Annotated in this window: 793 protein-coding genes, 4 tRNA genes, 2 rRNA genes and 22 pseudogenes (2 of these 821 cut by a window edge); 438 read left to right on the top strand and 383 right to left on the bottom strand. The window is 59.3% G+C overall.

From position 1 onward, the window contains the following. The 14 genes from AC0R79_RS16765 to argH form a co-directional block, all read right to left on the bottom strand. A protein-coding gene (locus AC0R79_RS16765; protein ID WP_039768643.1) for an acyl-CoA dehydrogenase family protein crosses the window boundary here: on the bottom strand, nt 1–495 show its 5' end (the start). The gene continues 657 nt to the left of window position 1, outside the view; only the first 495 of its 1,152 coding nucleotides appear in the window; it begins with the start codon at nt 493–495; its stop codon lies beyond the left edge, outside the window. Nucleotides 496–498: 3 nt separating this feature from the next. Continuing rightward, a complete protein-coding gene (locus AC0R79_RS16760; protein WP_474730680.1) occupies nt 499–1,605 on the bottom strand; it encodes an enoyl-CoA hydratase/isomerase family protein in 1,107 nt (368 codons plus the stop codon). 178 nt (nt 1,606–1,783) lie between these two features. Beyond that, a complete protein-coding gene (locus AC0R79_RS16755) occupies nt 1,784–2,647 on the bottom strand; it encodes an alpha/beta hydrolase (RefSeq protein ID WP_474730678.1) in 864 nt (287 codons plus the stop codon). Continuing rightward, nucleotides 2,644–3,042 carry a Rid family hydrolase gene (locus AC0R79_RS16750; protein WP_474730676.1) on the bottom strand — a complete coding sequence of 133 codons (399 nt, stop codon included), beginning with the start codon at nt 3,040–3,042 and terminating at the stop codon, nt 2,644–2,646. Before AC0R79_RS16750 ends, AC0R79_RS16755 begins: the two co-directional genes overlap by 4 nt. Further along, nucleotides 3,039–5,885: a cytochrome P450 gene (locus AC0R79_RS16745; RefSeq protein ID WP_474730674.1), complete on the bottom strand. Its 2,847-nt coding sequence runs from the start codon at nt 5,883–5,885 to the stop codon at nt 3,039–3,041. The genes AC0R79_RS16750 and AC0R79_RS16745 overlap by 4 nt, the downstream gene beginning before the upstream one ends. 328 nt (nt 5,886–6,213) lie before the next feature. After that, on the bottom strand, nt 6,214–6,909 hold the full coding sequence (locus AC0R79_RS16740; RefSeq protein ID WP_474730672.1) for an HPP family protein: 696 nt from the start codon (nt 6,907–6,909) through the stop codon (nt 6,214–6,216). Nucleotides 6,910–7,066: 157 nt separating this feature from the next. After that, nucleotides 7,067–8,245: an MFS transporter gene (locus tag AC0R79_RS16735; RefSeq protein ID WP_474730670.1), complete on the bottom strand. Its 1,179-nt coding sequence runs from the start codon at nt 8,243–8,245 to the stop codon at nt 7,067–7,069. 16 nt (nt 8,246–8,261) lie between these two features. Beyond that, on the bottom strand, nt 8,262–9,614 hold the full coding sequence (locus AC0R79_RS16730) for an MmgE/PrpD family protein (RefSeq protein WP_474730668.1): 1,353 nt from the start codon (nt 9,612–9,614) through the stop codon (nt 8,262–8,264). Further along, a complete protein-coding gene (locus AC0R79_RS16725) occupies nt 9,611–10,501 on the bottom strand; it encodes a polysaccharide deacetylase family protein (RefSeq protein WP_474730666.1) in 891 nt (296 codons plus the stop codon). Before AC0R79_RS16725 ends, AC0R79_RS16730 begins: the two co-directional genes overlap by 4 nt. Then, entirely contained in the window at nt 10,494–11,342 is an 849-nt protein-coding gene (locus AC0R79_RS16720; RefSeq protein WP_085603453.1) for a polysaccharide deacetylase family protein, read from the bottom strand. The genes AC0R79_RS16725 and AC0R79_RS16720 overlap by 8 nt, the downstream gene beginning before the upstream one ends. A gap of 141 nt (nt 11,343–11,483) precedes the next feature. Then, on the bottom strand, nt 11,484–12,308 hold the full coding sequence (locus AC0R79_RS16715) for an ABC transporter substrate-binding protein (RefSeq protein WP_085603455.1): 825 nt from the start codon (nt 12,306–12,308) through the stop codon (nt 11,484–11,486). A 39-nt stretch (nt 12,309–12,347) separates the two neighbouring features. Further along, on the bottom strand, nt 12,348–13,112 hold the full coding sequence (locus AC0R79_RS16710; protein WP_007951284.1) for an amino acid ABC transporter ATP-binding protein: 765 nt from the start codon (nt 13,110–13,112) through the stop codon (nt 12,348–12,350). Nucleotides 13,113–13,122: 10 nt separating this feature from the next. Further along, nucleotides 13,123–14,001 (bottom strand): amino acid ABC transporter permease, encoded by an 879-nt coding sequence (locus AC0R79_RS16705; RefSeq protein ID WP_085610364.1) that lies wholly within the window; start codon nt 13,999–14,001, stop codon nt 13,123–13,125. 61 nt (nt 14,002–14,062) lie between these two features. Continuing rightward, complete coding sequence (gene argH, locus AC0R79_RS16700) at nt 14,063–15,490, bottom strand: argininosuccinate lyase (RefSeq protein WP_085745592.1); 1,428 nt, start codon at nt 15,488–15,490, stop codon at nt 14,063–14,065. A 312-nt stretch (nt 15,491–15,802) separates the two neighbouring features. Between argH and AC0R79_RS16695 the strand changes: the two genes are divergently transcribed. Next, on the top strand, nt 15,803–16,768 hold the full coding sequence (locus AC0R79_RS16695; protein WP_474730663.1) for a LysR family transcriptional regulator: 966 nt from the start codon (nt 15,803–15,805) through the stop codon (nt 16,766–16,768). Here the strand turns inward: AC0R79_RS16695 and AC0R79_RS16690 are convergent. From AC0R79_RS16690 to arnB, 10 genes are read right to left on the bottom strand one after another with little or no spacing between them, the layout of a single operon-like run. Beyond that, entirely contained in the window at nt 16,752–17,279 is a 528-nt protein-coding gene (locus AC0R79_RS16690) for a GNAT family N-acetyltransferase (protein ID WP_474730661.1), read from the bottom strand. The genes AC0R79_RS16695 and AC0R79_RS16690 overlap by 17 nt on opposite strands. A 36-nt stretch (nt 17,280–17,315) precedes the next feature. Then, entirely contained in the window at nt 17,316–18,935 is a 1,620-nt protein-coding gene (locus AC0R79_RS16685; protein WP_474730659.1) for an ArnT family glycosyltransferase, read from the bottom strand. Then, entirely contained in the window at nt 18,908–20,287 is a 1,380-nt protein-coding gene (locus AC0R79_RS16680; RefSeq protein WP_085603465.1) for a UDP-glucose dehydrogenase family protein, read from the bottom strand. The genes AC0R79_RS16685 and AC0R79_RS16680 overlap by 28 nt, the downstream gene beginning before the upstream one ends. A gap of 2 nt (nt 20,288–20,289) precedes the next feature. After that, complete coding sequence (gene arnF / locus AC0R79_RS16675; protein ID WP_474730657.1) at nt 20,290–20,688, bottom strand: 4-amino-4-deoxy-L-arabinose-phosphoundecaprenol flippase subunit ArnF; 399 nt, start codon at nt 20,686–20,688, stop codon at nt 20,290–20,292. Beyond that, complete coding sequence (gene arnE / locus AC0R79_RS16670) at nt 20,685–21,029, bottom strand: 4-amino-4-deoxy-L-arabinose-phosphoundecaprenol flippase subunit ArnE (RefSeq protein ID WP_127798235.1); 345 nt, start codon at nt 21,027–21,029, stop codon at nt 20,685–20,687. The genes arnF and arnE overlap by 4 nt, the downstream gene beginning before the upstream one ends. Then, nucleotides 21,026–22,675 carry a lipid IV(A) 4-amino-4-deoxy-L-arabinosyltransferase gene (gene arnT / locus AC0R79_RS16665; protein ID WP_474730655.1) on the bottom strand — a complete coding sequence of 550 codons (1,650 nt, stop codon included), beginning with the start codon at nt 22,673–22,675 and terminating at the stop codon, nt 21,026–21,028. The genes arnE and arnT overlap by 4 nt, the downstream gene beginning before the upstream one ends. Next, nucleotides 22,672–23,556: a 4-deoxy-4-formamido-L-arabinose-phosphoundecaprenol deformylase gene (arnD, locus tag AC0R79_RS16660; RefSeq protein WP_127798233.1), complete on the bottom strand. Its 885-nt coding sequence runs from the start codon at nt 23,554–23,556 to the stop codon at nt 22,672–22,674. Before arnD ends, arnT begins: the two co-directional genes overlap by 4 nt. Next, nucleotides 23,556–25,547, bottom strand: a complete 1,992-nt coding sequence (arnA, locus tag AC0R79_RS16655) for a bifunctional UDP-4-amino-4-deoxy-L-arabinose formyltransferase/UDP-glucuronic acid oxidase ArnA (protein WP_474730653.1) — start codon at nt 25,545–25,547, stop codon at nt 23,556–23,558. The genes arnD and arnA overlap by 1 nt, the downstream gene beginning before the upstream one ends. Next, nucleotides 25,544–26,566 carry an undecaprenyl-phosphate 4-deoxy-4-formamido-L-arabinose transferase gene (gene arnC / locus AC0R79_RS16650; RefSeq protein ID WP_474730651.1) on the bottom strand — a complete coding sequence of 341 codons (1,023 nt, stop codon included), beginning with the start codon at nt 26,564–26,566 and terminating at the stop codon, nt 25,544–25,546. The genes arnA and arnC overlap by 4 nt, the downstream gene beginning before the upstream one ends. After that, on the bottom strand, nt 26,563–27,711 hold the full coding sequence (arnB, locus tag AC0R79_RS16645; RefSeq protein ID WP_474730649.1) for a UDP-4-amino-4-deoxy-L-arabinose aminotransferase: 1,149 nt from the start codon (nt 27,709–27,711) through the stop codon (nt 26,563–26,565). Before arnB ends, arnC begins: the two co-directional genes overlap by 4 nt. Nucleotides 27,712–28,142: 431 nt before the next feature. Here arnB and AC0R79_RS16640 point away from each other — a divergent pair, with 431 nt between their 5' ends. Then, nucleotides 28,143–29,033, top strand: a complete 891-nt coding sequence (locus tag AC0R79_RS16640; protein WP_289205302.1) for a site-specific integrase — start codon at nt 28,143–28,145, stop codon at nt 29,031–29,033. Here the strand turns inward: AC0R79_RS16640 and AC0R79_RS16635 are convergent, their stop codons facing one another. The 8 genes from AC0R79_RS16635 to AC0R79_RS16600 all read right to left on the bottom strand — a co-directional run bounded on the left by AC0R79_RS16635 (nt 29,034) and on the right by AC0R79_RS16600 (nt 39,138). Continuing rightward, nucleotides 29,034–30,086: an ABC transporter ATP-binding protein gene (locus AC0R79_RS16635; protein ID WP_474730647.1), complete on the bottom strand. Its 1,053-nt coding sequence runs from the start codon at nt 30,084–30,086 to the stop codon at nt 29,034–29,036. Beyond that, on the bottom strand, nt 30,083–31,678 hold the full coding sequence (locus AC0R79_RS16630) for an ABC transporter permease (RefSeq protein ID WP_474730645.1): 1,596 nt from the start codon (nt 31,676–31,678) through the stop codon (nt 30,083–30,085). The genes AC0R79_RS16635 and AC0R79_RS16630 overlap by 4 nt, the downstream gene beginning before the upstream one ends. Before the next feature lie 3 nt (nt 31,679–31,681). Continuing rightward, the gene (locus AC0R79_RS16625; RefSeq protein ID WP_258711762.1) at nt 31,682–32,695 is read right to left on the bottom strand and encodes an iron ABC transporter substrate-binding protein; all 1,014 of its coding nucleotides are present in this window, start codon (nt 32,693–32,695) and stop codon (nt 31,682–31,684) included. 212 nt (nt 32,696–32,907) lie between these two features. Next, nucleotides 32,908–33,459, bottom strand: a complete 552-nt coding sequence (locus AC0R79_RS16620) for a PqiC family protein (protein WP_474730644.1) — start codon at nt 33,457–33,459, stop codon at nt 32,908–32,910. Nucleotides 33,460–33,475: 16 nt separating this feature from the next. After that, nucleotides 33,476–35,131, bottom strand: coding sequence for a PqiB family protein (locus tag AC0R79_RS16615; RefSeq protein ID WP_007951303.1), 1,656 nt, complete (start codon nt 35,129–35,131; stop codon nt 33,476–33,478). Nucleotides 35,132–35,244: 113 nt separating this feature from the next. Next, nucleotides 35,245–36,546, bottom strand: a complete 1,302-nt coding sequence (locus AC0R79_RS16610; protein WP_474730641.1) for an NAD(P)/FAD-dependent oxidoreductase — start codon at nt 36,544–36,546, stop codon at nt 35,245–35,247. Beyond that, the gene (locus AC0R79_RS16605) at nt 36,543–37,631 is read right to left on the bottom strand and encodes a polyamine ABC transporter substrate-binding protein (protein WP_007951305.1); all 1,089 of its coding nucleotides are present in this window, start codon (nt 37,629–37,631) and stop codon (nt 36,543–36,545) included. The genes AC0R79_RS16610 and AC0R79_RS16605 overlap by 4 nt, the downstream gene beginning before the upstream one ends. A gap of 148 nt (nt 37,632–37,779) precedes the next feature. Beyond that, a complete protein-coding gene (locus tag AC0R79_RS16600; RefSeq protein WP_007951306.1) occupies nt 37,780–39,138 on the bottom strand; it encodes a glutamine synthetase family protein in 1,359 nt (452 codons plus the stop codon). Nucleotides 39,139–39,299: 161 nt separating this feature from the next. On the opposite strand from AC0R79_RS16600, the gene AC0R79_RS16595 reads away from it, so the two are divergent. Beyond that, nucleotides 39,300–40,208 carry a helix-turn-helix domain-containing protein gene (locus AC0R79_RS16595; protein WP_085745609.1) on the top strand — a complete coding sequence of 303 codons (909 nt, stop codon included), beginning with the start codon at nt 39,300–39,302 and terminating at the stop codon, nt 40,206–40,208. A gap of 109 nt (nt 40,209–40,317) precedes the next feature. Here AC0R79_RS16595 and AC0R79_RS16590 read toward each other — a convergent pair whose 3' ends face one another. The 15 genes from AC0R79_RS16590 to rfaH all read right to left on the bottom strand — a co-directional run bounded on the left by AC0R79_RS16590 (nt 40,318) and on the right by rfaH (nt 58,187). Further along, nucleotides 40,318–41,367, bottom strand: a complete 1,050-nt coding sequence (locus AC0R79_RS16590; protein ID WP_085603513.1) for an acyltransferase family protein — start codon at nt 41,365–41,367, stop codon at nt 40,318–40,320. Nucleotides 41,368–41,457: 90 nt separating this feature from the next. After that, nucleotides 41,458–42,936, bottom strand: coding sequence for a family 16 glycosylhydrolase (locus AC0R79_RS16585; protein WP_474730638.1), 1,479 nt, complete (start codon nt 42,934–42,936; stop codon nt 41,458–41,460). Beyond that, entirely contained in the window at nt 42,936–43,991 is a 1,056-nt protein-coding gene (gene galE / locus AC0R79_RS16580; RefSeq protein WP_474730636.1) for a UDP-glucose 4-epimerase GalE, read from the bottom strand. Before galE ends, AC0R79_RS16585 begins: the two co-directional genes overlap by 1 nt. Nucleotides 43,992–44,020: 29 nt before the next feature. Continuing rightward, on the bottom strand, nt 44,021–45,439 hold the full coding sequence (locus AC0R79_RS16575) for an oligosaccharide flippase family protein (protein ID WP_474730634.1): 1,419 nt from the start codon (nt 45,437–45,439) through the stop codon (nt 44,021–44,023). A 13-nt stretch (nt 45,440–45,452) separates the two neighbouring features. After that, the gene (locus tag AC0R79_RS16570; protein ID WP_474730632.1) at nt 45,453–46,406 is read right to left on the bottom strand and encodes a glycosyltransferase family 2 protein; all 954 of its coding nucleotides are present in this window, start codon (nt 46,404–46,406) and stop codon (nt 45,453–45,455) included. Between the two features lie 16 nt (nt 46,407–46,422). Beyond that, complete coding sequence (locus tag AC0R79_RS16565) at nt 46,423–47,736, bottom strand: O-antigen ligase family protein (protein ID WP_474730630.1); 1,314 nt, start codon at nt 47,734–47,736, stop codon at nt 46,423–46,425. Continuing rightward, entirely contained in the window at nt 47,733–48,845 is a 1,113-nt protein-coding gene (locus AC0R79_RS16560) for a glycosyltransferase (RefSeq protein WP_474730628.1), read from the bottom strand. The genes AC0R79_RS16565 and AC0R79_RS16560 overlap by 4 nt, the downstream gene beginning before the upstream one ends. After that, entirely contained in the window at nt 48,842–49,921 is a 1,080-nt protein-coding gene (locus AC0R79_RS16555) for a glycosyltransferase (protein WP_474730626.1), read from the bottom strand. Before AC0R79_RS16555 ends, AC0R79_RS16560 begins: the two co-directional genes overlap by 4 nt. Before the next feature lie 2 nt (nt 49,922–49,923). Continuing rightward, nucleotides 49,924–50,628 carry a WecB/TagA/CpsF family glycosyltransferase gene (locus AC0R79_RS16550; protein WP_474730624.1) on the bottom strand — a complete coding sequence of 235 codons (705 nt, stop codon included), beginning with the start codon at nt 50,626–50,628 and terminating at the stop codon, nt 49,924–49,926. 13 nt (nt 50,629–50,641) lie between these two features. Beyond that, nucleotides 50,642–51,982, bottom strand: a complete 1,341-nt coding sequence (locus AC0R79_RS16545) for a UDP-glucose dehydrogenase family protein (RefSeq protein ID WP_474730622.1) — start codon at nt 51,980–51,982, stop codon at nt 50,642–50,644. Nucleotides 51,983–52,052: 70 nt separating this feature from the next. Next, a complete protein-coding gene (locus AC0R79_RS16540; RefSeq protein ID WP_115077992.1) occupies nt 52,053–53,444 on the bottom strand; it encodes an undecaprenyl-phosphate glucose phosphotransferase in 1,392 nt (463 codons plus the stop codon). Between the two features lie 147 nt (nt 53,445–53,591). Then, the gene (locus tag AC0R79_RS16535) at nt 53,592–55,904 is read right to left on the bottom strand and encodes a GumC family protein (RefSeq protein WP_258711753.1); all 2,313 of its coding nucleotides are present in this window, start codon (nt 55,902–55,904) and stop codon (nt 53,592–53,594) included. A 2-nt stretch (nt 55,905–55,906) separates the two neighbouring features. Then, on the bottom strand, nt 55,907–56,440 hold the full coding sequence (locus tag AC0R79_RS16530; protein ID WP_127798209.1) for a polysaccharide biosynthesis/export family protein: 534 nt from the start codon (nt 56,438–56,440) through the stop codon (nt 55,907–55,909). 12 nt (nt 56,441–56,452) lie between these two features. Continuing rightward, nucleotides 56,453–57,613 (bottom strand): outer membrane beta-barrel protein, encoded by a 1,161-nt coding sequence (locus AC0R79_RS16525; RefSeq protein ID WP_474730620.1) that lies wholly within the window; start codon nt 57,611–57,613, stop codon nt 56,453–56,455. Between the two features lie 37 nt (nt 57,614–57,650). Next, nucleotides 57,651–58,187: a transcription/translation regulatory transformer protein RfaH gene (rfaH, locus tag AC0R79_RS16520; protein ID WP_474730618.1), complete on the bottom strand. Its 537-nt coding sequence runs from the start codon at nt 58,185–58,187 to the stop codon at nt 57,651–57,653. Between the two features lie 605 nt (nt 58,188–58,792). Between rfaH and AC0R79_RS16515 the strand changes: the two genes are divergently transcribed. Continuing rightward, nucleotides 58,793–59,770 carry an NAD-dependent epimerase gene (locus AC0R79_RS16515; protein ID WP_474730617.1) on the top strand — a complete coding sequence of 326 codons (978 nt, stop codon included), beginning with the start codon at nt 58,793–58,795 and terminating at the stop codon, nt 59,768–59,770. A 27-nt stretch (nt 59,771–59,797) separates the two neighbouring features. Here AC0R79_RS16515 and tspO read toward each other — a convergent pair whose 3' ends face one another. The 6 genes from tspO to AC0R79_RS16485 form a co-directional block, all read right to left on the bottom strand. After that, entirely contained in the window at nt 59,798–60,253 is a 456-nt protein-coding gene (gene tspO, locus AC0R79_RS16510; protein WP_085745856.1) for a tryptophan-rich sensory protein TspO, read from the bottom strand. Between the two features lie 58 nt (nt 60,254–60,311). Then, a complete protein-coding gene (locus tag AC0R79_RS16505; protein WP_474730615.1) occupies nt 60,312–62,486 on the bottom strand; it encodes an ATP-binding protein in 2,175 nt (724 codons plus the stop codon). Nucleotides 62,487–62,646: 160 nt separating this feature from the next. Further along, nucleotides 62,647–64,185: a cryptochrome/photolyase family protein gene (locus AC0R79_RS16500; protein ID WP_474730614.1), complete on the bottom strand. Its 1,539-nt coding sequence runs from the start codon at nt 64,183–64,185 to the stop codon at nt 62,647–62,649. 25 nt (nt 64,186–64,210) lie between these two features. Continuing rightward, the gene (locus AC0R79_RS16495; RefSeq protein WP_474730612.1) at nt 64,211–64,753 is read right to left on the bottom strand and encodes a DUF3833 domain-containing protein; all 543 of its coding nucleotides are present in this window, start codon (nt 64,751–64,753) and stop codon (nt 64,211–64,213) included. Between the two features lie 370 nt (nt 64,754–65,123). Then, nucleotides 65,124–65,285: a hypothetical protein gene (locus AC0R79_RS16490; protein ID WP_164872148.1), complete on the bottom strand. Its 162-nt coding sequence runs from the start codon at nt 65,283–65,285 to the stop codon at nt 65,124–65,126. 278 nt (nt 65,286–65,563) lie between these two features. Continuing rightward, nucleotides 65,564–66,682: an SMP-30/gluconolactonase/LRE family protein gene (locus AC0R79_RS16485; protein ID WP_085603566.1), complete on the bottom strand. Its 1,119-nt coding sequence runs from the start codon at nt 66,680–66,682 to the stop codon at nt 65,564–65,566. 236 nt (nt 66,683–66,918) lie between these two features. On the opposite strand from AC0R79_RS16485, the gene AC0R79_RS16480 reads away from it, so the two are divergent. The 3 genes from AC0R79_RS16480 to AC0R79_RS16470 are packed head-to-tail and all read left to right on the top strand — an operon-like array spanning nt 66,919 to nt 70,006. Then, entirely contained in the window at nt 66,919–67,740 is an 822-nt protein-coding gene (locus tag AC0R79_RS16480) for an ABC transporter substrate-binding protein (RefSeq protein ID WP_474730609.1), read from the top strand. Then, nucleotides 67,737–68,582: an amino acid ABC transporter permease gene (locus AC0R79_RS16475; RefSeq protein WP_474730607.1), complete on the top strand. Its 846-nt coding sequence runs from the start codon at nt 67,737–67,739 to the stop codon at nt 68,580–68,582. The genes AC0R79_RS16480 and AC0R79_RS16475 overlap by 4 nt, the downstream gene beginning before the upstream one ends. A gap of 35 nt (nt 68,583–68,617) precedes the next feature. After that, complete coding sequence (locus AC0R79_RS16470) at nt 68,618–70,006, top strand: LLM class flavin-dependent oxidoreductase (protein WP_474730606.1); 1,389 nt, start codon at nt 68,618–68,620, stop codon at nt 70,004–70,006. A 2-nt stretch (nt 70,007–70,008) separates the two neighbouring features. Here AC0R79_RS16470 and AC0R79_RS16465 read toward each other — a convergent pair whose 3' ends face one another. Both AC0R79_RS16465 and AC0R79_RS16460 read right to left on the bottom strand, forming a co-directional pair. Further along, entirely contained in the window at nt 70,009–70,716 is a 708-nt protein-coding gene (locus AC0R79_RS16465) for a cupin domain-containing protein (protein WP_474730604.1), read from the bottom strand. A gap of 61 nt (nt 70,717–70,777) precedes the next feature. Further along, nucleotides 70,778–71,632 carry a GNAT family N-acetyltransferase gene (locus AC0R79_RS16460; RefSeq protein WP_433897811.1) on the bottom strand — a complete coding sequence of 285 codons (855 nt, stop codon included), beginning with the start codon at nt 71,630–71,632 and terminating at the stop codon, nt 70,778–70,780. 593 nt (nt 71,633–72,225) lie between these two features. On the opposite strand from AC0R79_RS16460, the gene AC0R79_RS16455 reads away from it, so the two are divergent. From AC0R79_RS16455 to AC0R79_RS16400, 12 genes are all read left to right on the top strand, one after another. Then, nucleotides 72,226–72,894 carry a haloacid dehalogenase type II gene (locus AC0R79_RS16455; protein ID WP_085603584.1) on the top strand — a complete coding sequence of 223 codons (669 nt, stop codon included), beginning with the start codon at nt 72,226–72,228 and terminating at the stop codon, nt 72,892–72,894. A 32-nt stretch (nt 72,895–72,926) separates the two neighbouring features. Then, nucleotides 72,927–74,201 (top strand): NAD(P)/FAD-dependent oxidoreductase, encoded by a 1,275-nt coding sequence (locus AC0R79_RS16450; RefSeq protein WP_474730602.1) that lies wholly within the window; start codon nt 72,927–72,929, stop codon nt 74,199–74,201. A gap of 94 nt (nt 74,202–74,295) precedes the next feature. Further along, nucleotides 74,296–75,933: an ABC transporter substrate-binding protein gene (locus AC0R79_RS16445; RefSeq protein WP_474730600.1), complete on the top strand. Its 1,638-nt coding sequence runs from the start codon at nt 74,296–74,298 to the stop codon at nt 75,931–75,933. Between the two features lie 47 nt (nt 75,934–75,980). Then, nucleotides 75,981–76,937, top strand: a complete 957-nt coding sequence (locus AC0R79_RS16440) for an ABC transporter permease (protein WP_085603594.1) — start codon at nt 75,981–75,983, stop codon at nt 76,935–76,937. Continuing rightward, a complete protein-coding gene (locus AC0R79_RS16435; RefSeq protein WP_085603597.1) occupies nt 76,934–77,809 on the top strand; it encodes an ABC transporter permease in 876 nt (291 codons plus the stop codon). The genes AC0R79_RS16440 and AC0R79_RS16435 overlap by 4 nt, the downstream gene beginning before the upstream one ends. Before the next feature lies 1 nt (nt 77,810). Next, nucleotides 77,811–79,652: an ABC transporter ATP-binding protein gene (locus AC0R79_RS16430; RefSeq protein WP_375747162.1), complete on the top strand. Its 1,842-nt coding sequence runs from the start codon at nt 77,811–77,813 to the stop codon at nt 79,650–79,652. Continuing rightward, entirely contained in the window at nt 79,649–79,957 is a 309-nt protein-coding gene (locus tag AC0R79_RS16425; protein WP_240871822.1) for a (2Fe-2S)-binding protein, read from the top strand. Before AC0R79_RS16430 ends, AC0R79_RS16425 begins: the two co-directional genes overlap by 4 nt. Continuing rightward, on the top strand, nt 79,939–81,315 hold the full coding sequence (locus AC0R79_RS16420; RefSeq protein WP_474730598.1) for an FAD/NAD(P)-dependent oxidoreductase: 1,377 nt from the start codon (nt 79,939–79,941) through the stop codon (nt 81,313–81,315). The genes AC0R79_RS16425 and AC0R79_RS16420 overlap by 19 nt, the downstream gene beginning before the upstream one ends. Further along, nucleotides 81,312–82,466, top strand: a complete 1,155-nt coding sequence (locus AC0R79_RS16415) for an NAD(P)/FAD-dependent oxidoreductase (protein ID WP_127798195.1) — start codon at nt 81,312–81,314, stop codon at nt 82,464–82,466. The genes AC0R79_RS16420 and AC0R79_RS16415 overlap by 4 nt, the downstream gene beginning before the upstream one ends. Next, complete coding sequence (gene argE / locus AC0R79_RS16410; RefSeq protein WP_474730597.1) at nt 82,463–83,620, top strand: acetylornithine deacetylase; 1,158 nt, start codon at nt 82,463–82,465, stop codon at nt 83,618–83,620. Before AC0R79_RS16415 ends, argE begins: the two co-directional genes overlap by 4 nt. A gap of 123 nt (nt 83,621–83,743) precedes the next feature. After that, nucleotides 83,744–85,201, top strand: coding sequence for an NAD-dependent succinate-semialdehyde dehydrogenase (locus AC0R79_RS16405; RefSeq protein ID WP_221533246.1), 1,458 nt, complete (start codon nt 83,744–83,746; stop codon nt 85,199–85,201). A gap of 27 nt (nt 85,202–85,228) precedes the next feature. After that, the gene (locus tag AC0R79_RS16400; protein ID WP_474730595.1) at nt 85,229–86,308 is read left to right on the top strand and encodes a tartrate dehydrogenase; all 1,080 of its coding nucleotides are present in this window, start codon (nt 85,229–85,231) and stop codon (nt 86,306–86,308) included. A gap of 54 nt (nt 86,309–86,362) precedes the next feature. On the opposite strand, the gene AC0R79_RS16395 is transcribed toward AC0R79_RS16400, so the two are convergent. After that, entirely contained in the window at nt 86,363–87,289 is a 927-nt protein-coding gene (locus tag AC0R79_RS16395; protein WP_474730593.1) for a 2-hydroxyacid dehydrogenase, read from the bottom strand. A gap of 286 nt (nt 87,290–87,575) precedes the next feature. Here AC0R79_RS16395 and gabT point away from each other — a divergent pair, with 286 nt between their 5' ends. The 3 genes from gabT (at nt 87,576) to AC0R79_RS16380 (ending at nt 90,155) form a co-directional block, all read left to right on the top strand. After that, nucleotides 87,576–88,868 carry a 4-aminobutyrate--2-oxoglutarate transaminase gene (gabT, locus tag AC0R79_RS16390; protein ID WP_474730592.1) on the top strand — a complete coding sequence of 431 codons (1,293 nt, stop codon included), beginning with the start codon at nt 87,576–87,578 and terminating at the stop codon, nt 88,866–88,868. A gap of 96 nt (nt 88,869–88,964) precedes the next feature. Next, entirely contained in the window at nt 88,965–89,621 is a 657-nt protein-coding gene (locus AC0R79_RS16385; RefSeq protein ID WP_127798190.1) for an HAD family hydrolase, read from the top strand. A gap of 45 nt (nt 89,622–89,666) precedes the next feature. Beyond that, nucleotides 89,667–90,155, top strand: a complete 489-nt coding sequence (locus AC0R79_RS16380) for an Lrp/AsnC family transcriptional regulator (RefSeq protein ID WP_027616181.1) — start codon at nt 89,667–89,669, stop codon at nt 90,153–90,155. A gap of 60 nt (nt 90,156–90,215) precedes the next feature. Here the strand turns inward: AC0R79_RS16380 and AC0R79_RS16375 are convergent, their stop codons facing one another. After that, entirely contained in the window at nt 90,216–91,679 is a 1,464-nt protein-coding gene (locus AC0R79_RS16375; protein ID WP_474730590.1) for an aldehyde dehydrogenase family protein, read from the bottom strand. Between the two features lie 227 nt (nt 91,680–91,906). Between AC0R79_RS16375 and AC0R79_RS16370 the strand changes: the two genes are divergently transcribed. Continuing rightward, entirely contained in the window at nt 91,907–93,022 is a 1,116-nt protein-coding gene (locus AC0R79_RS16370) for an aromatic ring-hydroxylating dioxygenase subunit alpha (protein WP_474730588.1), read from the top strand. Nucleotides 93,023–93,130: 108 nt separating this feature from the next. Here AC0R79_RS16370 and AC0R79_RS16365 read toward each other — a convergent pair whose 3' ends face one another. The 5 genes from AC0R79_RS16365 to AC0R79_RS16345 form a co-directional block, all read right to left on the bottom strand. Next, a complete protein-coding gene (locus tag AC0R79_RS16365) occupies nt 93,131–95,521 on the bottom strand; it encodes a TonB-dependent siderophore receptor (protein WP_474730586.1) in 2,391 nt (796 codons plus the stop codon). Nucleotides 95,522–95,639: 118 nt separating this feature from the next. Next, nucleotides 95,640–96,620: a FecR domain-containing protein gene (locus AC0R79_RS16360; protein WP_127798186.1), complete on the bottom strand. Its 981-nt coding sequence runs from the start codon at nt 96,618–96,620 to the stop codon at nt 95,640–95,642. Beyond that, nucleotides 96,607–97,122, bottom strand: coding sequence for a sigma-70 family RNA polymerase sigma factor (locus AC0R79_RS16355; protein WP_085603639.1), 516 nt, complete (start codon nt 97,120–97,122; stop codon nt 96,607–96,609). The genes AC0R79_RS16360 and AC0R79_RS16355 overlap by 14 nt, the downstream gene beginning before the upstream one ends. Nucleotides 97,123–97,429: 307 nt before the next feature. Continuing rightward, nucleotides 97,430–97,723, bottom strand: coding sequence for a hypothetical protein (locus tag AC0R79_RS16350; protein WP_127798184.1), 294 nt, complete (start codon nt 97,721–97,723; stop codon nt 97,430–97,432). 214 nt (nt 97,724–97,937) lie between these two features. Then, nucleotides 97,938–98,222, bottom strand: coding sequence for a hypothetical protein (locus tag AC0R79_RS16345; RefSeq protein ID WP_127798183.1), 285 nt, complete (start codon nt 98,220–98,222; stop codon nt 97,938–97,940). A 610-nt stretch (nt 98,223–98,832) separates the two neighbouring features. On the opposite strand from AC0R79_RS16345, the gene AC0R79_RS16340 reads away from it, so the two are divergent. The 3 genes and pseudogenes from AC0R79_RS16340 to AC0R79_RS16330 form a co-directional block, all read left to right on the top strand. Next, entirely contained in the window at nt 98,833–101,043 is a 2,211-nt protein-coding gene (locus AC0R79_RS16340) for a putative bifunctional diguanylate cyclase/phosphodiesterase (protein WP_375748027.1), read from the top strand. Between the two features lie 63 nt (nt 101,044–101,106). Then, nucleotides 101,107–101,268 (top strand): annotated as a pseudogene (locus tag AC0R79_RS16335) (molybdopterin cofactor-binding domain-containing protein); the annotation flags it as partial. A 22-nt stretch (nt 101,269–101,290) separates the two neighbouring features. Further along, nucleotides 101,291–101,551, top strand: a pseudogene (locus AC0R79_RS16330) (helix-turn-helix domain-containing protein); the annotation flags it as partial. Nucleotides 101,552–101,570: 19 nt separating this feature from the next. Here AC0R79_RS16330 and AC0R79_RS16325 read toward each other — a convergent pair. The 4 genes from AC0R79_RS16325 to AC0R79_RS16310 all read right to left on the bottom strand — a co-directional run bounded on the left by AC0R79_RS16325 (nt 101,571) and on the right by AC0R79_RS16310 (nt 105,602). After that, a complete protein-coding gene (locus AC0R79_RS16325; RefSeq protein ID WP_474730582.1) occupies nt 101,571–102,593 on the bottom strand; it encodes a transketolase family protein in 1,023 nt (340 codons plus the stop codon). Then, nucleotides 102,590–103,438, bottom strand: coding sequence for a transketolase (locus AC0R79_RS16320; protein WP_474730580.1), 849 nt, complete (start codon nt 103,436–103,438; stop codon nt 102,590–102,592). Before AC0R79_RS16320 ends, AC0R79_RS16325 begins: the two co-directional genes overlap by 4 nt. 18 nt (nt 103,439–103,456) lie before the next feature. Beyond that, the gene (locus AC0R79_RS16315; protein WP_064596576.1) at nt 103,457–104,755 is read right to left on the bottom strand and encodes an MFS transporter; all 1,299 of its coding nucleotides are present in this window, start codon (nt 104,753–104,755) and stop codon (nt 103,457–103,459) included. Between the two features lie 97 nt (nt 104,756–104,852). Then, on the bottom strand, nt 104,853–105,602 hold the full coding sequence (locus AC0R79_RS16310; protein WP_064381592.1) for an SDR family NAD(P)-dependent oxidoreductase: 750 nt from the start codon (nt 105,600–105,602) through the stop codon (nt 104,853–104,855). 198 nt (nt 105,603–105,800) lie between these two features. On the opposite strand from AC0R79_RS16310, the gene AC0R79_RS16305 reads away from it, so the two are divergent. After that, nucleotides 105,801–106,715: a LysR substrate-binding domain-containing protein gene (locus tag AC0R79_RS16305; RefSeq protein ID WP_011334135.1), complete on the top strand. Its 915-nt coding sequence runs from the start codon at nt 105,801–105,803 to the stop codon at nt 106,713–106,715. Here AC0R79_RS16305 and AC0R79_RS16300 read toward each other — a convergent pair. After that, complete coding sequence (locus AC0R79_RS16300) at nt 106,709–107,509, bottom strand: DUF1206 domain-containing protein (RefSeq protein ID WP_221533256.1); 801 nt, start codon at nt 107,507–107,509, stop codon at nt 106,709–106,711. The two genes, AC0R79_RS16305 and AC0R79_RS16300, sit on opposite strands and share 7 nt — an antisense overlap. Nucleotides 107,510–107,791: 282 nt before the next feature. Here AC0R79_RS16300 and AC0R79_RS16295 point away from each other — a divergent pair, with 282 nt between their 5' ends. Together AC0R79_RS16295 and AC0R79_RS16290 are read left to right on the top strand one after the other, a co-directional pair. Further along, nucleotides 107,792–108,022 (top strand): hypothetical protein, encoded by a 231-nt coding sequence (locus AC0R79_RS16295; protein WP_127800904.1) that lies wholly within the window; start codon nt 107,792–107,794, stop codon nt 108,020–108,022. A 93-nt stretch (nt 108,023–108,115) separates the two neighbouring features. Next, complete coding sequence (locus AC0R79_RS16290; RefSeq protein ID WP_221533257.1) at nt 108,116–108,967, top strand: LysR family transcriptional regulator; 852 nt, start codon at nt 108,116–108,118, stop codon at nt 108,965–108,967. 6 nt (nt 108,968–108,973) lie between these two features. Here AC0R79_RS16290 and AC0R79_RS16285 read toward each other — a convergent pair whose 3' ends face one another. After that, entirely contained in the window at nt 108,974–110,428 is a 1,455-nt protein-coding gene (locus tag AC0R79_RS16285; RefSeq protein WP_474730578.1) for an MFS transporter, read from the bottom strand. A gap of 229 nt (nt 110,429–110,657) precedes the next feature. Between AC0R79_RS16285 and AC0R79_RS16280 the strand changes: the two genes are divergently transcribed. Continuing rightward, the gene (locus AC0R79_RS16280; protein WP_221533259.1) at nt 110,658–111,416 is read left to right on the top strand and encodes an SDR family NAD(P)-dependent oxidoreductase; all 759 of its coding nucleotides are present in this window, start codon (nt 110,658–110,660) and stop codon (nt 111,414–111,416) included. A 60-nt stretch (nt 111,417–111,476) separates the two neighbouring features. Here the strand turns inward: AC0R79_RS16280 and AC0R79_RS16275 are convergent, their stop codons facing one another. Beyond that, nucleotides 111,477–112,391 (bottom strand): LysR family transcriptional regulator, encoded by a 915-nt coding sequence (locus AC0R79_RS16275; protein WP_474730576.1) that lies wholly within the window; start codon nt 112,389–112,391, stop codon nt 111,477–111,479. Nucleotides 112,392–112,605: 214 nt separating this feature from the next. Between AC0R79_RS16275 and AC0R79_RS16270 the strand changes: the two genes are divergently transcribed. The 3 genes from AC0R79_RS16270 (at nt 112,606) to AC0R79_RS16260 (ending at nt 115,279) form a co-directional block, all read left to right on the top strand. Beyond that, nucleotides 112,606–113,946, top strand: a complete 1,341-nt coding sequence (locus tag AC0R79_RS16270) for a nucleobase:cation symporter-2 family protein (RefSeq protein ID WP_474730574.1) — start codon at nt 112,606–112,608, stop codon at nt 113,944–113,946. A 30-nt stretch (nt 113,947–113,976) separates the two neighbouring features. Beyond that, nucleotides 113,977–114,486, top strand: a complete 510-nt coding sequence (locus AC0R79_RS16265) for a nucleoside deaminase (RefSeq protein WP_221533262.1) — start codon at nt 113,977–113,979, stop codon at nt 114,484–114,486. Between the two features lie 133 nt (nt 114,487–114,619). Beyond that, the gene (locus tag AC0R79_RS16260) at nt 114,620–115,279 is read left to right on the top strand and encodes a carbonic anhydrase (RefSeq protein WP_127798173.1); all 660 of its coding nucleotides are present in this window, start codon (nt 114,620–114,622) and stop codon (nt 115,277–115,279) included. Nucleotides 115,280–115,669: 390 nt separating this feature from the next. On the opposite strand, the gene AC0R79_RS16255 is transcribed toward AC0R79_RS16260, so the two are convergent. Together AC0R79_RS16255 and AC0R79_RS16250 are read right to left on the bottom strand one after the other, a co-directional pair. Then, nucleotides 115,670–115,990, bottom strand: a complete 321-nt coding sequence (locus AC0R79_RS16255; protein WP_129974205.1) for a hypothetical protein — start codon at nt 115,988–115,990, stop codon at nt 115,670–115,672. Nucleotides 115,991–116,042: 52 nt separating this feature from the next. Beyond that, on the bottom strand, nt 116,043–116,540 hold the full coding sequence (locus tag AC0R79_RS16250) for a short chain dehydrogenase (protein WP_474730571.1): 498 nt from the start codon (nt 116,538–116,540) through the stop codon (nt 116,043–116,045). A 150-nt stretch (nt 116,541–116,690) separates the two neighbouring features. On the opposite strand from AC0R79_RS16250, the gene AC0R79_RS16245 reads away from it, so the two are divergent. The 4 genes and pseudogenes from AC0R79_RS16245 (at nt 116,691) to AC0R79_RS16230 (ending at nt 119,071) form a co-directional block, all read left to right on the top strand. After that, on the top strand, nt 116,691–116,939 hold the full coding sequence (locus AC0R79_RS16245) for a hypothetical protein (protein WP_474730570.1): 249 nt from the start codon (nt 116,691–116,693) through the stop codon (nt 116,937–116,939). Nucleotides 116,940–116,985: 46 nt separating this feature from the next. Beyond that, nucleotides 116,986–117,159 (top strand): annotated as a pseudogene (locus AC0R79_RS16240) (manganese catalase family protein); the annotation flags it as partial. A gap of 61 nt (nt 117,160–117,220) precedes the next feature. After that, entirely contained in the window at nt 117,221–118,150 is a 930-nt protein-coding gene (locus AC0R79_RS16235; protein WP_127798171.1) for a ZIP family metal transporter, read from the top strand. A 120-nt stretch (nt 118,151–118,270) separates the two neighbouring features. Beyond that, entirely contained in the window at nt 118,271–119,071 is an 801-nt protein-coding gene (locus tag AC0R79_RS16230; protein ID WP_474730568.1) for an alpha/beta fold hydrolase, read from the top strand. A 121-nt stretch (nt 119,072–119,192) separates the two neighbouring features. On the opposite strand, the gene AC0R79_RS16225 is transcribed toward AC0R79_RS16230, so the two are convergent. Together AC0R79_RS16225 and AC0R79_RS16220 are read right to left on the bottom strand one after the other, a co-directional pair. Further along, nucleotides 119,193–120,095 (bottom strand): bestrophin family protein, encoded by a 903-nt coding sequence (locus AC0R79_RS16225; protein ID WP_039768508.1) that lies wholly within the window; start codon nt 120,093–120,095, stop codon nt 119,193–119,195. A gap of 229 nt (nt 120,096–120,324) precedes the next feature. Next, nucleotides 120,325–121,176 carry a LysR substrate-binding domain-containing protein gene (locus tag AC0R79_RS16220; protein ID WP_064596666.1) on the bottom strand — a complete coding sequence of 284 codons (852 nt, stop codon included), beginning with the start codon at nt 121,174–121,176 and terminating at the stop codon, nt 120,325–120,327. Between the two features lie 241 nt (nt 121,177–121,417). On the opposite strand from AC0R79_RS16220, the gene AC0R79_RS16215 reads away from it, so the two are divergent. The 15 genes and pseudogenes from AC0R79_RS16215 (at nt 121,418) to AC0R79_RS16145 (ending at nt 138,384) form a co-directional block, all read left to right on the top strand. Beyond that, complete coding sequence (locus tag AC0R79_RS16215) at nt 121,418–122,260, top strand: transporter substrate-binding domain-containing protein (protein ID WP_064596664.1); 843 nt, start codon at nt 121,418–121,420, stop codon at nt 122,258–122,260. A 65-nt stretch (nt 122,261–122,325) separates the two neighbouring features. Beyond that, on the top strand, nt 122,326–123,177 hold the full coding sequence (locus AC0R79_RS16210) for a transporter substrate-binding domain-containing protein (RefSeq protein WP_474730565.1): 852 nt from the start codon (nt 122,326–122,328) through the stop codon (nt 123,175–123,177). Continuing rightward, nucleotides 123,174–124,598 (top strand): FAD-binding oxidoreductase, encoded by a 1,425-nt coding sequence (locus AC0R79_RS16205; protein WP_474730563.1) that lies wholly within the window; start codon nt 123,174–123,176, stop codon nt 124,596–124,598. The genes AC0R79_RS16210 and AC0R79_RS16205 overlap by 4 nt, the downstream gene beginning before the upstream one ends. Then, nucleotides 124,595–125,806, top strand: coding sequence for an aminotransferase class I/II-fold pyridoxal phosphate-dependent enzyme (locus AC0R79_RS16200; protein WP_474730562.1), 1,212 nt, complete (start codon nt 124,595–124,597; stop codon nt 125,804–125,806). The genes AC0R79_RS16205 and AC0R79_RS16200 overlap by 4 nt, the downstream gene beginning before the upstream one ends. Then, a complete protein-coding gene (locus AC0R79_RS16195; protein WP_064596656.1) occupies nt 125,803–126,537 on the top strand; it encodes an amino acid ABC transporter permease in 735 nt (244 codons plus the stop codon). Before AC0R79_RS16200 ends, AC0R79_RS16195 begins: the two co-directional genes overlap by 4 nt. Continuing rightward, nucleotides 126,527–127,315, top strand: coding sequence for an amino acid ABC transporter permease (locus tag AC0R79_RS16190; RefSeq protein ID WP_064596653.1), 789 nt, complete (start codon nt 126,527–126,529; stop codon nt 127,313–127,315). The genes AC0R79_RS16195 and AC0R79_RS16190 overlap by 11 nt, the downstream gene beginning before the upstream one ends. Next, entirely contained in the window at nt 127,302–128,138 is an 837-nt protein-coding gene (locus tag AC0R79_RS16185) for an amino acid ABC transporter ATP-binding protein (RefSeq protein WP_127798166.1), read from the top strand. Before AC0R79_RS16190 ends, AC0R79_RS16185 begins: the two co-directional genes overlap by 14 nt. 15 nt (nt 128,139–128,153) lie before the next feature. Continuing rightward, the gene (locus AC0R79_RS16180) at nt 128,154–128,750 is read left to right on the top strand and encodes a cysteine dioxygenase family protein (RefSeq protein WP_064596649.1); all 597 of its coding nucleotides are present in this window, start codon (nt 128,154–128,156) and stop codon (nt 128,748–128,750) included. Further along, nucleotides 128,747–129,403 carry a glutathione S-transferase N-terminal domain-containing protein gene (locus tag AC0R79_RS16175; RefSeq protein WP_064596647.1) on the top strand — a complete coding sequence of 219 codons (657 nt, stop codon included), beginning with the start codon at nt 128,747–128,749 and terminating at the stop codon, nt 129,401–129,403. Before AC0R79_RS16180 ends, AC0R79_RS16175 begins: the two co-directional genes overlap by 4 nt. Before the next feature lie 21 nt (nt 129,404–129,424). Next, nucleotides 129,425–132,193 carry a cystathionine beta-lyase gene (metC, locus tag AC0R79_RS16170; protein WP_474730558.1) on the top strand — a complete coding sequence of 923 codons (2,769 nt, stop codon included), beginning with the start codon at nt 129,425–129,427 and terminating at the stop codon, nt 132,191–132,193. Nucleotides 132,194–132,678: 485 nt separating this feature from the next. Continuing rightward, nucleotides 132,679–134,733, top strand: coding sequence for an ATP-binding cassette domain-containing protein (locus AC0R79_RS16165; RefSeq protein WP_127800900.1), 2,055 nt, complete (start codon nt 132,679–132,681; stop codon nt 134,731–134,733). A gap of 87 nt (nt 134,734–134,820) precedes the next feature. Next, nucleotides 134,821–135,798 carry an ABC transporter substrate-binding protein gene (locus tag AC0R79_RS16160; protein ID WP_474735122.1) on the top strand — a complete coding sequence of 326 codons (978 nt, stop codon included), beginning with the start codon at nt 134,821–134,823 and terminating at the stop codon, nt 135,796–135,798. Next, nucleotides 135,795–136,721: a homocysteine S-methyltransferase family protein gene (locus tag AC0R79_RS16155; protein WP_474730557.1), complete on the top strand. Its 927-nt coding sequence runs from the start codon at nt 135,795–135,797 to the stop codon at nt 136,719–136,721. The genes AC0R79_RS16160 and AC0R79_RS16155 overlap by 4 nt, the downstream gene beginning before the upstream one ends. Next, nucleotides 136,714–137,181 (top strand): peptide-methionine (S)-S-oxide reductase MsrA, encoded by a 468-nt coding sequence (gene msrA / locus AC0R79_RS16150; RefSeq protein WP_127798160.1) that lies wholly within the window; start codon nt 136,714–136,716, stop codon nt 137,179–137,181. Before AC0R79_RS16155 ends, msrA (AC0R79_RS16150) begins: the two co-directional genes overlap by 8 nt. Before the next feature lie 289 nt (nt 137,182–137,470). Then, nucleotides 137,471–138,384 (top strand): annotated as a pseudogene (locus AC0R79_RS16145) (DNA-binding protein). An 87-nt stretch (nt 138,385–138,471) separates the two neighbouring features. Here AC0R79_RS16145 and AC0R79_RS16140 read toward each other — a convergent pair. Further along, complete coding sequence (locus AC0R79_RS16140; RefSeq protein ID WP_064598756.1) at nt 138,472–139,344, bottom strand: LysR family transcriptional regulator; 873 nt, start codon at nt 139,342–139,344, stop codon at nt 138,472–138,474. 99 nt (nt 139,345–139,443) lie between these two features. Here AC0R79_RS16140 and AC0R79_RS16135 point away from each other — a divergent pair, with 99 nt between their 5' ends. The 4 genes from AC0R79_RS16135 to AC0R79_RS16120 all read left to right on the top strand — a co-directional run bounded on the left by AC0R79_RS16135 (nt 139,444) and on the right by AC0R79_RS16120 (nt 143,995). Then, on the top strand, nt 139,444–140,613 hold the full coding sequence (locus tag AC0R79_RS16135; protein WP_064598755.1) for a mandelate racemase/muconate lactonizing enzyme family protein: 1,170 nt from the start codon (nt 139,444–139,446) through the stop codon (nt 140,611–140,613). 102 nt (nt 140,614–140,715) lie between these two features. After that, entirely contained in the window at nt 140,716–142,023 is a 1,308-nt protein-coding gene (gene dctA, locus AC0R79_RS16130) for a C4-dicarboxylate transporter DctA (RefSeq protein WP_011334186.1), read from the top strand. Between the two features lie 107 nt (nt 142,024–142,130). Further along, a complete protein-coding gene (locus tag AC0R79_RS16125) occupies nt 142,131–143,003 on the top strand; it encodes an isocitrate lyase/PEP mutase family protein (RefSeq protein ID WP_011334185.1) in 873 nt (290 codons plus the stop codon). Nucleotides 143,004–143,029: 26 nt separating this feature from the next. Further along, complete coding sequence (locus tag AC0R79_RS16120; RefSeq protein WP_474730554.1) at nt 143,030–143,995, top strand: 2-hydroxyacid dehydrogenase; 966 nt, start codon at nt 143,030–143,032, stop codon at nt 143,993–143,995. A 173-nt stretch (nt 143,996–144,168) separates the two neighbouring features. On the opposite strand, the gene AC0R79_RS16115 is transcribed toward AC0R79_RS16120, so the two are convergent. Beyond that, nucleotides 144,169–144,756, bottom strand: coding sequence for a TetR/AcrR family transcriptional regulator (locus tag AC0R79_RS16115; RefSeq protein WP_011334183.1), 588 nt, complete (start codon nt 144,754–144,756; stop codon nt 144,169–144,171). 97 nt (nt 144,757–144,853) lie between these two features. Between AC0R79_RS16115 and AC0R79_RS16110 the strand changes: the two genes are divergently transcribed. The 4 genes from AC0R79_RS16110 (at nt 144,854) to AC0R79_RS16095 (ending at nt 148,138) form a co-directional block, all read left to right on the top strand. Beyond that, on the top strand, nt 144,854–145,612 hold the full coding sequence (locus AC0R79_RS16110) for an SDR family oxidoreductase (RefSeq protein ID WP_474730552.1): 759 nt from the start codon (nt 144,854–144,856) through the stop codon (nt 145,610–145,612). A gap of 209 nt (nt 145,613–145,821) precedes the next feature. After that, nucleotides 145,822–146,253: a MarR family winged helix-turn-helix transcriptional regulator gene (locus AC0R79_RS16105; protein WP_011334181.1), complete on the top strand. Its 432-nt coding sequence runs from the start codon at nt 145,822–145,824 to the stop codon at nt 146,251–146,253. A gap of 182 nt (nt 146,254–146,435) precedes the next feature. Next, nucleotides 146,436–147,182, top strand: coding sequence for an NADPH-dependent F420 reductase (locus tag AC0R79_RS16100; protein ID WP_474730549.1), 747 nt, complete (start codon nt 146,436–146,438; stop codon nt 147,180–147,182). Between the two features lie 221 nt (nt 147,183–147,403). After that, nucleotides 147,404–148,138: an NADPH-dependent F420 reductase gene (locus AC0R79_RS16095; RefSeq protein WP_375747131.1), complete on the top strand. Its 735-nt coding sequence runs from the start codon at nt 147,404–147,406 to the stop codon at nt 148,136–148,138. A 232-nt stretch (nt 148,139–148,370) separates the two neighbouring features. Here the strand turns inward: AC0R79_RS16095 and AC0R79_RS16090 are convergent, their stop codons facing one another. Then, nucleotides 148,371–149,318 (bottom strand): LysR family transcriptional regulator, encoded by a 948-nt coding sequence (locus tag AC0R79_RS16090; RefSeq protein ID WP_474730547.1) that lies wholly within the window; start codon nt 149,316–149,318, stop codon nt 148,371–148,373. Nucleotides 149,319–149,420: 102 nt separating this feature from the next. Here AC0R79_RS16090 and AC0R79_RS16085 point away from each other — a divergent pair, with 102 nt between their 5' ends. Continuing rightward, a complete protein-coding gene (locus AC0R79_RS16085) occupies nt 149,421–150,161 on the top strand; it encodes an SDR family oxidoreductase (RefSeq protein WP_375747129.1) in 741 nt (246 codons plus the stop codon). Nucleotides 150,162–150,190: 29 nt separating this feature from the next. Further along, a complete protein-coding gene (locus tag AC0R79_RS16080) occupies nt 150,191–151,273 on the top strand; it encodes an alkene reductase (RefSeq protein WP_474730545.1) in 1,083 nt (360 codons plus the stop codon). Between the two features lie 246 nt (nt 151,274–151,519). Here AC0R79_RS16080 and AC0R79_RS16075 read toward each other — a convergent pair whose 3' ends face one another. Together AC0R79_RS16075 and AC0R79_RS16070 are read right to left on the bottom strand one after the other, a co-directional pair. After that, nucleotides 151,520–152,572 carry an AraC family transcriptional regulator gene (locus tag AC0R79_RS16075; RefSeq protein WP_414881746.1) on the bottom strand — a complete coding sequence of 351 codons (1,053 nt, stop codon included), beginning with the start codon at nt 152,570–152,572 and terminating at the stop codon, nt 151,520–151,522. 6 nt (nt 152,573–152,578) lie between these two features. After that, nucleotides 152,579–153,577, bottom strand: coding sequence for an AraC family transcriptional regulator (locus AC0R79_RS16070; RefSeq protein ID WP_474730543.1), 999 nt, complete (start codon nt 153,575–153,577; stop codon nt 152,579–152,581). 169 nt (nt 153,578–153,746) lie between these two features. On the opposite strand from AC0R79_RS16070, the gene AC0R79_RS16065 reads away from it, so the two are divergent. After that, nucleotides 153,747–153,893 carry a hypothetical protein gene (locus AC0R79_RS16065; RefSeq protein ID WP_164872147.1) on the top strand — a complete coding sequence of 49 codons (147 nt, stop codon included), beginning with the start codon at nt 153,747–153,749 and terminating at the stop codon, nt 153,891–153,893. 3 nt (nt 153,894–153,896) lie between these two features. On the opposite strand, the gene AC0R79_RS16060 is transcribed toward AC0R79_RS16065, so the two are convergent. Continuing rightward, a complete protein-coding gene (locus tag AC0R79_RS16060) occupies nt 153,897–154,493 on the bottom strand; it encodes a TetR/AcrR family transcriptional regulator (RefSeq protein WP_127798151.1) in 597 nt (198 codons plus the stop codon). Nucleotides 154,494–154,612: 119 nt separating this feature from the next. Between AC0R79_RS16060 and AC0R79_RS16055 the strand changes: the two genes are divergently transcribed. Genes AC0R79_RS16055 through AC0R79_RS16045 form a run of 3 tightly spaced genes read left to right on the top strand, consistent with a single transcriptional unit; the run spans nt 154,613 to nt 160,342 of the window. Then, the gene (locus AC0R79_RS16055) at nt 154,613–155,770 is read left to right on the top strand and encodes a MexC family multidrug efflux RND transporter periplasmic adaptor subunit (RefSeq protein ID WP_127798150.1); all 1,158 of its coding nucleotides are present in this window, start codon (nt 154,613–154,615) and stop codon (nt 155,768–155,770) included. Between the two features lie 27 nt (nt 155,771–155,797). Further along, nucleotides 155,798–158,929, top strand: coding sequence for a multidrug efflux RND transporter permease subunit (locus AC0R79_RS16050; RefSeq protein ID WP_474730540.1), 3,132 nt, complete (start codon nt 155,798–155,800; stop codon nt 158,927–158,929). 3 nt (nt 158,930–158,932) lie between these two features. After that, nucleotides 158,933–160,342, top strand: coding sequence for an efflux transporter outer membrane subunit (locus tag AC0R79_RS16045; RefSeq protein ID WP_375747124.1), 1,410 nt, complete (start codon nt 158,933–158,935; stop codon nt 160,340–160,342). Nucleotides 160,343–160,437: 95 nt separating this feature from the next. On the opposite strand, the gene AC0R79_RS16040 is transcribed toward AC0R79_RS16045, so the two are convergent. Further along, nucleotides 160,438–161,001 carry a TetR/AcrR family transcriptional regulator gene (locus AC0R79_RS16040; RefSeq protein ID WP_103385261.1) on the bottom strand — a complete coding sequence of 188 codons (564 nt, stop codon included), beginning with the start codon at nt 160,999–161,001 and terminating at the stop codon, nt 160,438–160,440. A 531-nt stretch (nt 161,002–161,532) separates the two neighbouring features. Between AC0R79_RS16040 and AC0R79_RS16035 the strand changes: the two genes are divergently transcribed. Continuing rightward, complete coding sequence (locus AC0R79_RS16035) at nt 161,533–163,644, top strand: 3-hydroxyacyl-CoA dehydrogenase NAD-binding domain-containing protein (protein WP_127798147.1); 2,112 nt, start codon at nt 161,533–161,535, stop codon at nt 163,642–163,644. 130 nt (nt 163,645–163,774) lie between these two features. Then, the gene (locus tag AC0R79_RS16030; protein ID WP_474730538.1) at nt 163,775–164,557 is read left to right on the top strand and encodes an SDR family NAD(P)-dependent oxidoreductase; all 783 of its coding nucleotides are present in this window, start codon (nt 163,775–163,777) and stop codon (nt 164,555–164,557) included. Nucleotides 164,558–164,562: 5 nt separating this feature from the next. Here the strand turns inward: AC0R79_RS16030 and AC0R79_RS16025 are convergent, their stop codons facing one another. Further along, entirely contained in the window at nt 164,563–165,144 is a 582-nt protein-coding gene (locus tag AC0R79_RS16025) for a TetR/AcrR family transcriptional regulator (RefSeq protein ID WP_011334165.1), read from the bottom strand. A 403-nt stretch (nt 165,145–165,547) separates the two neighbouring features. Between AC0R79_RS16025 and AC0R79_RS16020 the strand changes: the two genes are divergently transcribed. From AC0R79_RS16020 to AC0R79_RS15965, 12 genes are all read left to right on the top strand, one after another. Next, a complete protein-coding gene (locus tag AC0R79_RS16020) occupies nt 165,548–166,972 on the top strand; it encodes a DUF1329 domain-containing protein (protein ID WP_474730535.1) in 1,425 nt (474 codons plus the stop codon). A gap of 21 nt (nt 166,973–166,993) precedes the next feature. After that, nucleotides 166,994–168,640, top strand: a complete 1,647-nt coding sequence (locus tag AC0R79_RS16015; RefSeq protein ID WP_375747121.1) for a DUF1302 domain-containing protein — start codon at nt 166,994–166,996, stop codon at nt 168,638–168,640. Nucleotides 168,641–168,648: 8 nt separating this feature from the next. After that, complete coding sequence (locus tag AC0R79_RS16010) at nt 168,649–171,051, top strand: efflux RND transporter permease subunit (protein ID WP_474730533.1); 2,403 nt, start codon at nt 168,649–168,651, stop codon at nt 171,049–171,051. 10 nt (nt 171,052–171,061) lie between these two features. Then, entirely contained in the window at nt 171,062–172,006 is a 945-nt protein-coding gene (locus AC0R79_RS16005; RefSeq protein ID WP_474730531.1) for a WD40/YVTN/BNR-like repeat-containing protein, read from the top strand. 244 nt (nt 172,007–172,250) lie between these two features. Beyond that, the gene (locus AC0R79_RS16000) at nt 172,251–173,534 is read left to right on the top strand and encodes an acyl-CoA dehydrogenase family protein (protein WP_011334160.1); all 1,284 of its coding nucleotides are present in this window, start codon (nt 172,251–172,253) and stop codon (nt 173,532–173,534) included. A 56-nt stretch (nt 173,535–173,590) separates the two neighbouring features. Next, nucleotides 173,591–174,724, top strand: a complete 1,134-nt coding sequence (locus AC0R79_RS15995) for a saccharopine dehydrogenase family protein (RefSeq protein ID WP_011334159.1) — start codon at nt 173,591–173,593, stop codon at nt 174,722–174,724. Nucleotides 174,725–174,734: 10 nt separating this feature from the next. Further along, a complete protein-coding gene (locus tag AC0R79_RS15990) occupies nt 174,735–176,294 on the top strand; it encodes an AMP-binding protein (protein WP_039768480.1) in 1,560 nt (519 codons plus the stop codon). A 13-nt stretch (nt 176,295–176,307) separates the two neighbouring features. Further along, nucleotides 176,308–177,546 (top strand): thiolase family protein, encoded by a 1,239-nt coding sequence (locus AC0R79_RS15985; protein ID WP_375747118.1) that lies wholly within the window; start codon nt 176,308–176,310, stop codon nt 177,544–177,546. An 11-nt stretch (nt 177,547–177,557) separates the two neighbouring features. Beyond that, nucleotides 177,558–178,925 (top strand): NAD(P)/FAD-dependent oxidoreductase, encoded by a 1,368-nt coding sequence (locus tag AC0R79_RS15980; protein WP_011334156.1) that lies wholly within the window; start codon nt 177,558–177,560, stop codon nt 178,923–178,925. 190 nt (nt 178,926–179,115) lie between these two features. Then, complete coding sequence (locus AC0R79_RS15975) at nt 179,116–180,588, top strand: flavin monoamine oxidase family protein (protein WP_474730528.1); 1,473 nt, start codon at nt 179,116–179,118, stop codon at nt 180,586–180,588. 9 nt (nt 180,589–180,597) lie between these two features. Further along, nucleotides 180,598–181,254, top strand: a complete 657-nt coding sequence (locus AC0R79_RS15970; protein ID WP_474730526.1) for a c-type cytochrome — start codon at nt 180,598–180,600, stop codon at nt 181,252–181,254. A gap of 39 nt (nt 181,255–181,293) precedes the next feature. Next, nucleotides 181,294–181,956, top strand: coding sequence for a hypothetical protein (locus AC0R79_RS15965; RefSeq protein ID WP_375747116.1), 663 nt, complete (start codon nt 181,294–181,296; stop codon nt 181,954–181,956). A 90-nt stretch (nt 181,957–182,046) separates the two neighbouring features. On the opposite strand, the gene AC0R79_RS15960 is transcribed toward AC0R79_RS15965, so the two are convergent. From AC0R79_RS15960 to AC0R79_RS15940, 5 genes are all read right to left on the bottom strand, one after another. Beyond that, nucleotides 182,047–182,703, bottom strand: coding sequence for a c-type cytochrome (locus tag AC0R79_RS15960; protein WP_127798136.1), 657 nt, complete (start codon nt 182,701–182,703; stop codon nt 182,047–182,049). After that, nucleotides 182,703–184,187, bottom strand: a complete 1,485-nt coding sequence (locus tag AC0R79_RS15955) for a flavin monoamine oxidase family protein (RefSeq protein ID WP_474730523.1) — start codon at nt 184,185–184,187, stop codon at nt 182,703–182,705. The genes AC0R79_RS15960 and AC0R79_RS15955 overlap by 1 nt, the downstream gene beginning before the upstream one ends. Before the next feature lie 181 nt (nt 184,188–184,368). Then, nucleotides 184,369–185,031 (bottom strand): TetR/AcrR family transcriptional regulator, encoded by a 663-nt coding sequence (locus AC0R79_RS15950; protein WP_474730521.1) that lies wholly within the window; start codon nt 185,029–185,031, stop codon nt 184,369–184,371. A 90-nt stretch (nt 185,032–185,121) separates the two neighbouring features. Beyond that, nucleotides 185,122–185,538 carry a RidA family protein gene (locus AC0R79_RS15945; protein ID WP_011334149.1) on the bottom strand — a complete coding sequence of 139 codons (417 nt, stop codon included), beginning with the start codon at nt 185,536–185,538 and terminating at the stop codon, nt 185,122–185,124. 13 nt (nt 185,539–185,551) lie between these two features. Further along, complete coding sequence (locus AC0R79_RS15940; protein WP_474730519.1) at nt 185,552–186,385, bottom strand: phytanoyl-CoA dioxygenase family protein; 834 nt, start codon at nt 186,383–186,385, stop codon at nt 185,552–185,554. Between the two features lie 220 nt (nt 186,386–186,605). On the opposite strand from AC0R79_RS15940, the gene AC0R79_RS15935 reads away from it, so the two are divergent. The 7 genes from AC0R79_RS15935 to AC0R79_RS15905 all read left to right on the top strand — a co-directional run bounded on the left by AC0R79_RS15935 (nt 186,606) and on the right by AC0R79_RS15905 (nt 195,023). After that, a complete protein-coding gene (locus AC0R79_RS15935) occupies nt 186,606–187,319 on the top strand; it encodes a winged helix-turn-helix domain-containing protein (protein WP_011334147.1) in 714 nt (237 codons plus the stop codon). Nucleotides 187,320–187,926: 607 nt separating this feature from the next. Continuing rightward, nucleotides 187,927–188,442, top strand: a complete 516-nt coding sequence (locus AC0R79_RS15930; RefSeq protein ID WP_474730517.1) for a cupin domain-containing protein — start codon at nt 187,927–187,929, stop codon at nt 188,440–188,442. Nucleotides 188,443–189,535: 1,093 nt separating this feature from the next. Next, nucleotides 189,536–191,362: a transposase gene (locus AC0R79_RS15925; protein WP_474730515.1), complete on the top strand. Its 1,827-nt coding sequence runs from the start codon at nt 189,536–189,538 to the stop codon at nt 191,360–191,362. 2 nt (nt 191,363–191,364) lie between these two features. After that, nucleotides 191,365–192,237, top strand: coding sequence for a TniB family NTP-binding protein (locus tag AC0R79_RS15920; RefSeq protein ID WP_474730513.1), 873 nt, complete (start codon nt 191,365–191,367; stop codon nt 192,235–192,237). Beyond that, a complete protein-coding gene (locus tag AC0R79_RS15915) occupies nt 192,234–192,965 on the top strand; it encodes a P-loop NTPase family protein (protein WP_474730511.1) in 732 nt (243 codons plus the stop codon). Before AC0R79_RS15920 ends, AC0R79_RS15915 begins: the two co-directional genes overlap by 4 nt. 1 nt (nt 192,966) lies before the next feature. Next, nucleotides 192,967–194,028 carry a TniQ family protein gene (locus tag AC0R79_RS15910; protein WP_474730510.1) on the top strand — a complete coding sequence of 354 codons (1,062 nt, stop codon included), beginning with the start codon at nt 192,967–192,969 and terminating at the stop codon, nt 194,026–194,028. Nucleotides 194,029–194,282: 254 nt separating this feature from the next. Beyond that, nucleotides 194,283–195,023 (top strand): hypothetical protein, encoded by a 741-nt coding sequence (locus AC0R79_RS15905; RefSeq protein WP_474730508.1) that lies wholly within the window; start codon nt 194,283–194,285, stop codon nt 195,021–195,023. A gap of 283 nt (nt 195,024–195,306) precedes the next feature. Here AC0R79_RS15905 and AC0R79_RS15900 read toward each other — a convergent pair whose 3' ends face one another. Then, the gene (locus AC0R79_RS15900; protein ID WP_474730506.1) at nt 195,307–195,819 is read right to left on the bottom strand and encodes a helix-turn-helix domain-containing protein; all 513 of its coding nucleotides are present in this window, start codon (nt 195,817–195,819) and stop codon (nt 195,307–195,309) included. 254 nt (nt 195,820–196,073) lie between these two features. On the opposite strand from AC0R79_RS15900, the gene AC0R79_RS15895 reads away from it, so the two are divergent. The 7 genes from AC0R79_RS15895 to AC0R79_RS15865 all read left to right on the top strand — a co-directional run bounded on the left by AC0R79_RS15895 (nt 196,074) and on the right by AC0R79_RS15865 (nt 200,409). After that, nucleotides 196,074–196,394, top strand: coding sequence for a hypothetical protein (locus tag AC0R79_RS15895; protein WP_474730504.1), 321 nt, complete (start codon nt 196,074–196,076; stop codon nt 196,392–196,394). A gap of 22 nt (nt 196,395–196,416) precedes the next feature. Continuing rightward, nucleotides 196,417–196,821 carry a DUF6957 family protein gene (locus AC0R79_RS15890; protein WP_474730502.1) on the top strand — a complete coding sequence of 135 codons (405 nt, stop codon included), beginning with the start codon at nt 196,417–196,419 and terminating at the stop codon, nt 196,819–196,821. A 75-nt stretch (nt 196,822–196,896) separates the two neighbouring features. After that, entirely contained in the window at nt 196,897–197,460 is a 564-nt protein-coding gene (locus tag AC0R79_RS15885) for a hypothetical protein (protein ID WP_474730500.1), read from the top strand. Between the two features lie 60 nt (nt 197,461–197,520). Next, on the top strand, nt 197,521–197,745 hold the full coding sequence (locus tag AC0R79_RS15880; protein ID WP_474730498.1) for an antitoxin VbhA family protein: 225 nt from the start codon (nt 197,521–197,523) through the stop codon (nt 197,743–197,745). A gap of 12 nt (nt 197,746–197,757) precedes the next feature. Next, nucleotides 197,758–198,291, top strand: coding sequence for an HAD domain-containing protein (locus tag AC0R79_RS15875; RefSeq protein WP_474730496.1), 534 nt, complete (start codon nt 197,758–197,760; stop codon nt 198,289–198,291). A 505-nt stretch (nt 198,292–198,796) separates the two neighbouring features. After that, nucleotides 198,797–199,096 carry a hypothetical protein gene (locus tag AC0R79_RS15870; protein ID WP_474730494.1) on the top strand — a complete coding sequence of 100 codons (300 nt, stop codon included), beginning with the start codon at nt 198,797–198,799 and terminating at the stop codon, nt 199,094–199,096. A 524-nt stretch (nt 199,097–199,620) separates the two neighbouring features. Continuing rightward, on the top strand, nt 199,621–200,409 hold the full coding sequence (locus AC0R79_RS15865) for a hypothetical protein (protein ID WP_474730492.1): 789 nt from the start codon (nt 199,621–199,623) through the stop codon (nt 200,407–200,409). Here the strand turns inward: AC0R79_RS15865 and AC0R79_RS15860 are convergent. After that, the gene (locus AC0R79_RS15860; RefSeq protein WP_474730490.1) at nt 200,397–200,786 is read right to left on the bottom strand and encodes a hypothetical protein; all 390 of its coding nucleotides are present in this window, start codon (nt 200,784–200,786) and stop codon (nt 200,397–200,399) included. The genes AC0R79_RS15865 and AC0R79_RS15860 overlap by 13 nt on opposite strands. A 598-nt stretch (nt 200,787–201,384) precedes the next feature. Here AC0R79_RS15860 and AC0R79_RS15855 point away from each other — a divergent pair. Further along, complete coding sequence (locus AC0R79_RS15855; protein WP_474730489.1) at nt 201,385–202,080, top strand: hypothetical protein; 696 nt, start codon at nt 201,385–201,387, stop codon at nt 202,078–202,080. Between the two features lie 166 nt (nt 202,081–202,246). Here AC0R79_RS15855 and AC0R79_RS15850 read toward each other — a convergent pair whose 3' ends face one another. Together AC0R79_RS15850 and AC0R79_RS15845 are read right to left on the bottom strand one after the other, a co-directional pair. Beyond that, nucleotides 202,247–203,140 carry an ImmA/IrrE family metallo-endopeptidase gene (locus tag AC0R79_RS15850; RefSeq protein ID WP_103367121.1) on the bottom strand — a complete coding sequence of 298 codons (894 nt, stop codon included), beginning with the start codon at nt 203,138–203,140 and terminating at the stop codon, nt 202,247–202,249. Nucleotides 203,141–203,142: 2 nt separating this feature from the next. After that, nucleotides 203,143–203,466 carry a helix-turn-helix domain-containing protein gene (locus AC0R79_RS15845; protein WP_103367122.1) on the bottom strand — a complete coding sequence of 108 codons (324 nt, stop codon included), beginning with the start codon at nt 203,464–203,466 and terminating at the stop codon, nt 203,143–203,145. 189 nt (nt 203,467–203,655) lie between these two features. Here AC0R79_RS15845 and AC0R79_RS15840 point away from each other — a divergent pair, with 189 nt between their 5' ends. From AC0R79_RS15840 to AC0R79_RS15790, 11 genes are all read left to right on the top strand, one after another. After that, nucleotides 203,656–204,621 (top strand): CBASS oligonucleotide cyclase, encoded by a 966-nt coding sequence (locus AC0R79_RS15840; protein ID WP_474730486.1) that lies wholly within the window; start codon nt 203,656–203,658, stop codon nt 204,619–204,621. Between the two features lie 7 nt (nt 204,622–204,628). Further along, on the top strand, nt 204,629–205,144 hold the full coding sequence (locus tag AC0R79_RS15835) for an HORMA-1 domain-containing protein (protein ID WP_103367124.1): 516 nt from the start codon (nt 204,629–204,631) through the stop codon (nt 205,142–205,144). Beyond that, a complete protein-coding gene (locus AC0R79_RS15830) occupies nt 205,144–206,076 on the top strand; it encodes an AAA family ATPase (RefSeq protein ID WP_474730484.1) in 933 nt (310 codons plus the stop codon). The genes AC0R79_RS15835 and AC0R79_RS15830 overlap by 1 nt, the downstream gene beginning before the upstream one ends. 65 nt (nt 206,077–206,141) lie before the next feature. Beyond that, complete coding sequence (gene nucC, locus AC0R79_RS15825) at nt 206,142–206,867, top strand: CBASS effector endonuclease NucC (RefSeq protein ID WP_103367126.1); 726 nt, start codon at nt 206,142–206,144, stop codon at nt 206,865–206,867. 1,250 nt (nt 206,868–208,117) lie between these two features. After that, a complete protein-coding gene (locus AC0R79_RS15820) occupies nt 208,118–208,954 on the top strand; it encodes a hypothetical protein (RefSeq protein ID WP_474730481.1) in 837 nt (278 codons plus the stop codon). A gap of 444 nt (nt 208,955–209,398) precedes the next feature. After that, the gene (locus AC0R79_RS15815; protein WP_474730479.1) at nt 209,399–210,019 is read left to right on the top strand and encodes a hypothetical protein; all 621 of its coding nucleotides are present in this window, start codon (nt 209,399–209,401) and stop codon (nt 210,017–210,019) included. Between the two features lie 79 nt (nt 210,020–210,098). Continuing rightward, nucleotides 210,099–210,632 (top strand): toll/interleukin-1 receptor domain-containing protein, encoded by a 534-nt coding sequence (locus AC0R79_RS15810; protein ID WP_103367129.1) that lies wholly within the window; start codon nt 210,099–210,101, stop codon nt 210,630–210,632. A gap of 61 nt (nt 210,633–210,693) precedes the next feature. After that, nucleotides 210,694–211,236 (top strand): toll/interleukin-1 receptor domain-containing protein, encoded by a 543-nt coding sequence (locus AC0R79_RS15805; protein WP_474730476.1) that lies wholly within the window; start codon nt 210,694–210,696, stop codon nt 211,234–211,236. A gap of 58 nt (nt 211,237–211,294) precedes the next feature. Continuing rightward, complete coding sequence (locus tag AC0R79_RS15800) at nt 211,295–212,146, top strand: TIR domain-containing protein (protein WP_103367131.1); 852 nt, start codon at nt 211,295–211,297, stop codon at nt 212,144–212,146. Nucleotides 212,147–212,234: 88 nt separating this feature from the next. Beyond that, entirely contained in the window at nt 212,235–212,549 is a 315-nt protein-coding gene (locus AC0R79_RS15795) for a hypothetical protein (RefSeq protein ID WP_474730473.1), read from the top strand. Next, on the top strand, nt 212,527–213,003 hold the full coding sequence (locus AC0R79_RS15790) for a hypothetical protein (RefSeq protein WP_474730472.1): 477 nt from the start codon (nt 212,527–212,529) through the stop codon (nt 213,001–213,003). The genes AC0R79_RS15795 and AC0R79_RS15790 overlap by 23 nt, the downstream gene beginning before the upstream one ends. A gap of 110 nt (nt 213,004–213,113) precedes the next feature. Here AC0R79_RS15790 and AC0R79_RS15785 read toward each other — a convergent pair whose 3' ends face one another. From AC0R79_RS15785 to AC0R79_RS15775, 3 genes are all read right to left on the bottom strand, one after another. Further along, a complete protein-coding gene (locus AC0R79_RS15785; protein WP_474730470.1) occupies nt 213,114–213,878 on the bottom strand; it encodes a hypothetical protein in 765 nt (254 codons plus the stop codon). A 7-nt stretch (nt 213,879–213,885) separates the two neighbouring features. Next, nucleotides 213,886–214,551, bottom strand: coding sequence for an SLOG domain-containing protein (locus tag AC0R79_RS15780; RefSeq protein WP_146038474.1), 666 nt, complete (start codon nt 214,549–214,551; stop codon nt 213,886–213,888). A gap of 147 nt (nt 214,552–214,698) precedes the next feature. Further along, nucleotides 214,699–215,838: a toll/interleukin-1 receptor domain-containing protein gene (locus tag AC0R79_RS15775; RefSeq protein ID WP_103367135.1), complete on the bottom strand. Its 1,140-nt coding sequence runs from the start codon at nt 215,836–215,838 to the stop codon at nt 214,699–214,701. Between the two features lie 671 nt (nt 215,839–216,509). On the opposite strand from AC0R79_RS15775, the gene AC0R79_RS15770 reads away from it, so the two are divergent. The 4 genes from AC0R79_RS15770 (at nt 216,510) to AC0R79_RS15755 (ending at nt 221,333) form a co-directional block, all read left to right on the top strand. Next, nucleotides 216,510–217,511: a tetratricopeptide repeat protein gene (locus AC0R79_RS15770; protein WP_474730468.1), complete on the top strand. Its 1,002-nt coding sequence runs from the start codon at nt 216,510–216,512 to the stop codon at nt 217,509–217,511. A 795-nt stretch (nt 217,512–218,306) separates the two neighbouring features. Then, complete coding sequence (locus AC0R79_RS15765) at nt 218,307–218,906, top strand: TIR domain-containing protein (protein ID WP_474730466.1); 600 nt, start codon at nt 218,307–218,309, stop codon at nt 218,904–218,906. Between the two features lie 54 nt (nt 218,907–218,960). After that, nucleotides 218,961–220,577 carry a CBASS cGAMP-activated phospholipase gene (locus AC0R79_RS15760; RefSeq protein ID WP_474730464.1) on the top strand — a complete coding sequence of 539 codons (1,617 nt, stop codon included), beginning with the start codon at nt 218,961–218,963 and terminating at the stop codon, nt 220,575–220,577. A 168-nt stretch (nt 220,578–220,745) separates the two neighbouring features. Next, nucleotides 220,746–221,333, top strand: coding sequence for a toll/interleukin-1 receptor domain-containing protein (locus tag AC0R79_RS15755; protein WP_474730462.1), 588 nt, complete (start codon nt 220,746–220,748; stop codon nt 221,331–221,333). Nucleotides 221,334–221,460: 127 nt separating this feature from the next. On the opposite strand, the gene AC0R79_RS15750 is transcribed toward AC0R79_RS15755, so the two are convergent. The 5 genes and pseudogenes from AC0R79_RS15750 to AC0R79_RS15730 form a co-directional block, all read right to left on the bottom strand. Further along, nucleotides 221,461–222,225: a hypothetical protein gene (locus AC0R79_RS15750; RefSeq protein ID WP_474730460.1), complete on the bottom strand. Its 765-nt coding sequence runs from the start codon at nt 222,223–222,225 to the stop codon at nt 221,461–221,463. 10 nt (nt 222,226–222,235) lie between these two features. Beyond that, a complete protein-coding gene (locus tag AC0R79_RS15745) occupies nt 222,236–222,832 on the bottom strand; it encodes an SLOG domain-containing protein (RefSeq protein ID WP_474730458.1) in 597 nt (198 codons plus the stop codon). Beyond that, nucleotides 222,829–223,983 (bottom strand): toll/interleukin-1 receptor domain-containing protein, encoded by a 1,155-nt coding sequence (locus tag AC0R79_RS15740; protein WP_158248881.1) that lies wholly within the window; start codon nt 223,981–223,983, stop codon nt 222,829–222,831. The genes AC0R79_RS15745 and AC0R79_RS15740 overlap by 4 nt, the downstream gene beginning before the upstream one ends. Nucleotides 223,984–224,016: 33 nt before the next feature. Then, nucleotides 224,017–224,511 (bottom strand): TIR domain-containing protein, encoded by a 495-nt coding sequence (locus AC0R79_RS15735; RefSeq protein ID WP_103367144.1) that lies wholly within the window; start codon nt 224,509–224,511, stop codon nt 224,017–224,019. A 144-nt stretch (nt 224,512–224,655) separates the two neighbouring features. After that, nucleotides 224,656–224,853, bottom strand: a pseudogene (locus tag AC0R79_RS15730) (transposase domain-containing protein); the annotation flags it as partial. 53 nt (nt 224,854–224,906) lie between these two features. Here AC0R79_RS15730 and AC0R79_RS15725 point away from each other — a divergent pair. From AC0R79_RS15725 to AC0R79_RS15710, 4 genes are all read left to right on the top strand, one after another. After that, on the top strand, nt 224,907–225,074 hold the full coding sequence (locus AC0R79_RS15725) for a hypothetical protein (RefSeq protein WP_474730457.1): 168 nt from the start codon (nt 224,907–224,909) through the stop codon (nt 225,072–225,074). Nucleotides 225,075–225,325: 251 nt separating this feature from the next. Continuing rightward, on the top strand, nt 225,326–225,835 hold the full coding sequence (locus AC0R79_RS15720; RefSeq protein WP_474730455.1) for a hypothetical protein: 510 nt from the start codon (nt 225,326–225,328) through the stop codon (nt 225,833–225,835). Nucleotides 225,836–225,984: 149 nt separating this feature from the next. Continuing rightward, nucleotides 225,985–226,953 (top strand): toll/interleukin-1 receptor domain-containing protein, encoded by a 969-nt coding sequence (locus tag AC0R79_RS15715; RefSeq protein WP_474730453.1) that lies wholly within the window; start codon nt 225,985–225,987, stop codon nt 226,951–226,953. A 195-nt stretch (nt 226,954–227,148) separates the two neighbouring features. Further along, complete coding sequence (locus AC0R79_RS15710) at nt 227,149–227,529, top strand: hypothetical protein (protein ID WP_146038477.1); 381 nt, start codon at nt 227,149–227,151, stop codon at nt 227,527–227,529. Nucleotides 227,530–227,590: 61 nt separating this feature from the next. Here AC0R79_RS15710 and AC0R79_RS15705 read toward each other — a convergent pair whose 3' ends face one another. The 4 genes and pseudogenes from AC0R79_RS15705 to AC0R79_RS15690 all read right to left on the bottom strand — a co-directional run. Then, a complete protein-coding gene (locus tag AC0R79_RS15705; RefSeq protein WP_103367148.1) occupies nt 227,591–228,013 on the bottom strand; it encodes a helix-turn-helix domain-containing protein in 423 nt (140 codons plus the stop codon). A gap of 139 nt (nt 228,014–228,152) precedes the next feature. Then, nucleotides 228,153–228,536 carry a hypothetical protein gene (locus AC0R79_RS15700; protein ID WP_103367149.1) on the bottom strand — a complete coding sequence of 128 codons (384 nt, stop codon included), beginning with the start codon at nt 228,534–228,536 and terminating at the stop codon, nt 228,153–228,155. An 805-nt stretch (nt 228,537–229,341) separates the two neighbouring features. Continuing rightward, nucleotides 229,342–229,509, bottom strand: a pseudogene (locus AC0R79_RS15695) (phosphoglycerate mutase family protein); the annotation flags it as partial. A 521-nt stretch (nt 229,510–230,030) separates the two neighbouring features. Next, nucleotides 230,031–230,465: pseudogene (locus AC0R79_RS15690) on the bottom strand (site-specific integrase); the annotation flags it as partial. Between the two features lie 108 nt (nt 230,466–230,573). Here AC0R79_RS15690 and AC0R79_RS15685 point away from each other — a divergent pair. Further along, nucleotides 230,574–231,149, top strand: coding sequence for a hypothetical protein (locus AC0R79_RS15685; protein WP_474730450.1), 576 nt, complete (start codon nt 230,574–230,576; stop codon nt 231,147–231,149). A 106-nt stretch (nt 231,150–231,255) separates the two neighbouring features. Here the strand turns inward: AC0R79_RS15685 and AC0R79_RS15680 are convergent, their stop codons facing one another. Next, on the bottom strand, nt 231,256–232,203 hold the full coding sequence (locus AC0R79_RS15680; RefSeq protein WP_474730448.1) for a tyrosine-type recombinase/integrase: 948 nt from the start codon (nt 232,201–232,203) through the stop codon (nt 231,256–231,258). Nucleotides 232,204–232,398: 195 nt separating this feature from the next. Between AC0R79_RS15680 and AC0R79_RS15675 the strand changes: the two genes are divergently transcribed. Further along, complete coding sequence (locus tag AC0R79_RS15675) at nt 232,399–233,466, top strand: DNA-binding protein (protein ID WP_474730446.1); 1,068 nt, start codon at nt 232,399–232,401, stop codon at nt 233,464–233,466. Between the two features lie 293 nt (nt 233,467–233,759). Next, nucleotides 233,760–234,452, top strand: coding sequence for an ImmA/IrrE family metallo-endopeptidase (locus AC0R79_RS15670; protein ID WP_474730445.1), 693 nt, complete (start codon nt 233,760–233,762; stop codon nt 234,450–234,452). A 125-nt stretch (nt 234,453–234,577) separates the two neighbouring features. On the opposite strand, the gene AC0R79_RS15665 is transcribed toward AC0R79_RS15670, so the two are convergent. Both AC0R79_RS15665 and AC0R79_RS15660 read right to left on the bottom strand, forming a co-directional pair. Further along, the gene (locus AC0R79_RS15665; protein WP_474730443.1) at nt 234,578–235,873 is read right to left on the bottom strand and encodes an ImmA/IrrE family metallo-endopeptidase; all 1,296 of its coding nucleotides are present in this window, start codon (nt 235,871–235,873) and stop codon (nt 234,578–234,580) included. A 136-nt stretch (nt 235,874–236,009) separates the two neighbouring features. After that, nucleotides 236,010–236,741 (bottom strand): hypothetical protein, encoded by a 732-nt coding sequence (locus tag AC0R79_RS15660; RefSeq protein ID WP_474730441.1) that lies wholly within the window; start codon nt 236,739–236,741, stop codon nt 236,010–236,012. 202 nt (nt 236,742–236,943) lie between these two features. Between AC0R79_RS15660 and AC0R79_RS15655 the strand changes: the two genes are divergently transcribed. The 3 genes from AC0R79_RS15655 to AC0R79_RS15645 all read left to right on the top strand — a co-directional run bounded on the left by AC0R79_RS15655 (nt 236,944) and on the right by AC0R79_RS15645 (nt 241,124). Next, nucleotides 236,944–238,548: an ATP-dependent nuclease gene (locus AC0R79_RS15655; protein WP_474730440.1), complete on the top strand. Its 1,605-nt coding sequence runs from the start codon at nt 236,944–236,946 to the stop codon at nt 238,546–238,548. Next, nucleotides 238,541–239,413 (top strand): UvrD-helicase domain-containing protein, encoded by an 873-nt coding sequence (locus tag AC0R79_RS15650; RefSeq protein WP_474730438.1) that lies wholly within the window; start codon nt 238,541–238,543, stop codon nt 239,411–239,413. The genes AC0R79_RS15655 and AC0R79_RS15650 overlap by 8 nt, the downstream gene beginning before the upstream one ends. A gap of 289 nt (nt 239,414–239,702) precedes the next feature. Then, on the top strand, nt 239,703–241,124 hold the full coding sequence (locus AC0R79_RS15645) for a Shedu immune nuclease family protein (protein ID WP_474730436.1): 1,422 nt from the start codon (nt 239,703–239,705) through the stop codon (nt 241,122–241,124). 660 nt (nt 241,125–241,784) lie between these two features. Here the strand turns inward: AC0R79_RS15645 and AC0R79_RS15640 are convergent. Both AC0R79_RS15640 and AC0R79_RS15635 read right to left on the bottom strand, forming a co-directional pair. After that, complete coding sequence (locus AC0R79_RS15640) at nt 241,785–242,987, bottom strand: hypothetical protein (RefSeq protein WP_474730434.1); 1,203 nt, start codon at nt 242,985–242,987, stop codon at nt 241,785–241,787. Between the two features lie 24 nt (nt 242,988–243,011). Further along, nucleotides 243,012–244,325: pseudogene (locus AC0R79_RS15635) on the bottom strand (tyrosine-type recombinase/integrase). A gap of 2,024 nt (nt 244,326–246,349) precedes the next feature. On the opposite strand from AC0R79_RS15635, the gene AC0R79_RS15630 reads away from it, so the two are divergent. The 10 genes from AC0R79_RS15630 to AC0R79_RS15585 all read left to right on the top strand — a co-directional run bounded on the left by AC0R79_RS15630 (nt 246,350) and on the right by AC0R79_RS15585 (nt 259,421). After that, the gene (locus tag AC0R79_RS15630) at nt 246,350–247,330 is read left to right on the top strand and encodes an AAA family ATPase (RefSeq protein WP_474730432.1); all 981 of its coding nucleotides are present in this window, start codon (nt 246,350–246,352) and stop codon (nt 247,328–247,330) included. Continuing rightward, nucleotides 247,327–248,262, top strand: coding sequence for a DUF58 domain-containing protein (locus tag AC0R79_RS15625; protein WP_474730431.1), 936 nt, complete (start codon nt 247,327–247,329; stop codon nt 248,260–248,262). Before AC0R79_RS15630 ends, AC0R79_RS15625 begins: the two co-directional genes overlap by 4 nt. Further along, entirely contained in the window at nt 248,259–248,765 is a 507-nt protein-coding gene (locus AC0R79_RS15620) for a DUF4381 domain-containing protein (RefSeq protein ID WP_474730429.1), read from the top strand. The genes AC0R79_RS15625 and AC0R79_RS15620 overlap by 4 nt, the downstream gene beginning before the upstream one ends. Then, on the top strand, nt 248,752–249,744 hold the full coding sequence (locus AC0R79_RS15615) for a vWA domain-containing protein (RefSeq protein ID WP_085745684.1): 993 nt from the start codon (nt 248,752–248,754) through the stop codon (nt 249,742–249,744). The genes AC0R79_RS15620 and AC0R79_RS15615 overlap by 14 nt, the downstream gene beginning before the upstream one ends. A 1-nt stretch (nt 249,745) precedes the next feature. After that, entirely contained in the window at nt 249,746–251,326 is a 1,581-nt protein-coding gene (locus AC0R79_RS15610; RefSeq protein WP_474730427.1) for a VWA domain-containing protein, read from the top strand. Beyond that, nucleotides 251,323–252,639, top strand: a complete 1,317-nt coding sequence (locus tag AC0R79_RS15605; RefSeq protein ID WP_474730425.1) for a BatD family protein — start codon at nt 251,323–251,325, stop codon at nt 252,637–252,639. The genes AC0R79_RS15610 and AC0R79_RS15605 overlap by 4 nt, the downstream gene beginning before the upstream one ends. Then, a complete protein-coding gene (locus AC0R79_RS15600) occupies nt 252,636–253,652 on the top strand; it encodes an HAD family hydrolase (protein ID WP_474730423.1) in 1,017 nt (338 codons plus the stop codon). The genes AC0R79_RS15605 and AC0R79_RS15600 overlap by 4 nt, the downstream gene beginning before the upstream one ends. Before the next feature lie 79 nt (nt 253,653–253,731). Then, nucleotides 253,732–256,236, top strand: a complete 2,505-nt coding sequence (locus AC0R79_RS15595; protein ID WP_134020013.1) for a fused MFS/spermidine synthase — start codon at nt 253,732–253,734, stop codon at nt 256,234–256,236. Between the two features lie 99 nt (nt 256,237–256,335). After that, entirely contained in the window at nt 256,336–258,693 is a 2,358-nt protein-coding gene (locus AC0R79_RS15590; protein ID WP_474730421.1) for a tetratricopeptide repeat protein, read from the top strand. 98 nt (nt 258,694–258,791) lie between these two features. Beyond that, on the top strand, nt 258,792–259,421 hold the full coding sequence (locus AC0R79_RS15585; protein WP_474730419.1) for a DUF502 domain-containing protein: 630 nt from the start codon (nt 258,792–258,794) through the stop codon (nt 259,419–259,421). Between the two features lie 32 nt (nt 259,422–259,453). Here AC0R79_RS15585 and AC0R79_RS15580 read toward each other — a convergent pair whose 3' ends face one another. Further along, a complete protein-coding gene (locus AC0R79_RS15580) occupies nt 259,454–260,125 on the bottom strand; it encodes a DUF3313 domain-containing protein (protein ID WP_085745677.1) in 672 nt (223 codons plus the stop codon). A gap of 249 nt (nt 260,126–260,374) precedes the next feature. Between AC0R79_RS15580 and AC0R79_RS15575 the strand changes: the two genes are divergently transcribed. The 10 genes from AC0R79_RS15575 (at nt 260,375) to AC0R79_RS15530 (ending at nt 282,417) form a co-directional block, all read left to right on the top strand. Then, nucleotides 260,375–260,971, top strand: coding sequence for a paraquat-inducible protein A (locus tag AC0R79_RS15575; protein WP_085745676.1), 597 nt, complete (start codon nt 260,375–260,377; stop codon nt 260,969–260,971). Further along, nucleotides 260,968–261,618: a paraquat-inducible protein A gene (locus tag AC0R79_RS15570; protein WP_085745675.1), complete on the top strand. Its 651-nt coding sequence runs from the start codon at nt 260,968–260,970 to the stop codon at nt 261,616–261,618. Before AC0R79_RS15575 ends, AC0R79_RS15570 begins: the two co-directional genes overlap by 4 nt. After that, a complete protein-coding gene (locus AC0R79_RS15565) occupies nt 261,599–263,254 on the top strand; it encodes a PqiB family protein (protein ID WP_085745674.1) in 1,656 nt (551 codons plus the stop codon). Before AC0R79_RS15570 ends, AC0R79_RS15565 begins: the two co-directional genes overlap by 20 nt. A gap of 17 nt (nt 263,255–263,271) precedes the next feature. Further along, nucleotides 263,272–263,826, top strand: a complete 555-nt coding sequence (locus AC0R79_RS15560) for a PqiC family protein (RefSeq protein WP_474730416.1) — start codon at nt 263,272–263,274, stop codon at nt 263,824–263,826. A gap of 117 nt (nt 263,827–263,943) precedes the next feature. After that, nucleotides 263,944–265,170, top strand: a complete 1,227-nt coding sequence (locus tag AC0R79_RS15555; RefSeq protein ID WP_474735120.1) for an OmpP1/FadL family transporter — start codon at nt 263,944–263,946, stop codon at nt 265,168–265,170. A 157-nt stretch (nt 265,171–265,327) separates the two neighbouring features. Beyond that, nucleotides 265,328–276,643 carry a VCBS domain-containing protein gene (locus AC0R79_RS15550; protein WP_474730414.1) on the top strand — a complete coding sequence of 3,772 codons (11,316 nt, stop codon included), beginning with the start codon at nt 265,328–265,330 and terminating at the stop codon, nt 276,641–276,643. A 42-nt stretch (nt 276,644–276,685) separates the two neighbouring features. Then, a complete protein-coding gene (locus AC0R79_RS15545; RefSeq protein WP_474730412.1) occupies nt 276,686–278,224 on the top strand; it encodes a TolC family protein in 1,539 nt (512 codons plus the stop codon). Continuing rightward, nucleotides 278,205–278,978, top strand: coding sequence for an efflux RND transporter periplasmic adaptor subunit (locus AC0R79_RS15540; protein ID WP_474730411.1), 774 nt, complete (start codon nt 278,205–278,207; stop codon nt 278,976–278,978). The genes AC0R79_RS15545 and AC0R79_RS15540 overlap by 20 nt, the downstream gene beginning before the upstream one ends. Continuing rightward, nucleotides 278,975–280,321, top strand: coding sequence for an efflux RND transporter periplasmic adaptor subunit (locus AC0R79_RS15535; protein WP_474730409.1), 1,347 nt, complete (start codon nt 278,975–278,977; stop codon nt 280,319–280,321). Before AC0R79_RS15540 ends, AC0R79_RS15535 begins: the two co-directional genes overlap by 4 nt. Next, complete coding sequence (locus AC0R79_RS15530) at nt 280,321–282,417, top strand: site-2 protease family protein (protein WP_474730408.1); 2,097 nt, start codon at nt 280,321–280,323, stop codon at nt 282,415–282,417. Before AC0R79_RS15535 ends, AC0R79_RS15530 begins: the two co-directional genes overlap by 1 nt. Before the next feature lie 9 nt (nt 282,418–282,426). Here AC0R79_RS15530 and aspT read toward each other — a convergent pair whose 3' ends face one another. Next, nucleotides 282,427–284,118, bottom strand: a complete 1,692-nt coding sequence (aspT, locus tag AC0R79_RS15525) for an aspartate-alanine antiporter (RefSeq protein ID WP_474730406.1) — start codon at nt 284,116–284,118, stop codon at nt 282,427–282,429. 21 nt (nt 284,119–284,139) lie between these two features. Then, nucleotides 284,140–285,750: a mechanosensitive ion channel family protein gene (locus tag AC0R79_RS15520; protein ID WP_474730404.1), complete on the bottom strand. Its 1,611-nt coding sequence runs from the start codon at nt 285,748–285,750 to the stop codon at nt 284,140–284,142. 240 nt (nt 285,751–285,990) lie between these two features. Between AC0R79_RS15520 and AC0R79_RS15515 the strand changes: the two genes are divergently transcribed. From AC0R79_RS15515 to AC0R79_RS15505, 3 genes are all read left to right on the top strand, one after another. Further along, the gene (locus tag AC0R79_RS15515; protein ID WP_474730402.1) at nt 285,991–286,782 is read left to right on the top strand and encodes a transporter; all 792 of its coding nucleotides are present in this window, start codon (nt 285,991–285,993) and stop codon (nt 286,780–286,782) included. Between the two features lie 204 nt (nt 286,783–286,986). Next, nucleotides 286,987–288,561 carry an arylsulfatase gene (locus tag AC0R79_RS15510; protein WP_474730400.1) on the top strand — a complete coding sequence of 525 codons (1,575 nt, stop codon included), beginning with the start codon at nt 286,987–286,989 and terminating at the stop codon, nt 288,559–288,561. A 132-nt stretch (nt 288,562–288,693) separates the two neighbouring features. Next, nucleotides 288,694–289,611, top strand: coding sequence for a SphA family protein (locus tag AC0R79_RS15505; RefSeq protein ID WP_474735118.1), 918 nt, complete (start codon nt 288,694–288,696; stop codon nt 289,609–289,611). A gap of 564 nt (nt 289,612–290,175) precedes the next feature. On the opposite strand, the pseudogene AC0R79_RS15500 reads toward AC0R79_RS15505, so the two are convergent. From AC0R79_RS15500 to drt2, 3 genes and pseudogenes are all read right to left on the bottom strand, one after another. Next, nucleotides 290,176–290,589 (bottom strand): annotated as a pseudogene (locus AC0R79_RS15500) (transposase); the annotation flags it as partial. Nucleotides 290,590–290,747: 158 nt separating this feature from the next. Further along, on the bottom strand, nt 290,748–294,434 hold the full coding sequence (locus AC0R79_RS15495; protein WP_474730398.1) for a YobI family P-loop NTPase: 3,687 nt from the start codon (nt 294,432–294,434) through the stop codon (nt 290,748–290,750). A 347-nt stretch (nt 294,435–294,781) separates the two neighbouring features. Next, nucleotides 294,782–296,077, bottom strand: a complete 1,296-nt coding sequence (gene drt2 / locus AC0R79_RS15490) for an antiviral reverse transcriptase Drt2 (RefSeq protein WP_474730397.1) — start codon at nt 296,075–296,077, stop codon at nt 294,782–294,784. A gap of 807 nt (nt 296,078–296,884) precedes the next feature. On the opposite strand from drt2, the gene AC0R79_RS15485 reads away from it, so the two are divergent. The 3 genes from AC0R79_RS15485 to AC0R79_RS15475 are packed head-to-tail and all read left to right on the top strand — an operon-like array spanning nt 296,885 to nt 298,837. After that, the gene (locus tag AC0R79_RS15485) at nt 296,885–297,478 is read left to right on the top strand and encodes a fasciclin domain-containing protein (RefSeq protein ID WP_474730395.1); all 594 of its coding nucleotides are present in this window, start codon (nt 296,885–296,887) and stop codon (nt 297,476–297,478) included. 55 nt (nt 297,479–297,533) lie between these two features. Next, nucleotides 297,534–298,169, top strand: coding sequence for a sigma-70 family RNA polymerase sigma factor (locus AC0R79_RS15480; RefSeq protein ID WP_474730394.1), 636 nt, complete (start codon nt 297,534–297,536; stop codon nt 298,167–298,169). Further along, the gene (locus AC0R79_RS15475) at nt 298,166–298,837 is read left to right on the top strand and encodes an anti-sigma factor (RefSeq protein ID WP_474730392.1); all 672 of its coding nucleotides are present in this window, start codon (nt 298,166–298,168) and stop codon (nt 298,835–298,837) included. The genes AC0R79_RS15480 and AC0R79_RS15475 overlap by 4 nt, the downstream gene beginning before the upstream one ends. 165 nt (nt 298,838–299,002) lie before the next feature. Here AC0R79_RS15475 and AC0R79_RS15470 read toward each other — a convergent pair whose 3' ends face one another. The 6 genes from AC0R79_RS15470 to AC0R79_RS15445 form a co-directional block, all read right to left on the bottom strand. Beyond that, entirely contained in the window at nt 299,003–299,251 is a 249-nt protein-coding gene (locus AC0R79_RS15470; protein WP_474730390.1) for a hypothetical protein, read from the bottom strand. Continuing rightward, nucleotides 299,248–299,487: a hypothetical protein gene (locus tag AC0R79_RS15465; protein WP_474730388.1), complete on the bottom strand. Its 240-nt coding sequence runs from the start codon at nt 299,485–299,487 to the stop codon at nt 299,248–299,250. Before AC0R79_RS15465 ends, AC0R79_RS15470 begins: the two co-directional genes overlap by 4 nt. Nucleotides 299,488–299,489: 2 nt before the next feature. Beyond that, on the bottom strand, nt 299,490–299,816 hold the full coding sequence (locus AC0R79_RS15460; protein ID WP_474730386.1) for a hypothetical protein: 327 nt from the start codon (nt 299,814–299,816) through the stop codon (nt 299,490–299,492). A gap of 698 nt (nt 299,817–300,514) precedes the next feature. Then, on the bottom strand, nt 300,515–300,748 hold the full coding sequence (locus AC0R79_RS15455; protein ID WP_474730384.1) for a hypothetical protein: 234 nt from the start codon (nt 300,746–300,748) through the stop codon (nt 300,515–300,517). A 473-nt stretch (nt 300,749–301,221) separates the two neighbouring features. Next, nucleotides 301,222–302,304, bottom strand: coding sequence for an alkene reductase (locus tag AC0R79_RS15450; RefSeq protein ID WP_474730382.1), 1,083 nt, complete (start codon nt 302,302–302,304; stop codon nt 301,222–301,224). 29 nt (nt 302,305–302,333) lie between these two features. Beyond that, complete coding sequence (locus tag AC0R79_RS15445) at nt 302,334–303,074, bottom strand: SDR family oxidoreductase (RefSeq protein ID WP_474730380.1); 741 nt, start codon at nt 303,072–303,074, stop codon at nt 302,334–302,336. A 102-nt stretch (nt 303,075–303,176) separates the two neighbouring features. On the opposite strand from AC0R79_RS15445, the gene AC0R79_RS15440 reads away from it, so the two are divergent. After that, on the top strand, nt 303,177–304,124 hold the full coding sequence (locus tag AC0R79_RS15440; RefSeq protein ID WP_474730378.1) for a LysR family transcriptional regulator: 948 nt from the start codon (nt 303,177–303,179) through the stop codon (nt 304,122–304,124). Nucleotides 304,125–304,404: 280 nt separating this feature from the next. On the opposite strand, the gene AC0R79_RS15435 is transcribed toward AC0R79_RS15440, so the two are convergent. The 3 genes from AC0R79_RS15435 to AC0R79_RS15425 form a co-directional block, all read right to left on the bottom strand. Beyond that, nucleotides 304,405–305,172, bottom strand: a complete 768-nt coding sequence (locus AC0R79_RS15435; protein WP_474730377.1) for an SDR family NAD(P)-dependent oxidoreductase — start codon at nt 305,170–305,172, stop codon at nt 304,405–304,407. 50 nt (nt 305,173–305,222) lie between these two features. After that, nucleotides 305,223–305,921, bottom strand: coding sequence for an NADPH-dependent F420 reductase (locus AC0R79_RS15430; protein ID WP_474730375.1), 699 nt, complete (start codon nt 305,919–305,921; stop codon nt 305,223–305,225). 177 nt (nt 305,922–306,098) lie between these two features. Further along, on the bottom strand, nt 306,099–306,902 hold the full coding sequence (locus AC0R79_RS15425; protein ID WP_474730373.1) for an NADPH-dependent F420 reductase: 804 nt from the start codon (nt 306,900–306,902) through the stop codon (nt 306,099–306,101). Between the two features lie 131 nt (nt 306,903–307,033). Here AC0R79_RS15425 and AC0R79_RS15420 point away from each other — a divergent pair, with 131 nt between their 5' ends. Beyond that, a complete protein-coding gene (locus AC0R79_RS15420) occupies nt 307,034–307,918 on the top strand; it encodes a LysR family transcriptional regulator (protein WP_474730371.1) in 885 nt (294 codons plus the stop codon). A gap of 259 nt (nt 307,919–308,177) precedes the next feature. Here the strand turns inward: AC0R79_RS15420 and AC0R79_RS15415 are convergent, their stop codons facing one another. Continuing rightward, nucleotides 308,178–309,053 carry a DNA-binding protein gene (locus AC0R79_RS15415; RefSeq protein WP_474730370.1) on the bottom strand — a complete coding sequence of 292 codons (876 nt, stop codon included), beginning with the start codon at nt 309,051–309,053 and terminating at the stop codon, nt 308,178–308,180. A gap of 78 nt (nt 309,054–309,131) precedes the next feature. Here AC0R79_RS15415 and AC0R79_RS15410 point away from each other — a divergent pair, with 78 nt between their 5' ends. Then, complete coding sequence (locus AC0R79_RS15410) at nt 309,132–310,217, top strand: site-specific integrase (RefSeq protein ID WP_474730368.1); 1,086 nt, start codon at nt 309,132–309,134, stop codon at nt 310,215–310,217. A 74-nt stretch (nt 310,218–310,291) separates the two neighbouring features. Here AC0R79_RS15410 and AC0R79_RS15405 read toward each other — a convergent pair whose 3' ends face one another. After that, nucleotides 310,292–310,603: a helix-turn-helix domain-containing protein gene (locus AC0R79_RS15405; RefSeq protein ID WP_474730367.1), complete on the bottom strand. Its 312-nt coding sequence runs from the start codon at nt 310,601–310,603 to the stop codon at nt 310,292–310,294. A gap of 334 nt (nt 310,604–310,937) precedes the next feature. Between AC0R79_RS15405 and AC0R79_RS15400 the strand changes: the two genes are divergently transcribed. The 5 genes from AC0R79_RS15400 to AC0R79_RS15380 all read left to right on the top strand — a co-directional run bounded on the left by AC0R79_RS15400 (nt 310,938) and on the right by AC0R79_RS15380 (nt 316,457). Further along, nucleotides 310,938–311,228 carry a hypothetical protein gene (locus AC0R79_RS15400; protein ID WP_474730365.1) on the top strand — a complete coding sequence of 97 codons (291 nt, stop codon included), beginning with the start codon at nt 310,938–310,940 and terminating at the stop codon, nt 311,226–311,228. A 540-nt stretch (nt 311,229–311,768) separates the two neighbouring features. Further along, nucleotides 311,769–313,574 carry a transposase gene (locus AC0R79_RS15395; protein ID WP_474730363.1) on the top strand — a complete coding sequence of 602 codons (1,806 nt, stop codon included), beginning with the start codon at nt 311,769–311,771 and terminating at the stop codon, nt 313,572–313,574. A gap of 5 nt (nt 313,575–313,579) precedes the next feature. Further along, nucleotides 313,580–314,473 (top strand): TniB family NTP-binding protein, encoded by an 894-nt coding sequence (locus tag AC0R79_RS15390; protein WP_474730361.1) that lies wholly within the window; start codon nt 313,580–313,582, stop codon nt 314,471–314,473. Beyond that, complete coding sequence (locus AC0R79_RS15385) at nt 314,457–315,512, top strand: TniQ family protein (protein WP_474730359.1); 1,056 nt, start codon at nt 314,457–314,459, stop codon at nt 315,510–315,512. The genes AC0R79_RS15390 and AC0R79_RS15385 overlap by 17 nt, the downstream gene beginning before the upstream one ends. Nucleotides 315,513–315,782: 270 nt before the next feature. Further along, the gene (locus AC0R79_RS15380) at nt 315,783–316,457 is read left to right on the top strand and encodes a tyrosine-type recombinase/integrase (RefSeq protein WP_474730357.1); all 675 of its coding nucleotides are present in this window, start codon (nt 315,783–315,785) and stop codon (nt 316,455–316,457) included. Between the two features lie 334 nt (nt 316,458–316,791). Here the strand turns inward: AC0R79_RS15380 and AC0R79_RS15375 are convergent, their stop codons facing one another. Together AC0R79_RS15375 and AC0R79_RS15370 are read right to left on the bottom strand one after the other, a co-directional pair. After that, nucleotides 316,792–317,403, bottom strand: a complete 612-nt coding sequence (locus AC0R79_RS15375; protein WP_474730355.1) for an HAD family hydrolase — start codon at nt 317,401–317,403, stop codon at nt 316,792–316,794. Between the two features lie 847 nt (nt 317,404–318,250). Further along, nucleotides 318,251–318,862: a dTMP kinase gene (locus tag AC0R79_RS15370; protein ID WP_474730353.1), complete on the bottom strand. Its 612-nt coding sequence runs from the start codon at nt 318,860–318,862 to the stop codon at nt 318,251–318,253. Between the two features lie 148 nt (nt 318,863–319,010). Here AC0R79_RS15370 and AC0R79_RS15365 point away from each other — a divergent pair, with 148 nt between their 5' ends. The 3 genes from AC0R79_RS15365 (at nt 319,011) to AC0R79_RS15355 (ending at nt 324,203) form a co-directional block, all read left to right on the top strand. Continuing rightward, on the top strand, nt 319,011–320,144 hold the full coding sequence (locus AC0R79_RS15365) for a pyridoxal-phosphate-dependent aminotransferase family protein (protein ID WP_474730351.1): 1,134 nt from the start codon (nt 319,011–319,013) through the stop codon (nt 320,142–320,144). A 270-nt stretch (nt 320,145–320,414) separates the two neighbouring features. Further along, a complete protein-coding gene (locus AC0R79_RS15360) occupies nt 320,415–322,820 on the top strand; it encodes a glucose/quinate/shikimate family membrane-bound PQQ-dependent dehydrogenase (protein ID WP_474730349.1) in 2,406 nt (801 codons plus the stop codon). Nucleotides 322,821–322,904: 84 nt separating this feature from the next. After that, nucleotides 322,905–324,203: a carbohydrate porin gene (locus AC0R79_RS15355; RefSeq protein WP_474730347.1), complete on the top strand. Its 1,299-nt coding sequence runs from the start codon at nt 322,905–322,907 to the stop codon at nt 324,201–324,203. A gap of 67 nt (nt 324,204–324,270) precedes the next feature. Here the strand turns inward: AC0R79_RS15355 and AC0R79_RS15350 are convergent, their stop codons facing one another. Further along, the gene (locus AC0R79_RS15350; protein ID WP_474730345.1) at nt 324,271–326,466 is read right to left on the bottom strand and encodes an OsmC domain/YcaO domain-containing protein; all 2,196 of its coding nucleotides are present in this window, start codon (nt 326,464–326,466) and stop codon (nt 324,271–324,273) included. Between the two features lie 178 nt (nt 326,467–326,644). Here AC0R79_RS15350 and AC0R79_RS15345 point away from each other — a divergent pair, with 178 nt between their 5' ends. Together AC0R79_RS15345 and AC0R79_RS15340 are read left to right on the top strand one after the other, a co-directional pair. After that, nucleotides 326,645–329,266 carry a bifunctional diguanylate cyclase/phosphodiesterase gene (locus AC0R79_RS15345; RefSeq protein ID WP_474730343.1) on the top strand — a complete coding sequence of 874 codons (2,622 nt, stop codon included), beginning with the start codon at nt 326,645–326,647 and terminating at the stop codon, nt 329,264–329,266. A gap of 99 nt (nt 329,267–329,365) precedes the next feature. After that, the gene (locus tag AC0R79_RS15340; protein ID WP_474730341.1) at nt 329,366–330,649 is read left to right on the top strand and encodes an OprD family porin; all 1,284 of its coding nucleotides are present in this window, start codon (nt 329,366–329,368) and stop codon (nt 330,647–330,649) included. Between the two features lie 9 nt (nt 330,650–330,658). On the opposite strand, the gene AC0R79_RS15335 is transcribed toward AC0R79_RS15340, so the two are convergent. The 5 genes from AC0R79_RS15335 to AC0R79_RS15315 all read right to left on the bottom strand — a co-directional run bounded on the left by AC0R79_RS15335 (nt 330,659) and on the right by AC0R79_RS15315 (nt 335,135). Continuing rightward, a tRNA-Sec gene (locus tag AC0R79_RS15335) sits at nt 330,659–330,754 on the bottom strand. A gap of 6 nt (nt 330,755–330,760) precedes the next feature. Further along, the gene (selB, locus tag AC0R79_RS15330; RefSeq protein WP_474735116.1) at nt 330,761–332,671 is read right to left on the bottom strand and encodes a selenocysteine-specific translation elongation factor; all 1,911 of its coding nucleotides are present in this window, start codon (nt 332,669–332,671) and stop codon (nt 330,761–330,763) included. Further along, nucleotides 332,668–334,074: an L-seryl-tRNA(Sec) selenium transferase gene (selA, locus tag AC0R79_RS15325; RefSeq protein WP_474730339.1), complete on the bottom strand. Its 1,407-nt coding sequence runs from the start codon at nt 334,072–334,074 to the stop codon at nt 332,668–332,670. The genes selB and selA overlap by 4 nt, the downstream gene beginning before the upstream one ends. Nucleotides 334,075–334,125: 51 nt before the next feature. After that, entirely contained in the window at nt 334,126–334,806 is a 681-nt protein-coding gene (locus AC0R79_RS15320) for a DUF3313 domain-containing protein (protein WP_474730337.1), read from the bottom strand. A gap of 17 nt (nt 334,807–334,823) precedes the next feature. After that, the gene (locus AC0R79_RS15315; protein WP_007951398.1) at nt 334,824–335,135 is read right to left on the bottom strand and encodes a hypothetical protein; all 312 of its coding nucleotides are present in this window, start codon (nt 335,133–335,135) and stop codon (nt 334,824–334,826) included. A 149-nt stretch (nt 335,136–335,284) separates the two neighbouring features. Here AC0R79_RS15315 and AC0R79_RS15310 point away from each other — a divergent pair, with 149 nt between their 5' ends. After that, complete coding sequence (locus AC0R79_RS15310) at nt 335,285–336,010, top strand: response regulator (protein WP_474730334.1); 726 nt, start codon at nt 335,285–335,287, stop codon at nt 336,008–336,010. After that, a complete protein-coding gene (locus AC0R79_RS15305; RefSeq protein WP_474730333.1) occupies nt 336,007–337,338 on the top strand; it encodes an ATP-binding protein in 1,332 nt (443 codons plus the stop codon). The genes AC0R79_RS15310 and AC0R79_RS15305 overlap by 4 nt, the downstream gene beginning before the upstream one ends. A gap of 4 nt (nt 337,339–337,342) precedes the next feature. On the opposite strand, the gene fdhE is transcribed toward AC0R79_RS15305, so the two are convergent. Genes fdhE through fdnG form a run of 4 tightly spaced genes read right to left on the bottom strand, consistent with a single transcriptional unit; the run spans nt 337,343 to nt 342,938 of the window. Beyond that, a complete protein-coding gene (gene fdhE / locus AC0R79_RS15300) occupies nt 337,343–338,269 on the bottom strand; it encodes a formate dehydrogenase accessory protein FdhE (protein WP_474730331.1) in 927 nt (308 codons plus the stop codon). Nucleotides 338,270–338,272: 3 nt separating this feature from the next. Beyond that, the gene (locus AC0R79_RS15295) at nt 338,273–338,926 is read right to left on the bottom strand and encodes a formate dehydrogenase subunit gamma (RefSeq protein WP_085610278.1); all 654 of its coding nucleotides are present in this window, start codon (nt 338,924–338,926) and stop codon (nt 338,273–338,275) included. Continuing rightward, the gene (gene fdxH / locus AC0R79_RS15290) at nt 338,923–339,858 is read right to left on the bottom strand and encodes a formate dehydrogenase subunit beta (protein WP_474730329.1); all 936 of its coding nucleotides are present in this window, start codon (nt 339,856–339,858) and stop codon (nt 338,923–338,925) included. Before fdxH ends, AC0R79_RS15295 begins: the two co-directional genes overlap by 4 nt. Nucleotides 339,859–339,872: 14 nt before the next feature. Then, nucleotides 339,873–342,938, bottom strand: coding sequence for a formate dehydrogenase-N subunit alpha (fdnG, locus tag AC0R79_RS15285; protein ID WP_474730327.1), 3,066 nt, complete (start codon nt 342,936–342,938; stop codon nt 339,873–339,875). A gap of 219 nt (nt 342,939–343,157) precedes the next feature. Here fdnG and AC0R79_RS15280 point away from each other — a divergent pair, with 219 nt between their 5' ends. The 4 genes from AC0R79_RS15280 (at nt 343,158) to AC0R79_RS15265 (ending at nt 347,473) form a co-directional block, all read left to right on the top strand. Next, nucleotides 343,158–344,306, top strand: coding sequence for a MalY/PatB family protein (locus AC0R79_RS15280; RefSeq protein ID WP_474730326.1), 1,149 nt, complete (start codon nt 343,158–343,160; stop codon nt 344,304–344,306). 95 nt (nt 344,307–344,401) lie between these two features. Further along, nucleotides 344,402–345,259 (top strand): glucose 1-dehydrogenase, encoded by an 858-nt coding sequence (locus AC0R79_RS15275; RefSeq protein ID WP_375747098.1) that lies wholly within the window; start codon nt 344,402–344,404, stop codon nt 345,257–345,259. Nucleotides 345,260–345,349: 90 nt separating this feature from the next. Beyond that, nucleotides 345,350–345,961: a Yip1 family protein gene (locus AC0R79_RS15270; protein WP_085603717.1), complete on the top strand. Its 612-nt coding sequence runs from the start codon at nt 345,350–345,352 to the stop codon at nt 345,959–345,961. Between the two features lie 48 nt (nt 345,962–346,009). Next, nucleotides 346,010–347,473 (top strand): cation:proton antiporter, encoded by a 1,464-nt coding sequence (locus tag AC0R79_RS15265; RefSeq protein ID WP_474730324.1) that lies wholly within the window; start codon nt 346,010–346,012, stop codon nt 347,471–347,473. On the opposite strand, the gene AC0R79_RS15260 is transcribed toward AC0R79_RS15265, so the two are convergent. From AC0R79_RS15260 to AC0R79_RS15245, 4 genes are all read right to left on the bottom strand, one after another. Next, nucleotides 347,372–347,908: a hypothetical protein gene (locus AC0R79_RS15260; RefSeq protein ID WP_007951411.1), complete on the bottom strand. Its 537-nt coding sequence runs from the start codon at nt 347,906–347,908 to the stop codon at nt 347,372–347,374. The two genes, AC0R79_RS15265 and AC0R79_RS15260, sit on opposite strands and share 102 nt — an antisense overlap. A 73-nt stretch (nt 347,909–347,981) precedes the next feature. After that, nucleotides 347,982–349,901 carry a hybrid sensor histidine kinase/response regulator gene (locus AC0R79_RS15255; RefSeq protein WP_127798112.1) on the bottom strand — a complete coding sequence of 640 codons (1,920 nt, stop codon included), beginning with the start codon at nt 349,899–349,901 and terminating at the stop codon, nt 347,982–347,984. 10 nt (nt 349,902–349,911) lie between these two features. Beyond that, the gene (locus tag AC0R79_RS15250; RefSeq protein WP_474730322.1) at nt 349,912–352,230 is read right to left on the bottom strand and encodes an ATP-dependent DNA helicase; all 2,319 of its coding nucleotides are present in this window, start codon (nt 352,228–352,230) and stop codon (nt 349,912–349,914) included. Next, on the bottom strand, nt 352,227–353,879 hold the full coding sequence (locus tag AC0R79_RS15245) for a VRR-NUC domain-containing protein (protein ID WP_474730320.1): 1,653 nt from the start codon (nt 353,877–353,879) through the stop codon (nt 352,227–352,229). Before AC0R79_RS15245 ends, AC0R79_RS15250 begins: the two co-directional genes overlap by 4 nt. Nucleotides 353,880–354,074: 195 nt before the next feature. On the opposite strand from AC0R79_RS15245, the gene AC0R79_RS15240 reads away from it, so the two are divergent. Next, nucleotides 354,075–354,299 (top strand): YgdI/YgdR family lipoprotein, encoded by a 225-nt coding sequence (locus AC0R79_RS15240; protein ID WP_011334101.1) that lies wholly within the window; start codon nt 354,075–354,077, stop codon nt 354,297–354,299. 58 nt (nt 354,300–354,357) lie between these two features. Here AC0R79_RS15240 and AC0R79_RS15235 read toward each other — a convergent pair whose 3' ends face one another. The 14 genes from AC0R79_RS15235 to AC0R79_RS15170 form a co-directional block, all read right to left on the bottom strand. After that, nucleotides 354,358–354,732 carry a hypothetical protein gene (locus tag AC0R79_RS15235; protein ID WP_273899469.1) on the bottom strand — a complete coding sequence of 125 codons (375 nt, stop codon included), beginning with the start codon at nt 354,730–354,732 and terminating at the stop codon, nt 354,358–354,360. A gap of 157 nt (nt 354,733–354,889) precedes the next feature. Then, a complete protein-coding gene (locus AC0R79_RS15230) occupies nt 354,890–356,743 on the bottom strand; it encodes a polyurethane esterase (protein WP_127798108.1) in 1,854 nt (617 codons plus the stop codon). A 100-nt stretch (nt 356,744–356,843) separates the two neighbouring features. Next, nucleotides 356,844–358,532 (bottom strand): polyurethane esterase, encoded by a 1,689-nt coding sequence (locus tag AC0R79_RS15225; RefSeq protein WP_474730318.1) that lies wholly within the window; start codon nt 358,530–358,532, stop codon nt 356,844–356,846. 57 nt (nt 358,533–358,589) lie between these two features. Beyond that, entirely contained in the window at nt 358,590–361,676 is a 3,087-nt protein-coding gene (locus tag AC0R79_RS15220) for an autotransporter domain-containing protein (protein WP_474730316.1), read from the bottom strand. Between the two features lie 201 nt (nt 361,677–361,877). Beyond that, the gene (eprS, locus tag AC0R79_RS15215) at nt 361,878–364,829 is read right to left on the bottom strand and encodes an autotransporter serine peptidase EprS (RefSeq protein ID WP_474730314.1); all 2,952 of its coding nucleotides are present in this window, start codon (nt 364,827–364,829) and stop codon (nt 361,878–361,880) included. A gap of 56 nt (nt 364,830–364,885) precedes the next feature. After that, nucleotides 364,886–366,253 (bottom strand): TolC family outer membrane protein, encoded by a 1,368-nt coding sequence (locus tag AC0R79_RS15210; RefSeq protein ID WP_127798104.1) that lies wholly within the window; start codon nt 366,251–366,253, stop codon nt 364,886–364,888. Nucleotides 366,254–366,255: 2 nt separating this feature from the next. Continuing rightward, on the bottom strand, nt 366,256–367,605 hold the full coding sequence (locus AC0R79_RS15205) for an HlyD family type I secretion periplasmic adaptor subunit (RefSeq protein WP_127798103.1): 1,350 nt from the start codon (nt 367,603–367,605) through the stop codon (nt 366,256–366,258). Beyond that, the gene (locus AC0R79_RS15200) at nt 367,602–369,401 is read right to left on the bottom strand and encodes a type I secretion system permease/ATPase (RefSeq protein ID WP_221533301.1); all 1,800 of its coding nucleotides are present in this window, start codon (nt 369,399–369,401) and stop codon (nt 367,602–367,604) included. The genes AC0R79_RS15205 and AC0R79_RS15200 overlap by 4 nt, the downstream gene beginning before the upstream one ends. Before the next feature lie 205 nt (nt 369,402–369,606). Then, nucleotides 369,607–370,035 carry an AprI/Inh family metalloprotease inhibitor gene (locus AC0R79_RS15195; protein ID WP_474730311.1) on the bottom strand — a complete coding sequence of 143 codons (429 nt, stop codon included), beginning with the start codon at nt 370,033–370,035 and terminating at the stop codon, nt 369,607–369,609. A 93-nt stretch (nt 370,036–370,128) separates the two neighbouring features. Beyond that, a complete protein-coding gene (locus tag AC0R79_RS15190) occupies nt 370,129–371,589 on the bottom strand; it encodes a serralysin family metalloprotease (protein ID WP_474730308.1) in 1,461 nt (486 codons plus the stop codon). 387 nt (nt 371,590–371,976) lie between these two features. Then, on the bottom strand, nt 371,977–373,062 hold the full coding sequence (locus tag AC0R79_RS15185) for a polyamine ABC transporter substrate-binding protein (protein ID WP_474730306.1): 1,086 nt from the start codon (nt 373,060–373,062) through the stop codon (nt 371,977–371,979). Nucleotides 373,063–373,118: 56 nt separating this feature from the next. Continuing rightward, nucleotides 373,119–373,463, bottom strand: coding sequence for a cupin domain-containing protein (locus AC0R79_RS15180; RefSeq protein ID WP_474730303.1), 345 nt, complete (start codon nt 373,461–373,463; stop codon nt 373,119–373,121). A gap of 29 nt (nt 373,464–373,492) precedes the next feature. Then, entirely contained in the window at nt 373,493–374,899 is a 1,407-nt protein-coding gene (locus AC0R79_RS15175; RefSeq protein ID WP_474730301.1) for an NAD(P)/FAD-dependent oxidoreductase, read from the bottom strand. A 51-nt stretch (nt 374,900–374,950) separates the two neighbouring features. Further along, the gene (locus tag AC0R79_RS15170; protein ID WP_474730299.1) at nt 374,951–375,766 is read right to left on the bottom strand and encodes a helix-turn-helix domain-containing protein; all 816 of its coding nucleotides are present in this window, start codon (nt 375,764–375,766) and stop codon (nt 374,951–374,953) included. A gap of 263 nt (nt 375,767–376,029) precedes the next feature. On the opposite strand from AC0R79_RS15170, the gene AC0R79_RS15165 reads away from it, so the two are divergent. Beyond that, nucleotides 376,030–376,302, top strand: coding sequence for a DUF1652 domain-containing protein (locus AC0R79_RS15165; protein ID WP_011334086.1), 273 nt, complete (start codon nt 376,030–376,032; stop codon nt 376,300–376,302). Nucleotides 376,303–376,360: 58 nt separating this feature from the next. Here the strand turns inward: AC0R79_RS15165 and AC0R79_RS15160 are convergent, their stop codons facing one another. After that, complete coding sequence (locus AC0R79_RS15160; RefSeq protein ID WP_474730296.1) at nt 376,361–378,835, bottom strand: UvrD-helicase domain-containing protein; 2,475 nt, start codon at nt 378,833–378,835, stop codon at nt 376,361–376,363. A 278-nt stretch (nt 378,836–379,113) separates the two neighbouring features. Here AC0R79_RS15160 and AC0R79_RS15155 point away from each other — a divergent pair, with 278 nt between their 5' ends. Further along, nucleotides 379,114–379,809 carry a pirin family protein gene (locus AC0R79_RS15155; RefSeq protein ID WP_085603767.1) on the top strand — a complete coding sequence of 232 codons (696 nt, stop codon included), beginning with the start codon at nt 379,114–379,116 and terminating at the stop codon, nt 379,807–379,809. A 61-nt stretch (nt 379,810–379,870) separates the two neighbouring features. Here AC0R79_RS15155 and pgm read toward each other — a convergent pair whose 3' ends face one another. The 4 genes from pgm to AC0R79_RS15135 form a co-directional block, all read right to left on the bottom strand. After that, on the bottom strand, nt 379,871–381,517 hold the full coding sequence (gene pgm, locus AC0R79_RS15150) for a phosphoglucomutase (alpha-D-glucose-1,6-bisphosphate-dependent) (protein WP_474730293.1): 1,647 nt from the start codon (nt 381,515–381,517) through the stop codon (nt 379,871–379,873). 76 nt (nt 381,518–381,593) lie between these two features. Then, complete coding sequence (locus AC0R79_RS15145) at nt 381,594–383,024, bottom strand: aminotransferase-like domain-containing protein (RefSeq protein WP_474730290.1); 1,431 nt, start codon at nt 383,022–383,024, stop codon at nt 381,594–381,596. A 49-nt stretch (nt 383,025–383,073) separates the two neighbouring features. Continuing rightward, on the bottom strand, nt 383,074–384,528 hold the full coding sequence (locus AC0R79_RS15140; protein WP_375747082.1) for a hypothetical protein: 1,455 nt from the start codon (nt 384,526–384,528) through the stop codon (nt 383,074–383,076). Between the two features lie 547 nt (nt 384,529–385,075). Continuing rightward, entirely contained in the window at nt 385,076–386,098 is a 1,023-nt protein-coding gene (locus tag AC0R79_RS15135; protein WP_007954559.1) for a zinc-dependent alcohol dehydrogenase family protein, read from the bottom strand. A 270-nt stretch (nt 386,099–386,368) separates the two neighbouring features. Between AC0R79_RS15135 and AC0R79_RS15130 the strand changes: the two genes are divergently transcribed. The 7 genes and pseudogenes from AC0R79_RS15130 (at nt 386,369) to AC0R79_RS15100 (ending at nt 395,410) form a co-directional block, all read left to right on the top strand. Continuing rightward, nucleotides 386,369–387,286: a LysR family transcriptional regulator gene (locus tag AC0R79_RS15130; protein WP_085603778.1), complete on the top strand. Its 918-nt coding sequence runs from the start codon at nt 386,369–386,371 to the stop codon at nt 387,284–387,286. Nucleotides 387,287–387,499: 213 nt separating this feature from the next. After that, nucleotides 387,500–387,996, top strand: a pseudogene (locus AC0R79_RS15125) (PAAR domain-containing protein). Nucleotides 387,997–388,001: 5 nt separating this feature from the next. Continuing rightward, nucleotides 388,002–388,736 carry an alpha/beta hydrolase gene (locus tag AC0R79_RS15120; RefSeq protein ID WP_127798092.1) on the top strand — a complete coding sequence of 245 codons (735 nt, stop codon included), beginning with the start codon at nt 388,002–388,004 and terminating at the stop codon, nt 388,734–388,736. Next, complete coding sequence (locus AC0R79_RS15115) at nt 388,733–389,248, top strand: hypothetical protein (protein WP_474730284.1); 516 nt, start codon at nt 388,733–388,735, stop codon at nt 389,246–389,248. The genes AC0R79_RS15120 and AC0R79_RS15115 overlap by 4 nt, the downstream gene beginning before the upstream one ends. 283 nt (nt 389,249–389,531) lie before the next feature. Beyond that, nucleotides 389,532–390,785 carry a multidrug efflux RND transporter periplasmic adaptor subunit MexE gene (mexE, locus tag AC0R79_RS15110; protein ID WP_007954549.1) on the top strand — a complete coding sequence of 418 codons (1,254 nt, stop codon included), beginning with the start codon at nt 389,532–389,534 and terminating at the stop codon, nt 390,783–390,785. A 15-nt stretch (nt 390,786–390,800) separates the two neighbouring features. Next, nucleotides 390,801–393,992, top strand: a complete 3,192-nt coding sequence (locus tag AC0R79_RS15105) for an efflux RND transporter permease subunit (RefSeq protein ID WP_085603791.1) — start codon at nt 390,801–390,803, stop codon at nt 393,990–393,992. Continuing rightward, nucleotides 393,989–395,410 (top strand): efflux transporter outer membrane subunit, encoded by a 1,422-nt coding sequence (locus AC0R79_RS15100; RefSeq protein WP_127798089.1) that lies wholly within the window; start codon nt 393,989–393,991, stop codon nt 395,408–395,410. The genes AC0R79_RS15105 and AC0R79_RS15100 overlap by 4 nt, the downstream gene beginning before the upstream one ends. A gap of 59 nt (nt 395,411–395,469) precedes the next feature. Here the strand turns inward: AC0R79_RS15100 and AC0R79_RS15095 are convergent, their stop codons facing one another. Genes AC0R79_RS15095 through AC0R79_RS15085 form a run of 3 tightly spaced genes read right to left on the bottom strand, consistent with a single transcriptional unit; the run spans nt 395,470 to nt 398,780 of the window. Continuing rightward, nucleotides 395,470–396,450 (bottom strand): HlyD family secretion protein, encoded by a 981-nt coding sequence (locus tag AC0R79_RS15095; protein WP_127798088.1) that lies wholly within the window; start codon nt 396,448–396,450, stop codon nt 395,470–395,472. A gap of 4 nt (nt 396,451–396,454) precedes the next feature. Then, nucleotides 396,455–396,655 carry a DUF1656 domain-containing protein gene (locus AC0R79_RS15090; protein ID WP_039768281.1) on the bottom strand — a complete coding sequence of 67 codons (201 nt, stop codon included), beginning with the start codon at nt 396,653–396,655 and terminating at the stop codon, nt 396,455–396,457. After that, nucleotides 396,645–398,780, bottom strand: a complete 2,136-nt coding sequence (locus tag AC0R79_RS15085) for an FUSC family protein (protein ID WP_474730278.1) — start codon at nt 398,778–398,780, stop codon at nt 396,645–396,647. The genes AC0R79_RS15090 and AC0R79_RS15085 overlap by 11 nt, the downstream gene beginning before the upstream one ends. A 192-nt stretch (nt 398,781–398,972) precedes the next feature. Here AC0R79_RS15085 and AC0R79_RS15080 point away from each other — a divergent pair, with 192 nt between their 5' ends. The 3 genes from AC0R79_RS15080 to AC0R79_RS15070 all read left to right on the top strand — a co-directional run bounded on the left by AC0R79_RS15080 (nt 398,973) and on the right by AC0R79_RS15070 (nt 403,327). Next, complete coding sequence (locus AC0R79_RS15080) at nt 398,973–400,028, top strand: tetratricopeptide repeat protein (RefSeq protein WP_085603802.1); 1,056 nt, start codon at nt 398,973–398,975, stop codon at nt 400,026–400,028. 129 nt (nt 400,029–400,157) lie between these two features. After that, nucleotides 400,158–401,660, top strand: coding sequence for an ATPase domain-containing protein (locus AC0R79_RS15075; protein WP_474730273.1), 1,503 nt, complete (start codon nt 400,158–400,160; stop codon nt 401,658–401,660). Next, the gene (locus AC0R79_RS15070; protein WP_474730272.1) at nt 401,657–403,327 is read left to right on the top strand and encodes an ATP-binding protein; all 1,671 of its coding nucleotides are present in this window, start codon (nt 401,657–401,659) and stop codon (nt 403,325–403,327) included. The genes AC0R79_RS15075 and AC0R79_RS15070 overlap by 4 nt, the downstream gene beginning before the upstream one ends. Before the next feature lie 13 nt (nt 403,328–403,340). On the opposite strand, the gene AC0R79_RS15065 is transcribed toward AC0R79_RS15070, so the two are convergent. Genes AC0R79_RS15065 through AC0R79_RS15045 form a run of 5 tightly spaced genes read right to left on the bottom strand, consistent with a single transcriptional unit; the run spans nt 403,341 to nt 409,885 of the window. Beyond that, entirely contained in the window at nt 403,341–403,718 is a 378-nt protein-coding gene (locus tag AC0R79_RS15065) for a response regulator (protein ID WP_007954537.1), read from the bottom strand. Nucleotides 403,719–403,762: 44 nt separating this feature from the next. Next, nucleotides 403,763–404,977, bottom strand: coding sequence for a hybrid sensor histidine kinase/response regulator (locus AC0R79_RS15060; protein WP_127798084.1), 1,215 nt, complete (start codon nt 404,975–404,977; stop codon nt 403,763–403,765). Then, the gene (locus AC0R79_RS15055) at nt 404,971–405,564 is read right to left on the bottom strand and encodes a chemotaxis protein CheB (RefSeq protein WP_127798083.1); all 594 of its coding nucleotides are present in this window, start codon (nt 405,562–405,564) and stop codon (nt 404,971–404,973) included. The genes AC0R79_RS15060 and AC0R79_RS15055 overlap by 7 nt, the downstream gene beginning before the upstream one ends. Then, nucleotides 405,561–406,394 (bottom strand): CheR family methyltransferase, encoded by an 834-nt coding sequence (locus AC0R79_RS15050; RefSeq protein WP_085603817.1) that lies wholly within the window; start codon nt 406,392–406,394, stop codon nt 405,561–405,563. Before AC0R79_RS15050 ends, AC0R79_RS15055 begins: the two co-directional genes overlap by 4 nt. Next, entirely contained in the window at nt 406,394–409,885 is a 3,492-nt protein-coding gene (locus AC0R79_RS15045; protein WP_474730265.1) for a response regulator, read from the bottom strand. The genes AC0R79_RS15050 and AC0R79_RS15045 overlap by 1 nt, the downstream gene beginning before the upstream one ends. A 263-nt stretch (nt 409,886–410,148) precedes the next feature. Here AC0R79_RS15045 and AC0R79_RS15040 point away from each other — a divergent pair, with 263 nt between their 5' ends. The 12 genes from AC0R79_RS15040 (at nt 410,149) to AC0R79_RS14985 (ending at nt 423,276) form a co-directional block, all read left to right on the top strand. Next, the gene (locus AC0R79_RS15040; protein WP_085603823.1) at nt 410,149–410,514 is read left to right on the top strand and encodes a response regulator; all 366 of its coding nucleotides are present in this window, start codon (nt 410,149–410,151) and stop codon (nt 410,512–410,514) included. A 165-nt stretch (nt 410,515–410,679) separates the two neighbouring features. Continuing rightward, nucleotides 410,680–411,969: a glycosyltransferase gene (locus AC0R79_RS15035; RefSeq protein ID WP_375747075.1), complete on the top strand. Its 1,290-nt coding sequence runs from the start codon at nt 410,680–410,682 to the stop codon at nt 411,967–411,969. Nucleotides 411,970–412,123: 154 nt separating this feature from the next. Then, entirely contained in the window at nt 412,124–412,969 is an 846-nt protein-coding gene (locus AC0R79_RS15030; protein ID WP_474730261.1) for a phosphatidylinositol-specific phospholipase C domain-containing protein, read from the top strand. Between the two features lie 74 nt (nt 412,970–413,043). Next, nucleotides 413,044–413,949, top strand: coding sequence for an AraC family transcriptional regulator (locus AC0R79_RS15025; RefSeq protein ID WP_085603832.1), 906 nt, complete (start codon nt 413,044–413,046; stop codon nt 413,947–413,949). A 226-nt stretch (nt 413,950–414,175) separates the two neighbouring features. After that, nucleotides 414,176–415,486 (top strand): ABC transporter substrate-binding protein, encoded by a 1,311-nt coding sequence (locus tag AC0R79_RS15020; RefSeq protein ID WP_474730258.1) that lies wholly within the window; start codon nt 414,176–414,178, stop codon nt 415,484–415,486. Nucleotides 415,487–415,639: 153 nt separating this feature from the next. Beyond that, complete coding sequence (locus AC0R79_RS15015) at nt 415,640–416,566, top strand: carbohydrate ABC transporter permease (RefSeq protein WP_474730255.1); 927 nt, start codon at nt 415,640–415,642, stop codon at nt 416,564–416,566. An 8-nt stretch (nt 416,567–416,574) separates the two neighbouring features. Beyond that, the gene (locus tag AC0R79_RS15010; RefSeq protein WP_007957423.1) at nt 416,575–417,405 is read left to right on the top strand and encodes a carbohydrate ABC transporter permease; all 831 of its coding nucleotides are present in this window, start codon (nt 416,575–416,577) and stop codon (nt 417,403–417,405) included. A gap of 23 nt (nt 417,406–417,428) precedes the next feature. Then, on the top strand, nt 417,429–418,532 hold the full coding sequence (locus tag AC0R79_RS15005; protein WP_474730251.1) for an ABC transporter ATP-binding protein: 1,104 nt from the start codon (nt 417,429–417,431) through the stop codon (nt 418,530–418,532). Nucleotides 418,533–418,548: 16 nt separating this feature from the next. Then, complete coding sequence (locus AC0R79_RS15000) at nt 418,549–420,024, top strand: mannitol dehydrogenase family protein (protein WP_085603841.1); 1,476 nt, start codon at nt 418,549–418,551, stop codon at nt 420,022–420,024. Nucleotides 420,025–420,162: 138 nt separating this feature from the next. Next, nucleotides 420,163–421,659 carry a xylulokinase gene (gene xylB / locus AC0R79_RS14995; protein WP_474730248.1) on the top strand — a complete coding sequence of 499 codons (1,497 nt, stop codon included), beginning with the start codon at nt 420,163–420,165 and terminating at the stop codon, nt 421,657–421,659. A gap of 13 nt (nt 421,660–421,672) precedes the next feature. After that, a complete protein-coding gene (locus AC0R79_RS14990) occupies nt 421,673–422,611 on the top strand; it encodes a carbohydrate kinase family protein (RefSeq protein WP_474730245.1) in 939 nt (312 codons plus the stop codon). Nucleotides 422,612–422,655: 44 nt separating this feature from the next. Then, the gene (locus AC0R79_RS14985) at nt 422,656–423,276 is read left to right on the top strand and encodes a transglycosylase SLT domain-containing protein (protein WP_127798072.1); all 621 of its coding nucleotides are present in this window, start codon (nt 422,656–422,658) and stop codon (nt 423,274–423,276) included. Between the two features lie 59 nt (nt 423,277–423,335). Here the strand turns inward: AC0R79_RS14985 and AC0R79_RS14980 are convergent, their stop codons facing one another. Beyond that, nucleotides 423,336–424,637 (bottom strand): OprD family porin, encoded by a 1,302-nt coding sequence (locus AC0R79_RS14980; protein WP_127798071.1) that lies wholly within the window; start codon nt 424,635–424,637, stop codon nt 423,336–423,338. Nucleotides 424,638–424,999: 362 nt separating this feature from the next. Here AC0R79_RS14980 and AC0R79_RS14975 point away from each other — a divergent pair, with 362 nt between their 5' ends. Genes AC0R79_RS14975 through AC0R79_RS14950 form a run of 6 tightly spaced genes read left to right on the top strand, consistent with a single transcriptional unit; the run spans nt 425,000 to nt 434,436 of the window. Then, nucleotides 425,000–427,048 (top strand): type VI secretion system Vgr family protein, encoded by a 2,049-nt coding sequence (locus AC0R79_RS14975; RefSeq protein ID WP_474730242.1) that lies wholly within the window; start codon nt 425,000–425,002, stop codon nt 427,046–427,048. Then, nucleotides 427,039–427,896, top strand: a complete 858-nt coding sequence (locus AC0R79_RS14970; protein ID WP_474730241.1) for a DUF4123 domain-containing protein — start codon at nt 427,039–427,041, stop codon at nt 427,894–427,896. Before AC0R79_RS14975 ends, AC0R79_RS14970 begins: the two co-directional genes overlap by 10 nt. A 29-nt stretch (nt 427,897–427,925) precedes the next feature. Continuing rightward, nucleotides 427,926–431,477: a LysM peptidoglycan-binding domain-containing protein gene (locus AC0R79_RS14965; protein WP_474730238.1), complete on the top strand. Its 3,552-nt coding sequence runs from the start codon at nt 427,926–427,928 to the stop codon at nt 431,475–431,477. Between the two features lie 3 nt (nt 431,478–431,480). Then, nucleotides 431,481–432,485 carry a tetratricopeptide repeat protein gene (locus tag AC0R79_RS14960; protein ID WP_474730236.1) on the top strand — a complete coding sequence of 335 codons (1,005 nt, stop codon included), beginning with the start codon at nt 431,481–431,483 and terminating at the stop codon, nt 432,483–432,485. Between the two features lie 5 nt (nt 432,486–432,490). After that, nucleotides 432,491–433,462, top strand: coding sequence for a tetratricopeptide repeat protein (locus AC0R79_RS14955; protein WP_474730233.1), 972 nt, complete (start codon nt 432,491–432,493; stop codon nt 433,460–433,462). Between the two features lie 5 nt (nt 433,463–433,467). Next, nucleotides 433,468–434,436, top strand: a complete 969-nt coding sequence (locus AC0R79_RS14950) for a tetratricopeptide repeat protein (RefSeq protein WP_474730230.1) — start codon at nt 433,468–433,470, stop codon at nt 434,434–434,436. A gap of 99 nt (nt 434,437–434,535) precedes the next feature. Here AC0R79_RS14950 and AC0R79_RS14945 read toward each other — a convergent pair whose 3' ends face one another. Together AC0R79_RS14945 and AC0R79_RS14940 are read right to left on the bottom strand one after the other, a co-directional pair. Beyond that, on the bottom strand, nt 434,536–434,832 hold the full coding sequence (locus AC0R79_RS14945) for a hypothetical protein (RefSeq protein WP_074690670.1): 297 nt from the start codon (nt 434,830–434,832) through the stop codon (nt 434,536–434,538). 364 nt (nt 434,833–435,196) lie between these two features. Further along, complete coding sequence (locus AC0R79_RS14940) at nt 435,197–435,334, bottom strand: hypothetical protein (RefSeq protein WP_273900241.1); 138 nt, start codon at nt 435,332–435,334, stop codon at nt 435,197–435,199. Between AC0R79_RS14940 and AC0R79_RS14935 the strand changes: the two genes are divergently transcribed. Both AC0R79_RS14935 and AC0R79_RS14930 read left to right on the top strand, forming a co-directional pair. Beyond that, nucleotides 435,327–435,587, top strand: coding sequence for a DUF2790 domain-containing protein (locus AC0R79_RS14935; RefSeq protein ID WP_011334038.1), 261 nt, complete (start codon nt 435,327–435,329; stop codon nt 435,585–435,587). The two genes, AC0R79_RS14940 and AC0R79_RS14935, sit on opposite strands and share 8 nt — an antisense overlap. 90 nt (nt 435,588–435,677) lie before the next feature. Continuing rightward, complete coding sequence (locus AC0R79_RS14930; protein WP_011334037.1) at nt 435,678–436,076, top strand: hypothetical protein; 399 nt, start codon at nt 435,678–435,680, stop codon at nt 436,074–436,076. Here AC0R79_RS14930 and AC0R79_RS14925 read toward each other — a convergent pair. Then, a complete protein-coding gene (locus AC0R79_RS14925; protein WP_007957441.1) occupies nt 436,073–436,339 on the bottom strand; it encodes a DUF1652 domain-containing protein in 267 nt (88 codons plus the stop codon). The genes AC0R79_RS14930 and AC0R79_RS14925 overlap by 4 nt on opposite strands. A 371-nt stretch (nt 436,340–436,710) precedes the next feature. On the opposite strand from AC0R79_RS14925, the gene eco reads away from it, so the two are divergent. Continuing rightward, nucleotides 436,711–437,196, top strand: a complete 486-nt coding sequence (gene eco, locus AC0R79_RS14920; RefSeq protein WP_474730226.1) for a serine protease inhibitor ecotin — start codon at nt 436,711–436,713, stop codon at nt 437,194–437,196. A 26-nt stretch (nt 437,197–437,222) separates the two neighbouring features. Here eco and ilvA read toward each other — a convergent pair. Next, nucleotides 437,223–438,212 (bottom strand): annotated as a pseudogene (ilvA, locus tag AC0R79_RS14915) (threonine ammonia-lyase, biosynthetic); the annotation flags it as partial. A 252-nt stretch (nt 438,213–438,464) separates the two neighbouring features. On the opposite strand from ilvA, the gene AC0R79_RS14910 reads away from it, so the two are divergent. Further along, nucleotides 438,465–438,803, top strand: a complete 339-nt coding sequence (locus tag AC0R79_RS14910) for a DUF2834 domain-containing protein (protein WP_474735114.1) — start codon at nt 438,465–438,467, stop codon at nt 438,801–438,803. Here AC0R79_RS14910 and AC0R79_RS14905 read toward each other — a convergent pair. Both AC0R79_RS14905 and AC0R79_RS14900 read right to left on the bottom strand, forming a co-directional pair. Beyond that, entirely contained in the window at nt 438,784–439,707 is a 924-nt protein-coding gene (locus AC0R79_RS14905; protein WP_474730223.1) for a magnesium transporter CorA family protein, read from the bottom strand. The two genes, AC0R79_RS14910 and AC0R79_RS14905, sit on opposite strands and share 20 nt — an antisense overlap. Before the next feature lie 7 nt (nt 439,708–439,714). Then, nucleotides 439,715–441,289, bottom strand: a complete 1,575-nt coding sequence (locus AC0R79_RS14900) for a RimK family protein (RefSeq protein WP_474730222.1) — start codon at nt 441,287–441,289, stop codon at nt 439,715–439,717. Between the two features lie 92 nt (nt 441,290–441,381). On the opposite strand from AC0R79_RS14900, the gene AC0R79_RS14895 reads away from it, so the two are divergent. After that, the gene (locus tag AC0R79_RS14895) at nt 441,382–442,485 is read left to right on the top strand and encodes a GNAT family N-acetyltransferase/peptidase C39 family protein (protein WP_474730219.1); all 1,104 of its coding nucleotides are present in this window, start codon (nt 441,382–441,384) and stop codon (nt 442,483–442,485) included. 5 nt (nt 442,486–442,490) lie between these two features. Here the strand turns inward: AC0R79_RS14895 and AC0R79_RS14890 are convergent, their stop codons facing one another. Both AC0R79_RS14890 and AC0R79_RS14885 read right to left on the bottom strand, forming a co-directional pair. Continuing rightward, the gene (locus AC0R79_RS14890) at nt 442,491–443,636 is read right to left on the bottom strand and encodes a PQQ-dependent sugar dehydrogenase (protein ID WP_474730217.1); all 1,146 of its coding nucleotides are present in this window, start codon (nt 443,634–443,636) and stop codon (nt 442,491–442,493) included. Between the two features lie 50 nt (nt 443,637–443,686). Beyond that, nucleotides 443,687–444,028, bottom strand: a complete 342-nt coding sequence (locus tag AC0R79_RS14885; RefSeq protein WP_163975123.1) for a hypothetical protein — start codon at nt 444,026–444,028, stop codon at nt 443,687–443,689. Nucleotides 444,029–444,221: 193 nt separating this feature from the next. On the opposite strand from AC0R79_RS14885, the gene ku reads away from it, so the two are divergent. Further along, nucleotides 444,222–445,082, top strand: coding sequence for a non-homologous end joining protein Ku (gene ku, locus AC0R79_RS14880; RefSeq protein ID WP_007957454.1), 861 nt, complete (start codon nt 444,222–444,224; stop codon nt 445,080–445,082). A gap of 42 nt (nt 445,083–445,124) precedes the next feature. Here ku and lpxO read toward each other — a convergent pair whose 3' ends face one another. Beyond that, a complete protein-coding gene (gene lpxO / locus AC0R79_RS14875) occupies nt 445,125–446,024 on the bottom strand; it encodes a lipid A hydroxylase LpxO (protein ID WP_221535435.1) in 900 nt (299 codons plus the stop codon). A gap of 390 nt (nt 446,025–446,414) precedes the next feature. Here lpxO and AC0R79_RS14870 point away from each other — a divergent pair, with 390 nt between their 5' ends. After that, entirely contained in the window at nt 446,415–448,001 is a 1,587-nt protein-coding gene (locus tag AC0R79_RS14870) for an ABC-F family ATPase (protein ID WP_045121838.1), read from the top strand. A gap of 265 nt (nt 448,002–448,266) precedes the next feature. Next, entirely contained in the window at nt 448,267–449,454 is a 1,188-nt protein-coding gene (locus AC0R79_RS14865; protein WP_375747060.1) for an MFS transporter, read from the top strand. Nucleotides 449,455–449,458: 4 nt separating this feature from the next. On the opposite strand, the gene AC0R79_RS14860 is transcribed toward AC0R79_RS14865, so the two are convergent. Both AC0R79_RS14860 and AC0R79_RS14855 read right to left on the bottom strand, forming a co-directional pair. Next, on the bottom strand, nt 449,459–450,496 hold the full coding sequence (locus tag AC0R79_RS14860; protein ID WP_375747059.1) for an alpha/beta hydrolase family protein: 1,038 nt from the start codon (nt 450,494–450,496) through the stop codon (nt 449,459–449,461). A 235-nt stretch (nt 450,497–450,731) separates the two neighbouring features. After that, nucleotides 450,732–451,343, bottom strand: a complete 612-nt coding sequence (locus AC0R79_RS14855) for an FMN-dependent NADH-azoreductase (protein ID WP_085745771.1) — start codon at nt 451,341–451,343, stop codon at nt 450,732–450,734. A 127-nt stretch (nt 451,344–451,470) separates the two neighbouring features. Between AC0R79_RS14855 and AC0R79_RS14850 the strand changes: the two genes are divergently transcribed. Continuing rightward, complete coding sequence (locus tag AC0R79_RS14850) at nt 451,471–452,379, top strand: LysR substrate-binding domain-containing protein (RefSeq protein ID WP_474730210.1); 909 nt, start codon at nt 451,471–451,473, stop codon at nt 452,377–452,379. Beyond that, nucleotides 452,376–452,735 carry an MmcQ/YjbR family DNA-binding protein gene (locus tag AC0R79_RS14845; protein ID WP_085745773.1) on the top strand — a complete coding sequence of 120 codons (360 nt, stop codon included), beginning with the start codon at nt 452,376–452,378 and terminating at the stop codon, nt 452,733–452,735. The genes AC0R79_RS14850 and AC0R79_RS14845 overlap by 4 nt, the downstream gene beginning before the upstream one ends. Here the strand turns inward: AC0R79_RS14845 and AC0R79_RS14840 are convergent. Continuing rightward, the gene (locus AC0R79_RS14840) at nt 452,732–453,160 is read right to left on the bottom strand and encodes a DUF1294 domain-containing protein (RefSeq protein ID WP_375747056.1); all 429 of its coding nucleotides are present in this window, start codon (nt 453,158–453,160) and stop codon (nt 452,732–452,734) included. The two genes, AC0R79_RS14845 and AC0R79_RS14840, sit on opposite strands and share 4 nt — an antisense overlap. Continuing rightward, nucleotides 453,157–453,987 carry an undecaprenyl-diphosphate phosphatase gene (locus tag AC0R79_RS14835; RefSeq protein WP_127798050.1) on the bottom strand — a complete coding sequence of 277 codons (831 nt, stop codon included), beginning with the start codon at nt 453,985–453,987 and terminating at the stop codon, nt 453,157–453,159. Before AC0R79_RS14835 ends, AC0R79_RS14840 begins: the two co-directional genes overlap by 4 nt. 304 nt (nt 453,988–454,291) lie before the next feature. Between AC0R79_RS14835 and AC0R79_RS14830 the strand changes: the two genes are divergently transcribed. The 9 genes from AC0R79_RS14830 (at nt 454,292) to AC0R79_RS14790 (ending at nt 462,429) form a co-directional block, all read left to right on the top strand. Further along, nucleotides 454,292–455,926, top strand: coding sequence for a methyl-accepting chemotaxis protein (locus tag AC0R79_RS14830; protein WP_474730206.1), 1,635 nt, complete (start codon nt 454,292–454,294; stop codon nt 455,924–455,926). Nucleotides 455,927–456,008: 82 nt separating this feature from the next. Beyond that, on the top strand, nt 456,009–456,572 hold the full coding sequence (gene pnuC / locus AC0R79_RS14825) for a nicotinamide riboside transporter PnuC (protein WP_474730204.1): 564 nt from the start codon (nt 456,009–456,011) through the stop codon (nt 456,570–456,572). Then, a complete protein-coding gene (locus AC0R79_RS14820) occupies nt 456,569–457,093 on the top strand; it encodes an AAA family ATPase (protein ID WP_474730201.1) in 525 nt (174 codons plus the stop codon). The genes pnuC and AC0R79_RS14820 overlap by 4 nt, the downstream gene beginning before the upstream one ends. A gap of 357 nt (nt 457,094–457,450) precedes the next feature. Next, nucleotides 457,451–457,900, top strand: a complete 450-nt coding sequence (locus AC0R79_RS14815; protein ID WP_103386132.1) for a hypothetical protein — start codon at nt 457,451–457,453, stop codon at nt 457,898–457,900. After that, entirely contained in the window at nt 457,901–458,473 is a 573-nt protein-coding gene (locus tag AC0R79_RS14810) for an adhesin (RefSeq protein ID WP_127798047.1), read from the top strand. 68 nt (nt 458,474–458,541) lie between these two features. Continuing rightward, nucleotides 458,542–459,546 carry a heme utilization protein gene (locus AC0R79_RS14805; RefSeq protein ID WP_127798046.1) on the top strand — a complete coding sequence of 335 codons (1,005 nt, stop codon included), beginning with the start codon at nt 458,542–458,544 and terminating at the stop codon, nt 459,544–459,546. 62 nt (nt 459,547–459,608) lie between these two features. Continuing rightward, a complete protein-coding gene (locus AC0R79_RS14800) occupies nt 459,609–460,289 on the top strand; it encodes a C39 family peptidase (RefSeq protein WP_007957477.1) in 681 nt (226 codons plus the stop codon). 43 nt (nt 460,290–460,332) lie between these two features. Continuing rightward, nucleotides 460,333–461,079, top strand: a complete 747-nt coding sequence (locus AC0R79_RS14795; protein ID WP_127798045.1) for a hypothetical protein — start codon at nt 460,333–460,335, stop codon at nt 461,077–461,079. 45 nt (nt 461,080–461,124) lie between these two features. Beyond that, a complete protein-coding gene (locus AC0R79_RS14790; protein ID WP_085603928.1) occupies nt 461,125–462,429 on the top strand; it encodes a transporter in 1,305 nt (434 codons plus the stop codon). A gap of 82 nt (nt 462,430–462,511) precedes the next feature. On the opposite strand, the gene AC0R79_RS14785 is transcribed toward AC0R79_RS14790, so the two are convergent. Further along, nucleotides 462,512–463,837: a sigma-54 dependent transcriptional regulator gene (locus AC0R79_RS14785; protein WP_007957480.1), complete on the bottom strand. Its 1,326-nt coding sequence runs from the start codon at nt 463,835–463,837 to the stop codon at nt 462,512–462,514. 345 nt (nt 463,838–464,182) lie between these two features. On the opposite strand from AC0R79_RS14785, the gene AC0R79_RS14780 reads away from it, so the two are divergent. The 3 genes from AC0R79_RS14780 to nhaB all read left to right on the top strand — a co-directional run bounded on the left by AC0R79_RS14780 (nt 464,183) and on the right by nhaB (nt 467,601). Then, the gene (locus AC0R79_RS14780; RefSeq protein ID WP_007957481.1) at nt 464,183–464,449 is read left to right on the top strand and encodes a hypothetical protein; all 267 of its coding nucleotides are present in this window, start codon (nt 464,183–464,185) and stop codon (nt 464,447–464,449) included. A gap of 285 nt (nt 464,450–464,734) precedes the next feature. Continuing rightward, nucleotides 464,735–466,024 carry an NHL repeat-containing protein gene (locus tag AC0R79_RS14775; RefSeq protein ID WP_474730194.1) on the top strand — a complete coding sequence of 430 codons (1,290 nt, stop codon included), beginning with the start codon at nt 464,735–464,737 and terminating at the stop codon, nt 466,022–466,024. Between the two features lie 74 nt (nt 466,025–466,098). Continuing rightward, complete coding sequence (gene nhaB, locus AC0R79_RS14770; protein ID WP_474730191.1) at nt 466,099–467,601, top strand: sodium/proton antiporter NhaB; 1,503 nt, start codon at nt 466,099–466,101, stop codon at nt 467,599–467,601. 45 nt (nt 467,602–467,646) lie between these two features. Here the strand turns inward: nhaB and AC0R79_RS14765 are convergent, their stop codons facing one another. Genes AC0R79_RS14765 through gnd form a run of 3 tightly spaced genes read right to left on the bottom strand, consistent with a single transcriptional unit; the run spans nt 467,647 to nt 470,953 of the window. Beyond that, complete coding sequence (locus AC0R79_RS14765; RefSeq protein ID WP_474730188.1) at nt 467,647–468,456, bottom strand: HAD family hydrolase; 810 nt, start codon at nt 468,454–468,456, stop codon at nt 467,647–467,649. Next, nucleotides 468,453–469,976 carry a glucose-6-phosphate dehydrogenase gene (gene zwf, locus AC0R79_RS14760; RefSeq protein WP_127798041.1) on the bottom strand — a complete coding sequence of 508 codons (1,524 nt, stop codon included), beginning with the start codon at nt 469,974–469,976 and terminating at the stop codon, nt 468,453–468,455. Before zwf ends, AC0R79_RS14765 begins: the two co-directional genes overlap by 4 nt. After that, nucleotides 469,973–470,953 (bottom strand): phosphogluconate dehydrogenase (NAD(+)-dependent, decarboxylating), encoded by a 981-nt coding sequence (gnd, locus tag AC0R79_RS14755; RefSeq protein WP_007957507.1) that lies wholly within the window; start codon nt 470,951–470,953, stop codon nt 469,973–469,975. The genes zwf and gnd overlap by 4 nt, the downstream gene beginning before the upstream one ends. 272 nt (nt 470,954–471,225) lie before the next feature. Between gnd and AC0R79_RS14750 the strand changes: the two genes are divergently transcribed. The 4 genes from AC0R79_RS14750 (at nt 471,226) to AC0R79_RS14735 (ending at nt 476,155) form a co-directional block, all read left to right on the top strand. Further along, on the top strand, nt 471,226–471,408 hold the full coding sequence (locus AC0R79_RS14750; RefSeq protein ID WP_127798040.1) for a DUF6026 family protein: 183 nt from the start codon (nt 471,226–471,228) through the stop codon (nt 471,406–471,408). Between the two features lie 212 nt (nt 471,409–471,620). After that, on the top strand, nt 471,621–473,372 hold the full coding sequence (locus AC0R79_RS14745; protein ID WP_474730186.1) for a phosphoethanolamine transferase CptA: 1,752 nt from the start codon (nt 471,621–471,623) through the stop codon (nt 473,370–473,372). Nucleotides 473,373–473,516: 144 nt separating this feature from the next. Continuing rightward, entirely contained in the window at nt 473,517–475,763 is a 2,247-nt protein-coding gene (locus tag AC0R79_RS14740; protein WP_474730184.1) for a TonB-dependent siderophore receptor, read from the top strand. A 185-nt stretch (nt 475,764–475,948) separates the two neighbouring features. Then, nucleotides 475,949–476,155: a hypothetical protein gene (locus AC0R79_RS14735; protein WP_007957512.1), complete on the top strand. Its 207-nt coding sequence runs from the start codon at nt 475,949–475,951 to the stop codon at nt 476,153–476,155. Nucleotides 476,156–476,238: 83 nt separating this feature from the next. Here the strand turns inward: AC0R79_RS14735 and AC0R79_RS14730 are convergent, their stop codons facing one another. The 7 genes from AC0R79_RS14730 to AC0R79_RS14700 form a co-directional block, all read right to left on the bottom strand. Further along, on the bottom strand, nt 476,239–476,736 hold the full coding sequence (locus tag AC0R79_RS14730; RefSeq protein ID WP_007957513.1) for a GNAT family N-acetyltransferase: 498 nt from the start codon (nt 476,734–476,736) through the stop codon (nt 476,239–476,241). A gap of 97 nt (nt 476,737–476,833) precedes the next feature. Then, complete coding sequence (locus AC0R79_RS14725; RefSeq protein ID WP_474730180.1) at nt 476,834–477,415, bottom strand: DinB family protein; 582 nt, start codon at nt 477,413–477,415, stop codon at nt 476,834–476,836. A gap of 17 nt (nt 477,416–477,432) precedes the next feature. After that, nucleotides 477,433–478,551, bottom strand: coding sequence for a cell division protein ZapE (gene zapE, locus AC0R79_RS14720; protein ID WP_474730178.1), 1,119 nt, complete (start codon nt 478,549–478,551; stop codon nt 477,433–477,435). Nucleotides 478,552–478,573: 22 nt separating this feature from the next. Next, the gene (locus AC0R79_RS14715) at nt 478,574–478,915 is read right to left on the bottom strand and encodes a nuclear transport factor 2 family protein (RefSeq protein ID WP_007957516.1); all 342 of its coding nucleotides are present in this window, start codon (nt 478,913–478,915) and stop codon (nt 478,574–478,576) included. Nucleotides 478,916–478,966: 51 nt separating this feature from the next. Beyond that, entirely contained in the window at nt 478,967–479,683 is a 717-nt protein-coding gene (locus AC0R79_RS14710) for a helix-turn-helix transcriptional regulator (protein ID WP_085603962.1), read from the bottom strand. Nucleotides 479,684–479,771: 88 nt separating this feature from the next. Beyond that, nucleotides 479,772–480,731, bottom strand: a complete 960-nt coding sequence (gene speB, locus AC0R79_RS14705) for an agmatinase (RefSeq protein WP_085603965.1) — start codon at nt 480,729–480,731, stop codon at nt 479,772–479,774. A 26-nt stretch (nt 480,732–480,757) separates the two neighbouring features. Continuing rightward, complete coding sequence (locus tag AC0R79_RS14700) at nt 480,758–481,849, bottom strand: polyamine ABC transporter substrate-binding protein (RefSeq protein WP_474730175.1); 1,092 nt, start codon at nt 481,847–481,849, stop codon at nt 480,758–480,760. Between the two features lie 99 nt (nt 481,850–481,948). Here AC0R79_RS14700 and AC0R79_RS14695 point away from each other — a divergent pair, with 99 nt between their 5' ends. The 4 genes from AC0R79_RS14695 (at nt 481,949) to AC0R79_RS14680 (ending at nt 485,609) form a co-directional block, all read left to right on the top strand. Continuing rightward, on the top strand, nt 481,949–482,848 hold the full coding sequence (locus tag AC0R79_RS14695) for a LysR family transcriptional regulator (protein WP_085603968.1): 900 nt from the start codon (nt 481,949–481,951) through the stop codon (nt 482,846–482,848). A 142-nt stretch (nt 482,849–482,990) separates the two neighbouring features. Further along, entirely contained in the window at nt 482,991–484,457 is a 1,467-nt protein-coding gene (locus tag AC0R79_RS14690) for a nucleobase:cation symporter-2 family protein (RefSeq protein WP_474730172.1), read from the top strand. A 70-nt stretch (nt 484,458–484,527) separates the two neighbouring features. Beyond that, on the top strand, nt 484,528–485,001 hold the full coding sequence (locus AC0R79_RS14685; protein WP_041475259.1) for an LEA/WHy family protein: 474 nt from the start codon (nt 484,528–484,530) through the stop codon (nt 484,999–485,001). A 50-nt stretch (nt 485,002–485,051) separates the two neighbouring features. Next, nucleotides 485,052–485,609 (top strand): GNAT family N-acetyltransferase, encoded by a 558-nt coding sequence (locus AC0R79_RS14680; RefSeq protein WP_474730171.1) that lies wholly within the window; start codon nt 485,052–485,054, stop codon nt 485,607–485,609. Here AC0R79_RS14680 and AC0R79_RS14675 read toward each other — a convergent pair. Then, nucleotides 485,599–486,522: a carbon-nitrogen hydrolase family protein gene (locus tag AC0R79_RS14675; protein ID WP_375747040.1), complete on the bottom strand. Its 924-nt coding sequence runs from the start codon at nt 486,520–486,522 to the stop codon at nt 485,599–485,601. The genes AC0R79_RS14680 and AC0R79_RS14675 overlap by 11 nt on opposite strands. Before the next feature lie 84 nt (nt 486,523–486,606). On the opposite strand from AC0R79_RS14675, the gene AC0R79_RS14670 reads away from it, so the two are divergent. After that, nucleotides 486,607–487,521 carry a LysR family transcriptional regulator gene (locus tag AC0R79_RS14670; protein ID WP_474730168.1) on the top strand — a complete coding sequence of 305 codons (915 nt, stop codon included), beginning with the start codon at nt 486,607–486,609 and terminating at the stop codon, nt 487,519–487,521. On the opposite strand, the gene AC0R79_RS14665 is transcribed toward AC0R79_RS14670, so the two are convergent. Further along, the gene (locus tag AC0R79_RS14665) at nt 487,522–487,776 is read right to left on the bottom strand and encodes a hypothetical protein (RefSeq protein ID WP_007957535.1); all 255 of its coding nucleotides are present in this window, start codon (nt 487,774–487,776) and stop codon (nt 487,522–487,524) included. It abuts the gene before it with no gap. Nucleotides 487,777–487,929: 153 nt separating this feature from the next. Between AC0R79_RS14665 and AC0R79_RS14660 the strand changes: the two genes are divergently transcribed. Further along, nucleotides 487,930–488,247, top strand: a complete 318-nt coding sequence (locus tag AC0R79_RS14660) for an ElaB/YgaM/YqjD family protein (RefSeq protein WP_007957537.1) — start codon at nt 487,930–487,932, stop codon at nt 488,245–488,247. Between the two features lie 55 nt (nt 488,248–488,302). Here the strand turns inward: AC0R79_RS14660 and AC0R79_RS14655 are convergent, their stop codons facing one another. Beyond that, entirely contained in the window at nt 488,303–489,334 is a 1,032-nt protein-coding gene (locus tag AC0R79_RS14655; RefSeq protein WP_474730165.1) for an Ldh family oxidoreductase, read from the bottom strand. Nucleotides 489,335–489,525: 191 nt separating this feature from the next. Between AC0R79_RS14655 and AC0R79_RS14650 the strand changes: the two genes are divergently transcribed. Then, nucleotides 489,526–494,349 (top strand): dermonecrotic toxin domain-containing protein, encoded by a 4,824-nt coding sequence (locus AC0R79_RS14650; protein ID WP_474730162.1) that lies wholly within the window; start codon nt 489,526–489,528, stop codon nt 494,347–494,349. Between the two features lie 57 nt (nt 494,350–494,406). Here AC0R79_RS14650 and AC0R79_RS14645 read toward each other — a convergent pair whose 3' ends face one another. Beyond that, complete coding sequence (locus tag AC0R79_RS14645; RefSeq protein WP_007957544.1) at nt 494,407–494,676, bottom strand: PepSY domain-containing protein; 270 nt, start codon at nt 494,674–494,676, stop codon at nt 494,407–494,409. A gap of 154 nt (nt 494,677–494,830) precedes the next feature. Here AC0R79_RS14645 and AC0R79_RS14640 point away from each other — a divergent pair, with 154 nt between their 5' ends. Then, a complete protein-coding gene (locus AC0R79_RS14640) occupies nt 494,831–495,832 on the top strand; it encodes a FecR family protein (RefSeq protein WP_375747037.1) in 1,002 nt (333 codons plus the stop codon). A 62-nt stretch (nt 495,833–495,894) separates the two neighbouring features. On the opposite strand, the gene pvdQ is transcribed toward AC0R79_RS14640, so the two are convergent. After that, nucleotides 495,895–498,231 (bottom strand): bifunctional acylase PvdQ, encoded by a 2,337-nt coding sequence (gene pvdQ / locus AC0R79_RS14635; RefSeq protein ID WP_474730159.1) that lies wholly within the window; start codon nt 498,229–498,231, stop codon nt 495,895–495,897. A 294-nt stretch (nt 498,232–498,525) separates the two neighbouring features. On the opposite strand from pvdQ, the gene AC0R79_RS14630 reads away from it, so the two are divergent. After that, nucleotides 498,526–498,903: a fe2+ zn2+ uptake regulation protein gene (locus tag AC0R79_RS14630; protein ID WP_045121840.1), complete on the top strand. Its 378-nt coding sequence runs from the start codon at nt 498,526–498,528 to the stop codon at nt 498,901–498,903. An 18-nt stretch (nt 498,904–498,921) separates the two neighbouring features. Here AC0R79_RS14630 and AC0R79_RS14625 read toward each other — a convergent pair whose 3' ends face one another. Continuing rightward, a complete protein-coding gene (locus tag AC0R79_RS14625) occupies nt 498,922–499,110 on the bottom strand; it encodes a hypothetical protein (protein WP_007957552.1) in 189 nt (62 codons plus the stop codon). A 142-nt stretch (nt 499,111–499,252) separates the two neighbouring features. Here AC0R79_RS14625 and AC0R79_RS14620 point away from each other — a divergent pair, with 142 nt between their 5' ends. From AC0R79_RS14620 to AC0R79_RS14595, 6 genes are all read left to right on the top strand, one after another. Continuing rightward, entirely contained in the window at nt 499,253–499,405 is a 153-nt protein-coding gene (locus AC0R79_RS14620; protein WP_375748081.1) for a hypothetical protein, read from the top strand. Between the two features lie 261 nt (nt 499,406–499,666). Beyond that, nucleotides 499,667–500,914 (top strand): MFS transporter, encoded by a 1,248-nt coding sequence (locus AC0R79_RS14615; RefSeq protein ID WP_474730156.1) that lies wholly within the window; start codon nt 499,667–499,669, stop codon nt 500,912–500,914. 15 nt (nt 500,915–500,929) lie between these two features. Continuing rightward, nucleotides 500,930–502,060, top strand: coding sequence for a LuxE/PaaK family acyltransferase (locus AC0R79_RS14610; RefSeq protein WP_474730154.1), 1,131 nt, complete (start codon nt 500,930–500,932; stop codon nt 502,058–502,060). 1 nt (nt 502,061) lies between these two features. Beyond that, entirely contained in the window at nt 502,062–504,512 is a 2,451-nt protein-coding gene (locus tag AC0R79_RS14605) for an aldehyde dehydrogenase family protein (protein WP_474730151.1), read from the top strand. Further along, complete coding sequence (locus AC0R79_RS14600) at nt 504,496–505,785, top strand: phenylacetate--CoA ligase family protein (protein ID WP_474730149.1); 1,290 nt, start codon at nt 504,496–504,498, stop codon at nt 505,783–505,785. The genes AC0R79_RS14605 and AC0R79_RS14600 overlap by 17 nt, the downstream gene beginning before the upstream one ends. After that, the gene (locus tag AC0R79_RS14595; protein ID WP_474730146.1) at nt 505,785–506,729 is read left to right on the top strand and encodes a GNAT family N-acetyltransferase; all 945 of its coding nucleotides are present in this window, start codon (nt 505,785–505,787) and stop codon (nt 506,727–506,729) included. The genes AC0R79_RS14600 and AC0R79_RS14595 overlap by 1 nt, the downstream gene beginning before the upstream one ends. 40 nt (nt 506,730–506,769) lie before the next feature. Here AC0R79_RS14595 and AC0R79_RS14590 read toward each other — a convergent pair whose 3' ends face one another. After that, nucleotides 506,770–507,303: a hypothetical protein gene (locus tag AC0R79_RS14590; RefSeq protein WP_375747029.1), complete on the bottom strand. Its 534-nt coding sequence runs from the start codon at nt 507,301–507,303 to the stop codon at nt 506,770–506,772. A 382-nt stretch (nt 507,304–507,685) separates the two neighbouring features. Between AC0R79_RS14590 and AC0R79_RS14585 the strand changes: the two genes are divergently transcribed. From AC0R79_RS14585 to AC0R79_RS14500, 18 genes are all read left to right on the top strand, one after another. Further along, a complete protein-coding gene (locus tag AC0R79_RS14585; RefSeq protein WP_127798018.1) occupies nt 507,686–509,677 on the top strand; it encodes a methyl-accepting chemotaxis protein in 1,992 nt (663 codons plus the stop codon). 164 nt (nt 509,678–509,841) lie between these two features. After that, nucleotides 509,842–510,288 carry a DUF411 domain-containing protein gene (locus AC0R79_RS14580; RefSeq protein ID WP_007957572.1) on the top strand — a complete coding sequence of 149 codons (447 nt, stop codon included), beginning with the start codon at nt 509,842–509,844 and terminating at the stop codon, nt 510,286–510,288. Then, complete coding sequence (locus AC0R79_RS14575; protein WP_127798017.1) at nt 510,288–510,722, top strand: YqaA family protein; 435 nt, start codon at nt 510,288–510,290, stop codon at nt 510,720–510,722. Before AC0R79_RS14580 ends, AC0R79_RS14575 begins: the two co-directional genes overlap by 1 nt. Nucleotides 510,723–510,807: 85 nt before the next feature. After that, nucleotides 510,808–511,833 (top strand): alpha/beta fold hydrolase, encoded by a 1,026-nt coding sequence (locus AC0R79_RS14570; protein WP_474730139.1) that lies wholly within the window; start codon nt 510,808–510,810, stop codon nt 511,831–511,833. 13 nt (nt 511,834–511,846) lie between these two features. Further along, entirely contained in the window at nt 511,847–512,800 is a 954-nt protein-coding gene (locus AC0R79_RS14565) for a D-2-hydroxyacid dehydrogenase family protein (protein ID WP_474735046.1), read from the top strand. 527 nt (nt 512,801–513,327) lie between these two features. Further along, complete coding sequence (glgA, locus tag AC0R79_RS14560; RefSeq protein ID WP_007957578.1) at nt 513,328–514,914, top strand: glycogen synthase GlgA; 1,587 nt, start codon at nt 513,328–513,330, stop codon at nt 514,912–514,914. Nucleotides 514,915–514,932: 18 nt separating this feature from the next. Further along, a complete protein-coding gene (gene treZ, locus AC0R79_RS14555; protein WP_474735044.1) occupies nt 514,933–516,735 on the top strand; it encodes a malto-oligosyltrehalose trehalohydrolase in 1,803 nt (600 codons plus the stop codon). Further along, the gene (gene malQ / locus AC0R79_RS14550) at nt 516,732–518,810 is read left to right on the top strand and encodes a 4-alpha-glucanotransferase (protein ID WP_474735043.1); all 2,079 of its coding nucleotides are present in this window, start codon (nt 516,732–516,734) and stop codon (nt 518,808–518,810) included. Before treZ ends, malQ begins: the two co-directional genes overlap by 4 nt. Further along, nucleotides 518,807–521,581: a malto-oligosyltrehalose synthase gene (locus AC0R79_RS14545; RefSeq protein ID WP_474735041.1), complete on the top strand. Its 2,775-nt coding sequence runs from the start codon at nt 518,807–518,809 to the stop codon at nt 521,579–521,581. The genes malQ and AC0R79_RS14545 overlap by 4 nt, the downstream gene beginning before the upstream one ends. A 29-nt stretch (nt 521,582–521,610) precedes the next feature. Then, nucleotides 521,611–521,943, top strand: coding sequence for a DUF2934 domain-containing protein (locus AC0R79_RS14540; RefSeq protein WP_127798011.1), 333 nt, complete (start codon nt 521,611–521,613; stop codon nt 521,941–521,943). Between the two features lie 107 nt (nt 521,944–522,050). Next, nucleotides 522,051–524,210: a glycogen debranching protein GlgX gene (gene glgX, locus AC0R79_RS14535; RefSeq protein ID WP_127798010.1), complete on the top strand. Its 2,160-nt coding sequence runs from the start codon at nt 522,051–522,053 to the stop codon at nt 524,208–524,210. A 1-nt stretch (nt 524,211) separates the two neighbouring features. After that, nucleotides 524,212–525,210, top strand: a complete 999-nt coding sequence (locus AC0R79_RS14530; RefSeq protein WP_474735039.1) for an acyl-CoA dehydrogenase family protein — start codon at nt 524,212–524,214, stop codon at nt 525,208–525,210. Further along, the gene (locus AC0R79_RS14525; protein ID WP_474735037.1) at nt 525,207–525,965 is read left to right on the top strand and encodes a PIG-L deacetylase family protein; all 759 of its coding nucleotides are present in this window, start codon (nt 525,207–525,209) and stop codon (nt 525,963–525,965) included. The genes AC0R79_RS14530 and AC0R79_RS14525 overlap by 4 nt, the downstream gene beginning before the upstream one ends. A gap of 10 nt (nt 525,966–525,975) precedes the next feature. Continuing rightward, nucleotides 525,976–526,575, top strand: coding sequence for a class I SAM-dependent methyltransferase (locus AC0R79_RS14520; RefSeq protein WP_474735035.1), 600 nt, complete (start codon nt 525,976–525,978; stop codon nt 526,573–526,575). Next, nucleotides 526,572–527,231 carry a glycosyltransferase family 2 protein gene (locus tag AC0R79_RS14515; protein WP_127798006.1) on the top strand — a complete coding sequence of 220 codons (660 nt, stop codon included), beginning with the start codon at nt 526,572–526,574 and terminating at the stop codon, nt 527,229–527,231. Before AC0R79_RS14520 ends, AC0R79_RS14515 begins: the two co-directional genes overlap by 4 nt. 183 nt (nt 527,232–527,414) lie before the next feature. Then, entirely contained in the window at nt 527,415–528,176 is a 762-nt protein-coding gene (locus tag AC0R79_RS14510) for a PIG-L deacetylase family protein (protein ID WP_127798005.1), read from the top strand. A 91-nt stretch (nt 528,177–528,267) separates the two neighbouring features. Then, nucleotides 528,268–529,065 (top strand): endonuclease/exonuclease/phosphatase family protein, encoded by a 798-nt coding sequence (locus tag AC0R79_RS14505; protein WP_474735034.1) that lies wholly within the window; start codon nt 528,268–528,270, stop codon nt 529,063–529,065. Nucleotides 529,066–529,455: 390 nt separating this feature from the next. Beyond that, nucleotides 529,456–530,526 (top strand): autotransporter outer membrane beta-barrel domain-containing protein, encoded by a 1,071-nt coding sequence (locus AC0R79_RS14500; RefSeq protein WP_474735032.1) that lies wholly within the window; start codon nt 529,456–529,458, stop codon nt 530,524–530,526. Nucleotides 530,527–530,670: 144 nt separating this feature from the next. Here the strand turns inward: AC0R79_RS14500 and glgB are convergent, their stop codons facing one another. From glgB to AC0R79_RS14485, 3 genes are all read right to left on the bottom strand, one after another. Then, on the bottom strand, nt 530,671–532,911 hold the full coding sequence (gene glgB, locus AC0R79_RS14495) for a 1,4-alpha-glucan branching protein GlgB (protein ID WP_474735031.1): 2,241 nt from the start codon (nt 532,909–532,911) through the stop codon (nt 530,671–530,673). Nucleotides 532,912–532,913: 2 nt separating this feature from the next. Continuing rightward, a complete protein-coding gene (gene treS / locus AC0R79_RS14490; protein ID WP_474735029.1) occupies nt 532,914–536,255 on the bottom strand; it encodes a maltose alpha-D-glucosyltransferase in 3,342 nt (1,113 codons plus the stop codon). A gap of 146 nt (nt 536,256–536,401) precedes the next feature. Next, nucleotides 536,402–538,399 carry an alpha-1,4-glucan--maltose-1-phosphate maltosyltransferase gene (locus AC0R79_RS14485; RefSeq protein WP_474735027.1) on the bottom strand — a complete coding sequence of 666 codons (1,998 nt, stop codon included), beginning with the start codon at nt 538,397–538,399 and terminating at the stop codon, nt 536,402–536,404. 218 nt (nt 538,400–538,617) lie between these two features. Between AC0R79_RS14485 and AC0R79_RS14480 the strand changes: the two genes are divergently transcribed. Beyond that, a complete protein-coding gene (locus tag AC0R79_RS14480) occupies nt 538,618–538,776 on the top strand; it encodes a hypothetical protein (RefSeq protein ID WP_165369575.1) in 159 nt (52 codons plus the stop codon). Here AC0R79_RS14480 and AC0R79_RS14475 read toward each other — a convergent pair whose 3' ends face one another. Further along, nucleotides 538,777–539,313, bottom strand: a complete 537-nt coding sequence (locus AC0R79_RS14475; RefSeq protein ID WP_127798000.1) for an MgtC/SapB family protein — start codon at nt 539,311–539,313, stop codon at nt 538,777–538,779. A 123-nt stretch (nt 539,314–539,436) separates the two neighbouring features. Here AC0R79_RS14475 and AC0R79_RS14470 point away from each other — a divergent pair, with 123 nt between their 5' ends. From AC0R79_RS14470 to mapR, 3 genes are all read left to right on the top strand, one after another. Further along, complete coding sequence (locus AC0R79_RS14470) at nt 539,437–539,685, top strand: DUF3203 family protein (protein ID WP_007952135.1); 249 nt, start codon at nt 539,437–539,439, stop codon at nt 539,683–539,685. A 195-nt stretch (nt 539,686–539,880) separates the two neighbouring features. Further along, on the top strand, nt 539,881–541,311 hold the full coding sequence (gene ccoG, locus AC0R79_RS14465) for a cytochrome c oxidase accessory protein CcoG (RefSeq protein WP_433899771.1): 1,431 nt from the start codon (nt 539,881–539,883) through the stop codon (nt 541,309–541,311). A gap of 132 nt (nt 541,312–541,443) precedes the next feature. After that, nucleotides 541,444–542,853 (top strand): GntR family transcriptional regulator MpaR, encoded by a 1,410-nt coding sequence (mapR, locus tag AC0R79_RS14460; RefSeq protein WP_039772397.1) that lies wholly within the window; start codon nt 541,444–541,446, stop codon nt 542,851–542,853. 166 nt (nt 542,854–543,019) lie between these two features. Here mapR and AC0R79_RS14455 read toward each other — a convergent pair whose 3' ends face one another. The 7 genes from AC0R79_RS14455 to tpx form a co-directional block, all read right to left on the bottom strand. Continuing rightward, the gene (locus tag AC0R79_RS14455; RefSeq protein WP_007955033.1) at nt 543,020–543,766 is read right to left on the bottom strand and encodes an SDR family oxidoreductase; all 747 of its coding nucleotides are present in this window, start codon (nt 543,764–543,766) and stop codon (nt 543,020–543,022) included. Nucleotides 543,767–543,851: 85 nt separating this feature from the next. Beyond that, nucleotides 543,852–545,933, bottom strand: coding sequence for a putative bifunctional diguanylate cyclase/phosphodiesterase (locus AC0R79_RS14450; protein WP_474735024.1), 2,082 nt, complete (start codon nt 545,931–545,933; stop codon nt 543,852–543,854). 338 nt (nt 545,934–546,271) lie between these two features. Continuing rightward, nucleotides 546,272–547,741: an efflux transporter outer membrane subunit gene (locus tag AC0R79_RS14445; RefSeq protein WP_375747013.1), complete on the bottom strand. Its 1,470-nt coding sequence runs from the start codon at nt 547,739–547,741 to the stop codon at nt 546,272–546,274. Further along, on the bottom strand, nt 547,738–550,845 hold the full coding sequence (locus AC0R79_RS14440; protein ID WP_007955052.1) for an efflux RND transporter permease subunit: 3,108 nt from the start codon (nt 550,843–550,845) through the stop codon (nt 547,738–547,740). The genes AC0R79_RS14445 and AC0R79_RS14440 overlap by 4 nt, the downstream gene beginning before the upstream one ends. Beyond that, nucleotides 550,842–553,946 carry an MdtB/MuxB family multidrug efflux RND transporter permease subunit gene (locus AC0R79_RS14435; RefSeq protein ID WP_007955054.1) on the bottom strand — a complete coding sequence of 1,035 codons (3,105 nt, stop codon included), beginning with the start codon at nt 553,944–553,946 and terminating at the stop codon, nt 550,842–550,844. Before AC0R79_RS14435 ends, AC0R79_RS14440 begins: the two co-directional genes overlap by 4 nt. Continuing rightward, nucleotides 553,943–555,250 (bottom strand): MdtA/MuxA family multidrug efflux RND transporter periplasmic adaptor subunit, encoded by a 1,308-nt coding sequence (locus AC0R79_RS14430; protein WP_474735021.1) that lies wholly within the window; start codon nt 555,248–555,250, stop codon nt 553,943–553,945. The genes AC0R79_RS14435 and AC0R79_RS14430 overlap by 4 nt, the downstream gene beginning before the upstream one ends. 175 nt (nt 555,251–555,425) lie before the next feature. Next, nucleotides 555,426–555,926, bottom strand: coding sequence for a thiol peroxidase (gene tpx / locus AC0R79_RS14425; protein WP_011333939.1), 501 nt, complete (start codon nt 555,924–555,926; stop codon nt 555,426–555,428). A 270-nt stretch (nt 555,927–556,196) separates the two neighbouring features. On the opposite strand from tpx, the gene AC0R79_RS14420 reads away from it, so the two are divergent. The 3 genes from AC0R79_RS14420 (at nt 556,197) to AC0R79_RS14410 (ending at nt 559,410) form a co-directional block, all read left to right on the top strand. Then, nucleotides 556,197–556,622 carry a YciI family protein gene (locus tag AC0R79_RS14420; protein ID WP_085604104.1) on the top strand — a complete coding sequence of 142 codons (426 nt, stop codon included), beginning with the start codon at nt 556,197–556,199 and terminating at the stop codon, nt 556,620–556,622. A 149-nt stretch (nt 556,623–556,771) separates the two neighbouring features. Then, complete coding sequence (locus AC0R79_RS14415) at nt 556,772–558,418, top strand: J domain-containing protein (RefSeq protein WP_474735019.1); 1,647 nt, start codon at nt 556,772–556,774, stop codon at nt 558,416–558,418. After that, the gene (locus AC0R79_RS14410; protein ID WP_474735017.1) at nt 558,415–559,410 is read left to right on the top strand and encodes a DUF3829 domain-containing protein; all 996 of its coding nucleotides are present in this window, start codon (nt 558,415–558,417) and stop codon (nt 559,408–559,410) included. Before AC0R79_RS14415 ends, AC0R79_RS14410 begins: the two co-directional genes overlap by 4 nt. A 49-nt stretch (nt 559,411–559,459) precedes the next feature. Here AC0R79_RS14410 and AC0R79_RS14405 read toward each other — a convergent pair whose 3' ends face one another. The 4 genes from AC0R79_RS14405 to AC0R79_RS14390 all read right to left on the bottom strand — a co-directional run bounded on the left by AC0R79_RS14405 (nt 559,460) and on the right by AC0R79_RS14390 (nt 563,541). Then, nucleotides 559,460–560,131 carry a DUF3313 domain-containing protein gene (locus AC0R79_RS14405; protein ID WP_207986093.1) on the bottom strand — a complete coding sequence of 224 codons (672 nt, stop codon included), beginning with the start codon at nt 560,129–560,131 and terminating at the stop codon, nt 559,460–559,462. 156 nt (nt 560,132–560,287) lie between these two features. Further along, complete coding sequence (locus AC0R79_RS14400; protein WP_064381826.1) at nt 560,288–561,262, bottom strand: hypothetical protein; 975 nt, start codon at nt 561,260–561,262, stop codon at nt 560,288–560,290. Between the two features lie 129 nt (nt 561,263–561,391). Next, complete coding sequence (locus AC0R79_RS14395) at nt 561,392–561,871, bottom strand: DUF934 domain-containing protein (protein WP_474735015.1); 480 nt, start codon at nt 561,869–561,871, stop codon at nt 561,392–561,394. Next, the gene (locus AC0R79_RS14390; RefSeq protein ID WP_474735013.1) at nt 561,868–563,541 is read right to left on the bottom strand and encodes a nitrite/sulfite reductase; all 1,674 of its coding nucleotides are present in this window, start codon (nt 563,539–563,541) and stop codon (nt 561,868–561,870) included. The genes AC0R79_RS14395 and AC0R79_RS14390 overlap by 4 nt, the downstream gene beginning before the upstream one ends. A gap of 329 nt (nt 563,542–563,870) precedes the next feature. Here AC0R79_RS14390 and ccoN point away from each other — a divergent pair, with 329 nt between their 5' ends. Together ccoN and AC0R79_RS14380 are read left to right on the top strand one after the other, a co-directional pair. Then, entirely contained in the window at nt 563,871–565,298 is a 1,428-nt protein-coding gene (ccoN, locus tag AC0R79_RS14385; RefSeq protein ID WP_236188686.1) for a cytochrome-c oxidase, cbb3-type subunit I, read from the top strand. Nucleotides 565,299–565,313: 15 nt separating this feature from the next. Beyond that, nucleotides 565,314–565,535 carry a cbb3-type cytochrome c oxidase subunit 3 gene (locus tag AC0R79_RS14380; RefSeq protein ID WP_474735011.1) on the top strand — a complete coding sequence of 74 codons (222 nt, stop codon included), beginning with the start codon at nt 565,314–565,316 and terminating at the stop codon, nt 565,533–565,535. A gap of 160 nt (nt 565,536–565,695) precedes the next feature. On the opposite strand, the gene AC0R79_RS14375 is transcribed toward AC0R79_RS14380, so the two are convergent. The 15 genes from AC0R79_RS14375 to AC0R79_RS14305 all read right to left on the bottom strand — a co-directional run bounded on the left by AC0R79_RS14375 (nt 565,696) and on the right by AC0R79_RS14305 (nt 580,445). After that, a complete protein-coding gene (locus tag AC0R79_RS14375) occupies nt 565,696–566,187 on the bottom strand; it encodes a hypothetical protein (protein WP_197868243.1) in 492 nt (163 codons plus the stop codon). Between the two features lie 115 nt (nt 566,188–566,302). After that, on the bottom strand, nt 566,303–566,812 hold the full coding sequence (locus tag AC0R79_RS14370; protein WP_474735009.1) for a GNAT family N-acetyltransferase: 510 nt from the start codon (nt 566,810–566,812) through the stop codon (nt 566,303–566,305). A gap of 241 nt (nt 566,813–567,053) precedes the next feature. Then, complete coding sequence (locus AC0R79_RS14365) at nt 567,054–568,031, bottom strand: LysR family transcriptional regulator (protein ID WP_474735008.1); 978 nt, start codon at nt 568,029–568,031, stop codon at nt 567,054–567,056. Between the two features lie 39 nt (nt 568,032–568,070). Next, nucleotides 568,071–569,018 carry a peptidylprolyl isomerase gene (locus AC0R79_RS14360; RefSeq protein WP_474735006.1) on the bottom strand — a complete coding sequence of 316 codons (948 nt, stop codon included), beginning with the start codon at nt 569,016–569,018 and terminating at the stop codon, nt 568,071–568,073. Then, nucleotides 569,015–569,482, bottom strand: coding sequence for a YbjN domain-containing protein (locus AC0R79_RS14355; protein ID WP_221533818.1), 468 nt, complete (start codon nt 569,480–569,482; stop codon nt 569,015–569,017). The genes AC0R79_RS14360 and AC0R79_RS14355 overlap by 4 nt, the downstream gene beginning before the upstream one ends. A gap of 29 nt (nt 569,483–569,511) precedes the next feature. Next, nucleotides 569,512–570,141 (bottom strand): DNA repair protein, encoded by a 630-nt coding sequence (locus tag AC0R79_RS14350; protein ID WP_375746999.1) that lies wholly within the window; start codon nt 570,139–570,141, stop codon nt 569,512–569,514. A 17-nt stretch (nt 570,142–570,158) separates the two neighbouring features. Next, complete coding sequence (locus AC0R79_RS14345) at nt 570,159–571,856, bottom strand: putative porin (protein WP_474735004.1); 1,698 nt, start codon at nt 571,854–571,856, stop codon at nt 570,159–570,161. Between the two features lie 39 nt (nt 571,857–571,895). Further along, the gene (locus tag AC0R79_RS14340) at nt 571,896–572,600 is read right to left on the bottom strand and encodes an energy transducer TonB family protein (protein WP_474735002.1); all 705 of its coding nucleotides are present in this window, start codon (nt 572,598–572,600) and stop codon (nt 571,896–571,898) included. Between the two features lie 3 nt (nt 572,601–572,603). Continuing rightward, nucleotides 572,604–573,029: an ExbD/TolR family protein gene (locus AC0R79_RS14335; protein WP_007955109.1), complete on the bottom strand. Its 426-nt coding sequence runs from the start codon at nt 573,027–573,029 to the stop codon at nt 572,604–572,606. An 11-nt stretch (nt 573,030–573,040) separates the two neighbouring features. Continuing rightward, nucleotides 573,041–574,840, bottom strand: a complete 1,800-nt coding sequence (locus AC0R79_RS14330; RefSeq protein WP_474735001.1) for a DUF2341 domain-containing protein — start codon at nt 574,838–574,840, stop codon at nt 573,041–573,043. 14 nt (nt 574,841–574,854) lie between these two features. After that, a complete protein-coding gene (locus AC0R79_RS14325) occupies nt 574,855–576,450 on the bottom strand; it encodes a ShlB/FhaC/HecB family hemolysin secretion/activation protein (protein WP_129973658.1) in 1,596 nt (531 codons plus the stop codon). Between the two features lie 55 nt (nt 576,451–576,505). Beyond that, nucleotides 576,506–577,132 (bottom strand): transposase, encoded by a 627-nt coding sequence (locus AC0R79_RS14320; protein ID WP_074690888.1) that lies wholly within the window; start codon nt 577,130–577,132, stop codon nt 576,506–576,508. 271 nt (nt 577,133–577,403) lie between these two features. Next, nucleotides 577,404–578,612 carry a DSD1 family PLP-dependent enzyme gene (locus tag AC0R79_RS14315; RefSeq protein ID WP_375748023.1) on the bottom strand — a complete coding sequence of 403 codons (1,209 nt, stop codon included), beginning with the start codon at nt 578,610–578,612 and terminating at the stop codon, nt 577,404–577,406. 74 nt (nt 578,613–578,686) lie between these two features. Continuing rightward, nucleotides 578,687–580,015, bottom strand: coding sequence for a D-arabinono-1,4-lactone oxidase (locus tag AC0R79_RS14310; RefSeq protein WP_474735112.1), 1,329 nt, complete (start codon nt 580,013–580,015; stop codon nt 578,687–578,689). A 76-nt stretch (nt 580,016–580,091) separates the two neighbouring features. After that, nucleotides 580,092–580,445 carry a c-type cytochrome gene (locus AC0R79_RS14305; RefSeq protein WP_474735000.1) on the bottom strand — a complete coding sequence of 118 codons (354 nt, stop codon included), beginning with the start codon at nt 580,443–580,445 and terminating at the stop codon, nt 580,092–580,094. A 353-nt stretch (nt 580,446–580,798) separates the two neighbouring features. Between AC0R79_RS14305 and AC0R79_RS14300 the strand changes: the two genes are divergently transcribed. Continuing rightward, nucleotides 580,799–582,424, top strand: coding sequence for an NADP-dependent glyceraldehyde-3-phosphate dehydrogenase (locus AC0R79_RS14300; RefSeq protein ID WP_474734999.1), 1,626 nt, complete (start codon nt 580,799–580,801; stop codon nt 582,422–582,424). A 49-nt stretch (nt 582,425–582,473) separates the two neighbouring features. Further along, nucleotides 582,474–583,511, top strand: a complete 1,038-nt coding sequence (locus AC0R79_RS14295) for an FUSC family protein (protein WP_474734998.1) — start codon at nt 582,474–582,476, stop codon at nt 583,509–583,511. A gap of 56 nt (nt 583,512–583,567) precedes the next feature. Here the strand turns inward: AC0R79_RS14295 and AC0R79_RS14290 are convergent, their stop codons facing one another. The 3 genes from AC0R79_RS14290 to AC0R79_RS14280 all read right to left on the bottom strand — a co-directional run bounded on the left by AC0R79_RS14290 (nt 583,568) and on the right by AC0R79_RS14280 (nt 585,662). After that, nucleotides 583,568–584,218 (bottom strand): hypothetical protein, encoded by a 651-nt coding sequence (locus AC0R79_RS14290; protein ID WP_474734996.1) that lies wholly within the window; start codon nt 584,216–584,218, stop codon nt 583,568–583,570. A 47-nt stretch (nt 584,219–584,265) separates the two neighbouring features. Then, the gene (locus tag AC0R79_RS14285) at nt 584,266–584,622 is read right to left on the bottom strand and encodes a hypothetical protein (protein WP_474734994.1); all 357 of its coding nucleotides are present in this window, start codon (nt 584,620–584,622) and stop codon (nt 584,266–584,268) included. 146 nt (nt 584,623–584,768) lie between these two features. Then, on the bottom strand, nt 584,769–585,662 hold the full coding sequence (locus tag AC0R79_RS14280) for a DMT family transporter (protein ID WP_179695191.1): 894 nt from the start codon (nt 585,660–585,662) through the stop codon (nt 584,769–584,771). A gap of 139 nt (nt 585,663–585,801) precedes the next feature. Between AC0R79_RS14280 and AC0R79_RS14275 the strand changes: the two genes are divergently transcribed. Further along, a complete protein-coding gene (locus tag AC0R79_RS14275) occupies nt 585,802–586,239 on the top strand; it encodes an Lrp/AsnC family transcriptional regulator (RefSeq protein ID WP_474734993.1) in 438 nt (145 codons plus the stop codon). Nucleotides 586,240–586,278: 39 nt separating this feature from the next. Continuing rightward, nucleotides 586,279–586,605 (top strand): YceK/YidQ family lipoprotein, encoded by a 327-nt coding sequence (locus tag AC0R79_RS14270; RefSeq protein WP_127797974.1) that lies wholly within the window; start codon nt 586,279–586,281, stop codon nt 586,603–586,605. 72 nt (nt 586,606–586,677) lie between these two features. Here the strand turns inward: AC0R79_RS14270 and AC0R79_RS14265 are convergent, their stop codons facing one another. Next, on the bottom strand, nt 586,678–587,349 hold the full coding sequence (locus AC0R79_RS14265) for a Bax inhibitor-1/YccA family protein (RefSeq protein ID WP_007955123.1): 672 nt from the start codon (nt 587,347–587,349) through the stop codon (nt 586,678–586,680). A gap of 122 nt (nt 587,350–587,471) precedes the next feature. On the opposite strand from AC0R79_RS14265, the gene AC0R79_RS14260 reads away from it, so the two are divergent. Continuing rightward, nucleotides 587,472–587,559, top strand: a tRNA-Ser gene (locus AC0R79_RS14260). A 375-nt stretch (nt 587,560–587,934) separates the two neighbouring features. Here the strand turns inward: AC0R79_RS14260 and AC0R79_RS14255 are convergent. After that, nucleotides 587,935–591,015, bottom strand: coding sequence for an efflux RND transporter permease subunit (locus tag AC0R79_RS14255; RefSeq protein WP_474734991.1), 3,081 nt, complete (start codon nt 591,013–591,015; stop codon nt 587,935–587,937). After that, nucleotides 591,012–592,121 (bottom strand): efflux RND transporter periplasmic adaptor subunit, encoded by a 1,110-nt coding sequence (locus AC0R79_RS14250; protein WP_474734989.1) that lies wholly within the window; start codon nt 592,119–592,121, stop codon nt 591,012–591,014. The genes AC0R79_RS14255 and AC0R79_RS14250 overlap by 4 nt, the downstream gene beginning before the upstream one ends. Nucleotides 592,122–592,332: 211 nt before the next feature. On the opposite strand from AC0R79_RS14250, the gene AC0R79_RS14245 reads away from it, so the two are divergent. Further along, the gene (locus tag AC0R79_RS14245) at nt 592,333–593,793 is read left to right on the top strand and encodes an efflux transporter outer membrane subunit (RefSeq protein WP_474734988.1); all 1,461 of its coding nucleotides are present in this window, start codon (nt 592,333–592,335) and stop codon (nt 593,791–593,793) included. Nucleotides 593,794–593,868: 75 nt separating this feature from the next. Here AC0R79_RS14245 and AC0R79_RS14240 read toward each other — a convergent pair whose 3' ends face one another. The 3 genes from AC0R79_RS14240 to AC0R79_RS14230 all read right to left on the bottom strand — a co-directional run bounded on the left by AC0R79_RS14240 (nt 593,869) and on the right by AC0R79_RS14230 (nt 596,617). Beyond that, nucleotides 593,869–595,140, bottom strand: a complete 1,272-nt coding sequence (locus tag AC0R79_RS14240) for an OmpP1/FadL family transporter (protein ID WP_474734986.1) — start codon at nt 595,138–595,140, stop codon at nt 593,869–593,871. Between the two features lie 150 nt (nt 595,141–595,290). Then, complete coding sequence (locus AC0R79_RS14235; RefSeq protein WP_127797958.1) at nt 595,291–595,911, bottom strand: TetR/AcrR family transcriptional regulator; 621 nt, start codon at nt 595,909–595,911, stop codon at nt 595,291–595,293. A 118-nt stretch (nt 595,912–596,029) separates the two neighbouring features. After that, the gene (locus AC0R79_RS14230) at nt 596,030–596,617 is read right to left on the bottom strand and encodes a TetR/AcrR family transcriptional regulator (RefSeq protein WP_474735110.1); all 588 of its coding nucleotides are present in this window, start codon (nt 596,615–596,617) and stop codon (nt 596,030–596,032) included. 148 nt (nt 596,618–596,765) lie between these two features. Between AC0R79_RS14230 and AC0R79_RS14225 the strand changes: the two genes are divergently transcribed. The 4 genes from AC0R79_RS14225 to AC0R79_RS14210 all read left to right on the top strand — a co-directional run bounded on the left by AC0R79_RS14225 (nt 596,766) and on the right by AC0R79_RS14210 (nt 600,712). Then, nucleotides 596,766–597,866, top strand: coding sequence for an alkene reductase (locus AC0R79_RS14225; RefSeq protein ID WP_474734984.1), 1,101 nt, complete (start codon nt 596,766–596,768; stop codon nt 597,864–597,866). 39 nt (nt 597,867–597,905) lie between these two features. Then, nucleotides 597,906–598,694 carry an SDR family NAD(P)-dependent oxidoreductase gene (locus AC0R79_RS14220; protein WP_474734982.1) on the top strand — a complete coding sequence of 263 codons (789 nt, stop codon included), beginning with the start codon at nt 597,906–597,908 and terminating at the stop codon, nt 598,692–598,694. A gap of 82 nt (nt 598,695–598,776) precedes the next feature. Beyond that, nucleotides 598,777–599,646, top strand: a complete 870-nt coding sequence (locus AC0R79_RS14215; protein ID WP_474734980.1) for an alpha/beta fold hydrolase — start codon at nt 598,777–598,779, stop codon at nt 599,644–599,646. A gap of 67 nt (nt 599,647–599,713) precedes the next feature. Further along, nucleotides 599,714–600,712, top strand: a complete 999-nt coding sequence (locus AC0R79_RS14210; protein ID WP_474735108.1) for an NADP-dependent oxidoreductase — start codon at nt 599,714–599,716, stop codon at nt 600,710–600,712. Between the two features lie 199 nt (nt 600,713–600,911). Here the strand turns inward: AC0R79_RS14210 and AC0R79_RS14205 are convergent, their stop codons facing one another. After that, nucleotides 600,912–602,120 (bottom strand): MFS transporter, encoded by a 1,209-nt coding sequence (locus AC0R79_RS14205; protein ID WP_474734978.1) that lies wholly within the window; start codon nt 602,118–602,120, stop codon nt 600,912–600,914. Between the two features lie 231 nt (nt 602,121–602,351). On the opposite strand from AC0R79_RS14205, the gene AC0R79_RS14200 reads away from it, so the two are divergent. The 4 genes from AC0R79_RS14200 to AC0R79_RS14185 all read left to right on the top strand — a co-directional run bounded on the left by AC0R79_RS14200 (nt 602,352) and on the right by AC0R79_RS14185 (nt 607,449). Continuing rightward, entirely contained in the window at nt 602,352–603,284 is a 933-nt protein-coding gene (locus AC0R79_RS14200) for an AraC family transcriptional regulator (RefSeq protein ID WP_474734976.1), read from the top strand. 87 nt (nt 603,285–603,371) lie between these two features. Further along, nucleotides 603,372–603,827, top strand: a complete 456-nt coding sequence (locus AC0R79_RS14195; RefSeq protein WP_440094113.1) for a (2Fe-2S)-binding protein — start codon at nt 603,372–603,374, stop codon at nt 603,825–603,827. Continuing rightward, entirely contained in the window at nt 603,827–606,079 is a 2,253-nt protein-coding gene (locus AC0R79_RS14190; RefSeq protein WP_474734974.1) for a xanthine dehydrogenase family protein molybdopterin-binding subunit, read from the top strand. The genes AC0R79_RS14195 and AC0R79_RS14190 overlap by 1 nt, the downstream gene beginning before the upstream one ends. A gap of 17 nt (nt 606,080–606,096) precedes the next feature. Next, nucleotides 606,097–607,449 (top strand): c-type cytochrome, encoded by a 1,353-nt coding sequence (locus AC0R79_RS14185; protein WP_474734972.1) that lies wholly within the window; start codon nt 606,097–606,099, stop codon nt 607,447–607,449. A gap of 90 nt (nt 607,450–607,539) precedes the next feature. Here AC0R79_RS14185 and AC0R79_RS14180 read toward each other — a convergent pair whose 3' ends face one another. Further along, the gene (locus tag AC0R79_RS14180) at nt 607,540–608,274 is read right to left on the bottom strand and encodes an SDR family oxidoreductase (RefSeq protein WP_474734971.1); all 735 of its coding nucleotides are present in this window, start codon (nt 608,272–608,274) and stop codon (nt 607,540–607,542) included. A 180-nt stretch (nt 608,275–608,454) separates the two neighbouring features. Continuing rightward, a pseudogene (locus AC0R79_RS14175) lies at nt 608,455–608,874 on the bottom strand (helix-turn-helix domain-containing protein); the annotation flags it as partial. Between AC0R79_RS14175 and AC0R79_RS14170 the strand changes: the two are divergent. The 4 genes and pseudogenes from AC0R79_RS14170 to AC0R79_RS14155 all read left to right on the top strand — a co-directional run. Further along, a pseudogene (locus tag AC0R79_RS14170) lies at nt 608,875–609,180 on the top strand (SDR family oxidoreductase); the annotation flags it as partial. It lies immediately after the preceding pseudogene. A gap of 55 nt (nt 609,181–609,235) precedes the next feature. Beyond that, nucleotides 609,236–609,457 (top strand): annotated as a pseudogene (locus AC0R79_RS14165) (Atu4866 domain-containing protein); the annotation flags it as partial. Between the two features lie 81 nt (nt 609,458–609,538). Beyond that, on the top strand, nt 609,539–610,456 hold the full coding sequence (locus AC0R79_RS14160; protein ID WP_474734969.1) for an AraC family transcriptional regulator: 918 nt from the start codon (nt 609,539–609,541) through the stop codon (nt 610,454–610,456). 300 nt (nt 610,457–610,756) lie between these two features. Next, complete coding sequence (locus AC0R79_RS14155) at nt 610,757–611,176, top strand: organic hydroperoxide resistance protein (RefSeq protein ID WP_085611780.1); 420 nt, start codon at nt 610,757–610,759, stop codon at nt 611,174–611,176. Between the two features lie 121 nt (nt 611,177–611,297). Here the strand turns inward: AC0R79_RS14155 and AC0R79_RS14150 are convergent, their stop codons facing one another. Continuing rightward, on the bottom strand, nt 611,298–611,738 hold the full coding sequence (locus tag AC0R79_RS14150) for a hypothetical protein (protein WP_103386860.1): 441 nt from the start codon (nt 611,736–611,738) through the stop codon (nt 611,298–611,300). Between the two features lie 404 nt (nt 611,739–612,142). Between AC0R79_RS14150 and AC0R79_RS14145 the strand changes: the two genes are divergently transcribed. Then, nucleotides 612,143–614,317 (top strand): TonB-dependent siderophore receptor, encoded by a 2,175-nt coding sequence (locus tag AC0R79_RS14145; protein ID WP_474734966.1) that lies wholly within the window; start codon nt 612,143–612,145, stop codon nt 614,315–614,317. Here the strand turns inward: AC0R79_RS14145 and AC0R79_RS14140 are convergent. Both AC0R79_RS14140 and AC0R79_RS14135 read right to left on the bottom strand, forming a co-directional pair. After that, nucleotides 614,314–615,231, bottom strand: a complete 918-nt coding sequence (locus AC0R79_RS14140) for a LysR family transcriptional regulator (protein ID WP_474734964.1) — start codon at nt 615,229–615,231, stop codon at nt 614,314–614,316. The genes AC0R79_RS14145 and AC0R79_RS14140 overlap by 4 nt on opposite strands. Before the next feature lie 100 nt (nt 615,232–615,331). After that, the gene (locus AC0R79_RS14135; RefSeq protein WP_474734963.1) at nt 615,332–616,531 is read right to left on the bottom strand and encodes an MFS transporter; all 1,200 of its coding nucleotides are present in this window, start codon (nt 616,529–616,531) and stop codon (nt 615,332–615,334) included. 312 nt (nt 616,532–616,843) lie between these two features. On the opposite strand from AC0R79_RS14135, the gene AC0R79_RS14130 reads away from it, so the two are divergent. From AC0R79_RS14130 to AC0R79_RS14115, 4 genes are all read left to right on the top strand, one after another. Beyond that, nucleotides 616,844–618,103, top strand: a complete 1,260-nt coding sequence (locus AC0R79_RS14130; protein WP_474734961.1) for a c-type cytochrome — start codon at nt 616,844–616,846, stop codon at nt 618,101–618,103. Continuing rightward, nucleotides 618,100–618,573, top strand: coding sequence for a (2Fe-2S)-binding protein (locus tag AC0R79_RS14125; RefSeq protein WP_474734959.1), 474 nt, complete (start codon nt 618,100–618,102; stop codon nt 618,571–618,573). Before AC0R79_RS14130 ends, AC0R79_RS14125 begins: the two co-directional genes overlap by 4 nt. Further along, nucleotides 618,570–620,807: a xanthine dehydrogenase family protein molybdopterin-binding subunit gene (locus tag AC0R79_RS14120; RefSeq protein ID WP_474734957.1), complete on the top strand. Its 2,238-nt coding sequence runs from the start codon at nt 618,570–618,572 to the stop codon at nt 620,805–620,807. The genes AC0R79_RS14125 and AC0R79_RS14120 overlap by 4 nt, the downstream gene beginning before the upstream one ends. Before the next feature lie 150 nt (nt 620,808–620,957). Next, the gene (locus tag AC0R79_RS14115; protein WP_474734955.1) at nt 620,958–622,073 is read left to right on the top strand and encodes an alkene reductase; all 1,116 of its coding nucleotides are present in this window, start codon (nt 620,958–620,960) and stop codon (nt 622,071–622,073) included. Between the two features lie 65 nt (nt 622,074–622,138). Here the strand turns inward: AC0R79_RS14115 and AC0R79_RS14110 are convergent, their stop codons facing one another. Both AC0R79_RS14110 and AC0R79_RS14105 read right to left on the bottom strand, forming a co-directional pair. Continuing rightward, a complete protein-coding gene (locus AC0R79_RS14110; protein WP_207986066.1) occupies nt 622,139–622,564 on the bottom strand; it encodes a cupin domain-containing protein in 426 nt (141 codons plus the stop codon). A 132-nt stretch (nt 622,565–622,696) separates the two neighbouring features. After that, on the bottom strand, nt 622,697–623,584 hold the full coding sequence (locus AC0R79_RS14105; RefSeq protein ID WP_474734953.1) for a transcriptional regulator GcvA: 888 nt from the start codon (nt 623,582–623,584) through the stop codon (nt 622,697–622,699). Between the two features lie 108 nt (nt 623,585–623,692). Between AC0R79_RS14105 and gstA the strand changes: the two genes are divergently transcribed. Continuing rightward, on the top strand, nt 623,693–624,307 hold the full coding sequence (gene gstA, locus AC0R79_RS14100; RefSeq protein ID WP_474734951.1) for a glutathione transferase GstA: 615 nt from the start codon (nt 623,693–623,695) through the stop codon (nt 624,305–624,307). Nucleotides 624,308–624,461: 154 nt separating this feature from the next. Here the strand turns inward: gstA and AC0R79_RS14095 are convergent. After that, a pseudogene (locus tag AC0R79_RS14095) lies at nt 624,462–624,653 on the bottom strand (hypothetical protein); the annotation flags it as partial. A 157-nt stretch (nt 624,654–624,810) separates the two neighbouring features. Between AC0R79_RS14095 and AC0R79_RS14090 the strand changes: the two are divergent. Both AC0R79_RS14090 and AC0R79_RS14085 read left to right on the top strand, forming a co-directional pair. Then, nucleotides 624,811–625,407 carry a paraquat-inducible protein A gene (locus AC0R79_RS14090; RefSeq protein ID WP_474734949.1) on the top strand — a complete coding sequence of 199 codons (597 nt, stop codon included), beginning with the start codon at nt 624,811–624,813 and terminating at the stop codon, nt 625,405–625,407. After that, nucleotides 625,404–626,075 (top strand): paraquat-inducible protein A, encoded by a 672-nt coding sequence (locus AC0R79_RS14085; protein WP_474734948.1) that lies wholly within the window; start codon nt 625,404–625,406, stop codon nt 626,073–626,075. Before AC0R79_RS14090 ends, AC0R79_RS14085 begins: the two co-directional genes overlap by 4 nt. A 6-nt stretch (nt 626,076–626,081) precedes the next feature. On the opposite strand, the gene AC0R79_RS14080 is transcribed toward AC0R79_RS14085, so the two are convergent. Continuing rightward, the gene (locus AC0R79_RS14080) at nt 626,082–626,831 is read right to left on the bottom strand and encodes an SDR family NAD(P)-dependent oxidoreductase (RefSeq protein WP_127797934.1); all 750 of its coding nucleotides are present in this window, start codon (nt 626,829–626,831) and stop codon (nt 626,082–626,084) included. Nucleotides 626,832–626,995: 164 nt separating this feature from the next. On the opposite strand from AC0R79_RS14080, the gene AC0R79_RS14075 reads away from it, so the two are divergent. The 19 genes from AC0R79_RS14075 (at nt 626,996) to yfcF (ending at nt 644,762) form a co-directional block, all read left to right on the top strand. After that, nucleotides 626,996–627,892: a LysR family transcriptional regulator gene (locus AC0R79_RS14075; RefSeq protein WP_474734946.1), complete on the top strand. Its 897-nt coding sequence runs from the start codon at nt 626,996–626,998 to the stop codon at nt 627,890–627,892. Between the two features lie 115 nt (nt 627,893–628,007). Then, complete coding sequence (locus tag AC0R79_RS14070; RefSeq protein ID WP_474734944.1) at nt 628,008–629,000, top strand: zinc-binding dehydrogenase; 993 nt, start codon at nt 628,008–628,010, stop codon at nt 628,998–629,000. Between the two features lie 121 nt (nt 629,001–629,121). Next, complete coding sequence (locus tag AC0R79_RS14065; protein ID WP_474734942.1) at nt 629,122–629,976, top strand: putative selenate ABC transporter substrate-binding protein; 855 nt, start codon at nt 629,122–629,124, stop codon at nt 629,974–629,976. After that, nucleotides 629,973–630,770 (top strand): phosphonate ABC transporter ATP-binding protein, encoded by a 798-nt coding sequence (locus AC0R79_RS14060; protein WP_474734940.1) that lies wholly within the window; start codon nt 629,973–629,975, stop codon nt 630,768–630,770. The genes AC0R79_RS14065 and AC0R79_RS14060 overlap by 4 nt, the downstream gene beginning before the upstream one ends. After that, entirely contained in the window at nt 630,764–631,591 is an 828-nt protein-coding gene (locus tag AC0R79_RS14055; protein WP_474734939.1) for a PhnE/PtxC family ABC transporter permease, read from the top strand. Before AC0R79_RS14060 ends, AC0R79_RS14055 begins: the two co-directional genes overlap by 7 nt. After that, the gene (phnE, locus tag AC0R79_RS14050) at nt 631,588–632,355 is read left to right on the top strand and encodes a phosphonate ABC transporter, permease protein PhnE (RefSeq protein WP_474734937.1); all 768 of its coding nucleotides are present in this window, start codon (nt 631,588–631,590) and stop codon (nt 632,353–632,355) included. The genes AC0R79_RS14055 and phnE overlap by 4 nt, the downstream gene beginning before the upstream one ends. A gap of 416 nt (nt 632,356–632,771) precedes the next feature. Then, nucleotides 632,772–634,577 (top strand): DEAD/DEAH box helicase, encoded by a 1,806-nt coding sequence (locus tag AC0R79_RS14045; protein ID WP_474734935.1) that lies wholly within the window; start codon nt 632,772–632,774, stop codon nt 634,575–634,577. 624 nt (nt 634,578–635,201) lie between these two features. Continuing rightward, nucleotides 635,202–637,580, top strand: coding sequence for an SIR2 family protein (locus AC0R79_RS14040; protein ID WP_474734933.1), 2,379 nt, complete (start codon nt 635,202–635,204; stop codon nt 637,578–637,580). 262 nt (nt 637,581–637,842) lie between these two features. Then, nucleotides 637,843–638,061 (top strand): hypothetical protein, encoded by a 219-nt coding sequence (locus tag AC0R79_RS14035; protein WP_011333849.1) that lies wholly within the window; start codon nt 637,843–637,845, stop codon nt 638,059–638,061. A gap of 541 nt (nt 638,062–638,602) precedes the next feature. After that, the gene (locus tag AC0R79_RS14030) at nt 638,603–638,962 is read left to right on the top strand and encodes a DUF6124 family protein (RefSeq protein WP_085690572.1); all 360 of its coding nucleotides are present in this window, start codon (nt 638,603–638,605) and stop codon (nt 638,960–638,962) included. A 173-nt stretch (nt 638,963–639,135) separates the two neighbouring features. Further along, nucleotides 639,136–639,681: a PAAR domain-containing protein gene (locus AC0R79_RS14025; RefSeq protein WP_474734931.1), complete on the top strand. Its 546-nt coding sequence runs from the start codon at nt 639,136–639,138 to the stop codon at nt 639,679–639,681. Nucleotides 639,682–639,691: 10 nt separating this feature from the next. After that, nucleotides 639,692–640,474 carry a hypothetical protein gene (locus AC0R79_RS14020; RefSeq protein ID WP_474734929.1) on the top strand — a complete coding sequence of 261 codons (783 nt, stop codon included), beginning with the start codon at nt 639,692–639,694 and terminating at the stop codon, nt 640,472–640,474. Next, the gene (locus AC0R79_RS14015) at nt 640,459–640,815 is read left to right on the top strand and encodes a DUF7079 family protein (RefSeq protein ID WP_474734927.1); all 357 of its coding nucleotides are present in this window, start codon (nt 640,459–640,461) and stop codon (nt 640,813–640,815) included. The genes AC0R79_RS14020 and AC0R79_RS14015 overlap by 16 nt, the downstream gene beginning before the upstream one ends. A gap of 357 nt (nt 640,816–641,172) precedes the next feature. Beyond that, nucleotides 641,173–641,532, top strand: a complete 360-nt coding sequence (locus tag AC0R79_RS14010; protein ID WP_474734925.1) for a DUF6124 family protein — start codon at nt 641,173–641,175, stop codon at nt 641,530–641,532. 284 nt (nt 641,533–641,816) lie between these two features. Then, complete coding sequence (locus AC0R79_RS14005) at nt 641,817–642,464, top strand: SMI1/KNR4 family protein (RefSeq protein WP_474734923.1); 648 nt, start codon at nt 641,817–641,819, stop codon at nt 642,462–642,464. Nucleotides 642,465–642,633: 169 nt separating this feature from the next. Then, a complete protein-coding gene (locus tag AC0R79_RS14000; protein WP_474735106.1) occupies nt 642,634–643,020 on the top strand; it encodes a c-type cytochrome in 387 nt (128 codons plus the stop codon). A 73-nt stretch (nt 643,021–643,093) separates the two neighbouring features. Further along, nucleotides 643,094–643,495: a GFA family protein gene (locus tag AC0R79_RS13995; protein WP_375746952.1), complete on the top strand. Its 402-nt coding sequence runs from the start codon at nt 643,094–643,096 to the stop codon at nt 643,493–643,495. Nucleotides 643,496–643,603: 108 nt separating this feature from the next. Beyond that, nucleotides 643,604–643,897 carry a hypothetical protein gene (locus tag AC0R79_RS13990; RefSeq protein WP_375746951.1) on the top strand — a complete coding sequence of 98 codons (294 nt, stop codon included), beginning with the start codon at nt 643,604–643,606 and terminating at the stop codon, nt 643,895–643,897. Between the two features lie 172 nt (nt 643,898–644,069). Continuing rightward, nucleotides 644,070–644,762, top strand: coding sequence for a glutathione transferase (yfcF, locus tag AC0R79_RS13985; RefSeq protein ID WP_474734922.1), 693 nt, complete (start codon nt 644,070–644,072; stop codon nt 644,760–644,762). 28 nt (nt 644,763–644,790) lie between these two features. On the opposite strand, the gene AC0R79_RS13980 is transcribed toward yfcF, so the two are convergent. Both AC0R79_RS13980 and AC0R79_RS13975 read right to left on the bottom strand, forming a co-directional pair. After that, nucleotides 644,791–645,246, bottom strand: coding sequence for an N-acetyltransferase family protein (locus AC0R79_RS13980; RefSeq protein WP_474734920.1), 456 nt, complete (start codon nt 645,244–645,246; stop codon nt 644,791–644,793). 108 nt (nt 645,247–645,354) lie between these two features. Beyond that, nucleotides 645,355–646,011: an O-methyltransferase gene (locus AC0R79_RS13975; protein ID WP_474734918.1), complete on the bottom strand. Its 657-nt coding sequence runs from the start codon at nt 646,009–646,011 to the stop codon at nt 645,355–645,357. Nucleotides 646,012–646,123: 112 nt separating this feature from the next. Here AC0R79_RS13975 and AC0R79_RS13970 point away from each other — a divergent pair, with 112 nt between their 5' ends. Then, nucleotides 646,124–646,753 (top strand): TetR/AcrR family transcriptional regulator, encoded by a 630-nt coding sequence (locus AC0R79_RS13970; RefSeq protein WP_474734916.1) that lies wholly within the window; start codon nt 646,124–646,126, stop codon nt 646,751–646,753. Between the two features lie 127 nt (nt 646,754–646,880). Beyond that, the gene (locus AC0R79_RS13965; RefSeq protein ID WP_240664994.1) at nt 646,881–648,071 is read left to right on the top strand and encodes an MFS transporter; all 1,191 of its coding nucleotides are present in this window, start codon (nt 646,881–646,883) and stop codon (nt 648,069–648,071) included. 3 nt (nt 648,072–648,074) lie between these two features. Here AC0R79_RS13965 and AC0R79_RS13960 read toward each other — a convergent pair. After that, nucleotides 648,075–648,164: pseudogene (locus AC0R79_RS13960) on the bottom strand (G/U mismatch-specific DNA glycosylase); the annotation flags it as partial. Nucleotides 648,165–648,321: 157 nt separating this feature from the next. On the opposite strand from AC0R79_RS13960, the gene AC0R79_RS13955 reads away from it, so the two are divergent. The 4 genes from AC0R79_RS13955 to AC0R79_RS13940 all read left to right on the top strand — a co-directional run bounded on the left by AC0R79_RS13955 (nt 648,322) and on the right by AC0R79_RS13940 (nt 651,626). Next, the gene (locus AC0R79_RS13955) at nt 648,322–649,080 is read left to right on the top strand and encodes a sulfite exporter TauE/SafE family protein (protein ID WP_103387281.1); all 759 of its coding nucleotides are present in this window, start codon (nt 648,322–648,324) and stop codon (nt 649,078–649,080) included. Between the two features lie 104 nt (nt 649,081–649,184). Continuing rightward, on the top strand, nt 649,185–650,093 hold the full coding sequence (locus AC0R79_RS13950) for an alpha/beta fold hydrolase (protein ID WP_474734914.1): 909 nt from the start codon (nt 649,185–649,187) through the stop codon (nt 650,091–650,093). Next, nucleotides 650,090–651,133, top strand: coding sequence for an NAD(P)/FAD-dependent oxidoreductase (locus AC0R79_RS13945; RefSeq protein ID WP_474734912.1), 1,044 nt, complete (start codon nt 650,090–650,092; stop codon nt 651,131–651,133). Before AC0R79_RS13950 ends, AC0R79_RS13945 begins: the two co-directional genes overlap by 4 nt. A gap of 193 nt (nt 651,134–651,326) precedes the next feature. After that, nucleotides 651,327–651,626, top strand: a complete 300-nt coding sequence (locus tag AC0R79_RS13940; protein WP_207986019.1) for a hypothetical protein — start codon at nt 651,327–651,329, stop codon at nt 651,624–651,626. Nucleotides 651,627–651,691: 65 nt separating this feature from the next. Here the strand turns inward: AC0R79_RS13940 and AC0R79_RS13935 are convergent, their stop codons facing one another. Together AC0R79_RS13935 and AC0R79_RS13930 are read right to left on the bottom strand one after the other, a co-directional pair. Continuing rightward, the gene (locus AC0R79_RS13935; protein ID WP_474735104.1) at nt 651,692–652,024 is read right to left on the bottom strand and encodes a DUF695 domain-containing protein; all 333 of its coding nucleotides are present in this window, start codon (nt 652,022–652,024) and stop codon (nt 651,692–651,694) included. A 15-nt stretch (nt 652,025–652,039) separates the two neighbouring features. Next, nucleotides 652,040–652,420: a hypothetical protein gene (locus AC0R79_RS13930; protein WP_474734910.1), complete on the bottom strand. Its 381-nt coding sequence runs from the start codon at nt 652,418–652,420 to the stop codon at nt 652,040–652,042. Nucleotides 652,421–652,625: 205 nt separating this feature from the next. Here AC0R79_RS13930 and AC0R79_RS13925 point away from each other — a divergent pair, with 205 nt between their 5' ends. Further along, the gene (locus AC0R79_RS13925) at nt 652,626–653,108 is read left to right on the top strand and encodes an HIT family protein (protein WP_375746945.1); all 483 of its coding nucleotides are present in this window, start codon (nt 652,626–652,628) and stop codon (nt 653,106–653,108) included. A 33-nt stretch (nt 653,109–653,141) separates the two neighbouring features. Here AC0R79_RS13925 and AC0R79_RS13920 read toward each other — a convergent pair whose 3' ends face one another. Then, on the bottom strand, nt 653,142–653,588 hold the full coding sequence (locus AC0R79_RS13920) for an anti-virulence regulator CigR family protein (protein WP_474734908.1): 447 nt from the start codon (nt 653,586–653,588) through the stop codon (nt 653,142–653,144). Nucleotides 653,589–653,782: 194 nt separating this feature from the next. On the opposite strand from AC0R79_RS13920, the gene AC0R79_RS13915 reads away from it, so the two are divergent. The 7 genes from AC0R79_RS13915 to AC0R79_RS13885 all read left to right on the top strand — a co-directional run bounded on the left by AC0R79_RS13915 (nt 653,783) and on the right by AC0R79_RS13885 (nt 657,066). Further along, complete coding sequence (locus AC0R79_RS13915; protein WP_474734907.1) at nt 653,783–653,977, top strand: hypothetical protein; 195 nt, start codon at nt 653,783–653,785, stop codon at nt 653,975–653,977. After that, on the top strand, nt 653,974–654,300 hold the full coding sequence (locus AC0R79_RS13910) for a low molecular weight protein tyrosine phosphatase family protein (RefSeq protein WP_474734906.1): 327 nt from the start codon (nt 653,974–653,976) through the stop codon (nt 654,298–654,300). Before AC0R79_RS13915 ends, AC0R79_RS13910 begins: the two co-directional genes overlap by 4 nt. A gap of 47 nt (nt 654,301–654,347) precedes the next feature. Further along, the gene (locus tag AC0R79_RS13905; protein WP_474734904.1) at nt 654,348–654,779 is read left to right on the top strand and encodes a bleomycin resistance protein; all 432 of its coding nucleotides are present in this window, start codon (nt 654,348–654,350) and stop codon (nt 654,777–654,779) included. An 18-nt stretch (nt 654,780–654,797) separates the two neighbouring features. Then, nucleotides 654,798–654,986, top strand: a complete 189-nt coding sequence (locus AC0R79_RS13900; protein WP_474734902.1) for a hypothetical protein — start codon at nt 654,798–654,800, stop codon at nt 654,984–654,986. A 67-nt stretch (nt 654,987–655,053) separates the two neighbouring features. Next, nucleotides 655,054–655,377, top strand: a complete 324-nt coding sequence (locus AC0R79_RS13895) for a gamma-glutamylcyclotransferase family protein (RefSeq protein ID WP_474734900.1) — start codon at nt 655,054–655,056, stop codon at nt 655,375–655,377. 21 nt (nt 655,378–655,398) lie between these two features. Then, entirely contained in the window at nt 655,399–656,091 is a 693-nt protein-coding gene (locus tag AC0R79_RS13890) for a phytanoyl-CoA dioxygenase family protein (RefSeq protein WP_474734898.1), read from the top strand. A 57-nt stretch (nt 656,092–656,148) separates the two neighbouring features. After that, nucleotides 656,149–657,066 carry a bifunctional helix-turn-helix transcriptional regulator/GNAT family N-acetyltransferase gene (locus AC0R79_RS13885; protein ID WP_375746939.1) on the top strand — a complete coding sequence of 306 codons (918 nt, stop codon included), beginning with the start codon at nt 656,149–656,151 and terminating at the stop codon, nt 657,064–657,066. 3 nt (nt 657,067–657,069) lie between these two features. Here the strand turns inward: AC0R79_RS13885 and AC0R79_RS13880 are convergent, their stop codons facing one another. Both AC0R79_RS13880 and AC0R79_RS13875 read right to left on the bottom strand, forming a co-directional pair. Beyond that, nucleotides 657,070–658,272, bottom strand: coding sequence for an FAD-dependent monooxygenase (locus AC0R79_RS13880; protein ID WP_258713432.1), 1,203 nt, complete (start codon nt 658,270–658,272; stop codon nt 657,070–657,072). After that, nucleotides 658,269–658,790, bottom strand: coding sequence for a MarR family winged helix-turn-helix transcriptional regulator (locus AC0R79_RS13875; RefSeq protein WP_127797904.1), 522 nt, complete (start codon nt 658,788–658,790; stop codon nt 658,269–658,271). The genes AC0R79_RS13880 and AC0R79_RS13875 overlap by 4 nt, the downstream gene beginning before the upstream one ends. 190 nt (nt 658,791–658,980) lie before the next feature. Here AC0R79_RS13875 and AC0R79_RS13870 point away from each other — a divergent pair. The 3 genes and pseudogenes from AC0R79_RS13870 to AC0R79_RS13860 form a co-directional block, all read left to right on the top strand. After that, nucleotides 658,981–659,802 (top strand): annotated as a pseudogene (locus AC0R79_RS13870) (transporter). 134 nt (nt 659,803–659,936) lie between these two features. Then, a complete protein-coding gene (locus AC0R79_RS13865; protein WP_127797903.1) occupies nt 659,937–660,497 on the top strand; it encodes a hypothetical protein in 561 nt (186 codons plus the stop codon). A gap of 242 nt (nt 660,498–660,739) precedes the next feature. Further along, nucleotides 660,740–660,871: pseudogene (locus AC0R79_RS13860) on the top strand (SDR family NAD(P)-dependent oxidoreductase); the annotation flags it as partial. Between the two features lie 324 nt (nt 660,872–661,195). Here the strand turns inward: AC0R79_RS13860 and AC0R79_RS13855 are convergent. Next, nucleotides 661,196–662,227 (bottom strand): alcohol dehydrogenase catalytic domain-containing protein, encoded by a 1,032-nt coding sequence (locus AC0R79_RS13855; protein ID WP_375746935.1) that lies wholly within the window; start codon nt 662,225–662,227, stop codon nt 661,196–661,198. Nucleotides 662,228–662,381: 154 nt separating this feature from the next. On the opposite strand from AC0R79_RS13855, the gene AC0R79_RS13850 reads away from it, so the two are divergent. Beyond that, nucleotides 662,382–663,299: a LysR family transcriptional regulator gene (locus AC0R79_RS13850; protein ID WP_205891559.1), complete on the top strand. Its 918-nt coding sequence runs from the start codon at nt 662,382–662,384 to the stop codon at nt 663,297–663,299. A gap of 59 nt (nt 663,300–663,358) precedes the next feature. Then, nucleotides 663,359–663,442: pseudogene (locus tag AC0R79_RS13845) on the top strand (DUF6124 family protein); the annotation flags it as partial. A 761-nt stretch (nt 663,443–664,203) separates the two neighbouring features. Here the strand turns inward: AC0R79_RS13845 and AC0R79_RS13840 are convergent. Beyond that, on the bottom strand, nt 664,204–664,434 hold the full coding sequence (locus AC0R79_RS13840; RefSeq protein WP_127797902.1) for a hypothetical protein: 231 nt from the start codon (nt 664,432–664,434) through the stop codon (nt 664,204–664,206). Nucleotides 664,435–664,578: 144 nt separating this feature from the next. On the opposite strand from AC0R79_RS13840, the gene AC0R79_RS13835 reads away from it, so the two are divergent. Next, on the top strand, nt 664,579–665,388 hold the full coding sequence (locus AC0R79_RS13835) for a DUF1206 domain-containing protein (protein WP_085604519.1): 810 nt from the start codon (nt 664,579–664,581) through the stop codon (nt 665,386–665,388). A gap of 57 nt (nt 665,389–665,445) precedes the next feature. Here the strand turns inward: AC0R79_RS13835 and AC0R79_RS13830 are convergent, their stop codons facing one another. Beyond that, nucleotides 665,446–665,922, bottom strand: a complete 477-nt coding sequence (locus AC0R79_RS13830; RefSeq protein ID WP_375746931.1) for a hemerythrin domain-containing protein — start codon at nt 665,920–665,922, stop codon at nt 665,446–665,448. A 284-nt stretch (nt 665,923–666,206) separates the two neighbouring features. Beyond that, nucleotides 666,207–666,455: a hypothetical protein gene (locus tag AC0R79_RS13825; RefSeq protein WP_170929361.1), complete on the bottom strand. Its 249-nt coding sequence runs from the start codon at nt 666,453–666,455 to the stop codon at nt 666,207–666,209. Nucleotides 666,456–666,616: 161 nt separating this feature from the next. On the opposite strand from AC0R79_RS13825, the gene AC0R79_RS13820 reads away from it, so the two are divergent. The 5 genes from AC0R79_RS13820 to arsH all read left to right on the top strand — a co-directional run bounded on the left by AC0R79_RS13820 (nt 666,617) and on the right by arsH (nt 669,394). Further along, nucleotides 666,617–667,084 (top strand): metallophosphoesterase family protein, encoded by a 468-nt coding sequence (locus AC0R79_RS13820; RefSeq protein ID WP_474734893.1) that lies wholly within the window; start codon nt 666,617–666,619, stop codon nt 667,082–667,084. A gap of 43 nt (nt 667,085–667,127) precedes the next feature. After that, entirely contained in the window at nt 667,128–667,748 is a 621-nt protein-coding gene (locus AC0R79_RS13815) for a LysE family translocator (protein WP_474734892.1), read from the top strand. A gap of 117 nt (nt 667,749–667,865) precedes the next feature. Beyond that, a complete protein-coding gene (locus tag AC0R79_RS13810; protein ID WP_474734890.1) occupies nt 667,866–668,213 on the top strand; it encodes a metalloregulator ArsR/SmtB family transcription factor in 348 nt (115 codons plus the stop codon). A 9-nt stretch (nt 668,214–668,222) separates the two neighbouring features. Beyond that, nucleotides 668,223–668,693: an arsenate reductase ArsC gene (locus AC0R79_RS13805; RefSeq protein WP_474734889.1), complete on the top strand. Its 471-nt coding sequence runs from the start codon at nt 668,223–668,225 to the stop codon at nt 668,691–668,693. An 11-nt stretch (nt 668,694–668,704) separates the two neighbouring features. After that, nucleotides 668,705–669,394 (top strand): arsenical resistance protein ArsH, encoded by a 690-nt coding sequence (gene arsH / locus AC0R79_RS13800; protein WP_064595868.1) that lies wholly within the window; start codon nt 668,705–668,707, stop codon nt 669,392–669,394. Nucleotides 669,395–669,450: 56 nt separating this feature from the next. Here arsH and AC0R79_RS13795 read toward each other — a convergent pair whose 3' ends face one another. The 5 genes from AC0R79_RS13795 to AC0R79_RS13775 all read right to left on the bottom strand — a co-directional run bounded on the left by AC0R79_RS13795 (nt 669,451) and on the right by AC0R79_RS13775 (nt 675,894). Continuing rightward, nucleotides 669,451–669,801 (bottom strand): copper-binding protein, encoded by a 351-nt coding sequence (locus AC0R79_RS13795; RefSeq protein ID WP_221535198.1) that lies wholly within the window; start codon nt 669,799–669,801, stop codon nt 669,451–669,453. Next, a complete protein-coding gene (locus AC0R79_RS13790; protein ID WP_375746926.1) occupies nt 669,798–672,956 on the bottom strand; it encodes an efflux RND transporter permease subunit in 3,159 nt (1,052 codons plus the stop codon). Before AC0R79_RS13790 ends, AC0R79_RS13795 begins: the two co-directional genes overlap by 4 nt. Further along, nucleotides 672,953–674,200: an efflux RND transporter periplasmic adaptor subunit gene (locus AC0R79_RS13785; RefSeq protein WP_474734887.1), complete on the bottom strand. Its 1,248-nt coding sequence runs from the start codon at nt 674,198–674,200 to the stop codon at nt 672,953–672,955. Before AC0R79_RS13785 ends, AC0R79_RS13790 begins: the two co-directional genes overlap by 4 nt. Continuing rightward, nucleotides 674,197–675,453, bottom strand: coding sequence for a TolC family protein (locus tag AC0R79_RS13780; protein WP_474734885.1), 1,257 nt, complete (start codon nt 675,451–675,453; stop codon nt 674,197–674,199). Before AC0R79_RS13780 ends, AC0R79_RS13785 begins: the two co-directional genes overlap by 4 nt. Before the next feature lie 99 nt (nt 675,454–675,552). Continuing rightward, nucleotides 675,553–675,894: a hypothetical protein gene (locus tag AC0R79_RS13775; protein WP_262160908.1), complete on the bottom strand. Its 342-nt coding sequence runs from the start codon at nt 675,892–675,894 to the stop codon at nt 675,553–675,555. A gap of 158 nt (nt 675,895–676,052) precedes the next feature. Here AC0R79_RS13775 and AC0R79_RS13770 point away from each other — a divergent pair, with 158 nt between their 5' ends. Together AC0R79_RS13770 and AC0R79_RS13765 are read left to right on the top strand one after the other, a co-directional pair. After that, nucleotides 676,053–678,437, top strand: a complete 2,385-nt coding sequence (locus AC0R79_RS13770) for a DUF3772 domain-containing protein (protein ID WP_474734884.1) — start codon at nt 676,053–676,055, stop codon at nt 678,435–678,437. Nucleotides 678,438–678,536: 99 nt separating this feature from the next. Continuing rightward, nucleotides 678,537–680,231, top strand: coding sequence for a DUF262 domain-containing protein (locus AC0R79_RS13765; RefSeq protein ID WP_474734882.1), 1,695 nt, complete (start codon nt 678,537–678,539; stop codon nt 680,229–680,231). Between the two features lie 153 nt (nt 680,232–680,384). On the opposite strand, the gene AC0R79_RS13760 is transcribed toward AC0R79_RS13765, so the two are convergent. From AC0R79_RS13760 to AC0R79_RS13750, 3 genes are all read right to left on the bottom strand, one after another. Next, the gene (locus AC0R79_RS13760; RefSeq protein ID WP_474734880.1) at nt 680,385–680,549 is read right to left on the bottom strand and encodes a DUF2986 domain-containing protein; all 165 of its coding nucleotides are present in this window, start codon (nt 680,547–680,549) and stop codon (nt 680,385–680,387) included. Nucleotides 680,550–680,603: 54 nt separating this feature from the next. Continuing rightward, a complete protein-coding gene (locus tag AC0R79_RS13755) occupies nt 680,604–681,299 on the bottom strand; it encodes a tRNA (adenine(22)-N(1))-methyltransferase (RefSeq protein ID WP_474734878.1) in 696 nt (231 codons plus the stop codon). A 116-nt stretch (nt 681,300–681,415) separates the two neighbouring features. Further along, nucleotides 681,416–682,012 carry a class I SAM-dependent methyltransferase gene (locus AC0R79_RS13750; protein ID WP_474734877.1) on the bottom strand — a complete coding sequence of 199 codons (597 nt, stop codon included), beginning with the start codon at nt 682,010–682,012 and terminating at the stop codon, nt 681,416–681,418. Between the two features lie 356 nt (nt 682,013–682,368). On the opposite strand from AC0R79_RS13750, the gene AC0R79_RS13745 reads away from it, so the two are divergent. After that, the gene (locus AC0R79_RS13745) at nt 682,369–683,679 is read left to right on the top strand and encodes a PBS lyase (RefSeq protein WP_474734875.1); all 1,311 of its coding nucleotides are present in this window, start codon (nt 682,369–682,371) and stop codon (nt 683,677–683,679) included. 13 nt (nt 683,680–683,692) lie between these two features. On the opposite strand, the gene AC0R79_RS13740 is transcribed toward AC0R79_RS13745, so the two are convergent. Both AC0R79_RS13740 and AC0R79_RS13735 read right to left on the bottom strand, forming a co-directional pair. After that, a complete protein-coding gene (locus AC0R79_RS13740; protein ID WP_474734874.1) occupies nt 683,693–684,289 on the bottom strand; it encodes a LysE family translocator in 597 nt (198 codons plus the stop codon). Nucleotides 684,290–684,340: 51 nt separating this feature from the next. Next, complete coding sequence (locus AC0R79_RS13735) at nt 684,341–685,177, bottom strand: AraC family transcriptional regulator (protein ID WP_127797886.1); 837 nt, start codon at nt 685,175–685,177, stop codon at nt 684,341–684,343. Between the two features lie 166 nt (nt 685,178–685,343). On the opposite strand from AC0R79_RS13735, the gene AC0R79_RS13730 reads away from it, so the two are divergent. Continuing rightward, entirely contained in the window at nt 685,344–685,538 is a 195-nt protein-coding gene (locus tag AC0R79_RS13730) for a PLDc N-terminal domain-containing protein (protein WP_007955366.1), read from the top strand. 210 nt (nt 685,539–685,748) lie between these two features. Beyond that, on the top strand, nt 685,749–686,813 hold the full coding sequence (locus AC0R79_RS13725) for an alpha/beta fold hydrolase (protein WP_474734872.1): 1,065 nt from the start codon (nt 685,749–685,751) through the stop codon (nt 686,811–686,813). 21 nt (nt 686,814–686,834) lie between these two features. Here the strand turns inward: AC0R79_RS13725 and AC0R79_RS13720 are convergent, their stop codons facing one another. Continuing rightward, nucleotides 686,835–687,860, bottom strand: coding sequence for a GlxA family transcriptional regulator (locus AC0R79_RS13720; RefSeq protein ID WP_474734871.1), 1,026 nt, complete (start codon nt 687,858–687,860; stop codon nt 686,835–686,837). A gap of 355 nt (nt 687,861–688,215) precedes the next feature. Between AC0R79_RS13720 and AC0R79_RS13715 the strand changes: the two genes are divergently transcribed. Then, on the top strand, nt 688,216–689,526 hold the full coding sequence (locus tag AC0R79_RS13715; RefSeq protein WP_129972612.1) for an MFS transporter: 1,311 nt from the start codon (nt 688,216–688,218) through the stop codon (nt 689,524–689,526). A 60-nt stretch (nt 689,527–689,586) separates the two neighbouring features. Here the strand turns inward: AC0R79_RS13715 and AC0R79_RS13710 are convergent, their stop codons facing one another. Continuing rightward, nucleotides 689,587–691,575: a peptidase U32 family protein gene (locus AC0R79_RS13710; RefSeq protein WP_474734869.1), complete on the bottom strand. Its 1,989-nt coding sequence runs from the start codon at nt 691,573–691,575 to the stop codon at nt 689,587–689,589. Nucleotides 691,576–691,810: 235 nt separating this feature from the next. On the opposite strand from AC0R79_RS13710, the gene AC0R79_RS13705 reads away from it, so the two are divergent. After that, on the top strand, nt 691,811–692,305 hold the full coding sequence (locus AC0R79_RS13705) for a hypothetical protein (protein WP_474734867.1): 495 nt from the start codon (nt 691,811–691,813) through the stop codon (nt 692,303–692,305). 84 nt (nt 692,306–692,389) lie between these two features. On the opposite strand, the gene AC0R79_RS13700 is transcribed toward AC0R79_RS13705, so the two are convergent. The 3 genes from AC0R79_RS13700 to AC0R79_RS13690 form a co-directional block, all read right to left on the bottom strand. Further along, nucleotides 692,390–692,770, bottom strand: a complete 381-nt coding sequence (locus AC0R79_RS13700) for a RidA family protein (protein ID WP_007955413.1) — start codon at nt 692,768–692,770, stop codon at nt 692,390–692,392. A gap of 101 nt (nt 692,771–692,871) precedes the next feature. Continuing rightward, nucleotides 692,872–693,603, bottom strand: a complete 732-nt coding sequence (locus AC0R79_RS13695; protein WP_375746912.1) for a DUF72 domain-containing protein — start codon at nt 693,601–693,603, stop codon at nt 692,872–692,874. Continuing rightward, a complete protein-coding gene (locus AC0R79_RS13690; protein ID WP_474734866.1) occupies nt 693,600–694,031 on the bottom strand; it encodes a DNA methylase in 432 nt (143 codons plus the stop codon). Before AC0R79_RS13690 ends, AC0R79_RS13695 begins: the two co-directional genes overlap by 4 nt. A gap of 457 nt (nt 694,032–694,488) precedes the next feature. Here AC0R79_RS13690 and AC0R79_RS13685 point away from each other — a divergent pair, with 457 nt between their 5' ends. Next, nucleotides 694,489–694,872, top strand: coding sequence for a DUF6124 family protein (locus AC0R79_RS13685; RefSeq protein ID WP_127797880.1), 384 nt, complete (start codon nt 694,489–694,491; stop codon nt 694,870–694,872). Nucleotides 694,873–694,960: 88 nt separating this feature from the next. Here the strand turns inward: AC0R79_RS13685 and AC0R79_RS13680 are convergent, their stop codons facing one another. Further along, nucleotides 694,961–695,536 (bottom strand): hypothetical protein, encoded by a 576-nt coding sequence (locus tag AC0R79_RS13680; protein WP_127797879.1) that lies wholly within the window; start codon nt 695,534–695,536, stop codon nt 694,961–694,963. Between the two features lie 291 nt (nt 695,537–695,827). Here AC0R79_RS13680 and AC0R79_RS13675 point away from each other — a divergent pair, with 291 nt between their 5' ends. The 3 genes from AC0R79_RS13675 (at nt 695,828) to AC0R79_RS13665 (ending at nt 698,304) form a co-directional block, all read left to right on the top strand. Continuing rightward, nucleotides 695,828–696,523 carry a transposase gene (locus AC0R79_RS13675; RefSeq protein ID WP_375746909.1) on the top strand — a complete coding sequence of 232 codons (696 nt, stop codon included), beginning with the start codon at nt 695,828–695,830 and terminating at the stop codon, nt 696,521–696,523. Nucleotides 696,524–697,281: 758 nt separating this feature from the next. Continuing rightward, entirely contained in the window at nt 697,282–697,467 is a 186-nt protein-coding gene (locus AC0R79_RS13670) for a hypothetical protein (protein WP_474734863.1), read from the top strand. 141 nt (nt 697,468–697,608) lie between these two features. Further along, nucleotides 697,609–698,304 (top strand): transposase, encoded by a 696-nt coding sequence (locus tag AC0R79_RS13665; protein ID WP_474734862.1) that lies wholly within the window; start codon nt 697,609–697,611, stop codon nt 698,302–698,304. 69 nt (nt 698,305–698,373) lie between these two features. Here the strand turns inward: AC0R79_RS13665 and AC0R79_RS13660 are convergent. Then, nucleotides 698,374–698,454: pseudogene (locus tag AC0R79_RS13660) on the bottom strand (hypothetical protein); the annotation flags it as partial. Nucleotides 698,455–699,032: 578 nt separating this feature from the next. On the opposite strand from AC0R79_RS13660, the gene AC0R79_RS13655 reads away from it, so the two are divergent. Further along, a complete protein-coding gene (locus tag AC0R79_RS13655) occupies nt 699,033–700,715 on the top strand; it encodes an MFS transporter (protein WP_375746907.1) in 1,683 nt (560 codons plus the stop codon). A 171-nt stretch (nt 700,716–700,886) separates the two neighbouring features. Continuing rightward, the gene (locus AC0R79_RS13650) at nt 700,887–701,807 is read left to right on the top strand and encodes an AraC family transcriptional regulator (RefSeq protein WP_474735103.1); all 921 of its coding nucleotides are present in this window, start codon (nt 700,887–700,889) and stop codon (nt 701,805–701,807) included. Nucleotides 701,808–701,836: 29 nt separating this feature from the next. Here the strand turns inward: AC0R79_RS13650 and AC0R79_RS13645 are convergent, their stop codons facing one another. Then, nucleotides 701,837–703,747 carry a tyrosine-protein phosphatase gene (locus AC0R79_RS13645; protein ID WP_474734859.1) on the bottom strand — a complete coding sequence of 637 codons (1,911 nt, stop codon included), beginning with the start codon at nt 703,745–703,747 and terminating at the stop codon, nt 701,837–701,839. Nucleotides 703,748–703,971: 224 nt separating this feature from the next. On the opposite strand from AC0R79_RS13645, the gene AC0R79_RS13640 reads away from it, so the two are divergent. The 5 genes from AC0R79_RS13640 to AC0R79_RS13620 are packed head-to-tail and all read left to right on the top strand — an operon-like array spanning nt 703,972 to nt 706,293. Next, nucleotides 703,972–704,226, top strand: a complete 255-nt coding sequence (locus AC0R79_RS13640) for a FecR/PupR family sigma factor regulator (RefSeq protein ID WP_474734857.1) — start codon at nt 703,972–703,974, stop codon at nt 704,224–704,226. 55 nt (nt 704,227–704,281) lie between these two features. After that, nucleotides 704,282–704,788 (top strand): PaaI family thioesterase, encoded by a 507-nt coding sequence (locus AC0R79_RS13635; RefSeq protein ID WP_474734855.1) that lies wholly within the window; start codon nt 704,282–704,284, stop codon nt 704,786–704,788. Then, on the top strand, nt 704,785–705,162 hold the full coding sequence (locus tag AC0R79_RS13630) for a hypothetical protein (protein ID WP_127797871.1): 378 nt from the start codon (nt 704,785–704,787) through the stop codon (nt 705,160–705,162). The genes AC0R79_RS13635 and AC0R79_RS13630 overlap by 4 nt, the downstream gene beginning before the upstream one ends. A gap of 31 nt (nt 705,163–705,193) precedes the next feature. Beyond that, nucleotides 705,194–705,601 carry a RidA family protein gene (locus tag AC0R79_RS13625; protein ID WP_474734853.1) on the top strand — a complete coding sequence of 136 codons (408 nt, stop codon included), beginning with the start codon at nt 705,194–705,196 and terminating at the stop codon, nt 705,599–705,601. Between the two features lie 29 nt (nt 705,602–705,630). Further along, a complete protein-coding gene (locus AC0R79_RS13620) occupies nt 705,631–706,293 on the top strand; it encodes a glutathione S-transferase family protein (RefSeq protein ID WP_127797869.1) in 663 nt (220 codons plus the stop codon). 9 nt (nt 706,294–706,302) lie between these two features. Here the strand turns inward: AC0R79_RS13620 and AC0R79_RS13615 are convergent, their stop codons facing one another. From AC0R79_RS13615 to AC0R79_RS13600, 4 genes are read right to left on the bottom strand one after another with little or no spacing between them, the layout of a single operon-like run. Continuing rightward, on the bottom strand, nt 706,303–707,421 hold the full coding sequence (locus AC0R79_RS13615; RefSeq protein ID WP_127797868.1) for an agmatine deiminase family protein: 1,119 nt from the start codon (nt 707,419–707,421) through the stop codon (nt 706,303–706,305). Nucleotides 707,422–707,468: 47 nt separating this feature from the next. Next, on the bottom strand, nt 707,469–708,572 hold the full coding sequence (locus AC0R79_RS13610) for an extracellular solute-binding protein (RefSeq protein WP_474734851.1): 1,104 nt from the start codon (nt 708,570–708,572) through the stop codon (nt 707,469–707,471). Nucleotide 708,573: 1 nt separating this feature from the next. Continuing rightward, the gene (gene aguB, locus AC0R79_RS13605) at nt 708,574–709,482 is read right to left on the bottom strand and encodes an N-carbamoylputrescine amidase (RefSeq protein WP_474734849.1); all 909 of its coding nucleotides are present in this window, start codon (nt 709,480–709,482) and stop codon (nt 708,574–708,576) included. 3 nt (nt 709,483–709,485) lie between these two features. Continuing rightward, on the bottom strand, nt 709,486–710,538 hold the full coding sequence (locus AC0R79_RS13600) for an agmatine deiminase family protein (RefSeq protein ID WP_085747467.1): 1,053 nt from the start codon (nt 710,536–710,538) through the stop codon (nt 709,486–709,488). Nucleotides 710,539–710,675: 137 nt separating this feature from the next. Between AC0R79_RS13600 and AC0R79_RS13595 the strand changes: the two genes are divergently transcribed. Further along, nucleotides 710,676–711,536, top strand: coding sequence for a LysR substrate-binding domain-containing protein (locus tag AC0R79_RS13595; RefSeq protein ID WP_375746898.1), 861 nt, complete (start codon nt 710,676–710,678; stop codon nt 711,534–711,536). Here AC0R79_RS13595 and AC0R79_RS13590 read toward each other — a convergent pair. Next, complete coding sequence (locus tag AC0R79_RS13590; protein ID WP_474734847.1) at nt 711,499–712,440, bottom strand: LysR family transcriptional regulator; 942 nt, start codon at nt 712,438–712,440, stop codon at nt 711,499–711,501. The genes AC0R79_RS13595 and AC0R79_RS13590 overlap by 38 nt on opposite strands. A 134-nt stretch (nt 712,441–712,574) precedes the next feature. On the opposite strand from AC0R79_RS13590, the gene AC0R79_RS13585 reads away from it, so the two are divergent. From AC0R79_RS13585 to leuD, 4 genes are all read left to right on the top strand, one after another. Then, on the top strand, nt 712,575–712,982 hold the full coding sequence (locus tag AC0R79_RS13585; RefSeq protein WP_474734844.1) for a RidA family protein: 408 nt from the start codon (nt 712,575–712,577) through the stop codon (nt 712,980–712,982). Nucleotides 712,983–713,072: 90 nt separating this feature from the next. Beyond that, nucleotides 713,073–713,579, top strand: a complete 507-nt coding sequence (locus AC0R79_RS13580) for a GNAT family N-acetyltransferase (RefSeq protein WP_474734842.1) — start codon at nt 713,073–713,075, stop codon at nt 713,577–713,579. 128 nt (nt 713,580–713,707) lie between these two features. Then, the gene (gene leuC / locus AC0R79_RS13575) at nt 713,708–715,129 is read left to right on the top strand and encodes a 3-isopropylmalate dehydratase large subunit (protein ID WP_474734841.1); all 1,422 of its coding nucleotides are present in this window, start codon (nt 713,708–713,710) and stop codon (nt 715,127–715,129) included. Nucleotides 715,130–715,132: 3 nt separating this feature from the next. Continuing rightward, on the top strand, nt 715,133–715,741 hold the full coding sequence (gene leuD, locus AC0R79_RS13570) for a 3-isopropylmalate dehydratase small subunit (protein ID WP_221535160.1): 609 nt from the start codon (nt 715,133–715,135) through the stop codon (nt 715,739–715,741). A 37-nt stretch (nt 715,742–715,778) separates the two neighbouring features. On the opposite strand, the gene AC0R79_RS13565 is transcribed toward leuD, so the two are convergent. Next, on the bottom strand, nt 715,779–716,696 hold the full coding sequence (locus AC0R79_RS13565; protein WP_474734838.1) for a LysR substrate-binding domain-containing protein: 918 nt from the start codon (nt 716,694–716,696) through the stop codon (nt 715,779–715,781). 104 nt (nt 716,697–716,800) lie between these two features. Further along, a complete protein-coding gene (locus AC0R79_RS13560) occupies nt 716,801–717,697 on the bottom strand; it encodes a glycine betaine ABC transporter substrate-binding protein (RefSeq protein WP_474734837.1) in 897 nt (298 codons plus the stop codon). 206 nt (nt 717,698–717,903) lie between these two features. On the opposite strand from AC0R79_RS13560, the gene AC0R79_RS13555 reads away from it, so the two are divergent. Then, nucleotides 717,904–719,940, top strand: a complete 2,037-nt coding sequence (locus AC0R79_RS13555; protein WP_474734835.1) for an oxidoreductase — start codon at nt 717,904–717,906, stop codon at nt 719,938–719,940. Nucleotides 719,941–719,988: 48 nt separating this feature from the next. On the opposite strand, the gene AC0R79_RS13550 is transcribed toward AC0R79_RS13555, so the two are convergent. Then, on the bottom strand, nt 719,989–720,765 hold the full coding sequence (locus AC0R79_RS13550) for a pyrroline-5-carboxylate reductase family protein (RefSeq protein ID WP_474734833.1): 777 nt from the start codon (nt 720,763–720,765) through the stop codon (nt 719,989–719,991). After that, the gene (locus tag AC0R79_RS13545; RefSeq protein WP_474734831.1) at nt 720,755–721,462 is read right to left on the bottom strand and encodes a TetR/AcrR family transcriptional regulator; all 708 of its coding nucleotides are present in this window, start codon (nt 721,460–721,462) and stop codon (nt 720,755–720,757) included. Before AC0R79_RS13545 ends, AC0R79_RS13550 begins: the two co-directional genes overlap by 11 nt. 698 nt (nt 721,463–722,160) lie before the next feature. Here AC0R79_RS13545 and AC0R79_RS13540 point away from each other — a divergent pair. From AC0R79_RS13540 to AC0R79_RS13515, 6 genes are all read left to right on the top strand, one after another. After that, nucleotides 722,161–722,346, top strand: coding sequence for a DUF1843 domain-containing protein (locus AC0R79_RS13540; RefSeq protein WP_041475227.1), 186 nt, complete (start codon nt 722,161–722,163; stop codon nt 722,344–722,346). A 34-nt stretch (nt 722,347–722,380) separates the two neighbouring features. Beyond that, nucleotides 722,381–723,007 carry a DUF1842 domain-containing protein gene (locus tag AC0R79_RS13535; RefSeq protein WP_221535158.1) on the top strand — a complete coding sequence of 209 codons (627 nt, stop codon included), beginning with the start codon at nt 722,381–722,383 and terminating at the stop codon, nt 723,005–723,007. Nucleotides 723,008–723,048: 41 nt separating this feature from the next. Further along, the gene (locus AC0R79_RS13530; protein WP_127797854.1) at nt 723,049–723,627 is read left to right on the top strand and encodes a DUF1842 domain-containing protein; all 579 of its coding nucleotides are present in this window, start codon (nt 723,049–723,051) and stop codon (nt 723,625–723,627) included. A gap of 103 nt (nt 723,628–723,730) precedes the next feature. Next, nucleotides 723,731–725,194 (top strand): GDL motif peptide-associated radical SAM/SPASM maturase, encoded by a 1,464-nt coding sequence (locus AC0R79_RS13525; RefSeq protein ID WP_207985938.1) that lies wholly within the window; start codon nt 723,731–723,733, stop codon nt 725,192–725,194. A 96-nt stretch (nt 725,195–725,290) separates the two neighbouring features. After that, nucleotides 725,291–725,497 carry a hypothetical protein gene (locus tag AC0R79_RS13520; RefSeq protein ID WP_007955480.1) on the top strand — a complete coding sequence of 69 codons (207 nt, stop codon included), beginning with the start codon at nt 725,291–725,293 and terminating at the stop codon, nt 725,495–725,497. A gap of 229 nt (nt 725,498–725,726) precedes the next feature. Beyond that, nucleotides 725,727–725,801, top strand: a tRNA-Gln gene (locus AC0R79_RS13515). Nucleotides 725,802–725,852: 51 nt separating this feature from the next. On the opposite strand, the gene AC0R79_RS13510 is transcribed toward AC0R79_RS13515, so the two are convergent. The 3 genes from AC0R79_RS13510 to AC0R79_RS13500 form a co-directional block, all read right to left on the bottom strand. Further along, on the bottom strand, nt 725,853–726,245 hold the full coding sequence (locus tag AC0R79_RS13510) for a DUF1801 domain-containing protein (RefSeq protein WP_474735101.1): 393 nt from the start codon (nt 726,243–726,245) through the stop codon (nt 725,853–725,855). 154 nt (nt 726,246–726,399) lie between these two features. Beyond that, nucleotides 726,400–726,741, bottom strand: coding sequence for a YajG family lipoprotein (locus tag AC0R79_RS13505; protein WP_007955484.1), 342 nt, complete (start codon nt 726,739–726,741; stop codon nt 726,400–726,402). An 86-nt stretch (nt 726,742–726,827) separates the two neighbouring features. Next, the gene (locus AC0R79_RS13500; RefSeq protein WP_474734827.1) at nt 726,828–727,475 is read right to left on the bottom strand and encodes an ATPase; all 648 of its coding nucleotides are present in this window, start codon (nt 727,473–727,475) and stop codon (nt 726,828–726,830) included. 163 nt (nt 727,476–727,638) lie between these two features. Here AC0R79_RS13500 and AC0R79_RS13495 point away from each other — a divergent pair, with 163 nt between their 5' ends. From AC0R79_RS13495 to AC0R79_RS13480, 4 genes are all read left to right on the top strand, one after another. Further along, a complete protein-coding gene (locus AC0R79_RS13495) occupies nt 727,639–727,881 on the top strand; it encodes a hypothetical protein (RefSeq protein ID WP_127797852.1) in 243 nt (80 codons plus the stop codon). A 54-nt stretch (nt 727,882–727,935) separates the two neighbouring features. Beyond that, a complete protein-coding gene (gene ahr, locus AC0R79_RS13490) occupies nt 727,936–728,967 on the top strand; it encodes an NADPH-dependent aldehyde reductase Ahr (RefSeq protein ID WP_085667197.1) in 1,032 nt (343 codons plus the stop codon). Nucleotides 728,968–729,113: 146 nt separating this feature from the next. After that, entirely contained in the window at nt 729,114–729,275 is a 162-nt protein-coding gene (locus tag AC0R79_RS13485; RefSeq protein WP_007955494.1) for a hypothetical protein, read from the top strand. A 53-nt stretch (nt 729,276–729,328) separates the two neighbouring features. After that, nucleotides 729,329–729,919 carry a helix-turn-helix domain-containing protein gene (locus AC0R79_RS13480; protein WP_178082890.1) on the top strand — a complete coding sequence of 197 codons (591 nt, stop codon included), beginning with the start codon at nt 729,329–729,331 and terminating at the stop codon, nt 729,917–729,919. A gap of 62 nt (nt 729,920–729,981) precedes the next feature. On the opposite strand, the gene AC0R79_RS13475 is transcribed toward AC0R79_RS13480, so the two are convergent. After that, nucleotides 729,982–730,491, bottom strand: coding sequence for a hypothetical protein (locus tag AC0R79_RS13475; protein ID WP_007955499.1), 510 nt, complete (start codon nt 730,489–730,491; stop codon nt 729,982–729,984). 390 nt (nt 730,492–730,881) lie between these two features. Between AC0R79_RS13475 and AC0R79_RS13470 the strand changes: the two genes are divergently transcribed. Further along, nucleotides 730,882–731,343, top strand: coding sequence for a DUF3574 domain-containing protein (locus AC0R79_RS13470; protein ID WP_085604726.1), 462 nt, complete (start codon nt 730,882–730,884; stop codon nt 731,341–731,343). Here AC0R79_RS13470 and AC0R79_RS13465 read toward each other — a convergent pair. The 35 genes from AC0R79_RS13465 to AC0R79_RS13295 all read right to left on the bottom strand — a co-directional run bounded on the left by AC0R79_RS13465 (nt 731,340) and on the right by AC0R79_RS13295 (nt 769,171). Next, nucleotides 731,340–732,704: an APC family permease gene (locus AC0R79_RS13465; RefSeq protein WP_474734824.1), complete on the bottom strand. Its 1,365-nt coding sequence runs from the start codon at nt 732,702–732,704 to the stop codon at nt 731,340–731,342. The two genes, AC0R79_RS13470 and AC0R79_RS13465, sit on opposite strands and share 4 nt — an antisense overlap. Nucleotides 732,705–732,745: 41 nt before the next feature. Then, nucleotides 732,746–735,133 carry a TonB-dependent receptor plug domain-containing protein gene (locus tag AC0R79_RS13460; RefSeq protein WP_474734823.1) on the bottom strand — a complete coding sequence of 796 codons (2,388 nt, stop codon included), beginning with the start codon at nt 735,131–735,133 and terminating at the stop codon, nt 732,746–732,748. Between the two features lie 387 nt (nt 735,134–735,520). After that, nucleotides 735,521–736,186 (bottom strand): sulfite oxidase-like oxidoreductase, encoded by a 666-nt coding sequence (locus AC0R79_RS13455; protein ID WP_474734821.1) that lies wholly within the window; start codon nt 736,184–736,186, stop codon nt 735,521–735,523. Nucleotides 736,187–736,195: 9 nt separating this feature from the next. Further along, entirely contained in the window at nt 736,196–737,251 is a 1,056-nt protein-coding gene (locus tag AC0R79_RS13450; protein WP_127797847.1) for a substrate-binding domain-containing protein, read from the bottom strand. A gap of 31 nt (nt 737,252–737,282) precedes the next feature. Further along, nucleotides 737,283–738,308, bottom strand: coding sequence for an ABC transporter permease (locus AC0R79_RS13445; protein WP_108561487.1), 1,026 nt, complete (start codon nt 738,306–738,308; stop codon nt 737,283–737,285). After that, nucleotides 738,301–739,857, bottom strand: a complete 1,557-nt coding sequence (locus tag AC0R79_RS13440; RefSeq protein ID WP_474734818.1) for a sugar ABC transporter ATP-binding protein — start codon at nt 739,855–739,857, stop codon at nt 738,301–738,303. The genes AC0R79_RS13445 and AC0R79_RS13440 overlap by 8 nt, the downstream gene beginning before the upstream one ends. A gap of 8 nt (nt 739,858–739,865) precedes the next feature. Continuing rightward, nucleotides 739,866–740,537: a methionine ABC transporter permease gene (locus tag AC0R79_RS13435; protein ID WP_007955507.1), complete on the bottom strand. Its 672-nt coding sequence runs from the start codon at nt 740,535–740,537 to the stop codon at nt 739,866–739,868. Then, nucleotides 740,534–741,334 (bottom strand): methionine ABC transporter ATP-binding protein, encoded by an 801-nt coding sequence (locus tag AC0R79_RS13430; RefSeq protein ID WP_474734816.1) that lies wholly within the window; start codon nt 741,332–741,334, stop codon nt 740,534–740,536. The genes AC0R79_RS13435 and AC0R79_RS13430 overlap by 4 nt, the downstream gene beginning before the upstream one ends. Further along, the gene (locus AC0R79_RS13425; RefSeq protein WP_085604744.1) at nt 741,331–742,140 is read right to left on the bottom strand and encodes a MetQ/NlpA family ABC transporter substrate-binding protein; all 810 of its coding nucleotides are present in this window, start codon (nt 742,138–742,140) and stop codon (nt 741,331–741,333) included. Before AC0R79_RS13425 ends, AC0R79_RS13430 begins: the two co-directional genes overlap by 4 nt. 27 nt (nt 742,141–742,167) lie before the next feature. Next, entirely contained in the window at nt 742,168–743,220 is a 1,053-nt protein-coding gene (locus AC0R79_RS13420; protein WP_474734813.1) for an isopenicillin N synthase family dioxygenase, read from the bottom strand. 239 nt (nt 743,221–743,459) lie between these two features. Further along, the gene (locus tag AC0R79_RS13415) at nt 743,460–743,855 is read right to left on the bottom strand and encodes a hypothetical protein (protein ID WP_474734812.1); all 396 of its coding nucleotides are present in this window, start codon (nt 743,853–743,855) and stop codon (nt 743,460–743,462) included. Between the two features lie 130 nt (nt 743,856–743,985). Further along, nucleotides 743,986–744,249 carry a PAAR domain-containing protein gene (locus AC0R79_RS13410; protein ID WP_169430019.1) on the bottom strand — a complete coding sequence of 88 codons (264 nt, stop codon included), beginning with the start codon at nt 744,247–744,249 and terminating at the stop codon, nt 743,986–743,988. Nucleotides 744,250–744,342: 93 nt separating this feature from the next. Then, the gene (locus tag AC0R79_RS13405) at nt 744,343–744,828 is read right to left on the bottom strand and encodes a DUF4265 domain-containing protein (protein ID WP_474735100.1); all 486 of its coding nucleotides are present in this window, start codon (nt 744,826–744,828) and stop codon (nt 744,343–744,345) included. A gap of 23 nt (nt 744,829–744,851) precedes the next feature. Beyond that, a complete protein-coding gene (locus AC0R79_RS13400; protein ID WP_474734809.1) occupies nt 744,852–745,472 on the bottom strand; it encodes an Imm43 family immunity protein in 621 nt (206 codons plus the stop codon). A 17-nt stretch (nt 745,473–745,489) separates the two neighbouring features. After that, nucleotides 745,490–746,104: an Imm43 family immunity protein gene (locus AC0R79_RS13395; RefSeq protein WP_474734807.1), complete on the bottom strand. Its 615-nt coding sequence runs from the start codon at nt 746,102–746,104 to the stop codon at nt 745,490–745,492. 119 nt (nt 746,105–746,223) lie between these two features. Next, complete coding sequence (locus AC0R79_RS13390; protein ID WP_474734805.1) at nt 746,224–746,487, bottom strand: PAAR domain-containing protein; 264 nt, start codon at nt 746,485–746,487, stop codon at nt 746,224–746,226. 281 nt (nt 746,488–746,768) lie between these two features. Continuing rightward, entirely contained in the window at nt 746,769–747,200 is a 432-nt protein-coding gene (locus AC0R79_RS13385) for a DUF4265 domain-containing protein (protein WP_474734803.1), read from the bottom strand. A gap of 174 nt (nt 747,201–747,374) precedes the next feature. Further along, nucleotides 747,375–747,881: a DUF4265 domain-containing protein gene (locus AC0R79_RS13380; RefSeq protein ID WP_474734801.1), complete on the bottom strand. Its 507-nt coding sequence runs from the start codon at nt 747,879–747,881 to the stop codon at nt 747,375–747,377. A gap of 121 nt (nt 747,882–748,002) precedes the next feature. After that, nucleotides 748,003–748,620: an Imm43 family immunity protein gene (locus AC0R79_RS13375; RefSeq protein ID WP_474734800.1), complete on the bottom strand. Its 618-nt coding sequence runs from the start codon at nt 748,618–748,620 to the stop codon at nt 748,003–748,005. Between the two features lie 17 nt (nt 748,621–748,637). After that, nucleotides 748,638–753,344 carry an RHS repeat-associated core domain-containing protein gene (locus AC0R79_RS13370; protein ID WP_474734798.1) on the bottom strand — a complete coding sequence of 1,569 codons (4,707 nt, stop codon included), beginning with the start codon at nt 753,342–753,344 and terminating at the stop codon, nt 748,638–748,640. A 118-nt stretch (nt 753,345–753,462) separates the two neighbouring features. After that, on the bottom strand, nt 753,463–753,726 hold the full coding sequence (locus AC0R79_RS13365; protein ID WP_025113301.1) for a PAAR domain-containing protein: 264 nt from the start codon (nt 753,724–753,726) through the stop codon (nt 753,463–753,465). Nucleotides 753,727–753,760: 34 nt separating this feature from the next. After that, nucleotides 753,761–756,667 carry a type VI secretion system Vgr family protein gene (locus AC0R79_RS13360; protein ID WP_474734796.1) on the bottom strand — a complete coding sequence of 969 codons (2,907 nt, stop codon included), beginning with the start codon at nt 756,665–756,667 and terminating at the stop codon, nt 753,761–753,763. Nucleotides 756,668–756,795: 128 nt separating this feature from the next. Next, entirely contained in the window at nt 756,796–757,311 is a 516-nt protein-coding gene (locus tag AC0R79_RS13355; protein ID WP_007958075.1) for an Hcp family type VI secretion system effector, read from the bottom strand. A 321-nt stretch (nt 757,312–757,632) separates the two neighbouring features. Continuing rightward, nucleotides 757,633–758,547 carry a catechol 1,2-dioxygenase gene (gene catA / locus AC0R79_RS13350; protein ID WP_474734794.1) on the bottom strand — a complete coding sequence of 305 codons (915 nt, stop codon included), beginning with the start codon at nt 758,545–758,547 and terminating at the stop codon, nt 757,633–757,635. A gap of 38 nt (nt 758,548–758,585) precedes the next feature. Next, nucleotides 758,586–758,876: a muconolactone Delta-isomerase gene (gene catC, locus AC0R79_RS13345; RefSeq protein WP_108561475.1), complete on the bottom strand. Its 291-nt coding sequence runs from the start codon at nt 758,874–758,876 to the stop codon at nt 758,586–758,588. An 18-nt stretch (nt 758,877–758,894) separates the two neighbouring features. Beyond that, nucleotides 758,895–760,016 (bottom strand): muconate cycloisomerase family protein, encoded by a 1,122-nt coding sequence (locus AC0R79_RS13340; protein WP_127797833.1) that lies wholly within the window; start codon nt 760,014–760,016, stop codon nt 758,895–758,897. A gap of 22 nt (nt 760,017–760,038) precedes the next feature. Continuing rightward, on the bottom strand, nt 760,039–760,800 hold the full coding sequence (locus AC0R79_RS13335; protein ID WP_375746874.1) for a 1,6-dihydroxycyclohexa-2,4-diene-1-carboxylate dehydrogenase: 762 nt from the start codon (nt 760,798–760,800) through the stop codon (nt 760,039–760,041). A 26-nt stretch (nt 760,801–760,826) separates the two neighbouring features. Beyond that, the gene (gene benC, locus AC0R79_RS13330; RefSeq protein ID WP_474734792.1) at nt 760,827–761,834 is read right to left on the bottom strand and encodes a benzoate 1,2-dioxygenase electron transfer component BenC; all 1,008 of its coding nucleotides are present in this window, start codon (nt 761,832–761,834) and stop codon (nt 760,827–760,829) included. A gap of 46 nt (nt 761,835–761,880) precedes the next feature. Next, complete coding sequence (gene benB, locus AC0R79_RS13325; protein ID WP_474734791.1) at nt 761,881–762,369, bottom strand: benzoate 1,2-dioxygenase small subunit; 489 nt, start codon at nt 762,367–762,369, stop codon at nt 761,881–761,883. Continuing rightward, nucleotides 762,369–763,724 (bottom strand): benzoate 1,2-dioxygenase large subunit, encoded by a 1,356-nt coding sequence (gene benA, locus AC0R79_RS13320; RefSeq protein ID WP_127797829.1) that lies wholly within the window; start codon nt 763,722–763,724, stop codon nt 762,369–762,371. Before benA ends, benB begins: the two co-directional genes overlap by 1 nt. Nucleotides 763,725–763,865: 141 nt before the next feature. Then, a complete protein-coding gene (locus AC0R79_RS13315) occupies nt 763,866–764,822 on the bottom strand; it encodes an AraC family transcriptional regulator (RefSeq protein ID WP_127797828.1) in 957 nt (318 codons plus the stop codon). A gap of 206 nt (nt 764,823–765,028) precedes the next feature. Beyond that, on the bottom strand, nt 765,029–765,400 hold the full coding sequence (locus tag AC0R79_RS13310) for a fe2+ zn2+ uptake regulation protein (RefSeq protein ID WP_127797827.1): 372 nt from the start codon (nt 765,398–765,400) through the stop codon (nt 765,029–765,031). 101 nt (nt 765,401–765,501) lie between these two features. Further along, nucleotides 765,502–767,706, bottom strand: coding sequence for a TonB-dependent receptor (locus AC0R79_RS13305; RefSeq protein ID WP_474734789.1), 2,205 nt, complete (start codon nt 767,704–767,706; stop codon nt 765,502–765,504). Between the two features lie 160 nt (nt 767,707–767,866). Beyond that, the gene (locus tag AC0R79_RS13300) at nt 767,867–768,268 is read right to left on the bottom strand and encodes a ParB N-terminal domain-containing protein (protein ID WP_474734788.1); all 402 of its coding nucleotides are present in this window, start codon (nt 768,266–768,268) and stop codon (nt 767,867–767,869) included. A 15-nt stretch (nt 768,269–768,283) separates the two neighbouring features. Further along, nucleotides 768,284–769,171, bottom strand: a complete 888-nt coding sequence (locus tag AC0R79_RS13295; RefSeq protein WP_207985915.1) for an HpcH/HpaI aldolase/citrate lyase family protein — start codon at nt 769,169–769,171, stop codon at nt 768,284–768,286. Nucleotides 769,172–769,758: 587 nt separating this feature from the next. Here AC0R79_RS13295 and AC0R79_RS13290 point away from each other — a divergent pair. The 12 genes from AC0R79_RS13290 (at nt 769,759) to AC0R79_RS13235 (ending at nt 784,889) form a co-directional block, all read left to right on the top strand. After that, the gene (locus tag AC0R79_RS13290) at nt 769,759–771,153 is read left to right on the top strand and encodes a Y4yA family PLP-dependent enzyme (RefSeq protein WP_474734786.1); all 1,395 of its coding nucleotides are present in this window, start codon (nt 769,759–769,761) and stop codon (nt 771,151–771,153) included. 14 nt (nt 771,154–771,167) lie between these two features. Next, nucleotides 771,168–772,211 carry a PLP-dependent cysteine synthase family protein gene (locus AC0R79_RS13285; RefSeq protein ID WP_127797822.1) on the top strand — a complete coding sequence of 348 codons (1,044 nt, stop codon included), beginning with the start codon at nt 771,168–771,170 and terminating at the stop codon, nt 772,209–772,211. 28 nt (nt 772,212–772,239) lie between these two features. Then, nucleotides 772,240–773,388, top strand: coding sequence for an NAD/NADP octopine/nopaline dehydrogenase family protein (locus AC0R79_RS13280; RefSeq protein ID WP_474734784.1), 1,149 nt, complete (start codon nt 772,240–772,242; stop codon nt 773,386–773,388). A 45-nt stretch (nt 773,389–773,433) separates the two neighbouring features. Further along, entirely contained in the window at nt 773,434–775,287 is a 1,854-nt protein-coding gene (locus AC0R79_RS13275) for an IucA/IucC family protein (RefSeq protein ID WP_474734783.1), read from the top strand. A 13-nt stretch (nt 775,288–775,300) separates the two neighbouring features. Then, entirely contained in the window at nt 775,301–776,545 is a 1,245-nt protein-coding gene (locus tag AC0R79_RS13270) for an MFS transporter (protein ID WP_474734781.1), read from the top strand. A 14-nt stretch (nt 776,546–776,559) separates the two neighbouring features. Further along, nucleotides 776,560–777,744, top strand: a complete 1,185-nt coding sequence (locus AC0R79_RS13265) for an aminotransferase class V-fold PLP-dependent enzyme (protein ID WP_474734779.1) — start codon at nt 776,560–776,562, stop codon at nt 777,742–777,744. A gap of 84 nt (nt 777,745–777,828) precedes the next feature. Beyond that, nucleotides 777,829–778,344, top strand: coding sequence for a sigma-70 family RNA polymerase sigma factor (locus AC0R79_RS13260; protein ID WP_039771138.1), 516 nt, complete (start codon nt 777,829–777,831; stop codon nt 778,342–778,344). Beyond that, nucleotides 778,345–779,322, top strand: a complete 978-nt coding sequence (locus AC0R79_RS13255) for a FecR domain-containing protein (protein ID WP_474734777.1) — start codon at nt 778,345–778,347, stop codon at nt 779,320–779,322. A 93-nt stretch (nt 779,323–779,415) separates the two neighbouring features. Next, on the top strand, nt 779,416–781,830 hold the full coding sequence (locus AC0R79_RS13250) for a TonB-dependent siderophore receptor (RefSeq protein WP_474734775.1): 2,415 nt from the start codon (nt 779,416–779,418) through the stop codon (nt 781,828–781,830). 64 nt (nt 781,831–781,894) lie between these two features. Next, a complete protein-coding gene (locus AC0R79_RS13245; protein WP_474734773.1) occupies nt 781,895–783,082 on the top strand; it encodes an ABC transporter substrate-binding protein in 1,188 nt (395 codons plus the stop codon). Beyond that, nucleotides 783,079–784,140: a FecCD family ABC transporter permease gene (locus tag AC0R79_RS13240; RefSeq protein WP_474734771.1), complete on the top strand. Its 1,062-nt coding sequence runs from the start codon at nt 783,079–783,081 to the stop codon at nt 784,138–784,140. Before AC0R79_RS13245 ends, AC0R79_RS13240 begins: the two co-directional genes overlap by 4 nt. Further along, complete coding sequence (locus AC0R79_RS13235) at nt 784,134–784,889, top strand: ABC transporter ATP-binding protein (RefSeq protein ID WP_192560595.1); 756 nt, start codon at nt 784,134–784,136, stop codon at nt 784,887–784,889. The genes AC0R79_RS13240 and AC0R79_RS13235 overlap by 7 nt, the downstream gene beginning before the upstream one ends. Before the next feature lie 9 nt (nt 784,890–784,898). On the opposite strand, the gene AC0R79_RS13230 is transcribed toward AC0R79_RS13235, so the two are convergent. After that, a complete protein-coding gene (locus AC0R79_RS13230; RefSeq protein WP_474734769.1) occupies nt 784,899–787,025 on the bottom strand; it encodes a TonB-dependent receptor family protein in 2,127 nt (708 codons plus the stop codon). 143 nt (nt 787,026–787,168) lie between these two features. Here AC0R79_RS13230 and AC0R79_RS13225 point away from each other — a divergent pair, with 143 nt between their 5' ends. Then, nucleotides 787,169–787,597 (top strand): hypothetical protein, encoded by a 429-nt coding sequence (locus tag AC0R79_RS13225; RefSeq protein ID WP_474734767.1) that lies wholly within the window; start codon nt 787,169–787,171, stop codon nt 787,595–787,597. A 55-nt stretch (nt 787,598–787,652) separates the two neighbouring features. Here AC0R79_RS13225 and AC0R79_RS13220 read toward each other — a convergent pair whose 3' ends face one another. Together AC0R79_RS13220 and AC0R79_RS13215 are read right to left on the bottom strand one after the other, a co-directional pair. Next, nucleotides 787,653–787,925 (bottom strand): hypothetical protein, encoded by a 273-nt coding sequence (locus AC0R79_RS13220; protein WP_127797810.1) that lies wholly within the window; start codon nt 787,923–787,925, stop codon nt 787,653–787,655. Between the two features lie 67 nt (nt 787,926–787,992). After that, on the bottom strand, nt 787,993–788,760 hold the full coding sequence (locus AC0R79_RS13215; RefSeq protein WP_375746857.1) for an AraC family transcriptional regulator: 768 nt from the start codon (nt 788,758–788,760) through the stop codon (nt 787,993–787,995). 239 nt (nt 788,761–788,999) lie between these two features. On the opposite strand from AC0R79_RS13215, the gene AC0R79_RS13210 reads away from it, so the two are divergent. The 5 genes from AC0R79_RS13210 (at nt 789,000) to AC0R79_RS13190 (ending at nt 795,507) form a co-directional block, all read left to right on the top strand. Further along, on the top strand, nt 789,000–790,631 hold the full coding sequence (locus AC0R79_RS13210; protein WP_007958121.1) for an APC family permease: 1,632 nt from the start codon (nt 789,000–789,002) through the stop codon (nt 790,629–790,631). Between the two features lie 22 nt (nt 790,632–790,653). Further along, nucleotides 790,654–791,580, top strand: a complete 927-nt coding sequence (locus AC0R79_RS13205; RefSeq protein WP_474734765.1) for a 4-hydroxyproline epimerase — start codon at nt 790,654–790,656, stop codon at nt 791,578–791,580. Between the two features lie 54 nt (nt 791,581–791,634). Then, nucleotides 791,635–792,582 carry a dihydrodipicolinate synthase family protein gene (locus AC0R79_RS13200; protein ID WP_474734763.1) on the top strand — a complete coding sequence of 316 codons (948 nt, stop codon included), beginning with the start codon at nt 791,635–791,637 and terminating at the stop codon, nt 792,580–792,582. Nucleotides 792,583–792,662: 80 nt separating this feature from the next. Next, on the top strand, nt 792,663–794,255 hold the full coding sequence (locus AC0R79_RS13195; protein WP_375746853.1) for an aldehyde dehydrogenase (NADP(+)): 1,593 nt from the start codon (nt 792,663–792,665) through the stop codon (nt 794,253–794,255). Further along, nucleotides 794,245–795,507 carry an NAD(P)/FAD-dependent oxidoreductase gene (locus tag AC0R79_RS13190; RefSeq protein ID WP_474734761.1) on the top strand — a complete coding sequence of 421 codons (1,263 nt, stop codon included), beginning with the start codon at nt 794,245–794,247 and terminating at the stop codon, nt 795,505–795,507. Before AC0R79_RS13195 ends, AC0R79_RS13190 begins: the two co-directional genes overlap by 11 nt. Nucleotides 795,508–795,515: 8 nt before the next feature. Here the strand turns inward: AC0R79_RS13190 and AC0R79_RS13185 are convergent, their stop codons facing one another. After that, nucleotides 795,516–796,691, bottom strand: a complete 1,176-nt coding sequence (locus tag AC0R79_RS13185; RefSeq protein ID WP_474734759.1) for a XylR family transcriptional regulator — start codon at nt 796,689–796,691, stop codon at nt 795,516–795,518. Nucleotides 796,692–796,879: 188 nt separating this feature from the next. Between AC0R79_RS13185 and xylA the strand changes: the two genes are divergently transcribed. From xylA to AC0R79_RS13165, 4 genes are all read left to right on the top strand, one after another. Then, a complete protein-coding gene (xylA, locus tag AC0R79_RS13180; RefSeq protein ID WP_007958129.1) occupies nt 796,880–798,196 on the top strand; it encodes a xylose isomerase in 1,317 nt (438 codons plus the stop codon). Nucleotides 798,197–798,338: 142 nt separating this feature from the next. Beyond that, nucleotides 798,339–799,340: a D-xylose ABC transporter substrate-binding protein gene (xylF, locus tag AC0R79_RS13175; protein ID WP_474734757.1), complete on the top strand. Its 1,002-nt coding sequence runs from the start codon at nt 798,339–798,341 to the stop codon at nt 799,338–799,340. A 78-nt stretch (nt 799,341–799,418) separates the two neighbouring features. Next, the gene (gene xylG / locus AC0R79_RS13170; RefSeq protein WP_474734755.1) at nt 799,419–800,975 is read left to right on the top strand and encodes a D-xylose ABC transporter ATP-binding protein; all 1,557 of its coding nucleotides are present in this window, start codon (nt 799,419–799,421) and stop codon (nt 800,973–800,975) included. Then, nucleotides 800,976–802,112 carry a sugar ABC transporter permease gene (locus AC0R79_RS13165; RefSeq protein WP_102717401.1) on the top strand — a complete coding sequence of 379 codons (1,137 nt, stop codon included), beginning with the start codon at nt 800,976–800,978 and terminating at the stop codon, nt 802,110–802,112. A gap of 77 nt (nt 802,113–802,189) precedes the next feature. Here the strand turns inward: AC0R79_RS13165 and AC0R79_RS13160 are convergent, their stop codons facing one another. The 3 genes from AC0R79_RS13160 to AC0R79_RS13150 all read right to left on the bottom strand — a co-directional run bounded on the left by AC0R79_RS13160 (nt 802,190) and on the right by AC0R79_RS13150 (nt 805,554). Beyond that, nucleotides 802,190–804,466 (bottom strand): hypothetical protein, encoded by a 2,277-nt coding sequence (locus AC0R79_RS13160; RefSeq protein WP_474734753.1) that lies wholly within the window; start codon nt 804,464–804,466, stop codon nt 802,190–802,192. A 24-nt stretch (nt 804,467–804,490) separates the two neighbouring features. Continuing rightward, nucleotides 804,491–804,565: transfer RNA gene (locus AC0R79_RS13155), tRNA-Lys, on the bottom strand. 107 nt (nt 804,566–804,672) lie between these two features. Next, nucleotides 804,673–805,554 carry a LysR family transcriptional regulator gene (locus tag AC0R79_RS13150; protein WP_474734752.1) on the bottom strand — a complete coding sequence of 294 codons (882 nt, stop codon included), beginning with the start codon at nt 805,552–805,554 and terminating at the stop codon, nt 804,673–804,675. A gap of 126 nt (nt 805,555–805,680) precedes the next feature. Between AC0R79_RS13150 and AC0R79_RS13145 the strand changes: the two genes are divergently transcribed. Next, a complete protein-coding gene (locus AC0R79_RS13145; RefSeq protein WP_474734750.1) occupies nt 805,681–806,670 on the top strand; it encodes a zinc-dependent alcohol dehydrogenase family protein in 990 nt (329 codons plus the stop codon). An 86-nt stretch (nt 806,671–806,756) separates the two neighbouring features. Here AC0R79_RS13145 and ycaC read toward each other — a convergent pair whose 3' ends face one another. Further along, on the bottom strand, nt 806,757–807,389 hold the full coding sequence (gene ycaC / locus AC0R79_RS13140) for an isochorismate family cysteine hydrolase YcaC (protein WP_007958138.1): 633 nt from the start codon (nt 807,387–807,389) through the stop codon (nt 806,757–806,759). A 220-nt stretch (nt 807,390–807,609) separates the two neighbouring features. Here ycaC and AC0R79_RS13135 point away from each other — a divergent pair, with 220 nt between their 5' ends. The 7 genes from AC0R79_RS13135 to AC0R79_RS13105 all read left to right on the top strand — a co-directional run bounded on the left by AC0R79_RS13135 (nt 807,610) and on the right by AC0R79_RS13105 (nt 813,949). After that, nucleotides 807,610–809,211, top strand: coding sequence for a sensor domain-containing diguanylate cyclase (locus AC0R79_RS13135; RefSeq protein WP_474734748.1), 1,602 nt, complete (start codon nt 807,610–807,612; stop codon nt 809,209–809,211). Next, nucleotides 809,212–809,649 carry a hypothetical protein gene (locus AC0R79_RS13130; RefSeq protein WP_474734746.1) on the top strand — a complete coding sequence of 146 codons (438 nt, stop codon included), beginning with the start codon at nt 809,212–809,214 and terminating at the stop codon, nt 809,647–809,649. Between the two features lie 94 nt (nt 809,650–809,743). Further along, a complete protein-coding gene (locus AC0R79_RS13125) occupies nt 809,744–810,280 on the top strand; it encodes a GNAT family protein (RefSeq protein ID WP_127797795.1) in 537 nt (178 codons plus the stop codon). A gap of 422 nt (nt 810,281–810,702) precedes the next feature. After that, nucleotides 810,703–811,209, top strand: a complete 507-nt coding sequence (gene msrA / locus AC0R79_RS13120) for a peptide-methionine (S)-S-oxide reductase MsrA (RefSeq protein WP_221399463.1) — start codon at nt 810,703–810,705, stop codon at nt 811,207–811,209. Nucleotides 811,210–811,366: 157 nt separating this feature from the next. Continuing rightward, on the top strand, nt 811,367–812,878 hold the full coding sequence (locus AC0R79_RS13115) for a GGDEF domain-containing protein (RefSeq protein ID WP_474734744.1): 1,512 nt from the start codon (nt 811,367–811,369) through the stop codon (nt 812,876–812,878). A 32-nt stretch (nt 812,879–812,910) separates the two neighbouring features. After that, nucleotides 812,911–813,351, top strand: coding sequence for a DUF6130 family protein (locus AC0R79_RS13110; protein ID WP_127797792.1), 441 nt, complete (start codon nt 812,911–812,913; stop codon nt 813,349–813,351). 25 nt (nt 813,352–813,376) lie between these two features. Beyond that, entirely contained in the window at nt 813,377–813,949 is a 573-nt protein-coding gene (locus tag AC0R79_RS13105; protein ID WP_474734742.1) for an eCIS core domain-containing protein, read from the top strand. A 59-nt stretch (nt 813,950–814,008) separates the two neighbouring features. Here AC0R79_RS13105 and gabP read toward each other — a convergent pair whose 3' ends face one another. Beyond that, nucleotides 814,009–815,415, bottom strand: coding sequence for a GABA permease (gene gabP / locus AC0R79_RS13100; protein WP_474734740.1), 1,407 nt, complete (start codon nt 815,413–815,415; stop codon nt 814,009–814,011). Between the two features lie 302 nt (nt 815,416–815,717). Between gabP and AC0R79_RS13095 the strand changes: the two genes are divergently transcribed. Then, the gene (locus AC0R79_RS13095) at nt 815,718–816,254 is read left to right on the top strand and encodes an AAA family ATPase (RefSeq protein WP_474734739.1); all 537 of its coding nucleotides are present in this window, start codon (nt 815,718–815,720) and stop codon (nt 816,252–816,254) included. 57 nt (nt 816,255–816,311) lie between these two features. On the opposite strand, the gene AC0R79_RS13090 is transcribed toward AC0R79_RS13095, so the two are convergent. Both AC0R79_RS13090 and AC0R79_RS13085 read right to left on the bottom strand, forming a co-directional pair. Then, nucleotides 816,312–817,526: an aldose 1-epimerase family protein gene (locus AC0R79_RS13090; protein ID WP_474734737.1), complete on the bottom strand. Its 1,215-nt coding sequence runs from the start codon at nt 817,524–817,526 to the stop codon at nt 816,312–816,314. 60 nt (nt 817,527–817,586) lie between these two features. Further along, entirely contained in the window at nt 817,587–818,501 is a 915-nt protein-coding gene (locus tag AC0R79_RS13085; RefSeq protein WP_474734735.1) for a LysR family transcriptional regulator, read from the bottom strand. A 171-nt stretch (nt 818,502–818,672) separates the two neighbouring features. On the opposite strand from AC0R79_RS13085, the gene AC0R79_RS13080 reads away from it, so the two are divergent. Together AC0R79_RS13080 and AC0R79_RS13075 are read left to right on the top strand one after the other, a co-directional pair. After that, complete coding sequence (locus AC0R79_RS13080) at nt 818,673–819,683, top strand: zinc-dependent alcohol dehydrogenase family protein (RefSeq protein WP_474734734.1); 1,011 nt, start codon at nt 818,673–818,675, stop codon at nt 819,681–819,683. Nucleotides 819,684–820,214: 531 nt separating this feature from the next. Next, nucleotides 820,215–820,577, top strand: a complete 363-nt coding sequence (locus tag AC0R79_RS13075) for a DUF6124 family protein (RefSeq protein ID WP_085690553.1) — start codon at nt 820,215–820,217, stop codon at nt 820,575–820,577. Nucleotides 820,578–820,739: 162 nt separating this feature from the next. On the opposite strand, the gene AC0R79_RS13070 is transcribed toward AC0R79_RS13075, so the two are convergent. After that, nucleotides 820,740–821,972 carry an NADH:flavin oxidoreductase/NADH oxidase family protein gene (locus AC0R79_RS13070; protein ID WP_474734732.1) on the bottom strand — a complete coding sequence of 411 codons (1,233 nt, stop codon included), beginning with the start codon at nt 821,970–821,972 and terminating at the stop codon, nt 820,740–820,742. Between the two features lie 74 nt (nt 821,973–822,046). Beyond that, complete coding sequence (locus AC0R79_RS13065; protein WP_102688015.1) at nt 822,047–823,126, bottom strand: saccharopine dehydrogenase family protein; 1,080 nt, start codon at nt 823,124–823,126, stop codon at nt 822,047–822,049. 194 nt (nt 823,127–823,320) lie between these two features. Here AC0R79_RS13065 and AC0R79_RS13060 point away from each other — a divergent pair, with 194 nt between their 5' ends. Together AC0R79_RS13060 and AC0R79_RS13055 are read left to right on the top strand one after the other, a co-directional pair. After that, on the top strand, nt 823,321–824,127 hold the full coding sequence (locus AC0R79_RS13060) for a type 1 glutamine amidotransferase domain-containing protein (protein WP_474734730.1): 807 nt from the start codon (nt 823,321–823,323) through the stop codon (nt 824,125–824,127). A gap of 115 nt (nt 824,128–824,242) precedes the next feature. Then, on the top strand, nt 824,243–825,169 hold the full coding sequence (locus AC0R79_RS13055) for an acetoacetate decarboxylase (ADC) (RefSeq protein ID WP_127800862.1): 927 nt from the start codon (nt 824,243–824,245) through the stop codon (nt 825,167–825,169). A gap of 15 nt (nt 825,170–825,184) precedes the next feature. Here AC0R79_RS13055 and AC0R79_RS13050 read toward each other — a convergent pair whose 3' ends face one another. Next, entirely contained in the window at nt 825,185–825,664 is a 480-nt protein-coding gene (locus AC0R79_RS13050; RefSeq protein WP_127797785.1) for a MerR family transcriptional regulator, read from the bottom strand. Between the two features lie 227 nt (nt 825,665–825,891). Here AC0R79_RS13050 and AC0R79_RS13045 point away from each other — a divergent pair, with 227 nt between their 5' ends. The 3 genes from AC0R79_RS13045 to AC0R79_RS13035 all read left to right on the top strand — a co-directional run bounded on the left by AC0R79_RS13045 (nt 825,892) and on the right by AC0R79_RS13035 (nt 828,923). Then, nucleotides 825,892–826,722, top strand: a complete 831-nt coding sequence (locus AC0R79_RS13045) for an alpha/beta fold hydrolase (RefSeq protein ID WP_048390108.1) — start codon at nt 825,892–825,894, stop codon at nt 826,720–826,722. A 167-nt stretch (nt 826,723–826,889) separates the two neighbouring features. Next, nucleotides 826,890–827,510, top strand: a complete 621-nt coding sequence (locus AC0R79_RS13040; protein WP_127797784.1) for a tyrosine-type recombinase/integrase — start codon at nt 826,890–826,892, stop codon at nt 827,508–827,510. Nucleotides 827,511–827,939: 429 nt separating this feature from the next. Continuing rightward, nucleotides 827,940–828,923, top strand: coding sequence for an LLM class oxidoreductase (locus AC0R79_RS13035; protein ID WP_071495701.1), 984 nt, complete (start codon nt 827,940–827,942; stop codon nt 828,921–828,923). Nucleotides 828,924–828,961: 38 nt separating this feature from the next. Here AC0R79_RS13035 and AC0R79_RS13030 read toward each other — a convergent pair. The 6 genes and pseudogenes from AC0R79_RS13030 to solA form a co-directional block, all read right to left on the bottom strand. Continuing rightward, a pseudogene (locus tag AC0R79_RS13030) lies at nt 828,962–829,159 on the bottom strand (monovalent cation:proton antiporter-2 (CPA2) family protein); the annotation flags it as partial. Continuing rightward, nucleotides 829,152–829,451 carry a putative quinol monooxygenase gene (locus AC0R79_RS13025; protein WP_102687723.1) on the bottom strand — a complete coding sequence of 100 codons (300 nt, stop codon included), beginning with the start codon at nt 829,449–829,451 and terminating at the stop codon, nt 829,152–829,154. The gene AC0R79_RS13025 and the pseudogene AC0R79_RS13030, both read right to left, overlap by 8 nt. Nucleotides 829,452–829,677: 226 nt before the next feature. Then, nucleotides 829,678–830,778 carry a low temperature requirement protein A gene (locus AC0R79_RS13020; RefSeq protein ID WP_474734726.1) on the bottom strand — a complete coding sequence of 367 codons (1,101 nt, stop codon included), beginning with the start codon at nt 830,776–830,778 and terminating at the stop codon, nt 829,678–829,680. A gap of 107 nt (nt 830,779–830,885) precedes the next feature. Beyond that, a complete protein-coding gene (locus AC0R79_RS13015) occupies nt 830,886–831,416 on the bottom strand; it encodes a DsbA family protein (RefSeq protein WP_329698683.1) in 531 nt (176 codons plus the stop codon). Between the two features lie 11 nt (nt 831,417–831,427). Next, entirely contained in the window at nt 831,428–831,970 is a 543-nt protein-coding gene (locus tag AC0R79_RS13010) for a redoxin domain-containing protein (protein ID WP_474734724.1), read from the bottom strand. A gap of 831 nt (nt 831,971–832,801) precedes the next feature. Next, the gene (solA, locus tag AC0R79_RS13005) at nt 832,802–833,965 is read right to left on the bottom strand and encodes an N-methyl-L-tryptophan oxidase (protein WP_474734722.1); all 1,164 of its coding nucleotides are present in this window, start codon (nt 833,963–833,965) and stop codon (nt 832,802–832,804) included. 193 nt (nt 833,966–834,158) lie between these two features. Here solA and AC0R79_RS13000 point away from each other — a divergent pair, with 193 nt between their 5' ends. Further along, the gene (locus tag AC0R79_RS13000; protein WP_474734721.1) at nt 834,159–835,490 is read left to right on the top strand and encodes an amidohydrolase; all 1,332 of its coding nucleotides are present in this window, start codon (nt 834,159–834,161) and stop codon (nt 835,488–835,490) included. Nucleotides 835,491–835,559: 69 nt separating this feature from the next. Here AC0R79_RS13000 and AC0R79_RS12995 read toward each other — a convergent pair whose 3' ends face one another. The 4 genes from AC0R79_RS12995 to AC0R79_RS12980 all read right to left on the bottom strand — a co-directional run bounded on the left by AC0R79_RS12995 (nt 835,560) and on the right by AC0R79_RS12980 (nt 838,336). After that, nucleotides 835,560–835,811: a pyocin S6 family toxin immunity protein gene (locus AC0R79_RS12995; RefSeq protein WP_474734719.1), complete on the bottom strand. Its 252-nt coding sequence runs from the start codon at nt 835,809–835,811 to the stop codon at nt 835,560–835,562. A 71-nt stretch (nt 835,812–835,882) separates the two neighbouring features. Then, nucleotides 835,883–836,113 carry a DUF7683 domain-containing protein gene (locus tag AC0R79_RS12990; RefSeq protein ID WP_127797779.1) on the bottom strand — a complete coding sequence of 77 codons (231 nt, stop codon included), beginning with the start codon at nt 836,111–836,113 and terminating at the stop codon, nt 835,883–835,885. Further along, on the bottom strand, nt 836,110–837,321 hold the full coding sequence (locus AC0R79_RS12985; protein ID WP_127797778.1) for a colicin E3/pyocin S6 family cytotoxin: 1,212 nt from the start codon (nt 837,319–837,321) through the stop codon (nt 836,110–836,112). The genes AC0R79_RS12990 and AC0R79_RS12985 overlap by 4 nt, the downstream gene beginning before the upstream one ends. 91 nt (nt 837,322–837,412) lie before the next feature. Continuing rightward, complete coding sequence (locus AC0R79_RS12980; protein ID WP_474734716.1) at nt 837,413–838,336, bottom strand: LysR family transcriptional regulator; 924 nt, start codon at nt 838,334–838,336, stop codon at nt 837,413–837,415. A gap of 105 nt (nt 838,337–838,441) precedes the next feature. On the opposite strand from AC0R79_RS12980, the gene AC0R79_RS12975 reads away from it, so the two are divergent. From AC0R79_RS12975 to AC0R79_RS12955, 5 genes are all read left to right on the top strand, one after another. Then, nucleotides 838,442–840,409 carry an alkyl/aryl-sulfatase gene (locus AC0R79_RS12975; RefSeq protein ID WP_474734714.1) on the top strand — a complete coding sequence of 656 codons (1,968 nt, stop codon included), beginning with the start codon at nt 838,442–838,444 and terminating at the stop codon, nt 840,407–840,409. A 153-nt stretch (nt 840,410–840,562) separates the two neighbouring features. Beyond that, the gene (locus AC0R79_RS12970) at nt 840,563–841,201 is read left to right on the top strand and encodes a response regulator transcription factor (protein ID WP_474734712.1); all 639 of its coding nucleotides are present in this window, start codon (nt 840,563–840,565) and stop codon (nt 841,199–841,201) included. A gap of 203 nt (nt 841,202–841,404) precedes the next feature. Continuing rightward, nucleotides 841,405–841,659: a transmembrane sensor/regulator PpyR gene (locus tag AC0R79_RS12965; protein ID WP_474734710.1), complete on the top strand. Its 255-nt coding sequence runs from the start codon at nt 841,405–841,407 to the stop codon at nt 841,657–841,659. Between the two features lie 83 nt (nt 841,660–841,742). Further along, the gene (locus AC0R79_RS12960; protein WP_240664993.1) at nt 841,743–842,258 is read left to right on the top strand and encodes a phage infection protein; all 516 of its coding nucleotides are present in this window, start codon (nt 841,743–841,745) and stop codon (nt 842,256–842,258) included. Nucleotides 842,259–842,378: 120 nt separating this feature from the next. After that, complete coding sequence (locus tag AC0R79_RS12955) at nt 842,379–843,428, top strand: NAD(P)-dependent alcohol dehydrogenase (RefSeq protein ID WP_474734709.1); 1,050 nt, start codon at nt 842,379–842,381, stop codon at nt 843,426–843,428. A 4-nt stretch (nt 843,429–843,432) separates the two neighbouring features. Here AC0R79_RS12955 and AC0R79_RS12950 read toward each other — a convergent pair whose 3' ends face one another. Next, nucleotides 843,433–845,001, bottom strand: a complete 1,569-nt coding sequence (locus AC0R79_RS12950; RefSeq protein WP_474734707.1) for a winged helix-turn-helix domain-containing tetratricopeptide repeat protein — start codon at nt 844,999–845,001, stop codon at nt 843,433–843,435. Nucleotides 845,002–845,252: 251 nt separating this feature from the next. Here AC0R79_RS12950 and AC0R79_RS12945 point away from each other — a divergent pair, with 251 nt between their 5' ends. The 7 genes from AC0R79_RS12945 to AC0R79_RS12915 all read left to right on the top strand — a co-directional run bounded on the left by AC0R79_RS12945 (nt 845,253) and on the right by AC0R79_RS12915 (nt 851,485). After that, nucleotides 845,253–846,008: an SDR family oxidoreductase gene (locus AC0R79_RS12945; RefSeq protein WP_221533500.1), complete on the top strand. Its 756-nt coding sequence runs from the start codon at nt 845,253–845,255 to the stop codon at nt 846,006–846,008. 31 nt (nt 846,009–846,039) lie between these two features. Then, nucleotides 846,040–846,453, top strand: coding sequence for a cupin domain-containing protein (locus AC0R79_RS12940; RefSeq protein ID WP_039771074.1), 414 nt, complete (start codon nt 846,040–846,042; stop codon nt 846,451–846,453). 71 nt (nt 846,454–846,524) lie between these two features. Further along, nucleotides 846,525–847,616 carry an HlyD family secretion protein gene (locus AC0R79_RS12935; protein WP_474734705.1) on the top strand — a complete coding sequence of 364 codons (1,092 nt, stop codon included), beginning with the start codon at nt 846,525–846,527 and terminating at the stop codon, nt 847,614–847,616. Beyond that, nucleotides 847,613–849,172 (top strand): MFS transporter, encoded by a 1,560-nt coding sequence (locus AC0R79_RS12930; protein WP_474734703.1) that lies wholly within the window; start codon nt 847,613–847,615, stop codon nt 849,170–849,172. The genes AC0R79_RS12935 and AC0R79_RS12930 overlap by 4 nt, the downstream gene beginning before the upstream one ends. 61 nt (nt 849,173–849,233) lie before the next feature. Beyond that, nucleotides 849,234–849,749 carry a GNAT family N-acetyltransferase gene (locus AC0R79_RS12925; protein WP_007958572.1) on the top strand — a complete coding sequence of 172 codons (516 nt, stop codon included), beginning with the start codon at nt 849,234–849,236 and terminating at the stop codon, nt 849,747–849,749. A gap of 37 nt (nt 849,750–849,786) precedes the next feature. Then, nucleotides 849,787–850,827 carry a GSCFA domain-containing protein gene (locus tag AC0R79_RS12920; RefSeq protein WP_474734701.1) on the top strand — a complete coding sequence of 347 codons (1,041 nt, stop codon included), beginning with the start codon at nt 849,787–849,789 and terminating at the stop codon, nt 850,825–850,827. Next, complete coding sequence (locus AC0R79_RS12915; RefSeq protein ID WP_474734699.1) at nt 850,796–851,485, top strand: hypothetical protein; 690 nt, start codon at nt 850,796–850,798, stop codon at nt 851,483–851,485. The genes AC0R79_RS12920 and AC0R79_RS12915 overlap by 32 nt, the downstream gene beginning before the upstream one ends. A 46-nt stretch (nt 851,486–851,531) precedes the next feature. On the opposite strand, the gene AC0R79_RS12910 is transcribed toward AC0R79_RS12915, so the two are convergent. The 7 genes from AC0R79_RS12910 to AC0R79_RS12880 all read right to left on the bottom strand — a co-directional run bounded on the left by AC0R79_RS12910 (nt 851,532) and on the right by AC0R79_RS12880 (nt 875,765). After that, nucleotides 851,532–852,401 (bottom strand): TauD/TfdA dioxygenase family protein, encoded by an 870-nt coding sequence (locus AC0R79_RS12910; RefSeq protein WP_433899607.1) that lies wholly within the window; start codon nt 852,399–852,401, stop codon nt 851,532–851,534. A 15-nt stretch (nt 852,402–852,416) separates the two neighbouring features. Then, entirely contained in the window at nt 852,417–852,623 is a 207-nt protein-coding gene (locus AC0R79_RS12905; protein WP_007958563.1) for an MbtH family protein, read from the bottom strand. Next, entirely contained in the window at nt 852,616–853,305 is a 690-nt protein-coding gene (locus tag AC0R79_RS12900; protein WP_474734698.1) for a hypothetical protein, read from the bottom strand. Before AC0R79_RS12900 ends, AC0R79_RS12905 begins: the two co-directional genes overlap by 8 nt. Beyond that, on the bottom strand, nt 853,302–862,388 hold the full coding sequence (locus AC0R79_RS12895; RefSeq protein WP_474734696.1) for a hybrid non-ribosomal peptide synthetase/type I polyketide synthase: 9,087 nt from the start codon (nt 862,386–862,388) through the stop codon (nt 853,302–853,304). Before AC0R79_RS12895 ends, AC0R79_RS12900 begins: the two co-directional genes overlap by 4 nt. Further along, entirely contained in the window at nt 862,385–866,497 is a 4,113-nt protein-coding gene (locus AC0R79_RS12890) for a non-ribosomal peptide synthetase (RefSeq protein ID WP_474734694.1), read from the bottom strand. Before AC0R79_RS12890 ends, AC0R79_RS12895 begins: the two co-directional genes overlap by 4 nt. Next, nucleotides 866,494–875,502, bottom strand: coding sequence for a non-ribosomal peptide synthetase (locus AC0R79_RS12885; RefSeq protein ID WP_474734692.1), 9,009 nt, complete (start codon nt 875,500–875,502; stop codon nt 866,494–866,496). The genes AC0R79_RS12890 and AC0R79_RS12885 overlap by 4 nt, the downstream gene beginning before the upstream one ends. A gap of 104 nt (nt 875,503–875,606) precedes the next feature. Beyond that, nucleotides 875,607–875,765: a hypothetical protein gene (locus AC0R79_RS12880; protein ID WP_474734690.1), complete on the bottom strand. Its 159-nt coding sequence runs from the start codon at nt 875,763–875,765 to the stop codon at nt 875,607–875,609. Between the two features lie 550 nt (nt 875,766–876,315). Between AC0R79_RS12880 and AC0R79_RS12875 the strand changes: the two genes are divergently transcribed. From AC0R79_RS12875 to AC0R79_RS12865, 3 genes are all read left to right on the top strand, one after another. Continuing rightward, nucleotides 876,316–876,720, top strand: a complete 405-nt coding sequence (locus AC0R79_RS12875; protein WP_474734689.1) for a hypothetical protein — start codon at nt 876,316–876,318, stop codon at nt 876,718–876,720. A 40-nt stretch (nt 876,721–876,760) separates the two neighbouring features. Continuing rightward, complete coding sequence (locus AC0R79_RS12870; RefSeq protein ID WP_179695433.1) at nt 876,761–877,177, top strand: organic hydroperoxide resistance protein; 417 nt, start codon at nt 876,761–876,763, stop codon at nt 877,175–877,177. Nucleotides 877,178–877,313: 136 nt separating this feature from the next. Beyond that, a complete protein-coding gene (locus AC0R79_RS12865) occupies nt 877,314–878,747 on the top strand; it encodes a catalase (RefSeq protein ID WP_474734687.1) in 1,434 nt (477 codons plus the stop codon). Nucleotides 878,748–878,804: 57 nt separating this feature from the next. Here AC0R79_RS12865 and AC0R79_RS12860 read toward each other — a convergent pair whose 3' ends face one another. From AC0R79_RS12860 to AC0R79_RS12850, 3 genes are all read right to left on the bottom strand, one after another. Then, entirely contained in the window at nt 878,805–880,223 is a 1,419-nt protein-coding gene (locus AC0R79_RS12860) for an aldehyde dehydrogenase family protein (RefSeq protein WP_474734685.1), read from the bottom strand. A 66-nt stretch (nt 880,224–880,289) separates the two neighbouring features. Next, complete coding sequence (locus AC0R79_RS12855; RefSeq protein ID WP_115077463.1) at nt 880,290–881,039, bottom strand: creatininase family protein; 750 nt, start codon at nt 881,037–881,039, stop codon at nt 880,290–880,292. A 135-nt stretch (nt 881,040–881,174) separates the two neighbouring features. Beyond that, nucleotides 881,175–881,990 (bottom strand): AraC family transcriptional regulator, encoded by an 816-nt coding sequence (locus AC0R79_RS12850; RefSeq protein WP_474734683.1) that lies wholly within the window; start codon nt 881,988–881,990, stop codon nt 881,175–881,177. 134 nt (nt 881,991–882,124) lie between these two features. On the opposite strand from AC0R79_RS12850, the gene AC0R79_RS12845 reads away from it, so the two are divergent. Further along, nucleotides 882,125–883,339: an MFS transporter gene (locus AC0R79_RS12845; RefSeq protein ID WP_474734681.1), complete on the top strand. Its 1,215-nt coding sequence runs from the start codon at nt 882,125–882,127 to the stop codon at nt 883,337–883,339. A 46-nt stretch (nt 883,340–883,385) separates the two neighbouring features. Here AC0R79_RS12845 and AC0R79_RS12840 read toward each other — a convergent pair whose 3' ends face one another. From AC0R79_RS12840 to AC0R79_RS12825, 4 genes are all read right to left on the bottom strand, one after another. Continuing rightward, nucleotides 883,386–884,162: an alpha/beta fold hydrolase gene (locus AC0R79_RS12840; protein ID WP_064382021.1), complete on the bottom strand. Its 777-nt coding sequence runs from the start codon at nt 884,160–884,162 to the stop codon at nt 883,386–883,388. A gap of 24 nt (nt 884,163–884,186) precedes the next feature. Further along, nucleotides 884,187–884,696, bottom strand: coding sequence for a cytochrome P460 family protein (locus AC0R79_RS12835; RefSeq protein WP_108561375.1), 510 nt, complete (start codon nt 884,694–884,696; stop codon nt 884,187–884,189). 24 nt (nt 884,697–884,720) lie between these two features. Beyond that, on the bottom strand, nt 884,721–885,764 hold the full coding sequence (locus tag AC0R79_RS12830) for an alpha/beta fold hydrolase (RefSeq protein ID WP_474734679.1): 1,044 nt from the start codon (nt 885,762–885,764) through the stop codon (nt 884,721–884,723). A gap of 71 nt (nt 885,765–885,835) precedes the next feature. Further along, nucleotides 885,836–887,170: an epoxide hydrolase family protein gene (locus tag AC0R79_RS12825; protein ID WP_474734677.1), complete on the bottom strand. Its 1,335-nt coding sequence runs from the start codon at nt 887,168–887,170 to the stop codon at nt 885,836–885,838. A 216-nt stretch (nt 887,171–887,386) separates the two neighbouring features. Between AC0R79_RS12825 and AC0R79_RS12820 the strand changes: the two genes are divergently transcribed. Continuing rightward, nucleotides 887,387–888,616 (top strand): MFS transporter, encoded by a 1,230-nt coding sequence (locus AC0R79_RS12820; protein ID WP_474734675.1) that lies wholly within the window; start codon nt 887,387–887,389, stop codon nt 888,614–888,616. On the opposite strand, the gene AC0R79_RS12815 is transcribed toward AC0R79_RS12820, so the two are convergent. Continuing rightward, nucleotides 888,603–889,520, bottom strand: coding sequence for a quinone oxidoreductase family protein (locus AC0R79_RS12815; protein WP_474734673.1), 918 nt, complete (start codon nt 889,518–889,520; stop codon nt 888,603–888,605). The genes AC0R79_RS12820 and AC0R79_RS12815 overlap by 14 nt on opposite strands. Before the next feature lie 386 nt (nt 889,521–889,906). Between AC0R79_RS12815 and AC0R79_RS12810 the strand changes: the two genes are divergently transcribed. From AC0R79_RS12810 to AC0R79_RS12800, 3 genes are all read left to right on the top strand, one after another. Further along, complete coding sequence (locus AC0R79_RS12810; protein ID WP_474734672.1) at nt 889,907–891,868, top strand: PAS domain-containing sensor histidine kinase; 1,962 nt, start codon at nt 889,907–889,909, stop codon at nt 891,866–891,868. Further along, on the top strand, nt 891,868–892,239 hold the full coding sequence (locus AC0R79_RS12805) for a response regulator (RefSeq protein WP_474734670.1): 372 nt from the start codon (nt 891,868–891,870) through the stop codon (nt 892,237–892,239). The genes AC0R79_RS12810 and AC0R79_RS12805 overlap by 1 nt, the downstream gene beginning before the upstream one ends. Before the next feature lie 78 nt (nt 892,240–892,317). Beyond that, nucleotides 892,318–892,932: a response regulator transcription factor gene (locus tag AC0R79_RS12800; protein ID WP_207985845.1), complete on the top strand. Its 615-nt coding sequence runs from the start codon at nt 892,318–892,320 to the stop codon at nt 892,930–892,932. Here the strand turns inward: AC0R79_RS12800 and AC0R79_RS12795 are convergent. From AC0R79_RS12795 to hchA, 3 genes are all read right to left on the bottom strand, one after another. Continuing rightward, entirely contained in the window at nt 892,919–895,801 is a 2,883-nt protein-coding gene (locus tag AC0R79_RS12795) for an ATP-binding protein (RefSeq protein ID WP_474734668.1), read from the bottom strand. The two genes, AC0R79_RS12800 and AC0R79_RS12795, sit on opposite strands and share 14 nt — an antisense overlap. 121 nt (nt 895,802–895,922) lie before the next feature. Beyond that, nucleotides 895,923–896,642 (bottom strand): PA1136 family autoinducer-binding transcriptional regulator, encoded by a 720-nt coding sequence (locus AC0R79_RS12790; RefSeq protein ID WP_474734666.1) that lies wholly within the window; start codon nt 896,640–896,642, stop codon nt 895,923–895,925. Beyond that, a complete protein-coding gene (gene hchA, locus AC0R79_RS12785) occupies nt 896,639–897,517 on the bottom strand; it encodes a glyoxalase III HchA (RefSeq protein ID WP_474734664.1) in 879 nt (292 codons plus the stop codon). The genes AC0R79_RS12790 and hchA overlap by 4 nt, the downstream gene beginning before the upstream one ends. Before the next feature lie 164 nt (nt 897,518–897,681). Between hchA and AC0R79_RS12780 the strand changes: the two genes are divergently transcribed. Continuing rightward, the gene (locus AC0R79_RS12780; protein ID WP_474734662.1) at nt 897,682–899,541 is read left to right on the top strand and encodes an ABC transporter ATP-binding protein; all 1,860 of its coding nucleotides are present in this window, start codon (nt 897,682–897,684) and stop codon (nt 899,539–899,541) included. Nucleotides 899,542–899,581: 40 nt separating this feature from the next. Here the strand turns inward: AC0R79_RS12780 and AC0R79_RS12775 are convergent, their stop codons facing one another. The 4 genes from AC0R79_RS12775 to AC0R79_RS12760 all read right to left on the bottom strand — a co-directional run bounded on the left by AC0R79_RS12775 (nt 899,582) and on the right by AC0R79_RS12760 (nt 903,047). After that, nucleotides 899,582–899,962 (bottom strand): nuclear transport factor 2 family protein, encoded by a 381-nt coding sequence (locus AC0R79_RS12775; RefSeq protein ID WP_011333671.1) that lies wholly within the window; start codon nt 899,960–899,962, stop codon nt 899,582–899,584. Nucleotides 899,963–900,035: 73 nt separating this feature from the next. Beyond that, a complete protein-coding gene (locus AC0R79_RS12770; RefSeq protein WP_474734659.1) occupies nt 900,036–901,139 on the bottom strand; it encodes an alkene reductase in 1,104 nt (367 codons plus the stop codon). Between the two features lie 109 nt (nt 901,140–901,248). Then, a complete protein-coding gene (locus tag AC0R79_RS12765; RefSeq protein WP_039771015.1) occupies nt 901,249–902,508 on the bottom strand; it encodes a cation:dicarboxylate symporter family transporter in 1,260 nt (419 codons plus the stop codon). 113 nt (nt 902,509–902,621) lie between these two features. Beyond that, a complete protein-coding gene (locus tag AC0R79_RS12760) occupies nt 902,622–903,047 on the bottom strand; it encodes a VOC family protein (protein ID WP_011333668.1) in 426 nt (141 codons plus the stop codon). A gap of 104 nt (nt 903,048–903,151) precedes the next feature. Between AC0R79_RS12760 and AC0R79_RS12755 the strand changes: the two genes are divergently transcribed. After that, nucleotides 903,152–904,030, top strand: a complete 879-nt coding sequence (locus AC0R79_RS12755; protein WP_064595608.1) for a LysR family transcriptional regulator — start codon at nt 903,152–903,154, stop codon at nt 904,028–904,030. Nucleotides 904,031–904,041: 11 nt separating this feature from the next. Here the strand turns inward: AC0R79_RS12755 and AC0R79_RS12750 are convergent, their stop codons facing one another. Both AC0R79_RS12750 and AC0R79_RS12745 read right to left on the bottom strand, forming a co-directional pair. Beyond that, nucleotides 904,042–905,025, bottom strand: a complete 984-nt coding sequence (locus AC0R79_RS12750) for an alpha/beta hydrolase (protein WP_474734657.1) — start codon at nt 905,023–905,025, stop codon at nt 904,042–904,044. Continuing rightward, entirely contained in the window at nt 905,022–905,186 is a 165-nt protein-coding gene (locus AC0R79_RS12745) for a hypothetical protein (RefSeq protein ID WP_474734656.1), read from the bottom strand. The genes AC0R79_RS12750 and AC0R79_RS12745 overlap by 4 nt, the downstream gene beginning before the upstream one ends. Before the next feature lie 30 nt (nt 905,187–905,216). On the opposite strand from AC0R79_RS12745, the gene AC0R79_RS12740 reads away from it, so the two are divergent. Next, the gene (locus AC0R79_RS12740) at nt 905,217–906,050 is read left to right on the top strand and encodes an oxidoreductase (protein WP_474734654.1); all 834 of its coding nucleotides are present in this window, start codon (nt 905,217–905,219) and stop codon (nt 906,048–906,050) included. A 21-nt stretch (nt 906,051–906,071) separates the two neighbouring features. Continuing rightward, on the top strand, nt 906,072–907,010 hold the full coding sequence (locus tag AC0R79_RS12735; protein WP_474734653.1) for an AraC family transcriptional regulator: 939 nt from the start codon (nt 906,072–906,074) through the stop codon (nt 907,008–907,010). A 4-nt stretch (nt 907,011–907,014) separates the two neighbouring features. Here AC0R79_RS12735 and AC0R79_RS12730 read toward each other — a convergent pair whose 3' ends face one another. Further along, nucleotides 907,015–907,947, bottom strand: a complete 933-nt coding sequence (locus AC0R79_RS12730; protein WP_127797741.1) for a helix-turn-helix transcriptional regulator — start codon at nt 907,945–907,947, stop codon at nt 907,015–907,017. A gap of 585 nt (nt 907,948–908,532) precedes the next feature. On the opposite strand from AC0R79_RS12730, the gene AC0R79_RS12725 reads away from it, so the two are divergent. The 4 genes from AC0R79_RS12725 to AC0R79_RS12710 all read left to right on the top strand — a co-directional run bounded on the left by AC0R79_RS12725 (nt 908,533) and on the right by AC0R79_RS12710 (nt 912,467). Further along, the gene (locus AC0R79_RS12725; RefSeq protein ID WP_127797740.1) at nt 908,533–909,882 is read left to right on the top strand and encodes an MFS transporter; all 1,350 of its coding nucleotides are present in this window, start codon (nt 908,533–908,535) and stop codon (nt 909,880–909,882) included. 99 nt (nt 909,883–909,981) lie between these two features. Further along, nucleotides 909,982–910,674: a fumarylacetoacetate hydrolase family protein gene (locus AC0R79_RS12720; protein ID WP_474734650.1), complete on the top strand. Its 693-nt coding sequence runs from the start codon at nt 909,982–909,984 to the stop codon at nt 910,672–910,674. 39 nt (nt 910,675–910,713) lie between these two features. Then, nucleotides 910,714–911,478 (top strand): SDR family oxidoreductase, encoded by a 765-nt coding sequence (locus AC0R79_RS12715; protein WP_085605058.1) that lies wholly within the window; start codon nt 910,714–910,716, stop codon nt 911,476–911,478. 32 nt (nt 911,479–911,510) lie between these two features. Then, a complete protein-coding gene (locus AC0R79_RS12710; protein ID WP_474734648.1) occupies nt 911,511–912,467 on the top strand; it encodes a 2-hydroxyacid dehydrogenase in 957 nt (318 codons plus the stop codon). 56 nt (nt 912,468–912,523) lie between these two features. On the opposite strand, the gene AC0R79_RS12705 is transcribed toward AC0R79_RS12710, so the two are convergent. Both AC0R79_RS12705 and AC0R79_RS12700 read right to left on the bottom strand, forming a co-directional pair. Then, complete coding sequence (locus AC0R79_RS12705) at nt 912,524–914,650, bottom strand: TonB-dependent siderophore receptor (protein WP_474734647.1); 2,127 nt, start codon at nt 914,648–914,650, stop codon at nt 912,524–912,526. 145 nt (nt 914,651–914,795) lie between these two features. After that, nucleotides 914,796–915,380: a TetR/AcrR family transcriptional regulator gene (locus AC0R79_RS12700; protein ID WP_127797736.1), complete on the bottom strand. Its 585-nt coding sequence runs from the start codon at nt 915,378–915,380 to the stop codon at nt 914,796–914,798. A gap of 209 nt (nt 915,381–915,589) precedes the next feature. On the opposite strand from AC0R79_RS12700, the gene AC0R79_RS12695 reads away from it, so the two are divergent. Both AC0R79_RS12695 and AC0R79_RS12690 read left to right on the top strand, forming a co-directional pair. Next, on the top strand, nt 915,590–916,267 hold the full coding sequence (locus AC0R79_RS12695) for a type 1 glutamine amidotransferase domain-containing protein (protein WP_375746800.1): 678 nt from the start codon (nt 915,590–915,592) through the stop codon (nt 916,265–916,267). A 118-nt stretch (nt 916,268–916,385) separates the two neighbouring features. After that, nucleotides 916,386–917,510, top strand: coding sequence for an alkene reductase (locus tag AC0R79_RS12690; RefSeq protein ID WP_474734645.1), 1,125 nt, complete (start codon nt 916,386–916,388; stop codon nt 917,508–917,510). Between the two features lie 93 nt (nt 917,511–917,603). Here the strand turns inward: AC0R79_RS12690 and AC0R79_RS12685 are convergent. The 5 genes and pseudogenes from AC0R79_RS12685 to AC0R79_RS12665 form a co-directional block, all read right to left on the bottom strand. Further along, nucleotides 917,604–918,214: pseudogene (locus AC0R79_RS12685) on the bottom strand (PDC sensor domain-containing protein); the annotation flags it as partial. 293 nt (nt 918,215–918,507) lie between these two features. After that, nucleotides 918,508–920,052: a methyltransferase regulatory domain-containing protein gene (locus tag AC0R79_RS12680; RefSeq protein WP_127797733.1), complete on the bottom strand. Its 1,545-nt coding sequence runs from the start codon at nt 920,050–920,052 to the stop codon at nt 918,508–918,510. Nucleotides 920,053–920,131: 79 nt separating this feature from the next. After that, entirely contained in the window at nt 920,132–920,587 is a 456-nt protein-coding gene (locus AC0R79_RS12675) for a VOC family protein (RefSeq protein WP_474734643.1), read from the bottom strand. Between the two features lie 124 nt (nt 920,588–920,711). Then, a 5S ribosomal RNA gene (gene rrf, locus AC0R79_RS12670) occupies nt 920,712–920,827 on the bottom strand. A 157-nt stretch (nt 920,828–920,984) separates the two neighbouring features. Beyond that, a 23S ribosomal RNA gene (locus AC0R79_RS12665) occupies nt 920,985–922,746 on the bottom strand (it continues 1,129 nt past the right edge of the window).

The raw sequence follows: 922,746 nt of genomic DNA, 5'->3' as shown, positions 1-922,746 counted from the left end.
TTTCGCCCGCTTGCCGTTGCTGACAAATTGCTTGGCGCCGTTGATTACCCATTGCCCGTCGCGCAGTTCGGCGCGGGTGCGCAGGTTGTGCGCTTCGGAGCCGGCCTGGGGCTCGGTCAGGCAGAAGCAGCCGATCACCGCGCCGCTGGCCAGATCCGCCAGCCAGGTCTGTTTCTGTTCTTCGCTGCCGTAGTTGAGCACCGGCCCGCAGCCCACCGAGTTGTGGATGCTCATGAATGCACCGGTGGCGCCGTCACCGGCGGAAATTTCTTCCACTGCCAGCGCATAGGCCACGTAGTCGACGTACGTGCCGCCCCATTCCTCCGGCACCACCATGCCCAACAGGCCGAGTTCGCCCATCTTTGCCACCAGACCGTCATCGATCCAGCCGGCCTTTTCCCAGGCTTGTGCGTGGGGCGCGATTTCGCCACGGGCGAAGTCCCGGGCCATGTCGCGGATCATTACCTGGTCTTCAGTCAATTCGAGATCGTGCATGGCTCAGCTCCCGCTCTCTTCGAAACCGTGGAAGAAACTCGCGATGTGCTCAGCGTGCAGCGCGGCAAGGGTCGGCGGGTTCCAGCGTGGTGATTTGTCTTTGTCGATCAGCAAGGCGCGCACGCCTTCGATCAGGTCGCCACGGTCGAACCACTGGCGATCCAGATGCAGTTCGAGGGCGAAGCAGTGTTCCAGGCTCAGGTGGCGGCCGCGACGCAGCATTTCCAGGGTCACGCCCATGGCCAGCGGCGAGCGGGTTTCCAGCAGGTCAGCGGTGGTGGTTGCCCATTCGTGGCTGTCGGCGACGGTCACGGCGCGCAGTTGCTCGACGATGCTCGGCACATCAGGCAAGGCGAAGAAGTGGTCGATGGCCGGACGCAAGGCTTCGAGCGGCGCATCCGGCAGGGTTTGCACGGCGTGACGGGCCAGCAGGTTTTGCAGATCCTTCAGCGGCGTATCGTGCCACTCCAAGTGATCGAGCTGTTCGTCGAGGGTGCCGAGTTTGCTGCTGTCCAGATACCAGTCGGCGAGGCCGCAATACAGCGCATCTGCCGCACGAATCTGCACGCCGCTGACGCCCAGATAAATCCCCAGCTCGCCGGGAATCCGTGGCAGGAAATAACTGCCGCCGACATCCGGGAAATACCCGATCGCCACTTCCGGCATCGCCAGACGGCTCTTCTCGGTGACCACCCGCAGATCGGCGCCTTGCACCAGACCCATGCCGCCGCCGAGAACGAAACCGTCCATCAGCGCCAGCACCGGTTTGCGGTAATGGTGGATCGTCAGGTCGAGGGCGTATTCCTCGACGAAGAAATCTTCGTGCAGCGTGTCGCCGCTTTTATGGCTGTCGTACAGGGATCGAATGTCGCCACCGGCACAGAAGGCTTTCTCGCCGGCACCGCGCAGCACGACGGCGTGGATATCGGCATCGGCGGCCCAGGCATCCAGGTGTTGCTGGAGCTGGCGCACCATCTCGAGGGTCAGGGCATTGAGGCCGGCGGGGCGGTTGAGGGTCAGATGACCGATGTGATTGCGAACCTCGGCCAGCACTTCGTGCGGCGTGGCATCCATGGACGAAGTCCGCGGGGATGAAGCCTGAGCAGTCATCACTAACTCCCTGCTTTTATTGTCTTTATTCGAGAAGCTCGCGCGCGAGCGTTACCGGATCGTAACAGTGCAAATTTGCCGTGTACAACGGGGATATGTGCATGGGCTGTCTGCATTTTTGCAGGAGGCATCTGTAGGCAGGAGAAGGGCCCGGACAGCAGGTTCGGGCCTTGAATCATCAATTGATTCGTAGATGTTCTTGCAGGGATCGGGTACACCGCAGTAATGCCTGACGGGCCTCATCGTGTTGCGCCGGATAATTGATAAACCCGTGCTGCATGTGTTCGTACTCGACGTGTTGCACTTCGACACCCGCCGATATAAGTCGCTGAACGTACTCGCGTCCTTCGTCCCGAAGGACATCCTGCCCCGACGTGATAATCAGTGCCGGCGGCTGACCTTTCAGGTTTTTCTGCCGCACTGGCGACACGCTTGGATCTTCGCGAGAAACATGCAGCGGAACATAGTGGGCGATGTACCACTCGAGCATCTGCGCGCTGAGCCCACAGCCCTCGGCGAATGCACGGTGGCTGGGGCTGTCGGTGATGCAATCGAGCAAGGGATACAGCAGCAACTGGAACGCGATCGGGATGTTGCCTTTATCCCGCGCCCAATGGCAGATAACGGCGGCAAGCCCGCCGCCCGAGCCTCCGCCTGCTACCGCCAGGCGCGAGGCGTCCAGGCCAATGGCTGCGCCATGCTCGACAACCCATTGTGTGGCACAGCAACAATCCTCGATGGCGGCGGGGAACACGTGTTCCGGCGGTCGCGCATAGTCCACCGCCACCACGGCGCATCCGGCCCACTCGCACATCAGGCGGCAAAAACCATCGTGGGTGTCGAGATCCCCGGTGACCCAGCCGCCGCCGTGGAAAAACATCAATACGGCGTGAGGCCCATCGCCTGGCGGAATGTAGATTCGCAAGGGCAGGGGCCGGCCGCGATTGTGGATCGTCAGGTTGGTGACACGGACCACCATGGCATGGCGCAGTGCCATTCGGGTGTTTTCTACCGTCGGCTGTTCAGGCGCGGATGTACTCATGACTTCACCTTGCGGGAGATGGCTTCCGTCGTGAGTTCGACCACGTATTCCTTGGTGATCAGGTTCTTCACCGCGATGCACATCAGCGTGGGGGGGTGTCCCTCAAAAAACTCTTTGTGGGCCTTCGCAATCTTTGGCCAGTGTTTCATGTCGGTGGTGTAGATACGGATGCCGATGATGCTGCGGCGGTCGACGCCCAACTGCTGGATTGACCGTTCAATGATCTTCAGGCAGTGAAGCGTCTGCTTGTATGCGTTTCCCGGTTTATAGGCGGTGCCGTCCTTTTTGAAGGCTACCGTTCCGCCCATCAGAATCCGCTTCCCTGCACGAATCGCCCGGCAGTAACCGGCCATGGATTCCCAGGGTGCTTCGGAAAAAACTCGCTGGATTTTCATTGTGCCGCTCCTTGGCCCAGGTCGATGGGCAATGATTTCAAACCGCGAAATTGCAGGTTGTTGGTGCGCCAGATCGCTGGTTTCTCGGCAATCAGCGCGAGCTGCGGATAGCGATCGAACAGTGTGCTGAACACGATTTCAGCCTCGAGCCGGAACAGCGCGGTGCCCATGCAAAAATGGCCGCCGATACCGAAAGCCAGGTGCTTGTTGTCTTTGCGACGGATATCAAAGCGGTCGGGGTCGGGAAATTTCGCCGGGTCACGGTTGGCGCAGCCGCGCATGAGGTACACCAGATCACCTTTGCGCATCGTGACGCCATGAAGCGTCACATCCTCCATGATCACGCGGTGACTGAAGGAGCCGGCAGCGTCGTAGCGCAACATTTCTTCGACAGCGGACTTGATCAGACTCGGATCGGCCCTCAGTGCAGCGACTTGCTCCGGGTGTTCAAGCAAGTGCAGTAAACCGATACACAACTGATCCGCACTGGTGGTGTAGCCGGCAACCAGGATAAATACGATTTGCGCCAGAACAGCGTCGACACTTGAGTCGCTATCGATGCTGGCCTCCAGCACGTGGCTGACAAGATCGTCTTCGGGGTGTTCACGTCGCTTTTCGATCAGGTTCGCGAAATAGGCATACATTTCCTCGACACCCTTGAGCGCCTGTTCGGGCCCGTAGTCGGGGTCCAGACTCCCCACCAGGAAAATCAGGATGTCGTCAGTCCAGTTCCTGAGCTTCAACGCATCCTCTCGGGGAATGCCGTACAAGTGGGCGAGGATCAGCGCGGGAACACGGTTGAACAGCTTCGCCATCAAATCGGTCTGTGGTTCAAGCTCGTCGATTTCCCTGTCGGTGATCTCCTGAATGATCTGGCGCAAGGACTCGATAACCCGTGGCGTAAAGGCTTTGCCGAGCAAGTGCCGGCTGGCCTTGTGCATGTCGCCGTCTTGCGAATACATCCATTTAGAGGCGAGTTTGACAAAAGGCTTCAGTTGCTCGCGCTTGTCGGGTGGCAGTTGGGCATCGACCAATTGCTGCATTCGATCCGATGAGTAACGTATCGAGTCTCCCTGGGCAGCGAGTACGTCGTCATGTCGGGTCAAAAACCACGCATGAAAACGCTCACTCCAGTAAACGGGGAGGTGCTCACGTAGATAGGCATAAGCTGGATAGGGGTTGCGTACCGTATCGCGATCAGTGAAATCGAGCAGCGCCTGTTCCTTCTCCTCGATTGGATACAAAGGCTTCGTCATCTGCTTGATGTAATCAGCGCCAGCGATGGGAGCTGTCGCGACCAGCTCTTTGGGTGGTTTTAGCCAATCGGTCAGTCGTGCCAGTCGTTCCGGAGTAGCGCGATTGACATCGACACGGTCGACAGGTAACTCGCCCTCACGTAACGAGGGTTCAAATACGCCAATCAAGTCCTTGAGCATCGATGCCGACATTCGCGGATCGCGCCCTGCTTCATCCAGCACCAGATCCAGTGCGCGCGCATGGACGATCGATACCGCCTGACGATGGGAAATCTCGCCGGGATTGCGGCACTGCTCGACAATGTTTTTTTCGATTTGCTGTGCAATGTTGGACGTTGGTCGAGAGGCGAATCGAGGTCGGGTCACAGCATTCATGGCCACCAGAATGGCCATTAAAGAATTGTCACCGGCAAAGGTGACCGAGATCTCGCCGTCGACCGTGTGTGTGACGATCTGGTTGTAATGGTGGAAGCCTTGCGATCCGCATAACTCTCGGCATTTGCGCATCACATCGAGCCCCATCCACGTGCCCACGCTTTTGGCTACGGCCGCCAGCATGTGCAGCTCCTTGCGTTTGTCCAATTGATCCCACTGCGCTTCGAACCGTCTCAGGACGGCCTGCTCCATCAGCTGGAGCGCCAATGCCTTCAGTTGTTCTTCGTACAATCGCTGCCGGACCGGCGGTTTGTTCAACAGAGTCTGGCCGGCCGCCGCGGTCTTTCTATGGATGACGAAACGGTGCGCCAGCCAACTGCACAGTCCGGCGCTGCCGCGTGCGGCCGCCAACAGTAAAACCCGTTCCTGGATGAAAGTTTCCATGGCTGAAGTTGCACGCTGCTCACGCGGCACGTCGCTGGTGAATGTTCTTTCAGCAGTGAAACGTGAGTGGCGCTGCATCAGTGCATCCGTTGGCAGAATCATCTGGCTGAAACAAATGCCTGCCACTTGATTGGCGTGAATCCCGCCTTTCGGGTCACACGCCATGACATTGACCCCGGCCAATAAAGGACCGTTTTCCTTGTTTCGGATGCGAACCCGAAACCAGTGCAACCCCTCGTCTTTGCCATCAACAATCAGGCGTGCCAGAACCATCACCACCTGCGCGGCGTGCAAGGCGTTGCCGATCCAGAACTTGCAGGCCGACGGATCGGGGGTGTTGAGGATCAGACAGGCGTTTTGCGGATCATGAGTCACGGTCGTCTGCAGATTGCTTACATCGCTGCCGCTGCGGATTTCGGTGCATCCAAAGGAGTACACGGCGCGCAGTTCTATGATTTCCTCGCGATACCGACTGACTTGTTGCGCATCGCCATGGGCCACGAGCGCGTTGCAGGCAATGAGATGATCGACAATCGAGGAGTACAGCGCGTAATCGAAAGCGGCCACGATGGCGAGGTTTTCATTGAGCTGTCGAAACTCTTTCCCGCGAGGCTGCCCCAGCCACATGTCATTGGTGATGAGCCCGGATTGCATGATGTGCCGCAATCGTCGGATCGTCAGGTCCATATAGTCGCGCAACGGCAATGTATGACGCGCGCGGGCGTCGAACAGCGGCGTGCCAAGCATTTGCAACAGTGAGTCGGTCATCGTGATTCCCTCGCAGATTCGAATGAAGTTCGAAACCACCAGAGACGGAGGACTGAATGACGCAGCGCACACCGATACGCCCGGATCGGGCGTATCGCGTGCGCTGAATACTGAGGGAGGACGATGCTGTCAAAGCACGAGGCCAGCCTTGCCACTCACGATCCGTGAGTTTTCTCCATAGTCAGACATCCGGTGTCATCGCTACTGGGCATTACAGCGGGCCAGACTTCTTAGTGAAAGCAGACAACTCTGTGCGGTACAAAGATGAAATGTAGTCGTTGGTGAAAGCTTGGCAAGGGCGCCCGACAACCTTCGGTCGGAGAGCTTTTTATGTCCGGCCGCTCAAGACTTCACCAATGCTCCGCCGTTTGGCATGCAGTTCACTGGCATGAATCAACTGCTCCAGATCCTCCGGCGTGACATCGATGAACGCCTCCATATCGGCCAGTGCCCGTTTCAGATCCTCGGCCGTAATGGACTGAATATCCACCGGCGCCACGGCTGGCGCCGGTTCGGCAGGGCGTTTCGGGTAGCGGATGCGGGTCAGGTTGTTGTAGGCCAGTGCGGCGAGCAGCAGGCAGGCGGCGCTGAGCATCACCGGTTCCAGGGCTTTCCAGTCCATGGCGATGGTCATCGGATCGGCCAGCACCATGGTCAACGCGACGGCGCCGGCCGGTGGGTGCAGGCAGCGCAGCCAGCACATCAGGATCAGCGCCATGCCTGCGGCGAGGCACGCGCTGCCCAGGGTTCGGCCGAGTACGTGGGCCACCAGCAACGCGACGATGCCCGCGCACAGGTAGCCGCCGATGATCGACCATGGCTGGGCGAGGGCGCCGGAGGACACCGCGAACAGCAGCACCGCCGAAGCGCCCAGCGGGCCGATCAGGTGGTAGGCCACTTCAATGCCGAACACCTGACTGCACGCCCAAACACTGAACAACGTGCCCAGGGCCATGCCGATGGCGGCGCGGCTCCATTCGGTGGGGCGGGTGTTGATGGCGGCGGGCAACCAGCGAGCGAGCATGCAGAATCGATCCTTTGCGAAATTCAGGGCAAAAAAAAGGACTTGTCCGTAAACGCGGAAAGTCCTTCGAAGTGTTCCAACTATTGGGGGAGGAACGCGCACAGTGTGCCAAGCAATCACGATGCTGACAAATTCATATAAATGCAGTTTCAGTGCATTATTTATGCAGTAAAGCCACGCGTCGCCCGCTCATGAAACACAGGAAACCGCCCATCGCCGTCAATGCGCTGAGGGCATAGAACATGGTCGGCGCCGGCGTATGCATCAGCAGGAAGCCGCAAATTACCGGGCTCAGCGCGCCACCCAGCGCCGCCAGATTTTGCGCGCCGTAATAGCTGCCGCGCAGTTCTTCCGGGGCCAGGGTGTCGACGAACAGGAACTCCGACGGGTAAATGATCATCTCGCCGAGGGTGAAGATGAACATCGCGATGCACCACGTCACCAGGCTGTCGGCGAGGCTGAAACCGATCAATCCAACGATGAACAGGCTGGTGCCGGCGGCGATCCAGTAGCGCAGTTTTTCCCGGTTGAGGAAGCGGCCGATCTGGTATTGCAGCAGGATCACTGCGATGGCGTTGCAGGCCAGCAGGGCGGCCATGGTTTGCAGGGCGCGCTGCGAGTCTTCGACCACCAGCAGGTATTGCGACAGGTACAGGGTGAAACGCCCGTGAACCACGGTACTGAGCAGGCAGCCGCAGGTGAACATGATCAGCGTGCGGTCGTTTTTCAGGGTGATCAGGGTTTTCAGAAAGCTTTGCGGCTGGCCGATGGCTGCGATGGGGCTGGCGTCCTTCGGGATGCCGATCATCAGAAAGATGCTGCCGAAAGCGATGCCGGCGGCAATCAGGAACGGCGCAATCGGGTAGACCCCGGCGATGACCACGCCGAGCATCGGGCCCGTGGCGTAGCCAATGTTGGTCAGGGTATAGCGCAGGGAAAACGCCTTGGCCCGTTGGCCCATGGGCAGGTTTTCACTGAGGATCGCCTTGGAGCCGATCAGGAACAGCGCCGAGGCGGTTTCGGTGATGACCAGGGTGGCGGTCGTCAGGTACAGGTCTTTGGCGAAGGTCAGCAGCACGAAACCGATGGAGCTGGAGAGCATCGCCAGAATCAGTAACCGACGCTTCTCGAGCCGGTCGATGATGTAGCCGCCGTACAGCGCAAGCAGGGTGGCGATGAACACCGCGATGCCCAGCAACAACCCGACATCCTGTTGGTTGAGGCCGAGCTTGTTGCTCAAAAACAAGGTGAGCAACGGACTGGTGATGGCGCGGCTGACGACGATGGTCAGCGAGACGATCATCAGGCGGCGAATAACGAGCGAGTAGGTGGCCACGGAAAATCAAATGTCCTTATTCGGTTAACAGGTGCTCGAGATCGCGCACGGAATCCAGCGTTTGCAGTTGCCGCAGCTGCGCTAATAAAGGCTCTGCCTTGACCGGTGAAATCACCCGCAACGCCAGACTGAAAAACTTCTCCTCCAGCGCCGCCTCGCTCAGCGGATTGCCCGGCGCGCCCAGCGGCACCTCGACACACAGGCTCGCCTCACGCCCATCGCGGGTTCGCACCACGACCACCGGCTCGCCATCCTCCGACAGGCGCTCATCCACTTCAAGGCGAATGCGCGTCAGCCAGTGAGCGATGCGCGGATCGTTGCGTGGCTGTTCGTCGTAAGCCTCCAATCGGCAATGACCGTGCACCAGTCGCGCGGCGAGGGCGTAGGGCAGGCTCATTTGCGCGGCGGCCAGACTTTGGATGTCGCGACCGCCGCACATGTCGAGCAGAAACCCGCACAGTTTCACCTGGACGTCTTCCACCTGATCCGCGCCGATCTGCAATTGCTCCAGCAACAACCCAAGCGCATCGATGGCCGAATGGGTGCCACGACAGGCGGCGTAGGGTTTGATCGAGCAGCGCGCGAGTTTCCAGACCTGTCCCAGTTCGGCATCCAGCGCATCCGGTTGTGCGCTGCCCGGCGCCAGGGTCTTGAGGAAACCACCCCAGACATCCTCGAACAACACCGACGGCCCGCTGACGCCTTCACGAGCAAAACGCGCCGCGAGCAAACCACCCTCGGCCGCACGGCCACTGTGCAGTTTCTTGCTTTGCGAACCGTCATGGATGAACGCCCACAACCCGCCGCTGAAACTGCCGGCGATGCCCAGTGCCGACACGGTTTGCCCGACATCCAGCGCAAAGATCCGCGCACAGGCCGCCGCCGCGCCGAACACACCGCAAGTGGCGGTCGAATGCCAACCGGCGCCGTTGTGGGCCGAATAACTGCCGCAGGCTTCCAGCACCCGCCGGCCGATTTCGTAGCCGATCACCACGGCGGTGATGAACTCGCGACCGTCCACCGGCCGATTCACCAGCGACAGCGCCGCCATCACCGCCGGCACCACCACCGCGCCGGAGTGGTCGCAACCGCCGGTGTCGTCCAGCTCCAGCGCATGGGCGGCGATGCCGTTGAGCAATGCGGCATGCCCTGCGCCGACGCGCAATGACGAACCCCAGACCAGCGCGGTGCCCGGCTCGGCGCCGAACACCTGCCGCGCCTGAAGCGCCACCGCGCTGCCGGCCCCGGCCAGTGCTGCGCCGAAGGTGTCGAGAATGTGTCGCTTGGCCTGCTCCACCAACGCTGGCGGCAGATCTTCAAACCGCGTATCGACGCAAAACTGCGCCAGCCGCTGCATGCGTTCGGTCATACGAGGTAGTCCCGATAGTGGCGCTCATACACCGACGCCGGATGATCCTGCGCGACCGACGCCGCCGTTTGCGCCCACCACTGCGCGACTTCGGCGCCGGTGGCGATCCACACGTCGTCATGCTGCTGAATGCCTTGCAGCAATTGGCGCAGCACACCGATGCGCCCCGGCGTGGCGATGATTTCCGGGTGCAGGCGCAGCACGTAGCACAGACCGAAGCGGTGGAACCCGGCGAAGTCCATTTGCAGGTTGCCCAGAGTGTGGCTGTAGGAGGCGATCCGCGATTGCGCCGGCGGCACGGCCGGGCTCAGGTTGAAGGCGAAGTAAGGCTCGTCTTCCAGTTCGTAATGCAGCGGCAACTCGACCACCTCGGGGGCGGTTGGTTGCAAGAACGGCAGGTCATCGCCACGCCATGACGAAGACCAATAAATGCCGTGATCTCTTAATGCTTCAATGAAGCCCGGCGCGCCGTTACCCGCCGGAATCCGGAAACCGGTTGGAGGCACGCCGGTCAATGCTTCCAGCGCTGCACAACCCTTGGCGACTTCCGCACTTTGCGCCGCCAGATCCAGCGTGTCGTAATCCTGATGGCGGTAACCGGCGCAGGCTATTTCATGGCCGTCAGCCAGAATCGCGGCGATGTGCTGCGGGTTTTCCTCGGCGACGATGCCAGGCACGAACCAGCTACTGCGCACCCCGAGTTCCCTGAACAGGCCGAGCAATCGCTCGACGCCCCGTTGTGTGCCGTAGCGCCACACCGACAGCGTCTTGTCGCGCCCGGCGACTTCCGGGGCCTGGGTGAGGATGCCGTGGATGTCGTTGTAATCGACAGTCAACACCACCGCGCAGCGTTTGCCGGCGGGCCAGAGGTTGTCAGCGTCAGCCATGGTGATGCTCCTTCAGCCACCAGCGGGCGACGTCGCGGCACGTGGCGAACCACACGTCATCGCGCTGGCGCATGTGTTCGAAGAGTTTCTCCAGCAACAGGATGCGCCCCGGTTTGCCGGTGATTTTCGGGTGGAACAGGGTGGTCAGGCACAGACCTTCGTCCATCGCGCCGTCGTACTCGCGTTGCCAGTTGTCGAGGGTCAGCTCGTAGCTGGCGGTGCGGTCGAGTCCGGACGGGAAGTTCGGTGCGCGGGTGTAGGCGAGGGAGGCGTAGTCGTCCATTTCCCACCGGCCGGGGATTTCCACCAGCGGGGTGTCGTGGCCGGGGACGTTGACCAGATAAGGGCGATCGTCGCCGCGCATGCTGCTGGAATAGATGACGCCGTTGTCGGCCAGCATCGCCGGGGTTTCGGCGCGCCAGTCACCCGACGGGGTGCGAAAACCTTCGGCACGGATGTGCAGGTATTGCCAGAACACGTCGCGGGATTTGTGCATCACGGCCTGCTGCTGGTCCAGCGTCAGGGCGTAGAAGGATTCGTGCTTGTAGCCGTGGTAGGCGACTTCATGACCGCGCTCGACGATGGCCTGGCACTGTTTCGGCCAGTTTTCCACGACCCACGCGGGGACGAAGAAGGTGGTCGGGATCTTGAAGGCGTCGAGCAGGTCCAGCAGGCGCGGCAGGGCGCGGTACGGGCCGTAGCCGCCGAAGCCGAAGTATTCGGGCTTGTGCCAGATCGAGTTGTTGAGCATGGCATCGCCGGTCGGGCCGTCGAGGTCGAAGGCCAGGGCGAGGCAGGCTTTGTGCTGGTCGGGCCAGGTGGGTTGGGGTGAGGAGGACATCACAGCGCTCCGATACTCATCGTAGGAACTGCCGAAGGCTGCGATCTTTGTTCGGGACGCGGAGCGTCCCTGGCTGCATTCCCACGCAGAGCGTGGGAACGATCAATCAAAAGATCGCAGCCGGGCATCAGTGGCGAAGCGTTACTTGCCCGCGTTAATGGTCACGTCCTTGATCGCACCCAACTCCAGATCCCACTTCTTCAGAATCGCGTTATAGCTGCCGTCATCCACCATGCTCTGCAACGCCACCTTCACCGCTTCACTCAGCTCAGGCTTCTTCTTGCTCACCCCCAGCCCGGTGAACTGCACGGAGATCGGCTGGCCGACCGTCTTGTACATGTCCTTTTCCTGGGTCTTGAGGTACGACAGGGTCTCGCTGCCCTGCATCGCCGCATCGATGCGGCTCTGGCGCAGCTGCGCACGGGCGTCGGCCGAGCCTTCGGTGCCGATCACGTTGATCGCAGGTTTGCCGGCGGCCTCACAGTTTTCCTTGCTCCACGCGGCGATTTCCGCCGGGAAGGTGGTGCGGCGGCTGGTGCCGACTTTCTTGCCGCACAGGTCGATGATCTCGTTGGTCGCCGCGTTTTTCTGCAAGGTGTAGAACTGCGGGCCGCTGGTGAAGTAGTCGACGAAGGTCACGCTGGCCTGACGCTCGGCGGTGTCGGTCATGCCCGACAGGACCATGTCCACGCGGTCGGTGGTCAGGGCGTTGATCATTTGCTCGAAGCCGGTTTCCTGCCACTTGATCTTCACCCCGAGGCGTTCGGCCAGGGCGTTGCCCAGGTCGTAGTCAAGGCCGGTGAGCTTGTTGGTGGCCGGGTCCTTGAAATCCATCGGCGGATAGTTGGGCATGATCGCGACGACGATCTCGCCTTTTTCCTTGATGCTGGCCGGCAACTCGGCGGCCACGGCGAAACCGCAAGACATGAGGGAGGTGAGTACTGCTGGAATGACGAAGTTCTTCATGGACGTTCTCTTATGAGTGTTGTGAAGGCCAAAGGGGCCTCAGGTTCGAACGGCAGAAATGAAGCTTTGGGTGCGCGGGTTTTGCGGACTTATTAGTATTTCTTCGGGGCTTCCAGCCTCCACGATCTGCCCGCCGTCCATGAACACCATGCGGTTGGAAACCTCCCGGGCGAAGCCCAGTTCATGGGTGACGACGATCATGGTCATGCCGGTCTGCGCCAGATCGCGCATCACCGACAGCACCTCACCGACCAGTTCCGGGTCGAGTGCCGAAGTGGGTTCATCGAACAGCATCAGTTTGGGGCGCATGGCCAGCGCGCGGGCAATCGCCACCCGTTGCTGCTGACCGCCCGACAGTTCGATCGGGTAGCTGTTGCGTTTGTCGGCCAGGCCGACCCGGGCCAGCAGTTCCAGGGCTTCTTCGTGCGCCTCCTTGGGCGAACGCTTGAGCACCTGGCACGGGCCTTCGATGATGTTTTGCAGCACGGTCATGTGCGGAAACAGGTTGAAGCGCTGGAACACCATGCCGGTGGCCAGGCGCTGGCGGGCGATCTGCGACTCGTTGAGTTCGTGCAGCTTGTGCCCGACCACGCGGTAGCCGACCAGTTCGCCATCGACCCAGAGGCCGCCCTTGTCGATCTTTTCCAGCTGGTTGACGCAACGCAGCAGGGTGCTCTTGCCCGAGCCGGACGGGCCGATGATGCACAGCACTTCGCCTTGCTCGACCTCGATGTTGATGTCCTTGAGCGCGTGGTACTGGTCGTAATATTTGTTCAGGCTCACGGCCTTGACGATGCTTCTCATGACGGGTTCCTCAAGAACGCTTGCCGGCGCCGCGAGCGAAACGACGCTCCAGACGGCTTTGACCAAAGGACAGGACGGTGACGGTGGCCAGGTACCAGATACCGGCGACGATCAGCAGCTCCATGACCCGGGCGTTGGCGTAGTAAATGTTCTGGGCGTTGTAGAGCAGTTCCGAGTACTGGATGACGCTCGCCAGCGAGGTCATTTTCACCATGCCGATGAATTCGTTGCCGACCGGCGGAATGATGATCCGCATGGCCTGGGGCAGGATGATCCGGCGCAGCGCTTGCAGGCGCGGCATGCCGATCGACTTGGCCGCTTCGTACTGGCCGGTGTCCACCGACAGCAGGCCGGCGCGCACCACTTCGGCGGTGTAGGCACCCTGGTTGATGCTCAAGCCGAGCAGTGCGGCCACGAACGGGGTCATCAGGCTCACGGTGTCGAGTTCGAACAGGCCGGGAATGCCGATGGTGGGGAAGATCAGCGCCAGGTTGAACCACAACAGCAGTTGCAGAATCAGCGGCGTACCGCGAAACAGCCAGGTGTAGGTCACGGCCACGTAACGCAGGATCGGGTTGGCCGACATGCGCATGATCGCGGTGATCACCCCGAACACGATGCCCAGCGCCATGGCCAGCACGGCCATGATGATCGTGTTGAACAGGCCCCACATGATCGCTTCGGAGGTGAGGAACTGGCCGATGTACGACCATTCGATCTTGCCTTCGGCGAAGGCCCGCACCAGACCGATGATCGCGATGACGATCAGGGTGGCGAAGAAGATCCGCCCGTAATAACGCCGTGGCACGTGCTGGTACTGGGTAATGTCGAACTGGTTTTCCGCCAGTTTGCGCTCCGCCTGGAGTCGTTCTGCCTGAGTCTGGCTCATGGTGTTTCTCCGTACACTGTACTTTTCGATCAACCCCCTCCCGGTGGGAGGGGGACCCGGCTTAGAGGCGGAAGCCCTGGTAGTTTTCGGTCCATTGTTGCTGCGCTGCGAGGGCGGTTTTCAGGCGGCCGATCTGCTCGCGCACCTGTTGCGGCGCGGTGCCGCCCCAGCCGCTGCGGGCAGCAATGGCGGCTTCCAGGGTCAGGCTGTCACGCACGTCTGCCGTGAGGCGCGGGTCGATCTCGGCCAGCAATGCCGGCGAGGCTTCCCACAATTCGAGGTCGTGTTTTTCGCAGGCCTGCACCAGTGCACCGGTGATTTCGTGGGCTTCCTTGAACGGCACGCCGCGCACCGCCAGCCAGTCGGCGACTTCGGTGGCGAGGGTGAAACCCAGCGGCGCCTGACGGCGCAGTTCCTCGACGTTGACGGTCATGGTCGCGACCATCCCGGCCATCGCCGGCAGCACCAGCAGCAGGGTGTCGACGCTGTCGAGCACGCCGTTCTTGTCTTCGCTCAGGTCGCGGTTGTACGACAGCGGCAGGGATTTGAGCGTCGAGAGCAGACCGGTCAGGTTGCCGATCAGACGCCCAGCCTTGCCCCGTGCCAGTTCGGCGATGTCCGGGTTTTTTTTCTGCGGCATGATCGAGCTGCCAGTGGCGTAGGCGTCGTCCAAGTCGACCCAGCGGAACTGGCGCGACGACCACAGGCAAAACTCTTCGGCCAGACGCGAGATGTTGATCCCGAGCATGCTGGCGATGAACAGGAATTCGGCGACGTGATCGCGGCTGGCCACGGCGTCGATGGAGTTTTCGCAGACCCCGGCGTAGCCCATTTCCTTGGCCGACTGCTGCGGCTGGCGAGCGATCGCGGAACCGGCCATGGCCGCAGCACCGAGTGGCGACAGCGAGGTGCGCGCGTCCCAATCCACCAAGCGTTGCACGTCACGCAGCATCGATTGGGCGTGGGCCAGCAGGTGGTGGGCGAACACGATCGGTTGCGCTTGCTGCAAGTGGGTGAAGCCCGGGCAGATGCTTTCGACGTGCTGTTCGGCCTGATCCACCAGCGCCGTTTGCAGGGCCAGCACTTCCACGGCCAGGGTGCGGACGTGATCACGCAGGAACAGGCGCAGATCGTTGGCGGTCTGGTCGTTGCGTGAACGGCCGGCGCGCAGCTTGCCGCCCAGTGCGCCGAGGCGTTCGGTCAGCAGGCGCTCGATGAAGGTGTGAACGTCTTCGTCGTCCAGCGTCGGGGCGATGCGCCCGGCAGCGAAATCGGCACCGATGCCGTCCAGGGCTTCGATCATCGTGCGGGTTTCCTGCTCGTCCAGCAGACCGGCACGTTGCAGTTCCCCGGCGTGGGCCTTGGAGCCGGCCAGATCGTACGGCGTCAGGCGGAAATAGCGCTCGGGGCAACGGGACAGGGCCGCCAGGGCTGCGGACGGGCCGCTTTTGAAACGGGCACCCCAGAGACGGTCGGTGGTTTGAGACATTTGTTGTTTTCCTCGTCGGTAACGCGAACTGAAATCGGTGTGCTGGGCCCTGAAAAATCGTGCCGGCCAATTAGTGGACAGAAGCAGCAGACAGAATCAGGCCAAAGCAGTTTTCAAGAGGGCAGTTGCAAAGAGACAAGAGCTGATCGAAGTGTCAGCTTTTAATGTTTGGCGATCAGTGAGTTGGCACTGATGTTCGGGATTTTTTGGCGGTTGCCAAGGCTTGTTTTCTGTGATCATTATTATTAGCCGGCGATGTTTTTGTTGTTGGACACAGATTGTTGAACATTGCGCCAGAGGTAAATCAGCATTATGGAAACCCCACTTTCCAATTCCGGAAACCCACCGGTCAAAACCGCTCACCGGGCACCTTTGGCCCTCAGCGGACTGGATTTCAAACTGCTCAAGGTGTTCAAGGCGGTGGTCGAGGCCGGCGGCTTCAGCGCGGCGCAAAACGAGCTGAACGTGGGCCTGGCCGCGATCAGCAAGCAGATCTCCGACCTGGAAATCCGCATCGGCATGCGCCTGTGTACCCGGGGGCGCGAAGGGTTTCACCTGACCGAAGAAGGGCGTCTGGTGTATCAGGCGTCGATCGATCTGTTTGCCTCGGTCGACAACTTTCGTGACCGGCTTAGTTCAGCGCAGAACGAACTTATCGGCGATCTCGGAGTGGGAGTGATCGACAATACGATTACCGACGATAATTCACCGTTAGTTGCCGCGCTTAGAAAGATAAATGAACACTCGCCGAAAGTAAGGTTTCAACTTCAGGCCACCCAATTGGATGAAGTGGAAAGAGGCGTGGTGGAGGGGCGCTTAGTTGCCGGAATAGTCCCGGTTTATCAAAAGCGCGAAGAGTTCGATTATTACCCGCTCTACGAAGAACGCTCGCAGGCTTACTGCGCCGTCGGCCACCCGTTGTTCGAGATGCCGGCGGAGCAGATGGGCGGCAACGTGCTGCAGGATTACGAGTGCATCAACCACCGCTACGCAATCCATCGCGACAAGCTCAACTTTGCCCGCTACGACAGTTTTTCCGCCTCGGCGACCCAGGTCGAAGCGGTGGCGCTGCTGATCAAGACCGGGCGTTTCGTGGGCTTTCTGCCCCGGCATTACGCCGCCACGCTGGTGGCCGCCGGGCAGTTTCGCGCGGTGTGCCCGGAGCTGATTCACTTCGACACGCCGTTCAATCTGATCCTGCGGCACAACACCGTGCGCAGTCCGTTGGTCAAGGCGTTCGCCCAGGCGCTGGGGGTTGATCTCAAGGCGACGGCGTGAGGATCAGACGCATGGCGCAACGTCGCTCGCCGGGCAATCCGTGAGCGATTTCATCGCGCAATACATCGCTCAGACGTACGTCGCTGTCGTCGGCGTTCAATAGCGTAAAACCCATGCGTTGATAGAACGGCGCATTCCACGGCAGATCGCGAAACGTCGTCAGCGTCACCGCCCGAAGTTGCCACAGACGCGCCTGTTCAATCGCCGCCAACAGCAACTTGCGACCGACGCCCCGGCCCTGAAAGTGTTGGCTGACGGACAGTTCCTCAATGTGCAACTGTTGGTCGACAGTCACCGCCCTTAAAAAACCTGCAAGTTGCCCGTCGTTGTTTTCCGCGACCCACAGTTCGCCCCGCTCAATGGCCGGTAAATGCGCCGAAGCCTGCGGCACAGACGCATCCGCCAGCCAGGCCAGTGACGGGTCGAGGCGAAACAGTTCGGCGGCCGAGCGCTCGATGGCGGGGAGGGCGGTGGCATCGGCTGCCAGGGCCTGTCGCACGGTAAAGATCATCAGTCAGCGGTCCCTGTCGAAATCACGTCGCGCAGGTTAAGGCGTCAGCCACAGCAACACATAATCGTTTTTGTCGAAACGCCCGCTCAGCACCGGCTGCAGCGCACCGAGCGGCGTGCCTTGCAGGGCCTGCAAGTCGCTGCGATCCATCATCAGCCACGCCGGCCCCTTGAGCGCTTCGAGCGCTTGCGTGGTTTCAGTGAACAGCGGTTGCAGATCCTGCTCGACGTTGACCATGAACTTGATCGCCTTGGCGTCCTTGCCCATGCCGTGCAGCACCAGCGGCGCGGGGTGCTCGTGGATCCGCGCCAGTGCCGCCTGGCTGAAGGATCGCGTGTCATACAGCTGGCGCTCCACCGGCTCGAACACCAGCGCATACGCCGACCAGACCGCCAAAACAGCGCTGAGCGCGAGGACTTCGGTTCGCCAGCGCGGCAGCCACAACCGCGACAACGCGGCCAGTTGCAGCAATCCGAGCACGATCATTACCGGCGTCAGGTCGGTCAACGACTCGGGAAACCGCCGCTTCGCCACCCACAACAAAGCGATCAACAACGCGGGAATCAACAACCACAATCCCCGCATGGCGACACGCAGCCACGCAAACACCCGGCCATGCACTACCTGAAACGGGTACGCCGCAATGATCGCCGCCATGGGCAGCATCGGCAGCAGGTAACGGGCCTTTTTCGCCTGCGGAATCGACAGCCCGAGCATCACGATCAACCCCGCAGCAGCGCAATACTGCACCAGTCGCAAAGCCGGGCCGCGCTGGCTGGGCTTGCTCAGCCACGCCGCCACCAGTGCCAGCAAGGCCAGCGGATACGCCAGCGCGTAGTTGCCTAGTGAGCTGGTGAAGTAATACAGCGAACCGCTGACGCCTTCGCTGCCGTCCATGCGCCCCATGAACTGCATGCGGATCACGTCCTGACGAAACGCCGGCCCACCGCTGACCTCCGCCAGCCACAACAACAGCCCGACGCAGGCCGCCAGCAGCAGCGAGGCCAGCACGCCGAAGGTCAACAGGCGCGACCATTGGCGATCCAGCAGGTAGTAACTGCAGAGCATGCCGGTCGGCACCACCAGCCCGATCGGCCCGCGAATGCCGAACCCCAGCAGCAGCAGAATGAACACCAGCGGCCAGCGTCGACCGGCAGCGAAATGGTCGTGGGCATAGCCGAGGTAGAACACCGAAAACGCCACGGCGGCGAGCATCAGGTCCTGCGACACCGCGCGGGTCTCGGTGATGAAGGTGCTGGTGAGCATCAGCAGCGCGATGCTGACCACCGCCCAACGCACGGATGAGGGCGCGAGCAAGCGATACATCAACGTCACGATCACCGCGCCGGCGAAAGCGCTCGGCAGCCACGCCGTCAGGCTGTTGACCGCCCCGAACGGCAACGACAACAGCCAGATGAACAAGGTCGAGAGCGACGAATAATCGGCGTACGGCTCACCATAAGTGGTGGGAAAAATATTGGGCCCGTGGCGCAGCATTTCCTGGGCGAACAACACGAAGCGCGAGTCGAAACCGATGGGCGCCTGCCCGTACACGCCGGCGATGAACAGCAGAAACGCCAGCAGCCCTGCGATCAGGGACTGCCGGCGCAGGGCAGGGGTCAAACCGATCAAGCCACGTCCGAGGCGTGCGGCCATTGCTGCAACGGAATCGGCAGGGTGCGCGATTCGCCACGGCCCATCGGGAAGTAATGGAAACCGTTGCGGGCTAGGCGTTCGGCGTCGTACAGGTTGCGGCCGTCGAAGATCACCGGAGCCTTGAGGCGTTGCTGGATCAGGTCGAAATCCGGCGCCTTGAACTGCTGCCATTCGGTGCAGATGATCAACGCGTCGGAACCGGCGAGTACCGATTCCGGGGTGCCCATCAGCATCAGTTTTGATTCTTCCGGGTACAGATGCTGGGTTTCCTGCATCGCTTCCGGGTCGAACGCCCGCACACTGGCGCCGGCGGCCCACAACGATTCGAGCAGCACCCGGCTCGGCGCATCGCGCATGTCGTCGGTATTCGGCTTGAAGGCCAGGCCCCACAGGGCGAAGGTCTTGCCACGCAGTTCACCCTTGTAGAACGCGTTGATGCGTTCGAACAGCTTGTGCTTCTGCCGCTGGTTGATCGCTTCCACCGCTTGCAGCAAGTCGCTGGAGCAGTGCGCCTCTTCGGCGCTGTGGATCAGCGCGCGCATGTCTTTGGGGAAGCACGAGCCGCCGTAACCGCAACCGGGGTAGATGAAGTGGTAGCCGATGCGGCTGTCGGCGCCGATGCCCTGGCGCACCGATTCGATGTCCGCGCCCAGGTGTTCGGCCAGTTCGGCGATCTGGTTGATGAAGCTGATCTTGGTCGCCAGCATGCAGTTGGCGGCGTACTTGGTCAGTTCGGCGCTGCGCAGGTCCATGAACATGATGCGGTCGTGGTTGCGGTTGAACGGCGAGTACAGGTCACGCATCACGTCGCGCACTTCTTCGCGCTCGCAGCCGATGACGATCCGGTCCGGCCGACGGCAGTCGGCGACCGCGGAACCTTCCTTGAGAAATTCCGGGTTGGACACGATATCGAACTGCAACAGGCGCCCGGCCTTGATCAGCGCCTTGTCCAGGTGGGTGCGCAAGGTGTCGCCGGTGCCGACGGGCACGGTGGATTTTTCCACCAGAATCAGCGGTTTCTCACGGTGGCGGGCCACGGCGTCACCTACCGACAGCACGTAACGCAGGTCGGCCGAACCGTCTTCTTTCGACGGGGTGCCGACGGCAATGAACGCGACCTTGCCGTGCTGCACTGCGAGTTTTTCATCGCAGGTGAATTGCAGGCGCCCGGCGTCCAGGCCCTCGCGGACCAGACTGGCCAGCCCCGGCTCGAAAATGCTGACGTGACCCTGGCGCAGCAGCTCGACTTTCTTCTCGTCGATGTCCATGCACACCACGTCATGGCCGACTTCGGCCAGCACGGCGGCCTGCACCAGGCCGACATAACCGCTACCAAACACTGTGATTTTCATGGCTAACTCCTCAATTCGGGCGCACGGGCCGGACGAGTGTTGATGGTGATGACCCCGAGCATGACCAGCGCCACGCCCAGTGATTTAGAGAAACTGAAGGATTCGTTGAACAGCGGCAGGCTGGCCGCCAGCAGGTACACCAGCGCGTAGCTGATGCTCAGCAGCGAATAGGCCCGGCCCAGCGGCAGATCGCGCAGGGCGGCGAGCCAGCAGAGCATCGACAGCGCGTAGGCGAAGATCGCCGCGAGCACCACGGCCAGTGCAACTGAATCGACGCTGGGCCCGGCCAGCCACTGATCCGGCCGGGGCAGACGCGTCATGCTCCAGCGCATGCTCAGTTGCGCCACGCTGACCAGCAGCACGCTGGCCAGGGCGAAGAAGATTCCACGACGCTGGTTCATGACTGCTGCCCCAACAACGTCACGCCACCGATTACCAGAAGCACGCCGAACCAGTGTTGAACGTCGACGGGCTCCTTGAACACGAAGCGGGCGATCAAGGTGATGATCACGAAATTGAGGCTGAGCATCGGGTAAGCGATGCCGACCGGCAGGCGCTGCAACACCAGCAGCCACACCAGCAGACCGGTGCCGAGGGCAAACAGCGCCAGCCACAGCCAAGGCGAGCGCACTTTGCGCGACCACGGCAGGCTCGCGCCGCGCCAGCTCTCGACGGCGTATTTCTGCGCGACCTGGCCCAGGCAGGTCAGCAGGCAGGCGAGCAACAGCAGCCACAGGCTCATGACGCCTCCTGCGGAAGAATCATGATCACCAGGTTGCCTTGCTCATAACGAACGCCGTCCTTGGGCAGTCTGTCGAGTTCGTCCAGTTCGTCTTGCCCCTTGACCCGCATCACCACGCCGACCGAACCGGTCTTGCGGGCTTCGCGCATCCACTGTTGCACCTGATCGGGATCGACCCGTTGGTGAATGCCGTCAGGATAGGCAAGGCCATATTTCAATTCGCCTATCGTGTTGTACATCGCCACCTGCGGGCGTTTGACCCGCCAGGACAGGGCCGACGCGGCGCCCAGATCGTTGCTCAACAGGTGCGTGGTGGCCGCCAGTTCCGTCTGGTGGGCGAGTACGAACTGGTCAGGCATCTTGTTCGCCACCACCGATTTGGGCAGCGCCGCCGGCAGCAGCGCGATCAGCAGCAGACTGCCCACCGCCGGTGCCGCCCAGCATTGCAATGGACGGAAGGCTTGCAGCAGGTTGCTGATGATCCAGCCGGTCAGGGCGATGAACACCAGCACCAGGCTGTGCAATTCGTGGTCGTACAGCGGACGCTTGAGCTGCACGTAAACCAGTCCGATCAACGTAACCAGTCCCAGCAACAGGTTCAGCAGACCGTTGAGGCCCAGCGCCCGGCCTTGCTCCAGACGCAAGCGATCGGCCAGCGCATGGCCCAGCAGCAGCGCCAGCGGCAGAAGGCACGGCAGGATGTAGGTCGGCAGCTTGCCGTTGCTCAGGCTGAAGAACAGCAGCGGCATCAGCAGCCACAGGCCGAGAAACGCGATGCCGGTTTCGCGGCGGGTCTGCCACGCCTGCTTGAATGCCACCGGCAACATCCCGACCCACGGCAGACTGAACGCCACCAGCAGCGGCAGGTAGAACCACCAAGGCGCGTCATGCTGCGCATCGTCGCCGGCAAAACGGCGGATGTGCTCGTGCCAGAAGAAGAACCGCCAGTAATCCGGTTCCTGACCGTGCACCGCCAACACCCACGGCAGGCTGACGATGATCGCCACCGCGATGGCCACCGGGCCGTACAGCAGCATTTCTTTCCAGCGCTTTTGCCAGAGCATCCACGGCAAGGCGATCAGCACCGGCAGCAGCCAGGCGAGAAAGCCTTTGGTCATGAACCCCATGCCGCAGGCCAGGCCCAGCACTGCCCAACCGGCCAGGCGCTGGCCGTTGGAGCGGCTGTCGAGGGCAAACCACAGCGCCACCAGACTCAGGTTGACCCAAAAGGTGAATTGCGGATCGAGGTTGGCGTAACCAGCCTGGCCGGCGACGATGACGAAGCTCATGTAGAGCAGGGCGCAGACGAAGCTTTTGCGCGGGTCATTCCATAAACGGCGAGCGATGAGGAAGCACAGCAGCACGCTCAGCCCGGTGCTCAGGGCCGAGGCAAACCGCACGCCGAACAGGTTCTGGCCGAACACGGCCTGCCCGAGGGCGATCATCCAGTAACCGGCCGCCGGTTTTTCGAAGTAACGCAGGTTCATGAAATGCGGCGACACCCAGTTGCCGCTCAGCAGCATTTCCTGGCTGATCTGCGCATAACGGGTTTCATCGGGAATCCACAGACCATGACTGCCCAGCGGCAGCAGATAGGCCAGCAGGAAAATCCCCAGCAACAGCGGCAATGCCCAGCGTTTGCTCATGCGCCTTGCACTCCCAGCCAGCCTTCGCGGCCTTCGAGGGCACCGCGTTGCACACGGCCGACGGGCAGGGTGTTGAGAAACGCGGGCAGCAAGTCGCCCAGCGGCTGAAAGTTGATATCTCGCTGGCGTGCGTCGGCCAGCAGTCGACGAAAATCTTCGGCCATCAGAATCCCTTCTACTTCGGCGTGAATGGTGTAGACGTTGAGGTTGTCCGGGCGGAACCGGTCGAGGATGAAGGCGTTGAAATCCTTCGCCGCCACACTCGGCCCGACCACTTCATCGAAGGTCGGCAAGTCCACCGGAATCTGCGGCGCACCGACCGAGCCGTCAGACAGCAACGGGCGGAACAGCCGCTGCCCACGGCAATCGCTGTTGTAGCGAAAGCCGAAGGCCTGTTTGGCTTCGATCACACGCTCGTCCGCACGCCAACCGGCGGCGGCAGAACACGTGACCTTTTCGCCAAGGATGTCGCTCAAGGTGTCGACGCCCTGACGGATCTGCTCGACCAGTTGCGCATCGCTCCAGCGCCCGGCATTGGCCTGCCAGCCATGGTGATCCCAGGCGTGCAGGCCGACTTCGTGGCCGGCGGCCCGGGCCTGACGCATCAGGTGCCCGAGGTCGCGGCCGATCGGCTTGCCCGGCCAGGCCGTGCCGGCGAGCAGGATGTCCCAGCCGTACAGGCCGGCGGCGTTGGAGCGCAGCATCTTCCAGAGGAACTGCGGACGGATCAGGCGCCACAGGTGCCGGCCCATGTTGTCGGGGCCGACACTGAAGAAAAACGTCGCCTTGATCTGCGCTTCATCGAGAATTTCCAGCAAGCGCGGCACACCTTCGCGGGTGCCGCGAAAGGTGTCGACGTCGATGCGCAAACCGGCCTGCATCAGCGCTTGCTCTCGATTTCGAGCATCGCTTCACGCAAGAAGAAGTCGAGCGTGTTGCCGATGGTCTCGCGCATTTCCACGGTCGGCGTCCAGTCCAGCAGGCGCTTGGCGTTGGCGATGCTCGGTTTGCGGTGCTCGACGTCCTGGTAACCGGCGCCGTAGAACGCCTTGCTTTCCACGTCGCGGAAACCGGCGAACGGCGGGAAGTTGGAACGCAGCGGATGAGCCTCGAACTGGCGCAACAGTTCTTCGCCCAACTGACGAATGCTGGCTTCGTTGTCCGGGTTGCCGATGTTGATGATCTGGCCGTTGCAGACGTCGTTGTCGTTATCGATGATCCGCGCCAGCGCCTCGACGCCGTCGGCGATGTCGGTGAAGCAGCGTTTCTGCTCGCCGCCGTCGAACAGGCGGATCGGCGTGCCTTCCACCAGATTGAGGATCAACTGGGTGATGGCCCGGGAGCTGCCGATGCGCGCCGAATCGAGGCGATCCAGCCGTGGGCCCATCCAGTTAAAGGGACGGAACAAGGTGAAGTTCAGACCCTTGGCGCCGTAGGCCCAGATCACCCGGTCCAGCAGTTGCTTGGACACCGAGTAGATCCAGCGCTGTTTGTTGATCGGGCCGACGATCAGGTTCGAGCTGTCTTCGTCGAAGTGCTTGTCCTGGCACATGCCATAGACTTCCGAGGTCGACGGGAAGATCACACGCTTGTTGTATTTGACGCAGTAGCGCACCAGTTTCAGGTTTTCTTCGAAGTCGAGTTCGAACACCCGCAGCGGGTTGCGCGTGTATTCGATCGGCGTGGCGATGGCCACCAGCGGCAGCACCACGTCGCATTTCTTGATGTGGTACTCGATCCACTCCGAGTGAATGCTGATGTCGCCTTCGACGAAGTGAAAACGCGGATGGCTGCGCAGGCGGTCGATGGCGTCGGAACCGATGTCCAGGCCATAGACTTCGTAGCGCTCGTCACGCAGCAGGCGCTCGGACAAATGGTTGCCGATGAAGCCGTTGACGCCGAGGATCAGCACCCGTGTACGGCGTGGGCCACGGCCGGATTCGGCGCCGCGCAGCAGCGAGCCGTCCACCAGACCGAGTTCATTGGCCAGTTGCGGGCCGCTCAGGTACAGGCCGTTGTCGTTGCGCTGGCCGGCGTTGATCACCAGCGAATCTTCACCGCAGGCGATGCGCAGCGGATCGACACTGATGACCCGGCCCGGCGCCTGGCCTTCGTTGCCCTTGACGACCTCGGCGTTCCACACGATCAGCTTGTGCTCGCCCACGGCGCAGAAGGCGCCTGGGTAAGGTTGGGTCACGGCCCGCACGAGGTTGAACAGTTTTTCGGCCGGTTGCGCCCAGACCAGTTTGCCGTCCGCCGGGCTGCGACGACCGAACACCGTGGCCTGGGATTCGTCCTGCGGAGTTTCCCGCAGTTTGCCGTGCAACATCGCCGGCAATGCATCGCGCAGCAGGTCGCTGGCGGCGATCCGCAGTTTGCCGTGCAGGCTCAGCGCTGTGTCGCTGCGTTCGATGGCCACGCGTTGCTGGGCGAGGATGGCGCCGGCGTCGGCGCGCTTGACCATACGGTGCAGGGTGACGCCGGTCTCGGTTTCGCCGTTGACCAGCACCCAGTTGGCCGGGGCGCGGCCACGATAGCGCGGCAGCAATGAGCCGTGCAGGTTGAACGCGCCTTTTTTGGCGGTGGCCAGCAATGGCTCGCTCAGCAGGTTGCGATAGTAGAAGGAGAAGATGTAATCCGGATCGAGCTTGGCAATCCGTTCGATCCACAGCGGATGGTTGGCGTCTTCCGGTGCATGAACCGCGATGCCTTTGCTGGCGCACAGTTGCGCGACCGAGGCGTAGAACGCGTTTTCCTGCGGGTCATCGGCATGGGTGAACACGGCCGCAATGTCGTAGCCGCTGTCGAGCAGGGCTTGAATGCCGGCGCAGCCAATATCGTGGTAGGCGAAGACAACGGTTTTTGCGCTCATGAGAGAACCTGATCGGACGTGGAGTTGGAAGTGAGGCCGTCAACGGTGATGGCGGGGGCCGGCGAGGCGGGGTGCCCGCGCAGGACCTTTTCGATGAAGAAACGCGGGCGGGCGCGCACATCGCTGTACATGCGCCCCAGGTATTCGCCCAGCAGGCCCATGCCGATGAACTGGCCACCGGTGAACACGAACAGCACGGCGAACAGCACGAACAGACCATCGCCGGCCCATCCGGCACCAAAGGCCAGGCGCATGACGATCAGCGCCGCCGCGAACAGCACGCCGAGCCCGGCCATGGCGAAGCCGACGATGCTCAGCAGGCGCAGGGGCGTGGTGGTCATGCAGGTGATCAAGTCGAACATCAGGTTGATCAGGCGCATCGGGCTGTATTTCGAATCGCCGTGTTCGCGCTCGGCGTGGGCCACGGTGATTTCCGTGGTGTGGCGGGCGAAGCTGTTGGCGAGGATCGGAATGAACGTGCTGCGTTCGCGGCAGGCGAGCATCGCGTCGATGATGGTGCGGCGGTAGGCGCGCAGCATGCAGCCGTAGTCGCTCATGGCGACGCCGGTGGAGCGCTGCACGGCGAGGTTGATGAGTTTCGACGGACAACGGCGCAGGGCCGAATCCTGACGGTTGCCGCGCACGGTGCCGACCACGTCAAAGCCCTTTTCGGCCTCGGCCACCAGGCGCGGGATTTCTTCCGGCGGGTTCTGCAGGTCAGCGTCGAGGGTGATCACCACGTCGCCCTTGCACTGTTCGAAACCGGCCATGATCGCCGCGTGCTGACCGTAGTTGCGGTTGAGGATGACCGCCACGAACGGGCTGTCTTCAACTGACGCGGCGTCTTCGAGCAATTGCGCGGAGGCGTCGCGGCTGCCGTCGTCGACCAGCACGATTTCGTAGTCATGCCGCAATTGCTGGCAGGCGGCCTGGGTGCGGCGCAGCAGCTCCGGCAGACTGTCTTCTTCGTTGTAGACCGGGATGACGATCGACACGCAATGAATCGGATAAGGTCTCACGGGCGTTTCCCCATCAGGTGTTCAATGGCCCCGACGACCCGGTCCAGATCCTGGTCGGTCATGTCGGGAAACAACGGAATCGAGCACAGCCGCGCCGAGTTCCACTCGGTGTCGGGCAGGGACAGGTGCGGATCACGCTGGCGATACCAGGTGTGCAGGTGGGTGGCGATGAAGTGGATGCCGGTGCCGATGCCTTGCTCCTGCAAACCCTTCATGAAGGCTTCGCGATCGATGCCGCAGCGCTCGCTGTCGATGCGCAGGATGAACAGGTGCCAGGCGTGCTGTTGGGCGTATGTCGGCACGGCCAGCGGTTGCACCGGCAGGCCTTCGAGTTTTTGCAGGTATTGCGTGGCCAGTTCGGTGCGGCGGGCGTTGATTGCGTCCAGACGCTCCAGTTGCACCAGGGCAATCGCGGCGTTGGTGTCGGCCAGGTTGTATTTGAAACCGGGCTCGATCACCTGGGCCTGGGGTTTGCGGCCGTGGGTCAGGCGGTCGTAGGCATCGACGCCCAGGCCATGAAACTTGAGCATGCGCACGCGGTTGGCCAGGGCTTCGTCGTCGGTGACGAACATTGCGCCTTCGGCACAGGTCATGTTCTTGATCGCGTGGAACGAGAAGATCGCGGTGCCTTGCGAGCCCACGTGGCGGCCCTTGTAGCGGGTGCCGGCGGCGTGAGCGGCGTCTTCGATCACGGCGATGCCGTGTTTGTCGGCCAGCGCGTAGAGCGGATCAAGGTCGAACGCGGCGCCGGCGTAATGCACGGGAATGATCGCTTTGGTGCGCGGGGTGATGGCGGCTTCGATGCGCGCGGCGTCGGTCATCAGGGTGTCGCGATCGACATCGACGAACACCGGCATGGCGCCGAGCAGGGAAATCATGTTGGCGGTGGACACCCAGGTCTGCGACGGGGTGATGACTTCATCGCCGGGGCCGATTCCCAGCGCCAGCAACGTTACATGCATGGCGCCGGTGGCCGAGGAAAGAGCCACGGCATGGCGGCAACCGACGTACTGGGCAAACTGTTCTTCAAGAGCCTGGTTTTTCGGCCCGGTGGTGATCCAGCCGGAGCGCAGAACTTGCTCCACGGCGGCAATTTCTTCATCACCGATACTGGGGCGGGAGAAGGGGAGAAACGCCTGACTCATGCACACCTCATTGCAAAGAAAAAAGAAATAGATCCATTGAAGTATTGGATCCAATCAAAGCGTAGACGCGAAAAAATCCTTTGCATCAATAAGTTGCCAAGACGACATAACGTCGGGTTCGGTTGACTTTTCAGGCATTGCCCGGCAGCTTGGGCAGCGCCGGCACAGGACTCAGTGGAATTAAGGTTATGCCCGTTTTTGTGAAAGGAACATGAAAAACCGGTCGGCGAATCGTTTATCTGAAACCCATACAGCCACTGTTCAGACTTCTACCGTTTATCGCGGTTTTTAGTAGAAAAGTCCTACGGAAGTGTTCCCCTTATATTAAGAATGTTGCAGTTGTTAGTTGCTGTGTTGAACTGCTTTTACTCAAGGCCCGACGTTTGATTGACTTACCCGTTGCATCCCCCGACACCCTGAAAACCAACCCGATGACCGTGTATCTGGCGCGTTTGGCTCCCTCCAGCCAGCTCACCATGCGTTACGTTTTACAAGATGCCGCCGACCGTCTCGGCTTCGAAGACATGAACGTTGAAGACATTCCGTGGCACGCGCTGCAACCGGAAGATGTCGTTGCGTTAGTCGCGGCATTACGTGAAGACGACTACGCACCGAATACTTCTTCGCTGTATGTAAACGCCATTCGTGGTGTGATGAATGAAGCCTGGCGCATGAGTCTTATCAGCCAGGACCATCTATTGAAGATGCGCTCGGTCAAAGGCATCGCCGGCACGCGACTGTCTCAGGGGCGCAATCTGAAGCGCACGCTGATTCATGAATTGATGGAAGTCTGCGCGGCCGATCCGCGACCACAAGGTTTGCGTGATGCGGCGGTAATTGCGCTGTTGTACGGCACCGGCATGCGCAAGTCGGAGTCGGTGGATCTGGATCTGAATCAGGTCGACTTTACCGAGCGCAGTCTGTGCGTCACCGCCAAGGGCAATAAACAGCTGATCAAATACGCACCGGCCTGGGCGTTCGCCAAACTGAATGCCTGGCTGGAGTTCCGTCGCTCGGAACTCAAGGAAGGCGAGAGCGACGACGCGTTTCTGTTCAACCGTATTCGCCGTGGCAGCCACATCACCCGCGAGCGCATCACCAAGCACGCGATCTATTACATCGCCCGCCAGCGCGGCACTCAGGTCGGTGTGAAGATCATGCCCCATGATTTCCGGCGTTCGTTCATCACCCGGGTGATCGAAGAGCATGACCTGTCGATCGCCCAGAAGCTCGCCCACCACAGCAATATCCAGACAACCGCCAACTACGACGTGCGCGACGACAACGAGCGGCGCCGCGCGGTGGATCGCTTCGACCTGTAGTCAGGTTGTCTCGAAGACGTGGGCCGCGCCCAGAATGGACAACTGCACGGCGCTGCCGGCCGGTGGCGCGTGCATCCCGGAGCTGCGCACCAGCAGTGAGCGACCGGGGCGGGCCTGGGAGCGAAGTTCCACCGTCAGGGTGCAGACGTTACCGCCAAAGTCCCGATCAGTGACCACTGCGTGACAGCCGTCCGGATCGGCGGGGATGTCTGACAGTTGCAGCTGTTCGGGCCGCAGCATGATCTGCGCAGCACCGGAAAAACCGTTGGTGTTGACCGCCACCCGACCCAGATCGCAATGGGCCCAACCGGCTTCGATTCGGGCGGGCATGACCACGGCTTCGCCGAGAAAACGCGCGGTCTGCTCGTCATCGGGGTAGCGATAGAGGTCCATCGGATGCCCCGATTGCACCAGCCGGCCGTCACGCATGACAGCCAGCTGGTCGGCGAACGACAGCGCTTCGCCCTGATCGTGGGTCACCAGAATCGTGGTCACGCCGGCATCCTCCAGCAGGCGCGCGACCATTTTGCGCATGGCGCCGCGCAGGCCGGTGTCGAGGGCGGAAAAGGGCTCGTCGAGCAGCATCAGGCGCGGCCGTTGCGCCAGTGCCCGGGCGAGGGACACCCGCTGCTGTTGGCCGCCGGACAATTCGTGGGGCCAGCGCGCGGCCATGTCGGCGTTCAGGGCGACGCTGTCCATCAGCGACTGAATGCGCTCGGTTCGGGCGCTGCCGGTTTCCGCCAGCCCGAAGCCGATGTTGTCGGCCACGGTCATGTGCGGGAACAGCGCGCCGTCCTGCGGCACGTAACCGATCTGCCGTTGATACGCGGGCACGGCGTGAGTGCTGTCGACCAGGGTCTGGCCGTTCAGCGTCAGGCTGCCGGCGTCGGGGAATTCGAACCCGGCGATCATCCGCAACAGAGTGGTCTTGCCGGAGCCCGAAGGGCCGACGATCACTGTGCGGCTGCCGGTCGGGACGGACAGGTTGATGGAGTCCAGCGCCGTTTGCGCGCCAAAGGATTTGCTGAGGTTGATGATGTCGAGAGCGTTCATCGGCCGGCACTGCGCCTGGATTGGTGATAGAGGATGGCCGTGAGCGGCAGCGACAACAGCACCATCAGCAGCGCATAAGGCGCTGCGGCGGCATAGTCGATTTCGCTGGTCATGGCCCAGAAACCGGTGGCCAGGGTGCGCGTGCCGTTGGGCGCGAGCAGCAGGGTCGCGGTCAGTTCATTGGTGATCGCCAGAAACACCAGCGCCGCGCCCGCCGCCGCACCGGGCGCCGCCAGACGCAAGGTGATCAGCCACAGGGCGCGCAACGGCGAGCGACCGAGGCTTTGCGCGATGTTTTCCAGTTCCACCGGAGCCTGTGCAAACCCGGCACGCAGGCTGACCAGCGCCCGGGGCAGAAACATCAGCAGGTAGGCCAGCAGCACGGTGATCGTGGTCTGGTAGATCGGTCGGGCGAAGTGGATGGTCACGGTGACCAGCGCAAGGGCAACCACGATTCCCGGCAGTGCGCTGGTGATGTAATTGCAGCCTTCGAGCAGGCGTTGCAGCTTGCCGGGGGCGCGGATCGACAGCCAGGCAATCGGGATCGCCGCGAGGCTGGTCAACAGTGCGCCGGCCACGCCGAACGACAGTGTCTGCAGCAACGCCGGCAGCAATTCGTTACCTTGCCAGACCTCGGCACCGCCGGCGATCAGCCATTTGCCGAGGGTCAGCAACGGCACGCCGAGGGCCAGCAGGCAGGTCAGGCCTTGCAGGCACAAACCCAGCGCGGCGGTGCGTCGTTGCAGGCGCACGGTGCGTTGCTCGCGAGCGCTGCCGGAACCGACGCGGGCGTATCGCGCATGACCACGGGCGCCGGATTCCACCAGCAGCATCGCCAGGCAACACAGCGCCAGAACGCTGGCTAGCATGTTGGCGGCGGGGCCGTTGAAGGTCGATTTGAATTGGTCAAAAATCGCCGTGGTAAAGGTGTCGAAACGGATCATCGCGTACAGGCCGTATTCGGCCAGCAGATGCAGACCGACCAGCAATGCACCGCCGCAGATCGCCAGCCGCAGTTGCGGCAATACCACCCGGAAAAACACCGCCCAAGGCTTGAGGCCGAGGGATTCGGCGACGTCTTCAATCGCCGGATCGAGCCGACGCAACGTCGCGGCAATCGGCAGGTACAGGAACGGGAAATAGGCGATCACCGACACCAGCACCCCGGCCGGCAATCCATTGATCGACGGAATCAGACTGACCCACGCGTAGCTGTGCACGAATGCCGGCACTGCCAGCGGCGCGACGGCCAGCAATGACCACAAGCGTCGCCCCGGCAGGTCGGTGCGCTCGGTCAGCCAGGCCAGAGTGGTGCCGAGCACGATGCAGACCGGCAGCGTGATCAGCACCAGCAGCACGGTGTTGATCAGCAGCTCGGCGACCCGAGGACGGAAGACCAACGCTTCGATGGTCGCCCAGCCGGTGTACCACGACACGCCGATCACAAAGCCGATCGGCACCAACGACAGCAGCGACACCGCGATGGCCAGCACGACCACCCACGGACTCCCGCGTCCGTTGAGGGCGCGGGTCCGGCGTGACAAATGGGCGGAGGGCGCCGCAGCGATCTCCGCAGGCAGCGGTTCAGGCATCAATTACAGCAGTCCTGCCTGGGTCATCAGTTCGACGGCTTTCTTGCTGTCGAGCTTCGATGCATCGACTTTCGGCGCGTCCAGATCCTTCAACGGCACCAGTTTTGGGTTGGAAGCAGCGTCCTTGCCCACCGCGTATTCAAAGGATTTGCCGGTGCGCAGCACTTCCTGGCCCTGCTTGCCGGTGATGTACTGGAGGAATTTCTGCGCCTCCTCCTGGTGTTTGCTGGAAGCCAGCACGCCACCGCCGGAAATGCTCACGAACGCACCCGGATCCTGATGCTTGAAGTAGTGCAGGGCGGTGTTCTTGCTGTTTTCACCGGTCTTGGCCTGATCGACGAACGCGTAGTAGTGGTAGATCACGCCGCTGTCGACTTGCCCGGCGTTCACCGCTTTGAGCACCGAGCTGTTGCCACGGTAGGCGGTGAAATTGGCTTTCATGCCCTTGAGCCATTCGAGGGTGGCGGCTTCGCCTTTCTGTTCCAGCACGGCGGCGACGATGGCCTGGAAATCCGCACCGGCAGGCGACGCGGCCCAGCGACCTTTCCAGGCCGGGCTTGCGAGGTCCATCAGGGATTTGGGAAGGTCTTTTTCCGGCAACTTGGACGGGTTGTAGACGAACACTGTGGAGCGCGCGGCGATACCGACCCATTGGCCGTGGGCCGGGCGATACGCCGCATCGACTTGCTCAAGGGTGGCCGGAGCCACGGGCGCGAACAGCTTGGCGTTGTCCACCAGCACCATGGCCGGGGAGTTTTCTGTCAGGAACACATCCGCTGGCGACGCCGCACCTTCCTGCACGATCTGGTTGCCCATCTCCGTGTCATCGCCGTTGCGCACCGTGACCGGTATCCCGGTTTCCTCGGTGAAGCCAGCGACCCAAGCCTTGGTCAGGGTTTCGTGCTGGGCGTTGTAGACCACCAGGCCGACGGAATCGGCGGCAAACGCCTGCCCGGCAGCGAGCAGCGCGGTCGCCAGCGCGGCCTGTTTCAGAAAGGACGGAACGGATGGACTCATGGCGGGGCAGCTCCTGTTTTTAGACGTTATGGTTTGCGAGCACCCGCAGGGGATTCAAATGCGAATGCTTTGCAAAAATAGAGTCGCGGCAATGTAGGGCGACAAACGAGAAAAATACGTCAAAGAAATCGTTAATAAATGTCATTGCCATTCAGATTAGCAGCGTCTGGCCGCTTGCACGGCGGCCGTACGTCTTGCCGATTGAGGAGGGATCAGGAGGAGGGTGGGCAGCCGCGTGAGCCGGTGGAGGCCTGACTGATCAACGCAGCCAGGCGCTTGACGTTGTTCTGCTGGGCCACCACCAGATCGTCGATGGTCGGCCCGGACGGGGTTTGCAGCAGCGAACGGCAGGCGGTCAGGGCGTCGTCCCCGGCGTTGGCCTGGCGCAGGCGCCATTTGACGTCGATCAGCCCGTATTGCCCGGGAATCGAATCGAAGCGTTGCACATCGATGCGCACCGAGGTTTTGCGCGTACCGCCGGCATTGCTCAGCTGATCCACCAGTGCGCTGCGCAATTCATCGCTCAGGCTCGCGCCCCACCATTCAGTCTCAAGAATCGCCAGGCCGCTGTTGCCCTGGCGGATGACGATCTGCGGCCGGTCGACCTGCGGCGGCACGCTGATGCCTTCGATGGCGATTTCCGAACCGGCGCGTCCGGCCATCGGTTGCGTCGGCGTCAGGGTGTGAAAGCTGATCGGGGCGCTGCTGCAGGCGCCCAGCAACAGGCCGATCGCGAGCACGGTGAACTTCAGCTTTAAAGCCATGGGACAGCTCCTGTGCTCAATTGCGCGGCGGCCCTTTGAGGTCCAGCGGCGCGGCGTTGTCGGGGCGGCCGCGAATCAACGATTCCGGATGACGGCCCAGATAATCGGACAGCTCACGCAACGAACGGGACATGCGCCCGAGCTCGTCGAGGGTCTCGGTCAGTTGTTCGCGTTGCGGCGAGTCTTCGGCCAGGGTCGAACTGGCCGATTGCAGGGTCTTGCTCACGTCGGCGAGGGTGTTCTGCACGCCGGGCAGGGTCTTGGCGTTGAACTGGGTCAGGCCTTTGCGCAATTCCACCAGGTTGCTGTCGAGGTTGCCGGCAATCCGTTCCACCGGCAGCTTGTTGAGCTTGTCGATCATCGCTTCGAGTTTTTCCTGCAACTGTTCGAGGCTGCCGGGAATGGTCGGAATGCTGATCGGGCGGGCGGTCGGGTCAAACGCGACTTTCTCGGCTTTCGGGTAGAAGTCCAGCGCGATGTACAACTGGCCGGTCAGCAGGTTGCCGCTGCGGGCCTGGGCACGCAGGCCGTTGTCGATAAAGGTGCCGATCAGGCGCACGGCGGCGGCTTCGTCCTCCGGATTGTGATTGAGCACCTTGAGCATCTTCACGTGGGCCTGGCCGAGACGTGCCGGGTAGATCACGATCCCGACGTTGAGCGGGAAGCTGCGTTTTTTCGCATCGAAGTCCAGGTTGACGCTGACCACCCGGCCGATTTCCATGCCGAGGAATTCCACCGGCGCATCGACTTTCAGCCCGCGCAACGCCTGATCGAAACGCAGGCTCAGGTACTGCGCCTTGCCGTTGGGCGGGGCGAGGGCGGTTTGCTGGTCCTCAAACAGGTCGTAAGTCCTTTCTTCGGCGGCGGCAACGTCGTTGGGGCTGTACTCCGGCGCGCGGAAGGCGATGCCGCCGACCAGCAAGGTCGACAACGATTCGGTTTTCACCGCAAAACCGTTGGCACCGACGTTTACGTCAATGCCGCTGGCGTTCCAGAACCGGGTGTTTTCCGTGACGTAGGCATCGTTTGGCGCATGGATGAACACTTCGATGTTCACGCCTTTGCCATCGGCGTCCAGCGCGTAAGCCACCACCTGGCCGACCGGGATCTTGCGGTAATAGACCGGCGAGCCGATGTCCAGCGAACCGAGGTCCGAAGCGTGCAGGTTGAAGCGTTTGCCCGGCTCGCCGTAGGTGATCGGCGGCGGGTTCTCCAGACCTTTGAAGTGCTTGGCGCGCGAGTTGGACTGACCGATATCGGCGCCGATGTAGTCGCCGGACAGCAACGTGTCGATGCCCGAGACGCCGCCCGCACCGATGCGCGGGCGCACGACCCAGAACTGCGAATCTTCGCGGGTAAAGGTTTCGGCCTGCTTGGCCAGTTTGATCGTGGCGTTGACGCTTTTCTGGTCGTCGCTCAGCTCGACGTCCGTGACCTGGCCGATGACCACGTTGCGGTATTTGACTTCGGTCTTGTTGGCGGTCAGGCCGCTGCCGGTCTTGAAGGTGACGACGATGCTGGGGCCTTCCTGCATCAGGTTGTGCACCACCAGCGAGATGCCCACCAGCACCGCAATGATCGGCACGATCCACACCAGCGAGATGCTGAAACGCCGGGTCTTGACCGGCGCCTGGCCGGGCGCTCGCGGTTGATCGGCGGCTGACGACTCCATCCATGACCTCCAGAGTGTGTTGGGCACTGAGCGTCAGGAACGCAAAAGCACTTCATCAATATAGAAGTGCTTCGCGATAGAGCAAATGTGCAGGACGCATTAACCGCAAAGCGTCAGCCCAGCATTTCCCGCAGGCGATACCAGAACATGCCCAGTGCCAGCAGTGGCGAGCGCAGCGCCGGGCCGCCGGGGAATGTCATGTGCGGCACGTTGCTGAACACATCCATGCCCTGACTGTGACCGGCATGAATCGCTTCGCCCAGCAGCTTGGCGCACCAATGGGTGACGTTCAGGCCGTGGCCGGAATAGCCTTGGGCATAGAACACGTTCGGGTGCTGCTTCAAACGGCCGACCTGCGGGAAGCGGTTGGCGGTGATGCCGATCTTGCCGCCCCACTGATAGTCGATGCGCACATCCGCCAGCTGCGGGAAGACCTTGAGCATCTTCGGTCGCATGTAGGCGGCGATGTCGGCCGGATCCCGTCCCGAATAATGGCAGGCACCGCCGAACAGCAAGCGCCGGTCTGCCGAGAGCCGGTAATAATCGAGGCCGACTTTCTGGTCACACAGCGCCAGGTTCTGCGGAATCAACTCGGCGGCGCGCTCCGCCGGCAGTGGTTCGGTGGCGATGATGTAACTGCCGGCGGGCAGGACCTTGCCGCTGAGTTGCTGCTCGAGTTCGTCCAGGTGCGCGTTGCAGCCGAGCACCAGACTGCCGGCACGCACGGTGCCGCTCTGGGTGCGCACCTGAACGGTCGGGCCATGGACGATTTCCAGCACCGGGCTCTGCTCGAAAATCCGCACCCCGAGGGAGGCTGCCAGCCGCGCTTCGCCCTGCACCAGATCCAGCGGATGCAAGTGGCCCGAGCCCATGTCGATCAGGCCGCCCTTGTAGACACCCGCGTTCACCACTTGCTGACGAATCAGCTCCGGGGCGACCAGCCGCGTTTCATGGCGGTAACCCAGCTGCGCCAGGCTGTCCTGCTCGGCCTTGAAGGCGTCGAACTGTGCCGGTGTGTTGGCCAGCTCACAGAAACCCCAGCGCAGGTCGCATTCGATGGCGTTGTCGGTGATGCGCTGGCGCACCAGCTCCACCGAATCGATCCCGGCCCGGTGCAGGTAGCGCACGCCTTCGCTGCCGACATGCCGGGCAAAACCTTCGACGTCATGACCGATCCCGCGAATCAGTTGCCCGCCATTGCGCCCGCTGGCGCCCCAGCCGATGCGCCGGGCTTCAAGCAGAATTACCGAAAGCCCGCGCTGTGCCAGTTCAATGGCGGTGTTGACGCCGGTGAACCCGCCGCCGATCACGCAGACATCGGCGATCAGGTCACCCGCCAGTTCCGGATAGGGTGTGCTGGCCCGGGCCGACGCGGCGTAATAGGAGTGGGCGTGTTCCTGGGTGTGCTGATTCATTTGTTCGACTTCACTTTGCTCCAGGACCGGGTCATCAGACGCATGATCGACTGGGGCGGGGTAGAGGAAATGTAGAGCTTGTCGAGGACTTCCTGCGACGGATAGACCTCGGGGTTGTTGACCAGCTCCGGATCCATGTATTGCTTGGCCGCCGGGTTCGGGTTGGCGTAACCGACCGAGGCGCTGACCTTGGCGATCACTTGCGGATCGAGCAGGTAATTGATGAAGGCGTGGGCTTCCTTGGTATTGCCGGCGTCGGCGGGAATCGCCAGCAGGTCGAACCACAGGTTCGCGCCTTCCTTGGGAATCGAGTAGGCGATGTTCACGCCGTTCTTGGCTTCCTTGGCACGGTTGGCGGCCTGGAACACGTCGCCGGAATAACCGAAGGCCACGCAGATGTCGCCGTTGGCCAGGTCGGACACATATTTCGAGGAGTGGAAATAGGTGATGTATGGCCGGATGCTCAGGAGTTTCTCTTCGGCCTTCTTGTAGTCCTCGGGTTTCTCGCTGCGCGGGTCCATGCCCATGTAGTTGAGGATGGCCGGGAACACTTCATCGGCCGAGTCCATCATCGACACACCGCACTGGGTGAGTTTCTTCAGGTTTTCCGGTTCGAACAGCACGGCCCAGGAATCGATGTGATCGATGCCCAGCACTTGCTTGACCTTGTCGACGTTGTAGCCGATGCCGTTGGTGCCCCACAGGTATGGCACCGAGTGCTCGTTGCCCGGGTCGTTCTTCTCGAGCAGGGCCAGCAGTTTCGGGTCGAGGTTTTTCCAGTTCGGCAGTTGCGAGCGATCCAGCTTGAGGAACGCACCGGCCTTTACCTGACGGGCGAGGAAGTGGTTGGACGGTACCACCACGTCATAGCCGGTGCGGCCGGCGAGCAGTTTGCCTTCAAGGGTTTCGTTGGAGTCGAAGACGTCGTAGATCACCTTGATCCCGCTGGAGGACTGGAAGTCGGCGAGGGTGGTTTCGCCAATGTAATCGGTCCAGTTGTAGACGCTGACCTGGGGTTGGGCGAGGGCACCGGCACTGCACGCCAGGGCCAGCGCGGCGGGGATCATGGATTTCAACAGACGCATATCGACACCTCTTCGATTGATCGTTCCCACGCTCTGCGTGGGAATGCAGCCCGGGACGCTCCGCGTCCCAAAGCCGACGCAGAGCGTCCATTGAGGCATTCCCACGCAGAGCGTGGAAACGATCGTGGGTTGGTTTTTGTTGTTTTAATCAGACGCTCAGCAACAGGAACTCCCGTTCCCAGGAACTGATCACGCGCTTGAAGTTTTCATGCTCGGCGCGTTTCACGGCGACGTAGCCGCGCACGAATTTGCTGCCCAGGTATTGCGCGACGGTGTCGCACTCTTCCATCTGGGTCAGGGCTTCTTCGATGGTGATCGGCAGGCGCAGGTTGCGGCGCTCGTAAGCCCGGCCTTCGACGGCCGCGCTCGGTTCGATGCCTTCGACCATGCCGATGTAACCGCACAGCAGGCTCGCCGCGATGGCCAGGTAGGGGTTGGCGTCGGCGCCCGGCAGACGGTTTTCAACCCGCATCGCCTCAGGCCCGGAGGTCGGCACCCGCAGGCCGACGGTGCGGTTTTCTTCGCCCCATTCGACGTTGACCGGGGCCGAGGTGTCCGGCAGGAAGCGGCGGAACGAGTTCACGTTCGGCGCGAACATCGGCAGCACTTTCGGGATGTACTTCTGCAGGCCGCCGATGTGATGGCGGAACAGATCGCTCATGCTGCCGTCGGCATTGGCGAAAATCGGCTGGCCGCTGGCGATCTCGACCACGCTCTGGTGCAGGTGCATCGCGCTGCCGGGCTCGTCACCGATCGGCTTGGCCATGAAGGTTGCGGTCACGTTGTGCTTGAGCGCGGCTTCACGCAGGGTGCGCTTGAACACGGTGATCTGGTCGGCCAGATCCAGCGCGTCGCCGTGGCGGAAGTTGATTTCCATCTGCGCCGGGCCGTCTTCGTGGATCAGCGTGTCCAGGTCCAGACCTTGCAGTTCGCACCAGTCGTAGACGTCTTCGAACAGCGGATCGAATTCGTTGGCGGCGTCGATGGAGAACGACTGACGACCGCTTTCGGCGCGACCGGAACGGCCCAGCGGTGCCTTCAATGGCAAGTCCGGGTCTTCGCAGCGCTGGGTCAGGTAGAACTCCATTTCCGGTGCCACGATCGGCTTCCAGCCTTTGTCGGTGTACAGCTGCAGGACTTTCTTCAGCACGTTGCGCGGCGACAGTTCGATCGGGTTGCCGAACTTGTCGAAGGTGTCGTGGATAACGATGGCGGTCGGCTCGATGGCCCACGGGATCACGTACACCGCATCGCTCACCGGCTTGCAGACCATGTCGATGTCGGCCGGGTCGAGCAGGTCGTAGTAGATGTCGTCGTCGACAAAATCCCCGGTTACCGTTTGCAGCAGCACACTTTCCGGCAGGCGCATGCCTCGCTCATGCAGGAACTTGTTGGTCGGTGCAATTTTGCCGCGGGCGATGCCGGTCAGGTCGCTGACCACGCATTCCACTTCGGTAATCTTGTGATCTTTCAGCCACGTGAACAGCTGATCGAAAGGGGCATTCATAAAGACCTCGTCGTTGGTTTTGTTGACGCGGGGGAAGGCGATTTCATCTTTCGCAGACTTCCCCTGAGGCGCGTTGACGACTATCTTGGGCGGGCCTTGACGTTCCATCTATCCACTTTCAGCAGCACCAAAGCGCACCAAAAGAGTGCGCAAGGTCTCCCATGACAACGTGTAATCCGCTACAGGTTCAAGCTTTCAACACCGCCGATGTCACTGAGCAAATCCGCGCCACGCCGGGTTGGGTTCAGCATTACCAGCAGATGTCGCCGGGGCATTTCGCCGGGCAGATCCGTTATCTGGATTTGCAGGGTGTGGAGGTGTACGAAGAACAGATGAACACCCGGGTCGAGCAGAATTTCAGTGCGCCGGAAGGCTCGCTGGCGTTCTGTTTCGATCGCAGCGACAACGCGCTCTATCTGCTCAATGAAGAGAGCCGCAACATCTGGATCACCCCGGAGAACTACCAGGAAATCGCCGTGGTGTTCGGCCCGGAATTCGTCCAGCGCAACGGTCTGGACGTGGCCAGGCTGGAAGGTCTGTTCATGGCGCCGCTCAATGGCGCGCAGAACGGATTGTTCAGTCGCTGGTTAAGCTCGACCCTCACGAAGTTGTCGCAAACCCTTGATCAGCCAAGCAAAGAAGCACTGACTCAACAGTTGCTGGAGGACTGTCTGTTTATCCTCGACAACGCGAGCGTGTGCCTGGACGGCGGTGGTTTGCAGCGCCGCGCCGAAGAGCGAATCACCCTCAAGCGCGTGGGCGAGTGGGCGGCGGATTCGCCGGAAGAAACCCTCAATCTGCTGGAACTGTCGCGGGTGGCCGGGGTTTCCCTGCGCCAGTTGCAGCAGACGTTCAAGGCCTACACCGGGATGTCGCCGAGTCATTGGCTGCGTTTGCGCCGGCTCAACAGTGCGCGGCGGGAGTTGCTCAAACGCTCGCCAGCGGACACCACCGTGGCAGAAGTCGCGATGAACTGGTCGTTCTGGCATTTGGGCCGTTTTTCAAGCAGTTACAGGGCAATGTTCAAGGAGTTGCCGAGCGAAACATTGAAGCGCTCATCGTCCATGTGACGAGCGCTCTTCGCCTCAAACAAAAAAAGGCGGGAGAGGTTTCGGTATTCACCGAAACCTCTCCCGCCTTTTTCACCTGCCGATTTTGCCAAGCTTGTTGCACTACCGATTAATCGACTCTGAGACGATTGAAGGAAGATGAAAGCGATCTTTTCATCAGTCTGGCCATCGGGGTTTCTATTTCTTTATGGATGACATGGGACGCACCTATCATCAAAGCGATGGTGCCCCAGAGCAGCAAATGTGGATTGATGGCCGGATAAGCCATATTGAAGATCATGAAGCCGATCATTTGATGCAGCAGGTAAAGCGGGTAAGTCAGGGCGCCCAATGCTGTCCAGTCGAACTTCCCTATGGCTGACGTTTTATGCGTCGCGATAAACAGAAACGTCATGAAAAACAGGGCAATGACACCGCAGATGATCAAGGCGTCGTATTCGGTCGAATATTTCAGTTCGATCGACTCGGCCCAGGTGATCGCGTTGTAGCTGGCCAATGCCTGTGCAGCGGCCAGCAGGGAAATACGCGCTTTGGTAAAACCCTTGTCCCATATGATGTAGAACGTCGCACCGGCGATGAAATAGGCCGCGTAGTCGGTGATCAGTACCGAGCGCAGCTTTTCGAAAGCAAAGACTTCCGCTGTGGCTGAAACCAGCAGCCAGAGCACAAGGAAGGTTTCTATTTTCTCTATTTTCTTGAAAGCCAACAGAATGGCGATCATCAGGTAGAACTTTATTTCGACGAACAGTGACCAGTAGACCCCGTCTATGGGCGGCACTCCGAGCACGTCGCCGAGGAATGTCATGTTGATCACGTACTGATAAAGGTCAGCCGAAAATCTTGGCTGCCCAATGGCCAGCGTGACCAGAAAAGTGATCGTGCAGCACACCCAGAATGCCGGGCAAAGGCGGATGACGCGGGAAATGAAAAACACTTTGAGGTTGTTGCTCGAAGCCGTCATCAGGATCACGAATCCGCTGATCATGAAAAACAGCTCGACCCCCAGATAACCGTATTTGGCCACGTCAGCCAATAGTGGGTAGGGCATTACAGACATATCGCCCCTCGCATACCCGCGAAACGCATAGTGAAAAAACACCACGGCGATCGCTGCGAGGAAGCGCAACAAGTCCAGCTCGTTCAGTCGCCGGTTGTTCATGTACAGGCGCTCCAGACTCGTCAGCGCGGATTGATTACTGAGGACTGTGTCGTGTGAAATTCGACTCAAGGCCAAAGCGGCGTAAGGTGCTCAAGGACTGCGTAGCCACATACGGATGTAATCGACTTCGAACGTGGAGGGCAGGTCAGCATCGTCGACCACGCCGAACCATTTCCACATGGCCTCACTGTCAAAGACGATCTGCATGGGGTAGAAAAAGTGGTCGTTCTTCGACTCCCTGACCAGCACGCCATCGACGTACCAGCGCAGGGTATCGGGCTGCCAGTCGAAGCCGTAGACATGAAAGTCGCCAGCCAGCCGCCAGGGGCTGGTCCAGGTGCTACCGTTGGCGATATGTTCGGTGCTCTGTGGCGTGGCCCAGAGGTGGGCGTTCATGTTGTAGGCGCGGTCTGAAGCCGCGTCTTTGGTCTTGCCGCCGATTTCAAAGATATCGATTTCGGTGGCGTTGTCGGCCATCCCTGTCCACGCCAGCCAGAATGCGCTGGAACCCGCAGAGTTCATTGGTTTGGCCCGTGCTTCGTAATAGCCGTAGAAGCCACGTTCGAGGGTACGAACCATCGCCGAGGTGTAATCCTTGAAACCGAGCTGGACGTACTTCGGTGGCAAGGTTTCCTTGCGAAAGACAATCTTCAGATAGCCGTTGCTGACGCTTGCATTGCGCTCGGTGAACAACGCCGGCTTGCGTCCCAGCGACTCGTTGCCGATAGCATTGTTGACGTGCCAGCGTGTGCGGTCGAGGGTGGTGCCATCGAACTCGTCGGACAGTGTCGTGTTGAGCAACCACCGGCCGGCATTGGCCTGATCGGACAACGGCAGATCCGGATGGACGTGGGACGGCAGCGCGTCCAGGGGGCCGACACGTGTCCAGGTATCGGCCTGAACCGGTATGGCCACGGTCCACTTGTCTGCCAGGTACCGAAATACGCGCTGGCGCTCCGCGAGCGAGGCAAGCGGGCGGTCATACACCAGGACTTCGGCGATGTCGCCGCGAAAGTTTTCGGCATTGCCGACGGCATTGCGCCCCACGCCATACGGTCCCAGTGGCACGTCCTGCAGTTCAAGGACAGAAACCGTCGGTTCATAGGCACCGGTTTGCGGCAGGCTGACAGCGAAATTCGGCAGCACGTTATCGTTGCTGGCGGCTTGCGGCCGCGAACTGAACAACCGTTGCCAGGGATCGACCCCGGCCTGCTCTGGCAACCGGCGGGACACGATCAGTACGGTCGCGGACCCTTTGGCCGTGCGCAGTGCCCGGCCCAGTAATCCCGAGTTACCGCTCAAGCGCACCACCGCCTGGCCATTGAGGCTGTTCTCCATCCGTTGTGGCGGCAAAGAAGCGCCATCGACTGTCGCATCATTGGCCTTGCCTGATTTGTCGCTCCAGCGCTGGAGACGGTTCTGCGCATCCAGGCTCATCGTCGACGCGTCGGCGGCGTCCAGCCACAACACGAGCCCGGTACTCGGCACAGCAGGAGGCGCCTGCGCGGCGTTGCTTGCCAGCGAAACCGAAAACAGCGCGGCCAGCAGACATTCCTTGAACATCGGCATCACTTCACCGCAACGGGTGCCGGAATCTTGAATGACGATTGATACCCCTGCGGATTGCACGACTGCCAGCGCCAGCTATCGGTGATCATCTGTTCCAGGCCGCGCTGCGCGCTCCAGCCCAGTTCGCGTCCCGCCTTGGCCGGATCGGCCCAGCACTTGGCGATGTCGCCGAGACGTCGAGGGGCGAAGCGGTAGGGAATGCTGATGCCGGTGATGTCTTCGAAGCTGTGGATGATTTGCAACACGCTGTAGCCAACGCCCGTTCCGAGGTTCCAGAAGTGAATCCCGTTGTTGTGCTGCAGCACTTGCAGTGCCTTGAGGTGACCGATGGCCAGGTCGACCACATGGATATAGTCGCGCACGCAGGTCCCGTCGACGGTGGGATAGTCGCTGCCGTACACCGTGAGTTCGGGTATCCGGCCTATGGCAACCTGGGTCAGGCACGGCAACAGGTTGTTGGGGCGGCCCCGCGGGTCTTCGCCGATCATTCCGCTTTCGTGGGCGCCGATCGGGTTGAAGTAACGCAACAATCCAATGCTCCAGCGCGGATCGGAGTCGCACAGATCCGTCAGCAACTCTTCGATCATCAGCTTGGTGCGGCCATAGGGATTGACCGGTTTGCCGGTGCCGAAATCTTCGGCAATCGGCGTGCGCGTCGGCTCCCCGTACACCGTGGCTGACGAGCTGAACACCAGCCGGAATACGTTATTGCGGGCCATCGCCTGACACAGGCCAAGCGTGCCGGCAACGTTGTTGACGTAGTAATCCAGCGGCTTGCGCACGCTTTCCTCGACGGATTTGAGACTGGCAAAGTGCACCACGGCCTCGATGTCGTGCCGGCTGAAGATATCGTCGAGCAGGACCGGGTCGCGAATATCGCCCTTGATGAAGTCGACGCGGGTCAGGGTCAGTTGCTCAAGGCGCCGGATGCACTCTCGACAGCTGTTGCACAGGTTGTCGAGCACCAGCACTTTGTGGCCGGCGTTAATCAGGGCTAGCACAGTATGCGAGCCGATGTAGCCGGCACCGCCAGTAATCAACGTGGTTTTGCGCATGGTGAGGCCTTCCTGTCTCAGGGCTGAACTCAGCGGGAGGTGAAAACCGATTTGAATTCCTGCGGCCAGTGCGGGTGCAGGGCGCTGTAACCCACGGCATAACTCAGTGCGCCGAGCACGACGCTGCCGATCAAATGCAGGTAACCCTGGAGACCCAGCTGCGGTAGCACCAGCAGCACGGTTGCAGCCATGACCAGGGAAGCGATCACGCTGCGGTAACTGGCTTCGAAAAAGCCGCGCCAGCTGTAGCCGATCGCCGTGTTCAGGCCGCGGATTTGCAACGGCGTGATGACCAGCATGCGCGCCAGCAGAGCGACGGCTGCGGCCATGCCGCCGTACAGGTTGCCGAGGGTGTAGACCAGCGCCAGGGCCAGCGCGGTGGTCAGCACTTCGGCCTTGATCGTGAGGTGGCTGCGGTTGACCGCAACGAGTGCGGTGGTGGCGTACATGGCGCTGTTGCCGATGGCGGCGGTGCAGGCCAGCACTTGCAGCAGCGGGATGGCCTCTGCCCATTTGGCGCCGAAGATCAACAGGATCAGGTCGCTTGCCGTAAGTGCGAGTCCGACGAACAGGGGCGTTAACAGAAAACCGCTGACGGCGGTTGAATCGCCAACGATCCCGATCAATCGTTTGGGCTCTGCGCTGCGCCGGGAGAACGCCGGCAGCGCGTAGCTCAGCAGGCCGTTGTAGATTGCGGTGCGTGGCAGTTCGATGATGCGCATCGCCATGTTGAACATGCCGACCGCGTTCGCGCCGGCGGTGATGCCCAGCACCACGTTGACCCCGCGCTGCAAGGTTTGCGAGCTCAGCGCGTTGATGGCCACCGGTGCGCCGGACTTCAACAACTCGCGCAGGATCGGACCGTCGATGTGAAAGGGGATGCGTCGCGGGTCTGCGCGCATCAACACAATGATCGACACCAGTTCCATGATCAGCGCCTGGGCAATGACCGCCCACGCACCCAGTCCCCAAAGCGCAACGGCAATGCCGCCGACGCCACCCGCCACCTTGCCCAGCAGCGTGCGCGACGCCAGCATCCTGAAGTTGCTGCTGCGGCGCATCTGCGCCACATAGACCCGCGCCATCATGGTGAACAGGATCTTCAGCGAGGCTACCGCCGTCATCCATTGCAGCACCGGATCCGGGGTGTACAGCATGACGGCGCCCGAGATAACGCCGATGCTTGCCAGACTGACGAGCACCGCCGCCCAGTAGGCTGTGCTGATGTGTTTGTCTTCCAGCCGCTCAAGTCGTACCAGCGGGTCTTCCAGCACCGACGAATACACCAGACCGATCAGTTCGACGATGGCAATGATCACCGTGCCCACACCCAGCTCGGCTGGCGACAGCAGCCTGGCGTAAGCGACAAAGGTAATCATCGACAGCAGGATCAGGCCGAATTTCTCGGTGAAGATCCAGGTCAATGTCATCAGGCGATGGTTGGCCATGGCGGATACCGGTTCAATGAGCCGTGGTTGACGCCGTTGTATTGCGCAAGGTTCTGGCGCGGGCATAGAGGTAGCGCAAGGTCGGTTTGCCATTGGCGAAGAACAGCGTTTGCCATGAGCAATCCAGCATTCGCCGATACACACCGATGACCTGGTCATGCTCGCCACGTCGGGAAAACGCCTCGAGAAAATCGGTGTGGTTGCCCAGCACGAAATCGATCCGCTGCTGCCGGGTCAGCTGCGCGCCGTAGCGGGCGAGGTACACCTCGATGAAGCGGATTTTGTTCTGGTAGTACTTTTTCGGATTCGCGGTCATGTTGCCGCCATTGACCGTGCGCTCCAGCAGCACCTCCGGCACCGTGTGGATCTCCCAGTGTTCGGCGATCCGCGTCCACATGAAGCGGTCTTCGGAATAACGCAGGCTGGCGTCGAAGCCGCCCAGTTGCATGATCACGTCACGTTTGACCAGCGCGGTGGAGACGCCATTGACGACGTTGGCATGGATGAAATCGTAGAAGTGCCTGCCGTTCTTCAACCGGTCGTCCAGTTGGCGCCTGCCATCGCTGTAATTGACCTGCGCATAGCAGTCGATCAGCCCCACCGGCCGGCCTTGTCGCGTGAGCTCGTCATACAGTGCCAGCTGTAACTCCAGCTTTCGCGGATGCCATTGGTCATCGGCATCGAGCATCGCCACAAACGTTTCTTCGGAGTGCCGCATCCCATGATTACGGGCGCTGGCCTGGCCTTCGTTGGGTTGCTGTAACAACGTCAAGCGAAACGGCGCGACAAAGTCCCTGACCCGCTGTGGTCCGTCATCGGTGGACCCGTCGTCGATGACGATGACGTGATCGGGCAGTCGGGTTTGCCGGGCCAGGGACGTCAGTGTCTGCTCGATGCTGTCGGCGCCGTTGTACATCGGAATGATGACGCACACTGAATCTGCTGAACGGGGAGCTTGGTTGGGCACGGTAATTCTCCTTGGGTTACGCGCGGGCGGAATCGCGCGGCAGTGCGCTGCCCGACGAGCGCTGACGCAGCGCTGCCGGTGAGGATTCGGGGTAGGTCGCGTGGTGGTGCCGGAAGGTCAGGGCCAGGGTGCAGAACACCAGAAACTCGGCGGAGCGGTAGTTGGGAATCACGTACGCCACATAATTGGTGACGACGAACAGGCCGATGATGACCAGCGCACTGGCACGAAACCGGGCTGCCTGATTCGCCGTCACGGCGCGGTATTGCTTGAACAGTGCTTCACCCAACATCAGCGCCAGCGCCGTCAGCTGGATGAGGCCACCGTTGAGCAGGGTCTCCATGTAGCCGCTGTGGGCGTTGCCGATGTAACCCCAGCGGGTGATGAACGCATCGGCATCAGGGCTGGACCAGAAGGCGCCGAAGCCGTAGCCCTTGAGAAACTGGTTGTCGATAAAGGGCGCGAGCAGTTCCCAGATCAAGGTGCGATCGGTCAGTGACGGGTCGCGACCGGCCATTTCCAGCAGCACCGCAAAGTTGCTGTACAGAAACAGACATACCAACAGGTATAGAAGGGTGCATCCGAGGAACAGCAGCTGTGAGCGATTGATGCCCAGGCGGATCATCGTGAGGAAGTACCAGTAGCTGATCGTGCCGGAAATGATCAGCGCCACGCCTGTGGCTGACTGGGCAAGCAGGATCGCGACCAGCGAAAAGAATGAACAGAAGAGTGCCCAGCGATTGCGCTGCCGGATCATCGGCAGCAGCAGTACGATGGCGATCGCGTTGAGCCGGGCGCCGGCATTCTTTTCGGCGAAAACGCCTTTGAATGCGCCATCGCGAATGCCCCCGGAGAGAAACGCCACGTCGGGCATGACCACAGCGAGCAACAACCCGATCAACGCCGCTATGCCGATGGCGCAACCGAGCATGAAGGTGATTTTTTCAAGGGAGTAGTTATAGGCAAGAAAACCGGCAAAAAACACCACGCCGAGCAGGGCGATGAACCGCTTGAGACTGAGCATCGGGTCGTGGGACCAGCCGATCGACGCAATGACACAGAGCAGGAACACCAGCAGGAAGAAGTTGCTGCGATAAAAGGTCTTGCTGAGGAATACCTTGTTGCGGATGAAAAAGAATAGCGGCACCAGCAGGGTGATGAGGCCGCAGACCTGATTGGCGACGTTGCCTTCGAGGTCTTTATTGATATCGCCAAAACTGGAAGCACCGCCCAGATTGAGGACAAAGGTAATCACCTGAATGTAGAAAAGAATGCCGAACAAGGTGAAACCGTCGCGTAACGTCGAATACCTGATCGTCAATGTGCTCATGATGACGTACTCCCGATCAACGCTCTGAGGTAGGTCTGCACCGCACTGGCGCTCATGAATCGTGCGGCCGCATCGAGGCGTGACTGACGCTGCAGATCGCGCGGTATGGACAGTTGCTCGCCGATGGCCTGCGCCAGGGCGATCGGATCATCGACAGCGACAAGCGGCGCCACCAGACCACCGACGAGGATGTCTTGCGGACCATGAGGGCAGCGAGTCGCCACCACCGGTGTGCCGGTGGATAACGCCTCGACCAGCGCGTTGGGACTGCCCTCGAAACGCGACGACAGTACGAAGCAATCGGCTGCGGCCACTTCTGCCAGGGGATCATCGGCATAGCCCGGCAGATCGAAGCGCTCCGCCACCCCCAGCTGTTTCGCCTGTTCCAGCAGTGCGGCCCTGAGGGCACCTTCGCCAAAAATGATCAGTCGGGCACGGCGATCAGGCAGTGCCGCGAACGCTGTGATCAGCGTGTCGAAACCTTTTTGTGGCGCCAGACGCCCCACGGCGACAATCACCGTGCCGGACTTTTCCAGCAGCCAGCGGTGGCGGGGCAGTCCCGGCGTCTTCTCGCGGAAATCGTTGTCGAGCACCGGATTGTCGGCAATGGTCACGTCCTGCCGCCGGGCGAGGGTGGTATCGACCAGATCCTGGGCGACACCGCGCGATACACAGATCACCGGGTTGGGGATCAGCCGATACAGCAGCGGTGCCACCCGATAAGCCATCCGCACCATGAAGTCGGGGTTCACGTGCCGGTCATGGGAAAAGGCATTGCGCTCGCTGACGTGCAGCCGGGCCAGCGTGCCGGACAGGGCCGCCGCGACGATCGCCACCACGTTGACGTGGGTGAGAGCCGCCAGTTGGGCGTCAAAGCGATTGGCACGCAGAAATCGCGTGAGTGCCGGCACCGCACGGACGCTGCGCGGGCTGTGCAATTCAACCTTTTTCACCCGCGGGTCGAGATGGGCTGCGTGAATGCCTCCGCCGGTGAGCATCAGCAATGTCACGTCATTGCCCGCATCCACCAGCGCCTTGGCGAGGCGCGCCATCATTTTTTCAGCGCCGCCGGCGCTGAGGTCATGGAGGATGATCAGTAACTTTTTCATTGATTCCAGACCTGGTAATACGCCTGCGCCGCGTACTGACTGGTGTACGGGCGCAGGGTGGCAGTGAGCGTCTCTTCGCCGGGGGCGATGGCATGACCTGAGGTCAGGTTGCGCAGCATTCCCTCGGCCAGTGCCTGTACGTCGTTGACGATTACCAGTTGACCGAGTCGGCCGTGGTCCAGCAGTTCTCTGGGCCCGGTCTCGCAATCGCACGCCAGCACCGGCGTGCCCAGCGCCAACGCCTCGATCAGCACGGTCGGCATGCCTTCTTGCAGGGAGCTCAAAATGAACAGCCGGGCGCGCCCGAGCACGGGATAGGGATTGCTGAGGAAGCCGCTGAAGTGCACCCGTTGCGCGATACCCAATTGATTGGCCTGAGTGACCAGTGCTTCGCGCAACGGGCCATCACCGACGATCACCAGATCCGGCAGCGCTGCGCTGCGTAGCGCCAATGCATAGGCGTCCAGCAGCAGATGAAACCCTTTGGGCTCGACCAGACGGCCCAGGCCTAACCAGTAGTTGCGGGGGAAACCGGCGGGTTGCGGTGCCTGGGCGGCTTGGAACAGTTGATCGGTGACGACGGCATTGGGGCAATAACGGATGCGCTGCCGCCCCCAAGGCACAGCATCGGCGAGGGTCTGGCGCAGGGCCGAGGAAACCGTCACCACCTTGCCGCTGCCGCACAGGTACAACGTGTAGAGCAGACGCAAACTTGAAGGACCGGTTTTCTGTTCGCTGCAATCGAGTGTCGCGTGGCGGCTGTAGATGACTTTGCAGGCACTGCCCAGGGTGGCGAACCACGTGCAGAGGTTCGCCTGTTCCTTGGCGGAAATGAGGTGGGTGACGCCTTCACGCTGTATGAGCCGGCGCAACAGTACGATGGACTTGAACAGGCCAGCAATGCCGCTGCCACCACCGCTGAAGCATTGAATGTCCCGGGTGTCGGGCATGTCCGAGTTCATGACGAAAAAACTCACACGCCGGCCGTCCTTGAGAAACTGCTCGGACAACCGTTGCTGAACGCGCTCGACGCCACCGCCGGGCTTGAAATCCTTGAGGATAAACAGGATGTGCATGGTCATTCCCCAACGCTGATGGCGACTTTGTGTCGAACGATCATGTTCAGCAGGTGCAGGAAGTTGGTGGGGTAATCGATGAGGTAGCGCTTGATCGTGTGGGGCTCGCGGTACATGCGATAGAACGCGCGCAAGTGCAGGCGATTGATCAGCGCCGGGTAGTACTGCCGCGTCGCCAGGGCTTCTTGCCGGATGAACCCGCCACAGGTGAAGGCGACCCCGCGAAAGCCTGCGCGCAGGGCATCCAGCTCGAACTGCTCTTGCCGTCCGGCGCCCAGGCCGACGATCAGAATGTCCGCTGCACTGCGACAGATGTCAGCCCGAATGCCTTCGGCCTGGGCGGCGTCGAAATAGCCGTTGTGATAGCCGGCGATGCTCAGTTGCGGATAAAGGGTTTTGATCTTGCTGATGAACAGGTCGAGTTCAGCTTGTCGGGCGCCGACAAAATAGATGCGTTTGCCCTGTTGCTCGGCGCTGCGCAGCACGACGTCGGCTATCGAGGTGAAGTCGAAGCTGACCCGACCAATCGGTCTGCCGGTAATGCGAGACATGAAGGTCGACATCAGCATGCCGTCGCAAAAATAGGCAACGCTGCTCGGGTTTTGCTCGAAAAAACTGCCGATCGAGGCAAAGTTGATGAAGGAATAGGCCTGGTTGGCCTCCAGCAATTTCGCCGAGTAGTGGCCGACTATCTCCAGTTTGAACATGGCGCGGCTCCTCTCAGAGAACTGAAGGGGTCTGCCGACCCACGGAGACGTAGGTGAAACCGCGTTTGCTCAATCGCTGCGGATCGAACAGGTTGCGTCCGTCGAAAATCAACGGCTGTTTGAGCAACTGGCTGAGCCGGTCGAAATCCGGCGCCCGGAACGATTGCCACTCGGTGACGATGATCAGGGCGTCGGCATTTTTCAGCGCCGCCTCCTTGGTGCCTGTCAGGGTCAGGTCATCTCGCGAGCCGTAAAGGCGCTGGGCCTCTTCCATGGCTTTCGGGTCAAACGCCTGCACGCTGGCGCCGGCTTGCCACAAGGCCTCCATCAGTACCCGGCTGGGGGCCTCGCGCATGTCGTCGGTATTGGGTTTGAAACTCAGCCCCCACAGGGCAAACGTCTTGCCGCGAAGGTGACCGTCGAAGTGATCGAATACTTTGCGATAGAGGCTGGCTTTCTGTTCCTGGTTGCGCGCCTCCACGGCCTTGAGCACCCGGGCGTCGATGTCGACACCGTCGGCCGCGTGTATCAGCGCCTTCACGTCCTTGGGAAAACACGAGCCGCCGTAGCCCAGACCTGGGTAGATAAACTGGTAACCGATGCGCGGGTCTGCGCCGATGCCGTGGCGCACCTTTTCGATGTCGGCGCCGAGCTTTTCAGCGAGGCAGGCCATTTCGTTCATGAAGCTGATCTTGGTCGCCAGCATGCAGTTGGCGGCGTATTTCGTCAGCTCGGCGCTGCGAACATCCATGACGATGATTTTTTCGCGGCTGCGATTGAACGGTTCATACAGTTCGCGCATGACCTCCTCGGCACGCGGGCTGTCGGTGCCGATGATGATCCGGTCCGGGCGCATGCAGTCTTCGACCGCACAGCCTTCCTTGAGAAATTCCGGGTTTGAAACCACGTCGAACGTCAGATCGCCGCGACCGTTGTCGGCCAGCACCTGCTCGATACACGCTCGAACTCGGTCCCCCGTACCGACGGGCACGGTGGATTTGTCGACGATGATCTGGTGCCGATCCATGTTCAGCGCGATGGTCTGCGCCACGCTCAGCACGTATTGGAGATCCGCCGAACCGTCTTCGTCGGGCGGTGTGCCGACGGCGATCAACAGCACATCGCCATGGTGAACGGCGTCCACCAGGTCTGTGCCGAACCGCAGCCGGCCGCTTTGATAGTTGTCGCGCACCAGACTCTTGAGGCCGGGCTCGTAGATCGGCAGCGTGCCCTCTTTCAGCGCCTCGACCCTGCCCGCGTCGACGTCGACGCAGAGCACGTTGTGCCCGACCTCGGCCAATGCAGCACCCTGGACAAGGCCTACGTAACCAATACCGAATACGCTTACATTCATGGTCGAACCTCAGGTCGTCGTGACGGTTATCAACGGTCGGGCAGGGGAGCGGCAGAAGGGGGACAGGGGCTCAATAGATGTTTTTCGAGAACAGCGTGAAGGGGGTCTTGATAAGGATTTTGATGTCGAGCCACAGCGACCACTGGTTGATGTAGTTGAGGTCCTGGGCAACGCGCAGCTGCATTTTTTCCACGGTCTCGGTTTCGCCACGATGGCCGGTGATCTGGGCCAGGCCGGTGATCCCCGGCTTGAGGCGATGCCGGGCCATGTAGGCGCGCACCTTGCCGGTGTAATAAATGTTGTGAGTGACGGCATGCGGGCGCGGGCCGACCAGGGCCATCCGGCCGGACAGGACGTTGAACAGCTGAGGCAATTCGTCGATGGAACTGCGGCGCAGAAAGCCCCCGATCGGCGTGAGGCGGTCATCGTTGCGGGTGGCCTGGCGAACCTCCTGGTCGTCGTGGACGTGCATGGAGCGAAACTTCCAGACCTTGATCACTTCACCGTTGCAACCATGACGGTTTTGCTTGAACAGCACCGGGCCTGCGGAGGTGAGCTTGACGGCAACGGCCACCACAAGCAGCAAGGGGCTGAGCAGGGCAATGGCCAGGCCGGCGAGGCTGCGTTCAAACAGATCCTTGCAAAACAGGCTGGCAGGGTGCGAGCTGAGCAGGCTCTCGTTGAGGTAGATGGCCGGCATCCGCTCGATTTCCGAGATCGAATGGTTGAGCAACACCATGCTGCCGAAATCCGGGATCCACACCACGTCGACATTCATGTCCAACAGGTCGATGTAGAGCGCTTCGATGGTCGCGGCATGGGCCATCGGCAGCACAATATAGACGCGACGCACTTCCAGGCCCGTGATGATCTCGCGGATGGCGGAAACGTGGCCTAGCAACGGCAGAATGCTGGGTGCGGGGCCACTGCTGTCGGCAGCGGCGATGAAGCCCAGCACCAGCGCGCGGTTCGGCAGTGACAGTTTTTTCGCCAGTTCATGGGCCGTCGGGCAGGTACCGATGATCACCGAGCGACGCCCGTTGCAGACCCTGCGCGAATACAGGCGGGCCAGGTAATGCAGGGGCAAAAAGCTCAAGGCCTGAACCACGAAGCCCAGCACCGCCCAGACCATGATCACCTGGCGTGAATAAATGGCGCTGGTCTGGGTGAAGAACGCAATCGCCGCCAGAACGGCCAGCAGGATCAACCAACCGGCCAGCAACCTGCCAAGCCCGACCAGCAAGCCATGACGCTTGTGGTAGACCTGCATCACGCTGTAGATCGGCACCGAGCCGAGCACGGTCAGAATGATCAGGATGCGGTATTCACTGGTCAGACTGCCGACGCGCCACTGCACGAGCAGCATCAACAGCGCTGTCACCAGCGACAGTGCGCACAGCCACTGGCCCCAGAAAGTCAGGCCTCGGCGGTGTGTCATGTGAGCGGTATAAAGCGAAGTCATAGGCTTAACCTCAAGACAGCATTCATGCATCAGCGCGAATCGAGCAGACACGACGTGTCTCCCGATGGCTTTTCCGTAGCTCGGCGGAGGTGAAGCGAGTGGTGCGTTGGCAGAAGAGGGCGTAGCGGCGGGCGTATGCGCCCGATGTTACCTGGGCGCGAAATCGTAGTTATAGAACGCCCGGGAGTGGTGGTAGCCGTACTTGCGCGCTTTGCGCAGGTCGACCTGGTTGAGCACCGTGCCAAAGACCGGCACATGGCTTTGTTGCAACATGGCAATCCCTCGCTGAACCTGGCTGATCGAGGTGCTGTCAGCCTTGACGACATAGATCACCGCATCGGAATGTCTGGCCAGCAACAGCGCGTCACTGATCATCTCCGCAGGGGGTGAGTCGATAATGATGTGGCGATAGCGTGATCTGAGCGCCTCGAGCATGCGCGCCATGCGCGGCGAGCTGAGCAAATCCTGGGGTGGTGGCTGAACCGGGTTGAGCGGATCGCCAGGGGACGGCAGGCGCGGCGCAACGAACATATCCAGCGACGGCGGCAAGACCTTCCCGGCCGGCAGCATGTCCAGATTGCCCACTGAAACAATGCAGTCTTCAAGTCTTGCCGTGCCGGCAATGACATTCGCCAGGCCGGGGCTGTCCGGAGGGAAATCGAAGTTCAGCGACAGGGTTGGCTGACGCATGTCGGCATCGATCAGCAACACGCGTTCCAGCGGTGTCAGCGAACTGGCCAGATTGGTGGCGATGGTGCTTTTACCCTCACCGGCAACCGTCGAGGTCACGAGCACCACTTGCGAGGGCTTTTCGCTGCTTTGCAGCATCAGCCAGGTACGCAGGTTGCGAATGGTTTCGGAAAAGCGCGGGTTGTCGTTGTCCTCGAAGAGCCGCGCCAGTTGCCGGCGACTTTTTTTCACCACCAACGGCACGACGCTGAGCAGTGGAACATTCAACACGCTCTCGACCGTCTCATCGGTTTTGAAGGTATTGCTCAGACTTTCGAAGAGCAGTGCCAGCCCGACGCCGATGACCGCAGCGACCAGCCCGACGATTGCGACAATCAATGTCTTGCGGGGTTTGCTCGCGTCGACAGGAACGATGGCCGGGTCGACGATGCGCACTTTCGTCGAGTCCATGTCGGCGGTGGCCGTGGTTTCTTTCAGGCGGGTGACGAAGGTTTCATACAGCGCGCGCGTGCTGTCGACCTCACGCTGGAACTCGCGCAACTGGAACTCTTTGCGCGCGATGTCCTGGATTTGCGCCTTGTTGCTATTGAAGGATTGACGCAGCGACGCTTCACTCGCCGTGGCGAGCTGGTATTGCCGCTCGATACCGGCCACCACTTGCTGGACCTGCAATTGCAGGCTGGTGGTGGCGGTGCGCAACTCGGTTTGTGCGGAAATCAGGCTCGGGTGCTTCGGACCGTAGCGTCCCGCCAGTTCATCGACCTTGGCTTGAGCCACAGCGCGATCGGCCTGGAATTTCTGCACCAGGGGATTGCTCAAGACCGCTGGTACGCTGGAGAGTCGGCTCAGATCGCCGTTGCCCAGCGCCTTCGCCTGCCGATACTCACTTTCGGCTTCAGCGCGGTTGCGACGGGCGTCGACCATGCGGTTACCGGTCATTTCCAGTTCGTTGGCGCTGATGGTGGCAACACCGCCAACATCCACCAGACCTTGTTCTTCGCGGTAACCCTGCAGTTTTTTCTCGGCCGCACGCAGGTTATCGCGCAGCTTGATCAGGCGAGTGTTCATCCACGCCGTGGTCGTTTGCGACGATTTCTCGCTGGTATCGAGCTGGCTGTCGGTAAAGCCCTGAGCCAGCGCGTTGGCCGCCGCTGCCGCGAGAACAGGGTCTGGCAACTCGACTTCGATTTCGAGCAACTGGCTTTTGCCAACGAACTTGACGCTGGTGTGCAGCATGAGGTTCTGCGTGACCTGATTGAAGACCTCTGCTTCAGTGAGCTCCTCTTTCTTCGGCGGTAAAAATCGACCCAATCCCGGGATCCATTGATCAAGGTCCAGATTGGCCAGCCATTGGCGCGGAGCAAACCAGGGCTTTGGCTGCTGGCGCGGGTCGGTGACCGGGTGGGTCGTCAGGCCGAGTTTTTTCACCGCGCGTTCGGCAAGGTCCCGCGATTGCAAGAGCGCCTGCTGGGTCTGCAAGTAATCAGTGGCGTTACCGCCTGAGTCCTTGACTTGCTGGAAGGACATCAGAGGAGGTGTCTTGTCGTTGAACAGCAGGGTGGTGCTGCCAATGTATTGCGGCGTGATGCTGGAGACCACAGCGGCCGCCAATGCGCAGCTCAGCAGAACCAGCCACCCGATGCTCCATTTGGCGCGCCAGATGACCCTCCACAGATTGAGCAGATCCAGGGTGTCCTTGTCTTCGCCGTGCTGCGGATGCAGATGCGCTTGAAGAGGACGTTCGACGTAGTTGCTAGGGCTGTTGTCCATGATCAGAAAAAGCCTTGTGCAATGGAAATGGTATCGCCGGGGGCAATCGTGGTGCTTCGCGTAACGTTATCGGTCACGGTCGCGCCACCATCGCCGCGCAAGATGGTCACTCGCTTCATCGAGGCGCGCTCGGTCAGGCCGCCGCCCAGCGCGATGGCTTTCTCCAGTGTCAGTCCGGGCACGAACGGGTAGCTGCCGGGCTTTTTCACTTCGCCATTGATGTAGAACGAGCGGTATTCGATCTGGCTGAGACTGACTTTCGGGTCGATCAGATAACCCTGCTTGAGCCCGTCGACGATGATTTTCTCGACCTGGCCGGGAGTCAGTCCCTTGGCGGAAATCTCGCCCAGGAACGGATAGGAAAAGGTGCCGGCGTCACTGAGCCGGATCTTTTTCATGCTTAATTCCGGCTCACCGAAAACGATGATTCGTAACACGTCGCCGGCAGCCAGTTTGTATTGCGTGTCGGGATCTGCCGCGTAGGTATGAGGTATGAGAAACAACGCGAACAAAATAAAAACCATGCGAGCGTTCATGTCGAAACCCTCTTAAAGGCTGACGTTGAAGCTGATCTGGAACACGTTGCGGGTGAAGCTTTCATTGTCGGCATCGGAATCGTTGTCGCGATATCGATAACCCAGTTCGATATCCAGCCAACGGCGCATGGCGTACACCACGGCCAGGTTGTAGTCCTGAAGATTGTCGGTACGGCTTTGGCCTTCGTAGACATAGCGGCCGTAACCGGCCTGGGCCACGGTAGTAATCCGTTCAGTCCAGCCGTGACGCCAGCCGACCTGGGTGAAGGTCGACTTCACGGCATCAGCGCGGTCGTCACCCTCGGCAAGGGCCTGGCGAGCGACGAAGGTGAATGTCGAATAGGTCCGCGGTTTCCATTGCAGATCGACTTGCCAGGTCGGGTTGTCGAGGTCTTTGGATTCGCTGTTGTCGAAGTTCTTTTTCTCGTAACCGACGCGGACTTTACCCGTCGTGCGTGCCGTGAAATCCCATACGGCACCGGCCATGACGGCGTCGGATTTACTGCTGCGCGGGCTGTTGGCCTGCTGGTAGTCAAAGTCGGTGTGGTTATATTCCACCAGACCCCGGGTGTTGCTGCCGATGCGGTGATACCAGGTGCTCGTCAGGGCAGTGGTATTGCGTTCCTTGTCGTCGTTGATGCCATCAGCGTTGTCGTAGCGCAGTTGGGCGTAACTGGCCCCGAGATCGATTTGATTGTCAGCGCTTTTCGCCCCGAAGGTGTAGAGCCCCCCCACGCGTTTGTTGTTGAGCTTGTCGTTGACGCCTTCGACTGCCGTCGATTCCGTGCGCTCCCATTTCCGGTACTCGGCATCAAGCTTCAGACGATGCCTGTCGGTGAACTCCATGATGCTGTCCGCTCGCACGCGTTGTGCCGTGTTCGAGGCATCCGACTCATCGTGATAAATGTAGCGAGTAGGTTGCCAGATGAGCCGGGTGGCGCTGTTGCGATCCTCGGCCTTGAGCTCGAAAGAGGGCGCCAACTTGGTGACCATGGAGGACTGCTTGCTGTTTTCCAACTCGCGAAAGTTGTCGTCATAACTTTCTGAAAACAGGAAGGATGGCGTGAAATCGAATCCGTAAACATCAATGGCTTGCGGATTGATGCTCCAGGCCATTTCGGGATAGAGACAGGCCATCATCAGTGCGACGGGGCATCGTGACTTCAAAGCCATGTTATAGCTCCTGAGCAAGGGCATATAAGGCAAGTCGTTAGTTGTAGGGGTGAAAACCGGCTTGTTGTCGTTCAATCACGCTGAGTGGCAGGCAGACAGGCTGCTCACGGTTGAGAAACTGCAGGAGGATCATCACGCGGTCGGTTCCGTGCAATCCGAGGAACACGCCCTCCAGTGGCGCGAGCGGGCCGCTGACGATCTGCAGATTCTCTCCGGGTTTCAGCGCTTCATCCGGCTCCGACAACGTTGATTCGAGGCAACGTGCACGCAGGTGATCGATGACGTGCTCGGCCACTGTTGCGGGACCATGGTTGAATTCGACGAAACGACTGACTCCCCGAGTAGAGCGCAAGGGTGCCCAGTTGTCGTCACGACTGAGTTGGATGAACAAGTATCCGGGAAAGAGGGATTCCTGGACTCGCTGTCGTTTCCCGCGAATGACGCGCTCACTGACGAGTTGGGGGTGAAAGACCACGTAGTTCTGTTGAAGCAGGTTGAGGTGGGCACGCTCATCCTGACGTGGCTTGCATTGTAAAAGGTACCAATTAGGTTGGTCCGAGCTGATGACTGGCATGCTTGTAAACTCTTTGATGATCGAAAGTTTATGGCAGGCAGAAGCTCTAACGAAGGCTAAGTAATGGCAGGCTGTGAAAGTGCATTTCTTATTGTTGGGGGGAGTGAAGTGTTTCAATCATGAATCACAAGTGTTTCATTGGTGTACATCGCGCGGTGAAGTTGTGCCCTGTTATGCGGCGTCTTCGGGTCATTGTCGGCTTAACTTTTTAGAAGACAAAGCTACCGCACGGTCTGTTCGTCGCAGCCTTAAGGTTAGGTAACTAAGTAGTTGCCCCTGAAGCGACAGGGCGCGAGTAAGTGATTGCTCGCGCCCTGTAAAAAATCAACCTTGGTAGTTATCGGCCAGACTTTGCGGTCTGTCAAACGTTACCAGTCAAAAAACACGCCATCCATCCAGTAATGAATTTGCCAGTTTTCAACTTATTGTTTTCCAATGGTTTTTCCTTTTGTCTGAATGGCAGAAACTTTTTCTGGTTACTACGGTCGAGGCTGTCATATAGATCAGAAACTATCCCCAATATTGGGTGTTGTTATAAAGGCTGGACTCAATAAGTCGACCGAGGCTATAACTAATCGCCTGTCGGCTTAAGTGGAGCAGGGATTATGACCATTCTTGTTACAGGAGCTGCGGGCTTCATCGGGTATCACACGGTCAAACGACTGAGCCTCCAAGGACAGGAAGTTGTCGGTATCGACAACCTCAATGATTACTACAGCGTGGATCTCAAACGGGCGCGACTTGAACAGTTGAGTGGTCTGCGGGGTTTCAACTTTGAAACACTGGATATTGTCGACAAGCCTGCCTTGATGGCGTTGTTCAAAACGCATGATTTCACCGAGGTTGTGCATCTGGCTGCTCAGGCGGGTGTGCGCTATTCGCTCGACAACCCGGATGCCTATGCGCAATCGAACCTGGTGGGGTTTCTGAATGTGCTGGAAGCCTGCCGACATTATCCGCCCGCGCATCTGGTCTACGCGTCGAGCAGCTCGGTATATGGGGCCAACAGCAAGTTGCCATACAGCGTCGATGATGCGGTCGAGCACCCTGTCTCGCTGTATGCCGCCACCAAGCGAGCCAATGAGCTACTCGCCGACAGCTACTGCCATCTTTACGGCTTGAAGGCCAGCGGCCTGCGCTTTTTCACGGTTTACGGGCCCTGGGGCAGGCCGGATATGGCGCTGTTCAAATTTACCGAAGCCATTCTTCAGGGACGACCGATCGACATCTACAACCAGGGTCAGATGGCGCGGGACTTTACTTACGTCGATGACGTTGTCGAAAGCATCGTCCGCCTGTGTCCGAAACCGCCAGCGCCGGAGAAGGAGGCGAGTGGCGTCAACCGGATTTTCAACTTGGGGCGCGGCAAACCGGTCGCGTTACTGGATTTCGTCGACTGCCTCGAACAGGCACTGGGCATAAAAGCCCAGCGCAATCTGTTGCCGATGCAGGCAGGCGATGTCATCAAGACCTGGGCTGATGTTTCGGCATTGGACCAATGGATCGGGTTTTCTCCACGAGTGGAAGTTGCAGAGGGTGTGGCGCAGTTTGTGAGTTGGTATCGCCAGTACTATCGGATTTGAGCGGCGCTTTATGCTCCTGGACTACTGTCATGAGCCGAGACCCACCCGGTTGTTGCGCATGATCGAAAAATTAAGCGCCGCAGCGACACACAGCCAGGCCAGATAAGGAAACAGGATCAACCCGGTGATCACATCCAGGCGCAGGGCCAGGACCACCATCACGGCGACGACCAGCCACAGCAGCACGAGAATGATCATCGCGGCAACGATCCGCTGCGCACCGAAAAACACCGGCGTCCACAGCGTGTTCAGGGCAATCTGCGCCGCCCACAACGCCAGGACCATTTCGCTGCCTGGAATCATCGTCAAACGGTAACCGACCCAGGCCAGCAGTAGATAGATCGTCGTCCACGCCACCGGAAACACCCAGTTGGGTGGGGTGAACTTCGGTTTGTTGAGCTGCGCGTACCATTGGCCGGGCTTGAAAACCATGCCGGTGGTGGCCGCTGCACCGCAGGCGATCAGAAAAATCAGGAAATTCACCATTTATCACTCCTTGGCCGCAGCCAGTCTGCCTGGTTTATTCCGCCGCAGCGGTCGTTCATTCGGATCTTGAGCACATCAATTCACTGACCCGCGCCACCAGCGTGTCGACCGCGAAAGGCTTGGTCAGCACCTGCATGCCGGGGCCCAACTGGCCGGCGCCGATCACTGCGTTTTCTGCGTATCCGGTAATGAAAAGTGTCGTCAGGTTCGGGCGGATCTCTCTGCCGGCGTCGGCCAGTTGTCGGCCGTTCATGCCACCCGGCAGGCCGACGTCGGTGATCAGCAAGTCGATATGCACGTTCGATTGCAACGCCTTCAGCCCGGCGACGCTGTCGCCTGCTTCGAGCAGGTTGTAGCCGAGATCGCCGAGCACTTCGGTCAACAAGGCGCGCACGGTCGGTTCATCGTCCACCACCAGAATGGTCTCGTTGGCCTTGGGGACTACGGCCGGTGCGATGTGCTTGTCGTCGAGGCTCTGCACGGGTTCGCCACAGTGGCGCGGCAGGTAGATGCACATCGTGGTGCCCCGGTCGACTTGCGAGTGCACGCGCACCTGGCCGCCGGATTGCTTGGCGAATCCGTAGATCATCGACAGCCCGAGCCCCGTGCCCTGGCCCAGCGGCTTGGTGGTAAAGAACGGATCGAAGGCCTTGGCGATGACATCCGCCGACATGCCGGTGCCGGTATCGCTGACGCACAGACACACATACTCACCTTCGGGAATCTCCAGCGTGCTGGCGGTTTCGGCATCCATGGTGCGATTGGCCGTCTCGATGGTGATGCGTCCGCCATCGGGCATCGCATCGCGGGCGTTGATGCACAGGTTGAGCAGTGCGTTTTCCAGCTGACTGGCATCCACCAGTGTCGGCCAGAGCTGCGGCGAGCCAATGGTTTCCAGAAGAATGCTCGGGCCTACGGTGCGCTGGATCAGTTCGGTCATGCCGGTCATCAGCAGGTTGACGTCGGTGGGCCGCGGATCGAGGGTCTGGCGTCTGGAGAATGCCAGCAGGCGGTGGGTGAGGGCGGCGGCACGCTTGACCGCGCCCTGTGCGGTGACCATGTATTTGTCGACTTCGCTCAACCGGCCCTGACTGATCCGCGTCCCCATCAATTCCAGCGCGCCGGAAACGCCGGCCAGCAAATTGTTGAAGTCATGGGCCAGGCCCCCCGTCAGTTGGCCGACCGCTTCCATCTTCTGCGATTGACGCAGTTTTTCCTCCGCTTGCATCAACTCGGCGGTGCGCGCTGACACCCGTTGTTCCAGTGTGTCGTTGAGCGCACGCAAGGCGGCGATAGCCCCGTCGCGCTCCGCCTCGACGGTGCGGCGTTCCTCGACATCGATCAGTACGCCGGGGAAGCGCAATGGTGTGTTGTCATCGGCACACTCAACGCGACCGTTGGCTTCGATCCACTGGTATCTGCCGTCCGCGCGGCGCACACGGTACTGATGGGAATAGGCGCCACCGCGGCCAATGGCTTCGTCGATCGCCGTGGTCAGCCCGTCCCGATCGTCGGGGTGCACGCTGGTGATCACCTGTTCGAGGCTAAGGCCTTCGCGCCCCAGTGCCGGGTCGAGGTTGAACACCTGCGCGAAGCCTTCGTCGATGGCAAATCGATCGGTCAGCAAGTCCCAGTGCCAGGTGCCGATAATGGCGCCAGCGGCGAGGGCCAGTTGCACACGTTCGACGTTCTCCCGGGCGATCGCCTCACTGGCGCGCAAGCGTTCCTCGGCGTCGCGCCGTTCGGTGACGTCGTTGAACAGGATCGCGATCTGCCGGTCGGCCGGATCGCCGACCCGCACGGCGCGCACATCGAACCAGCGTTCAAAGGTATTGGCGTAATTCTCGAAGTTCGCCGGTTCCCCGGTCTTGGCCACGTGGCCGTAGGTTTCGAACCAGAAGCGTTCCAGATTGGGCGCGAATTCGGTCACCCATTTGCCGCGCAGGTTGACCCCGCACTGGCGCTCGAACGCCGGGTTGGCCTCGACGAAGTAATAGTCGACAGGCTCGTCGTTGGCGTCGAATTTGACTTTGACGATGGCAAACGCCGATTCGATGGTTTCCAGAATCGTGCTGAAGCGTTCCTCACTGCGGGCGAGCGCAGCTCTGCTGGCCTGCAGTTGGGCCGCCACATTTTGCTCAGTGTCGACTTCATTGCTCAGCAGCGCGGCGCGTAATCGCTTTACCTCGGACTCAAGTGCTTCGCGATCAAGGTGTTTGAGGGTATCCATTTCACCTGCTTTGTCAGGTTTTTCAGGGGCCGGATTCATGGGGCGGACAGGCCGGACTGGGGCAGTGGTCATCTCGAACGGTCTGGCTGGATGGTTGTTCATTCGTTGACCGGTGGCGTCGTCGGTAAGTTTCACGGATGGCCCCGGGCGAACGCTGATTTCAGATCGACTCCCCGTTATCCAGGCGGGCCAGCAGCCTCTGGCCGCGTTGCCACAGTGCCTCTTGCTTGGCCTGCGGCATGCGATCGAGGTTCTTGTATATCATGGCCATGCGCTGGTTGCCGCGCAGCAGCTCGCCGTGGCGCATCAGGAAATGCCAGTAGAGTGAATTGAACGGGCAGGCATTGTCCGCCGTGCTTTCGCTGACCTTGTACGCGCAACCGCGGCAGTAATCAGACATGCGATTGATGTACTGGCCGCTGGCGCAATAGGGTTTGGAACCGAGATAACCGCCATCGGCGTGCATGACCATGCCCAGCGTGTTGGGCAGCTCGACCCAGTCAAACGCGTCCATGTAGATCGCCAGATACCACTCGCAGATCTGGCTTGGCGCGATGCCGGCGAGCAGGGCGAAGTTGCCGGTGACCATCAGTCGCTGGATGTGATGCGCGTAGGCATGCTGCAAGCTTTGCCCGATGGCGTGGCGCATGCAGTTCATTTGCGTATCGCCGGTCCAGTAGAACTCAGGTAATGCCCGGGTGTTGCCGAACGAGTTGCCCAGCGCATAATCAGGCATCTTCAGCCAGTACACGCCCCGCACGTATTCACGCCAGCCAATCAGTTGCCGAATGAAGCCTTCGGCGGCATTGAGTGCAACGCTGCCGGCCCAGTACGCCGACTCCACGTCGCTGCACAGCTGGCGCAGATCCAGCAGGCCGATGTTGAGCGCCGCACTGATGCGCGCATGAAACAGGAACGGCTCATCACTGGCCATGGCGTCCTGGTAATCGCCAAACCCGGCCAGACCGTAATCGAGAAAGTACGCCCAAAGAGCCTGCGCATCGGCATGAGTGACGGGATAGTTGAAGTCATCGAGGGCGCCGTAATGCTGGCTGAAACGCGCCTTGACCAGCGCAAGTACTTCGCTGGTGATGGCATCGTTACTGAAGCGTGCCGGGTAGGGGGCTTTCACGCTTTTGGGCAGGGCCTTGCGATTATCAGCATCGAAATTCCACGCGCCACCCACCGGCGAGCCATCGCCATTGAGCAACAACCGGCTCTTGCGGCGCATCTCCCGGTAGAAAAACTCCATGCGCAGCTGTTTCTTGCCTGCGGCCCATGCAGCGAACTCTTCTCGACTGCACAGAAAACGCGTATCGGCGTGCCAGTGAATCGGCAAACCGCATTCCTTCATCGAGCGCTCCAGCCGCCAGTCGCCACACTCGGTGACGTGCACTTCCTCGGCCTGCAACAGCGCTTGCCAGCGACGTAACTCACCCGGCACCGAACCGCTGTTTTCCGGATCATCCAGCCTGACGTATTCAACGCGTACACCCTGGTCTTGCAGCGACTGGGCGAAATGGCGCATGGCGCTGAAGATCAGGGCAATCTTCTGTGGATGGTGGGGCACGTGGCTGGCTTCTTCCATGACCTCAACCAGCAACACCGTGTCGCGCTCGGCATCGAGTGCCTGCAAGGAAGCCAGGTCGAACGACAACTGGTCGCCCAGTACCAGGCACAAGCGGCGGGTAACGTTCATTCAATCAAGCTCTGCGTTGTGCGGTTCATTGGCTTGCTTCGGCGCCCTGACGACGGAAGAACAAAGTCACCTGACCGACTTCCACCCCGAACTTGGACATGCTGGTGCGGTTGATCAACGTGTCCTCGTCCATCAAGTACATCCAGTCGTCCATGCTCACTTCATAGGTCGAATCGTCGACCGCCAGGTTCAGGCGATAAACCCAGTGCACGGCGTTCCCGGCAACCTGGCCCTGGGCAGCGCCGATCACATCGCCGGCGCGACCGCTCCAGCGTCCCTGGCCTTCGGGCGTCAATGTCCATACGCGGTGCTGGCGGGTGCCGTCGCTGTACAGGAAGCGCTCGTCGAGAATCAGGTTGTTGCCTTCGCGGCGGCTGACGATCGTGACTTCAAAACGCTTGGTCACTTCGCCGCCGGGCTTCTGGAATATCCCCCAGGCTTTGACGGGCTGGCTGAAAAAGCGCTCCAGACTCAGTGCCGGTTGTTGATCGGCATAACGCGTGACATCCACGTTGCTGCAGCTTGCGAGGTTGAGCATCAGTGCCAGTAACAGCAGTAATCGAGTCATTGCCTTGCTCCCTGATCGCAGGTGTTGAGGGAGAACGTTCGAAGCATTTTCTTGTACGCAGTGAGGGGCGCGTACAGGGTTATGGGCGTCTCCATTAAGTTATCTCGCGACGGAATCTCGCGTGGGAGCGTATCCGTAGTAAAAGAAATTGTACGCAGCTAATGCGTTTGTATAGGTTTTAATCAAGATAGGCGGAAAAATGCCAGCTGACAATGAAGCGGCATTTTTTCGTGCAGAGAGGAAGACTCACTTCATAGCGTGAAGCTTTTCCAGAGTAGGGAGAGAGGGGCGGATATTGATCATTGCGCTGCCTGGTGCCATTGCCTGCACGCAGAAAAAGGCCCGGATTCATCCGGGCCAGTCATGCATGTCAGCGTGAATCCGCCTTGCTGACAACCTCGGCGGATGATCTTTTCCGACGTCTTTGAAGCCAGCTATGGAACGCATGTACGGGATGGAGGATGGCGGTCAGTACGCCAATCAGCAGGATGATGAAGAGGATGATCAGCGGGAGGCTTTCGTGCGAGAACATGGTGGGTTACTCCTGTAGTCACTATGTCGTAACCCGCAGACTAGACGCATCGAAGCCTGTTTTCGATGAATGAATGTTCATCCTTGAACGCTGCTGGTGTGCTACGGCGAATCTTCCGGGTGCATTGTCAGAATGATTTCCCCGACATTCCTTGAACACTCCATTCGCCGGTGGCTTACGCCAGTCGCACGGTGCCGGATTGAATGCCGCGCATCCCTGGCTGCGCGGCGAGATATTGTTTCGATACTCACGAAGCGACCGCGAGATGAACGGCGTTTTTACACAGCAAACGTAGTCCCGCGAGTATTCACAAAAAGCGAGTAGATCGAGTGACTACTTGCCATGAACAGCCTGTTTCCTTCGCGCCCCCCGAAGCACAGGTTCGGGCAGCGCTCTGGCAGCGAAATATGGCCGATGGCCTTGCCCTGTGGATTGAAAACACGCACGCCGTCGAGTTTCTCCAGATCGGCCCTGGGATCGCCATTGCCGCCCCAGCCGCACCACAGGTTGCCCGCTTCGTCGCACTTGATACCGTCGATTGCCGCGTAGTCCAGCCCCTCGATGTGCTTGCGGCGCTCGCCCAGTGTGCCGTCTTCCTTCACGGCAATGGCCCAGATCAAGCGATTGGGTTTGGCGCGGCCTTCGACGACGTACAGGGTTTTTTCGTCGGGACTGAAGCACAGGCCATTAGGGCCGTTAAGGTCGTCGATCACCCGAGTGACCTTTCTGCTCTCACCGTCAATGCGGTAAACGGCGTGGGGTTGGCTCGGGGTGATTTTGTGGCCTTCGTAGTTGTTGCCGGTCTGGAATGGCGGGTCGGTAAACCAGATCGATCCGTCACTTTTGCAGACGATGTCGTTGGGCGAGTTGAAGGGCTTGCCCTCAAAGCTGTCGGCCAGCACGGTGATCGTGCCGTTGTATTCGGTGCGTGTGACGCGGCGGCCTTCACTGGTGGTGGTAGAGCCTTCGCAGACGATAAGACGCCCTTGGCGATCCCGGCACATCCCGTTGGAGAAGTTCGAGTGTTCACGGTACACGGTGAAGGTCTCGGTGATTTCGTCCCAACGCATGATGCGATTATTGGGGATGTCGCTGACCAGCAAATAGCGGCCATCACCGACCCAGACCGGTCCTTCGGCCCAGCGCATGCCGGTGGCGAGTTTTTCCACACTGGCGTTGAAAATACGCAGCTCGAGGAAGCTGTCGTCGAGGATATGAATCAGTGGATCCGGGTAGCGTTGACTCAATGGTTCGGCAGCTTCAGAGAGACTGGGCAACAAGGCGCTGCCGGTGGCGAGCGTGGCGGAAACAGCGAGGGACTTCTTCAGGAAGCTGCGGCGTGTATTGCCTTTTACCTGTTCGAGGTTGTCAGGCTTGGCGGACAGGGATGAGTCCATGTAGCGATCTCCGTGGTTTTATTTTTTTTTTGGAGACGCAGTAATAGCCTGTGATAGGACATCGTACAAGTGAATTATTATCCAGCTCTGGTCGGGCTTGGAGATGAAGGCCTTCGCTCCATGGTGGTGGAATCCATATAGCCTAAGCGAAGCTTTTTATGCATAAAACGAAGTTCATATTAATTTTATAGTGCGTTTTAATCTAAAAAGGCTTTTCCTGATTGGAGCATTCGCACTTGAAGATCCCGACACATTTGACACTTGGCCTGGCGCTCGCCGTCAGTTGCGCCGCAGCATTCGCGGGGCCCACCCTTGATCGCGTGACGCAAAAAGGTGAACTCACCGGTGTCCTGATGGAGAGTTACCCGCCATTCTCTTTTCTCAATGACCAGAACCAGCTCGACGGCTTCGATGTGGATGTCGCTAAAGCTGTGGCCGAACGTCTTGGGGTCAAGCTGAAACTTGAAACGCCTTCCTGGGACGTGATTGCCGCCGGGCACTGGAACGGTCGATACGACATCTGCGTGTGCTCGATGACGCCGAGCAAGGCGCGGGCCGAAGTGTTCGACTTTCCCGTGGAGTATTACCAGTCACCTGCGGTGATCGTGGTCAATGCGAAGGACAAGGACATCGTCACTGGTAAAGATTTGTCCGGCAAAAAAGTCGGTGTGATCAGTGCGTCGACCTATGAGGCCTATCTGAACAAGGATCTGGTCATTGAAGGCGCCGAAGACAAACCGTTGAGCTATCCGTTCGACAATGTCCAGATCGCGCCTTACGACAACGAAACCGTCGCCTTCCAGGATCTCGCACTGGGTACCGGCGTGCGCCTGGACGCCATGGTCACCAACCTGATCACCGCGCGTGAACGCATCGCTCAGGATCCGCGCTTCAAGATTGCCGGAGAGCCACTGTATGCCGAACCGAACGTCGTGGCGGTCGAAAAAGGCGATCCGCAATGGAATGCGAAAGTCACCGAGGTCATCGCACAACTCAAGACTGACGGCACGCTGAGCAAAATATCCCGCAAGTGGATCGGTTCTGATATCAGCCAATGACAGCCATCAACCCGCATCCGGCCAAAGCGGCTGTCAGCCCGCAAAAGCAGCCGCCACTGACACGTCAGCTATTCGGTTTTCGCACGCGCCTGTATCTGACGTGGGCGGCGCTGTCGGGTCTGGGCGTGTGGTTTTTCATGCGCTTCGATCTGAAGTTTTCGATCATTCTGGAAAAGTGGCCAAACCTGGTCGGCCTGCATCTGGGGCCGAACGGATTCTTGCAGGGCGCCGCGCTGACGATATTCCTGTGTTTCTGCTCGATCTGGTTTTCGTTATTGCTGGGCTTTGTCACCGCGTTGGGCAGGCTGTCGAGCAGCGCCGTGGCGTTTGGTATCGCCAGCTTCTACGCCTCGTTCTTTCGCGGCACGCCGTTGTTGATCCAGATCCTGTTGATCTATCTGGGGCTGCCGCAGCTGGGCGTGGTGCCAGGTGCAATCAGCGCCGGGATCATCGCGCTGTCGCTCAACTACGGGGCTTATCTCAGTGAGATTTTTCGTGCGGGCATTCTCGCGGTTGCCCCTGGTCAGCGCGAAGCAGCCGCCGCACTGGGTCTGAGACCGGCCGCGACGTTTATCCATATCATCCTGCCGCAAGCCATGCGCACGATCATTCCGCCGACCACCAGCCAGTTCATTTCGATGCTCAAGGACTCTTCCCTGATTTCGGTCATGGGGGTTTGGGAAGTGATGTTTCTGGCGCAGTCGTACGGGCGTTCGTCCTACCGTTACATTGAAATGCTGACCACCGCAGCCGCCATCTATTGGCTGTTATCCATCGGTCTCGAACTGATCCAGCATCGCCTCGAACGCCATTACGGCAGAGGCTTCAAGCATCAGCGCTGAGCCATTCCGTTGAATGATTTCTTGCAGGAACCACGATGTCCGATCCTAAACCTCTGCTGTTTGCACTCTATGAACAAGCCAGCGTCGGCTGCGGCGGTGCGCCGAGCCTCTGGACGCACCCGGCTGACGAACGCCTGGCGATCAACTCGCTGGGCTACTGGTCAAACCTGGCGCGGATTGCCGATCAGGCGCACCTCGATATGCTGTTCTTTGGTGATGTGCTGGGCTTCTATGACGTGTTTGGTGGCAACGCCGATGCGGCGATGAAATGGGCGGTGGAAGCACCGGCCAATGATCCGTTGATGATCATTCCGGCGTTGGCGGCCGTGACGGAAAACCTGGCGTTTGGTGTGACGGTGACCACCAGTTATGAGCACCCGTTTACCCACGCCCGGCGCTTCAGCACGCTTGATCACCTCACCAATGGGCGAGTGGGCTGGAACATCGTCACCTCTTACCTGTCCAGCGCCGCCCGCAATTTCGGGCTGGAGCAAATGATCAAGCATGACGATCGCTATGAGCGCGCCGAGGAGTTTCTCGATGTGGTGTACAAACTCTGGGAAGGCAGTTGGGCCGATGACGCCGTGGTTGCCGACAAGGCCCGCCAGCTGTATGCCAGGGGCGACCGGGTGCGCCCGATCAATCACGAGGGGGCGCACTATCGCGTGGCCGGGCCGCACCTGACCGCACCGTCGCCGCAGCGCACCCCGTTGCTGATTCAGGCGGGCTGGTCGGGACGCGGTCGAGAGTTCGCCGCCAAGCATGCGGAACTGATCTTCATCGCTAAATCCAACCCGCAGGAAATCCGTCAGGGCCTGGAAGACATCTGGGCCCAGGCTGAGGCGCGGGGGCGTCAACGTGAAGACGTGAAATCGTTGACGGTATTGCGCATCGTCACGGCGAAAACCGAAATCGAAGCCCAGCGCAAATACGACGAGTTGCAAAGCAACTATCACTTGCAGGCACAACTGGTCAGTTACGCCGGCGACACCGGTATCGACATCAGCCGCTACGCCGACAGCGATGCGCTATCGACGCACACCGAAGGCCTGACCTCTTACGTGATGCGCCCCGATGGCAGTGGTCAGCCGCTGACGGCGGGTGATGTGAAAAAGCGCTTCGCCAGCGTTACCCGTGGCAGCGACCTGATTCTTGTCGGTACACCGCAGCAAGTCGCCGAACGCATCGAAGAACACGCGCGAATTTCCGGCACCAGCGGCTACATGCTCAACCCGTTGATCAGCCCAGGCAGCCTTGAGGACTTTGTCGAACTGGTTATTCCCGAACTGCAAAAGCGTGGGCTGTATCGTACTCAACCGCAGAGTGGCACTTTCCGCTCGCGGTTGCGGGCAGATCACTCCAGCCACCTGCCTGCCTCGGCCTATGGGGCTTCGTTCCGCTTCGACAAGGCGCTTTATGGCTGACGCTATTTGACCGCATACACTTTGCGTACATAGCGCGTGCTTTTCCACGCGCACGGCGCACCGAGCGCAACAAACACGCTGTCGCCGGTATTGACGGTCACGCTCGAGCCCTCGGGTGTTTGCAACGTTACGCTGCCTTCGATCAGGTACATCAGCTCATTGAGCTTGTGCGGGCGACCGTGACGTTCGTAGGGTGTGGAGTCCCACACGCCGACACGCAGATCGGTCGTGGCATCTTCGAAGGCATTACCTGACCGGCATTGCGGTGTTGCACCGATCAGAATCTGTTGCTCCGGCGCGGCGGAGGGGGACAGGTGTGCCAGCGGGTCGAGCGGGGTCAGGCCGGGCGTTGCGGCTTTGGTGGCCATGGCGCAAAACGCCCAGCGGGTGCCGGGCTGTGCTTCGATCCGCACGTCCGTGCCCCGGCCGATGACCGCGCTGGCGCCGACGGCCAGTTGCAGTGTCCGCTCCCGGGATTTCAACGTCACGTGCCCCGCATGAACCACGATCACCTCGGTGTGCGGGAAGTCCTTGATATCAAGGCTTTCGCCTGCTTCGACGATGCCTGCAGATATGCCGTCGCTCCCTGACCAGGCGATCTGACGTCCGCTCGAGAAGGGGTCTGCAGCGTTCAAGGATTGCTGCTTGAAAGGGGTGTCGACGCGACTGCCATCGGCACGAGCCAGCAGCATGATGCAAGGTTCGGACATACGGGTGACGCTCCAGATATTGAGAGGATTTATTGAGGGGCGGCAAGCGCCAGCACGATAGTCAGCCGATGGCTTGAGTGACCAGGGCAAACTGCCGAACGCCATTGTTTGCTTGCGGTGCTGCACCGCGGGACATTTGGGCCACGGTGTCGACCTTCTTCAGGCCGGCTGCTTCCAGCCAGTCGGAAAGGCCACAATCCGCTGGAATATCAATGCGCACAAAGGCATCCGGTATCCCGGCCAGCAATGTGGCGATCAGGTGTTGGGCTTGCTCAAGGTTTTCGGCGATCAGCGGGCCGATGCAACGGCCGCGACCGAATGGGCGCAGCAGGGCGAAGGCGTGCAATTGACCGTCACGCACAATGCCCACCGAATGCTCGACGACAGAGAACAGATCGCTGAGCACCGCTCGCCGATCCAGTCCGCTCCCGGCATTGGCCAGTTCCAGCACCCGCGCATGATCCGACTCGCGCAGTGGGCGGCATTCTTCACCGTCTGCCAATGGCCCGGGCAAAGGGGCTTGCGCCTGGCCCTGGTGCTGCTGAATCCGGCCAAACTCGACAAAACCCTGACTGGCATACAGCGGTGCGCCGGCCACGGTTGCATTCAACATCGCTGTGCTTGACTGGCAAGCCTGCAGCGCGTGGTCCATGAGCTTTCGCCCGATGCCCTGGCCCTGGTAATCGTCACTGACAATGACCAGGCCAATGGTTGTGAAATCACCTTGCGGACAGGCGAACGCAGTGCCGATCAAACGCTCGCCATCGAGTACGACAAAGCCCTTGCTGACCCGTTGCAGCATGGCCCAGTCGTCAAGTCGATGAGGCCACTTCAATTGCACGGACAGTGCATGAGCCTTGGGCAGGTCGTCGGCAGTCATCGGCCGATAGACGTAGGAAGGGAGCGGGGTGGACATGGCGATTCTCCGATCAAGAGTGTGCGCTGGCGCCGGGTTTTGCGGCGAGGTGAAGCCTGTATCCCATCTGGATGAAAGCCTGACAAGGGGGCAGGGAATATTCGGCAGATTCCGCGAAGCACAGCCCCGAGCACCACACTTACTACTTAATCCGGGCCTTGTGTCGGCAGCAAATGCTTGGGCCTTTTTACCCTATAAAAGGCTTGTACCCAGTCTCGTCGCTCAGGCGCAGGATGTAGGTTCAAATCGCCTCAATTCAGAACCGGGCTGACAGGCGCCGCAGCAACTGATGCCAAGGCTGCGATGGGGCGCAGTTTCTGCGGGCAACGTCGCTGTCGGAAATCAAAAGCGCCAGATAAAGGCCCATAAGTGCGCATAAACAGGGGCTTTGCCCAAGGCTGGAGCGCACCGCAAAGTCTGCTGAGTGGAATGACCAAAACGGTGATTTGTATCGAACGGAGGTCGCTTTTAACGCCATCTGCTGATTTCACGGTGTTGTAATGACGGTGTGCTGCAGCGTTGCATCGCTACTGCGCAAACCAGGCAAATGCTTGTAGCGCCATTGACCTCAACGAACTTCAGGAACGCACTCAATGAGCTTTCTTCGCCCCAAATTCATTACCTTCGACTGCTACGGAACGCTGACCAATTTCCACATGGGCACAATGACCCGCGAACTCTTCGCCGATCGCGTTCCCGCTGAGCAGATGGATCAGTTCGTCAAGGATTTCTCGGCCTATCGCCTGGACCAGGTCATGGGCGACTGGATGCCGTATGACGAGATTCTCAAGACCGCTCTGGCGCGTACCTGCAAGCGTTGGGGAATCGAATACCGCGACGAAGGCCAGCTGTATTACGACGCTGTTCCGACCTGGGGCCCGCACCCGGACGTACCGGCCGGCCTGTCGAAAATCGCCGACAAGATTCCCTTGGTGATTTTCTCCAACGCCAGCAACAGTCAGATCATGTCCAACGTCGAGAAACTCGGCGCACCTTTTCACAAAGTCTTCACGGCCGAACAGGCACAAGCCTACAAACCTCGTCTGGCGGCGTTCGAGTACATGCTCGACAACCTCAACTGCGGCCCGGAAGACATCTTGCATGTGTCCTCCAGCTTCCGTTACGACCTGATGCCGGCCCACGACATGAAGATCAAGAACAAGGCCTTCGTCGCCCGTGGTCACGAAGTACCGGGCAACGCCTTCTACAGCTACCACCAGATCCCGGACATCGGCGGTCTGGCCGGACTGGTCGGCCTGTAACGACATCCTCATTGGCAAAGGCGGGATTGAACATGGGCAGTGAATCCTACTGGCTCGACAGCGCACCGGCCTTCACCGGCGCACAGCTCGGCGGTTTGCCCGGGCAAGTCGATGTGGCCATCGTCGGTGGCGGTTTCACCGGGCTGGCGGCGGCCCGGGCGCTGGCGCTCAAGGGCGCCAGTGTGGTGGTGCTGGAAGCCGGGCGCGTGATCGGCGAGGCCTCGGGACGCAACGGCGGGCAATGCAACACGGGAGTGGCGCAGGATTACGCCAGCCTCAGCGCCAGTCTCGGTGCCGACCGAGCGAAAGCCTATTACCAGGCTTACGAAAGTGCCGTGCAAAGCGTTGTGTCGCTGGTCGAGCAGGAGCAGATCGCCTGTGACCTGCTGCGCAACGGCAAGCTGAAACTGGCGGCAAAACCGCTGCACTACGAAGGCCTGGCCCGCACCTGCGAGCTGATCCGCAACGAAGTCGATGCCGATGTTGAATTGCTGTCTGCCGAACAGACCCGCACCGAGGTCAACTCTGCGCAGTTTCATGGCGGCCTGTTGCAGCGCAATGGCGTGCAGATGCACGTCGGGCGTTTCGGCATCGGTCTGGCAGAAGCGGCGGTGCGTCACGGCGCGCTGATCCATGAGGGCACCTCGGTGCTCGACTGGAAAGCCCGGGCCGGCGGTTATCAGGTCAACACCAGCAAGGGTTCGCTGCACGCCGGGCAGGTTCTGCTGGCGACCGGTGCCTGTCAGCACGGTGGTCTGGGCTGGTATCGGCGGAGAATCGTGCCGGTGGGCAGTTTCGTGATTGCCACCGAGGTTCTGCCGCGGGCGCTGATCGATCAGTTGCTGCCGGCGCGCCGCGCTTATGTCACCAGCCGAATGATCGGTAACTACTTCCGCCTGACCCCGGATAACCGTTTGCTGTTTGGCGGGCGCGCGCGGTTTGCCATGTCCGACAGTGTCAACGATGCCAAGAGCGGCAAGGTGCTGCAGGCGGCGATGGTCCAGATGTTCCCGCAACTGGCCGGCGTCAGGATCGATTACTGCTGGGGCGGCCTGGTAGACATGACCTCCGACCGTTTGCCGCGAGCCGGCCAGCACGGCGGCGTGTTCCACTCGATGGGTTACAGCGGCCACGGCGTGCAGATGTCGGTGCACATGGGGCAGGTGATGGCCGACGTGATGGCCGGCAATGCCGAGGCCAACCCCTGGCGTGAACTCGACTGGCCGGCGATCCCCGGGCATTTCGGCAAGCCGTGGTTCCTGCCTTTCGTGGGCGCCTACTACCGCTTTCAGGACTATTTGCATTGAGCTGATGTTGTGGCTTTACCGTCGTTTGCGTTTCCAGGACGTTCCGGCCAACCGGAACACTTGAGCCTTCTTAATTTCGACAGGTAGCACTGAAATGACTGATCACAAGAACGACTCACCATTGATCTCAGGCGAAGCGAGCCTGCGGGTATTCGAAGGCCTCAATCGCGGCATGTCACGCCGTCACGCGTTGCAAATGCTCGGCGTAGCCGGTGTAGCGGCTGCCGGTGCCGGCAGCCTGTTTGGTGCCGCGGGCAAACTGTTGGCCGACGATACGGCGACGCCGGGCAAAGGCAAGCCGGGTGGGCGGATACGTGTCGCCGGCATGTCCAGCTCCACCGCCGACACCCTCGATCCGGCCAAAGGCGCGCTGTCCACCGATTATGTGCGGCACTACATGTTCTACAACGGCCTGACCCGTTTTGACGCGCACCTGGTGCCGCAACTGGAGCTGGCCGAACGCATCGACAACACCGACGCGACCCTGTGGACGATCACCCTGCGCAAGGACGTGACTTTCCACAACGGCAAAACCCTCAGCGCGGCCGACGTGGTGTTCTCGCTGTCACGACACAAGGATCCGCTGACCGGCTCCAAAGTCATGCCGCTGATGGAGCAGTTCGCCGAAATCAAGGCCACGGGGGCCAACGAAGTACAGATTCGCCTGACTGCACCGAACGCCGAATTGCCGTCGATTCTGGCCGTCTCGCATCTGCTGATCGTTCCCGAAGGCACCACTGACTTCAACCAGGGCATTGGTACCGGACCGTTCAAGGTCAAGGAGTTCAAACCGGGCGTACGTTCGGTGGCCGCACGCAACACTGGCTACTGGAAGCCTGGCCTGCCGTACCTCGACGAAATCGAATTCATTGCCATCGGCGACGAGCCGTCGCGGGTCAACGCGCTGCTGTCCGGCGACGTGCACATGATCAACGAGGTCAACCCGCGCTCCACCGACCGGATCAAGGCCAGCGCCAAACACCGGGTCGTTGATGCGCCGTCGGGCAACTACACTGATTTGATCATCCGTCAGGATCAGCTGCCGGGTCAGAACGCCGATTTCACCCAGGCGATGAAGTACCTGCTCGATCGCGAACAGATCAAGTCGGCGGTGTTTCGCGGCTTTGCCGTGGTCGGCAACGATCATCCGATCGCGCCCGGCTCGCGCTACTACAACAGCGACCTGCCACAAACGGTCTACGACCCGGAAAAAGCCAGGTTCCTGCTGAAAAAAGCGGGCATGGAAAACATCAGCATGGAGCTGTTTGCGTCGCCTGCCGCAACGGGTTCCGTCGATATCGCAGTGCTGTTGCAGCAGTCGGCCAAACAGGCCGGGCTCAAACTCGACGTCAAGCGCCTGCCGAGCGACGGCTACTGGTCCAACCACTGGATGAAGCACCCGATCAGCTTCGGCAACATCAACCCACGTCCGAACGCCGACGTGATGTTCTCGCAGTTCTTCCAGTCGAAGGCACCGTGGAACGAGTCCGGCTGGAAGAACGAACAGTTCGATCAGTTGCTGATGCTCGCCCGCGGCGAAACCGACGATGCCAAGCGCGGCAAGATGTACGCGGACATGCAGACCCTGGTGCACGACCACTGTGGCATCGGCATACCGGTGTTCATCAGCAACATCGACGGCGTCGATCAACGGATCAAGGGCTACGGCAGCAACCCGCTCGGCGGCTTCATGGGTTACATGTTCGCCGAGCAGGTCTGGCTGGACGCTTGAACAGAGCCGTCGAAATGAACGGCAAGCCAGGTGCAGGAGGGTAGGCGATGAATAGCAACACACTGTGGTTGATCGGACGGCGGCTGGGCGCCGCGATCGTGACTTTGTTGATCGTATCGATGGTCGTGTTTGCGATCACGGCGGTACTGCCTGGAGACGCGGCACAACAATCCCTTGGCCAGTTTGCCACCCCGGAACAGGTGGCGGCGCTGCGCCTGAAACTGGGGCTCGATCAACCCGGTGTGGTGCGTTACCTGCACTGGTTGATGAGCCTGCTCAGTGGCGATATGGGCGTGTCGGTATCGAACGCGATGCCGGTTGTCGAGCTGATGGCCGGGCGCGTGCCCAACACTTTGATGCTGGCGGCCGCCACGGCGCTGGTGTCGGTGCCGGTGGCGCTGGTTCTCGGCATCGGCTCGGCGATGGGCCGGGGCGGGCGGATCGACAGTGTCCTGAGTTTCACCACCCTGGCCATGGTCGCGGTGCCGGAGTTTCTGGTGGCGACCCTCGCGGTGCTGATCTTTGCGGTAAACCTGGGCTGGTTGTCGGCGCTGTCCTATGCCAGCGACATCACTTCACCGTGGCAATTCATGCGCACCTACGCCTTGCCGGTGATGACGCTGTGCTGCGTGATCGTTGCGCAAATGGCGCGGATGACCCGCGCGGCAGTGATCGACCAGCTCGACAGCCCCTACGTGGAAATGGCCCGGCTCAAAGGCGTCAGTCCGATGCGCATCGTACTGCGTCACGCGTTGCCCAATGCCATCGGGCCGATCGCCAATGCGATTGCGCTGAGCCTGTCGTACCTGCTCGGCGGGGTGGTGATTGTCGAAACCATCTTCAACTATCCCGGCATCGCCAGCCTGATGGTCGATGCCGTGACCAACCGTGACATGGCACTGGTGCAGGCCTGCACCATGTTGTTCTGTACGGCTTATCTGGGTCTGGTGCTGATTGCCGACCTGTGCGCGATTCTGTCCAATCCGAGGCTGAGAAACCAATGAACAATCTCATTGTGAAGTCGACGCCCGCGGCCCCCGATCTGTCAGCCGGCAAGGTGTCTCACGGGCCCGTATGGCTGGGACTCATCGGCGCGGCTATCTGCGTTATCTGGTTGCTGGTTGCATTATTCGGCCCGTGGCTGGCGCCGCATCCGGTCGGCGAAGTGGTCTCGGGCAACGTGTTTGACAACATCAGCGCGGTGTACCCGTTCGGCACTGATTATCTGGGCCGCGACATGCTCAGCCGGGTGCTCGTCGGCGCGCGCTTCACTGTCGGCCTGGCGTTGATTGCGGCGGTGCTGGCCAGTGCGCTGGGCACCGGTTGTGCGCTGCTGTCGGTGGTGTCGCCGAAGTGGCTGGACGAAGTGATCAGCCGCTTGATGGACGCCTTTATCTCGATTCCGAGCAAGATGCTCGCGTTGATCATGGTTTCGGCGTTCGGCTCTTCAGTGACCCTGCTGATCAGCACGGCGGTGTTGAGCTTCGCCCCGGGCGCGTTCCGTATCGCCCGCAGCATGGCGGTGAACATCGAAGCGCTGGAGTATGTGCAGGTCGCCCGAACCCGTGGCGAGCGGCGCTTGTACATCGCCTGCGTGGAGATCCTGCCGAACATGCTCAACCCGGTGCTCACTGACCTGGGCTTGCGGTTTGGCTTCATCGTGCTGCTGCTCAGCGGCATGAGTTTTCTCGGGCTGGGCGTGCAACCGCCGGATGCCGACCTCGGTTCGCTGGTGCGGGAAAACATCGGCGGCCTCAATCAGGGCGCCCCGGCCATCGTCATCCCGGCGCTGGCCATCGGCACCCTGACCATCGGCGTGAATCTGTTCATCGACAGATTGTCGTCGCGACGTAGTCGCCGCACGGGAGGCCATTGAAATGACCCAATTGATTCGAGTTGAAGACCTGCGCGTGGTCGCTTGCGGCGAGCACGGGGAAACCGAAATCGTCAAAGGCGTGAGCTTTGCCCTGGAACAAGGTGAAGTGCTGGCGTTGATCGGCGAATCGGGCTCGGGCAAGACCACAATTGCCCTCGCTCTGTTGGGGTATGCCCGACGGGGCTGTCGGTTGTCCGGCGGCGTGGTACAGGTCGGCGAGCACGACATGCTCGCGCTCAGCGAGCAGCAATTGCAGGGCCTGCGCGGTAATCGGGTGTCGTATATCGCGCAGAGCGCTGCGGCGGCTTTCAACCCGGCGAAGAAGCTGATCGACCAAGTGGTGGAGGGCGCCTTGATTCACGGCCTCGGCACCCGCGCCACCCTTGAGGCCAAGGCCATTGAACTGTTCCGCGATCTGGCCCTGCCGGACCCGGACCACATCGGTCAGCGTTACCCGCACCAGGTGTCCGGGGGGCAACTGCAGCGGGTGATGGCGGCAATGGCGCTGATCAGTGATCCGTTGCTGGTCATCCTCGACGAACCGACCACGGCGCTCGATGTGACGACCCAGATCGACGTGTTGCGTGCGTTCAAGCGCGTGGTGCGTGACCGTGGCGCGACAGCGGTGTATGTGTCCCATGACCTGGCCGTGGTGGCGCAAATGGCCGATCAGATCGTCGTGCTCAATGGCGGCCAGATCTTCGAGCAAAGCGCCACGGCGGCGCTGCTCAAAGGCCCGAGTCATGAATACACCCGCAGTTTGCTGGCGGCCGCGCGGCCGGACACGACGATCCGCCCACCTTGCGGTATTGCCGAAGAAACACCGCTGCTGACCATTCGCGGACTGACCGCCGGTTACGGCAACAAGAACACCCAGGGCATGCCGGCCATTCGTGTACTGGAAGATATTGATCTGACCGTGCGCCGGGGCCAGGCGATTGGCGTGATCGGCGAGTCGGGTTCGGGCAAGTCAACGCTGGCCCGCGTGGTGGCCGGCTTGCTCACGCCAGCATTGGGCGGGCTGACCTTCGACGGGCAACCGCTGGGCGGTTGTCTGTCCGAACGCACCGACGAGCAATTCCGGCGAATCCAGATGGTGTTCCAGAACGCCGACACGGCGCTCAATCCGATGCATACCATCAGCACGATTCTGAGCCGGCCGCTGAAGATGTATTTCAACCTCAAAGGCGCGGCGTTGCGCGAGCGTATCGGCGAATTGCTGGATCTGGTGCGTCTGCCGCGAGCCCTGGCCGAACGTCGTCCGAACGAGTTGTCCGGCGGGCAAAAGCAGCGGGTGAACCTGGCGCGGGCCCTGGCGGCCAAACCCGATCTGATCCTCTGCGATGAAGTGACCTCGGCGCTGGACACCGTGGTCGGTGCAGCGATTCTTGAATTGCTCCGCGATTTGCGTCAGCAGCTCGGCGTGTCCTACCTGTTTATCAGTCATGACATCTCCACTGTGCGCGCGCTGTGCGACGACGTGGTGGTGATGTACAGCGGCCACAAGGTTCAGGCCGGCAGCCGCCAGTCATTTGCGCAGGCACCGTACCATCCTTACACCGATCTGTTGATTCACTCGGTGCCGGAGCTGCGCCAGGGCTGGCTGGAAACCTGCGGGACCACTTGCGGCGAACTGCCGCCCATCGGGCCCAAAGCCAATGTCGCCGAGCTGTGCACCTTCCTCAATCGCTGCCCGGTGCGTGTCGATGGCCTGTGCAACCGTACGGCACCCGAGCGCCGAATCATCGACGGTGGCAGTGAAATTCTCTGCCACCACGACAGCGTAGAACTGCTGAAAACCCAGCGGGACGTGACCACCTTGAATCAGGGAGCCTATGCATGAGTGCTCGTTTTGTGAGACTGGCCGAGCAGGGCCGGGTGACCGTCGGGTTGACCGTGGATGGCGTGCCCATCAAGGCGTTGCAGGGCGACACACTGATGGTCGCATTGCTCACTCAGGGCAATGCGTTGCGCCAGTCGGAATTCGATTCCGGTCGACGTGCCGGGTTCTGCCTGATGGGTGCCTGCCAGGATTGCTGGGTGTGGACGCGCAGCGGCGAACGTCTGCGTGCGTGCTCCAATGAAGTCCGTGAAGGGCTGGATCTCGTCACCACACAACCGGAGGCGACATGGCCACTGCACGGGTAGTTATCGTCGGCGCCGGCCCTGCGGGGATTCGCTGCGCCGAGACGTTGGTGAAGGCCGGCTTCAAACCGGTCCTGATCGATGAAAATCGCCGCGACGGCGGCCAGATCTATCGGCGCCAACCCGAAGGTTTCACCCGCGACTACCGCGCGCTGTACGGCACTGAAGCGGCCAAGGCGCGCGACCTGCACGAGAGTTTCGAGCGCTTGCGCCCACACATCGATTATCGCCCCGACACGCTGGTGTGGAATCTGGTGCCCAGGCAGTTGAGCTGCGTCAGTCAGGGTCACCATACGACGGTGGACTTCGACGCGCTGATCCTGTGCACCGGCGCCACGGACCGTTTGATGCCCATTGAAGGCTGGCAGCTGGCGGGCACCTACAGCCTCGGCGGGGCGCAGATCGCGCTCAAGTCGCAGGCGGTTTCCATCGGCCATCGCGTGGTGTTCATGGGCAGTGGTCCATTGCTGTATCTGGTGGCCAGCCAGTACGTGAAGGCCGGCGCCAACGTCGCTGCGGTGCTTGATACATCGCCGATGAGTAAACGCATCGTTGCGCTGCCGAAGATGCTCGCGCGGCCCGGGGTGTTGCTCACCGGGATGAAACTGTTGGCGCAGTTGTATCAGGCGAAAATACCGGTGCATCTGGGGATCAAGCCGGAGCTCATATCGGGAGATGCCACCCACGGCGTCAGTGGCGTGCGCGTGCGCTCAGCCAAAGGCGAAACCCTGGACATCGATTGCGATGCCGTGGCCCTGGGGTATCACTTGCGTCCGGAAACCCAGCTGGCCGATCTGGCCGGGTGTCGCATGCGTTTTGATGAAGCGTCCGGCCAATGGTGGCTGGCGCTTGATGAGGAGGGCCGCACTTCGGTCAGCGGTGTGTATGCCGCCGGCGACGGCGCAAAGATTCGCGGTGCCGATGCGGCTGAACATGCCGGACGTCTGGTGGCGATGGCGCTGCTGGAGGATCAGCAACAACCGGTGGATGCCGGTTTGCGCGCAGAGCAACGGCGTGCACTGGCGGTGATGGATCAGTTCCGCCTCGGTCTGGCGCAGGCATTTCCCTGGCCCGCCGAACAGGCCGGCGCCTTGCCGGATTCGGCGATCGTCTGTCGCTGCGAGATGATCAGCGCGGGCGAACTGCGCCGTACGGTCAGTGAAAAGGGCGCGTGTGAAGTCAATCGGGCCAAAGCCTTCAGTCGGGTCGGCATGGGCCGTTGCCAGGGCCGATACTGCTCGCAGGCCGGCGCCGAAGTGATTGCCGCCGCGGCCGGCGTCAGTGTTCAGCAAGTCGGCCGCCAACGCGGTCAGGCCCCCGTCAAACCGTTGCCGATGGTCATCATCGAGGAACCGACATGAACCCGCAGAAAAGTGATGTATTGATTATCGGCGGCGGCATCATGGGTGCGGCGTCAGCGTTTTTTCTGCGCCAGCGAGGACACTCCGTGACCCTGCTCGAGCGCGACCAGATTGGCCAATACGCCAGCGGCGTCAATTTCGGTAACGTACGGCGTCAGGGCCGTTATCTGGGGCAACTGGAATTGGCCAACCGTTCGTTTGCGCTGTGGAAGCGCTTGCCGGAGCTGATTGACGACGATCTGGAGTTCATCGCCAGCGGCCACATGCGCGTGTGTTACCGCGAAGACGAAATTGCCGAGCTCGAAGCGTATGCCGCTGCACCGGAAGCGGCGCAACTGGATCTGCAGGTCTATCGCGGCGCTGAACTGCATCGGCGCTTTCCGTTTCTGGGGCCGGACGTGAAGGGGGGCTCCTACGCACCGCACGACGGTCACGCCAACCCACGTCTGGCGGCGCCGGCATTTGCCCGGGCGGCGCGGCGGATCGGTGCGCGTATCGAAGAACAGACCGAAGTGGCCCAGGTGCAGAAAACCGCAGGCGAGTTCAGCGTCACCACCACCGATGGCCGGCAATATCGCGCCGCACAACTGCTGATCACCGCCGGCGCCTGGGGCGAGAAACTGTCCGCGCAGTTCGGCGAACCGGTTCCGCTGGACACCCATGGCCCGCAGATGGCGGTGACAGAACCGGTGCCATACGCCTTGCCGACGGTGATTGGGGTGTTCACCAAAATCCCTGAGGAAGTCATTTATTTCCGGCAGATTCCGCGCGGCAACATCATCATTGGCGGCGGCTATCGCAGCAAACCGGACATGCTCAATCGCCGCGCTTATGTCGAGCCGCGCAGCATCCTCAACCAGATCCGGCAAATGCGCCGACTGCTGCCGGGTGTCGGCAATCTGAACATCATCCGGGTCTGGAGCGGCATCGAAAGCTATCTGCCGGACTCGCTGCCGATCATGGGGCCAAGCGGTACGGTCGATGGCCTGTATTACGCATTCGGCTTCTGTGGTCATGGCTTCCAGTTGGGGCCGGGCGTCGGTGACGTCATGGCTGAGTTGATCAGCACCGGCAGCACTTCCACGTTGATCGAACCCTTTTCCATACGCCGGTTCGCCCCCTTGGCCGAACAACGGAGCAAAGCCTCATGAAACCCCGTGTACTGGAGATTCTCAAACGATTGATTGCGTTCGATACCGTGTCGTCGGAGTCGAATATGGCGTTGATCGAGTACGTTCGCGAGCTGCTGCTGAGCAAGGGCATAGAGTCGCTGATCGTCAAGGACGAAAGCGGCAAGAAGGCCAACCTGTTTGCCAGTACCGGTCCGAAAGACCAACCGGGCATTCTGCTGTCCGGACACACCGACGTGGTGCCAGCAGCGGGGCAGGCGTGGACGGTTCCACCGTTCCAGGTGACGGAGCAGAACGGGCGGATTTACGGGCGCGGCAGTTGCGACATGAAAGGCTTTATCGCGCTGGCCATCGACGCCATGCTTGAGGCTGCCGAACATTCCCTCAGCCGTCCGCTGCAACTGGCGCTGTCACACGACGAGGAAATCGGCTGCGTTGGCGTGCGGCGTTTGCTCGATGTGCTGCATCTGGCGCCAGTGCGGCCGTTCCTGTGCCTGATCGGCGAACCGACCAACATGCAGTTTGTGCTGGGGCACAAGGGCAAGGGCTCGTACCGTACCTATTGTCGGGGGCTGGAGGCGCATTCTTCGCTGGCGCCGCGCTCGGTCAACGCAATCCACGTGGCCTGCGATTTCATTGCAGCGTTGCGTGAATCCCAGCGTCAACTGCAGGAGCAGGGCGCCCGGGATGCCGATTACGACGTGCCTTACACCACCGTGCACGTGGGCCAGATCGGCGGTGGCCGGGCGCTGAATATCGTGCCGAATCTGTGCACGGTGGATTTTGAAGTGCGTAATTTGCCGGCCGATGATCTGGAACAGATTCTCGCGCAGATGCAGGAGCGTGCTGAGGTGATCGTGCGCGAGGCGAAGAAGCTCTCGAGCGTGGCGGCCATCGAGATTGAAACGGTCAACGTCTACCCCGGACTCGACACCCACCCGAGCGTCGAAGCGGTACGGTTCCTGAAAAATTTCGCGGCGCCGGATACCGCGACGTCCAAGGTTTCGTTCGGTACGGAAGGCGGGTTGTTCAAGCAGCGTCTGGATGTGCCTGTGGTTGTCTGCGGGCCAGGTTCGATCGAGCAGGCGCACAAGCCAGACGAGTTTATCGAGATCAGTCAGATGGAAGCGGGGGAGCGCTTTCTGGAGGGTTTGCTCGGTTCGCTGAAACGATAGAAAACAGCAGTTCTGCTGTTCCACCGCCAATTTCAGCAGCCGACACTGTCCGCTACGCGCTTTCAGCATCCTCATCCGTCGAGTCTCCCTAGACTGGAATCTGTCTCGGATCAGGACTCGACCATGCTCAAGAATCGTTTGAAAGACCCCGGTCTTCTCGCAGAACTCGCTTATGTGAACGGCCAGTGGATCGGCGCCGATGACCGCGCGACCCTGGATGTCGTCGACCCGGCCAGCGGCGAATTGATCGGCCGCGTGCCCGCCATGCAAGGCGTGGAAACCCGACGCGCCATCGATGCCGCCGAGCGGGCCTGGCCCGCCTGGCGAGCACGACCGGCCGCCGAACGTGCGGCGCTGCTGGAGCGTTGGTATCAGGCGATGATCGACAACCTCGACGATCTGGCGCTGATCATGACCTGCGAACAAGGCAAGCCGCTGAACGAAGCCAAAGGTGAAATCCGCTACGGCGCGGGTTTCGTCAAATGGTTTGCCGAAGAGGCGCGGCGGATTTACGGCGAAACCATGCCGGCCCCCAGCGGCGACCGCCGACTGTTGACCCTCAAGCAACCGGTGGGTGTCTGCGCGGCGATCACACCGTGGAATTTCCCCAACGCGATGATTACCCGCAAGTGTGCACCGGCCCTGGCGGCGGGGTGCCCGATCATCGTCAAGCCGTCGGATCTGACGCCGCTGTCAGCGCTCGCATTGGCGGTGTTGGCTGAGCGCGTCGGCATTCCGGCCGGGGTGTTCAATGTGCTGACCGGCATGCCCGCCGGGATTGGCGAAGAGCTGACCGGCAATCCGACGGTGCGCAAGATTTCCTTCACCGGCTCCACGGCGGTGGGCCGATTGCTGATGCGCCAGAGTGCCGAACACATCAAGCGGTTGAGCCTGGAACTCGGCGGCAACGCACCGTTCATTGTGTTTGACGACGCTGATCTTGAGCAGGCGATTACCGGGATCATGCTGAGCAAGTTTCGCAACGCCGGGCAGACCTGCGTCTGCGCCAATCGGATTCTGGTACAGAACGGCATTTACCCGCGTTTTGCCCAGCGTCTGGTCGAGGAGGTCGGCAAACTCAAGGTCGGCAATGGCCTGCAGGACAACGTGACCATCGGCCCGCTGATCAACAAGGCGGCCGTGAGCAAGGTGGCCCGCCACATCGATGATGCCTTGAGTCAGGGCGCGCAGCTGCTTTGCGGCGGCGTTCCGCAGGGCGACAGTCAATTTGTGCAACCGACGGTGCTTGGCGATGCCCACGCCGGCATGCTCCTGGCCAACGAAGAAACCTTCGGCCCGGTCGCGCCGCTGATGCGGTTCACCGACGAAGCCGAAGCCTTGGCGCTGGCCAACGCCACGCCGTTTGGTCTCGGCGCGTATTACTTCACTCAAGATTTGCGTCGCTCATGGCGTTTCGGCGAAGCGCTGGAATTCGGCATGGTCGGCCTCAACACCGGAATCATCTCCATGGAAGTCGCGCCGTTCGGCGGCATCAAGCAATCGGGGCTGGGCCGTGAAGGCAGCAAATACGGTCTTGATGAATACCTTGAAGTCAAAGCCTTCCACATCGGCGGCTTGTAACTTCACAACAACGGGGAGCCACAACTGATGAGCAAGGTCTTCAAGATCGCCGCGATTGCCGGCGACGGGATTGGCAAGGAAGTGCTGCCCGAGGGGCTGCGGGTTCTGGAGCAGGCCGCGAAAAAATGGCAGCTGGACTTGAGCATTGAAGTGCTCGACTGGGCGCATTGCGATTACTACCTGGAACACGGGCAGATGATGCCCGATGACTGGTTCGAACAGCTCAAGGGTTTCGACGCGATTTACTTCGGTGCCGTGGGCTGGCCGGAGAAAGTGCCGGACCATATTTCCCTGTGGGGGTCGCTGCTGAAATTCCGTCGCGACTTCGACCAGTACGTGAATATCCGCCCGGTGCGCTTGTTCCCCGGGGTGCCATGCCCGTTGGCCGGGCGCGAACCGGGGGACATCGATTTCGTGGTGATTCGCGAGAACACCGAAGGCGAGTATTCATCGGTCGGCGGCAAGATGTTCGAAGGCACCGAGCATGAGTTCGTGCTGCAGGAATCGGTGTTCACCCGCCGGGGTGTCGACCGGATTCTCAAGTTTGCCTTCGACCTGGCCCAGACCCGGCCACGCAAGCGCTTGACCGCAGCGACCAAGTCCAACGGCATTTCGATCAGCATGCCTTATTGGGACGAGCGCACCGCGCTGATGGCTGCGCAGTACCCGGAAGTGACGTGGGACAAGCAGCACATCGATATCTTGTGCGCGCGGTTCGTTCTGCAACCGGATCGGTTCGATGTGGTGGTGGCGTCCAACCTGTTCGGCGACATCCTCTCCGACCTGGGGCCGGCGTGTGCCGGAACCATCGGCATTGCGCCGTCGGCCAACCTTGATCCGCAGCGACGTTTTCCGTCGCTGTTCGAGCCGGTGCATGGTTCGGCGCCGGACATCTATGGGCAGAACATCGCCAACCCGATTGCGATGATCTGGTCCGGGGCGCTGATGCTCGATTTTCTGGGCAACGGTGACGAGCGTTATCGCGCAGCACACGACGGGATCCTGCTGGCAATCGAGCGGGTGATCGCCGAGGGACCGATTACCCCGGACCTGGGCGGGAAGGGCTCGACCCAGGATGTCGGCAGGGCCATCGCCGAGTTCCTCTGAAGCATCGTCATCCTCTGCATGAGTGAGCCTGCTCGCTCGTGCAGAGGGTCTGAATCAGTAACCTTTGTCGCGGTCGATCTGACCGCTTATGGACTCGCCGCGTTCGAAGCGGCGGATATTTTCCAGCAGGACAGCAAATGCACTATCCGGCTGGGTCATTGCCGCGATATGCGGCGTCAGCAGAATCTGCGGGTGGTCCCAGAAAGGATGATCCGCCGGCGCCGGTTCGTTCTGCACCACATCCAGCACCGCGCCGCTGAGTTGCCCGCTGTCCAGCGCTTCGAGCAAGTCTTCTTCCACCAGATGCCCACCGCGCCCCATGTTGATCAGTGCCGCGCCACGCGGTAATTGGCGAAAAAACTCACGATTGAGAATGCCACGGGTCTGCTCGGTCAGCGGCAATACGCACATCACAATGTCGCACTGGCTCAGAAACGCCGGCAGTTGCTCGCGACCGGCAAAGCACTCGACGCCGGCAATCCGATGCGCACTGCGCGCCCAGCCCTTAAGGGCAAAGCCCAAGGGCTGCAAGGTGGCGAGAATCTGCTGCGCCTGAGTACCGAGGCCCATCACTCCCACCCGACGCTGATGCGCCGGCTGCAACAGATGCGCCTGCCAGCACCGCGCCATCTGCTGCTGGCGATAGCGCAACATATCCCGGTGCAAAGCGAGCACGGCAAAACTGGCGTACTCGCACATGCCTTGAGTAATCCCGGGATCGAGCAGGCGCACCACCGGAAGACTCGGCGGGATGCGGCTCAGGTCCAGTTGATCGACGCCGGCCGACAACGCAAACAACACCTGCAGATTCGGCAGCACGGTCTGCAGCTCTTCCGGCGCCTGCCACGCCGCCAGGTACTTGATGTCTGCGGGATCGCCGATGTCCGGCCAGGCGCGCCATTCGATGTCCGGGGCATGTTCGGCGAACAGTGCTTTCCACCGTTCGCCGCGCACGGGGTCAGCTTTGTAAAGCAGGGCCATGGTCAATTCCTGAGGAGGTTGAAGGTGCTCCCATGATCGCCCAACGCCAGAGCAGGATCTGTCGAAAGCAGCGCTGCGAACACTGCGCGTCACCTCATATCCGCACGCGGCCGGCAGATTCGGCGGCCTGAAGGAATCTGCCGTTTGGCAGGGTGAAAACAGTCGATCCGGATTTCTCAGGGGCCAAGTTCGGCGTTGTTCGTTCCGCACAAGTCTTAATCTTAAGATCCTCTGTAACCACCTCCTGCATTCACTCCGGGCTGCCGGATTCACGAAGGGAAATGCCATGAACAGCCAAGTCGACCAAACGCCTCATTTACTCCGTCAGCGCGATCAGTTCGTGCCACGCGGACTGGTCACCGCTCATCCACTGGTGATTGATCGCGCCCAAGGGGCTGAATTGTGGGACGTGGACGGCCAGCGTTATCTGGATTTCGTCGGTGGCATCGGCGTGCTGAACATTGGCCATAACCATCCCAAAGTGGTTGCAGCGGTGCAGGCCCAATTGCAAAAAGTCTCGCACGCCTGCTTTCAGGTGGTGGCCTACAAGCCGTATCTGGATCTGGCCCAGCGTTTGTGCGAAATGATAGGTGGCGAGGAACATTACAAAGCAGCGTTCTTCACCTCCGGCGCCGAAGCCGTGGAGAACGCGGTGAAAATCGCCCGCGCTCACACCAACCGCTCTGCGGTGATCTCCTTCCGCGGCGGTTTTCATGGACGCACCTTGCTCGGCACCACGCTGACCGGCATGAGCCAGCCCTACAAACAGAACTTCGGGCCATTCGCGCCGGAGGTGTTTCATACGCCCTATCCAAATGCCTATCGCGGCGTCACCAGCGAGATGGCGCTCAAGGCGCTGGACGAGTTGCTCGCCACTCAGGTTGCGGCGGAGCGGGTTGCGGCGATTATCATTGAACCGGTGCAGGGCGACGGTGGCTTCCTTGCGGCGCCGGCGCAGTTCCTTCAGGCATTGCGCGAGTTGACCCACAAGCACGGCATCGTGCTGATCCTCGATGAAATCCAGACCGGATTCGGCCGCACCGGCAAGTGGTTCGGTTTCCAGCACGCCGGCATCCAGCCTGACCTGGTCACCGTCGCCAAGAGTCTGGCCGGGGGGCTGCCGTTGTCGGGCGTGGTCGGCAGAGCTGAAATCATGGATTCGCCACTGCCCGGAGGCCTCGGCGGCACCTACGGCGGCAATGCACTTTCCTGCGCCGCGGCCCTGGCGGTGATCGACGCTTATGAAGAAGAGAAACTGCTCGAACGTGGCGATGCATTGGGCAAACGCCTGCGTGAAGGTTTGCTGCAGTTGCAGCGCCGTCACCCGCAGATCGGTGACGTACGCGGCACCGGTTTCATGCTGGCCATCGAGCTGATCAAAGACGATGAAGCACGCTCCCCGGATGCGGATCTGAATCAGCGTGTGATCGATGAAGCGCGCAAAGGTGGCTTGCTGGTGATCAAGTGCGGCGTCTATCGCAACGTCTTGCGCTTCCTCGCGCCACTGGTGACGACCGAAGCGCAGATCGATGAAGCGTTGCAGATTCTGCAGGCTGCATTGGCACGGGTATTGAACTGATGTCCGCCGGGTTCAGCCGCGCGGTCGCTGGCCAGCGTCGCTGAACCTTTTTGGCGCACGGATTGATGAAACGCATCATCGGAGGCTGTGTACACCATGGGGCTGACTGATTATCGAGCACTGCTCATCGATTGCGACGAAGTCCTGGTTGACCGCGATTCGGGTGTCTGGGCAGCGCTGCAGCCGTTGCTCGACAGCCGGGGCGGGCGCCCGGACAAGGAACAGGTGCTGGGCGAATTTCGCGAGGTGGTGCAGGGGCTCTATCCCCGCTTTGCCGAACTGGGCTTCAGTGGATTGCTGTGTTTTGCCCATCGCCAATTGGCCGAGCGCTGGAGCCTGAAAGCCAGTTGGGAGGAGGGCATGAGTTTCGCGCGTTCTGCTGCCAACTGGTCATTGTTCGAAGACGCACCGGGAGCGATGCTGTACTTGCGCAAGTTTTATCGCCTGTTGGTGGTGGGCGATCGGGATGCCGAGGATCGCGCCGTGTTGTGCGAGCATCTGGGGATTGTGGCCGATGACTTTATTTCGCTGGCCAGCGATCCGCTGCGGGACGAGGAATGGTTGAATGCCAACGAGCTGAAGCCGGTACACATCCTGCGGGTGACCCGACCCGCCGCCCGCGGCCCGGCGCTGACCGATGTGTGTCTGATCGGTCGCGAACGGGGTAAACAACCGACCCCATGCGCTGCGGATTATTGCATCAACAGCATGGCTGACCTGGTCGCACAACATCAGCTGTCTTTACGGCGCTGATTTTGCTAGTAGATTGTCCTACAAATGGCAGTCAAGAGGTTCGCAATGGAAGGTTTAGTCAAACTGGACCGCATCGACATCAGTATCCTGGTCGAGTTGCAGAAGGACGGGCGCATGACCAATGTCAGCCTGGCCGACGCCGTGGGATTGTCGGCCAGCCCCTGTCTGCAACGGGTCAAACGGCTGGAATCGGCCGGGTACATTTCCAGCTACAAGGCACACCTGAACCTGGCGAAGATCACCGAATCGGTAACGGTCTTCACCGAAATCACCCTGAGTGACCACAAGCGCGAAGACTTCGCCAAGTTCGAGTCGAACATTCGGTTGGTGGATGAAGTGCTCGAGTGCCATTTGATCAGTGGTGGCTACGATTATCTGGTGCGCTTCATGACACGCAGTATTCAGCACTATCAGGAAGTGATTGAAAGCCTGCTGGATAAAAACATCGGCATCTCCAAGTACTTCAGCTACATCGTTATCAAGTCCCCGGTGCTCAAGGACGGTGTGCCGTTGCGCAAGTTGTTGCGGCACTGAAGCTCCCTACATCCATCAGGCGCAAACAGGGGGGGACAGCTGACTGTCCCCCATTGTGTGCTAGCCACCAAAGCCGACGATGGCTTTGGTTTCCAGATATTCCTCAAAGCCGTAGACACCAAATTCACGACCATTGCCGGATCGTTTGTAGCCACCGAACGGGGCCATGGGATTCCAGGCCGGGTGGTTGAGCAGCACTTGTCCTGCGCGGATGCGTGAGGCAACGGCGCGTGCATGATCAAGGTCGCGGGATTGAACGTGGGCGCTCAGTCCATACACCGTGTCGTTGGCGATCGCGACAGCCTCATCGAGCGTTTCATAGGCAATGATGCACAGCACGGGCCCGAAGATTTCCTCCTGGGCAATGCGCATGCTCGAATCAACCTCGGAAAATACAGTCGGTCGGGCATAGAAGCCCGTTTCATGGCCGGGCATCCGTCCTGGTCCGCCGCAGACGAGTTTGGCCCCTTCACTCAGGCCCGATTCGATCATGGCTTGCACACGCTTGAACTGAGCCTCATTGGCTATCGGACCGAGTACCGTCTCTTCCGATTGCGGATCCCCCACGATGATCGCGTTGGCGGTTGCGGCGGCCAGCGCCTCGACTTCCGCGAGCCGGTCCCTTGGTACGATCATTCGGGTCGGGGCGCTGCAGGATTGCCCGACATTGCGAAATGCCGTCATCACGCCCAGTGGCACGACGTTGGCGAAGTCGGCATCAGGCAGCAGCACGTTGGGTGACTTGCCGCCCAGTTCCTGAGTGACGCGTTTCACCGTAGGGGCGGCCGCCTGTGCGACCAGCGCGCCTGCACGGTTTGAACCGGTGATCGAAATCATATCGATATCCGGGTGCGCAGCCATGGCGCCGCCGACCTCGGAGCCCGTGCCATTGACCAGATTGAAGACACCCGGTGGCAGGCCGGCGTCATGCACCAGTTGGGCGAAAAGAAGGGCGCTCAGCGGTGACAGTTCGCTGGGTTTCAGCACCACAGTGCATCCGGCGGCAATCGCCGGGGCCACTTTGGCGGTGATTTGATACAACGGCCAGTTCCAAGGGGTGATGAGACCACAGACGCCAATGGGTTCGCGTTCAATCGCGGTGCCGCTTTCAACCGTCTGGAAGCGATAGGTGGACAGCAGATCACGGGCAATCCGAACGTGTTCGGCCGCCAAGGGCACTTGCATCGCTCGGGCAAAACCGATGGCAGCACCCATTTCCAGAGAGAGTGCCTGCGCAAGCGACTCTTTTCGCTCAAGGATCAGGTCGTAAATCTTCCCAAGAAAACCCGCGCGCGCTTCGGCGGCGGTCGCAGACCAGCGAGGAAACGCCGCACGCGCCGCAGCGACGGCCCGATCAACGTCTGCGGCCGACCCGCTGGCAACCTCTGCAACTACGCTTTCAGTCGCCGGATTGACCACGGGCGAACTGCCAGGCGTTGCCGGCGAACACCAGCCACCATTGATATAAAACTGTTGAAACGTATGCGAATCCACGGGGTAGGTATTCGAAGATTGTGTTGTCATCCAACTAGCTCCTTAAAGGACTGATGGGGGCTGTTAACAGCAGGGGGAGGGAGGGCAGAGCGGCGCCAGGGCACCGGTACATGCGGTGCCCTGTGGTTTGAATAAGCTAACAAAAGGGCTCAGTCGAAATATGCCGTTCTTGAAGTCGGCAAGGGATAATCTGCTGTATCTCAGGGGCTGACGCTGTCTCTGTTTTATCTTTCCAACCTGACAGGTCGCACGCATTCATGCTCACCAATCTCTGGTACGTCGTTCTTCCATCGTCGCAGTTGACTGACGGACTGATGCCGGTTCGTTTGCTCGGACAGCCTTTTGTTGCGTTCCGTGATGACGCTGGCGTCGCTCACGTGCTTTCGGATGTTTGCGTGCATCGCGGCGGCTCGTTGTCGGGCGGCAAAAGGGTGGGCAACAGTGTGCAATGCCCCTATCACGGCTGGCGATTTGGGGCGGATGGGGTTTGCACGCATATACCTGCGCAACCGGACCTGCGAATTCCGGCCAAGGCCCGCGTTGACGCTTATCCGACGCTGGAGCGTTACGGCTGGATCTGGGCATTTCTAGGAGACCTGCCTGAGCCTGAGCGTCCGCCGCTACCCGCACTTGACTGGATCGACGATCCTGCCGTGCGGGTGGTATCAGGCCATTTTGACTGGGAGGCCAGTTGGGACCGGATTATTGAAAACGGTCTTGATTTTGCGCATGCACCGTTTGTTCATGGCTCAACTTTTGGCGATCCGGATCATCCCGAGATTGAATCGTTTGATGTCGAAAGCGATATGTGGAGCGGCAAGGCACAAATGCTTATGCGCAGGCCTGCGCGCAAAGGGCTGTTACGGCGCAAATCATCCACCGAGTTTGTCAGTGTGGTCACTGTGCCGGGGTTTCATTGGTCTGGTCCGTGTACAACGCTGGAGCTTGAGTTGCCGAATGGATGGCGGATCTCCATCGTCTCGGCGCATGTCCCGATTGACGCCAATCGCACGCGAACCTGGTGGATGATGGGCAGAACATTCCTGCGTTCCCGACTGCTTGATCGCAGGTTCATTGCCAGCAATATTCGTATTTTCGAGCAAGATCACGCGGTGCTGAAAAACGTTCGGCCCGAGCGCGTGCCGGACTCGTTTCAGCAGGAGGTTTCATTGAAATCCGATGCACTGCAGATTGCCTTTCGCAGAGGCGTGCAGGCACTGGAACTGCGTGGCTGGCGAATCGATGAAGAACGTCTCGCGCGCACGTTTACGGGGCGTATGGCGTGCGCGGTTCCCGGCCCCGAACGTCGTCATGTTCGCGCTTGGGCGATTGAGCCCATTCCGTTGGTGGACGTTACCCACGAACGAGAATAGAGAAGATCGAACACCTTGATTTTTTCTTCGCCTACTGGTGGCCAAGTTGACGGTGCCCGCGGCAAAGCGGGTACCGCCTCCTTTATGGGAAAAGGCTTACACACCGGTTTACCAGTTGTAACTCACTTTGGCGGTAATCTCTCGACCCGGGTTGTAGAAGTTCGCCGTGCCGGAGCCGACCACGTGTTGCTCATCCAGCAGGTTGCTGACGTTCACCGCAAGGTCGGTGCCTTTGGCGATCTTGTAATTGAAGGCGGCGTCGAACAGCGTGGTGCCATCGCTTTTGCCGGTGTTGGCTGCATCGAAGTAATAAGCGCCGACGTAGCGCGCACCCAAACCCAGGCTCACGTCGGTGCCGGGCACGTCGTAGTAGCTCCAGAGCGAAGCGGAATGCTTGGGTGCCGTGGTGAACTCATTACCCTTGAGGGAGCTGCCGTCGTACAACGAACCGCGCAGGACCTCGGACTCCATGTAGGAATAGCCGCCGATCAGGCTGAGGTTCTGTGTCACCTGCGCTTTGGCCTCAAGGTCGAGGCCACGCGCCCGCGATTCGCCCACCGTCTGCTGCTCAATGATGCCGCTCGGGAGCACGACGGCGATGGTGACGTTTTCCTGGGTCAGGTCATAAACGGCTGCGGAGAACAGGGCGTCCATCCCCATCGGCGCATACTTCACGCCCACTTCGTACTGCCGGCCCGTCTGCGGTGTTACGCCGACCTGCGGCGGCGAGACGGACTCCACCATGCTCACGTAGGTGGACACTTCATCGTTGACGATGTAAGTCAGCGCACCGCGATAGGAGGTTTCGGAGAAGTTGTCTTTCTCACTGGACTGCAAGCCTTTGCTGGTCAGATCCATCGAGTCGTTGCGCACACCACCGGTGACGATGAAACGCTCGTAGAACGACAGGTTCTGCTGAAGAAATACGGCCTTGGTGGTCGCGTCCCGTTTGTTGACGGCATACGGCGCAATCGAGCGGGAAACGCCGGTAAATACGGGGTTTGCAATGTCAATTGAGGTGGTCGGGGCGTAGACCGAGCTTTCCTTGGTGGTCGAATCGAGGTACTCCACGCCCACCAGGCTGCTGCTGTCGATGTTCTCGAAGCGGGCATCGTATTGCAGCATCAGATTGCCGTTGAACTGGTCGGCTTCGGTGTCCGTTCCAAAGAGAAAGCGGTCAACCGTAGTCCCAACACGTGCGGCACTGTCGCTGAGGTACACGTAGCCAAAATCATCGGTCAACTTGCTGTAACGCAGGTTGCTGCGCAGTACAAAGCCGTTGTCGAAGTCATGGGTGATGTTGCCGCTGAGGCTGGTGCGCTCGACATTGTGAAAGTTGTAGCTGGGCTCACCATAAAACTTGCTGCGGTCGTATTCCTTGTCCAGCGGATATCCGCCACTGTTGGGCGAACTGTCGGTTTTCAGATAGTCCAGAATCATGGTGGCCGACGTGTAATCTGTCGGTGCCCAGGTGAGGCCACCCATCACCAAGCGGTTGTCGTCCTGCGAGTGGTCGTACTCGCGGTCGCTGTTTTGGCCTTTGGCAGTGAAGCGGCCAGCCAGGGTTTTTTCGTCGTTCAGAGCATCGCCCACATCGATGCCAGTCTCGACATGGTCAAAGGAGCCGTAGGTCACATAGCCCTGGCCGAACTGCTCGAAGCGCGGCTGTTTGGTCACGAAGTTCACCGAGCCACCCGGGTCGGCCGGGCCAAACAGTGTGGAGTTGGCGCCACGCAGAATCTCGATACGTTCATAGGCGAATGGATCTTCGCGTACACCGCGCATCGAACTCAGGGTCAAGCCATCACGGTAGGTGGTGGCCTGGAAGCCGCGGATCTGGAAATAGTCGTTGCGGTCATCCGTACCATAGAAATCACTGACTACGCCCGGTGTGTATTGCAGTGCCTCTTCCGTGGTACTGACGCTGCGTTGCTGCATTTCCTTGTTGGTAACAACCGACACCGATGCCGGTGTGTTGAGAATACTGGTTGCCACCTTGCCGCCAACCCAGAGCTCCTTGGCGACCACCGAGTTGGTGTCGTCGTCGGCACTGGCCCTGACCTTGGCATTGATGATGAGGGGTGCAAGGCGGTAGTCCTCGACAGCCGTTGCGTCGAGTTCCAGCGGGCCGGCGGGCTTTGCTTGAGGAACCAGCAGGTAGGCATTCGGGCCTTGCTGTTCGATCTGCAATTCGCTCCCTTGCAACAACGATGACAGGGCTGCCGATGAATCGAGCGTGCCATTCACGCCAGCCGTGGTGCGGTTCACTACGCTTGACGCGTCGAAGGAAAGACTGATGCCAGCCTCTCGCGCAAATTGGTCAAGCGCCGGCGCCAGTGGGCCGCCAGCGATGTTCCACTGTTTGACTGGGTTGCTGTGGTCAGCACTCGATGTTTGCGCCAGCGACGGCAATGCGTAGCTGCTCACGATCAAACCCAACATCGCACCCTGTAAGGCACGATTGAGTGGATGGCGCTGTGAAACCGGGGACGAACTCATTTTCTCGCTCCAAGAAGGGACATCGACAGACTGGCCTGTATTCCGGCCTTCCTTAGAGGTCGAACGAGAATGAGAAACCACCTCATTATTTTTCAGGTGACGCAAGGTTCTGATGGACTCAGGTGGCTGCGGTAACGGTCACCCAATAACGGGTCCGATAATCAACGTGCAAGCGTAGTGACTGCGCAATCAATGCCAGGACTTGATCGTTGTCGGCGAGCTGGAATGTGCCCGAAACGCGACGATCAGCGACCTCTTCGGCGCAGCGCAGTACCCCTGGGCGATAACGCGACAACTCCACGATGAAATCACTGAGGCGCATATTGCGCGCACTGATCACCCCGTCACCCCAGCTCCATAGATCAAGGCCGTTGTCCGTGAACGCCCGGGCGCCGCTTGATGTGAACAGCAATTGATTGCCTGCCTGGACATTGCGGCTACCAGGCATTTGACTGGAGCCGGGGAACACCGTGACAGATCCTTCCTGCGCCGCGACCAGCGTGCCATCGTCACGTTCGCGTGCCAGAAAGCGACGACTCTGGGCGCGCATGACCCCGTCGCGTGTCTGCACCCAGAACGGTCGTGCCTGAGGCGAATGTTGATCCGCGCCGACATTCACGATGATTTCCCCCCGGCGCAAGATGAGCAGGCGCCGCTGCTCGTCAAAATCGCTGTCGACGGCGCTATCGCTATTGAGCTGGACAAGGCTGCCGTCATCGAGCTGGAAGCGTCGTTGCTCGCCGGTGCTACTGCGCTGCTGCGCAAGCATGGCCGGCACGGGCGTGTAGTCGCGGCCGAGCCAGGCTGCAGTGCCAACGGTAGCCAATATGCCCAGTAGCTTCAGGCTTTCCCGCCGTCGCATTCCATGTTGGGTGCCATTCAGGGTTTGCCGGGCTAATTGAGCTGGCACACCTGCGAATTCGTCCCCCAACGTTTCCACGCGCTGCCATGCCAACGCATGCTCTGGACGCTGCGCCAGCCAGTGCTCAAAAGTGTGCTGTGTTTGTTCATCGGCTTGATCGAAACGAAGGCGTACCAGCCATTGGATCGCCTGCTCGACAATGGCCGGATCCAGCGCCTGGGACTCACGCCTCGACATAACGCAAGCGATAGCAGTGTTGCAGGGCCGTGGCCAGGTCGCGCTCCACCGTCGCGCGGGAGACATCCAGCTTTTCGGCTATTTGCGCGCAGGTCAGACCGTCGAGCCGTGCCAATAAAAACGCCTGGCGAACTCTCGGTTTAAGCTTTTCGAGCATGCGGTCTATGCGCTCGAGCGCATCAAGAATCATCAGCCGGCTTTCTTCCGAGGGAACCTCGTGTTGAGGCAGCAACGCGACGCTTTCCAGATAGGCACGCTCAAGTTCGCGACGACGATACTGATCAATCATCAGTCCGCGGGCGATGCTGCTCAGATAGGCGCGGGGTTCGCGCAAGGGGCTGGATTGACGGGATTTGAGCAGACGCACGAAAGTGTCTTGCGCCAAATCTGCTGCGTTATCGCGACATCCAATGCGTCGGATCAGCCAGCCTTGTAACCACGAATGATGGGTGCGATAGAGCAGCCCTAGATCTGCAGTACCTAGTGTTTCGTCGCTGCGCATCGGCATCCCGCAAAATACATAATTGATAATGAATCGCATTCTACCTGCGCGACATGTCTCAGGCAAATACTTGGCGCTCAGCGTCTGCGTTTGGGCAAACGCTATCATTATGGGGAGAGTGAAAGAGTGCATCCAGGGTGTAGAAGCTTCGAATGCTAGATTTTTTCATTTGTGATCAGCAGTTAGAAAGACACTCAGCGGAGGCATGCATCAACAGCAAAGAAACTCTTTTTGACCAATGAATAAATGAAGAAGCCACCTGTCCATGGACAGATGGCTTCGAAGGTCATCTCAAAATCCGAATGAATCAGTTGATCAAACTCATCGCTCCGACAATTGCAATCACTGTAACAACCATCATTGCTGCGATCCGAACGGTTAGCATCTCAGCCAGATGAGCAATTTCCAGCCGAGTTCGATCGTTCTCCGAGCGTAACCTCGATATTTCGGCCAAAAGGTCGTTGTGAACCTTGGTGACGTCAAATTTGGTCGCAAGAAGGTTACGCATATCCGACTCCATGGCTTCAGCAAAAGCATGGGCTTTGGGTTCCGGAATATTGATTGCGATAAGAGCGCGGTACAGAGCCAGCTCTGTTTTCATCAGGACCTCTAAATTAACAAAGAGGTCTTCCCCAGGACGGGGAAGACCCGTCGAGGGTGGGAAAAGCATGCTTCCATCGACAAAAAGTCGACTGACCAATAGAGGAAGCGGTTGCGGTCATTGGGACAATCAAACGACTAGACGAACCGCCGTTTCAACCGGAGGAGTCACTCGTCTATGAACAACGGGTTGTCCACTGTGTTGACGGAAAGTATCAGTGAATGAACTTTATTCCTGCGATAAGAATGCCGGCGAGGGCAGACATCATAACGCCCATTCGGACAGTGAGCTTAAGCTCCAATTGGGATAAGTCTGCTTTCACGTCGCTACGTAGTGCAGTGAGATCAGTTTTCATATCGCCACGAAGCGTGGTCAGATCTGACTTCGTTGCAAGGAGATTATTCAAATCAGACTCCAGTGCTTGGATTACTGCTTCAGCTTTGGGCTCAGACACATCGATCGAAACCAGTGCCTGGTACAGAGCCAGATCCATTTTCATTAAGGCCTCCAAAAAACAAAAAAGGCCTGACCCCAACGACGGGGGAGGCCCGTCGTGGGTAGGTGAATCATGCTTCCATCGACACTGGGTCGACTGTTCATGCTGCCGGAAGCGTAACGAACATTGGGAAGGATCCTGCGGTAGTCCGCAGCGCCGCCTCGAAGATCCAAGCGGCTGGGCATGTAGCTGATCCTGTCAGCGAACACGGATCCAAAATGCTGATTGAGGACAAGCGTGTCAATTAGACGCTGGTTACATGTTGTTTCCTGCTGGCCCCATGCTCGCACCTTATCTACAGGTCCAAGAACCGGTTGCTACCGCAGCCACGACGGCTAATGGCGTGGAAATGTTCATCGGTCCAAGTATCATGGATACCGGACTGCAGCTTTAGGACTTTCCGGCTAGCAGAATATCAAAACGGCCGAACGCCCCGACCATTCCTGCAAAACGTTGGCAACCTGATACGGTTTTTTAAATAGGATCTGAGCCTTTTATTCATTGGCTGGTGCTCTATAGAGTGCGCGTCCGACGCACTAGTGGACAGTGTTCGGCCGCCACTATTTATGGTTCTCTGAAGACCGGACGACCTCGAGAGTCTTCAGGAACCCCCATGAATACTCGTCCAAGCTTTCACAGCAAGACCTTCCCCGAGTCGCAACGTGACATTCTCGGTATGATCGCGACCGATCATCACCTGGGCGACATACTCTGCGCTATCTGCCAGATGCTCGACGCACAGGCCCCCGAAACCGTCTGCTCAATCCTGCTCACTGATGCCGAGGGCAGACACTTGCTGAGCGGCGCGGCGCCCGGCCTGCCAGCCGAGTACAACGAGGCGATTCATGGAATGGCCATTGGTCCACAGGAAGGAACCTGCGGCGCCGCAGCGTTTCGGCGCGAGTTGGTGGTCACCGAAGACATCGCCCGGGACCCGAACTGGGAGCGTTTCCGAAGCCTGGCGCTGGGGCATAACCTGCGTTCCTGCTGGTCGGTACCTTTGTTCTCCCATCAAGGACGTGTGTTGGGTACATTTGCTCTGTACCAGAGCCGGACCCATTCGCCGGATAAAGCGCAGATTCAACGACTGGGCTGCGCGGCCCAGCTGGCAGTCATTGCGATCCGTCATGAGCGTGACGGCCAACGCCTGGAGGAAAGCGAACAGCGTTTTCGTTCATTGTTCACTTACAACCCCAACCCGGTGTTCGCCCTCGATCTGGCCGGCAACATCCAGAGTGTGAATCCGGCAGGCCTGAAGCTGAAACCGCACACCGCAACCGATTTCATTGGTCATCACTTTTCCCATCTGGTACTCGAAGAAGACCTGGAACGGGTCAGTCAGCATTTTTCCGCAGCCCGCGCCGGAAAACCTCAGCGCTTCGAGGCACGGGTTCTCGACGAGAGTCAAAAACTGCTGACCATGGACATCTCTAACCTGCCGATCATGGTCAACGGAGAAATCGTCGGGGTATTCGGCATTGCCCGGGACATCAGCGAGCAGAAGCATTACGAGCGCCAATTGAGCTTCAACGCCAGCCATGACCGGCTGACCGGCTTGCTCAACCGTGTTTCGCTTGAAGACCGGCTTGTTCTGGATTGTCACGTCAGTCGTCGGCGTAAGCGTCGTCTAGCGGTGTTGTGTATTGATCTGGATGGATTCAAATCCATCAACGATTCGATCGGACACTACTTTGGCGATCAGGTGCTGATTGAGGTGGCGCAGCGTATGACCCAGCAGATTCGTCCCGGCGATACCATCGTGCGCATGGGCGGTGACGAATTTATCGTACTGCTGCCGGACCTGCTTCGTGATGAGGACGTTGTCCCGGTAGCCGAGCGATTGATGGCCAGCATTGCCCGGCCCTACTGCATCCAGGGCATTGACCTGCACCTGAGTGCAAGCGTCGGCATCACCCTGAGCGATGGTCACATCGAGCAGCCGATGCAGCTGATCCAGCAGGCTGAGATGGCCATGTACAAAGCCAAGCAGCAAGGGCGCAACAATTTTCAGTGGTACACCAGCGATCTTAATCAGCGCGTTTGCGAGCACGCGAGCCTGCGCAATGATTTGCAAAAGGCTATCGAAACTCAGTCGTTCAAGTTGCATTATCAACCGCAGATAGAAGCGCGCACGGGGCGAGTGGTCGGGATCGAAGCGTTGCTGCGCTGGGAGCATCCGGAAAGAGGATTTATCTCACCCGCGGTGTTTGTGCCGGTGGCAGAGGACAGTGGTCAGATCATCCCACTGAGCCTATGGGTACTTGATACGGCCTGCGCGCAGCTGCGCCAGCTAGGCGTGCAGGGCATCACGGGCATTTCGATGGCAGTGAATATTTCGCCGATGCATTTCCAGCGTGGCCAGTTCGTGGAATGTATCCAGGCGGTGCTGAGCAAACACGGCCTCAGCGCCGGACAGTTGGAACTGGAGATTACTGAGTCGCTCTTGCTGCATAACGTTGAACAGGCGATCGACACGTTGCACCGGCTTAAGGCATTGGGGGTACGCATTGCTCTCGATGATTTTGGCACCGGTTTTTCCAGCCTCAGCTACCTCAAGCGTTTGCCCATCGACAAGATCAAGATTGACCGCTCGTTCATCCAGGAAATCGCCACCGACCATCACGACGCAGCGATCACTCAAGGCATTATTTCCATGGCTCATCACCTCGGCCTGACGGTGGTCGCCGAAGGCGTGGAAACGGCGTCCCAGGTGGATTTCCTGAAGGGCAGCCGCTGCGATATTTTTCAGGGGTATTACTTCGCCAAACCGATGCCCTGTGCAGAAATCGAAGCTTTCCTGAGCCATCCAGCGTCCCATCCCTGACCGGCCATTCTGTCGAGTCCCAGTCCTGAAAATCAGACGCTAAGGCAAATTTCAGACTCCTGCGAGCGCGCCACCGGCATTTATGAGGTGCTGGCCAACTTCCAGGGCCCCTATGCGTTGCACACGGTTATGGCCCGGGCACTGAATGTGCCCGGCAACCGCTTGCGTTTGCGCACACCGAAAGATTCCGGCGGCAGCTTTGGCATCAAGAGAGGTGTTTTCCCTTAGGGGGTGATGATGGGCCTGGCGTCTCACCCGGGTATTTACTGCCGAGACAGGCCAGTCACCGGCCAAGGCTGTTGAAAGCCTGCGTCTGGAGGCCGCTCGCGTGATGATCGAGCAAAGTCGTCACAGCCTGGATCGCGTGGCGAAGGAAACGGGGTTTAGAGACCGTCGCCACATGCGCGAAGTATTCATGCGAGGGTTTGGCGTTCCGCCGCAGGCGGTTCGAAGGGATGCCAGGCGGATCGGCCAGGAAAATCCATCTGATCGGGCCGCTCATCCGTAAGCGCTCCGATCAGCAGCAGTCAAAGCCAGGACTTGATTTGCGCGCAGACGGCGTCGGTGGAAATGCCATAGCGATCATGCAGTGTCGGCAGTGCGCCGGCGTCGAGGAACGCATCAGGCAACGCGATCTGCCTGAACGTCGGCGTCACTCCGTTGCGCAGCAGTAGCCCGGCAACCGCTTCACCCAGCCCGCCAATAATCGAGCTGTTTTCTGCGGTAACCACCAGCCGGCCAGACTTGCGGGCCTCGGCGAGAATGGTCTGTTCATCCAGCGGTTTGATCGTCGGCACGTGTAGCACGGCGACATCGACGCCATCAGTCTGCAGCGCCTTGGCGGCCTCCAATGCGCGCATGGTCATCAATCCGGTCGAGATGACCAGGACATCGTTGCCGGTGCGCAGGGTCTTGGCCTTGCCGATCTCGAATTGATACCCGTACTCATCCAGCACCAGCGGCACGTTGCCGCGCAGCAGCCGCATGTAGACCGGTCCCTGATGCGCGGCAATGGCAGGCACGGCCTGTTCGATTTCCAGTGCGTCACAAGGGTCGACGATCATCAGGTTGGGCATCGCCCGGAAGATCGCCAGGTCATCGGTGGCCTGGTGGCTGGGGCCGTAACCGGTGGTGAGGCCGGGCAATCCGCAAACGATTTTGACGTTGAGGTTTTCCTCGGCAATGGCCATGCAGATGAAGTCATAGGCGCGGCGCGAGGCGAACACCGCATACGTGGTGGCGAACGGTACGAAGCCTTCGCGGGCCATGCCTGCGGCCGCACTCATGAGCAACTGTTCGGCCATGCCCATCTGATAGAAACGATCCGGGTGGGCCTTGGCAAAAATGTGCAGGTCGGTGTACTTGGACAGGTCAGCAGAGAGGCCGACGATGTCCGGACGCTGATCCGCCAGTGCAGTCAATGCATGGCCAAAAGGTGCTGAGCGGGTGGCTTGGCCTTCAGAGGCAATCGAGGCAATCATCGCCGAGGTGGTCAGGCGCTTCTTGATCGGTTCGCCAGTCGAGGTCGGCGTGTTGGCGGCGTTGCTCATTGGTTTTTTCCTTCTTCAAGCGTGTTCAGTGCCAGATCCCATTCGTGTTCGTCGACGCGAATGAAATGGGTCTTTTCGCGGTTTTCGAGGAAGGGCACACCTTTGCCCATGGTGGTGTCGCAGATGATCACCCGTGGCTGAGTACCGGGGTGGTGGCGGGCGGCATCGAAGGCTTCGACCAGTGCGTCCAGATCATTGCCGTCGACGCGCTGGGTGAACCATCCGAACGCTTTCCAGCGATCCACGATGGGTTCGAACGACAGGATCTCGCTGGAATGGCCGTCCGCTTGCTGGTTGTTGACGTCGACGATGGCGATCAGGTTATCGAGCTTCCAGTGCGAGGCCGACATCACGGCCTCCCAGGTCGAGCCTTCATTCAGCTCGCCGTCCGACAGCAGGTTGTAGACGAACGATGTCGAGCCTTTGCGCTTGAGGCCCAGGCAGGCCCCGACGGCGATGCCCAGCCCCTGACCCAGCGAACCACCGGTGATTTCCATGCCCGGCGTGTAGGCGGCCATGCCCGACATCGGCAATCGGCTGTCATCCGAGCCGTAGGTTTCAAGCTCATCGAGCGGAATGATCTCGGCTTCGATCAGCGCCGCGTACAGCGCAATCGCGTAGTGACCGATCGACAGATAGAACCGATCACGCGGCTCCCACGCCGTGTCTTCGGGACGATAACTCAGCGCATGGAAGTAGGCGACCGCGAGCAGGTCCGCCGCACCAAGGGCCTGGCCGACGTAGCCCTGGCCTTGCACCTGCCCCATGCGCAAGGCATGGCGGCGAATGTTGTGGGCGCGCTCGGCCAGCGTCTGGGGTGTTGTGAATGAAAGGTTGGCAGTCATGGTGAATTCTCCTGTGAATCAACGATTGACCAGAGCGGCGGGAATGCGCAGAACCAGCGAGGCGCCGATCAGCAGCACGCCGGTGATCAGATACATGCCGATAGCGCTGGAGCCGGTGAGTGTGGTTATCCAGCCAATCAGGTAGGGCGAGCAGAAGCCGGCAAGGTTGGCGAAGCTGTTGACGGCGGCGATGCCGGCCGCGGCGGAGACACCACCAAGCAGCGTGGTGGGGAGCATCCAGAACAGCGAGGTCGCGGACAGGATGCCGGAAGCCGCCAGGCACAGACTGAGAATGGACAGCATCACATTGCCTCCCATCAGCGCCGCGAGGGTCAGGCCGATGGCCCCGGCGATCATCGGCACGATCAGGTGCCAGCGGCGTTCGCGATGTTTGTCGCCACTGCGTCCGACCAGCAACATGGCGGCGATGGCACAGAGGTACGGCAGGCTGGTCAGCAGGCCGATCTTCATCGGATCGGAGACCCCGGCATTACGCACAAGGGTCGGCAGCCAGAAGGTAATTGCGTACTGCCCCATCACCACACAGAAATAGATCCCCGCGAGCAGCCAGAGGCGACGGTCACGAATGAATTCGCCCACGGACGCATGCGTCACTTTCTGCTGGTCGTCCTCCGCCAGCTCACGAGCGATCAGGGCTTTTTCGTCGTCGTTGAGCCAACTGGCCTGATGCACGCCATCCTTGAGATAGCTGAGCACCAACAGTCCGACAACCACCGTAGGCACAGCCTCCAGCACAAACATCCATTGCCAGCCGGCCCAGCCGTGCATACCGGCGAAGTGGTTCATGATCCACCCGGAGAGCGGACCGCCGACCATGCCCGACAACGGGATGGCGATGAACCACAACACCGTCATGCGCGCGCGCCGGTAGGACGGAAACCAGTAGGTGAGGTACAGCAGCAGACCCGGCGCCAGGCCGGCTTCGGCAATGCCCAGCAGAAAGCGCAGGGCGTAGAACTGCCAGGCGGTTTCGACGAAGGCGAAGAGGGCGGAAACAATGCCCCAGGTGATCATGATGCGCGCGATCCAGACTCGCGCGCCGACCTTGTGCAGGATGATGTTGCTGGGCACTTCGCAGAGAAAGTAGCCGATGAAGAACATGCCGGCACCCAGCCCGTAGACTGTTTCGCTGAGCGCCAGATCGTTCATCATTTGCAGTTTGGCAAAGCCGACGTTGACGCGATCGAGGTAGGCGCACAGGTAGCACAGCATCAGGAACGGCATCAGGCGCCATGCGGTTTTACGGTAGGCGTTGGAACGCACCGCCGAAACGGCTTCGAGCGACAGGGTAGTCATGATGGTCTGATCTCTTGTTTTTATTGACCGCCGGGCAAGAATGCCCGTCCGTATCATCGATCCAGAACCGCACGGGCCGCGAGGCCCGCCACGTGTGTCAGTGAATCAGCATGCCGCCGTTCACATCCAGGGTGATGCCGGTCAGATAGGAGGACAGGTCGCTGGCCAGGAACAGCGCCGCATTGGCCACATCCTGCGCCTCGCCCAGACGACCCAGCGGAATGCCGTCGATGATCGCGTGGCGGCGTTCGTCCTGCATCAGGCCGCCAGTAATGTCGGTGTGAATCAGGCCGGGAGCAATGGAGTTGACGCGTACGTTGTCCGGCCCCAGTTCACGCGCCATGGCCTTGGCCAGACCCAGCACACCGGCCTTGGCGGCGCTGTAATGAGGCCCGCCAAAAATGCCGCCGCCGCGCTGCGCGGAAACCGAAGACATGCACACGATGCTGCCGCTGGCTTGCTGGCGCATGAGCGGAATCACCGCCTGGGACATCAGCAACGTACCGCGCAGGCTGACGTCCAGCACCTTGTCGTAATCACCGGGGCGGATATCGAGGGTCTTGAGGGGTTGGGTGATGCCGGCATTGTTGACCAGTATGTCGATCCGGCCAAAGTGTTCGATGACGGTGGCGACAGCCTGCTGCACCTGGGACTCGTCGGCGACGTTGGCAGCCAGGCCGAGATGACCCTCGCCCAAAGAGGCAGCGGCATCGCGGGCAGCGGATGCGTCCAGATCCAGAATCACCACCCGGGCGCCATGTTGAGCGAAGGTCGTAGCTGTCGCGCGGCCGATACCACGTGCGGAGGCAGCACCTGTGATGATCGCGACTTTGCCTTGAAGAAGCATGGGAGAAAACCTCTGATTGTTGTTATTGAGTCGGTCCGTGCAGAACCGATGACTCAGCTTGTCTCCCGTAACGACCCTGAGCAATAACGCAAACTTCACTGGATGCTGAAAAAAATTCAGCACTCGCCAACATGCGATTGCGGTGTTTGAATAGCCGAACGCCCGGCCTCAGCCACTTGCAGCGGAATAACCATCATCATGAGTTCATCTGGCGAAGCACCACCGATCCTGCCACCGCTGAAAGCCATTCAGGCCTTTGAGCAAACTGCGCGCTTTGGCAACGTCGCACGTGCGGCCGAAGTGCTGGACCTGACGCCCTCGGCAGTCAGTCACCAACTGGCCAAACTCGAGGCGATGATCGGGCGACAGCTGTTCCTCAGAACGGCCAGGGGAGTGACGTTGACGCCCGTGGGCGAGCAATACCTGTCCGAGATATCCGGCATCCTGCACAGCCTGGCGGTGGCAACAGAGCGCGCGACCAGTGATGTCAGCCTCGACTGTCTGCGATTGCATTCGTCACCCAGCTTCGGCCTGTTGTGGCTGATGCCGCGCCTGGAACAGTTTCGCGAGAGCCATCCCGACATTCAGCTCAATCTCTCATGCTCCTATGAATCGCTGCACTTCAGTCGGGACAAGATCGACGTGGACATCCGCCACGGCATGCCGAACTGGCCAAGTTTCGAAGTGCGCACGTTGCGCAACGAAAAAATCGCGGTCCTCGCATCGCCCAAACTTCTGGAAAAACGCCCGATCCGCGCCGTCGCCGACTTGCTGGACTGCAACCTGATCCTGTCGGAGGCGACGCTGATCAAGTGGCCGCAACTGTTTGCTCAACACGGGCTGTCGCGCCCTGAAAGCCCCTATACCTTGAGCTTTGACCGCTCCTACATGACCCTCGAGGCCGCCAGCCACGGTCTTGGTTTTGCACTGGAAAGCACGCTGCTGGCGCAGGACTACCTGGCGCGCGGCGAGTTGGTTGAAGTCATTCCCGGGTTGAGCGCCCCGATCACCGCACACCACCTGGTTTTCCCGAAGGCGCATGCGGGGTTTCCACGGGTGAGGCGTTTTCTGGAATGGATGCAGCGTGAGTTGGGGCATGACTTCAGTTACTGAAGCACATCCATATTGATCTTGCGCCAACACGCTTCTGAGAAACTGTAAACCGAGAACGCAATCAGCCCCAGGGCCATTACGATCAAAAGAAGCCATCCAGCGGGCAGATTCTGCAGCGCGTCCAGCGCTTCCTTCATGCCAGGCGGGTCCATGGCTTGATAGGCTGAACCGCTGACGGCCAGCAGCAAAGCAATCTCCATAAACACGACGCCGCGAGCGATCAGACCGAAGCGAGACACCGGACGGACATAGCGCATGACCTCTTCGTCGGCCTCAAAATACTTCTCGAACGAGGCCTTCCATCCTTTGATGATGTGAGCAACGCCAACCCCCAGCGGAATGAGCGCAATCAGGTACAACAATAAATTCGAGTGTTCCCACGACAAAAGATGCGCCAGCCAGTCTTTGGTCTGCTCTGCGGAATGGCTCGAACTTCGGCTACCACTCACAAGCAGTCCCAATGCAAAAAACGCCAGAGCACCGTTGACCAGACCTCCTGCAAACAGGCCTGCACGAATCACCAGACCTTTGAGCTGCGTGCCGTGATGATCGACATCGCGTATCGCTTGCAGGACACGCCAGGCTGCGAACGCAAGCAGACCCGCCACCACAAGGCCCACCAGAAAATAGCCGAACGGCTGGCTCAGCAAGGCTTCCAGACTCTTGTGACTGTCCTTGGGTTTTGTCGAATCATGGGCAGCCAATAACGCAAATATGCCGATGATCAAATAAAGCACTCCGCGAGCGGCGTATCCGCCCCGAGCGAGTATGACGAGACTGCGTTGCGCGGACATTGGAGAGATTTCCGAGGTGTATTAAGAGAGCTGACCCTTGTTGCTGAAAGGGGTTCTGTTACGAATCGGAGATCGTACGTTTTACCTGTAGCGCGATGGATGAAGGGGACGAGCTGACGTTGCGAGCGGGACGATCCTGACCCATCATTCAGATTCTATTGATGCCGTGGTGAAAATGGACAAGCAACTGGCTGGTTACTCGATTGTATTGACCATCATCTGGGTTTCAGCGGTTATCGCGGTCATGTACTGGATGTCTAATTGAACGTATTGGGTGGCGATGTGGAAGGCGTGGTGTTGGGCGACAAGATTCAGCGAGAAGCGGACCGGATGCTGGCGCAGATTGTCCGGGCAGACTCGATGATCATTGCTGTCAAGGCAGGGGCGCGGGCGGATGGTTTCGTGCTGGGACTGGAAACCGGCGGGGCCTTGCGTGCCGGCGATGCCGAGAGGCTGTACATCATTTTCGAAGCCGCGCTGGTGGAGCGTTTGAAGTCATTGTCGCGAGGCTGATCAGATCGGCTGATTGAATCGATATTCATGAACAGCCATCTACTTGAACTATAAGCTGATCACTCAATGTTCATTTTTGTACGGGGCGAGGGCATGGACTGGAGTGACATGCGGATCTTCCTGGCGATTGCCCGCAACGGCTCGCTGGGCGGAGCCGCCAGGGAGTTGGGGGTCAGTCACCCGACGGTTGGACGGCGCTTGCAGGTGCTTGAACAAACCAGTGGGCAAGCCTTTTTCCTGCGGACCGCTCAAGGGCTGGTGCTCACGGACAGTGGCGAGAGGATTCTCGATCTGGCGCAGGACATGGAGCACAGCGCGTTGGCCATCGAGCGGCGTCTGGCGGGGCATGGCGATCAGCCTGAAGGCCTGTTGCGGATATCCTCAGCCGACTGGTTCGCCTGTCATGTTTTGTCGCCGGTTCTCAGCGAACTGGTGCACCGCTACCCGTTGATCGTTCCCGAAGTCATCGCCGGGCATCGACTGTTCGACCTTGCCCGCCGGGATGCCGACATCGCTTTCCGGATCGTGCCTTTCACCGAACCCGACATAGTGCACCGCAAGCTGACAACTCTGTCGTACGGCCTATACGCGGCTTTGCATGCCCCGGCGCCGCAGCCGGACGGCGAAGGGCTTGGCCTGATCCTGATGAACATCGCCCAGTCTCATTACCCGGACGTGCAATGGCTGCAGCAACGCTATCCGCTGGCCCGCACCGTGTTCACCAGCAGCAGCCGTACAGTTCAGGCACAGATGTGCGCGAACGGGCTGGGCGTTGCCGTTTTGCCCCGCGTCCTCGGTGACTCCGTGTCGGGACTGCGACTGCTGGATGAACACGAGCCACCGCCAGGGCGGGATATCTGGATGGGGTATCACCAGGACATGCGTCAGATGGACCGGCTGCGCGCCCTGGCTGACCTTGCCTCCAGCATGATCGGTGCGGGGTAACACGACTCAGGTCGGGCGAACAGCCGAGGCTTGCGCTACCGTCGCTGGCTCGCGCGCTAACGTCAGGCTTATCGCTGCCCCTACGGCCAGGCAAACGGCGATGCACAGAACAGCGATCGTGAACGCATGAGTGATGCTGACCGCCGTCGCCGGTTCTCCCAGCAAGGTATAAAACACACCGCCAATCAGTGCGACGCTCAGCGATGTGCTGATCTGCAGCGTGGCGCTGGTAATGCCTGCGATCATCCCGGCATACGCCGGCGCTACCCGGCCCGTGACCATGCGCATCAACGTCGGCAGGCCGAGCCCTTGTCCCAGACCGATCAGGAACAGGATGACCGTCAGAGAAGTGAAGGGCGGGGCGAGGGTAGCCGGTGTCACTGACACGAGCCAGCCCAGCCATAGTAATCCGACTACTTCCAGCCCCATGCCTACCGGATTCACGTAGCCCCCGAGAACGCGCCTGAGGAGCGGAACCGACAGGGGACCGAGCAGAAATCCCGCGCCAAACGGCAGAAAGATCAGGCCGGCGTGCAGTGCGCTCATATGCAATGCGCTTTGCATGTACATCGAGAACATCAGAAAAAACACACCGATTGAATAGAAGCAAAGCGCGACCATAAGCGCTCGCCCCAGGCCCGGTGCATTCAGTACGGCCGGGGCGAGGATGGGAGTTCCTCCGGCCCGGTGCAAACAGCTCTCGTAGCGCCAGAACACTACCGCCAGCAAGGGGCTGGCGGCCAGCGACAGCCATGCCCACCACGGCCATCCCGCCTCGCGGCCTTCAATCAATGGCACGACCAGGGTGGTCAGGGTCAGCATCGACAACGCGGTGCCCACCAGATCCAGCTTGCTCGCGTGCTGCGCACGGGTTTCTTTGAGCACAGGGATGCCAAACGCAATCACCAGCAACGCGATCGGCAGGTTGACCAAGAAGATCGCGCGCCATCCCATGCCCAACACGTCGACCTCAATCAAAAAGCCGCCCAGTGCCTGACCGATCACAGACGCCAGTCCAAATACGGCCCCGTAAATGCTCAATGCCAATGGTCTTTCCGTCGCCGGGATAATCGCCTGCACCGATGCAAGTGCCTGAGGGGCCATTACGGCGGCGGTCACGCCCTGCAAGGCGCGTCCGAGGATGAGCATCCACGGCGAAACCGCCAGGCCGCACATCAGCGACGCGGCGGCGAAGCCCAACAGGCCAAGGAAAAACATCCGCCCGCGGCCGTATAGATCGCCGAGTCGTCCGCCGGTAATCAGCGTCACTGCATAGAGCGTTGCATAGGAAGAAATCACCAGCTGCTCGGCAGAGGAGCCTGTCGCCAGATCCTCCTGTATCGAGGGCAGGGCGACGTTGACGATAAAAAAATCCAGGGGCGGCAGAAACGCACCGACGAGCAAGATGGCAAACATCAACCAGCGCCGGGGTTCGGGCACTTCGATTTCGATTCGAGACATGACAGGCATCCTGTAGGGAAACTCAGGTTTGACGATGACTGAAGGGCAAGGCTTCGCGCCTGCCCGGGTCAGGTCGCCGCGTCCCAATTTAGGGAATCGCTCCTGCGTTTTCGCCTTACAAAACTGCACGGCCAACGTTCATTCGTGTCAGTGCCGCGCCGCTTCGATGACGCTCACCATGCGCAGGTCGTTTCAGACATTCCCTTCATCAACGACCGAGGAGTCAGACATGTCAGGTAAATTCAGTGATCAGGTTGCCGTCGTGACAGGCGGTTCCACAGGGATCGGGTTTTCCATCGCGCAAGCCTTGATCGCCGAGGGCGCCGAACGCGTTTACATCACTGGACGGGCAGCGGACAGGCTGGAGGCGGCAGTTGCCAGACTCGGCGACAAAGCTGTAGCGGTGGTTTCCGATGTCTCGCTTCAGGCCGATCTCGACACGCTCAAAGCGACAATCCAAACGCGCGACGATCGGCTGGACGCCGTGTTCGCAAATGCCGGGATCTGTGAGAAAAATCTGCTCGGAGAGACCAGCGAGGCTGCTTACTACGCCATGTTCGACGTGAACGTGAAAGGCGTTTTCTTCAGCGTTCAAACGCTTCTTCCGTTGATGAAAGACGCTTCGTCCATCGTCTTGACTGCCTCAATCTGCTCCAGCAACGGCATGGAAGGATTGAGTCTGTACAACGCGTCGAAGGCGGCGGTGCGATCGTTTGCACGCACGTGGGCCAATGAGCTCAAGGACCGCAAAATCCGCGCAAACGTGTTGAGCCCTGGCTTCACCCGCACACCGCTGATGGACAACGGGCTGAAAATGAGCGAGAGCGACATCGCCGCGCTGCGCCAGCACGTCGAGCAAATCACGCCATTGGGCTACATGGCGCAACCCGAAGAAATTGCCAGCGCAGCACTGTTTCTCGCCTCGGACGACGCCAGATACGTGAACGGCGTGGAGCTGATGGTCGATGGTGGTTTATCGCAAATCTGAAGCAGGGGATTGGTAAAGCTTCGGGCAGGCGTAAGGCGACTTGTTCCATCTGCATTGATCTCAAAGCGTGGTGGTCTGCCCGTTGCGATCCAGTTCATACACTTTTTTGCCCTGCAATTTCTCCTTCAACCACCGCTCCGCCTTACCCAGCGGCCGCTGCCGCGCCCAGAGCAAATCCACACCAATCTGCCAGTCCGTATGCGGATACGCCGAGAGCTGCAGTTCCACCAGCTCACCCTTGGCCAGTTCACGCTGAATGAGCTGGCGGGGCAGGGTGGCCCAGCCGAGTCCGGCGCGGACCATTTCCACTAACGCCAGATAGCTTTCCGCCTGCCACAACTGGGTCGAACGCAGGTATTCGCTGCTCGGCAGTTTGCTCGCGTGGGCGCTGAATGCCAGGCGGCGATGGACGTGCAGATCCTCGAACGTGACGTTTTCGAGTTGCGCCAATGGGTGCTGGGGATGGCAGACGTGCAGCATGATCAGTTTGCCCAGTTGCTGGAACGCCAGTTCCTTGGGGTAGCCGGGCTGTGAGAACGCCACACCGAGCACCGCTTCGCCGCTGCTGACCAGTTCGCTGACGTCGCCATGGACCGGATGACGAATGATCAGGTCGACAAAGGGGAAGGCTGCTTCGAAGGCTTTGAGCACCGGCATGATCGGGCCGTACGGCGTTTCAATGGCCAGTGTCAGGCTGGGTTCTACGTTGTCCGAGAGGCAGTCGGCGTGGGCTTCGAAGGTCATGCAGCGTTCGAGCACGGCTTCGGCCTGCACCAGCAATTTATGGCCGCTGGCGGTGAGGGCAGGGCTGCGGTTACTGCGGTCGAACAGGTCGACGCCAAGGTCGGTTTCGAGGTTGGCAATCGCTGCGCTGATGGTCGATTGGGTCTTGCCCAGTTTGCGCCCGGCGGCGGAAAACGATCCGCTTTTGACCACTTGGACGAACATCTGCAGTTGATCGAGTGAGAAGCGCAAGCGTTGAACTCCCGGTTCGAAATGAAGGTTTGGAGTGGCTAGCAGATGCCAGATTCGTGCCATCGGAAAAAGCGATGGTTGCTAATTTGTTTCATCGCAATAAACGTTCAAATATGGCCCCGCGTCAAAACGATCTCCGGGGCGGATCCTCCTTTCAAACGCCCCGAGCATGCCCGCTATCTCAACAGATGCCGCACTTTCAGGAGCGTGTGAAATGACCACACAACGCATTCATCCGGTGGACGAGGTTTTGCCACTGCGACAGTTGTTCACGTTTGGCTTGCAGCATGTTCTGGTGATGTACGCGGGAGCGGTGGCGGTGCCGCTGATTCTTGGCAGTGCGATGGGGCTGACCTCGGCACAGGTGGTGTTGCTGATCAACGCGAACCTGTTGACCTCTGGTGTGGCGACGCTGATTCAAACCCTCGGTTTCTGGAAGTTCGGCGCCCGCCTGCCGCTGATTCAGGGCTGCTCGTTCATTGCCCTGGCGCCGATGATCATGATCGGCAAGGAGTTCGGCCTCAATCAGATTTTCGGCGCGGTGATCGCGGCGGGTTTTCTCACCATAGCGCTGGCACCGGTGTTCAGCCGCTTGCTGCGGTTCTTTCCGCCGGTGGTGATTGGCAGCCTGATCACCATTATCGGCATTTCGCTGATGCCGGCGGCGGCGATCTGGCTGGGCGGCGGCAATCCCGATGCAGCAGATTTTGGTAATCCCGCCAACCTGTTGCTCGGTTTGGCCACGGTCAGCGTGACGCTGGTGATCTACGCCAGATTCAAGGGCTTCATCGGCAACCTCAGCGTGCTGATTGGCCTGTTTGTCGGCAGCCTGATCGCAGCGGCTTGCGGCATGACTCACTTCAATCGGGTCAGCGAAGCGGCGTGGTTTGAGCTGAGTGCGCCGATGGCGTTCGGCGCGCCGGAGTTCGCGCCGGTGCCGATTCTGATCATGACCCTGGCGATGCTGGTCATCATGGCCGAGACCACCGGCAACTGCCTGGCGATCGGCAAATTGACCGGAAAACCGACCACGCAACACACCCTCGGCAACGCATTTCGCGCCGACGGCTTGTCGACCATGCTCGGTGGCTTGTTCAACAGCTTTCCTTACAACGCCTTCACCCAGAACACCGGTTTGATTGCGCTTTCCAACGTGAAAAGCCGCTTCGTCGTGGCCTCTGCCGGGGCAATCATGGTGCTGATGGGCCTGTTCCCGAAACTCGGCGCGTTGATCGCCGCGGTGCCGACGCCGGTGCTCGGTGGCTGCGCGATTGTGATGTTCGGCATGACCACGGTGGCGGGGATTCAGGAACTGTCACGGGTGCAATTCGAGGGTACGCGCAACGGCATTATCGTCGCCGTGTCAGTGAGTGTCGGGGTGCTGCCGATGTCCTTTCCGGCGCTGTTCGAACACGTCGGCCCGACCCTGAAACTGGTGCTCGACAGTGGAATTTTCCTCGGAGCGATCACCGCCATCGTCCTCAACGTCCTGCTCAACGATGAAAAAAAATCGACCGAAATCATCGGCGCCACATCGGCTGAACTGGCCGACTGACTATTGTTTTCCACTGCCCTGGAGTTACCCATGAATCAATTGACTGAACTCATCCCGGCTGGCATCAGCGCGCTTGATCTGAAATTACTGCGCCAGACCATCGCCTTGTCCGAGGCATCGAAGCAACGCGGTCGCCATCCGTTCGCGGCATTGGTGGCCGACCGCAACGGCAAGGTGATTGTCGAAGCGGGGAACAACTCGATGCCCCCGGAAGGTGATCCGACGCAGCACGCCGAGTTAGTGGCAGCGGCGGCAGCGGCAAAACGGCTGTCGCCGCAGGAGTTGGAACTGTGCACGCTGTACACCAGTGCCGAACCTTGCTGCATGTGCGCCGGCGCCGTGTATTGGACGGGGATCGGGCGGGTGGTCTATGCCTTGTCGGAGCATGCCTTGCTGGGTTTGACGGGGGACCACCCGGAGAACCCGACGTTCTCGCTGCCGTGCCGCGAAGTGTTCGCCAAGGGGCAACGCAAGGTCAGCGTGCTGGGGCCGATGTTGGAGGGGGAGGCCGCTGAACCGCACAGAGGGTTTTGGTCCTGACAGGTTTGAAACGAAGCTTAAGCGGTGTGAGGTCGCGCACTCGCACGCGACGTCTGCGATAATGACGCCCCACTGAGGCGCGAAGGCATCGAGTGCTCGTCTCGGCATCCGGAATCAGGCTTTGGAGGGCTTTATGCGTGACATTATTGATGGCTTTCTGCGGTTTCAGCGCGAGGTGTATCCACAACGCGTCGAGCTTTTCAGGCAGCTTGCGACAGAGCAAAACCCAAAGGCGTTGTTTGTCACATGCTCGGACAGTCGTGTAGTGCCTGAACTGCTCACACAGCGTGAGCCGGGTGAGCTGTTCGTGATCCGCAACGCCGGCAACATTGTGCCGTCATATGGTCCTGAACCGGGTGGTGTTTCGGCTACCGTCGAATATGCGGTTGCAGTGCTCGGGGTACGGGACATTGTGATCTGCGGCCACTCGGATTGTGGAGCGATGGGCGCGATTTCACGCTGCACGTGTCTGGATCATCTTCCGGCAGTTGCCAACTGGCTTCGGCACTCGGACGCCGCGAAAGCGATCAACGCGGCGCATGAGTTCGATACGCCACGCGACAAACTCGATGGCCTCGTTCGTGAAAACGTGATCGCACAACTGGCGAACCTGCGCACCCATCCATCGGTGGCGCTTGCGCTTGAGCAAGGACGCTTGAATTTGCATGGCTGGGTCTATGACATCGAGGCGGGCTGCATCGATGCGCTGGATGGTGCAACTCGGCGCTTCGTCAAGCTTTCCGATTCACCGACCACCGTTGCCGTTGCTGCGCGCAATGCTGGTCAGTTGTAACTCGCGGAAGGACTGCACGTCGCTGATGACGAGAATTCTCTAAGCATGCGTTGAGTCAAGGGCTGGGCACCTTATGCCAAGCCTGCGCTCGCGCTATGCGTTTTGCCCGAAGCAGAGGACTGCCGAGGCCGTCGCGGCAGTCCTTTGCCTCTTTGTCTCAACTTACTCCTGGAGTGAGATCCAACCGTTCGCCTGTGCAAGAGTGGCACTGCCGGCGCCAGTGGAGCCTGGCCAGGCTTATAAGCGCTTTCCCTGTCTACCGCAGCGTTAACTTGGCTACGTCGTACAAATGCCAGAGGTCCAGCGGTTGTATTGGGTGCATCCAATGCCTCGGTTCGTCGATCATGAGCAACACTGGAACATCATCCGAATCGCACCTTACGCCGAGAGTTAATCAGGCTCTTGGAGCGAGCTGAACCATTCGGCATAAGGGGAGTTGACGACCAGCCGCCGGTTGAAGTCAGGGCTTCCATCAGCCCACCAGACAGGCCCCCGTTCCCCGAGGGCCACTTTGGCCATCTGTACCTTTTCCCGAGCGCGCTTCAGTTGCGACCCGTCTTGCGCACTCTTAGCGTTCTTGACCTCTCGTCGAGCGGCCATAAGCGCATCGACAAGACGCTGGCGCACATCTTCATCCAAAGACGGGTTGGAACATCGCCATAGCTGGCCTTTGACAACAAAGTAGCGACCGTCTGGTGTCACTGGATGCATTCCTGTCTCCGACCGTTCAAAGAGCACTTATCCAAAAAATCAGCAAGGACGGCTATCTCGGTTTTCGAGCAGGAAGGCGATTGGCTTGTTTGACTCCAAGCATTATTCCCAGTACTAGCGCGGCGCCTGCCGCCAGAAGTATTGGATATGGATGTTTACCTGACATCCGGACGCCCTCGACTCCGAGTTGATCGCTTGCCGGAGCAGGTCGATGCCGTGATAGCGATGGAGTAAGACTGCTTGGACTGGCAGGCGATTCGACCTCTGCCCTGTACGGCATTTCGTTCAAGGGCAAACGCGCACCGTCCGCGAGAGTCAGGATGAGGTCCTCGACAGTGCCGGCGAGCCGATCGGGAAACACCGGCTCACCCGTGGGACCAAGTTCATCGTAATAAAACTGCTTTCCTTCCAGCCAACCTATGGCCGTCATCAATTCCGGGCCAAGATAATATTTTCCGTCGAGGAAGAAACCCGGGAAATGTCGCGTGCGTTCGAGACTGTCTATGGTGTAGCGCTCGCCTGCCTTCATACCGGTTGCTGGATCGATCATGATGAAATCCTCAGATTCGCTGGTGTTGCGATAGAGGACGGGGCCTGGCGCAACGTTCCATCGACATTACCGAAAGGCTGTGCTTCGTCAGACCTTTTGAACCTAATTCGAAAACTGTTGCTCAACCGGGAAATGTTCGGGGGGAGTGAAATGAATGCTTTCAAGAATCAACTGACGCTTGAGCAGGAACCCAGATTGAAAGCCCTGGATGCCTGGCATCGTGCGTTGGAGAACCGAGCGTTACGCATGGAGTGTCCCGATGCCTATCACGAGGAACTATTGCGCCAGTCTGATGAGATGCATCGGTTGGGTATGTTGACCGATTCCGAATGGCGTGACCTGAGAAGGGAGGCAGATGCGGCCTATCTGCGTGCGGTCGCCGGTGAGGATTATCACTGAGGTCATTCAGCTCATGTCTGTTGCCGACGACACTGTTCACTACCCCCGCGGGCCGTGGAACGAAGGGGAGGACTGGGAGTTCGTAGAGAATCCAGCGCCGGCGGTGGATGGAGGCGAGGGCACCGCGACTGTGCAATTGAGCGCCGAGGATGAAGCGCTGCTCATGGACATGACGGGTGCGGACTTGGGGGCGGGTGTGCAAGGCGAACCACAACCTTAACGACGTGACCGCACGCCAAAGGGCGTGCGGTTTGTTCATCTCAAGACAACAGGAGGGTGCGATGTCCGAGCCGTTGACCTCATATGGCGCAACACTTCGCTCACGGTTTGTTCGGTTCTCAAAATCCGGATGGGGCGGGCTAGCCTTCTGGTCAATTCTGATTGGCGTGACGCTTTACTTGCTGATCAGCGGGTATGGTGCCTTTGTCGGCGCCAACAAACAAAATCTGCACTTTGCATTTCTAGGCGGCATGTCAGGCTTCGCTGCGACGGCCATAGGTGCGGTGGCAGCGATCGCGTTACGTGATATCGCCGCCAGAACGCAGGACATCATGCTGGGCTTCGCTGCCGGGATGATGCTGGCCGCCAGTTCGTTTTCGCTCATTCTTCCGGGTATCGAAGCCGCCCAGGAGCTCTGCGGTAACCAGCTGCTCGCAGCCTGTGTCGTCGTTGCAGGATTGGGATTGGGGGTAGCGCTGATGATCGGTCTGGATCGCTTCGTGCCTCACGAACATGAGAAAAGCGGTCGCCGTGGGCCCGAGGTGCAGCGCATCAATCGCGTATGGCTGTTTGTTCTGGCAATCACGCTGCATAACCTGCCGGAGGGGATGGCCATTGGAGTGAGCTTTGCCAATGGCGACATGAAGGTGGGATTGCCGCTAACCACTGCCATCGCCATTCAAGACATTCCCGAAGGCCTGGCTGTGGCCCTTGCGTTACGCGTGACCGGGATTTCAGCGCTTCGCGCTGCGCTTATTGCGGTGGGCTCAGGGTTGATGGAGCCCATAGGCGCCATCGTCGGCTTGGGGATTTCGAGCAGCTTCGCATTGGGATATCCCATAGCGCTCGGTCTGGCGGCGGGCGCGATGATTTTTGTGGTGTCCCATGAGGTCATTCCCGAGACCCATCGCAACGGTCATGAGACACCTGCAACCTTGGGGTTGATGCTCGGTTTCGGGGTCATGATGTTTCTCGACACGGCTTTGGGTTGACCCTTTACCTCCCATCCATCATTGGACGGTTTGGTTGAAGAAACTAGGAGCAAAAATCCGACGGTAGACGTCGCGATCCCACCTGCACTGCCTTTCAATTACGTGCAGCAAGGAGAAATCATGACAACGCACAGGCTGACAACGAAGCGCTTGCAGTTGAACGTGTCGATCTGCGGTCAAGGCTCTCCGCTGCTTTTGCTCAATGGTTTGGGTGGTTTGATTCGTACTTTCGATCCGCTGCGCAATGAACTTGACGACTTCATGACCATCACGCTGGACGTGCCAGGAGTCGGCAAGTCGCAAATGCCCCGTTGGCCCTTTCGCCTGCCAAGCCATGCCGACGTGATTGCCGGGATGCTTGAGCAATTGGGGATCGAGCAGGTCGATGTGTTCGGTGTGAGTTGGGGAGGTGCATTGGCTCAAGAATTCGCTCTGCGTTACCCGAGCAGGGTACGCAGGTTGATCCTCGCGGCGACCTCTCCCGGCCCATTGCTGTTGATGAAGCCTGCAGACGTTATGGATTTTTTCCGCAAGAGTAAAAACACCAAAACACACAAGCAAGAAATATCCGGCCATTCAGTTCAGACGCTACTGCGGTTCGGTGTGATGAAAGGCATGCTCTCTGTTAATCCGCGAACCTACTATTTCCAGCTCGCAGCCTTGATCGGATGGACAAGCCTGCTTCGCTTGTCCCGGCTGCTTCAACGCACGCTGATTCTTGCCGGCGACCGCGATCCGTTAATACAGGCGTACAACGGCCATATCCTGCGCCGCACAATTGGACGTTCAGAACTTCGCCTTCTGAAGGGTGAGGGACATTTCTTTGTGGTGACCAGCGCTAGACGAACTGCCGTCCTGGTTCGCGAATTTCTTTGCCGCCATTACGACGATGAAGAGAAGGCGCCGAGGATCGCGAACTGAAACACCAAGGCTGGCCTGGAGCGCACACAGGTCAGTTAATCCGCTCGTCTCATCAATAGTCGCTCTGCACCTGATAAAGAAAAGGGTAGACCCGCTATCGCGCTGCTGCTAAAGCAGCGCCTCACGCGTGCTCTTCAAGCCTGCGCACATCACCCAACGAATCACGTTGCATCGACTGCAAGTTCTTTTCAATGGTTTCGCACAGTGCTTCCATTTGAATCTGGTGTTCGCTGTGGCGAAACGGGCTTTGCAGATCGGTGCCGATGCGTTCGATGGCCAGCAGCATGAATCCCACCACGGTCGACGCCAGCGGCGTGAACCAGCCTAGGGATTCGACCAGTCCCACCGGCACGATCAGGCAGAACAGCGAAATAAACAGCCGCGGAAAATAGACGTAAGGGTAGGGCAGCGGGGTATTGGCGATCCGCTCCATGCCGCCCTGACTGTTGGACAGGTCGACCAGCGTCGACTCAAGCCGCGCCAGGCGAATACTGTCCAGATGCCCGGCCTTGTATTCCTTGGCGAGCAAAGTCGCGGAGCCGGTGAGGATATCGTTGGCAAAGTTATTGGTCGTGCCACTGCGGGCGAACTCTTCGGCGGGAATAAACGCCCGCACCTCGTCAGGACAAGGCTGGCCTTGCAGATGCGCGGCGAGGCAGTTCACATACGCGACATGGCGGCGCAGCAGAGTGGATTTGACCGGATTCACCTCACCGCCGGCGTCGTCCAGCAGCGTCAGCACCTGCCGGGCGAAGCTGCGGGAGTTGTTGATCATCGCCCCCCACAACGTCCGCGCTTCCCACCAGCGGTTGTAGGCGCTGCTGTTGCGAAAACTGATTAATACGATCAACGCCGAACCCAGCAAGGTCAGCGGCATCAGCGGCAGGTTCAGCTTGGCGTTGAGAAACAGCATGAAGTCGACGGTGACGGCGATGTCCCACAGCAGCAACCAGAACAGAGACCAGCCCACGTAGCCCAGGGTCTTGATGATCAGGCGGTATTTTTTGACGATGGCAGCTTTCAAACGGAAACCTCGTGGCGAGCAGTTTGCTTAAACGCTTAAGCTCGGACGATGCCTGGCACCGGCAGTTCCCTGGTGAAGCAGCCAACCGTCAGTCAATCTGCGAAGCCCGGACATCTGAATGGCCAATGCTTGCGAGAGAAATCCTCGTATGGCGCCTCGTTCCGTTTCGGCAACGTTGTTTGACGGGGACGGGAAGAATCGCCGCGAGCACCCCGTGCATCGTCGGTATTCAATGCCCCCGGCTGCTGCGAATCAACTCATAGGCCCGGCGCACCAGCGGATTGATCGTATTCGAACGGATCCACAGGTAGTAGGTGACGTCCGGCAAGCGGGGCAAGCCATCGCTTTCCCCCAGTACCCGCATATCCGGGCCCAACATTTCCATGCTTCTGGCGGTGACGCCAAGACCTGCGCGCGTCGCCGCTTTGATGCCAATCAGGTTCGATGCGAGATAAGCCTGACGCCAGGGAATGTTGGCGCGCTCCAGGGCCTCCAGGGCATACCGTCGATAGATACTCGGTTCGTCGACCAGAATCAGCGGCAACGTCTCGCCGGGGTTATGAATGAACTGCGCAGAGCAAATCCACCATACCGGCGAAGTGCGCAACGCAAAACCTTCCAGATTGGGTGCTTCGCGGGTGGAGATCACCATGTCGATCTTGCCCCGTTGCAGATCGTCCATGAGAAACGGGCTGCGGCCGACATCGATCTCCAGGCGCAAGCGCGGAGCCGAACGCGCGATGTGGCTGAGGATCGGGGGCAGGATGGTGTCGGCGATGTCATGGGGCGAGCCGATACGCAACACGCCGCTCAAGCTGCTTTCGCGCAGGGAGTTCAGCGCATCATCGTTGAGTGAAAGCATCTGCCGGGCATGGCGCAGCAACTGCTGTCCGGCTTCCGTCAGCTGCTTTTGCCGCCCGCGCTTTTCGAACAGGTTGACCCCGACCTGTTGCTCCAGGCGCTGCATGTGCTGAGTGACCGACGACTGGGTGCGGGCCAGTTGCACGCCGGCCTCGGCAAAGCTGTGGTGATCAACCACGGCAATGAACGTGCGCAGCAATTCGAGATCGAGGATCGTCATAGGCAGGTTTTATATCAAAGGGACGAACTTAAACATTACATATCTTTATGCATTGTAAGGAAGTTTTTTCTCTTTATGTTCTCTTTAGTCAATAAGTTCGGGCTTATATGCGTTTGGTAAAAAAGTGACGGCGCCTGAGTTATAACGATATTAGATATTTGTATTTCCGTTATGCCGGTGCTGTCAGCAGGATGCCCACTCACTGGATCGGGGTTTGCCGATCAATCACGAGGGGAAATCCATGTTGTCCGATCGCGCGCCTTCAAAACGTTTTTTGCCCCTGATGCTGGGCGCCTTCATATCGCTGGCCGCCAGCACCGCTGCCCTGGCTGATGCGACGCTGGACAAGATCGAGCAACGTCATGTGCTGGTGGTCGGCGTGCTGTTGTCAGGTGGCCCCTTTGGCGGGATTGATCCTGCCACACAGAAACCGCGTGGTTTGAACGTCGAACTGGCCGAAGAACTGGGTCGGCGGCTAAGCGCCGAGGTGCAACTGGTGCCGGTATTGCCAGCCAACCGCGTGCAATTCCTGCAACAGGGCAAAGTGGATTTGCTGATCGCCAACATGGAATGGACGGCGGAGCGCGGTGAGATCCTCGGTTTCGTACCCACACCGTTTTATCGAGTTGGCGGTACTGCCGCCGTGCTGAAGGACAGCAAGATCGCTCGTTGGGAGGATTTGAAAGGGCAACCGGTCTGCACTTCCCAGGGCAGCAGCTACATCAAGCCGCTCACTGAACTGGGCGTCGAGTTGAAAGCTTTCAAAAGTTCATCGGAGTCCTTGCTGGCACTGCGTGGCAACAACTGCGTTGCGGCAGTTCATGACGCCACCCTGATCAATCCGTTAATCGCCGACAGCGCCGAGTGGCGAGGCTACCGCGCCATCACCCCGGAGCTCAATCCGGCGCCTTCGGTGATCTGGACACGCCGTGGTGAAAACGACACTCAGGCCAGGCTCGACCCGATTGTGAAGGAACTGCACCGCAGCGGCTGGTTGATCGAAGCCCAGACTCGCAACCACATCACTCCCGCGTCACCGGCGCTGGTCGAACTGCAAAAACAGTTTCAAGCCAACGGGGCCTGAAATCCCTCCCTCAGAGTTTTCATCCGACCGTCGTGTCACTCGACGGTCGTCCAAGGTAGCCCTGCATGAAACGTCATTTTTCCGCTAAAGCCCTGACCACGTTTTGCCTCGGCGCCCTGGTTGCCATCGGCACCAGTGCCGTCCGGGCCGATGCCACGCTGGACAAGATCCGCCAACGCCACGAAATCAGCGTCGGGGTGATCCTCAGCGGCCCGCCGTTCGGCACCATAGATCCCAAGACCGGCGAGCATCTGGGTTACAACGTCGAACTCGCCAAGGGTGTAGCCAAGGCTCTGGGTGTGGAAGCGAAAACGGTGTCGGTGCTGGCGCCTAACCGGGTGCAGTTTCTGCAGCAAGGCAAGGTCGACATCCTGATCGCCAACATGCAGTTCACCGATGAGCGTGCGCAGATTCTCGACTATGTGCCGACGCCCTACGAGGAAGTGGGCGGGGCGGCGCTGATCCGCAAGGGCGCGGGCATCACTCGGTGGGCAGACCTGAAGGACAAGCCGGTGTGCGTGTCCCAGGGCAGCAACTTCATCAAACCGTTGCAGGAAACCTACGGTGCGCAGATCAAGGCGTTCCGCAGCCAGTCCGAATCGTTGCTGTCGCTGCGCGGCAACGGCTGTGTGGCGGCGGTGCACGTCAGCCCGACCATGCACGCCTTGCTCGGCGATGCCGAATGGGCCGGTTATGAAATTCCGCTGCCCAATGATCTGATTCCCTCCAACTCGGTGATCTGGCTGCGCAAAGGCGAGCACGACACTCAGGCGAAACTCGACGCCATCGTGCGCGATTGGCACCGCAGCGGCTGGCTGATTGCATTGGGCGAGCGCACCGGCATGGCGCCGTCCCGGGCCCTGCGTGATCTGCACGAGCACTATCGCAACGCTCAACCGCTGGCGTCGCAGCCATGAGTGAGGTTTTGTTTGCGCAGTTGCAACAACTGCTGGGCGAGCGTCATGTGCAGCGCAGCGAAGAGGCGAGCGCTTTTCTGACCGACAAGCAGGGGCGCTACGTGGGCGCGGTGATCGCCGCCGTGCACCCCGGCAATACCGAAGAAGTCGCGGCAGTGGTGCGGGTTTGCGTCGCTGCCCGCGCTCCAATCGTGGTTCAGGGCGGCAACACAGGCCTGATGGGCGCGGCGACGCCGGATGCCAGCGGGCGTTCGGTGTTGCTGTTGCTCGATCGCTTGAATCGAGTGCGCGCAGTGGACACCGACAACGACACGCTGACCGTCGAGGCCGGCTGCATTCTGCAACACGTGCAACAGGCCACCGAGGAAGCAGGGCGGCTGTTTCCCCTGAGTCTGGGGGCCGAGGGCAGTTGCACGATCGGCGGCAATCTGGGCACCAACGCCGGCGGCACGGCTGTCCTGCGTTATGGCAACACCCGTGAGCTGACCCTCGGGCTGGAAGTGGTAACGGCCGAGGGCGAGATCTGGCATGGCCTGCGTGGGTTGCGCAAGGACAATACCGGCTACGACTTGCGCGACTTGTACATCGGCAGCGAAGGCACCCTGGGCATCATCACTGCCGCAACCCTGAAACTGTTCCCGCTGCCCAAGGCGCAATCCACGGCCTTCCTCGCGTTCGATTCGCTGGTGCAAGCGGTAGCATTTCTCTCCCATGCCCGCTCCGGTTTCGGCGCCGGGCTTACCGCATTCGAGTTGCTCAACGCCGATTGCCTGGCGTTGCTGCGCGAGCAGTTTCCTGAAGCCCCGCAACCTTTTCTCGGCGCTGTACAGCCGTGGTTTGCGCTGCTCGAACTCTCCGACAATCGCGGTGAAGCACAAGCCCGCGAGGCCTTTGAAAGCGTGCTGGGCGAAGCCTTCGAGCAAGGCTTGCTGGCCAATGCACTGATTGCCGAAAGCCTGGCCCAGAGTCAGGCCCTGTGGTTGCTGCGGGAGAACATGAGCGAGGCGCAGAAGCGCGCCGGGCGCAATATGAAGCACGACATCTCGGTACCCATTTCCAGGGTCGTGGATTTCGTCGCCCACACCGATGCCCTGTTGCAGGTGCACTTTCCGGGCGTGCGGCACTTCACCTTCGGCCACCTGGGCGATGGCAACCTGCATTACAACGTCGCCCATCCGCTGCATTCGACCGTCGATGAACACATGGCCCATTACGCCGCGCTGAGTCTGCTGGTGCACGACAGTGCCCACGCCCATGGCGGCTCCATCAGCGCGGAACACGGGATCGGCCAGCGCAAGCGCGACATGCTGACGCGTTACAAAAGTCCGGTGGAGCTGGATCTGATGCGCCGTATCAAACAGGCGTTGGATCCGAACAACCTGCTCAATCCCGGCAAGGTCATTGAGGTGTCCCGCTCATGACGCTCCGTCTCTCCAGACGCGTGCAACGCGTCTCGCTGTCCGCCAACGCGGCAGCCAAATCCCGCGCGACCGAACTGCGTGACGGCGGTCGCGACATTCTCGACCTGACCACCGGCGAGCCGGATTTCGACACGCCCGAACACATCAAGCAGGCCGCTTGCGCAGCGATTGCCGCCGGCGCCACCAAATACACCCCGACGCCCGGCGTCAAAGGCTTGCGCCTGGCGGTGCAACGCAAGCTCGAGCGGGAAAACCACCTGAGCTATCCGCTGCCCTCGATTGTGATTGCCAACGGTGCCAAGCAGATCATCTTCAATGCCTTTGCTGCCACCCTCGACGACGGCGATCAAGTGCTGGTTCCGGTTCCGTACTGGCCGTCGTTTCCGGACAGCGTGCGGTTCAACGGTGGCGAGCCGGTGTTCATCGAATGCCCGCTGGAGCAAGGCTGCAAACTCACGGCTGCGCAGCTGGAGCAGCGCATTGGCGAGCGTACCCGCTGGCTGATTCTCAACGGGCCGGGCAATCCCAGTGGCGCGGTTTATACCGAGGCAGAATTGCGAGCGATTGCCACCGTACTGAGGCGGCATCCGCAATTGCTGATCCTGCTGGATGAACTCTACGAACACATTCGTTTCGACGACCGTCCGGCGCTGAATCTGCTGAACGTTGCGCCAGATCTGCAAGAGCGTTGCCTGCTGGTCGGCGGTGTTTCGAAAACCTATGCCATGACCGGCTGGCGCGTCGGCTTCGGCGCTGGGCCGCAGGCGCTGACAACGGCCATGACCGTGGTGCAATCGCAATCCACATCCGGCGCATCGTCCGTTGGCCAGGCTGCTGCGCTGGCGGCGCTGGAGGGTGGCCTGGGGTTTCTGCCGCCGCAGGTCGAGGCCTATCAGTTGCGACGGGATTTGCTGCTCGACGCGCTGCGCCCGGTGGAGGGGCTGCAGGTGCTTGAGCCACAGGGCGGCTTCTTTGTGTTTGTCCGCTGCGCCGGCTTGATCGGCCGATATCGCCCTGACGGGCAACGGCTGAGCAGCGACGCCGATGTCGTCGACTATCTGCTGGAGGAGGGCGTTGCCGGTGTGGCGGGAAGTGCTTATGGTCTGTCGCCGTGGTTCCGCCTGTCCATCGCCACGGCCACTGACAATGTCGTTGAAGCGGGACGCCGAATCGCACGAGCCTGCGCGCAGCTACGGAGCGAGCCATGACTCACTGGCTGGAGCTTTTCGTTCACTGGACGGCGGGGCTGGGTCTGAACTACAGCTTTCTCCTGGACGCGTACCAGCGCGGCACACTCGGGCAAGGCGCACTTACCACCGCATTGCTGTGTGCGTTCACCATCGTCGGCAGTTTGCTGGCCGGTGTCGCACTGGCGGCGATGCTGACATCGGGCAAGTCGTGGCTGGCGACACCGGCCCGAATCTTTGTCGAAGTCACGCGCAACACGCCGACGCTGGTGCAACTGTACTGCGCCTTCCTGGTGTTGAACATGCTGCTGACCCAGGCGGTGGGTGCGGCCAATCCGCTGACACCGTTTGCCTGGGTGGTGATCGTGATCTCTTTGCACAAGGGCGCGTTCCATGCCGAAGCCTTGCGCGCCGGCATCGAGGCGGTGCCTGCGGTGACACTGGAAGCGGCCAGTTCGCTGGCTTTCAGCAGCCGGCAGTTGTTGTGGAATGTGCAGCTCCCGCTGGCCCTGCGTTTTGCGCTGCCCTCGCTGATCAACAACCTGATCGACCTGGTGAAGATGACCGCCGTGGCGTCGGCCATTGCCGTGGGCGACATCACGTACGCGGCGATCATGATCTGGACCCAGAGTGACAACGTGCTGGAACTGATGATCCTGATCCTGAGTTTTTTCGGTCTGCTGAGCTTTATCGTCAATTGCGTGGGGCGCTACCTCGAAGCGCGCCTGAGGATGCCCGGTTATGGCCACTGAATCGACCGTCACTGCAATGACGGCCCTGCCGCGCCGACACCTCGGCAAGCTGTTGATAGTGGCGGGCATCGCACTGGCGCTGCTGTATTTCAGCGCGCAGAGCCCGGTGCTCAAGGCCTTGCTGCAATGGTCGCCGGCACTGGCGGCGGGCTTCGCGCAGAACATTCTGATCAGCCTGGTGGCCATCGGGCTGGGTTCTCTGCTGGGGTTGCTGGTAGGGGCTCTGGCCTTGTCGCCGTTGCGCCTGATGCGTCTGCCGGCACAAATCTGGGTGCAGGTGTTTCGCAATGCTCCTTGGCTGGTACTGATCTATTTCACCACCTACGTGTTTCCGTTCGAGATCCGTATTGCCGGCACTTACGTGGCGTTTCCGGACTGGGTCAAGGTCACCCTCGGCCTCGCGCTGCCGGCCAGCGCCAACGTCGCGGAGATCTTTCGTGGTGCCGTGGCGTCGATCCCGGCCACGCAATGGGAAGCCGCTCGTTCGCTGGCTTTCACGCGGGGGCAGATCTTCCGCTCGATCATCCTGCCGCAGTGTTTCAAACGCATGCTGCCGCCGTGGATGAACCTGTACGCGGTGATCACCATGGGCACGGCGCTGGCTTCGCTGGTGGGCGTGCATGACGTGATCGATACCGCACAGATCGCCAGCAATACCGTGAACATGACCGGTTTTACCGTGGTGATCTACTTCAGCCTGCTCGCTCTGTTCTTCGCCTACTGCTACCCGATATCCCGACTCACCCGACGCCTGGAGCGACGTTATGCCTTCTATTGAAACCGGCGGCGAACCGCTGATCCGCCTGCGGGATTTGCACCTGTCGTTCAGTGGCAACCCGGTACTCAAGGGCATCGATCTGGAGGTGCATCGCGGCCAGGCGGTGTCGATTATCGGCCCGTCGGGTTCCGGCAAGTCGACGATTCTGCGCTGCATCACCGGGTTGTTGCAGCCCCAGCGAGGCAGCATCCGGGTCGGCGCCACCGACGTCCACACCCTGACGCAGGAAGCGCAGCGCATCGAATTGCGCAAGCGCGTGGGGTTCGTGTTCCAGCAGTACAACCTGTTCCCGCACCTCTCGGTGCTGGAAAACCTGGTGGTGGCGCCACGCAAGGTATTGGGGCGCAATCGGGTCGACGCCGAAAAAGACGCGCGCGCCTTGTTGGCCAAAGTGCGTCTGGACCACAAGGCCGATGCCTATCCCGGCCAACTGTCCGGCGGTCAGCAACAACGCGTGGCGATTGCCCGTGCCCTGGCGATGCGCCCGGAATTGATCCTGTTCGATGAAGTGACCTCGGCCCTCGATCCGGAAACGGTCGGCGAAGTGCTGACGGTGATTCGCGAACTGACCGAGGAAGGCATGACCTGTGTGCTGGTGACCCACGAGATGCGGTTTGCCGAGGAAATCAGCGATGTCGTCTATTTCACCGAGAACGGGGTCATCGTCGAGCACGGCAGCGCCGCGCAGATTTTCCAGCACCCCGCAAGTGAGCGGACCCAGACCTTTTTGCGCCATGCCCTGGGCGATCCGGGGCGGCGCGCGGCGCTTGCCAATGATCCTTATCTGTTGACCAACCTCAGCCGCTACAGCCTGTCCGTCTGACCCGAGGAGATATTAATGAGTACCGTGAACCGTGCCGATGTCATCGAGGACTTCCTAAAGAAAGTCCGCGTCATCCATCAACGGGGCGTCGACCGCGCTGCGCTGGACGAAATCGTCAGCCTGCTGGAAACGCTCGCCGAACGCCGCGACCTGTTCAACTTCGATGAATTCCCGGCGCCGGTACCGGGGCAGGGCAGCACCGCGTTCCGCTACCGTCTCAACGATGACGGCGACACCCCGACGCTGTACCTGAACTCGCTGCTGCCGGGCAAAAGCACCATCCCCCACAACCACGAGACCTGGGCAATCATCAGTGCCATCGAAGGCCAGGAAATCAACTACGTCTATACCCGCAGCGATGAGGGTCGCGAGCCTGGTTTCACCACGTTGCACCTGCAAAAGGAAGTCATCGTGCAGCCCGGCACCTCGATCTCGTTTTTGGGTGAAGACTTGCACGGGATTCGTGTCGATGGCGAACAGCCGACCCTGCATTTCCATTTGTACGGCTTGCCGCTGGAATCCCTCAACGGGCGTTACGGCGTTGAGGCCGACGGGCGCATTCTCAACTACAACGCCTCGCAAATGGCACCGTCGATCAAGGCCTACGCATGATCGATCTGTATTACTGGCCGACCGGCAACGGTTTGAAAATCGGCATTCTCCTGGAAGAACTGGGGCTGGAGTACCGCGTGCTGCCAGTCAACATCCGTGAGGGTGAACAGAAGCAGGCGGCATTCCAGCGCATCAGCGCCAACGGGCGGATTCCGGCGATTGTCGATCATGCGCCTCACGGCTTGATTGAACCGCTGAGCCTGTTCGAATCCGGTGCCATCCTCAATTATCTGGCCGACAAGGCCGGGCGATTCCTGCCAGCGGCGGGCACTGCCGAACGTCAGAAGGTGCAGGAATGGCTGTTCTGGCAAGTGGGGCACGTCACGCCATACCTGAGTCAGTTGCAGCTGTTCAAGGAGAAGGCGCCGCAACCGCAGGCGTTTGCCCTGGAACTGCTGGCGGGCGAGGCGGCGCGCTTGTATGGCGTGCTGGAGCGACGGTTGTCCGAAGTGCCCTGCGTGGCCGGTGATTATTCCATCGCCGACATGGCGATATTCCCGTGGATTCAGCCGCAGCGACAGGGGCAGGAACTGCAGGATTTTCCGCACATTCGGGCCTGGCGCGAACGCCTCAAGGCGCGCCCGGCCATTCAACGTGCGTATGCCAAGGGCCGCGACGTGGCGGCCAGTGAACGCGCTCTGGCGCTTCAATAATTTTCTTTCGAGCGCAACCCCATGAGTCAGATCGTAACCCCAGCGCAATTGCAGCAGTGGCTGTTCGACGGGCAGGAAATTGCCCTGTTCGATGTGCGTGAACATGGCCAGTATGGCGAAGCCCATCCGTTCTTTGCCGTCAATCTGCCCTATAGCCGGCTGGAGCTGGAGGTTCGGCGACTGGCGCCCAACCCTCAAGTGCGACTGGTGATTCATGACCAGAACGGCGGCGATGTTGCCACGCGTGCCGCGAGGCGCCTTCAGGCGTTGGGGTATGACCGCGTGCATATCCTTGAGGGCGGTGCCGATGGCTGGCAGGCCGCCGGTCATCAGTTGTTTGCCGGCGTGCATGTGCCATCCAAGGCATTTGGCGAATTGGTCGAAGAGGTCAATCACACGCCCCATGTCACCGCGCGACAACTGGCCGAATGGCAAACCCGAGGCGAGCCTCTGGTGCTGCTCGACGGCAGGCCGTTCGATGAATACTACAAAATGACCATTCCTGGTTCAGTGTGCTGCCCCAATGGCGAACTGGGGTATCGCATCCATGACCTGGTGCCTGACGAAGACACGCCGATCGTGATCAATTGCGCCGGTCGTACCCGCAGCATTATCGGTGCGCAGACCCTGATCAACCTCGGATTGAAGAACCCGGTGTATGCCTTGGAAAACGGCACACAAGGCTGGTATCTGGAGGACTTCGAGCTTGAGCACGGCAGCACCCGGCGTTATGCCGAGTCGGTGACCGCAGCGCCATTGACCACACAGCGCCTGGCGGCTGCCCGACTGGCCGAAAGAGCCGGCGCAGAGACAGTGACGGCTGCACAGGTCGAGCAATGGGCCGGCAATGCTGATCGCAGTCTGTTTTTGTGTGATGTGCGCACCGCCGAAGAGTTTGCCGCCGGCAGTCTGCCGGGCGCGCAAAACACGCCTGGCGGTCAGTTGGTTCAATCGACCGATCTGTATGTCGGCGTGCGCCAGGCGCGACTGGTGCTGATCGACAGCGATGGTGTCCGCGCCCGGATTGTCGCGAGCTGGCTACGTCAGGCAGGGCATGAAGCCTATGTGCTGGCAGGTGGTGTGAGCAGCACGCTGTCGCTACCGGAAAGCGATGCGGTCGCCCACGAAGCATTGCCGCTGATCACGGCGCAGGCGCTTTCCGATGCACTGAAGGATGACGCCGTCGCGCTGATTGATCTGCGGCCGAGCATGACTTATCGCAAGGGCCACATTGCCGGGGCGCGCTGGTCGATTCGCTCCTTGCTCGCACAACACGTGTCGGGCGAGCAGCGGCCGCTGGTGCTGTTGGCCGAGGTTGCCCAACTGGCTGCGCTCGCCTCACAGGAACTGCCACAAGCTCAGCGCGCGCAGGTACGGCTGCTGGACGGCGGCCTTGATGCCTGGCGTGCGGCCGGTTTTGCTGTGCAGGAAAGTCCGGACGCGCTCACTGATGAGCAATGCATTGATTTTCTGTTCTTTACCCATGACCGCCACTCCGGCAACAAGGACGCAGCGCGTCAATACCTGACGTGGGAAATCGGTTTGCTGGCGCAGATGAACGCCGACGAAATCGCCAGTCTCAAACCGTTGCAGGTGCAGGCACGTCCGGGGTCGCACGTGCATACGCGGCTGGTGCATTCGGCACTGGCCCAGGGGGCCGGTGGCCGCGCAGTCAATGTGCCGGTGACTCGCTTGAGTACGGTGTTGTTCGACAACCTGGCGCAAATGCGTGACGCCCGTGCTCGTCGTGATAGCGAGCGGGTACTGAGTTATGGCGCGCGCGGCAATCCGACGGCGTTCGCCCTCGAAGACCTGGTCACCGAGCTGGAGGGTGGGTATCGCACGCGCTTGTACGGTACCGGGCTGGCAGCGATCGCACAGACGTTTCTTGCTTATCTGCGACCCGGTGACCATGTGCTGATCACCGAGGCGGTATACGCGCCGGTGCGACGCCTGGCACGGGAGTTTCTTCAGCCCTTCGGCATTGAAGTCAGCTATTTCGCGGCCGACGGCCGTGACCTGGAGGCCCGGCTGCAAGCCAATACCCGAATGGTCTACACCGAAGTGCCTGGCTCGTTGTTGTATGAACTGTGCGACTTGCCGGCCATGGCTGCCCTGTGCAAACCGCGAAGTATCCTGCTGGCTGTCGACAATACCTGGGGCTCCGGTTACCTGTACCGTCCCTTGGCGCTCGGTGCAGATATCTCGATCATGGCACTGACCAAATACCTGAGCGGCCACAGTGACGTGGTCATGGGCAGCGTCTGCACGACCGAAGACGCATGGCCCGCACTGGCGGCCATGAGCGACAGCTTTGGAGCGACCGTCAGCCCTGACGATGCGTATCTGGTGCTGCGTGGCGCTCGAACGCTCGCGTCACGACTGCAAGTGCACGAGCGTCAGGCTCTGGAAGTCGCCCACTGGTTACAGGCGCACCCGCAGGTGAAGCAGGTGTTTCATCCGGCCTTGCACGATCATCCCGGCCATGCCTTGTGGCGGCGGGACTTCACTGGCAGCAACGGCCTGCTGTCCTTTGAATTGCGTGAAACGGACGCCGTGTACGTGGAACGCTTCATCGATGCACTGCAACTGTTCGGATTGGGGGCTTCCTGGGGTGGTTTTGAAAGTCTGATCACCGTGGCCGATACCGGGGATCGCGACAGTGCGGCGGATCGCTTATTGAATCCGGTGTTGCGCTTGCACGTCGGTCTGGAGGATGTCGCCGACTTGATTGAAGATTTGCAGCGCGGTTTTGCGGCTTTGGAAAGGGATCAAAGTCGTGCCGTTTGATGTTCGCTCACTCAGTGAGGGGGCTCTGAGGTAGCGCCTGCACGGGCGCGGAACATTCCATCAAAACCGGGCTGAGTCTGCTGCTGGATGTCAGCCCGTCGATGAGTCGATCAAGCGTTGACCGGCACGGCTTTGGACCTGCGATACAGGATCGTTGTCGGTGTGCAGCACGTCCGGCCGTCGGCACGCAGCAAAACCACATCGCTTTGAAAAGCACCTCCGGAAACCGGGCGGGAAAGCCTAAGCTCATTCCAAAAAGATATTTATTTAATCTTTTTAAGATCGTTTAGCTTTTAGCAAAGAAAACGTGCAGCGCCTCGCTTGCGGCGTTTTTTTGCCTCAGGCCAACCCTGTCCGCGGTTATTGCCTGAGGCTCCTGTCCATTTTTTCTACCCTGAACGGCCATATATCTGGCCGTCAGCGGTTCGTTGCCGGGAGCCCTCGTGACACTTATTAAAACCTCTTTGGCAACGGTACAGGTCGACTTGCCTGAACGATTGGCCCCCCCCATCGACGATAGCGCAGAGGAGGGCGATGTTGTCCTCGAACTGCGAGGCGTCACTAAAGCTTATCTGCGCAAGGGCGGATCGCCGTTGCCGGCTGTCAACCATGTCAACTTGAAGGTCCGGCGCGGCGAAGTGCTGTGCCTGATGGGCACCTCCGGCAGCGGCAAATCGACCTTGCTTCGCCATATCAATCGTTTGATCGAACCCACCAGCGGTGAGGTCTTGATTGAAGGTCAGGCTATCAGCGGCCTGAGCCACAAAGCGTTGCGGGATTTGCGCTCGCGGCGAATCGGCATGGTGTTCCAGCATTTTGGTCTTTTGCCCCATCGCACGGTGCTGGACAACGTTGCGCTGCCTCTGGAGTTGCGCGGCGAATCCGAGGCCGTCCGGCACGCAGCGGCCACCCGACAGTTACAGGCGATGGGCCTTGAGGGATGGGGCGAGCATTATCCCCACGAGTTGTCCGGCGGTATGCAGCAAAGGGTCGGTCTTGCGCGGGCATTGGTGACTGATCCGGATATTCTCCTGATGGACGAGCCTTTCAGCGCACTGGATCCGACCATCCGGCGAGACCTGCAAAGGCATTTTTTGGCCTTGGTACGCGAGCGCGGGATCACCACGTTGCTGGTCACCCACGATCCTGCCGAAGCGGTCCGTCTCGCTGATCGGATAGCGGTATTGCGCCAGGGACGTCTGGTGCAGTCGGGCACCCCGAAACAGCTGCTTGAGACGCCGGCCGATGCTGAGGTCGCGGATTTTTTCCGAGATTGCCTTCCAGCCGCACCGGTATTGCACGATGCCGGTGGCGCGGTACGTCAGGTTCCCGAAACGGCACCGAAGGCGCAACCGGTTCAGCCGGGCTTGCGCAGCTGGCAAGCCCTGTTGCTCGGGCCGGCAGCGCTGGCGGCGCGGGGCCGAGGCGGGTTGTTCTGGCTCGGGTTCGCCGCAGAACTCGCGGCTCTGGCCACTGCGGTGCAGGGCATCGCGAGCGCATCCTGGATATCGGTCGTGGTGGGATTGGCCTTGCTGGCGGCCAGTCGTTTCACCGCGTATTCGCTGAGCCGTCAACCGGTGCGGCGCGCCGTTTCGAGTTGGGCGTTGCCGCTGGCGGTGCTGCTGGTCAGTCAGGCATTGGTGATCTGGCGCGTGTTGACGCCCGATACCACCCAGGCGTTCTTGCAGTTCCCGGCCAGCCGCCAGGCGCTGTTACTGACTGCACAGAGCCTGGATGATTTTATTGGTTGGTCACAGGTGACATTCGAGAGCGCTTTTGTCGGCGTGATCGTTGCGGTTCGCACGGTCATTGAAGGAATCGAATCCCTGCTTGGTTGGCTGCCTTGGCCGGTTTGCGCGCTGGCGCTGGTATTGCTGGCCTGGCGCTCGGCGGGCATGGCCCTTGCGCTCACCAGCAGCGCAGCGCTGTTGTATATCGGGCTGTTCGGGTTTTGGGAGCGGACAATTGCCACGCTGGCGCTGGTTGGTTCGTCGGTGCTGATCGCACTGGTGATCGGCGTACCCACCGGCATTTTGCTGGCGAAGCGGCCGTTTGCCCGCAGGCTGCTCACGCCTTTGCTGGATGTCATGCAGACCCTGCCGACCTTTGTCTACCTGATTCCCGCTGTGGCGTTCTTCTCGGTGGGCAAGACTCCGGCAGTCATTGCGACGGTGATTTTTGCCCTGGCACCGATGATTCGTCTGACGTCCCTGGGCATTCAGGAAGTCCCGAAGGATGCCGTGGAAGCGGCAATCGCCCATGGAGCAACCCCCTGGCAAACCCTGGTGAAGGTGCAACTGCCGCTGGCGCGACGATCCCTGTTACTGGGGATCAATCAGACCATTGTCATGAGCCTGTCGATGGTTGTGGTTGCTGCCCTGATCGGCGCTGGAGGGTTGGGTTACGACGTCATGACGGCGTTGCGCAATATCAAGGGCGGCGAGGGCGTGCTGGCCGGCGTGGCGATCGTGCTGTGTGCATTGATCCCCGATCGAATCATTCAATCGAGCTTGCGCAAGCAAGACCATCTGCATAACTGAACAGTGAGACTTATCGTGGCAAAACATCTATTGCGTAACTTGAGTGCGGCTGCAGTGCTGGCGTCCCTGATCGTGCCGGCCAGCGTGATGGCCAAGGACAAAATTGTCATTGGCGAGCAGAACTGGACGGGGGCTATCGCCATTCAACACATTTTGGGTGAGGTGATCAAAACCCGTCTGGACGGCGATGTGTCGTATCTGGCCGGGGACGTCCCGGTGCTTTTCAGTGCGGCGGCCAAGGGCGACGGTTCTGTGGATGTGCTGACGGACATCTGGCTGCCCAATCAGTCGGCGGCGTGGGCCAAGTACGTCACCGGCGGCACCCGCTCACTGGTGCCCAATGCTCACCCTTATGCCGGCGAACAAGGCTTCTACATTCCCGGTTATCTGCAAGACAAGTACGGCGTCAAATCGATCTACGACCTGAAAAAACCGGAAGTGGCCAAACTCTTCGAGCCAGTGGGCGGCGGCAAGGCTGAACTGCTGGTGGGGCCGGCGGGCTGGGAGTCGACGTATATCGGCCAGATCAAGGCCAAGGATTACGGCTTCGCCGATAAATTCGAATCCGTGTCGACGGAAGCCTCGGTGACCTACGCCAAACTGGCCTCGGCTTACAAGGCGCAACGCGGCGTGGTGTTCTACGCCTACACCCCTGACTGGATTTTCTCGGCCTATGATCTGCGTCGCCTGGAAGAACCCGCGTTCGATGGCTACGCCCAGGACAACAAAAAAGAAGATCCTCTCTACAAGGTGGATGGCTGCTGGAAATTCGTCAGCCCGACCGTCGATCCTGACTGGCTGAACAAGAGCCACATCACCTGCGCCTTCCCGGATGCCAAGGTGTACGTCCTGGCTTCCACCGCACTGCAAAAGCGCGCACCGAAAATTGCCGAGTTTCTGCACAATTTCGCCATCGACCCGGCACAGTTGAACGGACTGATCCAGAAGATCGAAAAGGAAAAACAGCCAGCAGACGTCGCCGCCAAGGCCTGGGTTCAAGCCAACCCTTCTACTGTTGACCAGTGGTTTGCAGGGCAGGCGCAGCAAGTGAGTTCAGCCCAATGACCAGAGCGAACGTACGTGTGCTCGATGGCGGTATGGGGCGGGAGTTGAAGCGAATCGGCGCGCCGTTCCGTCAACCGGAATGGTCTGCCCTCGCGCTGATCGAAGCGCCAGAGTATGTGCTGCAGGCGCATCAAGCGTTCGTGACAGCGGGCGCCCGGATCATCACCACCAACAGCTATGCGGTGGTGCCTTTTCATATTGGCGACGAGCGATTTGCCGAGCAGGGAAGAGCGCTGGCTGAGCGCGCCGGACGGCTGGCGCGGCAGGCCGCCGGTGAAAGTACCGACGCGGTCACCGTGGCCGGGTCGTTGCCGCCGGCGTTGGGGTCATACCGGCCGGATCTGTTCGATCATCAGCGTTCAGTAGCGATCCACCGCGAACTCATTGCCGGATTGCAGGCGCACGTCGATGTGTGGCTGGCCGAAACGCAAAGCTCCATTGCTGAAGTGCGGGCGGTGGCCGAAGCCCTCGGAACGGATCCCGCGCCACTCTGGGTGTCATTCACGCTGTTGGACGAAGAGGGCCGGGAACCGCGATTACGTTCAAACGAGGCTGTTGCCGATGCGGTTCGCGTGGCGGCTGGGCTGGGGGCCAAGGCGGTGCTCTTCAATTGCAGCCAGCCGGAAGTGATGGTCGCGGCCCTGATTGAGGCACGCGCTGTGATTGAAAACCTGGATCATCCTGTCGAACTGGGCGTTTATGCCAATGCTTTCCCCCCTGTCAGTGCCAAAGCCGAGGCCAATAGCGATTTGTTGGAAATTCGGCGCGATCTGGGCCCCGAGTCCTACCTGGACTGGTCGAAATCATGGGTTGCCGCAGGGGCCAGCATTGTCGGCGGATGCTGTGGAATCGGCCCGGAGCATATCGCCCAATTGCATTTGCACCTGCACTATCAAAAGGGTGAGGAGGCCGCGCATGAGTGATTTTTCAGGCGACGTTCTGTCAGAGCAGGCGACATTCGGTGCCGGCTGCTTCTGGGGGGCGGAAGCCTCATTCCGGGCATTGCCGGGTGTGCTCGACACCCGCGTCGGATTCGCGCGGTCAGACTTGGGCGACGCCACCCTGATCGAAGTCGTGCAAGTCGACTTCGACCCCCGACTCATTTCCTATAGCCGTCTCGTCGAGCACTTCTGGACACTGCACGATCCAACGTCAGTCGACCGGCGGGGTGCGGACGTCGGGGCTAAATACCGTTCCGCGCTGTTTTTCAACAGTACCGAGCAGTCCCGACTGGCACTTGTCGCCAGGCAGCAGCTGGACGCCAGTGGCCAGTTGGGCAAGCCAGTGGCTACGGTGATCCTGCCACTGGGTGAATTTCAAAAGGCGGATGAAGAACATCAGCGCTACCTTGAAAAGCACGGCGGCAGCGCCTGTTACATTTGATGCATAGGCAACGCTTTTGCCGTCTGGGCCGGGGCGTTGCAATTGCTCGGCGAGGTACTGGTCGCAGGGACGCGGATCGATCTGCGGAAAGGTGCCGTTTCAGCATTGCCGATTCTGGCGACCAGGTTGTCGGCTTGACGGCCGCTTTGAAGCCAGATGGCGTAACCGTCGAGAAAGCCTGGATCGCTCGCAGGTGCGCCGCAGCCATGTTGTACGCAGGGTGCCTGAGTTCAGTTGGACGTAGATGAATGGAATGAATATGGGCAGCGGCGCTGCATAACCAACTAAAATTTCAGTTCGACGAGATGGGGTCGAGCGCGTGCGCCTGGAACTGGGTAGGGGAAGTCCGGTTAGAGTCGGTGGGCTCCTCGATATTTGGTGGGCACGTTTGGCCGAACGCCTGAGCGGGGAGACCCGTTTGCCGGCGTTACCTAGTGAGGTGTCGCAGGCGTTTATCGCTGTGTGGCAGCAGGCGATCCACTTGGCGCAGGGCGTCGCCTAACAGAGTTTAGCGGAGCAGCGCCAAGTGCTGGACGCAGAACGTGAGCGACTCGCAGAAATTGAAGATAGAGCGCATCAGGATCTGGCAAAAGGGCGCCAACAGTTTTCAGAAGCAATGGCCGGGCGTCAGGCGGCGAATCTCGCTTCGCTGACCTGGACCTTCTGTTGGTGCAGCGGCAGGCCCAGATTGAGGAGCTCCAGCAACAGCGTGATGTCTTGAAGCGTGAACGGCACGATGCCCAGGGGCAAAATCAAATTCTCCAACAGGAACTCCACTTGCTACGACTCAAGGCCGAGCAGGAGCGAATCACACAGGAGAACTATTTGCGTGGCGTTGAGGATCCGGCTCACCGCGAGGCTGATCGGGCCCGGGAGGAGGGGAAAGCCGCAGTAAGCCAATCAAAAGTAGCCAGCCGCAGGTGCGACGACTTGCGACGTAGGTTGGAGTCGGCCCAGAGCGAGCTTAGCCAAGCGGAGCAACGTACTGCGGCGCAGTTGGCCCGCGCAGAAACTTTAGAACAACAGTTGATTCAGATACGCCAGCTGTCAGAGATCAAGCGCAAGCCGCGAGTCAGAAAAAACCGACATCAAGCAACCCTAAAGACTAACCGCAGGTGTCAGCTAGCGGCCATTAGAGACCCTCAAGAGCGACCGCTATCGGCCATAAGCGGACGCTCGGAAGCGACTGCTATCGGCCAATAGGAGACACTCAGTCACTAACAGCCAAGTTTTCTGGCTCGCCAGAACGCCGTTAGAAAGTGAAAAATGGAGGTCAGTAAGATGGATCTATTAAGCCAGCCTGGCCCAGAACTCTTCCGCAGATAAGCTAATGGGGGCTTTAGGTCGAGTGAGGTGAATCTCTAACGGTATATCCCAGCTTTCGTCGAGAGCTCTGACCAGCCGCCCATCAGCCATTTCCTGCTCGGTCAGGCTTTTTGGTAACCACGCTACGCCCTTGCTTTCCAGTGCCATGGACATCAGAACCGCCGCAAGATGGCTGCTAAAAAGCGGCTTGAGGTGAAGGTAGTCTTCCTTGCCGTGGAGTCGGTGAGCGACGATACGGCCTAGACCGGATTCCTGGGTATATGCCAAATAAGGCAGTGTTTCCGGGGACGTACCCAACGTGGCAGAGGCACTCGCCAAGGGTATGAGAACATCCTCTCCGACCTTTTTCCCGGTGAACTGATCAGGGGCCAGCAGGGGTGGAACGTCGGGGTGGCGATGGCAAAGCAGAAATTGAACCTGGCCGTGTATCAGCATCTGCTCGCAAACAGCCATGCTGTCTGAATGCAGACGTACGGCATCTATCGGCGCGCCATTTTCTGCACTTCTCAACCACCTTGGGAAGAAGGTAAATGACAACGAATGAGTGGCTGCAAACTGCAGCGTTTTGGCGGCCATCCCAGCCACTTCCTGTGCCTCGGAGCGCATCCGGTACAAGCGTCTGGCAGCCTCTTGGGCGCTAGGCAAAATCTGTCTTCCAGCCTCGGTCAACGTCGCCCCCTGGGGGGTGCGTATGAACAATTCGACACCCATCCAATTCTCCAGAGCGCGGACTCTGCGACTGAAGGCAGGTTGAGTAACGTGGCGCGCTTCAGCCGCCCGCACAAAGCTGCCGTACTCCGCAAGCGCTGAAAAATCCTCAAGCCAAACGAGTTCCAAGGGCAATGCCTCCTGTGCATAGGGCGCGGCATTAATAGCATTGGGCGGGTGTCATCGCAAAGCATAACGTGGGGCCACCAACAACAAGAGGAACCCGTCATGCGTATCGTAGACATCCGCGAAAAAACTGTTTCTATCGCTTCTCCCATTGCCAATGCCTACATCGATTTTTCGAAAATGACCTGCTCGGTCGTTGCTGTTGTCACGGATGTGATTCGCGATGGTAAACCTGTCATTGGCTACGGCTTCAACTCCAACGGTCGCTATGGTCAAGGCGCGTTGATGCGTGATCGCTTCCTGGCGCGAATCATGGAAGCTGATCCGGATACTCTTATCGACCATGAAAACAACAACCTGGATCCGTTCGCCATCTGGAAGACCCTGATGACCAACGAAAAGCCAGGTGGCCACGGCGAACGTTCAGTTGCAGTCGGCACCATTGATATGGCCGTGTGGGATGCCGTTGCCAAGATCGAAGGCAAGCCTCTCTATCGTCTGCTGGCTGATCGGTACCGTAACGGCGTGGCCGATGACAAAGTCTGGGTCTACGCAGCAGGTGGCTACTACTACCCAGGCAAAGACCAGACCAAACTCAAAGCAGAAATGCAGAGTTACCTGGATCGTGGCTACGACGTTGTCAAAATGAAGATCGGTGCAGTGCCACTGGACGAAGATATTCGTCGCATCGAAGCGGTACTCGAAGTGGTTGGGGACGGTCGTCGACTGGCGGTCGATGCCAACGGTCGCTTCGATCTCCAGACCGGTATTGCTTATGCGGAAGCCATCAAGAAGTACAACCTCTTCTGGTACGAAGAAATCGGCGACCCGCTGGACTATGCACTCCAGGCTGAGCTTGCCAATCACTACGAGCTGCCGATGGCTACCGGGGAAAACCTGTTCTCCCATCAGGACGCTCGTAACCTTCTGCGCCACGGTGGCATGCGCCCTGATCGCGACTTTCTGCAGTTCGACTGCGCGCTGTCTTACGGACTCGTTGAGTACATGCGCACCCTGAAAGTGATGGACGAAATGGGATGGTCTTCCCGTCGCGTGGTTCCGCACGGCGGCCACCAGATGTCCCTCAATATCGCAGCAGGCCTGCACTTGGGCGGCAACGAGTCTTACCCCGATGTGTTCCAGCCTTTCGGCGGCTTCGCTGACGGAATCAAGGTGGAAAATGGTTATGTCGGTCTGCCTGATATTCCAGGTGTTGGCTTCGAAGCCAAATCCGCTTTGTACGCAGTCATGCGTGAGCTAGGCGAAGGCTGATTTCCCTCTATCTGTGGCCTCCTTCAGGGAGGCCGCAGAGTCAGGCGTCACCCACTGACGCCAAGCCACATGCCCATCACAAAAATAAAATGAGGTGCTTCCGTGGAAACTTCCAAGTCCCGCTGGTATAGCCAGCTGTATGTGCAGGTGCTGATCGGCATCGTGATCGGTGCAGCAATCGGTTACTTCGTGCCTGATATTGGAGCCAAGCTCCAACCCTTCGCCGATGGTTTCATCAAGCTGATAAAAATGCTGCTGGCCCCCATTATCTTCGGTACGGTCGTCGTCGGTATCGCGAAAATGGGCAGTATCAAGGAGGTCGGACGGATTGGCGTAAAAGCGCTGATCTACTTTGAAATTCTATCGACTATCGCCCTGGTCGTAGGCCTTATCGTAGTGAACATCGTCAAGCCTGGCGTCGGGATGAACATTAACGTCAACGCGCTCGATGGAAATGCTATCAGCAAGTACAGCCAGGCCGCGAGTGAACAAGGCGGTACAATTGATTTCTTCCTTAATATCATTCCCCACACGTTCCTCGGCGCATTCTCCAACGGCGTCATGCTGCAGGTCATTCTGCTTTCGGTCTTGATGGGAGTTGCCCTGGTTCAGATGGGCGAAACCAGCAAGCCGCTGATCAACACTATTGATTTGTTCCTGCAAGGCCTGTTCAAGATCGTTGCAATGGTCATGCGCTTGGCGCCGATTGGTGCGGGTGCAGGTATGGCGTTCACTATCGGCAAGTACGGGATTGGCACCTTGCTGTCACTCGGTCAGTTGCTGATCGCGCTCTACATTACAACCTTGATTTTCATTGTGGTGGTGCTAGGCACGGTGGCCAGATGGTCAGGCATGCCACTCATGCAGTTTCTCCGTTATTTCAAGGACGAAATTCTCATCACTCTTGGCACCTGCTCAACCGAAGCAGTGCTGCCACGCATGATGGTGAAACTTGAAAAACTTGGCTGCAAGAAATCTGTAGTGGGCATGGTGCTGCCAACGGGATACACCTTCAACGCAGACGGTACCTGCATCTACCTCACCATGGCCGCGATCTTCATTGCCCAGGCGACCAACACGCCACTGACCTTCGTTGATCAGATGATCCTGCTAGGCGTATTCCTGCTGACATCCAAAGGGTCAGCTGGTGTCGCGGGTGCGGGGTTTGTCACGCTGGCTGCAACACTCACGACCATCCACTCCATTCCTCTGGTCGGACTCGTTTTGCTTTTGGGCATTGATCGTTTCTTGAACGAAGCGCGGGCCGTGACCAATCTGATCGGCAATGGCATCGGCACCATCGCCATTGCCAAGTGGGACAACTCGTTCGATGTCGAGGCTTGCGAGCGTGAAATCGCCGCAATGAAGCAAGAAAAGGCGGCAAGCAAGGCATCGCTGGCGCATAAATAAACTACAAAGCGATCCGGTCATTCCCATCTAAACGGTTATGACCGGTAGTGTTTTCCATGCCTTCTTCCGCGTGGAGAGACCTGATTGGAAAGATTGATGGAGCCAACATGATAGAGCGATCACATCATGATTTACGCAAGGTGTTTGGTGAGTTACTCCAGGGAGACACCTGCAAATTTGCAGCTTCCGTATTCGATCCGATCTCAGTTCGGATGGCATACGACCTTGGCTTTGACGTTGCCATTCAAGGCGGCTCCGTTGCGTCGCTTCAGGTGCTCGGCGCACCTGACATTGCATTACTCACGCTGGATGAATATGTCGAGCAGGTTTCCAGGGTCGGACGGGCAAGCCAGATTCCGATCATTGGGGATGCTGACCATGGCTTTGGTAACGCGCTGAATGTGATGCGAACAGTCACAGAGTTACAGAAGGCCGGCGTTGCAGCCCTGACACTGGAAGACACCCATCTACCGGCCAAGTACGACGAGCAGTCGCATGTGCTTATTGAAAGGGAAGAAGCCGCAGCCAAAATCTATGCCGCGCGATTTGCCCGGTCGGATGATGCACTCAGCATCATCGCCCGTACGAATGTGGCTGTGACCACTTTGGACGACTCCATCGCTCGCACTGCGGCTTATCAGAAGGCTGGAGCAGATGCTATTTGCCTGGTCGGTGTTAAGGACTTCCAGCACCTAGAAGCACTTACGGCACATCTCAGAGTGCCGATCATGCTGATCAACTATGGAAATCCTGCTCTGAGCAATGTTGAAAAATTGAGTGCTGCCAATGTGCGGATCGTGGTCAATGGGCATGCCCCCTATTTGTCCGCAATCAAAGCAACCTACGAGGCGCTACGCGAACAAAGCGGCACGGAGGGGAGCGAGCTATCCCTTCCTGAGCTGCTTTCTAAATACACACTCTCGGACAGTTATCGTGAGTGGGCAAAAACCTTTTTGAAGTCAGAGCACGATTCAAATTGATATTGGAACAGGTGGAATACGCCGTCATGAAAAAGACAATCCTGGCCTTCAGCCGGGTCTCCCCCAGCCTGCTTGAACCTTACAAAGACGACTACGACGTCATCATCATTAGCCCTGAGCTTGGTGATATGGACGCCCAGTTCGAGGCCGCTATTTCGAACGCTCACGGGCTGATTGGTGGAAGTCGTCGTCTGGGTGAAGCTGAGCTGGCTGCGGCTGTAAATCTTGAGATCGTCTCAAGCATATCGGTTGGCTACGACAACTATGACCTCGACTACTTCAACCGCCGAGGGATCATGTTGACCAATACACCAGATGTGCTGAACGAAACCACTGCTGACCTGGCTTTGGCCCTGATCCTCGCCACAGCAAGGCGCATTCCTGAGCTTGATTCCTGGACTAAAGAGGGGAACTGGACACAAACCATCGATGCATCCCAATTTGGGTGCGACGTTCATGGAAAGACGTTGGGCATTATCGGTCTAGGAAAAATCGGAGAAGCCATCGCACGCAGAGGCCGCTTTGGTTTTGGCATGACCATTTTGTATAGCGGCAACAGTCGTAAACCAAAGCTTGAACAGGAACTTGGTGCGAGGTTTGTACCGCAGGAAGAGCTTTTAAGCGCGTCTGACTTTGTTTGTCCGGTCGTGCCATTGACGGACGCCACGAGGAATCTTATCGGACGCAAAGAACTCGCTTTGATGGGCCCGGAAAGTATTTTGATCAATATCTCGCGTGGGCCTGTCGTGGATCAGGACGCACTCATCGAGGCTCTGCAAGAAAAGACAATCCGGGCGGCTGGTTTGGACGTTTATGTGAAGGAGCCCCTGACGAACTCCGAGCTCTTTAACCTGAGAAACGTCGTCACCGTACCTCACATTGGCTCTGCGACGACTGACACCCGCAACGCAATGGCCAAGCGAGCCTTGGAAAATTTGCTTGCGGGTCTGGAAGGTCGCCAGCCGAGAGATCTTGTGCACTTCAAGAAGTAAGAAGAAGTAGGGCGGATTGAGCTCAAAATCGCCGGCAATATGGCTGCTCTCCGGGTGACGTACATAGTTGGGGTGGCAAGCGTTTTCTGACGCAAGCCAGCTTTGCGCGACATCTGCTTCTGGTAAACGCGATCTGTTCCCAATTAGCTCTGACCCTCTTTTCCTGCTGGGTATTAGACCTTGTTTTTCAGGCTTTCAGGGCTCCCAAAACATAGGCCATCCATCACCAGGTTCATCAATCTGGACAAGCGAGATCGCCATTCGCTCTGAGTATCCATTTGCCAGATGCCGGCGATGGCTAGAAAAAAGTCATCGTTAGTGATCCCGGTACGAATCGTCCCCGCGTTTTCGTTCGCTCTTAAAAGCAACTCGGCTGCATCTTGAACTGGAGCGTAACCCGACTTGCCAGGGAAGTCGTAAACGGAGGCCGCTTGTTGGATTGCTGTAGCGAGTCCTGCCTTTGTCATTGCATATTCAGCAAGGCTATCCATCCACTCTCGGAGGGCTTCCTTCGGGGGTCTTGTTGCGAGCAGCTCTTGTGCCAACAAGGCGATCTGCTGCATTTCGAACTGATAGACCTCGAATACCAGCTTCTCTCTGGTAGGGAAATGGCGATAAAAAGTTCCCTGTCCTACTCCAGCCTTTTTCGCAATCGTACTCAGCGGAACTGCAGGATCGCTGGTCAGTTCAACCACTGCGACCTCCAGAATCCGCTCCCGATTTTTCTTGGCGTCAGAACGCATCACCAACTCGTCAGGCATGAATAATTTTCCCTCATTGCATTGCTAAGCGGACAACTGTCCGGTACGGTTTGCAAGTGGACACTTGTCCGCTTAAGTATCGTTTCTGGAGTTTACTATGAACAGCACTGGCAACACGATTCTGGTTACAGGCGGCACCTCAGGCATAGGCCTCGGGCTGGCGCTACGGCTTCATAAAGCGGGCAACAACGTCATCATCGCGGGACGTCGCAAGGCTCTGCTCGACAAAATCGTGTCGGAAAATCCTGGCATTGAATCAGTATTGCTGGACGTTTCTGATGCTCATTCCATCCAGCGCACCAGCGAAGCGCTTGCGATCAGCCATCCAAATCTTAACGTTCTCATCAACAACGCAGGGATCATGCATTGGGAGGATCTGACTGATCCGGGATACTTGAGTACAGCCGAAGATATCGTGACAACGAACCTCATAGGCACGATTCGTATGGTGTATGCGTTTACTCCGCAACTAATCAAGCAGCCTGGCGCGACAGTGATCAATGTCAGTTCATCTTTGGCATTTGTCCCCCTGCCAGCCACGCCTACCTACAGCGCAACCAAAGCGGCAGTTCACTCGTTCACTCAAAGTCTTCGAGTGCAGCTGGAAGCCTCGCCAGTTGAGGTTATCGAACTTGCGCCACCGGGTGTGCGTACCACATTGCTCGGCCAGGAAAACGACGAGCATGCGATGCCGTTGGAGGAGTTTTTGGATGAAGTCTTCGAACTGCTAAAGATTTCTCCCACTCCACCTGAACTCGTCGTTGAGCGGGCTAAGCCCCTGCGGTTTGCTGAGGCAAGCGGGTCACATGATGACGTGCTGAAAATGCTTGCGGGATACAAACCACCGGCAGAATGAGTCATTGCTCTGAAGCGCGCCCTGTGTCCAGGTGAGCAGATTGCATCTGCTTACCTGCAGGCCGAATCGCTCAATCGGTGTGTTCACAATTTCGCTGCCTGATCCAGGGCATTTCATCTGAAAAAAGATTGGAAGCTTCAGAAGCTGTTGACACCTGTAGGAGTCGAGCATAATTTATGTAGCACACTACATAATAGCAGGCGATATATATGAGTTCGACGCAACGAAGCGTGGCCACAGAACTTTCCTTCGCGCTTAACGCTGCCGCGAACCGGATGGTTCGATTGCACAAGCCGTTCCTCGAACCACTGGGCCTAACTTTTTCGCAGTACCTGGTCACGCTTGAGCTCTTGAACGGGTCGCCTCGATCTGTGAGCGACTTGTGTGAACGTCTCGACATGGAGACCGGCACGCTTACACCGTTACTCAAAAGGCTGGAAGCTGCCGGGGTGATTACACGCACACGTGATGCCGTCGATGAACGCCGAGTGCTTATAGACCTCACGGCGTCTGCTCGCGGCATGGAGGATGAACTTCGTAGCATCACTGACAAGATCAGAACGGCGTGCCAGCTCACGCCCGAAGACCTTCAGGAGCTTCATCGCACGCTTGAGGGTTTAGCGCGACCGGCTATCAGTTAATACCTGCCTCAGAAGCAGCTGACAAAGGCATAGCCTTTAAGGTGATGCCACAAACAAATGAAACACCGGCTCTCAGAGCCGCGATGTATTTGTAGAACAGATCGTGTAGGGAGAGGCTCTGTTTGTTAGCAATCGCTGAGGCTTATGTTGTGAACATCCAGCTCCAAAGATGAGGAATCTCTATGAACGTCGGAATTATCGGTAGCGGATTTATCGGGGGAACGCTTGCAAGACTGCTAAGCACTGCTGGCCATACAGTAAGAGTTTCAAATTCACGCGGGCCGCATACAATTGATCCTGATGTGCTCTCCACGGGTGCAATTGCAGTCACGAAAGAAGAGGCTTTGGTGGGTGCTGACGTCGTAATTCTCTCGATACCTTTTGTACGAATTCCAGATCTTAAAGCGCTTCTCGAAGGCCTTCCTGAAGACAGCGTGATCATCGACACATCCAACTATATACCTGCGCGGGACGATCGATTGGATGCAATCGAGAATGGTCAGCCCGACAGTGTATGGGCATCCGAACAAGTTGGCCGTCCCCTCGCAAAAGCCTGGAATACAATTTACTCCGCCTCGCTAAATGAAGCTGGCAGGCCAGCTGGCGATCCGGAGCGCATTGCCGTCCCTGTCGCGGCTGATCGTGATCATGACCGCGTTGTGACAATGGCACTCGTCGAGGATTCCGGATTCGACGCCTACTATGCTGGTTCGTTGGCCGAATCCTGGAAGCAACAGTGCGGCACGCCCTGCTATTGCACTGCGGTGACGCTTGAGTCCCTGCCCCAGGCACTGGCTGACGCGGATCTGGCGCGCTCGCGAAAGCGCCAAGATCTCTTCTTTTCGGTATATAACGAGAGATTCGGCAATGTTGGAACAAACCCAAGCCGCAACTACATTGTTCAGCTTTCCAAGCTAATTTATGCGTGAGCTCGTTATGACGACACATGGATGACGATCTGCAAGGTCGCCATGCATATCAAGTTTCTAAATCATTATGCAGACTAACAATGTCTCAGGCGCATATGCTTTTTAATAAAATAAGCGAGCCGTGTTTTTTCTGATGGTGCTTGATAGTCGAATACAATCCAATCAAACAGTACTCGGCCAGAACTTTTTTCAATTTCACATGAGTGCGAGGAGTTATTTAAATGAAAATCGGAATTATTGGCGCAGGTAACATTGGCTCTACTTTGGCCCGAAAGCTCGCTGCATGTGGACACGAAGTTAAACTGGCGAATTCGAAAGGCCCTCAGAGCATTCAAAGCCTTGCCAATGAAATCGGCGTGAATGCGGTGACCAGGGAAGAAGCGGTTTCCGGGGTAGAGGTGATTATCCTCTCGATTCCCTTTGCAAATTATCCTGATCTCGAACCGATCATGAGCAAGGTGCCGGAGAAGACAGTTGTCATTGATACATCAAATTATTATCCGGGGCGTGACGGGGTAATCAAGGAGGTCGAAGATGGCATGCCAGAAAGCATCTGGGTAAGTGAGCAGATTGGCCACCCGGTTGTTAAGGCGTGGAACGCCGTCCTCGCCGCGACCCTCGCAGACAAAGGTCAGCCGGTCGGCTCCCCAACGCGCCTCGCCATACCTGTGGCTGGAGGAAACACATACGCGGAAGCCATCGCGCAGGATCTTGTTGAGGATACTGGCTTTATCGCGCTTGCCGCTGGCAGCCTTGAAGAATCGTGGCGCCAGCAACCAGGTACACCAGCGTACTGTACCGAATTGACATTGCCGGAACTGAAATTGGCGCTGAACGCGGCAGACAAGGTACGGGCGCCTCAAAACCGCGACGCACTGATCGCCAGGTTTATGGCTCCCGGGAGTCAGTTTACGCACGAGCAAATAGTTGCCACCAATCGTGCCATGACAGCCTGAGCAGGTTTCTTCCAATGCCATGCCCCGTACGCCAATTCTCTATGGTGCACTAATGCTTAGGCCATGTGGCACTTCGGACGGATAGGTTGAACTGTTATTTACTCCCACCTTTTCTGAACGAATGTTGGTCGGGAGCGGAATAAATTGAACGTCCGCTTCTGGCCGATTGCTGCCTGTCACGTGCGCTGCAATCGGCAAGAAGCGGTCATTTAAAATCCATCAGAATGCACTCTCACATACTCGGTTTTTCGATTAGCTCATCCCAAGACGGCGTGGGAGGGAACAGCTCCACCAGGTATGCAATGAACGCTTTTACGTTTGGGCTACCTCGACGGCTTTCTGGCCATAAAGCAGTGATAGAAAATCGCTCTACGGTGAATTGTGGGAGGATCGGAACCAGTTCTCCCCGGCGCACATACGGCGCAGCCACATAGTGCGGTGAGATACCGATACCGCCCCCAGCAGCTATTACCACAGCAACCGCATCGCTGGCATCGACTGTAAAAGCTGTATTTGGCGACAATTCAAGCTGCTTACCATCCGCCTCATAAGGCCAATTCAAACTCTGCCCCGTGCTCTGATAGCGAAAATTCACGCATTCATGACCCGCAAGGTCTTCAGCCGTTACCGGAGTGCCTTTGCGCTGTAGGTAGTGAGGTGATGCGAATGCACCGATCCGATGCGGGCCCAGCGGGCGAGAAATCAGTCGCGAGTCGGCAAGATTGCCAACCCGAACCGCGACGTCGATGCCCTGTTCAATGATATCGGAATACTGATCGCCAAGCCGCAGATCGATAGCCAGGTTCGGGTATTGCTCGCGAAATCTTGGCAGGGCTGGCGCGAGAATATTCAGTCCAATCGGCAACGGCGCGGTGACTTTCAACACGCCCGAAGGCTCGGCGCGGGAAGCGACGGCGGCCTGATCGATATCTTCGACTTCACGCAGAATCCGCAATGCCCGTTCGTAAAGATCGCGGCCCTCCGGAGTGAGCACCAGTGAGCGTGTGGTGCGGGTGAACAGCATCAGCCCAAAATGCTCTTCGAGCCTTTGCACGCTTTTGCTGATGGCCGACGGTGATACCGACAGTGCCCTGGCTGCAGCCGTGTAGCTGCCCAGCGAAGCCGCTCGTGCAAAGGCAATGAGCCCAGTTAAACGATCCAATCCGATTTGTGCCTTCATGGCACTAGTAAAGCGAATTCTGCCCTAATTATCAATCTTGCTTCCAAGCCGTAGTCTTTGCCCATCGAACGCCATTCGGGTGTTCCAGACGGAGACTCAAGCATGAACATCACCGAAACCCTGCCAACCTCACTCACCGACAAAACCGTGGTCATTTTCGGCGGTACCTCCGGCATCGGCCTCGCCGCTGCCGTGCAAGCGAAAGCCGCTGGCGCCAAGGTCATCGTCATCGGTTCGAACGCCGCGCGTGCCGGGCAAGCCGCCATCGAGCATGGCCTCGACGACTGGCGCGCAGCAGACGTGACTGACAGCCAGGCTATCGAAACAGCATTGGCCGATATCCCCCGGGTCGATCACCTCGTTCTGCTCGCCGGCACGTTTGTGGCTGGCTCCGTGCTTGCGGCGGATCTCGCTTACCTGCACCGCGCGTTCGATGAGCGCATCTGGGCATCGATCAATGTGATTCGGATCCTTGGTGACAAGCTGGCAAAAGACGGCTCGATCACGTTCATTTCCGGCTCTCTGGCTGATCGCCCGAATGCCTACGGCACCGCCGTGCTGGCAGCCGCCTCGGCAGCGATGGAAGCACTGGCTCGCGGTCTGGCTCTAGAGCTGGCACCGGTGCGGGTCAACACGCTGTCGCCGGGCCCGATCAACACCCCGATTCTCGGCAAGGCACTGGGTGAGGGGCGTGATGCGTTTATCGCCTCGCTCGAGCAGGTTCTGCCTCTGCATCGCCTCGGCACAGCAACAGAAGCGGGTGCGGCAGCGGTGTTCCTGATGAGCAACACCTTCATGAACGGCGCCGTACTTAACATCGACGGCGGCGCACGCCTGGTTTGATCCTGCCCACCTTTTTGGAGAGCCTGAACATGACATCGTTATTTGATTCTCTGCGCCTCGGCGCGCTCGATTTGCCCAACCGTATCCTGATGGCGCCGATGACCAGAGCGCGTGGTACCCGCGAGCACATCCCGACCGAGATGATGGTCGAGTATTACCGTCAGCGCGCCAGTGCCGGGCTGATCATTTCCGAAGCGATCGGCATCAGTCAGCAAGGTTTGGGCTGGCCTTATGCGACGGGCATCTGGTCCGACGAACAGGTCACCGGCTGGCGCAAAGTCACCGATGCAGTTCATGCTACTGGCGGCCGGATCATCGCGCAGCTGTGGCACATGGGCCGGGTCGTACATCCGAGTTTTCTCGGCGGCGGCCAGCCGGTTTCCGCATCGGTCACCACGGCGCCGGGCCAGGCGCATACCTACGCAGGTAAACAACCGTATACCCCGGCGCGCGCGTTACCGCTGGAAGAAATTCCCGCATTGCTGGAAGACTTCCGTCAAGCCACGCGCAACGCAATCGAGGCGGGTTTTGACGGCGTACAAATTCACGCCGCCAACGGCTATTTGATCGACCAGTTCCTGCGCGACAGCAACAATTTTCGTAGCGATGCCTACGGCGGTTCGATCGACAACCGAATCCGCCTGCTAAAGGAAGTAACCGAGGCGGTAGCTGGCGTCATCGGCGCCGACCGCACCGGCGTACGCTTGACCCCAAGCAGCTATGAACAGGGTATCCGCGATAGCGATCCAGAAGCACTATTCATCCGTGCTGCCGAAGTGCTGTCATCGATCGGCATTGCTCATCTGGAAGTCCGAGAGCCACCGCTGGATGGCACCTTCGGCAAGTCCGAGCGGCCGCCGCTGGCCGGGATGATTCGCGAAGTGTTCAAAGGCGTACTGATCCTCAACTCGGACTACGGTTTTGCCAAGGCGCAAGCGCAATTGGACGCAGGACTCGCCGATGCGATTGCATTTGGACGTCCGTTTATCGGCAATCCGGACCTTCCGCTGAGATTCGCTCGGGGGTTGCCACTGGTGGAAAGCGAGATGAGTACCTGGTTCAGCCAGGGTCGGGAAGGCTATCTGGACTATCCGACGTCAGGTTCCGTTTGAGTTGACATCGGGGGAAGGACGATCGTCCGTTATTGGCCGGTTGCTGCCGGATGGCCGCTATTGGCCGATAGCTTCTCCCAGGAGAAAGGGCGACTGTTGGTCGGATGCGGTACATTCTCAACGGTGGCTCGTGTCCAATTGCTTCCTGTCACAAGCGTCCATTTTTTGCCGATAACTCCTCCTAACTGCAATCAACTTGCTACAAGTGCTGACTTCCAATACGAAACAGTTCCAGTTTCAATACGCTCAAGGTCGCTCTTTCACTCGATTTCGAAGCAGCAAGGGCTGTCTGTTCACACCGAATTGCCTGCACCACTCCAGCACCGACACCCCAAACCATCGATGAAAAGCCCGCGAGAATGTACTGACATCGGCGTAGCCCAGCAGGTGCGCTACCTGCGGCAGACTGATCGTCGGGACCTGCAGGTATTTGCGCGCCAATTGCTGGCGCGTCTCGTCCAGCAACTGCTGAAAAGAGGTCTTTTCCTCAGCCAGGTGGCGCTGCAAGGATCTCGGGGTGACGGCCATGCAATCGGCCACTCTGTCGATCGTCGCGCGTCCGCTGGGCAACAGATTGCGCAGCAATTGCCTGACGTATCCCGGCATGGCGTCGGTGGACAGACGTTCAATACCTGCCAAATGTTCAGCGATGAGCTGATGCAAGGCTTCACTGGCGCAATCCAGCGGCTGCGCGAGCACACTGGCATTGAAGAGCAATCCCGTGTGGGCGGCTGAAAACGTCGGCGTGATGTTTAGCGCCTGCCGATAGAGGCCTTCATCCGCCAAGGGCGCATGGCGGAGCATGATTGCCTCGGGTTGCCATGGTGCACTGGCCAGGGTTTGCATCAGGCGCAGACCGACCCCGCACGCCAGCTCTTCGGCCTGAGCGAGGCCGTCGATCTCCTGCTCATCGGCTCGATAACCCAGTAACGCGATGCCGTCGGCCACCTCCAGATAGAGATGCGCCGCGCCGTTGTACAGGGCGAAATTGGCGCGCAGTTCGCGCAGCGCGTCGCCGACGGTACGGGTGTTGTGAATCAGGAAAAACATGTCACCGAAGACGTCGACTCCCTGATGGAGGCCGAACTCCAAACCGAACAATGCGTTGTTCGAGCGCTGCCGGCACAGCGTCAACAAGCGGCAGTAATTGCGAAAGGACAGGATGTCTTCCGGGCGCTGCAGTGACGCTACGGACAGACACGCTTGGCGCAGCATCCGGTTCGGCTCCAGTCCCTGACGCCGGGCAAATGGATCGAAACCTGTCAGGCTGATGGCGCGAATGAACGGGTTGCAAGCCATGTCGATTTACCGAGGTAAGTGTTGCATGCGTTGTTTCCACTGCTGCGGGCTGACCCCGTTCCAGCGCGTGAATGCCCGGGAAAACGCGCTCAGGTCGGCGTAACCCAACAGACCCGCCACTTGCGTCAGGCTGAGCGAAGAATCGCAGAGGTAGCGCGCGGCCATCGACCGGCGTGTCTGGTCCAGCAGCGCCTGAAATCCAGAGCCCTGCGCTCGAAGATAGCGCTGCAAGGTGCGTGGACTGATCATCATGTACTCGGCCATGTCGCGCAGCGTGACCGGGCCGTGGGCCAGTTCATTGCGCAGCCTTTTTTGCAGGTAAGACGGCAATTCCTCCAGCGTCACGCGGGCCAGTTCGTCGATATGTTGCTGGGCCAATTGTTGGTATCTGGCGTCCGTCGTGCTCAGCGGTGTCGTCAGTAATGACTCATCAAACACCCAGGCATTGACCGGGCTGTCGAAACGCGGCGCTACCCCGAGCAAGGCGCGATAGGCCAGGCGGTTGGCCGGAGCACTGTGGCGCAACAGCAGCGATTTTGGTTGCCAGGCGTGCCCGAGCAGTTCGCGCAGCAGGCAACTGGCGATACCCATCGCCAGTTCCACGGTCTGGCGGACCGAAATAAAGGTGCCATCCGTAACGTCGTATAGCAGCAGGGCGTTACCGGCCTGACGCTCAAGCTGCACGAGCGCGCCGTCGCTATGGATATGGAAATAACGTGTCAGCAGGTTCAGCGCCTCGCCGACCGTGCCTGAACTGCGCATGGCGTAAAGCAGGGTGCCGAGACTTTGCGTGCCCTGGCGCAAGCCGAACTGCACGCCGAATAGCGGGTTGTGCGAGCGCTGGGCGCACAAGTCAATCAAGGTATTGAACTGCGCGCCGGACAGTCGAGCATCCAGAGGGTCTTCAGGCAGCTCAACCGCGGCCAGCGCCGAAGCCGGGTCGATGCCCTGGCTGGCACAAAACGCCTTGAACCCCAACAGCGCAGCACCTCGAACCGTGGACATCCGCTCAACCCTCAGAATGACCGGCCGCCGCTGGCCGGAAAGAACTGGCACGATTTGCAAAATCGCTGGCGCGATCTGCAAAGCTTTCACCTCGCTCGTAGGGCCAGACTCGAAGCACCCATAACAATAAAACTGCGTTCGGCCCGCGGCCGGACGATGGAGGTGTTCGATGCGTCGGTTCCTGTTTGCTTTGCTCGCGGTCGCATTGGTTTCGGGTGCGCTGTATTCGCAGCACCGGCCAGCTGGCCACACCGTTGTCCATCATTCCAGTCACCCTCCGGTCGCCAGCATCAGCGATGCCTTCACCCATTTTTGAGCGTTAGAGCATTTTTTCCGTCAAGCAGGCGTCCTCGCGCAATTGACCACCGGCCAGCGCGCCATGCAGGAACATTTGCTCAAGGGTGCGTGCCGAATCGGCGTTGGCGGCTCGCCCGCGCTGTTCGGCATCCACCAGGCCATACACCAGAGTGATGAACAGCTCGGTGAAAATCGCGGCGGTGATGTCGATGCGAAACAACCCTTGTTGCTGGCCTCTCAGAAAAAATCCGTCCAGCGCCTCCAGGTAAAACTGCCAGCGTGTGTCGCCCCGTTCGAAATCGAGAAAGTCGGGGCGGTAATGTGCCATCAGAAACGCCAACAACTCGCGATGGGCGAGGTGTTCGCGGATCAATCGACGTAACGCGTCCAGCGCCTGCAAATGCTGCAAACCGGCACGGCGGATAATCAGATTGAGCGTTGCTTCGGCGTGTTCTTCCAGTCTTTGCACCAGGTTTTCCCGTGTTCCGCAATAGCGGTGCAGGGTGGCCTTGCTCACGCCTGCCAATTGCGCCAGCTCTTTCATGGTTGCCCTCGGCCGGTTGACGACCGCCACGGTCAACGATTTGAGCAGGTGTTCTTCATGGAAAATCAGGTTCATCACCAAGCCTCAAGCGACCGTAATGTAAGATTCATATATTTCTCACATGAGACATTATTGACTCATTAGGATTTGAAAAGTAGCATTCGCACCAAATTCAATCAAGCCTCGGGTGAGTTATGGGCAATTTGCGTGCAGTAGGGATGGCGGGGTCGTTGGCAGTTGCCATTGCGCTGGCCGGGTGTGGACCAGCGAATGAACAGGCGGATATGGCTGAAGTGGCGCGTCCGGTAGAGGTGCTTGCAGTGAAGACTGAGCCACTGGCACTGACGTCAGAGCTGCCGGGCCGGGTGGAACCGATGCGCGTTGCGGAAGTGCGTGCGCGGGTGCCGGGCATCGTGATGCAGAAGCGTTTTGAAGAGGGCGCTGATGTCAAAGCCGGCGACCTGCTGTTCCAGATCGACCCGGCACCGCTGAAAGCAGCTTTGTCTCGCGCCGAGGGTGAACTGGCTCGTGCGCAATCCGTTGCCCTTGAGGCTCAGGCGCGGGTCAAGCGTTATGAACCGTTGGTGAAGATCGAAGCGGTCAGCCAGCAGGACTACGACAGCGCCATGGCCGATTTGCGCAGTGCTCAGGCGGCCAGGCGTTCAGCCCAGGCTGATCTGCAAAGCGCCCGGTTGAACCTGGGTTATGCCTCGGTGACCGCTCCGATTTCCGGGCGTGTCGGCCGCGCACTGGTCACCGAAGGCGCCTTGGTCGGTCAGGGTGACGCAACGTTGATGGCGCGGATTCAGCAGCTGGATCCGGTGTATGTCGACTTCACCCAATCGGCCGCTGACGCGCTGCGTCTGCGCGAATCACTCAAGGGCGGCAAACTCTCCGCCGACGACAACAAGGCCTTGTCGATTCGTGTCGACGGCACTGCTTACGAGCGTCAGGGCGCCCTGATGTTTACCGATGTCGCCGTTGACCGTGGCACCGGCCAGGTGTCGTTGCGTGGCAAGTTCGCCAACAGTGACGGCGTGTTGCTGCCGGGCATGTTCGTGCGCGTGCGCACACCTCAAGGCACCGACAATCAGGCCATTCTCGTGCCACAGCGCTCGGTGCAGCGCGGCAGCGATGGCGGGGCGCAAGTCATGGTGGTCGGCGCCGACGGCCGCGCCGAAGCGCGCACTGTGGTGACCGGTTCCATGCAGGGTTCGCGTTGGCAGATCAGTGAAGGCCTGAAGGCTGGCGATCAGGTGATTATCAGCGGCCTGAGTGGCCTGCAGGCAGGCGCCAAGGTCGCGCCTGCTCAGCCTCAAGCCCAGGCGCTGACGCCTGAGTCGAAACAGTAAGGGCGCCGTCGCCGCGAGGATATTCCGATGTCTCAGTTTTTCATCAAACGCCCGAACTTCGCCTGGGTGGTGGCGTTGTTCATCTCTCTGGCCGGTCTGCTGGTCATTCCGATGCTGCCGGTGGCGCAATACCCCAACGTCGCGCCGCCGCAGATCAAGGTGACGGCAACCTATCCCGGCGCCTCCGCGAAGGTGCTGGTGGACTCGGTCACCAGCGTGATCGAAGAGTCGCTCAACGGTGCGAAGAATCTGCTGTATTTCGAGTCGACCAACAACTCCAACGGTATCGCCGAGATCGCAGTGACGTTCCAGCCGGGCACCGACCCGCAGCTCGCTCAGGTTGACGTGCAAAACCGTCTGAAAAAAGCTGAAGCGCGGATGCCGCAAGCCGTGCTCACCCAAGGTCTGGAAGTGGAGCAGACCAGTGCCGGGTTCTTGCTGATCTATGCGCTGAACTATAAGGAGGGCACCCAGCACAGCGACACCACCGCACTGGGCGACTACGCCGCGCGCAATATCAACAACGAGCTGCGCCGGGTTCCGGGTGTCGGCAAGCTGCAGTTCTTCTCCTCCGAAGCGGCGATGCGCATCTGGATCGATCCGCAGAAACTGGTAGGTTACGGACTGTCCATCGACGACGTGAGTACCGCCATTCGCGGGCAGAACGTACAAGTGCCGGCCGGCAGCTTCGGCAGCACGCCAACCAGCAGCCAGCAGGAACTGACCGCCACCCTGGCGGTGAAAGGTACGCTGGATAATCCGGAAGAATTCTCACGCATTGTCCTGCGTGCCAACGAGGACGGCTCGACGGTCAAACTGGGTGATGTTGCCCGCGTGGAAATCGGCCAGGAGAGTTACAACTTCAACTCGCGCCTGAACGGCAAACCGGCCGTGGCAGCAGCGATCCAGTTGTCCCCCGGCGCCAACGCGATCCAGACCGCGACCGCCGTAAAGGAACGTCTGGCCGAACTGTCGGCGTACTTCCCGGACGACGTGGAATACTCCGTTCCCTACGACACTTCGCGTTTCGTCGACGTCGCCATCGAAAAGGTGATTCACACCCTGATCGAGGCTATGGTGCTGGTATTCCTGGTGATGTTCCTGTTCCTGCAGAACATCCGTTACACCCTGATTCCGTCGATCGTGGTTCCAGTGTGTCTGTTGGGCACGCTGATGATGATGTACCTGATGGGCTTTTCGGTGAACATGATGACCATGTTCGGCATGGTACTCGCGATCGGCATTCTGGTAGACGACGCCATTGTAGTGGTGGAAAACGTTGAACGGATCATGGCCGAGGAGGGGTTATCGCCTGTCGACGCCACCGTGAAGGCCATGGGGCAGGTATCGGGCGCGATCATCGGTATCACCCTGGTGCTGTCGGCGGTGTTCATGCCGCTGGCGTTCATGTCCGGTTCGGTGGGTGTGATCTATCAGCAGTTCTCCGTGTCGCTGGCGGTGTCGATTCTGTTCTCGGGCTTCCTGGCGCTGACATTCACGCCGGCCCTGTGCGCCACGCTGCTCAAGCCCATTCCACATGGGCATCATGAAAAACGCGGGTTCTTTGGCGCCTTCAACCGTGGCTTCGCGCGGCTCACCGAACGTTACTCGGTCCTCAACAACGGACTGGTCGCACGTGCCGGACGCATGATGTTGGTGTACCTGGGCATTATTGCGATGCTCGGCTTCTTCTACCTGCGCCTGCCGGAATCCTTCGTGCCGGTGGAGGATCAGGGCTACATGATCGTCGACGTCCAGCTGCCGCCGGGCGCGACTCGCACCCGTACCGAAGCGACCGGCGAACAACTGGAGCGCTACCTGGCTACCCGCGACGGGGTTCAGTCGACGTTCCTGGTGTCCGGCTTCAGCTTTTCCGGGATGGGCGATAACGCAGCGCTGGCATTCCCGGTGTTCAAGGACTGGTCGGAGCGTGGCGAAGATCAATCGGCCATGGCGGAAGTCAATGCGCTGAACGAGCAATTTGCCGTGACCAACGACGGTGCGGTGATGGCCGTGCCACCGCCGCCGATTGACGGGCTGGGCAACTCCGGTGGTTTCGCCTTACGCCTGCAGGATCGTGCCGGTCTGGGCCGCGAAGCATTGCTCGCTGCCCGTGACCAAGTACTTGGTCAGGCCAACGGCAACCCGAAAATTCTCTACGCCATGATGGAAGGCCTGGCCGAATCGCCGCAATTGCGCGTGGTGATCGACCGTGACAAGGCCCGCACCCTGGGTGTGAGTTTCGAGTCCATCAGCAGTGCGTTGTCCGCCGCATTCGGCTCCGAAGTGATCAACGACTTCACCAACTCTGGCCGCCAGCAGCGCGTGGTGGTGCAGGCCGAGCAGGGCGACCGGATGACTCCGGAAAGCGTGCTCAAGCTTTATGTACACAACACCGCGGGCGATCTGGTGCCGCTCAGTGCCTTCGTCACCACGCATTGGGAGGAAGGTCCGGTGCAGGTGGTGCGCTACAACGGTTATCCGTCGGTGCGCATCGTCGGTGATGCGGGGCCGGGCTACAGCACCGGTGAAGCCATGGCGGAAATGGAGCGAATTGCCGCGCAGTTGCCGGCAGGGTTCAGCTACGAATGGACGGGGCTGTCGTATCAGGAAAAGGTCTCCAGCGGTCAGGCGACGCAACTGTTCGCGCTGGCCATTCTGGTGGTGTTCCTGCTGCTGGTGGCGCTGTACGAGAGCTGGGCGATTCCGCTGACCGTAATGCTGATCGTGCCGATCGGCGCCATCGGTGCGGTACTCGCGGTGATGGTCGCCGGCATGCCCAACGACGTGTACTTCAAGGTCGGTTTGATCACCATCATCGGTCTGGCGGCGAAAAACGCGATTCTGATCGTCGAGTTCGCCAAGGAGCTTTGGGAGAAAGGTTACAGCCTGCGCGACGCCGCGATTGAGGCCGCACGGCTGCGCTTCCGGCCAATCGTGATGACGTCTATGGCGTTCATTCTCGGCGTAGTGCCGCTGGCACTGGCGACCGGGGCAGGGGCCGCAAGTCAGCGGGCGATCGGTACCGGGGTGATCGGCGGCATGCTCAGCGCGACGCTGCTGGGGGTGTTGTTTGTACCGATCTGTTTTGTCTGGGTGCTGTCGATGCTGCGCAGTAAACCTGCGCCCATTGAACAACCCGCTTTGACTCAGGAGTGACACATGCGTATTTCAGGATTTTCTACGCTGGTGATCGCCATGCTGCTGGCCGGTTGCTCGTTGGCGCCGACCTATGAGCGGCCCGTTGCACCGGTCGCGGACAACTGGGCGGGCGAGTCGCTGAGACAAGGCGCTCCGATCAACCAATTGGCGTGGCAGGCGTTCATCGTCGATCCCGACTTGCGCCGTCTGGTGGAGGTTGCGCTGGATAACAATCGCTCATTGCGCCAGACCCTTCTGGACATCGAGCAGGCTCGGGCGCAGTACCGCATTCAGCGGGCCGATCGGGTGCCGGGCTTGAATGCCGGCGCATCCGGCAATCGTCAGCGCTTGCCGGCGGATCTGGCCAGCAACGGCCGGGCAGGGGTTGCCAGCAGTTATCAGGTCGGCGTGTCGCTGCCTGAATACGAGCTGGATCTGTTCGGCCGGGTGAAGAGCCTCACTGACTCTGCGTTGCAGGAGTACCTGGCCACCGAAGAGGCGGCCCGCGCCGCGCAGATCGCCCTGATCGCCGAAGTCAGCCAGGCTTATCTGATTCACGATGGCGCCCAGCGTCGTCTGGAGCTGACTCAGCAAACGCTGATCAGCCGCGAGTACTCGTTCGCGCTGATCAGCCAGCGCCGCTCCAGCGGCACTGCGACTGCGCTGGATTATCAGGAAGCACTGGGGCTGGTGGAGCAGGCGCGGGCCGAGCAGGAACGCAATCTGCGCGAGAAGCAGCAGGCGTTCAACGCGCTGGTTTTGCTGCTGGGGACAAAGGATGCAGGGAAAGTGATTCCCGAGCGGCTGACGACGCAGCCGATGCTGGTGCAGGACATCGCCCCGGATACCACCTCGACGCTGATCGAGCGCCGGCCGGACATTCTTGCGGCCGAGCATCGGCTGCAAGCGCGCAATGCCGACATCGGCGCGGCACGGGCGGCGTTCTTTCCGCGTATCAGCCTGACCGGCAGCTTTGGTACTTCCAGCGCGCAGATGTCCGGTCTGTTCGACGGTGGCTCGCGCTCCTGGAGTTTCGTGCCGAACCTTTCGCTGCCGTTGTTCGATGCCGGTCGCAACAGTGCCGGGCTGAGTCTGGCCGAAGCCCGCAAGGACTCAGCCGTGGCGGTCTATGAAGGCACGATTCAGACAGCGTTCCGCGAGGTCGCCGATGCATTGGCCGCCACCGACACCTTGCGCCGGGAGGAAGCCGCGCGCCGCGCACTGGCCAACACCAGCACTGAAACCCTGAGTCTGGCCAAGGCCCGTTATGAAGGCGGTATCGACAGCCACCTGCGTTATCTCGATGCCCAGCGCACCAGTTTCGTCAACGAAACGGCGTTCATCGAAGTCAGCACTCAGCGCCAGATTGCCTTGGTCGATCTGTTCCGTTCGCTGGGTGGAGGATGGTCATCACAAACAAACGTCAGATAAATCCTGGCAAGAGCTCCTTTGGGTTGGCGCATCCAACCTTTTGCCCCGTAGACCGAGAGGTCACGGGGCTTTTTTGCAGGAGGACAGAGTGTGGATTATCGGGGTTTTACGTTAGCGGCACCGTGCAGGAACATCTGTTCCAGCACATTGGCCGAGTTGGCACTGGCCGCGCGCCCACGGCGCTCGGCATCGACCATTCCGAAGATCATGGTCAGGAACAACTCTGTGAAAACGGCTGCCGTGATATCGATGCGAAATGCGCCCAATTGCTGGCCGCGCAGAAAAAAAGCATCCAGGGCATCGGCATAAGATTGCCAGCGGTCGCCCTCGCCGTTGACTGGAAAAGTGTCGGGTCGGTACTGAAAGAGCAGGAAAACCAGCATTTCACGATGTGCCAAATGCTCATTGATCAAACTGCGCAACGCCTGCACCGGCTCTCCGTGCAGCAGGTCGGTTGTGGTGGTGATCTGGTTCAGCACCGTCTCACCGTGGCTTTCCATTATCTGCACCAAGTTGTCGCGGGTGCCGCAAAAGCGATGCAGCGTAGCCTTGCTCACGCCTGCCGCTTCAGCCAGTTCCTTGAGCGTCGCACGGGGGCGATCAACGATGGCCAGGGCAAGCGCCTTGATGAGTCGTTCGTCTTGAGGAGTCAGGGACATCAGTCGGTCTCGAATCGTATTTCAGTCCTCGGAATTGTGCAGGAAAAGCTCATTACTGCAATGAAAACCACAGAACTTGAGCAACTTACTTCATCTGAGACGAAATAAGCTCAACGCCCGGCTCACAAAGCTGAACGGATTTCGGGGTATTTGCATGTCATGAACTGCAAAATACCTGGCGTGATCTGCCAAGCTTTTGCATCGGTCGTTATCCAGAATCGAAACCCTCAATAACAAAAGACACTGCATTTGGCTCCCGCCAGATGACGGAGGTTATCGATGCGCCCGATTCTATTTTCCTGCCTGGCCCTGACTCTCGTCTCCCTCGCCATCTACTCGATTCATAGCTTCTACTCAGTGGGCTCATACGGTGTGTTTAGCCCGGTCAGCTGGAACCCGACAGCACAGTCGCAGCCAGCCTATCCCGTTGCCAGCATCGGTGATGTTTTCCGGAAATTTTGAAACGCCGCTGATATTCGATCTTCTAACACGCCCTCTCAACACCCTGAGTACGTCAGTAAGGGACACTCCATGTGTGACCTGATCCATTACCGCGTCGTAGATGGCCTGGCGCTGATCGGTCTTGACCGTGCGCCGGTCAACGCACTCGACCAGACCCTACGTGCAGCCCTCATCGAGGCGTGTGAGCGTGCCGCCAAGGACATAGCTGTGGGTGCCGTCATTCTCTATGGGGTGCAGGGACTGTTCAGTGCTGGTGCCGACATCAAAGAATTCGGGACCGAAGCGTGCTTCGCTGAACCTGACTTGCCTGGCATCCTGACTCGCTTGAGCGCGATTCATAAACCACTGATTGCGGCGATCGGTACATTTGCGTTAGGAGGAGGGCTAGAGCTGGCCCTGGCCTGCGGATACCGGATTGGTGCGCCAGATGCACGGCTAGGGTTGTCGGAAATCAATCTTGGTCTGATGCCTGGCGCCGGCGGTACGCAACGCTTGCCCAGGCTGATAGGCGCCGAATCGGCTTTGAACCTTATTCTTTCAGGTGAGCAGATCGATGCCGAGCGTGCTCGAATGCTCGGCATTCTTGACCGTATCTCCTCCAGCACCGAACAGTTGCTGGAAGAGGCGCGCGCTTATGCCAATGAGCTGATCGAATGTTGTGCTCCTGCGCGGCCAGCCGAAGCATGGCCAAACCCCGCCGAGGACTTGCCCGATGATTTCCTGGCGCGTTATCGCGTGGAGCATGAGCCGCGCTGGAAAAGTCGACTGGCGCCCAGGTTGGTGCTTTCTGCGCTGGAGGCCGCCTGTCTGTTGCCGATGGAGGAGGGACTGGTGCGGGAATTGACGCTGTTCAAGCAGGCTGAAGCATCACGTCAGTCGAAAGCATTGCGGCATGTTTTCTTCGCAGAACAAGACGCGCGGCGAACGCCCCGGATCGATACGGCTGATCCGTCGCGCAAGATCAACAAGGTTGCCGTGATCGGTGCAGGCACCTTGGGTGGAGGCATCGCGATGAGCTTTGCCGATGTCGGTATTCCCGTTGCGCTGATGGATCTTGATGGGCGCACGCTTGATCGCGGTCTCAAACGTGTTCGTGAAAACTATCAACTCAGCGTCAAGCGCGGAAAACTCAGTGCCGTGCAAATGCAGCAGCGGATGGAACTGCTGTTTGGCACGCTCGACTACGCAGACCTTTCAGATGCCGACCTGATCATTGAGGCGGTATGCGAAAAGATGGAGAGCAAGCATCAGGTGTTCCTCGCTCTGGAGAGCGTGTGTAAGCCAGGTGCCATTCTTGCGACCAATACGTCGTCGCTGGATATCGATGCGCTCGCGAAGATGGTCTCTCGTCCGCAGGATGTCATTGGCATGCATTTCTTTAGTCCGGCCAACGTCATGCGATTGGTGGAAATTGTGCTTTGTCAGACTACAGCGCCGGACGTCGTAACAGCTGTCATGGACATCGCCAGACGTATCGGCAAACTTCCGGTCATCTCCGGTAACAGCGCCGGCTCCATCGGTAATCGCATGCTCGAACCCTATGCCCGCGAAGCTCACCGTCTGGTACTGGAGGGGGCGACGCCGGTCCAGGTTGATGCAGTGCTGACCAGTCTGGATTTGAATATGGGCGTATTCAGCATGCTGGATCTGGCAGGTATCGATGTGAGCTTTCTAATGCGCGACGCCAATCGTGAAGCCATCGCCCATGACCAGAGCTACTGCTGCCTTGCCGAGGAACTGTATGCCTTGGGACGGTACGGGCAAAAGACCGGACGTGGCTTTTACCTCTACGAGGGACGTAGTCCAAGGGAAGACCGGGAAGTCATCATGCTGGCAGAGCAGCTTGCCCGTGAACACAACGTTACGCGTCGCAACATCGAAGATCTGGAAATTCACGATCGCTGCCTGTTTGTAATGATCAATGAAGGCATTCGCTTGCTGGACGAAGGTATTGCCCTGCGTGCCAGTGACATCGATCTGGTGTGGATTAACGGCTATGGCTTTCCCGCGCATCTCGGAGGCCCCATGCATTACGCCGAACAGTTGGGCCTGGAAACGGTGCTCAGCCGCATCCATCACTATCGCAGCGCGCTTGGCGAATACGGCGAGATGTGGTTTCGCCCAGCGGCGCTTCTGGAACGTCTGGTAGCCGCCGGCAGATCTCGCATCGAAATATTCTGAAAATTCCCTTTCTCCGGACGAGAGCGAGTCATGAGGACGACCACGCATCTGCCTCATGCTCGCCCGATTTCGGAGAAAGGGACCTGTTACCCGTAGAGCGCGCCAGCGCGATTCATTTCGAGGTGTGTTGATGACTCAAGATTTCATTCAGAATTTTTCGCTTGCCGGCCGAACGGTATTGATCACCGGCGCCTCCAGCGGCATTGGAGCTCACCTGGCAAGGGTCGCTGGGCATGCCGGCGCCCGGGTTGTGCTGACTGCACGACGCGTCGAAAGACTCGCACAGGTGGCAAAGGACATTGAATGGGATTGCGGGCAAGCGCTGTCCGTCGAACTCGATGTGACTGACCGGGACAGTGTCGAAGCGGCGTTCGATGCGGCCGAAGCACATTTTGGCGTGGTTGACGTGGTACTCAACAACGCAGGTATCGGTAACGGCCAGCGTCCACTCGAAATCAGTGAAGAGCAGTGGCGTGAGATGCTTTCAACCAATCTGGATGGCGTCTGGCGTGTCGCCCAGGTTGCTGCACAAAGGCTGGCAAAGGCCGGACGTAGGGGCAGCATCGTCAACGTGGCCTCGATACTCGGACTGCGCGTTAGCACCGGTTACAGCCATTACTGCGCTGCAAAAGCCGGGGTGGTTCAGCTGACCAAGTCACTGGCGCTGGAGCTGGCGCGGTACAACATCAGGGTCAACGCCATCGCGCCAGGTTATTTCAAGACTGAAATGAACGAAGCTTTTTTTGAGGGTGACAAGGGCCACAGCTACATCCGCGATAGGGTGCCCATGAGTCGACTGGGTCAGTTACATGAACTGGCCGGGCCCTTTTTGCTGTTAGCGAGTGACGCCGGTGCATTCATGACTGGCAGCGTACTGACCGTGGATGGAGGCCATCTGGTCAGCAGCATGTGATCGGCTCAGTGACTGGCCACCAGCAGGGCCAGTGCGGCGCAAGCCGTCTCGGTTTCGGCCCTCAATCTATGCAGGTCTCCATGGGCGGACCACGCGATAGTCAACCCGTCAACCAGTTGGACCAGAAGCCGACTTGCGGCCTTTAAAAACTTTTCCCCCAGCTCTGCGCCTACAGCTCGCTCCAGTGCCTGCTCAGTCGCTTCAATGGCTACTGAGTAAATCTTGCTTGCCATTTCGGGGTCATTGCGCAGTGCCCAAAAAAACAACTCACTCTGCGCCTTGGCCGCGTCCGGATGATCGATGAACCAAGTGATCAACTGTCGCAGGACTTCGGCAGTCGTATCAGCGGCAGTTGTCCCGGCAGGGACGTGTTCCAACGCTTGATGAGGCAGGTTAAACAGCGACTCATAGACGGCATAGAAGAGGTCGTTCTTGGTATGGAACACGTAATGCAGCGATGCCAACGGACAACCGGCCGCCGCCGCAATCCGTCGGGTCGTTGCATTGGCGACACCGTGCTCGGCAATCACTTTGATCGTTGCTTCGACGAAATCCTGCCGGCGTAATTCAGCGCCCATTCTGGCCATAAGTCAGCAATCTCCAATATTCCTGGCGCCCTTTATCGGTAAGGGCACTGTCGACGCTTGCGGATGCTACAGCAACGAATCGCCTTGCGTCAGGGAAGAAACGGTGGTCTGAAACTGTCGCACCATTATTGGTAACGACTGTTTCGCAAATTCCCGATTTGGTGCGAACCGAAGAAACACTCGGAAATGTTTAACGAAAATCTCGTGGCTCGAATCTATCCCGCGTTTCTGTAATCGATTGATTAAACGTGACTATTTCCCGCGCTTCAGACATTGGCACCAGCCTTGCTTTGATCAAGCGACTTGGTCAATTGATCAAGTCAGTTGATTAGGTTAGCGCAGGCAACGTGTTACTGCCGTCAAAGTGGCCACGGTGCCGATCAAGACCCACGAGGATCCTCCAATGAACACAGTGATTGAGCGCCCCGATAACAATGTTTCTAAAGGCGTCGTACGCAGATGTTTGATCGCGGCCGTCGTCGCATCAACCTTCATTTGCACGGCGCAGGCGGCAGATAAGGATCCTGCATTGCTCGGCACAAAACTGACCCCGCTGGGAGGTGAGGCGGCGGCCAGCGCCGATGGTGTCATTCCTGCCTGGACACCACCCGGACCACAAGGCGGCGGTTGGAGCCACGGCCAGGTGCGAGGTCAGCAGTGGAAGTTCAAGGATGACAAACCGCTGTTCAGTATCGACTCAGGCAACGTCGCGAAGTACACCGGCAAGCTTTCCCCTGGCCAAGTGGAAATGTTCAAGAAGATTCCGGGGTACCGGATGGATGTGTATCCGACACGGCGCAGCTGTGGCGTACCGGATTTCGTCGCGGAAAACACGAAGAAGAATGTCGGTTTCGCGAAACTCGACGGCGACGGTCTGGCACTGCAGGAGGCTTACGTCCCCGGTATCCCATTTCCGTTTCCAACCTCGGGTGCCGAGGTTATGTGGAACATGAAAATGCGTTATCGCGGCGTCGGCTTCGATATGTCGAAAACCGTTTCCGGAATTTCGCCGCGAAAAGGGAGTGAAGACTGGCTGCGAACCTCCACTGACTGGTTCATGTACACACCATGGGGCGTGAAGGGCAGTGCGTTGTTTTCTTCATTCGATCGACTCGAAGTTGCGACCTACTTCAGCTACTCCGACCCCGCAGCCCTTGCCGGGCAGGCCGGCGTGGTGACGACCAAAGCTGGCGAGCAAGCCACTACGTTCTATTACTTCCCGGGCCAGCGCCGGGTACGTCGCATGCCGGCATACTCCTACGACGCACCGCAGATCGGTCTGGACAATCAGTACACCATTGATGAGTCCAACGTGTTCTTTGGTCCGATGGATCGCTTCGACTGGAAGCTGGTCGGCAAGCAGGAAATGCTTGTGCCCTACAACTCGTTCGGCGCCTACGACAACTCGGCGAAGATTGAGGATGTGGCCAAGCGCGACTTCATCGCCCCCGAATCGCGTCGCTATGAGTTGCACCGCGTCTGGGTGGTTGAAGCAACCGTTCGCCAGGGCATGCGTCATCAGGCTCCGAAACGTCTGTTTTACATCGATGAGGACAGCTGGAACGCGCTGATGGCGGTGGACTACGACAAACAAGGGCAAATCTGGAAAGTCCGCGAAGGCTACACAATCCCGGTCTACGAGACTGGCACCTGCGATATGGAAGCCCAGGCGCAATACAACCTCGTTGATGGTCGCTACCTCTACGACATGACCTCCATTGGTTCCGGCAAGAACGACCATCGCTGGCTCACCGATAGCGCCAACAACCCTCGTCTGAAACGCGACTTCTACACCTCAGACAATCTGCGCGCCACCAGCGAACGCTAACAGCAGCTTTCGGGAACAGACATGAAAAAAATAATCAGTAAAACCTCAGGTCTTGTCATCGCGTGTGCAACCCCATTTGCCATGGCGTTCACCTTTGAAACCGAAAACATCCGAGGCTCATTCGATTCCACTCTCGCTGTGGGCATGGGGTTACGGACCGAATCTCGCGGATGCAATCTCATCACCAGCAGTCCAGGCGGTCACAATCCTCCCAGCGGTTGTCTGGCTCCCAGCGCCAATATTGGTGACCAGGGCGACTTGAACTACGACCGGGGGGATCTGTTCACCAACTACATAAAAGGCACCCATGAACTGGTGCTTAAATTTCCCGAGGACTACACGTTCATGGCACGCGGGAGTTGGATACGCGACTTTGCCGCGACCGACACCAGCGGTGCGCTATCGGCCAACCGGCCTGAAGGTGTCGGGAGCGACGGCCTCACCAGCAGCGCCCGGGACGATCTGGAGTTCAAAGCGCGCCTGCTGGACCTGTGGGTGAGCAAGAGTTTCGATGTCGGTGAACAGCGTGTTCGTGCTCGTCTGGGTAATCAGGTCATCAACTGGGGCGAGAGCCTGTTCGCTGCCGGCGGCATCAACAATACCAACGCCTACGATGTCATGGCGTTGTCGCGTCCCGGCACCCAGCTCAAGGAAGCCCTGTTGCCAGCGCCGATGTTGAGCCTTGCGTCAGGACTGGGTGCCGGCGTCAACATCGAGGCGTACTGGCAGTTCAACTGGAACAAAAGCGAACTGCCTCCCGTGGGCAGTTATTGGTCCACCACCCATGCACTGGGCGAGGGCAGGGGAGCTTACGGTTACGACGAAAAGGACGCACGCAATGGAGGCCAATGGGGGGTGTCGCTGCGCTGGCAGCCTGACAACACCGATCTCAACCTCGGCCTGTACGTGATGCGTTATCACGACAAACTGCCGTCGTTGAGCATGCAGGTACTGGATCCGGAAACCTTCGCTTTGGCGCAAACCTGGAAGTATCCGGAGGACCGCATGATGTACGGCATTAGTGCCAACATGCCGGTCGGCGACTGGGCATTGGGCACGGAGCTTTCATATCGCCCAAAGGATGCGGTGCCGCTTAATCCAGTCATCGACGCCTGTGCCAGCAACGGTGGCAAGTGCTGGACGGATGAAAAGAAACTGCAATGGCACCTGACCGGCATTTACAGCATGACCCCGTCCAACTCGCCGACGTTGCTCGACCTCACCGGTGCCAGCACCGGTACGCTGCTGAGCGAACTCGTGGTCGTGAAATACCCGGGGCTGCATAACGAGTACGCCGGTGAACCGATTGCCGCCGGTCTCAATACCTGGCAACTGGATCCGTCCATCCCGCCGAGCGCCAAGGGCAACAAAACCTCTTCCGGAATCAGCCTCGATTTCAGCCTGACGTATGACAACACGCTGATCCCTGGCTGGCAGGTGACGCCGGGAGTGTTCTATTCGCAATCTATCAAAGGACGCACACCCAACCTGTCGGCGACGTTCACCGAGGATGCCAGCAGTCTGAACCTGTACCTCAACTTCGTGCGCAATCCTGCGAGCTGGCAGATCTCGGCCAACTACGCCAAGTTCATGGGCGGCAAGACCCCTTACGATCAACTGCTGCGTGATCGCGATTACGTCGGCCTTGTGGTCTCCCGAACCCTATGAGGCACGCCGTGAATAGTTCTCTGAAAATGAAGGAAACCAAAGTGCGCGGTGTATTGCCGCGCATCGAACAGTGGTTGTTCACTCACCGCCTGCTGACGTTGTTGAGTTTGGCGGTGTTCACAACGGGCATGGCCTGGTTTGCCGTCCAGTTACGCATGGAAGCAGGATTTGAAAAGCAGCTACCCATTGGCCACGAGTACATCTCAACCTTTGAGACGTATCGCAACGACTTGCTCGGTGCGAACCGGCTGACCGTGGTGGTCAAGGCTCGCCAGGGTACGATCTGGAGCCAGGAAGGGCTCAAGCGCCTTTATGACGTCACTCAGGCGCTGATTTTCCTGCCGAACGTATCGCGCAGCAGTGTGCGTTCGTTGTGGACGCCCAACGCGTTCGTCAACGAAATCACCGAAGAAGGTTTTCGTGCCGATCCGCTGGTGCCGGGTACGGTGACGCCCGAAAGTCTCGATGAAACGAGCATTGCGATGATCGCCAACTCGACGGCGCAGGGTGGCTTTATCGGAACGCTGGTCGCTCGCGACCAAAGCAGCGCAATGATCACTGTCGATCTCAACGAATTCGATGCTGACGGCCAGCGCCTCGACTATGTGGCCTACAACCATGTGCTTGAGGAGAAAATTCGCAATCAGTTCGAGGACAAGAACTTCGAGATCCAAATCATCGGTTTCGCAAAGCAGATCGGTGACATTGCGGTAGGTGCCTCGGCCGTTCTGGAGTTCTGCCTATTGGCATTGCTGCTGACGGCCGCTGCGGTGTACTGGTATTGCCATTCGCTTCGTTTCACCTTGCTCGCGGTGGGTTGCTCGCTGGTGTCACTGATCTGGCAGTTCGGCGCCTTGCGTTTGCTCGGCTATGGACTGGATCCGCTGGCAGTGTTGGTGCCCTTTCTGGTGTTTGCCATCGGGGTCTCCCATGGCGTACAGCAAATCAACTTCATCATTCGCGAGATCGCCTGCGGCAAGTCGGTGGAAGGAGCGGCACGCGCCAGTTTCAGCGGCTTGCTGATTCCCGGCACGCTGGCGTTAGTCACTGCATTTGTTTCGTTCGTAACGCTATTGTTGATCCCGATTCCCATGGTTCGGGAGCTGGCAATCACCGCCTCGCTCGGGGTGGCGTTCAAGATCGTCACCAACCTGGTGATGCTGCCGATCGTGGCGTCAATGCTACGGGTAGATGCCGGTTACGCCGCTGCCGAGGAAATTTCTCGCCAGCGCCGGGCTCGTTGGTTACGCGGTTTTGCCCGATTGACCGAATGGCACAACGTCCGGTGGGTGCTGGGTATGGCCGTGCTGATATTTGTCACCGCGGCCTGGCAAAGCCACGATCGGGTGGTTGGTTCCCTGCAGGCCGGGGCGCCTGAACTGCGCGAGGATGCGCGCTTCAATCGTGATGCGGTATCCATTGCCGGCAATTACGACATCGGGCTGGATTGGCTCAGTGTGGTCTTCGAAGCTAAAACTGACGCCGGCGCAAACGCTTGTGAAGATGTTGCCCTTGGTCAGTATCAGGATCGATTTGTATGGGCTATGCAAGGTGTACCAGGTGTGGTGTCGGTCACCTCGTTCTCTAACAGCCTGCGGCAGTTTAACGAGGGCTATAACGAGGGCAACCCGAAAATGAACGCAGTGCCCATCGACCCGACCAACTACTCGTCGATGGCCGCCGAAGTAGCTCGAGTGCCAGGGATGATGCGTCCCGATTGCAGCATGACGGCGGTGCATCTGTTCCTCGCCGATCATAAAGCGACGACCATTCACCGAGTGATCGCCGCCGCCAAGGCATTCCGTACTCAGTTCATTCAGCCGGGCGTGAGCATACGCTTGGCTTCCGGTAACGCTGGCGTGATTGCGGCGATCAACGAAGAGGTGGAACGCAGCGAGCTGCCCATGATGCTTTATGTCTACGCAGCGATCGCTCTGTTGGTGTTTGTCGTCTATCGAGACTGGCGCGCGGTGTTGGTCTGCTGCCTACCGCTGACACTGGGCACCTTCATCGGCTACTGGTTCATGAAAGAGCTGCAAATCGGCCTGACCATCGCCACCTTGCCAGTCATGGTGCTGGCCGTCGGCATCGGCGTGGATTACGCCTTTTATATCTACAACCGTCTGCAACTGCACCAGGCTCTCGGGCAGCCAATTACCAAAGCGGTCGAGCACGCGTTGCTGGAGGTAGGCGTCGCTACGATCTTTACCGCCATCACCTTGGCGGTGGGCGTCGCCACCTGGGCGTTTTCCGATCTTAAGTTCCAGGCCGACATGGGCAAGCTGCTGGCCTTCATGTTCCTGGTCAACATGATCATGGCCATGACAGTTCTGCCTGCATTCGCCGTCTGGCTTGAACGAATGTTCCCACGGCGTCGTCCAGTGCGCCTGATTGGCTCACTGGTGCATTGAGGAGATCCCGATGCGAAATCTGATTGCTTTACTCGTTCTAATGTTATCGGCGTTATCGCAGGCTTCGCCCTTGCCGACCGTACCTGCAGCAAAAACTGCCAACGCCAGTGCCGCCACGCTGTTGAGTGTTGCCTGGGCTGGGGAGCGAACCGTTGCCGTCGGCGATCACGGGGTGGTGTTGCTGTCGGACGACCGAGGCCAGCATTTCCGTCAAGCGACATCCGTACCGGTGTCCACGCCTTTGACCGGTGTGTCCTTCGTCGATGCCAGACAGGGCTGGGCTGTCGGCCACTGGGGCGCAATTCTCGCCACCAGGGACGGAGGTGAGAATTGGCAAGTTCAACGCTTGTCCAGTGCAGAAGATCGGCCATTGTTTGCGGTGTACTTTTTCAACCCGATCCAGGGTGTCGCGGTAGGGCTGTGGTCGCTGGTGCTGACAACCGATGACGGCGGAAAGACCTGGATCGAGCAAAAAATCGATGCGCCTCCCGGAGCGAGTCGTGCCGACTTGAATCTGATGGGACTGTTTGCCGATGGAGCAGGGCATTTGTACGCAACGGCGGAACGCGGCCAGTTATTGCGCTCCGATGACCAGGGCAAATACTGGCGCTATCTGGATACGGGCTACAGCGGCACGTTGTGGACAGGGGCCGTGCTTGGCGACGGTTCACTGCTGGTGGGCGGGCAACGCGGCACCTTGTTGCACAGCTCTGCAGACGGTTCGAACTGGCAGCGCGTACCGTTGCAAAGCAAGAGTTCAGTCACAGCCATAGATGTTTCCGGGCGAGCAGTGATTGCGGTAGGACTCGACGGTTTGATGGTTCGCAGTGACGACGGTGGGAGCAGTTTTCACGAGCAACCCAGCAGCGACGGTGTTTCTCTCACCGCGATCCTGCTCAACAGTGACACCTCACCGATTCTGTTTTCACGGCGAGGCGTCGTCCCTCAACGCTGATGCCATCGATGTGTCGGAAGACAGGCGCCAGCCTGCTTTCCGGCATTTCAACGCGAAAAAATATCTAGAACCCTGCTGATTTTCGGCCGGATTTTCCGTGCCTGGAAGGCTTCCATTTACGTTTCGAACAATAAACATAACATGTGTTGCGTTAAATAATTTTGCTTGTTAGAGTCGATTGCAAATAACAAGACGCAGAACGTTGCAAAGCGCAGCGACCTGCGATTTCGATGGAGGTACTCTGATGATCTCGCTCAAGTCGACACTTACCCTGCCAGCCGCCGGACTCTCCGGATTCGAAACACCGCTGACAGAAGAGGAGGCTGCAATACAGGCCTCCGTCCACCGCTTCGCCAAAGAGGTGTTACGCCCGCTGGGTCGAGAGCTGGACCGGATGACCCCGGAAGAAGTCGTTGCCCCGGGCTCGCCTTACTATTCGTTGTTCGGCGAATTCGCCAAGCTTGGTCTTGACCCGGCACTGTTGGCGCAGTTACCGCCGGAAATGGCAGTGCGGATCGAATCTCTGATAGGCGAAGAACTCGGCTGGGGCGATGCAGGCCTGGCTGTCTCGCTGGGTTGCGCCGACTTCCCTCTGCAAATGGCCATCGCCGCTGGTAATGCCGAGTTGGTCGAACTCTGCCAAGGCCGGATCGGCTGCTGGATGGCCACTCAACCTGATCGTGGCAGCGACAACCAGATATTCGACATGGCGCGAGACTGGCCGGCAGGTAAGCTCGGCAATATCGGCAATCTGACCGCTAAAGTGGTCGGCGATGAAGTGATCCTCAATGGCCAAAGCTCCGCGTGGGTCTCCAACGGAGCCATTGCACAGGTTGCACTGGGCTTGATGTGCGCTGATTACGGCGACGGTTTCTACGATGAGAACGGCCGGCCGCACGGTATTGCGCTGATTATCCCCCTCGACCTCAAAGGCGTGTCCAAAGGCAAGCCCCTGGACAAGATCGGGCAGCGCTCCTTGCCCCAAGGCGAAATCTACTTCGACAGTGTACGAGTGCCACGTCGCTTCGCTATTGCCGAGCGCGACCAGTACTACGGTGCTGTCAGCTCCTCCTGGTCCTTCGCCGGCACCCACATGAGTCAGGTGTTCACCGGTGTCGCACGTGCCGCCTTCGAGATGGCGCTGCAGTACTGCCATGAGCGTCGCCAGGGCGGTCATCCGTTGATCGATCACCAGATGACCCGTCTGCGCCTCGGCGAAATGTTGCGTCGAGTCGAGGCAGCGCGTGCGGTCGCCCGACGTTCGTTGAGCTTCGCACGCCTGTCGCCGCAAACCCACCCGTACGCCACAGCCTCCGCCAAGGTCACGGTGACCGAAGAGGCAATGGCCGTTGTGCAAGAGGCTTTCCGCCTGTTCGGCGGCAATGGCACCACCCGCGAATACCCGATCGAAAAACTGCTGCGCGACACCCAGTCGTCATTGATCGAGGACGGCGAAAACCGGGTCCTGACCATGCGACTGGGGCTGCTTGCCCAGCAGCTGTATGCCGAAGGCTGGGCGAACAACTGACTCTGCAGATTCACCCGACATCACTCATCCAAAAACAACAAATGAGGTAAATCCCGATGGCCAAATATCCAGTAGTTGTCTACGGCGCCAGTGGTTACACCGGCATGCTGATCATGGATTGGTTGATCGACCAGCACATCCCGTTCACCGCCGTAGCTCGCAACGCTGCTCGTGCTCAGGAGATGATGGCGCAACGCGTTGTCGGTCTGGAGTCGGCGACCTACGAAATCATCGAGTGCCCACATGAGGTCGAGGCTTTGGTTTCGGTGTTCAAAGGTGCGCGCGTGGTTTGCAACACAGTCGGCCCATTCATCAATTTTGGCCTGACCGCCGTTGAGGCAGCCTTGAAGGCTGGCTGCCATTATCTGGATCCGGCCGGAGAGCAGGCGCACATTCGGGCCTTGCGCGATCAGTTCGGCGAGCTGTATCGCCAGGCGGGTCTGCTGCTGTCGCCATCGCTGGCATATATGTACACCTACGCCGAAATAGCCGCCGAGCTGGCCCTGGAAACTCCGGGCGTCGATTCGCTGGAAACCGCCACACTGACTCGTGGCCCACGCACCGGTGCCGCCGGGGTGACCGTCGGTTCAACGGCGACCATCTTCGAAGGCGTCCGCTACCCCGGGGCCTACCTGTGGGAAAAGGAACTCGTGCCCTATGCACCGAACGCCAGCTTCAACGTGGTTTGTCCCGATCTGCTGGAAGCGGTGTTTTGCCTGCCTTGGGGCGGTACCTCATTACCGGTGTTCTTTGAGGATGATGGCCGTGTCCGCAGTTGCATGTCCTGTGTCGGCTTCTACGACAACCCGGTAATGAAAATGGTCCACGGCCTGGGCGAGAAGTGGGAAGCGGAATACAAGCACTTGCCTAAGGAGCAGCAGGACGCGGTGATTCAAAGCCTCGTTCAATCGACCACTCCAAGCATGCCACCGCGTGAACGCAGCACCTTGCAACGCACCGTCGACTTCGCTATCGGTCGCGGTCAACTGACGGCCGTGCGTGCAACCGTGCATGGCATCACGCCTTACATCGCCACTGGCGCCTTGCACGCTGCAGCCGTGGTCAAGCTGTTGAATAACGACACCGCCAAGACAGGTTTCGCTTCGGCCTCCAAAGCCTTCGGTCATCGCTATCTGCTGGGCTTCCTCGAGCAACGTGGTCTGGCCCGCGCAACCGTTACTCAACTGTGAAGTGACTGACATGGCGATTATTGATTTCTTTGACCGTGGCTGGCGGATCAATCCGCATGGCGCGGCGTATATCCAGGACGATCGGGTGTTCACTTTTACCGAAGTCCGCAACTTGTCATGCCGGATCGCCAACGCACTGTTGGCGGCCGGTTTGCCCAGCGGCACCAAGGGCGCCATCTGGTCTGCCAATGATGCAGTGGCGTGGACCTGCACCTTGGGGTTATGGCGCGCCAACCTATGCTGGATTCCTGTTGGTGCACGCAACAGCGCCGAAGAGAACCGTCACGTGCTCGACGCGTTCGACTGCGAAGTGCTGTTTTTCCAGAAAGAGTTCGCGCCGATCATCGACGCGTTGCGTCCTGGCCTGCCGAAAATTCGTCTGTGGATCTGTATCGACGAGCACCTGCCGGGGGCACCGTCGCTCAAGTCCTGGATCGATGGTCAGCCGGTCACGGCACCGGAGGTCGAGTACCAACTGGACGATGTCGTGGCACTCTCGCCAACCGGCGGCACCACCGGGCTGCCTAAGGGGGTGATGAACACTCATCGCAGCATCCAGACGTTCTGCGCACACTTCATGATCAATTTCCCTTACGGGGATGACCATCCGCCAGTCAACCTGGCGGCGGCGCCGATGACCCACACCGCTGGCACGCTGTCGCTGCCGTGCACCTCCCGGGGCGGTACGGTTGTGATCATTACCAAACCGGATCCGGCGCTGATGCTGGCAATGATCCCGAAGTACAAGGTCACCGAAACCTTTTTGCCGCCTACCGTGATTTATCGACTGCTGGACGTGCCGGATCTGGCGCAGAAGGTCGATTTCAGTTCGCTAAAGTATTTCCTGTACGGCGCGGCGCCGATGTCGGTGGACAAACTCAAGCAAGCCATCGAGACCTTCGGCCCGGTGATGGCCGGCGGTTACGGCCAGACTGAAGCCCCAGCCTCGATCTCCAACCTGCCGCCCGCCGAGCATCTGCACGGTGGACGCCTGGCATCGGACGAGCGTCTGTCTTCGGTGGGCCGGCCCAATCCGCTGGTGCGCGTGGAAATCCTCAGCGACGCCGGGGACATCCTCGGCCAGGGGCAAACCGGCGAAATCTGTGTGCGCGGCGACCTGGTAATGAAGGGGTACTACAAGGACCCGCAGAAAACTGCAGAAACCATCATTGATGGCTGGCTGCACACCGGCGACATCGGCCACGTTGATGCGCACGGCTACCTGCACATTACCGACCGCAAGAAAGACATGATCATCTCCGGCGGATTTAACGTTTATCCCAGCGAAGTCGAGCAAGTGCTGTGGAGTCATCCGGCGGTGCAGGACTGCGCGGTCATCGGTGTGCCGGATGAGCAATGGGGCGAGGGCGTGAAGGCTGTGGTCGAGTTGAGCGCCGGGCTTACCGTCACCGCCGAGGAGTTGATCGAGCTGTGCAAGAGCCGGCTCGGCTCGGTCAAGTCGCCGAAGACCGTGGATTTCATTGATGCATTGCCGCGCAGCCCGGTCGGCAAGGTGCTGAAGAAAGATCTGCGTGCCCATTACTGGCAAAACGTTGACCGGCGTATCTGAGGGGAACGATCTGATGGAACCTATTTACATCGCCGGCATTGCCATGACCGAGTTCGGTCGCCACTTGGAACGCAGTCTCCAGGATCTAGCGCTGGAAGCTTTGCAGGGCGCACTCGCCGACTCCGGCGCCTTGCGCGCTGATATCGGTGCGGTGTTCTACGCCGGCATCACCAACGGTCATCTGCAAGGACAACTGTCGATTCCCGGGCAGGTGCTGTGCAGCAAGATCGGCCTCGAAGGGGTGCCGGTGTACAACGTCGAAAACGCCTGCGCCTCGGGCAGTACTGCGGTTCATCTGGCAGTGCAGAGCTTGCGCTCGGGGGCTACCGACGTGGCCCTGGCGTTGGGCGCGGAGAAAATGAACGTGCCGGACAAGGCGCGGGCGCTGGCCCTGTTCGAAACCGGCTGGGACGTTTCCACCGCCGAGGAAAACTACGCGACGCTGGTGAAAATGGGCGAGGGCATCGTGGTGCCGCCGGGCTCGGAATCCGAACGTCCGTACAGTAAATTCATGGCCATTTATGCTGCCATGTGTCGCTGGCATATGAAGACCTATGGCACCACTCAACGGCAGATTGCGGCGGTGTGTGCCAAGAACCATCAACACTCGGTGCACAACCCCTATTCGCAATTTCGCAAGACCTTCACCATAGAAGAAGTTCTGGCGGCGCCTCCAATTACCTATCCGATCACATTGCCCATGTGCGCGCCGTTGTCCGACGGTGCGGCCGCCGCGATCCTTTGCACCGAGGCGGGACTGAAACGCATTGGTGCCGATCCAAAACGTTGTGTGCGAATCGCCGCCAGCGTGATCCGCAGCTTCACCCTGCGCGGGCTCGACGAGCCGCACAAGCACGTCAGCCTGTTGGCGGCGCGTGAAGCCTACGAAATCGCCGGCCTCGGCCCGCAGGACATGCACGTGGCCGAGGTACACGACGCCTCGGCAATGGGGGAAATCATCCAGTCGGAAAATCTCGGACTTGCACCGCTGGGAGAGGGTGGGGTTTGTGCAGAACGGGGAGATTTCACTCTAGGTGGCCGTCTTCCGATCAATACCTCCGGCGGCCTGGAATCCAAAGGTCATCCACTTGGCGCGACGGGGATCGGGCAGTTGTACGAGTTGGTCACCCAATTGCGCGGGGAGGCCGGGCCGCGCCAAGTCCACGGCGCGCGGCATGCCATCCAGGAAAACGGTGGCGGTCTTCAAGGTGTCGAGGAAGCAGCAGTCGCTATTCACATCCTGAGTCGATAGGAGCGCATCACATGTCCATGGCCTATCAAGCACAAGAGTTGGAACGCCATTTTGCAGGCGGACATTTCCGTCGGTTGGGTGGCTGGGTCGAAAGTCCGGTTGATCTGCAGCCAGAGCTCGAAGGCGATGTAAGCGCGGACGTCATCGTGATCGGTGCCGGTTTCGCCGGGCTGTCCACCGCCCTGGAGCTTACGGCGCTGGGAGCGAAGGTCATTATCCTCGAGCAGGAGTTTGCCGGTTTCGGTGCCAGCGGTCGGAATGCCGGTTATCTGGGCGGGAGCATCGGCATTGAGTTCGAGTTGTTCCTGAAACGTGTCGGCAAGGAAAAAGCGCAAAATATCGTCAGGTTCTATGACGAAGCGGTCGCCTACGTCGAAGGTCGGTTGCGCGAACTGGGGATCGACTGCGACTACAACGCCTCGGGCATCATCAGGGCGGGGATCCATCCGTCGCAAGAAAAGAGGCTGCGCAAAAGCATGGCCGTGGGCCACGAATTGGGTTCGCAAACCGAGTTTCTGGATCAGGCACAAATGCGCGCGCGGGGGATTCCACCAGCCTTTCTGTTTGGCTGTCTGCAACGCCACGGCGGTACCCTGGACCCAGGCAAATACGTGATGGGCCTGCGCCGCGCTGCACTCCAGGCGGGGGTGAGGCTGTATGAAAACACCACGCTTGAGTCGTACTCCGACGGGCCGACGATCACCTGCCGGACGCCACGCGGTCGGGCGAGCGCGCCAATAGTGGTGCTCGCTACCAATGCCTATACGCCGCAGCTCGGTCTTTTGCGCGACAAAGTCGTACCGTTTCGGGTTTCGGCGGTCGAAACCGAGCCATTGACACCACAGCAGTTGGCATCGCTGGGCTGGGCAGGGCGGGAAGGGTTGACCACGCCGCACCTGGTGATGGAAAGCCATCGCCTGACCGCACGCAATACACTGCTGATGACCACCAAACGGCTGGGTTATGCCTACGGCTCGAAAACCCCGAACATTCCCGATGAGGTGACCTACCGCGCGTTGCAAGACAACCTTGGCGTGCGTTTCCCGACGTTACGCGGTGTCGGCATTCAAGCGTGCTGGAGTGGTTACGTCAGCATGGCCTACGACGCGTTGCCGGTGGTGGGCGAAACCGGGTCGCACCACAACATTCTCTACACCGCGGGTTGCTCCGGACACGGTGTCGCCTCGCAGTCGCTGATCGGCCATCTGCTGGCAGAAAGGATCGGCGGTATCGAGCATCCGCTGCTCGCCGCGCTGCGGCATAAAACTCCGAAAACCCTGCCCGAACCGCTGCAGTGGTGCGCCGTGAATGTGGCGCTGGAGGGAGCACATCTGCTGGACGAATACACCAACCGCAAAGTTGTGCACCCTCATGCCTGACGGTTGAGGTTATAGAACCAACACGCTGATTTTCCGTGGTGAAGCTGACCTTGGAGTCCTGGGGCCGGCAGGCGTTCGCCTGCAGAAAGACAAACGAATGTTTGCGTTCTCGTCACCCCTTTTTTACTGCCGCACCCACGCTCGGCCACGGGCGGTCAATCCAACAATAACGTGATGTAAGGCATCGAACATGAGTACTGACGCCCCTCCCGATCTGAAGCGAAGACAATTACTCAAACTGGCCGGTGCAACCGCCGCCGTAGGATCGATCGGTTTGAACCTTGGCCTGGCCAATGCCGCCGATGCGCTGCAAAAGGACAGTTCCGACGATGTATTTGATGTGGTGATCATCGGTGCCGGCCTGGCTGGTTTGACCGCCGCCCGTGATCTGCATCTGGCAGGCTGTGAGTCGCTGCTGGTGCTTGAAGCGCGTGATCGTGTCGGCGGCCGCACCCTCAATCATGACTTGGGCTCCGGCTACATCTCCGAAGCCGGAGGTCAGTGGATCGGTCCAGGACAAACCGCCGTAGCGGATCTGGCCCGTGAGCTTGAGGTAGGCACCTTTCCCAGTTTCTATGACGGGGAAACCGTGATCCTCGGGGGCGATGGACGTGTCGCTGTCGATTTGAAAGGCACCTTCGGTACCGACGAAAGCGTCTCGGCAAAACTCAGCGAGCTGTCGCGTGATGTGCCATGCGGTGCGCCATGGAAATCCCCCAGGGTGCCCGAACTGGACAAGCTCTCGGCGGGCGACTGGCTCGCTCAGCAAAACATCAAGCCGGAAGATCGCGCAGGGTGGAATGCCAGCTTCCTCCTGACCTGCGGTGTCACGCCGGCGAAAATGGGCTTCTTGCATTTTCTGTCGATGATCAATTCGGCCGGCAGCGAATACATGCGGCTCGATTCGATCAAGGACAGCGCGCAAGGCACGCGGATCGTCGGCGGTTCACAGGTTCTCAGCAGCAAAATGGCGCAATTGCTGGGCGACAAGGTTCGCTTGTCGTGCCCAGTGCGCAAAGTTGCTGACTGGAACCGCGACATCGTCAGACTGCAAACGGATCAGGGCGAGATCCGCGCCCGCCGGGTGATCATGGCGATTCATCCCGCGCTGTGCCAACGCCTGCAATTCGATCCACCGCTGCCCGAAGCTCGCGCCGCCCTGCAGCGGGCCTGGCCAGCGCACTCGCCGGCACGCAAGACCGCCATGGTTTACCCGCGGCCTTTCTGGCGCGACAAGGGCTTGAACGGCCACATCATTCAGGTCGGTGGGCCAGTCATCTGGGCTTACGACAACTCGCCGTCAAACGGCGAAATCGGCGTGATCAATGCATTCATTCTGAATGCCGCAGCCCCCACCGACCCCGAAGCCGCGAAGCGTTTGCAGACCGAAATCTATGCACGCGCCCTGGGGGACGCAGCGCTTGAGCCGGTTTCCTACCACGATCACGACTGGGCGCATTTCGACCCGTGGACCATCACGTGCGTGTCGCCGATTCCTCCCGGTTTCTGGTCGACACATGGCGAGGCACTGCGTCCGCCGTGCGGCAATCTGTTCTGGTCGGGCACCGAAACCGCTGACATCTGGGCAGGTTACATGGACGGTGCCGTGCGCGCCGGACGCCATAGCGCCTTGCAGGTGCTCAACGCGTTACGTCGGGCATAGGAGGCGGCAATGAAAAAAAACATAGCGCTTGGCGTCATCGCGCTCATTGCGGTGCTGGTGGTGGTTTTCGGCCGTGATCTGCTCGACCTGTATCGGCTGCAGACTTACATCACGACCTCCACGGAGGCCTATCAGGCCGAACGCGGAAACTGGCCACACCTGACCGATGCCTGCACCGGTTGCCATGGCAGCCACGGTAACTCGCTGAACCCGACGTATCCGAGCCTGGCCGGGCAACCCGCCGCATACCTGTCTGCCCAGTTGCGCAACTTTGCAAGTGGGCAACGGCTCGCTCCCAACATGGGGCCGCTGGCGATGACCCTGAGCCCGGATGAAGTTGATCTGCTGGCGAAGTTCTACGCCCGGCAATCGGTCGTTGCTCATGCGGCTGGCAGCCCTGACGAGGGGCTCAAGGACCAGGGCAAACAACTGGTGCAAACCCGAGGTTGCACCGCCTGTCATGGTGCCCAACTGATGGGCCACGACACCTTCCCGCGCCTGGCTGCACAAGGCCAGGACTACCTTTTGGCCCAGCTCAACGCTTTTGCCAGCAGCGAGCGCACTGAGCCAAGTGGCGCGATGCAAGCCATTGCAGCGGCGCTGTCAGCGCAGGAGCGCCAGGCAATTGCTGCTTACCTGGCTGCACTGGTTTCTCAATCCCACTAACCCATCAAATTTTCTGTCAGCTGTACCGAGGCTATCGTTATGGAACCGAGAAATATTGTGCTGTGCCTTGCCTGTTTCTTGCTGCTTGCCAATGGTCTGACCTTTGGCATCAGGTTTCTGAAGAAGAGAAACCTGCTACTGGCTCTGGAGTGGTTTGTGGTTGCCTTTTCGGCGACAAACTTCCTGATCTTTTTCCTGACAGGATCGGAGCATGCGTACCTGATTTCATACTTCTGCGACGCGTTCTCCAGAGCCTTCGGGATTCCGATTATTACGGTGCTCGGGCTGATGGCGGTAACGCATGCCTACAAGCCCTCGATGGGCAAGGAGCTCATGATATTTGCCGGCGCTCTGCTGGGCACACTCGCGTTGATCTCGACCAAGGTTCTGGTCACGCTCCTGCCGTATTTCTACGTGCTGATGTGGGTGATGTTTTCGGTCTACCTGGTGTATTTCGCAGTACGCCTTGCAAATGTCGGAGAGTCGCTACACGCGATCGGTGTGATGATTGGCATGCTAGCCTCACTGACCATTGCGTGCATCTACGATTTCTACAAGATCCCCGGCGACGACAGCAATGTGCTGCTCAACTTCTACGTGCTAGCACTGACGACCTGGGCTTATCTGCTGGTGCACCTGTATTACGCGTATTGCGCGCTGGAGCGCGCGAAGGGCGCAATGGCCGTTCTGCAAACGCGCTGAGGAGGATAGTTGAAGTGCTCGAAGCCGCCGTTTTGGCGGCTTTTTTGCGTAATGCAGGGTAGGGCGGTGGGCATCCTTGCCCGGGCAGGATCAAGGGTTCAGCTTGGCCAGATAATGCGCCACGGCCTTGATGTCCTCATCTGACAGGGTGCCCGCCATGGCATTCATGGCCTGCGTCGGATCGATGCGTTGGCCACGTTTGAAAGCGCTCAGTTGATCGATCAGATAAAGCTGCCCTTGTCCGGCGATACGCGGAGCCAGGGGGCCGCCAGTGAGTTTTTCACCGTGGCAGGCTGCACACCCATTGGCGGCGACCACACGCTGACCACGCTGGTCCAGCGCATCATCCTTGGCCGGGACTTCAGTCACGCCTGGTCGCTGTTCGGCAAAATAACTGGCCAGGCGCTTGATCTGCTCGTCGGTCAGATTGGCCGCCAGCGGCTGCATCTGGGCACTGTGGCGACGCCCTTCGGCAAACGCGCGCAACTGGTTTTCGATGTATGCCGCAGGCTGCCCTGCAAGCGCTGCGTATTGAGCATCGCGGGGTTGACCGTTGGCGCCATGGCAAAGTGCGCAGGTGTCCTGCAACTGTGGCCACGCACCGCCGTTGGCCTGGTATGCAGCGTCGTGCTGATCCACGGCCTGCATGAAACGATAGCCCGCCCACAGTTCCGGCCCGTAAATCGCTATTGATCCGGCCAACGCCGCGCTCACGGTGATGACTCCAAACACCACAGTCCGCTTCATCAGGCGCTCCTCCGTGATTGAAGCAACGCCTGCAGCGCTTCCATTGCCGCGCGATGTCCGGCGCGGACCGCACCGTCCATTGCCCCGGCCCAGATTTCCGCAGTCTCGGTACCCGACCAGATCAGGCGACCGACCGCCGGCGTCAGGTACTCGCCCCATTGCGTCCAGAAACCGGGGGGCATAGGGGAAATACAACTCAAACTCCACGGGTCGATCTTGCCCCAGTCCAGATCATGAAACTGAATCGGGTGCATGGCTTGTTCGCCCATGGCGCGGGCGTAAATCGCCGACAGGGTGTCCTGCGCCGTTTTCGGGTCATGGGGTAATTGGCCGGTCCTGACGAAGCCGCTGAGCACACCCAGGCTGCCGTCCGCCGGGGAGTTGTCAAAGGCCCAGATCAGCGGACCTTCCACTGGCACGATCTGCCCGTTGAGGCCTTGGTCGCGCCAGAACGGGCGCTCATAGACGTGCACGGTCTTGCGCATCGGTGCATGGGCCGGCCAATGCCGCTGCAGCTCGGCACGCCCGGACGGCAGCGGCGGATCGAAGAGGATCTGATTGCACAACGCCGGGCTCAGCGCAGCAATTACCTGCCGCGTGCGGATGATGCCCTGATCGGTGTGCAACTCGACGACATCACGATCCCAACCGACAATCTTGCGCACCGGGCACGCCAACCGGACTTTATCTCCCAGCGCCTGAGCCATCTTCAAACTGAGAATTTGCGAGCCGCCAGCCAGGCGAGATTCCTGCGCACCGCCCTGGACCCCTTCGAGCTTTTCAAGGCGGCAGTCCGACGAGTTGATCATCGCCAGGTAATGCAGGAGTCCCATGCCGGCCGGCGTGGTACCGAAGGTGAGGCTCACGGACATGTTGAAGCCGATCTTGTCGACGTTGCTGATGCCTTGACCGGCCAGCCACTGGCCGATCGACAGTTTGTCCAGCTCAGCCGCGTCCTTGGCTTTCCACGGCGCTTTGCTGGGGACGCCTTCGGCGAGCTTGTTCAGTTTTGCGACGACTTCTGTATTGGAATTCGGCCCGTCGCTGAGATCTTCCTGGATGTTGACCTCGTCCATCAGATACACCGCCTTGCCCTTGTAGTAGGTGGGGAAGGTGGCGACATCGAGCTGTCTGGCCAGGTCGGCGATCGACGTTTGCCCCGGGCCGATCCATTGGCCACCGGCCTCGGAGATCACGCCATTGCCCAGATCATGGTTAAGCGTGCGACCACCGACGCGGTCGCGGGCTTCAAGCACGACAAACGACTCGCAGCCGGCGGCCTGGAGGTCTCTGGCGGAGGTTAGCCCGGAAAGCCCTGCGCCAATGATCACCACATCCAGTATCGAGGTATCTACAGGTTCGATTTGCGCCATCGCACGCCCGGTGACACCGAACCCTCCGGCGAGGGCTGCGCCTCCGATCGCTTGCAATAACAACCGTCGCTGTCGTGATTGCGTCGACAGTTGATCGAGATCCGCACTCATCTTCACCTCCGTTTTTTATTTATAATCACAGATGTTATGTGAATATATGACGGATCAGGAATTCAGCAAAGTGAAATCGGCGCGATGTCGGTTAACCGTGGGTATGAGCGTAACGCGGGCGTGACAAAGCAGGGTTCGCCGCGCAAATGAAGCGAACCTTGTTGATGCTGGAGGGCAGGGTTTAGCGAGCGGGGCTGATCAGCGTGATGACCGCATCCATCAAGGCCTTGCTGCGTTTGGCTTCAAATCGCTCTGGCTCGATTGGCAGCATCATCATCCAGCCATCACTCAGCGCGCTGAGCTGATCGGCAAGCAGATCGGCAGCAATGTCCTTGCGGATGATGCCTTGGCTTTGTCCCTTGCGCAGAATGCTGGCGAGATCCTCGCGGAAGCGCGAATAACGTTTCTGGATCACGTCGGCAAATACCGGTTCGTGCCGAGCGTGGGCAAGCATCTGAAACAAGGCCAGCCAGCGCGCCGAGTCGTTGGCTTGAGTCAGGTTCAACCACTGCTCGATCATTGGCCTGATATCGACTTTTTCCTGATCGGAAACGAGCAGGTGGTCGAACTCGTCGAACAGACTCTGCGCGGCAGCCGTGATCATTTCTTCTTTGTTGGCAAAGTAATAGGTCACGGCCCCCGTGGTGCACCCGGCATGACTAGCGACCTTGCGTAGAGACGTCCCGGCATAACCTTCCTGGGCAATGACTTCGATGGCTGCGGTCAACAGTTCACCGCGTTTTTCCAGACGATTACCTACCGGACGACCGCGACGTGGAGCGGGCGCGGAATCACTGTCAATGGAGTGCTGACTATCCGTGGAAGGCGCTTGAGCATCATGCATGAGAGAAAGTGATTCCGTTGGTTGAAGGCGTTGAGTCGACAGTGGCTGCGAACGCCATTTTGGCTTGGCACGTCGCGATCATGCAATCGTTCAGATTCGACCGCTGCCAATCACCGCGACGGCCCGGACTTCCACGCGCAAGCCCGGCATTGCCAGTTGGGAAATGCCGACAGCGGTCCAGGCTGGATAACGTTCAGGGAAGTATTCGTCCTTTACCTGTCCAAAGGCGTGCACTTCGGCCTGCAGGTCTGTATGAAACGTCATCAGCTCGACCACGTCGGCCAGGCTTGCGCCCGCAGCTTCGAGGATGGTCCGCAAGGATTGAAATGCCAGATGGGATTGCGCCTGGATGCCGTCGGCCGGAACCATGGCCTCGTCGATACCGACCTGACCGGACACCCAGATCATGTTGCCGACGCGTGTAGCCTGGGAAAAGTGGAAGTTGTCGTAGATCGCCTGGGTGTGACCAGGGTTGAAGGACTGACGCTGCAGGTCTTGAGTGCTCATGGCGGTGCTCCTCTTATAGTAATTGGCGGAACGTTGGGTGGCGGAAGGCGTCTCCCGCTTTCAGCGTCGACAGCTCTTCAGTGAACAGCACGCCTTGTTGCGGATAACCGCCGGCGCTGTGTTCTGGCAAGGGATGGAAGGTGGCGTCGTCGCCAAAGAAACGGAAAACGAAGGTGTGACGGTCCGGGAAGGCTTCATCCACCGGAGCGCCGCCATGCAGCGAACCCGGATGCAGCAGGAGGATATCGCCAGGCTCGGTGGCCCACGAAATGATCTCGAATACCTCAGGATCGTTTTGCCGCAAAGCCTCGATGTCCGGCAGGCGTGGCAATGCATCGCCGCCATGCAGCGGTTGAGTCGGATCATTCGGGTCGCGAAACGTGGTGCCGTCGTAGCGTGGTCCTTTGTGCGAACCTCGAACGATTTCCAAAGCGTTTTTCTTCGGCACTGATTCAAAGCTGATCCAGGCATTCGCCCAATGGTTTCCGGCCCAAGGCAGATAAGACGTGTCCTGATGCCAAAGCGTGCGAGAACCGCGTCCACCTGCTTTGAGAAACACTTCTTCGGCGAAGTACCACACATTCTCCGAACCCCAGAGCTGCGCAAACAGCTCGCCAAAGGGTAGGGAAGCCACCAGTTCTTCGAGACGGGCCTTTGCAACGGGATTGGCGTTGTCGACGTGCGACTGTTGCTCCGTTCCGTCGAACATTCGAGTCGCATGAGGGCCATGATTCTCAACAGCCCAGTCGTAGGCTGCACGGCACTCGGCCAATTGATCTTTGCTCAGAAAACCTTTGATCAGGACGGCCCCGTCTTCCAGGAACGCCTTTCGCACAGAGAGTTGCATGAGAGCTTTCTCCTCGAAAATGCCACTTGGCGATTTCGATGCTAGCAGGCGATAAGATTAAACACAACAGTCGTTATCTTAATAATGTTATTATCAATGAAGGCCTATGCAGATGCTCTGCGGCGGGGCCCCGGTGATCACTCGCTGATGATCGGTCGCTCAACCGCACCGTGGGTCTGAGGCTGCACACACTTAATCAAGGTCCTAATGCTGAGCTTTTATGGAAAACCCAGGTCTCGTTAAAACACTGCTAGTTGAGGACGATCAGAGGCTGGCGAAACTCATCACTAAATTCCTGGCCCGGCATGGTTTTGCGGTGCAAGTGGTTCGCCGGGGTGACCAGGCATTGGCGGCCATCGCTGAACTCAAGCCACAAATCGTCGTACTTGAGCTCCTGCTGCCAGATCAGAACGGACTGCACCTGTGCCGTCGGATTCGTGATGGTTTCGATATCCCCATCATCATCTTGACTGCCAAGGGAGATGACAGGGATCAGGTTCTCGGCCTGGAATCCGGTGCCGACGACTATGTAGTCAAACCTGTCAAGCCATCGGTATTCCTGGCTCGGTTGCGCGCTTTACTGCGACGCCATATCCCCACGAAGCAACCGACAGCGCTCGACATCCTCGAATTCGGTCAGCTGTCGATCGATCGCAGTGGCCGGGTAGTGAGCCTGGCCGATCAGAGAATCGATCTGACAACCATGGAGTTCGAACTACTGTCCTTGCTGGCCAGTGCGGCGGGCACACTTTTTTCTCGCGACGAAATCCTCAACCGTATCCGCGGCATTCCTTTCGACGGGATCAACCGCAGCGTCGATGTTCACATCAGTAAATTGCGCGGAAAGCTCAATGACAACCCTCGAAATCCAGAGCTCATCAAGACGATCTGGGGCAGGGGCTACCTTTTTAATCCGTTTGCTTGGGAGGCATAGATAAGTATGAAAAAGGACGTGCTGATTTTGCTGTTTTTTGTCTGGATTCCGGCGTCGCTGTATTCAGTTTACGGCTGGCACCAAATGCAGGAAAGACAAATCATCGACCTCGATCAGTTAACAGGAGAGCCAGTTAAAACATACTTATTAAAAAATATCACACTGACTGCCAGTGATACCGCGACGTTCTCGTGCACGATAAAAAAAATTCACACGAAATAGAAACGCGGATGTATAAAATGCAGGAGGGCCGCTCTATATGTCAGGGGCAGACTGGGAATCCCGAGCCCCCGCGCTAATCTTCCCGGAAAAGCGGGCGTGAGCAGCCGCGAATGGAAGCTTGATCTTCATGTGTACTCGCCCCACGGTCGAGTTACTTAATGCCGTGAAAGTTATGCCTGAAAACGCAGTTCTAATCCGGACTGAGGAGCGTAAGCGATCATTGAAAGCTCATGCGCAACGGGAAAGTTAAGCATTAATGATGTACACGGATAGTTATGTTTTAGGCAGAGAGGAAGCATGCCTCAGCTTTAATAGAAACTAACTCGACTAAATGACCGTTTAGTCGAGTTATTACAGAATGTATTGAAAATCAATGGAGCAGGCCATGAATCCGAGTCAGATCAGTGCGTCGAACCTGATTGCATCACTGGACCTTGAACCTCATCTTGAGGGCGGCTATTTCCGCAGGACATACCAGGCTGATCACCGGAACATGCTTGAAACCACGAGCGGCTCACGCTTTCTGATGACGTCGATTTACTACCTGCTTACCGAAGATTCACCGGTCGGCCAGTTTCATTTCAACCATTCGGACATCCTGCATTATTTCCATCTGGGCGATGCCATTGAGTACAGTTTGATCCTTGAAGACGGTTCACTGCAGACGTTGGTGATGGGCAGCGATGTTCTAGCCGGACAACATTTGCAATTGCACGTACCGGGCGGAATCTGGAAAGCCTCCAGATTGCTGAATGGTTCGAACGGATTTGGTTTGATTAGCGAAGCAGTTTCACCAGGCTTTGATTTCGCCGATATGGAAATGGGGAGTCGGCAGAAACTCACAGCGCGGTATCCGCAGCATCGAGCGCTGATTGAAAAGCTGACGCGTGCCGAGGATTGAGAGCGGTGTGGCCCTCCTTTAAAAGTGGTTAAACGCTCAATCCCTTAGGATCCGTGGCTTCTAGCGATTCTGACTTCTAAAAATGGCTGAAAGCATAGATGCATTAGTGGATTTGATCATTTTATATTGAGTGTCATCTTAGCCCGTAAATGCGGGGGCGGGGCTGAAATAACCTCGATGTCCTGGTTTTGGAAATAGAATCCAACCAATTGATTTGTAGAGGTTTTTTTTAAAGATTTAAGCCCGGCACTCCCTGAGAAATGTGCCAGTTCTAAAAGTCCAGAAAGATCGCTTCCGGTTCCCTTTGCAAAGCTGTTTATTCAGGAGCGTTTGCTAACACGGGATATCAAGGAGTAATCCAAAGCCGCATAGGTTGCTGGAGGGAACATTCGTCAACGTTTACCTCAGTTGGCTACGAAAGGGGGGGGGAAAGGTGCTAGATGACCCCTTGCTATGCCATTGAATGAAGAGTGCGGCTCACAGGGTGAGATAACAAGCGCCTTGATAGACCGACTGGACTCGCTGTCAATATAAGTAAAAGCAGCTTTTTTTTACTCAATAGTGAGCCTTTTGGGCCGTCGAATGCGGCGTCTAGGACACCAATTTACAGAGTTGTGTCATTATCTTGGCGGTATTCCGAGTTGCAAGCTCCAAGAAGCGCTTCAAAAGCTGTCAATTGACTCGGGCCTAGCTCAGGAAATAAATCGTCCCAACATGAATATAGTTCATGCGCAAGGAGCTCCGGTTTGATATTTATTCATTTTGTTTGCATATATTGAATATATTGACACTTCAAGCGGCGAGCGGAAAATATTATTCAATAATAATGCATGAGTAGTGAACTCGGGACGCGCAGGTGCTTGGCTCGTTTATTGCTGAGCGCGGCTTTGTCAATTAAGTATATTTGTTTGAGCTTTGTGTCAATTAACACAATATTAGTTAAAATTCTTCGTGAATAAATGCAATTAATGTCAGTGGCTCACGAGAAACAGTTGATGTCTAACGCCAATTTAATGACCATTGACAAGCTCGTTAGATATGGAGCTATGCTTGAGCACCTGAAATTTAAAACAGTCGGTGTCGAGTCTTTATTTTGCAACCCATCGTCGAAGGAAACTTAGTTAGCTTTGAGGAGAAGGTATACCGTGTAGCAACTTGTGGTGCTGACGGTGTTATTACCCTAAAAAGCCTTGAAAGTGAGCACTCCTTTGATGTGCTATTTACTCAGGTAAATCTGGTTGAGGTCGATCAAGAAAAGCATAAGCTATACGATGATCGCCGATTGATTTGGTTGGAACAAACAGAGATCAATCCGAAAGAGTTAGCTATTGCCTCGGATCGGGCAAAAAACATTAACGGCTACTTACAGGGCGATGTATCGCGAGCAGAACTCATCGAGAAACTCGGCTCATCAGAAACAACGATTCGACGTCTATTGAAAAGATATGACCCAGAGCTTGGAGCTGTTTCTCTTGTCAGAAGTATCAGAGGGCGTAAAAAAAATTCGCGATTGCTGTCTGATATTCAAGAGAAAGTCATGGAGAAAGCAATTTCGAAACGCCTTAGTGACAAGACTAAAAAATTAGAGGCGTTTGCTTCTCTTTGGGAATATGTTGACTCTCTATGTCACACCATGGGCGTAAAAACCCCGAGTCTTAATGCTCTTAAGCGAAGGCTTGAATCGTTCGGGCAGAAAGCCGTTTACTCCCTTCTGCACGGCAGAGAGCCGATGCTTCAAAAGTTTGATCTGAAACCAGGGATGATTGATGTAGATACCATACTTACTATGGTGCAAATCGATCACACACGGGTGGACGTAATTATCTGCGATGAGCATGGTCGACCACTCATGCGGCCTTGGCTGACGGTTGTTATCGATCTTAAGAGTCGCGTTATTCTTGGTTACTATCTTGCACTCCACCCGCCGAGCTCCCTCAGCGTTGCCATGGCGATGCTTTCTGCCTGTTTTCCTAAGCAAGCCTTTCCAATTGCTCTCGGTGGTGGTCAGAATACTCGCCACAGGTTCTGGGGAGTGCCTGGTGCAATTGGTATGGATAACGCTGCGGAATTTACTAGCCCAGAACTTGAAGCTACCCTGCAATATTACAAAATCGTCCCCATGCTGCGGCCTGTTGGCAAAAAGCATTACGGAGGGCACGTTGAGCGAATTATTGGTACGCTGATGGGCAAGGTGCATCTTCTGCCAGGTACTACCTACTCGAATGTGTTGAAGAAAGCAGACTACGACTCTGCCAAGCATTCAGCTATGACCTTTTCAGCGTTTTGTGAGTGGTTCGCAAACGAAGTGGCGATCTATCATGGGCGTGCTCATGAAGGGTTGAACAGACTTGCGCCGTTCGAGGTTTGGGATGCAGAGATGTCCAAAAAGGGGCCGGATTATGTTCCTCCAATGCCGGGCAACTTTAAAACTTTTGCTCTCGACTTCTTTCCAAGTGTGCTACGAACCGTGCAACCAAAGGGTGTCGAGTTTAGTAGGTCATTTTACTCTTCGGCAATACTCAGTAGGTTGGTCGGATCACGACTTTCGTTTAAGTATAATCCATTGAACTTTTCAAAAATATGGTTACGCCAAGATGGCCGGTATCATGAAATTCCTTATTCTGATCTGACGAAAACACCTGTCTCGTACAGCGAGTACTGGGCATTTTCGCGACCGCGCGACCGTCGCCCGGGAACACTGGTGGACGAGGAGTTGCACCAAGTTCGCTTGGAGAATTATGAGTTAGTGGAAAACTCAAAGTCTACTACCAAGCGACTCCGGCAAAACGTCGCCAAGAAAGTTACGGCCGCTGAAACTATGTCTTTTCTTTCCTACGGCGGAGAAGGGGATTTGCTTCAGGGGAATACCAAAGAACTGAGCTCTGATCAAACTCGAAAAAAACTTAAGTGGGAAGACTGAGAATGGATGGGGAGCATTTACATGAGAGCCGGCGTTACGCTTTGAATCTGTCAGTTGACGAGCGCTGTCAGATTATTCGGCAGAATATTAAGGTCGACACCGAGCACCTGCTCACCGTGTCTAACATTGTCCACAACATGCTTAGCATCGTACGCGGCAGTATGGAGGCTCCGTGTCTAGTCGTATCTGCCGGATCTAATCATGGAAAGACCACGATTTGCGATGCGGTCAGGGGGATGGATGAATCATGGCGTCATAAAATCAGGTATGTAACCTTTGTAAAGGATACTAGTAAGACAAAGCCTATGGTGAAGCTTTTGACGGCTTTGGGCATGGAGCCTGGAAAGGCTGGGATACCCATTAGCATGGTAGCCGAATACTGTATCGCTAACGGTATCCGCGGTTTATTTATGGATGAGTTTCATGACTCTATCAAGGGGCTTTCTAAGGGCGAGCAGGATACATTTCTTTCCTTACTGAGGGGGTTATGCGGGGCACCTACTTACCTAAGTTTTTTTGTTTTCGGTACCGATGATGCTCTCAATGCACTCGCAATTGACGCCCAGTACGTCCGCCGATTTGAGCTCTATGAGCTTACTCCTTGGTCGAGAAACGATGCAGAGTATCTGAACTTTTTAGATACTTGGGAGGAGATCCTTCCGCTTTCAAAGAGGTCGCATCTTTCTTCTAAGTCGATGTCCGACTATATTTATACTAATACTCTGGGGGTTATAGGAAATATTTGCACGTTACTCCGAGCGGCTGCTTGCCTAGCAGTGACATGGGGCGATGAGAAAATTACACTTGAAAGCTTGCAGGCTGCTACACGTTCGAAGTGGAATACACGCGTACGACCAAAGAGTGCTGTCGAGTGAAATATCTATTGTGTCCAAAACAGTATCGAGCTGAACAGAATGTCTTGGCAGGTTTTTCCGCTAACGTACCAATTATTCTAGGTGGGGAGACTTGGACAGGAAAAACCACTGTTACCAAGCGGTTGCTTAAAAATGCCGATCGGGCACAAGTGTATACTGCTTATGTGCCAGGAAGGTTTACTAAGGCATATGGTAACGTCTACTTGGCATTTGCGGCAGCTCTAGGCCTTCCCTTGAACGGTCATTTTATGTCTTTTCGAAATATCGAACATGCACTTGACGATCTGATTGGTGGTCGAGAGTTTCGTCTGGTGTTTGACGATGCAAATGTTCACTTTGGCGGCGGTGCGGAGCAAAAAAATAATTCTATTGATTTAGTCGGGGCCTTGCTACAGCGATTTCAGAATTTAAAGATATTGGTTGTGTCTGGGCCTAATATTTTAGATGGAGATCTGAAAAAGGTCGTTACTAATGAGGCCCGCTATGTCGATATCGGCTTGTGGCAGGATGATCACCAGTTTCGAACCTTCATTTCACGCGTTGGGGAGGCATGTGGCTTCAAACGTTCTCAATTGCAAAATGACGATTTCATCGAGGATCTTTTGGTTACATCTCATGGTGCCAGTGGAGCTCTCATTCAAATCCTTCAGATGCTAGCGCGTAACGCCAGTTACAAAGCTTGTCCATCTTTACCAATCCAATGCCTGCGTAACACGTGGAGTTTCTAAATTGCTCGACGAGTTCTCATCAGGGGCAGCGCCTCGTTTCGTTCTGGGTGAAACGCTTCTTTCCTGGGTGATGCGGGGGCTTGTCCACAACAAGCTTCGAAACCCTCACCTATTTCGCGAGGCAATCAATCGAGGCCTGTCTGTCCCCAAGCGCGTGCTTCCCGGGATAGTGGGATCGTGGCCGTTCCCCGCATTCGAGGACATTGAGTTTGATTGCACCACCGAGCTTTTCAGAGTGATGCGTGCAACCTATGGTACCGATGAGGTCTTACTGCGGCAGCTATTTGCCGCCCGTCAGTCTCGTTTGATTCACATCCATTACCGACACGCCTACTGTTCTACATGTCTCAAAGAAAGTATGCGGAGAACAGGTTTTCCCATTTGGCGCCAATCATGGTGCTACACGACCACTGCATTTTGCGTTGATCACAGACGCATGTTGATCAGGCCTCGGAACACTTTAACCCCAGAAACGCGGATCTGGGATGCTTACATCTATTCAAAAGGGGAGCGGTCAGTGAAGCACTCTTTATCTGATCGGCGGATTGCGGGAATCACAATACGCGTACAGAAGTGGATTGAATCTCTAGTGGTTGGACAAGCACTCAATGACGGGGTGGAAATTCTGTATGGACTGCTGCTTGCGAAGAGGACGGCGTTTGCACCCGGTGGGATAGCCTCAGCAGGGTTTTCTCGCACGCAGCAACTCCTGTGCAAAGTAAACTTGGATCTGCATGAGCGCATCGAATTCGGATTGAATGACAGCGATCCGTACCAACGGATGGGAGCTTCACTATTGATCGGATGGTTGAGCGGTATTGTTTCACCAGCAGAAATAGTTTATTTGGGGCGCCATAACTATTGCGTCCGAAGCACGCTGCCGCCCTCACCGCGGCAATTGGGGCGCTTGGTAGCTCTAGCGCTGAGTGCAGAGGAAGCGATGGTTATTCGAGAGAAACTCGTCAACCTGAGGGAGATATCATCCACCATGATGTCGAGTTTTTTGGAGGGCTTCGGTGAAGCCGCATCCCGCTCCTTTCGTTCAAACCGACCAAAGCGTTAAATTGTCCACGCCTTAATGGGCCAAATCGTTCCGCAGGATATGAGGTCTTCAAGATCAACATTGTCGGAAGGCCACCTCCTGCGCTGGAAGGCCTGACATCCTCGACTAACCGAGGGGGGGGCGGTGTCGAAGCTCTCCAGCGCGCAATAACGCACCCCAAAGCTTCGTGAGCGCTTCTCCATGTCCACGGCAGATGCCTGAAGGTGGTCTACAGTGAGTTGGATTTTCAACAAATCCGGCCACGAGACCCCGATATGAATCGCAACGCCCGGCGCCGCTACGAAAAAGAATTTCCAAAGATCTTGCGCAAGGATGGGGACAACTGTGGCGTGTGCCGTGCACCGCTGACACACAACGCCCAGACCTTCGGCGGCCTACTGCCGAATGGGGAGACTGTGCTGACGTCGAACTGTTGTGTCCGCAAGCTCGAAACGGTCATGGGGTCTGGGGTTTACATCAACCAGAACACAGATGCCATCGTCAGCGTGCTGGAACAAGTGCCTGGTGGGCAGATGCCTGCTCCAGATATTTTCGCCGCTGTCGATCGCATGCGCTCAGGTGTTGATGCCATCGATGCCATGACGAAAGAAGTGATGCGCAAAGGTGGCATGGTCACCCAGCCTACGGGCATCTCGCTCAATGATACTCCCTGGAAATCTGACGACGCTGCCTGGTTCAAGCGAAATAAAGACCGCACTCATCGTATGCGGCCAATGCATCCTGGGGAGCGTGAGCAACTTCCGCCTAACCTCAAGCAGTTCCAGATACCCGATGGACATCGCTTCGAGATCTTGGTGCGTCAGATCGTTAGAGGTCAGCGTATTCGTTCGCTGTTCTGTCGGAACCTAGAAATCGACATCCCTGACAGCGACGAGGTTATCCATGCAATCTTCGACATGGTGACTGCGGGGAGAGGGGATGGTGTTATTCGCCCCGAGCGGATTGAGGCTATCGCCGAGGAGTACCGCCGTTCTGCGGCTGCTCCCAAGCATTGAATGATGCAAAGCTGCTTGCTCCGACCTCAGACCTGATCCACGACAGCTGTCGTCAGGCGGTATCTCCCACTGCCTGGTTTTCATGAGTGGGGGTTCAGTCGGCATAGGTTGGTGGAAGTGCGAGAGGTTGATCAGGTGCTTTTCAGCCTAGGGTATATGCGCCGAGCCCAACACTGCCGGCAACAATCCGGAACGCAAATCCCCATCGCTCGGCTGCTGATATGCTCGGTTACGACTCAGGCACGATGGGGCGTATCGTGCTGACGATTCTGCCTGTGAAGGTTTATCCCTTTTGCCAGTATCGTTGAACAGTCGATGTAGGCAAACCCAATTCGCGCGCAGTTTCAGCTTGTGTCAGGCCCTGCTTTTTCAGTTCAACAACGGCACTCACCTTCTGAGCATCCGCTCGAGTTCCTCGAGATCGTTTTTTCAATGCGCCGTCTTGAATCTGATCCTCCATGATTTTAAGGCCGCCCGACTCGATGAAGCTTTGAAGCTCTCTTTGCGCATTTTTTATCAAATGTTCAGGAGCCTCTTTGTCACGGATCGCCAAGCACAACGCCAATAGAGTCAGAAGGTTGATATCGAGCGCTTCGGCGATCTTGAGAAGGGTAGGTAGCGTCGCCTGGATTTTCCCTTGCTCGAGCAAGCTAAGGTTGCTCTGGCTGATGGTTCCCGCCAGGGCCTCATAACCCAATCCTTTCATTTGCCGGATGGCGCGCAGCGTGACGGCTAGCTCTTCCTTCACGTTCAATTTCTCAAAATGAAGGATAGAGCCATACTCGCGACGGCTCACCAAATATCTCTAATTGTTAATGGTGGGATATTTGCTTATGATGGCCATTCAACAGGATGCATAGCGCCAAGGAATCGCGTGCCTTTCGGCAGCATCCCTATCCGGTTGCCAGAAGCATGAGCAGGGTCAATCGAAGGCTGCCTTCGCTGAGCTTATTCAGAGCTTGGCAGGGTTTGAAATAGGGTTTATCCGCAGTGTTTGTAACCAATAGCAGCAATTTGCAGGGGCAATTTAGAACTCCGGACAGCACTCGAATGCTCTGGAAGTCGGTCGACATCAGTCGGTGCGAGTACTCGTTTCTGATTGAGGGAATGGGATTGGAGAATGGTGGCTTTAGCCCGGTTGCGCACCTCGTTTCAGATGTGGAGACCGTTGAGATGATGCGTGCAGCTGAGCAGGGTGAGTTCCTGATCGTGACGAACATCCATCTAATACTTCCACCCACAAAGCGTGAGCAGGGGTCATACGCAATGGAGCTTCTCTCTGAAATTCGCATCCAGGCGGGCACCGAGGCAAACCCGGTCTACGAGTTCATCACCGGAACGGGTCATATCTACACCAGTGCACGCACATGATGGTTCAAACACTGGAGGCTCCATGTCAGTAACACTTGATGAGATTGCTCAGTTTTTTTACGGAAGTGGAGAAGTCGTTCTTGGTTGGCATGGCGCGCAAGAAGAAATAATAGGGCTCGCCGAAAAGACTTTTCCGGGGAAACCTTTCTGCCTAGTGAAGCAATGGATTATCGCTGATCTCCAGCTCACTCAGGCGGAGCAGGATCGACTCGCATCAATGGGACTGCTACCAAAAGCTGTCTACTCCCATGAGGTCGTCCTGGATAGCCGCCGACGTTTTTCTCCCGGCCACTGGGTGCGCACCAACTTCGGAATTTCGCATGACCACCCATGCTTGTTTGAAACCAAAAGCACGGTCTACATGTTGCTTGGTGATGGGTTAAGGAAGTCAGCAGCACTTAGTACCGTTTTCTCGTTTCGACCGTAACCGACTCAACACTTCACCACGCTGCCATTCAGGCAGTGCGATTGACTACGCCTTTAAAAATTGCAGGAGCACGTTTTGATTCGATTTGATTGCCGGCAGGTCACTGGAGTGATCGAGAAGCCACGAGTGATTGCTACCGAGCAGGGGACTGTGACCGCGCGCATCGTTATCGATGGGCAGGTATTGCCGAATGTTTTGCTGCCAGGAAAGATTTTTGAAGAGATTGAGGCGGGGGAGCGAGTGACCCTGTACGGCATCTTCACGAAGAAAAAAGACAAGGCTGAAAACAAAGCCATCATCTACGCAGTAAAGGGTTCGAGCGGCAAGCTTGTCGCGGCGAAGCAGTACCAGATCAAAGTACCGATTCTAATGCTAGCTGCAGCGGTACCCTTGATGATTGCGGTGGCCGTTGCTGGTTGCTTCATTTCGCCTTATCCGATCCACCTCGTAACGGGTAGCGTCAACCCGAGTTATCTCGTTCCTGCGACGTTTAAGGCTGCGGCTTGGGAAGGAGTCGCTGCTGGCGTGTTCATGGTTGGATGTGCGATCAACTTTATTCGAAAAAGTAGCCAACCGGAAAGCTGGACGGTGATCGATGCTGCGACGCTTTCTCAGCGCTTCAGTAAGGTGTTTAAGTAAGCGCTTCATAGCAAGTCGTCCCCTGTGGTGAAGGCTTTCTAAGCGAAGGAGAGGTGGCACGTGGAGATCGATGATTTCGAGCGCGAACGACGTCGCAAGGCAGTGGCTGAGGTTCTTGCTTGTCAGGTACTCGATGGTGTGAGGCCTTCCTCTTCGCACCTTGCTGAGATGCAGCGATATGCGGATGGCCTAGTCAGTCTTGACGAGCTACTGACGGAGTTGATTGAGTGCCTACTGCAGTGCTCTCCAGGGGAAGCAGATTGCTTTCAGGAGGGCCGGCTTTGAGAGTTCTTTACCATGCTTGATTCGAACGGCCCGACAAGCAGCCGGCTGACGCCGAATGATCGAGTTCTATTTCTCGATTTTGATGGTGTGCTGCACCCAGACGACGTTTACCGAACCCGAAGTGGTTTGGTGTTGCGTGCACCCGGGCAACTCATGATGCATGCCGGAATCCTTGTCGAGATACTGAGGGAGTTTCCTCAAGTCAAAATCAGCTTATCGACAAGCTGGGTGCGCATCCTCGGTTACCGCCGTGCATGTGCGGCCTTACCGTCAGAGTTGCAGGTTCTCACCGTGAGCAGCACATGGCACTCAAGGATGCCCAAGGCGCCTCTCGATGGCTATGACATGTACAGCCGCTATCAGCAGATCCGTGCTGCAGTAACCAGGGCAGGCCTGACGAATTGGATCGCCCTGGATGATGATCCTTTTGAAAGCTGGCCAGATCACGATCGACGGTTGATTCGCACCGATCCTAACTTGGGCCTTAGCTCATTGCAGTCCCAGGAGGAGGTGCGGGTCAAGCTGAGAGCCTTGATGAGGACGTAAGAACACCCCTCAAGACGCTTTGGAATTGCTGCGAAGGCATGAGTTTGTTGCTTCAGTAACCGTATTCGTTCAGCAATTTGCGCAGGAATTCACGCCGCCATTGAGCGATACACAGAATTAGGTAATCACGCTCGTAGTCCTTGGTAGAGAGGTGCCCGGCATCTACAAGACCATGGATGTAGCCTTCCGCTTTGCCTCTCGCTTCGAGAAGTGCCTCTATTGTGGTGCTTTGGTAAATGTCTTCAGCCAGCAGTCACCACCGTTTCTTCTGGTGCTGCCAGATTGGATCGTCCGAAAATTTTGGTGCGTTGATCAGGGTGTTGAAATCAGCTCCTGCGTCGACTGGGTTCATAGCGGATTCTCAGAACAGTGATGTCTGTGCCGAGGCTACCATGCGCACATTTAATGGCTTGCTGTTGGCTGGTTTTTGTAGGCGCTGGCGCGAAGTAACGACTTCAATGATGGCGCAGGCTTTCGATGGCGCCTTTGAAACCTGGAGTTCGATATGGGACACTTCAGCCTAGAGGATATCTACCCCGATGACGTAGAAAAATATGGTCATATGCGGGTGGGAATGACCGACCTCTATGTAAAAGACAGTCACGCCATTTATGGCGTGGTTACGCTTGGCGAATACCGCGAGCTGACCAGCAGGTTACTGCGTGACGAAGCGGTGCAAGTGATCATCAGCGCTAAGCTCGCCGCGTTGCCCGAGGACTACGATCCGTGGATCAGGAGGATCGAGCGCAATCGCGCCTTACACGCCAGGTATGGGGACAAATTTGATCCCTGGAGAGACGACTGACAGCTCCCCGCGTCCAATCACGAATGCAGCGCTTCATCTTACTCGGCCGACCTGGTGATTACGCTCGTCGAAGAACCATCGATACTGTAAATCGCGGGACGAATACGGATAGGGACTTAGGCGAAAAGGCGGCTACATCAGCGCCGACGCCTTGTTGGAAAACAGAAAGTGCTTGGCTCTCAGGACTTGTTTCCGACCACACCTCAGAAAAATGAAGTGGGTGATTAGACATGATGACGACACGGCGTATTGCGATATTCAAATGCCGCTGGTTCAAGGTAAGGAACTCTTGCAGCTTGTGACGGCATTGCGTGAGTCGGGATTCATCCCAATCTTGATGTCGTCTTCACTCATATTCAGCTTGAGCTGACTACCTCGATTGATATTGTTGAGCATCCATTGACTTGAGGCGCGGGAGAGCCAGATATCCTGTGGCAGGAAACTCTGCTCCTGCTGAACCTATTGAGCTGGAGCCTTCGAGGTATCATTGTCTGAGGAAATTGTCAGACACTTGGAAGTAAGCAATGAGTGAGAAGGTAGTGGGTGCGCGTTCAGGGACTGAGTTTACGAAGGAGGATATTTTCAATCCTTTGCTATACCCGAGAATGAAGGACGAGCCATTGCTCAATGAGGATGATGAGCTCGTAGTTCCAGTGAGGAATGAAGGCGCTCCGCATTTTCGCAGGATGGGCAGGCGGTCGTTTGGCAGGGCGGTTGGACGGCGGGAGAACAACCCGACTCATAACGCATGCGTCGACTTTCTTCACCGGCTGCTTGCATCAGAGACCAACGGTGGTGTGGAGATCTCGACCTATGTCTTCGCGGATGACCGGACGTACGAGGAACAGGTGATTTTTTCCACGCTGCCAGGAACGCGATACGTCTGGTTTAAGGAAGGGGATGCTCGCGTGGCGTTTGAAGACGGCTCCTATATTCAGCCTGATTTGGCTGGCCGTGATGCGAATCGCTTTTTTCCGCGTTCGTCCTGTCCGAATGTGATTATTGAGGTGGTGCGCACGCACGAGCCAGACCCTGAGACCTTCAAGCGCTTGTGCCAGCTGTCACTGGAGAACACCCTTGTGGTGTTTTATGTGATAGGTGAGGGGAGTCGAGGAGGGCTGGTCAATAACCATCAGTACAACAGCGTACCGTCGCGTTTGCGGGTATCGATGTATCTGATTTCTGGACAGCCCTACTTGAACGGAAAAGCACTACCGCTTAAGGGCGAGAACGAGAGTATTGAGCACTGGTATCAGTATCTGGTAGATCGTTGGTTCATTGTCGCAAAAGAAAAGGCAAGTCAGCGTCGATAGTTGCGTGTAACGGGTTCTAGTAATGACGTGGCTTTGGCGACCAAGGCGGCCATTTTTGCGTGGGTTGTATACGCCCCTCGCCAGTAGCCTCTGCATTCGACGATGGCCAACGCAAGGGGAGTATTACCAGTCCGAATTGCTGCTTGCAGGTGTTGTTCGGCGATGAGGTTGTACCGTCCGGTTAAGGCTTGCTCTGCAGCTTCGATTGCCTCCGTTTCACTGCGAAAGGTTGATGGTTCTGGAAGGTCGTCGATCGAGAAACTCCAAATATCATCTGGAGAGATTCTCGATGAGTATTCTGTGTCTTGCCAGCTGATCGGTCGTGGCGTATCGGAGTTGCCCTCTTGTATACAGAGTGTGTCCAGCGATTCAGCCACCGTGCTTTTCCTTATCTTGATGAAGGGGATGGCGGGGTGCTCCGTGGTGTTTCGCATCGTGGTTCTCTCATCTGAGGTGTCCTCCACAGCCTTACTAGCTGGGGTCATAATTTAGTGTGCTGTTGGAGCGAGCGACATGGCAACAGCTTCAGTGTTGTTCCGTGGTAGTCCGTATGAATGGAACAGCATTGAAAGATGAATTCTGGCGTGCCCTTGGGTGGGCAGCTGGAGAGTCTCGCTCGCAGGGGAATACCAACTGAATGCATGCACGAACGGATACGCTTCGCTGGTCGCGCCCTTCGGCGTCTCATCCGGGCGGCTGCATCAATGGCTACCTATCTGTTTTAGAGGCGCAAGCTGATACGTTCAATGCTTGCCAGTGAGTAGTCTTCCTCAGGATAGTACGAGCTAGTGTCCTGAGCGGGTAGTTCGTTAATCACAAATGCCCGGAAACAGGGGGCGGATTAATTTAAATAGGTAAACGAATTAACCAATCTGGCCACTAGCGGTTTGGTTTCTCTTCACAAAGCACTGGCGGTTTGTGGAAGCGAGCGGACGGGAGTATGTGGCATTACGGAAGGCAGAGGAGCTGCTGGAAATGATATCTGAGTCAGAAATTGAACAGTCGCGCAGTGCCCAAGATTTGTTGCCTTGGGTTGAGATGAGGATGGACGAAATCGGGCAGACAAAAGAGGGTAAGGATGCACTACGTTATCTGAAAGGTGGGTGCAAGCAACTCGCCGAGGAAGTTTACCCGCTGGCGATCTGGGCATCTGGCTTGGAGAGACCCGAGCACGTCACGATTGAGCCGAAGGTCGGGTCGCAAAATTTCGATGCGGTTGTCACCATGCACGATGGCAATCACTCATTCCATGTAGAGGTCACGCAAGCTCATAAGGGTGACCAAGAGCATTACAGACGTCTGCTTGCTGAGCTGCAGGGGTGGGCCCCAGGGCCATCGCATGATGTGATCAAGCGTGGGACGAAGGCGAGGGGAATCGAGGTTGAGCAGGGCCGGATTTTGACGAGTGTTGAAGCAGTGAAGCGTAAATGTTTTGAGTTGATCACCGACGCTATCCAGCGCAAATTGAAGAAAGAGTATCCCGTAGGCTCGCGCTTGCTCGTCGCTTTTGAGGACATCGTGGTGGCGAGGGCGGATCGCATAAATGAACAGCTGCTTGAGGTGGTAGAGGCTGCTACAGAAGGCAGAGTCTGCTCATTCACGCACATCCACCTGGTAGGAATGAACCGCAGGTTGGCTGTTGATTGGCAGAATGGTAGAGCCAGCAGCTGAGCAAAACGGTCTCCTAATTACTCCCGACCGCGATTCTCGGAAGCTCAGCCGGGTGTGCGCAATGCATGAACAATCCACCTAATCTCTCGGCTCAAAAGTCCGGTTTCTTGATTGGTCATAGCCATGAAGGGGGAGTGAAACTTCAACGGCACTCCATCTATTATTGCTAGCGATCACGGTTCCAACGGCCACTCTCATCCTCACGGTCGGAGAACGGTGGCCACACAGATGCGTTTCGAGCAAGGCAGAGCAAAGTCATCGTGTACTCATATTTCTCCGACTGGATTTTCATTTCGCGGACGCTGGCACTTCGATCAGCGTGCGCAAACCACACCGATGCCGGCAGCTCAACTCCGTGACGTTCGTGCGCGATGGAAGAGGCCGCTGCTAGTGAGCCTGGGGGAATCCCTACAGCAGCTTGGCGCGTACGAAAAAAGGCGCCGTTTCGGCGGGCTGTAGCGCTAGAAAATGCCCATTTCATGAATCCATCGCGGGAAAGGATGAGCACTGCGCTCTCTTCGGTGCACTGAATCCATTTCAGCGCGGTAGCCGTCAGTGAAACACCGTAGCGAATGGCACAATGGCGCAGCAATTCAAAGTCCACACTCGTGGTGAGCTGATTACGGAAATCGTTGAGTGGCATCAGAAGGAATGAGGCGAACAGATCTGCTTCCGCCTCGATATTCTTCTCCTCCCAAGACAACATGTCGTCACTGCTGCACTTGAACTCGTCGCGCTTGAGTCGGTGGAGGATGTAGTGACCGAGCTCGTGTGCTTGGGTGAAACGAATCCGACCTGATGATGCCAGGCTGCTGTTGTAAAGAAGCATCCAACGACTCCGCGCTTCATTCGCGAAAAGCGCTCCATCGAATCCTTTTATATCGACGGACTCAACCTTGGCGATCGGGTCGGGCCATTTAAAGACTTCTGCGGTGCCCAAGGCGAGCTGTGCAACATCCATGGGAAAACGATCGATTCCATGAGCCATGCTGATCTGATCGCAGATCTTTGTCAGCCGTATCGCGGCTTTCTGTGGTGTCCATACCTCAGGCCCAGGCATCGTCAAAAATCCTTTTTGAACGTATCTAGAATTTTTCTGAGATGCGCCTTGGCATCCGGTTCGAGAGTCTTATATCCGCGAAAGAAAGCCTCATCGAGATGCCTTTCTTCAGGCTCTCTCAGATCATCCTCAAAAAAGTAGGCCGTTGCTACTCCCAGAACGTCTGCCAGGGCAGTGAGCTTTTCAGCTGATGGACGTTGGGACTCTCGATTCTCCAATTCCCATAGATAGCTCTTACTCAAGCCTGCCATGTCCGCGAGTTTTTCCAAGGTCAGCCCGCGTTGCTTGCGCAGCTCGCGCAGCTTCTCGCCAAGACGGGTAGCCATTGTCGTATCTCCTACAAAGGTGGTGAAAATATACCACGGTTCCGAACAAATCGTTTGACAATGACGGTGTTCGCGATCAGTCTGTCACAAAGTTCGCTACTCCGAACTTTTTGTTCGGCTCGCCGATATGCCTTTTGAGCACTTCGCCCAGCCTTAAGTGCCATACAGATCTCCTAGAGGGGGAGTCAGATGTCTAAAGAGCATGTTGATCACGCGGATATCCTCCGGTTTGCCGAGGATAAGGTGAACTTGCCGAAGGAAAAGGCCAAGGAGTATCGGGAACAGGCTGGGCGCTTACAGGACAAGCTTGAAAGCTATTTGTCAGACCACCCAGATTTTTCACTCAAGCGCATGATGGTGTCGGGCAGCCTTGCCAAGGGTACGGCTCTTCGGTCGCTTAATGACATCGACGTTGCGGTGTATATCAGCGGTTCCGATACCCCTCGTGACACCCGGGCGCTTCTGGACTACTTGGCGGAGCGCCTGCGTAAGGCGTTTCCAAATTTCAGTCCGGATCAAGTCCAACCTCAGACCTACTCGGTAACTGTCTCTTTCAGAGGTTCGGGGCTGAATGTCGACGTGGTGCCCGTGTTGTATTCAGGGCAACCGCAGTGGCGGGGCAACCTGGTTAGTCAGGAAGACGGCTCTTTTCTGGAGACGAGCATTCCGCTGCACATTGAGTTCGCGAAAGCTCGTAAGCGCGCATCTCCGACACATTTCGCTCAGGTTGTTCGGCTTACCAAGTACTGGGCACGCTTGATGAAGCAAGAGCGCCAGAACTTCCGGTTCAAATCTTTCATGATCGAGCTGATCTTGGCCAAATTGTTGGATAACGGGGTGGACTTCTCTAACTACCCCGAGGCACTGCAGGCGTTCTTCACTTATCTGGTCAAAAGCGAGCTGCGTGAACGTATTATTTTCGCGGACAACTATTCAACTTCGAAGGTAGGCGCCTCGACCGATTTGGTTCAGATCATCGATCCTGTCAACCCTGATAACAACGTAGCGCGACTGTATACCCAGCAAAATGTCGACGCGATCATCGATGCAGCAATGGATGCAGGTGATGCCATTGACGCTGCGTTCTATGCGCCAACCAAGCAATTGACGGTTGGCTATTGGCAGAAGGTCTTCGGTTCTTCATTTCAGGGGTGAGTAAACCATGTCGTCTTACAGTACTACGGTTGCTGAATCACAGACGTTCACCATCACGCATGCTCGACACATGGCTGCGAAGGTCGCAACTGATTTACGGCGCATGCAACGCTTTTACGGCCAGCCATGCGATAGCTCGATTGAAGCTTACGAGGCTGAACTGATCGTGTTGCTCAAGGCAGGGTATCTCAGAGAGGTTACCTACGGTTTCAAGCGTGGCGACGATTGGATTGAGCCCTCGCTGAGATACACCGCAGGGGATCTGGTGGGATCGGGCTCAGATGATGATCCGGGACGTGTTCGCCCGGGGCGAGATATCACGGGCGCTTCATTCTATAGCTTTCTGTCCTACAGCCAGAAATACACCAACGCCTCTTCGGCCGAAAGGGACGTAGCCCTCAAGGATTTGCCTTTTGAGCGGAGCGATGCAACGGCCCCTGGCATCAGCGGATACCTCGACAGCGACAAGACATATTCTGCGGGTAGTCGCGTCCTCCATCGTGCAACGGTAAGGAGCTATTGATGAACGTGAAACCTTCTCTGGACGAGCTGTTTGAGCGGCGTATGTCCTTTCCCGATTTCGAACCTCAGGAGCGTCTGGCTCGTCTGGTAGGTCTTGACGACCAAAAGGATCGGCTGACTAAGGTATTGGGCTTGCTGGTGAATCCATTTGGCCTGCAGGACTGGGCTGAGAGGCATCACCCGCAAGCTCGTCCCGCCATCGATACCGTATTGCGTCGTCCGCCGCTGGCAATTTTGGCAGGGGATGTTGGTTCTGGAAAAACTGAACTTGCAGAGACCATCGGGGATGCTGTCGCTCGGCAGGAAGGAATCGATATCACTCTTTTTCCGCTAAGTCTCGCGACTCGAGGGCAGGGGCGAGTCGGAGAGATGACTCAGTTGGTCTCGGCTGCTTTTGACTACACGATCGAGGCCGCTGAAAAGCTTAAAAACAGAAACGGAAAAGCCAAGGGCGCTGTGCTGCTCCTCATTGATGAGGCTGATGCCTTGGCACAATCCCGAGAAAACTCTCAGATGCACCATGAGGATCGGGCAGGGGTTAACGCTTTCATTCGCGGCATTGATCGCATCGCAAATCAGAAGCTACCCGCAGCCGTGCTCATGTGCACCAACCGTTTAAAAGCACTGGATCCGGCAGTTCAGCGGCGAGCAGCGGAAGTCCTGACTTTTGCCCGTCCTGATGAAGTGCAGAGAAAGTATTTGTTGACGACCAAACTGGACGGTTTGGGGCTGGGCGTGCAAGTGATTGAGGAGCTTGTAAAGCTGACCGGCCCCCGTGGTGTGGATACTCCGGGCTTTACCTTCTCCGATATCAACCAAAGGCTGATTCCAGCCATCGTGCTTTCAGCCTATCCGCGAGCCGCGGTGGACGCCAGAACTGCATTGCTCACAGCTAAAGCAATGGCTCCAACGCCTGCTTTCCAGGATCGCTAATCCCTCAAAGGTCGAGCAGCCCCCTCGCGGTTCTGCTCGGGCCCTTCAGTGCTTTCGGAGGCAATATGTCAAGCTGGTCACTTTCAACTCTTCTTGCGTCGCTGCATGACGACATTCAGCTCCGTTTGGGAACGGCACGCAAAGCCTTCTCACACCCTGGCGCTAAGGGGGATGCGAGCGAAGGGGTGTGGATCGATATGCTCGATACCTACCTCCCTAAACGTTATCAGGCGGCCAATGCCTTTGTAGTCGACAGCCTGGGCAACTTCAGCGATCAGATCGATGTCGTGGTCTTTGATCGACAGTACTCACCGTTCATCTTCAAGTTCGATGAGCAGATCATTGTGCCAGCGGAAAGCGTGTACGCAGTCTTTGAAGCGAAGCAGACCGCTACGGCTGATCTGGTAGCCTATGCCCAGCGCAAAGTCGCGAGTGTTCGCAGGCTTCACCGCACCAGTCTGCCAATTCCGCATGCAGGTGGTGTCTATCCAGCAAAACCACTCATTCCGATTCTAGGTGGATTGCTTACGTTTGAAAGCGACTGGAGTCCTGCACTGGGGGCGTCGTTTGATAAAGCCCTAAACGTGGACAAAGCTGAAGGACGGCTGGATCTCGGTTGCGTAGCCTCCCATGGTCATTTCTTCTTCGACCCGAGCGGCGATAAATTCACCTTCGAAAATGAAAACAAGCCAGCAACGGCCTTCTTATTCAAGCTGATAGCACAGCTTCAATTCAGCGGCACGGTGCCCATGATTGATATCGATGCCTATGGGAAGTGGTTGGCGCATTAATCGAGCGCCTCGCTATCTGGGAAACTGAGATGTCCATGGCAAGAAATGCTTATTCTGGTGGGTAGGGTAACTCTCAATGATCAGATTCTTCAAGCGACTGTGGCGCAGGCTTCCGAGCAATCTCTCATCGGCATCAGATTTTACTAACTACAGTGCCAATTTCGGCCAGGCCATCGCATTCACTCGGGAATGTGGATTCGCGACATGTGCCGGTGCTTCAGCCCTTAGTGCTCCGCACGAAATTCATGCTGATAACATTCGAAACGCCTTACGCGCAGCAGGAATCAAAGGTCTCTCGAGGTCAGCCTTTCAGTGCCTCAAATGGAGTTACTACCTAGCGCCTTACCTCGAAAGCGAACTTCAGCGCCCTGTACACGTGACGATTGGGCAGTTGTGGAGTGACAGTCAGCCGTTGTTTAATCCCACTTGGAAGAACTTGAAAGATTGGAGTGCGTCAGGGCTAACCTTCAGGCATATACGAGATGAAGGCCGACGTGGTGTCAATCTGCACGCTTGGCTTACCGTTGACTCAAGTGAAATCATTGACATCAGTTTATTTAGCTCACTCGCGTCAATTCTCCCCAGCATTTTTTCTGAGTGCAATGGTCGTGTGATTTGGGGGCCGGCCGCCGATATTCTTAGCAGCTACCAATACCTCCCGATGGCAGTTGGTCGGCCGTTTGCTGAAGCCTTGGATAGTGGTCGAGAGCTCGCGCTTCTGGCCCGCAGCCCATCAGAGCTTTACACATACCCTTTGGCTCTCCCTGAAAGCCAAATCTGGGCGTGGGGAACAAGCTTTCCGCGTACCTAATACACACGGTAGACGTGGCTTCATGTTTGATCCTGCGCAACGCAAAAGCCGTAAACCTTGTACATCCAAGGTGGCCCGTGCAGAGCTCAGATTATGCGTCACTTATTGTGTTCATCTATTACATTGCTCCTTGTGACGAGCTCGTATAAACCCTGCTGCCCATCGTTGATGAGCGATACCATTCAGCGTTAATGGAGAATCAATCAATGGTGCTTCATGATGAATGCCAAATGGCCACTAATCTGCATTTTTTGTGAGCGACGAGGTGCTAAAGATTGACCTTGCTCTCAGCAGGAAAGGAGCAGAGCCGCGAGCTTTCGATGATTTTGGCTTGAAGCGCTGAGCTGTGAAGCCTTCGTTCCGAGTGGGTAGAACTCGCTTGAGTAACTCTGACCAGATAGTACTACCATCGCATTTTGAGACGCTTAGGAGAATCAGGATGTCAGCTTCAGAAGACTTAGCTAAAGATAAGTTTTTCTCAATGTTGGAGAGCGCCAGCAAGGTTAAATTTTTTCTTTTGATCACCAGCTTTATGCTTCTTTTTGACTCACTGATGGTGCACTTCTCCGGCGTAGGCATTGTTGGGATGCAGCGAGTGGAATTCAGAACTGATCTCGTTCTGGGCATCAAGCTACTTGTCGCGTTTGTTTGTTTTTCCGGTCTGCTCTCGCTGGTTTTCACGTTGCTGTATCCACTAGCCGTGTCGGTTTACGCAGCTGCGATCGAGTTCCTAAAAAATCTCGAAGCGACACTTGCACGCGCTATGGGACTTTCAAAGCCCGACCAAGCCCAAGTGAGATGGACTCGGCGCACTGAGTGCGTGCGGCCATGGGAGATCAGCGAGGAGGCTCATGAAACCCAAAGCGAGTTCCTTATTGGGATCTACGACCGCTATCTGCAGGAAAGGGCTGCGCAGAATGCCGAGCTGCATAGGATTCAGCTTTACGCTTTCAGTGCATTAGTTCTCGCTAGCCTAAATTTTTACTGGTCGGGAATCGGGGATCCAATCTCGATTGTTGGCTGGATTGAAGGGCAGTGGTCAAGCACTCCGGTGTGGCTGGCTTTGAGTGTATTCTTTGTGTTGATGGTGGCTCCACTTCATCGTAACCCGTCTGACAGTGAATGGATTTACTGTCCCGTTCTGCATCGTCGGCTAGAAAAGGAGTCAAAGGAAGAATATGACAGGGCCCAAGCATTTAGCGAAAGGATGAAACGGGAAGCCCGGATACACCGAGCGATCCGTGAAGCTCAACAAACTCCAAGAGAGCGTTCTTAGCTTCCTGGACGCAGCAAGGCATTACTTTGTGCTCCTGGCTGTCGGGTCTTCGGGCCTAGGCCCGCCTAACCTGATTCGATTGCCCCAAATAGTCGGCGGTCATCTGTGTGGCGCGAGGTATGTAGACATCTGATTAAGAACGATTGCGAGCGGCCGTGACGATTCCGATTCATCAATCTCATCGTAGGTCGCCCCGAGGTCTACGCAATGGAGGTAGCGGTATGGCCAGATGCGGCAGATGCGGCAGATGCGGCAGATGCGGCAGATGATCAATCAAGCCACGGGCTTCAGGGTTGATCCATGCCTGGTAGCTTGGTGCTAGCATGCGCAATCTTTGTGACTAGATCTTTAAATAATTTTCCTCGGCAAGGGAAGCGAATGCGAACGCTGGATAACTGGGCTCAACGACTCTTGGCGGTACCCTTACAGATCGAGTGTCCCTCGATGCAGGTTCTTCGCTACGACAAGGAGGTAATTTTCACTGGGCCAGGCCACATCTCCATCAAATCCCGCAGTGAAATAGAATTCGTCATGCATGGACAGCCGAGAGATGCGGCTAGGGCGTTAGCGCGAATAGCGCTGGCAAAAAACGAACCCTACTCTCCGATCCATGCACTTAAGGTCTTGGCCACCGACTATGAAAATATTGAGTGGAATTGTGGCTACGTGGATATTCAGGTCGGCGAGGTTGCGCAAAGCACGTGGCGGCTCTCGGGCTCAATCCTAGGCATTCAAACGCTGGTGGATGATGCGAGCGTGTACCCCGAGCCTGGGATTGAGGTGATCTACGACGCCCAGCTCAACGTTCCCTTTCCGCTCACGAAGAGCGGCTCACCTTGGGGGCAAGGTGCTCATCAACGCATGGTTGAAGTGGAAGGAGGGGAAGTAGGATTTCTCTACAGCCATGAGCATGAACGGCTATGGGTAACTGCAGCCGGGTTTCCCTCATACTTGTATGGCTTCTTGCAAACGTGGATCGGTGAACCTCTCAACCTGCTGCTAGGGCACTTTCCGTTGGGCGTGGCTAGACCCAATAATGTGTCTGTCCATTTGCACATGTGGTGAGTTGTGCAATTGTGGATCGAAACAGCTATCAAGGAGTACGCGTAAGCGCACCCCTCACTTTCAGACGTCTGAGGTAGAAATGGCTTTTGTTACCAAAGAGCAGGCAAGGGCTGCTGCGCGGCGCGGAGAGAACATCTTCGACCAGGTTGCCGGCCTGGAGTCGTTCAAAGATGAGCGCTTCGACATTTTCTTGTCGCACTCGATCAAGGATAAAGACCTGGTCGAAGGCGTTGGTGTGCTGCTTCGTGAGAGGGGGTACAACGTTTATATCGACTGGATGAACGACGAAGAGTTGGATCGTGAGCACGTTGACAAGAAAACAGCCGACCGGCTGCGCCAACGCATGCGTAACTGTTCCAGCCTGATCTACATCGCTACTGGGCAGTCGGCGGAGTCAAAGTGGATGCCTTGGGAGCTTGGCTATTTCGATGGCTGCAAAAGTGGCGCAGTGGCTATCTTACCGCTGGTTGACAGCCTGAGTTCTGGGTTCAATGGCCAGGAATATTTGAGCCTCTATCCACTGGTCGAGTGGCAGAGTGAAGAAGTTTATGTTGATTCAGGTTCAGAGGGGCGCTCCCTGCTGTGGGCCTTCGTGAATGATACCTCCAGGTAAATTGCATTTGGTTTAGCCAGCCACTGTGAGTGGCTGTGCTACGTTGAGAAAGTAGAGTCGCATGGCCCGTAACGTTACTAGAGCTGAACTTAAAGGCTTTTCCGCCAAAGCCTCGCAAAGCCGCCACTTGACTAAGTCCTTGGCGGCTTCGTCTCAAAACTTGACGTTTATATCCCACTCCAGCAAAGATCAGGAGTTAGTATTGGGCGTCATGGAGGTCATTGCCAACCACGGTGGTGTCCCCTACATTGATGAAATCGATCCGGCGATGCCAACTCACACCTCGGAAGAAACGGCGGATCTTTTGAAAACCCGTATCACCGAGTGCAAACGGTTCGTACTGCTCACAACTCCGAATAGTAAAGATAGTCGTTGGGTACCTTGGGAACTGGGTGTTGCGGATGGGAAGAAAGGGGTTAACCGCATCGCGATTTTTGGTGCCTCGGACAATGTGGATGATGACAGTTGGTCATCCTGGGAGTACATGGGCCTATACCCAAGGATCATCTGGGGGATGCTGGAGGGTCATGAAAATGAACTCTGGATGGTTTATACGGAAAAAACGGATTCGGCTGTAACGCTGAGATCCTGGCTTCGCAGTTGATGCTTGATCTGCGGTATATATTAATCGTTGCTAGAATGGCTGCTGCTTAGAGGTTGGTATGTATATAGGTTTCGAGCTTGAGCATTACAAATCATTCGAAATGATCAGCGACGCTGCGATTGATGATTACCGCAAAAGGGCACATGACGTGACAGTCAATGACTTGGCCGATTACGTGATTGGTCAAATTGAAAATAAAGACGTCATTGATGCCAAGGAGCTTGCTCTAACGATTTTTCCCCAGCAGCACGCTCATGTCTTCCTATCTCACTCTCATCGAGATGAGCGTGAGGCTATCGAGTTTGCATTGTCGCTGGAGAAGCGAGGAGTTAAGGTTTTCGTCGACTCGTGTGTCTGGGGGTATGTAGGCAAGTTGCAGCTTAAAGTCAACGAGTACTACTCGGATAAGGAAGAGAAGGAGGGGGTTACGAATTTCTCTTATGATAAATGCAGTGAGGTAGCAGCGTCTCTGTATTTGATGCTGAACGAAGAGTTGCATCGCATGATTGACGCATCTGAGTGCTTCATTTTCTTCAACACCAAGAATTCGGTCAGTATCAAAGGCCATGAAGGTTTTGCAGTCGGTGATCGCACGCTGTCGCCATGGATCTATTCCGAGCTGGCTTTCAGTGCCAAGACGCGCTACCACAAGCTTACTCGCAAGCGCCTGCCAAGAGGTATCGTTGCTACGCTCGAATCCCATCGGGAACACAAAGCCCTCGGATCTGCTGCGTTTGCATTCGAGATCATCAACAAGCATTTGCCCAAGCTGACCGGCGAAGAGTTGAAATCCCTAGCGAAAAATACGGCTCATGAGGGGGCGTTTTGGCTTGATGCGCTGTATTACGAGTATGACCTCGAAGTCCAGTTCAAGGATAGCTGCAACGCTTCACTGCTAAAAATTGCGTAGCGGCTGGCTCTGGGCCATACACATCCTGGAACACCGCGACGAGGCAGGCGAAGCGCTATGCTCAGCAGACCATTGGAGGGGCCTCGTCATGTCTAAAAAAGCGCCGTGGGAAGCTGCGATCGACGTTGAGCCGAAGACCGACTCCGAGCGCTACCTGAGCAAGCTAGCGTGCAAAGCATTCCTCAGCCCCTGGTGCTATGGAAACGTCCACACCGATGAAGGCAAGAAGTCGGTATCTTGGGATGGCAAGAAACTCTGTGGTCTATTCGTCGTGTTCGGTGACCACATCCTGAGTTTCTCCGACAAACATTGCGAGTATCCGACCCACTCAGCCCTTTGGTCTCTGGGGGCAGTGGTACAAGCGGGCGATTCACGCCTCGGTGACACAGCTGGTTGGCGCTGAGAAGTTCATCCGTGAGAATCCTCGCCGGCTGTACCTGGACAAGCAGTGCTATGTGCCTTTCCCCTACCGCCTGCCTGACATGAATAAGGCAGTCTTCCATCGCATTGCAGTGACGCGCGGATCCTACGACGCGGCGGTAGCGCATTGGCGCGGGCAAAGCAGCGGCAGCCTGATGATCAATACAGGACTAACCGACAAGAAGCAGCATCTGGAAACACCGTTCACCGTGGGCTGGCCGGCGGGGAAAGATCGCTTTGTCCACATGCTCGATGAGCTGACCGTGGATATGCTCCTCTCAGGACTCGACACGGTATCGGATCTGGTCGGCTATTTTTCTGAAAAAGAGCGCTTCCTCAGCAGCGCAGAGTACGTACCTTGGCCTACTGCCCGTCAGCCTCGGCATAAGGACGCGTGCAATCGCCATAATCAGCGTGGGATGGAGTGGGTGATGTAGGCCCACTTTCAAGAAGCGTTTTCAGAGGCGTCCTCTCGAGTAACTCGGACTACCTGGTCGCGAAGTGCACGCACGCTGACCAAGAGCCTCCCCAGACACCTCCTCTGACATCAACCTATGTTTTGCGCCGTGCCGCCACCGTGCAGTTGGTAAAGCGACTCGAGTATGTCCATTGGAGTGGGTTGCTGTTTTTGCTGGCCGATCCAGCGTCGCAGCCTCAATCCGGTCAGGCTCTTCAAATGATCCGTTTTGGCTTCATGAAATACAGGTACCGAATCCATGGCATACGATTCGTTGGAGACGACCAGCTGCTTGGCTTGCCAAATGAAATAGCTGAACATCAGCTCCATATGAATCCAAGCAGACCCCGTTTTGTCTTCGTCCTCGATCGAATACTGCGTTGAGAGGGAGTGGTCAGTGTTCAAGAAGAACAGCGCGGTGGAATCACTAATCATTTGCTGCAGAGCCGTCGCTAGGATCATGTACACATGGGCGGTCGAGCGATTGCGCAGATCATAGTGATAACGCGAGGTGCCTTGGATTTTGCAGTGTTTCTCATCAATGGCCTTCAGAAGATCGTATGCTGATCCCCAAGCTGTTGAGTCGATGAAGGCAGTAATTCCTTTCTTTTTAAGATCGAGAGCGAGCTGGATGGCGAGATCCTGATCCTGATAAGAGTGGGATATAAAAATGTCGCATCGTTGCGCTGGGAATAGATGCTTGATTACCGTTTTTGCATCGATGCTGACGTTGTCTTCCAACAAGTAATTTTTAAGCTTGACCGTGGAGGCTTTAAGGGTGCGCTTGAAATCCCCTACCTCGTCCGTGAGTGGGAAGTGCTCAGGGTTGATGTCAATGTTGAAGCCGTATTCCATTTAATGGTTATCCTTTACCGAAAGTGTTGTCTGGATCGTGTCTTGGTTTCGAAGGTTTCAGTGAGAGATTTCGTTCGCTGTTTAACCCAATCTCCAGGCCGTTGGTGAACAGGCCAACGTAGTCGAGTAACTCGTCGTAGTCTTTTTCCTCAGGTGAGAGCGGTGAGCGCTCCTGCATTTGGCCTTTCAAGGGCTCAATCGATGCGGAGGCACCACCAGGGCTGCGGAGCGCTATCACATTTGCTTGGGGGTGATGAAGTTTGAACTGTGCGTGTTCGTCGAGGATGCCTTGTTGCCCGCCGATGAAGACAGCGGCCTCAAACTTATGGCGTTTAAACATGACTCTTCTCATAAGCTCCAAGCTCGATTCCCGGGTGCCGTTTGCATTTACTGGAACTAAGTTGGCAAACCTGGAATTTACCTTAGGAGCTTCCTGCTCGAAGAATGTGGACTGGTAGATCGTCACGGCAGCTCTATTGTCGACACGTAGATCTTCACAGACCGCGAGGATGAGAGGGGATATTGTGGGGTGACCACCAAACACAAGGTGTTTACGACCCAGTACGGTGTACAAGAACGTCCGAAGAGCAGCCTGGATCAGCATCGGGTCGCTTTGTTCATAGAAACTGCTGTCGCGGCTGGGAACGCTCGCAGAAAGGAAGATATCGCCCATGTCGTTGGCCTCTGATTTCGCTGTGTGGAGGGATGGTTGAGGCGTGTGCCCGCTCTCGAGCTGTCGAGTGATCATTCATCATGATTGCCGGCGGAGACGCTTGCAGGTCAATCTCTTGAAGGATCTAGTCGGACGAGCACGGGTCTCCTAATACCAATCTAGGAACCGATGGCCAGCCGCGTTCGCCTTCACCAAGCGCGCATGCCCATCAAGCCTGTCGCCGAGCCATTGCATATGGGCTTTCCAGGTTCTTTCTTCGATGCCTTCTTCGTTATAAATCACAGCAACTGGAGGAGAGTGCTCTTCCAGCGATGCCTCATAGAATGATTCGCTGGTGGGCACTCGAAGCTCAGGGTACACAACGATTTCTTCATTTTTTACTGAGACCACCAATCCTCTTCGGGACGAAGCGCCCAGAACTCTACCGCCGGCAGCCTCTACCGAGGATGTCAGCTTCCCGACGAGATCCCGATACCTGATCGATACGCTTTTGCTCCGATAGAGCTCGATTTTTTCGAGAATCTTGGCCAAAGCATCTGACTGAATATGTCCATTGTCAGCGAGATCTGAGTCCTCCAACTGGACTTCTCCGCTGATCAAATGAATGTTGGCTGCGTCAACTCTTGGCCATCCAACGCGAAGCATGGCGAGCTTCCTCAGCGAAGCCCTATGGAACTCCAACTCTGTCCAGCGGCCTTCGAAATACCCCGAGGTATCAAGGTAGACGAGTACGTCGGAGTCGCAGAGACGCTGCCACAGCACCTCTTGGAAGTGCTCTCCAGGTAAGATCCCGTGAGTGTCGAGGAATACGTCGTACTGACGGGCACAAAGTTCTGCATAGAGTTGCAGGGCAGCTTCGGTGGACTCTTTGCGTCGATAGCTGAGGAACACCCGGCGCTGACGTGGGATCAGCGAGCTTGCCTCCAAGAGAGACGCTGAAAGGATGGCCGGGCCTTGAGTCATCGCGACGCCGTTCAGTGTTCCAAGCTTCCCGGGGAATTCGGCTGTAAACGTGTCCGGATCGCACGCCACCGGAACCAGTGGAACTCGGCGGTCAATGAAGCGCTCAATGGCTGCCTCCTCAGTGACACTGATGCTTGCGCATAGCGCTGCGCAGCAGCGATCAAGCCTGGGACGAAAATCCCTAGGATTTCCTCGAAAGAGTGTCACATCTTTGTGAAGCTCTAAACCGAGATCTGAAATCCGCACCTTGATCGCGGCCTCAATCTCGTCGGCAATGGCAGTGGGGAAGTCGCCTAGGAGGGCGAGGGAGTAGCGGGCGTCCATGAAGCTTCCGAGCCTCTCTGTATCGTTGACGTGCACGTGGCCGGGGCGAGGACTTCGCCCACCCAAGGTCGTCTGGGCAACGCTCAGTTCTGCCGGCTACGTGCTTAAGTGTGGCGATAGGCTATCAGGTATCCGACGCGCATGCTCTTGAATGTCGCTAAAGAGGCGCAGCCCCCTCAGCGGTTTCATCCAGCTTAACTGGTAATTGACGATCCAGAGCTGTCTGGTCGCGCTACGAAAGCTAACAAATGGAAACCATAAAATTCGAGATGACCATGGCTGCTCCGTGCGAGCATTGGCGAGTCGTAAGCGCTCTATATCAAGGAGATCTTAAGCTGATGAGATTCGCCCCCCCGACCCGCATCACCTACATCGCGTTGACCTTAGCAATACCGTGCTTGGTGATCTTAGCGCTATGGATGCAAGGCGATTTGACGAATCTAACTGCATTTTCGGCGCTTACGCCTTCAAGCAGTAGATCAAGTTCGTGGGGGGATTCATAGCCTGCGGCGCTCGCGATATCCGCTACGCTGCGGGATTACGAATCCAGGTTCCGTGGTGGCAGACAAGCTCTCTGGAGGGCCAGCTGAAGAGCAGCTAAGACGCCTACTCAATGTCCAGGATGCACATCACAGCACCTCAACGCGCTCAACCTTCCAAAGGAGCAGGAAATGAGCATTTTTAGCTGGCTGTTCAAAAGACCCAAGACGACCAACGCTGAAGCCAACTCCAAACCTACCCAGGGGCGCCGTCCAAAGCTCGAGGTTTCGCGGGACAAGCATTTTTTGTCGGTAGAATCGCTTGATTTCTACGGACTCTATCAGCTGTCTAAATCAAAGCTATGGGCGATCGGGTGGCGAGACTCGGATCCGTCTGCGGGACGGGGAGGGCATAGGGAATCCGGGCTGGGGGTCTACGTACTTACAGATCTGAGCACCGGTACGGTTAGCTGTCACGGTAGCATGCCTAGGCCAAACAATGGCCACGTTTCTGACTCTGGGGTTTTCTGCTTGGAGGATTGGCACTTTGGCAGCTCTCTCTCGGGGACGTTCACTGTCTTCGACCCCTCTGGAGCCGTACTCATCACCAAGGAGCTCTCGGCCAATATCGTCTCCAGCGCGATCTCCATAAATGGGAAGTTCGCTGTCTGTGCCACAGCCAACAGCCCCAGCGAACATGGTAACAAGGTCTTCCTGTTCGACCTGCTCAAGCGGGTTGAGCTGTATAGCGTCACTCCAAAAGCCGGATGGCCAGAGCGCTATGAGGTCGACGAGAAAACGGGGGAGCTCATTGCACATTTCAAGGATGTTGGGAGCTTCCGGTACGATATCGATGGCCGATTCCTAGAGGCTGATCAGCTGAATAATGCCAATCTCGCCTCGTCTCGTTACGACCGCATCATCCTGGCTGCGGAGAAGATTCTGGAGGATGTCGATCTCACAGATGAGCGAGCCCAGGAAGTTTTAACCGCCATCCAGCGTGCCCGCTCGCTCGGCGCAGACGAAAATCCAGCGTGGAAACCAAGCGCCTTAAAAATCCAAGGGCTCGCTCATGAACAGTTACGCCAGTACGGAGAGGCTGCACGGGTCTACGAGGAGGCGCTTGCTTTGAACCCTAAGATTGGTGTGAAGCGCAGGCTGGCGTCAGCGAACAAAAAGATCAGTGTGGGCTAGGTAAGTGCTGCTCTGTTTGGGCTTCGCAATCACCTGTTGCTTCAAGATGGTGTCTATCCAGTTGCGCCGAAAGCACCCGGTCGCCAAGGCCGTTGGGTAGGTCGGGCGTTGCAATGCGCTGGCATCGTCCGTAGCATTGCGAGTTGACTACGTAGACAGCAGAAAATTTGTCGGCGGTGCTGCGTAGGCCCTTTAGCTGTGGGTCATATGAAGGGAAGTCGGGGGCGCTTGGGCTGTTCCGCTTCAGTGCGGGAGGCTTGCTTCTGAGGCCGTCCTTCCTCCGTAGTCACGAAATACTGCGTACCTTGGCCTCCGTCGCGTGGAAAACGGTGATGGGGGCCAAGTACTTTCTGGCACCGTCCTGGCACACCTTGATAACGGCCACTGCCTGGTAGCGTGTTTTTCCCACCAGCACTTTGCGCCCGCCACTGAGCATCACCACCTGCGCATGCTTAGGTTTGTTTAGTCCAACCTGGCTCTAGCTGCAGTAGGCGCTTGTTAGAATCTCAAGCACCTCATCAACTGTGCAGCCGTCTTTCATCTGTCGAGCGAGCAGTGCATGTCTAATCGCCTCTAGGTCGAGGCGAATACCTGGTAGATCCACGGCACGCCCCTGCGTCTTCCCGTGGCTGGCATGGTGATGTTATCGACTATTGCTTGGTGTAGTCTTGACGGTTTCTAACCCTCTCGAAGTCAGCTGACTCTGGTTTCGCGGCGTGCCCAGACTGGGCATGCAAAAGCGAGCAGTGGTCGCTTCGGCATGACAGGTGGTTGTAAACGTACGGGGAGCAAGGAATGGCACGAAGAACGTTTTTTTCCTTCCACTATCAGGAAGACGTATGGCGAGCCTGGAACGTCAGGAATTGCTGGGTCGTCAACGACGATCGACAATCGGTGGGGTTCTTCGACGGCAGCGTGTTTGAAGCGTCCAAGAAGGAAGGCGACGACGCGCTCAAAGCCTTCCTTCGAGATGGCCTCAACAACACGTCCGTGACATGCGTTCTGACCGGCCAGTTCACAGCATCAAGGCGCTGGGTGCGGTACGAGATTGTACGCAGCGTGTTGAAGGGCAATGGGCTGTTGACCGTTGACATTCATGGTGTGAAAAACAGAGCCCAGGCGACCGGAGTGAAGGGCGCAGACCCATTGGCTGAGGTGGGTGTCTATCGCTCTAACGACAAGATTTTCTTCGCGGAGCTAAAAGGCGGGAAGTGGGTGAAGTATTCGGACTATACCCTCGCCATCCCGGCCTCTGACCTGTGGTTTGATGCCCCTACCAGCGACACGGTCGTTCCGCTTTCTAGGCACTGCATGCGGTATGACTTCGTAGCGCAAAATGGCAGAGCCAACATCGCGGGCTGGATCGAGACCGCGGCAGGATTGGCCGGTCGTTGATCCGACCGGCTCGGTCGCAGAAACCTTCATTTCAGACTACCTAGGTACTAACTTATGGCAGCTACGCAGCGCCTGGCCGGCGTCAGGATCCACCTATCGGGTTCAAACCCAGAATCGCGAGACGATATTGCTGACTTCGTGCAAAAAATTGCCGCGAAAATCTTCAGCGAAGGCGGCTCGATTGTCCATGGGAGCCATCCCTCACTCATCGCACCGCTGCGCAAAGCCGCCGAATCGTTCATTCAGGCAGGCGGGGGCAGGGGAGCACTTACGTTGGTGCGAGCGAAACTCTTCGCGACTGACGAGTACGCCGCTGAGATTGAGGATCACAGAAAATTCGCTTCAGTGGAAATTGTCCCTGCGGATGTTAGCGAGGGCCAAGCCGCAGTTGGCCTGACACCGATGCGTGATTGGATGGCTGACCGTTCGGATGCCGTCATCTGCGTGGGTGGTGCGTGGTGGGACGTCAATAAAGCAAATGCGGGCGTTCCGAATGAGCTGGATACCATGCTCGACCTCGGTAAGCCCGGATTCGTCGCCGCTGGTTTTGGCGGTGCGATAGCAGGGTACCTCCAGGAAGATCCGTCGTTGCTATCTCGCCTGCGAAATGGCCTTTCCCTGGACGCGAACACCACCATTGCCAATGGCACATCGGTTGAGCAGGTCGTGGGCCTGGTCGTCGAGCAATTGAAGAACCTGCCACTTGCTCGTCGCAACATTTCGCGAGGCCGTAACTTCCGCATCTTGGCGCTTGATGGCGGAGGACTCAGGGGCACTTTCACTGCAGCGGTTTTGGCCAAGTGGGACGACATGCTCAAGGCAGGTGGTGGCAACGACCTCATTTCGCATTTCGACCTGGTCGCAGGCACATCCACGGGTGCCATTTTGGCTATCGGGCTGGCCTTAGGGATGAACCCCCGAGAGATCCTGGAATTCTACGAAAAGAAAGGCCCACAGATTTTCCCGAAAAATCGGAAGCTGCGGCACTGGCTCAAGTCCAAGCATGACTCGGCCACACTACGCGGACTGCTGACTGAAGTGTTTGGCGACAAAACCTTGGCGGAGGATTCGCGGTGCCGTTTGGTCATTCCTACGGTTAGGGCTAAGCATGGCCAAGCAGAGGCAATCGTCACGCCGCACAGCCCAGATCGGACGGCATATCGTGATATCTCAGCCGTGACTGCAGCGCTGGCTTCCTCCGCGGCCCCCACATATTTTGATGAAGCCGAATACGATGGGCCGATCACACTGGAAACCTTCCTTGATGGTGGCGTCTGGGCGAACAACCCCATCTTGCCGGCCTTGGCGGAAGCTGTTCGGTACCTGAAGATCCCTCTAGATCGAATCGACGTGCTGAGCGTTGGAACGCTCACCAGCGAGAGTGATTTCAGTGATCAGTTGGGTAAGGGCAAAGGGGGATGGGCGCCTCATAGCGTTGATCTCTTTTTTGCCGCCCAAGAACACGGTGCTCTTGCCCTGGCTGAGAGTTTTCTGGGCCCAACGCGGCACTTGCGTGTCAATCAGCAGACCCCTGCCGAAATCAAGCTTGACGACACCGAGGCTATCCAGGAAATGGCCCAGCGTGGCAACGACGCAGCTAAAGAGCACTTCGCTGAGGTGCGCTCCAGATTCTTTGATGGACAACATGCGGATGCATGGGAGCGCTTCTAAGCAGGAATGGATGCCTAGGACACAGTCTTGGGCGTCCGCTTCTCTTTATCGTCAAATCTCTAACCCACCACCCTGAGCTTAGAGGTGTATCGGCTCCTCAACACACGGCACGGGATGGCGGCTTTCTTTGATCGCTGAAGCAGAACTATCACTCGAAGGACTCGTAGCATGGCGTTTTTTACAAAAGCTGAAGCACGTGCAGCCGCAAAGCGGGCAATGAAGAACCGTAGCCTGGTCGACGTGATCAATGAGTCGATTAAAGCTAGCAAGCTGGCGACCCGATTCGACGTTTTCTTATCCCACTCCATCAATGACGCCGAGCTTGTGCTCGGGGTAAAGGTACTGCTCGAGGACATGGGAAAAAGAGTTTATGTCGACTGGGTAGACGACCCAGAGCTTGACCGTAACCAGGTTAACAAGCATACGGCTGAGAGGCTGCGCGGGCGGATGAACCAGTCCGAGACGCTGTTGTACATTGCCACCGAGAATGCATCGAGCTCGAAATGGATGCCCTGGGAGCTGGGCTACTTCGACGGTCGTAAACCGGGCAACGTATCTATCCTTCCGGTCTTGGAAAGGGCGGATCAACGCTTTGAAGGGCAGGAGTATCTGGGACTCTATCCAACCGTGGATAAGGAAAACCTAGGCGGCCCGGGCAAGCAGGGCGGGGATCAACTAAAGGATGTTGATGCTTTGCGACGAGCGCTGCGAGGCAGAGGGTATCCTTTCGGTGGAGTCGGTAAGATTTACCTCTGATGACCGAAGGCAGCATAACGTGATGTGCTTAAACCACCCAGGTAAGCCTCAGGCCTAGTAGATAAGGCTGAGGCATTCTGCTGGGTGGTAATCAGCGCGTCGTGTGCTACTGCCGTCAGCTTAGTCGTTACGCACTTTCGATCTCGTAAAGAAGGTTAATGCCATCAACAGCGCCGATACGCGATGTGGCCTCCACCCACATCATGAACTCTGGCTGTGCAAGATTCACCAGGTGGCGAACTGGGGCTTCGTGTGCAACGTTGTACGACTCTGTCCCGATGCTATCGTACATCCTGCCATCATGGGATTTGACCAAGTGTCGCCGAGGTTGTCTGCGCACCATCGAGCTGAACTCGAGCTCCATATGAATCCAGGGTGATAGGGTTTTCTTACTTCCATCCACAGAGTGCTTGAGTGAGATGGACTGTTCTGTATTGAGGAAAAACAGAGTGTCAGTGCTGTCGATCATGCGCTGCAGGGCTGTGCTCAAGATCATGTGAACATGAGCGGTGGAGCGATTTCTCTCGGCATAGTTGTAGTTGATCTCACCTGGCGATTTGCAGTATTTATCGTCAATTACCTGAAGCAGGTCATGCGCTGCGCCCCAAACGCATGAGTCGAGAAACACCTTCAAGCCGCATCTGCGCTCGAGTTCGATGGCGAGAGAGATAGCAAGATCTTGATCAGCATGAGAGTGAGAGAGGAATATGTCTGCAGAGACAGTCGGAAACAATGTTTTTATCACAAGCTCGGCGTCGACTGTATCTTTGTCGAGCATAAGCTGTGCCAAGCTTTCGACATCGCGCTTGTTCTGGGCTTTGTAGTTGGCAACTGCAGCGTTGTTAGACGCAAAGCTCTGAGCATCAATGCTCAGATTAAAACCGCGATCCATCAGATCTTCCTTAACTAGTGAAATCTCGGTTGGCTCTGGGGTCGATCCCCAGCACCGTTGAGTAGAGAGAGAAAAAATCACGCGAAAGCTCGAGGCCCTGGACTGCTGGGTCTTCACTGGATTGGGGCAGGGTAGCAGTTGCACCTCCGCCAGCTCTCACAGCAATGACCTTGGCATCGGGAAATGCCTCCCTGAACAGCGCGTACTCTTCGAGAATGCCTTTCATTCCTCCGATGAAGATGCCAGCAGAGAACTGGCTTTCACTAAACATTTTACGGCGCATCATGGCAACGCTTTCTGGAATAGTAGCTTCAGCAGGAATTAATCGGACGTCTGCAAATTCAGCATTCTCAAGGGGGAACTCATCCTTGAAAAACTGCGACTGATAAATGGTGGCGCAACGAATATCACTTAACCCAAAGTGGAGGCATGCGGAATAAACCATTGGAGTTATTGATGGATGCCCTCCGAAGACAATCTGGCGACGACCCAGGGTTAGCAAGAGAAGTGAACGCACGGCAGTATGAATCTGATAGGGATGGGCCGTATCATAAAATTCTCTACCGTGCTGCGGGACGCTCGCGGAAAGAAATATCGACTGGCTCATTGCCTCCAGCCCTCGAAATGCCATCCTGAGCCGTAAGGTTTGATCAAGCGAACTTTATCGTTTAAGAAGCCACCAATCCACTCCATGTGTGTTACCCACCTTTTTTCTTCAATACCGACGTCATCGTATACTACAGCGACGGGCGGGGTGTGATTGTCAAGTGTAGCTTCATGAAGCGTATAGGTGGTGGGCACTCCAAGCGTTGGATATACCGAAATGTATTCGTCCAAGCGAGTTTTGACGGTAATGGTGCGCCGCATCGAATAGCCTTCAATGGTGGCGTGCGAGCGTTGAAGCGATGCCCGGAATGCGTCCATCAGTTGGTAGTAGCGCGTGGCAACACCTTCGGCCCTCAAGCTTTCGACTGATCTGCAGATCCGATCCAGGCAGCCAGGAGTGAGAGACAGTCCGTCCGCTTCAAAATCTTCTGCTTCCAAGCGAAGGTCATCGCTTACCAAGCTCCGGGGATCTAGGGCCACATCTGGCCAACCGACGCGTTGAATCGGGATGGCGCGCCACGTCGCGCGTCCGAATTCCGATGTCGTCCAGCGGCTCTGGAAATAGCTCTCAGTGTCGAGATAGACCATGACATCGCTGTCGCAAAGCTTCTGCCAAAGCACCTCTTGGAAGTGCTGGCCTGGAAGGATTTCATGGGTATCCAGAAAAACATCGAAGAGCCGCTCTGACAAGGCTGCATAGAGCTGCAGCGCTACAGGCGTAGACTCGGAACGCCTGTAGCTCAGAAAGACTCGGCGCTGCCGCGGAAGCAGAGAGGCACACTCGAGGAGACAGTTAGCAATTTCGGGGATGTCACAGGTGCTAAGGCCGAGTCCATTCAGGGTCGATATGGGTGCAGCAAATTCGTCGCCGAGCTTAGCGAGGCTGCTCGCAACCGGTATGACAGGCATCCCGGCCTTCATCATGGTGACGATTGACTGAACCTGTTCGTTTTCCAGCGGGAAACAGAGCGCCGCGGTGCACTGTCCTCCATGAGCGTCGTATTCCCCAGGCGGGCCGACATACCATGCGACTTCTTTACCGAGCTCCAGTGAGAGAATACTCAACCTGGTTTTCAGCTCGTCGGTGAGGGCGGCGATGAACCCTTCAGGGGCTGTACCGAATACGGCCAGGTGATAGGAAGCGTCCTGCATGATTGTCCTCATTCTTCATCGAGTGGTAACGGCTCAATACTGTTTCCGGATCGCGATGCCTTCCTCGATCCAACGGCCAATATTTTCCGCGATGTATCCGTATCGAGCGCGACTATCGAAGCCGGGCGGATCGTAGGAACGCACCACATTGGTTAACGGGATTTGCTGCTGCCCAATGGTGAAGCCAGTGAAAGGGTTGGCGCCTTTGCTTGAAGTCATTCCTTGCGCATTCTTGAGGCCGTGGATGTGAATGCCGACCAATCCCAGCTTGTTATTCCACGCTGTTTCGATCTCGTAATTGATCCATGGTCTACCAGCGGTATTTTCACCAATCAGAACGATTGCGCAGGTGCGCCCCTTCATTTGCTGATCAATCCAGTTTTTGATGGTCTTGTCGTCGTAACGTCTGACCGACTCCCAATCGTTGTCCCGAGCAGCTTCTTCACCGTCGACAACGCCAATGGATCGAACCGTGGCGGCCCTCCAGTTATCGGGCACGTAATGGAAACTGAAAAAGCAGTTGCGCATGACCCTTCTCCCGGTGGTACCGAATACAGCGGCTGATTGCAGGACACTTGAGCGAAGATATCATAGGGCCAGTAGTGCCTGTTGGCCATCCGTGAGTAAGGGCGCAAATTCACCTACGTATGCGAGCCCGCTTGAGAAGGGTTCGCTACCCAGCCGTTGCCGCCCCTGAACAGCAGCACTCGACGCTACCAGAGGCGGCTTGCCCGGCAGCATGATATCCATGTGTTTCACCACATCCCAAGCTGACATCCTGCGAAACAACGCCATGCCGATGATGCACCACACCAGGCTTTCAAGCGGAAGTCGGCGTTTGCGAATGGTCGAGACGCCTGCTGTCATCAGCCAACCCCAGATCGCAGTGGTATGTAGTCACTACCTCTTGTATGGGGCGCTCAATGTTCGCCGACGCTCAGATCGTTAATGAGTGGGAAGGCCTGGTCGATCCCGAAGACGATTTCTTCGACTTCAACACGCAGATTCATGGTATTACCGCAGATATGGTCGCGGGCCAGCCTGGCAGGCCGTGTTACAAACGGTTAGATCGTTTGCCCTGGACACCTTGATGACCAGCTCCGGTCATTTTGCTCGGCATTCAGTCAAGCCTGCGACATTCGAAAACTGCCACCGGTGGGGAATCATTGGCTGAACATCAGGCTGCGGGAAGGCGTGCCTCAAGGCTGAGGAGCTCATCAAGGCTGGTCAGGATATCCGTATTATTGGTGAGTCCGATTTCGTCGTCATGGTTACCATTGACGAGGTAGACAGGCGGATTTCGAACTAGAGAAACTGCATCGCGGCACTTAGCGAGGGGCTTATGGGAAATCACCAACGACTCGTCGAGCAGGCATTGGGATACGAGCTGCCGAAACTGGCAATAGACTTCTTCATTGTTTTTTCGCGCTTCGAGTGTGCACTCAAACGATCCGGTATCTATGCCGTTTCCAATAACGGAAATGCGAGTGCTGCCTGGGACAGATTCGCCCGCGACCTAGGCGAAGACTTCATGAACAGAGTTGTCGCTCATGGAGGTGCCCCTGATCTGCTCAGCCGACCGCCGAAGCGTCAGGTGTTGCTACCCGACGAAGGGGGCTTGGGATGGGAGGAGGCTGCTCCGGTTACCACTGTCGTTGAGCTATTTCTTGCCATTCGCCGGGCCAGAAACAACCTTGTGCATGGCGCCAAATACCGAGATGGCGCCACGGGGCATGTGGAGGAAGTAGACGGTGCCGAGCGCGATGACGCTCTTCTGGATCAATCATTGACGGTGTTGGGATTGGCTCTGGAGACCAACACACATGTTCAGCGTTTTTTCGGACGGTATTGATTCCTCAACACCCTGCAACTGAAGGTGGCTCATCCAGTTCATGTAGAGATCAGAGCTCAACGAGTTCCATTGGACGCAGCGTTCGCCGCTACCATCACCCGAGCCGAGCGTGGTAACGTTTTCGTCACAGTTAGGTTCGGAACGTGGCAATGGCAAAGGTGTTTTTTTCGTACAGTCATGACGATGAGGCGCTGCGAGATCAGCTGGAAAAGCATCTGTCCTCTTTAAAGCACGAAGGGCTCATCGAATCCTGGCATGATCGGCGGCTGATCGCTGGCGAGATGGTTGATGCCGCCATCGATCTTCAGATTGATGAAGCAGACGTCGTCCTATTATTGGTTAGTGCCAGTTTCCTGAGCTCACATTACTGCTACTCCGTAGAAATGAAGCGTGCAATGGAACGTCATTCCCAAGGCAAATGCCGTTTGGTAGCGGTGATATTGAGAGCTTGCGATTGGAGTCGTAGCCCTATCGGTAAGCTTCTGGCAGTCCCGCAGGACGGCAAGCCAATCACCAGCTGGACGAACTTGGATGAGGCCTACACCGATGTGGTGCGCCAGGTACGCAGTTTGTTGAAGGAAATCTCTTCGAAAGCAGCGAAACCTGCGCCATCAGTAGAGCTTCGTACGGAGAGCTACGCCTTCCCGCTTTCCGGTGCTGTTCAGAGTGCGTTCGAGACCAATCGATCAAGCAACCTGCGCCTGCGCAAGACGTTCACTGATTTTGAAATCGATCAATTTGCTCACGACGGCTTTGAGTACATGCAGCGATTCTTCGAAAATTCGCTGCAAGAAGTGCAGCAGCGAAACCCCAGCGTCCAGGGGGCTTTAAGGCGCTTGAGCGACACTCGCTTCTCCGCGTCGATTTATATGAACGGTAGAATCGCTTCTGAGTGCTCCATAGCGCTGGGTGATGGGTTCAGCCGCACTGGGATCACTTACTCAGGGCAAATATCGAGTTCGGGCTTCAATGAAATGTTGTCGGTAAGCACTGACGACCAGTCCATTTTCTTCAAAACCCTGATGGGGCATGTTCGAAGTGGGCACGATCAAAAGCTCAGCCATGAGGGCGCAGCCGAACTTTACTGGGGGCGTTTGCTGGAACCCCTGCAGCGGTAGCGAGTACAGCGTATGCCGGCCTACCGACAGGAGGCCGGTATCGGTTCAACGGCAGAATTGCCTCATAGCAATCGGAAGTGGCTCTCGGCCATGTCAATCAAGGGAGTGCCTACCAGCCTGGCGTGGAAGTATCAATGGGGCATATGGCACTATCTCTAGGCTTCGACCAACCGGTCAAACAACCTAGGGGTGTCCATGGAAAACGTTCGTTGGTTCGATCCGTCGCTGGAAGGGAGAGAACATAAGATCACAAGGAATTACGCCTTGGTCATGGGTGGCCTTGGCTCAACGGCTTTCTCTGTTTCCGAATGGTTGACGATGACGCCTGTCACCGCTTTTCTCATTGCTGTGCCCTTGATGTTAGCCGGTCGCTGGGCTGGCACCGAGTATCGTTTGATGTACAAGGCGATATGCAAGAGCATGAGTCTGTCCCGGCGCTTGCGGCTGCTTTTGCCATCTGCGCCTTTCGTTCTCGTGGGCACGTTATCTGTGGGCGTTGCTGCCGGGCTGGGGGATTGGGACACGCTGGCAGCTCTCCCCAAAAATCTGGCTCACGCGTACATCCCGTTCATTTAAACGGCAGATGAGCACGGCTTCTCCTGCTGACTCAATGTCGGCAGGATGCCGTGAAGATAACTCACTCCGAGAAAGAGAGCTCAGTTTGATAGAGGCGAAGAGCAGATTGGCGACTGGAACGCTGCGGAGCACGATTTCCCACCAGAGCTTGGGGTAGGGATGGTAATAGGGGGCGTGGCAGGTTACTTACGCCCGGCAGGCCGCCCTCGGGCTCCAGCGCTTCGATTTCAACTTGGAGTGTGTTGACGAGCTCTCTGGCTGGCTTACCACCGTCTTCACTCAGCGTTAGAGCCAACAGCGTCAATGGACTCAACTCAAGACGCACACTTAGCTGCTCAAGCTTGTCCAGAGTGATGCTCGATTTACCACCCTCAAGCTTTGACAAGTAAGTACGGCTTGTCGCGTCGGCGAATTGCCGCTGGGTGATGTTGCGTTTGTTCCTGATCGCGCGAAGTACCGTGGCAAATGACGACTTGAGAGTCATGCGTACCGCCTGGTCTTTGACTTTGAATATGCATCCTGCTGAGTGTCCCCTAGTGGTTTCTGAGCTGCCTCAATGAACGATGAATTTGGATAGGGTGTGCTACCAAGGCGCAGGTTTCTGACGTCGGTGCCGACAGCACCTACCTCGCCTGGGGAGTGTATGGCGTGAACCCCTGGCCTTCGAGGTCTTGGAGCTGATAGTACTTACCGTTGGCTTTGAGCGCAGGTTGGAGCTGACAAACTGCGTATGGGGTGCCGTAGATGGTGTTCCGGCCATGGATGTTGAAGATGAATTCATCCCCGCGAAAATGCTCATGCTCGAGCTGGAGGCCGTCCAGATTTCCGGGCGTTTCTCCATGTTGTTCTGCGATCTCGATCACTAGGTTTCGCAGCTTGTCGCGATCTTTTTCGGCCAGCTCAGCCGAAAATTTTCGCGTACGGCACTGGCTACCGCTGAAACCACCGCCAAAGCTGGCGGATCCGATCCTATTCAGTGTGATGTGAGCGAGCAGGACGACTTCCATGGTGTGCCCTCGTGGTAGTGAATTGCCTCTTGATAGCAGAGATGCGCGAGGGAAGCGAGCCCGTGGCATTAGTAAATGAGTTTGCCTCCTTATACATCACCAGGCGCAATGACTGATCCTCCGCCAGGTAAATGGGGGGGGGCTCTAATTTATGCATCTCTATTTGAGCCTATCCAATGGCGTCGCCAACAAGGCTGGTGGAGCAGCTTTTGATCGCAGGATATCTGGTAGCACAGAACAACGATTAGTCGCGATTCAAGAGCTGGGTTAAAGAGGAAAGTCAGCTTTCAATTTCCACGGGCATAAGGCCGTGATAAATCTCACTCCCTGACTGGATGAAGCTTCGCGTCATGAAGCGTTTGTCGAGCGCGACGTCCGTCAGTACCTCGCAAACCACGCGGGCGGAGAGAGGGGAGGTTGTGTTCAAGTTATTTTGCATCCGAGGCTTGTCTAGCCCTAGCTGAGCTGCGGGGTGACATAAATGGAGAAGTCGCTTCTTCGGGCCAATGGGGCCGGCTCACCAAATCAGCCGAGCATCTCCTTAATGAAGGATGCAACGTTCTTGGCATCGTCGATCCCTCGATGATAGGTACCCTGCCAAACCAATCCCATCGACTCCACCGTTTGCTTAAGTCCTTTGGGGCGGTTGTCGTATAAACCAACATGCCATTTCCTGGCATTGAAATGTTGCAGGCCCTCGAGCAGGGAAGGGCACCCAGCTAAACCAGCATCGCGGTCAAGCTGTCTTGCATCATAGTCACCCCAAGATGCCCATCCCGCGTTTGGATACTGCGCAGCAAACGTCCGTGAAAGGGGAGGCTACGATTAACTCAGGTGCACGGCCGACGGACTGCGCCACTCGTTTAGCTTGTTCGATGCCCTTTTCGGTGAGCGGAATACTTGCGTGATCAAGGGTAGCTGCACCGACATTGGCCGCGCTTTCTCCATGACGCACTAGCCTGACATTCTTCATTGACTTACCTGTCGTTTCGCCGACGCACGACACCAGTATCGTTGCCAGGGGCATGGCTGGAGTTGAGTTGGGGGTGATGGGGTAACATCTAGGCTTCTGAAAGCTCGATCAAGTGAGCTCCATTATCGCCCGCATCCAGAGCGATGCTGCTAATAAAGCATGGAAGGGAGCTGGTCGACATACGACATCGTGGTTTCTTCCGTGAAAGAGAGACGCGTCGTAATCGCAGGGCTGTGAGTGGGAATTCGCCCCTTCGGGCCTCGTGCCCGCCTAAGACTGCCAACCCAAATGGCCTGCTAGGCGCCAACTTTGATAAGCGCAAACGCAACGCCTGCAAGGACGTCGAGGTCGTCACCTTTGACGAGTTGCTCGGTAAGCTGCGGATGCTGGCTCAGCACTTGCCCCCCCCCCCTAAATCCAGTCGACATCCCAGATATTTCTGAAGAGCAGGCTGCGCGCGATCTCGAATGAAGATACCCAGCGAGGGAACGTACTATCGGCACGTCTGGAGCTAAAGACGTTTACCCACGATCGCGTAAACCTAGGCGCTTGATTGAGTGCGCACGCTCCTGATCGTGTGAGTGGTAGTACGTGTTCTGGGTAGTGCTGAGATTGCTATGACGCAGATCGATCTGCAGGTCTTTGGCGCTCCGCAAGGGCGCGTCGAAGGTCGCAGATGTATGGCGTAACCAGTGAAGAGAAGCGACCTTTAAGCTTTCCATCTCGTGAACCGCACGCCCCTTGATGCGCATACTTTCAAGAGCCTTGTCGAAGACAATCTGGAGGAGGGCGCTTACCTATCGATCCGAAAGACCAGAACGTCCTCTGAGGGTCTTGATCAAAGGTGTGCTCTCGCCGATTTCAGAAAGTTAGGGCAGACCCAAGAACCGACGATAGCGCTTCAGGTAGAGATTGATATATTCAACCCTGACGGCAATCTTTCCGACCTTGTTGCCTTAACCTACGACGCGATACTGATGCGTTACGTGCCAGACATAGCAAAGTATTGATGTACTCATATTTTCCAGATTGGTTCTTCATCATTAGGCAAGCAGGGGCGTGGGATGAATTGGGGCGATTTTATAAAGCATGCGGCTTTGGGCGTTAGTGTGGTTACCGCTGCATACGCTGCTAGGAAGCTCCAGCAACGCATTGCCGAATACAAAGAGGTCGTCGCGCCCCGGGCAGCACAGCCGTTCCTACGACTCGGGTTCCGCTGGGTCGGGGATTTAACATTGAATATGATCCATCCTCCTGAAATCGTTTTTGACGTTGGCAACCGGGAACATCGAATGATTTATCTTGATCGGATTGACTGGTTCTCGCCAAGCAATCGGTTAAGCTGGGATGCCAAAACTCCGCTGGTATCGGGGCAGGTAGTGGCACCTGGTCAAGGCTTTACCCTAAAGCTAGATCCTCGCGATGTTCTTGAACCGATCGCCGGTTGCAACGACCTTTGGGGTAGCCCAATTTCGCAGATGCGCTTCATTTGCGGCCTTAGGCTTGCTATGCAATTGCAGAGCGGGGAGAGATTGACGATTGGTGCTCCTAGGATTCTGAAAATCTACCTCGCGCACTTACATGGTTTGCCATTACCGGCGCGATGTTTTATCCGATTCCATTCTTATGTTCGTCCATGAGTTCAAGATGCAGGTCTTGGCACTGGCGCGTGACGCAGATGCCTCAATCGAGCTACTCAGCCGCAAACAGGGGGCTCTCTGCGCAAAGCACATCTGTAGGAGAGGGTTAAAGAACTTCCATTTTGGGTGCAGATGATTTCAGCGCAAGCCCACCAAAAGAGGAGCCCGCATCCACGTACCTCAACGCTGACTTGATGTCTTTCCAGCCCACATAGCTCATCAGTCCTTTGATATCCCACCCGTTGGCCGACGCCCAGGTCGCAAAGCCTCGGCGCATCGAGTGGGTGCTGTACAGCTCCTGAGGAAGTCCAGCCTCCTTGAAGATGCGACGCAGCACCGGGATTAGGCTATGTGGCTGCATGGCTTTGCCTGACAGATTTCCCCAGCGATCAATGCGCTGGAACACTGGGCCTTTCGCAATCCCGGCAACTGTTATCCAGTTAACGTAGGCCTCCGCTGGGCAGAGCATCGTTAGCGCCGGAGTCTGGAACGTAGTCCCTTCATGCTGGCGGTCACCCTTGGTGTAGGGCAGGAAAAAGGTAATGCCTTCACCGCTAATGGCTTGGGTATCCTCGACCGTTAGCCTGGCCAACTCATCGCCACGAAAGCCACGCCAAAACCCAATCAAGATAATCGCTACCGAGCGACGATGACGCACCAGCGTCTTGTAATCTCCGCGTTCAATCGCAGCTGCGGCTTCCACTTCAAGCCATGTGACCGCCCGTTCCAGGTGCTTCAGCAGCAGCGGGGCGGCCTGTTTCACCTTTGCAGGGTGCACGACTCTGATGCCCTTGATCATCTGGCGAACGTCAGGCGTCTTGGTTGGATCAGGGAAACCCTGGGTGATGTGCCATTGAGCAAGGGCTGCCAAGCGCTGTTTCAAAGTATTGATGGAGAGCTTGTCAGCATACTCCGCCAAGTAGCGAACGACGCCGACTCCGGTCGTGGGCAAGTACCCGCCCCAAGTCACTTCGAAGTGGTCGATTGCCGCCCGATAGCTTTTTCGTGTGTTCTCCCGGGTGCCGGCGCTGAGGTACCGATCTGCCTTTTCCATCGTACTTTGCCTTCAAAATCGGAGCGCTTCTGCTTTCCGCGCCACATTGAGGTTTTCTGGGCGCAAGAAAGTATCAGGAAGCCATAAGTCTCCATTATAGCTTCCTATAAATTGAATTTTTCTTTTATCAATTTGGTGATAACATGTCACGTAATTACATGACACGTAACACAGTACGAAATCTTGAGAGGCTCCATGGCTCGTGGCGGCATAAACAAAGCGGTGGTGCAAAAAGCGAGGCAATCTCTACTCGCGAAAGGAGCGTACCCAAGCATCGATGCAGTGCGCGTGGAACTGGGGAATACCGGGTCGAAGACAACCATTGCCCGGTACCTCAAAGAGATCGAATCCTTCGATCCGCGCCCACTATCGTCCCGCGAACGCATGGGTGAAGAGCTTTCGGCGATGGTTGAAAGCCTTCTGGATCGACTCATGGAGGAGGGTAACGAGTCGATCGAACAGTCCCGAACTGCTTTTGATATGGAGCGAGTAGGGCTCGAGACGCAGATCGCCAGACTGCAAACTGAACTAACTGCTGCGCGCAGGCAGCTGGACACTCAGCAAGCAGCCATTGAGGCTCAAACCGTTGACCTTAAAACCACGCAGTCCTCGCTCCAGACAGAACTGGCACGCAATGCCGGACTTAATCAACGCTGTACAGACCTGGAAGTCTTGGTCAGCGACAGGGATAAACAGATCCATTCCCTAGAGGAAAAGCATGTTCATGCGCGCGGTGCGTTGGAGCATTACAGGCAATCCGTCAAAGAGCAGCGTGATCAGGATCAACGCCGGCATGAGTCCCAACTCCATGAGGCTCAAGTGGAGAAGCGAAAACTCCAAGAAACCCTGGTGCTGAAGCAGGATGACCTAACTCGTTTAAACCGTGACAACGAGCGCTTGCTTGGTGAGTCCAGGCAGCAGGTGAAACTGCTACACGGCCATGAGGCGCACATACAGACACTGACTGCCGAGACCCAAGGGTTGAAACTGGTAGCGGCGAAATCCGCCGGCGTTGCTGAGCAGCTCCAGGAACAGATCGCCACGCTTAGAAAGGACGCCACGGCACTGAATGAAGCTGCAGCCAAGAGCGGCGAGCGCGAGCTGGAGGTGAGACTGATGCTTGTCGCTGCCCAATCGGAGAATGACCAACTCCGGCGACTGCAGGCCACCGAGGTTGAGACAGTTGCAAGCGATTCGAATATCACATTTACGCCTGCATCAGAGAAGTCAAAGACAGCACCCACAAAACCATCGAGGAAGTGACCATGATCAAAGCCACGCTCACACCGATGGGCCCTAATCAAGAATGCTCCGCGCTTCAGTGGGCTCATCAGCGACTCACTTTGATGCTGGCGAATAGCACATTACCGCCAGCTTTCACAAAGCTCGACACCCGCACTCGATTGGGAACCGGAGATAATTCTATTTTCGAAGCGGCTGGCTCAAGTAAAGCAAACTAGCAGATGTGTACCGAGCACCACCGCAGGTTCGACAGACTTGAAAACCCTACATATTGGGTTATTATCAATGCATGACCACCACATGCGGTGATTTGCATGGGCATGCCAAGTATCGAACAAGAAGCATCCGAGCTGCTGCGCATGCTCTGGCGCGACCGATATTACCTGTGGGGCGATCTAGATATCACCCCGCTTCAGGCGCGTGATCCAAGGAAGGCGGCGCTAGCCTACGGCTTTGAATATCGGGAACTTCCGAATCTAGGTGATCCCAAATTCATCCAAGGCGGCTCCGGCCCCAAGATTGCAGGCCTGATTGATCGCCAAGCGAACCGCATTGCCATCTCCCAAGAATTCTCTCCGACGGTAAAACTGTTCACGGGTGCTCATGAGATCGGCCACCTCGCCCTACATAAAGGTGAGGTTATGCATAGGGATCGGGCGTTAGATGGCCGTCCAGTCGGTGGGCCGCGAAACCCTGAAGAACGGGAGGCTGATTTCTTTGCAGCGTGTTTTTTGATGCCTGCGAAGCTGGTCGCTGACCACTTCAGGCGTCTGTTCCTATGTGGAGACCAGCTTCACTTTAACGATACGGTCGCATATCACCTCGATGCGCATAACATCGAAGGTTTGTTGTATGCCTCGGCAGACTCCCTGGAACGAGAGCTGGCGCTGGCGCGATGCCAACGCTTCAATAATCTCAACGTCGTATCCCTTGCTACGCAGTTTGGAGTATCCGATTCGGCAATGGCGTTACGACTCAAGGAGCTTGGTTTAGTACGCTGGCCTTAGCTTTGCGCTCGAAACTAGGCGCTAGGTATCGATCGGAGTGTAAAAGAGTGGTGGGGTGATACAGGACTGTACGCTCAAGCACCGCCCAACCATGCGACATATACCTCCCGTCAGATGCAGATCAGTCAATCTTGCCGACCAACCTCGACCAGCAGTTCCAACGCCCTCATGCGCAAACGAATCGCTGTCTTCGAAACGTTAAAATATTCGCTCAGGGAATTGCACACAGCATGAAACTGGATGACGTTATCCCTCTGACTGTCCAGGTACAGATGGCCGTGACCACGGTTTCGGATGCCAAGATGCTGTAGTAACAACCCAAACGCAGCCTGAAAGTCCTCTTTAGGCATCAAGAGACATGAAGCGAATGTATTTGCTTGCCACTCCAACCGCTCGACTTCCCCTTTAGGGATGGTGATGAGCTGGCTCTGGTCAATGTCCTGTGCTCGGATGGCTTCTCGTGTCATGTAGCGCTTATGGCCTAGAAAGTGATGTCCCAACTCATGGGCGAGTGTGAATCGTGCCAAGTGGGATTGGCTATCTGCCCCGAAGATTTTGATCTCAAGCGGGTTGAACGTGATACTGCCGAGGGCTGAGCTCGAGTCCTCAATGAAGCTCACGGACAGTCCACTGTGATTAGCTTCCCTGGACACCAGCTTAGTAAGATCGACCTCTCCCCGGATGTATGAAATGGATTTCAAAGCATGCTGCGCCAAGCAATCTATTCCATCCCGGGAAATGAACGCGACCCTGGGTGCTGTGATAAGCGTGGGCTGACGAATTAGACTCAGGTCGTTCTTTTTAAAAGCACTCTCCAAGTCGAGGCCTTTCCAGATGCCTTCCCAACCATCCGTAAAGCCGGCAGGAGTTACGGCATAGGCGCTATAAACGGTAGGCCGAAAATCCGTCTGGGTTAGGGCGTATTCGATCTCTGCGCGTTTACGAGCTCTAGCGCTACGCGCCCCAGTTAGCAGCGCACGAGGAAGCTCCCATCGAAACTCAGATTGATCGAAGTAACGCAAGACACCAAAGCCTCGGTTTCGAGCAATGTTGAACGTGCCGGACTGAAAAGCACTCGCGGACGCAAAAATACCCTTAGCGTTGAAGCCGGCCACTTGGTTGATCTTTGATCCAAACTCTTCGATGTCCCCCACAGGCACTTTTCCGCTGTAATTCTTGCATTCGATGAGCACAAGCAATGATGGGGTCTCGAAGCCAGGCAGGAACACTTCGACAGAAATGTCAAAAACGATGAAATCCTCCCGGTCGCGCGAGTAGTAACCCTTCTTCCTAAAAATTTTGCAGCACTCAGGTCGGAAGACATAGAAGCGACCTTCATTGATCTCACGAGACAGGAACTCAAAGACCTGCTCCTCGAATCGGTCGCCCTTGGCATAGGTGCTGAGCGCTTCAATTTCCATATGTGGGGCAGGCTCCTGTTAACGGGTCAGAAAGTCAGTCGTACGTGAATAGATGGTGCTCAAGCAGCTTAGGTTTTAGAGGAGAAGTGTGTACTGCATGCTTCGCGTCACACAATTCGCCTTTTTTCCGCTGAAACTAGCCGAGCATTAAAGATATGCTGCCGAGAAGAAACATCAGGATGATGCCTACGAGGTTGACCAAAAAGCTCAGCCCTCGATGCCCTCCGTAAAGCGCTCGCAACCCTTCATTACTATTTCGGGTCGTCAGGTGCAGCAGTCCGCCCAAAGCACAAAGAACGGCTAAGTGAAACAACGGTTCGGTCAAGTTACTGGCGTCCGGCGCATAGGTAGGTTTTCCCGCACCGACCCACCATTTGATCGCTTGAAATAGGCCAAACCCGTATATCGCAAGCCACATCCCCCATCCCGACGTATTGACGACAAAGAAAAGGCAATGCGGCATGCTGATAGTGGGAAACCATCTCCTCAGCAGCCGGATCGCAGCACAGTGGAATCCCCAGCGTAGAACACTAACGCTATACAGCAATATTACGGTCGAAGCAGTGACCAACACCCAAGTCATATTTTTGAGGCGACCGAGGATCGTAAACGCCTCGGCAACCGACACTCCAGAGCCAGCAGAGTTTCCATAAGCCCACTCTAAAATCAGGCCGGCTAAAGCTGCCCACACACCTGCAACAACCAAAGGCAATCCCCAGAGCCCCTGGAGCCGCAAATGGATCGGTCTATTGGTAGAGCTAAAGTCCAAGGGTTTTACAACGACTGGAGTAATCAGAAGCAGGGCATATTTACTAGCCTTATGGTCGCGAACCTTAGACCAAGCAAACTTTAAAACGGACGGCGACATCGTTACCTCTCGGAGGGGAACAGTGGCTGAGCTGCTCGCGCAGCGCATTATCAGGCGTTCTCGACTGCCCGGTAATCAAGTAGAGGCAAGGAGGGCGTACCAGAATATGGCTGAGTCGACAACGAACCAGTTCGCTTATAGCATCATGCAAATCGGCCATCAAAACGCCATCTAGCGGAACCTCTGCCAAGGAACGTCGAACGTGATCACCAAAATCCGCATCCGTGGGTACCGCATCTACAAAGATTTCCTCCTGAAGCCCAACCCGGGCGTGAACATCCTGGTCGGTGACAATGACGCCGGTAAGTCCACGCTGATGGAGGCGATCTCGCTGGCGCTTAATGGACGGATCGGTGGGCGGGGGATCCTGGAGGAGCTGAACCCTCACTGGTTCAACACCGAGATGGTGGCTGAATTTCTTGCTCTCATGAATGCGGGAAAGAAGCCTAAACTCCCGGAAATCCTGATTGAGCTTTACCTGCAAGACACACTGGAACTCCAGGTGTTGCTCGGCGCCGTTAACGCGGACGTCCCAACGAACGCCTGCCCTGGAATCGTTCTTTCTATTGCCCCCAATGAGGAGTATCAGGATGAGCTGGATGAATGGCTGAAAGCCCCATCCGTACTGCTCCCCGTCGAGTATTACACCTACGAATGGCGCTCCTTCGCTGATAGAGAACTCACACGACGGCCACGGGCGCTCTCGGTGGCCACCATCGATTCTCGCACGGTCAAATCCGCCGCCGGCGTTGATTACCATCTCCGCCAGATCCTTAGCGACCACTTGGAAACATCCGAGAAAGCACAGATCTCGCTGGACTACCGCGGCATCAAAGCATCCATGACTGATGGTGCGCTGGCGCCGGTGAACAAGCGACTTTCCGGTCTGGGCGCCGCGCTACAGTCAGAGCCTATGGCGCTGGCAATGGATCAGACATCTCGTACGTCTTGGGAAAGCGTGGTTACTCCACATGTCGACGGGCTCCCGTTCGCGATGGCAGGCCAGGGGCAACAGGCTGCTATCAAGATCTCTCTTGCGATGAAGCGTCATTCCTCGAAGGCGAACATCGTGATGATCGAGGAGCCTGAAAACCATTTATCTCACACCAGCCTGACAACCCTACTCAATCGCATTGAAGATCTGGCGACGGAAGAGCAGCAGCTTTTCATTTCAACTCACAGCACCTACGTGTTGAACCGGCTCGGCCTCGATGCATTGCTGCTTCTTCACCGCAACAGTGCGTCCAAAATCACAGAACTTGATCCGGATACAGTGAGCTACTTTCAGAAGCTGCCTGGCTATGACACCCTCCGCTTAGTGCTAGCGAAAAAAGTCGTCTTGGTCGAGGGGCCATCCGACGAAATCATATTCGAACGTGTCTACAACGATTGCTTCGGTGCACGCCCGATGGCCCACGGGATAGATGTCATCAGCATGCGTGGACTGGCACTGGCGCGATGCCTTGAGCTTTGCGCTGCGATCAACAAGCCAGTAGCAGTGATGCGCGACAACGACGGCGTTGACCCAATCGACCTACGTGCTCCGGTTCTAAAGTGGCTGGACGTGAAGCGCAGAGAGCTGTTCATCGGCACCGTTGCTGACGGCACCACGCTGGAGCCCCAGCTTATTACGGCGAACGGCGAGCCTCAGTTGCGCAAAATGCTCGGCATCACCGCGGGAGCAACTCTATTGACATGGATGGCGCGCGAGAAGACAGAAGGGGCAATTCGACTGGCTGAGTCGGATCAGGTGCTCACCCCGCCTGGATACATGAAGGATGCGGCGGAGTTCATCCACAATGCCTAACCTTCTGACCTTGGCTGTCGCTGGTGGTAGAAAAACTCAAGGACTGGTCGATCACTGCAAAGAGTTGCCTACCGATCGACGTGTGCTCATTGTCACGTTCACCCAGACGAATCAGCGGGAACTGATCCATCGCCTAGGCTCCCAAGCCGGCGATCGCCACAACATCGAAGTTCTAGGCTGGTACACATTCTTGCTTCGCCACTTTGCAAAACCGTTCCTGCCATTCAAATTTCCACGGGAGCGGGTAGGGGGCTTCAACTTCGAAGGTCGCCCAAGCATTTACGCGAACGGCAAACAGAGATTTATGGATGGTAGCAACCAGATCTACGCATGCGAGCTCGGCCGTCTCGCACGCGAGTTGATGGCAGCCACACCCATGTTGTTACGACGACTGGAGTCTATCTACGACGAGATTTTGATCGACGAGGTACAAGATCTCAGTGGCTACGATTGGGAAATCGTCCATGAATTACTTGAGTCGAGGATCGACGTCCGCATGGTTGGTGACGTGCGCCAGGCGGTGCTCTCGACAAACCCGAGGGGACAGAAAAACAAACAGTATGGGTACGCAGGTGCGCTTGAATGGTTTCTTGTGCGCGAAAAAGTAGGGCTGCTTAGCATTGACTATGCGACCACGACTTACCGCTGCCGAACTGAAATCGCGACGTTCTCTGACACCATTTTTGATGCGTCATGGGGCTTCCCAGGAACCACGTCAGAGAACCACGCGGTCATTCAGAAACAGATCTGTTTGGAATCAACATCAGCGGCTGCCTTTTATGTTGCAGCTACTCGGGCCAAGCAAAGCCTGGCGATCATCATCGATAAACCTGGAAGCTCCAAACTGCCGGTTTGGGTGCCGTAACTGATAGCAGCAGGGCGCCTGAGAGGGGGCAAACTTTAGATCTAGGCAACAACCTATATTGTCTCTGGCGCGATCACTATATGGGGTTACCCCAGGACTGGTTAGCTAGATGCGGCGTTTAGGGTCGCAAGGGCTGACAGGGCAAGTCCCCCGACTCTTTATGCTGTAAGAGCATTGCACTGTCAGCTCAACCCGCCTTCGCCAGGCAATATCGCGGACAGTCCTTGGCATGTGAGCTTCATGTTCACCAACAAGCGATGCCAATAACAATCGTCATGGAGATATAGCAATGGAAGGGCCTAAGCAAACCTCGCAGGACATGTGGAATGGGGAGGACGTGCTTGAGCCTAGCTTCATCACCATTCGCCGGCCGTTGGAAAGCGGCTTTTGCGTTGACCTGTATCTTCAGGTCTTCGAAAAAGTCTCCATGGACAAATGGCGGTCACTGCCCGAAGACCGATGGCATCACCTAGCAACGATCGAGCCTGGCTGGATTACGATGTATCCCATCTACACCAACCCACACACTCAGCGCTATCGGAGCCCTAAGAACGGAAACGTGGGTTGCATCCTGTACAGCCATCAGTCGACGCGCGACTTTCCAGACACTCCGGATGATGCCGTGCTCTATATCGACGTCAGTCTCCCTCGCAAACTGTTTGATTCCTGTGATGAAGGGCTGGGACTTGTGAAACAGCTCACCCCGCTCTGGCGAGGCTTGCGATTCGCTCCTGGTTTAAAAACCCTAGTCATATCGGATGATAGTGACACCTCGATCACAGACGACATTGTCTTTGTGAGTGAGGCGAGGGTGGATGAATGCCGTAGAACATGCATGCGGATTACCCGGGCCCGAAAAAAGAGTGAGACGTCAGCCCAGTTGCACTGGGTGATGAGCCAGGTGTTTCCGACGCTGATGCCCAATGTGGTGTTCGAAGGCAGCCGCCCTGTACTGGTGAGCGATACGAATGCTCGTAAGGTCGGCAATACAATTGCACAAGCTGCTGTGCGAGCCCGGCGTCACCAGCTTAGGGAGATGAAGGTCGGTGTCGAGATGCTGGCGAAGGAAGCGCCTCGCGAACTTTTCGAACTGCGCGCTGAGATCGAGAGGGTTACCTTGGCTGTGATGATCGAAAAGTTCGAGACCATGCTTGGCCAGAACCTCAGCGAGGGGCACTGGCAGCAGTTCTTCGAGGCCAATCTGTTCATCCTAGGGATGGTGTTCGCGCGCCCGGTGGCACTTCTGCATACTCAGTTCCATGCCCGGGGATCCATGGTCAATGGCGCTGGCGCCCACATCGGCGACCTGCTTTTCGCGCAGGGATGCGAGCTGGCCATCGTGGAGATCAAGAAGCCTTCCACCCCACTCATGCAGAGCAGGGCGTATCGCAATCGCGATGTTTTCGGCCCACATCTGCAGCTCAGTGGAGCGATTACTCAGGTACTGCATCAGCAAGGCCTGATTCGCTCCAACTGGCTGTCACACCTGCAAGACCCGACGATGCGAGACTTGCAACCAGACACAGCGAGGTGCGTCGTCATTGCAGGTACCAAGCCAACCGAAGAGGGGCGCCGGCGCAGCTTCGAGATCTTTCGCAACGCCTGTAAGGACGTCGAGGTCGTCACCTTTGACGAGTTGCTTGGTAAGCTGCGGATGCTGGCTCAGCACCTGGTACCCGTAGATCCAGTCGACATCCCAGACATTTTCTGAAGAGCAGGCCGCGTGAGATCTCGAATGAAGATACACAGCTCGGAGAACTTCTGCAGCGCCTGGCTGAACTCGGTATCGAACCGACTAATGCGCTGGAAGAACTCCCCACTGTAGTAGAGCTACAGGAGTGGGTATCCACGGTTAGCACATCCATGGATCGGCGAGTTGGCAGTACTACCGGCTACCGGGGAGGAGCAGCGAGTCCTAGCGATCTGAAGATTTGAATGACTGCGCGCAAGAACAACTTGTGCGCGGCAGTCCTTGGCTGGCCGCTTCGAGGGAGCAGTTGGCGAAGAAGATTAAGCGTTGAGGCCAGCGGCAGTAGGTCAGACAATCTCAGTGCTATTAGGCAAAAGGAGTAACGCTCGCAGGGTTAAGACGGACGCCTTGCGGGCAGCTAGATTTCCGACAGCCGATCTCGAATAACAATTTGCTACACGTAAGTCTAATAAGACAAGTGGTGCCTAAACGACCTATCCCAGAAGTGGCTGAGGAGGAGCAATGCCAAGGCAAGATAGCGTTAATGAATTCGCATGGGCGATCCAGAAATTCAGCGCACGGGCTGAATAGTATATTTAGCTCAACTAAATAGTTATTTAGTTGAGCTAAAAAAGCTTACTGAAAATAACCCTGGTAAAGAGCAGGGCAGCTTGCTAAATGCTAACCACGCCACGCAATGAAACGTCGGTAGGCATTTTCGGCATTTGATTTTCGCACAAGTTTGATTACGTCATCCATCCCCATTGTCCTTGCGCTATGGTGCATACCTGTTTCTCTCAACCAGAACAGACTCGCTTTACGGAACCCTGACTCAGGCGAGACTTCATATCCGCTTTCGGTAAGCCGATCAATGACAACCTGACATACAGCTCTGAATAACAGTCTCGCGTGAGCTGAACTTATCGAACCCTTCCCACGAATCTTCCCGAACAACAATGTGTGATCACGCTCCAGTGGAAGGGATTTTCGGCCAAAATTTTCACGATAACGATTCACGTAATTAGTTACAAACTCGGGATGGATTTTCCACGCGCGATTGCCCGGAAAATGATCTTCCACTAAATCGTAAGTTCCATCGCGCATAAGCCCCAGCGCACTGAACGTTAGTTTACCCCCTAAGCTATCGATCTCAGATGGCTGTATCCTAAGATAATAAATTGATGCCATCATGAGTAGCGTACGTTCATTTTGTATGTCCTCATCCGCCATGTCACTGAGCGTCAACATCAAGACCGCAAACTCTTCGTCAGTGAAAACATTCCCACCTGTGTGAACGGGAAGACTTAAAGCGTAGAAGCCGGCAGCGTGGAGCCTTCGCGCAGGATTGACTGCTATAAGTTCACTGTAGTGCAGATGCAGAAAAAAAGTCGCAATCACAGACCACTGTTTAGCGAGCGCGCCACTACCAGCTATGTACGTTAAGCGAGTACCGTCTTCCCCAACAGACTTCTTATCAAAGCTAAACGGACGCCAGGCGGGGTTAATTCCTATCACCTGTTTCGTGTCGCCGAGAGTGAATCGCCGACATGACCTATCTGCCACCCAAGATTCGGGGGGAGATGTGCAGAAGCTCATAAAGTCCTGAATGTCGCCCTCATTCAATTCGGTTATGGGTTTTTTTACCTCCAAAATGCTCCAAAGCAAAAGTCGCTCGATATACCTTCGGTAGTTTGAATAGCGCGTAGATTCAGCATGCTTAATCAAAAACTGCTTAACCAGCAGGTAGCTTTTCGTCGGCAGACTGCTGGCCGGACAATTGTTGAGAAAACGCTGAATTACAGGCAGCTCATCATCAAGGGTATCTGGGTCTAGCCGTGAAAATTCTTCCAGCGCTTCAAAGCAAGGGCGGGGCATTGATTCCATTATTTTTCTACCAGTCTCTGAAAGTTATTCGCGATTTTTCAAACCCAGTTTTTTAAGCGAGTACGAGCGCTTATTTTCATAACTGCTGTAGTAGATGTCCTGGGTAGTGGACAAATTGTTGTGGCGTAGATCCATCTGCAAGTCTTTTGAGTCTCGCCAAGGAGCATCAAGTGTCGCAGCTGTATGCCTAAGCCAGTGTGTGGAGGCCACCCGCAGAGCTTCGATTTCGCCAGGTTGGCGATCTTCGTTAACCATTTCATTAACAGCCCGGTCGAATAGCTTTTGGATGATCAAATGAACCATTCGAGTTGATAAACCTGGACGACCATTCAGAGTCGCAATAAGAGGTGTCTGCTCATTAGGTAATGGCAGTTCAGAAAGTCCCATGAACCGTCGGTAGCGCTTAAGATAACGATCAATGTATTCGGGTCTCACAGCCACCTTGGCGGCTTTGTCACCCTTACCAACGAGGTGAAACCACCAGTTGCCTTCGTGATCTGTCTTGAATGAGCCCATTGTGGGCTGCCAATTCACCCGACCACAAACATCTGAAACGCGTAGGTACATCGAAAACAACGTGGCGGCAATGAATAGGGTGCGTTCGTGTTGTTCAGGAGCCATTGCTGCCATTTTTTCAGCGGTGGTGAGTACGAAGTCCCATTGAAGAGGCGTGAGCGCACGTCCGGTTTGCTCCATTGAGCGCGAAGTTTTGAAGCGCGATTTCTGTTTGATCGCCCTGAAGGGATTGGTTGACGTTAGGCCCTCATCGAGACCGTATTCGTACAAGCTGCTGCAAACCGAGAAAACTTGGGAAATGCTCCCTCGTGATGGCTGGTATGGAACGCCAGCAACGGAGCCATCAAGATCAGCTGCATTGCCTATGCGATTCGCTGACTTGACTGTGAATGGGTGCCAACGTGGATTTGGGCACAGCTCTAAAAATTTGTCGGATGCCACGATCAGAAATCTGCTACGTGTCACGGGGCCAAGTCAACCTATAGGTGGGGTCATGCAGAACTCCAAGAAGGCTTCGGCGTCTGCGCGACGCAGCTCCATCAGGGGCTTCTTTCTAATCAACAATGCCCAAAGCAGCAGGCGCTCGGCATGGGTGCGATATGAAACGAATGTCGCCTCGACGTTGGAGTACGAACGCAGAAAACCACGGACAGCTTCGAAACCATCCATGGGTTTGAGATGTGCATCAAAATTCGCCAGATAGTTCATCACCAGCGGTAGGCACGGGTCGGGTTCATCGCAAGTGTGATTGACGAATTCTTTATAGGTGTTAAACAGCGGATACGGGGCCGGCATCTTGTTATCCTTTACGGGATACTGCATTGCAGACTTCCGATTCTGGGAGTTATCGGAAGTAGGGGACTTACTCTTTCGTTTTTCGAGGCGAGCGCGTCCATCTGCCTGGATGAATCACTCATCACCTAGCCCTTACCATTTGATCGATGTCATGTAGGTTATACACAGCAAGCCTGGCTTTGCAAGTACGCTATTGGAAAGCTTCACAGGCGGCCAGGCAAATAACTACGCTTTAGTTATATGTTGAGAGTTATGGTCGAATCTGAATTAGGAAATCCCGACCCCACGGCTGCACGCCCTAAGCCGTGCGGGATCAGTACTTGAACTGTCCAGATCTTGAGAGGCGCCACTGCTGCTTTAGATGGATGGGCTGGCCTTCACGAAAGACGTGACCTAGGAGGTCACTTTTAAAAGATTCGGGCATTTTTAAAAGTGTTTATCTGTACATCTGCGTAAATACGGAGGCACGGCAATTCTTCGCCATATTTAACGGGCTTGACCATTTTTAAAAGTTTCGCCATTTTTAAAAGTTAACATTTTGAATGTGTAAGGGCTCCTTGAGAACGACCAGTTATCAGCCCATGAAAAAGACTATTGAAATTCAAAACCATTAGTGATTTATAATGAAGCTTCTTCGAAGCTTCAGCATTTAAGCCACCTTTAGATAGTCTCCTTCCGCGTATATAGCGCTGTTCTAAACGCTTGAATCTCTCCTGAGCTGACTATTGGTCACGCGCTCCAACATCTATCCACGCTACGCACGCCGACGAAGTTAGTCCGCAACCAGGCTGAGTCTTCACGCCGAGGGCGAGGTTCAGATCACCTCGGTATGGCTCCCGAGTTTTCTCCTTGATATTCGACCTTTGTAGATAATCGTGCATCGGCGGTTGAGACTGAAACGATCTGACGGTGAGCGATTGAGCCTATGCGGCTAGTCACGTGTTTCGAGCGCGTCTCAGCTCTCAGCAAATCGCAAACCGTTGCATTCATTGGGCTACAGGCGTGGTCACTTTTAAAGGGTTCAGCCATTTTTAAAAGAGGTCTCGCATCCTGGCGCTTTGTTGCACTGAACGAGCCTGGTCGAAATGGACGCTTAGCAGGACGCATGGAAGCCTTTTTGCTCGGCATACGGCGTCTCGATCCCACAAAAAATGACCAAACCATGCGTTATGGCCGATGCTGCCAGAATTAAAAAACACTGAAATGGAGATTGCCGAGGGGATTGATTGCTCGCGAAGGCGCGGAGTGCGAGGCTTTCGGGGTGGAAACGCTAGGCGCCATCTTAGGCGCCATCTTTAAGGGAGGGCCACAAGCGGCACATTTTAAATAGAGGGACCTACAGCCAACAAAGATCAGGTCGTTTGAAAGCGATGCTGGAGATCGAAATGGCGCGCGCAACCGGGCTAGCTCCGTAATATTTTGTTACGTGTAATGTATATTATGTTAAATTATGTGTCTGGACGGAACTTTACCAACCCCTACCTGATGTCACGCATCCTTAAAAAAAAGAAAAATCCTTAAAAATAATATTTAAAGGAAATCATACGGTTAGAGAAGTTTCGAACGCTGACTCCACTTAAGTTTAGAGAGTGGACCTTTAAAAAAGATACAACTTCTGCCCGTAGCCACACTAGTGCGTGTGATTTTCGTATCCTTATAAAGGATAATTTCCACGCAAATTATTTTTTTATACGGCTACATCCAAGCACTACTACTGCATCACGCTATAGATGAAGGCCTCACGGAAGCAAATCCGTTCCGTGCTACCGACTGAAATCAATCTACACAGCGGCATACATTGGGCGTGGCGTCTCGGTCCTTAGCGGTGTCAAAGATAGCCTTGTACCACTACCGTGATGTCATAGTGTATGTCTTAGCTCGACCACTCTACGCACCCGCCAATTTGCCGAAGCTCCTTCCTACGATTGGGCAGGATGATCGCCTCAACTTTTTCCCGATACACAGGCGCTGATCAAATTCCTGGCCTATCTTTGTCTGCGACGATTCGTTTATGCGCAAGCCTTGGGCCTCCATTTCATAAGGGATTTCGAATGAGTGCACTGACCGACCTCAACGCTTTGCAGGCCAATATCTCTGAGTCAGTGCTCGGGCAGAATCAGGTGATCCGTCAGATTTTGCTGGGGTTGCTGGCTAACGGGCATTTGCTGCTGGAAAGTCTTCCAGGATTGGCCAAAACTCGCACGGTGAAGGCGCTATCCAAGCATCTTGATGCAAAGATGAGCCGCATTCAGTTCACACCGGATCTGTTGCCATCAGATATCACTGGCGCAGAGGTACTGCATCAGGTCGAGGGTCGCAATGAAATCCGTTTCCAGCCTGGTCCGCTGTTTGGCAATCTGATTCTGGCAGACGAGATCAATCGCGCACCGGCCAAAGTTCAGGCCGCGTTGCTTGAAGCGATGGAGGAACGACAGATCACCGTAGCCGGCAACAGTCATCCTTTGCCAGAGTTATTTATCGTAGTCGCGACCCAAAACCCCATTGAGCAGGAAGGCACCTACCCGCTGCCGGAAGCGCAAATGGATCGTTTTCTGATGAAAGTCTTGCTCGATTATCCCAGCGCTGAAAATGAAAGTCAGGTGCTGCGCCTACTACGCGACGAAGAATTCACCAAAGGTTCGAACACAGCGTCCAAGAACAACTTCGAGCTCGCCCAGGATGTGATCTTCGCAGCGCGTAAGGAAGTCAGCGCCATACATGTTTCGCCCGCCATTGACCGTTATCTAATCGACCTGATCAATGCCACCCGCTATCCGGCTGACTATGACGAAGATCTGGGCCGCTGGATCAATATTGGCGCCAGTCCGCGTGGTGGCATCGGCCTTGATCGCTGCGCCCGCGCCGATGCGTGGTTGCTAGGCCAGGACTTCGTCTCGCCGGATAACGTGCGCGCCGTGGTGCATCCGGTGCTACGTCATCGTATACAGCTTAGCTATGACGCAGTGGCCGATGGAGTGACGGCTGACCAAGTGCTGGATCGGATACTGGACAAGGTAGCTATTCCGGCATGAGCAGTGACGGGTTTGTCTATGTATCTCTCGCCCAATTGATGGCGTTGGAGTTTCCGGCTCGAGGGCTCAGCTTTGCTGCGCGTCAACCTCAGGGCAGCATTCTCGCCGGCAATCATGCTTCGCGCTTGCGTGGCAGAGGCCTGAACTTTGACGAATTGCGCCGTTACCAGCCCGGCGACGATTTGCGGCATTTGGACTGGCGGGCTTCGTTGCGTACCGGCAAGCCTGTGGTGCGCACTTTCACAGAAGAACGCGACCGCCCTGCTCTGATTCTGGTCGATCAACGCATGTCGATGTTCTTCGGCTCTCAGCGCAGCTTCAAGTCCGTCGTCGCTGCCGAACTTGGGGTGCTGGCTGCGTGGATTGTATTCAACGCTGGCGACCGAGTGGGTGGTCTGGTGTTCAACGACTCCCGTATCGACAGCATTTCACCCCTCCGCAGCCGCAAGCGAGTGGAGGCATTATGCAGTCGTATCGCTGCGCAGAATCAGGAGCTTGATGCGTCCAGTCCCGATGCCGAAGACGCCGATCAACTCGACAAGGTTCTGCAGCGTTGCCTGGCGTTGGCCGGCCATGACCACTTGATATGCATCGTCAGCGACTTCGCAGGTGCGGGTGAGCGTACGTTGCAACTGATGCGGCAACTGGCGGCACACAATGATGTGATTGCCATGCAAGTCTATGACCCGATTGCGATAAATCTGCCAACCGACGGCAGGTTGTTGGTGACTCAAGGCGAATTACAGGTGGAGTTGGCGGTGGGCCGCCGTCAGGTGCATCAACCACTGGGTGACTATCTCGGCGGACGGCTCAAAGATGTTGCCACCCTGCTCCGCCGCAGCCAGATACCGTTGATGATGTTCAGTACTGCCGAAGAGTCGCTCACTCAATTGCGGGCAGAGCTGGGTAAACAACCGGGGGGACGACCATGAGCGCGAACGTTCCGAGTGTCGCGCAACTCAAGGAGTTGGCGCTGCCCCCGCCCGTCAGCTATTCGCCGCAAACCTGGGGGTGGTGGTTGCTATTGGCGACTTTACTACTGGCTGCCGTAATCATTGGCACCAGGCGCTTGATTCAATGGCGTCGTGATCGCTACCGGCGCGAGGCGCTGGCACAGCTAGAGCAGTTGCGCACCAATAGTGACGAGTTGTATGCGCTCCGGGAACTGCCTGAACTGCTCAAGCGTGTAGCACTGTCTATGCAGGGACCAAAATCGCTTACCTCGAGCGCCGCTGCTGCAGCGTTGCAGAGTTCTGAGTGGCAGATTTTCCTTCAAGCCCACGTCGATCAGCCGCTCCCCGAGAAGTTCGCGCAACAACTAGCGACGCTGGCCTATGCCCCGGACGCCACCCTGCTCGCCCTCCCCGCCCCCCGGCGCGATGCATTATTTGATACTTGTAGACTATGGGTGGAGCGCCATCATGTGGCAGCTTGAATATCCATGGTTGCTGATTCTTTTGCCGTTGCCTTGGGTTACTTACCGTTATCTGCCCGCCTACCGTGAAGCTCGAAGTGCTTTGCGCGTGCCCTTTTTCAACGCAATGAGCCGCGCGGTGGGTGAGACGCCGTCATCTGCTGGCAGCCGCGGCAATCGCTGGCAATTGCTGTTGAATCTGGTGATATGGGCGCTGCTACTGGTTGCCGCCTCTCGCCCCGTGTTCATTGAAAAGCCTATCGAGCGACAACAACCCGTGCGGGATCTGCTGCTGGCCATCGATATTTCGCAGTCAATGGAGACCGAAGACTTCACTGACGCCAATGGACAAAAGACCAATCGCCTGGCTGCGGTCAAAGCAGTCGTGCAGGGGTTTATCGACAAACGCAAGGAGGATCGCATCGGTTTGATCGTATTTGGCAGCGGCGCATACCCTCAGGCGCCATTGACACTCGATCACGCTAGCCTGTCACTGTTGCTGAACGACACTGGCATTGGCATGGCGGGGCCCAATACCGCGATCGGCGATGCCATTGGTCTTGGCCTCAAAATGCTGGAAAAAGCCCAGGAACAGGAAAAAATCCTGATACTGCTCACCGACGGTAACGACACCAGTAGTGCAATTACGCCGGGTCACGCCGCGGAAATGGCCGGTGCCAAGGGCGTAATGATTCATACAATCGGCATTGGCGATCCCGGTGCTACGGGCGAAGCCAAAGTCAATCTGAGCGAGCTGGAGCGTATTGCCAAAACCACAGGCGGCCAATTCTTTCGGGCCGAAGATCGCACCGCGCTTGATCAGGTGTACAGCACACTCGACCGCCTCACCCCGCACCAGGTCAAAACTTTTAGCCACCAATCCCAGCGTGAGTTGTTCTTCTGGCCGATGGGGGCGGCGCTCGTATTGTTGGCTCTGTATCACATATCCGCGCTGCTCGGGCCCCGTATGGTCAACTCGAGCCGGCGTCAGGAGGTGTGAGATGGACATAAACCTCAGCGACTTCCATTTCCTGCGTCCGCCATGGCTTCTGTTGGCTGCGTTCGGAGCACTGCTGCCGTGGATCTGGCGCCAAAGTCGCGATCTTCAGCGCAGCCTGCGTGGCAAGATTGCAGAGCATTTGCTGCCACATCTGTTACTCACGCCACAGGACCGTCAACGACTGCGGCCGGTACATTTACTGTGCGCCCTGCTGGTGCTTGGCGCAGTGGCTGCTGCCGGACCGACCTGGGAACAGGATCGCCCGGACTTTCTGGAAAATCGTGCACCGTTGATCATCGCCCTCGATCTGTCTCCGTCGATGGACGCCAATGATATTCAGCCTACGCGGCTGGAAGCGGTCAAACATAAACTTCATGACTTGATTCAGCGAAGAGCCGGCGCCCGCACCGGACTGATCGCCTACGCAGGAACCGCACATCTGGTCTTGTCTGCGACGAACGACCCAGAATTGTTGGACACGTTCATCCAGGCGCTAGATACGGGACTGATCGAAAAGCAAGGCAAGGACGTTGCGGCGGTGATCGAACAAGCGAAACGCTTGCTGGACGCTGAGAAAACCCCTGGCACCCTGTTATTGATCACCGACGGTGCCGACACCACCCAGTCAGAGAACCTCGGCAAACAGTTGCAGGGCGGCTCGCTTCAGGTTCTTGTGCTGGCAGCCGGAAATGAAAACGGTAGTGTGATTCTCGACAGCAACGGCCAGCCTCGTACCGCAGCTGACGGGCGCCCTGTAATCGGCAGTTTTGATCCGGCCGCGCTCAAGGATTTGGCTGCTGCCCTGGACGCACCGCTGGGCAGTCTGACACTTACCAATGATGATCTGGACTGGATCGAAGGACACGCTCAACAACACTTTCGTAGTGCCAGTGAAGAACAGCGAGTATTGCACTGGAAGGATGCCGGTTATTGGTTGTGCTGGCCGCTTCTACTGCTGGCGTTGTTCAGTGTTCGCAAGGGGTGGAGTGTCAACTGGATGCCGGCGCTATTGCTGACAATCGGGCTCGGATGGCCGAGCGCACCGGCGCAGGCAAACGCGCTGACAGATGCTTTTCTCACCCGGGATCAGCAAGGGCGGTGGGCGTTCGAACATGAGCATTTCCCCCAGGCAGCAGCGCTGTTTACCGACCCGTTGTGGAAAGGTATCGCAGCCTACAAAGCGGCCGATTACGACTTGGCGCTGACATCATTCGCCCGCCTCGATACGCCGCAAGCCTATTTTTATCTGGGCAACATTTATGTGCGCCGATTCAAGTTCGATGAGGCGATTGCCGCTTACTCTCAGGCATTGAAACTGCAACCGCAGTTTCCAGAAGCCAGCGCTAACCTCGCTTTGGCGCTGGCTTTGCAGAAAGATACCGAAAGCGCCGAGCAAAATGCCCCCGATACCAAACCGGACCAGGTCAAATTCGACAAGGCACCGGGAAAAGGCCAAAGCAAGACGATTGAAACCGAACAGGCAACCTCGGATGCTCTGTGGTTACAAAACCTGACAACCTCCCCTGCGAAGTTTCTCAAGCAGAAATTCCGCTTGCAGGACCAAGCAGGAGCCACGCCATGAGACTCACCGCCTCACTCGCGTTGACCTCCTTGTTGCTGTGCAGCGTAAGCGCCCTCGCTGCCGAGCCCCAACTCAAGGTCCGGACCCATTTGCAGCCTGCCGATGGTGCAATGGTCGGTGAGATGTTGGAGTTACAACTCGACATCCTGACAGACACCTGGTTTACCAGCGCTCCCACCCTGCCTGAGCTGGTACTTGATGGCGCGCGGGTATTACCTCCCGATGGCCAGGCCGAGCACCTCAATCAGACGCTCGATGGCCAGTCGTTCAGCGGCATGCGTTATCGCTATCTGATCACACCGAATGTCGCCCGCGAATTCACAATCCCGGCGCTGACCGTACGCGCCACACCGGGGCAAGCGACAGAGGAACAGAGCGCCTCCAGTCAAATAGTACAGTTCAGCGCGGCCCAACCGCCGGGCTTCGAGCCGGATGAAATACCTCTGGTTGCAACGGGACTGCGATTGAGCCAACGCATAATCAATTCAGCCTCGCCCTTGAAAGTCGGCGACAGCATTACTCGGCAGTTGACTCTACAAGCCGACAATGCCCTTGCCATGACGCTGCCGGTGCCACCGTTGGGCACAGTTGACGGCCTGAGCCGTTATCTGAAAACACCCCAGATACGCAATCTGGACGATGGGCGGGGCTTTTTGCTTGGTGGTGAACGGATCGACAGCGCCAGTTACCGTATCGATAGCGCCGGCACTCACATGTTGCCCGCTATCAAAGTGAAATGGTGGGACTTCGGCACCCATCAGGTCCGTACCGCTCAAGTTCCTGCGGTGACGTTTGAGGCCACCGCAAACAATGCCTACAAGCCTGTGTTTTCGATCGCAGAAGACCTGCGGCAACTCGGGCAAGACAGCCGCTTGCACCTTTCCACCCGGTGGCTGAGCTGGCTGGTACTTGTGAGCTTGCTGATCGCCGGCGTCTGGTTCACCCGGCCATTGCTGACTCGTGGCTACCGCGCCTTGCGAACCCGTCAGCAAGCGCGCCATCAGGCACGATTGCAATCCGCCGATTACGCCTGGCGGCAAATCAGACCACAGGTCGAAGGCCAGCCTCCTCAACTGACTGCTTTGTATCTGTGGCTGCGCCGAGGTCGACTCGGCGTGAAGCTCGCGGCACTCGACCCACATCTGCAAACGCTGTTAAGCGCGGTCTATGGCGAAAAAACCAATAAAGACCAAGCGTTGCGTGAACTTCCTCAATCCTTGGCTAAGCTGCACAGTCAGGCCAAAGAGAAACAAGGCTTGCCGAAACCAGCCTTGAGACCGCTTAACCCCGTTCATGACAAGGATTACTCATGAGTATCCCGAATCTGCATCTCCGTCGTTTCGGTCTGATCCTGCTGTTGCTCATTGCGCTGCCAAATCTGGTTCAAGCCGGTGAGCCACTGCCTTCGTGGAATGACGGCCCATCAAAAAAGAGCATCATCGAATTTGTCCAGTCGGTAACCGACCAGACGAGCAAGGATTTCGTCAAACCAGCCGAGCGTATTGCTGTATTCGATAATGACGGCACTTTGTGGAGCGAGCAGCCGGCGTATTTCGAAGTGTTATTCGCATTCGACGAGGTCAAACGCACGGCGGCGCAGCACCCTGAATGGAAAACCACTCAGCCTTTCAAGGCTGTGCTTGAAAACGACCATAAAGCGCTGGCTGCGACCGGCATGGATGGGTTGCTGAAAATCGTCGGTGCGACGCACAGTGGCATGACTACAGAAGAATTCAATGACTATGCCCAGACTTGGCTGACGCAGGCCCGACATCCAAAGACCGGTAAACCCTATACCGAGATGATCTTCCAGCCGATGCTCGAGATGCTTGATTATCTGCGCAGCGAAGGTTTCAAGACCTACATCGTCTCTGGTGGGGACACAGGCTTCATGCGCGCCTTCGCCGAAAAGGTTTACGGCATCCCGCCCGAGCAGGTCATCGGCACAACGTTCGACACGTCGTACCAGTTCAAGGACGGTAAGGCATCCATCCTGCGCAACCCGAAGTTGGCGCATAACGACGACGGGCCGGGCAAACCCGTGAGCATCGACAATATTATCGGCCGACGCCCGATTCTGGCATTTGGCAACTCAGACGGTGACCTGCAGATGCTCCAATGGACTGCTGCCGGCGCTGGCAAACGCTTCATGGGTCTGGTACATCACACCGATGCCAAACGCGAATGGGCGTATGACCGTCAGTCGCAGATTGGTCGTCTGGACAAGGCACTTGATGAAGCCAGGCAGCGGGGCTGGACGGTTGTCGATATGGCGACAGAATGGAAGCGTATCTATCCCGCCGATGCGGGCCAACCTGCTCAGTGACAAGCGCTTTGTCCTCCAGGCCCCCGGTAAAGCCCGAGTAACGTTAAGCACTTTCGAATCGGAATAAGGCTGTCGTGCAATGTCTTCACGAGTTACTAGCGAAATCCCGGATATGTCTGTTGCTGGCCCCTCTCGTATAGCCCTGATCGTCCCCGCGCTTTTGCTGTGCATATCCGGTGCGGCGGCATTGATCTATCAAGTGCTCTGGATCAAGCAGTTGTCATTGGTGGTTGGTGTTGAGGTCTATGCCATCACCACGGGCATCAGCGCATTTTTCGCGGGTCTGGCGTTCGGTGGCTGGCTGTTCGGCCGCTGGGCAGATCGCCTGCATCAACCTGTCGTGCTCTACGCCATTCTGGAAGTGCTGGTTGCCGCACTAGGTGTCGGCGCAACGTTCGCACTTAGCCTTTCTGCCCCGGTGTTTGCCTGGCTGCAGCAGTATGTCGGCGTGCTGGCATGGATACTCCCCTTCGCTCTGGTGGGCGTCCCTGCTTTGCTGATGGGAGGTACGCTCCCCGTGCTGGTGCGATCCCTGGCATCAGCCCCGGGCAAGGCCGGCGGCCAACTGTACGCAGCCAATACCCTCGGCGCGATTGCCGGTACTCTGCTTGCCGCGTTTGTACTGGTTGCCACCTTCGGTGTCAGGGGCAGCGCGCTATTCGCCGCCATGTTCAATCTGCTGGCTGCCGCCGGCGCGCTCTGGTGGCAGCATCAGCAGCCGGTAACGAAGGCTGCTGCGGTCAAGCACCTTTCCGAGCAATCCCCCGATCGCACAGCCTTGTGGCTCTACGCAGTAGCCGGCGGTGTGGCCCTGGGCTATGAAGTGGTGTGGTCGCAGTCGATCGTGCAATTCATGAGTACTCGTACCTACGCATTTGCCGTGGTGTTGGCGACGTACCTTGCCGGGCTGTTTCTTGGAAGCGCCCTGCTCTCCCGCCGCGTTGATCGGATCCGCGATCCATGGGGCGTGTTTGGTTTGCTTATCGTCGCCGCCGGGCTGATTGCGCTGCTGGAAATCGCTTTGCTCGGACGTTGGTTAGTGATGGCGCAGAGTCAGGCCGAAATTTGGCTGCTGGCATTGGGCGCCAGTGAACTGGCGGGGATGAGTGCCCGTTTTGCAGTTGCCGCAATGAGCATTGTGTTTCTCCCGACCCTGCTGCTCGGGGCGGCGTTTCCTTTGGCGTTACGCCTCAGCGTTGGTCATGACCGAGTTGGCCGAGACGTCGGTGCGGTGGTCGCCTTCAACACCCTTGGCGGGATCATCGGGGTGCTGCTCTGCGGATTTGTGCTGATTCCCTTGCTTGGCCTGGTGCGTACTTTGGGCCTGCTTGCGGTCATCGCGGCGGGCATCGGTTATCTGGCGGTACGCAAAGCACACGGAGTGAAAAAAGGACGGCGCCAGGCTGTGGTTGCGCTCGGCCTGGTATCGGTAGCATTCGCACTGTTAACGCCAGTCGATAAGCTGGCGAGCCTGTTACCCGGCGCTCGCAATGGAACGCTGGCATTCTACGAAGAGGGTCGCGGCGGTACGGTTGCGGTGGTCACCCAAGGTAAAGGGCAAAACGCATTCCGGCGCCTTTATATCCAGGGGGTTTCAAACACCGGCGACGCGATGCCGTCACTGCGCTACATGCGCATTCAGGCGTTGCTGCCGTTGCTCATCCACAATGGCGAGCCCCGCTCGGCTTTGGTGATCGGTTTCGGTACCGGAATCACCGCAGGTGCATTGCTCAAATATCCAGGGCTGGAGCATCGAGTAGTAGCGGAATTGCTGCCCTCCGTGATCAAGGCCGCCCCATTATTCAAAGGAAATTTCAACGCGGCCAGTGATCCCGGTGTCGACGTGCGCCTGCGCGATGGCCGTCAGGAGCTCCTGCGCAGTCCGCAAAACTACGACTTGATTACGCTCGAACCTCCACCACCCTCCGCCGCCGGCGTAGTGAATTTGTATTCCCGGGACTTCTATCAATTGGCCGCCAGCCGTTTGCAGAAACACGGCCTGGTCGCTCAATGGTTGCCTTTGCCAACACAAAATATTGAAGAGTCGCGCTCACTGGTGCGCAGTTTTCTCGACGTATTTCCTTATGCGAATATCTGGACCAGCGAATTTCATGAAATGTTGTTGGTAGGTTCGATGGAGCCGATCGAACTGGACGTGACAAAAATCAGCCAGCGTTTTCAGCAAGATTCGGTGCGTGGCACATTGCAAGACGTCGGTATTGGCTCACCCGCAGCGTTGCTGTCAACCTGGGTCACCGACCGGGCCGGACTTGAGCGTTTCGCCGCCGATGCACCTGCTGTAACGGACGATCAGCCGCACATTGAATACGCACCATGGGTGCGCGCCAAAGAGATCACCCGGGTACTTCCAGCATTGTTGGACCTGTACGTTTCGCCTCCTCTGGTAAATGGTGACGAAGGCATTAACCAGCGTATGGAAGCCCATCGCCAACGCCTGATGCAGTTTTACCGAGCCAGCCTGCATGCCTATGACGGTGACCGAGACGCCTGGGCACGCGACATCCGAGAAGTCATGAGTGGTGACGGAGGTAATCCGTATTTTCGCTGGTTCGTCGGCCAATGATTACCTATTGAACATTGACACTCGCCTGCCAGCAGGCTAAAGCTGCATCAGCTCGAATACTTGCCTGAAGGCACATGGACCTGGACTACGGAAGTCGCAATGCCCAAGCATAAAAACAGAGCCGCACCGAATCAGCCTGACACCACACAAACCTCAATTTCTCGCTACCTGTTTCCCGTCACTATCGGCCTGCTGCTGGCAGCCGTCGCGGGAATCGGCTGGTTTCTACTCAGCCCGGCACCCGCGTCGAGCAAGTATGTGGAGGTCAGCCCCCCCGTGGTGCAACCCGCCAAGTCTGTACCGGTGGTCGCAGCCAAACTGGCGACGATGGTCGATGAACAACAATGCCAGGGCTGTCACAGCGAACAGGTCAAGGATTGGCAAGGCTCACACCATCAATTGGCCATGCAACCGGCCACCGCCGAAACTATGCTGGGTGACTTTAACAACGTCACCTTCAAAGCCGAAAACGAGACCACCCGTTTCGTGCGCAAGGGCGACGAATTCTGGGTCAATGCACCGGGGCTCGATGGCAAGAACGCTGATTTCAAAGTCGCTTACACCTTCGGCATCGCGCCGCTCCAGCAGTACCTGATCGAGGTCGGCGAAGGCCGCTTGCAGGCACTGGGTGTCGCCTGGGATACCGAGAACCATCGCTGGTTTCATCTCTACGCCGGCCAAGGTGTGAATTTCAAGAATCCACTGCACTGGAGCAAGCCGAGCCAGAACGCCAACTTCATGTGCGTTGAGTGCCACACCACCGGTTTCAAGCGCAACTTCGATGCCGCCAGCAACACTTTCGCCAGTCACTGGAACAGTCTTGGCGTCGGTTGTCAGGCGTGCCATGGCCCAGCGTCGAACCACCTTGAGTGGACAGGGAAGCAAACAGATCTGATCCATGGTGGTTTCGACGTCGACCTTAAGGACAAGAACACCACCGTCGAAATCGAGACCTGCGCCCGCTGCCACGCTCGCCGCGCGCCCTTGGGTGATGGTTACACCGTAGGAAAGCGTTTGATGGACGATTACCTGCCAAGCGCCCTCACCCGCGAGCTGTATTCACTGGACGGCAAGATCAAGGATGAAGTGTTCGAACATGGCTCATTCCTGCAAAGCAAAATGTTCGACAAGGGCGTGCGCTGCAGCAATTGCCATAACCCGCATAGCAACGAGTTAAAAGCACCGGGTAACGGAGTGTGCTTGCAATGCCATAACACCGCTGGAAAAGCCGCCGTAGAAGGTGTCGATGGTAAAGGCCTCCAAGCAAAAAACTACGACTCGGTCGAACACACCCGACACTCCATGGGGCAGCCTGGTTCACAGTGCATCGATTGCCACATGCCGGGCAAGTTCTATATGGGTAACGATTTCCGGCATGACCACAGCTTCAGTATTCCGAACCCGGAACGCGCGGCAAAGCTCGGTACTCAGGACGCCTGTTTGACTTGTCACCAAGGCAAGGCCGGGGACAAGATCACCGCGCAATTCAAACTGTGGAACAGCTCGACTGCTCCGCAGGCGCCGCGTTACGACGAAAGTCTGCTATTGATTCGCAATGGCCAACCCGGTGCAGCGCAAGCGTTATACGAGCAGTTGCAGCGCAGCAATCTACCGTCTATTCAGCGCGCGACGCTGTTGGCGGAGCTGGTGCTGTATCCGAGTGAACAAGCGTTGAAACTGGCAACACAGGACCTGAAAAATCCGGAGCCGCAAGTCCGTGAAGCCGCAGTACGCGCAGTCAGCGCGTTTCTCCCGCCGCCCGAGCGGACCTCTCTTTTGACGCCGCTACTGGGTGATTCGGTCAAAGCTGTGCGCATCGTGGCGGCACGGGATCTGTTGAGTGTCGCTCGCAACGGACTTGGCCCGGCACAGGCCAACTGGGACGCCGCAATTGCCGAGTACGAAGCCGTGCAAAAGAGTCTGGCGGAGCGCGCGGAAGCCAACCTCAACCTGGCGATGCTCTATCAAGCCAATGGTCGTTCCAGCGAAGTAGAGATGCTACTGCGCACGGCAATCAAGCGCGATCCGGACTTCTACCCCGCTTTGGTCACGCTTGTGCAATGGCTGGAAGGCAACAGCCGCAGTCAGGAAGCACAAGCCCTGCTTGACGAAAGCCTCAAACAACACCCTGACGCCGCGTTGCTGCACCATACTCGCGGACTGTCCTTGATCCGCGCGGGAAAAACCGCCGAGGCCATGCCATCCCTCAGCAAGGCTGCGCAACTGGAGCCGCAGAATGCACAGTACGGTTACGTTCTGGCAGTTGCTCTGCACGAGAATGGCAAAGTGGATGAAGCCTGTGCGCAACTGGAGCGTTTGCTCAAGGTACAACCTGCCAATCGCAACGCGCGGCTATCGCTGATCGAGTGGTATCTCAACAGCGGGCAGGAACCCAAGGCACAGGTAGTCTTGCAGTCCTGGAAGAAAATGAATATTGCGGATCCGGCATTGAAATGAGTGCGGTTACGACTTGTAGCCTAAGGTGAAGGGGGCTGGCCGGTTCCAGGCCAGTCAATCACAGTTGCGCGCTACAGCCATTCATGAAGGAGCGGGCTATGTTCAAGTTCTTCAAGACTACAGTGCTCGGTGGCCTGATCTTTATCCTGCCGCTGGTTCTCATTTTCGTGCTGATCGAAAAAGCCATTCACCTTCTGCGAGGCCCGGTGCAAAAGCTTCTGCCAATGTTCTCCGGCTATGACATCGCCGGTGTCACGCTACTGAGCCTGGCTACCTTGGCGGGTCTGATTCTGCTGTGTTTTTTGGCTGGCCTTCTGGCGAAGACGAAAGCCGCGTCGCGTGCTATCGATGCGATTGAAAACAAGGTCCTTGGCAATTTGCCCGGGTATCAACTGGTCAAGGACGCCGCGAGTCGAATGGCCGGGCTGGAAAATGACGACGGCTCAAAGGTCGGGTTAATTGCAGAAGGTGAAGGGTGGCGCGTCTGTCTGGTGCTCGAAAGTGTCGGCGAATTCCTGACAATCTACATGCCTGATGGTGGGCCCGCTGGCGGTACTGCGGGTGAAGTGCGCTTGATTCCCGCATCACATGTGATCATTACCGAGCTGACATGGCTGACGCTGCTCACCAATTTGCGACGTGGAGGTCGTGGCCTCCTGGAAGCTGTACAACCCTGGTTGCCAAATCCTGAGTGCCAGCCCACCTGCCCTGCCCCTCATCATGGTTGACAGGACAGAAGGGTTAGCAAGTCAGTCCGACGTTACTTGTTTTTCAACTTCAGGTACGACTGGTGAAGGTCCGCTGCCCACTCGTCCAATACCTTGCGCGCATCTGTCGCTTTCATGATTTGGCTGTCGTTCTCCAGCGGCTGGCCAGTGCCTTTGCGCACAACCTGAGCAATCACCGCGTTATTGCCGCCATCCAGAAATACGGCTTCAGTGGCGATCGTAGTTTCCTGGTCACGAATACCCGTCGCAGTGCTTACTGCAGCGGCGACCAGCGCGATTGGAATCACTTCGTATGGCTTGAGCCCTTCAGTCTTGCTGCTGACAGCCGTGATAGCCGCTCGCACGACAATGGTGCCCGGGCCTGGGCCATTGGCCAAAGGCAGGGACTTGCCCAGCTCACGCTTGAGTGCAGAGTCGTAGTAGGACGTGATGCCATTGAGTGTGCTTTGCGGAATCTTGTCGGTAGGTTGTGGTTTGGGGTAAAGCTGGCTCGGCTCTACGTAAACGCTCGAGTATTTGTTCAGATCGAGCTTGGGATCAACCCAGCGCATCACGGCTGCACCCGAGGGGGATTTTTCCTCTTTCAAACGGCTGTAATCCTTGAGGAAACCCGAGTACTCATCAGGCTGAGTCAGCTTGCTTGAACATCCGGTCATGGCTAGCGTAGCCAGACATACCGACCCCATCAAAAGCGTTGCTCTCATTCTTGAATCTCCCTGGTGTGCGAAATTTCGCGAAGCCCATTCGATCAATGCATGGCTGCAAACGTCCTGGCTTTTGATGAGCCAATAGACGAGCCGTTTATGTATAGCTCAACTTTTTGCTCTGATCGCCAATCGAAGTAGATCTCGTGCTTTTCATCAGATACTGAAATAAAAAAAGTTGCTGAACCTTGAAGCACTTCTATTCTCATTGAAGTTTTTCCAGTCTCTAAAGTCCGCCGAGCGTACCCGATGGGAAATGACAAGGGATGGATCATTTGCGAGCACTGCGACGGTGTTTACGAGCGCAGCGTGCTCATCAAGAATCAGAAGACTTGGTGCGTGCGCTGCGGCGGCGTGCTCCAGCGCTATAACGGACTGACGATTGAGCAGCGTTTGGCGCTCACTCTCACAGCGCTGGTGGTGTGGATTTTCGCCAATTTTTATCCGGTGATGAGCATCAGCCTCAAGGGTCTGAAAAACAGTGCGACGCTATGGGATTCTGTCGTGGCGTTGAGCCTTGGACCGATCACTTTCATAGCACTCGTAGCCGCAGTAGCCATGATCATTGCGCCGATTATCCAGTTGCTGCTGCTGGTTTGGGTGCTGGGCTTTGCGCTGAAATCTCGTCGTTCCCCCGGTTTCCGCTTCTGCATGCGCTGGCTGGAAACCCTCAGACCCTGGAGCATGCTTGAGGTCTGCCTTCTTGGGGCCATGGTCGCGGTGATCAAACTTGCCGGGCTGCTGGACGTGTTGCCGGGTATTGGCCTGTTTGCTCTCGCCGTGTTGAGCCTGATGATGATCCGCATTGCCGGGCGCGATATCCGCGAACTGTGGGACATCCTATGAACATGCCGCCCAATGCCAATGACCTTAACTTGTGTCTTTGCCACAGTTGCGGCCAGGCGTGCGACATGACGGGCGAACCCCATGAGTGCGAGCGCTGCGGGTCTCCCCTGCATCGCCGCAAGCCCGATTCGCTGACGAGGACCTGGGCCTATATGTTCACGGCGCTGGCGTTCTATGTTCCGGCCAATCTGCTGCCGGTCATGAATACCAAAATGGTCGGCAACGGCGCTGACAGCACTATCATGAGCGGCGTGCTGGAGTTCTGGGAGGCCGGAGCCTGGGATATCGCGCTGATCATCTTCATTGCAAGTATCGCCGTGCCCGGTATCAAGTTTGTCGCGATCACGCTGCTGCTGGTCACGGTTCAGCGCGACAGCCAATGGGCGCTCAAGGAACGCTCCCGTCTGTACCGGTTCGTTGAGGTCATCGGGTATTGGTCGATGCTCGACGTCATCGTCGTGGCACTGGTCGCGTCATTGGTGAAGTTCGACGCACTGGCCGACATCGAACCACGTGCCGGCATTCTGTTTTTTGGCTTGGTGGTGGTCTTCACCATGCTCTCGGCGATGAGTTTCGACCCGCGCCTTATCTGGGACCAACACAATCGGCAAGACAGGGAGTTCATGGATGAAGTCATCCACCAATGACAAGCCGCATACCCCGGGACAGGCCCCGCTCAAGACGCGTCGATTCGGCGTCTCGCTGGTCTGGATAGTACCCATCATTGCAGTGCTGGTAGGCATTTCACTGGTGGTTCACAGCATTCTTCAGGAAGGGCCGACCATCACGCTGACGTTTAAAACAGGTGATGGACTCACCGCCAACAAAACCGAAGTCAAGTACCGCAATGTGGTGATCGGACACGTCTCGGATGTCAGTCTGAGCGACGATCAGAAAAGCGTGAACGCCACGATCAAACTGGCCAAACAGGCAGAAGGCTTCACTCGCGAAGACTCCAAATACTGGGTAGTGCGACCCCGTATCGGCGCGGGTGGCGTGTCCGGCATCGACACCCTGCTTTCCGGCGACTACATCGGCGCCGATATCGGTCAGTCAAACACGCGGGCAAAAACGTTCAAGGGGCTGGAAAATCCGCCTCCGATTACCTACGGCGAACCGGGCAAACGCTTTACCCTGCACACCGAAGATCTCGGCTCCCTGGACATCGGCTCCCCGGTCTACTACCGCAAGATACCGGTGGGCCAAGTCGTGGCTTATGCGCTGGACCCCGATGGTAAAGGCGTCAGTATTGAAGTGTTCATTCATACGCCGAACGACGCCTATGTCACCGAGAATACTCGTTTCTGGAACGCCAGCGGTATCGACGTAAATGTAGGTGCCAACGGTTTCGCTTTGAAAACCGAATCACTGTCGACCTTATTGGTGGGTGGCATTGCTTTTCGGGCGCCCGAGTTCAGTCCGAACGACACGGCCGCAGGCGAGGACAAGAACTTCGAACTGTTCGCGAATCAAGAAGCCGCCCTCGCCCCTCCCAATGGCAAGGCACAATACCTCAGTTTGCGTTTCGATCAGGCGATGCGCGGGCTCAAGGTCGACGCGCCGGTCGAGTTTCTCGGTGTCGAGATTGGCAAGGTTGTCTCGGTCAATCTTGATTTTGATGAGGCCAAACGCAGCTTTCCGGTCAATGTAGGCATCGTGATTTATCCGCAACGGCTGGGCCAGGCACACGCAAAACTGCTAAAGGTGCTGAAACACGACCCGGAGGACATAGCGGGGACTGCACGGATATTCAGCACCTTTGTCGGCAACGGTTTGCGAGCGCAAGCACGTAGCGGCAACCTGCTCACTGGTCAGTTATATATTGCGCTGGATTTCTTTCCAAAGGCGCCGAAGGTGGCGTTCGACATCAACGCACGGCCGATTGCGATCCCCACCGTGCCTGGCAGCCTGGAACTGCTGCAAGAGCAATTGCAGGCCATGGTCGACAAGATCAACAAGCTGCCGGTCGAGCGAATTGCCAGCAATCTTGATGGCAACCTGACCGAACTGCGCAAAGGGCTTACACAGTTCAATGCCAAGACGTTGCCGAGGGTACAGAGCACGCTTGCCGACATGAGCAAAACCTTGCAGTCGGCCAATGCGACGCTGGCTGAAGACTCGCCGCAGCGGGAAAAACTGACTGAAACACTTGATGAACTCGGACGCATGTCGCGCTCTCTGCGTGAACTCTCGGATTACTTGGGACGCAACCCCGAATCGCTGATTCGCGGACGCCCCGCCAATGCCGCGCCACTGGACCTGAAAGGGCCGCCACGTAACTAAGCGCAGGAGCGAAACCGATGAAGTCAGGACGTATTTCAGGATTGGCCAGTACGCTATTGCTGCTGGCTGCGCGCCGCAGCGATCCAATCTCGTTCCACACCTTGACCCCGGCGCAACCGGCGGGTCCTCCCAGCACTGCCGTTAGCGAAATTCAGATTGAAAGCATGACTGTGCCGCCGCAAGTCGACAGGCCGCAGATCGTGATTCGTCAAGGCGACAGCGGGCTGGCAATCCTCGAAACCCAATGGTGGGCCGCCAGTCTTTCCGAAGAGCTACGCAGTGCACTGATCGATCAGCTAAACAACGTCCGCGTTAATGGAAAAGTGCTACTGCGCGTGGAGGTGCAACGCTTCGATTCGGTTCCTGGCCAATACGCTCTCATGGACGCCAATTGGCGCTTGCGGAGTGCCGACGCGGCAATTTCGCTGAATTGTCGCAGCGTCCTGCAAACCGCATCCGGTGTCAGCATTGATGATCTGGTAGCGGCCCAGCAAAACAACGTCAAGCGACTGGCAGCGTTGGTGGGCCGAACTGCCAGCAAACCCAATAACGGTTGCCCTGCCGCCCAGTAAGGAGAGACCCTCATGTCCGTCACGATTTTGCGCCGCTCTGGATCGGCGCTCAGCATTAGAAACTCCCTACGCGAAGGCCTGTCACTTCTCGGTGCTACAAGTTTGTTGCTCAGCAGCATGTCCGCCCAGGCGGGCGGTATCATGATTTATGAAGCAGGCCACGAGGGCACGGGCCTTGCGAACGCCGGGGCGGCAGTGCTGGCCACAGACCCGAGTGTGCTGATGAACAACCCGGCCGGCATCAGTCAGTTGGCTGGCACCCAGGTCAACTTCAATGCCCAAGTGATCCTGGGTGACGTGAGTTTTTCCCGTGACGGAGACAATACCTTTAGTGGCAACGAGGGCGGCAATGCACTGAAGTATCTTCCGGGCAGTAGTTTTTTCGTCAGCCATCAACTTGATGATCGTTCGACTATCGGCTTCGGGATGTATGGCAATTTCGGTCTGGCACTGGACTATGACGACGACTGGGCAGGACGATATTTCACTCAAGAGTCTGCAATTATCGGCGTTTCATTCCAGCCGACCTACGCCTATAAAATTTCTGATGATTTGTCGATCGGCTTTGGACCACGCTTCATGCTGGGCTACTTCCGCACTGAAGTAGCGGTCAATAACAACGTGCTGGGCCTGGGCAACGCTGACGATGGGCAGTTACGTTACAAAGACACCGACTGGGGCACGGGCGCGAATATCGGTTTGCTTTACAAACTGAACGAAAGGACCAAGCTCGGGATTGCATGGACCAGCAAGGTCAAACTGGAATTTGAAGACCGGCCCGAGTTGAAAAACATCACCAATCCTCTGCTTCGAGTCGCGCTGAACCGTATTGACGTCGATCAACTGAATATCGACATGAATGTTCCTCAGACAGTCACCACCAGTATTTCTTACCAGCTCGATCCTCAGTGGACATTGCTGGGTAGCCTCGGCTGGCAAGACTGGAGTGATTTCGGCAAGTTGGGTGTCGAGGTTGACACCGATTCCGCATCGACCGCGCGCACTGCCGATCGGCAATACAAGGACACTTGGCATGTTTCCGTCGGCGCGCAAAACCAGATCAACCCCAAGCTGCGCTGGAATATCGGCGCCGCCTATGACTCTTCCGCCGTCGACGACAAGGATCGCACTGTCGATAACCCCATGAATGAGACATGGCGTCTGGCAACCGGATTCAACTACACGCTGCAAGAAAACCTGGACGTGCACATGAGCTACACCCTGATCTACCTGGGGGATATGGACGTGCAACAGACCAAATCACGCTCCGGAGGCACGGTATCCGGCGAGTATAAGAACGCAGCGCTGCATGTATTGGGTGGTGGTTTGGTCTGGCGGTTTTAAACCATTCGGTAAGAGTGGCTGTGCCGTGTGTCCCAAAAAGGCACAGATGACCGCAGATGACTTGGTAAAAGACGCCAGCTACTCCTACGCTTGATGTGTCCGTCGCACTGCGTCGGCATTCAATGGAATGATTCAGCACGTAGTACGAGGGCCGATCATGAATGGTTCACGGGGTGTATTTTACGGCGCACACCTGCGTCCGCAGCGTCAGTCGTTGGCTTTGGAGCCAAGGATCCTGTTCGATGGTGCTGCAGCCTCAGCGACGGTCGAGCAGCATCACACTGATCCTGCCGCCCAGCCGGCTGCGGTAGAGGCTCAAGTCCCTCACGCAACGCCCACTGAAGGCCGGGCCGATACCGAGCAAGCACCGTCTGCAGCGCGCAGTTTGTTGGTGATCGACAGCCGCATTGAAAATAGGGATCAACTGGTCGCGCAGTTGCCGGACAATGTCACAGCGATTGTGGTGAATGTCGGCGAAGACGGTCTGGCGGCGATCTCTGCGGCATTGGCACAACTGGGCAAGGTCGATTCGATCCAGATCATGTCCCATGGCGGCGCCGGACAATTCACCTTGGGTAACCGCACCGTCACCTCAGACAACATCGACTCGCTGGGCAAGACCCTCGAACAGTGGCGTAACAATCTGACCCAAGGTGCGGACATTCAGCTCTATGGTTGCGATGTGGGCGCCGGTGCGGCCGGGCAAACCCTGGTCAGCGAGCTGGCGCGCTGGACTGGCGCCGATGTCGGCGCCTCCAGCAACGACACCGGCAGCAGCAAGTCCGGCGGTGACTGGACCCTGGAAACCCGGGTTGGTGACCTCGATAAGAGCATTGCTATCAGCAGCCTCGCCATGGCCCATTTCGACGGCTTGCTGGCCGATGCGGCACCGACCGCCACGGTGTCCACTGGTGGCAGCGATGTGCTGCTCGGTGACCGCTTCACTTTTACCGTGAACTTCAGCAACACCTCGACCCAGGTGGGTTACGCGCCATTCATCAATCTGGCGATACCGGTCACCGGCAAGGATGGCGACGACGGCATCAATTTCATTTCAGCCACCTACTTGGGGCAAAACCTGATCAGTCACGTGGTGACGTTCGACGCCAACGGCAACGCTACGCATCCCTTGGCGAAAGACGCCAATGGCAACCTCCTGATCATCAACGCTGCCACCTACGGCATGCGCGCCGGCGACAAACTGGTGGTGATCGAGTTGCCCTTCGCCAGCGTCACCAACCAGCAGCCGGTGATCGGTGTGCAGGTTACCGCCAGCTTGAGCAATCTTGCCGACACGGCGTTTTCCAACGGTTCGCCTGACCTGACCATTCGCGCCAGTGGCGGCTTCGAATTCGGTAATGACGCGCTGGACAACCCGACCAATGATCCGAGCCTGATCCAGGCCGGCACCGCTGCCTTCGTCGTGCACCCGACGGTGATCACCGTCAGCGAAACCATCAATACTCCAGAAGGTGAAACTGCCACCGGCCCCAACTATGTGCGGACGCTAACCCTGTCGGCGACGCCCGCGCCCGGCCAGACGCTGACCAACGTCGTCGTTACTCAGCCCCTGCCAGACAATATTCAGGTCAACTCGATTACCCCCGGCGCTGGAGGCCGGCTGACCTCGATCACCCTGCACGACGGCACTGTGGTGACCAATGCGGCGCAAATCGCTGTGCTGATTGCGGCCAACGACGTTTATATCAATTCGTTCACCGTCGAGTACGCCAGCCTTTCTGGCAAGACCGACACCGTGGTTGCGTTCTACGTCCCTGAAGTCGACGCCAACGGCCAGCCCGTGATTAACCCGGTGACCGGTGACGCCGTGACCGTAACGCTTGGCCCGCCGACCGCTTCCGGGCAATGGGTGCCACTGGATCCGCGCGACCTCACCGCGCCGAACACCACCATTGATTTCAGCGGCACCGGCCAAGGCACGCAATTCATCGCCAAATCGATCACGCTGCTGAAAACCGCGACGATGCAGACCGACATCGGCCACAGAGGCATCAGCCCCGGCGACACCCTGCAATACACCCTGAACCTGGCAATTTCCGACTACTTTGCCTTCGGCAAGGACTTTTTCAATGAGGGCCAACTGGTCATCCGCGACCAGCTCAGCGATGGTCAGATCTTCAGCGGCACGCCGACCCTGACGGTGACCATCAACGGCGTCGCGCAGACCATTACACTGGTCACCAGCGTGGTGAACAACGCCGATGGCAGCACGTCAATGGTGTTCGACATTGCCCAGTCGCTGCGTAATGCATTCAACAACATTCGCGGCTGGCTCAACGGTGACCTGGCCTTTGACGACACGTTGCAGGGCGCCGTGGTTGCGGTGTTGAGCTATTCCGCCGTCGTCGGCCAGACCTACAAGCCGCCTTCAGGCAACCCGCATCCGGACATCAACGAAGGTGACGAACTGGGCAACACCGCTACCGTGGACGGCACGCTATTGGTCGATCGTTTCAACCTGACGGGCGAGAGTGAAACCGACGGCTCCGCCACCACCAGCGTTATTCCCACCAGCAATGTCGATATCAGTCTGGTCGAGGTCAATAACGGCGCACCGCCGGGCAACGGAGAACTGCGCCCCGGCGATGAAGTGACCTTCGAGCTGAGTTACGACCTGGTCACCGGCGATTACGAGCAGTTCAAACTCACCGCGTACCTGCCGCTGCCGTTATTCAACGTCAGCGCGATTACCTGGGGCTCGGGCAGTGATGTCGGCCAATGGGAGCTGGGCGCAGGCAATACCAATGCCGGTGGCGTGGTCAGCGTCACCAGCGCCGACGGCAATTCGGTGGTGTTCGATTTCGGCAGCTTTGCCACCAACACCACCACCGGCAGCCGCATCGTTATTCGCTTCACGGTCAGGGTCGGGGACCAGCCGTTTGCCGACCAGCGTTCGCTTGACGTCCTCGCGCAATCGAGCCAGCAGACCACCCTCACCGACCGCACGCTGATTTCCTCTGACGTCGTTGCGATCGTGTCGGTCGCCGAACCGGTGCTCAATATCAAGCACGGCGTGGTGTCCGGCTCCAACGGCACGGTGACCGGTACTTCCGGTAGCTGGAATCCACCAGGGACCGCGGGCAAACCGTTCAACGGCAGTGTCACCGACCTCTCGGCAGTCGACGGCAACATCAGCAATATCGACGGCGCCGACCGTTTGCGTTTGGTCACGGCCATTGAGAACAGCGGTGGTGGCGGCGCGTTTGACGTCAGCACCAGCATCACCCTGCCCTCTGGCTTGAGCTTCGTCGGTGGCAGTCTGGCGGCGGCCAACCTGCAGATTTATCGCGGCGACGGCACCTTGCTGGTGCTCGGTACCGACTACAGCGTCAGCGGCAATCAGATCACCTTCCTTGACGCCGGCGGCCAAGCCAGTCTGTTGGCAGGGCGCAGCGGTACGGCAGCCGATACCAGCGGTGCCAACGTTGTGATAATCAGTTATGACGTAGTGGTCAGTGCGACGATCGAGGCCAGCCGTAGCCTGCAATCCACCGCCACTCTGAGCAATTACGCCAGCGTCAACGGCGGCAGCGATTTCACCCCCACCGACCTCACAGACCTGGCCAGCCAGCAGATTGCCGCGCCGGTCATTAGCAAGGTCTTTGCCGACGGTACACTGGACAATGGCGACTCCAGCGCCAGTCACACCAACGGCAGCGATCTGGTGGTCGGCGAAAGCATGCGCTACGACATCGTGATCACCTTGCCCGAAGGGACCACACAAAACCTGCGCATCGAAGACCTGATCCCGCCGGGGATGCGTCTGGACACCAGTTTCAACGGTGGCCTCGGCTATCAGATCATCACCACCCGCGCCGGCAGTGGCGCTCTCGGCGCGGATTTCGCTGGAAGCGTACTGGTTAGCGGTTTCGCCGGGATTGGCGGCGCACTGGGGGGCGACGGTGTGGATGGGCGTTGGACCTTCAGCGTCTCGAGCGTGTCAGCGGACAACCAGACCGGTAACAACACCTTCGTGATTCGTCTGCAACTGGTGGCCAGCAACGTCATTGCCAACCAGGCGAACGTCTCACTGCAGAACAACGCACAACTGATTTTCAGTGACCCGGATGGTGACACGCCAAACGGTACCGTCGCGCTGGACCGCAACGTTGCCCTGAGCGGCGGTCAGCCCACCGTGACCCTGCGCGAACCGACACTGCAGATCAATCAGGTCATCACCTCGACTTCGGGTCTGGGCGGTTATGACCAGGGCGATACGGTGACTTTCAATATCACCCTTAGCAACGGCAACGGCAGCACCGACTTCAGTGCGTTCGACATCACTTTCCTCGACACCCTGCCGACCCAACTCAGCAACGTCACGCTGGTCGGCGTGCTGTATCAGAACGGTGCGACCAACAACGGCGGTGTTGCCTTCGAAATCGTCGGCGGCCAGTTGCGCACCGCCAGCGGCGCCAATATCGATATTGCCAAGGGCGGCAGCATCGTTTTGCAGCTTAGCGGCATCGTCAACGCCAGCGCTGCGGCCCTGTCGAATATTGCCAACGTGGCGAGCGTGCAATGGACCAGCCTCGACGGTGGCAATAGTGGCGAACGAACCGGCGTCGACGGCGCGCTCAATGGCGGCACCCTCAATGATTACCGCAACCTGTCGACTCTGCTGATTCCCGTGGCGCAGGCCATTCAGATCTCCCGTGTCGGCGGTTTGCCAGACACCGCCGCGCCCTCGCCTACCACCGCTGCCATCGAACAGGTGACCGTCGGCGAAGTGATTCGCTACCGCGTGGTGGTGCTGGTGCCAGAAGGCAACAACCCCAACTATCAAGTGCAGATCACCCTGGCCAACGGCTTGCAGTTCATCTCGCCGGACGCGCTGGTCAATGCCTTGCGCATCGCGTTCATCTCCAACGGAGGGCTGATCAGTGATGCCAACCTGATCGTCGGTGGCACGCTGAACATCGACGGCAACGAAAACAGCCCCGAAGCCCTGCCGATCACCGCCGACCTGTCAGGTCTGGCGCCGCAAGGCATTTTCGACTCGAGCCGGCTGTCCGTCGTCACCAACCCCGATGGCACCCAGGTAGTGACTTTCAATCTCGGTAACGTGGTCAACGGAAATGGAAACGACGATGATCTGGAAGGCATCTCGATCGAATTCAACGTGCGCGTAACCAACATCGCCGCCAACATTGCCGGCGCGCAACTGGCGGTGACTGCAAGGGAAATCGTCAACGGTGCCGGGCGTGCGGTCAGTGACACGGTGTTCGAACGTGTGGTCGAGCCGAACTTCAGCGGCCTCGACAAGCAGATCGTCGCGTTCAACCCCAATCCCGCCGGCAGTACCGGCAACGCCACCGTGCAACTGAGCTTTATCCAGAATGGCGGTCTGCCGGCGTTCGATGCGCGCGTCAGCGACGGCTTTGCCGGCGGCAGCAATTACACCTTGCTCAGCGTCAGCATCAACGGCGTCAGTTACGGCCCGGGCAACCTGCCGGCGGGGATCAGCTTCAGCACCAGCGGCGGTTTGAGCGTCAACTTCGATCAATTGGATGTCGGCGCGCAGATTCAGGTGCGCTATTCGGTCGATCTGCCGAACTCGAGCATTGTCGCCAGCAGCAATGCGACATTGACCTGGAGCAGCCTGCCTGAAGACTTCACCAGTTGGGGCGGCAACAGCGTCGGGGTCGATGGCACCACCACCGGTGAACGCGATGGCAGCGCCGTCGGCCCGAACCAGTACATTTTGCGCGACACCGCCGGTCTCGGCGTGATCACCGGCACCCTGTGGAACGACACTACCAGTCCAACTGCCAGCGCTACGCCAGACGGCCCCGGTCTGGCCGGGCAAACCGTGACCCTGACCTGGGCCGGGGCCGACGGACGCCTCGACACCAGCGCCGACAACCTGCAATTCAGCACCACGACCGATGCCAACGGTCAGTACCACTTCGGCGTCTTGCCGCTGGGCGTGTTTCGTATTGACGTGCCGGCGGGGCTGGTCAGTTATCCGCAACCGGTGGGTGATCTGCGCGTACGGGTTGACAGTGATGCCGGCACCCTTGGCCAGATCACTATCACGTTGGGCGACGCCGATACGCAAAGCGCCAATGCCGGTTACGTCGAACAGAACGACGCCCCGGTCAACACCCTCCCCGGCACACAAAATGGCCAGGAAGATGTGGTGCTGGCTATCGGCGGTATCAGCGTCGCTGATCCTGATGCCAACCGTGATCCGAACGTCAACGACCGCGCCATCAGCGTTATTCTCACGGTCACTCACGGGACACTGTTCCTCGGCGCGACCGTGCCGGGTGTCACGGTCAGCGGGTCTAATACCGCGAGCATGACCCTGACCGGCAACCTCGCCGACATCAACACCGCGCTGGCCGGCCTGCGTTATCTGGGTAATGCCGACTTCAATGGCACCGACACCCTGACGGTGCTGAGCAACGATCGTGGCAACTACGGCGATGCCGACGGCGACGGTCTCCCGGGTACGGCCGGAGATGCGCTGACGGACACTGACAGCCTGCAAATCATCCTCGACGCGGTGAATGACAACCCAGTGGGTGTCAACGACAGCGCCACGGCGTTGGAGGCTGGCGGCACCAACAACGCCTCCGCCGGTATCGACCCACGCGGCAATGTGCTGAGCAACGACACCGACGTTGACATCGCCACCAACGCCGATCAACTGCATGTGGTGTCGGTCGGCCCTGGCGCCGGCATTCAGACGCCAGTACTCGGCGTCACCGTGATCAATGGCCTGTACGGTCAGTTGGTGATTGGCAGCAACGGCTCCTATCAATATGTCGTCGATAACAACAACGCAGCCGTGCAGGCCTTGCGCGTGTCGGGCCAGACCTTGCAGGACAACTTCAATTACGTCCTCGCGGACCTTGCCGGGGCCACCTCGACAGCAACACTGACCGTCACCCTTCAAGGTGCCAACGACACGCCGCAGGGTATTGACGATGACGGAGTCGCCATCGAGGCCGGTGGGGTCAACAACGGCACGCCGGGCAGCGATGCCACCGGTAATGTGTTGAGTAATGATCAGGACGTCGACAGCGCGGCCAATGGGGAAACCCGCACCGTGACCGGTATCCGAGCGGTCGCCGAAGCCGGCGCCGGCAATTTCACTGCCGTCAGCGGCGCAACGGCCATTGCCGGGCTCTACGGCACCTTGACCATAAATCCCGATGGCACCTACAGCTATGTGGTCAACAACAGCAATGCAACAGTTCAGCGGCTCAGCGCTGGTCAACAATTGGTCGAGTTCTTCAGCTATCGCCTGACCGATACCGGCGGTCTGGATGATGTCGCGCAATTGCGCATCGTCATCCAGGGCGCCAACGACAACCCGGTGGCCAGCGATGATGCGGCGTCAGCACAAGCCGCGTCGACTAATGGCAACGCCTCGGAAAGCAATCCGAGCGGCAACGTGATTCAGTTCCCCAGCCGCCCCGGGCCAATCACCCAACCCGGTGGCAATGGTGTCGATCAGGACGTCGACGCCAATGACCAGCCGAGCAGCCAATTGCAGGTCAATGGTGTAATCAACAAAAGCGAAGCCAGTTACAACCCGGCCGTCGACGTGCTCAGTGGCGTGGCCACCGGTACCACCTCAGCCAACGGCACCGTGGTGGTCGGTCTCTACGGCACCTTGCGCATCGGCGCAGATGGCTCGTTTTTCTATGACGTCGATAGCACCAATGCGGCGGTCCAGGCCTTGACGCCGGGGCAGACTTTGACCGAGTTTTTCACTTACCGCGTGACCGACACCACCGGCCTGACCGACACCGCGCAACTGGTGATTACCGTGCACGGCGTCAACGATCCACCGGTGGCGCAAAACGTCGTCGCTATCGCCACCGAAGCCGGCGGGATCAACAACCTGACGCCGGGCGTCAATCCTTCGGGTGACGTCACGGCCAATGACACCGATCCCGATGGCGACCCTTTGACTGTCACGCTGATCAAGTCCGGCGCGAGCGGCGATCCGGGAACGCCGATCGCGGTGAATGTCGGCGGTACGGTGATTGCCGGACTGTACGGCACGCTGACGATTTTCCCCGACGGCAGTTATGTCTATGAGGTCGACAACAGCAACCCTGACGTTCAGGCCCTGCGCCGCAGCGTGGATCTGCTTTCCGAGCGTTTCACCTACACCGTCAGCGATGGCGTCGGCGCCACTCCGGAAACCGACACCGCCGAAATCATCGTGCTGATTCGCGGGCAGAACGACAACCCACAGGCCAACGACGACTCAGGCGTGGCCATTGAGGCCGGCGGTTTGAACAACAGCCAGCCCGGTCAGGATCCTACTGGCAACGTGCTGGATAACGACACCGACGTCGACGGCGGCGAAGTGCCCGGCGACCTGCCCAATTACGATTATGGTGAAACCCGCACTGTGTCCTCGGTGCGCACCGGTACAGAGTCCGGCACCGGAACTGCCGGCACTTTGGGCACTGAGCTGCGCGGTTCATACGGCTGGCTGACACTGAATGCCGACGGCAGCTACAGCTATCGCCTGGACAACAGTATGGCCGCCGTGCAGGCCTTGCGCGCCGGCGATACGTTGCTCGATGCGTTCAGCTACGAGGTGATCGACGCCGCCGGCGCGAGCGATCGCGCCACGCTGAACATCACGATTCAGGGGCGCAACGACACCCCGATCGCTCAGAACGACAGCAACACTGCAATTGAGGCCGGCGGCTTGAACAACACTACGCCGGGCACTGATCCGACCGGCAATGTGCTGAGCAATGACAGCGATGTTGACGGCAACGGCGAAGTGCTCAGTGTTATCGGCGTCAGTCAGGGCTTGTCGGTGGGCCTGATCGGTAGCGGTTTCAATGGCACCTATGGCGTTCTCACCCTGAATGCCGATGGCAGTTACAGCTACGTGGTCGACAATCTAAATCCGCAGGTCCAGGCACTGCGCAGCAATGCCGACACCCTCACGGAAACCTTTACCTATCGGATCCGCGACCTGGCCGGCGCCACCAGCAGTGCGACGCTGACCATCACCGTGCGCGGGGCCAACGACAATCCGATCGCCAGTGACGACAGCGCGGTGGCGGTCGAGGCCGGTGGAACGTTCAACGGCACGCCCGGGGTCAATCCAAGCGGAAATGTGCTGAACAACGACAACGATGTCGATGCCAACGACGCCAAACTGGTCACCGGTATCCGCACGGGCAACGAAGCGGCGGGTGGCGCCTTTATCAACGTCGTCGGCGCGCAAACCTTCAACGGTTTGTACGGCACCCTCACCCTCAATACCGACGGCACTTACAACTACGTGGTCAATAACAACCTCGCGGCAGTGCAGGCGCTGAAGCTCGGCGATTCGCTGGTGGAAACCTTCACCTACCGCCTGCGCGACATCGCCGGGGCCACCGACACCGCGCAACTGAGCATTCGAATCGACGGTGCCTGGGATGCGCCGGTCGCGGCCAACGATACCGTCCTGGCCGTGGCAGATAACGGCAAGGGCAACGGCGTCAACCCTAGCGGCAACGTGCTGCCCAATGACACCGACGTTGACCAGGGGGACAGCAAGACGGTCACCGGCATTCGTTTCGGCACGGAAGACGCCGGCGGCAGTCTGGCCGGGATCACGGCCGGCACCAACAACAGCAACGGCACACTGATCGATGGCCTTTACGGGCAATTGATCATCGGTGCCGATGGCAGCTTCACCTACAACCTCGACTCGAGCAATCCGGCGGTTCTGGCCCTCGGCCCACTGCAATTTCTCAACGAGCGCTTCACCTATCAGGTCAGCGACCGTGGCGGGCAAAACGATCTGGCGGAAATCCACATCATCATTCGTGGGCGCAACTTGGCGCCGGTGGCCAATGGCGACACGGCCACCGCCATCGAAGCCGGTGGTACCAACAACGATCAACCCGGACTCAACCCCGGCGGCAATGTGCTAGACAACGATACCGACGCTGAGAGTGATCCGCTGTCGGTGATTGGCATTCACGCAGGCACCGCCAGCGACATCGGTACAGTGGGCAGCGTCGGCACGTCGTTGCGCGGCTTGTATGGCGACCTGCTGATCAACGCCGACGGCAGCTACACTTACACTGTCGACAACAATCTGGCCGCCGTCCAGGCCTTGCGCCAGAGCGGCCAGACCCTGAATGAAGTATTCACCTACACCATCGTCGACCGCTGGGGCGCCACCAGCACCGCCGAATTGCGCATCACTGTCGACGGTCGCAACGACACCCCGGTCGCCGCTGATGACAGCGCCACGGCGGTTGAAGCCGGGGGTGTCAACAACGGCACGCCGGGCAGCAACGCCAATGGCAACGTGCTGGACAACGACAACGACGTCGACAGCGTCGTCAATGGCGAAAGCAAACAGGTGCAAAGCGTCAGCAATCAGGCCGGTCAGTCAGCAGGTGCCGGGCAAGTGCTGATCGGCCTCTATGGGCAACTGACACTGAATGCCGATGGCAGCTACACCTACGTTATCGACAACAATAATCCCGTGGTGCAGGCATTGCGCACGGCAGGTGAAACCCTCAGCGAAACCTTCACCTATCGCATGGTCGACACTGCCGGCGCGACTTCGGATGCGCGGCTGACCGTGGTTATTCAAGGCGCCAATGACGCACCGCTGGCGCAGAACGACAGCGGTTTTGCCAGCGACCAGTCTCCTGCCCCGCAAACCACCGGTAACGTGTTGCCCAATGACCGCGACGTTGACGGCAACGACATCCTGGTGGTGGTCGGGATCCGCACCGGCGCCGAGGCGGGGTCAGGGACTGCGGGTGTGATCGGCCAGCCGATCATTGGCCTCTACGGCACGCTGGTGTTGAACGCCGACGGCAGCTACACCTACACCATCGATCAGAACAACCCGGCAGTGCTGGCCGCCGCCGGTCTCGGGCAGATCCTGCGGGACGTGTTCACCTACACCATCAATGACCGCAGCGGCGCCAGCGATCAGGCTGAACTGACGATCACCCTCGACATCGCCACGCCGTTCATTCCGGCGCCGGGTGGCAACAACTTCGAGCGCGACCCGAACACCCTCAACGGCAACTTCCTCATCCCCGATCCACAACCGGCGGTTTTCGTCACGCCAGTGGTTGAGCGTGAGGCGCAAATCTCCGAGCTGTCGGCCTGGGGCGTCGATGGCAGCAACCTGCGTCTGGCGGCGGTCGGTGAGTTCACCAGTGAGTCGGTGGGCAATGGTCTGGGGCTGGTACCGGGGCAATTCGTCCAGCAAGCGGTGCGTACCAGTCGCCTGGAAAGCGAACTGGATTTTCTGTGGATTCAGGGGCGTCAAGGCCGTACCGGGTTGAGTGCCGATGGGCTGTTGAGCGATCCGTCGTTGTTCACCTTGAACCCGGCCGACCTGACGCACAGTCCGGCACACGCTGAAAACCAACAGGAAAAACCACGGGCCAAGGGCTTCAGCGCGCAATTGCGTGATGCAGCGCAGCGGCGCTCGCCACGATAGCGCCGCCGAACTGAAAAATTCCAAGAATGCAAAGGAATGAACATGCGTATACATGCGACCCGGCTTCTCAGTACCGCCATCGCTTCTGCACTGTTGCTCAGTGCTTGCTCTTCAACGGAGCCCAAACCCTCCACCGATGAAGAAAACCGCCAGCGCATCATCGCTGACCAGTCACGCATGTATTCAGGCCAAGAGCCGGTAACCGCGCCGATCACCTTTTACGAAGCGGCGGCGCGGGCGCTGAAATACAACCTGGACTACCGCCTCAAACTCATGGAAAGCGCATTGGCTTCAGACCTGCGCGATGTCTCCAGCCATGAAATGCTCCCGCGTCTGGTCGCCTCGGCCGGGTATGCCGGACGTGATAACGATTCCGGTGGCACCTCGATCGGCATCGAAGACCGCCAGGTCAGCTTGCGTCCGTCGACCTCGGAAGAACGTTATCGTGAAGTCTATGGCCTGGGTTTGAGTTGGAGCCTTCTGGATTTCGGCGTTGCCTATTACCGCACACAACAGAAATCCGATCAGATCCTGATGGCTGAAGAACGCCGGCGCAAAGTCGCGCAGAACGTTCTGCAGGACGTACGCAACGCCTATTGGCGCGCACTCGGCGCCCAGCGTTTGATGCCGGAAGTCGACAAACTTCTGATGCGCACCCATACCGCCCTGACCTCGGCCCGCGAAGCCGAAACCCGTGGCTTGCTGCCGCGCCAGGAAATCCTCGCCTATCAACGCGCCCTTCTCGACTCGATCTATCTGCTGACCGTGCGCCGCCAGGATCTGGAATTCGCCCAGGCCGAGCTGTCGGCGCTGATGTCGCTGCCCCCTGGCTCGAAAATGATCCTCGCCGACATGCCCGATCCACCGCTGCCGGAAGTTCGCCAGAGCATGGCGCGGCTGGAACAGTTGTCGCTGGAAAACCGCCCGGAAATCATGGAAGAGTGGTATCGCAAACGCGTCAACCAAAAGGATCTGGAAATTGCCAAGGCTCAGCTGTGGCCGAACGTCAGCGTCGATTTCGGCTACAAGTACGACTCCAACAAGTACCTCTACAACAACGACTGGATGAGTACCGGTTTGCAAGTGTCGATGAACCTCATTCGGCTGCTGCAATTGCCGTCGTTGAACGCCGCAGAAAAATCCCAGAGCGAAACCGACGACACCCGCCGAGTGGCGCTGTCGATGGCAATTCTCACGCAGGTGCGCGTCGGCACCTTGCGCTATCAACTGGCTCGTCAGGAAGTCGAGTTTGCCGAAGACAGCCTGCGCGTCGATCGCAGCCTGCTCGACTACGCACAAGCGGCGAAAACCGGCGCTTTGGGCTCGGAACTGGAAGTCATCCGCTCTGAAGGCCGTTATCTGCTCTCGCGTTATCAGCGTGAAGCGGCGTTCTCCAGTGCTCAAGCTGCATGGGGGCGGATGTACAACTCGGTGGGCCTGGACGTATTGCCAAAGGAAATCTCGCAACACGACATCAAGACCCTGGCCCGGGAAATCCAACGCACCTTGAATGAACAAGAACAACAACGTCTGCTCGCTGCCACTTCGCAAGGAACGCCGAATGCGCAAAATCGCCCTTGAGCCCCGTTTCGGGGCCCTGTTGTTGGCCAGTCTCATCTTGTCCGTCCACGCTCAAGACAATGCGCAAGCCCCGGCGCTGGAAAGTGCCAGTGCGATTCGTGTACTGCTGGCCGCCGAACTGGAAACCACCCTGTCCAGCCAAATGGCCGGCACATTGGGCGAATTGAAAGCCGGTTTCGGTGAACCGGTCGCCAAGGCCCAATTGCTCGCTCGCTTCAATTGCAACGAGGCCGAAGCGCGCGCGAAAGTTGCAGCGGCAGAACTGGCCATGGCCAAACAAAACCTTCAGGCCAAACAGCAATTGCGCCAGCTCAACGCGGTGGGCGATATCGAAGTTTCGATGGCCAACACCGAAGTGCAGAAGGCCGATGGCGCGCGGGCCATGGGCGCGGCTCAAAGCAGTTACTGTCAAGTGCTTGCGCCGTTTTCCGGACGTGTGGCCAAGGTTTACGTGAAACCGTATCAAACCGTCACGGCGGGCACGCCGCTGTTCGATCTGGTGAGCGATGGTGCCCTGAAAGTGCGCCTGAACGTGCCGTCCAATCTGCTCAAAGACCTCAAACCCGGCTTGCCGCTGCAAGTCAGCATCCACGAAACCGGCAAGACCTACCCGGCCCATGTCAGCGGTATCAACTCTCGGGTCGATGCGGTGGCGCAAACCGTCGAACTGGAAGCTCGGCTCGACAACAAGTACCCCGACCTGATGGCTGGCATGAGCGGCACCGCGCATTTCGACCAAGACGCACGCCCATGACGATGAATGAGCCGCTGCCGCACCCTCACCTGCTGCTCGAACTCGACGCGCTGCGAGACAAAGCCATGGCCGCCGACTCGCTGAACAACCTGGCGTTCAGCATGGCCAACGATCTCTACCCGCTGCTGCAGTTTCATCAGGCCCTGGTATTCGCCCAGCGCGAATCCTCACTGGAATTGCTCAATGTCTCGGGCTTGTCACGGCCCAGTGAGGATTCGCCGTATCTGGTCTGGCTGCGCCGCGCCAGTCGCTGGGTCGCGGCGCGGGTGCCAGACGCCGAGCCGGTATGGATCGCTCAGGACAGCGCCAATCCACCAGCAGACATTGCCGAAGGCTGGAACGAATGGTGGCCGTCGGGGCTGTGGTGCGTGCCGGTGCAGGATCGTGACAATCAACGATTGGGCCTGTTGATCATCTTGCTGGAGCAGGAACCGCCGGCCGTGTTGTGGCAACACCTCAAAGGGTTGGTGGCGACGTGGGGGTATTGCTGGTCGGCGCTGACCCGGCGCAAGCGTTTCAGTCGCTGGCGGCCGAATCGCAAGCAACTGCTGCTGGTAGCGATTGTGCTCGCTGCACTGCTGTTGTTGCCGGTGCGGCAAACGGCATTGGCACCGACGGAAATCGTCTCGCGGCAGGCGCAGATCATCAGCTCGCCGATTGATGGCGTGATCGAAAAGATTCAGGTGCGTCCGAATCAACCCGTCGATGCCGGGACAGCGCTGTTCTCGCTCGATGAAACCACCCTTCGCAGCCGCGCCGAAGTGCTCGGCAAGGAAGTTGCGGTCGCCGATGCCGAGTTGCAGGCGGCCAGCCAACGGGCGTTCGACAACCCGCAAAGCAAGAGTGAGCTAACGTTGTTGACCGGTCGCGCTCAGCAACGGCGGGCGGAACTGGCGGCGGTGCAGGCGCAACTGAAACGTACGCAAGTGCTGGCTCCTCGAGGCGGTGTCGCCGTGTTCAGCGACCCCAACGACTGGCTGGGCAAGCCGGTGGTGACTGGCGAACGCATCATGCAAGTGGCCGACCCGACGCAACCGGCCATGCTCCTTCAATTGGCCGTCGCCGATGCGATCGCTTTGGAACCGGGCGCCGAGGTCACCTTGTTCCTCACCGCGTACCCGCTGACGCCGCTCAAGGGGCAGATCCTCGAAACCAGTTATCAGGCGCGGCCCAGCGACGAAGGTGTGGTCGCTTATCGCCTGCTCGCCAGCATCGACGGCGCACCGGAACATGCGCGACTCGGCCTGCACGGCACGGCGAAAATCTACGGCGGGCGGGTGATGCTCGGTTATTACCTGCTGCGCCGACCGCTGGCGACGCTGCGTGCCTGGAGTGGCTGGTAATGCTCGATCCGGCCGATCTGCCCGTGCCGCCCCTGCGCGAAGACTTGCGCCTGAGCGAAGCGGCCCATGGCAGCACTGGCGAACCGGCGTGGGTGATTCAGGACACGGTGATCAACCGCTTCTACCGGATTGGCTGGCTGGAATTCGAATGCCTGCTGCGCTGGGGCCAGTCGCCACGCAAAATCAGCGAGCAGATCGCCGAGGGCACTGCGCTGAAACCGGATGTCGAACAGGTGCTCGACTTCCGCCAGTTTCTCGAACAACACCAGTTGTTGCGCGCCGGCCCTGCCGCGCTGGAGCGGCTGAAGAGTAAAAGCGAAGAAGGCGGTTGGCTGACGTGGCGCTGGTGGTTGCACCACTACCTGTTTTTCCGCATCCCGCTGCTGCGCCCGCAACGACCGTTGCAATACCTGGCGCGGATGCTGGATTGGCTGTTTCATCCACTGACCGGGATTACGGTGCTGAGCCTGAGCCTGCTCGGGATCATCCTGGTGTTGCAGCAGTGGGACGTGTTCACCAGTGCCGTGGTCGAGTCGTTTTCCACCGAAGGCTTGTTCAGTTTTGCCCTGGCGCTGATCGTCGCGAAAACCCTGCATGAACTCGGCCATGCCCTGGTCGCCACGCGCCTGGGGCTGCGCGTCGGACACATGGGCATAGCGTTTGTGGTGATGTGGCCGATGCTTTACACCGACACCGGCGAGAGCTGGAAACTCAGTCGCTCGCGGCAACGCCTGGCGATTGCTTCGGCGGGGATTGTCACCGAACTGTCGCTGGCCGGGTTGTCGACCCTGGGTTGGGCATTGTGCGATCCCGGCGCGTTGCGCAATGCCCTGCTGTATCTGGCGACCACCAGTTGGCTGCTGTCACTGGCGCTGAATGCCAGTCCGTTCATGCGTTTCGACGGTTACTTCATCCTCTCCGACCTGCTGGATTTTCCCAACCTGCACGAACGCGCCTCAGCGCTTGCGCGGGTGACGCTGCGGCGCAATCTGCTGGGTTTGCAGGAAGATTGGCCAGAGACACTTCCGACCGGTCAACGACGTTTGCTGGTGACCTTCGCGATCATTACCTGGCTGTATCGGCTGGTGCTGTTTCTGGGGATAGCGCTGGCGGTCTATCTTTTTTTCTTCAAGATTTTGGGGATTTTCCTGTTCATGGTCGAACTGTCGTGGTTTATCGCGATGCCGGTAATGCGCGAGCTGGGTCATTGGTGGAAAAACCGCGCGGTGATTCCGAACCGCCGCAAAGTGGCGTTTTATACCGTGCTGCTGACGATTCTGGTCGTTCTGGCGATCCCCTGGCGTACGCAGATCGATGCGGTCGGCGTGGCCCGTGCCGAACACCAGTTGCGTGTGTATGCGCCCTATCCGGCACGCCTGCAATCAATTCACCCGGACGGCCCGGTCAAGGCCGGGGAAACCCTGATCACCCTTGATGAGCCGGACATCGCCTCGCGTCTGCAAACCAGCGAAGCGAGCGCCCGTAGCTACGAGGCTCGGCTGTCCGGGCTGATCGCCGACCCCGGTGGTCTTGCTGAAGACGCCGTGACCCGCCAGCGCCTCAACGTGCAATTCGAAGAGGCCCGCGCCGCCCGCTCGGAAATCGCCCGGCTGAACTTGCAGACACCGTTTGCCGGCATGTGGCTGGACGTCAATCCAGACTGGAAGCCGGGGCAATGGATCGGTAGGCAGGAGCCGCTGGGCATGCTGATCGATCCGCGCAGTTGGCAGGTCGACGCGTATGTTGCACAGGATCAGGTACACCGCATATCCACCGGTGATCACGTGCGCTTCTACCCGGACGGCCAGACCACGCCGCGATTCGGTCGAGTCGTGCAGATCGGCAGCACCCGTGCCAGTCAGTTGGCGCACCGAATGCTGTCTTCACGCTTCGGCGGCCCGGTGCCGACGACCAATGCCGAACACTCGCTGATTCCCAGCAGTGCGCTGTTTCAGGTGTTGATTCAACTGGACGAGCCAGTGCCGAATCTGCGCGAGACACGGGGGCATTTGAAGATCGAGGGCAAACGGCGCAGTTTGCTGGGCGACGGTGCGACCCATGTGTTGGCGGTGTTGCTGCGCGAAAGTGGTTTCTGACTTGTTCTGTTAGCCGACGGCGACAAACACGATAATCGGCCCGCACACCGCCAATAGCACATTGGAAATCGCGTAGCACACCGTGAAGCCAATCACCGGCGTGTTGCTGCCGGACTGCTCGATGATCTTGTTCATCGACGCCGCTTCGGTCTGTGCCCCGGCCAGCGCGCCAAACAGAATCATTGGGTGCAGGCGCAGCACGTAACGGCCGAAATACAGCGCCACCAGCGGCGGTAAAATCGTCACCACCGCGCCGGACAACAATAACGCCAAGCCCTGCTCTTTCATCGCAGCAAACGCCGCCGGCCCGGCGAGCAAACCCACCACTGCGCCGAACGCAGTCAGACCGAACTCGGAAAAAGCCCATTGCGCCGCTGGCGGCAGAGCTCCGATTTCCGGGTGGCGCGAGTTGTACCAGCCAATCACCAGAGCAGCGACCAGCACACCGCCACCAATGCCCAGCTCCACCGGGATCATGCCGATGTGGGTCGACAACAATCCCAACAGCGAGCCGAGTACCATTCCCAGAGTGTGCATAGCGATGTCGCTTTTGTAATTGTTCTTTCGGATGCGCCCGAGACGTTTGGCCAACGCTTCGACACTCGAGGTGCGACCGGTCAACGTAAGCACGTCACCCCGGCGTAGTACCGTGTTGGGCAGCAACGGCAGTTCGTAGCCCTGTCGCGTGATGGTATTGAGGAAGCAGCCCAGTCGCCCGTCGCTGGCCAGCCTGGTTTTCGCTTCGTGGATGGTCTTGTCGGCAAACTCGGCCGACGTCAGGACGATGTCCACTTCGCGAGTGGAGAATGACAAGGACTCGAGGTGGTCGATTTCTGGGCCGACCCAATGGCTCAGCGTTCCTACCGATTCACGCAAGGCATACACGCCAAGGACATCGCCGGCCATGAGGACGAAATTTTCATTGCGCTCGATGATCTGTCCTGCCCGCACCACGCGCTCGACGGTCAATGAGTCATGCAATTTCTCAAAATCGACGATGCGCTGGCCATCCGCCTGGCCATTGTTCGCCACCTGGTGAGCCCGCACGACGATGCGCGTATAGGGCACGGTGATCGCCTCTTCCTCTTTGGCGATGCCCAGTTCCAGCTCCAGTTCGCGCGCCGATTCGCGCAAGTTCACCCCGAGTAGCTTGGGCGCAATGCTGCCGACAAACACGATCAAACCAATGGTGCCGAACAGGTAAGTAATGGCGTAGGCAATTGCCATGTGACTGTTGAGTTGCGCCTTGGCAGCGGCATCAATCGTCAATTGGTTGATTGCGCTAGTCGCTGTGCCCATGATCGCCGTGTCGGTCAGCGCGCCAGCACCAAGTCCTGCAGTAAACCCGGCGTCGAAATCGAACACCGCATACATCAGCAGAATTGCACCCAGGGCGGTGGCACACAGCACCACCGATAGCAGTACCAGTTTCATCGTGCCGCGATTAAGGCTGCCGAAAAACTCCGGACCACTCTTGAAGCCGACGGCGTAGATGAACATCACGAAAAACACCGATTTCAGCCCCGCCGGCACTTCCAGACCAATTTGCCCAATCAACAGCCCCATCAGCAACGCACCAGCCACCGAACCGAGGTGAAAACTGCCGATGTGAATCCGACCGACAAACACGCCCAGGGCAATCGCGAGGAACACGGCGATCTCCGGATCAGTGCGTAGCGCGTGCAGAATGAAATCGAGCATGTCGCGGACTCCTTGCAACGATCACTGATTTTTCGGTGGTTGCGCCGGTGCGGTGTACCACTGGTCCTTCGGCACCCACTTCTCTTGTTGCGGATCGCCCAGATAGTGCGGCGACATGATCTGCACGCTGTACTCGTTGAACACATCTTGAATATTTGCGTGCAGCATACTGAGCAATTCGGCACGCGGACGCGGCTGGCTGGGAATCGCCTGAGCGACGAGCCGGTACTCTGGATAAAAGTCGGACAAGGCCGTCTGGAAAACTTGCGGGGGGGGATTTTCAACTACACCGGGCGTGCGTCTGGCAGCTTCCAGCAGCATGCCCTCGACCTGGCGCCACGGTGTGTCGTACCCGATGGTTACCACGGTATCTACCACATACCCTGGACCCTGGACGGTACGTGAGTAGTTTTTGGTCACAGCACCGGTGATCATCGAGTTCGGTAAGGTGAGTACTTCTCCAAGACCAGTGCGAATACTGGTAGTAAACATGCCAAGCTCGGTCACCGTACCTTCATATTCGCCAATCCTCACGAACTCGCCGGGGCGCAGGGTGCGCGTATAGGTCAGGATCAGTCCAGCTGCCGCCTGACCGACTACGCTAGTCGCGCCCAAAGAAATCATCAGACCGATCAGCACGGACAGTCCTTTAAACGCGTCGGTACCGGCCCCGGGTAAATACGGATAGGCCATTGCCAATGCGAATAGCCAAATCGCCAGTGAGGTGAGTCGCTGGGTCGGGTGCAGGGTCTCGTGGTTCAGCCAGCTGAATGTTCCTGGTGTCGCCATGCGTCTGAGCACACGCCGACTGAAAACAGTTGCTCCTCGAGCCATGAAAAAGATTGCCAAGGCAATCACAAGTCCAGGAACCGCGTCGATGATGGCCTGAAGCAAATAGCTCGCGACCTCAACCAGGTAACTGTTGAGGCTTTCGCCCCAAGGGCGGGTGTAGGGAAAGCGTGACAGGACAAAACCCAGCCACTCGTAAGTCAGCAGCAGGATCACCAGCCAGCGCACGAGCCAAAACAGTCGATTGACCAGCGGATACAAGTAATTGGCATCAACCAGCTGAATGCGACCTACCCGCAGCGCTTGTGTATGGCGATGCATCAAATCGGGTAATTTGCGCAGCAATTTCTTGCGCAGCCAGGCAATTCCCCAGAGCAACACGAAGTAAATGCCTGTAGCAATCGCTACTGCGCCAAGCGAGCGCACCATAAGTTTCAGACTACGGGCTTCGCCAGTTTCCGCGACAACCTGACGCAATTTCTCGGCAGCGGCCTCCGCTGCCAATTGCACCGAGGGGTACTGGAGATTGTCGACGTCTTTGGGTGAAACGATGAACGCGCGCTTGGTCCCCAGCAATATCAGGTAACTGTCCTGAATAGAGTCAACGCTGACTGCAAGATCGTCGGCTTCTTCCAATGCTTCGCTGATCACTGCTTTTGCGCGCTTGACTCGAGATGTTGGTGCCTCCCCAAGCAATGTAGCGCGAAAGACCATGATACTGCGGTTCGCAACCTTGAGTTCAACAGCCTGCTCAGCCGACGCGCCATTCTCATCAGCCCAAACGAGCGCAGACCAGACGACGCTGAAAACGATCATCATCAGCACAGAAAACCGGTTCTGCATGCGTCTGTTCCTTAGGCATCAGGCATGAGTTCGTGAACTACAAAACGCAGCGTAGTTCAGCGATGAACGGTTGTCAGATATGAACACCCAGCTTTTTTCGCACCTTTGGTGCCCACAAATATGCGGTCATGACGACGAATCGGAATTCGCCCACTACGCTGGCTGGGATAAACGCGTTGATGCAAATTTGCAGATTGGTTACATACAAGGAAGATCATCATGTCCAGGCCGAGTCTACTGATGTTGCCGCTGACCTTGGCGTTACTGCACAGCGGTTTGACCTTTGCAGAGGATTCCGCCGAACTTGCCAAACAAGCACTCAACCCCGTCGCCGCTATGTACAGCCTGCCCGTGCAATACAACTGGGATCAAAAGACAGGTCCCACCGGCAAAGGAATGCAAAGCGTCACCAACATTCAACCGGTGCTACCGTTTACCCTGAACGAAAACTGGAACCTGATTTCCCGAACCATCCTGCCAGTGATCGACCAACATGGTCTTGCTGCAGGTGGCGCAGCCGACAAGTCCGGCGTGGGTGACATTACCCAGAGCTTTTTCTTTTCCCCAAAAAAATCCACCGACAGCGGCTGGATACTCGGCGCGGGCCCTGCGCTGCTGATTCCAACCGGTAGTGATGAACTGCTGAGCAGCAAGCAATGGGCGGCCGGGCCTACGATCGTAGCGCTCAAGCAAGCCAATGGCTGGACGCATGGAGTCCTCGCCAACCACCTATGGGGGCTAGAAGGTAGCCCGCCAGATGACAAGGACAAGGTCAATCAAACTTTCCTGCAACCGTTCCTTTCCTACACCACGAGCCAATTCACGACGTATGGCATTAATGGCGAGTCCACCTATAACTGGCGGCAAAAAGAATGGTCGGTTCCGATCAATCTTACGGTTACTCAATTGTTGAAAATCGGTGGCCACCCGCTGACAGTCCAGGCCGGGCCACGTTACTGGGTCGATAGTTCCGAAGACGGTCCTGAGGGGTGGGGATTTCGCGCGGCAATCACCTTTTTATTTCCGCGTTGACTATTGTTTTGTGCCGCTTATCCCAAAAGCGAGGCTCAAGATCGGGCAAATATCCAGTGCTGGACTATCGTCCTTATGGTTGTCGAATTGTGCTGTTCATTTCTGGACCCAGCTGAACTTACGCACCGCATTCGCAGCATAAACAGGACCGCATCTGACATAAAAGTCGCATTTGTGCGACCCACCGGCCAAGGAGCCAGTCTTATGACTAGCGTACGCAAGTGGTTACCCAAATTCGCCATCGTGGCGACCTCGCTCATTACGTTGTCTACAGCCGTTTCAGCCGCCGATAAACCTAACATCCTCGTCATTTTTGGCGATGACGTTGGGCAGACCAACATCAGTGCTTATTCCCATGGCGTCGTGGGCTATAAGACGCCAAACATCGACCGGATTGCCAAAGAAGGCATGATGTTCACTGACTACTATGCGGAGAACAGTTGCACCGCCGGGCGTTCGACATTCATCACCGGTCAATCACCACTGCGTACCGGACTTTCCAAAGTTGGTATGCCGGGTGTTCCAGTCGGGCTGCAAGCAAGGGACGTCACGATCGCTCAAGCGCTGAAAGCAAAGGGTTATGCGACTGGACAATTTGGCAAGAACCATTTGGGCGACAAGGACGAATACCTTCCCACCAACCATGGCTTCGATGAGTTCTTCGGTAACCTCTATCACCTCAATGCCGAAGAAGAGCCCGAGCGCGAACTGTGGCCAAAAGACGATGCGGCCTTCGTCAAGGCTGCCTCTCCTCGTGGCGTAATCCACAGCTTTGCCGACGGCAAGATCGAAGATACCGGGCCGTTGAACAAAAAGCGTATGGAAACCATCGATGACGAGACCACTCAGGCCGCCATCAACTTCATGGACAAACAAGCGAAGGCCGATAAACCGTTTTTCGTCTGGATGAACACGACGCGCATGCACGCATTCACTCATGTGCGTGAGTCGATGAGGGGCCAAAGTGGCATGCCGGGCAATGAGTACGCTGACGGCATGCTGGAACACGATGGTGATGTAGGCAAGCTGCTTAAAGCAGTTGATGATCTGAAAATTGCCGACAACACTATCGTGGTCTACACCACTGACAACGGCCCGAACCAATGGTCTTGGCCGGACGCTGCAACGACTCCGTTCCGTAACGAGAAAAACTCTAACTGGGAGGGTGCATACCGCGTGCCGGCGATTGTGCGCTGGCCTGGAAAAATCAAGGCCGACACGGTTTCTACTCAGATGATGTCCGGCTTGGACTGGTTTCCGACATTGCTTGCCGCAACGGGCGATACCGATATCAAGGAACGCCTGCTGAAGGGGGCCGACGTCGGTGGAAAGAACTTCAAGGTTCATCTGGACGGCTACAACCAGCTTGATTTTCTGACCGGTAAAACTGATAAGAGCGCACGGAACGACTTCTACTACTTCAGTGATGATGGTGATTTGGTAGCCATGCGTTACGACAACTGGAAGTTCGTCTTCTGTGAACAACGTGCACCGGGTGGATTCAAAGTGTGGAGCGAACCTTTCACCTGCCTGCGCGTACCTAAAGTTTTCAACCTGCGCATGGACCCTTACGAGCGCGCCGACGTTGTCTCCGATCAGTACTACGACTGGGTAGCGAAGAACGATTTTCTGATCTTTCAGGGCATCAGTAAAGCCGCAGCTTTCCTGCAGACCTTCGTAGATTATCCGCCAAGCCAACGCCCTGCCAGCTTCAGCATCGATCAGGTTCGCGCTGACGTAGACAAGAAAATCGAGGAAAAAATGAAGCAGCAAAAATAACCAGAGCCGCTTCCAAACGTCCGCCTGATGGCGGACGTTTCGGTTTTTGGACCGAGTTGCTCAACTGATCCTGGATTGAAGGAAAGCAAAGCAGTGGTAAGAAAGACTTTAGTTGCCAGCTTCTTGTTATTCATGTCTGCGTTTGGAATGAGTCCCGTACTGCTTGCGGCCGAGGGAGGCGTCGGGCGTCCGATTACGGGCCAACAGGTATTTTCCAACGCAGGGGTAGTGCCATCGGACCCTGGCTGGATCATGTCATTGACCAGCATCTGGTACGACGGTGATCTCAAGGGCAATAAGGGCGTGCCAATTGTTGGTAGAATCGGCGGGGATCTGGATATGAAAGTGTCCTATACCATCGCCAATTTCACCCACGTATGGGATACCGGCAAAGGTCGATGGAACTATGCATCGGCTATTGGCGTGCCGGTGCAATATACCGATGTAACCGTGGACATTACCCAGCCTCGGGGTCGCGTGCTGGGGGCAGAAGACACGGGAACACAGTTTGCCGATATTCTGGTGACACCCATTGCTGCCGGCTATCACTTCGACGCGCAAAACCACATCTCCTTTTCCCTTCCTGTTTACCTCCCGACAGGTGCCTACAACGATAATCGCCTGGCCAACCCTGGCCAGAATAATTACACGTTCATGCCCACCGTAGCTTTCACCCACCTCGACGGCTCGGGCGGCGAAATTACGCTGTCCTCCGGTCTGGAGTTTTACACCAAGAACGATGCCACCGATTATCGTAATGGCAACATCTTCACCTTCGATGCACTCTGGACGCACGGGTTCGGCAACGGTTGGAGCGCAGGCATCGTCGGTGGGTATGTGCAGCAGGTTACCGACGACAAAGGTCAGACTGCTGACTCATTTGGCGGCTATCGCGGTCGCTCCGTAGGAGCCGGTCCGGTGATCGGTTGGGCCGGTAAATTCAATGATGCCAGAGTGAATGTCAGTGCACGCTGGGTACCGGAGTTCGATACCAAAAATAGGCCGGAGGGCAACGGTTTCGCGGTCAATTTGACGCTGGCTTTCTTTTAAGCAAAGTTATTCTCGGCAACCGATTAGGTGAAGTTCGAGTCAGATTGAAAATACCTCCGTAACATTTTTGGGTATCGACGGCCTGGATGTCAATGCCATTCCAAGTAAGAGCCTGTCAATCGAGTAGTTAAAGTCTATTAATACGTACTCATCGGCCTAACTGGGGGGGGCGGTATTTTATAAGTCACCATGGGGCGGGGAGCAAATTATAACTTCTCTCCTATTCCGTACGTTGTGAAATTTAACGCTCAGAGTTAGGAATGATTACGAGGAGTAAGACGGTTTGATGAGCTACGCTAACGTTCTCTTGTTTCATAAGTTCGTTCCGAGCTGCTATCTGTGCCATTTAGAGGCATTTGCGCGGCTAGGCTGTCAATCGAGAGCGAACAAATATGAATGACTGCTTTCGGCCGATTCTGTTGAAAAAGTGGGATTTTCAGCTGGCCTGAACTCAGGCACGACCAGCACTGGAGAACCTACTCACCACATTGAGTGGTTTTTCGGCCCTTCGTTGAGCTTTGCCGCTCGGTTATTGGGTTGGTTTTGGGTTTTTTGTTTCGTGCAGACCAGACCTGCGTCCATGCAGCGACGCAGCACTTCATTGAACAACCAGCGAAACAGATCACTGTCCCGAAAGCGGCCATGTCGATTTTTGGAAAAGGTCGAGTGATTAGGGACTTCATCTTCAAGGCGCAACCGGCAGAACCAACGATACGCCAGGTTCAAGTGAGCCTCTTCGCACAGCCGTCTCTCGGAGCGAATACCGTAGCAATAACCCACGATCAGCATGCGAATCATCAGTTCGGGATCAATCGACGGACGCCCAATCGGGCTGTAGAAATCGGCGAGGTAATGGCGCAGGTCGCTAAGATCGAGCCACTGATCAATGCTGCGCAAAAGGTGATTGGCTGGGATGTGACCTTCAAGGTTGAACGAGTAAAACAGTCGCTCCTGTCCACTCGATAACTGTCCCATCATGCTGCGTGCTTCCCTGCTGGCCAATGCAGCAATTTTGCCGCAGGCCAAATAGGGGAGCTACTTTTTCAACAGAATCGGCCAAAAGCGGACGGTGTTCGACTGCCCCTCTACGAGGACGTGGTAGTAAACCTCCATCAATATTCCTGCATAGCCAAGTCTCACTTACGCTTCCTGTTTACCTCTATCACTCCCTTATTGAAGTAGTAACTACTTACAGTCTTCTCCCGTCGAAGACGATCCAATAGCTCACGATCAGCAAGCGTATCCGGAACTCGCAACCGACTGCGACCCACCTCAGTGAGCTTAGGGTAATCACCGTCAAGTGCTTGCAGGATAATGAAGAGCTGATCTCGGCTAATCACACCCAGGTGGGGTTTAAGTAGTAGTAAGATCTGCGCCATTGAGACATTTTCTTGCGCCATTTTCTGCACAACATCGGGCGATAGTTCGAATCCGCATCGGATGGCGAATCGTGCGAGTTCATTCAGGCCTTGCTGGTCCGCGACCTCCGCATACTTTGTAGCTTGCTCAACCACCAAATTCTTGATTGTCGTATCGATCTCATCGCTTTTCAGAAGTTCTGCCAGATCAGCGCCCACTAACGCCGGGGTCATGTAGATTGAAAACTCGCCCGACTCTCGGATAAACCCCCTGCGCGTTAACCAGTCAGTCGCTGCAAGGTGCTCATATGATGTGGCTTCATCCGCAATGATGTCGTGCTTGAGTAACTGCGCGAAAAGGTCGCCAACTTCCGCCGCGATATCGCCAATCGTGAGGTAGCAGCGCAGGCTTAGGCTAGCGACCAGCTTCGTACGGAGCACAGCGGATGGGAGCTGATCCCTTGCCGCTAGGATTGCTATTGCCAATGCAGTCTTCGACTCTTCGTCAGCGGTTTTAGTGTCTGTGATCTCGGCAACTGCCGTCAGTATTCTCGCAAGCTGAGCATCAATCCCAATAACCGCCACGTAGCGGCTAATGTTGCTGAAAGTTGCAGGGAACCGCCTGTGTTGGGCCAACGCTGGCCACGCGCCCTCAGACACTTTCGAGAGATCTACAACCTCGCAATCTAGAGCAGCGAGTTTGATTACGTCACCTAGACAAGTTGCTTCCGTCGAAAGTACATCTTCAATTACTGCGAGAAATTTCTCGTTCGCATCAATCGTCGTGGAAGTGCCATCGATAGCCTCCAGATACTTCTTCAAATGCTTGAAGACATAGTCGTACACCGCCTCGCTCCGATCCCGGATGACATCGAGCGCAACGGTTGTTGAATTGTCGATGGCGATCGCGAGATTCAGATATGTGATCTCATATAAATTGCGTGACACAAACGACGTACGAATATGGTGACCTAACAGTTCCAGACGAGGCACTGTAATACCCGCATCCTCGAAGAGTACGCTTATACGTTCAGCCTGGGCCGGGACGGTCGCGTCGGACTTTAGTGCTGCGAACTCGGCGTAGTGCGCAGACAAATAAGATGACACCGCTGAATCTATCCGCTGCTTTGAAGGCGTCACGTGTGCTAGGGCTACATTCAAAAGCTCTAGCCGTGAAGAGTCATCTAGGTCCGCCTGACTTACGAGATAGGTGAGCACTTGTGTGGAGGCGACCGTGAACCGTTCGATGAGCCGTGTGCACTCTTTCCCAGCGGTAAGGTACGCCTGCAGAAAATTGGCCTGAGGCGCCCCTAGACCAACTAGGGAGCGGATCATGATGTCGGCCTCCTCGATATGTTTAGCCAGTAGATGGTCTAGGATAGCGATGTTGTAAAGCGCAGGATCCTTCAGCGCACTCTTGCCTCGCTCGCGGACAACAGCGTCTACGTCTTCTGGAGTAAGCTGGAAGTGCAGGTCAGTCAGGTCTCGCTCGACGTGATGGATGATGAAATTCGTGGCAGCGGACCCGACGCGATCCCCGTGGAATGTCGACGTGTAGAGTGTGAAGTTGCGGTTGATATACCCGGCGCGAACAATCTGGTACGCCAAACCGGGCGTTAGGATGAACTTCGCGATCGCTTCGAAAGACAGCCTGTTATCCTCATACTGGACGAGGAATTTTGGTCGTTTGATCAGATCACCAAGGTCCGCGCTTCCCAAGAATTTAACTTCCTGCATCTTCTCTTCGATCTGCTCAGTGAACTCCTCACGATCCGTCTCGTTCCAGCTCTCAGCGTCCAGCGGATCACCAAGCGCAGCCGCAAGACTGTCGCGAGTGAACGACAGTTTATGACCCCGGTAGCTATCGTAATATTCAAGTGGCAAGTCTCGGTCCGGAGAGACGAAGCTTGTCCAGAACTGCGTTCCCTGAAGATCTCCCGAAGACTTCTCAGCACCAGCGAACAAGTACGTTGCATTCTGAGTCCGGAAGCCCGCAGACTCAGCTGTTCGTTGCACATGAGCAAGCAGACGTTCGCCCAACTGAGCACTGCGGCTGGCAGCTCCGTTGATCCGAGATATCTGCTGGCGAAGCGCCCTAATCTCGCCCTCGACTTGCCTGATGTTTTCAGTCACCAATTCACGGCTGAGCTTGTAGAGTATGTCCAGCTTGCTATGACCGAGCCGGATGGTCTCGAAGTCTGCTAAGTGCGTGCTCTTGTAGAGCATCATCGCAAACAGGTCAGTTTCACTCAAATTGAGCTGCTTGCCGTCGCCCGAAAATATTCGATCACGGAAGACGATGAATTCGTTACGGACGTTCTTGAGGAGTCGCATATCCGGCACGTATTGCGCTGCTAAGTCGAGTAGTTCTGGAGATACCTGGTGCTCAACTTGACTCAGTAACTGCAGTGCCAAGTTGCGCGCGCTCCGGTGCGTAATAAAGGGAACCACCGGGATGACCAGATCGAAGAATTTCGTGCGATTGGCGCGTACTGCTTCGGCCTGAGCAGGATCGTCCGTCGTGACTAATTCCGTATGACGGCTGCGCCCCTCAATCTCGAGGCCGATGCGATCAAAGATACTGTCTTTGATCGCATAGATGAATCGAATCGGCTTCTTGATCTGGGGCGAGGCGTTGAGCAAAGTGTTCAGCGCCCGGAGCGTCTCGAAGATATGAGAGTCGTTGAACCGGTCGACGTCCTCGAAGAGAACAATGTCCCGATCCGAGACTTCAAAGAAGTACACGATCTCGTCGAGATATTGGTCAAAGTACGAAACGGAGCTTTCGTTGAGCGTGACGGTTGCAGCCCCTGCGGAGAGCTGCTTGATATGCAGTTTTCCATAGAACAACCAACTCACCAGTAGGATAGTCAGCGCCGCAGTGCTCCAAATGACAAGGTGAGCCCAAACACCAATTACCACGTATGGCGTGAACACAGCATCAATCTTTAACGTCCATCCAGTCAGCAAGAAAATTACAGCAACGACAAAACCCAACAACATCGACGTTCCAATCGCCCGCCACCACCGGAAACGCTCAATACGCCGAAACCGTGAGCCAGGGGTTCTGCTCGGATATTCTCGATAGAGCAGTTGCTTGACAATCTCCTGCTGGATGCGATTGGTCGGGGTTGTCGCTTGGATAGGCACAGAATTATCAAGCTGGGAAGCTTCGATAGGAGCAAGCGTCGAGAGCGATAACTCTACGATGCGATTATCCTGCCGCCGAGCGACTTCTTGCATGATACTGCTCTTACCGACCCCGTAGTTGCCGGACAACGCAATGTTACGGACCTGATCTTTAGCAAGCGCAGCTTCGATTGCGGCGACATAGCCGCCATGCTCTTCTGCTAGGTACTCAGGGGTAAGCGGGACCAAGTTCCAAGATTCCTTGGCTGGCGCCTGTTCAGAACAGAAGATGCCCCGAGCACGATTACGGATGCCGCGCAAAAAATGAAAGGTCACATGTCCTCCTGGAAAAATCCCAAACTGCAGCACTACCACATTCTGCCAGAAAGCCGAACAATCCTACTCGCTCTGATATACACGTGCTGAAGCTCATCCTGCGTCCGTTTGCACGAAGGAGCACATTGTTGCGTTATGCAGAAGTGTTGGCTCAACTGGACGCTTAAGGCCAAGTGGCGTTAACTTGAATGCGGAAAACGGATGCCATAGTCCGCTTTTGGCCGATAACGGTCGTTCGTGAGCGCTGTTATCGGCCAAAAGCGGATGTTTGGGCACTGTGCTTCGACCCCGCAAAAGTTTAATGCCATAATCTTAGCGCCCTACTACTGTGAATTAATTAAACTTACTTATTGACTACTTGACCTAGCATCAGCCAAAAACTTATTTAGCTTTTTCCAATGGGAACGCAACTGTTTCCTAATTGATTGGGAATCCATAATATTCGCAGCCCTAAATCCATATGAAATGAAGTTTCTGCGCCCGAGGTAACTATAGCCTCTATAGATAGTACGAAGGAAAAGCTCTCTCGGAGGTTCCCCCCTTCCAGCCCGAAGCTCATTGCAACGATCCATTGCCTTCTTGCTTACCCAGATACGCTTGCGAAGCTTTTTATAATATCTCGTTATAGAGGAGGAGCGGATATGCTCACGCTGCCCATCAAATGAAAATCCTAGGTAGTGCAACGGTTTTTCAGAGCGAAGTTTGCCAGCAGCGTCAAACGCAAATTGTCTAATTTCCGTTTTCTTCTCTTGCAAATTTAGCCCCAGTTTTCTAATTTCATCATTCACATACTCATAAATCTCATCCTCCTTTTCGGAATCACATATGACGAGTATGTCGTCGCAGTAACGGTAGAATACTGACTCTGTCAAGGATAGTCTGGAAAGTAAAGCGAGATCAAACTCCAACATATAGATATTGGACAGGAGCGCACTTATTGGAGAACCTTGCGGAATGCCGCGTGACTCGGGATTAGTAGCAAGAAGCCCACCACCTCTCACATCATCACGAAATTGCTTGGCCGAGCAGAGGCGCTTATTCTCAACTCGTGGATTATGGATAGACACACCGAGCTTTTCATAGAGGGCGACTTTATCGACGCGAGAGCTTTTGGTGATCGATTTGAAAACCGCAAAATGGTCGACTGGAAGTTTTCCAACTCCAAGCAACTTTGCCCATGCTGCCTTCAACCGTGAATGGTCGAGGCGATCAAAGAACTTTTCAACATCGAATGCAAGAACGCAACATTCTCCCTTAGCCTTGATCTCGCAGAACGCATCATGTGCAAAATGAATGTTGCTCTTTCCATCAATGGAGCGAAAAGCCAATACCGACGTATGTAAGCCACGTCGCACCAGTTCCTTTTCATACAGCTGGCTTAAAATGAAGCAGTAATAAGCATATATGTGTGAGTCTAAGTGGGCTGAGTAACTGATTGGCCTAGGTTTGGGATTTTTTACGAACACACCACGATCATTATCTAGCCGATACTTCAATATAACTGAGGTGTAGGTGATAAAAGGATAAAACGAATGAGCTGCGACTTTCTGAGGGGATGAAGCATAATCCAGTGCAGCTTTCTGACCGACAGGACGATCAAAGTGAAGATATTTTCTAGGCTTGTACCACGGCAACTCGTCCATACTAGCACCTTGATAAGCCAACCGGTGGGACTAGGATGGCGGCAATCCCTAAACCGCCCCACCGGCTAAACTTAATGCTCTAAACATTATCCATCTTTTCAGACTAGGCCGCGTATTGCTAGAGTTGACGTATAGTGCCAGTATCACGATTACATCTGGAGGTTCTCAATGAAGAGATTCCGCGTGTTGTTGTTCGCCATGTGCTTCCCGCTGATAAATAATCATGGGTGGCTTGACAACTTGTGATCCACCTTATGGCCTAATGCCACAAGCACTCTGAATCTAGCACAAGGAATGCGATCGCGCCTAGGGATCAAAACATATTTTTTAGCCCTACCTGCACCTCGAAAAAATGGCCCTTTAAAAAATCGTAGTTTTACACCGAAAGATAAAATACGGCGCTCTCAAATGACTGAGCCCATGGTGCTTAGCAGTGTGCAACTGGCGTCATCGTGAGCCCGATACTTGAATCCTCCCGTCTTTTTAGACTCATTCGAACGTCTGCTCCTGGCCGGTAGCGGTACGTGCAAACGTCCGCTTTTGGCCGACAGCGGTCGCATGGGAATGTCCGCTTCTGGCCGATAGTAGCCGCTCGCGGATGAACGCTTTCGGTCAAAAGCATCCTTCCGAAAGGCTGAGCTTCCAGCAGGGGGTATCGCCACCTTGCCTAACGAATAGTGGTCACTGGATCACTCACTCGCAAATTCTGCAAAAAAACAGGCGCTACTGCATCCAATCCGAACGCCACCGCGTATATCAAGCACGGACAGACTTTCCTGGCCGATTTCCCCACAAAGGATCATCACGATGAAACGCATTTCGATCAAAACGCCATTGATTGCGGGCCTTCTGACCTTGGCGGCAGGTAGCGGATTAGTGTTCAACGCTGCGCATGCTGCATCGATGAGTCACGAGAGCGTCATGGTCGGCGGTCAAAGCATGTTGCCGAGCAAGGACATCGTCGACAACGCAGTGAACTCGGCCGATCACACCACCCTGGTCGCCGCCGTGAAAGCTGCCGGTCTCGTCGACACCCTCAAGGGAAAAGGGCCCTTTACTGTGTTCGCACCGGTCAATTCAGCCTTTACTGCTCTGCCCGCAGGAACCGTCGATACGTTGCTCAAGCCAGAAAACAAGGCAACCCTCACCAAGATCCTTACTTACCACGTTGTGAGCGGCAAACTGGACATGGCCACCCTTGCCGAAAAGATCAAGACCGGTGGTGGCAAGACCGAACTGACCACCGTCTCGGGCGGAAAACTGTGGGCAATGATGAATGGCCCGCACAACATCACCATCAAAGACGAGAAGGGCGACGTCGCCGACATCAGCACTTATGACGTATACCAATCGAACGGTGTGATACAGGTCATCGACAAGGTCCTGATGCCGAAAAGTTGACCGGCGTCGCCGGTCGATTTCAGCAGGATCGGCGAGTCTTCTGAGGAGCCCACCCGTGAATGGAACAACCGCGCGCCGTGGGCTAACCTCTGGCTGCAATCGACTTGTAGGGTCTCACGACCCAATCGTTTGGAGAAAGGCTATTCCCATCGCTGACACTGACCAACTCAAACACCTTCTAGCCCAGTGTTCCCTGGGGGACCGACGTGCTTTTGATGCGCTGTATCGTAGCGTGAGTCCGCGTCTGCATGGCGTGGCGATGCGTTTCATGGGACGCTCAGATCTGGCTGAGGAGGTGCTACAGGAAAGTTTCGTGCGTATCTGGAACAATGCTTCGCGCTACCAATCGCACCTGTCGGCGCCGATGACCTGGATGATCAATATCACGCGAAACCAGGCCATCGACCAATTGCGAAAGCATCGCGAACGTCCGCTGAGTGACCTCGACGCGCAGATGCTGGTCGACGACAGCCCCTCGGCACACGATCAGTTGAACAGCTCCCGTGAGAACACTTCATTGAATCGGTGCCTAGATAGTCTCGAAGGGATGCAACGCCAATCGATCACCATTGCTTATTTTGAGGGACTTTCCTGTTCAGAGCTGGCTGAGCATCTGTCAGCGCCGCTTGGGTCGGTAAAGTCTTGGATCCGCCGAGGCATGGAGCGTTTGCGCAGGTGCCTTGAGTCATGAACTACCAAACTCCGAGTCTGCGTCGTGCACTTGCTGCCGATTATGCCATCGGTTTAATGCCGCCAACCGCGTGCCGGCGCTTTGAGCAGTTGTTAATCGAAGACTCGGAACTTCGCGCGGAACTTGCGCAATGGCAGGACAGCCTCATGAGCCTTACTGAGCATCTGGCTGAACAACCTGTGCCGGATCGTGTATGGCGCGGAGTCACGGCGCGTATAGATCCGCAAACAGCGCAGCTCACTTTGAGGCAGCCATTCTGGAGCTGGCTCCGGGTGACGATTGCAGCATGTTCGTTGGTAGTAGTAACCCTGGGCGCTATCTACAACCGTGACGAAGTACGCTACGGCGCTACGTTGCGTAGTGCCGACGCACAGTCGTGGATGAGGATCGAAGCTCACGAGAATTACCTGAAAATTAAACTGTTGGCATTGGTAAAGGTCGAAAAGAATCGCAGCCTGGAAATGTGGGTTATTCCGCAAGATGGCAAACCCGTCTCCCTCGGGGTGATACGGCCAGGTGGAGATGGGGAGATCAAGTTGGGCAGCGCGCAGAAAGCTCTCATTGGTGAATCCATCACTCTGGCCGTCAGTCTTGAGCCCGAGGGCGGATCGCCGACAGGACAGCCGACTGGTCCGGTGCTGTACCAGGGCGTGCTTACGGCGCTATAACTTAGGGCCGGCAAATCTTTAATCTTTTTCGTGAGTAAAAACGACTTACTTATCTGCCTTGCAGAGTCCGAAGTCAGCGCAACTTACTCTTTAACATAAACGGCAGCTCCTCGCCGATAGCTGTAGCTTACGAACGACGTTTTTCGGCCAATGGCCTAGCGCTGGTCACAACTCCACACTGAATCCTTTCATGCCCACGCTGTCGGCAAAGCGCCCCACCGCCGTGAGGCTGGACCAGGTGCGCAGCGGCTCACGTCGCGAGCGTACCGGCACCCAGCGTGCGCCGCTGCCGCCCAGGCGAATCGACAGGCCCCAGTCGGGGCCACCCTCGATCCTGGCCACCAGGCATTCGCGCACCGAGTATTGTTCGACCAGGGCGCGCAACACGTCTTCATGAATACCGTCACCGATCACTGTGCATCCTCCTGCCGACGCGCCGTGGCGGCTCCGTCGAAGACGTCATACAACGCCTTAATGCGCGCCGCGTCCAGCACTTCGACCGTCTCCAGTCCCAAAACAAACCCGGCGGCGCGATCGCTGGCGCGCCGCAGCTCGTCGGCGCTGGCCGCCTGGCTGATACGGGCCAGCAGTTTGAGGGTTTGGACCTTCACCGCCGGCGGCAGGTCCAGCGCAGACAGGGTGTCACTCATGCTCACACCCATGTCCAGCCGTTGAGATTGGTCGGCGGTAGCAGAGGCAGTTCACGGTGTTCGACGTCGATCAGCAGCCAGCCGCCGGCCGGCTCGTTGCGCCCGTCGAGAATCGGGCCTTGCAACAGCACACCGTCGGGCAAGACCACCTGGAGGGCGTTGGCTTGCTTGGGGCCTAGCAGATAGTGGTCGAACTCGAGGCAGACGCGTTTCGGCCCGAGGTTGATCACCCGGACGTTCATTTCCAGCGTGGTCAACCGGTTGGGAGCCTGTCCCTCGTACAAGGCGAGCACGCCGACGGTGGCCAAGCCTTCATAGGCGTAAGACATGAACCCTGTTCCTTGTTCCCCTGAGATCGGCCTGGCGGTGTGCCAGAGCGTCAGGCAATGGTAGACCAGTCCCTGGGGGACTGGTTTCCACGCGGCGAAAAAAGGGCTCCACACCGCGGTCAGGTGTGGGGGCCGATTGAACATAGGCTGGATTTACAAGCAATGGCTTGTTACCCGCCGACAGGGACTAACACGCCGATTTCTCACCTGAGAAGGCTATTGTTCGGGGTTGACGCTCATTGTTTTGCGGACTAAAAAATAACTCCCGCGTGGCACTCTTGCAATTTAAAACAACAAGGAGGCCGTCAAATGATGCGAAGAGGTTCGAGGTACTGGCTCTGGGCGGATTGTGAGTTGCACTGTCGGTCACACGATGAGGTGTTGAGTGACGGCAGTGTGATTGACGTTCAGGCGCGTGTTTCGAGAAAGGGCAGAACTCAGCTGTTCATCGGTGTATATGACGGGGAGGGTCTCCCCAAATTTGAAGAAGCTCATGACGAATTACCCAATGACACGATGACAACGGCTCTCGCATGGGGCGTGGGTCGTGCTCGTGCAAAGGCAGCAGGCAATCTGGGAGCAACTTCCGTCAGCGAAAGCTCGCAGATACCCCCTGGCAACCAGCGAACATCTGCTGCTTGAATCACCGGCAACCGTCCCCCAGCCCTGCACCGGATAAAATCCGGTGCAGGGCTGCTTTACTTTCTAAACCCCCGAAGTCGCATGATTGCGTCTGTGAGTGCTTGTGCGTTCTTGTCCAGGTTTTCCATAACCATGCTCGCGTTAGCGGCAGCCTCCTCTGCGCCGTTCTCTGAAAGCCATTTCGTGACCTCATCTATAGCGGCGCCGATCGCATACTGATTGTCCAAAAGCAATGTCAGCGCATCTGCCGTAGCGACGTTGAAATCTGAGTGATCTGACACGGGATCCATCCTAGATTGAAGTGTGCTGGAAAGCCTAGTTCATGCGGCCGTCCGAGATTTGCAGACGTTGTCGTCATGTTCTCATTTTTTTGCACCAGAACAGTGCGCTAGTCCCATCTCAGTCCCATATGGACTTTTTTTTCAGAAGCCAAAAAACACAAGCCCCCCCCGATTCTCTCTAGAAAAATCAGTAGGTTGCGTTTGCTGAGTGTGGCGGTTAAGGAGAGATTCGAAGTCCCAACCTTTACAAGCCCTCAGCTGATATTTGCACACACGTTATTCCCCCTTCGCATACATGGCCGCTAGTACCCAGGGGCGCAGTGATCGTCGTATGCTAAAAATTGCTACAGGGGATCGCGGTATCGAAACCTGGCCAATCATTGCGGGTGTAAGGTGGGTTGCTGCACTCAATTCATCATCGGAGCCAGCCAGCGTCCGTTTTCGGCCAATAACGGACGATCGTCCTTCCCCCGATCGTCAACTCAAACGGAACCTGACGTCGGATAGTCCAGATAGCCTTCCCTACCCTGGCTGAACCAGGTACTCATCTCGCTTTCCACCAGTGGCAACCCCCGAGCGAATCTCAGCGGTAGGTCCGGATTGCCGATAAACGGACGTCCAAATGCAATCGCATCGGCGAGTCCTGCATCCAAGTGCGCTTGCGCCTTGGCAAGCCCGTAGTCCGAGTTGAGGATCAGTACGCCTTTGAACACTTCGCGAATCATCCCGGCCAGCGGCGGCCGCTCTGACTTGCCGAAGGTGCCGTCCAGCGGTGGCTCGCGGACTTCCAGATGAGCAATGCCGATCGATGACAGCACTTCGGAAGCGCGGATGAATAGGGCTTCTGGATCGCTATCGCGGATACCCTGTTCATAGCTGCTTGGGGTCAAGCGTACGCCGGTGCGGTCGGCGCCGATGACGCCTGCAACCGCCTCGGTTACTTCCTTTAGCAAGCGGATACGGTTATCGATCGAACCACCATAGGCATCACTGCGAAAATTGTCGCTGTCGCGCAAGAACTGGTCGATCAGATAGCCGTTGGCGGCGTGAATTTGTACGCCGTCAAAATCCGCCTCGATTGCGTTGCGCGTGGCTTGACGGAAGTCTTCCAGCAGTGCAGGAATTTCTTCTAGCGGTAGCGCGCGCGCCGGGGTATACGGTTGTTTACCGGCGTAGGTATGCGCCTGGCCCGGCGCCGTGGTGACCGATGCGGAAACCGGCTGGCCGCCACCGAGAAAACTCGGGTGCACGACCCGGCCCATGTGCCACAGCTGCGCGATAATCCGGCCGCCAGCAGTATGAACTGCGTCGGTGACTTTGCGCCAGCCGGCGACCTGTTCGTCGGACCAGATGCCCGTCGCGTAAGGCCAGCCCAAACCTTGCTGACTGATGCCGATCGCTTCGGAAATGATCAGTCCCGCGCTGGCGCGCTGACGGTAGTACTCGACCATCATCTCGGTCGGGACGTGCTCGCGAGTACCGCGGGCTCTGGTCATCGGCGCCATCAGGATACGGTTGGGCAAATCGAGCGCGCCGAGGCGCAGGGAATCAAATAACGATGTCATGTTCAGGCTCTCCAAAAAGGTGGGCAGGATCAAACCAGGCGTGCGCCGCCGTCGATGTTGAGTACGGCGCCGTTCATGAAGGTGTTGCTCATCAGGAACACCGCTGCCGCGCCTGCCTCTGCTGCTGTGCCGAGGCGATGTAGGGGCAGAACCTGCTCAAGTGAGGCGATAAATGCCTCACGCCCCTCACCCAGTGCCTTGCCGAGAATCGGGGTGTTGATCGGGCCCGGCGACAGCGTGTTGACCCGCACCGGTGCCAGCTCTAGAGCCAGACCGCGAGCCAGTGCTTCCATCGCTGCCGAGGCGGCTGCCAGCACGGCGGTGCCGTAGGCATTCGGGCGATCAGCCAGAGAGCCGGAAATGAACGTGATCGAGCCGTCTTTTGCCAGCTTGTCACCGAGGATCCGAATCACATTGATCGATGCCCAGATGCGTTCATCGAACGCGCGGTGCAGGTAAGCGAGATCCGCCGCAAGCACGGAGCCAGCCACAAACGTGCCGGCGAGCAGAACGAGGTGATCGACCTGGGGGATATCTGCCAATGCTGTTTCGATAGCCTGACTGTCAGTCACGTCTGCCGCGCGCCAGTCGTCGAAACCATGCTCGATGGCGGCTTGTCCGGCACGCGCGGCGTTTGAACCGATGACGATGACCTTGGCGCCAGCGGCTTTCGCTTGCACGGCAGCGGCGAGGCCGATGCCGGAGGTACCGCCGAAAATGACCACGGTTTTGTCGGTGAGTGAGGATGGCAGGGTTTGGGTGATGTTCATGCTTGAGTCTCCGTCTGGAACACCCGAGTGGCGTTCGATGGGCAAAGACTACGGCTTGGAATGAAGATTGATAATTAGGGCAGAAGTCGCTTTACTAGTGCCATGAAGGCACAAATCGGATTGGATCGTTTAACTGGGCTCATCGCCTTTGCACGAGCGGCTTCGCTGGGCAGCTACACGGCTGCAGCCCGGGCACTGTCGGTATCACCGTCGGCCGTCAGCAAAAGCGTGCAACGGCTCGAAGAGCATTTCGGGCTGATGCTGTTCACCCGCACCACACGCTCACTGGTGCTCACCCCGGAGGGCCGCGATCTTTACGAACGGGCGTTGCGGATTCTGCGTGAAGTAGAAGACATCGATCAGGCCGCCGTCGCCTCCCGCGCCGAGCCTTCGGGCGTGTTGAAAGTCACCGCGCCGTTGCCGATTGGACTGAATATTCTCGCGCCAGCCCTGCCAAGATTTCGCGAGCAATACCCGAACCTGGCTATTGATCTGCGGCTTGGCGATCAGTATTCCGACATCATTGAACAAGGCATCGACGTCGCGGTTCGGGTTGGCAACCTTGCCGACTCGCGACTGATTTCTCGCCCGCTGGGCCCGCATCGGATCGGTGCATTCGCATCACCTCATTACCTACAGCGCAAAGGCACTCCGGTAACGGCTGAAGACCTTGCGGGTCATGAATGCGTGAATTTTCGGTATCAGAGCACGGGGCAGAGTTTGAAATGGCCTTATGAGGCGGATGGTAAACAGCTTGAGTTGTCGCCAAATACAGCTTTTACAGTCGATGCCAGCGATGCGGTTGCTGTGGTAATAGCTGCCGGGGGCGGTATCGGTATCTCACCGCACTATGTAGCTGCGCCGTATGTGCGCCGGGGAGAACTGGTTCCGATTCTCCCACAATTCACCGTAGAGCGTTTTAGTATCACTGCTTTATGGCCAGAAAGCCGTCGAGGTAGCCCAAACGTAAAAGCATTCATTGCATATCTGATGGAGCTGTTCCCTCCCACGCCTCCTTGGGATGAGCTAATCAAAAAACCGAGTATGTGAGAGTGCATTCTGGTGGATTTTGAATGACCGCTTCTTGCCGATTGCAGCGCACGCGACAGGCAGCAATCGGCCATAAGCGGACCCTCGCAGGTGACAGCTACAGACCGGTAGTGGACGTTCGCTTAGCAAATAAAAATCATGAGAGGAATCGTACGCGAAGGTTGACCGCCTTCGCGTACCAGGGAGTCCCTGCGAGCAATCGAGTGTCATTATAGGCAGTGACTTTCATGGTTAACACGCAGTACTCATCCACTGCCGCGTTCCTGATGGCAGGGCAGCTTTACAGCTTGTAGCCACCACTTGCTTCAATGACCTGGGCGGTCACCCAGCGGCTTTCCTCACACGCCAGATACGCCACGACCGCGGCGATGTCTGAAGTTTCTCCGAAGCGGCCCAATGCGGTATCAGTTTCGATCATTTTAACCATGTCGACGTTCTCACGTACGGCCGCGTTCATGTCTGTCCGTACCCAGCCCGGCGCCACGGCATTCACCGTAATGCCGTACGGACCCAATTCCTGTGCAAGCGCATGGGTCAGGTTGTTGATACTGGCTTTGGCCATCGAATAGATCGGCACTGCCGACATGGCTCGCGCGCCGGCACCGGAGGTGATGTTAATAATTCGGCCGCCATCGCTTAGACGACTAAGTGCGGCTTGAACGACGAAAAACGGCGCTCGAGCGTGGACCGCGAAGATGGCGTCCCAATTGTCCGGTGTTGCATCCCGAAAACTGCCCCAACCAGAATTTCCGGCATTGTTGACAAGAATGTCGAGCGCTTTACTTCCGTTTCGTCTGATGAGTTCTCGGTCGAGTTGTTCGAACAGTGCGGGGATAGCCTGAACATCTGACAGATCAGAATGAAGTGCGAAGGCACTACCTCCGGCGCTCTCGATGGCATCAACCACCTCCTCGGCGGCGGACTTGCTTGCGTTGTAGGTCAAGGCGATTGTTGCGCCTTCTTTCGCCAAGCGCTCTGCAATTGATCGACCGATTCCCCGCGACCCTCCTGTCACCAGGGCCGTTTTTCTCATTAGCGATTGTGGCATCTGAAACTCCATTAAAACTCGAATTCTTGGTGGGGTGATCTACATGACGCTCAGGAGATCCGTTCGCGCACGATGGGACCAGGGAGAGCCTCCACAATCGAGACACCCAGCCGAATGAGATCGGTATCGCCGTTGTATTCGTGTTCGGCGATGTGGTGCAGCAGAACGCCGAGCTGCTCCAATTGGCGGGCGACTTTCAAAGGGCCTGCATTGATGGGCGTGAAGCCAGCGTCTTCAATCAAACCGCGCGCGATGTCGCCTGCCTCCTGGTCGTCAGTTGCGTAGAAAACGTTAGGTTTGGTCGCCGAGGCAGACCAGGCAGCACCCTCCAACACTGGCGCCGCCAACAGGCTGAAGGCCTTGACCACCCGCGCACGCGGAAGACGGTTTTGCAGATACTCGGCAGTCGAGTTGTCACGCATGAAAGCATGGTCATGAAAGTGCACAAACTCGTTAGTGACGCCGAGCGGATTCATGGTTTCGATCACGATCTTGTCGTCGAGTGCGCTGCCAACCGCGTCGATCACTGCGTCTGCCCTGGGCCAGTAGACCGAGAACAAAACAGCTTCGCCAAATTGAGCCGCCTGCTCGAAGGTGCCATGGCGGGCCCGATCGCCAAGTTCGGCAAGCAACGGCGCAATCTTGCGATCCTCGCCGTCCTTGGCGAGCACCAACTGGTGATCCACAGCACCCCAAGTCCGCGCTAGTCTGCTGCCAAGATTCCCGGTGTTCAGTATTCCTATCTTCATTACAGCCCCTCTTTCTTACGGTGAAAGACATCACTGTAAGAAGGCATGGAAAATAGATAAATAGCATGTGGAACGACAGACTGTTGTCTATAGATACATCAGTTAATATCTAAGATAGGACCGGTGTGACTTTAAAAGAACCGGACGCCAGCTTTAAAGACGCCCGGTTTAGAACCATTACCCCTCGACGGTGTTCGCACTCGCCAGCTCTAGGAACAGAGCAATATGGATGGGCGGAAGACCTTCCAGCGTTCCTCCGATGGGAGACGGACTCTTGGTACTGCTGATCAACTGACGAGCTTGTTCTGGCGAAAGCGGTTTGCCGCGCTGACGGTAGACTTCTTTGGCCTTCTCCTCGGTCAAGCCTTCTGGAACCGCAGGCGCGTAGGGCCAGAAGTAAATCGGCGTGTTGGGTTCGATACGCCAACTGTCGGCGAGTGAACCCGCATCGACCACGTTGTATCCAACGGCCTCTATGAAACGCGTGATGATTTCCTTAGCAACGGCGTCGTTGCCAGCGATGGGCAAGGTGGTACGTTCTGCATCACCCTTTGGACGAGCGTTGTACTGCATGTGGATCCAGCCAATGTTATGGATACCTTTAACCACCTTCGCGTCTTTGAGGTGTTGCTGGACCAGTTCACTGGAAGTTAATTTGCCCTGATCGAGATCGGCCCGGCGAAAATCGCCCATGCCTGGGTAGTAATTGGTTTGATCGATAACCACCTTGCCAACGAACTTGTCGGCCGGCAGAGTTTTGAAGTTCGCAAGCGGAATGGCCAGCGAGACGACATCGCCCGAGGCGATGGCCTCTTCGACAGAGCCCGCACGAGCGAGAGGTCCAAGTTCCTTTACCAACTTGGAAAGGGACTTAGGGCCGCGGGAATTGCTGATCACGACCTTGTAGCCTGCTGCGACCGCAAGATGGGCTACTGCTTTGCCCACCAAGCCCGAGCCAATGATTCCGATCGTCTGGGTCATCTTGAATATTCCTTCTATGGGGTTTCGGCGGGACCCGCCGAGAGACATTCAGCACCCTGTAGTGCCTGGAGCGGACTTTAGATTCGATCGGTCCATTGATAAATGGAGCCTGAAGTTACAGACTGTTGTCCATGAACACATCAATTGATTTGCCGGAAATGAAAGTCTTCGTCGCCGTTGTCACCGATGGCTCTTTCACTACGGCGGCGGACCGACTTGGCACGGATAAAGCCCGAGTGAGTCGGATCGTCCGGCGCATGGAAGAAAAGCTCGGTGCACAATTGCTCATCCGCTCCACTCGGCGTCTGAGCGTAACTGAAGTGGGACGCGATTATTTCGAGCGGGCCATGTGCATCTTGACCGCCGCCGAGGCGGCTGAAGCGGCTGTGGCGCAACAATCTAGGGAGCCAAAGGGCCTGCTCAAAATCACGGCCGGATCTGAGTTCGGAACGATGGTTGTGGATCGCTGGATCGCCACGTTTCTGCGCCATTTCCCGAAGGTGACGGTGGAGGCGGAATACACCAACCGTTTGGTCGACATAATTCATGAAGGCTTCGATGTCGCTATTCGCGTCGGCAAGCTTGAAGATTCAGGACTGTCGGCGCGCAAACTGGGCGAGGTGTTCTATGGGCTGTACGCAACCCCGGAATACTTGAAGCAGGGACCGAGGATTAAAGCTGTCAGCGACCTGAAGCATCATGATCTGATCATGAAAACTATGCGCGGCCGCTCGAACTGGAGCTTGGTAAACGGCACGAACTCGGAGAAAGTCACTGCTGTTCCCCGGTGCGCCGTCAATAGCACGATCGCCGCAAAAAACCTGGCGCTTGAGGGGCTGGGAATCGCACAACTTCCACGCTTCATGGCTGAGCCACATGTCGCGGAAGGCAAGTTAGCTTGCGTGCTGTCCGGATGGGCGGAGATACCTGCGCCGGTCCACGCCGTATTCGCATCGAGCCGCTATATGGACCCCAAAGTACGCAGCTTTGTGGACCTGAGCTTAAGTGCGTTTTAGGGCAACGAGCGATAGTCCAGTGTGCGACTTAGCAACGTCAGTGCGACGCCGGCACTTTTTCCTCTAAACGCGTCATTTTGGAAATGAACTCCATTGGCATGAGCGATCGAACTCACCGTCTATCTCGGCACGTCTTAACAATAGGAGGCCAGTGATGCGGCTGCCATTTGGTCGGAAGGTGCCGCTCTCAAACGTCCGCTTTTGGCCGATAGCGGTCGCTTTTGAGGGTTCGCTAATAGCCGCTAGCTGACACTTGCAGTTAGTCTTTAGGGTTGCTTGATGTCGTTTTTTTTCTGACTCGCGGCTTGCGCTTGATCTCTGGCAGCTGGCGTATCTGAATCAACTGTTGTTCTAAAGTTTCTGCGCGGGCCAACTGCGCCGCAGTACGTTGCTCCGCTTGGCTGAGCTCGCTCTGGGCCGACTCCAACCTACGTCGCAAGTCGTCGCACCTGCGGTTGGCTACTTTTGATTCGCTTACTGCGGCTTTCGCCTCCTCCCTGGCCCGATCAACCTCACGGTGAGCCCGATCCTCAACGCCACGCAAATAGTTCTCCTGTGTTATTCGCTCCTGCTCGGCCTTGAGTCGTAGCGAGTGGAGTTCCTGTTGGAGAATTTGATTTTGACCCTGGGCATCGTTCCGCTCACGCTTCAAGACATCACGCTGTTGCTGGAGCTCTTCAATCTGGGCCTGCCGCTGCACCAACAGAAGGTCCAGGTCAGCCAAGCGAGATTCGGCCGTCTGACGCCCGGCCATTGCTTCTGAAACCTGTTGGCGCCCTTTTGCCAGATCCTGATGCGCTCTATCTTCAATTTCTGCGAGTCGCTCACGTTCGGCGTCCAGCACTTGGCGCTGCTCCGCTAAACCCTGTTCGGCGACGCTCTGCGCCAAGTGGATCGCCTGCTGCCACACAGCGATAAACGCCCGCGACACCTCACTAGGTAACGCCGGTAAACGGGTCTCCCCGCTCAGGCGTTCGGCCAAACGTGCCCACCAAATATCGAGGAGCCCACCGACTCTAGCCGGACTTCCCCTACCCAGTTCCAGGCGCACGCGCTCGACCGTCGGCCGCTCACCACGCGCCAGCACGGCGTCTGCAGCCGCGAATACGTCATTTTCCGGTACGCCTACCGCCATACTGCACCTCAGGCTATATTAGGTCTGATAATAGAACGTTATCCGACGTTATTTTCTGAATATTGGAATTATCATACGTTGAACGTATTAAATATTACAGATCAGTTGACACTGGTCGACGAAACGCCGCTGGACCCGCAATCCCTGGCGCTCCACGCCCAGGAAGCCGCGGCGGCGTTTATCGCCGCCGGCACCGCCGCCAATACCGTGCGCAGTTATCGCAGCGCCCTTGCCTACTGGTCGGCCTGGCTGCAGCTGCGTTATGGCCGGGCGCTGGGCGATGCCCCGCTCCCCGCGGCCGTGGCAGTGCAGTTTGTCCTCGATCATCTAGCGCGTCCGCTGGCCGACGGCGGCTGGGCGCATCTGTTGCCGCCCGGCATCGACGCCGCGTTGGTAGCCGCCCGGGTCAAGAGCAAGCCAGGGCCACTGGCGTTCAACACGGTCAGTCACCGGCTGGCGGTACTCGGCAAATGGCACCGAATCAATCAGTGGGACAGCCCGACCGAAGCGCCGGCTTTAAAAACCCTACTGCGCGAAGCACGCAAGGCGCAGGCACGCCAGGGTGTTAACGTGCGCAAGAAAACCGCGATCGTCCTCGAACCCTTGCAGGCATTGCTCTCCACCTGCGACGACAGCGTGCGCGGCATCCGCGATCGCGCCCTGCTGACGCTCGCCTGGAGTGGTGGCGGCCGGCGACGCTCCGAAGTGGTGGGGCTGCAAGTGGGCGATGTGCGCCGACTGGATGCCGACACCTGGCTCTATGCTCTGGGCACCACCAAGACCGACACCGGCGGTATTCGTCGTGAAAAGCCGCTGCGCGGGCCGGCGGCGGTGGCACTGGTCGCCTGGCTGACGGTGGCACCGGCCGAGTCCGGTCCGCTGTTTCGTCGCCTGTATAAAGGCGGCAAGGTCGGGATGACTGGCTTATCGGCTGACCAGGTGGCGCGCATCGTCCAGCGCCGGGCGAAGCTGGCTGGCCTGGAGGGCGATTGGGCAGCACACAGCTTGCGCTCCGGCTTTGTCACCGAAGCCGGGCGCCAGGGCGTGCCACTGGGTGAAGTGATGGCCATGACCGAACACCGCAGCGTGAGCACGGTGATGGGCTACTTTCAGGCGGGCCTGTTGCTGGATAGTCAAGCTACCAGATTGATGGGGGAAGGCTGACTGGGACATGACAGAAACTCTGTCTCGTTTTGACATTGCCTCGACTAAGCGTTGGCCCCCTCCCCCTGGCTCGCTCAGGTATCCCGCTGCGGCTTCTCAACCTGCTCACCATCTTCCATCTGCACTTCCCTCCGCACTTGCGCTAGGAGAGTTTCAAGACTCTGGCGAGAGTCCAGCATTAGAAAACTTTCAGCAATCAAAGTGATTGGGTGCACCTTTAGAACGGACGCAAGCTCGACCACTTTTTCCAGCGTAGGACACTTCATACCGCGCTCTAACGTACTCAGATAGGTTCGACTGCTGACTTCAGAGAAATCCTCTTGAGTCAAACCGTGTTGCTGGCGGCGAGTCTTTAGGGCGCGGCCGAAGGCTTGTTTCATATCCATTTGTGCAGTTCACAAAAGGAATAATGAGGCCCTTTATGAATACTTTAGGGCTACAATCTATAGTGTTCATTTTCATCGATTGTGATTGGCATCCATAAGGCCTGACTGAATCAGCGAGCTTGTGTAACTGGGCCGAAGTGATCCCAGCAGGCGGCTCACGACTTGTGCTATCAGTGAGTCAGTTGGGCTTCAATGGCCCTCCGTTAGCAGGAGTCAAGCGGAAAACGACAAAGTACCGCGAGCTGGGTCGTGATTGAATCCTATAGAGCTACAGCCTATAGTGCGCATTCGTCGATTGCATGTCAGTGACTAACCGATCTGAATGAGGAATTAAATGCGCTTTCAAGACGATTTCACCCGTGAAGGTCGATGCCGGAGGGTCAAATCTTTGAACCGCTCGGTCGAAATCAAGATGGTGCATTGGCTGGAGCGTTGGCTGCTTGAGGGGAACATGGTGATCTGCCGGCAGTGTGGTGGTTGGCAAAACATAAGGGAGTCTGGCGCGCCCTTTCTAGGACGGCACAAAGCCGGCTGCGCGCTCTCCGATAACGTTTCTCAGGTACCGCTTGGCGAACTCGCAGAAATATTAACTGGTTGGCATTTTATATTGATAGATGACGAATAGTTCCAATGACGAAGTACGTATCCGCATGAGATATATCTCATCATCGCTTATCATCGGTTGTTCAGCTTTTAGATTATGTGGCGATGTGCAGAAAACCACATGTCAACACAACCCTCCTTATGATCGCTAAAGCATTGTCTGATGCGATGTAGCTGTGCCATTGCCCGTCCTTTTAAATCGTCTCGTACATCCTTCGCCGACATGCCTACGTTGAAATAGTCTTTTACTCCCCCTATCGCCGCTTAGCCTACCTGCCGGCGGCGCTCAGCCGCGAGCGTTAAGAGAAATCTGACGAAATGCACGGCGGGAGTTGCCAGATAGCACTATACACTTGTAAGTGCTGTACTAGAGCGGTCTAGCCTGTTCGTCACATCGCCGCCAACCATACAATGTGCCAGGCCATAGTATTCTGGTTAATTTTTCATCGTACAATATTATAAGACGTAGAAAACGCCGGAACCCATCAACCTGAGCACTTGCTCATTCCTGTCTCTAATGACATCGTAAGTTACCCATTGACTTTGTCGCTGGCAGAAAAAAATGAGTGAAAAAATAATAAGCGCAGGCTCAAAAATATTGCATGACGGGCAGATCTGGGAAGTCACTGCATGGCTGAGCTCCGACAGACTTCAGATCAAGAAATCGAACAGAGAGCAAAAAAACATAAGCCCAGATCAAATCACTACAGTTATTGATCAGGCCTTGTTAGAGAAATCTTTACAAATCGCAGAGCCTGATTTGGTATCGTTTACTGAAAAGCAGCTCGCTGACGCGGAGCGAAAATATGATGCACTCTCTCGACACCTTAATGGCGACCCGGAACTGTCGACTATTGAAACCCTTGCCTTAGAGTTAGGCCACAGCAAATCTTACACGTACGTTTTATTAAGAAAATTTTGTACTGGAACGTTAATTTCTTTGGTAAGTGAGCAGCGCGGCCGAAAGCGCGGCACCAAACTGCTTGGGGACGAAGTCGAGCAAATTATCAAGGAGGCAATAGATGCAAGTTCTGGAGCGGGCAGCAGCGTACGAGCGATCGCTCGGAAAGTTAGGGAAAAGTGTGAGAGCAGCAAGCTTCCGACACCATCAATTAAGGCAATTTATCTTAGGATAAAAGACAGGCCCGAACGAGAAAATACGAAACGCATATTTGGTTCAAAGAAGGCGGCGCAAGATCATGCAGTTCGTGGGCAAAAAAAACAGACATCCAAGCCGTTAGAATTGGTACAAATAGATCACTGCATTGTCGACATAGTTATCGTGGACTCAGTGCATCGAAGACCTATAGGACGGCCATGGCTGACGATTGCAATTGATGTTCACACTCGCAGCGTACTTGGCTTCTATCTAAGTCTCGATCATCCATCCGCCCTCTCCAATGCACTGTGCTTGATCCATTGCATTTCCCCAAAAAACCTTTGGCTCACTGAACTAAATCTATCGAACATTATCTATCCTATGTTTGGTTTGCCTAAACGGATTCATGTCGACAACGGTAAAGACTTTCGATCAAGAGCATTTGCATACGGCTGCAAAGAATACAAAATAAAATTGACCTTTCGTCCTCCAGGCTCTCCACACCATGGCGCTCATATTGAACGTTACATAGGAACGCTGATGCGCTCCATGCGTGGAGTTATCGGCTCTACCCTTTCCAGCGTAGCCGATAAGAAACGCTATTCAAATCTCAAAGAGCCAGGGATGACTTTTACGGAGTTGCGCGATTGGTTGATTGAACAAATCGGAATTTATCATATGACAGAGCACTCAGAGCTAGGCTGCTCGCCACTCTACAAATGGGAGCAAGCATTCAAGCAAACTGCTCAAGGTGTTTCCGCACCCGCACTAATCACAGACAGAAAAAAATTTTTTATCGATTTTTTACCTTACAGATCTGGCACGATTCAACGGGGTGGAGTTGAAATAAATACAATTCAGTATTATGCCCACACACTTAAGCGCTACAGCATAAAAAAACAGTGCATTATAAAATATAACCCTGCCTCCATAAAGAATGTATGGGTAAAACCAGCCGGCGATGATGAATATATCGAGTGTGGGTATGCAGATTTGAGTTTGCCCGACAGTTCGCTTGCGGAGTATAAGGCAGCCAGAAAGACTCTTTCTAACAGCAGTCGAGAGCGGATCCCTCCAAGCATCGTATTCGCCGCGATACAACGAAATGAACAGCGAGTATCCGACGCTGCGAAACTCACCAGTAAAGAACGACGCGCTCAAGAAAAGAAAAGACAGAAAGGAAACGTACACTATAAGCTACAAACTGACACAAAAGGCATAAGTGCAATTGACTATAGTCGACCACCAAAAACTTATGACGTAGAGTGATCATAATGGAAGACAATTTCTCGCATTTAAGCCAAGCCTGTAAAATATTAATGGAAGGGCCTGACGCCGCTAGAATTGATTTTATTCATCATGATCGGTGGATCAATCACGAAATCGGTTCGCAGATTCGAAAAAAGATTAACTCATCCTTATTTTTACCGCAAAATTCGCAAGCCCTGTGTATGCTAATTATTGGAATTGGGGGCGCCGGAAAATCGAGCTTGCTTGATCGCGTGATCAAAGATTGTGAGACGTGGGCTCAGCGCCGCGGTGAGCCCTTACCCTATCTACAATTAACACTCCCTCCCGAACCTACGCTAAAGACCACTATCAACGCGTTGTGCGAAACGTTCGATCTGACTGCGTCTTACGCCTCTAAAGGCAGCCTCCCGGTGCAGTTCCAGTTCCTTCTAAAAACCAAAAAAATTAGGGGGTTGTTCATCGACGAGTTCAACCATGTACTGGCAGCAAATAGAATGGAAGTAAGAAAACTTCTCAATTTTTTCAAAAATCTATCTGGCCCTCCCTGGTCTCTCGATTTAATTGCTTTCGGAACAAATGAGGCGATGCACGCTGTAAAAATGGACATACAATTATCCAGTCGATTCCAGATATTTGAAATACCGCTTTGGTCTGCAGATGAAGAATTTCGAGCATTTCTCGCTACATATGAAAAATACTTGCCCCTGGCTAGGCCGTCCAATCTGGCTTCGCGAGAGATCGTAACGTATCTGACGAAGAAACTTGATCCAACCACCCGAAACATCATAAATCGTCTAAAGTGGGCAGCCATGACAGCCGTGGTTGAAGGAGCAGAGTGCATCACCTTGGACATTCTGGACCGTTCAGAAACATTACCTGACTTACTATCGGTCTACGAAAATGAATCAGATATTTAGCGGAATGCTTCGCCCATTGTCTGGTGAGATTTTCAGTTCTTGGTTATTAAGGGGGATAAAGACCGGCGATGAAAAATTAACTGTAGCCGCCGGCATTCTAGAGCATCACGAAATAAATGATCCTGATGTTGATCAAATGAATGAAACAATTGGTTTGCTGCTTGAGCCTCTTGGATGCAGCAGACAAACCCTTCTTCATTTATTCCCAGCTCCATTTCTTTGGCTGCCACCTCAGAGCTATCGCACAAAGTATTGTGCTTCTTGTCTGGCCCAGGATTTTTCAACCGGGCATCTCGCGTACAGGACCCTCTGGCTGCATCGATGGATGGTGGGATGCCCTATCCACTTACACCCTCTGTCGTTCGTCGAACACCCTGTCACTAGTACTAATCAAACACTTAAATTTGGACTTTTAGCTGTCGCATCAGGAAATACGCATTGGGAAAAATTTGCGTTTCGAGATATGTTGCGAGCGTCCTCTATCCGGCCAGAATTGGGTTGCTTCCTGATTGCTTTATATTTTCAACGATGGTTGATATCCAGCTTCAAAGGGGAATCATGTACTTTGCCGACCGGGGAGCGTGTTGAGCACGTGCACTTCCTTCAAATCCTAGAAGCTGCGTCATTAACATTGCTTGACCCGAATCTCCCAAACAATTCACATACGAACTCCTCTCTTCACCAGAGTTTCTCTAAAAAGCAATTTGTATTAGACAGTAAAACTGGCACGAGCAAAATCTCCATTCATGATTTGGCGCGTTACGATCCTCTACACATTTCCACCCTCTTCGCCATTGCCGGGTTATTTTTTCAAATACCAGCCTGCGTCTCAACCTGGAAAGCTTTGAAGAAGAACCCGATATACCAGTCTTCGTTGCCGCAAATATTTTTCTTGGAAGAGAAGAAGAAACTTGATTCTGCGATTGTCGACATGCTGCGTTCTCAGAACAATCCATTTACATATTTGGTAGAGGAATGGATTAACAGACCTAGTCCTGGGCAATTAAGACCCCGCCCTTTCTCATTTATGCACCGATGACCTAAGATCATGGGGTAAAATAAAATGGACAGGATCCACTCAGCTCTTAGCAAAAGTCACGATAATTGTGGCGCGCCCCATTATTACTTGATGATCGGAAAAATAATAAAGTTATACTTGGCTCCATTTTCTAGTGCTAGCCAGGTTACAATGATTAGTATTCTAAAAAGAATTTCCCGTGATATAGGCTTCGGCCACTTATCTATCGAAAGGACTCCTTGGTCTGCTATAGATATCACCGTCGTAAGATCACTTGTTGAAAAGTGGGGCATGGAACTTTCCCCTGCAACGCTAAAGATTTACATGTTTGCGCTCCGAGAAATTTCTCGCTGTTGTTTTTTGGAGGGGGCAATTGACAATCTTCAATATTCCGACATCGAGTCATTTCGACTCGAATCTCTAGAGGATCGTGGATGCAGCGGTCATTACGTAAGTTTTGAGGAGCGTGAAAAACTAATATACAGCTGTATGTCAGATGATCGAAAAAGCATTGGCTTACGTGATCATGCAGCTCTTGCACTTTTGTTTAGCGCTGCGCTTCGGCGCACGGAGGCGATAAAACTAAAATTCAGTGATATTGAGTTTGACTCCGCAACTTTGGTTGTTAGGAAGGAGGACTCTTTGGAATCCGTACGATATTTGGAGGCCTGGGCGGTAATTGCTTTAAAAAAGTGGCTTGACGTTACTCGTGAATACCCAAATGCTGGATCAAATATCATCCAGCGAATCAATAAAAATGGGGATGCTGTAGGAGATATTGGAATTTCAGGTCTATACAAGATTTTACAAACTAGGTGTTTGTTGGCTCATGTTGAATGTATATCTCCGCAGGATGCTCGATATACTCGCTGCAAAGATCTGATAAAACAACATGGATTGAGCCATGCTAGTCAAGCGCTGGGGCATAAAAGCATTTTAACCACTGAAAGGTATATATCACGTTAGTTCTGGTACTGCTGATTTTTACGGCCACGCATACGCTTCCCCCTAAATGTCCCTTGGAACCATAATTCTCAGTTCTCGGGTAGGTAATTGAATTCCGATAGCCGGATCCTATGCCCCTCCGGCTCAAACCAAGGCTATTCGAAACCCGCAGCATCCGAACTAGGGATCAGTTGATCCCTCGCTCGTTTGAGCCTTGAGTGCCCCCGCTGCAATGAGGCGGCAGTTCGCAATTGATTGTCCTGCTTCATCGGTCACCCCGTCCAGGTAGGTAAGGGAACGACACGTGGCAATCCGTGGTGAAGAGCAACGGTGCCACGTCGAACTGTGCTAATGCTCAGCGTGCATGCAAAATTGCGTCAACAAAGTGATCCAGAGATGTGTAAGTGCTTCGACCCTGCCGGTCGAGCCAGTTACCGTACATACCGAATGCCGAGGGTCCTTCGCAGTCACAACGCTTTGAATCACCGACCATCCAGGCGTCGGCCGGCGACACCGCTAGCTGTTGCGTCACGTGCCGGTAGATGTCAAACGAGGGCTTGATAGCCCCCACGGCAAAACTGTAGCTGTAGCCGTCCAACCCTGGATAGAGGCGTTCGATGGCCGCGGCATAGGGTTTCGCCAAATTGGAGCACACCCCGACTTTTAAACCCGCGGCTTGGAGCTGTCGCACTGCGCGCAGTCCATCTGGATACGCTTGGATATCGTCCAGCTCACTACACAGATCGTATTCCCAAAGTGCCATCAGATCTGGATCAATCTGAATTCCAAAAAATTTGGCGGCTTGGCGCAAGTCTAATGGCAGTGACAATAGCGCCTCCGCATCCGTAGGTTGCGGCCGTCGACCTTGTTCAATCCCAAGTTTGAAGAGTTTCCGATAAGGGTGTGTGCCTTCGCTGATTTTTACCAAGGTACCAAAGGCATCAAAAATTGCGGCCAAAACAGGCATAAAGAACGTTACCTCGGGGGGGGGGGGGGCAACCGTTTGCGATGCGTGGGATTGATGAACAACCCACCAGGTAAGCCTCATGTCTATTTATTCAGAACAATCTAACGTTTGATCATGGTGTGGGCCGACGGCTTGGGTGCCCTTTTTGCCTGCTAATGGCCCTAAGGGCTCAAGCGAGGCATGGTCTGATTGCAGGTGGGCGATCAGCCGAAGATCAGTGCAATTGGAGCTTCCGAATCGGCGTTTCCTCAACTCAAAGGTCCGTTGTAGAAGCCTTGTGCGATGTTTGTTGAGGGGGCAAATTATTATCTTACGCATCACATTTTCCTCGGTCGCCATTGCTCTGGCTATCTTGAAAACGGTCGAGAGCTACGCTTTTTCGTCCATTTTTTGATAACTGAGAAAGACAGTGCTCTCTGGTGATCTTCGTGACGAATCGACCATCAGGATGTTAGCGCTGATGCGATTTTGAACCAAGCAGCTGATGTTACTGACCCACTTACGGCATCGAAAAACACCCGCACGTCCATTCATTTTTCCGTATTAGCGTGCGTCAATGAATTCCGGTAGATCCGTTCGATAGCATCAGCGCAAAAGATAGCCGGAGACTTGGCGGAAACACAGCTACAGGGAAGAAAACGGAGCTTATCGGTAAATCGTAAAATGCTTCAGCACAGATCTTTAAAAACAATAATTTGTGAAAATAGCCTTTTAAAAAGTGGAAAATGTGCACATTTTTATGTCTCTTCGACGTTGGTTTATTATTTTAATTATAAAAATCAAAGAGTTGATGATTATTTTTTTTAAGGTTTGCCGACACCTGAACCCGGCTGATCCACCTCGGCAATCAGCTAAACAATTTATAGATCTCAGAAACCACCTGCATCGTAGCGCCTTCGATCGTTCCTTCATTACGGCACAAAACCCAGCCGTGATCCGCAGCCGCTTGCTCGAACATCTCCGTACACGCGACATGCTCGGCGTGCTTCTGAATCACAGTACCGCCCAGTCCTCTGGATCGTGCCGTTGCCCTGGCCCATGAAACATCCGGCGTGGTGACGACTCCGACATGCAGGTCTGGGACCTGCACGTTTTGCTCGATATTCAACTGGAGAATCTCTGCAAACGGGACGGTATGGCGAAACGCGGCGTCAGACGGATACCAGCGATCGATCAAGACAATGCTGCCCAGCGGCTGCTTAGTCAGCACGTGCCGGGAGATCCAGCTCCGGCTATCAGCAAAGCGCTGACACACAGCCCACTCCAGATCCCGGGAGGGATTTCTGGCAAGTTCGTTAACGAGGGCCATGGTGGCACCCCGGTACGGATCGCTTTTTCTCTCGCAAAGCCGGATGACTTTCTTGTTGTCGGCCCTCAGTACTGCCGTAACGGCTTCCAATAATGTGGTTTTGCCAGTTCCTTTTGGCCCATCCAGAGAAATAAACAGCGGACGATTCATTTTTCACACAACGATTGAGGCATTGGCGACCACTCTATCCTCATTTCTGCAATTCAATCAGCTCATCCCTGCCCTTTGCCTAGACTTGCTTCCCAATGATGTTCGCCAGACCTTTTGACTGCCAGGGAATCACATAAGGAGCCACCCCATGTCAAAGCTATATCCCGGAATCGATCCTGAAGGGCTTATCGAGTACTCAGTGGTTTACACCGACCGCTCGCTCAATCACATGTCGCAGTCCTTTCAAGCGGTGATGAGGAACATTTCCCAGACCCTGAAACAGGTTTACAGCGCCGAGGCGGTTGCGGTGGTTCCGGGCAGCGGCACATTCGGCATGGAAGCGGTGGCACGCCAGTTCGCCACCGGCCAGCAATGTCTGGTGATACGCAACGGCTGGTTCAGCTATCGCTGGAGCCAGATCCTTGAGACGGGCAACATCCCGGCGGCCACTACGGTACTGAAAGCCCGACCGGTCGAAACGGGTCGCCAGGCTGCCTACGCCCCGCCACCTCTGGACGAAGTGCTGGCAGCCATTGCGGCTTCGAGGCCGCAGATTGTCTTCGCCCCCCACGTTGAAACCTCATCAGGGATTATCCTGCCCGACGAGTACTTGCGGGCCGTCGGCGACGCCGTGCACGCGGTAGGTGGTTTGTTCGTGCTGGACTGCATCGCTTCCGGCACGCTTTGGGTTGATATGCACAAATGCGCCGTCGACCTGCTGATCAGCGCACCGCAGAAAGGCTGGAGCGCCTCCCCTTGCTGCGCTCTGGTGATGTTCAGTGCTCTGGCCCTCGAACGCATCGAGCAGACGCAAAGCACCAGCTTCGCCTGCGACCTGAAAAAGTGGCTGCAGATCATGCAGGCCTACGAACAGGGCGGGCATGCCTACCATGCGACCATGCCCAGCGATTCCCTCGCGCGGTTCAACGATGTAATGAAAGAGACGCAAGCCTACGGTTTCGACAGGATCCGCGACGACCAGCAGGTTTTGGGTGATCGGGTGCGCGCCATGTTGACCGGCAAAGGCTTTAAAAGCGTGGCCGCAGCCGGTTTTCAGGCCCCAGGCGTCGTGGTGAGCTACACCGATGATGCCGATATCAAAAACGGTAAGAAGTTTGCCAACCACGGCCTGCAGATCGCCGCCGGGGTGCCGCTGCAATGCGATGAACCGGCCGACTTCCAGACTTTCCGTATCGGTCTGTTCGGACTCGAAAAGCTGCACAACATCGAGCGTACGGTCAGCACCCTTGAGCAGGCACTGGATGAGGTGATGATTAGCTAAGCCCTCACCTCGCCCGCAGCCAATACCGTTCCCGCCGATTCTGTCCGGCGGGAACCACCAAGCCTGAACAACCTGTCATAAATTCCATATCCGCTGGCAAATAGAAGACTTTTCCACCGTTCCAATAGCCGCTGAGGATCCGCAATGACAAGGCCAGCGTCGATTCGTCGCACCATTTAGCGCCAAAACCCCTTTCATTCTGAATTAGTGATTTAACTAGGTAGTTACCTAACTATATAATGCCCTCCTCATTTCAACGGGACATTCAACGTGAAGCAGAGTCAACGCCTCTCGGGCATATCAACATTCATTCTGGTCGGGCTGGGCGTGATCATCGCCCTGCTCGGCCTGGCACTGGCCGCTGGCGGTGTGAAATTGGTCAGCCTGGGAGGCTCCTGGTACTTCCTGGTGGGTGGTCTGGCGATGGCCATTTCCGGTCTGCTGATTGCACGCCGCAAGCCCGCCGGCGCCTGGCTGTTCGCGGCGTTCCTGCTGGGGACGGCGATCTGGGCAGTCATCGACGCAGGGCTGGTGTTCTGGCCGGTGTTCTCGCGTCTGTTCATGTTCAGCGCCGTGGGCCTGGTGGTCGCACTGGTCTATCCACTGCTTAAACGCGCCAATGGCGACGTTGCGGGCCGTGGTGCCTACGGTGTTGCCGCTGTTCTGGCGGTTGGATTGGCGGTAGCTGCCGGCAACATGTTCGTCGCGCACCCGACCGTCGCCCCTACCGGTACTGGCCCGGGCCTGACGCCGGTCGAGCCGGAAAAGGCGCAGAAAGACTGGGCGCACTACGGTAATACCGAAGGCGGCAGCCGCTTCGCCGCGCTGGACCAGATCAATCGCAGCAACGTCGACAAGTTGAAAGTCGCGTGGACCTACCACACCGGCGACATCGCCGAGAGCGACGGCAACGGCGCCGAAGACCAGCTGACTCCGCTGCAGATCGGCAACAAAGTCTTCATCTGCACCCCGCACAACAACCTGATCGCACTGGATGCCGATACCGGCAAAGAGCTTTGGAAAAACGCGATCAACGCTCAATCCAAAGTCTGGCAGCGTTGCCGTGGCATGGCGTATTTCGACGCCAGCGCCGCCGTCGCCAAACCGGCCAGCTCGCCTGTGACCGATACCCCGGCCGCTCCTGCCGCCAACTGCACACGCCGTCTGCTGACCAACACCATCGACGCCCGCCTGATCGCGGTCGATGCCGACACCGGCGAGTTCTGCCAGGGTTTCGGCAACAACGGCCAGGTCGATCTGAAGGCCGGTCTGGGTGATGTTCCGGACAGCTACTATCAATTGTCCTCCGCGCCGCTGATGGCCGGCACCACCGTGGTGGTTGGCGGTCGTGTGGCCGACAACGTGCAAACCGACATGCCGGGCGGCGTGATCCGTGGTTTCGACGTGATGACCGGTGCCATGCGCTGGGCGTTCGACCCGGGCAACCCGCAGGATAAAAAGGCACCGGCAGACGGCAGCACCTACGTGCGCAGCACGCCGAACAGCTGGGCGCCGATGTCCTATGACCCGGCGACCAACACGATCTTCCTGCCGATGGGCAGTTCGTCCACCGACATCTATGGTGTCGAGCGCAGCAAACTGGATCACACCTACGGCGCTTCGATCCTGGCGCTGGACGCCAACAGCGGCGAAGAAAAGTGGGTTTACCAGACCGTACACAACGATCTCTGGGACTTCGACCTGCCGATGCAGCCAAGCCTGATCGACTTCACCAAGGACGGTAAAACCGTGCCGGCGGTGGTGATCGGCACCAAGGCCGGGCAGATTTACGTGCTCGACCGCGCCACCGGCAAACCGTTGACCGAGGTTAAAGAAGTACCGGTCAAGGCGTCGAACATTCCGAACGAACCCTACTCGCCAACCCAGCCGAAATCGGTCGGCATGCCGCAGATCGGTGCCCAGCACCTGACCGAATCGGACATGTGGGGCGCCACGCCGTACGACCAGTTGCTGTGCCGGATCGATTTCAAGTCGATGCGTTACGACGGTCTGTACACCGCGCCGGGTACTGACAAATCCCTGAGTTTCCCGGGTTCTTTGGGCGGCATGAACTGGGGCAGCATCTCGACTGACCCGGTACACGGCTTCATCTTCGTCAACGACATGCGCCTGGGTCTGTGGATTCAGATGATCCCGTCGCAGAACACAGGCAAGGCAACCTCTGGTGGCGAAGCGTTGAACACCGGTATGGGCGCCGTGCCGCTGAAAGGCACGCCTTACGCAGTGAACAAAAACCGCTTCCTGTCGGTCGCCGGTATTCCGTGCCAGGCCCCGCCGTTCGGTACCCTGACCGCCATTGACATGAAAACCCAGAAAGTCGCCTGGCAAGTTCCGGTCGGCACCGTTGAAGACACAGGTCCCCTGGGCATCCGCATGCACCTGCCGATCAAGATCGGTCTGCCAACCCTCGGCGGCACGCTGTCGACCCAGGGCGGCCTGATCTTCATCGCCGGCACCCAGGACTTCTACCTGCGCGCGTTCAACAGCGGCAACGGTGAAGAAGTCTGGAAAGCGCGTCTGCCAGTCGGCAGCCAAGGCGGCCCGATGACGTATGTGTCGCCGAAAACCGGCAAGCAATACGTGGTCATCACCGCCGGTGGTGCTCGTCAGTCGACCGACCGTGGCGACTACGTGATGGCGTACGCTCTGCCGTAAACCGCAGCGCCCTCCTTCACTTCACTTGTGCGCGGCACCTTCGGGTGCCGCGTCGTTTCATGTCCTTCGCTCTGGATTTCAGCAATGTCATTGGCTGTTCGCTTTTCTCACGCCGGGGTCTTCACCGGCATGCTGTTCGGTCTCACCTGCGGCGCTGCCCTGCCCGCCCTCGCCGATACCGATTCGAACGTGTTCACCCGCAACACCCTGACCGGCGACTGGGGCGGCCTGCGCCACCAGCTCGATGAAGACGGCATCAAGTTCACCGGCGACTACACCGGCGAAACCGCCTACAACGCCGACGGCGGCCTGCATCGTTCGGCGCGTTACTCGCAAAACATCAAGCTCGGCGCGCAGTTCGACCTGAGCAAACTGTACGGCGTCGACAATGCTGGCAAGATCCAGCTGAGCATCAACGACCGACGCGGCAACAGTGCCTCGGAAGATCTGGTCGGCAACCGTCTGCCGATCCAGGAAAACTACGGCGGCCTCTATACCCGCCTCACCGAACTCAGCTACGAGCGCAGCCTGTTTACCCCGGCGTTGAACGTCAAACTCGGCTACATGGCCATGGGCAACGACCTCGGCGGGCTGGACAGTGGCATTCTCTGCAACTTCATGAACGCCGGCTTCTGCGGCCACCCGCTGAACATGTCCGGTGGCAGCGGCTGGACTAACTACCCCAACGCCCACCTCGGTGTGCGGGTGAAGTACGACCTCTCCCCGGCCTGGCAACTGCGGGTGGCCGCGTTCAATGTCGACCCGGAAAGTAACGGCAATTCCAGCCGTGCCTGGCACCTGGGCCCGAAACACACCACCGGCACCGTGGTGCCGATCGAACTGGTCTACAAGCAGGCAGGCAAACTGCCCGGCGAGTACAAGGTCGGTTATTACTACGACAGCTCCGACGTCAAACGTATCGGCAGTGACAAGGAAGTGTCCGGACGCGGCGGCCATTACGTCCTGATCGACCAAGCCGTCTGGGCTTCGGACGTCTCCGAAGGTCGCAGCCTGCACGCCTTCGGCCAATATTCGGCGGCCAGCGAAGCAGCTTCGCCGTTCAGCAAGTGGTACGGAACCGGCCTGGTGCTGTACAAACCGTTCGAAGGCCGCCCGCGCGACACCGTAGCGCTCGGCTACGGTCGCGCAGTGCCGAACCCGCGCAGCCGCGATGTGCTGCAGGACGCCGCACTGAACAATGGCGCAGCGTTTCCAAACCTGGACAGCGCCGAGCAATTGATCGAACTCGGTTACGGCTATCAGGCCACGCCTTGGCTGACGCTGCGCCCGAATATGCAGTACATCATCGAGCCGGGCGCGTTCTCTGGAAAGGACATCGACAATGCATTGGTGTTTGGATTGCAGATGAAAGCTGCGCTCTGATACCACCATTTGACGACCACAAAAAAAGCACCCGAAGGTGCTTTTTTTGTGCGTGCCGCCAAACGAATCAACCCGCGAAGCTGGCCCGCGCTGCGTGCAGTTTTTTGTAGCTTTCGATCAGGCGCAGATGGCGATCCAGCCCTTCCAGCTTCATGCTGGTCGGCGTCAGGCCGTAGAAGCGCACGCTGCCGTTGACCGAGCCGATCGCTGCATCCATACGCTCGTCGCCGAACATGCGGCGGAAGTTGGCTTCGTAGTCTTCCAGCTCCAGATCCTCGTCCAGCTCCATTTCCAGCACCACGTTGACCGCCTGATAGAACAAGCCGCGCTCGACGGTGTTGTCGTTGTATTGCAGGAAGGCTTCGACCAGATCCTTGGCCTGCTCGTACTTCTGCAAGGCGAGGTAGATCTGCAGGCGCAGTTCGAGGATGGTCAACTTGCCCCATGGCGTGTTGTCGTCGAACTCGATGCCGATCAGCGTGGTGATGTCGGTGTAATCGTCCAACTCGCTGTGTTCCAGGCCTTTGGCGAGATTGCGCAGACCGACCTTGCTCAGGTTGTGCAGGTTGAGGATGTCGGCACGGAATTGCAGCGCTTTGTTGGTGTTGTCCCAGATCAGGTCTTCTACCGGATAGATCTCCGAATAATCCGGCACCAAAATGCGGCACGCCTTGGCGCCGATGTGCTCGTAGACCGCCATGTAGACTTCCTTGCCCATGTCTTCAAGGATGCCGAACAGTGTCGCGGCCTCTTCGGCGTTGGAGTTTTCGCCGTTGCCGGAGAAATCCCACTCGACGAATTCGAAGTCTGCCTTGGCGCTGAAGAAACGCCACGACACCACGCCGCTGGAATCGATGAAGTGCTCGACGAAGTTGTTCGGTTCGGTCACGGCCTGGCCCGAGAAGGTCGGCTGCGGCAGATCGTTGAGGCCTTCGAAGCTGCGGCCTTGCAGCAACTCGGTGAGGCTGCGTTCCAGCGCCACTTCGAAGCTCGGGTGCGCGCCGAACGAGGCGAACACACCGCCGGTGCGCGGGTTCATCAGCGTCACGCACATCACCGGGAATTCACCGCCCAGCGACGCGTCCTTGACCAGCACCGGGAAGCCCTGCTCTTCCAGCGCCTTGATCCCGGCGAGGATGCCCGGGTACTTCGCCAGCACCTCTTGCGGTACATCCGGCAGGGCCATTTCGCCTTCGAGGATTTCGCGTTTGACCGCCCGCTCGAAGATCTCCGACAGGCACTGCACCTGCGCTTCGGCCAGGGTGTTGCCGGCGCTCATGCCGTTGCTGAGAAACAGGTTTTCGATCAGGTTGGACGGGAAGTACACGACCTCGTTGTCCGACTGACGCACGAACGGCAGCGAGCAGATGCCGCGCTGGGTGTTGCCGGAGTTGGTGTCGTACAGGTGCGAGCCGCGCAGTTCGCCGTCGCGGTTGTAAATGCCCAGGGAGTATTCGTCGAGAATTTCTGCAGGCAACTCATCTTTGGCGCCCGGTTTGAACCAGCGCTCGTCCGGGTAATGCACGAATTCGGCATTGGCGATGTCTTCGCCCCAGAACTGATCGTTATAGAAGAAGTTGCAGTTGAGCCGCTCGATGAACTCGCCCAGCGCCGAGGCCAGCGCGCCCTCTTTGGTCGCGCCCTTGCCATTGGTGAAACACATCGGCGACTGCGCATCGCGGATGTGCAGCGACCAGACGTTAGGCACGATGTTGCGCCACGAAGCGATTTCGATCTTCATGCCCAGGTCGGCCAGAATCCCCGACATGTTGGCGATGGTCTGTTCCAGCGGCAGGTCCTTGCCGGCAATGCAGGTGCCCGCGCCGGACGTGGAGGCCGGCATCAGCAGGGCCTGGGCATCGGCGTCGAGGTTCTCGACTTCCTCGATCACGAACTCAGGCCCGGCCTGCACCACCTTCTTCACCGTGCAACGGTCGATCGAGCGCAGGATACCCTGGCGATCCTTCTCGGAGATGTCCGCCGGCAGCTCGACCTGGATCTTGAAGATCTGGTTGTAGCGGTTTTCCGGATCGACGATGTTGTTCTGCGACAGACGAATGTTTTCGGTCGGGATGTTGCGGGTGCTGCAGTACAACTTTACGAAGTAAGCCGCGCACAAGGCCGACGACGCCAGGAAATAGTCGAACGGACCCGGTGCAGAGCCATCGCCCTTGTAACGGATCGGTTGGTCGGCCACCACCGTGAAGTCATCGAACTTGGCTTCGAGTCGGAGGTTGTCGAGAAAATTGACCTTGATTTCCATGCGGGTTACCAGAATAGCGGGCTAAACAAATTGGCCGCCATTATCCGGCTTTTGAGCGTGAAGTCTTGTGCTTTTGCGCAACGGGACCTGAGCGGTTCGACACGCTTGGCACAACTTCTGAACATCCCGAGGCTGGAGATGTTCTAGATTGAACAGATACCGGATCAAGGACGAGCAAATGGACATTTCCAGCCGCGCGACGTCGTTACCCACCCTGCAGGGCTCTGTTACCCGGCGTCTGGCCATTGCGGTGGGCGCGCTGTTCATTGCCGGAGTGATGGCGGCGACCGCTGCGTTGCTCGGCATTGCCACTCAACTGGATGAGGATGACGTCAATGACGTCCGGTTCTATTCGGGCCGGGCGCTGGAAAACCGGATTACTGCTTCCAAGAACTACATCACCAGTTACGCCTACTGGACAACAGCCTATGAACGTCTGAGCGACACGGTCGACACGAACTGGGCGTACACCGAGCAGAACATGGGCAAGACCCTGTTTACCAGCGACGGCTATGACGGTCTGTTCGTGCTGGATCGGGAACGCACCAAATACGCCGTCGTTCGCGGGCAAATGCTCGATGCGCAAATGCCCCAGTTCCTGCAGCTTTCGGCGAACAGTCTGGTTGAGCAAGTGCAGAGTCAGCCCGACCTGACCAAGCCCGTCAGTACTTATTCATTGTTTGAAGAATGGCCGGCGTTGGTCACCGCAGCGGCGATCCTTCCCAACGATGAGCGCCCGGTAGGCGATCCACAAAAGACCTCGGTACTGGTATTCGTCGACAAACTGACACCCACCAAGTTGCGCAAGATCGGCAGCGGGTACGGGCTGAACAATCTGTCGCTGGCACCGGACGACAGCATCGATCCGGGCCAGCCCCGCGTCCCGCTGGACAGCACCGGATACAGCCTCGTTGCGGATCTGGAGCGACCGGGCCTGCATCTGCTGTGGTCATTGTTGCCCACCCTCGGCTCCGCCTTGATTGTGTTGATGGCGCTGACGGCCTGGTTCTTTCGCCATGCATTGCGTTCCTCGCGCTATGTCGATAACAGCTTTGAAGCGATGCAGGCCTCGAATCAGGCACTGCTGGCGTCCAACCGCGCACTGGAAGCCAGCGAGGAGCGCTTCCGGGCGGTGGCCGAAGCCGCGTCCGACTGGATCTGGGAAGTGGATGAAGCGTTGTCCATCACCTATCTGTCGACCCGGTTCAGTGCGGTCACCGGCTATCCGCAGGCCCAATGGATCGGGAAACACATCGGGCACTTGCTGGTCTGCGACACCACGCCGCTGGATCTGTGGCTGAAAAAACTGGATGAGGAAAGCAATGCCAGCGACCTGCGCTGCACCTATCGCGACCGCAAGGGGCAACAGCGCCACTGCCGCCTTTCGGCCCGGCCCATCGTGGAAAGTGCGACAGCGGTCGGCTATCGCGGCACGGCCAGTGACATTACCGATGAAGTCGCCGCCCATGCGCAAATCCAGCATCTGTCCTTGCATGACGCGCTGACGGGACTGCCCAACCGCAACAAACTGTCGCGCTATCTGGATGACGCCCTGTTGCTCAAGGAGCACGCTCCGCCTTTATCGGTGCTGATGATTGACCTGGACAATTTCAAACCGATCAACGATTCGCTCGGCCACCCGGCCGGCGATGCTGTTTTGCAGGAGGTTGCCGGCCGACTGCGCGAATGCACGCGCGACCACGATATCGTCGCCCGTCTGGGCGGTGATGAATTCGTCGTTGTGCTCTGCGGCATGGACACGCATCAGGAGATCGACAGATTCTGCACACGCCTGATCGGCAGCCTGCATCAGCCCATCCTCTTCGAACAGCAACCGTTGCACATCGGCGCCAGTGTCGGCATCGCCCTGAGCCGGCGTCATGGGTACGTGGCCAGCGAGCTGATCCGCTGCGCAGACATTGCGCTGTACCAGGCCAAATCCGAAGGCAAGAACACCTGGTGCTATTTCGAAGCGCACATGAGCGATCAGATCCAGACCCGCCGGCAGATGGAGGACGACCTTCGAAGGGCCCTGACGAACAATGAGTTCGTGCTGCACTATCAACCCCGATACAAAGTCGATGGCAAGGAGATCGTCTCGGTCGAGGCTCTGGTGCGCTGGCAGCATCCTGCCAAAGGGTTGCTCGGGCCGGATTTGTTCATTCCGCTGGCCGAACAGACAGACCTGATTGTTCCCTTGGGTCGCTGGGTCCTGCGTGAGGCTTGTGAAACGGCACTGACCTGGCCGGCGGACATTCTCCTGTCGGTCAACCTGTCACCTGCGCAGTTTGCGATCAGCGATGTGGTCGAAGATGTACGCGAAGTGCTGGTCGGCACTCGCTTCCCGGCCAGCCGGCTGGAGCTGGAAATCACCGAGAACGTAATGCTCAACGACACGGACGGCGCGTTGACCACCATGACCGCGCTCAAGGAACTGGGCGTGCGCCTGAACATGGATGACTTCGGCACTGGTTATTCTTCCCTTGGCTATCTGCGCGCCTACCCGTTCGATGGCATCAAGATCGACAAACGTTTCATTGCCTCCATCAGCACCGGCGCCAATGATCGGGCGGTGGTGCAGGCGATCATCGGACTGGGTAAAGCGATGGGGCTGACCGTGACCGCCGAAGGCGTCGAAACCGAGGAACAACTGGACATCCTGGGCAAGGATCAATGCAACGAAGTCCAGGGTTATTACATGAGTCGCCCGATCGACAAGGCGGCCTTCGCCAGTCTTCTGCAAACATCAAGAGCCGCTGCTGTCGATCCTTCCAGACAGCGAAAAGGCCGGGTTACCTGAGGACGCTGACTCAGCACATCCGCTCAATCGCGGCGCGACGGTTTGCTTCAGTATCCGGCGACTTCCCTCACGGCCGGTCACTGACACATGAAAGGTTTCATGCAACCGCGTTTCGCCCTGGCACTGTTGTATTGCGCAATGGCCGACTCGGCATTCGCCAGCGGTTTTCTCGACGACGCCAAGACCGAAGTGCTCAGCCGCAATTTCTACCTGAGCAACGACTATCGCTCGCCCTCGCCCGCCGGTAAAAACTACAAACAGGAATGGGCTCAAGGGTTTATCGGCACTTTCGCATCCGGTTTCACGGAGGGAAGCGTCGGGTTTGGCCTCGATGCCCATGCCTTTTATGGTCTGAAACTCGATGGTGGCAAAGGGCACTCCGGCACGGGACTGTTGCCGGTGGACAGTGACGGCCGTAGCGAAAGCGACTATTCCAGCGCCGGTGGTGCGCTGAAGTTGAAGACTTCGAAAACCACCCTCGCCTTCGGTGAAATGACCGTGGAAACGCCGGTGTTCGACACCTCGGACAAACGCCTGCAACCGGAATACGCCACGGGTTTTCTGCTCGACAGCCATGAGTTCGATAACGCGCGCCTTGTCGCCGGGCGATTCACGGCGTTCAAGAACCAGGACAGCTCCTCCGGCAGAGGCGACTTTCAGGGCTATGGCGCCAGTACCCAAGGCGAAAGCATCAGTTTCATCGGCACCGACCTGTTCAGCGACAGCCCGGTGGGCGGCGCGTTGTATGCGTCCGATCTGAGCGACACCTGGCGCCAGTACTACGCCAACCTGCATTTCAAGCAGTCCGGTCTGTTGCTCGACGCCAACGTCTACCACACCCGCGACACAGGTCAGGCACTGGCCGGCGACATCGACAACACCGCGTTCAGCCTCTCGGGCAAATACACCTTCGGTGCCCACGCGGTGATGCTTGGATGGCAACGCATCAATGGCGACACGCCGTTCGATTTCGTCGGTGGCGACTCGATCTACCTGGCCAACTCGATCAAATACGCCGACTTCAACGGCGCCCACGAGCGCTCCTGGCAAGCGCGTTACGACCTGGATCTCGGCGCCTTCGGTATTCCGGGGCTGAATTTCATGACCCGCTACGTCGCCGGCAGCCACATCGACGGCACCCACGCGCCCAAGGGCGGCGCCTATAACCCGTTCGACGCGGACAGCGGTCAGTACCAGCCGCAGCAAGGGGACGGCGGCAAACACTGGGAACGCGACATCGATCTGCGCTACATCGTCCAGTCCGGCGCGGCCAAGGATCTGTCGCTGCAGCTGTCCCACGTTTCGCACCGGGCCAACAGCGCTCAGGCGGGCGATGACATCGACCGGATCTACCTGGTGATCCAGTACCCGCTGGGGTTTTGAAGGGGAAATTGGCGGAAGGCAGCCGGAGTCGAACCTGCCCGGGAACGGATGCCGTCCCCAACCGGGTTTGAAGCCCGGCCGCGCCACCGGGCGCGATTGCCTTCCTTGAACTCAGTCGGCGCCGGGGTTGGCCAGCGCACTGTCGGTACGGATTTGCCGGCCTTCACCGACGCGCCGGGTCAGGCCCAGCCGATCGAAGTATTCGAGGATCTGAATACTGCGCTTGCGTCCCAAGCCTAGCGCATCGCGGAATGCCGTGACTTCGATCTGCGGATTTTCTTCGGCCAGGCGCAGCAGCACCGCCGCCATTTGCCGCAGCGTGATGTCCGTGACAAACAGGTCACGCACCACTTGATGCATCACGCCAAGACGCGCGAGTTTGCGCAGCAGCAAACGCACGATCGCGTCTTCCTGACCGACGACTTTCGCCACGTCGCGTACCCACGGTGGATCGAAACCGGCCTGTTCGAACAATGGCTGCAGCGCCTGCCACAGGGTTTCGTCGTCGGCGCTCAGACGCACTTGATGGTCGGGCAAATGCAGCCACGGACCGCTGGCGACCAGTGAGCCGGCGCCGAGTAACTCTTCCAGCAGGCTGATAAAGGTCGCGCGTTCGAGGCTCAAACCGCTGAAACGCCGCAGGCGATCACGGTCCGGGCCCATTTGGTCGGGCTCCAGCTCATGAAAGCGCGCCAGCTGTTCCAGCAAAGTGAACTTGAGCATGCCCCAGCGCTGCGCATTGAACAGCACCGGACCCTGACGGGTTTCGATCAGGCGGACGTTGTCCGGCAGCGTCCAGCCGTCACGCGGACGATTGAACTGCCGCTCCAGGCGCTGCGGATCGAGGCCGCTTTCGCTGTATTCCAGCAGCGTCGGCAATGCCTGTTCCAGCTCGGAGCTGATCGCCAGCACACGCAGTTGCGCCAGCCGTTCCGGACTGCGCCGTTGGCGGGCCGGGGCGAAGGGATCAAGCACGCGCCCGCCGCCGAGCGTTCGCTGGGCGCTGGCATCACGCAGGATCAGCGGATCACCGTGGACGCCCTGCACCGGGACGTTCGTCAGCAGTTGCGCAAACATGCGCTCGCCGGGTGCCAGGCTTGAACCCTCCAGCAAGGCGACCCGGGCGATCACGTCCTGAGTGCCGAGATGCAGGTGCACCGGCTGGAAGTGCTGGAAAACCCGCTCGCCCGGCAGCAGCCGGAATTCGATGTCCAGCCGCTGGGTCGGTGCGTGCAGCCATTCGGCGAGCAACCATTGGCCGCGATGGATCTGTCCGAGTTCCAGACGATCCGCGCTGATGTTCAGGGCCACGCGCTGGCCGGCGAACGCTTGTTCGGCAGCCTGATTCTGCGCGTGCAGGCCCCTGACCCGCACGGTTTTGCCCGCCGGGCCGAGGCTGAGTTTGTCACCCACGGCGACCGAGCCCGAAAGCGCCGTCCCCGTCACCACGATACCGGCGCCGGCGACACTGAACGCCCGGTCGATGGCCAGGCGAAATCCGCCTTCGCGACTGCGCTCCTCTGCGTCTATCTCCAGCAATGTCTGGCGCAGCGCATCGACGCCCTCGCCCGTCACGCTGGAAACCGTCAGCAGCGGCGCTTCGGCATAGGGCCCGGACGACAGCAGGCTTTCAACTTGCCGGCGAACCTCTTCCACCCTGCCCGCCTCGACCCGGTCGCATTTGGTGATCGCCACCAGCGCCCGTGGAATGCCCAGCAGTTCGACAATCGCCAGATGTTCGCGGGTCTGCGGCATCACGCCGTCATCCGCCGCCACCACCAGCAACACCAGATCGATGCCTTGCGCGCCGGCGAGCATGTTGTGGGTGAATTTCTCATGGCCCGGCACGTCGATGAAACCGGTCAGCTCGGCGCCGGGCGCCAGTTCTGCGTACAGATAACCGAGGTCGATGGTCATCCCGCGCTCGCGTTCCTGCGGGCGGCGGTCGCCGGTTTGCCCGGTCAGCGCTTCGAGCAGTGACGTCTTGCCGTGGTCGATGTGCCCTGCCGTGCCGACGATCACGTTGGCAACTGCCCGAGTTGCGCCTGCCACGCCGGCTCATCGTCGAGTTGCCGCAGATCCAGCCACAACGCATCGTCATCAATGCGTCCGAGTACCGGGATCGGCAAGGCGCGCAGCGCGGCTTCCAGATTCAGCAGGCAACGCCCGCGCAGGCGCTTCGATACTTGCGGGCGCAGGCACAATGCCGCGCTTGGCAGACGCGCCACCGGTTGGCTGCCGCTGCCGATCATGCCCAACGCGGTCTGCGCCGTGACGATCCAGCCCTCGCCCAACAATTCGGCCAAGGCCGGTTGCAAGCGTTCGGCCTGGGCCAGAATCTCGGCTTGCGGGCGGGTCAGCAAACGCAGGCTCGGCAAGCGTTCGGCCAGACGATCAGGGTCGCGATAGAGTCCGAGCACCGCTTCGAGTGCGGCCAGGGTCAGTTTGTCGACCCGCAACGCGCGTTTCAGCGGGTTCTTCTTGATCTTCGCGATCAGGTCCTTGCGCCCGACGATCACTCCCGCCTGCGGCCCGCCGAGCAGTTTGTCGCCGCTGAAGGTGACGATGTCGGCGCCATCAAGCAGCGCCTGACGCACCGTCGGTTCCGCCGGCAGGCCCCAGCGGGTCAGGTCCAGCAGACTGCCGCTGCCAAGGTCTTCCAGCAGAGGCAGGTCATGCCGATGGGCCAACGCCGCCAGTTCGGCGGTCGGCACCCGGGCGGTGAAGCCTTCGATGCTGTAGTTGCTCGCGTGCACGCGCATGATCAGGCCGCTGCGTGGGCCGATTGCCGCCTCGTAGTCGCGGGCGTGGGTGCGATTGGTGGTGCCGACCTCGTGCAGGCGCACGCCGGCGCGGCTCATGATGTCGGGTATGCGGAACGCGCCGCCGATCTCGATCAGCTCGCCCCGGGAAATGATGCCTTCCTTGCGCGCGCCGAGGCTGTTGAGGGTCAGCAGCACGGCGGCGGCATTGTTGTTGACCACGGTCACGGCTTCGGCGCCGGTCAGTTCGCGGATCAGGCCTTCGATCAGGTCGTCGCGGTCACCGCGCTTGCCGCTGGCCAGATCGAACTCCAGATTCAAGGGATAGCGCGCCGCCAGTTGCACCGCTTCAATGGCTTCTTCGGGCAACAAGGCCCGGCCGAGGTTGGTGTGCAGCACGGTGCCGGTCAGATTGAACACCCGGCGCACCTGGCTGCGCTGCTTCAGCGCCAGACGTTCGGCGACTCTCCCGGCCAGCGCTTCAGGGCTGATTTCAACGGCGGTCAGTTGCCCCGCCACCACGGCTTCGCGCAAGTCATCCAGTAACTGGCGAAACCCCGTCAACAGCGCCTCACGCCCATAACGCTCGGCCAATGGCTGGCACGCCGGGTGGCGCAACAGGCTGTCAATCGACGGTAACCGCAGGGCAACACTTACGGACATCAGGCACTCCCGAAATCGAAATACGCCTGATGATGTTAGACCACCCTGCTTCTAGCGCAGCGCGGCCCTCTGAACCGGCACATAGGTTTGACTCAGGTCCGTGGCCCAGCCATCGAGTACGGCCTTGACGTTATCGGGCGTCATGACCTGTTTGTCGTTCTCCAGCGGCACGCCCTTGCCCTTGCGCACCACCTCGGCCACGACCTCCCCGGTCGAACCGTCCTCGAAGGACACTTCCGTGGCGATCTCACTGTCCCGGTCACGAATGCCTGTAGCGGTGCTCACACCGGCCGCGACCAGCGTCACCGGCAGCCATTCATAAAAGCGCAAACCCTGAGTGCTGGCGGCGACCTGGGTGATGGCCGGTTTGACGATCAGCGTGTTCGGGCCGGGTTTCGACACCAGCGGCAGCACCTTGCCCAGCTCCAGCCTGAGGGCAGCGTCGTAATAATGCGTCACGCCCGACAAGGTGCTTTGGGGAATGCGCGGCGAAGGCTGGGGCCGTGGATAAAACTCGCTCGGCGCCAGGTAAACCTGGGTGTAACGGCCTCTGGCCAATGTCGGGCTGACCCAGCTCAGAATCTTCTGCCTCGAAGCGGTCTGCCCTTCCTTGAGCACGCTGTAATCCCGTAGAAACCCGGCCTGCGGCTCGGTCGGAAGCTTTTTGCTGCTGCACGCCGACAGGCTGAGGGTGGCGGCAAACAACACGGCCAGTGAGCGATGGTTACTCATCGAGGGTGTTTCCTTTTTCAAGCGTGGACGTGGTTGTGCGGGGTGTTGTCTGAGCATTCGATGCGCAACTGGCCGTGGGTCATGATCCATTGGATGAATTCGGCGGTAGGAATCGTGTGCAGGTATTCGACCCAATGGGCTTCGGTCGGGCTGAATCGTTCGAAATAGCGGCGCAGGATCAACTGGCTCTGATCGTTGGCCAGCCCCAGGCACGTCTCCTGGAACAGGATCGGCGTGTCAGGGCCCGGTGCGGTGGTGCGCTGGGTCAGGATCAACGGGCGCACGGCGCCATGGTCCCGGGTGATGTAGCCGCTGTTCATGTCCTTCATGTTGAGCCCCCTTGGTTGGAAGGCGTGCAGAGTGCCTGCGGATGTTTGCCCGACGATGTCCGGCTGATGTCCGCGCTGAAGGAATGTTGCAGGATTGAAATATATGACCGGCGCATCGAAATGGTTTTAGATGCGCTTCTTTTGGGTTCATGGATTGCGCAAACGTGAGCAGATTGCTGATCGTCGATGACGACGGGGAAATTCTGTCCTTGCTGAAGAAGTTCTTCGTTCAGCACGGCTATCAGGTCGATGTCGCCGCCCATGGCGAGGCCATGTGGGCGGCTATTGCGCAGGCACGGCCGGACACGATCATCCTCGACCTGATGCTGCCCGGCGAGGGTGGCCTCAGCCTGTGCCAGAAAGTCCGGGCGCAGATGGGCATCCCGATCATCATGCTCACGGCCATGGCCGAGCTGAGCGACAGGATTGTCGGCCTGGAGCTTGGGGCCGACGACTACCTGACCAAACCCTTCGCCCCACAGGAACTGCTGGCCCGGGTGCGCGCCCTGCAACGTCGGGTCGGTGACAACACCCCGTCGATTGGCGAGCCTTCACGACCAGTCATGGCCTTCGCCGGTTGGCATCTGGACATCACCTGCCGTGAACTGCGCTCGCCCGAAGGCGTGATGATTCCGATGTCCGCCGGCGAATTCGACCTGCTGCTGGTGTTGCTCGAACATCCGCAACGCATCCTGACCCGCGAACAATTGATCGACCTGACCCACGGCCAGGGCCACGACGCCTATGACCGCAGCATCGATGTGCAGATCAGTCGGCTGCGCCGCAAGATCGAACCGGACAGCAAACGCCCGGACCTGATCCGCACCGTGCGCAACGGCGGTTACATGTTCACCGCCAAGGTCAGCCGCTCATGATCGGCCGGATGCTGCGACGCGACACCCTCAGTCGGCGGATTGCCCTGACGATCGTCGCGGCCATGCTCGCTTCGCTGCTGCTCAATGCGCTGTTCGTTCAGGTCGCCGGCATCTGGGCCCGACCGCCGATCGAGCGCACCGGGCTGCTGGAACAGATCGCCGCCACTACGCGAGTGATCGAGGCCGCGCCGGCAATTTTGCGCCCACAACTGGCCAGTGCCGCCAGCAGCCCGATGCTTGAAGTGGTGTGGAAACCCCGTCGGGTCGACTTCGGTCTGCCGGGGGAAGGCGAACAGGTCGAAGCCGGAAAAGTGCCGGCGCTGCGGCAGTTGCTCGGCGATGACCGACAGATCGACGTGTTCAACCCCGACGACTGGCCCGCCGGCAGCCCTCGCGCGCATTACATGGCACTGGTGCGGTTGGCGGATGACAGCTGGCTGTCGTTCACACCGCCGGAGCGCAGTTGGGGCTTGAGCCTGAACGTGCGGATTGCCGTGATCGTTGCCTTGGGGCTAGTCGCCACGCTGCTGGTCGCCTGGCTCGCCACACGTCAACTGGCCCAGCCGTTACAGCGCTTTGCCCATGCGGCGCGGCGTTTTGGTGGGGACCTGAAAGCGCCGCCGATCCATCTCGAAGGCCCGCACGAAATCCGTCAGGCCATCGTCGCCTTCAACACGATGCAGGCGCAGATCCAGCATTTCATTGGCGAACGCACCCACATGCTCGCCGCCATCTCCCACGACTTGCGCGCCCCGCTGACCCGGATGCGTCTGCGCAGCGAATTCATGGAAGACCTCGACCATCAGGGCAAACTGATCCGCGACATCGAGGAAATGCAATCGATGATCAACGCCGCCCTGGCGTTTTTTCGTGAAGACACCCACCTGGAGCAATCCACGGCGTTCGATCTGTCGGAGTTGCTGCAAACCATCGTCGATGACTACCGCGATCAGCACCTCGACATCGACTTCACCGGCCCGGCGCATGTGGTGTACGACGGCCGGCCACTGGGCATCAAGCGGGTCATCGTCAATCTGCTGGATAACGCCGTGAAATACGGTCAGCGCCCGAGCGTGGTGCTGAGCAGCGATGACACGTCGATCCGCATCGAGGTCATTGATGAGGGACCGGGGATTGCCGAGGACGCGCTGGAGCGGGTGTTCGATCCGTTCTTCCGTCTCGAGACCTCGCGCAACCGTGACACCGGCGGTGTCGGGCTGGGTCTTTCGGCGGCACGGGGGATCATTCGTGAACAGGGTGGCGAACTGAGTTTGCGCAATCGCCGCAGTGGTGGATTACGCGCACGGGTTGAACTGCCCCATCGCTAAGGGCCTATTCGTCGCCGGGCGCCAGCAACAGATTTGGCGCCAGACGCTGATAACCGTCCTGAGCCAGGCGCATGTCGAGCAACAGACTGCCCAGATCCGCCGACAGCGCCTCGCCCTCCCCTTCGTTTTCCAGATACAGCAACTTCAGATAGCTGTTGCAGCCCGGGCAGACTTCGGCGCGCAGCGGCGCCTGATTGGCGGCGTGGCGGTCATCCTCGAGGCTCAGGTATTCAAGCCCTTTGCTCTGCTCGCAATACACGCACTTGACCCGCACCACGTGCCATTCGCACGCGCACAGCGAACACACCAGATAACGCAGGCCGTTGTGCTTGCCGCGATGGCGGATCACCCCGGCCATGGCCGGCGAACCACAGGCCGGGCACTGGCTGAGGCTGTCGCCGGGCGTCAGTTGCAGATTCGCTGCGCTGAGCAGCCAGTGACTCCACGCCGCTTGCAGCGCCGCCCCGAGAAACGGCACCAGCGCCGCCGGCACCAGCGAATACTGGCCGCTCACCAGCGCCACGGCCCACGCCCGTAGCTGACCGGGGCTGGCGATGCGCAGCGTGGTCACGGCTTCGACCACTGCCGGTTGCTCGGGGGCGACATAGCGCTGGAGCAAGGCTTCGAGATACAGCTGCCAGGTGTCCTCGCGAATCAAAGTGTCGGCGGCGAACGGTGGCATGCCGTGTTGCCGACAGACTTCCAGCCGCTGTTCATCAAGCGGCGCGGTCGAGGGCGGATCATCGAGGATCTGCTGCTGGACATGGCACAAACCGGCGATCAAGCGCAGGTAATCGGCCAGCGGATGCTCTTCGGCCAAGCGTTCCAGACGCTGGGCCCGCAGCATGAACAGGTTGTGCGGCGGCAGGTGCAGAAACGGCGGTGAACTGGCCGCCGCTTCGATTTCTCCGGGTTCAAGGATCGTTGGCAACTGTCAGCCCTTTTTTGTGACCGGTCGCTCTGGCGGATCTTGGCTTTCCACCTCGCGATACCAGAGTGCATGGTGTTTCCTGGCCCAGGCGCGGCTGACCCAGCCGTGCATCATCGCGTCCACCGAGCCCTTGATCCAGATTCCGGCATAGATGTGAACGATGATGCTCAGGATCAGCACAAACCCCGCCAGAGCGTGCAGCAACATCGCCCAGCGGATCGTGGTGATGCCGAAGTAATGACTGAAATACGCGCGCCAGATCACCAGTCCCGTGAACAGCAATCCGAGCATGCACAGCAGTAAAGTCCAGAACAGCAGCTTTTGCCCGGCGTTGTACTTGCCCACCGCCGGCACGGTTTCCTCGTCGTTGACCAGCACCCGGTCGATGCGTCGCAGCCATTTCCAGTCGTTGTCGATGAAAAAGTTCGAGCGCCAGAAACGAAACACCAGGCCAAGGAAGAACACGAACATCAGCACGCCCATGAACGGGTGCAGGATCCGCGTCCACGGCCCGCCACCGAACAGGTTAGTCAGCCAGAACATCGACGGATGAAACAGCGCCAGCCCCGACAGCCCGGCCATGAAGAACAGAATCGCCACCAGCCAGTGATTGGTGCGCTGGTTGGCGGTGTAGCGCAGGATCGTCTTGTTGCTCATGGCCGGCCCTCCCCGCGTGGGTCGAAGGTGTGCACCGCCGGATCGACGACGTGTACCGAGGTGTCGGGCGGTTCGGGATGTTCATCTTCCTCGACCCGGTTCGGGCCGATCCGCACGTAATGGAAGAACCCGGCCAGCACCGCCGCGCCCATGGCCAGCAACGCCAGCGGTTTGCTGATGCCTTTCCACAGACCCACCAGCGGGCTGATCTCGGGATTGTCCGGCAGACCGGCGTAGATTTTCGGGGTGTCCGCATGGTGCAGCACGTACATGACGTGGGTGCCGCCGACGCCTGCCGGGTCATACAGGCCGGCATTGTCGAAGCCACGGCTTTTCAGGTCGATGATGCGTTCGGCAGCGTGGGTCTTCATGTCGTCCTTGGTGCCGAATACGATGGCCCCGGTCGGGCAGGTTTTCACGCAGGCCGGTTCCAGCCCCACCGCCACCCGGTCCGAACAGAGCGTGCATTTGTAGGCCTTGTGATCTTTTTGCGAAATGCGCGGGATGTTGAACGGGCAGCCGGTGATGCAATAACCGCAGCCGATGCAATGATCCTGATCGAAATCGACGATGCCGTTGGCGTGCTTGATGATCGCGCCGGTGCTGGGGCACGCCGCCAGGCAACCGGGTTCGGCGCAGTGCATGCAGCCGTCCTTGCGGATCAGCCATTCGAGGTTGCCGGCGTCGGTTTCGTGCTCGGTGAAGCGCATCAGCGTCCATGAATCGGCGCTCAGATCCTGCGGATTGTCGTAGGTGCCGTGGTTGTGGCCGACCTCGTCGCGCAGCTCGTTCCATTCCGAGCACGCGACCTGACAGGCCTTGCAGCCGATGCATTTGGTGGTGTCGATCAGCTTGGCCACCTGTTCCTGGCCGCGTATCGAAGGCGCCGGGGTCGTGGTGGCCGAGCGGGCAATGATGTCTTGGCTGGCCATCTAAAGATTCTCCATCAGAGCTTCTCCACGTTGACCAGGAATGACTTGGATTCCGGGGTCTGTGTATTGCCATCGCCGAGGAACGGCACCAGGGTGTTGGTCAGGTAACCGTGGCGCGTCAGGCCGGTGAAACCCCAGTGCAGCGGAATGCCGATCTGGTGCACCACCTGATTGTTGACCTGCAACGGCCGGATCCTTTTGGTCACCACCGCCACCGCCTCAATGAACCCGCGCTTGCAGCTGACCCGCACCCTGTCGCCGGCAGCGATGCCCTTCTCCTTGGCCAGCACTTCGCCTATTTCCACGAACTGCTCGGGTTGGGCAATCGCGTTCAACTTGCAGTGCTTGCTCCAGAAGTGGAAATGCTCGGTCAGCCGGTAGCTGGTCGCTGCATACGGGTAATCCTTGGCCACGCCGAGGCTGTCCCACACCGAATCGAAGATCCGCGCCGCCGGGTTGCTGGTGGCTTTCTTGTTTTCCGGATGCAGCGGGTTGATGCCGATCGGCGTTTCGAACGGCTCGTAATGCTCGGGGAATGGCCCTTCGTTCATCTTGTCGACGGCGAAGAACCGCGCCACGCCTTCGGGGTTCATGATGAACGGGTTCATCCCGGCATCCGGCGGTACGTCGGCCTTGTAGTCCGGCACGTCGGTGCCGCCCCACGTCTTGCCGTTCCACCAGACCAGGCGTTTTTTCGGATCCCACGGCTTGCCGGCGACGTCCGCCGAAGCGCGGTTATAGAGAATCCGCCGGTTGGCCGGCCAGGCCCACGCCCAGCCCTGATGCTGGTGCATGCCGTACGGGTCGTTGTTGTCGCGGCGGGCCATCTGGTTGCCGGCTTCGGTCCAGCTGCCGCAGAAGATCCAGCAGCCGGACGCGGTGCTGCCGTCATCCTTGAGCTGGGCGAACCCGGCCAGTTGCGAATTGCCCTTGATCGCCGCACCTGTGGCGTCGGTGAAGTCAGTGGTGGCGTAGCCGTTGACCTCTTTGGCGATCTCTTCCGGCGAGGGTTCTTCGGCGATCTTGTACGGCCACGACAGTTTCAACAGCGGATCGGCGAACTTGCCGCCCTCGGCCTGATAGCGCTCACGCAGGCGCAGGAACAGCGCACTCATGATCTGCACGTCAGTGCGCGCCTCGCCGGGGCCGTCGGCACCTTTCCAGTGCCATTGCAGCCAGCGGCTGCTGTTGACCAGCGAGCCGTCCTCTTCGGCAAAGCACGTCGTTGGCAGGCGTATGACTTCGGTCTGGATGTCGGCGCTCTTCACATCGTTGAATGGCCCGACGTGTTCCCAGAACTGCGAGGTTTCGGTGGCCAGCGGGTCCATCACCACCAGCCATTTGAGCTTGGCCAGTGCCGCCATCACCCGGTTCTTGTCCGGCAACGCGGCGATCGGGTTGAAGCCCTGGCACATATAGCCGTTGACCTTGCCCTGCCCCATCAGGTCGAACACCTTGAGGATGTCGTAGTTGGGAATGTCGAGTTTCGGCAGATAGTTGTAGGCCCACTGGTTCTCGGCGGTGGCATTGGCGCCGTACCAGGCTTTCATCAGGCTGACGTGGAACTTGCTGTAGTTCTGCCAGTAGGACAATTGCCCCGGCCGCAATGGAACCTGGGTGCGTTTATGGATGTAGGCCGCGTAATCCTGCTCGGCGTCGGTCGGCAAGGTCAGGTAACCCGGCAGCGCGTTGGACAGCAGGCCGAGGTCGGTCAGGCCCTGAATATTCGAGTGTCCGCGCAAGGCGTTGACGCCGCCGCCGGGCATGCCGACGTTGCCCAGCAACAGTTGCACCATCGCCGCGCTGCGGATGATCTGCGAGCCGATCGAGTGCTGGGTCCAGCCCAGCGCGTAGAGAATGGTCATGGTCTTGCCCGGGATCGAGCAAGTGGCGATTTCCTCCCAGATTTTCTGCATCGCATCGACCGGCATCCCGCAGATCTGGCTCGCCAGGTCGATGTTGTAGCGGCTGTAATGCTGCTTCATCAATTGGTAGACGCAGCGCGGGTCCTGCAGGGTCGGATCGACTCTGACGAAGCCGTCATCCCCCAACTCGTAACCCCAGGTGGATTTGTCGGTGTAGCTGCGTTTGGCCGCGTCGTAACCGGTGAAGAGCCCGTCCTCGAAGCCGAAACCGGCTCTGACGATGAACGACACGTCGGTGTAGTTGCGCACGTATTCTTGCTGGATCTTGTCCTCGGTCAGCAGGTAATTGATCAGCCCGCCCATGAACGCGATGTCGCTGCCGGTGCGGATCGGCGCGTAGTAATCGGCCACGGACGCGGTCCGGGTAAACCTCGGATCGACCACAATCAGCCGCGCGGCGTTGTGCGCCTTGGCTTCGGTCACCCATTTGAAGCCGCAAGGATGGGCTTCTGCTGCGTTGCCACCCATCACCAGGATCAGATTCGCGTTGGCGATATCGGTCCAGGTGTTGGTCATGGCTCCACGGCCGTACGTCGGGGCAAGACTTGCCACCGTCGGACCGTGTCAGACACGCGCCTGGTTATCGAACCCCAGCATGCCGAGACTTCGCACCACCTTGTGGGTGATGTAACCCGCTTCGTTGGACGCCGCCGACGCCGCGAGGAATCCGGTGGTCAGCCAGCGATTCACTGTCTGCCCTTGCGCGTTCTGCTCGACGAAATTGGCATCGCGGTCGGCCTTCATCAGGTCGGCGACGCGGTCGAGGGCTTCGTCCCAGGTGATCCGGGTCCATTCGCTGCTGCCGGGCTTGCGCACCTGCGGGTACTGCAAGCGGCCGGGGCTGTGAATGAAGTCCAGCAGGCCGGCGCCTTTCGGGCAGAGGGTGCCGCGGTTGACCGGGTGGTCGGCGTCGCCCTCGATATGGATGATGTTTTGCGCAACGTTCTTCGCGGCATCGCCCTGGCTGTACATGATCAAGCCGCAACCGACCGAGCAATACGGGCAGGTGTTGCGGGTTTCATGGGTGTGGGCAAGCTTGAAGTGGCGCACCTGCTCGGCGAAGGCCTGCGTCGGGGCCATGCCCAACGCGCCCAGGCTAGAGCCTGCAAGGCCGATACCGGCGACCTTGAAGAACTGACGACGGCTGAGATCCATCGTGCACTCCTGATCAGGTGGAACCCGGTACTTGTGCCGGGTTTGTTCTGGACAATCACGGTTGCGGCACACGAGTGCCGACCTTTTCACTGTAGACAACGCCCCCGCCGCCTGTGTGAAAACCGACCGTCGGCCACCCTCGGGTCACAAGTTCGCGCCCGCAGGGGATGGGGGTTTATCATCGCCGGCACGACCCATCTCCGCCTTCAGAGACCGCGCATGACTTTCGATTTTGATCAGGTATTCGACCGCCACGACACCGGCAGCACCAAGTGGAGCCGTTATCCGGCCGACGTGTTGCCGATGTGGGTCGCTGACATGGATTTCGCCGCGCCGCCGGTGGTCATCGAGGCGCTGCAACAACGCCTGCTGCACCCATTGGTTGGCTACAGCGTGGCCCAGGACAACCTGCGCGAGGCCATCGTCGCCGACCTCTGGAACAAGTTCGCCTGGCGGGTCAAACCGCAAGAGCTGATCTTCCTGCCGGGGGTGGAATCGGGTTTCAACATGGCGCTCAAGGCGCTGGTGCAACCGCCGCAGAACGTCGTGGTGCAAACCCCGAACTACCCGCCGCTGCGCCATGCGCCGGGCCATTGGGGCCTGAACAAGGTCGAACTGGAATTCAACGCCCAGGCCGACGGCACCTACGCCACCCCGTTGGACGCACTGCGCGAATCCCTGACCGGTGGCGGCGCCCTGCTCCTGAGCAACCCGCACAACCCGATCGGCAAGGTCTTCGGCCGTGAAGAACTGCAAGCGGTGGCGGACATCTGTGTGGCGCAGGACGCCTGGATCATCTCCGACGAAATCCACGCCGAACTGTGCTACGACGGCCGCGTCCACATTCCGACCGCGTCTCTGAGCCCGGAAATCGCCCGCCGCACCATCACCTTGATGTCGGCGAGCAAGGCCTACAACATTGCCGGCCTCAAGACCTCGTTCATGATCATCCAGGACGCCGCCCTGCGCGAACGCGTCAACCACGCCCGCTGCGGCATGGTCGACAGTGTCAACCCGCTGGGCATGGAAGCCACGCGCGTGGCCTACAGCGAGGCCGGCCCGTGGCTTGAAGCGCTGAAACATTACCTGCAAGCCAACCGTGACTGGCTGGTGGACGCCGTGCGCAGCCGCTTGCCCGGCGTGACCATCAATGTGCCGCAAGGCACGTACCTGGCCTGGCTCGACTGCTCGGCGCTGGATCTGGACGACCCGCAGAAATTCTTCCTGGAACACGCCCGCGTCGGCCTCAGCCCAGGCCTGGATTTTGGCGATCAAAGCCAGCAATTCGTGCGCCTGAACTTCGGTTGCCCGCGTTCGATGCTGGAAGAAGGCATTGCACGGATGGAACGGGCCCTCAAGTCCCGGTAATCAAGTCAGGGCAAACCCAAGCGTCAATCCGATCGAACTCACCGCAAACGGGCCGGGTCAACCGGCCTACCTGCCCTGAGACCCGGAGATTGACGATGACTGACTATCCAAAACCCCCGTTCCCTAAACAGGCGCAACCGGTTCCTGGCTCCCAGCGCAAGATGGAGCCCTACCCCGATTGCGGCGAGCAAAGCTACACCGGCTCCGGTCGGCTGGCCGGCAAGATCGCCCTGATCACCGGCGCCGACAGCGGCATCGGCCGTGCGGTGGCCATTGCCTTCGCCCGCGAAGGTGCTGACGTAGCGGTCGCCTATCTGAATGAACATGAAGATGCCAAGGAAACTGCGCGCTGGGTCGAACAGGCCGGTCGCCAGTGTCTGTTGCTGCCCGGTGATATTGCCCAGAAAGCCCAGTGCCAGGCGCTGGTGGATCAAACTGTCGAGCGTTTCGGCCGTATCGACGTGCTGGTCAACAACGCGGCCTTCCAGATGACCCACGAAACTTTCGAGGAGATTCCCGACGACGAATGGGTGATGACCTTCGACGTCAACATCACCGCGATCTTCCGCCTGTGTCAGGCCGCCATCAAACACATGGGCCCCGGCGCTTCGATCATCAACACCAGTTCGGTCAACTCGGACATGCCCAAACCCACCCTGCTCGCCTACGCCACTACTAAAGGCGCCATCGCCAATTTCACCGGCGGTCTGGCGCAGATGCTCGGCCCGAGGGAAATCCGCGTGAATTGCGTGGCACCGGGGCCGATCTGGACGCCCCTGATCGTCTCGACCATGCCGGATGAGGAAGTGCAGAACTTCGGCGAGCAAACGCCACTCGGGCGGCCCGGCCAACCGGTGGAAGTCGCGCCGATCTACGTGCTGCTGGCGTCGGACGAAGCCAGCTACATCACCGGTCAGCGCTATGGCGTGACCGGCGGCAAACCGATGCTCTGAACCGTCCGCCGAAAAAAGTGAACCGCTGGGCAAGACGGCCTCTCCATACCTTCATGGCCCGTTCGGGTTGCGAGAGATCAGGAGGTCGTCATGTCCGCACCTATCGTCAAGCTCTTCACCCAGCCGAACTTCGCCTGGACCGACATCCGCCGCGAAGAAGAGGCGCATCCGCGTCATTACCTTGCTCACCTGTTGTTGCTGGCCCTCGTCCCGGCGGTGTGCCTGTTCATTGGCACCACCTATGTCGGCTGGAGCCTGGCAGTGGGTGAAACCGTCAGGCTCAGCAGTGCCAGCGCTTTGCAGCTGAGTGTCCTGCTCTACATCACCATCGTGGTCGGCGTGGCGATTATCGGCGGATTCATCCGCTGGATGTCACGGACCTTCGATGCCCGGCCGACGCTCAACCAGTGCATCGGTTTCGCGGCGTACACCGTCACCCCGTTTTTCCTTGCCGGTCTCGCCGGCCTGTACCCGAGCCGCTGGCTGGCGGTGCTGGTGCTTGGCGCGGCCTCGATCTATTCGACGTTTCTGCTGTTCGTCGGCCTGCCGACTTTCATGCACGAGCGCAAGGAACAGGGTTTGCTGTATTCGGCCAGCGTCTGGGGTGTCGCGCTGCTGGTGCTGGTGACGTTGTTGGTGTCGATGATTCTGCTGTGGTTCAACGTGCTGACGCCGGAATACCTGCGCACACCTGTGAGCTAGGCCGGTCATGTCGCGGCGCCATCCAACCGGCGCGGCGGGCCGCCCGTCGTGACCTTCATCATTTGGGTCGCCGTGCTCGGCGCCGTGCTGCTGACCCTCGCACTGACGTCGTCCTACCTGCGCTGGATGCCGGTGACGACGTCAGCGGTGTGTCTGTTGCTGGGTATCGGCATCGGCCCAGTCGGACTCGATCTGCTGGAGTTGCCGCTGGATAAAGCCTCTAAGTGGATGGAGCACCTGACCGAAGTCGCGGTGCTGTTTTCCCTGTTCGTCTGCGGTTTGAAACTGCGTTTGCCGTTGCGCGACAAGCGCTGGCGGATCGCATTCGGCCTGGCGGGGCCGGTGATGGTGCTGACCATCATTGGCGTGTGCCTGCTGTTGCACTTCGGCCTGCACATGCCGTGGGGGCCTTCGTTACTGATCGGTTCGATCCTCGCCCCGACCGACCCGGTGCTCGCGGCGCTGGTACAGGTCAACGATGCGCGGGACGTCGACAGCGTGCGCTTCGGCCTGTCCGGCGAGGCCGGGCTCAATGACGGGATAGCCTTTCCCTTCGTGATCCTCGGCCTGTTACTGCTGAACGGTGAAGGTTTTGCCGCCGAATGGCCCGACTGGGTGCTGCGCAGCCTGCTCTGGGCCGTGCCCGCCGGATTGCTCTGCGGTTACTGGATGGGCCGCGGCATCGGCCGCCTGACCTTGTCACTGCGCATCCGCAACGATGACAGCACCCTCAGCCCCAACGACTATCTGGCGCTGGCGTTGATCGCGCTGGCCTATGTGGTGGCCGAATCCATCGGTGGCTACGGGTTTCTGTCGGTGTTCGCCGCCGGCCTGGGGTTGCGGCAGGAGGAAGTCAAATCCACCGGCGCCCACCAACCGCCCGCCGAGCATCTGGTGCAACCGGTGGTCGGCCATCAGAACGTCGAGCCGCAGCACGCGGTGCACGGCGATACCGAACGACTGGAAGACAGTCAGGTGGCCGCCGGCATCATGATGGGCGACATGCTCGCCTTCGGCAGTCTGGTCGAGCGGGCGATGGAGGTGTTTCTGGTCACCCTGCTCGGCGTGGTGCTGGTCAGTCACTGGGACTGGCGGGCGCTGTTGGTCGGCGGCGTGCTGTTCTGTGTCATTCGTCCCGTGTGCGTGGCGTTGATGCCGTGGGGGTCGCTATTGGCGGGACGCCAAAGATTGCTGATCGGCTGGTTCGGCATTCGTGGCATCGGCAGTCTGTTCTACCTCTTCTATGCGCTGAACCATGGGCTGGGCGACAGCGTGGCCACGCTGTGTACCGACCTGACCCTGTCGGTGGTGGCGCTGAGCATTCTGCTGCACGGCGTCAGCACCCAGCCGATTCTCGCCCGCTACGAGCGGCGTCAAAAACCGGGCAAACCCGAAGAGCACGGTGGTGCTTCAACTGCCCGGGTTGGTCACCTGAATGTAGAAGGCATAGCTGCCGAGCAACATCCAGAACGTGGCAAAGATCCACGGCGTACGAATGGAAAACAGCAGTGACTTGCGATACCCCTTGTGGCTCGACTCCATTTCGCTGAACAGCGGCGATTCGTCATACGCCAGGCCCATCAGGGGTTCGCTGCGCAGCAATTCACTCTGCTTGAAATGCCAATGATCGATGATGTCGTAGGCGGCACGAATTCCCGGCCAGGCATTGAGCGAACTGAGCAGGCCGAGCAAGGCCAGAAACGGTGGCACCACCAGGGTGAACAACTTGCCCCACTCGGGGTTGAGGTTGGCCATGCAGGACGCGAAGGCAATCACCAGAAACGATTGCGCCGCCAGGTAGGCGTCGGTGCGGTTGGCCAGGATGCTGGTTTCGTACTGGATTTCCCGTCGGTAGAAATCCAGCCGCTCCTTGGGTGAACCGAACATTTTGGCGTTATGTTCGTTCAGGGTCTCTTCGGCGGTCGGTTGGGTCAATATGCGTGGCACGATGGAACGCTCCGAAACAAAGCGTTTGGAGGCGCCACGTCTCGGACAAGTTCAGCCCGATTGTGCCCCCGGTTCACTTCATCGACTGGGCAATGATCTCTACAAGATTCAGCTGATTGAACGGTTTCGACAGTCGCGGCAAGCCCGCTGCAAAACCTTCGAGGCGCTCGGCATAACCGGTGGCGAGGATGATCGGCAGATCCGGCTTGAGCAGGCGCACGGCATGAGCCAGTTGCGCGCCGCTCATCTGCGGCATGGCCATGTCGGTGATCATCAAATCGATGACCTCGCCCTGATCGAACAGCTCCAGCGCCTGTGCACCGGAGGTGGCGCTGATCACCCGATGGCCGAGGTCTTCCAGCAGCAGGACCGTGCTGGTGCGCACCAGACTGTCGTCGTCCACCACCAGTACGCTGAGGCGCGGCACTGTATCGGTGGACACCATCGGGCCAAGCGGTTTGGCGACAACACCGTCGACGGCCACCGGCAACCACAGTTCAGCGGTGGTGCCCTGCCCCTGGGTGCTTTTCAGAATGAAGCGGCCGCCCAGTTGTTCGATGAAGCCATGGACCATCGACAACCCCAGCCCGGTGCCCTTGCCCAAGCCTTTGGTGGTGAAAAACGGATCGGTCGCCGACGCCAGCGTTTCAGCGTCCATGCCCTCACCGGTATCGGTCACCCTCAGGCAGACATAGCGCCCGGCCGCCATCGTCGAATCGTGCTGTTCAAGCACCACTTCGGGTTCGGCACTGATGGTGACGCTACCGCCCTCGGGCATGGCGTCGCGGGCATTGGTCGCCAGGTTGAGCACCGCAAGCTCCAACTGGTTGCTGTCGGCCAGCACCGCTTGCAGGTCTTCGGGAAACTGCGTTTCGATGCGGATCCCCGGCCCCAGTGAGCTGCGCAACAGCCCGGTGATGCCCTGCACCAGTTTCGGGATTTCGATCGGTTCGGTCTTGAGTTCCTGACGTCGGGCAAAGGCCAGCATGCGTTGGGTGAGCGACACACCGCGCAACGCGCCCTGCGTGGCGTTCTCCAGCAGACGGCTGACTTTCGGGTCGTCGCCTACGCGTTTGCGCACAATTTCCAGGTTGCCGAGGATCACCGTCAGCAGATTGTTGAAGTCGTGCGCGATACCGCCGCTGAGTTGGCCGATAGCCTGCATTTTCTGCGCCTGGAACAGCGCTTCACGGGTTTTCTCCAGGGCCTGTTGCGCCTGGGTAGCCTCGGTCACGTCGCGGGTGATCTTGGCAAAACCGAGCAAGGTGCCGGTGTCGCCGCGAATCGCATCGACCACCACATGCGCCAGAAACCGCGTGCCGTCCTTGCGCAGGCGCCAGCTCTTGTTCTCGAAACGGCCCTCGCGCACCGCTGTTTCCAGGGCACGCTGGGGTTCACCGGCCTCACGGTCTTCCGGGGTGTAGAACATCGAGAAATGCTTGCCGATGACTTCATCCGGCTTGTAACCCTTGATCCGCTGCGCGCCGGGGTTCCAGTTGGTCACCCGGCCTTCGGGGCTGAGCATGTAGATCGCATAGTCGGTGACGCCCTGCACCAGCAGGCGAAACTGCTGTTCGCTCTGCTTGAGGGTTTCTTCGGCCATCTTGCGGTCGGTCAGGTCGCGGGTGATCTTGGCAAACCCGAGCAGTTGCCCGCTCGGGCTGAAAATCGGATCGATCACCACGTGGCACCAGAAGTGCGTGCCGTCCTTGCGTACCCGCCAGCCTTCACCCTCGAACCGGCCTTCGCGGATCGCCGTGTCGAGTGCTCGCTGCGGCAAACCGTTGGCACGGTCTTCATCGGTGTAGAACCGGGAAAAGTGTTCGCCGAGGATCTCCGCTTCTTCGTAACCCTTGAAGCGCTTGGCGCCGGAGTTCCAGCTGGTAATGATCCCGTCGGGGTCGATCATGTAGATCGCATAATCGACCACCGCATCGATCAGCAAACGAAAGCGCATCTCTTCGATCGCAGCGGACTTCTTGTTCTCGCTCATCAGGCTTGGCTCAAAGCAAATTCTCAATGACAGGAGTATGCGTCAAACCGGTGGAATGGACAGCCGCTTCTGTTTGATCGATTTGCCACCAGCGCGGCAGCAACTGCCGGATACGACTTTCGGCGAAGCGATCATCGATCAGCATCACCACGCCGCGATCCTGCTGGGTGCGGATTACCCGTCCGGCGGCCTGCACCACTTTCTGCACGCCGGGGAACAGGTAGGTGTAGTCGTAACCGGCACCGAAGATCGCGGCCATGCGCCGCTTCATCTGTTCATTGACCGGGTTGAGCTGGGCCAGCCCGAGGGTGGCGATGAACGCGCCGATCAGCCGTGCGCCGGGCAGATCGATGCCTTCACCGAACGCGCCGCCGAGCACGGCGAAGCCGACGCCCTGGCTGTCGGCGGTGAATTGATCGAGGAAATCCTGCCGCGCCCCTTCGGTCATGCCTCGGGATTGCTGCCAGCGGGTGATGTGCGGGTGCCGCTCGGCCAGCAACTGCGCGACCTGTTGCAGGTAATCGAAACTGCTGAAGAACGCCAGGTAGTTGCCCGGACGTTCGCTGAACTGGCGGGCGATCAGCTCGACAATCGGCTCCAGCGATGCCTGACGGTGCGTGAAGCGAGTGGAAATCCGGCTGACGATCTGCACCTGCAATTGTTCGGCGCTAAATGGCGACTCGACATCGATCCAGACCGTGTCGGCCGGCGTGCCAAGCAAATCCGCGTAATAGTGGCGCGGGCTGAGGGTTGCGGAAAACAGCACGCTGCTGCGCGCCGCCGTCAGGCGCGGGCCGATGAACGCCGCCGGCACCACGTTGCGCAGGCACAGTTGCGATAACGGGAGTTTGCGCTCAAGGTCGCGTTTGCTGATGTCGAACAGGTAATGCGCGTCGAACAGTTCCGCCACCCGGCCGAACTGCAGCATCTCGAAGTAGAAGTTCTGCAAGGCGCTGTCGAGCCCTTGCGGGTGATCGTTGAGGTAGTCGCCAATGCTCGCCGTGCAGGATGAAAGCGCCTGCAACAGTTTTTCCGGCGCCTTGTCGTAGGCCTGATACGGCGCCAACTGGTCATTGTGCAGGGCGTTCCATTCGCGGTTGACCCGTTGCAACGACTTCTTCAACGCCTCGGGGGCGGTTTTGCGCACGCTGCCCAGTGTCGCCTGATCGAGGGTGGCGCTGTACATCTGCCGCCCGCGCTCGACCAGGTTATGCGACTCGTCCACCAGCACCGCAACGTTCCATTGATTGAACTGGGCCAGACCGAACAGCAGCGCGCTGAAATCGAAGTAATAGTTGTAGTCCGCCACCACTACGTCGGCCCAACGGGCCATTTCCTGGCTCAGGTAGTACGGACATACACCGTGCTGCGTCGCGACGTCTCGCAGCGCGGCCTGATCCAGCAGACGCAATTGGCTGGCGGCTTCGCGGGCAGCGGGCAAGCGGTCGTAAAAGCCCTGGGCCAACAGGCAGGACTCGCCGTGACAGGCCTTGTCCGGATGTTCGCAGGCCTTGTCCCGGGCGACCATTTCCAGCACCCGCAGGGGCAAGGTTTCGCTGTGATCGAACAGCACTTGCGCCGCATCCAGCGCCAGTTTGCGTCCGGGTGTCTTGGCGGTGAGGAAGTAGACCTTGTCCAGTTGCTGCGGCGCCAATGCCTTGAGCATCGGAAACAGGGTGCCGAGGGTCTTGCCGATCCCGGTCGGGGCCTGGGCCATCAGGCAGCGGCCGGTGCTGACGGCCTTGAACACCGATTCGGCGAGGTGACGCTGGCCGGGGCGAAATGCGGCATGGGGAAAGCCCAGTTGCTGCGCCGCCCGGTTGCGCGCGTCGCGGTGGGCCATTTCCTGTTCGGCCCACGCCAGGAACAAACCGCACTGTTGTTCGAAGAACTGCCGCAGCGCTTCGGCGCTGAAAGCCTCGACCAGACAGGTTTCCTTTTCCGTGACGATGTCGAAATACACCAGCGCCAGATTGATCTGCTCAAGCTGCAATCGACAGCACATCAGCCAGCCGTAGATTTTCGCCTGGGCCCAATGCAGCGTACGGTGATTGGCCGGCTGCTTGCTCAAATCGCCGCGGTAGGTTTTGACTTCTTCCAGGCAGTTCTGCGTCGCGTCATAGCCGTCCGCCCTGCCCTTGACCTTCAATGGCCCGAATGCGCCGTCCAGTGCCACTTCGCTCTGGTAGGCGTCGTTGCGCCGGGACGCCACGGTGCGATGCCCGGCAATCCCCTCCAGCGCGGTCGGTGACGGGGTGAAGCGAAGGTCGAGGTCACCGGTTTTCGCGGTGAATTCGCACAACGCCCGCACCGCGATGCTGTAGCTCAAGCGCCCTGCTCCGCCCATTGCACGTAACACACGGCGACCGGCATCCGGTGCGTGTTGCAGAACTCCAGCCAGCGCAGTTGGTTGTCCTGCAAGCGATCGCCCGGGCCTTTGACTTCGATCATCCGGTAGGTCTTGTGCTGCGGCCAGAACTGGATCAGGTCGGGCATGCCGGCACGATTGGCCTTGATGTCCACCAGCAGACGGCTGAACCAGTGCTTGAGGTGTTCGGCCGGCAGACAGGCCAGCGCCTGTTCCAACAAATCCTCATTGAGCGCGCCCCAGAACACGAACGGCGACTGCACGCCCCATTTGGTGGCGAACCGCGCGCGAATGGTGTCGGCATAACGACCATCGTCGAGTTCGGCCAGACAGGCCTGAAACAGCTCGGCGCGTCGGGGCTGGAAGTCCTCGTTGAGCAGATCCACCGGCCCGCGCTGGAACGGGTGAAAGAACGCGCCCGGCAACGGCGCGAAGATCGCCGGCCAGCACAGCAGGCCGAACAGTGAATTGATCAGGCTGTTTTCCACGTAATGCACCGGGCCTGTTTCTTCGTGCAGGTGCGCCTGAACGTGATATTCCACCGACAACGCCGGATCGAGACGCGGCAGGTGCAGGTCCAGCCGCTCCACCAGACCGGGTGCCGTGCGCTTGATGGGTGGCCCGCCGAGCTTGCGCCGCAGGCGCGGCAACACCCGTTGCAGGCCCTGCTGTTCGGTGGCGGTTTCCGGCGCCTGCTCGGCAATGAGCGCCAGTTCTAGGGCCAGCGCGTATTCGGCGCTGCGCTCCAGCACACGGATCATCCGCAATCGTGCGCCGGGATAGGCGCAGTCGCGATAGATCTTCAGGGCCAGAGCGAATTCGCCGAGGCGCTCGCAGTATTGGCCGATCTGGAACAACAGCTTGCCGCGCCGGCGTTGCAGCCACGGGTTGTCGAAATGCAGCGCCGCGACCTGTTCGACGATAGGTTCCAGCGGCTCGCCGGCTTCAAAATACAGCTGGCAGTCGTGCAGAAACAGGCAGGCATCGACGTCCGCGCGGCTGCGCAAGCCCCGGGAATCGGCGCTGAATTCGACTTTTTCATAAGTGAAGATACCGAGGTCGGCGAGCACGAATTCCGACCAGTCCTGATAGAGGTTGCCGAAGAACATCAGGCGAAAACGGTCGCACAGGTCCATCAGCGTCAGGCTGAACAGCCGATCCGCCAGCGTTGGGCACCATTGCACGAAACTGCGGGGCTCGGGGAATTGTTCGTGCAGCAGCGGCAACCAGTCGACCTTCTTGCCTTTAGGCTGATCGATGGCCGGGCCGAAGGCTTGCAGGATCTCGGCCTTGAGCAGCACCTCGAACAGTTCCGCCATCGACAACGGCGCCTGTTCATCGAGCCAGCCATGCGCCAGCAGCGGATGCGCCGCCTCGGCGATGTCGCCGATTTCCGGATAATTCAGCTTGCCGGCACGAAAATGCACGCCCTTGCGCATCACCATCCGCACCAGCAATCCCTGTGATCCGCGCGGCAGTGTATTGAAGTCGCGGATGAAGGCGTGCTCCGCTTCGTTCATGACGTCGGCGTAACGAAGCTCAAGCCAATCAAGCACCTGGCGGAAGTTGTTGAGGTAATAGAACGGATCGTCGAGGGGATTGGCAGTCACGGTGATTTCGGGGCCATGGCAAGCGAGTACTGGTTATGCGTACAGATACCAGCCTGCCCCGGCGGGCGCAAACGGAAAAAGATCAGTGGCACCTTCATTGCGGATTTTTTCAGGTGGCCATCGAACTTTTCCCGGCGTAATGGCACCAACCGCGTTAGAGGCCGACAATGGTCGAAATGAACAGGAATGCTGCTTATGAAAATCAAGACTCTCGGGATCCCGTTGGCTGTTGCGGCCCTGCTGACCCTGGCCGGTTGCTCGACCCCGACGGTGGTCACCCTGCAGAACGGCACCCAGTACCTGACCGAGGACATGCCCGATACCAAAAACGAGGATGGCTTCTACGAGTTCAAGGATATTTCCGGCGCCAAAGTCCGCGTACGTGCCGACGAAGTGGCCACGGTGCGCAAGGAAGACTGACGGTTACCCCATCAAAAAAGGCTGCGTTCCTGTAGGAGCGCAGCCTTTTTTGCATTGATCAGCGGGGTAATGCCATGCCCGGGAGGGAGTCGTCGCAACTGAAGGGCCGCTCGCCCCGGCGAACCAGTTCTTCCTGCAAGCGCTGGCAACGCTGACGCTCTTGCTGTGCCATGCGGTCGATGCTCAGGTTGCCGGTCATCTCCGGCGTTTTGTCTTCGCCGATGCGAACGGTCACGAACGGTTGTTCGGGCTGGATATGAAAGCGGCTTTTTTCTTCGACGGGTTTGACGTCATCACTCTCGGCCGGCTTTGGCAGTTCGTCGGTGGTGACGCCATAGCGGCTCAGAATCGAGCTGTGAGGCAGATCGGCCCAGGCATTGGCCGACAGCAGCGCCAGTCCCGCGATACCGATAAACCTCTTGAAACCTTTCACGTGTGAATCTCCTGTACTCGTTGGCGACCCTTAGATGACGAACGTTGCCGTCATGGCTTTAGGCCGCATTTCCTGTTGGTGCAGGGATTGGAGTCAGGGAATGGCTGGTGAGTCACTTTTGATATGGGGAGGAGCGCGCCCCTCCCCACCCTTACCGTCAGGCGATCACGATCCCGTCGGCACTGAGGCTGTTCAACGCAACCCCGACCAGCGTTACCGAATCGCCGCCAAATTTCAGCACCGTATCCTGCCCCACCGCCGTGGCATGGGCGCGGAAGTCGTCGTTGGGCAACACCCCTTGCACGCCGAGGAACACCAGTTTGTCGTTGGCGGTGTAACCCACCACGCGATCCTGACCGAACGCGCCGCTAAACAGGAAGGTATCCGCCCCGCCGCCCGATTCCATCAGATCATTACCGGCGCCGCCGACGAATACGTCGTTGCCCGCTCCGCCGATCAAATGGTCGTTGCCGTCCAGGCCGAACAGCCAGTCACCGCCAGCCTTGGCCTTGAGGGTGTCGGCGCCGCCGGTGCCCTTCACGCTCGATTCGTACTGGGTGACGTTGTTGCCGACCTTAAGACCGGTCGCCGTGACGCTGTGGGTCACGTCATCCTTGAACAGGCCCCAGAGGAAGCCCGGCTCCTTGGTGACGATGCTGCCGATGTCGCGGGTGATGCTGATCCCGCCGTTGGCATCGCGGATGTACAGGTTGCCGGCGCCGTCGTTGGCGAAGTCGAAGCTATTGACCGACTTCTGCAACTCCAGGGTGTTGTTGCCCGAGCCGCCGAGCAGGATGTTGTAACCCCCGCCATCACGGAACGTGTCGTTGCCGGCGCGGCCTTCCAGATAGTCGTTGCCGCTGCCGCCCTGGATCAGGTCGTTGCCGTCGCTGCCGATGATGAACGTGCTGCCCTTGTGGGTTTCGGCGTTGCGGTTCAGGTCCTGCACCCAGGTGTTGGCCCGCGCCGGATCCGACAGGTTGGCGACGATAATCGTCGAGTCCTTGCTGGTCAGGTCGTAGAACTTCGACTCGATCACCCGGTTCATGCCGTCGCCGTAGGCGGTCGGCAGGTGCGAGATCCAGGTCGGAATGTTGACGATCGAGAACGGCAGCACGTTCCACGCCGCCGAGGCGTAGTGGTCGTTGAAGCTGACGATGTTGTCGGTCGCCGACTCCTTGGGTGCGTCGTGCACACCGAGCGAGGCGCCGGTGAAGGTCGAGCCGTCGAGTGCGCGGAACACCGGATCGTTTTCGTAGCCGACGTTGAGCACCTTGTCGGTGCTGCTCTGGGTCGGCGAGGCGTAGGCGATGTAGTTGGAGTCCTGGAAGAACCCGCCCCATTTGCTGGTGCTCAAGTCCGCCATGCTGTTGACCGCCAGCCCGCCGAGGCTATGACCGCTGACCAGCACGTCCTTGCCGGTCAGGCCGTTGGCCTTGGCGAACGCCACCACATCGTTCATCAGGTTGCCGAAGGCTTCGCCGACATAGTTCTTGGCGTAATCCTTGGGCCCGAACGCGGCGAGCAAGTCGTTGATCACGTCACCGATGGAATCGCCAATCAGGATTTCCCGCGGGCCGCTGGTACCGCGAAAGGCGATGCCGATTTCCGTCAGATGGCCCTGAGCGTCGTATTTGCCGAGGATTTCCACTTGGGCGCTGGTGTAACCGGCTTTTTCGCCGAAAAAGGTGCCACGGGCATCGGTCTTGCCTTCGTAGCCCAGTTGCGAGGCGGTGATCGGGGTCCAGCCGGCTTTTTTCACCGCGTCGAGTGCGGCTTTTTCCGAATCGGGGTTCCACGGAATGCCGGGAATCACCCCTTGGGAATCCGTGCCGCCGATCAGCGCGGTCACCAGCGTGGCCGGCAAACCGAGGCCGAAGCCGTTGTGCTGATAACCGACGGCAAAGCCGTTATCGAGGTTGTGGTAGGAATACAGCGTAATGGCCATGGCGTCGCTGAATAGCGCCTTGGATTCCGCCGTACCGAAGTTCTTGTAGTCATACACACCCATTGCTGTTGCCTCTCTCTTTGTTGGAATTGTTCAGAGATAGCTCACAACCAGAACGCCCCTTCCGAGGCGCCCCGGAGCATTTCAGTACAACTTTCGTTTGTCAGGCGAAGACGAAACTCGAATCCGACAGGTTAGCCACACCCACCCCGATCAGCGTCACGGCAAAGTCGCCAATCTTCAGCACGGTATCGCTTCCGGACTGCGACGCGTGTTGCTTGTAGTCGTAGCCCTGCCCCGCGCCCTCGACGCCCATGAACACCAGTTTGTCGCTGCCCTGGTAGCCATTGATCGCGTCGAAGCCGAAGGCGCCGCTGAACAGGAAGGTGTTGTTGCCACCCACCGCGCTCATCACGTCGTTGCCGGCGCCGCCGACGAAGGTCACGTGGGCCTTGTCGCTTTGCAGGTGATCGTTGCCGCCCAGGCCGAACAGCCAGTCGCCGTCGGCGGTGGCTTTGAGGGTGTCGCCCATGGCGCCGCCGCTGAGCGAATGGTTGTACTGGGTCAGTTCGGCACCGTTGGCCAGGCCTTTGGCGGTGACGGTCCAGGTGATTTCCTTGCTGCCCCACCACGACCCCGACTCCTTACTCACCAGCGCGCCGATGTCACGGGTCATGCTGATGCCGCCGTAGGCGTCACGCACGTACAGCGTGCCGTCGCCGTCGTTGGCGAAGCTGAAGTTCTGCAACGGCTTTTGCAACTCGAAGGTATTGTGGCCCTGGCCACCGAGCAGGATGTTGAAGCCGCCGTCGTCACGGAAACGGTCATCGCCGCCCAGCCCTTCGAGGAAGTCGTTGCCCGCCCCGCCCTTGAGCCAGTCACCGCTGTCGGTGCCGATGATGACCGTGCTGCCGGTGTGCGGCTCGCCGCTGCGGCCCAGATCCTCGACCCAGGTCTTGCCCCGCGACGCTTCCTCAAGGTTGGAGACGATGATCGTCGAGTCCTTGTGAGTCAGGCCGTAGAACTTCGACGCGATCACCCGGTTCAGGCCGTCGGCATACCCCAGCGAGCTGTGGGCCGACCAGTTCAGCGGATTGGCGATGCTGAATGGCACCAGGTTCTGCGCGGTGGACGCGTAGTTGTCGTTGAAGTTGACGATGTTGTCGGTGGTCGAATCGTGCGGCTTGTCGTGCTTGCCCATCGACGCGGTACTGAACGTGGTGCCGTCGAGCACGCGGAACACCGGGTCGTTCTCGTAACCGATGTTCAGCACGTTGGTGCCGGTGCTGCTCTGGGTCGGCGAGGCGAACGAAATGTAATTGGCGTCCTTGAAGAACCCGCCCCAGTTGCTCGCGCTCAACTCCGCCACGCTGTTGACCCCGAGACCGCCGAGGCTGTGGCCGCTGATCAACACATCCTTGGCCGCGATGCCGTGGGCGACAGCGAAAGCCGCCACCGATTTGAGCAGGTTGTCGAAGGCGTTTTTCGCGTACTGGGTGGCGTAATCCGTCGGGCCGATGGCGGCCAGCAGGTTGTTTTTCATGTCACCAAAAGTGTCGCTGTAACCCAGCCCGCCGGTGCCCCGGAAGGCCACGCCGATGCCGATCAGCTTGCCCCCGGCGTCGTACTTGCCGAGCACTTCGGCTTCGGCGCTGGTGAAGCCGTCCTTCTCGCCGAAGAACGTGCCCTGCGTCCCGACCTTGCCCTGATAGCCCAGCGCCGTGGCGCCGATCGGCTTCCAGCCGGTGCCGGGCAAAGCCTGCCCGGTCGGCGTGTAGGCATACAGCGTCAGGGCGATGGCATCGCTGTACAGCGCTTTGCCGTCGGCATTTTTGTAATCGAACAATCCCATGTTGTGCTCTCTCTTCCTTTCAAAAACGGCAGTTCTCTAAAGAACTGCCGCTACCCCTTAGAACTGCCAGTCCAGCGTCAGGCCCACACCGTGGTCCTTTTCGTTGGAGCCGATCAGCCCGTTATAGTCCAGGTTGACCCGGACATCGCGATTGAGCGCCAGCCCGGCGCGCACGCCGACTACCGCTGCATCTCGATCCATCGACACACTTTGCACGGTGAACGCACTGTTGCCATTGACGAAAGCCAAGTGACTGTCGGCATCCACGCTGCTCAGATTGTGCTGCCAGCCCAGGCTTGCGCCCAGTTCCAGCTGGTGTTTCTCCGACAGGGCAAACGTGCGTTTGGCCCGCACACCGAGGGTCGACAACACCACATCGCGGTTGTCATCGCCGCCCTTCAGTGCGGCGGCATCACCCTTCTCGGTGAAGCTGTCGCTGTTGAGGTGCACGTAGGCCAGATTGGCGAACGGCTCCAGGTTCATCGGTTGCAGGCCCAGGTCGTAGGCCGCTTCGGTGAACAGTTGCGCGGTGGTCGCATCGCGCTTGGTTTTCTGTTTGCCGCTGACGCCAGCGAACTGCAGGTCGCGTTTGACGTCAATGCGATGCCAGCTGTAAGCCGCACCGGCGGTCAGACGCAGTGCATCAATCTGATGCCCCAGGTACGCGCCCAGGTGATAGCTATCGACCGAGGCGGACGAATGTGTACCCTCGCCCATGCTCAACGAGCTGTCGCTATAACCAGTAACGAAACCAAGACGGGTATCTTCAGCGATCAAGCCGTCGACACCGGCCAGCAGGCCGCCGATGGAGCTGGTGGAATCGGCGTATTTCGACCCGCCATCGCTCTTGCCCCAGGCGCCCAGCACTTTGAGCCAGGCGTTACTGCGGTCATCGGTCGGTGCGCCGGCATCGAACAGATCACGCTCACGCAGACGTTCGCCCACGGCATCGCGCAGGTAGCGGCTGTCGTTGATCAGCAGCGTGCCGATGGCCGGGTGAATCTCGCCGGACAGTTGCTGGAAGGCATCCTGCGCAGCGGCCGCCGACGGCGACAGCAACAGGGTTTCGAACAACGCATTGCCGGCGCCGAGGCGTTCGGCGGCAGCACCGACCGCGCGCTGGTTCGGGGTCAGGCCGACGCTGGCGAACGAGGCGCCATTGCGGCCGACGTCCAGTTGCACACCGCTCGCCGAGTACGCCAGGGTGCCGCCGAGGAACGCGTAGTCAGGCAACACTTGGCCGAACTGCCCTTCAATGCCACCCGCTGCCTGCAAGATGTTGAACTGGGTGCCGAGCAGGCTTTTCACTTCGCCCGTGGTCAACAGCGTCGGGCTGTTTTCCAGCGACATGGTCACGGTTGCGCCTTCGATCACCGCTTTGCCACCGGCGACGATCCGGTCGCTGCTGGTCGGCGACACTTCCACCGCATAGGTCGAACCTGGCGCGAAGGTCACGTCACCGGCCACGTTCAAGGTGCCGATGGAATTGCCCGGCGCCACGGTGCCGCCGCTGTTGGCGGTCAGTGCGGCGATCCGGCCGTTACCGCCGAGGATGCCGCCGTCATTGACCGTGACCGCCGATTGCAGCGAGCCATTGATTGCCAGTCGCCCCTGATTGACCAAGGTCGGGCCGCTGTAGGTGTTGTTGCCGGTCAGCACCAGGGTGCCGATGCCTTGTTTGGTCAGACCGCCATGGCCGGAGATGTTGTTGCGCCAGGTATCGAGCCCGCAGGTGATGTCGTTGCACACGCGCTCGGTGGGTTTGCCCGCATCGATGATCGCGCCGATGCCCGGCAGATCGGCTACGAACTGACCGGAACCGTAGGCGCCCTGAATGCGGAATTCTTCAGGAATGTCCTGCTCGGTGACGAACATGGCCGGGCCGTCGATGCCCTTGCGCAGGTTGATCATGCCCCAGCCATACAGGGCGTCGATGCCCGGTGCGCCGAGGTCGGTGGCCGTGGTGCGCAACACGCTGGCGACCTGATCGCCGGACATGTACGGGAAGCGCTCCATCAGCACCGCCATGGAACCGGCCACGTGCGGCGCGGCCATCGAGGTGCCGTTGTAGTTCTTGTAGCCGGTGGTCAGGTTGTCGGCGTTGGTGCCTTCGATGATCGAGCTGAAGATTTTCGTGCCCGGTGCCGAGACGCAGAAACTCGCGGTGTAGCCGCATCGCGAAGAGAACGTACTCATGATGTACGGATTGGCGCTGGCCAGATCCGGGTTCTTTTGCAGGGCGGCGACGGTGACCCAGTTCGGCGCGATGTCCGGCACGAAGTAACCGAGACCGGCGATGGCGTCCGGGTTGTTCAGGTTGTAGTCGTTGCCCGCCGCGAAGATCGTCACGATCCCGCTGCGTGCGGCGGCGATTGCGCCGTCGTAAGCGCCGCCGGGTTTGGTGCCCAGCAGTGTGCGGATTTCGTTGAACTGCAATTGCGCGTCGTTGACGGTGAAGTGCGGGTACGCAGGGTCACGGCCGCCGAGGTCAAAACGGTCGGTGATGCCGATGCCCCAGCTGTTGTTGATGATCCGCGCGCCGCTGGCGATCAGCGCATCCCAGCCGGCCTTGTACACCGCGCCGTCGTTGCCGCGCACGATGCCGTCTTCCGGGCCCGGGTCGCCGTTGTCGGCGCTGATGATCTGCGCGCCGAACGCCACACCGTGCATCGGGCCGCCGTCTCGGCTGCCGGCAGCGATACCGCCGACGTGGGTGCCGTGGGCGCCGAGCTTGCCGTCGGAGCCGACCGAGGGCGAACCGTCATAACGGAACGCGTCGCCGGCTTTGACCGGGATGTACGGGTCGGTGTATTCGCGGATCCCCGAGGTCACCAGGGTGATGACCTTGTTGCTGCCGGAGAACTCCGGGTGCGCGGCGTAGACCGGCTGGTCGAAGATCCCCAGTTTCACGCCTTTACCGGTATAACCTGCGGCGTAGGCGTGATCCGCGCCGATGGCGCCCAGGCCCCAGTCGGCCTGGAATTCGGCGCTGCGCCAACTGCCCGGATCCCCTGCCCGACCGCTTTCCACGTAGGGCGCCGCGTGCGCGCTGCCCCAGGTGGCCAGTGCGCAGAGCAAGGCAACGTTGAGAGTTTTCAGGCGAAAGCATCCACCCGATTGCGCGGGGGTGTTGTTGTTTTTCATCCAGCGACCTTCCTTAGTGATGTTGCGAAAAATCCGTCTATTAAAGTGATCGTTCCCATGCTCTCCCCGCTGATCATTCCCACGTCGAGGCGTCGAACCGTCTGCGTGGGAATGCCTCTAGGGACGCTCCGCGTCCAGTGACGCGGAGCGTCACGGGCTGCATTCCCACGCGGGAGCGTGGGAACGATCAGTTGCGATCAATCAAAACTGCCAGTTCAGGCTCAGGCCCACGCCGTGCTGCTTCTCGCGGCTGGCCAGTTGTCCGGTGTAATCGAGGTTCACCCGCACGTCGCGGGTCAGTGCCAGGCTGGCCTGCACGCCGACCAGCGCGGCGTCGCGCACCAGTGGCGAGCTTTCGACCGTGTACGGCGCGCTGCCGCTGGCGAAACGCAAATGCTGTTCGGAGTCGATGTCGGTCAGGCTGTGCTGCCAGCCCAGATGCCCGCTCACTTGCAGCTTCTGCGCGGACGGCAGGTCAAAGGTCTTGATCGCCCGCACGCCGAGGGTGCTCAACACCGCGTCGCGCTGGTCGTCGCCGCTTTTCAGCGCGGCGGCGTCGCCCTTCTCGGTGAAGCCGTCGGTGTCGAGGTGCACGTAGGCCAGGTTGGCGAACGGCTCCAGGGCCAGCGGTTGCAGATTCAGTCGATAAGCCGCTTCGCCGAATACCTGAGTGGTGGCGGCATCGACCTTGGCTTTCTGCTTGGCGCTGACGTTGCCGTACTGTAAATCGCGCTTCACATCGGCGCGGTGCCAGCTATAGGCGGCGCCGGTACTCAGGCGCCAGGCGCCGATGTCGTGACCGGCGTAGGCGCCGAGGTGATAGCTGTCGACCTTGGCCGAAGAATGCGTGCCCGAACCCATGCTCAGTGAGCTGTCGCTGTAACCGGTGACCAGACCGATGCGGGTCTGCTCGTCCAGTGCTCCGTCAACACCGGCCAGCAGGCCGCCAATTGACGTGCTGTACCGAGCGGTGTCATGGCTCGAATCGGTGCTGCCCCAGGCGCCGAGCGCCTTGATCCAGCCGTTGTTTTGCGTGGCTTGGGCATCGTGCAGGCGTTCGCCGATGGCGTCGCGCAGTTGCCGGCTGTCGTTGATCAGCACCGAACCGAGGGCCGGGTAGATTTCACCGCTCAACTGTTGAAAGGCTTGTTGCGCATCACTGGCGGTGGCCGACAACAACAGGCTTTCGTACACGGAATTGCCCGCGCCCAGACCTTCGACGGCAGTGGCCACGGAGCGCTGATTCGGGGTCTGGCCGACGCTGGCGAACGATGTCGCGTTGCGCTCGACGTTCAAGCCGATGCCGTTGTCGCTGTAGGCCAGACTGCCACCGATGAACAGATAATCCGGCAGCACCGCGCCGAACCGCCCCTGAATGCCACCCGCCGCTTGCAGAATGTCGTACTGCCGGCCGAGCAGGCTTCTGGCCTCGGTGGTGCTGAGCAGCGTCGGGCTGTTTTCCAGCGACAGGCTCACGGTGGCGCCGTTGATGGACGCAGTGCCGCCGGCAACGATGCGGTCGCTGCTGGTGGGAGACAACTCCACGGCGTAGGTCGAACCCGGCGCGAAGGTCACGTCACCGGCGACGTTCAACGTACCGATCGAATTGCCCGGTGCCACCCGGCCGCCGCTGTTGGCGGTCAACGCGCCGATCCGCCCGGAGCCGCCGAGGGTACCGCCGTCATTGACGGTCACGGCCGAGGTCAGCGATCCGTTCACTGTCAGCAGACCGCCATTGACCGTGGTCGGCCCGCGATAAGTGTTTTCACCGGTCAGAATCAGTCGCCCGTCGCCGGACTTGATCAGACTACCTTGATAAACCCGAGCGGAAGCCGCTGCATCGCGAGCTGTGCCCACGGCGTAATCGGTCTGATCCTGCTGGCTGGCGCCGGCCGGCACGCCGTTCTGCCAGCCTTTGCTTTGCAGGGTTTGCTGCCAGGCGCTGTGCTCGGCGAGGTCTTCGCTCTGGCGCTGGATCAGCGCTTTGTCGCTGATGTCATTGCTCCAGACATCGCTCTGCCCGGCCGCCAGGTTGGCGTCGAAAGCACCAAGCAATTGCCCCGGCCCGCGCATCGCCCGGTACAGGTTGGCCACGCCCCAGCCGACTCGCTCGGTCGGTGCGTCGGTCACCGATCCATCAAGTTGGGTGGCTGTGGTCAGCAGTACTTCGAGAGCCTGCTGGTTGTTCATGTACGGGTAGCGCTCCATCACCAGCGCCAGTGCGCCGGTGGCGTGCGGCGCGGCCATCGAGGTGCCGGACTTGATCGCATAACCGCCGTCGGGAATGGTGCTGTCGATCTTCGCCCCCGGCGTGGTGATGCACCAGTATTTGGCGATGCCGCACTGGTTGTACTTCTGCTGATTGCTTTGATCGAGTCCCGAAACCGCCAGCCAGTGGCCTTCCAGATCCGGCTGAAAGTACGGCAGCGCCGAACGCACGCTGGCATTCGGGTAGCCGCTGTTGCCGGCGCTGAACACGTTGATCACGCCTCGACGGGAAACGTCCGCCGCTGCGTCGAGCCAGGTGCCTTTGTTCCAGTGCTGGGCGTAAGCGGCGTGCAGATCCGCGAGGGTTCGATAGCTGACATCCGGCGGCTGGCTGCCCCAACTGTTGTTGATCGCCCGCACACCGGCGTCGGCCAGGGCGTCGTACACCGCTTTGAAGTAGCGCGGATCGGGGTTGGGGCCGAACAGAAAACTGTCGTTCTTGTTGGTGTTGCCGACGTAGATCTGCGCGTTGTACGCCACGCCATGCATGCCGGTGCCGTCACGGGATGCGCCCATGGTGCCGACCACGTGGGTGCCGTGAGAGTCGTTGTTCGGGTTGAGGGTGCCGTTGACGTTGAAGAGCGAGCCGTCGAGGTAGCTGCCGCTGGCCAGTACCGGGTGATAACGGTCGCTGGCGAACTCGGGATGGGCCGTGTCGAAACCGGAGTCCAGCGCGCCGATCTTCACGCCCTTGCCGGTGATGCCGGCGGCGTAGGCCTGGTCGGCCTGCATCCGGCCCAGTCCCCAGTCACGCAGGAATTCGGCGCTGCGCCAACTAGCCGGATCGCCCGGTTTGCCGGCTTCGAGGTAGTGGGCCTGAGCCTGGGTTGCAGAAATTACAAACAGCAGGGTGCCGACCGAAACCGGCTTGATGCGTACGTCCATGTTCACCACTCTTTTTGTTGTTTTGGGTCGAAGCTTTTTGCGTTGAAGCTACGGTGTTATTGCGTCCGTGGGCCCTGTCCGAAGGCCTCATCCACCCGCGCCAGATCCTGTTCGCTCAAGGTGCCCGCGTAGTAATGCAATTTGGTCCAGGCCATGAGGTAGTCATAGCGTGCCTGGGCCAGGTCGCGGCGGGTGGTAAATAGTTGTTGTTCGGCGTTCAGTGCGTCGAGGTTGGTTCGCTCGCCACCGAGAATGCTTTGCTTGGTCGACACCACCAGCGCTTCGGCCGAGGCCAGGGCCTTTTGATAGGCGCGCAGCTTTTTGACTCCGGACAGGCACGCACTGAACTGCCGGCGCAATTCGATCAGCGTCTCGCGAGTCTTGCCATCCAGCTCGTACTCGGCCTGTTCCATGGTGCGGCTGGCCTGACGGGTCGAGGCTGAAACCCCACCGCCGGCATACAACGGCACGCTGACTTCGAAACCAATCGTGTTGGTTTCGTAACGCTGGTTGTAGGTGTTGCCGCTTTCCGATTCGTTCTGGCGCATCGTGGCGTAAGCGCTGACTTTCGGCAGGTGCCCGGCGCGATTGCGTTCGACTTCGTACCGCGCCACTTCCACCGCCTGACGCTGGGACGCGAGGTTCGGGTTGTTGCTGACCGCCAGCTCGTGCCAGGTGTCGTAATTGGCCGGCATCAAGGCGAATGTCTGGAAGTTCTGATCCAGCGGTGCCAGATCACTGATGTCCATCGCCGGCACGCCTACCAATGCGCCCAACTCCCGTAGCGCGGCGTCCTGCTCGTCGCGGGCCTCGATTTCCTCGGCGGTCGCCAGTTCGTAACGCGACTCGGCTTCGAGGATGTCGGTGCGAGTGCCCTCGCCCTGCTTGAACATGTGCTCGTTCTGCTGGAACTGCTGCTCGTACGCCTTCTTCTTGGCCTGCGCGATGTCGATCTGATCCTGGGCAAACAAAGCCTTGGTGTAGTTATCCAGTACGCGAACCAGCAGTTCCTGGCTTTTGCCGCGAAAGTTCTCGTCGGCAAACAGCGACTGGGCCACGCCCTTGCGATACGCCGCGTAGGCTTCGTAGTCGAGCAACGGTTGTTGCAGGGTCAGGCTAGAGCCGTAGCTGCTGTAGTTGCGATCATCGGTGCGATTGCGCGCGCGTTCGTCGAGAGACGTGGCCTTCGACGAGTTGCGGCCCTTGTTGTAGTTGTAACCCAGTTTTGGCAACAGGCCGGCGCGGCCGATGGCGCGGTTTTCAAGGCCGGCGTCGCGCTCCTTGATCGCACCGAGGAACACCGGGTCATTGCGCAACGCCTGTTCGTAGATCTCGAACGGCCCCATGGCCGCCACTGCACTGTTGCCCGCGAGCAGCGCGAACGCTGCCGCCAGCATGGAAAGCTTATTCATACAGCCGAACATCCTTATTCTTCGGTCAACGCGGAACCGGCGCGGTCGAGCAGCGGCTTGAACAGGTAGTTGAGGAGTGAACGTTCGCCAGTGCGCACGAACATTTCCGCCGGCATGCCGGGCTTGATCACCAGACCGTTGAGTTTTTCCATGGCCTGATCGCTGACGCTGCTGCGCAACACGTAGTACGGCACGCCGGTTTTCTCGTCGACCATCTGGTCGGCGGAAATCAGGCTGACTTCGCCGGGCACCCGTGGCGTCTTGCTCTGGTTGAACGCGGTGAACAGGATGTCGACCGGCAAGTGCGTGCCGACCTTGTCGATCAGGTTGATCGGCAGGTGCCCTTCAACTTCCAGGCGCGTGCCTTGCGGGACGATTTCCAGCAGGGTTTCGCCCTGACGGACCACGGCGCCTTCGGTGTGCACGCCGAGGTTGACTGCCACGCCGTCGGCGGTGGCGAGGATTTCGCTGTGTTGCAGGTCGAAACCGGCGGAAGTCAGTTGCTCCGACAGTGTGACGCTTTTCAGTTGCGCGTCGGCCAGTTGGGTGCGGACTTCTTTCTGGTATTCCTCACCGTGCTGTTGCAGCTTCAGGCGGGACTCAAGGATGCCCTGCTCCACCCGGCCGCTTTCGCCGGTGTTCTCGGCCAGTTGCTGCTGAACCTGCGACAGCTGACGCTGGTATTCCATCAAGCGATTGCGCGGGATGTAGCCGTTGTCAGCCAGCGGTTGCAGGTTGCTCAACTGCTGTTGCAGCGAGTCAGCCTGCGCGTTGAGGTCGGTACGCGCGCGGCGCATGCCTGCCAGTTGCGCGGTGGCGCCTTCGATGCTGGCGCGCAGTGCGGCTTGCTCGCGGGAGAACGCTTCGCGGCGGCTGCTGAACAATTGCCGCTGGCCTTCCAGTACCAGCGCCAGGCGCGGATCGGCGTTGTCGCTCAGTTCTGCCGGAAACGTCACTTGCTTGAGGTTGTCACGCTCGGCCTGCCAGCGCGCCAGGCTGGCCCAGGCCATGCGGTATTGCGCCTGCAGCGATTGCACGTCGGCGGCGACCTGGGTCTGGTCGAGGCGGAACAGCGGCTGGCCCTGCTTCACGATCTCGCCTTCGCGCACCAGAATTCGGCTGACCACGCCGCTGCTCATCGACTGCACGGCTTTGCGCTTGCCTGATACCACGACGGTGCCTTGTACCGGGATCCCTTGATCCAGCGGCGCCAATGCCGCCCAGGTGAAGAAACTGCCAGCGCCGACCAGCGCCAGAATCCAGCCCATGCGGGCGAAAAACTTCGCATCGCGCTCCGGGCGTTCGGTGATGTACGCGTGTTCCATGTTTGCTTCGTTTTGCGTGTTCATGCTCGCGCTGCTCATACACCCGAATTCCTTGTCGTCGGCTGATACTGTCGGCTCATGCTGAGCCCGGCCGGTGCTTGCGCAGGTTTTTCATTTTGTTGTGATGGGTTGCCGGGCTGATTGCCGGGCTGGTTTGCGGACAGCGCCTTGAGCACATCGTGGCTCGGGCCGAAGGCTTGCAGGCGACCGTCGTTGAGCACCAGCAGCTTGTCGGCCTGGGCCAGCACCGAAGAACGGTGGGTCACCAGCACCACGGTGGTGCCCTGGGCCTTGAGTTGCACGATGGCGCTGGACAACGCGGCCTCGCCGACGGTGTCGAGGTTGGAGTTCGGCTCGTCCAGCACCACCAGGCTCGGGTTGCCGTACAGCGCACGGGCCAGTGCCACGCGCTGTTTCTGGCCGCCGGACAAACCGCTACCGTCCTCGCCCAACTGTGTGTCGTAGCCTTGCGGCATGCGCAGGATCAGTTCGTGCACGCCGGCCTGTTGCGCGGCGGCCACGACCTTTTGCGGATCGGCTTCGCTGAAGCGGGCAATGTTCTCGGCGATGCTGCCGCTGAACAGTTCGATGTCCTGCGGCAGATAGCCGATGTACGGGCCAAGCTGATCGCGGTTCCAGCGGTGAATATCGGCGCCGTCCAGGCGCACCGTGCCACCGAGGGCCGGCCATACGCCGACCAGCACCCGTGCCAGGGTCGATTTGCCGGAGCCGGAGGCACCGAGCACGCCCAGCACTTCACCGGCCGCCAGGTTGAAGTTGACCATGTGCAGGGTCGCAGCACGTTGACCCGGAGGGCCGGCGCTGACTTGTTCAAAGGTGATCTGGCCTTTCGGCGCCGGCAGCGCCATGGCGTCATCGCTCGGCGGGAAGGCTTGCAGCAACGCATCGAGGCGACGATAAGCCAGCTTCGCCCCGCTCCACTGCTTCCACACGGCAATCAACTGGTCGATCGGGCTCAGCACCCGGCCCATCAGAATGGAGCCGGCGATCATCATCCCGGCGGTCATGTCGCCCTTGATCACCAGCAGTGCGCCAAGGCCCAGCACCAGCGATTGCAGGCACAGACGCAGGGTCTTGCTCAGCGAGCTGATCACCGCGCCGGTGTCGCTGGCCTGATTTTGCAGACCGAGAAAGCGCGAATGCACCTGGAACCAACGTTTGCGCAAGGCGCCGAGCATGCCCATGGCTTGAATGGTTTCGGCGTTGTGCAGGTGGCTGGTGGCCAACTGGCTGGATTTCTGCGAGAAGCCGGCGGCTTCGCCCAGCGGCTTTTTGGTCATGTATTCGTTCAGGCACGCAAGCGCGATCAGCAGCAGCGCACCCGCCGTGGCGAGCACGCCGAGCCAGACGTTGAACAGGTAAATCACGAACAGGTAGACCGGGAACCACGGCGCATCGAAGAACGCGAACAGCGCGGGCCCGGTGACGAACTGGCGAATGTGGGTCAGGTCGCCCAGAGACTGCCCGGCGTTGCCCTCGCCCTTGAACAGGTTGCGCTCGAACGCCGCCTGATAGACCCGCAGATTGAAACGGCGCTCAAGCTGGCTGCCGATGCGGATCACGATAAAGCTGCGCACCACTTCCAGCAGACCAATGAAGGCGAAGAAACCGACGACCATCAGCGACAGCATCGCCAAGGTGGTTTCGTTCTGCGAAGAAAGCACCCGGTCATAGACCTGAAGCATATAAATGGAGGGCACCAGCATCAGCACGTTAATCAGTGCGGTAAAGCATCCGACGCTGATCAGAATGCTTTTATAGTCACCCAATGCCTTGAATAAGGGAGCGGTGGCTGGGGCCTTCGCCATCTTCATTGATTATTCCTGAAATGATATTTCCCGCCCTGCTTGGCGAGACTTCCAATTAATTGCCCGCGTTGAGCGCGGCACATACACCGTCAATACTTGCTTACACTTCAATAACAACTTCGGCGATTACAACCGGCCTGTATGTTATTGCAGTGTCGCTTATAACTGTAACGGGGTGCTTTATATTTAAACGGTCAGTCGGTTCCGGTCATTACGGCTGCTGCGCAGCACGCTTGAGTGTAATCACCAGGCCCGACTTCAAAGTGCTCAGATAAAGCCCGTCACGTTGTCGGCTGAAAAACTGGATTCTTGAGCCTTCCTTGCCGGTGATCGACAGACCGTCCGGATCGGGGAACCAGCCGATGGCTGCGTCCTGCAACCACGCGCTCAGGCAATCGGCGCCCTTGCCCAGGGTTTGATTGGGTTCGAGGTCGATCTGGCAGGTGTTCGACGGCTTGTCTTGCATCGCTTGCGCGTCGGGACTGTCACTGCGGGCGCTCAGGGTGGCGTGCCACTGCCCGGCAAATACCGATGGGTCTTCGAGTCTCAGGCTGCTTGCCATGGTTGTTTCTCCAGAAATCATCATCAGCACCGGCAACAGGTACGCCGCCGCTTTGCGGGTAAAAGCGAATTGGATCATAGGAAATTTCACTCCGGCACGTAGCCTTGCTTACCGGTCACGGCGATGCAAGTGAAGAAAGCGGCGCATGACGCGCCGCTTTCCCTTGTTACATCACGCCACGATGTCGCTGGTGGCTGCCTGGCCAACGGTGCTGACCTGGAAATCAGCCACGCCGTGCCCGGAGAAGTCCACCGACAACAGACTGTTGCCGCCCGAGGACGTCAGAACCGCATCACCCGCCGCACCAGTGAAGGCGCTGACGAAGTGCAGGCCCGCGCCCTTGGTGATACCGGTCAGGTCGATTTTGTCGAGACCGCTGACGAAATCGAGGATCTGATCGATCGCACCCGGCTTGGAGTCGGAGCTGGCCGCGAACACAAAGGTGTCTGAACCTGCGCCGCCCCACAGCTTGTCCGCACCGCCGGCGCCCCAGATGATGTCGTTGCCGGCACCGCCCTTGAGCTCGTTGGCCGCGCTGTTGCCGATCAGCAGGTCGTTGCCCGAACCGCCGATCGCGTTCTCGATGGTGACGCCCTTGGCGATGGACACGTTGCCCACCAGGCCGCCAACGTCGGAGAACGAGGCTTCATTGAGGTTGATCTTCTGGTTCTGGGTGAAACCCGAGAAGTCGAAGGTGTCCTTGCCGCCCGCATCCCACACCGAGAACACCAGCTTGTCGGCCGACGACGAGGCGCTGAGGAAATCGCGACCGGCGTTGGAGTTGAAGCCGTAGGTGGTGTCACCGGTACGGGTGGTCAGGTTGGCGCCGTAGAGCTTCTGGATCGCTGCGATGTCATCCATCAGCGGGCCGGAGGAATAAGCTTCCACGCCGCCCTTGCTGAAGTTCTGGCTGGTGTTGCTTTCGCTCCAGTAGCTCATGACGCTGTAGCCGCGGGTGTCTTGCCCGTAGGTCGCGTCGTTGTAGGTCGGGTTGCCGTTGCCGGCGTTGTAGTCGCCCGGGTGCGCCAGGCCAAGGGTGTGGCCGATTTCGTGGGTCAGGGTCTGACGACCGTAGTTGTTCAGATCCGGGGTCTTGTTCTGGGTGTAACCACTGCTGATCAAGTACCACGAAGTGCCGTCATAACCTGGGCCGGTACCCGGCAGGTAGGCGAACGCTGCTGCGCCGTCCACGCCACCGCTGTAGTTGGCGAAGGTCATGTGGCCGTCACCGCCGGTGGCTTTCTCGGTGAAAGTGACGTTGGCCACATCGGCCCAGGATTGCATGGCGAGCACGGCCTGGGTTTTCTGTTGAGTACTGAACTGACTGAACCCGGTGATCCCGTGCTTGTTCATCGTGCTGGACGATACCGAAGTCAGGAACGTGTAGGTGAGTTCGATCTTGCCGCTGCCATCCTTGTCCTGGTAGGCAGCGCCGTCGCGCAGCAACTGGGTTGCGGCCTGGTCGACGGAAAAGGAGGGTTTGCCATTGACCGTGAGGTTGCCGCCACGATCGTACTGATGGCTGAAGCTGTTGATCTGGTTGAACGCCGAGCTAGACGCAGCCAGAGGATCCGCGTTCAGCTGGAAAGCCTGTTCGGCGGTATCAACAGCGTTAGCTTTTACTTTCGACATAAACACACTTCCTTGTTTAGCAATGGAACAGTTTTTGTCCGATAGCGACAACCTCTGGCGAGATTGTCCTATCACTCGCCCAATGAAGGCGTAAGAAACCTGACACAATTTGAAATCTAACGTCTAGCGTTTTTTTGAGATCAAATTGAACTGTTCCGGGAAACTCCCGTAAACAAAGCGCGTGCCGCCGAAAGAAGTTTGTAAGAGTGGTGAATTGGCCTAATTGTCTGACGATTTCTTATTTAAATATTAAATATCGGTAAGTTATATTTTGTTAGCAGCGTCTCACTTTGCTGCACTTTATCAGTGCAATGCCAGTGGTTTGATATCAAGTTGATCCAACAATACATATTCAGGCGAGGGCTGTACCGCCCTCGCCTGTTTTTTTCAGCTGCCAGTGCGAATCTTGTTCCACACCCGCGTGCGGATCCGGTCGATGTTCAGCGGCATCGCTTCCAGTGCAAACAGCTTGCCCATCATTTCCGGGCTCGGATAAACCTTGGTGTCGTTCTTGATCGCCGGATCGATCAGGCTGTCGGCCTGTTCGTTGCCATTGGCGTAGCGCACGTAGTTGCTGATGCCGGCCATCACTTCCGGGCGCAGCAGGTAGTTCATGAACGCGTAGCCGGCCTTCTCGTCCGGTGCATCGGCGGGCATGGCGACCATGTCGAACCAGATCGCGGCGCCTTCCTTGGGAATCTCGTAGCCGATTTCGATGCCGTTCTTCGCTTCTTTGGCGCGGTTTTCCGCTTGCAGGATGTCGCCGGAGAAACCGACCGCCACGCAGATGTCGCCATTGGCCAGGTCGCTGGTGTATTTCGAGGAATGGAAATAGCTGACATACGGCCGCACTTTCATCAGTAGCGCTTCAGCTTTCTTGTAGTCCTCGGGGTTCTTGCTGTGATGCGGCAAACCCAGGTAGTTGAGCGCCGCCGGCAGCAGTTCCGGGCCGTTGTCGAGGATGGCTACGCCGCATTTCTGCAGTTTTTCCATGTATTCGGGTTTGAAGATCAGATCCCAGGAATCCACCGGCGCATTGTCACCCAGCACGGCCTTGACCTTGGCGACGTTGTAGCCGATGCCGGTGCTGCCCCACAGGTACGGAAAGCCGTGTTCGTTGCCCGGATCGTTGGTCTGCAGGGCTTTGAGCAACACCGGGTTGAGATTCTTCCAGTTCGGCAACTGGCTCTTGTCGAGCTTCTTCAGCGCCCCGCCCTCGATCTGTCGCGCCATGAAGTGGTTGGACGGAAACACCACGTCGTAACCGGATTTGCCGGTCATCAACTTGCCGTCGAGGGTTTCGTTGCTGTCGTAGACGTCATAGGTGACGCCAATGCCGCTGGCCTTTTCGAAGTTCTTGGCGGTGTCCGGCGCGATGTAGTCGGACCAGTTGTAAACCTTGACCGTATCCGCCGCCTGAGCGAGGGAAACGGCGAGCATCAAGGTTGCGAGCGCGAGGGTCTTTCGGATCATGGATCGATTCCTGTATTGGCTATTGTTGTTGGCAGGCAATCAAAAGGATCAAAACGTCAGAAAATCAGGACATAGGTCTTGCGCACGGTTTCTTCGATGTCCCAGATCCCGAGCGTGTTGGCCGGCAACATCAGTGCGTCGCCACCTTGTATGTGCAGGATTTCGCCGCCGTCGTCCGGGGTGAACGTGCAGCGACCGGAAATGAAATGGCAGAACTCTTGAGCAGTGATCTGCCGGCGCCAGCGACCGGGGGTGCATTCCCAGACGCCGGTTTCGACGCCGTCGTCGCGCTCGACACTGGTGGTCGAGGCAATCGCAACCGGCGTGCCGAGCGGCACGGCCACCGGGTTGGACTCATCCAGTTGCAACGTGGCGGTGTTCTTGAATTGGGTGATGCTCATGGCGTTACCTGTCTGCTAGTAAACAACGGTTAGTGCATGAAACCTTCCATGAACCCGGCCACCTGGCTGGCAAGCTTGCGCCGCCAGGGCGCGGTCGCCGGGTTGGCCAGGGTCTGGTCTTCGTGGACGAAGCTCTTGATGATCGCGTTGTAGCCGAGCCAGCGGCATGGCTCCGGCTCCCAGGCCCGCAGCGCGTGGATCCCGCCGTCGGGCAGCACCCACGGTTGATGCGTCAGCTCGGTGTCGCGCTCGAGAATCAGATCCGCAAGCGTCCGCCCGCCCAGGTTGGAAGCGCCGACACCCTCCCCGCCATAGCCGCCGGACAGCGCGATGCCGTTGGCCCGGTCACAGAGCATGTGCGGTTTGAAATGCCGGGACATGCCGAGGTTGCCGCCCCAGGCGTGGGTGATCTGGACGTTTTTCAGTTGCGGGAACAGCTCACCGAACAGGTAGCGACGCAGCTCGACTTCATCACGGGTCAGGTCGAAGTTGTGGCGCAGCTTGCCGGCAAACTGATAACCGCCACGGGCGCCGAAGATCAGACGGTTGTCGGCGCTGCGCTGGCCGTAAGTGACCTGACGGCTGAATTCGCTGAAAGCCTGGCCTCGACTGAGGCCGATTGCGTCCCAGGTCGCGGCGGACAACGGCTCGGTGGCGACGATCAGGCTCTGCACCGGTAGTTGATAATGGCCCAATGGTGGCAGCGTGACGGAATAGCCTTCGATGGCCGGGACGATCCAGCGGCTGCGTACGCTGGCGTTGTCGGTCCGCAGGCTGCCGGCCTGCCAATGGGTCACCGGGCTGTTTTCGTAGATCTTCACCCCCATGCTTTCGACGGTTCGCGCCAGGCCGCGCACCAGTTTCGCCGGGTGAATGGTCGCGACATGCGGGGCGAAGATGCCGCCGTAAGGCTTGGCGATGCGAATCTGCTGCGCGAGTTGTTCGGGGCTGAGCCAGCGGTAATCGTCGTCGGTCAGGCCCTGAGCGTGGAGTTTCTTCAGGTAGTCGCGAAGACTGGCTTCCTGCTCGGGATAGCGCGCGGCGCAGTACAGCACTCCGCCTTTTCGGTAATCGCAGTCGATGCCTTCGCGTTCGAGGACGACTTCTACTTCATCAGGAATGCCGTGCAACAGGTCGAACGAAGCGCGGCGTTGTTGTGGCGACAGTCCCGCCAGCAGGCGATCTTCACCCAGCAGGTTGCCCATCAACCAGCCGCCGTTGCGACCGGATGCGCCGAACCCGGCGGTTTGCGCTTCGATGATGGCGATGTTAAGGCTCGGCGCCTGTTGTTTCAGGTAATACGCAGTCCAGAGCCCCGTGTAACCGGCGCCGATGATCGCCACGTCGACGTCCAGATCCTGCGCAAGCGACGGGCGCGCGGTCAGCGGCTCGTCGAGTTGGTCCATCCACAAACTGATAGTGCGCCACGCCGGCATGCAAGACTCCGCCAATCCAGGTTTCGATGGCGTCGATCCTAGAGGCAGAACTCAGGGATTGTCTTGCGCGCGTGTCCGCAAAGAAATTTGCTTCGCGTAGGCCTTGGGCGACTGGCCGGTGTGCTGGCGAAAGCAGCTATAGAAAGCCGACAGCGAATTGAAACCGGCAGCGAAGGCCAGTTCATCGATGCGCAACGGCGGCGTGGCGTTGTCCAGCGACTGCAATAGATGTTGCAGACGCGCCTGATTGACGTAACGGTAAAAGCTTTGCCCCAGCACCTGATTCAGCAAATAGGAAATCTGGTTGCGGCTGTACCCGCACTCCTTCGCGACCCGCTGCAGGTCGAGTTCGGGGTCGAGATAAGGCTGCTGACGCTGGAAATACTGCTGCAAGTCATCGGCCATGAAACTCAGCTGACGCGGCGACAGGCCCAGTCGACTCACCGCCGGACGCTGGCTGCTTGCCGTCGGGCTGTCGGCCTGTTCGCGTACCAGCGAAGCGTATTCGTTGACCCGCCAGATCTGCCCGTCCTTGACCGTGATCGCTTCGCTGGAGCGAAACGACACCAGCCCGTTGCCGCCGCGCAACGTCACTTCGTACTGAATGAAGGCGGTGTTGCCGTCGATGCGGATGCGGTCGCAATGCTCCAGCGCTTCGTCGGATTCGCGCGGCATGCTGACCCGGACGTACTCGCGCAACTCGTCGAGGCCGAGCACGCGGTTCTGGAAGAAATCGTTGTACTGGATGTCCGGGTGGTACAGCGCCATCACGCCATCCAGGTCCCGGTGTTTCCAGCACAGGTGATAGCGCATGACCGTTTCGGCCGTGGCCCGCGTCTGTTCCGGGCCGTCATCATCGGCGTGCATAAGGGACTCTTGGAAAAAGAACCGAGCTTGCCCAACTTCTGGCGCTGCATCAACAACCCGTCGTAATGGCACTTTGGCGACGATTGGCGTGGAGCGTGACTTACATCAAAAAAATCCGCGCAATCGCTAAATGAACTGAAAATTCTCACAGGAATTTCACATCCAGATGCTACTTTTAAAGGCAATCACCGGTTGGGCCAATGAAGGCTCTTCCCACCTACCATGAGCAAACGGAAGCGCTCGATGAAGAAGGCGGGCAACACATGAATAAAGGGTCAAGCAAGGTCACGTTCCCCAATGCCTGCCAGCTGATGCGCTGGCATTTTCATCCCATGGGTTTCGAGGCGACCATGGATGCGCCGGGCAGTCTGGTCGCGCGCCTGTTCGATCGGGCCAGCGGCGAAACCCTGATCGCGATCGCCGGCATTCCCTGTGCCACGGTGATGAACGCGGCGGATGTGGAACGAATAATCGAAGCCGTCGAGGACGAACTGGAGGCTTTCATTCCTCCGGAATCTCTCAAGAGTTACGCATAACTAGCTGATTTAAAATAAAAAAGCCCGCTTTGTGCGGGCTTTTTCATGGGCGTTGGATTCAGGCCGTTTTCTTTTCCGGACGATGATCGACGAAGAACGGTTTGCCTTTGGTGACCCGGTCTGACGCCCGAGGCATGTTGACCGCTTGAGTGTCCTGCGGCTCGACATACCAGTAGCAATGGCTGACTGCACGGGTGATACCGACGTAGGCCAGGCGCAGGATTTCGTCTTTCTGCGCGCTGTCATACGGCTCGCTGTCGCCAGCCTTGCCCAGTCCAGCCATGCGATACACCTGATTCTTGTACGGCGAGCTGGTCAAGTGCTGGCAATCGCCCAGCAGAAAAACCGCGTCGGCCTGCAGACCTTTGGCGCTGTGATAGGTCAGTTGTTTCAGTCGACGGGACTCGTACGGCAAGCTCGAATCAACATTAACTACAGACTGAATATGCTGCTCAATCAATAACTTATCGCTGCTTTTTCGATAGAGCATCAGGATTGAATCGCCTTTTCGATAGTGTTCTGCAAGGCGCTGGCCGAGTGCCTGATCGTCACGCTCCAGCACGTTGACTGGCTGCAACGGCCTCTCCTCGCCGCTGGCCTTGGCCTTCTTGCCCGGGATCGCCGGTGCTGCCCGGACGATGTGTTCTGCCGCGTCGATGATGTGCTGATGGCTGCGATAGTTGTCGCTGAGCATTACCCGGGTCGTGCTCGGTGACGGGAACTCCTTGTTGAATTCCATGAAGTAGCTCGGCGAACTGCCGCGCCAACCATAGATCGATTGCCAGTCATCGCCTACGCACAGCAGCGACGATCGCTGCGCGCCTCGTCCAACGTGCATGGCCGGGCCGCGACTGCGGATTTCCGAGAGGCCGGCGCGAATCCACGAGACGATCTGCGGCGAAACGTCCTGAAACTCATCGATCATCAGGTGCGACATCGGCCGCAGCAACTCATCGCTGAGCAGCTTGAAGTTTTCCGGCGAATGCTCGCTGAACAGCGCGAACATGCGGTTGTAGGTCATGACCGGCGGCTTCTGATCCAGCAAATGGTCTTCCAGCGCTCGCCAGAACAGGCTCAAGGCTTCGAAGAAAAACCGGTCCGGATCGTCCTTGGCGAAACTCATGCGGCCAACGGCGTCCGGCACATCCAGGCCCAGGTTCTCGATGAAGCCTGCGGCGGCGACAAAACAGTCGAGCAATGGCGCGGACGCCAGCTCACCCTTGACCTTGTAGTCGAAGCCGGGACCGGCGCTGACATCACCTGCCAGAGTGGCCAGTAAACGTTTTGACGACTCGTAACTATTTAGCCAAATCAATGGTTTACGACAGAAAGCTTGAAACAGAGTGCGCTTGACCGCCCACTCTGCACGCACCGTCAGCTTGGCGTTTGGACGGCAGACCTGCGGATTTTCCCGTGGATCGAAGCCCAGCACGACCCAGGCGTCCAGGCTCGGAATGTAGCCGTGGCAATGGAAGGACGCGCCGTTGATTTCGAAAGTCTGGCGGCTCGGTTCGATGCCCTTGATCGGCCAGGCGCCGGCGCGAAGCCACATGTCTTCGATCATGTCGCACAGCTCTTCGTCGCGGCGAGCTGCCAGCTCCGTTACAGCGACGCGCTTTTGCACGTCCGGGTGATCGCGCTCCAGCTCCTTGAGCTGCAAGGCGTGCCGAGACAACGGCTGGATCAGTTGCGCAAAGCGCGGGTCTTCTTTGTAGAGCCGGTGGTAGCAGGCGTTTAGCTGCTGGCGTTGCGCGTCGTTGATGCGCAGATCGAACGGATTGCTGTCGACGTCTTCATCCCCGCCAGGCGCGCGGTGGCTGAGGTTTTCGAATGCCTGCAAGCGCTCGAATCCCGGCAGGCTGCGGACCATCGGCAAGATCCGCGAGTGAAAGGTGCGCACCAGATCCCGCGCGTCTTTCTGACTCAGTGCCCGGCCCCACAACGCGAACAGTTCGATCAGTTTGTTGATGAAGTCCTTGCGCGACTCGCGGGTGAAGGTCACCACGGTCATCGAATCCAGCTCAAATCCCAGGTAGTGAGTCAGCAGCAGGATCCGCAGCACCAGCGTGGTCGACTTGCCGGCTCCGGCGCCGGCAATCACCGAGGTTGACGGGGTATCGCTGAAAATCATCTTCCATTGCGCCACGCTTGGCTGGGCATGGGCCGGCAACAGACGCGCGACGTCGGCTTTCATGCGCTTCTTCAGCTCTGCGCTGAGTGGCAGGCGCCAGTCGTCGAACAGGTGATTGTCGATACCCGGTGGCCGGTGTTCGGTATTACGGCTGTCGCGGATCAACAAGACCTGGCGGCCCTCTTCCAGCCCGTCAGCCTTGCCTTCCTTGTACCCGTAATCCACGCCGGCGGTATGCCCGCTGCGAAAGCCGTCGGCCTGGCCGTGCAGCCACGAAGCCCGGTGCTGGGCGCGCAGTTGCGTCAGGCCGTGCCCAAGGAAGCGCGCCGCCAGGCGTTTGAACCAGGGCATCTCGGCCAGGGGACGAAGTTCGGGAGGAAGATCGGGGGTGTGTTGCGCCACGCTGACGGACTCCGGATGTGAGGCTGTTGAGGGCTATGGTGTCTGCATTTGCTTTTTTGTTCTAGCTAAATGCTTACAGGTCATTGGTTTAGGCGATGAACTGAAGGTCGGATGAGACGATTTCGAGCTTTTTTAACATCAATCGATTCGATGGGAATGCCGCACTTTTTACGCTTTTTCTCGATGGTTGACTGATAGATGATGCCTGCCATCAATCACCGGTCTCGCTTCGTGGCTCAGGCATCACGCCCCATGACGAACCTTTTGAGGAGACGATCATGCTTGAACTCAGACCTTTCAGCTCGCTGGGCGGTGCCCACCACGGCTGGTTGGATGCCCATCACCATTTTTCGTTCGCCGAGTACTACGATCCGCAACGCATGAGCTGGGGCAACCTGCGCGTGTGGAACGACGACATCATTGCCGCCGGCACGGGCTTCCCTACTCACCCGCACCGCGACATGGAAATCATCACGTACGTGCGTGAAGGTGCGATCAGCCACCAGGACAACCTGGGCAACAAGGGCCGCACCGAGGCTGGCGACGTGCAGGTCATGAGCGCCGGCACCGGAATCGCCCACAGTGAATACAACCTGGAAGCCACGGACACCAAGATCTTCCAGATCTGGATTCTGCCGACCGAAACCGGCGCACCGCCGTCCTGGGGCGCCAAACCGTTCCCGAAAGGCGATCGCGAAGGCTTCGTGACCCTCGCCAGCGGCAAGGACGGTGACGATCAAAGCCTGCGCATCCGCGCCAACGCGCGTTTGGTGGCGGCCAATATCAAGGCCGGGGAAACCGCTGAATATCGTCTCGATGCCGGACGCCGTGCTTATCTGGTTCCGGCTACGGGTGTCATTGAAGTCAATGGTTTGCGCGCACAAGCTCGCGACGGTGTGGCGGTGGCTGATGAACAGGTGTTGACCGTCACGGCGCTGGAAGACAGCGAAATTGTGTTGGTGGATCTGGCCTGATCGGCGAATCGCGGGCACAAAAAAGGGCGACCTCAGGGTCGCCCTTTTCCGTTGTCTGGATTTATTTGGTGCTGATCGCACCGTCTACCAGGGTTTGCGCTTCGGCCACCAGTTGCTTGAGGTGGTCGTCGCCGATGAAGCTTTCAGCATAGATCTTGTAGATGTCTTCGGTACCCGACGGACGTGCAGCGAACCAGCCGTTTTCGGTCATCACTTTCAGACCGCCAATGGCCTGATCGTTGCCTGGAGCCTTGCTGAGAATGCTCTGGATCTTCTCGCCCGCCAGTTCGGTCGAGGTGACCTGCTCCGGCGACAGTTTGCTCAGCAGCGCTTTCTGCTCAGGATTGGCCTTGGCGTCGACACGCACCGAGAACGGCTCGCCCAGCTCATCAGTCAGTGCACGGTAGGCCTGGCTTGGGTCGCGGCCGGTACGGGCAGTCATTTCAGCGGCCAGCAGGGCTGGAATCAGACCGTCCTTGTCAGTGCTCCAGACACCGCCGTCCTTGCGCAGGAACGAGGCACCGGCGCTTTCTTCGCCGCCAAAACCCAGCGAGCCGTCGAACAGACCATCGGCGAACCATTTGAAGCCGACCGGCACTTCGTACAGGCGACGGCCCAGACGCTTGGCCACGCGATCGATCAGACCGCTGCTGACCACGGTTTTACCCACGGCTGCGTCGGCACGCCATTGCGGACGGTTCTGGAACAGGTAGTCGATCGATACCGCCAGGTAGTTGTTCGGTGCCAGCAGGCCACCGGACGGTGTGACGATGCCGTGACGGTCGTGATCCGGGTCGCAGGCGAACGCCACGTCAAAGCGCTCTTTCAGACCGATCAGGCCTTGCATGGCATGGCTGGACGATGGGTCCATGCGGATCTGCCCGTCCCAGTCGACGGTCATGAAGCGGAACGTCGAGTCGACTTCCTTGTTCACCACCTCCAGGTCAAGACGATAGTGCTCGGCAATCGCCGACCAGTAGCGCACCCCTGCTCCACCCAGCGGATCGACGCCCAGGCGCAGTTTGGCGCCGCGAATGGCATCGAAGTCGATGACGTTGATCAGGTCGGCCACGTAAGTGTTGACGTAGTCGTGACGGTGGGTGGTTTCGGTCTTGAGCGCTTGCTCGTAGCTGATGCGTTTGACGCCAGCCAGTTTGTTGGCCAGCAGTTCGTTGGCCTTGGCTTCGATCCACTTGGTGATGTGAGTGTCGGCCGGGCCGCCGTTGGTTGGGTTGTACTTGTAGCCGCCGCTTTGGGGCGGGTTGTGTGACGGGGTGATGACGATGCCGTCGGCAAGCCCCGTGGTTCGACCACGGTTGTAGCAAAGGATGGCGTGAGAAACCGCCGGGGTCGGCGTGTATTCATCGCCTTCGGCGATCATTACGGTCACGCCGTTGGCCGCAAGCACTTCCAGGGCGCTCGCCCCGGCCGGGGTCGACAGTGCATGCGTGTCGATGCCAACGAACAGCGGCCCGGTGATGCCCTGGGCCTCGCGATACAGGCAGATCGCCTGGCTGATGGCCAGAACGTGCCATTCGTTGAAACTCAAATCAAAGGAACTACCCCGGTGCCCGGAGGTGCCGAACGCCACGCGCTGTGTGGAAACCGAGGCGTCGGGTTGACCGGTGTAATACGCCGTAACCAGTCGCGGGATGTCGACCAACAATTCTGCCGGTGCCGGTTTGCCCGCAAAAGGACTGAGTGTCATGCAAAACCTCTGAAATAGAGTGGTTCAGGAAATTACACCGGAGTTTACTGGCAGTTTGTCCGGAGTGCGATGGGGTCTATTGCGTACACGCCGAGTGTTTTCGCGCATCTGTCCGCGGAGCCAGTCGCAACGCATCCCCAAGCAGTCCGACAAGTCTTAACAACTCGTGTTCCGTGCCACCAATCGCGCTCAAACGCATGTGCTGCGCGTGCAACCCTCTGAGGCTGAACAACTCCCCCGGCGCAATCAGCACATGTTGCTTGAGCAGCCGCTGAAACACCGCGTCCATCACGACCGGGCGCGCAGAATGCAGCCAGATCGTCGCACCGCCCTCAGGTTCGATGACGTGCAGAATGTCCCCCAGACGTTCGCGTATCAAATCGATCCATTGCGTCCGGCGCTCCTTGAGCAAGCGCTTGAGCATCGGCAGATGCTGGTCGACCCGCCCGCTCGCATAGAGTCGTGCAATCGCTTTCTGGCGGATTGGTGAAAGGCGAAACGAACGCAACAGAAAGTGACGCTGCAGGTCCGCACGCCATTGCCGCGACAGGACAAAACCGTATGGGGCTTCGACCCCGATGATTTTTTCGAACATGGAAAACACCAGCAGGCGGTCGGGATCCACCAATTCGCGCAGCGGCTCCCCTTCGGCGTCGTCCAGCAAGTCGCCGTGGCAGTCATTTTCCAGCAACCAGGTGCCATGACTCAGCAGCAAATGCGCAATGGCCTCACGACTGGCCGGCGGGATACGACTCCCGTGGGGCATGTTCAATCGGGAGGAAAGCAGGATCAATCGGACCCGCTCGCTTTCAAGCAGTCTCTGGAGTTTCTGCGGATCGAATGCCCCGTCTGGCTGCAGCGGCAACTCGATCACCTGAACCTCGGCGGACTGAAACAAGCGAAGGATCATCCAGTCACACGGCGATTCGATCACCACGGTTGCGTGACGCAGCTCAAGGACGGCGATCAGGATCTCCAGCACTCCTCGCAGATCGGCACCGATGTAGACATCTTCGGCGTGCCAGCAATGGGCGGCCGATGACGTGTAGCGGGCCGCCAGCAGCGTGCGCAGCTCCAGCTCGCCGCAAGGCTGAGCCGGCGTCTGCAGGTGCCGGGGATACTGGCGCAGCAGCTCTCGTTCAAGCATCAGCAACGGACGATCGAGGGGCTGGATCGACGCCGGCTCATCGGCGCTCAATACCTGCATGCCAGTGCATCTGGCATTGACGTACACCGTTTCCAGCAAATCACCTCCGCGTCCGGGAGGCATGACCGACGATGCAGGCTGCGCGAAATATCCGGATTTGGCCACGGAATAGACCCGGCCTTCTTTCTCCAGTAGCGCGTAGGCGTATTGAATGGTCGATATCGACACGTTCAACCGCTCGGCCAGCTGCCTTAACGATGGCAGTCGAATCGCTCCCTGGTTGCCCGGCTCGCTGATCAGTTGCGTCAGGTAGCGATAGACCGCCTGGTAGGCAAAATCAGATTCCCTCGGCTCACTCATGAGCGTATGTCCGCATAGACGTCCGTGTGATCGGGCAACAAAATCCCATTCAACCTTCCGCCGAACGGTCGCCCAGAGTGACCTCGCGCTCGGGCAACTCCTGCGCTTGTGCGACGTGTTCTCCCGTCCGGACAGCCCCCATTGCATACAACCGGCAGATCAGTCGCAGGGGCAAACCGCTGACATCGGTCATCCATTGCAAGACCTGCTCCGGTGCGTGCAGGCCCTGCATGGCGCGGTGCAGGTCCGGCATGGCGACCAGCATGCCCGGATGGCAGGTGCGCAGGAATCGCTCGAGACCGGCACCGGCATCGTTGAAGGGAGCGAACAGCAGGCATACCAGTTGCGACTCGTTGAGGCCGAGATTCTTTTGCAGGGACGACGCTGCCAGCGACCGTTGCTCGGCTAGATCGGAAGAACTGCCGAATGTGGAGACAAAACGTTCGCAAACCTGCTCTGGCGTGTTTCTGCGGCGCATCGTCGCCAGGTATTGCTGCAGATAGTCCGATACGCCGGTCTCATAGGTCCGGCCTTCGGTGTAACTGGCCTGCAAACCTTTCAGGAACGCACCGACCAGGGGATCAGCGCACTCGCCGGTGCGCGCTTCAAGCATCAGATCGTCGGCCTGAAACCCGAGGAAATCGCTGAGCAAGGGCCAGCGTTCCTCCATTTTGCCGACGACCATATCGTCGATACCGATGTAGCTGGTGCGACGACAGGCTTCGAACTCGCCGAGGGGACGCCAAGGCACCCGATCTTCTTGCGAGTAAAGTTCGCGATAACAATCGCCGCCGAGGCTGTCGAGCAGACTGAACAGCTCATCGAACCCACCGCCCTTTCGCGACAACTCGCCAATCCCGACCTTGCGCACTGCCCTGTCCAGACCATCGAGAAACTGCTCCTGACGGCGCGCGTTGTCGCTGCTGATCAAGGCATCGACACCGTTGCTCCATCGGGCGACCTGGCCATAGAACTCAGCGGTGGTCAGATACTGGTCATCCCACAATGTCAGATCCTCATCCCATTCACGGCGATGCCCCACCATCAGCAGGTCGAGTCTGCCGGCCTCGCGCCCTTCATCGCAGATGGGCGCCAGATGGTTGAAGGGCAGGATTTCCCGATGATCGACCATCAACAACTCGACCCTCGGGTCATCATGCAGAAACAGTGCACTGAAACTGCGATGCAGGTTGTGCAACGCCGAAGCCGGCACGCCGTTGCACCGCAGGGTCGCGACTCTCAACTGAAACGTGGCAGGTGCGCGGCCGGCGATGCTCAACTGCGCCGCGCGCAACAGGGCCAGGCTGTAGCAACAGTCGCGTGTGCCGGATTGAATCACCAACACCTTGAATTCACCGATGCGATCCATGCCCCCGGCAGCGACCGCCAGACGCTGGATCAACAGCTGCAATGCCGTGCGTTCGGCACGGGAAAAGAAACTCAGCAGTCGTTGCAAAACTTGCTGGTAGACATAGTTCATTGCCTGATCATGGATCGTGCTCATCAGTACTTCACCCGGTATCAAAGGTTTTATATCGCGCGGCCGAAAATGGCGGACGCGCAATCATTCTTCATTAATTAATAGACGCTTAAATGCTAACACTTATGTTTTTGTAGTTATTTGAAACAGTTGAGCGCATGGCATTTGAGAATCACGAACGATATGGCTGAAAGCCCCGTCGTTGCTGGACTCCTCGCAAGGCAGGGTTTTCCTAGGAAACTTCTTACAAGCCCCTGCACATAATGAGCACAAGAAAAAAAGAAGGGATTACATGGCAGCCCTACAATCTTTAAACAGAAGTTTGAGGCGCGATGATAAACAGCCGTTTGATACTGCACAGAACAAATAGAATGCACAGACATAGCTCATTCCTTGAGATGAAAGTAGTCATTCAATTATCAGGGTCTGGAGGGCAATTAGAAGATACAGATCGAGAGCAAAAACCAGTTCAGTTGCTGAACGTCCCCAGGCGTCTGGCCCAGGGGTTTCTCGATATCTGAAGGATTAAACGCACAAGAGTCCGTGGGGCCACGGACTCTGAATGGGAAGGTCAGGCAGTTTCGATTTGCAGGGCAACCCGCTCGCGACATGGGCATTCGTCCATGTAGCGGTGAGCTTCGACAAACTCGTTGAACGGAAACACACGAGTCTTGAGCGGCAGCAGCACACGGTCGGCAGTGAGCTGGTTGATATCACGCAAGGCACGTTGCAAGGCGACGTGATCCTGAACGATGCCGAGCTCCGGTTTGCCGGTGAAGTTGCCGATGCAATGCACGAAGAACTGAATGTTCTTCTGGAACGCTGCGCAGGCCGGGAATGGCGTCTGGTTGCCGCCCTGCAGGCCGTACAGCACCAGGCTGCCACGCGGTGCCAGCACATCGCCGAGTAGCGACATCTGCGGCCCGCCGAGACCGTCGAACACCACGTCGACACCACGGTTGTCGGTGATCTTGTTGATGCGCATCAACAGGTCTTCTTCTTCGGTGACGATCACTTTCTCGGCACCGAGAGACAGCAGGTACTCACGCTCCTCTGCCGTTTTGGTAGCAGCAATCACCCGCACACCCAGCGCCTTGCCCAGCTGGACGAAGGACGGACCGGCACAATGGCTGGCGTCGGTCACCAGGGCGAACTGCCCGGGTTTGACCCGTGCCAGATCAACGTAACCGAAATAGGCGATCAACAGCGGCGTGTAATGCACGCTGGCTTCAATCGGGCTGAGCACGTCGGGATAACGGGTCAGCGCGGTGCGCGGCAGAACGATCAGTTCGCCGTAGACCGGATAATCATTGGGGCTCTCGGCCGGAAAGCTGGCCACCTTGTCGCCCACGGCCAGATCTTCGACGCCGTCGCCGATGGCCGTGACCACGCCGGCCATTTCATGACCGAGGCCTGAAGGCAGACGCGCCTGGGACGACGCCAGATTCTGGCGCCAGAGCGTGTCATACCAGCTGATGCCGATCGCCTCGACACGCACCTGCACTTCGCCAGGACCTGGCTGAGCAGCCGCATGCTCTTCGCATTTGAGCACCTCGGCTGGACCAAACTTGTGAAAACGGATCGTGCGGGACATCGCAAACCTCGTCAAAGTAACCTCTAATGCCATGAACTCTATCTGGGCTTTCCAGCCAAGACTATCAGTGGCTATTAATAGTCGACATGCCTGTCATTGATTCCGCAGCATGGTCAGCATTGAGAAAATCCATGAAAAAACTGCTGCCGCCTTCTCAGTAAAGCTGAATTACCCGGTGCAGACTACCAGCCTTTCCCCGTAAGATTCATGCCGGCCATTGTTCTCATATGGTCGCTCTCGTCAAGCTTGATGACTCTGCCAGGACTCCAGATGAATCGTAATGACCTGCGTCGTGTCGACCTCAACCTGTTGATCGTGTTCGAAACGCTGATGCACGAGCGCAGCGTGACCCGTGCGGCGGAAAAGCTGTTTCTCGGCCAGCCGGCGATCAGCGCGGCGCTTTCACGCCTGCGCGGCCTGTTCGACGACCCTTTGTTTGTGCGCACCGGGCGCAGCATGGAGCCTTCCGCCCGCGCGGTGGAAATCTTCGCCCTGCTCTCCCCGGCCCTCGACTCGATTTCGACGGCCGTCAGCCGCGCAGCGGAGTTCGACCCGGCGACCAGCACTTCAGTATTTCGCATCGGCCTGTCGGACGACGTCGAATTCGCGTTGCTGCCAATGTTGCTCAAGCGCCTGCGTGCCGAGGCACCGGGCATCGTGCTGGTGGTGCGCCGCGTCAACTACATCCTGATGCCCGGCCTGCTCGCCTCCGGCGAAATCTCCATCGGCGTCAGCTACACCACCGACCTGCCGGCCAACGCCAAACGCAAGGTCTTGCGCCGCAGCGCACCCAAATTGCTGCGCGCCGATACTGTGCCGGGGCCGTTGAGCCTGGACGATTACTGCGCCCGGCCGCATGCGCTGGTGTCGTTTGCCGGCGACCTCAGTGGTTTCGTCGATGAAGAGCTGGAAAAACTCGAGCGTAAACGGCATGTGGTCCTGGCGGTACCGCAGTTCAATGGACTGGGTACGCTGCTGGCGGGCACCGATATCGTCGCGACCGTCCCCGATTACACGGCGGAAGCACTGACGGCGGCGGGTGGTCTTCGCGCGGAAGATCCACCGTTGCCGACGCGTACGTTTGAACTGCATATGGCCTGGCGGGGGTCGCAGGATAACGACCCGGGGGAAAGGTGGTTGCGGTCGCGGATTCAGATGTTTTTTGGGGATCCGGATAGCCTGGCATAGCCTTTGCCATAACGAGTCATAGAGATTGTTGAATGTGGCAGTGGCTTGCGGCATTCTTCGCGACGAAATTTCCAGGGACGGTAAATTCCATGCGTGCTGCACGTATACAGACACCCGTCCCCTTCGCTATTTCGAACACCATCAAGGTGATTGAAAGCGAACACGCGCAACCGTCGCAGTTGCTTGGTCTGAAATATTGAAACGGAACTTCACATGAGCGGAAAACCTGCTGCGCGCCTGACAGATCCCACTAGTTGCCTCTACCGGGACATGGAACAAATCCGATCGCCAGTGGCTCGCCCAATGTCAACTTTGACGGGCTTGCTGCGGCCCGGATGAGCGACAAGTCCGCTTGCGGTAGCCCCATCACCGGAGGCGTCAGTGCAACGGTTTTTATCAATGGTTTGAACGCTGCGACGAAAGACAGCACGGGCGGACACGGCAATGTGGTTGTGGGTGGTTCCGGAACAGTCATCATCGGAGACACATTCGTCCCGGCACCTTTCAGCGGCCTGCTACCGATGCCTGTGCACTTCAGCGACAAGATCAAATTGATCGACGAAAGCACCGGTGAACCGATGCCCAATCATGGCTACGCGATTCAGCGTGCTGATGGCAGCTTTGAGTATGGAACCAGTGATGCGTCGGGATTCACACACGTCGTGAGTTCACACTTGGCAGAAACCATAAAACTGTTTTTGGAAGATTGACAACCATGCCGGCAGAGCAAATCAAACTTCCCAATGGCAATACCGCAAGCCTGTCCGTCACACCGACATTGACAGTCGTGAAAGATCAGACTGTCAAGACGGCCCCCGTTCCAGCGAAGAAGGCTATTGTCTTTTTCATTGGTGGAGCTGCCGACCAGGAGAAATACTATTTCCAGGGAGCTTTCCACAATATCGATGACGCCCAAAAACTGCTCGATGCAAAAATCGCCGGCAACAAAAAGCTGAAGACGAAATATACCGGACTCCCCAAAAGCTATAAGGATGCAAGGGGTTCCGGCGACATTCAGACTCACTTTATAGACAACATACCCAGTAAATCCTGTCCGGTTTACATCGTTGGTCATAGCCTCGGTGGATGGAATGGCGCGCATCTGTCGCAGATCCTGTCCGAGGCCGGTTACACCATTAAATTTTTGGTGACGCTGGATCCAGTGGGTGAAGGTTTTTTTGTATGGCTGGGTTCCGACATCTACTTTTCTGAACCAACACCTGTCGCTGAAACATGGATCAACATCCGGGCGAATGCCAGCAAGCCTGATAATTCTGATGGCGTCGCTGATTTCGGGGAGCGCTGGATAATCGAGGCAGGTCCGACCGTCAATAAAACCATTGATCGACACCATGCCTCGGCTGACTGGATGTTTATCGAGCCTGTTCAAGGGACCAAGTCCGCCTGCGACCTGATTTTTGATTCAATCAACGGTATCTTCGGCCAATGAACGGACTACGCGGTGTCATTTACCTTGCATTGCTTCTCTGTAGTGGCTGTGTCAAAACGGCCAGCATTCCACCGGCCGATCTCACGTTATCGTCCTTCAGAATGGGTTCGAGCAATCTGTTCACGGCACACTTCAGCTCCACTGTGGATTTGCAGAACGCTTTCAGTGATTACGAACAGTCCAATCAGCTCTCACCGACCCTGATTTGTTCCCTGAATCGAGACACGGAGTTCTCATCCGAGCATCCAATTGCCGTAAAAGCCGAAGGACGAGTAATCGCCAGCAATCAAACCAAACCCAATTACAAGTTTTCCTCCGAACTCATCTTTTACTACACCAACCCGAATGGAACTCAACGCGACTTGAATGACTATGACGCCATCAAGCCGTTGCTCGAGTCGCAAAATTCGATCCCATGCAAAGTTCGGATAACCGCCTATGGGTACGAAGCCTATTACTCGAATACGCTATTGATTCCGTCCAGGGTCATGATTGAGCAGATTTTCAGATAGACGCCAATCGAAGGTCTATTGCCGGTCCTTTCGCAAGGCGGGTCGGCATTTTTAATCCTCGCGTAATCACCACCGTGCAGTTTCACACCCGACCTTTGCGTCATGGGTAACAGAGAATTGCTCTGAAACCAATTGATAGCCTCCTAACGAAAGGTGCATGCTAGAGGGCTTCCCTCGCGCTTATATCATTCCGAATGATAGTTACCTTCGTGTCATTCGATTCGTTTGCCATCTACCCGCCGAGCATCATCCGCCCATCTTCAATACATTGGCGGATGCATCCATGGAACAATCACTCAAACATTTGCGCTTCCCGTTGGCCATGTTGGCCGTGCTGGTGATGAGCGCGTGCGGCAAGACTCCGGAAACCGCCGCCACCATGCCTGCTGCCAAAGTCAGCGTGGCCAAGGTGCTGGAACAACCGGTCAACGAGTGGGACGAATTCACCGGGCGCCTCGAGGCGCCGGAAACCGTTGAAATCCGTCCGCGGGTCTCCGGCCAGATCGACGAAGTCGCCTTCACCGAAGGTGCGCTGGTCAAGAAAGGCGACCTGCTGTTCCAGATCGACCCGCGTCCGTTCCAGGCCGAGGTCCGCCGCCTCGAAGCTCTGGTTGCCCAATCCCGCGCCAATGCCACACGCAGTGAAAACGAAGCCGGCCGGGGCGAACGCCTGCGTGCCAGCAACGCCATCTCCGCCGAGCTGGCCGACTCGCGCACCAGCGCTGCACAAGAAGCCCGTGCTGCTGTCGGTGCCCTGCAAGCGCAACTGGATCTGGCCAAACTGAACCTGAGCTTTACCCGTGTTACCGCACCGATCAGCGGCCGCGTCAGCCGTGCCGAAATCACCGCCGGTAACCTGGTGACCGCCGACACCACTGCGCTGACCAGCGTGGTTTCCACCGACAAGGTCTACGCCTACTTCGACGCCGACGAGCGTGTGTTCCTCAAATACACCCAACTCGCCCGTCAGGGTCAGCGCGGTGCAACCACCCCGGTGTACATGGGCCTGTCCAATGAAGACGGCAACCCGCACCTGGGCCAGATGAACTTCGTCGACAACCAGGTCAACCCGAAAACCGGCACCATCCGTGGTCGCGCCGTGTTCGACAACAGCGACGGCACCTACACCCCGGGTCTGTATGCACGCCTGAAACTGGTCGGCAGCGGCACCTACAACGCCATGTTGATCAACGACGAAGCGGTCGGTACCGACCTCGGCAAGAAGTTCGTGCTGGTGATGGATGGCGACAACAAGACCGCCTACCGCGCCGTTGAACTCGGTCCGAAGATCGAAGGCCTGCGTATCGTGCGCAGCGGCCTGAACAAGGACGACACGATCATCGTCAAGGGTCTGCAACGGGTTCGTCCTGGCTCCCCGGTTTCGCCTGAAGTGATCCCGATGGCCAGCGAGCAAACCATTGCCGCTCTCGCTCAACAACGACAAGCGCTGGAAGCCAGCAACCTGCCCAAAGTCGCACCTGCCAAAGGCGCGCCGGGTTCGGTTGTGAAACTGGCTGCTGCGACCCCACGCGGTTAAGGGACGACAACTCCGATGAATTTTTCCCAATTCTTCATTTCACGGCCGATCTTCGCAGCGGTGCTTTCGCTGCTGATCCTGATCGCCGGTGCGATTTCGCTGTTCCAGTTGCCGATCAGCGAATACCCGGAAGTCGTGCCACCGACCGTGGTGGTGCGTGCCAACTTCCCGGGCGCCAACCCAAAAGTCATCGGTGAAACCGTGGCGGCTCCACTGGAGCAGGCCATCACCGGCGTCGAGAACATGCTGTACATGTCCTCGCAATCCACCGCTGACGGCAAGATCACCCTGACCATCACCTTCGCCCTGGGCACTGACCTGGACAACGCGCAGGTGCAGGTGCAGAACCGCGTGACCCGGACCGAGCCGAAACTTCCAGAAGAAGTGACGCGCATCGGTATCACCGTCGACAAGGCTTCGCCCGACCTGACCATGGTTGTGCACTTGACCTCGCCGGACAAACGCTACGACATGCTGTACCTGTCCAACTACGCGATCCTCAATATCAAGGACGAGCTCGCTCGCCTCGGTGGTGTCGGTGACGTGCAGTTGTTCGGTATGGGCGACTACTCGCTGCGTGTATGGCTCGACCCGAACAAGACCGCTTCGCGCAATCTGACCGCGACTGATGTGGTGACCGCGATTCGTGAGCAGAACCGTCAGGTGGCCGCCGGTCAACTGGGTGCTCCTCCTGCCCCGACTGCGCAAAGCTTCCAGTTGTCGATCAACACTCAGGGCCGCCTGGTCACCGAAGAAGAGTTTGAGAACATCGTCATTCGCGCCGGTGACAATGGTGAAATCACCCGCCTGAAGGACATCGCCCGCGTCGAACTGGGTTCCAGCCAGTACGCCCTGCGTTCGTTGCTGAACAACCAGCCGGCCGTAGCGATCCCGATCTTCCAGCGTCCTGGCTCCAACGCCATCGAAATATCGAACGAAGTTCGCGGCAAGATGGAAGAACTGAAGAAAAGCTTCCCGCAAGGCATGGACTACAGCATCGTCTATGACCCGACGATCTTCGTGCGCGGCTCCATCGAGGCGGTGGTTCACACCCTCTTCGAAGCACTGATCCTCGTGGTACTGGTGGTGATCCTGTTCCTGCAGACCTGGCGCGCCTCGATCATCCCGTTGGTGGCGGTGCCGGTATCGTTGATCGGTACGTTTGCGGTGATGCACCTGTTCGGCTTCTCGCTCAACGCGCTGTCGCTGTTCGGCCTGGTATTGGCGATCGGTATCGTGGTGGACGACGCCATCGTGGTGGTTGAGAACGTCGAGCGGAACATTGAACTGGGGCTCAACCCCTTCGATGCGACCAAAAAGGCCATGGGTGAAGTGACGGGCCCGATCATTGCCACGGCGCTGGTGCTGTGTGCGGTGTTCGTACCGGCGGCATTCATCTCGGGCCTCACCGGTCAGTTCTACAAGCAGTTCGCACTGACCATCGCGATCTCGACCGTGATCTCGGCCTTCAACTCGCTGACCCTGTCGCCAGCGCTGGCCGCTGTGTTGCTTAAAGGTCACGACGCACCGAAAGACCGCTTCTCGCGAGTGCTGGACAAGATCTTCGGTGGCTGGCTGTTCCGTCCGTTCAACCGTTTCTTCGACCGCGCCAGCCATGGCTACGTCGGCACCGTGCGCCGGGTCATCCGTGGCAGCGGCATCGCCCTCTTCCTGTACGCAGGTCTGATGGTGCTGACCTTCTTCGGTTTCTCCAGCACCCCGACCGGTTTCGTACCCGGCCAGGACAAGCAATACCTGGTGGCCTTCGCGCAACTGCCGGACGCCGCGAGCCTGGACCGCACTGAAGACGTGATCAAACGCATGTCCGACCTGGCACTGAAACAGCCTGGCGTGGAAAGCGCCGTAGCGTTCCCGGGCCTGTCGATCAACGGCTTCACCAACAGCCCGAACGCCGGCATCGTTTTCGTGACCCTGAAACCGTTCGACGAGCGTAAAGACCCGAGCATGTCCGCCGGTGCGATTGCCGGTGCCTTGAACGGCCAGTACGCCGGGATTCAGGAAGCCTACATGGCGATCTTCCCGCCGCCGCCGGTACAAGGTCTGGGTACCATTGGTGGTTTCCGCCTGCAAATCGAGGACCGGGGCAACCTGGGCTACGAAGAGCTGTACAAGGAAACCATGAACATTATTGCCAAGAGCCATAACGTTCCGGAACTGGCCAACCTGTTCACCAGCTACACCGTGAACGTGCCGCAGGTCGATGCCGCCATCGACCGGGAAAAAGCCAAGACCCACGGCGTGGCCGTCAGCGACATCTTCGACACCCTGCAGATCTACCTGGGCTCGCTGTATGCCAACGACTTCAACCGCTTCGGTCGTACCTATCAGGTCAACGTTCAGGCAGAGCAACAGTTCCGCCTCGAATCCGACCAGATCGGCCAGCTGAAAGTACGCAACAACAAAGGCGAAATGATCCCGCTGGCGACCTTCATCAAGGTCAGCGACACCTCGGGCCCGGATCGCGTGATGCACTACAACGGCTTCATCACCGCTGAAATCAACGGTGCGGCAGCCCCGGGCTACAGCTCTGGCCAGGCCGAAAAAGCCATCGAGAAACTGCTCAAGGATGAACTTCCGAACGGCATGACCTACGAGTGGACCGACCTGACCTACCAGCAGATTCTGTCCGGCAACACTGCGCTGTTCGTGTTCCCGCTCTGCGTATTGCTGGCGTTCCTGGTGCTCGCGGCCCAATACGAAAGCTGGAGCCTGCCACTGGCGGTGATCCTGATCGTACCGATGACCCTGCTGTCGGCCATCACCGGTGTGATCATCTCTGGCGGCGACAACAACATCTTCACCCAGATCGGCTTGATCGTACTGGTGGGCCTGGCGTGTAAGAACGCGATTCTGATCGTCGAGTTCGCCAAGGACAAACAGGAAGAAGGCCTCGATCCGCTGGCCGCCGTACTGGAAGCCTGCCGTCTGCGTCTGCGGCCGATCCTGATGACTTCGTTCGCGTTCATCATGGGTGTGGTGCCACTGGTGTTCTCCAGCGGTGCCGGTGCCGAGATGCGTCATGCCATGGGTGTGGCGGTGTTCTCCGGGATGCTCGGTGTGACCTTCTTCGGTCTGCTGCTGACCCCCGTGTTCTATGTGTTGATCCGCAACTTCGTTGAGCGCAGCGAAGCGCGCAAAGCGGCCAAGGCGCAAAATCTTCAAAAGCCACTGGAGGCGCACCAATGAGTCTGAAAGTCTTCCTGCCGAGCCTGCTGGTGCTGGCCCTGAGTGCCTGCGCCGTCGGCCCTGACTACAAGACCCCGACGACGGAGGCGGCGAACATCACGTCCGCCACCGACGGCGCCGCCGGCCAGAAGAACTTCGACCGTTCGAAATTCGAAGGCATCTGGTGGCAGCAGTTCGACGATCCGACCCTCAACCAGTTGGTGACTCAATCGCTGCAAGGCAACCGTGAACTGCGCGTGGCATTCGCCCGCTGGAAAGCCGCCCGGGCGATCCGCGACGACGCCAGCAACGATGCGATGCCGACCATCACCAGCCGCGCCAGCAGCGATCTGGCCAAAGGTCAGATCCCGGGTCAGACCACCAACCGGGTCAATAGCGAGCGCTATGACCTGGGGCTGGATATGGCCTGGGAGCTGGACCTGTTCGGACGCATCCAGCGCAATCTGGAAGCCAGCGACGCCGACCAGCAAGCGGCCGAAGCCGATCTGTACCAACTGCAAGTCACCATGATTGCCGAACTGGTGGACGCTTATGGTCAACTGCGCGGCGCTCAATTGCGGGAAAAGATCGCCCTGGCCAACCTGAACAACCAGCAGGAGTCGCGCAAGATCACCATCAGCCTGCGTGACGCCGGTGTTGGCGATCAGCTCGATGTTGAACGGGCCGATGCCCGTCTGGCTTCGGTCGAAGCCAGCGTGCCGCAGTTGCAGGCGGAACAGGCGCGGCAGAAAAACCGCATCGCCACTCTGCTGGGTGAACGTCCGGACAAACTGACCGTCGACCTGAGCCCGAAAGACCTGCCGGCGATTGCCAAGGCCTTGCCGATCGGTGATCCGGGCGAATTGCTGCAACGTCGTCCGGACATCCTCAGCGCCGAACGCAAACTGGCGTCGGCCACGGCGCGTATCGGTGTGGCCAAGGCCGACCTGTTTCCTCGGGTCAGCCTGAGCGGTTTCCTCGGCTGGACGGCCGGGCGTGGTTCGCAGATCGGTTCCTCGGCGGCCAACGCCTGGGCACTGGGCCCAAGCATCACTTGGGCAGCGTTTGACCTGGGCAGCGTGCGGGCCCGTCTGCGCGGCGCCGATGCCGATGCCGAAGGCGCACTGGCGACCTACGAGCAGCAAGTATTGCTCGCGCTGGAAGAGTCGGAAAACGCCTTCAGTGATTACGGCAAGCGTCAGCAACGTCTGATTTCGCTGATCCGTCAGAGCGAATCCAGCCGCAAGGCTGCCGACCTCGCCGAGATTCGCTACCGCGAAGGCACCACCGATTTCCTGGTGTTGCTCGATGCCCAGCGTGAACGTTTGAACGCCGAAGACAGCCAGGCCCAGGCCGAAGTGGATCTGTATCGCGGCATCGTCGCGATCTACAAGGCCCTCGGTGGCGGCTGGCAGCCAGAGACGGTCGCCAGCAAGTAACAGGTTTTTAAAGAGCTCCTTTGGTTGGCCGCAACCAACCAAATTTTTTGCCCCGCGTATCATTCGGTCGCGGGGCTTTTTTGTACCTGTCTTTCATGGTTTTCCAGCACGGTGACCGTGGCGGTAGTGCCGGCTCTCAGTCGGTCCTTGCCGGCGTAATCGGGATCGATGCCGATCCGCACCGGTACTCGTTGCGCCAGTTTCACCCAGGTGTAGCTGGGGTTGATGTTGGCCAGCAATCGACTGCCCGGCGCGTTTTCCCGGTCAGCAATGGCGAAGGCGATGCTTTGCACGGTGCCGCCGAATTTTTCCCCGCTCATCAATTCGATCCGCACCCGATCACCCTCCTCGATCCGTGGCAGTTTGGTTTCCTCGAAATAGCCGCTGACGTAAAAGGAGCCACTGTCCACCAGCGCCAGCAACGCGCCGCCGGCCACCGCGTAATCCCCCTGACGGGTCAACAGGTTGGTGACATAACCGCTGACCGGCGCTTCGACACGGGTGCGTTGCAGATCCAGTTCAGCCTGGGTCAACGCAGCAATCGCCAGTTGCACGTTGGCTTCGGCCAGACCGAGATTCGCCTGATTGCGCAACAGATCGGCCTGGGCCACTGCGACGTCGGTGCTGGACTTCTCCCACTCTTCCCCGGAAATCGCGAACCCTTGCTTGAGCGTACGTCGCCGGCGCTCTTCACTCTGGCGTTGTTTGAGCAATGCCTCGCTGGCGACGATGGCTGCTTGTGACTGACCGAGTGTGGCCTTCGAGACCTCCACCGAGCGCTTCGCATGCTCGACGGCGAGGCTGTAGCGCGCCGGATCGATCTCAAGCAGCAACTGGCCCTTGTCGACATGCTGGTTGTCCTGCACCGCCAGTGTGACGATGCGGCCCGAAACATCCGCCGACAGCGTCACCACATCCGCCCTCACCCGCGCATCCCGCGTCCACGGGGCCCGGGTGTAATGTTCCCAGGCGAACCAGCCAAGCACGACTGCCAGCAGCACCACCGCCAATGTCGTCAATCGAGTGAGCAACGTCTTCAAGGTTTCAGGCTCCCATCAGCAATATCAATGCGGCGCATACACAGGCGTACAAGGCGCCTTCGAACAGCGCCTCGTGCCAGACAAAACGCAGGACGCCAAGCCGGCGCAAACCCCAGTCGAGCAGCAGAAAAACCGGTATGGCCAGTAACAAAGCCTGGGCGATGGGTGGCAGGTAAACGCCGCCGATCTCGAAATCAATGGGCAAGGACGGGTTCTCCTTCAGGACGGTCGGGCTGCAAATGCTCGCCATGTCGCTCCAGAAACGACACCACGATCAACAGGGCCACACGCATGCGAAACACCGACCACAAGTGCTCATGGGTGGCGACATGCAAGGCATCCAGCTCATCGCCGAGCGCATGCAGCGTAGTCAGCAACGGTGTCAGGCGCACGTCCGGTCGGCCAGCGACGAAACGGCCGGTCTGACGCAATGCCGTCGACAGCTGCCGACCGAATGCGTCAGTGAGCAGAGTATTGTTCTGTGCCTGTTGCCTGAGCTGGTGCATGGCCACGCCCAGCGCTACACAGGCGAGACTGATTTCATACAAACGCTGCATATCCCGATCATTGGCGGCCGGCAGCACGCCCAGCATCGAGGTCAGGCGATCGACCATTCGACTTTCGAAGGCGAATTGCTGCTCATCGGTGGCCGGACTCTTGATCAGTTGGTAGACCTGCTCCCGCGCCTCGTTATAAAAGCGCCTGATTCGAAAGGCTGGACGGAACGGGAAGATCCAGGCATAGACAATCAGAGCCAGCATCGCTGCACTGACATAGGCTCCGGCGAATTCGAACCATTGAATGGCGGTGTTCTGCCCGGTGCCGACGTTTTGCGGACCGAGCATCAGGAAACTCGACAGCCCCAGCCCCATTCCGATACCGGCAGTGGCCGGGCTGGACAGTCCGACCGCGATCACATACAGCAAAGGCGCGAGCAACAAGGCCAACATTTCGAAATCGCTGATCGCCGGAACCAGCATGAATTGATAGAAGGCCGACACCACCAAGGCCAGTCCCAGCCCTCGGGCGTAACTCTGCGCGGCAATTAAAGGACGTGGAAACGTCGCCATCAATGAACACAGAATCCCCACCAGAATCATCCCGCCCCGCGCGCCGTCCCACGCGGTTTCGATCCAGATCAGCCCGGCTACCAGCAACGCGCTGAAGGCGCGAATGGCGTTCATCGTTGCGAGGGTGAAATCCAGGTGCAAGGGGCTGGACTGGCCACGGAACATGCAACTGGCCTCCCGCCCTTCCTGTATCGCGTCGCTCAGTTCGAGAATCTGCTCCAGCTGCTGCAACAGCCGCGCCTGTTCCCAGCGCAGCGCCCATGCCAGCGAGCGCAGGGTTGCACTCATGTCTTCCGTCAGTTGTTCGGCCTTGTAGGCCAGCGCTTCGAATTGCTGTTGCAGCGCGACGAACTGGTGCCGCACCTCGGCCGGCAATGAGCGCCCTTGCTGTGCGAGCTGATCAAGAAGTGCCAGCTCCTCGGCGCGCAATTGCTGGATGTCTAGCGGCAGATCGCCCTCCCAGCGTTCGGTGAGCAATTCCCGCTGGTGGCGCAAAGCGGTCAGGCGCGAAGTCAGCAGCATCAGCTGATTGCCCAGCAACAGCACCAGATTGTTGGCACTGCGCAGGCGCGGAGCATCGAAATACAAATGCCGGCGCAGCCCTTCAAGGGCGCTGATTTCCCCCAGCAGTTGCATTTGCCGACGCTGAAAGTCCGCTTCGCTTTCTTCAGTGCGAAGAACAGCGGCGGCATGGGTGGCGGCGAGCTTGATAACCTGATCAACCTTCGCGAAATAGTTCCGTGATACCGCTTCGGGCCGCGCCGTCAGCAGGCTGACCACGCATACGCACGCCACCGCCAGCAAGGTTTCGGTAACCCGGGTGACCGCCAGCAGAAAGGTGCCGTCCTGATCCGGAATCGCCAATAGCGCCACCACCACGGCGGTGTATCCGCTAAGCACGAACGCCTGGGAACTGGTGTAGCGCAGCAGCGTGCCGCCGGCCGTGCACAGGGCCAGCCATAGCGCCAGAGTCGTGATGAACGGCAACGGCGCCTGGGGGAAAATCGCCATCAGCAGCACCGCCACCGCCGCACCGAGGGTCGTGCCGATGATTTGCCCGAAGCTGCGTGCCAGCGCCATCCCGGCCAGTGGCTGGCTGATGATAACGACGGCCATGATCGACCACTTCGGTTGATCCAGATCGAACAGGAACGCCAGATACAAGGTCAGCAATCCGGCGGCAATGGTGCGCAAACCAAACAGCAGCACGGCCTGGCTGGGGTGGATCACCGCCTTGAAATAAATAAGCAGGGATTGCATGGGTAGCCTCTTCGAAACAACTTCTGAAAGCGTAGACACTGCATGGAGGGCATGACGGCGAACAGGGTCGACACGAGTTGTAGGTCGATTCAACGCCTGTAGTAGGCCATATCGGGCAGAGGGTTTGACTCACGGCGCGAGCTGACAGAAGCTTGCGACCTCCGCTACAAAACGAAAGTTTCGGAAATTCGCATGCCTCAGTCTCGCCGCTATTTGCTCATCAGCCTCGGCCTTGTGCTGGTCCTCTTCGTGGCCTGGCTGTCATTGCGCAGTACCGCGCCCGTGGTGCCGGAAGCGATCAAGCATGGGTACAGCGAAGCGCTGGCCGCCGCTCGGGCTGGCCAGCCGGGTGCCGCGCGGGTTTTGTATCAGCAACTGGGGCGTCCGGATCTGTCGGTCAAGCGGCGTGTCTGGCTGCATGCCGAGTTGCCCAATTACCCAAGCCCGCAGGCCTTGAAGCTGGCGGACGCGGATCTGCAAAACGAGTCGCCGGATGTGCGGCTGGCAGCAATCAAAAGCGTGACCGGCCTGGTGCCGGGCGGGCAGCGCAGCCTGCTGCTGGGGCCGTTGCTCGACGATGAAGATCAAACCGTCCGCTTCGCCGCGATCAACGCCCTGCTCGGCTTGTCTCCGGATCAACTGGGCCTGTATTTCGCGCCGCTCCAGCAAGGCATCGACGTGTGGGAACAGGCGCTGAAGGCCCAGCCGGAAAGCGCCGCCAACTATGCGCAACTGGCGCGCCTGTATCTGCACAATGCCGAATTGAAACAGGCGCAGGAAGCGCTGGAACAAACCCTGCGCCTCGACCCTGGCAACCTGCCGGCACTGGTGATGCAGATCGAAGTGCTCGACCGCCAGGGACAAAGCGATGCCGCACGACAATTGCTCGCCCGACAATTGAAGGCCCAACCCGATTCGGCTTATCTGCAACACGCGCTTGGCCTCTGGCTGCTGCATCACGATCAACGCGAGTACGCCCTGCTCGGTTTGTCCAAAGCCGTAGAACTCGAGCCCGACAACAAGGACTACCGCTACGACCTTGCTACCACCCTGCACAGCGCCGAAGAACTGGAAGCGGCGCAAAAGCAGTTGCAGGAAATCGTCCAGCGTCACCCTGCGGATCGCAAGGCGCGCGTGTTGCTGATCAATTACTGGAAAGAAAGCGGTCAGTTGCAGAATGTGCAGATTCTGTTGGCCCAGCTCGAACAGATGAATCCCGACGATCCCTCGCTTCAGCAAGGTCTCTAGCGGCCTTCGCGACACATCCCGCAAGAAAATCGGAACCGCCGTCACGGCAAAAGGTCAAGTAAACAGGCAGTGCCAAAACGGCGTCCGGCGCCCGCTGCCGCGTTTCCCCTAGTCATGAGAGGGCATTTTTTGTCTACATCGAACGCGTTGATCAGTGCAAAAGCCGCCACCGGCATCGAGGGTCTCGACGATATCCTGGCCGGTGGTTTGTCCCGCAGTCATGTTTTCTTGCTGGAGGGCGAGCCTGGAACCGGTAAAACCACAGTCGCGTTGCATTTTTTGCTGGCCGGCGCCCGTGCCGGCGAACGTTCGTTGTACATCACGCTGTCCGAAACCGAGCGCGAGTTGCGCCAGGGCGCGGCGTCCCACGGTTGGGAACTGAACCAAAACATCGAAATTTTCGAGCTGACGCCCCCGGAAAGCCTGCTCAACGCCGAGCATCATCAAAGTCTGCTGTACTCCTCGGACCTTGAGCTGGGCGAAGCAACCAAGCAGATTTTCGAAGTCGTCGAGCGCTTCAAACCCACCCGGGTCGTACTCGACAGCCTCTCGGAAATCCGCCTGCTGGCGCAAAGCTCCCTGCGCTACCGTCGACAGATCCTGGCGATCAAGCATTACTTCGTGCGCTACGACGCCACGGTATTGCTGCTCGATGACCTGACCACCGAATCCCTCGACAAAACCGTGCACAGTGTCGCTCACGGCGTGATCCGCCTCGAAGAACTGACCCCCAACTATGGCGCTGAACGCCGTCGCGTGCGGGTGATCAAGTACCGAGGCCAGAAATACCGTGGTGGCTTCCATGACTTCACCATCATGGGCGATGGCGTACACGTCTTCCCGCGTCTGGTGGCGGCCGAGCACCGGGGCGATTACCCACGGCTGCAACTGTCCAGCGGCATCAAGGAAATGGACGCCCTGCTCGGTGGCGGTATCGAGACCGGCTCCAGCACGCTGATTCTGGGCCCGGCGGGGACCGGCAAATCCTTGATCACCATGATTTTCGCGGCAGCCGCCGTGGCGCGTGGTGAAAAGGCTGCGCTGTTCATTTTCGACGAAGAGCTGGGCCTGCTGTTCGAACGGATGAAGAACATCGGCATCGACCTCAAGGCCCTGCAAGCCACCGGCAATCTACTGATCGAACAAGTGGACGCCGCCGAGCTGTCGCCCGGCGAGTTCTCCCACCGGGTGCGACGCTGCGTCGATGAAGGTGACATCAAGACCGTGGTGATCGACAGCATCAACGGCTATCAGGCCGCGATGCCGGAAGAGAACGCGCTGGTATTGCACATGCACGAACTGTTGCTGTACCTGAACCGCAAGGGCGCCGCGACGTTCATGACCGTCGCCCAGCATGGACTGGTCGGCGACATGCAGGCCCCGGTAGACATTACCTACCTCGCCGACACAGTGATTCTGCTGCGTTATTTCGAAGCCCTCGGCAAGGTACGCCGGGCGATTTCGATCATCAAGAAACGTACCGGCAGCCATGAATCGACCATTCGTGAATACCGCATTTCCAAGCAAGGCATGACCATCGGTGAACCGCTGGAAGCCTTCCAGGGTGTGCTGCGCGGAGTCCCCACCTACCTCGGCGCGAGTAACCCGCTGCTCAAGGATGACAACTTGTGACCGTCACCGTACCGCTGTCGGAACGGGCGCTGATCCTTGCGCCCCTGGGTCGCGACAGCCAGGTTGCGCTGATGATCCTCAACGAGGCCGGCTACGGTGGCCTGATCACGCCCGATCTGGCCACCCTGTGCACCGAACTTGAACCCGGCGCCGGGCTGCTGCTGATCGCGGCCGAGGCCCTGAATGGTCCGGAACTCGAAGGCCTGCTGCTGTATCTGGAGCAACAACCGGCGTGGTCGGACTTGCCAATTGTCTTGCTCACCCATCACGGCGGATCCGGACAAGGACCTTCGTCGCAGCTCAGCAAATTACTGGGCAACGTGACGTTCCTTGAGCGCCCTTTTCATCCGGCAACGTTGGTCAGCCTGATTTCCACCGCCCTGCGCGGGCGACGACGACAGTACGAGGCCCGCGACCGCCTGATCGATCTGAGCAATAGCGAGCGACGCCTGCAATCGACCCTCGAAACCCTCGAGCAGCAAGTCGAAGAACGCACAGCGCAACTACGGCACAACGAAGAAGCCCTGCGCCAGTCGCAGAAGATGGAAGCGGTCGGCCAGCTCACCGGCGGTATCGCCCACGACTTCAACAACATGCTGACCGGCATCATCGGCAGTCTTGAATTGCTACGCCGTCGGTTGGCCCGTGGCCGCCTGGATGATCTCGACAGCCTGATCGACCTCGGTGTGACTTCGGCCAACCGCGCCGCCGGCCTGACCCATCGGTTGCTGGCGTTCTCCCGTCGCCAGTCGCTGGACTCCAAAGCCGTGCAGATGAACGAGCTGGTGCAGTCGATGGGCGAACTGCTGCAACGCAGCCTCAACGAAAGCATTCAACTGGACATGCGCCTGCACGAACAATTGTGGGTGGCCGAGGCCGACCCCAACCAACTGGAAAGCGCCCTGCTCAACCTGGTGATCAACGCACGCGACGCGATGCCCGACGGCGGCAATCTGGTGGTCGAGACGGGCAATCAGGTGCTGGATCGCGACTACACCGCGACCTATAGCAATCTTGAGCCCGGTGATTACGTCGTATTGAGCGTGACCGACAATGGTTGCGGCATGCCGGAGAGCGTGATCAATCGCGCGTTCGACCCGTTTTTCACCACCAAACCGATCGGCCAGGGCACGGGACTGGGTCTGTCGATGATCTACGGCTTCAGTAAGCAATCCGGTGGTCATGTGTCGATCGACAGCAAAATCGACGAGGGCACCACGGTCAAACTCTATCTGCCGCGCTTCCAGGGCGAATCACTGCCTCACACGCCAGCAGATACGGAGCAGGCGCCGAACGCCGTGGAAGGCGAAACCGTCTTGATCGTCGAAGACGATCCGGCCGTGCGTGTGCTGGTCAGCGCGGTATTGAGTGAGTTGGGTTACGGGTTTGTTGAAGCCGGCGATGCTGACGGTGCCATGCCGATTCTGGATTCGGAGCAACGTATCGATCTGCTGATCAGTGATGTCGGCCTGCCGGGCATGAATGGTCGGCAACTGGCGGAAATCGGCCGGCAATACCGGCCAGACTTGAAGGTCCTGTTCATCACAGGTTATGCCGAGCACGCGGCGGTGCGCGGCGGATTCCTCGACCCGGGCATGCAGATGATCACCAAGCCGTTCACCTTCGATCTGTTGACGGCGAAGGTGCGGGAAATGATCAAGAGCTGAGGCGGTTAACGCCTCAGGCCAGCAATTCCTGAATCTTCTCCTGCAACACATCCAGATCGAACGGTTTTTCCAGGATCGGCGCCCGACGGGTAATAGGGCTGCCGGTCTCGCGGATTTCCTGCGGATAACCGCTGATGAAGATCACCTTCAGATCAGGGCGCAACTTGACGGCGGGTTCGGCGATCTGCACGCCGGAGATCCCGCCAGGCAGGCGGAAATCAGTAATCAACATGTCCAGATGCGGCTTGCTCGCCAGAATCTCGAACGCCTGCTCGCCGTTTTCGGCCTGCAATACGCGATAGCCCTGGCCTGACAAATAATCGGTCAGGACCATCAGGATCACCGGTTCGTCCTCGACGACGAGTACTACATCTTGTGCATCTACGCTCATGGGAAGCCTTTGTTCGGTCAATAGCTGCTGATACGACCGTGTGGTCACTCAGAGGTTGCGTTTGTTTTGCCGTTTTCCTGGAGCGGCAGACAAACGCGAAACAGGGCGCCCTCGTTGATCTTGCTTTCGACGACGATGGAGCCGCCATGGGCGGCGACGATCTGCTCGGAAATGAACAGACCCAGTCCGAGACCGGCCACCACCGTCTTGGCAGAGACCCGTTCGAACTGTTGAAAAATGCGTTTCTGGTTCTCCTCGCTGATGCCGATGCCCTGATCCTGAACTTCGACCCGAGCTTCGTTTCCTTCGCGATAAACCCGAACCTGGATCGGACTTTTACCGCCATAACGCAAGGCGTTGGTCAGCAGGTTCGACACCACTTGCTCGATACGGAATTCGTCCCACTGCCCTTCCACCGGCTCGGTCGCGGTGAAGCTGACTTCGGTCTCGGCAGCTTCGATCTGCTGGGCGAAATTCTCCAGCAGAGTGCTCACCAGTTGCGCGAGATCGAAGCGACTCGGTCGGATCGACAGCTTGCCGGTGCGGATCCGCGACACGTCGAGCATGTCCTCGATCAGGCGGATCAGGCTTTTGATCTGGCGCTCGTCGCGGTCGACCATGGCGTGCATCTTGTCGAGGGTGAAAGCGGCGGCGTTGTCCCGGGCCAGGTGCATCTTGCGCAGTTGGGTTTCGAGGATAAGGCCGTTGAGCGGCGTGCGCACTTCGTGGGCGACGATCGACATGAAGTCGTCACGCATGCGCACCGCCTGCTCCAGTTCGCCCTGGGTGCTTTGCAGTTGCTGCAACAGCGCTTCCTGTTCGCGACGGCTCTGCTCGAGGGCTTCGACCTGTTGCTTCATCGCCTTGCTCTGGCGGTACAGGTCGACGAAGACGTTGACCTTGCTCTTCACCGCGTGGATATCCAGCGGCTTGTGCAGGAAATCCACCGCACCGCTTTCATAGCCCTTGAACGCGTAATTGAGTTCACGGCCGGCGGCGCTGACAAAGATGATCGGGATGTTCTTGGTTTTCTCGGTGCCACGCATCAGCTCGGCCAGCTCGAAGCCGTTCATGCCAGGCATCTGCACGTCGAGGATGGCCATGGCGAATTCGTGTTGCAGCAGCAGCGACAGCGCTTCGTCCGCCGACAGCGCTTTATAGACGGTGCGGTCTTCGCGTTTGATCAGCGCTTCGAGGGCCAGCAGGTTCTCGGGCAGATCGTCAACGATCAGCAGTTTTGCCTGGATATTACTCAGCATGCGATTCGTTCCAGCTCGACAAGCAGACGGCCGATGCCGTGGATGGGAAGAATGTAATCCGGTTGATGAATCTTCAGCGCCGCGCGGGGCATGGTCGCGACCTGCGCCTCGTCCGGGTCTTGCACGATGGTCAGCCCGCCCTGGCGTTTGACTTGCGCCAGGCCCCGCGCGCCATCGTGGTTGGCGCCGGTCAGCAACACGGCGGCCAGCGCCGGCCCGTAGGCATCGGCGGCGGATTCGAACAGAAAGTCGATCGAAGGCCGCGAATGATGCAGACGGTCTTCAAGGCTCAGCGACAGGCTGAAATCCTGTTCTACCGACAAGTGATAACCCGGCGTCGCGAAGTACACGGTGCCAGGCGTTATGTCCTGCTTGTCGATGGCTTCAGCGACCGGCAGGGCCAATCGGCGGGCGAACACATCGGCAAGCTGGCTGCGCCGCTCTTCGGGCAGATGCAGGACGATGATGATCGGCAGCCCGAACCCGGCCCTCAATGAACCGAGCATCGTCAACAAAGCCTCGACGCCACCGGCGGAAGCTCCGACCACAATCGCCTCGACCCGAGGCAAATCCGCTGCACTGTTCATGATTTGCGGTAGATCCGTTCTTGTTTCACCAGCGGCTCGAACTGGTTGGAGTAGCCGGAAAAGTCCAGAGTTTCCTTGCTGCCCAGTACCAGAAATCCACGGTGGCACAACGACTCATGGAACAACCCGAATGCTCGATCCTGAAGTTTTTTGTTGAAGTAAATCAACACGTTACGACACGAAATTAATTGAGTTTCGGAGAATACACTATCGGTCGCCAGGCTGTGATCGGCGAAGGTCACGTTCTCGCACAGGCTCTTGTCGAAAATCGCGTAGCCATAGGCTGCAGTGTAGTAGTCGGCGAACGAGCGCTGACCGCCGGCCTGCTGATAATTGGCGGTGTAGGCACGCACGTTCTCCATCGAAAAGATCCCCTGCTTGGCCTTGTCCAGCGAGCGCGGGTTGATGTCTGTGGCGTAGATGATCGTGCGGTCGAGCAGGCCCTCTTCGCGCAGCAGGATCGCCATCGAGTAGACCTCCTCGCCAGTGCTGCACCCCGCGATCCAGATCTTGATCGACGGATAGGTCTTGAGCAGCGGCACCACCTCCTGACGGATCGCCAGGAAGTGCGACGGATCGCGGAACATCTCGCTGACCGGGATCGTCAGCAATTGCAGCAACTGCATGAACGCCGTCGGGTCGTGCAGGACTTTCTCCTGCAAGGCCGAGATGGTCGCGCACTCGAACTGACTCAACGCATGTTGCACCCGGCGCTTGATCGAGGCGCCGGAGTAATCGCGAAAGTCGTAGCTGTACTTGAGATAAATCGCCTCGATCAGCAGCCGCAGTTCGATTTCACTGTTTCGTTCAACGGGATTACTACGTTCCACTAAATGCGTTCCATCTTCGGTAACCACACGCGAATCAGCGAGAACAGGCGATCCAGATCGATGGGCTTGGCCAGGTAATCATTGGCGCCCGCCTGCAGGCAGCGCTCCTGATCGTCCTTCATGGCCTTGGCCGTCACCGCGATGATCGGCAGCTTGCGCCAGCGCGGATCCTTGCGGATTTCCATGGTGGCTTCAAAACCATCCATTTCCGGCATCATCACGTCCATCAGCACCAGGTCGATGTCCTCGACTTCATTCAGTTTTTCAATCGCTTCGCGACCGTTACGGCCGATCACCACGACTGCACCCTTGGTTTCCAGCGCGCTGGTCAGGGCGAAGATGTTGCGTACATCGTCGTCCACCAGCAGCACTTTGCGACCTTCGAAGACCTTGTCGCGACTGCGGGCGGTCTTGAGCATCTTCTGCCGTTCATGGGACAACTGCGATTCGACTTTGTGCAGAAAGAGTGTGACCTCGTCCAGCAGACGTTCCGGCGAGCGCGCGCCCTTGATGATGATCGAGCGCGAATACTTGCGCAGGTCGGCCTCTTCGTCGCGGGTCAGGTTGCGCCCGGTATAGACGATCACCGGCGGGAACGAGCAGATGTCCTCGGTGGACATGCGCTTGAGCAGGTCGTTGCCGAGCATGTCCGGCAGCTTCAGGTCGATGACCATGCAATCGAAGATCGTCGTGCGCAGCAGCTCCAGCGCGTCTTGCGCCAGGCCCACAGCGGTGATTTCGATGTCGTCGTCGCCGATCAGTCGGGCGATGCTTTCCCGTTGCAGATCGTCGTCCTCGACCAGCAGCACGCGTTTGACCTTCTGGGTCAGCTTGGCTTCAAGACGGGCGAACACGTCCTTGAGCTCTTCGCGGGTGGTCGGCTTGACCGCGTAACCGATCGCGCCCATGTGCATTGCCGCTTCGACGCGGTCTTCCACGGAAATCACGTGCACCGGGATGTGCCGGGTTTCGGCGTGTTCTTTCAGGCGTTGCAGGACGGTCAGGCCCGAATGGTCCGGCAGGCGCATGTCCAGCAGGATCGCGTCCGGCACGAACTCTTTCGCCAGGTCGTAACCTTCATCGGCGCCGTGGGCGACCAGGCACTGATAACCCAGTTCATGGGCCAGGTCGTAAAGGATGTGAGCGAAATTCGGCTCGTCTTCCACCACCAGAATGCAACGGGTAGCGAACGGTGCCTTGTTGCGGTCATCGTTGAAGCGCGGGATGTCGACAGGCGCCAGAGGCGAAACCGCTGCGACAGGCGCGATGACCGGCGTAGAAGCCGGCGGGCTGAAGGTCAGCGGCACAACCGGCGTGTCGCCCGGCTCGCTGTATTGCTGCGGCAACACCAGCGTGAAGGCACTGCCCTGCCCCGGCGCGCTGCTGACGCTGATCGAACCGCCCAGCAAGGTCGCCAGATCCCGGGAAATCGACAGGCCCAAGCCAGTGCCGCCGTATTTGCGGTTGGTGGTGCCGTCGGCCTGACGGAAGGCTTCAAAAATGCTTTCCTGTTGATCCTGCGCAATCCCGATCCCCGAGTCGCGCACGATGAAGGCGATGCGATCGTCCGGCTGGCCGGCGATGGTCAGGCTGACTGTGCCCTGTTCTGTGAATTTCACCGCGTTGGATAGCAGGTTCTTGATTACCTGCTCCAGACGCTGGCGATCGGTAAACAGAGTGATCGGCGCATCAGGCTGCAACTCGACGGTGAACGTCAGTTTCTTGTCCGCCGCCAACGGTTCGAACACGCTGCGCAGGCCGTCGGCCAGGCGCGCGACACTGGTGTTTTCCGGCATCACTTCGAGTTTGCCGGCTTCCACCTTGGAAATGTCGAGAATGTCGTTGATCAGGTTGAGCAGATCGTTGCCGGCGGAGTAGATCGACTCGGCAAACTTGACCTGCTCGGCGCTGAGGTTGTCCTGCGGGTTTTCCGCCAGCAGCTTGGCCAGGATCAGCGAGCTGTTCAGCGGCGTGCGCAGCTCGTGGGACATGTTGGCCAGGAACTCGGACTTGTACTTGCTCGAACGCTGCAACTCTTCGGCGCGTTCTTCGAGCTGCACCTGGGCCTGATTGAGCTCGGTGTTTTTCTGGTCCATGGCGTCGCGCTGCTCGGCCAGGGTCTGGGCCTGTTCGGCCAGTTGCTCGTTGGTCTGTTCCAGCTCGACTTGCTGGGTTTCCAGATGCGCCTGGGACTCCTTGAGAATCCGCGACTGTTCTTCCAGCTCTTCGTTGGCGGTTTTCAGCTCTTCCTGTTGTACCTGCAACTCTTCGTTGAGTTGCTGGGTTTCGGCCAGTACTTCCTGCAAGCGCTGGCGATAACGCGCCGCTTCGATGGAGGTGCCGATGTTGCCGGCGATCAGCTCCAGCAGTGCAACATCGCGGTCGGTAAGCGGCCGCAGGAAACCCAGTTCGATCACGCCGTTGACCCGATCGTCATCGCTGGTCGGCACCACCAGCACGCTGTGCGGCAGGCCTTCACCCAGACCGGAACTGACCTTGAAATAGTCGGACGGCACCGAATCCAGACGAATCAGCCGCGCCTGCTGGGCGACCTGGCCGACAAGGCCTTCATCGCTGTAGATCGATTGATCCTGTTGCTCCTGCTCGCGGGAGAAACCGTAGGTTGCCACGCGCTTGAGGCCGCCATGTTCTTCGCGTACATAGAGCGCGGCCACAGCGGTGCCAAGGTACTGTGCGCAGAACTGCAGAATGTTGCGTCCCAGCAGGTTGAGCGTCAGTTGCCCCAAGACCTGCTCGGCAAGCTGGGTCTGACCGTTGCGCAGCCAGGCTTGCTGCTCCAGACGATGGGCGCTGGCTTCTTGTGCCGCCAGGGTCGCGCCATAGCTTTGGGACAGGGTGAGCAGATCGCGCCGGCCTACATAGGCCAGCAGACCGCTGATGCCCGCCACGAACAGCAGATAAAGGCTGATACTCCAAATCGTGGTGCGGCGCACGTCTTCGTTGCGTGAGGCGCGCAGCAACTGTTCGGTTTCAATCACATCGTCAAACTGCTTGCGTACTTCATCGGTCAGGCGCTTGCCCTTCCCCGCCTTGACCGCGGCCTTGTAGTCACCGCTGGTGCGTTGCAGGTCGATCATCGATTGCGCATAGGTCGCCCACTCGGCTTGCAACGCCTGAAGGCGGCGCAGGCGATCGGTCTGCGCGGGATTGTCGGCGGTCAGCTCGAGCAAAGTACTCAACGCCACGGCGATGCGCGGCTTGGCCGTCTCGTACGGGTCGAGGAAATGCTCGTCGCCGCTGAGCAGAAACCCGCGCATGCCGGTTTCCAGGTCCACGGTGAGTTTCACCGCTTCGTTGGCGTTATTGATCACCCGGTCGGTGTGCTCCACCCACTGGATCACGGACAACAAATAAGTGATCAGCGAAATGAAGAACACGGCACTGACGACGCCGACGCCCAACGGCAAACTGACGTTGCGGCTCAGGAGTTTGCGAAACCGTTGCTCATCAACCGAAGACGGAGAGGACATGTGGCAGCCTTGTCGAACTGTTGAAAACCAGGGAGTTTGCCCCAAAACGGCGGCATGGATCCATTTTTCTCACAGTTTTAGTACTGTTTTCCCACAATTGCCTGCGCCGAATCCTAGGCCAACGGTTATCCTTGCCCGCCCGTTTGCGCCTATGCTTTTTTGTATCCATCCGGGAACTTGTGGCTATGCGCCACTTACTCATGCAAGAGCCCGGCATTTTTGATCGACCGGCGCCCCATCACCCATTCTTGAGAGCCGCCACTATGTCCAGCACCGCGTCCACCATCCTTGTAGTAGAAGACGACGCCATCGTGCGCATGCTGATCGTCGACGTGCTGGAGGAATTGGAGTTCAAGGTCCTGGAAGCGGACGGCAGCGAACAGGCGCTGGAAATCCTCAAGGACGTGAACCAGCACATCGACCTGATGATGACCGACGTCGGCCTGCCGATCATGGACGGCCGTCAGCTGGCCACTGAGGCCCGCAATATTCGTGCTGGCCTGCCGATTCTGTTTGCCAGCGGTTACGCCGAGACCATTGAAGTGCCGGCGGACATGCATGTGATCGGCAAGCCGTTTTCCATTGATCAATTGCGTGACAAGGTCAAATCCGTTCTAGAGCAATCCTGAGCACGAGACGTCGATGCCTGAGTAAAGCTTTCACGCGCCCTGACGGTGGCTTTCTCGTTCGGACTTGCCCGACGTACACCCGATAAAAACGGATCACTCGACACGTGGGTTATGGTCTAATCCGCGCGCCTTTTTTTCGTCAATTCGTCCCAGGAACCGTTTCTCATGAGTCAGCCCGCAACCAAAGTCCTCGTCATTGGTTACGTCTGGCCGGAACCCCGATCCTCCGCTGCGAGCGGGCATGTGATGCAGATTCTCGAGACGTTCCTGCAACAGGGCTGGCAAATCACCTTTGCCAGCCCGGCCGGCACCGGTGAACATCGCGCCGATCTGACTGCTCTGGGCATTCGCGAAGTCCCGATTGAACTGAATAACAGCAGCTTCGACATCTTCATCAGCGAACTCGCCCCGGATATCGTGCTGTTCGACCAGTTCATGATTGAAGAACAGTTCGGCTGGCGCGTCGAGAAGCACTGCCCAAATGCCCTGCGCGTTCTGGAAACCTCGGATCTGCAAAGCCTGCGGCATGCGCGGCATCAGCGGCTGAAGGACCGGCTGAAGCTCAGCGATGACGCCAACGACTTCGCTGAGCTGTTTGCTCCGGCGCTGGCTGAAGAGTTCGAGCTGATGGCGGACACCGATCTGGCCAAACGCGAGATTGCCGCGCTGTATCGCTGCGACTTGAACCTGATGATCTCGCAGGTGGAAATCGAGTTGCTGGTGCAGCAGTTCAAATTGCCACCCGAGCTGTTGCACTGGTGCCCCTTGATGGTCGAGCCACCGAGCACGCCAGCGAAACCCTTCGAGGAGCGCGCGCACTTCCTGAGTATCGGCAACTTCCGTCACGCGCCGAACTGGGACGCGGTGTTGTGGATGAAATCCACCGTCTGGCCGCTGATTCGCGAGCAACTGCCAAAAGCCCAACTGCACCTCTACGGCGCCTACACGCCGCCCAAGGCAGCCGCCTTGCACAATGCCGCCCAGGGTTTTCACATCATGAACTGGGCCGAGGATGCGTTGCAGGTCATGTCCGATGCGCGTATCTGTCTGGCACCCTTGCGTTTTGGCGCCGGAATCAAGGGCAAATTGATTGATGCGATGCTCTGCGGCACGCCGAGTATCACCACGCCCATCGGCGCCGAGGGTATGCACACCGACCAGCCTTGGCCGGGCGCTGTTTGCCGCACGGCGCAGGAACTGGCCAATGCCGCGGTGGAACTGTATCGCGACGAAGCCCGTTGGCATGCGGCCCAGTCTCAGGGGTACGCGCTACTCAAGAATGTTTATCCGCAAGCCATTCATGGGCCGGCACTGATCAATAAACTGCTGGAGTGCCGAGACAACATTACCCAACTAAGACGTAAAAATTTTACTGGAAGCATGTTGCGACATCATTCACACAAGAGCACGCAATATATGGCTCAGTGGATCGAGGCCAAAAACCAGAACAAATAAATGTTCTGGAAAACTATAAATACAATACCCAACAACTTGCATCACTCCTCGAATAGCCAGCCAAACGCTTAAACCTTATAAACATCCTGCAAGTGGCGTCTTGAATATTCAACAAGACGCCATTCTTATTCAATAACTTATGCAGGATGTAATCATGAGCACTTCCAACTGGATGGGGACGACCCCCGCTATTGACTCGCTGAACATCAGCGAACTGACGTTGCCCGGCACTCACAACGCAGGCAGTGACTGGAGCGCCTCCTACCCGGTTTTAGGCCCTCCGCGGCACTGGTTGGCGTGTCAGCATGACAGTTTTCATGCGCAGCTGAATCATGGGGCCCGGGCGCTCGACATTCGCCTGACCTATAACGCCAAGGCCGAAGGCCTGGAGAAATTCGTCATGCACCACAATGGCCATCGAAACTCCCGAACGTTGGGAAATCTGGTGGTAGACATCAATACTTTTCTTGAAAACAACCCCGACGAGTTCATTGTTCTGGATTTTCACAGCCTGGACGGTGATAACTTCGATTACGAACACTTCAACAAACTGATGGTGCAGTATCTGGGACATCGCATGATCCCGCGCAACAATCAGTCCCTCAGCCTTGGAGACCTCAAGCAAGTCAACAAGACACAACGGGTTTTGGCTGCAGCTATCTCGCACTGGCAACTGGACCACAAGTTATTCCACAGCCATATCGATCATCAATGGTCCGGAAACGGCATCACCAGCCCCGGTGAGTTGAAGAAGTTCATTGAGCGTGTTCTGCAAAACCCGCCAGGCAGCTGGAGACCTTGGTCCCTGTCCGCCACCAGTTACACCGCGCTGGGCGGCCCCGTCGATATCCATGGTTCGCTTAACGACTGGTTCGATCTGGATAAAAGTGATTGGGCATTGAAGTGCAACATCATTAACGTCGACTTCATGGAAGAGTCCGACCTGATGGAGTTTTGCCGGGTCGCCAACGTGATCAAGGCCGAACAACGCTCGCGCTGATCCGCAATGGAAACTGGCGCAACCGGCGCGACAAGAGGCATGATCGCCGGGCGATAACAAAAAAGCGCCCGATCATGAGCCGAACAGCCCGCGTCACCGACCCCTCTTATGAACTGATGGATGACCACAACGGGTTGTCCATCATCTATCGCCAGCACGGTTTCCCCTGCCCGCTGGTGCGCTGGCACTTTCACAAGGAATACGAGCTGCACCTGATCGTGGCCAGTTCGGGCAAGGTGTTCATCGGCGACTACATCGGCAATTTCTACCCGCAGACGCTGTTCCTGACCGGCCCCAATCTGCCGCATAACTGGATCAGCCAGGTGGCCGAAGACGAAGTGGTCGAGAAGCGCGACATGCTGGTCAACTTCACCGATGAGCTGTTCGAAAGCGGTCATCAGGTGTTCGCCGAGCTGAAGACCCTGGCACCTCTGCTGGAGCGTGCGCAATACGGCATCGAGTTCCGCTGCCCGCGCACCATTCGCCAAGCGACGAACCTGCTGCAGAAGATCGCCGATACCAAAGGCATCACCCGCCTCGGCCATTTTTTCATCCTGATGGAATTGCTGGCCGCCACCGACGACTACCAACTCCTGTCCGGCGCAACCACCCCGCAACTGGCCGACGAGCACAACATTGACCGCACCAACCGCGCGGTGGATTACATCTTCGCCCACTACGCCCGCGAATTGCCGCTGGAGGAAGTCGCCGAGCATCTGGGCATGAAGCCCACCTACTTCAGCCGCGTGTTCAAACAGGCCACCGGGCGCAATTTCATCGAATTCGTCAATCGTCTGCGCATCAGCAAATCCTGCGAACTGCTGGCGGACGGCGACAAACCGGTGACCGAGGTGTGTTTCGAGTCGGGCTTCAACAATATTTCCAATTTCAATCGGCGCTTTCAGCAGCTCAAAGGCATGACGCCTTCGCATTATCGGCGTCTGGTGGTGCAGCGCCTGACCGAGCAAAACCACGGCTGACTGGGCAAAACCTGTACGGATTCATGGCTGCCGCCCTGCTGAAACGCCCTTCCCTGCGTTTATCACGCCAATCCCGAGTGCAAAAAAGTATCGATTCAAGTGCTAGGGATGATTTGTCAGCCCTGCGTTAGAAGGCTGTAATCAGTGCACATTCTTCCCCTGCCGGAAGAACACAAAAACAATAACTGTCCTTCTGCCCCCGCCGGGTGCAGAAAAGGAGTGCACGATGCAACCCACTGCAAAAGCTCTGCTGGCCCTCACCTGCATGACCCTCAGCAGCGTCAGCCTTGGCGCCCAGACCCTGACCATCGCCACCGTCAACAACAGCGACATGATCCGCATGCAAAAGCTCTCGAAAACCTTCGAGACCGAGCATCCGGACATCAAGCTCAATTGGGTGGTGCTGGAAGAAAACGTTCTGCGTCAACGCCTGACCACCGACATCGCCACCCAGGGCGGTCAGTTCGATGTGTTGACCATCGGCATGTACGAAGCCGCACTCTGGGGTGCAAAAGGCTGGCTCGAACCGATGAAGGATCTGCCGGCCAATTACGCCCTCGACGATGTGTTCCCGTCGGTGCGCGAAGGTCTGTCGGTCAAGGGTTCGCTGTACGCCCTGCCGTTCTACGCCGAAAGCTCGATCACCTATTACCGCACCGACCTGTTCAAGGATGCCGGCCTGACCATGCCGGAGCGTCCGACCTGGGAACAGATCGCCGGCTTCGCCGAAAAACTCACCAACAAGGACAAGGAACAGTACGGCATCTGCCTGCGCGGCAAAGCCGGCTGGGGTGAAAACATCGCGCTGATCACCACCGTGGCCAACGCCTATGGCGCGCGCTGGTTCGATGAGCAGTGGAAACCGGAATTCAACGGTCCGGAATGGAAAAACGCGCTGAACTTCTACGTCGACACCATGAAGAAGTCCGGCCCGCCCGGTGCATCCAGCAACGGTTTCAACGAAAACCTCGCCCTGTTCAACAGCGGTAAATGCGCAATGTGGGTCGACGCCAGCGTCGCCGGCTCGTTCGTCACCGACAAGACCCAAAGCAAGGTCGCCGATCACGTCGGCTTCACCTACGCACCGCATCAGGTCACCGACAAAGGCTCGGCGTGGCTGTACTCGTGGGCGCTGGCGATTCCGACCAGTTCCAAGGCCAAGGACGCCGCCAAAGAGTTCAGCGCCTGGGCCACTTCCAAGGAATACGGCGAATTGGTCGCCAAGACCGACGGCATCGCCAACGTTCCGCCGGGCACCCGCGCCTCGACCTACAGCGACGCGTACATGAGCGCCGCGCCGTTTGCCAAGGTCACGCTGGAATCGCTGAAAGCCGCTGACCCGAGCAAACCGTCCCTCAAACCTGTGCCTTACATCGGCATCCAACTGGTGACCATTCCTGAATTCCAGGGCGTGGGCACCCAGGTCGGCAAGCTATTCTCGGCGGCGCTGATCGGCCAGACCACGGTCGACCAGGCGTTGACCGCCGCCCAGCAAACCACCGAACGCGAGATGAAGCGCGCGGGTTATCCGAAGTAACTCGCAAAGCTCGCTCCTGCCTCCTGTGGGAGCGGGCTTGCTCGCGAAAGCGGTGTATCAGTGAAACATTTGCTGTCTGACACGACGCCTTCGCGAGCAAGCTCGCTCCCACCGGGGATCTCCATAGGTCTGTATGACTCGGTTGTGATCACCATGAATACTTCAACTGCCAAAGCCCACATCGACCTGTCGCAGCCCCGGCGCAAAAGCCGTGTGGCCAATCCCGGCTGGTTTCTGGTCAGCCCTTCGGTGGCCCTGTTGCTGCTGTGGATGATCGTGCCGCTGGGCATGACCGTCTATTTCTCGATGATCCGCTACAACCTGCTCGACCCGGGTACCAACGAATTCGTCGGGCTGGAAAACTTCACCTACTTCCTGACCGACTCCGGCTTCATGCCCGGCGCCACCAACACTTTGCTGCTGGTGGGCAGCGTGCTGCTGATCAGCGTGGTGTTCGGCGTATTGATCAGTGCGCTGCTGGAGGCCAGCGAGTTCTTCGGTCGCGGCATCGTGCGGGTGATGCTGATTTCGCCGTTCTTCATCATGCCCACGGTCGGTGCACTGATCTGGAAGAACCTGATTTTCCATCCTGTGTCCGGGATCCTCGCCTACATCTGGAAACTGTACGGCGCGCAGCCGGTGGACTGGCTCGCTCACTACCCGCTGCTGTCGATCATCATCATCGTCTCGTGGCAATGGCTGCCCTTCGCGATCCTGATCCTGATGACCGCCATGCAGTCCCTCGACCAGGAACAGAAAGAAGCCGCCCGCCTCGACGGCGCCGGCCCGATCGCGATCTTCTGGCACTTGACCCTGCCGCACCTGGCGCGACCGATTGCCGTGGTCGTGATGATTGAAACGATCTTCCTGCTGTCGGTGTTCGCCGAAATCTTCACCACCACCAACGGCGGCCCCGGCTACGCGTCGACCAACCTCGCCTACCTGATCTACAACCAGGCGCTGGTGCAGTTCGACGTCGGCATGGCCTCGGCCGGCGGCCTGATCGCCGTGGTCATCGCCAACATCGCCGCGATCATTCTGGTGCGGATGATCGGCAAAAACCTGACTGACAAAGCCTGAGGCCTGCCATGACTCTTCAACAATCCCGCCGGCTGCAAAGCCTGCTGCTCGGCACGCTGGCCTGGGCCATCGCGATCATCATTTTCTTCCCGATCTTCTGGATGGTGCTGACCAGTTTCAAGACCGAAATCGACGCCTTCGCCACGCCGCCGCAGTTCATCTTCACGCCGACGCTGGAGAATTACCTGCACATCAATGAGCGCAGCGACTACTTCAGTTTCGCCTGGAACTCGGTGGTGATTTCCTTCAGCGCCACGGCTCTTTGCCTGCTGATCGCGGTGCCGGCAGCCTACTCGATGGCGTTCTACGAAACCCAACGCACCAAAGGCACGCTGCTGTGGATGCTCTCCACCAAGATGCTGCCGCCGGTGGGCGTGCTGATGCCGATCTACCTGCTGGCCAAGAGTTTCGGCCTGCTTGATACGCGCATCGCGCTGATCGTGATCTACACGCTGATCAACCTGCCGATCGTGGTCTGGATGGTTTACACCTATTTCAAGGACATCCCCAAAGACATCCTCGAAGCCGCCCGCCTCGACGGCGCCACCCTCGCCCAGGAAATGCTCCGCGTGCTGCTGCCGATCGCCAAGGGCGGCCTCGCGTCGACCGTGCTGCTGTCGCTGATCCTGTGCTGGAACGAAGCGTTCTGGTCGCTGAACCTGACCTCGTCCAAAGCCGCGCCGCTGACCGCGTTGATCGCCTCCTACTCAAGCCCCGAAGGATTGTTCTGGGCCAAGTTGTCGGCCGTCTCGACCCTGGCCTGCGCGCCGATCCTGATCTTTGGCTGGATCAGCCAGAAACAACTGGTTCGCGGCCTGTCGTTCGGCGCCGTCAAATAAGAATTCGCATGAGGAGCGCCACCATGGCCAACCTGAAAATCAAGAATCTGCAAAAAGGCTTCGAAGGTTTTTCCATCATCAAGGGCATCGACCTTGAGGTGAACGACAAGGAGTTCGTGGTGTTCGTCGGCCCGTCGGGCTGCGGCAAATCCACCCTGCTGCGACTGATCGCCGGCCTTGAAGAAGTCAGCGGCGGCACCATCGAACTGGACGGGCGCGACATCACCGAAGTCAGCCCGGCCAAGCGTGATCTGGCGATGGTGTTCCAGACCTACGCGCTGTACCCGCACATGACCGTGAAGAAAAACATGTCGTTCGCCCTCGACCTGGCCGGCGTGCCGAAAGCCGAAGTCGAGAAGAAAGTCGGTGAAGCGGCGCGCATTCTGGAACTTGGCCCGATGCTCGAGCGCAAGCCGAAGCAACTGTCCGGCGGCCAGCGTCAGCGCGTTGCCATCGGCCGGGCAATCGTGCGCAACCCGAAAATCTTCCTGTTCGACGAGCCGCTGTCCAACCTCGACGCCGCCCTGCGGGTACAGATGCGTCTGGAACTGCTGCGCCTGCACAAAGATTTGAAAGCAACGATGATCTACGTGACCCACGATCAGGTCGAAGCCATGACCATGGCCGACAAGGTCGTGGTGCTCAATGGCGGCAAGATCGAGCAGGTCGGCTCGCCGCTGGAGCTGTATCACAACCCCGCCAACCTGTTCGTCGCCGGTTTCCTCGGCACGCCGAAAATGGGCTTCCTCAAGGGCCAGATCACGCGGATCGATGGCGCGAGCTGCGAAGTCTCGCTGGACGCCGGCACCCGCATCACCCTGCCGTTCAACGAGTCGAACCTGAGCGTCGGCAGCGCCGTGACCCTGGGCATTCGCCCGGAACATCTGGAACTGGCGCAAGCGGGCGACTGCACCCTGCAAGTCACCGCCGACGTCAGCGAACGGCTGGGCAGCGACACCTTCTGCCACGTCAAGACCAACGCCGGCGAAGCCCTGACCATGCGCGTGCGCGGTGATCTGGCGAGCCGTTACGGCGAACAACTGAACCTGCACCTGGACGCTGCCCACTGCCATCTGTTCGATGCCGACGGTGTGGCGCTGACCCGCCCGTTGCGCGCGGCCGCCTGATTTCGAGACTGACCCGATGAAACTGAACAAGCAAAATCTCAACCGCCTCGCCGCCGAAGTGAAACTGCCGGCCTACAGCCTCAGCGACACCCGCCAGGGCATCGCTCACATTGGCGTCGGCGGTTTCCATCGCGCGCATCAGGCGTATTACACCGATGCGCTGATGAACACCGGCGAAGCGTTGGACTGGGCCATCTGCGGCGTCGGCCTTCGCGCCGAGGACCGCCGTGCCCGGGACGACCTCAAGGAGCAGGACTACCTGTTCACCCTGTTTGAACTCGGCGACAGCGACGACACCGAAGTCCGCGTCATCGGCGCGATCCGCGACATGCTGCTGGCCGAGGACAGCGCCCAGGTGCTGATCGACAAACTCGCCGACCCGCAGATCCGCATCGTCTCGCTGACCATCACCGAGGGCGGTTATTGCATCGATGACAGCAACGGCGAGTTCATGGCGCACCTGCCGCAGATTCAGCACGACCTGACGTACCCGCAACAGCCGAAAACCGTGTTCGGTTTCCTCTGTGCCGCACTGGCCCGACGGCGTGCGGCGGGCATTCCGGCGTTTACCGTGATGTCCTGCGATAACCTGCCGCACAACGGCGCTGTCACCCGCAAGGCACTGCTGGCCTTCACCGCGCTGCTGGATCCGGACCTGCGCGAATGGATCGACGCCAACGTCAGTTTCCCCAACGCCATGGTCGACCGCATCACGCCGATGACCAGCACCGCGCATCGCCTGCAACTGGCGGACAAACACGCCGTCGACGACGCCTGGCCGGTGGTCTGCGAACCGTTCGTGCAATGGGTGCTGGAAGACAACTTCGTCAACGGCCGACCGGCCTGGGAAAAGGTCGGCGTGCAGTTCACCGACGATGTTTCGCCCTATGAAGAGATGAAGATCAAACTGCTCAACGGCAGCCATCTGGCGCTGACTTATCTGGGCTTTTTGAAGGGTTACCGCTTCGTTCACGAGACCATGAACGACCCGCTGTTCGTGCGCTACATGCGCGCCTACATGGACCTGGACGTGACTCCGCAACTGGCGCCGGTGCCGGGGATCGACCTGACCGAGTACAAGGACACGCTGGTGGCGCGGTTTTCCAATCAGGCGATTGCCGATCAGCTTGAGCGGGTTTGCTCGGATGGTTCTTCGAAGTTTCCCAAGTTCACCATTCCGACGATCAATCGGTTGATTGCCGATGGGCAGGAGACCAAACGGGCAGCGTTGGTGGTGGCGGCTTGGGCGCTTTACTTGAAGGGTGTGGATGAGAATGGCGACACTTATTCGATTCCGGATCCTCGGGCGGCGTTTTGTCAGGCGTTGGTGGCGGAGGATGCCTTGATCACTGAGCGGTTGTTGGGGGTTGAGGAGATTTTCGGCGTGGCGATACCGCGTTCGCCAGAGTTTGTTGCGGCGTTCGAGTGGTGTCTGAACAGCTTGCGCGAAGACGGCGTGACACGAACTCTGGAAAAAATTCTCGTCGCCTGATCGTTCCCACGTCGAGGCGTCGAACCGTCTGCGTGGGAATGCAGCCCGGGACGCTCCGCGTCCCATTCAACAGCGGACGCAGAGCGTCCATTGAGGCATTCCCACGCGGAGCATGGGAACGATCTTTGCGGAGTGCACATGACAACTCAACAACTGTTCCTCGGCATCGACTGCGGCACCCAAGGCACCAAAGCCATCATCCTCGACGCCACCAGCGGTCAGGTGTTGGGCCAGGGCGCCGCCGCCCACACGATGATCAGCGGCGCCAACGGTCGTCGCGAGCAAGACACCGCGCAATGGCTGGAAGCCTTCGCCCTCGCCACCCGCCGCGCCTTATTGGCGGCAAATGTCGACGGCCAGTCGATCCTCGGCATCGGCGTTTCCGGCCAGCAACACGGGCTGGTGCTGCTCGACGACCAAGGCCAGGTCTTGCGCCCGGCCAAGCTCTGGTGCGACACCGAAACCACGCCTGAAAACGACCGCCTGCTGACTCACCTGGGCGGTGAACAAGGCTCACTGGAACGCCTCGGTGTGGTCATCGCGCCGGGCTACACCGTCTCCAAACTGTTGTGGACCAAGGAACAGCATCCGGATGTGTTCGCCCGCATCGCACGAATTCTGCTGCCCCACGACTACCTGAATTTCTGGCTCACCGGCCGTGCGTGCAGCGAATACGGCGATGCATCCGGCACCGGCTATTTCAACGTGCGCACCCGTCAATGGGATCTACAGCTGCTGCGCGACATCGACGCCAGTGGCCGTCTGCAATCCGCGCTGCCGGAACTGATCGACGCCCATCAAGCGGTCGGCACGATCCTGCCCGCAATCGCCGAACAACTGGGCCTCAACCCCAACGCATTGGTGTCCAGCGGTGGCGGCGACAACATGATGGGCGCCATCGGCACCGGTAATATTCAACCGGGCGCGATCACCATGAGCCTCGGCTCTTCCGGCACGGTGTACGCCTACGCCGAAGCGCCGAAGGTCAGCCCGGATGCGTCGGTCGCGACGTTCTGTTCGTCCAGCGGCGGCTGGCTGCCGTTGATCTGCACCATGAACCTGACCAACGCCACCGGCGCGATCCGCGAACTGTTCGACCTCGATCTCGACGCCTTCAATGCCTTGGTTGCCCGGGCCCCGATTGGCGCAGAAGGCGTGAGCATGCTGCCGTTCCTCAACGGCGAACGCGTGCCTCCCCTGCCCCACGCCACCGGCAGTCTGCATGGCCTGACGATCGATAACCTGACGCAAGCCAATCTGTGCCGCGCCGCCGTCGAGGGCACCACCTTCGGCCTGCGCTATGGACTGGATCTGCTACGCCAGAATGGTTTACAAAGCCGCAGCATTTGCCTGATCGGCGGTGGTTCGAAAAGCGCGGTATGGCGGCAGATCGTCGCCGACATCATGAACACCCCGGTGATCTGTACCGAGCAAAGCGAAGCCGCAGCACTGGGCGCGGCGATTCAGGCGGCGTGGTGCAAGTCGTGGTCGAACGGCCACGAAGACACCCTGGCCGACTTGTGCCAGCGCTGCGTGAAGCTCGACCTGAACAGTGAAACCCTGCCGGTTGCCGCGAATGTCGCGGCCTTCCAGCAGGCCTATGAACGCTATCGACTGCATGTCTCAACCTTATAAAGAGCAAACAACTATGTACCTGGTGTGTGGCGAAGCGCTGTTCGATTTCTTCAGCGAAGACGATGCCGGCGGGCAGGCATCGAAAGTCAATTTCAAGGCGATTGCCGGTGGCTCGCCGTTCAACGTGGCGGTGGGTTTGCGCCGTCTGGGCGTGGATTCGGCGCTGTTTGGCGGGCTGTCCACCGACTACCTCGGCCGGCGCCTGCAGCAAGTGCTGCAGGATGAAGGGGTACGCCCGGATTACCTGGTGGATTTCGCCGCGCCGACCACCCTGGCGATGGTCGCGGTGGGCGCCAATGGCTCGCCGCATTACAGCTTCCGTGGCGAAGGTTGCGCCGACCGCCAGTTGAGCCTGGCGCACCTGCCAACGTTGGGCCCTGAAGTGCGTGGTTTGCACTTCGGTTCCTTCTCGCTGGTGGTGCAGCCGATTGCCGATACCTTGCTTGCGCTGGTGCAACGTGAAAGCGGCAAACGCCTGATCAGCCTCGACCCGAACGTGCGCCTCAACCCCGAGCCGAACATCGACCTGTGGCGCGAACGAATCGCTACGCTGGTGCCGTTGGCGGACTTGATCAAAGTCAGCGACGAAGACTTGAGCCTGCTGTACCCCGAGCAGGATCCGGCGCGCGTCATCGAAGGCTGGCTGCAGCATCGCTGCCAGGTGGTGTTCCTGACCCGTGGCGGTGAAGGCGCGACCGTGTTCAGCCGCGCTCACGGTTCATGGTCGGTGCCGGCAAGCTCGGTGAAGATTGCCGACACCGTCGGCGCCGGCGATACCTTCCAGGCCGCGTTGATCACCTGGCTGACCGAGCATGAGCTGGATTCGGTGGAAGGCGTGCAGCACCTGAGCCGCGAACAGATCGACGACATGCTCGGGTTTGCCGTACAGGCCGCCGCCCTTACATGCAGTAAAACAGGTCCGGATTTGCCTTATCGCCACCAGTTGACCTGACCGCGTAGACTGGCGCCCTTTTTTGCACGACGGGATGACGGCTTTTGAATTCGGGGCGCACGGTTGGACTCTTGGTATTGGCGGCACTGTTGACCGGTTGCGGAACATCGCCACCGCGTTCACCGGAAAACCTCTGCGAGATTTTCCGCGAAAAAAGTGATTGGTACGACGCGGCGCAAGTCACGCAAAAACGCTGGGGCGTACCGATCCAGGTGCCGTTCGCGATCATGTATCAGGAGTCAGGCTACCGCTACGACGCCAAGACGCCGCGCAAATACCTGCTGTGGGTGATTCCGTGGGGCCGTGTCACGACGGCATCGGGTTATGCGCAGGCCAAGGATGAAGTCTGGTCCGACTACCAGAAAAGCACCGGCCGATATGGCGCCGATCGCGAAGACTTCGACGACGCCATCGACTTCGTCGGCTGGTACATGGACAAGACCACCTCGATCAACGGCGTGTACAAGTACGACGCCTACAACCAGTACCTCAACTACCACGAAGGCTGGGGCGGCTTTCGCCAGAAGACCTACGCCAGCAAGGCGTGGCTGCCGCCGGTGGCGCGCAAGGTGCAGAACCGCTCGGACATGTACGGCCAGCAATACGCGGCGTGCAAGGATGATCTGAATCGCGGGTTCTGGAGCCGGTTCTGGCATTGGCTCTGATCGCAGGCCAAAAAAAACCATCACGAGTTAACTCGCGATGGTTTTTTTTCGGCCCGGATTTACAACACCGAAAAGTTGTAACTCACAATCAACCGGGTCTCATCCACATCCCGGGCGAACTTCTCGTAGTTGGTGCGGTAAGTCGCATTACGCAAACGCAGGCTGACGTTCTTGAACGTCCCGGTCTGAATCACATACTTCAACTCGCTGTCGCGTTCCCACTCTTTGCCTTCCTGATCGCTGCCCGGGACCTTGATGTGATCGCCGTTCACGTAACGGGTCAGGAAACTCAGGCCGTTGATGCCGATCGCCTTGAAGTCATAGTCATAACGCAACTGCCACGAACGTTCCTGTGCGGCGGCGAAGTCGTTGACCTGCACGTAGTTCACCAGATACGGATTGCTGCCATCCAGATACGGCATCGAGTTGTCGCCGTTCATGCGCTGCCAGCCTGCGCTGAAGGTATGACCGCTGATGCCGTAGGACAGCATGCCGCTCAAGGCGCGGTTGTCGATGGAACCGGCTTTCGCATCACCGCTGTCGGCGCTTTTCAGCAAACGCAGATCGGCTTTCAGCACGCCGTCACCCAGCGGCTGGTTGGCCAACAGACCCACGAAGTGCTGGCGATAGATGTCTTCCAGCTCGGCGTAGTGATACTGCGCGGTCAGGCGATCGTTGATCTTGTAGTCGAAGCCGTACATGTCGAAATGATCGGCGGTGGTGTTGCACGCATAACGCTTGTTCTTGCAGTGCACGCGAATTTCTTGCGAATCGGTCGAATCCCGCGCGGTGTATTTGTCCAGACGCGCGGCCATGAAGGTCAGGTCCTTCACCTCTTTGGAGGTCAGCATCGCGCCGTTGAACATGGTTGGCAGCAGGCGGCCGTCGTTGTACTTGAGCAGCGGCAGATCCGGCAGCAGTGCGCCGTATTTCAGCACGGTGTCCGAGACTTTTACCTTGGCGGTCAGCCCCATCTTCGCGTACTGACCTTTCGAGCCGCGCGGGTTGTCGCCACTGGACGGCAGCAGGCCGCTGTTGCTGCGATCCGGGCTGGAATCGAGCTGGAAACCCGCCATTCCCAGCGCATCGATCCCGAAACCGACGGTGCCTTCGGTGTAGCCCGATTGCAGATTGAGAATGAAACCCTGCGCCGACTCTTCGCGCTTGGACGCGCCCTGATCACTGGAGGTGTGCCCGTCACGGAAATCGCGGTTGAAGTACACCGTGCGCGACTCGATCTTCGCCGTGGTGTCTTCGAAAAAACCGCTGGCCTGGACCTGCGCGGTAAAACCGGCGCACAGCACAAAGGCTCCGAAGCCAAGCGACTGGCGCGGGGTGATGAGGGGAAATGGGGGACGCATTGAAAACTCCAACAGAACAACGATTGCGCAGAGGCGCAAACAACCAGAAATAGCTCCCGTCCCGGATCGATAAAGAACCGGGAGGCAGTGAACACGCGGGGGTGAACGGCAATGATGGCAGATGGCTTTGACGTGCCACAGACGACTTTAGTCTGAAACTGACTGGTTGTTCCCGAATGCCGGATGCGGCTTTCGCGGCAGACCGGTCCATCCGCAAGTACCGGTTTTACTGGGCCAAACCGTGTGTCTAAGGGTTTTCCCTATGGGCTCGGAGCACTGCCTCTACGGCATTTGCGCCTTGAACGAGGCGGTTTAATCCTGCACCATCCGCCCACGCTAATCCAAAGGACGGAAAACAAGGCATGCTGGACGCCAATGCTACCCACATTACCCTCACGCTCGAAGGCGCTTCCGCCGACCTGCAAGTCCTCAGCTTCACCGGTCGCGAAGCCCTCAACGAACCGTTCCGTTTCGACATCGAACTGGTCAGCGCCCGTCCCGACCTCAATCTTGAAGAACTCCTGCACAAGCCTGGCTGCCTGACCTTCGGCACCACTGGCGAGGGCACGATTCATGGCCTGGTGTATCGCATCGAACAAGGCGATTCCGGCAAGACCCTGACCCGTTACAGCCTGAGCCTGGTGCCGCAACTGGCCTACCTGCGGCACAACCATGACCAGCAGATTTTCCAGAACCTCACCGTGCCGAAGATCATTGCCCTGGTGCTGGAAGAACGCGGGATTCTGGGCAACGCCTACAGCTTCCAGCTCGGCGCCGAATACCCGGAACGCGACTACTGCGTGCAGTACGACGAATCCGACCTGCACTTCATCCAGCGCCTGTGCGAAGAGGAAGGCATTCACTTCCACTTCCAGCACAGCAGCAGCGGCCACAAACTGGTGTTCGGCGACGACCAGACCGTGTTCCGCAAACTGAAACCGGTCAACTACCAGCAAGACTCCGGCATGACCGCCGACAAACCGGTGATCAAGCGCTTCAACCTGCGTCTGGAAACCCGCACCAGCCGCGTCAGCCGCCGCGATTACGATTTCGAAAAACCGAAGATCCTGCCCGAAGGCGCCGCCAAATCCGAGTTCATGCCGGATCTGGAAGACTACGACTACCCCGGCCGCTTCACCACGCGCGAGCGCGGCAAGTTCCTCTCGACCCGCGCGCTGGAACGCCATCGCAGCGACTACAAACTCGCCGAAGGCAAAGGTGACGAACCAACCCTGACCAGCGGCCACTTCATGACCCTGGCCGAACATCCGCGCGCCGAATGGAACGATTTGTGGCTGTTGCTGGAAGTCTTCCACGAAGGCAAACAGCCGCAAGTGCTGGGCGAAAACGTCACCAGCGACGTCACCGACAACAAGAGCGATTTCCACCAGGGCTATCGCAACTCGTTCGTGGCCACCCCGTGGGACGCCCACTACCGCCCTGCCCTCGAACACCCGAAACCGAAAGTCCTCGGCAGCCAGACCGCCATCGTCACCGGCCCCGCCGGCGAAGAAATCCACTGCGACCAGTACGGCCGCGTGAAAGTGCAATTCCACTGGGACCGCGACGGCCAGGCCGACGACAAGACCACCTGCTGGCTTCGCGTCGCCAGCGGCTGGGCCGGCGCAGCTTACGGCGGCATCGCCATTCCACGGATCGGCATGGAAGTGCTGGTGACCTTCCTCGAAGGCGACCCCGACCAACCGCTTGTCACCGGCTGCCTGTACCACAAGGAAAACGTCGTCCCCTACGCCCTGCCGGCGAACAAGACCCGCAGCACCTTCAAGACCCTGAGTTCACCGGGCGGCAAGGGCTACAACGAGTTCCGCATCGAAGACAAGAAAGGCGCGGAACAGATCTACATCCACGCCCAGCGCGACTGGGACGAAAACATCGAGCACGACCAGAAAATCCGCGTCGGCAATGAACGGCATGACACCGTCGAAGCCAACACCTACAGCGAGTTCAAGGTCGAGGAACACCGCATCACTCACCTGAATCGCATCAGTGAAATGCGCGCCAACGATCACCTGACCGTCGCCGTGACCCAGCACCTCAAGGTCGGCACGGCGCAACTGGTCGAAGCGGGAACCGAGATCCACTACTACGCCGGCCAGAAAGTCGTGATCGAAGGCGCAATGGAACTGACCGCCAAGGCCGGCGGCAGCTTCGTCAAAGCCGATGCCGGCGGCGTGACCATCAGCGGCGCTGAAGTGAAGATCAACACCGGCGGCGCGCCCGGCGTGGGGACACCGGCAGCACCTTTGTTGCCGGGGCCGATGAAGGTGGTGGATGCGGATAAGGCCGGGAAAGCACCGCTGCCCGCCCGCCTGAACGAATCAGGCATCACGCCGCTGTGCGGAAAACAGAGTAACGGCGCTTGCAGCCGTAAGGATTGCACATGCATGTAAAAGCGCTGAGTGCTTTGTTGGAAGAGCCTCGCTACAACTTCTCGGACTTGCCGGCAGCGAACCCATCGCTGTGTTTCATCATCGACCAGGGGCTTCAGCCACAAGCCATGAGCCGGCTCTACCGGGTGGGTGAGCCCGTAGTTTGCGAAGGGCTGTTTTTCCGAACGGAATTCGTCGAGATCCCCGATGGGCCCTTGTGGCTGGTCGCCCCCCGAGGCAGCAAACTGGCTGCAGAAGCTGCAAAACTCTGTGAAGAACACTTTTCGGGAATTGCGATCTCGACACCTGACCCGGAAAAAGCCCTGGCTCATGCACGCTGGCTGCTCAAAGCCAACGACGGTTCCGGAGGGCAAAGTTTGCTGAGTTACCACAAGCCGAGCCTGTGGGCAGCACTGGCCTACACCGCCGAAAAGACCTTCGATCAGTTGTTGGGTTGCTGGTCGGCCGTTTACGCCCCCGCGCCAGGAAACTTTGGCCAGCAACGTGGTCCATGGTTAGCCTGGGTGGCTAACGCGGAATCGACATGGTCGGGTGACCAGGCGGCATTCAACCTTCCGATGGCGGCCGCGCAAGTTCAGGCGCGCCTGGGATGGGTGTATTGGGTGGATGAAGAGTACGAGGCGTTTGGCGAACCCGGCGATGATCGTTTGAACGATATCGCTGACAATCTCGACCTGCTGCTCAACAACAACATTTATGACGGCGACCACCTGCTCAAACTGGGTCATGCCGTAAACGGTCCACTGTTTGAAACACAGCCTGAGATCATGGCGATCCTGCAATCAAAGGACGAGTCGTTTATCAAAGTAGATCGGCTCCTGGAATCAGCCGCCGTCGCCCAACGTTAACGGCGACGCGACAACAGAACGGAATCACCATGGAAATCACGAATCACGCCGTCATGCCCGGCGAAACCCTTGCCCAGATTGCCTCGCGCTACAACAGCACCGTGGCGCAACTGCGCCAACTCAATCCCTTCATTACCAATCCGGACAACGTCAAGGTCGGATGGAATCTGAGCGTACCGAAAAGCGCCCAAGCCGCGTCAGCCAAACCGGCCGCTCAGGCCCCCGCTGCATCACAAGCGCCCGCACAGGCATCCACCAATCCGCCAGCTCAGTGTTCGGCCGAAGACCTGGTTGAACTGGATCCCGTCAAGGACGCTCCAGAGGGGTCCTCAAAAACCTACAAACCCTTTGCCCGTGCGTGCGATCAAACGTATGCCAGCGCCATCTATGCAACAGAGGAACAAGAGTTCTGGCTGCTGCCTGAGCGTGCAGTGTCTGCCATTAAAGAATCGATGTTCGCCCTGGAGAAAATGATTGCGCCGAACAAGGCCCGCGATGCGCGCCTCAACGGGCTGCAAGAGTCAGGTCTGCTCGAGTACTTCCTGGAACCCAAGTTGAGCAACTTCCTCACAGGCGCAAAGCGTGCCCGCATGGAAGAGTTCGAAGCGATGGGCGATGAGATCGAAATCGATCCCGCCACCGCCAAAAAGAGACAGAACGAAGCCAATCGAAACAAACCCGCGGCCGCTCCCGCGCAACCTCCTCAAGAAGACACTGCGCAATCTCGTATGGACCGTTTGAATGCGGACATCGCAGGTCAGGAAAGTATCCGCAAAGAATTTGTCGACTTTCACAAACGGCGGGCTGAGTGGCTTGCGCTGAAAAAAGAGGCTGTAGCGGCTGCAAAGCTTGAAGGCTACTCCTACGAAAGCGGGACGTTGTACTCCAAGGATGCCATTGAAGCCCGTGCCCGCGTGCAAGCGTATCTCGAGGCCCGGAAAAAGCTATTCGCCAATAAAGACTTCAAGCAGGTGTCACTCGAAGATGTCGCCAAGGCCCTTGCTGAAAAGAAAAAAAGTTACGAGAACATCTGCACCGGCATGACCGACTGCACCGCCGACCTCTTCGCTTACGTTTACACGTTGCACAAGAACGCCGACGCGCTGAATTACCACGATTACACCGAATCCATTATCAGAGTTTCAGAATACGGTATCGCGCTTCCAGAGTTCGCGCTGATCAGTGACGGCCTGCCATCGGGCATTGCGCAATTCAAGTTGTACATGGACACCGAGAAGAAACAGGCGGAAATAACCGCACAGCTCCAGGAAAAATACAAACGCTGGATCGAAGCCACCGGGCAAAATGCCCAGGCACCGGCGGGCCTGGTTGATGTCGAGCGAGCCGAGTGGGATCGCCTGCAGAAAATCAAGGACGACCTGCAGGCAACAGCCCAGCGGAATGTGATCGCCGCCAAACCGGGACGCCATCTGATCTGGGAACCGGAAGAGTTCCAGCCAAAACCCGTCGACCGCATGGTTAAACCCGGTTTTCCTTTGCGTGAAGTCAGCCTCTCGGATGCCAAGGGCACGCCTCTGGGCTGGTTCAGCATGACGAACCTGAAAGACTTCAAAAAAATCATGGCGGAGGATGCACAAAAAGCCAGTCGCTCCTACAAGAAGATGGGCGAAAGCTTACCGACCGATGCCACGGAAGACTCGGATAAAAACAGCGAAACCAGTTCGTTCCGCCAGTGGCTTATCGCGCAGGGCGCGATGAAGTTCAGCGATCAGACAGGTGACTGTTTTGATGAAAAAGGCTGGTTCAAGGCCAATGACTTTTACGCTTATCTGAAAAAGCAGGGCTACAAGGTCACTGAGCTGGAGAACAGTGCAACATTGACCAGTTGGGGTAAACACCTGCAGCAACTGGTCTTCAAGAAAAGTGTGCGCGGCAAAATCCGACTGTTCGATAACAGCCCTCAGGCTCAATTTGTCCGCTGCCTGACCCCTCCCCAGCCAAGCATTCACGGTGAAGTGAAGCTGGAAGGTCCAAAAATGAGCGCCGCCGAAGGCTTTCAGATGTCGGCCAACATGGGTTTGAGCCTCGACCTGGCCCGCGGCGAAGTCCAGTTGATGAAAGTCGATATGCCCGCCAAGGAAAGCGCCAAAGACATCACACTGGATTACCTTCTGGACGGCAAAGCCCAGCAGATGAGTTTTGGCCGGTTTTCCTTTCACTTTGGTGTAAAGGCCTGGGGCTACGCTGGCGCGTCGCTGTTGCTGGCCGGTACCGTCGAGTTGAACCCCATCCTCGGCAACGTCAAATACGGAGCCTCCCTCAGCCCCGTCAAACGCGCACAGCGCGAGGACGCCTCGGCCAAAGAAGAACGTGCAGATCACGATGCGGCCAAGAAGGCCAAGGCCGACAGCGGTGACAACAGCCCTACTCCCGATCTTGAACACAAATCAACGTCCGGCACCTATGTCGATACCAAAAGCACTGACCAGGTACTCACCGGCAAAAAAGCCAATGTGCAAATTGAAAACGGGGCAAAGGCCACCTTCAACGTTTTCGGAGGTATGCAAGCGGCCATCGAACTCACCGGCGCACTGAACTGGGCCCCACCCAAAGACCTCGTCGCACTGCGCACTGCACCCACCATGGGTATCGGCAGCGACAAAGACGCGAAAAAAACCAACCCATGGCTGACCCTCGCCAAGCTGAGTGGGTCTGTAGGGGTTGCGCTGGGTGCGGGATTCCAGGGAACCGCGCAGATATCACTCGATAACGGGCGCTTTATTCTCAACCTGAAAGCGGCAGTGGTACTGGGGCCAGGTGCTAACGGCAGCTTTAAGTTCGAGATTGGTTATGAGGCGGTGGTTGACATCATCAACTTGTATCGCAAAGAACTGCATAAAACCAAAGGCCGTAAAGTCGAATGGATGGACCCTGAAGCGAGCGAATATGCTTCAGCGCTTAACGCATTGGGCGCCGCAGGGTTGAACGTGGCGATGGCGTATATGATGCGTTGGGATGTTGTGATGAGTCTGTATGAAGCGTTGACTCGGAGTGGCAAGGGTGGGCCGATTGCGGACACAATCATGTATTACAGTGACAAAAAAGCTCTTGAGGAATGGTGCATCAATGCCATTCCGGATGCTCTAGGGCCCTTGTTCAGAACCTTAATTAGCACTCCGGAAGCGTTCACTATCACTGCGGCATCAGGAACTAATGGAGTAGCTGATGAAAAGCGGGTGTACAACCAAGCTGAGGCTCACGTTCTGCAACAAAAAGCCATTGAACGAATTCTTGATTGGATCGTTACCAACGCAAAAAAAACGAACACTATCGACAAAGCACAAAGTCAGTTTGAGTTTGCATGCATGTCTATGAACGAATTCGGCATTAAAGATACTAACGCAAAAATGTCTTACTGCAAAAATCGGATGCTACTGGATAGCTTCATGTCCGAAAGCGTACGCGCGCTCTTCGATGATACCGGCGTTGAAGCCCGAAAATACTACAAGTCCCATGTAAAATTGCTTGGCGCCAATTCTGCCGAGTTCTGCGAACAAAACTATATTCCGCAGCCCAACTACTCTCCTAGTGGCGCGACACCATTTTTAAAGAGTTATTAATAAATGGCACCTTTACAATTGAAAGCAAAAAAAAACACAACACTAGCAATCAAATATTTGTTTCTGACAGTCTTGAGCAGTGCCGTATTTGCCAGCCCCATCTCAAGCGCCGCACAAAAAGAACAGAAAGGCATAGTTCTGTACAATCAATTAAAGCTGGACTCTGCAATTCAAGAACTAGAGCGCGAGGCCAGCAGTGGGAGTATTGATTCACAATATTACCTAGGAGAAGCGCTTCGCAAGAAAAGTCGTTACATGTCTCCAGAAGCGCAACACTGGTATGAGACTGCAGCAGAAAACAATAACGTATATGCAATGATACAACTGGGCCGAACAAAAAATGACCTTTGTGAAAAAATTGGAAATTGCCCTCCAACCAAAAAAACACAAGCCGAATGGTTTTCACTCGCTAAAGACTTAGTTCTACCAAGGGCGGAGAAAGGTGATCCTGAATCGCTATACCTAATGTATGAAATCACACTGAACCGGGAATGGTTGGAAAAATCCGCTAACGCCGGATATTCGCTTGCACAATATTGGATGGCTGTCAGCGAACGACAAGGCGAAGGATTCTTTCTGATTCCCGGAAAACGTGATGCTTCTGTTAAAAAATGGTTATTACTGTCCTCTGAGGGCGGATATCCAAAAGCCATGATGGACTACCTTCAAATTCTATTCGAAGAAGGAGATATGGCAAATATTCGCCATTGGCTAGAGATTGCCGCAGCAACTGGTGATCAGGCTGCCATAAGCAATTACGGTGCCTACGTAGCGCATACGCCTGACAAAGTTGGTTACTCACTAGACTTGGTCAAAGGCTACGCACTGTTTACCTTACTTGGAGAACTTGATGACAGCGGTGGAATTGGAAGGTATGTTGAGCGAAAAAGTGAAGAGATTCGTGAAAAAATGACTCCCGCACAAATCGAGGAGTCAAAGATAATGGCTAAAGAGTGGAAGGCAACTCACCCGCCCCTCTCTTTTTTTCCTGACAAGCTAGGTAACTAACACCAGTGCTGCTGATACGCCACCTTGCTTTGGCATTAACCATTGCCACCTATACTGCGACCGGCTTAGCAACGCCACAAGGAAGCGAGCTAACTTTAGGCGTGAGTTTGTACAACCAGCTTAAAATCAGCTCAGCCATCTCCGAGCTGGAAAAGGAAGCACAATCTGGAAACGTGGAGTCACAGTATTACTTGGGCGAGGCTCTAAAGAAGCGCAATCGCTATATGACTTCCGAAGCGCAACACTGGTATGAAACAGCTGCGAATAACGGCAACATTTACGCGATGATCCAGCTGGGCCGAAGTAGCCACGACCTCTGTCAACAAATGAAAAATTGCCCCTCAAGCGAGAAAAACCCGGCTGAGTGGCTTGATAAAGCCAAAGGCTCAACATTTCCCAAAGCTAATGAAGGTGATCCCGAGTCTTTGTATTTAATGTACGAAGTGACACTGGATCGCGAATGGTTAGAAAAGTCCGCGCGTGCGGGTTATGCGCGTGCGCAGTACTGGATGGCTATCGGCGACCGGCAAGGTGAAGGATTTTTTCTTATACCGGGAAAACGTGAAGAGGCCGTCAATCAGTGGTTGAAAATGGCTTCTGAGGGTGGAAACTCAAAAGCAATGTTGGAATACATTGAGGTTCTTTATAAGAAAAATGATCTTGAAGGTGTCCGATACTGGCTTCAAGCCGCAGCTGAAACTGGGGATCAAAAAGCAATCAGCAGCTATGGCTCTTACATTGCCCATGCACCTGATCAAGTTGGTTATCCATTGGATCAAGTCAAGGGTTATGCGCTAATCAGTCTACTGAAAGAGTTGGATGGGGGCGGTGCCATTCAGGAATTCGTCGAGGATACACTCGAAGAGATTGGAGGCAAGATGACTGCCGAACAGATTGAACGGTCAACAGGCGTGGCAAGGGAGTGGAAAGCCACCCACCCACCACTCTCCTTCTTCCCGGACAAGCTGAGCCGCTAATTTCTATGAAATTTTTTACATGCCTTTTTTTCGCTTCACTTTTAATCCTCAGTGAAACCAGCCTGGCAAAACAGCAGGATCAGGCGCCTTCTGAAGGAGTGATTCTCTACAACCAGCAAAGATTTAATGCTGCCTTTCCCGTATTGGAAAAGGAGGCGTTATCTGGAAATGTCGACTCACAGTACTACCTGGCAGAAGCTCTGCGAAAACGCAATCACTATATGACACCGGAAGCGCAGCATTGGTATGAAACAGCTGCGGCGAATGGTTCCATATACGCAATGATTCAGTTAGGTCGTAAAGATACAGACTTATGCAAGATTATGGAAAACTGCCCCGCCAGTGCCAGGACTCCTGCTGAGTGGCTAAGTTATGCAAAAGAACTGACGCTGCAGAACGCCAACAAGGGTGATGCTGAGTCTTTGTTCTTGATGTATGAAATAACACTTGATTACGAATGGCTTGAGAAGTCTGCGAAAGCTGGCTATGCACCTGCACAGTATTGGATGGCAGTGGGCGAGCGCCAAGGGCGAGGATTCTTTTTTATCCCCGGCAAACGCGAAGAATCCGTTCGTAACTGGTTTAGGCTTTCGTCAGAAGGCGGCTACCCTCAAGCAATGAATAACTACTTGGCAATCCTTGAGAATGAAGGAGACAGGCAGGCTGTCCATTACTGGCTTAAAGCTGCCGCGGAAACTGGTGAGCCAGAAGCCATGAGCAACTATGGCGCATACATTTCGCATACGCCCGATAGAGTGGGCTACCCACTGGATTTAGTGAAAGGCTATGCGATGTTCTATTTACTGAAAGAGTTAGAGGATGCCGGTGGAATTAAGGATTATGTTGACCAGAAAATAGAAATGATCGCTGAAAAAATGACAGCCGAGCAAATCGAAGAATCAATAAAGGTGGCAAAGGAATGGAAAGCCACCCACCCGCCGCTCTCCTTTTTCCCTGACAAGCTTGGAAACTAGTTCGAAGTTCTCCTACGGAATTCGGAAGGTCGCGTATAGAAAAAGCGGAAGGAGTGAAGTGCATTGATGCCTCACTCCTTCCGCTTTTTAGTTACAGCGTCAAACCGGCGCCTGCCAGTTCAACATTTTCTGCTGCGCAACCTGCAGCAAATCACTGCCGTCCTGCGTCAGCAGGTACAGCGCATGGGTGATGTGGGGAATGTCCTGGACATCGGCGTGTTTGAAGCACAGGCAGTGCAAGGTTTCGAGCAGGTCGCTGGCGGCGCGGATGCGTTGCACGGCGGCTTCGAAGAGGTCTTTCGGGTTGGCTTGGGTGTCGATGACCAGCGGTGCGCTGTCGGTGACGCCGCTGTTGAGCGGGAGATAGCGGGCGGAGCTTAATTTCAGGATTGGCATTGGAATTACTCAAGGCAGCTTGAAAGTAACCGCCAGCACCGTGACCAAACGATGGGGAGGCGGACTGTGTACAGGCTTGGTCAACCGAGAACCACCTGACTCGGCTCGCCCGAAGGCGACCCTGCACACAGCCGCCACAGCAATGCACTCCACGGACACGAATGTTCGTCGGGGCGAATAATGGCACACATGCACAGGTGATTACGTTAGGTGACCAAACCTAAGCCGCTGATTTTGCAGCGACGCCAAACCATAACCGCCCCACTCCAATAGCCGAAAGCAGACAAGGCATCCACCCTTGTAGGAATCCGCCGAGACTCCCCCGCGAAACAATCCCCGCCCAGACAGCCGGCGTTCAGCCCGGTTAACCATCGCTTAACGCCGCGGTCAAAAACTCTACTGAACCGCACACCCTCAGCCCCTGGCTGACGCCCAGTGCGGCAGGTTTGGCTTGCAACATGCCGAACTCAATTTCCGTCGCACCGGAGTCCATCATGAACATTCGTCCGTTCCTGCTCACCACCGCCCTCGCCTGCACCGCGTTTGCGGGGCTGGCCCAGGCCAATGACACCTCCAAGGCTGTTCCCTATGAATACGGCATGCCGCTGCATGTCGCCAAAGTGGTTTCCCTGACCGAGCCACAGACGCAGGAGTGCAAGGTCATCACCGCCGACATGAAGTACCTCGACAACACCGGGAAACCGGAAGAAATCAGTTACCGGAAATTATCTGACGCGTGCAGCTTCCAGAACTGACAGAAAGCTCTGATTTGCGGCTTTGCGGTAGGCGAGCACGGGTCTCGAAGAGTATGCTCGGGGCCCTCCTCACTGCCGCAAGGATTCGCCATGCAGTTGTCGTTCCGCACGCTCTCGACCCTCACCTTCTCCCTGTGTTTTCTGCTTTCCTTGGCGTGGGGTCTGGCACCACAGATGTTGCTGGCGATCTGGAGCATCGAGTATTCGGAAGCAGCCGGATTCGTCGCACGGCGCAGCGCAGTGCTGTTTGCAGCGTTAGGAGTGATGTTTTATCTGGTGCGCAACGCGCCGGTGTCGATCGCGCGCAATGCGCTGAGCAACGGCTTTATCGTCGGCTGTTTCGGCCTGGCGGTGCTGGGGTTTGCTGAATGGCTCAACGGCCACGCCGGCCCCGGGATTCTGCTCGCGGTGCTGGTCGAGTTCGCGCTGGGCCTTGGCTTCTTGCAGGCCCGGCGCGTGACGGTCGAACTGGGTGAAACAGTCGGTTAGACGACTCGGGATCGCGGCACTGAATGAGTTGCCGAATGTTGCGCAAGATCCGAGCGCAACCCGGCGATCAGGCCGTTGATTTCGCGACAGCTGTTCAAGTGACTGGCATCGATGCCACTCACCAGCAGCTCAACCTGATCGGTCTGGTGATCGCCATACACTTTGACGGTCATCGAAAGATCCGGGGACAGCGTGCATTGGCAGCGTTTCGGTAGAAAGCTGCTTTCTATGATGTTGCGGAGTTCCAAGGCAGACAGAAACATGGCGAAACCTCTCCTTACTGTGAGACTGCCAATCAAGTATTCACGTTGACCGTTGCCACGGCTTCCCACGGGTGTATCCCCGCTGAATCCCTGGGTGTGACAAGCGGCTGTACTGCGAAATGCCCATTGGAGTGTAGGCGCCCAGACTCGGTGCGCCGCACCAAATCAACGCATAAAACGTGCCTTTCATCGGGTCGCTTTCACCTCCTTGCAAATCAATGACTTGTGGAAAAGGCAGGCCACTAGCCAGTTGCAAAATGCAAGATTCGATCGTGCAGGCACTGCAATTTGCATGCGGCTGGCGGTTTGCATTCATCGCCTTTGACAGTGAGAATGCCCGTCAACCAACGTACACCCGCCAGGAGGCTTCAATGGGAAATTTCACTGTTTACGCGACCGCCGGCCTGATGCTCGCCAGCCTGTCCACCATCGCCCACGCCGCCAAACTTGAAGACACCGCGCCTTATCCGAAGGCCGAAGCGGGCTTCACGCGTCAGGTCATCCACCTGCCGCAACAAGCCCAGGAAGAAAACTTCAAAGTAGAAATCCTCGCTGGCAAGACCCTCGAAGTCGACTGCAACCGCCAGCGTCTGGGCGGCACCCTCGAAGAGAAAAACCTCGAAGGCTGGGGCTATCCGTTCTACCGCCTGGAAAAAGTCAGCGGCCCGATGAGCACGCTGATGGCCTGCCCACCCGGCACCCAAAAAAAACGCGCATTCGTACCGGTGATCGGTGACGGTTTCACCGTGCGCTACAACAGCAAGCTGCCGATCGTGATTTACGCACCGCAGGACGTCGAAGTGCGCTTCCGCATCTGGTCGGCCTCGGACAAGGTTGGCGTGGCCATTCCCGAGTAACTTCAAGCCACAACACCGCACGCCGCCGCTCGCTCGGCGACGTGTCGCAAGCTGTCGAAATTGATATTGGCGCCAGAATCGATGGCGATCAGCGTCTGACTCCGTGCGCCGCTTTGCGCCACGTACTTTTTAATGCCCGCCACCGCCAAAGCACCGGAAGGCTCGGTGATCGAGCGGGTATCGTCGTAAATATTCTTGATCGCCGCGCAGAGTTCGTCGTTGCTGACGGTGATGACCTCATCCACGCAGAAGCGGCAAACCTCGAACCCGTAAGCGCCGATCTGCGCCACCGCCACGCCATCGGCGAATGTGCCCACGTTGGGCAGCACCACTCGCTCATCCGCTTGCATGGCAGCCTTCAGGCAGGCCGAGTGCTCCGACTCGACACCGATGATCCGCACCTCCGGTCTTAGGTATTTCACATACGCCGCGATGCCGGCGATCAAACCGCCACCGCCCACCGGGACGAAGATCGCGTCCAGTGCGCCCTGATGCTCGCGCAGGATTTCCATCGCGACCGTGCCTTGACCGGCGATCACATCGGGATCGTCGAATGGCGAGACGAAGGTTCGGCCGGTCTGCTCAGCCAGTTGCAGCGCGTGGGCCAGAGCAAAGGGAAAGCTTTCACCATGCAATAGCGCCTCGGCTCCGCGACTACTGACGCCCAGCACTTTCAACTCCGGGGTGGTTGCCGGCATGACAATGGTCGCGGCAATGCCCAGTTCCCGCGCCGCCAGCGCTACGCCTTGCGCATGATTACCCGCCGACGCCGTGATCACCCCACGCGCCTTCTGCTCGTCGCTCAATTGCACCAGTTTGTTGTACGCACCACGGATCTTGAAGGAGAACGTCGGTTGCAGGTCTTCGCGCTTGAGCAGGATCCGGTTGCCCAGCGCTTCGGACAGCGCCGGCGCCGGTTGCAGCGGCGTGCGCACAGCCAGTTCATACACCGGCGCGGCGAGGATCTTTTTCACGTACTGCTTAAGCAGGGCTTGCTGGGCGGGATTGTAGCGCATGGTCGTCTCCTGACGTTTGATTCAGAACCCCGGAGACAGAAAATGAAAACCCGCCTCTAGGGCGGGTTGGGTGCTGCAGTCGTGAGCTAGCCCGCCAAATGAGGAATGGCGGTAATAATGCTTGGCTGGCAGCGCAGAACGGTGGAAGTCATGGGCCCGAAATTAGCCCGGGCGCTGCTGGCAAGTCAATGGCGAATTTTGTGGCGGGTCTGTAGGCTGGCCTTTCGCTCATCTGCCCCAAGGAAGGAATACCTGATGTCCATCGCCCTGCCCCTCACTGCATTGATTGCCTTCAGCGGCTATACCGTTTCCGTGATGCTGCAAGCCGAGCAATCGCTGATCGATTTCGGCATCAGCCTGATGTCGCGGCCGGACACTGCGCAGGTGGTGATCGATCTCTATCTGCTGGCAACCCTGGCAGGCGTCTGGATGTTCAAGGACGCGCGCAAGCGTGGGCAGTCGGGCTGGTCGGTGGTGCCGTATCTTTTGCTGACGGCGGTGTTTGTTTCAGTCGGGCCGTTGTTGTACCTGGTGGTACGGGGCCTGCAGGATCGCAAACGCCCGGCCCCGGTCAGTTCGCCAGACGCCTGAGCCCTAACAGCATCCCGCCCGCCCCCAGCAGCATCGCCGCCAGGAACAACGGGTACGACACCCACCACGGCGTGCCGGCGGTCATCATGCTGAATTCCGACATGCCGCCGATGCTCGCAATCAGGTTGAGCGGCAGGAACACCACGTTGATCAGCGTCAGTTTGCGCAGCAGGTTGTTCATGCTGTTGTTCATCAGGTTGCCCCGGGCGTCGATCAGCCCGGAGAACACCGTCGAATAGATTTCCGCCTGTTTGTAGCACTGGTTGTTTTCGATGATCAGGTCGTCGATCAGGCCGATCGCTTCGCTGCCGAAATGCTGTTTTTCCGCGTGATTGCGCAGCCGCGTCAGCACCGCGCCGTTGCTGTGCAGGGCGTTGATGTAATAGATCAGGCTTTCGCTGAGGTTGAACATCTGCACCAGATGCTGGTTCTGCATCGAGGCGTTGAATTTCTGCTGCAGTTCCCGGGCGACCAGTTTGATCACCTTCAAGTGCCCGAGGTAGTGATGGATGTTGTTGAACAGCAAATCCAGCAACACATCCAGCGGCGTGTTCAATGGCTGACGCGTACCGACACCGTGCAGCGGCGTGTCGTCGGTCGCGATTACCAACAACTGGCCCGGTGAGAACAGCAAACCACAGGACGACACCTCGAACGCCAGGCTGCCACCGCCGGAATAGTTTTCCGGGCGTTTCCAGATAAGAAACAGGTGATCGGGGTGAAACTCGATCCGCGACACCTCGTCCGGATCCAGCGCCGAGGCCAGCGCGTGTTCATCGAGTTTGAAGTGACTGTGCAGCAAGTCGCGCTCGGCGGCGTCGGGGTCGCTGAATAGCATCACCTCGGCGTCCAGCCGCTCGACCCGCTGCAAGGCGCCGTGATTGAGTGCAAAGCTGTTGATCATCGGCCGGTCACCAGGCCTGGCCGCGGCGTTTGAGTTCGAGGCGCCGCACGAATTCTTCCAGCACCAGCGAATACAGATCGTCCTGCAAATAAGCGTCTTCGATACCGGCGTCGAGGTTCGGGTTGTCGTTGACCTCGATCACCACCACCTTGTCGCCGGCCTGTTTCAGGTCAACACCGTACAAGCCGTCGCCGATCAGGTTGGCGGTCTTCACCGCCAGTTCCACCACTGCGCGCGGTGCTTCGTGGATCGCCAGCGTGCGGCATTCGCCGTTGACGTCCTGGCCCTTGGCCTTGTGGTTGTAGATCTGCCAATGGCCCTTGGACATGAAGTACTGGCAGGCAAAGATCGGTTTGCGGTTGAGCACGCCGATGCGCCAGTCGTACTCGGTGTAGAAAAATTCCTGGGCCAGTAATAGCACCGAATGCTCGAACAGTTCGGCGGTGGCTTCCAGCAAGGCCTGTTGGCTCTCGACCTTGATCACGCCACGGGAGAAACAACCGTCGGGGATCTTCAGCACCAGCGGAAAACCGAGGCGTTCGCCGACCCGTTCGAAGTCTTCGGGTCGCTCCTTGTAGAGAATTTCCGTGGCCGGCATGCCCAGTTGATGGCTGTTGAGCAGGTCGGTGAGGTAGACCTTGTTGGTGCAGCGCAGGATCGACGTCGGGTCGTCCATCACCACCAGCCCTTCACTTTCGGCTTTCTTGGCGAAGCGGTAAGTGTGGTTGTCGACACTGGTGGTCTCGCGGATCAGCAGGCCGTCGTACTCGGCCAGCCTTGCGTAGTCCTTGCGTTCGATCAGCTCGACATCGATGCCCATGCCCTTGCCGACCCGCACAAAGTTTTCCAGAGCGCGGGCATTGGACGGCGGCAACGCCTCCTGCGGATCATGCAGGATCGCCAGGTCATAACGCGCCACTTGCGGCGAACGCGGAACACGCCAGATCTTGCGACTGAAGCCGTCCAGCGCATTGGCGAACTGATCTTCCTGATCGTCGCGCAACTTGTGCAAGGCGCCGGATTTTATACCTTCGATGTGCCAGCCGTTAGTTCTGCGGAACTCAACTAACAGAATCGGACACGGGAACACTTCAAACAATTGCCGGGCCAGATCCTGCAACGGCTCGATATGGGTTCTGCCGAAATAAAGTGTCAGCGTAAAACCTTCGGTGTCGCTGTAGAGATGATGGCTGAGGGCTTTTTCCAGGGTTTTATCCAGGTCGTCCAGCGCCAGACCGTAGAGGGATTTTCGGGTCAGTTCGCTGATGGTGCGTACCGACGGAATTACCTTGTGCCCCCGGGCTTCTGCCAGCAGCGAGCAGTAATAGCCGTGGCCCAGATACTTGTAGCTGCGGCAAAGGTTGATCACCTGCACTCGTTTTCCCGGCTCGCCGTCGCGTGGTTGTTCGAGGTATTCCTGGGCCGTCAGGATGTCTTCGCTGGGGAAATACGAGGCCCAGTCTTCCTTGCGTTCGACGATGATCAACACTTGACTGGAAGTTCTGATCTGCGGTTTTAAATAAGTTGCCGGTGGCAAACTTTGACTGGATACTTCGCGCCAATGACCCTGTACCGCTGACATAGAAATTGATCCGTTGGAGAACAAGACCTTTTCTATTAAGCACGAAGTTTTTCGAAAGTCCCGTTTCGTTACGCAACTTTTACGGTGGTCATATGAATGCTGTTTTTCGCCTGGCGGTCGTTGATGATTTGCCAGCGTTGCTCACGCTGGAAATGCACTGTTTCACCACGGACCGGCTCACCCGCCGCAGTTTCCAATGGATGATCACCCGGGCCCACGGGCAATTGTGGGTGGCCGAACGTGAGGGCCAACTCGCCGGTTATGCGCTGGTGCTGTTTCATCGCGGCACCTCGCTGGCCCGGCTGTATTCGATTGCGATTGCTCCCGAGGCGCGCGGCGGTGGCCTGGGCAAGCAATTGCTGCATCGGATCGAGGCCTGCGCGCTCGAGCACGACTGCGCCTACCTGCGGCTGGAAGTGCGCACCGACAATCCGGCCGCCATCGCCCTGTACGAGCGCAACGGTTACCGGCGCTTTGCGCTGATCCATGACTACTACGAGGATCACGCCGACGCGCTGCGTCTGGAGAAACGCATTCTCCAGCACCGCGACTCACGCAACATCAAGGTCCCCTATTACCGACAAACCACCGATTTCACCTGCGGCCCAGCCTGCTTGTTGATGGCCATGGGCGCATTGCAGGCCGATCGTTTGCTGGAGCGGCGCGAAGAGTTGCAGTTGTGGCGCGAGGCAACCACGGTGTTCATGACGGCTGGCCATGGCGGTTGCAGCCCGCAAGGCCTGGCACTGGCGGCGTGGCGCCGGGGTTTTAAAGTGCGTTTGCAACTGAGCATGACCGGACCGCTGTTTCTCGACGGCGTGCGCGATGCGCATAAAAAAGACGTCATGCGCCTGGTCCATGACGAGTTCATGGCGCAACTGAACGACACCGATGTCGATCAAGCCATCGGCGTAGCGCTGGATTTACCCACGTTGCTGGCCAACGGAGGACAGCCTCTGGTGCTGATCAGCAGCTATCGGCTGACCCGTTCCAAGTCGCCGCACTGGGTGATCGTCACCGACTGCGATGAGGACTTCGTTTACCTGCACGACCCGGATGTCGATCACAGTCAGCATCGCCAGCCCATGGACTGCCAGCACGTGCCGGTCAGCCATGGTGAATTCGAGAAGATGTGCCGCTTCGGTCGTGGCAAGTTGCGGGCGGCGGTGGTGCTTTACGCTCGCTCACCCGCATGAAGGCTTCATTTGAGTCCGATCTTGTACAGCGAGCCGTCGGACTCATCGGTCAGCACATACAGGTAACCATCCGGCCCCTGACGCACATCACGAATCCGCTGTTTCAGTTCGCCCAGCAAGCGTTCTTCATGTACCACCTTGTCGCCGTCGAACTGCAAGCGGATCAGCTCCTGCGTCACCAATGCACCGATGAACACGTTGTGCTGCCAGGGTTTGAAGCGATCGGCATCGTAGAACGCCATGCCGGTGACACCCGGAGATTTTTCCCAGACATGGTGCGGCCCTACCGTGCCTTCGGCGGTCTTGCCCTTGGCTTCCGGGATCGGTTGCATGGAGTAATTGATGCCGTGGGTCGCCAGCGGCCAGCCGTAATTCTTGCCGCGTTCGATGATGTTCACCTCGTCGCCGCCGCGCGGGCCGTGCTCGTTTTCCCACACGGTTCCGGTCCACGGATTGAGCGCGGCGCCCTGGGGATTGCGGTGCCCGTAGGACCAGATCTCCGGGCGCACACCGGACTGGCCGACAAAGGGATTGTCATCGGGTACTTTGCCGTCGGGGTAGATCCGCACGACCTTGCCTTGCAGCTTGTCCAGATCCTGCGCGGTCGGGCGATCATTGTTTTCGCCCAGGGTGATGAACAGATAACCGTCCCGGTCGAACACCAGCCGCGAGCCGAAGTGGTTGCCGACCGACAGTTTCGGTTCCTGACGGAAAATCACGTTGAAGTCCTTCAGGGTTTTCAGGTCATCCGACAGACGCCCGCGCCCCACCGCCGTTCCGGCCTTGTCACCCGCTCCGCCGCCCTCGGCGTAGGACAGGTACACGAGACGATCCTGTTTGAAGTCCGGTGACAGCACCACGTCGAGCAATCCGCCCTGCCCCTTGGCCCAGACATCCGGCACACCGGTGATCGGCGCAGACAGTTTGCCGTCAGCGCCTACCACACGCAGGTTGCCGGGGCGTTCTGTCACCAGCATGCCCTGGCGATCCGGCAGGAACGCCAAGGCCCATGGATGCTCGAGGCCTTGGGTAATCGTTGTGACTTCAAGGGTGCCCTGCTCGCTTTGCAGCTCTTTGGGAGCGGCAGCGAACGCTGGGGCGGCGATCAGTGCACTGGCACACAGGCCGGCCAGAAAGGTTTTACGCAACATGCACGATTCCTTTTGTTCGTTTGAAGGGCTGACAGAAGCGGTTCTGCCATTCAACGGTTGCTCCCGCTGTCACGGGCTGGAGGGTTGGGGATGAAGGTGGGTGGCGTGCTCGGCACGGAGCGCAGCGGCTGGCCATTGCCGATGCCGCGGTTTTCCAGGGTCGGCGGCCGTGGCACGGGCACCGTATTCGGCCCGCGAACAGGCGGAGCACTGGGCTGGGTGCCCTGCATGCTGTTGGGGTTCGCCCGGCGGATCGGGCTGTTGTAGGGGTTGTTGCTGTTGCCGGTCGGACTTTGTGCCAGCAACAGCGATGTATGGCTTATTGCGCCATCGGCGTGAACCAGCCCGCCACTGAGGGCGAGCAACGCAATGCCAAGCAGGAAACGGTTCATGAACGGCCTCTTTCGGTGCGCAGGGACTAGAGCCTTCGAGTCCACGCTACGCCGTGGGTTCGGATTTGTTAACCCGTCACCGCTAAACAAGATGTAACACGGCTTGACCTGCCGTTTACCGCCGCCCCCGCAAACAACGGAAACTTTTGCACCGGGCCACGGGTCACCCGAACATCACTCGGAGAACAGCACCATGGCTCGGGCAATCTGGAAAGGCGCAATCAGTTTCGGTCTGGTGCACATCCCCGTGGCGCTGGTTTCGGCGACCTCGTCCCAAGGCGTCGATTTCGACTGGCTCGACAGCCGCAGCATGGACCCGGTCGGTTATAAACGGGTCAACAAGGTCACCGGCAAAGAGGTCACCAAGGAGCACATCGTCAAAGGCGTGCAGTTCGAAAAAGGCCGCTATGTGGTGCTCAGCGAGGAAGAAATCCGTTCGGCGCACCCGGTTTCGACCCAGACCATCGACATTTTCGCCTTCGTCGACAGCGAGCAAATTCCGTTGCAGAACATCGACACGCCCTATTACCTGGCCCCGGACAAGCGCGGCGGCAAGGTCTACGCCTTGCTGCGTGAAACCCTGAGCAAAACCCAGAAGGTCGCCCTCGCCCGCGTGGTTTTACACACGCGCCAATACCTGGCGGCGTTGATGCCCCTGGAGTCGGCGTTGGTGCTGGTAAAGCTGCGCTGGCCGCAGGAAGTGCGCAGCCTCGACGAATTGGCGCTGGGCAGCGAAGTGACCAAGCCGCAGTTGGCCAAGGGTGAACTGGACATGGCCAAACGGCTGGTGGAAGACATGACGGCGGACTGGACGCCCGAGGACTACAACGACGAGTTCGAAAACAAGATCATGGCGCTAGTGGACAAAAAGGCTCATGAAGGCAAGATCGAAGACGTTGAGACGGTTTCCGGTGAAGAAGAGCGCAAATCGGCCGATGTTATCGACCTGACCGAACTGCTCAAGCGCAGCCTCGGCGGGAAAGCCCCGGCCAAACCGGCGAAGAAGACCGCCAGCAAGACCACAGCGGCGAAGAAGACCAAAAAAGCGTCGTGAAAATGAAATCGGGCGACTGTCTTTCAACAGTCGCCCGATTTGTCAGATCAGAATGAAGATCGCCAGCAGACCGCCGAAGATCGCCCACTTTTCCATGTAATAGAGCTTACGATTGCGCTTTTTCAGTTCTTTGCCGCGCAGGCGAATCTTGTAGATTTTGGTAAACAAGCGGTTGATGCCACCGGTGCGGTCACCCGCATCGTTCGGCGCACCGGCCGCCGACATCACGTTGCGGCTGAACCAGCCGTTGAACGCCGCTGCCCAGCGATACTTCATTGGACGCTCGACGTCACAGAACAGGATGATGCGGTTCTGGTCGGTGGTGTTTTCCGCGTAATGAATGAAGGTCTCGTCGAACATCACCGCTTCGCCATCACGCCAGTGATAGTTCTCGCCATCGACGTTGATGTAGCAACCGGCGTCGTTCGGCGTTTCCAGGCCCAGGTGATAACGGTAGGAACCCGCGTACGGGTCGCGGTGACGCACCAGTTTCGAGCCCGGCGGCAATTCTGCAAACATCGCAGCCTTGATCGAGCCGATGCTCTGCACCAGTTCAGTGGTGCGCGGGCACAGTTGCAGCGCCGACGGGTGGCTGTCGCCGTACCACTTCAGGTAGAAACGCTTCCAGCCGGTCTTGAAAAACGAGTTGAAACCGACGTCGTCGTACTGGTTGGAACGTTTGATTTCGCCGGCGCGCAGCAGGTTGCGGCCTTCCTCGCGGATTTCTTCCCAGTGCGCCTGCAATGGGCTCAGATCGGGAAAGTCCTTCGGATCCAGGTACGGCGTGTTGGGCTTCTTCGAGAACAGATAAAGGAAGCAGTTGATCGGTGCCAGAAACGAAGAGTGATCGCTCAGTTGACGACCGATTTTGTGGCGCACGCGACCGCGCAGGTGAACGTATGCAATGGAAATGACATATACAGCGGCAATGATGAGTTTCACGGAAATCGTCACACGTCAGAAGTGAACAAACTGCGCGCCTTTAGGGCTGTGGCCCAAGGTCTGTGGCAGTGGTCTGAAATCAAAAAGCGTCCCGGTGGCGCATCCTTGAGCCCATGCCGTACAAGGCATTGGGTGAATGGATGGCATTTTAGCCACAGTTTGTAACCAATAGTGAACACTCATCTGTGAAAAACTGTCCCGCGATCGCGCCAAACGGCAATCGGGATGTCACTGCCCTATCGTTTAAAGAGCCAGACCAGTACAATCGCCGCCAAACTTTACGCGCCCCCCTTGGTTGATGACGGGATTGTCCCGCCTCAGCGCACTTCGACTCGGGCCAAGCGCTCCGGCTGCACCCTCGCTACTCAGCACGCTTCGCAGGAAAAACCTTTGATTTCTACAGCTAACATCACCATGCAGTTCGGCGCCAAGCCGCTGTTTGAAAACGTTTCGGTCAAATTTAATGGCGGCAACCGCTACGGCCTGATCGGCGCCAACGGTTGCGGCAAGTCGACCTTCATGAAAATCCTCGGCGGCGACCTCGAGCCGTCCGGTGGCCAGGTCATGCTGGAGCCGAACATTCGCCTGGGTAAACTGCGCCAGGATCAGTTCGCCTACGAAGAATTCACCGTAATCGACACCGTGATCATGGGTCACGAAGAGCTGTGGAAGGTCAAGGCCGAGCGCGACCGCATCTACTCGCTGCCGGAAATGAGCGAAGAAGACGGCATGGCCGTGGCCGAGCTGGAAACCGAGTTCGCCGAGATGGACGGCTACACCGCCGAATCCCGCGCCGGTGAACTGCTGCTGGGTCTGGGCATTCCGCTGGAACAGCATTTCGGCCCGATGACCGAAGTTGCACCGGGCTGGAAACTGCGTGTTCTGTTGGCCCAGGCACTGTTCTCCGATCCGGAAGTGCTGCTGCTCGACGAACCGACCAACCACCTGGACATCAACACCATCCGCTGGCTGGAAACGATTTTGACGGCGCGTAACAGCACCATGATCATCATTTCCCACGACCGTCACTTCCTGAACAGCGTCTGCACCCACATGGCCGACCTGGACTACGGCGAGCTGCGTCTGTTCCCGGGCAACTACGACGAGTACATGACCGCGGCGACCCAGTCCCGCGAGCAACTGCTGTCGGACAACGCCAAGAAGAAAGCCCAGATCGCCGAACTGCAAACGTTCGTCAGCCGCTTCTCGGCCAACGCCTCGAAAGCCAAGCAGGCCACTTCCCGCGCCAAGCAGATCGACAAGATCCAACTGGCAGAGGTCAAGCCATCGAGCCGCGTGAGCCCGTTCATCCGTTTCGAACAGACCAAAAAGCTGCACCGTCAGGCCGTGACCATCGAGCAGATGTCCAAGGGCTTCGACGGCAAGACCCTGTTCAAGAACTTCAGCTTCACCGTTGAAGCCGGCGAGCGCGTGGCGATCATCGGCCCGAACGGTATCGGCAAGACCACTCTGCTGCGCACGCTGATGGGCGAACTGACCCCGGACGCAGGCACGGTGAAGTGGACCGAAAGCGCGGAGCTGGGCTACTACGCTCAGGACCACGCCCACGACTTCGAAGACGATGTCAGCCTGTTCGACTGGATGGGTCAGTGGACTCAGGGCGAGCAAGTGATCCGTGGCACTCTGGGTCGCATGCTGTTCTCCAACGACGAGATCCTCAAGTCGGTGAAGGTGATTTCCGGTGGTGAGCAAGGTCGCATGCTGTTCGGCAAGCTGATCCTGCAAAAGCCGAACGTACTGGTGATGGACGAACCGACCAACCACCTGGACATGGAATCGATCGAAGCGCTGAACCTGGCGCTGGAAAACTACCCGGGCACGCTGATCTTCGTCAGCCACGACCGTGAGTTCGTATCGTCCCTGGCCACGCGCATCATCGAACTGAGCCCGAACGGCGTGACCGACTTCAGCGGCACCTACGACGATTACCTGCGCAGCCAAGGCGTAGTGTTCTAAGTCGAATCGAGCGATAAACAGAAAGCCCTGTCCTTGTGACGGGGCTTTTTTTTACTCATTCCTGATCGTTCCCACGCTCTGCGTGGGAATGCCTCAAGGGACGCTCCGCGTTCCAGCTCTGGAAGGGACGCAGAGCGTCCCGGGCTGCATTCCCACGCGGAGCGTGGGAACGATCAACGGGGAAACGATCGTTAGCCTGCTTTCTTTTATTTCAGCGCCACGCCATGATGCGGACTCTCCCACCGCCGCCCGCGAACGAGTCCTCATGTCTGCGCAGCAACAGCCACCGCAAAGCTCCATGGCGATCACCCTGCAGATCGTCTCCATCGTTTTCTATACCTTTATTGCCTTCCTCTGCATCGGTCTGCCGATTGCGGTGCTGCCCGGCTACGTGCACGAGCAATTGGGTTTCAGTGCCGTGATCGCGGGGCTGGTGATCGGTTCGCAATACCTGGCCACCCTGCTCAGCCGGCCGATGGCCGGACGGATGTCGGACACCGTCGGCACCAAGCGGGCGATTGTGTATGGCTTGTCGGGGATTGTGCTCAGCGGCGTGTTGACGCTGGTTTCGACGCTGCTGCAGAGCTTGCCGTTGTTGAGCCTGTCGATCCTGATCGTCGGTCGCCTGTTGCTGGGGATCGCGCAGGGTTTGATCGGCGTCGGCACCATCAGTTGGTGCATGGGCCAGGTCGGTACCGAACACACCGCGCGCTCGATTTCCTGGAACGGCATCGCGTCCTATGGTGCGATTGCCATCGGTGCACCACTGGGCGTGGTGATGGTCGCCGATTACGGTTTCGAAAGCCTTGGCATTGCGTTGTCGCTGCTCGCAGCCGGCGCACTGCTGCTGATCCGCAACAAGCCGTCGGTGCCGGTGGTGCGCGGTGAACGGCTGCCGTTCTGGGCGGTGTTCGGGCGGATTGCACCGTTCGGCGCCAGTCTGAGCCTGGCGTCGATTGGCTACGGCACGCTGACCACCTTCATCACCCTGTATTACCTCAATCGCGGCTGGTCCGGTGCGGCGTACTGCCTGACCGTATTCGGCGTTTGCTTCATTCTTTCCCGGCTGCTGTTCATTTCGGCCATCGGGCGTTTTGGCGGATTCACCTCGGCGATTGCCTGCATGACCATCGAAACCGTCGGCCTGGTCATGCTGTGGCTGGCGCCTTCGACCGCGTATGCCTTGATTGGCGCCGGTCTGGCCGGATTCGGTCTGTCGCTGGTGTACCCGGCGCTGGGCGTTGAGGCGATCAAGCAAGTGCCCAACTCCAGTCGCGGTGCCGGGCTGAGTGCCTATGCGGTGTTTTTCGATCTGGCGCTGGCGATTGCCGGGCCGTTGATGGGCGCGGTGGCGCTGAATCTGGGCTATTCGTGGATTTTCTTCAGTGCCGCCGTGCTGTCCGTGACCGGACTGGGATTGACCTTGTTGCTCAAGCGCCGGGCCATGGCGTAAAGGCTCACTGATCGGCCGTCTGCATCCCCGCGCGGGTCGGCCTGCCCAAGGCATGGGAGAAGAACCGCCCGGCCTCGGAAATCAGGTTGCGGTGGATGTCTTCGCGGTCGACGCCATCGGCATCAGTGCACAGCGCCGGCATGGCGAGGATCTGCTCTTCTGTGCACGGCGCCATGAACACGAAGTGCCCTGCCCCGGCCAGCAATTTGAAGTCGGGCGCCGTCGGCAGTTTGCGCGCCAGGGCGGCGGCGTTTTTGTCGAAGGCCACCAGTTTGTCGCCATCGCCGCTGTACAGCAGCACCGGCACATGCACATCGGCCAGGGTGTGACGACCAAACTTGAGACTCAACGGTGCCATCAGCAGCAACGCATGCACGCGCGGATCGGCCACCGGTTGCAGATCGTCGCGATCGACGATCAACTCACCCTGGGTGTTGCAGGCGTCGCGGTCGTCCGGGCGCTCCTGGCAGTAACGGCGCAAGCGATCCAGATCCGGCTGTGCGCCGGACAGAATCAATGCCGTTTCGCCGCCCGCCGAATAGCCGATCACGCCGACCTGCTCGGCGTTCACATACGGCGCGAGCATGCGGTCGCCCAGCGTGGCGGTAATGGCTTCGGAAATCTGGATCGGCCGGCCATAAAGGTTGCTCAGTGTGCCGAGGCGGCTGTGATCCTTGGAGTTGTCGCCGGGGTGAATCACCGCCACCACTACAAAGCCCTTGCGTGCCAGTGACGTGGCCAGGTCGTGCAGTGCCAGTGGCGTGCCGGTGTTGCCGTGGGACAGCATCAGCATCGGGAAGCGGCCGATGGCGACTTTGGTGTCTTCGCCGGCCTCGACCGAATAGCCTTCGAGCAGGCTCATGTGTTCGCGGTCGCTGGAGGGATAGAACGCGATGGCGCGCATCGGTTGCAGGTCGAGCGGATCGAGGAACATCATCTCGTGATAGCCGACGCTCCAGCGCGGGTGCTGCCCGGGCGCAGCGTGCACTGAATTCAGGCTGCCGAGCAGGCAAATCAGTAACGCTGCACAAAGACGCATCATGGGATGCCCCACCCTGTTGTTACTCAATCGAAAGATCCGTTGTGTTCGACGCCCGAAACTCCGAGGTTCGGTGATCCGGCGCGACGTTGCACTCAGACGTTGATCATCAGACTGCATAACCCGGGCCAGATTATGTAACAGTCAGAAACAAAAAACTCCGTATCTGGCCCTTGCGGAACCAGAATACAGAGTTTTTTGGGGTTTGCCTGAACAGGAGCTGTTCTTTACGCAAGCCTTACGCAGCGGCGAACAGTTGCTCGCTGATCTTCGCCTGAGCGGCGCTCATGGCGTTGTTGCGCACTTCTTCGCCGTAGGCCAGGCCTTCAGCACGTACGACTTCGATGTCGGTGATGCCGAGGAAGCCGAACACCAGTTTCAGGTAGTCTTCGTGCGCGACGCCCGAAGCTTGACCGGCGTGGATGCCGCCAGCGGTGGACACGATCACCACTTTCTTGCCACCGCACAGGCCTTCAGGGCCGGCTTCGGTGTAACGGAAGGTCTGGCCGGCAACGGCGATGCGGTCGATCCAGGCCTTGAGCTGGGTCGGCACGGTGAAGTTGTACATCGGTGCAGCAACGACGATGGCGTCGGCGGCGATGAATTCGGCCAGGGTGGTGGCGCTCAGTTCAGCTTCGTGCTGTTGGGCGGCGTTGCGCAGTTCAGCGGTGGTGCCGGCGGCAACCAGGGTGGTCGATGAGAAATGGCTGATGGCGTCGGCGGCCAGATCGCGATAGGTCACGACAGCGCTTGGCTCGGCGGCTTGCCAGGCTTGAGTCACCTGACTGCTCAGCTGACGGGAAGCGGAGTTGTCGCCCAGAATGCTCGAATCGATGTGCAGCAGTTTCATGTGGAATCTCCTGGAATGAATCGCCGGTGGCGACGGAATGGAGACAATCCTACCGACGAAACCAATAGCTGATTAGACGGCAACAATGCGATAGTTCGTCCCACTGATAGAACAGTCGGATTTCCAGATGCAAGACCTCAACGATCTCTACTATTTCGCCAAAGTGGTCGAAGCCGGCGGATTCGCCGCCGCCGGCCGCTTGCTGGGCATTCCCAAGTCACGTCTTTCGCGGCGCATCGCCGAACTGGAAGAACGCCTCGGCGCGCGCTTGCTGCAACGCACCACTCGCCAATTGAAGCTGACAGCCGTCGGCGAACGCTATTTGCGTCACTGTCAGGCAATGCTGCTGGAAGCGGAAATGGCCGACGAGACAGTGGCCAGCATGTCCAGCGAGCCTCGTGGACGCCTGCGGGTTTCAAGCCCGACGGGCTTGGCCCATGAAATGCTCCCGGTGGTGATCAGCAATTTCCTTGGCAAATACCCTCAGGTGCAATTGGAAGTCACCCTGATCAATCGCCGGGTCGACCTCATCACCGAAGGCATCGACGTCGCCCTGCGCGTGCGCGAACACGGTGATGAAGAACCGATGCTGGTAACCCGTCGCCTGCGGCAGGCGCAAATGGTGGTGGTGGCGAGCCCTTCCTTTATACAGGGGGTGGAAATCAATCATCCGCAGGACCTGAAGAACCTGCCGGTGCTGGGCGCGCTGGAGGCCGATCGCATGGTGCATGTGCGCCTGCTCGATCAGCATGGCAAGAGTTGCGACCTGGCGCTGGAAGCCCGGCTGGGCATCGACGATTTCATCGTGCGCAAGGCCTGTGTGCTGGCCGGCCAGGGTTTCACCCTGTTGCCGATGATGTATTGCGAAGCGGAGCTGAACAACGGCACGCTGGTGCAGTTGCTGCCGAACTGGTTACTGCCCGGCGGCTGGCTGCAAGCGGTGTATCCGCACCGGCGTGGGGTGATGCCGGCGGTGCGCGCGTGGATCGATCATCTGGTCGAATCGTTCAATGCCTGTGGAGAACGGCTGTTATGAAACAAGGGAAGATGAGCGAGCAGGATGTCGCGGATTTCTGTCTGGCCTTGCCCGGTGCCCGGGAAGACTACAAGTGGGGTGGCGTGCGAGTGTTTTCGATTGCCGGCAACAAGATGTTCGCTTTGCAGGGATTGCGCGGTGATTCACTGGCGTTCAAGGTCGACAAGGATCTGTTTCTCGGTCATTGCGACCGGCCGGGCATTCACCCGGCGCCGTATCTGGCCCGGGCGCAATGGATCATCATGCATCCGCCCTACCCGCTGGGCGCCGAGGAACTGCAAGGGTTGCTGCAGCGTTCCCACCAACTGGTGGTCAGCAAGCTGCCCAAGCGCGTGCAGGTCGGGCTGTTGCTCTAGAACAGCGCCAGCAGGTTCGAACCAAGGAACAACTGATCGATCCAGAACACCTGGTGCAACGCCACGATCATCCAGAACAGCACCTGAAACGACACCTTGCGCGTCTTGTGCCGGAAAACCTGTTGAGCGATCAACGCGCCCGGCCAGCCGCCGGCCAGTTCCATCGCGTGCAGGATGTTTTCCGGTGTGCGCCAGGCGTCGGCGCGGGCCTTGCGTTTGTCCGCCCAGTACAGGAAAAACGCCAGCACGCTGACCAGCCCATAAGCCGTCAGCGGTACCAGGGAAATCCCGCGCAGCCACATCGATAACGAGCCGAACAATGGCAACGCGCAGACGATCAGCAGCACCACCAACTTCAATTTCAGATGCTGAATATTGCCACCGGAAGGCCTGCGATCCGGGCGGCGTGCGCGGGAATCACTCATGGCTGGGCGGCCGTCCAGTCGATCCAGCCGAACTGCCAGGTCGCCAGGATCACCAGACCGAAGGCAATTCGGTACCAGGCGAACGCCGCGTAGCTGTGGCTGCCGATGAACTTGAGCAGGCCACGCACCGCGATCATGGCGAAGATGAACGCCGTGACGAAACCGATGGCGAACACCGGGAAGTCGGCCGGAACGAACAGGTCGCGATACTTGTAGCCCGAATACACCGCCGCACCGACCATGGTCGGCATCGCCAGGAAGAACGAGAACTCGGTGGCGGTCTTGCGCGACAGGCCGAACAACAGGCCGCCGATGATGGTCGAGCCGGAACGCGAAGTGCCGGGGATCATCGCCAGGCACTGGGCGAAGCCGATTTTCAGCGCATCCGTCCAGCGAATCTCGTCGACCGTTTCGGCGTGCACTTCATGCTGACGCTGCTCGGCCCACAACATCACGATCCCGCCCACCACCAGCGCGGCGGCCACGGTGATCGGGTTGAACAGGTAATGGTGAATCAGATCCGCGAAGATCACGCCCAGCACCACGGCGGGCAGGAAGGCGATCAGCAGGTTGGCGGTAAAACGCCGTGCACTCGGCTGAGTCGGCAAGCCGATGACCACGTCGAGGATCTTGCGGCGGAATTCCCAGACCACCGCGAGAATCGCGCCGAGCTGGATGATGATGTTGAACGCCATGGCCCGCTCGCCTCCGAAATCGAGCAAGTCGGCAACAATGATCTGGTGTCCGGTACTGGAAATGGGCAAAAACTCCGTCAGCCCCTCTACAACTCCAAGAATCAGTGCCTGCAAGGCGGTCCAAAGATCCATCAATCCCCCAAAGAGCGATGCCCGGCGGCATGCCCCGATAGTATTTTTTTACGTTCACTGCGTTCAGCGTAGCTGGTTAGAGCTGTACCGATTCCGCACGCACAGGATCCACACGAAACAGTCAAAATTCCGTGAAAAATCAATTTGGATTCAGGTTTTCACGCGCGGCGCCGAAATCCTAACAGACAAGCCGTAATAGCGCTGCCGCGTTATACGACTTGGGTCGCGTATGCCCGGTCACCGAAACGTGGTTGGATGCTGGCGGTGGTTTATTACAAGAAAAAGAATCCGGAGTGACAGCGTTATGAACAGCTTGCGCAGTGTGTCGATCAGCCGACGCTTGTGGCTCATCTTGATTGTGGCAGTGGTCATGCTGCTGACGTTGGGCGTGTTGATGCTCAAACAGATCCACGATGACCTTTACCACGCCAAGGCCCAGAAAACCCAGCATGTGGTGCAGACCGCCAGCGGTTTGTTGACTTACTACCAAGGCCTCGAAGCTGCGGGGACCCTGACCCGCGACGTGGCGCAGAAACAGGCGCTGACCGCCATCCGTGGCCTGCGCTATGACCAGAACGATTACTTCTGGATCAACGACCTCACGCCCGTGATGGTCATGCACCCGACCAATCCCAAGCTTGAAGGCCAGAACCTTTCGGCGATCCGCGACCCGGACGGTTTTGCGGTGTTCAATGAAATGGTCGCCATCGCCAAAGCCAAGGGCGCCGGCATGGTCGATTATCGCTGGCCCAAGCCCGGCGCCAGTGAGCCGGTGGCCAAGACTTCCTACGTGAAACTGTTCGAGCCATGGGGCTGGGTCATTGGTTCGGGCGTATACGTCGACGACGTGCAGGCCGAGTTCCAGGGTCAGGTGATCAAGGCGTCCGTGGTGGGTTTGATCATCGCAGTGATCATGGCGCTGCTGGTGATCCTGATCGCGCGCAGCATCGTCCGCCCGTTGCAGGAAACCGTGAACGCCATGGCCAACATCGCCAGCGGCGAAAGCGATCTGACCCGCAGCCTCGATACTCACGGCCAGGACGAAGTCACTCAACTGGCCCATCACTTCAATGCCTTCACCGCGAAGCTGCGCCGGGTGATCGGTGACTTGCAGGTGTCCGCCAGCGCATTGGGCCAATCGTCCAGCGAACTTGGCAATGATGCGACGCAAGCGCAGCAACGCAGCCAGCAGCAGTCGCAGCAGATGGAACTGGTGGCTACTGCCGTCAACGAAGTGACCTACGGCGTACAGGACGTGGCGAAGAACGCCGAACACGCCGCCAGCGAAATGCGTGATGCCGAGGCGCAGGCCCAGCAAGGCCAGATCAACATCGACGGCAGCCTGCAACAGATCGACAAGCTGTCCGGCACCATCGATCAGGCCGTCGAAGTCATCCGCACGCTGGCGACCGAAAGCACGCAGATCGGCAGCGTGCTGGAAGTGATCCGCTCGATTGCCGAGCAGACCAACCTGCTGGCCCTCAACGCCGCGATTGAAGCGGCTCGCGCTGGCGAACAGGGTCGCGGGTTTGCGGTGGTGGCTGACGAAGTGCGTTTGCTGGCTCAGCGCACGCAGAAGTCCACCGCGGAAATCCAGACGATGATCGAACGTCTGCAAAACCATTCCGAAGCCGCCGTGAAGGTCATCGGCGACAGCAGCAAGGCTTCGCAACTGACCATCGAACAGGCGGGTCTTGCCAGTGCCAGCCTGAATGCCATTGGGCAGGCCCTGCGTAACCTCAACGGCCTGAACGCCTCGATTGCCAGCGCAACGCTGCAACAGGCGCACGTGGTCGAGGACATCAATCAGAACGTCACCCAGGCGGCGGGGTTGTCCCACAGCACCGCGCTGGCGGCCGAGCAATCGAGCGTGGCCAGCGTGCGTCTGGGCCAACTCAGCGAGCAACTGAACGGTTTGCTGCGTCAGTTCCGCGTCTGATCGTCCTTGCAGGTGGGAACTCGTTTCCCACCTGTTTTTCGGTACAATCCGCTCCCTCTTTTATTCCCCCCAAGGATCCTGCATGTCCGGGCTTGAACTGTTTGCGGCCGCTCTCGGTGTGATCGCCGTGTGGCTCACGGTCAAACAGAATCCGTGGTGCTGGCCGATCGGGCTGGTCATGGTGTCGCTCTACACCTGGGTGTTCTTCGAAGTGAAGCTGTATTCGGACATGCTGCTGCAGGTGGTTTATGCCGGCCTGCAAATCTATGGCTGGTGGCAATGGACGCGGGCCGGGACGATGCATGACGGACGTGAGGTCACCCGGCTCGACACGCGCTCGATAGTGCAGGGCCTGGCCATCGGCGCGGTAGGCAGTCTGCTGCTGGGCGCGGCCATGGCCCATTGGACCGACGCTGCGCAACCGTGGCTCGACGCCGCGCTGACCGGTTTCAGTCTGGTCGCGCAATTCTGGATGGCCCACAAACGTCTGCAATGCTGGGCGTTGTGGTTTGTGCTGGATGTGATCTTCGTCGGGCTGTTCCTCTATAAAGGGCTGTACCTCACGGCGGCGCTGTATGCCCTGTTCACCCTGATCGCGGTGCAAGGCTGGCGCGAATGGCGTGCCGACCCGGCGTTGCAACGATGAAAGTGATTGTCCTGACCGGCCCCGAGTCCACGGGCAAGAGCTGGCTGGCGGCCGGAATCCAACAGCAGTTCGGCGGTTTGCGGGTGGACGAGTATGTGCGCTGGTTCATCGAGCAGAACCAGCGGGATACTTACCTCGCCGATATCCCCGAGATCGCGCGCGGCCAGTTGCAATGGGAAGACGAGGCACGCGCGCAGCAGCCGCAATTGCTGATTCTCGATACCCATCTGTTGAGCAACATTCTGTGGAGCCAGACCTTGTTCGGCGACTGCCCGCCCTGGCTGGAAGCCGAGTTGCTGGCGCGTGAATACGACCTGCACCTGCTGCTCTCCCCCGAGCAGATCGAGTGGACGGACGATGGTCAGCGCTGCCAGCCCGACGCGAATGAACGGCTGGCGTTCTTTCAGGCCACCTGGACCTGGCTGGAAAAACATCGCCAGCCCTTGCAGATCATTCAGGGCAACTGGGTCGAACGCCAGCAGCAAGCCTTCGACGCGGTGCGCGCCCTGCTAGCGGACTGACCCGGTTTTCAGGGCGTTTGCCCCGCCTTAGCCCCCTGATTTGGGGCCAAAGTGTCCGTTCCTGAAACACTCCTGCGGGTGCAAAGTGCCCGTCTCAGCGCCCTTCATGCCTTTGTCATCCGACTTGTTACGCGGTTGAAACACTGCCCTGCAAACCCTTGTTCCAGAGCTTTGCAATGGCTATGGGGGGCGGGGAAGGTCCTGGCCTGTTTCAGCGTTGAAACAGTTTTTGTATCAGCCCTGCGCTAATCCAACCCAAGGCACTGAAATTAAAAGACATTTCAAAAGCGGCACAGCTTTCGCTCTCTCCTTCACAACGCTGACCAGGCCCAGCCCACTGAAGAAGGAATTGCCGCCGTGGGAAATATCAAAAAAGCCTTTACCTGCCTTCTGCTGATCGGATCAGCCGCCAGCCCGTTTCTCAGTTTCAACGTTCAGGCCGAAGGCAATGGCGTGATCGTGCTCAATCGTGACGTCCAGCCGATCCCGATCGGTCGCAGCGGCGGCAAAGACCCCTACCCGACGACCGTCAATGCCAACCCTTCGGGCCGCATCGATCAAGCGATGACCAGCACCGAACTCAACGACGGTGAATTTGCCAGTGTAGCCAGCGGCTCCTCGATTCGCGGCAGCATCACCACCCCGACTTCGAACATCCCCGGCATGAACACTGTAACCAACCCGAATGGTTTGCCAGGCATGGGAGGTGGTCACGGCGGCGGCGCCGGCGGCTCGATCTCCAATACCGTCAACCGTGCCATGAGCTCCGGTCTTGCTCCGCTGACCCGTATGGCTGGAGGCCAATAAATGAATCGTTCTCTGCTCCTGCTCGCCCTTCTCGGCTGCACCAGCGTCATGGCCGACCCCAGTTCCGTGAACAACGCAAACATTCAGGAAACCGGCATCCAGTATCGCGGCAACTACAACGTCAACCAGGCGGCCGGCGACCAGATGCAACAGACCAACACCAAAGCGATCGCCATTGGCACCAATGCCAGCGCGACCACCAGTGTCATTCAGCGCATCAACACACCCGCCGACCGCACTGGCAATGCCAGCGCCACCATTGGCGGCAACGCTTTCACTAATGGCAACGGGGTCCTGGGCGTGAACCAGGGCGCCGGGGCCAATAACCAGATGGCCAACGTTACGCGCGTCAGCATCAGTGCTGCCCCGCAGAGCGTTGACGATAGCGCCCTTTCCCAACAGAACGTGGCGTTGTTACCGAGCTCAGGAGCAACTGGTACCTCACCCGGCAGTCGCCAGGTCACGACAAGTGATCAGGCCTTCACCGGCAGCCGAGGGGTAATCCAGGTGAACCAGAGTGCCGGGGTGGGGAACCGAATGGCTAACACCCTGAGCATCCGGGTCGCAGACTGACCCAAATAAAAAGCAGTGCAATTAGAAAGTACCAACACTTAACCAACTAATAAGCACGGAGAAACACCATGAAACCTACAATGGCCCTCAAACCACTGGTTTTCGCACTCGCAGCAGTGATGGCAATCGCAGCACAGGCAGGCGGTCGTGATGATAATGATCACGGTCATGGTAACGGGCACGGCAACGGTCATGGCAACCATGAACCAAAAGGCCCAACCCTGGAGCAACTTCTGCAAATCGGCGCTGGCGCCGGCGCAGCAGTACTCGACACTCAAAACAGCGATGGCAACCTGGTCGGCAACCAAGGCACCAAAAATGATGCCTCCGTCCGCGACTCGGCCAATGGCACCAACGGCAACGTTGGCATGAACAACACCGCCGGCGATGGCAACCAGCAAGACAACGCCGCTGCTCTGGCAACTGCCGACGAAAGCTTCATCTTCGGCTCTGCGGTGTCTGTGTCCAGCGCCACTCAGGTCAACAACAACAACGCTGTTGCGAACTACTCCACCACCAACAACGCCAACCTCAACAACGTGGGTAACGGCGGTTCCGGCAACATTGGCGTGAACAACAGTGCCGGTAACTTCAACCAACAGAAAAACAACCTGGCAATTGCTGTATCGGGTGGTCGTGTAGCTAACGCCGCTGCTGCTGCGAACCAAAGCTCCACTGGCCTGACTGTGTCCAACTACGGCACTCAAACCTGGAAAAAAGACACCCTCACCGGTACTTTCGCCGGGGCTGGCGCGTTCTACGCGAAGGGCACTGCAAAAATCGAAGACGACGATCACGGTCATGGCGGATATGGCAATAACGACAGAGGCCATGGTGGCGGCAAAGATCAAAAAGCCAAATTCGAAGCAGTAGGTGTCTTCGGCCTGGCAGGTGTGACCACTCAACAAGTGATGACCCCTGATGGCTGGAAAAACCCTGTGACCAACAACGCTTCCATCTCCAATGTTGGTAACAACTTCTCGGGTAACGCTGGTTACAACAACGCCGCTGGTGTTGGCAACCAACAAAGCAACTCGCTGTCCATCGCCGCAGGTTGCAAAGCCTGCATGTAATCGCGATCGAAACGAAAGCCCCGGAAACGGGGCTTTTCCTCAGTCCCAAAGGCGTATCGATCATGCGTAAGACTGCCCTCCTCGCTCTGCTTTGCTTCTGCGGCCTGACCCAGGCTGCCCAGATGCCCGTTGCCGCCCTGCCTGGCGGCACACTCGTCTACAAGAACGTGCAAAGCATTCGTGAGCGCAAGTTTGCCGACATCGTCGAACAGAAAACCGACTTCAGCTGCGGCGCCGCCGCACTGGCGACGGTATTGCGCCAGGCCTATTGGCTCGACGTCGATGAGGAGCACATCATCAAAGGCATGCTGGTCAACGCTGACCAGGACCTTGTTCGTACTCAGGGTTTTTCCATGCTGGACATGAAGCGCTACATAGAAAGCATCGGCATGCGCGCCAGGGGCTACAAGATTCCGCCGGAAAAGCTCGACGCAGTCACGATCCCGGTGGTGGTACTGATGGAAATTCGCGGCTACAAGCATTTCGTGGTGATGCAGCGTGCGGACAAGGATTGGGTTTACATCGGAGACCCGGTTTTAGGACACAAACGCTACTCCCATGATGACTTTGTCAAAGGTTGGAACGGCATTGTCTTTGCCATCGTCGGCCCCGGATATGACAAGGCCAATGCCTTGCGCAGCCCTCCGGTACCGGTGACGGCCAAAAACAAGCTGGATGCCTTCAACCCGGTCAAAGATGCTGAATTGATGGACTTCGGGTTCATACAGAGCGACTTCTTTTAATCGCCGATTACAAGAGTGGGGCTGGATGTCCCGGGAGCAGCAGATGAAAACCTCATACTGGCTGGCCGCCGCCTGCCTGGCAGCGAGCGCGTCAGGCTATGCCAATGCAGGATTCAAACCCATCGAAATCAAGGACCAGGAGCTCGCAGAGCTGCGCGGTCGTTATGTCATGCCGGGGCGGATCATCAGCTTCGGTGTCGTCATGAGCAGTACCTGGCGCAACGCCAGTGGAGATCTGATCGGGGCATCGGCCTCGATGCAATTGCAGGCCGCTTCGGTCAAACCTGAATTCTACGTCTCGACCATCAAGGAACACGGCAATGGCAGTACTCCTGAACTGGGTACCGGTACGGTCGTTGGTGGCGCGGGACTCAACTCCAGCCAGGGCGTGACACAGAGTGTGCGCGCCGCCGGCGATGGCAACACCGCTTACAACAACGTTGCGATCAACGTCAAAGAGGCCAGTCAGGCCCCGGCCCTGGTGCCTGCCCAAGGGCAAGCCCTGACAGCCGGTCAGACCATCACCGGCAGCAACGCCGCCGGGAGTGTTGCAGTCTCTGCCACCGGCGGCGGCGTTCAGATGGCCATTCAGGCCAGCGGCAACCAGGGCACTGCGCTGCAGCAGGTTGCTCAGAGCGGGTTGCTGCAGAACACTCGGCTGCTGGGCAATGCAAACGTAGTCAACAACCTGACACAACTCAACGTTGTCCTGAACAATAACGGCAGAAGTGCCGGTGCACTGGACTGCAACCTGACTCAACTCGGGGCGCTACGCAATATCGGATATTGAACTACGCTGAGTCTCGATCATTGGGCTTAAAGGGACGGCTTATTCATGTATCGATCAGTATCACTGCGTGCTGCTGTATGTTTGAGTACTCTTCTACCCGCGGCGATGCTGCAAGCAGCACCAGATGCGGATGTAGAAGCCCTGAAACAGGAACTTCTGGAGCTGAAGCAACGATACGAAGTGCAGCAAAAGGCCCTGGCGGTACTCGAACAACGGGTCCGCCAGGTCGAAGAGCAACCCGCCTCCCCACCCCCAAAACGCCTGGCCAAATCGCCTTCGGACATGAAAGGCAACCGGGTCGCCACCGGCACCGGGGCAGCAGCAGCGTCGGGGGGCGCCGCCGGGGGCAGTGGCGCGTCCTATGGCCAGTCGCTGGCCGACGATTCGCAACCGGCACAGAGCGTGTCCAACCTGTACGACGAAGCCAGCGGCTTCTTTGGTGGCGGCAAGTTCAGCTTTGAAACCGGCGTGACCTACTCGCGCTACGACACCCGCCAACTGATCCTCAACGGCTTCCTCGCCCTGGACTCGATTTTCCTCGGCAACATCAACCTCGACCGGATCAAGGCCGATACCTGGACCCTCGACCTGACGGGACGCTACAACTTTGACAATCGCTGGCAGTTCGACCTGAACGTGCCGGTGGTCTACCGTGAATCGACCTATCAGTCGGGCGGCGGCAACGGAGGCGCCTCCAACGTCACCACCGAACAGGACGTAAGCCGCGATCCGACCATAGGCGACGTCAACTTCGGCATTGCGTACAAGTTCCTGGACGAGTCGGTCAACACGCCGGACGCCGTGGTGTCCTTGCGGGTCAAGGCGCCTACGGGCAAGGATCCGTTCGGGATCAAACTGCGCCAGACCGATGCCAACTCGAACCTGTTCGTGCCTGACACCCTGCCCACCGGCAACGGCGTCTGGTCGATCACCCCGGGCATCTCGCTGGTCAAGACGTTTGACCCGGCCGTGCTGTTCGGCAGCCTGTCCTACACCCATAACTTCGAGGAGTCGTTCGACGACATCAGTTCGACCGTCAACCAGAAAAACCCGGGCAAGGTACGCATCGGCGACAGCTTCCAGATCGGCGCGGGTGTTGCCTTCGCACTGAACGAGAAGATGAGTATGTCGTTCTCCGTCTCCGACCTGGTGCAACGCAAGAGCAAGCTGAAACAGGATGGCGGGGATTGGGAATCGGTGGTGTCCAGCGACGCCAACGCCGGTTACTTCAACGTCGGCATGACCATTGCGGCCACCGACAACCTGACCATCGTGCCCAACCTGTCCATCGGCATGACGGACGATGCCCCGGACTTCTCCTTCAGCCTGAAATTCCCGTACTACTTCTAAACCGCGACATCAAAAAAAGGCCCGCTGCGACTTGCATCGCAGCGGGCCTTTTCAGCTTCCTGTCTTCAGGAAGCACCGCGCCCTAGCGGATCTGGTGCTTGTGCAGCAAACGGTAGAAGGTCGGTCGGGAAACCCCCAGCACTTTGGCGGCAACGCTGAGATTGTCGCTGTGCCGGTTCAATACATCGCACAACGCCTGGCGTTCGGCGCGGGTCTTGTAGTCTTCAAGCGTGCCCATGGGAGCCGCGATCGACTGCTGGCTGATCAGGCCGAGATCACGGGCCTCGATCTGCCGCCCTTCCGCAAGTACCAGGCCTCGACGCACGCGGTTGGCCAGTTCGCGGACATTGCCCGGCCAGTCGTGCTTGCCCATGGCGATCAGCGCGTCTTCACTGAAGCTGCGCGGACGGCGCCCGGTTTCATGGCTGTAGAAGTGGGAAAAATGGTTGGCCAGCATCGACAGATCGCCGTGGCGCTCGCGTAACGGCGCGGTCACCACCTGCAACACGTTGAGCCGGTAGTACAAATCCTCACGAAAGCGCTTCTTCTCGATGGCGGCTTCGAGGTCGACGTGAGTCGCCGCCAGTACCCGCACATCCACCGGGATCGGTTGACTGCCGCCGACCCGTTCAATGTGTTTTTCCTGAAGGAAGCGCAACAGATTGGCTTGCAGTTCCAGCGGCAGATCGCCGATTTCATCGAGAAACAAGGTGCCGCCATTGGCCGCTTCAATACGCCCGACCTTGCGTTGATGGGCGCCGGTGAACGCACCTTTCTCGTGACCGAACAGCTCGGACTGGATCAAATGCTCGGGAATCGCCCCGCAGTTGATCGCCACAAACGGTTTGCTGTGGCGTTGCGACTGCCGGTGCAGGGTGCGGGCGACGAGTTCTTTACCGGTACCGCTTTCGCCACGAATAAGCACTGGCGACTCGGTGGGTGCCAGTTTGCTCAGCAGCTTGCGCAGCTCACGGATCGGTTTGCTGTCGCCCAGCAGCTCGTGTTCCGGCTGATCCACGTGAATCGTGCCCTGACCGCGCAGGCGCGCCATGCCGAACGCCCGGCCGAGGGTGACCTGCACCCGTGACACGTCGAACGGCAAGGTATGGAAATCGAAAAACCATTCGCAGACGAAATCGCCGACGTTCTGCAAGCGCAGCACTTCCTGATTCAGCACGGCGATCCATTCGGTGCCACTGCGGCTGATCAGCTCTTTTACGGCTTCGGGACGTTCCAGGTGAAAAGGCTGTAACCGCAACAGGCCGACATCGCAGCTTCGGTCGGCTGCATTTTCCAGGCTACAACTGTCGACGTCCCAACCCACGGCACGTAAACCCGGGAGCAATCGGTGACAGTCGTCGCACGGGTCGACGACCAATAAACGTCTTAATGCAGGCGCTTCGCTCATGACTGTTCCTTGGCGCCAAATTTTAGGAAATGATCGTAAAAACAGTCATTTGGCAAACCTGACTGTTACATTAGCAAGAATTTGACGGCGTCTTGTATCGATTGCTTATAGGTGTACAAGTGAAGCAGTTATAAGAACCCGCTTTATTAGTTAGCTATCGACTTGATTCTTTCGCCAGGCTTTCAAAACCTGTCTGAATATTGAGTGTATGAAAGAAAGTCGAAATTTCTTCAGATTCTGTGTGACCTGCCAGCGGGTTGCGTGCATCAGTACAAGTAACTCGCCGAACGGTAAGCCCAACCGACGGCACATCACTTGATTGGGCACTAATAGAGAGAAGAACCCATGACCGCCCCGCTCCGTATCAACGAAGCTCTTTTGATTGCCAACCGCGCATTTAAACCTTTTCAATGCGTCGCCTGGGCCCCACAAGACGGCAATGGCGAACTGAGCCTGACCGTCATTGACCGTACCAACTCCCAGATCGGTCGCACCCAGATCCCGAGCAGCGCCTACTCCGATCCGGCGCAACTTGAATACCTGCTGCAACAGGCCCGCGCCGAACTGAGCGAAGAAGGTTACGCGTTGCAATCCTGGTCGATGCCACACTGATATTTGCGGGTAATGCGGATGACGCTCAAGTCATCCGCCCTCTTCTGTTAGTTGTGAATCTTTTTCCAACTTCAGTCTTTTTGTACAACTTTCTTCATTACTTTCGCGGCTGAATGCTTGGCAGGCTTGCGACTGGTTCAAAAAGACACTGTTCTGGCACAGTGCGACCCTCCACCTGTTAGTTCTTACAGTTGTACTAACGCGTATTCAGGGATTGAATGTTTCGCTCATGCAGTTACCCGTTCCGCCTCCCGGAAATCGGTCGACTCGCAAGGAGAAGCATGCATGTCATCCCAGATCGCCATAGCGCTGCCGACGCTTGCGAATAACGCCGGACAACTCGACAAGACCTTTTCCAGCAACGGTGTGGCGCAGGTCTACTTTGCCGGCAGTACGTCGAGCCTGACCCAGAGCGTGGCGCTCGATGCGCAAGGCCGGATACTGGTCGCCGCCAAGGTGGGCACTGCTCAAGGCAGCCGTTTCGGTCTGGCCCGCCTGCTTGAGGACGGCTCGGCGGATCTGGGATTCGGCTTTCAAGGCAGCGTGATCGGCCGGTTCGCTGCTGGTTTCGAAGCCACCGGCAGCAAGGTGCAGGTCTTGCCAGACGGGCGGATTCTGCTGGCGGGCCTGCATTACGAATCAGAACATTGCACTCTGCCCGCGCTGGCGATGTTCAATGCCCAAGGCCGACCTGATCCGGATTTCGGTGACAACGGTCAGAAAATCGTCCATCTGCCCGGCGACCTTTCCATGGGCACCCGTGACGCCTGGTTGCCGCCGGGTGTTCCGGGCGCCGAAGCCTGTGATTTCGCAGTACAGCCGGACGGGCATATCCTGCTGATTGCCAATCACCACCGTGCCCTCGCCGATCACGTCGGCATGCTGATTCGCCTCAAACCCGACGGCCACCTCGATCCGTCCTTTAACGGTCGCGGGTTCGTCATGGTTCGCCACTTGCTGCTCAATACCTGGCTCGGCGGCCTGCTGTTGCAGGAAGACGGAAGAATCGTGGTGGCCGGCTCCATCGATTTCCCACAGGAAGGCCTGCTCGCCCGCTATCTGCCGGACGGGCGACTCGACGAACGTTTCGCGGTAGACGGTTTCATGGCCTTCAAAGTCCAGGGACGCAGTGCGCTGGTCAATCAAGTCATCGAATCTGCGGAGCATCTGCATTGTTTTGGCAGTAGTCGCGATCCGATTCGATGCATGGCGCATTCTGTTCATGGCAACGGTCGCCCCGATCTGCACTGCAACGGTGGTCAGCCGCATTTGCTGGAAATCGGCCCCAGCGGCTGCCAGTGGAGCGCAGCGCAAGCGATGCCGGACGGCCGCACCCTCGCGGTCGGCGCGACCATCGGCGGGGTTGAAGCCGACTTCATCGTCGCCCGCTATCTGGCCAACGGCAGCCTTGATCGAAGCTTCGGCTCCGGCAATGGCTGGTTACGTACGCGGCTGGGCCGCAGCCTCGATACCGCCACTTCAGTGGCGATACAAACGGATGGCGAAATTCTGGTGGGCGGTTATTCGCTGGATGGCAACTACCGCGCTGTGGTCGCGCGTTATCTGAATCAATGATGCGAACCTTCCTGCACTTGATCTTGCCCATCGCTTACGGCAACTTGCGCGCTTCTTAAAACAAGGAGCAACCGATGTCCGGTTCGATGGCCCAGGCGTTCGCGCACAATTTTCTCGGGCATTCGCCCCGCTGGTACAAGGCGTGCATCGTCGGGTTTCTGATTATCAACACACTGGTGCTGTGGACCGTCGGCCCGGTCGCGGCCGGCTGGTTGCTGGTGATCGAGTTCATTTTCACCCTGGCCATGGCGCTCAAGTGCTACCCGCTGATGCCCGGCGGCTTGCTGCTGATCGAAGCGCTGCTGCTGAAAATGACCACACCCCAGGCGCTTTACGAAGAGCTGCAGCACAATTTCCCGGTGATTCTGCTGCTGATGTTCATGGTCGCCGGCATCTACTTCATGAAAGACCTGCTGCTGTTTCTGTTCTCGCGTCTGTTGCTGGGCGTGCGTTCGAAGGCGCTGCTGGCCCTGCTGTTCTGCTTTCTGTCGGCGTTTCTCTCGGCGTTTCTCGATGCACTGACCGTTACCGCAGTGATCATCAGCGCTGCCGTAGGCTTCTATTCGGTTTACCACCGGGTGGCCTCCGGCAACGATCCGCGCCAGGACAGCGAATTCAGCGATGACCAGCATCTGCCTCAACTGCATCACGAGGACCTGGAACAGTTTCGCGCCTTCCTGCGCAGCCTGTTGATGCACGGCGCCGTCGGCACTGCATTGGGCGGCGTCTGCACCCTGGTGGGCGAACCACAGAACCTGCTGATCGGCCATGAAATGGGTTGGCACTTCGCCGAATTCTTCCAAAAAGTCGCGCCGGTTTCCCTGCCGGTTCTGTTCGCGGGGCTGGTGACCTGCGTGTTGCTGGAGAAACTGCGCTGGTTCGGCTACGGCACGCTGCTGCCGGACAACGTACGCGCCGTGCTGGCCAACTACGCCGCCGAAGACAACGCCGAGCGCACCCCGCGCCAACGCGCCGCCCTGCTGGTGCAAGGCTGCGCTGCGTTGATCCTGATCGCCGGGCTGGCGTTCCATATCGCGGAAGTCGGCTTGATCGGCCTGATGGTGATTGTGCTGATCACGGCTTTCACCGGCATCACCGACGAGCACCGTTTGGGCAGCGCATTCAAGGACGCCATGCCGTTCACCGCACTGCTGGTGGTGTTCTTCGCCGTGGTGGCGGTGATTCACGACCAGCAACTGTTCGCGCCGCTGATCCAATGGGTGCTGGCGCTGCCGGCCGATCAGCAGCCGGGGATGCTGTTCATCGCCAACGGCCTGCTGTCGGCCATCAGTGACAACGTGTTCGTCGCCACGATCTACATCACCGAAGTGAAACAGGCGTTCCTGTCCGGCCACATGAGCCGCGAACACTTCGAGACGCTGGCGATCGCGATCAACACCGGCACCAACCTGCCGAGCGTGGCGACGCCCAATGGTCAGGCCGCGTTCCTGTTTCTGCTGACGTCGGCGATTGCGCCGCTGGTGCGGTTGTCCTACGGGCGGATGGTGTGGATGGCGTTGCCCTACACCGTGGTGATGGGATTGCTCGGCTGGTACGCCGTGAGTTACTGGCTGTAAAAACGAAAACGGGAGCCCTGGGGCTCCCGTTTTTTTATGCCTCGATCAGCGCGGCAAGAGGTACTTTTCGATGGCCTGTGCCACACCATCCTCGGTGTTCGGCCCCGTCACCATGTCGGCCTGACGCTTCACCGCATCCTCAGCCTGCCCCATGGCAATCGACAACCCGGCAACATGGAACATCGCCGGATCATTGCCGCCATCGCCAATTGCGGCGGTCTGCGCCAGCGGTACGCCCAAGTGCTCCGCCAGGGTTGCCAGTGCGGCACCCTTGTTGGCGTCCATCGCAGTCACATCCAGAAAAACCGGTTGCGATCGCGACACCTGCGCCAACCCTTCGACCTTCGGCAGCAATTGCGCCTCCAGTTCGATCAGCAATTGGGTGTTGTTGCTGGTCGCCACGATCTTGTCGATGCGTTCCAGATACGGCTCGAAGCTCTCCACCACCACCGGCGGATAACCGAGCCCGTGCTGCTCGCGCGGCACCATCGGCCCGTGCGGATCCTTGAGCAGCCAGTCGCCGCCGCTGAACACCCAGATTTCGACATCCGGCTGATCGGCGAACAATGCCAGTGCAGTCAACGCCGCCGTTACGGGCAGGTAATGCGCAACCAGAATGCTGCCATCCGGGTTGACGATCGTGCCGCCGTTGAACGCCGCCGTCGGCAGATCGACGCCCAGCGCTTCGATCTGCTGCAACATGGCTTTGGGCGGCCGCCCGGTGGCCAGGCTGAACAGCACGCCCGCCTCGCGCAGCGCACGAACCGCGTCAATCGTGCGCTGGCTCAGGCTGTGATCGGGCAGCAACAGCGTGCCGTCCATGTCACTCAACAGAAAACGGATCGGCTCGCTCATCCGAGACCATGCCAGACGCGACCATCGCGAGTCAGCAGATCATCGGCGGCTTTCGGCCCGTCTTCGCCGGCGGCGTAACCCTGCACGCTCGCGTCCTGTTGCCAGGCGTCGAGGAACGGCTGAACCGCGCGCCAGCCGTTCTCGATGTTGTCGGCGCGCTGGAACAGCGTCTGGTCACCGGTCAGGCAGTCGTAGATCAGGGTTTCGTAGCCGGTGGACGGCTGCATTTCGAAGAAGTCCTTGTAGGCGAACCCCAGCTCGATGTTGGCCATGTTCAGCGCCGGCCCCGGCCGTTTGGCCAGCAGGTCGAACCACATGCCTTCATTGGGCTGGATCTGGATACGCAGGTAGGTCGGCTGCAATTCGTCGACCTCGGTGTCCCGGAACTGCGCATACGGGGCCGGTTTGAAGCAGATGACGATCTCGGTGTCGCGCACGCTCATGCGCTTGCCGGTGCGCAGGTAGAACGGCACGCCGACCCAGCGCCAGTTGTCGATCATCACTTTCAGCGCCACGTAGGTTTCCGTGGTGCTGTCGGGCGAGACGTTGTTCTCGTCGCGATAACCGGCCACCGGTTTGCCGGCGACTTCACCGGCGCTGTACTGGCCGCGCACCGAGTTTTCCCGTGCTTCTTCGGTAGTCCAGGGGCGAATCGCGCCGACTACCTTGGCCTTCTCGCCCCGCACCGCATCGGCGCCGAACGCGGCCGGTGGCTCCATCGCGACCATGGCCAGCAACTGGAACAGGTGATTGGGCACCATGTCCCGCAGGGCGCCGGTGTGTTCGTAGAAACTGCCACGGGTTTCGACGCCGACGGTTTCGGCGGCGGTGATCTGCACGTGGTCGATGTAATGGTTGTTCCAGAACGCTTCGAACAGGCTGTTGGAGAACCGGCTGACGAGAATGTTCTGCACGGTTTCCTTGCCCAGATAGTGATCGATCCGGTAGATCTGCTTTTCCGACATGACCTTGAGCAGGCAGGCGTTCAACGCCTCGGCAGTTTGCAGGTCGGAGCCGAACGGTTTTTCGATCACCACCCTTCTGAAGGCTTCCGGGGTTTCTTCGAGCAACCCGGCGCTGCCGAGACGGCGCACCACTTCGCTGAAGAAACGTGGCGCGGTGGCCAGGTAGAACACCGCATTGCCAGTGCCGCTGTCGGCGATTTTCGCCGCCAGGGCTGAATAAGTGCTGTCGTCCAGGAAGTCGCCCTGGACGTAGCTGATGCCTTTGGCGAGCTTGGCCCACAAGGCCGGATCAAGTATCTGATCGCCCTTGCCGACTTTCGCTGCCACTTCGGTGCGGATGAAGTCTTCGAGCTTTTGCGCGAAGGCTTCATCGGTGATGGCGTTGTGGTCAACGCCGACGATCCGCAGGCCATCATCCAGCAGGCCGTCGCGACTCAGGTTGTACAGCGCCGGCATGAGCAGGCGCTTGACCAGATCACCGTGGGCGCCGAACAGAAACAGCGTGGTCGGTGGCGCGGGTTCTGCCTTGGATTTCCTGCGGATCGTATGGGTCATTTCTTCGGTGTCTCCACGTGGCCGCCGAAGCCGAAGCGCTGGGCCGAAAGAATCTTGTCGCCGAAAGTACCCTGGCCGCGCGAGCGGTAGCGCGAGAACAGCGAGTTGGACAGCACCGGTACCGGCACCGCTTGTTCCATGGCCGCTTCAATGGTCCATTGACCTTCGCCGCTGTCCGCCACGGAGCCCGAGAAACCGTCGAGTTTCGGATCGCTGGCCAGCGCGTCGGCGGTCAGGTCCAGCAGCCAGGACGACACCACGCTGCCACGACGCCAGACTTCGGCGATGTCGGCCACGTTCAGGTCGAAACGCTGATCTTCCGGCAGACGCTCGCTGGACTTGGTCTTGAGGATGTCGAAACCTTCGGCGAAGGCCGCCATCATCCCGTACTCGATCCCGTTGTGGATCATCTTGACGAAGTGACCGGCACCGGCAGGACCTGCGTGGATGTAGCCGTGCTCGGCACGGTGGTCATCGGACTTGCGGTCCTTGGTGCGCGGGATGTCGCCCATGCCCGGCGCCAGCGCGGCGAACAGCGGGTCCAGACGTTTAACGGTCTCGGCATCGCCGCCGATCATCATGCAGTAGCCGCGCTCCAGGCCCCAGACGCCGCCGGAGGTGCCGACGTCGATGTAGTGCAGGCCTTTCTCGGCCAGGGTTTTGGCCCGGCGGATGTCGTCCTTGTAGTTGGTGTTGCCGCCATCGATGATGGTGTCGCCCGCCTCGAGCAGATTGCTCAGGGTTTCGATGGTGTCTTCAGTCGGTGCGCCGGCCGGCAGCATGACCCACACCGCACGCGGCTTGGCCAGGCCTGCGACCAGTGCAGGCAGGTCGGCGACGCCGGTAGAGCCCTCGGCGGCCAGGGTGTCGACAAAGGCGGTATTGCGGTCGTAAACAACGGTGGTGTGACCGTTGAGCATCAGACGTCGCGCAATATTGCCGCCCATGCGGCCCAGTCCAATAATCCCGAGTTGCATGTGCTGATGCTCCTTACTACAAATAAAAGTGTGTCAAAGGTATAGCCCAACGCGACTAATGGAGGTTAGTCCAGAGCGTCGGGTTGAAGTTTCCGTGCATTGTGCCCGATCCAGACTGATAACGTCTGGAAACGTGCCGAAGACACAACGACCATGAAAAATAAAAAAGTTCCATTCACGAGCAAAAGAAATCAAAATCGGCGCCGATAGCAGGTCAAGGTCCGAAACCGGGGCTGATCTGCAGTTGAGACACGCCATTTGCGAGGTGAGCAATGGGCACAGTACACACAGCAATGCCGCCACAAACCCTGTACGTCACCATCCGTCGCGATGAATTGCGGCAGTTGAAAGATGAACGCGATCAGCTCAAGCAGGAACTCGCGCAATTGCGCCTGCTGACCCAGGGCGCCGAGCCAAAGCCCTTGCCGCGCGTACAGCGCTCGCCCCACGCCTGATCTCCCCGCCCGTTTCGGGAGCGGCCATTGCCGTTCCCGACATGCTGCACCTCTGGCCATTTTCGGCAACTAACAAAGTTTTCACATTCGCTTGTTGATACTCCGGCGCATTCTGGCCATGCGTGTGTGCGCATGGCCTCCGTTCGTCGGGTTCATGCGCCGGTTGCATGAAGCGCCCGGCGGTGGATGTGACGACTGAGCTGGAGTGCTGAATGGCGGTGTTCAAACGCAGCAATACGACTGCGACAGGTTTCGACTGGGCCGGTTTTCTCTGGCTGTTCGTGTTTTTCTGGTACTTCTCCGGTATCACCCAACTGCTGATCCAGTTGACGGGCACCTCTGGGTTCACCGGGTTCCGCCAGGCCTTCGTGATGAGCGCCGTGTGGCTCGCGCCGATGCTGCTGTTCCCCAAACGCACCCGTCTGCTCGCCGCACTGATCGGCGTGGTGCTGTGGGCCTGCTCGATGGCCAGCCTGGGTTACTTCTTCATCTACCAGCAGGAATTCTCCCAGAGCGTGATCTTCATCATGTTCGAGTCGAACGTGTCCGAAGCCGGCGAGTACATGACCCAGTACTTTGCCTGGTGGATGGTCCCGGCGTTCCTCGCGCACACCGCGTTCGCCTATTTCCTGTGGACCCGCCTGCGTCCGGTGTACCTGCCCCGTGGCCGCGCATTCGTCGCCGCCATGGCGATTCTGGTGGCCGTGATCGGTTATCCGCTGATCAAGCAGACAATGCGCACCGGCAGCTTCGCCCAGGGCTTCGAGAAATTCGAAACCCGTATCGAGCCGGCCGTGCCGTGGCAGATGGCCGTGGCTTATCACCGCTATCAGGAAACCCTGGCCGACATGCAGGGCATGCTGCACAGCGCGAGCAAGATCCCGCCGCTGAAAAACCTCAAGGACTCGGGCGCCAACCAGCCGGCAACCCTGGTGCTGGTGATCGGCGAATCCACCAACCGCCAGCGCATGAGCCTCTACGGTTACCCGCGTAAAACCACGCCGGAACTGGACAAGCTCAAGGATCAGCTGTCGGTCTTCGATAACGTCATCACCCCGCGCCCTTACACCATCGAGGCGCTGCAACAGGTGCTGACCTTCGCCGACGAAGAAAACCCGGACCTGTACCTGTCCACGCCGTCGCTGGTCAGCATGATGAAACAGGCCGGCTACAAGACCTTCTGGATCACCAACCAGCAGACCATGACCAAGCGCAACACCATGCTCACGACGTTCTCCGAACAGGCCGACGAGCAGGTGTACCTGAACAACAACCGCAACCAGAACGCCGCGCAGTACGATGGCGACGTGATCGAGCCGTTTAACAAGGCCCTGGCCGACGCGGCGCCGCGCAAGTTGATCGTCGTGCATCTGCTCGGTACGCACATGAGCTACCAGTACCGTTATCCGCCGAGCTTCGACAAGTTCCAGGATCGCAACGGCGTTCCGGCCGGCGTGCGTGATGATCAGGTGCCGACCTACAACAGCTACGACAACGCGGTGCTGTACAACGATTTCGTGGTCTCGAGCCTGATCAAGGACTACGCCAAATCCGATCCGAACGGCTTTTTGCTGTACCTCTCCGACCACGGTGAAGACGTGTTCGACTCGGTGGGCCACAGCACGCTGGGCCGCAACGAAAACAAGCCGACGGCGCCGATGTACACCATTCCGTTCATGGCCTGGGCGTCGCCGAAGTGGCGTGAAAACCACGACTGGAGTTTCGCCGGGGATCTGAGCCGCCCTTACAGCAGCTCGCACCTGATCCACACTTGGGCGGATCTGGCCGGCTTGAGTTTCGATGAACTCGACCGCACCAAAAGCCTGGTCAGCGACAGCTTCAAGCCGCGTCCGCTGTTGATCGGCAACCCTTACGAACGCGAACAGCGGGCCCTGATCGACTTCAGCCTGATGAAGCCGAAAAAACCCGCCACCACGACCACGGAAGTGGTGCTGCAGGAATAACAAAAAGGGCCGGAAACGGCCCTTTTTTCATTTCGGCGAAACATCTTCAAATAACAATATTTCTCGTTTGACACTAAATCGCACTGCCCGCCTTCGTCTTTGAGCAAACGGAATTTTTCCCTCGAAGACAAGGAGTCGGCTGCGATGTTCGCGCCCATCACCCGTTCCATGACCCTCACCCTCGGTCTGTGCAGTGTTGCACTGAGCCCGGATCTGCTGGCTGAAACCGACACAGAAAAACAGTCGCCCCCCGCTGCGCCGGCCCTGGAGCTGGCCTCCACCAGCGTCACCGCCCAAGGCCTGGGCAACACCACCGAAAACACCCACGCCTACACCACCGGCGCCATGAGCACGGCGACGCGGTTGAACCTGTCGATCAAGGAAACCCCGCAATCGGTGTCCGTGGTCACCCGTCAGCAGATGGATGATTTCAAACTCGGTACATTGTCCGAGGCCATGAGCCAGACCACCGGCATCGTGGTGCAGCACAACGACTCGGATCGGGTCAGCTATTCGTCCCGCGGCTACTCGATCAACAATTTCCAGATCGACGGGATGCTCAACACCTTCCAGTACATGAAGTCCGATTCGGACACCATCATCTACGACCGCATCGAAGTCGTGCGCGGCGCCACCGGCCTGACCACCGGCGCAGGCGATCCGTCGGCAACCATCAACATGGTGCGCAAACGCCCGACCGCCCAATGGCAGGCTCAGGCCGGTGCGAGCGGCGGCAGCTATGACGATTACTACAGTTACGTCGATGTCGGCGGCCCACTGGCGTTCGATGGGCGCCTGCGCGGTCGCAGCGTGCTGGCCTATCGTGACCAGGGATCGTTTCGCGACAAGTACGCCCTGAAACGGGAAGTCGGCTACGGCATCCTCGAAGCCGACCTGACCGACTCCACGGTGCTGGCAGTCGGTTACGACTATCAGGACAAACAGGTACAAGGCTCTTCGTGGGGCACCTTGCCGTACTGGAACGCTGATGGCAGCAAGGCCAGCCTCGGACGCTCGACCAACATGGCGACCTCCTGGAGCTCCTGGCCGCTGCGGGACAAGACCGCGTTCGCCACCCTCGATCAGGCCCTGGCGGGCGACTGGCACCTGAAAGCCGCCTACACCCACCGCAAGAGCGATACCGACGGCAAGGTCTACTACGCCGGCGCCGGTTTCCCCGAGCCCGATCGCAGCGGCATGACCGCCTACAGCTCGCACATGATCGGCCCGCAGCGCATGAAGGCGTACGACTTCAACCTGTCCGGCCCCTACTCGCTGCTGGGTCGCGAACATCAGATGATGATCGGCTATGGCGAAGCCGAACGCAGCTCCAGCTCGCCGTACACCGTTGACGGTCCGGTGGCGCGCAACTACAGCACCATCCGCGACTGGAAGTACATGGGCGACATCGCCAGATTCCCGGACACCGTGACCGGGCTCACCAGCTCCAAAGACAGCACGCAACAAAAAGCGGGTTATCTGGCGACCCGCCTGAGCCTGACGGACGACCTGCACGCCGTGCTCGGCACCCGTTACGGCAGCTGGAAGGCGTCAAAAACGGCCAACACCTTCGACGACAACCTGCAACTGGAAAGCGTCGATGCCAGCCGTCAGCAGCACAACGACATGTGGACGCCCTACGCTGGCCTGCTCTATGACCTGACGCCGGAGTACACCGTTTACGCCAGCTACACCGACATCTTCAAACCGCAGACCTACCGCGACGCCAACCGCAAGTTCATCGAACCGATCGTTGGCAGCAACTATGAAATCGGACTCAAGGGCAGCCTGCTGGACGAACGCCTGAATCTGGCCACTGCCATTTTCTGGAGCAAGCAGGACAACGTCGCCGAAGTGGATGACTCGGTGCCGCCGGATCCGGTGACGCTGGAGGAGTTCTACAAATCCGGCGGGAAAGGCAACAAGGTCAACGGTTTCGAAGCCGAGGTCTCGGGCGAAGTTCTCGACGGCTGGAACATGACCGCCGGTTACACCTACACCCACTCGGTCAACGGCGAGAAAAACCGCACCAACACCAACCAGCCGCTGAACCTGTTCCGTTTGTCCACGGCCTATCGCTTGCCGGGCAACTGGAACGCCCTGACCGTGGGCGGCGCGGTGAACTGGCAGAGCGACGTCTACGGCAATTCCAACCGCCCGGTCGGACGCAACGCCAATGGCCGGATCATCACCGAGCGGGCGCGAATCAGTCAGGACGCCTACACGGTGGTCAAGTTGATGTCGCGTTATGAGTTCGACAAACACCTGTCGGCGTCCCTCAACGTCGACAACCTGTTCGACAAGAAGTACTACGACAACGTCGGCTTCTACAACGGCGTGTTCTGGGGCGATCCTCGCACCGTGACGCTGAGCCTCGACTGGAAACTCTGACGCCCTTCCCTTACGACCTGCGCGCGTCATTCACGCGTGCAGCGTTCGTCCGATATGCCGTGGAAACACCCGGTAAAACCTACACTGAACGAGCGTTAACCTCTCGTTAATGCCCTCGACGGACACTGCGCCCCGAGGACCAGATTCATGGACGAACGGCTCCGACATTTTTCGTAGGAGGCACCATGAAAACCACGACTGCAATCCTTGCAGGTCTACTCACCCTCGCATCCGCCAGCGCATTCGCCGAAGGCGGCGCCGAGCGCATGAGACATTACTGGGCAAACTTCCCGGTTCATTCCGCACAGAGCCAGCAGGCTGACGCGAAGACTAACGAACTCAAGGTTCCGGACGACCAGACCGCCCAGGTCACCGAGTCCTATCGCCCATGAGCGAACGCTTTACCGATGGACCTGCGATGGCTCCGCTCTGGCCCCGCAGATGACAGTTGGGCGCCCTTTCCGGGCGCCTTTTTTTATGCCTGCAGATCCTTGATCCAGAACAGCATGCGCCCGTGACTCGGGTCGAACATGCCCGGCGCGAAGCCGAACTTGGCGTAGGAATTTTGCGCCACGGCGTTGCCTTCAAGCACTTCCAGAGTGATCTTGCAGCACCCGCGCTGACGGGCGATGTCCTCGACCTTGCGCAGCATTTTCTGACTCAGCCCCAAACCGCGAAACTTCGTCACCACCGACACGTCATGCACGTTGACCAGCGGCTTGCAGGCAAACGTGGAAAACCCTTCAAAGCAGTTCACCAGCCCTGCCGGCTCGCCACCGACAAACGCCAGGACGCTGAATGCGTGGGGCCGCTTGGCCAGTTCGGCGGGCAGTTGCTGCAACAGTTCGGGAGCAATGGGATGGCCGCCGCCCATCGGGTCTTCGGCGTAATGATTGAGCACCACACCGATGGCCTCGGCATGCACCGGGTTGGTGTAACTGGCTTGAAGCACAAGAATTTCTGCGGAATCCATTTCCTTCCTCGATCGCACGGGGCCCCGGCGCGTTTGATACGCACTGATAGGCCCAGCGACCTTAGCGCGAGGCAGGTCCGGCCACAACCCGGCGTTTTCAGTGCCCCCAGATAAGCTCTTCGGTCCAGCCCAGTTCGGCGAAATCCTCGGCTCGCAAACCGGACTCGCCGGCACAAAAAAACTCGTCCAGTTGCGGCGGCTTCACCGGCGTGTCGCTGAGCATGGCGTGGACCTGGCCACGGTGGTGGATCTGGTGTTCGAACAGATGCGAAATCATCCGCAGACGGCTGTCGTGCTGCGGCGTGTCGCGGGCGATGGTGACGATGCGCCCCAGATCGGCATCGCGCAGTTGCTCGCAGTAAGCGATCAGCCGACGGTCGACATGCGCCTGTTCACGGCGCAAGGCCTGCGCCTCGGTGAAGGGTTCGTCAGCGTTGAAGAACACGTAGCAATCGGGATGCGGCTCGTCACCGCGCAACTCGCGTTCCAGCGCATCGACGTAGAACCAGTCGCAGGTGAGGATGTGATTGAGGGTCAGGCGGATGCTCGGGAAGAAACTCACCCGTGGCGCCGTCAGCTGCGCGTCATCGAGCTGGCTCCAGGCCTTCGCCAGTCGATGGTTGGCCCAGGCATTCTGATAGGCCATGGTCAGCAAATGGTGGGACAGTGGCTGAGTCATGTCGCGCCCTCCGTGTTTCAGGTCTCGGCGAAGCGTTGCAGCTGCATCTCCTGCAAGCGGCTGAGGGTCCGGCGGAACGGAAATTCCAGGTAGCCCTCGGTGTACAGCGCGTCCATCGGCACTTCGGCCTCGATGTACAGCGGCACCTTGCGGTCGTAGCACTCGTCGACCAGCGCGATGAAGCGGCGCACGCCGTCGTCGTGCACCGACAGTTGCGGCAATTCGCGATCGCCGGCCACCACCCGTTCCGCGCCGTCCTCGGTGCCACGGGCAATCCGCCCTTCGCGCTTTTTCGCGCTGAGGTTCGGCACCTCGCTCAACAGGATAGCCCGGTAGGTGTCGCACAGCGCGATGAAGTCCATGGCGGCGAACGGTTGCTCGCACAGGTCGGCGTAACGGCACCACAGCACCGAATCGCTGGCCTGCACCACGTTCAAGGCGCGGTAACCGACCGGCACCGGTTCGGCACTGACGGTTTGCCCGGCGGTCAAGGCGTCGAATACCTGGATTAGCGCGCTCTCCTGCCCCGGCAGAGCGACCCAGTAACGTTGCTCGATGGCGCCGGGATGCAGCCGGTGATCTTCGGCGCCATTCACCGCGACCACTTGCATGTGCTGCTTGATCGCGGTGATTGCCGGCAGGAAGCGGTCGCGGTTGAAGCCGTCGGCATACAGCTGATCCGGCGGCAGGTTGGAGGTACAGACCACCACCACGCCTTCGTCGAACATCACCTGAAACAGCCGCCCGAGAATGATCGCGTCACCGATGTCATTGACGAACAGTTCATCGAAACACAACACCCGCACCTCGGCCGCCAACTCACGTGCCAGCGCCCGCAATGGATCGGCGATCCCGGTCAGTTGAAAGGAACGCTGGTGCACCCAGCCCATGAAGTGATGAAAGTGTTGCCGCCGCGCCGGCACTCGCAGGCTTTGATGGAACTGGTCCATCAGCCAGGTTTTGCCGCGCCCGACCGGGCCCCACAGGTAAACGCCGGTGACCGAACGGGCACCGGCATGCAGGGCTTCATGGCATTTTTGCAAGGCCCAGACCGCGTGTTCCTGGGCTTCATCCTGGATGAAGCCCTTGTGGTCGACGGCGTATTGCCAGGCGCTCAGGGGGGAGTCGAAAGTCATGCGCGGCAGTATGCCACGATGGCTACAGGGAAATATCCAGCCGAGCGATTTTGCCCTGTTCGTTGAGCCGGAACGTGTAGCGCAGCTCCAGCGGGCTGCCGGGAAACGTTCCGGAGATCAGCCCTTGCACCAGCACTTTGCCGGTGCGCTGCTGAACGCCCAGCACTTCGACCCGCGGCTGATAGCGCTGGGCGGTGTCTTGCATCCAGTTGGCGATGGCCTGCGGGCCGACCTGATGATGGCCTTCATCGAACACATGGGCATCCTCGGCAAAAAAACTGCCGACCCGGGACGTATCGCGAGCATTGGCGGCGTTGATGTACTCAACGATGGCCGGGGCGAGGATCGAGGTGGGATGGAACATGATTACAGCTCCTTTTTTCGGGTTCTGTCGCCATCCTAGAACAGCCCTGCGTCAGTTCCTGTCAGGAGTGAAACGGCCATTTTCGTCCAGTTGCATCTGCCGCTGCCAGGTGCGCAGCAGGTCGCTGCGACGCCCCGGATAGCGCTCGCCCTGCAGGCTGGCGGCGGCAATCCGGTCGGTGCGAAACGTGCGATAGGCGCCGCGCAATTCGCACCACGCGACGATGATCCGCACCTCGTTGAGAAAGCCCAGCGCCAGCGGCCAGATCAAGCGCTGGCTCTGCACCTGCTGCGCATCGGCGTAATCGATGTGCAGCTTGGCCTGATCGCGGATCGCGTGACGGAAAACGTTCAACGGCACCGCGTTTTGCGGAAAGCCGTAGCCCGAAGGCCCGGGCATGACGGTTGGATTGCGCAGCGCTTCCTGGGCCTGCGGGTCCAGCACCGCAGCGATTTTCGCCAGTGCATCCGCCGCAGCCTTGCTCAGCACCTCGTCGCCGCGCTGATCGACATAACGCAGGCCCAGCACGATGGCTTCGGTCTCGTCGGCGTTGAGCATCAGCGGCGGCAGGAACAGGCCGCTGCGCAGCACATAACCGATGCCCGCCTCGCCATGGATCGGCGCGCCGAGTGCGGTCAGTTCGGCGATGTCGCGATAGAGGGTGCGTTCGGAGATTTCCAGCTCGGAGGCCAGCGTTGCTGCGGTGACCGGGCGTTTCTTGCCGCGCAGCACTTGCAACAGGGTCAACAGACGAGTGGTTCGCGACACGGTGTAAGGCTCCGGGCAAAAATTTGCCGGAGCTTAGCAGAGCCTGGTGTCAGAAATTGTCAGGAGCTTTCACCAGGCTCGGAGAGGATCACGCGTCGACTTTGTGCCGGGCCGCGTACAGACAAAGCATTTCCATGGCCAGGGTCGCCGCCGCCAGCGACGTTACGTCTGCATGGTCATAGGCCGGCGCCACTTCCACCACGTCCATGCCCACCAGATTGATCCCGCGCAGGCCGCCAAGGATCTCCAGCGCCTGCACCGTGCTCAGGCCGCCGCACACCGGCGTACCGGTGCCCGGTGCAAAGGCCGGATCGAGGCAATCGATGTCGAACGTCAGGTACACCGGGTTATCCCCGACCCGCGCGCGAATGGCCTCGACAATCGCTTCGCAGCCACGGCGATGCACCTGCCGCGCGTCCAGCACCTGAAAGCCCTGATGATCGTCATTGGTGGTGCGCAAACCGATCTGCACCGAACGCGACGGATCCACCAGCCCTTCCCGCGCCGCGTGCCAGAACATGGTGCCGTGATCGACCCGTTTGCCGCCCTCGTCCGGCCAGGTGTCGCTGTGGGCGTCGAAGTGGATCAGCGACAGCGTGCCGTGCTTGCGCGCATGGGCCTTGAGCAGCGGATAGCTGATGAAGTGGTCGCCGCCAAAGGTGAGCATCGCGCTGCCGGAGCTGAGGATGTGCTCGGCGTGGGCCTCGATGCTTTCCGGGATCGTATGCGGCGAGCCGTAATCGAAGTCGCAATCGCCGTAATCAATCACCGCCAGATGATCGAACGGGTCGAACGCCCACGGCCAGTGACGTTCCCAAGCAATCCCGGTGGACGCCGCACGAATCCCGCGCGGCCCGAAACGTGCGCCGGGACGGTTGCTGGTCGCGGTGTCGAACGGCACACCGCTGACCGCCACGTCCACGCCGCGCAGGTCGCGGCTGTAGCGCCGGCGCATGAAACTGGTGATCCCGGCGTAGGTGCTTTCGGCGGCGGTGCCGAAAAGGCTGTCACGGGTCAGGGCCTGATCGTTTTGCATGGGCACGTCCATCGGTGTGTTCCTGTTGTTATGAAGGGCTATTGACGGCTACGGAAAGTGGTCCACAAACGTGTGCGCTGGCGCATGTCCTTGAGGCTCATGCTGTGGTCGGCGTACAGCCGCTCGCGCACTTCGGGTTTCGGGAAAATGTCCGGATCGTTGCGCACTGCTTCATCCACCAGCGGCGTGGCGGCCTGGTTGGCGGTGGCAAAGAACAACGTATTGGTAAGCGCCGCCACGGATTCGGGGCGCAACATGAACTCGATGAAGGTGCGTGCCGCTTCCGGATGCGGCGCGTCTTTCGGGATGGCGAGGTTGTCCTGCCACACCAGCGTGCCTTCCTTCGGGATCCGGTAAGCCACTTCAAACGGCTTGTTGGCCTTACGCGCCTGATCGGCGGCCATGCTCGCGTCACCGTTGTAGGTCAGCGCCAGGCAGACGCTGCCGTTGGCCAGATCGCTGATCTGCCGGCCGGTGGCGACGTACAGCACCGAAGGCTGCAACTTCTGCAACAAGGCGTCGGCGGCGGCCAGATCGTTCTTGTCGGTGCTATAGGGATCTTTACCGAGATAGTGCAGCGCGAGGCCGATCACTTCCTGCGGCGAGTCAAGAATGGCGATCCCGCAATCCTTGAGTTTGCTGGCGTATTCAGGCTTGAACAGCAGATCGAGGCTGTTGAGTGGCACATCCGGCAGCCGCTGTTTGACGGCTTCGACGTTCATGCCCAGCCCCAGCGTGCCCCAGGTGTATGGCACGCCGTAGCGGTTGCCGGGATCGACCGCCGCCAGTTTTTCCAGCAGATCGGGATCGAGATTGGCGTAACCCTTGAGTCCTTCGTGATGGATTTCCTTCAACGCGCCGGCGGCCAACCCACGGGCCAACACGCTGGACGACGGCACCACCACGTCATAACCGCTGCCGCCGGTGAGCAATTTGGTTTCCAGCACCTCGGACGTATCGAAGGTGTCGTAGCGCACGTGGATGCCGGTTTCCTTTTCGAAGCGCTGCAAGGTTTCAGGCGCCACGTAATCGGCCCAGCTGTAGAGATTGAGGGTTTTCTCTTCGGCCTGGGCGGCGATGGAGACGGTAAGCAACAAAGCGGGCAAACACAGCTTGAAGACGGGAGCCATGACGAACACCTGACCGAAGGAAGTGGTGGCAGGATGCGCCGTCGGATACATTCGAGAAATATCAAGTTTGTTAACCTGACTTTATCTCGGAGTAATGTGATGCTCGGTCAGCTCCACGATGTCGATCTTCAGCTTCTGCGGCTGTTTCTCGGCGTGGTCGAATCCAATGGTTTCAGTGCTGCGCAAGGTGAACTGGGCCTGAGCCAGTCGAGCATCAGCCAGCAAATGGCCAAGCTTGAAACCCGTCTCGGCTATCGCGTGTGCAACCGTGGCAAGGGTGGTTTCAGCCTGACGCCCAAGGGCGAGCAACTGCTGATTGCGGCGCGGGCGCTGTTCGACTCGATCGAAACCTTCCGCCATCAATCCAACGGCGTCGCCGGACGCTTGATCGGCCAAGTGCGCCTGGGACTGTCGGAAGCGGTCGATCAGTCGGTGCTGCAACGGGTGGCGGATGCGATCCGGCGGTTTCGCGAACGGGACGAATCGGTGCGTATCGAGCTGATCAGCGCCATGCCCGGCGAAATGGAGCGCCTGCTGCTGCAGCAGCGGCTGGACCTGGCCATCGGTTACTTCTCCCAGGTGCAGAGCGCGTTCGACTACCGCGAGCTGTTCAGCGAAACCCAGCATCTGTATTGCGCGCCCGGCCATCCTCTGTTCACCAACGATGCTCCCGATGATGCAGCGTTGCAGGCCTGCGACCGAGTCGATCACCCCTACCGGTTTCTGCGCAGTGACGAGCCGTTTCAGGGCAAGGTCTGCTCGGCGCGCTCGGAACAGGTCGAAGGCACCCTCGCCTTCATTCTGTCGGGTAAACATCTCGGTTATCTGCCCGACCATTACGCCCGCCAATGGCAGGACAAGGGCCTGTTGCGACCGGTGCGCGAAGGCGAGTTGAGCTTCGACGTGGCGTTCCATCTGGCCCGCCATCGGGCGCAGGTGCCCGGTGATGCGCAGAAGGCTTTTGAAGAAGATCTGCTGTCAGCCTTTGGTCGAACCTAATCATTTTTTGGAACGCGGAGCGTCCCCGGCTGCATTCCCACGCAGAGCGTGGGAACGATCATGCGTTGCCCTCGCTCCCCTCTTACGGCATCCTGCGCACCCATTTTCCGACCCGGCCCCGCATTGCGGCACGCAAACCACCATGACCGTCTCTGAAAAAGCCCCGCGCAACAACGATCTGATCTACGGCCTCAACGACCGTCCGCACTTCACCGCAACGGTGTTTGCCGCCCTGCAACACGTGCTGGCCAGCTTCGTCGGCATCATCACCCCGACCCTGATCATGGGCGGCGCCCTCGGCCTGCAAAGCGAAATCCCGTACCTGATCAGCATGGCGCTGTTCGTCTCGGGCCTCGGCACCTTCGTTCAGGCCAAGCGCTTCGGCCCGGTCGGTTCTGGGCTGCTGTGCCTGCAAGGCACCAGTTTTTCCTTTATCAGCGTGATTCTCAGCGCCGGTTTCATGGTCAAGGCCCGGGGCGGCGGCACCGATGAAATCCTCTCGACTATTTTCGGCGTGTGCTTCTTCGCCGCCTTCATCGAAGTGGTGTTGAGCCAATTCATCGGCAAGTTGCGCATGCTGATCACCCCGGTGGTGACCGGCACCATCATCACCCTGATGGGCCTGTCGCTGATCAAAGTGGCGATGACCGACATTGCCGGCGGCTTCGGCGCGGCGGATCTGGGCGCGGCCAGCCATGTATTCCTGGCGGCGCTGGTGCTGGGCACCATCGTGGTGTTGAACCGGGTTGACGTACCGTTCCTGCGTCTGGGCGCGATTGTCATCGGCCTGACCCTCGGCTACGTGGTGGCGTGGCTGATGGGCACCGTGGATTTCGCCAACCTGCCCGAAGTGCCGGTGGTCAGCGTGCCGGTGCCGTTCAAGTACGGCTTCAATTTCGACTGGGTGGCGTTCGTGCCGGTGGCGGTGATTTTCCTGGTCTCGCCGCTGGAAGCGGCCGGTGACCTGACTGCAAACTCGATGATCTCGCGGCAGCCGGTCAAAGGCCCGCTGTACATCCGCCGGATCAAGTCCGGGCTGCTGGCCGACGGCCTCAACTCGGCCATGGCGGCGGTGTTCAACAGCATGCCGATGGTGACCTTCGCCCAGAACAACGGGGTGATTCAGCTCACCGGCGTGGCCAGCCGTTACGTCGCGTTCTTCATTGCCGGTCTGTTGGTGCTGCTGGGGCTGTTCCCGATGATCGGCGCGGTGCTGCAACTGATGCCGAAACCGGTGCTCGGCGGCGCAGAGCTGGTGATGTTCGGCACTGTGGCGGTGGCCGGGATCAAGATCCTCGCCGAGGCCGGTCTGCATCGGCGCAACATGCTGATCGTGGCGATTTCCCTCGGCATGGGCCTGGGCATTGCCGCCGTGCCGGAAGTGCTGCGCGAACTGCCGCAGGCGTTGCGCAACATCTTCGAATCGCCGATTACCGTCGGTGCGCTGTGTGCGATCGTGCTGAATATCTTCCTGCCGGAAGAATTCATCGAGCTGGAAGAAGATGACTTCGACCCGGAAGCCTCTATCCTTCAGGTCATGGAAAACCCCGACCTGCCGGCCAAAGCTGAACCCGCATCATCGGCCGCTGTCGCACAGTTGAACCGTTGATCCTGTCCGCTCGATGAAAAAAGGGCTGATACCGGCGACGGCTCAGCCCTTTTTCAATGAGAGAGCATCAATGCGTCGTATCCAAGCCGTCATCCTGTCCCTGCTACTGCTCTCCCTCAGCGCCTGTGCGCTGTTCCCCAACCGCGACCCGGTGAACATCAACGTGGTCGGCCTCGAACCGCTGCCGAGCCAGGATCTGGAAGTGCGCTTCGCGATCAAGCTGCGGGTGCAAAACCCCAACGAAACGCCCATCGACTACAACGGCATCGCGCTGGATCTGGAGGTCAACGGTCACTCGCTGGCGTCGGGTGTGAGCGATCAGAGCGGCTCGATTCCACGGTTTTCCGAAACCATCGTCAGCGTCCCGGTGAGCATTTCCGCGTTCTCGGTGCTGCGCCAGACCTTGGGCCTGAGCCAGACCCAAACCCTCGACAACCTGCCCTATGTGCTGCGCGGCAAACTGGCCGGCGGGTTGTTTGGCACGATGCGCTTTGTCGATACCGGCAAGCTGAGTCTGCCGAGGGCCAGTGCCGCAACCTGGTAAAGATGCGGTAGCCTGCAGCGTTTAATCAGAAACATGGAAGCCGCAGGTTTATGGAAGACACCCCTACGCTGTACACCGAACGACTGATCTTGCGCCCGCTTGAACTCGCGGATGCCGAGGCCATCCAGCAGCAATTTCCCCACTGGGAAGTGGTGCGATATCTGAACGCCTTAGTGCCCTGGCCTTATCCGGACGACGGCGCCCTCACCTACTTGCGTGACATTGCGCTGCCGGCCATTGCGGCAGGCAAAGAGTGGCACTGGACGATTCGCCTCAAATCGGCACCGGAGCAATTGATCGGCAACATCAGCCTGATGGACGAGCCGGACAACCACCGTGGGTTCTGGCTCGCCCCGGCCTGGCAGGGTCAGGGCCTGATGACCGAAGCCAGCGAAGCCGTGACCCGGTACTGGTTCGAAACCCTTGATCAGCCGTTGATGCGCGTGCCGAAAGCCGCACCGAATCTTGGCTCGCGAAAGCTATCGGAACGCGCTGGCATGCGCTTGATTCGCACCGATGAGGACGACTTCGTCGGCGGCCGCTTCCCACGGGAGATCTGGGAAATCACCCGCGAAGAATGGCGGCGCCGACAGTCCGTCAAACCGTGAACCGCACGCCCGGTTTAGCCCGCTCATCGACGCTCAACTCGAACACATCCGGCCGCGCATAGTGGCCGACCACGTCGTAGTCGTAGCGGGCGCGCACCAGTTCTGCGGTGTCGATCTCGGCGGTGAGCAGCCCGGCCTCGCCGCGCAACGGCCCGGCCAACACATCGCCCATCGGCCCGACGATCACGCTGCCACCGGCGATCAGCGGTCGATCCCCCGGCCAGTTGGCAATCTCCACACCCAACTCATTCGGCGAGGCCTGCACCTGACAGGCGCTGACCACAAAGCAGCGCCCTTCATGGGCAATATGGCGCATGCTGACCTGCCACATCTCGCGCTCATCCACGGTCGGCGCACACCAGACCTCGATGCCCTTGGCGTACATCGCCGTACGCAGCAGCGGCATCATGTTTTCCCAACAGATCACCGCGCCGAGTTTGCCGACCTGCGTGTCGAGCACCGGTAGCGTCGAACCGTCGCCCTTACCCCAGATCAGCCGTTCGGTGCCGGTGGGCATCAGTTTGCGGTGTTTGGCCACAAGGCCGGCCTGCGGGTCGAAATACAGCGCGGTGCAATGCAAGGTGCTGCCGGCCCGCTCGATCACGCCGATCACCAGGTTGGCCCCGGTGCGCGCCGACAGCCCGGCCAGCGCTTCGGTTTCGGCGCCCGGCACGTCGATGGCGTTGGCAAAATAACGGGCGTAGGCCTCGCGCCCTTCCGGCAAGCGGTAACCCAGCTGCGTGCCGAAGCCCTCGCCTTTCGGGTAACCGCCGAGCAACGCTTCGGGCATCACCACCAACGCGGCGCCGGATTCGATGATCGCGGTTTCCCAGCTCAGGATCTGTTCCAGGGTGTCAGCCTTGCCACCGGGCAAGGCGCCGATCTGCAGGGCGGCAACGATTGATTTGGGCATGGCGGTCACTCCGTGAAGTTCAGGTGTTGCTCATTCTCCGGCGCCACGGGATCATGAATAAAGACCGATCCACTGCTGAATGATATGAGCCAGATGAATATCGCAACCGTCGACCTCAACCTGTTGAAAGTCTTCGAAGCCCTGCATGAAGAGTCCAGCGCCAGCCGCGCGGCCTTGCGTCTGGGCGTGACCCAGTCGGCGGTCAGCGCGGCTCTGCGGCGATTGCGCGAGGTGTATGGCGATCAATTGTTCGTGCGCACCGGCCGGGGGCTGGCGCCGACGCTCAAGGCCAATCAGTTGAAACCGGTGGTCAGCGATGCGCTGAACAAGTGCCGGCAAAGCCTGGCCATGGTCGACCCGACGGCCAATCACTACGAAGGACGCTCGGTCACCGTGGGCCTCTCGGACGATTTCGAAATCGCCTATGGCCGCCGGCTGATCGAGGAAATCGCCCGCCGCGCGCCGAAACTGCGGCTGATCTTCCGCCAGACCCACAGCCAGATCGTCGCTCGGGCGCTGATGGAGCGCAGCATCGATCTGGCGATCACCGCCGGTGGGTTTGCCGAGCGACTGCTCAGCCGTCAGGTGTTGGGTGAAGGGGGTTACGCGTGTCTGGTGGATCCGGCGAGCCTGGCGCCGGGCCAGCAGCAGATCGATCTGGAGGAATTCGTCACCCGCGAGCACCTTCTGGTGTCGTCGGGCGGCTTTATCGGGATCACCGATGAAGGGCTGGCGGCGCTGGGCCGCAGTCGCCGGGTCTGCGCCTCGACCACGCATTTCGCGGCGTTGCCGCATCTGCTCAAGGGCAGCGATGCGGTGGCGACCATTCCGACCCACGCGGCGCAGGCGATTGCTGCAATGAGCGGGCTGGCACTGCTGCCCTGCCCGCTGGCGCTGCCGCGTTACCCGATCGAACTGGGCTGGCGCACCAGCACCCAGATCGATCCGGTGGTGCTGACGGTGCGCGAAGCGATTGGCGCCAGTTTCAGGGCCGAGTGATTACTTGTTGGCCGCCATCAGGCGATTGACTTCACTGCGCACCATGTTGGCGAATTCCGGCGGCGACATGCCGTCCAGTTCGGCGCGCACGAATTCGGCCCACTTGCCCTTGCGCTTGGAGCGCTCGCCGAACAACCGCGCGGCTTCGCCCTTGGCTTTGCCCAGATTGTTCTGCCAGAGTTCGAACAGTCGGGATTTCTCGTCTTCCAGCGCGGCGCGCTCTGCGAGGGATTTGTCGGCCAGATTGAAACTCATCGGGAATTACCTGCTGCATGAAATGGCGACATCTTACACGCTGGACGGAAACCTCTGACGCTGGTTTTTGCTCCGGATGGAAAATCGCTGCAACTTTTCAAGTCGCGCCACACTCCATTGTTCACTGTCCATTCACCTGCAAGGAGTCACCCAATGGCCCGGAAAACCGCCGTTCAAGCCGCCGAAGACCAAATCAAGGACCAGGCCTTCAGCGAACTTCAGGCGCTGATCGAAGAGTCGGAAAAACTGCTCAAGAGCAGTGCCTCGCTGGTCGGCGAGGAAGCGGAGACCCTGCGCGGGCAAATCGCCCAGAAACTGCAGCAGGCCCTGGATTCGGTCACCAGCGTGCGTGACCGCACCAAACCGGCGGTGGACGCCACCGAGAGCTACATCGGCGGGCACCCGTGGCAGACCGTGGCGATTTCCGCCGGGTTCGGTCTGGTGGTCGGATTGCTGCTCGGTCGCCGCTGAGCGCGAACAAAAAAGGCGAGCCCTCGGGCTCGCCTTTTTCATGTCCGGCAAACACTCATTCGCCGGCCAGTTCACGCAGCTGCGACAGGGTCTGTTGATCCAGCTCGATCCCTTTGGCCAATGATTTGGCCCGCTGCAAATGCCTCCGATCACCCGGCAAACGCTTGAGCCCTACCCCGTGCATCTGCCGCACGAGTTCCTGACTGCGTTCGGCGAAGCTTTGCCCGGCGGTCTTGCTCGGGTCGATCACGATCAGCAACTGACCGGTCCACGGGGTCTTGGCCCCCGGATGGTTCTTCCAGTCGAATTCGAACGAGAAATTGCCGCCAGTCAGCGCGGCGGCCAGCAGCTCGACCATCATCGACAGCGCCGAACCTTTGTGCCCGCCAAACGGCAGCAATGCACCGCCTTCCAGAATCGCTTTCGGGTCGCAGGTCGGCTGGCCAAGGCTGTCGACGCCCATGCCTGCCGGCAGTTTCTCGCCCTTGCGCGCGGCGATCTGCACGTCGCCATGGGCGATGGCGCTGGTGGCCAGGTCGAACACGATCGGCGCACCGTCGGCCCGTGGTGCGGCGAAGGCGATCGGGTTGGTGCCGAACAATGGCCGGTCGGCACCGTGGGGTACCACGCAGGTCATGCTGTTGACCACGCTCAACGCCACCAGACCCTCATCCGCGAAAGGCTCGACGTCCGGCCACAGCGCGGCGAAGTGATGGGAATTACGGATCGCCAACACCGCGATCCCGGCACTCCGGGCCTTTTCCACCAGCAGTGCACGCGCCGCCGCCAGCGCAGGTTGAGCAAAACCGTTGCCGGCATCGACGCTGACAAACCCTGAAGCCAAATCCTCGACTTTCGGCACGGCCTGGCCGTTGACCCAGCCGCTGTTGAGCGTCGAGACATAACCGGGAATCCGGAATACGCCGTGACTGTGCGCACCGTCTCGTTCGGCGTTGGCGCAATTGGCGGCCAGCGTTCGGGCGACTTCGGCCGAGGTGCCGTGACGGGTGAAAATCGTTTCCAGCAATTGAGTCAGCTCGTCCAGGGACACCGTGGACGAGACCGCATGATCGTGTGGCGCAGACATCTGAAGCTCCAGAGTAATTATTGGAGGGAACAACAGCGAACGAACAACCCGCCAGAGGATTAACCATGGCCGGCCGGTTGCCTGTCAACCCCGCAATATTTATCTACCACCTTCGCCAGCGTCACCCGCCCTAGCCTTGCGTCTCGACCCACCGGCGCCTGCCCGCATGCGCCCCTCATCGAGACTCGATCATGTCAGCCCCCATCAAACCCTTGTTGTTCCCCGAAGTCTTCGACTCCCCCGGACTATGGACCGAACTGGGCAAGACCCACAGTCTGTCCGAACACGAATTCAGATGGCTCGTCCACGCCAGGCTGTCCTCCCACAACTTGCGCAGCCAGCAGACCCCGGCCATGCGCGCCGAGCGGGTACTGCTTAACGTTGGCAGTGAAATCCCGGTGCCGCTTCCGGGCGCGTTTGTTCTCAGCCAGACACCCGTCAATCAGGCCCATATCCTTTACACCGCCTTCGACGGCATCAAGAAATACGCTGACCGCGCCGACTTGAAGCAACAGTTCGAGCAAAGCCTGAACGACGCCGACGACCAGACCTCGCTGTTTGCGCTCCTGTCGTTGCCACAACGTAAACGGCTGCTCGACGCGGAAAAGATTTCCGTGTCGTTCACACTGATCGAAGGTGATGTATTCGATGAGACCACCGAGGCGATCAAACAGAGCCAGTTGTTGAATGCGCAGGCAATGCGTACGGAGCTGGAGAAACTGCCGACGCTGACGCACCTGCTGGAAAACATTCTCGACGAATTGCTCAAGCCCCACTTCGGCAGCTTGCAGCAGAGCCGAACCCGCGTCGGCTTCTACACCCTGGACGGCGCCACCGGCTCCGACCGTGCGGCGCCCGACAGGCATTGGCTCGAATCCATGAGCCTGAGCGACGCAGTGCTGTTGTATTACCGCCACCAGCAATGGCCGACCGCTGCATTGCGTGAGTTCACCCACCCCGACAGAACGGCCACTCAGGATGACCAACTGCAATGGGAAGACGCCGTCAAAAGTGCTGCCGGCAAGCTGTCGGCGCTGTTGTTTCAACATCTGGAACGCTATTGGGATGCGCCCTCCAGCGACGGCTCGTCGCGTCGGACGTTTTTTGCCGAAGTACTCGAGGATCAGGCGCGCGCCGAATGGATGATCAAACGCGAAACCGGCATTCTCGATGCACCGCAATTCAACGCACTGCACCAGTTGATACGGCCCCGCAACGACGGCTCCATTCGTCCATTGACCGAAACCGTGCGTCTCTGGGAACGTGAAGCCAACTACGTCGAACTGGCGGGTTCGCTGATGATTAGCGGCACCCACGCCTTCCTTTACACGCCGGTGCAGGGCCTGCAGGTACTCACCGACTACAGCGATCTGAAACAGACCCTGCTGAGCAAGTTCATGGCCAAGGGGCATGAAGACGAACTCTACAGCCTGCTCAGCCTGGACGAGCGCAATCGCTTCATTGGCTTCGATCAGCCGCAGGTGTCGGGAGAGCGGGTCCTGGGAGAGGTCTTCAAGATCCTCTTTGAATCCATCATCACCAAGCAACGGCAAAACATCGAGTACGCCTTGCAGGTGTTTCGCCACAGCGATGGCGCGGTGAATCTGCACGCCCTGTTCGACAAGAGCCTGGACATTCGCTCGATGATTCATGCGCGTCTGCTCGAGTTCGACAGCGCTGGACGCTGGAGCACGCACCCGGTGTTGTTGGGCAATCAACAGCCGTCCCTGGTCCTGGCGGACAAGGCGCGTGCCGCGATCAAGACGTTCAGCAGCGTTGAAGCTTCGCTCGGCGAATTACTCAAGACGCAACCGATGGCAACCCTGGAAGTCCAGCGACCGTTTCTCGAAAACCTCAAGTCAAACCTGGGCCATGCCTGGTTTCTCGGGGTGACCGGCGAAGCCCGGCTGCGAGCATTGAACGGTACGCTGCAAGCGTCGGCGCGGGCGATCGTCGATGCCGTGGTCAACCCCGACCAGCCGACCCGCGTGCTGCGTCGGGCGCTGGAGGGTTTTCGCCCGGACGCCTATGGGCTCACCCTGCAGTCTGCCGGCCAGCAAAACCTGCTGCCGCTCGCCCATTGCCTGCTGATGACCGAGCGTGGCGGCCTCGACGCCCGGCACTCCGGTCGCACGGTACTGTGGACACCCGCGCTCGGGCTTGAAGTATTCGACACCGTCGCGGTTGCCCGGCACAGGCTCGAGCAACGCCTGCTGCATAACGTGCAACGCCTGTCATTGCTGGAGAACATTCTGCCTGCACAGTTTCAGCTGCATCAGCGCTATTCCCTGGGGGCGTTTCAGTTCATCGAACACAACGTGCTGCACAACCGCATGCAATCGGCCATCGAGCATTTTCTCGGGCGCTGCGAGCAGGTGCGCAGCCGCGTCAAGGATCCCGCCCGGCGCAGCAAGACGCTGACAGCGTTGAGTGAGCCGGCTTTTCACACCAACCTGAAACTGGCCACGGCCCATGCCCGGGCAATCGCTGCACAGCAGACCTACCCGGCCTGGCTCGGCATGGCGGCGGTTGCGGAGCAGAAACTGCACGTCGAACTAATGGAGCAATGGCGCCAGAGCGTCGTCGACGACAAGGACTACCTGACAGGTGTGCCGACACTAGTGACCCATGTCGAACAAACCCTGAAATCACTGCTCGACAGCCGCTTCCCCGATAGCCGGATCAATCCTCGCCACATCCGGATATCACCCAATCTGGCCCTGGCCGGCCCTGCGCGCAACCTGGTCGAGTTTGCCCTCAATCACATCAACATCGCCCAAGGCACCGGTTTCAAAGTCACGTCGATCAACGCCAGCGCCTTGCCCAAAGGGCTGGATCAGAGCGCCGTCAGGCAACTGCTGCTGTCGCTCGAAATCCCCACCCGCTACAGCGAAAAAGTCATTCAGGCACTGGCGACGACTACGGTTGCCGGGCTCGCCCGGCAGCAGGTTTTCTTCCGTCAGTTGCCCTGGCAATTGCTGCAGCATGCTCACGCGCTGAAACTGCAGCAGCATTTGTCCGAAACCGCATTCAGTTACATCCGCCAGGTGCTGGACATGCCGGATGCCATCGCCCGTGCTGCCGTGGCCGGCACACACGCCATGGTGTGTCCACTGTCACTGGTCAAGACCGCCGGAGCTACTGCCGTCGAGGCATGCGGACTGTATGTGTTGGCACCCGGCACCGCCCACAAGGGGCCAGTGCTGCTCTATACCCCGTTTGCCGAGCAGGCGTTTCACGAATTCTTCGACGAAAAAGCCCTGATTGCCGCTCTGAATACTCCGGGACTTCTGCAAAACCTGTTGCTTCGCCGTTTGCCGCAGACGCAGCGAGCGACCTTCCGCAGCCTGCTTGCCAGCAGCCTGGGACAGACCAGCGAAATGACGCTGGACTACCGCCCGATTGGCGGCAACCTGCTGGAACGTCTGTATCAGGACAATCTCGAGCTGTTGAAGCAGATGCTCGCTTCGCAAAGCGACAGCGACGGGCAATCCGACTGGGAAAACGCCAAAGTCCTGTTCAGTGATGACATCCAACAGGTCGCGGACATGTTGCAGGGCAAACTCGCCTATGGGCGCTTTCTCTGGCAAGCCTACGATGACTTCAAGGATTCGGCCGAGGCCCTGCAGAATCATCATTGGAAGAAGGCGCTGAAGTCGTTTATCGATGGCGCAGAGCAAATGGTCACCGTCGGCCTTCTGCCTGAAATGTCCGCCGAAAGCGCAGTTGTCACCGACGTCGGTGAACAGGCAACCGAAGCCGGCGCCACACAGGTCGAAAAGATTGTTGCGCCGAGTCTGGACGAAATTGAATCCACCTCGCCACAACGCACACTGCTGCAGCCTTTCGAAGCAACCGACGTAGCGCTCAAGGACCTCACCTTCAGTGCGACCCAGGGCGTGTACCAGAAGACATCCAACAACCGCAGCTATGCCGCGGTGGACGGCAAGGTATACAGGGTCGTCAAAAACGGCTCGGACTGGCAATTGGCAAAGGGTGAAGAGCGCGGCCCGTCACTGCGCAAGACCGACTCACGGATGGTGCGGATCACGCCGGGCCAGACCGTTCATTACGGCAAAGCCTTTTCCAGAATGCTCGAGCACAGCAAATACACTCGGATTCGTCGCACGATGCTCAACATAGAAGCCCACGGTATGGAAGAAATCACCCGGCGCTACCCTGAAAAAGCCCGGGTGTTGGGGCGTGCAGTGGGACTGGCCCGGGATTATGCGTTCAACTGCCTGCATAACCTGGCCATCCTGGACATCAACGTTGTGCCCGGCGGACGGGTCAACCGGTTTCTCATGGAGTTCTTTGATGTCCCGAAAGTCACAACGCAGATCCTGTCCAGGATCAAGACCGCGATCCTGCCGATCTGCAATGCGTTGGTAGACCCGACGGACGATCTGCTCAACACCGACCGCTTCATCGTCGGCTCCACCAGGTGGTTTCACGACGTGATCGCGTTTGTCCTCGATGGCGACCAGCAGAACAAGGTCCATTTCACCCAGCACTTCTTTGACCAGGACCTGGGGGACTACGTGCCCGTCACTGCGCCTGGATTTGATATCGACGGCCACGCACAAGCCGAAACCCTGATCCACGAACTGGCTCATCAACTGAGCAACGCCTGGGATATCGCAACCGTACGCGGGCGAGAGCCTTTCTGTGACCTGATTTCGTCCGTGACACCCGACGGCGCTAAACTGCTTCAGGAGTTGCAGGACGAACGAAGAATGGCGCTTTCACTGGCCACTCCCCGGGCGCAATTGTTTGCGGAATGGAACCCGGAGCGCACGGTCTGGATTGACTTTGACAGAATTCCCGGAAAAGAGACCACGGCCGCGGAGATCTTCAGGCAAACGCACAGCACCACCATGAACGAGGCGCGCAATGCGTTCATGGATCAACAAACATCGGATGCCCGCGTCGGTGTCATCTTGCACAACGCCGATTCGATCGCGCTGCTGATCTGCGAAGTGGGCCGGCAGCTGGAAGTTGCATCGTCCCCTTGATCCACACAAAAAATGCGCAGGCTCGATACCTGCGCATTCCGTTCAACCGCGTTGAATTCAGTCCTTCTGGTCACGAAGGACATTGCCCGATGCGCCGTCGATACGGAATTCGTACACCACGCCATCAGCCTTGCGCCCTTCCCCTTTCCAATAGCCGTTGTTGTCGGCCTCGATCTCGTAGACCTCGACATAACCGGCCTTGGTCTTGACGATCTCGATGGCTTTTTCGATGGTGATCCATCCAGCGCCCGGGCGGTCGGCCAGCGCCGCACCGGCACTCAGGAGACTGGCGGTTGCGACGAAAGCGGCCAAGGTTCTTTTGATCATTTTTTTACTCCATTTATGGTTAATGTTCGCGGGACGTCCTGTTTTTTGGGGCGTCCGAGCGAAAAAAAGTTCCACGTTTGATGGGTAAATGCCATGACGGTTGTTCTCGACACCTCCCCCCCAAGGTTAGAATGCGGGAAATCAGGATGAGTCAATGACCCAGAACACCCTCTCGGAAGCCGAATACGATGCGATCACCGATGCCGCCGCGCATTGGTGCATGCGTCTGCACGCCGTCGACTGCACCGCCGAAGAGCGGCTGGCGTTCGAACAATGGCGCGATGCACACCCGCTTCACGCGTTCGAGTATGAGGCGATGCTGGAAATCTGGGACGTGGCTGAACACTTGCCGCGCCCGGAACCCGCACCGGTTGTGCCGATTCGCCAACCCGTCAGCTCATGGCGCCATTACGCCGTGGCGGCGTCTGTCTGCGCACTGGCTTTGCCACTGGCGGCCTGGACCGGCTGGAACCTCGGCTGGCTGCCCAACAGCTATCAGCATTTCGCGGCCACCGATAACGTCCGCCATGTCACCCTGGGTGACGGCAGTCAGGTCGAGCTGAACCTCAACACCGAGCTGACCTACAGCAACTTCAAGGACGAGCGTCGCGTCACCCTGAAAAAAGGCGAGGCGTTCTTTGAAGTCAGCCACGACCTGAGCCACCCGTTCATTGTCAGGGCCGCCGAAGGCAGGATTCGCGTCACCGGCACTCGCTTCAACGTCTGGATGTATGAGGATCAGGTGAAGGTCAACCTGATCGAGGGTTCCGTGCTGGTCACCAGCAATTCCCGACTGGCCGGTGACGGCTTGCGTCTGGGGCCCTCGATGCAGGCGCGCTACAAACACGGCGACGACATGCCGCAAATCAGCCAGACCTACGCCAACGACAACTCGCTGGCCTGGCGCAGCGGCAAACTGGTGCTCGACAACCTGTCGCTGAACGAAGCGTTGCCGCAGATCAACCGTTACCTGGACAAACCGCTGATGCTCGCCGACAACTCGACTGGCTCGATCCGGGTCGGCGGGATCTACAACATCAAGGAACTGAACAGCTTCGCCAGTTCCCTGCCCAAAGTCCTGCCGGTGTTCCTGACCCGCAACAAGGACGGCAACCCGGTCATCAATCCGATGCCGCAGCAACCGGTAAAAAACTGAAGGCCGTTCCCGTGAGGGAGCGGCCTTCTGCTTTGGCACTTGTCAGCGATGTTTACCGTTGATTACTGCGCCGCGACTTTCCCCGCCTTTTCCAAATCATCGCGCACGGTCTGCACCTGATACTGCGGATCAGCCTTGATCTGCTGTTCGGTGAATGGCAACACGCTCCACTGTTTCTTCGAGAACGCCTCGGTCTGGTCGCGGGAATACTTCGACGCCGGATCGCTGGACAACGAGAACGCCAGCAAACCCTGGGCATGCGGCCCCTTGTCGTCGAACGTCACGACTTGCAGGTAACTGGTGCCGCTGACTACCTCCAGCTTGCCGTCTTCACGAGGCACGCTCTGGATCGCATTGTAAATGCCAAGCGTACCCGGGCCACCGTGGATCGGCGTTTGCTGGCCGCCACTGCTGACCACCTGCACATCGCCCCAACGGGTTTTCTCGGTCAGGCCCATTTTGGTGGCGGACTCGGCCGACGCCAGCATGGCCTCGCGCAATGCCTTGGCCACTTCCGGCTTTTCAATGGCCAGCCCGCGTGGTGTGTGTTGCGCATCCTTCGGATCGAACGCCACACGCCAGGCCTGCGGCGATTCCTGCATCGCTTGCATGATGGTCTGGAAATGCACCAGCCCGACGCCCGATTCCAGATTCGCCCGGCCGTCCCACGCCTTCAGGCTGCTGCACACCGATTTCAACGCTGCATCAGGCTGGGAAGCACAGAACTTCAACAGATCCGGCACCACCTGCGTTGCCAGGAACACCTGATCGTCCATCACCATGTGTTGCAGGTCCTGCACCGACACCGGGCCTTTTTTGCTCAGGGTCGCCAGACGATCCAGCGCAAAGCGCGAGCGCAGGCCCAGCGGCTGGCCGTCTTGGCTGATCAAAGGCGAGAACCCGGTCAACGGTTGCGCCGGGTTGGCCAGCCACGCCGAATCGTTGGAGTGCTGGACGAAGTCCTTGCGCAACAACTGTGGCAACTGACTCGAAGCGTAAATGCCCTTTTGCGCGGCTTGCGGATCGATGTCCCAGGCGCAGGCGCTGTTGGAACCGTCGAGCACGATCATTTTCAGACCGGCGCGCGGGTCGCTGCACTTGGCCAGTTTGTCGGCGCTGACGTTCGGCACCACCGACAGGTTCATGTACAGCGTCTGGCCCTTGTCATCTACCGCCAGAGTGTTGACCCACGGGATGCCCTGAATGGTGTGCACCGAATCTTGCAGATCCTTGAGATTGCCGGCGCGGTTCATGGCGTACCACTGTTTCAGCACTCGATCATTGTCGAGGTTGGCATCGCGCAGGCTATAGGCGAACTGATTGTTCCAGTCCAGTTTTCCGGGCCACTGCACGATCGGGCCGAACTGCGAACTGTAGACATCCCGCGACACCGGCACGACCTGGCCGTCCGCCTGTTTGACCTGCACCGTGACGGTCTGTTTGTTCATCGGCAACGACTGGCCGTCGAGCAGGTAACGGGTCGGATCCTTCGGATCGAGTTGCAGGCGATACAGGGTGAAATGCTTGGACGAGTCGACGGTGTGGGTCCAGGCCAGGTGTTGGTTGAAGCCGATGTTGATCATCGGCAAGCCCGGCAGCGCCGCGCCCATCACATCCAGTTTGCCCGGAATGGTCAGGTGCATCTGATAGAAGCGCATGCCGCCGACCCACGGAAAATGCGGGTTGGCCAGCAGCATCCCACGGCCATTGAACGAACGCTCGCTGCCCACCGCTACCGCGTTGCTGCCACGGTCCAGGGCGAAGCGCTGCTGGCGCGTGTCCGCCAGTTGGTAAGCCCGCGCATCGTTTTCAATCTGCGCAGTGGCCTGCGGCGGAGTAGCACCCGCCAAAGCTTCGGCGAACTGACCAACACCGCCCTCGACCAACAGACGACGGGTCAGCTTTACCAGGTCTTCGGCGGCGATATCGCGCACCCATTCACCCTGGCACTGTTGCGGCAGCCCCTGCTGACGGCGCTCGGCCAGGTAACGGTTGTAGCCGGCGGCATAACCTTCCACCAGATCACGCACTTCGACCGGCTGGGCCTGCCAGAAAGCGTTCACTGCCTGCGGCGTGTTGAGCCACTGGAAGAACACGTCGCTGACGCGGTTCTCGCGCTCTTCGACTGTCAGTTGCTCCGGCCCGAAGTACCGCGACCGCTCGCCGTTGACCGTCACGATCTCGTTGGCCAGCAGGCACAGGTTGTCCTGCGCATAGGCATAACCGATGCCGAATCCGAGACCGCGTTCGTTCTCCGCACGGATGTGCGGTACGCCAAAACCGGTGCGGCGGATGTCGGCACCGGTCTGAACGGACGGGCTGAACGCCTGCGCCGACAGACTCAGCCCGAGAAACAGGCCGGCAAGGGTCAGTCCGGTGAATTGCCTGGAAATAGTCACGCTCGCTCCTGATCGAAATGCCGTAGAGCGAACCGCCCGCCACCGTGAACACGTCGGGCCCGGCTCGCTCTGAAATCACCCACGCGTCACGCGCAATGAGCCTGTCCAGAAAACGAAGCCGCGGAAAAAAAATTTAGTCGGTCACACAGCCCTCTCGCACCGTAATCACGGGGAAAAGACAAAACGGCGACAAATTTTCTACATTTTTCGCTTCATGATTTGTCGAGCTGAAACGTCTTGTTTAGAGAGAGCACAAAAAACCTTTCCTGATCAGGCTCTGAAAGGAGTAACCGCATGTACAACCCACCCCTACCATCGGAAGGTAGCCAGACCCCACAAGGAGCGCCCATGGGTTCGCACGTCGACGTATTCGGGCAACGGATCGAGCGTCACGGCAATGAGCGCATCCGTTTGCTGCTTAAAAGCTTCGGCCTGCGCACCAGCCTGATTCGCCTCAAAGTCATCGACACCCTGCTGGTCGCCGCCGAGGACGACCGTCGTCTGGGTGTGCGTGGCGTGCACAGCCAACTGCTGGATCTGGACATTCCGTTGTCCTTCCTCAGCGTTCGTGAAGTGTTGAAGCGTCTGTGTGCCGAAGGCGTGATCACGTTCAACGACGACAAGAGCTACAGCCTCCATCCCCAGGCTGCCGCGGTGCTCAACAACGATTGAAGCACCCGGCAGACGCCGTCAGGGCTTGACCTTGCGGCGCATCACACCGTTGATCACCACGACCACCACCGCCACACCGATGGCGATGTACTGGAACGTTTGCTCGCTAAGCTTGCCGGCGTTTTGCAGCCAGGACAGGCCGAGCATGATCAGCAGTACGGCGACGGCGATCAGAATCGAATATATCAAGCGTTGCTTATGGGTCATTACAGGTTCCTGAACCGTTGGAATGTATCGGGTTTGTATCGGCGTTGATGCCATGCGCATACCGTTTGACGGGGATGCGCCGCGGTAAACGGGGTCTCATGTTACAGCCGATGAAGAGCTTTGGCTTCAAACGGCGTTAACCATGAGGATCCTTGAAATGCTGCGTCGAATCACCTGGCTGATTCCTGTCCTTGCACTGCTCACCCTGAGCGGCTGCATCATCTTTCCCCACGGCGGCTGGCATGGCGATCATCGCCACTATGGGCCTGGCCCCGGCTACTACTACCATCGTTAAGCCATCTCACGGAAAGGATGCCAGCGTCCGTCCGTTCAAATGCAACAACGGATTTAAGCGTCAGGAAAAATGCCCACAGGAATGTGGGCATTTTTTATGGCTCGGCCATCAATGCCGTAGGGCGTTTCACCTGTGCAAGCAAGAAAGTCTCCCTCCGCAACATCACGCATAACCGCGTCATAGACCGTCACACCAATGGCGTAGGAACAATCCCTGCTCATCCCTACCCTTTGCGCTCCCTCTCGACGATCGTGAAAGCGCATGCAAAGAACTCTCATCCCCCTCCCCCCACTCCAGGCACTCGGTTTCTGTCTGGCCATTACCCTGTTCGAATGGTTGACCTACATGGCCAGCGACATGGTCATGCCGGCCATGCTGACCGTCACCCGGGATCTCGCAGCCGAGGCCGCTCACATCCCCAACGCGTTCAATCTGTATCTGATCGGCGGCGTCTGCCTGCAATGGCTGATCGGGCCGCTGTCCGACCGGTTCGGCCGGCGCCCGTTGCTGCTGGGCGGTTGCGCACTGTTCGGCGTGACCTGCGCGGCGGCTGTCGCCACGCCCGGCATCGAAGTGTTCAACGCCCTGCGCCTGTTGCAAGGCATGGGCCTGGGGTTTGTCGTGGCGGTCAGTTACCCCGCGCTTCAGGAAGTCTTCTACGAGGCCGATGCGGTGCGCCTGATGGCGTTACTAGGCAATGTCGCGCTGCTTTCACCCCTGCTCGGCCCGCTGCTCGGCAGTCTGCTGCTGGAGTGGCTGAGCTGGCGCGAGCTGTTTCTCGGTCTCGGTCTGATCGCGACACTGACCTGGATCGGTCTGTATGCCTGCATGCCGGAGACGATCGGCGTTGTCCGCCACGATGGCGGTCAGCAAGTGCCGATTCCCTTTTCGTTTCGCCAGATCGGCAGCCGTTACCGGGCATTGCTGTGCAATCACCGGTTTGTCGGCACCTGCCTGGCCCTGGGTCTGATGAGCCTGCCACTGATTGCCTGGATCGGTCTTTCGCCGCTGTTGCTGGTTCAGTTGCTGGGCCTGACCACGCGCGAATATGCGCTGTGGCAGATTCCGGTGTTCTCGGCGGTCATCGTCGGCAATCTGATCCTCGACCGACTGCTGGCGTCGCGGGAGCTGTCGCAATTGATTCGCCTGGCGCTCTGGCCGTTCTGCCTGGGTTTGCTGACCTTGATCGCCACCGCACTGACCAGCCTTTCGCTTGCCGGATTGATGACCGGCCTTGGGCTGTATGCCGTGGGGCTGGGCATGAGCAACGCCGCTTTGTACCGACTGGCACTGTTTTCCAGCGATGACAGCAAAGGTCTGGTGTCTGCCGCGATCGGCATGATTTCGATTGCCGTGATGGGTGTCGGTGGTTCGTTGATCGCAGCGATCGGCGGCGGCACCCGTCTTGAATCCTTCGCTATTTGGGCGGCGCTGGGCGGGCTGCTCAGCCTGCCCCTGCTGTACCGGTTTCTGCCACACGTCCCGGCAGACACCGCTTCTTCAACATAACGACAAGGACGCCTGATGAACCACTTCCCCTACAGCGACGCACTCTGTGCGTTGACGCAACCCTATTGCCCGGATTCCGTGCCGGACGGGCTGTTTAACCAGGCCATGGCCGAAATGAGCCGGTTCCACTGCCAGCACACTCCGGGCTACGAACACTGGCTGAACGCCAATGGCCTGATCGTTGGTGACCTGGATCACCTTGATGACTGGTCGCGGCTACCGCCGATTTTCGCCAGTTATTTCAAGCGCCAGGCGTTGCTTAGTTCCACCGCAGCGGACGCACTGGAACTCACTTCCTCCGGCACCAGCGGCGAAAAAAGCCGCATGCGTTACGACGAGCGCAGCCTGGGCGCGGCCCAGAACATGGTCGAGCGGATCTTCCAGCACTATGACTGGGACACCCTGCACACGCCGTGCAACTACCTGCTGCTTAGCTATGAACCCGAGGGCGGCATCAGCCTGGGAACATCATTCACCGATCAGTTTCTGTGCGGCTTCGCGCCCGTCAATCGCGTGGCCTACGCACTGCGCCGAACGGGTGGCGGTCATGAATTCGACGGCTTTGGCGTGATCGCAGCCTTGCAGTCCTTCGCCGAAGAAGGTTTGCCGGTACGGATCTTCGGCTTCCCGGCCTTTCTCTGGCAGACCCTGCAACGCATGCAGGCGACCGGGGTGGCTGACCTGCAACTGGCGCAAGGCTCGCTGACGCTGTTTGGCGGCGGCTGGAAAACCCACGCGGCGCAAGAGATTCCCCGCCAGCAACTGTACGAACGCATTCACCGCCAACTGGGCATCGAGATGTCCCGTTGCCGTGACGGCTACGGCGCAGTCGAGCATGCGGTGCCTTATCTCGAATGTGCTCACCACCGTTTCCATGTACCGGTCTATTCGAAGGTTTTCGTGCGCCATCCCGCTGACTTTACGGTTCAGCCTTACGGCCGTCAGGGCTTGCTGAGTTTTGTCTCGCCTTACATTTCTTCGAGCCCCGCGCACGCGGTGGTCATGAGCGATCTCGCCACCCTGCATCCCGGCGCCAGCTGTGGCTGTGGTCTGTCCACCGACTGGTTCGAACTGCATGGCCGCGCGGCCACCACCGCTGGCCGTAGCTGTGCCATGGCCGCCTCTGAATTGCTGGGGAAGCACTGATATGCACTTGATCAACGGACAGCTTCACGACGACTGCACCCTCGACGGCGCACTGCAACAGCTTTACCTGGATTTGCCGGAACGATTGGCCAAAACACTCGACACAGCGACCGTGCTGGGCGCAGCAGCCTCTTTTGCCAAACGTCTGCAGGATCCGGACACGGCATTGCCCATCGATCCCGAGCAACGCCAGTCACTGATCGAGTTCTGCCAACCCGCTGCCCTGCGGCGCAAGCTTGAGCGCGAACTCGGCGAACAGCCGGGCAGCCTGCGTCGCCTCGACTATCGCCAGTCACGCTTTGAACGCTGGAGCCCGCTGGGCCTGGTGGTTCACATCACCCCCGGCAATGCAGCGCTGCTGGCTTTCTGTGCGGCGATCGAAGGCCTGCTGGCCGGCAACGTCAATTGGTTGCGCCCCAGCAGCAGCGATCAGGGTGTGACCGCTCAATTGCTTCATGGATTGGCGAAGTGCGATGCGACCGGCCAGATTGCCGGGCATGTCGCCGTCGTTCCGGCCAGCACGGCCCAGATCGGTCAGTTGTGCCAACAGGCCAACGGGGTTTCGGCGTGGGGCGGGGAATCGGCGCTGCAAGCCATCCGCCAGCAACTGGCGCCCGGATGTCGCTGGATCGACTGGGGCCACCGCATCAGCTTCATCTACCTGACACCGGCAGCGGTCACGCCAGACGCGTTGGACGCCGTGGCCGATGAAGTCTGCCGCCTCGATCAGCAGGCCTGCTCCAGCCCGCAATGGCTGCTGGTGGACAGTGACGATGAAAACACTTTGCGTTCAATAGGCGAGGGACTGGCCGAGGCGTTCGAGCGTCGATCCCGGCAATGGCCAGTCCTGCCACCTTCGATTCAGGAAGCCTCGGAAATTACCACCCGAACGGCGATGGCGCGGCTGGCCCAGAGCTTTGGCGGGGCCAGCGGTCATGTGTGGCAGGCGCCAGACTGGCGGGTGATCTGGACCCACGACCAGCAACTCGGTCCCTCGCCGCTGTTTCGCAGCCTGCTGCTCAAACCGATGCCGCGAGCACGGATCGCCGAGGCGCTGTTGCCCTGGCGAAACGTGTTGCAAAGCGCCGGGCTGATGTGTGCCGAACAAGAAATGGCCGAACTGGCTCAAACGCTGATCGCTGCAGGTGTCACACGGGTCACTCCGGTGCAGGCAATTCACGAGGGCTATGAGGGCGAACCCCATGACGGCGTGTATGCCTTGCAGCGCTTGAGCCGACGGGTATCGGTCAGTCTGCCGGCTACAGAGCTTGCGACCCGTGCCACGCTCGATCCGCTGCCGACGCCACCCTGCGTGGCCAATCTGCCGATCATGAGCAAGGACGCCTTTGTCACCCGCCCGATCCATCCGGCGGCCCGATTGTATTTCCGCTCCGGCGGCAGCAGCGGCACCCCGGCGTTGGCCGGTTACAGCTACCGCGATTTCGATCGGCAGATGCGTGCCAGCGCCGACGGTTTGTTCGCGGCGGGCCTCGACCCGAACCGCGACCGGGTGATGAACCTGTTCTTCAGTGGCGGGCTGTATGGCGGTTTTTTCAGTTTTTCCAAAGTGCTGGAGCTGCTGGGGGCCACGCACCTGCCGATGGGGGCGCCGGCCGATGACGATTACCGCGAGATCGCGCAGATAATCATCGACCAGCGCGTCACCGTGTTGGTCGGTATGCCCAGCACCCTGCACCGTCTGTTCCTCAATGAGCAGGCACGGCTACGCGAATATGGCGGGATCGAAAAAGTCTTCCTCGGCGGCGAACACCCCGGCGAACAAAGCCTTGCGCTGATGCGCAGCTGCGGCGTCGGGCTGATCCGCTCGGCCATTTACGGCAGTGTCGACGCCGGGCCGCTCGGCCATGCTTGCCCGGCCACCGGCGATGGCGTGTTTCATCTCATGAGCGATATCCAGCATCTGGAGATCGTCGAATTCGAGGCCGATCGACCGGTCAACGACGGTGAAACCGGGCGCCTGGTATTCACCTCCATCGAGCGCGAGGGTCAGGACGTTCAGCGCTACGACGTCGGCGACAGCGGTCGCTGGCTCCCCGGCGTGTGCGAATGCGGACTGCCCACGCCGCGCTTCGAGCTGCTGCAACGTCACGGCAGGCTGATGCGCATCGGCACCGACTTCATCTGCCTGTCGCAACTGGCAGAGCATCTGCAGACCGAGTTCCAGCTGATCCTCGAACATGTCCCGGACGGCCTGGAGCGCATGCGCTTTCGCAGCCCACGGCAAGCCGATGATGTTCAGCGCCGCCTGCTGGACTATCCGACCCTGGCGACGCTCATCCACACCGGACTGCTGACCGTTGAGGCAGAGGTTTGCGGCAGCGGTCGGTTCACCCGCAACAAACACAGCGGCAAGACGCCGCTGCTGATCGACAATCGGGGCGTTGGTCCCTGCGCAGACAGGCAAGGAGCCGAACATGAACACACGATTTGAACTGCAAGAACTGGTGACGTTGGCACGACGGCACTCCAGCTTTTATGCAAGCCACTTCGCCGATATTCCCCCGCACATCTCATCACTGGAACAACTGCCGGTGATTGACCCGGTGGAATACTGGAAAGGCAGTCATGACCTTGACCAGTGGCCTGTCCTGACGGCGCCGCTGAATGACGCACTGGTTTTCAAGACCGGAGGCACCACCAGCGCCGGCAAGTTTTCACTGTTCCGGCGCGAGGAATGGCAGACGCTGGTGACGGACTTCGGTCGCAGTCTCGACGCGCAGCTGAGCGCCGGGGACCGGGTGGCCAACCTGTTCTTTGCGGGTGACCTGTATGCCAGTTTCATCTTTACCCACGATGCGCTGGCGCAGGTTGAAACCGAGATCGTCGAGTTTCCCTTCACCGGCCATATCGACTCGAACCTCCTCGCCGATGCGATCGACCGGCACCGGATCAATGTGCTCGCGGGTATACCGGCCCATCTGCTGAGCTTTGCCGCGTGGCTCGAGCAGAATGGCCGGGCCCTCGAGGGTGCCACCGCCCTGCTCTACGCCGGCGAAAGCCTGTTTGACGCACAGTTGCAACGGCTTGAGCGGGTGTTCCCCAATGCCCGCGTGGCCTCGATCGGCTACGCCAGCGTGGACGCCGGATTCATCGGTGCCAGCCATCGTGACTGTGCTCTTGGCGAACACCGGGCTCCCGAAGGCCACGGTGTGCTGGAAATTCTCGACGAACAGACCGGTGAAGTGATCGAAGAATGCGGTCGGGTCGGGCGCCTGGTCATGACCAACCTCACGCGCCGGTTGATGCCGTTGATCCGCTACCCGGTCGGCGACCGTGCGTGCTGGCGAGAGCCGCCAGGCACGTCGGGGCGCAAGTTCGCGCTGATGGGCCGCTGTGCCGACAGCCAGAGGGTGCGCGTGGGCATTCTGACTCTGCTGCCGCAATCGATTGGCGAGACCGTGCGGCGCATCACCGGCAGCGACGAATGGCAACTGGTCATCGAGCAGGATGACGCCATGGATATCCTGCGCCTGAACTGGGCGCCGGACGCCCTGACACCGGCAAACGCTGAAGCCGACCAGACGCTGCACAGTGCCTTGATCGAAGACTATCCGTTGATCAGGCAACTGAGCGCCGATCACCTGCTGGCATTGCAGATTCGCTGTTGCAAGGTTCAGGAGCTGGCACGCCATCCACGCTCCGGCAAGCGTCAACGTGTGCTCGATCGGCGCGTCTACAACGGCTCTGGCCAGGGGACCTGCTGATGGACGCGATCACCCTGCGGGGCTACCGCACTAGCGACGCCCCGGCCGTCAGTCGCCTGTTCAGAAAGATCTATGGCGACCATTACGCTCAGCCGCATGTTTATCTGCCCCGCATGATCAGCCAGAACCATGCCGACCGCCGCTGGCACTCGTTGGTAGCGGTGGCGAACGGTCAGGTGGCGGGTCACTCCGCGTTGATTCTCGACAAAGGATCATCCCTCGCCGAACTGGCCCTGAGCGTGGTAGATCCGCAGATCCGTGGGCAAAACGTGGCCACGCAAATGGGCCGGCATTTGCTGATCCATGCGCAGGCGCTGGGTTATCAGGGGGTCACGATCAAGCAAATGACCCATCACCCCTACACCCAGAAAATGGCCGCTGGCCTTGGTTTTCACAACACCGGCGTGTTGCCCGATCACGCACCGTCGCCCTTTGGCGGCGCGGTGACCGAATCGCTCGTGCTGGGTTACGCCCCGGGCGATGGTTATCAGCGCCCGTTGCCGGCTTTGACCTGGCCGAATGAATGCCGTGAGTTCATGCAGCAGATGTGCGACATGTTCGGAACGCGCTTGAACGTGTCGCCCTGGGTCGGCGCACCGGCGCAGCTGGAACAGCGCTGGGGGCGATACGACGGGGTATTCAACGAAGTGGACGACAGTTTGCTCAAGCAGCTGCAGCAACTGCCCGACCATTGGCTGATTTCGATCAGGCTCAGGCTGGCGCAGGGTTTCGACAATGCCTGGCGCCGGTTATCGGCGAGGGGTTTCGTGTTCAGCGGACTGGCGCCCGATGACAAAGGCGCTGGATGGCTGGCGTTGTTTCATCGCGGGTTCCAGCCCAAACCCCTTGAACTGCATTGCCCGCAAATGCAGCGATTGCATGACGATATGCAGCGGCAGATCGCCTCGCCCTCTAAATTCCACGCTTGCGGCAATCGCCCATAAACGAAAGAGCCCGCCCCGTTACCGGGGCGGGCTCTGTCTGTCATGCCTTGGCTTTTATACCTTGATCGGTAGGAGGCTTGCGTTCTCCGCCCTGACCGTAAGTCTGCAGGTTCTGCAGTACATAAATGGCTTTCTTGTACTCCGGAATCAACGTATTCGCGTACTTGTTGCCCTTGAGATTGTTGTTCTGGATGGTATCGAGTTGCGTCGCGAAATATTCCAGCGCATTGAACTTGGCATCCGGATCCTTCTGAATACCGAAGCGATCGAACTTGTCGCCGGCGTTGAGCAAGGTCATGGACGTGATCTCGGAAATCAGGCCCCGGCCACGCAGCATTGCACTCAGACTGCCCAACTGTTTGGCCGAAACATTGGTGGGATCGAAACCCTTGATGTTCTTGTGCAGCCCCTGCTTGTCCATTTCCGCGGTACTGATCGCAGTGGGGTCGTTGCCGACCAGGGCCAGCATCTGCTTGACCTTCACACTTTGAGAAACCGGTTTGCTCGAGCTGCCTGTATCTCGAACCAGCAAACCCGCCTTGGGTTGCCAGGCACCGGTATATCCGATAGTCATGAGCAAGCTCCTTGCGAGGAAAACATGAAAAATTCCTTGTTGAACGACTTTTGAGTTGCCCGGAGTATCGGCCGGCAAACCAATGGCACCAACTCCTTTGTGCACTTTTTTACAATTTTCGTACATTCACGATACAAACCAATAACAGCCCCGTAAATGCGGGACTAGAGCCTTCATGACAATGTGATGAAAGTGGGGTTGTTGCTCTAACGTTCGGGACGTTTAGTTCCAATGTATCAGGCCAGATACCTTCCTTTGGTCGGGATCGGCTCTTTTAGGACGAAAGTACCTAAAGCTTCCCGAGTACCCGACGATACGTTAGGAAACCCGCGCTGTTTTTCCCCTGCCCACAATAAGAATCCCTGCTCAAGGACCGGTTTCCATGCCCGCATTCCGCACCATTCAGGCTCGCTACACGCTGTTTCTGGTTCTGTTCATTTTGTTGTTGTCGGTGCTGACCGTGGTTGGCATCAGCCAGTTGGTCGCGCCCAAGCTGCGCCATACCGAAGAGCAAGTGGTGCTCAACCGCATCGCTGAAGTGGCCGAGCAGATCCAGGGCGAATTGAACAAGGTCCAGGCGCAACAGCGCAGCATCACCCAGACCATCCCGCTGCTCGACAGCGCGGCCATCGACACCGTGTTGCCGGGGCTGGTGGATCAATACGGCGAACTGAAAGTCTTCGGCGGCGGCATCTGGCCGTTGCCCGGCCAGCGTGAGGCCGGACGCAACAAGTTCAGTACGTTCTGGCACCGGGATGCCTCCGGCAAACTGGCGGTGAACACGTTCTGGAACAGCGACGCAGCCCCCAACTATTACGACCAGAGCTGGTACAAGGGCGGCATGCAGACCCCGCGCGGCCAGTGCGCCTGGGCCGCTGCCTATAAAGATGACGCCAGCGCCGAACCGCGCACCAACTGCGCCATGGCCATCCAGAAAAACGGCAGCGCCTGGGGCGTCTCGACCATCGACGTGACCTTGGGCTTCTTCAACGATCTGGTGGCGCGCAAGGAAAAAGACCTCAACGCCGAAATGCTGATCGTCGAGGCTGACGGCAAGATCATCAGCAACAGCTCGCGCATCAGCGGGCCGATCGTGCTCAAGAACATCAGCGAACTGGCCGGCGGCTCGACCTTTGCCAGCCAGGTCAAGGCCGGGCTGCAAAACCGTGAGCAGGCGCAGCGCGTCGAATTCGACAACCACGGTGAAGCCAGCACCTTCTTCATGCGTCCGATCGAAGGCACCCCGTGGTTCCTCGCCACCGCGCTGCCGACCAAAATGCTCACCGCCCAGCGTGACGACGTGCTCAGCAGCCTGAGCCTGTTGCAGATTCCGCTGGTGATCCTGCTGGTGCTGTTGCAGGTCTACGCGATCCGCCAACTGGTTTCGCGCATGAAAGCGCTGAAAGCCAATATCGATTCGTTGTCCAGCGGCGATGCCGACCTGACCCGACGCATCACCATTCGCGCTGAAGATGAACTCGGTGCCATCGGGCATTCGGTCAACACTTTCATCGCCTACCTGCAGAACATGATCGGCGAAGTCACCCAGGCTACCGGCGCCATGGCCTCGAGCCTCGACAACCTGCAACGCACGTCTACGCACACCAGCCAGATTCTGGCGCGCCACGCCTCGGAAACCGACCAGACCGTTACCGCCATCAACGAAATGAGCTCGACCGCCGAAAGCGTCGCGCAAAATGCCGCCGAAACCGCCGCTTTCACCCAGCGCGCCAACGAAAACGCCGATCGCTCACGTGTGGTGGTTGGCGAAGCGTCAAGCAGCGTGGTCGCACTGATCGACGAAGTGGCCAGCGCCACCCACAAGGTCGAAAGCATGCAGCAGGACGCCCAGCGCATCACCGAAATCCTCGGTGTGATCGGTGCCATTGCCGGCCAGACCAACCTGCTGGCGCTCAACGCCGCCATCGAAGCAGCGCGGGCCGGTGAGCAGGGTCGCGGTTTTGCAGTGGTGGCGGACGAAGTGCGTGCCCTCGCCGCCCGCACCCAGGCCAGCACCTCGGAAATCAACGAAATGTTGAGCCGCTTGACCCAAGGTGTGAGCTCGTCGGTCAGCGCCATGGAAAACACCCAGGCCAGCTGCCAGTCGGCTGCGGACGCCACGGCGCGAGTCAACAGCGGTCTCGACGAGATGGCCGGCTCCGTCAGCCACATCAACAGCCTCAGCACCCAGATCGCCACCGCTGCCGAACAGCAAAGTGCGGTCACCGAAGAGATCAACCGCAGCATGGTGCAGATCCGCCACATGGTTGATGAGCTGGTGGAAAGCGGTCAGGCCAGCGAACTCAACACCCGCCAGCTGCTGGAAGCCAACAGCCGGGTGAGCGCGATCATGGGGCGCTTCAAGGTTCGCTGACCGTTTTGTCATCTTGCGCTCAGTGGCCTGTCAGCTTTGATCTACGATCATGTTGGCAGGCCTGCCTCGTATCACTTGGAAACACTCCGTTGATGCCCGGCAGGAAAAACCGGTCAAAATGCCTTCCTTTTTTGACCGTTCCTCCTTCGAGCCGAGAGCCCTCCATGCGAAACCACCTGCGTCTGGCCGCCCTGAGCGCCCTGTTCATCTCCTCCCTGGCCCAAGCCGCCGACCTCATCCCGATCGAAGTCCACCGCGACGCCAACTGTGGCTGCTGCAAAAAGTGGATCAGCCACCTGGAAGCCAATGGTTTCAAGGTCGAAGACCACGTCGAATCCGACATGAGCAGTTTCAAGCAGCAACACGGCGTTCCGCCACGTCTGGCGTCCTGCCACACCGCGATCATCAACGGCAAATTTGTCGAAGGCCATGTGCCGGCGGAACAGGTGCTGGCCCTGAGCAAGCGTGACGATCTGCTGGGCGTTGCCGCACCGGGTATGCCGATGGGCTCGCCGGGCATGGAAATGGACGGCATGAGCGATGCGTATCAAGTGATCGGCCTGAAGAAAGACGGCGCCGATGTGGTGGTGGCGGATTACCCGGCCCATTGATGACGGCGGGTTATCTCGGGCTGTTCCTGGCCGCGTTCGGTGCTGCGACGCTGTTGCCGCTGCAATCGGAAGCCGTGCTGGTCGGGCTGCTGGTCAGCGAACGCTATTGGCTTTGGGGGCTGTTGGCCGTGGCGACGCTGGGCAACGTCCTCGGTTCGCTGGTGAACTGGTGGCTGGGGCGCAGGCTGGAACGGTTTCAGGACCGGCGCTGGTTTCCGGTCAGCCCCAAGCATATGGAGCGTGCCCGCGTTCACTATCAGCGTTACGGTCACTGGTCGCTGCTGCTCAGCTGGCTGCCGGTCATTGGCGATCCGTTGACGTTGATCGCCGGGGTCATGCGCGAACCTCTCGGGCGCTTTCTGTTGATCGTCACCCTCGCCAAAGGCGCCCGCTACGGGGTGCTGGCAATGCTCACCCTCGGCTGGCTCGGTTGAACGATCGGGCCCGGGGATTGCCTGTGTTTAACGTCGCCCTAATCCGGCCGTTCCAGCATCGGCCGATTTCTTGTGGAGTTGTCCTATGTCTGTGTCGCTGAACCGCTGGCTGCCCGGCCTGTTGCTGACCGCCGCCCTGCCCCTGCTTGCTAACGCCGAAGGCCCGCAATACGGCCCGGAGCTGCAAGGCTTTGATTATCCCTACACCCTCAAGCACTTTGCCTTTCAGTCCCAGGGCAAGTCGCTGCAGATGGGTTACATGGACGTCGCCGCCCACGGCAAGGCCAACGGACGCACCGTCGTGCTGATGCACGGCAAGAATTTTTGCGGCGCAACCTGGGACAGTTCCATCAAGGCCCTGAGCGAGGCCGGTTACCGGGTGGTCGCCCCGGATCAGATCGGTTTCTGCACCTCCAGCAAACCTGATCACTACCAGTACACCTTCCAGCAACTGGCGGCCAACACCCAGCAACTGCTCAAGACGCTGGGCATCCAGAAAGCCACCCTGCTCGGCCACTCCACCGGCGGCATGCTCGCCACCCGTTACGCGCTGCAATACCCGGATCAGGTCGAGCAACTGGCGCTGGTCAACCCGATCGGCCTGGAAGACTGGAAAGCCCTCGGCGTGCCGTATCGCAGCGTCGATCAGTGGTATCAGCGCGAATTGAAAGTCACCGCCCAGGGCATTCGCGACTATGAGCGCACGACCTATTACGACGGCCGCTGGAAACCTGAATTCGACCGTTGGGTGGACATGCTCGCCGGCCTGAGCAATGGCCCGGGCAAGACTCAGGTCGCATGGAACTCGGCGCTGATCTACGACATGATCTTCACCCAGCCGGTGTACTACGAGTTCAAGGACCTGAAGATGCCGACCCTGCTGCTGATCGGCACTTCCGACACCACCGCCATCGGCAAGGACATTGCGCCGCCGGAAGTGAAGGCGAAAATCGGCCACTACGACGTACTGGGCAAGCAGGTGGCAAAACTGATTCCTCAGTCGACGCTGGTGGAATTCCCCGGCATGGGCCACGCCCCGCAGATGGAAGAGCCGGCGAAATTCCACGAGGCACTGCTGGGCTGGCTGGACAAAACCAATCCCGTTCGTTGAAGAGGTAACGCTGATGGCGGTGCAGATTGCGGTGATCGATGACTGGCAGGACGTCGCGCGGGGCGTAGTCGACTGGTCGGTGCTCGACAGTCTCGGCGAAGTCACCTTCGTCCATGAGTACCCGGCGGACAACGCCACGCTGGCCGAACGTCTGGGCCGGTTCGAGGTGATCTGCGTGATGCGCGAACGCACGCGCTTCGATGAAGACCTGCTCAAACGCTTGCCGAACCTGAAGCTGCTGGTCACCGGTGGCATGCGCAACGCAGCGCTGGACATGCCGGCCGCCGCCCGTCTCGGGATCAAGGTCTGCGGCACCGACAGCTACAAGCACGCAGCGCCGGAACTGACATGGGCGCTGATCATGGCCGCCACCCGCAATCTGGTGAACGAGGCCAACGCCCTGCGCGCCGGCCAGTGGCAGCAAGGGCTGGGCGGCGACCTGCACGGCAAGACCCTCGGCATTCTCGGCCTCGGCAGCATCGGTCAGCGAGTGGCGCAGTTCGGTCAGGTGTTCGGCATGCGCGTGATCGCCTGGAGCGAAAACCTCACCGCCGAGCGCGCCGAACAGGCCGGCGTCACCTATGTCAGCAAGCAGCAGTTGTTCGAACAGGCTGACGTGCTGTCGGTGCACCTGGTGCTCAGCGACCGCAGCCGGGGCCTGGTGGATGCCCAGGCCCTGGACTGGATGAAGCCGACCGCGCTGCTGATCAATACGGCGCGCGGGCCGATTGTCGACGAAACCGCGCTGATCAAGGCCTTGCAGAAACAGCGCCTCGGCGGTGCGGCCCTCGACGTGTTCGATCAGGAACCGCTGCCGGCCCTGCACCCGTTTCGCACCCTCGACAACGTGCTGGCCACGCCCCATGTCGGCTACGTCAGCCGTCAGAACTATGAGCTGTTCTTTTCGCAGATGATCGAAGACATTCAAGCCTGGGCAGCCGGGGAACCGATCCGCCTGCTCAACTGAAACCCCTCGCCTTCGCGGGCAACCCTGCCCGCGAAGCAGCACCCGCTGTTCGCCCGCCAACACAACTGTCCGCACCGCAACAGTGCGCCCGCACTTTCCCGGCGCCCGAAATCGTGACCGGCCGGTCACCATTTTGCATCATCGACCCCGCCAAACATGCACTTCGTCGGGGCGCACCCCCTCCCGAAGCCACGGATTTCGTGACCCTGCAACAGATTGTCGAACAATTCATCCGATTGGCCTGGCCCGCTCTAGGATCTGGCCTAGACTGGTTTTCGCGGGGTAAAACCGGCCGGTCACAAAGCGGAAAATTTGTCGAAACTTTTGCTGATCGCGACGTGTCATCTGATAGGCAGGGCCAAAGCGACTGGTTCAAGTCTTGCAATGGTCCCCTCACCCATTCTGCTTGCGCGTGTTGGGTAGCGTTTGCTCACCGATGCGTGGCGCGTTTGCGCCCGGCCACAGGACTTGGCCATGGACATCGCTTGTTTAACACAAGAATCAGATCAAAAAGACGGGAGATTCATATGATCAGTGCGGCATTGGATATTCAGGGAGAGCGTGCTCACCAGCCGGTCGGCGAGTCGAGCACCGTGAGCGTTCCCGGCAGCCGGTCGATCAACGTCCCGGGCACCAAGACGCTGACGCCGGTAGCCAGTCAGAACCCCAACAAGAAGAAAGTGTTGTTCGTGACCTCGGAAATCGCCGACCTGGTGAAGACCGGCGGTCTGGGAGACGTTTCTGCCGCCCTGCCCCGCGCCATGGCGCACCTGCATGACGTCCGGGTGTTGATCCCCGGTTACCCGCAAGTGATGAACAGCGAGAATCCGATCCACATCATCGGCGAACTGGGTGGCCACGCCGCGCTGCCACCCTGCAAGATCGGGCGCATGGACATGCCTGACGGCCTGGTCATCTATGTGTTGATCTGCCCTGAACTCTACGCCCGTGACGGTGGCCCGTATGGCGCCAACAACGGTCGCGACTGGCCGGACAACCACATCCGCTTCGCCCGTCTGGGCCTGGCCGCTGCCGATATCGCCGCCAACCTCGCACAAATCCACTGGTGCCCGGATCTGGTGCACGCCCACGACTGGCCAGCCGGGCTGGCACCTGCCTATATGCACTGGCGCGGGCAACGCACGCCGACCTTGTTCACCATTCACAACCTCGCCTATCAAGGCGTGACCAGCCTCGGTTCGTGCCCGGAACTCGGGATTCCCGCCCATGCCCTGCAACAGGAAGGCATGGAGTTCTACGGCAAAATGTCGTTCCTCAAGGCCGGCATGGCTTATTCAAGCCACATCACCACGGTCAGCGCCACGTACGCGCAGGAAATCACCACTCCGGATTTCGGCTGCGGTCTCGACGGTTTTCTCGCCGCCAAGACCCAGCAAGGTTTGCTCAGCGGCATCCCCAACGGCATCGATGAAAGCTGGGACGCCGCCACCGATCCGCATCTATTCGCACCGTTCGCCATCGGCGACTGGGAAGGCAAAGCCGTCAACGCCGCCCACGTGCGCGAATTGTTCGGTCTGCAAGACTCCGAAGGCCCGCTGTTTGCCGTGGTCTCGCGCCTGGTCTATCAAAAAGGCTTGGACCTGACCGAAGCCGTCTCGGAATACATCGTGCAGAACGGGGGCCAGATCGCGATCATCGGCCGTGGCGAACCGGAAGAAGAGCAGGCCATGCGCGAACTGGCACTGCGTTTCCCCGGGCAGATCGGCGTGCGCATCGGCTTCAATGAAACCGACGCCCGACGCATGTTCGCCGGCAGCGATTTCCTGCTGATGCCATCGCGTTACGAACCGTGCGGTCTGAGCCAGATGTACGCCCAGCGCTTCGGCTCGCTGCCGGTAGCACGCAATACCGGCGGGCTGGCCGACACCATTGAAAACGGCGTCACCGGTTTCCTCTTCAACGAGTCCACCGCCGACAGCTACCGCGAAGCCCTGAGCCGCGCGTTCAAGGTGTTTGCGTTCCCGGACCTGCTGCACGCCATGCGTTGTCGGGCGATGGCCGCGCCGTTCAACTGGTGCAAGGCGGTCGAACCCTACGCCGAACTCTACGAACAACTGGTGGCCAAGGCGCTGGGTAAAACGCACCACAAGTAACCAGGGAGGTTTTTAACGATGCCGTCACGGACACCTGAAAGCTGGCCCCACGGCGCGATCATGCTGGATGCCGACCACACGCAATTCGCGTTGTGGGCGCCGGATGCGTTTTACGTCAGCGTCGAGTTGGACAACGGCCAGTCCCTGCCCATGCTGCCCCAGGGCGATGGCTGGTTTGTCATCAAGACCCGCTGCCCTGCCGGCAGCCGCTACCGTTTCAACATCGATGGCGAACTGGAGGTGCCCGACCCGGCCTCCAGGGCGCAGGACGGTGACCTCGACCGCCACAGCGTGGTGGTCGATCCGCACCTCTATTCCTGGCGCAACACCACCTGGCAAGGTCGGCCGTGGAACGAAGCGGTGATCTACGAATTGCATGTCGGTGCGCTCGGCGGGTTTGCCGAAGTCGAGCAGCATCTGGCACGTCTGGCCGGACTGGGCATCACCGCCATTGAACTGATGCCGATCGCGCAGTTTCCCGGCGATCGCAACTGGGGCTACGACGGCGTGCTGCATTACGCGCCGCAGGCCAGTTACGGCACGCCGGAACAACTCAAACACCTTATCGACAGCGCCCACGGTTATGGCCTGGCAGTGATTCTCGACGTGGTCTACAACCACTTCGGCCCCGACGGCAATTACCTGCATCGCTACGCCAAAGGCTTTTTCCGCGAAGACAAACACACGCCATGGGGCGCGGCCATCGACTTTCGCCGTCGCGAAGTGCGGGACTTCTTCGTCGAAAACGCCTTGATGTGGCTGCTGGAATACCGTTTCGACGGCCTGCGTCTGGACGCGGTGCACGCCATACAAAGCCCCGATTTTCTGCCTGAACTCGCACATCGCATCCGTCAGCAGATCGACCCGACCCGCCATGTGTGGCTGACCATCGAAAATGAACTCAACCAGTCGAGCCTGCTGGAAGAAAACTACGACGCGCAGTGGAACGACGACGGCCACAATGCCCTGCACGTGTTGCTGACCGGTGAAACTGACGCCTATTACGCGGACTATGCGCTGCAACCCACAGAACAACTGGCCCGCTGCCTGAGCCAGGGTTTCGTGTTTCAGGGGCATATCACCCGCCACGGCGAACCCCGCGGCGAGCCAAGCGAGCATCTGCCCTTAACCGCGTTCGTGCTATTCCTGCAGAACCACGACCAGATCGGCAACCGCGCCTTCGGCGAACGCCTGCATCAATTGGCCGACCCGCGCGCGGTGGAGGCTGCGACAGCGCTGCTGTTGCTGTCGCCGATGATTCCCCTGATGTTCATGGGCGACGAATACGCCGCCGAACAGCCGTTCCTGTTTTTCACCAGCCACCATGGCGAACTGGCGAAGCTGGTGCGCGAAGGTCGGCGCAATGAGTTTGCAGCTTTCAGTGCTTTCTCCGATCCGCACAAGCGCGAGCAGATTCCCGACCCGAACGCCGAGCAAACCTTTCACGCCTCGCAACCGCGACTGATCGGCAGCGGCACACCCCGGCAACGGGCAACACTGGCGCTGTATCGCCAGCTTCTGCAATTGCGCCATCAATACATCATTCCCAACCTGTCCGGCACACAAGCGCTTGGCGCCCAAGTGCTGGGGCCTGGCGCCGTCAGCGCGCGCTGGCGGCTGGGCGATGGCAGCGAGCTGCGAATCGACCTGAACCTCAGCGATACGCCAGTGGTCAACCTTCCACAGGCTGATTCGGTGTGGCTGTTCCGCCAGCCGTCCCCCGCCGGCCTGTCGGATGAGGGGCAACTGCCCCCGTATTGCGCGCTCGTCAGCCTCACGGCCGCAACCCCTTTGCCACCCCTGGATGGAGAGCGCCTATGAGCGATGCGCAACTGGAAATTCTCGCCAGCCGAGCCGGCCTTGCCGTCGACTGGATCGACGCCAACGGCCGACCGCAAAAAGTCGCCCCGGCGGTGCTGCGCAATGTTCTGACCGGTCTCGGTCACCCGGCCGGAACGGCCCAGGAAATCGACGCCAGCCTGCTCGAACTGCAACAGGTGCAGGAAAATCGCCATCTGCCGCCGCTGCTCACCGCAGACGCCGGCGTGGGCCTGGATCTGGCCCGCTATTTCGAACCCGAAACCCCTTGCGAGATTCACCTTGAAGACGGCTCACGCCTGAGCCTCAAGCTGGATGCCGAGGCCGTGTTGCCCGGCGAGATTCCGGTCGGCTATCAGCAAGTGCACATCGCCGATCAGCAATTCACCCTGGCCGTGGCACCGGAACGCTGCTTCAGCGTGGGTGACGCGGTGGACAGCCCGATCCCGCGCGCGTGGGGCCTGAGCGTGCAGCTTTATGGCCTGCGCCGCCCCGGCGATGGCGGTTTCGGCGACACCCAGGCCCTGGAAGAACTGGCCCGGGTGGCCGGCGAACGCGGCGCCGATGCGTTGGCGATCAGCCCGCTGCACGCGATGTTCAGCGCCGACACCGGGCGCTACAGCCCTTACTCGCCGTCCAGTCGGCTGTTTCTCAATTCGTTGTACGCCGCACCCGGTGCGATCCTCGGCGAGCATGCGCTGCGCGATGCGATTGACGCGGCCGGCCTGACCGATCAGTTCGAGCAACTGGAAAACCTGAAACTGATCGACTGGCCGAAAGCCGCCGAAGCCAAACTGAAACTGCTGCAAGCCCTGTACGACGGCTTCATCAGCGGCGAGCACCCGTTGCATGCCGACTTCTCCAGCTTCCGCGATGCCGGCGGTGAAGCGCTGGAAAACCACTGCCGCTTCGAAGCCATTCAGGAAATGCGCGCCGCCCGTGGCGAAAACCTCGACTGGCGCCAATGGCCGGAACACTGGCACGACCCGCGCGGCGCCGCCCTTGGCGCGTTTGCCGAAGAATACGCCGAGCGCATCAGTTACTTCGCGTTCTGCCAGTGGTTGATCCACCGCTGCCTCGAACGCGCCCAGACCGCCGCCCGCAGCGCCGGCATGGGCATCGGCCTGATCGCCGATCTGGCGGTGGGTGCCGACGGCGCGGGCAGCCAGGCCTGGAGCTTTCAGGACGAACTGCTGGCCTCGCTGACCGTCGGCGCGCCGCCGGACATCCTCAATCGGTCGGGCCAGGGCTGGGGCATTTCTGCGTTCTCGCCTGAAGGCCTGGTGCGCAACGGTTTTCGCGCGTTCATCGACATGCTGCGCGCCAACTTCGCCCACGCCGGCGGGCTGCGCATCGACCACGTCATGGGTCTGCAACGGTTGTGGGTGATCCCCAACGGCGCGGTCCCGGCAGACGGCGCCTACCTGTATTACCCGGTGGATGACCTGTTGCGTCTGCTGACCCTCGAATCTCATCGCCATCAAGCGATCGTGCTCGGCGAAGACCTCGGCACCGTACCCGATGGCCTGCGGGAAAAACTCATCGCCCGTGCCATGCTCGGCATGCGCGTGTTGTTGTTCGAACAGGACAACACTCATTTCAAACCAATCCTCGACTGGCCGGACAATGCGCTGGCCACCACCAGCACCCACGATCTGCCGACACTGAACGGTTGGTGGCATGGCCGGGACATCGACTGGAATGCGCGACTGGGACTGATAGACGCCAACGGCGAAATCGACTGGCGCCGTTACCGCGAACGCGAGCGTGAAGGCCTGCGCGGCGCCTTGAGTCAGGACCCGCAAAACTTCCGCGAGGAATCCCACGAGGCCGATCAGGTGGTCGACGCCGCTGTGCGTTTCCTCGGCCACACCCGGGCGCCGCTGGTGCTGCTGCCACTGGAAGATGCGCTGGGGCTCGACGAACAGGCCAACCTGCCCGGCACCATCGACACCCACCCGAACTGGTCACGGCGCTTGCCGGGTACCAGCGAGGCGCTGCTCGACGGCGTCGACGCCGCACGACGCCTGGAACTGCTGGCTTGTGCGCGTCTTCAGGCAGCCGAGCGTGACCGATGAGTGCATTGCCTATCCAGACACTGCGGGCCACGGTCCGCCTGCAATTTCATCGCGGTTTTACCCTTGATCAGGCCGTGCCGCTGGTGCCGTATTTCTCTCGACTCGGCATCAGCCACATTTACGCCTCGCCGCTGCTCGCCGCCCGCGCGGGCTCGATGCATGGCTACGATGTGGTCGATCCGACCCGGGTCAATCCGGAACTCGGCGGCGAGCCGGCCTTGCGTCGTCTGGTCGCCAGCCTGCGCGAACACGGCATGGGGCTGATCCTCGACATCGTCTCCAATCACATGGCCGTCGGTGGCGGCGACAACCCGTGGTGGCTCGATCTTCTGGAATGGGGTCGACTCAGCCCCTACGGCGAGTTCTTCGACATTCAGTGGCACTCGCCCGACCCGTTGATGGAAGGCCAGTTGCTGCTGCCATTTCTCGGCAGCGATTACGGCGTCGCGCTACAGGATGCGACCCTGCCGCTGGTGTTCAACGCCGAGAGCGGCACCTTCCACGTCGAGCATTACGAACATCACTTCCCGATCTGCCCGGGCGATTACGGCGAACTGCTCAAATCCGATGACGCCCCGAACGAGGCGCTCAAGGCCGTCGCCGACCGCTTCAGCGCGCTCAGTTATCAGACCGACGCCCGCTCGCTGGCCATCCCGCTCAAGGAAGAACTCCAGCAACTAGCCAGCGACTCGCAGATCCTCGAGGCTATCCAGCGCAACCTGACCCACTACGACTCGAAGACCGAAGAAGGTTTTCAGCGCCTGCATCAATTGCTGGAGCGGCAAAGCTACCGCCTGGCGAGCTGGCGCACGGCGGCGGATGACATCAACTGGCGGCGGTTCTTCGACATCAACGAACTCGGCGGTTTGCGCGTCGAGCGCCCGGCGGTGTTCGAGGCCACTCACGGCAAGATTTTCCAGTTGATCGGCGAAGGCCTGATCGACGGCCTGCGCATCGACCACATCGACGGCCTCGCCGACCCGCGCAGCTACTGCCGCAAACTGCGCCGCCGCCTCGACCACCTGGCACCGGGCCGGCACTTGCCGATCTACGTCGAGAAGATTCTTGGCGATGGCGAAACCCTGCCCACCGACTGGTCCGTGGACGGCAGCACCGGTTATGAATTCATGAACCAGCTGTCACTGCTGCAACACGATCCGGACGGCGAACATGTGCTCGGCGATTTGTGGAAACGCCGCACCGAACGCCCCTCGGCGTTTATCGAAGAAGCGCAACTGGCGCGCCAACAGATCCTCAACGGCTCGCTGGCCAGCGATTGCGAAAGCGTCGCCCAGGCCCTGCTGCAAGTGGCGCGCGATGACCTGATGACCCGCGATCTCACGCTCGGCTCGATCCGCCGGGTGTTGCAGGCGCTGATCGTGCACTTCCCGGTCTATCGCACCTACATCACCCCGATGGGCCGCTCGGCGCGGGACGAGGTATTTTTCCAGCGGGCCATGGACGGTGCGCGACAGACATTAAGCGAAGCCGATTGGCCAGTGCTGGACTCCGTAGCCGGCTGGCTCGGTGGCCAGCCGTGGCGGCGCAAACCCCGTGGCCGTTCGCGCAAGATCCTCAAGCATGCCTGCGTACGCTTTCAGCAACTCACCTCGCCGGCCGCCGCCAAAGCGGTGGAAGACACCGCGCTGTATCGCTCGGCGGTGCTGCTGTCGCGCAATGACGTCGGCTACAACACCGAGCAGTTCAGCGCGCCGGTCAGCGACTTTCACGCGGTGAACCAGCAACGTCTGGCGAGCTTTCCCGACAACCTGCTGGCCACCGCCACCCACGACCACAAACGCGGCGAAGACACCCGCGCGCGGCTGGCTGTGCTCAGCGAACGCAGCCACTGGTACGCCGAACAGATCGAGCTGTGGCGCGCCCTCGCCCGGCCGCTGCGCCATGACGATCAGCTGCCGTCGTCGGCGGACGAATTGATCCTCTATCAGGCGCTGCTCGGCAGTTGGCCGCTGGACCTGCGCGACGACGATCAGGCCGGTTTCGCCGACTACGCCAAACGTGTCTGGCAGTGGCAGCAGAAAGCCCTGCGCGAAGCCAAGCTGCAAAGCAGCTGGAGTGCGCCGAACGAGGCTTACGAAAACGCCGCTCAAGCGTTCACCGAACAATTGCTGCTGGCCCCCGAAGGCGAACTGCTGCGCGGGGCGCTGGCCAAGACCGTCAACAGCATCGCTGCGGCCGGGGCCCTTAACGGTCTGGCGCAAACCTTGCTGCGCATGACGGTGCCGGGTGTACCGGATCTTTATCAGGGCAACGAGTATTGGGATTTCAGTCTGGTCGATCCGGACAACCGCCGGCCGGTGGACTACGGCCTGCGCGAACAGACCCTGACGGCGACGCCCGCAGAAGAACTGTTGCCGGGTTGGCGTGACGGGCGAATCAAGCAGGCCTTGATCGCCCAGGTGCTGCAGGTGCGCACCGAACACAGCGAATTGTTCCGCCGCGGTTCGTACCAGGCCCTCGAGGTGCTGGGCAGCCAGGCGCACAACGTGCTCGCGTTTGCCCGCGAGCATGGGGGGCAACGGGTCATCGTGATCGTGCCGATCCGTTGCGCAACACTGCTGGAAAACAGTGCCCTACCCATGGTCGATGCGCTGCGCTGGGGCGATACACGGGTGGTTTTACCGTTCGACGCCTCTGACGAAAATCTGAAGGGACTTTTTTCGAGCACCGCAGTCACAAAAAACAGGGAGCTGCACGTCAGCGCCGCGCTGGGGGATTTCCCGGTCAATCTGCTTATCCAACACGTCTAGCAGCATGAGTTCAGTCCAGGAGCATTGCGATGAGTACCGACGATAAACGCATCCGCGAATTCGCCTATCAGATCTGGGAATCCGAAGGTAAACCCGAAGGCCAGGAAGCGCGCCACTGGGAGATGGCGCGCAAACTGGCCGAATCCGAGGCGCTGGCACCAAAAAAATCGCCCAAGGCTGCCGGCAGCAAAACCGCCGGCAAGACCGCCACCAGTAAAGCTGTCGATGGCAAGGCGCCCGCCGCCAAGCCCAAGGCCACGACGGCCAAGGCCAAGCCAGCCAGTGCCGCCAAGGTCATTCCCCCGGGCGAAAAAGCCGCCGAGAAAAAGCCCCGCGCGCCGCGCAAGCCGCCAGCGGTCTGACGCTCCCCGAACCATTGATTTGAATAACCGTGTGGCGGGTTCGCCCGCCACCGAGGGCGCACTCGTCCTCGAAAAATGCCCATCCCCGATTTTTTGCAGGAGCACCTATGACCCGTCCAAAGAAAGCCGAGCCCGCCGCGCACGCCGAACCCTCGCGCATCCGTGAAGGCCTGCCCTTCCCGCTCGGCGCGACCTGGGATGGTCTGGGGGTGAACTTCGCGCTGTTTTCCGCCAACGCCACCCGGGTCGAACTGTGCATTTTCGACGATGCCGGCGAAGTCGAACTCGAACGCATCGAGCTGCCGGAATACACCGACGAGATCTACCACGGCTACCTGCCCGATGCGCATCCGGGGCTGATTTACGGCTACCGCGTCTACGGCCCGTACGACCCGGCCAACGGCCACCGCTTCAACCACAACAAATTGCTGATCGACCCGTACGCCAAACAACTGGTCGGCCAGCTGAAATGGTCCGAAGCGCTGTTCGGCTACACCATCGGCCACCCGGATGCCGACCTCAGTTTCGACGAGCGCGACAGCGCGCCCTTCGTCCCCAAGTGCAAAGTCATCGACCCGGCGCACACCTGGGGCCACGACCATCGCGTCAGCGTGCCGTGGGACAAGACCATCATTTATGAGACCCATGTGCGCGGCATCAGCATGCGCCACCCTTCGGTGCCGGAGAACGTGCGCGGGACGTTTGCCGGTTTGATGGTCGACGATGTGCTGGAACACATCCGCAAACTCGGCGTGTCGACCGTCGAATTGCTGCCGATCCACGCCTTCGTCAACGACCAGCACCTGCTGCACAAAGGCATGACCAATTACTGGGGCTACAACAGCATCGCGTTTTTCGCCCCGGACCCGCGCTACCTGGCCAGCGGCAAGATTGCCGAGTTCAAGGAAATGGTCGCGCACCTGCACGACGCCAATCTCGAAGTGATTCTCGACGTGGTCTACAATCACACCGCCGAGGGCAACGAGCAAGGCCCGACCCTGTCGATGCGCGGGATCGACAACGCCTCGTACTACCGCTTGATGCCGGACGACAAGCGCTTCTACATCAACGATTCCGGAACAGGTAACACCCTCGATTTGAGCCACCCGTGCGTGCTGCAAATGGTCACCGACTCGCTGCGCTACTGGGCCAGCGAAATGCACGTCGACGGCTTCCGTTTCGATCTGGCGACCATCCTCGGTCGCTATCACGACGGTTTCGACGAGCGTCACAGCTTCCTTGTGGCCTGCCGTCAGGACCCGGTGCTGCGTCAGGTGAAAATGATCGCCGAGCCTTGGGACTGCGGCCCCGGCGGCTATCAGGTGGGCAACTTCCCGCCGGGCTGGGTCGAGTGGAACGACAAGTTCCGCGACACCGTGCGCGCCTTCTGGAAAGGCGACGACGGCCAGCTCGCCGACTTCGCCAGCCGCATGACCGCCTCCGGGGAAATGTTCAATCAGCGCGGTCGCCGGCCTTATTCGTCGGTGAATTTCGTCACCGCCCACGACGGCTTCACCCTCAACGATCTGGTGTCCTACAACGACAAGCACAACGAGGCCAACGACGAAAACAATCAGGACGGCAGCAACAACAACCTGTCCTGGAACCACGGCGTCGAAGGCCCCACCGACGATCCGGAAATCAATGCGCTGCGCCACCGGCAGATGCGCAACTTCTTCGCCACCTTGCTGCTGTCCCAAGGCACGCCGATGCTGGTGGCCGGCGACGAATTCGCCCGCACCCAGGACGGCAACAACAACGCCTACTGCCAGGACAGCGAGATCGGCTGGGTCAACTGGGACCTGAGCGAGGACGGCAAGGCGCTGCTGAAATTCGTCAAACGCCTGATCAAGTTGCGCCTGGCCTACCCGATCCTGCGGCGCGGGCGTTTTCTGGTCGGCGAATACAACGAGGACATCGGCGTGAAGGACGTCACCTGGCTTGCGCCGGACGCCACCGAGATGACCACCGAGCATTGGCATGACGCGCACAACCGCTGCATGGGCATGTTGCTCGACGGCCGCGCCCAGGAAACCGGAATTCGCCGCAAGGGCGCCGACGCCACGCTGCTGCTGGTGGTGAACGCCCATCACGACATCGTCAACTTCACTTTGCCGGAAGTGCCTGAAGGCAGTTTCTGGACCTGCATGATCGACACCAACCAGCCATCGATTCGGGGGCAGGAACGCTTCACGTTCGGCCACGAGTACTCGGTCACCGGGCGCTCGCTGCTGCTGTTCGAACTGCAACGCGAAGAAGAGGACTGACATGGACTTGCCCGGCTATCTCTCACGGCACACCCCGGATTACCGCGACACGGCTGCCCTCGGCACGTGCCTGCGGGAAATGGTCGAGGCCGGCCTCGACCGTCTGCCATTGCCGGGAAGCGGTCGTACGCTGGAGCGCTGGCAACGGCTGTCCGAGGTCGGCGGGCATGATCTGGGGCTGTGCAAACTCTACGAAGGCCATACCGATGCGCTGGCGATCATCGAGCAACTCGGTGGTTCGCCGACGCCGGGCAGCACGTGGGGCACGTGGGCAGCCGAACCACCGCAGGCGCGGGTTCGGGTCAGCCGTTCGGGGCAACTGGTGCGGCTGAACGGGCGCAAGGCCTGGTGCTCCGGGGCGGCGGTACTCAGCCATGCCCTGCTCACGGCGTGGGATGAGGATGATCGTCAGCAACTGGTGGCCGTGGCCCTCGATCAACCGGGCGTGACCGTGACCGATCAAGGCTGGCAAGCGGTCGGCATGGCCGCCACCGGCAGCGTCGAGGTGCTGTTCGATGATGTCGAGGCCCAGGCGATCGGCGACCCCGGCGACTATCTGCAACGTCCGGGTTTCTGGCACGGCGGGATCGGAATCGCTGCGTGCTGGTACGGCGCCGCGAGGGAGATCGGCGAGCGCTTGCGCCAGCAATGTGCGCGACGTGAAGAGCCCCACGCGCTGGCCAGTCTCGGCGCCGTCGACTGTGCCTTGCACGGTGCAGCTCAAGCGCTGCGCGTCAGCGCTCTGGACATCGACAGCAACCCCCACAGCAACGCCGAATTGCTGGCCCGCCGCGTACGCGCGGTGGTCGAGGATGCCGCCGAACAGGTGATCCGCGAGACCGGTCGGGCCCTCGGCGCCGGGCCGTTCTGCAAGGATCCGCACTTTGCCCGTCTGGCGGCCGACTTGCCGGTTTATCTGCGCCAGAGCCACGCCGAACGTGATCTGGCAGCACTGGGGCAACTGATTGCGCAACAACCGCGCGAGGGTTGGGCCCTATGAAACGCAATCCGATCGTCGGCGAAGGAACTTCCCTGCAGGAATGGCAAGGCTCACGGCATCTGGCGGCGGTGGACAGCATCGACATTCTGGATCTGGTACCGCCGGGATCGCGGGCCGTGGTGATTGCTCCACATCCGGACGATGAAGTGCTCGGTTGCGGCGGACTGTTGCAACGTCTCGCCGAGGCGGGACGTACCCTGCAACTGATTTCGGTCACCGATGGCAGCGCCAGTCATCCGGGCTCGGATCGCTGGCCGGTGCAGCGTCTGAGTGTGGTGCGCCCGCAGGAATCCGCCGAAGCCCTGCGCCGTCTCGGCCTGCCGATGCACCAGTTGCAGTGGCTGCGCGGCGGTTTCCCCGACACCCAGGTCGCCGCGCGCGAGTCGATGCTGTGCGAATACCTGACCCGCTACCTGCAACCCGACGACGTGATCTTCACCACCTGGCGCGAAGACGGCCACAGCGACCACGAAGCCGTCGGCCGCGCCAGCGTCGAGGCGGCGCGCCGTGTAGGTGCGATTTGCCACGAACTGCCGGTTTGGACCTGGCACTGGGCAACGCCCGAAGACGCCATCGTGCCGTGGGAGCGGGCGCGCAAAATCCTGCTCAGCCCGGCGCAGGTTGCGCGCAAGCGTCATGCGGTGCATGCGTTCGCCAGCCAGCTGGAAGGCGATCCCGAAGCCGGCCTGGCTCCAGTGCTCAAACCGTATGTCATCGATCGACTGCTGCAACCATTCGAGCTGATCTTCCTATGAGTATGTTTCTATGAGTGTCGAGGATCGCTACTTCGAAGGCCTGTTCAGAGGCAATAACGACCCCTGGGGCTTCCGCCAGCGCTGGTACGAGCAGCGCAAACGCCTCGTGACCCTGGCGGCCCTGCCCCGGCCGCACTACCGGGCCATCTTCGAGCCCGGGTGCGCCAACGGTGAACTGAGTGCAGCACTGGCCGAACGCTGCGACCGGCTGTTGTGCTGCGACACCAACGCCGCCGCAGCCAATCTGGCGCGTACCCGGCTGAGCCTGTTCGACCACGCCGAGGTGCGGCAAGGTCGCTTGCCGGGCGACTGGCCTGAGGAAAAATTCGACCTGATCGTCTTCAGCGAAATCGGCTACTACCTCGATCGACAGGATCTGACAGAGGTCGTCCGTCGCATCAGCGATTCATTGACGGCGGACGGGCAATTGCTGGCCTGTCACTGGCGCCCGCCCATCGAAGATTGCCCGCTCAATGCCCGACAGGTTCACGACCTGATTCACGAACAGTTGCACCTGCCGCGATTGGTCCTGCATCAGGAAGCGGATTTCCTGCTGGAAGTCTGGAGCCGCGAACCCCGCTCGGTGGCCGCGCTGGAGGGGTTGCGATGATTGGCATCCTGATTCCTGCGCACAACGAAGAAGAATGGCTCGATGACTGTCTGCACGCAGCTTTACGGGCTGGCGGGCATCCCATGCTGGCGGGTGAACCAGTGGAAATCCTGGTGGTGCTGGACAGTTGCACCGATCGTTCGGCGCACATCGTCAGCCAGTATCCGGTGCAAGCTTTGAGCATCGAAGCGCGCAATGTCGGCCAGGCTCGCGCGATTGGCGCACAACAATTGCTTGAGCGCGGTGCGCGCTGGATTTCCTGCTCGGACGCCGACAGCCGCGTTGCCGAAGACTGGCTGGTGGCGCAATTGGGGCTGGGTACCGATGCCGTGTGCGGCACGGTGACCGTTGACCGATGGCATGACGGATTCGATGAAGCGGCGCAGATTCGCTATCACCGTGACTACCGGGCCTGCGAAGGTCACCGGCACATCCATGGCGCCAACCTGGGCGTCAGCGCGCAAGCTTATGTTCGCGCCGGCGGCTTCGAGCCGCTGTCCTGTGATGAGGACGTGCAGCTGGTGCGTCAACTCGAGCGTTCAGGGGCCAGCATCGCCTGGAGCCATCGCCCGCAAGTCATCACCAGCGCCCGTCTGGACAGTCGCGCACGCGGTGGTTTTGGCGACTATCTGCGACAGCTGGCACAGACTGAATAAAAAAAAGCGGATCAGGTTGATCTGTGACGCGACGAACCGCCCGTCTTGAGCAATACTCTGCTGCGCAGCAATCCAGGGTTCGGAGCGCTGCAGGGCTATCCACCAGCCTTCACGGGTCGAACACACCTGGTATCACCAGCGTTTGGGCGACTGAGGGCGAGACACAACAAGGACGTATCACTCATGAAACCGTTATCCCTCAGCGAGAGCGGCCTGCCGGCGCAGATCTGGAACAGCGCCCCGCAGCTCGACAACATTCCCGTCATCAACACTCACACTCTGGTGCCACCCGGTGCCCGCGCCGTGGTCATCGCCCCGCACCCCGGCGATGAAGTGGTGACCTGCGGCGGCCTGCTGCAACTGCTTTCCAGCCTCGGCCATCCCTTGCAACTGCTGTCGATCACCGATGGCAGCGCCAGTCATCCGGGCTCGCGCCAGTGGTCGGAGAAACGCCTGAGCGTGTTCCGCCCGCAGGAAAGCGTCGAAGCCTTGCGCCGTCTGGGCCTGCCGATGCACAGCCTGAAATGGGTGCGCGGCGGTTTCACCGACAAAGCCCTGCTCGACCAGGAAACCCAACTGACCGATTTCATTGCCCGCTACCTGCGCCCCGGCGACGTGGTGTTCAGCACCTGGTGCGAGGACGGCACCGCCGATCATGAAGTGGTCGGCCGGGCTAGCGCCAAAGCGGCACAACAAATCGGCGCGACCTACCACGATGTGCCGGTCTGGGCCTGGCACTGGCCGGAACGGGATCAGGCGCAGATCCCGTGGCATCGCGCACGCAAGCTGCGCCTCGACACCTGGACCGTCGCGCGCAAGAGCCACGCCACCCACGCCTACGCCAGCCAGCTCAATGGCGAACCGGCGATCGGTATCGCGCCGCTGCTGCCCAAGTCGATTCTGGAGCGCATGCGCCTGCCCTACGAGATCGTCTTCGTCGACTGACGACCCGTCGGGCGCGGGCAGCCACTCAAAGTGAACTGCCCGCGCCCGGATCAGTCGCATGAACAGGCAGTCATGATTCAGAGGAGTGAACGTGTCCGGCGATCCCAAGCGTCATGCCGTCGACGCACAGACCTCGACCCCGTCCGCCATCCATCGCCTGCGGGTGCTGACGGTCAATACGCACAAGGGTTTCACCGCGCTCAATCGACGTTTCATCCTTCCGGAACTGCGTGAAGCGGTGCGCAGCACCTCGGCCGATCTGGTGTTTCTGCAGGAAGTGGTGGGCGAACACGAGCGGCATTCCAGCCGCTACAACGAATGGCCGCAAACCTCGCAGTACGAATTCCTTGCCGACAGCATGTGGAGCGATTTTGCCTACGGCCGCAATGCGGTGTACCCCGATGGCCATCACGGCAACGCCCTGTTGTCGAAATACCCGATCCGCGAATACCGCAACCTCGACGTCTCGATCACCGGCCCGGAACGGCGCGGGCTGTTGCACTGCGTCCTGGATGTGCCGGGGCATGCCGAAGTGCATGCCATCTGCGTGCACCTGAGCCTGCTCGAAAGCCATCGGCAATTGCAGTTGCAGCTGCTCTGCCAGTTGCTCGAATCGCTGCCGGACGATGCGCCGGTGATCATCGCCGGCGACTTCAATGACTGGCAGTTGCAGGGCAACGTCGCCCTCGCCCGCCGCGACTACCTGCACGAAGCCTTCGAACGTCATCACGGCCGCCCGGCCAAGACCTACCCCGCGCGGTTCCCGTTGCTGCGACTGGATCGGGTTTATCTGCGCAATGCCAGTAGCCACGACCCGCAGATCCTCGGCAACAAGCCCTGGACGCATCTCTCGGATCATTTGCCGCTGGCGGTTGAAGTGCATTTGTAGCGCGATACTGACAGCTGTCTTCACCCACAAAGCGCTGCGAAACCGATTGCCACATTCGGTTTCGCAGACCGACTGTCGGCTATAAAACGTCTCTGCCTTGCGGGTTTCACAGCCATTGGCTCTACAAACAAGCACTTAGATAAATGCGCAAAAACAGAAACTTGCATCATCTGTTTTGACCCGACCGCTCATCGTCCAATTTCTTGACGCAAGGGCTCGGGTCTTCTTAGCTCTACCTTACTACCCCCGGAAATACTACTCGGGGCGAACCTCAGGTCACTCGTCAAAACGAGCGGCCACGGGCTCGCCTCGCTCCATTCGGTCGCCCCTCGTTCGGGGTAGGAGAGACGCCAAGGCGAGATATCACATGCGCTAGCAAGGTAGAACTCCATGAAAACCTCACTCACCTCACAAGAGATCAAAGTCACGTTCTGCACCGTTTCAAGTTCTATCTTGCTGTGCTCGTCCATGGAGGCGCAGGCGGGTCCTGTGGCGGACGAGGCGACGCCCTGGTATCGCCAGGACATTCCCGTCATGACCCTCCCCGCCACGGTCGTGACCCCGGGCCCGCAACGGCTGAGCCCACAGCCGGATCTGCGCGGAACACATCTGATCACCGAAGACCTCGCGCCCTCGGCCTGGGATCAGCTTTACGGAGCGACCTCCCGCCAGGCACAAACCGACGTCCTCAGCCCGGGCTTCGCGATGCCCGGCACCGGCGACTTCAAGGGGCCCGCCGTACTGACCCTGAAAAGCAGCAGCGGCCACATCCAGCAGGTCGGCCTGATCGGCGGGGTCAATCAGATTCAGGGCAACAGCAACGGCCTGATCACCAGCCGCGCCCTCGCCGACCCGAACACCGACACCCTCAACCTGCAAGGCCAGAGCCTGGGCGCTTACTACAGCCTGATCGGCCCGCAGGGCTGGCACGTCGACCTGTCGGCCAGTGGCGGCCGGGTCAGCGGTTTCAGCCGTAACGAGCAAGGCGCACGCCTGGCCACCGAGGGCAGCGCAATGACGCTGTCGGTGGAAGGCGGATTCCCGATCGGTCTGGGTGAAAACTGGGTGGTTGAACCGCAAGCGCAATTGATCAACCAGCGCATCACCCTGGACACGCCCTACGCGGGCTCGGGCAATGCGTCCTCCAGCGACATTTCATCGTGGAGCGGCCGGGTCGGTGCACGCTTGAAAGGGAGCTACGATCTGAACGGCCTGCCGGTCGAACCCTACGTGCGCACGAACTTGTGGCACACGGTGTACACCGGCAACACGGTAACGCTGGATCAAGTGGACAAGATCAGCAGCAGCCGCAAATCCTCGACCGTTGAAGTCGGACTGGGGCTGGTGGCGCGAATGACGCCGAGCGTGAGCCTGTACGTCAGCGCCGATTACAGCAGCGACGTGGATGACAATGACCTGAACGGGTTGATTGGCAGCCTCGGCATTCGGATGCGGTGGTGAAGACAAGCCTCAGATGATCGTTCCCACGCTCCGCGTGGGAATGCAGCCCAGGACGCTCCGCGTCCCTTCCGGAGCTGGAACGCGGAGCGTCCCTAGAGGCATTCCCACGCGGAGCGTGGGAACGATCTACGTCGTGGCGATCCGTTACGCGCTTGGGCCTTCGGGTTTAAGGATCAACACCGCCAACGGCGGCAAATTCAGTTCCAGCGACAACGCCTGCCCATGGCTCGCCACCTCTTCGGTGAACGCCCCGCCGCCGTTGCCATAATTGGAACCGGCATAGGTGTCGGCATCACTGTTGAGCAATTCCTTCCAGCGCCCGGCAAACGGCACGCCCACCCGATACGACTGACGTGGCACCGGGGTAAAGTTGGCCACCACCAGCACCGGCGTTCCATCCTTGCTCCAGCGCAGCCATGCGTAAACGCTGTTGATCGCATCGTCACCGATCAACCACTGGAAGCCTTGCGGCGCATCGTCCTGCTCGTGCAGCGCCGGCTCTTCGCGGTAGAGCCGGTTGAGGTCGCCGACCAGTTTCTGCACGCCTTTGTGCTCCGAGTATTGCAGCAGATACCAATCGAGTTGCTGATCGTGATTCCACTCGCGCCACTGGCCGAACTCGCAGCCCATGAACAACAGCTTCTTGCCCGGATGGGTCCACATGAAGCTCAGATACGCCCGCAGGTTGGCGAACTTCTGCCAGCGGTCGCCGGGCATCTTGTCGATCAGCGAATGCTTGCCGTGCACCACTTCGTCGTGGGAAATCGGCAGGATGAAACGCTCGGACCAGGCGTAGACCAGACCGAAACTCAACTCGTTGTGGTGATGGGCGCGGTACACCGGATCCTGCTGGATGTAATGCAGCGAATCATGCATCCAGCCCATGTTCCATTTATAGGCAAACCCGAGACCGCCCTGCTGGGTGCTCTGGCTGACGCCCGGCCACGCCGTGGATTCCTCGGCGATCACCAGCGCGCCCGGTGCTTCCAGCTCCACTACATCGTTCAAGTGCCGCAGGAAGTCGATGGCTTCCAGGTTCTCGCGACCGCCATGGCGGTTCGGCACCCACTCGCCGGCCTTGCGCGAATAATCGCGATAGAGCATCGACGCCACCGCATCGACTCGCAGGCCATCGACGTGGAAATGCTTCAGCCAGTGCAGCGCCGACGCCAGCATGTAGCCGTGCACTTCGGTGCGGCCGAGGTTGTAGATCAGCGTGTCCCAATCCTGATGGAAGCCTTCCAGCGGGTTGCCATATTCGTACAGCGCCGTGCCGTCGAACTGCGCCAGACCGTGAGTATCGGTCGGGAAATGCGCCGGAACCCAGTCGAGAATCACCCCGATATCGGCCTGATGGCAGGCGTTGATGAACGCCGCGAATTCATCCGGCGTGCCGTAACGGGCGCTCGGGGCGAATTGCGACAGCAACTGATAACCCCAGGAACCGCCGAACGGGTGCTCCATGATCGGCATCAGTTCGATATGGGTGAAACCCAGTTCCTTCACATACGGAATCAAACGCTCGGCCAGCTCCGGCCAAGTGTACTGGCGCGCCACTTCACCGAGATCGTCGAGTTCGCATTGCCAGGATCCAGCGTGCAATTCATAGATCGACAGCGGCGCATTGTGTTGCTGGCGCTCGCGACGGCTGCTCATCCAGTCCTGATCCTGCCAGTCGATCTGCAACGGCGAGGCGACTTTCGACGCGGTGTCCGGCGGCAGGCTAGTGGCCAGCGCCATCGGGTCGGCCTTGAGCGGCAGGATGCCGTGGGCGCCGAGGATTTCGTACTTGTACAGCTCCCCCGCCTGCAAGCGCGGAATGAACAATTCCCACACGCCAGATGGATGCCGCAGGCGCATCGGATGCCGCCGGCCGTCCCAGACGTTGAAATCGCCGACCACCGACACCCGCCGGGCATTCGGCGCCCACACGGCAAAGCGCACACCGTCGACGCCATCGACGGTTTTCAGCTGCGCGCCGAGGCAGCTGCTGAGGTCGCGGTGATTGCCTTCGGCGAACAGATACAAGTCCATTTCACCGAGCAACTGACCAAAGCTGTAGGGATCTTCCGCGACCTGTTCACCACCGGCCCAGCGGGTGCGCAACAGGTACGGCCGTGAGCCTTCGAAATGCCCGACAAACAGCCCCGGCGTTTCGGTGGCCTCCAGCGGACCGAGCTCTTCGCCACTGTTTTTATCGACGACAGAAACACTCAACGCGCCGGGCAGATACGCCCGGATGAACTGCCCGCCGGCGCCATCGCCGTGGGGGCCAAGAATGGAAAACGGGTCGTGATGTTCTGCGCGCACCAAGGCATCAATGTCTTTTGCAGTGGGCAGCAATCTTTCTTTAGCGTGACCCTGTTCCCTGTTCGAGAAACTCATGACTACTCTCCACCAAGATCGGAAAAGGGTTTGAGCCCCGTCAATAACCCATACAGACCGTGCAGCGGCACGGGCAGCCAGGTGGGGCGATTTTCGGCTTCATAGGCCACTTCGTAGGCCGCTTTCTCCAGACCGAACAACGCCAGTGCGGCGTCGGCACCTTCAGGATCTTGCCAAGCATGATCAAGACTAGCTGCCGCTTGGCGATATGCCTGGAGAAATGCTTCCCGGGCTTCACGCAGGTAACGCTCGGTGACCCGCCGACGCGCGGCTTCGGCCTCGGGGCTGTTGTCGACGTTGTGCACATTCAGGGCCATGGCCGCTGCGTAATCGAAGGAACGCAGCACCCCGCTGACGTCCTTGTACGGACTGTGCTTGCCTCGGCGTTCGGCCAATGGCCGCGCCGGTTCGCCTTCGAAGTCGATCAGGTACGCGTCACCCTTGATCACCAGCACCTGCCCCAAATGCAGGTCGCCGTGCACGCGGATCCGCAGGCCGCCAGCGGATTGCTTCGCCAGTTCCTGCACGTGGGCAAGAATGGTTTTCTTGTTGTCGAGCAACCGAGCAACAAGCTTCTGATCCGCCGCGTCGAGCTCGCCCTGATGCTGCTTGAGCAACTTCAGCGCATGCTCGACCTGCGCCGCGACATCTTTGCCCGTCGCCTGAGCATCCTTGGCCGAACTGACCTGTGGCGCGAAGTCCTTGCTGTCGCTCGGCGCTGCCAGCACCTGATGCATTTCCCCCAGACGCTGGCCGAGCATGCCGGCGAAATCCTTCAGTTCACCCAGGGCGTTGTAGTGCTGCGCCTGCTCGGACACGGCGTCTGCCAGCTCGTCGCGCAGCGCCCGTTCGAGGTTGTTCTGCGTCCATTCCCAGGCATCGCCCTGATTGCTCAGATAACCCTGCGCAATCATCAGCAGGTTGTCTTCGCCCTTCCCGTCCCGGCGAATCACCGAACCGAGCAGCGGTGAGATATTGGCAAATCCGGCCGCGGTCAGGTAAGCGCTCATCTCCAGTTCCGGGTGTACGCCGGACGCGACTTTGCGGATCAGCTTGAGCACCAGACTGTTGCCGATCACCACCGAACTGTTGGATTGCTCGGCGGACAGATAGCGCACTTCGGATTCCGCACCGAGGCCGAGTTTTTCCAGTTGCGGCGTTGCCTCGAAACGGATCTCGCCCTCACTGGATTCCAGTACCGTCCCGCCCTGCATGCCTTCGAGCACCGCGCGAATAAACGCTTCAAGACTGAAGGCGTCGGTAATCAACCCGACCTGACGCACTCGACGCACTCGGGCCAAGGCCAGTTGTTGCGGCAACGCCGGCCCGACCTGATCTTCGGCAATGAAGCCGAACGGCAATTGATAACGGCTGGTCTGCCCGCCGCTCTGCACTTCGATTTCGCTGAACAGCACCGGATGCTGCGCGTCGCCGAAGCGCACGCCATAAGCCAGTTTGACCTGATCGATGGCGGCGTCCTTGCCGGCGAACCAGCGGCGGTTTTGCAGCCAGCTCGGCAGGATCGCCTGTTCGAGGGTGGCCCGGGAAGGCGCTTCGAGCAGTTCTTCCATGCGCTTTTTCAGCACCAGCGTGGTGAAGTCCGGCAGGCTCTGCGCCGGCTCAACGTGCCAGCTCGGCATCTGGTTTTCCGCCGCCAGACCGAACCAGTAGAAACCGTAAGGCGGCAGGGTCAGCAGGAAACTCAACTGGCCGATGGGCGGGAACGCGTTACCGCCGAGCATTTCCACCGGCACCATGCCGACGTAGGCCGACAGGTCGAGCTCCACCGCTTGCGCGCTGCGCGACACGTTGGCCACGCACAGGATAGTTTCGTGCTTGCCGTCCGGTCCGGTGTATTCGCGGGTGTAGGCCAGCACGCGACGGTTGGCCGGCGACAGCATCTTCAGCGTGCCGCGACCGAACGCCTTGGATTGCTTGCGCACGGTCAGCAGGCGCCGGGTCCAGTTCAGCAGCGAATGCGGATCGCCGGCCTGGGTTTCGACGTTGACCGACTGATAGCCGTACTGCGGATCCATGATCGGCGGCAGCACCAGACTGGCCGGATCGGCGCGGGAGAATCCGCCGTTGCGATCGATCGACCATTGCATCGGGGTGCGCACGCCGTCGCGGTCGCCGAGGTAGATGTTGTCGCCCATGCCAATTTCATCGCCGTAATACAGAGTCGGCGTGCCGGGCATCGACAGCAGCAGGCTGTTTAGCAGCTCGATACGACGGCGATCGCGCTCCATCAACGGCGCCAGACGCCGGCGAATGCCGAGGTTGATCCGGGCGCGGCGGTCAGCGGCGTAGTAGTTCCACAGGTAGTCGCGCTCCTTGTCGGTGACCATTTCCAGCGTCAGCTCATCGTGGTTGCGCAGGAAGATCGCCCATTGGCAATTGGCCGGGATCTCCGGAGTCTGGCGCAGGATGTCGGTGATCGGGAAGCGATCTTCCTGGGCCAGCGCCATGTACATGCGCGGCATCAGCGGAAAGTGGAACGCCATGTGGCATTCATCGCCATTCACACCCTCGGCGTCGGTGTCGCCGAAGTACAGCTGGGTGTCTTCCGGCCATTGGTTGGCTTCGGCGAGCAGCATGCGATCCGGGTAGTTGGCGTCGATCTCGGCGCGGATCTGCTTGAGGACGTCATGGGTTTCCGGAAGGTTTTCGTTGTTGGTGCCGTCACGTTCGATCAGGTACGGAATCGCATCCAGGCGCAGGCCGTCGATACCCATGTCCAGCCAGTAGCGCATCACCGACAGCACGGCTTTCATGACTTGCGGGTTGTCGAAGTTCAGATCTGGCTGGTGCGAATAGAAGCGGTGCCAGAAGTACTGGCCGGCAACCGGGTCCCAGGTCCAGTTGGATTTTTCGGTGTCGAGGAAAATGATCCGGGTGCCGTCGTATTTCTGGTCGTCATCCGACCACACATAGAAGTCCCGCGCCGCCGAACCGGGCTTGGCCTTGCGCGCACGCTGGAACCACGGGTGCTGATCCGAGGTGTGGTTGATCACCAGCTCGGTAATCACCCGCAACCCGCGTTTATGCGCCTCGGCAATAAACCGCTTGGCATCGGCCATCGTCCCGTAATCGCTGTGCACGCCACGGTATTCGGCGATGTCGTAACCGTCGTCGCGACGTGGCGAGGGGTAGAACGGCAATAGCCAGATAGTGTTGACGCCGAGTTCGGCGATGTAATCGAGTTTGGCGATCAGGCCGGGAAAGTCGCCGATCCCGTCGTTGTTGGAGTCGAAAAAGGATTTGACGTGAACTTGATAGATAACCGCGTCCTTGTACCAGAGCGGATCCTTGATGAAGGTGGCTGCCTTGGGTTTCTTCGCCATGTGAAACTCCTGTTCAATTCGTTGAAGCCAAACCTGCTACTGATCGTTCCCACGCTCCGCGTGGGAATGCATACCGGGACGCTCTGCGTCCCAAAGGCGGACGCAGAGCGTCCATGGCGGCATTCCCACGCAGAGCGTGGGAACGATCAAGGGGAAGTAATGCGCCAGATCCCGAACGGCTGATAAGCCGGGTCGATCCGCATGAACTGGTACTTGCCGTGCCAGTCCCAGCGATGGCCGTTCATCAGGTCTTCGCCGTGGGTGGTGGCATCGTCCGGCAGGCCCATTTCCCACAGCGGCAGCTCGAAATTCGCCTCCTGCACGTTATGCGGATCGAGGCTGACGGCCACCAGAATGAAGTTGCTGCCGTCCGCACTGCGCTTGCCGAAATACAGAATGTTGTCGTTCCAGGCGTTGTAGATCTTCAGGCCCAGATGGCTGTGCAGCGCCGAGTTCTGGCGGCGGATGCGGTTGAGCTGGGCGATCTCGGCAATGATGTTGCCGGGCTGGTTGAAGTCGCGGACGCGGATCTCGTACTTCTCGGAATCGAGGTATTCCTCCTTGCCCGGCACCGGCGCCGATTCGCACAGTTCGAACCCCGAATACATGCCCCACAGGCCCGAGCCCATGGTCGCCAGCGCCGCGCGGATGAGAAATCCGGGACGCCCCGATTCATGCAGGAACGCCGGGTTGATGTCCGGGGTGTTGACGAAGAAATTCGGCCGGTAGCACTCGCGCCACGGCGATTCATTGAGTTCGCTGAAGTAAGTCGCCAGTTCAGCCTTGGTGTTGCGCCAGGTGAAATAGGTGTAGCTCTGGGTGTAACCGACCTTGCCCAGCCGCGCCATCATCGCCGGGGTGGTAAACGCTTCGGCGAGGAAGATCACTTCCGGGTAAAGCGTGCGCACATCGGCGATCAGCCATTGCCAGAACGGCAGCGGCTTGGTGTGCGGGTTGTCGACGCGAAAGATCTTCACGCCCTCCTGCACCCAACCGACCACGATGTCGCGCAGCTCGACCCACAGGCTCGGAATCGCTTCCGGCGCATAGAAGTCGACGTTGACGATGTCCTGGTATTTCTTCGGCGGGTTCTCCGCGTATTTGATCGTGCCGTCCGGCCGCCAGTTGAACCAGCCAGGATGCTGCTTGAGCCACGGGTGATCCTGGGAACACTGGATCGCGAAGTCGAGGGCGATTTCCAGACCATGGTCAGCGGCAGCAGCCACCAGCCGGCGGAAGTCATCGCGGGTGCCAAGTTGCGAGTGAATCGCTTCGTGGCCGCCCTCCTCGCTGCCGATCGCATATGGGCTGCCGGGATCATCCGGGCCGGCGGTCAGGGAATTGTTGCGGCCCTTGCGATGGCTGCGGCCAATCGGGTGGATCGGCGTGAAGTACAACACGTCAAAACCCATGTCCTGAATCATCGGCAGGCGCGAGTGCACGTCATTGAAAGTGCCGTGGCGGGCGGGATCGTCGGTGATCGAGCGGGGAAACAGTTCGTACCAACTGGCGAATTCCGCCAGTTCGCGCTCGACGTCCACCGGGAATTCCGGGCTGAGGCTCAGGTAGGCGCGGTGATCGGCTTCGGCCATCAGTTGCGCACTGCGCGAGTGCAGAAACAACGCGACCTGCTCGGTTTCGAGCAGGCCGGACAATTCGTGGTGCAAGCCGGCCAGTTGTTCGCTGAGCTGACCTTCGCTGCGCTCGGCGGCCTGTTGCACCATGGTGCGCCCCTCTTGCAGCTCGAGGCTGACCGGGACGGCGGCGGTGTGCTTTTTCTCCAGTTCGTACTGAAAACTGGCGAACTGGTCGATCCACGCCTCGATCAGGAACAGATAGCGGCCCATGCGCTGCGGCTGAAACACCCCGCGCCAGCCGTTGTTGCCCTGATCGCTCATGACTTCGGTCTGCCAGGTCTCATCGCCCTCTTCGCGCCAGCGGATGCGCACCGCCAGCTTGTCGTGACCGTCGGCGAACACCTTGCTGGTGACCACTATTTCCCGGCCGGCAATTGCCTTGACGGCAAACTGTCCGCCGTCGAGGGTCGGTGCGGTGTTTTCGATGACGATGCGCGGCAGCAGCAAGGCCTGCGACAACGGCATGTGCGGGTTGTAGCTCAGTTCGGAGGGTTTTTCAGCAGTCATTGAGCATCTCTCCTTAACGCCCCAAGGACGCTCGTTTGCCTGTTTGGCGGTCACGACCGGGCCTGCGCCCGGCGATGAACTCTCTCAGTTTCCGAGCGACCGTTGCCGGGAAAAGTTCACAGGGATTTGCCCCGCCACAAAATCGGATCGATTTCGCAGTGAAGTGGTCAACCCACTTAAGCACTTCCCACGCCAAGTGCCACACGGAGGTTCAACCGATGACTATTCCGATTCCCGCTGAAACACCCGATCCGAACATCGATAAACCGACGCTGCCCGAGACCGAGCCGCAGCCGATCCCTGAGCAGGAACCGCCTGGCACCACGCCACCACCCAAGGAGGAACCGCCGACGACCATGCCGCCGGTGATTGTCTGATCAGCGTGGGTCGTTGTGGTCCTTCTCGATGCGATCCTTATCCAGATGATCGTTTTCGAAGACTCTGACGATCCTCGGCATCACGCTGAAAATCCCCAACGCCAACAACGTACTGAGCACCGCCGTCGCTTCGCGTCCCAGACCGGCCGCGACGCCGATGGCGGCGGTCATCCATAAACCGGCGGCGGTGGTCAGGCCCTTGACGTGGCCTTCGTCACCTTCGTGATTTTTCAGGATGGTGCCGGCGCCGAGAAAACCGATCCCGGCAATCACCCCCTGCACCACCCGGCTCATCGCGTCGGCCTGGGAACCGGACAATTGCGGTACCAGCACGAACAACGCCGCGCCGAGCGCCACCAGCATGTGCGTTCGCACCCCGGCGGCCTTGCCTTTGTGTTCACGCTCGAACCCGAGAATCCCGCCCAATATCGCTGCCATCAGCAGGCGCACGGTGATCCGCGTCAGCTGCGATGCATCGCCGATGTCCGCGAATTCGGCTTGCAGGGTTTCCCACACTTCATGCCACCAGGCGTTCATCGTGCAGTCCTTGTGAAGGGGTTATAGAAGGTGGACAGCGGCGACCATTAATCGGTTGCGTAGAACGATCTGCTAAATCGCGCACCCTAACTGTTCAGATCCCCTGTGAAAAAGGACAGCCCAATGCCCCTTCGTATCGATGAAAGCAATCCGGAATCGAAAGTCTGTTTTTTCACCGTGGAAAATGGTGAAGAGATTCGGATCTGCGACACGCTGGAAGTCAGGACAGATAGCGAAAAAGCCATGTCGTTCGTCGAAGTGGAAGGACGGCGCATCTACGTCACCGAAGCGGAAGCTGATGCATTGACCGTCGCAGGCGCCCGGGATGGACGCAAACACCTGAAGGCCGACGACAGTGATTCGGTGATTTGACTGACCTCGATCAACAAGCGGCGCAGGCGTCTGGGATAGGCATCTGCGCCTTGGCCTGCGGGCTGCTTCAAGTTGTCGCAGGCATTGCTTTAAAACTCATCTGATACGCTTTTTATTGAAATACCTGAGTCTGTTATGCAAACAGATCGGCGCTCATAGTTCCCTGGCCTGATGGAGGCTGATGAGCGAACGACCATGAGCGAACGAATCCCCGTCCGAACCGTAGAAGCATCTCCCCAGATAAAAAAAGTACCGGCGCGCCCAATGAAGGCGAAACACGCCACCAGCGACAACCAGATTTTCACCCGCAGCTTCACCGGCCTGTTCCGCACCTTGCGTATGAGCGGCGCGGGGTTTCTGTTCCTGTTGTTTTTCGGCACGGTGTGGCTGAACTGGGGCGGGCGTCAGGCGGTGCTCTGGGACCTTTCCGAAAGCAAGTTCCACATCTTTGGCGCGACCTTCTGGCCGCAGGATTTCATTCTGCTGTCGGCGCTGCTGATCATCGCCGCGTTCGGCCTGTTCGCGATTACCGTGTTCGCCGGCCGGGTCTGGTGTGGCTACACCTGCCCGCAGAGTTCGTGGACGTGGATCTTCATGTGGTGCGAGAAGATCACCGAAGGCGAGCGTAATCAGCGGATCAAGCTGCAAGCGGCGCCGTGGAGCCTGAACAAACTGGCACGGCGTGCGGCCAAGCATACGCTGTGGCTGGCGATCAGCGTGCTGACCGGGCTGACCTTCGTCGGCTATTTCACCCCGATCCGGCCGCTGGCCGAAGAACTGCTGACCTTGCAGATCGGTGGCGTCAGCCTGTTCTGGGTGCTGTTTTTCACCGCCGCCACCTACATCAATGCCGGTTGGCTGCGCGAAGCGGTGTGCATGCACATGTGCCCTTATGCGCGGTTCCAGAGCGTAATGTTCGACAAAGACACGCTGGCGATTTCCTACGACGTGGCCCGTGGCGAAAACCGTGGCCCGCGCAAACGCGAGGTGAAACCGGCCGAAGCCGGACTCGGCGATTGCATCGACTGCCAGTTGTGCGTGCAGGTCTGCCCGACCGGCATCGACATCCGCGACGGCCTGCAAATGGAGTGTATCGGCTGCGCGGCGTGCATCGACGCCTGCGACTCGATCATGGACAAGATGAATTACGCCCGAGGCCTGATTCGCTATACCTCCGAGCGTGAGTTGCAGGGCGGCAAGACGCATCTGCTGCGCCCGAGATTGATTGGCTACGTCGCGGTGCTGGTGGTGATGATCGGCGCCCTCGCCCTCGCGTTGGTCGAGCGACCGATGGTGTCGCTGGACGTGACCAAGGACCGTGGCCTGTTCCGTGAAAACGGTCAGGGCCAGATCGAAAACATCTACACCCTCAAGGTCATCAACAAGACCCAGCAGCGCCAGGACTACAACCTGACGTTGGTCGATGGTGAAGGTTTCCAGCTGCAAGGCAAGACCGAACTGAGCCTGGCACCTGGCGAGATCGTCGATGTGCCGGTGTCGGTGGCGATGACCACGGAACGCCCGGCCAGCAGCTCGCAGACCTTGAGCTTCAAGATTGCCGACAGTGATGAGCCAGAGATTTATAGCGTGGCGAAGAGCCGGTTTGTTGCGCCGATGAATCGCTGATCCCTTAGACTGCGGCGCAGCCATTCGCGAGCAAGCTCACTCCCACAGGGGAATGCGGTCAACTGTGGGAGCGAGCTTGCTCGCGAATGAAGGCGAAACGGTCTTTCAGAATGAAATCAATCCGGACCCAAGATGAAACGCTACGAAAAATTCGCCGACGACATCGCTGAACTGATCCGCTCCGGCGTCCTCGGCCCCGGTCAGCGGGTGCCGTCGGTGCGCTACGCAAGCCAGACTTACGGCGTCAGCCCGTCCACGGTATTCCAGGCCTATTACCTGCTGGAACGCCGAGGCCTGATCCGCGCCCGTCCGCGTTCCGGCTACTTCGTCAACACCCACGCCCCGAGCCCGTTTTCGGAGCCGGTGATCAGCAGCCAGGTCAACGAGTCCACCAAGGTCGACGTCAGCGAACTGGTGTTCTCTGTGCTCGAGTCGATCAAGGACCCGAGCACCGTGCCGTTCGGCTCGGCGTTCCCCAGCCCGACCCTGTTCCCGCTGCAACGCCTGTCCCGTTCACTGGCCAGCGCCGCCCGGGAAATGGACCCGCGCATGGTGGTCACCGACATGTCGCCGGGCAATCCGCAACTGCGGCGGCAGATCGCGCTGCGCTACATGGTCGGCGGGCTGATGCTGCCGATGGAAGAACTGCTGATCACCAACGGCGCCCTCGAAGCGCTGAACTTGTGCCTGCAAGCGGTCACCGAACCCGGCGATCTGGTGGCCATCGAAGCCCCGGCGTTTTACGCCAGCCTGCAAGTGCTCGAACGCTTGAAGCTCAAAGCCGTGGAAATTCCCGTGCACCCGCGCGACGGCATCGACCTCGGCGTACTCGCCCAGACACTCGAGCGGCACCCGATCAAGGCCTGCTGGTGCATGACCAGTTTCCAGAACCCGATGGGCGCGACCATGCCCGAGGCCAAGAAACAGGAACTGGTGGAACTGCTGAAACAGCATCAGGTGCCGCTGATCGAAGACGACGTCTACGCCGAGCTCTATTACGGTCAGCAAGCGCCGAAGCCGGCCAAGGCCTTCGACACCGAAGGTCTGGTGATGCACTGCGGCTCGTTCGCCAAAAGCCTGGCCCCTGGCTACCGCATCGGCTGGGTCGCCGCCGGCCGCTACGCGCAAAAGATCGAACGACTGAAACTGATGACCTCGCTGTGCGCCTCAATGCCCGCGCAAGCAGCCATCGCCGACTACCTGCAACACGGCGGCTACGACCGTCACCTGCGCAAACTGCGCTACGCCCTCGAAGAACAGCAAAGCGCCATGCTCGCCGCCATCGCCCGCTACTTCCCGGCGCAGACGCGCGTGAGCCAACCGGCGGGCGGCTACTTCCTGTGGCTGGAACTGCCACCGCAGATGGACTCGTTGAAGTTGTTTCAGATGGCGTTGGCGCAGGGGATCAGCATTGCGCCGGGGCCGATTTTTTCGCCGACACAGCGATTCAGGAATTGCATTCGATTGAACTACGGCAGCCCGTGGACCGAGGACGCGGAGAAAGCAATGGAGACGTTGGGGCGGATTGTGCGGTCGTTCTGAAAGACCGCTGATCGTTCCCACACAACCAGTTCAACGCCTAGACGATGATCGTTCCCACGCTCCGCGTGGGAATGCCTCAAGGGACGCTCCGCGTTCCAGCTTTGGAAGGGACGCGGAGCGTCCCGGGCTGCATTCCCACGCGGAGCGTGGGAACGATCATAGAGGTTTAACGGCCGCCACCAAGATCGACGAAAGTCCCCGTCGCATACGAAGCCTTGTCCGACAGCAACCACACAATCGCCTCTGCCACCTCATCCGGCCGCCCGCCCCGGGCCATCGGGATTGCCGACTCCAGCTTGCTGACCCGGTCCGGGTCGCCGCTTAACGCGTGGAAGTCGGTATAGATGTAACCCGGACGCACCGCATTCACCCGAATCCCCTCGCCCGCCACTTCCTTGGACAGGCCGATGGTGAACGTATCCAGCGCGCCTTTGGACGCTGCGTAATCGACGTACTCATTGGGCGAGCCCAGCCGCGCAGCAACCGAGGAGACGTTGACGATGCTGCCACCCTGCCCGCCATGTTTTGGCGACATGCGCAGGATTGCGTGCTTGGCGCAAAGGATCGGCGCCAGTACGTTGGTTTTCATGATTTTGAGGATGCGGAATTCGGACATTTCGTCGACCCGGGATTTCTGTCCCACGGTGCCGGCGTTGTTGACCAGGGCGGTGACCCGGCCCAGTTCGCTGTCGACCCGATTGAACAGCGCGATCACTTCGTCTTCGATACTGACATCGGCACGGACCGCAATGGCCGTGGCGCCGCGTTCACGCACCTGATCGAGCACGTGGTGAGCGGCCTGTTCGTCCGTCTGGTAATTGATGCAGATCCGGTAGCCTTGCTCGGCAGCCAACAACGCAGTGGCGGCGCCGATTCCACGACCGCCGCCGGTGATCACAATGACTTTATCCATGCTGGCCTTTCCCCCGATGCACACGTAACAGTCGGGGCAAGAATAACCGTCATTGCAGGGTTTTGCATGACCTGCGATTAGTGACTCAGTTCACCGCCAATGGTTTGCCGCGCACGATGTTCTGCAGGAAGCGATCCGCCGGCATCGGGTGACCGAGCAGATAACCTTGCAGCGAATCGCAGCCCAGTTGCGTGAGGAAATCCTGCTGCGAATCGGTCTCCACACCTTCAGCCACGATGCGCAGCCCCAGCGCCTGACCGAGGGCCACGATCGCCGAGACGATGGCCGCGTCATCGCTGTCGTGTTCCAGATCGCGGACGAAACCGCGGTCGATCTTCAGCTCGTTGGCCGGCAGACGCTTGAGGTACATCAGGCTCGAGTAACCGGTGCCGAAGTCGTCGATAGACAGGTCGACGCCCATGTCGGACAGCTCCTGCAACACCGTCATGCTCGCATCGGCGTCGCTCATGGCGGTGGTTTCGGTGATTTCCAGGGTCAGGCTGTTGGCCGGCAGATGGTGGGTGGCCAGCGCCTTGGCCACGCTGCGCACCAGTCCTGAATGGCAGAACTGCAACGCCGACAGGTTCACCGCGATCCGCCAGTCGGTGTAACCCAGCACGTACCATTCGCGCATCTGCCGGCAGGCTTCGTTGAGCACCCATTCGCCGATCGGAATGATCAGCCCGGTCTTCTCCGCCAGATCGATGAACTTGTCCGGCATCAGCATGCCGTGGGTCGGGTGTTCCCAGCGCAACAGCGCCTCGGCACCGACCGGGCGACCGTCGGCCGCATGGAATTTGGGTTGGTAATGCAGGCTGAACTCGCCGTGTTCCAGCGCCGCGCGCAAGTCCTGCAACAATTGCAGTTGCTTGCGCGCGTTGCTGTTCATCGAGGCGTCGAAGAAGCTGTAGCCGTTTTTGCCGCCGCCCTTGGCGTGGTACATCGCGGCGTCGGCGTTCATCAGCAGTTCCTGGGCGCTCTGGCCGTTGCCCGGGTACAGGGCGATGCCGACGCTGGCGGAAATCTGCAGCTCATGTTCGGCGACCCGGAACGACTGCGCGATCAGGCCGACCTGACGCGCCGCCAGGCTCAATGCATCGTTGGGCTCGGTCAGGCGCACCAGCAGGACAAACTCATCGCCGCCGATCCGCGCCAGCGTGTCGAGACTGCGCAAATCTTCACGCAGGCGTATCCCCACTTCGCGCAGCAACTGGTCGCCCATGTGGTGACCGAAGGCGTCGTTGACTGGCTTGAAGCCGTCCAGATCGATGAACATCAGCGCAAAACAACCGCCCTGCTCGTTGACCTTTTTCATCGCCTGATTGATCCGGTCGTCCAGCAGCATGCGGTTCGGCAGGCCGGTCAGGGTGTCGTGCAAAGCCAGTTGAGTCAGTTCGCGGTTGGCCACGGTCAACGAATGGGCCAGATCCGCCGTGCGGGCTTCGAGGCGCGCGTCGAGAATCGAGGTCAGCAGCGCGATGGCCAGCACCGCCAGCGTGGTGATCAGCACTAGATTGTCGAGGCCATTACCGTTCAGGCCGCTCAGTGCCGCGCCACAGAAACTGCCCTCGGGAAACCGCGCTGCCGCCATGCCGGTGTAGTGCATGCCGACAATCGCCACGCCCATGACAATCGCCGCCCCGGCACGGAAAAGCCGAACGTAAGGCGACTGCTGACGCAATCGGAAGGCGATCCATAACGCTGCCGCCGAAGCGCCCACAGCGATCAACAAGGAGGCGCCGAACAGTGTCGGATCGTAGTCGATGCCCGGCTGCATGCGCATCGCGGCCATGCCGGTGTAGTGCATGGCGCTGATGCCGGCGCCCATGATCAGCGCGCCAAAGGCCAGTTGCCAGGCCGGCAGTTTCGGCTGGCTGACCAGCCACAGCGCAAAACCGCAGGACAGCACGGCGATCAGCAATGAGAGCGCCGTGATTGAAATGTCGTAACCGAGGCTGATCGGCAGCTTGAACGCCAGCATGCCAATGAAGTGCATCGACCAGACGCCGATGCCCATGGCAAACGCCCCGCCGGCCGTCCATAAATGCACGGCGCGGCCCTTGGCAGTGGCAATGCGCCCGGTGAGATCGAGCGCGGTGTAGGAAGCGAGGATCGCCACACACAGCGAAATGAAAACCAGCGTGAAGGAATAGCTACCGATGAGCATGAGAATTCTCGTGACCACCCCGCCGTACTGCGTCCGTTCTCAGCGGGGCCAAATGCGCCGATTGTACTGATTGCACAGAAGAACGCACTGACAAAGTAATCAAATGGCCATCAACCCGATGAAACGCTTGTTTGATCGTCTGACAGGGCTCTAATTCAGGGTCTTGAGAAGCTCGTCCGCCTCGCCGGCAGATCGTTCCCACGCTCTGCGTGGGAACGCCTCAACGGACGCTCTGCGTCCTGCCGTGGAAGGGACGCGGAGCGTCCCGGGCTGCATTCCCACGCGGAGCGTGGGAACGATCAACGTGAGAACGACCGGCGTGGGAACGTTCAATGAGGCTAGCGGTTATCAGTGGTTTCCAACTGCCCATCCCAACCACCACCAAGCGCCGTAATCAATTGCACGCTGGCAATCAGTCGACTCTGCAGGATGTTGAGCACGGTGCGCTCATTACTCAGCGCCGTCGCCTGCACCACCACCACATCCAGATAAGCAATCACCCCGGCCTTGTACTGGTTCTCGGTCAGACGCAACGAATCCCGTGCCGCATCGAGCGCTTCCTGGCGCACCGCCGCTTCGTCTTCGTACACCTTCAACTGCACCAGATAGTTTTCCACTTCGCGGAAGCCATCGAGCACGGTCTGGCGGTATTTGGCCACGGTCTGGTCGTACACCGCTTCGGTGCGGTCGACTTCGGCCGAGCGGATGCCGCCGTCGAACAGCGGCAGGGTCATTTTCGGCCCCACCGACCAGAAGCGGTTCGGCAGGCTGATCAGGTTCTGCGAGGTACTGCTGCTGTAGCCGCCGCTCATGCTCAGGCTGAAATCCGGGTAGTACGCAGCCTTGGCCACGCCGATGTTGGCGTTGGCGGCAATCACCGAACGCTCCGCCGAGGCGATGTCCGGGCGGCGTTCCAGCAACTGTGATGGCAGGCTCAGCGGGATCTGCGGCAGCTTGGGAATGTCCTGGGTTTCGGCAATGTTGAATTCGGCAGGCGGCTGACCAGTCAGCACCGCGATGGCGTTTTCGAACTGCGCCCGTTGCCAGATCAGGTCCACCAGATCGCCCTGGGTGGTTTTCAGCTGGGTCTGCGCCTGCGCTACCGCATCCCGCCCGGAAACCCCGGCGTTGTACTGATTCATGGTCATTTTCAGCGAGCGCTCGTAAGCCGCCACTGTCGATTCGAGCAAACGTTTCTGCTGATCGATCACCCGCAATTGCAGGTAGTTCTGCACCAGCTCGGACTGCTGGCTCAGACGCATCGCCGCCAGATCGGCGTAGCTCGCCTGGGCGCTCGCTTCATTGGCTTCCAGGCCACGGCGCAACTTGCCCCAGACATCCGCCTCCCAACTCACGCCCAACTGCGCGTTGTAAGTGTCACGAATACCGCTGGAGGAACTGCTCAGGCTTGAACTGCTGCTACCGGTGCCCTGACTGGAGCGGGTCTTGCCAGCGCTCAGATCAACGCTCGGATAAAACGCCCCGCGCGCGCTGCGCACCAAGGCCTGGGCCTGACGGTACTGGGCTTCGGACTGGGCGACGGTCTGGTTGGAACTGTTGAGTTTCTCGATCAGCTCGTTGAGCTGGCGGTCGCCATACAGCTCCCACCAGGCGCCGCGTGCCAGGGAATCGCTCGGGTTGGCCTGACGCCAGCCTTCGGCTTCCTTGTACTGGGCGATTTCGGCGGTCTGCGGGCGCTGGTAGTCCGGGCCGACGGCGCAGGCACTGAGCATCGCCACGCACAGCGACAGGCTCAGCAGACGCGAGCCGCGAACGGTAGCCAGATTGATAAGCGAACGGTCAGTCATAGCGGAGTTTCCAGAGCGGCATCGGTGCGCACGCCACGCCATTTGTTGAAACGATGGCGCAGCTTGTCGAGATAGAGGTAAACCACAGGCGTGGTGTAAAGGGTCAGCACCTGGCTGAAAACCAGCCCGCCGATGATGGTCAGGCCCAGCGGCTGGCGCATTTCCGCGCCTTCGGCCCGGCTCAGCAGTAACGGCAAGGCGCCAAGGATCGCCGCCAGCGTGGTCATCAGGATCGGCCGCAAGCGTTGCAGACAGGCGCTGCGGATCGATTCCAGCGGCGCCATGCCTTGATGACGTTCAAGTTGCAGCGCCAGGTCGATCATCAGGATCGCGTTCTTCTTCACCACGCCAATCAGCAGGAACAGCCCGAGCAGCGAGATCAGGCTGAACTCGCCGCCCAGCACGTAGATCGACAGCAACGCGCCGACCCCGGCCGACGGCAGCGTCGACAGGATCGTCAGCGGGTGAATGTAGCTTTCATACAGCACGCCCAGCACCAGATACACCGCCAGCAGCGCACCAAGAATCATGAACGGCTGGCTCTTCTGGGTGGCGGCGAACGCATCGGCGGTGCCGGCCATTTTCACGATCACGTCTTCCGGCAGGCCGAGCCTGGCAATCGCCCGCTCGATGGCGGCGCTGCCCTGCTCCACCGTCACACCTTCGGCCATGTCGAAGGAAATGCTCTCGGAGGCGAACTGGCCTTCGTGGCTGACCCGGTCGTCTTCCAGGCTGTTTTCATAATGAGCGAAGGTCGACAGCGGAATCCGCGCACCGTCCGCGGTAATCACCTGAACCTGCTTGAGCGTCACCGGATCCTGGGCGTATTTCGGATTGACCTCCATCACCACCTGATACTGGTTGAGGCTGTCGTAGATCGTGGAGATCTGCCGCTGGCTGTAGGCGTTGTTGAGCACCGCCGTGACCATTTCCATATCCACGCCCAGGCGCTTGGCCTGATCGCGGTCGACGATCAGTGTCACCTGTTGCGCACCCGCCCCTTCGCGGGCGTCGATCGCGGTCAGCTCGGGCAAGGCCCGCAGCGCGGTGACCACTTTCGGGTACCACTCGCGCAAGGCGCCCAGATCGCCACTTTGCAGGATGTAGCTGTATTGCGAAGTGGTCTGCTCGCGACCACCACCGAATTGCAGATCCTGGTCGGCCATCAGCATCAACTGCGCACCGGCCACCTTGGGCATTTCCTTGCGCAGGCGCTCGATGACTTTCTGCGCCGACAGGTTGCGCTCCTTGATCGGTTTCAGGCGTACCAGCATGAAAGCGTTGTTGGTGCCGTTGGTGCCACCGATGAACCCGGCCACACTCTCCACCGCTTCGTCCTTGAGCACGGCGCGGCGGAAGACTTCCATTTTCGGCTGCATCACGCTGAACGACAGACCGTCGTCACCGCGCACAAAACCGATCAACTGGCCGGTGTCCTGCTGCGGCATGAAGGTTTTCGGCACCACCACATAGAGAGCGACGTTTACCCCGACGGTGATGATCAGGCTCAGCAACGTCAGGCGACGGTGGCGCAACACCCAGTCGAGGCTGGTGGCGTACTTGCCGACCATCCAGTCGTTGGTGCGGCGGCTCCAGCGTTGCAGGCGGTTTTCCTCGCCCGGTGTATGAGGTTTGAGCCAGCGGGCGCAGAGCATCGGGGTCAGCGTCAGGGAAACCACCAGCGACACCACGATGGCAGCGGCCAGGGTGATGGAGAACTCGCGGAACAGGCTTTCGATGATCCCGCCCATGAACAGGATCGACAGGAACACCGCCACCAGCGAGACGTTCATCGACAGCAAGGTGAAACCGACTTCCTTGGCCCCGAGGTACGCGGCCTTCATCGGTTTGACACCTTCGTCTATGTGCCGGGAAATGTTTTCCAGCACCACGATGGCGTCGTCCACCACCAGCCCGGTGGCGAGAATCAGCGCCATCAGCGACAGGTTGTTCAGCGAGAATCCGTAGAGGTACATCACCGCAAAGGTGCCGACCAGCGAGACCGGCACCGCCAGCGTCGGAATCAGGGACGCGCGGAAGTTACCGAGGAACAGGAACACCACCAGAATCACCAGCGCCACGGCGATCAGCAGGGTCATTTCCGCTTCGTGCAGGGTGGCCTTGATCACCGGCGAACGATCCATGGCCAGGTTTAGTTTGACACTGGCCGGCAGCACCGCCTGCAACGCCGGCAACTGCGCCTTGATCTCGTTGACCGTCTCGATGATGTTGGCGCCGGCCTGGCGGTTGATCACCAGCAGCACCGCCGCGTCGTCGTTGAAGAAACCGCTGTTGTAGCGGTCCTCCACGCCGTCGCTGACCTTGGCCACGTCTTTCAGGCGCAAGGCTGCGCCGCCGTTGTAGTGGATGATCAGCGATTCGTAGTCCTTGGCTTTCTCCAACTGGTCGTTGGCCTGGATCTGCCACAGACGCTGGTCGTCCTCGACCGAACCCTTGGGCCGGCGCACGTTGGCTTCGGCGATGGTCTTGCGCACATCGTCGAGGGCCACGCCGTACTGGTTCAGCGCCTGGGGTTCGAGTTCGATGCGCACCGCCGGCAACGAGCTGCCGCCGATCTGCACTTCGCCGACGCCCTGCACCTGGGACAGGCTCTGGGACAGAATGGTCGACGCCAGGTCATAGAGCTGGCCTTTTTCCAGCACATCCGAAGTCAGCGACAGCACCATGATCGGTGCCTGCGACGGGTTGACCTTCTTGTAGGTCGGCATGCTGCGCATCCCGCTCGGCAGCAGGTTGCGCGAAGCGTTGATCGCCGCCTGCACTTCCCGCGCCGCGCCGTTGATGTCGCGGTCGAGGTCGAATTGCAGAATCACCCGGGTCGAGCCCTGGCTGGAACGGCTGCTCATGGTGTTGACGCCGGCGATGGCGCCGAACGAGCGCTCCAGCGGCGTGGCCACGGTGGACGCCATGACTTCCGGACTGGCGCCGGGCAGGCTCGCCTGCACCACGATCACCGGGAAGTCCATTTGCGGCAGCGGCGACACCGGCAGCAGACCGAAGCTCACACCGCCCAGCAGCATGATCGCCAGGCTCAGGAGCATGGTCGCCACCGGGCGCTTGATGAAAGGACCGGACAGGTTCATGGCTGTTCCACCGGCTCCACGGCCGAAGGAGCGCGGCCCCAGCGCCGGCCGAGACGATCGAAGTACAGGTAGATCACCGGCGTGGTGAACAGCGTCAGCACCTGACTCACCAGCAACCCGCCGACCATCACCAGACCCAACGGTTGACGCAATTCAGCGCCGGAACCGGTAGCCAGCATCAGCGGTACCGCACCGAACAGCGCAGCGAGCGTGGTCATCAGAATCGGCCGGAAACGCAACAGCGCCGCCTGATAGATCGCCTGCTCCGGCGCCATGCCCTGAGTGCGTTCGGCGTCGAGGGCGAAGTCGATCATCATGATCGCGTTTTTCTTAACAATACCGATCAGCAGAATGATGCCGATGATCGCGATCATGCCCAGGTCATTGCCACTGAGCAGCAACGCCAGCAAGGCCCCCACCGCCGCCGACGGCAAGGTCGACAGGATGGTGATCGGGTGAATGTAGCTCTCGTAAAGCACGCCGAGCACGATGTACATGGTCACCACCGCCGCCAGAATCAGCAGCAAGGTGCTCGAGAGCGACGCCTGAAACGCTTCGGCCGCGCCCTGGAACTGGGTCTGCACGCCGATCGGCATGCCGATGTCCTTCTGCACCTGCTCGATGATGTCCACCGCATGCCCCAGCGCCACGCCGGGTGCGAGGTTGAACGACATCATCACCGCCGGGAACTGGCCGATGTGGGTGATCGCCAGTTGCGCCTGACGTTCCTCGACGTGGGCCAGACTCGACAACCGCACCTGCCCGCCATCGGTGGTCTTGACGTGAATCTGATCCAGCGCCTGCGGACCGATCTTCTCCCCGGCCTGAGCCTGCAGCACCACGCGGTACTGGCTGGCCTGGGTGTAGATGGTCGAGATCTGCCGCTGGCCGAACGCGTCGTACAGCGCATCGGTGATGTTCGAGACCGACACGCCCAGCCGTGAAGCGGCGTCGCGGTCGATCACCAGGAACACCTGCAATCCCTTGTCCTGCAAGTCGCTGGCGACGTCGGTCAGCTCCGGACGCTGAGCCAGGGCCTCGACCAGACGGCCGCTCCACAGGCTGAGCAATTCGGAATCCGGCGAGGACATGCTGAACTGGTACTGCGTACGGCTGACGCGGTCTTCGATGGTCAAATCTTGCACCGGCTGCATGAACAGACGGATGCCAACAAGCTTGTCCAGTTGCGGTTGCAGGCGGGCAATCACTTCGGTCGCCGTCAGATCACGCTGGCCATGGGGTTTGAGGTTGATCAGCAGCCGGCCGCTATTGAGCGTGGCGTTGTCACCGTCGACACCGATGTAGGACGACAGGCTTTCGACCGCCGGATCTTCCAGAATCACCTTGGCCAGCGCCTGCTGACGCTCGCCCATCGCCGCGAAGGAAATCGACTGCGGCGCTTCGGAAATGCCCTGGATCACCCCGGTGTCCTGCACCGGGAAGAAGCCCTTGGGCACCACCATATAAAGGAACACGGTCAGGGCCAAGGTGCCGATGGCCACTAGCAGGGTCAGCGGCTGGTGCTTGAGCACCCACTGCAACTTGCGGCCGTAAGCGGCGATCATCCAGTCGATGAACGCACCGCTGGCACGGTAGAAACGGCCCTGTTCATGTGCTTCCGGCTCACGCTTGAGCAGCCGCGCACACATCATCGGCGTCAGGGTCAGCGAGACCACCAGAGAAATCAGGATCGCCACTGCCAGAGTGATGGCGAATTCGCGGAACAACCGCCCCACGACGTCGGCCATGAACAGCAGCGGAATCAGTACCGCGATCAGAGACAGGGTCAGGGAAATCAGGGTGAAGCCAATCTGCTTCGCACCCTTGAGCGCAGCCTGCATCGGGCTGTCGCCCTCCTCGATGAAGCGCGCGATGTTTTCCAGCATCACGATCGCATCGTCGACCACGAAACCGGTGGCGATGGTCAGTGCCATCAGCGTCAGGTTGTTGACCGAGAATCCGGCGAGGTACATCACGCCGAACGTGCCGATCAGCGACAGCGGCACGGCCACCGACGGAATGATCGTCGCACTGGCGCGCCGCAGGAACAGGAACGTCACCATCACCACCAGCGCGATGGCGATCAGCAATTCATGCTGCACGTCGGTGACCGAGGCACGGATGGTCTGGGTGCGGTCGGTCAGCACGACCACATCGAGACCGGCCGGCAGGTTGTCAGTGATGCTCGGCAGCAGCGCCTTGATCCGGTCGACCACTTCGATCACGTTGGCGCCCGGCTGACGCTGGATGTTCAGCAGAACAGCCTGATTCTGATTGGCCCACGCCGCCAGACGCTCGTTCTCGGCGCCGTCGACGATCTGTGCGACATCCTTGAGCCGCAGCGGCGCGCCGTTGGCGTAGGCCAGGATCAGGTTGGCGTAATCCTTGGGCGAGGTCAGCTGGTCGTTGGCGTCGAGCATCGACACCCGAGTCGGGCCGTCGAAGTTACCCTTGGGCTGGTTGACGTTGGACGCACTGATCAGTGTGCGCACGTCCGACAGGTTCAGGCCGTTGGCCGCGAGCGCCTCGGGGTTGACCTTGATCCGCACCGCCTGACGCTGGCCGCCGGCAATGCTGACCATGCCAACGCCGCTGATCTGGGCGATCTTCTGCGCCATGCGCGTATCGACCAGATCATTGAGTTTGGGCAACAGCATGGTTTTCGAGGTGATGGCCAGGGTCAGCACCGGGGTGTCCGCCGGGTTGACCTTGTTGTACACCGGCGGCGCCGGCAAGTCGGTCGGCAACAGGTTGGTCGCGGCGTTGATCGCGGCCTGCACTTGCTGTTCGGCGACGTCCATGTTGATGTCGAGGCTGAAACGCAGGGTCAGCACCGACGCGCCGCCGGAACTGGTCGAGGCCATTTGCGTGAGGCCCGGCATCTGCCCGAACTGACGTTCCAGCGGCGCGGTGACGGCGCTGGTCATCACGTCCGGACTGGCGCCCGGATAAAGGGTCATGACCCGGATGGTCGGGTAATCCACCTGCGGCAAGGCCGAGACCGGCAGCAGGCGATAGGCGATCAGACCGGCCAGAACGATGGCCAGCATGCTCAGCGTGGTGGCGACCGGACGGAGGATGAACAGACGCGAAATGTTCATGCGCCCTTCTTGGCCTTGTCAGTGACGGCGGCGTCAGGCGCGGTGGCGGCGGACTTGCCTTGTAGGTGTTCGGTCGGGGTGGTCGGCACATCCTTGCTGTCGTTGACCACTTCCACTTCGCTGCCTTCCTTCAGACGGTCAGTGCCTTCCAGCACCACCCGATCGCCGGCGGCCAGGCCTTCGGTGATCACGGTGTTTTCACCATCGCTGGCGCCGATCTTCAATTGGCGGATGGTAACTTTCTTGTCGCCGTCCAGCGCGTAGACAAAGGTGCCGTTGGTGCCGAACTGAATGGCGGCCGACGGAGCCAGCACCACACCTTTCAGGGTGTCAGCCAGCAAATGAACGTTGACGAACTGGTTGGGGAACAGCGACTGATCGCGGTTCTCGTAGCGCGCCTTGAATTTCAGGGTGCCGGTGGTCACGTCGATCTGGTTGTCGAGGCTTTGCAGTACACCGGTGGCTTGCAGTTTGGTGTCGCCACGATCCCAAGCCTCGGCCGGCAGTTTGGCGCCGCTGCGGTAGCGGGCGAGTACGGTTTCCAGGCTGTTTTCCGGCAAGGTGAAGGCGACGCTGATCGGCTGGGTCTGGGTGATGACTGCGAGGAACGTGGTGTCGTTGGCCGCTACGAGGTTGCCAACGTCGAGCTGACGCAGGCCGACGCGACCGGCAATCGGTGCGCGGATCTTGGTGAATTCGAGATTGAGCTTGGCGTCGTTGACCGCCGCCTGATTGGTTTTCACGGTGCCGAGGTATTGGCCGACCAGCGCTTCGGCGGTGTCCAGGGTCTGCTTGGCGATGCTGTCTTCCTTGTACAGGCCGCGATAGCGCTCGACATCGACCTGGGCGTTCTTCAGCTGCGCCTGATTCTGCAGCAAGGTGCCTTCAGCCTGGAGCAAGGCGTTCTGGTACGGACGCGGGTCGATCTCCGCCAGCAGGTCGCCGGCCTTGACCATTTGCCCTTCATCGAACCAGATCTTCACCAGTTCGCCACCGACCCGACTGCGCACATTGATGGTGTTGAGCGCCGTCACCGTGCCCAGGGCTTTGTAGTACAGCGGGAAGTCCCCAGTAACTGCCGGCGCCACGCGCACCGGAATCGGCCCCGCCGCCCCGCCGAAGCCCGGACGCATCATCCCCGAACGGCCGGTATGGCCGGCCTGCGCCTTCTCGCCGCCCTCCTTGTGGGCCGAACCGGCGGGCCAGAATTTCCAGCACAGACCGGCAATGACCAGCAGGACAAGCAGGCTCAGCAGCCAGCGACGGGAGTTTCGGGAAGACGATTGCATGGAGTGATTAACCATTGGGCGCGTGGGCTTCTTTTACGGGAGGCTGAACGATAAGCACTGGCCGGGATTTAGCAAAGCAGCTTTACCGGCAATTTACCTTCCACTTACGTTTCAAGGTGTGAGGCAAAACACTGATACACAAATGAAAACGGCCTGGACAGAGCCAGGCCGTTAACAATTGTAAAAGCGCTTATTTCAGAACGGACAGTGCCGCTTCGTAGTTAGGCTCTTCGGCAATTTCCTTGACCAGTTCGCTGTGCAGGACGTTGTCGTTTTCGTCCAGTACAACCACCGCACGGGCGGTCAGGCCTTTCAGCGGGCCGTCAGCGATGGCCACGCCGTAGTTCTCGAGGAACTCGGTGCCGCGCAGGGTCGACAGGTTTTGTACGTTTTCCAGGCCTTCGGCGCCGCAGAAACGCGCCTGGGCGAACGGCAGGTCAGCCGAGATGCACAGCACCACGGTGTTGCTGATGTCGTTGGCCTGAGCGTTGAACTTGCGCACGGAGGTGGCGCAGGTCGGGGTGTCGACGCTTGGGAAGATGTTCAGCACTTTGCGCTTGCCGGCGAAGTCTTTCAGGGTGACGTCGGACAGATTGCCGGCTACCAGGGAAAAGGCTGGCGCCTTGGAACCGGCTTGTGGCAGTTGGCCGTTGACTTGAACCGGGTTGCCTTTGAGAGTGACTTGAGCCATGAACGGAGTCCTTCTTAACGTTGTTGGGAAAGCATGCAAGAGGCGGAAGTTAACCACGAAATTGTCCGACGACCTATGCCTGAACCGAAATTGTCATGTGCTGGCACGCAAAACTGGATACACATTCTCCAGTAGCCCCACATCCCCGCCCTCAAAGAGGGTGATGCTTGTTAAAACGCAAGTCTGCGTCTTTTCTTTAACAACCTGTCGATCCAGACCTCAGCCGTTCGACTAAGCCATGAATCCCTCACTCACCTGCGGAGAAACACCATGCGCTTCATGATCATTGTCAAAGCCAGCCACGACTCCGAAGCCGGCGTGATGCCCAGCGAGCAATTGCTGACCGACATGGGCAACTACAACGAACAACTGGCCAAGGCCGGCATCCTGGTGTCCGCCGACGGCCTGCACCCCAGCAGCAAAGGCGCCCGTGTGCGTTTCAGCGGTGAAAATCGCAGCGTGATCGACGGCCCCTTCGCCGAAACCAAAGAGTTGATCGCCGGCTACTGGATCTGGGACGTGAAGTCGAAAGAGGAAGCCATCGAGTGGGTCAAGCGCTGCCCGAATCCCATGCCGGGCACTGAGTCGGAAATCGAGATTCGCCAGGTGTTCAGCCCGGAAGATTTCGGCGCCGAGTTCACCCCGGAACTGCGTGAGCAGGAAGAACGCATCCGCGAACAAGCCAAAAAACACTGAGGCCCCGAATCGGGAGCGTGAGCATTTTCTGCATGGCCGATGACGACTGAGCGAGACACGAGGACTTTTCGACGCGAAACAGGTAGGGTGCGCAGCATCAGAATGCCACCACTGGATCGCGTCGCGGTTTTTATGGAGTTGTCATCGCAATGAGTTGCTGGACCGTCCTTGGCCTGTCGGCCGACGCCGATGTGCGCACGATCAAACGCCAATATGCCGTCCTGCTCAAACAGACCCGTCCCGACGACGACCCCGAGGGCTTCCAACGACTGCGCGATGCCTATGAGCAGGCGCTGGCGTACAAGGAATGGCAGCAGTATCACGAGCAGAATCAGGACGAAGAACAGGAACAGGGTATTGAAGAATCCTGGGACCTGACCGGCCTCACCGTGGTCGAGGTCGATGCCCTGCAACTGGCGACCCGTTCGCTGGACGGGCTCAGCGTTGAAGAGCTGAATCATCGTCATGCCGTCACCCTCGAACAGGGTTGTGCGCATTTCTTCGAAGACACGGTGCTGCATCATTGCATTGAACACCCTGAGACTTCGCAGACGCTGGTGGACTGGGCCATCCCGACCTTCTTCTGGTTCAGCGCCTGGCAACGCCTCGAGCTGGACGAGATATCGATCGACCTGTTACTGGATCAACAACGCGCGCGCATTGCGCAACCAATGCGTGATGCGCTCGAACGGGAAGACGTCGACGGATTTCTCCAGGCCTACGCCCGCTGCGCGGATTTCAACTGGCTGGCGATTGAACAACATCGGCAATGGTTCAACCGTGCCCTGAGCCATTTGCTGCTGGATGCGCCGGTCTGGTCTCCCGAGATTTTCGAACGGGTGCGCACCGGTCAGGGCTGGCACGGCTGCACCGGAAATCCCTGCCCTGACGGCGAATGGCAACGCCTGCTGGCTCGCCAGAATGCGCCGTTCTTTGTGGCCCGCCAGCAACAGCTCGCCCTGGAACCGCCGGCCACCCCCGAACACCGCGCCGCTCGCCTGCTGCTGGGCACCGGCTCGTTCAGCGCCCGCCGCGCACTGGCCCGACGCCTGCGCGAAGAAGACTGGGCGCAGTGCCGCAAGTTGAGTTCCGAGCTGTACGCCAATCACCCCAAGGTCTGCGCGCAGATGCCCGGCGGCACGGCGTTTTTCTGGCGTGACTGGGAACTGAGCTTCAATGACTGGCCGACGTATGTGGGCGTGGTGCTGGCCTGCCTGATCGGTGCGTTCACCCATTACATTCCGTTGGGCGTGCGCCTCAGCGGGCTGATCAATATCGTCATGATTTCGACCGTGGTGTTCGGCGTGATCGTGGCCGGGCTCAATTGGCTGGTGCACAACGTCGCTCATCGCGTATGGCGGCTGGATGACCGGCTCAGCGCTGCTCTTTGCCCCGGAGTTTTCAAAGACTCGCCGCCGTTCGGCGTGCTGCGTGACCTGGTGCCCGGCGCGTTGATGGTGGCCGGGCTCGGCTGGTTTTTCGGCCCGATTGCCGGCGGGGTGTACGCCGCGACCCTGACGACCTTCGGACTGGTGCGGCGCTGGCAGTCCAGGCCCCGGGTGTCCTGGGAAGAAAGCCGACCTGCCGTGAAAGTCGGCGTGACGATCCTCGGAATTCTGGTGCTGGCCCTCGTGCTCGGCGTATTCAAAGTGGTCGCCAGCCAAGGCACGGTCAATCGCAATCAGGGTCTGCAACCCTGGACCGAACGCCTGTGCAGCCGCTTGCCGGCCACCACCGCCGAATGCAGCGCACCGGCCACCGTTGAACAGTGGTACGGCAAGGAGGCGCGCCCATGAGCACCAGAGTGATGTTTTGCGTCGGTATTTTCTTCGCGCTGGTGGTGATGGCGCTGACCAGTGCGACCCGCCCTTTCCTGCAACTCGATCTCTGGCTGGACGGGCGCGATGCACCGATCACCGCCCAGGCCAATGCCCTGAGCCCGGTGATCGCCTGCGTCAACCGGATCGATGTGCAATGGCGAGTGGCCTATGACCGCTACAAGAACCCTCAACCGCCCTTGCCCCGCGACCAGCGCTGGTTGAAGAGCCTCAAGGATTTCGACGACAGTGACGCGTTCAATGTGCGCGACATTCAGCGCGATGTCTGCGGTCAGGGCCTCACGGAAAAACTCGATCTTCTGGCGTGGCAGCCTGAACTGGCGCGACAGGCGAACGAGTACGTCCGGGCGCTGAATCACGTCACGACCACCATTGCACCCACGCGGTTTTACCGAGAAGCGAGCTTCACTTCGGGGTCGCAACAGCCCTCCCCTGGAGAACTGGCGGCGATCGAGCGCGTTTCACAGGAGTACATCGGCGCCTCGACGGCTCTGCGGCAAAGCCTGCTGCCGCTCGACGCTGCGCAACGTCCCGAACAGCTCAAGCTGATCGAAGCGCGTCTGGGCAGGGACATTCACTGGGACTTGCTGGCTTACATGATTCAGGCGCGGGAGACCGTCGATGTGCTCGACGAAGCGATGAAAAACCGCACCCTGACGCCGAAATTGCTGGCCGACACTACCGCCAAACTGCAACAGGCGTGGAACCGTCGCGAACCCTGGCTCGCACCGCGCACGGGTGGATTCCAGAACAAGACCGATGGTGCACGGGATCTGTGGTTGCGCATCGGCGAGCCGGGGCAAGACTATCTCGAAGCGTTGAACACGCTGCACACCGACTGGCAGAACCACGCACAGCCCCAGCGTTTGAGCGAGGACTACTACACCGTGACCCGCCGTTACGACGGTTTGCTCAGCCATTACAACCGACTGGCGCGCGCCAGCTTCTGACGCAGTGCACACACCGGATCGCCCTCAGGGGCGACCCGGCGTGCCGGTCTTACTTGGCCTTGAGCTTGAGGTAGGACTGATGCAGATCCGCCGCCCAGCCATCGATAACGCTTTTCACGTCATCGGCCTTCATCACCTGCGAATCGTTTTCCAGCGGTTTGCCGGTGCCCTTGCGCACCACCTGCGCCGCCACCTTGTTGGTGCCGCCATCGAGGAACACCGCTTCGGTCGCCAGCGTGGTTTCCTGATCGCGAATGCCGCTGGCGGTGCTGACCGCTGCGGCGACCAGGGCAATCGGAATCACTTCATAGGCGTGCAGGCCTTCGGTCTTGCTGCTGACGGCGGTGATGGCCGCGCGCACCACAATCACGCCCGGCCCGGGGCCCGAGGCCAGCGGCAGGGATTTTCCCAGCTCACGCTTGAGCGCCTGATCGTAGTAACTGGTGATGCCGTTGAGGGTCTGCTGCGGAATCTTCACGGTGGGTTGCGGTTTTGGGTAGAGCTGGGTCGGTTCGACGTAGACGCTGGTGAATTTGCCGATGTCGATTTTCGGGTCAATCCAGCGCATCACTTCAGCCCCCGACGGGGATTTGGCCTCCCTCAACTGGCTGTAGTCCTTGAGGAAGCCTGAGTACTCGTCGGGTGCGACGGTTTTGCTGGAGCAGCCCACCACGCCCAGCGTGGCAATGCACAGGGTGCTCATCATTACGGCTAGCTTCATGCTGTAACTCCTGTCGGAAGGCCGGATTTATTGCATTGGGGGAGTTACAGGTATAGCTAAATTCGCGCCGTTTGCGATCAGAAATCCCAACATTGCACAACGTCGGGTCCGGACCTTTGAAAGGTCCGGACCATCACAGGTGCTCAAGGCTTCCTTCTACCAGCTCGAAGTCTCCCCACTCCTCAACGCCATCTCCCGCCGACTGTTCGCCCGCATCGCCTTGATCAGCGACACCGTGCCCACCAGCAAAATCGCCGCACCGAACAGAAAATCAATGTTGTACAGCTGGAAATCCTGCACCGGCCCCACCAGCACCGTGCGCACCACGCCGATTCCCACCAGCGTGGCAAGGAAGTCGATCCCCGGCTCATCGCGGTAGAACACCAGCAGCAACGGCAGGCACAGCACCAGCAGCATCAACAGCACCACGACCTTGAACGAACCTTTGCGCTCGACGCTGAACGCGCATTCGTGGGGGCCGTAGGCTTTGTAATCCTCGTCGCGGATCATCGAGTTTTTCTCGTTGATGTAGTCGGCGCGGTTGTATTTCTGAATCGGCGTGAAGGTGTTGGACATCTCCATCAGCGTGGTGATGTTCTTGAAACGCAGGTCGATGCGCTCGCTGCCCTTGAGGTAATACAGGACTGGCTTGTAGCCGTAGCGATAGGTGTCGAAAGGAAATTCGGTGACCCGGCCCTGAACGCTGATCGGGCGCGATTCGAGTTCGGCGAAAGCGCTCTTGTCGGTCGAGGCGAGGTTGCGGCTCAGGGGCAGGACCTTCACCTGTTCAAGGAAGATCGGCGTGACGCCAAACGACCACTGCAACGGTTCCAGGCGCAGACGCAGCTCGTTGCGGCCCAGGTCATAGCGGTTGAAGGTGCGTTCGGAGACCACCACTGCGCCGCTGAGCATGAACTCGCCGCGCAGGTTGTTGGTGATGCGCAGGGTCAGTTGATCCTTGCCCAGCAGCGCCGCTTCGGTGTTCGGCGGCGTGCCGCACCAGGCGGTGCTTTCGCCGACGCCGCCGAGCTGGCCGCCACGGTTTTCGTTGAACACATAGATGTAACCGGCCCACAGCGTCACCATCAGCAGCAACGCGGTGATGCCCAGTATTTTTTTGCCCGGACTCACTGATCAGACTCCCTTCTTCGTTCCGTCGTCCAGCCGAAAACCCGCTGGCGACGGGGACTCTACCAAAAGGCCACCATCGACCCAAGGAAAAATCCCCGATTCATCAGGGTTCTAAGGGTTTCCCCTGCATCACCTGCGCCGGAACAACGGTCGTGGCTCGATCACCGAGCGCCCGTACAACACGCTCATCCCGGCCAGGCCCTTGAGCGCATCCTCGGCGGATTTGTCTTCGCGCACCGCGAAGCTGTCGAAACCGCACTGGCGCATGTGGCTGAGCTGGTCGCGCAATACATCGCCGATGGCGCGCAACTCGCCTTTCCAGCCGAAACGGCTGCGCAGCAGATAGGCCTGGCTGTAGGCGCGGCCGTCGCGAAAGCTCGGGAAGTCGAGAGCGATCAGGGGCAGCGAGGCCAGCCATGGCAGCAGGCTTTCGACGCCGTCGTCCGGTCCCAGCCAGACCGCATGGGTCGAGGGTGATTCGAGCCAGTGGGCCAGCGGCAGAATCAACATCCCGGCGCTGGGCTCTGTTTCAGGTGAGCGAATCAGCGTCCACGGATCATCCAGCACGATCCGCGCCCCGCTCTCCTCCATTCTCAGCAGATTGTTCATGCCGGCACCTCCAGCGCTTTCGGATAAACCCGTTCCTTGAACGGCTCCAGCCCAATGCGCGCCACGGTGTCGACGAACAGTTCTTCAGCTTCGCGATAACGCACGAAAGTGCCGATGATCCGCTCAATCACCTGCGGCACTTCGGCGGCGCTGAACGATGGGCCGATGACCTTGCCCAGTGCGCTGTTCTTGCCTTGCGCGCCACCGAGGGTGATCTGGTACCACTCGCTGCCGTTCTTATCGACGCCGAGAATCCCGATGTTGCCGATGTGGTGATGGCCGCAGGCGTTCATGCAGCCGGAGATGTTCAGGCTGATGTCGCCCAGATCATGCAGGTAATCGAGGTTGTCGAAACGCGCCTGAATCGCCTGGGCAATCGGGATCGACTTGGCGTTGGCCAGCGCACAGAAATCACCGCCGGGGCAGGCGATGATGTCGGTCAACAGGCCGACGTTGGCGGCGCCCAGGCCCTGCTCTTTCGCCAGTTGCCACAGCGCGAACAGCTCGGACTTGGGCACGTCCGGCAGGACGATGTTCTGCTCGTGGGCGATGCGGATTTCACCGAAACCGAAGCGCTCGGACCAGTCAGCCACGGCCTGCATCTGCGCATTGGTAACGTCCCCCGGCGGCGAGGCCAGACCCGGCTTGGTCGACAGCACCACGCTGGTGTAGCCCGGCACCTTGTGCGGTTGCACGTTGCGCGCGACCCAACGGGCGAACGCCGGGTTGTCGGCCAGGTGCGTGCCGAAATCCAGATCGGTGCCCGCCAGCGTGCGGTAGCTCGGCGGCACAAAGGCACTGGCGACCCGCTGGAATTCATCTTCGGTCAGTTGCGCCGGGCCGTCCTTGAGGTGTTGCCATTCCTCTTCGACCTCTTTGGCGAACGCCTCGATGCCCAGCGCCTTGACCAGAATCTTGATCCGCGCCTTGTACTTGTTGTCCCGGCGACCGTGGCGGTTGTAGACCCGCAGCACCGCCTCGACGTAGGACAGCAAATGCTGCCACGGCAGGCCATCGCGGATCTGCAATCCAAGGATCGGCGTGCGCCCCAGACCGCCGCCGACGATCACCCGCAGCAGCATCTGCCCGTCGCGGCCGGGGTAAAGGTACAGGCCGATGTCGTGCATCATGATTGCCGCGCGATCCTGCTTCGCCGAGCAGATGGCGATTTTGAACTTGCGCGGCAGGAACAGGAATTCCGGGTTGATCGTCGACCATTGCCGCAAGATTTCCGCCAGCGGACGCGGGTCGATCAACTCGTCCGCCGCGACCCCGGCGAAGGCTTCGGTGGTGATGTTGCGCACGCAGTTGCCCGAGGTCTGGATCGCATGCATGTTGACCTGCGCAAGACATTCGAGAATGTCCGGCACTTCGTGCAGTTCGATCCAGTTGAACTGCATGTTCTGCCGGGTGGTGAAGTGGCCGTAACCACGGTCGTAGTCACTGGCAATGCTCGCCAGTGTGCGCATCTGCTCGGCGCTCAAAGTGCCGTAGGGAATCGCCACCCGCAGCATGTAAGCGTGCTTTTGCATGTACAGGCCGTTCTGCAGGCGCAGCGGCAGGAACTCGTCTTCGCTCAACTCCCCGGCCATGAAGCGCTCGACCTGATCGCGAAACTGCGCAACGCGCTCGAACACCAGCGCCCGGTCGTAATCATCGTACTGATACATCGGCCTACTACCTCATCAGGGATTACATGAATTCCTGTGGGAACGGGCGAACCGGAGATAGCGCCAGTTCGCGCCTGGCGCTATCTCGGGTTCGCCCGTTCCCACAGTATTTTCCCTGACTATGGACGAACGGCGCAGTGCACAACAGATTCACCTGATCGCATAAAAACCGTATCAGGGCGCGGCAGATGGCCGCAGGCAGCGCTTTGATCTGATCCGCATAAATGAACAATTCCTGAGCCTGTTTTGTTTCCGGAGGGGTTTCTACAGTGCAGCTCGTGCCAGACCGGGTGGCCTGGCAAGACTTTGCAACCGTGGATGAACTGACCATGAGCACAGCAACAATCGGACAGGCTTATAACTACAAGGTCGTCCGCCAATTCGTCATCGCGACTGTTTTCTGGGGTGTCGTGGGCATGGCGATGGGGGTATGGATCGCCTCGCAACTGGTATGGCCGGACATGAATCTGGACTTGCCGTGGACCACCTTCGGCCGCTTGCGACCGTTGCACACCAGCCTGGTGATTTTCGGTTTCGCCGGCAGCGCGCAATTCGCCGCCAGTTACTACGCCGTGCAGCGTACCTGCCAGGTGCGGCTGTACTCGGACAAGCTCGCAGCGTTCACCTTCTGGGGCTGGCAATCGGTGATCGTGATCATGCTGGTCACCCTGCCGATGGGCTACACCACCACCAAGGAATACGCCGAGATCGAATTCTCCGGTGCGGTGTGGATGGCAGTGGTCTGGGTCGCGTACGCCGTGGTGTTTTTCACCACCGTGGTGCAGCGCAAGACCAAACACATCTACGTCGGCAACTGGTTCTTCGGCGCGTTCATTCTGGTGATCGCCATGCTGCACGTGGTCAATCACCTGTCGATTCCGGTGGACTGGTTCAAGTCCTATCCGGTGTACTCCGGCGCCACCGACGCCATGGTGCAGTGGTGGTACGGGCACAACGCGGTGGGCTTTTTCCTGACCACCGGGTTCCTCGGGATGATGTATTACTTTGTGCCCAAGCAAGTGAATCGACCGGTGTATTCGTACCGGTTGTCGATCGTTCACTTCTGGGCGCTGATCACCCTGTACATCTGGGCCGGCCCGCACCACTTGCACTACACCGCGCTGCCGGACTGGGCGCAGTCGCTGGGCATGGCGATGTCGCTGATCCTGCTGGCACCGAGCTGGGGCGGGATGATCAACGGGATGATGACCCTGTCCGGCGCTTGGCATCAGTTGCGCACCGACCCGATCCTGCGTTTCCTCGTTCTGTCGTTGGCGTTCTACGGCATGTCGACCTTCGAAGGCCCGATGATGGCGATCAAGACCGTGAACGCCCTCTCCCACTACACCGACTGGACCATCGGCCACGTACACGCCGGCGCCCTAGGCTGGGTGGCAATGATCACCTTCGGCGCGACCTATCACATGGTGCCCAAGGTCTTTGGCCGCGAGCGGATGCACAGCACGCCGCTGATCAACCTGCACTTCTGGCTGGCGACCATTGGCACGGTGTTGTACATCGCTTCGATGTGGGTCAACGGGATTACCCAGGGCCTGATGTGGCGGGCGATCAACGAGGACGGCACGCTGACTTATTCGTTCGTCGAGGCGCTGCAGGCCAGTCATCCGGGGTTTGTCGTGCGGTTTGCCGGCGGGGTGTTCTTCCTCAGCGGCATGCTGTTGATGGCCTATAACGTGTGGCGCACGGTGCGGGTTGCCGACGTTGCACTCGCCCACCGTGAAGCGCAGATCGCCTGATAAAGGGAGCCGGTCATGTTCGATGTTTTCTTGAATGTGTTGGGTGTGGTGTTTCTGTGGCTGGCGGTGGAGTACTGCTTGCGGCACGAGACGACGGAGAGCCTGGATGAGGCGAGTCTGACGCCGTTTGCGGATGATCCGGAGGTGGCGCGGCGGGTTGAGATGGCCACCGGTAAGACCGTGAAAGCGGTGGCGCCGGAGGTGGCGAAGCCGGGGTGGGTCAACCTCGAAATGTGAGCTACTTCCGTTGATCGTTCCCACGTCGAGGCGTCGAACCGTCCGCGTGGGAATGCAGCCCGGGACGCTCCGCGTCCCTTCCAAAGCTGGAACGCAGAGCGTCCTTTTAGGCATTCCCACGCAGAGCGTGGGAACGATCAGCTAGGGTTGGCTTTTGATCTTAGGTGCGGTCGCGAGGGATGAGGCTCTGCAATTGCTGCGCGAGAAAATTCGCATCGAAGGCAAAGGTATCCGGATCCTTCAACCCATTGGTCTTACGCCACTGCCAATCACCATTGGGCAACCCCACCAACGAAACACTCCCGTAACGCGCCGCCGTCAGCCCCATCACCGCCAGTGAAATCTGCCCGCCACTGCCCATCACGTCCGGCACAAACTCCACCGGTTTGCCGGCAATCACGATGCTCAGTTTTTCAGTCTTGAAGGTCGAGGTCTCAACCGGGGTGCTCGGCCCGAACGCCACATAAGCCTCGCGACTCACCTCTAGCAACCCCGGCGCCTGCACCGGTTCCAGCCATTGCTGAATCTGCCCGAACAACTCGGTAATCCGTGTAGCCCAGGTCGCCGATTGCGTCTCGAACAATTGCTTCTTGTGCGCTTCGCTATCGGCATAGTGGCGAAGCATTTCGCCCAGTTGCTGTACGTCGTCCATTGCTGTGTTCCTTCAAGGAGCGGTGCTGCGGACTCCGAGCATGGCAGATGCCGATGACGACCGTGCAAGTCATTTGCCTGCACGGTCGCCTCGTCGGCCATTGACGGACAAAAGGTCAGCGTTTGCGCAGCCGCGCCATGCTCAGGGTGTTGACCCATTGCCCGTCACGCACCGCGTAGTCGCGGAACAGGCCTTCGGTTTCGAAGCCGAACTTGCGGTAGAGCCCGATGGCGGCCTCGTTGTCGGCGTACACGCTCAGTTCGACCCGGTGCAGGTTCATCCAGTTGTCGGCGATGTCCAGCGCCGCGGCCAACAGCTTCGAACCGACACCCTTGCCCTGCCACGCCACCGCGACGGCCATGCCGACACTGCCGGCGTGACTGCGGCGAATCCGCGAGAACTGCTCCAGCCCCAGATTGCCAATCACCACCCCCTGATGCAGCGCCACCAGTTGCACCACCCGCTCGTTGTCCGGCGCCAGGCGTTTGCGCCAGACCTCGGTGGTCTGAAACGGCATCTGCAACACCTGCCGGGTCACGGCCGGGTCGTTATAGAGCGCGGTAATGCCCTCGACGTGGGACTCGCTGAAGCGTTCGAGGTGAATGGCGGGGTTGTGCTCAGGCATGAAAGATCCCTCCTGGATCAGTGCGTGGCCGGTCACTGTAAACCGCTTCTTCACGGATTCGCCATGACTGTTTAAAGCCTATACATCCCCTTAGCCTGATTGGCTGATTGTTCCCACGCTCTGCGTGGGAATGCAGCCCGGGACGCTCCGCGTCCCTTTCGGAGCTGGAACGCGGAGCGTCCCTTGAGGCATTCCCACGCGGACGGTTCGACGCCTCGACGTGGGAACGATCTAAGAAAAATTACTCGAACCACTCCTGTCGCTCATTGAACGTGCGCTGAATCAACTCAACCAAGGTCTGCACCTCCCCGACCGCCTGCGATTCACTGTTCACCGCCAACCACGCCTGCAACCGCATCGCTTCCTCAAACAACCCCGGCAACGCCACCAATCCGCGATCAAACCGGCTCATGTACATCGGCAGCAAGCCAATGCACGCGCTGCAACGAATCATCTCCAGCATCAGCTCATAGGACTGCATCTGCACCACCCCGGCCAACCGCTGTTCGACCAGCTCATTCCACGGCCGGAAGCTGTCGATCTGCCGATCATGCTGCCATTGCACCAGCATGAAGTCGGCGAGGTCGTCCGGGCTTTCCGGTCGAGCAGTCACGCGGGAGTAACGTTTGGCGATATGTGGCTGATATTCCAGTTGCGCCAGGCGTTGCGGTTCGCTGGTGGCGAAGGTCGGGCCGGGATGCGGGGTGTCGCCGTGTGCAAGCCACAGCACGATGTCGGCACTGACGGCGCGCAGGGCCAGTTCGCTGTCGAGGGCGATGATCTCGAGCCGCACGCTGGCGTTGCGGCGCAGCAGTGCGATGAGGTCGCGGCCGAGGATGTCGTGCAGGATCGATTCGGCGACGGCCAACCTAATCAGCGGTTGCTCGATCACCGGCAGTTTGCGCTCGTGAGCCAGGGCGATCAGTTGCGCCTGCAATTGCTGGCCTTCGCGGGTCAGGCTGAGCGCACTGCCCTGAAAGCTGAACAGCGCGCATTGCAGTTGCTGTTCGAGCTGCGCCAGTTGTTTGCGCAGCAGGGTCGAGCGCACGTTGAGGCTGCGGGCGGCCTGCATGAAGCAGCCGCAACGGGCGCTGACCAGAAAGTATTGGGCGACGTCGCCATCGATGGTCGCGGCTTGCGCCAACCAGGGTTCTTCCTTGTCCCGGGCCCAGCGGAAATCGGCGCTGCTCTGTCGTGCTGCGGGTTCGGTGAATGACATCGATGACTCCCTGTCGATCTTTGTTTTGGTGTGCAGCGCTTAAGGTTTGGTCTCCAGCACCTTGTTGAGCTCGGCCCCGTCGATGCTCAGCGTCGCGGTGTTGAGCATGCCGTCCAGGTACGCCTGGGCGATCTGCTCCTGACGCTGTGCCCGCAAGGCCTGGGTCAGTTGATCGCGCAATTCGTCGAGTGTTGCGGTGCGGGCCGGTTGCTGTTCGGTGAGCTTGATCACGTGGAAGCCGGCGCTGCTTTGAACAGGATCAGAAACCGCACCAACCTTGAGCCGTGCCACGGCGCCACGTACTTCCGGCACCAGTTGCTGCAACGGCTGCAACCCTGTGTCGCCGCCACGTTCAGCGGTGAGGCGATCCTGGGAAAACTCCTTGGCCAGCGCAGCAAAGTCCCCCGACGCTGCCTGGGCTTTCTTGCTCAACTCCGCCGCCTGCTTGCGCACAGCCTCAAGATTCTGCGGCTCATTCACCCCGAGGAAAATCTGGCTGACCCGATACAGCGCCGGCGTCTGCCAGTTGGCCTTGCCCGCGTCATACGCCTGCTGCAATTCGGCAGCGCTCGGATAATCCGCCGGCACCTGGCTCACCGACTGCAAATAGTCGCGAAACACGATCTGTTCGGTGGCGGCGCGGGTCTGCCGTACCACGTCTGGGCGCTGCGCCCAGCCTTGAGCATCAGCCTGTTCCAGCACGGCTTTTTCGGCCAGGCGTGAACGAATCCAGCGCTCCAGCGCCTCACGATTACCGCGCAGTTGCTCGCGGGTTTGCGGTGGAACAGCCGCCAGCAGCGCCTGCAATTCCTCCGGTGAAACCTGCTGATTGCCCAACCGCGCCACCGCAGGCCCACTGTTCGCCGCAATCACCGGCGCCGGTTGCTGGGCGGCGACCGGGTCATTGCCCGGCCGCACCACCAGCGCCACGGCCACCACCAACAGCGCCACCGCAGCGGCGCTGATTACCATGGCAGGTTTCGTCACAGCGCGACTTCCTCTTGCTCAACCTTTGGAGCCTGGGCGGCAGCAGCGTTCTGGGTGAAATCACGCAGGTAAACGATGAACTCCTGCAACAGGCGATCCCACAGTTCCAGGTTGCCGCGCAGGTAATCGCTGCTGACGCCAGCGGCCACCACCACGTCCATTTCCATCACCAGAAACTCGCCCTGCAACGACAACCGGGCAAACCGGCGTGTCGCGTTCCACTGCTCGGCCACACCCGCCGGCAACTCACCCTGCACGCGCAAGGCGCAGCTGAAGGTGAAGTCGACGTAGCTGCCCTGCTCCGCCACCGCCGGGTTGCCGAAACGCACGGCATAACCGATGCCCTGGCTGGCGCTGAGCAACTGGACGATGCCGTTCTGTTCGGTCTGGTTGACGCGGTAACCGGCGGCTTGCAGCACTTCGGTCAGGGATTGCGGGGATACGTGGGAGATCAATTGAGTCATTACTTCTTCCTTGTCCATGAGTCTTTTAATCAGTGCGCGATCGCGGCTTGCGGCGCATCGAATTGAGTCTTGTACAGTTCATCGCCGAAGCCCTGAGCCAGTTCATCGAACTTGACCCGGGCACTGCCGGCGAAGGGCTGGCGGATCTTCATCACCTCGGCCACATCGATGTTTTCGTAGGCGGTGAGAATCTGCTTGGCCACGCCGTACATCTGCTGATTCTTGACCGAACATTGCTGCACTTGTGTGTCACGTTCAGTCAATTGCGCTTGAAGCTTAGACCGTTCTGCCTCTTTGGCACGGGCCATGACCAACAACTCGTCATAGGCTTTCTTGAATTTGCCGGTCTGCTCGTTGCTGGCCGCGACTTGCGCCTGGGCCTGGCTGTGCAGGGCTTGCTGCTGCCCCGCGATCTGCTCGGCGAGGCCTTTGGCCTTGGCCAGTTCGGCGGTCAATTGTTTGATCTGCGCCTGCGCAGCCTTGGCTTCGTTCTGCGCCGCCAGTTGCGCGGCGCTGGCCTGGGCCTGCTGACTTTGCAGGGTTTGCAGCTGCTGGGTGGTGCTGCGCAACTGGGTGCGCAGGCGTTCTTCCATGCCTTCGGCGCTCGCCCCGGTGGCGATCAACATCCCGAGCCCAAGCCATAAAAAGCGGATTTTCATAACCCTCTCCCGGCGCTTTAGAAGCGCGTGTTGATCTCAAGCTGCATGACGTCGATGTCGAACGGCGCGCCATACACCGCCTCCGAACTCAGCCAGCGGCCGGTGGCGTAGACGTTCTTCGCCAGACCGTAATTGCCGCCCAGGAAGTAGCCCTTGGCGTTGGTGCCGCCGAGGTGGAACGACGAGTCGTTGAAGCCGTCCGGCAAGGCATCCGGCTGGATGTACTTGTAGCCGGCGAACAGGTTCCAGTCGCCCTGCTTCTTAAGCTCCAGCGCATTGCCGAGGGTGAACTGGACCATCCACGCATTGGCGCCACTTTCGATGTTGCCGTTGCTGTCGAGGTTGTTGACGAGTTGACCGGCCGAACGCTTACGCATGTCGCCTTCGTCGTAGCCGAGGTTGTGGATGTAGTTGCCCTGGCTGTGCAGTTTGAAGTCTTCCGGCAGGTCGGCGTCCCACACCACGTTGAGGTCGAGCAGGTTGAACTCGGACGCCAGGCCAACGAATTGCGGTTGCGGCGTGGTGGTTGGGTTGAGCGGGTTCGGCGTGATGTCACGCAGCAGGAACACGCTGTTGCCCTTCTGCATGAACGCCGCGCGGGTGCCGTCGCTGTCGCAGCCCGGTGCGCCGGCCCACGGTTCGCAAGGACTGGAGCGCTGGCCTTCGATGTCGTCGAAGCGGTAGTAAGCCAATGCACCTTTCAGGCGGTTGTTGCTGTTGATCGCCCATTTGGCGCCGATCTGCGCGCCGTACAGCCATTTGTTGTCGCTTTCTTCCTTGTCGAAGCCGTTGCTGGTGGTGGTGTCGTTGGTGTAGTCCACCGGGAACGCGCCGACGGTGCCGAACACGCCCCAGTCGCGACTGAGCTTGTGGTCGAAAATCGCCGCCACACCGTCGAAGTTCAGGTCGTTGGAATACAGCATGTCGGTGGACATGAACGGGTTGGCGAAGCGGCCACCGGTCAGGGTCAGTTCATCCGACGGCTTCCAGGTCAGGTAACCCTGATCGAGCCAGATGTCCTTTTTCGAGAAGCCGCCGCCGAGGTTCTGGGTGGTCGACACCGGGTTGTTGTCCGAGCCGGTGCCGATGCGGATGCCGGCGGTCCATTCCGGCGAGATCACTGCTTTCATGCCCAGCCGGGCGCGCAGGCGGAACAGGTTTTCGCGGTCTTCACGGGTGTTGAGCAACGGCGGCAACGCGGTGCTGCTGTTGGGGTTCACGTCGTACGGGCCGTTGTTGTTGAGCTTGGCAAAGTCGACGATTTCGTTGCTGTTGCTGCCCGAGTAGTAGCGCGACTCGTCACGCAGACGGATGTCGCCGTCGAAGCTGATGCGCGACGCCCAGTCCGGGAACGTATTGGGCGCAGCCCAGTTTTCCTGTTTGGCGGTGGCCATGACTTCGGCCTTGACCTGATCGCGGATCTGGTCGCGCACTGCGGCCGGCACGTATTGCACCCGCACATCGCCCGGTGCTGCGACCGGCCCGGCCGCCACAGCGGTGGATGCCGCAGCCTGCTTGGCCTGGGCCGCTTCGCTCTGGGCCTGGGCGATCAGTGCGTCGGCCTTGTCCTGTTTCAGAATGCCCTGCTCGACCAGCAAGCGGATCAGATTGATCGTGGCGTTCTCCGAGGGCGCAGGCGCTGCCGCGGCCTGACCGACCAGGGTCGCGATGACCATGCCGACCGCCAGGGACAATCGATTCACGTTGGAAATCATCTGCACACAACTCCTTTTCATACAGCTTTATGAATTCGGTTAACCCGGACGCCGCCCTTGCAGGGACATGCGCACAGGCAAGGTGATGGAGGCCGGTGGCCGCTCGCTCAAAGCAGGCGCATTGCGCAGCGCAGCGAGCACTTGCGTATCGATCTCGGGGTTGCCGCTGGACTTGATCAGCTCGACCCGGGTGATCTCGCCGACACTGCTCAGCCACACATCGGCCTGCAGCGAAAACGCGAGATTGCGCAGGTCGGGGTTCTCGCGCAGCAGCTTCTGGAAGGTGAAGGCGAGGAACTGGCTGTAGGTACCGTTGCCCAGTCGCCCACCGCCGGAACCGGCCATGCCTCCGCCCTTGCCCGCGCCGATGTTGAACGCGTCGCTGCCGCTCTGGGCGTCGCCGTCAATCTGCATCGGATTGGCCAGGTCGTCCGCTGGCGATGGCGGTGCTTCTTCCTCAGGCTTGACCTCTTGTAGCTCGGGTGTCGGCTCGGGCTCGACGATTTTTTCCTCGACCGGGGTTTCCGGCTCCGGCGGTTTTTCCGGCGGCGGAGGTGGCGGTGGCGGCAACGGAATGATCGTCGGCACCTTCGGCGCTTCCCGGCGGATGCCGCTCATGTCGTTGGCCCACTGCCACAACAGGAATGCCGCGACGGCGCCCAGCAGCAGCCCGGCGCCCCACTTCGCGTAACGCAGTGGCGACTTCTTCACCGGCAAAGGCTCGATTGGCAGTTGTGCAGTCATCACTCAGCCCTGCGTCGGTTTGCCGGTAACGAGACCGACCTGGGACAGTTCGAGCCGGCGCAGCAGATCCAGCACTTCGATGACCTTCTGGTACTGCACCGTGGCGTCGCCGCGCACGATCACCGGGAAGTCCGGGTTCTGCGCCTTCTCGATGCGCAGGCGTTCTTCCAGCTCCGGCAACGTCACCGGGTAGGCGTCGAGGAACACCTGGCCGCCGTCGTTGACCGAAATCGCCTTGGTCTTGGCCTCGGACAGCGACACCGCGGCGCTGGCCTTGGGCAGGTTGATCTGGATCCCGGAGACCTGCGCGGTGGCGGTGAGGATGAACATCACCAGCACCACCATCAGCACGTCCACCAGGGGCGTGATGTTGATGCTGTCCACTGCGGCATCTTCGTCATCGTCGTGGGAGGCATTTACGGACGCCATGTCAGTGCTCCTCAGGCCGGTACGGAGTGGTTGGCGTGATGACCGCGCTGATGCGCCGCTTCACTGGACTGACCTTCGCCGTGCATCTCCGCCAGACGGGTGATGAACTCGTCGACGAACACACGCATGTCGGCGCTGACTTCCTTGTTGCGGGTGATCAGGCGGTTGTAGCCAAACAGCGCCGGGATCGCGACGAACAGGCCCATGGCCGTGGCCAGCAATGCGGCCGCCATGCCCGGCGCGATGGCGTTGATGTTGACGTCGCCGGCCATGGCCGTGCCGAGGAACACCACCATGATCCCCAGCACGGTGCCGAGCAGGCCGATGTACGGGCCGCCGGCGATGGCGTTGGACAGGGTCGAAAGTTTCGAGCTGAGCTGCTGGTTTTCACGGGTGCGCACGCCGTCCATGGAGCAGCGGATCGCTTCGATGGTTGCGGCGGAAACCGACGAGGTGTCGGCGCCCTGTTCGCGGCGGGTGCGGATCTCTTTCACGGCGACCAGGTACAGGCGCCACAGCGGCGAGTGCTGCAAACGCTGAGCGAGCTGGGTGTCGTCGGCGAACATTTCCAGGCGGGTGCCGACCTTGGCGAACTGCACGCGGAAGTCTTCGTTGGCGGCGGTGACGCGGCTGAGGGTACGGTTCTTGCGCAGCATGATGATCCACGACTGGAACATCATCAGCACCAGCACCGCGATGATCACCCAGGCATCCACCGGCACGGCGTTGAGCAGGAAGCCGAGGCTGCCGAAACCGAAGCCGGACTGTTCTTCATCGACGCCGTAAGCCACCAGTTTCGACTCGGCGCCCTGGGAGGTGGCGTCGGCCAAAAGCAGAGGCGCCGGGCGGGCGACTTTCGACAGGCGCAGTTCATCGATAGCGCCCACGAACGGTTGGAAAGGACCTTCGTGCAGATCGGCACCGATGGCCATGACCGAGTTGAATGCCGGCATCGCTTGAGCGAGCGCTGCACCTTCGCGACCGTTGATGTACAACGTCACTTTCGCGCCTTCAGCGGTTAGTGCGACGTGCTGCCATTGACCCGGATTCAGTGGCTGCGTAGCGACGGCACGCTGGCCGTCGATTTCCACAAACGGCACGCCCTGGTTCACACCAACCAGCAGGCTGTTGGCGCCTTCGCGGCGGGCCAGGATCATTTGTTCGCCATTGGCCTGATCCAGTCGCAGCCAGGCACTGAAGGTGAACGCGCTGCCGGCGTTGTGCTGCAACGACGGACTGGCCGGCAGCAGCAACGGCTGGCCGCTGAACTGCAAAGCCCGCCCTACTACGCCATCAATGGCGGCGCCGGTCGCGCTCTGCGCGGTGTTGCCGTAAGCGGTGGTGTCTTTGGCCGGGGTGCCAGTGGCGCCGTCGAAGTGATAGAGCGCGGTGTAATTCGGATCGAACGTCAGCTGGCCGTTGCCGGTCGCCGGCGCCTTCTGGTTGCCGTAATACATCCAGATGTCCTGACGCTGACCGCCCTCGACATTCGGTACATCGACCCAGATCAGCGCCATGCCCATCAGCGCGTCGAAGCTTTCGATCTGGTGGTTGAGCACAGTCTTGTCATCGGCGCCGACGAAGCGCAGGTCCGAGCCGTCCTCTTTCACGCCGTCGAAGGTGAAGTTGCCGGTGTGCAGGCGCACCAGCAGCGCGGTGCGGCCCAGGGCCTGATTGATCGCGGCACCTTGCGGCGTGGTGTCGACGGCGATCTGTTTGCGGTAATGCCAGTCGTCCTGCCACCAGGCCTGAGCCGTGGCCGGGAGCACGAAGCCCAGGCAGATCAACAACGAAAGGAAAAGGCGCTGCATGGAAGTGCTCCTTGTTAGAAAGTGGCCTGAAGGTTGAAGTGCAGGCGCGATTCCTGTTTCGAGGTGTTCGGCCCTTCGAGTAGCGGGTAGCCCCAGTCGAGGCTGCCGGACAGCCATTTGCTCAGGCTGGCGCGGGTGCCGAGGCCGACGCTGGCCAGGGCGTAATTGGCGTCCTGGTCCGGCAGCTCGTCGCGCAGATAGAGTTGCGCGCCTTCGGCGAAGGCGTAGAAGCGCCAGTCCTGCATCCAGCCGCCGACGTACTTGGCCAGCGACGGTGTGCGCAGCTCTTCGCTCAGCAGGAAGCCGTCATCGGCGGTGCGTTCGGCGGCCAGATAACCGCGCACCGAAGTGGCGCCGCCGGCGGAGAATTGTTCGTTGGAAACCAGTGGCCCGGACGCCAGCTGGAACGCGGCTTTGCTTGCGCTCTGCCAGTCGCTGTCGAAGGTCCAGGTGAAGTTGGTATCGCCCTTGAGCACGGCGAAACTCGGGTTGGCGCGGTAGCGTTTGTAGTCGAAGTCTTCGTCGGAGCTGCCGTAGCCGAAGATGCTGCGAGTGGCCGCGACCAGGCTCAGGCCGAGGCCGAGCTGGCTCTTTTCGCTGTAGCGATAGCCGTTGTAGGCGAAGGTGAACGGCGCGTATTTGAGCGGCACCTTGTCGCTCTCGCCGGACAGGGTCAGGCGCTCGTCGAAGTCCTTGAAGTCGATGCCCGCCGACAGCGAGTTCGACCAGTTGCCGCTGGACGGGATCGTGTAGATCGCCGCTACGCCGTAGGAATGGCCCTTGCCGAGCACGTTGCTGCCGCCGATGGTGGCGACGTTGCTGTCGGACTGGTAACCGGAGAACTGCACGCTCCAGCGCTCGGTCAGCGGCGCGGTGTAGGAACCGGACCAGACCTTGGCGTTGTCGGTTTCCTGTGGCGCGGTGAAGAACGTCAGGTTGACGCTGTGGCCGAGTTGCCAGAGGTTGTTGTAGCCGAGGCTGGTGACGGTGCGCAGTTTTTCGGTGTCGGCGCTGTAGTCGTTGTTCAGACCCACGCTGGCGGTCCACGGGTTCTGGTCTTCGACCTGCAAGTCCACGTCCATGGTGCCGGGGCGCTGGCCTTCGCGCACCAGCGGCATCACCTGCCGGCCCGGGGTCTTGTTGAGTTGCGCCAGTTCGCCCTGGACCTTGGCGAAGTCCGGCACCTCGCCTTCTTTCAGCGCCGGGACGTTGTCGCGAATGTCCAACGGCGAATAGTGTTTGGCGCCGACCACGCGGACCCGGCCGACCTTGGTTTCACTGACTTGCAGGTAGACGATACCGTCAGCCACCGCTTGCTCCGGCAGTTCGACGAACACCGATTGATAGCCGCGTTCCTGATAGGCCTTCTGCAAGGCATCCCGCGCACCTTCGATGTCGCTCAAGGCTTTTTGCGGTCCGAGGAACGGGTACACCGCTTCTTCGATGGCCCGCGCGTCGAGCACGGTGTTGCCGCGCACGAAGTATTCGTTGACGTCCACCAGACGCTGCGCCGCTGCATTTTCGGCTTCATCGGCGAACGCCGGCTGCGCGCCGGCCGTCACCAGCAGCCAGCCCCACAGCGCCAGCCGTGACGTGAAAATCTGCTCCACACTACCCCCTGAAATTCGCGATGACCTGTTGGCGCTCATGCGCCTTGCGTGTGCGTCAGTTACTGGCGTTCTTGATTGCTGAAGTGCAGGCCCCGGTGTGCTTGCCCAGCCAGGTGTGCAGCAGCGCGAAGTTCAGCGAGAACTCGGGCATTTGCAGCAGCGCGCCGCAGAACACTTCACCGATGATTTTCTGGATGAGCTGCACCGCACGCGGCTCGTTGAGCAGCGTGGCGATGTCGCGACTGAGGACGTTGAAGCTCCAGACTTTCTGGTTCAGACCCAGGCCAACGAACCAGCGGAACAGCAGGTTGTAGTTGAGCTGTTCGTAGAGCTGCTGCTCGCTGGGCACCGAATACAGCAGTTGCAGCAGCAGAATGTGCATGACCGTCTGCGGGGCGATCAGCATGCCGGGTTGGGCATTGAGGTCGTGCAGGAGGTCGCGGTGGGCGTCGAGCAGGTCATCGATCTGCGGGCGCAGCAGCACCAGCGAATGACCCGGCGGAATGTAGCTGGAGACCTCTTTCAAGGCGCCCTGCCAGTCATCCTGCGACACGATCCAGACCCACGGCGCGCCGTAGCGATACACCGAAACCGGCTTCTTGCGCGCGGCTTCGACGATCTTCGACAGGCGTTGATCGAGTTCCTGCATGCCCACTTTCGAGTAGCGTTCCATAGTCCCCATTGCCTCACTCCCGGCGTCCCGCCTCGGCTTGTGAAAAGCGCCCAAAGGGCCCCTCAAGCGCGTTACATAGGCATGACCGGACTGGCGATGTGCTACCGAACTTTTGTCATAAAAGCTTCATTACAGAATTGGAGTGAGATTGATCGGGCACCACAAAAACCTGTGGGAGCGAGCTTGCTCGCGAAAGCGGTGTGTCAGCCGAGTAAAGGGTGACTGACAGGACGCCTTCGCGAGCGAGCTCGCTCCCACAGGGAATGGGGGTTGTTTTTGGTCAGGAATAAACCGGCCAGGTATCAACGATCTTGCCGCCACGCACCGCCAGCAAATCGCCGAATTGCAGAAGGACGGCTTCGGTCTGGGTCGGCCGCAGAAAGACTTGATCCTCCACCGTCAGCCCCACGGCATTCGAACCGTTGACCATCTCCTGATTCGAGCTACGGCCGTAAACCCCATTGCTCTGCAATCCGGGCGGTGATTCGAACTCGGCCATCCAGTTGCCGCCGTAGATGAAAAAGGTCTGCCGCTGGTTGGTGTCCCACCACGAAAACAGCTTCGACTTGTCATCCAGCGCCGGAATGTTCACCGCCCCGGTGCTTTTCAAGACTGGCGTGGCGATGTACGTGGCAGGCTCGTGTTCAACCAGTGACGGCAAGTCGTAATGAGTCGGCTTGAGCATCGCCGTCCCCACCGATACTTCACTGCTCAGGTGCTCGTTTTCATGCATGCGATAACTCGGACTACCGGCGGTGTTCAGGCACAAGCCGTCATGCCACAGCGCCGGATATTGCTGCCGGGTGAAGTCGACGCAGCGCTGATAAATCACCATCACCTTGGCGAACAGTTCTTCGGGCGAACCGAGAATCCCCGGCACGCCCATGCCCACGAACGGGTCGTAGCCCATGAACCCGGCGAACTCCAGGTGCTGCGGGTTGGCGGCGATCAGCGCGAGCATCTGCCCGAGCACGTTCAAATCGCTGACGCCGCCCCGGTGCAGGCCGACATCCAGCTCGATGTTGATCCGCATCCGCGTGCCCAAGCCCTGGGCCAGTGCGAGGTATTGCTGCAAGCGTTCGGGGTTGTCGATCAGCCATTGCAGTTGCTTCGTCGGGTCGAACGGGCCTTTGTGGGTCTGGTAGAAAATCTCGGCGGAGCGCACCGGCAACGGCTTGCCGAGCAGAATGTCGGACTGCGGGTAAACCTGTGCATCGTGATTGAGAAACGGCTGATGAAACGACATCAGTCGCTGCGTCCCTGCCCTTTGGCCGATGTAGCTGAGCAGGCCTGGTGACGGCAGGGATTTCTCCACCAGCCGTAACTGCTTGCCCGCACGTTTGACCGAGCGCATCACCACGTCGATGTTGTGATCCAAGCGATCCAGATCGATCAGCAACACCGGGCGCATCGGGCCTTTGGTCTTGAGCTCGTTGTTCAGCGCCCGGAAATATTCGCTGTAAGGCCCGCCGCGATCCCCCGGCCGCAGACATGCGCCAACACCCACCAGCAAAGCGCCGATACCCAACGTCCCGAGCACGAAATTACGTCGATTGACCGCCATCAGCTCACCCCCAGAATCGACGACAGATGCCCGTTGAGAAACTTGCCGCTCGGATCCAGCGCCTGGCGTACCTGAATGAATTCCTGCCAGCGTGGATAGAGCGTTTGCAACGTGCGGGCATTCAGCGTGTGCAACTTGCCCCAGTGCGGGCGGCCGTTGTACTTCCAGAAGATCGGCTCGACGGCGGCGAAAAAGTTGTGATGGTCCATCTGGTAATGCTGGTGGACCGAGATCGAGCAGCTGTCGCGGCCTTCGAACATGCTCAGCGGAATGTCGTCGGCCTTCACATAGCGGTACTCGATGGGAAACCAGGTGCGCAGGTCCTTGTCGCGGATCTGCTTGAGAATCTCGCGCAGACAGGCCGGGCCGTGTTCGGCGGGCACCGAATATTCCATTTCATTGAAGCGCACGGTGCGCACGTTGGCGTAGATGTCGAACGAGTCGCCGACCCGGTCATCGAAACTCGCCAGATGTCGCAGGCTGTTGAGCAGCGAACTGCGCAGGTTCGGGAAATCGCTGCCGTACTTGTCGATCTTTTCGATCAGGGTCACGAACTCGTTGCCGCCCTCCTCTTCGGGCGGGATCGGCGGCGTGGGCGGATCGGTGGTTTCGTTGAGGGCGATCGACAAGGCGTAGTCGGAATGGGTGACAACGAGCATTTCCCAGTGCTGGTTTTCGCGGGTGTTCTTGTCCAGGTCTTCGAGCAGCTCTTCGGTCTTGGCGATCCACTGGGTTTCTCGCAGGCGATAGGCCGGGCGGTTTTGCAGGCGGATTTTGGTGGCCACGCCGAGTGCGCCGAGTGACACCCGGGCGGCGTTGAATACCTCGGGATGACGCTCGCTATCGCAATCCAGCACTTCGCCGCTGGCGGTCACCAGCTGGATCCCGCAGACATGGGCCGAGTAAGACTGAAAGGTTTTTCCGGTGCCGTGGGTCGAGGTGGAAATGGCCCCGGCGAGGGTCTGGTAATCGATGTCGGCCATGTTCTGCAGGGCCTGGCCGATGTCTTTGAGCGGCGTGCCCATGCGCGACATTGGTGTACCGGCGGCGAATTCGGCTTGCAGGGTTTTCGGGTCGTGGTCGAGCAGACCGTTGAAGTAGCTCAGCGACAGCAACGTGCCGTCGGTGGGCACCAGCGCGCTGAAGGAATGCGCCGAGCCGACCGGGCGAATCTTGCCGGGGGCCTGCTGAATGATCGTCGTCAGTTCATCCAGATTCTTCGGCGCCACCCGCGCCGCCGGCAGGCAACTCTGCCCGCCCGACCAGTTGCGCCAGGGAATCAGTCGCGGTGCGCGCATCAACTGGCCCAGCGCCGGATTGGAAGCCAGCGCGCTGAACGCGCCGACGATGCTTGCCCGGTGCAACAACTGCCGGCGTGTCAGATCTATCGGCATGCCAGGATCCTTATTGTGGGAGCGGCTGGTCGGCCATGAAGCCGATCAACTGAAGGAATTGTTCTTCCGAGCACTCGACGCACTGGCCCATCGGCGGCATGCCGTTGTAGCCATTGATGGCGTGGTCGAGCAGCGTGTCGGCGCCCTGCTGGATGCGCGGCTCCCAGGCCTTGCGGTCACCGGTGAGCGGCGCATTCGCGGCGGGGTTGGCGTGGCAGAGCTGGCAGCTGTTGGAGTAGATCTGCGCCAGCGCCGGGTCTTTGGGAATGGAGTTATTGGTGCTGGCCGGGGGTTTGGGGTCTTCGCCGCAGCCAGGCAGCGTCATGGCCAACGCCAGTAATAATGTGAGTCGGATTGCCCGCATAACGGCCTCGCTTATTGTTGTGGTCACACCTTAAGGCAGGCGGGTCGGCGGGTTGAGGGCATTGCGGGACATTGAGGGGGGCAAACGGGGCCAGCCCATTATCTGAAGACGATCGTTCCCACGCTCCGCGTGGGAATGCAGCCTTGGACGCTCTGCGTCCGCTTGGAACGCGGAGCGTCCCTTGAGGCATTCCCACGCAGAGCGTGGGAACGATCATGTGTGGATGCCCGCTCTGCTGTGCGGTTTCGCGTGACATTCGCGTGACATTTGCGGGTTTAAATTTCCGCGCATTCAGGCGTATAACCTGTTGAGACTTTTTGATCTGCATGCGGACATCAACACGGGGTAGCGACATGACCACAGCAAACATCCTTGGCAACCTGTTCCCTTCTGTCAGCGACATCCCGGAAAAATACCGCCTCGACGGTCAGGTCGAGCAACGCGAATACCTGGTCGATGGCGAGTTGCGCCGCTGGGACGGCCCGCTCGCCACCGTGCGCAGTCCGGTCTACCTGCACGGCGACAACGGCGATGAACAAGTGATCCTCGGCAGCACGCCGCTGCTGGACGCCGATACCGCCCTCACCGCTCTCGACGCCGCCGTGCGCGCCTACGACCGGGGCCAGGGCCTGTGGCCGACCATGCGCGTGGCCGAACGCATCCAGCACGTCGAAGCCTTCCTTGGGCGCATGCGCCAGCAGCGCGACGCCGTGGTGAAACTGCTGATGTGGGAAATCGGCAAGAACCTCAAGGACTCGGAAAAAGAGTTCGACCGCACCTGCGACTACATCGTCGACACCATCAATGCGCTGAAAGAACTCGACCGCCGCTCCAGCCGTTTCGAGCTGGAACAGGACACACTCGGCCAGATCCGCCGCGTCCCGCTCGGCGTGGCGCTGTGCATGGGGCCTTACAACTATCCGTTGAACGAGACGTTCACCACGTTGATTCCGGCGCTGATCATGGGCAACACCGTGGTGTTCAAGCCGGCCAAGCTCGGCGTGCTGCTGATCCGTCCTTTGCTTGAAGCCTTCCGCGACAGCTTCCCGACCGGCGTGATCAACGTGATCTACGGCAGCGGCCGCGAGACCGTCAGTGCGCTGATGGCCAGCGGCAAGATCGACATCTTCGCGTTCATCGGCACCAACAAGGCCGCCAGCGACCTGAAGAAACTGCACCCGAAACCACACCGCTTGCGTGCCGCGCTGGGTCTGGATGCGAAGAACCCCGGCATCATCCTGCCGGAAGTCGACCTGGACAATGCGGTCAATGAAGCGGTTACAGGTTCGCTGTCGTTCAACGGCCAGCGCTGCACCGCGTTGAAAATCCTGTTCGTGCATGAAGATGTGGTGGACAGTTTCATCGAGAAATTCAACGCCAAACTGGCCAGCCTCAAACCAGGCATGCCGTGGGACAGCGGGGTTTCGCTGACGCCGCTGCCGGAGTCGGGCAAGGTCGATTATCTGCACGGGCTGGTGGCTGACGCGCAGAGCAAAGGCGCCCAGGTGGTCAACCCGAATGGCGGCGAAGCGCGGGCCTCGTTCTTCTACCCGGCGGTGCTGTACCCGGTGACGCCGCAGATGCGCGTGTATCAGGAAGAGCAGTTCGGCCCGGTGGTGCCGATTGTGCCGTACCGTCATCTCGATACCGTGATCGATTATGTGCTGGAGTCGGACTTCGGCCAGCAACTGAGCATCTTCGGCACCAACCCGGTGGCGGTCGGCCGACTGGTCGACACCTTCGCCAACCAGGTCGGGCGGATCAACCTCAACGCCCAGTGCCAGCGCGGTCCGGACACTTACCCGTTCAACGGGCGCAAGAACTCCGCCGAAGGCACGCTGTCGGTACACGATGCGCTGCGGGTGTTTTCGATCCGTACGCTGGTAGCGACCAAGTTCCAGGAACCCAACAAGGATCTGATCAGCGAGATCATTCGCGGACGCGATTCGAACTTCATCGCCACCGACTACATCTTCTGAGGAGGAATCAGAGCTGAGCACTTTCAGCCCCCACCGCTGGCCGCCGCTGTTGCGGCGGATCCTGCGGCCGTTGCTCGACCCGTATCGACGTTATCGCCATGCACGCACGATTCACGCGGTGCGGGTGGCGTTGGGGTTGCTGGCGACGATCCTGCTGACCACCGGCATCAATCTGCCCCACGGCGAATGGGCGTCGGTGACCATGCTGGTGGTGATCGGCGGTTTGCAACATCACGGCAACATCGGCAAGAAAGCCGCCGAACGCGCTACCGGCACCTTGATCGGCGCCGGCGTCGGTTTGTTGATAGTGGCGCAGCAAGCGTGGCTGGGCATGCCGTGGCTGACTTATTTTGCGATGGCGGTGGTGTGCGGATTTTTCTCGTATCACGCCATCGGCAAGGGCGGCTACACCGCCCTGCTCTCGGCCATCACCGTTTTCATTGTCGCCGGGCATGGCGACAACCCGATCACCGACGGGCTGTGGCGCGGGGTCGATATCCTGATCGGTATCGCCCTGGCCCTGGCCTTTTCCTTCGCCTTGCCGCTGTACGCGGTGTACTCGTGGCGCTACAACCTGGCCGACGCGCTGCGCGATTGCGCCACGGTGTACGGAAGGATCATCGGCGGCCAACCGGTGAACGCCGACGAACACTTGAAGTTGATGAACCGGCTGAACGCGGCGATGGTGCAATTGCGTTCGCTGATGCCGTCGGTGTCCAAGGAAGTCAAAGTGTCGATGACCGAACTGGACGCGATCCAGCGCAACCTGCGCATGTGCATCAGCACCCTGGAAATCCTCGGCAATATCCGCCCGGACGCCAACGACCCCGACGCCATGGCGCACCTGCAAGCGGCGCTCAAGGCTGAGCACCGGCATATTCGCGTGCAATTGATCGGCATGGCCCGGGCGTTGAAAACCGGTGCGTCCGGTCGATTGGGGCGTCCGGTGGAATTGCCGGACGCCAGCCTCGACACGCCGGTCTACAGCCCGTTGGACGGCTACCGTTTGTTGACCCGGCAACTGGCGGCCAACGTCGGCGAGATGCGCCAGCGCCTGGCGAAGACTGCGCCGCGCTGGAACATCTGATCAAGGCCATCAGTACATTTGTGCGACAGCGATTGTGACTGACGACGCGAAGTTAGTTACTCCGTAACAATCGCCTGAGGTACAGCAACCACCTGCACCTCACAGATTAGCGTTGCCGAATCAGTAGTGAATAGACACGCTTGTTTGCCTTCCTTGATCTTGATAGCGGCGTAATAACCCGAGTGCTCCGGTGCAGTGTCGAGCATGACGTTCTTAACAGGGTTAAATACTCCCGGCAGGGAGTTGATGTACCACCAGCCGACCAGGCACACACCGATAAAAGTCGTCAGATCCTGTAGGAATTTGTAGGGTGCCAGCAAGCTCAGACTCACCAGCAGCAGACCGTAAGCTGTCACCATATAACCCATGGAAACACCGAAACCGAACACGACTGTTAACGTATATCCGAATAAAAGAATCAGTATCGCCAACCCGAACGTTTTCCTCAGCAGGGCTTTCTTCCATGTGTTTTCCCACCTGTTAAGGCGTTGCTGAGTATTTTGCAATTTCACCTTGATCCGATCCCAGATGGACATCGAAGAGGTGTCCAGCGGCGGATCAGGCAATACGGCCGTGGATTGTTCATAGGAAGTCCGTGCCTGTAGCAAATTGGCGGCAGCCGCTGTCATGTCGGCAGGCCGGGCGGCAGCGACGGCCTCAATTGCTTGGTTTAGATTCCGCCATGCTATTGAAGATTCCGATTTCATAATTGACTGTCATTCCTTTGATTCACGGATCTGATTTTCCAAGGTTTTCAATCGAGCAGATTGGTAATACTCACCACTCGATAGACGTATGCGGTCTCAACTCCAGAATCTGTATCTGTTCGAATGACTTCCTGTCCAATCGACAATGGATGATTAGGGAATCTGAAAGTAACCTGGCTGGAGTCACCATGACCCCACTCCCCTGTGTACAGGAGATTCTCGCCTGTTTCGTCGGTTAGGATGCCGGGGTAAATTGCCAATGCTCCGTCATGAGACCATTCCCTAAGATGCCCATACATTTCGGGAGAGTGAAGTCGGCCATCCCGCAAAATCGCATGGACACGAAAGGTTTCTCGCTCGTTGTCCGCGTACACCAAATCGATTGCAACAGCAGTCTTTGCCATGATGCTTTCCATAATGAGGATTCACACAGACTGAGTCTGCTGATATCACAGCGCCACTGCAACTTGAAATCATCGTTTATAAATAATTGCGGTGGTCGTCCAGGGCTGTGCTTATCAACTCCCCTGCCCGACCGAAAACATCAGGATTACTGCGCCGCCAAGCGCCGCGCCTTCAGGCCCCAACCCTGTTGCATACCCGCAGCAGCCAACAAAATCGCCGCCACGCCGATCCATTGCAGGGTTTGCAGTTGGTGGCCGAAGGCAAACCAGTCGACGAAAATCGCCGCAATCGGGTAGATGAACGAGAGAGCGCCGGTCAATGCGGTCGGCAATTTCTGGATCGCGCCGTAGAGCAGCACGTACATCAGACCGGTGTGGACGATGCCCAGCGTCACCAGACTGGCCCAGGCACTCGGTGCCTCGGGCATCGCTGAAAAATGCGCGAATGGCGCGAGCAGCAACACCCCGGTGCAGACCTGGATCAGCGCAATCAGATGCGGTGGCGTGCCGGTCAGGCGCTTGATGATCAACGCGGCGATGGCGTAAAGAAACGCCGCCCCCAGCGCCAGCGCGATCCCCGTCAGGTAATCATTGCCGCCCTCGCCCTGCCCGCCGTGGGCACTGACGATGGCCAGCATTCCCATGAAAGAAATCGCCAGCCAGAACAGCTTCTGCAGGGTGATCTTCTCGCCCAGAAACAGCGCCGCCAACCCCACCAACATGAACGGCTGCACGTTGTACACCGCCGTGCCGATGGCGATCGAGGCCCGTGAGTAGGAGGCGAACAGCAGCACCCAGTTGCCCACAATCGCTACACCGCTGAGCACCGCCAGCAGAAACGTGGTGCGGGTCAGGATGCCCGGACGCAGGAAGCCGAAAGCGGCGCAGATCAGCAGCAAGGTCCCGGCGCCGAACACGCAGCGCCAGAACACCACGTCCAGCACCGGTTGCCCGGACACCAGCACAAACCAGCCGATGGTCCCGGATATCAACATGGCGGCGGTCATCTCAAATGAGCCGCGACGGATTGTTTTGTCCATCATCAATCTCCTTAATGTGTGGCAAAAGTATGCCAAGCGCGACCGGGGCTTCTCCAGCGCAAAAAGCAGGCTAAACTCGATTTCTGCCTTTTTTATCAAGGTTGGTTTGCGTCATTCGCCTAATGCGGGAGTTATTTGTATGACCGACGATATCGACCAGATCCTGATCGGGGCCTTGATGGAGGATTCGCGGCGCTCGCTCAAGGCGCTGGCGCAGATCAGCGGGTTGTCTTCGCCGAGCGTCGCCGAGCGTTTGCGCCGCCTGGAAGAACGCGGTGTGCTCAAGGGCTACACCGTGGAGATTGACCCGAAGTGCTTCGGTTATCAGTTGCAGGCGATTGTCCGGGTGCGGCCATTGCCGGGTCAGTTGCAGGAAGTCGAGCGGCAGATTATGTCGATTCCGGAGTTCACCGAGTGCGACAAGATTACCGGCGAGGATTGTTTTATCGCTCGCTTGCATGTGCGTTCGATGGAACAGTTGGACACCCTGCTCGACCGTCTGAACACGCTGGCGGAAACCAATACTGCGATCGTCAAGAAGACCCCGGTGAAGCGTCGATTGCCGCCGATGGCGTGAGCGGCGTAAATTGGGTTTTTCCGGCGAAGGATTGGCGGTATGAAAATTTGGGCAATGATGCTGGCGGTGTTGATGCTGGCAGGGTGCGGGACGGTGCAGACCGTGGCGTTCAGTGACAAGTTTTCTTCCGACCAGTTGAAGACCCAAAAATCTTACTGCGGCGCCGTACCACGTATCTACAGCGGCGTGACCTACGACTTCTGCATGCTGCACGCCGAAAAACCGGATGACGTCGATGCGTTCAACTACAAGAACGCGACGCCGGGTTTGCTGGTCGATGCGGCCGTATCGGGCGTGCTCGATACATTGCTGTTGCCTTACACGATCTACAAGCAACAGGCCGATGGCAGCATCGTGATCAATTGATTGCCTGCTCGCTTTTTCGCAGGCAACAAAAAACCCGCTTTCGCGGGTTTTCTGTTTATTGCAGTGCAGCGATCAGTCGTCGCGGCTCATGATGCCGAAGATCTGCAACAGGCTGACGAACAGGTTGTAGATCGATACATACAGGCTGATGGTCGCCATGATGTAGTTGCGCTCGCCGCCGTGGATGATAGCGCTGGTCTGGAACAGGATGCAGACCGACGAGAACAGCACGAAACCTGCGCTGATCGCCAGTTGCAGGCCGCTGATCTGGAAGAACATGCTCGCCAGCGTCGCGCCCAGCAGGACGAAGAAACCAGCGGTGATGAAGCCGCCGAGGAAGCTCATGTCCTTGCGGGTGATCAGCACGTAGGCCGACAGACCACCGAACACCAGTGCGGTCATCGCGAATGCGGAGCTGACCACTTCAGCACCGCCCTGCATGCCCAGGTAACGGTTGAGGATCGGGCCAAGCAGGAAACCCATGAAACCGGTCAGGGCAAACGCCGACACCAGGCCCCAGGCGGAATCACGAAGCTTGTTGGTGAGGAAGAACAGCCCGTAGAAACCGATCAGCACCACGAAAATATTCGGGTAGCCGACCCGCATCTGCTGGGCCACGAACGCCATCACACCGCTGAATGCGAGGGTGAGCGCCAGTAGACCGTAAGTGTTGCGCAGGACGCGGCTAACCTCTAGCTGCTCAGCCTGCACGCTGTTGTGAACTGCGTAATCCTGTTCGCGCATGGCGACACTCCTGTTGGTTTGAAACGTTCAGTCGCAAAGATCATAACAGACGCTCTGTAACAAGCCATGCACAGAGTTTGACAGTGTGTTTCATTCAGGTATTATGGCGCCCGCAACGCAACGGAGGTGTGGCCGAGTGGTTTAAGGCAACGGTCTTGAAAACCGTCGACTGTAACAGGTCCATGAGTTCGAATCCCATCGCCTCCGCCATATTTAGTACTTCAAAGCCCTGATTATTCAGGGCTTTGTCGTTTCTGGAGCTCGCGTTTTTTGAACCTCCATTTCTGGATCGTTTCCGCATCTTTTCAGCTATTTCCGCAACCCTCCCGTTCCATTCCAGCGTTCCAGCCTAGATCAAGAAACTCAGAACTCATCCACAATGAGTATTCGGTGACGTCCGTAGGCAGCTTACGGCCAGAAGCGGATCAGCGTGGATGTCTGCCACGGCCAATACCGCACGTTCAGATAAACGACAAAACTGTCCGTGACCCTGCCAGACGTGATCAGTCAAAAGATGAGTAGCAAAGGGGGCCAAAGAGGCACGACGAAGCGGGCCTCGATTTCAAGCTTTTATACCTGTGCCGGTTATATTTTTTCAGTTTGCCCCTTATCGTCAGGACGGATCTTGAACCAGATCGAGTACATCGCGGGCAGGAACACCAGCGTCATGATGGTGCCGACGAGCGTGCCGCCAATCAGGGTATAGGCCAGCGTCCCCCAGAACACCGAGTGTGTCAGGGGAATAAACGCCAGGATCGCCGCCAGGGCCGTCAACAGTACCGGTCGCGCACGTTGCACCGTGGCTTCGACGACAGCGTGAAACGGATCCAGCCCTTCTTGCGCGTTGTGATGAATCTGCCCGATCAGAATCAGCGTATTGCGCATCAGGATCCCCGACAGTGCAATCAACCCGACCAGCGCATTGATGCCAAACGGCTGATTGAAGATGAGCAGTGTCGGCACCACACCAATCAACCCTAACGGCGAGGTCAGGAACACCATGATCATCGCCGAGATCGAACGGACCTGCACAATGATGATGACCAGGGTCATGGCAATCATGATCGGCAACAACGGCAGGATCGCCTTGCCGGCCTTGCCGGACTCTTCGATCGCGCCCGCCTGCTCGATCCGGTAACCGGAAGGCAGCTTCTCGATGATCGGCTGCAGTTGCTTCAGCAGCGCACTGGAAACATCCGGTGGCTGCAAGTCCTCGGCAATGTCGCCGCGCACGGTGATGGTCGGGGTGCGATCACGCCGGCGCAGGATCGGATCTTCCATGCGCACATCGACCTCGCCTATCTGCGACAAGGGGATTCGCTGTCCCGACGCACCGACTAAAGAGAAGCCTTCGATTTGTTGCGGATCGAGCCGTATATCGCCCGCTGCACGCCCCATGATCTGCACTGAACGAATATCTTCACGCACCGCCGTAATCGGTACTCCGCTGAGCAGGAACTGCAACTGCTGTGCAACCGCAGTCGATGTCAGCCCCACTGCCTGCAGACGGTCCTGATCCAAATTGAAATGCAACGACGGAGACCGCGGGCCCCAATCAGTGTTCACGGTTCTCATCATCGGACTGTCTTGCATCACGCCCCGCACCTGCTCGGCGATCACGCGCAACTTTGCCGGATCAGGCCCCATCACCCGGTAAGCCACTGGAAATGGCGAATAAGGACCAAACACAATCTGCGATGCCCTGAGGCGTGCCTCAGGGGCAAGCCCTTGAGCGACCGCGTCACGAAAACGCAACTTGAGGGTTTCCCGTGCCTCCTGACTGTCGGTCAGCACAACGATCTTGGCGAACGACGGATCGGGCAGCTCCGGCGCCATCGCCAGAAAGAAACGCGGCGCCCCTTGGCCAATATAGGCCGTGACGATTTTTGCCTCGTCTTGCTGGCGCAGCCAGGCTTCGACTTTGGCGGCCGTGGCGCTGGTCTGCTCGATGGAAGTGCCGTAGGGCATTTGCACCTCGATCATGACTTCGGGACGGTCAGAGGTTGGGAAGAACTGTTTCTTCACCAGACCCATGCCCGCCGCCGCCACGAAGAACAGTCCGATAACCATGCCCGCGACCCACCATTTGCGCGCGATGACCCGGGTCAGAACCCGGCGGAAGCGGTTGTATCGCGGCGTGTTGTAGATGGCCGCGTGCCCACCCTCGACTGCCTTGATGTCTGGCAACAGTTTCACGCCCAGATAAGGGGTAAACGCCACTGCCACGACCCACGAAGCGATGAGAGCAATGCCCACGATCCAGAACATGTTACTGGTGTATTCGCCGGCGGTTGACTGAGCGAAACCGTTCGGCAAAAAACCGATCGCCGTCACCAGCGTTCCCGCCAGCATCGGTGCCGCCGTGTGGCTCCAGGCATAGGCAGACGCCTTGATGCGATCGTAGCCCTCCTCCATTTTCACCACCATCATTTCAATGGCAATAATCGCGTCATCGACCAGTAGCCCCAGCGCCAGGATCAACGACCCGAGGGTAATACGGTCGAAGTTCTTGCCGGTGGCTGCCATCACCACAAACACGATCGCCAGGGTCAAAGGCACGGCGGCGGCGACCACCACGCCGACACGCCAGCCCATGCTGAGAAAGCAGACGAGCATGACCACCAGCAGCGCGACGAAGAATTTGACCATGAACTCGCCGACGGCAGAGTCGATATTCACAGCCTGGTCGGTGACCTTCGAGAGGCTCATGCCCAGTGGCATTTCCTCATTGATCCTTGCGGTCTCGGCATCCAGCGCCTTGCCCAGATCAAGACCGTTCCAGCCCTCGCGCATCACTACGCCGAGCAACAGCGCCTCTTCGCCGTTATTGCGCACGAGAAAGGTGGCCGGGTCTTCATAACCGCGTTCGACCGTCGCCACATCAGACAGCTTGAGTGTCCGCCCTTGCACGATCACAGGGGTGTCGCGGATTTTCTGCAGTTTGTCGAACGCACCATCGAGACGCAGAAAAACCTGTGGCCCGCTGGTGTCGATTGATCCGGCCGGGGTCAGTGCGTTCTGACTGTTCAGCGCGGCGAAGATGTCCTGCGGTGACAACCCCAGGGTCGCCAACCGGTCATGCGAGAAAGAAACAAATATCCGTTCGGCTTGTTCACCGATGATGTTGACCTTCTTCACCCCCGGCACATGCAACAGGCGCTGGCGCATCAACTCCGCATCGCGGACCAGCAAGCGCTGGGGCTCACCTTTGGCTTTCAGGGCGAACAGCGCAAAGGTCACGTCCGAATACTCATCGTTGACCATCGGCCCGATGACGCCCGCCGGCAACTTGATGGCTTCATCGTCGAGTTTTTTACGCGCCTGATAGAACTCCTCCTGCACTTGCGCAGGGGGCGTGCTATCGAGCAACGAGACCATCGTGAAAGCGAGCCCCGGCCGCGTATAGGTTTCGGAGCGGTCGTACCATTTGAGCTCTTGCAGGCGTTTTTCCAGGGGTTCCGCGACCTGATCCTGCATCTCTTGTGCGGTCGCCCCCGGCCACGCCGTGATGACGGTCAACTGCTTGACTGTAAAAGGAGGGTCTTCGGCACGCCCCAACTGGAAGAATGCCAGGGTGCCGGCAACGGCAATCAGGAAAATCAGAAAGACTGTAATCGCCCGCTCGCGAACGGCGATGGCGGAAATGTTGAATCGTCCTTCGCTCATGGACGACTCCCGGCAACGGTGGCCGCATCAGGCACAGGCATTCTTACAGGCTCACCTTCGCGCAACAGATGAGCGCCCAGCGCAACGATTTGCTCGCCGACGCGAAGGTCGCCGGCCACTCGGGCCGATTCGTCGCTCAATCCTAGAACCTGAACCGGTCGCCAGGTCACGCTTGGCGGGGTGCTGGCGATAACCCACACCCCAGGGCCTTTACCGGCGTCGTAAAGCGCGGCAACAGGCACTTGCAACGATGCGGCAGGTGTCGAACCCTCGGCGATTCTGAGGGTGACTGTCGAACCTATCGGCGCATTGGCCAGCGCGCCTGCCAGTACGTAGCGCGCCTCGAACGTACGCGTCGTGCGATCTGCCGAATCGGAAAGCAACCTCAGTTTCGCGGTAACAGCACCCGAGGCGTCGCCATAGAGCGTGGCTTGCGCGGTGGATCCTGCTGCGGGGCGCAACGTCTCGGGCAAGTGCACGATGGCCTCGCGCTGCCCTGCCCGCGCCAGTCGAACCACCGGTTGTCCAGGGCTGACGACTTGTCCGGGTTCGGCGAGTGTTTCCACCACAACGCCGTCGGCATCGGCGACCAGCACCGCATAACCGGAAGCGTTGCGGGCTACGTCCGCTTGCGCTTCAGCAGCGCTGAGTTGCGCCTTGGCGGTATCTGCGGCGGCTTTGATCTGATCGTAGGCCGATGCGGAAATGGCGCCGGCGCTGACCAGAGTGCGATAGCGGGCTTCGTCATCGGCTGTCTGCCTGGCCCGGGCCCGGGCGGCGGTGACCGACTCCTGCTGCGCGCGTGCCTGCAACCCCAGGTCGATGGGGTCGAGCCGCATCAGCGGCTGACCGCGTTTGACGCTCTGCCCCGTGTCAACCAGACGCTCGAGCACCTTGCCCGAAACGCGAAACCCCAGATCGCCCTGAATGCGCGCCGTCACCACTCCCGTGAAGGTGCGAGAACCGTCAGCCGCAGCCTGAACGGCGGTGAACCTGACCAGAGGCGCCTGTGTGCGCGGGTCTGCAACGGATGAGGAATCACCGCACGCCGCCAGGGCGAGTGGCAACAGGCATGCGGCAATGGGGAAAATTCGGAGCCGGCGCATAGGTTCCCTTACTAAAAATAGGATGGTCATCATATTCTCAGTCTTGTGACCACATCAGTCAATAGTCACGATATTTGAACTATACGACGCTCAAGCATTATCAATTTTGCCGAAACTGCCTTTTTAATAGGCCAATAAGCTCTATCGCCCTTAATTGACACGTTGTGACCAATACGTATTATGGTCACTAAAATCTCGTTAAGGAACGCCGATGCCTCCTCTCCGCCCAATTACTCTTTTGGTTACCGCCAGCCTAATGGCAGGTTGTGCGGTGGGTCCGGATTACCATCGTCCAGACGCCCCGCTTTCGGACCATTTCCTGGGCCAGTCCGCTGTCGAACCGCGATCAGGATTGACACCGGACGGTCTCGCCGACTGGTGGAAAAACTTTAATGATCCGCTGTTGACCGACTTCATCAACCAGGCGCTGCAGCAGAATCTGGATCTGGCACAGGCGTCGGCGCGCGTCACCCAGGCAAGGGCCGGTCTGGGAGCCGCAAACGCAGCACTGCTGCCCTCGGCGAACATCAACGCACAAGCGGCACGCGCTTATCAGTCCGTCGAGACGCCACTGGGCCAGGTGTTGAATTCAACACCGGGCTATGACCGTTACGGCAATTCTTACGAGGCCAACTTCGAGGCGAGCTGGGAAGTCGATGTCTTTGGTGGGCTGCGCCGTGGACGTGAGGCAGCAGTAGCCGAGTACCAGGCCTCAGCAGCGGGTTTCACCGCTACACGGCTGGCGATCGCCGCGCAAACGGCCGATATCTACACCACCCTGCGCGGATTACAGGCACGGCTGGACATTGCCAACCGGCAAGTCGACACCCGACGCGCGTTGCTGGAGAAAGTCCGGTTGCTTTACGGCAAGGGCCTGGCCGCGGAGTACCAGGTACGTCAGGCCGAGGGTGAATTGTCGCAAGTCCAGGCGACCGTTCCAGTACTGCAAAGCGGTCTGGAAGCAGCAATGAATGCGATGGACGTACTGCTCGGCACGCCTCCCGGCACTCATCGCACGCAACTGGCACGTGAGGGCGAAATTCCCGATGTGCCGTCGTTGACTGCGCTGGGCACACCGGCAGATCTGCTGCGGCGCAGACCGGACCTTATCGTGGCCGAACGCCGTCTTGCGGCGTCCAACGCGCGCATCGGTGAAGCGATTGCCGAGTACTACCCGAAATTTTCCCTCAGCGCCTTGCTCGGCAGCGCGACAGCCGTATCCGGTGGCAATCTTTTCACCGGCGGCGCAAGCCAGTCGGCCGGCGTGCTGGGTTTACGCTGGAGGCTATTCGACTTCGGACGCATCAACGCCCAGATCGATCAGGCCAAAGGTCAGGAATCTGAAGCGTTGGCGGCCTATCGCCAGTCGGTACTGCGCGCCACTGAAGATGTAGAGAACGCGCTGTCCTCACTGGTGAATCGGCAAACCCAGACCACTACCCTTACCGGCGGCGAAGCGGCGCTGACTCAAGCTCGCCAGTCCTCGTTCACCGCCTATGAAAAAGGCACCGCCAGCCTGATCGATGTCCTGCACGCCGACGAAACACTGTTGCAGGCCTCCGACGCCAGAGCGCAGGCACGGACGGAATCGGCCCGTGCGGCGGTGGCGGTATTTAAGTCGCTCGGTGGAGGATGGCAACCCGTTGAGCCGGGTTCTGTAGCGGCACGCTGAGCAGCAACCCCAGATCGCTTCAAGAGTCGGGAGACGCGTGTACTCCCGACCCGTATTTGGCTTAATAGCGCTCAACTAGAAGCGGTAGCTGACCGACGTACCGAACCCGCTGGCACTGTTCTTGTACTTGGCACTGTAGGCACCTCTCGCTGCCGAGGTGTCGTTGACCTCCACGCTTTCCTCCCAAAGATAGGAATACGCAAGATCGATTGTGACATTGTCCACCGGCGTCCAGCCGGCACCGAAGCTGACAACCTTACGGTCGCCTGTAGGGATTCGCGGCCCCCGATTGGTGTTGTTGGCGGGTGACTGATCGACCGAAAACCCGCCACGCAGCACCCATTGGTTATTCAATTGATAGGCCGCACCGATCGCGTGAGCCCAGGTGTCATGCCAGTTCTGTTCTTCGCTGATCGTCCCCAATTGACCGCTGAGCAAGGGCGGCAAGCCGCTGTTCTCAATCGTCAGCTCCTTGAAGCGGCTCCAGCGTGTCCAGGTGCTGCCCACATAGAGGGTCCAGTCGTTGTTGAATTGATGCGTCACCGAAAAGTCCACCGACTCCGGCGTGTCCACATCCAGCGATGCGTCATAGCTACGGCCGCTGACGCCCAGCACGCTGAAGATGCCATCCGTGACCTTGGTTTTGGCGTCCAGGTGGTAACTGACTTTGGAGTGATACGTCAGGCCCAGACGGGTCTGGTCGGTCGCCTGCACCAGCACGCCGGCGTTGAAGCCCAGTGCGGTGTCATCGCCGGTGCTTTTGAGCTTACCGTCATTACGCCCCGGGCTGAGTGGATTGGGCACCATGCCCGATATCTCTCCGCCGATACGGTTGATGGTCGGCCCGAACCCGATCGACACCTTCTCGTTAAACGCGTAGCTGATGGTCGGTTGAAAGGTCAGTGTGGTGACTTCACTTTTGTTGGCGTAATAGCGTCCGGCAAAACCACTGCCGTAGTCGGTGATCAGCCCGAAAGGCACATAGAACCCGACACCGAATGCCCAATGCTCATCGATCGGTTTGACGTAATACCCCATCGGTACTGTGGTGGTGGGCACCATGTCGCCGTCTTCCTTCCCCCCAAACGTACTGCGTGTGTGGCTGATGTCCGATTTGGCGAACAGCGTCGCCGCCCCCACGCTCACTTGCTCTCGTTTAAGCCGCGCCATGCCTGCCGGGTTGCCGTAGAGCGTACTGGCGTCCTCCGCCGATGAAGATCGCCCGGCAAAACCGGAACCCATCCCGCTGATGCTCTGTTCGTTGAGGGCAAAACCACCGGCCAACACATTGGAAGACGCCAGCAAGACGGCGAGGCCGACGGGATTCTTGAGCATTATTTTTTTCATTATCTGGACTCTATGGGATCACTGAAAAACAACATCGAGAACGACAGCGAAGCCATACTATCCAAGTGACCAACTCAGTCAATGGTCACATAAAGCAAAATTGAACGCCGCCCCGGCACACATGTGTCGGGAACAGGTGAGCTGAGTTGGTCAGGGCATCAGGCTACGCAGAATGAGGTTGGAGGTCAGCGTGGGCGCTACCTCGATAAAGTCCAGATTGTGCTGCAGCAACAGCGGATTGACGAAGGGGCGCAGGGCCAGATGAATCGCCTCGACGGTCTCGTCCAGCGGGGTCTTGCGCTCGAACTCTCCGAGCTCCCGCCCTTCACGCACGATGTCGAAGATAAAGCGCTTGATCTGGTCTTCATACATCTGGGCACTGGGCCAGCGCTCCCCGGCGGAGAATGCAGCGATGTCGTAGAGCTTGCGATCATTGAAGAACAGGTCCACACCCGTTGCTATCACGGTTTTCACCAGTCGGCGGAAACGCTCGGTCGGCGAAATCGCCTCTGCGTTAACAGCCCGCTCTACCGCTGCAACGATTTGGCCCAGACAATTTGAGCAGATCGCTTCTCCGATCGCCTGTTTGGAATCAAAGAATTTATAGATGTACGCCTTGGAAAAACCGATGGCCCTTGCCAGATCGGAAACCGTGGTTTTGCCATAGCCGTATTGGCTGAAGTGTTCATTGGCTGCCGCGACGATCTGATCACGAATGTCGTGATCGACTGGGCCACGTGGGCCGGGCGAAGATAGGGATGGCTGATTCATGGGCGTAGCTTACTCACCCTGTCGAGGACTTACAAATCGTGACCAATTTAGTACATAGTCACGAAAAACTGGCGAATCGGCTGAAAACGGGCTGACGTTCAAGTCATCGAACACCCTTCTACGGCGTTTCCACTTCATCGACCGGCAATGAAGCAAACATTTCAGCGCGGCATACCTCAAGGATCTCATCCGCCAAGGCAGAATCATCCGGGCAGGCGCGTGACAGGACAATCGCGCCGACCGCACGCGACAGCAAGTCGATCATTTTCTTTCTCCCCTCACCCTCCGCGGCATCCGGCCCAGTCGGGTATTTATCCCCCAGGGTTTGCAGGGTGTGCTCAATGCCTTCGGCAAACGTTGCTTTCACATCGTCCGACTGACGCGCCGCGTCGCCACACAGTGCGGCCATGGTGCAACCGCTGCCGCGTCCGTCGCGATGTTCTCTGTTCACGTAGACGTCGATGAAACCCGGAACATCGAGCGCCTGGGCGCCGGTCAACGATTTGCCGAGACTGCAGGCCGAAGCTTCGGCCATCAGGTCAGCCTTTGACCCGAAGTGCTTGTAAAAGCCTCCGTGGGTGAAACCGGCAGCCGCCATGAGATCCGCCACACCGACGCCGTCAAAGCCACGCTCACGGAACAGCCCTGAGGCCGTCTCGACGATGTGCTCTCGATTGGCCTGCGCCTGGGCCTTGGTCACTCTCACGTGCAATACCTCGTGTTTAGCGGGAATTCCTGCGTCCGATGATACATAGATGTTGGCCATAATCAAAACTGTTGACAGCTTAGATTTCGATCATCATCCTATTTTCGCACCCACCGATCTCCATCAACGGGCACGGAAGATTCATCAGATGACCAAGCAGACTCTGTTCACCCCATACACGCTAGGCAGTCTCACGCTGTCGAACCGCGTCGTTCTCGCACCACTGACACGCAACCGCGCAGGCCAGGGCTTTGTCCCCAGCGAATTCGCGGCCGTCTATTACAGCCAGCGCGCCAGCGCCGGTTTGCTGATCAGCGAAGCTACACAGATTTCCCGACAGGGCCAGGGTTATCAGGACACCCCCGGGATCTACACGCAATCGCAGATAGACGGTTGGCGCACCGTCACCGATGCCGTCCACGCCAAGGGCGGCAAAATCTTCCTGCAGCTGTGGCATGTCGGCCGCGTCTCACACGTTGACCTGCAAGAAAACGGCGCCGCACCGGTGGCTCCTTCTGCGCTGCGTGCCGCGACCAAAGTGTTCGTCAACAACCGCTTTGAAGACGTCTCCGAACCTCGCGCCCTGGCAACCAGCGAACTGCCGGGGATCGTCTCCGATTTCCGCCAGGCTGCGGCCAACGCGGTCGCCGCCGGGTTCGATGGCGTGGAGATTCACGGTGCAAACGGCTACTTGCTGGATCAATTCCTCAAGGACAACGCCAATCTGCGCACCGACGCTTACGGCGGCTCGATTGAAAATCGTGCGCGTCTGTTGCTCGAAGTGACGGCGGCCGTCGTCAATGAGATCGGCGCGGATCGCACTGGCGTGCGCCTGTCTCCCGTGTCGCCGGCCAACGGCGTATCCAGCAGCGATCCGCAGGCGCAATTCAATTACGTCGTCGAGCAACTCGACGCCCTCGGTGTGGTTTATCTGCACATGGTCGAAGGCGCGACCGGCGGCCCGCGCGACGTGGCCCCTTTCGATTTCGGGGCCCTGCGCCAACGCTTCAAAAACACCTATATCGCCAACAACGGCTATGACCTGGAGCTGGCGAACGCGCGGCTCGCCGAAGACCAGGCCGACCTGATCGCCTTCGGTCGACCGTTCATTGGCAACCCGGATCTGGTGGAGCGACTCAAACAGGGTGCGCCGTTGTCCGCGTTCAATCCCGCCACCCTGTATGGCGGCGGAGCGGCGGGCTACATCGACTACCCGACACTGGCTGAATCGAGCGTCAGCGCAAGCTGAGCGCGTTCCGTTTCTCACCTCCTGAAAGAGAGATACCCCATGAACACCCGCCCTACTGTTCTCATCACCGGCGCCTCCACCGGCATTGGCGCCGTCTATGCCGAACGCTTCGCCAAACGTGGCCACGATCTGGTACTGGTCGCCCGCGATCAGGCTCGCCTGGACGCACTCGCAGCGCGATTGCGCAGCGAGCACGACGTCGCCGTCGATGTCATCCCGGCAGACCTGACCCAACTCAGCGATCTCACCACCGTTGAAAGCCGCCTGCGCGACGACGCCCGCATCGGCATTCTCGTCAATAACGCCGGCGCCGCGCTGTCCGGCCACTTCGTCGACCAAAGCACCGACAGCGTTGCGCAACTGGTGGCCCTAAACACCACGGCATTGGTGCGGCTCGCCAGCGCCATCGCCCCACGCCTGGCCAAGGCCGGCGACGGTGCGATCATCAACATCGGTTCGGTGGTGGGTCTGGCGCCGGAGTTCGGCATGACGGTCTACGGTGCGACCAAGGCCTTCGTGCTGTTCCTGTCCCAAGGACTGAGCCTGGAGCTTTCGCCTCAGGGCGTCTACGTGCAGGCCGTGTTGCCCGCCGCCACCCGCACGGAAATCTGGGATCGCTCCGGCGTCGACATCAATACCTTGAGCGAAATCATGGAAGTGGGTGATCTGGTGGATGCCGCATTGGTCGGTTTTGATCGTCGCGAACCTGTGACCATCCCGCCGCTGCACGAAGCGGAGCGCTGGGATGACCTGCAGGGCGCACGCCAGGGCCTGCTAGGGCAAATCCGCCAGTCTGCGGTCGCCCAACGCTACCAGACGCCACAGTGATTTTTTGCTAGCGAGCATTCGCGGCAGATTCGATGCAGGCACCTGGCATTGCATCGAATCCTGCCCGCTGTCCGGAGTGACAATGAATTCAATGCAGACGAATCCCCTCTCGGGTGCGCCGCCGTCATTCGTCGACGCGGCGAACCAGTCGATCACGGTCAACGGCATTCCCTTCGCCTACCGCGACACCGGGCCCGCAACCGGCGTTTCCCTCGTGCTGTTCAATCATTGGGGCGCGGTGCTGGACAACTTCGACCCCGCGATCATCGATGGCCTGGCGCAAACCAGACGCGTCATCACCACCGACTATCGCGGCATCGGCAACTCGGGTGGAACCGCGCCACTGACGGTGGGCGAAATGGCCGACGATGCCATCCAGCTGATCAGGGCGCTGGGGTTGAAAACCGTGGATGTGCTCGGATTTTCCCTCGGAGGTTTCGTCGCTCAGGACATTGCCCTCAAGGCGCCTGACTTGGTACGCCGATTGATTCTGACCGGTACTGGACCGGCGGGCGGCACCGGCATCGACAAGGTCGGCACAGTGTCATGGCCATTGATCCTCAAAGGCTTGCTGACCCTGCGCGATCCCAAGTTCTACCTTTTCTTCACCTCGTCGGCCAATGGGCGACGGTCTGCCTCGCAGTATTTAAGACGCCTCAAGGCACGCAAGAACAATCGCGACAAGGGCCCGACACCCCGCGCCTTCCTGCGGCAATTGAAAGCCATCACCGCGTGGGGCAGACAACCGCAACAAGCGCTTGGACGCTTGCGCACGCCGACGCTGGTCGTCAACGGCGACAACGACATCATGGTGCCCAGCGTTAACTCGTTTGAACTGGCCAGGCTTATCCCCAACGCACAGTTGGTGATTTATGAGGATGCCGGGCACGGTGGAATTTTCCAGCATCACGCCGACTTTGTGGCCAAGGCGCAGGCGTTTCTCGATGCTTGACCACGTCACGCAGCAACACCGCAACCCACCGACTACCCTCCGTACAACCAGCAAGAGCCGCACCACGATGAAAGCATTTCTGATTGATGGCTATGGCAAGAATCCCGGACGCATTGGCGAAGCGCCCGCCCCTGCAGTCGGTGCCCACGACGTCTTGATCGAGGTCCATGCGAGCAGTGTCAACGTGCTGGATTCGAAGATCAGCAAAGGCGACTTCAAGCTGATTCTGCCCTATGCCTTTCCGTTGATATTGGGCAATGACCTGGCGGGGGTTGTGGTTGAAGTCGGCCCGCAGGTGACACGCTTCAAACCGGGAGACGAGGTATACGCTCGCCCGCCCGAAGCGCGGATCGGGACGTTCGCCCAATTGATCGCCGTGAACGAAAACGCGATCGCCCTGAAACCCGCCAATACCGACATGGCACAAGCCGCATCCCTGCCCTTGGTTGCACTGACCGCCTGGCAAGTACTGGTTGAAACCGCCCGGCTGCAAAAGGGCCAGAAAGTGCTGATTCACGCGGGTTCCGGCGGCGTCGGCACAATTGCGATTCAGCTTGCCAAACACCTCGGTGCGTTTGTCGCCACAACTACCAGCACCGCCAATGTCGAATGGGTCAAGGCGCTGGGGGCCGATCTAGTCATCGACTATAAACAGCAGAACTTCGAAAATGTGCTGCGTGACTACGACGTGGTGCTGAACAGCCTTGGCGCCGACGTGCTGGAGAAATCACTCGCGGTCCTGAAACCCGGTGGTCAACTCATTTCCATCTCGGGCCCACCCACTGTGCAGTTCGCGTGGGAGCAAGGATTGTCCTGGCCATTGCAGCAAGTCATGCGACTGCTGAGCCTTGGCATTCGTCGCAAAGCGCGCAAGCAGGATGTCAGCTACGCGTTCGTGTTCATGCGGGCCAATGGCGCTCAACTGCAACACATCACCGCGCTCGTGGAGGACGGGATCATCAAACCAGTGGTTGATCGTTCCTTCCCCTTTGAATCAACGGCTGAAGCATTGAAGTACGTTGAGCAGGGACGCGCCAAGGGCAAGGTCGTTGTTTCGCTCAAATGACCACGCCGCCTATTCATGAGTCGACCAGAGAAACTGCACAGCTTTTACTGCTTGAGCGCTCATCATCCGAAGTGATTTCGCCAGAGCTGCAGGAACAGCAAGCGCCGCAACCGGATGTTGCGCGGGTTGAACCGCCCGTTATCGCTTGGCGTAGTTTGATGCTTGAGCCATAAGGCGAAACCGTTTGCAGGTGATCTCGTCAGGCTGTCGCGTTCGGCTCGACAAGATGAACTTCCGTGGCATTGCGTCCGGCCAGCCAGGCCAACACAGACGCGGCGACCAGGACAGCGGCGCTAAGCTCGAAGGTGGCTTTGTAGCCGCTCAAATCAAAGGCCAGACCGCCAACGATTGCGCCGCCGGCGATCGCCAGTTGGACGATGGCCACCAGCAAGCCGCCTCCGGCTTCCGCATCATCCGGGAGCGTCTGCGCCAGCCACGTCCACCAGCCAACCGGCGCGGCCGTGGCGACCAGCCCCCAGATTCCGAGCAGCACCGCGGTCAGCAGCGGTGATTTACCGAAGCTGACCAACGCCAGCGCGATCACCGCCATGATCAGTGGAATGGCGGTCAGCGTGCGGTAGAGGCCGCGACCCATAAACCGTTCGATCAGAAAGGTGCCGATAAAACCTGCCACTCCAAGCCCCAGCAGCATGAAGGACAAGGTTGAGACACTGACGCCAGTCACGCCTTCAAGAAAGGGCCGTAGATAGGTGAACAGCATGAACTGCCCCATGAAAAAGACACTCACGGCGACCATGCCCAAAGCCACTGGCAATTGCTTCATCAGACGCAGAACGTTGCCGCTACCTGCCTGGCGTTCGGCCTTGAAGGACGGCAGGCTGATCAGCAGCCACACGGCGGCAAGCACCGCGACCGGAACCACACAGAAGAATGCACCGCGCCAGCCGATCAACGAGCCGAGAAAGCTGCCCGCCGGAGCGGCGATGACCGTGGCCAATGCGTTACCGCCATTGACGATGGCCAGCGCGCGGGAAACCTGTTCAGGCTTCACCAGGCGCATGGCGGTCGCCGCCGACAACGACCAGAAGCCACCGATCGCAATCCCGATCAGCGCACGTCCAAACATGAATGACGGGTAGCCCGGAGCGAGTGCGACGACCGTTCCGGAGACGATCATCAGCAGGGTCAGGCCCAGCAGAAGCTGCTTGCGTTCGATGCGAGCGGCGACCGAGGCGATCAACAAACTGGTGATCAAGGCAAAGGCACCGGACACGGAAATCCCCTGCCCGGCCTGGCCCTCAGTGATGTGCAGGTCCGCCGCAATCGGCGTCAGCAGGCTGACGGGCATGAACTCGGAAGCGACCAGAGCGAATGCGGCCAGCGACATCGCCAGCACGGCGCTCCAGCCGCCTGTTCTTTTAGAAGGATCTGTAGAAGGAAACGTCATGGGAACTACCTGTGGTGCGAAAAACGTGTGGGGGGGGTGATGCGCAGGGGCAAACTGTTTGTCGCCTATCCGGGCAGTGCCCCTGTAACAGATAGACACATTCTCCCGGTCAGTCCGGTGCTTCCCTAGCGCATTCCTCTTGAATGCTTGCCTGATCCTCTGGCGATGCAGGGTGATGGATAGGAAACGTCGCGCGCGCGCATTAGAGTTCGGTCAAAGGAGCGAGCCCACATGATCCCGACCCCTCTGCCCCAGGAATCACCTTTGGCACGGCACATCGACCCGCGTGTGAACGCGCCGGGTGACTTCGCCACGTCGATACCCGGGCTGTCGCTGTTTCGTCGCGACCAGCCGGCGCCTCCCGTTGTGTGCATGATCGAGCCCAGCCTGATTCTCGTGGGCCGCGGCGAAAAGCGCTTGTGGGTGGGCGGTGAGGGTTACAGCTATGACCCGTCGCGGTTTCTGGTCACGTCGCTGGACCTGCCCGCCAACTCCGAAGTGATGCTCGCCAGTCCCGGACAACCCTGTGTGGGCCTCGTGCTGAAGCTGGATGTCAGCATGCTTGCCGAGGTCATTACCAAGAGCGGCTTGCCGGCCAAGCGGCAGCCATCAACGGGTACGGGCGCCGCGATTGGCAGCCTGTCGTCTGCCCTGGAAGACGCGCTCGATCGCTTGCTGGCGTTGCTCGATGAACCCGAGGCGATCCCGGTCCTGGCACCGCTGATTCTGAGAGAAATCCACTATCGACTGCTCCACACCGACCAAGGCCCGCGGCTACGGCAGATCACTGCCGTCGACGGTCAGGGTTATCGCATCGCCAAGGCGATCGACTGGCTCAAGGTCAACTACACCGATGCCCTGCGCATCGACGATCTGGCCGCGCGGGTGCAGATGAGCGCGCCTACTTTTCACCATCATTTCCGCCAGCTCACCGGTATGAGTCCGCTGCAGTACCAGAAATGGCTGCGGCTCAACGAGGCACGGCGGCTGATGCTGGTAGAGCGCTTCGATGTGTCGCGGGCGGCGTTTGCGGTCGGCTATGAAAGTCCTTCGCAATTCAGCCGCGAATACGGCCGGCTGTTCGGCACGGCTCCAAGTCGTGACATTGCCCTTTTGCGCGGGCAGCCCTTCGAGGCAGAAGCGCTCGGCACAGTCCCGAATTGAACGAACAACCAGCGTCACCGGTGATGCGCCCCGCCGCGTGTCACCGCTCATAACAATGCACGTCAACCGATGATCAGCGGGTGAACCATGGAACTACGAATCAACCAGAAGACCTATCAGGTCGATGCCGACGCCGATACGCCCTTGCTGTGGGTGATCCGCGATGATCTGGGCATGACCGGGACCAAGTACGGCTGTGGATTGGCGCAATGCGGCGCCTGTTCGGTGCTGGTGGACGGCAATGTGGTGCGTTCCTGCGTCACGCCGGTGGCCGGCGTCGTCGGCCGCGAGGTCACCACCATTGAAGCCATCGAAACCGATGAAGTGGGCAAACGGGTGGTCTCGACCTGGGTCGATCTGCAGGTCGCCCAGTGCGGCTACTGCCAGTCCGGGCAGGTGATGGCCGCCACCGCACTGCTCAAGCAAAACCCCAAACCGAGTGATGCGCAGATCGAGGCGGCGATGGTCAATCTTTGCCGCTGCGGTACTTACAACGCCATTCATGCTGCCGTGCATGAGCTTGCCGGCAAGGGAGAAGCGTGATGAACGTTCGAATCGACCCCTCACTTCAAGCCTCAGCACTGGACCTGCACGAACCGATCAATGTTTCGCGCAGACGTTTTCTCACCGGTACCGCTGTCGGCGCACTGGTCCTCGGCTTCGGCCTTCCGCTGGGTGTGACGCGCGTACAAGCGGCTGCAGCAACTGCAACTGCCGATCGCGGCACGCAGGTCCCGGCGTTTCTCGAGATCCGTCCGGACAACCGCGTGCGTCTGCTCTGCCCATTCATGGAAGGCGGACAAGGCACGTTCACTGCGATGGCGCAGATTGTCGGTGAAGAACTGGATGCCGACCCGGCGACCTTTCTGGTCGAGGCCGCGCCGCCCGGCGAAGCCTATGTGGTGATGGAAAACGGCATGCGCATCACCGGCGGCAGTATGTCGGTGCGCATGAGTTACCCGGTCATGCGCCGCCTCGGTGCCCTTGCCCGCGCCATGCTGTTGCAGGCGGGCGCTCAGCAACTTGGCGTGCCGGTGAGCGAGTTGAGCACCGAGCCAGGCAAGGTCGTGCATGCCAAGTCCGGGCGCTCGTTGGCCTACGGTGAACTGGCAGAGCGTGCGATGGATCTGCCGGTTCCCGATCCGGCCTCTGTGAAACTGCGTGATCCGAGTCAGTTCCGCTGGATCGGCAAACCGGTGAAGCGCCTCGATGCCTACGAAAAGTCCACTGGCAAAGCGCTGTACAGCATCGATCTGAAGATCGACGACATGCTCCATGCTGCCGTTCAACATGCCCCGCGTCTGGGGATGACGGTGGGCAATCTGCGCAACGAAGACCAGGTCAAGGCAATGAAAGGTGTGCATTCCGTGCATCGTCTGCCGGGGGCCGTGGCGGTGGTTGCCGAGCGCTGGTGGCACGCCAAACGTGCGGTCGAGGCGATCCAGGTCGACTGGCAAGAGCCAAAGGCCGATAGCAAAGTGCGGCCGATGCCCGCCGACTTTTCCAGCGATGCCTGGTTCAAGCGCCTCGCCGAAGACAAGGGCCCGGCCAAAGATGACGAAAACGAAGGAGACGTGGCTGCGATGCTCCAGGGAAGCAAAACCCTGATCGATGCCACCTACCACAACCAGTATTTGAACCACGGCCAACTGGAGCCTCCGTCGGCATTGGCCCGATTCAATCCGGACGGTTCGCTGGAAGTCTGGCTGCCGAATCAGGCGCCGGACATGTTCCGTGCCGACATCGCCAAACGCACGGGCCTCGATCTTTCGCGCATCACCTTGCACTCACCGCTGCTGGGAGGGTTCTTCGGCCGGCATTTTCTCTACGACTCGGCCAGTCCCTACCCTCAGGCGATCACGCTGGCGAAAGCGGTTGGCCGTCCGGTCAAACTGATCTGGAGTCGCGAAGAAGAGTTCCTGCGTGATGTGCTCCGTCCGGTTGCCGCAGTGAATTTCCGTGGCGCTCTGGACGCCGACGGCTGGCCGCTGGCAATCGAAGCGATAAGTGCCACCGAAGGCCCCACCGAAGCCCTCGCCGGCAAGCAAGGTGAAAAGCTCGACCCGACGGCGCTTGAAGGCTTGTCGGGCAAGTCCTACGCGATCCCCAACAAGCGCATCGCGCAGATCTACGTCAAAGGCCCGGCCATGCTCGGTTACTGGCGCTCGGTGGGTAATTCGCTCAACGACTTCTTCTATGAATCGTTCCTCGATGAACTGGCCGACAAGGGGGGCAAAGACCCATTCGAGCTGCGCCTGCATTTGCTGCGTGACAACAAACGCCTGACCACGCTGCTGCAAGCGGTGGGTGAACTGTCCGGAGGCTGGAAGCGCGGTCCGTTTACCGCCGAGGATGGCAGCAAACGTGCGCGCGGCGTGGCCATGGCTTCGCCGTTCGGTACGGAGACGGCGGTGATCGCTGAGGTGTCCATCGAGAACGGCCAGGTCAAGGTGCACGACATCTGGCAGGCGATTGACCCCGGCAGCATCGTCAACCCGGCGATTGTCGAGGCTCAGGTGAACGGCGCCGTGGCGTTGGGACTGTCGCAAACGCTGGTGGAGGAAGCCGTGTGGGTGGATGGCAAACCCCGGGCGCGCAACTACGACTTGTATCCGATCCTGCCGCCTGCGCGGATGGCACGGGTTCATGTGCGTGTGGTCGAGAGCGGGGAAAAAATGGGTGGCATCGGTGAACCGCCGTTGCCTGCGGTCGCGCCCGCTGTCGCTAACGCGGTGGCAGCGCTAACCGGTCAGCGGGTGCGCAGCCTGCCCCTGAGCCGACACTCCTTCACCTGATCAGCGCCGGAGCATTCATGAATAACAGCCGATTCGCAAGAACCGCTGGCTGGCTGGCCGTGCCGTGTCTGGTCGCGGCAGGCCTGCTGGCCTGGTATGTCACCCGCGAGCCCGTCTCGCGCCTGGAAAACCACCAGATCGCCGTGGCCGACATCGACCCGGCATTGGTCGCTCGGGGCGAATACGTCGCCAGGTTGAGTGATTGCGTGGCCTGTCACAGCGTGCCGGATGGCGCGCCGTTCGCCGGTGGGCTGGAAATGGCCACACCGCTGGGCGCGATCCATGCGACCAATATCACCCCGGACACGGAAACCGGAATCGGCCACTACAGCTTGGCGGACTTCGACCGTGCCGTGCGCCACGGCGTAGCTCCCGACAGTCGCCGTCTGTACCCGGCGATGCCCTACCCGTCCTACGCCAAGCTCAGTGATGACGACGTGCGAGCGCTGTATGCGTTTTTCATGAAAGGCGTAGCGCCGGTCAAACAGGCGAACATCCCCAGTGCGATTCCGTTTCCGCTGAACCTGCGTTGGCCAATTGCGCTGTGGAACGGTGTATTTGTTGACGCCGAACCTTATGTGTCCAAACCGACGCAGGATGAACGATGGAACCGCGGCGCTTATCTCGTGCAGGGCGCCGGGCACTGCGGCAGTTGCCACACGCCGCGCAGCCTGGCGTTCAACGAGAAGGCACTGGATGAGTCCGGCAAGCCATACCTGGCCGGCGCCCTGCTCGATGGCTGGTACGCACCGAGCCTGCGTGATGATCACAACACCGGGCTGGGCCGTTGGAGCGAGTCGGAAATCGTGCAGTTCCTCAAGACCGGGCGCAACCAACATGCGGTGGTCTACGGCTCGATGACCGAGGCGTTCAACAACTCCACGCAGTTCATGAGCGATGATGATCTGACCGCGATTGCCCACTATCTGAAGTCGCTTCCCGGGGATCGCGAACGAGATGGCGCGCCGTGGCAGTACCAAGCGGTTTCGGCAGCGCAACGTCTGGATTCGCCCGGTGCGCATACCTACGTGACACGCTGTGCGTCTTGCCACGGTCTGGACGGCAAGGGTCAATCGCAATGGATGCCGCCGCTGGCCGGCGCGACTTCTGCACTGGCCAAGGAAAGCGCCTCGGCGATCAACATCACCCTCAATGGCGCGCAACGTGTGGTGGCGGCCGGCGTGCCGGATGCCTATCGCATGCCGGCCTTCCGTGAGCAGCTGTCGGATCAGCAGATCGCCGAAGTGCTGACCTTCATGCGCAGCACCTGGGGCAATCACGGCAGTGCCGTTGATGCACAGACGGTTGGCAAACTGCGTGAACACACCGATCCGGCCAGCAGCAGTCCGATCATCCTGCAGATGCGCTAGAGGAGAGATTGATAAAACATCGACTTGCGGGTCCCGCGCACGGCGCGGGACTGGCTAGCCGCCGGCGAGCGCGCCTTGTCCCCAGACGGTTCAGTGTGGACTGGCGGTCGGGCGAACCACAATCTCACTCACATCGACATCGTCAGGCTGCTCGATGGCATAGGCGAGCGCTCGCGCAATGGCGTCTGCATTGAGTGCCACACGACGGAAGGCTTTCATTTCCTCGCGTGCCACCTCATCGGAAATCGTATCGGCCAGTTCGGACTCGACCACACCCGGGCACACCACGGTCACCCGAATCTTGTCCGTTTCCTGGCGCAGGCCATCCGAGATAGCCCTGACCGCGAATTTGGTCGCGCAGTAGATCGCAGCGGTCGGAGAAACCGCCAGGCCACCAATGGACGAGATATTGATGACCTGCCCGAAGCCCTGCGCCTGCATGTCCGGCAAGACGGCGGCAATACCGTGCAGCACACCGCGAACGTTGACATCGAGCATCTGGTTCCATTCGTCGACCTTCAACGAGGCCAGCGGAGACAAAGGCATCACCCCCGCGTTGTTGATGATCACATCGACCTTGCCATGTTGCGTCTTGGCGAATGCCACGAAGGCGTGCATCGATTGCAGATCCGTAACGTCCAGTGCGCAGGCACTTGCGGAGCCCCCTTCGGCCTGGATCTCGCTGACCAGTCTGTCCAGACGCTCGGTCCGGCGGGCGCCGAGAACCACATGCGCGCCTTTGGCAGCAATCAACCTGGCCGCTGCTTCGCCAATACCACTGCTTGCACCGGTAATCAGGACGACTTTGTTTTGAATGTTCGACATATCCGTAGCTCCTGCTGTCTGCATTGAAGTTCAGCACCGACCGCTGAAGACGCGTTCGTTACTGCGGGGTACGTCGAAAAGATTAAGGGCACGAGCCTTGTGGACGCGTGCCGAAACCTGCGCAACTTTTGCCTATTCGTGTTTGTGTGCATCGCCTGCAAACCTTTAACGCTGCGGCGCTCAAGCCCCACGGAACTCGCTAGGCGTTACGCCCACTTCACGCCGAAAGATCTGAGAGAAGTGACTGGGGCTTGAGTAGCCGACTTCCAGTCCGACATCGATGACGTTAAGGCGGGTTTTCAGCAACAGGTGCCGCGCGCGAGCCATGCGCAAGCGAATGAAGTACTGCGACGGCGAAAGCCCCGTCGCCCGCTTGAACAGGCGGCTGAAGTGGTACTCGCTCAGCTCGGCAAGACTGGCCAGTTTGGCCAGGCTGAATTCAGCGCTCAGATGCGCGCTCATGGCGTCCGTGACTTTGCGCAATTTGTAGGCTTGCAAGGCGTTGACCCGACGCCCGGGCTGGCCTTCATCGAGATAGCTGCGCACCAGATGCACGGCCAGTGCCTGCGCCAGAGAGCGGGTGAAAAGACCGCTGGGTGAGCCGCCTACACCGCGTCCAAAGGCGCGCGTGCCCAACTGACGCGCACCCTGGCGCTTGAGGTCATTGGCCACGGCATCCGCGTCAACGCTGTCGGTGTCGGCGATGTGGTGACCAACATCCTCAACAACGTGGTCGACGACGGCCCTGCCTTTCTCGCCCGACATGGCGAAGCGGCGCCGATCGGCCGCGCCGCCCAACCGGAAGAAATCGCCGAAGTGGTCGCGTTCATCGCCTCGGATCGGGCCAGCTTCATGGTCGGTTCGGTGGTCATGGCCGACGGCGGGATGACGGTCACGGCCGGCTGAGCCGCAGCACAAACGCGCCGCAGGACATGCCAGACAAACCACTCAGGATCATCGTTACGCAGGCATGTGGGTCACCGCGGATGGATTCATCCGTCATGAGCTTCTGACGACTGGTCGTTACGACGAGGCCCGTGGTAAAAACAAGAGCGCCTATCAGGGCCGCTACGAACTGGTTGGTGATTATATCCAGTACTGGGACGACACCGGCTTCACCGCTGATGGCCACTTTCATGACGACGTGCTGTATCACGCCGGAATGATCCTCTATCGGCAATGAGTACTTTGATGATGTCGGGTGAATATCGTCTGCCCGGGCAGTTCCGGGCAGACGCTCATGAACACTTGTGAGAGCCTTGAAATGGAACAGAGCGATGCTTTCATCCTTCAAAACACAGCCGTCTACCGTGACGAACTGGTTCGCCTGCTGACGCAACGCTTTACCACACCCGGGATCTATGAGACCGCCATAGCTCCCCTGCATGTCATCCGTTTCGATGCACCTTCGGAGCTGATCCATACCGTGCACAAACCGGCACTTTGCCTGATCGTGCAAGGACAAAAAGAAATCAGCCTGGGTGATGATCATTACCTCTACGACCCGCTCAGTTACCTGGTGGTCTCGGTGACGCTCCCGGTTGCCGGGCGCGTGCTAAAGGCCAGTCCGGAAGCGCCCTACCTGTGTATCCGGTTCGATTTCGAGGCCACCGAAATTGCGCAGGTCATCGCCGACGCTCCGCCATCGGGCGTACCGGACGAGCCGGAATTGGGCCTTTTCCTTGAAAGGGTCGATGTGCCCCTGCTGGAAACCATGCTTCGACTGGTCCGACTGCTGGACACCCCGAAAGACATCGGCATGCTGGCACCTCTGGCCCTGCGGGAGCTGTATTACCGCCTTCTACGCGGCATGCACGGCCGTCGTCTGTATGAGCTTGCCCTCGGCGACTCGCAAACACGGCGAGTAACACGGGCAATCGATTGGTTGAACAACCACTACACCCAACCCTTGCGCATCGAAGAACTCGCCCGGGTCGCCAATTTGGGCAACTCCACATTGCATCATCGCTTCAAGGCAGTGACGGCCATGAGCCCGCTGCAATATCAGAAACAACTGCGCCTGCAGGAAGCCCGCCGTCTGTTGCTCGGCGAAGGGGTGGACGTGGCGAGCGCCTGTTATCGTGTGGGCTACGAAAGCCCGTCGCAATTCAGCCGGGAATACAGTCGCCAGTTTGGCTGCCCACCTTCCAAAGATGCCAGCCGCACGCGTCGCACTGGGTAAATCCCGCACTTTGACGCAGACGCGGGGAACGGTTATCCGCCCGGATCGCGAAAGAGGCAGGCAGACGCAAGCCTGCCCCATTGCGCAATGCACAGCGACGCCTGTACGCCATCAATGCGTATCGCCACGTGATAAACGACAGGAACCAATGGCCTGCCTCGTCCCCGACGTCCAGGCCAGGCTACAGAGCGATACAAAAACGCCGCCGCACGACACATCTCGGGTACATGCCAATGCAAAAGTGTGGGCCATCGGAACCTTCGCTGTCCGACATCACCCATCACTCAGGCAGGTATTTCCATGATCAATCAACTCGACACCGTGCTGTACACCGGCAAGACCCGCACCACTGGCGGGCGCGATGGCGCCTCACGCAGTTCGGACGGCAATCTGGACATCAAGCTTTCGCCACCGGGTTCGAATGGCAGCGGCACCAATCCGGAACAACTGCTGGCAGCCGGCTGGTCGGCCTGCTTCATCGGCGCCATGGGCAAGGCAGCCGCGGCGCAGAAGATCAGGCTTCCGGCGGATGTGGCGGTCGAAACCGAAATCGATCTGGGCAAGGCCGGCGATGCATTCTTTCTTCAGGCGCGCTTGAGTGTCAGCCTGCCGGGGCTGGAGCCTTCGGTTGCCCAGGCGCTGGTGGACGCTGCGCATCAGACCTGCCCTTACTCAAAGGCCACTCGCGGCAACATCGACGTCACCCTGCGGCTGATCTGAATCAGCCCTGTTTGATCCTGCAAACCGCCCGATGCACGGCTTCGGGCGGTTTTTTACAGGGTTGAGCGATGCCGTTCCTCCGGTTCAAACAACCAGAGGAACGAAACGGTCATTGAATGGTTTACGCGAACGATGTCTCGTGCTCGCTTTCGTGGACGTAAATCCACGAAATACCCGATGGCGAATCCGGGTCGAGGCGCATGAGCGCCGAGTCGACTTTCTTCTTGGTGATCCCGTTCTTGACCAGGTCGAAAACCGTCAGGAAGAAATCACCGGGAAGCGGTGTGATCGAGAGATTGATGATGTGCGATTCGGGGCTGCCGGCACGCTGGCCGTGAAGGCCCCAAAGGCGTTCCCAGTAGTTTTCCCGGTCCATGATCTGGCCGTCCGTGAGTACCACCCGGAAATCGTTCGCCAGGGCATCGTACAAAGGCTTGATCGCGTCTTCCGACTGGGAAGCCACACCGCGCGACCACGGGAAAAAGAGGTTGTACCAGCGGTACACCTCGGCTTTGACGAGTGCGGTTTTATCGGTTGTTTCGGTGACTCGGCTGATTGCCATCTGCGTTCTCCTTAACGAGCTCAAAGGCGCGGGTTCTCCGTTACGCATCGCCTGGGCGATGCTCCGCGCCTCATTCAAGATCCATCCTGAAATCAACGTCACGGGGTCAACCGAATTCGCTTCAATGACTTCAGAATTTCTCCTGTCATTTGGCTGACCCGGCCACAAAAGTAGACGCCAACCCGTTGGTTTGCATTGGAAACTGACAAACGGCTTTTCGGCTGTCTGCGCTGCAACGTCCGTGCTTGAGCGATTCCATAACGACTCCAGCCCATCGCCCTCTCCCGTTGCGCGATTTCACATTTTTTTCACGAACCGCTTTGTCGCTGTAAAAAACCCTGACACAATTATTGGCAATGATTCTCAACTGCTCTTTGTTTGCTATTTAAAATCAGGAAGCCTCAATGTCGCGTCCCACCTCGCAGAGTCGTTTCAACCCGTCACGCAATCTCCTGTCCATGGCCATCTGCATGGCCGTCATGACCCCGGCGCTGGCCGATGAAACCCGCGAGGCGCAGGACACTGCCCCGCCCGCCACCCTCGAACTCGGCGCGACCGCCATCACATCCACCCAGTTGGGCAGCACCACCGAAGGCTCCGAGTCCTACACCACCGGCACCATGGCCACCGCCACCAAACTGCCGTTGACCCTGCGCGAAACGCCGCAAGCCGTCACCGTCATCACCCGCCAGCGCATGGACGATCAGGCGATGACCAGCATCAATGACGTGGTCAACGCCACGCCGGGTCTGTTCCTCGACTACTCCAGCGGCCCAGGCCGACAGGCCTACAAAGCCCGAGGATTCAACATCGACAACCTGATGTACGACGGCATTCCGAGCGGCTACGACGGCGTGAACGTCGGATCCCAGCCGAATCTGGCGATGTTCGATCGGGTCGAGGTAGTAAGGGGGGCGACCGGTCTGGTCACCGGTGCCGGCAACCCTTCGGCGGCGATCAACCTGGTGCGCAAACGCCCATTGGCCGAGCAGCGCGTCACCCTGACCGGCGCCGCCGGGACCTGGGACAACTATCGCGGCGAGCTCGATGCTTCCAGCCCGCTCAACGACAGCGGCACACTGCGCGGCCGGGTGGTTACTTCCTACCGCGACGCCAACAGTTTCATCGATGACGTGGGCGAGCGACACAACCTGTTCTACGCCGTCACCGAAGCCGACCTGAGCGATGACACCACGCTGACCGTCGGTTTCTCCAACCAGAAAGACAAGACCAACTACTTCTGGGGCTCGTCGATGATCGGCCTCGACGGTCATCACCTCGACCTGCCGCGCTCCTACAACCCCGGCACCTATTGGGAGAACAAGGATCAGGAGATCAACACGGTCTTCGCCGAGATCCGTCAGCAACTGGCCAACGACTGGAAACTGCAGGTCAACGCCAACTATTCCGAGCAGAACGCGCTGTTCTCCGGCTCGTACCAGTCGCGCTGGGTCAACAACACCCTGGCCCGCACGGTTTACCAGTCCAAGGCCGATGAAAACCAGGCCGGTCTGGACGCCTTCTTCAGCGGCCCGTTCGAAGCCTTCGGGCGCAGCCATGAACTGGTAGTCGGCGCCAGCAAACGCATCTACGACCTGACCACCCACAACTACTCGCCGTACGACACCAACTGGCCGATCAACGCCGGCAAGCCGGACTTCGTCCACACCGACAACACGCGTGAAGTCACCACTCAGGACGGCGTCTACCTGACGACTCGCCTGAGCCTGGCCGACCCGCTGAAGCTGATCCTCGGCGGGCGTCTGGACTGGTACGACTACGACAACCGCGATGGCGACGGCGATTACAAAGTCACCCGCAACGTCACCCGCTATGCCGGCCTGATCTACGAGCTGGACGACCATCATTCGGTGTATGCCAGCTACAGCGACATCTTCACCCCGCAGAGCAACAAGGGCACCTCCGGTAACCCGGTCAAGCCGATCGTGGGCAAGAACTACGAGGTCGGCATCAAGGGCGAATACCTGGGCGGCGCGCTGAACGCCAGCCTCGCCGTGTTCCGCGTCGATCAGGAAAACCGCGCGGTGCAGGTGTTCGTGCCGAACTGCCCGCAGTCGTCCTGTTATGAGGCCTCCGGCGAGATCCGCAGCCAGGGTATCGACTTCGAACTGCAAGGCGCGCTCACCGACAACTGGCAGATCGGTGGCGGCTACACCTACGCCCGCACGCACACCATCAAGGACGCGGCGAACCCGCAGAACGTCAACAAGCAGTTCGACACCGACACCCCGGAGCACCTGTTCAAACTCACCACCCGCTACAACTTCCAGGGTCCGCTGGAAAAACTGCGCGTGGGCGGCAACATCTCCTGGCAGAGCCGCATGTACAACGACATCGAACTGCTCGACGGCGGCAACTACCGCCTCAAGCAAGGCGCTTACGCCGTGACCGACCTGATGGCCGGCTACCGGGTCAATGACAACCTCGACCTGCAACTCAACGCCAACAACATCTTCGACCGCAAGTACTACTCCACCATCGCCAACTCCGTCAGCTACGGCGGCGACAGCTATGGCACGCCGCGCAACATGATGCTGACGGCCAAGTACACCTTCTAGGTCTTCTGAGCGCAGGGACGCGCCAGAATGTCTTCCAGAAAATCAATGAACACATTGATACGACTCGAGCCCCGGTGATTGGGCAGATACAACGCATTGATGCAGCAGCTCGCATTACCGGGGTTGACTTCATAACCCTCCAGCAGCCGCGTCAACCGACCCGCCTCGACATCAGCGCGCACCAGCCAGTCCGCCAGCAGGGCCACCCCGCGCCCCGCCACCGCCGCTTCGCGCAGGATATCGGCGTTGTTGCTTTGCAGGCGGCCATGCACATTGAGCTGGATGGTTTCCTCGTCGCCCTGGAACGTCCAATGCTGGTGCGAACCCGCGTAGTCAAAGCGCAGGCATTGCTGCTCGAGCAAGTCTCGCGGATGCGCCGGCACAGCGTGCCGGCTCAGGTAATCCGGACTCGCCACCACCCAGCGCTGGAAGCCGCCCACCCGCTTGCTGACGATATCGTCACTGACCACCGATGATCCCAGTCGCACCGAGACATCGATCTGCTCGCTCAGCAGATCGCTGACCTGATCACTCAAAGACACGCTGATTTCAAGCCCCGGATGACGGTCGAGCAATACCCCCAGTTGCGGTGCAATGATCTGTCGACCGAACTCCACCGGCACACTGATGCGCAGGCGTCCCTGCGCTTCGTTGCCCCGGTCGGCGACAACCGCGTCGGCCTCATCGATGGCATCGAGAATGGCCACCGCTTTCTCGAAATAGGTTTGGCCGGCGACCGTCACGCTGGTGTTGCGTGTCGTGCGGTTGAGCAGGCTGGCGCCCAGTTCGTTTTCCAGCCCCGCCACCTGGCGTGTCACCGAGGACGTCGAGATGCCGAGTTTGCGCGCCGCTGAGGAATAACCACCGCAACGTACGGTTTCAACGAACATCTTCAGTGCCAGCAACTTGTCCATAAGTGGAGCCCGATCGAAAGGAAACGGTGATGATTGTGCATCACCGTTCGCCAATCGTCTTGTAGGACCGTGCTTCATCGGACTCAGCGTTGCCTGCGGTTCAGGCATCGGCCTTGCGGCTCAGGAACAGCGCCAGGGCCAGTGCTGGCAACAACGCCACGGATACGGCGGACAGGTTCCAGCCAAAATGCTCGTAAAGCGGACTGGCGACCAGCGATCCCAGCGCGCCGCCGACAAAGATGCTGGTCATGTACACGGCATTCAGACGTGCCCGGCTGTGCGGGTCGATGGCGTACACCTCGCGCTGGCCCAGCACCATGTTCAGTTGCACGGCGAAATCCAGCAGCACCGCGCAAACCACCAGCCAGACATAGCTGCTGCCCGGCAGCGCGGCGATCAGCAAGGAGGCTGGCGCCAGCAACAGTGCAACGAGCGTCCCGCGCCGACCGTGCCCGGCATCGGCCAGCCGCCCGGCAATCGGCGCTGCGACCGCGCCGACAGCGCCGACCAGGGCAAATATCGCCACCTGAGCCTGACTGAAACCGTGGTGCCGCATCAGCTCGATCGGTGCGAGGGTCCAGAACAGGCTGAAGCTGGCGAACAGCAAGCCCTGATACAGCGAACGCTGACGCAGAACTGCGTGGCGACGGGCCAGCGCAAACACCGAGCCGATCAGCGCCACGTACGTGGCCTGATGCGTGGGAACACGGCGCGGCAAGGCAATCGCCGTGATCAGTGCGATGACGGCCATCAGTGCCGCCGCGCTGAAAAACACACCGCGCCAGCCGAACACTTCCACCAGCAGACTCGACAGTGGCCGCGACAGCAGAATGCCCAGCAACAGGCCACTCATGATGTTGCCCACCACCCGCCCACGGGTCGCCTCGGGCGCCAGGTGCGCGGCCAACGGCACCAGGATCTGCACCGCCACCGAAGTCAGGCCGATCAGTAATGACAGGACCAGGAACATCGACGGCGAGTGCGTCAGACCTGCGCACAACAGCGTCACGCTCGCCGCCAGGGTGAAGCCCACCACAAGCCGACGGTTTTCCATCAGGTCGGCCAGCGGCACCAGCAACAGCAGGCCCAATGCATAACCGAACTGCGTGAGTGAAACGATCAGACTGGCATTGGCGCTGGACAGGCCGATCTGCGGCGCGATCAGTTCGACGATCGGCTGAGCGTAATAAAGGTTGGCCACGACCGCGCCGCAGCAGAATGCCAGGAACGCGACCATCAGGCCGGAAAGAGAAGCGGATTGTTCGGCCTTGGCCGCCGCTGCCGGATTGCCCGTAAGCATGATGACACCTCGATGAGTTTGGAAAAGTGACGCCAAGGCTAAGGGTCGCGCAGGCCTTCGAGTATCCATCCCAAAGGCAATTGAGTGATGCGCCAAATGCAACGACTCTCGGCGTTGCACTTGGCGCAACGTGCTATTGCGCAGGCTGGCAATACTCGGACGGATGCACCTTCTCTACCCTTGGGCACCAGGCGCCGGGCTTTGCACCGGCCCCCTTCCCCGGTCGTTCAAGGAGTTGCCGAAGATGCCGAATCCGTCCCCCATGCCCACCGCGTGCCGCTTGGATAACACCTGCTCATGAACGGCCAATTCATGAAATCAAGAGCGCTGTGGGTCAGCGCGGCAGCCCTCGCGTCGATCGGCGCAATCGCTGCCCTGGCGCTGATGTGGCGGCCGGCAATTGCGCCGGTCGAACGCCCGCAAGCCTTCGACTCCGCGCAACGGCAACGCGGCGCACGAGTGGTCGAGGCTGGCGACTGTGCGGTGTGTCACACGCGGCCCGGCGGCCAATACCTGGCCGGCGGACTGCCGCTGGTGACGCCGTTCGGCACCCTCTACAGCACCAACATCACCCCGGACCCACAGACCGGCATCGGCCAATGGTCGTTGCCGGCCTTCGAGCGGGCGATGCGTGAAGGGATCTCCCGCGACGGCCACTTCCTGTACCCGGCCTTCCCCTACGTTCATTACCGGCGCATGAGCCAGGACGACATCGCCGACGCCTATGCGTACCTGATGAGCGGCCCGGCCGTGGACTCGCCGCCACAACAGAACCGCATGAACTTCCCGATGAACATCCGGCCACTGGTGTCGTTCTGGAACCTGCTGTTCCTGCACGGAAAGCCGCTGACGCCACTGGCGGAGCAATCGCAGACGTGGAATCGCGGGCGTTACCTGGTCGAAGGTCCGGGTCACTGCGCGGGCTGTCATTCGCCGTTGAACCTGATCGGTGCCGAGAAATCCGGCGAAAACCTGGCCGGCGGCAGCGTGGATGGCTGGGACGCGCCGTCACTGCTGGGCATGGCGCACCGGGCAAACCCGTGGAGCAGCGAGCAACTGGTGAGTTACCTGCGAGCCGAAGTGGTCGACGGACACGGCACGGCGGCCGGCCCGATGCGCCCGGTCAGTCTCGGTCTGGCGCGCTTGCCCGTGGAAGATGCACTGGCGATTGCCGAATACCTGCTGAGTCTGCCGGCGAAAACCGCGATCAACGAAATTCCGAGCGCCAGCGCTGAACCTGCGGATCGATCCTCTGGCGCGTTGCTGTTCGCCAGTGCCTGCGCCGGCTGCCATGCCCAAGGCGCTCCGATGCGTGACATCGACGGCCGCCCGGCACTGGATCGCACCTCGGCGCTGCAGGCCGCCAGCCCGCGCAACTTTGTGAAAACCGTACTCGAAGGCATCCCGGCAGAACCCGGCCAGCCCGGTCCGGTGATGCCCTCGTTCGCCGCCAGTCTCGACAACGCTCAACTCGACGCCCTGGCCGTCTACCTGCGCCATCAGGCCAGCCCCGATCATCCGTGGACCGACCTTCCTGCCACCCTCCAAGCGCTACGTCAGGAGACGAAATGACTCAGATCACCCTCAACGTCAACGGATCTTCCCGGGCTCTCGAGCTGGAACCCGACATGCCGCTGCTCTATGCGCTGCGCAATCACCTGGGCCTCAACGGCGCCAAGTACGGGTGTGGTCTGGGCCAATGCGGTGCCTGCACCGTCATCGTCGATGACCAACCGGTGTTTTCCTGTCTGACACCCTGCACCGGCCTCGAGGGCAAAAAGGTGCGGACGGTCGAGAGTCTGGGAACCGCCGAACACCCCGGCTACCTGCAGCAAGCGTTCATCGACAAGCAGGCCGCTCAATGCGGTTACTGCATCGCTGGCATGTTGATGCGTGCACAGGCGCTGCTGGAAAGCAATCCGCATCCCGACGAGCAGACCATTCGCGAGCACATGGCAGGCAACCTGTGCCGCTGCGGCACGCACTTGCGCATCATCGAGGCGATCAGCCTTGTCGCCCGGCAAAACGGGAGCGTGCAATGACGACGATCAATGAGGTCGATCAAAGTCGCCGCGCGTTCCTGCGCGGCGGCGCTCTGCTCGTGGCGTTTGCTTTGGTGCCGGTCTCGCGCCGCGCCCTGGCCGATACCGAAGTCGATACCCTCGGCACGGTCGTGCTGGCGCCGGACCTGCCCGGTAGCCTGCGCACCAACCCCTGGCTCGATGCCTGGATCCGCGTCGGCCCTGACGGCATCACCGTCTACACCGGCAAGGTCGAACTGGGCACCGGGGTCAAAACCGCGCTACTGCAAATTGCCGCTGAACGGCTGGAGGTGGCACCGACCGCGATCAACTTGCTCACCGCCGACACCGCACTCACGCCGAACGAAGGCTACACCGCCGGCAGCCACACGATTTTCGACAGCGGCACCGCGCTGTTCAACGCGGCGGCGCAAGTGCGCGAGATGCTGCTGGAATCGGCCGGGCGCAGCTGGAACGTCGCGCCGGCACTGCTGACGACTCGCGACGGCAGCATTCTCGGCCCGACCGGGCAACACATGTCCTACGCCGACGCCGTGCAGCAGGTCGATCTGCACCGCTATGCAAAATCCGAGTCACCCTCGATGCCACCGGCGTCATTCAAGCTCATCGGCCATTCGCTGCCACGTCTGGATATCCCGGGCAAAGTCAGCGGCGGCGCTGCATTCGTGCAGGACATTCGCCTGCCGGGCATGCTCCACGCCCGGGTCATCCGCCCGCCACGTCCCGGCTGCACGCTGGAAGCCATCGATATTGAGTCGATCAAAACGCTGTCGGGGGTGGTGCAGGTGATTCGCGACGGCAATTATCTGGCCGTGGTGGCGCGGGATGAATGGCAGGCGATCAAAGCCATGCGTCATGGATACGCATCGGCGCGCTGGAGCGGCGGACAGGCGATTCCCGAATCGCGCGACATCCACACCTTGCTCAAACACCTGCCCTCGCGTCGTTATCCGATCAGCCATGAAGGCACCCCACAAGGCGCGACCGACAACGAATATCGCGCCCGGGTGACCAAGCAATACCTGATGCACGGTTCGATCGGTCCGTCCTGCGCCGTGGCCTGGTTCAAGGACGGCACCCTCACCGTCTGGACCCACACCCAGGGCGTGTATCCGCTGCGCGCCGGAATCGCCGAGATGCTGCGGCTGCCACCCGAGCGCGTGCGCTGCATCCACACCGAAGGCTCTGGCTGTTACGGCCATAACGGCGCAGACGATGCCGCGGCCGACGCGGCGCTGATTGCCATGCGCGTGCCGGGCACGCCGGTGCGGGTGCAATGGATGCGCGAGCAGGAAAACCTCTGGGAGCCCTACAGCTCGGCGATGGTCACTGAAGTGCAAGCCAGCCTTGATGCGCAAGGTCGGCTGCAGGACTGGAACTACGAGCTGTGGACCACGCCGCACAACGAACGCATCGTCAACGCCGGGCGCTTGCTGCCCGCACGACTGCTAGCCCGGCCGTTCGCTTCGGCACCCTCGGTGCCGATCGCCCAGCCCGAAGGCGACGGCGATCGTAACGCGGTGCCGCTGTACACACTGGGCTCCTCGCGGATCGACATGAACTTCGTCACCGAAATGCCGTTCCGCACTTCAGCCATGCGCTCGCTCGGCGCGCACATCAACATCTTCGCCATCGAAGGCTGTATTGATGAGCTGGCCGCCAAGGCCGCAGTCGATCCGGTTGCCCTGCGCTTGGCACACCTGACCGATCCTCGGGCCCGGGCTGTTGTGGAAAAGGTTCGCGATGCCGTCGGCTGGCCGCAAAAAAGCAGTGAACCCGGCGCAGGCCTTGGCTTCGCCTTCGCGCGCTACAAAAACATCATGGGCTACTGCGCCATTGCCGTGCGTCTGCGGGTGCATCCGCAGACCGGCGAAGTGCAGATCGATCACGTCGTCACGGCGGTCGACGTGGGACAGATCGTCAGTCCCGATGGCCTGCGCAACCAGGTCGAGGGCGGGATCGTGCAATCCACCAGCTGGACGCTGTATGAAAAGGTCGCCTATGACGCCGGCGGCATCCGCAGCTACGACTGGAGCGGCTACCCGATCCTGCGCTTCTCGCAAGTACCCAGAAAGGTCGACGTTCACCTGCTCGACCAGCCGGGGCAACCGTTTCTGGGAGCCGCCGAAATCGTCCAGGGCCCCATGGCCGCCGCCATCGGCAATGCCGTGGCGAATGCCACCGGACGGCGCTGGCTGAACCTGCCCCTGACCCGCTCGCAACAGCCTTCCTGAACCGCGCCCCGTTGCATTTCACGCAATGCAGCGTGGCGTCGTGTGTGGATTATCAAGCACCGGTCAGCCGCTTAACGTAGGGCCATCCGGTGTCGGGCCAAATGTCCCGACACCGCCCTGCCGACCCTTTTCGAAGACTGGAGAACACCCATGACGCAACATCTGTTCCGCCCCATCGCCCTCGGCCCCTACACACTTCCCCACCGGGTGGCGATGGCGCCGTTGACTCGCTCTCGTGCCGGGCAACCGGGCGACATCCCGACATCCATGAACGCCGAGTACTACCGCCAGCGGGCGAGCGCCGCGCTGATCATTACCGAGGCGACGCAGATTTCCCGTCAGGGCCAGGGTTATGCGTGGACGCCTGGCATCTACAACGACGAACAGGTGCAAGCCTGGCGCGAAGTCAGCCGCCAGGTACACGAGGCTGGCGGGTTGATCTTCATGCAACTGTGGCATGTGGGCCGCGTATCGCACCCAAGCTTTCAACCGGACAACGCCTTGCCGGTGGCGCCGAGCGCATTGCCTGTGCCGGGCAAGACCTTCATCGTCGACGACGAGGGCAACGGTGTCTGGGGCGACGTACCCGTACCCCGTGCACTGCAAACGTCGGAAATCGCCGACATCATCAGCGACTACCGCCGGGCCGCGCGCAATGCGCTGAACGCCGGGATGGATGGCGTGGAAATTCACGCCGGCAACGGCTATCTGCTGGACCAGTTCATCAACAGCAACAGCAACCAGCGCACCGACGGTTATGGCGGCACCCTGGAAAACCGTGCACGCCTGTTGCTGGAAGTGGTGGCTGCCGTGGTCGACGAAGTCGGTGCCGACCGTGTCGGCGTGCGCCTGACACCCATGGGTCGCTTCATGGGTATGGGCGATGAATCGCCGGAAGCCACGTTCGGCTACATCGTGAGTTCGTTGAACCGCTGGAAATTGGCGTATCTGCATCTGGTCGAGCCCGCCGTGGTCGGCACCGTCAAGGATGAAAACTTCGATCCGCGCTGGGACGCGATCATCGCTCAGTTGCGTGATGCCTGGGCTGGCGTGTTGATGATCGCCGGCGGCTACGACCCCGAGTCGGCGGAACAGGCGCTGGCCGACGGTCGCGCCGACATCATCGCGTTTGGCCGTCCGTTTCTGGCCAACCCCGATCTGCCTCGACGAATCCGCGAAGGGCTGACGCTCAACGCACCGGACCCGAGCACGTTCTTTGGCGGCGATCAGCGTGGCTATACCGACTACCCGGTGCACGCCCACTGATACGCTGAACAGCGGACGCAAAAAGGCCTGCCACATCGGCAGGCCTTCTTCGTTTTCGCGGAGCGTTACTGCTTGAGAATCAGCAGCGGCTCGCCCTTCTTGACGATATACGTCGCCAGCTCGGAACCCTTCTCGTTGCCGACATTCTTCGCGATATGCGCCACACCCGCCGGAATGAACAGCGAATCCCCCGCCTTCAGCGTCACCGGTGCCTGGCCTTCAAGCCGGTATTCGAACGTGCCGCTGATCACGTAAGCCACTTCCACACCCGGATGCGCATGGTTGGGCGACGTGACGCCCGGTTCGAAATCGACACGGGCCTGGATCACTTCGCGATCCGCAGCGCCTAGATCCTGACGAACCAGATCGGTACGGCTCAGGCCCTGCTGCCAGCTTTTTGCCGGGGCGGCGGTTTGGGTGTCAGCCGCGTGGGCGAGGCCGGTCAGCGAAACGAGTACGGCGGCAGCGGTCATCAGAAGTGTGCGGCGCATGGTGTTGCCCTCTTGGAAGTAGTCATCTGTTGGCAACTACTTTGGGCGAGGCATGTACGCAGGATGTGTCCTGAGGTCGGGGTTTGTTACCCGATTGTGTACGGCGGCGGGATTGATACACGCGCATACAACTCACAGCACTTCTGACAGCCATTGCCTGAATGCCACGATCTTTTTCGACTCGGCATTTTCATGGGGTGTGACAAAGTAGAAACCCGACGTGGACTTCAGCCGCAGATCAAACGGCGCCACCAGTCTCCCGGCACGCAAATCGTCATCGACGTAAGTCGAGCGACCGATGCACACGCCCTGCCCGTCAATCGCGGTCTGCACGGCCATCATTGCCAGATCGAAGGTCAGTCGCGGGCCTTTGGCCGTGAGCGGTGGCAGGCCTGCCGCGTGCAGCCAGTCGTTCCAGTCATTGGCGGTCAGGCCGCTGACTTGCAGCAAAGGGTGATGGGCCAGATCCGCCGGCGTCTTCAAAGGCTTATCGCCGTTCAGCAGTCGCGGACTGCACACCGGGAAGATCTCGTCGGACATCAACCAGTCAGCCCGCAGCCCAGGCCATTCGCCGTTACCGTAGCGGATCGCCGCGTCTATCCCGGCCTTGCGAAAGTCCACCAGCTCGGTGGAGGCGCTGATCCGCACATCAATCTGCGGATGCGCTTCGCGAAACGACGGCAGACGCGGCAACAACCATTTGGACGCCACCGACACCAAAGTACTGATGGTCAGGACACTGTTGTTGCTCGATTCCAGCAGCTTTTCAGTCGAGTAACGCAACTCAAGAAACGCCGAGCGGATGCCGGGAAAATAAGCATTGCCCTCCTCCGTCAGCGCCAACCCGTCCTTCAAGCGCATGAACAGACGCACGCCAAGTTCATCTTCGAGGCGCCGGATCTGATGGCTGATCGCGGTCTGTGTGACGTTCAGTTCTTCGGCGGCGCGGGTGAAGCTCAGGTGCCGGGCCGCACATTCGAAGGCGCGCAATCCATTGAGCGATGGCAGTCGCGGGAGCATATGACCTCTTCAGTCCATGAGATTTTGTCATACGCTAGCACTGGATTTGTCCTTTGCGAAGCGCCGTGGCGATAGCGGATTCTGAGGCTCTACCTGCAAGGAGATCCCATGAAACTGTACTTCGCCCCCATGACCTGTTCACTGGCGCCGCACATCGTATTGCGCGAACTGGCGCTGCCGTTCGAGCTGATCCGGGTCAACAACCAGACCAAGCAAACCGCCGACGGCCGGGACTTTCGCCAGATCAATCCGAAGGGTTACGTGGCCGCGCTGATGCTCGACAACGGTGAAGTGCTGACCGAGGGGCCGGCCATTCTGCAATACCTCGCCGACCTCGTACCCGGCCATTCGCTGGCCCCGGCCAATGGCACCTGGGAACGCTCGCGCTTGCAGGAGTACCTGAATTTCATCAGTTCGGAAATTCATGTCGGCAGCGCGCCATTGTTCAGCAGCGAAATCCCGGAAACCACCAAAACGATCTTCAAGCACAAACTGTTCAAGCGTCTGGATTACCTGAATCGCATCCTCGCGACACAGCCCTTTCTGATGCAGGCGTTCGGCGTAGCGGATGCCTATCTGTTCACGGTGCTGAAGTGGTTGCCGACATTCAGTATCGCCATCGAAGACTGGCCAGCGCTGGCGAACTACATGACGCGCATCGCCGAGAGGCCCAGCGTGCGGGCGGCCATCGCGGCAGAGGAAGCCACGCAACCGGTCGTCTGACATGACCGGTTGCGCCAAGCGCCCTTGATGGTCCGGCGCGCAGTCAGGCGCCCGACTCTGGATCACTTGCCGGCAGGCCACGCGCTTCTCGGTCCTCATCATCCTTGGCGGTGCTCTGCGGGTTGGCGTCGGTGCTTCCTGAGCGGTTGCCGTCCTGCGGATGCTCGGATCCCACCGAATCGTTGGCCGCCACATCGCTCATGTCTTCTTCCAGTGGCGCTTCATCGTCCGGCGGCAAGGGGACTGGCGACTCATCCTTGCGGGGATCATGGCCGGCTTCGTTGTCGGTGGTGCGCGTCACGGCCTGTTGTGACAGGTTGCCGGGTGCACTTTCATCAATGTCCATGGGGTTCTCCGTTCTGCTGCGCAATGTTCGTACCTGAAGGTGTGAAACACCCGGGTGAGGGTTAGTGCCCGGCATTGGACGAATGGCGCTCCGGTTGCCGAATGCCCCAGCGCTTCTATAGTGAAGGGGTTCAAGCCCTTCTCCCGTCGAGCGCCCCATGGCCAGCACCGATCAACTGATCATCTGCGAGCATTGCGACTGCGTGTACGAAAAAGTCACGCTGGCCAAACACCAGAAGACCCTCTGCGTGCGTTGCGGCGGCGTGCTCCAGCGCTACAACGGCCTGAATGTGGAGCAACGTCTGGCGCTGAGTTTCACGGCGGCGATGCTGTGGCTGTTCGCCAATTTCTACCCGGTGATGAGCATCAGCATGAAGGGCCTGAAAAACAGCGCGACCCTATGGGATTCAGTGTTGGCCCTGAGTCAGGGGCCGATCACCTTCATGGCGATGGTCGCGGCGATCTCGATCATCATCGCCCCGGCCTTTCAGCTGGTTTTGTTGATCTGGGTCTTGAGCTTCGCCCTCGCCTCGCGCCGTTCGCCGGGATTCAAACTGTGCATGCGCTGGCTGGAAACGCTGCGTCCGTGGAGCATGCTTGAAGTGTGTTTGCTCGGCGCGATGGTCGCGGTGTTCAAACTGGCGGGCATGCTCGACGTGATTCCCGGCATCGGCCTGTTTGCGCTGGCCGTGCTCAGTCTGTTGCTGATCCGCATCGCCGGGCGCGACGTGCGCGAACTGTGGGACATCCTATGAAACGACCACCGACGGCAACCGAACTCAACCTCTGCCTGTGCCACAGCTGCGGGCTGGCCTGCGACATGACCGGCGAACCGCACCAATGCCCGCGCTGCGACGCCCCGCTGCATCGGCGCAAGACCAACTCGCTGACCCGCACCTGGGCCTACATGTTCGCCGCGCTGGCGTTCTATGTGCCGGCGAATCTGCTGCCGGTCATGAACACCACCCTGCTCGGCAGCGGCGCCGACAGCACCATCATGAGCGGCGTGCTGGAGTTCTGGGAACACGGCGCGTGGGACATCGCCCTGATCATCTTCGTCGCCAGTATTGCGGTGCCGGGCGTGAAATTCGTGGCGCTGACCTTGCTGCTGGTCACCGTGCAACGGGACAGTCATTGGGCGCGCAAGGAGCGTTCGAAGCTGTACCGATTCGTCGAGTTGATCGGCTACTGGTCGATGCTTGATGTGCTGGTGGTTGCGCTGGTGGCGGCGCTGGTGAAATTCCAGGCGCTGGGGGATATCGAGCCGCGCGTAGGGATTCTGTTTTTCGGCCTGGTGGTCGTGTTCACCATGCTCTCGGCCATGAGCTTCGACCCGCGCCTGATCTGGGATAACGCGCCGGACGAAGAAACGGAAATGCCCCGGCACTCGACTGAACAAGTGCCGGGGCATCAAGCGATTTAAATCAGATCAGATCTGCGCAGTACCGCCGTCAACGAACAACTCGATACCGTTGACGAAGCTGCTGTCATCCGAGGCCAGGAACAGCGCAGCCTTGGCAATCTCGCTCGGTTCGCCCAGACGGCCGATCGGCACGATTGACGCCAGTTGATCGAACAGCCCCTGCGTGTGTTCCGCCGGCACCAGCCCTGCCAGACCTGGCGTGCGCACCGGGCCAGGGCTGATCGCGTTGACGCGGATGCGCCGTGGTTTCAGATCCAGCAGCCACGACCGCGCGAAGTTGCGCACCGCCGCTTTGCTCGCGCTGTAGACGCTGAAGTTCTCCGTGCCCTGCACCGAAGTGGTCGACGAGGTCAGCAGAATCGAGGCGCCATCGCGCAGCAGCGGCAAGGCCTTCTGCACGGTGAACAGCGTGCCCTTCACGTTGGCGTCGAAAATCCGGTCGAAATGCTCTTCAGTGATCGAACCCAGCGGCAGCATGTCCCCGCCGCCGGCGTTGGCGAACAGAATGTCGAGGTGCCCGGCCTTCGCGGCGATCTCGCTGTAGATGCGATCCAGATCGTCCAGCTTCGCCACATCACCCTGAATGCCGATGGCTCGCGGGCCGATGGCGGCGACCGCTTTGTCCAGTTCGGCCTGACGACGGCCAGTGATAAATACGGTGGCGCCCTGGGCGACGAACTCCTGCGCCGAAGCCAGGCCGATGCCGGTGGTGCCGCCAGTGATCAGTGCGATTTTGCCTTCAAGTCTGTTGCTCATGATGAATCTCCAGTAACCGTTTCGAGGTAGGTGACGGGTCGTAGGTGAGCCGTTGGAAGCGACTTTAGGCCGATCGATTGAATTGAAAAATCCGCAAAATCGGTTTTGTTTGTGCACAGACATGCACAATACTCAGCGACATCTACATCACTGAGCCCGAGCCGATGAATCAGTTAATGGCGATCCGCACCTTCGCCCGCGTCGTGGAAAGCGGTTCGTTCACCAAAGCCGCCGATTCGCTGAACCTGCCGAAAACCACGGTCAGCAAACTGATCGGCCAACTGGAAAACCACCTCGGCGTGCGCCTGCTGCAACGCACCACCCGCCGCCTCACCGTCACGGCCGACGGCGCTTCCTACTACCAATTGACCCAACAACTGCTGCACCAACTGGACGACATCGATCAGGGTTTCAGCCAGGCGCAAGGCCTGCCGCGCGGCCGGATTCGCGTGGACATCGGCGGCTCGACCGCGACGATGCTGGTGATCCCCGAGCTGCCGAAATTCTTCGAACGCTATCCCGACATTCAGGTTGATCTGGGCGTCAGCGACCGCCCGGTGGACTTGATCAGCGAGCGCGTCGACTGCGTGATTCGCGGCGGCCCGCTGACCGAACAAACCCTGGCCGTGCGCCGCCTCGGTGAAGTGTCCTGGACCACCTGCGCCACGCCCGATTATCTGCAACGTCACGGCACCCCGAGCCACCCGCTCGACCTGGCCAGCCATCAGCTGATCGCCTACCGCTCTGCCTCCACCGGCCGCATCCTGCCGTCGAATTTCCAGCGCAACGGCGAACGCCATCAGATCGAAGGCAAAGGCCTGATGAGCGTCAACGAGAGCAACGCGCACCTGGCGGCCGGGCTCGCCGGGCTGGGGATCATCCATACCTTCAACTACACGGTGAGGACAGCCATCGAGCGCGGCGAACTGGTGCCGATCCTCGAGGACTGGCGCCCGCCGGCGTATCCGTTTCATGTGCTGTATCCGCCGAACCGTCATTTGAGCAATCGGGTGCGGGTGTTTATCGATTGGCTGGTGGAGCGGTTTGCGCAGGTCGATTAAGTGCTGCGCGAGCATTGCTGACTTTTACGCAAAACACCTTTGACCCAACGCCGGTTCTTCTCATGCCCGTTGCCACCGATACTGGCGGCCATCGACTGTCATGGGAAACCGCACAATGCAAACCGATTACGCTGCATGGGCCTGGACGTCCGGCCAAGGGCTGGATGGCCTGACACTGACCCGCAAACCCCTCGTGCAACCCGGCCCCGGGCAAGTGCTGGTGGCCAACCGCGTCATCGCCTTGAACCCGGTGGACTGGAAGATCATCGAGTGGGGCCATCCCGCCTGGAGCACCGGCCGTGTGCCGGGTGTCGACGGCATGGGCGTGGTAGTCGCGGCCGGCGCCGGCGTGACACTGCAACCCGGCAGTCGCGTGGCGTATCACCAATCACTGGCGAACGATGGCAGTTTCGCCAAGTACTGCCTGCTGGACGCCGCCACCGTGCTGTCAGTGCCCGCCGCGCTTGATGATGCCGCGGCGGCGTCACTGCCCTGCCCCGGACTGACCGCGTGGCAAGCCGTGGAAAAAGTCCCGGCGAATGGCGCAGCCGATGTGCTGGTGATCGGCGCCGGCGGCGCGGTCGGCCTGCTGCTGGTGCAACTGGCGGTACAACGCGGATGGCGGGTCTGGGCGACCGCGTCCGGCGCGCATCATGAAAAGCTCAAGGCCCTTGGCGCAGTCGGCGTATTCGATTACCGCGAACCGGACTGGCAAACCGCACTCGCAGCCAGCCTCGGCGAACGTCGTTTGCACGCCGTATTCGACACGGTCAGCGGCGCTCACGCGGCGAAAATGGCCGACCTGCTGGGCTACAACGGCCATCTGGTGTGCATTCAGGATCGTCAGGAAAGCGCGCCGCTGCCGGCGTTCACCAGCGCGATTTCGCTGCATGAAGTGGCATTGAACAGCTTCCACGTCCACGCCAGCCTGCACGATCGCCAGACCTTGCGCCGCAACGGCGAGCAGTTGCTGCAAGCGCTGCTCGACGGCAGCCTGATCGGCCCGGCGCTGCAGATGTTCAACTTCGATGAATTGCCCCAGGCCTTGCGCGCCCTGAAGGACGGCGCGGGTGGCGGGAAATGGGTGACGCGTCTGCCCAGCGCCTGACAAGCAACCACGGCCCGACTCCCTCGCAATCGCGCCGTTTCGTCTAACCTGACGTTGCACCCGACGATGATTGCCCATCGACGGGTGCATCGACCTTGATGCCCACGAAACGGAGAATTCCATGCTCAAGCGAACCCTGGCACTGACCGCTGGTTTGGCCCTGTCCCTGTCCGCCGTGCTGGCGCAAGCCGCGGAGGTGTTGAAGGTCAGCGCGATTCCCGATGAAGCCCCGACCGAGCTGCTGCGCAAGTTCGAGCCGCTGGGGTCTTATCTGGAGAAGCAACTGAACATGAAAGTCGAGTTTGTGCCGGTGGCCGACTACCCGGCGGTGGTCGAAGCGTTGGCCACCAACCGTCTCGACATGGCCTGGCTCGGTGGCTTCACTTTCGTCCAGGCGCAGTTGAAAAGTGATCCAAAGGTCATTCCGCTGGTGCAGCGTGAACAAGACGCCCAGTTCACCAGCAAATTCATCACCGCCGACCCCAACGTCAAAAGCCTCGCCGACCTCAAGGGCAAGACCTTCGCCTTCGGCTCCGTGTCGTCCACCTCCGGCAGCCTGATGCCGCGCTATTTCATGCTCAAGGACGGCATCAAACCGGAAAGCTATTTCAGCCGCGTCGGCTATTCCGGCGCCCACGACGCCACCGTCGCTTGGGTGCAGGCCGGCAAGGTCGACGCCGGTGTGCTCAACGCCAGTGTCTGGCAGAAACTGGTGGACGCCGGCAAGGTCGACACCAACAAGGTCAAGGTCTTCGCCACCACCCCGGCCTACTTCGATTACAACTGGACCGTACGCGGCACCCTCGACCCGACGCTGGCGGCGAAGATCAAAAAAGCCTTCCTCGACCTCGATCCGGCCAACCCCGAGCACAAAAAAATCCTCGACCTGCAAGCCGCCAGCCGCTTCATCGAAACCAGCCCGGACAACTACAAAGGCATCGAGGAAGCCGCCCGCGCCGCCGACTTGCTGAAATGACGCTGCGCCTCAAACAGGCTTTTCTGCACCACACCAATGGCGTGGAAGCCCTGCGCGGCGTGGATTTGCAGATCGAAGCCGGCGAACAGGTGGCGATCATCGGCCCGTCCGGCGCCGGCAAATCCAGCCTGCTGAACCTGCTGGCAACCGCCAATCGGCCCAGCAGCGGCGACATCGAAGTGCTGGGCGAGCGCGCCTGGCACTTGTCCGCCCGCCAGCGGCAACGTCTGCGCGCCCGTATCGGTCTGGTGCATCAGGCGCCACCCTTGCCGCCCCGGCAACGGGTGGTGACGGCGGTGCTGGCCGGCAAACTCGGCCAATGGAGCCTGGGCAAAAGCCTGATCAATCTGCTGCATCCGCTCGACGTGCCCGGCGCCCGCGCCGCACTGGCGCGACTGGATCTGGCCGACAAACTCTTCAGCCAATGCCAACAACTGTCCGGCGGGCAATTGCAGCGGGTCGGCATTGCCCGCGTGCTGTATCAGGCGCCGGAGGTGTTGCTGGCGGATGAGCCGGTCTCGGCGATGGACCCGGTGCTGGCCGGGCACACGCTGTCGATCCTGTCGCGCCATGCCCGCGAGCACAACGTCACGCTGGTGGCGAGCCTGCACGCGGTGGAGCTGGCGCTGGCGCACTTCCCGCGGATCATCGGTCTGCGCGAGGGGCAAATCCTGTTCGACTGCCCGTCCGCGCAAGTCAGCCGCGACATGCTCGACACCCTCTACGCCAACGAACAACTGCAATCCCCGGCGCCCGCCGTCCCCCCGCTGATTGTGCAGATTCCCCGATGCTGAGCGCCGACACCCGCGACCCCGCCGCACTGCCACGGTTGCTGCTGACCGGGCTGGCGATTGCCTTGCTGTGGCCCGGCATCCAGCTCAGCGAACTGGATCTGGGCGTGCTGTTTCACGCCGACAGCCAGAGTGAAATGGGCCGCTTCGTCTCGATGTTCTGGCCGCCGGAGCATGATCGCGAGTTTCTTCAATTACTCCTCAAAGCCACCCTGCAAACCCTGGCCATCGCCACCGCCGGCATGGCCCTGGCGCTGCTGTTGGCAGTGCCGGCCAGCCTGCTTGCCAGCCGCGCCCTGTCGCTGACCGCCGCCTCCCGCAGCGGCCGCCCGAGCCTGTTTGGCCGCCTGCTGCGCTGGCCGGTGCGCGGGCTGCTGATCTTCCTGCGCAGCGTGCCGGAAATCGTCTGGGCCCTGCTGTTCGTGCGCGCCGTCGGCCTCGGCCCGGCGGCGGGCGTACTGGCCATCGCGATCACCTACAGCGGCATGCTCGGCAAGGTCTACGCCGAAATCTACGAATCCACCGACCAACGCCCGGCCCACGCCCTGCTCCAGGCCGGCAGCGGCCGCCTCGCCAGCTTCGCCTATGGCGTACTGCCCAACGTCGCGGCGGAACTGCTCTCCTACACCGTCTACCGCTGGGAATGCGCCATCCGCGCCTCGGTAGTCATGGGCTTCGTCGGCGCCGGCGGCCTCGGCCAACAGATCGACCTGTCGATCCGCATGTTCGCCGGCGGCGAAGTCGCCAGCATGCTCCTGACCTTCCTCCTCCTCGTCCTCGGCGCCGACCAACTCAGCCGCCTGCTGCGCTGGAGGCTGGCATGAAACGCCTGATCAATCCGGTGCTGATTCTCGCCATTGTCGTGGCCGTCATTGCCTCGTTCGCCTACCTGGGTCTCGATCTTGAAGAACTCGGCAGCGCTACCAGCCTTAAACAGATGGGCCTGTATGTGGCGCGCTTTCTCAGCCCTGACCTCAGCGCTGACTACCTAAGCGCCATTTTGCGCGGGTCGATGGAAACGTTGGCCATGTCTGCGCTTGGCACCCTGCTCGCTGCCGTGCTGGGGCTGTTATTGGCGCTTCCTGCCGCTGGCCGGTTTGGCTGGTTTTTTCAGAGTGCCGCGCGCCTGCTGCTCAATGCGCTGCGCGCGATACCTGAACTAGTGTGGGCTGCGTTGATGGTGCTTGCGGCTGGGCTTGGGCCGAATGCCGGGACATTGGCCCTGGCCCTGCACACCACGGGCGTGTTGGGACGGTTGTTTGCTGAAGCGCTGGAGAACACGCCGCCGGAGCCGGCGGATGCGATTCGGTTGCAGGGGGGGAATCCGGTTTTGGCGTTTTGTTATGGGACGCTGCCGAACCTGGCGCCGCAGTTGCTGGCGTACTGTTTGTATCGGTGGGAGAACAATATCCGAATGGCCAGCGTGCTGGGGTTTGTCGGGGCTGGGGGGTTGGGACAGATGTTGTATGTGAGCTTGAGTCTGTTTCAGGAGGCGCAGGCGGGGACGGTGATTTTGGCTATGCTGATTTTGGTGTGGGGGGTGGATTGGTTGAGTGGTTGGGGGCGGGAGCGTTGGGTTAAGGCTTAAGCTGGATAGTCTTTGAAGTCAGTTAACACAAATATTCGTCGAGGTTCGCTTCCGACCAGAAGCGGACATCAGCCCAATAAATATATCTTTCCCTTTCTCACGCAAAATTGAGGCCGCTGGTGTGCTAGAGATGTTGTTCGAAGTTGTGATCCCGGATTTTGCCTAAACGATTGAATAAGACTGTCATGGTCAGCGAATTGAGCGCGTCTCGGCGTTATTCAGACCGGAATGTACGCTTCGATGTTCAAAGCTCTGCAACCAAGCCAGAACGAACAGGCTGTCACGCTTTGCGTCGGGCAACATTGAGCGACGGAGTCTGTGGCTTCCGGGCTCTGAAAACGCCATTCGGGGCGTATCTTGCGTGTTCAGCTCTGCCGTTGTGACACAACCCTCTCAACCCTAACGGAAGGACCCTTATGACAAACCCATTCCAGGACCGCGAGCCACACATCGAGAACAACGAACGTATCCGCACGCCCCAGAAGGGTGTTTTCCTCGCCCTGAACGAGGTTTTCGTGGCGGGCGGCGAAGAGCGTGAGTTCGCGGTCATACTGCCTGTCGGATGTGGCAAGTCAGGGAGCATCACGATATCGCCCTTTGCCTTCCGCTCGCGGCGGACGCTGGTGGTCGCGCCAGGCGTGGCCATCGCTCAGCAGTTGGCCAGTGATTTCGACCCGTCCAATCCCAATATGTTCTACCAGAAGTGCGCGGTGCTCGCCGGCGCGCCCTATCCTGAACCTGTCGAAATCCGAGGGACGACGACCAACCGGGCAGACTTGGACGACGCGCACGTCGTCATTACCAATATTCAGCAGCTCCAGGGCGGCGACTCAAACCGCTGGCTACGTCAACTGCCGGCCGACTATTTCGACCTGATTCTGGTCGACGAGGGTCACCACGGCGTAGCCGAGAGCTGGCAGGCCCTCAAGGCTCAGTTCCCCGAAGCGCAGATCGTCAACTTCAGCGCGACGCCGATGCGCGCCGATGGGCAGCTCATGGAGGGGCGCGTCATCTACACGTACCCTATCTTTGAAGCGATCCGCGAAGGCTACGTCAAACGCCTTAAGGCCGTGCAACTGAACCCGCGCACGCTCCGTTACGTGCGCCGCGAAGACGGTCAAGAGATCGAGGTAGGGCTTGCCGAGGTACGCAGGCTGGGCGAGGAAGACGCCGATTTCCGGCGCAGCATCGTAACTTCTACCGAAACGCTGAACACCATCGTGGATGCGTCTATCCGTGAGCTACGCCGGCTGCGCGAGGAAACTGGCGAGGTCCGACTGAAGATTATCGCCTCGGCTCTCAACTACGAGCACTGCCGAGAGGTCGTCGAAGCCTACGTCGCACGGGGCCTGCGCGCTAGCTACGTGCATTCGCGAGAGAACGCGCCGGCGAACCAGAGAGTGATGCAGCGGCTGGAAAGCCACGAGCTCGACGTGATCGTCCAGGTGCGTAAGCTCGGCGAAGGGTTCGACCATCCGTACCTGTCCGTGGCCGCCGTGTTCAGCATCTTCAGCAACTTGTCCCCGTTCGTTCAGTTCGTCGGCCGCATCATGCGCGTCATTCGGCAGAACTCTCCCGGCCACGTCCTCAACCAAGGCGTCGTCGTGTTCCATGCCGGCGCGAACATCGCCAGACGCTGGGCTGACTTCCAGGAGTTCAGCGAAGCCGACCGCGACTATTTCGACCAGTTGCTGCCGGTGGAGGATGTCGATCCAGATCATGCTCCCGTCGAGAGACAGGTGGAGCCGGTTCCCCATGACTTGGACGGTGTGGAGGTGCGCAGCCAGTCCGATGTCCACGTCGAGGAAATTCCACTTCTGCTGGACGATGAGGCACTAGCAGCCCTTCGCGTGCTGCAGGAGCGCGGCTATACCACGAACGACGTTACGGCTGCTTACGAGACCCTGCAGCCACTGCCGACAACTCGAGTACGCGAGCGGCAGGCGATGCGTGACGGGCTTCCGATTCGGGTTCGAACGGCAGCTGGACGGATTCTCGGCGAACGGGGCATCAACCCGAATGGTCGCGAGCTCGACACGCGCCGTCTCGGTAGGACGAACTTGATTGTGATGATTGCTGCCATCAACAATCAGGTAAATACCTTTGTCGGTATGGGAACGGGGCAACGGCACGAGTTCTCGCGAGAGATGCACGAGCGGATTGACCAAGGATTTGACGGCATCCTCGCGGCAGCCGTAACGGAGGTGTTCGGTGGCAATTAAGTCGCTCGTTACCCATGTCGAAATAGACACCGCTGGCAGGGCCCATAACTGTCAAGCCAGTGCCAAGCACCGTATCGAGAAGGGCGATGTGCGCCTGAAGGTCAGAAACGGCCGGAGCTGGGATCACTACTGCCTGGACTGTGCGAAGAAAATAATTGGACGGGACATAGAGAAGCTCAAGGCGATCCAAGACATGCGGCCTCCTGCGTAGCTGTTATCGAAAGAGGCCGGCTGGAATCGGGGCAATATATGGCCCATGACAGCTGCGAGAACAGGCGCTATCGGCACCGAGTTAGTCCGGTCGGGGGGACAAGGGCCGCCGGGCTGATCCAAAGCGCCCTGACTAGGTTGTCGCGCTGCGCAAGTCCGGCCACAGCATCAGCAAGACTGCTGCCCCCCATCCGCCTACGCGACGCACTGGGGCGCATGACTCATATCCAGCTATCATTGCTGCCGGGCGAGATCACTAACCTACAGCGATATCGCCGACGGCCCAAGTTGTATTCAATCTCATAATCTGGTCATGGCGAGGTTGGCTGGTTCCACCTGGTGGCCACAGAATTAGGATGACTGAATCCGTTCTTGACGGTTTCAGTGGCAAACTGTCTCGTGAATGGAGGAATGATGACGCATGATACTGACGTGATTGGAGAGTTCGATCCCGAATCCTCTATTCTCTTCCTTGGCTCTGGCTTCAGCCTCGGCGCGAGCAACATCGCGAATGGTACTCCGCCCAACGGCAGAGGATTGCGGCGCCACTTTATCGAGCAACTCAACCTTCCAGCAGATACGGATTACGATCTACAAGTCCTCAGCGAGGAATTCGCCGAGCATGACTCTGGGAAGCTTCGTGACGAGCTCTATAGGATATTTCGACTGACCGAGCTAACTGCTGGACAAACGGCTGTGTTGAATGAGTCTTGGCGACGCATTTATTCGACCAACTACGATGACGCGGTCGAGTTGCATCGGTTAAAAAAGAAAGTGCCGCCGAATGCCTACGATGTCTCGGAGCCAGTTCCGAACAAGCTTCCTCACGGCGCAGTAGTGCACCTCCACGGCAGCATCCGACTGATCACGCCTGATAATGTGATGAAAAGCCTGGTTCTCGGTGAAGGATCTTACGTGAACCAGTATGTCGTGCGCTCACGCTGGTACGACCAATTTCAGCGCGATCTGGCTTTCGCAAGCACCCTTTATATCGTTGGATACAGTCTCGCCGATTACCATATTGCAGGCCTACTGATGGCCAACCCTAAGTTGGCCGAGCGAACCATCTTCATACAAGGGCCCACCGTCGACGAAACGTTCCTGCGACGCACTGCACAGTACGGGCGCACTATGTTTATAGGCACCGACGGCTTCGCCGAGATTCTAGCGCGCGCTCCACGCTCAGTTGCTCCTTCACTGGATAACCTGCGCTCTTTCCGCTCGCTGTCACCCGTACGAGATAAGAAAGCAGTCGCTCGTCCGACCGCTACCGAGGTCTTTGATCTTCTAGTCTATGGCGATTTCGATCCTGGTCGCCTTGCTCGCTCGCAACCCAGTGAGGAATACGCGATTGCTCGGACGGATTCGGTGCGCGCGGCGGCGGATACTGTTGAGAGTAAGGCATCGCTCGTTGTAGATGGTCGCCTTGGTAACGGCAAATCAATTTTTCTTCATCTACTTGCGTTCGAGCTTTCATCGAGAGGATGGACCTGTCTACAGCTCCAACTCGGCCACCCGGACCTTCAGCGAGAGGTTGCAGCACTGGCCGGGGTCGAGAGATTGGTCGTGTTTGTCGACCAATATTCGGCCGCCCAGGACAGTTTGCGCGGCCTTCGCGATGCTCTTCCACAGGCTAAGCTCGTGGTGGAAGTGCGGACGGGGACGTTCGAGGTCCGCTTTCACGAATTCGTAAAGCTTCTGCCCCAACCGTTTGACCGGGTGAGCCTTAACGCTCTCACACGATCCGAAATAGCCTCGTTTGGCCGGTTGTGCGAGAGTGCTGGGCTTCGTGCACCTGATCTCGATCACCGTGGCGACCTACGTGACCTTTTGCTTGATCTTTTCGAAAATGCCGCAGTCCGCGACCGTGTGAAAGTGGCTCTAGCCCCCCTGTTTGAAAATAGGGCTACTCGGCGAATTTTGACTATGACCATGTTGATCGCCACTCATCAAGGCTCCGTCGGCGCCTCATTCGTGAGAAGCGTAGTCGGCGAGGACCCCTTTATGGCGCTCAAACCGCTGGAGGATCTATCGCATGAAATTTTCGAGACGTCAGCTGATGGTTTTAGGGCTCGATCGTCTATCTTCTCCTCGTTTGTGCTCGCAGCGTTCATTGGACCAGAGGAGATCGCTGACGCTGTTGTCGAGGTGACGCTGGCCGCTGCCCAGCGGAGAAGCGAGCGATCGTATCGAATTCTCATGTCGAACATGATTGCGTATTCGAGCTTGCGGAGAACCCTGCGCGGCAAGGGAGATCCGGACACCGTCATCGCGAGCATCTATGAACGTCTGCGATACGACGAGCGAGTGAATGGTGAGCCGCTCTTTTGGCTTCAATATGCGATCGCGATGGCGGAAAATACTCGGCTCGATGCAGCCGACGAATTCATCGCCACGGCCTATAGAAAGGCCGAAAAACTTCCCGGTTTCCAAACCTACCAGATTGATACCCAAGCTTTCCGCATCGCTCTGATGCGCGCGATAGAGGAGAGCTCGGGTCAGACTGTTTTCAACATTGATGCAGTTCTTCTTGGGATTGAGCGGATTGATGCCATGCTCGGCGACGGGAGCCACCGATTCTACGCTGTGAAAGTGCTTGAATACGTTCAGCCGTTTGTGACGGCACGGCTTGGAGATTTTGTAAATGGCGAGCGGACCGCTTTGCAGTTCTGGCTTCTAAAAGTGGAAAAGTCGCTCTCTTTGCTGCCAGATGACTTCAAGGCAGCAGCTGGTTCTGAGGTAGTCCGTAGGAGCGTCGAGGCGGCTGCCAAGATGTTTATCGACCAACGTTAATCTTATGAGTGTCCGGTAAGCCTCGAGTTTTTCTATCGCCTTGCGCCGGACGCTCTTTATCCACCGCCCCGAAAAGAGCGCAGATTTTTAAAGGGATTAAAGTCTGCATTTGGCCGATTGAGGACATTTGCAACGAAAATAGTGGACGTATTTATTTTCAGATGAAGAGCTCACTTTTCTTGGCCAGTGAAGGCACTGTGATAGCATGCGTCCGCCCCCCGGATAGGGGGATTTTTTCTACATCCCGCAAGGAATATGCCCCGTGAAAGACTTCGTCATCAGCGTCAACAACACCGTCCTCTATCTCTCCCTGGCATTCATCTGGTTGGTCGCTATCGTCGCGATTTTCACCAGCGGGTTCTTGCCGGCGCTGGGTATCTTCGTGGCCGGCACCCTGTGCTGGTGCATCATTTCCGGCTTCTGGTTCGTCCAGTCGGCGACCTACGAAGAACTGCGCAAGCTGAACGCCAGCAAAAACTGAAACATCCGGGTGGAGCCGCAAGTGCCCCGCCCTACCCTGAGCGCTTGGTTCCGTGCCAAGCGCTTCTCTCTGCTGCGAACTACTCGTACGCCCCCGCCTTCTCCGACCTCCACATCACTTCGCCCTTTTCCCTTTCAGCCAACGAGGGACCGGACTGTTTCTCAAGAATTAAGCCCCATCTTTGAACGCTTAAACAGGCCCGTTTAAAGCAACCCGCCGTACCTTCCCCAAGGCTACAACGCCTTGCGTCATTGCCTACGACTACGCCAGAATCCGCCGGCTTGTGCGTCTACGACGCGGGTCTTATCGTTTCCCGGTCACTGAAAAACAGTGATGGGGTTTGGTAGCCCGAGACAAACACAAGATGCAGAGCACACCATCGCGGCGGTCAATGCCCCGGTTTTATGGTGGCCATGCACAGGGCGTCTTCGGGCGCGCCGGTCTTCCTTGTGTCCCGGTCTACCAACCTGCGTATGGCCACCACCCAACGTTTGGTAGCGAGTGGGTGATGGCTCCTAAGGACGACACAAGGAGTTTCATCATGATCAAACCAACACCCAACCCACCCGAAACCGACCCCACCTCCCCCTACGAATCCCCCAACTCAAAAAAACTCCACGACGCCGCCGAGCGCGCGCTGGATCACTATCTCTTCCCCGCCGCCGGGATCATGTCGTCCTTGAACGAGCCCGAGCGGATGTACCTGGCCAATCCGAAGTACAACACCGAATGCCTGCTGGCCAACGCCAGCGAAAACCTCGGGGCGGCCAGTGAGATGCTCAGCAATTTCGCGGCCACGCTCGATCCGTCGCATCGCAAGACGGCGATCGGTATCGCGCAGGTGGTGATGATTGCCGAGCTGGCGGTGAATCAGGCGCTGGATCACGTCGAGGTGGCGTAACCCACGAAGTTCTGTAGAAGCGGTATTTGACTGCTTCTACAGAGGGGCTCCGTTCAACACGGGACCACCCGAACCTACCGCAATTAGGGGGCGTCATTTCCTAGTGTTGCTAATAGACGTTGCGTTCGTGATAGGTTGTGCCACTCACAAGGAATTGTTGACAGGAAGTCATCATGGCTAAGCCAGCTGCACGCAAGACTGATCCATCGAGTTGCCCCTTGCCTGGGCATGGCACCAACCCGATCGCAACAGGTTCTCCCGACGTTTTTTTCGACGGCCTACCTGCCGCACGCCAAGGTGACACCTGCACGTGTGGCAGTGCATTGTCGTCTGGTCTGTCTTCAACCGTTTTCATCAATGGCAAGAATGCCGCCACCATCGATACCGGCGGAACCCATGGCAGCATTGTCATTGGTGGGTCTGGGACGGTGATTATTGGTGACTCACACACTCCCTGCGATTTTGTTCCTCCGACGCTCCTGGCCGGTCACGCAAGGTGGATCGGATTCAGAATTCCTGCGGACGAAAGCTATGAAGGCTTATCCTGCACCGCTCATTTTGAGGATGGTTCAACGCTTCCGGGTGTGTTCAATAAAGACAATGCCGTCAAATTCTCGAACCCATCAGGCAAGACCTGCCTCATGCTCAAATTCGACGATGAACCGCCTGCCGACTCCCCTTCTCTCACCGATAGCTTGTTGAACAAAATTCTAGGATAAGGAACGTCCTATGACAGAGCCGTACATCGTCACTGGCAGCTATGTTGTTCAACGCGAACACGCCTTGAAAGACTCACCCCTCGACCGGGCGCTGGAGTTGATGGAAGGGGCCGCCCTTAGATTTTCGCTGGATGCAATCTCTGATGAAAAAGTCAGGGCGAGCTATCTCAAGAACATCAAACGCATGTCCCAACAAACTTTAGATGACGTGAAAGCAGGCAAAATTACCGCGCAGGAAGGTGTGCAATTCAGTCATGAAATGAGAAACAAGATCATGATGGAACACCGCAAATTCACCTCTGCGCAGGGTTTAGCGATCGTCCAAAAGAAGAAAGCCGATGGAAGAACACTGCAATCGCTTTTTGATCGCTATTCGGAGCGGCTTTTCAAAAAGCCCTACAGCAGCCTTTCAGCAGCAGAGCAGTCGAAGGTTCATTACACCATTTTGGAAGCTGCCGGCCGGGACGATGTGAAGTTCACGAAAGGCACTCAAAAAATGCTGATCATGGGGAAATTAGGCGTTCTCGTGACGGCCGCACTTGCGACGTATCAGATTTTGAACGCCGATAACAAACCGAAAGAAGCGGCGCGACAAGGCATCATCGTTGGCGGGGGCGCCGTAGGCGGGATCCTTGCAGGTTTGGGTGTCAGCGCCCTTTGTGGTCCCGGCGCCCCAATTTGCGCGATTGCGGTTGTCTTGGCTGGTACGGTTGCCGGTGGTGTCGCAGGCGGTGCGGTTGCGGACTCGCTGGATGAGGAACTGGAGGAGTTTTCACATTGGGATATTTTCTGAGTGAACCGAAGCTGACAGAAGTCAGAACCGTACTCTCCGATCCGTTCAACGATTTCCCGACCGACTACGACTACATCGCAAGTAAAGTCGGCGGCGTCGATCCGGAAGTGCTGTATGAGATTCTCTATTCAGAGGTCGCACCGGTATGCTTTACCAATCTCGCAGCTGCTGTGCCCACTGTCTGGACTGGCTTCGATCCAGACTCACTCAGAATCATGATCGAGGAAAGGCTGGCAGCCAGGGAGAACAGCTGGTTTCGCAGGCAGTTTGATAAGGCGTTGGTTCGCTGGCTGCAGTACAACTATGGCTACATCTGGAAGGAGATTTCCTCCAGGCTTTGAGCGCTTAAACAGATCCGTTTAAAGCAACCCGCCGTAACTTCCCCAAGGCTACAACGCCTTGCGTCATTGCCTACGACTACGCCAGAATCCGCCGGCTTGTGCGCCTGGCATGCGGCTTTTATCGTTCTGGGGTCACTGAAAATCAGTGATCGGGTTTGGTAGCCCGGTATTTCCAGGCGCATAGCGCCACCTCTTTGCAGGGATCGTTCTCGTCTCTGCTTTTTTATGGTGGCCGTGCGCAGGGCTTCTTCGGAAGCGCCGGGTTCCTGGACCGGTCTACCAACCTGAGCATGGCCACCACCTTACGTTTGGTAGCGAAGGGTGATGGCTCCTAGATTGCTTTCCAGGAGATACATCATGATCAAACCAACACCCAACCCACCCGAAACCGCCCCCACTTCCCCCTACGAATCCCCAAACTCCAAAAAACTCCACGATGCCGCCGAACGCGCGCTGGATCACTACCTCTTCCCCGCCGCCGGGATCATGTCGTCCTTGAACGAGCCCGAGCGGATGTACCTGGCCAATCCGAAGTACAACACCGAATGCCTGCTGGCCAATGCCAGCGAAAATCTGGGCGCGGCCAGTGAGATGCTCAGCAATTTCGCGGCCACGCTCGATCCGTCGCATCGCAAGACGGCGATCGGTATTGCGCAGGTGGTGATGATTGCCGAGCTGGCGGTGAATCAGGCGCTGGATCACGTCGAGGTCGCGTAACCCGGCGATGGCTGTAGTAGCCGTTCGTGGCGGCTTCCATAACGCGATTTGTTGAGTCTCCCGCTGCTGCAGAAAAAAGCGCGGCTCAAGAGGTTATGGAATGCAAAACAGCCCGGGCCGACACCCTCGTTAACTACGAAGGGCGTCGGCCCGGGCTGTTTGCGTTCAAGTGAGAGGATGGCCGAATCGATTGCCGTAAGCAGCTCCGACTCAACCGTCACCACACCTTTCACAAATCCCCAAGCTACGTTAGCTTGCAGGCTTTTCATGCTGGGAAAGCTTCAATGAAAGCAGTGACGGAACGACTTGAAAAATGGTTGGAAGCCAACATCCCTGAAACACTTGAGGATCTGGCGCCGGGATGTTCGGACGCTGAAATCGCCGAGTTCGAAAGCCTTGTAGGCAAGTCTTTCCCGGACAGCCTGAAGGAACTCTACAAGTGGCGTGACGGGCAACGCGGTGCTGCGAATTCGGGTCCCTTCTACGGTCTTGAATTTCTGTCGCTGGCAAAAGCCAAGGACAATTGGGAATCCTGGAAAAGCATTATCGATGGATGGTCGCCCGAAGAAATGACCGAGGCGAGTGCCTTCTGCACGTCGGGAACTCCCGATGCTGTCCAGAAGCTGTACGCCAGCAAATACTGGATTCCCTTCGCCTACGACTACGGTGGTAACCATCTCGGCGTCGATCTGGACCCGGGAGCGCGCGGCACCGTGGGTCAGGTCATCAACTTTGGCAGTGACGAAGACGACAAATACGTCGTGGCCACTTCCGTTGCCGCGTTTATGGAGTGGCTGGTCGATCAACTCGAAAGCGGTAACTTCATGATCGAGGAGGAAGATGACGGTTCGCGAAGCTTGAACACAAAGACGCCTGAGATGTTTCATTTTCTGGACGCGGTTCCCATTCTGTTCGGGGCGCAATCTGCTTAACGTAGTGGGGCCTAATTTATTTTCGTGTAATGAATCAGTCCCATTTCTACGGTATCGACGTGCATTCATGGAGGAAACAGTGCGGATTTACATCACAGGAGCGTCGTGTGTGGGCGTGTCTACCCGGAGTCAAAATCTCGCGATTCAGCTAGGTGTCCAACAGGGACACCTGAAAACCAAAACACTACTCATCGCCTTGCTAGGGTTCTTTGCCCTCCCCCAAACAGCCATATCCCTCGCGGATACCGCCAATGGAAAAGCCCTCTATTCACAGCGATGCGCCGTGTGCCACGGAGCCGACATCAAGGGCACCGGGCCGTTGGCCAGGAAAAGCAATCCGCCAACGCCTGACCTGACGACGGCCGCCTTCAAGAAGCGACTGAGTGATTATCCGGGCGTTATCGTGTCCTCGGTGATTCTTCGTCCCAACGGGGATTTGATTCCAAAGACCTTGCGGGAGAATGGCGTGAAGATCCCGCCGCACGCCTGGAGCGTTAACGACTTTCGCGACTTGCACCAATATATGAGCGGTGTGATTTCCCATACGGACAAATAAGAATGAGGCAGATCTGTTATCTGGTGACGGGATAATGGGTCTGCCTCATTTTCACAATCAGGCTGCATCCACCATGACCGATACGTTCCAAGGCAGTTGTCTCTGCCGCGCCATCAAATACGAAATTACCTCGCGACCCAAAGCGTTTTCGCACTGCCATTGCAGTCAGTGCCGCAAAAGCCATGGGGCTGCGTTTGCCAGTTATGGCAGCGTGCCATACAAGGATTTGCACCTCATCCAGGGTGCGGATCACATGATGGCTTACCGCTCTTCTGAATCAGTACTTCGACAGTTTTGCAGCCAATGCGGCTCGTCGTTGTTTTGGTCGAAAAGCAATGGCGATCATGCCGATTGGGTTTCCATTGCACTGGGGACTTTGGACACTCCTTTTACGTCCGAAAAGCAACGCCATGTCGAGGTCGCGTCCAAGGCCTGCTGGTATGAGATTCAGGATCAGTGGCCGCAGTCGCAATGACTGCGATGAATCAAAAGCTCGGTTGAATCTACAAGCGTTATGACTCCCCCTCTGCGCGCCCATGGATCAACTACAGTTTGCTTTACCAATCTCCAAGGATTGTCATCTATGGCTGCGGATCAGGATCGTTTTTCACGCGCGTTCAGCTTTGTTCTTAACAACGGCACCGAACTGTTTCCGGTGCAAATGAGGCGCAGGAGTACCGGAATTATCGCCTATCGAATTTCACGTGGGGGGGCTAACGGAAACACGCTGGAGGTAGGCGAGGAAGTTGATGAAGCGACAATGATTCATAAGGTCCTGGACCTGGGTTTTGCCGTTCGCTGCTCATCGCTGGATGGAAAGACCAAAGGCTTGTACAAATCAAATCAACGAGCTGTACGCGACGTACGTCGAAAATGAATCAAAAATGGGGACAGATCTATTTATCCGTGGCGTGAAAATAGATCCATCCCCATTTTTGCCCCCCCCGCCGTGCTGCATTCCTGACAGGAATGCCCCCATAAAAAACATGAATTTTATTTAAAGCGTCGAATCTTTTAGCGTCGTCCACTCTGCATATGGAGATGACGCTATGAATGACTCAAGCCTGCGCCTTTACGTCGATACTCAATTCACCAGTCCCTACGCAATGTCGTGCTTTGTGGCCCTTCGAGAAAAGGGAATCGAGTTCGAAATGAGCAACCTGGACCTGGACAAACTGGAGAACCAGGCCAGCGATTACGCCCGTCTTTCGCTGACTCAGAGGGTGCCTACCCTCGTGCATGGCGACTTTGCGTTGTCGGAGTCATCGGCGATCACGGAATACCTGGAAGATGTATTCCCCCAGACACCTGTTTACCCTCGGCATCCACAGAAGCGCGCGGCGGCGAGGCAAGTTCAAGCGTGGCTACGCAGTGACTTGCTCCCGATCCGACAGGAGCGCTCTACCCTTGTCGTGTTCTATGGTCAGAAATATGGACCGTTGTCAGCGTCGGCTGAGGCTGCCAAGAAAAAGTTGGTTGAGGTCGCTCAATGGCTGCTTACCGACAATCCGGACTACCTTTTTGGTGAATGGTCTATCGCCGACGTTGATCTCGCCTTGATGCTGAACCGATTGATACTCAACGGGGACACGGTGCCGGCTCAGTTGGAGGATTACGCTCAACGCCAATGGCAGCGCCCGATAGTACAAGAGTGGATCAATCTGCAACGACTCAAGTTTAGGAAAAATGGGGACCGATCTACTAATCCCAAACGTGAAAATAGATCTGTCCCCATCAAGTAGGCCTCGTGCCTCTCTGCACTCTGGGGCGCTACAGCTCCAATGCCTTCGCCATGATGACCGTACGCTCCGCCCCGTGAAACTCGTCTCGAACCTTTTCAAACCCTAGCGAAGCATAGAAGCCTTCTGCAGTGATTGAAGAAGGCACACGTAGCCGTTTCAGATCTGCATTGATGGCAAGTGATTGAAGCCTCTGCATGAGCTGTCTTCCGATACCCTTTCCTTGATGGCGCGGGTCGACAAACACACTTCGGACAATGTCGTGATCCAGACTCGCGGTTGCAACGATATGACTGCCGGCTGTAGCCACCAGGACTTGACGCTCAGCCAACAGATGAAGGATCGCCGGAGGAGAGAAGCTTTGCGCCACTTGCTCGATGATTTCGGCGGAGTAGTCCTGAACGTTGGATTCGCGCAAAGCACTGAGGATCGTTCGACTGATCGCTGGCGCATCTGCACTTGTAGCGTTTCGAATCAGGTAATCCATCAAGGGCCGCTCCTTGCGCGTCTTCACTTGATCGTAGCGAAAAATGGGGACTGATCCATTAATCCGTGGATCAGCCCCCTTTTTTTGAAGCATGGACAGCAACGGCTTTCACCCCAACCGCATCGACACCTCAATATCATCCGCAAACGGCACGCTCACGTAACCGTTCCCCGGCGAGCGCACATGCGCCAGATACTCCGGGCAGTAATCGGTGTTATCCGCTACCACCAGAGCGCCGGGGCGCAGGTGTTTCTCCACGAGTTTCAGCACGTCGCCATACAGCGCTTTCGCACCATCGAGCAGAAGTAAATCCACAGTCGGTGGCAGGTCGCGAGCCAGAGTGACAAGCGCATCCCCTTCCCGAATTTCAATCAGATCACTCACCCCGCCTTCAGCAAAATGATGCCGAGCCAGTTCAATCTTCGACGGTTCAAACTCGCTGCCAATCAGCACGCCGCCACCGTTGTCCCGCAGCGCTGCCGCCAGGTGCAGGGTGGACAGGCCAAACGAGGTGCCGAATTCGACGATGGCTTTGGCCTTTGTGCTGCGCGCCAGCATGTACAGCAGTTTGCCGGTGTCGCGGGAGACGGGTAGCCACAGGTCTTTGAGCATTGCGTAGAGCTCGCGGTATTCGGTTTTGCTGTGCATCAGGCGTTCGCGCTCTTCGCCGGATACGTTGTTCAGCGCCGGGCTGGTGGCGGCGCTGGCCTGGGTGTAGAGGCGTTCGATGAGGGTCGCCAGCGGTTCGGTGGTCAGGGTTGTCATGATGGTTTTCCGTGGGTTGAGAGCTAATATGCGAATGATTCGTCGCATTTAAATGATGCGAGCGAATGGCCCTGTTCGCTATTCGCATTCCAACCCGACGCCCGAGCTAGCCATGACCGATCGCCAGACCGCCCGTATTTCCTCACGCAAACAGCCGCAGCAGGCACGCTCCGCCGAGCTGGTGGCGGCGATTCTGCAGGCGGCTATTCAGGTTTTGGCCAAGGAAGGCGCGGCGCGTTTCACCACGGCGCGGGTCGCGGAAAAGGCTGGCGTGAGTGTCGGGTCGCTGTATCAGTACTTCCCGAACAAGGCGGCGATTCTGTTTCGCTTGCAGAGTGATGAGTGGTTGCAGACCACCGGGATGCTGCAGCGAATTCTGAAAAACCATGACGAGCCGCCGCTGGAGCGCCTGCGCACGCTGGTGCATGCGTTCATTCGTTCGGAGTGCGAGGAGGCGCAAATGCGCGGCGCGTTGAGTGATGCGGCGCCGCTTTATCGCGATGCGCCGGAGGCCCATGAAGTGCGGGCGGCGGGCAAGCAGATCTTTGCGACGTTCATGAAGGAGTTGCTGCCCAGGGCCAGCGAAGTCGTTCGCACGCAGGCCTGCGATCTGATCCTGGCCACGCTCAGTTCGGTAGGGAAGGATTTTTCACTCAGCCCGCGCACCGACGCGGAAATCACCGCCCGCGCCGAGGGGATGGCGGACATGTTCAGCGCTTACTTGATTGCGCTGAACGCATGAAATCTGCAACGTTAGATAACCCTTGCAGATCTCGTGCAATTAAAGGACATATGGCTTGAGCATATTTAGAAAGTATCTTTGCCTTGAAGCTTTAATATGGATATATCTCGGCTGTTGGAATGCAACCGTGCCCCTTATTATCGTTCAGCGTGGAAGCTTGTTGGAGCTGGCAACCTATGAAACGGGGCTGGCCCTTGCCGCCGTCATTTCCATACTGTTTTTGGCGTCCCGCGTCGAAGTCATGCGACGCAGCACCGCTCTAAGGACAGGCTGTATTGCCATTGCGTTGACCGGCATCCTGCGCTACGTGTCTGTTTCCGCTTCGTATTCGATAGAGGCTCTGCTGATAATTGACATCCTTGCGGTCGCGGCTTTCGGCGTCGTTCAATCTCTTTTCGGTGTTTATCCGGCTGAAACCGTAGAAAAAGTTCGAATAGAACATGCCTTTCGCATCCGGCGCATCATCGTAACCATAAGTCGCGTTATTGGCCCGCTGCTGGCGGGCGTTGTCATTGGATTGTTTTCGCCACAAGCCTCTCTTCTCTTTGCAGCCATTGTGGGTGTGTTCGCAATGGGGTTAGCGTTCGTATTACCGCACAGCGTCAAATCCGACTCGACACAGATAAAATCGCCGGTACAACGAGTTCGGGAAATGTTTTTGGGAATTAGACTTAAATTAATTCTTCCACCTGAAAGATTCCTGACTGTTGCTGGTTTCATGTTGAGCCTGGCAGTTACTGCCACAGTACCCATGCTGGTTCCAATTCAAATTCACACCCATAATCTCGCTGAAAGCAGTGTCGGCCTGTTCAACGCCATATTTGCCGGAGGCGCAATCGGTGGCCTGTTATTTTTGAGCCCGTTTGTTGCCAGAAGACACAACCAGCGAAAAAAATATATTGGACTCTGGACTTTATTAACCGCCTCCCTCGTCACAGCGGCTCTCTCTGTCGAAGTCTGGCAATTGGCTCCATGCCTCTTTATTGCTGGAGCTTCCAGTGCTTCGCTTTCACTGATCGGGATGGATAAGAGAACTGTCTCGGTGCCGTCTGGAGTTCGTATCAGATTAATGGCCGCCACACTTATTGTCGGCCAACTTGCAAATTCGGCCTCTTATATGATGATGGGAACAACGATGACGCAGTTCGGCACCCATGGTTTGCTATTGGTTTACTGCGCAATTTTCCTGTTTGTCTTGTTTCATGCAGCACTTTCGAAGTCCATCTGGTTTTTCCTTGAAGATGCGGCAGACTCCGAACTGTTTTATAAAAATAACCATCCCGGACTGGAGTCGATCATGGTTTCGGTTGCAAAGTGATGGATGCCGGATACCCGCTGCCGCCAATAAGCCCGGATTGATTCCGCAGAACACCACGTAAAGGTCTTCGGTCAGGATGTCTTCAAGTCCCATGTGCCCCTATCTCTCCAAACCGAACTTTGCCCAAGGCCCACATTCGATCCAGTTGGCAACTGGTCTGTGGATCGGCCTCGAAACTGTAACTGTTCATCCTGCAGACCGTGAGCGAAATTAAGGCCACTCCCCGCCCGAAATGAAGTGAGCACACGCCGTGGATCTGACCGTCACCACCCTCCTCGTCACCTTCGCCGGCGTGTTCCTGATCTGCTTCATGAAGGGCGCGTTTGGTGGCGGCTTTGCGATTGTCGGGATTCCGCTGCTGTCGCTGGTGATGGACCCAATCACGGCTGGCGGGCTGCTGGCGCCATTGTTCGTCGCCATGGATCTGTTCAGCCTGCGCTACTGGAAACCTTCCACCTGGTCAAAACCCGACCTGAAGTTGTTGGTACCAGGTTTGATCGTCGGCATCGGCGCCGGCTATTTGCTTTTCCGGGTACTGGACCACCGCGCCATCGCCATCGTCATGGCGGCGATCACGCTGTTGTTTGTCGGTTTGTGGTTCAAGGCGGGCGGAGAAGTCCGAGTGCGGCCGCGCTCCTCACCCAAAGCCGTGGCTGCCGGCATTACTTCGGGTATCACGACGATGGTGGCGCATTCCGGCGGGCCGCCACTGGCGATCTATCTGCTGCCGCTGGGGCTGAGCAAGCAGATGTATGCCGGAACGACCAGCCTGTTTTTCACCGTGGGCAATCTTCTCAAGGCGGTGCCATGGCTGCTGCTGGCCAAACCTACCGGCAACGTGCTGACACTGATGCTCGTCAGCTTGCTCGCTGTACCCTGCGGCGTCTGGCTGGGTTGGCGGTTGCACGCCCGACTGGACCAGCGTCAGATGTACCGCGCCTGTTATGGCTTGCTGGTGGTCACGGCATTGAAGCTGTTGTGGGATGGGGTCAGCGGATACCTTTCCTGAAGCGTTGCCAAAATCCAGTTCACAAACCGATCTGTGCCCATTATTCGCACTTCAGCGACAACAAATCCGTCTACGCTCCAGCCACCCCCTCTGGAGTGAACGCCATGATCCGCGCCCTGCTCACCGCTTCCCTGATGCTGGCCCTGAGTGTTCCGGCCCATGCCGACGTGACGCCCTTCCCTGCCTCGTTCCGCACGCAGGACATCGCCGTGGACGGTGCAAAAATTCACACGCGCATTGGCGGCAAAGGCCCGGCGGTGGTGCTGTTGCACGGTTTTGGCGACACCGGCGATATGTGGGCGCCGCTGGCGGCGGATCTGGCGAAGGATCACACCGTGGTAGTGCCGGATTTGCGGGGCATGGGCCTGTCGTCGATCCCGGCCGATGGCTATGACAAGAAGACTCAGGCCGGTGATATCCGCGCGGTGCTGGCTTCGCTGGGCATCGAGCATTCGGTGGTGGTCGGCCATGACATCGGCACCATGGTCGCCTTCGCCTACGCCTCGCGGTATCCGCAGCAAACCGATCGCCTGGTGGTGATGGACGCGCCCGTTCCGGGGATCCCGCCGTGGAACGAAATCGTTCGCTCGCCGATGCTCTGGCACTTCGACTTCGGCGGTCCGGATGCAGAACGACTGGTGGCCGGGCGTGAGCGCATCTACCTCGACCACTTCTGGAACGAGTTCGCCGGCGACCCGAAAAAAGTCGACGAAGCCACCCGCCAGCACTACGCCAAACTCTACGCCCGGCCCGGCGCCATGCACGCGGCGTTCGCCCAGTTCCGCGCGATCCGCCAGGACGCGGTGGACAACGAAGCATCGATGAAGACCAAACTGAAAATGCCGGTGCTGGCGGTCGGCGGTGAAAAGTCCTTCGGCAACAACGAAGCCATCGTGATGCGCAATGCCGCCGACAACGTCACCGAACTGGTGATCGCCGGCGCGGGGCATTGGCTGATGGAGGAAGCGCCAGTGGAAACCACTCAAGCGATTCGCAGGTTTATTGCGCAGTGACTGGCAAGCGAGTTGTTGTCATCGGTGCCGGCATCGTCGGCGCGTCGATCGCTTATCACCTGGCCGGCAAAGGCGCGAAGGTCACCGTGGTCGATGCCGCAGAGATCGCGAGCGGCGTGACCGGGCGTTCGTTTGCGTGGATCAACACGTCGCACAGTGGGCCCGATCCCGTTGCGCAACTGCGCGCTGCGGCGATCAGGGAATATCACCGGCTCGAAACAGAGCTGCCGGATTTGAAGATACGCTGGACAGGCGCCCTGACCTATCCACCCGGCACCGATCGGCGACCCTCAACACCCCTGCTCTCTCGCCCACAGGTACTCGGCATTGAGCCCCACCTAAAAAACCCTCCCCAGCAGGCTGTTTACGATGCAACCCAAGGTGCGCTGGACGCTGTACAAGCTACCCACGCGTTGATCGCCGGGGCTCAGGCTCATGGGGCACACGTTCTTGAGCAGACTCAAGTGCTCGGCCTCACCACCCACAAAACCGCTGTGACCGGCATCCAGACTGCATCGGGCACCATTAAGGCCGATGTGGTCGTACTCGCCGCGGGGACCGGCATCACGCAACTGACCGAGACTTTGAACCTGACCCTTCCCATCGAGGCCTCGCCGGCCATTTTTATCCGCTACAGAATGCAACCCGATCGGGTGAACACCCTCATCTCCAGCCCGGAAATGGAAGTCAGACAAGGTCCGGAAGGAATCTTGCTGGCGGCAGAAGATTATCTGGACGATACGCTGGAGAATCGCCCGGAGGCCATCGCACGAAGAACCGCAGCGGCTATTCAAACCGAGTTGGCCGGGATCACTTCCATCGAGCCAGAACAGGCTTGTATCGGGCTCAGACCCATTGCGGCGGATGGCACGCCCATCATCGGTTATCTGCCAGGAATCGACGGAGTGTACGTTTGCACGATGCACCCGGGCGTGACTCTGGCAGCCATTGTGGGTCGTCTGGTCAGTGAAGAGTTGATCGATGACCAAGCCTCCCGTGCCTTGAGCGCATGCCGTCCTGAGCGTTTTTTTCAGGTGTGAAGCGCCGACGGGGTTCATCACTCCCTTGCTGGCCGATTCCCTGGGATTGGCGCAACAGCTCAGAGCACTTCGGGCGATCGAGCCCAATCATTGACTGCATCAATAACAACCATTAACTCAATGAAGTTCTCATATCGAATCCAAAGCGTAGGATCTGCTCCATACCAACCCACTGCACACGGAGTACAGAACCATGAAACGCCAAACCCTCCTCGGTATCGCCTTCTCGCTCTTCGCCCTGAATGCTTTTGCGGCGACTGAAACCGATCCACTGTTCAGCGATGCTGTTGCCTCTGCGACTCAAACTGATCCATTGTTCAGCGATGCCGTAGCCGCGACCGAAACCGATCCGCTGTTCAGCGATGCCGTCGCCGCGACTGAAACTGATCCGCTGTTCAGCGATGCCGTAGCCGCGACCGAAACCGATCCGCTGTTCAGCGATGCGGTTGCCGAAGGTGGTTCTGACCGTCTGATCGAACGTCGGAACGTCTGAATGCAGGGTTTTACCGCAGTACTCGACAAAAGCCCGGACTTAACCGCCGGGCTTTTTCATGCGGGTTATTCCACGCATTTCTTGGGGGTCATGCGGATGTCTTGAGTCAGATTTTCAGCGCTCTGTAGCTCAGTTCCCGACACCGCTTCTTTTTTCGCCGTCAGTTCGATCGGGTATGGACCGGTCTGCGCCAGAACTGCCTGTGTCCTGGCAATGAATGCTTCGTCGCTTTGTGTGTAGAAGATCCATTCACGTTGCCCTCCTCCCGTCACCGTGCATATCCATTTGGCCAAGCCTTTATCCTGTAAGGCCGGCAGTATCTGCTTCTCCATTTCGGCCATGCGCTTGCCGACCCGATATCCCGGCGCGTGAGTCGGGGAGGAATATTTCCAGGTGATTCGGGCTTTGAATGGCTACGCCTGTTTTTCAGTTGCCGAGATGGAGTCCACTACGGCGAAAGTCCCGGGAAGAGGCGTAGCTGGAAAATCAGATTCCTGGAACTTACTTTGGATATCGGTGCGTGCTTGCATCCTTACCGCGTCGTTATCGAGAAGCTGTTCAAGCGCTTCCGCTTTTCTGATCTCCCGATCCTTTACGCACCTGTCGTACTCGGTGCTGTTGACCGGGCCTGCAATCAGGCATTGATCGGGCGCGACCGGGAACCGAGTCGGTTCATGGCTGGAACAGCCTGCGACCAGCAGGCTGGCCAATGCCAGAAACGGAAGTTGTTTTGTAAAGTACTGCACGCCCGAAGCGGATGTCATCCGTGAGCGCCCGGATCCTTCAGTGACCATGAATCTTTTTCCTTGAACCTTGAGCGGTTTTACCTATTTCAGGACTGGGGTAGTTATCGTCACTGCGAGCACTTTCTTAAGAAGAGATAGCAACGCCGCATCAAAGTCGGGACTAGAAAGGGGACAGATCTATTTTTCTGTCTTCAGCTGAAAGATCTGCACTTTTGCTACGCTGGCGCACCGCTTGCCCCAGGACCAATGGCACATGGAAATTGCCCCGCACTTCATTCTTCATGAAACCGAGCACTGGATCATCAACCACCATCTGGCCAGTGCACTTCCCGGCTATCTGATGCTGGGGACCAAAATCCAAACCAATTCACTGGCCGAGCTGTCGACCGAGGCACTGGCGGAGCTTGGAGGGCTGCTCGCAAGAACTCAGCAAATCATTGAGCGCCATCTGAAGCCCAAGCGCCTTTATATCGGCCGCTTCGGTCATGAACCCGGTCTTCCCCTCCACTTCCATTTCATACCGGTCTATGACTGGGTCGAAGACTTGTTCTGGAAAGACTCCCGCTATCGCTTGCTCGAATCTTTTGCCTACGCCGAGAATCCCTTGCCATCGACCGATGGCGCAGAACTGACGCTGTTCGTTTGGCGAGAATTTGCCGAGAACCCCACACCGCCAGCGATTCAGGGGCGCTCTGTTGAAGAGGTGATTGAGGAACTGCGCAGCGCCTTCAAATGATCAGTTCATCGAGTCGCCCGCTGCGCGGATGACTCAATCGAAGGCGCCATTGAGCACTTCATAAATCAGCCCGGTGGCCAGCGCGACCAGGATCAGATCGGTGCCGACCTGCTGCCATTCGTAGCCGTCGTAGTGCGGCAGTCTGCCAACCAGTCGACCATCGAGCTTCTTTGCGATCCCGGGCGGCAGCGGCTTGCCCCGGGCCAGGTTTTTCTGGATGCCGGGCGGCAGCGCCGGGCCCGGGGTCCAGTAGCCGCGATAGCCGTCCACAATCCCGATCACCCCGGCGTGGTCAATACTCGGGCCATGCCCCTGATAGCCGCCCCCGCCTTTTTTCCCCTGATTGCCATGATCCTGGCTGTTATGCGGATTGCCTTTGCCCTGCCCCTTTCCGTTGCCTGGATCGGCCAGCGCTGTCAACGAACTGCTCAGCAGCGCAATACAGGTCGTGGTCGCAATCAATGTGCGTAAACCGGACATCGGCCGTTCCTTGAATGAATGGGTGTCTGTGGATTCTAGTCAGTTTTTTTTACAGGTATGAAGAGACGGCCCTGTCATCGCGGTTTGTGACGATTTTCGATGCGTGCAGCTTTCGGTGCTCCCCGATTCGCGCTTATCATCCGTGCGACTCGTATTACCGCGGCTGCTGAACCCGGTATTCACGAGGACAGACCATGAACAGAACCCGCGCCTGGAGACGCACCCAGGCCCGCAAACACGGCAGTGACAAAGCGGCGCGCCCGCAAGTGTTCAAGCCAGAAAAGAACTGGAAGTTGTTGTACACCCGCTCCGCCAAACTGGTCAGGGCTCGCCAACTCGGTATGAGCTATCCCGTTCGCTCTACCCGCCAATTGTTGGATCAATCGTGACGAATCTACTGTTCATTTGCAGTCGCAACCAATGGCGCAGCCCGACGGCCGAAGAAGTCTGGCGTCGCCGTCCCGGCTTCAATGTCCGCTCCGCGGGCACCAGCCCCAATGCACGCAAAACCGTCGGCCCAGCGGATATTCGCTGGGCCGATTTCATTTTTGTGATGGAAACCAAACACCTGAATCGTCTGCGGGCCGAGTACGCCCGGCTGCTCGAGCACAAGCGGATTCACTCGCTGGATATTCCGGATGACTATCAGTACATGGATCCCGAGCTGGTAGACGTTCTTGAAGAGTCGGTGAAACCCTACCTCGCCACTTGACCCTCTGTGCCTCCTGGCAACGTACCGAACGAAAAGGAATTCACCCCATGTTTGAACGGAACAAACTGGTTCCAGAATTGATGGTCACGGACCTGCAGGCCAGCCTCACTTTTTGGGTATCCTGCCTGGGATTCAACATCGCTTATCAACGCCCTGAAGATGGCTTCGCCTACCTCGACCTGAATGGCGCTCAAGTCATGCTCGAGCAGGTTGAACCGGATGCAGGCCAGTGGCTGACGGCGGATCTGAGCAAGCCTTTCGGAAGAGGCGTCAATCTGCAGATCGACGTTGAGGTGGTTGCTCCCATCATCGAAAAACTGGGCGTCGCCCAGATTCCACTTTATAAAACCTGCAAAGACACCTGGTATCGCTCTGACGATGTCGAAGTCGGCCAGCGTGAATTTCTCGTTCAGGATCCGGACGGTTATCTCGTAAGACTGGTAGAACGTCTGGGCGAACGTCCTGTTTGTCCGATTTGATCAAGGACGATAAAAACAATGAAAAACGGCAATTTGGCACGGCCTCGAAGGGGCGAATTGCAGTCGCCGACCATTCCCCTGCTCGAAGAGGATTCGCCAGGCGACGGCATCATTTGCGCGGACGGCGGCGCGCGTTCGCGTGAGGTTATCCAGCAACAGGTGGTGGCGTTGATCGACGGTTTTCTGAGTCGGTCGGTGCAGAACTGATCGCGCTGTTGCCTGCACATCGTTGATACGTCAGGATCCCTCCCTTTTTTGACTGGCAGGAGCAATCGTGGAACGTCTCTTCGTTTATGGAACCCTGGGCCCTGGGCGGCCGAATGAGCATGTGATGCTGAACATCGGCGGCACGTGGCAAGCCGCTTCGCTGAATGGGCGCCTGTCGCAGGCCGGATGGGGCGCGGCGATGGGCTTTCCCGGGCTGGTGATTGCCGAGGATGGCGATGTGATCGAAGGTTTCGTCTTCGCCTCCGAGAATTTCCACCTGCATTGGGCAGCGCTGGATGAGTTTGAAGGGGCTGAGTATCAGCGGGTGTTGACCAAAGTGACGCTGGATGACGGCGCCGTCGTTGAGGCTTTTGTCTACGCTCTGCGGTAGCCAACAAAACCGAGGACATCTGTGGCTGATCGCGAGCAACTCCACCGAAACGGCTACGTGTTGCTGCGCCAGGCAATTGCGCCGGCATGGCTGGACAATCTGCGTGCAGTCTTCGATGCAGGCGTGAAACCTTCCGGTGAATGGCCCGTGCCCCGAGGCATCGACTGGCGCCATTCGCAGCTGGACACTGACCCGACCGTTCAGGCCGTGTGCCGATTGCCACAATTGCTGACCGTGGTGGGCGAGTTGATCGGCGAGCGCTTCTTCCTCTCTCAGGTCGAGGGCCGCGAACCGCTCACCAATGGCGGCCACCAACAGTTACACCGCGACTTGTCGGCGCAACGCCCCGGCGACACCGTCAACGCGCTGGTGTACCTCGACGATTACGGCGCGGAAAACGGTGCGACCCGCATCGTTCCCGGCAGCCATCGCCCTGCTCTGGGCGAGCCTCCGTTCGATTTCACTGACGAGTCCCGATCCGTGCAACTGGCGGGCAGCGCGGGCGATATCCTGATCTTCGATGCCGACCTGATCCACGCCGGCAGCCTGAACGCCAGCGGCGCACGCCGGCGCACCCTGTTGATCACCTGTTTTTCCGAATCGCTCTACACCACACACCTGGAAACGGTGGGCCTCAGAAGCATACAAATGGACACGACTGAGCGGTTCGATCCGGAGGACGTTGCGTTCGGGATCATGAAATCATTCATTTGACTTGATTGCCTTAGGCAACTATATAGTTGCCCAAGGCAACCATATGAGCATCCCGCCATGTCCACGATCACCGACCGCGCCGACATCGTCCGGCAATTCAACCGTTTCTACACCCATCAGATCGGCGTGTTGCAGGAGCATCTGCTGCAAAGCGACTACTCGCTGACCGAGTTGCGCATCCTCTACGAACTCGCTTCCGGCGGCGACCTGACCAGCGCCGACCTGCGCCAGATGCTCGGCCTCGACGCGGGCTACATGAGCCGCCTCATCAGCGGTTTCGACAAAAAGGGCCTGATCCAGAAAGTCCCCTCCGCCACCGACGCTCGCGCCAGTCAATTGCACATCACCGACCTCGGCCGCGAGATCCTCGCGCCGCTGGAGCAAGCCTCGCGGCAAGAGGTCATCACCCTGCTCGAACGCCTGGCCGAACCGCAGCAACTGCAACTGATCGCCTCGATGAAGCAGATTCAAACCCTGCTCGAAGGTGGCCAACCGACGACCTATCTGCTGCGCGATCCGCAACCCGGTGACATGGGCCTGGTGGTGCATCAGCAAACCGCAATCTACAGCCGTGAATACGGCTGGAATTCAGAGTTCGAAGCACTGGTGGCCGAGATCGTCGCCAAGTACCTGCGCGAATTCGACCCCACCGGCGAGCGCTGCTGGATTGCGGAGAAGGATGGCAAGGTGGTGGGCTCGGTGTTCGTCGTCCGCCATGACGAGAGCACCGCGAAACTACGCATGCTCTACGTGGATGCCAGTGCGCGGGGTTTGGGGATCGGCAATCGGCTGGTCGAGGAATGCCTGCGGTTTGCCCGGGATGTCGGCTACAAAAAGATGATTCTGTGGACCACCAGCAATCTGGTGGATGCCCGCCGGTTGTATCAGCGGGCGGGGTTTGAGTTGGTCGAGGAAGAGCCGATTCACAGCTTCGGCAAAGAGCTGGTGAGTCAGACCTGGGCGATCGAGTTGTGAGGTTTATGCTCGCGGTGAGTCGTCGTAGTCAGGCAGGACGATGGCGTCGGCTTTCGGCGAAAGGATTTTGCCGAACAGTTTCTTGAGCCCCGGCGCAGTGGCCATCCGCAGCACGGCATGGCCGAGTGCAATGCCCAGACGCGAATGCGGCGAGGCCAGCCTTGGGGCGAACTTGGGCACGCTTTGCGCCTGAGCCACGAATGGACGCATCAGCGCTTCATAGGCGGCGAAGGCCTGATGGTGATCGGCGTGGCGCCCGAGTTCTCCGGCCAGCACGTAGGCGCCGCACAGTCCAAGGCTGGTGCCCATGCCGCTGATGGGCGACGCACAATACGCCGCGTCCCCGAGCAGCGCGATGCGCCCCTTGGACCAATGGGGCATTTTGACCTGACCCACCGCTTCCAGATAAAGGTCAGTCGTGTCATCCAGCGCGGCGAGCACGCGAGGCGTCTCCCAACCCGCGTCGGCAAACAGTTTTTTTAACAAGGATTTCTGTTCGTCCTGCGACAGCTTCTCGTATCCGCTCGGCGCCTGCTGAAAAGACAAAAACGCGCGCGTGGTGCCGAGGTTGTCAGGACGTAAACAGACGCAGCGACCGCCCGGCAAGTTGTGCCAGCGCATCACCTGGCCGTCGCTCGGCTGTCGAGGCACGGTGAAATAGGCCGTGTAGAGATCGAGGGGGCGCCGCTTCACTTCATCGCCGAACACCTGATTGCGGGTTGTCGAACCGATCCCTTCGGCCACGATCACCAGATCGAACACCTGCTCTCCGCCCTGCTCGAAACGCACGTGAACCTGCTCGCCATCGTCCTCGATGGTTTCGATGCTGTCGCCGAACCGGTACGTAACTCGGTCTTCGCTGTGCTGGATCAACAGCTTGGCGAGCTCACCACGCAGGATTTCCAGCTCCGCGATCGGCCCGTCACCGTCAAACGCATCGACCCCGATGAACGCCTTGGTCTGGTTGTCGCGGTCAACGAAAGCGATGCCCTGCTCGTGCGTCGTGTTCGCACGAATCAGCTCCTCCAGCCCCATGCGCCGCACCACTTCACGCCCGGCGCCGCGCACATCGATAGTTTGCCCGCCATCGCGAAACGCCGGCGCCCGCTCGACCACTGTGACGTCCATACCCTGACGCGAAAGCCAATACGCCAACGCGGGGCCGGCGATGCTTGCACCGGTGACGAGTATTTTCTGTGGTTTCATTCTGCGTCCTGCGTTTCAGAAGTGACGGTCGTGCTGCCCGGCAACGTGTTGCGGTAGACCTCGATCACCCGGCCCAGAAAGGTCTCGATGACTGCACGATCCCGGTCGTCGAGCGCCCCCAGCACCGCGCTCAACCCATTGAGCATGGGCGCGATATGCCGATAGGCCTGCGCCACTGACGCCGGCACCGGGCACACCAGTACCCGGCGCTTGTCGTTGAGCTGTCGCTCGCGCACCACATGCCCGGCGCGCTCCAGCCGGTCGATGACCTGGGTGATGCCCGCCGTGGTCACGGACAGACGCGAAGCAAGCTCGGTCGGCGGCAACGGCCCGTCGGTGATCAGATGCTCCAGCGCCGCCACGTCGGTCTGATTGATGCCCAGCACCACGCCCAACTGGCCGGCAGCAGCACGGGTCAGGATGGCGATCTGTTGCAACTGCTGGCCCACGGCATCGCTGGCGATCTGCAGGCTGCGCGGGTCTTCGGCGGGATTGGGCGGAGATGTGGGTGATGACATGCGCTGGATATGTCCGGGAATTGAGGGTGGGTCGATGTGAGACGAGCGACACTAGCATATAGCTAACTTGCTTAGCTAGTTTTGCAAAAGTCGCCCTCCGCCGCTCAATTCTTCGAGAAAAAATGGCGCGCTGCTGGCTGTTGCCTACGCTCACCCATGCTGCGGACTTTTTCAGCTATGGGTGATGAGCATGGATTTGAAAGAGCGATGGAGATCCACCTGCTGGGCATCGGCTGCTTCGATATGCCTCGTCCCCATGGCCCAGGCCGAAGACTCTGCCGAGCTGGCCAAAAAAGCCCTCAACCCCGTGGCCGCCATGTACAGCCTGCCGGTGCAGTACAACTGGGACCAGAAAATGGGGCCGACCGGTGAAGGCATGCACAGCGTGACCAATATTCAGCCGGTGCTGCCCTTCACGCTCAATGATGACTAGAACCTGATTTCCCGCACCATTCTGCCGGTCATCGATCAACACGGTCTGGCACCCAACGGTGCGGCGGACAAGTCCGGGGTCGGCGATATCACCCAGAGCTTTTTCTTTTCGCCGAAAAAGCCCACGGACGGTGGCTGGATACTCGGCGCTGGCCCGGCCATATTGATTCCCACCGGCAGCGATGAATTGCTCGGCAGCGAACAATGGGGGCTCGGCCCTACCGCCGTCGCGCTGAAACAGGAACATGGCTGGACCTACGGCATACTCGCCAACCACATCTGGGGGCTGGGCGGCAGCCCGCCGGATGACAAGGAAAAGGTCAACCAGACGTTCCTGCAACCCTTCCTGTCCTACACCACCCACAGCCTCACGACGTACGGGGTGAATACCGAATCCACCTACAACTGGCAGTCCCGCGAATGGTCCGAACCCGTGAACCTGACGGTCAACCAACTGTTGAAAATCGGCGGGCATCCGCTGACGCTGCAAGCCGGGCCACGTTACTGGCTCGACAGCCCGAAAGATGGCCCGCAGGGATGGGGGTTTCGTTTTGCGGTGACGTTGTTGTTTCCGCGTTGATCAGGCTGCGGCTACAGAATGGGGACTGATTTATTTCTCGGAAAATAGATCAGTCCCCTTTTCTATTCATTTGATATCAGCCAAGGTATCGAACGGCAGAAACTGAACAATGAAAACCGGAATGGAAACCGAGCATGCACCAACGAATAGCAAATGGATTGACTGTTATCTGCATCGCAATACTGTGCTCTGGCTGCACTTCATATACATCCCAGCCCACAATCGACGAACACGCTGGAGCCGGAAAAGCAGAAATCATCTCCAGCTACAGTTACGAAATGGACACTCCATTGAAAGTCAGTCGCTTTGGCAAGGACACATACGCAGCGACACAAAAAGCCATTCCAGATGCAAAAGACGTTAGCGCCAGACCTACCAATTCGCCTCCCCCTACGTTAGAGATAAAAGTTTCAGAGTTCCCATTTGGCGGGGCTTGCGGACAAGAATATTTTACCGGCTTGAGTTTTGGTTTGATTCCGAGCTGGTGTACAAGGGAAAATCTGTTCAAGTTCGATTTCACGCTAAACAGTGACCACGGCTTTTGCAGGAAAAAAACCTACTCAATAGGCTCCAAGTCATTTGCACATCTGATATTGGTGCCCTTTGCCCTGTTCGAGGCAGAGAATCGACCGTTAACTATTTACCAGACCGCTCTAAAAGATTTCCTTCAGGAAAGCCAATGTACAACGATATGAAAAACAAAAAAGAAACCAAAAAGGGGACTGATTTATTTACTGAGAAATAAATCAGTCCCCTTTTCTGTAGTCCCCTTTTCTGCCCCATACCTGAGTGCTAAGTCACTCATACGCATGTATCTCCCACCAATACCCGTGCATGACAGACACCCACAGTCAGGTCTTTAAACTTGCGCCATGGCCTTGCGTTATCGGCCCCATCGGCGTCCAAGCCAAACAAATACCTTTCTGGAGCAACACCCATGAGTGCAGCACAAAAGGTTGTCATCGTTACCGGTGCGTCACAGGGCATCGGTGCTGAAGTCGTCAAGGCCTTTCGAGGGCTCGGCTACAGGATCGTCGCAACGTCCCGCAAGATCACGCCATCGGACGACCAATACCAGTTGTAGGTGGACTCAACCACGACGCCAACTAATTCAGCACGGTGAGGCTCGAGCAGCGAAAGGATTGGCGTTAGCTGGTTGGGACAGCGTCGACTGACCAGTACTCGATCCGTTTCGTCGGTAACCACCACAACACTGTTGTTCGAATGCAGGTCTATGCCACAGAATTTCATCACGGCCTCCTACGCAAAAGACTAAGTTCGCACCTTGAATTTTGCGCCACCTCCGTGAGGTGGGGAGGCCGGCCAGATGATTCTCAGATTTATTTCTCAGATCGGAAAATAAATCAGTCCCCTTTTCCCTTTTTTCTGGGTGTCAATTTCCGCCGTGAGGCAGGAACACACCACGGAATCGCATCTTCCCGGAGGACAGGCGGTCATAAGCCTCCGTTGCCTGGTCAAGCGAGAAGGTTTCGACAATAGGCTTGACCTTACCCTTCGCGGCCAAGTCGAGAATTTCGGCGAGGTAGTGCTGTCCTCCATGTGTGGAGCCAACCACTCGTTGGCGCATCATATGGAATGGCTTGCCGTCGGACGGAATCGAGAACGGCTTGCTGAAGTCGAGCCCGCAAAGGACGATTCGACCGTCAGGATTGACTCCCGCGAGCGCCTTTTCGGCGGTTTCGAAGTCGTTGGTGGTGATCAGCAGCACGTCGGCACCACCGACTGCCAATAGCTCCTCGGCATTGGTGACGACGTGGTCGGCACCCAGGTCGGTCGCAAGCTTATGCTTGTCTGGGGAATGCGTGATCGCGATGGTCTCGAATCCGCACGCCTTTGAGAACTGCAGGGCGACGTGGCCCAACCCGCCAATACCCAGCACCGCGACCCTGTCACCCGGTTTCGGCTCCGCGTCTCGCAGGCCGCTCCAGGTGGTATAACCCGCGCACATCATGGGCGCGGCGTCCGTGTAAGAAAGCCCATCGGGCAACAATACGGTGCCTTCCGCAGAAATTGCGATGTACTCCGCGTGCCCGCCCTGCGATGCGAAGCCGGTCGTTCTGGGCGAAACGCAGTTCATGGCTGTCTGGCCGGTCAATGGGCGGTTCTGGCGGCAGTACGGGCATCGCCCGCAGGAGGACTGTACCCAGGTGGTGCCGACTCGGTCTCCAACCTTGCGCGTGTGGACGCCCGCACCGACTTCGACGATTTCGCCGACCACTTCGTGACCCGGTGTCTGGGGGTAAATGTCACCGCCAGCCCCTTGAGTTGCCCACACATCGGTGTAGCACATGCCGGAGGCGTGAACTTTCACCAGGACCAGCCCTGGCTCTGCCTTGGGCATGGGAACCTCGTGAACCTCCCAAGGCTTGTTCGCGCCGGTCATCACAACAGCCTTCATCTTCATCGCATTTTCCTTTCGATCAGGTGGTTATTACTCGGGCTGCGGACGAGATGCTCTGAGAGCGACACTGGCCATTTAAGACCCGCTTTGCTGCAGCTTCATTCGAGTCTATGGCTCATTGACTGTCGCAACAATCTGGTCAATATTTGATTCCATGATGAAATCAATTCACCAATCCAAGGGCAATGACCTGTCAGCCTTTGTCGCATTCCTGGCGGTCGCAGCCCACCGAAGTTTCCGCAGCGCCGCAATCGAACTCGACATGACGCCCTCGGCGATCAGTCATTCGATCAAGGCTCTCGAGCAACGGTTGAACGTTCGCCTTTTCAACCGGACGACCCGAAGCGTCTCCTTGACCGAGGCGGGAGAGCGCCTGGCCATAAAACTAAGGCCGGCAATGGCCTCGGTTGAAGAAGCCGTTCGAGAACTGGAGGGCGATGACCACACTCCCAGCGGCACGGTGCGAATCAATGCCAGTGAGGGCGCCATCCGGTTGGTACTGTGGCCAATACTTGCGCGGTTTTTGCGCGAGTATCCTCGCGTCCATCTCGACATATTCAATGATGGCAAGTTGAGCGATATCGTGGCCGATGGTTTCGATGCGGGTATCCGATTAGCGGAAGCTGTACCCAAAGATATGGTGGCCATCCCAGTCATGGGAGAGGTCCGCTTTGCGGCAGTGGCGTCGCCCGATTATTTCGAGCAACACGGATATCCAGTGGTGCCGCAAGATCTGTATGACCATCATTGCATCCGCTTCCGGTTTGAAAGTGGTGCAATCTACCGATGGGAGTTCGAGCGCCATGGCGCTGTCGAAAGGATCAACGCTCCCGGCCCTCTCACGTTGACTGATCAACCGCTTATGGTGGAGGCGGCAATCGATGGAATAGGCATCGCCTTCGTGCCCGACCATCTTGCAGCAAATGCGCTCAAGGACGGCCGACTCAAACGAGTTCTGGAAGAGTGGTGTCCCGCGTATCCGGGGCTGTGCCTCTATTACTCGGCGAATCGCCATGTACCACCCGGCCTGAGAGCGTTGATCAATATGATGATTGAAACGCGGTCCGGCAATTAGACGACCATGCGCCGAAGAGACGGCGCGTCGGTTGTAACACCTCTTGGCATACCTCGATGACCGCGATCGGGATTGCGCAGTTGGTGATGTTGAGCGAGTTGGCGGTGAATCAGGCGTTGGATCATGTTGAGGTGAAGAGCTAAACGCTTGCCCTCTTTGGTGACCGGCTAGTTCGGAACGACAGAGGGAATGAGCGTTGGCCGAAGCTGCCATGGTGAATGGCAGCTTTCGGCCAAAAGCAGTCGGTGGACAGACTACGGGCAAATAGATTGTGTCCTGCTACCCTCTTTATCGTAGTCGGGCTTGCCGTCATCCCTATCGCGTTATCCCTCGATAGATCTCGCGCTTACCACGACATGGCATGTCAACTAATGAGAGAGTGTCAGGATAGCGCCATGAACGTTCGATGCCCTAGCTGCGGTTATATCGCAGACAAGCTTCCCCCAAGCCTTAGGTGTCCTGAATGCGACGTTTTTTCACACGACTGGCTGATTTATGATTGGGAAAGCTTTGCTTCAATGAAACGTCGACATATTAGATACAACTTATTCATTATTGGCATGACTCTAATCAATTTACTTGTGGCGATCACCTTGAAATCAACGGACGTGTTTCAATGGTTGTTCACCTTGTTGTTTATCCCAGCCATTATCAGTTTGTTTTATTGTCGAAAACAGCTTGATAGTAAGTCGGAGTATGAGGGGCATAGAGGCAGAGCTTTACCTTTCTGGCTTTTCGGTTTCGGGGGTATCTAAAGCGGCTAACAAATCGCATATGGACGATCCCTACACGTCAAAAAAAGCCCAGAAAAGGGGACTGATTTATTTCTCAGAAAATAAATCAGTCCCCTTTTCTGGGCTTTGTTGGAGCATCGGCTCAGTCGAAGTGGATCGCCCCACTCGCCTCAGGCGTCCGCCACTTCGATTCGGGTGATTCCGACCAGACTCGCCTGCTTGATAATCTCCTCGGGGGTGGAGTCTGCATCAGGCATGATCAGGCTGTTCTCGCCATCCCCGAAATGTAACTGCAACAAGTGCATGGCCGCGTCCTGGATGGGCAACTCAGGCTGCTTCAGTTCGAGCTCATGGGTACGGGGCTGGTCGTTGAACAGGTAAGTGATCGTGTAGTTGCGCATGGATGACACCCTCGGAATAGTAATAGGCACCTACCCTGACTGAGTGGTCAGCTTATAGTTCAAGCAGATGACTGTTCATGAATTTAGAGAACCCTCTCCACAAGGGACGGTCTGCTCTTTTATGACCTCTCGGAAGCAAATCCAATGTCCGCGCAGCGCAACCTGGTAATACTCGCTCGGGGTGGATACGCCTCCCGCGGAATGCTCTATTTGATCATCGGCATATTTGCCTTGATGGCAGCCCATGACTCGACAAAACCAAAGGACAGTCACAAGAGCCTGGAGGCCTTGCTGAGCCAACCGTTCGGCTATTTTCTGGTGGGACTTGTGGTCGCGGGTCTGCTTGCATTTTCGGCTTGGCGTGTCCTGCAAGCCGTACGCGATGTCGATCATCACGGCGTGCAACTCAAGGGGCTGGTGATTCGTGCAGGCCTGTTTGCAGGAGGTTTGGTCAACGGTGCTCTGGCGTTTTTCGCATTGGGCCTGCTCGTGAGCGGCACCCGAAGCTCGAGCCATTCAGGAGAGCAGACCAAAGACTGGCTGGCGCATCTTCTGTCGTGGGAACACTCGAATTTATTGTTGTATCTGATCGCGCTCATACCACTGGGCGTTGGAGTGGCTCACATCATCAAGGGATGGAAGGCTTCGTTCGAAAAGTATTTTGAGGCCGACGACGAGGTCATGCGTTACGTCCGTCCAGTGTCACGATTCGGCCTGATCGCCCGCGGAGTCGTGTTTATGGAAATCGCTTTGCTGCTGGCAGTCAGCGGTTCCGCTTATCAAGCCATGGACCCACCCGGCATGAAGGAAGCGCTGGACGCACTCCAGAATCTACCCGCTGGATGGCTTGTCTTGATGGTGATGGCTCTGGGGCTGATTGCCTTCTCGGTTTACAGTTTCTCTGAAGCGTGTTGGCGCAAGATAAACATGGATGTGCCAGGCGTAGCCAAATGAAAAGCCCGGCATTAAGCCGGGCTTTTGATTGCGCCGCAGGTCCGTCTATCTATTCGTTCAGGCCGCCATATTCGAACCGCTGAGGCTTTTCTTCAGTGAAGCCTTCATCACTTCCATTTCCTTGCCCAACTCCTCGAGCTTGGCATTGCCCAGCAGCTTTTTGGCTTGGGGAAACATCTCTGTTTCCTCTTCCTCGATATGGTGTTCCAGAAGCTCCTTGACTACCTTCACGCGACCGGCGAACTCGGGTGTAGAAGGATCGGTAGACTTCAGGTCTGGCAATACCAATGAATCTACCGTGCGGTGTTCTTCTTTCGCCTCGTAGTACATCTCATCCTGCTCCTTACCGCCTGCTTCCTTGAAAGCCGGATACAGAATCTGCTCCTCGAGCTGGGTATGAATGGTAATTTCCAGCTCAAGCTTTTCCAGCAACTCCGCACGTTTTTTTAATGCGCGATCGGTGGATTCACTGAGTTGATTCAGGATGCCTTTAACTTTTTCGTGGTCAGTTTTCAGAAGGTCGATGGCGTTCATTTGAGGCCTCTATCACGGATTATTGTTCGCCGATCCAAGTCGGCAATTCTCGCGTCATTCCAAACAGACATCGCATATTTTGTGCCAGCACTTCAAATTCTAAATGTCATTAAACATCAACGGTTTGTGCAGGATGATGGCCAAATAAAAGCATGCACTCTGCATGAGTAGAGGCTGAGATTCTTGCAAATAGCGGAAGCGCGCCAGTAATCGGCAATTGCTGCGAGAGGTAATAGCGATTGGATACAGACGGAGGACGCTAGGGCCAGTAGCCCTAGCTGATATCACTTTTTCTTGTTCGCCGGTTTTTCTGCTTTTTCTGATTTTTTAGCCTTGGTTGACTTGCTATCAGATTTTTTCGCAGATTTTTTTGGTTCGGCATCTTTTTTCTTGTCTTTCTTTTCGGGCGATTTGGCAAGAGCCGAGGCCGCCGCTGACTTTTTCGCCGGGGACGATTTTTTGTCTTTCAATTCCTTGGCATTTTTCGAGGACTCACCTTTATTTTTCTTTTCTTCTTTAGCCACGTCGACCACCTCACGAAGTGCCGGTATTGGCACATTGCCTATGAAATTTTCCACAAGCTGATCATTAGGCGAGAGCGCCCTGAAGCGGTTCAAATTATTTGATACCGTTAAATGGCTTCATATATAACCGAACCAACAATTCGTCTTTCAAAACATCATCGGAGATATCCATGAAAACCGCCCTGATCTCCGACACCCACAACCTCCTCCGCCCCGAAGCCCTCACCGCGCTCCAGGGCTGTGACCAGATCATCCACGCCGGCGACATCGGCAACCCGGACATCCTCGCCCAACTGGCCAAAATCGCCCCCGTCCACGCCGTGCGCGGCAACAACGATCTCAACAGCCCATGGGCCGAAAACCTCCCCGACCTCCTGACCTTCACCCTCAACGGCTGGGCAGCACTCCTCGTTCACGACATCGCCGACGTTCCCGCCGATCTCGATCCAGGCATAAGGCTCATCATCACCGGCCACTCCCACAAACCCCGCATCGAATGGCGCGGTGAGTGTCTCTACGTGAATCCCGGCAGTGCCGGCCCTCGGCGTTTCAAGTTGCCGGTCACGCTGGCGATCCTCGAGATACAACCCGACCGCATCGAACCGCGCCTGATTTCCCTGCTGGATCCCCCCGTCTGAAACCGCTACCGTTCCCGGATCCAGAACAGGGAACCCACGCACCATGTCCATCGCCGACAACCTCCTCGCCTTCACCCTCGCCGCCACGCTGTTGACCCTGACGCCCGGTCTCGACACCGCGCTGGTGCTGCGCACCGCCACCGTTGAAGGCAAGCAGCAGGCATTCCGTGCAGCGCTGGGGATCAATGCCGGTTGTCTGTTGTGGGGCGCGGCGGTGGCGTTTGGGTTGGGGGCGTTGATTGCGGTGTCGGAGCTGGCCTACAACCTGTTGAAGTATTGCGGCGCGGCGTATCTGGCGTGGCTGGGGTTGAACATGTTGCTACGCCCTCGCCGTTCGCTGTCACCGGCCGAGGCCGACGGCAAGCCGGGGGCGAACTGGTTTTTCAAGGGCATGTTGGGGAATGTGCTGAATCCGAAGATCGGGATTTTCTACGTGTCGTTTCTGCCGCAGTTCATTCCGCAAGGTCAGCCGCTGGTGCCGTGGACATTCGGGCTGGTGAGCATTCATGTGGTGCTCGGGCTGATCTGGTCACTGGTGTTGATTGGCGCGACGCATCCGCTGTCCGGGTTTCTGCGCCGGGAGAAGGTGATTCGCTGGATGGATCGCACCACCGGGATGATTTTCGTGTTGTTTGCTGCGCGGTTGGCGTTCAGCAAGCGTTGAGGCGCCTGCGTTAAACACACCTTCGGTCGAGAGCTGCCACTTCATCAAACTCAAGACTTGCCCAATACATATGGACATCCGTATATTCGGACAACCATATGTACTGAAGACATCCACATGCTCAACCCCGCCTCCGTTTTCAAATGCCTCGCCGACGAAACCCGCGTCCGGGCCACGCTGCTGATCACCCGTGAAGGTGAGTTGTGTGTCTGCGAGCTGGTCTGCGCGCTGGACGACAGTCAGCCGAAAATCTCCCGCCATCTCGCGCAGCTGCGCACCTGTGGGCTGCTGCTGGATCGTCGTCAGGGTCAGTGGGTTTATTACCGGCTCAACCCTGATTTGCCGGCATGGATTCGCACGCTGCTCGATACCACGCTCGCCGCCAACACCGCCTGGCTGGAAGAAAACAGCGCGCGGCTGGCGGTGATGGGCGATCGCCCGCTCAACACATCTGCCTGCTGCTGAGGAACGATCATGCGCGTTCTATTCATGTGCACCGCCAACAGCTGCCGCAGCATTCTCTCGGAGGCGATGTTCAATCACCTGGCGCCACCCGCTTTCGAAGCAGTCAGTGCCGGCAGCTTCCCCAAGGGCCAGGTGTTGCCGCGCAGCCTGACCACGTTGCAAGCGGCCGGCATTTCCATCGCCGGGTTGAGCAGCAAGGGCAACGAGGCCTTCGAAGACAACCCGCCGGACATCGTCATCACCGTTTGCGACAAGGCTGCCGGAGAAGCCTGCCCGGTGTACTTCGGCCCGGCCGTGAAAGCTCATTGGGGGCTGGAAGATCCATCGGATGTGGTCGGCGATGAACGCACCATCGATGCTGCTTTCCGCGCCACCCTCGCCCAAATCGAAACCCGCTGCCGGGCATTTCTCGCCCTGCCCTTCGCCGAACTTGACCGTGATGCCCTCAAGCGCGAGCTCGACCGCATCAGCACGCTGTAACCGGAGCCGATATGACCGACCTGCCCAACCTCGATCCTTCACTGGTTCAAACAACCACGCGTGACGAAGGCGCGCACAAACCGCGCATCCTGCTGCTGTACGGCTCGACCCGCCCACGCTCCTTCAGCCGTTTGCTGGTCGAAGAAGCCGCCCGCCTGCTGGAACACTTCGGTGCCGAGACGCGGATCTTCAATCCTTCAGGACTGCCACTGCCGGATGACGCCCCTGGCGATCACCCGAAAGTCCAGGAACTGCTCGAACTGATGCAATGGTCGGAAGGCCAGGTCTGGTGCTCGCCCGAACGCCACGGCGCGATGTCGGCAGTGTTCAAGGCGCAGATCGACTGGGTGCCACTGGCCCTCGGCGCGGTGCGTCCGACTCAGGGCAAGACCCTGGCGGTGATGCAGGTCTGCGGCGGCTCGCAGTCGTTCAACGTGGTCAATCAACTGCGCGTGCTGGGCCGCTGGATGCGCATGTTCACCATCCCCAATCAGTCGTCGGTGCCCAAGGCTTATCTGGAATTCGACGAAGGCAACCGCATGAAACCCTCGGCGCTGTATGACCGGGTGGTGGACGTGATGGAAGAGTTGGTGAAATTCACGCTGTTGCTGCGTGATCGCCCGGACCTGGTGGATCGTTATTCCGAGCGCAAGGAATCGGCGGAAGAGTTGATGCAACGGGTCAATCAGCGGTCGATCTGAAAGATTGAATAAAAACCGGCGCGATGATTCGCGCCGGTTTTTTTTACATCACACGCTTACTTGTTGATCGACACGATGGTCGCTTTGCTGCCCTCCATCTGGAACGAAAACTTCACCCGATCGCCCACCGCCAACCCGGCCAGTTGTTCCTGAGTTGCCGCGAAGCCCATGGTCATCGGCGGCCACTGCAACGCCGCAACGGCGCCATGGGCGATGGTCACGGTGCGCTTCTCGACATCGATGGACTTGATCGTGCCCTCAGCATTCGCGGTCGGAGCCTGTTGAGTGGCGGGTTGCATCTGCATGCCCTGCATGTCGTCCATCTTCATGCCGGGCATGTCCTCGGCGTGGGCAGTCAGTGCAAACGCAACCAGCGTGCCCGCAACAGTGATCGGGATCAGTTTCATGAGGTTTTTCCTTCAGATTGGAGGGTTTCAACGGACAACTGCCGACGGCGCATCAGGCGATACGCCGCCGGTATGACAAACAGCGACAACAACGGCGCCGTGACCATACCGCCCACCATGGGCGCGGCAATGCGGCTCATGACTTCGCTGCCGGTGCCGCTGCCTAGCAGAATCGGCAACAGGCCAGCGATGATTACCGCTACGGTCATCGCCTTGGGGCGCACACGTTGCACGGCGCCTTCGCGAATCGCCGCGATCAACCCGCGCTCGGTGTGATCGCCGAGGTCTTCGCGTTCGGCCCAGGCGTTCTTCAGGTAGAGCAGCATGATCACGCCGAACTCGGCCGAAACCCCGGCCAGTGCAATAAAGCCAACCCCGGTCGCGACCGACAGGTTGTAGCCCAGCAGATACAGGAACCATGCACCGCCGCTCAACGCGAACGGCAACGTGGCCATGATCAGCAGCGCTTCATCGAAGCGAGCGAACGTCAGGTAGAGCAGCACGAAGATGATCAGCAGCGTGGCCGGCACCACCAGTTTCAGCCGCGCATTGGCCCGCTCCAGAAACTCGAACTGCCCCGAATAGCTCAGGCTCATTCCGGGCTGCAATTTCACCTGTTCGCTGACGGCGTGACGCAGATCAGCCACCACCGAAGCGATGTCCCGCCCCCGCACGTCGATGTACACCCAGCCGGACGGCCGGGCATTCTCGCTCTTGAGCATCGGCGGGCCGTCCGTGACCTTGATCTTCGCCAGCATGCCGAGGGTGATCTGGCTGCCCGAAGGTGTGTAGATCGGCAATTGCTCCAGCGCGCCGGGCGAATCACGCCACTCTCGCGGGTAGCGGATGTTGATCGGAAACCGCGCCAGCCCCTCGATGGTTTCCCCGACGTTTTCCCCGCCAATGGCACCGGCGACGATGGATTGCACATCGCTGATGTTCAGCCCGTAGCGGCCAGCGGCGTTGCGGTCGATATCCACGTCGATGTAGCGGCCACCGGTCAGGCGCTCGGCCAGTGCCGAACTGACGCCGGGCACACCTTTGGCCACCCGCTCGACAGCCTGGGTCGCGGCGTCGATCTGGGCCAGATCGTTGCCGGCGACCTTCACGCCGATGGGGCTTTTGATCCCGGTGGCGAGCATGTCGATGCGATTGCGGATCGGCGGAATCCAGATGTTGGTCAGGCCCGGCACGCGCACCACTCGATCCAGTTCTTCCACGAGTTTTTCCGGAGTCATACCCGGACGCCATTGATCGTGGGGCTTGAACTGGATCGTGGTTTCGAACATTTCCAGAGGTGCCGGGTCGGTCGCAGTTTCCGCGCGGCCGGCCTTGCCGAACACATGCTCGACTTCGGGCACGGTCTTTATCAGCCGATCGGTCTGCTGCAACAGCTGCGCGGCTTTTTGCGCCGACAAACCCGGCAAGGCCGAAGGCATGTACAACAGATCACCCTCGTCCAGCGGCGGGAGGAACTCGCCACCGAGCCGCGAAATCGGCCAGGCCGCGCTGACGAATACCAACAGCGCCACCAGCAAAGTGAATTTCGGCCGGCGCAGTACCACGTCCAGCGCCGGCTGATAGATCCGGATCAGCCAGCGGTTGAGCGGGTTGTGGCGTTCATCCGGAATCCGCCCGCGAATCCAGTAGCCCATCAGCACCGGCACCAGCGTCACCGACAATCCCGCTGCTGCCGCCATGGCGTAAGTCTTGGTGAACGCCAACGGACCGAACAGCCGCCCCTCCTGGGCCTGCAAGGTAAACACCGGAATGAACGACAGCGTGATGATCAGCAAACAGAAAAACAGCGCCGGCCCCACCTCCGCCGCCGCGTCGGTCATCACCTGCCAATGGCGCTCGCCCTTGAGCGCCTGCCCCGGATTGGCCGCGTGCCACGCCTCGATTTTCTTGTGGGCGTTCTCGATCATCACCACCGCCGCATCGACCATCGCACCAATGGCGATGGCGATCCCGCCCAACGACATGATGTTGGCGTTCAAGCCCTGATAACGCATCACGATGAAGGCGATCAACACACCCACCGGCAACGAAATGATCGCTACCAGCGACGAGCGCAAATGCCAGAGGAAGATCCCGCACACCAGCGCGACGACGATGAACTCTTCGAGCAGTTTGTGGCTGAGATTTTCCACGGCGCGATCAATCAGCTTGCTGCGATCGTAGGTGGTGACGATCTCCACGCCGGGCGGCAGGCTGCTTTTCATGTCATCGAGTTTGGCCTTGACCGCCGCAATGGTCTCGCGGGCGTTCTTGCCGCTGCGCAGGATCACCACGCCGCCAACGGTTTCGCCTTGGCCATCCAGTTCGGTGATGCCCCGGCGCATGTCCGGCCCGGTCTGAACCGTTGCGACATCGCCCAGAGTCACCGGCACCCCGCCAGCACCGAGTTTTAACGGGATCGCCCGAAAATCATCAAGCGTCTTGAGGTAGCCGGAAGCGCGCACGATGAATTCGGTTTCGGCCATTTCCAGCACGGCGCCACCGGTTTCCTGATTGGCCTTGCCGATGGCTTCGCGCACCTGCGCCAGGGTGATGCCGAGGCTGGCCAGCCGCACCGGATCGGGCTGCACCTGATACTGCTTGACCATGCCGCCGACGGTGGCGACCTCGGCGACGTTGGGCAGGGTCTTGAGCTCAAACTTGAGGAACCAGTCCTGCAACGCCCGAAGCTGCGCCAGATCATGTCCACCGCTGCGATCCACCAGCGCGTACTGATAGATCCAGCCCACCCCGGTGGCATCAGGACCCAGTGCCGGTTTGGCGCTGGCCGGCAGGCGACTCTGGATCTGGCTCAGGTACTCCAGCACCCGCGAGCGCGCCCAGTATTGATCGGTGCCGTCCTCGAACAGCACGTACACGAAGCTGTCACCGAAGAACGAATAGCCGCGTACGGTTTTCGCCCCCGGCACCGAGAGCATGGTGGTGGTCAGCGGATAGGTCACCTGGTTCTCGACAATCTGCGGCGCCTGTCCGGGGTACGGCGTGCGAATGATCACCTGCACATCGGACAAATCCGGCAGCGCATCGATAGGCGTGCTCTGCACCGACCATACGCCCCACCCCGTGACAAACAGCGTCGCCAGCAGCACCAGAAAACGGTTGGCGACGGACCAGCGAATCAGCGCAGCGATCATGGCTGACTCCCCGAAACGTTCCCGCTCGTTTCAAGCGGCTCGGCGACGATGCCCTTGAGACTGGCCTCGGAATCGAGCAGGAACTGGCCGGACGTCACGACGCTCTGCCCTTCTGTCAGGCCGTCGAGGATCACAGTTCTGCCGGCGCTTTCCTGGCCGAGCCGCACCTCCACCGGGCGATAGTGCCCCGCGTCTTCCGCGAGCATGACCAAGGCGCGCTTGCCGGTGCGGATCACGGCTTCACTCGGCACCCACAATTGACTCTGCCCGGTCGAACGGTTCAGCCGCACTTGCGCCGTCATCCCCGGCCGTAAGCTGCCATCGGCATTGGCCAGTTCGACCCGCACGCGCAGGGTGCGGCTGTCCGGGTTGTTGTCCGGCAGAATCGCGCTGACCGTTCCGTGGAACACCCGGCCGGGAAAGGCCGGCAGGTGCGCTTCAACGGCCTGCCCCACGGCAACTGAACCGGTCTCCGATTCCGGCACCGCCACGGCAAGCCAGACACTGTTCAAACCGTTGACTCGCGCCAAGGTTTCACCTGTCGCAACGGTCATGCCCGCCCGCACATCGAGTTCTTGCAGCACGCCGCCCAAAGGGCTGGTGACCGTCAGTTCGGACTGCACCTTGCCGCTGCGCTCCACCTGAGCGATCAGGCTTGATGGTATCCCGGTCAGCCGCAACCGCTGGCGCGCCGCCGCGATCAGGTCGGCATCGCCGCTGCGCCTGAGCGCCAGAAACTCGCTCTGGGCCGCCGTCCATTCCGGCACGAGGAGGTCGGCCAACGCCGCGCCAGCCGTGAGCACATCCCCCGGCGCACGGGCGTAGACCCGCTCGACAAACCCGTTGGTACGCGCCTGGATCACCGCGACATCGCGCTCGTTGAACGCCAGCACGCCGCTCACATCGAGGCTCGAGGTGAAGGCGCCGCGACTGACCGGCGCCACACGCAGACCGAGGTTCTGACTCAACCCCGGATCGATGCTGACGGTCGCACTGTCCTCCGCGCCGCTGGCGTATCGCGGCACCAGTTGCATGTCCATGAAGGGAGACTTGCCCGGTTTGTCGAACTTCTGCTGCGGGAACATCGGGTCATACCAGTACAAGGCCTTAGGCTCAGTGCTCGGCGCCGGAGCTGCAGCCGTTCCACCATTCATTCGTTGATAGGCCAATCCGTAACCGCCACCCACGCCCACCGCCAGCGCGAGGCCGGCCAGCCACACACCGTTCCATTGTTTAAGGTTCACAGGCTGGTCTCCCCATAAGCGAAATGCAGGCGCGCAGCAGTCAGTGCGCGCTGTTCTTCCATGTCGATCTGTTTGAGGCGGGCCTCGATGAGTTCGCGGCGGGCGCTGACTACCGCGTTCAAATCGCCCTGGCCGGCGCGATAACTGGCCAGGCTCAGATCGACTTTCTCTCTGGCCAGCGGCACCAGGCTTTCCTCGGTGCGGCGCACGGCCCGATCGAGGCGCTGGTAATCGGCCAACTGGTTCTCAAGCTGTTCGGTGTGCTCGCGGGACAGGGCCTCGCGCTCGGCTTGCAGCTGGCTGACCTCGGCCTGTCTGGCGGCGATTTTCGGGTTCTGCCGCGTCTCGGGAAACAGCGGCAGATCCCAGGAAAACTGCACACTGACCATGTCGCCAAACTCACGGCCCCGGTGCTGGTAATCCACTTCCCAGCTCCAATCGGACTTTTTCTCGGACATTGCCTCTTGCACCTTGGCCTCGGCTTCGCGGGTCATGGGGGCGAAAGCGGCCAGTTCGGGGTGGTGTTGCAGTTGATGATTGAAGGTCGAGGCATCGACCGGCCACACGGGCAACCCGCCTTCGGGCTTGTCGTTGGCGGCGGTGCCGATCCAGCGTTTGAGCGCGGCTCGGGCCTGGGCACGCTCGAGGGTCAGGTTGTCCTGTTGCTCGGCGAGTCGGGCCGCTTCCTGCTTCGGCGTCACCGCGTCGGCAGGTTGCGCGCGGCCACCGGCAATCTGCGCCCGGACGGTCTCGCTCAGCAGGCGGTTTTCCTTGAAGAGGTCCTGGAATAAAGCCTCTTTGCGCTCGACCGAATAGCCGCTGATCCACGCCAACGCCGTCGCCTGGCGGACCTTTAAACGCTCGACACGTCGCTCGGCCGCCGCGCGTTCGATGGCTGCGTCGGCAACCTCAACGCGCGCCTTGCGCTTGTCTGCGTTGGGCATTTCCTGCCGGTAACCGACCATTTGCATGGTCATGAAGTCCTGATCGACGCTCCAGCGATCCGGGCCGCCCACGGGGTAGTTCTGCACCCCGAGCAACAGCTTGGGATCGGGCAACTCGCCGGCCGGAATGGCCGCGCTGCTGGCGGCCTGGATTTTCTGATCTTGTGCGGTCAGCGACGGCGCATTGTTTTCGGCCAGACGCAGCGCTTGATCGAGTGTCAGCGCGGCGGCGAAACCCGGCCACGCTAGCACGCTTGCCGCAAGGCCGACCACCAGAGGCCAACCCGTGCAATTGCACTTGAATGTCATGTTTACGATTCCTGTGATCGTCCACTGCGCGCGGCGAAAAACACGCGCACAGCCAAATCACTCCGCCTGGACGGAATGAGCTTCAAGAGGAGACAAGAATCAGGTGCGGGGCGGTCGCCAGACCCCGGACGGGGCCGCTACGGGCAGGGAATCACTGAAGAACGAATGCGTGACGGGACTGAACACGGTAACGGGCGGCTTGAGGATCGCGACTTGCAGCAGGCCGCCGGTCTTGCACTCCTGGCCGGGTTTGCAGGGGGAACCATGGTCGGCAGGACTCTTCATGTCCTTGCAGCAATCCATGTTCATGCCGTCCATCATCGCCATGCCCATGGCTTGCATCGGGCACGGTTCTGTCGGTGCCTGCACGCCCGCCATCCCGCTGAGGGGAAGCGCCAGGCTGATCAGGAAAACGAGACAAAACCGCAGATAGCGTTTCATGGCCGGGAGTCTAGTCGTGAAAACGGGCGCCTACAATTGGCTGCCCGGCGATCTCACCGGACACGCATTAAGCCAGGATTAGCAGCAGAAAATGATGCAGCAGGCGCCCGATCACCTAACCTCAATGTTTGTGTGATCAACCGGAATCGGCCAGTCCCATGCGTAATGCATTGAAGTCATTGATGTTCGTCGCTCTGCTCGTGCTCGGTTCGGGGTTCGTGGCGGTGTCGGCTGCCGACTTGCCTGGCACTCCCGATGTCAGCACCGGCGCCCCGCTCCCCGGCGTCACGCAAAGCGATCTGCAGGCCTTGCAACTGCGCCTCGACGGCCTCAAGCAGCAGATCTCGTCCGCCAACAATTACAACCAGCTCGAAGGCCCGCAGGATCGGGTGCAGACGTTCATTCTGGACATCGATCGGCTGTCGGCGTCGCTGTTGCCGCAGCAGGCGCAACTGACCGTGCAACTGGGCGTACTCGGTGCCGCGCCGGCCGAAGCGGTGGCTGCCGAACAAGCCGATATCGCAGCGCAACGGGCGACGTTGATCGAACAGAAAACCAAAGTCGATACCGCACTCAAGAACCTCGCCACCCTCAAACAAAGCGCCACGGACCTGATCACCCAGATCGCCGGCATCCGCCGCACGTTACTCGAAAGCGAGCTGACGCTCAGCACTCACAGCATTCTGAATCCCGGCTTCTGGTCGCCTCTTGTCAATCCATCGGCCGATGACCGCCAGCGCCTGCGGTTTTTCGTCGAACAGGTGCAACAGACCGGCGCCGAAGCCTGGCAACCCGGCCAGCGCTTTTACACCGCCCTGCTGGTGGTGCTGGCCTTCATCGTCTGGACGCTGGGCCGGCGACTGGCCGACCGCTGGCTGGCGTGGGTGTGCATTCATCGCATGCCGGAGGGTCGGCTGCGCCGCAGTTCGCTGGCGTTCGCCTCGGCACTGGCGACACTCGCGACCACCGCCATCGCCCTGCAATTGCTGTACTACGCCTGCACCCGTCACGTGCCGTTGCCGCCGATGCTGGCGACGTTTTCCGATGAGTTCGAGAAGGTCGTTTACGCCTGCGTGCTGATCACCGGCCTTAGCCGCGCGTTGCTGTCCACCGAGCACCCGTCGTGGCGGCTGCCGGCGGTGGCCGACGAGGTCGCACACACGCTCCAGCCGTTCGCGCGGATTCTGGCTGCGACGCTGCTGGTGCTGGTGACGGCGGTGCAGGTCAGTAATGCCTCCGGGATGAGCAGCCAGATCGTAATTGCCGGCCGGGGCATCATTGCGCTGGTGGTGCTCGGCATCGTCACAACGTTGCTGATGCGTGTCGGCAGGGTCCGCAAGGTGTTGGCGGCGGCCGGAGACACGCAGGTGTCGGGCAACACCTTCGCCGGCGTGATTTACACCGTCGCCACCCTGGCGATGGTGCTGTCGTTCGGCGCCCTGCTGACAGGGTATGTATCGCTCGCGCGGTTCATCACCTACGAACTGGTGTGGGCGTTTATCGTGTTTTCCGGGTTTTACCTGCTGATGCAGTTGCTCAAGGACAGCTGCGAGTATTTCTTCTCACCCCGCCATTCAAGCGGCAAGGCGCTGAAACAACTGCTCGGCGTGGGTGATCGACGTCTCGAACAGGCCTCGACCCTGCTGGCCGGCTTCGGTCGGGCTGCGCTGTTGCTGTTGGCGGTCATCACGCTGTTTGTCGGCGGGATCGGCACCACCCTGGGCCAACTGGTCAACAACATCGGCACGATCCTCGGCGGCGCCGGCCTGCGCAAACTGAACATCGTCCCCGGTCATTTGCTCAACGCGATGCTGGCGCTGCTGATCGGCATCTACCTGATCCGCGCCCTGCGCCGCTGGCTCGACAACGAGTTCCTGCCCAAGACCGACATGGACCCGGGCATGTGCGCCTCGCTCAGCACGCTGTTTTCCAACATCGGTTATGCGGTGGTGATTCTGCTGACCCTGTCATCGCTGGGCGTGCAATGGACCAACCTGGCGTGGATCGTCAGCGCCCTGTCGGTGGGCATCGGTTTCGGCTTGCAGGAGATCGTGAAGAACTTCGTCTCCGGGCTGATCCTGCTCACCGAACGCCCGGTCAAGGTCGGCGACCTGATCAGCATCAGCGGCGTCGAGGGCGACATCCGCCGGATCAACGTGCGCGCCACCGAAATTCAGCTCAGCGACCGCTCGATCGTGATCGTGCCCAACTCGCAACTGATCTCGCAGAACCTGCGCAACGTCACCCTCGGCGGCAGCGCACAGGGCGTGGCGACGCTGGAGCTGATGTTCCCGCTGGATATCGACCCCGAACAGGTGCAGAACCTGCTGTTCGACACCTACAAGGAACACGAAACCATCCTCGAAAAACCGGCGCCGTTCGTGCGCTTCAGCAAGCTGACGCCAGACGGGATTACGTTGACGGTGACCGGGTATGTCGCCAGCCCGAGGATTGTCGGGACGACCAAGAGTGATCTGTTGTTCGAGATTCTCAAGCGGCTGGGGGCGGCGGGGATTGAGCTGGCGAAGCCGCCGAGTACCTGAGGAAAGATCGACTACCAGAGCACCTGTATGTGAAACGTGCAAAATCTCTTGCCTCAAGAGATCATGGGCACTACGCCACTATTCATAAGGACAGACTCTGTGGAAGCCTCAACGACCATCCGTAACATGATGGCCAACAACCGAATTGTTGTTCCTGCCTACCAACGCGCCTATGCCTGGGAAACGCCCACCGAAGGCTCAAGCCGTACCACGCAAACGGATGTGTTTCTCCACGACCTTGAGTCGTACCGGCGCAGCAAGACCCGAAGTCCCTATTACTTCGGCCACTTCCTGTTTGAGGAGACGCAAGGAGAGTTCAGGGTGATCGACGGTCAGCAACGTCTGACCACGATCAGCCTCTTCCTCGCAGCGCTATTTGCATGCCTGCAGAGCAAGCGGCCGCTCACCGAAGATGAACAGGACTGCTACAAGGACCTGATCAAGCGAGAAAGGCAAATCCGCTTCAAAACTGTCGACTATGACAATCAGGTCTATGTCGACTATGTGATCAACCAATCCAGGCAGGACATCCCGGTTTTACAGACCACCTCAGCCAATCGGCTGATCATGGCCTTCGATTACTTCAAGAGGATGTTGAGCGGCGAAACTGAAGAGTACATGACGGACATGCTAAGAATCGTTTCCCAAGCCTCATGCAGCACGCACCCTGTAAGGGATGAAGCTGAAGCGATTCAAATGTTCATTTTCCAGAATAATCGCGGAAAACGACCATCCAATCTGGAAGTGGTAAAAGCGCAGTTCATGTATGCCATCCACCTTCACGGAGAGGACCAACAACAAAAAGACAGCGTTATCGACGAGATCAAAAATCGCTTCGAGACCATTTACAAGTCGATATCGGCGGTTGAGTACAAAATCAATGAAGATGAAGTGCTGCAATTCACTCTCCGTGTTCACTTCAACTCCCTCTGGGAGAGCGGGGCATTGGACAGAGTAGAGAAAATGCTGGCCGGGCCCTCACCACTCGACTTCGTACAGGCGTTCACTGACTCCCTGGCCATCAGCTTTGAGCACTTATCGGTATTCTTTGGCGAGGACGAACAAAAAAATTTTCCGATCCATTCATTGGTGAGCCTTGGCGGGATCGCGATCGCACTGCCATTCATTTTAAAAGCCTATCGATTTGGTCTGAGTCTCTCTGACAAAAACAGGCTCTGCGTGGCTTTTGAGAGCCTTATCGTCCGTCATCGCCTGATTGGCACGCGTGCGGACGTTACCTCTCGCATCAATGATGTTTACGAGAATTTTTTAACCGAGAGCTCATCGATAATCCCCATCCTTGACCGGATCGAGCGACTGAAAACTGCGAGTGATTGGTGGTGGGCCTATTGGAACAACGAAAAACTGTTGGTTGTTCTGGATGGTGAAATCAACCACAGAATCGCGAAACATCTGCTGTGGAAATATGAAGTTCACCTTGAAGGGGATGGACACCGTGGCTATGCACAGCGGCGCTACAGTGACACTAAGCGACCCGAGTTGGAACACATCGCCCCTACTACCGAACCCTCGTCCCTACCCCACGGCTATGACACCTATGACGATACCTTCAAACATGAATACCTGAACTGCCTCGGTAACTATCTACTGCTTTCCAAATCCCATAACTGTGCAGTAGGCAACATTCCATTCAAGGAAAAGCTGAAAACCTACACCCATAACTTTCAACAGAGAGAGATCAATAGTTTTGTCAGCGATGGACGCGTCTGGGGGCAGGATGCAATTCAGGAGCGGCATGAAAAAATCGTTGCCGCACTGATGACGATGCTTTGAATGTGGAAATGAATCGGATCGGACTTCGACGACACTTCGAATGACCGCTTCCTGACCGACAGCCTCAGGCTACTACCTGAGGTTGACACGTCAGTTCAAGCGAAGTCAGGTCCCACAATTTCAGGATCACTGCCCTGCTACAGCGAAACGGGTTCAGACTTCAGTGGATTCAATCGATTCGGGGCCCGCTTCAGCCTCCAGCTTCAAGCGATCCGCCTTGCTGATGTACTTCGGTTTGTTGCTCTTGGGTGCCAGTTTGGCGTTGGCCTTTCTGGATTTTTCCTTAAAGAGCTGTTGCAGTTTTTTCTGACGGTTCATGGTGTTTTTTGGCCTGCTTGAAAGTGGTTGGATGATATCAGCGTTGGGCCTGCTTCACCCCAGCACGTCACTAATCCAGCGCACCTGCTGCTTCAGATCCTCCACCTTCTGCTCGCATACCCCATGCCGAGCCCGAGCGAAGTGGCTCAGCGTCTGCTGCTTGTGCCGCAACCGATGCTGCCACTTGCTGACAAACGCAGGACTGCGCGTCTGCAACTGCAGCGGCCCGAAGTACAGTTCTTCGGCGGTATAAGTCACCGGCTCGCCTCGCTCGGCTACGATGATTTCGTAGTCGAAGCGGTTTTCGTGCAGCACGTCTTCGCAGAGGATTCGATAGCCGTTGTCCATCAGCCATTGGCGCAGCGGTTGTTCGCCGCCGTTGGGTTGCAGGATCAGACGTTCGCGGCCGCTCAGGCGCGCCTTGCCGCCTTCGAGAATGTCGCGGATGGTCTCGCCACCCATGCCGCACACGGTAATTGCCGTGATCCCGTCCGCCGGCTCGACGGCCATCAAGCCATTGGCCAGGCGCACAGTGACCTGCTGCTCAAGATCGTTTTCGCGCACGGTGCGTTGTGCCGAACGGAACGGCGTCTCGGCCATCTCGCCCGCCACCGCCGCCGCGATCGCGCCACGGCGCATGAGGGCCACCGGCAGGTAGCCGTGATCCGAGCCGATATCGGCCAGCCGAGCACCGGCGGGCACGTGCGCCGCCACCCGCTCCAGGCGCATGGACAGTGTCTGTTCGTTCAACCACAACCCCTTTTACTCTGAACGCCCGGCGCTGGTGGCCGGAACGGGGCGCGATTCTGGGGGGCAACGGCGGGGATTTCAAATGCGTGTGGTCGGATTCGTCACTCAGCCCCGGATCAACCCGTTCTACGCGTCAACCATGCGCCCCAGAACAGACTGCTGAAAAAACGGGTGGCGTCACCGAATCCGGCCTCATGCAACAGCTCTTGAACCGCCGCCTCGGAATGGGGAGGATCGGCGCCCTGAAGGATTTTCCCCAGTTTGGCCTTTACCTCATCGGCGCTGGCACCGTTCTGGCGCCAGCGTTGTCCCCACGCTTCCAGCAGCAACGGCTGGCTGGCATACGCGTAGTGATTGCCGGCCACGATCAGCGGAGCACCCGGTTTCAAACGCGCCCGAATGGATTGCAGAAGCGCTCGCTTGGCCTCATCGCCTTCCAGATGATGCAGAACGCCGATCACCGTGGCGGCGTCGTATGACTCATCGGCCGGCAAATCATCGACCGGCCCCAGATGCAGACCCGTTCGTTCAAGCAAGTCATGCGACCGCAACTGCTCGGTCGCCGCCGCCAGCATCGGCTCGGACGGGTCAACCGCCATGAAACGCCAGCCTGGCTCCAGACTTCCCATCGCGATGATTTCCTGGGCGGTCCCGCCAGCGCCAACCGCCAGAATCCGCGCCGAACCGGCGTTACCGAGGCTGGCCGCCAGCATGCACGCGGCAAGGTCATGGCAAGCGTCATAGCCCGCCAGGGCAATTCGGCTTTGCTTGCCATAGTCATTGGCGCGGGAGGTGTCGAATTTTTCAGTAGAGGAAGCTTCAAGGGCATTTCTCCGTGTCCTTGAATCACCCTACGTCACGATGATCGATAATAGAAATTCATTGATTTTATGCGGTGCATTCCTGTCAGGAATGCGGAAGGCATCCCTGTGCCGTGCACGAACGAAATGACAGTTACGCCTGCGACCGCAGAATCAGTAAAGTGGCAACCCTGCACCCGGGCGACTACAGAAAGGATCAATGCGTGACATCTCCAAAGGACTGGTGGGACCGGCTCAGGAACAAACCCGTGACCGAGCACACTTGGGCAGATTATCGGCGTAACGAAGCGCTGGAACTGCTCGCGAATGCCAATGGCAGCGGTACGTGGATAGAACTCAGCACCCACTACAACGGGTTCGTCCGGGAAGTCGCGGTGAGGGAGCTCAGTTGCGATTGCTCGCCGCAGGCACTTGTAGCCCTGATAGAACGGCTCAACGATTGGGTGCCGCAGATTCGCGATCTGGCGTTGTCCGGGCTGAACAACTACCTGAATCCCACCCAGGCGCCCGCGTTGCTGTATGCGCTGGACTCAATCATGGCGCTGGCGGCGCGGCAGCGGGTTGATCACGCTCCCACCTACACCGCCGCACGCACTGTTCTTCAATCACCGGATATCCGCGATGAGGTCTTCGCAAACTTTCTCACGCGGCAAGGCAAAGCCGCGCGCTACCTGTTCAGTTTGCTGCTGGAAACGGATTTCGACCCGGAGAGACTCCTGCGTAGCGCCCTGGCTCATCGGGAGCTGACCGTAAGGTTGGCTGCGGTGTCGGTCTGTCAGGATCTGCCGCCAGCACAGGCTTCGCCTTTGCTGCTTGAGGCACTGGCGCGGCCGGGTGCCAAGGTACGAGTCAGCATACTGCGCGCCCTCCTTCCGCTGTCTGACGATCCAGTCCATCTGCTGCGATTGGCTTTGCTCGATCCTTCGCCCGCGATTCGCAGCCTGGCGCGTTGGGCAGCACCTCGTCACGGCGTCGATGCATCTGAGGTACTGGCGCAGCGGCTCAGCCTGGATTTCCCCACCCGCAAACGCGAATGGCTTGGCGTGCTGGGCCTGGCTGCCGAGCTGGAAATCAGACTCCAGAAGCACTGGCTTACTGAAGCGCTGAGCTCGATCTACCCCTCTGTGCGGCAGGCTGCGGTTCGCCTGCTGGGCGATGGAGATCTGCCGCAAATGCTCGGGGCGTTGAGTGATCCTTCGGAAAAAGTGTACCTCGCCGCCTACGCGCTATCGGACAAACAGCCTTGGGCCGTGCTGAACACCGGGGTCGCCGCAAAACTGGAGTGCGAATGGCATGACCTGCCCCCGCAACGCAGCTGGGCGATCTTGCGCTTGATGTCCAATTGGCAGCAGATCGCCTATCTGTTGAAACGGCTGGAGGCAGAACCCGTGGTTGAGACATTCTGGCTGCGGCAGGTGGATCTCTGGTGCGATCGCCAGTATCAGGTTGTCGACCCGGTCACCTCAAAAGACCAGCGCAGCGCGTTGGTGCAACAGCTCAGAGCGCTGGCCGCCAGCGGCCTTATCCAGAGTCCCAAGGTTGCGCTCTTTACCGATTGATGCCTGAACCGATCTAGACCAACACCGTCAACCAAGCCGACAGCAACAACAAAAACGCCAGCCCGGCATTCATGCGCCGCAATGCCCGTGGCGAGCCAAAGAACCGCGCACTGCCCACGCCCAGCAGCGCCCACGCCGTCATGCACGGCACGCAGACCATTAGAAAAACCGCCGACAACAGCAGCATCCGCGCGCTGTCGTCGCCGTTGCCGCCAAACACACTCACCACCGCCACGGCCATCATCCAGACCTTGGGGTTGATCAATTGCAGGCCGGCGGCGCCGAATACGTTGAAGCCGTTATCCCCTGCTGTCGCCGGGTCCAGCGACGGCGGCGAACTGCGAAAGATTTGCCACGCCAGCCAGCTCAACCACAACACCCCGGCCCAGGCCATCGCCTGCTGCACACGGGGATAGCGCAGCAAGGTTTCCCCCACGCCAAGCCCGACCACCAACACCACCAGCGCCGCCGACACACACGCGCCGAAGATGATCGGCACGGTGGCCGTCAGACCGCGCCGCGAGCTGTGGCTCATCACCAGAATATTGGTCGGCCCCGGGGTGATCGAGGCGACGAAGGAAAACAGCAGAAAAGGCAGCAACGATTCCATGACAGGACTCCCGGATCAGAACAGGAAGTCATGGTCGCGGTTGTGCGGGGTTCAGTCTGGAAGGTTTGAGCAGCGCTTGCGGTAATCCGCCGGCGTCAGGTGATAGGCACGGCGGAACCAGCGCCCGAGGTGGCTCTGATCGGCGAAACCGAGGGCGCTGGCGACGGTGGCGGGTGTTTCGCCGCGCGCCAGCAACTGGCGGGCGCGGGCCAGGCGCAGCTGAATCAGGTAGGCATGGGGCGCCAGTCCGAAAGCGACCTTGAAGGCCCGGGTCAGGCGAAAGCGATCAACTCCGCAGGTTTGGGCCACGTCGTCCAGCCCGATGTCCTCGAAGGCATGCGCATGCAGATAGTCCCGCGCCACCTGGGCCACCCGTGGCAGGCGCGGATCGAACGGTTGGCGTTTACGCCAGTCGAGGTGCGACGTCAGCGAACCGAGCAAGGTGTCGATGGCGGTCTGGCGCACGATGCGCAAGTCGCCTTGATGCAGGGCGTTGAAGGCCTGATTGATGGCGGTGGACAGGCGCGAATCCTGACTCAGGGTATCGGTGAACCCGAGTTGGCTGTTGTCCGGCGCATGCTCGAACAGCACGCGCAATTCGCGCTCCAGCCAGTGCGGGTCGAGGTAGAGCATGGAATAGGTGAAGCCCTCCTCCGTCGGCGCGTGCCCGTCGTGGATCTCCCCCGGTTCCAGCATGAAAATCTTGCCCGGCGTACTCAGATGCCGCACCCGCCGGCAATGAAACTGCTGCACGCCCTGCTCGGTGACGCCCACCAGAAAGCTGTCATGCCAGTGCGGATCGTAGGCGTGGCCCTGGAAATGGGCACGAATCGACTCGATCCCGGTGTCGGCATCCTGGGACAGCTCAATCCAGTTGCGTTTGTCCACGCAAGGCTCCGAAGGCAGTGTTGGTCGTTGAGGACGTCTACGTTACCGCGACTTTGGCGATCGGTTTAGAACATTTGTGCACGTGACCCACGCAAGCCACCCAGCAAATTTAATGAACCCTGAGTGGCATGCCCCACCTAAACCAATGACCATCAGGAGGTAGCCCATGCAACTTGAAACCACGTGGATCGTACTGGCCGTCGTTCTTTTGCTCATCGAATTGTGGGCGATCAACCGGGTGCGCAAGAGTGAGGGGAAAGCCAGCAACAAAGGCGTCTGGATCGTATTGATCGTGTTTGTGCCGCTGTTCGGGCTGATCGCCTGGGCGCTGGCCGGGCCCAAACACGTCACTCAGGCCTGAAACCCAACGCAAGCAAGAGCCCCGAACATTCGGGGCTTTTTGTTGGCCGCAGGTTTGTATCGCAGTGTGTACGAACGCCTCCCGGATACATGCCCGCGCATCAGCCCACGAAAACGGAAACAGCGCAGATACGTGGCCAGTCTTTAATGAACGCCAGATACGAAGGGTTCAGCCAGAACCCGGCCCTCGCCGATCATAAGGAGACTTGCCATGAAGCACGCACCACACGCCACCGTCACCACCGGGAAAAACCGTCGCCGCCTGCTGGGCTTGTCGATTCTCGCCACCGCGCTGCTGCAGTTCGGGGCCTTCGCTCAAGCGCAAACTTCAGCACCGGAGCCGATCAAGACCGAAGCCGCCAGCGTCAAGGCCGACCTGCCCTTCGGCCCGCTCAAGCATGTGAAGGCCGGCCTGCTGGACGTTGCCTACGCCGAAACCGGCCCGGCCAATGGCCCGGTGGTGATTCTGCTGCACGGCTGGCCCTATGACATTCACAGCTACGACGACGTTGCGCCGCTGCTGGCGGCCAAGGGTTATCGGGTGCTGATGCCGTACGCCCGGGGTTATGGCGACACGCATTTCCTGTCCGACAAGACTGTGCGCAACGGTCAACCGGCGGCGCTGGCCAGTGACGTGATCGATTTCATGGACGCGCTGAAGATCAAGCAAGCCGTGCTCGGCGGCTACGACTGGGGCGCGCGTTCGGCGGGCATCGTTTCGGCGCTGTGGCCGGAGCGGGTCAAGGCGCTGGTGTCGGTCAGCGGCTATCTGATCGGCAATCAGGCCGCCGGCAAGAATCCGCTGCCGCCCAAGGCCGAGCTGCAATGGTGGTATCAGTTCTACTTCGCCACCGACCGTGGTGAGGCCGGTTACACCAAGAACACCCATGATTTCGCCAAGCTGATCTGGCAACTGGCCTCACCGAAATGGGCCTTCGACGACGCCACCTTCGACCGCAGCGCCAAGGCGTTGCAGAACCCGGATCACGTCGCGATCACCGTGTTCAACTACCGCTGGCGCTTGGGTCTGGTGCAGGGTGAAAGCCAGTACGATGCGCTGGAACAGAAACTCGCCACCGCGCCGTCGATCAGCGTGCCGACCATTACCCTGGAAGGCGATGCCAACGGCGCACCGCACCCGGCGCCGGAGGACTACGCCAAACGCTTCACCGGCAAATACCAGTTCCGCCTGATCAACGGTGGCATCGGCCACAACCTGCCGCAGGAAGACCCGAAAGCCTTCGCTCAGGCGATCATCGACGCCGATCACCTCTGAAGGAGCACGCCAGACGGCTCGTCATTTGACGAGCCGTTTTTCTTTGGAAGGTCGATAACCGAAATAGGCGCTGTAGCACTTGCTGAAATGACTCGGCGACACGAATCCGCACGCCACCAGCACGTCCACCTGGGACAGCTCGGTGTGTTGCAGCAGACGCCGGGCCTCGGTGATGCGCAGTTCCATGTAATAACGCTGCGGCGTGGTGCCGAGTTGTTCTTTGAACAGCCGTTCCAGCTGACGTCGGGAGCGGCCGGCATACACCGCCAGTTGTTCCAGCTCCAGCGGTTCCTCCAGATTGGCGTCCATCAGCTTCACCACTTCACGCAACGGCGCGCTGACGCAGATGTTCTCGGTCGGTTTGATCCGCCGGTAACGCGATTCCTCGAACGCCAGAATGTCTTCGATGCCTTCGACCAGCGCCTTGTCGTGCAGGCCCTTGATCCAGTCCAGCGCCATGTGGAACGCGCCGGACGGACTGGACGCGGTCAGCCGGTCGCGGTCGATCACATAGGGTTCGCTGCTGACCTGCGTCGCCTTGGAAATCTCCGCCAGCGCCGGCCGATGCTCCGGGTGAATCGCACAGCGATAACCTTCCAGCACCCCTGCCCGGCCCAGGAACCACGCGCCGTTCCACAACCCAGCCAGTATCACGCCAGCCTCGGCGGCCATTTTCAGCAGGTTGATGAACTCGTCGCTCGCCTTCAATTCCGTGCGGTAACCGCCGCAGATCACCAGCAGATCCAGCTCCTGCAGCACGCTGGTTTCCAGCCGCGAATCCGGGCGGATCACCAGCCCAAGGTCGCTGATCACTTCGCCGTCGCTCAAGCCGAAAGTTCGCGTGGAAAACAGACCGGGGCGCAGCAGATTGGCGGTGACAAGGGTGTCCAGCGCCTGGGTGAAGGCCGGCAGGGAAAAATTCTCCAGCAGCACGAACCCGGTGCGGGTCATGCGTCCCGGCCCGCTGGCGGGCTCGTTCAGGTAGCGAAGGTTCTTGCCCTTCATGCCACCGCTGAATTGGCGTCGTTCGATCAAGGTGTGGTCCATCGTTTCGTTGTTATGGCGCCATGCTAACTGGCGCCGCAGCAAATTACTCGCAAACGACGCTAGCACTGCACGGAACGATCAGCCTGAACGAATGTGCCTGCGTCCCAACGTCGCAGGCCCGGCACCTTGGCAAACGCCACACAAGGCTTAAAATCGCGCCTCCTCTTGCAGTCGCCCGAACGGCGCCTGCCCGCAGCCATGACAACCCTCAGGTTTGAACAGCCGGCCACTTTCACGAAGTGCGCCAGGCTCAATCGTCCTGCCCGTTCGGCGGTCGTTTGTCTTCAACACACTTCGGCTTGGCACTCGCATGCGCAGAGGCGCACGTTCCGCTGTTCGATCACTTGAGGTTTTTATGACACCGCGTTTGCTGGCCATGGCGCTGGCGCCCCTGCTCGGGCTATTCATTGTTGCCCTGGGCAACGGCTTTCTGTCTTCTTTGACCACCCTGCGCCTGGGCGCTGCCGGCGAATCGGCAACGATGATCGGCATCGTGTCCTCGGCCTATTTCATCGGCCTGACGCTTGGCGCGATCTTCAACGACCGGCTGATCCTGCGCATCGGCCACATCCGCGCCTACAGCAGCTTCGCCTCGCTGATCGCCGCGACCATCCTGCTGCAAGGGCTGTTTTATGACACCTGGGGCTGGGTCGTCCTGCGTCTGATCAACGGCTGGGCCACGGTCGGCGTGTTTCTGGTGATCGAGAGCTGGCTGCTGCTGGCCGGTGACGCGAAGATTCGCGGTCGTCTGCTGGCGCTGTACATGATCGTCCTCTACGGCGCCGGCGTGCTGGGTCAGGCATTTTTGGGAAAAATAACCGGGCTGGGCGACACGGCGCCGTTCATGGTTGCCGGCATGCTCGCGACCTTGTCGGTGCTGCCGATCGTGATCCTGCCGCGCGTATCGCCGTTGCTGGAACAGGTCGAACCGCTCAAGCCACGGGCCTTGCTCGGCGTATCGCCCACCGGACTGGTCGGCTGCTTCGGCTCCGGCGTCACCATCGCCGCGATCTACACCCTGCTGCCGCTGTACCTGCAACGCATCGGCCTGAACGTCGGCGAAGTCGGCAGCATGATGGCCTGGACGATCCTCGGCGCGATGCTGCTGCAGTACCCGGTCGGGCGCTGGTCCGACCGCAAGGATCGCCTGCAAGTGCTGACCGTGCTGTGCGCCGCGTGCACCGTGCTGTCGCTGGTGATCGTGCTGGTGCCGCTGTCCTCGGCCATGCTCGCGGCGATGCTGTTCCTGTTGGGTGGCGGCGTGTTCGCGTTGTACCCGGTGGCGGTCAGCCACGCTGCCGACCGTGCGCCGGTCGAAACCCTGGTGCCAATGATTCAGGGAATGTTGCTGATCAACTCGCTGGGCTCGGCGATGAGCCCGCTGCTGATCTCGCCGGCGATGAACGCTCACGGCGAAACCGGCCTGTTCTGGGCCTTCGCGCTGGTCAACCTGGCCATGGTGACGTTCTTCTTCTGGCGTCGTGGCAAGCGTCCGGTGCCGGCCAATCCGGCGCCGTTTGCGGCGGCAGCGACCTTCTCACCAACCGGCGCCGAACTGCGGGTGACCGAAGATCTGCGTCAGGCCGCACAGGATCATCCGCCGATGGTCGATGCGTTGAGTGGCGAAGCAGCGCCGCAAACAGGATCGCGCTACGAAGCCAGTTGAGTTTCTGGCGGGCATAAAAAAACCGGTGACTTTCGTCACCGGTTTTTTATTGCCTGCTAATCAGTGTGGAGCCCGAGGAATGGTCTTCATCAGATCCTCAGGGCTGATATGCCCCACCACACTGCCCGGCTGCGGCAGATTCAGGATGTGGCCCTTCATCTTGCCGATCACGTGCATCTCGCACGGTTTGCAGTCGAACTTCAGGGTCAGCACTTCGTCGCCGTGGATCAACTGCATCGGCGCGACTTTGGTCTTCACGCCGGTCACGCCTTTGGCCTGTTTCGGGCACAGGTTGAAGGAGAACCGCAGGCAGTGCTTGGTGATCATCACCGGCACTTCACCCGCCTCTTCGTGGGCCTCGTACGCCGCGTCGATCAGCTTCACGCCGTGACGGTGGTAGAAGTCGCGAGCCTTCTGGTTGTAGACGTTGGCCAGGAACGACAGGTGCGCCTCCGGGTACACCGGCGGTGGCGTAGTTTCGGCCTTGCGCCCGCCACGTGGGTGAGCGGCGACGCGGGCGGCAGTCAGCGCTTCGATCACTTCGCGGCGCAACGACTTGAGCTGCGAGTTCGGGATGAAGAACGCTTGCGGCGCATCGAGTTTGATCGAGGTCGCGTGGTACTCGGTGGTGCCGAGCTGGCCGAGCAGGTCGTGCAAGGTGTCCAGCGCCTGTTCCGGTTTGTTGGCGACGCCGAACGGGCCTTCCAGCGCAACGCTGGCGCTGATGCCCTCTTCGCTGGTCACGGTCAGTTCCAGACGCTCTTCACGCAGCTTCGCCAGCCAGCTCACGCCGATCCGACGCTCGGCGGAGGTCTTGAGCAAGGCCTGCTGCCAGTTGTGGTCGAGGTTGCGGTTCAGTGGGTGGTTCGGGCGCAGCTTGTACAGGCCTTCCGGCATTTCGTTCGGCTCGACGCGGTAGCGGTAGCGCTTCTCGCCTTCTTCCTCGAACTCGCCCTTGGCTTCGGCGATGTTGGCGCGGAAACCCACCACTTCGCGCTTGACCAGCACGTTGAGACCGTCGCCGTTGGACAGCGGCTCGTGAGTGATGACCTGCATGTCACGCTTGCCGACTTTCTCGACCGTGCCCACCGCCAGACCGGTGAAGGTCGGCGAATCGAACGCGCCGATGTCGATCTTGCGCTCGCTGACGAAGTAGTCGGTGCTGCCACGGTGGAAGGTCTTTTCCGGGTCCGGCATGAAGAAATGCGCGGTGCGGCCGCTGGAAGCGCGGGCCAGGTCCGGACGGTCGTTGAGCACGTCGTCCAGGCGCTGGCGGTAATAGGCGGTGATGTTCTTCACATAGCCCATGTCCTTGTAGCGACCTTCGATCTTGAACGAACGCACACCGGCCTCGACCAGTGCGCGGATGTTGGCGCTCTGGTTGTTGTCCTTCATCGACAGCAGGTGTTTTTCGTAGGCGATCACGCCACCCTTTTCGTCTTTCAGGGTGTACGGCAGACGGCAGGCCTGGGAGCAGTCGCCCCGGTTGGCGCTGCGCCCGGTCTGCGCGTGGGAAATGTTGCACTGACCGGAAAACGCCACGCACAACGCGCCGTGGATGAAGAACTCGATGGCGGCATCGGTTTCATCGGCGATCGCGCGGATTTCCTTGAGGTTCAGTTCACGGGCCAGAACCAGTTGCGAGAAACCGGCCTGATCGAGGAACTTGGCCCGCTCAAGGGTGCGAATGTCGGTCTGGGTGCTGGCGTGCAGCTCGATGGGTGGAATGTCCAGCTCCATCACGCCCAGGTCCTGGACGATCAGCGCATCGACGCCGGCGTCGTACAACTGATGGATCAGCTTGCGCGCCGGCTCCAGTTCGTTGTCGTGCAGGATGGTGTTGATGGTGGTGAAGATGCGCGCGTGATAGCGACGGGCAAATTCCACCAGTTCGGCGATTTCGCTCACCTCGTTGCACGCGTTGTGGCGCGCACCGAAGCTCGGGCCGCCGATGTACACCGCGTCGGCGCCATGCAGGATGGCCTCGCGGGCGATGGCCACGTCACGGGCGGGGCTGAGCAGTTCCAGGTGATGTTTGGGCAAGGACATATGTTTTTTTAGTCAGGCTGTCACGGTTGAGGCGCGCATTGTACCTGCGAAAGGCCTGACCGGCACGCATGGGGCGATGTGATGCAGGAAGTCGCTAGCACAGTTTCGAGGATGGCATAACTGTAAGTTCTGTCAGTTGTTGAACCGAGTTATATAAAGCACGCTTCCGCCAGGCGTTCCGATGTGCTTTAGCGCCTGGTGTACTTACTGACTTACAAAACAAAGGTATATGACAATGGATAGCCAATATTACAAGGCACTCAACATCGATAAGGAGACAATGAAAGGCGAAAACGCCTATACAGTCATTAACAATTCTTACACCGCTAATTTCACTCCCCCATTCCCGAATATAGAGGATCCGTTTGTAGCCACCGCGTTTGCCTATGCTTCATTGAGTGATGGCTACTTCACCCTCATGGGACGCATTCCATTCCCCGAAGTTCTTGTGCAAATTACGTTCCGCGTACCTTGTTCGATGAAAGACGGAACGCACCAGATTGTTGAATATGACAAGGGAGTTTCGGCCGTTTTTATTAACGGCTATGTAGGAATAATTAATGTAAAAGAAGGTGAAATCACATTCAAAAGAGACAAGGTGAAGAAAACCATTGAAGCAAACTTTAAAATGTCCATCCCGTACAAACACGAAGAGGAGGAAACAGAAGAATATCTCGCCGAGGGGAAAATTTTTCTGAACGTTACAGGTCCGCTTTGTGGGGAAAGTTAATCAAGGTTGTGTTAGAGGAAACCGAAGCGCTGCCGAACCTTGAATATCCCCGTTCGGCGCACGCTTCTTTTTTTGCGGCGTGAATCAGGCCTTGGCAGCCATCGCAGTCACTTCCACCTTCATCCCTTCAACCGCCAGCGCCGCCACGCCTACCGCCGCGCGCACCGGCCAAGGTTTGGCGAAGTAGCGCTTGTACACCTCGTTGAACGCAGCGCGATCAGCCATGTCGGTCAGGTAGATGGTCAGGTGCAGCACGCGGTCCATCGAACTGCCGGCCTTTTCCAGCGCGACTTTCAGCGCCTGCAACGTGCATTCGCTTTGCGCGGTGACGTCGCCCAGTTCCAGGCTGCCGTCGGCACGGGTCGGAATCTGGGTCGACATCAGGATGCCGTTGAATTCGGTGACGTCCGAAGAGATCGAGTCTGCATCCGGATCCGGGGTGTAGGTGATGTCTTGGTTGGCCATGGGAAAGTCCTTCGCTGGCAGTGAGGACGGCGCCATCGCGCGCCGTTTCGGGCGGCCAGTTTACAGACACGCTCGCCGGTTGGAAGACCAGACATCGAGTGTCAGCCGTGCGCCAGTATCCGCCGCAGCTCCAGCGCATTGCCGATTGCCGCGCCGCTGGCGGTATTGTCGAAGATGCACCAAGTGTCGACGCCATCAATAGCCGCCACCCGCAAATCGCCGGCGAGCCTTTCCAGATACACCGAGTCATAGGGGCTGTAATAAATGCGCGGCGAACCGTGCAGCCGCCAATAACGCACGCTGGGCCAGCCGCGCGGAGCCGCATCGGTGCTGATTCGCGAGGGATCGACCACCGCTTGCGCGATGCGGTACGCCATCAACAACATTTCGGCGGCGGCCCAGGACTCGTGACGCGGCTCCAGCACCACAGCCCCGGAATAGCGCTGGCGCAACTCGACGAAAAAGACCTCTGCAACTGCTTCGTCGAACGCCAGCGACGGCGGCAACTGCAGCAGCAGGCAACCCAGGCGATCGCCCAGCCCCGCGCACTGTTCAAGAAATGCATCGAGCTCCTGTTCGCAGTCCCGCAGGCGCCGCTCATGGCTGATCGACTTGGGCAGCTTCACGCAAAAACGAAACCCGTCCGGCACCGACTCGGCCCATCGGGCGTAGGTTTGGGGTTTGTGCGGACGGTAGAAGGAACTGTTTATTTCCACGCCATTGAGGTGTGCGGCATAGCGTTGCAGGTGGGTGCCCTGCTCCGGGAATGTCGGCCAATATTCGCGGGGCAAGCTCCAACCCGCGCAGCCGATGAAGATCGACGACGCACTCAAAACAGCACCTTGCCCGCTTCGCGCATGAAGATTTCAACGGTTTTCGGGCCGATGCCGTCGAAGGCTTGCAAACGCTTTTCGAAATCCTGGAGGTCGGCGCTCGCCTCGACCATGTTCATTACGCGTCCGGCGTACTCGTCATTCAGTTTGGCAGCCAGCGCCAGCAGTCGCTCGGCGGTGGTTTCGTCGTAACGCACGTAATGCGCCTGGCCGAGCATTTGCACCAGTTCGCGGTGGGTGCAATGGCCGAGTTTGCGCGGCGTATCGCGCTGGTGTTGGTCGACTATCACTCGGTAGGCTTCGGCGGCAATCTCGGCCTGGATTCGTTTGCCCATCAGGAAACTGGCGAGCAGCCATTTGAACAGCGCTGATTCGCTCAACGGGTGGAGGCTGATATGCAAGTCTTCGGCGCTGATGGTTTTGGTCATGCAGTTTTAGAGCGAGGGGCGGCGTGATGAGTGCGAGGCTGGCGACGAATGGCCCGGAGGTGTGAAGCGTGAGGCGTCTCCTCGTTGGGTGATGGTAGATAAACAGGTTTGGATCGCGCTGTTTAAAGACATGTCGGAATGCGTCCGGATGCCTACAAATCCTTGCGCCAGAGCCTACCGCTACGCCAGAATCCGCCGGCTTGTGCGCCTTGGGGTCGGCCGGTAACTTGGATCGGGTCACTGATTTCCAGTGATCGGGTTTAGCAGCCCGTCGAGTCAAGCCGTACAAGCCTCTATCAAATCAGTTATCTCTGAGCTTGATGGTGGCTGTGCGCAGGGCACCTTCGGGTGCGCCGATTGCTTGGCTCATCGGTCTGCTAACCTGCGCGCAGCTGCCACCCTAATTCGTTTAGCAGCGAGATGGTTGCAGCCTCACTCCTTAGAGAGGTTAGAGCCAATGATCAAAATAACTCCGAATCCCCCGGTCACCGAACCGGCCAGCATCACCGACCCAACCTCCCCCTACGAATGCCCTGACTCCAAGAGATTCAACGAAGCCGCCAACCGCGCCCTCGACTACCACCTCGGCCCGATATCAGCCCACATGATGGCCGCGCCCTACTACCCCAACCGCCTCTACCAGGCCAACCCGGCCAGCAACAACGAATCCCTGCTCGCCGACGCCGTCGAAACCTTGGGCTCGGCCAACGTCATGCTCAACAACTTCGTCGACCTCCTCGAAGGCCCCCACCGCAAGACCGCACAAGGCATCGCGCAGATCGTTATGCTGGCGGAACTGGCGGTCAATCAGGTGCTGGATAACGTTGTGCCGACGGAATAATTCGCAGCGGCGAAGCTTATCTTCGCTAACACATAACATCAAAGGGGACGATTAAATAAATCTGTCCCCTTTGATTAAACTCTATCATTCAGTACGTAAATGTGCACACCGTGGTTTGCTGCATTGGCAAACTCACACTTGAACCTAAATTCATGAAAACTCCCGTCGAGCAGGTATCCGGATACCCTACACCACCGTAATAAGTGCTCCACCCCGAGCTTGTGTCATTGACCTCGAATGATAAATCCGGGCCGTTTACAAAATTTCCAGCATTCGCACATGCTGCATTAATTTGATCCAAGGTTGCCGCGGTCCTCAACCCTTTTAATAGCCGAGACTCAGGTCCAGGGCACAACGTTAAAGGTTGCGATATCGCGACAGATCTGGCCGAATTAACTCGTGGCTGCCGACCAGGTGTTATTTGAATTTTTATCGATTTAACAGGGCGCGCAATCGTACCTGCCCAGCTGCAATTTGCTTGAACACCACCCTCTGCAACTTCGGTTATAGTGATTGTTCTGATAGTTTCGTTTGCATTCCATTTGACGGCCGGCGGCGTGCAACCAATCGCAAATGCCGCAGCGGGTAACATACTGAAGACTATCGCCGGTAAAATCACTCGAACAAAAGCGTAAAATTTTAGGTTCATAGTGGTCACCTTCATGAACTTATCCTCACATTCAAAATATGTGAAAGAAAGGGGACAGATTTATTTTCCAACCCCGCCTACCAAAAGTATCAACACAAACATCCACAACCGCACCTGACAGAAATGACAGTTTTTAATACTTATTCAGAACAACCAAAATCCTGAACAGCCATAAGAAACGTTGGACGCGGACTCATTTAATTAATCCCCTCAGCTCAGACGGATACATTCCCTGACAGATCCCGCCAGCCCCAGCTTCGCCACCTTCTAAACTTCATCTGTCAAAACAAGGACGTAGGAACACTCATGCCCAGAACGGGACGCATCGTGCTACCGCACTACCCGCACCATATCGTGCAGCGCGGCCACAACAGACAGGTCGTTTTCGCTGAGCCAAGAGATTTCGAGCGCTATCTCTCTGACCTATGCGAGCTCAAGGAAGCATTGGGTATAAAAGTTTATGCCTACTGCCTGATGACCAATCATGTGCACCTGCTGCTCGCCCCAGGGGAATCAACGTCCAGCCTTGGACAGCTCATGAAAGCCCTCGCCGCAAGGATGACTCGGTATCGCAACAAGGTTGAGGGGCGGACTGGCACGCTGTGGGAAAGTCGCTACAAATCCAGCGTTGTTCAATCCGACACCTATCTATTGGCTTGCAGTCGCTACATCGAGTTAAACCCCGTAAGAGCCCACATGGTGGCGCGTGCGGAAGACTATCGCTGGTCGAGTTCTGCGCTACGCGTGAACGATTTTTCAGAAAATACCTGGCTGGACAAAGACCCTTGCTTCCTGGAACTAGGACCTAACGATTCCATCCGGCGTGAGCGCTATAAGTCATTTGTTGAAATGGCTACACCCACCAATGAATTGCAACTCATCAGAGGTGCACCGCAGCGCGGCCAACTGACTGGTGACATGAGATTCGTCGACGAAATCGAAAAGATCACCGGAAGATGTATTCAATTCAGAGAGCGAGGACGGCCAGAGAAAAGTGCTTAAAATCAAAAGGGGACGATTAAATAAATCTGTCCCCTTTTTTCTTTACTTCATCATTAGTAAAAACTCATTGATCTGTTCGAATATTTTTTGCGACCTTCTCCATCGTTCCATGCGCCTCGAAAAATACGACCTGTCCATTTTTAAGCGCTCCCCCAAATATCACATCTACATTGGTAAAAATATGCGGATCCGCATACCCCTTTACGTTAGGCGTAACTAACCCAGTATACGAACCGTCGGGAAACGTGACTAACGCCCCTACCGTTCCAGAAATCCTAGTAGCCATCATCCGCCTCACTCTACTAACAAAGGTTAAAGAAAATTCAAAGGGGCAGGTTTATTTTCCACTCCCTTTCCACGAAAAAAGCGAAAAAAGGGGACAGATTTATTTTCCACTCCCTTGACAGATAAAAGTATCAACACAAAAATCCAAAATCGCACCTGATAGAAATAACAGTTTTTAATACTTATTCAGAACAAACGAAATTCTGAATAACGATAAGGAACGGAGGACGCGGACTCATTTAATTCATTCTCTCCCCAAACCAGCCAAACCCTCTCCGCCACTGCCCACATCCGCCCCCACTGGATATCCCCCCAATCCCAATTATGCTCAATGAAACCCCGCCCTCCCGCGCGGGGCGGTGATTCTGTGCACGCTCCACGAAACACCTGATACGGCATCCGCCACAGGCCTCGGGTACGCGACGTTGATGAAGTGCTCCGGCCTACAAAAACAAGCACGACGGAGAACACCCATGGCAGTACTCGACAGCATGTCCACCGGCAGCGCGCCGCCCACTAACCACAGCATCAGCCGCGAAAGAAAGGGGACAGATTTATTTTCCAACCCCACCTACCAAAAGTATCAACACAAACATCCACAACCGCACCTGACAGAAATGACAGTTTTTAATACTTATTCAGAACAACCAAAATTCTGAACAGCCATAAGGAACGTTGGACGCAGACTCATTTAATTAATCCCCCCTGCTCAGACGGATACATTCCCTGACACATCCCGCCAGCCCCAGCTTCGCCACCTTCTAAACTTCATCCGTCAAAACAAGGACGTAGGAAGACTCATGCCCAGAACGGGACGCATCGTGCTACCGCACTACCCGCACCATATCGTGCAGCGCGGCCATAACAGGCAGGTTGTTTTCGCCGAGCCAGCGGACTTCGAGCGCTATCTCTCTGACCTGCGCGAGCTCAAGGAAGCATTAGGTATAAAAGTTTATGCCTACTGCTTGATGACCAATCATGTGCACCTGCTGCTCGCCCCAGGGGAATCAACGTCCAGCCTTGGACAGCTCATGAAAGCCCTCGCCGCAAGGATGACTCGGTATCGCAACAAGGTTGAGGGGCGGACTGGCACGCTGTGGGAAAGTCGCTACAAATCCAGCGTTGTTCAATCCGACACCTATCTATTGGCTTGCAGTCGCTACATCGAGTTAAACCCCGTAAGAGCCCACATGGTGGCGCGTGCGGAAGACTATCGCTGGTCGAGTATTGCGCTACGCGTGAACGACTTTTCAGAGAACACTTGGCTGGACAAATACCCTTGCTTCCTGGAACTAGGACCTAACGATTCCATCCGGCGTGAGCGCTATAAGTCATTTGTTGAAATGGCTACACCCACCAATGAATTGCAACTCATCAGGGGTGCACTGCAGCGCGGCCAACTGACTGGCGACATGAGATTCGTCGACGAAATCGAAAAGATCACCGGAAGACGAATCCAATTCAGAAACCGAGGACGGCCAGAGAAAAGTGCTTAAAATCAAAAGGGGACAATTAAATAAATCTGTCCCCTTTTGATATGCCAACTTTTAATTAGAGAATAATCCATATGGCGCAAGAAACTCAATTAAATCATCTTCAGGAAAAGGATATAGCTGCTCAATCCTGACAATTGCAACGTCATCTCTTGCCACTCTCAACTGCATTTTCATTTTTAGCCTCACCTCACTGTTCGATATAACCTCCGCTCCAATCACATCTACACCAAATCTCTCACTCACCTTCCGAACCAGCTCTGGAAGAATATATTCCGACTCACCCAAACCCGTCACTCTTAAATTAATACTCATAAGACACCCCGCAAAGAAATCAAATAATCAAAGGGGCAGATTTATTTTCCAACCCTCCACCCCAAAGAGTATTGATATAAACACCTAAAACCACAGCTGATAGAAATGACAGTTTTTAATACTTATTCAGAACAAACGAAATTCTGAATAACGATAAGGAACGGAGGACGCGGACTCATTTAATTCATTCTCTCCCCAAACCAGCCAAACCCTCTCCGTCACTCCCCCCATCCACTGCCACCACTGGATATCCCCCCAATCCCAATTATGCTCAATGAAACCCCGCCCTCCCGCGCGGGGCGGTGATTGTGTGCACGCTCCACGAAACACCTGATACGGCATCCGCCACAGGCCTCGGGTACGCGACGTTGATGAAGTGCTCCGGCCTACAAAAACAAGCACGACGGAGAACACCCATGGCAGTACTCGACAGCATGTCCACCGGCAGCGCGCCGCCCACCAACCACAGCATCAGCCGCGAGGAGCGCAAGGTGATCTTTGCGTCGTCCCTCGGCACGGTGTTCGAGTGGTACGACTTTTACCTCTACGGCTCCCTCGCCGCGATCATCGCCAAGCACTTCTTTGCCGGGGTGAACGAGACCACGGCGTTCATCTTCGCCCTGCTCGCCTTCGCCGCAGGCTTTGCGGTGCGGCCGTTCGGGGCGATTGTGTTCGGGCGGTTGGGCGACATGATCGGGCGCAAGCACACGTTTCTGATCACGATTGTGATCATGGGTGTGTCGACGGCGATTGTGGGGTTCCTGCCGGGTTACGCGACCATCGGGGTCGCGGCGCCGATCATTCTGATCACCCTGCGATTGCTGCAAGGTCTGGCGCTGGGCGGTGAGTACGGCGGCGCTGCAACCTATGTGGCCGAGCATGCGCCGAAGGGCAAACGCGGGTTCTTCACCTCGTGGATTCAGACCACCGCAACGCTGGGGCTTTTTCTGTCGCTGCTGGTGATTCTGGCCTGCCGCACGGCGCTGGGCACCGAGGCGTTCGAGGCCTGGGGCTGGCGGATTCCGTTTCTGCTGTCGATTCTGCTGCTGATCGTGTCGGTGTACATCCGCCTGCAACTGAGCGAGTCGCCGGTGTTCATGAAAATGAAGGCTGAAGGCAAAGCGTCGAAAGCGCCGCTGACCGAGTCCTTCGCCCGTTGGGACAACCTGAAAATCGTGATCATGGCCCTGCTCGGCGGCACCGCAGGGCAAGCGGTGGTCTGGTACACCGGGCAGTTCTACGCGCTGTTTTTCCTGCTGCAAACACTGAAGATCGACCCGCAGACCGCCAACCTGCTGATCGCCGGTTCGCTGCTGATCGGTACGCCGTTCTTCGTGATTTTCGGCAGTCTGTCCGACCGCATCGGGCGCAAGGGCATCATCATGGCCGGGTGCATTCTGGCGGCGGTGACCTACTTCCCGATCTTCCACGCGCTGACCCAATACGGTAACCCAGACGTGTTCATCGCCCAGGAGAAAAACCCGGTCAAGGTGATCGCCAACCCCGACCAGTGCTCGTTCCAGTTCGATCCGGTGGGCAAGGCCAAATTCACCAGTTCCTGCGATCTTGCAAAAACCATCCTGGCCAAACGGGCGATCCCGTACGAAAACGTGGTGGCGGAACCGGGCACTGTGGCCCAGGTGCGCATCGGCGACAAGGTCATCGAAAGCTTCGAAGGCACGCCCCTGCCGGCCGCCGACTTCAAGACCCGCAACGACGCCTTCACCGCCAGCCTCACGACCGCGCTGAAAGAAGCCGGTTACCCGGAAAAAGCCGACCCGGCCAAGACCAATTACCCGATGGTCTTGCTGCTGCTGACCATCCTCGTGATCTACGTGACCATGGTCTACGGCCCGATCGCGGCGTGGCTCGTCGAGCTGTTCCCGGCGCGCATCCGCTACACCTCGATGTCGCTGCCGTACCACATCGGCAACGGCTGGTTCGGCGGGTTCCTGCCAACGGTGGCGTTCGCGATGGTCGCGGCGACCGGGGATATCTACTACGGCTTGTGGTACCCGATCGTGATTGCGGTGATGACGGCGATTCTCGGGATTTTCTTCATGCCTGAAACCAAGGATCGCGACATCCATCACACCTGACCCGCTTCGCTCGATGCTGTGCGTGACGTTCGCGCACAGCATCGAGCGTTGTCACATCGGCGTCATTCTCCCTTGGTAACGTCGTCGCGCCCCGATGACCCGACCACCAAGGTGACCCTCCCGGTGTACTCAAACCCGACGCGCCAGACCCTCATCCTGCGATCCGACAACATGGCCAGCGACGACTTCGGCGTCCTGTTCTCGCGAATGTTTGGCAACCGTTATGGCGACACACCGCCGCCACCCAAAGACATCATCATTGGCGGCGTTTACGGGCGGTACGAAGGGGTGAGTTTCCGGCGCATGCATTATCGGGGTGATTTCACGGTGGCGTTTCCCGAGCCGTTCGACGAAATCACCTTCGTCATTCCCACCGCCGGCAAGATCGTTTTCAACCATGAATCCGTGGGGCTGAGCGATGTGGGGCTGGCCATCGACAAGGCGGATCTGCGTTCGATGCGTTTCGTCGACAATCACGCCCAGCACGGCATGTCGATCAGCCGCGCGGCGCTCACCGAACGGCTGTCGTCACTGCTGGGACGACCGATCGTGCACAAACTGCATTTCGAGCCGAGGGTGGATCTGAACAGCCCGGCGTTTCAGGGCATTCGTGCGCTGATCGATCTGGCCACCGGCACCGAGTTCGATCTGTTGTTGAACGCCGGTTCGCTGATGCCGTCGCGCCTGCGGGAGATGCTGGTAGACGCGGTGCTGGAAGCCTGGCCGCACAACTTCAGCGAGGCCTTGCGCCGCCCCGAGGCGCAGATCGCGCCACGGCATGTGAAGCAGGCCATCGAATACATTCAGGCGCATCCCGAGCAACTGGTCAGCGGAACGGATCTGGCGGGTTTGGTGAACGTCAGTTTGCGGGCGTTGCAGGAAGGTTTCCGGCGATTCGTCGGCACCTCGATTGTCGCGTACCAACGCCAAGTACGCCTGGAGCGTGCCTGTGATGCATTGAAGCAAGGCCCATCGTCTTCGGTGACCGACGTGGCCCTGCAATTCGGATTCAGCAACGTCGGCCGATTTTGCCAGTACTTTCAGGATGCCTACGGCGTGAGCCCTGCAGAAATGCGAAAAGGACTGCGCTGAGGCAGTCCTTTTTCTTCACTTTCAGTTGATCAGAACTGATAACTGGCCTTGAGACCGCCGCTGAAACCGTGGCTGTCGCCGCCACCGCTGGCACCGACTTCGGCGCCCAGGCTAAGCGCACCGAGGTTGGCCATCAGGTTGACGCCGCCGCTGAACTGATCGCGGTTGTCGAACGCCGCGCGCTGTTCGATATCCAGCCCCAGCAGGTGCCCTTCGCTGTCGACCTGATGATCGCCGAGCACACGCTCATAACCGACCCGCACGCCCGGCACCAGTTGCCACGCGCCCATCGGCATCGGGGCGAACGAGACGTCGAGATTGGCCACCGCGCTGCGCCGGGTTTCCTGAATGTCATCGACATTAAGGGCCAATTCGCTGCCCTTCTCCTGGAAGCCGGACAGGTCCAGACGGCTGACGCGCACGCCAAGGCTCGGTTCCAGAATCACAGTGTTCAGCGGCATGCGATAACCCAGCGCCAGCGTCGCGCCGCTGAGGTTGCCGTGGGTGTCGCCCTTCGCCGAACCGAGGCCGCCGCCGAGGTCGCGTTTGCTGTCGTAGTCGACGTAGCCGGCGCTGACGTTGGCATCGACAAACAGGCCACGTTCCAGGCTGGTAAAGCCATAACGGGCGCCAAGGTCGAGGAAGGTGAAATCGGTATCGGCCTCGCCGCCTGCCCCGCCCACCGAGCCTTTGCTGTAACCGATGCCGCCGCGAGCGCTGAATTGTTCGGAGAAGCGCTGCGTGACGCCAACCATCAGGCCCTGACTGTGTTCGTTGCTGCTTTGCGCATGGGCCGAGCCGTCGGTGCCGAGGTAACCGGCGAGCGCGGTGCTCCACAAGCGGTATTGACCGACCTTGAGGTCAGTGCCGCTGGCGAATGGCGCGGCGGCCTGCTCGATCATCGCGTTCTGACGCAGCAGATAACTCGCCGCGTCCGCATGTACCTGACCGCCGACCGTGGACTCGACACCGCCCAGAGTGCCGGCGTCGATGGCCGATTGCAGGTAGTAGTTGTAGGCGCTGTAAATGCCCGAGAGTTTGCTGTTCTGCAATTCCTGCAACAGTTGCGCGCCAGCGGCGGCGTTGCCGATCAGCCCGGCCTGACCGGGCAGGCTGTTGTACTCGACCATTTTGCCGCGCAGCACGTAAATGGTTTCTTGGGACAGACCCAGCCCCTGCTTGAGGTAGTTGTCCATGCTGCCGTATTGCGCAGTCACCTGATCCAGGCCCGCTTGCAGGTAACTGGCCTCGACGCCCAGCAGCGGCGCGTAGATCGCGGCCATGCTCGGCGGCATCATCGCCAGGGTCTTGGCCACGCGGTCGGCGGTGTAGTCGTTGGTCGCCAGGTAGTTGCTCATGATCGTCGCGTTGTCGACCCCGGCGATGCTTTGCAGCACGGCGGCGGTCCAGCCGGTGCGATCCTTGCCGGCGGTGCAATGGAACAGCGCGGCGCCGTCGACACCGGCCAGTTCATTGAACAGCACACCCAACTGCCCGCGCATGCCGGCGTCGCTGACGAACGCACGGTTGGTCTCCTGCATCATCGCAGTCGCATCGGCCGCGCTTTTGAACGAGACCGTGGTGATGTTCGCGCCGGAGGTGGTGCTGCCGATGATGTCGATGTTCTGGTAGGTCGCACCGCTTGGCATCGTGTCCGGCGTGCTGGCAATTTCGCTGGGCGTGCGCAGGTCGTACACCGACTTGATCCCCAGACCGTTGAGGGTCGCCAGGTCCGCCGCCGTCGGCGTCAGGGCATTGGAGCGGTAAAACACACCGGCGCGCATTGTGCCGTCATGGGCCGTGGAATAGGCGGTGGTGGTGCCTGCGATATCCCGAAAATTGTCGATGCCTGCCAGGCGCGGGGTATCGAGATCGGCGGCCTGGGCGGCAGCAATGGACAGACTCAGCACGGACAGCGAACACACAAGACGTTGAAACACGGGGCAGCCTCACTGGAAACAGGTTGGGCTGCCCACTATCTGCATTGAAATTTGACGGAATATGACAATTGCGAAAAGGCCAGAAATAGCGGCGCGATCTGTCCGTTTGCCGCGTTTTCTGTCCGTTTTATACGCACTGATCGTTTAAATCCTCGACACGTTTTGACGTTTTTTTTGCAAGCGGCAACGTAAAATGCCCTCCCCAGCCATCGTGGAAGCCGTCAATGACCGACGCAGACGAAGAAATCCTGAACCAGGCAGCGCACTGGTGCCTGCGCCTGCAAGAGGACGATTGCACGCCCGACGAACGCCAGGCGTTTGAGCAATGGATTCAACTCAGCCCGCGCCAAGCCTTCGAATACGCGAAAATGCTGGAAATCTGGGACATCAGTGAGCAATTGCCGAACCACTCGACGACTCGCAAAAAACTGCTGATCGATCCTCCCCGGCCCGCCGCGAAGGAGCAATCCTCACGGTGAGCATTCGGGGTTAGAATCCGCGGGGTTCGGCTTACAGTTTAAGGATGATCCCGGCATGGCCACCCCCGACATTTCCCTGCAAGACACCGCCGCCCCCGAGGGCGTCTGCTTTGGCTGCGGCAGCAGCAACCCACACGGTTTGCACATCAAGAGCTTCTGGCACGAAGACGGCGTGCACGTCATGGCCGAGCACGTGCCCGAGGCCAAATACTGCGGCTGGCCGGAGCTGGTCTACGGCGGCCTGATCGCCATGCTCGTGGACTGCCACTCCAACTGGACCGCGATGGCCTATCACTACCGGGCGGAGCAACGCGAACCCGAAAGCTTGCCGCGCATCAACTGCGTCACCGGCAACCTCGGCATCAAGTTCATCAAACCGACGCCAATGGGCGTACCGCTGACGCTGAAGGCCCGAGTCGACGGTGAAGTCGGGCGCAAGACCCGAGTGATCTGCGAGGTGTACGCCGGCGATGTGCTGACGGCGGTGGGCGATTCGGTGTTTGTGCGAGTGGATACCGAGCAGTTGGCAGCGGCGGCGCATGGACGGAATGAAGATCAATGAGTAACCGAGCAATAAACATTGTGGTGATTATCGCGATCAGCGTGATGGTGGTTGGCAAGCTGGAGTGGCTGACGAATTCGTATTTGCTGGCCCTGGCACAAGCGGGCGGTGATTTTGATCAGATGATTATCGACATCTGGTTTGGGGTGGCCTTTCACTCTCTGGTAGTGATCGTCGTGCCGCTGCTGCTGGCGTACTTCAAACAGACGCTTGCCAGTTATGTCGTGTTGATACTCGCGTTGTCGATCTACATTCTGCTCATCACAGGTGTCAATACTATTGCCCTGGTCATCGCCGGGCTAATGATCGCAGCAGTGGTATATGCGGTATTCACGCAATCGATCAACCTGATCCGGTACTTTCGCGCGAAGTGACCCGACTTACCGTTTACCTGGAGCCCCGGCCATGCCCGATCGCAAAATCATCATCCCCGACTCCATGAAAACCATCGTCGAACGCGCCGGATACGCCCCGGCGGTTCTGGTCGGCGACACGCTTTACTGCGCCGGCCAGGTGGGCCGCACCGCTGATCTGCAAGTCATCGAAGACCCCGAGCAGCAATTCATCCGCGCCTGGGAAAACCTCGACGAAGTGCTGAAGGCCGGTGGCTGCACGTTCGACGATGTGGTGGAGATGACCACCTATCACGTCGACATGAGCCAACACATGCCGGTGTTTCGTGACGTGAAAAACCGCGTATTCCCCAAAGGCTTCTGCGCCTGGACCTGCATCGGCGTCAGCCAACTGGCCCATCCGGGGCTGCTGGTGGAAATCAAATGCGTGGCGGTGCGCAGGCGCGCTATACCTGAGTAACGCCATTCCCCTCATCGAGGTGTTGAACGATGGACTTGACCCTCTATTACCACCCGTTGTCGTCCTACTGCCACAAGGCGCTGATCGCCCTCTACGAACACGGCGTCGCGTTCGAGAAACGCTTGATCGACCTGTCCAGCGAAGCCGAACGGGCCGAGCTTCAGGCGTTGTGGCCGCTGGTCAAATTCCCGGTACTGCGCGATCACGCGCGCCAGCGCACGGTGCCGGAATCGAGCGTGATCATCGAGTACCTGGATCATCAACCGGGGCAGTCGCAGCGACTGATTCCCGAAGACTGGGAGACCGCGCTGGACGTGCGTCTGTGGGACCGGTTCTTCGACCATTACGTGATGACGCCAATGCAACAGATCGTCGCCGACCGCATCCAGTCCGCCAATGGCGACCTGAGCAGTCAGCGGGCGCTGCTGGCCACGGCGTACGGCATGCTCGAACAGCAGCTGACCGACCGCGAATGGATCGCCAGCGCGGATTTCAGCCTGGCCGATTGCTCCGCCGCGCCGGCCCTGTTCTACGCCAGCACGCTGGTGCCGTTTGCCGCCGAGCAACCGCGCCTCAGTGCCTATTTCGAACGGCTGGTGCAGCGCCCGTCGTTCAGCCAAGTCATCGAAGAAGCCAAACCGTGGTTTGACTTCTATCCCTTTGCCGAGGCCCTGCCCCAACGTTTCCGCTGAGGCTTAGCCTTACGCCGGCTGGTGACTAGTCACGCAGTGAATCCCGCCACCACCGGCCGCGATGGCGTCGATGTTGATCTGCACCACGTCGCGGTTCGGGTAAAGTTTTTTCAGCAGATCGAAGGCCTTCTTGTCCGCGTCCTTGTCGCCAAATTCCGGGGCGATCACCGCGCCGTTGATCACGAAGTAGTTGATGTAGCCGGCCGCGAAGTCGTCGTTGTCCTTGTTGAACTTGGTCTTGCGCGGTTTCAGCGGTGGCGACACGGTGTGGATCTGCAACGGGCGACCGTCGGCGTCAGTGGCCTTTTTCAGGATTTCCAGGTGCGCCAAGGTGACCTTGTTGTCGTAGGAGCGCGGGTCGGTGTCGAGGTTGGCGATCACCACGCCGGGCGTGACGAAGCGCGCATAGAAATCGACGTGGGCGTCGGTGATGTCCTTGCCTTTGATGCCCGGCAGCCAGATGATCTTGCGCAAACCGAGGCGTGCTTTGAGTTCCGCCTCGACGTCAGCCTTGCTCCAGCCGGGGTTGCGGTTTTCGTTGACCCAGCAGCTTTCGGTCATGATCGCGGTGCCGTGGCCGTCGACTTCGATGCCGCCGCCCTCGCCCACCAGTTCGCTGCGCTGATAGGTTGCCTGCGCATCGGCCGCCACGCGCTTGGCGATCTTCGCGTCTTTCGAGTGCTGCTGCTTGTTGCCCCAGCCGCTGAAGTTGAAGTCCACCGCGCCCAGGCCATTCTTGTCATCGATGACGAAGTTGGCGCTGATGTCACGCATCCAGATGTCGTCGAGGTTGGCGATCTGGTAGGTGATGTTGGACGTGCCGCAAATCTCTTCGGCCAGGCTGCGTTCGCCGCTGCGGCAGTAGATGGTCAGCGGTTCGTAACGGGCGATGGCGCGGGCGATCCGGCCGAGGGCTTCCTGGACGTCTTCGGTGAAGTCTTCCCAGATCGCGTCCTGCGCGCCGAAGGCCATGTAGGCGCGTTCGTGTTTGTCGCCCTCGTCGGGCATGAACCAGCGACCTTCGCTGGCCGCCAGCACGCGCGCCGGTGACAGGCCGAGGCCCATGACGGCAGCGCCTACGCCGGCGGCGACTGAAACCTGTTTGATGAACTCGCGACGAGTTGGCATGTGTAACTTCCTGATGTGTAAGGGGCTGCCGCAGCAGCCCGGAAAAATCACTGTGCAGTGGCGGTCTTGAACTTGGTCCAGGTGCGCATGCGGGCACGCATGTCGGCCTGGGGAATATCCTTGCCCGGTATCAGACGAGCATAGGTCGCTTCGTCGAGGTAGATGTCCGGGTTGTTGCGCATCGCCTCGTCCACGTTTGGCCGGGCCTTGGCGTTGGAGGTCGGGTAGCCGGTGAAATTGCTGATCGCGGCCATGTTCTCCGGACGCATCACGAAGTTGATGAATTCGTAGGCGTATTCCGGGTGTTTGGCATCGACCGGAATGGCCATGGTGTCCATCCACACCGTGGTGCCCTCGCGCGGCACGCGGTACTGGAAGCGGGTCTGCTTGCCGGCGCTGTCCGAAGTGCGCTGGGCCTGGGTCATGTCGCCGCTGTAGCCGAGGGACAGGCACAGGTTGCCGTTGACCAGATCGGTCACCGGTTGCGACTGGAACTTGCGGATATACGGCCGCAGTTTCATCAGCAAGTCACTGGCCGCTGCCAGATCCGCAGGCTTGGCGCTGCGCGGGTCGCGGCCCAGATAGTTGAGCACCACGGCCAGCACTTCGTCCGGCGAGTCGATCATCGAAATCCCGCAATCGGCGAATTTGGCCGCCAGTTCCGGTTTGAACAGCATGTCGAGGCTGTTGACCGGGGCGTCGGCCATGCGCTGTTTGATCTGCTCGGCGTTGTAGGTCAGGCCGATGGTGCCCCAGGTGTACGGCACCGTGGCCTTGTTCGAATGCTCGTAATGGCTGCGCAGCTTTTGCAGGCCCGGTTCGATGTCGCTCATCGCCGTGATCTTCGAAGGATCCAGCGGCAACAGGCTGCCGGCGCGCATCAGGCGTTCGGCCACGGTGTCGCCGGGGAAGATCAGGTCGTAGCCGCTGCCGCCAGAAAGCATCTTGGCTTCCAGGGTTTCGCTGCCGTCCATCACGTCGTAGATCACCTTGATCCCGGTTTCGGCGGTGAATTTGCTCAACGTGTCTTCAGCGAAATAATCCGCCCAGTTGTACAGCCGCAGGGTCTTGTCTTCGGCGTGTACGGCGGGCATCAGACCGGCCAGCGCCAGGCCCAAAGCGCCCAGCAACCATTTGTGTGAAGTAGGCATATCAGACTCCTTGAGGATTCCAGCGGGCGTTAAGGTGACGGCCGTCCTGGCTCAACAATGCGCCGTACATTTCCGGACGACGGTCGCGGTAGATGCCCCAGCTCAGGCGATCTTCACGCATGGCTGCCAGGTCCAGGCTTTGCACCAACACGCCGGTGCTGGCGCGATCGGCTTCGGCGAGCATTTTTCCCTTGTGGTTGCAGATGAACGACGAGCCGTAGAAATTCATTTGCAGCGTTGCATCGGTGCCCGCCACTTCGCGGCCAACGCGGTTGGACGCGATCACCGGCAGCAGGTTGGCAGCCGCGTGGCCACGCATGGTCATCTGCCAGTGGTCCCGCGAATCCAGATCCGCGCAGCCCGGTTCCGAGCCGATGGCGGTCGGGAACAACAACACTTCGGCGCCCATTAACGCCAGGCAGCGAGCGGTTTCCGGGAACCACTGATCCCAGCAGATGCCCACGCCGAGGCGGCCGAAGGCGGTGTCCCAGACTTTGAAACCGGTGTCGCCGGGGCTGAAATATTCCTTCTCCTGATAACCGATGGCGTTGGGGATGTGGGTCTTGCGGTACACGCCCAACAGGCGCCCGTCGGCATCGGCCACGCTCAGGGAGTTGAAGTAGGCGTTGCCGGCCTTCTCGTACCAGCTCAGCGGCAGCACCACGCCGAGCTCACGGGCCAGCGCAGCGAAACGCGACAGCACCTGACTGTCGCGGTACTCCTCGGCCAGCCCCATATGGTGGTGGCTCTGTTCGATGCAGAAATATGGCGTGGCGAACAGCTCCTGCAACAGGATCACTTGTGCGCCCTGCCCGGCCGCTTCACGCACCAACTGCTCGGCGCGGTCGAGGTTGCTTTTCAGATCCCAGGTGCATGGCATCTGGGTGGTGGCGACTTTGAGCAGCGTCATCGATCAACCCTCCACCGGCCAGGCTGGCTGTTGCTGGGTAATGCAGTGCACACCGCCGCCACCGTGGGCCAGATGATTGATCTGCACCGGCACCACTTCACGGCCCGGGAACGCCTTGGCCAGGGTTTCTGCCGCGACATGGTCGGCCTCGATGCCGTACGCCGGCATGATGATCGCGCCGTTGGCAATGTAGAAATTGGTGTACGAGGCGCAGAACACTTCGGCTTCGGTATCCACCGCATCGGTGGCTTCGTACAGCTCGATCAGCTCGAATTTGCGGCCCTGAGCATCGGTGGCCAGTTCCAGCGCACGACGGTTTTCCCGCACGACTTCGGCATACACCGAACTGCGATCATGAGTCGCGTCCACCAGCAACACGCCAGGACGGGCGAAGGCGCAGACGCCATCGACGTGGCCGTCGGTCATGTCGCCGGTGACGTAATCCGGATCGCCCGGCAGCCAGATGGTTTTCTTCACGCCGAGCAGGCGGCTGAAGATTTCTTCCATCTCGGCCTTGCTCACGCCGGGGTTGCGGTTGGGATTGAGCAGAACCGATTCGGTGGTGATCAACGTGCCCTCGCCGTCAACGTGGATCGCGCCTCCTTCGTTACTCAGCGCGGTGCCGAAGCATTCGCCGCCCAAATGATTGAGCACTCGGCGGGCCAGGCTTTCGTCCAGATCATGGGCCGACTTGCCGCCCCAGGCGTTGAAGCGCCAGCTCACCCCGGCCAGACCTTGTTCCGGGTGAACCACGAAGCTTGGGCCGGAGTCGCGGCACCAGCTGTCGTTGACCGCCAGCGGGATCAGTTCGATGTTCGGCCCGCACAAGGCTTTGGCACGGGCGATGGCCGACGGATCGACAACCATTTTCACCGGTTCGAAACGGGCGATGGCATTGGCGACGCGGGCGAAATCTTCCTGCACCAACGGCAAAGTGACACCCCAGCCCGACTCCCACAGGGCCTGATTGTGTGGCCAGACCATCCAGGTCGCCGCATGCGTCACCCACTCTGCCGGCATCATCCAACCGCTGTTGTTGTTTTTGTTCTGCTGCATGGTAAAAAGCCCTTTGAGTTAAGCCATTGTGTTCAATGAAAACAGCCTTGGCGGCGTTGACGTGCATGCTAATGGCGGCCTTAAGGGCAAACAAACGATGGATTTAGCGGAAAACCAATTAGAGGAACTTATCGATCATGCTGAAACACTGGCCACCCCTCAGCTCGTTGCGCGGCTTCGAAGCCGCCGCAAGGCTGGGCAGTTTTCACAAGGCCGCCGAGGAGCTGAGCCTCACGCAGTCGGCCATCAGCCAGCAGATCCGCAGCCTTGAGGCGTATCTGGAGCAGCCGCTGTTTTTCCGCAGCGGGCGCAGCGTCAGCCTGACCGACGCCGGCCATGACCTGCTCAGCACCACTCAGGCCATGCTGCAGCAATTGTCGGTGGGCATCCGGCGCCTGGGGCAATACCAGAAACCCAATCAACTGGTGCTCAACACCACGCCGGCGTTTGCCCGGCACTGGTTGCTGCCGCGTCTGGGGGATTTCCGCCGTCAGCATCCGAATGTGGATCTGTGGATTTTCAGCACCGATGAAGTACCGGACATGGCCACCCAGACCATCGATCTGGCGGTGCGCGACGACATCAGTTCGCAGGCTGAATGCAGCTTCAAGGTGCTGCATGCCGACCGCCTCTACCCCGCGTGTCATCCGAGCTTGTTGAGCGTGCCGAGCGCCCAGCGGACGACGCTGCACGGCGAGCGGGAGATGGACTGGAGCCATTGGGCGGTGGAATCGGGAATCGACGTCGGCCAACAGGATCAGGGCCTGAACTTTTCCGATCCGGGCCTGTTGCTGGACGCAGCCTGCGGCGGGCTCGGCATCGCGCTGGTCAGCCAGCTGCTCAGCCGCAAGGCCCGGGCCGACGGGCTGCTGCAGCCCTTGGTGGACGAAACCATTCGCGGCCCGAACTGGGCGCTGCTGACCCACCGCGACAGTGAAAACGATCCGATGGCCCGCAGTTTTACCGAGTGGTTGCTGGCGAACCTGAGCGATCCATGACCGGTGCGTGGCGGGCCATCACTTCGGCGATCCAGTCGATGAACACCCGCAGTTTGCGACTGATGTGGCGGTTCGGCGGGTAGGCGACGTAGAGCGGCATGGGATCGAGGCGCCAGTCTTCAAACAGCGGCACCAGATCACCGCTCGCCTCGTGTGCTTTGGACATGTACCTGGGCAGCCACAACACGCCCAACCCCGCAAGGCCCGCCGACAAATAGGCATTTCCGTCATCGACCGCCAGCACATGGCGGCCCTTGATCTGCAAATCTTCGTGTTCGTTGTGCAGGGCGTACGGCACCGGTTTGCCGGTGCGCGCCCAAAGGAAACCGACTACCCGATGATGGCTGTCTTCCAGTTCACGGGGATGCATCGGGGTGCCGGAGCGGGCCAGATAACTCGGCGCGGCGTAAACGCCAAGCTGAAGATCCGCCACCTTCCGGGCCATCAGCGACTGATCCCGCAGCTCGCCGCCACGCACCACGCAGTCAACGTTTTCATCGATGATGTCGACGATCCGGTCACTGACGCCCATGTCGATCTGGATCTCCGGGTAGCGCGCGTAAAACTCGGGCAGCGCCGGCACCAGAATCAGATTGGCCAGGGGGCTGGGTACGTCGACCCGCAAGCGCCCCTTGGGCTGGGCTGCGGCGCCAGGAAGACTGGTCTCGGCGTCGTCCATGTCTGCCAGCAACTTGATCACCCGCTCGTAATAGGCCGCGCCGTCCGCCGTGGCGTTGACCTTGCGCGTGGTGCGGTTGAGCAACTTCACTCGCAGCCGCGCCTCCAGTTGCTGAATGAGCTGGGTCACGGTGGTCTTGCTCATGTGCAGGGTCTCGGCGGCCTTGGTGAAACTGCCCGCCTCCACCACTCGGGCGAAGGCTTGCATCGCGTCAAAACGGTCCATATCCCACCTCTGATAGCGGCTCGATTGTTTGGGATTTGCAAACAGTGATCGCCAAGGTTGCGCGTTTATCGCGCCGAGGCAAGCCCATAAAGTTGCTCCATCACCGGTTTTCAACCCATTGAAGGAGACACCCCATGACCCGTGCCCAGCCAAAACGCGACGTGGTTTTCCCGCCCGGACGCCATGCGCTTTACGAGCGCAACCGTTATTCCCCGGCGGTTCGTTCCAACGGATTTCTGTTTGTCTCAGGCCAGGTCGGCAGCCTTGAGGACGGCTCACCGGAACCCGATCTCAAGCAACAGGTGCGACTGGCCTTTACCAACCTCAACGCTATCCTCGGCTCGGCCGGCGGCAGCTTCGATGACGTGGTGGACGTGACGGTATTCATGGTCGATCCGCAATCGACCTTCGAAACCATCTGGGAAGTGGTGCCGGAGTTCTGGGGCGAGGCGCCGCACCCGACGATTACGGCGGTCGGCGTGACGTGGCTGTATGGCTTTCAGTTCGAGATCAAGGTGATTGCCAGGCTACCGGAAGCGTAAGTCGATACGCAGGGAGCGCTCACACTTTTGCAACACACTCGGGAGCGCAATCCGCCAGACTTTGGTGGGTTCTCCCGAGAACGAATGAACATGACCCTCACAATCCGCAACGAACGCCTTGAAGACTTCGACGCCATCGCCCGAATCACCGAGGCCGCGTTCCAGCACGAAGAACACTCCAGCCACACCGAACAATTCATCGTCAACGCCCTGCGCCGCGCCGACCAGCTCAGCGTGTCGTTGGTGGCAGTGGAGAACGACACGGTGGTCGGCCATGTCGCCATTTCCCCCGTGACAATCTCCTCCGGCGCTCAAGGCTGGTACGGCCTCGGCCCGATTTCCGTGTGCCCGACCCGCCAGCAGCAAGGCATCGGCTCGGCGCTGATGAAAGCCTCGCTGGCGGAGTTGCAGCGCATTGGCGGGGTTGGCTGCGTGGTGCTTGGCGATCCGGGCTACTACGGCCGTTTTGGCTTCAAGGCCCATGCCGGCCTGGAATTGCCGGGGATTCCGGCGGAGTACTTTCAGGCGCTGGCGTTTGGCGGTGAGTTGCCGGTCGGTGTCGTCAGCTACCACGAGGCTTTTGACGCCACCGCGTGATCGCTCACCGCCCTCGATTACTCACAATCCGTGTTCAACTGCTTCACCAAAGCGCTATTGATGCCATTTCTGCGATCAATATTCTGTCCTCATGTTGTTTTTGCCCCGGACAGAAAAGAGCGCAAGCCATGCCCAGCCCGAGAACGCTGTACCAGAAGCACATTGACAGTCACACCGTCTGCACCCTCGACGATCAGGGCCACGTGCTGCTTTACATCGACCGCCAGGTCGCCAATGAATACACCAGCCCACAAGCCTTCAGCGGCCTGCGTGATGCGGGGCGCACGGTGTGGCGGCCTGCGGCGACGCTGGCGGTGGTCGATCATGTAAACCCCACCGCACCGAAACGCATCGCGACCATGCCCGACGCCGGGGGCGCGCGCCAGGTGTCGTACTTCGAAGAAAACTGCCGCGACTTCGGCATCGAGCTGTTCGATGTGCTGGACAAACGCCAGGGCATCGAACACGTCGTGGCGCCGGAACAGGGTTTCATTTTGCCGGGCATGGTGGTGGCGGCCGGTGACAGCCACACCACCACTTACGGCGCACTGGGCGCCTTCGGTTTCGGCATCGGCACTTCGGAAATCGAGCACCTGCTGGCAACTCAGACTCTGGTCTACAAACGTCTGAAAACCTTGCGTGTGACGGTCAACGGTGAGCTCGGCGCAGGCGTCACCTCCAAGGACATCATCATGGCGCTGATCGAAAGGATCGGCGCGTCCGGCGCCACTGGTTACGCCATCGAGTTCACTGGCCCGGCCATCAGCGCCCTCAGCGTCGAAGCGCGCATGACCATCTGCAACATGGCCGTGGAGGCCGGTGCCCGGGGTGCCTTCATGGCACCGGACGACAAGGTGTTCGCTTACCTGCAACGCAAGCCGCGTGCGCCCAAGGGCAAGGTCTGGGAGCAAGCCGTCGAGCGCTGGAAAACCCTGCACAGCGATGACGGCGCGGTGTTCGATCGCGAAGTCGTCCTCGATGTCGCCGCGTTGGAGCCGATGGTGACATGGGGCACCAGCCCCGATCAGGCCGCGCCAATCAAAGGGCACGTGCCGGACCCGGCCGCCCAGCCCGATCCGATCCTGCGTCAGGGCCTGCAGCGCGCCCTCGACTACATGGGCCTGACACCCGGCATGCCGCTGAACGAAGTGACGATCAGCCATGCCTTCATCGGTTCCTGCACCAATGCGCGGATCGAAGATTTGCGCGACGTTGCCCGCGTGGTGCGCGGCAAGCGTGTGGCGGCCCACGTGCGGGCGATGATCGTTCCCGGCTCGACGCTGGTGCGCAATCAGGCCGAGGACGAAGGCCTGGCGCAGATTTTTCTCGACGCGGGTTTCGAGTGGCGTCAATCGGGTTGTTCGATGTGCCTGGCGATGAACGATGACGTGCTCGCGCCGGGTGATCGCTGTGCGTCCAGCACCAATCGAAACTTCGAAGGCCGTCAGGGCGCCGGTGCGCGCACCCACCTGATGAGCCCGGCGATGGTCGCCGCCGCCGCCATCAGCGGCCATTTGACTGACGTGCGCACCGTCGCGCTGGAGGCTTGAACCATGCAACCTTTCGACACTGTCAGCGGCAGCGCCGCGCCGTTTCTCGCGTCCAACATCGACACCGACGTGATCATGCCCAAACAGTTTCTCAAGGGCATCGATCGTCAGGGGCTGGATCGCGGGCTGTTCTTCGATCTGCGCTTTCTTCCCTCCGGCGAACCCAACCCTGAATTCGTGCTCAACCAGCCGGCCTGGCAGGACGCGGCGTTTCTGGTGACCGGCCCCAATTTCGGCTGCGGCTCCAGCCGCGAACACGCGGTGTGGGGCTTGAAGCAAGTGGGGATCCGGGCCTTGATCGGCACCACGTTCGCGGGGATTTTCTACGACAACTGCCAGCGTAATGGCGTGTTGGCGATTCAACTGGACGACGCGCAGTTCAAGCGCGTGGCCGAGGCGATCAGCGTCCCGAAGACCGCGCGGATCAGCGTGAACCTGGCGCAGCAAACCATCGAGCTGGGGGACAGCACGCAGATCGGATTCGAGATCGATCAGCTGCGCAAACAGTCGTTGCTGCTGGGACTGGACGCCATCGGCACCACGCTGCAACGCACCGAGCAGATCCGCGCCTTCGAGGCACGGCATCTGGCGGACAATCCTTGGCTGGGTTGATGGCAAAAAAACGGGCGGTTCATTGAACCGCCCGTTTTCATTCCACAGACAAATCGCGGAAGTACTCTTCCAGAAACTCCACGCACACCCGCAATTTCGCCGACTCGCTGAGCCGGGTCGGATAGACCGCCCAGACGTTGGCGCTCTGGGTGTAGCCGTCCAGCACCTGCACCAGCCTGCCCTGCTCGAGCATCGGTTTGACGTCCCACATCGAGCGCAACAGAATTCCGCCACCGCTCAAGGCCCACTCCAGCACGATCTCGCCGCTGTTGGAGGACAACGGGCCATTCACTCGCACCGTTTCCTCTTGTCCGTCCTTGCTCAGGGTCCAGATGCCGAATGCGTTGTTGCGCTCCTTGAGCACCAGACAATCGTGGTCTTTCAGGTCTTCGAGAGATTGCGGCGTGCCCCGGCGTTTGAGGTATTCCGGCGTGGCGCACAGCACGCGCCGGTTGCTCACCAGTTTGCGCGCGAGATGCTGGCCCGGCAGGTCATCGCCGACGAGGATTTCCAGATCGAAGCCCTCGCCCACCAGATCGACCACCCGGTCGAACACGTCCAGCCGGATGTCGAGTTTCGGGCACGCCCGGGACAGCTGGCTGATCGCCGGCGCCACATGATTGCGGCCGAAACCGAAGCTGCTGCAAATGTGCAGCGAGCCCGCCGGCTGGTGCCGGGCCTGGGAAATCTCGCCGAGAAACTGATCGAAATCCCCCAGCAGTTTCTCCGCCCAGATCCGCACCCGCTCTCCATCGTCGGTCAGCGCGATGCGCCGGGTGGTGCGGTGCAGCAGCTTGGTCGCCAGCGTGGTTTCCAGCACCGAGATGCGTTTGCTGACGTAGGCCGGTGAGAAGCCCAGCTCGTCAGCGGCGCTGGCAAAGCTGTTCTTGCGGATGACGGTGAGGAAAACCTTGAGGTCTTCAGGCAAGGGAAATTGGTCACGATTCGTGTTCATAGGCCGCGCGCCTTCGCTATTTGTCACACATTCTGCGAAGGATAACATCGAATCAACACCTCGCCAGCCGGGGCCCGGTGCTTGCTGGAACCCCGGCGCCGTGATCAGGGTTGTCGATTGCTGGCGGTTTGCGTGCCCGGCTCGAACATCGCCTCGAACCGCGATTTGTTGGCCGCGTAATAGGCCGCGACCGCCTGATCCGATGAGGTCTGACGCGCCCGCATCATCAAGCTTTCCAGATCTGCCTGCGGGATCGAATAGTGAGCGAAAAAGTACGCCACCTGCGGGTATTCCTGACTGAACCCCTTGCGCGCCATCGCATGGATCTGCTCGGCGCCACCGAAAATCTGCTTCGGATCATCCAGATAGCGCAGCGACCATTTGGAGAACATCCAGTGCGGGCTCCAGGCATTGACCAGTGACCATTTGTCCCGTTTCAGGTTGCGATCCAGTTCATTGAGCATGCCGCTTTCCGAAGACGCCACCAGTTTGTAGCCATCAAGCCTGTATTCCTCGATCGCCTTGACCGTGAGTTTGTACTGGCCGTTGCCCACCTCCGAGGTGAGGATCTTGCCTTCGAGTTTTTCCTTCACTTGCGGCTTGTTCAGATCCTCGACACTGGCCACTTCACTGATCGGCACCGATGTCGGGACGGCCATGCCGATCCGCCCTTCGTACAGCACGCCGAGGTCTTCGAGGCGATCCTTGTATTTGTCGTAGAACGCCTTGTGGGTACTCGGCAGCCAGACCATCGGGATCAGGTCGATGTTGCCGTTGGCCAGGGCCTGGAACTGAATGCCGATATCGGCCATCACCAGTTTCACCGGTTGTTTGAGGTGATCCTGGAGCGCCGCGCTGGCGAGTTTGACGGTGATTTCGGTGTCCGACCAGTTGACCCAGCCAATGCGCACGGGGGCAGGTTCGGCGGCCTGGGCCTGTGCAGCGAGCGTGGCCAGAATCAGGGCGAAAAGCGTATTTCGATAAGGCGAATGAGCGTTCATCAAGCGTCTTCCTGGGGAGGTGGGATCGGCAGGTATGTCTCAATCTGGACGGCCTTGCGGTTGAGGCGTCTGGCGCAATCCTATGCCTGGGCGAAGCACCGCGCAAGCAAAATGTACACCTGTGTCAGCGATGATTGACACGACTGTACAGTTGACCTAATTTCAAGTCGCCGAGCCTGATGAAGCCCACCCCGGAGCGCACCACCATGTCCAGCGATCCCCTGTTGCAGCCTTACAAAATCAAGAACCTGACGCTCAGAAACCGGATCATGACCACCGCTCACGAACCGGCCTACCCGGTTGACGGCATGCCCAAGGATTTGTATCGCGCCTACCACGTCGAACGCGCCAAAGCCGGTGTTGCGCTGACCATGACGGCCGGTTCCGCCGCCGTTTCCAGAGACAGCCCGCCGGTGTTCAACAACGTCCTCGCCTACCAGGATGAAGTGGTGAAGTGGCTGAAGGACCTGACCGACGAATGCCACGAGCACGGCGCGGCGGTGATGATCCAGTTGACGCATCTGGGTCGCCGCACCCGCTGGGACAAGGCCGACTGGTTGCCGGTGGTCTCGCCGTCGCACCATCGCGAAGCAGCGCACCGCTCCTTCCCGAAGAAAATGGAAGACTGGGATATCCAGCGCATCATCAAGGACTATGTGGACGCCGCCGAGCGGATGCACGCCGCCGGCATGGACGGTCTGGAGCTGCAAGCCTACGGGCATCTGATGGACCAGTTCTGGTCACCGTTGACCAACGAACTCGACGGGCCGTACGGCGGCTCGCTGGAAAACCGCATGCGCTTCACCTTCGACATTCTGCGCGGGATCCGCCAGCGGGTCGGCGAGAACTTCCTGCTGGGCGTGCGCTACACCGGCGATGAAGGCCTGCCCGGTGGCTTCGACGCCCGCGAAGGCTTGCAGATTTCCCACCTGCTGAAAGACAGCGGGCTGGTGGATTTCCTCAATGTCGTGCGCGGCCACATCGACACCGATGCGGGTCTGACCGATGTCATTCCGATCCAGGGCATGCGCAATTCGCCGCATCTGGATTTCGCCGGTGAAATCCGTGCGGCCACAGGTTTTCCGACCTTCCATGCGGCGAAAATCCCTGACGTCGCCACCGCTCGCCATGCCATCGCCTCAGGCAAGATCGACATGGTCGGCATGACCCGGGCACACATGACCGATCCGCATATCGTGCGCAAGATCATCGAAAAACGTGAGGAAGATATCCGTCCCTGCGTCGGCGCCAACTATTGTCTGGACCGCATCTATCAGGGCGGCGCCGCTTACTGCATCCATAACCCGGCAACCGGCCGGGAAACCACCATGCCCCACGACATTCCCAAGGCAGCACGCAAACGCAAAGTGCTGGTGATCGGCACCGGTCCTGCGGGACTTGAGGCCGCACGGGTAGCGGGCGAACGCGGTCATGACGTGACTGTGCTGGAAGCGGCGGATCGCCCCGGCGGGCAGATCCGTCTGACCGCCCTCAGCGAACGGCGGCGGGAGATGATCAGCATCATCGACTGGCGCATGGCGCAGTGCGAACGTCTGGGCGTGAAGTTTCATTTCAACACCTGGGCCGAAACCGACACGGTGCTGCAGCATGAACCGGATGTGGTGATTGTCGCCACCGGCGGCCTGCCCCACACGGACGTGCTCAGTGCAGGCAACGACCTGGTGGTTTCGACCTGGGACATCATTGCCGGTGACATCAAACCAGGCCGGCATGTCCTGATCTATGACGATGCCGGCGACCACGCTGCGCTACAGGCTGCCGAGGTCATCGCCGCCAGCGGCGCGAGTGTCGAAATCGTCACCCCTGATCGCAGTTTTGCTCCGGAAGTCATGGCGATGAATCTGGTGCCCTACATGCGCAGCCTGCAGGATCTGGATGTCACCTTTACCGTCACCTTTCGCGTCGATTCGGTCGAGCGCCGCGACGGGCGACTGGTGGCAACGCTCGGCAGTGATTACGGCACGGTGCACAAGCAACGGGTGGTGGATCAGGTGGTGGTCAATCACGGCACGATTCCGCTGGATGACCTGTATTTCGACCTGCGCGCCCATTCGAGCAACGGCGGCGCGGTGGAACAACACAACCTGATTGCCGGCAAGACGCAGGACATCGTCACCGACCCGCAGGGACGTTTTCAGCTGTTCAGGATTGGTGACGCCGTAGCCGCACGCAACACCCATGCGGCCATTTACGATGCGCTACGGCTGATGAAAGACCTCTGAACCTGGCCTTCCCTTCTGTGTCGGGAGGGAAGTCGCTGAATCTGCCACCTACAGGCCGCGCCGGGCAACCTCGGCGCCGGCCTGTACGGCCCGCCCCACGATGTCTTCGAGGTTTTGCCAGGTCATCGATTGCAACGCAGACGCCGTGACCCCGCGATAAGCCATCAAGGCATCCAGCAGAGCTTTCGGTTCCCGCGTCGCCAGCAGTTGACCGCCGCCCACCACAACCGCCCGTGCCGCCCGCTGCGCAATGCGCGCGGGGATGCCGGCCGCTTCGGCCTGACTGGCGAGCGCAGCGCACAACAGCGCCGGAAATGCCGGCCCGGTACCGGACAACGCGCTCAAATAATCGATGCAGTCTTCATCGGGCACCTCGTCCGCGGTGCCCACGCATTCGAACAATCGCTGCAGCCAGTCGCGCTCCTCATCGGTCAAGGAGCCGGCCACGAACCACGGCGTATAGGATTGGCGGATCTCCACCGCCGCGTTCGGCATGGCCCGCACCACCACTCGCGCGCCTGTCGCGGCACTGAGGGTGGACGCTGAAATGCCGGCCATCAGGGAAACCAACGTTTTGCCTCGGGCATCAATCTGTAATTCACGGAACTGCTCGGGCCGGACCGAGAGCACGACGATATCGCTGCTGTCGACCAGCGACTGGTTGTCACTCAACACGCGCACTCCCGGCGCAACATCAGCACTGCCCGAGCGGTTGGAGATCAGCAGATCACTCGGCCTGATGAAGCCCAGGTCCAGCAACGATTCGGCAATCGCCTTTCCCAGCCAGCCCGTGCCGCCGATGATCCCCAGCGTTCTATTGGTCATCGGGCAGCGCCTCTTCGAAGGTTTCCACCAGTGGAACAAACACCCCCGGCTCCGTCTCGGCATAACCGAACTGACCGAAAAACCGGTCCAGCTCGCGTCGCTTGGGGGACTTTCCGGTGAACACGGTGACGTACTGCGGGATTCGCCGGAACCGCACGATCACGTCTTCGGTGGTTTTCATCGAGATGTAGCCGATCTGCGTGAGATAGATCGTCCGGGCACGGGCATCAGCCGCCCCCGGCTCATAACCGAAACGGCGAAACATAGCGGCCAGCGCATTGATCCGTGCGTCATCGGCGAGCGCGATTTGCCCGGCGACTTCATCCGATTGCAACGCCCAGCTGCGCACGGCGAATTCAAACTGCGAATCGAACAACGCGGGGTTCAGCCAGCATTCGAAAACATTGAGGATCGCCTCGGACACGCTTTCGGCATAACGCTCGCACTGCCCCACCAGACCACCGGTGTTCTTGTCCCGCCAGCGGGCCAGCAGCGCCGCGAGCAGTTGCTCTCGATCCTCGTAGAACCAGTAGAAGCTGGTGCGCGACAGGTTAAGGCGCTTGGCCAGCGGCATTACCCTGACCGCATCGATTCCGGATTCCTTCAAAGCCTCATACGCGGCGTCCAGCCAGACGTCCACAGAACCGCGCCATCCTGAATCCTGAGCCTTGTTTTTTGTCCGTCCTGCCTGCGTCATTGCAATGCACCTGTCTTTGAGACTTTGACCGGACTTTACACGGGGCGTACACGCAATGTACATCGGCGTACATTTTTCATTTTCGAACGCGCTTCAGCGCCCATGGCGATCTCGATTCAATCGCTTGAAAACGCTGCCGAAAGGTCGGGTGTGCGTGCGCCAAAATCCCTGCATTGGACAGACATGACCGTTCGGCGCTTTTTCTGGCAGCCCCGCACAAACGGGTCTAGGGTTGCGTGGCTGGCAAAATGCTGGCCACTTGGCAAACGTCGCTCGACGAGCGCCATCAGCGGCACTGGAAGAAAAATCAGGGATGGTTTTTGTGCTTGCGCGGGTATTGCACTCTTGAAGAGTGAACGACCTATCCCTGTGTTTCGTTGCTTTCTATCAAGGACAGAAAGATGAACAACGTACAGGCGAGATTCCCCCGTTTGCCCCAGCGGCAACCCCCTTCTTTGACGCCCGAGGCCAGGCCCGACGGTTTTGGCTGACGACGCTTGCGCGTGAGCCGGCGCTGCGGCGTCGAACCTGCGCGAACCCAATTTACGGATTGATCAGATCCCGACGGATCAGGCTGTCACGTCACCGAGAATCCCGGTTGCCGGAATTCTGGCCGATGTCGTTCGCCTGCCTGTCAGGAAAGGCGCCCCTTCTGCGCAAGGGGTCGAGCGGCACACACCCACGAGGAAGGCCTCGATATGACCGGTTCAAACCACAACATCCCGCCCTACGGCGTCGCCATCCAGAGCGCGATCACTGGCGGCGATCTGCAGCAGATGAAGACTTTGTTGAAGCAGCGCGATTCAACGAAGCCGGAAGCGAAGGAGCTACAAACCGCGTACGAAAAACTGGCCAAAGAAGTTTCTCGACTGGAAAAACCTTAAGGCCATTTCCCACATTGCAATGGAGGCAATCAACATGTCAGCAACTCAGCAAAATGTCGGCTTGTTCCCGGTGAGCTACCGGATCGGTACGGGCCAGCCAGGGGCGCAGAATCTTGCGCTGAACCTGCTGGTGTCCACGCCACAGCAGCATGTCACCGGCAACGCCGCGGTGACTCAGGCGACCAATCCGCCGCTCGACATCGACTCGGACGTCTGGGGCGAATACACCTACATGACGGTGATGAAGCCCGGTGTCAGCAAGATCCTGATCACCGCTCAGGGCAACCACGGCGGCCCCGGTTCCAACTCGATCATCAACTTCAAGATTCATCTGGTGGTCGGCACCGACTGGCGCGAAGGCGTGGCCAACTATGAGTACTTCGACGGCCAGCGCTGGCACGAACTGAACAACGTGCCGGCGCATCTGGTGGAGGTGCCGTCGAACGTCCTTCAGCCGTTCAATCCCGGCCCGGTGATCGAGCCGCACAAACCGGTCCTGCCGCTGTATGCCGCGCCGATTCAGGGCGCCATCGCCAGCGGTGACCTGGCCCAGATGAAGAGCCTGTCCGCACAGGCCAGACAGCAGCTGGAGCAACTGCCGCTGCTGCGCAAAGCCGTGGACGACGCCAACAAAGAAATCAGCCGCGTGCAAAGTCGCTGATCGGCCATTTGGAACCATCACTTTCACAAGGGAGCAGCATCATGTCGATCGGACTTTTTCACACCCGCCTCATCGCCAGTAACTCACTGCTGGGCGCACCGGTTCTGACCCTCGATATCGTGGTCGATACCGTCCGCAAAAAAGTCAGCGGAACCGCCAGCGTCTTTCAAAGCACCTGGCCACCGGTGAATTTCCATGCCCGGGTCTGGGGCGATTACTCCGAGGCCAGGCTCACGCCATCCACCGAGACCTACCTCATTCTCACCCTCGACGGCAGCCCGAGCGGCCCGCTGAGCCAGATCGCCCAGACCTTCCACCTCAAGGGCATTCTGAACGACTGGACCAGCGGCTTTGTCGATTACCGCTACAACGAAGGCGGCCAGTGGCAGGACGTGCGGCACGTTGCCGTGCATCAGGCGCCGAGTGTCGAGCCTCTACCGCCCGAGCATCATGTCCAGCCGCTGTATGCGGTGGCCATGCAAACGGCTCAGGAAAGCGGTGATCTGGCGCAGTTGAAAGTCGCGGTGCAGCAGGGCGAACAACAGCTGGCCCACGAGGACGCCTTGCGCGGTGCCCTTGCGCAGCTGAACGCGGAAATCGCGCGACTGGAAGCGCGCTAAGCGGTACGGCCCGGGCGCGGTCATGGGTGACCGCGCCCGGTCCTCCAGCCAATCGAGGTCAGTCCACTCGTGCCGCGCACAGGCCCGTGCGCAAGGATCTCCCATGACAGACAACCGCCCTGCCCGCTACCTCAGCGACACCGATCTCAAACGCTACGTGCCGGTGCACGTGGTCTGGGAAATCACCCTCGCCTGCGACCTCAAGTGTCTGCATTGCGGCTCCCGCGCGGGGCATCGGCGCCCTGATGAACTCAACACCCGCGAATGCCTCGACGTGATCGATTCCCTCGCCGCCCTCGGCACCCGCGAGATCACCCTGATCGGCGGCGAAGCCTATTTGCGCAAGGACTGGACGCAACTGATCCGCGCCATCCACGACCACGGCATGTACTGCGCGATCCAGACCGGCGGGCGCAATCTGACCCCGGCGAAGATGCAGGCAGCGGTTGATGCCGGGCTCAACGGGGTCGGCATTTCCCTGGACGGACTCGCGCCGTTGCACGACAAGGTGCGCAATGTGCCCGGCTCGTTCGACAAGGCCGTCGACACCCTGCGCCGGGCAAAGGCGTCGGGGCTGGCGGTGAGCGTCAACACCCAGATCGGCGCGGCCACGTTGCCCGACTTGCCGGAGCTGATGGACACCATCATCGAACTCGGAGCCACCCATTGGCAGATCCAGATCACGGTGGCCATGGGCAACGCCGTCGACCATCCGGAACTGTTGCTCCAGCCGTATAAGCTGCTGGAAGTGATGCCACTGCTCGCCCGGTTGTATCGCGAAGGACTGGATCGCGGCCTGCTGATGAACGTCGGCAACAACATCGGTTATTACGGCCCTTACGAACATCTGTGGCGCGGCTTCGGTGACGAGCGCGTGCACTGGAGCGGCTGCGCGGCCGGCCAGACCGTGCTGGCGCTGGAAGCAGACGGCACGGTGAAAGGTTGCCCGTCACTGGCGACCGTCGGTTTCTCCGGCGGCAACGTGCGCAACATGAGCCTGCACGATATCTGGCACTACAGCGAAGGCATGCACTTCGGCCGCCTGCGCTCGGTCGATGACCTGTGGGGCTACTGCCGAAGCTGTTATTACAACGACGTCTGCCGGGGCGGCTGCACCTGGACATCGCATTCGCTGCTGGGCAAACCCGGCAACAATCCCTACTGCCATTACCGAACCCTGGAACTACAGAAACAGGGTTTGCGCGAGCGCATCGTCAAAGTCGAAGATGCCGCCCAGCGCTCGTTTGCCGTCGGACGTTTTGACCTGATCACCGAACGCATCGACACCGGCGAAAAAGTCAGCAGCGTCAGCGACAGCGGGCAAGTGATCAAACTGGCCTGGATCAATCAGGGCCAGTCCTCGCCCGAGGAAGGACGCCTGCCGACGCAACTGGCCCTGTGCCGCGACTGCCTGCAATACATTCAGCCGCACGAATCGATCTGCCCGCACTGCCACGCCGATGTCGCCGCCGCCGAGGCCCGGCACCTGACCGACCGGGCCCGGCAGCAGGCGATCATGAAGACGCTGACCGGTTTGCTGGCGGGAGTGCCAGGTTCGATGAGCTGAAACGGTGGTGGCTGCCGTTTGCCCGCTCGCCGCGAAAAATCTCGAACTCGCTCAGTGGCGCTGCATCCAACGTTTAAGCCAACGGAGGTCAGCGCCATGAACAACGACAGCAAAGCTCCACCCACCGATACGTCCGGCAAACCGGTCAATGTGGTGAAACGCGATCTTGAGGATCCAGACGACGACACCCGCGGCGTGGATGAGGTCATCACGCCCTCGTCGACCCGCACCAAGGAGCAGGACGCTGAGGAGTTGCAACGCAAGGTCGACGAAATCGAACGCAAGGTTGCGGACGGCAACTGATCGGTTCGTCGAGGCAGGTCTTTGCCAGGTTTTCGGGCTACAGTGGTCGCGTCGGTTTTCATGGCGATCGCTGAAAAGCCCGAAAAACCTGACCGGCGATGCCGTCCGGGAAATAAGTAGCTGTTTTCCCTGAAATTTATTTGCTTCAGGGGTTCACAGAACGCAAGAGCGCTGGTAAAGTGCCGCCCACTGTTGCAGAGGTCCTCTCAGGACTGAAACCAATAGCTACAGGGGCGTCGCCAAGCGGTAAGGCAGCAGGTTTTGATCCTGCCATGCGTTGGTTCGAATCCAGCCGCCCCTGCCATTTTTTTCCTCGTTTCACCCTCCTCCGCTTTACCTCCGCCTCAACGGCAAATCATTTCTTTGAATTCAACGTAATCGCCGAACGCACCAGCGCTTTCAGAGCCTTGGCATCGATCTTGTCGTCTTCGTGAACATCAATCGCCCGCCGGGTGTTGCCTTCAAGGCTGGCATTGAACAGTCCAGACGGATCCTCCAGCGCCGCGCCTTTGGCGAAGGTCATTTTCACCACGGCCTTGTAAGTTTCCCCGGTGCAGATGATGCCGTTGTGTGACCAGACCGGAACGCCCCGCCACTTCCATTCCTCGATGACTTCCGGATCCGCCTCATGAATGATCGCGCGGATCTCGGCCAGCTTCTGGCCGCGCCAGTCGTTCAGTTCCTTGATTCTCGCGTCGATCAGCGCAGAGGGATTCTCAGTCGCCGCGCCGCTGCTGTCCTTCTTCATATCCTTGTTCTCCCGAAAACCTTTTCCGCTATCCAGCGTAGCGCCGACTGAGCCAAACGCCGGGCAAAAAAAGCCCCGCAAGGTGCGGGGCAAAGGAATTGGTTGGTTGCGGCCAACCAAAGGAGCATCGTCAAAAAGCGTTAATCGTCAGGCGTTACAGGCACTCCTGGGCAGCCCGTTCAAAACTCGACGGCATGAAACTCGAAGCCAGCAAGTGGCGCTCATACAAAAACACCTTGCCGCCGTCCTGTGCCTTGTAGGCTTCCAGGACGTTGTCTGCCGCCACCTTGCTCGGCACCACGATCCGGTAGCTGCGCTGGGTCTGCGACACGGTCGGGTTCAGCGCACTGCCCTGCAGTTTCGGCACCACGCATTCGGCGTACTGGGCGGGCGTCTTGTGCGTCTGCAGGGTCAGCGTCGGGTCGTTCGGCGCAGAAGCGCATGCGGTCAGCAACAAACTGGCAGAAGCCATGGCAGGGATAAAAAAGGCACGCATGGATAAAATCCTGAAAATAAAAGGTTCGGTTCTTCGGCAACGTTCAGTGTCACGGGCACTGCCGTTGCCGTTTTTGATTAGGCTGTTCAGCCTGCACTCACCAGGGCCTTGAGCGAGTCATCGAACTGCTTCAAGGCACTCAGTTGCAGGTCGCGCTGCTGTTCAATCCCGGCAGCGATTTCGGGCGCTGCCTTGTTGTGTACCCACACCGAAGGCAGTTGCTTCTCCACCGCGCCTTCGGCCTTGCCGATGTATTGCAGGTTGGCGTCGTAGAAGCGTGCGGCAAACCGCGCTTCGACCTGACTGTTGCGTTGGGTCAGCAGCCGGTTGTGGGTGTCGAGCATCACCAACACGTCCGGATGAGCCTGCACCAGCGCATCGAGGCTGTCGTAGACGGTCACCGAGAGAAACTGTTGTTGCAGCGAACTCATCAGCCAGTCGATGGCCAGCTCCGGATCGGAGCTGTCGACGAAGGCGTCACGGATCCGCGCATCGAGCGCATCCTTGGCACCGTTCACCGCCACATCGTGGTAACGCTCGAGGTATTGCAGGTTGTCCAGGGTGTTTTCGCTGTACAGCACACCGACGGTTTGCGAGTGCTGCAGCGCGGCGCTGCTGCCGGCGACGGGCAGAAAATGGCACGATTTGGCGTCGTCTGCGTAAGCCGGGGCTACGGTGGCGGCCACCCCGCCCATCAGCAGGGCGACTACAGCCAGTCGGGTCAAAGTCTTCATCGCGCAATTCCTTCAGCGGCGTGTTCGATGGAAGCGATTTTCCGCCCATCGGCGCCAAAGCAGAACTTGCGTTTCTTGATGGTCACTATTACTTGAACCAATAGTTGCGCGGCGTGCAGACTGCTGCACACTCAATCACAACGAAAACAGATGAGGATTACCCGTGCGAACCTTTGATCTGATCCGCGATGCCGTCCTGCCCGAATTCCGCGACCGGGTGGCCGAATACCTGGTCGAATACGAAACCGTGCTGGGCCAGTCAGCGGACAATTCGGAGTCGGTGCGGGCCGCGGCCAATCAGTTGCGCGGCTATTTGCGCGGCCTCAATACCACGCGAGTGCTGGGCATGGCGGACTGGGAAGAACTCGACCGGCGCGTGCTGAACACCTGGCTAGCGCCCGCTTGATGACACGCTAGACTCTTCAGGCTGCGCCCGCAGCGCCAGACCTGGAGGTGTCCCATGAGCAATAACACCGAACCCACGACATTCACCGGCTGGGCCGCCACCTCGGCCGGCGCGCCGCTGGAGCGCTTCAGTTACGACCCCGGCCCGCTGGGAGATGAAGAGGTCGAAGTCGCCGTGGAGTACTGCGGCGTCTGTCACTCCGACCAGTCGCTGATCGACAACGACTGGGGCATCAGCCAATACCCGTTCATTCCCGGCCATGAAGTGGTCGGCCGCATCGTGCGCACAGGCCCGCAGGTACGCGGCCTGGAAGTCGGCCAGCGTGTGGGGATCGGCTGGTACAAGGGCAGCTGCATGCATTGCTCGTCCTGCATCGGCGGTTCGCATCACCTTTGCGCCACCGCAAAACCGACGATCATCGGCAGCCATGGCGGCTTCGCCGATCGGCTGCGCACCCACTGGGCGTGGGCGCTGAAACTTCCGGACAACCTCGACCCGGCCCTCGCCGGTCCACTGTTCTGCGCCGGCTCCACGGTCTTCAATCCGCTGGTGGAATTCGACATCAAGCCGACCGACCGGGTCGGCGTGGTGGGCATCGGCGGCCTCGGTCACCTGGCGCTGCGTTTTCTCAATGCCTGGGGTTGCGACGTCACGGCCTTCACCTCTTCGCTGAGCAAACAGGACGAAGCCAAACGCCTCGGCGCCCACAAGGTCGTCGCCTCCACCGACAGCGATGCGCTGAAAGCGATTGCCGGCACACTCGACTTCCTGCTGATCACCGCCAACGCCAACCTCGACTGGACGGCCATGCTCGCCACCCTGCGCGGCAAGGGCCGGCTGCACTTCGTCGGCATCGTGCCCGACGCGATTCCGGTGCACGTGTTCAATCTCATTCCTCAACAAAAATCCCTGTCCGCCTCACCGGTCGGCTCGCCTGCCACGGCGGCGACCATGCTCGAGTTCTGCGCGCGGCATCAGATCCTGCCGCAGGTGGAGGAATTTCCGATGAGCAAGGTCAATGAAGCAGTCGACCATCTGCGCAGCGGCAAGGCGCGGTACCGGATTGTGTTGAACGCCAGCAAATGAAGAATTGGCGCGCCGGTTGCCATCGGCGCGCCAATCATTTCATATAGAACCCAATTGAATTAACAAATAAACAATCAGTATTTATCGTTATAAAAATCTCGGCGTACTCTCACCTCATCCCGTCATTGAACACAGTGAAGTGCGCCATGAAACCGACTGATAACCTGATCGACTTCGCCGTCTACCGCAAACGCCGCCACGCCCAGCAACAGGCCCGGCTGATGTGGGAAATGTATGCGCGCAATGCCGGTTATCAGGCTTACCAGTGGGTGCAGGCCGCTCGTTCCAGCGAGACGCGTCAAGCGTGAACGCGCGTGAACCCTCGCGCTTTCTGGCGAGCGCCGATGAACCTGTGCTGGACCTGAACAACCTCGACTCCCTCGAAGAAGACCCGATCTGTGAACGCGTCGCGCAGAACCTGCAACGTCTGCGCGGCAAGCGGCACCTGTCGCTCGATGCACTCGCCCGCCAGTGTGGCGTGAGCCGGGCGATGCTGGCGCAGATCGAGTCCGGGCGCAGCGTGCCGTCGATCAAGGTGCTGTGCAAAATCGCCAAAGGTTTGAAGGTGTCGGTGGCGGCGTTTCTCGAACATCGCGCGTTTGAAGGCGTGGCCGTGTTGTCGGCGAATCAGAGCAAGCGACTGGTCAGCGCCAGTGGTGCCTTTGTCAGCCGCGCGCTGTTTCCCTTTGATGTGGCGCGCCAGTCGGAATTCTATGAACTGCGCCTGAGCCCGCTGGGCGAAGATCAATCCGAGGGCCATGGCCCGGGCGTGCAGGAAAACCTGGTGGTGGCTCAGGGCGTGCTGGAGATCAGCGTCAACGACGAGCGTTATCTGCTGTCGACAGGCGACTCGATCCTGTTTTACGCCGACCAGCCCCATCGATACCGCAACCCTGCCGACAGTGAAGCGGTGGCGTACCTGGTGGTGACCTACCCCGAACGCCTGGACTGACGAACAGACAACAAAAAGCCCGACCGGGAATCTCCCGGTCGGGCTTTTTCATGCTTGAAGACTTAGCAGGTGCAGCACATCATCGGCATGCCGTTGCAGCTCATCATCATCGGCATGCTGCAGTCGTTCATCATTTTCATCATCAGGGCGCAGCAGTTTTTCATCATGTCCATGTTCATGCCCGGCATCGGCATGATTTTGCACATCATGCAGTCGGCCATCATGGTGCATTCCATCACGCACTTCATCGATGGCATCGGCATGCCCATCATCGGCATTGGCATCATCATGTTCATCATCGGCATGGCCATGGCCGCCGGGGACATGCACATCATGCTCATGTTGCCGCAATGCATCATCATCGGCATGCCGCAGTCCATCATCATCTGCATCATTTCAGCGCTGTTCTTGAACATGGCCATGTCCATGCCAGCGGCCGGCATCATCTTGCACATCATGCCGTCGTCCATCATGTCGCAGCTCATGGTCGCCATCATCATCGGCATGCCCGTCATCGGCATCATCGGCATGTTGGCGTTCATCGGCATTTGCATCTGCATGGCGTTCATCATGGTGTAGCTCCCTGAGGATTAAGAACTGGATGAGAAGTTGATGGAGCGGATTCTAAGGATTGGGAAATCCGCAACAAGCTGTCCATCGAGCAGCAAAAAGTGCTGTTCAAACGCTTCAAGTGCAGCGTTCCGTGCGACTTGAACCGTTGCAGCAGCAGAGTAGACGCCATGACAGATCCGGCAAATGCGGGAGCAGGTTTTTAAATGTCATGGATATGCGATCCAACACCAAGCAAATAACTTAAAGAAATAATCGTTCTAACCAGCGGGCATTATTTTCACTCTGCGTGCTTATTCCATTAGTTCAGCGGCGATCCACTTTTTAATCTTTTATGGCTATTAACCGTCCCCTCTATAATTCGGGACAGTTCTTAACAATAAGGAAGTTCCATGCCGCAACGTTTTCTATTGGCAGCACTGTTCCTGGCGGTCGCCGGGTGTGCCAGCCCTCCTCCGGTTTCCGTGCATACCAAAGATCCCGCCAGTTCGACCCTGCAAGGCGATGCCACGCGACCGGCGCAGGCGCAGTGGGTGCGCACCGAGTTGTACTTCTCGGTGGGGCCGCTGGAAGGCAAGGAAGGTGTGGTGAGCCCGGCGCGCTGGCGCGAGTTTCTCGATCAAGAAGTGACGACGCGGTTCCCGGACGGGTTCAGCGTGTTCGATGCCTATGGACAGTGGAAGGACCACGACGCGAAAGTGCCCGAGCGGCTGGCGACCAAGGTGATTGTGATCCTGCACGAAAGCGGGCCGAAGCGTGAGAGTGACATTGAGGCGATTCGTTTGGCGTATAAGCGGATTACGGGGGATTTGTCGGTGTTGCGGTTGTCGCAGCCGGCGGTGGTGTCCTTCTAATCTACGCTCCGTTGCAGAGCCTGCCGAGGTGTCGACACCAGGCGGCTCAACCCGGCCAGCAACAACGCGCCAACCATCAAAACCCCGATCCCCAAAAACGCCCCCAACCCTACCACCGTCACGCTGGAATACAGCATGTACACGCATAGCCCAAAAAACAGCAGCGGCAACAGCGGATAAAGCGGCACCTTCACCGGCCGTGGCACCTCGGGAAAGCGCCTGCGCAGAATGATCAACGCCAGGCTGCTCAGACTCAGAAACAACCAGTAAACCGGGGTCAGATACTCAACCATGGTGTTGAAACCGCTCTGGGTAAAACTGCCAAACAACACCAGCAACAACGCCACCGCCCCCTCGGCCAGCAATGCCTTTCGCGGTACACCGTCACGCTCGTCCCATTCGCCAAAGTGGCTCAATTGCGGCACATCGCGGGCGGCGGCGTAGGTGGTGCGGGCGCCGACCAGCAAGGTTGAGTTGATGGTGGCGATGGCCGCGATGCCGACCATCAGCAGGATCAGCAATACGCCCGGGGCACCGAAGGCGCGGTTCAACAGTTCCACCGCCGGCGCGTTGCTCGCTGCCAGACCTTCGAATCCCAGCCCCTGGACGAACGCCCAGTTCAACGCCAGATAGATCGCCATCAGCACCGTCAGCGCACCGAGCATGGCGATGAAAATACCGCGTCGACCATCGCGCACTTCGGCGGACAATGTCGCTGCATCGCTCCAGCCGCCGAAAGCCAGAAACACGAAGATCATCGCCGCAGAAAACCCCGCCGCACCGGTGTGTTCGGGCATCACCGGATCACTGGGCAGCGTCGGTTCGATCCCTTGCCACGCCAGCCAGACCCCGGCGCTGGCAATACTCAGGAACCCGAGAGCAAGCAGCCCGACCAACACAGTCTGAGTAATGAAACCAATGTGCTTGCCCGTCAGATTCAGCAGCACCAAAGCAGCAATGATCGCGCCGGCAAACACCCCCGATCCGTAATGCCCCAACGGCACGACCGCATTGAAGTAGTCGGCAAACATGAACGCCGACAACGCGATCCACCCGGTGTGCATCACCGAAAATCGCGACCAGGCAAACAGGAAGCCCATGCGCTCGCCGTAAGCGGTGCGCAGGAAATGATAGTCACCGCCCGGATGCGGGAACGCGGTGGCCATCTCGGCAAAGCACAAGGCCCCGGCCATCGACGCCAGTCCGCCGAGCACCCAGACCCAATAGAAATGTTCCGGCCCGACGTTCAACGCTACGGTCGGCGCGGTTTTGAGGATGTCGGTGGTGATGACCATGCCCAGCGTGATCAGCAATGCCTGGAACACCGGCAGGTGCCGCTTGGGGCCATTGGTTTGAGTCATGAAGGTTCCCGCTGATGATCCGCCATCCATGGCGGCAAAACTCAGAAGCCGTAAGTGGCGGTGGCGTAGTAATAAGCGCCGTTGGTGCCGATCGGCGACAGCACGTCATACGGCAGGTTGCCGCCGTAGTTGATGGCCGAGCCGGAGCGTTCCGGGTAGTTGTCGGTCAGGTTGTTGCCGCCCAGGGCGATGCTGAATTTCGGGGTGAATTTGTAGGTCACCTCGGCGTCCAGCTGCCACACCGCGCCATAGGTTTGCTCAGGCTGCGAATCGCCGAAATCGAACACCCGAGTGGTCTCGCCCTGACGGGTCAGACGCCCGAGCAGGCCCCAGTGTTCGCTGGTCCAGTTGGCGGAAAACACGAAGCGATCCTTGGGCGCGGCATCGGTCAGGGTGTTGCGTTCCTCGACGCCGACCAGCGCGTCATTGCCGATCCCTAAGGCGGTCAGCTGCGACGGCGTGCCCTTGGTGCTGGTGACCTTGGTGTGGTTGTAGGTGTACGCGGTGGTCAGGCCCAGTTGCCCGTCGTAGAACGGCTGATGGTAGTTGAGCACCAGTTCGGCGCCGTCGGTGCTGGTGTCAGCGGCGTTGGTGAAGAAGTTGACGTCGTGTACGCCCGCCACGCCGAAGTTGTCGTTGATGTAGCTTTCCAGCGCGTCGCTGCCGATTCGTTGAGACAGCGTGATGCGGTCTTTGACGTCGATGCGGAACACGTCCAGCGACGCATCGAAGCGTTCGTTCAACTGGAACGTCAGGCCGAGGCTGAAGTTCTTCGAGGTTTCCGGATCGAGTTTTTCCGCGCCCAAGGCACGGGCAATCGGATCGTTGACCGACAGCACGCGGATGTCGGTGAGCGTACCGCCGTCGCCGAAGTTGCTGGTGGTGTTCTGGAAGCCACTCTGGGCCAGCGACGGCGCGCGGAAGTTGTTCGACACCGCACCGCGCAACGCCCATTGATCGGTCAGCTTGTAGCGACCGCTGAGCTTTCCGGTGAGTTTGCTGCCAGCGTCATCGTAATGTTCCCAGCGCGTGGCGGCGTCGACGAAGAAGCGGTCGGTGAGATCACCGGACAATTCGGCGTAGGTGCCGAACACGTTGCGATCCAGATCCGACTCTTCACTCGGGCGCAGGCCGTTGGCGCCATCGGCCCCGGAGCCGATGTAGGAGGCCTCGTCCCCGGCAAATGTCAGGTAGTTTTCGTAGCGATATTCACCGCCCACCGCCAGCACGAACGAGCGGCCGCCGAGGCGCAATTCGCGGCTGAAATCCAGGTTGGTGGTGGTCTGGCGCAACTCGTAGTCGCCAGTGTCGAAGCGGGTCGGCGAGTCCGCGCCGAGGCTGACGTTGAGGGTGCGACGGGTCGCCGATTCAAAACGGTTGCGACCGTGGGTGACGCTGCTGTCGAAATCCCAGTCGTCGCCGATCAGGCCTTTGTAGCCGGCGGTGGCGGAGATGTCGGTGTTGTCGCCCAGCGATTGCGGCAGGTAGCCGTTGGGGTAGAACTGCGGCTGCTCGGACGGATAGCGATAGAACTCGGCGCCGGTGGTGTGGCGTTCGTTGTAGGTGCCGAAACTGTAGGCCTTGCCGCCGGCCACCGGCAATTCACCGTTGAACCAGGCGTTGACGTCCCGCGCCACACCGTCGCCCATCACGTAGTTGCGCTGGCCCGGGGTGTCGGCGAAACCGTCGTAGCCGGCGCGGTTGGTCGGGTTGCGATCCTTGTACTCGGTGCCGCCGCGAATGAAGCCGCCCTCCTCGCCCAGCCGCGTGCCGATCTTGGCGGTGGTCACGCTGTTCTGGCCGTCGGTGGTGGTTTTGCCGATGGCGTCCTGGTGGGTGTGATAGGCGCCGTAGCTGGTGGAGACTTCGCCGCCTTCGGGGGCGTCGTCGAGGATGATGTTGATCACCCCGGCAATCGCGTCGGAGCCGTACTGCGCGCCGGCGCCGTCGCGAAGTACTTCGATGCGTTTGATCGCGCTGATCGGGATCGAGTTGAAGTCCACCGGCGCCGTGCCGCGACCGATTTTCGACGAGTCATTGACCACCGCCGAGGTGTGCCGGCGCTTGCCGTTGACCAGCACCAGCACCTGATCCGGGCTCATGCCACGCAGCTGCGCGGCGCGCACGTGGTCGGCGCCGCCGGAGTTGGACTGGCGCGGAAAACTGAACGACGGCAACAGCGTCTGCAACGCCTGGCCCAGCTCGCCGCCACTGGCGCCGGCGGTCTTCAGGTCCTCGGCGGTCAGCACATCCACCGGCACCGGCGAATCCAGCACCGTACGCGCGGTGCCCCGGGTGCCGGTGACCAGCACGGTACCCAGCCGTGTGTCATCGTCGACGCGCGCGGAAGTCTCTTCAGCTTGTGCAGGAAGTTGCCAGATTGCACTGACAACAGCGATGGCGAGTAATGAACGCGAACGGTGAATCATGCGACAGCTCCTTGAATCGCAGTTAATAACCGGCCGCTGCCGAATCATGAAGTGTCGGCAATCGGTGCACGGCAATTTCTGCTGTAGTTTTGATATTCAGAAAGGCAGCCAAGTGTGTTGGACAACTATCGGCTGTTAGAGCGCAAGAACCCCAAAGTTAGTAGAACCCCCTGATTACTGATGCTAGACGAGCGGTCGCCTGCCGCAAAAGAACCAATAACGCTTAGGTTATGCCCGACGAACGGAGTGTTGCCTGAGCAACACTTGTGTTTGCGCAACAACATGAACACCCAACTAACCAACAACTAATCACGCAGCAAAACGCACTCCACGTTGTTGTAGAGAGCGTTATTAATCTGTGTTTTTTCGGTGCGAAGTTAGATGCCGTCAGTCGAAGTCCTTTTCCCGCCAGGCATCTTCGGCAATGTCCAGCGCGTCGCCGCTGAAGCGCTGCTCAATGAACGGATCGGCGTGCAAATGAAAGCCGTTGCGCTCCCAGAATCCCGGTTGTTCCTGATCGGTGAACTCGAGCCCGCGCAGCCATTTCGCGCTCTTCCAGAAGTATCGCCCCGCCACCACCAGCCGCAGCGGCCAGCCATGTTGGGCGGTCAGCGGCTGACCGTCGTAATGGGTGGCCAGCAGGCTGTCCGGGTGCAGCAGGTCATCGAGACGCAGGTTGGTCTGGTAATCGTGATCGGCGTGGGCCATGACGAAGGTCGACGTGGGTCGGATGTCCAGGGATTGCAACAGGTCTTGCAGGTGCACGCCGCCCCAGCGGGTGTCGAACTTCGACCAGCGTGTCACGCAATGAATGTCGCATTGCAACGAGCGTTGCGGCAGCGCTTGCAGATCGGCGTAGGTCAGCTCGACCGGATCAGCCAAGGTGCCGAACAGGCGCAGCGACCACGTCGCCAGGTCATACGCCGGCACCTCGCCTTCGTGCAGGATCGGGAAACGCTCCGTCAGCACCTGCCCCGGCGGCAGCCGTTCGCCCAGTGCCAAATCGGCTTTCGGCGAACGGCTCTTGCGCAGGCGCGCAGCCTTGTCGTGCATGTCGGCTCCTCAGTTCGCCACGGGAATCCACGATGCCCGCGCGACATTGGCGGTGTCACCGAAGGCCGGCAGTTTCTGCCCCAGATCCCGCACGTTTTTCACGTCCAGATCCAACAGTTGTTGACGGGTGATCAGGGTCGGTGGCACCAGCACTTTATGCCCCGGATTTTCCCCGGCGATCAGCATCGCCAGACTGCGCACGCTGATCGCGCCGGCCACTTGCGGATTGACCGCAGCGGTGGCGGCCCAGGCGCTGTCCGGCTCTTTCATGATCTGGATGTCGGCGGTGGAAATGTCGGCGCTGTAGATCTTCACCTTGCGGCTCAGACCGGCCTCGTCCACCGCGATTTTCGCGCCCTTGGCGAATTCGTCGAACGGCGCGAAGATCACGCTGATCCCCGGATTGGCCCGCAGCACGGCGCTGGCCTGATCCGCCACCGAGTTGGCAATCGGCGGATTGAGCGTGCCGAAGCGCGCCTTCTCGACGATCCCCGGATTGCTCGCCTTGACCTGGCTCCAGATCTCGTCGCGGCGCTCCATCGGCGTGAAGCCACTGATGTAGACGTAACCGGCGTCGAAGCGGGTGCCGTTGTCCTTCACCGCTTGATCGAGTGCCAGCCGCGCCAGTGCGTGGTGGTCCTGCTCGACCTGGGTCACTTGCGGCGTGTTCAGGTCGACGTCGAATGCAACGACCTTGATGCCTTTGGCGAGCGCCCGGTCGATCGGGCCTTTGAGGGTTTCCGCCAGACCCAGTTGGACGATGATGCCGTCAACACCGAGGTCGGCGGCCTGATCGATCATTTCACCCTGACTCGCCGCCTGTTGCCGAGCGTCGAACACCCGCAGGTTGGCGCCCAGCGCTTCGGTCTGTTTCTCGACGCCGCGCAGATAGGCTTCAGGGAAATCCCCGGAAAACAGATAGCCCACCAGCGCGATCTGTACCTGACCTTTATCGAACGGCGCCGGTGCGCCGGGCAAGGCCTTGGCCTGCGCATTGAGGGCCAGTGCCGAGAGCAACGCCCCGGCGAGGCAATGACGTGCGAACTGTTTGATTGAACCGTGCATGGATCTTTCCTTGAAGCATCAATAAAACGGCTCAGCGCGCCCGATGCGCGAGGCCGAAGGTGAACATCAGGGCCAGCACCAGCACCAGTCCCTTGACGAAATCCTGCGCGTAATACGGCGCGTTGAGCATGGTCAGGCCGTTGAGCAACGAAGCCACCAGCAGCGCGCCGACCAGCGTGCCAAACGCGTTGGGCTTCTTCGCCCCGAGCACGGCAAAACCGATCAGCGCCGCGCCCAGCGCATCGAGCACCAGCCCGTTGCCGGAGCTGACATCCCCGCGCCCCAACCGCGCCGCCAACAACAACCCGCCCAGCGATGCCAACAGCGCCGAGAGCACGTAAGCCAGCAACTTGAAGCGCTGCACCGGCGCACCGGCCAGACGCGCCGCCTGCTCGTTGCCGCCAATCGCATAGAACAACCGGCCGATGCGCGTGCGTTCGAGAAACAGCCACACCGCCACCGCGACCACCGCCGTGATCAACACCGGAACCGGCACGATGTCCCACAGTCGTCCACGGCCCAGCGCCAGAAACAACGCACTGAACGAACCCTCGGCTTCATCGCCGTTGGGTAAAGTCATGCCCACCGCAATCGAGCGTCCGCCCGTGGGAATCAGTTGCACGCCGATCACCAGGAACATGCTGCCGAGCGTGGCGAGAATGTCCGGCACGCGCATCTTCACGATCAGCCAGCCGTTGAGCAGCCCCACCAGCGCGCCACCCGCGAGGCTGATCAGCACCGCCGGCACCGCGCCCCAGCCGAGCACCACCATCACGTAACTGGCGATCATCAGGCTCATGGCCGCCACTGCGCCGATCGACAGATCCAGTCCGCCGACAGCCATGGTCAGCGTCACGCCCAGCGCCAGCAGCGCGACAATCGACACTGACTGCAGAATGCTGAACAGATTGCCAACGCGCAGGAACGCCGGTTCCGCGACACTGAAAAACACCACGATCAACGCCAGCACCCACAGCAGGCCGTAGCGGATCAGCGCTTGCACGAAGCGCTCGGACGGAGCCGGGGCGGATGACAACAGGGAACTCGAATCAGGCACTCGCTCTACTCCTTGGCGCGGCGTGAACAATAGAATTTTGCGGATCGCTGCCGGCCAGCGCGGCGACCAGGGTGGCGCGATCCAGCCCGGCACGCGGGTACTCGGCCACCACCGCGTGATCGCGCACCAGCAGAATCCGGTCGGCGATCTCCAGCGCCTCATCGACGTCCGAGCAGATCACCAAAGTGGCGTGGCCAGCGGCGCTGTCGCGCAGCAACTGGCCGATCTCGCGCCGGGCACGCACATCGACGCCCTGAAACGGCTCGTCGAGGATCAGCACCCGGCCCTCGCCGAGCAGCCAGCGACCGAGCACGACTTTCTGCTGATTGCCGCCGGACAACGCGCTCATCGGCACATCGATGCCGGCGGTCTTGATTCCAAGTGCTGCGACTTGCGCCTCGACCGCTGCTGCTTCGGCACGGTTGCGGATGAAACCACCACGGGTGAAGCGCTCGAGGAACGGCAAGGTCAGGGTTCGACGCAATGAAAAATCCGGCACCAACGATTGGCTCGCGCGATCCTCGGCGGCGAAGAACACACCGCTCTGGATCGCCTGCCGGGGCGAGCCCGGTTGCCAGTTGGCTCCATCCAGTTGCAGTGAGCCGGACAACGGTTTGCGCAGCCCGAACAGCACTTCGGCGATTTCGCTTTTGCCGGCGCCAAGCAATCCGGTCAGCACCACCACTTCGTTTTCGTGCAGGGTCAGATCGAAAGCCTGGGTGCGCGGCAGGATTTTCACGTCGCGCAGTTTCAGCACTTCGCGCCCCGCCGCTCGCGGAACGTAGACGTGAGCTTCCAGCGCCTGACCAAGCATCGCTTCCAACGCTTCGGGCAGTTGCTTGGCACTGAACTCACCGGACAGTTGCCCGTCACGCAAGACCACGGCGCGGTCGGATACCCGTTGCAGATCGGACAGCCGATGAGAGATGTACAGAATCGCCACACCACGACTGCGCAAGGTGTCGATCAGCCCGAACAGGCGCTGCGCTTCGGCATCCGACAGGGCTGCCGTGGGCTCGTCGAGAATCAGCAGTCGCGGTTGCAGGGCGAAGGCGCGAGCCAGCACCACCAGTTGCCGTTCGGCCTGGCCGAGGTGTTCGATCGGTTGCTCCAGCGGCAGCACCAGACCGAGGCCGGCGGCGATGCTCGCGGCGCGCTCCAGCAGGCGTTTGCGGTTGAGCCAGAAGTCGGCGTCGGGGCGGCACAGTTCATCGAGCAGCAGGTTTTCCGCGACGCTCAATCCTGGCGCAATGCCTTCATTGATCTGCTGATGAACCGCGACGATGCCGAAGCGTCGCGCCGACAGCGGCGAACTGAAATGCCGGGGCTGGCCATCGATCCAGATCTCACCGCCATCGTGGGTCTGGCTGCCGGCGAGGATCTTCACCAGCGTCGATTTGCCCGCACCGTTGGCGCCGAGCAGCGCCACCACTTCGGCGGGAAAAATATCCAGGCTGACCCGGTCCAGTGCCCGGTTCGAGCCAAAGGTCTTGCTCAGTTCACGTACACGAATCAGTGGTTCGGAGACCACGGCGACAGGCGCACCCATAAAATTCCTTAACGTCGATGAGCCAGCGACCGCACCAGTCGATCGCCCAGGCTTTGCACGCCCTGGACGAGGATGACCAACACCACGACGGTGGCGACCATCACTTCATTGTTGAACCGTTGATAGCCGTAGCGGATCGCCAGATCGCCCAGCCCGCCGCCACCGATGACCCCGGCCATGGAAGAAAAACCGATCAGCATCACCAGCGTCAGGGTGATGCCCGCCAGCAAGGCCGGCAGCGCTTCGGGCAACAGCACTTTGAAAATCACGTGGCGGATGTCACCGCCCATGGCGAGAATCGCTTCGATCCGGCCCTTTTCGACTTCGTCGAGGGCGTTCTCGACGATCCGCGCAAAAAACGGAAAGGCGCCGATGGTGATCGGAACCACGGCAGCGGTGCTGCCCAGGGTGGTGCCGACCACCAGCCGGGTCAGCGGGATCAGGGCAATCAGCATCACCACGAACGGCAGCGAACGCCCCAGATTGATGATCGCGCCCAAGGCTTGATTGAGCCTCGGCAACGGGTACAGACCCTGACGGCGGCTGATGAACAGCAACACCCCCAGCGGCAGGCCGATCAGCAAGGTGAACAGCCCGGCGAGCAGCACCATGTACAGGGTTTCGCCGGTGGCGTTGAGCACCAGTTGCAGGATTTCATTCCAGTCGATCACGCGGTTCATGAGTGGGCCGCCCGTACGCCGTATTGCCGCAGAAAGCTCAAACCGGGCGCATCGTGCCCCAGCGGCAATCCGCAACTGGGCCGCAGTGAAGCGCCGAGGGTGGACTGCGGATCGGCGAGCAATCGGGCCACCGGCCCCGCCTCCACCAGTTTTCCGTTGGCCATGGATGCGGCGTGATCGCAGATCGACTTGACCACGTCCAGTTCGTGAGTGATCAGCACGATGGTCAAACCGAGCTGGCGGTTGATGTCGCGCAACAGTTCCAGAATCGATGCGGTGGTTTCCGGGTCGAGGGCGCTGGTGGCTTCGTCCGACAGCAGATACGCCGGCCGAGCCGCCAAGGCCCGAGCGATGCCCACTCGCTGCTTCTGACCGCCAGACAGTTGCGATGGAAACGCTTCGGCCTTGTCGCCCAGGCCCACCAGATCCAGCAACACCCGAACCCGTTCATGGCGCTGTGATTTGGCGACTTTGGCGATTTCCAGCGGCACCGCGACGTTGTCGAACACGTTGCGCGAATGCAGCAGGTTGAAGCCCTGGAAGATCATGCCGATGCGCTGACGCTGGCGGCGCAGTTCGCTATCGGACAACGCCGTGAGGTCTGCGCCGTCCAGCAAAATCCGTCCGGCATCCGGGCGTTCGAGCAGATTGAGGCAACGCAGCAGCGTCGATTTACCCGCGCCGCTGCGCCCGAGAATTCCGTAGATCGCGCCATCGGGAATGCTCAGCGACACTTGGTCCAGCGCCGGGGTCGACGCTGACGGATAGGTCTTGCTCAACTGCTCGACGACGATCATGGCTTGGCATCCGCCACCGGGATCACCGAACCCTTGAAGTTCTCGGCGATGTATTTGGCGACTTGCGGCGAGGTCAGGTCCTTGGCCAGTTGCTGAATGCGCGGATCGTTTTCCAGTTTCGGCGTGGTCACCAGAATGTTGGCGTACGGGTTGTGCTCGGCCTTCTCCAGCCCCAGCGCATCCTTGGCCGGCACCAGCCCGGCTTCCAGCGCGTAGTTGCCGTTGATCACTGCCAGGTCTACGTCATCCAGCGCACGGGGCAATTGCGGCGATTCGATTTCGAGGATCTTCAGGTGTTTAGGGTTTTCGGCGATGTCCTTGGGCGTCGCCTGATCGGCCGCCGGATCATTGAAGCCGGGCTTGAGCTTGATCAGGCCGTTGTCCTGCAACAGGTACAGCGCGCGGCTCAGGTTGGTGACGTTGTTCGGCACCGCGACCGTGCCTTTGTCCGGCACCTGGGCGAAGGTTTTGTGGCGATGGGAATAGATGCCCAGCGGTTCGATGTGCACCGTGGCGGCCACCGCGAGTTTTTCACCGAGGGCCTTTTCCTGGGATTGCAGGTACGGCAGATGCTGGAAGTAGTTGGCGTCCACATCGCCGTGCACCAAAAGTTCGTTGGAGTTCACGCCCTGCGGGATTTCGATCACCTTGAGATTGAGCTGTGGATCGAGCTTTTGGATGTACGTCAGGATCTGCGCGTGTGGCACCGGGTCCGCTGCAACGCGCAATGGTTCGAGCGCCTGGGCACTGAACGAAGTCACCAGCGCGCCGAGGACGGCCAGGGTCAAGCCTGCTTTTTTCAACATGGAAAGAGTCCTTCTGCGAGTGATGGATCAGGCGTTGGCGGTCTTGCGAAGCGGTGTCTGGGTATTCGACGCATCGGCGTAGAAGCGCTGCGCGACATCGGGATGGGAGCGCAGTCGGCCCTTCAGGTAATTCCAGCCGACATCGCGAAACAGCGGATTGAGCGGATCACTGGCCGGGCCGCGCGCCTCACGCAGCAACGCCGTCGGCAAGGGATAAAGCGGCACCACTGCATCCAGTTGCGCGCCGAGGAAAAACGCGATGGACAAGCGCTCGCTGCCCACCGGTGGCGAGACCACCCGATGCACCGTGGCACGCAGGTAACCGTTGGTGGCCAGCTCCAGCAACTCGCCGATATTCACCACCAAGGTGTTGTCCCGAGGCAGCGCATCGATCCAGCGTCCCTCTTCAATTTCCACTTGCAGGCCGGCCTGCTGGTCTTGCAGCAGGAAGCTGAGAAAACCCGAATCCTTGTGCGCGCCGACGCCCTGATTGCTCGCCGTCGAGGCTTGCCCCGGATAGCGCATCAGCTTGATGTGTTCGTTGGGTTTGTCGCCGTACAACCGGTCAAAAGCGTCTTCCGGCAGCGACAGTGACTGGGCGAAAGCGCGCAGCAGGCGCAGCGACATTTGGGTCATCGCCTGCTGCCAGTCGAGCAGCAGCGGCTTGAGTTGCGGCAACGCTTCGGGCCATTGATTCGGCCCTTGCAGCCGCGCCCACAACGGACTGTCGGCGTTCAATGGCAAGACGTCGCGCTCGGCGCCCAGATCGAATTGCTCACGTTGATCGGGCTGACCGCGAGTGATCTCGGAAGCGGCGCGGTTGTACCCGCGAAAGTGCGGCGAATTGATCATGCCGACGGCGGTTTTCTCGCTGTCAGGCAGGGCGAAGAACTGGCGTGCGTGATCCTGCACTTGTTCGAGCAGGTTGGCGTCGATGCCATGGCCGGTCAGGTAGAAAAAACCCACATCGCGGGCGGCGTGACGCAAGTCATCGAGAAAGGCCTGGCGTTGCGACGGCGTACCGTCGAGCAGGGACAGGTCGAGGATGGGTAATACGGTGATGTCTGAGGTGTGCGGCATGATTCACTCCCGTGTGAATCAAACCTGAAGAGTCCGTGATCGATTCAGCGTGTGCCGTCATGGCAATCGGGAGGTCTATCGGTTTGATGCTTTTGATTCGTCTATGAAACAAAACTAAACGATATTAAAAACACCGAACAAATATCTTTTTTGCATTAGCTTAGGTCTGTCTTTCGAAGAGGCTCCACTGACATCAGGACCGATCGCGGCAATCGCGTCGGTCCTGAGTCAGCTGACGGTTACAGACCGACGCGTTGCAACCCTTCGCGCATACCCTGATCCGCCTGTTCGCACCATTGTTTGAGGGTGAGGTTCGGCGGCAGATTGCTTTCCAGGCTCTTGTATTCCCCATCCGTGAACACTTCGCCTTTACGGCCAGACTGTTCGCTCTTGTCGCCGTCACGCTTGTCGAAATCGCCAGGCATGTTGCCCACGAATGCGGCCATCTTGTTGGCGTTCTCGGTGCTGTCCGCTTTCAGGAATCCCTTGTCGACGCAGCTTTTGATCAGGCCTGACATGTTGCGACCGTTGTCGTATATCCCTTTCAAAGTGGCGGCGTCTTGCCCTTCGGCGTAGGCAAGCGTGCTGGTGCCAAACGCGGCTGCCATGGCGAGAATCAAAGAAGCGGTCTTCATATTTATTCCTTTAAATGTTGGAGCGTTTTGAGCTCTTTTTGAGGTGAAGCATGTTTTGGGTGAAGCATGTCTTGTTCAAATAACGCGCCGAAAAGGCCGCGTCATGGAGACGGCAATTACAAATATCGATTTAGCTGACAACGGCCCCTTTGGGCCCGCTGGCAATCAGCGCCGCCCCACAGGCTGTTTTCATACCGTCCAGTGCAATGGGTGTGCCATCGACGGTGTAGGTGCTGCTGCCCTCGGCAATCGGGAATACCCCTTTGCACAATGGGCAACTGACCTTGTGACCGACCCCGGCAATCGGCTTGCCGTTGAGGTTGGTTTGGGAGAAGGCTTCGAGGACCTTGCCACCGTGGGTGGTGGAGTCGCCGAGGCGGATTGCGTCTTTCATGTTGTCTCTCCTTTGACCTGGTTACTCAGCCATCCACACGTCTTCGTACCCTTGGGTATCGATGATGAATTTTGCGCCCGTGGCGCAGGGTCGTCAGCCTTCGAGCCACCAGTTCAACAGTGTCTCGTCATCATCGTCATCCAGGTTCTGATAGATGTTGGCGTAATACCATTGAATCCCGGTTCTATCGCGAAATCGGTCAAAAACCTCGCTGATCTTGTTCATCCCGTTGCTCGCTGGAACAGCTAGCGAAAGATTGCCCTCGAACACACCGTCCAGCGTTCCACCCAGTTCACACCGGACATCGCCTTCCAGCTCAGCGATATCCGCAGCATGAATGTTATCGGCGTAGATGTGGATGCAAAAGTTACCACCTCGTTCAAGCACTACCGCATGGGTGTTTTTGTTTTCGATTGAGATGACGTCTCCGCGGGCCATATTCAGCGCCAGCCCGGGCGAGGACAGCAGTTCATAGGCTGTCGTGCCTAAATGACGAGCCGGGAGCTCCTCGTATACCGGGCCATCAGAGCTATTACCTGCAAATACGTGAATATGAACAGGACTGGTTTTATCGACCAGGCGAAAATCCGGTTTTACATCTTTCATATTCGTCTAATCCCAGACCAGACAACCGTTTCCAAAAGAGTGAAATCAATACCCTTGAAATCGATTGCCGCATCCCTGAACGCCTGAGAACAGATCAGGCTATCACTTCCTGATACCTGTCTCCTATACTTGAAAAGATCGAATTTCCAATCATCAGCGAGCACTAATTTTTTGAATCTGATCGGCCTGCCCTTTTCCTCTACAAACGTAGAGGCTGGATCGCAGTTTGTCCGTACATCCAACTCGTCGAACAACACCGCATTTTTGTAACGCTTTGAGGAAATGCATTTTCCGCCCTCCGAAACCACGTCAATCCTGACGCTATCAACCACATCCACGTTGAAGCTATTGCAGGCGGCTAAAAATTCGTCACTCACCACATAAAAAAATTTCGAAACGCTGCGAATATCGAATTCATAGTTTTCATCTTTGGAGATTAAAACCATGCCTTCCGGAAAGGGTGTACGCGGCCCGGGCTTCCCCCTTTCCGCGTACCAGGGAAAAAAACCAAATTCAACATCTCTTGTGCAAGAATAATATCTGTCGAAAAGATCAGCACGTAAGATCCCGGCAGGACAGCCCTGCTCCTCTTTCTGTGAAAGCACATAAAAATTCATAAACTCTGTGCTCGTAGTCAAATAGGTTTCACGCCCGACCAGATCACATCCTTCAGAGGAGTGAAATTTACCCCTTTGATCCCTTCCGCGAGCTTCTTGAACTCACTGGAACAGATAAGCGTATTACTACCAGAAATCAGCCCCTTGAACTTGAACAAATTCCGATTAAAGCCTGCTGGCAACACAAGCTTTTTGAATCTGAAGATCAACCCATCCTCCTCTATAAAAGTCGATGCCGGGTCAGTTTGCGAGCGCGCATCCAGCTCCTCAAATAGAACAGCATTGTAGTTCCTGGATGAAATACTTTCTCCAGCTTTGGAAACCACCTTGATTGGCACCGAATCAGTAACAGCAACATCCATCTCGCTGCAAACAGACATGAATTCGTCACTGACTATATAAAAGCGGGCAATGCTACGTATATCAAAGTCATAGAACTTGTCTTTGGAAATAAGCACCATGCCTTCTGGATAAGGCGTGTGCGTTTTGTAATGAATTTTCTCCGCGTACCACGAAAAAAAACCATGCTCGACGCCCTTGGTATCTGAATAGAATTTATCGTATAGATCCGCCTGCAAGAATCCGACCGGGCAACCGGACTCTTCTTTTTGAGAAAGCACAAAGTATTCCATAACCCCTTCTCCCTGCTTATCTAAGTCTGCGCTGTGTTGTGCCAGGTACGGAAAGACTGGCTCTCAGTCTTGGATGAATCGCTGACCGGAGATCTGATTCCTTATCGAAATTCAGTGATTCAACTGACAACCGCCCCTTTCGGGCCGCTGGCAATCAGCGCGGCACCACAGGCAGTTTTCATACCGTCGAGCGCGATGGGCACCCCATCGACGGTATAGGTGCTGCTGCCCTCGGCAATCGGGAAAATCCCCTTGCACAATGGGCAACTGACCTTGTGACCGACTCCGGCTGTAGGCTTGCCATTGAGGTCGGTGCGGGAGAAGGCTTCGAGGACTTTGCCACCGTGGGTGGTGGAGTCGCCGAGGCGGATTGCGTCTTTCATTACGTCACTCCATTGACCTGAAATTGGGCTGCTGTGATTGACTGGCGGATCAGCAAGCAGACTTTTCTTTTTTTACTCAACCCGCTTGGTTATACAGCTCGTCGCGGACACTGCTCACGAGCGCCGAGAACTCACGAGCATCTTCCGGGTTCTCGTAGCGATCGAATGTAACCAGTTTGTCTCGACACACTTTGAACGCTTGGTCATTCATGGCTTGTACTGTTACTCAATCGCAGCCCCTAAACGCTGTCTCTCATTCCGTTGTTCGAGCAGTTGAAAATTTACTGACGGAGTAAGCCATATTCGTAATCGAGCCACCCCTTTTCCTCACACACAACCAACTTTTCTATCACTTCATCAAGGGAAACGTCAGCCGGAATATTCACAGAAAAGAAGTGTTCGCTCATTCCTTCCCACGTGCATCCAATGTTGACCAGTGACGCCAAGACAGCCGACATGTGTGGTTTTCCCGCATCAAATAAAATGATCCTAATGGTGCTGTTACCACTGCTCGTGGTAACCCGTTCAAAATAATGCTCACCGTCGACACCAAGTTTGACCAGCACCTCGTCATCAAGGCAAGACTCCTTCGAATAGAACGGGATGTTCCTCACAATGAACGCCCCGGAAGCTAGTCGCTCTGCCCAAACGCTTTCGCTAGAGACCGGCGGATAGTCGTCCGTTATCACCAATCTAAAAAAGAGCTTTTCCATCTCAGAGCCTTAAGGTGTGTAGGTATCACTTTATCGAGGTTACATATACGAGGAGGCCGGCCAGATGATTCTCAGTTTTATACAGTACAGAAATGATGAAAAAACAAATTTCTCTTTTTCTCAATCAACTAAAACAGTACCAACTCAACACGACCACAAAAACCAGCCTTGAAATCAGTGCGTCGCAAATGGAATGGACGCTAACAACAAACATTCAGTCATACGAGAGGGTTCGATTTCACGGTGCTGAAGGCAAGCATCCTCATAGGCAATATTTTCTCCATCCGCAATAGAAGAAAGATACTCGTCGAGCGCTGAAAAATCACATCCGTCAGGAATATCCACTGTAAACAATGACATTTCTTCATTAGATGAGCACGAAGCGCCCAGTTGTTCAAGCGTCTTGATAATGCTTGATTTTTTCCCGACATCGCTTGCAAACACTCTGACTGTCGAGTGCCCACCTTGCTTTACAACCTTCGTCGCTATCAGTTCATTCTCATTCGATTTTGCCTGTACACAATCACCCTTACTAACACCATAGGCGTAGTACGGTGTGTTATCGATTTGGTAAAGATCGTTCCCCTTATAGATTCCCCAAATCGACTCAGCAGAGACTGGCGGATAATCATCTTCATCCGGTGTCAACTCAAAAATAATCTTGTGAAAAATATCGCTCATAATAGATCCGCTCAAGGTTTTGATGCGCCAAATATTAAAGGGGACAGATTTATATAGACCACAATCAATATCTATCAGAGGCGAATAGCGCTATTCAATTGGCAACTCCGACCTGCATCCTTTAAACCCTTCGAATCCCAGACCAGACAACTGTTTCCAATGGAGTGAACTCAACGCCCTTTAAATCGATCGCCAAATCCTTGAACGACTGAGAGCAAATCAGACTATCGCTACCTGAAACGAGTCTCCTGTACTTGAAAATATCTAGATCCCATTCATCGGGGAGAATTAATTTCTTGAACCTGACGGGTCTACCATTTTCCTCGACGAACGTAGAAGCTGGATCACAGTTCTTCCGAACATCCATTTCATCGAACAGTACAGCATTGTAATTTTTTGAAGAAATACGCTCCCCTGCCTCGGAAACCACTTCAATTCTGACGCTATCAACTATATTCACATTAACCTTATTACATATAGCTAAAAACTCATCACTCACCACATAAAAAAACTTCGAAACACTACGAATATCGAAGTCATAGTGCTTATCTTTGGAAATTAAAACCATTCCTTCTGGAAAAGGTGTACGTGGCCCGGGCTTACCCTTTTCCGCATACCATGGAAAAAAGCCGAATTCAACCCCCTTCGTGTTGGGATAGTACTTATCAAAGAGATCGGCAAAAAGAATCCCTATAGGGCAACCAACATCTTCCTTTTGAGAAAGCACGTAATAATTCATTCGGCACAACTCCTGCTTCATCGAACTCGACGTTGTTTTGTTCCAGGGACAGACAAACTCGCTCTTAGTCTCGATTGGATTGCTGAAATCTGAGCGCGGGCCTGTGCCTTATCAATATCGCCAGAATCGTAATCATCACGAACTTTTTCAACCATATTTTCAACCATTGGCGTATAGACCTTACCATGCGACCCACAATGGTAAAAAACACGTTTGGTTTTCTTGGCCTGATCGGCACTGTCGGGCATCAATAATCCGTTTTCCTTTTTATCGCGTTCTCCACCCATCCCGATATCCGAGAAGAAGCTGGCCTGCCGTCCCCATACTTCCTCGGGAATCAGGTGATGGGCCTGCATCTTGTCATGGGTTTTTCCGCCCAGTGCCCGATTGAGTGCAGTGCTGCAAAGACCGTTCGGATCGACCCACTGGGTCGGACTGATTGCATATTGATAGAAGTTGATACCACCTGCGTACCCGATCGGATCACGAGAAACGAAGCGACCGACGTCTGGATCGTAGTACCGGTGACGGTTGTAATGCAGTCCGGTCTCATGGTCGTGATACTGACCCTGGAAGCGAATAGGGTTTTTCAACCCTTGCAGCAGCGCTGATGATGAACGCTGTTCAACCGCCCGCCCCCATACTTTGTAATGCGCGCTCCAAGCCACATTGCCTTGCTGATCGGTCATTTCCTGGGGTGTACCGAGGTGATCGCACTGATACCAGGCAATCGCATCAAACGGGTGCGGAACCGGAGCATGATTCCACAATGGATCTTCGTCCGCAGCGTAAACGTCACCGTATTCAGGTTGAGGCACCAGACGAACAGGCTGCTGACTCAGCGCCTGTGCCACGGGATTGTAGGTGCCCGGTTCGTAAATGTAATGAACCGTGCGACCAGTATCGCCATCCAGTTGCGGGGGACTGCTCTCCCACGCGAGATTGTCACCATCCCAACCGAACATCGTGAAGCCACAGTCATGCTCACGCTGTTTGCGGGCATGTTCATTACGGTTCCACAGAGAACCTGCCTCTGGACGATGCTTGTAGTGCGCCCGAGAGTTTTTGTACAAGCGGCGACCTAACGGGTCGTACGCATAATCCATCGACAGACGATCATCTTCGAAATGCACCAGGCGATCGAACAGGTCCCATCGCATTTCGCAGACGCTGTCGTTACTCCAGCGTTTGATCTGATTGCCGCGTTCGTCGTACTCATAATTCGTTCCCACGTACTCACGCAACACGTTATCCAGCAGCTTGCTTCGCGCCGGCTCTTGGTCCAGAGGCCGGCGGATTTCAAAGGCTCGTTCATCCAGGAGATTCCCGGCAGGATCGAACGCAAAGGTTTCGACTCCTAGACGCGTAGCGGCACTGATCAAACGACCGACAGGATCATAACGATAGGAAAGCGGGCCCCGACGACTGTCATTGATGTCCGTAAGTTGGCCAGCGGCATCGTATTGGTAGTCGCGCTTGAGCAGCACGGACTTATCGGCACTGCGCTCCAGAACTTGCGCTTGTAGGCGCCCGGCCGGGTCCCATTTCTGCGTATGCAGCAGATGGTTTCCCTGATGGCGAGCGACTTCACGGTGCAAATCGTCACGCTCGAATCCGGCCAGTTCATGGTCATCCAGACGCAATCCCAGCAGGTGGCCGCTGCCGTAGGTCAGCCAACTGACTCGATGACCATCGGGGCGCAGTGTTGCAACGCGTTGATTGAGTGCATCGTACTCATGCTGCCATATGGCGACCATCGGGCTCTCGAGGCCCAGATAGTGTTGATGCTCACGCAGGATGTTACCCGCCGGATCATGGAACCACTGCAAGCGGCTATCGGCGTTGCAAGCCATGATCAGTTTGCTGTTGCCGTCGTAATCGAAGGTTTCGCTTTGCTGCTGATCACCCAGAATTGCTCTGCGTTCGATCAAACGATTCATTGAGTCAAAACGCACCTCGACGCAATGTTCACCGTTGTAGATTTTCGCGAGCCGCCCGGTTTCGGGCTCGTACGAATAACGGGTTGAACGCCCGTCAAAAGCGGTTTCTTCTAACAAACGACCGACCGGATCGTAGTTGAAGTGAGCACGACGTTCGTTCTCGTTCTCCAGCGCAATCAGTCGACCGAGTTTATCCCAGCGATAACGAACAGCATGCTCCAGCGCATCCACCCGCTCAGCGATCAACCCCGCCGCACTGTACTTCCACGTTGTACAGCGATCCAGACCATCGACATGAGCCAGCAATCGCCCCTCGGCATCACGCTCGAAGCGTTCTTCGGTCTTGTCCGGGTGCATGATCAAGGTCAACTGCCCGGCACTGTATCGGTATTCGGTACTGTGGCCGACAGCGTCTGTGAAGCAAATCATCTGGCCTCGTTCGTTGTACTTCCAGGCACTGGTCTTGCCAGAACAATCGACGTACTCCACCAATTGCCCGGAAGCGTTGTAAGCCAGTTTCTTTTCATTGCCGTTGGCATCTTTGACAGAGGTTGGCATCCCGGCCGGGTTGTAAGCGTATTCGGTCTTGTTGCCCAGTGGATCGACGCTCTCGACAAGGTTGCCACCGTCGTCATAGGCCCTTGTCCATTGCCCGCCCTCGGCATCGCTGATCTTGATCAGTTGGTCGAGATCGTCGTAGGCGAAGTGCACCACCGTGTCATCGGTGCGAATGTGTTCGAGAAGATTGCTTCGCTCATCATAGCTATAGCGATCCGAGCGCCCATCGGCACGGACATGGCGGACCACGTTTTTTGCGCTGTCGCGGAAGAACCAGTCAGAGCGATCATCCGCGTGCCGAATACGATAGGTGTAACCAAGACTGTCAAAGTAATGCCAGGTCTCATGACCGAGCGCATCCGTGACGTACACCAGTCGAATGTTTTCATCCCATTCCAGGCGGGTATCGAAACTACCGTCATCCGCCCACTCACGAACTGCCTTGGCGTCTGCACCATGACCCAGCCATTGCAGGTTCATGCCGCGACCGGTGCGGTCGGTGTAACGGGTGATCAGGTGATGCTGGTATTGATAACGCCATGCAGCACCGTTTTCATCCTGTGCCTGGACCAGATCCCCCGTGGAATCATAAACATAGGAGCAAAGCTGACGCAGAGGCTCACCGTCACGGATTTCCCAGAGTCCGGTCAAACGCCCTTGTCCATCTATCATCGTGCCGAGGTGCAGATGCACTTTGCTCGGATCACCCTCATACGTAATCAGATCGGATAGAACTGTTCTATCACCGTAGCGGTGTTCGTAATGCAGCATGATGCCAGTGCCACTTCGCAACTCCACACCGACCAGCACAAACTGCTGGCCACGACGAACATAGGTTTCCTTGCGTTCGAAACCACGGCAGAGCAACAGCTTGTCGTCACTGACGCGGACAACCGTGAGGTTTTCGATCGCGTCGTAATGGAACAGGTCAACTTTGGGCAACGGATAGTCATGGCTGCGGCCATCCGCATCATGGAACTGCAAGGCACCGTCAACGAGGTCGAATCGTGTGGTGAACGAAGTGATCCATCGTGCACCCAGATCGCCTTGGTCATAGGCATCCAGATCCGAGCTGTAGATACGCGTCCACTCGATCGGGAACGGGCCGGTCAAATTGAAATCCGTGTGAGCAATACTTTCGGAGCCCACTGCAAAGCTGATGCTGTCGCAGGTACCCGGGCAGGTACCGTTTTTTTCGGCATTGGGTTTCTTCTTCGCCGGGACTTCCGTTTTCCTGACTTCGGTTCTGCCCTCACCTGCCCTGTGTTTGGCCTGGCTCGTTCCGCCGACTTTCACGTGACCAGCGACACCACGCCTGTTACGCAAGTTCCAGGCCTCGACAGCCTTTGTCAGTACGATCAGCAGCGCGCCAATGGAAAACGGCATGTTCGGATTACTGAGCTTTTTCAGCTGAGCCTTTAACTCCGGCCCCATGGCAACCAGTATCTTGGTTTGATCGTGAACGAGCTTCTTGGCTTCCCGAGGCAACAGATGCTTTGCAGCGCTATTGACTACGCCCTTTCCCGCGGCCTTGTAGACATCGAAGGCTGCGTCAAAAATATTGCTGATGGCCTTGCCGGGATCGTGCAGGAGTTGCCCCCCCACACCGTCCATTTTTTTCCCTGCTCGCTTGAGGTCAGCACCGGCATCAAGTTCAGCATCGACAACAGCGTTCAATCCCGTGGCAATCTGCTTGAGGAACTCTTCACCCTTTTGCCCGGCTTTATCCAGCAGATCAGGCAAGGCGGATTGCGCGGTCTTAACGAAGTTATCAATCTCGCCAACAATCGTTGCGTTCAAGTGACCGGCAATCACGTTGATCAACGCGTCGCCCAAAAGCGCCTTGCCAGCCACCTTCATTTCCTGCCGAACCAGGTAAAGCGTCGGTCGAAGGCTCATGCGTGCGGCAGCCATATTCGCAGGGACAGGTATTACACCGATAAGGTCGATGCCTAGGCTGACCCAGTCCAGCGGATCGCGCTTTTCACTTCGAGATAAAACGGCAATGTCATTCAAGACATCGACCAACGCCATGATGTTGCCAACTACCGGCAGGGCTCCGGCGACATATTTGATTCGCTCGAGGGTGACGTAACCGCCACTGACCTCCTGCAGCCATGCATCAAACTTGGCAGCATCGCGTCCGACATCTGCTACTTGAATCTGATTGAGCGGCACAACCGCGACCTGGGACTCTCGTTTTACCGCAGCAGTTTCAGTCGTCATGACAGCATCCAACAGGTCCGATTCTTATCGGGGGGGGTATTGAAGGCGTAGACCTCTGGCGACCGGGCGATACAACGCCACAGATCAGAGATCTGGCTCCTTATCGAAATTCAGTGATTCAACTGATAACCGCCCCTTTCGGGCCGCTGGCAATCAGCGCGGCACCACAGGCAGTTTTCATACCGTCGAGCGCGATGGGCACACCATCGACGGTGTAGGTGCTACTGCCCTCGGCAATCGGGAAAATCCCCTTGCACAGAGGGCAACTGACCTTGTGACCGACCCCGGCAATTGGCTTGCCGTTGAGGTCAGTCCGGGAGAACGCTTCGAGGACCTTGCCACCGTGAGTGGTGGAGTCGCCCAAACGAATGGCGTCTTTCATGTTGTCACTCCTTTGACTGAAATCGTTTCCGTTGTCATGACAGCATCTCACCCGCCGGCAGGCCCGGGGTTTTCAAGGAAGTTTTTGGAAGCGTCGGCGCCGGCAGACTCGGCAACTTGCCCGCCTTGCTTGCCGCCCCGAGAATCCCCGACGCACTCGGCAACGCCGCACTCGCCAGCTTCGGCAGTCCGGCCGCTCCGCCCTGCATCACGCCTTTCACCTGCTGCGCCGTTTGCATCGCGCCTTGCGCGGTCTGCACGGCGCCCATCCCTGTCTGTGCCAATTCCTTGCCCTTCTCCAACATGTCCCAGTTTTTGCTCGGCAACGCCTGCGCGACCATCGCCTGCACCTGGCTCGGGATGTCTTCCGCGCCCGGCGGACTCAACGGCCATTCCGGCTTGCCGATGTAGCTGCCATCGCTCCAGGTGTCCGCCGGATCCTTGCCGAACAGCACCCGCGCTGGCCCCGGTGCGGCGCCGGCAACGCTGGCGAAACCCTTGGCGTCGAGCTTGCCCTTGATGCTTTTGCCCAAGGCGTCGATGACTTCGTAATCGCCGTCCTTGATGCCCTGTCGCCCGGCGTACTGGTTGAACAGCTCCAGATTGCCCTTGCCCGGTTTCGGCGGTTCCGGGAACACACCGGCCAGGGATTTCGCCCCGGTGTAGGCGAAGTTCGCTGCGTGGGCGGTGTACGGGCCGCTGGTGGCGTGGGTGATGCCGCCGGCGTTGTAGGTCGTCGCGCTGCCGCCGCCCTGGATCACCAGTTCGGTCTTGGCGGTGATGGTGATGCGGTCAGCGTTGGCGGTGATGTTGAGTTTGGCCAGCAGGTTGATGCTGTCCTTGAGCGCCTTGACGTCGATGTCGCCGGACGCCGCCACCAGCCGCCAGCCCATGCTCTGCACGAACAGGCGCATGCCGCGACTGGCGCTGGCCAGCAGACGTTTGCCGATGGAGAAACTGGTGTGCCCCGTGCTGCTCAGCGCCAGGTGTTCGCCAGTGGCGATATGGCTGGAGCGCGGCGTGGTCAGGGCGATACCGGCCGGGCTCGCCAGTACCAGATGCGGCTCGGTGAACTCGGGGAATTCGTTGGCGGTGAGGTTCGCCGGACCGCTGCCGAGTACGCCTTGGTGCTGGGCGTGCAGCGCTTTGGCCACGTCGTCCTGATCGCCGGCCTCTTGAGCCTGAAGCTCTTTGGCCTGCGTGGCGAACCCGTCCTGTTGATCGCTGGCGGTGGCCAGGCGCTCGGCGGTTTCCGGCAGGTCCTTGTGGTGCTTGGATTCGTTCGGTCGCGGTTCGGTGGTGATCAGCAGACCGGCACCGGCACGCACGGCGCCGTGACGGTCGGTTCTTAACTCAAAACCTTCGCCGCGTGGCTGCCCACCTGAAGGACGTGGATGGGTCAGGTAACCAAGGTTGATCGCGCTCGCGCCGTGATCGCTGCGCAGCGCGATGCTGATCTCGCTGGTGGTGTCGTCGATGCGCAGTTCGTTGGCGCGGCTGCCCTTGTATTCCTTGCTCTTGACCGTGGCCAGGGTCTTGAAGTCCGGCAGCTTGTACGGCGGCAGGTTGGCGCCGTGGTACAGGCAACCGGTGATCAAGGGCTGGTCGGGATCGCCTTCGAGGAAGGTGATCAACACTTCCATACCGATCCGCGGAATATTGATCGAACCGAAGGTTTCAGCGGCCCAGCTGGAGGCAACGCGCATCCAGCAGGTGGTCTTGTCGTCGTGCTGGCCTTCGCGGTCCCAGAAGAACTGCACCTTCACCCGCCCGTATTGGTCGCAGAAGATTTCTTCGCCTTCGGGACCGGTGACTACGGCGCTTTGCGAACCGAGAACCTTGGGTTTCGGGTGGTCCAGTGGCGGACGGTACGGCACGTCCCACGGGATCGCGTTGAAGCGGTTGCGATAGCCCTGATGGAAGTCATCCTTGTCGTCGGTGGTGTCGCTGGTCACCGACTCTTCCAGCACTTGCGGCTGCTTGCCTTCGTGGAAGATTTCGGTGAGCAGCCACAGGTCGTTCCACGTCGGGTTGGCGTGGTCGGTCAGGGCCAGAAAATGCCCGGTGACCAGAATCGGCTGATCGCTGTTGCCCTCGGCCAGGCGATAGTCGCTGCGATGGCGTTCGAGGTTGCGATTGGCCAGGTGCTTGCCACGCTCGCGATCCACGAAACGACCCGGGTAATCGTAATCTTCCAGGTCTGGCTGGGCGCTGCTTTTGGCGTCGCTTTCCAGCTCGATTTTCGGTTTGACGAAGTCGTAATCGCGCCGCGTGGTGCGGCTGGTGCGGGTGGCCAGACGCAGGCCGAAACGCTTGACCACCGGCTTGTCCGCCACCAGCCCGGAGTCCTGCTGATAGGCCACCGGCGCGAGTTTCGGGAACACCGTCTGGTCATCGCCGAAGGTCAGTTTGTGGCCGCTGGCCGTGTGCTGAAAGTGGTAGTGGATCCCCTCCTCTTCACACAGGCGCTGGACGAAATGCAGGTCACTTTCATCGTACTGCGTGCAGTAGATGCGCTCGGGATAGATCGCGCTGAGCTGGAAGTGGTAATCGCTGGCGAGGATGCCGTGCTCTTCCAGCACCTGACTGATGATCTGCTGCACGGTCATTTGCTGGAAAATGCGCTGGTTGAAGCGGTGCGCGAGATACGAAAGCTGCGGTCGCAACGAGATTTTGTAGCGGGTCAGGCGCTTGCCCGCCTCGCCCTGGGCGATGCTGTAGATCAGCCCGTGGATCCCGCTGCCGCTCGGCGACAGCTGAAGAAACGCCAGTTTGTGCAGCAGGCTTTCGAGGTTGATCGAGGCCTTTTCGCTGACCAGTTCCAGCTCGAATTCGAAGGGAGTGTTGAGGGCTTCCCGACCGGTGAACGACAGCACCTGAAAATCGCTGTCCGCGCCATCGATGGTCAGATTGAAATGGGGCTGGTTGGCCGGTGAGAACATTCCCTTGTCCCTTGCGCAGTGCTGCGATACGCGCCAGATCGCTAAGGATCTGGCGGCAAAAATTCTTTGAGTCGTAAAGATGCCTCGACCGGCTAAACCGGCCGAGGCGGTACAACCATCAGCCGCGATTAAACGACTGGAGCACGCCAGTCATCGGAACCCGAAGTACCGGATACTTCGTGGGTCCAGGTGATTTTACGGTAGGTGAACTGCACTTCTTCCAGGTGGGTGAAGTGGGCGTTCGATGGATCCTGGCAGTTGTGCATCTTGTTGTTGATGGCGACGATGATCGCGTCTTCCAGTTTGGTGGTGTAGTAGTGCTCTTGGGTGCCTTGCGCCGAAGTGCGATACCACTGGATAACGATTTCGCTCATGCGCTCGCCGGAAGTCAGTGCTGCTTGCAGCAGTGGCGAAGCCTTGTCGTAGACCTTGGTGATCACAACTGGCTTGTGAACGCGCTGACCGGTTGGCTGACCGGATTGCGGGTCACGCGGGATGATCACGTCGTGGGTAAACGCCTGAACCATGACCTGGTCTTCGTGACCTTCCTGGTAGGTGTTGCCAACGGAGTCGGCGGTGAAGGCGCCGGCAGTGATCAGGCCTTGTTTTTCGCCGGTAACCGACATGTACGCTGGTGTTGCCATGGGGCGTGCTCCTTGCTCAAAAGACAAAACCGGACGGCGTGATTGCCTGCCCAGGTGGCGAAGGAGTTATCAAAAGTCGTGCCAGCTATCACATGGCCACTATCCATCAAGGGTTTACGGAGCTCGCGTGGGATTTTTTCGATTTTTTCTGTAGGAAACATCGAAAAAGTGCGCAAGAAGTTGCGCAGTGCTGCGCAACTTCTTGCGCACTTGGCTGGAGGCCTTTATCGGTAAGGCCTCCAGCGATTTTTACCGTGGTTTTATGACGGACTACTGCGCAACTTCTTGCGCAACTCAGCCAATCCGATCAGAGCTCCGAAATCAGGCTTCCTGCAATGCTCTCGGCCGTTGACTGCGCTGCTGCGCCGCCGCATCCGGCGCCTGCTGCAACTGGAAGTCGAACTTCAATTCGGCTCGACGTCCCGCTGCATCTTCCAGAAACTCGACCTCCCCGACCAACCCCTCACGGGTCGCATACGCAAAGTCATCCCACAGGTATTTGTCCCCCGACAGATTGATCTGCGTCGTCAGGTGCCGATGCCCCGGGGCGGAAATGAAGAAGTGAATATGAGCCGGGCGCTGGCCGTGGCGGCCGAGCAGGTCGAGGCATTCCTGGGTCGGGCCTTGCGGGTCGCAACCATAACCGGAGGGCACGATGCTGCGGGCGCGGTAGCGGCCTTCGGCGTCGGTGATGATCCGCCGGCGCAGGTTGTATTCGGACTGGCTCTGGTCGAAAAACGAGTACGTGCCCTTGGTGTTGGCGTGCCACAGGTCGACAGTGGCGCCAGCGAGCGGTTGACCCTGCGAATCGAACACCTGGCCTTCGAGGAACATCACGGTGGCGACGCCCTCCTCGCTGCCATCGTCCATCCGGCATTCACCTTCGTACAGCGGCGCGCCGGCCACGTACAACGGGCCCTCGATGGTGCGCGGCGTGCCGCCGGTCAAGCCGATCTGCGCATCCTTGGCGTCCTGCAACAGGTCGAGGAAATGTTCGAGGCCGAGACCGGCCACCAGCAACCCGGCTTCCGAGCGGCCGCCCAGGCGGTTGAGGTAATCGACGGCTTTCCAGAATTCGTCTTCGCTGATCTCAAGGTCTTCGATGATCCGGGCGGTGTCCTGCAACACTCGCAGGACGATGGTTTTCAAGCGCGAGCTGCCGCCATCGTTGGCAAAACCGGCGGCTTCTTCGAAGAACTTCTGCAGTTCGGCAGTGTGGGCAATCTTCACGGTCATGGTGTTCACCTCATCTTGTTGTGGGGTCGAGTCCGGGCTCAGCGGTCGTCGGTGTGGATCGACGAGGGGTGGCGGCAGAGGCCGTCGATCTCGATGTCCATGTAGGGAAACAGCGGCAACAGCATCAGGGTGTCGTGCAGCGCTTCGACGCTGGGCACGTCGAACACGCTGTAATTGGCGTAGTGCCCGGCGATGCGCCAGAGGTGGCGCCACTGGCCTTCGCGTTGCAGGCGCTGGGCGAGTTCCTTCTCGTCGGCCTTGAGCCTTGTGGCCACGGCCGGGTCCATGTCGGCGGGCAATTTCACGGTCATTTTTACGTGGAACAGCATGGCGTTCTCCTTGGGGAATCAGTGCCGGCGAAAACGCGCCAGACGCTCTTCATCCAGCGTCAGGCCCAGGCCCGGGGTGCGTGGAATGTGCAGGTGAAAGTCGCGGTATTGCGGGCGCTCGGTGACGATGTCTTCGGTCAGCAACAGCGGGCCGAACAGCTCGGTGTCCCAGGTCAGTTGCCTGAGCGTGAGAAACGCATGGGCCGAGGCGAGGGTGCCGACGGAGCCTTCGAGCATGGTGCCGCCGTACAGGGCGATGCCGGCGGCTTCGGCGATTTGCGCGGTGCGCAACACGGCGCGCGGGCCGCCGTTCTTGGCGATTTTCAGGGCGAAGACGCTGGCGGCGCCGTCGGCGGCGAGGCTGAACGCGTCCTCGACACTTTCAATGGATTCGTCGGCCATGATCGGCGCCGGGCTGCGCTGGTTCAGGCGAATCTGCCCGGAGCGGTTGACCCGCGAGATCGGCTGCTCGATCAGGTCGATGCCGTTGTCGCCGAGCACCTGACAGCCGCGAATCGCCTGGGATTCGTCCCAGTACTGGTTGACGTCGACCCGCACACTGGCGCGCTCGCCCAAGGCTTTCTTGATCGCCACCACGTGTTTCAGATCCTGTTCCAGCGGGTTGGCGCCGATCTTCAATTTGAAGATCCGGTGCCGCCGCGCCTCCAGCATTTGCTCGGCCTCGGCGATATCGCGGGCGGTGTCGCCGCTGGCCAGGGTCCAGGCCACTTCGAGGCTGTCGCGGACCCGGCCACCGAGCAGTTCGCTCACCGGCATACCGAGGCGTTTGCCCTGGGCATCGAGCAATGCGCTCTCGATGCCGGACTTGGCGAAGGTGTTGCCCTTGGCGATCTTGTCCAGTTTCTGCATCGCGGCGTTGATGTTGTCCGCGTCCATGCCGATCAGCGCCGGCGCCAGGTGCGCGTCGATGTTGGCCTTGATGCTTTCCGGGCTTTCGTAGCCGTAGGCCAGGCCGCCGATGGTGGTGGCTTCGCCGATGCCTTCGATACCGTCGCTGCAGCGCAGACGCAGGATCACCAGCGTCTGGTTCTGCATCGTGTGCATCGCCAGTTTGTGCGGGCGGATGGTCGGCAGGTCGACGATGATCGCCGACAGGTTTTCAATCAGGATCCGGTTCATTTCAGTGTCCCTTCAAGCGTGATCAACCGAGGTCACCGCCACCGACCGGCAGGGTCACGCCGGTGATGTAGGAGGCGTCGTCCGAGGCGAGAAACAGGATCGCGCCGACCTGTTCGTCAATGGTTCCGTAACGTTTCATCAGGCTGCTATCGAGGGTTTGCGCGACGATTTCCTGATACCAGGCCTGCTCCTGCGCGGACTGTTCGGCGGCGTTGCGCGGGATGCGCCGGGGCGGCGCCTCGGTGCCGCCGGGCGCGGTGGCGTTGACCCGGATCCCGCGCTCGGCGTTCTCGAAGGCCAGGCAGGCAGTCAGTGCATTGATCCCGCCCTTGGCCGCGCCATAGGGAACGCGGTTCAGGCTGCGGGTCGCAATCGACGACACATTGACGATCGCGCCGCGCCCCTGCTTGAGCATGTAAGGCAAGGCGGCGTGGCAGCACCACAGCGTCGGAAACAACGAACGGCGCACTTCGGCCTCGATTTGCTCGACGTCGTAGTGCTCGAACGGCTTGGCCCAAATGGTGCCGCCGACGTTGTTGACCAGCACATCCAGGCGCCCGAACGTATCGACGGCGGCGCTCATCACCCGGGCGCAATCGGCGTATTGCTCAAGGTCGGCGGTCAGCGACAGCACGCCCTCGCCTTGCAGTTCGTGAACCAGTTCGGAGCGGTCGACGGCGATCACCTGCGCGCCCTCCTCCAGCAATCGCTCGCACACCCGGCGACCGATGCCCTGCGCCGCGCCGGTGACCAGCGCGACCTTGTTGGCGAATCTGTTGTTCATGACAACCTCGCAATTCAAAAAAAGACTCAGGCCGCCGCGAATTTCTCGTAGTAGAAGTTCGCCGGCGTGATGCCCTGCTCGCGGATGTACTGGCTGACGGCCTCGACCATCGGCGGCGGGCCGCACAGGTACACGTCGACATCGCCTTCATTGAGGTGGCACGGCTCGATGTGCTGGGTGACGTAGCCCTTGAGCGGGTGCTGACTCTGCGGATTGGCCACACAAGCGCCGAAGCTGAAATTCGGGATGCGCGCGGCGAAGGCGTCGAGGCGGTCGAGTTCCACCAGATCAAAATCGTTGGTCACGCCGTAGATCAGGTGAACCGGGAGCTCGCTGCCCTGCTCGGCGATCTTCTCCAGCATCGCGGTGAACGGCGCCAGCCCGGTGCCGCCGGCTAACAAAAGCAGCGGACGCTTGATCTCGCGCAGGTAAAAACTGCCCAGCGGCCCGGCGAGATTCAGGCTGTCGCCGGCCTTGGCCAGCCCGGTGAGGAAGCTGCTCATCAAGCCGCCGGGAACATTGCGGATCAGGAAACTGACCTCGCCGTTCTTCTGCAACGAGCTGAAGGAATAGGCGCGGGATTGCTCGCTGCCCGGCACTTGCAGGTTGACGTATTGCCCCGGCAGGAACGCCAGTTTGCTGAGGGACTCGCCCTTGAGCGACAGCGCGATGGTGCTCTCGGAGAGCTGCCGGACATCGCTGATCGACGCCTGATAACTCGCCTGTTCGGTCTTGCACACTTGCGAGCCGACGGGCACCCGCACCACACAATCGCTTTCGGCGCGCATCTGGCAGGTCAGGACGTAACCCTGGGCCAGCTCGTCTTCACTCAAAGCGTCTTCGATGAAGTTGTCGCCCATGTCGTAACGCCCGGCCTCGGCGAAACACTTGCAGGTGCCGCAGGCGCCGTCGCGGCAGTCCAGCGGGATGTTGATGCCCTGGCGGTAGGCCGCGTCGGCAACGGTTTCGTGGCCCGAGGCCTCGATGAAACGGGTGACCCCGTCTTCGAAATTCAGTGCGATCTGGAAACTCATGGTGCACCTCGCTCACAGCGTCGAGCCCGGCTCGCCGCCGTCTCGATCAGATGTGGTAGATGTCGATGACCTGACGGACGTAATCGTTTTTCAGCACGACTTTCTTGGCCTTGATCAACGGCAGGTCGCCGCGCAGGTCGAGGGTGTAGAAACTCGTGCCGAAGTAACTGTCGGTGACCTGATAGCGAAAGCTCAGGGTGTGCCAGTTGAAGCGCACCCGGCATTGCCCTTCGCCCTGCTCGACGATCTCGATGTTGCTGAGGTTGTGCGAGGTGCGGGTGTCGGGGATGGTTGCGCTGGAACGCTCGGTCTTGATCCGGAACACCCGGTCTTCGAGGCCGCCACGGTTGCCGTACCAGATCAGCGAGATTTCGCTTTGCGGGTCTTCGGTCAGGGTGTCGTGGTCGTCCCAGGCCGGCATCCAGAAACTGGCGTCGGCGGCGTAGAGTTCCAGCCACTGATCCCACTGGCCGTCGTCGAGGTAGCGCGCTTCGCGGTAGAGGAAGTCGCGCACGGTGTCGTAGAGGTTGCTCATCACACGGCCTCCACGGGGATCAGGTTTTTATCGGTGGAAGCAGCCTTGAGCATGGTTTCCTGCCAGTACTTGTGTTGCAGCACGAACAGGCCTTCGTCCTCGGTGCGCATGCCGGACAACAAAGGTTTGAGGTCGATTTCCTCGGCCGCCGCGTCCGCGCCTTCGACCCAATGGGTCGCGCCACGGGACATATCGTTCCAGCCGCGCCCAGCGCCGTAGCCGGTCTGGCACGAGCGGAATTCTTCGAGGTCATCCGGGGTGGCCATGCCGCTGACATTGAAGAAGTCTTCGTACTGGCGGATACGCTTGGCCCGGGCCTCCGCGCTTTCACCTTTGGGGGCGATGCAATAGATGGTGATCTCGGTCTTGTCGACAGAGATCGGCCGGGCGATGCGGATCTGCGAGCTGAACTGATCCATCAGGTACACGTTGGGGTACAGGCACAGGTTGCGCGAGTTCTCGATCATCCAGTCGGCGCGTGCCTGGCCGAAGTCCCGGGCCAGTTCATCTCGACGCTCGTAGGCCGGGCGATCCTCGGGGTTGGCCCAGCGGGTCCAGAGCAGCAGATGGCCGTGGTCGAACGAGTAGAAACCGCCGCCCTTCTTCGCCCAGCTGCCGGCGCTCATGGTCTTGATTTCTTCGCCGGCGTCGCGCTGCTGACGCTGGTTCTGGGTGGCGGCGTAGTTCCAGTGCACGGAGCTGACGTGATAGCCGTCGGCGCCATTTTCGGCGGTGAGTTTCCAGTTGCCTTCATAGATGTAGGAGCTGGAACCGCGCAGCACTTCCAGGCCCTCGGGGGACTGATCGACGATCATGTCGATGATCTTGGCTGACTCGCCCAGGTGCTCGGCAAGCGACTTCACATCGGCATTCAGGCTGCCGAACAGAAAGCCGCGATAGGACTCGAAACGCGCGACTTTGGTCAGGTCGTGGGAGCCTTCGCAGTTGAAGCCCTCGGGATAGCCGGCTTCGCTTGGGTCTTTGACCTTGAGCAGTTTTCCACTGTTGTTGAACGTCCAGCCGTGGAACGGGCAGGTATAGCTGGAACGGTTGCCGGACTTGTGCCGGCAAAGCATGGCGCCGCGATGGCTGCACGCATTGAGAAAGGCATTGAGTTCACCGGCCTTGTTGCGGGCGATGAACACGGGCTGGCGACCCATGGTGAGGGTCAGAAAATCGTTGGCGTTGGGGATCTGGCTTTCGTGGGCGAGGTAGATCCAGTTGCCTTCGAAGATGTGCGCCATCTCCAGTTCGAACAGCCGCGGATCGGTAAACATCTCCCGCTTGCAGCGGTAGGCACCCTTTTCGGGGTCCTCTTCAAGCATGGCATTGAGGTAGTCGATTCCCAGGGACATGGCCGGGGCCTCCATTGTTATCGTTCAGGCCAGGTCAGATTAGGGAGGCAACGCGGGCGGCAATATCCGAATCCTGCAGAGCGCTATCCGTTTTGTGCAGGACGGCGCGGCAGGTGCTTCAGATTGTTTCGGGGCGGGAATTCAGTGACGGCGTTTGAAGGTCACGGACGGCAATTCGCCGAACTGCTGGCGATAGCTTTCGGAGAAACGCCCGAGGTGCAGGAAGCCGTAGTCCAGCGCCAGTTCGGTGAGGTTGCGCACCGGGCAGCTCGGATCGTTGAGACAGGCATGAATGCGTTCCAGCTTGCGCTGGCGGATGTACTGCATCGGGGTCACGCCGAGCCGGCGTTCGAACAGCGCGTAAAGTGAACGCGGGCTCATGTTCGCCTGGGCCGCCAGGTGTTCGGCGGGCAAGTCCAGCTTCAGGTTGCGCTCTATATAGTCGAGGATCCGCTCGAAGCTGACGCTCGGCGAACTCAGGCATTCACGGCTGACGTTGGTGTTCATCAGCGAAATCAGTTTGCTGCCGACGATCTGCGCGTAATGCTCCTGCACCCGCAGCAACGGATCGCTGGCTTCGGCTTCCTGGCAGATCATGCCCAGCAGATTGGTAAACCCTTCCAGCTCGTCGAGCCGGTAATGATTGCGCAGAAACCGGATGCCGCCGGCAGGATGCAGCCAGCGCTGCTCGTCGCACACCGACTCCAGCACGCTGACCGGCACCTTGAGGATGAATTTCTCGCAATCGTCGGAATAGGTCAGGTCGACCGGATCGTCCGGGTTGATCAACAGCAATTCGCCCGGCACCAGATGATGCTCGCGCTTGTGCCCGCGCCACAGGCAGTTGCCTTGCAGCAGGACTTGCAGGTGATAGACCGTTTCCAGTGCAAGTGAAGTGACGCGAACGCTGCCGCCGTAGCTGATGCGGCACAGATCGAGGTCGGCGAGTTTGCGGTGGTTGAGGCTGGCTTGCGGGTGGGAGGTTTTGGACAGGCCGATGAAATGCTGGCCGACGTGCTGGTTCACATAGTCGGAGACGGCATACGGGTCAGCGTGGCGAAACACGCTGCTGCGGTCGCTCAGCAGGCGGCTGTCCATGGGCAAGGCACTCGATCTTGTCGTTATGGTGATGGTCACGGTTTACGCCATCACCGGTCACAGTACGCCGGCGTGCCGGATCGGGCAATTGGACGAAGGTTTGGCCGTGCGGTGATCGAACGCTTTCAGCGAATCAGGATTGACGGCCCCAACGGAAAAACCACCTGCGAACAGGTGGTTTTGGTCAGAACGGCAAACGCGATCAGTCAGCGATCGGCATGCTGCTCCAGCATCGCGTAGGCCTCGCCGGTGAAACGGTAGCTTTTGTCGGGCTGAAACACGATGACGCCCTCCTCGCACAAACGCTTGAGCACTTCCCTGACGCTGATGAACTGGATGCCGCTGACAAACGCCTGCAGATACCCATGCACCCCGCGCCCGCCAACGGCGCGCCCTTCCCGTGCGGCAACCAGCAAGGCATCGATCACCTTGATCCGGATCAGGCTGGTGCGCAGCCCGTAATAATGCAGCAGCTCACGGATATGCTCATTGGTGCTGCGCTCGAAATCGAAGGCCCGCTGGCCTTTCGGGATCGGCAATGGCGTACCAGAGGAAGTCGATGCCGGGCTGGTTAACATTCGAATACTCCTTTTCCTTGAAGGCTCTGTGATCAACCGCTGTGCGTAGCTATATAGAAGAAGGCGCACTCGACTGTCCTGCCATCAAGTGCGCCCCCCGATCAGAAGTCGACGGTCGCCGACAACTGCAACGTGCGTGGATAGCCCGGGGAGAACGCGCCGTAGGACGCCACACCCGACCAGTACTCACGATCAAACACGTTCTGCACCGTGGCGCGGAACGTCGTCGGCCGACCTTCGATCTTGGTGGCGTAGCGAGCGCCGGCGTCGATGCGAGTCCAGGAAGGCAGCTCCTGAGTATTGGCCTGATTGACGTATTGGCTGTCGGTGTAGATCGCGCCGCCGGTCAGGGTGAAACCTTCGACCCACGGTGTATCCCACTCGGCCCAGAGGTTGGCCTGGACATCCGGCACGCCGACCGGTTTGTTGCCACGGTTGGCGGCGGTGGCCGAATCCGTCAGTTCGCCATCGAGCACGGTCACGCCGCCCATCAGGCGGGTGCCCGGCGCGACTTCACCGAACATGCTCAGTTCGACGCCACGGTTGCGTTGTTCGGCTTGCACCGAGAACACGTTGCCTGCGCCGATTTCGCCGCTCGGCTTCTCGATCTGGAACAGCGCCAGAGTCGTCATGAACGTACCGTGTTCGTACTTCACGCCGATTTCGTGCTGCTTGGACTTGTAGGGTGCGAAGGTTTCGCCGGAGTTCGCCGCCGTGCCCGGAGCGATGTCACCTTTGCTCAGGCCTTCGACGTAGTTGTAGTACAGCGAAACGTCGTCCCACGGTTTGACCACCACGCCCGCCAGCGGCGTCGTCGCGTTGTCGTCGTAACGCGAGCTCACCGAACCCGAGGCGTTGTAGTTACGCGACTCGATGTCCTGACGGCGCACGCCGAGGGTCAACTGAATCCGGTCATCGAGAAAGCCCAGGGTGTCGGTCAACGCGATGCCGGACAGTTCCGATTCGGAAATGCGCAGCACTTTCGGCGAGTTGATGTACTGCTTGGGCACGTCCACCGGGTGGTAGATGTTCGAGCGGATTTCCGTGCCGTTGTTGATGCCTCGGGACAATTCGTCCTGGTAACGGGTCGCCATGACCGTGGTGGTGTGGGTGACCGGGCCTGTGGCGAACAGCGCTCGCATCCCCACGTCCGCCGTTGAACGGTCGACGTTGAATTTGTAGTAGCCGGGAATGTTGCTGGTATCACCGGCTTCGTTGAGGATTCGCGGCACCTGGTCGGACATGCGTTTGACGTCAGAGCGACCGCCACCGGCGTGGGCGAACACCGTCAGGTTATCGTTGAGGTCATACTCGCCGCCGAGCAAGGCCGACTGCTCCTTGGTGTCCGACCAGCCCCAGTCCTGCGGCAGGTTGGTGCGGCCATTCGGCGCCGATGGAACCTCGACGCCCGGCGCGATGGTGAACGGGCGCGAGGCCGCATCGAAGCTCTCTTTCTGGCTGATGAAATCCAGGTTCAGGCGCAAGCGCTCGCCCTGGTAGTCGAGGGCGATGGCGCCGATGTTGAGATCCCTTTGCTGATCATCCACCGCAGTGTCGCCGCCCTGAAGGCTGCCGTTGAAACGCACGCCAAACTGGTTTTCGTCACCGAAACGCCGACTGATGTCCAGATGCCCGCCCACTTGCGAGTCCGAAGCGTAACTGCCGGTGAAGCGGGTCAGGTCTTCGGCCAGCGGGCGCTTGGGCACGATGTTGATCACACCGCCGACGCCGCTGTTGGGTGAAATCCCGTACATCAGTGCGCCCGGTCCTTTGAGCACTTCGACGCGCTCGGCGTATTCGGTGAACACCCGATAGTTGGGCGCGACGCCGTACACACCGTCGTAGGCCAGTTCGCCGAGGTTGCCCTCGCCTATCGCAAATCCACGGATGAAAAACGAATCGACGATCCCGCCGGTCTGCCCGGTGGAGCGTACCGAAGGGTCGCGTTCCAGCGCATCGGCCACGGTTACCGTTTGCAGATCCGCGAGGGTCTTGGCGGTGTAGCTGGTCACACTGAACGGCGTGTCCATCACGTCCTTGTTGCCCATCATCCCGAGCCGCGCACCACGGGCGACCTGGCCTCCGGCGAGGACTTCCGGCAATGCGGTCGCGCCGTTGTAACGGGCGTTGACGTTGGTGGTGTCCAGCGTCAGCCCTTCGGTGGCGACGGCGTCCTGTTGCTCGGGTTGCTTGGGGTCTGCTGCCCAGGCAGTGGCGCTTCCTGCGGCCAGAATGGAACTCAGCATCGCGGTGCGAATGGCCAGTGTGAGTGCGCGTTCACTGCAGGGTCGGCTTGCAACAGACATGACGATTGGGTCCTTCTCGAGTGGCTGAAAATGGTAATGACTCCTATTTGCCAGTCGACAATCGAAAAAGTATCAGCAGGATCGGATATTTTTTTGAGCGGATCGCCCGGAGGGGAAAACGCCGGAGGATGAGTTTGCGAAACCCACCCTCCGACGCGGGTCAGTCATACAGGCATTGCAACGGGATGGAGACCACCGGCAGCGCGGGGTCGAACGCGTGCCGGGTGGTCTTGTACGGGAACAGCTCGCCGCGCTCGATGGTGGTGAAAATCTGCGCCACCTCGAACGCCTGCCCGGTTTGCCAGTGCCGCACACGAACACGTGGGTCGGCGTAGTCGAGCTGGATGCACGGCACCCGTTTCAACCCCAGTGCCCGCGCTGCGTTGAACCGGTGATTGCCGTCCATCACGATGCCTCGGGAGCGCTCGACGATGATCGGTTCGAGCCAGTGCCCGGCCTGGATGATCGCCTCGCGCAGGCGCTGCACGTTAAGCGGATCGACCTGCTCGGATTGCCGCACGTCGCACAGTGGCCGCAGGGCAATCTGGTAACCATGTCCCATGATTCGTCCCCCGTTTCAGCAGGCATCCGCGTTGGCGACCAGCGCGTACTGGCTGGCCATGTCCCGCAAACGCTGGGCCTGCTCGATGAGCGGCAGATCGACCATTTCGCCGTCGACTTGCACCGCATGACTGCCCCCCGCCACCGCGTTCAGGACCCGGTCCGCCCACGCCAGTTGGCGGGCATTGGGCAGGAAGGCTTTCTGCACCGTGGCGATTTGCGAAGGATGGATACACAGCTTGGCGCCGAACCCAAGCGACCTTGCGTAACGCGAGTCGCGCTCGACCACCGCCATGTCGCTGATGGCCGGGGTCACCCCATCGATCGGCGCCGGCAAACCGGCCACCCGCGAAGCCAGCACGATGCGATTGCGGGCGAACAGAAACGCCTCGGGAATCTGGCTGCAATCGATGTCCAGGGAGAAATCCAGCGAGCCGAATGCCAGCCGCGCCAACCCGGGAATCGCAGCAATCGCCTCGACCTGATGCAGGCCCTTGGCGGTCTCGATGATGGCGACGATTTGCAACTCGGGGTTCCATGCCAGCAGGCGCTCGACCACACGCGACAGGCTCTCCGGGCATTCGGCCTTGGGCAGGAAAATCCCCGCGCAGCGCTCGGGGTAGCGCATGTCGCCCAGCCACGTCATGTCCTGGCGAAACAGCGAGCTGCCGACGCTGTTCAGCCGGATGTAACGCTGGCAGGCGGTTTCGGGCGTGCTCTGCTGCCAGGCCCAGATCGATGCCCGGGCCACGGCTTTGCTGTTCGGATGAACGGCGTCTTCGAGGTCGAGAATGATCGCGTCCGGCCCGGCTTCGACCGCTTTGGAGAAACGCTCCGGACGGTTGCCGGGAACGAACAGGTAGCTGATGGGAAGCGTGGCGTTGGTGCTGTGACGAACAGTCATCGGGACTCTCCTGAGCGTGCTTCAGTCGTGGGTTTTCAAAAAAATTCGAACACCTGTTACAGGGGAAAAACCGGGTTGATTCCAGGCGTATTGAATCAACCGTCAACACCTTGAATAACAAGGTGTTAAGGGATTTTTTAATCAATACACGAGCGCTTACTTGAGCAGGCGAACAAACGGCTTCGCACTCCCCTGTTGTGTGTGTTCATTCAAAAATATTTGAAAACCTTACTTGATAATCGTTCCTGTTCGCAATATTGTTCGAGCCGCTGACAGGGTCGAGACTCAAATCAAGACCTGCGATTTTGTTCACGGAAAGTTCGGCGCAATGATGTCACTTACATGTCAGGTAATGGCACTTCAAAAGCGACAAGGCCACATTTTATTGGCCTTCTCCTTGCCTGCCTGAGCCTTAAGGAGTGGGGTACTCATGAAACAGATTTGTGAAAATTTTATGAAAGAACATGCCCCTTGTTTAATTCCAGAGCGGATCTGTCATCCGCCTCCACCTCTTTAAAAATTCGTATCTGACGAGCAGCAAAAACACGCAACATACATATGGCGATTATTTACGCCAGAGGTTTTCTATGCCTGAATTAATTGCGCCGCCCATTAAAGAAACAACTGTAGCTCAGTACACAAAAGTGCTGAAACCGTTACTTGACCCTGTTATCGAAAACTTTCTTCAACATTCACCGGGGAAACTTGTTGAGCTTGTTAAACAACATGGATCGCCGCTGAATCTGGTGTGGCCACATGCCTTTGAGGCCAACGCCCAGGCGCTGCAATCGGTGCTGAAAAAGCACGACGTTGACTACGCGATTTTTTACGGTGCCAAAGCCAACAAGTCCCAATGCCTACTGGTTGCGGCTGCGTCTTCGGGCATCGGCACTGACGTATCGAGCCTGTTTGAGCTGCAAGCCGCGCTGCGCGCCGGGACCAAAGCGGAACATTTGTGCGCAACCGGGCCGGCCAAAACGACCGCGTTTCATCAAGCACTGGTACAAGGCGGTTCGCTGATTTGTGTGGATTCACGGGAAGAGTTCAGCCAGCTCAAAGCACTGCTCAACAAATCTCCACCATCGGCCAAAGCCCGAGTCCTGCTGCGTTACAGGCCGACAAGTTGCCCGACTAGCCGTTTCGGCATGGGCGCCGATGACGTGTTTCAGTGCCTGCAATGGTTGACTGAATCTAGTGAGTCGTTGCGCTTCGAAGGTTTCCATTTCCACCTCGGCGGTTACGGCTACGAAACCCGGGTGCAGGCTTTCCGCGAAGTGACCGGGTTCATCGATGCAGCCAGGGAGATGGGGCTCGACCCGGTCATGATCGACATCGGTGGTGGCCTGCCGATGCGCTATGTCGACCCGCAGGAGTACGACAGCTTTTTGCAGAACGACAACAACCCTGGTCATTATCAGAATCGTCGAGAGCCCAACTCTTTCTATCCCTATGGCAGCAGTCTGACGGCTTGTCAGTGGCTGGACTTATTCCTTGAGTCGGAGCATTCCCCGGGAAAAACCATTGCCGGTTACTTGAAGAGCCAGAATATAAAACTGGCACTTGAGCCCGGTCGAAGTCTGGTGGATCAAGCAGCCATTACTGTCTTTCGCGTGACCCGTACCAAACAACTGGCCGATAACAAAGTTGTGATCTTTGCCGAAGGCAGCAGTTTCAGCGCGTGCGAAACCTGGTTCGCGTCTGAATACCTTGTCGATCCAATCCTGATCACCTCAAAGGAATCAAGACAAGTTCCGATGCAAGCCTATATCGCCGGTCATAGTTGCCTGGACGATGATGTGATCACTCATCGACTGATCCACTTCGAAACAACACCACAAACCGGCGATTTATTGATCTACGCCAACACCGCCGGTTATCAGATGGACTTGCTGGAAAACGAATTTCATCGCCACCCGTTGCCACGGCGACTGACGGCGACTTGTTGTACGGAAGGTAACTACGCATTCACACCTGACTATTAAGGGAAGACGTCCAGATGATACTGAATAAAGTTTCGGATCTTATTGGCAATACACCAATGTTGGGCATCGATGTTCCGGATACCAACGCCCGACTCTTGCTCAAGATAGAGAAGAACAATCCCGGCGGCAGTATTAAAGACCGTATGGCGCGCAACATGGTATTGGCGGCGCTCAAGTCCGGAAAGTTGAAACCCGGTGGCGTGGTCGTGGAATCGTCCTCCGGCAATACCGGCATCGGCCTGGCGATGGCAGCCGTCGAGTTTGACCTGCATTTCATTGCGGTGGTCGACCACCATGCGGCGCAGGACAAGATTGCGGTGATGAAGGCCCTGGGCGCCGAGATCCGTTTTGTCGCCGGCACTTACCGGGAAGACGAAGTGGCCGTGGTCGAACGTCAACGGCTGGCCGCCGAACTGGCCTCGCAGATCCCCGGCGCGGTGTTCATGAACCAGTCCGACAACGCGGCCAACGCCGGCGGCTACAGCGATTTCGTCCGTGAAACCATCGCCCAGGCCGGTGGCCACATCGGCGCCTATGTCGGTTGCGTCGGCACCGGCGGCTCGATGACCGGCATCGCCCGCGGCCTGAAACTGCACAACCCGGACATCGTCACCGTCGCCGTCGAACCGGCCGGTTCCATCGTCTTCGGCCATCCCGGATATCCGTATTACCAGTCGGGAACCGGCACCCCGGCCGGCGACACTGTCGGCCTGGTGCTCGACTACAGCTGCATCGACCTGGGCTTGCAAGTCACCGACTCTCAGGCCTTCGAAACCGCCCGCTACATCGCACGCAATCTGGCGCTGCTGGTCGGCGGTTCGACCGGCGGAGCGATCTTCAAGGCGCTGGAGCTGATCCACAAAGGCACGCTGACCGGCAACGTTGTGGTGCCGATTGCCGACGGCGGCGAGAAGTACCTGCACACCGTGTTCGATGACAAATGGCTGGAAGAACGCGACCTGCTGGACCCGGGCGTCGCACCGCAACTGGATCGCTGGCTGGGCAAGACCCGCTGGCTGGAATCCGACGCCACTCCCCTGCAATTGAGCGTCGCCTGACGCGTCTCCCACACAGGAAAGTCTCTGTATGAAACCGCTGAAAGTCGCCATCTGCGGCGCAGGCCGGACCGGGCATCTGAATGCCATTCTGTTTAAACAGCTGCCCAATGTTCAGGTTTCGATGCTCACCAACAATCAAGAGGTGATCGACCGTCACCTCGCCAACTCGCCAATGCAAGCGCTGATGCCGGACAGCTCGACGCTGAGCGCACGACCGGATCAGGTCAGCACCGATGCCAGCGTCGTGGTTGCCGACGCCGACATCGTGATCATCACCGTACCAGCCCATGCACGACCGCAAACCCTGCAAGCCATCGCGCCGCATTTGAGTTCGAGCAAACCGGTGTACGTCGGCGCGATCCCGGGTTTCTGCGGCTTCGACTGGCTGGCCGAAGCTTCGCTGGGCGAGCGCTCGAACGTGGTGATCTGGGGCATGAAGGATGTGCCGCACACCGCGTTCGATCTTAAGCCGGGTGTGTCGGTCAAGATGGGCGGCGGCAAGAGCCAGTTGTATGTCGCGTTGCACGACCGGGAATCAGCGCAATCACGGCAACACCTGGAACAAATCCTCACCACGCTGTACGGCCCCTGCGTGACGATGCTCGACCACTATCTGGAAATCACCCTGACACCGGGCAACCCGATCATGCACAGCTCGGTGATCTACGGCTTGATCGGCCCTTACGGCCAGTGGCACCGCAAGATCTTCCCGCAACGCATGTGCTGGTGGACCGAGTGCCCCGAACTGGGCGCCTATTTTCTGGAGCGCATGGATCAGGAAAGCCAGGAGCTGTGCAGCGTGATCAGCCAGCGCATGGGCATCGACCTGTCGTCAGTCAAATCCCTCAAGCAGGAAATCGTCGAGGCCTACGGCGAGCAGATCCGCGATCAGAGCAGCATGCTGTCGATCCTGCGCACCAACCAGGCCTACAACGACATCCTCGCCCCGATGATTCCGGCCGACGACAACCGCGCCGGCTATGTGATCGAGCGCGAAAGCCGCGCCTTCAACGAAGACGTGGCCTACGGCTTGGTGCTGCTGGTGGAAATGGCGCGGCGCTTCGAATTGAAAGTTCCCTACATAGAAGAAGTCCTGCAATGGAGCGTTTCCTATATGCAGGGCCTGCGCGACTCGGCGCTCGACTACTTCCCCCGCCAATGGCCGCGCACAGCATGAGCGGGTTCAACTTTTCATTAATTTCTCGACGAGCAGATAGCTGATATGGATGACTTCAAGACACTCATCGCCTACTCCCGCAAAAATGCCATGCGACGGATGATCCGTTGCCTGTTTGCCGAAAACATTCTGGATCGCTCGGGGCTGCGCTTCTCCGAGGCCGGCAACGAGGCCTCGTACGCGCTGAAAGACGGCCGTTCCCAGGTGTTCTTTTCCAACATCGCCAAGGGCCCGGCGGACACCGTGGTCAATGACGGCGACGTGATTCTGATGACCGATGAAGGCGTACGCCAGGTGATCTACACCCATCAGGACCTGCTGGATGTACTGCGCGACAGCTTCGATTTCGAGCCGACCGATGAAGGCATCGCCGGGCTCAAGTCGGACATGGAAAACAGCCTGATGAACGACGCCCACGCCCGTCAGCATCGCCAGCAATGGAACGCACGACTGGCCAACGCCGCCCGGGAACAGGGCCTCGACAGCCTGACCGACTATCTGCGCAAGCACGCCAGCACCAAGGACGCTGCGATCCTTCTCGACCAGTGGGGCTCGTTGGAAGGTCACCCCTACTATCCGACCTGGAAAGCCCGCCCGGGCCTCAGCGATGAGGAAGTCGAGCAACTGTCGCCGGAATTCAACGCCCAGGTGCCACTGCGCATTGCCGCGCTGCGGGCCGACATGGCGAAAAGCGAAAGCATGCCCCACGTCACCGATTACCGCAGCTGGTTTGCTGGCAACTTCCCGACTCAATGGGAGCAATGGAAGGCGTCGCTGAACGACAAGGGTCTCGACGAATCCCAGTGGTTGCCGCTGCCGATTCACGCGTGGCATTTGCAGGCCTACGTCCTGAAAAACTTCGCGGCGGAAATCGCTGAAGGCATCCTGATCACCGACGGCCCGGACATCCAGACCCTGCCGACCATGTCGTACCGCACGATGATGCCGGTGCTCAAGGAGAGCGCGCCGCTGATCAAGTTACCGATTGCCGTGTGGATGACCAGCGAGCTGCGCAGCCTGCAAGCCAAGTCGATTCATATGGGGCCGCGCATCAGCACCGTCATCACGAAGATCCTCGAGGTCGAAAACGGTTTCGGGCAGCGCCTGGAAATCTTCCCGGAAGAAATCGGCGTGCGCTACAAGAACGCGATCACTCAGGACGACCACCCCGGCCGGCATCTGTCGGTGGTGTTCCGCGCCAGCCAGCAAGCGTTCGAGCGCAGCGACGAGTGTTTGCCGATCACCGTGGCGTCACTGTTCACTCGCTTGCCGGGCAGTGGCCGACCGTTGTTCACCGAGCTGATCGAGCGCGACGGCGTTCGAGCCAATGCTGCGCAGGTGGAAGACTGGTTCCGTCAGTACGCCAAAGTGGTCACCCATCCGGTGGTGGCGATCTACCTGATGTACGGGATCGGGCTTGAGGCGCATCAGCAGAACACGATGGTGCTGTTTTCCCCGGATGGCAAAGCACGTAGTCTGCTGATCCGCGATTTCGGCGACGGCAGGACCTACGCTCCATTGCTGGAGGGGCGCGGCTACACCCTGCAACCGCACGTGCAGCCAGGCATTCTGCCGACGGTGTTCGAGGGCGATATCGAGCCGGTGCGCATGTTCGTGCTCGACGCGGCGTTCCTCACGCACCTGCATGAAATGGCCCTGTGGCTGACCAAGGAGTACGCGCTGGACAACAACCGGATGTGGGACATTCTGCGTGAAGAAACCGAGCAGGCGTTCGCGGCGGTGCGCGAGCGTGTCGCGCCGGATCTGTGGGAAGTCGAACGCAAGGCCTTCCTCAATGATCCGTGGCCGACCCGTTCGTTGCTGCGCATGCACATGATGCAGTACTCCAACTACCGGATTCAGCACACGCTGACCAACCCGCTCAATGTCGTTCAATAACCGAGGCTGACTCATGACCCAAGCAGGTGCCATCGCGGGTTCGCGCGTAAGAGTCCTGATTTATCTTCTGTTCGCGATCCAGCTCATTTCGATGGGCGCGATGGAAATGAGCGGGCCGTTCTGGCCTGTCCACCTGCGCGGGCTGACTTCGTCTGACTCGCTATTCAGTTTCGCCAGCATCGCCGTGTACGTCGGGCCGATGCTGGGCATTATTCTGACCAGTGCATTCTGGGGCCGTATCGGTGACCGCTACGGCCACAAGTTGATGATGATCCGCGCCCTCGCCGGCCTGTCATTGACCCAGCTTGGGCTGGCCCTGTGCAGTGACATCTGGGTGATCCTGATCCTGCGCTTCCTGCAAGGCGCCTTCGCCGGCTACATCGCCCCGGCCCAGGCTTATGGCGTGAGTATTGAGGCGCCTTCGCGGCGGGCGCGACTGTTCGCGATCCTGCAGATTTCCACCAACGTCGGCTCGTTACTCGGTGCAGTGGTTGGCGGGCTGATCCTCGATTACGCGACGTTCTTCTGGATCAACATGATCGCGGCGGTGCTGTGTGCCATCTGCACCGTGGTCGCGGCCGTCACGTTGCCGGACGTACCGCCGGTGAAGAAAGCACCGGTCGCCGACAACACCGCCCCGGCCAGCCACACCGCCAGTGTCTGGCAAGGCACGCCGCTGCTGTCGCTGCTCGGCGTCATGGGCATTTTGCTGCTGGCACGGATGCTGCCGCAGACATCGTTCTCGCTGTATGTCAGCTCAGTGTTCGAGGTCAGCAACTCGGTGGTCGGCCTGTGTTATGGCTTGCTGGCATTGGGTTTCATTCTGTCGGCAACCGCGTGGTCGCGTTACTTCGAGCACCGTTCCCAGCAGGACACCTTGCAACGCATCACTTATGTCGTGATCGGCTGCATCGCACTCACGGCACTCGCCGGCGTCACCCGCAACCCGATCGTATTCGTCGGGGCCTACTTCATCTGGGGCGTATTGCTCGGCGCTACGACGCCGGTGTTGATGGCGCTGATCTCCAAAACCGCCGACAGCTCGCGCCAGGGCTATGTGCTGGGCATCGCCCAAAGCATCGCACAGTTCGCGTCCATCGCCGGGATCTCGGCCGGTGGTCTGCTCAGCCAGGTCTATGGTTTGCAGTACACCTACCTGTTCGTATGCCTCGCCTACATCCTCGCGCTGATTCCCATCGTTGCGTTGCGCTACCGGCCGATGGTCATGCAACCGAGCCAGATCCCGCCGGGCGACTGATCAAGGAGTCTGCTTTGAACATTGAACAACTGCGCGCCGACACCCCGGGTGTCGAGCAACTGATCCACTTCAACAATGCCGGTGCGGCGCTGATGCCCGATCCGGTGATCGACGTGATGACCCGTCACCTGCAACTTGAGGCGCGGATCGGCGGTTATGAAGCCGCCGGCCAACAGGCTCAGGAAGTGGAGGACGTTTACGACGCCCTCGGCCAACTGATCAACGCGCGGCCCGAAGAGATCGCGGTGATCGAAAACGCGACCCGCGCCTGGGATATGGCCTTCTACTCATTGCCGCTGCGGCCCGGCGATGTGGTGCTGACGTCGACCACCGAATACGCCGGCAACTACATTCCTTACCTGCAACTCAAGCAGCAGCGCGGGATCGAGATCAGGGTCATTCCCAATGATGAACAGGGCCAGGTGTCATTGCCGGCGCTGCGGGACATGCTTGAGGATGACCGGGTTGCCCTGGTGTCGCTGCCGGTGATTGCCACCAACGGCGGCCCGGTGCAGCCCATCGAGCAGATCGGCGCCCTCGCCCGCGCGGCCGGGGTTCTGTTTCTGCTGGATGCCTGTCAGGGCGTCGGACAGATGCCGATCGATGTGCAAAAAATCGGCTGTCATATGCTGGCGGCCACCAGCCGAAAATACCTTCGCGGCCCTCGGGGCATGGGGTTTCTCTATGTCGAAAAGACTTTGTGCGAAAGCCTCGAACCGGCGTTTCTCGACCTGCATGCGGCTGCATTACTGACCCCGGACACCTTCAGGATTCGCGGCGATGCCCGGCGCTTCGAAAACTGGGAATGCAACGTCGCGGCGAAACTGGGCATGGGCGCGGCGGCCCGTTACGCACTGGCGCAAGGCATCGAACCGATGTGGCAGCGCATTCAACGATTGTCGGCACACCTGCGCAATCGTCTGGCTGACGTGCCGGGTGTTACGTCGCAGGATCGGGGGGCGGTCAAGTCAGGCATCGTCACCTTTACCTGCCAGGACGCCAGCGCGGCGCAAGTCCAGGCGTGGCTGGCGAAGCAGGAAAAACGCATCAACGTCACCACCTCGACCTTCCGTTCGACGATGCTCGACATGCAGCAACGGGACCTGCTGGAGGTCAGCCGCGCATCGCTGCACGCCTACAACACCGAGGCTGAAATTGATGCCATGGTAAACACGTTGTTGAGAATGCCCCGCGCCTGAAAACGGATGCTGATTCGCGCTTGCGTCGCGGGCTCTTTGTAAACTAGCATTGGGAATACTTCTCAATTGCAAAACACTGCAGCCATGAGCGAAACCCTTCCCGCGAACAACGACAACCATCTGCGCGTGATCGAAGCGCTGTACAGCGGCCATCACGGCTGGCTGTACGCCACGCTGAAGAAAAAACTGGGTAACGCCATGGATGCGGCGGATCTGGCGCAGGATACCTTCACCCGGATCCTCGCCTCCCAGGTCACGACCATCGAGCAGCCCCGGGCGTACCTGAGTTGCGTGGCGAAGGGCATCCTCATCAACTGGTATCAGCGCAAGGCACTGGAACGCGCCTACCTCGATGCCCTCGCGCATTTGCCGGCGCCGGAAGTGCCCTCCCCCGAGTTGCGCTTCGTGGTGCTGGAAACCCTGCACGAAATCGACGCGATGCTCGACACCCTGCCGCCGCTGGTCAAACGTGCGTTCCTGCTGTCGCAGATCGGCGGCTTGAAATACGCCGACATTGCCGAGCAGCTGGACGTCTCGCTGATCACCGTCAAGCGCTACATGAAACAGGCTTTCGTGCAGTGCCTGATGCTGGTGGAATGAATGCTCACGCGCCGCAGTGAACCGCCGCTCGATCCGAAAATCCTCGAAGAAGCCGCCGAGTGGCTGATGCGCCTGAGTGAAAACGACCTCAGCGAAACCGAGCGTGCAGAGTGGGAATACTGGAAAGTCAGCAGCCCCGAGCGCAACCGGGCGTGGGCCCGAGCGCAGTTGCTGCAAAGCAAGTTCGGCGGCCTGCCGCCGTCGCTGGCGATGTCGGCGCTGGATCGCCCGAGCAACCCGGAACGTCGCGCAGCCCTCGGCAAACTGGCCTTGCTGCTGGCAGCGGTGCCCGCCGGCTGGGGCAGTTGGAAACTCGCGCAATCGCAGCAATGGTCCGCCGATTACCACACAGCCGTCGGCCAGCGCCGCGAACTGACCTTGGCCGACGGCTCGCAAATCACCCTGAACACCGACACGGCCATCGACGTCCTGTTCGACACCCGGCAGCGGCTGATCCATTTACGCGAAGGCGAAATCCTGGTGCAGACCGCGCCGGACAACGCCGCGCAACCTCGACCTTTTCTGGTCAGCACCCGTCAGGGCCGGATGCAGGCGCTGGGCACGCGATTCACCGTTCGTGAATGGCAACCGCGCACCCAACTCGCAGTGCTTGAAGGCGCTGTGCGGGTCGAGCTGGCCGACAGTCCTCAAAGCGCGCCGATCATCGTCAACGCCGGGCAACGTACCGACTTTTCATCTCAAGCCTTTGGCGAAATGAACCCGACCGACCGCAACGTCGGTGCCTGGACTCAAGGCATGTTGATGGCCGACAAGATGCGGCTGGCGGATTTCGTCGTCGAACTGGCGCGCTATCGCCGAGGCTTTGTGCGCTGCGACCCGGCCATTGCCGATTTGCGCATTTCCGGAGCCTTTCCCATCAGCGATACCCAACGCTCGCTGAACATGCTGGCGCAAACCTATCCCGTGCTCGTTTCCGGGCACTTGAGTGGTTACTGGGTGACGCTCTCACCCGCCTGAGCAAAAAAATCACCGCACGGGTGATACTTTTTTTGATCTCGGCTGGCAATGAAAGGAACAACCATTCCACCTCGTCCATAGGGTCACCCCTTCATGCTCGTTGCACGACCCTTGTTTGCGGATCGTCTGCTAAAGCCCGTTATGCGCAGTGTGCTGCTCAGCGTTGTACTGGGCCTGGGCAGCAGCGCGCTCGCCGAGGCAGCCGGGCCGACGCAGCTGGACGCGGTCACTGTTCGAGCCTACAACATCGCGCCCGGCCCGCTGGGCGTGACCCTGTCGAGCTTTGCCGTGGACGCCGGGATTGCCCTGTCGTTTCAGCCGTCGGTCACCGAAGGCCTCGTCAGCCCGGGATTGTCCGGCAACTACTCGGTGCAGGAAGCGGTGTCCCGACTGCTCGAAGGCAGTGGTCTGGAGATGGTCGCCCGCAGCGACGGAACGTGGACGCTGGTGGTGCGCCGGGTCACGTTGTCGGACACCACGGTCGAAGGCATCGATAAGCGCGCCGACAGCTTGCCGCCGGTGCTGGCGGGCGGTCAGGTCGCGCGCGGCGGACGCCTCGGCATTCTGGGCAACCGCGATGCGATGGACGCGCCGTTCAGCGTCAGCAACTACACCTCGACGCTGATCAAGGACCAGCAGGCTGTCACGGTCGGCGACTTGCTGGAACGCGACTCTTCGGTGCGCTCCACCGGGCAGACAGGCGGGATTGTCGACTCGTTCTTCATCCGGGGTTTTCCGGTCGGCGAAGGCAATCTCGGCGAACTGGCCTTCGACGGCGTGTACGGCGTGGCTTCCAACTACCGGGTGTTCACCGAATACGCCGAACGGATCGAACTGGTCAAAGGCCCCGGCGCTTTGCTCTACGGCATGTCGCCCAACAGCGGCGTCGGCGGCGTGATCAACGTGGTGCCCAAGCGTTCGCTGGACGAAGACCTGACCCGCTTCACCACCAGTTACGCCTTGAATACCCAGCTCGGCGGGCACCTCGATGTCAGCCGACGCTTTGGTGAAGAACGCCGCTTCGGGGTGCGAGTCAATGGCAGCGTCCAGCAAGGCGATACCGCCATCGACAAGCAATCCCGAGAGGTCGGCATCGGCGCAATTTCCCTCGATTATCAGGGCGAACGCCTGCGCACCACCCTGGACCTGATCAATCAGAAAGAAAGTTTCGACGCCGCATCCCGCCCCTTTCTGATTGCCTCTGGCGTGGAGATTCCATCCGCAGCCAACGGCCGCACCAGCGTCAGCCAGGAATGGGGCTGGTCGGAAACCCGCGACAAATCGGCGTTGCTCGGCGGCGAGTACGACCTCAACGACAACCTGACCGTGTTCGCCCACGCGGGTGGAGGAAAGTCGGATGTCGCGCGCATGTCCGACCAGACCCCGACCATCATCAACGAAGCGGGCGACACCTCGTCGATTCCCGGCTATTACAAGTTCGAAGTCCAGCGTTACACCGTCGATGCCGGTGCGCGCCTGCGTTTCGACACCGGGCCGATCAGCCACAGCACCGCGCTGCAAGTCACCCGCTACCGCGATCATTTGTCCCGGGGGATTATTTCCGGCCCGGCGATCCTGTCGAACGTCTATCACCCGATCGACCGCCCCAAACCCGCGATCGCCAAACCGGATACACCGAAGGTTTCCGAAAGCGAACTGTCGGGTGTGGCCCTCGCCGACACCCTGTCGGTGCTCGACGAACGCCTGCAAGTCACCCTCGGTGTGCGCCAGCAGAACATCAAGTCGGATAACTACAACGCGGCCGGTTTCGTCACCACGTCCTACGACAAAAGCCAATCCACCCCGCTGTTCGGGGTCGTCGCCAAGCCCTGGGACCATGTCTCGTTCTACTACAACTACGTCGAAGGCCTGAGCAAGGGTGACATCGCGCCGTCCGCCGCCGCCAACGCGGGCGAGATTTTTTCCCCTTACGTGTCCCGCCAGCAGGAAGTCGGAGTCAAGCTCGACTACGGCCGTTTCATGTCCACCATCGCCCTGTTTCAGCTGGAAAAGCCCAGCGGTGAACTGACATCCGGGGTGTTCTCGGTCAATGGCGAACAGCGCAACCGTGGCGTGGAACTGAACATGGCGGGCGAGATTGCAACAGGCACGCGCCTGATCGGTGGCGTGACGCTGCTCGACGGCGAACTGACCCGCACCGGCGTCGCCGCCAACCGTGGCAACAAACCGGTCGGGGTTCCCGAGGTGCAAGCCAACCTCTGGGCCGAGTGGGACGTCCCGCAGGTCGAAGGCCTGACGTTGACCAGCGGCGCGATCTACACCGGCAGCCAGTACGTCAATCAGGCCAACACCCAACAACTGGACGCCTGGACCCGCTTCGATGTGGGCGCCCGCTACGCCACGCGCATCGCCGAACGACCGACCACTTTCCGGGCCACCGTGCAGAACGTGTTCGACCGTGAATACTGGTCCGGCGTCGCCTCCTACGGCGCGTTCTCCCAGGGCGCGCCTCGTACCTTGTTGCTCTCGGCCACTGTCGATTTCTGAAACGTCCGGCCCGGTGCGGCGCCTGGCGTCGTGGTCCGATCCGGCTTTTGCAAAGGCATACACCATGGTTAATGTTTTTCGCCGCCGCCAGACCTTCGCCGCCCTGCTGTTCGCCGGGTTGCTGGGTTTGTCGATTTCTTCATTGATGCCGAACCGCGCGCAAGCTGCCGAAGCGGATCCGGCCCTGGGCACCGTGACTGATTTGCAAGGCCGCACGGTCAAGGTGCACCTGCCGGTGCGCCGGGTGATTCTGGGTGAAGGTCGCCAGTTGTATCTGGTGGCCGCGCTGGATACGCAGAACCCCATCGAACGCATCGTCGGCTGGCGCAAGGACCTGATCCAGTCCGACCCGGACACCTATAACGCCTACCTGCGCAAATTCCCCGACATCGCCAAGATCCCGACCTTCGGCGGTTTCGAGAGCGGCACCTTCGACATTGAACAGGCGATCTCGCAGAAGCCTGACGTGATCATCCTCAACATCGAAGCGCAGCACGCGACCGAAGATGCCCGCTACATCGAGAAACTCGACGCCTTGGGGATCCCGGTGGTGTACGTCGACTTTCGCAACAACCCCATGCAGAACACCGAGCCGACCATGCGCCTGTTCGGCAAGTTGTTCGGCAAGGAAGAGCGTGCCGAGGCCTTCATCGACTTTCGTAACCAGCAGATCCATCGCGTCACCGACGTGATCGAGAAGCGCCACCCTGCCCGCCCCAGTGTGTTCATCGAACGTATCGGTGGATACACCGACGATTGCTGCCTGAGTTTCGGCAACGAGAACTTCGGTCTGTTCGTCGACATGGCCGGCGGCAACAACATCGCCCGACGAATCATTCCGAGCACCTTCGGACAGCTGAACCCCGAGCAAGTGATCGTCGCCAACCCCGACCATGTCGTGGTCACCAGCGCCGACTGGGAAGCCTTTGCACCGGGCGGCCATTGGGTCGGTGTCGGCCCGGGCGCGGACCTGACCGAAGCCCGACGCAAACTGGCCTGGTACACCCAGCGCCCGGCCTATGCCGCCATCAAGGCGCAGGACACTCAGGCGTTTCATGCGATCTGGCATCAGTTCTACAACAGCCCTTACCAGTTCGTGGCCATTCAGCAATTGGCCAAATGGTTTCACCCGGAACTGTTCGCCGATCTTGATCCCGACGCCGCATTTCGCGAGATGCACGAGCGCTTCCTGCCGGTGCCGTATGAGCCGGGCTATTTCGTCAGCCTGCAAAAAGCCGAGGCCAAACCATGAGTTCGCTGGGCGAAGCACCGATTGTGCAGAGCGTCACTTACCGGCGGCTGGTGCTGCGTAAACGGCTGATTCTGCTTGGGCTGGCCGTGCTGCTGATCTCCAGCGTGCTGCTCGATCTGGCGCTGGGCCCGGCTCGCTACAGCCTCAGCGAAGTGCTCGGTGCATTGTTCTCGCCGGACACCGCTCCGGCCCAGGTTCGGGTGGTGATGTGGGACATCCGTCTTCCGGTGGCGTTGATGGCGGTCGCTGTCGGCGCAGCGCTTTCACTGGCCGGGGCGCAGATGCAGACCATCCTCAACAACCCGCTCGCCAGCCCTTTCACCCTCGGTATTTCTGCGGCGGCCGGTTTCGGCGCAGCGCTGGGGCTGGCCTTCGGCGTGGCGCTGTTTCCGCTGGCGGCGCAATACATGGTGCCGCTCAACGCATTCATCATGGCGATGCTCTCGGCGCTGCTGATTCACTTCATGAGCATGCGCCGTGGCGTGACCGCCGAAACCATCGTGCTACTCGGCATTGCGCTGGTGTTTACCTTCAATGCGCTGCTGGCGCTGGTGCAGTTCTTCGCCACCGAACAAGCCGTGGCGGCCGTGGTGTTCTGGACCATGGGTAGCCTGACCAAAGCCACGTGGCCGAAACTCGGAGTCATCTGCGTGGTGATCCTCATCACCCTGCCGATCTTCGCCAAACGCGCGTGGGCGATGACGGCCCTGCGCCTGGGTGATGACAAGGCTGCCAGCTTCGGTATCAACGTGCGCAGCCTGCGTTTTCAGACGCTGATCATGGTCAGCCTGCTCGCGTCGTTTCCGGTGGCGTTCGTCGGCACGATCGGTTTTATCGGGCTGGTCGGGCCGCACATCGCGCGGATGCTGATCGGCGAGGATCAGCGGTTTTTTCTGCCGGCCTCGTTGCTGACCGGTGCGCTGATCCTGTCCGCCAGTTCGGTGGTCAGCAAGACGCTGATCCCGGGAGCGATATTCCCCATCGGCGTGGTCACGTCACTGATCGGAGTACCGTTCTTCATTTCTCTGATTCTCAACGGTAAGAAAAACTCATGGTGAAGATCCGGCTCGACAACCTCGGCGCCCGCTACGGGCAGCGCGAGATCATTTCCGGCGTGAGTACCGCGACGTTTACCGGTGGCCAGGTCGTGGCGGTTGTCGGCCCCAACGCGGCGGGCAAATCGACGTTGTTCAAACGCATGGCCGGGCTGATCGACGGCCCGGGCGAAGTGATTCTGGAAGGTTCGAAAAAAGGCACGCAGGGCATCAGTTACATGCCGCAAGGCCTGAACGCCAGCGCCCGGCTGACGGTGTACGAATCAGTGCTGCTGGCGCGCAAGCAACTGACGCCCAACTGGTCGGTTCACGATGATGAGTTGCAACTGGTGGACGAGATTCTCGATGCGCTCGGGATCACCGAACTGTCGTTCCGCAACCTCGGGGAATTGAGCGGCGGTCAGCAGCAATTGGTCTCAATCGCCCAGACGCTGGTGCGCGAACCGGAAATCCTGCTGATGGACGAACCCACCAGCGCACTCGACATGCACCGGCAGGTTCAGGTGTTGAACTTCATGAAAGCCTTGGCGCGCCGACGCGAGGTGATCGTGTTCATCGCCATCCACGACCTGAATCAGGCGCTGCGTTTTGCCGATCAGGTGCTGGTCATCGCGGGCGGCACGGCCCATGGCAGCGGACCCAGCCATGAAGTCATCACCGAGCCGATGCTGCGCACGGTGTACAAGGTCGAGGCGCGGATCGAGCAATGCAGTCGCGGGCAGCACCATATTCTGATCGATGACATTGTTTGAGGCTGGCCCTCAGAGCAGGCTCCACGACACCCCGACATACATCGCCATGCCCTCACCCGGCGTGGAGCGTGCGGCGTCCAGTCCTTTATCGTCATAGCCCGGCGTAACGGTAGCGGCGTAGTGCTTGTCGGTCAGATTGCGCATGTCCAGCCAGGTCTGCCAGTCGCCCTTGGGGGCGTTGTAACCCAGCGTGGCGCCGAAGGTGGCGTAAGGATCGGCGTAGTAGCTATTGGCGTAATCCACTGCCGTTTTCGAGACCAGTTGCGTGTTGACGGCCGCGAAGAAACCTTGCGGAAAGTCGTAGCGCAGTTCGCCCTGGTAGTAATGCATCGGCAAGCCCGGCAGGCGGTTGTCGCCGAAGCGGTCGTCATCGCGGTAGTGGAAGTCGCTGAAGGTGTAGGCCTGACGCAGGCTCAACTTGCCGCCATCGTTCGCTGACCACAGGTTGCTGTTCAGGCTGGCTTCGACACCTTGGTGTACGGTCGGGCTGGCGTTGAGTTCGTATGGCGTGGTGGCGTTGGCGTCCGGCAACACCGAAAGCAATTCGTGGCGCACCTGAGCGTAGTACCACGCCAGGCTCCATTCGCCGAGCGCGCTGTCGCCACGGCCGCCGAGTTCCAGGGTGGTCGCGGTCTGGTTCTGCAGCTTGACCGGATCACGCTGGGTGCCGGTGGCGGCGCCGCTGCCGGCCGGGAACCGTACGTTGGAGCTGTAGATCAGCGACCACGGATGCGGCGCTTCGACCGAGCGGCTGAGGTTACCGAACAGTTGCAGGTCCGGCGTCACCTGATAGCGCAGGCCCAGACGTGGCGCGTAATCCCAGTCACCGAGGCTGGTCTTGCCGCCACCTTCGGGATAGGTCACCGCGCTTTCGCGGCGGGTGTAGATCGCGGCGAGGCCGGTGGTCAGCCACAGGTCGTCGGCGATTTCCAGGTCGTTGCCCACGTGCAGGACCGAATCCGAGCCCTGATAAGTGAAGTTGCGCATGTGCGTGCCCGGCGCATAACCGGCGGTATTGCCGGTGGGAATCCGCACCCGTTCGCTGGCCCCGTCGTTGGGCAGGTGTTTGGTCACTCGCAGGCCCACGGTGCTGTTGCTCTCCATGCCCCAGAGCGTGTCGCGGCGCTTGTAGTCGAACGTGCCGCTGACATCGGTGTAAGCGACCTTCAGGCGGTTGGGGCCTTCGCGCAGGTCCATCGGATAATCGTGATAGACCAGACCGGCCTGAATGCTCGAATCGTCATCGATGTAGTACGTGGTCTTGTTGCCGATGAAGGTGCTGCCGGGCTGATCGCGGCTGTCGTTGCGCGTCACATAGGCCGGGTTGGCCGCGCGCGGATCGTGCTCGATGGAGTGCTTGGTCACCCGGCCGGCGAGGTCGTTGTCGGTCTCGCGGTGACGGATGTAGAAGCGGGTTTCCAAATTCGGATTGAAGCGATAACCGAAGTTGGCGATCACGCCCTGGCTCTTGCTGGCGGTGTGATCCTGATAACCGTCGGAATGCGCATCGGTCATCGACAGGTAGTAATCGAAATCGCCCAGCACCTGGCCGGAGCTGACTTGTCGCTGGGCATAACCGTGGCTGCCCATGACATAGCGCACTTTTAGCAGCGGCGCGTTGTAGCCGGTGTGGCTGACGTAATCGACGGCGCCGCCAAGGGCCAGCGCGCCGCGATCAAAACCGTTGGCACCGCGCAGCACCTCCACATGGTCGAGCCACAGCGGCTCCAGTAATTCGTAAGGCGTGCCGCCGGGGCCGGTCAGCGGCAGACCGTCGAGCATCGTGTACAGCCCCGACGCGTGGGCGCCGGGAGCACGGTTGATGCCCGAGCCACGGATCGAGATTTTCGTCCCTTCGTTGCCCGCTGACTGGGCATAGACACCCGGTTGATACGCCAGCACGTCCTGATTGCTGGCAACCCGGCCCTGCAATGGCTGGCGCATATCGACCACGTTGCTGCCACCCGGCACTTGGGCCAGACGAGCCTTCGCCTCTTCCACCGACACATCTTCACCGCTCTGATCCTCGGCCCCGATCAGCACTTGCCCCAGTTCCAGCCCCTGGGATTGCGCCTTGACCGGGCAGACAAGGGCCAGCCCCAGCAAGGCAGCGGGCAGGGTTTTGAGCGAAGGCATCGGGTGAACTCCAGACAGGCGGGAACGGACAGTGACAACTGCGACGTATGAAAGAACGAAGGAAACACATGGCGATTTTGTTTTTTGTCAGGTAAACAGGCGGCTGAAATTCCGGGCTGTGATTTGAACAAGGAGATGCAGGGATGGCCGAAGAAGTTCTGAAGTCGAAGATGGTCAACTTTCTGGTGACCGATGCTGAACTGAACTACGAAGATGTGGGCGAATTCTACGAGGTCGTGGGAAGCGGCAATGTCGGCGTACTGGCCGGGGTGCTCGAGGGATTCAGAAATCACTATGGCGGATTGTGGGTGGGCGGCAGAGTCACCGTCACCGAAAACGCCGTTCACTTGAATGCCAATGCCATGAACCGCATGGCTCAGGACGGGACACTGGATGTCGAGATACCGATGCCGGCGATCCGCAAGGTCACCGTCGAAGGCGGTTTCGTGACGAAGATCGTCCGTCTCGACACAGACGCCTACAGTGTCAAATTCCGTTGCTATGGTGCCAAGGACGTCGCCTCACTGATCGCCAGACAGGCCCTTTCGCAATCATTGAGACGCTCGCGGTAGTTTTGTCGCAAGACAACAGCGCCACCGGTCTTTGAGGTGGCGACTGAATCCCCCGTCAATTCTTGCACTTGGCCAACACCACCTGACAGGTGTTGGGCGTTCCGCCCGAACGTCCGGCATAGCGCACGCAGTTATTCATGGATTTTTTTTGCGCGATACCCAAGGTCGCTCCCCATGCAAGACCACCCTCCCCTGACGTCGGCACCGCTTTGGCATAGCAGCGATCACCGGTGGTCGCGTAGTGAGCCTTGCTCGAACAGGACGCCGTCAGCGTCAGCAGGATCGCGCACAGGCCATACGAGCATCGGCGTACCCAGAATTCGCTCATCTCGTTTCACCTGCAGCAAGTGGGGCTGACCTGTTCAGTCTAGCCGCAATGACTCGCAAACCGCTCATTACTCTGTCGCCTGCCGATACTGACGCGGGGTGAACCCGGTCGATGCCTTGAATTGGCGAGTGAAAGCGCTGTGATCGGTGTACCCGCATTGCAACGCCACCTCGGTGATCGGCAGCTCGGTGTGCAACAGGCGATGGGCATGTTCCAGCCGCACTTTCTGGATCATCTGCCTCGGCGTCAGGTGGAACACCCGTTTGCAATAACGTTCCAGCTGCGCCACCGAAATACCAGCGATCCGTGTCAGCTCGCCCAATGTTACCCGACGATTGAAATGCGCCCGGATGTGTTCGTCGACCGCTGCCAGGCGCTGAAACGCCGGGTGGGTTTCGCTGGCCGATTGCAGGTCCACCGAAATCCCCGCGAGGCCGATGATCTCGCCGTCACGGTTGTACAGCGGACGCTTGTGCGTCAGGCACCAGCCCGGTTCGCGACTGCCGTACAGATGCAGTTCCAGCTGATCCTCCAGCACAAAACCTTCTTCCAGCACCCGCCGGTCCTGCTCGGTATAACCGGGCCCCAGTTGCGCCGGAAACACCTGCGCACTGGTTTTCCCGAGCAACGGTTTCAGGTCTTTCAGGCCACAGCGCTGCACCAGCGTGCGGTTGGCCAGGACGTACCGCGCCTGCACGTCCTTGATGAAGATCGCCGCGTTCGGAATAGCGTCCAGCATCGGCAACAGCGGTGCCACGCCGCCCAGCAGTGCATCGAGAGTATGCGGCCGATGGCGCTCATCGCCCTGACAGAGGATCGCAAAGGCGTTCTGCATGTGAAGGTCTTCTCCGGTGACTGGATCGGCCTGAAAACGAGTCCGCCCTGAGGCGTTCGCGTGCAGATTGCAGCAACGTTTGCGACGTGTCGAGCGCCGCTGTCTTTCTTCGCAACTGTGCCGATTTCGTCATCCGCAGCTGCGCAAAACATCAATCGCCCGACGCCTGATGAGTTCACTGTTTAGCCGTTCCAGTGACTCACACCTGCCTATCCAATAACTCACAAGAAGGCGATGCCATGTCAGGCCAAGGCAAGTTCAAAAAACAACTTTCATTGATCGACCTCACCTTTATCGGGCTGGGGGCGATCTTCGGTTCCGGCTGGTTGTTCGCGGCCAGTCACGTCTCGGCAATTGCCGGGCCGGCGGGGATTTTTTCCTGGTTGCTGGGCGGGTTCGCCGTGTTGCTGCTGGGCATCGTCTACTGCGAACTGGGCGCGGCATTGCCCCGCGCCGGCGGTGTGGTGCGCTACCCGGTTTACAGCCACGGGCCGCTGCTCGGTTACCTGATGGGATTCATTACGCTGATCGCCTTTTCCAGTCTGGTGGCGATCGAGGTAGTTGCTTCGCGCCAATACGCGGCGGCCTGGTTTCCGAGCCTGACCAAGGCCGGCAGCGGTGATCCGACCCTGCTCGGCTGGCTGGTGCAGTTCGGCCTGCTGTGCGTGTTCTTCCTGCTCAACTACCGCAGCGTGAAGACCTTCGCCAAGGCCAACAACCTGGTCAGCGTGTTCAAGTTCATCGTGCCGCTGCTGGTGATCGGCGTGCTGTTCACCTTTTTCAAACCGGAAAACTTCCAGGTTCAAGGCTTCGCCCCTTTCGGACTCTCGGGCATAGAGATGGCTGTCTCCGCCGGCGGCGTGATCTTCGCCTACCTCGGCCTGACCCCGATCATCTCGGTGGCCAGCGAAGTGAAAAATCCCCAGCGCACCATCCCGATTGCGCTGATCCTGTCAGTGCTGCTCTCCACCGCGATCTACGTGTTGCTGCAAACCGCATTCCTCGGCGGCATCCCGACCGAATTGCTCGCCAATGGCTGGGCCGGGGTTTCCAAGGAGTTCGCCCTGCCGTATCGCGACATCGCCCTGGCACTGGGCGTGGGCTGGCTGGCGTATCTGGTGGTGGCGGACGCGGTGATCTCCCCCAGTGGCTGCGGCAACATCTACATGAACGCCACGCCTCGGGTGATCTACGGCTGGGCGCAGACCGGCACGTTTTTCAAGGTCTTCACCCACATCGACGCGAAATCCGGCATCCCGCGTCCGGCGCTGTGGCTGACCTTCGCCCTGTCGGTGTTCTGGACCCTGCCGTTCCCATCGTGGGAAGCGCTGATCAACGTGGTGTCCGCCGCGCTGGTGCTGAGCTATGCCGTCGCCCCGGTGACCGTCGCCGCGCTGCGTCGCAATGCACCCGACATGCCACGCCCGTTCCGGGTCAAGTGCATGGGCGTGCTGGGGCCGGTGTCGTTCATCATCGCTGCGCTGATCGTTTACTGGTCGGGCTGGAACACCGTGTCCTGGCTGCTCGGCCTGCAAATCCTGATGTTCGTCGTCTACCTGCTTTGCGGCCGTTTCGTACCGACCGCCCACCTCAGCCTGTCCCGGCAGGTGCGCTCGTCCGCGTGGCTGATCGCCTTCTACGCGGTGACCATCGTCCTGTCGAAACTCGGCACCTTCGGCGGCCTGGGCATCCTCACCCATCCGTTCGACACCCTGGTCGTCGCCGCCTGTGCGATGGGCATTTATTACTGGGGCGCGGCCACCGGCGTGCCGGCGCATCTGCTGCGCCTGGAATCGGAAGAGGATGAAAGCGAAGTCGCTTCGCCGTCACCCGCCTCCGCCGCCAACCCGCGCACTGCCGGCGCTTACTGAAATCACTCAACGGGACCTGTCCATGAAACGAGTACACGTCATTGATTCCCACACCGGCGGCGAACCCACGCGTCTGGTGATGAAAGGTTTTCCCGACTTGCCCGGTCGCACCATGGCCGAGAAGCGCGATGCCTTGCGCAATCAGCACGATCAGTGGCGCCGCGCCTGCCTGCTGGAACCGCGCGGCAACGATGTGCTGGTGGGCGCGCTGTATTGCGAGCCGGTGTCGCCGGACGCCACCTGCGGCGTGATTTTCTTCAACAACGCCGGCTACCTCGGCATGTGCGGCCACGGCACCATCGGCCTCGTTGCATCGCTGCAACATCTGGGGCTGATCGCACCGGGCGTGCACAAGATCGACACGCCGGTCGGCCCGGTCAGCGCAACGTTGCATGAAGACGGCGCCGTGACTCTGGGCAATGTGCCCGCCTATCGCTCACGCAAACAGGTGGCGGTGGAAGTGCCGGGATACGGCCGCTTCCTCGGTGACGTGGCCTATGGCGGCAACTGGTTTTTCCTGGTCTCCAAACACGGCCAGACGCTGACGATGGACAACGTCGACAACCTGACCGACCTCACCTGGAAAATGCTCAAGGCCCTCGAAGACCAAGGCATCCATGGCGAGAACGGCGCGGTCATCGACCACATCGAACTGTTCGCCGATGACGCCGAGGCCGACAGCCGCAACTTCGTCATGTGCCCCGGCAAAGCCTACGACCGCTCCCCTTGCGGCACCGGCACCAGCGCCAAACTGGCGTGCCTGGCCGCCGACGAAAAACTCGCGCCGGGCGAGCGCTGGGTGCAGGCGAGCATCACCGGCAGCCAGTTCGAAGGCCGCTTCGAATGGGAAGGCGATCGCGTCCGCCCCTACATCACCGGCCGCGCCCACATGACCGCCGACAGCACGTTGCTGATCGACGAAACCGATCCGTTCGCGTGGGGCATCTGAGCCGCTGCGCTGCACTTCAAACCCCTCTGAATGACCGTTCCAAGGAGAACAATAATGAGCGACAACATCTTCACCGGCTGCATGCCCGCCCTGATGACCCCGTGCACCGCCGCGCGCAAACCGGACTTCGATGCGCTGGTGGCCAAGGGTCGCGAGCTGATCGACATCGGCATGAGTGCGGTCGTGTACTGCGGCTCCATGGGTGACTGGCCGCTGCTCACCGAAGCGGAGCGTCAGGAAGGCGTGGCGCGGCTGGTGGCCGCCGGGGTTCCGACCATCGTCGGCACCGGCGCGGTCAACACCCGTGAAGCGGTGTCCCATGCGACCCATGCGGCGAAAGTCGGCGCGCAGGGTTTGATGGTGATTCCTCGGGTGTTGTCCCGTGGCGCTTCGGCGGCGGCGCAGAAAGCCCACTTCGCGGCGATTCTGCAAGCCGCGCCGAACCTGCCGGCGGTGATCTACAACAGCCCTTACTACGGCTTCGCCACCCGCGCCGACCTGTTCTTCGAACTGCGCCGTGAATACCCGAACCTGATCGGCTTCAAGGAATTCGGCGGTGGCGCCGACCTGCGCTACGCCGCTGAAAACATCACCTCCAAGGATGATGCCGTGACCTTGATGGTCGGTGTCGACACCCAGGTCGTGCACGGTTTCGTCAACTGCAACGCCACCGGCGCCATCACCGGCATCGGCAACGCCCTGCCCCGCGAAGTGCTGCAACTGGTAGCCCTGAGCAAGCAGGCGGCCAAGGGTGACGCCAAGGCCCGACGTCAGGCGCGCGAGCTGGAATCGGCGCTGGCAGTGTTGTCGTCCTTCGACGAAGGCACGGATCTGGTGCTGTATTACAAACACCTGATGGTGCTCAACGGCGACAAGGAATACACCCTGCATTTCAACGAAACCGATGCCCTCAGCGACTCGCAGCGTCGTTACGCGGAAGCCCAGTACGCGCTGTTCCGCCACTGGTACGAAAACTGGTCGGCGGAACAGAACTTCGCCTGACCTGCCGCTGCGCTCAAGCCCGCCGCCACCCACGGCGGCGGGCCTTATTCGTGACCTGCTTTATTGATAAGGAATGCGCCATGACTCTGACGGGCCAACTGCTGATCGGTCAGCAAACCCTCACCGGCGACCGCGACGTCATCCACGGAATCAACCCCGCCACCAACTCGCCTTTGGAACCGGGCTACGCCGGCGGCTCTGCCGAGCATGTCGAGCAGGCCTGCGCACTGGCCTGGGCCGCGCTCGACCGTTATCGCGAGACATCGCTCGAGGCACGGGCCAAGTTCATTGAAACCATCGCTGGCGAAATCGAAGCGCTCGGCGACGAACTGATCGACCGCGCCATGGCCGAAACCGGCCTGCCGCGTCCGCGTCTGCTGGGTGAACGGGGCCGCACCTGCCAGCAACTGCGGCTGTTTGCCCTCACCGTGCGGGCCGGTGAATGGCTGGATGTGCGAGTCGACACCGCGCAACCGCAACGCCAGCCAATGCCGCGTTCGGATCTGCGTCAGCGGCAGATTCCACTGGGCCCGGTGGCGGTGTTTGGCGCGAGCAACTTTCCACTGGCGTTCTCGGTGGCGGGCGGCGATACCGCTTCAGCGCTGGCCGCCGGTTGCCCGGTGATCGTCAAGGCCCACGGCGCCCATCCCGGCACCAGTGAACTGGTTGGTCGCGCCGTAGCGCGGGCGGTCAAGGCCTGTGGTTTGCCGGAAGGTGTGTTCTCGTTGTTGTACGGATCCGGCCGTGAAGTGGGGATTGCGCTGGTCAGCGATCCACGGATCAAGGCAGTCGGCTTCACCGGTTCGCGCAGTGGCGGCCTCGCGCTGATCAAAGCGGCCCAAGCCCGGCCCGAGCCGATTCCGGTGTATGCGGAAATGAGTTCGATCAATCCGGTGTTGCTGTTTGCGGCAGCGCTGCAAAATCGCGCCGAAGCGTTGGCCCAAGGCTTCGTTGCTTCGCTGACACTAGGCGCCGGTCAGTTTTGTACCAATCCCGGTCTGGTCATCGCCCGCAAGGGACCGGCGCTGGACGCCTTCATTGGCGCCACCACCGAACTGATCCAGCGCAGCCCCGCGCAGACCATGCTGACGCCGGGGATCTTCAACGCCTACGAATCCAGCGTGAATGCCCTCGCGGAAAATACCCGGGCGCGTATTGCCGCCGCCGGCCAGCGAGCAACGGATCCGAATCAGGGCCAGGCCCATGTGTTCGTCACCGACGCCGCCGATTTCCTTGCTGATCATTCGTTGCAGGCCGAAGCCTTCGGCGCCGCGTCCGTGATCGTGCAATGCGCCAGCGACGCTGAAATCCGTCAGGTGCTCGAACAGCTGGAAGGCCAACTGACCGCCACACTGCACCTGGATGACGAAGATCTGCAACAGGCCCGCGCATTGCTGCCGACCCTGGAGCGCAAGGCCGGGCGCCTGCTGGTCAACGGTTGGCCGACCGGCGTTGAAGTCTGCGATGCGATGGTGCATGGCGGACCGTTCCCGGCGACTTCCGATTCGCGCACCACGTCGGTGGGCACCGCAGCGATCCTGCGTTTCCTGCGCCCGGTCTGCTATCAGGATTTCCCCGACAGCCTGCTGCCGACCGAGCTCAAACACGCCAACCCACTGTCGCTGCGTCGCTTGCTCGATGGCCAAAGGGAAACCGCGAAAAATGCCGAATAACCCGCACGACATCGCCGTGGTCGGCGCCGGCATCATCGGCGTCGCCAGTGCCCTGCGCCTGGCACGTCAGGGCTTGCGGGTGGTGGTGATCGACCCTCAGGAACCGGGCCACGGCGCCTCGTTCGGCAACGCCGGGCACCTGGCGACCGAGCAAGTGTTTCCGATTGCCGACAGCTCGATCCTCAAACGCCTGCCGGCCATGCTCATGGACCCGATGGGTCCGCTGCGCCTGGACTGGAAATACCTGCCTCGCGCCCTGCCCTGGTTTACGCGGCTGTTGCTGAACCTGCGCTCGGGGCCGTTCCAGCGCACCGTCGCCGGGTTGCGGGCCCTCAATGAAAGCTCGCTCGACGCCTGGCACCGCTTGCTCAATGACATTCAGCGCCTCGACCTGCTGAAGATGGAAGGTTCGCTGCTGGTGTTCGAACGGCCCGACTCGCGTCCGGCCCTCGAAGCATTGCAGCGACGCATGCAACAGCAACAGGTGCCGGTCGATTGGTGGCAGGCCGGTGCGGTACGCGAGACCGCGCCGCAACTCAGCGAACAGATTCAGGGCGGACTGTTTTTCCCGAACACCGGGCATTTCATCGACCCCTACCGCGTCGTTTGTGAGTTGGTGAAAGCGGCGAAAGCCAGCGGCGTGCAGTTTGTGAAGCAGGCGGTTCAGGACGGGCAACTGCACGAACATGGCGTCAGCCTGATGACCGGAACCGGCACGCTGTCCGCTCGCCAGGTGTTGATCGCCTGCGGCGCGCACTCGGCAAAACTCACCGCCGCACTGACCGGCAAAAAGGTCCCGCTGGACACCGAGCGCGGCTATCACCTGATGCTGCCTCACGAACACAACCGACTGCCCTTCCCCGTCACCTCGCTGGAACGCAAATTCATCATGACCCCGATGTCCGAAGGCCTGCGCCTGGCCGGCACCGTCGAATTCGCCGGCCTCGACGCCCCGCCGACCATGGCCCGAGCCTGGCAGTTGCATCGGTTGAGCAAGGGGTTGTTTCGTGAAGATCTGAACACCGAGGCAGCCACACCGTGGATGGGGTTTCGGCCGTCGCTGCCGGATTCGTTGCCGGTGATTGATCGGGTGTGTGACGGGAAAGTGCTGCTTGCGTTTGGGCATCAGCACCTGGGGCTGACGCAGGCGGCGGTGACGGCGGAGATGGTTAGGGGGATGGTTTTGCCATCGGCGCAGGACGCGGCTCGTACTCTACCGTCGAGTGAGCCCTATCGGCTGGATCGCTTTTGAGTGGCCATCTATCTGGCGCCCTGCTGATATTCACGGGGCGTACACCCGAACTCTCGGCGAAACACCGTGTGCAGATACTGCGCGGATTTGAAACCGCACGTGCGGGCAACGTCCGCAATCGCCGTGTCGGTTTTTTCCAGCCCGCGAGTGGCCGCCGCCAGTTTGAAACGCAGAATCTCGTCATGCACGCTGCAACCTCGCACCGCGCGAAAGTGCGACTCCAGCGAGGAACGCGACACGCCGACATAAGCCGCCACTTGCGCGGTCTTGATGCCCTGACAGGCATATTGGCGGATGAACAGCAGCGCCTGCATGACGTAGGGGTTGCCCAAAGGTTGATGCAAGCTCGACACCTGGACGTTGATCGCTTCAGGCGGGATCAGGAAATGCGCACCCGTTGACGGTTTGCCATGCAGCATCTGGTGCAGCAGTTGCGCGGCGGTGCGGCCCATGGTTTCGGTGCCCTGGATCACCGAACTCAGCGGGACCCGGGTCAGGCTGCGGGTCAGCGGGTCGTTGTCGATGCCGATCAACGCCACCTGCTCCGGAACGGCGATTCCGGCGGTCAGGCAAGCTTGCAGCAACTGCCGGGCGCGGGCGTCACTGACCGCGATGATGCCAATCGGCTTGGGCAGGCTCTGCAGCCAGGCGATCAGTTGTTCGACGGCGCTGTCCCACAGCGGCGCGCTGGTGCCCATGCCGCGATAAACCTCAGCGTGCAAACCGTCCCGCTGCATCAATTTTAGAAAAGCCTTTTCGCGCTCCTGGGCCCATCGGTTCGCCTGCGCCTCAGGCAGGCTGAAGCAGGCAAACCGTTGCAGCCCGGCCTCGATCAAGTGCTCATAAGCCATGGTGATCAGCGCGTTGTTGTCGGTCGCGACGTACGGGATGCCTTTGGGATAGGCCCGCTCATCCTGATAAGAACCGCCCACCGCCACCACGGGCATCTTGATGTCGGCCAGCGCCTCGCCAATCAGCGGATCGTCGAAGTCGGCGATGATCCCGTCACCTTGCCAACGCTCGATGCCTTTCAAGCGGCAGAGAAAATCCTCTTCCAGGAACAGATCCCAGGACGCGCGCGTGCTGCTCAGGTAGTTGCCGATGCCGCTGATGATGCCGCGGTCATAGATCTTGCTCCCGTTGAACAACAGGGCGATGCGGTGAACAGGCGGTATGGTTTTCATTGTTTTCAGGCTTGTTCCGGGCCTCTTGCCGTAGAGGCGGTCTGCACAGACTAGGCGCGCAGAGGGCGAATCTCAATACGCAAAATCGCACTCCGTGTTGGTGATTTTCGTAATCGGCAGGCACAGGGCCGTTGCTAGTATCGGGACACGCCCAAGCACAACAACCAAGAACAACAAGGACATTGCCAATGCCGTACTTCCCCGATGTCGACCGGATTCGCTACGAAGGTCCTGCCAGCGATTCTCCCCTTGCCTTCCGTCACTACGACGCCGACAAGATCATCCTCGGCAAGCCCATGCGCGAACACCTGCGCATGGCCGCCTGTTATTGGCACACCTTTGTCTGGCCGGGCTCCGACGTGTTCGGTGCAGGGACGTTCAAGCGTCCGTGGCAACACGCCGGTGACCCGATGGAGCTGGCCATCGGCAAGGCGGAGGCCGCGTTCGAGTTTTTCTCCAAGCTGGGTATCGACTACTACTGCTTTCACGACACGGATGTCGCCCCCGAAGGCCACTCGCTAAAGGAGTACCGCAACCACTTCGCCCAAATGGTCGATCACCTGGAGCGCCATCAGGAAGAAAGCGGAATCAAGCTGCTGTGGGGCACCGCCAACTGTTTCAGCAATCCGCGCTTTGCCGCCGGTGCCGCCAGCAACCCGGATCCTGAGGTGTTCGCCTGCGCCGCCGCCCAGGTCTTCAGCGCCATGAACGCGACTCAACGCCTCAAGGGCTCCAACTATGTGTTGTGGGGCGGTCGCGAAGGCTACGAAACCCTGCTCAACACCGACTTGAAACGCGAGCGCGAACAACTGGGTCGCTTCATGCGCATGGTGGTCGAGCACAAGTACAAGATCGGCTTCAAAGGTGACCTGCTGATCGAGCCCAAACCGCAGGAGCCGACCAAGCACCAGTACGATTACGACAGCGCCACGGTGTTCGGTTTTCTCCAGCAGTTCGGTCTGGAAAAGGAAATCAAGGTCAACATCGAGGCCAACCACGCGACCCTGGCCGGTCATAGTTTCCATCACGAGGTAGCGACGGCCGTCTCGCTGGGGATTTTCGGCAGCATCGACGCCAACCGGGGCGATCCGCAAAACGGCTGGGACACCGATCAATTCCCCAACAGCGTCGAGGAAATGACCCTCGTCACTTATGAAATCCTCAAGGCCGGCGGGTTCGGCAATGGCGGATTCAACTTCGACTCCAAGGTGCGCCGCCAGAGCCTCGATGAGACCGATCTGTTTCACGGTCACGTCGGCGCCATGGACGTCCTCGCCCTGTCGCTCGAGCGGGCCGCCGCCATGGTCCAGAACGATCAGCTTCAACGGCTCAAGGATCAACGCTACGCCGGCTGGCAGCAACCGTTCGGCCAGGCGGTTCTGGAAGGTGAGTTCAATCTCCAGTCACTGGCCGAGCACGCCTTCACCAACGAACTGAATCCGCAGGCCGTCAGCGGCCGGCAGGAAATGCTCGAAAACGTCGTCAACCGGTTTATCTATCGCTGATCGCCAACGAGGACTGCGGGCGCTGTGACATTTGCGCGACAAATCTGTAGTCCGTTGCGTCAGCTGATTCTCTACAGTTCCACCAGCCCGATATTCATCGTCAGGCCGTGTCTTTCAAACAAAAATAAAAGGACGCACCACCATGAAGAACGTAAAACGCACGCTGTTTGCCGGCGCCCTGGCGTTGCTTTCGTTGCCGGTTATGGCCGACGCTGCCCACCCTAAAATCGGCTTCTCCATTGATGACCTGCGGCTGGAGCGCTGGTCCCGTGACCGGGATTACTTCGTTGCGGCAGCGGAGAAAATGGACGCCAAGGTCTTTGTGCAGTCGGCCGATGCCAACGAACAAAAGCAGATTTCGCAAATCGAAAACCTCATTTCCCGTGGCGTCGATGTCATCGTCATTGTGCCGTTCAACGCTACCGTGCTGACCAATGCGGTGGCCGAAGCGAAGAAAGCCGGGATCAAGGTCGTGTCCTATGACCGCCTGATACTCAACGCCGATATCGACGCCTACATCTCCTTCGATAACGAAAAGGTCGGCGAGATGCAGGCCAGCGGCGTGCTGCACGCAGCGCCCAAGGGCAATTACTTCCTGCTGGGAGGTGCGCCCACCGACAACAACGCGAAAGTCCTGCGTGAAGGTCAGATGAAAGTGCTGCAACCGGCCATCGACAAGGGGGACATCAAGATCGTCGGCCAGCAATGGGTGAAGGAATGGAACCCGACCGAGGCGCTGAGCATTGTTGAGAACGCCTTGACCCGCAACGACAACAAAATCGACGGCATCGTCGCCTCCAACGACGCCACGGCCGGTGGCGCCATTCAGGCCCTGGCCGCTCAGCAACTGGCCGGCAAGGTGCCGATCTCCGGACAGGACGCGGACCTGGCAGCGGTCAAGCGGGTGATCTCCGGCACGCAAACCATGACGGTCTACAAACCGCTGAAACTGATTGCCTCCGAAGCCGCCAAACTCTCGGTGCAACTGGCGCGCAACGAGAAACCCGCCTACAGCTCGCAGTACGACAACGGCATCAAAAAAGTCGACACCATCCTGCTCACCCCGACTCCGTTGACCAAGGACAACATCGACCTGCTGGAACAGGACGGCTTCTATACCAAGGCGCAGCTCGCCGGAAAGTGACACTCAGTGAGTGATGCCCCCGCAGGCGTTTTGCGCCTGCGGGATCAGTCCAGTATCTGTCGCTTATGAGTCTCTGCCATGTCCGACTTTCTGCTGCAAATGAACGGCATCGTCAAAACCTTCGGCGGTGTCAAAGCGCTCAATGGCATCGACCTCAAGGTCCGGCCGGGTGAGTGCGTCGGGCTGTGCGGCGAGAATGGCGCCGGCAAGTCCACGCTGATGAAAATCCTGTCTGCGGTCTATCCCCATGGCACCTGGGACGGTGAAATCCTCTGGGACGGTCAACCGCTCAAGGCGCAATCGATCAGCGAAACGGAAGCCGCCGGCATCGTCATCATTCACCAGGAACTGACGCTGGTTCCCGACCTTTCGGTGGCCGAAAACATTTTCATGGGCCATGAGCTGACGCTGCCAGGTGGGCGGATGAATTACCCGGCGATGATCCACCGCGCCGAAGCCCTGATGCGTGAACTGAAAGTGCCGGACATGAACGTGTCACTGCCGGTTTCACAGTACGGCGGCGGTTATCAGCAACTGGTGGAAATCGCCAAGGCCCTGAACAAGCAGGCACGCCTGCTGATCCTCGACGAGCCGTCTTCGGCCCTGACCCGTTCGGAAATCGAGGTGTTGCTGGACATCATCCGCGACCTCAAGGCCAAGGGCGTCGCCTGCGTTTACATCTCGCACAAGCTCGATGAAGTGGCCGCTGTCTGTGACACCATTTCGGTGATCCGCGACGGTAAACACATCGCCACGACCGCCATGGAGAACATGGATATTCCCCAGATCATCACCCAGATGGTCGGTCGGGAAATGAGCAACCTCTACCCCACCGAACCACACGATATCGGCGAGGTGATTTTCGAGGCGCGCCACATCACCTGCTACGACGTCGACAACCCCAAACGCAAACGGGTCGACGACATTTCGTTCAGCCTCAAACGTGGGGAAATCCTCGGCATCGCCGGGCTGGTCGGTGCTGGTCGCACGGAGCTTGTGACCGCGCTGTTCGGCGCCTACCCCGGTCGCCACGAAGGCGAAGTCTGGCTGGACGGTAAACCCATAGATACCCGCACGCCGCTCAAATCGATCCGCGCCGGCGTGTGCCTGGTGCCCGAAGACCGCAAGCGTCAGGGGATCATTCCCGACCTGGGTGTCGGCCAGAACATCACCTTGGCCGTGCTGGACAGTTTCTCGAAACTGACCCGCATCGACGCCGAAGCCGAACTGGGCAGCATCGATCGGGAAATTTCGCGCCTGCACCTGAAGACCGCGAGCCCGTTCCTGCCGATCACCAGCCTGTCCGGGGGCAATCAACAAAAAGCCGTGTTGGCGAAGATGCTGCTGACCAGGCCCCGGGTGCTGATTCTCGACGAGCCAACCCGAGGGGTGGATGTCGGCGCCAAGTACGAGATTTACAAGTTGATGGGGATGCTGGCCGCCGAAGGCGTGTCGATCATCATGGTGTCTTCGGAACTGGCCGAAGTGCTCGGCGTTTCCGACCGCGTACTGGTGATCGGCGAAGGCCGGTTGCAGGGCGATTTCATCAACCATGAACTCACACAGGAACAGGTGCTTGCCGCGGCACTCAGCCAGCCTGACAGCCATAACAATAAAGATCGGAAATCCGCGTAAATGAATCAGGTCAAACAACTTTTCACCCGCTACAAGATGCTCGCACTGGTGTTTGCCGTGGCGCTGATCTGGCTGTTCTTCAGCTGGCAGACCGAGGGCGGATTCCTGACACCGCGCAACCTCTCCAACTTGCTGCGCCAGATGTCCATCACCGGGATCCTCGCCTGCGGAATGGTGCTGGTCATCATCAGCGGCGAGATCGATCTGTCGGTCGGCTCATTGCTGGGCCTGCTCGGTGGCGTGGCAGCCATTCTCGATGTTGTCTATCACGTACCACTGCTGGCGAACCTGAGCCTTGTGGTGGTGTGCGGATTGCTGATCGGCCTCGCCAACGGTTACATGGCTGCGTACCTGCGCATTCCGTCATTTATCGTGGGGCTGGGCGGGATGCTCGCGTTCCGGGGGATTTTGCTGGGAATCACCGGAGGCACGACCATTGCGCCGGTGTCTCCGGAGCTTGTTTACATTGGCCAAGGTTATTTGCCACATGCGATCGGCGCCGGCCTGGGCGTCCTGCTGTTCGCACTGACGTTGTTCCTGACCTGGAAACAACGGCGCAATCGCGCCCTTCACGGCCTCGCGGCACACTCACTGGTGCGTGACGTGGCACGCGTGTTGTTGATCGGCGCGGTGCTGGCCGGGTTTGTCCAGACCCTCAACAGCTATGACGGCATTCCCGTGCCGGTCCTGCTTCTGTTGATTCTATTGGGCGGATTCAGCTATGTGACCAGCCAGACCGTGTTCGGCCGACGTGTCTACTCCGTGGGCAGCAACATGGAAGCGACGCGCCTGTCCGGTATCAATGTGCAGGCCGTGAAACTCTGGATTTTCGGGATCATGGGCGTGATGTGCGCCCTCGCCGGCGTGGTCAACACCGCGCGCCTGGCCGCCGGCTCCCCCTCGGCCGGCAGCATGGGCGAACTCGACGCCATTGCCGCCTGCTTCATCGGTGGCACCTCGATGCGCGGCGGTTCCGGCACAGTCTATGGCGCCCTCCTCGGCGCCCTGGTCATCACCAGCCTGGACAACGGCATGTCCATGCTCGACGTCGACAGTTACTGGCAGATGATCGTCAAGGGCAGCATTCTGGTGTTGGCGGTTTGGGTGGATGTGAGTACGCGGACTGGGCGGCGTTGAAATGAAGGCATCTCTGAAAATGCGAAAAGCCTGCTTTTGAAGGCAGGCTTTTCGTTACGCCTGGAGCTTTTCGATATCTAGGAAGGCATCAGCCAGTGCCGCTCAGTGGTCCACCCGAGAAAAACCTTACAACCCTCCCGCTCTTGGTGAGCTGAAGTCAACCGACATCCAGATACCGCCATGCGCAACCCGATCATGGCGGGAAGAAATCGCCCCTGAAATGCGCTGGATTGAGCGGCGAAGTGCACTTCAATGTTTCCAAGCGCACTCTCCAATCGAGACTGATCCAGCATCGACAGATAAAACATCATCTGGCGCCACGCATACGCGGTGTTTTTCAACATGACCAGACGTGCATGGTAGAACTTGATCTGCATCTGCTGCCGACTGCATATCCATTTGAAACATGCCTCGGCCATTGAGCCCAAACGATCATGTAACAGCGTCTTCAGGTCCAGATCATCAAACAGGATCGCCAGGTTTTGCGTGGTCAATATCTGTTGCTGTTCGATGATCGTGCCGTTGTTCGCTGGACTCCATCTACCGATATCGGCATTCGCCCGCCGTGCGCACAAACCAGCCAGCACACCACTGTTGCTTCGTGAATTCCGCTGCTTGGGTAGTGCAGCCAACTGATCCATATCGATATCGTTATAGCGTGCGTAAAGAGATCCGGCCATCAAACGGACTGAACGCTTGGCAGCCTTCACGAACTTGCCGGAGAAAGCGCCCATGAAAATGTCAGCCGCGATCTCCTCTACGAAGGGAAGATCCAGCTTGGCCGATTCGGCAAGCGAGGAAAACTCCTGAAGCAACTTGTTCGGCAGAATGGCCTGAGGAAATGCAACAAGGGTCAATGCGGACGCCTCGACCAAAGCCTGTCTGGCACCTTCAATCGCCAGAGCCCCCGCCTCGTACTCGGTCTCCAGAGCTTTCACCCAAGGCAAATCATCGACTCTCACCTGACGCTGCATGTTCAGCAGCAATAGAGAGCGTCGACGCCTGAACGCACGATAAGTAGCGACAGACAGTGCCCGCAGCGCTACGTCTCGATATCCGGCGCTACAGATTTGCGCCGTCATCGCTGGCAGCACTTTCGCCACTGTATCTGCGGATGTAATGACCCCATGTTCAATCAACTCTGCAACCGTTCCCTTTCGGCAGCGTTCGAGGCGTCGACGAATCGAAGGAGGAATGGCCTCCCCCTCCTTCAATGAATAAACCTTCGCCTCTTCGTTGGTGATGGGCGTCAGTAACGGCGCGAAATCAGAGATGCCTTCCGAGACTGGATATCTCGCCAGTCGCGCGGAAGCAGCCTTGGCAATCAGATAGTGTGCCGAGGCTGATACGTGATGACGCTGCTGTGCGCGCTTGCTGGAATGTTCTTCGGACTCAGGGTGTCCATGCTTGCCTACAAAGTCATCGACAATTCTGCGAATGCGCCCAACCTGTCGCCCCGTTAGCGATGCAGGATCGATAGAGCACTGCTTGAGCAATGCCAGCAACTCCGCCGCCCGATCACTGGAGTTACCCGCGCGGCGGGGATCAGCCTCAGTGGCGATATCAAATTCTTTACCGAGCACCGAAGCGCGCTCGAACCAGCCTTCAGGGTAATGCCTGCAAGGCCAACCATCATTGTACGTCAGCAGGAACAGCGAGACCGCCGTGTCGTAGAGAGGCAACCTGCGTTCAACAACGTGCTTTTGAACCGTTAGACGAGGCTGGCGTGAGAGGACGGAAAGACGCAGGCTGATTTGGCCAGCGTTGAAAACTTCAACTTCAGCCATCGAGAGCGGGCGCGAGTTGGCTGCCGCGGGAAAGAAACGCACTCGTTCGAAGAAAGGTGCGATCTGCTCGATCAACGTCCTGGCTTCTTCGACGCGTTGTTGCCCCAGAAACCAGGCCACTGTCGGCAACGCGGCCTCTTCCGGTACATCGATCCGATAGTCTTCGTTCGTCAATCGCTCTTGCAGCGTTCTGACGCCTTCGTCTGAAAGATGCCACCTATTCAAATCGAGTCGTTCGTAACCCGCTCGAATGCCGGGAATCGATGACGCCAACAGGCGCTCATGAGCGGTCAACTCGCCACCGGCCAGAAGGTTGCCCGTTGCAAAGCCGCCAGTGGCCACTTCCAGCGTGATCCATTCTGGCAGGTCGGCAAACGGCGTCCGCGAGCCATACAGTGCACGGCCATGCATCAGGTTTTCGAGAACCTTTTGCCAGCGTTCGATCCGGGCAAGTGCTTGCGGACTGGCGTCGTTGTCGCGTGCAGTGAGCGCGCGAGACAGTTGAAAGTGTGCATAACCGGCGTTTATTTCGCCGAGCGCACCCGATTCACCCTCAGGCCTGGACATACTTCCTTGTGACCTACTATGTAGTGGGTCCGGGGGCTGGATTCGAACCAGCGCCCACCCGGTTAAGAGCCGAGTGTTCTACCGCTGAACTACCCCGGAACAGAGCGCGCATTGTCGATGAGTCGCGAAAGTATGTGAAGCTCGGATTCAGGGATTTTGTTGCGACAAATCTCTGATCGTTAAGCCTTCATCACTCAATGCAGCTCTTATCCGAACGCCCCTCTCACGAAATCGATAAAGCTCCGCAGTTTGGGCGTCAGCCTCGGATCCGGCGCATACAACAGATTCATCGGCGAAACCGGCACCTTGTACTGCGGCAGCAGACTCACCAGCGTCCCGCTTCGCAGCGAATCCTTGACCAGCTCCAGCGGCAGCATCACCACCCCCAGCCCCGCGACGGCCCCGGACAGTAACGGATCGCCCTGATTAATCGTCAATCGGCTTTTAATCGGCACGTCGATGCAGCCTTCCGGGCCTTCGAATCGCAGGTGTGAGCGGCCGTCCGAATAGGCGAACGCCAGGCATTCGTGTTCCTGAAGATCCCAGGGTGTCGTGATCGGTGGGCGGCGTGCGAGGTAGGACGGTGCCGCGCACAGCACCATTTGATAGGGCATCAGCGGCAGTGCCTTCAGGCCGCTGTCGGCGAGTTCGCCGATGCGAAATACAGCGTCGTATCCGCCGTCCACCAGGTGGACCAGTTCGTTCGACAGCGTCAGGTCCACCGACACTTGCGGATAACGAACCATGTACTCCAGCAGCTTCGGCGACAGCGTGCTGACGCCGAACGTGACGGGCGCATTGATCCGCAACCGGCCGCTGGGTACGCCCCGGGTCACGGCGGCCATTTCTTCGGCGGCGTCCATGTCGGCCAGAATCAGCTTCGCCCGCTGATAGAAGGTGCGGCCGAAATCAGTCAGGCTTTGCTTGCGGGTGGTGCGGTTGAGCAGCGAAACGCCCAGATGTTGTTCGAGCATCTTCACTTGCTTGCCGACCATTTGCGGGGACAGGTTGAGTTCGTCCGCCACCGCGCTGAAGGAGCCCAGCTCCACCGCTTTGACGAAGGTGGCCATGAGTGTAAGGCGATCCATTGGAAACTCATTGTTTCTAGTGTTGCGTCATCCTAGGCCTTTATCCGGAGCAGGCCAAAGCCTAAATTGGCCTCCATGGCACCGGATCACGCCGGTGCAATTTCATCGATAACCGAGGAAGTACAGATGGCACGCATTGTCAGAATTCATGAATACGGTGACGCGAGCGTCCTGAAACTGGAAAACGTCGACGTCCCGGCACCTGCGGCGGACGAAGTGCAGATCGAGGTCAAAGCCTTTGGCCTGAATCGCGCCGAAGTGATGTTCCGCAACCACGCCTATCTACAGGAAGCGGAGTTTCCCAGCCGTCTCGGCTACGAGGCTGCGGGTGTGGTGGTCGCGGTTGGCGTCAACGCCAGCGAGTTCAAGATCGGTGATGCCGTCAGCCTGATTCCACCGCTGGACATCGCGCGCTGGGGCACTTACGGCGAGCTGGCCAACGTGCCCGCTCACCTCACGGTCAAGCACCCGCAGAACCTGTCGTTTGAACAAGCGGCGGCGTCCTGGATGCAATACGTCACCGCGTGGGGTGCGCTGGTCGAACAGGCCAAATTGCAAAAGGACGATTTCGTCATCGTCACCGCCGCCTCCAGCAGCGTCGGCCTGGCAGCCTTCCAGCTCGCCAAAATGGTCGGTGCCACCTCGATTGCCGTCACCCGGACCCGCGCCAAGAAACAGGCCTTGCTCGACGCCGGCGCCGCACACGTGATCGTCAGCGACGAAGAAGACATGGTTGCAGCCGTCATGGCGCTGACCGACGGCAAAGGCGCGCGAGTGGTGTTCGATCCGGTGGGCGGCCCGTCGTTCGAACCGCTGACCCAAAGCATGGCGCGCGGCGGCATCCTGCTGGAGTACGGTGCCCTGAGCCCGGAACCGACGCCGTTCCCGCTGTTCACCGTGCTCGGCAAATGCCTGACCCTCAAGGGTTACCTCTACACGGAGATCGTCTCCGACCCGGCCATCCTGGCGCGCGCCAAGGCTTTCATCGGCGACGGGCTGGCTTCGGGTGCGCTGCAACCGATCATTGCCAGGACATTCGCACTGGATGACATTCAGGGAGCGCATCGTTTTCTTGAGGCCAATCAGCAGGTCGGGAAGATTGTCGTCACGGTTTAAGGTGACGAGTCCCCTGCTCTGCTGTTTGCGGTAGACGACGAAAGCCTGCTTTTTTCAAAGCAGGCTTTCGTCCATCCGGCATCCGGTTATTTCTGATGCGCCGTCAGCGCTGCATAACCGTTCATCAAGTTGCGGTAGTTCGGGATGCGCTGGGACAGCAGGTTGCCCAGGCCTTCGATGTCGTTGCGCCAGTCGCGGTGCAGTTCGCAGGCTACCGAGAACCAGTTCATCATCTGTGCGCCGGCCTGGGTCATGCGGTTCCACGCGGCTTGTTGCACGGTGGTGTTGAAGGTGCCGGAAGCGTCGGTCACCACGAACACGTCAAACCCTTCTGCCAGCGCCGACAGGGTCGGGAACGCTACGCACACGTCGGTCACGACACCGGCAATGATGATCTGCTTGCGGCCGGTGGCCTTGATCGCCTTGACGAAGTCTTCGTTGTCCCAGGCGTTGATCTGGCCTGGGCGAGCGATGTACGGCGCGTCCGGGAACATTTCCTTGAGTTCCGGCACCAGCGGGCCGTTCGGGCCTTGTTCGAAGCTGGTGGTGAGGATGGTCGGCAACTCGAAGAATTTGGCCAGATCGGCCAGCGCCAATACGTTGTTCTTGAACTCGTTTGGCGAGAAGTCCTGAACCAGAGAAATCAGACCGGTCTGGTGGTCGACCAGCAGAACTACGGCGTCGTCTTTGTTCAGGCGGTTGTAGGTTGGAGTGCTCATGTTTGAATCCCTTTTTAGTTGTGGAAGTGCGTTTGCGTTCAAGATGGGCACAGATTACTGACTCGCCTGAAAGCGATAAATCGGCTGAAAAGCGTTTCACCGTCAACTCAAAACGGACAATCCACTCAAACTGCCAGGTAGTTCACACAGCCACCCCGACCTTCGCGCCTATCCTTGTCATAATGCCGACCCGCTCAGAACGACCTCCAGGGAAATGTTGATGCCCGGACGCAAGACGCAAGCGCCCACTCCAGATGAAGCACCGCGCGCGCCCCGCAAAGGGGTGAAGGCCGGCTCGACCTTTCGGCTGACCGTCAGTTTCATGCTGATGGTGGTCGTGGCCTTTCTGGCGGTAGAGAGCTGGCGGACTTGGCGCGACTATCGTTCGGTCTTTGCGTCCGCGCGTGATTCGGTGACCAACCTCGCCCGCGCCACGGCGCAGCATGCCGAGGACACCATCCGCCAAGTCGATGTGCTGACTGCGGGGCTGGCCGAGCGGGTCGAAGGCGATGGTCTGCAGAACCTGGATGTGGCGCGGATTCACAAGCTGCTCATCCAGCAGTCGAAAATCATGCCGCAGCTGCACGGCCTGTTCATCTACGGTCCGGACGGCCATTGGATCGTGACCGACAAGGAGGTCACGCCCGAGACCGCCAACAACGCCGACCGTGATTATTTCCAGTACCACCGCACCCATGAAGACCGGCGCGTGCGCATCGGTCAGGTGGTGGAAAGTCGTTCCACTCATGACCTGATCATTCCGATCTCGCGCCGCTTGAATAACCCCGACGGATCGTTCGCCGGCGTATTGCTGGGGACGGTCAAGGTCAGTTATTTCGTCGACTATTACGGTGACTTCCGCATCGATGACAAAGGCGCGCTGGTGCTGGCGATGCGCGACGGCACGATTCTTGTGCGCCGACCGTTCATTGCCTCGGTGGTCGGCAAAAGCCTGGCGAACAGCGAAATTTTCAAGACCTACCTGCCCAGCTCCAACCAGGGCATCGCCCAGATCAGGGCGGTGGTTGACGACACTGAGCGGCTTTACGGCTATCGCGCACTGACCACCTACCCGCTGGTGGTCGAGGCCGGTTTGTCCCGGGATTCCATCGTTGCGCCGTGGCGCCAGGACCTGCTGAAAAACGGCTTCGTGCTGGTGTTCCTGATTCTGGTGCTCGCCTGTTTCGGGCTCATCGTCCTGAGCCAGTTGCGCCAGCGGATGGCGATGGAACGGGAGATTCGCTCGGCGCACAAAACGATGCGCGACATGGCGCTGACTGACAGCCTCACCGGTCTGGGCAATCGTCGGCGCCTGGATGCGGCACTGGCGGACGAGATTCGTCTGGCCCGGCGTCAGGGTTCGTCGCTGTCGTTGATCATGCTCGATGTCGACTACTTCAAGCGCTACAACGACCAGTACGGCCACGCCGCCGGCGATGACTGCCTGATCGCGGTCGGCGACGGTATCCGGAAAGCGGTCAAGCGGCCTTCGGATCTGGCTGTTCGCTACGGTGGCGAGGAATTCACCGTGCTGCTGCCCAACACCGACAGCGCCGGGGCAATTCAGGTGGCCGAAGACATTCTGCAGACCATTCGTTCGCTGGAGCTTGAACATGCCGGGCATCCGCTGGGGTATGTCACCGCGAGTGCGGGGATCACCACGCGTTATCCGGTTGACGATGGGGTGACCCCGGCCAGTTTGCTCAAGTCAGCCGATACCTGTCTGTATCAGGCCAAGCAGCAAGGGCGGAATCGCTGGTGCTCGGCGCAGGCATCCCGGCAGATCCAGCCCATTGCGGCGATGCCGCGGACGGATCGCTGAGTGCAATTACAAGGAGTTGGGATCATCAACGCACGCTATTTCAAAGGGGCGGGAAAGCCCCCGGCGCATCTGGCTTCGATCAATTATGAAGGTGCTGAATCGGGCAGTTTGATACTCACCGACACCTCTGGCGCGACGTATCGGCAACCCTTCACTTCCCACGCTGCACTGCTTTCACTGTTGGGTCGCCTGATGCATGAACGCGTGCCCTTTGCGGTGGGCGGCATGTGTCCGGGGCCGGCGGATGAAGTGGCGTTGTTGATTGAGCAAGGAGAACTTGAGGGGGACTGGGTGGAGCTGTCGTGGTCGGGCGCGCAGGAGTGGATGCTGCGCGAGATCAGGGCCTCCACGAGCGAATGGGAGATACAGGCTGCTCCCGATTTGATCGTTAATACATCATTCGATCCGGGCCAATTCCAGCGTCCTTCACGCACATAAGCAGCGTCCTACAGCAGCCGTCCCTCACGCCTGATTACGTGGGCACCCTCGCCTTCGATACCGTCTTCTGCCTGATCCGGACAGAACACAGACGATGCGAAGAAAAGGCAAAGGTACCGAACTCCGAAACCAAACGCTCAAATCAGAAGCCCGCAAACTTGCGCACGAAACGCTTTCCATGGATCCAGGAGCTCTGGCAGCCGGGATTGATGCTCAGTTGCTCAGGATCGACCCGATCACGCCCTTGGCAATCAACGCATATCATCAGTGGAGCGGGACCATTGGGTACCCATGGGATGATGTACTTGAGTGGAAAACAAAAGATGCAAAAGGTCTGGACTTGGCTTTCTGGTACGAAGATGAGCTGTGCGGCTTGTGCTATGCAACGCCACGAAAAAGCACAATCTGCATAAAAATCGTTCTTTTGCAGGGTCACACCAGCAAGGCCCATACCCTGCGAGGCTGGATCGCACCAATGGCACTACTGACAACAGAGTTCTATGCCCGAAAGCTGGGATGTACCGAAATTGAAGTACAAGAACCTGACTCAGGTGCTATCTCTTACTACCAAACGCTTGGATTTTATTTTGACACGACTGACCGCCTTGTCTTTCCACTGGACCACCCATAAGATCGACTCAAGCAACCCGGCACGAGAGGTGTCCATGAAACACAAGAAGCCAAAAGCCCAATCAGCGCCTGCTTCCAGACTTCGTGCCGAAGAACCCTGTTTGCCCAACAGGGTCTCCGCCAGTCAGCGGCATTTTTTGAAAGTAGCCGCAGCCTGTGGCAAAGAAATGGAGCCTGATGGTTGGCTCGCCGGTGGCAGAACCTGAACCCCGCTTTGAAAAAAACCGCCTGATTGGCGGTTTTTTTCGCTTCAATATTGGCGCGCCCCGCGCCGGGCGCTCCAAAAACAGTGACGTGAAGCAAAAGCAGGAGAATTCCGAAGGCCCGCGCTTCACGATTTATTTACCAACTCAACCTTGGAATCGGCCCACACTCCCTCATATCAAGAAACATCTGCGACCCACTCGAGAGGAAGGACATGCCATGACCACTCAAACCGAAACTGCCATTCTCGCCGGCGGCTGCTTCTGGGGCATGCAGGATCTGTTGCGACGCTACCCCGGTGTGCTGCAGACGCGGGTCGGTTATTCCGGCGGCGATGTGCCGAACGCCACTTACCGCAATCATGGTAACCACGCCGAAGCCATCGAAATCGTCTTCGACCCCGCCGTGATCAGCTATCGGCAGATCCTCGAGTTCTTCTTCCAGATCCACGATCCGAGCACGCCCAACCGTCAGGGCAACGACCTTGGCCCGAGCTATCGTTCGGCGATCTATTACCTGAACGAGCAGCAACGCGATATCGCCGAAGACACTGCGGCCGATGTCGACGCGTCAGGCCTCTGGCCAGGCCGCGTGGTTACCGAAATCGAACCGGCGGGGCCGTTCTGGGAAGCGGAGCCGGAACATCAGGATTATCTCGAGCGCATTCCGAATGGCTACACCTGCCACTTCATTCGCCCGAACTGGAAGCTGCCGAAACGCGGTTGAGGTCCAGCGGGGGTCGGTGCAGTAACCCGTTCATCTATTGCTGCAGCGACACCTGACTGCTTGTATCCTTGCGCACGATGAGGACGAACGGCTGCCGTTATTGCCTTGATCCAATAGCCTCTGGAACGGAAAAACGGACTTTCCATAAGGTAGTGACGTGAAGCGAGATACACACCTGGTTGTGCTTTTGCTGTTGGTTATCGGCTGTTCCCTGGCCTCACTGACTGTGTGGAAGGTGCTGGCCTCTCGAGAGCGAGCGCTGGAGGAAGTGGACGTTCACGGGTTGAACCTGACCCAGGCGCTTGTCACCTATTCCGAAGGCATTGTCCGCCAAAGTTCGGCGCTTTTGCTCGGGCTCGTCGAACGCCTGGAAACCGAAGGCAGTGGCCCCGTTCAGATCCAGCGGATCAGTTCGCTGATCGACCGGCAGGAGCCGCTGATGCCACAGCTCAGCGGCATCACCATCTACGACAGTCAGGGACGCTGGCTGATGTCCTCCAACCGGCCGATTCCGGCCGGGGCAAATAGCAGTGATCGGGCCTATTTCATTCATCACCGCGATGATCCCTCCCCCGAGACCTTTATCGGTCCGCCCATTCAGAGCCGCTCCAATCAGGAATGGGTCATCACCGTCAGTCGACGCTTCAATGATGTTCGCGGTGAGTTTGCCGGAGTGGTCGCGGTGACCTTGGGCATCGAAAACTTTCTGCGGCTGTTTGGAAAGATCGATGTCGGACAGGAGGGTGCCATCGGGTTGTCCTATACCGATGGTACGTTGCTGGTTCGCTACCCCTTCCGCGAGCAGGACATGGGGCGCAATTTTTCAAAGTCACCGATCTACGCCAAGTACCTGGTGGATCGCTCTGTCGGCACCGCCTCGTTCACCTCCAGCCTGGACGGTGTGGAAAGGCTCTACGCCTTTCGCAAAAGTGACCGGCTGCCGCTGATCACGACCGTCGCACTCGGGAAACGCGAAGCCCTCGCCGCGTGGCGAACGGAGGCGCTGCTATCGGCCGTGGTGGTGACGGGCCTGCTGGCGCTTACTGGTCTCATCGGTTGGTTTTTGATACTGGATATCCGACGCAGAACCCAAGTAGAAGCGGAGTTGATGGGCACTCAGCAGCAGTTGCTTTCGTCAAACAGGCAACTCGAGCTGTTGGCGATGAAGGACGCCCTGACCGGTCTGGCCAATCGACGCTGCTTCGATGTGACGCTGGACCTGGAGGCGCGACGAGCGCAGCGCGACGGCACGTCCTTGGCATTGCTGATGATTGATATCGACTACTTCAAACTGTTCAACGATTCCCACGGGCATGTTGCCGGCGACGATTGTCTGCAACGCGTTGGCAACGTCGTGGAGACGTGCGTGCGCCGTCCCTCGGATCTTGTGGCGCGGTATGGCGGTGAAGAGATGGGCGTCATCATGCCCAATACCGACAGCGAAGGTGCGCAGATCGTGGCGCAACTGATCCTCGACCGGTTGCAGCAAGCGAACATTTCCCACGAATCCAGTCCGTTGGGAAGAGTGAGTGTCAGCATCGGGATTGCCACTGCCGCCGGTTCCCGACTCACCCCCGTGCAAGGTTTGATCGAGGCCGCCGATGAGGCGCTGTACAGTGCCAAGGCCTTGGGGCGAAACAGGTCGGTGAAACTGCCCGGCTTGATCTAGCCTTAAGTGAAACCACGCGGGAGAAAACCACCATGCCCCTCCTCCCCAAACACCTGTTCGCCCTTGCCATGGGTGTCGTCTCTTGCATGACGGCGCATGTTCACGGGGCTGACACACTACAGCCACCCGCAATACTCCCGGTGCAATCCGAATCGGCGCCGCAGCTCATCGCCTACCCGCCCCTCCCTGCGCCACTTGCCCGTGGTGTTGTCATCATCCAGTACCGAACCGAACATGCCCGGATCATGCCGGTGTTTGGCAATGCGGCGGCGGATGTATCACCTCGCCTGGGTCACCTTCACGTGACCGTCGACGACTGGAAAGGTACCTGGGCGCACACCAGTGAAGATCCGATCATCCTGGTGGGGCTGACACCCGGCAATCATAAGGTTCTGCTTGAAGTGGCGGATCCGACTCACCGGGTTCTCACCAGTGCGACAGTGAATTTTGTCGTTCCCGAGAAGACGCCCTGAAGAGGCCATACATCGAAAAGCGCCCATGCCCTCCACGCTTATCAGCCTCGTCACCTGGCTTGCCCTTGTAGCGCCCGCCCAGGCTGACACCTGCCCCGCCGGCGAAAAACAAGTGTGCCTCGACAGCTGCATTTGTCTGCCGGACCCGGGGCGTCTCTCTGAAGACCTCTTTCGGATCGCGGCTCCCGCGCTGGCCATGGGATTGACTCAGGCCCGCGCCGAAGCCGCCAGCACCGACATCAAATCGATTCCCCCGCATATCCGGGAGCAACTGCTGCGCTGGTATGAACCCAGTTTCCTCGATGCTGTGCACTACAAAATCACCGACGACGGCCAATACAACGCCGCCACGGCCATTCTGCAAAACCCGGATGTCGGCGCGGTGACGCTGATCGACATCATCCTGTTCCGCGACGCTGAGACCGCAGAGCAGAACGTGGCGCTCTGGGCGCACGAACTGAAGCATGTGCACCAGTTTCAGGAATGGGGAGTCGAAGGGTTTGCTCAGCGGTATACGCAGGATTTCAATGCGGTCGAGGCTCCGGCCTACGCGATACAGGGCGAAGTCAGACGTTGGCTGCGAGCCGAAGCCCGATGATCGGACATCCCCTGCGTCCATGCCGGGGATAGCCCCACCGTTCAAGCACCAGAAAAACCCTAGGCCTTGCCCGCCGAAACCGCCGCCCTCACCTGCCCATGTTGCCGCGTGGTCACCAGCCCGATAAAGGAAATCGCCAGCGCCAGGCCAATGGTCGATGTCACTTCCAGCCGATGCTCGGGCGTCACCATCATCACCGCCAGCGCAGCGCAAATGAAGACGATCACCAGCCACGTCAGCCACGGAAACAGCCACATGCGAAACGTCAGCTCGACGTTCTGCCGACGCAGCATCCGGCGCATGCGCAATTGCGAAACCGCGATCACCAGATACACCAGCAACGCAATCGCACCGGAGCTGGCGAGCAGAAACTGGAACAGCCCGGCCGGCATGAAATAGCTGAACAGCGTCACCCCGGCACCGATCACGGTGCTGGCGATCACCGCCGCCCTCGGCACGCCCGCCGCGGAGGTCACTTTCAGCGGTTGCGGGGCATCGCCGCGTCGGCCCAGCGAGAACAGCATCCGCGAGGAAATGTAGATCGAGGAATTCATGCAACTGGCCACCGCGATCAGCACGACCACATCGACCAGAAATTTGGCGTTGGGAACATTCATCAGCTCCAGCGCGCGCTGGTAAGAGCCGACGGACGCCAGCAGCGGATCGTTCCAGGGCACCACGGAAATCACCACGAAAATCGACAGCAGATAAAACACGCCGATGCGCCAGATCACCGAGCGCGTGGCCTTGGCGATGTTCTGCGCCGGGTTGCTCGATTCGGCGGCCGCGATGGTCACCGCTTCCGTCCCGATAAAACTGAACATGATGGTGATGAAAGCCCCGACCACCGCCGACAAACCATTGGGCGCAAACCCGCCGTGCTCTTCCATCAACCGGCTCAAACCGCTGGCCTCACGCTCCGGAATCCAGCCCATCAACACCGCAAAACCCAGCCCGATGAACCCGATGATCGCCACCACCTTGGCCATCGCAAACCAGAACTCGAACTCGCCGTATTTGGACACGCTGAACAGGTTGGTCACCACCAGCAAAATGATCGACAGCAACGCGAACAACCACGCATCGACCTGAGGAAACCACTGATTCAACACATGCCCGGCGGCCAGCGCTTCAATCGGAATCACCAGCACCCAGAACCACCAATACAACCAACCGATGGTGAACCCCGCCCAGCGCCCGATGGCCTGATCGGCATAGGTGGAAAACGATCCCGTGTCCGGGTGGGCCACGGCCATTTCACCGAGCATGCGCATGACCAGCACGACCAGCAGACCGGAGAAGAGATAAGCAAGCAAGACTGCCGGGCCGGCGGCGGCAATGGCGTGGCCGGAGCCGACAAACAGCCCCGCACCGATGATGCCGGCAATGGAAAGCATGGTGACGTGACGCGGCTTGAAGCCCTGCGCCAACTGACCGTTCGAGTCCTTCGAGTTCAGACTATTCATTGTTTTTGTTGTTCTCTGGTGATCGACGTTTGGGCGTACTGACGACGTGTCAGGCGATCATCATTTCTTCCTGTTGCCCTGCTCCAGAGCGGCGCACCTCAAGCGCTGCAGCGTTACAAATCGGTCGGACGACGACGCAGGGCGATGAAATGATGCGTCACCTTACGTGCCTGGAGTTGATGGTAAATAGCCTGGGAGCGGCATGGGGGCGTCTGATTTCGACATGGCGCGAAGCGACCGGACTTCTGTCGGAGAGCCGATTCCTGCACAATCGCCGGCTTTTTTCGCGACAGGAAGTCCCCATGCAACGGATCGTCATTCTGGGCAACGCCGGCAGCGGCAAATCCACCCTCGCCCGCGCCCTCGGTGAGCGCCTCGGCCTGACGGTGATCCACCTCGACAAACTGTTCTGGGAACCAGGCTGGATCGAGCCCGACGCCGAGCAGTTTCGCACCCGCGTACGTCAAGCCGTCGCGGCAGAAACCTGGGTCTGTGAAGGCAACTACGCCCGACGAACCTTCGACATGCGCCTGCCTCGCGCCGACCTGATTATCTGGCTCGATACTCCACGCCTGACCTGCCTCGTCCGCGTGATTAAACGCAGCGTGATGAACCGCCCTCGCCCGGATCTTCCTGCGGGGTGTCGAGAAAAAATCGATCTGGCGTTTTTGACCTTTCTGAAGTTTGTGTGGAATTTCGACCGGGGCTACCGGCCGGGAATCGACGGAGTGCGCCAGGCCATTGGGCCGGAGATTCCGGTGGTGCACTTGCGTGGGGCGCGGGAGATTGCGAATTTCGTCGAACGGCTACCGGTAACGGGCAACGACTTGTTGGTTTAAAAAAGGGGACTGATTTATTTAGGAAAAATAAATCAGCCTCCCTTTTTCTGGCCGGTGTCAGCCCTTGGTCAGATCAACCAACGGTGCCTGCCGCACCTCGGTCTCCCGCCCGCCCTGAATGTCGCTCACCTGCTTCAAGGCCTTGTCCACTGCCGCCTTATCCGCCAACAAGCTGTAACTGATGCGGAACTGTTTGTGTTCCTTCGGCCCGATGGTGGGCACCAGGTTCAGTGGCCGCTGATAACGGCGGTTGTAGGAAAAGCTCGTCCCCGGCTCCAGCCCGGTGACGTAACCCTGACCTTGGGTATCGGTGTTCTTCCACAGGGAAAACACCGGCAACGTCTGCGTATTGAAGCCAACCGAAACGCCCAGGCTGCCGGCCTTGTTATGCAACACGGTCAACGTATCGCCCTTGGCATCGGCGTACGGCACGACGTTGTAAACCGTTTCGTCGTAGTCCTTGGTCGGTGCGCGGTAGGTTTGCCATTCAGCCAAATCGCCCTTGGCCTTGTCGTTGAACGGCGACACTTGTTTCACCGGCGCGGCGAAACGAGCGCCCTGCTCCAGGAACGGGGTGCTGAAGTTGCTGTGGTACAGCGCCTGGTATTCCTTCGGATAGTCGCCGTTGTTGGTCAGGGTGTCGTTGAGGGCGAACACTACGCTGCCGGGTTCGGTGACCAGTTCGGTGGCGACGGAGAAGTCGACTTTCTTGAACGCCTGCTCTTTCAGCTCACCGCGCAGGGTGATGGCGTACGGTGGCGTTTCATCGATGTGCAGAGTGACTTTGTTCGCAGGAATGTTGGCGGCCCGGCCGTGCAGGGTCAGCAGTTCGCCGTTGTCGACGCCGGGGTGGCCGACCCATTCGTATCCGCAGCGGGTCACCAGCTCATTGAAACCTTCGAGCCAGCCCAGACCACCGCGCCCATTGAGTTCGATGAAGGACGGATTGACCACCTCCTTGACCGGCGAATCCCAGCCCATGCGCACATCGCCGACCGAGGCCTGCAAGACGTTCATTCCCCGCGTCGGCACCACCGAGAGTTTCATCGTGCCGTTATCGATGTCGACAATGCTGACGCCTTCCTGCCGCCCGCCGTGCAAAGTGCGCAGGCTGACGCTGAAGGGTTTGTCGGTTTTCAAGCCGAGTTGCTGGCTGGTGATTTGCCAGTTCTGAGCGGCTTTGTCGGTGTCGAGCAGAACATAATCCCAGGCCATGGCGTGGGAGGCAGCGGACAGTGCGCTGAGGGCAACAACGAGTTTGAGCGGGGTCATGGGAGCAGCCTTTCTTGGAGTTGTGCCGTTTTTATAAACCTGCTGAAACGTTTCATCAAGCTATGTTTCCAGCCAGTCAGAATGAAGCTGCGGAAAACGCTTTTGCAGCCATTCGATAAAAACCTGAACCTGGGGTGCCAAATGCGTCCGACTTGGGTAGAGCAACGAAACAGGGCGAGGAGCTGGCCGATAGGGCTTTAGAATTTCCACCAAACCGCGACTGGCCAAATGCTCGGCAACGGTAATCCCAGGCGCCTGGATTATTCCGAAACCCGACACGCCGCACTGGACATACGCATTCGACTCGGTGACGGTGATGCCGGCGTTACTCACAAAGGATCGATCCTGACCTTTTAATGTGAAATGCCAAGGCAATGTCCTGTTGTTCTGACCGGACAAGAAGTTGACGCCTCGATGGGAGACCAGATCGTCGAGTGTCGCGGGTTCCCCGAACTGGTGCAGATACTCGGGCGCGGCACAGGTCACCATGGTCGCCATTGCGATTGGGCGAGCGATCAAGGTCGAATCCGGTAGATCGCCAATACGCAACGCACAGTCGACGCCCTCTCCGATCAGATCGACAGCCCGGTCAGTCACGCCCAGAACCATGTTGATACCTGGGTAGGAGGCGGTGAATTCTTTAAGGCTTTTGATGAATTCCAACTGCGCGAAAGCGGTCGGGATATCGACGCGAAGTCGGCCCGTGAGCGTTGCTCCGGATCGGTCGAACATTGAGGTCGCAGCAGAAATATCCGCCAAAATCTCCTGAACCCGCTCATAGAACCTCTCGCCCTCGGCGGTAAGGGCCACCTTTCTCGTGGTGCGCTGAAACAGGCGCACGCCCAATGACGTCTCCAGTTCCTGTATATACCGGGTGACCTGGGGCCGCCCAATGTCCAGCGATTCGGCGGCTTTGGTAAAACTGCCGAGTTCCGCAAGCCTGGCAAACAGTCGCATCGATTGAAGCAGTTCCATGTCGCTACCCTATGAACCCCGCTTGACCGCGAGTTGAACATGATTGTTGCTAAAGGATAGAACAATAATGTCTTTTTCCACGCATTTATTGCGCATCGTCAAAAGCGAAAAATGCACCCGGGGCAGAACCTGTCTGGTTCGAGGCCATTGACGTGCATTTGGAGATTCGCAATGAAAGCGTGGTTATTGAAAGATTTCGGACTCGACAACCTGCAATTGGAAGAGGTCGCGACGCCGCAACCCAAGGCGGGCGAATTGCTGGTGAAGGTCGGTGCTGTCTCGCTCAACTTTCGCGACAAGGCAATCGTCGACGGCATTTATGAACCGCACATGGTGCCCAAACCACTGATCCCGGTGAGCGATGCCGCCGGCACGGTGGTAGCGATCGGTGACAACGTCACACGCTTCAAAGTCGGTGATCGGGTCAACTCACACCTTTACTCACGTTGGCTGGATGGCGAGCCAGGCCCGAACGAACCCGATTACTGCTTCGGTTCACCGCTACCCGGCGGCTTGGCCGAATACATGATCATCCATGAAGACAGCGCCGTCGGTGCCCCGGACAACATGAGCGACGAAGAGGCGGCCACACTTCCGATTGCTGCGCTCACCGCCTGGTATTCGCTGGTGGACTTTGGACAGATCCAACCGGGCCAAACCTTATTGGTTCAAGGCACGGGAGGTGTGTCGATATTTGCCGTGCAGATCGCAACTGCGCTTGGCGCGAAGGTCATCGCAACGTCGAGTAGCGATAAGAATCTGCAAACCGTCAAGGGGCTGGGGGCCGTGGCAGGCATCAACTACAGAACGACGCCGAACTGGGCGGACGAAGTGCTGAAGCTGACCGAAGGCAAAGGCGTGGATTTACTACTCGATGTGGCCGGCGGCAGCGGCATCAATCAATCGGTCGCAGCAACCAAGGCATCGGGGCGCATTGCGCAGATCGGATTTTTAACGGGGCAAACCGTAGAACTCAATCTGATGCCACTCATCTTCCGCCAGACGACCATTCGCGGAATCGCCGTGGCGCCGCGCTCATCATTCGATCGAATGAACACATTCCTCAACCAGCACAAGATCCGCCCCGTGATCGATCAGGTGTACCCGTTCGAGAAAGCACGTGAGGCTTATGAGCATCTCGCGAGCGGAGCATTTGGGAAGGTTGTGATCAAAATCGCTTGATAACCGTAAGGCGCCAATCTGGCGCCTTTTTTTGCCTGCCTCAGCGCTCAGAGGTGTGTCGAATTTCGACATCGCGAGCCGAAATCAGAGTTCTGTAGCGCAGCCGATGCTGCACACAACAGATTACGGCTGGTTTCCAGAAACGAGTAAACCGGGCAGAAAGCCGACGTGTTTAAAGGCTTTTTGGGTTCGTGTTTAGAAACGCCCGGCATTACTTCCCCACGGCTACAGCGTCTTGCGTCATTGCCTACGACTACGCCAGAATCCGCCGGCTTGTGCGTCTGGGGTGCGGGTTTTATCGTTTCCGTGTCACTGAAAAACAGTGATCGGGTTTGGTAGCCCGGATTACCTGTCGCATCGCAACACCAGATTGCAGGGACTCTTTCGCCCTCTGTTTTATGGTGGCCATGCGTAGGGCGTCTTCGGACGCGCCGGGTATCCAGGTGACCGGTCTACCAACCTCCGTATGGCCACCACCCTCGTTTGGTAGCGAGGCTGATGGCTCCACTTTCTCACCCTGGAGTTACATCTATGTTCAAGCCAACACCGAACCCACCGGAAACCGATCCGGTTTCTCCCTACAAATTCCCCGACTCCCGAACCCTTAACGAAGCGGCAGAACGCGCGCTCGATCACTACCTCACCCCGCAGCAACGGATCATGGGTAGCCACCACAAGCACGACCCCATGTACCTGGCCAACCCGGCCTACAACACAGAATCCCTCCTGGCCAACGCCAGCGAATCATTGGGATCGGCCAGTGAAATGCTCAACAACTTTGCAGCCACGCTGGAACCGGCTCATCGCAAGACTGCGATCGGGATTGCGCAGTTGGTGATGTTGAGTGAGTTGGCGGTGAATCAGGCGTTGGATCATGTTGAGGTTAAGAGCTAAACCCCTGCCCTCTATAGCGTCCGGATAGTACGCATTGACAGAGGGAATGAGCGTTGCCTGTAGCTGCCATGGTAAATGGCAGCTATTGGCCAATAGCGGACGCTCCTGTTAGTAATGACCGATACGACAAAACTTAGCTCTTCAAATAAAGAACGTATCGGCTCACATCAAACGGTTTTCCACCCACCGTCGATATTGACGAGTGCGAAATGCCATACCGAGCTGTTGCAGGATAAGCGCACGCAGCGGTGAAACGTTCGGATCGGGCTTTTTCTCTCGACTCAGCTTGCGTAACTGAAACTTCACTACCGCCATGTTTGCCAAGGATGCGATGGCTTTATTTTTCCAGGTAATCGGCGGCAATTGCGGAGCATTGTCTTTGCCCAGCAGCCAGTCCCGAGGCAAGTTGGGATCGATGGCTAACGCTGTTCCGATCCCAACCATATTAACGCCGCTCTGCACGACGTTTTCCGCCACCGCGCGGCGACGTATACCACCGGTGACCATCACCGGCATTCCGGCAACTGTTTGGATATCACGGGCGAACTCGACGAAGTAGGCTTCGCGAGCCAGCGTGCGACCATCGCGCGCCTCCCCCTGCATAGCGGGCGCTTCATAACTGCCTCCGGATAATTCCACCAAATCCACACCAAGGCCATTGAGCAGCTCAACGACCTTCTTCGCATCATCGGCGGTAAACCCTCCCCGCTGGAAATCGGCGGAGTTGAGCTTGACCGCCACTGCGAAATCCGCAGAAACCACAGCCCTGACCGCCTTGACGATTTCGAGTAACAGACGCGCCCGATTTTCTAGGGAACCGCCCCATTCGTCCGTCCTTTGGTTGGTCAACGGCGAAAGGAACTGGCTCAACAAATAGCCATGGGCAGCGTGGATTTCCACGCCGGTGAATCCGGCTTGTTCGCCGAGGCGCGCGGTGTTCGCAAAGCGTTGGATAACTTCCCTAATCACGCCGGAGGTCATCGCGTGAGGCGTGGCGAAACGCTTGGACAGTTTGCCCAAGTCCAGCGGCACGGCCGACGGCGCCCATGTTTTTTGCCCAAGATTGGACTGCATCTGCCGCCCTGGGTGATTAATCTGCAACCAGAACTGCGCACCGCCGGATCGACCAATACGCGCCCAACGCTTGAACTTGGCCAGTTGCTGATCGTCCTGCAAAACTACGCCACCCGGTCCGGTCATGGCGCGGCCGTCGACCATCACGTTGCCGGTGATGATCAGGCCTGCACCACCATCGGCCCACGCTTGGTAGAGACGCATCAGTTCTTCGGAGGGTGCCTGATCGGCGTCCGCCATGTTCTCTTCCATGGCGGCTTTGGCGATTCGGTTCTTGATAGACGAACCGTTTGGAAGCATCAGGGTGTCGAACACATTCATGGGGCAGTCCTCAACTGGATATGAGGCCACCTTAAGATTGAAGTCAACTTTAAGGTCAACATCTTTTTTCCGAATCAGTCGATGTTCATCGCGCCAGATCCTGGCAATTGCGTCACCAGCTCAGCACCTAACAACAGTGCGGGTGTGTAAGCCCCGCCAGTCGGACGCATTTGCAACAGGTAATCAACCACCGCCAATGCAGCGTCGATCGTCAGGCTGTAGACGTTCGCGGTATGCAGGCGCGCGGTTCTGCACTCACCACGGGCGTTGCGAGCCTCGCCCCAAACATAGGTGCCTTGATCTGCGCGTTTTTCCTGATCTGGGCCGACCACGGTTTTTCCAATTCGTGCTTTGAGCAACCGCTGCACGAACGACAAACCCAGCAACGGACGAATCCAATTAGCAAACCGGGCGCCGCGGATCATGCCTGCGGAACCAGGGATGAAAACTTCGATGTTGGCAATGCCGGTGGTGTGCCAAGCAGTGGAAACGTCGCCCCATGGAATAGTCATTGCCAGCTTTTCTCCGGCACCAAAGTCGATGCGACGCACCCGGTAGGCCAGCGGCACCGAGGTGATTTTGCCGTCACGGCGAACCTTGCCACCCTGCGCCATACCCTCAATTGAAGTCTTGGCAGTACCGGGCGAAAAACTTGAGCGCGAATCAAAACCCAATGCCAGATGCGTGGCATCCGGCATCGCATTTTTCAATGCAGCGGCAACACAGTCCGTAGGGACCACATCGAAACCGACGCCTGGGCAAATGACCACGCCCGCCGCCCGCGCACGTTCATTCAGGGATTGAGCGTGCTCGAATACGGCAATCTCGCCGGTGATATCCAAATAATGTGCATTGGCACGCAAGCATGCTTCCATCATCGGAACGGCGGTCGCTGAGAACGGCCCTGCACAATGCAGAACCAAGCCATGGCCTTTGATCTGAGCAAGTAAACGTACTTCGTCTTCGAGTCCAAACACCCGAGCTTCAAGACCCAACTCCCGAGCCAGGGCTTCAACTTTGTCTCGGCTACGTCCCGCCAGCACAGGTTTAAGCCCACGTTTTACAGCATCACGAGCGATCAACTCGCCGGTGTAGCCGTTGGCTCCATAAATCATCCATTTCATCTGCATATCAAGGTTGTCTTGCTGACTCATGCATGGCTCCCGAGTGGATTAGTGACGAGCGTTATTGCCTTGCTCATTCAGCATCAGACGCTAGCGTTAAAGTCAGGTTGAGGGTCAAGTTGAAGTGAGCAGCTACCAGTGGAAATTATTTGCAGCGGCGGGGTTGACCTTAAAGCGAGGTTTAAGGTGAGCATGCGCCGACCTGCTTGATTGATGGAACCCGGATGATGCTCAAGACCTTTGTTTCTTATGCGTTGGTACTGATAGGTAGCGCTTTCATGACATTTGCAAATGCTGACACCGCCCCTTCCACAATGACTGCCAAAAATCGCCAAATTCTGGTGATTCTGACCAACCACTCCAGCTATCCCTCACGAGCCGATACGACGGGGTTGTGGCTGACTGAGCTGACGCATTTCACCGACGTAGTGGAGGCAGCTGGCTACAGCACAGTTTTTGCCAGTCCCAAAGGCGGTGCGGTGCCTCTAGATGAGCGCAGCCTCGGTTGGCTGTACATGGACAAGGCCGCCCGAGAGCATTTGCAGTCCCCTGCCTTTCGCGCTCGCCTGCAAAACACACTGCCTATCGCCGATGTCGATCCGTCCCAGTTCAGCGTCATCTACTTCACCGGGGGCCATGGGGTGATGTGGGACTTCCCCAATAATCCCGACCTGCGGCGTGTCGCCGAAACTATCTACAACCAGGGTGGCATCGTCTCGGCCGTCTGCCATGGCGTTGCGGGTCTGTTGGATCTGAAGGATGAACAAGGCCAGTTGATCATCAAAGGGAAGAACATCACCGGCTTCTCTGATCGCGAAGAGCTGTTCTCCCGCATGAAAAGCCAGGTGCCCTTCTTCCTTGAGGACAAGTTGGTGAGCCAAGGCGCGCGGTACCGCAAAGGCTGGCTGCCATTCACGTCATTCGCCATCACTGATGGAAGGCTTGTCACCGGCCAAAACCCTCAATCGCCCAAAGCCGTAGCTGAAGCCGTGATGGCGGTGCTCTCTGGCGACAACAACGTAGCTCGCTGAGCCCTCAAGTAGTTCCCACCACCCGGAGAAAGACCGATTGAAACTTGCAAGCGCCGTAGCAACAGGATTGCTGTTCAGCTCAATTGCCAACCATGCGTTGGCGGGGACGCCTGAAATGCTCAGCCCGAATGAAACCAACACAATCGATATCGCAGGCCACACAGTGCCGGTCGTCAAGGGCGGCTTGTACGACCGTTATCGCTCGAATCCTCCCTTGTCGGTGATTGCAGCAGAACTGCCGGGTGTTGATTTGAGCTGGTTCAAAGGACTGGAAAAGCACAAGGTAGACATTGGCTTCGAGTCATACTCTCCGAACTTTTATTACCAGAACAGTCGGGTAACGGCTGTCTACACGGCCGACCTGGACGCACTTCGGGCATTGATGCCGCCGGAAGTATTGGCAACCGTACACCCCCTGCAAATCTGGCCGGGTCGCGGCTTGATTGCCTTTACCGCGTACACCTATGAGCATTGTGATAACGACGCCTATAACGAAGTGGCCGTGTCGATCATTACCAACAAGCCAGGCAAAGCCAATCTGGGCCCGTTCACACTGATTGGCCAGTCGATGTCTGGCGACTTCTGGGGCTATGTGCTCAAGCTGCCGGTCAATACCGAGCTTGCACGGGTGCGCGGTGTCGTCGGTTACAACCTGCCTAAATGGCTGACCGGTATTGACCGCAAAGAAGATGCCCAATCTGTGGTCTATGACATCACCGACAGCCAGACCGGAAAAGTTGACGTGTCCTTCAAAGCGAAGAAACTCGACAACCTCTCTCGCGATGTCGACATCGTCACCAGCAGCTTCACCAATCTCGATCATCAGGGCCAACTGGCATACGGGTATGCGGTTTCCCGCCAGCTCAGTCACGGCTCCAGCCGCGACGCTGATTCGGTCACCCTCACGCTGGGCGACGGCAGTCTGTCGAATTACCTCCGTGCCCTGAAGCTGGGGAAAATGATGAAGTACGAATACGTGCCAGAGTTCCAGAGTGCGCTTTATGCGCCCAAGCCACTCGCCAGCCTGATTGGCGAGCGCTGAGACCTTTTGCGCCTGTCAGGCTCCGGAGGCCTGACGGGTGTGTTTTTTTGTAGAAGACGTTACCGCGGGCCTATCTGAAGCTTTGCCAACCCCCTCTTCACGCAGACGATTTATCAGCATTTGAGCATTATCCCCACACGCCATGCCCTCGGGTTTATCTTCGATGCCCTTGATGACGACCAGAAGTTGAGCTTTGTTTTGCGCTAGCCGTTCCTGCAGAACACTGATTTCCTCTACCTTTTGCTTGAGTCCAGTGAGCAACTCGTCGTGCCGCCAGACACCAGCATTCATCGGCATCAATTGCCGAATTTCTTCTAACGAAAAACCTGCCGCCTGTGCGCCGGTTATGAGTTCTAGAACCCATTCGGTATCGGGCGCGTAGTCCCGGTAGCCATTAGCCTTGCGCTCAACGGAGCTGATCAAGCCACTGGCCTCATAGAAACGGATGCGTGACGGTGCCAGTCCGCTGATTTTCGCCAGTTCGCCTATTCTCATACATCACCCTGAAAAATCTATTGACCTTAAAGTTGACTTTAAACCTAAAGTCATCGAGCGGCCAAGCGCAACGTGTGACTTGGTCGTCATGGCGTTCGTGAGTAAGCGCAGGCTAATCCAGCAACGCACTCTGAACTGCCTACCGGAAGGGCTGCATGCTATTAACTCAAGGCCATGATCGGAACGCGATTCGATGAAGGCCTCCACTTCATTCAGGAGATACGAACATGGGGTATGTCACTACAAGAGATGGTGTTGAAATCTTCTACAAAGACTGGGGGCCACGCGATGCCCAGGTCATCTTCTTTCACCACGGATGGCCACTGAGCGCGGATGATTGGGACGCGCAAATGCTCTTTTTCCTGGGTGCCGGTTACCGGGTTGTAGCACACGATCGGCGCGGTCACGGGCGATCCAGCCAGGTCTGGGATGGACACGACATGGACCACTACGCCGACGACGTCGCGGCCGTAGTTGATCACCTGGGTGTACAAGGCGCAGTTCACGTCGGGCACTCCACCGGCGGCGGTGAAGTCGTTCACTATATCGCTCGCCATGGCGAAGACCGCGTCTCGAAAGCGGCCATCATCAGTGCCGTGCCACCGCTGATGGTCCAGACACCGACCAATCCTGGCGGCCTGCCGAAGTCAGTGTTCGACGACTTGCAGGCACAACTGAAAGCCAACCGGGCACAGTTTTACCACGACGTTCCTGCAGGGCCTTTCTATGGCTATAACCGCCCGGGTGCAAAGACCTCCGAGGGCATTGTCTTGAACTGGTGGCGACAAGGCATGATGGGATGTGCACAGGCACACTATGACGGGATAGTGGCGTTTTCTCAGACCGACTTCACCGAAGACTTGAAGAGCATCAAGATCCCCGTCCTGGTAATGCATGGTGATGATGACCAGATCGTGCCTTATGAAAATGCAGGGGTTTTGTCGGCCAAACTTCTGCAAAACAGTACGTTGAAAATCTACCCGGGCTTCCCTCATGGAATGCCGACAACCAACGCCGAGACGATTAACGCAGATCTTCTGGCATTCGTGCGGAGCTAAAAAATGGGGCGGGTTAATCCCGCCCTTTTTCCCCTTGCGACTCCAAGATCAGATTTTGAATTTCGCAAAGTGCATAAGAATGCGTTAACTGATTGTCCGCTATTGGCCGGTTAGCGACCCGTTCTCTGGTCAGCCATCCTTGTCCTTCGACACGTGGAGGACTCGTCATGAACACCTTCGATACCTGCAGCCGCCAGCCTTGGAACAAAGGAAAACTGGTCGGGCAGAAAGCTCCACTCAGACTGAGAGATATCTGGGCCATCCGGGTAAGGCTTCAAATTGCAGAACGAACCCGTGATCTTGCGCTCTTCGATCTGGCCATCGACAGCAAGCTTCGGGCTTGCGACTTAACCAAGCTTCGTGTGCGCGACGTCGCCCATGGCGAGCACGTATCACCACGCGCCATGGTGATGCAGCAGAAAACGCTACGGCCAGTGCAATTCGAGATCACCGAACAAACACGGTTTGCTATTGCGGCCTGGATACACCAGGCCCAACTCCGGAGCGAGGACTGCCTTTTTCCGAGTCAGCTGCGTACCTCAGACCATCTATCAACACGTCAATACGCACGTATCGTCAAAGGCTGGGTGGAAGCAGTTGGCCTTGATCCAGCAATGTATGGCACTCACACAATGAGGCGTACGAAGGCATCGCTGATCGATCGCAGGACGAAGAATCTGCGAGCGGTTCAACTGCTGCTTGGCCATACGAAGCTGGAGAGCACCGTTAGATATCTGGGAATTGAAGTCGACGACGCCCTAGAGATGGCGGAACAGACCGAGGTTTGAAAATGCATAGCGACGGTCGAGCCTTGACCGTCGCTAACCGGCCAGTAGCGGCCGTTCTGGAATGGCAGGAAACGACCGATAACTGCCTTCGATACGCGACTTTCACCCGCCAGCGACTCGATTGTAAGAATATGGCGGAGAGCTGCAAAACCGCCTACGCTTATAAAATGATTCCTCGAACGCCTTGCCCATCTGGTGGTATAGAGCCGAGAGATCTGACTTCCTTTGACCGTCCGCTTAACACCCACCCGGACCAACCCGCGCCTATCGCCAGCAACTGCCCCCTGAGTCCGGTCCACACGACCAGCAGTACGGCGCAACGGGTAAAAGCCAGACCCAGTCCCCCCACCTGCCGTTCAAAAGCGACCGATGCCGCAGCACCTCTGGAAACGGGGGCGCTCTTCACGTTCTGCCATGAGGTCAATCCGTATGTATCGGCCGAGCACGATTCCTTACCAGCAGCATCGAGGGTTCAGCCGAACCTTCACTCAGGGGCATTTGAGCCTTGGATTATTTTTTCCCATGGAGGCGTTCGACGGGGACACTCCGAGCATGCTCAACCAGGTCACACTGGCTAAACAAGCCGAGGCGCTGGGCTTCTGCGCGCTCTGGTTTCGCGACGTGCCGCTTCGCGACCCTGGCTTCGGCGATGTCGGCCAAGTCTTCGACCCCTGGGTTTACCTGGGTTATATGGCCGCCCATACCTCGGAGATTGCACTTGGCACCGCCTCCATCGCCATCCCGCTGCACCATCCCCTGCACACGGCCAAGGCGTCAGCCAGCGTCGATCAGTTGAGCACTGGTCGCTTGATTCTGGGGGTTGCTTCGGGAGATCGGCCAGTGGAGTTTTCGGCGTTTGGCGTCGATCCCGAAAGGCGTGGAGAGATCTTTCGAGAACACTACGAAGTGATTCGCCGCGCCCACAGCACCAGTTTTGAGCCCATCCACTGGAGCACTGGTGAAATGCAAGGCGCAGACCTGATTCCGAAACCTACCACCCAATTCATTCCAATGCTCGTGACCGGCAACAGTCGCCAGTCACTGGATTGGATCGCGCGTGAGAGCAACGGATGGATCAACTATCCACGCATTCCGAACATGCAGCGGCTGGTCGTGGAAGATTGGCGACTGGAGGTCACGAAACAATGTGGCTCTGTGTATAAGCCCTTTACTCAGTCGCTGTACATCGATCTCGATGAGAATCCGTCCACGCCACCCACACGTATCCATTTGGGTTTCAGACTGGGACGTTACCATCTACGGTTTTTGCTGGAGTCGCTTGAGGAAATCGGCGTGGACCACGTCATTCTCAATCTCAAATATGGCAAGCGCCCTGCGGCGGAGGTTATCGAGGAATTGGGTACGCACATCGTTGCGCAGTTCGGAGTGCAGCCGCGTCCGGCAGCCCATTGAACATCGGTCACTGCTACGCCGACGAATGCTCACTTGACGAAACCATAAGGTGTCACGGCGCGGATGACCTCCGGTTCTATATCAATGATGGAGATCTTCGCGCCATGAGCGACCGGTGCCCGGCAAACAATCTACCCCACCCAGCCTAAACCCGTGATGAGCACGTTGCCTTGCAGATTCTGTGCGGCTTCCACGCCGTCCATGGACTCGATTTGCGCGCGTATCCTTTCAGGGTAGCTTGGCCGCAAGGACGTCAACCTTCTCGATTGATGGCGGTTCGGCAAACAGCTCGGCAGCGTTTGCCATAAGCGCCGCCGCGACCTTGCCCGAAAGATGAGCCTGCCGGCCCGCTTCATCCGGGAATGCGTCAAAGATGCCAAAGGTAGACGGCCCCAAGCGGATTCCAAACCAGGCTGTAGTGGCTGGCTCCTCCTCCACTAAAGGAAGGCCGCTCAAGAGAAAGCGCTCCACCTCTTTCTCTTTCCCAGGTTTTGCTTCCAGACGAACGAACAACGCTACTTTGACCATGACGTGGCTCCTGTTGTTACGATGCGGCTGGTGCTATCTGGTCGCAATAGCTAAAAGGGGCATCCGGCTATTAACTATGGTCGACGACACCAGGATTACAAACCCAAAGAGACCAAGGGTAGCGTCGCATGTCGCTCGGACACTGAGAATGACGTAGTAGGCAGCGCGCAAACCGCAGACCAGCCGCGTGATCACTTTTCCCGAGCTGTGGCCTGATAATCAAGACTCAACGATATCTGAAATTCAGGAGAACATAACAAATCATGGTGACTGTCAAGCCGACCAATATGTACTCGACACGTGGTAGAAATATAACTAACCCACCTAAAGAAAACACGATCAAGGTGTTTTGCAGTATGTATTTCCTTATTCGACTCACAGCTATGAAATAGCCATATTGCTTCCCCAGGAAAAACAAGACCATGCCGGTGATCGACATAATCTGGAAATCGCGCATCGCAATGTCGTTCAGGATCGCATGCCTGATCAAATTTGCCAGAAGTGCCAGCCCCATAAAAAGAAAAAGGTGCGAGTAGATCAAGGCGTGCCCACTCATACTGCTTTGATGTTTGTTCAATAAGTAAAAACTATCAAAATAGATCCACCAGATACTGCAAATCATGATGAATCCGGTGATGGCCGCCATCACATTGTAATAACCCCATTGAATGTTAGATAAGCCTCCGGAAAGGCTAATAATTGACTCCCCCAATAAGATTAGGGTGAGTAGGCCTATGCGCTCAACCAAGTGCTCTGTGTGTGCTGGCAACGGTTTTAATTTAGTCCAGAAAAATACAGGAAACAGAATATCAAGAACAATCCCAATATAAGCAACAAGGTAACGCAAGGGCGGGTCAAAAATAACGGATGAAAGACTAACAACCGCGCTAACTAACAGGGCGAAACCAAGCCTTGAGGAAAGTTCGCCGCGAGAATCGAGTTTACTAATGGATGAAATGTACATAACACTGATGATCGCTCGTATACCAAAATAGCAGGCAATAATAAGCGGGTAGTTCACTTCCAGGTCTTCCCCAATCCGTGCCGATAGCACAATGAGCAGGAGCATTATGAATAATGTTGCCAAACGGTGAAGATTACTGTCTGTATCGAACCTGTTGGAGTAAATCGTGTGACTGGACCAGATCCACCACAACGGTACAAAAAGCAGTAAGAATGTCCATAATTGCTTATGTTCAAAATGGCCATCATGAACATGTCCGAGAGTGTGCGTAACCTGGCCTATCGTAACAACGAAAGTCAGGTCAAAAAACAACTCCAACCATGTGGCGTGTCGATTTTCTTCATAATACTTCAAAGATTTCATTAGTTGCCGGCTCCGTGTCCACCTCTTTAATGTAAAAGGAAGCTAACGTTGATTTTTCCTCGGCTCCGATGCGGGTGATGCCAAGCCGATTTGGCTCTCTAGCGATTTCACCCACGCACTAACAAAAGCTCAATCATCTGACTCATCCCGATGAACTCTGGAACTCCGTCATAGCGAAGCCCGTCAATGTAAAACGCTGGGGTGCCATTCACGCCGCTGCGTACACCGCCATTGAAATCGGCTTGTATTTTGGGAATGTAAGTATCCTCTTGCATTGCAAGATCGAATTCCTCCCTGGGAAGGCCGTGTTTGAGAACGATGGCGCGATACAGCGGCAGGCCCAATCGATCCTGATTTTCGTACAATTCGTCGTGGGCCTCCCAGAAGAATCCTCGACTCCCGGCATACTCAGCGGTGACCGCTGCACCCAATGCATGGGGGTGAGCGGTGGTCAGAGGGAAGTTACGGAACACAAACAGCAAGTCATCGCGAAAATGCTGTTGCAGATTCTTGACCATCCAATAAGCTTCACCGCAATAGGGACATTCATAGTCGCCAAATTCCACCAAGGTGACCTTGGCATGCGCACTTCCCTGGCGATGGTCGTTGGCACTTACCGGGACTTTGAGAGTGGCCATGTAATCACCTGTTAATTTTTGGTTGGCGTGCTTTGTGGCGAATTCGCCAGAGCATCCAGCGCATCCAGAATGCCGTCCGCCCCAGGGTTGATTGCCATTGGTGAGACGTAGCTCCAGGCGACCACCCCCTCCTTGTCAATCACGAACAGTGCCCTCTTACAAACTCCGAGCTGGGATTCGTACGCTCCATACTGTCGTGCCACCGCCCCTTTGGGCTCGAAATCGGCCAGCAGGCTGAAGTGAAAATTCCTATCTTTGGCAAAGGCCTGATGACACCAGGCGCTGTCAACCGAGATACCCAATAGCACCGCACCGTATTCTCTGAAGGTGGGTAACAACTGGTTGTACAAGGTCAGTTGGTCACCACACACCGAAGTCCAGTCAGCGGGATAAAACGCCAGTATCACGGGGTTCCCCTTTAACTCGCGCAGCGACAACTGTTGATCAGGGGTTGCGTGAAGAGTGAAGTCGGGCGCGACAGTGCCGGCCGGCAGCGGACCCTGAACCAGGTCGCCATTGGTTTTTTGTGCATCATCGAACTCTAAAGTATTCATTGCTTGAACCTTGATAGATGGGTGGTTGGGACGTGCTCAGTGGGATGCGACGTGCCCGGCGGGATAACTCCATCCACCATCAAGGGGTTCAAAAAAAGACAACGCTGCCTCGATCTCAGCCTGAGCCTGAGTGATTTCGGCAGCGAAACGTTCACGTTCCGCATCGAGGAACACAAGAAGATCCGCCGTGTAATCGCGGAATTGGATTAGGCCAGGTTGGCAGGGGAATGGTCAGATTCGCTCTGGCTCACCAATGACTATAGTCGTTGATGACGCTTGCCGTAGTCGCTGAACGAATTTTCGATACCCTCCAGTGCCAACAACACTCACGCGCTTATCTTGCTGCCATTTCAGGCGGCGTTTTAACACGATGATTTTGGCAGTTATTTTGCCACTTCAGACAAATCTACATCTACTTTCTGGACGACAACTGCTGCCCATTACGACAAGCAGAAATCGACCAGAGGCAGACAATGAACCGCCTTCAGGTCGACAGAATGAAGGTTGATATGGGAATGCTCTGGGCAAACGAGTCGTTGTCATTAGTGTCGGCATCGTGGGCGCTTCGCTGGCGTATCACGTGGCTGATAAAGGCGCGAATATCACCTTGGTTGAGGCTGAAGGTAATCAAAGATGCGGCTCGTGCAGCGATGGTGCTGTACCTAACGAATAGTCGAGATCGGTCTTCGGGAAGCTGAGCGGTAGCCTTTGAGAATATTGTCACTGACCGCTTTTGGCCGGAAGCAGTAGTTCCCGGATGTCCGCTACTGGCCGGTAGCGGTCGCTTGTGAGCGTCCGCTAATGGCCGAAAGCTGTCACTCGCAAGCACCGTCAATCCCGCTCAAACCGCCCCACCGAAAACAACGAAAGATCCAGCTCACTCTCCCCCCGCAAACACCACTGCGCAAACGCCTCCCCCAGCGCCGCCGAGTGTTTGAAGCCATGCCCGGAGCACGCCGACACCACCAACGTATGCAGCAACCGCGGATGTTCATCAATGATGAAATGCCGATCCGGCGTAACGGTGTAGGCGCAAACCGCTGACTTCACCACCCGATCCGTCAGCCCGGCAATGCGCCCTTTCACCTGCTGCTCGTACATCTCGCGCTCTTCCTCGGCCGAGACTGTGCGATCCAGTGTCTCAGGCGTAGATGTGCTGTGATACTGCGCCGTAGCCACCTTCAAACTGCCCTCCCCCGGCAACGCGGGAAAGCCATAAAAATCGTCGTCCGGGCCGTGAGTGAAGATGAACGTGGGTGAGTGGCCGACCAGTTCTGCATCAGGCTCGGTTTCGAACCAGAACAGTTTTTGCCGATAGACGCTGAGCAGTCTGTCGAACGGTGCGCCCAGCAAGCCGCCCGCCCAGTTGCCGGCGGTGACTACCAGTTTGTTCGCCCGCACGGTGCGCTGGTCGGTGGTGACGGTGACGCCCTGTTCGTGCGAGCTGATGTGAGTCACGGTTTCGCCCTTGTACAGCGTGGCGCCGTGTTGTTCGGCCAGTCTTAGTTGTACGTCGATGCAGCGTTCGGGCCGTACAAAACCGCCTTCGGGCTCGAAGTAGCCAATGGCGTCGTCGCGCACCTGGGCAAACTGCGGAAAGCGCTGGCGGATCTGGGCAGCGTCGAGGACTTCGTGTTCGATGCCGTAGGTCTGTGCCAGGGCGATGGTGCGCAAGGTGAAGTCGGTTTCGTCGGCGGGATCGAAGTCGGGGCTCGAGGTCAGCACCAGCAGGCCGGTCTGTTCGAACAGGGACTCGCGAGACAGCGCTTCCAGTTCGCGCCAGATGCGGTGGGAGTTGCGCACGATGGGCACGTATTGCGCGCCCTCGCCCACAGACAGCCGGGTGATGCGGGTGTCGCCATGGCTGGAGCCGAATGTGTGCGGCGGATGGTGGCGGTCGATGCCGACCACGTTGACCCCGGCCTTCGCCAGTTGATAGACCGTGGCCGCGCCCATGGCGCCGAGGCCGATGACCAGTGCTTCGCATCGTTCCATGATTGATTTCCGCTCAGGCAAAAGAGCCACAGTGAAGCGGATCGGGCGCTGGAAAACAATCCGCTGAAAGCCGCGCTCTGGCAAAAACGCGAAAAACCAAAAGCCGTGCGATTACCGGCCAGACTCGTTTGTCCCGCCTTGCATCGCGGCATACCCTCTGACGCCAATAAAAACCATAAGAGAGAGTCCCGCCTTGATCCGTTTCTGCAAAACCTCGTTGTGCCTCGCCGCTCTGTCCTCGTTCGTTGCCACTGCCAGCCATGCCGCCGATGCGCCCTGGGTCGATAGCGCCGTGAGCGCGGTCAATCAGGAAGTCGTCGACCTGCGCCACACGATTCATCAGCATCCAGAGCTGGGCAATCTTGAGTTCAAGACTGCCGCGCTGGTGGCCGAGCGGCTGAAAGCATCGAACATTGAAGTGCGCACCGGGATCGGCAAGACGGGTGTTGTGGGGGTGCTGAAAGGTGGATTGCCGGGGCCGGTCGTGGCGTTGCGCGCCGACATGGACGCATTGCCGGTCAAGGAGATGACGAACCTGCCGTTCGCCAGTCAGGTCACTAGCACACGACTGGGCAAGAGCGTGCCGGTGATGCACGCCTGCGGGCACGACACCCACACCGCGATGTTGCTGGGCGCCGCGAAGGTGCTGGCCGAGCATCGCGATCAGGTGCGCGGGACGGTGGTGTTTCTGTTTCAGCCGGCTGAAGAAGGTGCGGCCGATGTCGATGAATTCCAGACTGATACCCTGATTGGCGCGCAAGCGATGATCCGCGATGGCGCGCTCGATTCGCCCAAGGTGGAAGCGGTGTTCGGGGTGCATGTGATGGCGGGTTATCCGACCGGGCATCTGTTCTACAAATCCGGAACCGTGCTTAACAGCAGCGACTCGTTCCGCATCACGGTCAAGGGCCAGCAGACTCACGGCTCGGCGCCCTGGAGCGGTGTCGATCCGATAGTCGCCAGTCAAGGCATCATCAGCGGATTGCAGACGCTGGTCAGTCGGCGCGTCGACCTGACCCAGGGCATGGGCGTGATCAGTGTCGGCACGATCAACGGCGGCTCGGCAGCCAACATCATTCCCGAGACCGTGGAAATGACCGGGACCATTCGCACCAACAACGCCGACATCCGTGACACGATCCTGAAGAAGATGCCGCCGCTAGTGAACAGCATCGCCAGCGCCTACGAGACCCAGGCCAATCTGCTGCTGGTGAACAATGCGCCGGTGACCACCAACGATCCGGCCCTGACCGAAGCCATGATCCCGGCCCTCGAACTGGCAGCGCCGGGCAAGGTCGAGCGCCTGCCCGCCTCGCTGTCGCCGAGCGAGGACTTCTCCTACTACGCACGCAAGGTGCCGGGGTTGTTCGTATTCCTCGGCGCCACGCCGGAAGGCCAGGACATGAGTAAAGCGCCGAACAACCACAGCCCCTACTTCACCGCCGATGACGCGACACTGGCCACCGGGGTGAAAGCGCATGTGCAGTTTGTGCTGAATTATCCGGGGCGGGGTCAGCGGGGCTGATTGGTCTATGTGAAAAGGGGGCGGATGTATTTTCGTGAATACATCCGCCCCCCTTGGCTGTCCGCAGTTTCAGTACTTCGCACAGGTGCCCATGAAATACTCCAGACCGTCCGGGAAGCTGACATTCAGCAGGGCTCCCAGTGCCGCTACCTGATCCTCGCGCAGTAACAACTCACCTGGTTCCAGTTCGCTCAGGGGCTTGGACTCAATGAGCTGTGCAACTTTTTCAATCATTTCGCTACCGTCGATATCCAGCTCGAACTGCAACGTGTCGTCTTGGACGTGATCGGGGTAAAAGCCGGTTATTGAAAGGAAGAGCATGGCTTGCTCCTTCATGCAAAAAGGGGCGGATATATTTTCGTGAATAGATCCGCCCGCTTTACTTCTTCTTTCTATACGTTGCATGTCAGTTGGAAATAAAAACTTCGATCCGCAATCGACCTACCGACAAGCTTTTCGATTGCTTGCATTTGTGGCTGGCTCAAATCATAGCCCTCCCACCCCTGCGGTTCTTCTTTCCAACCCATGATGGCTTTGATTTGCTCATCACATCCCTGTGGCAACTCGATAACGAAAGCCTGAAAGTCTGTCTCGATGTCAAAAGCTTCTACTAAAAATCTCAAGGTTCAATGCTCCTTTTCTTGCCTTTTTTAGATTTTTTATTCTTTTTTGTAGATGTCGGCTCGCCTGTGTTCGGATCGAACTCTCCGAGGTGTTTACCTCTCGCATCATATTTTTCGACCGTACCGTGCATAGAGTCCCACTCAAGAATCAAGCCCTTTGCAGTTTTCCATCTTTTGCGCTTCGCCCCACCACCTTGTACAGCCGTTTTACGGCCTACGATTCTTGCATCAGGAAAGGCTGGGAGCACGTCAGGAGCCGGATGGTACTCGTGGTCCCCCGCGTGGGTGCTGACAACAATGTAAAGCGGCTTAACCCCCAACCGCACCGGAAACACCAGAATGAAATCCCGATACTCCGGCGGATAAACCGGATTCACCAGAATCCCGTCCGCCGCTTTCTTCGGCGGATACACCCAGATATGCGGCGCCTGCGGAGCAGCCTCCAGTGCAGGAATACCGAGGATGTCGGAACCGTCCACGGCAGGCGTCCAGACCAGCTCAACACCTTCGCCAAGATCCGCAATAAACCGGCTACCACGTGCAGCGAACTGCACGACATCAACCATCTCCCAATCGCGATTCTTGCCGGTGTAGAAGCCGTAACCCTTGAGGCTGCCATCGGCCTGCTGTTCAACGCGCAAGCGCACACGGGTTCGGGCCTGTTTGAGGGCGAGCAACTGGTCTTCGGTGTAGAGAGCGCTGTCGCCCAGGTTCGAGGGCATGAACATCGCCACCAAACCGAGCAACGGGCTGATGACGGCAGCAGAGGCCATCGCGGGCAATGCCTTGAACGCCTCACCGGCAAGGGCGAAAGTGCCCAGACCCGCAGGAATTGCCGTGCCGCTGATTTTCTTGAGTGCAACCCCACCGCTGTCATCGGCCTCACGGCCACCGAGCAAAATCAGCTCGCCGTAATCCTTCAGGCTGTCAGTCGGCACCATCCCCGAAGGATTCGAGTAATCGATAATCGCGTCCGGCAACTTGCAGGACTTGGCAAACACGCAACCCGCGCGCACCGGCTCAGGCTTGTTCACCGCCACCTCACGGCTGCGCTCGAAGGCGTCCTGTCTCGCCAGCATGGCGTCGTACTTGTCTTGTCGGTCTTGCTGATCGGCCAGTTCGGTGGCCGTCATGTAGCGGTAGGTAACGTGATGCCCGTCGCCTGCCGGTGGGTTGGGAACCCGGGGAATGTCCTTTTGACCAGCCACTGATTGTCCTTTCGTTCATGCATCGGCAGCCCCTCGCAAGAGGCTGCACGACGTTAACGAAGCAGGAAAATCGTGGCTGTAGGACGTATCTCTAAAGACGTGGGGATTGTTCGACGTGAATGGATTGCATCTCGGCAACCACCGCCTCAATCACATACAAGGCCGTCGGCGACAAGCTTCTGCCCTGCAAGCTCACCACACCAATTTCGGAATGAAATCCCGGCCTGTCGACAACATGAAGCTCGATCAAACGCCCCACCCGAATATCTTCAGCCACAGCGCCATGAATGACGCCGAGGATGGTGTCAGTCGAACCAGCGACGGTCTTTAGCAACGCCACATCATCACACTCCAGCACGATGGGCAGCGCCTGGCGGGTGGAGATGCCGAGGGTTCGGGCGGTTTCGAGTTTCACCACTTCCGGCAGGCGCGTCGTGGCGATACCGTAGCCTTCCAGTTCGCCCATCTGCACTTTACGCCCGGCCAGCGGATGCTCCGGTCGTACGAAGAAGCCTGCCGAGACCTGGCCAAGCGAACGGATCAGCAGATCGGATTCGGCCGTGAAGTTACGGATATCGGCAACAAAAAATTCGATCGCTTCAGCGCGCAGCCGCGCCTCGAGAATCTGCCAGTTGTTCACTTCAACACGCAGGGTGACCGCCGGGTGATCCAGGCGCAGTCGCGGCACGACTTGATGCATCAACATGGCCGCCGGGAACGGGCCGACGCCGAAGGCGAGGCTGCCCAGTTGGCGATCGCTGTAGAGCGCCATGTCCCGCTCCAGCGACCGGGCATCGAACAGCAACCGCCGCGCCCGCTCGATCAGAAACTGCCCTGCCGGCGTCGGGCGGACGTCGCCGGTGTCGCGATCGAACAGGCGCTGCCCGGTTTCGCTCTCCAGCGCCTGAATGCTGCGGCTCAGGGCCGGCTGGCTGAGGTGAACGCGTTCGGCGGCGCGGCCGAAATGACGTTCATCGGCCAGCGCGAGAAGGTGTGACAGTCGTTTGAGGTCCATTCGCCCGATGCTAGCGACGCATTATCCAGATGTAAACAATGCATTGGATACATCACCGCCCTACCCCTAGGCTGGAGCGCATTCGACCCTCGGAGAACAACAAGAATGAAACCGACCCTCTACACGATCATCGCCCTGACGCTGGTCTCCCTCGGCGGCTGTGACAACAAGCCGAGCGTCGCTGCGGGAGATGCCACGCCCGCCACGGCAGCGGTGATCAAGGCGTCGATCAAGGGCCTGGACCTCAGCGACAACCGCGACATGGAAGATGCCCAGCGTGGTTTCATTGCCCGCCCCACCGGCAAGATCCTCGGCGCTGACGGCAATGTCCTGATCGATTTCGATGCCTACCGCTTCGTCGAAGGCCAGGCGCCGGCCACCGTCAACCCGAGTTTGTGGCGGCACGCGATGCTCAACGCGCAGATCGGTCTGTTCAAGGTCCGCGACGGGATTTACCAGTTGCGCGGTTTCGACATCGCTAACATGACGCTGATCGACGGGCAAAACGGCTGGATCGTGGTCGATCCGCTGACCTCCCGGGAATCCGCCGCCGCAGCGCTGGCATTCGCCCGCGAGCATCTGGGCAACAAGCCTGTCACCGCGATCATTTTCACCCACGACCATGCCGACCATTTCGGCGGTGTGCTGGGCATCACCTCGAGCAGCGAAGTGGCCCAGCGCAACATTCCAATCGTCGCGCCCGCCGGGTTCATGGAGGAAGCCACCAGCGAAAACATCCTGGCGGGGCCGGCGATGGCACGGCGTTCGATGTATCAGTTCGGCAAGAACCTGGCGCCGGGCGCCACCGGCATCGTCGACACCGGTCTGGGCAAAAACGTCGCCTACGGCAGCATGGGCATCCTGCCGCCGACGCAGATCATCGACCAGCCGATCCAGCCGCTGGTGCTCGACGGCGTCAGCTTTGTGTTCCACAACATGCCCGGCGCTGAGGCCCCGGCCGAGCTGACCTTTTCGATCCCCGCGCTCAAAGCCTACGGAGGTGCGGAGCTGCTGGCGCAGACCATGCACAACCTCTTGCCGATCCGTGGCGCCAAGGTGCGCGATGCGCTGCGCTGGTCCGACTACACGCAAATCGCCCTCGACGAACTGGGCGACACCGAGGTCTATTTCGGTCAGCACAACTGGCCGATCTGGGGCAACGAGCGGATCCGCGAATTCATCACCAAACACCGCGACGTCTACAAATACCTGCACGATCAGACCGTGCGCCTGATGAACGCCGGTTACACCCCCAACGAGATCGCCGACAAGATCCAGCTGCCGGATTCGCTGGCGTCGTACTTCGGCACCCGTGGCTATTACGGCGACCTGCGCCACAACGTCAAGGCGATCTACCAGATGTACCTGGGCGCCTACGACGGCAACCCCGCACACTTGAATCCGCTGGTGCCCAAAGAGTCCGCCAAGCGCTACGTCGAATTGATGGGAGGCAACGCCAAAGTGGTCGAAGCCGCCCGCGTGGCCTATGACAAGGGTGAATATCGCTGGGTCGCCGAACTGCTGGATCAGGCCGTGCTCGCCAAACCCGACGACACGGCCGCCAAGGAACTGCTGGCCCGCGCGTACGAACAGATGGGCTATCAGGCGGAATCGGCAACCTGGCGCAACAGCTACCTGACCGCTGCCATGGAGCTGCGCAACGGCCCGCCGACCAAGGGCGTCAAACGCTCCGACCTGATCGAATTGATGAAGCAGACGCCCACCGAACGCTTCCTCGAAGCCATGGCCGCAAGCCTCGACGGGCCGGCGGCGGATGGCAAGAACTGGACGTTCAATCTGGTCCTGACCGATACCAATGAATCGTTCGTGCTGTGGATCGAAAACGCCGTGCTGCACTACCGAAAAGGCCCGACGGCGGCGAACGCCAACGCAACGCTGACTGTCACCAAGGACCTGTTCGTCCAACTGCTGGGCGGCACCGCCGGGCTGAAGGAAACGCTCACTTCCGATGATCTGAAGGTGGATGGCAGCAAGGTCGATCTGGTGAGATTTCTGGGGTTGCTGGAAAAGGCGCCGGGGAATTTCGCGATTGTCGCCCGGGCAGGAAACTGACCCAACGAGGCCATCGATCGAAGGAACACGCGTTCGATGGCCTCTGGACGGTTACCCAAGAAAAATCCAATGAAAACCGGAGGCTCGGGCAAAGTTTTCCATTGAGTTGTTCAGCATCCTGCGCAACCCGATCGCCGCGAAGCCATCCAGCGTATGGAAGTAGAATCAGCACCCGACCAAAACCCGGAACCCATCGTTTTCATCATCGATGATGACGCACCTCTGCGCGAGGCCCTTGGCAGCCTGTTGCGCTCCATCGGCCTGCAGGTCGAGCTGTTCGGATCGGTCGCCGACTTCATGAAATTCGAGCGACCTGACCTGCCCAGTTGCCTGGTGCTCGATGTGCGATTGCAAGGCACCAGCGGGCTGGTCTTTCAGCAGGCGCTCGCCGAAGCCAAAATCGGTTTGCCGATCATTTTCATGACCGGGTACGGCGACATCGCCATGACGGTTCGCGCCATGAAAGCCGGTGCCGTCGACTTCCTGGAAAAACCGTTTCGCGAGCAGGCAATGATCGATGCCGTGGTCGCCGCGCATACGCGGGACAGGTCGCGCCGCGAGTGCGAACGCCGCCATCATGAATTGCGCACACGCCACGGGACACTGACGGTCAGAGAGCAATCGGTGATGGCATTGGCCGTTTCGGGCTTGATGAACAAACAGATCGCCAGTGCCATCGGCCTGAGCGAGATCACCGTGAAAATTCATCGCAGTCAGGCCATGCGCAAGATGCGCGCGCAGTCGTTCGCCGATCTGGTTCGAATGGCCGAACGTCTGGGTATCAACCATTAAATATATAGTCGTTTATATACGTTGGTATGACTTCTCCATACGCTGGAAGGATAAAACCAGACTTATGCAACATGGTTGACCCCTACCGCCAACAGTAAAATCCCTCCATCAAATGCAACGCCCTGCAAAGTCATTGACTTCGCGGTTTCCGTTCGCGCCGAAACTTGTCCACCCACTTATTAACGCAGGGATGGCTGAACAACATGTATGACTTTTTTGAAGACTCGCATCGCGTGCTGAAGCTGTCCCACGTATTGCTGATCGGCGGTCTGGGCATGTTGATGGCGGGGATTTTCCTGGCTTATGTGTTTGACGCTCACCTGACCTTGCCCACGCTGGTCGGTGCGCACGGGATGACGATCCTCGGGCCGACCGCGATCAAGCTGGGTTATGTGATGCGCCTGATTGCGCACAACCGCATTCGACTGGCCGCGCAGGAACACGGCATTCCTCATTAGAAGAATTCGATTGAATTCAAACCTGTCTGGTTGCAACCCGGAAGTTCATTAACGAAATCCCACTACGACTCAGGAAGATCACGATGAAAACTATTGGATTGGTATTGCCCGTCGCCATTGTTTCAGCTACCTGGATAGTTGCCACTCATGCATTCGGCGCAAGTTGCCTGCCCGATATGCCAGTGGCGAACAGGCAGGAAACCAGTGCTCCGGATTCAGAAACTTCATCGGTGCAACAGCACCGGGCCAGAAAGGCGCCTACGCAGATTGCCGAAGGGGGTTCGGATCGGCTGATGGAACGGCGCGTCGCCGAGGGCGGATCGGACCGACTGATCGAACGTCGCGTTGCCGAAGGTGGCTCCGATCGCCTGATCGAACGCCGTGTTGCCGAAGGCGGCTCCGATCGCCTGATCGAACGCCGTGTTGCCGAAGGCGGCTCCGATCGCCTGCTCGAACGCCGCGTCGCCGAAGGCGGCTCAGATCGCCTGATCGAACGTCGCGTTGCCGAAGGCGGATCCGACCGCTTGATCGAACGCCGGGTAGCCAGCAATCAGTACGACGCCGCGATGAACATGCGAATGCATTTCTCGATGGACTGACGTGATTTCACCGAAATCGATCCCGCAGGATCAGGCAAGTAATCGGTAGAAATGCACTACAGGCTGTGCGAGCAACCCGGGAAGAATGGTCCTTCGACACATTCATCAAGGACTACTCCCATGCTCGTACACGCCTACGGTGCCCACGCCGGCGATAAACCCCTTGAGCCGATGCAGATCAATCGCCGCGCGCCGGCGGCCCATGATGTGCAGATCGATATCGCCTTCTGCGGCATCTGCCACTCCGACCTGCACCAGGTGCGCGCCGAATGGGCCGGGACGCAATTCCCGTGCGTACCCGGGCACGAGATTGTCGGGCGCGTGTCGGCGGTCGGCGCCCATGTGTCCGACTACAAGGTCGGTGATCTGGTGGGGGTCGGCTGCATCGTCGACAGCTGCAAACACTGCGACGACTGCGAAACCGGTCTGGAAAACTACTGTGACGGCATGATCGGCACCTACAACTTCCCGACCCCGGACGCACCGGGCTGGACCCTCGGCGGCTACTCGCAAAACATCGTGGTGCATGAGCGCTACGTGCTACGCATCCGTCATCCGGAAGCTCAATTGGCCTCCGTCGCGCCGCTGCTGTGTGCGGGCATCACCACGTACTCGCCGCTGCGTCAGTGGAACGCCGGGCCGGGCAAAAAGGTTGGTGTGGTCGGTATCGGTGGCCTGGGCCACATGGGCATCAAACTGGCCCATGCGATGGGCGCGCATGTCGTGGCGTTCACCACCTCCGAGTCCAAGCGCGAAGCCGCGAAAGCGCTGGGCGCCGATGAGGTCGTGGTGTCGCGCAACGTCGAGGAGATGGCCGCGCACACCAAGAGCTTCGACTTGATCCTCAACACCGTCGCCGCGCCTCACGATCTCGACGCGTTTCTGGTGCTGCTCAAGCGCGACGGCGCCCTGACGCTGGTCGGTGCGCCCGCCTCGCCGCATCCGTCACCGAACGTGTTCAACCTGATCATGAAGCGCCGGACCATCGCCGGTTCGATGATCGGCGGTATTCCGGAAACTCAGGAGATGCTGGATTTCTGTGCCGAGCACGGCATCGTTTCCGACATCGAGCTGATTCGCGCGGACCAGATCAACGCGTCCTACGAGCGGATGCTGCAGGGCGATGTGAAATATCGTTTTGTGATCGATAACGCGACGCTGGCTGGCTGAACCGTTACTCCGGCAACCCCGCCAACCGCAGACCTTCGGCAAACCGGGCAACATCTTCAGGCCGTTGAATGGGCAGCCACGCGCTCAGGCTGGACACCCGCAAGGTCGGGTCCAGCTGACGCACCCGTTCCATGGCCTGCCCGGCTTTGTCGGCTCGCCCGCCCAGCGCATTGCTTGCGGCGATCAAGGCCGGCGCTGCCAATAGACTGGGCAGGTTTCCCTGCGCTTTCTCGGCCCAGGAAGCCGAGAGGTCAAAACGACCGGCGAAGAAATGCGCCAGCGCCATCCCGACCTGCATGCGGAACATTTCCGGATCCAGCGGGCTCAGACGCACGGCATGTTCGAGGTTGGCAATGGCGGCGTCGGTTTCGCCACGCAAGGCACGCAGGATACCGCCGAGAAACCACGCCGGGGCCAGGTTGGGATTGAGCAGTCGAGCCCGATCGAGCAAGGCGATGCCACAGTCGACATCCCCGGTCAGATGGGCCAGGGCATGACCGCTGCGGGTCAGCGCCACGGCGTCGTCGCGCCCCAGTTCCACACCCATTCGTGCCAGCCGCGCACCTTCGGCGATTTCCCGGGGCCGGTCGGTCATCCAGCCGTTGAGCTTGCGCCAGAAGTGGCACCACGCGGCCATGCCATACGCCGAGGCAAATTCCGGATCCAGTTCAAGCGCCCGGTAGAACAGCGCCAATGACTGCTCGATCGCCTCACGGGTGCCGATATGCAGCTTGGCCGTACCACGCAGGTAATAATCGTAGGCATCGAGGCTGTCAGTGGGCTTGCGTTTGGCCCGCTCGATTTCCGCGCGCTCCAACTGCGGCGCGATGGCGCCCACGACGCTTTCGGCCACTTGATCCTGGAGTTCGAAAATATCGTCGAGCAGGCCTTCGAAGCGCTCGGCCCACAGGTGCGTTCCGCTGCAGGTATCAATCAACTGGCCGGTGATGCGGATCTTGTTGCCGCACTTGCGCACGCTGCCTTCCAGCACATAACGCACACCCAGTTCCTGACCGACACCTCGCGCATCCACCGCCCTGCCCTTGTAGGTGAAGCTGGAGTTGCGAGCGATGACGAACAGCCAGCGCAGGCGCGACAACGCGGTGATGATGTCTTCGACGATGCCGTCGGCGAAGTAGTCCTGTTCGGGGTCGCCGCTGAGGTTCTGGAATGGCAGAACGGTGATCGAAGGCTTTTCCGGCAGGACAAGTGTCGCGGCCACCTCGGGTTTCGCAGGCGCTTCAGGCGTATTGACAGGGCTATCGCACGGGATGATTTCACCGACAAAGCGATAGCCCTTGCGCGGCACCGTGCGCACCAGACGTTGTTGCTCACCGGTGTCGCCGATGGCCTTGCGCACGGCGTTGATGTGGCTGGTGATGGTCGATTCGGAAACGATCCGGCCACTCCACACCGCGCTCAACAGTTCGTCCTTGCTGACCACCCGCTCGCGGTTGCTGACCAGCAGCAACAGCAGATCGAAGACCTGCGGCCCGACAGTCACAACCTCCCCGCGCCAGGTCAGTTCCCGGCGCTGCTGGTCGAGCACGTAGTCTTCAAACACGAATGGCACGGTGGCTGTTCTCTGGTCTGGCGCCCCCGACTCCGTGTCCGAGCGGGCGATTGTCGTGCGCTCAATGATACGGCAGACCCTGGGCCACCGCACCGGTCTGCACGCTGGTCTACGCGTCTGCCGACGGATTGGCCTGTCTGGACAAAAAACCAAGGCAAATCCAAGGTCACCACAAGGATTCGCCCGAGCGCCACAGGCATGCTCAACCCACATCGACAGCAATGGTTGCCGTCGGCAAATGGAGAGATGCCATGAAGATCGTCGTTATCGGAGGCACCGGCCTCATCGGATCGAAACTTGTGAACAATTTGCGCGAACGCGGCCACGACGCCCGCGCCGCCTCCCCTAACACCGGCGTCAACAGCATCACCCGCGAAGGCCTGGCCGAAGCGATGGACGGCGCCCAGGTGGTGGTCGACGTTTCCAACGCCCCTTCGTGGGAAGACCAGGCTGTACTCGACTTCTTCGAGACCTCCACCCGCAACCTGCTCGCCGCCGAAGCCGCCGCCGGGGTTCGCCATCACGTGGCGCTGTCGATCGTCGCCAGTGAGCGCTCGCCTGCCAACGGCTACTTCCGCGCCAAGGTCGCGCAGGAGAACCTGATCAAGGCGTCGAGCATTCCGTACACCCTAGTGCGAGCCACGCAATTCTTCGAATTTGTCGGCGGCATCGCCCAATCCGCCACCGTCGGCGAGGAAGTGCGCCTGTCCCCGGCGTTGATTCAGCCCATGGCTTCTGACGACGTCGCCGCTGCACTGACAGATGTGGCACTGGCAGCGCCGATCAACGGCACGCAGGAAATTGCCGGCCCCGAAGCCATGCCGCTCGACGAGCTGGTCCGGCGTTTTTTCCGCGCCACCCACGACACCCGCAAAGTGATCCCGGACGTGCACGCCCGTTACTTCGGCGATGTGCTCGACGACCAGTCGCTCACCCCCGGCAGCAGCAATCCACGCCTGGGCCCAACCCGCTTTGAAGACTGGCTGGCGAAATCGACCCAGCGCTGAAACACCCCACCTGATTTGAAGGAGTATCGCCATGTTCAGCCGAATCCTGCTGGCCGCCACGTTTGCGGCCCTTTCAATCTCATCCGTCTCGGCCGCCGAGCCGCAGGGGGGCAAGGTCACCGTGGTGTTCGACCGCGCCCTGCCCAACGTCCCCGGTAAATCCATGAGGGGCGTGCTGGTGGAATACGCGCCCGGTGGATCTTCGCCGGCGCACTTCCATCCGAAGTCCGCGTTCATCTACGCCACGGTGCTAGAAGGCGCCGTGCGCAGCAAGGTCGGTGACGGGCCGGAGAAGGTTTACAAGGCCGGGGAAAACTTCGTCGAACAACCGGGTGATTTCCACGCGGTGAGCGCCAATGCCAGCACCACTGAACCGTCCCGTCTGCTGGCAGTGTTCGTGCTCGACAGCAGCGAGACCGACCTGGTTAAACCCGTCAAGCCGTAACCGATCCATTCGACAATCCACCTTCGGCAGCCCGACTGCCGGAGGTGTCGGCCTTGCGCAGGACCCCGATCATGAACGCGCCCCAGCCCACCACCGCCAGCACGGCGCAATCCGAACCGACGCCCGCGACACCGCGCCAAGGCAAGCGCAAGGCGGCAGGACTGCTGTTGTGCGCCGCCGCTCTGGCGATTGTGGCGGGCGGTTATGTCGTGCTGTACGGCGGCAAAAACATCTCGACCGACAACGCCTATGTGCGTGGCGATGTCACGTCCTTGGCGGCCAAGGTCGCCGGTTATGTCACCACCGTCGAGGTGCGCGACAACCAGTCGGTGCAGAGCGGCGATGTGCTGTTTCGCATTGACGACCAGGACTATCGCGCCCGTCTTGCCCAGGCCGAAGCCAACTTCAAATCGGCACAGGCGCGCCTCAACGATGTCGATGCCCAGACGCAACTGCAACATGCGCAGATTCGCCAGGCCGAGGCCGAACGCCGCTCCGCCGCCGCGCAGATGAACCTCGCCGGCAAGACCCACGACCGCAACCGCAAACTGATCGCCAGCAATGCCGTGAGCATGGCGCTGGTCGATGAGACGGCGGCGGCCCAGACGCGCGCCTCTGCGGCAGTGGACGCTGCCTCGGCGTCGGTCGAGGCCCAGCGTCAGCGCCTCGCCGTGTTGCTGGCCCAGCGCGGCGCGGCCCTCGCGGCCATGGCTCAGGCCGAGGCGGCGCAGGATCTGGCCCGCATCGACCTCGACAGCACTGTGGTGCGCGCGCCCGTGACCGGGGTGGTCGGCAACCGTCAGGTGCGGGTCGGCCGTTACGTCACGCCGGGGGTGGCCTTGCTCGACATCGTTCCGGTGCAGAACGTTTGGGTCGTGGCCAACTTCAAGGAAACCCAGCTGGAGCATCTCCAGACCGGCCAGGCGGTACGCATCACCGTCGACGGCTACCCCGACGATGCGCTGCAGGGCGTAGTCGACAGTTTTGCCCCCGGCAGCGGCTCGGCCTTCAGCCTGTTGCCGACCGACAACGCCACGGGCAATTTCGTCCGGGTGGTGCAGCGCGTGCCGGTGAAAATCCGCCTCGCCAACAACCCTTTGCCGGGGCGCATCGTGCCGGGGCTGTCGGCGCGGGTCGATGTGGAGCGTGGAGACGGCTCATGAACCGGTCTGCCGCAGCCCGGCCCGGCGTGCTGCTGATGATCGGCATTCTGCTGGCCAGTCTCACCGAAGCGATCGCCGGCACCGCGCTGGTGCTGGGCCGCAACGACATCATCGGTGACACCGCCGCCACACCTGACGAATTTGCCTGGCTGGACATCGGCTACACCGGATTCAAGTTGATCGGTTTCCTTACGGCGTCGTGGCTGCTGGCGCGCTTCGCCCCGCGCAACGTGATTGTCGCTGCGACCCTGGCCATGGGGTTGGCCTGCGCCATCGCTGCCGGCAGCACGTGGCTCGATCTGCTGATAGCGCTGCGCATCCTGCAAGGTTTTGCCGGCGGCACGCTGCTGGTGGCCGGTCAGGTGCTGATCTTTCGCAGCTACCGGCGCCAGCTGCAACCCGCGCTGCAAGCGCTGTTCGCCATCGGCGCAGTGGTCGCTTCCGCCACGTTGACGCCCGCCCTGCAAGGCTGGCTGGTCGACAGTCAATCCTGGACGTGGATTTTCCTCAGCGTCGTGCCGCTGGCATTGGTGGCCAGCGGACTTTTACTCGTCACCGTCACCCCGACACCCGCCCGAGCCAGCCAGCGTCCATTCGACGGTCTGGGGGTGTTGCTGAGCGCCACCGCCCTGCTCTGCTTCACCTACGTGCTCAGCCAGGGCGAACGCTGGGACTGGTTCGAAGCGCCGCGCATCGTCTGGCTGACGCTGCTCGGCAGCGCGGCCCTGCTGGGGTTTCTGGGTCAGCAACTGTTAAGCAACGGCAAAGGCGTGCTCGACTTCAGTCTGTTCAGGTCGAGCGATTTCTCGTTCGCCTTCATTGTCAGCTTCGTCGCAGGTGCAGCGCTGTTCGGCAGCGCCTACCTGATTCCAGCCTTTGCCGTGTCGGTGCTCGGTTTCACCCTGACCGACGCCGGCCTGCTGTTGTTGCCCAGCGGCGCACTGTTTGTCGGCGCGCTGCTGATCGCGGCCTGGCTGATGCAGGCGCGCGGCGTGGCGCCGTTTGCCACGGTGCCGTTTGGCATCCTGATGATCATGATTGCCATGTGGCTGTTGTCCGGTTCGACCCGCGAAAGCGGCAGCGCAGACATGATGGGCGCCATCCTCCTGCGCGGGCTCGGGCTGGGCTTTCTGTTTCTGTCGATCACCTTGATCGCGTTCACTCACCTCAACAGCCGCAATCTGGCGGCCGGCATCGGTCTGTTCAATACCGGCCGGCAGCTGGGTGGCCTGATAGGCGTGGCCGGGCTGCAAACGCTGATCGAGCACGGGCATGCGGCCAACGCCGTGATACTGGGCAGCAGCGTCACGCCGGGCAGCCCGGCACTCATCGAACGGCTGGCAACCACCGGCGTCTGGCTGACGGGCAGAGGCATGGAGCCTGCGGCGGCGGCCCGTGCCGCGACCAGTCTGCTGGGGCGAACGGTGTCGGAGCAGTCGCTGGTGATTGCCTTCGACAGTGCGTTCATGGCGGTGACGTTGCTGTTTGCGGTGGCGGCACCGCTGCTGGTGGCGATCAAGATCGGCTTTGCGAAACACGCCGGATCAAACCATTGATCTTTCGCCCCACACCCAGTAAAAAACCGTCTTCCCTTTTCGCCCTTGCAAGGAGCAGCGGATGCTCGAGCTCACCACGCAACGCCTGGACCTGCGCACGATGGTCGAATCCGACTGGCCGCTGTTCCTCAGGCTGCATTCCGAGCCGCAAACCATGCAATACGTGTTCGGTGAAATCGCCGAGGACCAGGTTCGCAAAGGCTTCGAGCATCGGCTTCCGGCCTGGGGGCCGCAGTCGGATCACTGGTTGTGTCTGGTGGTGACAGACAGGGCCAGCGGGCAGGAACTGGGCGTGACCGGATTCCGCATCCTGTCGCCGGGGCATGCCGAGGTGGGTTGCCTGCTGTTGCCCGAGCATCAGGGCAAAGGCTTTGGCACCGAGTCGCGCCAGGCGATCATCGACTATGCCGCCGCCATCGGCCTGGACTCGTTGGAGTCGACCGTGACCGACGGTAATATCGCGTCCTGCAAGGTGTTGGAGAAATGCGGTTTTGTATTCGAGCGCCGCGTGCCGCAGGCCTATCAGATTGGAGATCGGTGGTTTGACGACCTGATCTACCGCTATCAAATCAGCTGACCCCGTTTTATCAGCGACCGCCAAGGAGGCCCTCGTCGTGAATCCTTATCAATGCCTGCCACCCCGCGCTTTCTGGCGCACCGCCGTGGCTGACAAGCCCGCGCTGCACATCGATCAACTGTGGACGCCGCAGTTCGAAATCGGCAACAAGGACGCCATCGTCACCGCCGGCTCGTGTTTCGCCCAGCACATCGGTCGTGCGCTGGTGGAGCGCGGCATGAACTGGCTGGATGCGGAACCGGCCCCGGCCGAATTGCCCGAAACCGACTGGAAGGCCCACAACTACGGGGTGTTCTCGTTCCGCACCGGCAATCTATACACCCCGGCGATGCTGTGCCAATGGCTCGAATGGGCGCTGGGCGTGAGTTTGCCACCCGACGAAACCTGGGCCCATGACGGGCGTTTCTTCGACCCGTTCCGCCCCGCCGTGGAGCCCGACGGTTTTGCCAGCGCGGACGCGCTGTTCGCATCGCGCGAAGCCACTCTCGACGCCATCCGCACCGCCCTGCGCCGGGCCAAAGTCTTCGTGTTCACTCTCGGCCTGACCGAAGCCTGGCAGAACCGCCAGACCGGTCTGGTGTATCCCGTGTGCCCCGGCACCGTGCGCGGCACCTTTGATCCGCAGCTGCACCGCTTCTGCAATTTCGGCTTCATGGACACCTATGGCGACATGGTCCGGGCGCTGGAGTTGATGCGTTCGATCAACCCGCAATTGCGCGTTCTGCTCACCGTGTCACCGGTGCCCCTGACGGCGACGGCCACAGGCGAGCATGTACTGAGCGCCACCACCTATTCCAAATCGGTCCTGCGTGCCGTCGCCGGGCAGCTGTGTGAAGACCTGCACGACGTCGACTATTTCCCCTCCTACGAAATCATCACCGGTACACCGTTCAAGGGCGCGTTCTACCAACCCAACCAGCGCGAGGTCACGCCCGAAGGCGTGGCGTTCGTCATGCAGCAGTTTTTTGCCGGGCTCGACGCGGTTCAACCCGTGCACACGCCGGCCAGCGTTCCCTCCACCTGCGTGTCCAGCGAGGAGCTTGTCTGTGAAGACGCCGTGCTCGATTACTACGCCTAGGTTTCTGCTGCTGGGCGACTCCCATGCCGGGGTCATCGGCAAGGCGGCGCAGGCCCGCGGGTTGCCTTTCAGCGGCGGGCCGCTGGGCACCGGCAGGGATTTTGCGGTCGATTTTTTCAGCCTGACCCGCCATGACGTGGTGTTTCGGGAGGCCGAGATGGAGCGCCTGTATCGCCAGGCCCTTGAGCCGTTCGAAGTGCCGCAACTGGCGAAGGTCGGTGTGCCGCTGGTGAGTACCATTGGCCTGAGCCTGCACTACCTCGCCACCGCGCCGAACTGGACGTGTTACCAGACCCCGGACGGCGAGTTCGACGAAGGTTTTCTCGCAGGTCCCCTGTTCAAATCCATTGTCGACACGCTGTCCGGACCTGCGCTGGCGTTCTATGAACAGGCCCGGGCGATGAAGCTCAAGGTGTTCGCCATACTGCCGCCGCAGCGGGTGCCGGAATTGTCCGACTCGCGAGTGTTCATGGCGGCGCAGGCGCTGCTGATCGAGCGCCTGCAAGGACTCGGCATCGAGCTGATCGACGTGCGCGCAGCGGCGAACGATGAGCAGGGTTTTCAGCGTTCGGCGTACTGCGAAGTGGATGACCCGCTGCACGGGAATCTGGCGTTCGGCGAGTTGATCGTCGAGCAACTGCTCAAACAAGGTCTGTGAATGACCGGTGGGAATGGCATCGCCGCTCCCACCGGTTTATTTAGGCTCAAGCCTTCGGCTGCGTCCCCAGAATCGTCACCCGCTCGCCATACCGCGAATGCGGGAAATAATCCCAGACCGCATGGTGCTGGGTGCAACGGTTGTCCCAGAACACCAGCGTATTCGGCGCCCAGCGCACGCGGCAGCTGAGGACCGGTTCGCGGGCGACCAGATCGAACAACATGTTCAACAGCACCTGGCTTTCGCCGCCGGACAACTGGACGATGTGCGACGTGAAACCTGAATTGACGAACAGCGATTTGCGCCCGGTTTCCGGGTGGCGAACCACCACCGGGTGTTCGGTTTTCGGCAAGTTGGCCGGCGCCTCATAACCCTTCCATGGGATCGCGCCGTCGTGGATCGCCGTCAGTTCGCCAAGAAACTGCTGCATCGTCGGCGACAGCATTTCCAGCGCCAGGTGCATGTTGGCGAACAGCGTATCGCCGCCGGTGCCGATGGCCGGGGTTTCCTTGACGTACAGCATCGAACCCATGGACGGCGCGAGGTCGGCGGTGCCGTCGGTGTGCCAGGTTTCGCCGGCCACGTAGCGCGATTGCGCATTGGCGCGGATCACCACCAGTTCCGGGTCATCGCCGTCGATGTCTTCCACCGGCAGCGCCCGCAGCTCACCGAACAGCCGGCCAAACGCCTTGTGCTCGTCCACCGTCAGATGTTGATCGCGGAACACCACCACGTGGTTCTCCAGAAAGGCCCGACGGATTTCCGCGAGCTGCTCGTCGCTCAGCGGTTGCGACAGATCGACGCCGCCGATCTCGGCGCCGATGATCGGCGTGATCCGCTCGACCGTGATGTGCTGATACGGCGCGCGCCGTTCTGCGGCGATGCGCTCGATTGCCTTGAGTGCCAACTGATCCATGTTCCCTCACCCTTTTTATTGGAACGACGCTGATGACTGCTCGCGCAGCGAACGCGGGCGCATGTCGATCCAGTGTTCGTTGATGTAATCCAGACAGATTTGGCGTTCGCCGCGCATCCCCGCCTCGCTCCAGCCGCTGGCCATCGGCTTGCCCGCCGGCCACAGGGAATACTGGCCCTGAGCGTTGATCACCACATCGAATTGCAGTTGTGCGTCATTCATGTCGTTCTCCTGTTGAACGGGATTGCAGTGTGGCCAGACTTCGCTCGAGCCCGGTGGCGAGATGGTTGAATACGGCATTTCGTTGTTCATCGGTCTGCGCGCAAGCCCCGACGTAAACCCGTACGGATGCCCCGCAAATCTGCGCGCAGGTGTCTGCGTCGTCGTCCGCAAAGGCCCTGGCCGACACTTCGGCGTTGGCACTGGCATGAGCCTGGGCAAACGTGGTCGCGGCGGCCTCGGTATTCAGTTGCGCGTAGTACTCGGCGAACGCCTCGGCATCGCCGAAGTGCTCGACAATCATGGCGGTGTTGGCCGGTGCGAGGCCGTAGGTCAGCGCACTGGCGTGGGCCTTGGCGTACGCCGCGTCGAAGGCGTAAGCCTTGCGATACAGCGCCAGCAACACCGGTTTGAGCGTGGCCCGCCACTCGCCCTGACGCCCGAGCACGCCGAGCGCCGCTCGCTGATGCAGGCTTTGCAGAGCGAGCAGCGCTTGCTGATGTTCTGGCAAGGCTTCGCCGAGCATCGGCATGACCACATCGGCCTGCCAGAGATGGAACAGCTGAAACGGCACCTGCCCGTGGAGTCGGCTCAAGCGCAGACGCAAGGCCTCGTCCGGTTCGGCTTCACACAACACCTTGGTCAGGGCCAGCCACCATGGCGGCATCGTGATCGGTTCATTCATGGCGCAGGCTCATCCGTACCGATGACTTCGGCCAGCAACCGCGCCCAGCGGCCCGCCACGATGCCGTAATGATCGGTATCCAGGGTTTGCCAGCTGCGCAGTTGCGGAAGCAAGGCCTGCCAGTTGCGTTGCAGGTCATCCGGATTCCAGGCATTGCCCAATCCATAAGGATTGGCGTGCCCGGCGCTGAACAGCCGCACCGCCGTGGTCGCCAATACCGGCGGCTGGAAGTCGATCATGCTGGTCATGTTGTTGCGGCAGCACACCGTCAGCCGTTGTAGATAGGCCTGGCGCTCCTCGGCCATGCCCTGCACTTCGACCGCCGGCCAGCGCTGGGCAAACTCGCGCTGGAACACCTGCTCGATGGTCTGCTCGTCGATGCCGGCCAGCTCCGCACCGGCATCCGTCGCGGGCGGGTCGATCAGGTACAACAACGGTTGTCTGAATCCGTCAGCCTGGGCCTGATGACACAGCGCCTGCGCCACCCACGCACCGAACGACCAGCCTGCCAGACGCCAAGTGCTGCCGTGCGGAAGGTGGGTTTTGATCGCTGCCAGATACCAGCGTGCACGCTCCTCCACGCTGATGTTCGGCAACTGCGGCAGGCGCAGCGCCGGGTCGGCGATCACACACACGCCCAGTTCCGCCGGCAGCGCCGACACCAGTTCCCGATAGGCCTGAACATCGCCGCCCACCGGGTGGATCAGGTACAGCCAGTCACGCCCGGCTCCGGCATGCCATTGATCGATCCGCACTGCGTCGCGCCAGCCGTGGGGCACTTCTTCAACCGTAGCGGTCGAGACCAGTCCCAGCACCTCGCTCAGGCTGACCTTGTGGCTGAATTGCGACAGCTGGAACACCTCACTGGTGGCCGCTTGCAGTTCGTCGATCAGGTCGAGCAGCGTCAGTGAATCCGCGCCCAGGTCGTACAGCGAATCGTCGTCTGCCAGCTCGGCCACACCGAGCCACTTGCAAAGGCACTCACGCAGGCGCGCCGACAGATCCACGCCCTTCGGCGCCTCGACCACTGCGGCCACGGCACCATGGCGAACCGGATAAAACCGCCGCGCCGTGTCGATGCCGGTGGTGGAGATCAGCAGCTGCGGCAACTGCGTCGCCATTGCCAGATCGAACACCCGACAGCCCTCTTCGGCCGACAACCCCACCGTCAGATGCTCCAGATGCGCGGCGTCCCCGCCATTGCTGGTGGTGGCCATGCCGATGTCGCGCCAGATGTCCCAGTTGATCCCCAAACGCAGGCACGTGTCGGCCGGACTTGGACGATAGTGGGTGAAGCCATCGAGCATCCCGCTGGCCGCCGCGTAATCCAGATGTCCCGCGCCGCCGAACAGTGCCGACATCGACGAGCAGTAGAGGACAAAACCCGGCGTCAGGTGTTCGATCAAGGCTTCTACCGCCAGCATGCCGCGAGTTTTGGCGGCCATGGCCTCGGCCATTTGTCGGGCATCGCGGTGGCGAATCAGGCTGCCTGCACCGACGCCCGCCGCATGAATCACCCCGCTCAGGCGACCGTAACGAACGGCCAGTTGATCGAGGATCTGCGGCCAGTGCGGCAGGTCGGCGATGTCTGCTTTGATGCAGTCGATCCGCGACGCGTAGGCCGCCAGTGACTCAGGCAATTGCCCTTGGCGCGAGATCAGCACCACACGGCGCGCGGGGGCCTGTAGCAGGTGTTCGCACAAGGTCCGGCCGATGCCGCCGCTGCCGCCCAGCACCAGAAACGTGCCGTCTTCTGGCAGAAGTCCGGTTGTGGTTGTTGGGCCGGTTATTGGCTGAGGCATCAAGCGTGGCTGCCAGAGGTAACCGTCGCGCATCGCCATTCGCCGAGGCAACGAAACCGGATCGGCAAGCAACGCTGCCAAATCGCTGCTGTGCGCTTCGAGGCGCGACGAGGGCCAGTCCAGCCAATGGCAACGCACCGGGTATTCCTGCGGCACCACTTCGGTGATGCCGGCCAGCGCTGCCAGCTCGGGACGCTGAACCGCGCCGTCCACCGGGCACGCCTGCCATGACATCAACCACAGTCGCAGGCGTGTCGTGCGCGCGGTCTGCCCCCAGGCCTGCATCAGCGCACTGACCGTGTCCAGACAGGCCCACTGCGCCAGATCCAGCGATTGCTCGTTGACCGCGCCCGACACCGCCAGCGGCAAGGCATGCAGCCAGTCGAGTTCGCCGAGTTCAGGTTCTGCGACCTCGGCGAGCAACCGGTTCAGGGCTTCGGTGTCCAGGGGATCAAGCTCGAAACGGTCCGGGTTCAAACGCTTGAAGCCGTTGCCGGCGCGCACATGAATCACGCGTCGGTATACAGCGTTCAAGCTCGTCAGCAAGGTCGATTCGGGCGCGTCATGGCTGCACAGGATCAGCACTTCACGGGATCCAACCGTGGTTACTCCGTTCAGGCGCCGGGTGCGAACCCACTGACGTTGGTGGAACCAGTCCGCCAGCGGTTGTCGCTCAAGGGCTGTCACATCAGCTTGAGCGGCCACAGGGGTCTGGAAACGATACGGCTGAAGATCGAACGACGACGGCGGCAAATCCCAGGGCGGCGGTGCCGAGCGCTGCGGCCATTGGATATTCGCGCCTTCGTACCAGGCGTCCAGCAGCTCCTGCGGTGATTGATCAACGATTTTAAGTTGCGCGCCCGAAGCGGTGACTTCCTTGATCGCTGTCGGCTGCGATGGAATGTCGTCACCCGGCCGGCACACCATCGCGAAGCGCCAGCGCAATTGTCGGCGACCTGACTGCAAGTACCGCAGCAACGCAGTGTGCTGCTCAGGATTCGTTTGCAGGTATTCGCGGATCGCTGCGATATCGCGCAACAGCTCCGCCCGGCTGTGAGCCGAAATCATCAGCAGCGGCAACGTTTTCTCGACACTTTCCTGCGCCGTGGGCGCAGCACCGACGATGACATGCGCATTGGTCCCGCCAATCCCGAAACTGCTGACACCGGCCAGTCGCCGCCGCCCTTCCGGCCATGGCCGCGAGGTGGTCGGCACATAGAACGGCGAATGCTCCAGATCGATCTGCGGGTTGATCCGGCCAAAACCGAGGTTCGGCGGCAGCACGCCATGGAACACCGCGAGGCTGGCACGAATCAGTCCGACCACCCCCGCCGCCGCGCCCAGATGACCGATCTGGCTTTTCACTGAAGCCAACGCGCAATGGCCGGCCGGCGCATCGCCGAAAGCCTTGGTCAACGCCGCAACCTCGATCGGATCGCCCAGCAAGGTGCCGGTGCCGTGGGCCTCGATGTAGCCGATGTCGGCACCGGTCAGTCCGGCGCGGCTCAAGGCATCGCGAATGACCGCGCTCTGCCCGGCCACTGACGGCGCGGTGTAACTCATTTTGGCCCGGCCATCGTTGTTCAACGCCGAGCCTTCGAGCAGCGCATAGATCCGGTCGCCGTCGGCCCGCGCCTTGGCCAGCGGTTTGAGCACCACCACGCCGTAACCACTGGCGCCAAGGGTGCCGCTGGCGTCATCGCTGAACGGACGGCACAGACCGTCGGCGGAGAAGATGTGCTGCGAGCGATGCCGGTAGCCCTCGGTCAGGGTCGGATCGATCAGCACCCCGGCCGCAAGCATCACGTCACTGTCGCCCTGACGCAGCATCGAACTGGCCAGGTGCACGGCGATCAGCGAACTGCCGCAAGCGGCCTGCACGCTCAAGGCCGGGCCGTTGAGGTCCAGGTGATACGCGGCTTTGGTCGCCAGAAAGTCCTTGTCGTGATGCAGCGCCAGCTGAAAGCCGTCCGGCAGATCCTCGTCGGAGGTCTCACGCAGCATCTGCTGGAAGTAGGTGGTTTCGCCGCAACTGGCGATCAGGCCGATGCGAGGGCCGTCCGCCGACGGAACGATGGCCGCGTGTTGCAGGGCCTGCACGCACGCCATCAACAAATGCCGCTGTTGCGGGTCCATCAGCCGCGCTTCCTGGCGGCTGATGCCGAAGTACTCGGGATCGAAATCGAGCATGCCCGCCAACTGACTGCGGGCACCGACCAGGCCTTCTTCAGCAGCAAAATGCTCGATGCCCAACCCGTTGCCTTGCACCATTGCCCAGAACTCGGACAGGTTCTGCGCCCCGGCCACATTCACCGACATGCCAATGATCGCCATCGGCTGATGACCTGCATCGGTCTGCCGTACACGCTCCGCCGCTGCCACCGGCGCGGTGGACAGATGCGCCGCCAGACGCCGCACCGTGACGTGTTCAAACAGATCGGCCATCGTCACCTTGTGCGGCAGCTCTTCGGCGTAACGGCCATGCAAACGCATCAGGCCGAGACTGGTGGCGCCGGCCTCGAAAAAGGTCTGCTCCGGCTCGATGTCACGGCCGATCACGGCCTGGAACAACTCGCTCAGTTGCCGCTCCAGCGCACTCAATTGAACAACCGGTTGTGGCGTGCTGCGCCGCTCCAAAGCCTCGCCCAGATTCGGCAAGGCCTTGCGGTCGATCTTGCCGCTGGGGGTCCGTGGCCAGAGGTTGATCCGTCGATACTCATCGATTCGCACATGGGCCGGCAGCCGCCGCGCGACCTGTCGGTCCAGCGCTTGCGATGTCGCAGGTTCGCCATCGAGTTGCAGCCAGGCGATCAGCCGTGGCGGATCAGCCTGAACCGCCACCACCGCGTTGACCACTTCCGGCACCTGCATCAGCGCCGCCTCGATCTGCCCCAGTTCCAGACGATGGCCGCTGAGTTTGATCTGCTGATCGTCACGCCCCAGATAATGCAGGCAGCCCTGGGCATCGGCCCACGCCAGATCGCCGGTGCGGTAGTACAAACAGCCGTCCGCCAGCTCGACAAACCGCGCGGCGTTCAGCGCAGGATCAGCCAGATAGCAACGGGCAACCATCGGCCCAGCGACCAGCAGATAGCCGCGACTGCCGATCGGCACCGGGCGGTCGTGTTCATCGACCAGCAGCAACCGCGCATTGCCGACGGCATGGCCGATCGGCGCGCGCAACGGCCAGTCCCGCGCCACGGGCGGCAGGCGCAAGGCACTGACCACGTGGGTTTCGGTCGGACCGTAGTGGTTGAACAGCGACGCGTGCGGCATGCCGCCGAACCAGTTGCGCAGCGCGTCGGTGCAGAGCAATTGCTCGCCGGCCGTGATTACCTCACGCAACGCCGACGGGTAAATGCCCCTCGCCACGGCGGTTTGCGCCAGATGCTGCAAGGCCACGTACGGCAGGAACAGGCGCTCGATCCGCGCCTCGACCATGTAATCCAGCAACGCCTCGGCATCCTGACGCCAGCGCGGTGTGATCAGGTGATAACAGCCGCCGCCGCACAGGGTGCTGAAAATTTCCTGAAACGACACATCGAACGACAGCATCGAGAACTGCAGGGTCACCGCTTTCGCCGGCAACTGCCCTTCGGTGCGCTGCCATTGCAGCAGGTTGCACAGGGTGCGCTCGGACACTTGCACACCTTTGGGCGTGCCGGTCGATCCGGAGGTGAACAGGGTGTACAGCGGCCGTTCGCCGGCGTGGCGTGTAAGTTCGAACGATCCGGCATCGGCGTGCAGATCGACCCGATGCGTGGTGAATCGTCCGGCGTTCAGGTCGTCGAGTGCGGCCGCCGTCGTGTCGCTGAACAGCACACACAGAGGTTGCGCCTGTTCCAGCACCTGACGCTGGATCGCCACCGGATAGGCGGGATCCAGCGGCACAGCGGTCAGGTTTAGTTTGGCCAGCGCCAGCAAGGCGACGATGTGTTCTACCGAGGCATCGAGGAACAGCACGACATGCAGCGGCGCGTTACCGACCGGCAAGGGATGACGCTCGATCAGGGTGGCTGCCAGAGTATTGGCCAGCGCATTCAGTTCGCTGTAGCTGAGGCGGTGCTGCCCTTGAACCAGCGCAACCGCCTCAGGTGTGCAATGCACTTGATGCTCGAACCCATCCGCCAATGTGTTGAACGGCAGCGCGATCTGAGGGCCCTCGCTGGCCGGTGGCAGGTTGCGTCGATACGGGCCGAGCAAATCGTCGAGCTTGGCCGCCGGGCTTTCCAGCAACAGGTCCAAGCCTCGGCGGAACAGTGCGTTAACCGCCTGCATCTGTTCGGCATCGAAATAGCTGCACTGATATTCCCACCAGCATTCCAGTTGCGACCCACTTCCCACCATCAACAACGTCAGCGGACACTTGGCGTGCAACTGCTCGTTGAATTCCAGCGTGGCGCGCAGGCTGGAATCGGTCAACGCCGCGTAATCGGTGTTCTCCAGCACAAACATGAAATCGAACAGCAAGGGGCTCGACGACAGCCGCAGGTCTTCCACCAGATCCGCCAGCGCCACGTCCTGCAACGCCAGCACTTCGCGCACGGTGGCGGTCTGTTTGCGCAACTGCTCGTCCAGGGTCAATACCTGTTCGACGGCGGTGGGAATCAGCACGGTGTTGGCAAACATGCCAACGGTGTCTTCGAACTCCGCCAGCGGCCGGTTGGACACCGGGCTGGCGATGCGTGGTCGCTCGCACCCGGTCAGGGCGTACAGGCTCCAGGCGAAGACACTGAATAGAACTTCGAATCGGGTCAGTCGTTGTTGCGTGCAAAAGCGTTCGAGAGCAGCGCTGCGGATCGTGCCCAAGGGTTCCCGGTGCAGGCGGGCATCCGGGCTGATTTCGCGCATTGGCATCAATGCAGGCGACGGTTCTTCCTGACGGCGATGCAGCTCGGCCAGGGCGCGGCGCTGGTCGCGATAATGCGGATCGACGCTCCACTGGCGCTGCCACTGGCCAAACTCCAGGGTCGTCAGTCGTGCGGTCGGTTGCGGGCTGTCGTGGCCTTGCAGGACATCGGTGTAAAGCTGCGCCAGGTCATCGAACAGCAGGTTCACCGACCAGCCATCGACGATGATGTGATGCAGATTCAGCAACAGCCGGCAGCTGCCATCGGCAAACGGCAACAGCCAGGCCTGAAACAGATTCGGGGTGGTCAGGTCGAACGGCGCGGCGAACACCAGTTCGGCGAAGGCCTGCCAGTTGTCTTCGGTGAAATGCCCGAGCGCGAAGGTTCGACAGGTCGGTCCTTGCTCGGCAATTACCTGATCGAGTCCATCGCTAGCGGGCGCAAAAGCCGTGCGTAACCCCGTATGACGCTGCACGAGACGACCCACGGCCTCAGTCAGTGCCGCGACATCAACGCCCGCCGCCAGATGCAGAATAAGCGGCACGCTGTAGGCGCTCGAGGTGGGCGAGCGTTGTTGCAACAGCCACAAGCGGCGCTGTTCGGCGGTGGCTGGCAGGCGTTTGGCGCTACTGATCGGGGGCGCAGGTGGGTAGATCGAATCGCAGTTCGTTTCAGCAGTAAGTTGTTCGGCCAACGACAAGAACGACTCGTTGAGCAACGTGTCGAGAGCGATCTCACGCTGCCAACGAACACGAATTGCCGAACGCAGGCGCATGGCCTTTAGCGAATCGCCGCCACTTCCCAGCCAGTCATCCTGCGCACTCAGGGCCGGTTGGCCGAGCAGCGAGCGGGCCTGACTCAGCAACCAGTCCAGCGCCGGTGAAACGCTTTCGTTATCCGTAGCCGCCAGGACTGGATGCCACGGACTCAACCCTTGGGCCAGCAAGCCGTCGCGGTCGATCTTGCCATTGGCCGTCAGCGGCAGGCGCTCCAGCAGGAACAACTGATGCGGCCGCATATACGGCGCCAGTTGCGCCCGCAGATGGTTTTCGAAGGCGTGATAGTCCAGATCCCCGCGAGGCACGATGAACGCCAGCAACTGATGATCCTCCGCCGCCTGACGCCGGGTGCAGACGTACGCCTGCGCCACACCCGGATACTCCAGCAGCCGTTGCTCCACCTCCCCCGGTTCGATCCGGAAGCCGCGAATCTTCACCTGCCGGTCGACCCGCCCCAGATACTCGATCAAGCCCTCGGCATTGCGCCGCACCAGATCGCCGGTGCGGTAATGCACCTGCGCACCACCGTCGAGGTCGGGCAAACGAACAAACTGACGGGCGGTTTCTTCGGGCCGGTTGCGATAGCCACGGGCAACACCGCTGCCACTCAAATACAGCTCGCCCACCTCGCCCGCCGGCACCGGACGTTGCTGCTCATCCAGCACCAACACGCCGGTATCCGGCAACGGTCGGCCAATCGGCGCCGAGTCACCGGCAAAGTCACGGCTGATCGGCCAGCACAGGGCAAACGTGGTGCATTCGGTCGGGCCGTAAACGTTGAAAATCCGGCACCTGCTCTCAGGATTGCCCCGATACCATCCGCGCACGGCGGCAGCGCTGATCTGCTCACCGCCGATCAGCACCTGCCGCACGCTGGAAAAGCACGACGGCCACTCGGCGATTAAGGTATTGAACAGCGACACCGTCATGAACAGGTTGTCGACCTGCGTTCGCTCCAGCACCTCGGCCAGACGTCGCGCATCCAGCACGTCCTCGTCGGCAATCATCACGCAGCAACCGCCGTTGAGCAGCGGCGCCCAGAGTTCAAAACTGCAGGCGTCGAACGCCGGGTTGGACAGGCAGGCAAACCGGTCCGTCGGGCGAATCTCGATATAGCCGTCGGTGTGCGCCAGCCGCAGCAAGCCGCGCTCACCGACCTCGACTGCTTTCGGCGTGCCGGTGGTGCCCGAGGTGTAGAACAGGAACATCACCTCGGCGAAGTCTTCGGCCAGTGTTTGCGGCGGAGCGTCCGGCTGATCGAGCAAGGCTTCGACGCCGGTTTGCCACAAAGAAGGCGACCACAGCGGTTCTTCATCCAGGGTAATCAGGCCGACACACGCCGCATCCGCCAGCATCAATTCCCGGCGTTTGAACGGGCTGGCCCGATCCAGCGGCACCACCACCGCGCCGACTTTCAACGCACCGAGAATCGCCGCCAACCATTGCCAACAACGCGGCATGCACAACGCCAGCGACTGGCCGGGCTCGACGCCGCGCGCCAGCAACCCACGGGCGATGCGTTCACTGGCGCTGGACAGTTCACCGTAAGTCAGCGTGAGCGACTGATCGATCACCGCCGGGGCTTGCGGATTGCGCGCCACTTGCTCGGCAAAACGCGCAAGCAACGGCATGTCTTTGGACGCACTCATCATTTCGCCTCCTGCGCGTCGAAGCGTTGCAGCTCCCGACGGATGATTTGCGAGACCCGATGGATTTCCGCGCTTTCGAGCATGTCCCAGTGCCCGCCGCCGACCAGTTTCGCCAGATAACCGCTGCCTGCGCGGCGTCGCCAGAAGCCGCGCAGTTCATGCAGTTGATGGCGACTGAAATCTTCCCGCGCCTGGATCAACACCACGCGACCGGCGCGCGGCGCGCACTCATAGGCGGCCATGGCCAGCCGGTTGTGGTTGTAGATGTTGAAGTAGCGTTCGACCTGGGCGTCTTCGATGCCGGGGTACATGCCGTTGAAACGCACCAGTTTGTCGCGGAACTCGGCCATGTCCACGGTGCCGATCTGCTCGCGGAAACCCGGGTCGTCGCTGCCCTGGGTGTCGAGCAACACCACCGTCACCTGACGATGCCCCGCCGCCGTCAACCGTCGCGCCATTTCATAGGCCACCAGACCACCGAACGACAGCCCGGTGAGGATCAGCGGTTGCTGTGTCAGCGGTTCGATCTGGCGCAGGTACGCATCGGCCATCGCTTCGACCGTCGGCTCGGTGCTCTCCCCCGGATTCAGCCCCGGCGATTGCACCCCGTACACGCCGGTTTCATCCGGCAGCACCTTGGCCAGCGACAGGTAACAGAACGCCGTACCGCCCGCCGGGTGAATGCACACCACGTTGTGCTGACCGCTGCCGCGACGGAATTCGATCAGGTTGCTCTGGGCCAACGCCGGATTGGCCCCGACCCGCAGCCAGCCGCCCAAGGCTTCGATGGTCGGGTAGCTGAGCACCACGCGCACCGGCACTTCGACTGCAAACTGCTGGCTGATTTCGTGGGCCATCTTGATCGCGGCGATCGAGGTGCCGCCGACATTGAAGAAGTTGTCGCGAATGCCGATCTGCGGCGCCAGCAACAGGCTTTTCCAGATCTGGTACAGCGCCAGTTCGATGTGATCGCGCGGGCTGCTCAGGTTGACCTGACGGTTGACCATTTCTTCGTCCGCCAATGCCGTCAGCGAGGCGCGATCAACCTTGCCGTTGGCGGTCAGCGGCAGCGCGTCGAGCCACAGATAGCTGCCGGGGATCACCGCTCTGGGCAGTGTCGTCGCCAGATGGGCGTGCACCGCTGCTTCGTCCACGGGCTCTGCCACCACGCAACAAGCCACCAGCCGCTGATCCTGCGCCACTTCGCCGACCATCAACACCACGGCGCTGCGGATACCGGGAAACGCTTCGAGCCGGGCTTCGATCTCGCCCAGCTCCAGACGCACACCGCGCAACTTGACCTGGAAGTCGTTGCGACCCAGAAACTCCAGCTGACCGTCCGGGCGGTAACGCGCCAGATCGCCGCTGCGATAGAGGCGATCGCCTGCCACGAACGGATTGTCGATAAAGCGTTCGGCGCTGAGCTGCGCCAGCCCCAGATAACCCCGGGCCACGCCGACGCCGCCAATATGCAGATGCCCGGTCACGCCCACCGGCACCGGTTCATCGCGGTCATCGAGAACATAAAAGCGGTTGTTGGAAATCGGCCGGCCAATCGGCAGTTGCCGGGCCGGGACCTCGGCGCCGGGCTCCAGGGTCCAGATGCTGTTGATCACCGTGGTTTCGGTCGGGCCGTAGACGTTGTGCAGCCGCGCATGGGGCAGACGTTCCTGAAAGCGCCGCGCCAGCGCTGGCGGCAGCTCACCGCCGCCGCTGAACACATCGGTCAGCGACGCACACTGAATGACCTCGTCGACTTCCAGAAACAGCTGCAACATCGCCGGCACGAACACCAGCGCCGTGACCTTCTGCTCGCGCACCTCACGGGCCAGATACGCCGGCTCGTAATGCCCGCCAGGCCGCGCGATCACCAGCCGTCCGCCGGTTGCCAGCGGCCAGAAGGTCTCCCAGGCCGAGGCATCGAAACCGAACGGGATCTTGTGCAGCATCGCTCCCGCTTCGCCGCAGACCTGCAAACACCACAGCAGCAGGTTGCTCAAGCCACGATGAGCGACCATCGCGCCCTTGGGCAACCCGGTGGTGCCGGAGGTGTAGATCACGTAGGCGAGATGGTCAGGGGTGACGCCGACATTGCGTGGATCGAGATTGTCGGCAGGCAACGACGCCCAGCTCGCGGCATCTTGTTCGAGGTCGAGGATTGGCGCTTCCCAGTTCGATCCTTGCACGGCCTGACGCAAGATTCCGTGCGCCGAACCGAGGGTCAGCAGCACCGCCGGCGTGCTGTCGCCGAGCATATGGCTCAGGCGCCCCAGCGGATAATCCGGATCCAGCGGCACGTAGGCGCCACCGGCCTTGAGCACCGCCAGCAGCGCCACCGGCAACTCCAGCGAACGCTCGATGCACACCGCCACGCGCACGTCCGGGCCGACGCCCAAGGTGCGCAAATACCGCGCCAGTCGGTTGGCCCGGGCATTGAGTTCGGCGTAGCTCAGGGATTCACCCTCGAATACCACCGCGCAGGCCTGAGGGTTGCTCGCGGCCTGCGCTTCGACCAGTTGATGCACGCAGGGCGCCGTTTGCGTCAGTGGCGCGGCGCGGTTGAAATCCACCAGCACCTGCTGACGCTCAGCCTCGTTCATCAACGGCAAGGCATTGATCGGTTGCTTGGCGTCGGCGGCGATCTGTTCGAGCAAGTGGCGGTAGTGCCCGCTCAGGCGTTGAATGGTCGCGACGTCGTAGAGGTCGGTGTTGTATTCCACCAGCAGGTCCAGCCGCCCTGCCCGTTCGACCCACTCGAACGCCAGATCGAACTTGGCCGTGGCGCTGCTGGTGCCGTACGGCGCCAGTTCCAGGCCAGGCATCTGCACCGCATTACCTGGCGTGTTCTGCAACACCAGCATCACCTGGAACAACGGCGAATGACCGGGATCGCGCTGCGGGTTGACGGCCTCGACCACGCGGTCGAACGGCACGTCCTGATGGGCGTGTACGTCGAGCATCTGGCCGCGCACCTCGCGCAACAGCTCGGCAAACGTTTGCTGCGGATTCAGGCGCTGACGCAGCACCAGCGTGTTGACGAAATGGCCGATCAGCGGCTCGACTTCCGGACGATTGCGGTTGGCAAACGGCGTGCCGATGCACAGATCCTGCTGACCGCCGTGGCGCCACAGCAATACCGCCAAAGCGCCCAGCAACACGTTGAACAACGTGCCCTGAGTCTGCCGGGCCAGCGCCGTGAGTTCGCGCAAGGTGCCGCCATCGACGGAGGAACTGAACGTGGCGCCGACATAGCGCTGCACCAGCGGGCGCGGCCGGTCGGCGGGCAAGGTCGACAACAACGGCGCGTCGTCCAGGGTGCGACGCCAGTATTCGATCTGTGCGTCCAGCGCCGCACCGCCGACGCGCTGTTGCTGCCAGCAGGCGTAGTCGGCGTATTGCACCGGCAGCGGCGCAAGCGTCGGGGTTTCGCCACGCAGATAATCGCCGTACAGCGTGGCGACTTCATGCAGGATCACGCCCATCGACCAGCCGTCGGCGATGATGTGGTGCACGCTGTACAGCCACAGGTATTCATCGTCGGCAACGCGCAGTAGCGACGCCCGCAGCAACGGCCCGGTGGCCAGATCGAACGGCGCCCGGGCGTCCTGTTCGACGGCGGTTCGCACTTGCTGCTCACGCTCGTCGGCAGACAACTGGCGCAGATCCCTCACCGACAATGACAGCCGCATCGACGGGTGCACCACCTGACGCGGTTCACCGTCCACGCTGCAAAACGTCGTGCGCAGGACTTCGTGGCGGGCCACCAGTTGGTTCAGCGCTCGTTCCAGTTGCGCGACGTTCAACTGCCCTTTGAGCGTCACCGCCGTGGGCACGTTGTAGAACGGGTTGCCGGGTTCCAGTTGATCGAGAAACCACAATTGCCGCTGCGAGAACGACAACGGCCAGGACGCGTGCGCGCCGGCGCGGCGGGGAATCGCCGCGTCATCGTGCCCACCGAGCAAGGCGATCAGTTCCTGTTTGTGATGCTTGAGCGCCTGGGTCAGTTCTTCGGTGAGAAACCCGCGCGGCGCCTTGCAGCGCAGCCTGTCACCGTCCACTTCGAGCACCACGCCATGGCGAGCGAACAACGCCAGCAATTGATCGGCATTCATACTTCGAACTCCTCCATGTCTTCGTCGTCCTGGCTTGCGGTCGCAGGCTCGATGGCAAACGCCTCGACCGGCGCGCGGTGTTGTTCATCGGCCGTGCGCAGCCCGCCGATCATCGAGTAGATCAATTCATGGCTTGGCCCCAGATCGAACAGCGTCGTCAGTTGTTGTTCCTCGACCGAGCCGATACCGCACAGGCCCAGGCCGTGTTCGACGGCAGTCATGCTCAGCAACTGGGCCATGGCGCCGCTTTCGATGTGACAGAAGTCGCGGCTGCGCTCGCCATACAGCGGGCGGATCGCGGCCATGTCGGCGATGAAAAACAGCGAGAACGCGGCGTTCTCGTACACCGGGCGGTTGACGAAATAGTCGTAGGTGTCCGGGTCGAGCAATCCGCTCTGGAGCGCCAGCAAACGATGCTGGCGGGGATCGTAGTAATACGCGCCACCGGCCACGCCGAGCACGCGATCCGCTTTGATGTAGAGGTACGCCTGAATCGGGTACAGACCACCCGCCGACGGGAACTGGTATTTCACTTCACCGTCTAGTTGCCCTTGGGCCAGCGCCGCCAGTACATGGGCGAAGGCCTGGGTGGCGATCGGTTGCAGATCGTATTGACGCACCGAGCGGTAATCGCTCAAACGCCGGGTGAAGACCGGGTCCTGCGGCAGATCCAGTGCCACTGCCGGCAAGGCTTGAGCGAAGTCGCGGCGCCCACGCTGTTCGGCTTTGAACTGCGCTCGCTGCTGGGGATCCTCGATGATGTCCTGCGCGGGCTCCGGAGCCTGCTGAACATTGCCGAGCAGATCCTGACGCGCCCGGTTCTGGCGGTACATGCCGAGCAGATGAAGCATCGTCGGCTGGGCCAGCAGTTGCGCCACATGGGGACGGAACTGCAAGGCGCCGGACAAGGCGTTGCTGATCCTGACGATATCGATCGACGTTGCGCCCAAATTCAGCAGGTTGGCGTTGGCGGCGATGGATTCGCGCTTGAGCACGTCCTGCACGATCTCCACCAGCCGCTGTTCCTGCGGGCCCTCGACTTCCAGCGCCGGCCCCTGCTCCTCGATTTGCTCCGGTTCCGGCAGGCGTTTCTTGTCGACCTTGCCGTTGGACGACAACGGCCAGGCGTCAACGAAAGTGAACGACGCCGGAATCATGTAGGCCGGCAGTTTGTCGCTCAGGTACGCGCTGAAATCGCTGGCCTGCAACGCCGGATCGGCCTTGAGCACATATCCCGCCAGACGTTTCTCGCCCAGCGTGCTGCCAAGAATCCGCACCACCGCACTCTGCACGCCGGGATGGCGATTGAGCGCGGCTTCGATCTCGCCCAGCTCGATGCGATAACCCTGGACCTTGACCTGATTGTCTTCGCGACCGAGGAATTCGATGTTGCCGTCCGGCAGCAATCGGCCCAGGTCGCCGGTGCGGTACAGCCGTTCGCCGGTCAGTGGATGATTGAAGAAACTGCCTGCGCTGAGTTTTTCATCGCGCCAGTAACCTTTCGCCAGACCGATGCCGCCGATGTACAGCTGCCCCGCGACCCAGGTCGGGCGCACTTGCAGCGCTTCATCCAGCACGTAGAAACGCTGATGATCGAGGGCCTTGCCGTAGGGAATGCTGCGCCAGGCCGGATCGACCTGTTGCACCGGGTAATAGATCGACCAGATCGACGCTTCAGTGGCGCCGCCCAGACTGATCAACTGCAACTCCGGCTGCAAAGCCCAGGCCCGCTCGGGCAGGGTCAACGGAATCCAGTCGCCGGACAACATCGCCACTCGCAGGCTGGCAGGCAACGCGCCGTCCTCACCCTCCACGTACTCGACCAGCATGCCGAGCAGCGCCGGCACCGAGTTCCACAGGCTGACGTGATGGCGCTTGATCAATTCGAGCCAGTGCGCCGGATCGAGGGTCAGTTGCGGGTCGAGGATGACCACCGCCGCGCCCACCGCCAACGTGCCGAAGAAGTCATAGACCGACAGGTCGAAGCTCAGCGACGAGATCGCCAATACGCGGTCGCTCGGGCCGACGGCAAAGCGCCGGTTGATGTCGAGCAAGGTGTTGACCACACCGCGATGGTCGATCACCACACCTTTCGGCTGACCGGTGGAGCCGGAGGTGTAGATCACGTAAGCGAGGTCGCTTTCGTTCACCTGCACCGGTTGCAGTGGCAAGACATCGTTCGAGACATCATCGGTCACGGCGATGGCTGTGACCTGCGCCGGCCATTCGATCCTGTCGAGCAGTGCCGGTTGGGTCAGGGCCAGATTCGCCTCGGCCCGCTCCAGAATATGCCGCATCCGTTCCGCCGGCTGAGTCGGTTCGATCGGCAGGTAAGCGCCGCCGGCATACAGAATCGCCAAGGTTGCGACCACTTGCTCCCAACCGCGCTCCATCACCACCGCGACCAATCGGTTCGGCAGTACGCCCTGCGCTTGCAGGCGGGCACCAAGCTGCCGGGCTTCATTGCGCAGTTGCGTGTAAGTCAGCTGTCGCTCGCCGATCACCGCCAGTGCATCCGGTGTGGCGAGGGCCTGACGTTCGAACAGTTCGTGCATCAGCGGCAGGGTTTGCTGAATGTCGACCGGCGCTGGCAAGCGTGCCTGCGGCAGCAGTTGTGGCGTGTTCGCGCTCCAGGCTGCCGGTTCGCAGAGGCTGTCGAGCAGGGTGTTATAGGCGACGAACATCTGTTCGATCATGCCTTGCGGGAACAGCTCGTCGATGCTGTCCCAGTTGAACAGCAGGCGTCCTTCCAGCTCCAGCAAGGTGTGGTCGAGCCACACTTGCGGGGTCTGGGTGATGCTGTGCATGTGTTTGGCGTTCAATGCGTCGGCGAGGTTGAACTCGGCCAGTTCCGGCGCTGCTTCCGATAATGTGCTGTTGAACACGATCGGCATCGCCGTCTGTTGCACACCCCGGGCCTGGGACAACTCGCGCAGCACCCGCACACCGCTGACCACCGAATGGTCGATGTCGCGCCACAGTTGCGCCTGCACCGCGCGGGCCTTGTCGGTGAAGCTCTGCGAACCGTCGATACCGACTTCCAGCAGCACCAGCGAGGTGAAGTCGCCGATGATTTCGTCGACATCGGTGTGCAACGGCATACGGTTGAACAGCGGCAGGCTCAGGGTGAAACGCGGCGTGCGGCTCCACAGCGCCAGCACTTCGCTGAACGCAGTCAGCAACATCACCGACGGCGTCACCGCAAACTGTTTGGCCACCGCTTTGAGTTGCGCCCACTGCGCCGCCGACATGTCGCGGTTGCGGCGGGTGAAGTGCGGATTGGCGATGCTTTCGGGTTGGCGCACCAATGGTAGGTCTGGCGCCGGGGCCAAAGTAGTCACTCGTTCGCGCCAGTAGCCCAGCGCCTGCTCGTAGCGGCGACCGTTACGCAGCTGTTGTTCGGCTAGCACATAGTCGCGAAAGGTCAGGCCCGGTTCGGCCAGCTCAAACGTAGGGTCGACGTAGAAGGCCATGAGTTCGCGAGCGAGAATCTGCGTGCTCGCGGCGTCGACGATCAGCGCGTCGAGGCTGATGTGCAGATGAGTGATGCCGTCATCGAGCAACGACAGGCTGAACTCGAACAGCGGCCAGCGGCTGGCGTCCAGCACCTGATGGGACTGGCGTTCGCGGGTCGCTTCCAGCGTGCGTTGCGCCACTTCGGCGGGCAAACCGCGCAGATCGCTGCGGGGCATGCGATAGGTCGGCACCTGCGCCAGCACTTGTTGCGTACCGTCGCTGAGGAACACCACGCGCAACATGTCGTGGCGCAGGATCATGCGGTTCAAGGCTTGTTCGAAACGCTCGGCGTCGAACCCGGGAATACGCAGCTCTTCGTAGCCGTGAGCACTGACGCCACCGAGGCTGACCGTGGCCTCGCGACCGAACCAGTAGGCTTGCTGGATATCGGTCAGAGGGAACGGTTCATGTCGATTAGCGCGATCCGGCTCGATCTGGATGAACGCCGGTTCAGCGCTCTGCTCTTCACACGAAACCTGTGCCGCCAGATCCAGCAACACCGGCGTCTGGAACAGGCTGCTCAAGGACAGGTGCGCGCCCATCCGCTGGTTGATCGCGTAGATCATCCGCGTCGCCAGCAGCGAGTGGCCGCCGAGGTCGAAGAAGTTGTCGTGGATGCCGACCCGCTCGCACTTGAGCACTTCGGCCCAGATCTCGGCCATTTGCCGTTCTGTATCGTTGCGCGGCGCTTCATAAGTCGCCCCGGCGCTGCGTTCCGGCGCCGGCAGCGCCTGGCGGTCGAGCTTGCCGTTGCGGGTCAGCGGCAATTGCGACAGGCGAACCCAGGCACTCGGGATCATGTGTTCGGGCAACTGGCGTTGCAATTCGGCTCGCAGGAATTCACTGGTCGCAGTGCCGACCACGTAAGCCACAAGACGTTTGTCGCCAGCCACGTCCTCACGCAGCAACACGGTGGCTTCCTGCACGCCGGGTTGTTGATGCAACAAGCTGTCGATCTCGCCGAGTTCGATGCGAAAGCCGCGCAGTTTCACCTGTTGGTCGATGCGTCCCAGGTATTGCACGTTGCCGTCGGCCTGGAATTTCGCGAGGTCGCCGCTGCGGTACATCCGCGCGCCAGGCTCTTCACTGAACGGGTCCGGCAGGAAGCGTTCGGCGGTCAGGTCCGGGCGGTTCAGATAGCCCCGGGCCAGGCAGGCGCCGGCGATGTACAACTCACCCGCCACGCCGACCGGGACCGGATTCAGATGTTCGTCCAGCACGTAGAGCCGCGCATTGGCGATGGGACGGCCGATGGGCGGCGCGTCCGGCCAGGATTCGGCCTCGTTGCAGTCGAGGCTGAACTGGCTGACCACATGGGTTTCGGTCGGCCCGTACTGGTTGTGCAGCCGCGCCCCACCGAGCCCACGGACAAAACCGCGCAGCTCGTCATTGATTTGCAGGGCTTCACCGGCGGTGATGATTTCGCAACCACCGGACGGAATCGGCGCATCGGGCTCGGTCAGGCCGGCAAGTTGCTGCAACACGGCGAACGGCAGGAACGCCCGCTGCACGCCTTCGGCCACCAGCGTCGGGCGCAGCGCGGCAAGGTCCTTGCGGCTGTCTTCGGTCATCAGCAACAGGCTGCCGCCCTGGCAGAGCGTGCTGCAGATTTCCTGGAATGAAACGTCGAAGTTCAGCGAGGCAAATTGCAGCACGCGTTGTGGTGCCGTGGCTTGATCGAGCTGCCAGCCGATCAGGTTGTCCAGCGCGCGACGGCTGTGGGCCACGCCTTTCGGGCGTCCAGTGGAGCCGGAGGTGTAGAGCACGTAGCCGAGGTTTTCCGGGCTCACCGTGACGTGCGGATCATCCGTCGGGTGTTGCGCCCATTGCGCTGCGTCGGTGTCCAGGCAGCAGATCTTCGCCTCGTTGGCCGGCAGTCCGGCCCTCAGGCTTGATTGCGTCAACAGCATGGTCGGCGCGGCATCGCTGAACATGAATGCCAGACGTTCACTCGGGTAAGCCGGGTCAAATGGCACGTACGCCGCGCCAGCCTTGAGGATTGCCAACAGGCCGATGACCATCTGCGGCGAGCGTTCCAGGCACAAACCGACGCGATGCTCGGGGCCGACGCCTTGTTCGATCAGATAATGCGCGAGGCGGTTGGCCGCGCGATTCAGGTCGCGGTAACTCAGCTGCTCACGGTCGGCGAGCAGCGCCACGGCATCGGGCGTTTGCCGGGCATGGGATTCGAAGCGCGCCACGCAACAGGGCAACGACGCGGTATCCCGGGCGGTGCGGTTCCAGTCATGAACGATCTGCTGGTGTTGCTCGGCGCTCAGCAGCTTGATCCTCGCCAGCGACTGTTGGCTGTCCTCGACCATCTGCGTCAGCACCCGACGCAGGTACTCGCCGAACTGCTCGACAGTGCTGCGCTCGAACAGGCCCGAGGCATATTCCAGACCGCCGACGATCTGCCCGTCTCGCTCACTGAGCGCCAGTTGCAGATCGAACTTGGCCACGTGATGGCTGCTCTCGACCGGCGTGACATCCAGCCCGGTCAGCAGCAGATCGGAATCCTGATCCTGCTCCCAGGCAAACAGCACCTGGAACAGCGGACTGTGGGCCAGACTGCGCGGCGGATTGAGCACCTCCACCACTTGCTCGAACGGCAGGTCCTGATGTTCCTGAGCCTCCAGCGCCACCCGCCGCGCCTGTTGCAGCCATTGCGCCACCGACGGCGTACCCGACTGAGTCATGCGCAGCGCGAGGGTGTTGACGAAGAAACCGATCAGCCCTTCCAGTTCCTGTTGCGGACGGTTGGCCGATGGCACGCCGATCACCACATCGCCCTGCCCCGACAGGCGCGACAGCAGCAGCGAAAAACCGGCCAGCAGATTCATGAACAGCGTGGTGCCTTGCTGCATGCCCAATGCTTTCAGGCGTGCGGTCAGGGCGGCGTCGAAGACCAGCGGGACAAAACCGCCGAGGTAGTCCTGCACGGGCGGACGCTTGTGATCGGTCGGCAACTCAAGCAGCACCGGCGCGCCCGTGAGGGTTTCACGCCAGTAACGGCTCTGCTGCTCCAGCACGTCGCCGGTCAGCCACTGCTTTTGCCACACCGCGTAATCCACGTACTGAACCGGCAAGGGCGGCAGCGGATCGTCGCGGTCCAGCAACGCCGCCGCGTACAGCTGACCCAGCTCGCGGGTGAGCACGCCCATCGACCAGCCGTCGGAGATGATGTGATGCTGGGTCAGCAGCAACACATGGTCATTCGCCGCCAGCCGCAGCAGGTTGACCCGTATCAGCGGGCCACGGATCAGGTCGAACGGTCGGGCGCCCTCCTCGTCGATCAAGCGGGTCAGGCGTTCTTGCGCATCGTGCCCCTGCACGTCAGTCACCGTCAGCCGGACGCTGTGCGCCGGCGGCGAAACCAGTTGACGCCCTTCCCCTTCAACGGCGATGAACGTCGTGCGCAGCGCAGCATGGCGCGCCACCAGTTGATTGAAGCTGCGTTCGAGTGCCGGCACGTCCAGCGAACCACGCAAACGCAGGTTCAGCGGCATGTGATACGCCGCGTTGCCACCCTCCATCTGTGCCAGAAACCACAGGCGCTGCTGGGCAGACGACAACGTTTGCGCACCCGAGCGTTCAAGGGCCGTGATGGCCGGGCGAGCCGCAGCCTGACTGGCTTGCAGCCGTTTGGCGAACTCCGCCAGAACCGGTGCGGCAAACAGCGTCGAAGGCGCGACTTCCAGCCCCAGCGTGTGACGAACCTGCGCCAGCACCCGCATCACCAGCAGCGAGTGACCGCCGAGGGCGAAGAACTGATCCTGACGCCCCACCCGCTCGATGCCGAGCACGTCGACCCAGATCGCGGCGATTGCGGTTTCCAGCGAGCCTTGGGGTGCCTGATATTCCTGCTGATCAAACGCCTCGGCGTCTGGTGCCGGCAGACCGGGACGGTCGACCTTGCCGTTGGCGGTCAGCGGCAACGCGTCGAGCCGCACGAATGCAGTCGGCACCATGAAGTCCGGCAGGCTGACTTGCAGCTGTTCACGCAGTGCGCGCGGGCGCAAAGTCGTGTCTGGTTTTTCGCAGTAGTAGGCGACCAGACGTGGTTCACCATGACTGTCCTGGCGCAGTAGCACCACGCTGTCGCGCACGCCCGGGATGTCCGCCAGCCGGGTTTCGATTTCACCCAGTTCCAGACGCAGGCCGCGCAACTTGGTCTGGGAATCGTTGCGGCCAAGGAATTCCAGTTGCCCGTCGGCCCGATACCGCGCCATATCCCCGGTGCGGTAAAGGCGTTCGCCCGCCACGAACGGGCTGTCGAGGAAACGTTCGGCGGTCAGTTGCGGCAGGTTCAGATAACCGCGCGCCACGCCGACGCCGCCGATGTACAGCTCGCCCGCAACACCTTCGGCAACCGGTGCGCCGTCAGCGTCGAGCAGGTAAATCCGGGTATTGGGCAGTGCCCGGCCGATGGGCAGCACCGCGTCGATCTGGCTGCTGTCGGTGAACTCGAAACAGGTGCTGTCGATGCTCGCTTCGGTCACGCCATAGGCCTGGACGATCTGCACGCGATCACCGCAAAGCCTGCGCAATTGCCGCGCGCTGTGGGCGGTCCAGATGTCGGAGCCGCAGACCACGGTGCGCAGGAACGACAGGTCATGGCCGCTCTCTTCGACCCATGCCAACAGCGGATTGAGCAGCGCCGGCACGAAGTCGGCAAAGCCAATCTGCGCCTCACGCATCAGGCGATACAGGGCCGGCGGGTCCATCAGGGTGTCTCGTGGACAGAGCACCAGTGTGCCGCCAAAACCCAGCGCCCGGATCAGGTCGGCGCTGAACACGTCGAAGGAAAAACCGGCCATCTGCAGGTGGTTGATCGGTTCGCCCAAACCATAGAGCCGGGCCCAGTCGGCGCTCACGGCGACCGGTCCGCGATGCTCGACCATCACGCCTTTCGGGGTGCCGGTGGAGCCGGAGGTGTAGATCACGTAAGCCAGGTGCCGGGGTGTCAGACCGATTGAGTGAGAATCGAGGTTGTCTGCCGGGAGCAAAGCCCAATCACTGGCGTCGGCCAGATCCAGCACCGTAGGTGCAGTCGCCGACTGTTCGAGCGCCGCCCGCAAAACATCGCGCGCCTGGCCGTGAGTCAGCACCACCGGCGGTGCGCTGTCAGCCAGCATGTGCGCCAGCCGCGCCTGCGGATAGGCCGGGTCCAGCGGCACATAGGCGCCGCCAGCCTTGAGCACCGCGAGTACGCCGACCAACATCTCCAGCGAACGCTCAAGACACAGCCCGACTCGCACGTCCGGCCCGACCCCGAGGTTGCGTAAATGATGGGCCAGCCGATTGGCGCGGGTATTCAGTTCACGGTAACTGAGCGTCTCCTGCTGCCAACGCGCGGCGATGGCCTCGGGGTTGCGCAGCACCTGCGCTTCAAACAGACCGTGCACGCACAGGTCCGCATCGAACGGTTTCGAGGAGCAAACGTCGGGCTGCGCGGGAGTCGTCCCACGCAAGGAAGTGTTGTCGAGCATCGGAGGCTACCGTCCATGACTACATTATTTTTGTGATCAGGCAGGGACAGCACGCGCCCTGCCAGTCAGGCCCCGGCATCAGGTGCCGGTACGGTCATTCGAATTCAGGAGGATGGCGCGGCGCGCGCGTGCAGACTCGCGTTGAACGCGGGCACACGCAGAAATCCGGGGGGAGACAGGCTGGAGAAGAACACCGCCGCGCGGTCGGCGCAGGCAGCGGGAAAGTGGGCTGAATCACTGGCGACATCCGTCGCATCGTTCATTGCATCGTCGATTGCAAACCGCGTGACCAATTGAAACCTCGACTTCCATTTGAGGGTCAACGACGAGGAACAACCTGCGCGGGGATGACAGCGCCAGGGTGGTCCCGATCGGCTGCGACTGCCGGGTCTGTAGACGCACGGCAATCTTCTGGCGCCGGGTTTGTGACCCGAAGCGCCGGCGGATAATAACCACGTTTTTTGCTGGTGAGGCAAACAAAATGTAGGAATTCGGTGAAATAAATATCAGCTGTTTCCTACGTCATTGTGACGGTGGCAAAGAGACAGGGATGTCAAAAATGCTCGTACACCGCCCCGCCATTTCTTCCAGACAAAGGGCATGAAAAACCCGCGCAGGGCCTTGATCGGCCAGCGGAAAAATCACCCTTTCAAGCGCTGCAACAGACGAACGCTAACAAGCGCTAACAACGCATAACTGGCAGTCATTCAGCGCAGAAGGCAGGCTTGAATCTCACCGCTGAACGCCAGGCCACCTGCGAACCTTTTCGCTCGCCTCGCTCAGTCGAACGATGGTTTTGCGAGGGATTCGACCATGGCTGAAGGTTATCGCGACAATTGCCTGTGCGAGGCCGACCGGCTCGGCAACGACGAACTGTATGCCTTGGTCGCGGGCGCCGTCAGGCATGGCCGGGGTGAGGCGCAACAGCTGTTCGCGACGGTGACGCCGTTGCTCATCGCCTTTTACGAAGGTCAGGTGCAGGCCGGGCGGATCCGTCGTGAAGACACCGGCGGCCTCGTTCAGCAAGCCTTCAGGGCGCTCTATCAGGAACAGGCCGCCCATGACCCGAGCTTTCCGTTTCGCGCCTGGCTGATCGAGATCGCCCGCACGATCCTGCTCGACAACCTGGGCCATCGCGGCACTGCCGCCGTGGCCACCGCCGACGCGCTGGCGGGTGCGTCTGCAAGTGAATGTCATGAACCCACACGGGCAACATGAATCGCCCTTCTCGCTGTGAAATGCTCTTCAGGGAATGCCCATGATCGATATCGAAAAAACCCTCTACTCCGCGCATACCTGCACCACAGGAGGCCGCGAGGGCACAGGACGCAGTCACGATGGCCGACTGGATCTCAAGCTTTCTCCACCCGGCGCACCCGGCACCGGAACCAACCCCGAGCAATTGTTCGCCGTGTGCTGGTCGGCCTGCTTCCTCGGCTCGCTGCGCCATGCCTGCAACGCGCGCAAGATCGGTTTTCCTGCACAAGCGATGGTTGATGCGCAAGTCGATCTGGCTCATGGGGAACAAGGGTTCTTCCTGCAGGCCCAACTGGCGGTGTCGCTGCCAGATATCGAACCGCAAGTGGCGCTCCAGCTGATCGACGCAGCGCACCAGAACTGCCCCTACTCCAAGGCCACGCGCAACAACATCAAGGTCAGCATCACCCTCGCCTGATCCGTCTTTTGCCGACAGCAAAACGCCCAATCTTCCAACCACACCTTCGTACTATCCGGCGACACCAAGGTGCAATAGATCGCGCCCAAGGCTTTTGATGTGATGGCGGGAAACCGACAAAAGCCAGGAGTTGCGCATGAACAAGCTGACAACTGCTGCGGGCGCGCCCGTGGTTGATAACAACAACGTACAGACGGCGGGCCCGAGAGGCCCGATGCTGTTGCAGGACGTCTGGTTGCTGGAAAAACTGGCGCACTTCGATCGGGAAGTCATACCCGAGCGGCGCATGCACGCCAAGGGTTCCGGTGCGTTCGGCACCTTCACCGTCACCCATGACATCAGCCGCTTCACCAAGGCCAGATTGTTCTCCAGCGTAGGCAAGACCACCGATGTGTTCGTCCGCTTCTCGACCGTGGCCGGTGAGCGTGGCGCGGCGGATGCCGAGCGTGACATCCGCGGATTCGCCATCAAGTTCTATACCGAGCAAGGCAACTGGGATCTGGTGGGTAACAACACGCCAGTGTTCTTTCTGCGCGATCCGTTGAAATTCCCCGACCTCAACCATGCGGTCAAACGCGACCCGCGCACCAACATGCGCAGCGCCCGCAACAATTGGGATTTCTGGACCTTGCTGCCCGAGGCGCTGCATCAGGTCACGATCGTCATGAGCGACCGTGGACTGCCGCGCACCTACCGCCACATGCATGGTTTCGGCAGCCACACCTTCAGTTTCATCAGCCCGGCGAACGAACGTTTCTGGGTGAAGTTCACCTGGAAGACCCAACAAGGGATCGAAAACCTGACCGATCAACAGGCCGCGACCCTGATCGGCGATGACCGCGAAAGTGCCCAGCGCGACCTGTACAGCGCCATCGAGGAAGGCCACTTCCCGCAATGGAAGCTCTACGTGCAAGTGATGCCAGAGCTGGACGCCGACACGTACTCGATCAACCCGTTCGACCTGACCAAGGTCTGGCCTCACGCAGATTACCCGCTGATCGAAGTCGGCATGCTCGAACTCAACCGCAACCCTGACAACTACTTCGCCGACGTCGAACAGGCGGCTTTCAACCCGGCCAACGTGGTGCCCGGCATCAGCTTCTCACCGGACAAAATGCTCCAGGCGCGCCTGTTCTCCTACGGCGATGCACAGCGCTATCGCGTCGGCGTCAATCATCATCAGATTCCGGTGAATGCCCCGCGCTGCCCGGTCAACAGCTACCACCGGGACGGCCAGATGCGCACCGATGCGAACGCGGGCAGCACAATCGGCTACGAGCCCAACAGCTATGGCCAGTGGGCCGAGCAACCGGATTTCAGCGAGCCACCGCTGGCCCTGAAAGGCAGCGCCGGGCACTGGAATCACCGCGAGGACGACGACTACTTCTCGCAACCGGGTGCGCTGTTCCGGGCTATGTCGCCCGCCCAGCAACAGGTCTTGTTCGAGAACACCGCGCGCTCGATCCATGGCGCCAGCGCCCAGACCCGACAACGCCACATCGATAACTGCACCCGCGCCGATCCGGCGTACGGTGCAGGCGTTGCGCAGGCCATCGAAGCGCTGGGCTGATCCGCAATGACGTAAGCAGAGCAAGCAGGATTGATCCTGTTTGCCCTGCCGCCGTTGTCAGTCCTCTACGATGCTTTTTGCTTCAAGAAACGCTTCCAGCCCCGACACCCCGAATTCCCTGCCGATCCCCGACTGCTTGACCCCGCCAAACGGCGCAAGCAACTCCGGTGCGATCCGGTTGATCAGCACCGAACCGGCCTCCAGCCGCGCAGCGATGCGTCGGCCACGTTCGACCTCGCAGGTGAACACATAGGCCTGCAAACCGTAGACGCTGGCATTGGCCAGGCGGATGGCGTCTTCCTCATCGTCATAGGCGATGATCGACAGCACCGGGCCAAAAATCTCTTCCCGGGCGATGTCCATGTCGTTGCTGACATCGGCAAACACCGTGGGCTTCACGAAATAGCCATGGTTCAACCCGGCAGGCCGGCCCTCCCCGCCGACGATCAATCGCGCACCCTGCTCCAGCCCGCGCCGGATAAAGCCCTGCACGCGATCAAACTGCGCCTGGTTGACCAACGGGCCGATGGCGGTAGTCGGGTTCCGAGGATCGCCGACCACTGTCGCGTCGACCAGGGTTTTCACCCGTTCGATCACCGGCTGCAAGAACCCGCGCGGCACCAACAGCCGTGTGCCGGCGACACAGGCCTGGCCGTTGTTCATGAAGGCAGCATTCAGGGCCATCGAGATGGCCGCTTCGAGATCCGCATCGTCGAGCACGATGGACGCCGACTTGCCGGTGAGCGACAGACTCACCCGCTTCATCGTCTCGATGCCGGCGCGGGCGATGAGTTTTCCGGTGGCAGTGGAGCCGGTAAACGAGACCTTCGCGACGTGCGGGCTGGTACTGATCTCGTCGCCCACATCGCTCCCACGGCCCAGGACAATGTTGATCACCCCGTTGGGCAGTTCCGCACGGTGCAAGGCGAGCGCGAGCACCTGGGTCTGCAACGGGCTGAGTTCGCTCGGTTTGATAATCGAGGCGCAACCGCCGGCAATCGCTGCCGCCAGTTTGCTGCACACCGTACCGGCGGTGCTGTTCCAGGGGGCGAACAATGCCGACACCCCGACCGGTTCCATCACGACCCTTGCACGGCCCACAGGCCGGACCAGTTCGTAGTTCTCCAGCACCTGCGCCGCGTTGGCAAAGGACTGCGACGCGTACTGGCTCACCCATTGCGCACGGGCCAACGGTGCGCCGTATTCCTCGATGGCGGTGTCGCGTATGTCTTCGGTGCTTTCCAGCACCGCTGTCTGAAGGCGTTTGAGCATGTCGATGCGCTCGGCTTTCGAGGTGCGGCCCATCGTGACTTGCGCACGCCGTGCGGCAGCGATGGCTTGCCTGGCATCGTCGCGATTGGCCAGGGTGACCGTTCCGATGACGGATTCCGTCGCCGGGTTGATGCATTCGATCGTTTCGCTGCCCTGAACGGGCACGAACGCGCCATCGATGTAGCTGTGACGGATAGTCCACATGGCGATATTCCCAAGGTGTTGAAACAGCAACGCCCGGAAAATCCGGGCGTTGATCAGGGTGACGCTTCAGTCGGGTAACGATTCGCGGCTGAAGGCTTGCACCTCCTGCACCAGACCGCGAGCGGCCATTTCCACCAGTTGCCGACCCTTTTCCGGCGAAGCCTGGGCCGGGTCCGAGCCCATGCGGCCGTCCGGATGACGGGCGCGGAAATCCGCCGCTTCACGGATCGGCCCCCAGTTGGCGATCTGCGGCGAATAATCGGCCGACTTGATGGAATCGGGATACGCCCATTGGGTCACGGCGATTTCCGAAGGCGTGGCATGAATGCCGTGGCCGGTCGGGAATTGGTCACGCGCCAGCTCGTTCACCCCTTCCAGATCCCACCAGTTGCACAGCTTCAGGGCGAACCCGGCCTTGCGCCGGGCGAAACTCGCTTCGGCGTACAGCTCCGAAAACGCTGCTTCGATTGAGGCGATGTTGCCGCCGTGGCCATTGAGGAAAAAGATCTTTTCAAAGCCGTGGGCAGCCAGGGAGCGGGTCCAGTCGGCGATGGCGGCGATGAAGGTCGAAGGCCGGAGCGAGATGGTGCCGGGGAAGCCGAGGTGATGCTGCGCCATGCCGATGTTGAAGGTCGGGGCAATCAGGATGTCAGCGCTTTTCTGCGCTTCATGGGCAATGATTTCCGGGCACATCCAGTCGGTGCCCAGCAGGCCGGTCGGCCCGTGCTGTTCGTTGGAGCCGATCGGGATGACGATGGTGCGGCTGCGTTCGAGGAATTGCGCTATTTCGGACCAGGTCGATAGGTATAAAAGCATCAGGATTTCTCACTCTTCGAAGGTTCCTCGCGGAACGCGGGTGGGTGTTCAATGCACCTGCAACAGCAGCGTCATTGATACCACCCGCCTCCCTTCGACGACAGAATACGAAGGTATCGGAATCGCCAAAACGCCCTAATCGCGAACGAGAAATTCACGGGGCGATTCACCCATCACCCGTCTGAACATGGCACTGAAGGCACTCTGGCTGGCGTAGCCCAGATCCCGGGCAATCACCCCGACGGACTGTCCCTTGTCGAGCCGGTCGATGGCAGTCGCCAGCCGCACCTGCTGCAGCCAGTGGCGGAAATTCAGGCCGGTTTCATTGACGAACAGGCGTATCAGCGTGCGCGAACTGGCACCGACCCGGTCAGCCCAGTAACCGATCGAATGGTCTTGTCCCGGATCCTGCAGAATCGCCTCGCACACCGTGACCAGTCGCCGGTCCACCGGCCACGGCACTTCGATCGGCAACGTCCGGGCTCCCTGCAACTCACTGAGTATCAACGCCACGATGTGTGCGTTACGGCCTTCCTGTGGGTATTCGATCGGCTGCTCGGCCAGGGCCAGAATCAACTCGCGCAGCAGTCCGGGGATCTCCAGCACTTTGCAGTGATGGCCCAGCCCTGCGCAGACCTGCGGATCGATGTAGATCGAGCGCATCTTGACCGCGCTCAGCATCAACTGGTCGTGGATCATCCCGGGCGGAATCCACAGCGCGCGCTTCGGCGGCAGGATCCACAATCCGCGCTCGGTGGCCACCCGCATCACCCCGTTCGAGGCATACAGCAATTGCCCGTGCCGATGCACGTGCGGCTCGTTGTATTCGCCGGTGGCCTGATCGCGCACCAGCACGGTCATTACACGCGGCACGTCCTGATAGTCGGGATAACGTTCGCTGCGCGGCGCGGACTCACGCTGGGCGATGACCTTGCGCACCTCTCGTTTCATCGGCTGGCGTCTCCTGAAAACACACCTTGATCGTGGTAAAGCAGCGATTGTCACTTTGACGACAAACCCTGGCATTTGCCATTACCGGCCCATTGTTAGCCTTGCGCTCATTGTTCATCAATGAGGCTTTTCCCATGGCAATCACCCGCAATCTCTCCGGCCACCAGCAGAGCGTCACGGCGGTGATCGGCCTGCTGATCCTGTCCATCGCCCTGCGGCCGCCGATCATTTCGGTGGGGCCGATTCTGCTGTTGATCCAGCAGCACTTCCAGTTGAGCTATACCCAGGCCGCGCTGCTGACCTCGATTCCCGACATCTGCATGGGCGTGTTCGCGCTGGTGGTTCCGAGCCTGGCCAGACGCTTCGGGATCGATCGCAGTGTGGTTGTCGCACTGACGTTGCTGGGCGCCTCGACGTTGCTGCGGGCAATCTCGCCGAATGCATTCTTCCTGCTCGGCAGCACGTTCTTCGCCAGCATCGGCATTGCGGTTGCCGGCGCGATGACCGGCGCGTGGATCAAGACCCACTTTGCGCAACGGCCGGCGATGCTCATGGGCATCTATGCTGGCGGCCTGAGTCTGGGCGCGACCCTCGCGGCGGTGTTCAGTGCGCCGATTGCCGAGCTGGCGCAGGACTGGCGGGTCAGCGCCGGGTTCTGGAGCGTGCTGTGCCTCACCGCCATCGCCAGCTGGGTGTGGATGGCGCGGCGTTTTGCGACACCGACACCCGCCGTGAAATCGCCGTCGAACCCGAGCAAACGTCTGCCCTGGGGCAATCCGCAAGCGTGGCTGATCGCGTTGAATTTCGGTGCCGGTCAATTCGTGGTCTACGCCCTCTTCGCCTGGATGGCGCCAGCGTCGGTGGAAGCGGCCACATCGAGTGTTTCCCCGGGCGTCCTGCTGGGCATTTTTACGGCGGTGTTCGCCGTGGCCAGCGTGGGTGCGGGGCTGATACCGGGCAAGGCCCACGACCGGCGCGGTTTGCTCGGGTTGTCGGCGTTGCTGGCCCTGCTGGGGGTGGGCGGCATGGCGTTCCTGCCGGCGTACTGGCCGATGCTGTATGTGGTGCTCGCGGCCATCGGCCTGGGCATGGGTTTTACCGTGGCCATGACCTTGCCGCTGGATCACGCCAGCACCAGCGAACAGGCCGGATTGTGGACTGTGTTCATGTTGTTCATCGGTTACCTGATCGCCGCGCTCGGGCCGCTGTTGTTCGGTGCCCTGCGCGAATACGCCGGACACTACGGCCCGGCGTACACCTTGCTGTTCGCGGTACTGCTGTTGATGCTCGGCATCACCCCCCTGCTCAGATTGGCACCGGCAACTTCGCCGCAGGTGTCCGTTGCCTGAGCGGGAGGTGACAGCCCTGCGACGCGCCTCGGCACGTCGCAGGGTTTCAGTTGGCCGCCGCAGCTTTTTCAATCAGCCGGGCCACCGGTGCCGGGTTCGACACCATCACCACGTGCGACGCGCCCTTGACCACCTCAACCGCCTTGGCATCCGCACGCTTGGCCATGAACGCCATCGCCTGGGGCGGGATGTTCTTGTCCTTGTCGCCGTAGATGTACCACGACGGAATGTGCTTCCAGGCCGGCGTTCCGGCCTGCTCGTTCAGCGCCGCTTCGGTGACCGGACGTTGAGTAGCCGCCATCAGCGCCGCTTGTGCAGCCGGGACATCGGCGGCGAACTGGTCGTGGAACTTGCTCTGCTGGATGTACAGGTCCTTGCCGCCGTCGGCCAGCGCAACCGGTGGTGCCAGCGTTGGTCCGAGGGTGCTGCCGGGAAACTTGCCGGCCAGCCCGGCGACGGTTTCACCGGCTTCGGGGGCAAAGGCGCTGACGTAGACCAGCGCTTTGACATTGGCATGATCGTTGGCCGCATCACTGATGACGTTGCCGCCATAGGAGTGACCGACCAGCACCACTGGCGACTGGATGCTGCTGAGCAACGCCGATACCGCTGCGCCATCGCTCTTGACGCCGCGCAGCGGATTGGCGGCGGCGATCACCGTGTAGCCATCCTTTTCGAGAATCTTCGCCACGCCGTTCCAGCTCGACGCGTCGGCAAATGCGCCGTGCACCAGCACCACCGTGGGTTTGGCGGTTTGGGCGAAGGCATTGGCGCCCAGGCACAGGCCCGCAGCGATGCTCAGTGCAATCAGTGTTTTTTTCATCTGGATGTTCCTCGTATGACGGATTCAGGGGGCGTATCGAGTGAAGACAAAATCGTGGTTCTGCACCCGCGCCTGATGGCAGGCAAAGCAGGTCTGGTGCTGGGCTTCATCGGCGGGTTTGCCGTTGATGAACCGGCCGAATCCCCAGCCACCGGTCGAAGCGTATTTGCGCGAGTCCTTGACCATCACCTGAACAGTGGTGGCCGCCCCCGGAATCGAGGCTGGCTCGAACTCCGGCGACTGCACGTGTTTCCACGCCAGCTTCACCAGCACCGTGCCGTCGGGAAACGGCAGCGTCTTGCTCTGGTAAGCCTTGATCGCCCGGTCATTGCCCAGCACCGCGCGCAGTTCATCCAGCGGCGCGGCTTCCTGGGCCGGGGCAATCAGCGCCCACTGGCGATAGTTTTTCGGCAGCTTCACGCCGTAGATCGGCGAGGCATCGCCCTCATCGGCCTCGCCCAACGCGACACCGGTAGCCGCCAGTGCCGCGAGCGCAATGGCCGCTGGCAACACGGCCCAATGGTTGAGTTTCATCGTCGGATCCCCTCAGGCCAGCAGTCAGAGATGATCGGCATCGATCACCGCCTGAACGAACGCCTGCGGCGCTTCCTGCGGCAGGTTGTGGCCGATGCCGCCGCTGATCAGCCGGTACTCGTATTTGCCGGTGAAGCGTTTGGCGTAGGCCTCGGCCGGTGGGTGCGGCGCGCCATTGGCGTCGCCTTCGAGGGTGATGGTCGGCACGCCGATCGAGGGGAATGTCGCCAGTTTTTTCTCCAGCGGATCGTATTGCGCTTCCCCTTTGATCAGGCCCAGGCGCCAGCGGTAGTTGAAGATCGACACGGCGACGTGATCCGGGTTCTGCAACGCGGCGGCGCTGCGGTCGTATGTCGCGTCGTCGAAGTTCCACTTCGGCGAAGCCAGCTGCCAGATCAGCTTGGCGAAGTCATGGGTGTTCTTTTCGTAACCCAGGCGACCGCGCTCGGTCGCGAAGTAGAACTGATACCACCACTGCAACTCTGCAGCCGGCGGCAGCGGCGTCTTGCCGGCGTCCTGGCTGCCGATCAGGTAACCACTCACCGCCACCAGCGCTTTCACTCGCTCGGGCCAGAGCGCGGCGACGATGTCGGCGGTGCGCGCACCCCAGTCGTAGCCGCCGAGCACGGCCTGCTTGATTTTCAGGGCGTCCATGAAGTCGATCAGGTCTTTGGCCAGCGCCGCCGGCTGACCGTTGCGCACGGTTTTGGCAGACAGGAAACGTGTGTCGCCATAGCCGCGCGCGTAAGGAATCAGCACCCGATAGCCCTTCTGCGCCAGCGCCGGCGCCACGTTGGTGTAGCTGTGAATGTCGTAGGGCCAGCCGTGCAGCAGGATGACCACCGGACCGTCGGCGGGACCGACTTCGGCGTAGGACACGTCGAGCAATCCGGCCTTGACGTGTTTCAGCGCGCCGAACGAAACATTGGTGCCGGCGGTAATGGCGTCGATCTTGCCGGCGGGCACTTCGGCGGCGCTGGCGTATGCCGAGGCGATACCCAGCGCAAGCGTCAGGATCGAAACGGCGAGCACGCGCCGGGATGGGGTTACAGCGTTAGAGTCAGTCATGCCGAGTCTCCCTCGTGAACCGCCGGGCGGCGGTTCCGGGTTGGTGGTTAAAGGGCCTGCGGATTGAAGGACTAGCGCGCTGCCTGAGCAGCGGTTTTCTGCGCAGCCGCGCGCAGTGGACGGAAGGCTTCGCGCAGTTCTTCGCTGAACAGTTGCGGTTGCTCCCATGCCGCGAAGTGACCGCCCTTGCTGACTTCGCTGAAGTAGGCCAGCGACGGATAGGCGCGTTGCGACCAGACTTTCGGCGCGCGGTAGATTTCGTGCGGGAACACAGTGATCGCCACCGGCACCTTGATGTCGGCAGTCTTCTGCGCGGCGGCGCTGAAGTTATTGTTGTTGTTCTCCCAGTAGAAACGGGAGGACGACGCCCCGCTGTCGGTCAGCCAGTACAGGCTGATGTCATCGAGCATTTCATCGCGGCTCAGGACTTTCTCGGGCTGACCGTCGCTGTCAGTCCATGCGGCGAATTTTTCATACATCCACGCGGCCGTACCGGCGGGCGAGTCGGCCAGCAGATAACCGATGGTCTGCGGCCGGGTCACCATCATTGCGCCGTAAGCGGCGTTGCGGCCGAAGAACTGGCTGAGCGAGTTGAAGGCCGTCACCTCCGGTGCGGTCAGCCCGGCCGGGGCCGGGTCGCCGCTGTTGATCGGCTTGACCAGTTCCGGCGGCACGGTGGCCGGCATGTTCAGGTGGATGCCCAGCAAACCGGGCGGCGCCAGACGACCCAGTGCATCGGAAATCACCGAACCATGATCGCCACCCTGGGACACGTAATGGCTGTAGCCCAGACGCTTCATCAACACATCCCAGGCCTTCGCCACCCGGTCAGGGCCCCAGCCGAGCTCGGTCGGTTTGCCGGAAAAACCATGGCCGGGAATCGACGGGATCACCACGTCGAACGAGTCCTCGACCTTGCCGCCGTACGCCACGGGGTCGGTCAGCGGGCCGATGGTCTTGAGAAATTCGAACTGCGAACCCGGCCAGCCGTGGGTGAGGATCAGCGGCATCGCATTGGGATTGCGCGAACGCACATGGATGAACTGGATGTCGACGCCGTCGATGGTGGTCACGAACTCCGGCAACGCATTGAGCTTCGCTTCGGCCTTGCGCCAGTCATAGCCATTGCCCCAGTACTTGACCAGTGCTTCGACTTGCGCCAGTTGCACACCCTGGGACACGTCGCTGACCGTTTCCTTGTCCGGCCAGCGGGTGTCGGCGATGCGTTTGCGCAGATCGCTCAGTTTCGCTTCGCCCACATGGATGGTGTACGGGCGAATGGCTTGCGACGGATCCGCAGCCCAGACGCCGCTGCTGCCAGCGAGTACGGCAAGGCCGAGCACACCGCCCCTGATGGATGACGCCAGGCAATGGCGCCAGGTAAGACCGGACGAAAGCGCAACCATGATGGATCTCCTTGTAGTCATTATTCGAAAGGCATCGCCAATCGGATCAGACCACTGCGCTGGCACCGGGGCGATTACACGATGGTGTCGGTCGATACCTTGGTATGACGCGCTGGCCCGGTGCGCAAAATCGCGCTCGAATTCAGCAGCGGTTAACGGGCAGAATGCGGCGGGGAAACGGCCCATTTGAATGACAGATCGGAACAAGGATTGCGGATGCGTGGGGAGACAGCGCTCGAACGCCTGAGCAGTACGCCATCGACCACATCGCAGTGGTGGGTGATCGGGCTGTGCATGCTGTTCAACGTGATCGACGGACTCGACGTGATGGCCATGGCCTTCACCGCCGCCCGGGTTTCGGCCGAGTGGGCGTTGAGCGGCGCGCAACTGGGCCTGCTATTGAGCGCAAGCCTGGTCGGGATGGCGCTCGGTTCGCTGCTGGCCGCGCCCAGGGCCGATCGCTTCGGACGCAGGCCTTTGCTGCTTGCCGGCCTGCTGCTTAGCGGCCTGAGCATGTTGCTGTCGTTCTGGAGCCCGGATCATCACGTGTTGATGCTTTTGCGACTGCTGACCGGCATCGGCACTGGGGCGGTGCTGGTGGGGGCGAACGTGCTGACGTTCGAACACGCCAGCCCGCAGCGGCGCAATCTGGCCATCGCGTTGCAATCCCTCGCCTTTGCCATGGGAGCCAGTCTGGGCGGAGTGCTGGCGCATGTATTGAATGATTTGATGGGCTGGCGGTATGTCTTTCTTGCCGGTGGCTGCATGACGCTGGCGGCAGCGCTGGCCGGCGTCTTCTGGCTGCGAGAGTCGCCGTCATTTCTGGCACTCGAACATGGCGCGCCCGTCGCTTCAGCGTCGCCTGACAACACCAGCCGACCGTTTTCGCCCGATCAGTGGCAACAAACCACATCGCTGGCGCTGGCACTCTTTCTGCTGATGTTCTGCTTTTACTTCGTCATGAGCTGGACCCCGAGCCTGCTGGTCCACAACGGCTTTACCGACCAACAAGGCGCCCGGATCGGGGTGTTGTTGGCGTTTGGCGGCATGCTCGGCGCCCTGCTGCTGGGACTGGCGGCCAATCGTTTCGGCTGCCGGCGATTGTTGTCAGGGTTTCTGCTGCTCAACGCCGTCCTGCTGCCTCTGATGGTGCCGGCCTCGTACGTACCCGGTCTGGCCGCGCTCGTGGCGGTCACGCTTGGCCTGATGCTCAATGGTGCGGTCGCCGCCCTGTATGTTCTGGCCCCGCAGGCGTTTTGCACCTCGGTTCGTACAACCGGCGTCGGCGTGGTGCTGGCGATGGGTCGTCTCGGGGCGATCATTTCGCCGGTGGTCGCCGGTTTTCTGCTGGATGCCCGATGGACCGCACAAGAGCTGTTCACCTTTTTCGCCGGTAGTCAGCTCTTGGCGGCCCTGCTGATCTGGCGTGGCATCAGGGAACGATGATCAGCTTGCCCGTCGTGTTGCGCGACTCGATATCGCGATGGGCCTGTTGCGCGTTCTCCAGTGAATAACGTTTGCCAATGACAGTTTTCAGTTTGCCGGTGCTGACCCACCCGAACAGTTGCCGGGACTTTTCCAGCAGCACTTCGCGGTTGCGCACGTAGTGCATGACCGAGGGATACGTCAGCTTGATGCTGCGCGGCACGCTGAAGATATCGATCGGCGGGATCGGGTTCATGAACGGCCCGTACAAGGCCAGGGTGCCGAAGTAATCCAGCATCTCCAGCGAGTCGGCGAAGCCTTCCGCGCCGGTGCCGTCGTACACCGCATTCACCCGCTGCCCGTCGGTCAGGCGCATGACCTGTCCGGCAATGTTGTGCGCCCGCCCGATCACCACATAGTCAGCCCCGGCCGCGAGCACCGCCTCCACCTTGTCGGCGTGAGACACCCGGCCAATGACCCTGCCGCCCCGCAGCTTGATCAACTGGGTCAGCATCAGGCCTACGCCCCCCGCCGCCGCGTGCACGAAGGCCACGTCACCCGGCTGGATCGCATGCACCTTGTCCACCAGATTGCTGGCGGTCAGGCCCTGCATCATCAGGCTGGCGGCGGTGGCGAAGTCGATCTCATCGGGCAACGGCACCAACTGGCTGACCGGGGCGATCACCTGTTCGGCGTAGCTGCCCGGCACGTAATGCCAGGCCACGCGGTCACCGACTCCGAACTCCGTCACCTGCGGGCCGGTGGCGAGGACGATGCCGGCCCCTTCCGCCCCCGGCGTCAGCGGCAACGCCCAGGCACCGCCGAGCCCGCGTCGGACACCGGTGTCCATGAAATTGATACCCGCCGCCATGACCTTGACCAAGACTTGCCCGGGCCCTGGTTCTGCCAGTTGTATGTCTTGCATCGTCAAGACTTCAGGCCCGCCAAAGGCCTCGATTACCACTGCTTTCATAATGTTCTGCCCTGTCATCGGGACGACCGGTCTTGCTGCCTTTCGGGTGGCAGGAGCGCGGACGTCACGTTGCTTTCACTCAACGTCGAAGGACGTTGAAACCAGGGCCAAGAGTGAGCGGGTGGTGTATCCGCGCAGTTTCGCGAACAGGCTGATTTGCATGCTTGTATGGCTCGAAGGGCCGTAGATACAGTGGCTTACAAAAGCGCCACTGTGATGCCCGTCGCAGTGTGCGACGCCAGCCGATATTCGCTACAGGCGACACCAAAGTATGATGGGCGAGTGCCAGCAGAAGGCGCATCTTTGTTCAACGGTGACTGCACACAATGAGAATCGGTATGACGAACGAGCAGGAGCGCGTCATCGAGGACGGTCCGGACCGCGCCAGTGACGAGATCATGCCCATGCCGGGGGTCGAAGCCATCATCGACAGCATCCCGGCCATGGTCGCCTTCATGACGCCTTCCGGTGAGCTGGAACAGGTCAACCGGCCCATCCTGGATTACATCGGCGCCCCGCTCCACGAGCTGAAAAACTGGCAGGCCAGCGTGACCGTGCACCCGGACGACCTGCCCTCGGTCATCGCCGCGTGGATGCATTCGGTCGACACCGGCACGCCCTATGAAGTCGAACATCGCATCCGTCGCGCCGACGGTGTCTATCGCTGGTTCCATGTGCGCGGCCTGCCGATCAGAGACAGCGAAGGCACCATCACACGCTGGTGCGTTTTGCAGGTCGATATCGATGAGCGCCGGCGGGACAAGGTCTTGATCGCCAATGCCCTCGCCGAAGTCAGCGCTTCGGAAGAACGTCTGCGCGGGATCATCGATGCCGTACCCGGTTTTGTCTGGAGTGCCTCGCCCGAAGGCAGCGTCGGCTTCGTCAATCGACGCTGGTGCGACTACACCGGCATGTCACTCGAACAGGCCTGCGGTGACGGCTGGACGGCACCCACCCACCCGGACGACGCCCCGGGCCTGGAGGATTATTGGCAAGGGATTCTGCAATCGGGCAGCGCCGGTGAATACGAGGCCCGACTGAGACGCTTCGACGGCGTTTACCGCTGGTTCCTGATTCGCGCCGTGCCCCAGCGTGATGACACGGGGCGGATCGTGCGCTGGTATGGCGAGAACACCGATATCGAAGACCGCAAGCGGGCGGAAGTCTTTCTGGCCAAGGCCCAACGCCTGAGCGCCACCGGTACGTTTTCCTGGCGGGTGAGCACCGACGAGATCACCTGGTCGGACGAGGTCTACCGCATCCTTGAACTGGACCCGGACACCCCGCCCGGTTTCGAGGCGATCTATCGTCGCGTGCATCCGGACGACATCTCCAGCCATCGGGAAATGATCAAGCGCCAGCGCCGCAAGGGGCGTGACTTCGAACACGAACATCGGCTGCTGATGCCCGACGGCACGGTGAAATACGTGCGGCTGGTGGCGCACTCGATCGCCCATGCGCCGGACGGTTTCGAATACATCGCCGCCCTGCAGGACATCACCCAGCGCCGGCTCGCCGAAGAGGTCCTGAGCAAGGCGCGCTCGGAGCTGACGCACCTGGCCAGGGTCGCCAGCCTTGGCGCGGTCACGGCGTCGATTGCCCACGAGGTCAATCAACCGCTGGCCGGCATCATCACCAACGCCAGCACCTGCCTGCGCATGCTTGGTGCGGACCCGCCGAATGTCGACGGCGCCAGGGAAACCGCGCGCCGCACCATTCGCGACGGCAATCGCGCGGCCGATGTGATCAACCGACTGCGGGCACTGTTCTCAAAGAAAAGCATCACGATTGAAGACGTCAATCTGAATGACGCGGCACGGGAAGTCATCGCCATGCTATTGGGCGAGCTGCAACGCAACGGCGTGGTGCTGCACCCGCAATTTGCCGAAGCCCTGCCGCTGGTCAGGGGCGACCGGGTCCAGCTTCAGCAGGTGATCCTCAACTTGATCATGAATGCCGCCGAGGCCATGAGCGCGATCCACGGTCGGCCCCGACAATTGATCGTCAGCACCGGCCTTGGGGCGGACGAGAGCGTTTACCTGGCGGTGAAAGACAGCGGCAACGGCGTCGATCCGCAGGACATCGAGCGCATTTTCAATGCGTTCTACACCACCAAAAGCTCAGGCATGGGCGTCGGTCTGTCCATCAGTCGATCGATCATCGAGCGCCACGACGGCAAACTCTGGGCCAGCGCCAACGACGGCCCGGGTACGACGTTTACCTTTGCCATCCCGAATTCGACGGACTTGCCGCAAACCGATAACCGCGACCTCGCCGATCGCACCGTGGAGAATGATTGATGGGTACGCATTTGCTCGTATCGGTGGTCGATGACGACGAATCGGTTCGTGAATCACTGCCTGACCTGATCAAGGAATTCGGTTTTGCCGTCCAGGCGTTTTCCTCGGCGCAGGCGTTTCTGTCATCACCCTATCTGGACCTGACGCACTGCCTGATTCTCGACGTGGCCATGCCGGGCATGTCGGGCCCGGATCTGCAACGGGAGCTGCTGCGCCGTGACTATCGCATTCCGGTGATTTTCATCACCGCGCACGGCGACGCCAGCGAACAGGCGAAGCTGCTGAACAGTGGCGCCGTGGAATGCCTGTTCAAACCCTTCAGCGAAGCCCAATTGCTCAAGGCCCTGAGCGCCGCCCTGCCCCTCGACTGAGTGTGAAGCCGAACAGAACAAGGAATCGATATGTTGAACGCGAACAACGCAATCGCCCCTTCCCGTGGAGCATTACCGATGAGTGATGTCACGCCCGTCGTATTCGTTGTCGATGACGACATTTCCGTGCGCGAGTCGCTGGAGCTGATGATCCGCTTCGCCGGATGGCAGCCACGGCTGTTCGAGTCCGCGCAGGATTTTCTCGACGCACCCCGGGCGCTGGTGCCCAGTTGTCTGGTGCTGGACATCAACCTGCCCGACCTGAGCGGCCTCGATCTGCAGACCGCCCTTGCCGATGAACGCCACAACATGCCGATCATCTTCATCACCGGCTACGGCGATATTCCGCGCACGGTGCGGGCCTTGAAGGCCGGCGCGGTGGAGTTTCTGACCAAACCGTTCAATGACGATGTGATCCTCGCCGCCATGGCCGATGCGCTGCAAAGCAGTCGTGTGGCGCTGGAGGGAGAAAAGAACCTGCGCTCACTGCTCGAGGCCTACAAGACCCTGACGCCGCGCGAGCAGGAGATCATGGCTTCGGTGGTCAGCGGGCGGCTGAACAAACTGATTGCCGCCGACCTCAACATCAGCGAAATCACCGTCAAGGCGCATCGCGGCAAGGTGATGCGCAAGATGAAGGCCCGCTCGCTGGCGGACCTGGTGAAAATGGCCGCCCTGATTACGCCTGCGTGACGGGCAGGCTCTGCCAGAAACTTTCCAGCCGACGCAGATCAAGGCTGTCGAAGCCTTCCGAAGCCCGCTCGCGGCAGGCACCGAGCAACGTCCGGGCCTGATCCGGTTGACCCTGTTCAAGCCAGAACCGGGCCAGATCCATCGATGACCGCAACTCCCACGCCCAGGCGCCCTGCTCGCGGCTCAGCGCAATGGAATCCTCAAGAACCGCCAGCATGGCCTGAACATCATCGGCCTGGATGACCTTGAGAATACCGGCCTTGATTCGCAGCAACTCTGGCAGTGCAAAGGCATCACCGCTTCGCCGGCAGTGATCGATGGTGCCGTCGACCAGGGTCAGTGCCTTTGGGTGTTGGCCCACCAGCATCAGGCCTTCGGCCAGTGCGATTTCGAATGAGGTCGTGAGCAGTTCGTAACGCATGCCCCGCAACCGCGCCAGACTTTCCTCCAGCATGGCAACGGCATCCCCCGGCTCCTCGGCGCGGATGGCGATCGCCGCGCGCAACCCGTGACAGGCGGCAATGTAGGGGCCGAGCGCGTTGGTTTCGGCGATGGCGCTGAACCGTTCAAGACTCGCGGTGGCCTTCGCCAGATCACCGGTCCAAATATAGATGCACAAGATCCAGACCATGGCGATGCAGTAGGTGACCGGATGCTGCAGCGCTGACGCTTCGGCCTCTATCTGCTCGGCCCAGCGCCGGGCCTGATCGGGATAGCCCTGCAGCCAGAGTGAACGCGCCAGCGCCAGCCCCGTGCGATTGCGGTGATCGAAGCCGTAGTAAATCGTGTTGCTGGGATGGGACGGCAAGCTGTTGCGCAACGAGCTTTCCAGTTCCTGGCGGGCCAGACGCTGATTGCCGAGCAGATGATGGGAGATGCCGGTCAGCGATGAAGCAATCGCGATGGCGGCGGGCTCGTTGAGGATGTTGCCGACCACGGCTGCCTGCTCTGCCCAGGCCAGCGACGAAGGGAAATCACCGATGCGCTCGTAGAAAATCTGCAAGCGGCCCAGCAGTCGCAATTGTGAGCCGTAGTCGTTCAGCGCGACGGCAATGTCTTGCGCCCGGAGCAAGGCTTTTTCGGCGGCTTCACTGTTGCCACGGGTGAACATCAGCACCAGGCCGAGCGCGGCTTGCAGTTCCATTTCGGTGGGCGTGCCGTAGTACCCCAGTTCCAGCAGTTCCACCGCCCGGGAACACCAGGTTCGGCACTCGACCAGCAATGAAAAATGCAGGAACAACGGCGCGCTCCCGGCCGCCAGCGGCAACGCCAGACCCGGATCACCGTGGGGGCCGAAGCTCCATTCCAGCGCACCGCGAACATTGCCCAACTGACTGGCCAATCGCGCCGAGTGACGGAAAATCTCGTCGGGCGAAGTCCCCAGATGCCCGAGCAGGTCCATGTAAAACGCCGCGTGCCGGAACGCCAGCGCATTGACCTCGGTCTCGCCTCGCGCGGTCAATTTCTCCCGGGCGTAGGCGCGCGTCATCTCCAGCAAGCGATACGAATCCGTCGAGTCGCTGTGATCGACCGTGACCAGCCCCTTGCACACCAGATCATCAAGGATCGCCGCCGCCGTGGCGCTTTCGTGTTGCGACTCGGCCACCACCTGAGCGGCGGCTTCCTGGGAGAACGGCCCGACGAAGACCGAAAACCGCTCCAGCGCCAGACGCTCTTGCGGCGACAGCAGGTCATAACTCCAGTCGAGCATGGCGCGCAGGGTCTGATGGCGCGGCACCGCCGTCCTGCGCCCCGACCAGCCCAGTGAGAAACGCTCGCCGAGCAACGCGTGGGTGGCCTTCAATCCGTGGCTGGCGACCCGCATCGCCGCCAGTTCGATCGGCAGCGCCATGCCCTCCAGCCGTTGGCAAATGTCCGCAATCATTTGCCCTCCGCTCGCTTCCAGCAATAGCGCCGCATTGCTCAACGACGCACGCTCGACAAACAGCTTGATAGCCGGGAATGCCAGCAGTTCCTCAACGGAAAGGTGTTGCGGCTCACGGGGAAATTCCAGCGGATTGAGCCAGTGCACGTATTCGCCACGTACTCGCAGCGGCTCGCGACTGGTGGCCAGAACCCCGACATCCGGCGCGGTGTCGCTGATCTGCTCCAGGAGGGTCGATACCGCGTCGATCAGGTGTTCGCAGTTGTCGATCACCAACATCAGTCGCTGCTCACGCAAATGCGCGAGCAGGACAAACATCGGGTCCTCGGCCTGCACCGGGATATCCAGTGACCGGGCCAGTGCCGACGGCACCAGCGCGCAGTCTTCCACTTGCGCCAGATCGACGAAGCTGACGCGCTCGTAGCCTTGGGCGGCGATGCGGTGCGCCACTTCGATGGCCAGGCTGGTCTTGCCGACGCCGCCGGGGCCGACGATGGTGAACAGCCTCGGTTGCTGCATGTGGTCGATGACCAGTTGCAGATCGGTCTCGCGGCCGATCAGTCTGGCCCGGGGCGGCAGACTGCACACGCCCTCGATGGCCCGGGGCGCGATGGGCGCCGGTTGAACGGCGGTCTGTTTTCTTTCCAGCGGCGCGACGAAGGCATAACCCACGCCCACCTGGGTCGCGATGTAGCGCGTCTGCTCCTCGCCATCGCCGAGAATCCGCCGCAGGCCAGTCATATGAAAGCGCAGGCTGCCTTCGGCCACCACGCTGTCGGGCCACACCTTGTCGATCAGGTCGTACTTGGACAGCACGCGTCCCGGTTGCTCGAGCAAAGCGATCAACAGGTCCAGCGCCCGCCCGCCGATCTCGACCGCCACCCCGTTGCGGGTCAGCAGCCGTTTGCCTGGAACAACACAGAAAGGACCGAAAATGAATTGGGTCGTGAGGGATTCGTGCAATGCGTCCGGAAAAGACTCCACGAGGATCGATCTCTCTTAAAAACGTAGGGGGCGGCGCCGGTTACAGACAGCCGGCGCAGGCCCTTTGCATCATAGGAGTTTTGCACCGCCGTTCAAGCACGGGACCGGCAGAGTGAGAACCTCACCCCTTTATTTCACCCTTGCGAATGGCAATCTTGATGGCCTGGGCGGTGGTTGCCACGCCCAGATGTCGACGGGCCGAACGCAGGTGATTTTCCACCGTGCGCCCGGACAGGCCGAGGGTGGCAGCAATGTCGGCCTGCCGCCGACCGGCAGCGACCCACGCCAGCACTTCGCGCTCGCGGGTCGAGAGTTTTCCGGCCGTCTCGTCCAGCGGCGCTTCGAGCAAGCGTCGTGCAGAGGAAAACGCCACTGTGGCGAGCATGCCCAGTGCCAGACGAATCCGCGCCGACGCATCGATCTGTTCGCCCCCCAGACTCATGGCGCCTTCAAGCCCCTGCGGGCCGAAGACCGGAATCTGCAAGCCATGCACGCCCGGGCCACTCGGCACGCGAACCACTCGATACAGTTCGCCGCTCTCCTCCTGCACCTTGCTCCAGAAGAACGATTCGCGGGTGTCCAGCAGGTGGCGGGTCACGGGGCAGCGCTGAACGTAGGTCTGGGCGTCGACAGCGATGCCGTCGCCAAACCAGTCGCCTTCCACCCAGTAAATGCGCTCGACCACGTCCTCCGACGCCGAGGTGGCGGAGAACAGAACGAATCGATCGTAACCATAGGCCCCGGCGAAACTGCGGACGGCCTTCTGGATCGCCACCAGCGTGGGCGCCGCCTCGATGTCGAGGGCGGCGCGCAAGAGCGCTTCGGCAGGTCCGGGGTTCACCCCGACGTGACCTCTTTCAGGAGCGCTGCCGCCGCCAGTTTGCCCAGCGCGTTGCCCGCCAGTGGACTGTCACCGGTCAGCAGTTTGCGATCCTGAAGCGTGGCCCCGGAAATGTCCTGGTTGGTGATTTCCACACCGAGTGCCTGCAACTGCTCACCGAACTTCCAGGTCAGGTGGCCGGGCATGTAACCGATGTCAGGGGTTGTCGCGTCCAGTGCATCGGGAAACGCGCAGATCCGGTAGCCATTGAAGATGCATGAATCTTTTGTTTCACCGAGGCCGGCCGCCAGCAGCGCCGCCGGGCCGTGGCACAGAGTGATGACGAATTTGTCCTTGGCGACGGCCCATTGCAGGACTTTCTTCACGTCCTCGCTTTCCGGCAGGCCGATCAGCGCACCGTGGCCGCCGGGGATGAACACGCCGATGTAGTCCGAGTTCTCGCCCAGCGCTTCTTCGATCACCTGGGACAGCTTGAGTGGACGCTTGAACTGATCGCGGTATTGCTCGTAGAAGTCCTTCACTTCGGCGTCTTCCGAGGGCATGGCCCAGAATTCGAACTTGACCGGATTGCCCGACAGCGTCGCGACGTCGAAGCCAAAACCGGCCTTGTCGAGGTGATACATCGGCAGCAGCGTTTCAACCGGGTGATTGCCCGTGGAGAACATCGTGCCGTTGTCGGTCAACAGATAGCGCTCGTCCGCGCCAATCATCAGGACCTTCCAGCGCCCGCCCTTGTAGCGATTGGGGTACTCGGCATCACTGAGATCGGATTTGGGCGAAGTGAACTGGCTGAGGGAGTACGGCGAGGGGAAAAACGCGTTGTCCTCGGCCGGATCGGGGGTTGGGCGCTTGTCGTCAGTCTGCGTGGTAGCCATGGTGCTCTCCATCGAGTGGGTCAATGTCGGAGTTCATGCTAGTAAGGCGTCAGCGTTACAACAATGAGGGTTTTCCCTCAAAAAATCATGCGCTGAACCTGCAGCCCCTCAATGTGATCGATAAGTGGCAGAATCCCCGCAACTGATGAATTCGGAGACCCACAATGCTTCGCCTGTTTGAACAACGGCTCGACCCCTTCCCGCCCGACGAAGCGCCGCCACCGCCGGTCGGTCTGGCGCGATTCCTGTGGGCCTGCACCCGCGGCGCTCGCGGTTATATCTTCGCGCTCGCGCTGCTCAGTGCCGGTGTGTCGATCTACGAAGCCTGGTTGTTTTCCTTTCTGGGTCAGGTCGTGGACCTGCTCTCGGCCTGGCAGGCCGGCGGCGATGTGAACGGCCAGGAGAGCCGCGTGCTGTGGGGCATCGGCATCGTATTGCTGACCAGCGTCGGGCTGGTGGCGCTGCGCACCATGGTTCAGCATCAGGTGTTGGCGATCAATCTGCCGCTGCGCCTGCGCTGGGACTTCCATCGGCTGATGCTGCGGCAGAGCCTTTCGTTCTTTTCCGATGAGTTTTCCGGCCGGGTCACGACCAAGGTTATGCAGACGGCACTTGCCGTGCGCGAGGTGCTGTTCACCGTTATCGAAATCGCACCGGGCATCGGCGTCTACTTCATTGCGATCATCGCCCTGGCCGGCGGTTTCGCCCTGAAACTCATGCTGCCGTTCATTGCCTGGGTCGCGCTGTTCGGGCTGGCGATGCTGTATTTCGTGCCACGCCTGGGCCAGGTCGGGCAAGAACAGGCCCATGCGCGGTCATCGATGACGGGCCGGGTTTCGGATGCCTACACCAACATCACCACCGTGAAACTGTTCTCCCACTCCAAACGTGAAGCGCACTTTGCGCGGGCGGCAATGGAGGACTTCAAGCAGACCGGTTTTCGCCAGATGCGTCTGGTCAGCCAGTTCGAAATCGTCAATCAGGCGCTGGTCGTCGGGCTGATCATGGGCGCCGGCGGCTACGCGTTGTGGCTGTGGCATCAGGGCGAAGTCGGCACCGGGGCCGTGGCAGCGATTACGGCCATGGCGTTGCGCATCAATGGCATGTCGCACTGGATCATGTGGCAGATGACGTCGCTGTTCGAAAACATCGGCACCGTGCAGGACGGCATGGACACCCTGACCCGTGGCCCCAAGGTGCAGGACGCGCCGGACGCCGGCGTGCTGGTACCTTCCGGCGGCGCCGTGGAATTCGACAACGTCAGCTTCAATTACAACGGCGAACGTCAGGTGCTCGACGGCTTGAGCCTGAGCATCCAGCCGGGGGAGAAAATCGGTCTGGTGGGCCGTTCCGGTGCCGGTAAATCCACGCTGATCAACCTGCTGCTGCGCTTCTATGATGTGGACCGTGGCGAGATTCGCATCGACGGGCAAAACATCGCGCAGGTGACACAGGACAGTCTGCGCAGCGCGATCGGCATGGTCACTCAGGACACGTCCCTGCTGCACCGCTCGATTCGCGACAACATCGCCTACGGCCGTCCGGACGCGACTGACGCACAAATCCAGCGCGCTGCCGCCAACGCCCAGGCCGACGGTTTCATCAACCAGCTCAGCGACCGCCAGGGCCACACCGGCTACGACACGCTGGTGGGCGAACGCGGCATCAAGCTTTCCGGCGGCCAGCGCCAACGCATCGCCATCGCCCGGGTGATGCTCAAGAACGCTCCGATCCTTCTACTGGACGAAGCGACCAGCGCCCTGGATTCCGAAGTCGAAGTCGCCATTCAGGAAAGCCTCGATGAAATGATGCAGGGCAAGACCGTGATCGCCATCGCCCATCGACTGTCGACGATTGCGGCGATGGATCGACTGATCGTCATGGATGAGGGACGGATCATCGAGCAAGGCACCCACACCGAACTGCTGGCGAAAAACGGCACCTATGCGCGGCTGTGGCAGCATCAGAGTGGCGGGTTTCTGGGTGAGGATCAGGGCGTGGCCGAGGCGATGGATCAGGCGTAAACGGTGCTGCCCCGGTACTGCCGGGGCAGAAGACGAGGACTCAGACGCTCGGGTGCGTGTGGTAGATCTTGCTGACGATCGTCCACTTGCCGTCTACCTTCAGCAGGTTGAAGAAGTCGGTGAAACGGAACCCCGACACGTTGTCGGTATCGACCCGGGCACTCGCGGCCGTGCCGACGATGTCGATGCGGACGATCGCGGCTTCGGCTTCAGGAGATGGACGAAACGCGCTGTCGATGACGTCATACAGATTCTGGATCGCGCCGCCGACGAGCTTGCCGTCGTCAACCCCGAACATGGTCGCCTGCGCATTGAACGCGGGCTTCATCAAGGCGCTGTCAGCCTTTGCTCCACCTTCGTTGTACTGGCTGAGCACTTCGACGATTGCGTTGTATTCCTGCACGTAAGTTGGATGGCTCATGATGAACTCCTGTTTGCTGTGAATGTTTTTTCAATCAAGCCGCCCTGCGCCGATCCGGTGCAGGGCGCACAAATCAATGGTCAGCCGTTGGCCAGTCGGTGTAGCCCTTGGCGCCGCCGCCGTAGTAGCTCTCGCGTGGCGCGATGGTCAGTTCGGTACCCCGACGCAGACGCTCCACGAGGTCGGGGTTGGAAATGAACAGGCGCCCGAACGCCACCGCGTCAATCCGGCCCTGTGCCCGGCGCTTCAGTGCCATCTCGAGGTCGTAGTTGTTATTGCCGATGAAGGGGCCTTCGAACTGCGCGCTCAATGCATCCAGATCAACGCCATCAGGAACCGTGCGCGAAGTCGCGGTGGCGCCTTCAACGAAGTGCAGATAGGCCAGATTGAGTCGGTTGAGCTGCTGAATCAGATATCCGTAAGTCGCCATGACATTGCTGTCGGGAGGCGTGTTTCCGGCATCGGGCGTTACCGGCGAAAGACGGATGCCGACGCGGTCACTGCCCCTGATCGAAATCACCGCTTCAGTGACTTCAAGCGTCAGTCGGGCGCGGTTCTCAATGGTGCCGCCGTACCGGTCAGTACGCTGATTGGTCGAGTCACGCAGAAACTGGTCGAGCAGATAGCTGTTCGCCGAATGAACCTCCACGCCATCGAAACCGGCACGCCTGGCATTTTCAGCGGCGCGCTTGTATTGCTCAATGATGCCGGGCATCTCCGAAGTCTCCAGCGCCCGGGGCGTCGACACTTCGACGAAGCCGTTCTCGGTGTAGGTGCTGCCTTCTGCCTTGATCGCCGAGGGCGCAACGGGAGCGGCGCCGTCAGGCTGTAACTCGACGCTGGAAAAACGCCCCACGTGCCACAACTGGCTGACAATCCTGCCACCTGCGGCATGGACGGCGTCCGTGACTTTTCTCCAGCCCGCCACCTGCGCGTCCGACCAGATCCCCGGCGTCATGGCGTAGCCGCGCCCCTGCGCCGAAATGTTTGTCGCTTCGGCAATGATCAGGCCGGCACTCGCGCGCTGTGCGTAGTAAGTCGCGTGCAGTTCGTTCGGAACACCGTCTTCAGCCATCCGGCTGCGAGTCACGGGCGCCATGACAATCCGGTTGGCCAATTGCAGGGCGCCCATTTGCATGGGAGAAAAAAGATCCGTGTTGCGACTGTTATCAATCATGTTGCATACCTTCAATATCAGACCGGTCGTCTAGTAACTTGATGAAAAAAATCGCCTGTACATCAGCAGGCGTTTACTCGTGCAGCGCCGTCAGTGCTCCTTGTGATCGTCAGGCCTTTTGTACGTCCGGGCGGGTACGCGAAGGCTCAAGAGTCACCCTCTCCCACTTGGCGATCACCAGGGGCGCAATCGCATTGCCCAACACATTCAGGGTGGTGGTGCCGCTGTCGATAATCCTGAAGATACCGGCGATCAGTGCCACGCCCTCCAGCGGAAGACCGGCAGACGCCAACGTGGCCGACAGGATGACGATGGCGAATCCAGGCACCCCGGCAGCGCCTTTGGAGGTCAGCACCATGGTCACCACCAGCAGGATTTCCTGAGAAAGCGACAGATCGATTCCATAAAGCTGGGCGATGAAAATTGTCGCCACGCCGAGGAAGATCGACGCGCCATCGAGGTTGAACGCGTACCCCACTGGCACCACAAAACTGACAATGCGCCGTGGTACGCCGTAGTTCTCCAGCTTGCTCATCAACTGCGGCATGACCGCTGCAGAGGCAGCACTGGAGAACGCAAGAATCAACTCGTCGCGGAAATACCTGATCAACTTGAAGATGTTCTCGCCGATCAGGTAACTGATTCCTCCGAGTACCACCAATGCAAAGACGATCAGCGCCAGATAGACCACTCCAATCAACTTGAGCAAGGGCAGCAAAGAGGCAAAGCCGAAGGTAGCGACGGTCGCACCGATCATGCCGAACACCCCTATCGGGGCATAGGCCATGACGATCGAGACGATCCTGAACATCGCATCCGAAATGCCTTGGACCAGCGCAACCACAGGTGCACTTTTCTCCCTGGGCAATGCGTTGAGCGCGACACCGAACAACACCGCGAAGAACAGCACCGAAAGCAACTTCGCCTCGGACATCGCCACCAGAACGTTATCCGGAACGATGTTTTGCACAATCACGAGCGCGCCCTTCGAAGGCTCCATCGTGATGGCGGCAGCACCGTGTGCGATGCCCGAAATATCGGTGCCCGTACCGGGTTCGAAGAGGTTCGCGAAACACAGGCCGATCACGATGGCCAGGCCGGTGATCGCAAAGAAATAGCCCAGCGACTTGATGCCCATCCGGCCGAACGACTTGTTATCCCCGCCTCCGGCGATACCCAGGATCATGCAACAGAACACGATAGGCACGACCACCATCTTCATCATCTTGATGAAGATATCGCCAAGCGGTTTCAGGATCTCCGTGCTGACCCACGACTGGTACTGCGGATGGGTATTGAAGTACCAACCAACGAGCACGCCAAGCAACAGCCCGGCAACGATTTGCCACACCAGGGGAATACGTTTCATGTCTAGCCTTCTTGTTGGAATGAAAGGACTGCATCAATCGGCAGTTGCTAGAGTCATGAGCTTCCAGCTCACTTGAGATCAAATGGCACAACGCCGTTGTGCCATTGCGTTTCTTACTTGGCGAAGAGCTGGCTCATATCCTTGAAGGCCTTGAATTCGAGGGCATTGCCGCAAGGGTCGAACAGGAACATGGTGGCTTGCTCGCCAACCTGTCCTTTGAATCGAATGTAAGGTTCGATCACAAATTCGGTACCGAAAGACTTGAGGCGCTCTGCCAGCGCTTCCCATTCTTCCCATCCCAGGATGATGCCGAAGTGAGGAACAGGAACGTCGTGCCCGTCGACCGGGTTGCTGTGAACGCTCTCCTGAGAGGCGGTTTTCGGGTGTTCGTGAATCACCAGTTGATGCCCGTAAAAGTTGAAGTCGACCCATTGGTTGCTGGAACGACCCTCTTCCAGGCCGAAGACCTCACCGTAAAAAGTGCGGGCTGCAGCCAGGTTGTAAACGGGGATGGCGAGGTGGAATGGCGAAAGGCTCATCAGGACTCCGATACGGTTTTTGTGGTTGGTGAGCACATCGTAGGGCGACACTGACAGCAAAAAAATCAATATATATTTCTCAGAAACACAACTAATATTTGTGAATGATCAAAGAACTCAAGACCCTCATTGCCGTCGCGCGGGAAGGCACTTTCGCGGCTGCCGGCAACCGGATCGGCCTCACCCAGGCAGCAGTGAGCGCCCAGATTCAACGTCTGGAAGCCGAGCTCGGCTTTGAGATATTCGACAGAAAAGGACGCTCGGCCCACCTCAACAGAATGGGCCAGCAAGTCCTGCTTCAGGCGCAGGAGCTGCTTCGTCTTTACGACAACCTGGGATCGACCACCGTCGGTCTTTCCACCAGCATTCTGGTCAACGTCGGCGCAATCGCCTCAGTCCAGCGATCGTTTCTCCCGGACGCACTCGCCAGGTTTCACCAGCAGTGCCCGGAATGCCGAACGCGTGTCGTGCCCGGTCTGTCAATGGAGCTGGTGAATCTGGTGGACACCGGCGAAATCGACATGGCAGCGATCATTCGGCCGCCCTTCTCGCTTCAAAGCGATCTGCGCTGGACCACGCTGGCGCTTGAACCCTACCGTCTGATCGTGCCCAAGGACGTACCGGGAGAAGACTGGATCGAACTGCTCTCAAGCCTGCCGTTCATTCGCTATGACCGCTCCTCCTTCGGCGGCAGGCAGGTCGATCGTTTCCTGCGACAGATGCATTTCACTTTGCGTGAAGTCTCTGAGCTGGATGAGCTGGAGGCCATCATCAGGCTGGTGGAAAATGGCGTAGGGGTCGCGCTCGTGCCGCAGACGGCCACCCATCAGCAATGGCCGTCAGGTGTGCGGGCGCTTGATCTCGGCCAACACACCTTCCATCGTGATATCGGACTGGTGCACAGGCCTCGGCGAAGTTTCACCGAGCCTGTCAGGACATTGGCTGAACTTATTCTCGAGCAATTCAAGGTGGCGGCTGAGTGAGGGTCGATGGCTCACCCCTCAACAAGCCGCCCCGCAACCCACGCACGACTATACCCAAGCACTTTCCCCGCCAAACCCAGCGGAAAATGAATCACCCCATGTGCGGTTTCCGGCAACAGATGCACCTCCACTTCCGCCGCTCTACCCCAACGCTCAGCCAACTCAAGCGTGTCATCACTGAGCGGATCCAGTTCCGCAGCAAACATCAACGCTGGCGGAAAACCGGTGAAGTCACCGTACAGCGGTGACAACGGCGCCTGCCGGCGTTCTTCATCGTTCAATCCCGGAGTGAGCATTTGCAGCGCTTCAACCATCCCCGGCCCGTCCAGCAGCAAGGTATCGGGCCCGGCGTTGCGTACGCTGGGGGTTCCGGTCAGGTCGTAGACGCCGTAATACAGCAGCGCCCCGCTCACCCGTTCGAGCAGGTCCGGCCACTGTTTGAGTTGCAGCAGGGTCGCGGCGGCGAGGTGGCCGCCTGCCGACTCGCCCACGACGATGACGGGCAGGTTCGCAAACTCGCGGCAGTCATCGCTCAGCAGCCAGCGGGTCGCCGTGAGGCAGTCCTGCATGACGCCCTCGATCGGAGTCGAGACCACAAGCCGATAGTCGACCGAGACCACTGCCACGTCGCAGGCTTTCACCATGGCGATGTTGAGGGGATCGTTCATCTGCGCGTTGCCGATGACCCAGCCGCCACCATGGAAATCCAGCACTACGCCTTTGGCCTTTGTCTTTGGCCGAATAATCCGCACCGGCACTGACGCGCCGTCGACACCCACCACTTTTCGCTCGGCCTCGAGCCCGTGCTTGAGCAACTTTCTTGCACCGCCCAATTGGCTGAGGCGCAACAGCAACTGAATCGCCCGTGGGGTGATGCGATTACGGATGCGAAAGCGCGGCAGCCGGGCAAGCTTGCGGTTGAACGCGCGCAATTGCGCCAACTCGTTATCGTCTGCGGGCCAACGGGTTGATGTCTTCATTTCGTCCTGGCTCATCGGCGGTTGTTGCGCAGGATATCAGCGGTTGCGGTCTGTTCCAGCCTGGATGCCTGGAGCAACGCAAAAAGCTCATTGGCCGTCATCTCGCCCCGTTGATAGGAATAGGCAATGATCAAAGACAAACCGACATAGGTGAGTGTTTCTTCGATGGATACCATGAGTTGAAACCGCATGAACTGGAGCCCGTCATGACCACCACCAAAACCCTCTTCATCACCGGCGTCAGCAGCGGCTTCGGCCACGCGCTGGCCAAGGAAGCACTGGCCGCCGGACACCGCGTCATCGGCACCGTGCGCAGCGAAGCCGACCTGCAAGCCTTTCAGGCGCTGTCCATCGACAATGCGTACGGCGTGCTGCTGGATGTCACGGATTTCGACCGGATCGAGAGCGTCGTGGCAACCGTCGAAGCGACCCACGGCCCGGTCGATGTGCTGATCAACAACGCCGGCTACGGGCACGAAGGCATTTTCGAAGAATCACCACTGGAGGACATGCGCCGCCAGTTCGACGTGAATGTGTTCGGTGCGGTCGCCGTGACCAAGGCGTTTGTGCCGTTCTTTCGTCAGCGGCGGGCGGGTCATATTCTCAATATCACGTCGATGGGTGGCACGATCACGATGCAGGGCATTGCCTACTACTGCGGCAGCAAGTTTGCGCTCGAAGGCATCTCCGATACCCTGAGCAAGGAACTGGCGCCGTTCAATATCTTCGTGACCGCCGTCGCACCGGGTTCATTTCGGACCGACTGGGCCGGTCGCTCGATGCAGCGCACGCCCCGCAGCATTGCCGACTATGACGCCAGCTTCGACCCGGTGCGCAAGGCGCGCGAAGACAAGAGCGGCAAGCAGCTCGGCGATCCGCGCAAAGCGGCGCAGGCGATGTTGCAGATCATCGCCAGCCCTGCTCCGCCAGCGCATCTGTTGCTGGGCAGCGATGCATTGAGCCTGGTGCGCGACAAGCTGAAACGCGCCGCCAGCGAGATCGACCAATGGGAAACGCTGACCCGTTCCACCGACCATTGAACGGCCCACAGAGAGAACGCAATGAAACAGGCCGACCCAAGCACTTCGCGCATGGTGCAGCTCATGGAGACGCTGGCACCGGTCGAGGGCTATAACCTCAGCGCGCTGGAGGGCGTGCGCTTCCTGCGCTCGAACCGGCCACTGACCCGCACGCCGGTGCTGTACGACCCCGGTATCGTGATTCTCTGTCAGGGCCGGAAGCGCGGCTATCTGGGCGATGACGTCTACGTCTATGACGCCCAGCATTACCTGGTGGTGTCGGTTCCGATCCCCTTCACCATGGAGACCGATGCCTCTGAAGACGAGCCGATGCTCGCGATCTATATGCAACTTGATTTCCAGGTGGCCAGCGAGTTGATGCAGCAGGTGGATGAGGTTCACGGCCCGAGTGATGCGCCACCCAAGGGCATGTTCGCCTCGCCGATGGACGACCGCCTGCGCGCATCGACACTGCGTTTTCTCGAAGCCATGAGCAATGCGTGCGAGGCGCAGATATTGGGGCCGTCGCTGTTGCGGGAAATCTACTACCGCATCCTGACCGGCGAACAAGGCGGCTCGATGCGCGCCGCACTCAATCGACAGGGACACTTCGGCAAGGTGACGCGGGCGATCCGCAAGATCCACAGCAGCTATCAGGAGCGCCTGGACGTCGAGCAACTGGCCCGCGAAGCGAGCATGAGCGTGCCCAGTTTTCACCTGCACTTTCGCAGCGTGACGGACGCCTCACCCATGCAATACCTGAAGTCGACACGCCTGCATCAGGCGCGACTGTTGATGTTGCGCCACGCCATGACCGCGTCAGCGGCGGCGTTCAGTGTCGGCTATGAAAGCGCTTCGCAATTCAGCCGCGAGTTCAAACGGTTCTTTGGCCGAACGCCGCAGGCGGAGATCGAGTGGATGAAGGCAACATATGCGTTGCCTGCGCCGACGTCGGCCTCGGTTTATGTTTCGTCGCATTAGCCGATCAGGCATCTACAGGTGACTGCGGGGTGTCGGGGTCCAGTTGCCGACGGCGGAACTGTCCAGGTGGCTGGCCGTGGATCTGGCGAAAGCGCCGGGAGAAATAAGCTTCATCCGCAAAACCACACAGCCTCGCCACCTCGCCCACGGGCCGGGCTCCATTGAGCAGGTAATTGCGCGCCGCGTGCATTCTGCGTTCCAGCACCAGCTCGGTGAAGGTCTTGCCGATTTCCTTGCGCAGCCAGTGCGTGAGGTAAGTCGGTGACAGGTAGGTCGCCGCCGCCACCTTGATCAGATTGAGATCGGGGTCGGCAATATTCTTGCGCAGGTACTCGAACATCCGGCTCAGTGCATCCCGTCGACTGGCCTGTGCTGCGTTTTCTTCCGCCAGGCGTTTGAGCGGTTCGGCATACAGGACGCACACCTTGCCCACCAGTTGCAGCAGCAATCCCTTGAGCACTTCGCGTGTACCGAACTGACGATTCTCGTCCAGGCTGCGCATCTGTTCGATCAGGCCACAGACCTCATTGAAATCTTCGTTCCCCAGAATGAAATCCAGATGTTCCTGAAAGCGGAACGGCGACAGTTCGGGCGCCAGGAGAATCGATACCTCCTCCAGATCCATCGGGTCGCACTGCAAATGCGGCAACAGAAAGGTCTGGGAAAAGTTGATCACCATGAAATTGCTGTCCGCCGGATGCGGGATCACGTGCACACGGTGCGGCAGGATGAATGCCAGTGCGTTACGCGGAAACGGACGAACCGCGTTGCCAATGTGCTGCACCGTGTCGCCGCCGAGGTTGATCTGGATCTGGAAGTATTCGTGTCGATGCGGGCTGGTCTCGGCGCGGCGACCTTTTTTGTCACGAATATAGAAGTCCATCATCTCGCTGCGTTGCTGCATGACGTAGGTGGGCACACGGCATTGTGATGTCATTTGTTGAACATCCTCGACAGGTACTTGGGCAGGTTTTCCTGGCGTTGCCGAGCAATCGGCATTGCTCATCTTGAAGGTTCGGCGCCAGCCCTTCAAGCAGTCATACGATGACATCAAGCTCAGTGGATTTTCTACACTTCCATTACCGATGATGCCTGTCCAAAAAAACAGACCGGACAGTCATTGTTTTTTCCATTTAAAAACAGACAGATAGAAATAAAATCAGGGCGCACCTTAAAAATCCACTGTGTGGTTTTTTTTGGACAGGTTTATCTGGCGCTGCCTTCTCCGGAAAAAATGATCTAACACCTTGATTGATTTCAAGAGGTTGTACGACCACTGTATTTCCCACGCCCAACCTCTTTCAAAAACAACAGAAGGTGCGCACGTCATGAATCCGCTATTGCTCCCCGCCGCCCCTCCCCAGCCTTTACCGACGATGCCAGCCGGGAGACGTACCTGAACGTTTGACCCTGGCCGTTTGTGCCATTCGTTTCAATTTCGATTGCCTTGCCCCGGACAGCGGGCAACGGCGTCGGCTGTCCGCAAACAACTCGACACTTCTAACAATAACGAGGTCCACTCATGTCGAATTCGCACACCTCCCCGACCACCGCCCCGCCACTGATTGCCGGCGACAGAGACGCCGCCTCTTCCCGGCGACTGCCGACGCGGCGACGCTGGTTCATGCTCTCGCTGCTGCTGATTGCGACGATCATCAATTACATCGACCGGGTGAACATCTCGATCGCCGCCCCGTTCATGGCCAAGGACCTGGGTCTGGACAAGATCGAAATGGGGCTGATTTTCTCTGCCTTTGCCTGGACGTACGCACTGGCGCTGGTGCCGGCCGGGTTTATCGCCGACCGCTTCGGTTCGCGTTTTACCTACGGTGTTTCACTGATCAGTTGGTCGACCGTCACGGTGTTTCAAGGCTTCGCCACGGGTTTCGCTTCGTTGTTCGGCCTGCGCCTGGCCGTCGGGGCGATGGAAGCGCCGGCGTTTCCGGCCAACAGCCGTGCGGTAACCGTATGGTTTCCGGCGCGGGAACGGGGACTGGCCAGCAGCATTTACGTCTGCGGGCAGTACCTGGGAACGGCACTGTTTACCGGTGCCTTGCTGTGGCTGGCCACAACCTTTGACTGGCGCCATGTCTTCTACAGCACCGGCGCGCTCGGCATCGTCTTCGGTGTGCTGTGGCTGTATCTGTATCGCGATCCGCTGAACTGCAAGAAGGTCAGCAAAGAAGAGTTGAAATACATCGAGGCCGGTGGCGGACTGGTCAAGAGCAGCCAGGAACGCACTCGTTTCAACTGGCGGCAGATCGCCGAGCTGTTCAGCTATCGCCAGGTCTGGGCCATTTGTATCGGCAAGTTCGCCAGCACATCGGCGCTGTACTTCTTCCTCACCTGGTTCCCCACCTACCTGATCGAAGAACGCCATCTGACCACAATCAAGGCCGGGATCTTTGCCGTGATGCCCTTCGTGGGCGCAACGGTCGGCATCCTGCTCGCCGGCATCGTGTCCGACCTGCTGATCCGTCGTGGCTACTCAATGTCCTTCGCCCGGAAACTGCCGCTGGTGATCGGATCGATGCTGGGCATGTCGATCGTGCTGGTGAACTTCACCGACTCGAACGTCATCTGCATCGCCGTGCTGACCATTGCCTTCTTCGCGCAAGGCATCGCGTCGTCTTCGTGGGCGGCGGTGTCGGAGGTCGCGCCCAAGGAACTGATCGGACTCACCGGCGGGATTACCAGCCTGGCCGCCAACATTGGCGGGATCGTCACCCCGATCGTGATTGGCGCTATCGTCCACGCCACCGGCTCGTTCGCCTGGGCGTTCTGGTTCATCGGCGCCGTGGCGCTGATCGGCACCCTCTCCTATTCATTGCTGCTCGGCCGCCTGTACCGCATCGAGTTGAAAACACGCTGAAGCAAGAATCACCGTTTTCTCCAACAGGAGGCGGCTTTCGTCCAACTTCGCCAACGATTGCCGCCGTACGCTGACCTTTCACACAGGACTTGCACCAGGATGAACATGACCGAGTACGTCTTTACCCCGGATCTGCCAGTGACCTTGCCGGTTGTCGGCAGCGAGCAACGCTTTCCCGTCGGACGCGTGTTTTGCGTCGGCCGCAACTACCCGTGGCCGGACACGCTGGGCCAACCGCGTCAGCCACCGGTGTTCTTCATGAAACCGGCCAGCAGTGTCGTCGACGCTGCCGGCGAAGTGATCTTCCCGTCACTGACCGAAGAGTTCGCCCATGAAATCGAACTGGTCGTGGCCATCGGCGAAGGCGGCTCGCAGATTCCCGAGAGTCAGGCGCTGGCCTATGTCTGGGGCTACGCCGCCGGGCTGGATCTGACCCGTCGTGACGTACAGCGCCTGGCCAAGCGCGACGGTTTGCCATGGGAAGGTGCCAAGGTGTTTGACGGCGCCGCACCGATGACCGCCATTGTGCCGGTCACTCGGGCCGGTCGGCTCGAAGGGGAATTATGGTTGAGCGTGAACGGTGAAGAACGCCAGCGCGATCGTCTCGACAGCCAGATCTGGTCGGTGAGTGAAGTCATCAGCCGCATCTCGCAATCCGTAACACTCAAGGCCGGCGACCTGATCATGACCGGCAGCCCCGCCGGCGTCGATGTCTTGCAACCCGGCGACGTCATCAGCGCCGGGATCGACGGCATTGGCCAACTCGAAATGCGCGTCGGCACCCGGCCTTGAGTCTGTCCTTAAGTGATTGGAAAAAAGGAGAACAACAAAATGTCTGACACTCAATCCTTGAAAGTGGCCCTGGTGACCGGCGCCGGCAGCGGGATCGGCCGTTCCGTAGCCCTGGGCCTGCTGGCCGACGGTTACACCCTGGTGCTGGCCGGGCGCCGGCCCGAACCCCTGCAGGCCTTGGTCGATCTGGCGGCCGGCGAAGGACGCGAAGCCCTGGCGGTGCCTACCGATGTACGCGACCCCACCAGTGTCGACCAGCTGTTTGCAACCATTGCCGAAGTCTACGGACGCCTGGACGTGGTCTTCAACAACGCCGGGGTAAATGCCCCTGCCGTGCCGCTGGACGAACTGACGTTCGAGCAGTGGCGAAACGTGATCGACACCAACCTCAATGGCGTTTTCCTCTGTGCCCGTGGCGCGTTCGGGCTCATGCGCCGGCAACAGCCACAGGGTGGCCGCATCATCAATAACGGTTCGATTTCGGCCCACACCCCACGTCCTTTCAGCAGCGCGTACACCGCCAGCAAACACGCGGTACTGGGATTGACCAAATCACTGGCGCTGGATGGTCGGGAATTCAATATCGCCTGCAGCCAGATCGATATCGGCAATGCCTTGACCGAAATGTCGGTACGCATGACCAAAGGGGTGCGCCAGGCCAATGGCAGCATCGCCGTGGAGCCGATGGTCGACGTCAAGCATGTCGCCGACGCCGTGCGCTACATCGCCGGTCTGCCCCTGTCGGCCAACGTCCTGAACATGACCGTCATGGCCACTGCCATGCCGTTTGCCGGCCGCGGTTGAGCCGACTTTTTTATTGCGTAAGTGAGGTTTACATGAAGCCAGAAGTCTTGCAGCTGAGCCCGATCCTGATTCCGCAAATCAATGCGCGTCTCGGCGAACTGTTCACGATCAGGCGTTATTTCGAGCAGGCCGACAAAGCGGCGTATTTGCAGGAACACGGCGAAAACATTCGCGGCGTCATCACGGGTGGGCACACGGGTATCAGCCAGGCGTTGATGGCGCAATTACCCAAACTGGAAGTGGTGGCGGTCAACGGTGTCGGCACCGATGCGGTCGACCTGGCCTACGCCAGGGATCGCGGAATCCGCGTGACCGCGACCATCGGCGCACTGACCGAAGACGTGGCCGACCTGGCCATCGGTTTGCTGATCGCCGTGTGTCGTGGGCTGTGTACCAGTGACCGTTACGTTCGCTCGGGCCAGTGGCCGCAAAGCCCGACCCCATTGGCACCGCTGCCTTTGGCGCGGCAAGTGTCCGGCATGCGTATCGGCATCGTGGGCATGGGCCGGGTCGGCCGAGCGGTCGCCACCCGGGCAGCCGCGTTTGGCTGTCCGATCAGCTACACCGATCTGCAACCGATGAGCGATGTCAGCCACACCTTCATCGCCGACCTCAAGCAACTGGCCCGCGACAGTGATGCCCTGATTCTCGCGGCAGCCGCCGACAAGGCCGAGGCCATCATCGATGCCTCCGTGCTGCGGGCTCTGGGCAAGGACGGCTACCTGATCAACGTCGCCCGAGGAAAACTGGTCAACGAAACCGACCTGGTGGCGGCCCTGACGGCTGGCGAGATCGCGGGTGCGGCAATGGATGTTTTCGTCGACGAGCCTAACGTGCCTGAAGCCTTGTTTGCCCAGGAACAAGTGGTGCTGCAACCGCATCGCGCCAGCGCGACCCTGCAGACCCGCACCCGCATGGGCGAGATGGTTGTGGCGAGCCTGGTGGACAGTTTTGCCGGAAAGACTCCGCAAGGATGTGTGAGCGGCTGAGCCTCACAGTCATCGGGGGCCGCTGCCCCTGATGATGGATTTCAGACCCGATCGGACTACAACGTGTAGGAAATGCCGACCTGCACCGTTCTCGGTGCCCCCGGATAGGCGTAGACGTTACCGAATGCGCCCTCGTCGTAGTCCCGGTCAAACAGGTTCTTCAGGTCGAGGTTGAGGCGCACCTTGTCATTGACCTTGTAGTAGCTGAGCAGGTCGACAACGGTGTAGCTCCCCATCGAGAACGCCGTGTTCGCCGTTTGACCGGCGCGCTCATCGACATATTTGACGCCTGTCCCCAGACCCAGACCACTGAGGGCACCGTCCTTGAACTCATAGACGTTGAGCAGGCTGAAGCTGTTTTTCGGGATGTTCATCAGTCGCGTGCCGGAGCGGATCACGTTGTCCTTGGTCACCTCGGCATCGACGTAGGCGTAACCCCCGATGACACGCCACTCGGGAGTCAGGTTACCGGCGACATTGAGGTCAAATCCCCGGCTGCGCACTTCCCCGGCAGCCACGCTGAAAGTCGAGTCCACCGGATCAGTGGTCAGGACATTGCGCTTTTCAATCTGATAGATCGCCGCGTCAACGCTCAACTGATGATCCAGCGCTTCCCATTTGACGCCCATCTCCCAGGACTTGCCTTTCTCCGGTTCAAAGCCGCCGCCCTGTCGGCTTGCGCCGGTATTGGGCTTGAAGGAACGCGCGGTGTCCGCGTAAATCGCGAGGGTGTCAGTCAGGTCGTAGGTCACACCGACGCGGGGCGTGACGGCATTGTCACTGGCCTGCCAGCTCTTGCCGCCGGGCACGTAGGTTTCGTAGTCGTGTTCAAAGCGTTCGAAACGTGCGCCGGCCAGCACTTTCAACCGATCGGTAAGCGCTACCTGGTCCTGTACGAACGCGGCGTAGGTCTTGAGATTTTCCTTGTCGTGGGTCGGGGTGCGCGTCAGTGCCGGACGGGGCTGCCCATAGACCGGATTGAAGATATCGATCGGATAGGCACTCACCGCGCCGCTGGAGCGCTGGATGATCGACTGGTAGTCGTAATCTTCGTATTCGATACCGGTCAGCAATGTGTGCTGCAGGCCGCCGGTGGAGAAGTGACCGGTCAGGTTGAGTTGGGTGTCCTTGTCCGTCCACTCCAGCTTGCGGTAGTTGAAATTTCGTCCCAGAGTCCGGCCGTCGGCGGCAATGCCGTTGGCTTCAATGGCATTGCCCTGCAAGGTACCGTCGAGCCACTGAATGCCACCGCCGAGCGTCCAGTCCTCATTGAGCACATGCTCGAAGCGCAATTGCGCCATGTTGTTGTCGTTGTGCAACTTGCCGGCGTCCGGTTCACCGAAGAAGGTGTCGCGGGAGGCGGTGCCAATCTGCCGGGGATAACGCGTCGCGCCCCGGTCCAGCGGATGGTTGTTGCGCATGAAGTCACCCTCGAAGATCACTCGGGTGTCATCGCTGGCTTGCCAGGTCAGCACGGGGGTCACGCCGTAGCGTTCGGTTTCGACGTGATCGCGGAAGGTATCGCCGCCCTCGCCCACCACGTTCAGGCGATAGGCCAGACGCCCCTCTTCATCGAGCGGACCGGAAGCATCCAGGGTACCGCGGCGCATGCCTTGGTCATTCAGCTGGCTGCCGAGTGTGACCGTGCGCTCGGGCAACGGTTGTTTGGATACGACATTGAAAGTACCGCCCGGATCACCACGGCCGTAGAGCATGGTCGCCGGCCCGCGCAGGACTTCCAGACGCTCGATGGTGTTGGCATCCGGCATGTTCGGATAACCGCGGTTGATCGGGAAACCATTACGGTAGAACTCGCCGGTGGTAAATCCGCGCACGGTGAACGTGGTCAGTCCCTGGCCGCCAAAATTGTTGGCTCGCCCTACGCCGCCCGCGTAATCCAGTGCGTCCTGCAGCCGGGTAGCACCGATGTCTTCGACCGCGTCTTTGGTGACGACACTGATCGACTGCGGGGTTTCATGGATCGAGGTGTCGGTCCGCGTGGCACTGGCCGAACGGGTCGCGCGATATCCGTGTACCGGACCGTCCGCTTTTTCGTAATCCGCGGTACCGACCACATCGGTTGCCTCCAGCTCCAGCGCTGACACCGTTGACTCGGATGGCTCGGCCCACGCAAAGGGAGACAACGTTTGCAACACACAGATGGACAGCAGAGTTCGACGCATGAGGGGAAAACCTTACGGATAGGCCAGAACGAAGGGGATAACTGCCAGCAAAACGCGGCGGATGGTATACCACCCGCCGCGCAATTGATAGGCATTCCCATTCGTTTGTGCAGCTGACTCTCAACCTCTTGCGTCTATCGCTTTCTCACACGCTCAACAGGCGTTTCGTGGTCGCCATTGACGTACTCAACGACTGTCCTGTGCGTTGCAGTTTGTTCAGCAAACTGGCCCCCAGCCACAGCTGATACAGCGTTTCGGCCAGTTGTCGGGCATCACCCTGTGGCAGGCTTTTTTCGACCTGGCCCTGTTCGATGCACTCGCTGATGCGAGCCACCACTCGCTCTGCACCATCACGCAAGGTCAGGCGCATGGTTTCGGAAAGGTCAGCCACCTCGGCACTGAGTTTCACCACCAGGCATTCGTCGCCATGGCCTTCCAGAGTGCAGCGATCCTGCCAGCCCTGCCAGTAATCCATCAGCCGCTCATGGGCGCTCAGGCCGGGCAGCGTCAGGCGTCGCTCCATGTCGGCCAGATAGTCGACAAAGTAATCCTCGAGCAAGGCCTGGCCGTACAGTTCCTTGGATTTGAAGTAGTGATAGAACGAGCCCTTGGGCACGCCGGCGGTCTGCAGGATCTCGTTCAGGCCGACACTGGTGAAGCCTTTCTCGGCCATCATCCGGTGGCCGGTGTCGAGCAAATGTTGGCGGGTGTCGTCGTAGGTCGGTTTCATGGGGCACGAATTACCAGGCAATAGACCAGTCGTTTATCTCAAAGGAACGCGAGTTTGCCACACCTGTCCATGAAAAACCCTCGAAGAAAAAATTACTAGACGACTGGTCTAATTGGAAACTATGCTGCGCCCCGACAAACCTTTTCCCGGTGTCGATCCTGTGCGAATCCCTTGCTCATGAACGCCGCCAGACCAACCCAGGGTGCTCTATGAAAATCTTGATGGTTTTGACTTCCCACGATCAACTCGGCAACACCGGCAAGAAAACCGGCTTCTGGCTCGAAGAGTTCGCCGCCCCCTACTACGCCTTCAAGGACGCCGATGCCGATGTCACACTGGTTTCGCCCGCTGGCGGCCAGCCGCCGCTGGATCCGAAGAGCGACGAGCCCGACGCTCAGACGACTGAAACCGATCGCTTCCGCCAGGACCCTGCGGCCCAGCAGGCACTCGCGAGCACCGGCCGCCTGGCCGACGTCCGCGCCGAAGATTTCGATGCGGTGTTTTATCCAGGTGGCCATGGCCCGCTCTGGGACCTGGCCGAAGACAAGCATTCCATTGCCCTGATCGAAGCCTTCGCGCGCAGCGACAAGCCCCATGGTTTTGTCTGCCACGCACCGGGGGTACTGCGTCATGTGGTCGATACGGACGGTAAACCGCTGATCCAGCATCGCGAAGTGACCGGTTTCACCAATTCCGAAGAGGCGGCCGTCGGTTTGACGGATGTCGTACCTTTTCTGATCGAAGACGAGTTTCAGCGTCTTGGCGGTCGCTATTCCAAAGTTGCGGATTGGCAAGTTCATGTCGTGACGGATGGAAAACTGGTCACCGGCCAGAATCCTGCCAGCTCGGCGGCTGTCGCCGAAAAACTGCTGAAGCTGCTGGGCTGAAGCTTTCCGCTACATCCTCGAACAACTGATCCGGACACCGTGTGTGCGTTGCACGGTGTTCTTTTTTCGCCACTTTAATAGTCGACTGGTCTAATAAGGCCATGATCAAGGTATTTCCATGAACCACAGAAGTTTCTTTACACCCGTCACCCTGGGCCGCCACATTCTGAAAAACCGCATCGTCCTGCCGCCCCTCACCCGCCAGCGCAGCACCCAACCGGGCAATGTCGCCAATGAATTGATGGCCGAGTATTACCAGCAACGTGCCGGTGCCGGTTTGCTGGTGACTGAGGGCACCCAGATCGAGCCTCGTGGGCAGGGATACGCCTGGACCCCGGGCATTCATACACCTGAGCAAATCGCCGGGTGGCGCAAGGTCACCGAGGCTGTCCACGCCAGTGACGGCGTGATTTTCGCGCAGCTATGGCATGTCGGTCGCGTATCCCATACTGCCCTGCAACCCAATGGCGACGCACCGGTCTCGGCCTCCGCCATCGCCACCGACCGGGTCAGTGTGTTCATCGAAACCGCACCCGGAGTGGGCGCTCTGGCTCCCCCGTCCGCGCCTCGAGCGCTGACCACCGAGGAAGTCCAGGAACTGGTTCAGCTGTACATCCAGGCGGCGCGCAATGCCATGGACGCCGGTTTCGACGGTATCGAACTGCACTGCGCCAATGGTTATCTGGTAAACCAGTTCATCTCCGCCCACAGCAACCTGCGCACCGATCAGTACGGCGGTTCGTTGCACAATCGCCTGCGTTTTCTGCGCGATGTAGTCGCCGGGGTCGCCGAGTGCATCGGCAAGGAAAAAATCGGTGTGCGCTTCGCCCCCCTGTTCACCACCACCGATGAAGCGCGGACTTACCTGGGCATGGTCGAGGAAGATCCGCACACCACTTACATCGAAGCGATCAAGGTGCTGCAAGACGTCGGCATTGCTTACCTGTCCATCGCCGAAGCCGACTGGGACGACGCGCCAGTGATGCCGCAAACCTTCCGTCGAGCGGTACGCGACACCTTCGCCGGCGCGATCATTTACGCGGGTCGCTACAACGCCGAAAGCGGTGCACGGTTGCTGGAATCAGGACTGGCGGATCTCGTGGCTTTCGGTCGTCCGTTCATGGCCAATCCGGACCTGCCCGCGCGCATCGCCAATGACTGGCCGCTGAATTCTCTGAACCCGGCTACGGTGTATGGCGGTGATGCCGAAGGCTATGTGAATTACCCGGTGTACGCAGAGTAGCTTTCGTTGCTGCGTCACGCTTCGCCCGGCGCGCTTCCATCGTCAGGGTCTGATCGAAACATCGCCGATTGGCCAGGCCTGTCAGCGCATCTTTGACGCAGTGCAAACCGATTGATCCACCAGGTACTTCGCATAGATCGGCGATTTGGAGAAGTTGCGTCCCATGTCCTATTCGCTGAAAGCATAACGGACCGGCAGCGGGCCGTCGGTGTAGGACAAGCCGATGGCGCTCTCCTGTCCTACATCGAGCGGGCCGAACAGACGCAGAAAGTTTTCCACTCTCAAGGTGACCGCCACCACACCGGCAAACTCACCGCGAGCGTCATTGAAACGCCGGCTGATGGTGATCACCCATTTCTGATTCGAGCGACTACGGATGGGCGGGCCGATGAAGGGCTCGCGGGATGGATCATCGCGGTGTGAGTGAAATAGGCACGGTCGCTGCTGTTGGCACCGACAGGAATCGGCCGGTTGGATGACATCAACCAATGACCTTTGTTGTCGTAGAGAGTGATGCCACTCAGCTGCGGCATCAGCGGTCGCTGCCTGTTGATCGAAGTATTGAGCCGTTCGATCTGCGCCGGACCACTGCCCTCGGTTTCCAGGCGCCCGACGAGTCCGAGCAGAAGTAGCGAGCTCTGCCGGACAATGCCTTCGGAATACGTCGCAAGTGCCTGCGTCAGGTTCAACCCATGGACGTTCACCTCGTCAAGTGCTCAATCTCGAGAACCCAGCACCTTCCAGATCGTGAGCGATGCCAGTGAGCAGCCGATAACCAACAGCAAGGGCACTACAAGGTGAGTATCACGCTTCACATCAGTACCTTATGCAAAGTCCGGTTTCCGTTGACGCTGTTATTTGACCGGGGCATTACATCGACCGCGCGTCCTTGTCAGCACGTCAGCCGCGGTGCTGTCATTCTGGTTTTGCGCATGAATCCGAAATGCCCCGGACGACGGCAGGCAACGCGAGAACGTCCTGCCGTCCCTCGTCTCGACTAGACGATTTTCAAAGCCTTGAGAATCACCAGCGTACTCTCGGCAAACGCTTGGGCCTGCACGGTCAGTTCGGCAAGGTTTTCTTCCGCGGTGGTCAGGGCCCTGCCGTCCTTGAGGAGACCTTCGCCCTGGCCGCCGATGATGCCCCATGCCAGTTGCGCCCATTCAGCCGGGTGTTTTTTACCTTGCTTGATAGATATCAGGAACAACTGCTGGAAGCGACTGACCGTCACGCCACCACCGGTCACCGGGCTCGCCAGGGTCTGAATCTTGTTGCCATACAACGAACGCTTGCACAGCTGCAGGTTGAGGGTATTGCAGCGGGCCTGCACCAGCTTTTCATTCGCTTCGCTCTGACAGGGCGCCACGACCCCCATGCCGATCAACACGTTTAGGGCCTGCTCCACGTCGCCGTACGTCAACGAGGGCACGAGATCCAGCAAGTGCCGCAAGGTCTTCGGCGCATAGGCGTCATCCGCCAGTGCCGCAAGCACCGGGCCATAGATCTCTGCCTGCAACGTGGCTGCGCCTGCCGGACCGGTGACATTGGCCGGCACGCTTTCAGCCGCCTGCAACAGAACGAAGCGCGTGCTGAGCATGCGCTCGCGGTGCTCGGAGGCGGACAGCCTGTTGGCGCCACGCACATAGAGGTCCCGACGGAAACTCTGGTTCACAAAGTAGTCACGCGCCTGCTCGCGCATGACGGGATGCTCGATACCTTCCAGAAAGTCCATGCCTTCGGCGCTCAGGTTGAGCGGGTCGACGGAGTCCACCGGCACGGCTGTCGTGGCGTAATCGAGCTTGGCGGGTGCCAGGGCATCAACCACGTCGGTGAAATACATGCAGTTCCAGTCGCGGTTGAAATACTCATGGGCGACGTACTGGCGGTCCTGACCCTTGATGCTCTGGAGCTTGGCGTCCAGACCCGGTGCGGAGTTGGCATATTTGGGGTTGGCCGCCAAGAGCGCTTCGGAAAATTGCAGCGCAGCGTCGATACGTTGATCAGGACGCGCAGAAGCCTGACTGGCGAAACGGTCGTGCAGGCTGAACAGTTGGCGCAGGGGTGCTTGAGGCGACCAGCCCGGGAAGCAGTTGTAGCTGACGTAGAGCAGACCACCAGGCTTGAGATGACGACGGACGAATTCCACGATCAGCTTATGGTTGTCGCGGCTGACCCAGGTCCAGATGCCATGCAGGCTGATGCTATCGAACTGAGGTAAGTCATGGCGGGCCAGCAACTGCTCGAAGCTGTCGTCATACAGTCGCGCATCGCTGCCCCAGTCTCTGGCCAGAGCGATGGCATGGGACGCCTGGCCCGGGTGAAAGTCGGTACCGACATAGGAGCCCGGATTGCCCGCGGCATGGATGTTGATCGAAACGCCCTGACCGAAGCCCAGCTCACAGTGGTAACCGTCGGTACTCTCCAGCGTGGCGAAACCGCGCAACAGCAGACAATAACGCTGGAAAACCGGATTGATTTCCCGGCTGTACCCGTAGGTGTAACCTTCGTCCGTGAAATATCCCTCGTTCCAGGCATTGCTCATGCGTGCACCCTACTCTGATATCGGAAATGAAAGTCGCTCTTATACGGGGTAGTCGAGGCGTATCACAAGAGGAAAAACGTCAGGCAAACGCCTCCTCGATAAACGCCTCCAGCGTTTTTTCTTCGAGGATTTCGATCGAGAAGTGGCCAAAGCGTTTGGGCAGCCAGATGATGCGCGCCCCTGCCTGCGATTGCAGGTATTCGCGGGCCAGCGGTTTACCGTTTTCATCTTCGGGCTGTACGCCTTCAGAGACCAGCTCGTCGTAGGCTTTTTCGATATCGGGAGTCGAATAGCAGTGACGGTAGATCATGCCCTCGCCCGCGCTATTCAGAAGCTCCCGCAGATTCCCGGCCAATGGCTGAACCAGCATGAAACGCTCCTGCCCGATCAACGCAATCGCATAACGCACATGCAGGCCGCCCCGCTCCCACACCAGCGTCCTGGAGATTCTCGCCTTTAAAATCTTCGCGTAATACGCACAGGCCTCTTCGAGGTTGTTGACGAGTACATCGACGTGACTGAACTTGAGTTGCATGGCCTGCCTCCTGCCGAACGGAGGCTCATGGTAAACATCAACGGGCTCTCTGACGCGAGCAAAAACTTTCCTGCGGGCAAAACAAAACCCCAACTGCTTTCGCAATTGGGGTTTCGGAATTTAATCTTGACGATGACCTACTCTCACATGGGGAAACCCCACACTACCATCGGCGATGCATCGTTTCACTTCTGAGTTCGGGATGGGATCAGGTGGTTCCAACGCTCTATGGTCGTCAAGAAATTCGGGTACTGAGTCGTGACCGGATGGCCTCGCTTCAGCAAATTGGGTATGTGACAGCTTTCGGTGTTTTGTGAGCGTCGAACTTTCGGTTCATTTTCGTCTTCACACACCGCAATCTGGTCTCTTTCGAGTCTACAGATTGCTTGGGTGTTATATGGTCAAGCCTCACGGGCAATTAGTATTGGTTAGCTCAACGCCTCACAGCGCTTACACACCCAACCTATCAACGTCGTAGTCTTCGACGGCCCTTCAGGGAACTCAAGGTTCCAGTGAGATCTCATCTTGAGGCAAGTTTCCCGCTTAGATGCTTTCAGCGGTTATCTTTCCCGAACATAGCTACCCGGCAATGCCACTGGCGTGACAACCGGAACACCAGAGGTTCGTCCACTCCGGTCCTCTCGTACTAGGAGCAGCCCCTCTCAAATCTCAAACGTCCACGGCAGATAGGGACCGAACTGTCTCACGACGTTCTAAACCCAGCTCGCGTACCACTTTAAATGGCGAACAGCCATACCCTTGGGACCGGCTTCAGCCCCAGGATGTGATGAGCCGACATCGAGGTGCCAAACACCGCCGTCGATATGAACTCTTGGGCGGTATCAGCCTGTTATCCCCGGAGTACCTTTTATCCGTTGAGCGATGGCCCTTCCATACAGAACCACCGGATCACTAAGACCTACTTTCGTACCTGCTCGACGTGTCTGTCTCGCAGTCAAGCGCGCTTTTGCCTTTATACTCTACGACCGATTTCCGACCGGTCTGAGCGCACCTTCGTACTCCTCCGTTACTCTTTAGGAGGAGACCGCCCCAGTCAAACTACCCACCATACACTGTCCTCGATCCGGATAACGGACCTGAGTTAGAACCTCAAAGTTGCCAGGGTGGTATTTCAAGGATGGCTCCACGCGAACTGGCGTCCACGCTTCAAAGCCTCCCACCTATCCTACACAAGCAAATTCAAAGTCCAGTGCAAAGCTATAGTAAAGGTTCACGGGGTCTTTCCGTCTAGCCGCGGATACACTGCATCTTCACAGCGATTTCAATTTCACTGAGTCTCGGGTGGAGACAGCGCCGCCATCGTTACGCCATTCGTGCAGGTCGGAACTTACCCGACAAGGAATTTCGCTACCTTAGGACCGTTATAGTTACGGCCGCCGTTTACCGGGGCTTCGATCAAGAGCTTCGCGTTAGCTAACCCCATCAATTAACCTTCCGGCACCGGGCAGGCGTCACACCCTATACGTCCACTTTCGTGTTTGCAGAGTGCTGTGTTTTTAATAAACAGTCGCAGCGGCCTGGTATCTTCGACCGGCGTGGGCTTACGCAGCAAGTGCTTCACCCTCACCGGCGCACCTTCTCCCGAAGTTACGGTGCCATTTTGCCTAGTTCCTTCACCCGAGTTCTCTCAAGCGCCTTGGTATTCTCTACCCAACCACCTGTGTCGGTTTGGGGTACGGTTCCTGGTTATCTGAAGCTTAGAAGCTTTTCTTGGAAGCATGGCATCAACCACTTCGTCGCCTAAAGGCAACTCGTCATCAGCTCTCGGCCTTAAGATCCCGGATTTACCTAAGATCTCAGCCTACCACCTTAAACTTGGACAACCAACGCCAAGCTGGCCTAGCCTTCTCCGTCCCTCCATCGCAATAACCAGAAGTACAGGAATATTAACCTGTTTTCCATCGACTACGCTTTTCAGCCTCGCCTTAGGGACCGACTAACCCTGCGTCGATTAACGTTGCGCAGGAAACCTTGGTCTTTCGGCGTGGGTGTTTTTCACACCCATTGTCGTTACTCATGTCAGCATTCGCACTTCTGATACCTCCAGCAAGCTTCTCAACTCACCTTCACAGGCTTACAGAACGCTCCTCTACCGCATCACTTACGTGATACCCGTAGCTTCGGTGTATGGTTTGAGC

The sequence above is a fragment of the Pseudomonas sp. HD57-3 genome, from assembly GCF_056113135.1.
Note: the sequence above shows the minus strand (reverse complement) of the source record. Positions and strands in the feature narration are given on the sequence as shown.

What these genes read in the sequence shown, in the direction of transcription:
- AC0R79_RS16760 (WP_474730680.1), bottom strand. Translation starts at nt 1,605, where the DNA reads ATGACTGCTCAGGCTTCATCCCCGCGGACTTCGTCCATGGATGCCACG.
- AC0R79_RS16755 (WP_474730678.1), bottom strand. Translation starts at nt 2,647, where the DNA reads ATGAGTACATCCGCGCCTGAACAGCCGACGGTAGAAAACACCCGAATG.
- AC0R79_RS16750 (WP_474730676.1), bottom strand. Translation starts at nt 3,042, where the DNA reads ATGAAAATCCAGCGAGTTTTTTCCGAAGCACCCTGGGAATCCATGGCC.
- AC0R79_RS16745 (WP_474730674.1), bottom strand. Translation starts at nt 5,885, where the DNA reads ATGACCGACTCACTGTTGCAAATGCTTGGCACGCCGCTGTTCGACGCC.
- AC0R79_RS16740 (WP_474730672.1), bottom strand. Translation starts at nt 6,909, where the DNA reads ATGCTCGCTCGCTGGTTGCCCGCCGCCATCAACACCCGCCCCACCGAA.
- AC0R79_RS16730 (WP_474730668.1), bottom strand. Translation starts at nt 9,614, where the DNA reads ATGACCGAACGCATGCAGCGGCTGGCGCAGTTTTGCGTCGATACGCGG.
- AC0R79_RS16725 (WP_474730666.1), bottom strand. Translation starts at nt 10,501, where the DNA reads ATGGCTGACGCTGACAACCTCTGGCCCGCCGGCAAACGCTGCGCGGTG.
- AC0R79_RS16720 (WP_085603453.1), bottom strand. Translation starts at nt 11,342, where the DNA reads ATGTCCTCCTCACCCCAACCCACCTGGCCCGACCAGCACAAAGCCTGC.
- AC0R79_RS16715 (WP_085603455.1), bottom strand. Translation starts at nt 12,308, where the DNA reads ATGAAGAACTTCGTCATTCCAGCAGTACTCACCTCCCTCATGTCTTGC.
- AC0R79_RS16710 (WP_007951284.1), bottom strand. Translation starts at nt 13,112, where the DNA reads ATGAGAAGCATCGTCAAGGCCGTGAGCCTGAACAAATATTACGACCAG.
- AC0R79_RS16705 (WP_085610364.1), bottom strand. Translation starts at nt 14,001, where the DNA reads ATGAGCCAGACTCAGGCAGAACGACTCCAGGCGGAGCGCAAACTGGCG.
- argH (WP_085745592.1), bottom strand. Translation starts at nt 15,490, where the DNA reads ATGTCTCAAACCACCGACCGTCTCTGGGGTGCCCGTTTCAAAAGCGGC.
- AC0R79_RS16695 (WP_474730663.1), top strand. Translation starts at nt 15,803, where the DNA reads ATGGAAACCCCACTTTCCAATTCCGGAAACCCACCGGTCAAAACCGCT.
- AC0R79_RS16690 (WP_474730661.1), bottom strand. Translation starts at nt 17,279, where the DNA reads ATGATCTTTACCGTGCGACAGGCCCTGGCAGCCGATGCCACCGCCCTC.
- AC0R79_RS16685 (WP_474730659.1), bottom strand. Translation starts at nt 18,935, where the DNA reads ATGGCCGCACGCCTCGGACGTGGCTTGATCGGTTTGACCCCTGCCCTG.
- AC0R79_RS16680 (WP_085603465.1), bottom strand. Translation starts at nt 20,287, where the DNA reads ATGAAAATCACAGTGTTTGGTAGCGGTTATGTCGGCCTGGTGCAGGCC.
- arnF (WP_474730657.1), bottom strand. Translation starts at nt 20,688, where the DNA reads ATGAACCAGCGTCGTGGAATCTTCTTCGCCCTGGCCAGCGTGCTGCTG.
- arnE (WP_127798235.1), bottom strand. Translation starts at nt 21,029, where the DNA reads ATGAGCCTGTGGCTGCTGTTGCTCGCCTGCCTGCTGACCTGCCTGGGC.
- arnT (WP_474730655.1), bottom strand. Translation starts at nt 22,675, where the DNA reads ATGAGCAAACGCTGGGCATTGCCGCTGTTGCTGGGGATTTTCCTGCTG.
- arnD (WP_127798233.1), bottom strand. Translation starts at nt 23,556, where the DNA reads ATGCAGGCCGGTTTGCGCATCGACGTCGACACCTTTCGCGGCACCCGC.
- arnA (WP_474730653.1), bottom strand. Translation starts at nt 25,547, where the DNA reads ATGAGCGCAAAAACCGTTGTCTTCGCCTACCACGATATTGGCTGCGCC.
- arnB (WP_474730649.1), bottom strand. Translation starts at nt 27,711, where the DNA reads ATGAGTCAGGCGTTTCTCCCCTTCTCCCGCCCCAGTATCGGTGATGAA.
- AC0R79_RS16640 (WP_289205302.1), top strand. Translation starts at nt 28,143, where the DNA reads ATGACCGTGTATCTGGCGCGTTTGGCTCCCTCCAGCCAGCTCACCATG.
- AC0R79_RS16635 (WP_474730647.1), bottom strand. Translation starts at nt 30,086, where the DNA reads ATGAACGCTCTCGACATCATCAACCTCAGCAAATCCTTTGGCGCGCAA.
- AC0R79_RS16630 (WP_474730645.1), bottom strand. Translation starts at nt 31,678, where the DNA reads ATGCCTGAACCGCTGCCTGCGGAGATCGCTGCGGCGCCCTCCGCCCAT.
- AC0R79_RS16625 (WP_258711762.1), bottom strand. Translation starts at nt 32,695, where the DNA reads ATGAGTCCATCCGTTCCGTCCTTTCTGAAACAGGCCGCGCTGGCGACC.
- AC0R79_RS16620 (WP_474730644.1), bottom strand. Translation starts at nt 33,459, where the DNA reads ATGGCTTTAAAGCTGAAGTTCACCGTGCTCGCGATCGGCCTGTTGCTG.
- AC0R79_RS16615 (WP_007951303.1), bottom strand. Translation starts at nt 35,131, where the DNA reads ATGGAGTCGTCAGCCGCCGATCAACCGCGAGCGCCCGGCCAGGCGCCG.
- AC0R79_RS16610 (WP_474730641.1), bottom strand. Translation starts at nt 36,546, where the DNA reads ATGAATCAGCACACCCAGGAACACGCCCACTCCTATTACGCCGCGTCG.
- AC0R79_RS16605 (WP_007951305.1), bottom strand. Translation starts at nt 37,631, where the DNA reads ATGCGTCTGTTGAAATCCATGATCCCCGCCGCGCTGGCCCTGGCGTGC.
- AC0R79_RS16600 (WP_007951306.1), bottom strand. Translation starts at nt 39,138, where the DNA reads ATGAATGCCCCTTTCGATCAGCTGTTCACGTGGCTGAAAGATCACAAG.
- AC0R79_RS16595 (WP_085745609.1), top strand. Translation starts at nt 39,300, where the DNA reads ATGACAACGTGTAATCCGCTACAGGTTCAAGCTTTCAACACCGCCGAT.
- AC0R79_RS16590 (WP_085603513.1), bottom strand. Translation starts at nt 41,367, where the DNA reads ATGAACAACCGGCGACTGAACGAGCTGGACTTGTTGCGCTTCCTCGCA.
- AC0R79_RS16585 (WP_474730638.1), bottom strand. Translation starts at nt 42,936, where the DNA reads ATGCCGATGTTCAAGGAATGTCTGCTGGCCGCGCTGTTTTCGGTTTCG.
- galE (WP_474730636.1), bottom strand. Translation starts at nt 43,991, where the DNA reads ATGCGCAAAACCACGTTGATTACTGGCGGTGCCGGCTACATCGGCTCG.
- AC0R79_RS16575 (WP_474730634.1), bottom strand. Translation starts at nt 45,439, where the DNA reads ATGGCCAACCATCGCCTGATGACATTGACCTGGATCTTCACCGAGAAA.
- AC0R79_RS16565 (WP_474730630.1), bottom strand. Translation starts at nt 47,736, where the DNA reads ATGAGCACATTGACGATCAGGTATTCGACGTTACGCGACGGTTTCACC.
- AC0R79_RS16560 (WP_474730628.1), bottom strand. Translation starts at nt 48,845, where the DNA reads ATGAAAAAGTTACTGATCATCCTCCATGACCTCAGCGCCGGCGGCGCT.
- AC0R79_RS16555 (WP_474730626.1), bottom strand. Translation starts at nt 49,921, where the DNA reads ATGCACATCCTGTTTATCCTCAAGGATTTCAAGCCCGGCGGTGGCGTC.
- AC0R79_RS16550 (WP_474730624.1), bottom strand. Translation starts at nt 50,628, where the DNA reads ATGTTCAAACTGGAGATAGTCGGCCACTACTCGGCGAAATTGCTGGAG.
- AC0R79_RS16545 (WP_474730622.1), bottom strand. Translation starts at nt 51,982, where the DNA reads ATGAATGTAAGCGTATTCGGTATTGGTTACGTAGGCCTTGTCCAGGGT.
- AC0R79_RS16540 (WP_115077992.1), bottom strand. Translation starts at nt 53,444, where the DNA reads ATGACTTCGCTTTATACCGCTCACATGACACACCGCCGAGGCCTGACT.
- AC0R79_RS16535 (WP_258711753.1), bottom strand. Translation starts at nt 55,904, where the DNA reads ATGGACAACAGCCCTAGCAACTACGTCGAACGTCCTCTTCAAGCGCAT.
- AC0R79_RS16530 (WP_127798209.1), bottom strand. Translation starts at nt 56,440, where the DNA reads ATGAACGCTCGCATGGTTTTTATTTTGTTCGCGTTGTTTCTCATACCT.
- AC0R79_RS16525 (WP_474730620.1), bottom strand. Translation starts at nt 57,613, where the DNA reads ATGGCTTTGAAGTCACGATGCCCCGTCGCACTGATGATGGCCTGTCTC.
- rfaH (WP_474730618.1), bottom strand. Translation starts at nt 58,187, where the DNA reads ATGCCAGTCATCAGCTCGGACCAACCTAATTGGTACCTTTTACAATGC.
- AC0R79_RS16515 (WP_474730617.1), top strand. Translation starts at nt 58,793, where the DNA reads ATGACCATTCTTGTTACAGGAGCTGCGGGCTTCATCGGGTATCACACG.
- AC0R79_RS16505 (WP_474730615.1), bottom strand. Translation starts at nt 62,486, where the DNA reads ATGGATACCCTCAAACACCTTGATCGCGAAGCACTTGAGTCCGAGGTA.
- AC0R79_RS16500 (WP_474730614.1), bottom strand. Translation starts at nt 64,185, where the DNA reads ATGAACGTTACCCGCCGCTTGTGCCTGGTACTGGGCGACCAGTTGTCG.
- AC0R79_RS16495 (WP_474730612.1), bottom strand. Translation starts at nt 64,753, where the DNA reads ATGACTCGATTACTGCTGTTACTGGCACTGATGCTCAACCTCGCAAGC.
- AC0R79_RS16490 (WP_164872148.1), bottom strand. Translation starts at nt 65,285, where the DNA reads ATGTTCTCGCACGAAAGCCTCCCGCTGATCATCCTCTTCATCATCCTG.
- AC0R79_RS16485 (WP_085603566.1), bottom strand. Translation starts at nt 66,682, where the DNA reads ATGGACTCATCCCTGTCCGCCAAGCCTGACAACCTCGAACAGGTAAAA.
- AC0R79_RS16475 (WP_474730607.1), top strand. Translation starts at nt 67,737, where the DNA reads ATGACAGCCATCAACCCGCATCCGGCCAAAGCGGCTGTCAGCCCGCAA.
- AC0R79_RS16470 (WP_474730606.1), top strand. Translation starts at nt 68,618, where the DNA reads ATGTCCGATCCTAAACCTCTGCTGTTTGCACTCTATGAACAAGCCAGC.
- AC0R79_RS16465 (WP_474730604.1), bottom strand. Translation starts at nt 70,716, where the DNA reads ATGTCCGAACCTTGCATCATGCTGCTGGCTCGTGCCGATGGCAGTCGC.
- AC0R79_RS16460 (WP_433897811.1), bottom strand. Translation starts at nt 71,632, where the DNA reads ATGTCCACCCCGCTCCCTTCCTACGTCTATCGGCCGATGACTGCCGAC.
- AC0R79_RS16455 (WP_085603584.1), top strand. Translation starts at nt 72,226, where the DNA reads ATGAGCTTTCTTCGCCCCAAATTCATTACCTTCGACTGCTACGGAACG.
- AC0R79_RS16450 (WP_474730602.1), top strand. Translation starts at nt 72,927, where the DNA reads ATGGGCAGTGAATCCTACTGGCTCGACAGCGCACCGGCCTTCACCGGC.
- AC0R79_RS16445 (WP_474730600.1), top strand. Translation starts at nt 74,296, where the DNA reads ATGACTGATCACAAGAACGACTCACCATTGATCTCAGGCGAAGCGAGC.
- AC0R79_RS16440 (WP_085603594.1), top strand. Translation starts at nt 75,981, where the DNA reads ATGAATAGCAACACACTGTGGTTGATCGGACGGCGGCTGGGCGCCGCG.
- AC0R79_RS16435 (WP_085603597.1), top strand. Translation starts at nt 76,934, where the DNA reads ATGAACAATCTCATTGTGAAGTCGACGCCCGCGGCCCCCGATCTGTCA.
- AC0R79_RS16430 (WP_375747162.1), top strand. Translation starts at nt 77,811, where the DNA reads ATGACCCAATTGATTCGAGTTGAAGACCTGCGCGTGGTCGCTTGCGGC.
- AC0R79_RS16425 (WP_240871822.1), top strand. Translation starts at nt 79,649, where the DNA reads ATGAGTGCTCGTTTTGTGAGACTGGCCGAGCAGGGCCGGGTGACCGTC.
- AC0R79_RS16420 (WP_474730598.1), top strand. Translation starts at nt 79,939, where the DNA reads ATGGCCACTGCACGGGTAGTTATCGTCGGCGCCGGCCCTGCGGGGATT.
- AC0R79_RS16415 (WP_127798195.1), top strand. Translation starts at nt 81,312, where the DNA reads ATGAACCCGCAGAAAAGTGATGTATTGATTATCGGCGGCGGCATCATG.
- argE (WP_474730597.1), top strand. Translation starts at nt 82,463, where the DNA reads ATGAAACCCCGTGTACTGGAGATTCTCAAACGATTGATTGCGTTCGAT.
- AC0R79_RS16405 (WP_221533246.1), top strand. Translation starts at nt 83,744, where the DNA reads ATGCTCAAGAATCGTTTGAAAGACCCCGGTCTTCTCGCAGAACTCGCT.
- AC0R79_RS16400 (WP_474730595.1), top strand. Translation starts at nt 85,229, where the DNA reads ATGAGCAAGGTCTTCAAGATCGCCGCGATTGCCGGCGACGGGATTGGC.
- AC0R79_RS16395 (WP_474730593.1), bottom strand. Translation starts at nt 87,289, where the DNA reads ATGGCCCTGCTTTACAAAGCTGACCCCGTGCGCGGCGAACGGTGGAAA.
- gabT (WP_474730592.1), top strand. Translation starts at nt 87,576, where the DNA reads ATGAACAGCCAAGTCGACCAAACGCCTCATTTACTCCGTCAGCGCGAT.
- AC0R79_RS16385 (WP_127798190.1), top strand. Translation starts at nt 88,965, where the DNA reads ATGGGGCTGACTGATTATCGAGCACTGCTCATCGATTGCGACGAAGTC.
- AC0R79_RS16380 (WP_027616181.1), top strand. Translation starts at nt 89,667, where the DNA reads ATGGAAGGTTTAGTCAAACTGGACCGCATCGACATCAGTATCCTGGTC.
- AC0R79_RS16375 (WP_474730590.1), bottom strand. Translation starts at nt 91,679, where the DNA reads ATGACAACACAATCTTCGAATACCTACCCCGTGGATTCGCATACGTTT.
- AC0R79_RS16370 (WP_474730588.1), top strand. Translation starts at nt 91,907, where the DNA reads ATGCTCACCAATCTCTGGTACGTCGTTCTTCCATCGTCGCAGTTGACT.
- AC0R79_RS16365 (WP_474730586.1), bottom strand. Translation starts at nt 95,521, where the DNA reads ATGAGTTCGTCCCCGGTTTCACAGCGCCATCCACTCAATCGTGCCTTA.
- AC0R79_RS16360 (WP_127798186.1), bottom strand. Translation starts at nt 96,620, where the DNA reads ATGTCGAGGCGTGAGTCCCAGGCGCTGGATCCGGCCATTGTCGAGCAG.
- AC0R79_RS16355 (WP_085603639.1), bottom strand. Translation starts at nt 97,122, where the DNA reads ATGCGCAGCGACGAAACACTAGGTACTGCAGATCTAGGGCTGCTCTAT.
- AC0R79_RS16350 (WP_127798184.1), bottom strand. Translation starts at nt 97,723, where the DNA reads ATGAAAACAGAGCTGGCTCTGTACCGCGCTCTTATCGCAATCAATATT.
- AC0R79_RS16345 (WP_127798183.1), bottom strand. Translation starts at nt 98,222, where the DNA reads ATGAAAATGGATCTGGCTCTGTACCAGGCACTGGTTTCGATCGATGTG.
- AC0R79_RS16340 (WP_375748027.1), top strand. Translation starts at nt 98,833, where the DNA reads ATGAATACTCGTCCAAGCTTTCACAGCAAGACCTTCCCCGAGTCGCAA.
- AC0R79_RS16325 (WP_474730582.1), bottom strand. Translation starts at nt 102,593, where the DNA reads ATGAGCAACGCCGCCAACACGCCGACCTCGACTGGCGAACCGATCAAG.
- AC0R79_RS16320 (WP_474730580.1), bottom strand. Translation starts at nt 103,438, where the DNA reads ATGACTGCCAACCTTTCATTCACAACACCCCAGACGCTGGCCGAGCGC.
- AC0R79_RS16315 (WP_064596576.1), bottom strand. Translation starts at nt 104,755, where the DNA reads ATGACTACCCTGTCGCTCGAAGCCGTTTCGGCGGTGCGTTCCAACGCC.
- AC0R79_RS16310 (WP_064381592.1), bottom strand. Translation starts at nt 105,602, where the DNA reads ATGCTTCTTCAAGGCAAAGTCGCGATCATCACAGGTGCTGCCTCCGCA.
- AC0R79_RS16305 (WP_011334135.1), top strand. Translation starts at nt 105,801, where the DNA reads ATGAGTTCATCTGGCGAAGCACCACCGATCCTGCCACCGCTGAAAGCC.
- AC0R79_RS16300 (WP_221533256.1), bottom strand. Translation starts at nt 107,509, where the DNA reads ATGTCCGCGCAACGCAGTCTCGTCATACTCGCTCGGGGCGGATACGCC.
- AC0R79_RS16290 (WP_221533257.1), top strand. Translation starts at nt 108,116, where the DNA reads ATGGACTGGAGTGACATGCGGATCTTCCTGGCGATTGCCCGCAACGGC.
- AC0R79_RS16285 (WP_474730578.1), bottom strand. Translation starts at nt 110,428, where the DNA reads ATGTCTCGAATCGAAATCGAAGTGCCCGAACCCCGGCGCTGGTTGATG.
- AC0R79_RS16280 (WP_221533259.1), top strand. Translation starts at nt 110,658, where the DNA reads ATGTCAGGTAAATTCAGTGATCAGGTTGCCGTCGTGACAGGCGGTTCC.
- AC0R79_RS16270 (WP_474730574.1), top strand. Translation starts at nt 112,606, where the DNA reads ATGACCACACAACGCATTCATCCGGTGGACGAGGTTTTGCCACTGCGA.
- AC0R79_RS16265 (WP_221533262.1), top strand. Translation starts at nt 113,977, where the DNA reads ATGAATCAATTGACTGAACTCATCCCGGCTGGCATCAGCGCGCTTGAT.
- AC0R79_RS16260 (WP_127798173.1), top strand. Translation starts at nt 114,620, where the DNA reads ATGCGTGACATTATTGATGGCTTTCTGCGGTTTCAGCGCGAGGTGTAT.
- AC0R79_RS16255 (WP_129974205.1), bottom strand. Translation starts at nt 115,990, where the DNA reads ATGCATCCAGTGACACCAGACGGTCGCTACTTTGTTGTCAAAGGCCAG.
- AC0R79_RS16250 (WP_474730571.1), bottom strand. Translation starts at nt 116,540, where the DNA reads ATGATCGATCCAGCAACCGGTATGAAGGCAGGCGAGCGCTACACCATA.
- AC0R79_RS16245 (WP_474730570.1), top strand. Translation starts at nt 116,691, where the DNA reads ATGAATGCTTTCAAGAATCAACTGACGCTTGAGCAGGAACCCAGATTG.
- AC0R79_RS16235 (WP_127798171.1), top strand. Translation starts at nt 117,221, where the DNA reads ATGTCCGAGCCGTTGACCTCATATGGCGCAACACTTCGCTCACGGTTT.
- AC0R79_RS16230 (WP_474730568.1), top strand. Translation starts at nt 118,271, where the DNA reads ATGACAACGCACAGGCTGACAACGAAGCGCTTGCAGTTGAACGTGTCG.
- AC0R79_RS16220 (WP_064596666.1), bottom strand. Translation starts at nt 121,176, where the DNA reads ATGACGATCCTCGATCTCGAATTGCTGCGCACGTTCATTGCCGTGGTT.
- AC0R79_RS16215 (WP_064596664.1), top strand. Translation starts at nt 121,418, where the DNA reads ATGTTGTCCGATCGCGCGCCTTCAAAACGTTTTTTGCCCCTGATGCTG.
- AC0R79_RS16210 (WP_474730565.1), top strand. Translation starts at nt 122,326, where the DNA reads ATGAAACGTCATTTTTCCGCTAAAGCCCTGACCACGTTTTGCCTCGGC.
- AC0R79_RS16205 (WP_474730563.1), top strand. Translation starts at nt 123,174, where the DNA reads ATGAGTGAGGTTTTGTTTGCGCAGTTGCAACAACTGCTGGGCGAGCGT.
- AC0R79_RS16200 (WP_474730562.1), top strand. Translation starts at nt 124,595, where the DNA reads ATGACGCTCCGTCTCTCCAGACGCGTGCAACGCGTCTCGCTGTCCGCC.
- AC0R79_RS16195 (WP_064596656.1), top strand. Translation starts at nt 125,803, where the DNA reads ATGACTCACTGGCTGGAGCTTTTCGTTCACTGGACGGCGGGGCTGGGT.
- AC0R79_RS16190 (WP_064596653.1), top strand. Translation starts at nt 126,527, where the DNA reads ATGGCCACTGAATCGACCGTCACTGCAATGACGGCCCTGCCGCGCCGA.
- AC0R79_RS16185 (WP_127798166.1), top strand. Translation starts at nt 127,302, where the DNA reads ATGCCTTCTATTGAAACCGGCGGCGAACCGCTGATCCGCCTGCGGGAT.
- AC0R79_RS16180 (WP_064596649.1), top strand. Translation starts at nt 128,154, where the DNA reads ATGAGTACCGTGAACCGTGCCGATGTCATCGAGGACTTCCTAAAGAAA.
- AC0R79_RS16175 (WP_064596647.1), top strand. Translation starts at nt 128,747, where the DNA reads ATGATCGATCTGTATTACTGGCCGACCGGCAACGGTTTGAAAATCGGC.
- metC (WP_474730558.1), top strand. Translation starts at nt 129,425, where the DNA reads ATGAGTCAGATCGTAACCCCAGCGCAATTGCAGCAGTGGCTGTTCGAC.
- AC0R79_RS16160 (WP_474735122.1), top strand. Translation starts at nt 134,821, where the DNA reads ATGGCCAAGGACAAAATTGTCATTGGCGAGCAGAACTGGACGGGGGCT.
- AC0R79_RS16155 (WP_474730557.1), top strand. Translation starts at nt 135,795, where the DNA reads ATGACCAGAGCGAACGTACGTGTGCTCGATGGCGGTATGGGGCGGGAG.
- msrA (WP_127798160.1), top strand. Translation starts at nt 136,714, where the DNA reads ATGAGTGATTTTTCAGGCGACGTTCTGTCAGAGCAGGCGACATTCGGT.
- AC0R79_RS16135 (WP_064598755.1), top strand. Translation starts at nt 139,444, where the DNA reads ATGCGTATCGTAGACATCCGCGAAAAAACTGTTTCTATCGCTTCTCCC.
- AC0R79_RS16125 (WP_011334185.1), top strand. Translation starts at nt 142,131, where the DNA reads ATGATAGAGCGATCACATCATGATTTACGCAAGGTGTTTGGTGAGTTA.
- AC0R79_RS16120 (WP_474730554.1), top strand. Translation starts at nt 143,030, where the DNA reads ATGAAAAAGACAATCCTGGCCTTCAGCCGGGTCTCCCCCAGCCTGCTT.
- AC0R79_RS16115 (WP_011334183.1), bottom strand. Translation starts at nt 144,756, where the DNA reads ATGCCTGACGAGTTGGTGATGCGTTCTGACGCCAAGAAAAATCGGGAG.
- AC0R79_RS16110 (WP_474730552.1), top strand. Translation starts at nt 144,854, where the DNA reads ATGAACAGCACTGGCAACACGATTCTGGTTACAGGCGGCACCTCAGGC.
- AC0R79_RS16105 (WP_011334181.1), top strand. Translation starts at nt 145,822, where the DNA reads ATGAGTTCGACGCAACGAAGCGTGGCCACAGAACTTTCCTTCGCGCTT.
- AC0R79_RS16100 (WP_474730549.1), top strand. Translation starts at nt 146,436, where the DNA reads ATGAACGTCGGAATTATCGGTAGCGGATTTATCGGGGGAACGCTTGCA.
- AC0R79_RS16095 (WP_375747131.1), top strand. Translation starts at nt 147,404, where the DNA reads ATGAAAATCGGAATTATTGGCGCAGGTAACATTGGCTCTACTTTGGCC.
- AC0R79_RS16090 (WP_474730547.1), bottom strand. Translation starts at nt 149,318, where the DNA reads ATGAAGGCACAAATCGGATTGGATCGTTTAACTGGGCTCATTGCCTTT.
- AC0R79_RS16085 (WP_375747129.1), top strand. Translation starts at nt 149,421, where the DNA reads ATGAACATCACCGAAACCCTGCCAACCTCACTCACCGACAAAACCGTG.
- AC0R79_RS16080 (WP_474730545.1), top strand. Translation starts at nt 150,191, where the DNA reads ATGACATCGTTATTTGATTCTCTGCGCCTCGGCGCGCTCGATTTGCCC.
- AC0R79_RS16075 (WP_414881746.1), bottom strand. Translation starts at nt 152,572, where the DNA reads ATGGCTTGCAACCCGTTCATTCGCGCCATCAGCCTGACAGGTTTCGAT.
- AC0R79_RS16070 (WP_474730543.1), bottom strand. Translation starts at nt 153,577, where the DNA reads ATGTCCACGGTTCGAGGTGCTGCGCTGTTGGGGTTCAAGGCGTTTTGT.
- AC0R79_RS16065 (WP_164872147.1), top strand. Translation starts at nt 153,747, where the DNA reads ATGCGTCGGTTCCTGTTTGCTTTGCTCGCGGTCGCATTGGTTTCGGGT.
- AC0R79_RS16060 (WP_127798151.1), bottom strand. Translation starts at nt 154,493, where the DNA reads ATGAACCTGATTTTCCATGAAGAACACCTGCTCAAATCGTTGACCGTG.
- AC0R79_RS16055 (WP_127798150.1), top strand. Translation starts at nt 154,613, where the DNA reads ATGGGCAATTTGCGTGCAGTAGGGATGGCGGGGTCGTTGGCAGTTGCC.
- AC0R79_RS16050 (WP_474730540.1), top strand. Translation starts at nt 155,798, where the DNA reads ATGTCTCAGTTTTTCATCAAACGCCCGAACTTCGCCTGGGTGGTGGCG.
- AC0R79_RS16045 (WP_375747124.1), top strand. Translation starts at nt 158,933, where the DNA reads ATGCGTATTTCAGGATTTTCTACGCTGGTGATCGCCATGCTGCTGGCC.
- AC0R79_RS16040 (WP_103385261.1), bottom strand. Translation starts at nt 161,001, where the DNA reads ATGTCCCTGACTCCTCAAGACGAACGACTCATCAAGGCGCTTGCCCTG.
- AC0R79_RS16035 (WP_127798147.1), top strand. Translation starts at nt 161,533, where the DNA reads ATGTGTGACCTGATCCATTACCGCGTCGTAGATGGCCTGGCGCTGATC.
- AC0R79_RS16030 (WP_474730538.1), top strand. Translation starts at nt 163,775, where the DNA reads ATGACTCAAGATTTCATTCAGAATTTTTCGCTTGCCGGCCGAACGGTA.
- AC0R79_RS16025 (WP_011334165.1), bottom strand. Translation starts at nt 165,144, where the DNA reads ATGGCCAGAATGGGCGCTGAATTACGCCGGCAGGATTTCGTCGAAGCA.
- AC0R79_RS16020 (WP_474730535.1), top strand. Translation starts at nt 165,548, where the DNA reads ATGAACACAGTGATTGAGCGCCCCGATAACAATGTTTCTAAAGGCGTC.
- AC0R79_RS16015 (WP_375747121.1), top strand. Translation starts at nt 166,994, where the DNA reads ATGAAAAAAATAATCAGTAAAACCTCAGGTCTTGTCATCGCGTGTGCA.
- AC0R79_RS16005 (WP_474730531.1), top strand. Translation starts at nt 171,062, where the DNA reads ATGCGAAATCTGATTGCTTTACTCGTTCTAATGTTATCGGCGTTATCG.
- AC0R79_RS16000 (WP_011334160.1), top strand. Translation starts at nt 172,251, where the DNA reads ATGATCTCGCTCAAGTCGACACTTACCCTGCCAGCCGCCGGACTCTCC.
- AC0R79_RS15995 (WP_011334159.1), top strand. Translation starts at nt 173,591, where the DNA reads ATGGCCAAATATCCAGTAGTTGTCTACGGCGCCAGTGGTTACACCGGC.
- AC0R79_RS15990 (WP_039768480.1), top strand. Translation starts at nt 174,735, where the DNA reads ATGGCGATTATTGATTTCTTTGACCGTGGCTGGCGGATCAATCCGCAT.
- AC0R79_RS15985 (WP_375747118.1), top strand. Translation starts at nt 176,308, where the DNA reads ATGGAACCTATTTACATCGCCGGCATTGCCATGACCGAGTTCGGTCGC.
- AC0R79_RS15980 (WP_011334156.1), top strand. Translation starts at nt 177,558, where the DNA reads ATGTCCATGGCCTATCAAGCACAAGAGTTGGAACGCCATTTTGCAGGC.
- AC0R79_RS15975 (WP_474730528.1), top strand. Translation starts at nt 179,116, where the DNA reads ATGAGTACTGACGCCCCTCCCGATCTGAAGCGAAGACAATTACTCAAA.
- AC0R79_RS15970 (WP_474730526.1), top strand. Translation starts at nt 180,598, where the DNA reads ATGAAAAAAAACATAGCGCTTGGCGTCATCGCGCTCATTGCGGTGCTG.
- AC0R79_RS15965 (WP_375747116.1), top strand. Translation starts at nt 181,294, where the DNA reads ATGGAACCGAGAAATATTGTGCTGTGCCTTGCCTGTTTCTTGCTGCTT.
- AC0R79_RS15960 (WP_127798136.1), bottom strand. Translation starts at nt 182,703, where the DNA reads ATGAAGCGGACTGTGGTGTTTGGAGTCATCACCGTGAGCGCGGCGTTG.
- AC0R79_RS15955 (WP_474730523.1), bottom strand. Translation starts at nt 184,187, where the DNA reads ATGAGTGCGGATCTCGATCAACTGTCGACGCAATCACGACAGCGACGG.
- AC0R79_RS15950 (WP_474730521.1), bottom strand. Translation starts at nt 185,031, where the DNA reads ATGCATGATGCTCAAGCGCCTTCCACGGATAGTCAGCACTCCATTGAC.
- AC0R79_RS15945 (WP_011334149.1), bottom strand. Translation starts at nt 185,538, where the DNA reads ATGAGCACTCAAGACCTGCAGCGTCAGTCCTTCAACCCTGGTCACACC.
- AC0R79_RS15940 (WP_474730519.1), bottom strand. Translation starts at nt 186,385, where the DNA reads ATGCAACTCTCTGTGCGAAAGGCGTTCCTGGAAGACGGGGCCGTCCTG.
- AC0R79_RS15935 (WP_011334147.1), top strand. Translation starts at nt 186,606, where the DNA reads ATGGAAAACCCAGGTCTCGTTAAAACACTGCTAGTTGAGGACGATCAG.
- AC0R79_RS15930 (WP_474730517.1), top strand. Translation starts at nt 187,927, where the DNA reads ATGAATCCGAGTCAGATCAGTGCGTCGAACCTGATTGCATCACTGGAC.
- AC0R79_RS15920 (WP_474730513.1), top strand. Translation starts at nt 191,365, where the DNA reads ATGGATGGGGAGCATTTACATGAGAGCCGGCGTTACGCTTTGAATCTG.
- AC0R79_RS15905 (WP_474730508.1), top strand. Translation starts at nt 194,283, where the DNA reads ATGAATCGCAACGCCCGGCGCCGCTACGAAAAAGAATTTCCAAAGATC.
- AC0R79_RS15895 (WP_474730504.1), top strand. Translation starts at nt 196,074, where the DNA reads ATGCTCTGGAAGTCGGTCGACATCAGTCGGTGCGAGTACTCGTTTCTG.
- AC0R79_RS15890 (WP_474730502.1), top strand. Translation starts at nt 196,417, where the DNA reads ATGTCAGTAACACTTGATGAGATTGCTCAGTTTTTTTACGGAAGTGGA.
- AC0R79_RS15875 (WP_474730496.1), top strand. Translation starts at nt 197,758, where the DNA reads ATGCTTGATTCGAACGGCCCGACAAGCAGCCGGCTGACGCCGAATGAT.
- AC0R79_RS15870 (WP_474730494.1), top strand. Translation starts at nt 198,797, where the DNA reads ATGGGACACTTCAGCCTAGAGGATATCTACCCCGATGACGTAGAAAAA.
- AC0R79_RS15865 (WP_474730492.1), top strand. Translation starts at nt 199,621, where the DNA reads ATGAGTGAGAAGGTAGTGGGTGCGCGTTCAGGGACTGAGTTTACGAAG.
- AC0R79_RS15855 (WP_474730489.1), top strand. Translation starts at nt 201,385, where the DNA reads ATGATATCTGAGTCAGAAATTGAACAGTCGCGCAGTGCCCAAGATTTG.
- AC0R79_RS15850 (WP_103367121.1), bottom strand. Translation starts at nt 203,140, where the DNA reads ATGCCTGGGCCTGAGGTATGGACACCACAGAAAGCCGCGATACGGCTG.
- AC0R79_RS15845 (WP_103367122.1), bottom strand. Translation starts at nt 203,466, where the DNA reads ATGGCTACCCGTCTTGGCGAGAAGCTGCGCGAGCTGCGCAAGCAACGC.
- AC0R79_RS15840 (WP_474730486.1), top strand. Translation starts at nt 203,656, where the DNA reads ATGTCTAAAGAGCATGTTGATCACGCGGATATCCTCCGGTTTGCCGAG.
- AC0R79_RS15835 (WP_103367124.1), top strand. Translation starts at nt 204,629, where the DNA reads ATGTCGTCTTACAGTACTACGGTTGCTGAATCACAGACGTTCACCATC.
- AC0R79_RS15830 (WP_474730484.1), top strand. Translation starts at nt 205,144, where the DNA reads ATGAACGTGAAACCTTCTCTGGACGAGCTGTTTGAGCGGCGTATGTCC.
- nucC (WP_103367126.1), top strand. Translation starts at nt 206,142, where the DNA reads ATGTCAAGCTGGTCACTTTCAACTCTTCTTGCGTCGCTGCATGACGAC.
- AC0R79_RS15820 (WP_474730481.1), top strand. Translation starts at nt 208,118, where the DNA reads ATGTCAGCTTCAGAAGACTTAGCTAAAGATAAGTTTTTCTCAATGTTG.
- AC0R79_RS15815 (WP_474730479.1), top strand. Translation starts at nt 209,399, where the DNA reads ATGCAGGTTCTTCGCTACGACAAGGAGGTAATTTTCACTGGGCCAGGC.
- AC0R79_RS15810 (WP_103367129.1), top strand. Translation starts at nt 210,099, where the DNA reads ATGGCTTTTGTTACCAAAGAGCAGGCAAGGGCTGCTGCGCGGCGCGGA.
- AC0R79_RS15805 (WP_474730476.1), top strand. Translation starts at nt 210,694, where the DNA reads ATGGCCCGTAACGTTACTAGAGCTGAACTTAAAGGCTTTTCCGCCAAA.
- AC0R79_RS15800 (WP_103367131.1), top strand. Translation starts at nt 211,295, where the DNA reads ATGTATATAGGTTTCGAGCTTGAGCATTACAAATCATTCGAAATGATC.
- AC0R79_RS15795 (WP_474730473.1), top strand. Translation starts at nt 212,235, where the DNA reads ATGTCTAAAAAAGCGCCGTGGGAAGCTGCGATCGACGTTGAGCCGAAG.
- AC0R79_RS15785 (WP_474730470.1), bottom strand. Translation starts at nt 213,878, where the DNA reads ATGGAATACGGCTTCAACATTGACATCAACCCTGAGCACTTCCCACTC.
- AC0R79_RS15780 (WP_146038474.1), bottom strand. Translation starts at nt 214,551, where the DNA reads ATGGGCGATATCTTCCTTTCTGCGAGCGTTCCCAGCCGCGACAGCAGT.
- AC0R79_RS15775 (WP_103367135.1), bottom strand. Translation starts at nt 215,838, where the DNA reads ATGGACGCCCGCTACTCCCTCGCCCTCCTAGGCGACTTCCCCACTGCC.
- AC0R79_RS15770 (WP_474730468.1), top strand. Translation starts at nt 216,510, where the DNA reads ATGAGCATTTTTAGCTGGCTGTTCAAAAGACCCAAGACGACCAACGCT.
- AC0R79_RS15765 (WP_474730466.1), top strand. Translation starts at nt 218,307, where the DNA reads ATGGCACGAAGAACGTTTTTTTCCTTCCACTATCAGGAAGACGTATGG.
- AC0R79_RS15760 (WP_474730464.1), top strand. Translation starts at nt 218,961, where the DNA reads ATGGCAGCTACGCAGCGCCTGGCCGGCGTCAGGATCCACCTATCGGGT.
- AC0R79_RS15755 (WP_474730462.1), top strand. Translation starts at nt 220,746, where the DNA reads ATGGCGTTTTTTACAAAAGCTGAAGCACGTGCAGCCGCAAAGCGGGCA.
- AC0R79_RS15750 (WP_474730460.1), bottom strand. Translation starts at nt 222,225, where the DNA reads ATGGATCGCGGTTTTAATCTGAGCATTGATGCTCAGAGCTTTGCGTCT.
- AC0R79_RS15745 (WP_474730458.1), bottom strand. Translation starts at nt 222,832, where the DNA reads ATGAGCCAGTCGATATTTCTTTCCGCGAGCGTCCCGCAGCACGGTAGA.
- AC0R79_RS15740 (WP_158248881.1), bottom strand. Translation starts at nt 223,983, where the DNA reads ATGCAGGACGCTTCCTATCACCTGGCCGTATTCGGTACAGCCCCTGAA.
- AC0R79_RS15735 (WP_103367144.1), bottom strand. Translation starts at nt 224,511, where the DNA reads ATGCGCAACTGCTTTTTCAGTTTCCATTACGTGCCCGATAACTGGAGG.
- AC0R79_RS15725 (WP_474730457.1), top strand. Translation starts at nt 224,907, where the DNA reads ATGTTCGCCGACGCTCAGATCGTTAATGAGTGGGAAGGCCTGGTCGAT.
- AC0R79_RS15720 (WP_474730455.1), top strand. Translation starts at nt 225,326, where the DNA reads ATGGGAAATCACCAACGACTCGTCGAGCAGGCATTGGGATACGAGCTG.
- AC0R79_RS15715 (WP_474730453.1), top strand. Translation starts at nt 225,985, where the DNA reads ATGGCAAAGGTGTTTTTTTCGTACAGTCATGACGATGAGGCGCTGCGA.
- AC0R79_RS15710 (WP_146038477.1), top strand. Translation starts at nt 227,149, where the DNA reads ATGGAAAACGTTCGTTGGTTCGATCCGTCGCTGGAAGGGAGAGAACAT.
- AC0R79_RS15705 (WP_103367148.1), bottom strand. Translation starts at nt 228,013, where the DNA reads ATGACTCTCAAGTCGTCATTTGCCACGGTACTTCGCGCGATCAGGAAC.
- AC0R79_RS15700 (WP_103367149.1), bottom strand. Translation starts at nt 228,536, where the DNA reads ATGGAAGTCGTCCTGCTCGCTCACATCACACTGAATAGGATCGGATCC.
- AC0R79_RS15685 (WP_474730450.1), top strand. Translation starts at nt 230,574, where the DNA reads ATGAATTGGGGCGATTTTATAAAGCATGCGGCTTTGGGCGTTAGTGTG.
- AC0R79_RS15680 (WP_474730448.1), bottom strand. Translation starts at nt 232,203, where the DNA reads ATGGAAAAGGCAGATCGGTACCTCAGCGCCGGCACCCGGGAGAACACA.
- AC0R79_RS15675 (WP_474730446.1), top strand. Translation starts at nt 232,399, where the DNA reads ATGGCTCGTGGCGGCATAAACAAAGCGGTGGTGCAAAAAGCGAGGCAA.
- AC0R79_RS15670 (WP_474730445.1), top strand. Translation starts at nt 233,760, where the DNA reads ATGGGCATGCCAAGTATCGAACAAGAAGCATCCGAGCTGCTGCGCATG.
- AC0R79_RS15665 (WP_474730443.1), bottom strand. Translation starts at nt 235,873, where the DNA reads ATGGAAATTGAAGCGCTCAGCACCTATGCCAAGGGCGACCGATTCGAG.
- AC0R79_RS15660 (WP_474730441.1), bottom strand. Translation starts at nt 236,741, where the DNA reads ATGTCGCCGTCCGTTTTAAAGTTTGCTTGGTCTAAGGTTCGCGACCAT.
- AC0R79_RS15650 (WP_474730438.1), top strand. Translation starts at nt 238,541, where the DNA reads ATGCCTAACCTTCTGACCTTGGCTGTCGCTGGTGGTAGAAAAACTCAA.
- AC0R79_RS15645 (WP_474730436.1), top strand. Translation starts at nt 239,703, where the DNA reads ATGGAAGGGCCTAAGCAAACCTCGCAGGACATGTGGAATGGGGAGGAC.
- AC0R79_RS15640 (WP_474730434.1), bottom strand. Translation starts at nt 242,987, where the DNA reads ATGGAATCAATGCCCCGCCCTTGCTTTGAAGCGCTGGAAGAATTTTCA.
- AC0R79_RS15630 (WP_474730432.1), top strand. Translation starts at nt 246,350, where the DNA reads ATGAGTGCACTGACCGACCTCAACGCTTTGCAGGCCAATATCTCTGAG.
- AC0R79_RS15625 (WP_474730431.1), top strand. Translation starts at nt 247,327, where the DNA reads ATGAGCAGTGACGGGTTTGTCTATGTATCTCTCGCCCAATTGATGGCG.
- AC0R79_RS15620 (WP_474730429.1), top strand. Translation starts at nt 248,259, where the DNA reads ATGAGCGCGAACGTTCCGAGTGTCGCGCAACTCAAGGAGTTGGCGCTG.
- AC0R79_RS15615 (WP_085745684.1), top strand. Translation starts at nt 248,752, where the DNA reads ATGTGGCAGCTTGAATATCCATGGTTGCTGATTCTTTTGCCGTTGCCT.
- AC0R79_RS15610 (WP_474730427.1), top strand. Translation starts at nt 249,746, where the DNA reads ATGGACATAAACCTCAGCGACTTCCATTTCCTGCGTCCGCCATGGCTT.
- AC0R79_RS15605 (WP_474730425.1), top strand. Translation starts at nt 251,323, where the DNA reads ATGAGACTCACCGCCTCACTCGCGTTGACCTCCTTGTTGCTGTGCAGC.
- AC0R79_RS15600 (WP_474730423.1), top strand. Translation starts at nt 252,636, where the DNA reads ATGAGTATCCCGAATCTGCATCTCCGTCGTTTCGGTCTGATCCTGCTG.
- AC0R79_RS15595 (WP_134020013.1), top strand. Translation starts at nt 253,732, where the DNA reads ATGTCTTCACGAGTTACTAGCGAAATCCCGGATATGTCTGTTGCTGGC.
- AC0R79_RS15590 (WP_474730421.1), top strand. Translation starts at nt 256,336, where the DNA reads ATGCCCAAGCATAAAAACAGAGCCGCACCGAATCAGCCTGACACCACA.
- AC0R79_RS15585 (WP_474730419.1), top strand. Translation starts at nt 258,792, where the DNA reads ATGTTCAAGTTCTTCAAGACTACAGTGCTCGGTGGCCTGATCTTTATC.
- AC0R79_RS15580 (WP_085745677.1), bottom strand. Translation starts at nt 260,125, where the DNA reads ATGAGAGCAACGCTTTTGATGGGGTCGGTATGTCTGGCTACGCTAGCC.
- AC0R79_RS15575 (WP_085745676.1), top strand. Translation starts at nt 260,375, where the DNA reads ATGGGAAATGACAAGGGATGGATCATTTGCGAGCACTGCGACGGTGTT.
- AC0R79_RS15570 (WP_085745675.1), top strand. Translation starts at nt 260,968, where the DNA reads ATGAACATGCCGCCCAATGCCAATGACCTTAACTTGTGTCTTTGCCAC.
- AC0R79_RS15565 (WP_085745674.1), top strand. Translation starts at nt 261,599, where the DNA reads ATGAAGTCATCCACCAATGACAAGCCGCATACCCCGGGACAGGCCCCG.
- AC0R79_RS15560 (WP_474730416.1), top strand. Translation starts at nt 263,272, where the DNA reads ATGAAGTCAGGACGTATTTCAGGATTGGCCAGTACGCTATTGCTGCTG.
- AC0R79_RS15555 (WP_474735120.1), top strand. Translation starts at nt 263,944, where the DNA reads ATGTCCGCCCAGGCGGGCGGTATCATGATTTATGAAGCAGGCCACGAG.
- AC0R79_RS15550 (WP_474730414.1), top strand. Translation starts at nt 265,328, where the DNA reads ATGAATGGTTCACGGGGTGTATTTTACGGCGCACACCTGCGTCCGCAG.
- AC0R79_RS15545 (WP_474730412.1), top strand. Translation starts at nt 276,686, where the DNA reads ATGCGTATACATGCGACCCGGCTTCTCAGTACCGCCATCGCTTCTGCA.
- AC0R79_RS15540 (WP_474730411.1), top strand. Translation starts at nt 278,205, where the DNA reads ATGCGCAAAATCGCCCTTGAGCCCCGTTTCGGGGCCCTGTTGTTGGCC.
- AC0R79_RS15535 (WP_474730409.1), top strand. Translation starts at nt 278,975, where the DNA reads ATGACGATGAATGAGCCGCTGCCGCACCCTCACCTGCTGCTCGAACTC.
- AC0R79_RS15530 (WP_474730408.1), top strand. Translation starts at nt 280,321, where the DNA reads ATGCTCGATCCGGCCGATCTGCCCGTGCCGCCCCTGCGCGAAGACTTG.
- aspT (WP_474730406.1), bottom strand. Translation starts at nt 284,118, where the DNA reads ATGCTCGATTTCATTCTGCACGCGCTACGCACTGATCCGGAGATCGCC.
- AC0R79_RS15520 (WP_474730404.1), bottom strand. Translation starts at nt 285,750, where the DNA reads ATGCAGAACCGGTTTTCTGTGCTGATGATGATCGTTTTCAGCGTCGTC.
- AC0R79_RS15515 (WP_474730402.1), top strand. Translation starts at nt 285,991, where the DNA reads ATGTTGCCGCTGACCTTGGCGTTACTGCACAGCGGTTTGACCTTTGCA.
- AC0R79_RS15510 (WP_474730400.1), top strand. Translation starts at nt 286,987, where the DNA reads ATGACTAGCGTACGCAAGTGGTTACCCAAATTCGCCATCGTGGCGACC.
- AC0R79_RS15505 (WP_474735118.1), top strand. Translation starts at nt 288,694, where the DNA reads ATGTCTGCGTTTGGAATGAGTCCCGTACTGCTTGCGGCCGAGGGAGGC.
- drt2 (WP_474730397.1), bottom strand. Translation starts at nt 296,077, where the DNA reads ATGGACGAGTTGCCGTGGTACAAGCCTAGAAAATATCTTCACTTTGAT.
- AC0R79_RS15485 (WP_474730395.1), top strand. Translation starts at nt 296,885, where the DNA reads ATGAAACGCATTTCGATCAAAACGCCATTGATTGCGGGCCTTCTGACC.
- AC0R79_RS15475 (WP_474730392.1), top strand. Translation starts at nt 298,166, where the DNA reads ATGAACTACCAAACTCCGAGTCTGCGTCGTGCACTTGCTGCCGATTAT.
- AC0R79_RS15465 (WP_474730388.1), bottom strand. Translation starts at nt 299,487, where the DNA reads ATGAGTGACACCCTGTCTGCGCTGGACCTGCCGCCGGCGGTGAAGGTC.
- AC0R79_RS15460 (WP_474730386.1), bottom strand. Translation starts at nt 299,816, where the DNA reads ATGTCTTACGCCTATGAAGGCTTGGCCACCGTCGGCGTGCTCGCCTTG.
- AC0R79_RS15455 (WP_474730384.1), bottom strand. Translation starts at nt 300,748, where the DNA reads ATGGATCCCGTGTCAGATCACTCAGATTTCAACGTCGCTACGGCAGAT.
- AC0R79_RS15450 (WP_474730382.1), bottom strand. Translation starts at nt 302,304, where the DNA reads ATGACATCGTTATTTGATTCCCTGCGCCTCGGCGCGCTCGATTTGCCC.
- AC0R79_RS15445 (WP_474730380.1), bottom strand. Translation starts at nt 303,074, where the DNA reads ATGAACATCACCCAAACCCTGCCATCCTCACTCACCGACAAAACCGTG.
- AC0R79_RS15440 (WP_474730378.1), top strand. Translation starts at nt 303,177, where the DNA reads ATGAAGGCACAAATCGGATTGGATCGTTTAACTGGGCTCATCGCCTTT.
- AC0R79_RS15435 (WP_474730377.1), bottom strand. Translation starts at nt 305,172, where the DNA reads ATGCCACAATCGCTAATGAGAAAAACGGCCCTGGTGACAGGAGGGTCG.
- AC0R79_RS15430 (WP_474730375.1), bottom strand. Translation starts at nt 305,921, where the DNA reads ATGAAGATAGGAATACTGAACACCGGGAATCTTGGCAGCAGACTAGCG.
- AC0R79_RS15425 (WP_474730373.1), bottom strand. Translation starts at nt 306,902, where the DNA reads ATGACCCAGACGATCGGAATCATTGGCTCGGGCTTGGTGGGCAAAGCA.
- AC0R79_RS15420 (WP_474730371.1), top strand. Translation starts at nt 307,034, where the DNA reads ATGAACACATCAATTGATTTGCCGGAAATGAAAGTCTTCGTCGCCGTT.
- AC0R79_RS15415 (WP_474730370.1), bottom strand. Translation starts at nt 309,053, where the DNA reads ATGGCGGTAGGCGTACCGGAAAATGACGTATTCGCGGCTGCAGACGCC.
- AC0R79_RS15405 (WP_474730367.1), bottom strand. Translation starts at nt 310,603, where the DNA reads ATGGATATGAAACAAGCCTTCGGCCGCGCCCTAAAGACTCGCCGCCAG.
- AC0R79_RS15400 (WP_474730365.1), top strand. Translation starts at nt 310,938, where the DNA reads ATGCGCTTTCAAGACGATTTCACCCGTGAAGGTCGATGCCGGAGGGTC.
- AC0R79_RS15395 (WP_474730363.1), top strand. Translation starts at nt 311,769, where the DNA reads ATGAGTGAAAAAATAATAAGCGCAGGCTCAAAAATATTGCATGACGGG.
- AC0R79_RS15390 (WP_474730361.1), top strand. Translation starts at nt 313,580, where the DNA reads ATGGAAGACAATTTCTCGCATTTAAGCCAAGCCTGTAAAATATTAATG.
- AC0R79_RS15385 (WP_474730359.1), top strand. Translation starts at nt 314,457, where the DNA reads ATGAATCAGATATTTAGCGGAATGCTTCGCCCATTGTCTGGTGAGATT.
- AC0R79_RS15380 (WP_474730357.1), top strand. Translation starts at nt 315,783, where the DNA reads ATGGAACTTTCCCCTGCAACGCTAAAGATTTACATGTTTGCGCTCCGA.
- AC0R79_RS15375 (WP_474730355.1), bottom strand. Translation starts at nt 317,403, where the DNA reads ATGCCTGTTTTGGCCGCAATTTTTGATGCCTTTGGTACCTTGGTAAAA.
- AC0R79_RS15370 (WP_474730353.1), bottom strand. Translation starts at nt 318,862, where the DNA reads ATGAATCGTCCGCTGTTTATTTCTCTGGATGGGCCAAAAGGAACTGGC.
- AC0R79_RS15365 (WP_474730351.1), top strand. Translation starts at nt 319,011, where the DNA reads ATGTCAAAGCTATATCCCGGAATCGATCCTGAAGGGCTTATCGAGTAC.
- AC0R79_RS15355 (WP_474730347.1), top strand. Translation starts at nt 322,905, where the DNA reads ATGTCATTGGCTGTTCGCTTTTCTCACGCCGGGGTCTTCACCGGCATG.
- AC0R79_RS15350 (WP_474730345.1), bottom strand. Translation starts at nt 326,466, where the DNA reads ATGGAAATCAAGGTCAATTTTCTCGACAACCTCCGACTCGAAGCCAAG.
- AC0R79_RS15345 (WP_474730343.1), top strand. Translation starts at nt 326,645, where the DNA reads ATGGACATTTCCAGCCGCGCGACGTCGTTACCCACCCTGCAGGGCTCT.
- AC0R79_RS15340 (WP_474730341.1), top strand. Translation starts at nt 329,366, where the DNA reads ATGCAACCGCGTTTCGCCCTGGCACTGTTGTATTGCGCAATGGCCGAC.
- selA (WP_474730339.1), bottom strand. Translation starts at nt 334,074, where the DNA reads ATGTCCGTAAGTGTTGCCCTGCGGTTACCGTCGATTGACAGCCTGTTG.
- AC0R79_RS15320 (WP_474730337.1), bottom strand. Translation starts at nt 334,806, where the DNA reads ATGAGTAACCATCGCTCACTGGCCGTGTTGTTTGCCGCCACCCTCAGC.
- AC0R79_RS15315 (WP_007951398.1), bottom strand. Translation starts at nt 335,135, where the DNA reads ATGAAGGACATGAACAGCGGCTACATCACCCGGGACCATGGCGCCGTG.
- AC0R79_RS15310 (WP_474730334.1), top strand. Translation starts at nt 335,285, where the DNA reads ATGGATTGCGCAAACGTGAGCAGATTGCTGATCGTCGATGACGACGGG.
- AC0R79_RS15305 (WP_474730333.1), top strand. Translation starts at nt 336,007, where the DNA reads ATGATCGGCCGGATGCTGCGACGCGACACCCTCAGTCGGCGGATTGCC.
- AC0R79_RS15295 (WP_085610278.1), bottom strand. Translation starts at nt 338,926, where the DNA reads ATGAGCAACAAGACGATCCTGCGCTACACCGCCAACCAGCGCACCAAT.
- fdxH (WP_474730329.1), bottom strand. Translation starts at nt 339,858, where the DNA reads ATGGCCAGCCAAGACATCATTGCCCGCTCGGCCACCACGACCCCGGCG.
- AC0R79_RS15280 (WP_474730326.1), top strand. Translation starts at nt 343,158, where the DNA reads ATGACTTTCGATTTTGATCAGGTATTCGACCGCCACGACACCGGCAGC.
- AC0R79_RS15275 (WP_375747098.1), top strand. Translation starts at nt 344,402, where the DNA reads ATGACTGACTATCCAAAACCCCCGTTCCCTAAACAGGCGCAACCGGTT.
- AC0R79_RS15270 (WP_085603717.1), top strand. Translation starts at nt 345,350, where the DNA reads ATGTCCGCACCTATCGTCAAGCTCTTCACCCAGCCGAACTTCGCCTGG.
- AC0R79_RS15255 (WP_127798112.1), bottom strand. Translation starts at nt 349,901, where the DNA reads ATGAGCGAGAACAAGAAGTCCGCTGCGATCGAAGAGATGCGCTTTCGT.
- AC0R79_RS15240 (WP_011334101.1), top strand. Translation starts at nt 354,075, where the DNA reads ATGAAAATCAAGACTCTCGGGATCCCGTTGGCTGTTGCGGCCCTGCTG.
- AC0R79_RS15230 (WP_127798108.1), bottom strand. Translation starts at nt 356,743, where the DNA reads ATGGGTGTGTATGACTACAAGAACTTCGGTACGGCGGAATCCAAGGCG.
- AC0R79_RS15225 (WP_474730318.1), bottom strand. Translation starts at nt 358,532, where the DNA reads ATGGGATTGTTCGATTACAAAAATGCCGACGGCAAAGCGCTGTACAGC.
- AC0R79_RS15220 (WP_474730316.1), bottom strand. Translation starts at nt 361,676, where the DNA reads ATGAAAAACAACAACACCCCCGCGCAATCGGGTGGATGCTTTCGCCTG.
- eprS (WP_474730314.1), bottom strand. Translation starts at nt 364,829, where the DNA reads ATGGACGTACGCATCAAGCCGGTTTCGGTCGGCACCCTGCTGTTTGTA.
- AC0R79_RS15210 (WP_127798104.1), bottom strand. Translation starts at nt 366,253, where the DNA reads ATGTTCGGCTGTATGAATAAGCTTTCCATGCTGGCGGCAGCGTTCGCG.
- AC0R79_RS15205 (WP_127798103.1), bottom strand. Translation starts at nt 367,605, where the DNA reads ATGAGCAGCGCGAGCATGAACACGCAAAACGAAGCAAACATGGAACAC.
- AC0R79_RS15200 (WP_221533301.1), bottom strand. Translation starts at nt 369,401, where the DNA reads ATGAAGATGGCGAAGGCCCCAGCCACCGCTCCCTTATTCAAGGCATTG.
- AC0R79_RS15195 (WP_474730311.1), bottom strand. Translation starts at nt 370,035, where the DNA reads ATGATCCAATTCGCTTTTACCCGCAAAGCGGCGGCGTACCTGTTGCCG.
- AC0R79_RS15190 (WP_474730308.1), bottom strand. Translation starts at nt 371,589, where the DNA reads ATGTCGAAAGTAAAAGCTAACGCTGTTGATACCGCCGAACAGGCTTTC.
- AC0R79_RS15185 (WP_474730306.1), bottom strand. Translation starts at nt 373,062, where the DNA reads ATGATCCGAAAGACCCTCGCGCTCGCAACCTTGATGCTCGCCGTTTCC.
- AC0R79_RS15180 (WP_474730303.1), bottom strand. Translation starts at nt 373,463, where the DNA reads ATGAGCATCACCCAATTCAAGAACACCGCCACGTTGCAACTGGATGAG.
- AC0R79_RS15175 (WP_474730301.1), bottom strand. Translation starts at nt 374,899, where the DNA reads ATGCCGGCGTGGCGCACTATCAGTTTGTGGATGGACCAACTCGACGAG.
- AC0R79_RS15170 (WP_474730299.1), bottom strand. Translation starts at nt 375,766, where the DNA reads ATGCACGCCGATGATGACGGCCCGGAACAGACGCGGGCCACGGCCGAA.
- AC0R79_RS15165 (WP_011334086.1), top strand. Translation starts at nt 376,030, where the DNA reads ATGAATAAAGGGTCAAGCAAGGTCACGTTCCCCAATGCCTGCCAGCTG.
- AC0R79_RS15155 (WP_085603767.1), top strand. Translation starts at nt 379,114, where the DNA reads ATGCTTGAACTCAGACCTTTCAGCTCGCTGGGCGGTGCCCACCACGGC.
- pgm (WP_474730293.1), bottom strand. Translation starts at nt 381,517, where the DNA reads ATGACACTCAGTCCTTTTGCGGGCAAACCGGCACCGGCAGAATTGTTG.
- AC0R79_RS15145 (WP_474730290.1), bottom strand. Translation starts at nt 383,024, where the DNA reads ATGAGTGAGCCGAGGGAATCTGATTTTGCCTACCAGGCGGTCTATCGC.
- AC0R79_RS15140 (WP_375747082.1), bottom strand. Translation starts at nt 384,528, where the DNA reads ATGAGCACGATCCATGATCAGGCAATGAACTATGTCTACCAGCAAGTT.
- AC0R79_RS15135 (WP_007954559.1), bottom strand. Translation starts at nt 386,098, where the DNA reads ATGTCCCGCACGATCCGTTTTCACAAGTTTGGTCCAGCCGAGGTGCTC.
- AC0R79_RS15130 (WP_085603778.1), top strand. Translation starts at nt 386,369, where the DNA reads ATGAATCGTAATGACCTGCGTCGTGTCGACCTCAACCTGTTGATCGTG.
- AC0R79_RS15120 (WP_127798092.1), top strand. Translation starts at nt 388,002, where the DNA reads ATGCCGGCAGAGCAAATCAAACTTCCCAATGGCAATACCGCAAGCCTG.
- AC0R79_RS15115 (WP_474730284.1), top strand. Translation starts at nt 388,733, where the DNA reads ATGAACGGACTACGCGGTGTCATTTACCTTGCATTGCTTCTCTGTAGT.
- mexE (WP_007954549.1), top strand. Translation starts at nt 389,532, where the DNA reads ATGGAACAATCACTCAAACATTTGCGCTTCCCGTTGGCCATGTTGGCC.
- AC0R79_RS15105 (WP_085603791.1), top strand. Translation starts at nt 390,801, where the DNA reads ATGAATTTTTCCCAATTCTTCATTTCACGGCCGATCTTCGCAGCGGTG.
- AC0R79_RS15100 (WP_127798089.1), top strand. Translation starts at nt 393,989, where the DNA reads ATGAGTCTGAAAGTCTTCCTGCCGAGCCTGCTGGTGCTGGCCCTGAGT.
- AC0R79_RS15085 (WP_474730278.1), bottom strand. Translation starts at nt 398,780, where the DNA reads ATGCAATCCCTGCTTATTTATTTCAAGGCGGTGATCCACCCCAGCCAG.
- AC0R79_RS15080 (WP_085603802.1), top strand. Translation starts at nt 398,973, where the DNA reads ATGCCTCAGTCTCGCCGCTATTTGCTCATCAGCCTCGGCCTTGTGCTG.
- AC0R79_RS15065 (WP_007954537.1), bottom strand. Translation starts at nt 403,718, where the DNA reads ATGAGCGTAGATGCACAAGATGTAGTACTCGTCGTCGAGGACGAACCG.
- AC0R79_RS15060 (WP_127798084.1), bottom strand. Translation starts at nt 404,977, where the DNA reads ATGCTGAGTAATATCCAGGCAAAACTGCTGATCGTTGACGATCTGCCC.
- AC0R79_RS15055 (WP_127798083.1), bottom strand. Translation starts at nt 405,564, where the DNA reads ATGAACAGTGCAGCGGATTTGCCTCGGGTCGAGGCGATTGTGGTCGGA.
- AC0R79_RS15045 (WP_474730265.1), bottom strand. Translation starts at nt 409,885, where the DNA reads ATGTCCTCTCCGTCTTCGGTTGATGAGCAACGGTTTCGCAAACTCCTG.
- AC0R79_RS15040 (WP_085603823.1), top strand. Translation starts at nt 410,149, where the DNA reads ATGTCCAGCACCGCGTCCACCATCCTTGTAGTAGAAGACGACGCCATC.
- AC0R79_RS15035 (WP_375747075.1), top strand. Translation starts at nt 410,680, where the DNA reads ATGAGTCAGCCCGCAACCAAAGTCCTCGTCATTGGTTACGTCTGGCCG.
- AC0R79_RS15030 (WP_474730261.1), top strand. Translation starts at nt 412,124, where the DNA reads ATGAGCACTTCCAACTGGATGGGGACGACCCCCGCTATTGACTCGCTG.
- AC0R79_RS15025 (WP_085603832.1), top strand. Translation starts at nt 413,044, where the DNA reads ATGAGCCGAACAGCCCGCGTCACCGACCCCTCTTATGAACTGATGGAT.
- AC0R79_RS15020 (WP_474730258.1), top strand. Translation starts at nt 414,176, where the DNA reads ATGCAACCCACTGCAAAAGCTCTGCTGGCCCTCACCTGCATGACCCTC.
- AC0R79_RS15015 (WP_474730255.1), top strand. Translation starts at nt 415,640, where the DNA reads ATGAATACTTCAACTGCCAAAGCCCACATCGACCTGTCGCAGCCCCGG.
- AC0R79_RS15010 (WP_007957423.1), top strand. Translation starts at nt 416,575, where the DNA reads ATGACTCTTCAACAATCCCGCCGGCTGCAAAGCCTGCTGCTCGGCACG.
- AC0R79_RS15005 (WP_474730251.1), top strand. Translation starts at nt 417,429, where the DNA reads ATGGCCAACCTGAAAATCAAGAATCTGCAAAAAGGCTTCGAAGGTTTT.
- AC0R79_RS15000 (WP_085603841.1), top strand. Translation starts at nt 418,549, where the DNA reads ATGAAACTGAACAAGCAAAATCTCAACCGCCTCGCCGCCGAAGTGAAA.
- xylB (WP_474730248.1), top strand. Translation starts at nt 420,163, where the DNA reads ATGACAACTCAACAACTGTTCCTCGGCATCGACTGCGGCACCCAAGGC.
- AC0R79_RS14990 (WP_474730245.1), top strand. Translation starts at nt 421,673, where the DNA reads ATGTACCTGGTGTGTGGCGAAGCGCTGTTCGATTTCTTCAGCGAAGAC.
- AC0R79_RS14980 (WP_127798071.1), bottom strand. Translation starts at nt 424,637, where the DNA reads ATGCGTCCCCCATTTCCCCTCATCACCCCGCGCCAGTCGCTTGGCTTC.
- AC0R79_RS14975 (WP_474730242.1), top strand. Translation starts at nt 425,000, where the DNA reads ATGCTGGACGCCAATGCTACCCACATTACCCTCACGCTCGAAGGCGCT.
- AC0R79_RS14970 (WP_474730241.1), top strand. Translation starts at nt 427,039, where the DNA reads ATGCATGTAAAAGCGCTGAGTGCTTTGTTGGAAGAGCCTCGCTACAAC.
- AC0R79_RS14965 (WP_474730238.1), top strand. Translation starts at nt 427,926, where the DNA reads ATGGAAATCACGAATCACGCCGTCATGCCCGGCGAAACCCTTGCCCAG.
- AC0R79_RS14960 (WP_474730236.1), top strand. Translation starts at nt 431,481, where the DNA reads ATGGCACCTTTACAATTGAAAGCAAAAAAAAACACAACACTAGCAATC.
- AC0R79_RS14950 (WP_474730230.1), top strand. Translation starts at nt 433,468, where the DNA reads ATGAAATTTTTTACATGCCTTTTTTTCGCTTCACTTTTAATCCTCAGT.
- AC0R79_RS14945 (WP_074690670.1), bottom strand. Translation starts at nt 434,832, where the DNA reads ATGCCAATCCTGAAATTAAGCTCCGCCCGCTATCTCCCGCTCAACAGC.
- AC0R79_RS14935 (WP_011334038.1), top strand. Translation starts at nt 435,327, where the DNA reads ATGAACATTCGTCCGTTCCTGCTCACCACCGCCCTCGCCTGCACCGCG.
- AC0R79_RS14940 (WP_273900241.1), bottom strand. Translation starts at nt 435,334, where the DNA reads ATGTTCATGATGGACTCCGGTGCGACGGAAATTGAGTTCGGCATGTTG.
- AC0R79_RS14930 (WP_011334037.1), top strand. Translation starts at nt 435,678, where the DNA reads ATGCAGTTGTCGTTCCGCACGCTCTCGACCCTCACCTTCTCCCTGTGT.
- AC0R79_RS14925 (WP_007957441.1), bottom strand. Translation starts at nt 436,339, where the DNA reads ATGTTTCTGTCTGCCTTGGAACTCCGCAACATCATAGAAAGCAGCTTT.
- eco (WP_474730226.1), top strand. Translation starts at nt 436,711, where the DNA reads ATGGGAAATTTCACTGTTTACGCGACCGCCGGCCTGATGCTCGCCAGC.
- AC0R79_RS14905 (WP_474730223.1), bottom strand. Translation starts at nt 439,707, where the DNA reads ATGATCAACAGCTTTGCACTCAATCACGGCGCCTTGCAGCGGGTCGAG.
- AC0R79_RS14900 (WP_474730222.1), bottom strand. Translation starts at nt 441,289, where the DNA reads ATGTCAGCGGTACAGGGTCATTGGCGCGAAGTATCCAGTCAAAGTTTG.
- AC0R79_RS14895 (WP_474730219.1), top strand. Translation starts at nt 441,382, where the DNA reads ATGAATGCTGTTTTTCGCCTGGCGGTCGTTGATGATTTGCCAGCGTTG.
- AC0R79_RS14890 (WP_474730217.1), bottom strand. Translation starts at nt 443,636, where the DNA reads ATGTTGCGTAAAACCTTTCTGGCCGGCCTGTGTGCCAGTGCACTGATC.
- AC0R79_RS14885 (WP_163975123.1), bottom strand. Translation starts at nt 444,028, where the DNA reads ATGAACCGTTTCCTGCTTGGCATTGCGTTGCTCGCCCTCAGTGGCGGG.
- ku (WP_007957454.1), top strand. Translation starts at nt 444,222, where the DNA reads ATGGCTCGGGCAATCTGGAAAGGCGCAATCAGTTTCGGTCTGGTGCAC.
- AC0R79_RS14865 (WP_375747060.1), top strand. Translation starts at nt 448,267, where the DNA reads ATGTCTGCGCAGCAACAGCCACCGCAAAGCTCCATGGCGATCACCCTG.
- AC0R79_RS14860 (WP_375747059.1), bottom strand. Translation starts at nt 450,496, where the DNA reads ATGATGCGTCTTTGTGCAGCGTTACTGATTTGCCTGCTCGGCAGCCTG.
- AC0R79_RS14855 (WP_085745771.1), bottom strand. Translation starts at nt 451,343, where the DNA reads ATGAAACTGCTGCACATCGATTCGAGCATTCTGGGCGACAACTCCGCT.
- AC0R79_RS14850 (WP_474730210.1), top strand. Translation starts at nt 451,471, where the DNA reads ATGCAAGACCTCAACGATCTCTACTATTTCGCCAAAGTGGTCGAAGCC.
- AC0R79_RS14845 (WP_085745773.1), top strand. Translation starts at nt 452,376, where the DNA reads ATGAAACAAGGGAAGATGAGCGAGCAGGATGTCGCGGATTTCTGTCTG.
- AC0R79_RS14840 (WP_375747056.1), bottom strand. Translation starts at nt 453,160, where the DNA reads ATGAGTGATTCCCGCGCACGCCGCCCGGATCGCAGGCCTTCCGGTGGC.
- AC0R79_RS14835 (WP_127798050.1), bottom strand. Translation starts at nt 453,987, where the DNA reads ATGGATCTTTGGACCGCCTTGCAGGCACTGATTCTTGGAGTTGTAGAG.
- AC0R79_RS14830 (WP_474730206.1), top strand. Translation starts at nt 454,292, where the DNA reads ATGAACAGCTTGCGCAGTGTGTCGATCAGCCGACGCTTGTGGCTCATC.
- pnuC (WP_474730204.1), top strand. Translation starts at nt 456,009, where the DNA reads ATGTCCGGGCTTGAACTGTTTGCGGCCGCTCTCGGTGTGATCGCCGTG.
- AC0R79_RS14820 (WP_474730201.1), top strand. Translation starts at nt 456,569, where the DNA reads ATGAAAGTGATTGTCCTGACCGGCCCCGAGTCCACGGGCAAGAGCTGG.
- AC0R79_RS14810 (WP_127798047.1), top strand. Translation starts at nt 457,901, where the DNA reads ATGAATCGTTCTCTGCTCCTGCTCGCCCTTCTCGGCTGCACCAGCGTC.
- AC0R79_RS14805 (WP_127798046.1), top strand. Translation starts at nt 458,542, where the DNA reads ATGAAACCTACAATGGCCCTCAAACCACTGGTTTTCGCACTCGCAGCA.
- AC0R79_RS14800 (WP_007957477.1), top strand. Translation starts at nt 459,609, where the DNA reads ATGCGTAAGACTGCCCTCCTCGCTCTGCTTTGCTTCTGCGGCCTGACC.
- AC0R79_RS14795 (WP_127798045.1), top strand. Translation starts at nt 460,333, where the DNA reads ATGAAAACCTCATACTGGCTGGCCGCCGCCTGCCTGGCAGCGAGCGCG.
- AC0R79_RS14790 (WP_085603928.1), top strand. Translation starts at nt 461,125, where the DNA reads ATGTATCGATCAGTATCACTGCGTGCTGCTGTATGTTTGAGTACTCTT.
- AC0R79_RS14785 (WP_007957480.1), bottom strand. Translation starts at nt 463,837, where the DNA reads ATGAGCGAAGCGCCTGCATTAAGACGTTTATTGGTCGTCGACCCGTGC.
- AC0R79_RS14780 (WP_007957481.1), top strand. Translation starts at nt 464,183, where the DNA reads ATGACCGCCCCGCTCCGTATCAACGAAGCTCTTTTGATTGCCAACCGC.
- AC0R79_RS14775 (WP_474730194.1), top strand. Translation starts at nt 464,735, where the DNA reads ATGTCATCCCAGATCGCCATAGCGCTGCCGACGCTTGCGAATAACGCC.
- nhaB (WP_474730191.1), top strand. Translation starts at nt 466,099, where the DNA reads ATGTCCGGTTCGATGGCCCAGGCGTTCGCGCACAATTTTCTCGGGCAT.
- AC0R79_RS14765 (WP_474730188.1), bottom strand. Translation starts at nt 468,456, where the DNA reads ATGAGCGAGCCGATCCGTTTTCTGTTGAGTGACATGGACGGCACGCTG.
- zwf (WP_127798041.1), bottom strand. Translation starts at nt 469,976, where the DNA reads ATGACCCATACGATCCGCAGGAAATCCAAGGCAGAACCCGCGCCACCG.
- gnd (WP_007957507.1), bottom strand. Translation starts at nt 470,953, where the DNA reads ATGCAACTCGGGATTATTGGACTGGGCCGCATGGGCGGCAATATTGCG.
- AC0R79_RS14750 (WP_127798040.1), top strand. Translation starts at nt 471,226, where the DNA reads ATGGGCACAGTACACACAGCAATGCCGCCACAAACCCTGTACGTCACC.
- AC0R79_RS14745 (WP_474730186.1), top strand. Translation starts at nt 471,621, where the DNA reads ATGGCGGTGTTCAAACGCAGCAATACGACTGCGACAGGTTTCGACTGG.
- AC0R79_RS14740 (WP_474730184.1), top strand. Translation starts at nt 473,517, where the DNA reads ATGTTCGCGCCCATCACCCGTTCCATGACCCTCACCCTCGGTCTGTGC.
- AC0R79_RS14735 (WP_007957512.1), top strand. Translation starts at nt 475,949, where the DNA reads ATGAAAACCACGACTGCAATCCTTGCAGGTCTACTCACCCTCGCATCC.
- AC0R79_RS14730 (WP_007957513.1), bottom strand. Translation starts at nt 476,736, where the DNA reads ATGGATTCCGCAGAAATTCTTGTGCTTCAAGCCAGTTACACCAACCCG.
- AC0R79_RS14725 (WP_474730180.1), bottom strand. Translation starts at nt 477,415, where the DNA reads ATGACTCAGCCACTGTCCCACCATTTGCTGACCATGGCCTATCAGAAT.
- zapE (WP_474730178.1), bottom strand. Translation starts at nt 478,551, where the DNA reads ATGACTTTCGACTCCCCCCTGAGCGCCTGGCAATACGCCGTCGACCAC.
- AC0R79_RS14715 (WP_007957516.1), bottom strand. Translation starts at nt 478,915, where the DNA reads ATGTTCCATCCCACCTCGATCCTCGCCCCGGCCATCGTTGAGTACATC.
- speB (WP_085603965.1), bottom strand. Translation starts at nt 480,731, where the DNA reads ATGGACGTGCCCATGCAAAACGATCAGGCCCTGACCCGTGACAGCCTT.
- AC0R79_RS14700 (WP_474730175.1), bottom strand. Translation starts at nt 481,849, where the DNA reads ATGGCTCCCGTCTTCAAGCTGTGTTTGCCCGCTTTGTTGCTTACCGTC.
- AC0R79_RS14695 (WP_085603968.1), top strand. Translation starts at nt 481,949, where the DNA reads ATGCTCGGTCAGCTCCACGATGTCGATCTTCAGCTTCTGCGGCTGTTT.
- AC0R79_RS14690 (WP_474730172.1), top strand. Translation starts at nt 482,991, where the DNA reads ATGACCGTCTCTGAAAAAGCCCCGCGCAACAACGATCTGATCTACGGC.
- AC0R79_RS14685 (WP_041475259.1), top strand. Translation starts at nt 484,528, where the DNA reads ATGCGTCGTATCCAAGCCGTCATCCTGTCCCTGCTACTGCTCTCCCTC.
- AC0R79_RS14680 (WP_474730171.1), top strand. Translation starts at nt 485,052, where the DNA reads ATGGAAGACACCCCTACGCTGTACACCGAACGACTGATCTTGCGCCCG.
- AC0R79_RS14675 (WP_375747040.1), bottom strand. Translation starts at nt 486,522, where the DNA reads ATGCCCAAATCAATCGTTGCCGCCCTGCAGATCGGCGCCTTGCCCGGT.
- AC0R79_RS14670 (WP_474730168.1), top strand. Translation starts at nt 486,607, where the DNA reads ATGAGCCAGATGAATATCGCAACCGTCGACCTCAACCTGTTGAAAGTC.
- AC0R79_RS14665 (WP_007957535.1), bottom strand. Translation starts at nt 487,776, where the DNA reads ATGAGTTTCAATCTGGCCGACAAATCCCTCGCAGAGCGCGCCGCGCTG.
- AC0R79_RS14660 (WP_007957537.1), top strand. Translation starts at nt 487,930, where the DNA reads ATGGCCCGGAAAACCGCCGTTCAAGCCGCCGAAGACCAAATCAAGGAC.
- AC0R79_RS14655 (WP_474730165.1), bottom strand. Translation starts at nt 489,334, where the DNA reads ATGTCTGCGCCACACGATCATGCGGTCTCGTCCACGGTGTCCCTGGAC.
- AC0R79_RS14650 (WP_474730162.1), top strand. Translation starts at nt 489,526, where the DNA reads ATGTCAGCCCCCATCAAACCCTTGTTGTTCCCCGAAGTCTTCGACTCC.
- AC0R79_RS14645 (WP_007957544.1), bottom strand. Translation starts at nt 494,676, where the DNA reads ATGATCAAAAGAACCTTGGCCGCTTTCGTCGCAACCGCCAGTCTCCTG.
- AC0R79_RS14640 (WP_375747037.1), top strand. Translation starts at nt 494,831, where the DNA reads ATGACCCAGAACACCCTCTCGGAAGCCGAATACGATGCGATCACCGAT.
- AC0R79_RS14630 (WP_045121840.1), top strand. Translation starts at nt 498,526, where the DNA reads ATGTACAACCCACCCCTACCATCGGAAGGTAGCCAGACCCCACAAGGA.
- AC0R79_RS14625 (WP_007957552.1), bottom strand. Translation starts at nt 499,110, where the DNA reads ATGACCCATAAGCAACGCTTGATATATTCGATTCTGATCGCCGTCGCC.
- AC0R79_RS14620 (WP_375748081.1), top strand. Translation starts at nt 499,253, where the DNA reads ATGAGGATCCTTGAAATGCTGCGTCGAATCACCTGGCTGATTCCTGTC.
- AC0R79_RS14615 (WP_474730156.1), top strand. Translation starts at nt 499,667, where the DNA reads ATGCAAAGAACTCTCATCCCCCTCCCCCCACTCCAGGCACTCGGTTTC.
- AC0R79_RS14610 (WP_474730154.1), top strand. Translation starts at nt 500,930, where the DNA reads ATGAACCACTTCCCCTACAGCGACGCACTCTGTGCGTTGACGCAACCC.
- AC0R79_RS14605 (WP_474730151.1), top strand. Translation starts at nt 502,062, where the DNA reads ATGCACTTGATCAACGGACAGCTTCACGACGACTGCACCCTCGACGGC.
- AC0R79_RS14600 (WP_474730149.1), top strand. Translation starts at nt 504,496, where the DNA reads ATGAACACACGATTTGAACTGCAAGAACTGGTGACGTTGGCACGACGG.
- AC0R79_RS14595 (WP_474730146.1), top strand. Translation starts at nt 505,785, where the DNA reads ATGGACGCGATCACCCTGCGGGGCTACCGCACTAGCGACGCCCCGGCC.
- AC0R79_RS14590 (WP_375747029.1), bottom strand. Translation starts at nt 507,303, where the DNA reads ATGACTATCGGATATACCGGTGCCTGGCAACCCAAGGCGGGTTTGCTG.
- AC0R79_RS14585 (WP_127798018.1), top strand. Translation starts at nt 507,686, where the DNA reads ATGCCCGCATTCCGCACCATTCAGGCTCGCTACACGCTGTTTCTGGTT.
- AC0R79_RS14580 (WP_007957572.1), top strand. Translation starts at nt 509,842, where the DNA reads ATGCGAAACCACCTGCGTCTGGCCGCCCTGAGCGCCCTGTTCATCTCC.
- AC0R79_RS14575 (WP_127798017.1), top strand. Translation starts at nt 510,288, where the DNA reads ATGACGGCGGGTTATCTCGGGCTGTTCCTGGCCGCGTTCGGTGCTGCG.
- AC0R79_RS14570 (WP_474730139.1), top strand. Translation starts at nt 510,808, where the DNA reads ATGTCTGTGTCGCTGAACCGCTGGCTGCCCGGCCTGTTGCTGACCGCC.
- AC0R79_RS14565 (WP_474735046.1), top strand. Translation starts at nt 511,847, where the DNA reads ATGGCGGTGCAGATTGCGGTGATCGATGACTGGCAGGACGTCGCGCGG.
- glgA (WP_007957578.1), top strand. Translation starts at nt 513,328, where the DNA reads ATGATCAGTGCGGCATTGGATATTCAGGGAGAGCGTGCTCACCAGCCG.
- treZ (WP_474735044.1), top strand. Translation starts at nt 514,933, where the DNA reads ATGCCGTCACGGACACCTGAAAGCTGGCCCCACGGCGCGATCATGCTG.
- malQ (WP_474735043.1), top strand. Translation starts at nt 516,732, where the DNA reads ATGAGCGATGCGCAACTGGAAATTCTCGCCAGCCGAGCCGGCCTTGCC.
- AC0R79_RS14545 (WP_474735041.1), top strand. Translation starts at nt 518,807, where the DNA reads ATGAGTGCATTGCCTATCCAGACACTGCGGGCCACGGTCCGCCTGCAA.
- AC0R79_RS14540 (WP_127798011.1), top strand. Translation starts at nt 521,611, where the DNA reads ATGAGTACCGACGATAAACGCATCCGCGAATTCGCCTATCAGATCTGG.
- glgX (WP_127798010.1), top strand. Translation starts at nt 522,051, where the DNA reads ATGACCCGTCCAAAGAAAGCCGAGCCCGCCGCGCACGCCGAACCCTCG.
- AC0R79_RS14530 (WP_474735039.1), top strand. Translation starts at nt 524,212, where the DNA reads ATGGACTTGCCCGGCTATCTCTCACGGCACACCCCGGATTACCGCGAC.
- AC0R79_RS14525 (WP_474735037.1), top strand. Translation starts at nt 525,207, where the DNA reads ATGAAACGCAATCCGATCGTCGGCGAAGGAACTTCCCTGCAGGAATGG.
- AC0R79_RS14520 (WP_474735035.1), top strand. Translation starts at nt 525,976, where the DNA reads ATGAGTGTCGAGGATCGCTACTTCGAAGGCCTGTTCAGAGGCAATAAC.
- AC0R79_RS14515 (WP_127798006.1), top strand. Translation starts at nt 526,572, where the DNA reads ATGATTGGCATCCTGATTCCTGCGCACAACGAAGAAGAATGGCTCGAT.
- AC0R79_RS14510 (WP_127798005.1), top strand. Translation starts at nt 527,415, where the DNA reads ATGAAACCGTTATCCCTCAGCGAGAGCGGCCTGCCGGCGCAGATCTGG.
- AC0R79_RS14500 (WP_474735032.1), top strand. Translation starts at nt 529,456, where the DNA reads ATGAAAACCTCACTCACCTCACAAGAGATCAAAGTCACGTTCTGCACC.
- glgB (WP_474735031.1), bottom strand. Translation starts at nt 532,911, where the DNA reads ATGAGTTTCTCGAACAGGGAACAGGGTCACGCTAAAGAAAGATTGCTG.
- treS (WP_474735029.1), bottom strand. Translation starts at nt 536,255, where the DNA reads ATGGCGAAGAAACCCAAGGCAGCCACCTTCATCAAGGATCCGCTCTGG.
- AC0R79_RS14485 (WP_474735027.1), bottom strand. Translation starts at nt 538,399, where the DNA reads ATGACTGCTGAAAAACCCTCCGAACTGAGCTACAACCCGCACATGCCG.
- AC0R79_RS14480 (WP_165369575.1), top strand. Translation starts at nt 538,618, where the DNA reads ATGACTATTCCGATTCCCGCTGAAACACCCGATCCGAACATCGATAAA.
- AC0R79_RS14475 (WP_127798000.1), bottom strand. Translation starts at nt 539,313, where the DNA reads ATGAACGCCTGGTGGCATGAAGTGTGGGAAACCCTGCAAGCCGAATTC.
- AC0R79_RS14470 (WP_007952135.1), top strand. Translation starts at nt 539,437, where the DNA reads ATGCCCCTTCGTATCGATGAAAGCAATCCGGAATCGAAAGTCTGTTTT.
- ccoG (WP_433899771.1), top strand. Translation starts at nt 539,881, where the DNA reads ATGAGCGAACGAATCCCCGTCCGAACCGTAGAAGCATCTCCCCAGATA.
- mapR (WP_039772397.1), top strand. Translation starts at nt 541,444, where the DNA reads ATGAAACGCTACGAAAAATTCGCCGACGACATCGCTGAACTGATCCGC.
- AC0R79_RS14455 (WP_007955033.1), bottom strand. Translation starts at nt 543,766, where the DNA reads ATGGATAAAGTCATTGTGATCACCGGCGGCGGTCGTGGAATCGGCGCC.
- AC0R79_RS14450 (WP_474735024.1), bottom strand. Translation starts at nt 545,933, where the DNA reads ATGCTCATCGGTAGCTATTCCTTCACGCTGGTTTTCATTTCGCTGTGT.
- AC0R79_RS14445 (WP_375747013.1), bottom strand. Translation starts at nt 547,741, where the DNA reads ATGACTGACCGTTCGCTTATCAATCTGGCTACCGTTCGCGGCTCGCGT.
- AC0R79_RS14440 (WP_007955052.1), bottom strand. Translation starts at nt 550,845, where the DNA reads ATGAACCTGTCCGGTCCTTTCATCAAGCGCCCGGTGGCGACCATGCTC.
- AC0R79_RS14435 (WP_007955054.1), bottom strand. Translation starts at nt 553,946, where the DNA reads ATGAACATTTCGCGTCTGTTCATCCTCCGTCCGGTCGCCACCACGCTG.
- AC0R79_RS14430 (WP_474735021.1), bottom strand. Translation starts at nt 555,250, where the DNA reads ATGGTTAATCACTCCATGCAATCGTCTTCCCGAAACTCCCGTCGCTGG.
- tpx (WP_011333939.1), bottom strand. Translation starts at nt 555,926, where the DNA reads ATGGCTCAAGTCACTCTCAAAGGCAACCCGGTTCAAGTCAACGGCCAA.
- AC0R79_RS14420 (WP_085604104.1), top strand. Translation starts at nt 556,197, where the DNA reads ATGCGCTTCATGATCATTGTCAAAGCCAGCCACGACTCCGAAGCCGGC.
- AC0R79_RS14415 (WP_474735019.1), top strand. Translation starts at nt 556,772, where the DNA reads ATGAGTTGCTGGACCGTCCTTGGCCTGTCGGCCGACGCCGATGTGCGC.
- AC0R79_RS14410 (WP_474735017.1), top strand. Translation starts at nt 558,415, where the DNA reads ATGAGCACCAGAGTGATGTTTTGCGTCGGTATTTTCTTCGCGCTGGTG.
- AC0R79_RS14405 (WP_207986093.1), bottom strand. Translation starts at nt 560,131, where the DNA reads ATGAAGCTAGCCGTAATGATGAGCACCCTGTGCATTGCCACGCTGGGC.
- AC0R79_RS14395 (WP_474735015.1), bottom strand. Translation starts at nt 561,871, where the DNA reads ATGAACAATCTGCTGAGAATGGAGGAGAGCGGGGCGCGGATCGTGCTG.
- AC0R79_RS14390 (WP_474735013.1), bottom strand. Translation starts at nt 563,541, where the DNA reads ATGTATCAGTACGATGATTACGACCGGGCGCTGGTGTTCGAGCGCGTT.
- ccoN (WP_236188686.1), top strand. Translation starts at nt 563,871, where the DNA reads ATGAGCACAGCAACAATCGGACAGGCTTATAACTACAAGGTCGTCCGC.
- AC0R79_RS14380 (WP_474735011.1), top strand. Translation starts at nt 565,314, where the DNA reads ATGTTCGATGTTTTCTTGAATGTGTTGGGTGTGGTGTTTCTGTGGCTG.
- AC0R79_RS14375 (WP_197868243.1), bottom strand. Translation starts at nt 566,187, where the DNA reads ATGGACGACGTACAGCAACTGGGCGAAATGCTTCGCCACTATGCCGAT.
- AC0R79_RS14370 (WP_474735009.1), bottom strand. Translation starts at nt 566,812, where the DNA reads ATGCCTGAGCACAACCCCGCCATTCACCTCGAACGCTTCAGCGAGTCC.
- AC0R79_RS14365 (WP_474735008.1), bottom strand. Translation starts at nt 568,031, where the DNA reads ATGTCATTCACCGAACCCGCAGCACGACAGAGCAGCGCCGATTTCCGC.
- AC0R79_RS14355 (WP_221533818.1), bottom strand. Translation starts at nt 569,482, where the DNA reads ATGACTCAATTGATCTCCCACGTATCCCCGCAATCCCTGACCGAAGTG.
- AC0R79_RS14350 (WP_375746999.1), bottom strand. Translation starts at nt 570,141, where the DNA reads ATGAAAATCCGCTTTTTATGGCTTGGGCTCGGGATGTTGATCGCCACC.
- AC0R79_RS14345 (WP_474735004.1), bottom strand. Translation starts at nt 571,856, where the DNA reads ATGATTTCCAACGTGAATCGATTGTCCCTGGCGGTCGGCATGGTCATC.
- AC0R79_RS14340 (WP_474735002.1), bottom strand. Translation starts at nt 572,600, where the DNA reads ATGACTGCACAACTGCCAATCGAGCCTTTGCCGGTGAAGAAGTCGCCA.
- AC0R79_RS14335 (WP_007955109.1), bottom strand. Translation starts at nt 573,029, where the DNA reads ATGGCGTCCGTAAATGCCTCCCACGACGATGACGAAGATGCCGCAGTG.
- AC0R79_RS14330 (WP_474735001.1), bottom strand. Translation starts at nt 574,840, where the DNA reads ATGCAGCGCCTTTTCCTTTCGTTGTTGATCTGCCTGGGCTTCGTGCTC.
- AC0R79_RS14320 (WP_074690888.1), bottom strand. Translation starts at nt 577,132, where the DNA reads ATGGGGACTATGGAACGCTACTCGAAAGTGGGCATGCAGGAACTCGAT.
- AC0R79_RS14305 (WP_474735000.1), bottom strand. Translation starts at nt 580,445, where the DNA reads ATGCGGGCAATCCGACTCACATTATTACTGGCGTTGGCCATGACGCTG.
- AC0R79_RS14300 (WP_474734999.1), top strand. Translation starts at nt 580,799, where the DNA reads ATGACCACAGCAAACATCCTTGGCAACCTGTTCCCTTCTGTCAGCGAC.
- AC0R79_RS14290 (WP_474734996.1), bottom strand. Translation starts at nt 584,218, where the DNA reads ATGAAATCGGAATCTTCAATAGCATGGCGGAATCTAAACCAAGCAATT.
- AC0R79_RS14285 (WP_474734994.1), bottom strand. Translation starts at nt 584,622, where the DNA reads ATGGCAAAGACTGCTGTTGCAATCGATTTGGTGTACGCGGACAACGAG.
- AC0R79_RS14280 (WP_179695191.1), bottom strand. Translation starts at nt 585,662, where the DNA reads ATGGACAAAACAATCCGTCGCGGCTCATTTGAGATGACCGCCGCCATG.
- AC0R79_RS14275 (WP_474734993.1), top strand. Translation starts at nt 585,802, where the DNA reads ATGACCGACGATATCGACCAGATCCTGATCGGGGCCTTGATGGAGGAT.
- AC0R79_RS14270 (WP_127797974.1), top strand. Translation starts at nt 586,279, where the DNA reads ATGAAAATTTGGGCAATGATGCTGGCGGTGTTGATGCTGGCAGGGTGC.
- AC0R79_RS14265 (WP_007955123.1), bottom strand. Translation starts at nt 587,349, where the DNA reads ATGCGCGAACAGGATTACGCAGTTCACAACAGCGTGCAGGCTGAGCAG.
- AC0R79_RS14255 (WP_474734991.1), bottom strand. Translation starts at nt 591,015, where the DNA reads ATGAGCGAAGGACGATTCAACATTTCCGCCATCGCCGTTCGCGAGCGG.
- AC0R79_RS14250 (WP_474734989.1), bottom strand. Translation starts at nt 592,121, where the DNA reads ATGCGCCGGCTCCGAATTTTCCCCATTGCCGCATGCCTGTTGCCACTC.
- AC0R79_RS14245 (WP_474734988.1), top strand. Translation starts at nt 592,333, where the DNA reads ATGCCTCCTCTCCGCCCAATTACTCTTTTGGTTACCGCCAGCCTAATG.
- AC0R79_RS14240 (WP_474734986.1), bottom strand. Translation starts at nt 595,140, where the DNA reads ATGAAAAAAATAATGCTCAAGAATCCCGTCGGCCTCGCCGTCTTGCTG.
- AC0R79_RS14235 (WP_127797958.1), bottom strand. Translation starts at nt 595,911, where the DNA reads ATGAATCAGCCATCCCTATCTTCGCCCGGCCCACGTGGCCCAGTCGAT.
- AC0R79_RS14225 (WP_474734984.1), top strand. Translation starts at nt 596,766, where the DNA reads ATGACCAAGCAGACTCTGTTCACCCCATACACGCTAGGCAGTCTCACG.
- AC0R79_RS14220 (WP_474734982.1), top strand. Translation starts at nt 597,906, where the DNA reads ATGAACACCCGCCCTACTGTTCTCATCACCGGCGCCTCCACCGGCATT.
- AC0R79_RS14215 (WP_474734980.1), top strand. Translation starts at nt 598,777, where the DNA reads ATGAATTCAATGCAGACGAATCCCCTCTCGGGTGCGCCGCCGTCATTC.
- AC0R79_RS14210 (WP_474735108.1), top strand. Translation starts at nt 599,714, where the DNA reads ATGAAAGCATTTCTGATTGATGGCTATGGCAAGAATCCCGGACGCATT.
- AC0R79_RS14205 (WP_474734978.1), bottom strand. Translation starts at nt 602,120, where the DNA reads ATGACGTTTCCTTCTACAGATCCTTCTAAAAGAACAGGCGGCTGGAGC.
- AC0R79_RS14200 (WP_474734976.1), top strand. Translation starts at nt 602,352, where the DNA reads ATGATCCCGACCCCTCTGCCCCAGGAATCACCTTTGGCACGGCACATC.
- AC0R79_RS14195 (WP_440094113.1), top strand. Translation starts at nt 603,372, where the DNA reads ATGGAACTACGAATCAACCAGAAGACCTATCAGGTCGATGCCGACGCC.
- AC0R79_RS14190 (WP_474734974.1), top strand. Translation starts at nt 603,827, where the DNA reads ATGAACGTTCGAATCGACCCCTCACTTCAAGCCTCAGCACTGGACCTG.
- AC0R79_RS14185 (WP_474734972.1), top strand. Translation starts at nt 606,097, where the DNA reads ATGAATAACAGCCGATTCGCAAGAACCGCTGGCTGGCTGGCCGTGCCG.
- AC0R79_RS14180 (WP_474734971.1), bottom strand. Translation starts at nt 608,274, where the DNA reads ATGTCGAACATTCAAAACAAAGTCGTCCTGATTACCGGTGCAAGCAGT.
- AC0R79_RS14160 (WP_474734969.1), top strand. Translation starts at nt 609,539, where the DNA reads ATGGAACAGAGCGATGCTTTCATCCTTCAAAACACAGCCGTCTACCGT.
- AC0R79_RS14155 (WP_085611780.1), top strand. Translation starts at nt 610,757, where the DNA reads ATGATCAATCAACTCGACACCGTGCTGTACACCGGCAAGACCCGCACC.
- AC0R79_RS14150 (WP_103386860.1), bottom strand. Translation starts at nt 611,738, where the DNA reads ATGGCAATCAGCCGAGTCACCGAAACAACCGATAAAACCGCACTCGTC.
- AC0R79_RS14145 (WP_474734966.1), top strand. Translation starts at nt 612,143, where the DNA reads ATGTCGCGTCCCACCTCGCAGAGTCGTTTCAACCCGTCACGCAATCTC.
- AC0R79_RS14140 (WP_474734964.1), bottom strand. Translation starts at nt 615,231, where the DNA reads ATGGACAAGTTGCTGGCACTGAAGATGTTCGTTGAAACCGTACGTTGC.
- AC0R79_RS14135 (WP_474734963.1), bottom strand. Translation starts at nt 616,531, where the DNA reads ATGCTTACGGGCAATCCGGCAGCGGCGGCCAAGGCCGAACAATCCGCT.
- AC0R79_RS14130 (WP_474734961.1), top strand. Translation starts at nt 616,844, where the DNA reads ATGAAATCAAGAGCGCTGTGGGTCAGCGCGGCAGCCCTCGCGTCGATC.
- AC0R79_RS14125 (WP_474734959.1), top strand. Translation starts at nt 618,100, where the DNA reads ATGACTCAGATCACCCTCAACGTCAACGGATCTTCCCGGGCTCTCGAG.
- AC0R79_RS14120 (WP_474734957.1), top strand. Translation starts at nt 618,570, where the DNA reads ATGACGACGATCAATGAGGTCGATCAAAGTCGCCGCGCGTTCCTGCGC.
- AC0R79_RS14115 (WP_474734955.1), top strand. Translation starts at nt 620,958, where the DNA reads ATGACGCAACATCTGTTCCGCCCCATCGCCCTCGGCCCCTACACACTT.
- AC0R79_RS14110 (WP_207986066.1), bottom strand. Translation starts at nt 622,564, where the DNA reads ATGCGCCGCACACTTCTGATGACCGCTGCCGCCGTACTCGTTTCGCTG.
- AC0R79_RS14105 (WP_474734953.1), bottom strand. Translation starts at nt 623,584, where the DNA reads ATGCTCCCGCGACTGCCATCGCTCAATGGATTGCGCGCCTTCGAATGT.
- gstA (WP_474734951.1), top strand. Translation starts at nt 623,693, where the DNA reads ATGAAACTGTACTTCGCCCCCATGACCTGTTCACTGGCGCCGCACATC.
- AC0R79_RS14090 (WP_474734949.1), top strand. Translation starts at nt 624,811, where the DNA reads ATGGCCAGCACCGATCAACTGATCATCTGCGAGCATTGCGACTGCGTG.
- AC0R79_RS14085 (WP_474734948.1), top strand. Translation starts at nt 625,404, where the DNA reads ATGAAACGACCACCGACGGCAACCGAACTCAACCTCTGCCTGTGCCAC.
- AC0R79_RS14080 (WP_127797934.1), bottom strand. Translation starts at nt 626,831, where the DNA reads ATGAGCAACAGACTTGAAGGCAAAATCGCACTGATCACTGGCGGCACC.
- AC0R79_RS14075 (WP_474734946.1), top strand. Translation starts at nt 626,996, where the DNA reads ATGAATCAGTTAATGGCGATCCGCACCTTCGCCCGCGTCGTGGAAAGC.
- AC0R79_RS14070 (WP_474734944.1), top strand. Translation starts at nt 628,008, where the DNA reads ATGCAAACCGATTACGCTGCATGGGCCTGGACGTCCGGCCAAGGGCTG.
- AC0R79_RS14065 (WP_474734942.1), top strand. Translation starts at nt 629,122, where the DNA reads ATGCTCAAGCGAACCCTGGCACTGACCGCTGGTTTGGCCCTGTCCCTG.
- AC0R79_RS14060 (WP_474734940.1), top strand. Translation starts at nt 629,973, where the DNA reads ATGACGCTGCGCCTCAAACAGGCTTTTCTGCACCACACCAATGGCGTG.
- AC0R79_RS14055 (WP_474734939.1), top strand. Translation starts at nt 630,764, where the DNA reads ATGCTGAGCGCCGACACCCGCGACCCCGCCGCACTGCCACGGTTGCTG.
- phnE (WP_474734937.1), top strand. Translation starts at nt 631,588, where the DNA reads ATGAAACGCCTGATCAATCCGGTGCTGATTCTCGCCATTGTCGTGGCC.
- AC0R79_RS14045 (WP_474734935.1), top strand. Translation starts at nt 632,772, where the DNA reads ATGACAAACCCATTCCAGGACCGCGAGCCACACATCGAGAACAACGAA.
- AC0R79_RS14040 (WP_474734933.1), top strand. Translation starts at nt 635,202, where the DNA reads ATGACGCATGATACTGACGTGATTGGAGAGTTCGATCCCGAATCCTCT.
- AC0R79_RS14030 (WP_085690572.1), top strand. Translation starts at nt 638,603, where the DNA reads ATGATCAAACCAACACCCAACCCACCCGAAACCGACCCCACCTCCCCC.
- AC0R79_RS14025 (WP_474734931.1), top strand. Translation starts at nt 639,136, where the DNA reads ATGGCTAAGCCAGCTGCACGCAAGACTGATCCATCGAGTTGCCCCTTG.
- AC0R79_RS14020 (WP_474734929.1), top strand. Translation starts at nt 639,692, where the DNA reads ATGACAGAGCCGTACATCGTCACTGGCAGCTATGTTGTTCAACGCGAA.
- AC0R79_RS14010 (WP_474734925.1), top strand. Translation starts at nt 641,173, where the DNA reads ATGATCAAACCAACACCCAACCCACCCGAAACCGCCCCCACTTCCCCC.
- AC0R79_RS14005 (WP_474734923.1), top strand. Translation starts at nt 641,817, where the DNA reads ATGAAAGCAGTGACGGAACGACTTGAAAAATGGTTGGAAGCCAACATC.
- AC0R79_RS13995 (WP_375746952.1), top strand. Translation starts at nt 643,094, where the DNA reads ATGACCGATACGTTCCAAGGCAGTTGTCTCTGCCGCGCCATCAAATAC.
- AC0R79_RS13990 (WP_375746951.1), top strand. Translation starts at nt 643,604, where the DNA reads ATGGCTGCGGATCAGGATCGTTTTTCACGCGCGTTCAGCTTTGTTCTT.
- yfcF (WP_474734922.1), top strand. Translation starts at nt 644,070, where the DNA reads ATGAATGACTCAAGCCTGCGCCTTTACGTCGATACTCAATTCACCAGT.
- AC0R79_RS13980 (WP_474734920.1), bottom strand. Translation starts at nt 645,246, where the DNA reads ATGGATTACCTGATTCGAAACGCTACAAGTGCAGATGCGCCAGCGATC.
- AC0R79_RS13975 (WP_474734918.1), bottom strand. Translation starts at nt 646,011, where the DNA reads ATGACAACCCTGACCACCGAACCGCTGGCGACCCTCATCGAACGCCTC.
- AC0R79_RS13970 (WP_474734916.1), top strand. Translation starts at nt 646,124, where the DNA reads ATGACCGATCGCCAGACCGCCCGTATTTCCTCACGCAAACAGCCGCAG.
- AC0R79_RS13950 (WP_474734914.1), top strand. Translation starts at nt 649,185, where the DNA reads ATGATCCGCGCCCTGCTCACCGCTTCCCTGATGCTGGCCCTGAGTGTT.
- AC0R79_RS13940 (WP_207986019.1), top strand. Translation starts at nt 651,327, where the DNA reads ATGAAACGCCAAACCCTCCTCGGTATCGCCTTCTCGCTCTTCGCCCTG.
- AC0R79_RS13930 (WP_474734910.1), bottom strand. Translation starts at nt 652,420, where the DNA reads ATGGTCACTGAAGGATCCGGGCGCTCACGGATGACATCCGCTTCGGGC.
- AC0R79_RS13925 (WP_375746945.1), top strand. Translation starts at nt 652,626, where the DNA reads ATGGAAATTGCCCCGCACTTCATTCTTCATGAAACCGAGCACTGGATC.
- AC0R79_RS13920 (WP_474734908.1), bottom strand. Translation starts at nt 653,588, where the DNA reads ATGTCCGGTTTACGCACATTGATTGCGACCACGACCTGTATTGCGCTG.
- AC0R79_RS13915 (WP_474734907.1), top strand. Translation starts at nt 653,783, where the DNA reads ATGAACAGAACCCGCGCCTGGAGACGCACCCAGGCCCGCAAACACGGC.
- AC0R79_RS13905 (WP_474734904.1), top strand. Translation starts at nt 654,348, where the DNA reads ATGTTTGAACGGAACAAACTGGTTCCAGAATTGATGGTCACGGACCTG.
- AC0R79_RS13900 (WP_474734902.1), top strand. Translation starts at nt 654,798, where the DNA reads ATGAAAAACGGCAATTTGGCACGGCCTCGAAGGGGCGAATTGCAGTCG.
- AC0R79_RS13885 (WP_375746939.1), top strand. Translation starts at nt 656,149, where the DNA reads ATGTCCACGATCACCGACCGCGCCGACATCGTCCGGCAATTCAACCGT.
- AC0R79_RS13880 (WP_258713432.1), bottom strand. Translation starts at nt 658,272, where the DNA reads ATGAAACCACAGAAAATACTCGTCACCGGTGCAAGCATCGCCGGCCCC.
- AC0R79_RS13875 (WP_127797904.1), bottom strand. Translation starts at nt 658,790, where the DNA reads ATGTCATCACCCACATCTCCGCCCAATCCCGCCGAAGACCCGCGCAGC.
- AC0R79_RS13865 (WP_127797903.1), top strand. Translation starts at nt 659,937, where the DNA reads ATGCACCAACGAATAGCAAATGGATTGACTGTTATCTGCATCGCAATA.
- AC0R79_RS13855 (WP_375746935.1), bottom strand. Translation starts at nt 662,227, where the DNA reads ATGAAGATGAAGGCTGTTGTGATGACCGGCGCGAACAAGCCTTGGGAG.
- AC0R79_RS13850 (WP_205891559.1), top strand. Translation starts at nt 662,382, where the DNA reads ATGAAATCAATTCACCAATCCAAGGGCAATGACCTGTCAGCCTTTGTC.
- AC0R79_RS13840 (WP_127797902.1), bottom strand. Translation starts at nt 664,434, where the DNA reads ATGCGCAACTACACGATCACTTACCTGTTCAACGACCAGCCCCGTACC.
- AC0R79_RS13835 (WP_085604519.1), top strand. Translation starts at nt 664,579, where the DNA reads ATGTCCGCGCAGCGCAACCTGGTAATACTCGCTCGGGGTGGATACGCC.
- AC0R79_RS13830 (WP_375746931.1), bottom strand. Translation starts at nt 665,922, where the DNA reads ATGAACGCCATCGACCTTCTGAAAACTGACCACGAAAAAGTTAAAGGC.
- AC0R79_RS13820 (WP_474734893.1), top strand. Translation starts at nt 666,617, where the DNA reads ATGAAAACCGCCCTGATCTCCGACACCCACAACCTCCTCCGCCCCGAA.
- AC0R79_RS13815 (WP_474734892.1), top strand. Translation starts at nt 667,128, where the DNA reads ATGTCCATCGCCGACAACCTCCTCGCCTTCACCCTCGCCGCCACGCTG.
- AC0R79_RS13810 (WP_474734890.1), top strand. Translation starts at nt 667,866, where the DNA reads ATGCTCAACCCCGCCTCCGTTTTCAAATGCCTCGCCGACGAAACCCGC.
- AC0R79_RS13805 (WP_474734889.1), top strand. Translation starts at nt 668,223, where the DNA reads ATGCGCGTTCTATTCATGTGCACCGCCAACAGCTGCCGCAGCATTCTC.
- arsH (WP_064595868.1), top strand. Translation starts at nt 668,705, where the DNA reads ATGACCGACCTGCCCAACCTCGATCCTTCACTGGTTCAAACAACCACG.
- AC0R79_RS13795 (WP_221535198.1), bottom strand. Translation starts at nt 669,801, where the DNA reads ATGAAACTGATCCCGATCACTGTTGCGGGCACGCTGGTTGCGTTTGCA.
- AC0R79_RS13790 (WP_375746926.1), bottom strand. Translation starts at nt 672,956, where the DNA reads ATGATCGCTGCGCTGATTCGCTGGTCCGTCGCCAACCGTTTTCTGGTG.
- AC0R79_RS13780 (WP_474734885.1), bottom strand. Translation starts at nt 675,453, where the DNA reads ATGACATTCAAGTGCAATTGCACGGGTTGGCCTCTGGTGGTCGGCCTT.
- AC0R79_RS13775 (WP_262160908.1), bottom strand. Translation starts at nt 675,894, where the DNA reads ATGAAACGCTATCTGCGGTTTTGTCTCGTTTTCCTGATCAGCCTGGCG.
- AC0R79_RS13770 (WP_474734884.1), top strand. Translation starts at nt 676,053, where the DNA reads ATGCGTAATGCATTGAAGTCATTGATGTTCGTCGCTCTGCTCGTGCTC.
- AC0R79_RS13760 (WP_474734880.1), bottom strand. Translation starts at nt 680,549, where the DNA reads ATGAACCGTCAGAAAAAACTGCAACAGCTCTTTAAGGAAAAATCCAGA.
- AC0R79_RS13750 (WP_474734877.1), bottom strand. Translation starts at nt 682,012, where the DNA reads ATGCTGGCGGCCAGCCTCGGTAACGCCGGTTCGGCGCGGATTCTGGCG.
- AC0R79_RS13740 (WP_474734874.1), bottom strand. Translation starts at nt 684,289, where the DNA reads ATGGAATCGTTGCTGCCTTTTCTGCTGTTTTCCTTCGTCGCCTCGATC.
- AC0R79_RS13730 (WP_007955366.1), top strand. Translation starts at nt 685,344, where the DNA reads ATGCAACTTGAAACCACGTGGATCGTACTGGCCGTCGTTCTTTTGCTC.
- AC0R79_RS13725 (WP_474734872.1), top strand. Translation starts at nt 685,749, where the DNA reads ATGAAGCACGCACCACACGCCACCGTCACCACCGGGAAAAACCGTCGC.
- AC0R79_RS13720 (WP_474734871.1), bottom strand. Translation starts at nt 687,860, where the DNA reads ATGGACCACACCTTGATCGAACGACGCCAATTCAGCGGTGGCATGAAG.
- AC0R79_RS13715 (WP_129972612.1), top strand. Translation starts at nt 688,216, where the DNA reads ATGACACCGCGTTTGCTGGCCATGGCGCTGGCGCCCCTGCTCGGGCTA.
- AC0R79_RS13710 (WP_474734869.1), bottom strand. Translation starts at nt 691,575, where the DNA reads ATGTCCTTGCCCAAACATCACCTGGAACTGCTCAGCCCCGCCCGTGAC.
- AC0R79_RS13705 (WP_474734867.1), top strand. Translation starts at nt 691,811, where the DNA reads ATGGATAGCCAATATTACAAGGCACTCAACATCGATAAGGAGACAATG.
- AC0R79_RS13700 (WP_007955413.1), bottom strand. Translation starts at nt 692,770, where the DNA reads ATGGCCAACCAAGACATCACCTACACCCCGGATCCGGATGCAGACTCG.
- AC0R79_RS13690 (WP_474734866.1), bottom strand. Translation starts at nt 694,031, where the DNA reads ATGACCAAAACCATCAGCGCCGAAGACTTGCATATCAGCCTCCACCCG.
- AC0R79_RS13685 (WP_127797880.1), top strand. Translation starts at nt 694,489, where the DNA reads ATGATCAAAATAACTCCGAATCCCCCGGTCACCGAACCGGCCAGCATC.
- AC0R79_RS13680 (WP_127797879.1), bottom strand. Translation starts at nt 695,536, where the DNA reads ATGAAGGTGACCACTATGAACCTAAAATTTTACGCTTTTGTTCGAGTG.
- AC0R79_RS13675 (WP_375746909.1), top strand. Translation starts at nt 695,828, where the DNA reads ATGCCCAGAACGGGACGCATCGTGCTACCGCACTACCCGCACCATATC.
- AC0R79_RS13670 (WP_474734863.1), top strand. Translation starts at nt 697,282, where the DNA reads ATGGCAGTACTCGACAGCATGTCCACCGGCAGCGCGCCGCCCACTAAC.
- AC0R79_RS13665 (WP_474734862.1), top strand. Translation starts at nt 697,609, where the DNA reads ATGCCCAGAACGGGACGCATCGTGCTACCGCACTACCCGCACCATATC.
- AC0R79_RS13655 (WP_375746907.1), top strand. Translation starts at nt 699,033, where the DNA reads ATGGCAGTACTCGACAGCATGTCCACCGGCAGCGCGCCGCCCACCAAC.
- AC0R79_RS13650 (WP_474735103.1), top strand. Translation starts at nt 700,887, where the DNA reads ATGGCCAGCGACGACTTCGGCGTCCTGTTCTCGCGAATGTTTGGCAAC.
- AC0R79_RS13640 (WP_474734857.1), top strand. Translation starts at nt 703,972, where the DNA reads ATGACCGACGCAGACGAAGAAATCCTGAACCAGGCAGCGCACTGGTGC.
- AC0R79_RS13635 (WP_474734855.1), top strand. Translation starts at nt 704,282, where the DNA reads ATGGCCACCCCCGACATTTCCCTGCAAGACACCGCCGCCCCCGAGGGC.
- AC0R79_RS13630 (WP_127797871.1), top strand. Translation starts at nt 704,785, where the DNA reads ATGAGTAACCGAGCAATAAACATTGTGGTGATTATCGCGATCAGCGTG.
- AC0R79_RS13625 (WP_474734853.1), top strand. Translation starts at nt 705,194, where the DNA reads ATGCCCGATCGCAAAATCATCATCCCCGACTCCATGAAAACCATCGTC.
- AC0R79_RS13620 (WP_127797869.1), top strand. Translation starts at nt 705,631, where the DNA reads ATGGACTTGACCCTCTATTACCACCCGTTGTCGTCCTACTGCCACAAG.
- AC0R79_RS13615 (WP_127797868.1), bottom strand. Translation starts at nt 707,421, where the DNA reads ATGCCAACTCGTCGCGAGTTCATCAAACAGGTTTCAGTCGCCGCCGGC.
- AC0R79_RS13610 (WP_474734851.1), bottom strand. Translation starts at nt 708,572, where the DNA reads ATGCCTACTTCACACAAATGGTTGCTGGGCGCTTTGGGCCTGGCGCTG.
- aguB (WP_474734849.1), bottom strand. Translation starts at nt 709,482, where the DNA reads ATGACGCTGCTCAAAGTCGCCACCACCCAGATGCCATGCACCTGGGAT.
- AC0R79_RS13600 (WP_085747467.1), bottom strand. Translation starts at nt 710,538, where the DNA reads ATGCAGCAGAACAAAAACAACAACAGCGGTTGGATGATGCCGGCAGAG.
- AC0R79_RS13595 (WP_375746898.1), top strand. Translation starts at nt 710,676, where the DNA reads ATGCTGAAACACTGGCCACCCCTCAGCTCGTTGCGCGGCTTCGAAGCC.
- AC0R79_RS13590 (WP_474734847.1), bottom strand. Translation starts at nt 712,440, where the DNA reads ATGGACCGTTTTGACGCGATGCAAGCCTTCGCCCGAGTGGTGGAGGCG.
- AC0R79_RS13585 (WP_474734844.1), top strand. Translation starts at nt 712,575, where the DNA reads ATGACCCGTGCCCAGCCAAAACGCGACGTGGTTTTCCCGCCCGGACGC.
- AC0R79_RS13580 (WP_474734842.1), top strand. Translation starts at nt 713,073, where the DNA reads ATGACCCTCACAATCCGCAACGAACGCCTTGAAGACTTCGACGCCATC.
- leuC (WP_474734841.1), top strand. Translation starts at nt 713,708, where the DNA reads ATGCCCAGCCCGAGAACGCTGTACCAGAAGCACATTGACAGTCACACC.
- leuD (WP_221535160.1), top strand. Translation starts at nt 715,133, where the DNA reads ATGCAACCTTTCGACACTGTCAGCGGCAGCGCCGCGCCGTTTCTCGCG.
- AC0R79_RS13565 (WP_474734838.1), bottom strand. Translation starts at nt 716,696, where the DNA reads ATGAACACGAATCGTGACCAATTTCCCTTGCCTGAAGACCTCAAGGTT.
- AC0R79_RS13560 (WP_474734837.1), bottom strand. Translation starts at nt 717,697, where the DNA reads ATGAACGCTCATTCGCCTTATCGAAATACGCTTTTCGCCCTGATTCTG.
- AC0R79_RS13555 (WP_474734835.1), top strand. Translation starts at nt 717,904, where the DNA reads ATGTCCAGCGATCCCCTGTTGCAGCCTTACAAAATCAAGAACCTGACG.
- AC0R79_RS13550 (WP_474734833.1), bottom strand. Translation starts at nt 720,765, where the DNA reads ATGACCAATAGAACGCTGGGGATCATCGGCGGCACGGGCTGGCTGGGA.
- AC0R79_RS13545 (WP_474734831.1), bottom strand. Translation starts at nt 721,462, where the DNA reads ATGACGCAGGCAGGACGGACAAAAAACAAGGCTCAGGATTCAGGATGG.
- AC0R79_RS13540 (WP_041475227.1), top strand. Translation starts at nt 722,161, where the DNA reads ATGACCGGTTCAAACCACAACATCCCGCCCTACGGCGTCGCCATCCAG.
- AC0R79_RS13535 (WP_221535158.1), top strand. Translation starts at nt 722,381, where the DNA reads ATGTCAGCAACTCAGCAAAATGTCGGCTTGTTCCCGGTGAGCTACCGG.
- AC0R79_RS13530 (WP_127797854.1), top strand. Translation starts at nt 723,049, where the DNA reads ATGTCGATCGGACTTTTTCACACCCGCCTCATCGCCAGTAACTCACTG.
- AC0R79_RS13525 (WP_207985938.1), top strand. Translation starts at nt 723,731, where the DNA reads ATGACAGACAACCGCCCTGCCCGCTACCTCAGCGACACCGATCTCAAA.
- AC0R79_RS13520 (WP_007955480.1), top strand. Translation starts at nt 725,291, where the DNA reads ATGAACAACGACAGCAAAGCTCCACCCACCGATACGTCCGGCAAACCG.
- AC0R79_RS13510 (WP_474735101.1), bottom strand. Translation starts at nt 726,245, where the DNA reads ATGAAGAAGGACAGCAGCGGCGCGGCGACTGAGAATCCCTCTGCGCTG.
- AC0R79_RS13505 (WP_007955484.1), bottom strand. Translation starts at nt 726,741, where the DNA reads ATGCGTGCCTTTTTTATCCCTGCCATGGCTTCTGCCAGTTTGTTGCTG.
- AC0R79_RS13500 (WP_474734827.1), bottom strand. Translation starts at nt 727,475, where the DNA reads ATGAAGACTTTGACCCGACTGGCTGTAGTCGCCCTGCTGATGGGCGGG.
- ahr (WP_085667197.1), top strand. Translation starts at nt 727,936, where the DNA reads ATGAGCAATAACACCGAACCCACGACATTCACCGGCTGGGCCGCCACC.
- AC0R79_RS13485 (WP_007955494.1), top strand. Translation starts at nt 729,114, where the DNA reads ATGAAACCGACTGATAACCTGATCGACTTCGCCGTCTACCGCAAACGC.
- AC0R79_RS13475 (WP_007955499.1), bottom strand. Translation starts at nt 730,491, where the DNA reads ATGATGAACGCCATGCAGATGCAAATGCCGATGAACGCCAACATGCCG.
- AC0R79_RS13470 (WP_085604726.1), top strand. Translation starts at nt 730,882, where the DNA reads ATGCCGCAACGTTTTCTATTGGCAGCACTGTTCCTGGCGGTCGCCGGG.
- AC0R79_RS13465 (WP_474734824.1), bottom strand. Translation starts at nt 732,704, where the DNA reads ATGACTCAAACCAATGGCCCCAAGCGGCACCTGCCGGTGTTCCAGGCA.
- AC0R79_RS13460 (WP_474734823.1), bottom strand. Translation starts at nt 735,133, where the DNA reads ATGATTCACCGTTCGCGTTCATTACTCGCCATCGCTGTTGTCAGTGCA.
- AC0R79_RS13455 (WP_474734821.1), bottom strand. Translation starts at nt 736,186, where the DNA reads ATGCACGACAAGGCTGCGCGCCTGCGCAAGAGCCGTTCGCCGAAAGCC.
- AC0R79_RS13450 (WP_127797847.1), bottom strand. Translation starts at nt 737,251, where the DNA reads ATGCACGGTTCAATCAAACAGTTCGCACGTCATTGCCTCGCCGGGGCG.
- AC0R79_RS13440 (WP_474734818.1), bottom strand. Translation starts at nt 739,857, where the DNA reads ATGGGTGCGCCTGTCGCCGTGGTCTCCGAACCACTGATTCGTGTACGT.
- AC0R79_RS13435 (WP_007955507.1), bottom strand. Translation starts at nt 740,537, where the DNA reads ATGAACCGCGTGATCGACTGGAATGAAATCCTGCAACTGGTGCTCAAC.
- AC0R79_RS13430 (WP_474734816.1), bottom strand. Translation starts at nt 741,334, where the DNA reads ATGATCGTCGTCGAGCAGTTGAGCAAGACCTATCCGTCAGCGTCGACC.
- AC0R79_RS13425 (WP_085604744.1), bottom strand. Translation starts at nt 742,140, where the DNA reads ATGTTGAAAAAAGCAGGCTTGACCCTGGCCGTCCTCGGCGCGCTGGTG.
- AC0R79_RS13420 (WP_474734813.1), bottom strand. Translation starts at nt 743,220, where the DNA reads ATGCCGCACACCTCAGACATCACCGTATTACCCATCCTCGACCTGTCC.
- AC0R79_RS13415 (WP_474734812.1), bottom strand. Translation starts at nt 743,855, where the DNA reads ATGAAGACCGCTTCTTTGATTCTCGCCATGGCAGCCGCGTTTGGCACC.
- AC0R79_RS13410 (WP_169430019.1), bottom strand. Translation starts at nt 744,249, where the DNA reads ATGAAAGACGCAATCCGCCTCGGCGACTCCACCACCCACGGTGGCAAG.
- AC0R79_RS13400 (WP_474734809.1), bottom strand. Translation starts at nt 745,472, where the DNA reads ATGAATTTTTATGTGCTTTCACAGAAAGAGGAGCAGGGCTGTCCTGCC.
- AC0R79_RS13395 (WP_474734807.1), bottom strand. Translation starts at nt 746,104, where the DNA reads ATGGAATACTTTGTGCTTTCTCAAAAAGAAGAGTCCGGTTGCCCGGTC.
- AC0R79_RS13390 (WP_474734805.1), bottom strand. Translation starts at nt 746,487, where the DNA reads ATGAAAGACGCAATCCGCCTCGGCGACTCCACCACCCACGGTGGCAAA.
- AC0R79_RS13385 (WP_474734803.1), bottom strand. Translation starts at nt 747,200, where the DNA reads ATGGAAAAGCTCTTTTTTAGATTGGTGATAACGGACGACTATCCGCCG.
- AC0R79_RS13380 (WP_474734801.1), bottom strand. Translation starts at nt 747,881, where the DNA reads ATGAGCGATATTTTTCACAAGATTATTTTTGAGTTGACACCGGATGAA.
- AC0R79_RS13375 (WP_474734800.1), bottom strand. Translation starts at nt 748,620, where the DNA reads ATGAATTATTACGTGCTTTCTCAAAAGGAAGATGTTGGTTGCCCTATA.
- AC0R79_RS13370 (WP_474734798.1), bottom strand. Translation starts at nt 753,344, where the DNA reads ATGACGACTGAAACTGCTGCGGTAAAACGAGAGTCCCAGGTCGCGGTT.
- AC0R79_RS13365 (WP_025113301.1), bottom strand. Translation starts at nt 753,726, where the DNA reads ATGAAAGACGCCATTCGTTTGGGCGACTCCACCACTCACGGTGGCAAG.
- AC0R79_RS13360 (WP_474734796.1), bottom strand. Translation starts at nt 756,667, where the DNA reads ATGTTCTCACCGGCCAACCAGCCCCATTTCAATCTGACCATCGATGGC.
- AC0R79_RS13355 (WP_007958075.1), bottom strand. Translation starts at nt 757,311, where the DNA reads ATGGCAACACCAGCGTACATGTCGGTTACCGGCGAAAAACAAGGCCTG.
- catA (WP_474734794.1), bottom strand. Translation starts at nt 758,547, where the DNA reads ATGACCGTGAAGATTGCCCACACTGCCGAACTGCAGAAGTTCTTCGAA.
- catC (WP_108561475.1), bottom strand. Translation starts at nt 758,876, where the DNA reads ATGCTGTTCCACGTAAAAATGACCGTGAAATTGCCCGCCGACATGGAC.
- AC0R79_RS13340 (WP_127797833.1), bottom strand. Translation starts at nt 760,016, where the DNA reads ATGAACCGGATCCTGATTGAAAACCTGTCGGCGATCATCGTCGACCTG.
- AC0R79_RS13335 (WP_375746874.1), bottom strand. Translation starts at nt 760,800, where the DNA reads ATGAACAACAGATTCGCCAACAAGGTCGCGCTGGTCACCGGCGCGGCG.
- benC (WP_474734792.1), bottom strand. Translation starts at nt 761,834, where the DNA reads ATGAGTTTCCAGATCGCACTGAATTTCGAAGACGGGGTCACCCGTTTC.
- benB (WP_474734791.1), bottom strand. Translation starts at nt 762,369, where the DNA reads ATGAGCAACCTCTACGACACCGTGCGCGACTTCCTCTACCGCGAAGCG.
- benA (WP_127797829.1), bottom strand. Translation starts at nt 763,724, where the DNA reads ATGTCCCTGGGAATCGACTACCTCAATGCCATGCTTGAAGAGGACCCC.
- AC0R79_RS13315 (WP_127797828.1), bottom strand. Translation starts at nt 764,822, where the DNA reads ATGGACAGCCGCCTGCTGAGCGACCGCAGCAGCGTGTTTCGCCACGCT.
- AC0R79_RS13310 (WP_127797827.1), bottom strand. Translation starts at nt 765,400, where the DNA reads ATGTTAACCAGCCCGGCATCGACTTCCTCTGGTACGCCATTGCCGATC.
- AC0R79_RS13305 (WP_474734789.1), bottom strand. Translation starts at nt 767,706, where the DNA reads ATGTCTGTTGCAAGCCGACCCTGCAGTGAACGCGCACTCACACTGGCC.
- AC0R79_RS13300 (WP_474734788.1), bottom strand. Translation starts at nt 768,268, where the DNA reads ATGGGACATGGTTACCAGATTGCCCTGCGGCCACTGTGCGACGTGCGG.
- AC0R79_RS13295 (WP_207985915.1), bottom strand. Translation starts at nt 769,171, where the DNA reads ATGACTGTTCGTCACAGCACCAACGCCACGCTTCCCATCAGCTACCTG.
- AC0R79_RS13290 (WP_474734786.1), top strand. Translation starts at nt 769,759, where the DNA reads ATGCCTGAATTAATTGCGCCGCCCATTAAAGAAACAACTGTAGCTCAG.
- AC0R79_RS13285 (WP_127797822.1), top strand. Translation starts at nt 771,168, where the DNA reads ATGATACTGAATAAAGTTTCGGATCTTATTGGCAATACACCAATGTTG.
- AC0R79_RS13280 (WP_474734784.1), top strand. Translation starts at nt 772,240, where the DNA reads ATGAAACCGCTGAAAGTCGCCATCTGCGGCGCAGGCCGGACCGGGCAT.
- AC0R79_RS13275 (WP_474734783.1), top strand. Translation starts at nt 773,434, where the DNA reads ATGGATGACTTCAAGACACTCATCGCCTACTCCCGCAAAAATGCCATG.
- AC0R79_RS13270 (WP_474734781.1), top strand. Translation starts at nt 775,301, where the DNA reads ATGACCCAAGCAGGTGCCATCGCGGGTTCGCGCGTAAGAGTCCTGATT.
- AC0R79_RS13260 (WP_039771138.1), top strand. Translation starts at nt 777,829, where the DNA reads ATGAGCGAAACCCTTCCCGCGAACAACGACAACCATCTGCGCGTGATC.
- AC0R79_RS13255 (WP_474734777.1), top strand. Translation starts at nt 778,345, where the DNA reads ATGCTCACGCGCCGCAGTGAACCGCCGCTCGATCCGAAAATCCTCGAA.
- AC0R79_RS13250 (WP_474734775.1), top strand. Translation starts at nt 779,416, where the DNA reads ATGCTCGTTGCACGACCCTTGTTTGCGGATCGTCTGCTAAAGCCCGTT.
- AC0R79_RS13245 (WP_474734773.1), top strand. Translation starts at nt 781,895, where the DNA reads ATGGTTAATGTTTTTCGCCGCCGCCAGACCTTCGCCGCCCTGCTGTTC.
- AC0R79_RS13240 (WP_474734771.1), top strand. Translation starts at nt 783,079, where the DNA reads ATGAGTTCGCTGGGCGAAGCACCGATTGTGCAGAGCGTCACTTACCGG.
- AC0R79_RS13235 (WP_192560595.1), top strand. Translation starts at nt 784,134, where the DNA reads ATGGTGAAGATCCGGCTCGACAACCTCGGCGCCCGCTACGGGCAGCGC.
- AC0R79_RS13230 (WP_474734769.1), bottom strand. Translation starts at nt 787,025, where the DNA reads ATGCCTTCGCTCAAAACCCTGCCCGCTGCCTTGCTGGGGCTGGCCCTT.
- AC0R79_RS13225 (WP_474734767.1), top strand. Translation starts at nt 787,169, where the DNA reads ATGGCCGAAGAAGTTCTGAAGTCGAAGATGGTCAACTTTCTGGTGACC.
- AC0R79_RS13220 (WP_127797810.1), bottom strand. Translation starts at nt 787,925, where the DNA reads ATGAGCGAATTCTGGGTACGCCGATGCTCGTATGGCCTGTGCGCGATC.
- AC0R79_RS13215 (WP_375746857.1), bottom strand. Translation starts at nt 788,760, where the DNA reads ATGCAGAACGCCTTTGCGATCCTCTGTCAGGGCGATGAGCGCCATCGG.
- AC0R79_RS13210 (WP_007958121.1), top strand. Translation starts at nt 789,000, where the DNA reads ATGTCAGGCCAAGGCAAGTTCAAAAAACAACTTTCATTGATCGACCTC.
- AC0R79_RS13205 (WP_474734765.1), top strand. Translation starts at nt 790,654, where the DNA reads ATGAAACGAGTACACGTCATTGATTCCCACACCGGCGGCGAACCCACG.
- AC0R79_RS13200 (WP_474734763.1), top strand. Translation starts at nt 791,635, where the DNA reads ATGAGCGACAACATCTTCACCGGCTGCATGCCCGCCCTGATGACCCCG.
- AC0R79_RS13195 (WP_375746853.1), top strand. Translation starts at nt 792,663, where the DNA reads ATGACTCTGACGGGCCAACTGCTGATCGGTCAGCAAACCCTCACCGGC.
- AC0R79_RS13190 (WP_474734761.1), top strand. Translation starts at nt 794,245, where the DNA reads ATGCCGAATAACCCGCACGACATCGCCGTGGTCGGCGCCGGCATCATC.
- AC0R79_RS13185 (WP_474734759.1), bottom strand. Translation starts at nt 796,691, where the DNA reads ATGAAAACCATACCGCCTGTTCACCGCATCGCCCTGTTGTTCAACGGG.
- xylA (WP_007958129.1), top strand. Translation starts at nt 796,880, where the DNA reads ATGCCGTACTTCCCCGATGTCGACCGGATTCGCTACGAAGGTCCTGCC.
- xylF (WP_474734757.1), top strand. Translation starts at nt 798,339, where the DNA reads ATGAAGAACGTAAAACGCACGCTGTTTGCCGGCGCCCTGGCGTTGCTT.
- xylG (WP_474734755.1), top strand. Translation starts at nt 799,419, where the DNA reads ATGTCCGACTTTCTGCTGCAAATGAACGGCATCGTCAAAACCTTCGGC.
- AC0R79_RS13165 (WP_102717401.1), top strand. Translation starts at nt 800,976, where the DNA reads ATGAATCAGGTCAAACAACTTTTCACCCGCTACAAGATGCTCGCACTG.
- AC0R79_RS13160 (WP_474734753.1), bottom strand. Translation starts at nt 804,466, where the DNA reads ATGTCCAGGCCTGAGGGTGAATCGGGTGCGCTCGGCGAAATAAACGCC.
- AC0R79_RS13150 (WP_474734752.1), bottom strand. Translation starts at nt 805,554, where the DNA reads ATGGATCGCCTTACACTCATGGCCACCTTCGTCAAAGCGGTGGAGCTG.
- AC0R79_RS13145 (WP_474734750.1), top strand. Translation starts at nt 805,681, where the DNA reads ATGGCACGCATTGTCAGAATTCATGAATACGGTGACGCGAGCGTCCTG.
- ycaC (WP_007958138.1), bottom strand. Translation starts at nt 807,389, where the DNA reads ATGAGCACTCCAACCTACAACCGCCTGAACAAAGACGACGCCGTAGTT.
- AC0R79_RS13135 (WP_474734748.1), top strand. Translation starts at nt 807,610, where the DNA reads ATGCCCGGACGCAAGACGCAAGCGCCCACTCCAGATGAAGCACCGCGC.
- AC0R79_RS13125 (WP_127797795.1), top strand. Translation starts at nt 809,744, where the DNA reads ATGCGAAGAAAAGGCAAAGGTACCGAACTCCGAAACCAAACGCTCAAA.
- msrA (WP_221399463.1), top strand. Translation starts at nt 810,703, where the DNA reads ATGACCACTCAAACCGAAACTGCCATTCTCGCCGGCGGCTGCTTCTGG.
- AC0R79_RS13110 (WP_127797792.1), top strand. Translation starts at nt 812,911, where the DNA reads ATGCCCCTCCTCCCCAAACACCTGTTCGCCCTTGCCATGGGTGTCGTC.
- AC0R79_RS13105 (WP_474734742.1), top strand. Translation starts at nt 813,377, where the DNA reads ATGCCCTCCACGCTTATCAGCCTCGTCACCTGGCTTGCCCTTGTAGCG.
- gabP (WP_474734740.1), bottom strand. Translation starts at nt 815,415, where the DNA reads ATGAATAGTCTGAACTCGAAGGACTCGAACGGTCAGTTGGCGCAGGGC.
- AC0R79_RS13095 (WP_474734739.1), top strand. Translation starts at nt 815,718, where the DNA reads ATGCAACGGATCGTCATTCTGGGCAACGCCGGCAGCGGCAAATCCACC.
- AC0R79_RS13090 (WP_474734737.1), bottom strand. Translation starts at nt 817,526, where the DNA reads ATGACCCCGCTCAAACTCGTTGTTGCCCTCAGCGCACTGTCCGCTGCC.
- AC0R79_RS13085 (WP_474734735.1), bottom strand. Translation starts at nt 818,501, where the DNA reads ATGGAACTGCTTCAATCGATGCGACTGTTTGCCAGGCTTGCGGAACTC.
- AC0R79_RS13080 (WP_474734734.1), top strand. Translation starts at nt 818,673, where the DNA reads ATGAAAGCGTGGTTATTGAAAGATTTCGGACTCGACAACCTGCAATTG.
- AC0R79_RS13075 (WP_085690553.1), top strand. Translation starts at nt 820,215, where the DNA reads ATGTTCAAGCCAACACCGAACCCACCGGAAACCGATCCGGTTTCTCCC.
- AC0R79_RS13070 (WP_474734732.1), bottom strand. Translation starts at nt 821,972, where the DNA reads ATGAATGTGTTCGACACCCTGATGCTTCCAAACGGTTCGTCTATCAAG.
- AC0R79_RS13065 (WP_102688015.1), bottom strand. Translation starts at nt 823,126, where the DNA reads ATGAGTCAGCAAGACAACCTTGATATGCAGATGAAATGGATGATTTAT.
- AC0R79_RS13060 (WP_474734730.1), top strand. Translation starts at nt 823,321, where the DNA reads ATGATGCTCAAGACCTTTGTTTCTTATGCGTTGGTACTGATAGGTAGC.
- AC0R79_RS13055 (WP_127800862.1), top strand. Translation starts at nt 824,243, where the DNA reads ATGCTCAGCCCGAATGAAACCAACACAATCGATATCGCAGGCCACACA.
- AC0R79_RS13050 (WP_127797785.1), bottom strand. Translation starts at nt 825,664, where the DNA reads ATGAGAATAGGCGAACTGGCGAAAATCAGCGGACTGGCACCGTCACGC.
- AC0R79_RS13045 (WP_048390108.1), top strand. Translation starts at nt 825,892, where the DNA reads ATGGGGTATGTCACTACAAGAGATGGTGTTGAAATCTTCTACAAAGAC.
- AC0R79_RS13040 (WP_127797784.1), top strand. Translation starts at nt 826,890, where the DNA reads ATGAACACCTTCGATACCTGCAGCCGCCAGCCTTGGAACAAAGGAAAA.
- AC0R79_RS13035 (WP_071495701.1), top strand. Translation starts at nt 827,940, where the DNA reads ATGTATCGGCCGAGCACGATTCCTTACCAGCAGCATCGAGGGTTCAGC.
- AC0R79_RS13025 (WP_102687723.1), bottom strand. Translation starts at nt 829,451, where the DNA reads ATGGTCAAAGTAGCGTTGTTCGTTCGTCTGGAAGCAAAACCTGGGAAA.
- AC0R79_RS13020 (WP_474734726.1), bottom strand. Translation starts at nt 830,778, where the DNA reads ATGAAATCTTTGAAGTATTATGAAGAAAATCGACACGCCACATGGTTG.
- AC0R79_RS13015 (WP_329698683.1), bottom strand. Translation starts at nt 831,416, where the DNA reads ATGGCCACTCTCAAAGTCCCGGTAAGTGCCAACGACCATCGCCAGGGA.
- AC0R79_RS13010 (WP_474734724.1), bottom strand. Translation starts at nt 831,970, where the DNA reads ATGAATACTTTAGAGTTCGATGATGCACAAAAAACCAATGGCGACCTG.
- solA (WP_474734722.1), bottom strand. Translation starts at nt 833,965, where the DNA reads ATGGAACGATGCGAAGCACTGGTCATCGGCCTCGGCGCCATGGGCGCG.
- AC0R79_RS12995 (WP_474734719.1), bottom strand. Translation starts at nt 835,811, where the DNA reads ATGCTCTTCCTTTCAATAACCGGCTTTTACCCCGATCACGTCCAAGAC.
- AC0R79_RS12980 (WP_474734716.1), bottom strand. Translation starts at nt 838,336, where the DNA reads ATGGACCTCAAACGACTGTCACACCTTCTCGCGCTGGCCGATGAACGT.
- AC0R79_RS12975 (WP_474734714.1), top strand. Translation starts at nt 838,442, where the DNA reads ATGAAACCGACCCTCTACACGATCATCGCCCTGACGCTGGTCTCCCTC.
- AC0R79_RS12970 (WP_474734712.1), top strand. Translation starts at nt 840,563, where the DNA reads ATGGAAGTAGAATCAGCACCCGACCAAAACCCGGAACCCATCGTTTTC.
- AC0R79_RS12965 (WP_474734710.1), top strand. Translation starts at nt 841,405, where the DNA reads ATGTATGACTTTTTTGAAGACTCGCATCGCGTGCTGAAGCTGTCCCAC.
- AC0R79_RS12960 (WP_240664993.1), top strand. Translation starts at nt 841,743, where the DNA reads ATGAAAACTATTGGATTGGTATTGCCCGTCGCCATTGTTTCAGCTACC.
- AC0R79_RS12955 (WP_474734709.1), top strand. Translation starts at nt 842,379, where the DNA reads ATGCTCGTACACGCCTACGGTGCCCACGCCGGCGATAAACCCCTTGAG.
- AC0R79_RS12945 (WP_221533500.1), top strand. Translation starts at nt 845,253, where the DNA reads ATGAAGATCGTCGTTATCGGAGGCACCGGCCTCATCGGATCGAAACTT.
- AC0R79_RS12940 (WP_039771074.1), top strand. Translation starts at nt 846,040, where the DNA reads ATGTTCAGCCGAATCCTGCTGGCCGCCACGTTTGCGGCCCTTTCAATC.
- AC0R79_RS12935 (WP_474734705.1), top strand. Translation starts at nt 846,525, where the DNA reads ATGAACGCGCCCCAGCCCACCACCGCCAGCACGGCGCAATCCGAACCG.
- AC0R79_RS12930 (WP_474734703.1), top strand. Translation starts at nt 847,613, where the DNA reads ATGAACCGGTCTGCCGCAGCCCGGCCCGGCGTGCTGCTGATGATCGGC.
- AC0R79_RS12925 (WP_007958572.1), top strand. Translation starts at nt 849,234, where the DNA reads ATGCTCGAGCTCACCACGCAACGCCTGGACCTGCGCACGATGGTCGAA.
- AC0R79_RS12910 (WP_433899607.1), bottom strand. Translation starts at nt 852,401, where the DNA reads ATGGATCAGTTGGCACTCAAGGCAATCGAGCGCATCGCCGCAGAACGG.
- AC0R79_RS12905 (WP_007958563.1), bottom strand. Translation starts at nt 852,623, where the DNA reads ATGAATGACGCACAACTGCAATTCGATGTGGTGATCAACGCTCAGGGC.
- AC0R79_RS12900 (WP_474734698.1), bottom strand. Translation starts at nt 853,305, where the DNA reads ATGAATGAACCGATCACGATGCCGCCATGGTGGCTGGCCCTGACCAAG.
- AC0R79_RS12895 (WP_474734696.1), bottom strand. Translation starts at nt 862,388, where the DNA reads ATGATGAGTGCGTCCAAAGACATGCCGTTGCTTGCGCGTTTTGCCGAG.
- AC0R79_RS12890 (WP_474734694.1), bottom strand. Translation starts at nt 866,497, where the DNA reads ATGAATGCCGATCAATTGCTGGCGTTGTTCGCTCGCCATGGCGTGGTG.
- AC0R79_RS12885 (WP_474734692.1), bottom strand. Translation starts at nt 875,502, where the DNA reads ATGCTCGACAACACTTCCTTGCGTGGGACGACTCCCGCGCAGCCCGAC.
- AC0R79_RS12880 (WP_474734690.1), bottom strand. Translation starts at nt 875,765, where the DNA reads ATGAACGATGCGACGGATGTCGCCAGTGATTCAGCCCACTTTCCCGCT.
- AC0R79_RS12875 (WP_474734689.1), top strand. Translation starts at nt 876,316, where the DNA reads ATGGCTGAAGGTTATCGCGACAATTGCCTGTGCGAGGCCGACCGGCTC.
- AC0R79_RS12870 (WP_179695433.1), top strand. Translation starts at nt 876,761, where the DNA reads ATGATCGATATCGAAAAAACCCTCTACTCCGCGCATACCTGCACCACA.
- AC0R79_RS12865 (WP_474734687.1), top strand. Translation starts at nt 877,314, where the DNA reads ATGAACAAGCTGACAACTGCTGCGGGCGCGCCCGTGGTTGATAACAAC.
- AC0R79_RS12860 (WP_474734685.1), bottom strand. Translation starts at nt 880,223, where the DNA reads ATGTGGACTATCCGTCACAGCTACATCGATGGCGCGTTCGTGCCCGTT.
- AC0R79_RS12855 (WP_115077463.1), bottom strand. Translation starts at nt 881,039, where the DNA reads ATGCTTTTATACCTATCGACCTGGTCCGAAATAGCGCAATTCCTCGAA.
- AC0R79_RS12850 (WP_474734683.1), bottom strand. Translation starts at nt 881,990, where the DNA reads ATGAAACGAGAGGTGCGCAAGGTCATCGCCCAGCGTGAGTCCGCGCCG.
- AC0R79_RS12845 (WP_474734681.1), top strand. Translation starts at nt 882,125, where the DNA reads ATGGCAATCACCCGCAATCTCTCCGGCCACCAGCAGAGCGTCACGGCG.
- AC0R79_RS12840 (WP_064382021.1), bottom strand. Translation starts at nt 884,162, where the DNA reads ATGAAAAAAACACTGATTGCACTGAGCATCGCTGCGGGCCTGTGCCTG.
- AC0R79_RS12835 (WP_108561375.1), bottom strand. Translation starts at nt 884,696, where the DNA reads ATGAAACTCAACCATTGGGCCGTGTTGCCAGCGGCCATTGCGCTCGCG.
- AC0R79_RS12830 (WP_474734679.1), bottom strand. Translation starts at nt 885,764, where the DNA reads ATGACTGACTCTAACGCTGTAACCCCATCCCGGCGCGTGCTCGCCGTT.
- AC0R79_RS12825 (WP_474734677.1), bottom strand. Translation starts at nt 887,170, where the DNA reads ATGGTTGCGCTTTCGTCCGGTCTTACCTGGCGCCATTGCCTGGCGTCA.
- AC0R79_RS12820 (WP_474734675.1), top strand. Translation starts at nt 887,387, where the DNA reads ATGCGTGGGGAGACAGCGCTCGAACGCCTGAGCAGTACGCCATCGACC.
- AC0R79_RS12815 (WP_474734673.1), bottom strand. Translation starts at nt 889,520, where the DNA reads ATGCAAGACATACAACTGGCAGAACCAGGGCCCGGGCAAGTCTTGGTC.
- AC0R79_RS12810 (WP_474734672.1), top strand. Translation starts at nt 889,907, where the DNA reads ATGACGAACGAGCAGGAGCGCGTCATCGAGGACGGTCCGGACCGCGCC.
- AC0R79_RS12805 (WP_474734670.1), top strand. Translation starts at nt 891,868, where the DNA reads ATGGGTACGCATTTGCTCGTATCGGTGGTCGATGACGACGAATCGGTT.
- AC0R79_RS12800 (WP_207985845.1), top strand. Translation starts at nt 892,318, where the DNA reads ATGAGTGATGTCACGCCCGTCGTATTCGTTGTCGATGACGACATTTCC.
- hchA (WP_474734664.1), bottom strand. Translation starts at nt 897,517, where the DNA reads ATGGCTACCACGCAGACTGACGACAAGCGCCCAACCCCCGATCCGGCC.
- AC0R79_RS12780 (WP_474734662.1), top strand. Translation starts at nt 897,682, where the DNA reads ATGCTTCGCCTGTTTGAACAACGGCTCGACCCCTTCCCGCCCGACGAA.
- AC0R79_RS12775 (WP_011333671.1), bottom strand. Translation starts at nt 899,962, where the DNA reads ATGAGCCATCCAACTTACGTGCAGGAATACAACGCAATCGTCGAAGTG.
- AC0R79_RS12770 (WP_474734659.1), bottom strand. Translation starts at nt 901,139, where the DNA reads ATGATTGATAACAGTCGCAACACGGATCTTTTTTCTCCCATGCAAATG.
- AC0R79_RS12765 (WP_039771015.1), bottom strand. Translation starts at nt 902,508, where the DNA reads ATGAAACGTATTCCCCTGGTGTGGCAAATCGTTGCCGGGCTGTTGCTT.
- AC0R79_RS12760 (WP_011333668.1), bottom strand. Translation starts at nt 903,047, where the DNA reads ATGAGCCTTTCGCCATTCCACCTCGCCATCCCCGTTTACAACCTGGCT.
- AC0R79_RS12755 (WP_064595608.1), top strand. Translation starts at nt 903,152, where the DNA reads ATGATCAAAGAACTCAAGACCCTCATTGCCGTCGCGCGGGAAGGCACT.
- AC0R79_RS12750 (WP_474734657.1), bottom strand. Translation starts at nt 905,025, where the DNA reads ATGAGCCAGGACGAAATGAAGACATCAACCCGTTGGCCCGCAGACGAT.
- AC0R79_RS12745 (WP_474734656.1), bottom strand. Translation starts at nt 905,186, where the DNA reads ATGGTATCCATCGAAGAAACACTCACCTATGTCGGTTTGTCTTTGATC.
- AC0R79_RS12740 (WP_474734654.1), top strand. Translation starts at nt 905,217, where the DNA reads ATGACCACCACCAAAACCCTCTTCATCACCGGCGTCAGCAGCGGCTTC.
- AC0R79_RS12735 (WP_474734653.1), top strand. Translation starts at nt 906,072, where the DNA reads ATGAAACAGGCCGACCCAAGCACTTCGCGCATGGTGCAGCTCATGGAG.
- AC0R79_RS12730 (WP_127797741.1), bottom strand. Translation starts at nt 907,947, where the DNA reads ATGACATCACAATGCCGTGTGCCCACCTACGTCATGCAGCAACGCAGC.
- AC0R79_RS12725 (WP_127797740.1), top strand. Translation starts at nt 908,533, where the DNA reads ATGTCGAATTCGCACACCTCCCCGACCACCGCCCCGCCACTGATTGCC.
- AC0R79_RS12720 (WP_474734650.1), top strand. Translation starts at nt 909,982, where the DNA reads ATGAACATGACCGAGTACGTCTTTACCCCGGATCTGCCAGTGACCTTG.
- AC0R79_RS12715 (WP_085605058.1), top strand. Translation starts at nt 910,714, where the DNA reads ATGTCTGACACTCAATCCTTGAAAGTGGCCCTGGTGACCGGCGCCGGC.
- AC0R79_RS12710 (WP_474734648.1), top strand. Translation starts at nt 911,511, where the DNA reads ATGAAGCCAGAAGTCTTGCAGCTGAGCCCGATCCTGATTCCGCAAATC.
- AC0R79_RS12705 (WP_474734647.1), bottom strand. Translation starts at nt 914,650, where the DNA reads ATGCGTCGAACTCTGCTGTCCATCTGTGTGTTGCAAACGTTGTCTCCC.
- AC0R79_RS12700 (WP_127797736.1), bottom strand. Translation starts at nt 915,380, where the DNA reads ATGAAACCGACCTACGACGACACCCGCCAACATTTGCTCGACACCGGC.
- AC0R79_RS12695 (WP_375746800.1), top strand. Translation starts at nt 915,590, where the DNA reads ATGAAAATCTTGATGGTTTTGACTTCCCACGATCAACTCGGCAACACC.
- AC0R79_RS12690 (WP_474734645.1), top strand. Translation starts at nt 916,386, where the DNA reads ATGAACCACAGAAGTTTCTTTACACCCGTCACCCTGGGCCGCCACATT.
- AC0R79_RS12680 (WP_127797733.1), bottom strand. Translation starts at nt 920,052, where the DNA reads ATGAGCAATGCCTGGAACGAGGGATATTTCACGGACGAAGGTTACACC.
- AC0R79_RS12675 (WP_474734643.1), bottom strand. Translation starts at nt 920,587, where the DNA reads ATGCAACTCAAGTTCAGTCACGTCGATGTACTCGTCAACAACCTCGAA.